This is a genomic window from Streptomyces sp. NBC_01465, from assembly GCF_036227325.1.
Taxonomy (GTDB): domain Bacteria; phylum Actinomycetota; class Actinomycetes; order Streptomycetales; family Streptomycetaceae; genus Streptomyces.
The window spans coordinates 3,794,512-4,699,189 of record NZ_CP109467.1 but is presented as its reverse complement, the minus strand read 5'-3'; the positions used below and the strand labels follow the sequence as shown (position 1 = coordinate 4,699,189).

Annotated in this window: 852 protein-coding genes, 21 tRNA genes, 3 rRNA genes, 1 other RNA gene, 6 pseudogenes and 2 riboswitches (2 of these 885 running past the window's edge); of the genes and pseudogenes, 434 read left to right on the top strand and 449 right to left on the bottom strand. The window is 69.9% G+C overall.

Annotated features, from left to right (window positions below):
* From OG707_RS22225 to OG707_RS22205, 5 genes are all read right to left on the bottom strand, one after another.
* A protein-coding gene (locus OG707_RS22225; protein ID WP_329120965.1) for a polysaccharide deacetylase family protein crosses the window boundary here: on the bottom strand, positions 1–583 show its 5' portion. It extends 173 nt beyond the left edge of the window; only the first 583 of its 756 coding nucleotides appear in the window; the start codon lies at positions 581–583; its stop codon lies off the left edge, out of view.
* A 203-nt stretch (positions 584–786) separates the two neighbouring features.
* Positions 787–1,659, bottom strand: coding sequence for a DUF5707 domain-containing protein (locus tag OG707_RS22220; protein WP_329120963.1), 873 nt, complete (start codon positions 1,657–1,659; stop codon positions 787–789).
* Positions 1,660–1,734: 75 nt separating this feature from the next.
* Positions 1,735–2,520 carry a DUF5707 domain-containing protein gene (locus tag OG707_RS22215; RefSeq protein ID WP_329120960.1) on the bottom strand — a complete coding sequence of 262 codons (786 nt, stop codon included), beginning with the start codon at positions 2,518–2,520 and terminating at the stop codon, positions 1,735–1,737.
* A 121-nt stretch (positions 2,521–2,641) separates the two neighbouring features.
* Positions 2,642–5,851, bottom strand: coding sequence for a sacsin N-terminal ATP-binding-like domain-containing protein (locus OG707_RS22210; RefSeq protein ID WP_329120958.1), 3,210 nt, complete (start codon positions 5,849–5,851; stop codon positions 2,642–2,644).
* 228 nt (positions 5,852–6,079) lie between these two features.
* Positions 6,080–6,991: a DUF3027 domain-containing protein gene (locus OG707_RS22205; protein ID WP_329120957.1), complete on the bottom strand. Its 912-nt coding sequence runs from the start codon at positions 6,989–6,991 to the stop codon at positions 6,080–6,082.
* Between the two features lie 276 nt (positions 6,992–7,267).
* Between OG707_RS22205 and OG707_RS22200 the strand changes: the two genes are divergently transcribed.
* Genes OG707_RS22200 through OG707_RS22185 form a run of 4 tightly spaced genes read left to right on the top strand, consistent with a single transcriptional unit; the run spans position 7,268 to position 10,613 of the window.
* The gene (locus tag OG707_RS22200) at positions 7,268–8,623 is read left to right on the top strand and encodes an MFS transporter (RefSeq protein WP_329120954.1); all 1,356 of its coding nucleotides are present in this window, start codon (positions 7,268–7,270) and stop codon (positions 8,621–8,623) included.
* A gap of 27 nt (positions 8,624–8,650) precedes the next feature.
* Positions 8,651–9,130 (top strand): DUF2771 domain-containing protein, encoded by a 480-nt coding sequence (locus OG707_RS22195; RefSeq protein ID WP_329120953.1) that lies wholly within the window; start codon positions 8,651–8,653, stop codon positions 9,128–9,130.
* A 9-nt stretch (positions 9,131–9,139) separates the two neighbouring features.
* The gene (locus OG707_RS22190) at positions 9,140–9,769 is read left to right on the top strand and encodes a futalosine hydrolase (RefSeq protein WP_329120950.1); all 630 of its coding nucleotides are present in this window, start codon (positions 9,140–9,142) and stop codon (positions 9,767–9,769) included.
* A complete protein-coding gene (locus tag OG707_RS22185; protein ID WP_329120948.1) occupies positions 9,762–10,613 on the top strand; it encodes a 1,4-dihydroxy-6-naphthoate synthase in 852 nt (283 codons plus the stop codon). Before OG707_RS22190 ends, OG707_RS22185 begins: the two co-directional genes overlap by 8 nt.
* A gap of 447 nt (positions 10,614–11,060) precedes the next feature.
* Here the strand turns inward: OG707_RS22185 and OG707_RS22180 are convergent, their stop codons facing one another.
* Positions 11,061–12,506 carry a hypothetical protein gene (locus OG707_RS22180; protein ID WP_329120946.1) on the bottom strand — a complete coding sequence of 482 codons (1,446 nt, stop codon included), beginning with the start codon at positions 12,504–12,506 and terminating at the stop codon, positions 11,061–11,063.
* A 259-nt stretch (positions 12,507–12,765) separates the two neighbouring features.
* Positions 12,766–13,149 (bottom strand): cold-shock protein, encoded by a 384-nt coding sequence (locus OG707_RS22175; RefSeq protein WP_329120944.1) that lies wholly within the window; start codon positions 13,147–13,149, stop codon positions 12,766–12,768.
* Positions 13,150–13,269: 120 nt separating this feature from the next.
* Here OG707_RS22175 and OG707_RS22170 point away from each other — a divergent pair, with 120 nt between their 5' ends.
* Complete coding sequence (locus OG707_RS22170) at positions 13,270–13,518, top strand: hypothetical protein (RefSeq protein WP_329120942.1); 249 nt, start codon at positions 13,270–13,272, stop codon at positions 13,516–13,518.
* On the opposite strand, the gene OG707_RS22165 is transcribed toward OG707_RS22170, so the two are convergent.
* Positions 13,497–14,120 carry an HAD family hydrolase gene (locus OG707_RS22165; protein ID WP_329120940.1) on the bottom strand — a complete coding sequence of 208 codons (624 nt, stop codon included), beginning with the start codon at positions 14,118–14,120 and terminating at the stop codon, positions 13,497–13,499. The two genes, OG707_RS22170 and OG707_RS22165, sit on opposite strands and share 22 nt — an antisense overlap.
* Before the next feature lie 69 nt (positions 14,121–14,189).
* Here OG707_RS22165 and OG707_RS22160 point away from each other — a divergent pair, with 69 nt between their 5' ends.
* The 4 genes from OG707_RS22160 (at position 14,190) to OG707_RS22145 (ending at position 19,700) form a co-directional block, all read left to right on the top strand.
* A complete protein-coding gene (locus tag OG707_RS22160; RefSeq protein ID WP_329120938.1) occupies positions 14,190–15,194 on the top strand; it encodes a FecCD family ABC transporter permease in 1,005 nt (334 codons plus the stop codon).
* A gap of 11 nt (positions 15,195–15,205) precedes the next feature.
* The gene (locus tag OG707_RS22155; RefSeq protein WP_443071367.1) at positions 15,206–16,282 is read left to right on the top strand and encodes a FecCD family ABC transporter permease; all 1,077 of its coding nucleotides are present in this window, start codon (positions 15,206–15,208) and stop codon (positions 16,280–16,282) included.
* On the top strand, positions 16,279–17,076 hold the full coding sequence (locus OG707_RS22150) for an ABC transporter ATP-binding protein (RefSeq protein WP_329120934.1): 798 nt from the start codon (positions 16,279–16,281) through the stop codon (positions 17,074–17,076). The genes OG707_RS22155 and OG707_RS22150 overlap by 4 nt, the downstream gene beginning before the upstream one ends.
* A gap of 326 nt (positions 17,077–17,402) precedes the next feature.
* Positions 17,403–19,700 (top strand): hypothetical protein, encoded by a 2,298-nt coding sequence (locus OG707_RS22145; protein WP_329120932.1) that lies wholly within the window; start codon positions 17,403–17,405, stop codon positions 19,698–19,700.
* 11 nt (positions 19,701–19,711) lie between these two features.
* Here OG707_RS22145 and OG707_RS22140 read toward each other — a convergent pair whose 3' ends face one another.
* Positions 19,712–20,692, bottom strand: a complete 981-nt coding sequence (locus OG707_RS22140; protein WP_329120930.1) for a hypothetical protein — start codon at positions 20,690–20,692, stop codon at positions 19,712–19,714.
* 99 nt (positions 20,693–20,791) lie between these two features.
* Here OG707_RS22140 and OG707_RS22135 point away from each other — a divergent pair, with 99 nt between their 5' ends.
* The gene (locus OG707_RS22135) at positions 20,792–23,251 is read left to right on the top strand and encodes a helicase-associated domain-containing protein (protein ID WP_329120928.1); all 2,460 of its coding nucleotides are present in this window, start codon (positions 20,792–20,794) and stop codon (positions 23,249–23,251) included.
* Here OG707_RS22135 and OG707_RS22130 read toward each other — a convergent pair.
* Complete coding sequence (locus tag OG707_RS22130) at positions 23,214–23,894, bottom strand: VanZ family protein (RefSeq protein ID WP_443071366.1); 681 nt, start codon at positions 23,892–23,894, stop codon at positions 23,214–23,216. The two genes, OG707_RS22135 and OG707_RS22130, sit on opposite strands and share 38 nt — an antisense overlap.
* An 18-nt stretch (positions 23,895–23,912) precedes the next feature.
* On the bottom strand, positions 23,913–24,353 hold the full coding sequence (locus OG707_RS22125; RefSeq protein ID WP_329120926.1) for a hypothetical protein: 441 nt from the start codon (positions 24,351–24,353) through the stop codon (positions 23,913–23,915).
* Positions 24,354–24,404: 51 nt separating this feature from the next.
* Between OG707_RS22125 and OG707_RS22120 the strand changes: the two genes are divergently transcribed.
* Positions 24,405–26,048, top strand: a complete 1,644-nt coding sequence (locus OG707_RS22120; protein ID WP_329120924.1) for a DNA repair helicase XPB — start codon at positions 24,405–24,407, stop codon at positions 26,046–26,048.
* Between the two features lie 330 nt (positions 26,049–26,378).
* Here the strand turns inward: OG707_RS22120 and OG707_RS22115 are convergent, their stop codons facing one another.
* Genes OG707_RS22115 through OG707_RS22105 form a run of 3 tightly spaced genes read right to left on the bottom strand, consistent with a single transcriptional unit; the run spans position 26,379 to position 28,045 of the window.
* Positions 26,379–26,690, bottom strand: a complete 312-nt coding sequence (locus OG707_RS22115) for a hypothetical protein (RefSeq protein ID WP_329120922.1) — start codon at positions 26,688–26,690, stop codon at positions 26,379–26,381.
* Between the two features lie 7 nt (positions 26,691–26,697).
* Positions 26,698–27,837, bottom strand: coding sequence for a glycosyltransferase 87 family protein (locus tag OG707_RS22110; protein ID WP_443071365.1), 1,140 nt, complete (start codon positions 27,835–27,837; stop codon positions 26,698–26,700).
* A 19-nt stretch (positions 27,838–27,856) separates the two neighbouring features.
* The gene (locus OG707_RS22105) at positions 27,857–28,045 is read right to left on the bottom strand and encodes a hypothetical protein (RefSeq protein WP_329120921.1); all 189 of its coding nucleotides are present in this window, start codon (positions 28,043–28,045) and stop codon (positions 27,857–27,859) included.
* A gap of 381 nt (positions 28,046–28,426) precedes the next feature.
* Here OG707_RS22105 and OG707_RS22100 point away from each other — a divergent pair, with 381 nt between their 5' ends.
* Positions 28,427–30,400 carry a HelD family protein gene (locus OG707_RS22100; RefSeq protein ID WP_329127910.1) on the top strand — a complete coding sequence of 658 codons (1,974 nt, stop codon included), beginning with the start codon at positions 28,427–28,429 and terminating at the stop codon, positions 30,398–30,400.
* Between the two features lie 10 nt (positions 30,401–30,410).
* On the opposite strand, the gene OG707_RS22095 is transcribed toward OG707_RS22100, so the two are convergent.
* From OG707_RS22095 to OG707_RS22000, 20 genes are all read right to left on the bottom strand, one after another.
* Positions 30,411–30,923 carry an SRPBCC family protein gene (locus tag OG707_RS22095; RefSeq protein WP_329120920.1) on the bottom strand — a complete coding sequence of 171 codons (513 nt, stop codon included), beginning with the start codon at positions 30,921–30,923 and terminating at the stop codon, positions 30,411–30,413.
* Positions 30,924–30,927: 4 nt separating this feature from the next.
* Positions 30,928–31,791 carry a 4'-phosphopantetheinyl transferase family protein gene (locus OG707_RS22090; protein ID WP_329120918.1) on the bottom strand — a complete coding sequence of 288 codons (864 nt, stop codon included), beginning with the start codon at positions 31,789–31,791 and terminating at the stop codon, positions 30,928–30,930.
* Between the two features lie 4 nt (positions 31,792–31,795).
* A complete protein-coding gene (locus OG707_RS22085; RefSeq protein WP_329120916.1) occupies positions 31,796–33,553 on the bottom strand; it encodes an acetyl/propionyl/methylcrotonyl-CoA carboxylase subunit alpha in 1,758 nt (585 codons plus the stop codon).
* 75 nt (positions 33,554–33,628) lie between these two features.
* Complete coding sequence (locus OG707_RS22080; RefSeq protein WP_329120914.1) at positions 33,629–33,769, bottom strand: hypothetical protein; 141 nt, start codon at positions 33,767–33,769, stop codon at positions 33,629–33,631.
* Between the two features lies 1 nt (position 33,770).
* Positions 33,771–33,998 (bottom strand): acyl-CoA carboxylase epsilon subunit, encoded by a 228-nt coding sequence (locus tag OG707_RS22075; RefSeq protein WP_329120912.1) that lies wholly within the window; start codon positions 33,996–33,998, stop codon positions 33,771–33,773.
* Positions 33,999–34,044: 46 nt separating this feature from the next.
* Positions 34,045–35,589, bottom strand: a complete 1,545-nt coding sequence (locus OG707_RS22070; RefSeq protein ID WP_329120910.1) for an acyl-CoA carboxylase subunit beta — start codon at positions 35,587–35,589, stop codon at positions 34,045–34,047.
* Positions 35,590–35,634: 45 nt separating this feature from the next.
* Entirely contained in the window at positions 35,635–36,642 is a 1,008-nt protein-coding gene (locus OG707_RS22065; protein WP_329120908.1) for an ACP S-malonyltransferase, read from the bottom strand.
* 1 nt (position 36,643) lies between these two features.
* A complete protein-coding gene (locus OG707_RS22060) occupies positions 36,644–37,126 on the bottom strand; it encodes a 3-hydroxyacyl-ACP dehydratase FabZ family protein (protein ID WP_329120906.1) in 483 nt (160 codons plus the stop codon).
* A complete protein-coding gene (locus OG707_RS22055; RefSeq protein ID WP_329120904.1) occupies positions 37,123–37,527 on the bottom strand; it encodes a hypothetical protein in 405 nt (134 codons plus the stop codon). The genes OG707_RS22060 and OG707_RS22055 overlap by 4 nt, the downstream gene beginning before the upstream one ends.
* A 3-nt stretch (positions 37,528–37,530) precedes the next feature.
* Positions 37,531–38,241: an SDR family oxidoreductase gene (locus OG707_RS22050; RefSeq protein WP_329120902.1), complete on the bottom strand. Its 711-nt coding sequence runs from the start codon at positions 38,239–38,241 to the stop codon at positions 37,531–37,533.
* A complete protein-coding gene (locus tag OG707_RS22045) occupies positions 38,238–38,903 on the bottom strand; it encodes an HAD family hydrolase (RefSeq protein ID WP_329120900.1) in 666 nt (221 codons plus the stop codon). Before OG707_RS22045 ends, OG707_RS22050 begins: the two co-directional genes overlap by 4 nt.
* On the bottom strand, positions 38,903–39,853 hold the full coding sequence (locus OG707_RS22040; protein ID WP_329120898.1) for an AfsA-related hotdog domain-containing protein: 951 nt from the start codon (positions 39,851–39,853) through the stop codon (positions 38,903–38,905). The genes OG707_RS22045 and OG707_RS22040 overlap by 1 nt, the downstream gene beginning before the upstream one ends.
* Positions 39,850–40,965 (bottom strand): beta-ketoacyl synthase N-terminal-like domain-containing protein, encoded by a 1,116-nt coding sequence (locus OG707_RS22035; protein WP_329120896.1) that lies wholly within the window; start codon positions 40,963–40,965, stop codon positions 39,850–39,852. The genes OG707_RS22040 and OG707_RS22035 overlap by 4 nt, the downstream gene beginning before the upstream one ends.
* Positions 40,962–42,221 carry a beta-ketoacyl-[acyl-carrier-protein] synthase family protein gene (locus OG707_RS22030; protein ID WP_329120892.1) on the bottom strand — a complete coding sequence of 420 codons (1,260 nt, stop codon included), beginning with the start codon at positions 42,219–42,221 and terminating at the stop codon, positions 40,962–40,964. Before OG707_RS22030 ends, OG707_RS22035 begins: the two co-directional genes overlap by 4 nt.
* A complete protein-coding gene (locus tag OG707_RS22025; protein ID WP_329120890.1) occupies positions 42,218–42,499 on the bottom strand; it encodes an acyl carrier protein in 282 nt (93 codons plus the stop codon). The genes OG707_RS22030 and OG707_RS22025 overlap by 4 nt, the downstream gene beginning before the upstream one ends.
* A gap of 110 nt (positions 42,500–42,609) precedes the next feature.
* Positions 42,610–43,791 (bottom strand): FAD-dependent monooxygenase, encoded by a 1,182-nt coding sequence (locus OG707_RS22020; RefSeq protein WP_329120888.1) that lies wholly within the window; start codon positions 43,789–43,791, stop codon positions 42,610–42,612.
* On the bottom strand, positions 43,785–44,822 hold the full coding sequence (locus OG707_RS22015; protein WP_329120885.1) for a ketoacyl-ACP synthase III family protein: 1,038 nt from the start codon (positions 44,820–44,822) through the stop codon (positions 43,785–43,787). Before OG707_RS22015 ends, OG707_RS22020 begins: the two co-directional genes overlap by 7 nt.
* Before the next feature lie 22 nt (positions 44,823–44,844).
* Complete coding sequence (locus tag OG707_RS22010) at positions 44,845–46,278, bottom strand: MFS transporter (RefSeq protein ID WP_329120882.1); 1,434 nt, start codon at positions 46,276–46,278, stop codon at positions 44,845–44,847.
* Positions 46,279–46,325: 47 nt separating this feature from the next.
* Positions 46,326–47,531, bottom strand: a complete 1,206-nt coding sequence (locus tag OG707_RS22005) for a serine hydrolase domain-containing protein (RefSeq protein WP_329120881.1) — start codon at positions 47,529–47,531, stop codon at positions 46,326–46,328.
* A gap of 52 nt (positions 47,532–47,583) precedes the next feature.
* Positions 47,584–47,943, bottom strand: coding sequence for an acyl-CoA thioesterase (locus OG707_RS22000; RefSeq protein WP_329120878.1), 360 nt, complete (start codon positions 47,941–47,943; stop codon positions 47,584–47,586).
* A gap of 343 nt (positions 47,944–48,286) precedes the next feature.
* Between OG707_RS22000 and OG707_RS21995 the strand changes: the two genes are divergently transcribed.
* The gene (locus OG707_RS21995) at positions 48,287–48,970 is read left to right on the top strand and encodes a helix-turn-helix transcriptional regulator (RefSeq protein WP_329120876.1); all 684 of its coding nucleotides are present in this window, start codon (positions 48,287–48,289) and stop codon (positions 48,968–48,970) included.
* Between the two features lie 101 nt (positions 48,971–49,071).
* Here the strand turns inward: OG707_RS21995 and OG707_RS21990 are convergent, their stop codons facing one another.
* The gene (locus OG707_RS21990) at positions 49,072–50,013 is read right to left on the bottom strand and encodes a UbiA family prenyltransferase (protein ID WP_329120874.1); all 942 of its coding nucleotides are present in this window, start codon (positions 50,011–50,013) and stop codon (positions 49,072–49,074) included.
* Positions 50,014–50,200: 187 nt separating this feature from the next.
* Between OG707_RS21990 and OG707_RS21985 the strand changes: the two genes are divergently transcribed.
* Entirely contained in the window at positions 50,201–50,593 is a 393-nt protein-coding gene (locus OG707_RS21985) for a PPOX class F420-dependent oxidoreductase (RefSeq protein ID WP_329120872.1), read from the top strand.
* Between the two features lie 4 nt (positions 50,594–50,597).
* Here OG707_RS21985 and OG707_RS21980 read toward each other — a convergent pair whose 3' ends face one another.
* The gene (locus OG707_RS21980) at positions 50,598–51,809 is read right to left on the bottom strand and encodes an IS701 family transposase (RefSeq protein ID WP_329120871.1); all 1,212 of its coding nucleotides are present in this window, start codon (positions 51,807–51,809) and stop codon (positions 50,598–50,600) included.
* 257 nt (positions 51,810–52,066) lie between these two features.
* Between OG707_RS21980 and OG707_RS21975 the strand changes: the two genes are divergently transcribed.
* Positions 52,067–52,693, top strand: a complete 627-nt coding sequence (locus tag OG707_RS21975; protein ID WP_329120868.1) for a TetR/AcrR family transcriptional regulator — start codon at positions 52,067–52,069, stop codon at positions 52,691–52,693.
* On the opposite strand, the gene OG707_RS21970 is transcribed toward OG707_RS21975, so the two are convergent.
* Positions 52,666–53,676: an NAD-dependent epimerase/dehydratase family protein gene (locus tag OG707_RS21970; protein ID WP_329120866.1), complete on the bottom strand. Its 1,011-nt coding sequence runs from the start codon at positions 53,674–53,676 to the stop codon at positions 52,666–52,668. The two genes, OG707_RS21975 and OG707_RS21970, sit on opposite strands and share 28 nt — an antisense overlap.
* On the bottom strand, positions 53,673–54,299 hold the full coding sequence (locus OG707_RS21965; protein ID WP_329120864.1) for a ScbR family autoregulator-binding transcription factor: 627 nt from the start codon (positions 54,297–54,299) through the stop codon (positions 53,673–53,675). The genes OG707_RS21970 and OG707_RS21965 overlap by 4 nt, the downstream gene beginning before the upstream one ends.
* Before the next feature lie 106 nt (positions 54,300–54,405).
* On the opposite strand from OG707_RS21965, the gene OG707_RS21960 reads away from it, so the two are divergent.
* Complete coding sequence (locus tag OG707_RS21960; RefSeq protein ID WP_329120862.1) at positions 54,406–55,374, top strand: ScbA/BarX family gamma-butyrolactone biosynthesis protein; 969 nt, start codon at positions 54,406–54,408, stop codon at positions 55,372–55,374.
* A gap of 31 nt (positions 55,375–55,405) precedes the next feature.
* On the opposite strand, the gene OG707_RS21955 is transcribed toward OG707_RS21960, so the two are convergent.
* Positions 55,406–56,107, bottom strand: coding sequence for a copper homeostasis protein CutC (locus OG707_RS21955; RefSeq protein ID WP_329120860.1), 702 nt, complete (start codon positions 56,105–56,107; stop codon positions 55,406–55,408).
* Positions 56,108–56,293: 186 nt separating this feature from the next.
* On the opposite strand from OG707_RS21955, the gene OG707_RS21950 reads away from it, so the two are divergent.
* Positions 56,294–58,561: a heavy metal translocating P-type ATPase gene (locus tag OG707_RS21950; RefSeq protein WP_329120858.1), complete on the top strand. Its 2,268-nt coding sequence runs from the start codon at positions 56,294–56,296 to the stop codon at positions 58,559–58,561.
* Between the two features lie 345 nt (positions 58,562–58,906).
* Here OG707_RS21950 and OG707_RS21945 read toward each other — a convergent pair whose 3' ends face one another.
* Complete coding sequence (locus tag OG707_RS21945) at positions 58,907–59,560, bottom strand: maleylpyruvate isomerase family mycothiol-dependent enzyme (protein WP_329120856.1); 654 nt, start codon at positions 59,558–59,560, stop codon at positions 58,907–58,909.
* A gap of 17 nt (positions 59,561–59,577) precedes the next feature.
* Between OG707_RS21945 and OG707_RS21940 the strand changes: the two genes are divergently transcribed.
* The 3 genes from OG707_RS21940 (at position 59,578) to OG707_RS21930 (ending at position 62,038) form a co-directional block, all read left to right on the top strand.
* Positions 59,578–60,243 carry an HD domain-containing protein gene (locus OG707_RS21940; protein WP_329120854.1) on the top strand — a complete coding sequence of 222 codons (666 nt, stop codon included), beginning with the start codon at positions 59,578–59,580 and terminating at the stop codon, positions 60,241–60,243.
* A 7-nt stretch (positions 60,244–60,250) separates the two neighbouring features.
* The gene (locus tag OG707_RS21935) at positions 60,251–60,730 is read left to right on the top strand and encodes a GNAT family N-acetyltransferase (protein WP_329120853.1); all 480 of its coding nucleotides are present in this window, start codon (positions 60,251–60,253) and stop codon (positions 60,728–60,730) included.
* A gap of 81 nt (positions 60,731–60,811) precedes the next feature.
* Complete coding sequence (locus OG707_RS21930) at positions 60,812–62,038, top strand: Cmx/CmrA family chloramphenicol efflux MFS transporter (protein ID WP_329127909.1); 1,227 nt, start codon at positions 60,812–60,814, stop codon at positions 62,036–62,038.
* Here OG707_RS21930 and OG707_RS21925 read toward each other — a convergent pair.
* Together OG707_RS21925 and OG707_RS21920 are read right to left on the bottom strand one after the other, a co-directional pair.
* On the bottom strand, positions 61,992–62,261 hold the full coding sequence (locus tag OG707_RS21925) for a DUF4031 domain-containing protein (protein WP_329120851.1): 270 nt from the start codon (positions 62,259–62,261) through the stop codon (positions 61,992–61,994). The two genes, OG707_RS21930 and OG707_RS21925, sit on opposite strands and share 47 nt — an antisense overlap.
* Positions 62,258–62,614, bottom strand: coding sequence for a hypothetical protein (locus tag OG707_RS21920; RefSeq protein ID WP_329120849.1), 357 nt, complete (start codon positions 62,612–62,614; stop codon positions 62,258–62,260). Before OG707_RS21920 ends, OG707_RS21925 begins: the two co-directional genes overlap by 4 nt.
* A 78-nt stretch (positions 62,615–62,692) precedes the next feature.
* On the opposite strand from OG707_RS21920, the gene OG707_RS21915 reads away from it, so the two are divergent.
* The 3 genes from OG707_RS21915 to OG707_RS21905 are packed head-to-tail and all read left to right on the top strand — an operon-like array spanning position 62,693 to position 66,133.
* Positions 62,693–63,616, top strand: a complete 924-nt coding sequence (locus OG707_RS21915; protein WP_329120847.1) for a MurR/RpiR family transcriptional regulator — start codon at positions 62,693–62,695, stop codon at positions 63,614–63,616.
* Between the two features lie 12 nt (positions 63,617–63,628).
* A complete protein-coding gene (gene murQ / locus OG707_RS21910; RefSeq protein ID WP_329120845.1) occupies positions 63,629–64,573 on the top strand; it encodes an N-acetylmuramic acid 6-phosphate etherase in 945 nt (314 codons plus the stop codon).
* A 45-nt stretch (positions 64,574–64,618) separates the two neighbouring features.
* Positions 64,619–66,133 (top strand): PTS transporter subunit EIIC, encoded by a 1,515-nt coding sequence (locus tag OG707_RS21905; protein WP_329120843.1) that lies wholly within the window; start codon positions 64,619–64,621, stop codon positions 66,131–66,133.
* Positions 66,134–66,187: 54 nt separating this feature from the next.
* Here OG707_RS21905 and OG707_RS21900 read toward each other — a convergent pair whose 3' ends face one another.
* Entirely contained in the window at positions 66,188–66,394 is a 207-nt protein-coding gene (locus OG707_RS21900; RefSeq protein WP_329120841.1) for a cold-shock protein, read from the bottom strand.
* 122 nt (positions 66,395–66,516) lie between these two features.
* Between OG707_RS21900 and OG707_RS21895 the strand changes: the two genes are divergently transcribed.
* On the top strand, positions 66,517–67,014 hold the full coding sequence (locus OG707_RS21895) for an N-acetyltransferase (RefSeq protein ID WP_329120839.1): 498 nt from the start codon (positions 66,517–66,519) through the stop codon (positions 67,012–67,014).
* A 59-nt stretch (positions 67,015–67,073) separates the two neighbouring features.
* Here the strand turns inward: OG707_RS21895 and OG707_RS21890 are convergent, their stop codons facing one another.
* From OG707_RS21890 to OG707_RS21875, 4 genes are read right to left on the bottom strand one after another with little or no spacing between them, the layout of a single operon-like run.
* Positions 67,074–67,445 (bottom strand): fic family toxin-antitoxin system, toxin component, encoded by a 372-nt coding sequence (locus tag OG707_RS21890; protein ID WP_329120837.1) that lies wholly within the window; start codon positions 67,443–67,445, stop codon positions 67,074–67,076.
* Positions 67,442–67,693 (bottom strand): hypothetical protein, encoded by a 252-nt coding sequence (locus tag OG707_RS21885; protein ID WP_329120834.1) that lies wholly within the window; start codon positions 67,691–67,693, stop codon positions 67,442–67,444. Before OG707_RS21885 ends, OG707_RS21890 begins: the two co-directional genes overlap by 4 nt.
* Before the next feature lie 50 nt (positions 67,694–67,743).
* Complete coding sequence (locus OG707_RS21880; protein ID WP_329128242.1) at positions 67,744–67,947, bottom strand: hypothetical protein; 204 nt, start codon at positions 67,945–67,947, stop codon at positions 67,744–67,746.
* Complete coding sequence (locus OG707_RS21875) at positions 67,944–68,162, bottom strand: hypothetical protein (RefSeq protein WP_329120831.1); 219 nt, start codon at positions 68,160–68,162, stop codon at positions 67,944–67,946. The genes OG707_RS21880 and OG707_RS21875 overlap by 4 nt, the downstream gene beginning before the upstream one ends.
* A gap of 116 nt (positions 68,163–68,278) precedes the next feature.
* Between OG707_RS21875 and OG707_RS21870 the strand changes: the two genes are divergently transcribed.
* The 6 genes from OG707_RS21870 (at position 68,279) to OG707_RS21845 (ending at position 72,587) form a co-directional block, all read left to right on the top strand.
* A complete protein-coding gene (locus OG707_RS21870; RefSeq protein WP_329120829.1) occupies positions 68,279–69,124 on the top strand; it encodes a helix-turn-helix domain-containing protein in 846 nt (281 codons plus the stop codon).
* A complete protein-coding gene (locus OG707_RS21865; RefSeq protein WP_329120827.1) occupies positions 69,099–69,308 on the top strand; it encodes a DUF397 domain-containing protein in 210 nt (69 codons plus the stop codon). Before OG707_RS21870 ends, OG707_RS21865 begins: the two co-directional genes overlap by 26 nt.
* Before the next feature lie 6 nt (positions 69,309–69,314).
* On the top strand, positions 69,315–69,686 hold the full coding sequence (locus OG707_RS21860; protein WP_329120825.1) for a VOC family protein: 372 nt from the start codon (positions 69,315–69,317) through the stop codon (positions 69,684–69,686).
* Between the two features lie 86 nt (positions 69,687–69,772).
* Complete coding sequence (locus tag OG707_RS21855) at positions 69,773–70,606, top strand: hypothetical protein (RefSeq protein ID WP_329120823.1); 834 nt, start codon at positions 69,773–69,775, stop codon at positions 70,604–70,606.
* Positions 70,603–71,826, top strand: a complete 1,224-nt coding sequence (locus tag OG707_RS21850) for a hypothetical protein (protein ID WP_329120822.1) — start codon at positions 70,603–70,605, stop codon at positions 71,824–71,826. Before OG707_RS21855 ends, OG707_RS21850 begins: the two co-directional genes overlap by 4 nt.
* Positions 71,827–71,897: 71 nt before the next feature.
* Complete coding sequence (locus tag OG707_RS21845) at positions 71,898–72,587, top strand: L,D-transpeptidase family protein (protein ID WP_329120820.1); 690 nt, start codon at positions 71,898–71,900, stop codon at positions 72,585–72,587.
* 79 nt (positions 72,588–72,666) lie between these two features.
* Here OG707_RS21845 and OG707_RS21840 read toward each other — a convergent pair whose 3' ends face one another.
* The 4 genes from OG707_RS21840 to OG707_RS21825 form a co-directional block, all read right to left on the bottom strand.
* Positions 72,667–74,151, bottom strand: coding sequence for an Ig-like domain-containing protein (locus OG707_RS21840; RefSeq protein ID WP_329120818.1), 1,485 nt, complete (start codon positions 74,149–74,151; stop codon positions 72,667–72,669).
* 153 nt (positions 74,152–74,304) lie between these two features.
* Positions 74,305–75,612, bottom strand: a complete 1,308-nt coding sequence (locus OG707_RS21835; protein ID WP_329120815.1) for a DUF1254 domain-containing protein — start codon at positions 75,610–75,612, stop codon at positions 74,305–74,307.
* Between the two features lie 84 nt (positions 75,613–75,696).
* Positions 75,697–76,245, bottom strand: coding sequence for a DUF1062 domain-containing protein (locus OG707_RS21830; protein WP_329120812.1), 549 nt, complete (start codon positions 76,243–76,245; stop codon positions 75,697–75,699).
* 480 nt (positions 76,246–76,725) lie between these two features.
* Positions 76,726–77,967 (bottom strand): IS256 family transposase, encoded by a 1,242-nt coding sequence (locus OG707_RS21825; RefSeq protein ID WP_329116362.1) that lies wholly within the window; start codon positions 77,965–77,967, stop codon positions 76,726–76,728.
* Between the two features lie 1,389 nt (positions 77,968–79,356).
* On the opposite strand from OG707_RS21825, the gene OG707_RS21820 reads away from it, so the two are divergent.
* Both OG707_RS21820 and OG707_RS21815 read left to right on the top strand, forming a co-directional pair.
* On the top strand, positions 79,357–79,935 hold the full coding sequence (locus OG707_RS21820; RefSeq protein WP_329120810.1) for a Uma2 family endonuclease: 579 nt from the start codon (positions 79,357–79,359) through the stop codon (positions 79,933–79,935).
* Positions 79,936–79,981: 46 nt separating this feature from the next.
* Positions 79,982–80,269, top strand: coding sequence for a hypothetical protein (locus tag OG707_RS21815; RefSeq protein ID WP_329120808.1), 288 nt, complete (start codon positions 79,982–79,984; stop codon positions 80,267–80,269).
* A gap of 73 nt (positions 80,270–80,342) precedes the next feature.
* On the opposite strand, the gene OG707_RS21810 is transcribed toward OG707_RS21815, so the two are convergent.
* The 5 genes from OG707_RS21810 to thrC all read right to left on the bottom strand — a co-directional run bounded on the left by OG707_RS21810 (position 80,343) and on the right by thrC (position 85,736).
* Entirely contained in the window at positions 80,343–81,473 is a 1,131-nt protein-coding gene (locus OG707_RS21810) for an NADH:flavin oxidoreductase (RefSeq protein ID WP_329120806.1), read from the bottom strand.
* A 167-nt stretch (positions 81,474–81,640) separates the two neighbouring features.
* Positions 81,641–83,263, bottom strand: coding sequence for a chaperonin GroEL (gene groL / locus OG707_RS21805; RefSeq protein WP_329120805.1), 1,623 nt, complete (start codon positions 83,261–83,263; stop codon positions 81,641–81,643).
* A gap of 317 nt (positions 83,264–83,580) precedes the next feature.
* Positions 83,581–83,784: a cold-shock protein gene (locus tag OG707_RS21800; protein ID WP_005315736.1), complete on the bottom strand. Its 204-nt coding sequence runs from the start codon at positions 83,782–83,784 to the stop codon at positions 83,581–83,583.
* 390 nt (positions 83,785–84,174) lie between these two features.
* Positions 84,175–84,450 carry a MoaD/ThiS family protein gene (locus OG707_RS21795; RefSeq protein WP_329120802.1) on the bottom strand — a complete coding sequence of 92 codons (276 nt, stop codon included), beginning with the start codon at positions 84,448–84,450 and terminating at the stop codon, positions 84,175–84,177.
* Entirely contained in the window at positions 84,447–85,736 is a 1,290-nt protein-coding gene (gene thrC / locus OG707_RS21790; protein ID WP_329120801.1) for a threonine synthase, read from the bottom strand. The genes OG707_RS21795 and thrC overlap by 4 nt, the downstream gene beginning before the upstream one ends.
* 17 nt (positions 85,737–85,753) lie before the next feature.
* Positions 85,754–85,880, bottom strand: a riboswitch (SAM riboswitch).
* A gap of 154 nt (positions 85,881–86,034) precedes the next feature.
* Between thrC and OG707_RS21785 the strand changes: the two genes are divergently transcribed.
* The 3 genes from OG707_RS21785 (at position 86,035) to OG707_RS21775 (ending at position 90,236) form a co-directional block, all read left to right on the top strand.
* Entirely contained in the window at positions 86,035–86,985 is a 951-nt protein-coding gene (locus OG707_RS21785) for a glucosyl-3-phosphoglycerate synthase (RefSeq protein ID WP_329120799.1), read from the top strand.
* Between the two features lie 37 nt (positions 86,986–87,022).
* A complete protein-coding gene (locus OG707_RS21780) occupies positions 87,023–88,780 on the top strand; it encodes a DUF7927 domain-containing protein (RefSeq protein WP_329120797.1) in 1,758 nt (585 codons plus the stop codon).
* Positions 88,781–88,868: 88 nt separating this feature from the next.
* Positions 88,869–90,236 (top strand): alpha,alpha-trehalose-phosphate synthase (UDP-forming), encoded by a 1,368-nt coding sequence (locus OG707_RS21775; RefSeq protein ID WP_329120795.1) that lies wholly within the window; start codon positions 88,869–88,871, stop codon positions 90,234–90,236.
* Positions 90,237–90,243: 7 nt separating this feature from the next.
* Here OG707_RS21775 and OG707_RS21770 read toward each other — a convergent pair whose 3' ends face one another.
* The 5 genes from OG707_RS21770 to OG707_RS21750 form a co-directional block, all read right to left on the bottom strand.
* Positions 90,244–90,744 carry a hypothetical protein gene (locus OG707_RS21770; RefSeq protein WP_329120793.1) on the bottom strand — a complete coding sequence of 167 codons (501 nt, stop codon included), beginning with the start codon at positions 90,742–90,744 and terminating at the stop codon, positions 90,244–90,246.
* A 26-nt stretch (positions 90,745–90,770) separates the two neighbouring features.
* Positions 90,771–91,622, bottom strand: a complete 852-nt coding sequence (gene otsB / locus OG707_RS21765) for a trehalose-phosphatase (RefSeq protein ID WP_329120791.1) — start codon at positions 91,620–91,622, stop codon at positions 90,771–90,773.
* A gap of 86 nt (positions 91,623–91,708) precedes the next feature.
* Entirely contained in the window at positions 91,709–92,281 is a 573-nt protein-coding gene (locus tag OG707_RS21760; RefSeq protein WP_329120788.1) for a hypothetical protein, read from the bottom strand.
* A 136-nt stretch (positions 92,282–92,417) separates the two neighbouring features.
* Complete coding sequence (locus OG707_RS21755; RefSeq protein ID WP_329120785.1) at positions 92,418–92,648, bottom strand: DUF3263 domain-containing protein; 231 nt, start codon at positions 92,646–92,648, stop codon at positions 92,418–92,420.
* Between the two features lie 30 nt (positions 92,649–92,678).
* Positions 92,679–93,947, bottom strand: a complete 1,269-nt coding sequence (locus tag OG707_RS21750; protein WP_443071364.1) for an ABC transporter substrate-binding protein — start codon at positions 93,945–93,947, stop codon at positions 92,679–92,681.
* 203 nt (positions 93,948–94,150) lie between these two features.
* Between OG707_RS21750 and OG707_RS21745 the strand changes: the two genes are divergently transcribed.
* From OG707_RS21745 to OG707_RS21735, 3 genes are all read left to right on the top strand, one after another.
* Positions 94,151–95,092: an ROK family protein gene (locus OG707_RS21745; RefSeq protein ID WP_329120783.1), complete on the top strand. Its 942-nt coding sequence runs from the start codon at positions 94,151–94,153 to the stop codon at positions 95,090–95,092.
* Positions 95,092–96,231: an N-acetylglucosamine-6-phosphate deacetylase gene (gene nagA, locus OG707_RS21740; RefSeq protein ID WP_329120781.1), complete on the top strand. Its 1,140-nt coding sequence runs from the start codon at positions 95,092–95,094 to the stop codon at positions 96,229–96,231. Before OG707_RS21745 ends, nagA begins: the two co-directional genes overlap by 1 nt.
* 82 nt (positions 96,232–96,313) lie before the next feature.
* Positions 96,314–97,252: a 1-phosphofructokinase family hexose kinase gene (locus OG707_RS21735; protein ID WP_329120780.1), complete on the top strand. Its 939-nt coding sequence runs from the start codon at positions 96,314–96,316 to the stop codon at positions 97,250–97,252.
* Here OG707_RS21735 and OG707_RS21730 read toward each other — a convergent pair.
* Both OG707_RS21730 and cdgB read right to left on the bottom strand, forming a co-directional pair.
* Positions 97,239–98,198: a CBM35 domain-containing protein gene (locus OG707_RS21730; RefSeq protein WP_329120777.1), complete on the bottom strand. Its 960-nt coding sequence runs from the start codon at positions 98,196–98,198 to the stop codon at positions 97,239–97,241. The genes OG707_RS21735 and OG707_RS21730 overlap by 14 nt on opposite strands.
* Before the next feature lie 51 nt (positions 98,199–98,249).
* Positions 98,250–99,905: a diguanylate cyclase CdgB gene (gene cdgB, locus OG707_RS21725; RefSeq protein ID WP_329120775.1), complete on the bottom strand. Its 1,656-nt coding sequence runs from the start codon at positions 99,903–99,905 to the stop codon at positions 98,250–98,252.
* Positions 99,906–100,210: 305 nt separating this feature from the next.
* Between cdgB and OG707_RS21720 the strand changes: the two genes are divergently transcribed.
* Positions 100,211–100,765: a flavin reductase family protein gene (locus OG707_RS21720; RefSeq protein ID WP_329120773.1), complete on the top strand. Its 555-nt coding sequence runs from the start codon at positions 100,211–100,213 to the stop codon at positions 100,763–100,765.
* 19 nt (positions 100,766–100,784) lie between these two features.
* Here the strand turns inward: OG707_RS21720 and arfB are convergent, their stop codons facing one another.
* Positions 100,785–101,225 (bottom strand): alternative ribosome rescue aminoacyl-tRNA hydrolase ArfB, encoded by a 441-nt coding sequence (arfB, locus tag OG707_RS21715; protein WP_329120771.1) that lies wholly within the window; start codon positions 101,223–101,225, stop codon positions 100,785–100,787.
* A gap of 158 nt (positions 101,226–101,383) precedes the next feature.
* Between arfB and OG707_RS21710 the strand changes: the two genes are divergently transcribed.
* Positions 101,384–101,959 carry a TerD family protein gene (locus OG707_RS21710; protein ID WP_329120769.1) on the top strand — a complete coding sequence of 192 codons (576 nt, stop codon included), beginning with the start codon at positions 101,384–101,386 and terminating at the stop codon, positions 101,957–101,959.
* Between the two features lie 71 nt (positions 101,960–102,030).
* On the opposite strand, the gene OG707_RS21705 is transcribed toward OG707_RS21710, so the two are convergent.
* The 6 genes from OG707_RS21705 to OG707_RS21680 form a co-directional block, all read right to left on the bottom strand.
* Positions 102,031–102,303 carry a hypothetical protein gene (locus OG707_RS21705; RefSeq protein WP_329120767.1) on the bottom strand — a complete coding sequence of 91 codons (273 nt, stop codon included), beginning with the start codon at positions 102,301–102,303 and terminating at the stop codon, positions 102,031–102,033.
* Positions 102,304–103,437 (bottom strand): hypothetical protein, encoded by a 1,134-nt coding sequence (locus tag OG707_RS21700; RefSeq protein ID WP_329120765.1) that lies wholly within the window; start codon positions 103,435–103,437, stop codon positions 102,304–102,306.
* A gap of 33 nt (positions 103,438–103,470) precedes the next feature.
* Positions 103,471–103,878 (bottom strand): hypothetical protein, encoded by a 408-nt coding sequence (locus OG707_RS21695; protein ID WP_329120763.1) that lies wholly within the window; start codon positions 103,876–103,878, stop codon positions 103,471–103,473.
* 106 nt (positions 103,879–103,984) lie between these two features.
* Positions 103,985–105,112 (bottom strand): YncE family protein, encoded by a 1,128-nt coding sequence (locus OG707_RS21690; RefSeq protein ID WP_329120761.1) that lies wholly within the window; start codon positions 105,110–105,112, stop codon positions 103,985–103,987.
* Positions 105,109–105,714 (bottom strand): ankyrin repeat domain-containing protein, encoded by a 606-nt coding sequence (locus tag OG707_RS21685; protein ID WP_329120759.1) that lies wholly within the window; start codon positions 105,712–105,714, stop codon positions 105,109–105,111. Before OG707_RS21685 ends, OG707_RS21690 begins: the two co-directional genes overlap by 4 nt.
* Positions 105,715–105,851: 137 nt before the next feature.
* A complete protein-coding gene (locus OG707_RS21680; RefSeq protein ID WP_329120757.1) occupies positions 105,852–106,406 on the bottom strand; it encodes a GlcG/HbpS family heme-binding protein in 555 nt (184 codons plus the stop codon).
* Between the two features lie 298 nt (positions 106,407–106,704).
* On the opposite strand from OG707_RS21680, the gene OG707_RS21675 reads away from it, so the two are divergent.
* The 3 genes from OG707_RS21675 to OG707_RS21665 are packed head-to-tail and all read left to right on the top strand — an operon-like array spanning position 106,705 to position 109,017.
* Positions 106,705–107,844, top strand: coding sequence for a sensor histidine kinase (locus OG707_RS21675; protein ID WP_329127907.1), 1,140 nt, complete (start codon positions 106,705–106,707; stop codon positions 107,842–107,844).
* Positions 107,841–108,485, top strand: a complete 645-nt coding sequence (locus OG707_RS21670) for a response regulator transcription factor (RefSeq protein WP_329120755.1) — start codon at positions 107,841–107,843, stop codon at positions 108,483–108,485. The genes OG707_RS21675 and OG707_RS21670 overlap by 4 nt, the downstream gene beginning before the upstream one ends.
* 34 nt (positions 108,486–108,519) lie before the next feature.
* On the top strand, positions 108,520–109,017 hold the full coding sequence (locus OG707_RS21665) for a hypothetical protein (RefSeq protein WP_329120753.1): 498 nt from the start codon (positions 108,520–108,522) through the stop codon (positions 109,015–109,017).
* 88 nt (positions 109,018–109,105) lie between these two features.
* Here the strand turns inward: OG707_RS21665 and OG707_RS21660 are convergent, their stop codons facing one another.
* The 3 genes from OG707_RS21660 to OG707_RS21650 form a co-directional block, all read right to left on the bottom strand.
* Positions 109,106–111,178 carry a discoidin domain-containing protein gene (locus tag OG707_RS21660; protein WP_329120751.1) on the bottom strand — a complete coding sequence of 691 codons (2,073 nt, stop codon included), beginning with the start codon at positions 111,176–111,178 and terminating at the stop codon, positions 109,106–109,108.
* A gap of 421 nt (positions 111,179–111,599) precedes the next feature.
* Positions 111,600–112,259: a TetR/AcrR family transcriptional regulator gene (locus OG707_RS21655; protein WP_329127906.1), complete on the bottom strand. Its 660-nt coding sequence runs from the start codon at positions 112,257–112,259 to the stop codon at positions 111,600–111,602.
* On the bottom strand, positions 112,259–112,924 hold the full coding sequence (locus OG707_RS21650; RefSeq protein WP_329120749.1) for a pentapeptide repeat-containing protein: 666 nt from the start codon (positions 112,922–112,924) through the stop codon (positions 112,259–112,261). Before OG707_RS21650 ends, OG707_RS21655 begins: the two co-directional genes overlap by 1 nt.
* A gap of 104 nt (positions 112,925–113,028) precedes the next feature.
* On the opposite strand from OG707_RS21650, the gene OG707_RS21645 reads away from it, so the two are divergent.
* From OG707_RS21645 to OG707_RS21635, 3 genes are all read left to right on the top strand, one after another.
* The gene (locus OG707_RS21645; RefSeq protein ID WP_329120747.1) at positions 113,029–114,189 is read left to right on the top strand and encodes an FAD-dependent oxidoreductase; all 1,161 of its coding nucleotides are present in this window, start codon (positions 113,029–113,031) and stop codon (positions 114,187–114,189) included.
* A gap of 5 nt (positions 114,190–114,194) precedes the next feature.
* Positions 114,195–115,196: a zinc-binding dehydrogenase gene (locus OG707_RS21640; protein WP_329120745.1), complete on the top strand. Its 1,002-nt coding sequence runs from the start codon at positions 114,195–114,197 to the stop codon at positions 115,194–115,196.
* A gap of 78 nt (positions 115,197–115,274) precedes the next feature.
* Positions 115,275–115,802, top strand: a complete 528-nt coding sequence (locus OG707_RS21635; RefSeq protein WP_329120743.1) for a VOC family protein — start codon at positions 115,275–115,277, stop codon at positions 115,800–115,802.
* Positions 115,803–115,816: 14 nt separating this feature from the next.
* Here the strand turns inward: OG707_RS21635 and OG707_RS21630 are convergent, their stop codons facing one another.
* Together OG707_RS21630 and OG707_RS21625 are read right to left on the bottom strand one after the other, a co-directional pair.
* Positions 115,817–116,287 carry a GNAT family N-acetyltransferase gene (locus tag OG707_RS21630; RefSeq protein ID WP_329120742.1) on the bottom strand — a complete coding sequence of 157 codons (471 nt, stop codon included), beginning with the start codon at positions 116,285–116,287 and terminating at the stop codon, positions 115,817–115,819.
* Positions 116,288–116,296: 9 nt separating this feature from the next.
* Positions 116,297–117,160, bottom strand: coding sequence for an aminoglycoside phosphotransferase family protein (locus tag OG707_RS21625; protein WP_443071363.1), 864 nt, complete (start codon positions 117,158–117,160; stop codon positions 116,297–116,299).
* Between OG707_RS21625 and OG707_RS21620 the strand changes: the two genes are divergently transcribed.
* The gene (locus OG707_RS21620; RefSeq protein ID WP_329120740.1) at positions 117,159–117,872 is read left to right on the top strand and encodes a rhomboid-like protein; all 714 of its coding nucleotides are present in this window, start codon (positions 117,159–117,161) and stop codon (positions 117,870–117,872) included. The genes OG707_RS21625 and OG707_RS21620 overlap by 2 nt on opposite strands.
* On the opposite strand, the gene OG707_RS21615 is transcribed toward OG707_RS21620, so the two are convergent.
* Positions 117,838–118,569: a DsbA family protein gene (locus OG707_RS21615; protein ID WP_329120738.1), complete on the bottom strand. Its 732-nt coding sequence runs from the start codon at positions 118,567–118,569 to the stop codon at positions 117,838–117,840. The genes OG707_RS21620 and OG707_RS21615 overlap by 35 nt on opposite strands.
* 162 nt (positions 118,570–118,731) lie before the next feature.
* Here OG707_RS21615 and OG707_RS21610 point away from each other — a divergent pair, with 162 nt between their 5' ends.
* Complete coding sequence (locus OG707_RS21610; protein ID WP_329120736.1) at positions 118,732–120,123, top strand: NAD(P)/FAD-dependent oxidoreductase; 1,392 nt, start codon at positions 118,732–118,734, stop codon at positions 120,121–120,123.
* Positions 120,124–120,178: 55 nt separating this feature from the next.
* Here the strand turns inward: OG707_RS21610 and OG707_RS21605 are convergent, their stop codons facing one another.
* From OG707_RS21605 to OG707_RS21580, 6 genes are read right to left on the bottom strand one after another with little or no spacing between them, the layout of a single operon-like run.
* A complete protein-coding gene (locus tag OG707_RS21605) occupies positions 120,179–121,384 on the bottom strand; it encodes a cytochrome P450 family protein (RefSeq protein ID WP_329120734.1) in 1,206 nt (401 codons plus the stop codon).
* Positions 121,294–122,637: a cytochrome P450 gene (locus OG707_RS21600; RefSeq protein WP_329120732.1), complete on the bottom strand. Its 1,344-nt coding sequence runs from the start codon at positions 122,635–122,637 to the stop codon at positions 121,294–121,296. Before OG707_RS21600 ends, OG707_RS21605 begins: the two co-directional genes overlap by 91 nt.
* On the bottom strand, positions 122,634–123,254 hold the full coding sequence (locus OG707_RS21595; RefSeq protein WP_329120730.1) for a GTP-binding protein: 621 nt from the start codon (positions 123,252–123,254) through the stop codon (positions 122,634–122,636). The genes OG707_RS21600 and OG707_RS21595 overlap by 4 nt, the downstream gene beginning before the upstream one ends.
* Positions 123,232–123,582 carry a DUF742 domain-containing protein gene (locus OG707_RS21590; RefSeq protein ID WP_329120728.1) on the bottom strand — a complete coding sequence of 117 codons (351 nt, stop codon included), beginning with the start codon at positions 123,580–123,582 and terminating at the stop codon, positions 123,232–123,234. Before OG707_RS21590 ends, OG707_RS21595 begins: the two co-directional genes overlap by 23 nt.
* Positions 123,579–124,010, bottom strand: a complete 432-nt coding sequence (locus tag OG707_RS21585; protein WP_329120726.1) for a roadblock/LC7 domain-containing protein — start codon at positions 124,008–124,010, stop codon at positions 123,579–123,581. Before OG707_RS21585 ends, OG707_RS21590 begins: the two co-directional genes overlap by 4 nt.
* Entirely contained in the window at positions 124,007–125,470 is a 1,464-nt protein-coding gene (locus tag OG707_RS21580; protein ID WP_329120723.1) for an ATP-binding protein, read from the bottom strand. The genes OG707_RS21585 and OG707_RS21580 overlap by 4 nt, the downstream gene beginning before the upstream one ends.
* Positions 125,471–125,721: 251 nt before the next feature.
* Here OG707_RS21580 and OG707_RS21575 point away from each other — a divergent pair, with 251 nt between their 5' ends.
* The 5 genes from OG707_RS21575 to OG707_RS21555 all read left to right on the top strand — a co-directional run bounded on the left by OG707_RS21575 (position 125,722) and on the right by OG707_RS21555 (position 130,816).
* Complete coding sequence (locus OG707_RS21575; RefSeq protein ID WP_329120721.1) at positions 125,722–126,540, top strand: nucleic acid/nucleotide deaminase domain-containing protein; 819 nt, start codon at positions 125,722–125,724, stop codon at positions 126,538–126,540.
* Between the two features lie 46 nt (positions 126,541–126,586).
* Positions 126,587–127,177, top strand: a complete 591-nt coding sequence (locus OG707_RS21570) for an SUKH-4 family immunity protein (RefSeq protein ID WP_329120719.1) — start codon at positions 126,587–126,589, stop codon at positions 127,175–127,177.
* Between the two features lie 15 nt (positions 127,178–127,192).
* The gene (locus tag OG707_RS21565; protein WP_329120718.1) at positions 127,193–127,978 is read left to right on the top strand and encodes a nucleic acid/nucleotide deaminase domain-containing protein; all 786 of its coding nucleotides are present in this window, start codon (positions 127,193–127,195) and stop codon (positions 127,976–127,978) included.
* The gene (locus tag OG707_RS21560; RefSeq protein ID WP_329120716.1) at positions 127,975–129,711 is read left to right on the top strand and encodes a WD40 repeat domain-containing protein; all 1,737 of its coding nucleotides are present in this window, start codon (positions 127,975–127,977) and stop codon (positions 129,709–129,711) included. Before OG707_RS21565 ends, OG707_RS21560 begins: the two co-directional genes overlap by 4 nt.
* 115 nt (positions 129,712–129,826) lie before the next feature.
* Positions 129,827–130,816, top strand: coding sequence for a quinone oxidoreductase family protein (locus OG707_RS21555; RefSeq protein WP_329120714.1), 990 nt, complete (start codon positions 129,827–129,829; stop codon positions 130,814–130,816).
* Here OG707_RS21555 and OG707_RS21550 read toward each other — a convergent pair.
* Entirely contained in the window at positions 130,806–131,336 is a 531-nt protein-coding gene (locus tag OG707_RS21550) for a CAP domain-containing protein (protein ID WP_329120712.1), read from the bottom strand. The genes OG707_RS21555 and OG707_RS21550 overlap by 11 nt on opposite strands.
* A gap of 232 nt (positions 131,337–131,568) precedes the next feature.
* Between OG707_RS21550 and OG707_RS21545 the strand changes: the two genes are divergently transcribed.
* Positions 131,569–132,309 carry a hypothetical protein gene (locus OG707_RS21545; RefSeq protein ID WP_329120710.1) on the top strand — a complete coding sequence of 247 codons (741 nt, stop codon included), beginning with the start codon at positions 131,569–131,571 and terminating at the stop codon, positions 132,307–132,309.
* A 60-nt stretch (positions 132,310–132,369) separates the two neighbouring features.
* Here OG707_RS21545 and OG707_RS21540 read toward each other — a convergent pair.
* Positions 132,370–132,443: transfer RNA gene (locus tag OG707_RS21540), tRNA-Thr, on the bottom strand.
* A 182-nt stretch (positions 132,444–132,625) separates the two neighbouring features.
* Between OG707_RS21540 and OG707_RS21535 the strand changes: the two genes are divergently transcribed.
* From OG707_RS21535 to OG707_RS21525, 3 genes are all read left to right on the top strand, one after another.
* Entirely contained in the window at positions 132,626–133,762 is a 1,137-nt protein-coding gene (locus OG707_RS21535; RefSeq protein ID WP_329120708.1) for an ABC transporter ATP-binding protein, read from the top strand.
* A 208-nt stretch (positions 133,763–133,970) separates the two neighbouring features.
* Entirely contained in the window at positions 133,971–134,387 is a 417-nt protein-coding gene (locus OG707_RS21530; RefSeq protein WP_329120706.1) for a hypothetical protein, read from the top strand.
* A gap of 32 nt (positions 134,388–134,419) precedes the next feature.
* Positions 134,420–135,151, top strand: coding sequence for a nucleotidyltransferase family protein (locus OG707_RS21525; protein WP_329120704.1), 732 nt, complete (start codon positions 134,420–134,422; stop codon positions 135,149–135,151).
* Positions 135,152–135,223: 72 nt separating this feature from the next.
* On the opposite strand, the gene OG707_RS21520 is transcribed toward OG707_RS21525, so the two are convergent.
* A complete protein-coding gene (locus OG707_RS21520; RefSeq protein WP_329120702.1) occupies positions 135,224–136,774 on the bottom strand; it encodes a DoxX family membrane protein in 1,551 nt (516 codons plus the stop codon).
* A gap of 227 nt (positions 136,775–137,001) precedes the next feature.
* On the opposite strand from OG707_RS21520, the gene OG707_RS21515 reads away from it, so the two are divergent.
* From OG707_RS21515 to OG707_RS21485, 7 genes are read left to right on the top strand one after another with little or no spacing between them, the layout of a single operon-like run.
* On the top strand, positions 137,002–137,838 hold the full coding sequence (locus OG707_RS21515) for a sulfotransferase family protein (protein ID WP_329120700.1): 837 nt from the start codon (positions 137,002–137,004) through the stop codon (positions 137,836–137,838).
* Positions 137,832–138,383: an adenylyl-sulfate kinase gene (gene cysC / locus OG707_RS21510; RefSeq protein ID WP_329120698.1), complete on the top strand. Its 552-nt coding sequence runs from the start codon at positions 137,832–137,834 to the stop codon at positions 138,381–138,383. Before OG707_RS21515 ends, cysC begins: the two co-directional genes overlap by 7 nt.
* Positions 138,380–139,285 (top strand): sulfate adenylyltransferase subunit CysD, encoded by a 906-nt coding sequence (cysD, locus tag OG707_RS21505; RefSeq protein ID WP_329120696.1) that lies wholly within the window; start codon positions 138,380–138,382, stop codon positions 139,283–139,285. The genes cysC and cysD overlap by 4 nt, the downstream gene beginning before the upstream one ends.
* Positions 139,286–140,464 carry a sulfate adenylyltransferase subunit 1 gene (locus tag OG707_RS21500; protein ID WP_329120694.1) on the top strand — a complete coding sequence of 393 codons (1,179 nt, stop codon included), beginning with the start codon at positions 139,286–139,288 and terminating at the stop codon, positions 140,462–140,464.
* Positions 140,461–141,156, top strand: coding sequence for an ABC transporter ATP-binding protein (locus OG707_RS21495; RefSeq protein WP_329120692.1), 696 nt, complete (start codon positions 140,461–140,463; stop codon positions 141,154–141,156). Before OG707_RS21500 ends, OG707_RS21495 begins: the two co-directional genes overlap by 4 nt.
* Positions 141,149–141,793, top strand: coding sequence for an ABC transporter permease (locus OG707_RS21490; protein ID WP_329120690.1), 645 nt, complete (start codon positions 141,149–141,151; stop codon positions 141,791–141,793). Before OG707_RS21495 ends, OG707_RS21490 begins: the two co-directional genes overlap by 8 nt.
* Entirely contained in the window at positions 141,790–143,319 is a 1,530-nt protein-coding gene (locus OG707_RS21485) for a glycosyltransferase family 2 protein (RefSeq protein ID WP_329120689.1), read from the top strand. Before OG707_RS21490 ends, OG707_RS21485 begins: the two co-directional genes overlap by 4 nt.
* Positions 143,320–143,422: 103 nt before the next feature.
* On the opposite strand, the gene rlmB is transcribed toward OG707_RS21485, so the two are convergent.
* The 6 genes from rlmB to OG707_RS21455 form a co-directional block, all read right to left on the bottom strand.
* The gene (gene rlmB, locus OG707_RS21480; protein ID WP_329120687.1) at positions 143,423–144,379 is read right to left on the bottom strand and encodes a 23S rRNA (guanosine(2251)-2'-O)-methyltransferase RlmB; all 957 of its coding nucleotides are present in this window, start codon (positions 144,377–144,379) and stop codon (positions 143,423–143,425) included.
* Between the two features lie 73 nt (positions 144,380–144,452).
* On the bottom strand, positions 144,453–145,853 hold the full coding sequence (gene cysS, locus OG707_RS21475; protein ID WP_329120685.1) for a cysteine--tRNA ligase: 1,401 nt from the start codon (positions 145,851–145,853) through the stop codon (positions 144,453–144,455).
* 80 nt (positions 145,854–145,933) lie between these two features.
* Positions 145,934–146,338, bottom strand: a complete 405-nt coding sequence (locus tag OG707_RS21470; RefSeq protein ID WP_329120683.1) for a PPOX class F420-dependent oxidoreductase — start codon at positions 146,336–146,338, stop codon at positions 145,934–145,936.
* 54 nt (positions 146,339–146,392) lie between these two features.
* The gene (gene ispF, locus OG707_RS21465; protein WP_329120681.1) at positions 146,393–146,878 is read right to left on the bottom strand and encodes a 2-C-methyl-D-erythritol 2,4-cyclodiphosphate synthase; all 486 of its coding nucleotides are present in this window, start codon (positions 146,876–146,878) and stop codon (positions 146,393–146,395) included.
* Positions 146,868–147,620: a 2-C-methyl-D-erythritol 4-phosphate cytidylyltransferase gene (gene ispD / locus OG707_RS21460; protein WP_329120680.1), complete on the bottom strand. Its 753-nt coding sequence runs from the start codon at positions 147,618–147,620 to the stop codon at positions 146,868–146,870. The genes ispF and ispD overlap by 11 nt, the downstream gene beginning before the upstream one ends.
* A 214-nt stretch (positions 147,621–147,834) precedes the next feature.
* On the bottom strand, positions 147,835–148,317 hold the full coding sequence (locus OG707_RS21455) for a CarD family transcriptional regulator (RefSeq protein ID WP_003953493.1): 483 nt from the start codon (positions 148,315–148,317) through the stop codon (positions 147,835–147,837).
* Positions 148,318–148,874: 557 nt separating this feature from the next.
* Between OG707_RS21455 and OG707_RS21450 the strand changes: the two genes are divergently transcribed.
* Positions 148,875–149,510, top strand: a complete 636-nt coding sequence (locus OG707_RS21450; protein WP_329120679.1) for a DUF461 domain-containing protein — start codon at positions 148,875–148,877, stop codon at positions 149,508–149,510.
* A gap of 71 nt (positions 149,511–149,581) precedes the next feature.
* Here the strand turns inward: OG707_RS21450 and OG707_RS21445 are convergent, their stop codons facing one another.
* Both OG707_RS21445 and OG707_RS21440 read right to left on the bottom strand, forming a co-directional pair.
* Positions 149,582–150,262 (bottom strand): response regulator transcription factor, encoded by a 681-nt coding sequence (locus OG707_RS21445; protein ID WP_232268924.1) that lies wholly within the window; start codon positions 150,260–150,262, stop codon positions 149,582–149,584.
* Positions 150,259–151,536 carry a sensor histidine kinase gene (locus OG707_RS21440; RefSeq protein ID WP_329120674.1) on the bottom strand — a complete coding sequence of 426 codons (1,278 nt, stop codon included), beginning with the start codon at positions 151,534–151,536 and terminating at the stop codon, positions 150,259–150,261. The genes OG707_RS21445 and OG707_RS21440 overlap by 4 nt, the downstream gene beginning before the upstream one ends.
* Positions 151,537–151,748: 212 nt before the next feature.
* Here OG707_RS21440 and phoU point away from each other — a divergent pair, with 212 nt between their 5' ends.
* The 4 genes from phoU (at position 151,749) to OG707_RS21420 (ending at position 155,589) form a co-directional block, all read left to right on the top strand.
* Entirely contained in the window at positions 151,749–152,429 is a 681-nt protein-coding gene (phoU, locus tag OG707_RS21435; protein ID WP_329120672.1) for a phosphate signaling complex protein PhoU, read from the top strand.
* Between the two features lie 90 nt (positions 152,430–152,519).
* Positions 152,520–152,669: a hypothetical protein gene (locus OG707_RS21430; protein WP_329120670.1), complete on the top strand. Its 150-nt coding sequence runs from the start codon at positions 152,520–152,522 to the stop codon at positions 152,667–152,669.
* 158 nt (positions 152,670–152,827) lie between these two features.
* Positions 152,828–154,825, top strand: a complete 1,998-nt coding sequence (locus OG707_RS21425; RefSeq protein WP_329120668.1) for an Ig-like domain repeat protein — start codon at positions 152,828–152,830, stop codon at positions 154,823–154,825.
* A gap of 80 nt (positions 154,826–154,905) precedes the next feature.
* The gene (locus OG707_RS21420; protein ID WP_329120666.1) at positions 154,906–155,589 is read left to right on the top strand and encodes a hypothetical protein; all 684 of its coding nucleotides are present in this window, start codon (positions 154,906–154,908) and stop codon (positions 155,587–155,589) included.
* 64 nt (positions 155,590–155,653) lie between these two features.
* On the opposite strand, the gene OG707_RS21415 is transcribed toward OG707_RS21420, so the two are convergent.
* The gene (locus tag OG707_RS21415; RefSeq protein ID WP_329120664.1) at positions 155,654–156,415 is read right to left on the bottom strand and encodes a phosphoglyceromutase; all 762 of its coding nucleotides are present in this window, start codon (positions 156,413–156,415) and stop codon (positions 155,654–155,656) included.
* A gap of 175 nt (positions 156,416–156,590) precedes the next feature.
* On the opposite strand from OG707_RS21415, the gene OG707_RS21410 reads away from it, so the two are divergent.
* Positions 156,591–157,859, top strand: a complete 1,269-nt coding sequence (locus OG707_RS21410) for an MDR family MFS transporter (protein WP_329120662.1) — start codon at positions 156,591–156,593, stop codon at positions 157,857–157,859.
* 4 nt (positions 157,860–157,863) lie between these two features.
* On the opposite strand, the gene OG707_RS21405 is transcribed toward OG707_RS21410, so the two are convergent.
* The 4 genes from OG707_RS21405 to mshA all read right to left on the bottom strand — a co-directional run bounded on the left by OG707_RS21405 (position 157,864) and on the right by mshA (position 163,135).
* Entirely contained in the window at positions 157,864–159,513 is a 1,650-nt protein-coding gene (locus OG707_RS21405) for a glycosyl hydrolase family 28-related protein (protein ID WP_329120660.1), read from the bottom strand.
* An 11-nt stretch (positions 159,514–159,524) separates the two neighbouring features.
* Complete coding sequence (locus OG707_RS21400; RefSeq protein WP_329120658.1) at positions 159,525–161,189, bottom strand: glycosyl hydrolase family 28-related protein; 1,665 nt, start codon at positions 161,187–161,189, stop codon at positions 159,525–159,527.
* A 115-nt stretch (positions 161,190–161,304) separates the two neighbouring features.
* Positions 161,305–161,796, bottom strand: coding sequence for a YbjN domain-containing protein (locus OG707_RS21395; protein ID WP_329120656.1), 492 nt, complete (start codon positions 161,794–161,796; stop codon positions 161,305–161,307).
* The gene (gene mshA / locus OG707_RS21390; protein ID WP_329120655.1) at positions 161,789–163,135 is read right to left on the bottom strand and encodes a D-inositol-3-phosphate glycosyltransferase; all 1,347 of its coding nucleotides are present in this window, start codon (positions 163,133–163,135) and stop codon (positions 161,789–161,791) included. The genes OG707_RS21395 and mshA overlap by 8 nt, the downstream gene beginning before the upstream one ends.
* A 144-nt stretch (positions 163,136–163,279) precedes the next feature.
* Between mshA and OG707_RS21385 the strand changes: the two genes are divergently transcribed.
* The 3 genes from OG707_RS21385 (at position 163,280) to OG707_RS21375 (ending at position 166,659) form a co-directional block, all read left to right on the top strand.
* Positions 163,280–164,074 carry a class I SAM-dependent methyltransferase gene (locus OG707_RS21385; protein ID WP_329120653.1) on the top strand — a complete coding sequence of 265 codons (795 nt, stop codon included), beginning with the start codon at positions 163,280–163,282 and terminating at the stop codon, positions 164,072–164,074.
* Between the two features lie 192 nt (positions 164,075–164,266).
* Complete coding sequence (locus OG707_RS21380) at positions 164,267–165,250, top strand: NlpC/P60 family protein (RefSeq protein ID WP_443071491.1); 984 nt, start codon at positions 164,267–164,269, stop codon at positions 165,248–165,250.
* Positions 165,251–165,453: 203 nt separating this feature from the next.
* The gene (locus tag OG707_RS21375) at positions 165,454–166,659 is read left to right on the top strand and encodes a PP2C family protein-serine/threonine phosphatase (RefSeq protein ID WP_329120649.1); all 1,206 of its coding nucleotides are present in this window, start codon (positions 165,454–165,456) and stop codon (positions 166,657–166,659) included.
* An 11-nt stretch (positions 166,660–166,670) separates the two neighbouring features.
* Here OG707_RS21375 and OG707_RS21370 read toward each other — a convergent pair whose 3' ends face one another.
* The 3 genes from OG707_RS21370 to OG707_RS21360 all read right to left on the bottom strand — a co-directional run bounded on the left by OG707_RS21370 (position 166,671) and on the right by OG707_RS21360 (position 168,094).
* Positions 166,671–167,006, bottom strand: a complete 336-nt coding sequence (locus OG707_RS21370; RefSeq protein WP_329127903.1) for a DUF2516 family protein — start codon at positions 167,004–167,006, stop codon at positions 166,671–166,673.
* A 104-nt stretch (positions 167,007–167,110) separates the two neighbouring features.
* A complete protein-coding gene (locus OG707_RS21365; protein ID WP_329120648.1) occupies positions 167,111–167,677 on the bottom strand; it encodes a hypothetical protein in 567 nt (188 codons plus the stop codon).
* A 30-nt stretch (positions 167,678–167,707) separates the two neighbouring features.
* Positions 167,708–168,094 (bottom strand): helix-turn-helix domain-containing protein, encoded by a 387-nt coding sequence (locus tag OG707_RS21360; RefSeq protein WP_329120646.1) that lies wholly within the window; start codon positions 168,092–168,094, stop codon positions 167,708–167,710.
* Positions 168,095–168,265: 171 nt separating this feature from the next.
* Between OG707_RS21360 and OG707_RS21355 the strand changes: the two genes are divergently transcribed.
* The gene (locus OG707_RS21355) at positions 168,266–171,619 is read left to right on the top strand and encodes a S8 family peptidase (protein WP_329120644.1); all 3,354 of its coding nucleotides are present in this window, start codon (positions 168,266–168,268) and stop codon (positions 171,617–171,619) included.
* Positions 171,620–171,664: 45 nt separating this feature from the next.
* On the opposite strand, the gene rox is transcribed toward OG707_RS21355, so the two are convergent.
* From rox to OG707_RS21330, 5 genes are all read right to left on the bottom strand, one after another.
* Positions 171,665–173,089 (bottom strand): rifampin monooxygenase, encoded by a 1,425-nt coding sequence (rox, locus tag OG707_RS21350; protein WP_329120642.1) that lies wholly within the window; start codon positions 173,087–173,089, stop codon positions 171,665–171,667.
* A gap of 174 nt (positions 173,090–173,263) precedes the next feature.
* A complete protein-coding gene (locus OG707_RS21345) occupies positions 173,264–174,133 on the bottom strand; it encodes an RNA polymerase sigma-70 factor (protein ID WP_329120639.1) in 870 nt (289 codons plus the stop codon).
* The gene (locus OG707_RS21340) at positions 174,130–174,708 is read right to left on the bottom strand and encodes a carboxymuconolactone decarboxylase family protein (protein ID WP_329120637.1); all 579 of its coding nucleotides are present in this window, start codon (positions 174,706–174,708) and stop codon (positions 174,130–174,132) included. Before OG707_RS21340 ends, OG707_RS21345 begins: the two co-directional genes overlap by 4 nt.
* A 72-nt stretch (positions 174,709–174,780) precedes the next feature.
* A complete protein-coding gene (locus OG707_RS21335) occupies positions 174,781–176,169 on the bottom strand; it encodes an MFS transporter (RefSeq protein WP_329127902.1) in 1,389 nt (462 codons plus the stop codon).
* 159 nt (positions 176,170–176,328) lie between these two features.
* The gene (locus OG707_RS21330; RefSeq protein ID WP_329120635.1) at positions 176,329–176,679 is read right to left on the bottom strand and encodes a winged helix-turn-helix transcriptional regulator; all 351 of its coding nucleotides are present in this window, start codon (positions 176,677–176,679) and stop codon (positions 176,329–176,331) included.
* A gap of 49 nt (positions 176,680–176,728) precedes the next feature.
* On the opposite strand from OG707_RS21330, the gene OG707_RS21325 reads away from it, so the two are divergent.
* Complete coding sequence (locus tag OG707_RS21325; RefSeq protein ID WP_329120633.1) at positions 176,729–177,625, top strand: NAD(P)-dependent oxidoreductase; 897 nt, start codon at positions 176,729–176,731, stop codon at positions 177,623–177,625.
* An 11-nt stretch (positions 177,626–177,636) separates the two neighbouring features.
* On the opposite strand, the gene OG707_RS21320 is transcribed toward OG707_RS21325, so the two are convergent.
* Positions 177,637–178,524 (bottom strand): sigma-70 family RNA polymerase sigma factor, encoded by an 888-nt coding sequence (locus OG707_RS21320; RefSeq protein ID WP_329120631.1) that lies wholly within the window; start codon positions 178,522–178,524, stop codon positions 177,637–177,639.
* Positions 178,525–178,590: 66 nt separating this feature from the next.
* Here OG707_RS21320 and OG707_RS21315 point away from each other — a divergent pair, with 66 nt between their 5' ends.
* The gene (locus OG707_RS21315; RefSeq protein WP_329120630.1) at positions 178,591–179,361 is read left to right on the top strand and encodes an SDR family oxidoreductase; all 771 of its coding nucleotides are present in this window, start codon (positions 178,591–178,593) and stop codon (positions 179,359–179,361) included.
* Here OG707_RS21315 and OG707_RS21310 read toward each other — a convergent pair.
* Positions 179,358–180,458 carry an alkene reductase gene (locus OG707_RS21310; protein ID WP_329120628.1) on the bottom strand — a complete coding sequence of 367 codons (1,101 nt, stop codon included), beginning with the start codon at positions 180,456–180,458 and terminating at the stop codon, positions 179,358–179,360. The two genes, OG707_RS21315 and OG707_RS21310, sit on opposite strands and share 4 nt — an antisense overlap.
* A 124-nt stretch (positions 180,459–180,582) precedes the next feature.
* On the opposite strand from OG707_RS21310, the gene OG707_RS21305 reads away from it, so the two are divergent.
* The 3 genes from OG707_RS21305 to OG707_RS21295 all read left to right on the top strand — a co-directional run bounded on the left by OG707_RS21305 (position 180,583) and on the right by OG707_RS21295 (position 183,150).
* Positions 180,583–181,068, top strand: coding sequence for a MarR family winged helix-turn-helix transcriptional regulator (locus OG707_RS21305; protein ID WP_329120626.1), 486 nt, complete (start codon positions 180,583–180,585; stop codon positions 181,066–181,068).
* A 115-nt stretch (positions 181,069–181,183) separates the two neighbouring features.
* Positions 181,184–182,644: an MFS transporter gene (locus tag OG707_RS21300; protein WP_329120624.1), complete on the top strand. Its 1,461-nt coding sequence runs from the start codon at positions 181,184–181,186 to the stop codon at positions 182,642–182,644.
* Positions 182,645–182,673: 29 nt separating this feature from the next.
* Positions 182,674–183,150, top strand: coding sequence for a pyridoxamine 5'-phosphate oxidase family protein (locus OG707_RS21295; RefSeq protein WP_329120622.1), 477 nt, complete (start codon positions 182,674–182,676; stop codon positions 183,148–183,150).
* A 12-nt stretch (positions 183,151–183,162) separates the two neighbouring features.
* Here the strand turns inward: OG707_RS21295 and OG707_RS21290 are convergent, their stop codons facing one another.
* Together OG707_RS21290 and OG707_RS21285 are read right to left on the bottom strand one after the other, a co-directional pair.
* Entirely contained in the window at positions 183,163–184,011 is an 849-nt protein-coding gene (locus tag OG707_RS21290) for an ABC transporter permease (RefSeq protein WP_329120620.1), read from the bottom strand.
* Positions 184,008–184,919: an ABC transporter ATP-binding protein gene (locus OG707_RS21285; RefSeq protein WP_329120618.1), complete on the bottom strand. Its 912-nt coding sequence runs from the start codon at positions 184,917–184,919 to the stop codon at positions 184,008–184,010. The genes OG707_RS21290 and OG707_RS21285 overlap by 4 nt, the downstream gene beginning before the upstream one ends.
* A 133-nt stretch (positions 184,920–185,052) precedes the next feature.
* On the opposite strand from OG707_RS21285, the gene OG707_RS21280 reads away from it, so the two are divergent.
* Both OG707_RS21280 and OG707_RS21275 read left to right on the top strand, forming a co-directional pair.
* A complete protein-coding gene (locus OG707_RS21280) occupies positions 185,053–186,279 on the top strand; it encodes a sensor histidine kinase (RefSeq protein ID WP_329120616.1) in 1,227 nt (408 codons plus the stop codon).
* The gene (locus tag OG707_RS21275) at positions 186,276–186,932 is read left to right on the top strand and encodes a response regulator transcription factor (RefSeq protein WP_329120614.1); all 657 of its coding nucleotides are present in this window, start codon (positions 186,276–186,278) and stop codon (positions 186,930–186,932) included. Before OG707_RS21280 ends, OG707_RS21275 begins: the two co-directional genes overlap by 4 nt.
* A gap of 9 nt (positions 186,933–186,941) precedes the next feature.
* On the opposite strand, the gene OG707_RS21270 is transcribed toward OG707_RS21275, so the two are convergent.
* Both OG707_RS21270 and OG707_RS21265 read right to left on the bottom strand, forming a co-directional pair.
* Positions 186,942–189,347: an ABC transporter permease gene (locus OG707_RS21270; protein WP_329120612.1), complete on the bottom strand. Its 2,406-nt coding sequence runs from the start codon at positions 189,345–189,347 to the stop codon at positions 186,942–186,944.
* Positions 189,344–190,036 carry an ABC transporter ATP-binding protein gene (locus OG707_RS21265; protein WP_329120611.1) on the bottom strand — a complete coding sequence of 231 codons (693 nt, stop codon included), beginning with the start codon at positions 190,034–190,036 and terminating at the stop codon, positions 189,344–189,346. The genes OG707_RS21270 and OG707_RS21265 overlap by 4 nt, the downstream gene beginning before the upstream one ends.
* 233 nt (positions 190,037–190,269) lie before the next feature.
* Here OG707_RS21265 and OG707_RS21260 point away from each other — a divergent pair, with 233 nt between their 5' ends.
* The 7 genes from OG707_RS21260 (at position 190,270) to OG707_RS21230 (ending at position 197,272) form a co-directional block, all read left to right on the top strand.
* Positions 190,270–191,643, top strand: a complete 1,374-nt coding sequence (locus tag OG707_RS21260) for a sensor histidine kinase (RefSeq protein WP_329120609.1) — start codon at positions 190,270–190,272, stop codon at positions 191,641–191,643.
* Positions 191,640–192,338: a response regulator transcription factor gene (locus OG707_RS21255; protein WP_329120607.1), complete on the top strand. Its 699-nt coding sequence runs from the start codon at positions 191,640–191,642 to the stop codon at positions 192,336–192,338. The genes OG707_RS21260 and OG707_RS21255 overlap by 4 nt, the downstream gene beginning before the upstream one ends.
* 33 nt (positions 192,339–192,371) lie before the next feature.
* Positions 192,372–192,794, top strand: a complete 423-nt coding sequence (locus OG707_RS21250; RefSeq protein ID WP_329120605.1) for a carboxymuconolactone decarboxylase family protein — start codon at positions 192,372–192,374, stop codon at positions 192,792–192,794.
* Positions 192,795–192,854: 60 nt separating this feature from the next.
* Positions 192,855–193,889 (top strand): MDR family NADP-dependent oxidoreductase, encoded by a 1,035-nt coding sequence (locus OG707_RS21245; RefSeq protein ID WP_329120603.1) that lies wholly within the window; start codon positions 192,855–192,857, stop codon positions 193,887–193,889.
* An 18-nt stretch (positions 193,890–193,907) separates the two neighbouring features.
* Positions 193,908–194,258, top strand: coding sequence for a MerR family transcriptional regulator (locus OG707_RS21240; RefSeq protein ID WP_329120601.1), 351 nt, complete (start codon positions 193,908–193,910; stop codon positions 194,256–194,258).
* 444 nt (positions 194,259–194,702) lie between these two features.
* The gene (locus OG707_RS21235; RefSeq protein ID WP_329120599.1) at positions 194,703–196,244 is read left to right on the top strand and encodes a glycosyltransferase family 39 protein; all 1,542 of its coding nucleotides are present in this window, start codon (positions 194,703–194,705) and stop codon (positions 196,242–196,244) included.
* A 44-nt stretch (positions 196,245–196,288) separates the two neighbouring features.
* A complete protein-coding gene (locus tag OG707_RS21230) occupies positions 196,289–197,272 on the top strand; it encodes a zinc-binding dehydrogenase (RefSeq protein ID WP_329120597.1) in 984 nt (327 codons plus the stop codon).
* Here the strand turns inward: OG707_RS21230 and OG707_RS21225 are convergent.
* The 4 genes from OG707_RS21225 to OG707_RS21210 form a co-directional block, all read right to left on the bottom strand.
* Positions 197,269–197,853, bottom strand: a complete 585-nt coding sequence (locus OG707_RS21225; protein ID WP_329120594.1) for a hypothetical protein — start codon at positions 197,851–197,853, stop codon at positions 197,269–197,271. The two genes, OG707_RS21230 and OG707_RS21225, sit on opposite strands and share 4 nt — an antisense overlap.
* 130 nt (positions 197,854–197,983) lie before the next feature.
* Positions 197,984–198,775, bottom strand: a complete 792-nt coding sequence (locus OG707_RS21220) for a hypothetical protein (protein ID WP_329120593.1) — start codon at positions 198,773–198,775, stop codon at positions 197,984–197,986.
* Positions 198,776–198,905: 130 nt separating this feature from the next.
* Positions 198,906–201,128 (bottom strand): aminoglycoside phosphotransferase family protein, encoded by a 2,223-nt coding sequence (locus OG707_RS21215; RefSeq protein WP_329120592.1) that lies wholly within the window; start codon positions 201,126–201,128, stop codon positions 198,906–198,908.
* A gap of 146 nt (positions 201,129–201,274) precedes the next feature.
* Positions 201,275–202,150 carry a winged helix-turn-helix domain-containing protein gene (locus OG707_RS21210; protein ID WP_329120590.1) on the bottom strand — a complete coding sequence of 292 codons (876 nt, stop codon included), beginning with the start codon at positions 202,148–202,150 and terminating at the stop codon, positions 201,275–201,277.
* A gap of 152 nt (positions 202,151–202,302) precedes the next feature.
* Between OG707_RS21210 and OG707_RS21205 the strand changes: the two genes are divergently transcribed.
* On the top strand, positions 202,303–202,464 hold the full coding sequence (locus OG707_RS21205) for a hypothetical protein (protein ID WP_329120588.1): 162 nt from the start codon (positions 202,303–202,305) through the stop codon (positions 202,462–202,464).
* On the opposite strand, the gene OG707_RS21200 is transcribed toward OG707_RS21205, so the two are convergent.
* From OG707_RS21200 to OG707_RS21190, 3 genes are all read right to left on the bottom strand, one after another.
* Positions 202,455–203,159, bottom strand: coding sequence for an HAD family hydrolase (locus OG707_RS21200; RefSeq protein WP_329120587.1), 705 nt, complete (start codon positions 203,157–203,159; stop codon positions 202,455–202,457). The two genes, OG707_RS21205 and OG707_RS21200, sit on opposite strands and share 10 nt — an antisense overlap.
* 114 nt (positions 203,160–203,273) lie before the next feature.
* Entirely contained in the window at positions 203,274–204,329 is a 1,056-nt protein-coding gene (locus tag OG707_RS21195) for an aminoglycoside phosphotransferase family protein (RefSeq protein WP_329120584.1), read from the bottom strand.
* 138 nt (positions 204,330–204,467) lie between these two features.
* Positions 204,468–205,364: a GntR family transcriptional regulator gene (locus tag OG707_RS21190; protein WP_329120582.1), complete on the bottom strand. Its 897-nt coding sequence runs from the start codon at positions 205,362–205,364 to the stop codon at positions 204,468–204,470.
* 175 nt (positions 205,365–205,539) lie between these two features.
* On the opposite strand from OG707_RS21190, the gene OG707_RS21185 reads away from it, so the two are divergent.
* Complete coding sequence (locus tag OG707_RS21185; protein ID WP_329120580.1) at positions 205,540–205,728, top strand: hypothetical protein; 189 nt, start codon at positions 205,540–205,542, stop codon at positions 205,726–205,728.
* On the opposite strand, the gene OG707_RS21180 is transcribed toward OG707_RS21185, so the two are convergent.
* Positions 205,725–206,579, bottom strand: coding sequence for a winged helix-turn-helix domain-containing protein (locus OG707_RS21180; protein ID WP_329120578.1), 855 nt, complete (start codon positions 206,577–206,579; stop codon positions 205,725–205,727). The two genes, OG707_RS21185 and OG707_RS21180, sit on opposite strands and share 4 nt — an antisense overlap.
* A 152-nt stretch (positions 206,580–206,731) precedes the next feature.
* Here OG707_RS21180 and OG707_RS21175 point away from each other — a divergent pair, with 152 nt between their 5' ends.
* Positions 206,732–206,920 carry a hypothetical protein gene (locus OG707_RS21175; protein ID WP_329120577.1) on the top strand — a complete coding sequence of 63 codons (189 nt, stop codon included), beginning with the start codon at positions 206,732–206,734 and terminating at the stop codon, positions 206,918–206,920.
* A 6-nt stretch (positions 206,921–206,926) separates the two neighbouring features.
* On the opposite strand, the gene OG707_RS21170 is transcribed toward OG707_RS21175, so the two are convergent.
* Genes OG707_RS21170 through OG707_RS21160 form a run of 3 tightly spaced genes read right to left on the bottom strand, consistent with a single transcriptional unit; the run spans position 206,927 to position 209,842 of the window.
* Complete coding sequence (locus tag OG707_RS21170; protein WP_329120576.1) at positions 206,927–208,171, bottom strand: GNAT family N-acetyltransferase; 1,245 nt, start codon at positions 208,169–208,171, stop codon at positions 206,927–206,929.
* Between the two features lie 53 nt (positions 208,172–208,224).
* On the bottom strand, positions 208,225–209,190 hold the full coding sequence (locus tag OG707_RS21165; protein WP_329120574.1) for an asparaginase: 966 nt from the start codon (positions 209,188–209,190) through the stop codon (positions 208,225–208,227).
* Between the two features lie 55 nt (positions 209,191–209,245).
* Positions 209,246–209,842 (bottom strand): RsiG family protein, encoded by a 597-nt coding sequence (locus OG707_RS21160; protein WP_329120572.1) that lies wholly within the window; start codon positions 209,840–209,842, stop codon positions 209,246–209,248.
* Positions 209,843–209,959: 117 nt separating this feature from the next.
* On the opposite strand from OG707_RS21160, the gene dtd reads away from it, so the two are divergent.
* Positions 209,960–210,385: a D-aminoacyl-tRNA deacylase gene (dtd, locus tag OG707_RS21155; RefSeq protein WP_329120570.1), complete on the top strand. Its 426-nt coding sequence runs from the start codon at positions 209,960–209,962 to the stop codon at positions 210,383–210,385.
* 5 nt (positions 210,386–210,390) lie between these two features.
* On the opposite strand, the gene ygfZ is transcribed toward dtd, so the two are convergent.
* The 6 genes from ygfZ to OG707_RS21125 form a co-directional block, all read right to left on the bottom strand.
* Positions 210,391–211,356, bottom strand: coding sequence for a CAF17-like 4Fe-4S cluster assembly/insertion protein YgfZ (gene ygfZ, locus OG707_RS21150; protein WP_329120569.1), 966 nt, complete (start codon positions 211,354–211,356; stop codon positions 210,391–210,393).
* 10 nt (positions 211,357–211,366) lie between these two features.
* Complete coding sequence (locus OG707_RS21145; RefSeq protein WP_329120568.1) at positions 211,367–211,804, bottom strand: Fur family transcriptional regulator; 438 nt, start codon at positions 211,802–211,804, stop codon at positions 211,367–211,369.
* Positions 211,805–211,854: 50 nt separating this feature from the next.
* Complete coding sequence (locus OG707_RS21140; protein ID WP_329120567.1) at positions 211,855–212,427, bottom strand: FABP family protein; 573 nt, start codon at positions 212,425–212,427, stop codon at positions 211,855–211,857.
* Positions 212,428–212,670: 243 nt separating this feature from the next.
* Positions 212,671–213,531 carry a hypothetical protein gene (locus tag OG707_RS21135; RefSeq protein ID WP_329120565.1) on the bottom strand — a complete coding sequence of 287 codons (861 nt, stop codon included), beginning with the start codon at positions 213,529–213,531 and terminating at the stop codon, positions 212,671–212,673.
* Positions 213,528–214,370: a hypothetical protein gene (locus OG707_RS21130; RefSeq protein ID WP_329120563.1), complete on the bottom strand. Its 843-nt coding sequence runs from the start codon at positions 214,368–214,370 to the stop codon at positions 213,528–213,530. Before OG707_RS21130 ends, OG707_RS21135 begins: the two co-directional genes overlap by 4 nt.
* Positions 214,367–215,146: a hypothetical protein gene (locus tag OG707_RS21125; protein WP_329120561.1), complete on the bottom strand. Its 780-nt coding sequence runs from the start codon at positions 215,144–215,146 to the stop codon at positions 214,367–214,369. Before OG707_RS21125 ends, OG707_RS21130 begins: the two co-directional genes overlap by 4 nt.
* A 129-nt stretch (positions 215,147–215,275) precedes the next feature.
* On the opposite strand from OG707_RS21125, the gene OG707_RS21120 reads away from it, so the two are divergent.
* Positions 215,276–215,647 carry a DsrE family protein gene (locus tag OG707_RS21120; RefSeq protein WP_329120559.1) on the top strand — a complete coding sequence of 124 codons (372 nt, stop codon included), beginning with the start codon at positions 215,276–215,278 and terminating at the stop codon, positions 215,645–215,647.
* Here OG707_RS21120 and OG707_RS21115 read toward each other — a convergent pair.
* The 8 genes from OG707_RS21115 to OG707_RS21085 form a co-directional block, all read right to left on the bottom strand.
* On the bottom strand, positions 215,641–215,910 hold the full coding sequence (locus OG707_RS21115; protein WP_329120557.1) for a DUF3099 domain-containing protein: 270 nt from the start codon (positions 215,908–215,910) through the stop codon (positions 215,641–215,643). The genes OG707_RS21120 and OG707_RS21115 overlap by 7 nt on opposite strands.
* A 184-nt stretch (positions 215,911–216,094) precedes the next feature.
* Positions 216,095–216,382, bottom strand: a complete 288-nt coding sequence (locus tag OG707_RS21110; RefSeq protein WP_206968544.1) for a DUF1416 domain-containing protein — start codon at positions 216,380–216,382, stop codon at positions 216,095–216,097.
* 31 nt (positions 216,383–216,413) lie between these two features.
* Positions 216,414–217,259: a sulfurtransferase gene (locus OG707_RS21105; RefSeq protein ID WP_329120551.1), complete on the bottom strand. Its 846-nt coding sequence runs from the start codon at positions 217,257–217,259 to the stop codon at positions 216,414–216,416.
* A 155-nt stretch (positions 217,260–217,414) separates the two neighbouring features.
* Positions 217,415–217,495 carry a putative leader peptide gene (locus tag OG707_RS42450; RefSeq protein ID WP_350310325.1) on the bottom strand — a complete coding sequence of 27 codons (81 nt, stop codon included), beginning with the start codon at positions 217,493–217,495 and terminating at the stop codon, positions 217,415–217,417.
* 164 nt (positions 217,496–217,659) lie between these two features.
* The gene (locus OG707_RS21100) at positions 217,660–218,388 is read right to left on the bottom strand and encodes an LmeA family phospholipid-binding protein (RefSeq protein ID WP_329120549.1); all 729 of its coding nucleotides are present in this window, start codon (positions 218,386–218,388) and stop codon (positions 217,660–217,662) included.
* Between the two features lie 18 nt (positions 218,389–218,406).
* Entirely contained in the window at positions 218,407–219,552 is a 1,146-nt protein-coding gene (locus tag OG707_RS21095) for a hypothetical protein (RefSeq protein ID WP_329120547.1), read from the bottom strand.
* Positions 219,553–219,561: 9 nt separating this feature from the next.
* Complete coding sequence (locus OG707_RS21090; protein ID WP_329120545.1) at positions 219,562–219,819, bottom strand: MoaD/ThiS family protein; 258 nt, start codon at positions 219,817–219,819, stop codon at positions 219,562–219,564.
* A 51-nt stretch (positions 219,820–219,870) separates the two neighbouring features.
* Positions 219,871–220,677 carry an alpha/beta hydrolase gene (locus OG707_RS21085; RefSeq protein WP_329120543.1) on the bottom strand — a complete coding sequence of 269 codons (807 nt, stop codon included), beginning with the start codon at positions 220,675–220,677 and terminating at the stop codon, positions 219,871–219,873.
* A 219-nt stretch (positions 220,678–220,896) separates the two neighbouring features.
* Here OG707_RS21085 and OG707_RS21080 point away from each other — a divergent pair, with 219 nt between their 5' ends.
* The 7 genes from OG707_RS21080 (at position 220,897) to OG707_RS21050 (ending at position 227,335) form a co-directional block, all read left to right on the top strand.
* Positions 220,897–221,700, top strand: coding sequence for a response regulator transcription factor (locus tag OG707_RS21080; protein ID WP_329120542.1), 804 nt, complete (start codon positions 220,897–220,899; stop codon positions 221,698–221,700).
* 24 nt (positions 221,701–221,724) lie between these two features.
* Positions 221,725–222,747: a LacI family DNA-binding transcriptional regulator gene (locus OG707_RS21075; protein WP_329120540.1), complete on the top strand. Its 1,023-nt coding sequence runs from the start codon at positions 221,725–221,727 to the stop codon at positions 222,745–222,747.
* 124 nt (positions 222,748–222,871) lie between these two features.
* Positions 222,872–224,008: a S1C family serine protease gene (locus OG707_RS21070; protein WP_329120538.1), complete on the top strand. Its 1,137-nt coding sequence runs from the start codon at positions 222,872–222,874 to the stop codon at positions 224,006–224,008.
* Between the two features lie 9 nt (positions 224,009–224,017).
* Positions 224,018–224,293: a hypothetical protein gene (locus tag OG707_RS21065; protein WP_329120536.1), complete on the top strand. Its 276-nt coding sequence runs from the start codon at positions 224,018–224,020 to the stop codon at positions 224,291–224,293.
* A gap of 42 nt (positions 224,294–224,335) precedes the next feature.
* On the top strand, positions 224,336–225,076 hold the full coding sequence (locus OG707_RS21060; protein ID WP_329120534.1) for a response regulator transcription factor: 741 nt from the start codon (positions 224,336–224,338) through the stop codon (positions 225,074–225,076).
* Positions 225,073–226,491: a sensor histidine kinase gene (locus OG707_RS21055; protein ID WP_329120531.1), complete on the top strand. Its 1,419-nt coding sequence runs from the start codon at positions 225,073–225,075 to the stop codon at positions 226,489–226,491. The genes OG707_RS21060 and OG707_RS21055 overlap by 4 nt, the downstream gene beginning before the upstream one ends.
* Before the next feature lie 58 nt (positions 226,492–226,549).
* A complete protein-coding gene (locus OG707_RS21050; protein ID WP_329120530.1) occupies positions 226,550–227,335 on the top strand; it encodes an alpha/beta fold hydrolase in 786 nt (261 codons plus the stop codon).
* A gap of 57 nt (positions 227,336–227,392) precedes the next feature.
* Here the strand turns inward: OG707_RS21050 and OG707_RS21045 are convergent, their stop codons facing one another.
* Positions 227,393–229,210: a bifunctional metallophosphatase/5'-nucleotidase gene (locus tag OG707_RS21045; RefSeq protein WP_329120528.1), complete on the bottom strand. Its 1,818-nt coding sequence runs from the start codon at positions 229,208–229,210 to the stop codon at positions 227,393–227,395.
* A 204-nt stretch (positions 229,211–229,414) separates the two neighbouring features.
* On the opposite strand from OG707_RS21045, the gene OG707_RS21040 reads away from it, so the two are divergent.
* The 15 genes from OG707_RS21040 to pstB all read left to right on the top strand — a co-directional run bounded on the left by OG707_RS21040 (position 229,415) and on the right by pstB (position 246,205).
* Positions 229,415–230,485: a PDDEXK nuclease domain-containing protein gene (locus tag OG707_RS21040; RefSeq protein ID WP_329120525.1), complete on the top strand. Its 1,071-nt coding sequence runs from the start codon at positions 229,415–229,417 to the stop codon at positions 230,483–230,485.
* A 155-nt stretch (positions 230,486–230,640) separates the two neighbouring features.
* Positions 230,641–232,800, top strand: coding sequence for an RNA polymerase recycling motor ATPase HelR (gene helR, locus OG707_RS21035; protein ID WP_329120523.1), 2,160 nt, complete (start codon positions 230,641–230,643; stop codon positions 232,798–232,800).
* Between the two features lie 51 nt (positions 232,801–232,851).
* Complete coding sequence (gene mshD, locus OG707_RS21030; RefSeq protein ID WP_329120521.1) at positions 232,852–233,769, top strand: mycothiol synthase; 918 nt, start codon at positions 232,852–232,854, stop codon at positions 233,767–233,769.
* Positions 233,770–233,866: 97 nt separating this feature from the next.
* Positions 233,867–234,280 carry a GntR family transcriptional regulator gene (locus OG707_RS21025; RefSeq protein WP_329120519.1) on the top strand — a complete coding sequence of 138 codons (414 nt, stop codon included), beginning with the start codon at positions 233,867–233,869 and terminating at the stop codon, positions 234,278–234,280.
* Positions 234,277–235,203 carry an ABC transporter ATP-binding protein gene (locus OG707_RS21020; protein WP_329120517.1) on the top strand — a complete coding sequence of 309 codons (927 nt, stop codon included), beginning with the start codon at positions 234,277–234,279 and terminating at the stop codon, positions 235,201–235,203. Before OG707_RS21025 ends, OG707_RS21020 begins: the two co-directional genes overlap by 4 nt.
* Entirely contained in the window at positions 235,200–236,189 is a 990-nt protein-coding gene (locus tag OG707_RS21015; RefSeq protein WP_329120516.1) for a hypothetical protein, read from the top strand. The genes OG707_RS21020 and OG707_RS21015 overlap by 4 nt, the downstream gene beginning before the upstream one ends.
* Entirely contained in the window at positions 236,186–237,145 is a 960-nt protein-coding gene (locus OG707_RS21010) for an ABC transporter permease (RefSeq protein WP_329120514.1), read from the top strand. The genes OG707_RS21015 and OG707_RS21010 overlap by 4 nt, the downstream gene beginning before the upstream one ends.
* Before the next feature lie 42 nt (positions 237,146–237,187).
* Positions 237,188–238,000, top strand: a complete 813-nt coding sequence (locus tag OG707_RS21005) for a hypothetical protein (protein ID WP_329120513.1) — start codon at positions 237,188–237,190, stop codon at positions 237,998–238,000.
* A 163-nt stretch (positions 238,001–238,163) separates the two neighbouring features.
* Positions 238,164–240,398, top strand: coding sequence for an RNA degradosome polyphosphate kinase (locus OG707_RS21000; protein WP_329120511.1), 2,235 nt, complete (start codon positions 238,164–238,166; stop codon positions 240,396–240,398).
* Positions 240,385–241,347 carry a CHAD domain-containing protein gene (locus tag OG707_RS20995; protein WP_329120509.1) on the top strand — a complete coding sequence of 321 codons (963 nt, stop codon included), beginning with the start codon at positions 240,385–240,387 and terminating at the stop codon, positions 241,345–241,347. The genes OG707_RS21000 and OG707_RS20995 overlap by 14 nt, the downstream gene beginning before the upstream one ends.
* Positions 241,344–241,808 carry an NUDIX hydrolase gene (locus OG707_RS20990; RefSeq protein WP_329120507.1) on the top strand — a complete coding sequence of 155 codons (465 nt, stop codon included), beginning with the start codon at positions 241,344–241,346 and terminating at the stop codon, positions 241,806–241,808. The genes OG707_RS20995 and OG707_RS20990 overlap by 4 nt, the downstream gene beginning before the upstream one ends.
* A gap of 297 nt (positions 241,809–242,105) precedes the next feature.
* Complete coding sequence (pstS, locus tag OG707_RS20985; RefSeq protein ID WP_329120505.1) at positions 242,106–243,242, top strand: phosphate ABC transporter substrate-binding protein PstS; 1,137 nt, start codon at positions 242,106–242,108, stop codon at positions 243,240–243,242.
* Positions 243,243–243,352: 110 nt separating this feature from the next.
* Positions 243,353–244,336: a phosphate ABC transporter permease subunit PstC gene (pstC, locus tag OG707_RS20980; protein ID WP_329120503.1), complete on the top strand. Its 984-nt coding sequence runs from the start codon at positions 243,353–243,355 to the stop codon at positions 244,334–244,336.
* Entirely contained in the window at positions 244,333–245,406 is a 1,074-nt protein-coding gene (pstA, locus tag OG707_RS20975; protein ID WP_329120501.1) for a phosphate ABC transporter permease PstA, read from the top strand. The genes pstC and pstA overlap by 4 nt, the downstream gene beginning before the upstream one ends.
* Positions 245,407–245,428: 22 nt before the next feature.
* Positions 245,429–246,205, top strand: a complete 777-nt coding sequence (pstB, locus tag OG707_RS20970; RefSeq protein WP_329120499.1) for a phosphate ABC transporter ATP-binding protein PstB — start codon at positions 245,429–245,431, stop codon at positions 246,203–246,205.
* A 224-nt stretch (positions 246,206–246,429) separates the two neighbouring features.
* On the opposite strand, the gene OG707_RS20965 is transcribed toward pstB, so the two are convergent.
* Together OG707_RS20965 and OG707_RS20960 are read right to left on the bottom strand one after the other, a co-directional pair.
* The gene (locus OG707_RS20965; RefSeq protein WP_329120497.1) at positions 246,430–247,425 is read right to left on the bottom strand and encodes an inorganic phosphate transporter; all 996 of its coding nucleotides are present in this window, start codon (positions 247,423–247,425) and stop codon (positions 246,430–246,432) included.
* A 5-nt stretch (positions 247,426–247,430) separates the two neighbouring features.
* Positions 247,431–248,051 (bottom strand): DUF47 domain-containing protein, encoded by a 621-nt coding sequence (locus OG707_RS20960; protein ID WP_329120495.1) that lies wholly within the window; start codon positions 248,049–248,051, stop codon positions 247,431–247,433.
* A 173-nt stretch (positions 248,052–248,224) separates the two neighbouring features.
* Here OG707_RS20960 and OG707_RS20955 point away from each other — a divergent pair, with 173 nt between their 5' ends.
* Positions 248,225–248,554, top strand: coding sequence for a metal-sensitive transcriptional regulator (locus OG707_RS20955; protein WP_329120493.1), 330 nt, complete (start codon positions 248,225–248,227; stop codon positions 248,552–248,554).
* Between the two features lie 56 nt (positions 248,555–248,610).
* Here OG707_RS20955 and OG707_RS20950 read toward each other — a convergent pair whose 3' ends face one another.
* Together OG707_RS20950 and OG707_RS20945 are read right to left on the bottom strand one after the other, a co-directional pair.
* Positions 248,611–248,757 carry a hypothetical protein gene (locus OG707_RS20950; RefSeq protein ID WP_329128241.1) on the bottom strand — a complete coding sequence of 49 codons (147 nt, stop codon included), beginning with the start codon at positions 248,755–248,757 and terminating at the stop codon, positions 248,611–248,613.
* Positions 248,758–248,868: 111 nt separating this feature from the next.
* On the bottom strand, positions 248,869–249,630 hold the full coding sequence (locus tag OG707_RS20945) for a hypothetical protein (RefSeq protein ID WP_329120491.1): 762 nt from the start codon (positions 249,628–249,630) through the stop codon (positions 248,869–248,871).
* Between the two features lie 214 nt (positions 249,631–249,844).
* On the opposite strand from OG707_RS20945, the gene OG707_RS20940 reads away from it, so the two are divergent.
* Together OG707_RS20940 and OG707_RS20935 are read left to right on the top strand one after the other, a co-directional pair.
* Positions 249,845–250,009 (top strand): hypothetical protein, encoded by a 165-nt coding sequence (locus OG707_RS20940; protein WP_329120489.1) that lies wholly within the window; start codon positions 249,845–249,847, stop codon positions 250,007–250,009.
* 92 nt (positions 250,010–250,101) lie between these two features.
* Positions 250,102–251,646, top strand: a complete 1,545-nt coding sequence (locus OG707_RS20935) for an FAD-binding oxidoreductase (RefSeq protein WP_329120488.1) — start codon at positions 250,102–250,104, stop codon at positions 251,644–251,646.
* Between the two features lie 12 nt (positions 251,647–251,658).
* Here the strand turns inward: OG707_RS20935 and OG707_RS20930 are convergent, their stop codons facing one another.
* The 4 genes from OG707_RS20930 to OG707_RS20915 form a co-directional block, all read right to left on the bottom strand.
* Complete coding sequence (locus OG707_RS20930) at positions 251,659–252,357, bottom strand: phosphatase PAP2 family protein (protein ID WP_329120486.1); 699 nt, start codon at positions 252,355–252,357, stop codon at positions 251,659–251,661.
* 225 nt (positions 252,358–252,582) lie between these two features.
* On the bottom strand, positions 252,583–253,251 hold the full coding sequence (locus OG707_RS20925; RefSeq protein WP_329120484.1) for an NAD(P)H-binding protein: 669 nt from the start codon (positions 253,249–253,251) through the stop codon (positions 252,583–252,585).
* Complete coding sequence (locus tag OG707_RS20920) at positions 253,248–254,252, bottom strand: C40 family peptidase (protein WP_329120482.1); 1,005 nt, start codon at positions 254,250–254,252, stop codon at positions 253,248–253,250. The genes OG707_RS20925 and OG707_RS20920 overlap by 4 nt, the downstream gene beginning before the upstream one ends.
* Positions 254,253–254,298: 46 nt before the next feature.
* Positions 254,299–255,831 carry a serine/threonine-protein kinase gene (locus OG707_RS20915; RefSeq protein WP_329120480.1) on the bottom strand — a complete coding sequence of 511 codons (1,533 nt, stop codon included), beginning with the start codon at positions 255,829–255,831 and terminating at the stop codon, positions 254,299–254,301.
* 90 nt (positions 255,832–255,921) lie between these two features.
* Here OG707_RS20915 and OG707_RS20910 point away from each other — a divergent pair, with 90 nt between their 5' ends.
* Positions 255,922–256,161 (top strand): DUF397 domain-containing protein, encoded by a 240-nt coding sequence (locus tag OG707_RS20910; protein WP_329120478.1) that lies wholly within the window; start codon positions 255,922–255,924, stop codon positions 256,159–256,161.
* A 4-nt stretch (positions 256,162–256,165) separates the two neighbouring features.
* On the opposite strand, the gene OG707_RS20905 is transcribed toward OG707_RS20910, so the two are convergent.
* Together OG707_RS20905 and OG707_RS20900 are read right to left on the bottom strand one after the other, a co-directional pair.
* Complete coding sequence (locus OG707_RS20905) at positions 256,166–256,999, bottom strand: MOSC domain-containing protein (RefSeq protein WP_329120476.1); 834 nt, start codon at positions 256,997–256,999, stop codon at positions 256,166–256,168.
* Positions 256,996–257,478 carry a DinB family protein gene (locus OG707_RS20900; RefSeq protein WP_329120474.1) on the bottom strand — a complete coding sequence of 161 codons (483 nt, stop codon included), beginning with the start codon at positions 257,476–257,478 and terminating at the stop codon, positions 256,996–256,998. The genes OG707_RS20905 and OG707_RS20900 overlap by 4 nt, the downstream gene beginning before the upstream one ends.
* A gap of 34 nt (positions 257,479–257,512) precedes the next feature.
* On the opposite strand from OG707_RS20900, the gene OG707_RS20895 reads away from it, so the two are divergent.
* From OG707_RS20895 to OG707_RS20855, 8 genes and pseudogenes are all read left to right on the top strand, one after another.
* The gene (locus tag OG707_RS20895) at positions 257,513–258,070 is read left to right on the top strand and encodes a GNAT family N-acetyltransferase (RefSeq protein WP_329120471.1); all 558 of its coding nucleotides are present in this window, start codon (positions 257,513–257,515) and stop codon (positions 258,068–258,070) included.
* A 54-nt stretch (positions 258,071–258,124) separates the two neighbouring features.
* Positions 258,125–259,945, top strand: coding sequence for an SMI1/KNR4 family protein (locus OG707_RS20890; RefSeq protein ID WP_329120469.1), 1,821 nt, complete (start codon positions 258,125–258,127; stop codon positions 259,943–259,945).
* 578 nt (positions 259,946–260,523) lie between these two features.
* Complete coding sequence (locus OG707_RS20885; RefSeq protein WP_329120467.1) at positions 260,524–260,832, top strand: hypothetical protein; 309 nt, start codon at positions 260,524–260,526, stop codon at positions 260,830–260,832.
* 70 nt (positions 260,833–260,902) lie between these two features.
* Positions 260,903–261,721: a hypothetical protein gene (locus OG707_RS20880; RefSeq protein ID WP_329120465.1), complete on the top strand. Its 819-nt coding sequence runs from the start codon at positions 260,903–260,905 to the stop codon at positions 261,719–261,721.
* Complete coding sequence (locus tag OG707_RS20875; RefSeq protein ID WP_329120463.1) at positions 261,711–263,048, top strand: hypothetical protein; 1,338 nt, start codon at positions 261,711–261,713, stop codon at positions 263,046–263,048. Before OG707_RS20880 ends, OG707_RS20875 begins: the two co-directional genes overlap by 11 nt.
* The gene (locus OG707_RS20870) at positions 263,045–264,595 is read left to right on the top strand and encodes an SCO6880 family protein (RefSeq protein WP_329120461.1); all 1,551 of its coding nucleotides are present in this window, start codon (positions 263,045–263,047) and stop codon (positions 264,593–264,595) included. Before OG707_RS20875 ends, OG707_RS20870 begins: the two co-directional genes overlap by 4 nt.
* 13 nt (positions 264,596–264,608) lie before the next feature.
* Complete coding sequence (locus OG707_RS20865) at positions 264,609–266,027, top strand: ATP-binding protein (RefSeq protein ID WP_329120459.1); 1,419 nt, start codon at positions 264,609–264,611, stop codon at positions 266,025–266,027.
* An 892-nt stretch (positions 266,028–266,919) separates the two neighbouring features.
* Positions 266,920–268,029: pseudogene (locus OG707_RS20855) on the top strand (type VI secretion protein); the annotation flags it as partial.
* Here the strand turns inward: OG707_RS20855 and OG707_RS20850 are convergent.
* The 5 genes from OG707_RS20850 to OG707_RS20830 form a co-directional block, all read right to left on the bottom strand.
* Positions 268,019–268,567 (bottom strand): GNAT family N-acetyltransferase, encoded by a 549-nt coding sequence (locus OG707_RS20850; protein WP_329120456.1) that lies wholly within the window; start codon positions 268,565–268,567, stop codon positions 268,019–268,021. The pseudogene OG707_RS20855 and the gene OG707_RS20850 sit on opposite strands and share 11 nt — an antisense overlap.
* Positions 268,568–268,636: 69 nt before the next feature.
* Positions 268,637–268,753: ribosomal RNA gene (gene rrf / locus OG707_RS20845) — 5S ribosomal RNA — on the bottom strand.
* A 77-nt stretch (positions 268,754–268,830) separates the two neighbouring features.
* Positions 268,831–271,956 (bottom strand): 23S ribosomal RNA (locus OG707_RS20840).
* Positions 271,957–272,258: 302 nt separating this feature from the next.
* Positions 272,259–273,784: ribosomal RNA gene (locus OG707_RS20835) — 16S ribosomal RNA — on the bottom strand.
* The 16S, 23S and 5S rRNA genes sit together here, the layout of an rRNA operon.
* 616 nt (positions 273,785–274,400) lie before the next feature.
* The gene (locus OG707_RS20830) at positions 274,401–274,943 is read right to left on the bottom strand and encodes a MarR family winged helix-turn-helix transcriptional regulator (RefSeq protein WP_329120454.1); all 543 of its coding nucleotides are present in this window, start codon (positions 274,941–274,943) and stop codon (positions 274,401–274,403) included.
* 132 nt (positions 274,944–275,075) lie between these two features.
* Between OG707_RS20830 and OG707_RS20825 the strand changes: the two genes are divergently transcribed.
* Positions 275,076–276,374 (top strand): MFS transporter, encoded by a 1,299-nt coding sequence (locus OG707_RS20825; protein ID WP_329127900.1) that lies wholly within the window; start codon positions 275,076–275,078, stop codon positions 276,372–276,374.
* Here OG707_RS20825 and OG707_RS20820 read toward each other — a convergent pair.
* Positions 276,371–278,014, bottom strand: coding sequence for an ATP-binding SpoIIE family protein phosphatase (locus OG707_RS20820; protein ID WP_329120452.1), 1,644 nt, complete (start codon positions 278,012–278,014; stop codon positions 276,371–276,373). The two genes, OG707_RS20825 and OG707_RS20820, sit on opposite strands and share 4 nt — an antisense overlap.
* A gap of 124 nt (positions 278,015–278,138) precedes the next feature.
* Positions 278,139–279,482 carry an NAD(P)/FAD-dependent oxidoreductase gene (locus tag OG707_RS20815; RefSeq protein ID WP_329120449.1) on the bottom strand — a complete coding sequence of 448 codons (1,344 nt, stop codon included), beginning with the start codon at positions 279,480–279,482 and terminating at the stop codon, positions 278,139–278,141.
* 324 nt (positions 279,483–279,806) lie between these two features.
* Here OG707_RS20815 and OG707_RS20810 point away from each other — a divergent pair, with 324 nt between their 5' ends.
* Together OG707_RS20810 and OG707_RS20805 are read left to right on the top strand one after the other, a co-directional pair.
* Complete coding sequence (locus OG707_RS20810; RefSeq protein WP_329120447.1) at positions 279,807–280,565, top strand: TetR/AcrR family transcriptional regulator; 759 nt, start codon at positions 279,807–279,809, stop codon at positions 280,563–280,565.
* A gap of 195 nt (positions 280,566–280,760) precedes the next feature.
* Positions 280,761–282,599, top strand: coding sequence for a sigma-70 family RNA polymerase sigma factor (locus OG707_RS20805; protein ID WP_329120445.1), 1,839 nt, complete (start codon positions 280,761–280,763; stop codon positions 282,597–282,599).
* Here OG707_RS20805 and OG707_RS20800 read toward each other — a convergent pair.
* Both OG707_RS20800 and OG707_RS20795 read right to left on the bottom strand, forming a co-directional pair.
* Positions 282,586–285,789, bottom strand: a complete 3,204-nt coding sequence (locus OG707_RS20800) for a BTAD domain-containing putative transcriptional regulator (RefSeq protein WP_329120443.1) — start codon at positions 285,787–285,789, stop codon at positions 282,586–282,588. The genes OG707_RS20805 and OG707_RS20800 overlap by 14 nt on opposite strands.
* A gap of 72 nt (positions 285,790–285,861) precedes the next feature.
* A complete protein-coding gene (locus OG707_RS20795) occupies positions 285,862–287,961 on the bottom strand; it encodes an asparagine synthase-related protein (RefSeq protein ID WP_329120441.1) in 2,100 nt (699 codons plus the stop codon).
* Positions 287,962–288,489: 528 nt separating this feature from the next.
* On the opposite strand from OG707_RS20795, the gene OG707_RS20790 reads away from it, so the two are divergent.
* The 4 genes from OG707_RS20790 to OG707_RS20775 all read left to right on the top strand — a co-directional run bounded on the left by OG707_RS20790 (position 288,490) and on the right by OG707_RS20775 (position 293,380).
* On the top strand, positions 288,490–289,911 hold the full coding sequence (locus OG707_RS20790) for an MFS transporter (protein ID WP_329120440.1): 1,422 nt from the start codon (positions 288,490–288,492) through the stop codon (positions 289,909–289,911).
* 76 nt (positions 289,912–289,987) lie between these two features.
* Positions 289,988–291,184 carry an L-2-hydroxyglutarate oxidase gene (lhgO, locus tag OG707_RS20785; protein WP_329120438.1) on the top strand — a complete coding sequence of 399 codons (1,197 nt, stop codon included), beginning with the start codon at positions 289,988–289,990 and terminating at the stop codon, positions 291,182–291,184.
* A gap of 45 nt (positions 291,185–291,229) precedes the next feature.
* Entirely contained in the window at positions 291,230–291,982 is a 753-nt protein-coding gene (trmB, locus tag OG707_RS20780) for a tRNA (guanosine(46)-N7)-methyltransferase TrmB (RefSeq protein ID WP_329127899.1), read from the top strand.
* Between the two features lie 69 nt (positions 291,983–292,051).
* Positions 292,052–293,380: a PrsW family intramembrane metalloprotease gene (locus tag OG707_RS20775; RefSeq protein ID WP_443071361.1), complete on the top strand. Its 1,329-nt coding sequence runs from the start codon at positions 292,052–292,054 to the stop codon at positions 293,378–293,380.
* Here OG707_RS20775 and OG707_RS20770 read toward each other — a convergent pair.
* The 6 genes from OG707_RS20770 to OG707_RS20745 form a co-directional block, all read right to left on the bottom strand.
* Entirely contained in the window at positions 293,377–294,321 is a 945-nt protein-coding gene (locus OG707_RS20770) for an aldo/keto reductase (protein WP_329120436.1), read from the bottom strand. The genes OG707_RS20775 and OG707_RS20770 overlap by 4 nt on opposite strands.
* A gap of 117 nt (positions 294,322–294,438) precedes the next feature.
* On the bottom strand, positions 294,439–295,485 hold the full coding sequence (locus OG707_RS20765; protein ID WP_329120434.1) for a M23 family metallopeptidase: 1,047 nt from the start codon (positions 295,483–295,485) through the stop codon (positions 294,439–294,441).
* Positions 295,486–295,496: 11 nt separating this feature from the next.
* Positions 295,497–295,630, bottom strand: a riboswitch (cyclic di-AMP (ydaO/yuaA leader).
* A gap of 224 nt (positions 295,631–295,854) precedes the next feature.
* Positions 295,855–296,991, bottom strand: a complete 1,137-nt coding sequence (locus OG707_RS20760; protein ID WP_329120432.1) for a PP2C family protein-serine/threonine phosphatase — start codon at positions 296,989–296,991, stop codon at positions 295,855–295,857.
* Positions 296,992–297,071: 80 nt separating this feature from the next.
* Positions 297,072–298,289: an MFS transporter gene (locus tag OG707_RS20755; protein WP_329120430.1), complete on the bottom strand. Its 1,218-nt coding sequence runs from the start codon at positions 298,287–298,289 to the stop codon at positions 297,072–297,074.
* The gene (locus OG707_RS20750; protein WP_329120428.1) at positions 298,286–299,290 is read right to left on the bottom strand and encodes a PLP-dependent cysteine synthase family protein; all 1,005 of its coding nucleotides are present in this window, start codon (positions 299,288–299,290) and stop codon (positions 298,286–298,288) included. Before OG707_RS20750 ends, OG707_RS20755 begins: the two co-directional genes overlap by 4 nt.
* Before the next feature lie 61 nt (positions 299,291–299,351).
* A complete protein-coding gene (locus tag OG707_RS20745) occupies positions 299,352–299,702 on the bottom strand; it encodes a hypothetical protein (protein ID WP_329120426.1) in 351 nt (116 codons plus the stop codon).
* A 69-nt stretch (positions 299,703–299,771) separates the two neighbouring features.
* On the opposite strand from OG707_RS20745, the gene OG707_RS20740 reads away from it, so the two are divergent.
* Complete coding sequence (locus OG707_RS20740; RefSeq protein WP_329120424.1) at positions 299,772–300,527, top strand: GNAT family N-acetyltransferase; 756 nt, start codon at positions 299,772–299,774, stop codon at positions 300,525–300,527.
* Here OG707_RS20740 and OG707_RS20735 read toward each other — a convergent pair.
* The 5 genes from OG707_RS20735 to OG707_RS20715 all read right to left on the bottom strand — a co-directional run bounded on the left by OG707_RS20735 (position 300,458) and on the right by OG707_RS20715 (position 307,465).
* Positions 300,458–300,844 carry a hypothetical protein gene (locus OG707_RS20735; protein WP_329120422.1) on the bottom strand — a complete coding sequence of 129 codons (387 nt, stop codon included), beginning with the start codon at positions 300,842–300,844 and terminating at the stop codon, positions 300,458–300,460. The genes OG707_RS20740 and OG707_RS20735 overlap by 70 nt on opposite strands.
* Positions 300,845–300,908: 64 nt before the next feature.
* Positions 300,909–300,982 (bottom strand) — tRNA-Met (locus OG707_RS20730).
* A 444-nt stretch (positions 300,983–301,426) separates the two neighbouring features.
* Positions 301,427–301,825, bottom strand: a complete 399-nt coding sequence (locus OG707_RS20725; protein WP_329120420.1) for an SHOCT domain-containing protein — start codon at positions 301,823–301,825, stop codon at positions 301,427–301,429.
* Between the two features lie 154 nt (positions 301,826–301,979).
* Positions 301,980–304,901, bottom strand: coding sequence for a VCBS repeat-containing protein (locus tag OG707_RS20720; RefSeq protein ID WP_329120418.1), 2,922 nt, complete (start codon positions 304,899–304,901; stop codon positions 301,980–301,982).
* Positions 304,898–307,465, bottom strand: coding sequence for a S8 family serine peptidase (locus tag OG707_RS20715; protein WP_329120416.1), 2,568 nt, complete (start codon positions 307,463–307,465; stop codon positions 304,898–304,900). Before OG707_RS20715 ends, OG707_RS20720 begins: the two co-directional genes overlap by 4 nt.
* A 295-nt stretch (positions 307,466–307,760) precedes the next feature.
* Here OG707_RS20715 and OG707_RS20710 point away from each other — a divergent pair.
* Positions 307,761–307,889: pseudogene (locus OG707_RS20710) on the top strand (DUF389 domain-containing protein); the annotation flags it as partial.
* A 323-nt stretch (positions 307,890–308,212) separates the two neighbouring features.
* Here OG707_RS20710 and OG707_RS20705 read toward each other — a convergent pair.
* The 15 genes from OG707_RS20705 to OG707_RS20635 all read right to left on the bottom strand — a co-directional run bounded on the left by OG707_RS20705 (position 308,213) and on the right by OG707_RS20635 (position 332,330).
* On the bottom strand, positions 308,213–308,572 hold the full coding sequence (locus OG707_RS20705) for a hypothetical protein (RefSeq protein WP_329120414.1): 360 nt from the start codon (positions 308,570–308,572) through the stop codon (positions 308,213–308,215).
* Positions 308,573–308,682: 110 nt separating this feature from the next.
* On the bottom strand, positions 308,683–310,308 hold the full coding sequence (locus OG707_RS20700; RefSeq protein WP_329120412.1) for an acyl-CoA dehydrogenase family protein: 1,626 nt from the start codon (positions 310,306–310,308) through the stop codon (positions 308,683–308,685).
* A gap of 14 nt (positions 310,309–310,322) precedes the next feature.
* Positions 310,323–310,940 carry a TetR/AcrR family transcriptional regulator gene (locus OG707_RS20695; RefSeq protein ID WP_329120410.1) on the bottom strand — a complete coding sequence of 206 codons (618 nt, stop codon included), beginning with the start codon at positions 310,938–310,940 and terminating at the stop codon, positions 310,323–310,325.
* Positions 310,941–311,050: 110 nt separating this feature from the next.
* Positions 311,051–316,096, bottom strand: a complete 5,046-nt coding sequence (locus OG707_RS20690) for a DUF5979 domain-containing protein (RefSeq protein ID WP_329120409.1) — start codon at positions 316,094–316,096, stop codon at positions 311,051–311,053.
* A gap of 259 nt (positions 316,097–316,355) precedes the next feature.
* Positions 316,356–316,428: transfer RNA gene (locus tag OG707_RS20685), tRNA-Lys, on the bottom strand.
* A 53-nt stretch (positions 316,429–316,481) separates the two neighbouring features.
* Entirely contained in the window at positions 316,482–318,020 is a 1,539-nt protein-coding gene (locus OG707_RS20680; RefSeq protein ID WP_329120407.1) for an amino acid permease, read from the bottom strand.
* 49 nt (positions 318,021–318,069) lie between these two features.
* Complete coding sequence (locus OG707_RS20675) at positions 318,070–321,150, bottom strand: FG-GAP-like repeat-containing protein (RefSeq protein WP_329120405.1); 3,081 nt, start codon at positions 321,148–321,150, stop codon at positions 318,070–318,072.
* Between the two features lie 20 nt (positions 321,151–321,170).
* Positions 321,171–322,712, bottom strand: coding sequence for an FG-GAP-like repeat-containing protein (locus tag OG707_RS20670; RefSeq protein WP_329120403.1), 1,542 nt, complete (start codon positions 322,710–322,712; stop codon positions 321,171–321,173).
* A complete protein-coding gene (locus OG707_RS20665) occupies positions 322,712–324,820 on the bottom strand; it encodes an FG-GAP-like repeat-containing protein (protein ID WP_329120401.1) in 2,109 nt (702 codons plus the stop codon). Before OG707_RS20665 ends, OG707_RS20670 begins: the two co-directional genes overlap by 1 nt.
* A gap of 181 nt (positions 324,821–325,001) precedes the next feature.
* Complete coding sequence (locus OG707_RS20660; protein ID WP_329120399.1) at positions 325,002–327,950, bottom strand: FG-GAP-like repeat-containing protein; 2,949 nt, start codon at positions 327,948–327,950, stop codon at positions 325,002–325,004.
* Between the two features lie 241 nt (positions 327,951–328,191).
* Positions 328,192–330,426, bottom strand: a complete 2,235-nt coding sequence (locus OG707_RS20655) for a DEAD/DEAH box helicase (RefSeq protein ID WP_329120397.1) — start codon at positions 330,424–330,426, stop codon at positions 328,192–328,194.
* 198 nt (positions 330,427–330,624) lie between these two features.
* Entirely contained in the window at positions 330,625–331,071 is a 447-nt protein-coding gene (locus tag OG707_RS20650) for a hypothetical protein (RefSeq protein ID WP_329120395.1), read from the bottom strand.
* A 73-nt stretch (positions 331,072–331,144) separates the two neighbouring features.
* The gene (locus OG707_RS20645) at positions 331,145–331,510 is read right to left on the bottom strand and encodes a fluoride efflux transporter FluC (protein WP_329120394.1); all 366 of its coding nucleotides are present in this window, start codon (positions 331,508–331,510) and stop codon (positions 331,145–331,147) included.
* Complete coding sequence (locus tag OG707_RS20640) at positions 331,507–331,983, bottom strand: fluoride efflux transporter FluC (protein WP_329120392.1); 477 nt, start codon at positions 331,981–331,983, stop codon at positions 331,507–331,509. Before OG707_RS20640 ends, OG707_RS20645 begins: the two co-directional genes overlap by 4 nt.
* Positions 331,980–332,330: a metallopeptidase family protein gene (locus OG707_RS20635; protein ID WP_329120390.1), complete on the bottom strand. Its 351-nt coding sequence runs from the start codon at positions 332,328–332,330 to the stop codon at positions 331,980–331,982. The genes OG707_RS20640 and OG707_RS20635 overlap by 4 nt, the downstream gene beginning before the upstream one ends.
* A gap of 26 nt (positions 332,331–332,356) precedes the next feature.
* On the opposite strand from OG707_RS20635, the gene OG707_RS20630 reads away from it, so the two are divergent.
* The 4 genes from OG707_RS20630 (at position 332,357) to OG707_RS20615 (ending at position 334,277) form a co-directional block, all read left to right on the top strand.
* A complete protein-coding gene (locus OG707_RS20630; RefSeq protein ID WP_443071359.1) occupies positions 332,357–333,913 on the top strand; it encodes a metallophosphoesterase family protein in 1,557 nt (518 codons plus the stop codon).
* Between the two features lie 81 nt (positions 333,914–333,994).
* A tRNA-Glu gene (locus OG707_RS20625) sits at positions 333,995–334,067 on the top strand.
* Between the two features lie 39 nt (positions 334,068–334,106).
* Positions 334,107–334,181 (top strand) — tRNA-Asp (locus tag OG707_RS20620).
* A gap of 22 nt (positions 334,182–334,203) precedes the next feature.
* Positions 334,204–334,277: transfer RNA gene (locus tag OG707_RS20615), tRNA-Phe, on the top strand.
* 55 nt (positions 334,278–334,332) lie between these two features.
* On the opposite strand, the gene OG707_RS20610 is transcribed toward OG707_RS20615, so the two are convergent.
* Positions 334,333–335,367 (bottom strand): ABC transporter permease, encoded by a 1,035-nt coding sequence (locus OG707_RS20610; RefSeq protein WP_329120386.1) that lies wholly within the window; start codon positions 335,365–335,367, stop codon positions 334,333–334,335.
* A gap of 100 nt (positions 335,368–335,467) precedes the next feature.
* On the opposite strand from OG707_RS20610, the gene hrpA reads away from it, so the two are divergent.
* The 3 genes from hrpA (at position 335,468) to OG707_RS20595 (ending at position 339,840) form a co-directional block, all read left to right on the top strand.
* Positions 335,468–339,400: an ATP-dependent RNA helicase HrpA gene (gene hrpA, locus OG707_RS20605; RefSeq protein WP_329120384.1), complete on the top strand. Its 3,933-nt coding sequence runs from the start codon at positions 335,468–335,470 to the stop codon at positions 339,398–339,400.
* 91 nt (positions 339,401–339,491) lie between these two features.
* A tRNA-Asp gene (locus OG707_RS20600) sits at positions 339,492–339,566 on the top strand.
* Positions 339,567–339,672: 106 nt separating this feature from the next.
* Complete coding sequence (locus OG707_RS20595) at positions 339,673–339,840, top strand: DUF6274 family protein (RefSeq protein WP_329120382.1); 168 nt, start codon at positions 339,673–339,675, stop codon at positions 339,838–339,840.
* A 421-nt stretch (positions 339,841–340,261) separates the two neighbouring features.
* Here the strand turns inward: OG707_RS20595 and bldC are convergent, their stop codons facing one another.
* Entirely contained in the window at positions 340,262–340,468 is a 207-nt protein-coding gene (gene bldC, locus OG707_RS20590; protein ID WP_003949541.1) for a developmental transcriptional regulator BldC, read from the bottom strand.
* Positions 340,469–340,948: 480 nt separating this feature from the next.
* Positions 340,949–341,794: a hypothetical protein gene (locus tag OG707_RS20585; RefSeq protein WP_329120380.1), complete on the bottom strand. Its 846-nt coding sequence runs from the start codon at positions 341,792–341,794 to the stop codon at positions 340,949–340,951.
* A 155-nt stretch (positions 341,795–341,949) separates the two neighbouring features.
* On the opposite strand from OG707_RS20585, the gene OG707_RS20580 reads away from it, so the two are divergent.
* Together OG707_RS20580 and OG707_RS20575 are read left to right on the top strand one after the other, a co-directional pair.
* Positions 341,950–343,032 carry a Leu/Phe/Val dehydrogenase gene (locus tag OG707_RS20580; RefSeq protein WP_329120378.1) on the top strand — a complete coding sequence of 361 codons (1,083 nt, stop codon included), beginning with the start codon at positions 341,950–341,952 and terminating at the stop codon, positions 343,030–343,032.
* A 289-nt stretch (positions 343,033–343,321) separates the two neighbouring features.
* Positions 343,322–343,582, top strand: coding sequence for a DUF3073 domain-containing protein (locus OG707_RS20575; RefSeq protein ID WP_329120376.1), 261 nt, complete (start codon positions 343,322–343,324; stop codon positions 343,580–343,582).
* A gap of 76 nt (positions 343,583–343,658) precedes the next feature.
* On the opposite strand, the gene purM is transcribed toward OG707_RS20575, so the two are convergent.
* The 6 genes from purM to OG707_RS20545 form a co-directional block, all read right to left on the bottom strand.
* Entirely contained in the window at positions 343,659–344,759 is a 1,101-nt protein-coding gene (gene purM / locus OG707_RS20570) for a phosphoribosylformylglycinamidine cyclo-ligase (RefSeq protein WP_329120374.1), read from the bottom strand.
* A gap of 36 nt (positions 344,760–344,795) precedes the next feature.
* On the bottom strand, positions 344,796–346,322 hold the full coding sequence (gene purF / locus OG707_RS20565) for an amidophosphoribosyltransferase (protein WP_329120372.1): 1,527 nt from the start codon (positions 346,320–346,322) through the stop codon (positions 344,796–344,798).
* Positions 346,323–346,423: 101 nt separating this feature from the next.
* Complete coding sequence (locus OG707_RS20560; RefSeq protein WP_329120369.1) at positions 346,424–347,191, bottom strand: hypothetical protein; 768 nt, start codon at positions 347,189–347,191, stop codon at positions 346,424–346,426.
* 101 nt (positions 347,192–347,292) lie between these two features.
* On the bottom strand, positions 347,293–348,099 hold the full coding sequence (locus tag OG707_RS20555; protein ID WP_329120367.1) for an META domain-containing protein: 807 nt from the start codon (positions 348,097–348,099) through the stop codon (positions 347,293–347,295).
* Between the two features lie 42 nt (positions 348,100–348,141).
* A complete protein-coding gene (locus OG707_RS20550; protein WP_329120366.1) occupies positions 348,142–348,936 on the bottom strand; it encodes a maleylpyruvate isomerase family mycothiol-dependent enzyme in 795 nt (264 codons plus the stop codon).
* Positions 348,937–349,234: 298 nt separating this feature from the next.
* Positions 349,235–349,876 carry a TetR/AcrR family transcriptional regulator gene (locus tag OG707_RS20545; RefSeq protein WP_329120364.1) on the bottom strand — a complete coding sequence of 214 codons (642 nt, stop codon included), beginning with the start codon at positions 349,874–349,876 and terminating at the stop codon, positions 349,235–349,237.
* Between the two features lie 80 nt (positions 349,877–349,956).
* On the opposite strand from OG707_RS20545, the gene OG707_RS20540 reads away from it, so the two are divergent.
* The gene (locus tag OG707_RS20540) at positions 349,957–351,519 is read left to right on the top strand and encodes an MFS transporter (RefSeq protein ID WP_329120362.1); all 1,563 of its coding nucleotides are present in this window, start codon (positions 349,957–349,959) and stop codon (positions 351,517–351,519) included.
* Here OG707_RS20540 and OG707_RS20535 read toward each other — a convergent pair.
* The 4 genes from OG707_RS20535 to purS form a co-directional block, all read right to left on the bottom strand.
* A complete protein-coding gene (locus OG707_RS20535; protein ID WP_329120360.1) occupies positions 351,416–351,937 on the bottom strand; it encodes a helix-turn-helix domain-containing protein in 522 nt (173 codons plus the stop codon). The two genes, OG707_RS20540 and OG707_RS20535, sit on opposite strands and share 104 nt — an antisense overlap.
* A gap of 105 nt (positions 351,938–352,042) precedes the next feature.
* The gene (purL, locus tag OG707_RS20530; RefSeq protein ID WP_329127896.1) at positions 352,043–354,322 is read right to left on the bottom strand and encodes a phosphoribosylformylglycinamidine synthase subunit PurL; all 2,280 of its coding nucleotides are present in this window, start codon (positions 354,320–354,322) and stop codon (positions 352,043–352,045) included.
* Positions 354,322–355,002 carry a phosphoribosylformylglycinamidine synthase subunit PurQ gene (purQ, locus tag OG707_RS20525; RefSeq protein ID WP_329120358.1) on the bottom strand — a complete coding sequence of 227 codons (681 nt, stop codon included), beginning with the start codon at positions 355,000–355,002 and terminating at the stop codon, positions 354,322–354,324. Before purQ ends, purL begins: the two co-directional genes overlap by 1 nt.
* Complete coding sequence (purS, locus tag OG707_RS20520; protein WP_329120356.1) at positions 354,999–355,250, bottom strand: phosphoribosylformylglycinamidine synthase subunit PurS; 252 nt, start codon at positions 355,248–355,250, stop codon at positions 354,999–355,001. Before purS ends, purQ begins: the two co-directional genes overlap by 4 nt.
* A 301-nt stretch (positions 355,251–355,551) precedes the next feature.
* Between purS and OG707_RS20515 the strand changes: the two genes are divergently transcribed.
* From OG707_RS20515 to OG707_RS20480, 8 genes are all read left to right on the top strand, one after another.
* On the top strand, positions 355,552–355,869 hold the full coding sequence (locus tag OG707_RS20515) for a histone-like nucleoid-structuring protein Lsr2 (protein ID WP_329120353.1): 318 nt from the start codon (positions 355,552–355,554) through the stop codon (positions 355,867–355,869).
* Between the two features lie 113 nt (positions 355,870–355,982).
* Positions 355,983–356,054, top strand: a tRNA-Gly gene (locus tag OG707_RS20510).
* 44 nt (positions 356,055–356,098) lie between these two features.
* A tRNA-Gly gene (locus OG707_RS20505) sits at positions 356,099–356,174 on the top strand.
* A 105-nt stretch (positions 356,175–356,279) separates the two neighbouring features.
* Positions 356,280–357,209 (top strand): ABC transporter ATP-binding protein, encoded by a 930-nt coding sequence (locus OG707_RS20500; RefSeq protein WP_329120351.1) that lies wholly within the window; start codon positions 356,280–356,282, stop codon positions 357,207–357,209.
* Positions 357,206–357,979, top strand: a complete 774-nt coding sequence (locus tag OG707_RS20495; protein WP_329120349.1) for an ABC transporter permease — start codon at positions 357,206–357,208, stop codon at positions 357,977–357,979. Before OG707_RS20500 ends, OG707_RS20495 begins: the two co-directional genes overlap by 4 nt.
* 16 nt (positions 357,980–357,995) lie before the next feature.
* Positions 357,996–359,288 carry a sensor histidine kinase gene (locus OG707_RS20490; protein ID WP_329120346.1) on the top strand — a complete coding sequence of 431 codons (1,293 nt, stop codon included), beginning with the start codon at positions 357,996–357,998 and terminating at the stop codon, positions 359,286–359,288.
* Complete coding sequence (locus OG707_RS20485; RefSeq protein WP_329120344.1) at positions 359,285–359,890, top strand: response regulator transcription factor; 606 nt, start codon at positions 359,285–359,287, stop codon at positions 359,888–359,890. The genes OG707_RS20490 and OG707_RS20485 overlap by 4 nt, the downstream gene beginning before the upstream one ends.
* A gap of 23 nt (positions 359,891–359,913) precedes the next feature.
* A tRNA-Gly gene (locus tag OG707_RS20480) sits at positions 359,914–359,989 on the top strand.
* Between the two features lie 43 nt (positions 359,990–360,032).
* Here the strand turns inward: OG707_RS20480 and OG707_RS20475 are convergent.
* The 6 genes from OG707_RS20475 to ffs form a co-directional block, all read right to left on the bottom strand.
* Positions 360,033–360,932: a phosphoribosylaminoimidazolesuccinocarboxamide synthase gene (locus OG707_RS20475; protein WP_329120342.1), complete on the bottom strand. Its 900-nt coding sequence runs from the start codon at positions 360,930–360,932 to the stop codon at positions 360,033–360,035.
* Between the two features lie 93 nt (positions 360,933–361,025).
* Positions 361,026–362,489, bottom strand: coding sequence for a N,N-dimethylformamidase beta subunit family domain-containing protein (locus OG707_RS20470; RefSeq protein WP_329120340.1), 1,464 nt, complete (start codon positions 362,487–362,489; stop codon positions 361,026–361,028).
* 158 nt (positions 362,490–362,647) lie between these two features.
* A complete protein-coding gene (locus OG707_RS20465; protein WP_329120338.1) occupies positions 362,648–364,270 on the bottom strand; it encodes a hypothetical protein in 1,623 nt (540 codons plus the stop codon).
* A gap of 194 nt (positions 364,271–364,464) precedes the next feature.
* Positions 364,465–365,721: a phosphoribosylamine--glycine ligase gene (purD, locus tag OG707_RS20460; RefSeq protein ID WP_329120336.1), complete on the bottom strand. Its 1,257-nt coding sequence runs from the start codon at positions 365,719–365,721 to the stop codon at positions 364,465–364,467.
* A gap of 59 nt (positions 365,722–365,780) precedes the next feature.
* Complete coding sequence (locus OG707_RS20455; RefSeq protein WP_329120334.1) at positions 365,781–367,931, bottom strand: DNA polymerase III subunit gamma and tau; 2,151 nt, start codon at positions 367,929–367,931, stop codon at positions 365,781–365,783.
* Positions 367,932–367,976: 45 nt separating this feature from the next.
* An RNA gene (ffs, locus tag OG707_RS20450) (signal recognition particle sRNA small type) lies at positions 367,977–368,073 on the bottom strand.
* 73 nt (positions 368,074–368,146) lie between these two features.
* Between ffs and OG707_RS20445 the strand changes: the two genes are divergently transcribed.
* A tRNA-Ser gene (locus OG707_RS20445) sits at positions 368,147–368,231 on the top strand.
* Positions 368,232–368,290: 59 nt separating this feature from the next.
* On the opposite strand, the gene OG707_RS20440 is transcribed toward OG707_RS20445, so the two are convergent.
* Positions 368,291–368,497, bottom strand: a complete 207-nt coding sequence (locus OG707_RS20440) for a DUF4287 domain-containing protein (protein ID WP_329120332.1) — start codon at positions 368,495–368,497, stop codon at positions 368,291–368,293.
* A 201-nt stretch (positions 368,498–368,698) separates the two neighbouring features.
* On the opposite strand from OG707_RS20440, the gene OG707_RS20435 reads away from it, so the two are divergent.
* The gene (locus OG707_RS20435; protein ID WP_329120330.1) at positions 368,699–372,670 is read left to right on the top strand and encodes a hypothetical protein; all 3,972 of its coding nucleotides are present in this window, start codon (positions 368,699–368,701) and stop codon (positions 372,668–372,670) included.
* 48 nt (positions 372,671–372,718) lie between these two features.
* Here OG707_RS20435 and OG707_RS20430 read toward each other — a convergent pair whose 3' ends face one another.
* Positions 372,719–373,960 (bottom strand): MFS transporter, encoded by a 1,242-nt coding sequence (locus OG707_RS20430; protein WP_329120328.1) that lies wholly within the window; start codon positions 373,958–373,960, stop codon positions 372,719–372,721.
* 85 nt (positions 373,961–374,045) lie between these two features.
* Here OG707_RS20430 and OG707_RS20425 point away from each other — a divergent pair, with 85 nt between their 5' ends.
* Positions 374,046–375,017 (top strand): DUF5937 family protein, encoded by a 972-nt coding sequence (locus OG707_RS20425; protein ID WP_329120326.1) that lies wholly within the window; start codon positions 374,046–374,048, stop codon positions 375,015–375,017.
* 92 nt (positions 375,018–375,109) lie between these two features.
* Positions 375,110–375,376: a hypothetical protein gene (locus OG707_RS20420; RefSeq protein ID WP_329120324.1), complete on the top strand. Its 267-nt coding sequence runs from the start codon at positions 375,110–375,112 to the stop codon at positions 375,374–375,376.
* 3 nt (positions 375,377–375,379) lie between these two features.
* On the opposite strand, the gene OG707_RS20415 is transcribed toward OG707_RS20420, so the two are convergent.
* Positions 375,380–376,261 (bottom strand): LysR family transcriptional regulator, encoded by an 882-nt coding sequence (locus OG707_RS20415; RefSeq protein ID WP_329120322.1) that lies wholly within the window; start codon positions 376,259–376,261, stop codon positions 375,380–375,382.
* A 171-nt stretch (positions 376,262–376,432) separates the two neighbouring features.
* Between OG707_RS20415 and OG707_RS20410 the strand changes: the two genes are divergently transcribed.
* Positions 376,433–377,182: a sulfite exporter TauE/SafE family protein gene (locus tag OG707_RS20410; RefSeq protein ID WP_329120320.1), complete on the top strand. Its 750-nt coding sequence runs from the start codon at positions 376,433–376,435 to the stop codon at positions 377,180–377,182.
* On the opposite strand, the gene OG707_RS20405 is transcribed toward OG707_RS20410, so the two are convergent.
* The 7 genes from OG707_RS20405 to OG707_RS20375 form a co-directional block, all read right to left on the bottom strand.
* Positions 377,166–379,628 (bottom strand): bpX6 domain-containing protein, encoded by a 2,463-nt coding sequence (locus OG707_RS20405; protein ID WP_329120318.1) that lies wholly within the window; start codon positions 379,626–379,628, stop codon positions 377,166–377,168. The genes OG707_RS20410 and OG707_RS20405 overlap by 17 nt on opposite strands.
* Positions 379,625–381,289 carry a hypothetical protein gene (locus tag OG707_RS20400; RefSeq protein WP_329120316.1) on the bottom strand — a complete coding sequence of 555 codons (1,665 nt, stop codon included), beginning with the start codon at positions 381,287–381,289 and terminating at the stop codon, positions 379,625–379,627. Before OG707_RS20400 ends, OG707_RS20405 begins: the two co-directional genes overlap by 4 nt.
* Before the next feature lies 1 nt (position 381,290).
* Positions 381,291–381,695: a bpX5 domain-containing protein gene (locus OG707_RS20395; protein WP_329120314.1), complete on the bottom strand. Its 405-nt coding sequence runs from the start codon at positions 381,693–381,695 to the stop codon at positions 381,291–381,293.
* On the bottom strand, positions 381,692–382,846 hold the full coding sequence (locus tag OG707_RS20390; protein ID WP_329120312.1) for an AAA family ATPase: 1,155 nt from the start codon (positions 382,844–382,846) through the stop codon (positions 381,692–381,694). The genes OG707_RS20395 and OG707_RS20390 overlap by 4 nt, the downstream gene beginning before the upstream one ends.
* Positions 382,847–382,913: 67 nt before the next feature.
* Positions 382,914–384,134 (bottom strand): hypothetical protein, encoded by a 1,221-nt coding sequence (locus OG707_RS20385; RefSeq protein ID WP_329120310.1) that lies wholly within the window; start codon positions 384,132–384,134, stop codon positions 382,914–382,916.
* Positions 384,131–385,246, bottom strand: a complete 1,116-nt coding sequence (locus OG707_RS20380; protein WP_329120308.1) for a hypothetical protein — start codon at positions 385,244–385,246, stop codon at positions 384,131–384,133. The genes OG707_RS20385 and OG707_RS20380 overlap by 4 nt, the downstream gene beginning before the upstream one ends.
* A 109-nt stretch (positions 385,247–385,355) precedes the next feature.
* The gene (locus OG707_RS20375) at positions 385,356–387,041 is read right to left on the bottom strand and encodes a helicase HerA-like domain-containing protein (RefSeq protein ID WP_329120306.1); all 1,686 of its coding nucleotides are present in this window, start codon (positions 387,039–387,041) and stop codon (positions 385,356–385,358) included.
* A 96-nt stretch (positions 387,042–387,137) separates the two neighbouring features.
* Between OG707_RS20375 and OG707_RS20370 the strand changes: the two genes are divergently transcribed.
* Complete coding sequence (locus OG707_RS20370) at positions 387,138–387,434, top strand: type II toxin-antitoxin system VapB family antitoxin (RefSeq protein WP_329120304.1); 297 nt, start codon at positions 387,138–387,140, stop codon at positions 387,432–387,434.
* Between the two features lie 114 nt (positions 387,435–387,548).
* Complete coding sequence (locus OG707_RS20365; protein WP_329120303.1) at positions 387,549–388,205, top strand: LytR C-terminal domain-containing protein; 657 nt, start codon at positions 387,549–387,551, stop codon at positions 388,203–388,205.
* A 21-nt stretch (positions 388,206–388,226) separates the two neighbouring features.
* On the opposite strand, the gene upp is transcribed toward OG707_RS20365, so the two are convergent.
* Positions 388,227–388,862, bottom strand: coding sequence for a uracil phosphoribosyltransferase (upp, locus tag OG707_RS20360; protein WP_329120301.1), 636 nt, complete (start codon positions 388,860–388,862; stop codon positions 388,227–388,229).
* On the opposite strand from upp, the gene OG707_RS20355 reads away from it, so the two are divergent.
* The 4 genes from OG707_RS20355 to OG707_RS20340 all read left to right on the top strand — a co-directional run bounded on the left by OG707_RS20355 (position 388,851) and on the right by OG707_RS20340 (position 390,441).
* Complete coding sequence (locus OG707_RS20355; protein ID WP_443071358.1) at positions 388,851–389,126, top strand: hypothetical protein; 276 nt, start codon at positions 388,851–388,853, stop codon at positions 389,124–389,126. The two genes, upp and OG707_RS20355, sit on opposite strands and share 12 nt — an antisense overlap.
* 144 nt (positions 389,127–389,270) lie before the next feature.
* Positions 389,271–389,807, top strand: coding sequence for a tRNA adenosine deaminase-associated protein (locus tag OG707_RS20350; protein WP_329127892.1), 537 nt, complete (start codon positions 389,271–389,273; stop codon positions 389,805–389,807).
* Positions 389,808–389,809: 2 nt separating this feature from the next.
* A complete protein-coding gene (gene tadA, locus OG707_RS20345) occupies positions 389,810–390,286 on the top strand; it encodes a tRNA adenosine(34) deaminase TadA (RefSeq protein ID WP_329120298.1) in 477 nt (158 codons plus the stop codon).
* Between the two features lie 70 nt (positions 390,287–390,356).
* Positions 390,357–390,441, top strand: a tRNA-Ser gene (locus OG707_RS20340).
* Between the two features lie 53 nt (positions 390,442–390,494).
* Here the strand turns inward: OG707_RS20340 and OG707_RS20335 are convergent.
* Together OG707_RS20335 and OG707_RS20330 are read right to left on the bottom strand one after the other, a co-directional pair.
* Positions 390,495–391,508 (bottom strand): CU044_5270 family protein, encoded by a 1,014-nt coding sequence (locus OG707_RS20335; protein ID WP_329120296.1) that lies wholly within the window; start codon positions 391,506–391,508, stop codon positions 390,495–390,497.
* Complete coding sequence (locus OG707_RS20330) at positions 391,505–392,062, bottom strand: RNA polymerase sigma factor (RefSeq protein WP_329120294.1); 558 nt, start codon at positions 392,060–392,062, stop codon at positions 391,505–391,507. The genes OG707_RS20335 and OG707_RS20330 overlap by 4 nt, the downstream gene beginning before the upstream one ends.
* Before the next feature lie 295 nt (positions 392,063–392,357).
* Between OG707_RS20330 and OG707_RS20325 the strand changes: the two genes are divergently transcribed.
* The 6 genes from OG707_RS20325 to OG707_RS20300 all read left to right on the top strand — a co-directional run bounded on the left by OG707_RS20325 (position 392,358) and on the right by OG707_RS20300 (position 397,408).
* A complete protein-coding gene (locus tag OG707_RS20325) occupies positions 392,358–393,719 on the top strand; it encodes an LCP family protein (RefSeq protein WP_329127891.1) in 1,362 nt (453 codons plus the stop codon).
* 336 nt (positions 393,720–394,055) lie between these two features.
* Positions 394,056–394,217: a hypothetical protein gene (locus OG707_RS20320; RefSeq protein ID WP_329120292.1), complete on the top strand. Its 162-nt coding sequence runs from the start codon at positions 394,056–394,058 to the stop codon at positions 394,215–394,217.
* A gap of 18 nt (positions 394,218–394,235) precedes the next feature.
* Positions 394,236–394,529, top strand: a complete 294-nt coding sequence (locus OG707_RS20315; protein WP_329120290.1) for a Dabb family protein — start codon at positions 394,236–394,238, stop codon at positions 394,527–394,529.
* A gap of 169 nt (positions 394,530–394,698) precedes the next feature.
* Positions 394,699–395,529 carry an RNA polymerase sigma factor SigF gene (locus OG707_RS20310; protein ID WP_329120287.1) on the top strand — a complete coding sequence of 277 codons (831 nt, stop codon included), beginning with the start codon at positions 394,699–394,701 and terminating at the stop codon, positions 395,527–395,529.
* Positions 395,530–395,749: 220 nt separating this feature from the next.
* Positions 395,750–396,625: an RNA polymerase sigma factor SigF gene (locus OG707_RS20305; RefSeq protein WP_329120285.1), complete on the top strand. Its 876-nt coding sequence runs from the start codon at positions 395,750–395,752 to the stop codon at positions 396,623–396,625.
* A 48-nt stretch (positions 396,626–396,673) separates the two neighbouring features.
* The gene (locus OG707_RS20300) at positions 396,674–397,408 is read left to right on the top strand and encodes a hypothetical protein (RefSeq protein ID WP_329120283.1); all 735 of its coding nucleotides are present in this window, start codon (positions 396,674–396,676) and stop codon (positions 397,406–397,408) included.
* A 7-nt stretch (positions 397,409–397,415) separates the two neighbouring features.
* Here OG707_RS20300 and OG707_RS20295 read toward each other — a convergent pair whose 3' ends face one another.
* On the bottom strand, positions 397,416–397,640 hold the full coding sequence (locus tag OG707_RS20295; RefSeq protein ID WP_329120281.1) for a hypothetical protein: 225 nt from the start codon (positions 397,638–397,640) through the stop codon (positions 397,416–397,418).
* A 190-nt stretch (positions 397,641–397,830) separates the two neighbouring features.
* On the opposite strand from OG707_RS20295, the gene OG707_RS20290 reads away from it, so the two are divergent.
* The 3 genes from OG707_RS20290 (at position 397,831) to OG707_RS20280 (ending at position 401,715) form a co-directional block, all read left to right on the top strand.
* Entirely contained in the window at positions 397,831–398,307 is a 477-nt protein-coding gene (locus OG707_RS20290; RefSeq protein ID WP_329120279.1) for a MarR family winged helix-turn-helix transcriptional regulator, read from the top strand.
* Between the two features lie 18 nt (positions 398,308–398,325).
* Positions 398,326–400,791: an MFS transporter gene (locus OG707_RS20285; RefSeq protein WP_329120278.1), complete on the top strand. Its 2,466-nt coding sequence runs from the start codon at positions 398,326–398,328 to the stop codon at positions 400,789–400,791.
* A gap of 105 nt (positions 400,792–400,896) precedes the next feature.
* Positions 400,897–401,715, top strand: coding sequence for a YceI family protein (locus OG707_RS20280; RefSeq protein ID WP_329120275.1), 819 nt, complete (start codon positions 400,897–400,899; stop codon positions 401,713–401,715).
* Positions 401,716–401,731: 16 nt separating this feature from the next.
* On the opposite strand, the gene OG707_RS20275 is transcribed toward OG707_RS20280, so the two are convergent.
* The gene (locus OG707_RS20275; protein WP_329120274.1) at positions 401,732–402,859 is read right to left on the bottom strand and encodes a winged helix DNA-binding domain-containing protein; all 1,128 of its coding nucleotides are present in this window, start codon (positions 402,857–402,859) and stop codon (positions 401,732–401,734) included.
* Positions 402,860–402,911: 52 nt separating this feature from the next.
* Between OG707_RS20275 and OG707_RS20270 the strand changes: the two genes are divergently transcribed.
* A complete protein-coding gene (locus OG707_RS20270) occupies positions 402,912–403,373 on the top strand; it encodes a PPOX class F420-dependent oxidoreductase (RefSeq protein ID WP_329120273.1) in 462 nt (153 codons plus the stop codon).
* Here OG707_RS20270 and OG707_RS20265 read toward each other — a convergent pair whose 3' ends face one another.
* On the bottom strand, positions 403,374–404,102 hold the full coding sequence (locus OG707_RS20265) for a GAF and ANTAR domain-containing protein (protein WP_329120272.1): 729 nt from the start codon (positions 404,100–404,102) through the stop codon (positions 403,374–403,376). It abuts the gene before it with no gap.
* 28 nt (positions 404,103–404,130) lie between these two features.
* Positions 404,131–404,814, bottom strand: a complete 684-nt coding sequence (locus tag OG707_RS20260; protein ID WP_329120271.1) for an ANTAR domain-containing protein — start codon at positions 404,812–404,814, stop codon at positions 404,131–404,133.
* 244 nt (positions 404,815–405,058) lie between these two features.
* On the opposite strand from OG707_RS20260, the gene OG707_RS20255 reads away from it, so the two are divergent.
* Entirely contained in the window at positions 405,059–405,406 is a 348-nt protein-coding gene (locus OG707_RS20255) for an STAS domain-containing protein (RefSeq protein ID WP_329120269.1), read from the top strand.
* A gap of 10 nt (positions 405,407–405,416) precedes the next feature.
* Here OG707_RS20255 and OG707_RS20250 read toward each other — a convergent pair whose 3' ends face one another.
* From OG707_RS20250 to OG707_RS20215, 8 genes are all read right to left on the bottom strand, one after another.
* A complete protein-coding gene (locus tag OG707_RS20250) occupies positions 405,417–406,163 on the bottom strand; it encodes a TetR/AcrR family transcriptional regulator (protein WP_329120267.1) in 747 nt (248 codons plus the stop codon).
* A gap of 49 nt (positions 406,164–406,212) precedes the next feature.
* Entirely contained in the window at positions 406,213–407,718 is a 1,506-nt protein-coding gene (locus OG707_RS20245; protein ID WP_329120265.1) for an MFS transporter, read from the bottom strand.
* Positions 407,719–407,852: 134 nt separating this feature from the next.
* The gene (locus tag OG707_RS20240; RefSeq protein ID WP_443071357.1) at positions 407,853–410,033 is read right to left on the bottom strand and encodes an ArnT family glycosyltransferase; all 2,181 of its coding nucleotides are present in this window, start codon (positions 410,031–410,033) and stop codon (positions 407,853–407,855) included.
* Positions 410,030–411,283, bottom strand: a complete 1,254-nt coding sequence (locus OG707_RS20235; RefSeq protein WP_443071356.1) for a glycosyltransferase — start codon at positions 411,281–411,283, stop codon at positions 410,030–410,032. Before OG707_RS20235 ends, OG707_RS20240 begins: the two co-directional genes overlap by 4 nt.
* 98 nt (positions 411,284–411,381) lie before the next feature.
* Positions 411,382–412,878: a sensor histidine kinase gene (locus tag OG707_RS20230; RefSeq protein WP_329127886.1), complete on the bottom strand. Its 1,497-nt coding sequence runs from the start codon at positions 412,876–412,878 to the stop codon at positions 411,382–411,384.
* 86 nt (positions 412,879–412,964) lie between these two features.
* Entirely contained in the window at positions 412,965–413,702 is a 738-nt protein-coding gene (locus OG707_RS20225) for a response regulator transcription factor (RefSeq protein ID WP_329120261.1), read from the bottom strand.
* Positions 413,703–413,783: 81 nt separating this feature from the next.
* Entirely contained in the window at positions 413,784–414,119 is a 336-nt protein-coding gene (locus OG707_RS20220; RefSeq protein WP_329120259.1) for an antibiotic biosynthesis monooxygenase family protein, read from the bottom strand.
* 80 nt (positions 414,120–414,199) lie between these two features.
* Positions 414,200–415,108, bottom strand: a complete 909-nt coding sequence (locus tag OG707_RS20215) for a DUF2797 domain-containing protein (protein WP_329120257.1) — start codon at positions 415,106–415,108, stop codon at positions 414,200–414,202.
* On the opposite strand from OG707_RS20215, the gene OG707_RS20210 reads away from it, so the two are divergent.
* Positions 415,107–415,679: a putative glycolipid-binding domain-containing protein gene (locus OG707_RS20210; RefSeq protein WP_329120255.1), complete on the top strand. Its 573-nt coding sequence runs from the start codon at positions 415,107–415,109 to the stop codon at positions 415,677–415,679. The two genes, OG707_RS20215 and OG707_RS20210, sit on opposite strands and share 2 nt — an antisense overlap.
* Before the next feature lie 111 nt (positions 415,680–415,790).
* Here the strand turns inward: OG707_RS20210 and OG707_RS20205 are convergent, their stop codons facing one another.
* From OG707_RS20205 to OG707_RS20195, 3 genes are all read right to left on the bottom strand, one after another.
* Entirely contained in the window at positions 415,791–416,735 is a 945-nt protein-coding gene (locus tag OG707_RS20205; RefSeq protein ID WP_329120253.1) for a BRO-N domain-containing protein, read from the bottom strand.
* Positions 416,736–416,801: 66 nt separating this feature from the next.
* Positions 416,802–417,239 carry a glutaredoxin domain-containing protein gene (locus OG707_RS20200; RefSeq protein WP_329120251.1) on the bottom strand — a complete coding sequence of 146 codons (438 nt, stop codon included), beginning with the start codon at positions 417,237–417,239 and terminating at the stop codon, positions 416,802–416,804.
* 52 nt (positions 417,240–417,291) lie between these two features.
* Positions 417,292–417,765: a carboxymuconolactone decarboxylase family protein gene (locus OG707_RS20195; RefSeq protein ID WP_329120249.1), complete on the bottom strand. Its 474-nt coding sequence runs from the start codon at positions 417,763–417,765 to the stop codon at positions 417,292–417,294.
* An 80-nt stretch (positions 417,766–417,845) separates the two neighbouring features.
* Between OG707_RS20195 and OG707_RS20190 the strand changes: the two genes are divergently transcribed.
* From OG707_RS20190 to OG707_RS20165, 5 genes are all read left to right on the top strand, one after another.
* Entirely contained in the window at positions 417,846–418,829 is a 984-nt protein-coding gene (locus OG707_RS20190) for a tetratricopeptide repeat protein (protein WP_329120247.1), read from the top strand.
* 463 nt (positions 418,830–419,292) lie between these two features.
* A protein-coding gene (locus tag OG707_RS42445) for an IS630 family transposase (protein WP_443071354.1) occupies positions 419,293–420,380 on the top strand; the annotation gives its coding sequence in 2 pieces (ribosomal slippage) (positions 419,293–419,751 and positions 419,754–420,380; 1,086 coding nt in all).
* Between the two features lie 56 nt (positions 420,381–420,436).
* Positions 420,437–421,498, top strand: a complete 1,062-nt coding sequence (locus OG707_RS20175) for a hypothetical protein (RefSeq protein WP_329120240.1) — start codon at positions 420,437–420,439, stop codon at positions 421,496–421,498.
* A gap of 167 nt (positions 421,499–421,665) precedes the next feature.
* Positions 421,666–422,523 (top strand): hypothetical protein, encoded by an 858-nt coding sequence (locus OG707_RS20170; RefSeq protein WP_329120238.1) that lies wholly within the window; start codon positions 421,666–421,668, stop codon positions 422,521–422,523.
* A 1,051-nt stretch (positions 422,524–423,574) separates the two neighbouring features.
* On the top strand, positions 423,575–424,141 hold the full coding sequence (locus OG707_RS20165) for a nuclease-related domain-containing protein (protein WP_329120236.1): 567 nt from the start codon (positions 423,575–423,577) through the stop codon (positions 424,139–424,141).
* 407 nt (positions 424,142–424,548) lie between these two features.
* Here the strand turns inward: OG707_RS20165 and OG707_RS20160 are convergent, their stop codons facing one another.
* From OG707_RS20160 to OG707_RS20125, 8 genes and pseudogenes are all read right to left on the bottom strand, one after another.
* Positions 424,549–425,649 carry a hypothetical protein gene (locus OG707_RS20160; protein ID WP_329120234.1) on the bottom strand — a complete coding sequence of 367 codons (1,101 nt, stop codon included), beginning with the start codon at positions 425,647–425,649 and terminating at the stop codon, positions 424,549–424,551.
* Positions 425,650–426,043: 394 nt separating this feature from the next.
* A pseudogene (locus OG707_RS20155) lies at positions 426,044–426,386 on the bottom strand (NUDIX hydrolase).
* A gap of 4 nt (positions 426,387–426,390) precedes the next feature.
* The gene (locus OG707_RS20150; RefSeq protein WP_329120232.1) at positions 426,391–426,675 is read right to left on the bottom strand and encodes a hypothetical protein; all 285 of its coding nucleotides are present in this window, start codon (positions 426,673–426,675) and stop codon (positions 426,391–426,393) included.
* A gap of 33 nt (positions 426,676–426,708) precedes the next feature.
* Positions 426,709–427,554 (bottom strand): helix-turn-helix domain-containing protein, encoded by an 846-nt coding sequence (locus tag OG707_RS20145; protein WP_329120230.1) that lies wholly within the window; start codon positions 427,552–427,554, stop codon positions 426,709–426,711.
* Positions 427,551–428,072 carry a DUF6879 family protein gene (locus tag OG707_RS20140; RefSeq protein ID WP_329120228.1) on the bottom strand — a complete coding sequence of 174 codons (522 nt, stop codon included), beginning with the start codon at positions 428,070–428,072 and terminating at the stop codon, positions 427,551–427,553. Before OG707_RS20140 ends, OG707_RS20145 begins: the two co-directional genes overlap by 4 nt.
* Positions 428,056–428,259 carry a hypothetical protein gene (locus tag OG707_RS20135; protein ID WP_329120226.1) on the bottom strand — a complete coding sequence of 68 codons (204 nt, stop codon included), beginning with the start codon at positions 428,257–428,259 and terminating at the stop codon, positions 428,056–428,058. Before OG707_RS20135 ends, OG707_RS20140 begins: the two co-directional genes overlap by 17 nt.
* 263 nt (positions 428,260–428,522) lie before the next feature.
* A tRNA-Arg gene (locus OG707_RS20130) sits at positions 428,523–428,595 on the bottom strand.
* A gap of 152 nt (positions 428,596–428,747) precedes the next feature.
* Positions 428,748–428,838, bottom strand: a tRNA-Ser gene (locus OG707_RS20125).
* A gap of 196 nt (positions 428,839–429,034) precedes the next feature.
* On the opposite strand from OG707_RS20125, the gene OG707_RS20120 reads away from it, so the two are divergent.
* Both OG707_RS20120 and OG707_RS20115 read left to right on the top strand, forming a co-directional pair.
* Positions 429,035–429,451 carry an SSI family serine proteinase inhibitor gene (locus OG707_RS20120; RefSeq protein WP_329120224.1) on the top strand — a complete coding sequence of 139 codons (417 nt, stop codon included), beginning with the start codon at positions 429,035–429,037 and terminating at the stop codon, positions 429,449–429,451.
* 145 nt (positions 429,452–429,596) lie between these two features.
* Entirely contained in the window at positions 429,597–432,995 is a 3,399-nt protein-coding gene (locus OG707_RS20115; protein WP_329120222.1) for a PAS domain-containing protein, read from the top strand.
* A gap of 40 nt (positions 432,996–433,035) precedes the next feature.
* Here the strand turns inward: OG707_RS20115 and OG707_RS20110 are convergent, their stop codons facing one another.
* The 9 genes from OG707_RS20110 to OG707_RS20070 all read right to left on the bottom strand — a co-directional run bounded on the left by OG707_RS20110 (position 433,036) and on the right by OG707_RS20070 (position 441,514).
* Positions 433,036–434,685, bottom strand: coding sequence for a long-chain fatty acid--CoA ligase (locus tag OG707_RS20110; RefSeq protein WP_329120220.1), 1,650 nt, complete (start codon positions 434,683–434,685; stop codon positions 433,036–433,038).
* A 127-nt stretch (positions 434,686–434,812) separates the two neighbouring features.
* Positions 434,813–435,358: a SigE family RNA polymerase sigma factor gene (locus OG707_RS20105; protein ID WP_329120218.1), complete on the bottom strand. Its 546-nt coding sequence runs from the start codon at positions 435,356–435,358 to the stop codon at positions 434,813–434,815.
* Positions 435,359–435,489: 131 nt separating this feature from the next.
* Entirely contained in the window at positions 435,490–436,344 is an 855-nt protein-coding gene (locus OG707_RS20100) for a DUF1906 domain-containing protein (RefSeq protein ID WP_329120216.1), read from the bottom strand.
* Between the two features lie 52 nt (positions 436,345–436,396).
* Positions 436,397–437,563: a lipid-transfer protein gene (locus OG707_RS20095; RefSeq protein ID WP_329120214.1), complete on the bottom strand. Its 1,167-nt coding sequence runs from the start codon at positions 437,561–437,563 to the stop codon at positions 436,397–436,399.
* The gene (locus OG707_RS20090; RefSeq protein WP_329120212.1) at positions 437,560–437,943 is read right to left on the bottom strand and encodes a MaoC family dehydratase; all 384 of its coding nucleotides are present in this window, start codon (positions 437,941–437,943) and stop codon (positions 437,560–437,562) included. The genes OG707_RS20095 and OG707_RS20090 overlap by 4 nt, the downstream gene beginning before the upstream one ends.
* The gene (locus OG707_RS20085) at positions 437,940–438,983 is read right to left on the bottom strand and encodes an acyl-CoA dehydrogenase family protein (protein WP_329120211.1); all 1,044 of its coding nucleotides are present in this window, start codon (positions 438,981–438,983) and stop codon (positions 437,940–437,942) included. The genes OG707_RS20090 and OG707_RS20085 overlap by 4 nt, the downstream gene beginning before the upstream one ends.
* A gap of 1 nt (position 438,984) precedes the next feature.
* A complete protein-coding gene (locus OG707_RS20080; protein ID WP_329120210.1) occupies positions 438,985–439,878 on the bottom strand; it encodes a bifunctional MaoC family dehydratase N-terminal/OB-fold nucleic acid binding domain-containing protein in 894 nt (297 codons plus the stop codon).
* Complete coding sequence (locus tag OG707_RS20075; RefSeq protein ID WP_329120208.1) at positions 439,875–441,032, bottom strand: acyl-CoA dehydrogenase family protein; 1,158 nt, start codon at positions 441,030–441,032, stop codon at positions 439,875–439,877. The genes OG707_RS20080 and OG707_RS20075 overlap by 4 nt, the downstream gene beginning before the upstream one ends.
* 176 nt (positions 441,033–441,208) lie before the next feature.
* Positions 441,209–441,514 carry a hypothetical protein gene (locus OG707_RS20070; protein WP_329120206.1) on the bottom strand — a complete coding sequence of 102 codons (306 nt, stop codon included), beginning with the start codon at positions 441,512–441,514 and terminating at the stop codon, positions 441,209–441,211.
* A 296-nt stretch (positions 441,515–441,810) separates the two neighbouring features.
* Here OG707_RS20070 and OG707_RS20065 point away from each other — a divergent pair, with 296 nt between their 5' ends.
* The gene (locus tag OG707_RS20065) at positions 441,811–442,710 is read left to right on the top strand and encodes a bifunctional DNA primase/polymerase (protein WP_329120204.1); all 900 of its coding nucleotides are present in this window, start codon (positions 441,811–441,813) and stop codon (positions 442,708–442,710) included.
* On the opposite strand, the gene OG707_RS20060 is transcribed toward OG707_RS20065, so the two are convergent.
* Positions 442,698–443,090 carry a DUF6344 domain-containing protein gene (locus tag OG707_RS20060; RefSeq protein WP_329120202.1) on the bottom strand — a complete coding sequence of 131 codons (393 nt, stop codon included), beginning with the start codon at positions 443,088–443,090 and terminating at the stop codon, positions 442,698–442,700. The two genes, OG707_RS20065 and OG707_RS20060, sit on opposite strands and share 13 nt — an antisense overlap.
* Before the next feature lie 201 nt (positions 443,091–443,291).
* Here OG707_RS20060 and OG707_RS20055 point away from each other — a divergent pair, with 201 nt between their 5' ends.
* Complete coding sequence (locus OG707_RS20055) at positions 443,292–444,434, top strand: phosphodiester glycosidase family protein (RefSeq protein WP_329120199.1); 1,143 nt, start codon at positions 443,292–443,294, stop codon at positions 444,432–444,434.
* Between the two features lie 56 nt (positions 444,435–444,490).
* On the opposite strand, the gene OG707_RS20050 is transcribed toward OG707_RS20055, so the two are convergent.
* Together OG707_RS20050 and OG707_RS20045 are read right to left on the bottom strand one after the other, a co-directional pair.
* Positions 444,491–444,577 (bottom strand) — tRNA-Ser (locus OG707_RS20050).
* 156 nt (positions 444,578–444,733) lie between these two features.
* On the bottom strand, positions 444,734–446,182 hold the full coding sequence (locus OG707_RS20045) for a S1C family serine protease (protein ID WP_329120198.1): 1,449 nt from the start codon (positions 446,180–446,182) through the stop codon (positions 444,734–444,736).
* Positions 446,183–446,329: 147 nt separating this feature from the next.
* On the opposite strand from OG707_RS20045, the gene OG707_RS20040 reads away from it, so the two are divergent.
* The 3 genes from OG707_RS20040 to OG707_RS20030 all read left to right on the top strand — a co-directional run bounded on the left by OG707_RS20040 (position 446,330) and on the right by OG707_RS20030 (position 448,830).
* A complete protein-coding gene (locus OG707_RS20040) occupies positions 446,330–447,136 on the top strand; it encodes a glycerophosphodiester phosphodiesterase (RefSeq protein ID WP_329120196.1) in 807 nt (268 codons plus the stop codon).
* A gap of 53 nt (positions 447,137–447,189) precedes the next feature.
* Positions 447,190–447,789, top strand: coding sequence for an ATP-binding protein (locus tag OG707_RS20035; RefSeq protein ID WP_329120194.1), 600 nt, complete (start codon positions 447,190–447,192; stop codon positions 447,787–447,789).
* A gap of 81 nt (positions 447,790–447,870) precedes the next feature.
* A complete protein-coding gene (locus OG707_RS20030; RefSeq protein WP_329120192.1) occupies positions 447,871–448,830 on the top strand; it encodes a DUF5926 family protein in 960 nt (319 codons plus the stop codon).
* A gap of 185 nt (positions 448,831–449,015) precedes the next feature.
* On the opposite strand, the gene OG707_RS20025 is transcribed toward OG707_RS20030, so the two are convergent.
* Complete coding sequence (locus OG707_RS20025; RefSeq protein WP_329120190.1) at positions 449,016–449,546, bottom strand: hypothetical protein; 531 nt, start codon at positions 449,544–449,546, stop codon at positions 449,016–449,018.
* 72 nt (positions 449,547–449,618) lie between these two features.
* Positions 449,619–450,272: a bifunctional DNA primase/polymerase gene (locus tag OG707_RS20020; RefSeq protein WP_329120188.1), complete on the bottom strand. Its 654-nt coding sequence runs from the start codon at positions 450,270–450,272 to the stop codon at positions 449,619–449,621.
* Between the two features lie 375 nt (positions 450,273–450,647).
* On the opposite strand from OG707_RS20020, the gene OG707_RS20015 reads away from it, so the two are divergent.
* Entirely contained in the window at positions 450,648–452,111 is a 1,464-nt protein-coding gene (locus tag OG707_RS20015) for a PP2C family protein-serine/threonine phosphatase (RefSeq protein ID WP_329127885.1), read from the top strand.
* 88 nt (positions 452,112–452,199) lie between these two features.
* Complete coding sequence (locus tag OG707_RS20010) at positions 452,200–453,651, top strand: aminopeptidase P family protein (RefSeq protein WP_329120185.1); 1,452 nt, start codon at positions 452,200–452,202, stop codon at positions 453,649–453,651.
* A 35-nt stretch (positions 453,652–453,686) separates the two neighbouring features.
* On the opposite strand, the gene OG707_RS20005 is transcribed toward OG707_RS20010, so the two are convergent.
* The gene (locus tag OG707_RS20005; protein WP_329120183.1) at positions 453,687–454,160 is read right to left on the bottom strand and encodes an ATP-binding protein; all 474 of its coding nucleotides are present in this window, start codon (positions 454,158–454,160) and stop codon (positions 453,687–453,689) included.
* 216 nt (positions 454,161–454,376) lie between these two features.
* Here OG707_RS20005 and OG707_RS20000 point away from each other — a divergent pair, with 216 nt between their 5' ends.
* The 10 genes from OG707_RS20000 to OG707_RS19955 all read left to right on the top strand — a co-directional run bounded on the left by OG707_RS20000 (position 454,377) and on the right by OG707_RS19955 (position 464,940).
* Positions 454,377–455,183: a hypothetical protein gene (locus tag OG707_RS20000; protein WP_329120181.1), complete on the top strand. Its 807-nt coding sequence runs from the start codon at positions 454,377–454,379 to the stop codon at positions 455,181–455,183.
* A gap of 102 nt (positions 455,184–455,285) precedes the next feature.
* Positions 455,286–456,002 carry a YcnI family copper-binding membrane protein gene (locus tag OG707_RS19995; protein WP_329120179.1) on the top strand — a complete coding sequence of 239 codons (717 nt, stop codon included), beginning with the start codon at positions 455,286–455,288 and terminating at the stop codon, positions 456,000–456,002.
* A 35-nt stretch (positions 456,003–456,037) separates the two neighbouring features.
* A complete protein-coding gene (locus OG707_RS19990) occupies positions 456,038–456,697 on the top strand; it encodes an SCO family protein (protein WP_329120177.1) in 660 nt (219 codons plus the stop codon).
* Complete coding sequence (locus OG707_RS19985) at positions 456,694–457,146, top strand: copper chaperone PCu(A)C (RefSeq protein ID WP_329120175.1); 453 nt, start codon at positions 456,694–456,696, stop codon at positions 457,144–457,146. The genes OG707_RS19990 and OG707_RS19985 overlap by 4 nt, the downstream gene beginning before the upstream one ends.
* A 14-nt stretch (positions 457,147–457,160) precedes the next feature.
* Positions 457,161–459,053: a copper resistance CopC/CopD family protein gene (locus tag OG707_RS19980; RefSeq protein ID WP_329127883.1), complete on the top strand. Its 1,893-nt coding sequence runs from the start codon at positions 457,161–457,163 to the stop codon at positions 459,051–459,053.
* A 7-nt stretch (positions 459,054–459,060) separates the two neighbouring features.
* Positions 459,061–460,278, top strand: coding sequence for an iron uptake transporter deferrochelatase/peroxidase subunit (gene efeB, locus OG707_RS19975; protein ID WP_329120172.1), 1,218 nt, complete (start codon positions 459,061–459,063; stop codon positions 460,276–460,278).
* 36 nt (positions 460,279–460,314) lie between these two features.
* Positions 460,315–461,250 carry a prephenate dehydratase gene (gene pheA, locus OG707_RS19970; RefSeq protein WP_329120170.1) on the top strand — a complete coding sequence of 312 codons (936 nt, stop codon included), beginning with the start codon at positions 460,315–460,317 and terminating at the stop codon, positions 461,248–461,250.
* 585 nt (positions 461,251–461,835) lie between these two features.
* The gene (gene serS, locus OG707_RS19965) at positions 461,836–463,113 is read left to right on the top strand and encodes a serine--tRNA ligase (protein ID WP_329120168.1); all 1,278 of its coding nucleotides are present in this window, start codon (positions 461,836–461,838) and stop codon (positions 463,111–463,113) included.
* Entirely contained in the window at positions 463,110–463,931 is an 822-nt protein-coding gene (locus OG707_RS19960; protein ID WP_329120167.1) for an HAD family hydrolase, read from the top strand. The genes serS and OG707_RS19960 overlap by 4 nt, the downstream gene beginning before the upstream one ends.
* Before the next feature lie 79 nt (positions 463,932–464,010).
* Positions 464,011–464,940 carry a serine hydrolase gene (locus tag OG707_RS19955; RefSeq protein ID WP_329120165.1) on the top strand — a complete coding sequence of 310 codons (930 nt, stop codon included), beginning with the start codon at positions 464,011–464,013 and terminating at the stop codon, positions 464,938–464,940.
* Positions 464,941–464,954: 14 nt separating this feature from the next.
* Here the strand turns inward: OG707_RS19955 and OG707_RS19950 are convergent.
* Together OG707_RS19950 and OG707_RS19945 are read right to left on the bottom strand one after the other, a co-directional pair.
* Positions 464,955–465,042, bottom strand: a tRNA-Ser gene (locus OG707_RS19950).
* An 82-nt stretch (positions 465,043–465,124) separates the two neighbouring features.
* Positions 465,125–465,889, bottom strand: a complete 765-nt coding sequence (locus tag OG707_RS19945) for a rhomboid-like protein (protein ID WP_329120163.1) — start codon at positions 465,887–465,889, stop codon at positions 465,125–465,127.
* Between the two features lie 76 nt (positions 465,890–465,965).
* Here OG707_RS19945 and OG707_RS19940 point away from each other — a divergent pair, with 76 nt between their 5' ends.
* The 3 genes from OG707_RS19940 (at position 465,966) to OG707_RS19930 (ending at position 468,650) form a co-directional block, all read left to right on the top strand.
* The gene (locus tag OG707_RS19940; protein WP_329127882.1) at positions 465,966–466,643 is read left to right on the top strand and encodes a FadR/GntR family transcriptional regulator; all 678 of its coding nucleotides are present in this window, start codon (positions 465,966–465,968) and stop codon (positions 466,641–466,643) included.
* 54 nt (positions 466,644–466,697) lie between these two features.
* The gene (locus OG707_RS19935) at positions 466,698–467,969 is read left to right on the top strand and encodes a CynX/NimT family MFS transporter (protein ID WP_329120161.1); all 1,272 of its coding nucleotides are present in this window, start codon (positions 466,698–466,700) and stop codon (positions 467,967–467,969) included.
* A gap of 273 nt (positions 467,970–468,242) precedes the next feature.
* A complete protein-coding gene (locus OG707_RS19930) occupies positions 468,243–468,650 on the top strand; it encodes a hypothetical protein (protein ID WP_329120159.1) in 408 nt (135 codons plus the stop codon).
* Between the two features lie 59 nt (positions 468,651–468,709).
* On the opposite strand, the gene OG707_RS19925 is transcribed toward OG707_RS19930, so the two are convergent.
* From OG707_RS19925 to OG707_RS19910, 4 genes are read right to left on the bottom strand one after another with little or no spacing between them, the layout of a single operon-like run.
* Positions 468,710–469,429 (bottom strand): ABC transporter permease, encoded by a 720-nt coding sequence (locus tag OG707_RS19925; protein WP_329120157.1) that lies wholly within the window; start codon positions 469,427–469,429, stop codon positions 468,710–468,712.
* A 20-nt stretch (positions 469,430–469,449) separates the two neighbouring features.
* Positions 469,450–470,361 carry an ABC transporter ATP-binding protein gene (locus OG707_RS19920; protein WP_329120155.1) on the bottom strand — a complete coding sequence of 304 codons (912 nt, stop codon included), beginning with the start codon at positions 470,359–470,361 and terminating at the stop codon, positions 469,450–469,452.
* Positions 470,358–471,254 carry an ABC transporter permease subunit gene (locus tag OG707_RS19915; RefSeq protein ID WP_329120153.1) on the bottom strand — a complete coding sequence of 299 codons (897 nt, stop codon included), beginning with the start codon at positions 471,252–471,254 and terminating at the stop codon, positions 470,358–470,360. The genes OG707_RS19920 and OG707_RS19915 overlap by 4 nt, the downstream gene beginning before the upstream one ends.
* Complete coding sequence (locus OG707_RS19910; protein WP_329127880.1) at positions 471,251–472,216, bottom strand: ABC transporter ATP-binding protein; 966 nt, start codon at positions 472,214–472,216, stop codon at positions 471,251–471,253. The genes OG707_RS19915 and OG707_RS19910 overlap by 4 nt, the downstream gene beginning before the upstream one ends.
* Positions 472,217–472,441: 225 nt before the next feature.
* On the opposite strand from OG707_RS19910, the gene OG707_RS19905 reads away from it, so the two are divergent.
* The 6 genes and pseudogenes from OG707_RS19905 to OG707_RS19880 form a co-directional block, all read left to right on the top strand.
* The gene (locus OG707_RS19905) at positions 472,442–473,308 is read left to right on the top strand and encodes a M24 family metallopeptidase (protein ID WP_329120152.1); all 867 of its coding nucleotides are present in this window, start codon (positions 472,442–472,444) and stop codon (positions 473,306–473,308) included.
* A complete protein-coding gene (locus OG707_RS19900; RefSeq protein ID WP_329120150.1) occupies positions 473,305–475,065 on the top strand; it encodes an SDR family oxidoreductase in 1,761 nt (586 codons plus the stop codon). The genes OG707_RS19905 and OG707_RS19900 overlap by 4 nt, the downstream gene beginning before the upstream one ends.
* Positions 475,062–475,991, top strand: coding sequence for a metal-dependent hydrolase (locus OG707_RS19895; protein ID WP_329120148.1), 930 nt, complete (start codon positions 475,062–475,064; stop codon positions 475,989–475,991). The genes OG707_RS19900 and OG707_RS19895 overlap by 4 nt, the downstream gene beginning before the upstream one ends.
* Before the next feature lie 24 nt (positions 475,992–476,015).
* Positions 476,016–476,924: a MerR family transcriptional regulator gene (locus tag OG707_RS19890; protein WP_329120146.1), complete on the top strand. Its 909-nt coding sequence runs from the start codon at positions 476,016–476,018 to the stop codon at positions 476,922–476,924.
* A gap of 165 nt (positions 476,925–477,089) precedes the next feature.
* Positions 477,090–477,632: an RNA 2'-phosphotransferase gene (locus OG707_RS19885; protein ID WP_329120144.1), complete on the top strand. Its 543-nt coding sequence runs from the start codon at positions 477,090–477,092 to the stop codon at positions 477,630–477,632.
* 49 nt (positions 477,633–477,681) lie between these two features.
* A pseudogene (locus OG707_RS19880) lies at positions 477,682–477,888 on the top strand (hypothetical protein); the annotation flags it as partial.
* A 12-nt stretch (positions 477,889–477,900) separates the two neighbouring features.
* Here the strand turns inward: OG707_RS19880 and OG707_RS19875 are convergent.
* The 3 genes from OG707_RS19875 to OG707_RS19865 all read right to left on the bottom strand — a co-directional run bounded on the left by OG707_RS19875 (position 477,901) and on the right by OG707_RS19865 (position 483,595).
* Positions 477,901–478,800, bottom strand: a complete 900-nt coding sequence (locus tag OG707_RS19875; protein WP_329120142.1) for an LLM class flavin-dependent oxidoreductase — start codon at positions 478,798–478,800, stop codon at positions 477,901–477,903.
* Between the two features lie 65 nt (positions 478,801–478,865).
* Positions 478,866–481,742 carry a tetratricopeptide repeat protein gene (locus OG707_RS19870; RefSeq protein WP_329120140.1) on the bottom strand — a complete coding sequence of 959 codons (2,877 nt, stop codon included), beginning with the start codon at positions 481,740–481,742 and terminating at the stop codon, positions 478,866–478,868.
* A complete protein-coding gene (locus OG707_RS19865; protein WP_329120138.1) occupies positions 481,739–483,595 on the bottom strand; it encodes an HSP90 family protein in 1,857 nt (618 codons plus the stop codon). Before OG707_RS19865 ends, OG707_RS19870 begins: the two co-directional genes overlap by 4 nt.
* A 234-nt stretch (positions 483,596–483,829) precedes the next feature.
* On the opposite strand from OG707_RS19865, the gene OG707_RS19860 reads away from it, so the two are divergent.
* Complete coding sequence (locus OG707_RS19860; RefSeq protein ID WP_443071353.1) at positions 483,830–484,711, top strand: Cof-type HAD-IIB family hydrolase; 882 nt, start codon at positions 483,830–483,832, stop codon at positions 484,709–484,711.
* Positions 484,712–484,719: 8 nt separating this feature from the next.
* Here OG707_RS19860 and OG707_RS19855 read toward each other — a convergent pair whose 3' ends face one another.
* From OG707_RS19855 to hisC, 6 genes are all read right to left on the bottom strand, one after another.
* Positions 484,720–485,751, bottom strand: coding sequence for a M23 family metallopeptidase (locus tag OG707_RS19855; RefSeq protein WP_329120135.1), 1,032 nt, complete (start codon positions 485,749–485,751; stop codon positions 484,720–484,722).
* Between the two features lie 65 nt (positions 485,752–485,816).
* Complete coding sequence (locus OG707_RS19850; RefSeq protein ID WP_329120134.1) at positions 485,817–487,532, bottom strand: sensor histidine kinase; 1,716 nt, start codon at positions 487,530–487,532, stop codon at positions 485,817–485,819.
* Between the two features lie 10 nt (positions 487,533–487,542).
* Entirely contained in the window at positions 487,543–491,082 is a 3,540-nt protein-coding gene (gene cydD / locus OG707_RS19845; protein ID WP_329120133.1) for a thiol reductant ABC exporter subunit CydD, read from the bottom strand.
* A 51-nt stretch (positions 491,083–491,133) separates the two neighbouring features.
* On the bottom strand, positions 491,134–492,138 hold the full coding sequence (cydB, locus tag OG707_RS19840) for a cytochrome d ubiquinol oxidase subunit II (protein ID WP_329120132.1): 1,005 nt from the start codon (positions 492,136–492,138) through the stop codon (positions 491,134–491,136).
* Positions 492,139–492,151: 13 nt separating this feature from the next.
* Positions 492,152–493,714, bottom strand: coding sequence for a cytochrome ubiquinol oxidase subunit I (locus tag OG707_RS19835; RefSeq protein WP_329120131.1), 1,563 nt, complete (start codon positions 493,712–493,714; stop codon positions 492,152–492,154).
* 193 nt (positions 493,715–493,907) lie between these two features.
* Positions 493,908–494,987 (bottom strand): histidinol-phosphate transaminase, encoded by a 1,080-nt coding sequence (hisC, locus tag OG707_RS19830; protein WP_329120130.1) that lies wholly within the window; start codon positions 494,985–494,987, stop codon positions 493,908–493,910.
* Between the two features lie 349 nt (positions 494,988–495,336).
* Here hisC and OG707_RS19825 point away from each other — a divergent pair, with 349 nt between their 5' ends.
* From OG707_RS19825 to OG707_RS19815, 3 genes are all read left to right on the top strand, one after another.
* Complete coding sequence (locus OG707_RS19825; RefSeq protein ID WP_329120129.1) at positions 495,337–496,461, top strand: LacI family DNA-binding transcriptional regulator; 1,125 nt, start codon at positions 495,337–495,339, stop codon at positions 496,459–496,461.
* 183 nt (positions 496,462–496,644) lie between these two features.
* Positions 496,645–497,685, top strand: a complete 1,041-nt coding sequence (locus OG707_RS19820) for a metallophosphoesterase (protein ID WP_329120128.1) — start codon at positions 496,645–496,647, stop codon at positions 497,683–497,685.
* A gap of 182 nt (positions 497,686–497,867) precedes the next feature.
* A complete protein-coding gene (locus tag OG707_RS19815; RefSeq protein ID WP_329120127.1) occupies positions 497,868–498,695 on the top strand; it encodes a hypothetical protein in 828 nt (275 codons plus the stop codon).
* A 24-nt stretch (positions 498,696–498,719) separates the two neighbouring features.
* Here OG707_RS19815 and OG707_RS19810 read toward each other — a convergent pair whose 3' ends face one another.
* Positions 498,720–499,238, bottom strand: a complete 519-nt coding sequence (locus tag OG707_RS19810) for a ferredoxin (protein WP_329120125.1) — start codon at positions 499,236–499,238, stop codon at positions 498,720–498,722.
* A gap of 84 nt (positions 499,239–499,322) precedes the next feature.
* Entirely contained in the window at positions 499,323–501,089 is a 1,767-nt protein-coding gene (thiC, locus tag OG707_RS19805; RefSeq protein ID WP_329120123.1) for a phosphomethylpyrimidine synthase ThiC, read from the bottom strand.
* Positions 501,090–501,269: 180 nt separating this feature from the next.
* On the opposite strand from thiC, the gene OG707_RS19800 reads away from it, so the two are divergent.
* Entirely contained in the window at positions 501,270–502,592 is a 1,323-nt protein-coding gene (locus tag OG707_RS19800; protein ID WP_329120121.1) for a YibE/F family protein, read from the top strand.
* Positions 502,593–502,624: 32 nt separating this feature from the next.
* Here OG707_RS19800 and OG707_RS19795 read toward each other — a convergent pair whose 3' ends face one another.
* From OG707_RS19795 to OG707_RS19780, 4 genes are all read right to left on the bottom strand, one after another.
* Positions 502,625–503,059: an SsgA family sporulation/cell division regulator gene (locus OG707_RS19795; protein ID WP_329120119.1), complete on the bottom strand. Its 435-nt coding sequence runs from the start codon at positions 503,057–503,059 to the stop codon at positions 502,625–502,627.
* Between the two features lie 119 nt (positions 503,060–503,178).
* Positions 503,179–503,904, bottom strand: a complete 726-nt coding sequence (locus tag OG707_RS19790; protein ID WP_329120117.1) for an IclR family transcriptional regulator — start codon at positions 503,902–503,904, stop codon at positions 503,179–503,181.
* 220 nt (positions 503,905–504,124) lie between these two features.
* Positions 504,125–504,346, bottom strand: coding sequence for a DUF5326 family protein (locus OG707_RS19785; protein ID WP_329120116.1), 222 nt, complete (start codon positions 504,344–504,346; stop codon positions 504,125–504,127).
* Between the two features lie 136 nt (positions 504,347–504,482).
* The gene (locus OG707_RS19780) at positions 504,483–504,800 is read right to left on the bottom strand and encodes a cupin domain-containing protein (RefSeq protein ID WP_329120114.1); all 318 of its coding nucleotides are present in this window, start codon (positions 504,798–504,800) and stop codon (positions 504,483–504,485) included.
* 50 nt (positions 504,801–504,850) lie between these two features.
* On the opposite strand from OG707_RS19780, the gene OG707_RS19775 reads away from it, so the two are divergent.
* The 5 genes from OG707_RS19775 (at position 504,851) to OG707_RS19755 (ending at position 508,522) form a co-directional block, all read left to right on the top strand.
* Positions 504,851–505,231 carry a phage holin family protein gene (locus OG707_RS19775; protein ID WP_329120111.1) on the top strand — a complete coding sequence of 127 codons (381 nt, stop codon included), beginning with the start codon at positions 504,851–504,853 and terminating at the stop codon, positions 505,229–505,231.
* Positions 505,232–505,244: 13 nt separating this feature from the next.
* Complete coding sequence (locus OG707_RS19770; RefSeq protein WP_329120109.1) at positions 505,245–505,736, top strand: low molecular weight protein-tyrosine-phosphatase; 492 nt, start codon at positions 505,245–505,247, stop codon at positions 505,734–505,736.
* Positions 505,733–506,869: a cystathionine gamma-lyase gene (locus tag OG707_RS19765; RefSeq protein WP_329120107.1), complete on the top strand. Its 1,137-nt coding sequence runs from the start codon at positions 505,733–505,735 to the stop codon at positions 506,867–506,869. The genes OG707_RS19770 and OG707_RS19765 overlap by 4 nt, the downstream gene beginning before the upstream one ends.
* A gap of 214 nt (positions 506,870–507,083) precedes the next feature.
* Positions 507,084–507,980, top strand: coding sequence for a LysR family transcriptional regulator (locus OG707_RS19760; RefSeq protein WP_329120105.1), 897 nt, complete (start codon positions 507,084–507,086; stop codon positions 507,978–507,980).
* A 59-nt stretch (positions 507,981–508,039) separates the two neighbouring features.
* Positions 508,040–508,522, top strand: coding sequence for an NUDIX hydrolase (locus tag OG707_RS19755; RefSeq protein ID WP_329120103.1), 483 nt, complete (start codon positions 508,040–508,042; stop codon positions 508,520–508,522).
* 4 nt (positions 508,523–508,526) lie between these two features.
* On the opposite strand, the gene OG707_RS19750 is transcribed toward OG707_RS19755, so the two are convergent.
* Together OG707_RS19750 and OG707_RS19745 are read right to left on the bottom strand one after the other, a co-directional pair.
* Entirely contained in the window at positions 508,527–509,756 is a 1,230-nt protein-coding gene (locus OG707_RS19750; RefSeq protein ID WP_329120101.1) for a globin domain-containing protein, read from the bottom strand.
* 114 nt (positions 509,757–509,870) lie between these two features.
* Positions 509,871–510,506, bottom strand: coding sequence for an HAD family hydrolase (locus OG707_RS19745; RefSeq protein WP_329120098.1), 636 nt, complete (start codon positions 510,504–510,506; stop codon positions 509,871–509,873).
* 77 nt (positions 510,507–510,583) lie between these two features.
* Between OG707_RS19745 and OG707_RS19740 the strand changes: the two genes are divergently transcribed.
* Together OG707_RS19740 and OG707_RS19735 are read left to right on the top strand one after the other, a co-directional pair.
* Positions 510,584–511,105: a DUF2269 domain-containing protein gene (locus OG707_RS19740; protein WP_329120096.1), complete on the top strand. Its 522-nt coding sequence runs from the start codon at positions 510,584–510,586 to the stop codon at positions 511,103–511,105.
* A 5-nt stretch (positions 511,106–511,110) separates the two neighbouring features.
* Complete coding sequence (locus OG707_RS19735; protein ID WP_329120094.1) at positions 511,111–511,965, top strand: GNAT family N-acetyltransferase; 855 nt, start codon at positions 511,111–511,113, stop codon at positions 511,963–511,965.
* Between the two features lie 13 nt (positions 511,966–511,978).
* On the opposite strand, the gene OG707_RS19730 is transcribed toward OG707_RS19735, so the two are convergent.
* A complete protein-coding gene (locus OG707_RS19730) occupies positions 511,979–513,196 on the bottom strand; it encodes an MFS transporter (protein ID WP_329120092.1) in 1,218 nt (405 codons plus the stop codon).
* 150 nt (positions 513,197–513,346) lie between these two features.
* Here OG707_RS19730 and OG707_RS19725 point away from each other — a divergent pair, with 150 nt between their 5' ends.
* The 3 genes from OG707_RS19725 to OG707_RS19715 are packed head-to-tail and all read left to right on the top strand — an operon-like array spanning position 513,347 to position 515,464.
* Positions 513,347–513,814, top strand: a complete 468-nt coding sequence (locus OG707_RS19725; RefSeq protein ID WP_329120090.1) for a MarR family winged helix-turn-helix transcriptional regulator — start codon at positions 513,347–513,349, stop codon at positions 513,812–513,814.
* A 10-nt stretch (positions 513,815–513,824) separates the two neighbouring features.
* Positions 513,825–514,277, top strand: coding sequence for a GNAT family N-acetyltransferase (locus tag OG707_RS19720; protein WP_329120088.1), 453 nt, complete (start codon positions 513,825–513,827; stop codon positions 514,275–514,277).
* A gap of 20 nt (positions 514,278–514,297) precedes the next feature.
* On the top strand, positions 514,298–515,464 hold the full coding sequence (locus OG707_RS19715; RefSeq protein WP_329120086.1) for a winged helix DNA-binding domain-containing protein: 1,167 nt from the start codon (positions 514,298–514,300) through the stop codon (positions 515,462–515,464).
* Here the strand turns inward: OG707_RS19715 and OG707_RS19710 are convergent.
* Positions 515,453–516,841, bottom strand: coding sequence for a serine hydrolase domain-containing protein (locus OG707_RS19710; protein ID WP_329120084.1), 1,389 nt, complete (start codon positions 516,839–516,841; stop codon positions 515,453–515,455). The genes OG707_RS19715 and OG707_RS19710 overlap by 12 nt on opposite strands.
* A gap of 39 nt (positions 516,842–516,880) precedes the next feature.
* Positions 516,881–517,495, bottom strand: a complete 615-nt coding sequence (locus OG707_RS19705; RefSeq protein ID WP_329120081.1) for a TetR/AcrR family transcriptional regulator — start codon at positions 517,493–517,495, stop codon at positions 516,881–516,883.
* Positions 517,496–517,550: 55 nt separating this feature from the next.
* Here OG707_RS19705 and OG707_RS19700 point away from each other — a divergent pair, with 55 nt between their 5' ends.
* The gene (locus OG707_RS19700; RefSeq protein ID WP_329120079.1) at positions 517,551–518,231 is read left to right on the top strand and encodes an SGNH/GDSL hydrolase family protein; all 681 of its coding nucleotides are present in this window, start codon (positions 517,551–517,553) and stop codon (positions 518,229–518,231) included.
* Here OG707_RS19700 and dnaB read toward each other — a convergent pair.
* Complete coding sequence (dnaB, locus tag OG707_RS19695) at positions 518,228–519,709, bottom strand: replicative DNA helicase (protein ID WP_329120077.1); 1,482 nt, start codon at positions 519,707–519,709, stop codon at positions 518,228–518,230. The two genes, OG707_RS19700 and dnaB, sit on opposite strands and share 4 nt — an antisense overlap.
* Before the next feature lie 424 nt (positions 519,710–520,133).
* On the opposite strand from dnaB, the gene OG707_RS19690 reads away from it, so the two are divergent.
* Entirely contained in the window at positions 520,134–521,471 is a 1,338-nt protein-coding gene (locus tag OG707_RS19690; protein ID WP_329120075.1) for an MATE family efflux transporter, read from the top strand.
* 105 nt (positions 521,472–521,576) lie between these two features.
* On the opposite strand, the gene rplI is transcribed toward OG707_RS19690, so the two are convergent.
* The 4 genes from rplI to rpsF form a co-directional block, all read right to left on the bottom strand.
* Positions 521,577–522,023 carry a 50S ribosomal protein L9 gene (gene rplI / locus OG707_RS19685; protein ID WP_329120072.1) on the bottom strand — a complete coding sequence of 149 codons (447 nt, stop codon included), beginning with the start codon at positions 522,021–522,023 and terminating at the stop codon, positions 521,577–521,579.
* Positions 522,024–522,041: 18 nt separating this feature from the next.
* Positions 522,042–522,278 carry a 30S ribosomal protein S18 gene (gene rpsR, locus OG707_RS19680; RefSeq protein ID WP_003956534.1) on the bottom strand — a complete coding sequence of 79 codons (237 nt, stop codon included), beginning with the start codon at positions 522,276–522,278 and terminating at the stop codon, positions 522,042–522,044.
* Positions 522,279–522,319: 41 nt separating this feature from the next.
* A complete protein-coding gene (locus OG707_RS19675) occupies positions 522,320–522,934 on the bottom strand; it encodes a single-stranded DNA-binding protein (protein WP_329120070.1) in 615 nt (204 codons plus the stop codon).
* 74 nt (positions 522,935–523,008) lie between these two features.
* Complete coding sequence (gene rpsF / locus OG707_RS19670; protein ID WP_159689873.1) at positions 523,009–523,299, bottom strand: 30S ribosomal protein S6; 291 nt, start codon at positions 523,297–523,299, stop codon at positions 523,009–523,011.
* 266 nt (positions 523,300–523,565) lie between these two features.
* On the opposite strand from rpsF, the gene OG707_RS19665 reads away from it, so the two are divergent.
* The 3 genes from OG707_RS19665 to OG707_RS19655 all read left to right on the top strand — a co-directional run bounded on the left by OG707_RS19665 (position 523,566) and on the right by OG707_RS19655 (position 526,198).
* The gene (locus OG707_RS19665; RefSeq protein WP_329120068.1) at positions 523,566–523,883 is read left to right on the top strand and encodes a hypothetical protein; all 318 of its coding nucleotides are present in this window, start codon (positions 523,566–523,568) and stop codon (positions 523,881–523,883) included.
* 99 nt (positions 523,884–523,982) lie between these two features.
* On the top strand, positions 523,983–525,101 hold the full coding sequence (locus OG707_RS19660; RefSeq protein WP_329120066.1) for a lipid II:glycine glycyltransferase FemX: 1,119 nt from the start codon (positions 523,983–523,985) through the stop codon (positions 525,099–525,101).
* A gap of 65 nt (positions 525,102–525,166) precedes the next feature.
* The gene (locus OG707_RS19655) at positions 525,167–526,198 is read left to right on the top strand and encodes an alanine racemase (protein WP_329120064.1); all 1,032 of its coding nucleotides are present in this window, start codon (positions 525,167–525,169) and stop codon (positions 526,196–526,198) included.
* Positions 526,199–526,285: 87 nt separating this feature from the next.
* Here OG707_RS19655 and OG707_RS19650 read toward each other — a convergent pair whose 3' ends face one another.
* Positions 526,286–527,806 carry a glycosyltransferase family 87 protein gene (locus OG707_RS19650; protein ID WP_443071490.1) on the bottom strand — a complete coding sequence of 507 codons (1,521 nt, stop codon included), beginning with the start codon at positions 527,804–527,806 and terminating at the stop codon, positions 526,286–526,288.
* A gap of 82 nt (positions 527,807–527,888) precedes the next feature.
* Entirely contained in the window at positions 527,889–530,567 is a 2,679-nt protein-coding gene (locus OG707_RS19645) for a transglycosylase domain-containing protein (RefSeq protein ID WP_329120061.1), read from the bottom strand.
* A 348-nt stretch (positions 530,568–530,915) separates the two neighbouring features.
* Here OG707_RS19645 and OG707_RS19640 point away from each other — a divergent pair, with 348 nt between their 5' ends.
* The 4 genes from OG707_RS19640 to OG707_RS19625 all read left to right on the top strand — a co-directional run bounded on the left by OG707_RS19640 (position 530,916) and on the right by OG707_RS19625 (position 534,673).
* Positions 530,916–531,593, top strand: coding sequence for a PadR family transcriptional regulator (locus tag OG707_RS19640; protein ID WP_329120059.1), 678 nt, complete (start codon positions 530,916–530,918; stop codon positions 531,591–531,593).
* A 58-nt stretch (positions 531,594–531,651) separates the two neighbouring features.
* Positions 531,652–532,734, top strand: coding sequence for an inositol-3-phosphate synthase (locus tag OG707_RS19635; RefSeq protein WP_329120057.1), 1,083 nt, complete (start codon positions 531,652–531,654; stop codon positions 532,732–532,734).
* 78 nt (positions 532,735–532,812) lie between these two features.
* On the top strand, positions 532,813–534,069 hold the full coding sequence (locus OG707_RS19630) for an MFS transporter (protein WP_329120055.1): 1,257 nt from the start codon (positions 532,813–532,815) through the stop codon (positions 534,067–534,069).
* 112 nt (positions 534,070–534,181) lie between these two features.
* Positions 534,182–534,673: an LppU/SCO3897 family protein gene (locus tag OG707_RS19625; RefSeq protein ID WP_329120053.1), complete on the top strand. Its 492-nt coding sequence runs from the start codon at positions 534,182–534,184 to the stop codon at positions 534,671–534,673.
* Between the two features lie 87 nt (positions 534,674–534,760).
* Here the strand turns inward: OG707_RS19625 and OG707_RS19620 are convergent, their stop codons facing one another.
* Positions 534,761–536,206, bottom strand: a complete 1,446-nt coding sequence (locus tag OG707_RS19620) for a CCA tRNA nucleotidyltransferase (protein WP_329120051.1) — start codon at positions 536,204–536,206, stop codon at positions 534,761–534,763.
* Positions 536,207–536,379: 173 nt separating this feature from the next.
* Here OG707_RS19620 and OG707_RS19615 point away from each other — a divergent pair, with 173 nt between their 5' ends.
* From OG707_RS19615 to trxA, 7 genes are all read left to right on the top strand, one after another.
* Positions 536,380–538,668 carry a DUF6049 family protein gene (locus OG707_RS19615; protein WP_329120049.1) on the top strand — a complete coding sequence of 763 codons (2,289 nt, stop codon included), beginning with the start codon at positions 536,380–536,382 and terminating at the stop codon, positions 538,666–538,668.
* 49 nt (positions 538,669–538,717) lie between these two features.
* Positions 538,718–540,928 (top strand): murein biosynthesis integral membrane protein MurJ, encoded by a 2,211-nt coding sequence (murJ, locus tag OG707_RS19610; protein WP_329120047.1) that lies wholly within the window; start codon positions 538,718–538,720, stop codon positions 540,926–540,928.
* A 128-nt stretch (positions 540,929–541,056) separates the two neighbouring features.
* A complete protein-coding gene (locus OG707_RS19605) occupies positions 541,057–542,778 on the top strand; it encodes a protein kinase family protein (protein ID WP_329120045.1) in 1,722 nt (573 codons plus the stop codon).
* 28 nt (positions 542,779–542,806) lie between these two features.
* Positions 542,807–543,514 carry an RNA polymerase sigma factor SigM gene (sigM, locus tag OG707_RS19600; RefSeq protein ID WP_329120043.1) on the top strand — a complete coding sequence of 236 codons (708 nt, stop codon included), beginning with the start codon at positions 542,807–542,809 and terminating at the stop codon, positions 543,512–543,514.
* Positions 543,511–544,404 (top strand): hypothetical protein, encoded by an 894-nt coding sequence (locus OG707_RS19595; protein ID WP_329120041.1) that lies wholly within the window; start codon positions 543,511–543,513, stop codon positions 544,402–544,404. Before sigM ends, OG707_RS19595 begins: the two co-directional genes overlap by 4 nt.
* Positions 544,405–544,510: 106 nt before the next feature.
* Positions 544,511–545,473, top strand: a complete 963-nt coding sequence (gene trxB, locus OG707_RS19590; protein ID WP_329120039.1) for a thioredoxin-disulfide reductase — start codon at positions 544,511–544,513, stop codon at positions 545,471–545,473.
* Between the two features lie 45 nt (positions 545,474–545,518).
* Complete coding sequence (gene trxA / locus OG707_RS19585) at positions 545,519–545,863, top strand: thioredoxin (RefSeq protein ID WP_329120037.1); 345 nt, start codon at positions 545,519–545,521, stop codon at positions 545,861–545,863.
* 75 nt (positions 545,864–545,938) lie between these two features.
* Here the strand turns inward: trxA and OG707_RS19580 are convergent, their stop codons facing one another.
* The 9 genes from OG707_RS19580 to rpmH form a co-directional block, all read right to left on the bottom strand.
* Entirely contained in the window at positions 545,939–546,556 is a 618-nt protein-coding gene (locus OG707_RS19580) for a GNAT family N-acetyltransferase (RefSeq protein ID WP_329120035.1), read from the bottom strand.
* Between the two features lie 301 nt (positions 546,557–546,857).
* Positions 546,858–547,964, bottom strand: a complete 1,107-nt coding sequence (locus tag OG707_RS19575; protein ID WP_329120032.1) for a ParB/RepB/Spo0J family partition protein — start codon at positions 547,962–547,964, stop codon at positions 546,858–546,860.
* Entirely contained in the window at positions 547,961–549,037 is a 1,077-nt protein-coding gene (locus tag OG707_RS19570; protein ID WP_329127878.1) for a ParA family protein, read from the bottom strand. The genes OG707_RS19575 and OG707_RS19570 overlap by 4 nt, the downstream gene beginning before the upstream one ends.
* A 269-nt stretch (positions 549,038–549,306) precedes the next feature.
* Entirely contained in the window at positions 549,307–550,023 is a 717-nt protein-coding gene (gene rsmG, locus OG707_RS19565; protein ID WP_329120030.1) for a 16S rRNA (guanine(527)-N(7))-methyltransferase RsmG, read from the bottom strand.
* Positions 550,024–550,137: 114 nt separating this feature from the next.
* Positions 550,138–550,653, bottom strand: coding sequence for a Jag family protein (locus tag OG707_RS19560; protein ID WP_329120028.1), 516 nt, complete (start codon positions 550,651–550,653; stop codon positions 550,138–550,140).
* 15 nt (positions 550,654–550,668) lie between these two features.
* On the bottom strand, positions 550,669–551,967 hold the full coding sequence (gene yidC / locus OG707_RS19555) for a membrane protein insertase YidC (protein WP_329120026.1): 1,299 nt from the start codon (positions 551,965–551,967) through the stop codon (positions 550,669–550,671).
* Between the two features lie 3 nt (positions 551,968–551,970).
* Positions 551,971–552,300: a membrane protein insertion efficiency factor YidD gene (yidD, locus tag OG707_RS19550; RefSeq protein WP_329120024.1), complete on the bottom strand. Its 330-nt coding sequence runs from the start codon at positions 552,298–552,300 to the stop codon at positions 551,971–551,973.
* The gene (gene rnpA, locus OG707_RS19545) at positions 552,297–552,665 is read right to left on the bottom strand and encodes a ribonuclease P protein component (protein WP_329120022.1); all 369 of its coding nucleotides are present in this window, start codon (positions 552,663–552,665) and stop codon (positions 552,297–552,299) included. Before rnpA ends, yidD begins: the two co-directional genes overlap by 4 nt.
* Before the next feature lie 18 nt (positions 552,666–552,683).
* On the bottom strand, positions 552,684–552,821 hold the full coding sequence (gene rpmH, locus OG707_RS19540) for a 50S ribosomal protein L34 (RefSeq protein WP_003967884.1): 138 nt from the start codon (positions 552,819–552,821) through the stop codon (positions 552,684–552,686).
* 347 nt (positions 552,822–553,168) lie between these two features.
* Between rpmH and dnaA the strand changes: the two genes are divergently transcribed.
* From dnaA to OG707_RS19485, 11 genes are all read left to right on the top strand, one after another.
* Complete coding sequence (dnaA, locus tag OG707_RS19535; protein ID WP_329120020.1) at positions 553,169–554,986, top strand: chromosomal replication initiator protein DnaA; 1,818 nt, start codon at positions 553,169–553,171, stop codon at positions 554,984–554,986.
* A gap of 826 nt (positions 554,987–555,812) precedes the next feature.
* The gene (gene dnaN, locus OG707_RS19530) at positions 555,813–556,943 is read left to right on the top strand and encodes a DNA polymerase III subunit beta (protein ID WP_329120018.1); all 1,131 of its coding nucleotides are present in this window, start codon (positions 555,813–555,815) and stop codon (positions 556,941–556,943) included.
* A 79-nt stretch (positions 556,944–557,022) separates the two neighbouring features.
* Positions 557,023–557,901, top strand: a complete 879-nt coding sequence (gene gnd / locus OG707_RS19525) for a phosphogluconate dehydrogenase (NAD(+)-dependent, decarboxylating) (RefSeq protein WP_329120016.1) — start codon at positions 557,023–557,025, stop codon at positions 557,899–557,901.
* A gap of 33 nt (positions 557,902–557,934) precedes the next feature.
* Positions 557,935–559,065: a DNA replication/repair protein RecF gene (gene recF, locus OG707_RS19520; RefSeq protein WP_329120014.1), complete on the top strand. Its 1,131-nt coding sequence runs from the start codon at positions 557,935–557,937 to the stop codon at positions 559,063–559,065.
* Positions 559,062–559,610, top strand: a complete 549-nt coding sequence (locus OG707_RS19515) for a DUF721 domain-containing protein (protein ID WP_329120012.1) — start codon at positions 559,062–559,064, stop codon at positions 559,608–559,610. Before recF ends, OG707_RS19515 begins: the two co-directional genes overlap by 4 nt.
* 408 nt (positions 559,611–560,018) lie before the next feature.
* Positions 560,019–562,079, top strand: coding sequence for a DNA topoisomerase (ATP-hydrolyzing) subunit B (gyrB, locus tag OG707_RS19510; RefSeq protein WP_329120010.1), 2,061 nt, complete (start codon positions 560,019–560,021; stop codon positions 562,077–562,079).
* A 42-nt stretch (positions 562,080–562,121) separates the two neighbouring features.
* Positions 562,122–564,731, top strand: coding sequence for a DNA gyrase subunit A (gene gyrA, locus OG707_RS19505; RefSeq protein ID WP_329120008.1), 2,610 nt, complete (start codon positions 562,122–562,124; stop codon positions 564,729–564,731).
* 93 nt (positions 564,732–564,824) lie between these two features.
* The gene (locus OG707_RS19500; protein ID WP_329120006.1) at positions 564,825–565,400 is read left to right on the top strand and encodes a DUF3566 domain-containing protein; all 576 of its coding nucleotides are present in this window, start codon (positions 564,825–564,827) and stop codon (positions 565,398–565,400) included.
* A gap of 59 nt (positions 565,401–565,459) precedes the next feature.
* A tRNA-Ile gene (locus OG707_RS19495) sits at positions 565,460–565,533 on the top strand.
* Between the two features lie 167 nt (positions 565,534–565,700).
* A complete protein-coding gene (locus tag OG707_RS19490) occupies positions 565,701–565,835 on the top strand; it encodes a DLW-39 family protein (protein WP_003958712.1) in 135 nt (44 codons plus the stop codon).
* A gap of 103 nt (positions 565,836–565,938) precedes the next feature.
* Positions 565,939–567,171 carry a hypothetical protein gene (locus OG707_RS19485; protein ID WP_329120004.1) on the top strand — a complete coding sequence of 411 codons (1,233 nt, stop codon included), beginning with the start codon at positions 565,939–565,941 and terminating at the stop codon, positions 567,169–567,171.
* A gap of 1 nt (position 567,172) precedes the next feature.
* On the opposite strand, the gene OG707_RS19480 is transcribed toward OG707_RS19485, so the two are convergent.
* Together OG707_RS19480 and OG707_RS19475 are read right to left on the bottom strand one after the other, a co-directional pair.
* The gene (locus tag OG707_RS19480; protein WP_329120002.1) at positions 567,173–568,351 is read right to left on the bottom strand and encodes a serine/threonine-protein kinase; all 1,179 of its coding nucleotides are present in this window, start codon (positions 568,349–568,351) and stop codon (positions 567,173–567,175) included.
* 49 nt (positions 568,352–568,400) lie between these two features.
* Complete coding sequence (locus OG707_RS19475) at positions 568,401–568,949, bottom strand: helix-turn-helix domain-containing protein (RefSeq protein WP_329120000.1); 549 nt, start codon at positions 568,947–568,949, stop codon at positions 568,401–568,403.
* A gap of 151 nt (positions 568,950–569,100) precedes the next feature.
* On the opposite strand from OG707_RS19475, the gene OG707_RS19470 reads away from it, so the two are divergent.
* Positions 569,101–569,173, top strand: a tRNA-Ala gene (locus tag OG707_RS19470).
* A 61-nt stretch (positions 569,174–569,234) separates the two neighbouring features.
* Here the strand turns inward: OG707_RS19470 and OG707_RS19465 are convergent.
* Positions 569,235–569,939 (bottom strand): DUF5324 family protein, encoded by a 705-nt coding sequence (locus OG707_RS19465; RefSeq protein WP_329119998.1) that lies wholly within the window; start codon positions 569,937–569,939, stop codon positions 569,235–569,237.
* Positions 569,940–570,221: 282 nt separating this feature from the next.
* Here OG707_RS19465 and OG707_RS19460 point away from each other — a divergent pair, with 282 nt between their 5' ends.
* Together OG707_RS19460 and OG707_RS19455 are read left to right on the top strand one after the other, a co-directional pair.
* Positions 570,222–570,755 carry a peptidylprolyl isomerase gene (locus OG707_RS19460; RefSeq protein WP_329119996.1) on the top strand — a complete coding sequence of 178 codons (534 nt, stop codon included), beginning with the start codon at positions 570,222–570,224 and terminating at the stop codon, positions 570,753–570,755.
* A gap of 107 nt (positions 570,756–570,862) precedes the next feature.
* Positions 570,863–571,762, top strand: coding sequence for a rhomboid family intramembrane serine protease (locus OG707_RS19455; protein WP_329119994.1), 900 nt, complete (start codon positions 570,863–570,865; stop codon positions 571,760–571,762).
* Between the two features lie 222 nt (positions 571,763–571,984).
* On the opposite strand, the gene crgA is transcribed toward OG707_RS19455, so the two are convergent.
* Positions 571,985–572,242 carry a cell division protein CrgA gene (gene crgA / locus OG707_RS19450; RefSeq protein WP_329119991.1) on the bottom strand — a complete coding sequence of 86 codons (258 nt, stop codon included), beginning with the start codon at positions 572,240–572,242 and terminating at the stop codon, positions 571,985–571,987.
* Positions 572,243–572,384: 142 nt separating this feature from the next.
* Here crgA and OG707_RS19445 point away from each other — a divergent pair, with 142 nt between their 5' ends.
* From OG707_RS19445 to OG707_RS19420, 6 genes are read left to right on the top strand one after another with little or no spacing between them, the layout of a single operon-like run.
* A complete protein-coding gene (locus tag OG707_RS19445) occupies positions 572,385–573,152 on the top strand; it encodes a DUF881 domain-containing protein (protein WP_443071352.1) in 768 nt (255 codons plus the stop codon).
* 15 nt (positions 573,153–573,167) lie between these two features.
* Positions 573,168–573,890, top strand: coding sequence for a class E sortase (locus tag OG707_RS19440; protein ID WP_443071351.1), 723 nt, complete (start codon positions 573,168–573,170; stop codon positions 573,888–573,890).
* A gap of 60 nt (positions 573,891–573,950) precedes the next feature.
* Entirely contained in the window at positions 573,951–574,127 is a 177-nt protein-coding gene (locus OG707_RS19435; RefSeq protein ID WP_329119989.1) for a hypothetical protein, read from the top strand.
* Positions 574,124–574,765: an aminodeoxychorismate/anthranilate synthase component II gene (locus OG707_RS19430; RefSeq protein WP_329119988.1), complete on the top strand. Its 642-nt coding sequence runs from the start codon at positions 574,124–574,126 to the stop codon at positions 574,763–574,765. Before OG707_RS19435 ends, OG707_RS19430 begins: the two co-directional genes overlap by 4 nt.
* Positions 574,762–575,883 (top strand): class E sortase, encoded by a 1,122-nt coding sequence (locus tag OG707_RS19425; protein ID WP_329119985.1) that lies wholly within the window; start codon positions 574,762–574,764, stop codon positions 575,881–575,883. The genes OG707_RS19430 and OG707_RS19425 overlap by 4 nt, the downstream gene beginning before the upstream one ends.
* 33 nt (positions 575,884–575,916) lie before the next feature.
* Positions 575,917–576,651, top strand: a complete 735-nt coding sequence (locus tag OG707_RS19420; protein WP_329119983.1) for a class E sortase — start codon at positions 575,917–575,919, stop codon at positions 576,649–576,651.
* A gap of 83 nt (positions 576,652–576,734) precedes the next feature.
* Here OG707_RS19420 and pknB read toward each other — a convergent pair whose 3' ends face one another.
* The 6 genes from pknB to OG707_RS19390 form a co-directional block, all read right to left on the bottom strand.
* Positions 576,735–578,717: a Stk1 family PASTA domain-containing Ser/Thr kinase gene (gene pknB / locus OG707_RS19415; protein WP_329119981.1), complete on the bottom strand. Its 1,983-nt coding sequence runs from the start codon at positions 578,715–578,717 to the stop codon at positions 576,735–576,737.
* Between the two features lie 131 nt (positions 578,718–578,848).
* A complete protein-coding gene (locus OG707_RS19410) occupies positions 578,849–580,309 on the bottom strand; it encodes a penicillin-binding transpeptidase domain-containing protein (protein WP_329119979.1) in 1,461 nt (486 codons plus the stop codon).
* Positions 580,306–581,724: an FtsW/RodA/SpoVE family cell cycle protein gene (locus OG707_RS19405; protein WP_329119978.1), complete on the bottom strand. Its 1,419-nt coding sequence runs from the start codon at positions 581,722–581,724 to the stop codon at positions 580,306–580,308. Before OG707_RS19405 ends, OG707_RS19410 begins: the two co-directional genes overlap by 4 nt.
* A gap of 31 nt (positions 581,725–581,755) precedes the next feature.
* Positions 581,756–583,270, bottom strand: a complete 1,515-nt coding sequence (locus OG707_RS19400) for a Stp1/IreP family PP2C-type Ser/Thr phosphatase (RefSeq protein ID WP_329119976.1) — start codon at positions 583,268–583,270, stop codon at positions 581,756–581,758.
* A gap of 135 nt (positions 583,271–583,405) precedes the next feature.
* On the bottom strand, positions 583,406–583,933 hold the full coding sequence (locus tag OG707_RS19395) for an FHA domain-containing protein FhaB/FipA (protein ID WP_329119974.1): 528 nt from the start codon (positions 583,931–583,933) through the stop codon (positions 583,406–583,408).
* A gap of 10 nt (positions 583,934–583,943) precedes the next feature.
* Complete coding sequence (locus OG707_RS19390; RefSeq protein WP_329119972.1) at positions 583,944–584,786, bottom strand: DUF3662 and FHA domain-containing protein; 843 nt, start codon at positions 584,784–584,786, stop codon at positions 583,944–583,946.
* Between the two features lie 305 nt (positions 584,787–585,091).
* Between OG707_RS19390 and OG707_RS19385 the strand changes: the two genes are divergently transcribed.
* Positions 585,092–585,174 (top strand) — tRNA-Leu (locus OG707_RS19385).
* Positions 585,175–585,305: 131 nt separating this feature from the next.
* On the opposite strand, the gene OG707_RS19380 is transcribed toward OG707_RS19385, so the two are convergent.
* Positions 585,306–585,746, bottom strand: a complete 441-nt coding sequence (locus OG707_RS19380) for a MarR family winged helix-turn-helix transcriptional regulator (protein WP_329119970.1) — start codon at positions 585,744–585,746, stop codon at positions 585,306–585,308.
* A 190-nt stretch (positions 585,747–585,936) separates the two neighbouring features.
* Between OG707_RS19380 and OG707_RS19375 the strand changes: the two genes are divergently transcribed.
* The 3 genes from OG707_RS19375 to OG707_RS19365 are packed head-to-tail and all read left to right on the top strand — an operon-like array spanning position 585,937 to position 588,660.
* Positions 585,937–587,346 carry a DUF2252 domain-containing protein gene (locus tag OG707_RS19375; protein ID WP_329119968.1) on the top strand — a complete coding sequence of 470 codons (1,410 nt, stop codon included), beginning with the start codon at positions 585,937–585,939 and terminating at the stop codon, positions 587,344–587,346.
* Between the two features lie 32 nt (positions 587,347–587,378).
* Positions 587,379–588,269: a hypothetical protein gene (locus OG707_RS19370; protein ID WP_329119966.1), complete on the top strand. Its 891-nt coding sequence runs from the start codon at positions 587,379–587,381 to the stop codon at positions 588,267–588,269.
* A 46-nt stretch (positions 588,270–588,315) separates the two neighbouring features.
* Entirely contained in the window at positions 588,316–588,660 is a 345-nt protein-coding gene (locus OG707_RS19365; protein WP_329119964.1) for a rhodanese-like domain-containing protein, read from the top strand.
* Between the two features lie 4 nt (positions 588,661–588,664).
* On the opposite strand, the gene OG707_RS19360 is transcribed toward OG707_RS19365, so the two are convergent.
* The 6 genes from OG707_RS19360 to paaA all read right to left on the bottom strand — a co-directional run bounded on the left by OG707_RS19360 (position 588,665) and on the right by paaA (position 593,362).
* Positions 588,665–589,798 carry an acyl-CoA dehydrogenase family protein gene (locus OG707_RS19360; protein ID WP_329119962.1) on the bottom strand — a complete coding sequence of 378 codons (1,134 nt, stop codon included), beginning with the start codon at positions 589,796–589,798 and terminating at the stop codon, positions 588,665–588,667.
* Positions 589,799–589,891: 93 nt separating this feature from the next.
* The gene (locus tag OG707_RS19355) at positions 589,892–590,941 is read right to left on the bottom strand and encodes a 2Fe-2S iron-sulfur cluster-binding protein (RefSeq protein ID WP_329119959.1); all 1,050 of its coding nucleotides are present in this window, start codon (positions 590,939–590,941) and stop codon (positions 589,892–589,894) included.
* Positions 590,942–591,439: a 1,2-phenylacetyl-CoA epoxidase subunit PaaD gene (paaD, locus tag OG707_RS19350; RefSeq protein ID WP_329119958.1), complete on the bottom strand. Its 498-nt coding sequence runs from the start codon at positions 591,437–591,439 to the stop codon at positions 590,942–590,944.
* Complete coding sequence (gene paaC / locus OG707_RS19345) at positions 591,433–592,137, bottom strand: 1,2-phenylacetyl-CoA epoxidase subunit PaaC (RefSeq protein ID WP_329119956.1); 705 nt, start codon at positions 592,135–592,137, stop codon at positions 591,433–591,435. Before paaC ends, paaD begins: the two co-directional genes overlap by 7 nt.
* Complete coding sequence (gene paaB, locus OG707_RS19340; RefSeq protein WP_206962829.1) at positions 592,134–592,421, bottom strand: 1,2-phenylacetyl-CoA epoxidase subunit PaaB; 288 nt, start codon at positions 592,419–592,421, stop codon at positions 592,134–592,136. Before paaB ends, paaC begins: the two co-directional genes overlap by 4 nt.
* Positions 592,418–593,362: a 1,2-phenylacetyl-CoA epoxidase subunit PaaA gene (gene paaA, locus OG707_RS19335; RefSeq protein ID WP_329119952.1), complete on the bottom strand. Its 945-nt coding sequence runs from the start codon at positions 593,360–593,362 to the stop codon at positions 592,418–592,420. Before paaA ends, paaB begins: the two co-directional genes overlap by 4 nt.
* A gap of 120 nt (positions 593,363–593,482) precedes the next feature.
* Here paaA and OG707_RS19330 point away from each other — a divergent pair, with 120 nt between their 5' ends.
* From OG707_RS19330 to OG707_RS19320, 3 genes are read left to right on the top strand one after another with little or no spacing between them, the layout of a single operon-like run.
* Complete coding sequence (locus tag OG707_RS19330; protein WP_329119950.1) at positions 593,483–594,199, top strand: DUF5819 family protein; 717 nt, start codon at positions 593,483–593,485, stop codon at positions 594,197–594,199.
* On the top strand, positions 594,199–595,377 hold the full coding sequence (locus tag OG707_RS19325; RefSeq protein ID WP_329119949.1) for an HTTM domain-containing protein: 1,179 nt from the start codon (positions 594,199–594,201) through the stop codon (positions 595,375–595,377). The genes OG707_RS19330 and OG707_RS19325 overlap by 1 nt, the downstream gene beginning before the upstream one ends.
* 4 nt (positions 595,378–595,381) lie before the next feature.
* Entirely contained in the window at positions 595,382–596,167 is a 786-nt protein-coding gene (locus tag OG707_RS19320) for a TrmH family RNA methyltransferase (protein WP_443071350.1), read from the top strand.
* Positions 596,168–596,186: 19 nt separating this feature from the next.
* Here OG707_RS19320 and paaN read toward each other — a convergent pair whose 3' ends face one another.
* Entirely contained in the window at positions 596,187–597,845 is a 1,659-nt protein-coding gene (gene paaN, locus OG707_RS19315) for a phenylacetic acid degradation protein PaaN (protein WP_329119946.1), read from the bottom strand.
* Positions 597,846–597,968: 123 nt separating this feature from the next.
* Here paaN and OG707_RS19310 point away from each other — a divergent pair, with 123 nt between their 5' ends.
* Genes OG707_RS19310 through OG707_RS19300 form a run of 3 tightly spaced genes read left to right on the top strand, consistent with a single transcriptional unit; the run spans position 597,969 to position 600,860 of the window.
* A complete protein-coding gene (locus OG707_RS19310) occupies positions 597,969–599,480 on the top strand; it encodes a 3-hydroxyacyl-CoA dehydrogenase (RefSeq protein ID WP_329119944.1) in 1,512 nt (503 codons plus the stop codon).
* Complete coding sequence (locus OG707_RS19305; protein ID WP_329119942.1) at positions 599,477–600,079, top strand: TetR/AcrR family transcriptional regulator; 603 nt, start codon at positions 599,477–599,479, stop codon at positions 600,077–600,079. The genes OG707_RS19310 and OG707_RS19305 overlap by 4 nt, the downstream gene beginning before the upstream one ends.
* A gap of 34 nt (positions 600,080–600,113) precedes the next feature.
* The gene (locus tag OG707_RS19300) at positions 600,114–600,860 is read left to right on the top strand and encodes an alpha/beta hydrolase family protein (protein WP_329119940.1); all 747 of its coding nucleotides are present in this window, start codon (positions 600,114–600,116) and stop codon (positions 600,858–600,860) included.
* Here the strand turns inward: OG707_RS19300 and OG707_RS19295 are convergent.
* Positions 600,841–601,341: an Lrp/AsnC family transcriptional regulator gene (locus OG707_RS19295; RefSeq protein WP_329127871.1), complete on the bottom strand. Its 501-nt coding sequence runs from the start codon at positions 601,339–601,341 to the stop codon at positions 600,841–600,843. The two genes, OG707_RS19300 and OG707_RS19295, sit on opposite strands and share 20 nt — an antisense overlap.
* 187 nt (positions 601,342–601,528) lie before the next feature.
* Between OG707_RS19295 and pdhA (OG707_RS19290) the strand changes: the two genes are divergently transcribed.
* Genes pdhA (OG707_RS19290) through OG707_RS19280 form a run of 3 tightly spaced genes read left to right on the top strand, consistent with a single transcriptional unit; the run spans position 601,529 to position 604,880 of the window.
* Positions 601,529–602,650: a pyruvate dehydrogenase (acetyl-transferring) E1 component subunit alpha gene (pdhA, locus tag OG707_RS19290; protein WP_329119938.1), complete on the top strand. Its 1,122-nt coding sequence runs from the start codon at positions 601,529–601,531 to the stop codon at positions 602,648–602,650.
* The gene (locus tag OG707_RS19285; RefSeq protein ID WP_329119936.1) at positions 602,647–603,636 is read left to right on the top strand and encodes an alpha-ketoacid dehydrogenase subunit beta; all 990 of its coding nucleotides are present in this window, start codon (positions 602,647–602,649) and stop codon (positions 603,634–603,636) included. The genes pdhA (OG707_RS19290) and OG707_RS19285 overlap by 4 nt, the downstream gene beginning before the upstream one ends.
* On the top strand, positions 603,636–604,880 hold the full coding sequence (locus OG707_RS19280; RefSeq protein WP_329119934.1) for a dihydrolipoamide acetyltransferase family protein: 1,245 nt from the start codon (positions 603,636–603,638) through the stop codon (positions 604,878–604,880). Before OG707_RS19285 ends, OG707_RS19280 begins: the two co-directional genes overlap by 1 nt.
* Before the next feature lie 51 nt (positions 604,881–604,931).
* Here OG707_RS19280 and OG707_RS19275 read toward each other — a convergent pair whose 3' ends face one another.
* The 10 genes from OG707_RS19275 to OG707_RS19230 all read right to left on the bottom strand — a co-directional run bounded on the left by OG707_RS19275 (position 604,932) and on the right by OG707_RS19230 (position 616,573).
* Positions 604,932–605,909, bottom strand: coding sequence for an NAD(P)H-quinone oxidoreductase (locus OG707_RS19275; protein ID WP_329119932.1), 978 nt, complete (start codon positions 605,907–605,909; stop codon positions 604,932–604,934).
* Positions 605,910–605,919: 10 nt separating this feature from the next.
* Positions 605,920–607,005 (bottom strand): potassium channel family protein, encoded by a 1,086-nt coding sequence (locus OG707_RS19270; protein WP_329119931.1) that lies wholly within the window; start codon positions 607,003–607,005, stop codon positions 605,920–605,922.
* Positions 607,002–608,336: a molybdopterin molybdotransferase MoeA gene (locus OG707_RS19265; RefSeq protein ID WP_329119929.1), complete on the bottom strand. Its 1,335-nt coding sequence runs from the start codon at positions 608,334–608,336 to the stop codon at positions 607,002–607,004. The genes OG707_RS19270 and OG707_RS19265 overlap by 4 nt, the downstream gene beginning before the upstream one ends.
* A complete protein-coding gene (locus tag OG707_RS19260) occupies positions 608,333–609,187 on the bottom strand; it encodes an NTP transferase domain-containing protein (RefSeq protein ID WP_329119927.1) in 855 nt (284 codons plus the stop codon). Before OG707_RS19260 ends, OG707_RS19265 begins: the two co-directional genes overlap by 4 nt.
* 314 nt (positions 609,188–609,501) lie before the next feature.
* Positions 609,502–610,059 carry a bacterial proteasome activator family protein gene (locus OG707_RS19255; protein WP_329119925.1) on the bottom strand — a complete coding sequence of 186 codons (558 nt, stop codon included), beginning with the start codon at positions 610,057–610,059 and terminating at the stop codon, positions 609,502–609,504.
* Between the two features lie 96 nt (positions 610,060–610,155).
* A complete protein-coding gene (locus OG707_RS19250) occupies positions 610,156–613,020 on the bottom strand; it encodes an ABC transporter permease (RefSeq protein WP_329119923.1) in 2,865 nt (954 codons plus the stop codon).
* Positions 613,017–613,769, bottom strand: a complete 753-nt coding sequence (locus OG707_RS19245; protein WP_329119921.1) for an ABC transporter ATP-binding protein — start codon at positions 613,767–613,769, stop codon at positions 613,017–613,019. The genes OG707_RS19250 and OG707_RS19245 overlap by 4 nt, the downstream gene beginning before the upstream one ends.
* A gap of 46 nt (positions 613,770–613,815) precedes the next feature.
* Complete coding sequence (locus OG707_RS19240) at positions 613,816–614,445, bottom strand: PadR family transcriptional regulator (protein WP_329119919.1); 630 nt, start codon at positions 614,443–614,445, stop codon at positions 613,816–613,818.
* Positions 614,446–614,485: 40 nt separating this feature from the next.
* Entirely contained in the window at positions 614,486–614,890 is a 405-nt protein-coding gene (locus OG707_RS19235; protein ID WP_329119917.1) for a hypothetical protein, read from the bottom strand.
* A 66-nt stretch (positions 614,891–614,956) separates the two neighbouring features.
* Entirely contained in the window at positions 614,957–616,573 is a 1,617-nt protein-coding gene (locus tag OG707_RS19230; RefSeq protein ID WP_329119914.1) for a protein kinase domain-containing protein, read from the bottom strand.
* 265 nt (positions 616,574–616,838) lie between these two features.
* On the opposite strand from OG707_RS19230, the gene OG707_RS19225 reads away from it, so the two are divergent.
* Positions 616,839–618,353, top strand: a complete 1,515-nt coding sequence (locus tag OG707_RS19225) for a protein kinase domain-containing protein (RefSeq protein WP_329119912.1) — start codon at positions 616,839–616,841, stop codon at positions 618,351–618,353.
* Positions 618,354–618,360: 7 nt separating this feature from the next.
* On the opposite strand, the gene OG707_RS19220 is transcribed toward OG707_RS19225, so the two are convergent.
* The 3 genes from OG707_RS19220 to OG707_RS19210 all read right to left on the bottom strand — a co-directional run bounded on the left by OG707_RS19220 (position 618,361) and on the right by OG707_RS19210 (position 620,542).
* Complete coding sequence (locus tag OG707_RS19220) at positions 618,361–619,362, bottom strand: phosphotransferase (protein WP_329119910.1); 1,002 nt, start codon at positions 619,360–619,362, stop codon at positions 618,361–618,363.
* Between the two features lie 15 nt (positions 619,363–619,377).
* Positions 619,378–619,797, bottom strand: coding sequence for a pyridoxamine 5'-phosphate oxidase family protein (locus OG707_RS19215; RefSeq protein WP_329119908.1), 420 nt, complete (start codon positions 619,795–619,797; stop codon positions 619,378–619,380).
* Between the two features lie 85 nt (positions 619,798–619,882).
* Positions 619,883–620,542: a response regulator transcription factor gene (locus OG707_RS19210; protein WP_329119906.1), complete on the bottom strand. Its 660-nt coding sequence runs from the start codon at positions 620,540–620,542 to the stop codon at positions 619,883–619,885.
* A 338-nt stretch (positions 620,543–620,880) separates the two neighbouring features.
* Between OG707_RS19210 and pdhA (OG707_RS19205) the strand changes: the two genes are divergently transcribed.
* From pdhA (OG707_RS19205) to OG707_RS19180, 6 genes are all read left to right on the top strand, one after another.
* Positions 620,881–622,038, top strand: a complete 1,158-nt coding sequence (gene pdhA / locus OG707_RS19205; RefSeq protein WP_329119905.1) for a pyruvate dehydrogenase (acetyl-transferring) E1 component subunit alpha — start codon at positions 620,881–620,883, stop codon at positions 622,036–622,038.
* A 2-nt stretch (positions 622,039–622,040) separates the two neighbouring features.
* Entirely contained in the window at positions 622,041–623,021 is a 981-nt protein-coding gene (locus OG707_RS19200) for an alpha-ketoacid dehydrogenase subunit beta (protein ID WP_329119904.1), read from the top strand.
* A gap of 14 nt (positions 623,022–623,035) precedes the next feature.
* Positions 623,036–624,391 (top strand): dihydrolipoamide acetyltransferase family protein, encoded by a 1,356-nt coding sequence (locus OG707_RS19195; RefSeq protein WP_329119903.1) that lies wholly within the window; start codon positions 623,036–623,038, stop codon positions 624,389–624,391.
* Between the two features lie 67 nt (positions 624,392–624,458).
* Entirely contained in the window at positions 624,459–625,904 is a 1,446-nt protein-coding gene (locus tag OG707_RS19190; RefSeq protein ID WP_329119902.1) for a M1 family metallopeptidase, read from the top strand.
* Between the two features lie 74 nt (positions 625,905–625,978).
* The gene (locus OG707_RS19185; RefSeq protein WP_329119900.1) at positions 625,979–626,632 is read left to right on the top strand and encodes a GntR family transcriptional regulator; all 654 of its coding nucleotides are present in this window, start codon (positions 625,979–625,981) and stop codon (positions 626,630–626,632) included.
* Complete coding sequence (locus tag OG707_RS19180; protein ID WP_329119898.1) at positions 626,629–627,921, top strand: MFS transporter; 1,293 nt, start codon at positions 626,629–626,631, stop codon at positions 627,919–627,921. The genes OG707_RS19185 and OG707_RS19180 overlap by 4 nt, the downstream gene beginning before the upstream one ends.
* Position 627,922: 1 nt before the next feature.
* On the opposite strand, the gene OG707_RS19175 is transcribed toward OG707_RS19180, so the two are convergent.
* Positions 627,923–628,747 (bottom strand): maleylpyruvate isomerase family mycothiol-dependent enzyme, encoded by an 825-nt coding sequence (locus tag OG707_RS19175; RefSeq protein ID WP_329119896.1) that lies wholly within the window; start codon positions 628,745–628,747, stop codon positions 627,923–627,925.
* Positions 628,748–628,926: 179 nt separating this feature from the next.
* On the opposite strand from OG707_RS19175, the gene OG707_RS19170 reads away from it, so the two are divergent.
* The gene (locus OG707_RS19170) at positions 628,927–629,721 is read left to right on the top strand and encodes a carbon-nitrogen family hydrolase (RefSeq protein ID WP_329119894.1); all 795 of its coding nucleotides are present in this window, start codon (positions 628,927–628,929) and stop codon (positions 629,719–629,721) included.
* A 200-nt stretch (positions 629,722–629,921) separates the two neighbouring features.
* Positions 629,922–632,051 carry a lectin-like domain-containing protein gene (locus OG707_RS19165; protein ID WP_329119893.1) on the top strand — a complete coding sequence of 710 codons (2,130 nt, stop codon included), beginning with the start codon at positions 629,922–629,924 and terminating at the stop codon, positions 632,049–632,051.
* A gap of 69 nt (positions 632,052–632,120) precedes the next feature.
* Here the strand turns inward: OG707_RS19165 and OG707_RS19160 are convergent, their stop codons facing one another.
* The 6 genes from OG707_RS19160 to OG707_RS19135 all read right to left on the bottom strand — a co-directional run bounded on the left by OG707_RS19160 (position 632,121) and on the right by OG707_RS19135 (position 637,187).
* Entirely contained in the window at positions 632,121–633,080 is a 960-nt protein-coding gene (locus OG707_RS19160; RefSeq protein WP_329119892.1) for an FKBP-type peptidyl-prolyl cis-trans isomerase, read from the bottom strand.
* A 137-nt stretch (positions 633,081–633,217) separates the two neighbouring features.
* On the bottom strand, positions 633,218–634,213 hold the full coding sequence (locus tag OG707_RS19155; protein WP_329119891.1) for a hypothetical protein: 996 nt from the start codon (positions 634,211–634,213) through the stop codon (positions 633,218–633,220).
* A gap of 122 nt (positions 634,214–634,335) precedes the next feature.
* Positions 634,336–635,175, bottom strand: a complete 840-nt coding sequence (locus tag OG707_RS19150; protein WP_329119890.1) for a hypothetical protein — start codon at positions 635,173–635,175, stop codon at positions 634,336–634,338.
* Between the two features lie 46 nt (positions 635,176–635,221).
* On the bottom strand, positions 635,222–635,512 hold the full coding sequence (locus OG707_RS19145; RefSeq protein ID WP_329119889.1) for a hypothetical protein: 291 nt from the start codon (positions 635,510–635,512) through the stop codon (positions 635,222–635,224).
* Positions 635,513–635,614: 102 nt separating this feature from the next.
* The gene (locus tag OG707_RS19140) at positions 635,615–636,562 is read right to left on the bottom strand and encodes a hypothetical protein (RefSeq protein ID WP_329119887.1); all 948 of its coding nucleotides are present in this window, start codon (positions 636,560–636,562) and stop codon (positions 635,615–635,617) included.
* Positions 636,563–636,677: 115 nt separating this feature from the next.
* The gene (locus tag OG707_RS19135) at positions 636,678–637,187 is read right to left on the bottom strand and encodes an LURP-one-related/scramblase family protein (RefSeq protein WP_329119884.1); all 510 of its coding nucleotides are present in this window, start codon (positions 637,185–637,187) and stop codon (positions 636,678–636,680) included.
* Between the two features lie 75 nt (positions 637,188–637,262).
* Between OG707_RS19135 and OG707_RS19130 the strand changes: the two genes are divergently transcribed.
* Positions 637,263–639,053: an NHL domain-containing thioredoxin family protein gene (locus tag OG707_RS19130; protein WP_329119883.1), complete on the top strand. Its 1,791-nt coding sequence runs from the start codon at positions 637,263–637,265 to the stop codon at positions 639,051–639,053.
* Between the two features lie 12 nt (positions 639,054–639,065).
* Here OG707_RS19130 and OG707_RS19125 read toward each other — a convergent pair whose 3' ends face one another.
* The 5 genes from OG707_RS19125 to OG707_RS19105 form a co-directional block, all read right to left on the bottom strand.
* Complete coding sequence (locus OG707_RS19125; protein ID WP_329119881.1) at positions 639,066–639,761, bottom strand: DUF4232 domain-containing protein; 696 nt, start codon at positions 639,759–639,761, stop codon at positions 639,066–639,068.
* 92 nt (positions 639,762–639,853) lie between these two features.
* Complete coding sequence (locus tag OG707_RS19120; protein WP_329119878.1) at positions 639,854–642,499, bottom strand: AfsR/SARP family transcriptional regulator; 2,646 nt, start codon at positions 642,497–642,499, stop codon at positions 639,854–639,856.
* 52 nt (positions 642,500–642,551) lie between these two features.
* Complete coding sequence (locus OG707_RS19115; RefSeq protein ID WP_329119876.1) at positions 642,552–642,773, bottom strand: DUF6458 family protein; 222 nt, start codon at positions 642,771–642,773, stop codon at positions 642,552–642,554.
* 102 nt (positions 642,774–642,875) lie between these two features.
* Entirely contained in the window at positions 642,876–644,165 is a 1,290-nt protein-coding gene (locus OG707_RS19110; RefSeq protein WP_329119874.1) for a M18 family aminopeptidase, read from the bottom strand.
* 105 nt (positions 644,166–644,270) lie between these two features.
* Positions 644,271–646,097 carry an acyl-CoA dehydrogenase gene (locus OG707_RS19105; RefSeq protein WP_329119872.1) on the bottom strand — a complete coding sequence of 609 codons (1,827 nt, stop codon included), beginning with the start codon at positions 646,095–646,097 and terminating at the stop codon, positions 644,271–644,273.
* Between the two features lie 123 nt (positions 646,098–646,220).
* Between OG707_RS19105 and OG707_RS19100 the strand changes: the two genes are divergently transcribed.
* The 5 genes from OG707_RS19100 to OG707_RS19080 all read left to right on the top strand — a co-directional run bounded on the left by OG707_RS19100 (position 646,221) and on the right by OG707_RS19080 (position 653,287).
* Positions 646,221–646,691, top strand: coding sequence for an SseB family protein (locus OG707_RS19100; protein ID WP_329119870.1), 471 nt, complete (start codon positions 646,221–646,223; stop codon positions 646,689–646,691).
* An 80-nt stretch (positions 646,692–646,771) separates the two neighbouring features.
* Complete coding sequence (locus OG707_RS19095) at positions 646,772–648,904, top strand: hypothetical protein (protein WP_329119867.1); 2,133 nt, start codon at positions 646,772–646,774, stop codon at positions 648,902–648,904.
* A 96-nt stretch (positions 648,905–649,000) separates the two neighbouring features.
* Positions 649,001–651,082 carry a lectin-like domain-containing protein gene (locus OG707_RS19090; RefSeq protein WP_329119865.1) on the top strand — a complete coding sequence of 694 codons (2,082 nt, stop codon included), beginning with the start codon at positions 649,001–649,003 and terminating at the stop codon, positions 651,080–651,082.
* A gap of 94 nt (positions 651,083–651,176) precedes the next feature.
* A complete protein-coding gene (locus OG707_RS19085) occupies positions 651,177–652,139 on the top strand; it encodes a pirin family protein (RefSeq protein WP_329119863.1) in 963 nt (320 codons plus the stop codon).
* 65 nt (positions 652,140–652,204) lie between these two features.
* Positions 652,205–653,287: an AI-2E family transporter gene (locus OG707_RS19080; RefSeq protein ID WP_329119861.1), complete on the top strand. Its 1,083-nt coding sequence runs from the start codon at positions 652,205–652,207 to the stop codon at positions 653,285–653,287.
* On the opposite strand, the gene OG707_RS19075 is transcribed toward OG707_RS19080, so the two are convergent.
* Complete coding sequence (locus OG707_RS19075) at positions 653,239–655,347, bottom strand: ATP-binding SpoIIE family protein phosphatase (RefSeq protein ID WP_329119860.1); 2,109 nt, start codon at positions 655,345–655,347, stop codon at positions 653,239–653,241. The two genes, OG707_RS19080 and OG707_RS19075, sit on opposite strands and share 49 nt — an antisense overlap.
* Positions 655,348–655,450: 103 nt before the next feature.
* Here OG707_RS19075 and aspS point away from each other — a divergent pair, with 103 nt between their 5' ends.
* The gene (aspS, locus tag OG707_RS19070; protein ID WP_329119858.1) at positions 655,451–657,217 is read left to right on the top strand and encodes an aspartate--tRNA ligase; all 1,767 of its coding nucleotides are present in this window, start codon (positions 655,451–655,453) and stop codon (positions 657,215–657,217) included.
* Positions 657,218–657,290: 73 nt separating this feature from the next.
* Here the strand turns inward: aspS and OG707_RS19065 are convergent, their stop codons facing one another.
* A complete protein-coding gene (locus tag OG707_RS19065; RefSeq protein ID WP_329119855.1) occupies positions 657,291–658,916 on the bottom strand; it encodes a prealbumin-like fold domain-containing protein in 1,626 nt (541 codons plus the stop codon).
* 202 nt (positions 658,917–659,118) lie between these two features.
* Here OG707_RS19065 and OG707_RS19060 point away from each other — a divergent pair, with 202 nt between their 5' ends.
* The 4 genes from OG707_RS19060 (at position 659,119) to OG707_RS19045 (ending at position 662,099) form a co-directional block, all read left to right on the top strand.
* Positions 659,119–660,042 carry an intradiol ring-cleavage dioxygenase gene (locus tag OG707_RS19060; RefSeq protein ID WP_329119853.1) on the top strand — a complete coding sequence of 308 codons (924 nt, stop codon included), beginning with the start codon at positions 659,119–659,121 and terminating at the stop codon, positions 660,040–660,042.
* A gap of 140 nt (positions 660,043–660,182) precedes the next feature.
* A complete protein-coding gene (locus OG707_RS19055) occupies positions 660,183–660,683 on the top strand; it encodes a SigE family RNA polymerase sigma factor (protein WP_329119851.1) in 501 nt (166 codons plus the stop codon).
* Positions 660,676–661,344 (top strand): hypothetical protein, encoded by a 669-nt coding sequence (locus tag OG707_RS19050; protein ID WP_329119849.1) that lies wholly within the window; start codon positions 660,676–660,678, stop codon positions 661,342–661,344. Before OG707_RS19055 ends, OG707_RS19050 begins: the two co-directional genes overlap by 8 nt.
* Complete coding sequence (locus OG707_RS19045; protein WP_329119847.1) at positions 661,341–662,099, top strand: L,D-transpeptidase family protein; 759 nt, start codon at positions 661,341–661,343, stop codon at positions 662,097–662,099. The genes OG707_RS19050 and OG707_RS19045 overlap by 4 nt, the downstream gene beginning before the upstream one ends.
* Here the strand turns inward: OG707_RS19045 and OG707_RS19040 are convergent.
* Both OG707_RS19040 and OG707_RS19035 read right to left on the bottom strand, forming a co-directional pair.
* The gene (locus OG707_RS19040) at positions 662,096–662,470 is read right to left on the bottom strand and encodes a hypothetical protein (protein WP_329119844.1); all 375 of its coding nucleotides are present in this window, start codon (positions 662,468–662,470) and stop codon (positions 662,096–662,098) included. The two genes, OG707_RS19045 and OG707_RS19040, sit on opposite strands and share 4 nt — an antisense overlap.
* A 79-nt stretch (positions 662,471–662,549) precedes the next feature.
* The gene (locus OG707_RS19035; protein ID WP_329119842.1) at positions 662,550–662,957 is read right to left on the bottom strand and encodes an ATP-binding protein; all 408 of its coding nucleotides are present in this window, start codon (positions 662,955–662,957) and stop codon (positions 662,550–662,552) included.
* A gap of 247 nt (positions 662,958–663,204) precedes the next feature.
* Here OG707_RS19035 and OG707_RS19030 point away from each other — a divergent pair, with 247 nt between their 5' ends.
* Entirely contained in the window at positions 663,205–664,056 is an 852-nt protein-coding gene (locus OG707_RS19030; protein WP_329119840.1) for a helix-turn-helix domain-containing protein, read from the top strand.
* 8 nt (positions 664,057–664,064) lie between these two features.
* Entirely contained in the window at positions 664,065–664,253 is a 189-nt protein-coding gene (locus tag OG707_RS19025; RefSeq protein ID WP_329119838.1) for a DUF397 domain-containing protein, read from the top strand.
* Positions 664,254–665,510: 1,257 nt separating this feature from the next.
* Here the strand turns inward: OG707_RS19025 and metG are convergent.
* From metG to OG707_RS19010, 3 genes are all read right to left on the bottom strand, one after another.
* Complete coding sequence (gene metG, locus OG707_RS19020) at positions 665,511–667,118, bottom strand: methionine--tRNA ligase (RefSeq protein ID WP_329119836.1); 1,608 nt, start codon at positions 667,116–667,118, stop codon at positions 665,511–665,513.
* An 81-nt stretch (positions 667,119–667,199) separates the two neighbouring features.
* Positions 667,200–668,534 (bottom strand): VWA domain-containing protein, encoded by a 1,335-nt coding sequence (locus OG707_RS19015; protein ID WP_329119834.1) that lies wholly within the window; start codon positions 668,532–668,534, stop codon positions 667,200–667,202.
* 126 nt (positions 668,535–668,660) lie between these two features.
* Complete coding sequence (locus OG707_RS19010; RefSeq protein WP_329119832.1) at positions 668,661–668,948, bottom strand: barstar family protein; 288 nt, start codon at positions 668,946–668,948, stop codon at positions 668,661–668,663.
* A gap of 99 nt (positions 668,949–669,047) precedes the next feature.
* Here OG707_RS19010 and OG707_RS19005 point away from each other — a divergent pair, with 99 nt between their 5' ends.
* A complete protein-coding gene (locus OG707_RS19005; protein ID WP_329119829.1) occupies positions 669,048–671,519 on the top strand; it encodes an ABC transporter permease in 2,472 nt (823 codons plus the stop codon).
* 33 nt (positions 671,520–671,552) lie between these two features.
* Here OG707_RS19005 and OG707_RS19000 read toward each other — a convergent pair whose 3' ends face one another.
* On the bottom strand, positions 671,553–672,455 hold the full coding sequence (locus tag OG707_RS19000; RefSeq protein WP_329119826.1) for a LysR family transcriptional regulator: 903 nt from the start codon (positions 672,453–672,455) through the stop codon (positions 671,553–671,555).
* A gap of 173 nt (positions 672,456–672,628) precedes the next feature.
* Between OG707_RS19000 and snpA the strand changes: the two genes are divergently transcribed.
* A complete protein-coding gene (snpA, locus tag OG707_RS18995) occupies positions 672,629–673,273 on the top strand; it encodes a snapalysin (protein WP_329119824.1) in 645 nt (214 codons plus the stop codon).
* 11 nt (positions 673,274–673,284) lie between these two features.
* On the opposite strand, the gene OG707_RS18990 is transcribed toward snpA, so the two are convergent.
* Positions 673,285–675,204: an FUSC family protein gene (locus OG707_RS18990; protein ID WP_329119822.1), complete on the bottom strand. Its 1,920-nt coding sequence runs from the start codon at positions 675,202–675,204 to the stop codon at positions 673,285–673,287.
* A gap of 64 nt (positions 675,205–675,268) precedes the next feature.
* Here OG707_RS18990 and OG707_RS18985 point away from each other — a divergent pair, with 64 nt between their 5' ends.
* Complete coding sequence (locus OG707_RS18985) at positions 675,269–675,736, top strand: PH domain-containing protein (protein WP_329119820.1); 468 nt, start codon at positions 675,269–675,271, stop codon at positions 675,734–675,736.
* Here the strand turns inward: OG707_RS18985 and OG707_RS18980 are convergent, their stop codons facing one another.
* The 4 genes from OG707_RS18980 to OG707_RS18965 form a co-directional block, all read right to left on the bottom strand.
* The gene (locus OG707_RS18980) at positions 675,737–676,681 is read right to left on the bottom strand and encodes an endonuclease/exonuclease/phosphatase family protein (protein WP_329119818.1); all 945 of its coding nucleotides are present in this window, start codon (positions 676,679–676,681) and stop codon (positions 675,737–675,739) included.
* A 174-nt stretch (positions 676,682–676,855) separates the two neighbouring features.
* Positions 676,856–677,329: a hypothetical protein gene (locus OG707_RS18975; RefSeq protein ID WP_329119817.1), complete on the bottom strand. Its 474-nt coding sequence runs from the start codon at positions 677,327–677,329 to the stop codon at positions 676,856–676,858.
* The gene (locus tag OG707_RS18970) at positions 677,326–677,826 is read right to left on the bottom strand and encodes a DUF7144 family membrane protein (protein ID WP_329119815.1); all 501 of its coding nucleotides are present in this window, start codon (positions 677,824–677,826) and stop codon (positions 677,326–677,328) included. Before OG707_RS18970 ends, OG707_RS18975 begins: the two co-directional genes overlap by 4 nt.
* A 75-nt stretch (positions 677,827–677,901) precedes the next feature.
* The gene (locus tag OG707_RS18965) at positions 677,902–678,786 is read right to left on the bottom strand and encodes a hypothetical protein (protein ID WP_329119813.1); all 885 of its coding nucleotides are present in this window, start codon (positions 678,784–678,786) and stop codon (positions 677,902–677,904) included.
* Between the two features lie 146 nt (positions 678,787–678,932).
* Here OG707_RS18965 and OG707_RS18960 point away from each other — a divergent pair, with 146 nt between their 5' ends.
* Both OG707_RS18960 and OG707_RS18955 read left to right on the top strand, forming a co-directional pair.
* Complete coding sequence (locus OG707_RS18960; protein ID WP_329119811.1) at positions 678,933–679,337, top strand: hypothetical protein; 405 nt, start codon at positions 678,933–678,935, stop codon at positions 679,335–679,337.
* Between the two features lie 280 nt (positions 679,338–679,617).
* Positions 679,618–680,310, top strand: a pseudogene (locus tag OG707_RS18955) (PP2C family protein-serine/threonine phosphatase); the annotation flags it as partial.
* Here OG707_RS18955 and OG707_RS18950 read toward each other — a convergent pair.
* From OG707_RS18950 to OG707_RS18935, 4 genes are all read right to left on the bottom strand, one after another.
* Positions 680,307–680,957 carry a hypothetical protein gene (locus OG707_RS18950; protein ID WP_329119809.1) on the bottom strand — a complete coding sequence of 217 codons (651 nt, stop codon included), beginning with the start codon at positions 680,955–680,957 and terminating at the stop codon, positions 680,307–680,309. The pseudogene OG707_RS18955 and the gene OG707_RS18950 overlap by 4 nt on opposite strands.
* 64 nt (positions 680,958–681,021) lie before the next feature.
* Positions 681,022–682,692 (bottom strand): SulP family inorganic anion transporter, encoded by a 1,671-nt coding sequence (locus tag OG707_RS18945; RefSeq protein ID WP_329119807.1) that lies wholly within the window; start codon positions 682,690–682,692, stop codon positions 681,022–681,024.
* The gene (locus OG707_RS18940) at positions 682,689–684,515 is read right to left on the bottom strand and encodes an alkyl/aryl-sulfatase (RefSeq protein ID WP_329119805.1); all 1,827 of its coding nucleotides are present in this window, start codon (positions 684,513–684,515) and stop codon (positions 682,689–682,691) included. Before OG707_RS18940 ends, OG707_RS18945 begins: the two co-directional genes overlap by 4 nt.
* Positions 684,516–684,544: 29 nt before the next feature.
* Positions 684,545–685,810 carry a hypothetical protein gene (locus OG707_RS18935; RefSeq protein ID WP_329119803.1) on the bottom strand — a complete coding sequence of 422 codons (1,266 nt, stop codon included), beginning with the start codon at positions 685,808–685,810 and terminating at the stop codon, positions 684,545–684,547.
* Between the two features lie 118 nt (positions 685,811–685,928).
* On the opposite strand from OG707_RS18935, the gene OG707_RS18930 reads away from it, so the two are divergent.
* Positions 685,929–686,495, top strand: a complete 567-nt coding sequence (locus OG707_RS18930) for a GNAT family N-acetyltransferase (RefSeq protein ID WP_329119801.1) — start codon at positions 685,929–685,931, stop codon at positions 686,493–686,495.
* Positions 686,496–686,507: 12 nt separating this feature from the next.
* Here the strand turns inward: OG707_RS18930 and OG707_RS18925 are convergent, their stop codons facing one another.
* From OG707_RS18925 to OG707_RS18905, 5 genes are all read right to left on the bottom strand, one after another.
* Entirely contained in the window at positions 686,508–687,596 is a 1,089-nt protein-coding gene (locus OG707_RS18925) for a magnesium and cobalt transport protein CorA (RefSeq protein WP_329119799.1), read from the bottom strand.
* A gap of 46 nt (positions 687,597–687,642) precedes the next feature.
* Positions 687,643–688,218 (bottom strand): acetate uptake transporter, encoded by a 576-nt coding sequence (locus OG707_RS18920; RefSeq protein WP_329119797.1) that lies wholly within the window; start codon positions 688,216–688,218, stop codon positions 687,643–687,645.
* A 160-nt stretch (positions 688,219–688,378) separates the two neighbouring features.
* Positions 688,379–688,636, bottom strand: coding sequence for a hypothetical protein (locus OG707_RS18915; protein WP_329119795.1), 258 nt, complete (start codon positions 688,634–688,636; stop codon positions 688,379–688,381).
* Positions 688,629–688,982 carry a hypothetical protein gene (locus OG707_RS18910; RefSeq protein ID WP_329119793.1) on the bottom strand — a complete coding sequence of 118 codons (354 nt, stop codon included), beginning with the start codon at positions 688,980–688,982 and terminating at the stop codon, positions 688,629–688,631. The genes OG707_RS18915 and OG707_RS18910 overlap by 8 nt, the downstream gene beginning before the upstream one ends.
* Positions 688,983–689,053: 71 nt before the next feature.
* Positions 689,054–689,923 (bottom strand): hypothetical protein, encoded by an 870-nt coding sequence (locus OG707_RS18905; RefSeq protein ID WP_329119791.1) that lies wholly within the window; start codon positions 689,921–689,923, stop codon positions 689,054–689,056.
* A 503-nt stretch (positions 689,924–690,426) separates the two neighbouring features.
* Between OG707_RS18905 and OG707_RS18900 the strand changes: the two genes are divergently transcribed.
* Together OG707_RS18900 and OG707_RS18895 are read left to right on the top strand one after the other, a co-directional pair.
* The gene (locus tag OG707_RS18900; RefSeq protein ID WP_329119789.1) at positions 690,427–690,717 is read left to right on the top strand and encodes a hypothetical protein; all 291 of its coding nucleotides are present in this window, start codon (positions 690,427–690,429) and stop codon (positions 690,715–690,717) included.
* Between the two features lie 72 nt (positions 690,718–690,789).
* Complete coding sequence (locus OG707_RS18895) at positions 690,790–691,356, top strand: VanZ family protein (RefSeq protein ID WP_329119787.1); 567 nt, start codon at positions 690,790–690,792, stop codon at positions 691,354–691,356.
* Here the strand turns inward: OG707_RS18895 and OG707_RS18890 are convergent.
* Together OG707_RS18890 and OG707_RS18885 are read right to left on the bottom strand one after the other, a co-directional pair.
* Positions 691,340–691,750: an NUDIX hydrolase gene (locus tag OG707_RS18890; protein WP_329127870.1), complete on the bottom strand. Its 411-nt coding sequence runs from the start codon at positions 691,748–691,750 to the stop codon at positions 691,340–691,342. The two genes, OG707_RS18895 and OG707_RS18890, sit on opposite strands and share 17 nt — an antisense overlap.
* A gap of 340 nt (positions 691,751–692,090) precedes the next feature.
* A complete protein-coding gene (locus tag OG707_RS18885; protein WP_329119785.1) occupies positions 692,091–692,306 on the bottom strand; it encodes a hypothetical protein in 216 nt (71 codons plus the stop codon).
* A gap of 160 nt (positions 692,307–692,466) precedes the next feature.
* Here OG707_RS18885 and OG707_RS18880 point away from each other — a divergent pair, with 160 nt between their 5' ends.
* The 5 genes from OG707_RS18880 to OG707_RS18860 all read left to right on the top strand — a co-directional run bounded on the left by OG707_RS18880 (position 692,467) and on the right by OG707_RS18860 (position 697,363).
* Entirely contained in the window at positions 692,467–693,288 is an 822-nt protein-coding gene (locus OG707_RS18880) for a helix-turn-helix domain-containing protein (RefSeq protein ID WP_329119783.1), read from the top strand.
* Positions 693,285–693,494, top strand: coding sequence for a DUF397 domain-containing protein (locus tag OG707_RS18875; protein WP_329119782.1), 210 nt, complete (start codon positions 693,285–693,287; stop codon positions 693,492–693,494). Before OG707_RS18880 ends, OG707_RS18875 begins: the two co-directional genes overlap by 4 nt.
* A gap of 79 nt (positions 693,495–693,573) precedes the next feature.
* A complete protein-coding gene (locus OG707_RS18870; RefSeq protein ID WP_329119780.1) occupies positions 693,574–693,903 on the top strand; it encodes a trypco2 family protein in 330 nt (109 codons plus the stop codon).
* Positions 693,900–696,854, top strand: a complete 2,955-nt coding sequence (locus OG707_RS18865) for a tetratricopeptide repeat protein (protein WP_329119778.1) — start codon at positions 693,900–693,902, stop codon at positions 696,852–696,854. Before OG707_RS18870 ends, OG707_RS18865 begins: the two co-directional genes overlap by 4 nt.
* 29 nt (positions 696,855–696,883) lie before the next feature.
* On the top strand, positions 696,884–697,363 hold the full coding sequence (locus OG707_RS18860) for a hypothetical protein (RefSeq protein ID WP_329119776.1): 480 nt from the start codon (positions 696,884–696,886) through the stop codon (positions 697,361–697,363).
* Positions 697,364–697,377: 14 nt separating this feature from the next.
* Here OG707_RS18860 and OG707_RS18855 read toward each other — a convergent pair whose 3' ends face one another.
* The 3 genes from OG707_RS18855 to OG707_RS18845 are packed head-to-tail and all read right to left on the bottom strand — an operon-like array spanning position 697,378 to position 699,313.
* Complete coding sequence (locus OG707_RS18855) at positions 697,378–697,602, bottom strand: DUF7489 domain-containing protein (protein ID WP_329119774.1); 225 nt, start codon at positions 697,600–697,602, stop codon at positions 697,378–697,380.
* Positions 697,603–697,640: 38 nt separating this feature from the next.
* Entirely contained in the window at positions 697,641–698,090 is a 450-nt protein-coding gene (locus OG707_RS18850) for a DUF2871 domain-containing protein (protein ID WP_329119772.1), read from the bottom strand.
* Positions 698,091–698,140: 50 nt separating this feature from the next.
* Entirely contained in the window at positions 698,141–699,313 is a 1,173-nt protein-coding gene (locus OG707_RS18845; RefSeq protein WP_329119770.1) for an MFS transporter, read from the bottom strand.
* Between the two features lie 73 nt (positions 699,314–699,386).
* On the opposite strand from OG707_RS18845, the gene OG707_RS18840 reads away from it, so the two are divergent.
* From OG707_RS18840 to OG707_RS18810, 7 genes are all read left to right on the top strand, one after another.
* The gene (locus OG707_RS18840; protein WP_329119768.1) at positions 699,387–700,145 is read left to right on the top strand and encodes a DeoR/GlpR family DNA-binding transcription regulator; all 759 of its coding nucleotides are present in this window, start codon (positions 699,387–699,389) and stop codon (positions 700,143–700,145) included.
* A 4-nt stretch (positions 700,146–700,149) separates the two neighbouring features.
* Positions 700,150–700,743, top strand: a complete 594-nt coding sequence (locus tag OG707_RS18835) for an HAD family hydrolase (RefSeq protein ID WP_329119766.1) — start codon at positions 700,150–700,152, stop codon at positions 700,741–700,743.
* Positions 700,744–700,821: 78 nt separating this feature from the next.
* Positions 700,822–702,336, top strand: a complete 1,515-nt coding sequence (locus tag OG707_RS18830; protein ID WP_329119764.1) for an MFS transporter — start codon at positions 700,822–700,824, stop codon at positions 702,334–702,336.
* A 5-nt stretch (positions 702,337–702,341) separates the two neighbouring features.
* Positions 702,342–704,057, top strand: a complete 1,716-nt coding sequence (locus OG707_RS18825) for a SpoIIE family protein phosphatase (protein WP_329119762.1) — start codon at positions 702,342–702,344, stop codon at positions 704,055–704,057.
* Positions 704,054–704,545 carry a histidine kinase gene (locus tag OG707_RS18820; RefSeq protein WP_329119760.1) on the top strand — a complete coding sequence of 164 codons (492 nt, stop codon included), beginning with the start codon at positions 704,054–704,056 and terminating at the stop codon, positions 704,543–704,545. The genes OG707_RS18825 and OG707_RS18820 overlap by 4 nt, the downstream gene beginning before the upstream one ends.
* Positions 704,546–704,666: 121 nt before the next feature.
* On the top strand, positions 704,667–706,724 hold the full coding sequence (locus OG707_RS18815; protein ID WP_329119758.1) for an InlB B-repeat-containing protein: 2,058 nt from the start codon (positions 704,667–704,669) through the stop codon (positions 706,722–706,724).
* A complete protein-coding gene (locus OG707_RS18810) occupies positions 706,721–708,079 on the top strand; it encodes a dipeptidase (protein WP_329119755.1) in 1,359 nt (452 codons plus the stop codon). The genes OG707_RS18815 and OG707_RS18810 overlap by 4 nt, the downstream gene beginning before the upstream one ends.
* Here the strand turns inward: OG707_RS18810 and OG707_RS18805 are convergent.
* On the bottom strand, positions 708,069–709,316 hold the full coding sequence (locus tag OG707_RS18805) for an amidohydrolase (RefSeq protein WP_329119753.1): 1,248 nt from the start codon (positions 709,314–709,316) through the stop codon (positions 708,069–708,071). The two genes, OG707_RS18810 and OG707_RS18805, sit on opposite strands and share 11 nt — an antisense overlap.
* Positions 709,317–709,391: 75 nt before the next feature.
* Here OG707_RS18805 and OG707_RS18800 point away from each other — a divergent pair, with 75 nt between their 5' ends.
* The 3 genes from OG707_RS18800 to OG707_RS18790 all read left to right on the top strand — a co-directional run bounded on the left by OG707_RS18800 (position 709,392) and on the right by OG707_RS18790 (position 712,689).
* A complete protein-coding gene (locus OG707_RS18800) occupies positions 709,392–710,612 on the top strand; it encodes a sensor histidine kinase (protein ID WP_329119751.1) in 1,221 nt (406 codons plus the stop codon).
* An 8-nt stretch (positions 710,613–710,620) separates the two neighbouring features.
* Entirely contained in the window at positions 710,621–711,292 is a 672-nt protein-coding gene (locus OG707_RS18795; RefSeq protein WP_329119749.1) for a response regulator transcription factor, read from the top strand.
* Between the two features lie 122 nt (positions 711,293–711,414).
* Positions 711,415–712,689 carry an Ig-like domain-containing protein gene (locus OG707_RS18790; protein WP_329119748.1) on the top strand — a complete coding sequence of 425 codons (1,275 nt, stop codon included), beginning with the start codon at positions 711,415–711,417 and terminating at the stop codon, positions 712,687–712,689.
* Between the two features lie 27 nt (positions 712,690–712,716).
* Here OG707_RS18790 and OG707_RS18785 read toward each other — a convergent pair whose 3' ends face one another.
* Both OG707_RS18785 and OG707_RS18780 read right to left on the bottom strand, forming a co-directional pair.
* Positions 712,717–713,073, bottom strand: a complete 357-nt coding sequence (locus OG707_RS18785; protein WP_329119746.1) for a hypothetical protein — start codon at positions 713,071–713,073, stop codon at positions 712,717–712,719.
* Between the two features lie 62 nt (positions 713,074–713,135).
* Positions 713,136–713,258: a hypothetical protein gene (locus OG707_RS18780; protein WP_329119743.1), complete on the bottom strand. Its 123-nt coding sequence runs from the start codon at positions 713,256–713,258 to the stop codon at positions 713,136–713,138.
* 337 nt (positions 713,259–713,595) lie between these two features.
* Here OG707_RS18780 and OG707_RS18775 point away from each other — a divergent pair, with 337 nt between their 5' ends.
* The 4 genes from OG707_RS18775 to OG707_RS18760 all read left to right on the top strand — a co-directional run bounded on the left by OG707_RS18775 (position 713,596) and on the right by OG707_RS18760 (position 718,744).
* Positions 713,596–714,585, top strand: coding sequence for an alpha/beta hydrolase family esterase (locus OG707_RS18775; RefSeq protein WP_329119741.1), 990 nt, complete (start codon positions 713,596–713,598; stop codon positions 714,583–714,585).
* A gap of 94 nt (positions 714,586–714,679) precedes the next feature.
* Positions 714,680–716,893 carry an MMPL family transporter gene (locus tag OG707_RS18770; protein WP_329119739.1) on the top strand — a complete coding sequence of 738 codons (2,214 nt, stop codon included), beginning with the start codon at positions 714,680–714,682 and terminating at the stop codon, positions 716,891–716,893.
* 5 nt (positions 716,894–716,898) lie between these two features.
* Complete coding sequence (locus OG707_RS18765; protein ID WP_329119737.1) at positions 716,899–718,089, top strand: sensor histidine kinase; 1,191 nt, start codon at positions 716,899–716,901, stop codon at positions 718,087–718,089.
* 1 nt (position 718,090) lies between these two features.
* A complete protein-coding gene (locus OG707_RS18760) occupies positions 718,091–718,744 on the top strand; it encodes a response regulator transcription factor (RefSeq protein WP_329119735.1) in 654 nt (217 codons plus the stop codon).
* A gap of 51 nt (positions 718,745–718,795) precedes the next feature.
* On the opposite strand, the gene OG707_RS18755 is transcribed toward OG707_RS18760, so the two are convergent.
* The 5 genes from OG707_RS18755 to OG707_RS18735 form a co-directional block, all read right to left on the bottom strand.
* A complete protein-coding gene (locus OG707_RS18755; RefSeq protein ID WP_329119733.1) occupies positions 718,796–720,175 on the bottom strand; it encodes a S53 family peptidase in 1,380 nt (459 codons plus the stop codon).
* Between the two features lie 168 nt (positions 720,176–720,343).
* The gene (locus OG707_RS18750) at positions 720,344–721,330 is read right to left on the bottom strand and encodes an MAB_1171c family putative transporter (protein WP_329119730.1); all 987 of its coding nucleotides are present in this window, start codon (positions 721,328–721,330) and stop codon (positions 720,344–720,346) included.
* Positions 721,331–721,334: 4 nt separating this feature from the next.
* Positions 721,335–721,715, bottom strand: a complete 381-nt coding sequence (locus OG707_RS18745; RefSeq protein ID WP_329119728.1) for a hypothetical protein — start codon at positions 721,713–721,715, stop codon at positions 721,335–721,337.
* Between the two features lie 95 nt (positions 721,716–721,810).
* Entirely contained in the window at positions 721,811–722,269 is a 459-nt protein-coding gene (locus tag OG707_RS18740; RefSeq protein ID WP_329119726.1) for a hypothetical protein, read from the bottom strand.
* 86 nt (positions 722,270–722,355) lie between these two features.
* Positions 722,356–723,279 (bottom strand): NADP-dependent oxidoreductase, encoded by a 924-nt coding sequence (locus OG707_RS18735; RefSeq protein WP_329119724.1) that lies wholly within the window; start codon positions 723,277–723,279, stop codon positions 722,356–722,358.
* A gap of 287 nt (positions 723,280–723,566) precedes the next feature.
* Between OG707_RS18735 and OG707_RS18730 the strand changes: the two genes are divergently transcribed.
* The 6 genes from OG707_RS18730 to OG707_RS18705 all read left to right on the top strand — a co-directional run bounded on the left by OG707_RS18730 (position 723,567) and on the right by OG707_RS18705 (position 729,950).
* Positions 723,567–724,418 carry a sugar phosphate isomerase/epimerase family protein gene (locus tag OG707_RS18730; protein WP_329127869.1) on the top strand — a complete coding sequence of 284 codons (852 nt, stop codon included), beginning with the start codon at positions 723,567–723,569 and terminating at the stop codon, positions 724,416–724,418.
* 19 nt (positions 724,419–724,437) lie between these two features.
* A complete protein-coding gene (locus OG707_RS18725) occupies positions 724,438–724,935 on the top strand; it encodes a hypothetical protein (RefSeq protein WP_329119722.1) in 498 nt (165 codons plus the stop codon).
* 41 nt (positions 724,936–724,976) lie between these two features.
* Positions 724,977–726,005: a hypothetical protein gene (locus OG707_RS18720; RefSeq protein WP_329119720.1), complete on the top strand. Its 1,029-nt coding sequence runs from the start codon at positions 724,977–724,979 to the stop codon at positions 726,003–726,005.
* A gap of 32 nt (positions 726,006–726,037) precedes the next feature.
* On the top strand, positions 726,038–727,276 hold the full coding sequence (locus OG707_RS18715) for an FAD-dependent monooxygenase (protein WP_329119718.1): 1,239 nt from the start codon (positions 726,038–726,040) through the stop codon (positions 727,274–727,276).
* Positions 727,277–727,347: 71 nt separating this feature from the next.
* The gene (locus OG707_RS18710) at positions 727,348–728,553 is read left to right on the top strand and encodes an MFS transporter (protein WP_329119716.1); all 1,206 of its coding nucleotides are present in this window, start codon (positions 727,348–727,350) and stop codon (positions 728,551–728,553) included.
* A 47-nt stretch (positions 728,554–728,600) separates the two neighbouring features.
* Positions 728,601–729,950 (top strand): class II 3-deoxy-7-phosphoheptulonate synthase, encoded by a 1,350-nt coding sequence (locus OG707_RS18705; protein ID WP_329119714.1) that lies wholly within the window; start codon positions 728,601–728,603, stop codon positions 729,948–729,950.
* A 52-nt stretch (positions 729,951–730,002) separates the two neighbouring features.
* Here OG707_RS18705 and OG707_RS18700 read toward each other — a convergent pair.
* Positions 730,003–730,076, bottom strand: a tRNA-Gly gene (locus OG707_RS18700).
* Positions 730,077–730,551: 475 nt separating this feature from the next.
* On the opposite strand from OG707_RS18700, the gene dcd reads away from it, so the two are divergent.
* The 3 genes from dcd (at position 730,552) to OG707_RS18685 (ending at position 732,605) form a co-directional block, all read left to right on the top strand.
* Positions 730,552–731,127 carry a dCTP deaminase gene (dcd, locus tag OG707_RS18695; RefSeq protein ID WP_329119712.1) on the top strand — a complete coding sequence of 192 codons (576 nt, stop codon included), beginning with the start codon at positions 730,552–730,554 and terminating at the stop codon, positions 731,125–731,127.
* A gap of 8 nt (positions 731,128–731,135) precedes the next feature.
* Positions 731,136–731,657: a phosphoribosyltransferase gene (locus OG707_RS18690; protein ID WP_329119710.1), complete on the top strand. Its 522-nt coding sequence runs from the start codon at positions 731,136–731,138 to the stop codon at positions 731,655–731,657.
* A gap of 108 nt (positions 731,658–731,765) precedes the next feature.
* Entirely contained in the window at positions 731,766–732,605 is an 840-nt protein-coding gene (locus OG707_RS18685) for a hypothetical protein (RefSeq protein ID WP_329119708.1), read from the top strand.
* A 455-nt stretch (positions 732,606–733,060) separates the two neighbouring features.
* Here the strand turns inward: OG707_RS18685 and OG707_RS18680 are convergent, their stop codons facing one another.
* Positions 733,061–733,624 carry a GNAT family N-acetyltransferase gene (locus OG707_RS18680; protein ID WP_329119706.1) on the bottom strand — a complete coding sequence of 188 codons (564 nt, stop codon included), beginning with the start codon at positions 733,622–733,624 and terminating at the stop codon, positions 733,061–733,063.
* Positions 733,621–734,394 carry a GntR family transcriptional regulator gene (locus tag OG707_RS18675; protein ID WP_329119704.1) on the bottom strand — a complete coding sequence of 258 codons (774 nt, stop codon included), beginning with the start codon at positions 734,392–734,394 and terminating at the stop codon, positions 733,621–733,623. Before OG707_RS18675 ends, OG707_RS18680 begins: the two co-directional genes overlap by 4 nt.
* Positions 734,395–734,551: 157 nt before the next feature.
* On the opposite strand from OG707_RS18675, the gene OG707_RS18670 reads away from it, so the two are divergent.
* From OG707_RS18670 to OG707_RS18620, 11 genes are all read left to right on the top strand, one after another.
* Complete coding sequence (locus tag OG707_RS18670; protein ID WP_329119702.1) at positions 734,552–734,881, top strand: SCO3933 family regulatory protein; 330 nt, start codon at positions 734,552–734,554, stop codon at positions 734,879–734,881.
* A gap of 3 nt (positions 734,882–734,884) precedes the next feature.
* Entirely contained in the window at positions 734,885–736,219 is a 1,335-nt protein-coding gene (locus OG707_RS18665; RefSeq protein WP_329119700.1) for an FtsK/SpoIIIE domain-containing protein, read from the top strand.
* A gap of 20 nt (positions 736,220–736,239) precedes the next feature.
* Positions 736,240–736,416 (top strand): hypothetical protein, encoded by a 177-nt coding sequence (locus OG707_RS18660; RefSeq protein WP_329119698.1) that lies wholly within the window; start codon positions 736,240–736,242, stop codon positions 736,414–736,416.
* A gap of 5 nt (positions 736,417–736,421) precedes the next feature.
* Positions 736,422–737,081: a DUF2637 domain-containing protein gene (locus tag OG707_RS18655; protein WP_329119695.1), complete on the top strand. Its 660-nt coding sequence runs from the start codon at positions 736,422–736,424 to the stop codon at positions 737,079–737,081.
* Positions 737,082–737,096: 15 nt separating this feature from the next.
* On the top strand, positions 737,097–737,285 hold the full coding sequence (locus OG707_RS18650; RefSeq protein WP_329119693.1) for a mobile element transfer protein: 189 nt from the start codon (positions 737,097–737,099) through the stop codon (positions 737,283–737,285).
* A gap of 11 nt (positions 737,286–737,296) precedes the next feature.
* Complete coding sequence (locus tag OG707_RS18645; protein WP_329119690.1) at positions 737,297–737,452, top strand: hypothetical protein; 156 nt, start codon at positions 737,297–737,299, stop codon at positions 737,450–737,452.
* Positions 737,453–737,475: 23 nt separating this feature from the next.
* A complete protein-coding gene (locus OG707_RS18640) occupies positions 737,476–737,784 on the top strand; it encodes a SpdD protein (RefSeq protein WP_329119689.1) in 309 nt (102 codons plus the stop codon).
* A gap of 95 nt (positions 737,785–737,879) precedes the next feature.
* Complete coding sequence (locus OG707_RS18635) at positions 737,880–738,065, top strand: hypothetical protein (protein WP_329119687.1); 186 nt, start codon at positions 737,880–737,882, stop codon at positions 738,063–738,065.
* Positions 738,065–738,265, top strand: a complete 201-nt coding sequence (locus tag OG707_RS18630) for a hypothetical protein (protein WP_329119685.1) — start codon at positions 738,065–738,067, stop codon at positions 738,263–738,265. The genes OG707_RS18635 and OG707_RS18630 overlap by 1 nt, the downstream gene beginning before the upstream one ends.
* 62 nt (positions 738,266–738,327) lie before the next feature.
* Positions 738,328–738,969 carry a DNA methylase gene (locus tag OG707_RS18625; protein ID WP_329127867.1) on the top strand — a complete coding sequence of 214 codons (642 nt, stop codon included), beginning with the start codon at positions 738,328–738,330 and terminating at the stop codon, positions 738,967–738,969.
* Positions 738,966–740,447, top strand: a complete 1,482-nt coding sequence (locus OG707_RS18620; RefSeq protein ID WP_329119683.1) for a replication initiator — start codon at positions 738,966–738,968, stop codon at positions 740,445–740,447. Before OG707_RS18625 ends, OG707_RS18620 begins: the two co-directional genes overlap by 4 nt.
* Positions 740,448–740,581: 134 nt before the next feature.
* On the opposite strand, the gene OG707_RS18615 is transcribed toward OG707_RS18620, so the two are convergent.
* From OG707_RS18615 to OG707_RS18590, 6 genes are all read right to left on the bottom strand, one after another.
* A complete protein-coding gene (locus OG707_RS18615; RefSeq protein ID WP_329119681.1) occupies positions 740,582–742,015 on the bottom strand; it encodes a recombinase family protein in 1,434 nt (477 codons plus the stop codon).
* A gap of 196 nt (positions 742,016–742,211) precedes the next feature.
* Positions 742,212–743,081, bottom strand: a complete 870-nt coding sequence (locus OG707_RS18610) for a Yip1 family protein (protein ID WP_329119679.1) — start codon at positions 743,079–743,081, stop codon at positions 742,212–742,214.
* Positions 743,082–743,236: 155 nt separating this feature from the next.
* The gene (locus OG707_RS18605) at positions 743,237–744,682 is read right to left on the bottom strand and encodes an FG-GAP-like repeat-containing protein (protein WP_329119677.1); all 1,446 of its coding nucleotides are present in this window, start codon (positions 744,680–744,682) and stop codon (positions 743,237–743,239) included.
* 22 nt (positions 744,683–744,704) lie between these two features.
* Positions 744,705–745,931, bottom strand: a complete 1,227-nt coding sequence (locus OG707_RS18600) for a hypothetical protein (RefSeq protein ID WP_329119675.1) — start codon at positions 745,929–745,931, stop codon at positions 744,705–744,707.
* 70 nt (positions 745,932–746,001) lie between these two features.
* Complete coding sequence (locus tag OG707_RS18595; protein WP_329119673.1) at positions 746,002–748,272, bottom strand: (Fe-S)-binding protein; 2,271 nt, start codon at positions 748,270–748,272, stop codon at positions 746,002–746,004.
* A 161-nt stretch (positions 748,273–748,433) separates the two neighbouring features.
* Positions 748,434–749,696: a nucleotide sugar dehydrogenase gene (locus OG707_RS18590; protein ID WP_329119670.1), complete on the bottom strand. Its 1,263-nt coding sequence runs from the start codon at positions 749,694–749,696 to the stop codon at positions 748,434–748,436.
* Between the two features lie 133 nt (positions 749,697–749,829).
* On the opposite strand from OG707_RS18590, the gene OG707_RS18585 reads away from it, so the two are divergent.
* From OG707_RS18585 to OG707_RS18555, 7 genes are all read left to right on the top strand, one after another.
* The gene (locus OG707_RS18585; protein WP_329119669.1) at positions 749,830–750,876 is read left to right on the top strand and encodes an NAD-dependent epimerase/dehydratase family protein; all 1,047 of its coding nucleotides are present in this window, start codon (positions 749,830–749,832) and stop codon (positions 750,874–750,876) included.
* 18 nt (positions 750,877–750,894) lie between these two features.
* Complete coding sequence (locus OG707_RS18580) at positions 750,895–751,899, top strand: MraY family glycosyltransferase (RefSeq protein ID WP_329119667.1); 1,005 nt, start codon at positions 750,895–750,897, stop codon at positions 751,897–751,899.
* On the top strand, positions 751,896–752,705 hold the full coding sequence (locus tag OG707_RS18575; protein WP_329119665.1) for a WecB/TagA/CpsF family glycosyltransferase: 810 nt from the start codon (positions 751,896–751,898) through the stop codon (positions 752,703–752,705). The genes OG707_RS18580 and OG707_RS18575 overlap by 4 nt, the downstream gene beginning before the upstream one ends.
* Entirely contained in the window at positions 752,702–753,475 is a 774-nt protein-coding gene (locus OG707_RS18570; RefSeq protein ID WP_329119662.1) for an FkbM family methyltransferase, read from the top strand. Before OG707_RS18575 ends, OG707_RS18570 begins: the two co-directional genes overlap by 4 nt.
* Entirely contained in the window at positions 753,472–754,587 is a 1,116-nt protein-coding gene (locus OG707_RS18565) for a glycosyltransferase family 4 protein (protein WP_329119660.1), read from the top strand. The genes OG707_RS18570 and OG707_RS18565 overlap by 4 nt, the downstream gene beginning before the upstream one ends.
* Positions 754,588–754,719: 132 nt before the next feature.
* Positions 754,720–755,019, top strand: coding sequence for an LPXTG cell wall anchor domain-containing protein (locus OG707_RS18560; protein WP_329119658.1), 300 nt, complete (start codon positions 754,720–754,722; stop codon positions 755,017–755,019).
* A complete protein-coding gene (locus tag OG707_RS18555) occupies positions 754,979–756,736 on the top strand; it encodes a DUF4012 domain-containing protein (protein WP_329119656.1) in 1,758 nt (585 codons plus the stop codon). The genes OG707_RS18560 and OG707_RS18555 overlap by 41 nt, the downstream gene beginning before the upstream one ends.
* On the opposite strand, the gene OG707_RS18550 is transcribed toward OG707_RS18555, so the two are convergent.
* The 8 genes from OG707_RS18550 to OG707_RS18515 form a co-directional block, all read right to left on the bottom strand.
* Entirely contained in the window at positions 756,723–757,748 is a 1,026-nt protein-coding gene (locus OG707_RS18550) for a glycosyltransferase family protein (RefSeq protein ID WP_329119654.1), read from the bottom strand. The genes OG707_RS18555 and OG707_RS18550 overlap by 14 nt on opposite strands.
* Positions 757,745–759,001 carry a glycosyltransferase family 4 protein gene (locus OG707_RS18545; RefSeq protein ID WP_329119652.1) on the bottom strand — a complete coding sequence of 419 codons (1,257 nt, stop codon included), beginning with the start codon at positions 758,999–759,001 and terminating at the stop codon, positions 757,745–757,747. Before OG707_RS18545 ends, OG707_RS18550 begins: the two co-directional genes overlap by 4 nt.
* 108 nt (positions 759,002–759,109) lie before the next feature.
* A complete protein-coding gene (locus tag OG707_RS18540) occupies positions 759,110–760,582 on the bottom strand; it encodes an oligosaccharide flippase family protein (protein WP_329119650.1) in 1,473 nt (490 codons plus the stop codon).
* Positions 760,579–761,451, bottom strand: coding sequence for an FkbM family methyltransferase (locus tag OG707_RS18535; RefSeq protein WP_329119648.1), 873 nt, complete (start codon positions 761,449–761,451; stop codon positions 760,579–760,581). The genes OG707_RS18540 and OG707_RS18535 overlap by 4 nt, the downstream gene beginning before the upstream one ends.
* Positions 761,448–762,539: a glycosyltransferase family protein gene (locus OG707_RS18530; RefSeq protein WP_329119646.1), complete on the bottom strand. Its 1,092-nt coding sequence runs from the start codon at positions 762,537–762,539 to the stop codon at positions 761,448–761,450. The genes OG707_RS18535 and OG707_RS18530 overlap by 4 nt, the downstream gene beginning before the upstream one ends.
* Positions 762,536–763,570, bottom strand: coding sequence for a GDP-mannose 4,6-dehydratase (gene gmd / locus OG707_RS18525; RefSeq protein WP_329119644.1), 1,035 nt, complete (start codon positions 763,568–763,570; stop codon positions 762,536–762,538). Before gmd ends, OG707_RS18530 begins: the two co-directional genes overlap by 4 nt.
* A complete protein-coding gene (locus OG707_RS18520; protein ID WP_329119642.1) occupies positions 763,509–764,828 on the bottom strand; it encodes an O-antigen ligase family protein in 1,320 nt (439 codons plus the stop codon). Before OG707_RS18520 ends, gmd begins: the two co-directional genes overlap by 62 nt.
* A 37-nt stretch (positions 764,829–764,865) precedes the next feature.
* A complete protein-coding gene (locus OG707_RS18515; RefSeq protein WP_329119641.1) occupies positions 764,866–765,699 on the bottom strand; it encodes a glycosyltransferase family 2 protein in 834 nt (277 codons plus the stop codon).
* 105 nt (positions 765,700–765,804) lie between these two features.
* On the opposite strand from OG707_RS18515, the gene OG707_RS18510 reads away from it, so the two are divergent.
* From OG707_RS18510 to OG707_RS18500, 3 genes are read left to right on the top strand one after another with little or no spacing between them, the layout of a single operon-like run.
* Positions 765,805–767,232: a polysaccharide biosynthesis tyrosine autokinase gene (locus OG707_RS18510; RefSeq protein WP_329119640.1), complete on the top strand. Its 1,428-nt coding sequence runs from the start codon at positions 765,805–765,807 to the stop codon at positions 767,230–767,232.
* On the top strand, positions 767,229–768,311 hold the full coding sequence (locus tag OG707_RS18505; RefSeq protein ID WP_329119638.1) for a GDP-L-fucose synthase family protein: 1,083 nt from the start codon (positions 767,229–767,231) through the stop codon (positions 768,309–768,311). Before OG707_RS18510 ends, OG707_RS18505 begins: the two co-directional genes overlap by 4 nt.
* Entirely contained in the window at positions 768,272–768,787 is a 516-nt protein-coding gene (locus OG707_RS18500; protein WP_329119636.1) for an arsenate reductase/protein-tyrosine-phosphatase family protein, read from the top strand. The genes OG707_RS18505 and OG707_RS18500 overlap by 40 nt, the downstream gene beginning before the upstream one ends.
* On the opposite strand, the gene OG707_RS18495 is transcribed toward OG707_RS18500, so the two are convergent.
* Entirely contained in the window at positions 768,777–769,622 is an 846-nt protein-coding gene (locus OG707_RS18495; RefSeq protein ID WP_329119634.1) for an FkbM family methyltransferase, read from the bottom strand. The genes OG707_RS18500 and OG707_RS18495 overlap by 11 nt on opposite strands.
* Positions 769,623–769,812: 190 nt before the next feature.
* On the opposite strand from OG707_RS18495, the gene dnaK reads away from it, so the two are divergent.
* Genes dnaK through OG707_RS18475 form a run of 4 tightly spaced genes read left to right on the top strand, consistent with a single transcriptional unit; the run spans position 769,813 to position 774,030 of the window.
* The gene (dnaK, locus tag OG707_RS18490; RefSeq protein WP_329119633.1) at positions 769,813–771,672 is read left to right on the top strand and encodes a molecular chaperone DnaK; all 1,860 of its coding nucleotides are present in this window, start codon (positions 769,813–769,815) and stop codon (positions 771,670–771,672) included.
* Positions 771,669–772,337: a nucleotide exchange factor GrpE gene (gene grpE / locus OG707_RS18485; RefSeq protein ID WP_329119631.1), complete on the top strand. Its 669-nt coding sequence runs from the start codon at positions 771,669–771,671 to the stop codon at positions 772,335–772,337. Before dnaK ends, grpE begins: the two co-directional genes overlap by 4 nt.
* Positions 772,338–772,385: 48 nt before the next feature.
* Complete coding sequence (gene dnaJ / locus OG707_RS18480; RefSeq protein ID WP_329119629.1) at positions 772,386–773,573, top strand: molecular chaperone DnaJ; 1,188 nt, start codon at positions 772,386–772,388, stop codon at positions 773,571–773,573.
* A 1-nt stretch (position 773,574) separates the two neighbouring features.
* Positions 773,575–774,030, top strand: a complete 456-nt coding sequence (locus OG707_RS18475; RefSeq protein WP_329119627.1) for a heat shock protein transcriptional repressor HspR — start codon at positions 773,575–773,577, stop codon at positions 774,028–774,030.
* Between the two features lie 73 nt (positions 774,031–774,103).
* Here the strand turns inward: OG707_RS18475 and OG707_RS18470 are convergent, their stop codons facing one another.
* A complete protein-coding gene (locus OG707_RS18470; protein ID WP_329119625.1) occupies positions 774,104–775,762 on the bottom strand; it encodes a fibronectin type III domain-containing protein in 1,659 nt (552 codons plus the stop codon).
* Positions 775,763–775,871: 109 nt separating this feature from the next.
* On the opposite strand from OG707_RS18470, the gene OG707_RS18465 reads away from it, so the two are divergent.
* Both OG707_RS18465 and OG707_RS18460 read left to right on the top strand, forming a co-directional pair.
* A complete protein-coding gene (locus OG707_RS18465) occupies positions 775,872–776,528 on the top strand; it encodes a DUF4232 domain-containing protein (RefSeq protein ID WP_329119623.1) in 657 nt (218 codons plus the stop codon).
* A gap of 117 nt (positions 776,529–776,645) precedes the next feature.
* Positions 776,646–777,818 carry a sugar ABC transporter substrate-binding protein gene (locus OG707_RS18460; RefSeq protein ID WP_329119622.1) on the top strand — a complete coding sequence of 391 codons (1,173 nt, stop codon included), beginning with the start codon at positions 776,646–776,648 and terminating at the stop codon, positions 777,816–777,818.
* 2 nt (positions 777,819–777,820) lie between these two features.
* Here the strand turns inward: OG707_RS18460 and OG707_RS18455 are convergent, their stop codons facing one another.
* Entirely contained in the window at positions 777,821–778,786 is a 966-nt protein-coding gene (locus tag OG707_RS18455; RefSeq protein WP_329119619.1) for an NADP-dependent oxidoreductase, read from the bottom strand.
* 71 nt (positions 778,787–778,857) lie between these two features.
* Here OG707_RS18455 and OG707_RS18450 point away from each other — a divergent pair, with 71 nt between their 5' ends.
* Positions 778,858–779,856: a GlxA family transcriptional regulator gene (locus OG707_RS18450; RefSeq protein WP_329119617.1), complete on the top strand. Its 999-nt coding sequence runs from the start codon at positions 778,858–778,860 to the stop codon at positions 779,854–779,856.
* On the opposite strand, the gene OG707_RS18445 is transcribed toward OG707_RS18450, so the two are convergent.
* Positions 779,836–781,005 carry an MFS transporter gene (locus tag OG707_RS18445; protein ID WP_443071489.1) on the bottom strand — a complete coding sequence of 390 codons (1,170 nt, stop codon included), beginning with the start codon at positions 781,003–781,005 and terminating at the stop codon, positions 779,836–779,838. The genes OG707_RS18450 and OG707_RS18445 overlap by 21 nt on opposite strands.
* Positions 781,006–781,310: 305 nt before the next feature.
* Complete coding sequence (locus tag OG707_RS18440) at positions 781,311–782,399, bottom strand: hypothetical protein (protein WP_329119612.1); 1,089 nt, start codon at positions 782,397–782,399, stop codon at positions 781,311–781,313.
* A gap of 441 nt (positions 782,400–782,840) precedes the next feature.
* Here OG707_RS18440 and OG707_RS18435 point away from each other — a divergent pair, with 441 nt between their 5' ends.
* A complete protein-coding gene (locus OG707_RS18435; protein ID WP_329119609.1) occupies positions 782,841–784,151 on the top strand; it encodes an HNH endonuclease signature motif containing protein in 1,311 nt (436 codons plus the stop codon).
* A gap of 375 nt (positions 784,152–784,526) precedes the next feature.
* Here OG707_RS18435 and OG707_RS18430 read toward each other — a convergent pair whose 3' ends face one another.
* Genes OG707_RS18430 through OG707_RS18415 form a run of 4 tightly spaced genes read right to left on the bottom strand, consistent with a single transcriptional unit; the run spans position 784,527 to position 787,274 of the window.
* Positions 784,527–785,732, bottom strand: coding sequence for a hypothetical protein (locus OG707_RS18430; RefSeq protein ID WP_329119607.1), 1,206 nt, complete (start codon positions 785,730–785,732; stop codon positions 784,527–784,529).
* The gene (locus tag OG707_RS18425) at positions 785,729–786,190 is read right to left on the bottom strand and encodes a hypothetical protein (protein ID WP_329119605.1); all 462 of its coding nucleotides are present in this window, start codon (positions 786,188–786,190) and stop codon (positions 785,729–785,731) included. Before OG707_RS18425 ends, OG707_RS18430 begins: the two co-directional genes overlap by 4 nt.
* Positions 786,187–786,375, bottom strand: coding sequence for a DUF397 domain-containing protein (locus OG707_RS18420; protein WP_329119604.1), 189 nt, complete (start codon positions 786,373–786,375; stop codon positions 786,187–786,189). Before OG707_RS18420 ends, OG707_RS18425 begins: the two co-directional genes overlap by 4 nt.
* A gap of 11 nt (positions 786,376–786,386) precedes the next feature.
* Positions 786,387–787,274, bottom strand: coding sequence for a helix-turn-helix domain-containing protein (locus tag OG707_RS18415; protein ID WP_329119602.1), 888 nt, complete (start codon positions 787,272–787,274; stop codon positions 786,387–786,389).
* A gap of 228 nt (positions 787,275–787,502) precedes the next feature.
* Here OG707_RS18415 and OG707_RS18410 point away from each other — a divergent pair, with 228 nt between their 5' ends.
* On the top strand, positions 787,503–787,970 hold the full coding sequence (locus tag OG707_RS18410) for an ATP-binding protein (protein ID WP_329119600.1): 468 nt from the start codon (positions 787,503–787,505) through the stop codon (positions 787,968–787,970).
* Here the strand turns inward: OG707_RS18410 and OG707_RS18405 are convergent.
* Positions 787,935–788,816 carry a sigma-70 family RNA polymerase sigma factor gene (locus tag OG707_RS18405; RefSeq protein WP_329119598.1) on the bottom strand — a complete coding sequence of 294 codons (882 nt, stop codon included), beginning with the start codon at positions 788,814–788,816 and terminating at the stop codon, positions 787,935–787,937. The genes OG707_RS18410 and OG707_RS18405 overlap by 36 nt on opposite strands.
* A gap of 83 nt (positions 788,817–788,899) precedes the next feature.
* Here OG707_RS18405 and OG707_RS18400 point away from each other — a divergent pair, with 83 nt between their 5' ends.
* Together OG707_RS18400 and OG707_RS18395 are read left to right on the top strand one after the other, a co-directional pair.
* Positions 788,900–789,352: a carboxymuconolactone decarboxylase family protein gene (locus tag OG707_RS18400; protein WP_329119596.1), complete on the top strand. Its 453-nt coding sequence runs from the start codon at positions 788,900–788,902 to the stop codon at positions 789,350–789,352.
* A gap of 22 nt (positions 789,353–789,374) precedes the next feature.
* Positions 789,375–790,097 (top strand): N-acyl homoserine lactonase family protein, encoded by a 723-nt coding sequence (locus tag OG707_RS18395; RefSeq protein WP_329119594.1) that lies wholly within the window; start codon positions 789,375–789,377, stop codon positions 790,095–790,097.
* Between the two features lie 13 nt (positions 790,098–790,110).
* Here the strand turns inward: OG707_RS18395 and OG707_RS18390 are convergent, their stop codons facing one another.
* The 3 genes from OG707_RS18390 to OG707_RS18380 are packed head-to-tail and all read right to left on the bottom strand — an operon-like array spanning position 790,111 to position 791,980.
* Positions 790,111–790,338: a hypothetical protein gene (locus OG707_RS18390; RefSeq protein WP_329119591.1), complete on the bottom strand. Its 228-nt coding sequence runs from the start codon at positions 790,336–790,338 to the stop codon at positions 790,111–790,113.
* On the bottom strand, positions 790,335–791,462 hold the full coding sequence (locus OG707_RS18385) for a hypothetical protein (protein WP_329119589.1): 1,128 nt from the start codon (positions 791,460–791,462) through the stop codon (positions 790,335–790,337). Before OG707_RS18385 ends, OG707_RS18390 begins: the two co-directional genes overlap by 4 nt.
* Before the next feature lie 20 nt (positions 791,463–791,482).
* Positions 791,483–791,980 (bottom strand): hypothetical protein, encoded by a 498-nt coding sequence (locus OG707_RS18380; RefSeq protein ID WP_329119586.1) that lies wholly within the window; start codon positions 791,978–791,980, stop codon positions 791,483–791,485.
* 120 nt (positions 791,981–792,100) lie between these two features.
* On the opposite strand from OG707_RS18380, the gene OG707_RS18375 reads away from it, so the two are divergent.
* Together OG707_RS18375 and OG707_RS18370 are read left to right on the top strand one after the other, a co-directional pair.
* Entirely contained in the window at positions 792,101–793,258 is a 1,158-nt protein-coding gene (locus OG707_RS18375) for a sensor histidine kinase (protein ID WP_329119584.1), read from the top strand.
* Positions 793,258–793,953 (top strand): response regulator transcription factor, encoded by a 696-nt coding sequence (locus tag OG707_RS18370; protein WP_329119582.1) that lies wholly within the window; start codon positions 793,258–793,260, stop codon positions 793,951–793,953. The genes OG707_RS18375 and OG707_RS18370 overlap by 1 nt, the downstream gene beginning before the upstream one ends.
* A gap of 91 nt (positions 793,954–794,044) precedes the next feature.
* Here OG707_RS18370 and OG707_RS18365 read toward each other — a convergent pair whose 3' ends face one another.
* Positions 794,045–794,425 (bottom strand): DUF4234 domain-containing protein, encoded by a 381-nt coding sequence (locus OG707_RS18365; RefSeq protein ID WP_329119581.1) that lies wholly within the window; start codon positions 794,423–794,425, stop codon positions 794,045–794,047.
* A gap of 121 nt (positions 794,426–794,546) precedes the next feature.
* On the bottom strand, positions 794,547–795,530 hold the full coding sequence (locus OG707_RS18360; RefSeq protein ID WP_443071349.1) for a helix-turn-helix transcriptional regulator: 984 nt from the start codon (positions 795,528–795,530) through the stop codon (positions 794,547–794,549).
* A 338-nt stretch (positions 795,531–795,868) separates the two neighbouring features.
* On the opposite strand from OG707_RS18360, the gene OG707_RS18355 reads away from it, so the two are divergent.
* The gene (locus OG707_RS18355) at positions 795,869–796,192 is read left to right on the top strand and encodes a (2Fe-2S)-binding protein (protein WP_329119579.1); all 324 of its coding nucleotides are present in this window, start codon (positions 795,869–795,871) and stop codon (positions 796,190–796,192) included.
* 119 nt (positions 796,193–796,311) lie between these two features.
* Here OG707_RS18355 and OG707_RS18350 read toward each other — a convergent pair whose 3' ends face one another.
* Positions 796,312–796,695 (bottom strand): pyridoxamine 5'-phosphate oxidase family protein, encoded by a 384-nt coding sequence (locus OG707_RS18350; protein WP_329119577.1) that lies wholly within the window; start codon positions 796,693–796,695, stop codon positions 796,312–796,314.
* 106 nt (positions 796,696–796,801) lie between these two features.
* Here OG707_RS18350 and clpB point away from each other — a divergent pair, with 106 nt between their 5' ends.
* Together clpB and OG707_RS18340 are read left to right on the top strand one after the other, a co-directional pair.
* Positions 796,802–799,432: an ATP-dependent chaperone ClpB gene (clpB, locus tag OG707_RS18345; RefSeq protein ID WP_329119575.1), complete on the top strand. Its 2,631-nt coding sequence runs from the start codon at positions 796,802–796,804 to the stop codon at positions 799,430–799,432.
* A 90-nt stretch (positions 799,433–799,522) separates the two neighbouring features.
* Entirely contained in the window at positions 799,523–800,074 is a 552-nt protein-coding gene (locus OG707_RS18340) for a YbjN domain-containing protein (protein ID WP_329119573.1), read from the top strand.
* Between the two features lie 3 nt (positions 800,075–800,077).
* Here OG707_RS18340 and OG707_RS18335 read toward each other — a convergent pair whose 3' ends face one another.
* Positions 800,078–801,253, bottom strand: a complete 1,176-nt coding sequence (locus OG707_RS18335) for a glycosyltransferase family 39 protein (RefSeq protein WP_443071348.1) — start codon at positions 801,251–801,253, stop codon at positions 800,078–800,080.
* A 119-nt stretch (positions 801,254–801,372) separates the two neighbouring features.
* Positions 801,373–802,566, bottom strand: coding sequence for a pyridoxal phosphate-dependent aminotransferase (locus OG707_RS18330; RefSeq protein WP_329119571.1), 1,194 nt, complete (start codon positions 802,564–802,566; stop codon positions 801,373–801,375).
* 132 nt (positions 802,567–802,698) lie between these two features.
* Between OG707_RS18330 and OG707_RS18325 the strand changes: the two genes are divergently transcribed.
* The 16 genes from OG707_RS18325 to OG707_RS18250 all read left to right on the top strand — a co-directional run bounded on the left by OG707_RS18325 (position 802,699) and on the right by OG707_RS18250 (position 817,954).
* Positions 802,699–802,995: a hypothetical protein gene (locus OG707_RS18325; protein WP_329119569.1), complete on the top strand. Its 297-nt coding sequence runs from the start codon at positions 802,699–802,701 to the stop codon at positions 802,993–802,995.
* Between the two features lie 338 nt (positions 802,996–803,333).
* Positions 803,334–803,870, top strand: coding sequence for a DUF2617 family protein (locus tag OG707_RS18320; RefSeq protein ID WP_329119567.1), 537 nt, complete (start codon positions 803,334–803,336; stop codon positions 803,868–803,870).
* A gap of 36 nt (positions 803,871–803,906) precedes the next feature.
* Positions 803,907–805,463, top strand: coding sequence for a polyamine aminopropyltransferase (locus OG707_RS18315; protein WP_329119565.1), 1,557 nt, complete (start codon positions 803,907–803,909; stop codon positions 805,461–805,463).
* A gap of 41 nt (positions 805,464–805,504) precedes the next feature.
* Positions 805,505–806,314, top strand: coding sequence for an SRPBCC family protein (locus tag OG707_RS18310; protein WP_329119563.1), 810 nt, complete (start codon positions 805,505–805,507; stop codon positions 806,312–806,314).
* Between the two features lie 24 nt (positions 806,315–806,338).
* Positions 806,339–807,127, top strand: coding sequence for an aldose epimerase family protein (locus OG707_RS18305; protein WP_329119561.1), 789 nt, complete (start codon positions 806,339–806,341; stop codon positions 807,125–807,127).
* A gap of 10 nt (positions 807,128–807,137) precedes the next feature.
* The gene (gene pyrE, locus OG707_RS18300; RefSeq protein WP_329119559.1) at positions 807,138–807,683 is read left to right on the top strand and encodes an orotate phosphoribosyltransferase; all 546 of its coding nucleotides are present in this window, start codon (positions 807,138–807,140) and stop codon (positions 807,681–807,683) included.
* Positions 807,684–807,871: 188 nt separating this feature from the next.
* The gene (fbaA, locus tag OG707_RS18295) at positions 807,872–808,894 is read left to right on the top strand and encodes a class II fructose-bisphosphate aldolase (protein WP_329119557.1); all 1,023 of its coding nucleotides are present in this window, start codon (positions 807,872–807,874) and stop codon (positions 808,892–808,894) included.
* Positions 808,895–808,965: 71 nt separating this feature from the next.
* Positions 808,966–810,129 carry a MalY/PatB family protein gene (locus tag OG707_RS18290; RefSeq protein WP_329119554.1) on the top strand — a complete coding sequence of 388 codons (1,164 nt, stop codon included), beginning with the start codon at positions 808,966–808,968 and terminating at the stop codon, positions 810,127–810,129.
* A 50-nt stretch (positions 810,130–810,179) separates the two neighbouring features.
* A complete protein-coding gene (locus tag OG707_RS18285; protein WP_329119552.1) occupies positions 810,180–810,596 on the top strand; it encodes a DUF3151 domain-containing protein in 417 nt (138 codons plus the stop codon).
* Between the two features lie 193 nt (positions 810,597–810,789).
* Positions 810,790–811,617: a DUF3152 domain-containing protein gene (locus OG707_RS18280; protein ID WP_329119550.1), complete on the top strand. Its 828-nt coding sequence runs from the start codon at positions 810,790–810,792 to the stop codon at positions 811,615–811,617.
* A 122-nt stretch (positions 811,618–811,739) separates the two neighbouring features.
* Positions 811,740–812,579, top strand: a complete 840-nt coding sequence (locus OG707_RS18275) for a tryptophan 2,3-dioxygenase family protein (protein WP_329119548.1) — start codon at positions 811,740–811,742, stop codon at positions 812,577–812,579.
* Positions 812,572–813,720, top strand: coding sequence for a kynureninase (kynU, locus tag OG707_RS18270; protein WP_329119546.1), 1,149 nt, complete (start codon positions 812,572–812,574; stop codon positions 813,718–813,720). Before OG707_RS18275 ends, kynU begins: the two co-directional genes overlap by 8 nt.
* Positions 813,721–813,761: 41 nt before the next feature.
* Positions 813,762–814,604 (top strand): alpha/beta hydrolase family protein, encoded by an 843-nt coding sequence (locus OG707_RS18265; protein WP_329119544.1) that lies wholly within the window; start codon positions 813,762–813,764, stop codon positions 814,602–814,604.
* Between the two features lie 94 nt (positions 814,605–814,698).
* A complete protein-coding gene (locus OG707_RS18260) occupies positions 814,699–816,015 on the top strand; it encodes a sensor histidine kinase (RefSeq protein WP_443071347.1) in 1,317 nt (438 codons plus the stop codon).
* A complete protein-coding gene (locus OG707_RS18255; RefSeq protein WP_329119542.1) occupies positions 816,012–816,674 on the top strand; it encodes a response regulator transcription factor in 663 nt (220 codons plus the stop codon). The genes OG707_RS18260 and OG707_RS18255 overlap by 4 nt, the downstream gene beginning before the upstream one ends.
* Positions 816,675–816,724: 50 nt before the next feature.
* The gene (locus OG707_RS18250) at positions 816,725–817,954 is read left to right on the top strand and encodes a cytochrome P450 (protein WP_329119540.1); all 1,230 of its coding nucleotides are present in this window, start codon (positions 816,725–816,727) and stop codon (positions 817,952–817,954) included.
* A 20-nt stretch (positions 817,955–817,974) separates the two neighbouring features.
* Here OG707_RS18250 and OG707_RS18245 read toward each other — a convergent pair whose 3' ends face one another.
* Positions 817,975–819,606, bottom strand: a complete 1,632-nt coding sequence (locus tag OG707_RS18245) for an ABC transporter permease (protein ID WP_329119538.1) — start codon at positions 819,604–819,606, stop codon at positions 817,975–817,977.
* Positions 819,603–820,532, bottom strand: coding sequence for an ABC transporter ATP-binding protein (locus OG707_RS18240; protein ID WP_329119536.1), 930 nt, complete (start codon positions 820,530–820,532; stop codon positions 819,603–819,605). The genes OG707_RS18245 and OG707_RS18240 overlap by 4 nt, the downstream gene beginning before the upstream one ends.
* 55 nt (positions 820,533–820,587) lie before the next feature.
* Here OG707_RS18240 and OG707_RS18235 point away from each other — a divergent pair, with 55 nt between their 5' ends.
* On the top strand, positions 820,588–821,082 hold the full coding sequence (locus OG707_RS18235; protein ID WP_329119534.1) for a GbsR/MarR family transcriptional regulator: 495 nt from the start codon (positions 820,588–820,590) through the stop codon (positions 821,080–821,082).
* 9 nt (positions 821,083–821,091) lie between these two features.
* Here the strand turns inward: OG707_RS18235 and OG707_RS18230 are convergent, their stop codons facing one another.
* Complete coding sequence (locus OG707_RS18230; RefSeq protein WP_329119532.1) at positions 821,092–821,916, bottom strand: diacylglycerol kinase; 825 nt, start codon at positions 821,914–821,916, stop codon at positions 821,092–821,094.
* 166 nt (positions 821,917–822,082) lie between these two features.
* Here OG707_RS18230 and OG707_RS18225 point away from each other — a divergent pair, with 166 nt between their 5' ends.
* Entirely contained in the window at positions 822,083–823,366 is a 1,284-nt protein-coding gene (locus tag OG707_RS18225; RefSeq protein ID WP_329119530.1) for an adenylosuccinate synthase, read from the top strand.
* Between the two features lie 67 nt (positions 823,367–823,433).
* On the opposite strand, the gene OG707_RS18220 is transcribed toward OG707_RS18225, so the two are convergent.
* Entirely contained in the window at positions 823,434–825,068 is a 1,635-nt protein-coding gene (locus OG707_RS18220) for a serine/threonine-protein kinase (protein WP_329119528.1), read from the bottom strand.
* 211 nt (positions 825,069–825,279) lie between these two features.
* Here OG707_RS18220 and OG707_RS18215 point away from each other — a divergent pair, with 211 nt between their 5' ends.
* The 4 genes from OG707_RS18215 (at position 825,280) to OG707_RS18200 (ending at position 830,511) form a co-directional block, all read left to right on the top strand.
* Positions 825,280–826,635 carry an aspartate aminotransferase family protein gene (locus OG707_RS18215; RefSeq protein WP_329119526.1) on the top strand — a complete coding sequence of 452 codons (1,356 nt, stop codon included), beginning with the start codon at positions 825,280–825,282 and terminating at the stop codon, positions 826,633–826,635.
* 75 nt (positions 826,636–826,710) lie between these two features.
* Complete coding sequence (locus OG707_RS18210; protein WP_329119524.1) at positions 826,711–827,379, top strand: GntR family transcriptional regulator; 669 nt, start codon at positions 826,711–826,713, stop codon at positions 827,377–827,379.
* Entirely contained in the window at positions 827,376–829,781 is a 2,406-nt protein-coding gene (locus tag OG707_RS18205) for a dolichyl-phosphate beta-glucosyltransferase (protein WP_329119522.1), read from the top strand. The genes OG707_RS18210 and OG707_RS18205 overlap by 4 nt, the downstream gene beginning before the upstream one ends.
* 79 nt (positions 829,782–829,860) lie before the next feature.
* Positions 829,861–830,511: a hypothetical protein gene (locus tag OG707_RS18200; RefSeq protein ID WP_329119520.1), complete on the top strand. Its 651-nt coding sequence runs from the start codon at positions 829,861–829,863 to the stop codon at positions 830,509–830,511.
* Between the two features lie 36 nt (positions 830,512–830,547).
* On the opposite strand, the gene OG707_RS18195 is transcribed toward OG707_RS18200, so the two are convergent.
* Positions 830,548–831,297 (bottom strand): SLATT domain-containing protein, encoded by a 750-nt coding sequence (locus OG707_RS18195; protein ID WP_329119518.1) that lies wholly within the window; start codon positions 831,295–831,297, stop codon positions 830,548–830,550.
* A 257-nt stretch (positions 831,298–831,554) separates the two neighbouring features.
* On the opposite strand from OG707_RS18195, the gene OG707_RS18190 reads away from it, so the two are divergent.
* The 3 genes from OG707_RS18190 (at position 831,555) to OG707_RS18180 (ending at position 833,264) form a co-directional block, all read left to right on the top strand.
* Positions 831,555–831,890, top strand: a complete 336-nt coding sequence (locus OG707_RS18190; protein ID WP_329119516.1) for a YbaB/EbfC family nucleoid-associated protein — start codon at positions 831,555–831,557, stop codon at positions 831,888–831,890.
* 63 nt (positions 831,891–831,953) lie between these two features.
* Positions 831,954–832,553 (top strand): recombination mediator RecR, encoded by a 600-nt coding sequence (gene recR, locus OG707_RS18185; protein ID WP_329119514.1) that lies wholly within the window; start codon positions 831,954–831,956, stop codon positions 832,551–832,553.
* Positions 832,554–832,607: 54 nt separating this feature from the next.
* Positions 832,608–833,264 carry a DUF5063 domain-containing protein gene (locus OG707_RS18180; protein ID WP_329119512.1) on the top strand — a complete coding sequence of 219 codons (657 nt, stop codon included), beginning with the start codon at positions 832,608–832,610 and terminating at the stop codon, positions 833,262–833,264.
* A gap of 13 nt (positions 833,265–833,277) precedes the next feature.
* Here OG707_RS18180 and OG707_RS18175 read toward each other — a convergent pair whose 3' ends face one another.
* The gene (locus tag OG707_RS18175; protein ID WP_329119509.1) at positions 833,278–833,772 is read right to left on the bottom strand and encodes a hypothetical protein; all 495 of its coding nucleotides are present in this window, start codon (positions 833,770–833,772) and stop codon (positions 833,278–833,280) included.
* 257 nt (positions 833,773–834,029) lie between these two features.
* Here OG707_RS18175 and OG707_RS18170 point away from each other — a divergent pair, with 257 nt between their 5' ends.
* The 4 genes from OG707_RS18170 to OG707_RS18155 all read left to right on the top strand — a co-directional run bounded on the left by OG707_RS18170 (position 834,030) and on the right by OG707_RS18155 (position 838,435).
* Positions 834,030–835,301 carry an aspartate kinase gene (locus OG707_RS18170; protein WP_329119507.1) on the top strand — a complete coding sequence of 424 codons (1,272 nt, stop codon included), beginning with the start codon at positions 834,030–834,032 and terminating at the stop codon, positions 835,299–835,301.
* On the top strand, positions 835,298–836,356 hold the full coding sequence (locus tag OG707_RS18165; protein ID WP_329119504.1) for an aspartate-semialdehyde dehydrogenase: 1,059 nt from the start codon (positions 835,298–835,300) through the stop codon (positions 836,354–836,356). The genes OG707_RS18170 and OG707_RS18165 overlap by 4 nt, the downstream gene beginning before the upstream one ends.
* Before the next feature lie 271 nt (positions 836,357–836,627).
* A complete protein-coding gene (locus OG707_RS18160; RefSeq protein ID WP_443071346.1) occupies positions 836,628–837,317 on the top strand; it encodes a SigE family RNA polymerase sigma factor in 690 nt (229 codons plus the stop codon).
* Positions 837,314–838,435 (top strand): hypothetical protein, encoded by a 1,122-nt coding sequence (locus OG707_RS18155; protein ID WP_329119502.1) that lies wholly within the window; start codon positions 837,314–837,316, stop codon positions 838,433–838,435. Before OG707_RS18160 ends, OG707_RS18155 begins: the two co-directional genes overlap by 4 nt.
* Here OG707_RS18155 and OG707_RS18150 read toward each other — a convergent pair.
* On the bottom strand, positions 838,399–839,172 hold the full coding sequence (locus OG707_RS18150) for an SURF1 family protein (protein WP_329119500.1): 774 nt from the start codon (positions 839,170–839,172) through the stop codon (positions 838,399–838,401). The genes OG707_RS18155 and OG707_RS18150 overlap by 37 nt on opposite strands.
* Positions 839,173–839,237: 65 nt before the next feature.
* Entirely contained in the window at positions 839,238–841,028 is a 1,791-nt protein-coding gene (locus OG707_RS18145; protein WP_329119498.1) for a S9 family peptidase, read from the bottom strand.
* Positions 841,029–841,120: 92 nt separating this feature from the next.
* Between OG707_RS18145 and OG707_RS18140 the strand changes: the two genes are divergently transcribed.
* Complete coding sequence (locus OG707_RS18140) at positions 841,121–841,504, top strand: nuclear transport factor 2 family protein (RefSeq protein ID WP_329119496.1); 384 nt, start codon at positions 841,121–841,123, stop codon at positions 841,502–841,504.
* Here OG707_RS18140 and OG707_RS18135 read toward each other — a convergent pair.
* Complete coding sequence (locus OG707_RS18135; RefSeq protein WP_329119494.1) at positions 841,498–841,806, bottom strand: DUF6191 domain-containing protein; 309 nt, start codon at positions 841,804–841,806, stop codon at positions 841,498–841,500. The genes OG707_RS18140 and OG707_RS18135 overlap by 7 nt on opposite strands.
* A gap of 52 nt (positions 841,807–841,858) precedes the next feature.
* Here OG707_RS18135 and OG707_RS18130 point away from each other — a divergent pair, with 52 nt between their 5' ends.
* From OG707_RS18130 to OG707_RS18120, 3 genes are all read left to right on the top strand, one after another.
* The gene (locus OG707_RS18130) at positions 841,859–843,886 is read left to right on the top strand and encodes an NADPH-dependent 2,4-dienoyl-CoA reductase (protein WP_329119492.1); all 2,028 of its coding nucleotides are present in this window, start codon (positions 841,859–841,861) and stop codon (positions 843,884–843,886) included.
* Between the two features lie 24 nt (positions 843,887–843,910).
* Positions 843,911–844,444, top strand: a complete 534-nt coding sequence (locus tag OG707_RS18125; RefSeq protein WP_329119490.1) for a PadR family transcriptional regulator — start codon at positions 843,911–843,913, stop codon at positions 844,442–844,444.
* A gap of 104 nt (positions 844,445–844,548) precedes the next feature.
* Entirely contained in the window at positions 844,549–844,959 is a 411-nt protein-coding gene (locus OG707_RS18120) for a VOC family protein (protein WP_329119488.1), read from the top strand.
* A gap of 46 nt (positions 844,960–845,005) precedes the next feature.
* On the opposite strand, the gene OG707_RS18115 is transcribed toward OG707_RS18120, so the two are convergent.
* Complete coding sequence (locus OG707_RS18115) at positions 845,006–845,593, bottom strand: DUF305 domain-containing protein (RefSeq protein ID WP_329119486.1); 588 nt, start codon at positions 845,591–845,593, stop codon at positions 845,006–845,008.
* 65 nt (positions 845,594–845,658) lie between these two features.
* Positions 845,659–846,030, bottom strand: a complete 372-nt coding sequence (locus OG707_RS18110) for a DUF6153 family protein (protein ID WP_329119484.1) — start codon at positions 846,028–846,030, stop codon at positions 845,659–845,661.
* 144 nt (positions 846,031–846,174) lie between these two features.
* On the opposite strand from OG707_RS18110, the gene OG707_RS18105 reads away from it, so the two are divergent.
* Together OG707_RS18105 and OG707_RS18100 are read left to right on the top strand one after the other, a co-directional pair.
* Complete coding sequence (locus OG707_RS18105) at positions 846,175–847,500, top strand: DUF1254 domain-containing protein (RefSeq protein WP_329119482.1); 1,326 nt, start codon at positions 846,175–846,177, stop codon at positions 847,498–847,500.
* Complete coding sequence (locus OG707_RS18100) at positions 847,493–848,173, top strand: GAP family protein (RefSeq protein WP_329119480.1); 681 nt, start codon at positions 847,493–847,495, stop codon at positions 848,171–848,173. The genes OG707_RS18105 and OG707_RS18100 overlap by 8 nt, the downstream gene beginning before the upstream one ends.
* Here OG707_RS18100 and OG707_RS18095 read toward each other — a convergent pair.
* Complete coding sequence (locus OG707_RS18095; RefSeq protein WP_329119477.1) at positions 848,154–849,068, bottom strand: aldo/keto reductase; 915 nt, start codon at positions 849,066–849,068, stop codon at positions 848,154–848,156. The genes OG707_RS18100 and OG707_RS18095 overlap by 20 nt on opposite strands.
* A gap of 86 nt (positions 849,069–849,154) precedes the next feature.
* Here OG707_RS18095 and OG707_RS18090 point away from each other — a divergent pair, with 86 nt between their 5' ends.
* The 3 genes from OG707_RS18090 to OG707_RS18080 all read left to right on the top strand — a co-directional run bounded on the left by OG707_RS18090 (position 849,155) and on the right by OG707_RS18080 (position 851,596).
* Positions 849,155–849,820, top strand: coding sequence for a DNA-binding response regulator (locus OG707_RS18090; RefSeq protein ID WP_329119475.1), 666 nt, complete (start codon positions 849,155–849,157; stop codon positions 849,818–849,820).
* Between the two features lie 65 nt (positions 849,821–849,885).
* Entirely contained in the window at positions 849,886–850,728 is an 843-nt protein-coding gene (locus tag OG707_RS18085) for an alpha/beta fold hydrolase (protein WP_329127858.1), read from the top strand.
* An 85-nt stretch (positions 850,729–850,813) separates the two neighbouring features.
* Complete coding sequence (locus OG707_RS18080) at positions 850,814–851,596, top strand: alpha/beta fold hydrolase (RefSeq protein ID WP_329119473.1); 783 nt, start codon at positions 850,814–850,816, stop codon at positions 851,594–851,596.
* On the opposite strand, the gene OG707_RS18075 is transcribed toward OG707_RS18080, so the two are convergent.
* Positions 851,574–854,888, bottom strand: coding sequence for an AfsR/SARP family transcriptional regulator (locus OG707_RS18075; RefSeq protein WP_329119471.1), 3,315 nt, complete (start codon positions 854,886–854,888; stop codon positions 851,574–851,576). The genes OG707_RS18080 and OG707_RS18075 overlap by 23 nt on opposite strands.
* A 94-nt stretch (positions 854,889–854,982) precedes the next feature.
* Here OG707_RS18075 and OG707_RS18070 point away from each other — a divergent pair, with 94 nt between their 5' ends.
* On the top strand, positions 854,983–855,474 hold the full coding sequence (locus OG707_RS18070) for a short-chain dehydrogenase (RefSeq protein WP_329119469.1): 492 nt from the start codon (positions 854,983–854,985) through the stop codon (positions 855,472–855,474).
* A 28-nt stretch (positions 855,475–855,502) separates the two neighbouring features.
* Entirely contained in the window at positions 855,503–856,702 is a 1,200-nt protein-coding gene (locus OG707_RS18065; RefSeq protein WP_329119467.1) for an MFS transporter, read from the top strand.
* On the opposite strand, the gene OG707_RS18060 is transcribed toward OG707_RS18065, so the two are convergent.
* Positions 856,677–857,342 carry a class F sortase gene (locus OG707_RS18060; RefSeq protein ID WP_329119465.1) on the bottom strand — a complete coding sequence of 222 codons (666 nt, stop codon included), beginning with the start codon at positions 857,340–857,342 and terminating at the stop codon, positions 856,677–856,679. The two genes, OG707_RS18065 and OG707_RS18060, sit on opposite strands and share 26 nt — an antisense overlap.
* A gap of 215 nt (positions 857,343–857,557) precedes the next feature.
* Here OG707_RS18060 and OG707_RS18055 point away from each other — a divergent pair, with 215 nt between their 5' ends.
* Together OG707_RS18055 and OG707_RS18050 are read left to right on the top strand one after the other, a co-directional pair.
* Positions 857,558–858,031 carry a carboxymuconolactone decarboxylase family protein gene (locus OG707_RS18055; protein ID WP_329119463.1) on the top strand — a complete coding sequence of 158 codons (474 nt, stop codon included), beginning with the start codon at positions 857,558–857,560 and terminating at the stop codon, positions 858,029–858,031.
* A 34-nt stretch (positions 858,032–858,065) separates the two neighbouring features.
* Complete coding sequence (locus OG707_RS18050) at positions 858,066–861,206, top strand: ATP-binding protein (RefSeq protein ID WP_329119461.1); 3,141 nt, start codon at positions 858,066–858,068, stop codon at positions 861,204–861,206.
* Here OG707_RS18050 and OG707_RS18045 read toward each other — a convergent pair.
* From OG707_RS18045 to OG707_RS18035, 3 genes are read right to left on the bottom strand one after another with little or no spacing between them, the layout of a single operon-like run.
* Positions 861,181–861,975 carry an ABC transporter permease gene (locus OG707_RS18045; protein ID WP_329119460.1) on the bottom strand — a complete coding sequence of 265 codons (795 nt, stop codon included), beginning with the start codon at positions 861,973–861,975 and terminating at the stop codon, positions 861,181–861,183. The two genes, OG707_RS18050 and OG707_RS18045, sit on opposite strands and share 26 nt — an antisense overlap.
* On the bottom strand, positions 861,972–862,931 hold the full coding sequence (locus OG707_RS18040; protein WP_329119459.1) for an ATP-binding cassette domain-containing protein: 960 nt from the start codon (positions 862,929–862,931) through the stop codon (positions 861,972–861,974). The genes OG707_RS18045 and OG707_RS18040 overlap by 4 nt, the downstream gene beginning before the upstream one ends.
* A gap of 56 nt (positions 862,932–862,987) precedes the next feature.
* Entirely contained in the window at positions 862,988–863,698 is a 711-nt protein-coding gene (locus OG707_RS18035; RefSeq protein ID WP_329119457.1) for a flavodoxin family protein, read from the bottom strand.
* Between the two features lie 144 nt (positions 863,699–863,842).
* Between OG707_RS18035 and OG707_RS18030 the strand changes: the two genes are divergently transcribed.
* A complete protein-coding gene (locus tag OG707_RS18030; protein ID WP_329127855.1) occupies positions 863,843–864,760 on the top strand; it encodes a LysR family transcriptional regulator in 918 nt (305 codons plus the stop codon).
* A gap of 33 nt (positions 864,761–864,793) precedes the next feature.
* On the opposite strand, the gene OG707_RS18025 is transcribed toward OG707_RS18030, so the two are convergent.
* Entirely contained in the window at positions 864,794–865,306 is a 513-nt protein-coding gene (locus tag OG707_RS18025; protein ID WP_329119455.1) for a hypothetical protein, read from the bottom strand.
* Positions 865,307–865,985: 679 nt separating this feature from the next.
* On the opposite strand from OG707_RS18025, the gene OG707_RS18020 reads away from it, so the two are divergent.
* Positions 865,986–866,261 (top strand): hypothetical protein, encoded by a 276-nt coding sequence (locus OG707_RS18020; RefSeq protein WP_443071488.1) that lies wholly within the window; start codon positions 865,986–865,988, stop codon positions 866,259–866,261.
* Positions 866,248–866,964 (top strand): nucleotidyl transferase AbiEii/AbiGii toxin family protein, encoded by a 717-nt coding sequence (locus OG707_RS18015; protein ID WP_329127853.1) that lies wholly within the window; start codon positions 866,248–866,250, stop codon positions 866,962–866,964. The genes OG707_RS18020 and OG707_RS18015 overlap by 14 nt, the downstream gene beginning before the upstream one ends.
* Before the next feature lie 285 nt (positions 866,965–867,249).
* On the opposite strand, the gene OG707_RS18010 is transcribed toward OG707_RS18015, so the two are convergent.
* Positions 867,250–868,092, bottom strand: coding sequence for an alpha/beta fold hydrolase (locus tag OG707_RS18010; protein ID WP_329119453.1), 843 nt, complete (start codon positions 868,090–868,092; stop codon positions 867,250–867,252).
* Between the two features lie 70 nt (positions 868,093–868,162).
* Between OG707_RS18010 and OG707_RS18005 the strand changes: the two genes are divergently transcribed.
* Positions 868,163–869,125 carry a GlxA family transcriptional regulator gene (locus OG707_RS18005; protein ID WP_329119451.1) on the top strand — a complete coding sequence of 321 codons (963 nt, stop codon included), beginning with the start codon at positions 868,163–868,165 and terminating at the stop codon, positions 869,123–869,125.
* Positions 869,126–869,136: 11 nt separating this feature from the next.
* On the opposite strand, the gene OG707_RS18000 is transcribed toward OG707_RS18005, so the two are convergent.
* On the bottom strand, positions 869,137–869,784 hold the full coding sequence (locus tag OG707_RS18000) for a peroxiredoxin-like family protein (protein ID WP_329119449.1): 648 nt from the start codon (positions 869,782–869,784) through the stop codon (positions 869,137–869,139).
* A gap of 128 nt (positions 869,785–869,912) precedes the next feature.
* Here OG707_RS18000 and OG707_RS17995 point away from each other — a divergent pair, with 128 nt between their 5' ends.
* Positions 869,913–870,506, top strand: a complete 594-nt coding sequence (locus OG707_RS17995; RefSeq protein ID WP_329119447.1) for a TetR/AcrR family transcriptional regulator — start codon at positions 869,913–869,915, stop codon at positions 870,504–870,506.
* Positions 870,507–870,553: 47 nt separating this feature from the next.
* Here OG707_RS17995 and OG707_RS17990 read toward each other — a convergent pair whose 3' ends face one another.
* Both OG707_RS17990 and OG707_RS17985 read right to left on the bottom strand, forming a co-directional pair.
* Positions 870,554–871,072, bottom strand: coding sequence for an NUDIX domain-containing protein (locus OG707_RS17990; protein ID WP_329119444.1), 519 nt, complete (start codon positions 871,070–871,072; stop codon positions 870,554–870,556).
* 18 nt (positions 871,073–871,090) lie between these two features.
* Positions 871,091–872,446, bottom strand: a complete 1,356-nt coding sequence (locus OG707_RS17985; protein ID WP_329119442.1) for a helix-turn-helix domain-containing protein — start codon at positions 872,444–872,446, stop codon at positions 871,091–871,093.
* A gap of 231 nt (positions 872,447–872,677) precedes the next feature.
* Between OG707_RS17985 and OG707_RS17980 the strand changes: the two genes are divergently transcribed.
* The 4 genes from OG707_RS17980 (at position 872,678) to OG707_RS17965 (ending at position 875,720) form a co-directional block, all read left to right on the top strand.
* A complete protein-coding gene (locus OG707_RS17980; RefSeq protein WP_329119440.1) occupies positions 872,678–873,436 on the top strand; it encodes a hypothetical protein in 759 nt (252 codons plus the stop codon).
* 72 nt (positions 873,437–873,508) lie between these two features.
* The gene (locus tag OG707_RS17975) at positions 873,509–874,420 is read left to right on the top strand and encodes a phosphotransferase family protein (protein ID WP_329119438.1); all 912 of its coding nucleotides are present in this window, start codon (positions 873,509–873,511) and stop codon (positions 874,418–874,420) included.
* Positions 874,421–875,113 carry a class I SAM-dependent methyltransferase gene (locus OG707_RS17970; RefSeq protein WP_329119436.1) on the top strand — a complete coding sequence of 231 codons (693 nt, stop codon included), beginning with the start codon at positions 874,421–874,423 and terminating at the stop codon, positions 875,111–875,113.
* Between the two features lie 28 nt (positions 875,114–875,141).
* Complete coding sequence (locus OG707_RS17965; protein WP_329119434.1) at positions 875,142–875,720, top strand: HAD domain-containing protein; 579 nt, start codon at positions 875,142–875,144, stop codon at positions 875,718–875,720.
* Positions 875,721–875,753: 33 nt separating this feature from the next.
* Here the strand turns inward: OG707_RS17965 and OG707_RS17960 are convergent, their stop codons facing one another.
* The 4 genes from OG707_RS17960 to OG707_RS17945 all read right to left on the bottom strand — a co-directional run bounded on the left by OG707_RS17960 (position 875,754) and on the right by OG707_RS17945 (position 880,683).
* Positions 875,754–877,445 carry a relaxase/mobilization nuclease domain-containing protein gene (locus OG707_RS17960; RefSeq protein WP_329119432.1) on the bottom strand — a complete coding sequence of 564 codons (1,692 nt, stop codon included), beginning with the start codon at positions 877,443–877,445 and terminating at the stop codon, positions 875,754–875,756.
* Entirely contained in the window at positions 877,442–878,092 is a 651-nt protein-coding gene (locus OG707_RS17955; RefSeq protein WP_329119429.1) for a plasmid mobilization protein, read from the bottom strand. Before OG707_RS17955 ends, OG707_RS17960 begins: the two co-directional genes overlap by 4 nt.
* Before the next feature lie 106 nt (positions 878,093–878,198).
* Positions 878,199–879,269: a DUF2637 domain-containing protein gene (locus tag OG707_RS17950; protein WP_329119427.1), complete on the bottom strand. Its 1,071-nt coding sequence runs from the start codon at positions 879,267–879,269 to the stop codon at positions 878,199–878,201.
* A 211-nt stretch (positions 879,270–879,480) separates the two neighbouring features.
* Positions 879,481–880,683 carry a DUF3631 domain-containing protein gene (locus tag OG707_RS17945; RefSeq protein ID WP_329119425.1) on the bottom strand — a complete coding sequence of 401 codons (1,203 nt, stop codon included), beginning with the start codon at positions 880,681–880,683 and terminating at the stop codon, positions 879,481–879,483.
* Positions 880,684–880,969: 286 nt separating this feature from the next.
* Here OG707_RS17945 and OG707_RS17940 point away from each other — a divergent pair, with 286 nt between their 5' ends.
* The 3 genes from OG707_RS17940 (at position 880,970) to OG707_RS17930 (ending at position 883,539) form a co-directional block, all read left to right on the top strand.
* Entirely contained in the window at positions 880,970–881,482 is a 513-nt protein-coding gene (locus OG707_RS17940) for a helix-turn-helix domain-containing protein (protein WP_329119423.1), read from the top strand.
* A gap of 134 nt (positions 881,483–881,616) precedes the next feature.
* Positions 881,617–881,994, top strand: coding sequence for a helix-turn-helix domain-containing protein (locus OG707_RS17935; protein WP_329119421.1), 378 nt, complete (start codon positions 881,617–881,619; stop codon positions 881,992–881,994).
* 27 nt (positions 881,995–882,021) lie between these two features.
* Positions 882,022–883,539: a LacI family DNA-binding transcriptional regulator gene (locus OG707_RS17930; protein ID WP_329119419.1), complete on the top strand. Its 1,518-nt coding sequence runs from the start codon at positions 882,022–882,024 to the stop codon at positions 883,537–883,539.
* 847 nt (positions 883,540–884,386) lie between these two features.
* Here the strand turns inward: OG707_RS17930 and OG707_RS17925 are convergent.
* The 6 genes and pseudogenes from OG707_RS17925 to OG707_RS17900 form a co-directional block, all read right to left on the bottom strand.
* Positions 884,387–885,610: a hypothetical protein gene (locus OG707_RS17925; protein WP_329119417.1), complete on the bottom strand. Its 1,224-nt coding sequence runs from the start codon at positions 885,608–885,610 to the stop codon at positions 884,387–884,389.
* A gap of 2 nt (positions 885,611–885,612) precedes the next feature.
* Positions 885,613–886,347 carry an ImmA/IrrE family metallo-endopeptidase gene (locus OG707_RS17920; protein WP_329127850.1) on the bottom strand — a complete coding sequence of 245 codons (735 nt, stop codon included), beginning with the start codon at positions 886,345–886,347 and terminating at the stop codon, positions 885,613–885,615.
* Positions 886,348–886,509: 162 nt separating this feature from the next.
* Positions 886,510–886,689: pseudogene (locus tag OG707_RS17915) on the bottom strand (helix-turn-helix domain-containing protein); the annotation flags it as partial.
* Positions 886,690–887,008: 319 nt separating this feature from the next.
* A tRNA-Pro gene (locus OG707_RS17910) sits at positions 887,009–887,082 on the bottom strand.
* A 29-nt stretch (positions 887,083–887,111) separates the two neighbouring features.
* Complete coding sequence (locus OG707_RS17905; protein ID WP_329119416.1) at positions 887,112–887,825, bottom strand: Pr6Pr family membrane protein; 714 nt, start codon at positions 887,823–887,825, stop codon at positions 887,112–887,114.
* Between the two features lie 25 nt (positions 887,826–887,850).
* Entirely contained in the window at positions 887,851–888,792 is a 942-nt protein-coding gene (locus OG707_RS17900) for a metallophosphoesterase (RefSeq protein ID WP_329119414.1), read from the bottom strand.
* Between the two features lie 77 nt (positions 888,793–888,869).
* Here OG707_RS17900 and OG707_RS17895 point away from each other — a divergent pair, with 77 nt between their 5' ends.
* Positions 888,870–889,334, top strand: coding sequence for a GatB/YqeY domain-containing protein (locus OG707_RS17895; protein ID WP_329119412.1), 465 nt, complete (start codon positions 888,870–888,872; stop codon positions 889,332–889,334).
* A gap of 84 nt (positions 889,335–889,418) precedes the next feature.
* On the opposite strand, the gene OG707_RS17890 is transcribed toward OG707_RS17895, so the two are convergent.
* Positions 889,419–891,668 (bottom strand): transglycosylase domain-containing protein, encoded by a 2,250-nt coding sequence (locus OG707_RS17890; RefSeq protein ID WP_329119410.1) that lies wholly within the window; start codon positions 891,666–891,668, stop codon positions 889,419–889,421.
* A 415-nt stretch (positions 891,669–892,083) separates the two neighbouring features.
* Between OG707_RS17890 and OG707_RS17885 the strand changes: the two genes are divergently transcribed.
* Positions 892,084–892,431 (top strand): WhiB family transcriptional regulator, encoded by a 348-nt coding sequence (locus OG707_RS17885; RefSeq protein ID WP_329119408.1) that lies wholly within the window; start codon positions 892,084–892,086, stop codon positions 892,429–892,431.
* A 30-nt stretch (positions 892,432–892,461) separates the two neighbouring features.
* Here the strand turns inward: OG707_RS17885 and OG707_RS17880 are convergent, their stop codons facing one another.
* Positions 892,462–893,799, bottom strand: coding sequence for an ArsA family ATPase (locus tag OG707_RS17880; protein ID WP_329119406.1), 1,338 nt, complete (start codon positions 893,797–893,799; stop codon positions 892,462–892,464).
* Complete coding sequence (locus OG707_RS17875; RefSeq protein ID WP_329119404.1) at positions 893,796–894,755, bottom strand: ArsA-related P-loop ATPase; 960 nt, start codon at positions 894,753–894,755, stop codon at positions 893,796–893,798. The genes OG707_RS17880 and OG707_RS17875 overlap by 4 nt, the downstream gene beginning before the upstream one ends.
* Before the next feature lie 71 nt (positions 894,756–894,826).
* On the opposite strand from OG707_RS17875, the gene OG707_RS17870 reads away from it, so the two are divergent.
* The 5 genes from OG707_RS17870 to OG707_RS17850 all read left to right on the top strand — a co-directional run bounded on the left by OG707_RS17870 (position 894,827) and on the right by OG707_RS17850 (position 898,082).
* Positions 894,827–894,991: a DUF4177 domain-containing protein gene (locus tag OG707_RS17870; protein WP_206961848.1), complete on the top strand. Its 165-nt coding sequence runs from the start codon at positions 894,827–894,829 to the stop codon at positions 894,989–894,991.
* The gene (locus OG707_RS17865; RefSeq protein ID WP_329119400.1) at positions 894,988–895,458 is read left to right on the top strand and encodes a RidA family protein; all 471 of its coding nucleotides are present in this window, start codon (positions 894,988–894,990) and stop codon (positions 895,456–895,458) included. The genes OG707_RS17870 and OG707_RS17865 overlap by 4 nt, the downstream gene beginning before the upstream one ends.
* A 48-nt stretch (positions 895,459–895,506) precedes the next feature.
* Positions 895,507–896,379, top strand: coding sequence for an NUDIX hydrolase (locus OG707_RS17860; RefSeq protein WP_329119398.1), 873 nt, complete (start codon positions 895,507–895,509; stop codon positions 896,377–896,379).
* A 131-nt stretch (positions 896,380–896,510) separates the two neighbouring features.
* On the top strand, positions 896,511–897,341 hold the full coding sequence (locus OG707_RS17855) for an MBL fold metallo-hydrolase (protein ID WP_329119396.1): 831 nt from the start codon (positions 896,511–896,513) through the stop codon (positions 897,339–897,341).
* A gap of 21 nt (positions 897,342–897,362) precedes the next feature.
* Positions 897,363–898,082 (top strand): prohibitin family protein, encoded by a 720-nt coding sequence (locus OG707_RS17850; RefSeq protein ID WP_329127848.1) that lies wholly within the window; start codon positions 897,363–897,365, stop codon positions 898,080–898,082.
* 75 nt (positions 898,083–898,157) lie between these two features.
* On the opposite strand, the gene OG707_RS17845 is transcribed toward OG707_RS17850, so the two are convergent.
* Entirely contained in the window at positions 898,158–898,832 is a 675-nt protein-coding gene (locus tag OG707_RS17845; RefSeq protein WP_164258843.1) for a Crp/Fnr family transcriptional regulator, read from the bottom strand.
* Between the two features lie 256 nt (positions 898,833–899,088).
* Here OG707_RS17845 and nth point away from each other — a divergent pair, with 256 nt between their 5' ends.
* Genes nth through OG707_RS17825 form a run of 4 tightly spaced genes read left to right on the top strand, consistent with a single transcriptional unit; the run spans position 899,089 to position 903,306 of the window.
* Positions 899,089–899,928, top strand: coding sequence for an endonuclease III (gene nth / locus OG707_RS17840; protein ID WP_443071344.1), 840 nt, complete (start codon positions 899,089–899,091; stop codon positions 899,926–899,928).
* A gap of 60 nt (positions 899,929–899,988) precedes the next feature.
* Entirely contained in the window at positions 899,989–900,699 is a 711-nt protein-coding gene (locus OG707_RS17835) for an NUDIX hydrolase (protein ID WP_329119390.1), read from the top strand.
* Between the two features lie 13 nt (positions 900,700–900,712).
* A complete protein-coding gene (locus OG707_RS17830) occupies positions 900,713–901,918 on the top strand; it encodes a MarP family serine protease (RefSeq protein WP_329119388.1) in 1,206 nt (401 codons plus the stop codon).
* Positions 901,919–901,959: 41 nt separating this feature from the next.
* The gene (locus OG707_RS17825; RefSeq protein WP_329119386.1) at positions 901,960–903,306 is read left to right on the top strand and encodes a 6-phospho-beta-glucosidase; all 1,347 of its coding nucleotides are present in this window, start codon (positions 901,960–901,962) and stop codon (positions 903,304–903,306) included.
* On the opposite strand, the gene OG707_RS17820 is transcribed toward OG707_RS17825, so the two are convergent.
* From OG707_RS17820 to OG707_RS17810, 3 genes are all read right to left on the bottom strand, one after another.
* Positions 903,307–903,486 (bottom strand): hypothetical protein, encoded by a 180-nt coding sequence (locus OG707_RS17820; protein WP_329119384.1) that lies wholly within the window; start codon positions 903,484–903,486, stop codon positions 903,307–903,309.
* 106 nt (positions 903,487–903,592) lie between these two features.
* Positions 903,593–904,519, bottom strand: coding sequence for an alpha/beta fold hydrolase (locus tag OG707_RS17815; RefSeq protein WP_329119382.1), 927 nt, complete (start codon positions 904,517–904,519; stop codon positions 903,593–903,595).
* A 33-nt stretch (positions 904,520–904,552) separates the two neighbouring features.
* Positions 904,553–904,678, bottom strand: partial view of a phage holin family protein gene (locus OG707_RS17810; RefSeq protein ID WP_329119380.1) — the final stretch only. The gene runs 372 nt beyond the window's last position; 126 of the gene's 498 nt are visible here — the last part of the coding sequence; its start codon lies beyond the right edge, outside the window; it ends in the stop codon at positions 904,553–904,555.

The following is a 904,678-nucleotide window of genomic DNA, read 5'->3' as shown; positions in this document are numbered from 1 at the left end:
CGAAGTCCTTGGTGTCCACGTTCCAGCCCAGCGGGCGCATCCCGTGGGAAGCGGCGAGCTTGCGGCTGTACGGGGTGAAGGCGCCGCCCGGGGCCCGGTAGTACATCGGCCGCACGCCACCGGACGCCTCGATGATCATGCGCTCGGCGTCGAGTATCTGCTGCGACTGGTACGCCTCGGACTTCTTGTCCATGGAGGTGTCGTGCGACACGGTGTGGTCGCAGAGCCGGTGCCCGGCGGCGACGACCTTCTTCACGAGGTCGGGGTGGGCCTGGGCCTGCGTCCCCACCATGCAGAACGTGGCCTTCACCCCGTACTCCCGCAGCAGGTCGAGCACTTGGGGCGTCCAGTTGGGGTCGGGGCCGTCGTCGATGGTGATGTTGACGCCGCGCGCCCCCGCGTCGGAGGCGTGGGCGATGGTGATCCCGACGGGCTTCACCTTCTGGGCGACAGGGGCGGCCGCCTTCGGCGCGGCGGTGCCGGCCTGCGCGGTCCACGCGGAGGCGCCGACGGCGAGCAGGGTCACCCCGAGTGCCGCGCCTATCAGCTTGCTGTTCCAGCCCCGCCCACCGTGCCGCGCCATGTCCGCCCCGTTTCCCGCTGTACCCCACCGATGCCGATCACCATGTGACCACTGGGCGGGGCGGGACGAAAAGACCAGGGAGAGGACCGTTACGGATCACGGACAGTTCCGGGAGAGTTCGCGGACAACCCGTGCGAGAAACGAACGGGCCCGCCCCCGCTTGATACGGGGACGGGCTCCGAAGGTGGTGCGAAGGCGTGTGACTACTTCACGTCGACGAAGTCGCCCAGGATGGTGACTTCCTGGGTCGTGGACGTACCGGCGAAGCTCCAGCGCCAGTAGCCGTCGACCGTGGCGTTGACCGAGGTCTTCAGACGGCCGGTGGCGTCCGTCTTCAGGGTCTTGACCGTGGTGTAGGTCTTCGAGGTCGCCGCACGGAACTGCAGCTTCACCGGCTGGCCGGTGTAGCCGTGGTACGCCAGGTCGTCCCAGTTGGCGCGCGCCAGGCGGCCGGTGACGGTGACGGGCTTGCCCTTCACGACCGGCTCGGGACCTGCGTTGGCCTCGTCGATCTTCGCGCCGCGCTGGACCAGCTGGGTCTTGTACGCGGTCTTGATCGAGATGCTGTTGTCGTTGCCGGCGGCGCCGACGTAGACCTTCCAGCTGCCCGCGAGGATGTTGCTGTAGATGTTGTCCTTCGGGTCCGCGACCATGCTGATCTTGCAGTTGGAGGTCGTGCTGTTGACCTTCTTGCAGGACGCCTTGTCGGCGGTCGGCGTGATGGCGCCGTTGATGCCGTTCTCCGCCGTGAACGAGCTGCCGTGCCACAGGAACGCCATGGCACTGTAGATGCCCTTGTTGTCCTTGGCGGTGAAGGAGATCGTCACGGTCTTCGCGACCGCGGTGCCGACGACGATGTTCTTGCCGCCGTTGACGACGACGTTGGAGATCTTCGTGTCGCCGACCTGCTTGTCACCGGACGAGGCGGCGAGGGTCGAGATCTGGTGACCCGGGGTCTGCAGCGACGGGACCTTGATGCCCGACGGAGTGCTGCCGGCTGCCTGGGCGGCCGGTACGACGAGAGAAGCGAGTGCCAGGGCGCCGGTCGTGGCGGCCAGGGCGGTGCGCATGCGCATGTATGTCCCCATTTTGTGTGGTCCCGCCGGGAATTCCCCCGCGGCGGGTTGTGCAGTACGTCCGGGCGCTCGTTGTCAGCGGACGTCGACGTAGTCGCCTGCGGTGGTGACCGCGGGCGTCGTCGACGTGCCGGTGAAGACATAGCGCCAGTAGCCGTCCTGGACCGCCTTCGTGGTGGTCTTGAGGCTGCCGTAGACGTTCGTCTTGATGGTCTTGACGGTGGTGTAGGTGCTGCTGTTCTTCTTGCGGAACTGCAGCTTCACCGGCTGGGAGGCGTAGCCGTGGTAGTGGAAGTCGTCCCAGTTCGCACGCGAGAGCTTGCCGGTGACGGTGATGGTCTTGCCCTTCTTCACCGGCTCCGGGGCTGCGTTGACCGTCAGGCTCGATGCGCGCTGAACGCGCTGCGTCTGGTAGACGGACTTCTGGTAGAAGCCGGTGTTTCCGATGGCGGCCGCAGCGACCTTCCAGGTACCGGCGACATTGCTCGACCAGTACGCGGTCTTCGGGTTGATCGAGATGGTCTGGGTGCAGGTCGACGTGGTGGCGTTCACCGCGACGCAGTGGGCGTAGTCCGCGCCCGGGACTTCGTCCGCGCTGAGGAAACCGTCGTTGTTGTTCTCGCTGCCGTGCCAGAGGAAGACATCGGCGTCGGCAACACCCTTCGGGTCGGTGGCCGTGATGACGACCTTGACCTTCACCGTCGCGGAGACGCCGACGACGATGTCCTTGCCTCCGTTGACGACGACCTTGGTGACCTTCGTCGGTTCGTTGACCGTGTCGGCTTGTGCAGCCGACGGGAGAGCAAGAGCGGAAAGAGCCAGGGCGCCGGTAAGGGCAGCCACCGTGGCACGTATACGCATGTTCAGTCCCCAGGAGAGTTCTGCGGAACCAGAGAAATCCGGTGGTTCCGCAGAACAGACCTGTGACGGAAGTGAATGGTTGTACGTGCGGTGAAGAAAATGTGACGACTTTTTTCGGCCGTCAGTCGAACCATCGGTCGCGCGCCAGTTCCTCCGTACGGGACGGGTCCTCGAGCAGCGCCGCCACCTCGAACCGGCGCGGCCACTGCCCCGCCGACCAGGCCAGACCCGCCGCCACACCCTCCAGCGTCGCGGCGTGCAGCACCCCGTCGCGGGTGCGGTGCCAGTCCAGCTCCGTCTCGCCCGCGAAGAGCTCCTCGTGCTCGACGTACGTCGCCGGGGTGGCCGCACCGAGCAGGATCCGCACCGAGGCCGGGACCTCGCGCTCCTCGCCCTCCGTGGTCACCTCCGCCTCGACGCTCTCGCTGAGCCTGCGGACCTGGAAGAGCTCGGCCAGGTCGGCGGCGCGGGACGGTGCGACGGGCAGGAGCGGGACGCCATCGGCGAGCGGGAGGAGGTCGGGGGCGTCCGCGACCGCCGCGTCGGCGGCGTCCACGATGACCGTACGGCCGCCGTCGGTGATCGCGCGCAGCTCGTCGGGGAGGGTGACCTGCTCGGGGTCGAGGTCGGCCAACGCGCTGTAGAGGGCGTGCAGTTGGGGCGCCGTGACGTCCCGGTCGGGGTCCGCGAGACGGGCCAGGAGTTCCGCCGCGCCGCCGGGCTCGTCGAGGAGGGCGGCCACGGAGGTCCGTACGCCCAGGGCCTTCAGCACCTGCTCGTCCTCGAAGCCGGTCGCGTCCGCCTCGTCGTACAGGCCGGCGAGCAGCGGGTCGCCGCCGCGCGCCCGCATCCCGGCGGGGCGGCGGCCGTCGAGGACCGGGTGGTCGCGCAGCCACCAGGCGGTGTACGAGCGCACGGAGGTGGTCGTGCCGTCGGGCAGCAGGACGCGGACGGGCTGGGTGAGCGCGTCGCGCAGCGGCGGCTGGGCGAGGAGGGCGAGGGCCTGGGGCCAGGCGTCGTCGTCGACCAGGTCGAGGTCGCGTACGGCGACGAGCTCGGTGGCGACCGGCGGCACAGGGGTCTCGGGCAGCTGGTCGAGGAGGTCCTCGCACCAGACGTCCACCGCGTCGAGGAGGCCCGCGTCGTCCGGTTCGGCGAAGTCGCCGTCGCGCGGGTCGAGTTCGTCCGGGTCGAGGACGACATCGGTGGCGCGTACGAGGGCGAAGGTGGCCAGGACACCGCAGGCGGTCAGCGGCTGCTCGCCCCAGCGGTCGGCCAACTCCTGGTCGCAGGCGGCCAGTTCACCTTCGCGCATGATCTGCGCGAAGGGGCTCCCGGGCAGCACCAGCTCACCGGCGGGGGCGAGTTCGCCGTCCTCGTCGGGCAGGGCGAGGGCGGCCAGCCAGGGCTCGTCGCCGGGGGCGAGGTCGGCATCGCGTACGAGCGCGAGGACGGTCTGCGCCAACTCCTCGGCGTCCGGGGCGTTTTCGTCCTCGTCCCAGATCTCCCCGGCGTCCAGCGAGCCGGCGACGGCGGCCCGCACCTGGGGCGTGGTGAGGACGGCGCGGGGCGTCGCGGGCAGGGCGCCCAGCTTTTCGAGGAGGGGGTGGGCGGCGTCGGGGTGCGCGACCTTCAGGCCGAGGCGGGCGAGCGTGGCGGGGCTGACCGGCGCGGGGCCGTCCGAGGGCTGCGGGAGCAGGACCTGGCGGGGGCCCGTGGCGGTGCGGGGGCCGCGGCGGACGGCCGGGGCGAAGTCGTCGGGGTCCACATCGGCTTCGGCGCTCGCGAGCGGGACCGGGAGGCCGCTGAGGCGGTCCGGGTCGACACCGGCGAGGCTGTCGTACAGCCGCCACCACCAGCCCGGTTCGCGCTCGATGCCCGCGACCCGGTCGATCACCTCACCCAGCGAGAGCCTGGCCACGCCGAGCGAGCGGAGCTCGGTGCGGCGCTCGAGCCCGGCGGGCAGCAGCGTCGGCAGCGCCTCGGCGAGCACCTTCACGGTCTCCGCGCCCGCGCCCTCAACGACCTCGGCCTCGATGGGCCGCAGGGCGGACGGCGCGCTGAACTCGTCCTCGGGGGCGTCGGGTTGAGACTCCTCGGGCGGGGCGGCGGGGGCCAGGAACGCGATGCGCGGGAGGCGGTCGAGTACGGCCGCACGCAGGGCGCCGTCCAGTTCGCCCTTGCCGAGCGGGCCGGGGACCAGGTCGATCGTGCCCGTCGAGACGGGCGTCCAGTCGGCGAGCAGCGTCGCGTACGCATCCGCCGCGCGCTCGACCAGGAAGTCCGTCAGCGGGCCCGGGGCCGGGTGGCGGCGGGTCGGGTCGAGGGGCAGCGAGGCGATCAACAGGGCCGGTACGCCCAGGGGTTCGTCGGTCGGCGTCGGCGCGTGGACCACGGGCGCGGTGCGGGGGCGTACGGGCGCCCCTTCGGCGTCGACGGGGACCGCCCACGTGACGGCCCAGTGCGGGCGCAGGCGCTCCTCCACGGGCCGGCCTTCCAGGAGCTTCGGCTCCAGGGGGCCGTGGGCGGCTGAGATGCGCCAACGGGTCGTGCCCGCCGAGGAGTCGGTGATGTGGGTGTACGGGCCTTCCGTGGACCGGGTCAGCGTCCGTACGCCCTCGGCCGTGTCCACGACGATCTCGCTCAGCCCCGGGAGGGTGAGCAGGAGTGCGTCGTCGATGGACGCGAGGAGGCGGGCCGCGAGGTCCTCGGCGCCGCCGTCGCGCAGCGGCATCAGGACCACGGTGTCGTAGCCGTCGGGGGCGGTGCCCTCGGCGGGCAGCGGGAGGCGGAGAAGCGGGACGTGGCCGTCGCGGCGGCGGAGTTCGTCCGCGAGGCCGGGCACGGTCTGCGCGGCCTCGGCGGCGAGCGCCTGCGCCTCGGCGAGGGACCACCGGACGGCACCGTGCCGGCCGACGACGGCCGGCTCGTCGCTGACGGCGAGCACGGCGGCGAAGCCGACGCCGAAGCGGCCGACGGCGCCCTGGGTGTCTTCGTCCGTGCGCTTGGCGGAGGCACGGAGGGTGGAGAGGGACTCCACCCCTGCGGCGTCGAGGGGAGCGCCGGTGTTGGCTGCGGCGAGGGTGCCCTGGCGGAGGGTGAGACGGAGCCGGCCCGCGACGCCGGCGCGGGCGGCGGCGTCGGCGGCGTTCTGCGCGAGCTCCACGACAAGGCGGTCGCGGTAGCCGCCGAGGGCGAGGTCCTCCTCGGAGTTGGCGTCCTCGCGGAAGCGGGCGGGGCTGGCGGACCAGGCGTCGAGGACGCCGCGTCGCAGCCGTGCCGTCCCGAAGGGGTCGACCCCGTCGTCGGTCGCAAGCGGCTTCACGATCACGGCTGGTGCTCCTCGCTGTGGGGGTGTGCGGCCCCGAAGGTACCGCGCGGTGGAGGAGCCCCTACCCGGGCGGACGACGGTTACGGGTGCGACCCCGCCCCGGGGCTCTGCCCCGGACCCCGCTCCTCAATCGCCGGAGGGGCTTGATTTCCCCGGACATATCAAGCCCGTCCGGCGATTGAGGACAAGCGGCCGAAGGTCGCTTACGGGGGCGGAGCCCCCGTGGGGTCACGAGTGACCCAGGTCCTCCGACCCCGCCGCGTCCGCCAAGTCCACCGAGCCGCCCTCAGGGTCCGGCCGAAGGGCGAACGGATCCGCCGCCGTCGAGTCCAGAACCAGCGGCGCCGGCCGCATCGGCGCCGGCATGACCGCCGCCTCGGAGTGCCCCCCGCAGCCGTACGAGAGCGAGACCACATGCCCGTCCGCCGGACCGAACTCGTTCGCGCAGACCCCGAAGGCCTGGCTCAGCGACCCCGTCAGCGGCACCATGAACGCACACGAGACGCACGTCGCCGGCGCAGCCTGCGCCATCGGCGTCTTCGCTCCGAAGGACTCGTCCCAGCGGTCCGCCGCCACATGCAGCCCGTACCGCGACAGCACCCGCGCCCGCCGCATGCCGAGCTCCTCGGCGACCGAGGCGATCGACCCGCGCAGGGGCACGTCCACCCGCTCCACGACCTCCGCGTCCTCCGCCTCGACCCGCGAGGCGAGCTCCTCGGAGACGACGGAGTTCGGCGGCGGGGCGTCCTCGCCCGAGTACCCGGGCTCCAGCCGCAGGTCCTCCGCCTCCGTCGGCAGCAGGTCCCCCGGGCCCATGTCGCCCGGCCGCAGCCGTTCGCTCCACGGCACCCATTCGGGCGCCAGCAGCGCATCGGGTCCCGGCAGCAGCACCGTCTCGTCGAGCGTGACGAATTTCGCCCGGGACGCCCGGGCCACCGTCACCGCCCAGCGCCAGCCCCGGTAGCCCATTTCCTTGCACTCGAAATAGTGCGTGACCACCCGGTCGCCCTCGGCGACGGCGGCCACATGCTCGCCGACCACCCCCGGGAAGGCAGCCTCTTCGGCCGCCTCGCGGGCAAGGTCTACCGCCTCGGCGCACAGACGGTCAGGGGTACGGCTTCTCGTCGTCGCAGCACTCACAGGTCTCGCTTCTCTCCTACGCCGTCTCACGGGTGCGCCGGACGAACATCGACTGCGAGCTGCGGGCGGAGCGGACCAGAGGGCCGCGTCGACGTCCGCGCCCGACCTGTCCGGGGCGCGCCTTTTTCCTACCCATTCTGCGGGATGCCGGAGAGGCGCGCGGCCAGAGACGACCGCCGGTGGCGCGCTACGCACGCTACCTCCTCATCAGCTCCCCGCCCACCTGCACGTCCGAATCCCGGTTCGGGTCGGTGGGGCTTGGGGCACTATGACGGGGTGGCAACCGCAAGGTCGGCCGATGAGATCGGCCCGGTTCGCAGGGCGAGCCGGGCGGTCGGACGCGCCCTGCACCTGCCCTTCACCGGTACGGCAAAAGGGATCAGAAAGGCCACGCACGCCCACGGAGCGGGCGAGTCGGGCCTCGGAAAACTGATCGAACTCCATGCGGTGAACAGCGCGGGCGACGTCATGGTGACGGTCGCCCTCGCCTCCACGGTCTTCTTCTCCGTCCCCACCGACCAGGCCCGCGGCCGCGTCGCCCTCTACCTCGCCATCACGATGGCGCCCTTCACCCTGCTCGCCCCGGTCATCGGCCCGCTCCTCGACCGGCTCCCGCACGGCCGCCGCGCCGCGATGGCCGGCGCGATGCTGGCCAGGGCGCTGCTCGCGCTGATGATGTCGGGCGCGGTGGCGACGGGCGGGCTCGAGCTCTATCCGGCCGCGCTCGGGGTGCTGGTCGCGTCCAAGGCGTACGGCGTGGTCAGGAGTGCCGTCGTCCCACGGCTTCTCCCACCCAAGTTCTCGCTGGTCAAAGCCAATTCGAGAGTGACGCTCGCCGGGCTGCTCGCGACGGCGATCGGCGCGCCGATCGGGGCTGCGCTGCAACACGTCGGACCGCCCTGGCCGCTTTATGGGGCTTTCACCGTCTTCGTCGTCGGTACGTTCCTGGCCTTCACGCTCCCCCACAAGGTCGACTCCGCGAAGGGCGAGCGCCGGGCGCAACTGGTCAAGGTAGGCGACGCGGGGGTGCAGAAGCCCGGTCTGCGCACGGTCGGTCCGTCCGTCGTCAACGGGCTGGCCGCCAACGCCTCGCTCAAGGCGCTCTCGGGATTCCTGATCTTTTTTCTCGCCTTTCTGCTCCGGGTCCATCCCCTGGCCGGGCAGAGCGCCGCCGTCTCGCTCGCCGTCGTCGGCGTCTCGGCCGGGGTCGGCAACGCGCTGGGCACGGCGGCGGGGGCTTCCCTGAAGTCGCGGGGCCCGGAGCTGATCATCGCCACGATGCTGGCCGTCGCGATGAGCGCGGCGATCATCGCCGCGGTCTTCTTCTCGCCGGTGATGGTGGCCGTCCTGGGCGCGACCGCAGGCCTCTGCCAGGCCCTCGCCAAACTGTCGCTGGACGCGATGATCCAGCGCGACGTGCCCGAGGAGGTCCGGACCTCGGCCTTCGCCCGCTCCGAGACGCTGCTCCAGGTCGCCTGGGTGCTGGGCGGTGCGATCGGAATCGCGCTGCCGCTCAACGGCGTCCTGGGCATGTCGGTGGCTGCTGCACTGGTCGCCACGGGCTTCTTCGCGACCGTACGAGGGCTCCTTGCGGCGGCGCGGCGCGGCACGCCGCACCCCCGCGTGGCGTGAGCTGGGACGACCGATAGCCTTCGCCCCATGACCGTTGCGTTCTCTTCCAAGCGCCGTCGCGCCGTCGCCGCACTCGGCGCCGTGTCCGCCGGACTCCTCGTCCTGTCCGCCTGCGACAAGCCGACGCCCCTGGCGACCGTGACGATCGGCCGCGAATCGGTGAACAGTCAGGCCTCCTGCTACAACGACGGCAAGAAGCTGGACACCGCCAAGCTCCAGAGCTGCCTGCAGGACAAGGACATCAAGACCGTCAAGGTCGACCCGGACGAGACCCTGCACCTGGGCGTCGACCCGGACATCGCGGACAAGGGCTGGACGCTCCTGGTCAACGGCCAGCCGGCGACCGAGTCCAGCAAGAAGACCTACTGGTCCACCAGCGGCCGGAACTTCTTCCAGCCGGACCAGCAGACCGGTGCGACCCCGAAGACCGCGAAGATCAGCATCGTGGCGGGCACCGGCGCCAAGGTGACCGGCCTGTGGTCGTTCGAGCTCCAGAAGGACGCCTGACCCGTACCCATGCGCATTCTCGTCGTGACCGCGGTCCCCGCTGAGCGGGACGCGGTCACGCGCGCGTCCGGGGCCTTCGACGTCGTCGCGGCCGGGGTCGGTCCGGCCGCCGCTGCCGCCGCGACCGCGACGGCCCTCGCGCTCGGTACGTACGACCTGGTGATCTCCGCCGGGATCGGCGGCGGCTTCGGCGTCCCGCTCGGCTCCGTCGTGTTCGCGGACTCGATCGTCGCCGCGGACCTGGGCGCCGAGACCCCCGACGGGTTCGTCCCGGTCACCGAGCTGGGCTTCGGTGCGGTGGAGCACCGGCCGCCCGCGGATCTCGTACGCGGCCTCGCCGGCGCCACCGGAGCGGCCACCGGCACCGTCCTCACCGTCTCCACGGTGACCGGGACAGCTGAGCGTGCCGCCGCCCTGCTCACCGCGCACCCGGGCGCTGTCGCCGAGGCGATGGAGGGCTTCGGGGTCGCCGAGGCGGCGCACCAGCACGGGCTTCCGGCGCTGGAGGTGCGCGCGATCTCCAACGCGGTGGGCCCGCGCGACCGGGACGCCTGGCGCATCGGGGACGCGCTGGCCGCGTTGACGGAGGCCTTCGGGAAGTTCCCACCGGTATTGGAGAGTTGGAACAGTCATGACTGAGACGCAGCCGCTGCAGATCGCCTTTTCGCCCTGCCCCAACGACACCTTCGTCTTCGACTCCTGGGCCCACGGCCGCGTGCCGGGCGCGCCCGCGCTCGACGTCACCTTCGCGGACATCGACATCACGAACGGCATGGCCGAGCGCGGCGAGCTGGACGTCCTGAAGGTCTCGTACGCGGTGCTGCCGTGGGTCCTCGAGGAGTACGCGCTGCTGCCGTGCGGCGGCGCGCTGGGGCGGGGCTGCGGGCCGCTGGTGCTGACGCGGGAGGCCGGGGTCGACCTCACCGGCAAGACCGTCGCGGTGCCGAGTGAGCGCTCGACGGCGTATCTGCTGTTCCGGCTGTGGGCGGCCGATGTGGTGCCGGGCGGGGTCGGCGAGATCGTGGTGCTGCCGTTCCACGAGATCATGCCGGCGGTGCGCGACGGCAAGGTCGACGCGGGTCTGGTCATCCACGAGGCGCGCTTCACGTACCAGAACTACGGGCTGCACTCCCTCGCCGACATGGGCGAGCACTGGGAGTCGACGACCGGGCTGCCGATCCCGCTGGGCGCGATCATCGCGAAGCGCTCGCTGGGCGAGGAGAAGCTGCGCGAGCTGGCGCAGGCCATCCGCACGTCGGTACGGATGGCCTGGGACGACCCGGAGGCGTCGCGCCCGTACGTGACGGAGCACGCCCAGGAGATGGACCCGTCGGTCGCGGACCAGCACATCGGGCTGTACGTGAACGAGTTCACGGCTGATCTGGGCGAGGACGGATATGCGGCGGTACGCGGGTTGTTGACGCGGGCCGCGGCGGAGGGGCTTGTGCCGCCGCTGGCCCCGGACGCGCTCGCGTTCGTCTGAGCCGGACCCCGACCGGACCGGGTCGGCGGACGGAGTCCGGCGCAGCCGCTCGAAGCCTGCGAAGCAGTGCGAGAGCGGCGTCAGGAAACTGCCGCGCTCGCGTTCGTCTGAGCCGGACCCCGACCGGACCGGGTCGGCGGTCGGAGGCCGGCGCAGCCGCTCGAAGCCTGCGAAGCAGTGCGAGAGCGGCGTCAGGAAACTGCCGCGCTCGCGTTCGTCTGAACCGGACACCGCCCGTGCCGGGTCGGCGGACGGAGTCCGGCGCAGCCGCTCGAAGCCTGCGAAGCAGTGCGAGAGCGGCGTCAGGAAACTGCCGCGCTCGCGTTCGTCTGAACCGGACACCGACCGGACCGGGTCGGCGGACGGAGTCCGGCGCAGCCGCTCGAAGCCTGCGAAGCAGTGCGAGAGCGGCGTGAAGATACAGCCCGCCCCTCGGGCCTAATGCCCTCAGCTTCGTCTGATCCTCACCACTCCCGTCTCCGTGCCCTGGTAGAGCGTGCCGTCCGGGCCCGTTGTGCCCGTCATCTGCAGCGGGTTGAACAGCAGGCCGATGCCCAGGGCCGTGCGCGCGATCTGCTTGCCGGTGGCCGGGTCGAGGACTCCGTACGCGTAGCTCGCGAAGGTCTGTGCGCCCACCGAGTCCGTCGGGCCCGTCACCGTGACCGTGTAGATCTTGTTGTCGCCCAGTGAAAGCCGGGGCAGCGCCGCCGACTTGACCGTGCTGTTCCACACCACCGAGCAGCCCGTGCCCTCCGCGTTGACGTCCACCCGCGTCAGGCCGCCGTCGAAGGACGCCGACGACGGCTGGCTGGCGGGGGCTCCGGCGGGGAGTGCCGGGTACGGGTAGCCGTAGGTGTTCGTGACGAAGACGCTGCGGCCCGACGCGATCACCGCGTCCTCCGTGCCGCTCGCCGCGTACTGGGTGAGCACGGGGATCGAGCAGACCGGGGTCGTGCCGTCCGCGACCCGGTAGACCAGCAGGTTCTCGTGCGGGGCCGCATTGTCCGTGATCGTGACGTACTCCGTGCCGTCTCCCGGGCCGAAGAAGCTGGGCGTCGCGCCCGTGCCCCAGCTGAGCTGGCCGGGCTTGCGGGCGGGGCCTCGGTCGTACGGGGCGCGCCAGCTGATCTGCGGGGTGCCGTCCGGGGCCTCGGTCAGGACGTACAGCGCGTGCGCGGTCGCGACCGCCGTGCGGCCGGGGATCGTCGAGATGCTGTTCTGGACCTCTTCGCCGGTGCTGATCGTGTGCACCGCTCCCGTACCGGTGTCGACCGTACCGATGACGCCGCCGGTCGTCGCGAACCAGATGTGACCGTTCCAGCCGGGGCTGAGGCCGACCACGTTGTCGCCCTCGGGGAGTGCGGAGGCGAGCGGGGTGGACTGGTCGACCGTCAACTGCCAGCCGGAGGAGGTGCGGTGGTGGCCTATGCGGAGGAGGTTGTCGTCGCCGTCGACCGCGACGAGGGCGTTGTCCTGGTCGAGGTAGGCGTAGACGCCGCCGAAGAGGCTGCCCTTGGGGAGGGCGAGCGAGGCGAGGTCGGCGCCGTTGCCCGGGTCGAGGAGGTGGACGGTGGGGGTCTGGCCGAAGATCGTCGTGCAGAGGGTGACGGGGTAGCCGTCGTCGCCGATCACGACGGTGGGGCAGGCGGAGGCGAGTGCCGTACGGGATGCGGTGACCGACCCCGTGCCGGGTCCCGCGTACGGGGTGGTGTCGCTGGAGGCGCTGTCGCCGTGCATCGTGGCGGTGCCGTTGGCGGCGGTGGCCGGGTTGCGGGGCGGCAGCGGGCCGTACTCGGGGGATGCGGCCGAGGCGGAGACGGCCCCGGCGACGAGGCCCAGGAGGGCAGCGGTCAGGGCGGCCGGGCGCACGAGGGCGCGCGGGAGGAAGGGCATGGCGGGTCCTTGTCCTGAGCAGGAGGCAGGGAACGCGGTACGAAGGCAGGAAGGGGCGCGTCGAAGCGCGCGGAAGGTGCAGGCGGGCCGGTCAGATGGCCGGGCAACAACCTGAGGTGGTGACTCGGCCGAGGTCTACGTGCCGTCGGCTCACCAGAAGGATCACGCCGCGATCGTAGCGGAGTGTTGTTGACATGGCTACGCAAAGTGGGCCGGGGCAGAGTACGTACTCTGCCCCGGCCCACTCGGAAGTGACGGGTTACACGTCGAGCTGGTCCGCGACCGCCCTCAGCAGGCCCGCGATCTTCGCGCCGGACGCCTTGTCGGGGTAGCGGCCCCGCTCCAGGCTCGGAGTGATGTTCTCCAGGAGCGTCGTCAAGTCCTGGACGATGGACGCCAGTTCGTCGGGCTTGCGGCGCTGGGCCGCGGCCACCGAGGGCGTCGGGTCGAGGATCGTCACCGAAAGCGCCTGGTCACCGCGCTGGCCTGCGACCACACCGAACTCCACGCGCTGGCCGGGCTTGAGGGCGTCGACACCGGACGGGAGCACGGAGGAATGGACGAAGACGTCACCGCCGTCGTCACGGGAGAGGAAGCCGAAGCCCTTCTCGCTGTTGAACCATTTGACCTTGCCGGTAGGCACCGTCTGTCCTCGTCCTCGTACTCGTAGAAAACGGCTCTGGATAGCACTACAGCGGGTCGCATCACCGACCCGCCACCGTCCAGAGTATGGGTCCTGCGGGCAGGGAACTACCCTGACCGGGTGAGTACCGAAACCAATCCCTCCGAGGTCCGTGCCGGTGACCGGCTGGTTCAGGCCGGGGCGATCATCTTCTTCGTCGGGGCCGTCGCCACGCTGGTCACGGTGGCACCGCTCTTCCTGGGGACCGATCCGTTCCCTTCGATCGCGTACGCGGTCTGCATGCTGATGGGCGTCGGGTTCGTCGTCGCGGCGGCCGGGGTGCTGCGGTCGGTCGCGTACCAGCGCCGTCAGGCGCGCTCGGCCACGTAGCTCTTCAGCCAGGCGGGGAACTCGGTCAGGTCCGTCAGGACCACCTCCGCGCCCGCCTCGCGCAGCTCGTCCGCGCTGATGGGTCCCGTCGGGACGCCGACCGCGAGCGCGCCCGCCGTGTGCGCACCGCGTACGTCGCCGGTGTGGTCGCCGACGTACACGCTCGCGCCGTGCTCGCGCAGCGCCTCCGCCTTGCGCTCCGCCCAGAGGCTGCCGATCACCGCGTCCGCGTCGATGCCCAGGTGGTCGAGGTGGAGCTTGGCGTTCGGCTCGTACTTCGCCGTGACGACGATCGCGCGGCCGCCGTGGGCCTGGACCGCCGCGACCGCCTCGCGGGCGCCGGGCATCGCGAGCGTTCCCTCGATCGCGAATGTGGGATACCTCTCGCGGTACAGGTCCGCCATCTCCGCGATCTTGTCGGCCGGGAACCACTCGGCGAGCTCCTGCTCCAGGGGCGGACCGAGGCGGGTGACCGCCAGTTCGGCGTCGATGTAGGTGCCGGTGTGGGCGGAGAAGGCCTCGTACGCGGCACGGATGCCGGGGCGCGAGTCGATCAGGGTCATGTCGAGGTCGAAGCCGACCGTGAGCGGTTGCGTAGCCATGCCTCCATCCTCTCCTGCCCCACTGCTTAGACTTAGCGAAGCCTTACCAACCCCCTTGAGACGGACCCCATGTCAATACCTGTGGGCCGCCGCCGCATCGCAGGGACGGCCGTCGCCGTCCTGGCCCTGCTGCTCGCGGTCCTCTTCAGCCTCGCGGTCGGGGCCAGGACCATCGCCCCCTCCGCGGTGATCGACGCCCTGCTGCACGGCGGGCACAGCGACGCGGCCGAGGTCGTACGGCAGATGCGGGTGCCGCGGACGCTGATCGGTCTGATGGTGGGCGCCTCGCTGGCGCTGGCCGGGACGGTGCTTCAGGGCATCACGCGCAACCCGATCGCGGACCCGGGGATCCTCGGGATCAGCCAGGGCGCTTCGGTGGGCGTCGTGCTCGCCATCGCCTTCGCGGGGATCCACACGCTGAGCGGGTACGTGTGGTTCGCCTTCGCGGGGGCCGCGTTCGCGTCCGTCGCCGTGTACGCGATCGCCTCGCGCGGGCGGGGCGGTGCGACCCCCGTGAAGCTGGCGCTGGGCGGGGCCGCGATCAACGCACTGCTGGTGTCGGTGACCCAGGGCGTACTGACGACGAAGGCCTCCGCGCTGGACGAGTTCCGGTTCTGGCAGATCGGGTCGCTGGGCGGGCGGGACTCCGAGATCGTCGGCCAGATCTGGCCGTTCCTGCTGGTGGGTGTGGTGCTGGTGCTGTGTGTCGCGCGCGGGCTCGATGCGCTGGCGCTCGGCGAGGACGTGGCGACGGGGCTCGGGCAGAACGTGGCGGTCGTACGGATCGTCGGCGGGATCGGGGCGACCGTGCTGACGGGGGCCGGGGTCGCGGCCGCCGGGCCGATCGCCTTCATCGGGCTCGCCGTACCGCACATCGCGCGGGCCGTCGTGGGCAGCGACCACCGGTGGGTGCTGCCGATGGCGGCGCTGATCGGGCCGGTGATGCTGCTCGTCGCGGACACGGTGGGGCGGGTGGTCTTCCCGCCGAGCGAGGTGCCGGCCGGGGTGATGACGGCGCTGATCGGGGTGCCGTTCCTGGTGACGCTGGTACGGCGGAAGGCGGTGCCGGCGTGACTAGTTCCACTGTGACTATTCGCCCTGCGGGGTACGCGGTGCTGCGGGCCGGGCGCGGGACGTTCCTGCTGCACCGGCGGGCCGCCGTGGTGGCGGGCGCGCTGGCGCTGCTGCTGGCCGTGACGTGTGTGGCATACCTCTGCGTCGGCGAGAGCTTCGTGGCGCCGGGCGAGGTGCTGAAGGTGCTGACCGGGCAGCCGTCTCCGGACGAGCTGGTCGTCGGGACGCTGCGGCTGCCGCGGATGGTGGTCGGGCTGCTGGTGGGCGCCGCTTTCGGGGTGGCCGGGGCGCTGATCCAGACCGTCGCGCGCAATCCGCTGGCCAGTCCCGACATCATCGGGATCAGCCAGGGCGCGAGTGCGGTGACGGTGGGGGCGATGACCTTCGGGGTCACGTCGTACACCGTGCTGCCGTATCTGTCGGTCGCGGGCGGGATTCTGGCTGCCGGTCTTGTGTACGTCTTCGCGTGGCGCGGGGGGCTGCATGCGACGCGGTTCGTGCTGATCGGGATCGGGTTCGCGATCGCGCTGCGGTCGGTGACGCAGCTGTTCCTGACCAAGGGCGACTATCTCGTCGCCCAGCAGGCGCAGATCTGGATGACCGGGTCGCTCAACGGGCGCGGCTGGGACGAGGTGAGCGTGCTCGGGTGGGTGCTGCTCGCGATGGTGCCCGCCGTGCTGTGGGCCGCGCGCGCCCAGCGGACCGTGGGCATGGGCGACGACACGGCGATCGCGCTGGGGGTGCGGCTGGGGCGGATCCGGCTGGGGCTGGTGGTGGTGGGGGTTGTGCTGGCGTCGGTCGCGACGGGGACTGCGGGGCCGGTCGATTTTGTGGCGCTGCTCGCGCCGCAGATCGCGCGGCGGATGACACGGACCGCGCAGATTCCGCTGCTGTGCTCGGCGCTGATGGGCGCGTTCATTGTTGTTTTCGGGGATCTGCTGGCGCGGCGGCTGCTGTCGCCGACGGAGTTGCCGGTGGGGGTGCTGACGGCTGCGGTGGGGGCGCCGTATCTGGTGTGGCTGCTCGTACGGGGTCGTGCGGCGGGAACTTCTTCTTCTTCTTCTGATTCTGGTGGAGGCAAGGCATGAGTCGGCTGGCCGCACGTGAGCTGACGCTCGCCTACGACGACCGGGTGGTCGTGGAGGATCTTGAACTGGCCGTCCCCGACGGGCAGGTGACCGTCATCGTCGGCCCGAACGCGTGCGGGAAGTCGACGACGCTGAGGGCGCTCGGCCGGCTGCTGAAGCCGCGCGGCGGGGCGGTGCTGCTCGACGGGGTCGAGCTGGCCCGTATCCCCACGAAGAAGATCGCGCAGGCGATTGGGCTGCTGCCGCAGTCGCCGGTGGCCCCGGAGGCGATCACGGTCGCGGACCTGGTCGCGCGGGGCCGGCAGCCGCACCAGAGCTGGTGGCAGCAGTGGTCGGAGGCGGACGAGAAGGCCGTCACGGATGCGATGGAACGGACCGATGTGGCGGCGCTGGCCGAGCGGTCGGTGGACGAACTGTCGGGCGGGCAGCGGCAGCGGGTGTGGATCGCGATGGCGCTGGCGCAGGAGACGGATCTGCTGCTGCTGGACGAGCCGACGACGTTCCTGGACATCTCGCACCAGGTGGAGGTGCTGGATCTGGTGCGGCAGTTGAACCACGAGCGGGGGCGGACGGTGGTGGCCGTACTGCACGACCTGAACCAGGCGGCGCGGTACGCGGACCACTTGGTGGCGATGAAGGCGGGGCGGGTGGTGGCGGAGGGTCACCCGAAGGAGATCGTGACGGCGGAGCTGGTGCGGGACGTGTTCGGTCTTGAGGCGGTGGTGGTGCCGGATCCGGTGACGGGGTCGCCGCTGGTCGTTCCTGGCGCGCCTTGGGCGGCGACGGGGGCCTGACCGGGTCCGGGTGACGGGTGCAGGTCCGGGCGGAGAGATTCCCCCACCCCGCCCCTTCCCGGCTGAGACATTTTGCGGCTCCGCCGCGTGGGGGGCTGCGCCCCAGACCCCCTGCCGGGGGTGGGGTGGGCCGGGGCTGCGCACCGCGACCCCCACTTGCGGGGGCTTCGCCCCCTGCACCCCCGTAAGCGACCTTCGGCCGCTTGTCCTCAATCGCCGGACGGGCTGGATTTCCCCCGGTGTCGCACAACGCAACACCCTTGCCCCAGGCGCCCGTTGGGCCCGCAACTCTGGACGCGCGCGACCCGGCACCCTAACGTTTTGTCATGGTGGCAAAACTGCACGACCAGCCGCTCAACAACAGCCTCACCCCACCCGAGCGCCGCCTCGTCGACTGCGCCGTCCAGGGCGAGATGTGCGACCTCCACGACGGTGGCGAAGCCACCGTTGCCACCATGCGCGGGTGGGGGCCCGACCGCCGTATCCGCGCCGTCGTCATCCGCGAGCTCCTCCGCAACCGGCTGGACACCCCCCTCGACCCCATCGGCATCCGTGTCCGCGGCGCCGTCGTCGAGGGGCGGCTCAACATCGACTCCATCAGCGCCACCCACCCCCTCGCCCTCGACCACTGCTACCTCCCGCACGGCCTCTCCGCCCGCGGCACCTCCGTCCCCGGCCTCACCCTGCGCGGATGCCGTCTTGAGCACGCGCACAGCTCGCCGATCTTCGCGCCCGGCATCACCGCGGAGTGGATCGACCTGAGCAGTTCGTCCGTCGAGTATGGCGGGACCGGGACCGCCGTCTTCATGCCCGCCGCCAAGGTCTCCGGCGGCCTGGAGCTCACGGACATGGAGATCTACTCCCCGCACGCGCGGGCCCTCTTCGCCCAAGGCGTGGAGATCGGCGGGGACATCGTCATGCAGGGCCGGTTCCGGGCCGTCGGGTCCGACCCCCGTGCGCTCGTCGACTTCGCCGGCGCGCAGGTCAATGTCGACGTCGGCTGCTCGTCCTCCCACATCGAGAACCGCAACGGGCCGTGCTTCCATGCACGCGGGATGCGCGTCAAAGGCCGCCTGTTCCTCGACCGCGGATTCACCGCGATCGCCAAGACCGACAGCGAGAACGTCGCACTGAACCTCTCGGGGATCCAGGTGGACAACTGGTTCTGCCTTGAGGACACCCGGATCGAGAACCCCGGCGGCGCGGCCCTGGGCATGTCCCACGCCCGGATCGGCGGCAGCATCAAGATCGGCCCGCTGGTGGAGGTCACCGGCGGAGGTTCGCTCGCCACCTTCGACCTGGACCGCTGTCATGTGGCGGGGAACGTCGAGTTCGACGACGTGAGCCTGCTCAGTACGGAGGGCGCCTGTCTGTCGCTCCTACGGGCGACCATCGGCGCCTCCCTCTCCTTCTTCGGGGAGGTGCAGATGCGGAACACCAGCACCGACGACCCCCTCGTCCGCCTCGACGGAATCACCGTGGGCGGCAACGTCCAGTTCGAGCGGAGCACGTTCGGCGCGTCCCGCAGCGTGGCCATCTCCGCCGCCAACGCCCGTATAGGCAACGACTTTTCGCTGGGCAGCGGGGTGTCGGTCTTCTGCTCCACCACCGACGACGCGGTCACGCTCATGCGCGCCGAACTGCACGGCGATCTCAACCTCCGGGGCGTGGAGATCGTCAACCGCAACGGCGGCGCCCTCGCGGCGTCCGACCTCACCGCCGTCAACCTGAGGATCGAGGACCGGGCCTCCGTGACGGCCTCGTCCAAGAAATCCGCCGTCCGCCTCTACGGGGCGCGCATCAAGGCCGACGTCCATCTCGGCGACGCGCTCATCAGGAACGACCGCGGCCCCGCCCTGTCCTGCTTCAACATGCAGGCCGGGGACTCCGTCTACATCGACCAGGACTTCCGCGCCGAGGCCAAGACCGAACGCGACAGCTGCGCGGTCAACTTCGGGAACTTCCGGGTCGCCGGAGACCTGACGGTCCTCGTGAGAGGCATCGCGAACGGCGAAGCCGCCAAAGGCCGCGTCAATCTCGACGGCATGACCTACGCGAGCGTCCCCAAGGGCCTCCACGTCCAGGAGATGCTCCGGCTGATCCGGGAGGGCTCGTCGGTCTACGCCGCCCAGCCCTACCAGCAGTTGGCGGCCGTCTACCGCGCCGCGGGCCACGACCGCGACGTCCGTACGATCCTCATGGCGCAACGCCGCGACCAGGCGTCCGGCGACACCCTCTCGGGCGGCGCCCAGCGGGCATGGGTGAAGCTGTCGGGCGTCGTCCTCGGATACGGGTACCAGCCGTGGCGCGCGCTCGTCTGGCTGGTCTGCGTGATGGTGGTGGCCGTCAGCACGGCCCTCGTGCTGGGCTCGGAGGGCGCCCTGGTCCGCCCCGAACAGGCCGGCGAACCCGCGGGCCCTTGCACGGTGGTCGAGCAGGTGGGCGTGGGACTGGCGATGGGCCTGCCGCTCGTGAAGTCCAGCCAGCCGTCCGCCTGCAAGGCCGCGGCCACCGACTGGGGGCAGACGCTGATCGCGGTGGGCTGGCCGCTGCAGATCGCGGCGTGGGCGTTCGCGACGCTGTTCGTAGTGGGGTTCACGGGGGCGGTACGCAGAAACGTGTGAGCCCCCTGGAGTCAGCGCATGCCCCGCCGCGCCCGCCACACCAGATAGAGCGCCGACGCGACCGCCGCCACCCTCAGCACCACCGGCCACAGATCCGTGAGCGCCGCCCCCATCCCGTGCTCCGGGATCGGCGTCCCCCAGCGGCCGTCCGTACGCCCCCACAGCCAGGTCAGCCCGCCCGCGGCCACCAGTCCCGGCAGCCCGAGCGCCGCCCACTTCGCCTCCGCGGGGGTGAGGCGGCGCGAGGTGTACGCGAGGAGCCAGCCCGCGCCGAGCGCGATCAGCCAGCCGAAGATCGCGCCCGTCACGAGGAGGGCGGCGGCCAGCAGGAGCAGGGGGTTGGCGAGGGGGGCGCGGGCCCGGGGGGCGCGGGGGCCGCGGCGGAGGAAGCGGCGGCGCGGGGTGTCGTCCTCGGCCTCCGTGAACTCCTCCTCGCCGTCCTCCTCTTCGGCCTCGTCCTCGTCCTCGTCCTCCTCCTCGACGCGTTCCTTCGCCTTGCGCGGCGGCCGCAGTATCTCGGGGATCTCCACACCGCCGACGAAGCCGGGGACCTCGTCGCCCGCCCCGAAAGGCGCCGTCTCGATCCGCCACCAGTCGGGTTCGCTGCCGGAGGGGCCCAGCTCGTCCGTGCCCGCGAGGTGCGGCGGGGAGGCGGCAGGGGCCTGCGGCGCTTCCGGCTCCGGCTTCTCCATGCGGCGCGGGCGGGGAATCCGGCGCGGGCGCGGCTCTTCCCGTACGGGAAAGGGGGCGGGATCGGGGGCCGAACCGCCCGTCGCCGCCGCGACCTGCTCGTCCGGCGTGCCCAGCCGGCCCAGGATGCGGCGCACGGTCGCGGGCGACTCGCTCTCGAACTTTCCCCGCTGCCGGTCGATCTCGTTGCGCAGCGACGACACCAGCCGCATGCGCTCGCCGGACGGCAACTGCCGTTGCTGCGCCAGGTCTCCGACCTTGCTCAGATAGTCGTAGACGAGCTGGTCGCTCTCGATCCCCACGCGTCCGCACCCCTTCACCGCCGCCTGCACCGACGTTAGCGCTTCCCGAGCCGATAACGTGGGGCGGATGGGGACCGGCGAGCGCAACAGGAGGCGCACGTGTCCGAAGGAAACGGCAGTACGCCACCGCGCACGCTCGCGGAAGCGCTGCGCGCCCGCGACGACGCGTCGCTGGCCGGTCTGCTGCGCGCGCGCCCCGATCTGCTGACGCCCGTACCGAACGACGTCACGCAGCTCGCGACCCGGGCCGCGACGCGCGCCTCGGTCGTACGCGCGCTGGAGCACCTGGACCGGTTCGCGCTGCAGACCGCGGAGGCCCTCGCCGTCGCGCCCGACCCCGCCCCGTACGCGACGCTCCTCGCGCTGATCGCCGGTGACGAGGGCGACCCCGTCATCGAGGCCGAACTCCCCGGCGCCGTACGGACGTTGCGCGAACAGGCCCTGGTCTGGGGCGAGGACGACCGGCTGCGCCTCGTCCGCACCGCGCGCGAGCTGCTCGCCCCCTCCCCCACGCACCCGTCCCCGACCGGGCTCGGCCCGACCGTGGCGGAGGCGACGGCGGGGATGTCGCCGGGGCGGGTCCAGGAGATCCTGCTTGCGGCCGGGCTGCCGGCGACGTACGACTCGGTGTCGGCGGTCGCGGCGCTGACCGCGCTCTTCACGGACCGCACCCGGATGTCGGAGCTGCTCGACTCGGCGCCTCCGGAGGCGCTTTCGGTACTGGACCGCCTGGTGTGGGGGCCGCCGTACGGCGAGGTCGCCGCCGTGCCAACCCCGCCCGTGCGCTGGCTGCGCGACCGGGGGCTGCTGCTGCCCGCGAGTGCGCGGACCGTCGTACTGCCCCGTGAGGCGGCGCTGCATCTGCGCGGGGGCCGCGCGCACCGGCTGCCGGAGCCGCTGCCTCCGGAGGTTGCCGCCGCGCGCGAATATCGTCCACAGGCTGTGGATTCCACGGCGGCGGGCCAGGCCTTCACGGCGCTGTCCACGGTCGAGGAGCTCCTGAAGGACTGGAACGAGGGCGGTCCGGCCGTCCTGCGCGCCGGCGGCCTGAGCGTCCGCGACCTGAAGCGGACCGCGGCCGCGCTGGACTGCACGGAGCAGCTGGCCTGCTTCTGGCTCGAACTCACTTACGCGGCAGGGCTGTTGGCGTCGGACGGGGAGGCGGACGAGCGGTTCGCGGCCACCCCCGCGTACGACGACTGGGTGGAGCTTCTGCCCGCCGACCGCTGGTCCCACCTGGCACTGACCTGGCTCACCGCCACCCGCACGGCAGGCGTGATCGGCGGCCAGGACGCCAAGGGCCGCACGCTCTCCCCGCTGGGCCCGGACCTGGACCGCTCGCCGGCCCCCGAGGTACGCCGCCGGGTCCTCACCCTCCTCGCGACCCTCCCCGAGGGCACCTCGGCGGACCCGGAATCGCTCCTGGCGCGCCTGCGCTGGGAACGCCCGACGCGCTCCGCGAACAACGGCCGAGGTGCGACGGGCGTCACGGATCTCCGCTCCCGCCTGGCCCAATGGACCCTGAACGACGCGGAGTTGCTGGGCGTGACGGGCCGAGGAGCCCTGTCGACGCACGGCCGCGCTCTGCTGGGTGACGGAAGCACCATCGAGCGCGAGGCGAGTCGCACCCTCGCAGCCCAGGCCCTCACCCCCCTCATCCCCGAGCCCCTCGACCACGTCCTGCTCCAGGCCGACCTCACCGCCGTGGCGCCGGGACCCCTGGAGCGGCCCCTCGCCGAGCTGCTCAATGTCGCCGCCGACGTCGAGTCCAAGGGCGGCGCGACCGTCTACCGCTTCACCCCCGGCTCCGTCCGCCGCGCCCTGGACGCCGGGCAGTCCGCCTCCGACCTGCACGCCTTCCTCGCCGCGCACTCCCGTACCCCCGTGCCGCAGCCGCTCAGCTATCTGATCGACGACGTGGCCCGCAAGCACGGCCACCTCCGCGTCGGCGCCGCGTCCTCGTACGTGCGCTGCGACGACGAGTCCGTACTCAACGAGATCCTCGCCGACAAGCGCTCCCAGCCCCTGCGCCTGCGCCGCCTCGCCCCCACGGTCCTCGCCGCCCAGGCCGAGCCCGCCGTGCTCCTCGACACGCTGCGCTCCATCGGCTTCGCGCCCGCCGCCGAGTCCGCCGACGGCGACGTCCTCATCACCCGCGCCGACGCCTACCGCACCCCGCCGCGCACCGCACCGGCCCCGATCCCCGAGGGCCCGCCGGCTCCCGACGCGACGCTCCTGTCCGCGGCCCTGCGGGCCATCCGCGCGGGCGACACCGCGGCCACCGTGGCCCACAAGCCGGTGCCTCAGACCGGCCGGGGCGACCTCCCGCGCACCAGCTCCGCCGAGACGCTCGCCACGGTGCAGGCCGCGGCCATGACCGGCTCCGCGCTCTGGATCGGCTACGTCAACGCCGACGGGGCCGCGAGCCAGCGCGTGATCGCGCCGGTGAGGGTCGAGGGCGGGTTCGTCACGGCGTACGACCACACGGCCGACGAAGTCCGTACGTACCCGCTGCACCGCATCACGGGCGTGGCCGAACTGGCCGACGACCCAGCCTGACCTTCAGGGCGGCCGCCCTGGCCCTGGCAGCGGACGCGATCGTGACCTTGGGCTTGGGCTTCGGCTTCGGCTTCGGCTTCGGCTTCGGCTCGGGCTCGGGCTTGGCGGCCGGCTTCGGGGCGACCCTCTCCTGCCGCTGCCACCAGTGCCGCCGCCGGGGATGCAGCGCCCGCCCCAGCCGCCGCCCGAGCAGCAGGTAACCGACCAGCGCCCCAAGGGTGTTGAGGATGACGTCGTCGATGTCGAAGGCCCGGCCCTCGACCAGGATCCCCTGCGCCGTCTCCACGCAGAACATCACCACCGCCGTCACGATCAGGACCCGGAGCAGCCCCCGCGCCTTGGGGATCAGCACCGGCAGCAGCACCCCGAAGGGCACCCCGAGGAGCAGATTCCCGCCGATCTGCTTGACCGTGTCCCGGAAAGCGGGCTGGTCCAGGTACATCCGTATCGAGTCGCCGGGTCGCATATTGGTGTGGGTGAGGTCGACGGACGCCTTCGAAGGCTCCAGGGTGATCTTGGCCAGCGCGACCGCGAACCCCACCATCAACACGAACCCCACCAGCAGCACGATCACCCGTGCCACCACCGATCCCCAGGTACGCCGCTGCAGCCGCGGCCGCGCTTCCGCTTCCTTCGTCACCATGGGGACGCGTCTACCCCGTCAAGGCCGGACCAGACCGTCGCGGGGGTCGGCGCGCAGAGAGGCCTGCCAGACGGTGGGGCTGCAACCCGGGCCGTTGGGCTGGGACTTGGAGAGGCGTACGCGCGCGCTCTCGTCGTACAGGACCTTCTTCTCCTTGATGTACGAGGTGACAGTCAGCCGCACCACCACCTCGTCGGGACCCCTCGCGTCCGGCAGCCCCACCCACAGCTGCCCCTCGAGGGACGTCGTGTCCTCAGCCCCCTGCACGCAGTGCGTCGTGTCCGTGCAGATCCGGAACATGGCTCCCGGACCTGCGGCCGCGTAGTCCGACGGCCGGTAGTGCAGAGTGATGCCCGTCTCGGCGCCGATCAGCGTGCAGATCCTGGGCTCCTCCGAGCACCCTGTCACCGCCACGGCGAGCAGCAATAAAGCCCCCGCACCAGCACTACGTCCCGTCATGCGCGCACGGTACGGCACACTGGAGGTTTGACGTAACGGAAGGGGCACCGCGTGAATGGGCCACTGATTGTCCAGTCGGACAAGACCCTCCTCCTTGAGGTGGACCACGACCAGGCCGACGCCTGCCGCCGCGCCATCGCGCCGTTCGCCGAGCTGGAGCGGGCCCCCGAGCACATCCACACCTACCGGCTGACCCCGCTGGGCCTGTGGAACGCCCGCGCGGCAGGGCACGACGCCGAGCAGGTCGTGGACGCGCTGGTGGAGTACTCGCGCTACCCCGTCCCGCACGCACTCCTCGTCGACGTCGCCGAGACGATGGACCGCTACGGCCGCCTGACCCTCTCCAAGCACCCGGTGCACGGCCTGGTCCTCACGACCACGGACCGCCCGGTCCTGGAGGAGATCCTCCGCTCGAAGAAGGTCGCCCCGCTGGTCGGCGAGCGCATCGACCCCGACACGGTCTCCGTTCACCCCTCCGAGCGCGGCCAGATCAAGCAGACGCTGCTGAAGCTGGGCTGGCCGGCCGAGGACCTCGCCGGGTACGTCGACGGCGAGGCCCACAAGATCGACCTGGACGAGGACGGCTGGTCGCTGCGCCCGTACCAGAAGCAGGCCGTCGAGGGCTTCTGGCACGGCGGCTCGGGTGTCATCGTGCTGCCCTGTGGCGCCGGGAAAACGCTGGTGGGGGCGGGTGCGATGGCGGAGGCGAAGGCCACCACGCTGATCCTCGTCACCAACACGGTCTCGGCCCGCCAGTGGAAGCACGAGCTGGTGAAGCGGACGTCGCTGACCGAGGAGGAGATCGGCGAGTACAGCGGTACGCGCAAGGAGATCCGCCCGGTCACGATCGCGACCTACCAGGTGCTGACCACGCGCCGTAAGGGCGTCTACCCGCACCTGGAGCTCTTCGACTCCCGCGACTGGGGCCTGGTGATCTACGACGAGGTGCACCTGCTGCCCGCGCCCGTCTTCAAGTTCACCGCGGACCTGCAGGCGCGGCGGCGGCTCGGCCTGACGGCGACGCTCGTACGGGAGGACGGCCGCGAGTCGGACGTCTTCTCGCTGATCGGCCCCAAGCGGTTCGACGCTCCGTGGAAGGAGATCGAGGCGCAGGGGTACATCGCGCCCGCGGACTGCGTGGAGGTACGGGTCAATCTGACGGACTCCGAGCGCCTCGCGTACGCGACGGCGGAGCCGGAGGAGAAGTACCGCTTCTGCGCGACGACGGCGACGAAGCGCAAGGTGACGGAGGCGCTGGTCGCCAAGCACAAGGGCGAGCAGACGCTGGTCATCGGCCAGTACATCGACCAACTCGACGAGCTGGGCGAGCACTTGAACGCCCCGGTCATCAAGGGCGAGACGTCGAACGCGCAGCGCGAGAAGCTGTTCGACGCGTTCCGGCAGGGCGAGATCAGCGTGCTGGTGGTCTCGAAGGTGGCGAACTTCTCGATCGACCTGCCCGAGGCGACGGTCGCGATCCAGGTGTCGGGAACGTTCGGCTCGCGCCAGGAGGAGGCGCAGCGGCTCGGTCGCGTACTGCGTCCGAAGGCGGACGGGCACGAGGCGCGGTTCTACTCGGTGGTGGCACGCGACACGATCGACCAGGACTTCGCGGCGCATCGGCAGCGGTTCCTGGCGGAGCAGGGGTACGCGTACCGGATCGTGGACGCGGACGAGCTGCTGGCTGGGGAGTGAGGGGACTTTCCCCCACCCCGCCCCTTCCCGGCTGAGACATTTTGCGGCTCCGCCGCGTGGGGGGCTGCGCCCCAGACCCCCTGCCGGGGGTGGGGTGGGCCGGGGCTGTGCGCCCCGGCCCCCGCATGCGGGGGCTTCGCCCCCTGCACCCCGTAAGCGACCTTCGGCCGCTTGTCCTCAATCGCCGGACGGGCTGGAAATGCCCACCCCCCAGCCCCTCCGGCGATTGAGGAGCGGGGTCTGGGGCGGAGCCCCAGCGGGGGTCTGCGGGGCGGAGCCCCCAGTTCGGGAAGGGGCGGGATTGGGGAAACCCTCCCGCCCCCGGCCCACTCAGTCCGCGGCAACCAGCAGCGGCGCCCCAAGCAAGAGCACCCACTGCGCCCCCGAGAACGCCACCCGCATCCACTCCTTGCGCCCCATCGGCTCCGACGGCAGACACAGCGCGACCACCCCCACGAGCGCCGAGGCCCCCAGGCTCCACATCCCCGCCGTGTAGTAGCCTCCCGTCGCGCCGTCCTCAGGATCAGACGCGTCGATCAGCATCAGCAGCATCGAGAACAGCCACGCCGGCAGCAGCGCCACCAGCCCACCGGCCGTGAGCCAGCGCTGGAACTTCACCGCAGGTGCCGTCTCTGTCGTCATGCACCCATCACACCACCGGCACCCGGACCACCGCTTCGGTACGCGTACTCACCCCACGCCTGCGCGCATACTCAACCGCACACCCGACCAGCACCAGACCCACCAACGGGTACGGCGCCGCCAACACCTGCTGCCACCACGGCAGTTGCAGATCCAGATCCCCCTGATGTGGGACGACCCACATCGTCCGCGCCGCAAAGACCCCGGCCATCACCCACGCGACCCGCACCCGCCCGCTCCCCACCAGCACGGCGATCAGCGGCACGCACCACACCCAGTGATGCGACCAGCTGATCGGCGAGACGAGCAGCGCAGTCACCGCGGTGACCAGAACGCCCCACCGGTACGGGACCCGGCGCGCGGCCCAGAGACCCGCACCACCAGCCAGTACGGCAAGAACAACCCACGCGAGCCCCGGCTCCGGATCATGCAGAACCCGCGCCACCAGCCCCTGCAGCGACTGGTTGTCGACGATCCACGCCTTCCCCACCCGACCCGTCTCGAAGATCCTCCGCGTCCAGAAGTCGAAGCTGGCGGAGGGCAGCAGAAGCCCACCGAGCACCACGGTCCCAGCGAAGGCAGCAAGAGCGCCCATCGCAGCCCGCACCCGTCCGGTGAGGAGCAGGAAGAGAATGAAAACGGCCGGGGTGAGCTTGATCCCCGCGGCGACACCCAGCGCAATCCCCTTGCCGCGAGCCCCACTTGGCCGCGCCAGGTCCCACAGCACAAGACAGGCGACGACCAGGTTGATCTGCCCGAAGACCAGCGTCTGAAAGACGGGCTCCAGCCACAACGCAACAGCGGTGACGGCAAGAACGGCCTCAGTCCGTACAGTCACACCCGCGAACCGGCACGACAGCCGGACGAACACCGCAAGCAGCACAGCATTCCCCGCCAGAAAGGCGACCTTGAGCCCCGGCACGGGCAGCCAGCTCAGCGGCACGAACAGCATCGCGGCGAACGGCGGGTAGGTGGCGGGCAGTTGCCACCGGGTGACGGTGAATCCGTACAGATCGGCGCCGGAGGCGACGGCGGCGCCTTCCGCGCGATAGACGAGGGCGTCGGCCATCGGAATGCGGAGGCCGACGCAGAGCGCGGCGAATGCGGCGAACGACAGTCCGGACACGACAAGTGAGCGATGATGCACGGACCGTGACTCTAGTGGATCAGTTGCTGTACTCCCCGAGGATGACAACGCTGACGACGGCTCCGGCGAAAACCTTGACGGCGCGCAGCGCGTTGCCGACGGGGCGGGCGGGCCGCGGGTCGGCACCCACGGCGGTGGCTCCGGCGGCGACGGCTCCGGCGGGGCGGCCGGACTGGCGGGGGACTGGGGTGATGGTCGCTGTGGTCATGCATCCATCATCCGTTTCGGGCATTCCCGGCACATCGACCTACGGTCGTAATCCACACCCCCACCCCCTCCCCCTCAGGGAGCACACCGTCCCCTAGGAGGCGTACGGAGTCAGGGGCGGCCCCGACCCCGGATCAATTCACTGGCCCCCACACCGATCGCTGGCTAGAATCTCCCCTTCCCCGCCGCCCCCTCGGGAGCGTGCGCCGCCCGGTCGGTACCGGGCTGCAGTCATGCCGTGATCACGTCGCACCCGCCCGGAGGCTCCGCCGTGCCCTCGCACGCCCCTGACCAGCAGGACCTGCAAGACCAGCAAGACCAGACCGACCCCCTCGCCCGCGAGCGCGCCCACCTCACCTCCTCCCGCTCAGCGCTCCGCGCGATGCGCGAGGACGTGCAGTCGCTCGACATCCGCGACGTCACCGCGAACTGGGTCAACGCCGCCGTCCTGGAGCGCCAGATCGAGGACCGGATCAAGGCACTCGCCGACCTCTCCCACACCCCGCTCTTCTTCGGCCGGCTCGACTACCTCCACGCCCCCGGCGCCGACATGGCCGAAGGCGCGGACGGCGAGCGCTTCTACATCGGCCGCCGCCACGTCCACGACGCCGACGGCGACCCCATGGTCATCGACTGGCGCGCCCCCGTCTCGCAGCCCTTCTACCGGGCCTCCTCCAAGGACCCGATGGACATCGGGCTGCGCCGCCGCTTCGGCTACACGGGCGGCGAGCTCACCGCGTACGAGGACGAGCACCTCACGGACCCCCAAGAGGCCGCCCGGACAAGCAAGTTGCTCCAGGCCGAGATCGAGCGGCCCCGCGTAGGGCCGATGCGCGACATCGTCGCGACGATCCAGCCCGAGCAGGACGAGATCGTCCGCGCCGACCTCTCCGGCTCGGTCTGCGTCCAGGGAGGCCCCGGCACCGGAAAGACCGCCGTCGGCCTGCACCGTGTCGCATACCTCCTCTACGCGCACCGCGACCGCCTCGCCCGCACCGGCACGCTCGTCATCGGACCGAACAAGTCCTTCCTCCACTACATCGAGCAAGTCCTCCCGGCCCTGGGCGAGTTGGAGGTCAAGCAAGCAACAGTCGACGACCTCGTCGCCCACGTAGAGGTCCGCGGAGCCGACCCCGCCGATGCCGCCGTCGTCAAGGGCGACGCCCGCATGGCGGAGGTCCTGCGCCGCGCGCTGCGCTCACACGTCACGATCCCCACCGAGCCCGTCATGGTCGTGCGCGGATCCCGCCGCTGGCGCATTCCGGCGTACGAACTCGAGGAGATCGTCCAGGAGTTGCTCGACCGCGACATCCGCTACGGCGCCGCCCACGACGCCCTCCCCCAGCGCATCGCGCACGCCGTTCTCGTACGGATGGAGCAGTCGGGCGAGGCCCCCGACGACCGGGTCCAGGACGCGGTCGCCCGCAACACCGCCGTGAAGGCCGCGGTCAAGGCCGCCTGGCCGCCCGTCGACCCCGCGAAACTGGTCCTGCGCCTGCTCTCCGACGCGGACTTCCTCGCCGACCACGCCGAGGGGATCCTCACCGCGGACGAGCAGAAGACGATCCTCTGGGAGAAGCCCGCCCGCTCGGTCAAGGCCACCAAGTGGTCCCTCGCCGACGCCGTGCTGATCGACGAGGCGAGCGACCTCATCGCCCGTACGCACTCGCTCGGCCATGTCGTGCTCGACGAGGCGCAGGACCTCTCCCCCATGCAGTACCGCGCCGTCGGCCGCCGCTGCACCACCGGCTCCGCCACGATCCTCGGCGACCTCGCGCAGGGCACCACGCCCTGGGCGACGGGGAGTTGGGCCGAGGCGCTCACCCACCTCGGCAAGGCGGGCGCGCACATCGAGGAGCTGACGGCCGGTTTCCGCGTACCGCGCGAGGTCATCGCCTACGCGTCCCGGCTGCTCCCCCACATGTCACCGGGCCTGGCGCCGGTCTCCTCGGTCCGTGAGAACCCGGGCTCGCTCGACCTCCGTACGACGGACGACCTGGACGCCGCCGCCGTCACCGCCTGCCACGACTCGCTCCGCCACGAGGGCTCGACGGGCCTGATCGCGGCCGACGCCCGCATCCCGGCCCTGGCCGAGGCGCTGACCGCCGCCGGCCTCGCGTACCTCAACCCCGGTGAGGAGACGACCGCCGAGTCGCGCCTCACCCTCGTCCCGGCATCCCTCGCCAAGGGCCTGGAGTACGACTACGTGGTCCTCGACGAGCCCGCCGCGGTCGTCGCCGGCGAGCCCGACGAGCGCACCGGCCTGCGCCGCCTGTACGTCGCCCTCACTCGCGCCGTCTCCGGCCTGATCGTCACCCACTCCGCCCCGGTCCCGGAGCAGCTGACCACCGGCTAGGGAGGCCGGGTCACGCCTCGGCGTCGGACTTCACCCCGGCCAACGTCGTCTCGATGCCGACGCGCAGACGCGCGAAGCGGCCGTCGAGGATGCGCTCCTCCTGCTCCGGGTTGCGCTCGATGAACTCCTGCAGCGGTCCGCGGGCGGTGCCGAGACGCATGCCGTGCCGCAGGCGGGTCCGGGTGCCGTCCTCGACGGGTTCCAGGCTGTACGTCCACACGGAGAGCGGGTCGCCGTGGTCCCGGTCGTGGTAGTAGACGACCTCCCAGCGGAAGGTGCGCATCGGCTCCATCTCCACGATGCGGCTGACGGTCTGCCACTCCCCCAGGCCGGCATTCCGGTTGCGACCGGTGAAGCTGGCGCCGACGCCCGGCCCGACGGCCCCGTCGAGCCACTCCACTTCCTGCAGTTCGGGGCTGTGGCGGACGGAGGTGGAGATGTCCGACACCAATTCCCACACCCGTCCCAGATCGGCGGCGATCTCGATCTCGCACTCCACTTGGGGGCTGTCGGTGAGGCGCATTGCGTCAACCTTTCAGAAGGGGGCCGATCGGCCAGAGTAGTGGGGGAAGGATGGCCGGTGATCTTGCCGGGGGGCCGATTGCACTGTCGTACCCCGATGTTGTGGCGGACACCGGGGACACCGCGGGCGTCTCCGTCACCGCGCTCGCCGCGACTGCCGTCGCTGTCGCGACCAGGCCCTGGGCCAGTCGCCAGCGCCCGGCCAGCGAGGCGAAGGGACCCGGCCGGGTCACCTCGACCGTGAAGCCCCCGGTGCGGCAGTCGCCGGGGTCGGGCCACAGGTCCACCTCGGCCTCCAGGAAGCCGAGTTCGCTCAGGGCCAGCGGGTACCACGCCTTGAAGACCGCCTCCTTCACGGAGAACAGCAGGCAGCCCCAGGACACCTGCGGCCACAGGCCGTCGAGCGCCGTGAGCCGGTCCTGCTCGCGGCGGCCTGCCACCATTTCCAGGACGTCCGCACTCAGCCGGGCATGCGGCTCGGCATCGATACCGACGGCGGCGATCCCCGCTCCCGCGCGGGCCAGCGCCGCCGCCCGGTACCCCGTGCAGTGCGTCATCGCCCCGACGGTCCCCGGCGGCCACCCCGGCTCACCCCGGGGGCCCGGCAGCAGTGGCGCCGGGGGCACGCCAAGGGTTCGCATCGCCCGCCGTGCGCACTCCCGTACGCTCGCGAAATCCTGCCGGCGCTTCTCCCCCGCCGCCGCCACGACCCGGGCCTCGGCGGGATGCAGCACATGACGCCAGTCCCCCTGCCAGGGCCCGAACGACTCCACCGTCACGACCTGCGGCGGGAGAAGCCGGGCCATGAGCGCTTCCCGCCGGGGCGCCGGCGGGGCGGCTCTGTCCCCGGGGGCGGTCAGGATGCTCACCACGTCACCCCTTGATGGCGCAGATCGCCGTACCCGCGGTGAGGCTCGCGCCGACCTGGGCGGACAGGGCGGCGATCGTGCCGGACTTGTGGGCGGTGATGGGCTGTTCCATCTTCATCGCCTCCAGTACGACGACGAGATCGCCCGCGCGGACCGTCGCGCCCTCCGCGGCAGCGACCTTGACGATCGTGCCCTGCATCGGGGAGGCAAGGGTGTCCCCCGACACGGCGGGTCCTGCCCGCCGTGTCCCCGGACGGCGCTTGACCTGGCGTGAACCGGACACCGCCGTACGCGCGAGCGGCCTGCCGAGCGACAGGGGGACGGAGACTTCGATGCGTCGGCCGTCGACCTCGACCACGGTGGTCGACCGGCCGGCTGGATCCCCTCCGTCGCCCTGGGCGGCGGAGGCGAACGCGGGGATGAGGTTCTCGAACTCGGTCTCGATCCACCGGGTGTGGATGGTGAACGGGTCGGCGGTGAACGCCGGGTCCACAACCACCGCACGGTGGAAGGGAATCGCCGTCGCCATCCCCTCGACCTCGAACTCCGCGAGCGCGCGTGCCGCACGCTGCAGCGCCTGCTCGCGCGTGGCGCCGGTGACGATCAGCTTGGCGAGGAGCGAGTCCCAGGCCGGGCCGATGACCGAGCCGGACTCGACACCCGCGTCCAGCCGGACACCGGGCCCACTCGGAGGCGCGAAGCTCGTGACCGTACCCGGGGCGGGAAGGAATCCGCGGCCCGGGTCCTCGCCGTTGATGCGGAACTCAAAAGAGTGCCCGCGCGTGACCGGGTCTCCGTAGCCCAGCTCTTCGCCGTCGGCGATACGGAACATCTCGCGGACCAGGTCGATGCCGGAGACCTCTTCGGTGACCGGGTGCTCCACCTGCAGGCGGGTGTTGACCTCCAGGAAGGAGATCGTGCCGTCGGCGCCGACGAGGAACTCGACGGTGCCGGCGCCCACGTAGCCGGCCTCCTTGAGGATGGCCTTCGACGCGGCGTACAGCTCCGCGTTCTGCGCCTCGCTCAGGAACGGGGCCGGGGCCTCCTCGACGAGCTTCTGGTGGCGGCGCTGCAGCGAGCAGTCACGCGTCGAGACGACGACCACGTTGCCGTGGGAGTCGGCCAGGCACTGGGTCTCCACGTGCCGCGGCTTGTCCAGGTAACGCTCGACGAAGCACTCGCCGCGACCGAACGCGGCCACCGCCTCGCGGACCGCCGAGTCGTACAGCTCGGGGATCTCCTCCAGCGTCCGGGCCACCTTCAGACCACGCCCGCCACCACCGAAGGCGGCCTTGATCGCGATCGGCAGACCGTGCTCCTCGGCGAAGGTCACGACCTCGGCGGAACCCGAGACCGGGTCCGGGGTGCCCGCGACCAGCGGGGCGCCGGCGCGCTGGGCGATGTGACGGGCCGCCACCTTGTCGCCCAGGTCGCGGATGGCCTGCGGCGGCGGGCCGATCCAGGTCAGACCCGCGTCCAGTACGGCCTGCGCGAACTCGGCGTTCTCCGACAGGAATCCGTAGCCCGGGTGGACCGCGTCGGCTCCGGATCTGCGGGCGGCGGCGAGCACCTTCTCCTGGTCGAGGTAGCTGGTGGCCGGGGTGTCACCGCCGAGCGCGTACGCCTCGTCGGCAGCCCGCAGATGAAGGGCGTCCCGGTCCGGATCCGCGTAGACGGCTACGGATCCGATCCCGGCGTCACGGCACGCCCTGGCCACACGGACAGCGATTTCGCCACGGTTGGCGATCAGTACCTTGCGCATGCCGCTCATCCGGCCTTGCCTCCCCCGCCGCCTGCCGCGGCCCTGTCCGTGCGGTCCGTACCCTCTGCCGAGGGGTCAGTCGATGCCCCGGTGGATGTGCGACTCATCGCCCCACTCCTCCTCCCCGGCGAGCAACACCGGTACCGGCCGGGGCCGTTCGGCGGACTTGGCCGACCGGCGGCCGTCCGCGCCCTCTCCTGTGTCCGAGCCGTCCACGTCACTGCCCCTTTCGCCAACTGCCGGGAGTGCGGTAGGCGGTGTTGCGCTCGAGGCGCTCCCACCGCGGGGCACTCCCCGCCGTGTGGCCGGCGGCGGACTCCCGGCCCTCCTGCGCCTCGGCGCGGGTGAGCAGCAGGACGGTGAGCGCGGCGAGTTCGTCGTCGGTGGCGTGGCCGCGTTCCACCCGGACCAGGGGCGCGGCCGCGGGGGCGATGGAGGTGGTCATGAACGTCAACTCCGTTCGATTGCGCCCGAGTTCACGGGCGAGCGTTCTACTGGGGCGGGTTCCCGTGCTTGCGGGACGGCAGGTCGGCGTGTTTCGTGCGCAGCATCGCCAGGGACCTGATGAGTACGCGGCGGGTGTCGGCGGGGTCGATCACGTCGTCGACGAGCCCGCGCTCGGCCGCGTAGTAGGGGTGCATCAGCTCGGTCTTGTACTCCTTGACCATCTGCAGGCGCATGGCCTCGGGGTCGTCGGCCCCGGCGATCTGCCGGCGGAAGATCACGTTGGCGGCGCCCTCGGCGCCCATCACGGCGATCTCGTTCGTCGGCCAGGCGAAGGACAGGTCGGCTCCCACCGAGCGGGAGTCCATGACGATGTACGCGCCGCCGTAGGCCTTGCGCAGGATCAGCTGGATGCGGGGCACCGTGGCGTTGCAGTACGCGTACAGGAGCTTGGCTCCGTGCCGGATGATGCCGCCGTGCTCCTGGTCGACGCCCGGCAGGAAGCCGGGAACGTCGAGCAGGGTGACGATCGGGATGTTGAAGGCGTCGCACATCTGGACGAAGCGCGCGGCCTTCTCCGAGGCGTGGATGTCGAGTACGCCGGCCAGGGACTGGGGCTGGTTGGCGACGATGCCGACGGTCCTGCCGTCCAGGCGGGCCAGGGCGACGATGATGTTGGAGGCCCAGCGCTCGTGCACCTCCAGGTACTCGCCCTCGTCGACGACCGCTTCGATCACCGCGCGCATGTCGTACGGACGGTTGCCGTCGGCCGGAACCAGGTCGAGGAGTTCCTCGCAGCGCCGGTCGTCCGGGTCGTCGGTGGCCACGGCCGGGGGAGCCTCGCGGTTGTTCTGCGGCAACAGCGAGATGAGGTACCGGACTTCGGCGATGCAGGTCTCTTCGTCGTCGTAGGCGAAGTGCGCGACGCCCGAGGTCTCGGCGTGCACGTCCGCACCGCCCAGACCGTTCTGGGTGATCTCCTCGCCCGTCACCGCCTTCACCACGTCGGGGCCGGTGATGAACATCTGCGAGGTATCACGGACCATGAACACGAAGTCGGTCAGGGCGGGCGAGTAGGCCGCGCCCCCCGCGCACGGACCCAGCATCACACTGATCTGCGGGATCACTCCCGACGCCTTCGTGTTGCGGGTGAAGATGCCGCCGTAGCCCGCGAGGGCGGTGACGCCTTCCTGGATACGGGCGCCCGCGCCGTCGTTCAGCGACACGAGAGGCGCCCCGGCCGCGATGGCCATGTCCATGATCTTGTGGATCTTCTCCGCATGCGCCTCGCCCAGCGCCCCGCCGAAGATCCGGAAGTCGTGCGCGTAGACGAAGACCGTGCGGCCGTCGACGGTGCCCCACCCGGTGACCACGCCGTCGGTGTGGGGTTTTCGGCGCTCCAGGCCGAAGCCGGTCGCGCGATGCCGGCGCAACGGCTCGACCTCCTGGAACGTGTCCGGGTCGAGCAGCAGGTCGATGCGCTCGCGCACGGTCAACTTGCCCTTGTCGCGCTGCCGTTGGGTGGCCGCGGTGTCCGACCCCTCGGCGATCACCTGCTTGAGCGCCACCAGTTCCTCAACGCTGCTGTACATGTCGGCTCCTCCTTCTCGTACTCGGGTGGAACTGCTCCCGCTCGCTCACCTGGCGCCTGCCGGCTCCGGCAGGCGGGCGTCCGCCCCGGCCTCGGACACGACACGGTCGATGTCCTCCGGAGCGGCCACCGCGACGGCGCGTGCGTCCGGGCGGGAGCGCTGCAGGAGCCGGGTGAGCGGACCGGCCGGCGCCAGTTCGACATGGAGGGCGTCCGGGGCCGCGAGACGCGCGATCGTCTCCCCGCACAGGTCCCAGCGGACCGGCGAGGTGATCTGGGTGATCAGGCGGATGCGCAGCTCATCCGGGTCCGTGACCGTCGCGCCGTCCCCGTTGCCGACCATCACCGAGGCCGGTTCGGTGAAGCGGGCGGCGTGGACCGCGCGGGCGAACGCCGGGACCGCCGCGGCCATGGACTCGGTGTGGAAGGCGCCCGCGACGTTCAGCGGAGCCACGCGGGTGCCCGGTGGCGGCGCGTCGGCGAGGGCCGCGACGCGGTCCGCGGGGCCGGCCGCCACGAACTGGTGGCTGCCGTTGTGGTTGGCCACGGTGAGGCCCGCCGCGGCGACGGCCGCGGCGATCTCCTCGTCCGACGCACCGCCCCGCTTGGTCGGCATGACCGCCGCCATGCCGCTCGGCGCGCATCCGCACGCCTGCGACATCGCGGCGCCCCGCACCCGGGCGAGGGCGACCGCCGTGCCAGGGTCGAGGTGTCCGGCCCCGGCCGCAGCGGCCAGTTCACCGACGGAGTGACCGGCGAACAGGACCTCGTCGCTCCTCAACCTCAGTCTGCTGAAGAGAAGTTGGTGCGCCAGTACGGACACGGCGACGATCAGCGGTTGCGCGTAGGCGGTGTCGGCGAGCAGTGTCTCGTCGCGCCCGGCCCCGACCAGGTCGAAGCCGGCCTCACGCGACCAGGCGTCGACCAGTTCCGGTGCGCCGGGCACGGCCTCCAGCCAGGGGTCGAGCATCCCCGGCCGCTGGACGCCCTGTCCCGGAGCCGTCACGACATAGCGGTGTCCCATGGAGTCCTCGCTCTCGAAGATGTTGCTCATGTCAGCTGCCGTCCGTCCGGACCGGGCCCGCGAGCGAGTCGGCGGGGCGCAGCAGGGTGACGGCGCGGCCGACCTCCAGGACGACACGCCCGTCCCCGGCCCGCGCCACACCGGTGCACGTGGCCGTCCCCTCGTCCAGGTCGACCAACTCGACCGTGTGCTCCAGGAGTTCGCCCGCGTACACGGCACCGGTCACCCGGATTCCGCGCGCCGAACCGAAGATCAGCAGCTGCTGTCCGGGGCTCTGCGTTTCGAGCATGACGAGCAGACCGCAGGCCTGGAGGAACGACTCGATGGTGAGGCTGGCGGGGAACGCTCCCGGCCGGGAGGAGCCCAGGTGGCTGTCGAGCTCGTGATAGGTCACGGCCTTCGTGGCCGTGAGTACGCCCGGCTCGTGCCGGACGATCCGGTCGACCTGGAGCGCGGGGTACCCGTAGGGCAGCAGCTCGCCGGGGTCGGGGTAGTCCGTCGCCGTCGACGTCATGGCCGGCACCTCCAGGTCGCGGTGATGCGGGCACAGCGCTGCCCGTCGATGGTGCAGGTGGTGTGGGTGGTCAGGCTCGTGCGGTCGCCGGTGACCGCCGTGTCGAACACCACCTCGTCGCCGGCGAGCGCCGGGCGGCTGAAGCGGACCGAGCCGAGTTCCACCAGTTCGATGCCGCCGAGGGCATGGTCGACGTGGAGTTCGAGCATCTGCTGCAGGCTCTCGACCAGGAACACCCCGGGGTACAGGGTGAGCGAGGGGAAGTGCCCGGCCAGATAGCGGTCGTCGGCGACGATCCGCTTGCGGCCGACGAACCCCGTCTCGCTGTCCTGGACGTCGTCCACGGCCACCAGGGGCAGTCGGCGGGCGGCGTCGGCGAGAGGATGCCGTACGGGAGCCATGGCTCACACACCCATGCCGACGCCGCCGCCGATGGGGATGGACGAACCGGTGACGAAGCCTGCCTCGTCCGACACCAGGAAGGCGACGAGCGCGGCCACCTCCTCCGGCTGTCCGGTGCGCCGCAGCGGCGTCTGCGACACGATCTCGTCGCGCCGCTTCTTCGACAGGTCGGAGATCATGTCGGTCTCGATCAGTCCCGGCAGGACGACGTTGGACGTGATGCCCGCGCGTCCCAGCTCCCAGGACAGGGAGCGGGCGAGTCCGATCAGACCGCTCTTCGAGGCTGCGTAGTTGACCTGGCCGGGCGATCCCCACAGCGCCACGATCGAGGAGACGAACACCAGGCGCCCCCATTTGTTGGCGAGCATGTCCGAGACCGTCTCGCGGGCCACGTTGATGGAGCCGGTGAGATTGGTCTCGAGCACGTCCTGGACGCCCTCGTACGTCTGGGTGAGCAGGGGGCCGTCGTTCATGATCCCGGCGCAGTTGACGACGATGTCGATCTCGCCGACGATCCCGCGCGCCTGCTCGACCGCCGTGCTCACCGACTGCGGGTCGCGCACGTCGCACTGGACGAACGAGACACCCTCGATCTCGGGCTTCGTGGTGCGGGCGGTGCCCACGACGCGGTAGCCGCGCTTGTTCAGCTCGGTGGCGACGGCCGCTCCGATGCCCCGGCTGGCTCCGGTGACGAATGCCGATCGACTGGTCATCGTGTTGCTCCTTGGTGGTGTGCGCCGATGCGCACGATCGAATTGATCTGCTGGACGGCGGCGTCCGTGGCGGCGCCGCCACCGAGGACCCCGGTCCAGCCGGCGGCGCGCGCGCCTGCCACATTGGCGTCGAGGTCGTCGACGAGGACGTTCGCCTCGGGGGGAAGGCCGGAGTACGACTGAGCGAGGCGGAACATCCCGGCCTCGGGCTTGCGGGTGGCGTGGTCGCAGGAGAGCAGGACCTGGTCGAACAGGCCGTCCCAGTCCGCGAAGTCCAGGAACGGGGCCCGCCAGTCCGGCGGGAGGTTGGAGATCAGGCCCACGAAGACGCCCGCCTCCCGCCAGGTCCGCAGCGCGTCGAGCCACTTCGAGTCGATCCTGCGGTCGCTCCACCACTCCACGCCCAGCGCGGAGAGATCGGCGTCCACCGCGAACCGGTCGGACAGCTCCTGGGCGATCTCGGCCGTCCACTCCCGCTCGTCGAGCGTCCCGGAGTCCAGGACCGCCATCCCGTCCGGGCTGCCGTACCGGTCGGCGATCGCGCGCAGGCACTGCCCGAGCTGCTCGGGCGAGAACGGCTTGCCCAGGCAGTAGACGCGCAGCCCCTCGCGCAGCGGAGGCGTGAGGACTCCGCGGAAGTCGGTCCAGACCGCGTGCCTCATCACGCTCCCCCGCCGTCCGGTCGGACCGGGCTCAGCGTGAACGACATACGGGTGACGACCAGGCCGTCCTGTACGCATTCCACGTCGGCCCGGAGCCCGTCGAGGCGTGCCACGAGCCGGACCGGCCGGTCGAGTTCGGCGAAGTGCTCGAACGAGGCGCGCACCCCGGTCACCACGTGCGCGGCGGGACTCCCGGTGCCGGCCAGGGCCAGCTGGCGGCCGGCCTCGATGAGCACCATGGCCGGGAAGTGGTCGTAGTCGTGGTCGAAGAGGCTCGTGTTCGCGAGGTCGGGCGCCAACTCGGCGCTGATGCCGTCCTGTTCGGGCCGAAGCCGGGCGAGCGTCACATGGGCGGGATCCGTACGGGCCACGCTGCGCGGGCTGCTCAGGCCGGTCCGCCGGCCGGTGTCCGGCCGCAGGGCGGCCGTCGTCGGGGCGGGCGAGCCCTCGCGCTGGTAGGCGCGCAGCTCCTGGTAGCGGTCCTTGGGGACCCCCTGCACCGCCATCGACGTGTGCACGACCTCCCGGCCCGTAGCGTCCGCTCCCGTCTGCGTGTACGTGATCTGCTTCGGCGTCCCGTCGCTGCGCAGCCTCAGCTGCTCGAACCGGGTCCGCAGCGTCAGTTCGCCGTCCACGGCCGCCGGCGGCTGCGGGTCGGTGAGCCGCACCTCGATCGAGTTGAAGAAGAACGCGATGTCGCGCGCGAGGCCCTCGAACTCGTGCGCCGCACTGAGCGCGGCCTGCCTGCAGGCCTCGATCAGGAGCAGCGCGTCCAGCCAGTACGAGCCGGGGTGGTCGCGGTAGTACGAACTGATGCCCGTCGTGACCGTCGCGCTGCCGTAGCCCCCGGTCTCGCGCCAGGGCGGCGAGACCAGGATCTCCTCTTCGTTGGCGCGGTGAACCAGCTCCCGGCTCACCCGGACGCCCCTCGGGGCTGCGACCGTGCTCATGCGCGCTCCCCGATGGCGAGGACGGCGGCGGCCACAGCTCCGGAGTCGTCGATCCCGGTCATCAGGACGCCGGTGCCGGGCTTCCCCAGGGCGAGCGCGGCGGCGAGTTGCATGGCGCCCAGGGCGCCTCCGCACTCGCCTACGGCTGTCCGTACGTCCACACGCTCGACGTCGAATCGCTCCAGAGCCGCCTTCTCGCTCTCCTCCAGAACCGTTCCTGCGGTTCCGGGGAGCACCAACTCGATGTCCACACCGGCCGCTTGCGCTGCGGCGAGCGCGCGGTCGACGGCACGGCGCAGTGCTGTCGCATACCCGGCGCGGGTGCGCTGCGGGGCGAACAGCACCTCGCAGGCCGTCACCGTGGCAAGGGCGGGCGGGGCGTCGGCCGTCACCGGTTCGAGCGCGAGCAGTGCCGCACCCTCGCCGATGACGACGGACTCGTCCACGTCCTTCTTCAGCCGGGTGCCCCACGCCGTGTGCGGGGAGAGCTCCTCGACGCCGCCCACCAGCATCCGCCCCGCGTGACCGCGGCGGATGAGCCGGGCGCCGTACTGGAGCGCGGAGAACGCGCTGACCGTGCCGTTGGCCAGGGTGGAGTTGGGGCCGCGCAGCCGGTGCCAGATCGCGATCTGGCTGGCGCAGCAGTTCATCGTGACGTTGGGGAAGACCGCGGGGTTGACCAGGTCGATGCCCTTGCCCCGGATGATGTCGACGTCCAGCTGGACGCTGCTGCGCAGGCTGCCGACGACGGTGCCCATGGCGATGCCGGTGGACTCCCAGGAGGCGTCGGAGACGTCGGCCCGCTCGCTCAGTTCGCGCTTGAGCAGGGTGCTGGCCGCGAGCCCGAGCCTGGTGGTGCGGTCGAGGTTCTTCGTGCCCTTGCGGGGCACATAGTCGGTGATCTTGAAGTCCGGTACGGCGCCCACCCGGCCGGGCAGGCCCTCGTACTCGTCGGCGTCGGCGTCGGCGTCGGCACCGACCGGATCACCGGCCGGCTCCGGGCCGGCCGTGGCCGGCTCGCGCAGCCGGTCGCGCAGGGCGTCCAGGCCGACTCCGGCCACGGAAAGGACCGACGCCCATGAGATCTGCAGTTCCTCGGTCACGGTCGTCACCGCTCCCCTCCCTCGACTGCCGCGCCGACCGGCTCACGGCCGGACAGGGCGCCGAAAATGGTGATGGCGTTGTTGCCGCCGAACGCGAAGCCGTGGTTCTGCGCGACGGTCACCTCGGCGGACCTGGCACCGCCGCCGACGACGTCGATGCCCTCGCCGAACGCCGGGTCCACGGTGCGCAGATTGCTGGTGGGCGGCAGGAAGGACTCCTCGATCGCCTTGCAGCAGGCGATCGCGCCGAATCCACTGGCGGCGCCCATCGTGTGGCCGAGCATCGACTTGATGGAGCTGATCGGCGGGTGCTCGTCGCCGAACACCAGCCGGGTGGCGGTGATTTCGGTGATGTCGTTGGTCGGGGTGCCCGTGCCGTGGGCGCAGACGTAGTCGACGTCGGCGGCCTCGATGCCGGAGTTGGCGTGCGCCCTGCGGATGCAGTCGGCGATGCTCTCCGCGTCCGGGTGGACGATGTGGTGGGCGTCGCAGCTGAGTCCGTAGCCGAGCAGTTCGGCGTAGATGTGCGCGCCGCGCCGCTGGGCGTGCCCGAGTTCCTCCAGGACGAGGACCGCGCCGCCCTCGGCGGTGACGATGCCGCTGCGGCCCTCGTCGAACGGCCGCGGTACGCCGTCGGCCACCGCGCCCAGGCTCTGGAACCCGGCATGGGTGAACCGGTTCACGCTGTCTGCGCCGCCCGCCAGCATCACATCGGACTCACCGGAGATGATCTTGTCGGCGGCGCTGCCGATCGCGTAGTTGGCAGCGGAGCACGCGGTCGGGATGACCACGGTCTCGCCGTACAGATCCAGTTCGACCGAGACGGCCGCCGCGATGTTGCCCGCGGGGATCTTGCGGACCACGTCGGCGGAGAGGGTGTCGGGGCCGCCGTCCAGCCACTGCTGGGTCAGCGTGTCGACGGAGGGCGCCTCGCCGTTCGTGGTGCCGATGATGGCGCCCGTCGTGGCGCGGGTGTCCTCGTCGAGCTCGATCCCGGCGTCCTCGACGGCGAGACGGGCCGCGGCCGCCGCGAAGTGGGCGGTACGCCCCCAGTCGTCCGGGTCGATGACGCGGACGATCGCCGCAGGGTCGAAGTCCTGCACTTCACCGGCCAGTCGGGCCGGGAAGTCACTGGAGTCGAAGGAGGTGATCGGAGTGACGCCGCTCCGGCCGGCCTTGATTCCCGCGGTGAACTCCTCGACCCCGGTGCCGATGCTGCTCACGCACCCCAGGCCGGTCACCACGACCCTTCGTGTGCGGCTCACTGGTCGCCGTCCTTGCCGTCACGTATGCGGATGATCTGCTGCATGAGCAGGTCCACGGTGCGCAGGTCGACGGCGCGCTCGCGGGGCACGCGGATCGCCAGCTCCTTGTTGACCCGGGCCAGGACCTGAATCAGGCCGAGGGAGTCGGCGCCGTAGAAGTCGATCAGATCGGCGTGCACGTCGATCTCGGCGGGCTCGGCGTCCAGTTCGAGTTCGTCGACGATGATGTCGAGGGTGGTGTCGCGAATGACCTCGTCGGAAATTACTGCAACGGTCATGACCTCATCCAATTCATTGATTTTTTTGACAGGAAGGCCCGACCGGACATTCCTGGAATTCGGAGATCCGAATTCCAGTGAACGACCGGGCCTGTTTTCGCGAGGGTGTTTCAGGAGGGGATCGATGCGCCTGCGGCGCGCGCCGGGTCGACGGTCAGCTGACTCAGCCTGGCCACGCGGTCCTTGTGCTGCGCCGCGTTCTGCCACATGGCGCGATAGCGCTGGTCGCGCACGGCGATGTCCTCGTCCGAGCGGAGTCCGCCGTCTCGGGCGTGCTCGACGGCGGTTGCCATGATCTTCCGGATGACGACCTGGCGTTCGGCGTCGTATTCAGCAAGTGCACTGTCCGCCGCGCCATTTCGAAGCGCTTCCAGCATACGCCAGGAAAGCGCCGCCGCGTCAAGCATTCCAGAATTCATTCCCTGGCCTCCGGCCGGTGCCATCACATGCGCGGAATCACCCGCGAGATAACAGCGGCCGACCCGGAAACGCTCCGCGATCGCGAAACGTGCCTGGAAATCGGCAGTGGAGATCAATTCCCGTACGACGGGCGCGCGTCCGCCAGGACCGCGCTCGTCGAGCAGCCGCTGGAACGACTCCACGGACGTGTCGTGGACATCATCGGGAGCAATCCTGTGCGCAAGACGGAACGCGCCCCGGTCGTGCGGTCCGATGGCCATGCCGCCTGCCGGGGTCCAGCAGTAGCTGGCCTCGTCCTCGGGCAGTTGGTCGACCACGGCGTCGGCAATACGGAAGGAGACCCGCGGGCCCACGTCGTGCGTCGCGATGCCGAGCAACGCGCGCACGGTGCTGTTCGCACCGTCGGCGCCGATCAGGAACCGCGCCGACACGGTGGCGTCGGCCCCGTCCCTCCGCAGGCGCGCGGTGACGTGCCCTTCGTCCTGTTCGAGCGCGAGGAGTTCCGCGTCGTCGACGGTTCCCCCGGCTGCCCGCAGCGCCGCTTCCAGGACGGCTTCGGTCTCGTGCTGCGAGACTCCGAGCGCGAAGCGGAACGCGGTGTCGTCCAGCCGGTCGAGTTCGAAGCGGCCGATGGATGTGCCCGACGAGTAGTAACCGATGCGGGTGACATGGCTGCCCATGGCCCGCAGGGATTCGGTGACGCCGATCGATTCCATGATCTCGAGGGCCCGCGGCCAGATGACCGAAGCCCGCGAATGGCCCGTGAACGGCGGGTGTTTGCGCACGACGCGGACCGCGTGGCCCTGCTGGGCGAGAATGCATCCCGCCGTCAGCCCGACCGGTCCCGCACCGACGATCAGTACGTCTAGCACGCCAGCTCCAGCACCAGGCACGACCAGGTGTATCCACCGCCGGCGTTGACGATCACGACCACATCGCCGGGCTGCAGATCCTGCTCCGCGTAGAGGTCGGCGATGTTCGCGCCCACGTCGGCGACGCCGAGGTGCGCGGTGCGTCCGCCGTGCCACACCAGCTTGTCCGCGCCGAAGAACGGCGCGAGCTGCGGCCGGTAGACCGTCTCGAATATCTTGCCGCTGAGCCGTGGGACGGCGACGGCGCGAATGCGCTCCTCCGCGCCCGTGAGCCCCGCGTCGTCGAGCGCCTCACGGACACAGCCGTTCAGGGATTCCCGCGACCGCCGCGCGAACCGCTCGATGCCGTACTCCGTCAGGTACGCCTTCTTGGCCGCCTTCAGGTCGACCTTGCCACCCGCCCGCAGCGCGGGGCCCGGTGTCGGGTCGTACGCGAAGCGGTTCATCTCCTCCAGCTCCGGTGCCGCCCTGCTCGACAGCGACACGATCCGGAAGGAGGTGTGCGCAGCCGGCTCCCGGGCGACCAGCAGCGCGGTCCCCGCATCGCCGTGCACACAGCCGTAGTTGAGGTTCCAGCGGTCCACCTGCGGTTCCTGCATGGCGTCCGAGACCGTCACGGCCGCCGTCTTGATCGAGGGATCCGCGAGCATCGCCCGGCCTGCCAGTTCGAGGGCCGCCATCGGGGCGTTGCACCCCTGGGACAGGTTCACCGGCAGAGCGCCGAGCGCCTCGGTGCGGTGGGCGACGTAGTGTGCCGCGCTCCAGATGTCGAAGCCCTGGTGCCACCATCCGCAGTGGAACAGCAGGCCCACGTCGGAGGGCTCGGCCTGCGCCGCCTTCAGGGCCCCGTGCAGCGCCTCGACCGCAAGGTCGGCGACCGGCCGGGCACTGTCGAAGACCGGGACGTCGGGGTTGCCGATGGCCTCGTCGAAGTCCCGTACGAGGCCCTGCGCGAGGGCGTCGGACACGGAGATCCGGGTGTCGGGGTAGGCGACCGTGCAGCCGTTCAGATAGAGGTTGTCGATCAGCATGGGGGTCGTCCTCCTTTCGCGTTCACTTGGTGCTGCTGTCCTTCTGGAGGGAGTTGCCGAAGAGGGCGAAGAGCGCTGCCACGGCCAGGAAGACCGCCGCGACCACGACGAAGCCCAGACGTGTGTCGTTGTGGCCGGAGACGCCGATGTAGATCGCGCCGAGCAGGGCCGTGCCCAGGGCGAGCGTCGTCTGCTGAGTGGTCGTCACGATGCCGCTGCCTGCGCCGATCTGCTGCGGCGGAATGGAGGACAGCACGGTGCGGTAGACCGTCGGCACGAACAGGCCGTTGCCGGCGCCGATCAGGAACATGCCGACCATCAGCTCGTAGAAGTGCAGATGCGACCACCACAGCAGGGCGGGCACGATCAGGGCGACCAGTCCGAGCATCTGGAGGACGCCGCCGATCTGGAGCGTGCGCACGCCGACCTTGCCGATCAGCTTCGGGGCCCGTACGGCCGCGAGGAACTGGCCGACCGCCATCGGCGCCATGGACAGACCGGACTCCAGGGCGCTCATCCCGTTGCCGCCCTGGACGGCCAGCGCGAAGACGAAGATGAAACCGCCGAAGGCCAGGAAACCGCTGCCGAGGACGAGCAGACCGCGCCGCATGGTCCCCTGCCTGAGCAGCGAGGGAGAGATGAGCGGGACGGCGCCCGACGACTCCACCGTGCGCTCGAAGCGCCACAGCACGACGGCGACCACGGCGGAGACCACGAACAGCGCCCAGGTCCACAGCGGCCAGTGCGTCTGCCGGCCGAGGCTGAGCGGGATCAGGAGGGCGAGTACGGCGGTGCCGAACAGGGCGGTGCCGCCGAGGTCGGCGCCCTGCGCCTGGGGCGCCTTGGTCTCCGGCACCCACAGCCGCGTACCGATGACGGCCAGGATGCCCAGCGGCACGTTCACCAGGAAGATCGGCCGCCAGCCGAGACCGGCGACGTCCGCCCAGACGAACAGGCCGCCCAGGAGCTGGCCGACGGCTGCCGAGAGGCCGCCGATCGCACCGTAGTAACTGACGGCGCGCGTCTTGGCGGGCTCCTGGAGCGTGGCCTGGATCGTCGAGAGCACCTGCGGCAGCAGCAGCGCCGCGGCCGCGCCCTGGAGAACACGGGCACCGATCAGGGTCTCGATGTTCGGGGCGATGCCGCACAGGAGCGAGGCGATCGTGAATCCGGAGATGCCGAACTGGATGACCTTGCGACGCCCGAACCGGTCGCCGAACCGGCCGCCGAGTACCAGCAGGACGGCGTACGTGATGCCGTAGAAGCTCACCACGAACTGCGAGGTCGACGCCGAAACGCCGAACGACTTCTGGATCGAGGGCAGGGCGACGTTGACGATGAACGCGTCGACGGTCGTCAGGGCCGCAGCCATCAGCAGCGTGCCCTGCCCCAGCGGACTGAATTCCGAGCGCGCGGGCGCGGCGGACGGCGGGGATGTGGTCTCTACGGTCGACAAAGGAGAACTCCTTGTTGTGGGGGTCTTCCGGTGCGCGGATTCATGGGTTACCGGTAGGACTGGTAGACGAACTGGCGCAGCCGGTTCATGAGGGGAAGCGTGCGCGAGGGGTAGAGCTGAGGAACGATCAGCGCCGACACACCCGTTGACGGGTCGACGAAGTAGTTGGAACTGCTCGCGGAGAGCCAGGAGTACTCACCGGCGCGCGTCAGGAGGTGGCTCTCGCCCGGCGACTGCATGGTCATGAATCCGAGCCCGAAACCGACGGACTTCATCACTTCGTTGATCGCGGGGACGGGCCAGTAGCCGAATCCGTTGCCGAGTGTGACGTTGCCCGGAAGGTGATTGCTGCGCATCGACTCGACGGTGAGCGGCGAGACCACGTGGTCGGAAGTCGTGCCGATGCGGCCGTTGTTGGCGAGCATGCCGAGGAAGGCGATGTAGTCCTCCGCCGACGTGTAGATTCCGCCGCCGGCCGAAAGGAATCCGGGTACGTCGGTGTCGACCGGGAGTCCGAGCGGGTCCAGGCCGCCGCTCCCGCCCTCCTGCGTGTAGATCTCCGCGTAACGGTGCTGCTGGTCCGGGTCCACGTGAAATGCCGTGTCCTTCAGGCCGAGCGGCTCGAAGAGGGCTTCCTTCATAAAGACGTCGAGGCGGCGGCCGGAGACGATCTCGATGATCCGGCCGAGCACGTCCGTGCTGACGCCGTAGTTCCAGGCCGTACCCGGCTGGAAGCGCAGCGGGAACGACCCCCACGCCTCGGTGGCGGCGGTCAGGTCGACGCCCTGGGGGACGCCCAGCGCGTACCCGGACCCCACGTACAGGCTGTCCACCGCGTGCGACTGGTGGGAGCCGTAGCCGAGCCCCGAGGTGTGGGTCAGCAGATGCCAGATCCTCATGGGCTCGACGAGCCCCTCGGTGATGGGCGACTCGGCCATGCCGGCGCGGTAGACCCGCAGGTCGGCGTAGGAGGGGAGGTAGTCGGCAACCGGGTCGCTCAGCGCGATCAGGCCCTTCTCCACCAGGGTCATGAAGGCGACCGAGGTCATCGCCTTGCTCAGCGACCACGCGCGGAAGATGCTGTCCGTCTTCATCGGGACGCCGTCGGCGATGTTCGCCAGGCCGCCGGCCGACGCGTACGCCACCTCACCGTGCTGGGAGACCATGCCCGTCCAGCCGGATATCTGCCCGTCGAGGACCAGTCGGTCGAAATAGTCGCCGAGGGCGGAAAGCCGCTTGGTGTCGAGCTGCATGAATAACTCTCTTTCGTATCGGGTTACTTCTGGTCACGGACTTCCGGGCGATTCACAGGCGTTCGCCGGAGAATTCCTCCAGGTACGCGCGGAACTCCGGGCCGATGCGGTAGCTCTCCTGCGTGGTGAGGTCGAACATCACCATCCGGCTGACGGCTTTGACGCTGACTCTCCGCGACGCGTCGAGGAGCTGAAAATTGAACTCGAAGCTGGAACGCCGGACGTTCGACGTCCACACCTCTACAGGGACCGGCTCCAACGAGTACTGAAGCGGCCTGAGATATCCGATGTCATGGGCCGCGACCACTGCGGTCTCTCCGTCGAAGACGCCGCTCGACATGAGCCAACGCATACGGGCTTCCTCGATGATCCGTACGATCTCGCAATTGTTGACGTGACCGTAGGAATCCACATCGCCCCACCTGAGGGCGACTTCGACCGATGACGGCCTCCCGATCCGGGTGCCTTCCAGTTCCATTGCCGAGTGTGTGCTCACGAATGGAGATTAGGTCGAGCCCGGCTCTGCACCGGCCGCCGGAGGACCAATTGCACCCAAGGGTGCAGCGAGTTGAACATCACATCCGGCAGGCAGACCGCACCCGTACCGGCAAAGGGGAACTTGCCAAAGCAGGTGCGGATTGTCCGTCCGGGAACTCATCCGGATTTCGGCAAGTAGCACGGGGAAACAGCCGCCCCCTTGGCTAGCTTGGGACGTACAGCCGCTCCTTCGTTGAAGGAGAGCAAGGGAGGGAAACATGCACTATCCGGCGGCGGGAGCGTTTCTGAGAAGCGCGCTTCCCGACATCATCCGCACCTACCAGTACACCCTGCGCACGGTCCGCAGTCCGCTGGTGACGCATCCTGAGGCCTGGCCCAGATGCCGTGACCAGGCGCAGGCGATCGTGGAGGACTGCATCGCGGCACTGGCGGGTCAGCCGCTGCCGGAGCCGTCCGACGCCCGGAGCTACTCGCACCAGGTCGGGACCGATCGCGCCCAGCAGGGCATCGCGGTGGCGGAGTCGGTGCGCGCCGTGGACGTCCTGTGGAGTGCGCTGCAGCCCGCCCTGCGCACCGCCGTGCAGTACGAGGCGTCGGCACGGCGCACCGCCGCGCTACTGCTGGTCAGCACCGTCTTCCGGACCAGTGCGGGCCAACGGCTCTACGCGGGCGCTCGCGGATACGACGCCGTCGCCGCGCAGTCGTCGCGCGTACGTGCACCCGCCTCCCCGGGTACGGGGCAGACCGCGGAGCACTCCGAGTTGTCGCGGCGGGAGAGGGAGATCCTGGAACGGGTCGCTCTGGCGCGGACCAACGTCCAGATCGCCCGGGAGCTCGGCATCGAGACCGCCACGGTGAAGCGCCATCTCTGCAACATCTACGGGAAGTTGCAGGCCGGCTCCCGTATCGACGCGGTCAACAAGGCCTTCGGACGCGTCTGATCCGTTCCGCCTCGGCGGTGGCACACGAACCCGGTCCCGGTGGGAGCGGCGGCACTCACGCCGCCTGCTCCCGCCGGGACTTCGCCGTGTTCCCACCGCCCTCACGCCGCTCCGTGGAAGGCCAGCACGAACAGCATGGCGATGTTGGCCGCGTACTGGGTGCGCATGAACACGCGGTAGGCGCCGCGGCGCATCCGCCTGTCCCCGCCCGCGATCCGGGTGGTGCGCACGATCTGGACGACCACACAGACGGCGCCGATCGCGACGGGGGCCATGGCAGGCAGCATGTACGGGGCCCAGAGCAGCCAGGAGAGCACTGCGCCCACGCCGACCAGGAGTGCTCCGGTCGCACCGAGCGCGCGTGCCAGGTGAGCCCCGTAGCGCACGGCCACCGTACGGCGTCCCCCGGTGGCATCCCCGTCGACGTCGCTCAGGTCCTTGACCACTGACCCCACCAGGGCCATCCAGGCACTCATCACGGTGGCGAACACCAGGCCCGCGGTGCTGAGCCGGCCGCCCGTCGTGGCCGCTCCGCCGGCGAACGAGGTCCATCCGAGCCCGAACACCACCACCGCGCACGCCGTGCTCCAGCGCTTGGCGGGCAGGGGCGGAGCCGAGTAGACCCAGCCGAGCAGCAGGAACGCCGCCACCCAGACGAGGAGGCCGGGGACGAAGGCCGCGAGGGCGAGCGCCCCCACGGCGGCGCCCCCGGTGAGGAGGGCTGCCACCCGCTCGGGCAGATCGCCCCTGGCGATGGGCCGGTCGGACCCGTTGGCCCGGTCCTCCTTGACGTCCATCACGCCGTTGATCAGGTAGGCGGCGACCACGGCCAGCCACCAGGAGATCACCCCCGCGACCAGCCGCACCGGGTGCGCCAGGAGGTGGTGCGCGGACGAGGCCGCGACGCCTATGACGTACCGCATGAGGAAGACGACCTGCACGACGGGGCGCGCCTCGAGCAGCGCGAGACGTGCATGGCGCGGGCGCAGCCGGATGCGGGTCGGTGTCTGAGGGATGAGGATCGCGCTGCTGATGTCGGCCACATCAGCAAGGTACGAGTTACGGAGCCCAACCGGGCGGCCGAGCCCCGTAATTGCACCCTAGGGTGCAGAGCCGCGTCCGCCGCCCATGGGCCCTTGGGTGCAGCGGGCGGCGACGGGCCGTGCGCGAGCCCCGGCGGCCTCCACCATGAGAGGCGAGAACGGACCGCACACACCCACAGGAGCAGTCATGTCCCTCATCCCCGCCAGCCACGTCGACCTGCTGGAGCGCCCGCTGTTCGGGCACCTGGCCACCATCAGGCCCGACGGCACGCCGCACGTGAACCCGGTCTGGTTCGAATGGGACGGCGAGCGGCTCTGGTTCACGACCACCACGGACCGGTTCAAGTACCGCAATGTGGCCGGGAATCCGCATGTCTCCCTGTCCGTCAACGACCCCGAGCAGCCCTATCGCTACCTTGAGGTGCGCGGAGTCGTCGACCGTACGGAACCCGACCCGTCGACGGCCGGATATCTGCGTCTCGCCCGCCGCTACGGCCTCGACCTGGACCGCCCCGCGGGCGGCGCGGACGACAACCGGGTGCTGATCGGCCTGACGCCCCGCCACACCACCCACCAGTGAGGACTCAGGCGGCTTTCGCCGTCCCCGCCCGGCCGGGCATCTCGGCGCCCGGCTCCCGGCCGGACAGCTGCCGGAAGGCATGGGCCGCCGACACCAGAGTCATGTGGCGGTGCCAGCCCGGATAGGAGCGGCCCTCGTAGTCCAGCAGCCCGTAGTGGTCCTGCATCTCCCGTACGGCTTCCCGGGTGCGGTACGCCGCGCCCGCGAGCCGGAGGATCTCGCCGGGCCGGTGGTGCGTGAGGTCGGTGACGTAGTACCGCGGGGAGCTGTGCTCGCCCGCCGGGTACTCGACGATCAGCACGCAGGGCCGCTGCGGCGAGGGCGGCGCAGCGTGCCCCAGGCGCACCGCGCAGGTCCGCACCCGTGAGTGGCCGCGCCCGCCGGCGTCGGGGACGACCCCGGAGCCGATGCCCGTCACGGCCGTGACGCTGTGCAGCAGTTGGCGCGCGGGGACCGGCCTTCCCGGCCCGGCCGGCAGGCGCAGGGCGGTGCTCGCGGGGATCCGCACGACGAACCCCGTACCGAGCGCGGCGAGACCGGGCAGGAACGACGCGTCGTGCGGAAGCTGCGTGAGGTCGGCGACGAGCGGCACGTCCGTGCGGCCGGTGGCCGCGGTCTGTGTGCGCACCAGGTCGAGGGCGCAGGCGCCCTCCGCGGGAGTCGGCTCGCCCTCGGGGATCCGGACGGCCGCGCGCCGTGCGCTGTCGGTCTGCCAGTGCCCGGGCAGCACGAGGCGCCAGTCGACGGGGATGCAGTCGTCGCCCGAACCCAGGAAGAGTCCCACGCCCAGCTGGCAGTTGACCGTACGGTCGGCGTCCTGGACGAAGCGCCGGTGGACACCCGCAGAGTGGTCGCCGCGCTTGGGGAGAACGGCGAGGCCCAGGCTCCAGGTGAGGGTGGGACGGTGCTCCTCGGTCCAGCCGGCGAGTGCGCGCCGCACCGGGTGCCAGGCCCACGGGCTGGAGTTGAGGAACTGCTGCAGGGCCTGGGACGTGTGCGGGGACTCGGAGACCGCGGCGGCCATGCGGCGCAGCGACTTCTTCCCCGGCGTCACGAGAAGGCCCGTCACGTACTCGCGTGCACGGTTGAGTTGGTCTGCTCGCGGCAGGTCACCGAAGAGACGGCCCACGAACTCCTGGAGGAGTTCATCGCTGCCCCTCGGGCCACGCGCGTGACGGCGGATGTCGGCGATGTCGGCGATGTCGCGCACAGCCATTCCCCTGACTCTTCTCGGTCCGTTCTTCCAGCCACAAACATAGAGAGTACTCTCTTTTGCGGTCCAGGGACCCCCGCGAGACCGAGCGACTTTGGCACGTTGCCGCGAGGCGGCGCCGCGGACCCGACCCCGCCAAGAACTCGTATACGGCTTAGGCAAGTTGGCCTGACCTCTCGGAACGCGATGCCACAGGATGCAGGGAAGCCAGATGGGATCAGGTCGCGTACGGGGGCACTGCGGCAGGAGGGAAGAACGGCATGACGGAGCACACCGGGCAGGTACGAGGGGCGCTGACCCGCGAACGGCTCGTGCGGAGCGCGGCGGCGGAGTTCGCACTGCACGGTTACGACGGCACGTCGCTCTCCCGCGTCTGCAAGGCCGCCGGCGCGACCATGGGAGCGCTCACCTTCCACTACCCCAGCAAGGCATCCCTGGCGCAGGCCGTGTGCACCGCCGGGATCCGGGCCACGCAGGCCAGGGTCGACGAGGCCGACCGGAAGGGGCAGGGGCCCCTGCAGTCCGTCGGCAAAATCACCGGGGCGCTCGCCGAGTTGCTGAGCGCGGACGCCGTGGCACGAGCGGCCGCCAGACTCTCCCGTGAACAGCCACCCCTCGCCATGGACTGGCGGGGCAGCTGGCTGCCTCTCGTACGCACCCGGCTGCACCAGGCGGAGGTCCTCGACCTCCTGCGCCCCGGCGCCCGGCCGGAGTCGGCCGCTCTCATGGTGGGCAGTCTGGTGGCCGCCGTGGAAGCGGGACTGCTCCCGCAGCTCGGCGGAGCACTCCTGCCCTCACCCACGGTGGAGGAGCACTTCGCCGAGCTGTGGCAGACCGCCCTTCAGGGCATCGGCGCGTCTCAGGACAGCCCCGTCAGCGCGTCCTGACGGTTCAGCGAAAGCGCCCCGCGATACCAGGCCGCCGCCCGGTCGAGCCGGACCAGCGGGCCGGGACCGGGATCTGCGGCAAGCAGCTTCCAGATACGGTCGCCCAGGTAGTGATGGTCCCGCGCGAGCAGCTCCAAGTGCCGCTCCCCGTACCGGCCTTGGGTCCGCTCCAGAAGCGCGCGGCACTGCTCCCAGTCGCTGCTTCCCGTGGCAGGCGCCACCAGGCCGTGACCGCTCAGCGCGGCCCTGAGACGTCCGGTGGACACCGGGACCGGGTGCACGGCGTGGTGCACACCCCGCACCGCGCCGGCGGCGGTCACGGAGACCGCGACGAGGCGGGCCAGGTCGCCCACGTCGACGAGGGACTGCAGCCCCGTGCCGCCGAGCCACTCGGGCCCGACCCGCTCGGCGAGTTCGGCGAACGCCGGGACGACCCAGCGGTCACCCTCGCCGAGCACAAGGTTCGGCCGCAGCACGAGCGCCCCCGCTTCCAGGGCGGGGCCCTCCGCGGCGAGCCGGCTGCGGCTTGCCGCGGAGACCGGCGCGGGGACGACGCCGTCGACGTCCACGGCGCGGTGCGGACCCGCGCCGTAGACGGCGGCCGTCGACAGGTGGGTGATCCGCCCCACCCCTGCGGCCCGGGCCGCCGCCATGACCGCGGTGGTGCCCCGCAGATTCACCGCCTCGCACTGCTCCTCGTCCTTGCCGACGTACGAGACGGCATGGACGAGAGCGTCAACTCCCGTGAGGCACCTCGTCAGCGACGCCAGGCCGGCCATGTCGCCGATGTCGGTGATATCGGTGATGTCGGCGCGGACGGCCTCCACCGCTCCCCCGCCCGGCAGCACGACGTCCGCCCGGCGCACCAGTGCGCGCACCCGCACCGGCCGGCCGCCAGGGGCCTCCCGGACGGCCAGCTCACGCAGTACGGCGGAGCCGATGAATCCCGTGGCCCCGGTGAGGGCGACGGTCCACGGTCTCATCCGGCCGACTCCGGCGTACTGCCCGTGACGTCCAGGCCATCGATGATCTCCGGCGCGGCAACGGCGGGCAGGAAGTACGACCACAGCTCCGCGATGCGCTCCGGCAGATCCGTGCGCCCCGAACTGATCTGGGACAACAGCTGCGTTCCGCTGTAGGAGCCGACGAGGACGCGGGCGAAACTCGCGGGGTCCACGCCCGCGCGCAGCTCACCGAGCGCCTGGGCGGCGATGAGCTCGTCCTTGAAGTTGCTGATCCACAGCTGGTAGGCGGCATCGTCCTGCAGCCCGAAGGCGCCCTGCTCGACGGCCAGTTGCACACCGGCACGGAACAGGACGTTTCGCTGCAGCTCCCGCGCCAGGGCGAGGGTGAGGTCGATGAGGTGCTGCAGCCCGCTCCCGGGTGCCAACTCCGGGAGGTCGGCCGCCTGTTCCGCCATGACGGCGCGGGCCAGGTCGTCCTTGGAGTCAAAGTGAAAGTAAAGAGCTCCCATAGTGGAACTGGCCCGCTTCACGATCTTGGTTGTACTCGTTCCCGAGTATCCGTGCAGGTCAAACTCCTCTGCGGCGGCCCTGACGAGTGCCGCCCTCGTCTTTACCGCACGGTCCTGCTGCGGGCGTGCCATGCTTCCTCCCTCGACAAACAAACAGAGCGCTCTCTAGATTATGCCCTCCCGGCAGCGGAGCCCACCGCTGCGCGACGCCAGCTCGTGAACCTCAGAGAGGCCTTTCGTGACTGCCACCACCGTTGAAACCGCTCGTCCCGAGTCTCCCCTCAAGGCAGTCATCGCCTCGCCGTCCCCGCTGCTGATGGCCATCCCTCGCCAGTACGTGCACAAGGCCGCCCAGGCCGAAGTCCTGCTCTGCGGCTGGCAGGAGAACGGCGAGGACTCCTTCGTCGCTCCTGCCCAATGGCCGCGGTCGCACAGTTTCTACACCCCGGCGCACGGCCTGTACGACCCGATGCTCTTCGCCGAGAGTGTCCGCCAGGCCATCCCGCTGGTCAGCCACGTCGGCTACGGGGCACCCATGGACCACCGTCAGATATGGGACTACTTCCGCTGCACGGTCTCCCCCGAAGCGCTTCTCTACGGAAGGCTGCCCGCGGACTCCGACTTGCACCTGACGGGCGTCGATGTGGTCCGGCGCGCAGGGCGCCTCGGCGGTATGACGCTGCGGGCCACGGCGATGCGGGGCACGCAGCGCATGGGGGTCACCGAGACCCGGTTCGCCAACCAGGCTCCCGCGATCTACCGGCGACTGCGCGGTCCGCGCTGCGACGCCGCCCGCGCGATGGACCAGGCCGTCCCGCTGCCGGCGCCGATCGCCCCCGATCAGGCAGGCCGGATCAACCCGCAGGACGTCGTGCTCGCGCCGGGGAGATCGGACCGCCACTGGCAGCTGCGCGTCGACGTGGCGCACCCCGTCCTGTTCGACCACGCGGTCGACCACATCCCCGGCATGGTGCTCCTGGAGGCGGCCCGGCAGGCGGCCCACTCCACGCTGCACCCCCGGCAGACCGTCATGACCGGCATCGACGCCAAGTTCACGCGCTTCGTCGAGTTCGACGCCCCGTGCTGGATCGAGGCCGAGCCGGCCGCCGCCTCCGCGCCCGGCCACGAGACCGTGCGCATCACCGCCCGTCAGGGCGACCAGGTGCCGTTCACCGCGACAGTGACCTCGCTGGTCGTCCCGCGCTGAGACGTACGCCGCCCGTCGGCACCACCCCGGCTCAGGACGCGGTCAGGCTGTCCAGGGTGGTACGCCACTCGCGTACGGCAGCGGCGTCCACCGGGCCGTCCCAGCCCTGGGGGCGGGCCGCGCCGCCGATGTGCACGGCATCGATGCCGGCGGCCGTGAGGCGCGGCAGGTGTTCGAGGTGCAGCCCGCCGCCGACGAGGATCTGCGGCTCGTAGCCGGGCTCGCCCTTGCGGGCCGCCTCGGCGAGCAGGGTCTCCATGCCGTCGTCGACGCCGGCCGCGGAGCCCGCGGTGAGGTAGGTGTCCAGACCGGGCAGGTCGGCGAGCTGCTTGCGCAGAGCGTCGCGGTCGGCGGCGCGGTCGATGGCCCGGTGGAAGGTCCAGCGGCAGCCCTCGATCTCGGCGACGAGGCGCTCGACGGCGACCAGGTCGGGATTGCCGTCCGCGTCCAGGAACCCGAGCACGAACTGGTCCGCGCCCTCGGCACGCAGCTCACGGGCGACCCGTACGAGCGCGTCGACATCTCCGGCGTCGAAGCCGTCGGCCAGCCGCAGCATCACGCGCAGGTCGATGGAGACAGCGGCGCGGATCTCCCGATACGTCTCCCGTGAGGGCGTGAGCCCGTCGGCCGCCATGTCGGTGACCAGCTCGAGGCGGTCGGCCCCTCCGGCCTGGGCCGCGATCGCGTCCTGCGCGGTGAGGGCGATCACCTCCAGCACTGCGCGGTTGCTCATCAGATCCCAATCCTTCAGGGAGTCGGCTACGGGGCTTGGTCTAGTCCAATGGCCAGCCTACGGCCCAGCAGTACTCCTTCGCAGCTTGCACTCTGAACACCCACCCTTGACCTTGATACGGATGGGGGGTATACATGGGGCTGTACGAGATACCCCCTGGGGGTATGAAAAGCAGAGGAGGAGACCATGCCGTCGCCCACTTCCACGACCGGGACCGGGGCCGAGGTCGAGCTCGCAATCGGCGGCATGACCTGCGCCTCGTGCGCGGCCCGTATCGAGAAAAAGCTGAACCGCATGGAGGGCGTGACCGCCACGGTCAACTACGCCACCGAGAAGGCGAAGGTCAGCTACGAGGACGGGGTCGAGGTCTCCGACCTGATCGCGACGGTGGTGAAGACGGGCTACACAGCGGAGGAACCGCTGCCCCCGGCTCCCGTACAGGGGGAGGACGACGCACCCGAGCCCGCGGACCCCGCACTCGCCGCCCTGCGCCAGCGCCTGATCGTCTCCACACTGCTCGCGGTCCCGGTGATCGCGATGGCGATGGTCCCGGCGCTGCAGTTCGACAACTGGCAGTGGCTCTCGCTCACGCTGGCCGCGCCCGTCGTGGTGTGGGGCGCGCTCCCCTTCCACAAGGCGGCGTGGACGAACGCGCGGCACGGCGCCGCGACGATGGACACCCTGATCTCCGTCGGAACGTCGGCGGCGTTCCTCTGGTCGCTCTGGGCGCTCTTCTTCGGTACGGCCGGGATGACCGGCATGACGCACCCCTTCGAGCTGACCATCGGCCGGAGCGACGGCGCGGGCAACATCTATCTGGAGGCCGCGGCCGGAGTCACCGCGTTCATCCTGGCGGGCCGCTACTTCGAGGCGCGCTCGAAGAGGAAGGCGGGGGCGGCGCTGAAGGCGCTCCTGGAGCTGGGCGCGAAGGAAGTCACGCTCATCACCCCGTCCGGGGCCGAACACCGCATCCCCACCGCGGAGTTGAAGACCGGCGACCGCTTCCTGGTCCGCCCCGGCGAGAAGATCGCCACGGACGGCACGGTGGTGGAGGGCTCCTCGGCGGTGGACGCCTCGATGCTCACCGGCGAGTCGGTACCGGTGGAGGTCGCCCCCGGCGACACGGTCACCGGAGCCACGCTCAACGCGGGCGGCCGCCTGGTGGTCGAGGCGACGCGGGTCGGCACGGACACCCAACTGGCCCGTATGGCCAAGCTGGTGGAGGACGCCCAGAACGGCAAGGCGGCAGCACAGCGCCTCGCCGACAGGATCTCGGCGGTGTTCGTCCCGGTGGTCATCGCCCTGGCGGTGGCGACGCTCGGCTTCTGGCTGGGCAACGGAGCCGGCCTGACGGCGGCCTTCACAGCGGCGGTGTCGGTCCTGATCATCGCCTGCCCCTGCGCACTGGGCCTGGCCACGCCGACGGCGCTGATGGTGGGGACGGGCCGCGGGGCCCAGCTGGGCATCCTGATCAAGGGGCCCGAGGTCCTGGAGACGACCCGCAAGGTGGACACGATCGTCCTGGACAAGACGGGAACGGTGACGACGGGCCGCATGACACTGCTGGCGACCCACACGACGACGACCACCTCCGAGCGTGAAGTCCTGCGCCTGGCAGGGTCTTTGGAGCACGCGTCGGAGCACCCGATCGCGCAGGCGGTGGCGGCGGGAGCGACGGCGAAGACGGGCGCACTGCCCACCCCGGAGGACTTCAAGAACGTGACGGGCCTGGGAGTCCAGGGAATCGTCGAGGGCCACGCGGTCCTGGTGGGCCGCACACAGTTCCTCTCCGACTGGTCGATCGAACTCCCGGCGGACCTGGCACGGGCCAAGGCGCAGGCGGAATCGGCCGGCCGTACGGCGATCGCGGTGGCCTGGGACGGCGAGGCGCGGGCGGTCCTGGAGGTGGCGGACGCGGTGAAGGAGACGAGCCCCGAAGCGATCCGCCGGCTGCGCGCACTCGGCCTCACCCCGATCCTCCTGACCGGCGACAACAAGGCGGTGGCGGAGTCGGTCGCGGCGGAAGTCGGGATCGACGAGGTGATCGCGGAGGTCATGCCGGAGGACAAGGTGGCAGTGGTCAAGCGCCTGCAGGAGGAGGGCCGTTCGGTGGCGATGGTCGGCGACGGCGTCAACGACGCGGCGGCCCTCGCCCAGGCGGACCTGGGCCTGGCGATGGGCACGGGCACGGACGCGGCGATCGAGGCGGGCGACCTGACGCTCGTACGAGGTGACCTGCGATCGGCGGCGGACGCGATCCGCCTGTCGCGCCGGACGCTGGGGACGATCAGGGTGAACCTGTTCTGGGCGTTCGCGTACAACGTGGCGGCGCTGCCGTTGGCGGCGGCGGGGCTGCTGAACCCGATGATCGCGGGTGCGGCGATGGCGTTCTCGTCGGTGTTCGTGGTGGGCAACAGCCTGCGGCTGCGGGGCTTCCGACCGACGGGTGGTTGACCTCCTCCGGGGCTCCGCCTGGTTTTGCGCCTAAACCGGCGCCGCTCTCGCGGAGGTGGTTGGCGTGGGTGGGGGTTGCTCAATGGCCGCTTGCGGTCGTTCGGATGCGACACCGAGGCAAATCAAGCCCGTCCGGCGATTGAGGACAAGCGGCCGAAGGTCGCTTACGGGGGTGCAGGGGGCGAAGCCCCCGCAAGCGGGGTCCGGGGCGCGCAGCCCCCGTTCGCCCCACCCCCGCCAGGGGGTCTGGGGGCGAAGCCCACAGTTTCGGGAAGGGGCGGGGTTGGGGTAGCCCTCCGCACGTACCCGCACCCGCACCCTCACCCGCCCCCGCCACCCCCACCGTCACCCGAACAAGTTCAGCTCCCCGACCTCCGCCCCCACCAGCTCGAACTCCGCCCCCTCCACCGACCTCCCGGAGCACAGCCGAATCAGCGTCGGCCCGTCCCCCACATACCGAGCCTCCACCCCACCCTCCGACCCGAGCGTCAACTCCCCACGCCCATCGGTCAGTTCGGCCCGCACCAGCAACTTCCCCCGCGCGAACACCCCCAACAACGACAGCGCATCCCCGAGCCCCGCCCCGCCATACGCCCCCGGCAGCCCCCAAGCCACCCGCACGTCCCCCACGTGCACCCACTCCCCCAGCCCGATCCCGTCGAACAGCCCGTGCGTGGCCGCGGCGATCGTCGGGCCCGCGTCCGTCAGCCCCCGTTCCACCTCGTCCACGATCTCCTTCACCGACCACTCCGCCCGCTCGGCGATGTCCCGGTCGTTCGACTCCGGTGAGAAGACCCCCTTCTCGTACCGCTCCTCCCGCACCCGCGTCAGCACCGCCCCGCAGTGCGCGAGCACCTCCCGCACCGTCCACTCCGGACACCCCGACGTCCGTACGTCGAAGTCCGCATCCGCCCGCCCCCGCAGCAGCGGAATCAGTTCATCGCGCCCGACCCGCAACAGCCGCCCGGGAAGCTCCGCATCACGCTCATCAACTGTCATGCCAGCACAATGTCCCCATGCCCGACGACCTTCAAGAGCTCCGTCAAGACCTCCGCGCCCGCTGGCACCGCACCGTCCTCGAAGCCCGCGCCGGACAACCGACCCCCGCCGACACCACCACCCCCTACGCGGAAAACCTCCTCACCCGCTGGTCAGAGCCTCAGCGCCGCTATCACACCCCCACCCACCTCCTCACCGTCCTCACCCACGTCGACACCCTCGCCGAGCACGCCGACGACCCCTCCGCCGTCCGCCTCGCCGCCTGGTTCCACGACGCCGTCTACCGCCCCGACCGCACCGAGAACGAGGAACGCAGCGCCGCCCTCGCCGAGCGCGCCCTCCCCGAGCTCGGCCTCCCCGCCCCGCTCACCGCCGAGGTCGCCCGCCTGGTCCGCCTGACCACCACGCACGACCCCGACCCCGACGACACCAACGGCGAGGTCCTCTGCGACGCGGATCTCGCGATCCTCGCCGCCTCGCCCGAGGACTACGCCGCGTACGCCGCCTCCGTGCGCGAGGAGTACGCCTTCGTCCCCGACGAGGCCTTCCGTACGGGCCGCTCAGCCGTTCTCGCCCAACTCCTCGCCCTCCCCGCCCTGTTCCGCACCCCGTACGGAATCGCGCACTGGCAGGACAGGGCCCGCTCGAATATCGCTACCGAGCTCGACCTCCTCCGCGCATAATCGCCCGATGATCTCCACAGAACGCCTCACCCTCCGCCCCGTCACCCCCGAGGAGGCCGCCAACCTCGCCGACGGCGGCACCGGCGGTCTGCCCTGGATCGAGGGCGGCCCCTTCGACGGCACCCGGCGCGCGGCCGGCGGGGTGGTCAGGGCGGCGGTCGCCGGGGTCTACACACCGGCCTGGGGCATGTACGCGCTCATCCGCAACCAGGACGGCAGGGCCATCGGCGGCATGGGCTTCCACGGCGCGCCCGCCGAAGGACACGTCGAGATCGGCTACGACCTCGCCGAAGCGGCCCGCGGCCACGGCTACGCCACCGAGGCCGTCCGCGCCCTGGCGGACCGCACCCTCCAACACCGTGACGTGACCACGGTGTTGGCGAAGACGGACCCCGACAACAAGCCGTCCCAGGACGTCCTGACCCGCGCGGGCTTCACGTACACAACCGACGAAGACGGACTCCGGGTGTACGAACTCACACGCTGACCAGGAATGCCACGCCCATGACAGGCGTTAACACCTGTCATGCCCGCCACCACACCCGCGCCCGCATCCGCCGGCGCCCGTATGCCGCTCGCCGTCTACATCCTGGGCCTGTCGGTCTTCGCCCTGGGCACGTCCGAGTTCATGCTCTCCGGCCTGCTCCCGGACATCGCCGACGACATGAACGTCTCGATCCCCCGGGCCGGCCTCCTGATCTCGGCCTTCGCGATCGGCATGGTGGTGGGCGCCCCGCTGCTCGCGGTGGCCACCCTCCGGCTCCCCCGACGCACCACTCTCATCTCCCTGATCACCGTCTTCGGCCTGGGCCAGGTCGCGGGCGCGCTCGCCCCGAACTACGCCCTGCTCTTCGCGTCGCGCGTCGTCAGCGCGCTGGCCTGCGCGGGCTTCTGGGCGGTCGGCGCGGCAGTCGCCATCGCGATGGTCCCGGTCAACGCCCGCGCCCGCGCGATGGCGGTCATGATCGGCGGGCTCTCCATCGCGAACGTTCTCGGCGTCCCGGCGGGCGCGTTCCTCGGCGACAGCCTCGGCTGGCGTTCGGCGTTCTGGGCGGTCGGCGCGGCCTCGGCGATCGCGCTCGTGGGCGTGACAACGCTCATCCCGCGCATCCCGCTCCCGGCCGAGAAGCCGCAGCTCAAGCGGGAGCTGAGCATCTACCGCGACCGCCAGGTCTGGCTCTCGATCGCGATCACCGCGCTCGCCGCGGGCGGCGTCTTCTGCGCGTTCAGCTACCTCGCGCCGCTGCTCACGGACACCGCGGGCCTCTCCGAGAGCTGGGTCCCGGGCGTGCTCGCGCTCTTCGGCTTCGGTGCGCTCGTCGGTACGACGGTCGGCGGACGCGTGGCGGACGCGCACCTCTTCGGCGTACTGCTCACCGGAACCGCCGCCTCCACGATCTTCCTGATCGCGCTGGCGCTCTTCGCGCACAGCACCCCGGCCGTGATCGTCCTCGCCTTCCTCCTCGGTACGTCGGCCTTCTACACGGCCCCCGCCCTGAACGCCCGGATGTTCAACGTGGCGGGCGCCGCCCCCACGCTCGCGGGCGCGACCACGACGTCGGCGTTCAACCTCGGCAACACGGGCGGCCCGTGGCTCGGCGGCATCGTCATCAGCGCGGGCCTGGGTTACGCGGCGACCGCCTGGGCCGGTGCGGCGATGACGGCGGGCGCCATCGCGCTCGCGGCGGTGTCGCTGCGCTTCCAGCGCCAGAGCGCATCGCGCGTGATCGCGAAGTCCGTTTCAGCGCTTACGCCGACGGACGCCCCTTCGGCCGTCGCAGCCCCGCCTCGGTAATCCGCCGCACGAGCTCCTTGGAGCCGATCTCGACCGCACCGGCGCGCACGGCGTCGTCGTAGCGGTGCGAGGGCACGTCGTAGTGATCGCGCTCGAAGGCGCGCGGCGGGCAGCCGATGCCCGCCGCGAAGGCGTGCAGCTCCTCGAAGCTCGCGTCGCTGACCAGGTGCGACCACATCCGCCCGTGCCCCGGCCAGGTCGGCGGATCGATGAACACGGTCACGACAAGGACCCGACCGGCGCCACGATCACGGCCTGCTTCGCGCACACCCAGTGCGGGTCGGCGCCGAGCTCCGGCTCGACCTCCAGCGCGTGCGGGTCCTCGTCCGCGCACACCGGGCAGAGCGGCCAGCGCCCGTACTTCTCCAGCAGCGCGTCCTGTACGTCCTGAGCCACGAGCCCGAGGACAAATTCCACCCCGGCCGGCCACTGCTCCACCCACCACCGCCGCTGCGTCACCGCGTCCTCGACCAGCGAGACGACGTCGGCCTCGGCCACGTCGCGGGCGGCGAGGTCGGCGAGCACCAGGGCGCGGGCGGTGTGCAGCGACTGTTCCAAGGGGGACATGGGTTCCATGTGTCCCATTGTCGCCGGTCGCGCGATCGGGACTTTTGGGGTCTTGACGCACACCCGCTTTGAAAATATCTTTCAGATGTGACCAATCGAGTGAAGGAAATTTTCACCGGCGACAGCGCCCCGCCCGCCCCGGCCGCCCTCGCGGCCAAGGTGCGCACGCTCGCGCCGTCCATGACCCGCTCCATGCAGCGGGTCGCCGAAGCCGTGGCCGCCGACCCGGCCGGCTGCGCCGCCCTCACCGTCACCGGTCTCGCGGAGCTCACGGGCACGAGCGAGGCCACCGTGGTCCGCACGGCCCGCCTCCTGGGGTACCCCGGATACCGCGATCTGCGCCTCGCGCTCGCCGGGCTCGCCGCCCAGCAGCAGTCGGGCCGGGCGCCCGCCGTGACCGCCGACATCGCCGTGGACGACCCGATCGCGGACGTCGTCGCCAAGCTCGCGTACGACGAGCAGCAGACCCTCGCCGACACGGCGGCCGGCCTCGACACCGTCCAGCTGGGCGCCGCGGTCTCCGCCCTCGCGGGCGCCCGCCGCATCGACATCTACGGCGTCGGCGCCTCGTCCCTGGTCGGCCAGGACCTCGCGCAGAAGCTGCTCCGCATCGGCCTCGTCGCCCACGCGCACAACGACCCGCACCTCGCCGTCACCAACGCCGTGCAGCTGCGCTCCGGCGACGTGGCCATCGCCATCACCCACTCGGGATCGACGGGCGACGTCATCGAGCCGCTGCACGCCGCCTTCGAGCACGGGGCGACGACGATCGCGATCACCGGCCGCCCCGACGGCCCGGTCAGCCAGTACGCGGACCACATACTGACCACCGCCACGGCCCGCGAGAGCGAACTGCGCCCCGCCGCGATGTCGTCCCGTACGTCCCAACTCCTCGTCGTGGACTGCCTGTTCATCGGCGTCACCCAGCGTACGTACGAGACGGCGGCCCCTGCCCTCGCCGCTTCGTACGAGGCCCTCGCACACCGTCACGCCCCCCGCACAAGGAAGTAGAGCCGCACGACCATGACCTCGACCTCCACCACCTCCGCCTCCGACAACTACGGCGAGCTCCGCGCCCAGCTGGCCACCATGGCCACCGAGGCGTACCGCCCCGAGCTCGCCGAGATCGACACGCTTCCCACGCTCGACATCGCCCGACTGATGAACGGCGAGGACGCGACGGTCCCCACGACGGTCGCCGGCCAGCTCCCGGCCATCGCGGCGGCGATCGACGACATCGCCGCCCGGATGTCGCGCGGCGGACGCCTGATCTACGCGGGCGCCGGCACGGCCGGCCGCATGGGCGTCCTGGACGCGTCCGAGTGCCCGCCCACCTTCAACACCGACCCGGCCGAGGTCGTCGGCCTGATCGCGGGCGGCCCGTCCGCGATGGTCAAGGCGGTCGAGGGCGCGGAGGACTCCAAGATCCTCGCGGCCGAGGACCTGGACGCGCTCGCGCTGACCGCCGACGACACGGTGATCGGCATCTCGGCGTCGGGCCGCACCCCGTACGCGATCGGCGCGGTCGAGCACGCCCGCGCGAAGGGCGCCCTCTCCGTAGGCCTGTCCTGCAACGCGGACAGCGCGCTCGCGGCGGCCGCGGACCACGGCATCGAGGTCGTGACCGGACCCGAACTCCTCACCGGTTCAACGCGGTTGAAGGCGGGCACGGCCCAGAAGCTGGTCCTCAACATGATCTCGACGATCACGATGATCCGGCTCGGCAAGACGTACGGAAACCTCATGGTCGACGTCCGCGCGTCCAACGAGAAGCTCCGCGCCCGCTCGCGCCGCATCGTCGCCCTGGCGACGGGCGCCGAGGACGCCGAGATCGAGACGGCGCTCACCGCAGCCGACGGCGAGGTCAAGACCGCGATCCTCATGATCCTGGCCGAGATCGACGCCCCCACGGCGGAATCCCGCCTCACCACCACCAAGGGCCACCTCCGCGCGGCCCTCACCTCCTGACCCACCGCACGCTCCAACCCCCCGCACAGCAAGGCACCTCGCACCATGGCTACTGACAAGAACCGCGCCACCGCCGCCGCGATCCTCCCCCTCGTCGGCGGTGCAGAGAACGTCACCTCCATCGCCCACTGCATGACCCGCCTCCGCCTCAACCTGGCCGACCGCTCCCTGGTCCAGGACGAGGCGCTCAAGGCGCTCCCCGCAGTGATGGGCGTCGTGGAGGACGACACGTACCAGATCGTCCTCGGCCCGGGCACCGTCGCCCGGGTCACCCCGGAGTTCGAGGCCCTGGTGGCCGAGGCCAAGGCAGCGGCCCCCGCGCCCGCCAAGCCGGTCTCGGCCGACGAACTCGCAGCGCAGGGCGCAGCGATCAAGGCAGCGCAGAAGGCGAAGAACGCCACGCCGTTCAAGCTCTTCCTCCGCAAGATCTCGAACATCTTCGTCCCGCTGATCCCGGCCCTGATCGGCTGCGGCATCATCGCCGGCATCAACGGCCTGCTGATCAACGCGGGTTGGCTCCCGGGCATCACCCCCGCCCTGGCGTCGATCGCGTCCGGCTTCATGGCGCTGATCGCGGTGTTCGTCGGCTACAACACGGCGAAGGAGTTCGGCGGTACGGCGATCCTGGGCGGTGCGGCGGCGGCGATCATCGTGTTCCCCGGCGTAGCCAACGTCACGGCCTTCGGCGAGAAGCTCTCGCCCGGACAGGGCGGTGTGCTGGGCGCACTGGGTGCGGCGGTCCTCGCGGTGTACATCGAGAAGTGGTGCCGCAAGTGGGTGCCGGAGTCCCTGGACGTCCTGCTCACCCCCACGATCACCATCCTCATCACCGGCCTGGTCACGCTGTTCGGCCTGATGTACGTGGCGGGCGAAATCTCCACCGCGATCGGCACCTCCGCCACCTGGCTCCTCGCCCACGGCGGCGCGGGCGCGGGCTTCCTGCTCGGCGGCCTGTTCCTCCCGGTCGTCATGCTGGGCCTGCACCAGGCGCTGATCCCGATCCACACCACGCTCATCGAGCAGCAGGGCTACACGGTCCTCCTCCCCATCCTGGCGATGGCGGGCGCGGGCCAGGTCGGCTCGGCGATCGCGGTCTACTTCCGCCTCCCCCGCAACCAGTCGATCCGCAAGACCATCAAGTCGGCGCTCCCCGCGGGCTTCCTGGGCGTGGGCGAACCCCTGATCTACGGCGTGTCCCTCCCCCTGGGCCGCCCGTTCATCACGGCCTGCATCGGCGGCGCGTTCGGCGGCGGCTTCGTAGGCCTCTTCAACCAGCTCGGCGACACGGTCGGCTCCACGGCGATCGGCCCCTCGGGCTGGGCACTGTTCCCGCTGCTCCAGGGCAACCACGGCCTGGGCACGACGATCGCGATCTACGCGGGCGGCCTGCTGGTCGGCTACCTCGCGGGCTTCCTCGCCACGTACTACTTCGGCTTCACGAAGCAGATGCTGACGGAGTTCAACGTGACGGCGGAGGAGGCAGCGGCGGAAGGCCTCCCGGCGGCGGACCCGTCGGCCTCGCTGGCGCACGACGACAAGAAGGAACCGGCGGCGGTCTGACCGACCCACACCCTCGGCCCCCACTGCCTGCCCGGCAGTGGGGGCCGCGTTGCGTCAGCCGATGACGCGAACGGACGCCGCGGTCGGGCCCTTCGGCCCCGGGACGACCTCGTACTCGACCTGCTGGCCCGCCTCCAGGTTCCGGTAGCCGGTACCCACGACGGCCGTGTAGTGGACGAACACATCGGGCCCGCCCTCGTCCGGCGTGATGTACCCGTACCCCTTCTCCTGGTTGAACATCTTCACCGAGCCCTGAACCATGGCCGTCCCCCCTCGTCGAGGCCGCGGCACAAATCCGAGGCCTCCTGTCCGTCTACTCCGCGGAGGGGGCCCGGGCAATATTCCGGCAGACGTAGGTCCTCTCCCCCGTACCCTCAACCCCCATGACCTGGCTGCCTGAGGACTTCGTCCACCCCGTCCACGTGCCCGTACCCGGCACCCCGCTCCACCTGCGCCCCATCCGGGAGGCCGACACCGCGATCGACTACCCCGCCGTGATGGGTTCCCGGGAGCGCCTGTGGGAGATCTACGGACCGGCCTGGGGCTGGCCCGCGGAGACCATGACCTATGAAGGGGACCGTGTCGACCTGCTGCGACACGAGAAGGAGATAGCGGCCCACCAGTCGTTCAACTACGCGCTGCTGAACTCCGACGAGACCGCGCTCCTCGGATGCGTCTACATCGACCCGCCCGAGCGCGCCGGCTCCGACGGCGAGATCTCCTGGTGGGTGGTGGACGACCTCGCCGACAGCGAGGCCGAGCGCGCGCTCGACACGCTGGTGCCGCGGTGGATCGCCGCCGACTGGCCTTTGCAGCAGCCCCGTTACGTGGGCCGCGACCTCACCTGGCAGGACTGGCTCGCACTGCCGCCCGCCGTGTGATCCCCCCGACAGGTCCGGAGGATTCCGCGAATCCTCCTACCTGGCGTTCCACGCGTCGTTCACCCAGCCACCCATGACCGGATCTCAGCTGCCGTCGCCCGCACATCCAGTCCTGCGGCAACACGGTGAACGAGCTCAATGGCCTGCTTGTCCTCCACATCCATCTGCAGCCCGCTCAGCGCCAAGTACGAAACGGCGACCACGACAGCGAAGTGTTCGTTGGCGAACTCCAGAGCCGGTATGCGAACCAGCTGGTGAAGGAGCGCAGCCGCACGATGGTGCGGCTCCACGTAGACCGGCACGTCGATGACCGCATCGGCATGCCGGGCAACGGCTGCGGCCAGCGAGCCGTAGTCCGTGATGTCCGGGTCGGACGGAAGGTGCTGGGCGGCGGCATCGAGCAGCCACGCCCGGTCGATGTGCACGATCATGCAGCCTTGCCCCCGCCGGCTTTGCCCTTCCGCTCCTTGACCGGGTACGGCCCGAACTCGGCCTCGAAGGACGCTGCCCACTTCTTCGAGAAGTGCGCCGCATACGCAAGGAAACGGGTCCGCTGTTCATTGACATCGTCGGCGAGCAAGGCGCGGGCGTAGTCCGCAGGCGTCATGTGCGCTCCCGCCGCGCGCTGCTCCAGTTCGGCGTACATCTCATCGTCGAGGCGAATGTTGAGCTGCTTCATACAGCGAACGTAGCCATCGCTACACCCGCTACGCAACGTCTGGCCAGAGCTCACGGCAGTCGCCTCTCCTGATTGACCTCCCGCACCAGCCCCCGCAGCGCCTCCCCCGCCTCCACCGCGGTCAGCACCTCCGGCGGGCAGTCCCACTCCACGCCCCCGCCCGGCGGCCGCAGCTGTACGAAGCCGCCCTCGCGCGCCATGACCCGCCCCACCTTCCCGTTCCGCGCATCCACGGCATACGTACCGACCTTCACGACGCCACCCCGTCCAGTACGGCCACGAGCCGCAGCGCCACATCCACGCTGCACCGCCCCAGATCGACCAGCGGCGGCTCCGCCCCGCCACCCGCCGCCGACACAGGGTCCATCCGCAGCGAGGGCAGCGCGATTCCCAACGCCCCGAGCCCCGCCCGGAGTTGCCGCACGGCCTCCTCCGTGGCCCGCACCCGCTCCTGCACCGTCATTGCCATCACACATTCCTCCACGCAGAGTGTTCGCTTTCACCACACAGCGTGGTCAAGCCGCTCTACGCTTTCCAGGGGCACCAGCCCAACAAAGCGCGTTGCTGTAAGGGGAGTTGATGTGCATGACCGGCCCGAAGGACCTCGACCCCTCGTCCCGCCGCATCATGATCGGCGAAGAACTCCACCACGCCCGCGAACGAGCAGGGCTCACCCAACAGGCCCTGGGCGAGCTCCTGTTCGTCAGCGGCTCCTACGTGGGCCAGATGGAGGCGGGCACGCGCCGCATCCTGCCCGACATGGCGCACAAGCTCGACGAGATCCTGGGCGCGGGCGGGTTCTTCGTACGGCACTGCACGAAGGCGAACCGGTCCAAGCACCCGGAGCACTTCGCGGAGGCGGCCGAGGCGGAGGCCATCGCGATCGAGATCAGGCAGTACGAGTCCCTCCTGATCCCCGGCCTGCTCCAGACCCCCGACTACGCGCGCGAGGTCTTCCTCGCCTACCAGCCAACGGCCACGGAGGAGGTCATCGACAAGCTGGTGGCCGCCCGCACAGAACGCGCGCACCTCCTGGACGACCCAACAAAGCCGTTGTTGTGGGCGGTTCTGGACGAGGCGGTCCTCCGTCGGCAGGTCGGCAGCCCGGCGGTGATGGCCGAGGCGCTGCGCCACGTCGCGGACCTCGCGCGCAAACGCCGTGTGATGGTGCAGGTGCTGCCGTTCACGGCCGGGGCGCACGCCTCCATGAACGGCCCCCTCAAGCTCATGCACTTCGACGACGCGCCCCCACTCGCTTTCATCGAGGCTTCCGGCGTAGGGCAGTTGATGGACGATCCGGCCACGGTCGCCCGCCACCACCTGTCTTACGATCTGCTCAGGGCCACCGCGCACACCCCGAAACAATCCCTGGCCCTGATCGCATCAGTGGCGGAGGATTACGCGCATGAAGATCACGAGCCCGAAGCCTGACCTGACCTCGGCCACCTGGCGCAAGTCCACGTACAGCGGCGGCGACGGCGGCGACTGCCTGGAGGTCGCTGCCGACCTCCCCGGCCTCGTCCCCGTCCGCGACTCCAAGAACCCCCAAGGCCCCGCGCTCACCTTCCGCGCCCCCGCCTGGGCCGCGTTCGTCGCCCACCTCAAGCAGCCCTGACCGGCCGTGCCCCTCGCCCTGCACCACATCGTCATCGACGCCCACGACCTGCCCGCCCAGGCCCGGTTCTGGTCCGAAGTGCTGCGCTGGCGCATCCTCTCCGTACGCGAGCGCGAGATCGTGATCGGCCCGGACGAGACCGCCCCGACCGGCATCTGCTTCATGCCCGTAACGGACCGCAAAGCCGTCAAGAACCGCCTGCACTTCGACCTGACGTCGGCCGCCGAGGACCGCGAGGCCGAGATCGAGCGGATCATCGCGCTCGGCGCCCGCCGGGCGGACGTGGGCCAGCGCGGCGACGAATCATGGACCGTACTGGCCGACCCCGAGGGGAACGAATTCTGCGTGGTCCGCCCGAAGCAGACCCTCATCCGCTAGCCCCTCCTCACACTCCACCCCAACTCCCCGCGTCCGCACCACCATTCACTCCCTAAACTGTTTCTCGCGAACCACGGGGAGGGAAGTTGAGCAGCGAGCCAGGCACGACCACCACACCAGGCGACCCGGCCACCCCACCGGACCCCGATCCCACACCGAGCCCTACGCCGACATCACAACGCATCCGACAGCTGTGGGCAGCAACCCGCCGCCTGGGCGCCCGGATCGAGGCGAACCCGACACGGACGGCCGCAGTCGTCGCCCTGCTCATCGCCGCGGTGCCGCTCGGCTGCACCGCGGCCAACAAGCTCTTCCCCGACGACGCGGTGAAGCTGCAGGTGCATCAGCTCGACGACCCCTGCTCGTCCGACTGGCTGGTCCGCGGCAGCAGCACGGGATACGTCAAAGGCCTGGAACACGGCGACGAACGGCAGTTCGCCCGCTGGGAGCGCGAGGGCCGCATCGCGCACCGCGATTTCGTGGCCGCCCTGGTCACCGTGCGCGGCAACACGGACAACCCCGTACGCATCCAGGACCTGACCGTCACCGTCACGAGCCGTTCCGCGCCTCTCGCGGGCACCCCGTCCCCCAACACCCGTGGCTGCGGCGGTGATACGCCGCCCGAGGCCCTCGGCATCAACCTCGATGCGATGGCCGTCGGCAGAGAGGTCTCCCTGCTCCGCCTCCAATCGAGCCCCCACCAGAAGGAGGCGGCCAAGGCCGCCCTGCCGTTCGGGGTTCCGGTCCAGCTGCCCCGTACCGTCACCGACGACGACTACTACTCGCTCTACCTCATCGGCCAGACAAAATCGTCCTCCTGCACGTGGCAGGCCCGCCTCACCTGGTGGGACGGCGAGAAGACCCAGTACACAACGCTGGACAACAACGGCCGCCCGTTCCTCGTCACGGCGGCCCCGTGACCGCCACGCGCCCACCCCGCCTGCTGATCGTGTGCGCCGCCGTCGCCCTGGTGCAGCTCTGCGGCGTACTGCCGGTGCAGATCCACTGGGCCGACGACCTCGCCCTGTACGGCGGCGGCAACAACAACCCCCTGCCCGCCGACTCCACGGGCATCCTGGACGCGCTGCGCCTGCCGACCGTCTCTCCCACCTGGCTGTACGGAGGGAACACCGGCATCAGCGCCGTACTGCACGAGGCGCTCTGGCTGGCCCTGTTCCTTACCGTGCTCTGCACGACGGCCGGGTTCGTGTCCCGGCGGCTGGGCGGCGGCCGGTTCGTCCTCCTCCACTACCCGGCGGCGCTCTTCCTCCTCGCGCCACTCGCCCACTTCATCGCCCTGCTGGTGATGCGCTCACCGGACCTGATCAACGCGACGGACAACGGCGACGTCCTGACCACGGCCCTGAAGGACGCGCACACGGGCACGCTCCACGCGGCCCTGCTCGGCGCAGCCGCCGCGCTGACCGCGCTGCTGTTCCGCACATCACCCGGTACGCCCAACTCCTCGCGCCCGTCGGGACGCAGAGTGCTGCTCTTCGCCCTGGCGACGCTACGAGGCGACCGGCGCACCCTGTGGCGCCGCATCGGCAAGGCGCTGCTGGCGGGCGCCGCCTACTGCGCCCTGTTCACGGTGCTCAGCTCGTCGGCCCTGTCGGATGCCGCGCGGGCCACGGCCCGGCTGTGGTGCTCCGGCATCGACACCCGGGCGGACATCTGCGCGTACAACCTCGGCGAGGCCGCGCTCGGCCCCCTGCCGCTCCGTATCAGCACGCTGTTCAACCCGGAGTTCGGCACCGTCGGTGCGCGCTATCTGACCCTCTTCGCCTACCTCGCGGCCTTCGTCGTCGGCGCGTACGTCTACTACGCCCTGGACGCACTGCTCGGCCCCCGGGCCCGCCCGCTGACCCCGGCCGGCCTGCTGGTCCGGCACTGGGCCGGCTACGCGACAGCCGCCTTCATCGAGACGGCGGTGATCGCGATCAACGACCACCCGGGGATCAGCGCCCCGTCATCGGCCCTGACGCGGATGAGCGACGCGGCGGCCAGGATCATGTACTCGGACGCCGTCCCGCACATCCTCCTGGCAGCCCCTGCCGCCGCAGCCGCGCTCACCGCCGTCGCACTCCTGTGCAGGCCTAGAGCCATTCGCTGGATTCCGGCCCTCTATCGGCTCATCTGACGGTGCGTCACGCATCGGCGCGGATAAGCGTAAGGGCGCAAAGTCATTTCGGCTGCACGAGAGGCTGCACCATGGAATTCAGTCGTGTACGGGGAGGTGCGCTGGGGGTTCTCGTCGGGTTGACGGTGGCCATGACAGGCATGGCCCCTGCGGCCTTCGCCACCTCGGGCCAGGGGGGCTGCGTCACGGTCCCCAGCCCGTACCAGAAACAGGTCGAGAAGCAGCTGCGGCTGCGTGCCGACGGGAGCCAGTCCCCGGCGGACTGCAAGGCGATCCAGAAGTTCCAGCGCCGCGAGGGCCTGAGCCCCGCCAACGGTTACGCGAGTCCGGCCACGCTCCACCTCCTGACCGTCGCATCGGCCCGCAAGAATCCGAACGCCGCGGGGAAGTGCCCCGTCCGCTCGTGGCGGGTGGCCTGCGTGGACCTGAGCCGGCAGCTGATGTGGGTGCAGCGCGGCCGCAAGGTGATCTACGGTGCGGTCCCGATCCGCAGTGGCCGCAAGGGACTTGAGACCCGGGGCGGATGGCACAGCATCACCCGCAAGAAGCGGGACGAGATCTCGACGCTCTACCACAACACGCCCATGCCCCACTCCCAGTACTTCGCCGGCGGCCAGGCCCTCCACGGTTCGCTGACGAACCTGTTCACCGGCCCCGGCTCCGCAGGATGCGTGAACCTGCGCCCGGCGGACGCGGCCCGGCTGTGGAACGTGCTCCAGGTCGGCGACACCGTGTACGTCTACGGCCACAAGCCCAGCTGACACACACTGTGGGGCCCGACCGGAACATCGGTCGGGCCCCACAGGCATGCGTACTGCCGTAACTCCTATACGTGCAGGGTTACTTCATGCCCCACTTGGGCGGGCAGTAGGTACGGAACGGCTTCGACGGCCGCGACGTGACGCCATTGACGGTGAGGGTCGCCGTCAGCTCCGTGCAGTACGGGAGCTTCTTCTTCGGCGTGCAGGACCACTTCCCGCTCGCCGGCACCTTGGCGGTGCAGACGACGTTGCCGTTCTCGTCGCGGACGGTCACCGTGCCGTGGTGGACGGGGCTGGTGCCCTTCACCGGCGCCTTGGGCGAGGAGGCCGGGGGCGCACTGATGATCTTCGGGGCCTCGATGCACGGCTTGGTGACCGTGAAGGTGATCTTCTCGGGCTCCGAGGTGACGTCACCGAGCTTCTGCGTGGCGGTCAGCTCGTTCGGACCGCACGGCAGGAGCTTGGTCGGCGTGCAGTGCCAGTTGCCGTGCGCGTCGACCTTGGCGGTGCAGAGGGTGTTGCCGTCCTTGTCCTTCACCGTGACCGTGGCGTCCGGCTCACCGGTGCCCTTGATCGGGCCGTCACCGGGCGCAGAACCGCCGTCGGCCGGTCCGGTGATCTTCGGGGGCTCGAGCAGGCGCCACTGGATCTTTACAGAACCGTTTCCGCCCGCGGTCTGGTTGGTGCCCGCGGTACCGCCGCCACCCTCCTGGGTGGAGCCGGTGACGTGGGCACTGTGATTGACATAGCCGGAGCCGCCGCCGCCGCCCGCGTCGCCGACCCCCTGGTGCACGGCGCAACCGCCACCGCCGCCGCCGTACCAGCCGGCACCGCCGCCACCACCGGCGTCGGAGTCACCGCCGAACGCAGCCTTCCCGCCCTTGAACTGCACACCGTCCTCAGCGTCGGTGGTGCACGTAGTGCCCGTACCGCCCACGCCGCCCGCACTCTGCGTACCGCCACCGCCGGATGCGGCGACCGTTCCCTCGGCGCCGGCCGTGCCGCCGCCCGCGCCACCGGCCGCTCCGGCCTGGCCGGTGCCACCGCCCGCACCACCACCGCCACCGGCGATGGCCAGCGCGGTCTGTCCCTTCCACAGGCCGCTCATCCCGCCGCCGCCGCCGCCCGAACGGGTGCCGCGCCCACCATGGCCACCGCCCTTGTAGCCGCCCAGGCTGGACTCACTGCCCGCCTTGCCGCCGCCTGCGACGGTCACCGTCAGGCTCTCGCCCGGTTCGACCGGCATGGTCGCGGTCGTCGTACCGCCCGCGCCACCCTGCTGACTGGCGATCGCCGCATCACTGCCTCCTCCGCCACCCCCCTTGATCACTGCCTTGATCTCGATGGCACGAGCAGGCGCGGTGAAGGTCTGGCTGGAGCCGGTGTACGCGAACTGCTGGCAGCCCGTGAACGGCGCGGTCGGCGTGCAACTCGCCGCGCTCGCCCGCAGTGTGTCCGTGCCGCCCCCCGCTGTCTGCGCGGCCGTCGCGGGCTGTGCACCTACCGCCAGAAAGCCGGCCGCAGCGAATGCGACCAGCACCGACGTGCTTCTCTGAGCACGCATCAATGCATCTCCTTGTGTCAGCCGATGTGATGGTCCCCCACTCACGGTCAGCCGAGGGACACTCGGCACACGCCTACCATTTCAGGCATACCAAAACGTTTCGCCTACCCCCTCATTGCTTCTACTGGGCGAGTGTTTTCGCTCTGCGGTGCATCAGTCGACGCGCTGGAGGGGCGGCAGAGCCCAAGTGCCGTCAACGACGGACGGCCTGGGCCAGTAGAGCCGGAAGAAGAGGTTGAAGGCGTCGGCGGGGGCGGGCAGCCAGTTCGCCTCCTGCTCCGGGCCGGGGCTGTCGTGCTGGATGTGGAGCGTCAGCGAGCCGTCGGCGGCGAAGACGAGGGGGTCGCGGTCGCCGATGGCGTACCGGTTGAGCGGGTTGTCGGCGAAGGCCTGGCGCTCGTTGTAGAGGGTCAGCGACCAGAAGCCGTCCACCGGGGGCAGTTGATCGGCGGTGAAATGGATGCGGTAGCGGTACGCGCCCGTCAGCGGGCGCCCCTGGTCGTCGCTGCGGGCGCCGGGGTAGATCGCGTCGGCGTCCAGGTTGGCGCCCAGGCCGATCTGCGCGACGAAGGCCCGCCGGGTGTAGTCCGTACCGAAGTCGCCGTTGCCCCGCAGCGTGGACCAGCCGCCGGGGCTGTCGGCGAACTGCGCCGCCTTGGCGCGCGCGACGGCCGCGCGGCCGGCTGCGGGGGCGTCGAGGACGGCTTGGCGGGCTGCCGGGCTCAGCGCGTCCGGGTTCCAGGGCTGCCCGGTGGTGAGACCGAGAGCGGCGAAACGCTCCATCGCCGGGGCATCGGCGGCAGTGGGCGGGTTGTCGACGAGCAGTTCGCCCAGCGCGGTGAAGAACGCTTCACCGCTCAGCGCCTCGACGTACTCCACCGGGGCCGCGCCCGGGATGTCGTCGGGCAGCGGGGGTACGGACACGGGCTGCGGGGCTGTCGGGTCGAAGCGGGACAGCGGCTCCAGGCGCATCCGGTCCTGGAGGGCGTGCACAGCCGGGTAGTCCGCCGGACCGGCGGTATTGGTCCGGCCGATCACCCAGGTCAGGGCGGTGGGTGCGTCGATGCGCTCGACCCCGTCGGGCAGGCTGCCGTCCCACCCGGGACCGCACACCGCGAAGGTGCCGGCGCCTCCCCCGGTGGTACGGCTGCCGGGGGAGGCGATGACGTCGGTCCAGGCGGAGAGCAGGGGCAGCATCCAGTACCGGCCGCCGCTGTCCGCCATGCTGATCAGCATCGGCTCCGCCCGCAGGTCCAGCCACGCGATGGAGTACAACGTGTCCGCGTTGGGCGACACGACCTTGGTGAACGACGCGTCCGGAAACTCCCGCAGGTGAGAGAAGGCATTGACCGGCGTCGCCTGCGGACCGGACGTCATCACCCGTCGCGTGGCGTCCATCAGCAGCAGCGGATAGCCGAACAGCCACGCCTCCGCCGCCAGACCGTCAAGATCGTCAGCCATGCCACCGCACTCCCGTCAGCCAGAACCCCTCCACCGGATCGAATCTCACACGGCGGAGGGGCTCCGGCGACTCGGCGCATCCCCTCAGCGCTTGAGCATGAAGGCGAAGTCGCCGGAGAGCTTGCCGCTCAGCCGGACCGCCGACATGACCTTCTCCTCCTTCATCAGCCTCTTGACCTCGGCCCGCGAAAGACCGAACCCTTCGGCGATGAGCCGCTCCGGCCGGACGGGGATCCGCGCGGCGAAGCGCACCGACACGTCGATCACCTCACGGTCCGCAAGGTCAGTCCCTCCGGTGTCGAGACGCCACGCACCGTCCCAGTCGAGGGCGATGCGATTGCGGCGCTGAAGCACCGGGTCCTGGAGCAACTCGGCTGCCAGCGAAGGGTCGTTGGCATGCATCCGGTCGAGCAGCTCAGGCGGTACGGAGCGGACGTTCGTCCGCTCGAAGACCGTGAGCTTCGCCGTGTCCCCGCACGTCGTGCAGAGCACGAGGAGCCAGGCGTCGAGGAGCTTGTGATTGGCGTTGATACGGAACTTGCCGTTCGCCCGGAAGCGTTCGGACGCGCACGCATGACAGCGGCGGAGGACAAGAGGAAGGCAGGTGGGCATGACCACCCAGGTTTCGAGCACAGCAGTACACCGGTTTCAGTGAGAAATCCGCAGCAAAAAGGGGCACGGCGCACAGGTGCGACGCGCGACGATTCATCGCTCGGGGTGTCTCACTTGGTGTACAACGGCACGTCCTCTACTCAGCCGACTCGGTCCGCCAGCAAGATAATTGAGCCCAGCGGCGCGGCACCACCGATTTACGCGGCGCCCAGCCGCATGAGCCCGACCCCCACGGCACCGCGCCACCCGGCACGCCTGCCGTCGCCCCTTGCCGGGGGCGGGGGCGGGGGTTGGTGGGGCTCCTACCCGTTTCCCCTGGTCGGGGGCTTCGTTGGGTGGGTCTCCCTGTCAACCGACGCCGGGAGTGTGCGCGCTTCCGGGTCCGGAGTAAAGGGCGGCCTTCGGCCGTCGCTGCGCGATTCCGCTGCGCTCCACCCTTGACTCCGACCCCTCCAGCGCTGGGGTTGGCGGCTATCGGTCATGTCCCGCCGAGTGGTGTAGTCAGTCGAGCTTGTTGGGTTCCGGTTGTGTGGGGATCTTTCGTTGCGGTGTGGGCTTGTCGGTGAAGAGTTCGGCCATGGAGCCTTCGGAGAGGTAGCGGCGGTCGAAGACCTGCCACTCGTCGTGGAGTTCGGCCAGGACCGCGGCGGCGAGGCGGTCGAGGGCGGCGGGGTTGGGGAAGACTTGGACGACATCGGTCCTGCGTTTGATCTCTCGGTTCAGCCGCTCCAGCGGGTTCGTGGACCAGATCTTCTTCCAGTGCGCGGGCGGGAAGTCCGCGAACGCGGTGATGTCCGGTGCGGCTTCCAGCAACATGGCCTTGACCTTGGGAAACTGGCGTCCGAGCATGTCGGCCACCACGTTGAGCTGGGCGCGGACGGTCTCGGCGGTCGTCTGCGCGAAGATGGTACGGATCGTTGCCGCGACCATCTCCCCGGAGCCCTTCTCGATCACCGAGAAGACGTCGCGCACGAAGTGGACGCGGCACCTTTGCCAGGCCGATCCGAGGAACACGGTGCGGATCGCGGCCACCAGACCGCTGTGCGAATCGGAAATCACCAGCTGGACGTTGTCCAGGCCGCGGGAGCGCAGGCTGCGAAGGAACGTGGTCCAGAACGGCTTTGACTCGCTGTCGCCGACCATCAGTCCAAGGACCTCGCGGTGCCCGCTCGCCGAGATCCCGGTCGCGATGACCACCGCCTGCGAGACGATCCGGTGGTTCACCCGCGCCTTGCAGTACGTCGCGTCCAGGAAGACGTAGGGGAAGACCGTGTGGTCCAGAGGCCGTTCCTTGAACGCGGTGAGTTCCGCGTCGAGTTCGCCGCAGATCCGCGACACCTCGGACTTCGAGATCCCGCTGTCCGCACCGAGTGCTTTGACCAGGTCATCGACCGACCGGGTGGAGACACCGTGCACGTATGCCTCCATCACCACGGCGAACAGGGCCCGGTCGATACGCCGTCGGCGTTCCAGCAACGAGGGGAAGAACGACCCGCTCCGCACCTTGGGAATCTTCAGGTCCAAGTCGCCGGCCTGCGAGGTCAGCAGCCGGTCGCGATGGCCATTGCGCCAGGCCACACGGTCGCTCGAGTGCTCACCGGGGGCAGCCCCGATGGCTTCGGTTGCTTCGGCTTCGATGAGTTCTTGCAGGATCCGCTCGCACAACACCCTGATCGACTCGATTCCATCGGCCGTACGTAGTGACTCCAGTAGCCGCATCAGGTCAGACTGGGACAAGGCCATCGCGTCCTCCTCGGTTGAACTGGCCGTTCACCAGGGAGACTTACGCGATGGCCTGCCCCTTGGTCAGGGAGCAGTCACCACCAGCGGGCGCACGCCCCGGGCAGACACCCGCGCATTCCAAGACCCGGATCGGCTACACCACTCAGCGGGACGCCATCGGCAGGGAGGCCTGGCCACAGTGGCAAGGGGACCTGGGGTGGGGTGTGGCCCGGACCGGAAGGGCGGGTGCCGGGATGGGCCCGGGGCTGCGAGCGGTGAGCCGGGGTCGGGGTGCGGGCTGCGCCCGCAACAGCACCCCGGCCGGGATGTGGTCCGGGGCGGGGTGGGTGCGGGGCGGCCGGTTCGCGCACCCTTGGCATGGGGCAGTTGCTCCCGGCTCAGCGTCAACCGCCGGTCCGTTGGCTCGACTTCATGCCCCGCTGGTCACCGCCCGGTGGGTGGTGGGGCGGCGACACCCACAGTGCACCCTTTGCCCGGTTTGGGCGGTGTGGCTGCCACTGCGAGATACGGAGGTCCGGTGGGACCGGACCTCCGCATCTCGGAGTAGTCGGAGTCGACGCCAGTTGCCCCGTTGCGGCCGGAAGCGGACACCAGGCGGGCCCATATGTCCGCTATGCCTGTCCGTTTCCGACAGTAACCCGGGGTAACAGGCCCCCGCCCCCACCTCACCCACCGGGCGGCGACCAGCCGGGCATGAAGTCCCGCCCGGCGGCGGCCCGTTGACGCCGAGCCGAGGCCAGCAGCCCCATTCAGGTGGTGCGACCTGTGCCACCGGCGCGGGGAGCGGAGCTCCACCCCGGAAGCTGTAACGGTCACCCCCCGCCGAAGTGCCCCGCAGCCGAACCGATCAGCCCTACCGGTCCGCACGAGCATCGCGGTGTCCACGAAACCGCAACCACCACGCGGCAGCAGCCAGCCGGACTCGCCCCCAGGGCGAGACCTACGACGCGCAGCGTCGTACATCCTGAAACACCAACAACCCGCCGAGCCGCGCGACCGGCAACCGACCCGCGCCCCCCCCCACCTGTTCGCTGTAGCCAGCCTCCTTGCGCCGAAGGCGCGAGACGAGCCCGCCACGCAACCACCCACCCGAAGCCCACCACCTCAACCCAGGCCCACCCCAACCCAGTTGACTTACCGCGACGGGGTTGCCACCCACCGTCGCGACCCTCTAGCGTGTCCGGTTAACGAACACCTCTGCTCGCCCCGCCCGCGACACTTCCGGGCGGCGTGCGCGGCCCCGCCGCAAGTCGGCCCCGGCTGCCATTTCCACGCAGCTCCCCATCCACGCCTTGGGGCACCCCTGCCCGCGCCCGAGAGGACCCGCACATGTCAGTTCAGCTCACTCGCGCCCGAAGCGGGGCACGATGTAGGGGAGGAGGCGACGCCATGACCCCCAGCACCGCCGAGCACGCCCAGATGACCGTCGAGGAGTTCGAGCAGATCGCTCACCACGCCCCGGAGACGGTGAGGCTTGAATTCATCAACGGAAGGCTCGTGGTCAAGGCAATGCCCGACGGCAATCACAGTGAGATGCTCATGTGGCTGGTGCGGCAGTGCATGCAGCAGCGGCCCGAGCTGAATCTCATGCCTGAGCGCGGCGTCAAGGCAGAGGCTTACCGCAAGGGTCGCGCTCGCGCGGACGCGGTCCTCGCACCCCGTCGGCACTTCCGTGGGCACGGCGAGTGGTCCGACACCGAGGGGATTCTGATGGCCGTCGAGATCACTTCCCGTGACGCCGACACCAACCAGCGAGACCGCATCGACAAGCCCATCGGTTACGCCGAAGCCGACATCCCCGTCTACCTCCTCATCGACCGCGACGACGACACCCTCACCGTGTACAGCGAGCCGAAGGACGGTACGTACCAGCAGCACCCGTCCTACCCCTTCGGCGCCGAAGTCGCGCTCCCCGACCCCGTCGGCATCACCCTGGACACCGAGGAACTCAAGGACTACGCCTCCTGACCCCTCTCCGCGTGCGCCCCCGTCCCCCCGCCCCCATGGTGGAACCATGGCTGACACGAACATGAACACGAGCATGTCCAAGATCTCCTGGACCGAGTTCCGCCCCCAGCAGCGCACCCTCGCCACCGGCGCCGCGCTCACCGCGCTGGGTGCGCTGACCGCGACCGTGGGCATCGGCGTCCTCGTCTACGAGCTCGCCCGCGCCGGGCGCAACTGGACCGGCACCTGGGACGTCCCGCCCACCGAGCTCGCCTCCCGCACCCTGCACCAGGCCCAGAACGCCGCGCAGAGCGCAGCCCAGGCCGGGCGCGACGCCTGGCGCAACCAGGGCTGAGGCCGCGCCCGGAACGACGAGGGCGGCTCCCCGCTGCGGGGAGCCGCCCTCTCGTGTTCAGCAGACGGTCAGGTCAGCTCAGCGACTTCAGCGCCGACTGCGCGTCGTACGCAGCCAGCTCGTCCGTCCGGCCGTCCAGCACCTTCGCCGCCCACTCCGGATCCTGCAGCAGCGCACGGCCGACCGCGACCATCTCGAACTCGTCGCTCTCCAGACGGTCCAGCAGATCGTCGATGCCCTTGGCCGTGGCGCCCTCGCCCGCGAAGGAGCGCAGGAAGTCGCCGCCGTCGAGACCCACCGAGCCGACCGAGATGGTGGGCTTGCCCGTGAGCTTCTTCGTCCAGCCCGCCAGGTTCAGGTCGGAGCCCTCGAACTCGGGGACCCAGTAGCGGCGGGTGGAAGCGTGGAAGGCGTCCACACCGGCCGCGGCGAGCGGGGCCAGGATCGCTTCGAGCTCCTCGGGGGTCTCGGCGAGGCGCGCGTCGTAGTCCTGCTGCTTCCACTGCGAGTAGCGGAAGAGGATCGGGAACTCCGGGGAGACGGCGGCGCGCACCGCGGCCACGATCTCGGCGGCGAACTTCGTACGGGCGACGGCGGAGCCCCCGTACGCGTCCGTACGCCGGTTGGTGCCCTCCCAGAAGAACTGGTCGACCAGGTAGCCGTGCGCCCCGTGCAGCTCGACCCCGTCGAAGCCCAGGCGCTCGGCGTCCGCGGCGGCCTGCGCGAACGCGGCGACCACGTCGTCCAGGTCCTGCTGCGTCATCGCCTTGCCGGTGACCTCGGCGTCGGCGGAGGTGACACCGGAGGGGCCGACGGCGGGGGCCTCCGCGTACGGCGGCGCACCCGCCTTGCGCACCATGCCGATGTGCCACAGCTGCGGAACGATCGTGCCGCCCGCCGCGTGCACCGCGTCCACGACCTTCTTCCACCCCGCGAGCTGCTCCTCGCCGTGGAAGCGCGGGACGCGACCGCTGTCGCCGGCCGAGTCGTGGCCGACGTAGGTGCCCTCGGTGACGATGAGGCCGACGCCCGCGGCGGCACGGCGCGCGTAGTACGAGACGACATCCTCGCCGGGAATGCCGCCCGGGGAGAACTGCCGGGTCATGGGCGCCATGACGATCCGGTTGGGGACGGTGAGGCCGTTGAGCTGGACCGGGCGGGAGAGTATCCGGGCGGCACGGGTGGCATCGGCGGCGACGGTCACGTGGGGGCTCCTTGGAAAGGGGGCGCTTAGATGTGTGCGTATGCATTAATGGCGAACATCAAGCACACCCTACGCATTCCCGGTACGCGCCGAGGGCGGCACCCCCGCAATGGGGGTGCCGCCCTCGGTCCGTACAGCGTGCTGAACTGCCGATCCTCCTAAGGGGATCAGAAGTCCATGTCACCGCCGGGCATACCGCCACCGGCCGGCGCGGACGCCTTCTCCGGCTTGTCGGCGATGACTGCCTCGGTGGTGAGGAACAGCGCGGCGATGGAGGCGGCGTTCTGCAGGGCAGAGCGCGTGACCTTCGCCGGGTCGATGATGCCCTCGGCGATCATGTCCACGTACTCGCCGGTCGCGGCGTTGAGGCCGTGACCGATCGGGAGGTTGCGGACCTTCTCGACGATGACGCCACCCTCGAGACCACCGTTGACGGCGATCTGCTTGAGCGGGGCCTCCAGCGCGAGCTTCACGGCGTTGGCGCCGGTCGCCTCGTCGCCCTCGAGCTCGAGCTTCTCGAAGACCGCGGAGGCCTGGAGAAGCGCGACGCCGCCACCGGCGACGATGCCCTCTTCGACGGCCGCCTTGGCGTTGCGGACGGCGTCCTCGATACGGTGCTTGCGCTCCTTGAGCTCAACCTCCGTCGCGGCGCCGGCCTTGATGACGGCCACGCCGCCCGCGAGCTTCGCCAGGCGCTCCTGGAGCTTCTCGCGGTCGTAGTCCGAGTCGCTGTTCTCGATCTCGGCGCGGATCTGGTTGACGCGGCCGGCGACCTGGTCGGACTCGCCCGAACCGTCGACGATCGTCGTCTCGTCCTTGGTGATGACGACCTTGCGGGCGCGGCCGAGCAGGTCCAGGCCCGCGTTCTCGAGCTTGAGGCCGACCTCCTCGGAGATGACCGTGCCGCCCGTGAGGATGGCGATGTCGTTCAGCATGGCCTTGCGGCGGTCGCCGAAGCCCGGGGCCTTGACGGCGACGGACTTGAAGGTGCCGCGGATCTTGTTGACGACCAGCGTCGACAGAGCCTCGCCCTCGACGTCCTCCGCGATGATCAGCAGGGGCTTGCCCGACTGCATGACCTTCTCGAGCAGCGGAAGGAGGTCCTTCACGTTGCCGATCTTGGAGTTGACGATCAGGATGTACGGGTCGTCGAGCGACGACTCCATGCGCTCCATGTCGGTGGCGAAGTACGCCGAGATGTAGCCCTTGTCGAAGCGCATGCCCTCGGTGAGCTCGAGCTCCAGGCCGAAGGTCTGCGACTCCTCGACCGTGATGACGCCTTCCTTGCCGACCTTGTCCATCGCCTCGGCGATGAGCTCGCCGATCTGGGTGTCGGCGGCGGAGATGGAGGCGGTCGAAGCGATCTGCTCCTTGGTCTCCACGTCCTTGGCCTGCTCAAGGAGAGCGGCGGAGACGGCCTCGACGGCCTTCTCGATGCCACGCTTGAGGGCCATCGGGTTGGCGCCGGCGGCAACGTTGCGCAGACCCTCACGCACGAGCGCCTGGGCGAGAACGGTGGCGGTGGTCGTACCGTCGCCGGCGACGTCGTCCGTCTTCTTGGCGACTTCCTTGACCAGCTCGGCGCCGATCTTCTCGTACGGGTCCTCGAGCTCGATCTCCTTGGCGATGGAAACACCATCGTTGGTGATCGTGGGGGCGCCCCACTTCTTCTCGAGGACGACGTTGCGGCCCTTCGGGCCGAGGGTGACCTTGACGGCGTCGGCGAGCTGGTTCATGCCGCGCTCGAGACCGCGCCGGGCCTCCTCGTCGAACGCGATGATCTTGGCCATGTGAAGTGGTCCTCCCGGACAGGGGTGGCGTTCTTCGTGGACCGCGCCGGTGCCCGCGACGGACGGCTGCTGCCCGTGTGGTTCCTTGCCCCACCCGGCCTGCGAGCCTCACTGACTCGGTCCAAGTTCTGTCACTCTCACCTGGAGAGTGCTAACGCCAATGATTAGCACTCGACCCATGCGAGTGCAAGCGGGTCTCCCACATCCACCCTGTCCCCCGTACGTCTCCCGGTACGCACGAAGGGCTCGCATCCCAGGTGGGATGCGAGCCCTTCGTGCGTGAGTGCTGAATGCGTCGCTGGTCGATCGCGCCGAGATCAGACGGCGAGCTTGACCATGTCCGCCTGCGGACCCTTCTGGCCCTGCGAGATCTCGAACTCCACTCGCTGACCTTCTTCAAGGGTGCGGTAACCGTCCATCTGGATCGCGCTGTAGTGGACGAAAACATCCGCACCACCGTCGACCGCGATGAAGCCGTACCCCTTCTCCGCGTTGAACCACTTGACGGTGCCCTGAGCCATGCCTAACTCCCCTATTACTGGCCCTTACACAGGACCCGCACTTCGCGGACCCGGGTCAGACCTTGCGCCGTAACGCGTCGACCGCGGCTGAATGTATCTGCCCAACTGCCGTCTGCAACAGGTCAATCGGACGAGAATTCTGTGCACGGCCGAACGGAAGAATGGGCGGATTCCCACAGATCACGGGGCAAGTCGGGCCAGGCAAAGGGCACTTACGGCGCGAAAGACTCGAACACTTTGCCCTCACCTTGTCGCGTTCTCATATGCACGTGGCACGGGCGACCAAGGGGGCTGCCCCAACTGTACCTCTCTTAACCCTGCAGAATTGCCCCCTCCGCTTCTATCGCGGAGAGGGCAACTGTGGTGACGCTGAGAGGTGTTGGGGCTGGATCAGCCTCCCGCGACCGCCGGGATGATCGAGACGCCGGCGCCGTCGGGGGTCGCCGCGTCCAGGCCGCCCTCGAAGCGGACGTCGTCGTCGTTCACGTACACGTTCACGAAGCGGCGCAGCTTGCCCTGGTCGTCCAGGACGCGGGCCGCGATGCCCGTGTGGTTCTTCTCCAGGTCGGCGATGACCTCGGCGAGGGTCGCGCCCTCCGCCGGGACCTCGGCCTGGCCGCCGGTGTACGTACGGAGAATGGTCGGGATACGGACCTTGACGCTCATACGAGGCCAGCCTCTCGGAAGGAATCCAGGGTGGGGCGGATGGTGGCGGAGAGACCCGTGGAGTCGGCGAGGCCGTCCAGGGTCTTGAGGCCGTCGCCGGTGTTGATGGCGACCGTGGTCTCGGCGGGGTCGATGAGACCGGCCTTCAGGAGCTTGCGCAGGACGGCGAAGGTGGTGCCGCCGGCCGTCTCCGCGAAGACGCCCTCCGTACGCGCGAGGAGCTTGATCGCGTCGACGATCTCGGGGTCGGTGACGTCCTCGACCGCACCGCCCGTGCGGCGCGCGATGTCGATGACGTACGGGCCGTCGGCCGGGTTCCCGATCGCGATCGACTTGGCGATGGTGTCCGGCTTCACCGGGCGGATCACGTCATGACCGGCCTTGTACGCGGCCGAGACCGGGTCGCAGCCCTTCGCCTGGGCACCGAAGATCTTGTACGGCTTGTCCTCGACGAGGCCGAGCTTGATCAGCTCCTGCAGACCCTTGTCGATCTTCGTCAGCTGGGATCCGGAACCGATCGGGATGATCAGGTTGTCCGGGAGCTTCCAGCCGAGCTGCTCGCAGATCTCGTAGGCGAGGGTCTTCGAACCCTCGCCGTAGTACGGGCGCAGGTTGATGTTGGTGAAGCCCCAGCCCTCGCCGGCCGGGTCGCCGATGAGCTCCGAGCAGAAGCGGTTGACGTCGTCGTAGTTGCCCTCGATGCCGACCAGCTCGCCGCCGTAGACCGCGGCGGTGATGATCTTCGCGGGCTCCAGATCGTGCGGGATGAAGACGCAGGACTTGAGGCCTGCGCGTACGGCCGCGGCGCCCACCGCACCGGCCAGGTTGCCGGTGGAGGAGCAGGAGAGGGTCGTGAAGCCGAAGGCGCGGGCGGCCTCGACGGCGATCGCGACGACGCGGTCCTTGAAGGAGTGCGTCGGGTTGCCGGAGTCGTCCTTGACGTACAGGCCGCCGGTGACGCCGAGCTCGGCGGCCAGGCGGTCGGCCTTGATCAGCTTGGTGAAGCCGGGCTCGAGGTTCGGCTTGGTGGCCACGTCGGCGGGGACGGGCAGCAGGGGCGCGTAACGCCAGATGTTGTTGGGGCCCGCCTCGATCTGCTTGCGCAGACCTTCGGGGTCGCCGCTCGGGAGGTCGTACGCCACTTCGAGCGGCCCGAAACACTCGGCGCAGACGAAGCTGGGGCCCAGGGGGAAGCGTGCGGAGCATTCGCGGCAGGAAAGTGCGGCGGCGGGTCCGAGATCGACGGACGGTGCGGCGGTTACGGCTTCAACTGTCTCTACAGCCATGATGGCGAGGCCCTTTCTCCTCATCTTCCTCACGGCGCAGTTCGCCGCAAGACGGAATTGGCACCGTCCCCACCTGACCTCGCGGTCGGCGGGATGGTTGCCGGGACTTCAACGGGCCGTTCCCTCAGTCCCTCTGGATGAGCGCTATGACCACAGGCCCCAGGGCCCGGGTGTTTGTCCGCGCGGTGACCCCGACATGCGACAGTCATCCGCGTTGTTCAAGACTGTAACCGAAGCCCCGGATCGTGGAGAGGGCCCGTCCGAACCGCGAGATGGCCGCTACCAAGGAGAGACACCCGTGCTGGATGAGGTGGAGCGCTGGCTGAGCAGGCGTTCCTGGGCTGCCGCCGATCGCCCGCTGGAGCGCCTGGTGGCCGCCAAACGTGAGAAACACGGCACCTCGGTGAGCGTCGTCCTGCCCGCGCTGAACGAGGAGGAGACGGTCGGGGAGATCGTCTCGGTCATCCGCCGCGAGCTGATGTCCGCCTCCGTGCCCCTCGTCGACGAGCTCGTGGTGATCGACTCCGGCTCCACGGACCGCACCGCCGAGGTCGCGGAGGCGGCCGGTGCGCGGGTGGTGCACCGGGACTCGATCCTGCCCCGGATGCCCGCCCTGCCCGGCAAGGGCGAGGTCCTCTGGCGCTCACTCCTCGTCACCACCGGGGACATCGTCTGTTTCGTCGACGCCGATCTGAAGGACTTCTCGGCCGACTTCGTCTCGGGCATCGTCGGCCCGCTCCTCACCGACCCCGAGGTCCAGCTCGTCAAGGCGATGTACGACCGACCGCTCGGCGATGCAGCAGGTCAGGGCGGTCGCGTCACGGAGCTCGTGGCCCGCCCGCTGCTCAATCTGCACTGGCCGCAGCTGGCCGGTTTCGTCCAGCCGCTCGGCGGCGAGTACGCGGCCCGCCGCACGCTCCTGGAGCAGCTGCCCTTCCCCGTCGGTTACGGAGTGGAGCTGGGGCTGCTCGTCGACGCGCTGCACACGGTGGGTCTGGACGCGCTGGCCCAGGTCGACGTGGGCGTACGGAAACATCGCCACCAGGACGGCCGGGCGCTCGGCCGGATGGCGGCGGCGATCTACCGGACCGCCCAACTCCGGCTCTCCCGCGGGCACTTGGTGCGGCCGTCGCTGACGCAGTTCGAGCGGGGCGAGAACGGCTTCGTGCCCCGGACCTATGCGGTGGACACGGAGGAGCGGCCGCCAATGCGCGAAATCAGTGAATACGCGGCGCGGCGCGCGGCCTAATCGTACAATTTCACCCGAATTGCATAAATTGCGCGGCATGAGTCTCAGACATCGCTGGGGTGCCCGCATTCTCGCGGGTCTGCTCCTCGCCACCGTCATCGCTCCCACCACGTCCGCTTCGGCCGACGTGATCGAGCCCTTCGGCAAGCGCTACGACGAAGCGCTCTACGGCGACTTCGTCACGGTCGGCAACGCGGTCCTCGGCTGCCCGACCGCCCCGCCGGCCGACGTCACGGACTGCGCGGAGACCCAGGCCGGCGGCGGCACCAAGAACAACAACAACTACGTCGAGCAGCGCATCGACGCGGCGGGGATGGGCACGGCCACCGGAACGTCCAGCACCGCGTCGCTGACGATTCCCCCCGGCGCCAAGGTCGCGTACGCGCGGCTCTTCTGGGGCGGCAACAACGGGAAGTATCGATTCGGCAGAAACCTCCTGCAGCGGTGCGACGTGTCCGGCGCGAACGTCACCCGCGCCCCCGGTGAGCCGCTCACCACCCAGCCCGTCATCTCGGTGGGCGGCGGCGCGCAGGCCGACGTCCCGCTCGAAGACATGGTCGAGGACCCGCCGACCACCAGCGGCCCGCAGTACTACACCGGTGAGGGCGAGGTGACCTCCGCCTTCGCGGGCGTCACCACCGGCTCCCCCGTCTCCATCGCCGTCGGCAACGTCTGGGCGCCCGACGGCCTCGGCTGCGTCGGCGGCTGGTCGATCACGGTCGTCTACAAGTACGACGCCCCGAACGCCACCTACGCCCCGGACCGCCAGAACGTCTACATCTACGGCGGCCACGTCCTGCAGCGCTCCACCAGCCCCGACACCACGGTCACCGTGGACGGCTTCTACAACTCGGGGGACGGGCAGCCGCGCGTGAGCATGACCGCGTACGAGGGCGACCTGAACACCCCGGGCGACCAGTTCCGGGTCAACGGAACGAACATCACCAACCCGCACACCGGCTCCACCAACAACTTCTTCAGCAGCAACGCACACGGTTCGGAGACCCCGAACCACTCCAACAACCTGAGCATCGACGTCCACCAGCTGGAGCTGCCCACCGGCACCATCCCCGCCGGTGCCACCTCGGCCGATCTCACGTTCAGGACGCGGGGCGACACCTATGTCGTCTCGCAGCTGGCGCTCTCCGTGCCGGTGCCCGACCTGGAGATCACGAAGTCGGCCACGCCGACGAAGGTGGAACCCGGCGACACGGTGACGTACACGCTGACGGCCAAGAACATCAGCAAGCTCAGCTATCCGAACGCCAAGCTCGCCGACGATCTCACCGAGCTCCTCGACGACACGACGTTCGACGGTGACGTGCAGGCGAGCATCGGCACGGCGACGTATGCCGCGCCGAAGATCTCGTGGACCGGGGACGTGCCCGTGGGCGCGACCGCGACGATCACGTACAAGGTCGTCATCAACAAGCCGCTGACCGGTGACGGGAAGCTGACCAACAACGTCATCGCCGACTCGCCCCGCACCAACTGCGAGGACGGCAGCACGGACCCGGCGTGCGGGTTCGAGCCGGTGCTGGAGCCGGACCCGACTCCGACGCCGACGCCCACGCCCACCCCGACGCCGACTCCCACGCCGACGCCCACCCCGACTCCGACGCCGACCACCACCACGCAGCCGCGCCCCGTCCCGCCGGGCCCGAACCCGCCCAGCGGCCCGGAGCTGGCCGACACCGGCAGCGACTCGCAGACCCTGCTCTTCTCCGGGCTCGCGGTCGTCCTGTGCGGCCTCGGCGCACTCGTCATGGCAGCCGTCCGGAGCCGCCGCGAGTAACCCCTGACAGCTGATGTCGTACGGCCGGACTCCCACGCGGAGTCCGGCCGTACGTTTGAGCGTTTACGCGACGGGCTAGGTTCGCGTCATGGCCAATCAGCACGGTGCCCAGGTCCTCGTCGCCTCCAACCGGGGCCCCGTCTCCTACACGCGTCGCGACGACGGTTCGCTCGACGCCCGGCGCGGCGGGGGCGGGCTCGTCTCCGGGCTCAGCGCCGTCGACGACAAACTCTGGGTGTGCGCGGCGCTCGGCGACGGCGACCGCGAGGCGGTACGGCGCGGGGTGGGCGAGGCCGGGGTGCGGATGCTGGACATCGACCCGGCCGTGCATGCGGCCGCGTACAACGACATCGCCAACTCGGTGCTCTGGTTCGTGCACCACATGCTCTACCAGACGCCGCTGGAGCCGGTCTTCGACGCGGAGTTCCGCAGCCGGTGGGAGGCGTACCGCGCGTACAACCAGGCCTTCGCGGAGGCGCTCGCCGAGGAGGCGGGCGAGGGGGCGGCGGTGCTGGTGCAGGACTACCACCTGGCGCTGGTGCCGGGGATGCTGCGCGAGCTGCGCCCCGACGTACGGATCGGCCACTTCTCGCACACCCCGTGGGCGCCGGTCGACTACTTCCGGATGCTCCCCGACGCGATCGCCGACGAGCTCCTGACCGGGATGCTCGGCGCGGACCGCCTCGGCTTCCTGACGCGCCGCTGGGCGGACGCCTTCGAGGCGTGCGCGGCCGGCCGGCTCGGGTCCACGGAGGTCTCCGTGTACGGACTCGGGGCCGACGCCGACTTCCTGCGGGCGCGGTCGCGGGAGGCGGACGTGGAGGAGCGGATGGCGGCGCTGCGGGAGCAGGTGGGCGCGGGGCGGAAGACGATCGTGCGCGTGGACCGCACGGAGCTGTCGAAGAACATCGTGCGCGGGATGCACGCGTACCGGGAGCTGCTCGACACGCGTCCGGAGTGGCGGGAGCGGGTGGTGCACGTGGCGTTCGCGTACCCGTCGCGGCAGGACCTGGCGGTGTACCGGGAGTACACGGCGGAGGTGCAGCGGACCGCGGATGCCATCAACTCGGCGTACGGAACGCCGGATTGGACCCCCGTGGTCCTGCACGTGAAGGACGACTTCGCGCGCTCGCTGGCCGCGTACCGCCTCGCGGACGTGGCGCTGGTCAACCCGATCAGGGACGGCATGAACCTGGTGGCCAAGGAGGTCCCGGTCGTCTCGGACGACGGCTGCGCGCTGGTCCTGTCCCGGGAGGCGGGGGCCTGGGAGGAGCTGTCCGAGGACGCGATCACGGTGAACCCGTACGACGTGACGGGCACGGCGGACGGGCTCCACGAGGCGCTGACGATGCCGGAGGACGAGCGCGCGGAGCGCACGAAGCGACTGGCGGTGGCGGCGACGGCGCTGCCGCCGCAGCAGTGGTTCCTGGAGCAACTGGGCGATCTGCGCGCCTAGTTACCGGTCATCGATTGCGGCAGCCGTTGCTCAGGGGCTCGAAGGAGATCTTCTTGCCCTCGTCGATGCCGGTCGCCCGGCGGTAGTCGCCCGAGGAGACCTCGTACCAGACGTCGTCCTGCTTGGCCTTGCCGTTGACGTTGTCGAGCTCGACGCACCAGCGGGCCTGGCGCAGGACGCGGTTGTACGTCTCGGTGCCGTGCTGGACCTTCTTGCAGTCCTGGACGGTCTCGTTGGTGTACCAGGTGCGCGTCTTGCGCTTCTTGCCGCTGCCGCTCCTGGAGGTGTGCTTGACCCGCCGGGTGTGGCTGCCGCTGCACTCCTTCACCATGTGCGGGCGGGTGGCGCGGGTGGTCTGCTGCGCGGTGTGGCGGAGGTCGTCGCGGAGGCCGGTGACGGTGTAGTCGTCGGACCCGGAGCTGCTTCCGGACGCGCCGGAACTTCCTCCACAGCCTGTGAGCAGGGCGGCAAGGGCTACGGCGGCGAGAACGGCGGGTACGGGTCGCATAAGGCAGTGATCGTACGACGCCGTCATCACCCCTCGGCGACCGCCTCCGCGAGCGCGGCCAGGAAGCCGACGACGGCGGCGGGCCCGGGGACCAACAGGTCGGCGCGCGAGGCGAGTTCGGGCACCTCGTTGCTGCCACTGCAGACGAGCAGCCCCGGAAGGCCGTCGGACCGGAGCTTCTCGACGGCGGCGAAAGCGGGGAGGTCACCGAGGTCGTCACCGGCGTAGAGCACGGCTTCGGCGCCGACTTCGCGTACGTACTCCCCCAGCGCGACCCCCTTGTCCATGCCGGGCGGCCGCAGCTCCAGGACCATGCGCCCGGGCTCGACGATCAGCCCGTGGCGGGCGGCGAGCTCGCCGAGGGGTGTGCGGAGGGCGTCGAAGGCGGCCTGCGGATCGGAAGCGCGTCGCGTGTGTACGGCGAGGGCCTGCCCCTTCTCCTCGATCCAGGTACCGCGCCACGCCCCGAACTCCTCCAGCACACCGGGGAGTTCGGCCCGTGCGGCGGCGACGCCCGGATGCGGGGCGGGGGCGCTCACGGTCCCGGTGACGGCGTCCCACCGCTCGGCCCCGTAGTGCCCGAGCACGGTGAGGTGCTCCAGACCGGGAACCCGGGCGAAGCCCCCGTACCGTACGGCGACTCCGGCCGGCCGCCCGGTGACGACGGCGACGGAGGCCACGCACGGCGCGAGCGCGGCGAGCGCGGGGACGGCGCCGGGGTGGGCGCGGGCCTGTTCGGGGTCGGGGACGATCTCGGCCAGGGTCCCGTCGAAGTCGAGCGCGACGACGGCCTTCTGCGGGGCGGAGAGAATCGCGGCCAGGCCTTCACGGCCTGCGGCGGTACCTGGGACCGGAAGGGTGTGCGAGTGGCTGCCCATGGCCCGACCCTATCCGGACCCGCAGCGGCCCGGCACGGCCGCGGCCGGCGACGAGGCGGAGCTGCCTCGCCACCGGCCGACCGGTGTTACTTGAACAGGTCGCCGAACGACGGCAGCGCCGGCAGCTTGTTGCCGCCCGGCAGGTTGTTCAGGTCGAGCTTGCCGAGGTCGAGCGTCTTGAGGTCCAGCGGCTTGGCCAGGGCCGTGATGGAGGCGCCCAGGTTGCCGACGGTGAGGACGTTCTGGATCGCCAGCGCCACACCGAGCGCGGCGGCGGGCAGCTGACCGACGCCCGCCGGTCCGGCCGCGACCACCTGCAGGAGGGCGTCGGCCTGGACCTTGAGGGACGCGAGCGCCTCGGCGAGGATCCCGCCGGCGTCCGCGGGCGCCGCGGTCAGCGCCCGGTCGAAGTCGGCCCGGTAGGCCGCCTCGTCGACCGGACCCTGCTGGGCGTCGCCGACCAGCCGGTCGGCGGTGCTGAGCACGGAGCGCAGCGCGTCCTTGTACGCCTCCTTCTCGGAGGCGGAGAAGGAGGCGGCGCTCGCCGGGTGCAGTACGGCGGGGGCGCCGGAGGCAGCGGCGGCGCCGGAGACTCCGACGACGAGGGCACCGGCGAGGGCCGCGGCAACCAGCGCGGCGGCAGGCTTGTGCAGGTTCATGTGCAGGGTCCTCTTCCATGGTGATGGGGATGGAGGCGGGTCGACCCTGCTTGACAGTCTGTGACGAGATGTAACGGTCCGCAACGCGACAGCGGGCGGCGGCCTGCACCCCGGCCCCGACGACCCGCCCCGGCGCCTACCTGCTCCCGCGCCTCGCGTCGCGGACCCGGCGCAGGCGGTTCACCGTCACCGGGTCGTGGGCCAGGGCCCGTTCGTCGTCCAGCAGGGCGTTCAGGAGCTGGTAGTAGCGCGTCGGGGAGATGCCCAGGCGCTCCCTTATGGCCCGCTCCTTCGCGCCGGGGCCGGGCCACGACTCCCGTTCCACCGCGAGGACGGACTCCACCTCGTCGTCTCGGTCTCCGGTCATGCCCGTCAACGTACTCCCGACTCCGCCGCGCTATTCCGCGTTCTGCGCGGTCGTCGCCGTCGTCTGGAGCTGGCTCAGGATCGTCGCCGGCTGACTCGTGGGCGACACCGCCTTGCCGATGTTCTTCTTCACCGCGTCGGCCACCGTCGGCCAGGACGTCTTGTCGACCGGGGGCAGCTGCGAGGTGGGCAGAGCGTTCAGGAAGGCCTTGAGGTACTTGTACTTGGGGTCGTCGGCCATCGTCTCCGAGGCGGAGGTGGTGGCCGGGAGCAGGTCGTACTGGCCCGTGAAGTCCAGGACGTTCTTATCGCTGAAGACGTCGTCGAGGAACTTGCCGATCTCCGCCCGGTGACCGTTCTGCTTGAAGCCCATGATCCAGTCGGCGACGCCCATGGTCGACTTGGTCGGACCGTCGGCTCCCGGCATCGGCACCATCCCGAGGTCGATGCCCTTGGCCTTCGCCTGCTTCACCAGTGTGGGGTGGCCGTTGAGCATGCCGACCTGGCCGTTGATGAACGCCTTGTACGCCACGGCGCGGTTGAGCTTGCCGGGGGCGGTCGGGCCGGTCAGGCCCGCGCCCACCAGGTTGTTCTTCAGCCAGGTGAAGGTCTTGATGTTGGGCGCGGAGTCGATCGTGTACGTACCGACGCTGTCCGTGTAGTTGTCGCCGCCGCTGAGCAGCCACTGCATGGTCTCGGCCTGCGCCTCTTCGGTGCCGAGCGGCAGCGCGTAGGGGAACTTCACGCCCTTCTGCTTCAGCAGCTTGGCGTCCGTCTTGAGCTCGTCCCAGGACGTCGGCGCCTTGGATATGCCCGCGTTGCCGAACAGTGCCTTGTTGTAGAAGAGCAGCCGGGTGGAGGCCACAAAAGGCATTCCGTACTGGGTGCGGTTCTGCTCGCCCGCGTCCGTCAGGTTGGAGAGGAAATTCGCCTGGACCGGGATGGAGAGAAGATCGTCGGCGCTGTAGAGCTTGCCCTGGGACGCGTAGTCGGAGTAGGCGCCGATCTGCGCGATGTCGGGGGCGTTGCCCGCCTTGACCATCTCGGCGACCTTGGCGTCGACGACCGTCCAGGAGTAGACCGTGACGTCGATCTTGATGCCCGGGTTCTTCGCCTCGAAGGCGGAGGCCACCTTGTCCCAGTACTGCTTCGTGCTGGGGCCGTCGTTCGGGTCGTAGTTGGCCGCGACCACCTTCAGGGTGACGTCACCGGATCCCGTACCGACACCGCAGCCCGCCAGCGTCACCGTCATGCCGAGCGCGGCAACAGCCGCCGTCAGACCCACAAAGCGCCGCTGCACCACAGCTCTTTCCCACCCTTAAAGTTCCAGTCGGTCCCCCGTGACGTCCTGTCGCAATGAGCTGCGATTTTCCCTCACGGCAAGCTATGAGGTCTACACCACCCGCGTATCGCTTCTGCAACGCCCCCCTTGTTTGTATGGGAGCGCAACAATCCAGCACAGTGGACTAGACCTCTCCGGGGTCTACGGGCCACACTTGCCCGGTGAGACATGTCATCGCCCTTGATGTGGGCGGCACCGGTATGAAGGCCGCCCTGGTCGGGGTCGACGGCACCCTACTGCACACTGCCCGGAGGGCGACCGGCCGCGAGCGCGGGCCCGAGGCGGTGGTCGAGTCGATCCTCGCCTTCGCCGAGGACCTGCGGGCGTACGGCAAGGAGCACTACGGCGAGACCGCGGCGGCGGCGGGCGTCGCCGTCCCCGGCATCGTCGACACCGAGAACGGCATCGCGGCCTACGCGGCCAACCTCGGCTGGCGCGACGTCCCCATGCGGGACCTGCTCTCGGCCCGCCTCGGCGACGTACCCGTGGCGCTCGGCCACGACGTGCGCACCGGCGGCCTCGCCGAGGGGCGCATCGGGGCGGGCAACGGCGCCGACCGGTTCCTCTTCCTGCCGCTCGGCACGGGGATAGCCGGAGCCATCGGCATCGACGGGCGCATCGAGGCCGGCGCGCACGGTTTCGCGGGCGAGATCGGCCATGTGGTCGTACGGCAGGGAGGCGTGCCCTGCAGCTGCGGACAGTACGGCTGCCTGGAGCGGTACGCCTCCGCATCGGCCGTCTCCATCGCCTGGGCCGAGGCCTCCGGCGACCCCGACGCGGACGCCGCCGACTGCGCCAAGGCCGTCGAATCCGGTGATCCGAAGGCCGTCGAGGTCTGGCAGAACGCGGTCGACGCGCTCGCCGACGGCCTCGTCACCGCGCTCACCCTGCTGGACCCCAGGACCCTGATCATCGGTGGCGGACTCGCCGAGGCCGGGGAAACCTTGTTCGTACCCCTGAGGGCGGCCGTCGAGGAACGCGTGACGTTCCAGAAGCTGCCCCACATCGTGCCGGCGGCCCTCGGGGACACCGCCGGATGCCTGGGCGCAGGGCTGCTCGCCTGGGATCTTCTCTCCACGGACTCCACGGAGGTATCCGCCTGATGGCCGCTGAAAAGGTTCTCTCCGGGGCTCGCGTCGTACTGCCGACCGGGACGGTCGACGGCGGGCGGGTCATCGTCGACGGCACCCGTATCGCGGGCGCGGCCCCCGAGGGCGCCGAGACCATCGACCTGACCGGGCACTGGATCGTCCCCGGCTTCGTCGACATGCACGTCCACGGCGGCGGCGGAGCGTCCTTCACCTCGGGCACCCCGGAGGACGTGCTCAAGGGCGTCCAGACGCACCGCGAGCACGGCACCACGACCATCGTGGCCTCGACCGTGACCGGCGAGATGGACTTCCTGGCCGCACGGGCCGGGCTGCTCTCCGAGATCGTCGAGCAGGGCGACCTGGCGGGCATCCACTTCGAGGGCCCGTTCATCTCCCCCTGCCGCAAGGGAGCGCACAGCGAGGCGCTGCTGCGCGACCCCGACCCGGCCGACGTGCGCAAGCTCATGGACGCGGCGCGGGGCACGGCGAAGATGTTCACGCTGGCCACGGAGATGCGCGGCGGCCTCGACTCGGTGCGGATGCTCGCCGAGAACGGTGTCATCGCGGCCATCGGCCACACCGATGCCACGTACGAGCAGACGGTGGAGGCCATCGACGCGGGCGCCACCGTCGCCACGCACCTCTTCAACGCGATGCCCCCGCTGGGCCACCGCGAGCCCGGTCCGATCGCCGCCCTCCTGGAGGACGAGCGCGTCACGATCGAGCTCATCAACGACGGCACGCACCTGCACCCGGCCTCGCTGGAGCTGGCGTACCGCACGGCGGGCTCCTCGCGCGTCGCCTTCATCACGGACGCGATGGACGCGGCGGGCTTCGGCGACGGGATCTACCACCTCGGTCCGCTGGAGGTCGAGGTCAAGGACGGCGTCGCACGGCTGGTGGAGGGCGGCTCGATCGCGGGCTCGACGCTGACGCTGGACACCGCCTTCAAGCGCGCGGTGACGGTCGACAAGCTGCCGGTCGAGGACGTCGTACGGTCGATTTCGGCCAACCCCGCACGGCTGCTCGGCGTCGACGACAAGGTCGGCTCGCTGGAGCCGGGCAAGGACGCGGACCTCGTCGTGCTCGACGCGGAGTTCAATCTGGTCGGTGTCATGCGCAAGGGCGAATGGGTGATTGACCCCAAGTAGTCCGAATTGAGCGTTAGTTGGACGGAAAGCGGTTGCCCCGGAGGACTGGGACAACCGCTTCCGCTTTGACATGATCAGTTGCGTGATTCTCACCGTCACCCTGAACACCGCACTCGACATCACCTACCGCGTCCCGGCCCTGGTCCCGCACGCGAGCCACCGCGTGGAAGCCGTCACAGAGCGCGCGGGCGGCAAGGGGCTCAACGTGGCCCGGGTGCTGGCCGCGCTCGGCCACGAGGCGGTCGTCACCGGCTTCGCGGGCGGCACCACGGGCGAGACGCTGCGGTCCCTGCTGGCCGCCGCCCCCGTGACCGACGCGCTCGTCCACTCCAGCGGGACGACCCGGCGCACCATCGCCGTCGTGGACGCGGCGACCGGCGACACGACGCAGCTCAACGAGGCCGGGCCGCTGATCTCCGCCACGGAGTGGGAGATCTTCCAGACCCGGTACGAGACGCTGCTGCGCAGCGTCTCGGCGGTCGCCCTGTGCGGCTCGCTGCCGCCGGGGGTGCCGGTCGGTGCGTACGCCCAACTCGTCCGCACGGCCCGCACGGCGGGCGTCCCCGTCCTCCTGGACACCAGCGGCGAACCCCTGCGCCGGGGCATTGCGGCCCGCCCCGACCTGGTCAAGCCCAACGCGGACGAACTGGCCCAACTGACGGGATCGCGCGACCCGTTGCGCGCCACGAGCGACGCACGCCGACGGGGCGCCCGTACGGTGGTCGCCTCGCTGGGGGCGGAGGGCATGCTGGCCGCCACCCCGGAGGGCAGCTGGCAGGCGCTGCCGCCGGCGCGGCTGGAGGGGAATCCGACGGGGGCCGGCGACTCGGCGGTGGCGGGGCTGCTGTCGGGGGTCGTGGAGCAACTGCCGTGGCCGGAGCGGCTGTCGAGGGCGGTGGCGCTTTCGGCGGCGACGGTGGTGGCGCCGGTGGCCGGGGAATTCGACCGGAAAACGTACGAGGACCTGCTCCCTCAGGTGCAGGTCCTCGACGCGGTGTCCGGTGGGGTCACTTCTTCGTGATCGCCAGCCAGTCGAGGATGGCGTTGCACTGATTGCCCTGCTCGCAGGAGATCTTGATGGTGTTCTCGCCCTGCTTGAGGTTCACCGGCGCCCAGGTGGTCTGCCAGTTCTTCGCCCAGTCGGTGTCCGAGGACTTTATGAAGTTCTTCAGGCCCAGGGGCGAGTTGTTGGCCTTGTCGTTGACCGTCAGGGTGGCATTGGCGTCCACGGCCGGGATCGCGTACCGGACGGACAGCTTGTACTCGCCCGCCTGCTCGACGTTCGCCTGCCAGGTGACCGAGGAGCCCACCGCGTTGAAGCCGTTGATGTACGTGCCACCGGGGCCCTGCGCGCCCGTCACCGTCTTGTCGGTGATCGCGCCGCCGCCGAGCTGGAGCGTGGCCGCGTCCTGCTTCGGCAGCTTGGCCTCGGGGGACTCAGACGCGGGGTCGCTCGGCTTCACGGACTGGCCCGCGCCCGCGGAGCTCGTGCTGCCCGCGCCCGCCTTGTTGTCCTTGGTGTCGTCGCCGCCGTTCATCAGCGCGACCGTGATGCCGATCACCACGACCGCGACCACCGCGACCGCGCCGATCAGGATGCCCTTGTGGTTCGGGCCCCGGCCGCCGTCGTCGTAGTCATCCTGGTAGCGCGGCTGCTGCGGCGGGGCGCCGTTGCCGTACGTCTCCGGGGCCGCGTACTGCGCGGTCGGCTGTGTGTACTGCTGCTGGGGCTGCTGGCCGTAGCCCTGCTGCTGGGGCTGCTGGGGCTGCTGCGGCTGGCCGTACTGGCGCTCGCCGACCGTGCGGACCTGGTTGTACGAGGTCCGGGGCACCCCCGGCTGCTGCTGCCCGCCCGCGGACGGGCCCGGGTAGCCGTAGCCGCCGCCACCTGGCGGCGGGACGGCGCCTGCCGCACGGCCGTCCTCGTACAGGTAGCCGAACGGATCGTCGTCCTCGGGCGTGCTCATCCCTAGTACTCCTCACACATCGCTGACCCGGGGGAGCCTACCCCGTACGGATTAACCCGCCCGACGATGCACCTTGGCCCGGGAGCGCTTCTCCACATACATCCGCTGGTCAGCGGAGCGCAATACCTCTTCCACGGACATTCCGCACTCGGCCCATCCGATGCCGAAACTCGCCCCGACCCGGACCGCGCGCCCGTCCACCCGGATCGGCGGAATGATCGCGTTCCGCAGCCGGACCGCCAGGTCCGCCGCGTCCGCCGCGCCCAGGCCGTCCGCGAGGACCACGAACTCGTCGCCGCCGAGGCGGGCCACCGTGTCGCCGTCGCGCACGCCCGTCGTCAGGCGCCGGGCGACCTCGATGAGGACCGCGTCGCCCGTGTGGTGGCCGAAGCGGTCGTTGATGGACTTGAAGCCGTCGAGGTCGCAGAAGAGGACCGCGAGCCCCTTCGTGCCGTCGTCGGGGAGGCCGGTGGAGGGCGCGACCGTGTGGACGTGGTGGTCGTACGGTCCCGAGCCCGCCGGGCCCGTCCCGAAGTCGAAGCCCAGCTCGTGCCGGTGGGCGGCCTCGCCGCCCCCTTCGTACGCCGCGTCCAGCGCCTCTATGGCCGTCTCGCGCACCGCATACGGCCGCGCGCAGAGGCGGGAGCTCAGCCGCGAGCGCAGCTCGGCGCTGTTGGGCAGGCCCGTCAGCGCGTCGTGCGAGGCGCGGTGGGCCAGGTGCAGCTCGTGGCGCTTGCGCTCCTCTATGTCCTCGACGTGGGTGAGGAGGAAGCGCGGGCCGTCGGCGGTGTCGGCGACCACGGAGTTGCGGAGCGAGACCCAGACGTACGTCCCGTCGCGCCGCCCGAGCCGCAGCTCGGCGCGGCCGCCCTCGGCGGAGGTGCGCAGCAGTGTGCCGACGTCCTCGGGGTGCACGAGGTCGGCGAAGGAGTAGCGGCGCATCGCGGCGGCGGGACGGGCCAGGAGGCGGCAGAGCGCGTCGTTGGTGCGGAGGATGCGGCCGTGCTGGTCGCCGCCCATCTCCGCGATGGCCATGCCGCTCGGTGCGTACTCGAAGGCCTGCCGGAAGGATTCCTCGCTGGCGCGCAGGGCCTGCTGCTCGCGCTCCAGGCGCACCAGGGCGCGCTGCATGTTGGCGCGCAGCCGGGCGTTGGAGATGGCGATGGCGGCCTGCGAGGCGTACATCTGCAGCGCCTCCTGGCCCCAGGGTCCTGGCCGGCGGCCGCCGCGCGGGCGGTCGACGGAGATGACACCGAGGAGCTCGCGGCCGCTCCCGGACGCGTACATGGGCGCGTACAGGCGGTCGCGCGGGTGCCACTCGTCCTCGAAGCGCGGCTCGGGACCGTCGGTGTGCCACTGCGGTACGTCGTCCTCGATGAGGACCCAGCCCTCGGTGTGCGGGATGAAGACGAGATCGCCCCAGGCCTCGCCCATCGCGAGCCTGCGCTCCCAGGAGGAGCGGGTGCCGACGCGTCCTGTGATCAGGGCCTCGGCGGCGGAGGATCCTGCGAAGGCGGCGACGACGAGGTCACCGTCGGGGCGGACGAGGTTGACGCAGGCCAGTTCGTATCCGAGTCCGGCGGTGATGCCGTCGGCGACGGTCTGCAGGGTGTCGGCCAGACTCCGCGCCGTGTTGAGGTCCGTGACGACCTGGTGGAGCTGCCGCAGGGTCGCCAGGCGAACGTACGGTTCCGACTCGGTCTCCATGACTGCTCGCACCCCCCGAGACCTCGACAGCAACTCCTGGGATCTGATCGACACTCTTGTTGCAGCTTCACGGCCACTGAATCACAGGGAGCTGTGCACCCGGTACACAGGGTCAACAAATATTGGCTTACGTGACTCAAGTCACATCAGGGGATGAAGGGTTTAGGGCGATGTGTGGGAGCGCTCCTTCGCTTTCTTGAACGCAAGTCAGCTCAGAAACGGCCGGAAATGAACGGGTCCTAGGACCTTGGACCGGTACCGGAGCCCGATGTGGCGGCACACCACCCGGCACTAGCGTTCCCCTTGTGCTTCAGACAACCCCTGCCCCGCGAACCGAGCCCGTCCCCCATCCTGAGGGGGTGAGCAACGAGGAGTTCCGCGCCGCCATGTCCCGGCTCGCGGCCGGAGTGGTGCTGGTGACCGCGCGCGCCGAGGACGAGGGTCCGCGCGGCGAGGACGTCGGGATGACGGCGACCGCGTTCCTGTCGGTGTCGCTGGATCCGCCGCTGGTGATGGTCTCCGTACGCAACGGATCGCGCATGGACGACCTGCTGGCCGAGCAGCCGCTGTGGGCGGCCTCGCTCCTCTCGGAGAGCCAGCGCCATGTGGCGGGGCGCTTCGCGATGAAGGGGCGGATCAGCGACCGGCTGCTCTTCGAGGACATCCCCTACGTACGGGGCAAGGAGTCGGGGGCACCGCTGGTGGGGGGCGCGCTGGCGACGCTGGAGTGCCGTACGGAGCAGCGGGTCGAGGCCGGGGACCACACGCTGGTCATAGGGCGGGTGCTGACCGCGGACCTGCCGAGCTCGGAGGGCGGGCCGCTGACGTACTTCCGGGGGAAGTACCGGCAGCTGGGATGAGCAACTAGTCCCGCTGAAACTAGTCCCAGCCGCTTCCGGCGCGGCCGCGCTTGGTGTCGCTGCGCTGCTTCTTGTTGCGCAGCCGGCGCTCGTTGATGCCCCGGGGGATCTTCGTGGCGCGGCGCGGCTTGGGCGGCGGTGCGGTGGCCTCGGCGAGCAGCGAGGCGAGACGGACCATGGCCATCTCGCGGTTGCGCCACTGCGAGCGGTGCTCGGACGCCCGTACGGAAATGACTCCGCCGACCAGCCTCGAGGCGAGCCGCTCCAGCGCCCGGTCCTTCCAGACCTGGGGCAGCGCCTCGGTCTTCGCGAGGTCGAAGCGGAGCTCCACCTGCGAGTCGCTCGTGTTCACATGCTGACCGCCGGGGCCCGAGGAACGCGAGAAACGCCACATGAGCTCGGCCTCGGGGAGCGAGACGGAGCCTCGGATGACGTGTTCGCGACCGGACATGTGGTCCATCGTCGCCTGCGCGCGCCCGATCCGTCACCCTCTTTTCGTTCGAGTAAAGAAAGTAAAGGCCGTCAGGAACCTCCGGGTCCCCTCCCGGCGTTATGTGGGGTGACGGTAGCTTCGTGACCGCACGAAGCCCGACACCAAAGACGGAAAGGGACCATCCCATGGCTGTAAGCCTGTCCAAGGGCGGCAACGTCTCCCTCACCAAGGAGGCCCCGGGCCTGACCGCCGTCACGGTCGGCCTCGGCTGGGACGTCCGCACCACCACCGGCACGGACTTCGACCTCGATGCCTCGGCCATCGCGGTGAACACGGCCGGCAAGGTCTACTCCGACGCCCACTTCGTCTTCTTCAACAACAAGGCGACGCCGGACCAGACCATCGTCCACACCGGTGACAACGTCACGGGCCAGGGCGAGGGCGACGACGAGCAGATCAAGGTCAACCTGGCCGGTCTGCCCGCCGACATCGAGAAGATCGTCTTCCCGGTCTCGATCTACGACGCGGAGAACCGCTCGCAGAACTTCGGCCAGGTGCGGAACGCCTTCATTCGCATCATCAACCAGGCCGGCGACGCCGAGATCGCCCGCTACGACCTGAGCGAGGACGCCGCCACGGAGACCGCCATGGTCTTCGGCGAGCTCTACCGCAACGGTGCGGAGTGGAAGTTCCGCGCCGTCGGCCAGGGGTACGCCTCGGGCCTGGTCGGTATCGCGCAGGACTTCGGCGTCAACGTCTGAGTCCAGCACTGAGCGCTGAGCACCACTGAGCCCCTGGCGGTCGCCAGGGGCTCTGCTCGTTGTCGGCGCCCCTAGAGGGCTTCCGCCGCGGCCATCAAAGGGAGGGGCGCGATGGCCAGCGCCATCGCCGCCGCCGACAGGCCGCCGCGGATCTCGCGCTGAGCGCGGATTCCCAGGACGGCCGCCACCGGCGACAAAAGGAACAACGCCACGAAACTCCAGCGCCAGCCCTCGTCCACGGCCAGGAAGACACCGAGCGCCGGATAGGCGACTGCGGCTACGACGGTGAGGTTACGGACGCGCGTGAGCCAGAGATCGAGGTCGCTGACGTCCATGAACTGCATTCAGACCGCCCTGTGGTCGTAGCCGGCCGAGTCCACCTCGGGAAAACCGTCCGCCGCCGAGAAACCGTTGACCGCCGCCGACATGGCCAGGGCGAGTGCGCTCAGGGCGCTCGCCATCGTGTCGAACGCCTTCGCCGCCTCGGCCCACAGCTGCATGATCCGGATCGCTTCCGCGGCGCACAGCGCGAACATGGCGATCGATGCCGCCTGGCCGCCGACCGGGATCAGGTTGACGGCCTGCGCCGCCGCCAGGTTCACCAGCCAGATCACCAGCATGTCCGAGAACATCACGATGAAGGACTTCAGGAACTCGGCGAACTGGAAAGCCAGTTGGGCCCCTTCGGCATAACACTGCCGAAGCGACTCGAACGTCTCCTTGAACTCGCCGAGCTTCTGCATGAACTCGTCGAAATAGACGGTCGCGGCGTCCGCCGCGTTTCCGTCCCAGGTGATGCCGACGTTGCTGGTGCCCTTCTTCACATTCGCGGACACCGATTCGCAGAACGAGCCGAGATTGCTCCAGATCTCCGCGCAGTCGTTGTAGTTGTTCCAGTCCCCGACGATCCAGTTCGTCACCTCGCCGAAGGGGTCGAAGTCGAAGAGGAGCTTCGAGGCCTCCACCGCCATGGCCGAGGGGCTTCCCAGGTCGAGGATGGAGCCGAGGGTCTTCTGGACCGGGCTCATCTTGTACTCGTCGACGTGCCCCATCGCGTACTTGACGATCGGGTTGCTGGGGTCGCTCGGCGCCTTCAGTACGTCCGCGGCGTCGCTCGAGTCGGAGAAGTCGTCCGCGCCGCCGCCGTCCGACTGGCCGCCCGGCACCTTGGACCCCGGGTAGGTGGCGTCGATCTTCGCCGCCGAGTCGTGGTCCGTCGAGCGGTAGTACGTGGCCGCCTTGGCCAGTTCGCGGCCCGAGGAGTCGAGGACCTTCTGCGCCTTGCCCAGCGCCTTCTTGGCCTCGCTCACATAGTGGTCGTGGTCGCCCGCGACCATGTCGAAGAGGTGGCCGCCGCCCGCTCTGTCGATCTTGGCCTGGTCCACGTACGAGACCGCCTTGGTGCTGCTCTCCGCGGCGCGCGCCACGAGCTTCGAGAAGCCGTCGATCGCCCCCGGCTCGACCTGAAAGTCCGGCATGTCAGCTCATCCCCCCGTGTTGGTCGGTCACCGTCAGTACGCCGACCAGCCGCGGCCGTCGTGCCGGGACTTCTTGCCGCCGTCCTTGAGCGAGCTGCGGCGCTCCTCGTCGATCTCGGCCTGCGCCGCGGCGATCTGGCGCTCGCCCTCGGCGGCCAGGGCCTCGCGTTCCGCGTCGGAGAGTGCGGCCCACCGTTCGGTCATCGGCGCCGCCTGCGTGAGCATCTCCTCGGAGTACGCGGTCACCCGCGCCGCGTCCCGCAGGCTGGAGCGCCCGGCGAGTACGTCCTGGGCCATCTCCTTGAGCGCGTCACCGCCGCGCCCCGAGGCGAGCTCCTCCAGGGACTTGCGCAGCAGACGTGCCTGCGCGGGGTCCTGCCTGGTCATCTCCAGCAATTCGGAGTCGTCGAATCGCTCTGGGGACCCGGGGCCCTCGCTCATACGCCCTCCCGGTGCGGCGGATCGGCCTTGTACTGACCTCGGGAATTTACCCAATCTTTGACCGCACCAACAGCCGCCAACCGTCACAGCACTGTCACTGGCGACTTCACGGGAGGACGACGATGCCCAACGGGCGTACCCCTGCGGGCAGTCGGCGGGTGTCGCCCGAGTCGAGGTCGACGACCGTGATGCCGTCCCAGAATCCGTCGCGGGTGAATCCGCCCGTGACGTACGCCGTGCGGCCGTCCTTCGAGACCGCGACGTTCTCGTGGGGGCCCTTCAGCGGGATGACGCGCTCGCGGCCGTCGGGGCTGCGGACCGTGAGCGAGGGGGGTTCGCCCTCGGTGACGGGGCCCGTGCCGACGACCAGGAGGGTGCCGTCGGGGGTGATCGTGACGCCGTGCTGGTGGGTGTCGGCGGTCATGGGGTCGATGGTGACCTTGCCCGTACGGGGGTCGAGCACGGCGAGGCGTTCGCCCTCGAAGGGCAGGAGGAGGGCGCCGTCGGAGGGGCGTACGGCGGCGTAGTGCGGCTTGAGCCAGGAGCCCAGGCCGCCCTCGGTGCCGTACGGGGCGACTTCGTAGGTGCGCGGGGCGAGGGTGGCCGTGTTGACCGCCGTCACGGAGAAAGAGTCGTGGTTCGTCGCGTAGACCTCGCGGCCGTTCGCGGAGACGTCCACGTCGAAGGGGCGGCGGCCGACGGGGACGGTGTCCGACACGGTGCGGGTGGAGGTGTCGACGACCTCCAACACCCCTGTCTTGTCAGGGACGTTGACGCCTACGTAGACGTGGCGTCCGTCGGGGGCGAGCGCGATGCCCATGCCGCCGCCGCGGTACTCGCCGAGGGTGGGGCGGCCGGTTTCGGTGTCGTACGGGATGAGGGCCGTGCGGGTGCGCGTGGCGGTGTCGACCACCGCGACGCCCTCCGCGGTGGAGACCCAGGCGCGGCCGTCGTCGCCGAGAGCGATGCCGTACGGGGCGAGGCCGACCTTGACGGAGCCGAGGGGGCCGCGGGCCGGATCGACGAAGGTGACGGTGTCGCTGTCGAAGTCGGCGACGAGGAGCGTGCCGGTCGACGTCGTGGCGGTGGAGGGAGAGGTGGAGGCCTGCGGAGATTCGGGCGCGGGCTTCAGCGTCGACACCCGCGGGCTCTCGGGCGCGGACTCCCCCGCGCCCTGTGCGCAGCCCGCGAGGGCCGCCGCGACCAGCACGGCCCCCGCGATCCGGCGGATCATCCCGCGCCCCGCAGCAGTACGGCGATCTCCTCGAAGCCGCGCCGTTCCGCGTGGGCGAGGGGGGTGACGCCGTCCGCGTCCGGGAGGCCGGGGGTGGCCCCCGCGGCGAGCAGGATCTCCACGATCTCGCGGTGTGCGCTGCCGCCGTCGCCGAGGATCACCGCCTCCAACAGGGCGGTCCAGCCAAGGCGGTTGACGTGGTTCACGTCGATGTCCGTCTCGGCGAGGACGGCCCTGACGTACGCGACATGACCGCGCTCGGACGCGGGGATGACCGAGACCCCGCCGAACCGGTTGCGCAGGGTCAGGTCCGGGCCTGCCGGGAGCAGCGTCCGCATCATGGCGACGCTGCCCGTCACTCCGGTGACCAGCCAGGCGCTGTCCTCGCGGCTGTCCTGGGCATTGACGTCGGCCCCGGCGGCGACCAGGACGGCGGCCGCCTCCACGCGGTCGCCGAGCGAGGCGTGCAGCAGCGGGGTGCGCAGGTCCGTGTCGCGGGCCTCCACGCGGGCTCCGGCGGCGAGCGCCGCGCGCACGGCGTCGGCGTCGCCGCGCTCGGCGGCGGTGAGCAGGGTGCGGTCGGCTTCGCTGAGGGAGGGCATGTCGGTACTCCAGGGACGGTTCGGGGTGCGGGCCCGGGAAACGCGGACCGGCGGCACACGGTACGGGGGGAACCATGCGCCGCCGGGGTCTGTGCGGGGCGCTGAGAACAGCGCCGCCGTCACGTCAGGGTGCGGCCCTACTTGTTGAGCTCGGCCACACCGGCCTGGGCGAACTTCTCGTCCTGGTCGCCGGAGGGCGCACCGGCGACGCCGATGCCCGCGATCGGGGCGCCCTTGGCGGTGACGGGCGCGCCGCCGCCGAGGAAGAGGGTGCCGGGGATGTCCTTCAGCGTCGGGGCGTTCTCGAGGCGCTTGGCCAGCTCGGAGGTCGGGGCGTTCCAGGAGACGGCGGTGAACGCCTTCTTCTCGGCGGCCTCGTACGCCTGCGGGCCCGCGCCGTCGCCGCGCAGCGTCAGGATGGTGCGGCCGTCGCGGTCGACGACGGCGACGGAGACCTTCTGGTTGTCCTTCTTCGCGGCGTCGAGCGCGGCCTGGGCGGCCTTGGTCGCGGCGTCCAGGGTCAGGTGCGTGGTCTCGGTGGTGTTCTTGTTCTTGGCGTCGGCGGCGACAGCGGCGGGGGCGGCGGCCGGGGCCTCGGCGTTCGCGGTGACCGCACCGAAGGTGCCGGCGGCGACAGCGGCGAGGACGGCGCTGCTGGTGATGACGGTCGAGCGGCGGGTGAGCTTCTTCATGGGGGACTCCTCGGTGCGATGCGGTGGTGCTGCGGGTGGGTCGGTGTTTCCTTCTGCTCTCAAGCCTGGGCCCGGAACCGGTGCCCACCCGTCGACGTTCCGGCTGCTCACGGGCTGCCGAGCGGTCGACCTCCGGGTCATCCGATCGGTTGACCCCGGGGGCGCCGAAGGTCCCGACAATGGGAGTGTTTGCCCAGATCGGAGCCGGAGCGGGAGGAGGTGCGGGACTGTGCCGGAGACAGAGCGCACACGCGTCGACGAGAGCTACGACGCGGACACCCGGCGCCTCGCCGCCGTCATGCACGCCGCGTTCTTCCTGCTGCTGGCCGTCTCCCTGGCCCGCTTCCTGCTGCGCCACCCCGGCGGCGCCCGCACCCCGTGGATCATCGTGCTCACCGCCGTACTGGCCGTGGCGTACGTCGTCGGGATCGTGCGCGACCCGGGGGCGCGGCCCGCGTCGTGGCAGCGGGTGTGGCTGGCCGTGGTGGTCGCCGTGTGGGTGGTGCTCGTCGTGCTCGCGCCGAGCTACGCCTGGTGCGCGGTGCCCCTCTTCTACACCGGCCTGCGGACCCTGCCGACCCGCGCCGCCCTGACCCTCGTCGCGCTGCTGAGCGTGCTGGTCGTCGCCGCGCAGCTGCGGCTCTCCGGCCGCTTCGACCTGGACCTGGTGCTCGGGCCGCCGGCGGTCGCCGTGATCGCGGCCGCCGTGTTCCTCACGATGGAGCGGCAGGCGGCGCGGCAGCGCACCCTCATCGACGATCTGATCCGTACGCGCCGTGAGCTCGCCGCGTCCGAGCGGCGGGAGGGGACCCTGGCCGAGCGCCAGCGGCTGTCGATGGAGATCCACGACACCCTCGCGCAGGGGCTGTCCAGCCAGCAGATGCTGCTGCAGGCGGCCGAGCGGGTGTGGGAGTCGGACCCGGGCAAGGCGCGCGTCCATGTCCGTACCGCCGAGTCGGTCGCCGAGCACAACCTCACCGAGGCCCGCCGGTTCGTGCACGACCTGGCCCCCGCCGACCTCGCCCACGGCCTGGAGGCGGGGCTGCGCGCCGTCGCCGTCCGCGAGTCCGGCGACCGTCTCGCCGTCCGCGTACACGTCGACGACGGCGGGCGTACGCCGCGGCTGCCCGACCGGGTCCAGTCGGCGCTGCTGCGCATCGCGCAGGGCGCGCTCGCCAACGTACGGGAGCACTCCGGCGCCACCAGCGCGGCACTCACCCTGACGCTCCTCGACGACCAGGCCCTCCTGGACGTCACCGACGACGGCCGCGGCTTCGACCCGGCGACGCTGCCCGACTCCCCGTCCGGCGTACGCGGGCACGGGGTCCCGGCGATCCGGGCCCGGGTGCGGCAGCTCGGTGGGACGCTGACCATCGAGTCGGCGCCCGGTGAGGGCACGGTCCTTTCCGCAGCGATCCCCTTGGAGCCCCGCGCATGACGCACACCCCCGGGCAGCCCGTCCGCATCCTGCTGTGCGACGACCACGTGGTCGTACGGGCCGGACTGCTCGCGCTCCTGGACAGCGCCGACGCCATAGAGGTGGTCGGCGAGGCGGGCACGGGCGAGGAGGCCATCGCGCTGGCCGCGAAGCTCACGCCGGACGTGGTGCTGATGGACCTGCAGCTGGGGGACGGCATCGACGGCGTGGAGACGACGCGGCGGCTCGTCTCGGGTCCTGAGCCCGTGCCGCATGTACTGGTCCTGACGACGTACGACACCGATGCCGACATCACCCGGGCCATCGAGGCGGGGGCGACGGGGTATCTGCTGAAGGCGGAGCGGCCCGAGGAGCTGTTCGCGGCGATCCAGGCGGCGGCGCAGGGCCGTACGACGCTGTCGGCGCCGGTCGCCAGCCGGGTCATGGCCAATATGCGCAAGCCGCGGCCGACGCTGACGGACCGGGAGCGGGACATCCTGGCGCAGCTCGCGCACGGGCTCGGCAACCGGGAGATCGCGAAGGCGCTGTTCATCAGCGAGGCGACGGTCAAGACGCATCTGGGGCGGATCTACGACAAGCTCGCTGTGGATACGCGGGCGGGGGCGGTGGCGGTCGCGAAGGAGCAGCGGCTGCTGCCGTAAGGGCGGCCCGTGTTGTCGTGACACCATCGATGACGTGCTCGACATCGGCTACTCCCTCTCGCGTCGCTTCCCCGACCCCCCGCAGACCGACTACCGCCGCGCGGACGTGCGGGCGCTGCGGCACGACCTCTTCTGCGGGGACGTGTATCTCGCCGACACCAAGGCCGACCGGGAGATTTCCACAGCCTGGGGATGGGTTCCCGTGCTCGACTTCGCGTGGGCGCTGTGCGACATCGTGGAGGAGATCGACCGGGACCCGCGCGGCAACCGGTCGGCGAACCGGCAGTACTCGGAGATCGACTTCACGGAGTCCACGGACCGGATGATCTTCGAGCGGCGCTTCGGATGGGTGGATGTCGAGGCGGACTGGATGGCGGAGGGCGAGCCGGCGCTGACGTTCGGGCACCGGTTGCTGCGGCGGGAGGCGCGGGACTTCCTGCACGACCTGATCGCGGACCTGTCGGACATGCACGAGGGCCTGGGCGACAACCCGGCCATCTGGACCCTTCAGGCGAAGTTCCCCCGCCTCTGAGGCCGGGCGCCCGGCGGACGTCACGCGGCCGGCCGGATCGGAACGTCGATCCGGCCGGCCGCGGTTCAGGGCGCCGCTGCCGGCGCCGTCAGTCGCTGTGGACGCCGACCTCGCGGAGCGAGAGGCCCCACTTGGTGCCGCGCTCCAGGCCGTGGATGCGTACGTAGCGCGCCGGGGTCCGGGCGAACCACGCGGTGTCCAGGCCGCCGTCGCCGGCGGTCGTGGACCAGGCCGTCTGCCAGGTCCTGCCGTCCTGCGACAGCTCGATGCGGTACGACTTCGCGTACGCCGCCTCCCAGTCGACGGTGACCCGCTTGACCGGTTGTGTGGAGCCCAGGTCGACCTGCAGCCACTGGTCGTCCTTCCACTCGCTGGCCCAGCGGGTGTCCTTGTCGCCGTCCACGGCCTTGGCAGGGGCGAAGCCGACGAACGGGTTCCACCACTCGGTCGTGGACGCCGAGGCGGCCGCACCCGAGGCCAGGTTCTTCCCCGACTCGTGCTTCTCGGTGTTCCCCCAGGTGCGGAGGTAGGACTCGGCGCCTGCGAAGAGGTCGTCCACGACCTTCTGGCCGCCTACGTTGCGGATGTCCTCGATCCAGTCCGGGACCATGCCGTAGTGAGCGGCGCCGTCGGTGTTGAAGTCCCAGGTGCGCTCGCCGGTGACCTGCTTGTCGATGACCGAGCCGCCGTCCGTGGAGCGGAAGGGGTACTTCACCGGGTTCGGGGCGTCCGCGCCCCGCGGGGCCGGCCAGCCGCCGACACCGTTCATGTCGGTGCCGTAGCCGTAGCCGACCTGGTACTTCTCGCGCAGCGCCTCCTTGGCCTTGGCCTCGGCGCTGAACGGCCCGGCGACGCTCATGTACTGGGCGGCGAACCCGCCGAGCTTGTAGAGCCGCTCGGTCCATCCCGAGTCCATCCAGCTGTGCGAGGAGATGACGCCCGGGTACGCCTCGGACTCCAGGACCTCGAAGGCCTGGTCGGCGGCCTTGACGCTCATGTGGTCGACTTCCAGCATCATGTGACGCTTCATCATTCCGCGCACCGCGTACTCACCGAGACTGGTCAGTCCGCGGGTGTTGCACTGCGCGCCCGAGGCGTACGTGGGGACGGAGACCCCCTTCGGCAGCTGGCTCTCCGCCTGCGCCGCCACCGCATTGCCGATGGGGTTGTCGTGCTCGGGGCCGCGGCAGTCCTCCGTCTTCCAGAAGGTGCCGGTCGACAGGAACTGGCCCACGTTGATGGCCGTACCGAGCGCGCCGGAGTCGTAGCGCACTCCGCACAGGGCGTTGTCGAACTTGTGGCACAGGAACATGCTGCTCACGCCGAGCTGGTGCAGCTCGTCAAGGCCCTTGTCGATGTCCGCCTTGCTGCACTGCGCGATGTCCAGAACCTGCTTGCAGCCGAACGGCTCGGAGGTCTCGACCCCCAGGACGACGGCCAGCTTGCCCTGCTCGATCACCGCGCGGGCCTGTGCGCTGCTGGTGACGATGCGGAACCAGCCCTTGCCGGGGCCGCCGTACATCTTGTCGATGAAGGCCTGCATGTCGTACGACTTCTGCGCCTCGAGGCGGATCGCGGTCATCTCGTCGCAGCTGCGGTCCTTGAAGAAGTAGACCGAGCAGATCACCCCGTTGGTGACCAGGTCGTTGACGAGCACACGCTGGCCGCCGCGCCAGGCCCGCTCGATGTTGGCGTAGTAGTTCTGCTGGTGGGTCAGCGAGTCATGGGCGGGCCAGTCCTTGAAGGTGGGCCAGCCGACGGGGTCGTGCTTGCCGTCGCCGCCCTTGGTGACCATGTCGAAAATGGCGAGCGACCCGTCCGGGTAGTGCTCGGGACAGTCCTTGAGCGCGTCGGCGACGCCCTGCTCGGAGAACGGCTTGCCGCAGATCAGCCGGCCGCCGAAGCCCTCGTTGGCCATGATGTGGTCGTGGGCGTCGACGAAGCCCCGTACGCGGCCCTGGGAGTCGGTGCCCTTGAACGGCTCACCCGTGACGTTGACCTGCGCGTCGGGAGTGGGCCGTGCGGTCGGGTTCCACCAGCCGGGGTCGGACTCCGCCGCGGAGCTGGGCAACGGGGCGAGGAGCAGGGCCAGCACGGCGAGGAGCAGCGACACCACTGCCGGGAATCTGCGCTTGCGTCGCGGGAGTTGAGCCATGGTCATCACTCACCTTGATTGACATGAGCACTCAAGTTACTGACGAGTCATCAGAATTGCGATCACCGTCGGCGGAGTCAACGACCTGGGCCGAAAAAGATGAGAATTTCTCATCTTTGGCTGAAGTTGCGTGAGATGAGGGGCAGTTGGGGGTCTGTCAAGCCACGCTGCGGATGCGGCTGACGAGGAGGCCGCCGGCGAGGACGGCCAGGTGTGCAGCAGGGCCGCTGCGGTCATGACCAGCGAGCACAGCACGACGAAGACCTTGCGGCGTCCGACGCGGTCGGAGAGGACGCCGACGGGGACGGCCGTGAGCTCGTTGTCACTGGCGCCTGCCTTCGTTGCGGGTCCGAGGCGGGCCGCAACATAACATGAACCACTGTTCATGTTCTATGGGTCGGATCCGGCCACCCGGCCCCCGGTCGGATCACGCCCGTGCGGCCACCAGCCGGCCCCTCAGGTCCTCCCAGTAGGGGCCGAGCATCCGCTTGAGCTCCTCCACGGTCTCCAGATCCGGCTCGCCGTCGCTCTTGAACACCTCGTGCAGTACGGCGTTGGCGGCCCACACCACCATCCGCGTCGCCCGTTGCACCTCGCGCCCACCGGGCCCGCCGGTCAGGTGCTCCACGATGCGCTGCAGACCATCGGCGACGAGCATGTTGCTCGCCTCGTCGGCCCGCGCGAGCTCAGGACTGAGGTGCCGTCCGGCCCACAGGGCCACGCCGCCCGTCTGGGACCGGAAGAGTTCGGCGTAGACGTCGATCATCACGGCGACCGGGTCGGTCAGTTCGCCCGCGAGAGCACGCTCTACGAGCTCGTCGATGGTGGTCTTGAAGGCGTCGAGATAGCGCCGGCCCAGCGCGTCCACGACAGCGCTCTTGTCCGGGTAGAACTGGTAGATGCTGCCGACCGGCGCTCCCGCCTGCTCGGCGATCCGCCGCATCGTCAGCGCCTCGTACCCCTCCTGGGACAGGATCCGGTCGGCCGCGGCGAGGATCGCCTCGACCCGGGCCCGGCTGCGCGCCTGCTGAGGCTGCCTGCGTACCCGCGCGGTCGACGTCGGCTGCGACCTGCCCGCTTCCGTCATCACGCGCCCTCCACCCGCACTCCGATCTGCGCCGCGAACACCGGGGCCAGGTCCAGGAGTTGGGACGGGCTGATCACCGCCCCCGCCAGGCGCTCCACTCCCCTCGCGATGTCCAGCACCGTCGCCCCCCGCAGGTCCACGTCCTTCATCCGTACCCCCGAGAAGTCGGCCCGGCGCAGCTCGCAGTTGTGGAACTCCACCCGGTCCAGCTGCGCCGAGCCGAAGTCCGGCTCCGCCAGCACCACACCCTCGAACGTGACGTCCTTCAGCCTCGCCCCGCGCAGGTTCAGGTAGTCGATCTTCCCGCCCCGCACCACCACCCGCTCCAGCACGGCCCCGTGCATCTGCACCCCGCCCAGCCGCGCGTCCACGACCTCCACGTCCCGCAGCGACGCCTCCGTCAGTGACGTGCCCACACCTCTTATGCCCGTCAGTACGGTGTCGATGAAGCGCGCCCGCACCAGACCCGTCTCGTCCAGCGCGCACTCCGTCAGCGCGCAGTCCATGAAGCGGGCCCCCGCCCCGTCCTGGCCCGTGAAGTCCAGGCCGCGGAACTCCAGGCCGTCGTAGTCCCCGTCCGGTTCCAGTCCCCTGCCGCTGTACGGGCTCAGCGGGGGAAGTCGCACCTCGGGGCGTCTGATCACGGGAGTCTGCTTGCGTGCCATGTGTCCATGCTGGACCACGCCACTGACAATGGCCCCTTCCGCATGTCACATTCCGGCACCCCTGTTCCGTCTCCTTTCTGTACGCAACGAGAAGGAGTCGGATCATGGACCGCATCACTGTCGTCGGCGGCGGCTTCGCCGGGCTCACCGCGGCGATCACCGCCGCCGAGGCCGGTGCCCGGGTCACCCTCCACGAGGCCCATCACACCCTCGGCGGCAGGGCCAGGACCGCCGAGGGGGCGTACAAGACCAACGAGGGCCCGCACGCCCTCTACAGCGGCGGCCCGCACTGGACCTGGCTCAAGCAGCGCGGGCTCCTCCAGCCCCTGGCACCCATTCCCCCGCGCGAGCTCCTGCGGATGCGCTTCCACCACCGCGGCGCCCTCCACCGCACCCCGCCGCTCGCCCTCCTCAGGCTCGGCCGGCACCGTGCCGAACTCGCCCCCGTCGACCAGGGCTTCCTCTCCTGGGCCACCGGTCTGGTCGGCCCGGCGGGCGCCCGTGCCGCCGCCCATTACGCCGCCGTCGCCCTCTTCCACCACGATCCGGGCTCCCTCTCCGCCGCGTTCGTCCAGGAGCGATTCCGCCGCGCCTCCTCGCTCCCGCCCGAGGCGCACTACCCGCGCGGCGGCTGGGGCGCGCTGATCGAGCGGATGGCGGGGTACGCCTGGGATCTGGGCGTACGGATCGAGACCAGCACCCGCGTCACCGAACTCCCCGCCACCGGCGACCCGTTGGTCGTCGCCACCTCCCTCGACGCCGCCCGCAGTCTCCTCCGCGACGAGACCCTCACCTGGACCGGCGGCCGCACCGCCCTCGTCGACCTCGCGCTCACCACCCGCCCCGGCGACCCGTTCGCGGTCTCCGACCTCGACTCCCCCGGCTGGATCGAACGCTTCACCGCCCAGGACCCGACCCTCGCCCCGCCCGGACAGCAGCTGATTCAGGGCCAGTTCCCCATCGCCCCGCACGAGTCCAAGGCCGACGGGGTGGCCCGCGCCGAGCGCCTCCTCGACACCGGCTTCCCCCAGTGGCGCGAGCGCACGGTCTGGCGGCGCGCTTCCGTCGCCGCCAACCGCACCGGCGCCGTCGACCTCCCCGGCACCACCTGGCGCGACCGGCCCGCGATCTCCCGCGGCGGCGGCATCTATCTGGCCGGAGACCAGGTCGCCGCCCCCGGTGTCCTCTCCGAGGTCTCCTTCAACAGTGCGATAGAGGCCGTCACCCTGGCCTTGACCTCAAGCAGGCTTGAGGTAGCACGCTGACAGGCATGAGAGCGATACGACTGCACGCATTCGGCCCGGCGGAGAACCTCACGTACGAGACCGTCGAGGATCCGGTCCCGGCCCCCGGCCAGGTCCGGATCAAGGTCGCGGCCTCCGGCGTCCACCTCCTCGACACCGCACTCCGCGAGGGCATCCCCGGCCCCTATCCGGCCCTGCCCGAGCTCCCCACCGTCCCGGGCCGCGAGGTCGCCGGGGTGGTCGACGCGCTCGGCGAGGGCACCGACGCGAGCTGGCTGGGCAAGCGGGTCGTGGCGCACCTCGGCATGAACCCCGGCGGCTACGCCGAACTCGCCGTCACCGCTGCCACCCAACTCCACGAGATCCCCGCCCAGTTGGGCGACGCCGAGGCAGTCGCCATGATCGGTACGGGCCGCACCACGCTGGGCATCCTGCAGTTCGCCGACCTCGACCGCGACTCCGTAGCGATCGTCCCGGCGGCGGCGGGCGGCATCGGCACGCTCCTGGTCCAGTACGCGAAGAACCGCGGCGCCACCGTCATCGGCCTCGCCGGCGGCCCGGCGAAGGTGGCCCGCACCCAGGAGAACGGCGCCGACCTCGCCGTCGACTACACCGACCCCAACTGGCCGTCTCTGGTGCGCACTTACCTCGACGGCCGCACCGCCACCGTCGTCTTCGACTCCGTGGGCGGCACCACCGCACGCGCCGCCGTCGACCTCCTCGGCAAGGGCGGAAAGCACCTGGTCTTCGGCTGGTCGGGCGAGGGCCTCCACAACGGCTCCCCGCTCACGTTCACGGAGGCCGAACTCGCCGAACGCGGGATCACCTCACAGAGCGTCCTCGGCCCGGCGATGCTCAAGGCGGCGGGCCCCGGCGGCATCCGCTCCCTGGAGACCCGCGCACTCGAAGCGGCGTCAACGGGGCGCCTGCGACCGGCAGTTCAGGTCTTCCCGCTCTCCTGGGCAGCCGAGGCACACCGCGCCCTGGAGAGCCGGGGCACGATGGGCAAGGTGGTCCTGGTGCCCTAGCAAACTAGGACCGAAACCGGCCTAGTCGCGTCCTACTGTCGTCGCGTCACGAACCACCGACACGAGGGGACGACAGCCATGACCAAGACCGCACCCGAGGGCTACACCAGCGTCGCGCCGTGGGTCGTCACCGACGACACCGGCGCACTGCTCGACTTCATCACCGTCGCCTTCGGCGGCGAGGAGATCGCCCGCGTGCAGGTCGAGGACGGCACCATCGGCCACGGCGAGATCCGCGTCGGCGACACGGTCGTCCTCGCCTTCGACCGACGCCCCGACTGGCCGGCCATGCCCTCCCTGCTGCGCGTCTACGTACCGGACGCGGACGCCGCCATGGCCGCCGCCGTCGCGCACGGCGCCCAGGTGGTCACCGAGTCCGCCGACAGCGCCTGGGGCGATCGCGGCGGCCGCGTACGCGACCCGTTCGGCAACATCTGGTGGGTGATGAGCCGCGTCGAGGACGTCGCACCGGACGTGGCCTGGCAGCGCATGGCCGAGCCGAAGTACGCCGACGCCATGCGCATGGCCCAGGAGACCCTGGACGCCGAGCTCGGCGGCCGGGAGACGGGGGTGGCCAGCACCCCACAGCGCCCGGCCGGCCTCTGACCGCCCTGCCGAGATCAGCTCCCCAGCTCCGCCAGCGCCGCGTCCGTGAGGCGGTACACCGTCCACTCGTCCTGCGGGCGCGCGCCCAGAGCCTCGTAGAAGCGGATCGAAGGCTCGTTCCAGTTGAGGACCGACCACTCCAGGCGCTGGTAGCCGCGCGCCACGCAGGTGCGCGCCAGCTCCGTCAGCAGCGCCTTGCCGTAGCCGCCGCCGCGCAACTCGGGGCGTACGTACAGGTCCTCCAGGTAGATGCCGTGCACCCCGCGCCACGTCGAGAAGTTGAGGAACCACAGGGCGAATCCGGCGGGCTCGCCCTCCTCGGTCTCCGCGATGAACGCGTACGCGGCCGGGCGCTCCCCGAAGAGCGCCTCGTGCAGCTGCTCCTCGGTGGCCTGCGCCTCGTGGAGGGCCTTCTCGTACTCCGCGAGCTCGCGGACCATGGTGTGGATGACGGGGACATCGGCGGGTGTGGCATTGCGAATCATGGGCGCAGACTAAGCCAGCAGCAGCCGGGCGATCTCCGCCATTTCAGCAGGCAGACGCCCGCTGCCACCCTCCACGGCCCACAGCGAGTTCTGCAGTACGCGACCGAGCGTCCACCCCCGCGCCCGCTCCCGGTCCACGCCCATGACCTCCGTCATCAGGTCGAAGCGCTCCTTCACCCGGCCCTCGTCGAACCTGTTCCACAGCGCGGGCATCAGCTCGAAGCACGGGTCGCCGGCGAGGGGCTTCGGGTCGATGACGAGCCACGGTTCGCGCTCCGCGCCCAGCACGTTGTCGAAGTGCAGGTCCCAGTGCAGGAGCCGGTCTCCCGGCTCGCCTCGAACCTCGCGCAGCGCCGCCGCGCAGTCCTTCAGCAGCCGCCGCTCGCCGCCGTCCGCAAGGGAGTCGGCCGCCTGCGGTACGGACTCCAGCATGGCCTCCGCGATGTCCGCGAGCCTGCGCATCCCGGTCGGCGCCGCCACCGCGTTGATCCGCACCAGCAGCTCCGCGACGACCTGTGTCGCCTCCAGCACATCCGGTACGGACGCCAGCGGGCGTCCCTCGTCGAGCCGTTCGAGGAGCATCGTCCCGGTCTCCGGGTCCTCGTCGAGGAGCCGCACCACCGCGTCGCCGCCCCACGTCCGAAGCGCAAGCGGCTCCCCCACGGTCTCGTCGTCGACGTCCTGCACCTTCAGCGCGGCCCGCACCCCGTCGGCCTCCCGCACCACGGGCAGCACCACCGACACCCGCCCCCGCATCGGCGGGCCCTCCTGCCGCAGGCCCCACCGCCCCAGGAAGTCCTTGCCGCGCTCCATCAGCCCATCCGGAATGTCGCTCACGCGCCGGATCCTAGCCACATGCGTCAATCGGCCCATGAGCCACCCAGTGAGCGACCCCGGCAGCCGACACCACGCGGGCACCGTCGCCGCCCGTGCCCTGCACGCCGTCTGGTCGTACATCCGCAGCGCCCCCGGGACCTACATCTGGCTGGCGGTCCTGTTCGTCACGACCGTCGCCATGCGCCACATGTCCCCGGAGTTCCTGGACGAGTTCCTCGGCAAGCGCTCCACCAACATCCACAACCTCACGCACCACCCCTTCCGGGTCCTCTTCCAGAGCGCGATGTGGATCGACGGCTCCAGCTGGCTGCCGTACGCGGTCCTCTACACGATCTTCCACGCGCAGGCCGAGCGCTGGCTGGGCACCTGGCGCTGGATCGCCGTCCTCGCCGCCGCGCACATCCTCGCCAGCTACATCAGCGAGGGCGCCCTGCTCTGGGCGATCCACCACGGGCACGCTTCGGAGTCGATGGTCAACACCCTTGATGTGGGCGTGAGTTACGCGCTCGCCGGGGTCGTCGCCGTCCTCACGTACCGGATCGCCACACCCTGGCGCTACGTCTATCTCATCGGCGTCCTCGTCATCTACGGCGCCCCGGTGATCACCGGCAGGACCTTCACCGACCTCGGCCACTTCACCTCGGTGCTGATCGGCCTGGCCTGCTACCCGATCACGCGCGGCCGCGGTCCCGCCTGGAACCCGATGTCGCTGTTCAGCCGAGACCGGCAGCCTTCAGATACGCGGTGAAAGCGGCGGTCTCGTACATCGCCTCGTCCTTGACCGTCTTCCCGTCGACGACGACGGTCGGCGTGCCGCTCGCCTTCGCCGCGAAGTCCTTCTGCGACTGCGCGACGAAGCCGGCGTAGGTGTTGTCCCGTACGGCCTTGTCGAATGCGGCCGTACGCAGCCCGGGGACCGAGTCGGCGATCTTCAGCAGGTTGGCGTCGGTGAAGCCGTCCGTCTCCTCGCCCGGCTGGCTGGCGAAGAGCGCCGCCTGGAACTGGGCGAACTTCCCCTTGCCCTCCTCGGCGGAGGCGCGCAGCGCGTTGGCCGCCTTGGCCGAGCCGCTGCCGCCGAGCCGTGCGTCGAGGAAGGAGGCGATCTGGTACTCGACCTTGACCTGCCCCTCGGCGGCGGCCTGCGCGAGGGCGACGCCGCCGCCCTCCTCGAACTTCTGGCAGTACGGGCAGCGCGGGTCCACGTACACGGTGGCGGTGTGCGGTGCGTCCGCGTCGCCGACGACGATCTTCGAGCCGGTGACGGCGGCGGGCAGCGTGGCGAGCGTGGCCGCGCCGGTCGGGGACTTCACGGCGAAGGCGCTCACGGCGGCGTCGGACCCCGCCCCGCCGTCCGACGAGGACGAGCAGCCGACGGCGGCGGCGCCGACGAGCGAGACGGCGGCCAGCGCCGCGACGATGCGGCCGGTGTGACGGCGTACAGCCATGGGACAACCCTTCCAGCGACGGAGACCTTCTCCCGACGCTAGGTCCGCACCCACCGCCCACCTCACCGCAAAGGACCCGATTCCCCGGGCCCTACGTCCCCTTCTCCCCCGGGCTCGGTACTCTGCGCGACACAGGCTGGCGAGAGCAGGGGACACATCGACATGAGCACCGTCAACGGCGGCATATCGTTCTGGTACGCGCAGGAGGGCCTCCCGGCGCCGAGGGAGCCCCTGCCCGGCGACACGTCGGCGGACGTCGTGATCGTCGGCGGCGGGTACACCGGCCTGTGGACGGCGTACTACCTGAAGAAGGCCGTCCCCTTCCTCAACATCACCGTCCTGGAAGCCAAGTTCTGCGGCTACGGCGCCTCCGGCCGCAACGGCGGCTGGCTCTACAACGGCATCGCGGGCCGCGACCGCTACGCCAAGCTCCACGGCCACGAGCAGGCCGTCCGCCTCCAGCAGGCGATGAACGACACGGTCACCGAGGTCGTGAAGACCGCGGCCGCCGAGTCGATCGACGCGGACATCCACCAGGGCGGCGTACTCGAAGTCGCCTACACGCCCGCCCAGTTGGCGCGCCTCAAGGCCTTCCACGCCGTCGAGATCGCCTTCGGCGAGACCGACCGCACCCTGCACGGCGTACGCGAGACCGCCGAGCGCATCCGCGTCCAGGGCGCGGTCGGCTCGACCTGGACCCCGCACGGCGCCCGCCTGCACCCCGCGAAGCTGGTCAAGGGCCTGGCGGCGGCGGTCGAGGCGCTGGGCGTCACGATCCACGAGTCGACGCCGGTCACGGAGATCAAGCCCAAGCACGCGGTCACCCCGTACGGCACGGTCCGCGCCCCGTACGTCCTGCGCTGCACCGAGGGCTTCACCGCGAACCTCAAGGGCAGCCACCGCGCCTGGCTCCCCATGAACTCCTCGATGATCGCCACCGAGCCGCTGCCCAAGTCGGCCTGGGACGCGATCGGTTGGGAGGGACGCGAGACGCTCGGCGACATGGCGCACGCGTACATGTACGCCCAGCGCACGGCCGACGACCGCATCGCGCTGGGCGGGCGCGGCGTCCCGTACCGCTACGGCTCGAAGACCGACAACGACGGCCGTACGCAGCCCGGCACCATCGAGGACCTCCGCGAGATCCTCACCCGCTTCTTCCCCTCCCTCGCCTCCGCCCGTATCGACCACGCCTGGTCGGGTGTGCTCGGCGTCCCGCGCGACTGGTGCGCCACGGTCACCCTGGACCGCTCGACGGGCATCGGCTGGGCGGGCGGTTACGTCGGCTCGGGCGTCGCCACCGCCAACCTCGCAGCCCGCACCCTGCGCGACCTCATCCAGCAGGACTCGGGCCAGGGCGGCCCCACGGAGCTGACGACGCTCCCCTGGGTCAACCACAAGGTCCGCAACTGGGAGCCGGAGCCGCTGCGCTGGCTCGCGGTGCACAGCATGTACGCGGCGTACCGGGGCGCGGACCGGCGCGAACTGACCGCGAGCACCACGGAGACCGACAAGATCGCCCAGTACGCGGACCGGCTGTCGGGCCGGCACTGAGAAACACCTCAGGCGTGCCCCGGCCGCAGGGCCCGGGCACGCCTGAGGGAACGCGTCAGCCCTTCAGCGCCACCGGGATCTCCTGCGAGCCGTTGGAGATGAACGACTCGACGGGCGTGAGGTCCTTCGACGTCAGCGCCAGGCCGGGGAAGCGGGCGAACAGCGCCGTGAGCGCGATGTCCGCCTCCAGGCGGGCCAGCGGGGCGCCCAGGCAGAAGTGGACGCCGTAGCCGAACGCCAGGTGCTCCTTCTTGGCCCGGTCGATGTCGAAGACGTCCGCGTCCGCACCGTGCAGCTCCGGCTCGCGGCCCGCCGCCGCGTACGCCGCCAGGATCGCGTCGCCCTTCGGAATGACCTGGCCGTCAGGGAGCTCGATGTCCTCCAGGGCGTAGCGCAGGGGGAGATGGGCCACGCTCGGCTCCCAGCGCAGGGTCTCCTCGATGACGTCCGACCAGCGGGCCGCGCCGTCGGTGGTGATGACCTCGCGCTGCTCCGGGTGGTCGAGGAGGGCGCGGACCGCGTTGCCGATGAGGTTGACCGTGGTCTCGAAACCCGCGCTGATGATGAGCAGCAGCGTGTCCGCGAGCTCCGCCTCGCTCAGGCGGGTGCCGTCGTCGTCGCGGGTGGCGATCAGCACGCTGGTCATGTCGTCGGCCGGTTCGGCGCGCTTGAGCGCGATGAGGTCGACGAGCATCTGCTGGAGTTCGGCGAAGTTGGCCGCCGCGTCCTCGATGGTGGTGTCGAAGACCCTCTCGACCAGCTCGGCCATGCGCGGCTGGAGGTGCTCGGGCAGCCCGAACAGGTGGCAGATGACCTGCATCGGCAGCGGATGCGCGTACGCACTGCGCAGATCCGCGCGGCCGTCAGGCGCCTCCGCCATGGCGTCGAGCAGCCCGTCGGCGATCTTCTGGACCGTCGGCCGCAGCGCCTCGATACGGCGGCCGGTGAAGGCGGGGGCGACCAGTTTGCGCAGCCGGCGGTGGTCGGTGCCCGCCGCCGTGAACATGTTGTTGACCGCGACCCAGGTGTAGATCCACATGTCCGGGGTGATCTCGCCGCGCTGCCAGGCACCCCAGTTCTTGGGGTCCTTGTTGACGCGGTCGTCGGTGAGCAGCGTCTTGAGCAGCGCATGACTGGTGACGGCCCAGGCCTCCACGCCGCTCGGCATCACTACACGGGTCGCGGGACCGCGCTCCCGGAGGACAGCGGACTCTCCGTGGATGTCCCGGCCTGCCGGGTCGATGACGAGGGGCTGCTCCATGGCGTGACTCCAGTCTTCTGAGGGGTGATCGGGGTGAAGCGAGCCGGGAGATGCGCGAGTGCCCGGTGGAAGGGGCCTGGCCGCCACTGCAACTGCTCGCGCGGTACGGCCAGTTCGAGATCGCCGAGGTGGCTGGTGAGCCGTTCGATCGCGGTGATCGCGATGAGCAGGGCGGGCTGTTTCACGGGGCAGGCGTGCGGCCCCGCGGACCAGGCGAGGTGGGCTCCGCCGTCGCTGCGCGACCCGCTGTCGCCGGAGCCGCCGTCGCCGCCCGGCAGGACGTCGGGGGCGGTGTTCGCCGCGTGGTACGAGACGAGGACCAGCTGGTTCGCCGCGATCCAAGTGCCGTGGAAATGCACGTTGTTGCGGGGGAAGTGGGCGCTGTAGTTCGCCATCGGCGGCTCGTTGCGGAGCACGTCGTTGATCGCGTCGTGCGCGGTGAGGGCGCCGTTGGAGAGCGTGCTGTAGTAGTCCGGGTTGGACAGCATGCGCGAGAGGCTGTTGGAGATCAGGTTGGTGGTCGGCTCCTGACCGGCCGCCATGGTGAGGACGACCTCGGCGGCGAGCTCCTCGGGCGCGAGACCGGCCGGGTGGTCCATGAACCAGCTGGTGAGGTCGTCGCCGCGCTTCTCCATCTTCAGCCCGATGAGCTCGGCCATGTACTGCCCGAAGTCCTCGTTCGCCTTGATCGCGTTCTCGGGCTTCGAGTCGAACATCCCGCCCAGCGCGGAGACCAGTCGCGGGCCGTCCTCCTCGGGCATCCCGAAGATCGCGTTGAAGAGGACGAGCGGCAGCGGGCGCGCGTACTGGCCGACCAGGTCCGCCTCTCCGGTGGCCCCGAATTCGCGGATCAGCCCGTCGGCGATGTCCGCGACTTGTTGGCGCAATCTGTGCGGTTCGATCCGGGCGAAGCTGTCGGTGATGACCGAGCGGTAACGCCGGTGCGCCTGGCCGTCGTTGAACAGCGCGTTGGGCCGCCATCCCAGCATCGGCTTCACCGGCGACTCCGGCGGCAGCCCGCTCTCCCAGATCCGCGGGTCCTTCGCCCAGGTCTCCGTGTCGTTGAGGAGCTCCAGCGCGGCCTGCCGATCGGTGACGAGGTACGCACTGACACCGGGGGAGATCTCGACGGGTGCGACCGGACCGAAGGCCCGCAGCCGGGCGTAGACGCTGCCGGGGTCGGCCGCGAACTCCTCCCCGTACAGCGGAACGGCCAGGGGCATATAGGCAGTTCGGAAATGCGGCACGGTCATGAGGCGTCCAGGGCGGCGGGTGCGGATTCGGGTACGGGCTGGGAGAGGAGGTGGGTGACCAGCTCGATCAGTACGTCGACGGAGGACGTGGTCTGCCGGGCGTCGCACACCACCAGCGGCGTGTGCGGCTCCAGATCGAGGTGGTCGCGGAGCACCTCCGGCGGGTAGTGCGGGGCGTCGGGGAAGGCGTTGACGGCGATCGCGTACGTCAGCCCCTGCTCCTCGATCATGTCGATCACATCGAAGGACGCGTCGAGGCGGCGCGTGTCGACCAGGACGACCGCGCCCAGCGCACCGCGCGCGATGTCCTCCCAGAGCGGCTTGAACCGCTTCTGGCCCGGCGTACCGAACAAGTACAGGACCAGATCGCCCGGGAGCGTACGGCGGCCGAAGTCGATGGCGACGGTGGTCGTCGCCTTGTCCCGTACGCCCACCAGGTGGTCGACGGCGGCACCGGCCTCCGTCATCACCTCCTCGGTGTGCAACGGGGCCGTCTCCGAAAGGGCGTTGATCATCGTGGTCTTCCCGACGCCGAAGGCTCCGGTCACCACGATCTTCAGCAGCGTCATCTCGGCGCTGTCGAGATAGGTGGCGCTATCGGATACTGCGGAGTCCATCGAGGACCGCCTCCAGGAGCTTGGGGTCGTGCACTCTGGCTTCGGGAATGGGGGCGCGGGCGCCGATGTGCGAGCTGTCGACCAGATCGGCCACCAGCGCACGCACCAGACTCACGGGCAGGACCAGCCGGGCCGCGACCTCCTGCAGGGCGAGCGGGCCGCCCTGGAGGAGGTCGATCAGACGGCGCTTCACATGGGAGAGGTCGTCCGTCGATGCCATGCCGGTGGCGGACAGCAGGGTGACCCGGTCCAGGGTGTTGCGCGTCGGCTGGACGCTGTCGGCGGCCAGGAAGGACGGCACGAGCCGTCGACGAGGCGCCGGGGTCATCCCCGTACACCGTCCCGGACCCGCGCGGGTGAACTCATCGCCTTGGCACCCAACTTCGCGACCTGGACCTGCATCGCGTGGGCGATCACACCCATGTCGACGGTGGAGCGCGCGAACACCGCCATGACGGTGTTGTCGCCCGCCGGGATGAGGAAGGCGAAACCGTACGTCGTGGAGACCACCACCTGGTGGAGGACCGGGCTGTCCTTCTCGCCCGCGAGATTCCTGACCAGCTCCTTGCCCGCGCCCTGGAGCGCGGAGGCCATGGCGGAGGCGCCTTCGCCGGCCTCCCTGGTGAGGTTCTCGGAGGCGCCCTGGATCATTCCGTCCCCGGACAGCACCAGGGCATGGACGACGCCGGGCACCTCCATCAGAGGCGCGAGCACCCAGGACATGTCCCTGAGGAGGGGGCGCTTGGGAACGGTCATGACGAGGGGCCTTCTTCCTGTTCGGTGGACTGAGCTTCTTCCGCCCCCCGTTGCGTACCGCTGTGCCAGGCACCCCACGTCTGCGCCGCCTGCTCCGGATCGATCACCGGTACGGCGCCCCCCGCCGTCTCCTCCTGCACCGCGGGCCCCTGCTCCACGGCGCGCCGCTGCCGCCGGCGGCGCGGCAGGTCGACGGCGTCCCCGGTCACCGCGGGTGCCGGTGCCACGTCCCTCTCCCGCACTTCGGGTACGGGAGTGCGCAGCGCCGGGGACATGGCCGACATGGGCTGGGCCTCCTCATCCATGAGCAGCAGTAGGTGGTCGGGGATCCACACGACGGCACGCACACCGCCGTACGAACTCGGCTTGTCCACCGTGACCGTGAAGCCGAACTGCTTCACGAGGCGCCCGATGGTCGCGAACCCCGCGCGCGGCGGGTCCCCGAGATGTGTCAGCAGCAGCGACTGCTGGCTTGAAAGCATCCGTGCCGCGAACTCCCGCTCCTCGTCGGTCATTCCGACGCCCGGGTCGTCGATGAGGACGCAGGCCCCGGTCTGCACCTGGTGGAGGCTGACGTCGACGGCCCGTGACCCCTGGGGCGTGTGGTGCACGGCGTTGGCGAGGAGCTCGGCGACGATGACGGCGAGGGGCTCCACGGCGCGGGCCACGACCCCGACGGGCACGTTCAGCTGGCTGGTGACCTGGACGCGCTGGTAGCCGGGGATACGGGACTGCGCACCGGCGACGATGTCCCCGAGGTGCGAGTCGGCGCGCGCAAGACCCGGCCAGGCGCCACAGAGAACACCTGTCGCCTGGATCTGGCGCAGGTTCTCCTCGTTCGTACGGTCCAGCTTCAGCAGCTGCTCGGCGAGTTTCGGATCGTCGTAGAGGAACTGCATCTCCTCGATCATCGACTGGATCCGGTAACTCTTGGCCTGAATGCTCGCTGTGGTGTCCCGCAGCACGGCCTGCGCACCCTCGTCGACGCGGTGCTCCGTGTCGACGATGACCTGGGCGACCTGGTTGAGCGCACTGTCCAGGAGCGAGCCGACGTCGGTGTGGGTGAGCGAGGGGTCCAGGGTGCCGGGGACGGGCACGTGCCGGTGCCTGAGGTGCGTGACCAGGGCGGGCAGTCGTACGTCGGCGAGGTGCTCGACCTCCTTGACCACCTGTCCGTACCGCTCCTCGGCGGAGAGCCTGGCGAGCCCGGCGCCGTGCGCCTCGGCCCTCAATCCGGCTTCCACGGAGCGGAATTGCGCGTCCGCGGTCTGGGCGTCCGCTCTCAGGCTCACCTCCATCGCCTGGTAGCGGCCCTCCGCTGCCGTGGCGGTCGCCAGGAGCTCGGCCCTGAGGCCGGAGGCCGAGCGGCGGGCCCGGAGCATGAGGTGCACCGCGACTGCGGCAGCGGCGGCCATGACCACAGCCGCTGCCCAGGGCAGCGCCTCCGGTATCTGCGTCATCAATAGATCCTCAATGGAAGGGAATCAGCCCAATCCGCTTGCGGACAGAGCCAGTTGAGACGATCACAAAAGGACAGCGGGTCGCGACCGCAGATGCAACAGATCTGCCGATCATGGCCGAAAGTCGCCGTTGGACCGGCATTTTGCATCCATGGACGTATCAACAGCATCTGTTTGCACAACCGTTGCCCACTCGGCGCTAACTTCTGCCGCAGAAGTGCGTGAAGTTGACCGACGGGGGTGTCTTTCGCGTGCCCAATCCGATCACCAAGGCACTGGAGAACGGTGCGGAGAAGCTGGGCCACACTCTGGGCGAACGCGCCGGCAAAGTGGTCAAGGACCTCTACCACGACACCGGGACGCGGCTGAAGAAGGTCGCCGACAACCACGCCAAGAACGACATCGCGACCGCCCGCGAACTGGAGAAACTCGCCAAGCGCGAGGACACGCCGATCTACCACATGGCGGACGACGGCAGCATCCGCCGACTCAACGGCGACCGCACCCACTCCGACCTGACGGACGCCGACAGGGCCAGGCTCGGGCTCGACGAGAAGTCGATCGGCCGCCCCGTCAGGGGCGAGCGGAACGCCGCACTCAAGAACAAGGCCGAGGGAGGCACCAAGCCCCGCCCCCAGGCGTCCTCGCAGCAGGTCCCGCTCGGCTCCACCGACCTCGCCCAGGCAACCCAGCTGGCCCGCCACGCGGACAACAGCTACGGCACCCATCTGGCCGACGGCAGCTTCACGAGCAACAACTACGCGGCGGCACGCGTCACCAGCGCGGACGGCAGCGGGGATTTCATACTCGTCGGCCGCAGCAACGGATACCGGCATTCGGAGCGGATGATAGGAACCCCCTTCCTCAGAGAGGGGGAACCGTCCCGGATAAGAGAGCTCTATACGGAGCGGTCGCCCTGCAACGAGGGGGCCAATTGCAGCGCCTGGATGGCGGAGAGATTCCCGGGAACCCAGGTGTCCCACAGTGTCGAATACGGCAACGAAGACCAGAGGAAGCTCGGAAATTCCAAAATGGAGGCATATCTTGACCGCCTGAGACTGGCTCGATAAACTCCCATATATTTCCCGCCAGTTGCCAGATTGAGGACCGCAAGACGTGGCATCCACACTCACCCGCAGCATGCTCGACGCCGCCTTCGCACCGCACGAGCTGATCACCGTGCCGGACAGCGTCCTGGGTCCGGTCTCGGACACGGACGCCAGAGACGTGCTGGGAACTCTGGGGCTCCCGGTCTGGGACAACCCGTGGATGGACCTCGACAGCAAGATCAACGAACAGCTGGGGACCGTCGCCGACTGGGGCGAGGACCCCGCCGACCGCTATGAGCACGTCCCCGAGGGGGCTGCGGGCTGGATCAGCCTGGGGGTCATGCCGTACGACGGCGCCGCGTTCGACCCGGCCGACGGAAAGGTCTACTGCCTCCCCGAGGACGGCGAGATCTATCTGCTCAACAGCAGCCTGCGGTCATTCGTCCATTTCCTGTACCTGCTCAAGACCGAATGCCCGCACATCGACTTGGGCGACGAGAACTGCGAATGGGCGCGCTGTACGGGGGCCGAGCACGAAGAAATCCGGCTGCGTATCCGCGAGGCGATGAGCGACGTGGATCCGGCCGCCCTCACGAACCCGGAATCCCAATGGTTCAAAGTCCTCACGTACATTGTGGATCCCGAAGCCAGTTTCTGAAGGAGCGCCGCCCCGGTGACCGACAACACCCCCCAGGACGACGAGCGGGCGATCGCCGGCATCCAGGTCCCCTTCCGGGCCGGCCCGTACTTCAGCACCCGTACCGACGACCCCGCCACCCTCGGCGCGTACGCCGAATCCGTCGGCCGCCAGGTTGTGCGCGAGGAGTGCGAGGGCTGGCTGCGCCTCGGCAGCGACGGCGGTTACGAGCTCTGTGTCGACCCCAACAACACCGTAAAGGCGGTGCTCCTGGACTTCGAGGAGACGGACCGCTTCGTCAACTCCTCACCGGAGGCCTTCCGTTACGGCCTGCTGGAGCTCCGCCGGACGCTGGAGGCCATCCTCAGCACCGACGATCCGCAGACCGCGTCCCGCGCCTTCGACCGGCTCTCGGAGAGCCTGCGGGCCCAGGACCCCGGCGCGTTCGGCGACCGCGAGGACTGGTGGCCCCTGGTCCTCGACGACATCCGCGACACCGCGAGCGCCCCCAACTACGCGGCCTTCGAATACATCGGCCCCGACGGAACCAAGCAGATCCTCACCCAGTCCGGCGCCATCGGCGAACACCCCGAAGAGCGGCTGTGGTCCACGCTGCACGCGGCCGGAGTCCCCGCGGACCGGGTGCAGCGCATCCACACCGACCTCCAGCCCTGCTTCCTGCCCGGCCACTACTGCTCGCTGTGGCTCGCGGAGATCTTCCCCGACGCCCAGATGACGCACACCTTCCCCTACGGTGAGACGGCGGCCTCCCGAGCCGAAGGCATCCGCCGCCTCAACGAGAGCGCGGTGCAAGGCAGTTGACGGCACCCCCGGACACAACAGCCTGGCCTCCCCGCGAGGCCGTCACCGCCACCCACGGCCCGGCGCTCCTCGCCTGGGCCGCCGACACCGCCCCGGACCGCACCCGCGTCTGCCTGATCCGCGGCGCCCGGGGCAGCGGAAAGAGCCAGCTCCTGGCCTGGTTCCTGGCCGGCGCCCCGAGCCATCCCCGTACGACCGCACACGCGACCGTGCTCTCCGCCGGACTGTTCACCGACGCCTTCGCCTGGGAGCTCGGCCGGCAACTCGGCTACGGCCCCCTCGCACCGCACCGGCTCCTCGACCGCATCGCCGCCGACGCACGCCCCCTGCTCCTGCTCGTCCCCGACCTGCACCGCGCCGGCCGCGGACCCGCCGACCTGCCGGCGGCCCGCCCCCGCACCATCGTCGACGAACTCCTGGTCCCCCTGCTGCAGTTGCCGTACGTCCGCGCCGCCGTCGAGGTCGGCGAGAGCGACCTCCTCGGCACCTGGCCCGGAGCGGAGTCCCTCACCACCGGGAGCACGAGCCACGGGCCGTACGAAACCGACGCCCCCTCCGACGAGGTCCCCCGCGCATCCGACGGCCGACCCCGCTGGGACCTGGCCCCTCCCCGGGCAGCCGAACACGCCCTCGACCAGGCGCTGTTGGAGCCCGACCCCGTACAGGCCGTACGCACCCTGATCACCGACCCGGCGTTCCTCGTACACGGCTCAGCGGTGGCGATCGCGGCCACCCTGGCCGACGAACGCATCCTGACGCCGCGCGGCCTCCGCGAGACCTGGCGGCAGGCCGCCCCGCAACTCTCGGACACCGAACACAGCCTCACCCAGCGCGCCGCCCTCCTCCACACCGCGGCCCTCGGCTCCAGCCCGAACCTCGCCCAGTACCTGCGCCCGCTCGCCGAACAGCACCGGTTCACCGCCGCATGGTCCCGCCCCGACCACCCCGTGACCGCACTGGCCCGGACCCCCGACGCCCTGCTCACCGCAGGCCCCCTGGGCGACCTCACCCTGCTCGACCCGACGACCGGCGCGCACACCGGAACGCAGACAGCACCAACTCCCGTACGCCCGCAGGCCATTGCCGTACGACAGGACGGATCCGCGCTCCACCTCGCCGACACCGGCGCCCTCCACCCCGTCGCCGGCGAGACCGGCGCCAGCGCCGCCGTCGAACGCATCGCCCTCCACCACGGCCAGGCCGCGCTCAAGGACCCACGGCTGCGCCCGACGGCCCTCGGCCAGTGCCCCCTCACCGGAACCACGGTCGTCGGCGACGAACAGGGGAACGCCCACGTCTGGGGCCCGGACGCAGCACAGTCCACCCCGCACTCCCACGCCCTGCACGCCTCCCCCATCACGGCCGTCACCTGCCTGCCCCCAACCCCCGACGCCCCGGACGTCCTGGTCTTCAGCGCGGCCATGGACGGCACGGTCAGACTCTGGGCCACCGCCGCAGACCCCCTGCCCGAACCCGTGGAGCAGCGCCCGGCGTTCGTCACCGCGATGTCCGCAGCACACACCCCCCAGGGCCTCGTCCTCGCCGTCGCCTGGACCGACGCCCGCGTCCACCTGTGGCAGGTCAACACGGGCCGCGTGCACGCGATCCCCCTGCTGACGCCCTGCCACGCGCTTGCCCTCACCACCACCCCCACCGGCGACTGCCACCTCGTCGTCGCGGGCCCCGAGGGCACGTACGCACTACGGCTCAACACAACAAGTCTCTGGACCTAGTCCCTGACCTGGAACCATCACGATCCCCGATGGCTGCGGGCGCGAAGTGCACCTTGGTCACCACGGCCGCCCGCGACATCCTGGGCCTCATCGACGTACGGGAGCAGGAGACATCATGCAGTCGCTGATCATGACCGGACCTTCGCAGACCGCGGACCGCACGGAAATCCGCACACTCGAAGCACCCCGCCCGGGACCGGGCGAAGTCACCATCGACGTGGCCTACGCGGGAATCAACTTCGTCGACGTCATGGTCCGGCGCGGCGACACCGCCTACGGCACAGGATGGCCGTACGCACCCGGCACCGAAGTGTCCGGCACCGTAAGGGAGTTGGGCCCCGGCGTCACCACCCCCGCCGTCGGCACGCGCGTCGCCGCCTTCACCGGCAAGGGCGGCCTCGCCGAGGTGGCCGTCGCCCGCGCCGAGCACACCGCCCCGGTACCCGACGGGGCCTCGATGGCGCTCGCCGCGGCGGCGCCGCTGATGCTCGCGACCGCGCTGCTCCTGCTCACGGACGCGGCCCGCATCCGACCCGGCGAGACCGTACTGGTGCACTCGGCGTCCGGCGGCGTGGGAAGCGCCGTCGCGCAACTGGTGCCCGCGCTCGGCGGAGGCCTGCGCATCGGCACCGTAGGCCGCCCGGAGAAGGCCGAGTCGGCCCTCCAGGCCGGCTACGACCTCGCGCTCCCCCGCACCGAAGACCTCACCGAGACGGTCCTCAAGGCGACCGGCGGCACGGGCGTGGACATCATCCTCGACCCCCAAGGCACCGCCCTCCTGGAGACGGACCTCCAACTCGCCGCCCACGGGGGCCGCATCGTCCTCTTCGGCAACGCGGGCGGCGGCACCCCGGAGCCGCTGCCCGCGGCCGGGCGCCTGATGGGCGGCAATCACACGGTGAGCGGCTTCAGCATCAGCCAGATGTGGGCCAACGCGCCGCACCGCGCGGCGGCCGGCTTGTCCCGCGTCCTGGAACTCGCGGCGACCGGCCAACTCACCGTCCCGCTCACCGAGTTGGCGTATCTCGAAGAGGTCCCCGAAACCCACCAGCTCCTCGCGGAGGGCCGCGGCGAGGGCAAGTACGTCGTACGCCTCAATCCCTGACGCAGGCCGGCGCCCGGGTCACCAGCTTCCGGTGCGGCCCCAGCAGGTCGACGTCCCAGTAGTCACGGTCGTACCCGATCCCGATCGCCGAGACCTTCCGGTCCATGAGCACCTTGTAGAACTCATTGCGGGGATCGGGATCGGTGGCCATGTCGGCGAAATAGCCGTCGTGGTGATACCCGGCGAGCATGTATTCGGAGACGTACGCCGAGTAGAGCCCCGCATCGGCCAGCCGGGTCCTCAGATCCCGCCCGTCACTGCCCACCCCGGACAATTCGCCCTGCTTGGCCATGTCCCGGGCGTGCGCCCGGGCAACCCCGGAAGCGGCGTCGGAGATCCCCAGCGCAACCAGCCCACGCCGCACCCGCTCCTGATTGATCTCACAGACGATCCGCTCGACGTCCGGGTAGTAGGCACGCGCCCCCTCACGCCCGTACGCAACAGACTCCGCAGCCCGCACGGGCCCCACCCCGCCCCCGACCACCAACGCCGCAACCAGAGCGACCACAACACGCCTCACGGCCAACCTCCTGCCGAACCCCGGCCCGGGCCACCCGCGCCACCAGCAGCCTGCGCCGCCCCCAAGCCCCGGAGCGGCAGACATGCACCCCAGAGCAGCAAAAAGCCCGGACCGGCGCAGTCACACCGGGCTTACGTGACCTTCCGGACAGCCCCCTCCGAGGAGAGCCGGGTGCTGTTGTATGTGGCACAGACCAGGCGGGAGCGTCCGCTCACTGTCAGAGATGAGAGACATGCGCAGGCAGGCAGGAATAGCCCTGGCGGCGGTAGCGGCAAGTTCACTGCTGCTGACGACAGGGTGCGGAGGGCACAGCGGCTCCAAGGCGGACAAGCCCTCGGCGTCGGCAGGGAAGAGCTCCGCAGCCGCGAAGCAGGCTGCGTCCGGCGAGAAGGCGGCGCTGACACGCAAGCAACTCGAGAGTGCCGCGATCAAGAGCAGCGACGTCGCGACCTACGAGGTGACCGTTCCCAAGTCGGCGTCCGGCCCGATCGGCGGGGAGCACATGGTGGCCGACAAGCCGGCCTGCCAGCCCGTCGCCGACGCGCTGAGCGCAACTGCCGGAGCCGTCAAGCCTGTTGCGGCCGTGGAGCGCAGCGCGGTCGCGAAGAACCTGTCCGGGGTCATGGTGCGCGTTCGTCTCGCCTCGTACGCAGATGGAGATGCCGACAAGGTCATGTCTGCTCTGTCGAGCGCGGCTACCACCTGCAAGGGCTTCACGGGTTCCGTCGGAACGGACAAGCAGCACGTGGCGGTGGCGGACTACGACGGCTACCTCACCGCTCAGGGCTCCGTCACCCTCCGGCTCACGACCAAGTTCGGCAAGCAGACGCTGCCCGTGTATCTGGATGTCGGCACGGTGGGAACCACGGTGGAGTACTTCGCGACCTTCAACGTCACCGGAGAGGACCCCACGGTCGGTCCGACAGAGGTGGAAACCCCGCAGACCGTCAAGCTCACGACCGCAGGCCACTGACGCCAACCCACCGCACGACAAGAAAGCCCAGGTCAGCAGCTGCCGACCTGGGCTTTTCCGAGCCCCCTATCGGATTCGAACCGATGACCTACGCATTACAAGTGCGTTGCTCTGGCCAGCTGAGCTAAGGAGGCATACCGGAGCAGTGTAACCAACACCACCGCAGCCCCGGTCCGAAATTTTGGTGTGCTCTGGACTACTGACAGACCGGAAAACGCCAGGTAGCGTCTCGAAACAGTTCACCCATGTGGACTACACCACTCACCTTTACTCGGATCGTCCGGCACGTTCCTGCCGGTGAAGGAGCTACGCGATCATGGCATCAGTAACGTTCGACAAGGCCACCCGTATCTACCCGGGCTCCACCAAGCCCGCCGTGGACCAGCTGGAGATCCAGGTCGAGGACGGCGAGTTCCTCGTTCTCGTCGGTCCTTCCGGCTGTGGCAAGTCGACCTCCCTTCGCATGCTGGCCGGTCTCGAGGACGTCAACGGCGGTGCGATCCGCATCGGCGACCGTGACGTCACGCACCTGCCGCCGAAGGACCGGGACATCGCGATGGTGTTCCAGAACTACGCGCTGTACCCGCACATGACCGTCGCCGACAACATGGGCTTCGCGCTCAAGATCGCCGGCGTCAACAAGGCCGAGATCCGCGCCAAGGTCGAAGAGGCCGCGAAGATCCTCGACCTCAGCGAGTACCTGGACCGCAAGCCGAAGGCGCTCTCCGGTGGTCAGCGCCAGCGTGTGGCGATGGGCCGCGCCATCGTGCGTGAGCCGCAGGTCTTCCTCATGGACGAGCCGCTGTCGAACCTCGACGCCAAGCTCCGTGTCTCGACCCGTACGCAGATCGCGTCGCTGCAGCGCCGCCTCGGCATCACCACCGTGTACGTCACCCACGACCAGGTCGAGGCCATGACCATGGGTGACCGCGTGGCCGTGCTGAAGGACGGTCTGCTCCAGCAGATCGACTCCCCGCGCAACATGTACGACCGCCCGAAGAACCTCTTCGTCGCCGGCTTCATCGGCTCCCCGGCCATGAACCTGGTCGAGGTCCCGATCACCGACGGCGGCGTGAAGTTCGGCAACAGCGTCGTCCCCGTCTCCCGCGAGGCGCTCGACGCCGCCGCGGCGAAGGGTGACAGCACGGTCACCGTCGGTGTCCGTCCCGAGCACTTCGACATCGTCGAGCACAACGGCGAGGCCGCGAAGTCCCTCACCAAGGACGCCAGCGACGCCCCGGCCGGTCTGGCCGTCGCCGTCAACGTCGTCGAGGAGCTCGGCGCCGACGGTTACGTCTACGGCTCCGCCGAGGTCAACGGCGAGCACAAGGACCTCGTCGTCCGCGTCAACGGCCGCCGCGTCCCCGAGAAGGGCACCTCGCTGCACGTCGTCCCGCGTCCGGGCGAGATCCACGTCTTCTCGACCTCGACGGGCGAGCGCCTCAGCGACTGACGCTGAACCGCTCATCAACTACGGCCTGCGGCCCCGCACTTCGGTGCGGGGCCGCAGGCCGTTGCCGTCAGGTGTCGACAAATACCCCGGCAGACCCGTCATTTCGAGCCCTGTTCGTCAACACCCGATTCGAAAAGGGGAGTCGAACCATCCCTCGGGAGAGTGACTAAATGTCGCCAAATCATCACTGGCCGCTACGCTCACTCGCGTGACCACCACAGCCCGCCGAATCGGCCGAACTCTCGCTCTCGTCCTGCCCGTCGCCCTCGTTCTCTCCGGGGCGCTCGCGGTCACCCTCGTACCGTGGGCAGGCTCATCCTCCTCCGCTTCCCCGATGCTCACTGCGTCTTCGCAGAATGTCTCGGTACGCGCCAAGGCCCGCACGCCCCAGGACGTCCTGCGCGACAAGCTCCTCACCGAGCTCCAGGAGTCGAGCCCGTCCGTGGCTCTCACCCACCTCCAGCGCGAGGTCGAGCGCCGGCCCTCGCTCGCCGCGCACTGCATGGACATCGCCCGCTCGCTCGGCCGCGCGGCCGTCCAGCGCTACGGCCCGACGCGCGCCCAGTCCTACGCGCGGCCCGTCTGCGACACGTCCTTCGCGTACGGCGTCGCACACCAGCGCTGAAGATCCACATCACCGGCGCATAGGGTGCGCCCATGACGACCACTGATCCTCATGCGCACGCGCTGCCCACGCAGGCCGTGGTCCTGGCGGGCGGCCAGGGCTCGCGGCTGCGCCCGTACACCGACGACCGCCCCAAGCCGATGGTCGAGATCCCGGGCACCGGGACCCCGATCATCGGCCATCAGCTTGCCTGGCTGGCCTCCGAGGGCGTGACCGACGCCGTCGTCTCCTGCGGCCATCTCGCCGAGGTCCTCCAGGAGTGGCTGGACTCGGCCGATCTGCCGCTGCGCGTGAAGACCGTCGTCGAGACGGAGCCGCTGGGCCGCGGCGGCGGCCTGAAGTACGCCGCCGCGCACCTCCCCCACCCCGACCGCCCCTGGTACGCCACGAACGGCGACATCTGGACGCGTTTCTCGCTCCAGGAGATGGCCGCCTTCCACGCCGAGCGCGATGCGACGGCGACCCTGGCGCTGGCCCGGCCGCGCATCCCGTGGGGCGCCGTCGAGACGGACGAGTTCGGGCACGTACTGGACTTCATCGAGTCCCCGCCCTCGCCGTATCTGATCAACGCGGGCGTGTACGTCTTCTCCCCGGCCTTCGCCGGCCTCCTCCCCGACCGCGGCGACCACGAGCGGTCCACCTTCCCCCGCCTCGCACGCGAGCGCCTGCTGGCGGGCTTCCCGCTGCCGCACGGCGCGTACTGGCGGGCCATCGACACCGCCAAGGACCTCACCGAGGCGGCCAAGGAGCTCGCGGGGAAGTAGCGGGCACGCACACAGGGAGGGCCCCGGCGCGCAGTCCGCGCCGGGGCCCTCCGTCGTGCACGTACCGAACGGTCAGCCGAGGAGGCCGCCGATCGGGTTCTGGTTGCCTCCGGAGGACGAGCCTCCGGAGGAGGTCGAGCCACCGTCGCTGCTGCCTCCGGTGCTGCTGGAGCCGCCCGAGGACGACGGGCCCGAGCTGCTGGCCGCCGGCGGGGGCGGTGCCTGGTGGTGGGTGGGGGCGGTGCCGCTGCCCTGGGTCTGGCTGGGGCTGCCGGTGGTGCCCGAGGACGCGGTCGCGCCTGCCGTGGCGGCCGGGGCCGTGTGCTTGGCCTTGGGGCTCGCGGAGCCCGTCGCCGAGGGCGACGGCTTCTTCGAGGAGCCCTCGCGGCGGGCCGGGGAGTGCGAGCCCGCGCTGTCCTCGGGGAGGGTGAGCCCGGGGAGGTGGTTGGTCGGGTCGGTGTTCGGGCCCGGCACGGTCACGACCGTGGAGGAGCGGACCGCGGCGCCGAGCACCGAGCCGATCAGCAGCGTGAGACCGACCACGAGCGAGGCGACGAGCGTCCCGCGCCGCAAGACGCGCCTGCGCAGCTGCCAGAGCTCGGAGCGCGGGCCGAGCGTGCGCCAGGCCTCGCCCGCGAGCCTGCTGTCGAGGGAGTAGACGGGGGCGCCCGCGATGATCAGCGGCGACCAGGCGGCGAGGTAGATGACGTCGGGGGCGTCGTACGCCGCCGTACGCCAGGAGACCGTCACCAGGAGCGCCGCGGAGAGCAGCGCCCCGAAGACGCCCGCGACGCGCTGCCAGAGGCCGAGGACGGTGAGGACGCCGACGACGACCTGGAGGAAGGCGACGGTGAGTCCGGCGCCGACCGGATGAGAGAGGGCGAAGTCGCGCAGCGGTTCGGCGAGGGCCCAAGGGTGCAGCGAATTCAGCCACTTGACCATGGAGCCGCGTTCGCCGCCGTCGAAGTAGACGGGGTCGCAGAGCTTGCCCATGCCCGCGTACACGGAGATGAGGCCGAGGAAGACGCGGAGCGGCAGGAGCACCACGCCGAGGTTCATCCGGCGGTCGGGGTAGAAGGCGTGCGCGGCACGGTGCGTGCCGGTCGTCTCCGAGGGCCCCTCGACGCCGTCGTCGAACTCGTCGTGCCCGTACGGTTCCTGGTGGTCGTACGCGCCGACCGCCTCGCGCATCCGGGGCAGCAGCGTCGTCGCGTCGGGCCCGGAGCCGTAGGGGCTGCGCGGTCCGACGACGGCGGGGGCTTCGCCCTCGTCGAGGCTGATACGGGGAATGACCTGGGTGGCGCCGGCGTCGTGGGCGTCGTCGTACGTCTCGTAACGCGGCTCCCCCACCGAGGAGTTGCGTACGGCCTGCAGCAGTCCGCTGGCTCCGGGGTCGCCCGGTGCGGACTTCCCGCTCCAGACGACGGGGGCGGCACGTCGGCGTCCGCCGGCGCTGCTCATCGCGGGGATCCTGGCCGTGTCCGCCAGGCTGGGGCTCTTCGGTGCGAGCTGCACCCGGAAGCTGGCGTGGTTCACGATGACCTGCGCGGGATCGCAGTCCACCTTGACCATGCTCAGGGCCGGCTGCTCGTCGAACCGGGGCGTTCTGGTGTCCACACTCATCTAACCGAGTGACAGAGGTTTAGGACACTGCCTTGACGAGATGGAAGTGTCCGAGACCCGTCAAGATCGTTGCGCGGGGCCCTGATGCGGGGGCTCCTTCCCGGGTTGCGCCGTTCATCGAACTCTCAGAAAACCCTCAGCGCCAGCACAGGCGCGGATTACGGCCGCCTCAGGATCGCGGATTACAAATTGGAACATCCACTGTCCGTGACCGAGGAGGAACGACCATGCCGCCAAGCGACCCGCGTCTCAGGGCCGCCGCACGGCGGGCACGCAGGGCGCTGTCCGTCCTGAACCTGCCCGGCGGCCGTCCGGCCCGTGCCGTGCCCGCCCCCACCGGGCAACGGCTGGTCCCCGAGCCGGTGTTCGTGATCTCCTCGGTCAGGTCGGGTTCCACGCTGCTGCGGGTGCTGCTGAACAGCCATCCCCGTATCCGCGCACCGCACGAGATGCACCTGCGAACGCTGCACGTCGAGCAGACCAAGCCGTACACCGAGAAGGCGATGAGCCAACTCGGGCTCGACGAGAAGGAGTTGGAGCACCTCCTCTGGGACCGGGTGCTCCACCGCGAGCTGGAGCACAGCGGCAAGGACCTCATCGTCGACAAGACGCCCGGCAACGCCCTGGTCTGGGAGCGGCTGCACGAGGCCTGGCCGGACGCCAAGTTCCTCTTCCTGCTGCGCCATCCGGCGTCGATGGTCAGCTCGCTGATCAACGGCCGGCCCGACCGCGACCCGGCGCAGACGATCGCCGAGGTCAAGAGTTACGTGGACGCCGTCGAGGACGCCCGCACCCATCTGCCCGGCCTGACCGTCCGCTACGAGGACCTGACCGGGGACGCCGAAGCCAAGACCCGCGAGATATGTACGTTCCTGGGCGTCGAGTGGGACGCCCGGATGCTGAACTACGGCAAGCAGGACCACGGACCGTTCAAGGCGTACATCGGCGACTGGAGCGACAACATCAAATCCGGGTCGGTCCAGCAGGCCCGCGCCCTGCCGGCCGCCGAAGAGGTCCCCGACGACCTGCGGGACATCGCCCACACCTGGGGGTACGCATGCTGAGCCCCTCCCCGGGACGCGGCGCGACCGTCTGGCTGACCGGGCTGCCCAGCTCCGGCAAGACGACCATCGGCGAGGCCCTGGCGGCCCGGCTGCGCGCCACGCACCACCGCGTGGAGGTGCTGGACGGTGACGAGATCCGGCTCGCGTTCTCCGACAGCCTGGGCTTCAGCCGCACCGACCGGAACACCAATGTGCAGCGGATCGGCCTGGTCGCCGAGATCCTGGCCCGCAACGGCATCGTCGCCGTCGTCCCGGTCATCGCCCCGTACGCGGACAGCAGGGCGGCGGTGCGCGAGCGCCACGCCAAGAGCGGCACCCCGTACTTCGAGGTGCATGTCGCGACTCCCGTGGAGGTCTGCTCCGTACGGGACGTGAAGGGCCTGTACGCCAAGCAGGCGGCCGGAGAGCTGACCGGGCTGACCGGGGTCGACGACCCGTACGAGCTGCCCACCGCGCCCGATCTGCGGATCAACACCCAGCGACAGACCGTCGCCCAATCGGCTTACGCAGTGCACCAGTTGCTCGCGGAGCGGAGGATCGTATGAAAGCCGCAACCGCGCTGTCCCACCTGGACTCCCTGGAGTCGGAGGCGGTGCACATCTTCCGTGAGGTGGCGGGTGAGTTCGAGCGGCCGGTGATTCTCTTCTCCGGCGGCAAGGACTCGATCGTCATGCTGCACCTGGCGCTGAAGGCGTTCGCCCCGGCGGCCGTTCCTTTCTCACTCCTCCATGTGGACACCGGGCACAACTTCCCCGAGGTCCTGGAATACCGCGACCGTACGGTGGCCGAGCACGGCCTGCGCCTGCATGTCGCCTCCGTGCAGGACTACATCGACGCCGGGAAGCTCCGCGAGCGCCCCGACGGCACCCGCAACCCGCTCCAGACCCTCCCGCTCACGGAGAAGATCCAGGCCGAGCGCTTCGACGCCGTCTTCGGCGGCGGACGGCGCGACGAGGAGAAGGCCCGCGCCAAGGAGCGCGTCTTCAGCCTCCGCGACGAGTTCTCCGCCTGGGACCCGCGCCGCCAGCGCCCCGAACTCTGGCAGCTCTACAACGGCCGCCACGCACCCGGCGAACACGTCCGCGTCTTCCCGCTCTCCAACTGGACCGAGCTGGACGTCTGGCAGTACATCGAGCGCGAAGGCATCGAACTCCCCGAGATCTACTTCGCCCACAAGCGCGAGGTGTTCGCCCGCAGCGGCATGTGGCTGACAGCGGGCGAATGGGGCGGCCCCAAGGAGGGCGAACTCACCGAGACGCGTCTGGTCCGCTACCGGACCGTCGGTGACATGTCCTGCACGGGCGCCGTCGACTCCGACGCCACCACGCTGGAGGACGTGATCACCGAGATCGCCGCCTCCCGGCTGACCGAGCGGGGGGCCACGCGCGCCGACGACAAGGTGTCCGAGGCTGCGATGGAAGACCGCAAACGCGAGGGATACTTCTAAATGAGCACCACCCAACTGGCCGTCGACACACTCCGGTTCGCGACCGCGGGCTCCGTCGACGACGGCAAGTCGACCCTCGTGGGGCGCCTCCTCCACGACTCCAAGTCGATCCTCAGCGACCAGCTGGAGGCCGTCACCCAGGCCTCCCGCGGCGAGACGCCCGACCTGGCGCTGCTGACCGACGGGCTGCGCGCCGAGCGCGAGCAGGGCATCACCATCGACGTCGCGTACCGCTACTTCGCCACGCCCCGGCGCCGGTTCATCCTCGCCGACACCCCAGGCCACGTGCAGTACACGCGCAACATGGTCACCGGCGCCTCCACCGCAGACCTGGCGATCGTCCTGGTCGACGCGCGCCACGGAGTGGTCGAGCAGACGCTGCGCCATGCCGCGGTGACCGCGCTCCTGCGCGTCCCGCACGTCGTCCTCGCGGTCAACAAGATGGACCTCGTCGACTACGACCGGGCGGTCTTCGACCGCATCGTCGCCGACTTCGCCGTCCCCTCCGCGACCGCGATCCCGCTCTCCGCCCTGGCGGGCGACAACGTGGTCGAGCGCTCCACCCGTATGGACTGGTACGAGGGCCCCACCCTCCTGGACCACCTGGAGACGGTCCAGGTCGCCGCCGAACCGGCCTCCGCGCCGTCCCGGCTGCCCGTCCAGTACGTCATCCGTCACGGCGAACTCCGCCTGTACGCAGGGCAATTGACGTCAGGTACGCTCTCCGTCGGCGAGGCGGTCACCGTACTGCCCTCGGGCCGTATCACCACCGTCACCGCAATCGACCGCCTCGGCACCCCGGTGGAGCGGGCTGCCGCAGGCGAGTCGGTCGCAGTATCGCTGGCCGACGAACTCGACATCTCCCGGGGCGACTTGATCGCTCCGACCGGCCAGGCGCCCGCCCCCACCCAGGACGTGGTGGCGACGGTCTGCCACCTCCACGACCGCCCCCTGTCCACCGGCGACCGGGTGCTGATCAAGCACACGACCCGTACGGTCAAGGCGGTCGTGCGGGACGTGCCGGGCGGCGAGCTCGCCGCCAACGGGATCGGCCGCATCACGGTACGCACCGCGGAACCGCTCGCGCTCGACCCGTACGCCGCCTCGCGCCGCACCGGATCCTTCCTGCTCATCGACCCTGCCGACGGTGCCACGCTCACCGCCGGCATGGCGCTTTGATACGGCTGGAGGGGGCGGGGAAGACTTATCGCAAGGGCGGCGAGCCCGTCCTCGACAGGGTCGATCTGACCGTCGGGGAGGGCGAGTTCGTCTGTCTGCTCGGCGGATCGGGCAGCGGCAAGTCCACGCTGCTGCATCTGATCGCGGGCCTGGAGGAGCCGACCACGGGCACGGTGTCCGTGGAACCGGGCCCGCCACCGGCGCTGATGTTCCAGGACCACGCACTCTTCCCCTGGCTGACGGCGGCGGGGAACATCGAACTCCCGCTCAGACTCAGGGGATTGGACCCTTCGGGCCACCGCGCGGAGGCGCTCCGCCTCCTGGGCCTCGTCCAGCTCGCCGACCGCGCCGACACCCCGATCCACGAACTCTCCGGCGGCCAGCGCCAGCGCGTCGCGCTCGCCCGCGCCCTCGCGCAGAACAGCAGGCTCCTCCTGATGGACGAGCCGTTCGGCGCCCTGGACGCCATCACCCGCGACGACCTCCACGAGGTCTTCGCGGACGTCTGGCGCCACCAGAAGCTCACCGTCGTCTTCGTCACCCACGACGTACGCGAGGCGCTGCGCCTGGGCACCCGCATCGTCCTGCTCTCCACCCGCCCCGGCCGCATCGCCCACCAGTGGCGTGCCGGCGAGACGGACGAGAACGAAGTCACCGCCCGCCTACGAGAGGAGGTCCACGCCCGTGCTTAGCCTCGACTCCCTGATCCCCGCCCTGGGCCACAGCCTCTTCCGTACGCTGCTCGGCTTCACCGCGTCGGTCCTCCTCGGCGCCGCCATCGGCCTCCTGATCCGCCGCTACGCACCGGTGCGCAGAGGCCTCTCCCCCGTCCTGTCCGCGATCCAGTCCCTGCCGGCCGCCGGCCTCGTACCGCTCGCGGTCGTGGTCCTGAGCGAGTCCGAGCAGGCGGTGTACGCGGTCGTGCTGCTCGGCGCCGTACCGTCCGTGGCGATGGGCCTGGTCGGGGCGCTCGACCAGATCCCGCCGCTGCTGCTGCGGGCCGGCCGCACGATGGGCGCCACCGGCTGGAATTCCGTACGGTACGTCCTGCTGCCCGCGGCCCTGCCCGGCATCGTGCACGCACTGCGCCAGGGGTGGACCTTCGGCTGGCGGGCGCTGATGACCGCCGAGTTGATCACGGTGACTCCGCTGCCCGGGATCGGTGAGATGCTCAACACCGGAAAGCAGACGGACAACACCGGCCTCACGCTCGCCGCAGTGGGAGTCATCCTGGCCGTCGGCGTCGTCGTCGAATCGGCTATTTTTACTCCGGTGGAGCGCCGTGTGCTGCGCACCCGTGGCCTGCTCCCCCGTGAAAGGCGCCGATGACTTCCCCCGAGAACCTCAAGATCAGCGTGATCGTCCCGGTCTACAACCCGGGCCCGTTCATCGATGACCTGGTCTCCTCGCTGCTGCGCCAGACCATGGCCGCGGACGAGTTCGAAGCGATCTTCGTGAACGACGGCTCGACGGACGGGACCGGTGACCGCCTCGACGCGGTGGCCGCGGAACACGCGAACATCAAGGTCGTCCACATCCCCAACTCGGGCTGGCCCTCGCGCCCGCGCAACATCGGCATCGATCACGCCCGCGGCGAGTACGTGCAGTTCGCGGACAACGACGACTGGTTCGGCGACGAGGCGCTGCACCGGCTCTACGCGTACGCCAAGGAGAACGACGCCGATGTCGTCATCGGCAAGATGACGGGCGTCAACCGGGGCGTGCCGCGCGAGCTGTTCCGCAAGAACTACCCGGACGCGACCTACCTCAACTCCCCGCTGGTCGACAGCCTCACCCCGCACAAGATGTACCGCCGGGCCTTCCTCCTGGAGCACAACCTGCGCTTCCCCGAGGGCAAGCGCCGCCTGGAGGACCATGTCTTCGTGACGGCGGCGAACTTCGCGGCCAAGCGCATCTCGGTGCTCTCCGACTACACGTGCTACTACCACGTGGGCCGCCCGGACGCCGGCAACGCGGGCTTCCAGCGCTTCGACCCGGCGGGCTACTTCGGGAACCTCTGCGAGGCCCTGGACATCGTCGACGCCCATACGGAGCCGGGCGCACTCCGCGACAGGCTCCACCGCCGCTGGCTGCGGGTGGAGATCGTCGGCCGCCTCACCGGCAAGCGTTACCTGAACGCCCCCGACGACTGGAACAAGGAGTTCTTCCGCGAGGCCCGCAAGGTGGCCACCGAGCGCTTCGCCCCGGGTGTCGCGGCCGGTCTGCCCGCGATGCAGCGCGCGACGGCGACGCTGCTGGTGCAGGACCGCCCGGACGCCGTACGGGAACTGGCGCAGTGGGACGCCGGCCTCAAGGCGCAGGCCACGGCCGAGGCGGAGGGCTCCCCGCTGCGGATCACGGCGACGGGCGAGCTGATCACCGCCGACGGCCCGCTCGCCTTCGTCCACACCGAGGCGGGCGTGGACGCGATCCGCACACCGGTAGCCGACCTGGACCCGGCGATCCTGGACGTCACGAAGCGCATGAAGTCGGCGCGGATGGACATCGTGGCGCGCAGGCGCGGCTCGGCGGAGGAGTGCTTCCTGCCGGTGGAGACGACGACGGAGCGGATCGACCTGCCCGACGGAGGCTTCCGCCTGGTGCACAGCTCGGTGGCGGTGGTCACTCCGGACGCGCTCAACTCGGGCCGGAACGCGGGGACTTGGGACCTGAAGGTACGGATCCAGAGCTGCGGCTGGGCGCGGGACGCGAAGCTCCCGGTGACGCTGCACATCGCGACGAACGGTGCGCCCCCGTCGCTGACCGCGCCCCCGAAGACGGCGTCGGGTCCGCGCCCGAAGCGGTCACTGGCACGCAGGGTGGCGGGCAAGATCCGTCGCACGCTGCGCGGCTGACTCCGCTGCCGAGCACCCGGGCCGAGTACGCGGGCCCGGGCCCCGGTTGTGCCCACCCGTTCCGCCGTGCGGAACGCCTGCCCACAACCGGGGCCGCCGGGGATCAGGCGCGGCGCCGAGCCACCTCGTACAGCACGATCCCTGCAGCAACCCCCGCGTTGAGCGACTCCGCGCCACCCGGCATGGAGATCCGCACCCGGTAGTCGCATGTCTCGCCGACGAGACGGCCGAGGCCCTTGCCCTCGCTGCCGATCACGATGACGACCGGGCCGGCCAGCGCCTCCAGGTCCTCCACCGTGTGCTCACCGTCGGCGGCGAGCCCGACGACGGTGATGCCCTCCTTCTGGAAGCCCTCCAGCGCACGGGTCAGGTTCGTCACCCGCGACACCGGCGTCCGGGCCGCCGTACCCGCCGACGACTTCCACGCACCGGCGGTCATCCCGGCCGCACGCCGCTCGGGCACGACCACACCGTGCCCGCCAAAAGCAGAGACCGACCGCACGATCGCACCCAGGTTCCGCGGGTCGGTGACCCCGTCGAGTGCGACGATCAGCGGGTCCTCGCCGTTGTCGTACGCGGCCGCCGTGAGGTCCTGCGGGTGCGCGTACTCGTACGGCGGGACCTGCAGCACCAGACCCTGGTGGTTGAGCCCGTTCGTCATCCGGTCGAGCTCGGGACGCGGGGCCTCCATCAGGTTGATGTTGCCGCGCGCACCGGCGAGCTGGAGCGCCTCGCGCACCCGCTCGTCGTTGTCGATGTACTGCTGGACGTACAGCGTCGTGGCCGGTACGCCGTCGCGCAGGGCCTCGAACACCGGGTTGCGCCCGACGACCATCTCCGAGGTGCCCTTGGGCCCACCGCGCCGCGGCGCGGGACGCCGGTTGGCGGCCTGCTTGGCCATGGCATTGGCGATGCGGTTCTTCTTGTGCTTCTTACGGGCTTCGGCGGGCGGCGTCGGGCCCTTGCCCTCGAGGCCACGGCGTCGCTGGCCCCCGCTGCCGACCGTAGCGCCCTTCTTGTTGGACGTACGACGGTTCCTGCGCTGGCTGTTCCCGGCCATGACCTACCTGTTTCGTTGCTGCTCAATGAAGCGAAATGAAGTTCGTATATAAAAGTGTGCCGCGTCCGCGCCGTCAGCGCGGGCCGAGCGTCCACCGCGGCCCATTGGGACCGTCCTCGATGACCAGTCCGGACTGGGTCAGCTGGTCGCGGATCGCGTCCGCCGTCGCCCAGTCCTTCCGCGCCCGCGCCGCCTCGCGCTGCTCCAGCACGAGCCGTACGAGCGTGTCGACAGCCCCGTGCAGATCCTCGCCGCGGTCGCCGTCACCCACCCAGTGCTCGTCCAGCGGGTCGAGACCGAGGACCCCGAGCATCGCCCGGACCTCGGCCAGCCGCGCCACGGCCGCTTCCTTGTCGTCGGCGGCCAGTGCCGAGTTCCCCTGCCGGACCGTGGTGTGGACGATGGCGAGCGCCTGCGGCACCCCCATGTCGTCGTCCATCGCCTCGGCGAAGGCGGGCGGCACCTCGGCGGCGGGGGCGACGGCGCCCCCCGCCTTCTCGACGACGCGCTGGACGAAGCCCTCGATGCGCGCGAAGGCGGACTCGGCCTCGCGCAGGGCCTCCTCGCTGTACTCGATCATCGACCGGTAGTGCGGGGTGCCCAGGTAATAGCGCAGCACGATCGGCCGCCACTGCTTGACCATCTCGCTCACGAGGACCGAGTTGCCCAGCGACTTCGACATCTTCTCGCCGGCCATGGTGACCCAGGCGTTGTGCACCCAGTACGAGGCGAAGTCGTCGCCGAAGGCCTTGGCCTGGGCGATCTCGTTCTCGTGGTGCGGGAAGATCAGGTCGAGGCCGCCGCCGTGGATGTCGAAGGCGGAGCCCAGGTACTTGTGGGCCATCGCCGAGCACTCCAGGTGCCAGCCGGGACGCCCGCGCCCCCACGGGGTCTCCCAGTCGGGCTCGCCGGGCTTGGTGGCCTTCCACATGGCGAAGTCGCGGGGGTCGCGCTTGCCGGTGATGCCGTCCTCGGTGGGCTGGCGCAGATCGTCGATGTCCTGGTTGGAGAGCTGCAGGTACTCCGGGTAGGAGCGCACGTCGAAGTAGACGCTGCCGTCCGCCTCGTACGCGTGCCCGCGCTCGATGAGCCCGCGCATCATCTCGATCATCTCGGGGACGTGGCCGGTGGCGCGGGGCTCGTACGTGGGCGGGAGGCAGCCCAGGACGTCGTAGCCGGAGTTGAAGGCGCGCTCGTTCTCGTACCCGATCGACCACCAGGGGCGGCTCTGCTCGGCCGCCTTCTTGATGATCTTGTCGTCGATGTCGGTGACGTTCCGCACGAACGTGACGTCGAAGCCGCGGTACTCGAACCAGCGGCGCATGATGTCGAAGTTCAGCCCGGACCTGATGTGCCCGATGTGCGGTGCGGCCTGCACGGTGGCACCGCAGAGGTAGATCGAGACACAGCCCGCGGAGAGCGGGTTGAAGTCACGGATCTGCCGGGCGCTGGTGTCGTACAGACGAATAGTCACCCCTACAGGGTAGTGGCCCCATACCAGTGCCCCGCGACCGTTCTGGCCACGGGGCACGGAAGTGTGACAGAAGGCAGGTCTCAGATCCTGCCTACGACCTTGCGCGGGGTGATCCGGACGACGACGCGCTCGGCGTCGTCGGCGGAGGACGGGTTGAATTCGGCGTACTTCTTGCCGACGTACTTCACCGCCAGCTCGTCGATCAGATCCTGGCCGCCCTCGGTGGTGAGCGTGGCGCTGCCGCGGATCTCGGCGTAGCTGTACGGGGCGTCGAAGGGCTGCAGCAGCACGGTGACGCGCGGGTCGCGGCGGAGGTTCTTCTCCTTCTGGCGGCCCACGGTCGTCGAGATGAGCACGTCGTCGCCGTCGCGCTTGACCCAGACCGGCGAGACCTGGGGCGATCCGTCGGGCTGGATCGTGGCGACGCTCACGAAGACGGGGCCGTCGAGGAGCGTCTTGAGCTGGTCGCTGAGTTCGGCAGACACGGGGATGCCCTCCAAGGGGATGGGGTACGGAACGGGTGCCCCATCCCTACCCCTCTAGACCCGTACGACCAAGGCTGTCGCGATCGCGGCGAGCCCTTCCTCGCGCCCGGTGAATCCGAGCCCGTCGGTGGTTGCCCCGGAGAGCGAAACCGGTGCTCCCACAGCGGCGGAGAGCACCTTCTGCGCCTCGTCGCGCCGCTTGCCGATCTTGGGCCGTACGCCGACGACCTGGACGGCGACGTTCCCGATCTCGAACCCGGCCTCGCGCACGATCCGCGCGGCCTCGGTGAGCAGCGTGATCCCCGAAGCGCCCGACCACTCGGGCCGCCCGGTGCCGAAGTGCGCACCGAGGTCGCCGAGGCCTGCGGCGGAGAAGAGCGCGTTGCAGGCGGCGTGCGCGGCGACGTCCGCGTCGGAGTGCCCGGCGAGCCCGTCGCCCTCGCCCTCCCACAGGAGACCGGCGACCCAGAGCTCGCGGCCCTCCTCGAAGGCGTGGATGTCGGTCCCGATACCCACGAGGGGCAGGTTGCTAGTAGCCATCGTTGGCCCTCCTGCGGGCGAGTACGGCCTCGGCGAGGACCAGATCCAGCGGCCGGGTCACCTTGAAGGCTTCCTCGTGCCCGGGTACGACGACGACCTGCACGCCCAGCTGCTCGACCATGCTCGCGTCGTCGGTGACGTCCTGCGTGACCGTGGCGTGCGCCTTGGCGAGCAGGGCTCGGTCGAAGCCCTGCGGGGTCTGCACGGCGCGCAGCAGCGCGCGCTGCGGGGTCGCGACGACCGGCTCGGGGGAACCGTCGGCGGTCGGCTCGACCTGCTTGACGGTGTCGGCGAGCGGGAGCGCGGGGACGACGGCCGGGGCCCCGTCCCGTACGGCCTCGATGACCGCGTCGACGGTGTCGACGGGGACCAGGGGGCGGGCCGCGTCGTGCACGAGGACGGTGGTGATGTCGGCGGGCAGGGCTTCGAGTCCCAGCCGTACGGACTCTTGGCGGGTGTCGCCGCCGGGGACGACGAGGAAGTCGGTCCGCTCGGGCAGCGCGTGCTCGGCGAGGAGGTTCTTCACCTCGGCGGCGCCGTCCGGCGGGGCCACGACGACCACCAGCGAGACGGCCCGGGAGTTCGCCATGGCGCGGACCGCGTGGATGAGCATGGGGGTGCCGTTGAGGGTCCGCAGCGCCTTCGGGGCGCCGGGGCCGAGCCGTACGCCCTTGCCGGCCGCGGGGATGACCGCGGCGGTGCGGCGGGGGGTCTCACGGACCTCAGAGGTCTCTTCTGACATCGATTGCGCGTTCAGGGTTTGTGTCCTCAGCCAGGGTGGGTATGGCCACAGCGAGCCACGCTGGACGCTCTGACCGGCCCCTTCCGTGACAACCGGTCAAGTGGGTCGAGCCGTGGCGCGGGAGTTTGAGAAAACAACATGCCGCAGCGCCCGGCAACACAGCAGAATGTGTGTCAACGGGCGCCACGGCAGTGCTGTGTCTAACAGTGCTGTGTCAGGACGCGAGGACCTCGTCGAGCAGAGCCTCGGCCTTGTCTTCGTTGGTGTTCTCCGCGAGAGCGAGCTCACTCACCAGGATCTGGCGGGCCTTGGCGAGCATGCGCTTCTCACCTGCGGAGAGACCGCGCTCACGCTCACGACGCCACAGGTCGCGCACTACTTCGGCGACCTTGATGACATCGCCGGAGGCGAGCTTCTCGAGATTTGCCTTGTAGCGACGGGACCAGTTCGTGGGCTCTTCGGCATACGGTGCGCGAAGCACCTCGAAGACCCGGTCCAGCCCGTCCTGACCGACTACGTCGCGTACGCCGACGAACTCCGCATTGTCCGCTGGAACACGAACAGTCAAGTCGCCCTGAGCGACCTTGAGCACCAAGTAGGTCTTGTCCACGCCTTTGATCTGGCGAGTTTCGATAGCCTCGATCAGCGCGGCCCCGTGATGGGGATAGACCACGGTGTCGCCAACCTTGAACGTCATGTGACAGGTACCCCTTCCGTGGCTATCCAGGGTAACACGGAAACCGCCTCTTCTGAATGGCGTTTTCGCAGGTCAGGGCATATCTCGGGGCTTGACAACTGCAACAGGAACGTGCTGCGGACGGCTTCCGGAAGCGGGTATTCGCAGGTCGGAGCGGCTGCGCGGGCGGAGAGAAACGCGCACGTTACACGTACCGGAACACCCCTCCAAGGGGTCGAACGTCCCGGTTTGCCTGGTTCCAATCGGTGAACTTGCCGTACTTCGTTCGGATCCCGATCACCCGTACGGATCGAATCGAGGAAATTGATCACCACCATCACCACCATTTCCGGTGGCGAATGGAAATTGATCACCGCGCTTATGTGAACGCCGTACGAAACCGCGTGATCAGGGGCTACGGGGAAGCGCTGCCGGTGAACGGGGTTGTCCCCAGGGGCGGGTCGGGTGCGGGGGCTGTGTAGGGGCTCGGTAACCTGAGGCCGCTGACACACCCTTAGGGCGGCTTTACGCCGCTCGCTCCACCCTCCTGTCCGTACGTCCTAGGAGTTGCCGCCGCCGTGAGCCGCAGCCTTCGACGCGGCGCCCTCGCCGCTTCCGCCATCGTGGTCTCGATCGCCTCCCTGTCCGCCTGCGGTTCCGGAAACGACGCCCAGACGCTCCAGGTGAAGCCGGACAACGCCGCCACCTCGGTCGGCGACCTCAAGGTCCAGAACGTCAACGTGATCACGCAGCCGCACGCTGCTGCCGGCCCGGCGGTCATCGCCGCCACGATCTTCAACAACGGCACCAAGCCGCAGACCCTCGACTCGATCGCGGTCAAGGGCTACGCCGGCCAGGTCAAGCTGCACGCGGCCAAGGGCAACGGCCCGATCACCCTGCCCCCGATGGGCAAGGTCGTCATCGGCGGCAAGGGCAACGCCTCCGTGGTCCTCGCGGACGGCAGCGCCGCCGCGACCGACGGCAACGCGCAGCTGGTCACCTTCTCCTTCAGCGAGACGGGCGAGGTCCCGCTGCGGGCCTTCGTCGTCCCGGCGACGAGCTACTTCGAGGGCTTCGGCCCGAGCAGCCTCCCGGTCGCCCCGAAGCCGTCGGAGACTCCCTCGGGCACGGCGTCGAGCAGCACGACGCCGAGCGGTACGCCGTCGGGCGACACCACGCCGTCGGGCACCGCGTCGGCGACGACGGGTCAGTAAGCCGTACGCACAGGGAGAGGGCCCCCGCCGGAAGCTCCGGCGGGGGCCCTCTCCTCATGTCTCTTCGCGGTTTACGGCTCGAACTTGTAGCCGAGCCCCCGGACCGTCACCAGGTACCGGGGCGCGCCCGGGTCCGGCTCGATCTTGGCGCGGAGGCGCTTGACGTGGACGTCGAGGGTCTTGGTGTCGCCGACGTAGTCCGCGCCCCAGACCCGGTCGATCAGCTGCATACGGGTCAGCACGCGGCCCGCGTTGCGCAGCAGCATCTCCAGGAGGTCGAACTCCTTGAGCGGGAGGTCGACCTTGCCGCCGGAGACGGTGACCACGTGGCGGTCGACGTCCATGCGGACCGGGCCGGCCTCCAGGGCCGCCGGGGTGACCTCCTCCGGCTCTCCGCGGCGGCGCAGGACCGCGCGGATGCGGGCCACCAGCTCCCGCGAGGAGAAGGGCTTGGTCACGTAGTCGTCGGCTCCTATTTCCAGCCCGACGACCTTGTCGATCTCGCTGTCCTTGGCGGTGACCATGATCACCGGGACGTTGGAGCGGCCGCGCAGCTGGCGGCAGACTTCCGTGCCGGGCAGCCCCGGCAGCATCAGGTCGAGCAGGACGAGGTCGGCGCCGTTGCGCTCGAACTCATCCAGGCCCTCGGGGCCCGTGGCCGCGATGGCGACCTCGAAACCCTCCTTGCGGAGCATGTAGGACAGGGCGTCGCTGAAGGATTCCTCATCCTCGACGACGAGCACTCGGGTCACTGGTGGACCTCCGGGGCAGAAAGGGGTTCGGAAAGGAAGGTCTCGTACGGCTGGCTGTCGTCGTCATCGGCGTCGACTCCGGCGACCGGTGTGCCCGCGCGCGTCACAGACTTGCGTTCCCTCACGGAGCCGGATTCCGGCAGCCGGAGGGTGAAGGTGGAGCCCTGTCCCTCGGAGCTCCAGACGGTGACCTCCCCGCCGTGCGAGGCGGCCACGTGTTTGACGATGGCGAGACCGAGGCCAGTGCCTCCCGTGGCACGGGAGCGGGCCGGGTCCACGCGGTAGAAGCGCTCGAAGACGCGCTCGCGGTCCTTCTCGGAGATGCCGAGGCCCTGGTCGGTCACGGCTATCTCGATGAGGTCCCCGCCGGGGGCGGCGACGCGGCGGCCCGCGATGCCGACCCGGGTGCGGGCCGGGGAGTAGTTGACGGCGTTCTCGACGAGGTTGCCGAGGGCGGCGGCGAGCTGGCCGCGGTTGCCCCAGACGTACAGGTCGGCGGTGCCCCCTGCGGCCATGGTGATCTGTTTCGTACCGGCCTGGTGGCGGCAGCGGTCGATGGCCTCGGCGACGAGGGTGTCGACCTTGACCGGTTCGGCGTCCTCCAGGGGGTCGTCGTTCTGGACCCGGGAGAGGTCGATGAGCTCTTGGACCAGATTGGTGAGGCGGGTCGCCTCTATCTGCATCCGGCCGGCGAAGCGCTCGACCGCCTCGGGGTCCTCGGAGGCGTCCATGACGGCCTCGGAGAGGAGGGAGAGCGCGCCGGTGGGGGTCTTCAGTTCATGGCTGACGTTGGCGACGAAGTCGCGCCGTACCGCTTCGATACGGCGGGCCTCGGTGAGGTCCTCCACGAGGAGGAGCACGAGCCGGGAGCCGAGCGGGGCGACCCGCGCGGAGACCGCGAGGGCCTCGCCGCGGCCGGTGCCGCGGCGCGGGAGGTCCAGTTCGACCTGGCGTATCTCTCCGTCGCGGCGGGTGTCGCGGGCCATGTGGAGCATGGGCTCCACGGCCAGCTTCCCGCCCCTGACCAGGCCGAGTGCGTACGCCGCCGAGCTGGCCTTGACCACGGAGTCGCTCTCGTCGAGCACGACCGCGGAGGAGCGGAGCACGGAGAGGACCGTGTCCACGCCGGGGGGCAGTACGGCGTCTGTGTGCAGGGAGGTCCGGGTGGGGCGGGCCTGGTCGCGCTCGCTCCAGCGGAACGCCAGCATGGCGATCACGCCGGTGCACAACCCGGCGATCGCACTCGCTGCGGCGACCGCCGCGTTCACGTCCATGCCTCAAGGTTATGCGCCGCCGCCGACACTTCCCCAGCCAAACGGGTGGCTGCTCGAACGTTCGTCGCCCAGAGTTCACCGAGGGGATGGGGTTGGTTCACTTGGGGGGGCCGAAACGGACGCGTGGACGGGCGAAGGTGGGAGCGTAGGGGCCAGAGCCCCCGTCATGGCCAGCAGAGCCCCTAGTAGGGACCGTAAGAGAGGGACTGTCGATGCGGGACGCGTACCACGAGGAACTTGACTCGATCGGCGAGGGCCTGGTCGAGATGGCCCGGCTCGTCGGATCGGCGATCGGGCGGGCCACCACCGCCATGCTGGACGCCGATCTGAAGCTCGCCGAGAGCGTGATCGCCGCGGACCAGAAGGTGGACGATCTCCAGCACGACCTGGAGGCCCGGGCGATAGCCCTGCTGGCCCGCCAGCAGCCGGTCGCCACGGACCTGCGGATCGTGGTCACGTCGCTGCGGATGAGCGCGGACCTGGAGCGCTCCGGTGACCTGGCCCAGCACGTCGCGAAGCTGACGCGGCTGCGCTACCCGCAGACGGCGGTGCCGCGCGATCTGCACGCCACGATCCTGGAGATGGGTCAGCTGGCGCAGCGCCTGATGGCGAAGGCGGCCGAGGTCATCATCACGAAGGACGTCGATCTGGCGCTGCAGCTGGAGACGGACGACGACGAGATGGACCTGCTGCACAGGACGCTCTTCCAGCACCTGATGGACGACCGCTGGAAGCACGGCATCGAGACGGCGGTGGACGTGACGCTGCTCGGCCGTTACTACGAGCGCTTCGCGGACCATGCGGTGTCGGTGGCGAAGAGGGTCGTCTTCCTGGTCACGGGCGAGCACGCGGACGAGGTGCAGGGCGCGCAGGCGCAGGCCGAGGGCGCGTAACCCCGTGCGCCGTTGATGCGCCTGCCCGGGTGGGTATGGGATGGGTGCAGGCGGTACTCCTCCGTATGTACCGCCCAGGAGGAGGAACCCATGGCCGATTCCCCCACGACTACGGACGACCGGCAGGACTCTGCTGACGTCGTCTTCCTGCCCGTACTCGGCGCCTGCGGCTGCGGCTCCGGTTGCGGCTGCGGCTGTCAGTCCGGCGCCCCCTGCCAGTGCGGCGGGTGCCACGGCTGACCACAGGCTGTGGAAGGGGCCCCGTCCGGCGCTGGACGGGGCCCTTTCGCGTACGTCCCCCCGGAAAATCCCGTCCCCGACTGTCACTTGCGTCGCATACGCTGCGAGCCAGCGGGGGCGCTTTCACAACTTCATCACCCTGGGGGGTACGAAACATCGTGCGCAGACGCACACTCACGACCGCGACGGCGCTCGCGGTTCTCTTCAGCTCGGCGACGCTGAGCGTCGTCACGGCCGGCTCGGCCTCGGCCGACACCTCGAAGGTCCTTTCACTGAAGTCCGCGGCGGACGTCGTGGTGGACGGAGTCCACCAGCGGGTCTACATCTCGGACCCGACTGCCGGAAAGATCGTCGTCACCGACTACGCGGGCACGACGGTCGCCACGCTCAGCGGTCTGACGGGCGTGGACGGCCTGGCGCTCTCCGACGACTCCGGCCAGCTCTACGCGGCCGTTGCCGGCACGGACCGCATCGTGTCCGTGGAGACGTCCACCTACACGCAGACCGCGAGTTACGACCTGGGCGGCGCGGACAGTCCGCACGATCTCGCGTCGGCGGGCGGCAAGTTGTGGTTCTCCTACGGCGTTGCCCCCGGCGGAGCGATCGGTTCGCTGGACCTCTCGGGCGCGGAGCCCGTCGTGGCGCCGGCCCAGACCGGAAACGCCTCGTTCTACACGGCGCCCGTGCTGGCGTCCGACCCCGATTCGGGTGTGCTCGTCGCGGGAGAGGAGAGCACCACCTCCGGCATCCTCGCGGTGTACGACGTCTCGGGCGGGACGGCGGCTCTGGGCGCGTACAAGTCCGTCGACGCGAGCTTCTTCGACCAGCTCGCGGTCTCGCCGGACGGGACGCAGGTCGTGACGGCCAGCGGCTACCCGTACGCCCACCCCGCGTTCTCCACCACCGACCTCTCCGAGGTCGGCCGCTACCCGTCGGGCGACTACGGCTCCGGTGTTGCGATCGCCCCTGACGGCACCGTCGCGGCGGGCACCTCGTCCTGGTACGGCCCGGACATCCATGTCTACCGGCAGGGCAGCACCACGCCCCTCCGCGAGTACGACTTCCCCAACACCGGTGGCACCACCGGCGGCGACACCCTGGCCGACGGAGCCCTCGCCTGGGCCCCTGACGGCAGCCGGATCTTCGCGGTGTCGGTGAACAGCAACAACGTGTACTCGCTTCGCGTGCTCACTGACCCGGTGCGATCGCTCCCGACGATCACCGTCAGCGCGCCCAGCAGCACGACGCGAGGCAAGGCGCTGACCGTCACCGGCGAGATCGCCGCGACCGTGGCGCTGCCCGCCGGTACCCCGCTGACGGTGACGCGCACCGACCTCGACTACCCCAAGGGCAAGTCGCTGCCCACCATCACCACCAAGGCGGGCGGCGCGTTCTCCTTCACCGACACCCCGTCGGCCGGCGGCACCGTGACGTACAAGGTCTCGTACGCGGGCGACGCCACGCACAGCGCGGCGAACGGCTCCGACAAGGTCGCGGTGTCGCGGACCACGCCGTCCCTGTCGATGACCAACAACAAGAAGGTCTTCACGTACGGAAAGCCGGTCGCCTTCACGGCCACCCTCGGGGCGACGTACAAGAACCGCACCGTGAAGATCTACGCGGACCGCGCCGGCGACGGCAAGGGCCGCTACCTGATCAAGTCCGGCAACGTGAACAGCAAGGGCCAGATCGCCGGCACGCTGAACATGTACCGGGACTCGTCGGTCTACGCCGTGTACGACGGCGACGCGCGGACCGCGTCGAGGACCGTGACGGTGTGGGCGGGTGGCCAGGCCAAGGTCGTCACGTCGATCTCGCGGCAGTACAAGAACGCCAAGATCGGCTCGACGACGTACGCCTACGTGCACAAGACGTCGCAGCCGTACTTCAACACCACGATGAACCCCTACCCGGGCCGCAAGCAGCGGATGGACGTCCAGATCTATTACAAGGGCGCCTGGCGCAGCGGCGACTCGGAGTACTTCAAGCTCAGCTCGTCCGGCCAGTCGGTCGTCAACCTGGGCAAGCCGGGTTCGGGTTCGGTGGGCTACAAGTTCCGCTTCCGGTCGGCGTATATCAAGGGCGCCGGCTACTCGGGCGACGGCGTGAACTCGACGGCCTACGGGTCGTGGAAGTACATGTACGTCACCAACTGACGCTCCTGAATCAGGCGACGGCCCCGTCCGCACCTTTCGTGCGGCCGGGGCTGCCTGCCGCACGGACCTGGGGGGTTCTTGTGCGAACGACATCGACGACCGCCGCGACGGCAGCCCTGGCGTGCCTGCTGGTGGGCGCCGCCGCGACGGGCTGCACAGACGGCAGCAGCGCGGAAAAGCGCTCCGCCGACCGGATGCTCGACGACGCGAATGGCGCGATGCGCACGCTGAAGTCGGTGACCATCGACGCGACCGGCAACGGGACTTCGAGCCGTCTGACGACCGACCTCAAGGGCAGGTGTGCGTTCAGGACGACCGCGGCCAAAGGCGCGGTCCTCGAGCAGATCCGGATCGGCAAGACGGACTACGTCCGCCCCAACCGCGCCTACCTCGAGGCGTGGCGCCATCAACCGGCCGGCGCGACCGAGCAGAAGCGCTGGATCAAGACCCCGTCCAGCAACTCGGAGCCGGGAGACGGCCTGGCCGAGTGCACACAGCCGTTCGCCTCGTACGGCAAGGCGACCAAGGGCGAACCGACCAAGGTGAACGGCACCCCGGCGATTTCGCTGCTGGTGACCGACGAGGCGGCCAAGGACGGCACCTTCACCTTTTACATCGCCACCGAAGGCAAGCCGTACATCCTCAAGGTGGCCTACAAGGGCCCCGATTTCGTCACGACCACCACGTACAGCGCCTTCGACAAGCCACTGAACGTACGGCCCCCGGCCAAGGCCGACGTGCTGGACATGAGCGGCACCGGCTGAGAAGCGGACCAGCCCCCTGCTCGCGGGAAAACCGCAGGCAGGGGGCTGGTCTCGGCTTCTTCGGTTACTTCTTCTTGCCCTGGTTCTTGACCGCCTCGATGGCCGCCGCTGCCGCGTCCGGGTCGAGGTAGGTGCCGCCCGGCTTCAGGGGCTTGAAGTCGGCGTCCAGTTCGTACGCCAGCGGGATGCCCGTCGGGATGTTCAGGCCCGCGATGTCCGCGTCGGAGACGCCGTCCAGGTGCTTGACCAGGGCGCGGAGGCTGTTGCCGTGGGCGGCGATCAGGACCGTGCGGCCCGTCAGGAGGTCGGGGACGATGCCGTCGTACCAGTACGGGAGCATGCGGTCCACGACGTCCTTGAGGCACTCCGTGCGGGGGCGCAGCTCCGGGGGGATCGTGGCGTAGCGCGGGTCCTCGGACTGGGAGAACTCCGTGCCGTCCTCGAGGGCGGGCGGCGGGGTGTCGTAGCTGCGGCGCCAGAGCATGAACTGCTCCTCGCCGAACTCCGCGAGGGTCTGCGCCTTGTCCTTGCCCTGGAGGGCGCCGTAGTGGCGCTCGTTCAGGCGCCAGCTGCGGTGGACCGGGATCCAGTGGCGGTCGGCCGATTCGAGGGCGAGGTTCGCCGTGCGGATCGCGCGCTTCTGGAGCGAGGTGTGCAGTACGTCGGGGAGCAGGCCGGCGTCCTTGAGCAGCTCACCGCCGCGGACCGCCTCCTTCTCGCCCTTCTCGGTGAGGTTGACGTCCACCCAGCCGGTGAACAGGTTCTTCGCGTTCCATTCGCTCTCGCCGTGGCGGAGGAGGATCAGCTTGTACGGTGCGTCGGCCATGCGTACGAGCCTAATCCACGGTACGGGGGCTCCGCGCGCGCAGCCGAGGGGCGGACGGTCGGCGGGCTGTCGGCGGACAGTTGACGGTTGCCGTCAATTGAGTGGCGGTTCGGGATGAGCTCTATGTAAGTTGCGGATCAGTTCAGCAACACTTACATCCCTGGGGGGAACCCGCATGTCCGTCACCGGTCTCAGACGTGCCGCTCGCGAGAGCGTGAGCGGGCTGCCCAGGGAGTTCTGGTGGCTGTGGACCAGCACGCTGGTCAATCGGCTCGGGGCTTTTGTTGCCACCTTCATGGCCTTGTACCTGACGTTGGACCGGGGGTACTCCGCCACCTACGCCGGGCTTGTCGCCTCGTTGCACGGGCTGGGGGGTGTTGCTTCGTCGCTCGGCGCCGGGGTCATGGCCGACCGGCTCGGGCGGCGGCCCACCATGCTCATCGCGCAGGTCTCCACCGCGCTGTCCGTTGCTCTGCTCGGGTTCATGAAGGACCCGGCCGCCATCGCCGGCGTCGCCTTCCTCGTCGGTATGGCCAGCAATGCCTCGCGGCCCGCCGTGCAGGCGATGATGGCCGACATCGTGAAGCCCGAGGACCGTATGCGGGCCTTCTCGCTCAACTACTGGGCCATCAACCTCGGCTTCGCCGTCTCCTCCATGGGGGCCGGGCTCATCGCCCAGTACAGCTATCTCGCCGGATTCATGGGTGAGGCCGCGATGACTCTGGTCTGTGCCGTCGTGGTCTTCGTGAAGATTCCCGAGTCCCGGCCCGAGCGGTCCGGCAAGGAAGTCGTCGGCGAGTCCGCCATGGGTATGGGGACCGTGCTGCGCGACGGGCGGTTCATGAGCGTCGTCGGGCTGTCGTTTCTCGTTTCGCTCATCTTTCAGCAGGGGTCCGTCGGGCTGCCCGTCGCGATGGGGGCCGCCGGGTTCAGCAGTGCTGACTATGGGATGGCCGTCGCCGTCAACGGCGTGCTGATCGTTGCGCTGCAGATTCCGGTCACGCGGTTCATCGAACACCGCGATCCCCGGCGGCTGTTGATCATCTCGTCGGTCCTCGCCGGGTACGGGTTCGGGCTCACCGCCTTCGCCGGGTCGGTGGGGGTCTATGCGCTGACCATTTGTGTGTGGACTCTCGCCGAGATCGTCAATGCCCCTACCCAGACCGGGCTCGTCGTCAAGCTCTCCCCCACCCATGGGCGCGGGCGCTACCAGGGCATGTACACCATGTCCTGGGCCGTCGCCGCCCTCATCGCCCCGCTGATGTCGGGGTTCGTCATCGACCGGTTCGGGGCCGAGTGGCTCTGGGGGATGTGCGCGGCCATCGGGACCGTGGCCGGGCTCGGGTACTGGCTGCTGATGCGCACGCTGGCGGACGACAGCAGCCACGAGGCTCCTGCCGCCGCCCCGGTGGAGCGGCCGCAGGAGATCGTCGTGGCCTCGTGAACCGTCAGTGGCAGAGGGCGCGTTGGGCCTCGTAGAGGTTGCGCGGGACCGCCGCCTCGGGGGTTCCGTACAGCTCCAGGCGGCTGTTGAGGGCGCCCTTGAAGTCCGGCTTGTCGATCTGTCCGAAGGGGCTGACCGTCGAGATCGCGACCGTCGCGCTGCACGGTGCGATGTCGTCGATCTTGATGCAGCCCGCCCGGCCGTTTGTGACCGTGACGTTCCAGTGCGTGAAGCGGGCCCCGTAGAGCGGGCCCGCGTCCGCGCTGCCGCCGTGGGCGCCGTCGTTGAAGACCGTGATCTCCGTGCGTACGTTGCCGAAGGGCAGGCCGCGGTGGGAGTCGAAGGTGCCGGCGTCCATGTGGCCCCTGGACCAGACGTTGCCGCAGGAGAGGCCCTCGACGTTGATGCCGTGGTGGCCCGATCCTGGAGTGGGCGGCTCGGTGAAGGCGTCGAGCGTGAAGTCCTCGAAGACGTTGTCGTGGGACTGCTCTCGGCAGGCGTAGCTGTGGTGGGAGCCGCGGCCCGAATTGCGGGTGCGGGACATCGTGCAGTTCTTGGCGGATACGTAGAGGAAGCCGTTGTCCGCGTTGACCGCGTGGATGTCGTCCGCCCAGCAGTCCCAGGCGCACTGGATCGCGAGGGCGTTGTAGCCCTTGTCCTGGAGGTGCGCGGGGCGGATCGTCTTGATCAGCTCGATCGTGATGCCCTCCACGCCTGAATTCGCGATCAGGTGCGGGACGTTGGAGATGCGGGGATTCCAGGCCGCGCGGACCGGGAGCGGGAGCGGCTGCGCGAGGGTGATGCGGTTGTGGCGGACCTTCGCTATGCGCACCGGCCAGTTGAAGGGCGCGTAGGAGAGCAGTTTGGTTTTGTCCGACCAGACGTAGTCGGCCGTGCCGGGGACGTCTCCGCTCATCGCCGCGAGGAGTGTGTGGTCGGCGTCGTCGTCCAGTTGGAGCATGACGCGGTCGCCGGGGTGGAGGTGACGGGCGTCGGCGACGTCGAGGGTGAAGTCGCCGCGGGCCGCCGGGGCCGTGACCTCGGTGAGCGTCTTCGCCTCGTCGGCGTCGTTGCCCGTCCAGCCCTCGAAGGGCCAGTCGTGTGCCTTGATCGCGGTCGTGAGGGCCTCGTAGCGCTCCTTCGGGCAGATCCAGACCATGCCGCCCGACCAACTCCACGCGGAATTGGGGCTGTTGCCGTAGCGGCTGCGGTTGATGCCGATCGCCTCCTCCAGGGAGTGCGTGGCGTAGAAGGTGGTGTGCGAGCTGCCCGCGCCGCGCAGGACGACGTTGTCGTAGCCGATGCGGATGACGTCGTCGATGCGGTACGTGCCGGGCGGGACCTGCACCGCGCCGCCGCCCTTGGCCCCGACGTACTCGATGGCCGCGTTGATCGCGGGCGCCGCGTCCGCCGAGCCGTCGGGGAGCGCGCCGAAGTCGGTCACGTCGGCGCGGACCGCGTGGTGGGGGCGGGTTCGGGAGCCGAAGGAGTAGCCCGCAGTGCCGACGAAGGGGATCTGCGGGTGATTGTAGGGGTTGCGCCTGAACTCCGGCCACAGAGCCGTGGGTTCGGCAGCTTGGGCGGGAATCGCGGCCGTCGCCGCTGCTGCGACCGCCGCCGACGTGGCGAGGAGAGATCTGCGGGTGAGCGTCATCTGGCGGCTCCTTAGCGGCAGTTGAGGGTGCGCTGGGCGTCGTGGAGGTTCTGCGGGCGTACGGATTCGGGGGTTCCGTACGCCTCCAGGCGCGTGTGGAGGTCGCCCGTGAAGTCGGGGACGTCGATCTGGCCGAACGGCGTCACCGTCGAGATGCCGACGCTCGCGCTCCAGGGAGCGAGGCCGTCGATCTTCATCAGACCCTCGCGGCCGTTGGTGACGCGGATGTTCCAGTGCGTGAAGCGGGCGCCGAAGAGGGGGCCCGCGCTGGCGTCGCCGCCGTGCTGGCCTGTGTTGTTGACCGTGATGTCCGTGCGTACGTTGGCGAACGGCAGGCCGCGGTGCGAGTCGAAGGTGCCCATCTCCATCACGCCCTTCGACCAGACGTTGTAGGAGGACAGGCCTTCCACATTGATGCCGTGCAGCTGGGTGTTGGGCGGTGCCGCCACCGTGCGCTGCGCGATCGTGAAGTCCTCGATCAGGTTGTCGTGCGAGCCCTCGCGGCAGAAGTACGGGTGGTGCGAGCCGCGGCCCTCGACGCGCGTGCGGGTGAGGGTGTTGGCGGAGGCGCCGACGAGGCCGAAGCCGTTGTCGACGTTGCGGACGGTGACGTCGTCCGCCCAGCAGTCGTACGCGCACTGGAAGACGACCCCGTTGTAGCCCTTGTCGAGGAGGTGGTCGGACTGCGGGGTGAGGATCGCTTCGAGGGTGAGGCCCTCGACCGCGGAGTTCACGAGCGGGGTGACCGTGGTCGTCAGGCGCGGGTCCCACTCGGGGCGGATGTCGAGCGGGAGCGGGCGTTCCAGGGTGAGTCGGCGGCCGTGGATGCGGGTGATGCGGACCGGCCACTCGTAGGGGACGTAGCTCGTGAGCTTGGTCTTGTCGTCCCAGTAGTACGCCTCGGGGCCCGCGCCGCCGCCCGACATGTGCTCCAGGAGCGTGTGCGACGCGTCGTCGGCGAGGCGGAGGAGGACCAGGTCGCCCCGGTTGAGGCGGCTCGTGTCCGCGACCTCGATCGTGCGGTCGCCCTGCTTCGCCGGGGCGACCGTGGTGAGGGTCTGCCACTCGTCGCGCTTGTTGCCGGTCCAGCCCTCGAAGGGCCAGGCCTTGGCCTGGATTGCCGTGGTGAGGGTGGCGAAACGGTCCTTGGGGCAGAGCCAGATGAGGCCGCCGGCCCAGGACCAGGAGGACTTCGTGCCGCCGTAGCGCGAACCGTAGACGCCGATCAGCTCGGTGAGGTTCTTCGTCGCGTAGAGCTTGGTGCGGGCGCTGCCGGCGCCGCGCAGGGTGACGTTGCTGTGGCCGATGCGGATCAGGTCGTCGATCCGGTACGTGCCGGCCGGGATGAGGACCGTGCCGCCGCCGCGTTCGCCGGCAGCGGCGACGGCACGGTTGATCGCGGGGGCCGAGTCGGTGGAGCCGTCCGAAGTGGCGCCGTAGTCGAGGACGTTGGCGACGACGGGGCGGTGGGGGCGCTTGCGCTCGCCGGTCCGGCGGCCTGCGCTGCCGATGTACGGGATCTGGGGGTGGGTGAAGGGGGTGCGGGCGAACTCCCGCCAGATGGGGGTGGTTTCGCCGGGAGAGGCTGTGGCGATGCCTCCGGTCGTGGCGACCGCGGCTACCGCTATCGCGCTGCCGAGGAGTCCTCGTCTGCTGATGTTCCCGATGGTCCCCATGAGCCCGCCTTCCATGGATGTGAACTCTGTTCACGTGTGCGTCGGCGGTGAGCATGCCACGGGGGCCGCAGGCGCGGAAGGGGTCATGCAGCTGTGAATTGGGTGTGAGCGAGCGCTACTTGGCGGGGCGCTGGGTCAGATGTGTGAACGCATCCAGATTGCGGGTCGACTCGCCGCGGGAGATCCGCCACTCGTACTCGCGGCGGATCGCACGCGCGAAGCCCAGCTCCAGGAGCGTGTTGAAGGAGCCGTCGGCCGCTTCGAGGACCACACCGAGGAGGCGGTCGATCTCGTCGGGGGTGACGGCGGCCAGGGGGAGCTTGCCCGCGAGGTAGATGTCGCCGAGGGAGTCGATGGCGTAACTCACCCCGTAGAGACGGAGGTTGCGCTCCAGGAGCCAGCGGTGGACGGCCTCGTGGTTCTCGTCGGGGTGGCGGATCACGAAGGCGTTGACCGACAGCGAGTGGTTGCCGACGATCAGGGAGCAGGTCGTGGAGAGCTTGCGGGTGCCGGGCAGCTTCACGACGTACGAGCCCGGCTCGGGGCTCTCCCACTCGAGCTCGGCATCCTTGAAGGTCTGCTCGATGACCTCGCGCGCGTCAGCCATGGTGCGAGCGTACGTGACGGCGGTGTTCCTGCACCGCGGCGGTGTAGACGTCCGCCGTCGCGGACGCCGCCGTGTCCCAGCCGAAGCGCCGGGCGTGGTGGGCGGCTGCGTCCCCCATGGAGTCCACCAGGTGCGGGTGGTCCAGGAAGCGGCGCAGAGTGTGGGCGTACGCGGCCGGGTCGTGGCCGGGGACCAGGAAGCCGGTCTCCCCGTCCCGTACCGCCACCGGAAGGCCGCCGACCGCTGCCGCGACGACCGGGGTGCCGGCCGCTTGGGCCTCTATGGCGACAAGGCCGAAGGATTCGTTGTACGAGGGCATGACCAGCACGGATGCGGCCCGGAACCAGTCCGCGAGCTGGTCCTGGCCGACCGGCGGGTGGAAGCGGACGACGTCCGCGATGCCGAGCCGCGCGGCCAGCTTCTGCAGGCCCTCGGGCTTGGCGAGGCCGCTGCCGGAGGGGCCGCCGACCACGGGGACGATCATGCGGCCGCGCAGGGACGGGTCCTCGTCGAGGAGGACGGCGACCGCGCGCAGCAGGATGTCGGGGGCCTTGAGGGGCTGGATGCGGCCCGCGAAGAGCGGGACGAAGGCGTCGCGGGGCAGGCCCAGGCGGGCGCGGGCCGCGGCGCGGCCGTCGGCGGGGCGGAAGCGGTCCAGGTTCACGCCGGGGTGGACGACGGCGACCTTGCCGGGGTCGGCCTCGTAGTGGCGTACGAGCTCGTCCGCTTCCTCGTCGGTGTTGGCGATGAGGCGGTCGGCGGCGCGGACGATCTGGGTCTCGCCGATGACGCGGGCCGCGGGCTCGGGGGTGTCGCCCTCGGCGAGGGCGGCGTTCTTGACCTTGGCCATGGTGTGCATGGCGTGGACGAGGGGGACGCCCCAGCGCTGGGCGGCGAGCCAGCCGACGTGGCCGCTCAGCCAGTAGTGGGAGTGGACCAGGTCGTAGTAGCCGGGGCGGTGGCCGGCCCAGGCCTGCATCACGCCGTGCGTGAAGGCGCAGAGCTGGGCGGGCAGCTCCTCCTTGGCCAGGCCCTCGTACGGTCCCGCGTCGACGTGCCGCACGAGGACGCCGGGGGCCAGCTCGACCAGGGGGTCCAGGCCACCGGTGGTGGCCCGGGTGAAGATCTCGACCTCGATGTTGATCGCGGCGAGGCGCTTGGCGAGCTCGACGATGTAGACGTTCATGCCGCCCGCGTCGCCGGTGCCGGGCTGGTGCAGCGGTGAGGTGTGCACGCTGAGCATGGCGATGCGGCGGGGCCTGCGGGAGCCGGTGAAGAGGCGGGAGGGCCTCGAAGGTGTGGCGAGGCGGCTTCCGAGCCGGGACACGTACTGAGTCACGTGGTGCGTCCTCCTCGTTACCCGTGCACGTCTCGCTGACGGGGCGCGGCTACCCCGTCAAAGAGCCAGAACCAGCGGAACCCTCTCTTTCATTTCCACTTTGCCAAATGATTACCTCGACATCGCTCGCATATCCTCGCTTCCATGGCCCCGCCCCACTCCCGCCCCGTCGGCGCCGTGACCCGCGGGACCACCAACCCGAACCGGCTGCGCCGCATGGACCGGTGGATCGCCGCTGTTCACGGGCGTGCGCTGGCCTCGGCGGACGCCCCCCTGGCCGTCGATCTGGGGTACGGGGCCGCCCCCTGGACCGCGGTCGAGCTGCTTGCGCGGCTGCGCACCGCCGCGCCCGCCGCCGAGGTGGTCGGGATCGAGATCGAGCCGGCGCGGGTCGCGGCGGCGAAACCGTACGAGCGCGAAGGGCTGACCTTCCGGCACGGGGGCTTCGAGGTGCCGCTGCCCGGCGGGCGGCGGCCGCTGCTGATCCGGGCGGCCAATGTGCTCCGGCAGTACGACGAGGAGGCGGTCGCCGCCGTCTGGGAGCGGCTCTGCGCGCGCCTCGCACCCGGCGGGCTCCTGGTGGAGGGGACCTGCGACGAGATCGGGCGGCGGCATGTGTGGGTCGCACTGGGGCCCGAGGGGGCGCGCACGGTCACCTTCGCAACCCGGCTGGGCTCCCTGGAGCGCCCCTCGGACCTGGCCGAGCGGCTGCCCAAGGCGCTGATCCACCGCAATGTGCCGGGTGAGCCGGTTCATGCGTTTCTGCGGGACTTCGACCGGGCGTGGGCGGCCGCCTCTCCGTACGCCTCGCTCGGGGCGCGGCAGCGCTGGATCACGGCCGTGCGTGAACTCTCGGCGGACTGGCCGCTGACGGACGATGCCCGCCGGTGGAGGCAGGGCGAAGTGACGGTGAACTGGTCGGCGCTGGCGCCGCGTTAGGGCGCGGGGCGGGGAACTTGTAGGAGATCTTGTTCGTATGAGACGGGTGTACGCCTCTGTCGCATTCGAGGAGGGCGTGGCAGTATCGCGCTGACTCGCTAAGTTACTGACGGTAAATCAGCTCTGGAGGGGGAGCTCGTGAACCGACGCCGCCGCGCCGCCGCCGCGATCACGCTGGTCTGCGCACTGACCATGCCGGTCCTCAACGCGACTTCCGCGCACGCCGATCCGCCCGCGCCCAAGAAGAGCCTCGAAGAGGTCCGCCAGGAGATCGACGACCTCTACCGCAGGGCGGGGTCCGCCACGGATGCGTACAACCGCGCCGTGGAGGACGCCAAGAAGCAGTCCGCGGAGATCGTCGGCCTCGCCCGGAAGATCGTCGCGGGCCAGCAGGCGATCGACAAACTGAAGGACCGGGCCGGGGCCGAGGCGCGCGAGCAGTACCGCAGCGGCGGGCTCCCGCTCGGGGCGCAGATGATGCTCAGCGGCGACCCGGACCAGTTCCTGGACGGGGCGGACCGGCTGCGGGCCGGGCAGCAGGCGACGCAGAACCTGCTGGGCGAGCTGAACCAGACCCAGGAGGACCTGGCGACGTACACAAAGGACGCGGGCACCAACTGGACGAAGCTGGAAGCCAACCGCATCAAGCAGGACAAGGCCAAGAAGCAGATCACGGAGCAGATCGCCGCGGCCAAGAAGCTGGAGTCCTCGCTGGAGAAGAAGGAGCGCGCGCGCCTCCTCCAGCTGGAGGAGGACCAGGAGTACAAGGCGCAGACGACCTGGCTGAGCACCGGAATACTGAACGAGATCAACAGCGCGGCGAGTGCCCAGGGGAAGCAGGCGGTGAAGTTCGCGACCTCCAAGATCGGCTTGCCGTACGTCTGGGGCGCCGAGGGTCCCAAGTCCTACGACTGCTCGGGGCTGACCTCACAGGCGTGGGCGGCGGCCGGGCGCCCCATACCGCGGACCTCGCAGGAGCAGTGGGCACAGCTCCCGCATGTGGCCATCAAGGACATGCGCCCCGGTGACCTCATCATCTACTTCAGCGACGCGACCCATGTCGGGATGTACATCGGGGACGGCGCGATCGTGCACGCACCGCGTCCGGGGCGGGACGTGACCATCGCAGGGGCGGGCTCGATGCCGATCCTCGGTGTTGTACGGCCCGACAAATAAACCCCGCGCAGCGGCCGCCCGGCGTGATGTATCTCATCCGCCGGAACCGGGCTCGTGCCCAATTGCGGTACAGGATGCGGCATATGACACTGGCCGGTTCCCTCCGGCCATTCCGCCGGGGCCGTCGCTAACGCTATGGTCCCCGACGGTGGGACGTCGTTCGTCGTTCCGCGCCCTCGGGGGGAGGGAAGGAAACCGAAGCGATGGAGAGCGGTCAGGTCGTTCTGCCCCACCAGACCAGGGGGCAGGACTCCACAAGCAGTGTCACCGGCCTCAACCTGCTGGTGATCGAGGACGACCCGGCAGGTACGTTCAGCGTGCCCGAGCCGCTCGACGCCGCAGGGACCCGCGTCCGTGTCAGGACCGCGCGCAACCTCACCGAGGCCGAGCGGCTGCTCACCGACGACGTCCACTGCATCCTGCTCGACCTCTCGCTGGGCCCCGCGGCCCTGGACCACATCCTGCGCATCGCACCGCGTCACGCCGTCCTGGCGCTGGCCGGGGACGGCCACGGGCCCGAGGACGCCGCCGAGGCCGTACGGACCGGCGCACAGGACTGCCTCTCCCGCGACGAGCTGGACGGGCGGCTGCTGAGCCGCGCCATCCGGTACGCGGTGGAGAGAAAGCGCGCCGACATCGCCCAGTACAAACTGGCCGAGTCCCGGCTGCACGCCCAGGAGAACGCCCGCCTGGAGCGCGGCCTGCTCCCCACCCCGCTCCTCGACGGCTCCGACCTGCGCTTCTCCTCGCGCTACCGCCCGGGCCGCTCCCGCGCCCTGCTCGGCGGCGACTTCTACGACGTCGTCCGCACCCCGGACGGCACCGTCCACGCGATGATCGGCGACGTCTGCGGCCACGGCCCCGACGAGGCGGCGCTCGGCGTCGAGCTGCGCATCGCCTGGCGTGCGCTGACCTTCGCGGGCCTCTCCGGGGACGATCTGCTCTCCACGCTCCAGCAGGTCCTGGAGCACGAGCGCGAGAGCGAGGAGCTCTTCGCCACGCTCTGCACGGTCGACATCGCCCCCGACGGCCGCCGGGCCGGCCTCTGCCTGGCCGGCCACCCGGCACCGCTGATCACCCGGGGCGACGGGCCCGCACAGCTCCTCCCGTACGAGAACGGCGGCCCGGCGCTCGGCCTGCTGCCGCGCGCCCGCTGGCCGCGCCGCCAGGTCGAACTGGGCGGCGTCTGGAGCCTGTTGATGTACACGGACGGGCTGATCGAGGGCCGGATCGGCCAGGGGAACCAGCGCCTGGGCCAGGAGGGCATGCTGGAGATGATCGACCGCCAGACGGCGGCAGGCCTGGGCGGCGAGAGTCTGCTGGAGGCGGCCGTCGCCGAGGTGCGCGACCTCAACGGGGGCGAGCTGACGGACGACGTGGCGGTCCTGCTGCTCGAGCGCCGCCGCTAGGTCGCTGGGGGTCAGCGGCCGCCGTTGTACGGCCCGTACGGACCGTCGCTGCTGGAGCCGCCGCCGCGGCGGCCACCGCCGCCCGTGATCTGCTTGATCGCGGGGCGCACGTCCACCATGTACACGATGGCCGCGACGAGCCCGATGACCGGCAGGAAGTCCAGGATCCCGAAGATCCACGGCAGGACGGCAGCGATGCCGAGAATGATCAGCCAGAACGGCTTGGTCTTCTTGTCCGCGGCCCGGTAGGCGTCCTCGCGCCGGGTGGCGGCGTCGATGAAGGCGAAGCCGGTGAAGATGATCAGGGCCCAGCTCAACAGCGACATGAACCCGAAGAAACCCTGCATCAGCACTGCGATCCACCACCCGTTAGTCCGGCCACGACACAGCCACCGTACAGAGAAAACGGGGCGGCCACCCAGAAGGTGCCCGCCCCACGACCTGCCGCCTGTTACTTGTCGGCAGCAGGCGTCGTCTTCTTGGCGGCCGTCTTGCGCGCCGTGGTCTTCTTCGCCGGAGCGGGCTTGGCCTCGGCCTTGGCGGTCTTCGGCTCCTCCGCGACGGGCTCGGCGACGGGCTCCGGGTCGGGCTCGACGACCGCGGCGATCTCGGAGATCTCCTCGGCGGCCTCGCCGCGCCACTGCTTCACGGCCAGCTCGCCGTGCTCGGCGACCTTCTCGTACGCCTCGCGCGCCTTGACCGCGTACTCGGCGGCCAGACCCACACCGCGCAGCGCGAAGTCCTGCGTGGTCTCACCGATCTTCTTCAGGTCGGTGTCGAGCGTGGAGAAGAGCTCGTTGAACTTGGCCTGAGCGGTGGCCTGGGCCTCCTTGGCCTGCGCAACTGCCTTGTCCTGCACGGCCTTCGGGTCGGTCTTGCGTACGGCGTCGATACGCGCCGGGGCCTCGGCCTGGATCTTCTCGATCAGCGCCGGAACCTTCTTCGCCTGCTGTACGGCGTAGTCGGCCGTGCCGGCGGCGAAGTAGATGGGGGTGCGCAGTTCATCGGTAATGGCCATGACTGTGGTCCTCCCGGATCAGTTCAATGCTTACGAGGGTGGGTCGGCATCCGCATCTGCCGCGAGCCCGTCCGCGCTGTTCTCCTTGCGGAACGACTCGTAGATCTGAAGCAGCACCTGCTTCTGGCGCTCGTTGATGGAGGGGTCCGCCATGATGACGGCCCGCGTCTCCAACTCCTCCCGCTCCCGCTCGTCGAGGATCCCGGCCTGCACGTACAAGGTCTCCGCGGAGATCCGCAGCGCCTTCGCCAGCTGCTGCAGAATGTCCGCGCTCGGCTTGCGCAGGCCGCGCTCGATCTGACTGAGGTACGGGTTGGACACCCCGGCGGCGTCGGCGAGTTGACGCAGCGACAGCTGCGCGTTGCGCCGTTGTTCGCGCAAGTACTCACCGAGATTGCCGACGTTGAGCGATGCCATAGGGAGATGCTGCACCCTCGCCGCTAACTTTTGCAAGCGCCTGCTTGCAAAAGTGTGCCACGCCACTGCGGACCAACTGGTCGGTCTGGACCCCTTGTTCCCGGCCGCACACCGATGAATACTGCGCCACGCACACGCTTTCGGTATACCAAAACACCCACAAGGATCAATGTGCGAAGACTCATCACAAAACCCGCCCTCGTCGCCGCGGCCGCCACAGCGGTCGCCGCGATGACGACAGGGGCCCCGGCCACCGCCGCGACCGCGGCGCCGTCCGGCCCGTCCACCCCGTCCGTCCCGTCCGCAAAGCAGCAACAACACCCTCCGCACCGCGTGCAGTTGATCACCGGCGACGTGGCCGAGGTGACCGGCGGGCGCGTCACCGGGTTCGACCCGGCGCCCGGCCGCGAGAACATACCCGTACATATCGAGAACGACGGCAAGCGCTCCCTCGTCGTGCCGATCGACGCCCAGCGGCTGATCACCGAGGGCAAGCTGGACGACCGGCTCTTCGACGCCGCGCAGCTCGACACGGCCGCCGCGCGCACCGCGTACAAGGGCGGCCTCAAGGTCATCGTCGGCTACCGGGGCGCCGCCTCCACCGCGCGCGCAGAGGTACGGGACGCCGGGGACACCAAGGTCCGCCGCACCCTCAAGGCCCTCAACGCCGAGGCCCTGACCACCCCGGCGGCCGACCTCCCCGCCCTGTGGAAGTCCCTCACCGCCGCCTCCGACAACGCTGTCATGCGGACGACGGCCCAGGGCGTCGCCCACATCTGGCTGGACGGCACCCTCAAGGCCCAGCTCGACGTCAGCGTCCCGCAGATCGGCGCGCCCGCCGCGTGGCAGGCGGGCTTCGACGGGAAGGGCGTGAAGGTCGCCGTCGTCGACACCGGTGTCGACGCGGACCACCCCGACCTGGCGGGCAAGGTCGTCGCCGGGCAGAACTTCTCCACCTCGCCCGACAACCTGGACCACCAGGGTCACGGCACGCACGTGGCGTCCACCATCGCCGGTTCCGGCGCGAAGTCGGGCGGCAAGTACAAGGGTGTGGCCCCCGGCGCGAGCATCATCGAGGCCAAGGTCCTCGACGACACCGGCAGCGGCGACGAGTCCAACATCATCGCGGGCATCGACTGGGCGGTCGCGCAGGGCGCCGACGTCGTCAACATGAGCCTGGGCGGCCCGGACAGCACCGACGCCGACCCGCTCGAAGAGACGGTCGACCACTACAGCAACACCAACGGCGTCCTGTTCGCCATCGCGGCCGGCAACGAAGGACCCGGCGCGAGCACCGTCGGCTCCCCCGGCTCCGCGGACAGCGCGCTGACCGTCGGCGCCGTCGACAGCGACGACAAGATGGCCGACTTCTCCAGCCGCGGACCGCGCATCGGCGACGGCGCCATCAAGCCGGACGTGACGGCCCCCGGCGTCGACATCACCGCCGCCTCGTCCCCCGGCAGCGTCATCGCACAGGAGGTCGGCGAGAACCCCGAGGGGTACGTCACCATCTCCGGTACGTCCATGGCGACGCCCCATGTGGCAGGCTCCGCCGCCCTGTTGAAGCAGCAGCACCCGGAGTGGAAGGCCGCCCAGCTCAAGGGTGTCCTCACCGGCTCCACCAAGGACACCGGCTTCGCCGCGTACGACCAGGGGTCCGGCCGTATCCAGGTCGACCACGCGATCAAGACGACGGTGTACGCCGAGCAGACCTCGCTCAACTTCGGCAACGCCGTCTGGCCACACGAAGACGACCAGCCGATCACGCGCACCGTGACCTACCGCAACACGGGCACGGCGGACGTCGCCCTCGATGTGGCCGCGAGCGGTACGGACAAGGACGGCAAGGCCGCCCCCGCCGGCATGTTCACCGTCAGCCCGGCGCAGGTCACCGTGCCCGCGGGCGGGACCGCGGACGTCACCGTCACCGCCGACACCAAGGTCGAGGCACCGGACGGGCAGTACACCGGTGCCGTCGTGGCGAGCGGGGCCGACCAGGCCGTGCGTACCGCGTTCGTCGTCAAGCGCGAAGTGGCGTCGTACAACGTCGAGTTGAGCCACCTGGGGCGCGACGGCAAGCCCGCCGCGCACTTCCAGACGTACGTGAAGGGGCTGACCGGCGAGGCCGCGGGCCAGGAGTTCGCGTTCGACGAGGACAGCGCCTCCACTTCGGTGCGGCTGCCGGTGGGCGAGTACAACGTGCAGGGTGTGGTCGTCGCCGACCGCGCCGACTCCACCAAGGGCATCGACTGGATCTCACAGCCCAAGCTGACCGTGGACAAGGACCAGAAGGTCACCCTGGACGCGCGCACCGCCGAGCCGGTCGACATCACCGTTCCCGACCGGGCGGCGAAGCCGACCCAGGCGTACATGATCTACGCGGTCAAGAAGGGCTACACGAGCTACCAGTTCGGCTGGCAGCTGGCCTCGTACAAGAACGTCCGGGTCGCGCACCTCGGGCCTCAGATCACCGACGGCTCGCTGGAGCAGCTCTTCGACGCGGACTTCGTCAAGGGCGACGACACGCAGTACTCGCTCGCGTACGGCGGTCCGGTCAAGCGCCTGGCCACCGGGTTCGCACGGCACGAGAAGAAGCGGAACCTCGCGTCGGTGAAGGTCGGCCTCGGGGAGTCGGCGCCGGGCAAGGACGCCTACTTCTCGCCTCTGCCCACGCTGAAGGACTCCCTCATGGGCGCTGCGGCGGGCCGGATGCCGCTCGCCGCACCGGGCACGCAGCACCTGTACCTGTCCACGGCGGACGGCGTGCAGTGGACCCTCAACATGGAGCAGCTCGGTGACACGCTGCCCAACGGCTGGCGGCTGACCGACTCCTCGCACCGCGTGAGCTTCGCAACGTACCGGGCGGGGCGTACGTACACGGAGAACTTCAACACCGGGGTCTTCGGTCCGGTCGTCGACCCGGCGAGCTACACGGGTCTGATGCGCTCCGCGGGTTCCCTGTACGCCTTCGTCAACTCCTTCGACGACGGCCAGGGCCACCCGGGCAGCGTCCTCGACGCGGTCGCCCACACCACCCTGACCCAGGACGGCAAGGTGATCGCGGAGAACGACGCGTCGATCGACTTCGCGTCCTTCCCGGTGCCTGCGGAGGAGCACGAGTACACCCTCAGCTCCACCAGCACGCGTGACCCGAAGATCGGACGCGTCGGAAATCGCATCGACACCAGCTGGACGTTCCGCTCCAAGGACGGCGACAAGGAGCTGCCGGGCTCCATGGTCCGCTTCCACCCCGCTCTCGACCTGCAGTCGCAGGCCAAGGCGGGCAAGAAGATGTCCATGCCGGTGGAGGTCCAGGGTCCCGCGGCCGGGGACAACCTCAAGTCCCTTGTGGTGCAGGCCTCGTACGACAACGGGGTCACCTGGCAGACCCTGCTGGTGAAGCACGACAAGGCCGAGCTGCGCGCCCCCGCCAAGGGCAAGGGTGTCGCGCTGCGGGCCGAGGTCGTCGACCTGCAGGGCAACATCTCCAAGGTGGCCGTGTACAACGCGTTCCTCGGACGCTGACGGCCGTGAGCCCCGCCCGGCGTGTGCCGGGCGGGGCTCATCGGCTCAGCTCGCGGCCGTCCCGAACCACCTGGGCAACTGCGCGAGCAGCTCCTCCTGGTCGTCCCCGACCCACGCCACATGCCCGTCCGGCCTCAACAGCACGGCGGGCACGTCCAGTTCGTCGCTCACGTCGACGACGAGGTCGACCCGGTCCGCCCACCCCTCCACCGACAGCGTGCCGGTCTGGTCGAGGAGGATCCCGCGGCCCTCGCGCATCAGCTCGTACAGACGGCCCCGCTTCAGCTGTACGTCCCGCAGCCTGCGCCCGAGCAGTTCGTGGCCCTCGCCGAACGCATAGCGGATGTCGACTGCGGTGATCATCCCGGTGATGTACCGGTTGACCTCCTCGAAGTCCATCAGCTTCGTGAACAGCTCCCGCAGCGCGGCCGCGCCCGGGGTGGTCCCGAGGAGCGTGATCTGTGCGCGGGTGCTGTTCACCACGCGCTCGCCGACCGGGTGCCGTTCCTCGTGGTACGTGTCCAACAACCCTTCCGGCGCCCACCCGTTGACCGTCGCGGCCAGCTTCCATCCCAGGTTGAACGCGTCCTGCACCCCGAGGTTGAGCCCCTGCCCGCCGGTCGGCGGGTGGATGTGCGCCGCGTCGCCGGCCAGGAAGGCCCGTCCGACGCGGTACTGCTCGGCCTGGCGCGTGGCGTCGCCGAACCGCGAGAGCCAGCGGGGCGAGTGCACCCCGAAGTCGGTCCCCGCGACCTCCCGCAGCCGCGCCTTGAACTCCTCCAGGGTCGGCGCCACCCGGTCCTCGGCGACTCCGTCGGCGGGGACGACGACCCGGTACGTACTGTCCCTGTTGTCGATGACGCCGAACCGCAGCTGCGTCTTGCGGACCTCCTCGGTGACGGCCATGACCGTCTCCAGGTCCTCGGTCATCTCCATGTCGCCGAGCAGCGTCTCGACCGTGGGCGGCTCGCCGACGAAGTCGACGCCGAGCGCCTTGCGTACGACACTGCGGCCGCCGTCGCACCCGACAAGATAGCGCGAGCGAAGGCTCGTACCGTCCGCGAGCTCTACGGTCACCCCCTCCGCGTCCTGGCTCAGCCCGGTCACCTCCACACCTGCCCGGATCTCGGCCCCGAGCTCCAGGGCACGCTCCTTGAGCAGGCGCTCCGTCTCCGGCTGCAGGCTGGAGACGCCGAACGGATGCGCCGTGTCCAGCCGCTCGGGCCACGGCTTCGCGATGCCACCGAAGAGCCCGCCGGCCTGGAACTTCTCGCTGTTCGCGAGGAAGCGCTCGAGCAGACCGCGCTGGTCCATGATCTCGACGCTGCGCGCGTGCAGACCGCGTCCGCGGGTCTCCCCCGTCGGCGCGGTCAGCTTCTCCAGTACGACCACCTCGACGCCGTGCAGGCGCAGCTCTCCGGCGAGCATCAGGCCGGTCGGTCCGCCGCCCACCACGATCACATCAATCATGAAGTCCCCGTATTCCCGCTTGAGTTACGACGCTCTGACCTCGTCGTTCCGGCTTCGATCGCCGAGTATGCGGGACACCCCGGGCCTTGCCGCAAGGCCCGGGGTGCGCTATATCTTGGGAGTGGAAAGGAGCGGAGCTCTCCTTTCCTTTTTTGTTTTCCGCCCCTCGGGCGCCTACCGCGTGAGTGCGGCCGGGTCGTCGAGGCGCGTCAGCTTCTCCGGGTTCCGCACCAGGAACACCCGCGTGATCAGCCCGTCCTCCACGACCACGCTCACCGCGGCCGGTTCGCCGTCGACCTCGATGCGGCCCGCGGGCGCACCGTTGAGCCACAGGGTCTCCACGTCCACCGGGGTGACCTCCACCCGGTGCGCGCGGCCGAGGATCCTCGCCACCAGATCGGCTCCGTGGACCGGTGTCAGCGCGGCCGCCGCGATGCCGCCGCCGTCGGCGATCATGACCACGTCCGGTGCCATGACCTCCATCAGCTCCTGCAGTTGCCCCGTTCGCAGGGCGGCCAGGAACCGCTCCACCACCGCCTGCTGCTCCGACCGTGCCACCTGCATCCGCGGCTGCCGGGCCGCCACGTGGTCGCGGGCGCGCCGGGCGATCTGCCGCACGGTGGCGGCGGGCTTCCCGACGGCTTCGGCGATCTCCCCGTACGGCATGTCGAAGACCTCGCGCAGGACGAACACCGCACGCTCGGACGGCCCGAGCGTCTCCAGGACGGTCAGCATCGCGATCGAGACGCTCTCGGCGAGCTCGACGTCCTCGGCGACGTCGGGGGTGGTGAGCAGCGGCTCGGGCAGCCACTCGCCGACGTAGTCCTCGCGGCGGCGCGACAGGGTGCGCAGGCGGTTGAGGGCCTGGCGCGTGACGATCCGGACGAGGTACGCCCTCGGGTCCTTGATCTGCGTGGCGTCCACGTCGGCCCACCGCAGCCAGGACTCCTGCACGACGTCCTCGGCGTCGGCGGCGGAGCCGAGCATTTCGTAGGCGACGGTGAAGAGGAGGCTGCGGTGGGTGACGAAGGGGTTCTCGGTCATGCCGCGGACGCTACGCCCGAGCGCTCGGGGCGCGCAGCCAGAGGGACTTCACAGGCCTCGGAGTAGCCCTGCGACGTGATGCCGTGCGCCGTGTTGGTCCTGGAGGCGAAGTTGGCGAAGCCGATGAACACGGTGAGTTCGACCAGCGCCGCCGGGCCGAGCCGGTCCAGCAGGCCGGCGGACAGCTCGTCGGTGACGGTCGGGGGTGTGTTCGTCATGGCCTCGGCGTACTCCAGCACGTCCCGCTCCAGGGGCGTGAAGAGGTCCGACTCCCGCCAGCGCGGCACCTGGCTCGCCTTGGCCAGGTCCAGGTTCTGGTTCTGCGCGGCGAAGTAGTTGATGTCCAGGCACCAACTGCAGCCGATCTGGGCCGCGACGGCCATGTGCGCGAACGTCTTGAGGCCCGCGTCGGCCGCGTTCCACGAGCCCACCTTGGCACTGAACTCCTGGTTGGCGCGGGCGAGTTCTGGCTGGTTGAAGAGCACTTCGACGGGCTCGGGCACGGAACCGAGCGCCTTGATCATGTTGTCCTTGAGCTCGGTGGGGAGCTCCGCCTTGGGAATCCGGATAGCCATGGTGTCCTCCTCGGACATCGGCCTGGGTGTCTGTCGGGCATGAAGACACCGGCCGGTCCGCGGATGTGACACCTACGCCTTGCGCGCCCGCACCGCGAGTACGGCCGCCAGCAGTGTCGGTACGAGAAGGAGCGTGAACGCCGCCCCGTAGCCCACGAGTTGGCCCGAGCCGAGAACCAGGCCCGCGTTGAAGACGGCGGACGCGACGCCCAGGATCGCGATCTGGCCCAGGTTCTGGCTCGTCTGCATCGCGCTGCTCGCGTAGCCCTGGCGGTCGGCGGGGCTGTGGGCCAGCGAGAGGAGGGTGAGCGACGGGGCGAGCAGGCCCATGCCGATCGCCGCCACGACCATCGCGGACGCCGCCGTCACCGAGGGCATCGAGGGGATCGTGCCGACCGCGGCCAGCACGACTGCCACCGCCACGATCAGCGCTCCGGCCGCGACGATACGGTCACGGGGCCGGTCCGCGAGGAGATGGCCCTGCACCCAGGACGAGGCGGCCCAGGCCACGGCGGCGCCCGTGAAGACCAGGCCCGTCATGACCGGGGCCACGTGCCGTTCGGTCACCAGGAGCAGCGGGACGAAGGCCTCCACCGTGAAGAACGTGCCCGACGCCAGACCGCGCAGCAGCACCGTCGCCGGAAGTCCCCGTACGGCACGCCACGTCCCTGTTGGCACCAGACGCGGAGCGAAGACCGTCAGGACCGCCAACGCCCCTACGGCGCACAGGAGATGAGTGATGTCCCAGCCGGAGACCGCGTACTGCCCGAGCGCCGCACCCACGCTCACCGCCGCCGCGATCAGCAGCGGAGGGCGCGGTGCCCGCTCCCCCGTCCGTACGGGCGCGGGCGCACTGCCGGGGCGGTCGCGCAGCAGCGCCACGACGACCAGCGACGGGATCAGCGTCAGTACGGCCAGTCCGTAGAACACCATGCGCCAGGACCACCAGTCGGCGACCAGACCCGCGAGGGGCGGGCCCGCAAGGGACGGCACGACCCAGCAGGTGCTCGCCAGGGACAGGGCGCGCGGCTGGAGGCGGGTGGGGTAGGCCTGGCCGATGGCGGTGTTGACGGAGACCGCGACCATTCCGGCGGAGATCCCGTCCAGGAAGCGTCCGGCGGCGAGCTGCCAGATCGACGTACTGGAGGCGGAGACCAGCAGGGTGATCACCGCGAGGACCGTGCCCACGGCCAGCGGGCGGCGGGCCCCCGAGCGGTCGGCCCAGTCGCCGCCGATGACCGCGCCCAGCAGGCTCGCGGCGACAAAACAGCCTGCGACCAGCGGAAACAGCGGTACGGCGTCGAGGTCCCGTGCAGCCACCGGCAGAGTCGGCACGACGGCGAGCGCGGCGAATCCCGTCAGGAACTCGACGGCGGCGAAGCTGATGGTGGTGGCCAGATAGGTCCGGGACCAGAGCCCCTCCCCGTCGGCTTCGGACCGTATCGGGGCGTGCTCGGCCATCTTCGGATCATCTGTCACGAGTGCCCAAGCTATGCGGGGCCCGTGGTGCGTGCCACTGGTTTTCGAAGCGCCGCCGGGCACCCCGATAGCCACTTATTTGTGGGTACTTGTGGGCGCGTGGCGCTCCGGCGAATCTTGAAGTCAAGCAGGTCAGGCAGGTCAAGAAGCCGGCCGGTCCCTGGGGAGCCGCTCCAGGCGGCGGTGGCCCCAGTCGGAGAGCGGCGCGAGCGCGGAGGAGAGCTCGCGGCCGAACGGGGTGAGCGAATACACCGTTTTCAGGGGCAGTTGGTCGTGCACCTCGCGATGCACCAGACCGTCGGTCTCCATCTCGCGGAGCGCCTGCGTCAGCACTTTCTCGCTGAGCCCCGGCAGTTTGCGGCGCAGTTCGCCGGGGCGGTGCTCGCCGTCCTCGAGCAGCCACAGCAGGGCGGTCTTCCACTTGCCGTCGATCACGGCGATCGCGGCGGTCACTCCACAGACGTTCGGATCCTGTGCACGGCCGCGCGTCATCGTCGTCCCCTTTGTCATCGTTTTCCACTGTTCTTACGGGAGTTGAACCATGTCCGAGCAGGCCACCGCCCCTCACCAGTCTGCCGTCACCGTCATCGGTCTGGGCCCGATGGGCCGCGCCCTCGCCGGAGCGTTCCTCGACGCGGGCGTCCGCACCACCGTCTGGAACCGGACGCCCGGCCGCGGCCGGGAGCTCGTCGCGCGGGGTGCCGTCGCCGCAGCGACTGCCGAAGAGGCCGTCGCGGCAAGCGAGTTGACCGTTGTATGCGTGGTGAATTACGACGCCTCGGACGACGTCCTGCGCCGCGACGAGGTCACCACCGCCCTCAAGGGCCGCACTCTGCTGAATCTGAGCGCCGACGCCCCCGCCCGCGCCAGGGACACCGGCGACTGGGCGGCCGCGCACGGCATCCGCTACCTCGACGGCGCGATCATGACGCCGACCACGACCATCGGCACCCCGGCCTCCGTCTTCCTCTACAGCGGCCCCGCCGATCTCCACCAGGAGCACCGCCCCGTCCTCGACGCGCTGAACGGCACGCACACCCACCTCGGCGAGGAGATCGGGCGGGCGGCGGCGTACGACATCGCCCTCCTCGACCTCTTCTGGACGGCGATGGCGGGCTTCACGCACGCCCTGGCGCTGGCAAAGGCGGAGGGGGTCTCGGCGCGCGAACTCGCCCCGTACGCCCAGGGAATCGGGGCGATCCTGCCCCCGCTCTTCGCCGAGTCGGCGGAGGAGGTGGACGAAGGGACGTACTCCGGCGAGGGCAATCCGCTGACCTCGGCCGTGTCGACGATGGCCCATGTCGTCCACACCTCCGAGTCCCACGGCATCGACGCGAGCCTGATGCGGGCGGCCGAGGGGATAGCCCGCCGCGCCATCGGCCTGGGCCATGGCGCGGACGGGCTGACCCGGATGGCGGAGGTCCTCGGCCGCCGCTGACGAGGGCCCGATCAGACGGCGGGGACGCCCAGTTCGAGCGCCGCCAGCCGCTCCTTGTCCGCGATGACGTCGATCTCCGTGATCGCGCCGTCGACGAGCGTGAAGGCGAGGACCACCCGCAGCCGGCCATGGGGAGCCATCGCCAGACCGACCGACCCGTCGACGAGCACCGCACCGGTGAACTGCGCACGGCCCGTGGCCGCCATCGCACCCTTGGCCACGGCCTGCGCACCACTGACCAGGACGGGCTCGGGTGTCGGGACGACCGAGCGGTCGGCCCGGAGCACGACGTCCGTGTGGAGCAGGGCCACCAGCGCGTCGAAGTCCCCGCCGCGCGTGGCGGCCAGGAAGGCGTCGACGACCTGGCGCTGGAGGGCCAGGTCGGGGACGGGCACGGGGGTGCCGCCCTTGACGCGGCGGCGGGCGCGGCTGGCGAGCTGGCGGGTGGTGGCCGTCGACCGCTCGATCAGCGGGGCGATCTCGTCGAAGGGCACGGCGAACATGTCGTGCAGGACGAAGGCGATCCGCTCGGGCGGCGAGAGCGTGTCCAGGACCACGAGGAGCGCGAGCCCGACGGAGTCGGCGAGCAGCGCCTCTTCCTCGGGGTCGACGCCGTCGCGGTCACGGGCCGCCACGTCGTTCGTGTCGTACGCGTCGATGGGCTCCTCGCGCCGGGTGTCGCGCGAGCGCAGCATGTTGAGGCAGACCCGCCCCACCACCGTGGTCAGCCAGGCGCCCAGGTTCTCGACGCCGGTGGTATCGGTCCTGTCGTAGCGCAGCCAGGTCTCCTGGACGGCGTCGTCGGCATCGCTGAGCGAGCCGAGAATCCGGTACGCGACCGCCCGCAGCCTGGGCCGATGCTCCTCGAAGCGGTCCGCTCCCAAAGAATTTTCCCCCACCGGTCACATTCCTCTCCCGCGGCGGGTCGAAGAAGCAGACCCACCGAAACGACACTGGAGGACATCATGACCGCAGCACCCATCCTGGTCACCGGCGGTACGGGCACCCTCGGCCGTCTCGTCGTACCGCTCCTGCGCGAGGCCGGGCACACGGTGCGCGTGCTCAGCCGCAGCGCCCGCGAGGCCGAGACCGGTGTCGAGTACGTGGCCTGCGACCTGCTGAAGGGCGAGGATGCGGCAATCGAGGCCGCCCTGAAGGGAGTTGGGACCGTACTCCACCTGGCGGGCGGCCCCAAGGGCGACGACGAGGCGACACGCAACCTGGTGCGGGCCGCGCAGAAGACCGGCGTACAGCACCTCGTCTACATCTCGGTGATCGGCGCGGACAAGCTCCCCGTCGCCTGGCTGAAGACGAAGCTGGACGCCGAGCAGGCGATCGCCGGGTCGGGCATCCCGTGGACGACGCTGCGCGCCGCCCAGTTCAACGACCTGGTGCTGGACGTGATGGAGAAGATGGCGAAGCTCCCGGTCATCCCGGTGCCCGGCGGGATGCGCTTCGAGCCGGTCGACGCGCGCGAAGTCGCCGCCCGCCTGGTCGAGTTGACGCTCGCCGAGCCCGCGGGCCTGGTGCCCGACCTGGCGGGCCCGAAGGTGTACGGCATGGCCGACCTGAGCCGCGGCTACCTCAAGGCGCGCGGCAAGCACCGCCTGATGATGCCGGTCCGCATGCCCGGAAAGGCGGGCCGCGCCTACCGCGCGGGCGACAACCTGGCCCCCGCGGGCGCCGTCACGGGCCGGCGCACCTGGGAGGACTTCCTGGCCGAGCGGGTGGGCTAGTGCGCCTCCGGGCCGAGCGTCGGGTAGTCGGTGTACCCCTCCTCGCCGCCCGCGTACATCAGCCCCTTGTCCCGTACGGCATTGATCGGCGCCCCCGTACGCAGCCGCTCCACGAGGTCCGGGTTGGCCAGGAACGGCCGCCCCAGCGAGATCAAGTCGGCGCCCGCTACGAGGAGTTCCTCCGCCTTCGCCCGCCCCCCGTCGGCGGGCAGCGGACCTCCCCAGCCGAGGACGGGGTTGGCGATCAGCGTGCCGGGCCAGTTCTTGCGGATCTTCTGGAACAGCGGCTGCTCCGGGTCGGCGAAGACGACGTGCAGATACGCGAGCCCGTCCTCGGCCAGCGCGTCGACGAGCGCCGGATAGATGTCCTCGGTGTCGTCCTCCTCGATCCCATTGACGGCGACACCGGGCGCGATGCGCACCCCGACCCGCTCCGGACCGATGGCCTCGGCGACGGCGCGGACCACTTCGAGGGTGAAGCGGATCCGGGCGGCGACCGGGCCGCCGTACGCATCGGTGCGGTGATTGGTGTTCCGCGAGAGGAACTGGTGCAGCAGATAGCCGTTCGCGCTGTGCACCTCCACCCCGGCGAACCCCGCATCGACGGCCCTGCGGGCGGCCGCGGCGAAGTCGGCGACGGTGGCACTGATGTCGTCGAGCGTCATCTCCCGTGGAACGACGGCGGGTTGGTGCCCGGTCGGTGTGTGGATCGTGTCGGGCAGCGGAACGGGCGACGGCGCGAGAGGGGTGAGTCCGCTGTTGTCGGGGTGTCCGACCCGGCCGCCGTGCTGCAGTTGCAGGAACATCCGCCCGCCGGCCGCGGCCACCGCGTCGGTCACGCGCCGCCATCCTGCGACGTGGGCGTCGGTGTGGATCGCGGTGATGTTGGCGTACGTCTGGCCGACGGCGTTCGGCGTCGCGGCCTCCGCGACGATCAGTCCTGCGGTGGCGCGCTGGGCGTAGTACGTGGCCATGATCGGCAGCGGGGTGCCGTCGGCGGCTGCCCGGTTGCGGGTCATGGGGGCCATGACCAGACGGTTGGGAAGGTCGAGGGTGCCGAGGCGGGTGGGCCGGAAAAGCCGGGAGTCGGTGTTCATGGCCCCGACTCTGCTCCCGGGTGCTTCGGGGCCGCTGACGGTCTGCTGACGGTCCCGGCCGGAGACCCCCAATCCGTACCCTTGCGGATCATCTTTTACGGACCGAATTGATACCCTGGGTCCCATGACCTCCATGGCAGCCACCCAGGCCACGAACGACCTCTCCTACCTCCTGGACCACACCAGCCACGTCCTGCGGACCCAGATGTCGGCACGGCTCGCCGAGATCGGGATGACCCCGCGGATGCACTGCGTCCTCGTCCACTCCCTGGAGGAGGAGCGCACCCAGGCCCAGCTCGCCGAGATCGGCGACATGGACAAGACCACGATGGTGGTGACGGTCGACGCCCTGGAGGAGGCCGGTCTCGCCGAGCGCAGGCCCTCGTCCCACGACCGGCGGGCCCGCATCATCGCGGCCACCGAGAAGGGGGCGCAGGTCGCCGTCGAGAGCCAGAAGATCGTCGACAGCGTGCACAACGACGCCATCTCCTCCCTCCCCAAGGCCGACCAGAAGGCCCTGCTCCACGCCCTGAACCTGCTGGTCGAGGGGCATCTGTCCACACCCGCCGAGAGCCCGCGCCCGGCCCGTCGCGCCCGCCAGAGCAAGTAACAGAGATCCGGAACCCAGAACCAGGAACCCGAAGAAGAGAGACCGAAAGAAATAGTCTGCAACAAAACCATCTGCTAATGTCTCACCTGTCACCTCAACGACAGGGAGAGACCGCATGTCTGCCACAACTGCTTCCTCCGCCCCGGGAGTTCTCCGCTCCCGCCGGCTGGCGCTCGGCGTCGTCGCCACCGGCCTGCTGATGGTCGTCCTCGACGGTTCGATCGTCACCGTGGCGATGCCCGCCATCCAGAGCGACCTCGGCTTCACCCCCGCCGCGCTCAGCTGGGTCGTCAACGCGTACCTCATCGCCTTCGGCAGCCTGCTCCTCCTGGCCGGGCGGCTCGGTGACCTGATCGGCCGCAAGCGCATGTTCCTCGCGGGCACCGCGGTCTTCACCGCGGCCTCGCTCCTCGCGGGCGCCGCCACCTCCCCCGCGCTCCTGATCGCCGCACGCTTCCTGCAGGGCATCGGATCCGCGATGGCCTCCGCCGTCAGCCTCGGCATCCTCGTCACGCTCTTCACCGAACCCAAGGAACGCGCAAGGGCCTTCGCGGTCTTCAGCTTCACCGGAGCGGCCGGGGCGTCGATAGGGCAGGTCCTCGGCGGCGTACTCACCGATGCGCTCAGCTGGCACTGGATCTTCTTCATCAACCTCCCCATCGGCCTCGCCACCCTCGCCGTCGCCGTCCGCGCCCTCCCCGCCGACCGCGGGCTCGGCCTCAAGGCCGGCGCCGACGTCATCGGCGCGCTGCTGGTCACCGCAGGGCTGATGCTGGGGATCTACACCGTCGTCAACGTCGGTGAATTCGGCTGGACTTCGGGGCGCACCCTGGGCCTCGCCGCGCTCTCCCTGCTGCTGATCGCAGGCTTCCTCGTACGGCAGGCCACCGCGCACACCCCGCTGATGCAGCTGCGCATCTTCCGCTCCCGGTCCGTCACGGGCGCCAACCTGGTCCAGATGCTGATGGTCGCGGCCCTCTTCTCCTTCCAGATCCTGCTCGCGCTCTACCTCCAGAACGTCCGCGGCTACAGCGCCTCCGAGACCGGCCTCGCCATGCTCCCCGCCGCCGTCGTCATCGGCGCCGTCTCGCTCGGAGTCGCCACCCCGCTCATCGCCCGCTTCGGCGAGCGCAAGGTGCTGCTGGCCGGGATCCTGCTGTTGATCGGACTGCTCGGGATGCTCACCCGCCTTCCCGTGCACGCCAGTTACGCGGTCGATCTGCTGCCCGCGATGCTCCTCGCCGCCGGCTTCGGGCTCGCACTTCCCGCACTGACCACGCTCGGGATGTCCGGAGCGCGGGAGGACGACGCGGGGCTCGCATCGGGGCTCTTCAACACCACGCAGCAGATCGGCATGGCGCTGGGCGTCGCCGTCCTCACCACCCTCGCGGCCTCCCGCACCGACCGCCTGCTCGGCGAGGGCCACAGCCGCGCCGAGGCGCTGACCGGCGGATACCACCTGGCCTTCGGGGTCGGGGTGGGGCTGCTGCTCGCGGCGCTCGCGGTGGCAACCTTCGTACTCCGTACGCCGAAGACCGCCGCCGCCCGCACCACCGAGCACACGATCGCCGCCTGACAACTCTCCTGCACAGAAAGGCTGTTGAGATGTCGAAGAAGCCCGGATCCGGTCCCGCCCCCCGCACACTCACCGACGAGGAGCTCTCCGCACTGCTCCAGGCGCAGCAGTTCGGGACGCTCGCCTCCGTACGGAAGACCGGCCACCCCCACCTGTCGACGGTCCTCTACAGCTGGAGCCCCGAGGAGCGCATCGTGCGGGTCTCCACCACCGCCGACCGCCTCAAGGTCCGCCAACTGCGCCACGATCCGCACGCCTCCCTCCACGTCCAGGGCCCCAACGTCTGGTCGTTCGCCGTGGCCGAGGGCGAGGCGGAGGTCTCCGAGGAGACCACCGTGCCCGGGGACGCGGTCGGGCGCGAACTCCTCGCCCTGACACCGGGGTTCGAGGATCCGGAGGAGGAGGCCGGCTTCCTGGAGCAGCTGGTGGACGACCGGCGGGTGGTCGTACGGCTGAGGGTCTCGCGCCTGTACGGAACCGCCCTGGACATCCCCGGCCTGGACTGACCCGGTGCGCCGTCACAGGTCGCGGCGGTCCACGACGACCAGCGTCAGGACCACCGCGGCCAGCGGCCAGACGGCCAGCACCAGCCAGGCCCCGCCGGGGGTCGTCGGGTACGAGAGGTGGGCCTGGAAGCCCGCGTCGATGGACTCGATGCTGTGCAGGCGGCGCCAGGCGTCGTGCAGCATCGCGTGCTTGAAGACGGCCGACCAGTACCGGTTCTCGGTGAAGAACAGCGGCACCAGGAGCAGCAGGGCGATCACCGATCCGGTGGCCGTGGCACTGTGCCGGATCAGGACACCGAGGCTCAGCCCGACCAGCGCGCACGCCGGGGCCAGCACCGCACAGGCCAGCATGCCGCGCAGGATGCCCGGTTCGGTGATCGAGATGCCGACACCGCGGCCGGACAGGATCGCCTGGCTCACCCAGAACGAAGCGCCCGTGGCCAGCACCCCGAAGCCCAGCATGACCACGGTGAGAACCGCCGCCTTGGCCGCCATCAGGGCGCGCCGGGCCGGGACGGCCGCGTAGGTCGTACGGACCATCCCGCTGCCGTACTCCCCGACGACGGCCACGGTGCCGATGGCCCCGGTGAACAGCATCATCACCAGCGCGGAGATGTCCGTGAAGGACGACTCGTACGACCAGCCCGGGATGTACTGGTCCTTGATCGCCTGCGGATAGTGCGGCCAGTTCGTGTAGTCCGCGAAGGCCGCGTTGGCGTTGATCGCGACGACGATCAGCACCCCGAGGCCGGTCGCCCAGCGCAATGAGCGCAGCGACCAGAGCTTGAGCCACTCCGAGGCGAGCAGATCGCGGAAGCGGGCGGCGGGGTCAGCGGTCGGTACGTACGTGAGCGTGGTCATCGGCGGTCTCCGGCAAGGTATTCGACGCTGTCGGCGGTCAGTTCCATGAAGGCGTCCTCCAGGGAGGCGGCCCGGGTGGCCAACTCCCGCAGCAGCACCCGGTGTTCGTGGGCCAGCTCGCCGATACGGTCCGAGCTCAGCCCGGTCACGGTCAGCGTCTCCGCCGCCTCGCGCTCCACGGAAGCGCCCTCCGCGATCAGTACGGTCGCGAGCGGACCGGCGTCGGGGGTGCGCACGGTGACGCTGAGGCGGGTGGAGCGGGCGGCGAAGGCGGTCAGGGGCTCGTCGGCGATCAGTTCGCCGCGGCCGATGACCACGAGGTGGTCGGCGGTGTTCTCCATCTCGGACATGAGGTGGGAGGAGACGAAGACGGTGCGGCCCTCGGCGGCGAGCCGCCGGAAGAGGTGGCGGACCCACAACACCCCTTCCGGATCAAGGCCGTTGAGGGGTTCGTCGAAGAGGAGGACGGGCGGGTCGCCGAGGAGGGCGGTGGCGATGCCGAGCCGCTGCTTCATGCCGAGCGAGTAGCCGCCGATCCGCCGCCGTGCCGCATCCTCCAGGCCCACTTCCGCCAGGACCTCGGTGACCCGGGAGGCCGGGATCCGGTTCGAGCGGGCGAGGACGGTGAGGTGGGCGTGGGCGCTGCGGCCGCCGTGGACGTCGGCGGCGTCGAGGAGCCCTCCGACGTGCCGCAGCCCGCGCGACCGGCCGCGGAAGGCCCGGCCTCCGACGGTCACCGAGCCGCTGGTGGGGTCGTTCAGGCCGAGGATCATGCGCAGGGTCGTGGACTTGCCGGCACCGTTCGGGCCGAGGAACCCGGTGACACGACCGGGGCGCACGGTGAAGGTCAGACCGTTGACCGCGGCGGTGGGCCCGTAGCGCTTCGTCAGTTCGTTGGCTTCAATCACGGGCCCCACGCTGCCGGGAGGCGGCGGCGCGGGGCATCGGCCCGTCGTCGTCAATCACCGCAGGTCGTACCGCCCGCGGGTGTACACCCCTGGTCCGATGCCCGTCCGCGGCCGCGCGATTACGCTCGACGCCATGTCCACGCTGACGGCACCGCCCCGGCTCCCCCTGCACAAGCGCGTCCCGCCCGGCGCGTGGGCCGCCCTGGCCTGGTGCGCGGGGCTCGCGTTCACGTTTCTCGTACGGGTCAGGCTGCCCGGCGAGTCGCAGCCCGGTGAGCAGGCGTCGGCGCAGTTCTTCCGGTGGGAGGGTCTGATGCACACGGCGCTGGGCACCGCCCTGGCGCTGACGGGCAGCGGTCTGCTGCGCCGGCGGCCGCTCGTCGCGCTCGGTCTGCTGATCGCGGCCACCGTCATCTCGACGACGGCGCTGGGCGTCGGCGAGATCCAGCTGCCGCAGTTCCTGGCGGTGGCCGTCGCGCTGTACGCCGTCGCGGTCTCGCTCCCCCAGCGGGTCTCGGCGATCGCGGGCGCCCTGGCCGTCGCCACCCCGGTCGTCCACGGGTTCGTGCGGCTGACGATGGGCTGGCCCATCGGCACGTCCACGCTCGTCGCCGTGGCCCTCACCGCGCTCGTCGCCTGGCTGCTCGGCGACTCCACGCGCCAGGCCCGCGAGCACGCCGTACAGCTGTCCGCCCAGGCGGCGGCGCAGGCGGTCACCGCCGAACGGCTGCGCATCGCACGGGAGATGCACGACATGGTGGCGCACAGCATCGGGATCATCGCCCTCCAGGCGGGGGCGGCGGCGAGGGTCATCGAGACGCAGCCGGGCCGGGCGCGCGACGCCCTGAGCGAGGTGGAGACCGCGGGCCGCGAGACGCTGTCGGGGCTGCGGAGGATGCTGGGCGCGCTGCGGCAGGCGGAGCCCGCCGGGCATGATGCTCCGGCGGAGCTGCATCCGGCGCCGGGCCTGGCGGACCTGGAGGACCTCGCGGCGGCGACGACCGCGGCGGGAGTACGGGTCGAGGTGCTGTGGGAGGGCGAGAGGCGTCAACTCCCGCCGGAGGTCGACCTGTCGGCGTACCGCATCATCCAGGAGTCGATCACCAATGTCGTACGGCACTCGGGCGCGGACTCCTGCCGGGTGACCGTCTCCGGCGGCCCCGGCGAACTGTCCGTCGAGATCGTCGACGACGGGCGGGGCCGCGGCGCCCCCTCCGACCCCGGCTTCGGTCTGGTCGGGATGCGGGAACGGGTCTCGCTGCTGCACGGCGAGTTCTCCGCGGCGCCGCGCCCCGGCGGCGGCTTCCGGGTCGCGGCGAAACTCCCGCTGCCCGCGATGGTGTCGGCGGGCGCCCGATGATCCGCGTCCTGCTGGCCGACGACCAGCCGCTGATCCGCGCCGCCCTGCAGATGGTGATCACGGACGCGCCCGACCTGGAGGTCGCGGGCGAGGCCGGGACGGGAGCGGAGGCGGTCGCGATGGCCGCCGAACTGCGCCCGGACGTCGTGGTGATGGACATCCGGATGCCGGGCATGGACGGCATCGAGGCGACGTCCCGGATCACGGCGGCGGGGGGTTCGTCGCACGTCCTGATGCTGACGACGTTCGACGACGACGAGTACATCTACGGGGCGCTGCGCGCCGGGGCGAGCGGCTTCCTGGTCAAGGACATGGCGCTGGAGGAGATCCTCGGAGCGATCCGGGTGGTGGCCGCGGGCGACGCCCTGATCGCACCGAGCGTCACCCGCCGCCTCATCGCGGAGTTCGCGGACCGCCCCGCTCCTGCCCCCGCCCCGGACCGCCGGGTCCTGGAGGGGGTCACGGAACGGGAGGGGGAAGTACTGACGCTGGTCGGGCGGGGGCTGTCGAATCCGGAGATCGCGGCGGAGATGTTCATCAGCGTGGCCACGGTCAAGACGTACGTGACGAGGCTGCTCGCCAAGCTGAACGCACGCGACCGGGTCCAACTCGTCATCCTGGCCTACGAGTTGGACCTGGTCACGCGCTCCTGACGCAGCCCCTCACTCCGTCCGCAGCGCGTTCGCCGTCCCCGTCCTGGCCGCCCAGCCCGCCGGGAGCAGTGCGCCCGCCGCCGCGATGACCAGACCGCCGATCGCGAGCAGGGCCAGCATCGGGGGGTCGTAGACGTCGATGTCCGCGGCCGGGATGTTCGTGCCCACTCCGTGGCCCATCATCGGCGTGATCCAGCCGTGCACCGCCATGCCGATCGGGACCCCGACGATCCCCGCGAGCAGCCCGGTCACGGAGACCGAGGTGAGGACCATGGCCACCGTCTGGCGCGGGGACATGCCCAGCGCCTTGAAGACGCCCAGGTCGTGGACGCGTTCGCGGGTGTCGAGCACCACCGTGTTCAGTACGCCCAGGACGGCGACCGCGACCAGGAGCAGGGTGAGCGTCGCGATCAGCGCCTCCATGATCAGGATCACGCTCGACGAGTTGTCGAAGGTCGAGGCGGTGGTCGCCGCCTCCGAACCCGAGCCCTTCAGCGCGGTGTTGAGCGCGGAGACGTACGAGTCGGCATTGGCTCCGGAGGTCAGGTCGATGTTGAACTGGCTTGCCTTCAGGCCGGGTTGGAGGGCCGTGAGCGATGCGGTCTCGGTCCGTACCGTCATCCCGTCCTCCGTCAGGTCGAAGGCCTCGCCGACGATACGGAGCCGGACGCTGTGCCCGTGATCGGTCAGCGTGACGCTGTCGCCGATCTTCGTCCCCGTCGCATGCAGGAACCGGGTCGGGGCGACGGCCTCTCCGGGAGCGGTGAACCAGCGCCCCTTGGTCATCCGGTACGCGCCCCACGAGGAGTCGCCCTGGTAGGCGGTGACCGGGACGGCGCTGGTGATGCCCGCCACATGCACCTCGAGTTCGGTGGTGCCGAAGTACGCCCGGGTGCCCTTCTGCGCGTCGATCGCGGCAGCCGCCGCGGCCGGGTCGGCGAGCGCGGGCCTTCCGTTGCCGGGCGCGGGACCGGGCCCGCCCTGCGGCTGCGCATCGGGGGCGGGTTGCACCACGACCGATCCGACGCCCTGCCTGTCGCGGTCCTTCTGGATGGCGGTGAGCGAGAAGTTCAGGCCCACCGCGAAGGTGACCGCGACCGCGCCGAAGACCACCGCGACCGCCACCGTCGCCGTACGGGAAGGACGCGCGAAGGGGTGGGCGAGGCCCAGGCTCAGCGCGCGCGGCAGCGGCAGCCGGCCGACCAGGTTCTGGATGCGGCGACCGCGCCCCACGCGCGGGGTGCGCCCGACGGTGATCACCTGCGCGGTACGCAGCCGGCCCGCCCGCAGCGCGGGCACCAGGGCGGTGGCGGTGACCAGGGCGAGGGCCCCGGCGGGCACCACGAAGTCGACCCAGAGGGGGATGAGCAGCGTGCCCGTACGGTACGCGCCCGCGACCTCGCCCATCATCGGGACGGCGAGCAGGTTCCCGCAGACGATGCCGAGACCGGTGCCGGCCAGGGCGGGGATGAGCGCCTGGCCGACGTACGCCCGCACCACCTGGAGCGGGGTGAAACCCAGGGACTTGAGGATGCCGATACGCCGGGTCCCCGCGACGACCGCGCCGCTGACGACCAGCGAAATGATCAGGACGGAGAGAAGCAGTCCGAGGACGGCGAAGGCCACGACGAAGGGCACGAAGGCCCCGGTGTTGCTGTCCGCCCGCTCCTTGACCGAGAGGTACGACTGCGAGCCGGTCAGCGCCCCCGACGGCGCGGTGGCGGCGATCGCGGTGCGGTCCGCGGCGAGCTGGGCGGTGGTGTCGGCGGAGGTGAAGCGGTACAGCATCTGGTACGAGACCGGCGCCGACTTCCCTGTGAGCGTGGCGAGTTGGGCCGGCGTGACCCAGCCGTCCGCGCTCTGACCCGCCGAGGTGGCGACGCCCACCAGCTTCAGCGACGGGTCGCCGGACACCCCGGTGACCTTGATCTGCGCACCGATCTTCGCCTCCGGCGGCACGATGTCCGCGCTGAGCACGATCTCGCCGGGCCCGGTCACCCACCTCCCCCTGTCGAGGCTGACCTTGTCGACCGCGCCCCCGGCGCTCGTCCGGCCCGCGACGGTCGCCTGCGGCAGCTGCATGTCGACGTCCGGCGGGCCCCCGGGGCCGAGGTCCAGGTGGACGCGCAGGTTGAGCGGTGCGACGGCGTACGGCCCGGCCGCCGCGGTCACCCCCTTGGCGTGCGCCGTCGCGGCGAGCTGCGCCTGCGTCGCCTTCGACCCGTCGAACTGCGCGGTGAGATGGGCCCCGTGCTGCCTTGCGAAGGCGTGGTCGAAGGGCGCCTGGGACGCGACGACCAGCCCCACGCCGAGGATCGAGAAGGCGACCGCGATGAGGGTGGTCAGCACCAGCACCGTGGTCTGCACACGCCGCCTGCCGACGCCCGAGCGGACCACCCTGCCCAGGGCGCTCATCGGGCCACCGCCCGCACGTGGTCACTGACGAGCCGGCCGTCGCGCAGTTCGATGGTGCGGGTCGCGCAGGCCTCGGAGAGCGCCAGGTCGTGGGTGACCAGGACGATCGTCTGGCCGTCCGCGTTGAGTTCGGTGAGCAGGCGGCGTACGTCGTCGCCGGACGCGGTGTCGAGGGCGCCGGTCGGTTCATCGGCCAGAAGAAGCGACGGCCGGTTCATCAACGCCCGTGCCACGGCGACCCGTTGGCGCTCGCCGCCGGAGAGACGGCCGGGGTAGGCGCGGGCGTGCCGGCCGATGCCGAGGTACTCCAGGAGCTCGTGCGCGCGGGCGCGGGACTCGCTGCGGCCCATCCCCGCGAGCTGGGCGGGGAGCAGGACGTTGTCGGCGACGGTGAGGTCGTCGAGGAGGTTGAAGAACTGGAAGACCATCCCGATGCGCTCGCGCCGGTACTTCGCCGATGCGGCCTCCCCGAGCCGGTCGACGCGCACCCCGCCGACGGTGACGCTGCCCTCGGTCGGCCGGTCGAGTCCGGCGACGAGGTTGAGCAGGGTGGACTTGCCGCTGCCGGAGGGCCCGAGGACGGCGAGGGCCTCTCCGCTGCGGACGGTGAGGTCGAGCGCGTCCAGGGCGGGCGGCCCGCTGTCGTACTTCTTGCTCGCCGCGCGGATCTCGATCAGCTCTTCGGCCATGACGGGCCTTTCGCATGCGGGCACACCGCACCAACAGGAGCGCTGTGCAAGGGATTTGAGCCTCAGACGCTAGGCCCGCGACCACGTCCGCCGCGTCGGCCGCACTGCCCCCTTTCCGTACACCGCAAGGGCGACCGGGGTGGCGCGTCATCCCTGAGATGTACGCGGTCGAAGTACGGCCGTGGGCTGCGAGAGGGATGTATTCGGCACCCGCCCGCGGTCACACTGGGCCGGTGAACGGGAACGACACCACTCGCCGGCGCCTCTCCGGAGCCCTCGCCCTGGCCCGCGCCGTCAGGGCGCTGACCCAGACCGCGGGCCCCCTGCGTCCGACGGGAGGGCTGTCGTCGCGCTGGGCCTGGATCGCCGACACGATCCTCGCCCTGGTCCTCGCCACCTTCGCGACCGCGAGCCTCGCCCTGACCAACCAGGACGTCAACGCGGACGCCCGCCACGTCGTGCTGCCGCTGGGCGTGGAGCCGGGTCCTGCACCGCCGGACCCGCCCGAGGTGCCCGGACCGAACGAACCGGCCGCGCAGGACAGCTTCATGCACGGCTACAGCGCGGACCACCCCTGGCAGCTGGTGGCGGCAGCCCTGACCGCGCTGCCCCTGCTCCTGCGCCGCCGGCGCCCGCTGACCGCCTTCTGGTGCGTCATCGGCGCGACGCTGGCGATCCGTATCGGCTCCGCCAACGACGGCACGACCCTGTTCGCCTTCACCTCGTGCGTGATCGCGGGCTACAGCGCCATGATGTACAGCCCCTACCGCCATGCCACGGTCGTCAGCCTGGTGACGGGGATCGTGCTCTTCGCGGTCCTCCGCAACGGGGAGATGCCGGACCTCGCCACCGGCTATCTGCCGTTCCTCCTCCTGCTCTCGGCAGGGCTCACGGCCGAGGCGATGCACACCTGGCGGCAGCGGACCCGAACCCTCCAGGAGGAGCACGCGGCCGCGACGCGGCTGGCGGTCGAGCGCGAACGCGCCCGTATCGCAAGGGAGTTGCACGATGTGGTCACCCACAACGTGAGCGTGATGGTGATCCAGGCGGGCGCGGCCCGCAAGGTGATGGACGCCTCGCCCGACCAGGCGAGGGACGCGCTGCTCGCCGTGGAGACGGGCGGCCGTACGGCCATGTCCGAACTGCGGCACGTCATGGGGCTGCTGACGATGAACGACGAGTCCGCGGAGGCGCCCCTCACCACGGACCTGGCCCCGCAGCCGGGCCTCGGCCGGCTCGCGGCGCTGGCCGACGGGGTGCGGGACACGGGGGTGCCGGTCGGGCTGACGGTGACGGGAACACCCGTACCGCTGTCGGCGGGGGTGGACCTGGCGGCGTACCGCGTGGTCCAGGAAGCGCTGACCAACGCGGTGAAACACGCGTCGGGCGCCCGGATACAGATCGACGTCGCGCATGAGCCGGGGCTGCTCCGTATCGAGGTGACGGACACCGGCGGCGCGCCCACGGCGGCGGCCCGCGCGGGCAACGGACGGGGCCTGATCGGCCTGCGCGAACGCCTCGCCGTCTACGGTGGCACCCTCCGGACGGGCGCCCGTCCGACGGGCGGGTACCGGGTGCACGCCGAGATACCCCTGGAGAATCCGTGACCGACACCGACACCGCATCGCCCCCGCGCCCCCGCGTCGTCATAGCCGACGACCAGTCCCTGGTCCGCACCGGCTTCCGCATGATCCTCGCGGCGGACGGCATCGACGTCGTGGGCGAGGCGGCGGACGGCGTCCAGGCGGTCGAAGCGGTCCGCGCCACGCGCCCCGACGTCGTCCTGATGGACATCCGGATGCCCGAGCTCGACGGCCTGGAGGCCACGCGCCGCATCCTCACCGGGGGTCCGGACGAGCCGCGCGTGATCATGCTGACCACCTTCGACCTGGACCAGTACGTGTACGCGGCCCTCGCGGCGGGCGCCAGCGGCTTCCTCCTCAAGGACGTCACGCCCGAGCATCTGACGGCGGCGGTACGTCTCGTACGCACCGGGGACGCCCTCCTCTCCCCCGCCATCACCCACCGCCTGGTCGAGCGCTTCGCCGCCCGCGACGACCGTTCCGCGACCCTGCACCGCGAACTCTCCACGCTCACGCCCCGCGAGCTGGAGGTCCTCACGCTGCTGGCCACGGGCCTGAGCAACGCGGAACTGGCGGCCCGCTTCCACCTGAGCGAGACGACGGTGAAGACGCATGTGGCGCGCATCCTCGCCAAGCTGAACCTGCGCGACCGGACGCAGGCGGTGATCGTCGCGTACGAGACGGGGCTGATCACGCCGGGCATTCGCCAGGAACCTTGACCTTGAGCACACTCCAACTCCTACGGTTTCCCCATGACCACGAACGAGAACAACGCTTCCCGCGACTCCCGCGACGACCGCTTCGACCGCGGCATGGAGATGCTGACCAAGGTGGTCGGTGAGGGCGGACAGCGCGTCGTCGACTCCCTGGCCGACATCTCGCCGGAGATGGGCCACCAGATCGTCGCCTGGGGCTTCGGCGAGATCTACTCGCGCCCCGGACTGCCGCCGCGCGACCGCCAGTTGGTCACCCTGGGCATGCTCACGGCTCTGGGAGGCTGCGAGCCGCAGCTCGAAGTCCACATCAGGGCGGCCCTGAACGTCGGGCTCACTCCGGTGGAGATCTCGGAGGCGCTCCTGCACTCGGTGGCGTACTGCGGGATGCCCAAGGCGCTCAACGCCACGGCCGTGGCGAAGAAGGTCTTCGACGAGCTGGGTCTGCTGCCGGTGGCTTGACCCTGACGTGCGGGTCAGGGGTTAGCGTCACCGCCCCGACACCGCACCAGGAGGCCGCACATGACCACAGCCCTGCCCACCACCAGCCGCGGGATCAGGCTCCTCGCCGCCCCCGGGGGCCTGCCGCGCCCGGAGCACTTCACGGTCACGGAGGAGCCTCTGCCGGCGCCAGGACCGGGTCAACTCCTGGTCCGCAACGACCAGTTCCTCATCTTCCCCGGTCTGCGGACGCTGATCGGCGGCAAGGCGGAGGGCGTACCGCTGCCGCCGGTGCACCCCGGTGACGCGATGTTCGGCCCTGCGGTCGGGGAGGTGGTGGCCGCCGGGGAGGACACTGCGCTGCACCCGGGCGACCAGGTGATGCACCTGCTGGGCTGGCGGGAGTACGCCGTGGTGGAGGCCGCCGCATGCGCCCCGCTGGGCGAGCGCCTGCCTGCGCCGGTAGACCACTTCGCACAGGGCTCGTCGGCGTACGGAGCACTGACGCGCCTGGCCGAACTCCGCCCGGGAGACACGGTGTTGGTCACGGGCGCGGCGGGCGCGGTGGGCACCCTGGCGGGCCAGATCGCCCGCCTCCTGGGGGCGGCCCGCGTGATCGGCACCACAGGATCCCCGTCCAAAGCGGAACGTCTGCGCAAGGAGCTCGGCTACGACGAGGTGATCCTGCGCGGCACGCCCACCCCGATCGCCGAGCAGCTCGCACAGGCGGCACCGGACGGCATCGACGTCACGCTGGACCTGGTGGGCGGCGAGCAGCTGACCGCAGCGGTGAACGCCTCGCGCCAGGGCGCGCGGATCGCTCTGGTCGGGGCACTCTCCGGCCAGTTCGCCGCGACGGGGAACGGCGGCACGTCGCCGGCGGAGTTCGACACGTTCCGCGTCGTCAACCAGGGGATTACGATCCGCGGTTACCGGGGTGCGGACCACGCGGACGTGGCGGAGGAGTGGCAGGAACGCTTCGGCGAGTGGCTGCGGGCAGGGGCGATCACCTTCCCGTACACACGGATCGCGGGCATGGATCGCGCGCCCGAGGCGTTGCAGGGGATGTTCCATGGAGAGCACTTCGGCGCCGTGGTGGTGGACCTGCGGCCCTGACACGGAGAGGGACGCCCCATGCGGATCGGCGACGCGGCGGCAGCCGCAGGAACCACCCCCAGGGCCCTGCGCTTCTACGAACAGCGCGGCCTGCTGCCGCCGCCCCGCCGCACGGCATCGGGCCAACGCGAATACGGCGAACCGGAGTTGAGTCGCCTGCGCGTGATCCGCGAACTCCTGGCGCTCGGCTTCACGGTCCAGGACCTGCACGACGTGGCCGACCGCCTGGACGAACTGTCCCCCGGCGCCGCACCCCGGTGCAGCCCCGGGGGCATGGTGGACCGCCGCCTGACGGCCCTGGACAAGGAGATCGGCCGCCTGACGGAACTGCGCGAGAACTTGGCGCAGAAGGCGTACGGCACAACCTGACCAGTCCCATTCAAGCCCCTCCGGCGATTGAGGAGCGGGGGTCCGGGGGCGGAGCCCCCGAATCGGGGGCGCAGGGGGCGAAGCCCCCGCCCACCGGGGCCCGGGGTCTGGGGCGGGAGCCCCAGTTTCGGGAAGGGGCGGGGTGGGGGAATCCCAGCCCACACACGCCAACCCACCCCCGGGCAGCGGCGCAGCCGCGAGCCCACACACGCCCACCCACCCGCACCCGCCAACGACGCCCAACCACCCACCAGTTCACCCGCACCTTCCCCCACGACCCGCACGGGTGGTGCGGGTGGGAACCCCGACCGGCCGCCAGGCCGGTCGCACCCAAAACCAACCCGCACCCACCCATGGCACCCAACCACCCACCCCCGAAAACCCACCCGCACCACACCCCCGCACTCCCTACTGCGGCCCCCATTCCGCAAGTACCCTCCGCCCATGGGAGCCCCGGCCGCCAAGGCCGAACACCACCCCGACGACGAACCCACGGCACCGGCACCACCCCCGGGCCCGGGCCCGCCCCAGGTCGCCCCCTTCGCGCTCGCCCCCGTCTCCGCGATCGCCGCAGCCCTCGCCGCCGTTCTGACCGCGTACTCCCCCCGCTACGGCTTCCACCGCGACGAGCTGTACTTCATCGCCGCCGGCCACCACCCCGCCTGGGGCTACTCCGACCAGCCCCCGCTCACCCCGCTCATCGCCCGCGCCTCCACCGCGCTCTTCGGCGAGAGCCCCGCCGGCCTCCGCGTCGCAGCAACCCTGTTCGTAGCCGCAGCAGTCATCACCGTCGCCGCCATCGCCCGCGAACTCCACGGCGGCCGCCCCGCCCAGATCCTCGCCGCGCTCACAGCAGCGACATCAGGATTCGTCGTAGGCATCGGACACCTCCTCTCCACCGCCACCCTCGACCTCCTGGCCTGGCTGGTGGTCACCCTCCTCGTCCTGCGCCTCCTCCGCACAGGCAACCCCCGCTGGTGGATACCGATCGGCGCAACAACAGGCCTGACCCTGGAGAACAAGTACCTGGTCGTCCTCCTCTTCGCCGCGCTCCTCCCCTCCCTGGCCACCCTCGGCCCCCGCCGCGTCCTCCGCTCCCCGCACCTCCTCACAGCCATCGCACTCGCCCTGGCCATAGCCGCCCCCAACGTCATCTGGCAGGCGACACACGACTGGCCTCAACTCCACGTCGCGGGCGGCATCAACAGGGAGGACGGCATAGAGAACCGCACGCTCTTCATAGGCGAGCAGCTCCTCTACCTCTCCCCCCTCTACGTCCCGATCTGGATAGCCGGCTGGCTCCGCCTCCGCCGCACCCCGTCCCTCCGCTGGGCCAGGTCGATCACCGTCGCGTACCCCCTCCTCTGCCTCCTCGTGATCGCCACGGGCGGCAAGGCGTACTACGCGATCCCGCTCCTCCTGGTCCTCCTGGCAGCAGGCTGCGAACCGGCGGTCCGCTGGGCACGCCGCCGCCTCCTGATCACAGCCGTAACACTCACAGCAGCAGTCACAGCGGTGCTCTCCCTCCCCCTGCTCCCCACGAGCGCGATAGCAATCCCCCAGGCGGTCAACCCGGAGGTGGCGGAGGAGGTCGGCTGGCCCCAACTGACGGACGCAGTGGCACGCGCCTGGTCCCGGATCCCGCCCCCCGACCGCCCCCGAGCCGTGATCCTCGCCCAGAACTACGGCCAGGCAGGCGCCCTCGCCCACTACGGCCCCTCCCGCAAGCTCCCCACCGCGTACTCGGGCCATATGAGCTTCGCGGACTGGGGCCCGCCCCCGAATGAAGCCAACGGCCCGGTGATCCTGATCCTCCAGCGCGGATCGAAGGGTTACGAGGCCGACTTCACCGGGTGCCGTCAGGCCACCCGCGTGGACAACGGCCAGGGCGTCGACAACGAGGAACAGGACGCCGCGATCATGCTCTGCACGGGCACGGCACGCCCCTGGTCCTCACTCTGGCCCCACGTCCGCCACCTCTACTGAAATCCCTTGACCTCAACCGAACTTGAGGCCGAACACTCACACCCATGACAACAATCAAGGCAGCCCAGGTAAGAGAATTCGGCGCCCCGGAGGTCCTGCGCACCACGGACATCCCCGCCCCGACCCCGGGCCCCGGCGAGGTCCTCATCCAGGTCTCCCACATCGACACGCTCTTCGTGGAGACGCAGATCCGCGCGGGCTGGGGCCGCGACTACTTCGACGAGCAGCCCCCGTACATCCCCGGAGGCGCCGCCTCCGGCACGGTCATCGCCACGGGCCCGGACACGGACCCGTCGTGGAAGGGCCGCAGGGTGGTGGCGGGCCCGGGAATCAAGGGCGCGTACGCGGAACAGATCACAGCAAGCACAGCCCAACTGACCCCCATCCCCGCCAACGTAAACCTCCTGGACGCAGCAGCCCTGGCCACGGACGGCGTCACGGCGAACGGCATCGCGGAAACGACCCGTATCGAGAAGGGCGACCGCGTCCTGATCCTGGGCGCGGCCGGCGGCATGGGCACGCTGCTGGTCCAGATGGCACACGCGGCGGGCGCGTACGTGGTGGGTGCGGCCAGGGGCGCCGAAAAGCTGGCCCTGATCACCCACCTGGGAGCGGACGCGGCGGTCGACTACGCCACACCCACCTGGCTCACCGAGGCCCGCAAGGCGCTGGGCGCGGACGGCGCAACGGTGATCCTGGACGGCGTAGGAGGCGAACTGGGCCTCCAGGCCTTCACCTTGGCGGCAGACGGCGCCCGAATCTCCGCCCACGGAGCACCGAGCGGCGGCTTCGCCCCCCTGGACCCAGCGGAAGCAGAACGCCGCAACATCACCGTGCGAGGCATCGCAGAGCTCCAGTTCGCCACAGAGGACAGGACTCGCCTGGTCACCCGCACCCTGGCCCAGGCAGCCGCAGGCGAACTCCACCCCACGATCGCCAGGACCTACCCCCTGGAACACGCAGCGGAGGCCCACAAGGCGATCGAGGCACGCGCCCTCGCAGGCAAAGCGATCCTCACGGTCGCCTAACTATCAGCGTCCCCGAAGTCCATGTCCCGCCCCAACTGCTCCCAGTACGAGTCGAAGAACCGCTGCGCGGCCTCCACCTTGAAGGCCTGATCCCGCCGGCTGTACGGAAAGAGCTCGGCCCCAAGACCGATGGAGTCGACGATGGCCCCTCCCGCACCCTCGGCAGGTGCGGGAGTCCACTCGCCCAGGGTGTAGTACCCCTCCAACAGCTGCTCCCCGTTGAGGAGATAGAGCTTCAACGTAGGAGTGAGCGGAACGGTCCTGATCTCAGCACCAACCTCATCCACCAACCCCCGACGCTGCAGGTCCGACAACAACTCTCGCAACGACCGCGCGTGCGACAGCACCATGTCCCGGTGCCGCTTCCGCGGCCGGTCGTCATCGGAATCCCCCACAGCCCGCGGGAACGCAAGCCGCATCCCCGTCACATCGGGCACCATCAGCCGCAGTCGAATGGACCGCGGGGAGATCTCCCCACCGGCGATGCGCTTGGCCTGCGCCCCCAGATGCATGTCGAGCGTCTCGGAGGTAAGAGACAGCACATCGAGCACCACGGCATCCGCCTCGAAGGCGGTATGCATGTAATGCCCCAGACTCACGAGCGCGGACTCCCCCCGCGTAGGCCTCCGCGCACCGACCGACTCATGACCCACCACAGCGCCACCCCCAGGCTCATGCAGTCAACATGTCACCTTTGTACGGTACTTGGTCTCACACCGCCGGTATATGACTCCATGCGGGTCGGGCAGCGAGCCGCCACTCACCATCCAGGTCCCTCACCCACCGGTCCACCACCGCCACCTGTGCGGGAACCTTCTTCGACCACACGAACAAGTCCGTGTTGTAGCCCTTGGGGTCATACATGTCCTGCCCCTGGTGGGCATATCGCGCCGAAATGTCGTAGCGGCCGTGCAGGACCAACTCCTCGTTGAAGATGCAAATCTTCTCGCGCGGCAGTCCTTGGTACTGCCGGTACTCGCAGCGCGCTGCCACCCGGCCCAGAGCGTCGAGTTGGCGCGACAAGTCGCTGAACTGCTGGTCGTAGTCTTCGCATCTGCCGTCGACCCGGCGCCGGAACTCCGGATCGTCCACCGACACACCGGTCGCCCCCACCCGGCCGGGTACCGACATGGGCAGTGAGAAGTCCGGGACCATCATCCGGATCGTGACCTTGCGTGTACGCCCCGGGTCCTCCATGAGCAGCTCCAGTTGATGGTGCAGCTCGCTGAACAGGGTCTCCCCGGTATATCCGAAGAAGGAGACCGTGACCTCGCGTGCGGCGAAGGCACGGCGGACGTGTTCACGCAGGCTGTGTGAGCCGACGAGCGTCTGCTCCGGCATCACCTCCGGCGCATTGGACAACTCCTGAACCGCGTCGTAGAGCACGTAGCCGACCAGACTGAGCAACGCACCACCGAGGGCCGCCTTGCCCTGCAGTGCGTCTCCCAGTGGCTTGACGAACTGCGCGGTCAGTCCGACGACGAAAATGCCCAGCAGCACCATTCTTGTCACTACGGACTCGGCTCTGCGCTGAAAACTCCTCAGCCGCCCGCGCCGACCGCTTCCCGTCCTGCCGTAGGCCACCTGTCGCCCCCGTCTCGCGCTGTTGGCATGGGAGTTCGACAGCCAGGGGTCAGTACGCTGCCGGACCTTGAACCGTATGGTCACCCTCGGGGAAGGCATGGGCAAGATAGCGATTGGCCACCGGGCTCTCCCGTAATCCCATATTGGCCAGGGCGGTGGAGAGAGTCATCCCGTAAGAATCCATGGCTCGACGCACGTTGGGGGCGTCCAGGCTGGCGCCGGTCACCATCCGGTCCAAGTCCACATAGGCGGAACGGATCGCTTCGATCGAGCGATAGACACGAGCGTCACGGTCCATGTTCGTAACATAGTCCGGTCCGTGACGATCCATCAGACGGCGCCATCGGTGCAGCATGCGCTTACGGATCTCGGCTTCGTTCGGCGTGAGATGAAAGTGCCTGATCAGGTCATAGAGAGGGTCGCCAATCAGCGCCATCTCCCAATCGATGAGGATCAGTTGACCCGCAGTTTCGCCCCTGACCAGATTCCAGGGGTTGAGATCACCGTGCAGCAGTACAGGCGGGCGCGCGGTCACATTCCAACTCGCCAGAACCTCACCCAGCCTGTCGGCCAGGGGAAGACCCAGCGCACTGGCCAGTTGAGAGGACTCCCTCGGAAGATCGCGCACCAGATCAACCAGAGTGGAACTGAGTCGGCCGTAGAAGTTGCCAGAGAGTTCCGGCACCATCAGCCCCGTGGTGTCCAGGCCGGCGAGCGCAGCCAGTTGATCCACCAGGTCATCCGCCTCCAGAGGCCCCAGACCGTCCACTGGATGGCGGGGAGGTCCCTCTGGATCACGTGGACCCACATAGGTGTGTACGGCAAAGGGGTCCGAGGGTTCGCTGAGGCCATACGCCAGCAGTCTCGGCGCGCGTACCCCAGGGGCCTTGCCAATGGCCGCCAGGACCCGGTGCTCGTCGAGGAAGCACGGCTCTCTGCGGTGCACCGATTCCATCTTGCGTCGCACCACCACCATGGCACCCGTACTCTCCACGGTGACCACGGTGTTGAGGTTTCCCGTGCCTTTGAACACCCGCGCCGCCGGCGCCGCTCCCTCTGCGCTGAGTGCTTCCCCGACCGCTGCGAGCGGAAATTCGTCATGCTCCGGAACCAGCGGGTCCATCAGCCAGTCCATGACGGGAACAGTCCCTTGCTTACGGTGGTTCCGCCTGGTGCGGGCTTTGTGCCATCGGTGGAGGATCGACTCGATACCCCTGGGATCAGGAATCTTCTGCAGCCGCAACGGATGCTGGGCCCGCCCCAGAGCAAGAGACACCGTTTGGGTTGCCTCCTCCAGGTCAAAGGGCTCGATGTCGTCTCCCAAGGTGCGTGCTGCGCGCATCACGTCCGGGTAGACGGACTGGGCGTATTCGAACTCGAGGTAGCGAGGCAGATCGGCCTCGAGCCCGTTGACCGCTCCTCGCCTGACCTTCTTCATCGCGTCGGCCCAGGCAGCGATCATCTCCTGCCGCTGGTGGCGGGGGTAATGCATCCGCACCAGATGCGTGGCGAGATCGTGCAGAGGGTCTCCGTAACTGGCCAGTTCCCAGTCGATGAAGATGAGCGGCGGTTCCCCTCCGTACGAGAGGATGATGTTGTCCCGGTGCAGATCGGTGTGGAGAAAACTGAACGGCCGGAAGGCCATCGCCGGCACTCGCTCGGCGAAGTCACGCAGAGCGTTCTCCGGAACTCCGAGCGAGGTGAAAAGCCCACCGAACTCGGCCCAGTTGGACTGTCGGACCTGCTCGTCCGTACGGAGTGCCAGGTTCTGGAGAAATCGCCTGCTGTGCCCTTCCCCCGGCCAGGGCTTCGGCAACTTCGGCAGGTGGTCGCGTCTGACCTTCGTCAGCCCGGCCAGGAGCTCGGCAAGCGCCTCGATCAGCCGCCGATCCAGGGGTTTGCCATTGGGGCAGGTACTGGAGAGCGGTACTCCCTCCACATAACTATGCAGCGCGACGCCGTCATGCTTCGCCAGGCATCGGGGTACATGGGGCAGGACAGGATCGATGGCTCGGAGGATCAGCGACTCGTCGGCCCAGGTGCGGAACACCACGGGGAGGGCGTCCCGGATGGGTTCACGCACGATCGCCCGGAGGCTGGGCTGGGGCGTGAACCCAGTGCCTGTGGGAACTTCCAGCTCAATCAGGAAGTTCTGGTTGTGATACCCGCTGGCCTTCGCCCCATGGCTTCGCGCGTTGCGCACAAGATCAGCGAAGCCGGCTGCACCGGACGGGATGGATTTGCACGGTTCGGCCGCTGCGGGACCGCCCACGAGCCACTCCTGGGTATTCGCTCGGGTGGGAAAATAGTGATGCACACCCTAGCGACCAACCCACGAGCCCACCTGTCGAGTTGGTGGAGCGATGGGCCTACCGGGTGAGCCGATACCCAGACGTGTTGCTGCGTTCGACAGCCCGCCTACCGTGCCAGCAGCTCCCACTGGGAGTCGAACCACCTCTGCCCTGCGTCGACGAACAGCGAACCCTGCGTGCCGGGGTCGGCATCCTTCGCGTAATGGAACAGCGTGGCGTTCAACCCCAGCGCGTCGATGGCGTCGATCTCCTCCCCGTCCGCCAGACGGATCCTGCGCTCGACGACCTCGTAGAAGCCGTGCAGCGCCTCGGCACTGTTGAGCAGGTAGAGCTTGAAGGCCGGGGTCAGCTGGAGATGCCTGACCTGCACCTCGACCTCGTCCACCAGACCTTCCGTGCGAAGGTTCATCAGCGCGTCGGACAGCGAGTCCGAGTGGCGCCGGGTGATGTCGTGCAGCCGCTCTATCGGGCGCCTGTCCTCGTAGTTCTCGGTGTTGCGCGGGTACGCGAGCAGCGCGTTCTCCGCCGGCAGCAACATGCGCACCGCGATACGTGTCGGCGCGATCTCCCCCGCCCGCACGCGCTCGGCCTGGAGACGGACATGAGTGTCCAGGGACTCCGAGGTGAGCGTGAAGACGTCGAGGGTGACCTCACGGGTCGGGGACTCGAAGGCCGCCGCTATGAACCGCCCGAGGATTCCCCTCCCGTGCCCGGTCCTCGTGCCGTCCGGAGAGTGAACCTGCTGGGCCTTGATGACCCTCGTTCCGCTGCCCTGACGCGTCTCGATCCAGCCCTCGCTGACCAGTTCGCGCAGCACCCGCTGGACGGTGTCCCGCGATACGCGAAACTCATCGGCGATGGCCCGCTGGGAGGGCAGCTGCTCGCCCAGCCGATAGGTACCGCTGGTCAGCCTGTTCCGCAGCGCGTCCACGATGCGCTGGAACTCCCTGCCGCCGCCGTCGCCGACTTGTTCGCTCGCCATGATCCGACGGTACCGCTACCCGACCGATCCCGTCCCAATTCCAGCCAATCACAGTGGAGTTGACTGCTGACGGTTCACCAGGTTGACCGATCGGGCATACCAACCACAAGGCAACCAGTCCAATTGGACGAAAGTTGTGGGGGTGGAGTCATATGCCAGTGGTCGAGTACCTCGTGGGGCAGGCGGTCCAGTCGCGATACGGATTCCCGGGCATCTTCTGTCTGACGATGACTCTCTGGGGGTTCAAGGAGCGCAGCCCGAACTACACCTCGCTGGGCGCCGTCCTCTTCGTCCTGCTGATGGTCTACGCCTGAACGTTCCTGCGTACGGCCTCCAGCACGGGCAGCATGGAGTCCACGACGGTCTCCGCGCCCGCCGCGTACAGCCGCTTCGCCTTCTCCTCGCTGCGCGCGTAGCCGAGGAACGCCACCCCGGCTGCCCGAGCCGCGTACAGATCCGTGACCGTGTCGCCCACCATCAGGGACGCCGAGGGGCGGGCTCCCAGCGACGCCACAGCCCGCCGAATGCAGTCCGGGTCCGGCTTGAGCAGGTGGAGGTCGGTGGTGCGGCCGTAGACGTGCGGGCCGAAGCACTCGGTAAGGCCCCGGTCGGCCAGATAGGCACGCGCCACCCGGGGCGAGTTGTTCGTGGCGATCGCGAGGCGGACTCCCACCGCGCGCAGGGTCTGGATCAGCGGGTCCGCGTACGCGGTCGGCCAGGCGGTCCGGGCGGCGCGCAGCTCCTCGCGCGTCAGCCGCTCCTCCAACTCCTCGACCAGGTCACTCCCCGGGTGGATCCGGTCGACGGCCCGCAGGACCGCGTGGGGGTCCCCGGAGGCCCGTTCCTCCTCCGTGAGCAGCACATGGCGGCCGTGCTCCTCCAGCCAGGCGACCAGGCTCTCCGCCACGACGCGCGCTTCGCGGCCGGCGAACAGCCGGCAGATGGGACCGTCGAAGTCGAAGAGAACGTTCTCGGCCGCGGCGATCACCCGCTTGAGATTCTCGGTCACAGATGCCGCCCGTTCTGTCTGAGACGTATCAGAAGTCACTCAGAGAGTGTCAACTCCGAACTGCCGGTTTCCCAGAGGGCGTTGGACGACTTCTGTATTGCTGTAGTCAATGCGTCACATTTGTACGGTACTTGCTGCCGCCGGGCCGGCAGTGCGAAACCACTCCGAATATGCCGTCATCACCTGCCTCAGTGTCGGCACCCGGCCCATCCCGAGCGGCTCCGCCGCGAGCGCGAGGGCCCTCCGGACCCTCCATGCGGAGAGCGGCAGCTTTTGCCGGTCGGGTTCGGAGCCGGGACCCAACGTCAGCGCTGTGCGGATGACGTCTGTGAACAGGGACTGCGCGCGCTTGTAGGCGCGCAGCACGGGAAGATCACGCTGCCAACCGTCCGAACTGCCCGGCCTGGCCCGTTCCACTGCAGCCTGCCACACGTCCGTGATCCGCAGCTCCTCCCTGGCCGGATAGCGCATGAGATGGAGATGCGTCGCCAGGTCGTAGAGGGGGTCGCCGATCATGGCGAGCTCCCAGTCGATGGTCCAGAGATTCCCGTTGAGGTCGACAATGAAGTTCGCGCGGTGCAGGTCGCCGTGGACGAGTGAGAACGGCCGGTCCGCGAGCGTGCCCGCCCGCTCTCTGAACGCGGACAATGCGCCCTCGGGTACACCCAGTGCACCGAAGAGCGGGACATAGTGACCGTCGTCCTTGAGATGGACCTGCTTCTCGGTGAACTCGATCAGACGGTCCAGAAATTCGTTCGGACTGCCCGACGCCTGACCGCAGACGCGCTCCAAGTGATCGAACTCGTCCCCCTTCACCGAGACCAACTCGCCGAATAACTGGGCCAGTTGTCCCGTGTGGAGCCGAGAGAGAGCCTGGCTGGGCAGCCGCCCGCGGCCGAGGGTCCGGCCCTCGATGAACCCCTGCAGCAGGAAGCCCCCTTCGACCTCGGCGATCCCTGGGATGCGCGAGATCCGGCCCTGCAGGGCGACCAGCAGCTGGTCCTCGGAGGCGAAGCACTGCCGGTCGTAACGGAACTGCTCGCGACGCGGCTCCCGGTACTTCCCGCGCTCGAAGTAGGGCCTGAGCGGATTCTCCGGAGCGAGCGGAATGGCATACGTCTCGTGGTGATGCCCCTTGAGCGGACCCAGCACATTGCCGTCGTTGCTCAACTCAACGGCCCGCTGCCACGCAAGGGATGCCGGTTCGGCAGACATCATGCGCTCTCTCGCCTGTCGTGGTACCGATGATGGAGAAGTGAGGAACGCTACTCCACCCCGGATCGACAGGCCGGTCGCACCGGCCGGAAGTCACTCAGAGAGCGTCAGTTCCGAACTGATGGTGTCCCACAGGGCGTTGAACCATTTCTGCGACTCCTCCACGTAAGCAGAGTCACGGCCTCCGCCTCCGCCCTCGAAAGAGAAGAGCAGCGACTTGAGCCCCAGCGCGTCGTAGATCTCCACCTGCTTCTCGCCGACCTCCTCCTCGCGCCGGGCGACCAGGTAGTACGCGAAGAGCGCCTCGGCCCCGTTCAGCAAGTACAGCTTGATCGGCGGAGTGAAGGGAAGCGCCTTCAGCTCCACCTCGACATCGATCTCGTGCGAGGCCCTCAGCGCACGGAGGTTGTGGCGCAGGACCTTCCCCTGGGAGTTGCGCTGGTCCAGCCAGCGCTTGTGGACGGCGTCCTGGTCCCGTGCGCCGTCATCCACCGCCGTCGGAAAGGCCAGCTCGATCTCGCGGCTCGGCAGCAGGATGCGTACGCGGATGGTCTTCGGCGCCAGCTCTCCCTCGTGGATCCGGCGGATCGGGTCGCCCAGCGCCAGGTTGAGGGATTCCGCGGTCAGGCTCACCGCGTCGATCCGCACGTCGGTCTCGGTGAACGCCTCGGTGATCCTGGCTGCCAACTCGACCATCGTCGGCCGGGGTTGGTCCCCCGCCGCCGGCTTCGGCGGCATGGTGGCGCGGTCGGCGATACGGGCCGGGGCGCCGCGCGTGACATGGGTGAGCAGGCCTTCGCCCTGGAGGATCTTCAGCGCCTGGCGGATGGTGCCGCGCTCCACGCCGAACTCCTCCACCAGCGCGGCCTGGGTCGGCATGGGATCGCCGGCCTTGAGCTCCTCGCTGCGTATGCGTTCGCGCAGCGTGTCGGCCACTTCTCGATGGGAGGGCTTTCTTCCGTTCACGGAGGTGGTGCTGTTCTGGCTCACACCAGAAACGCTACAAGTCCCGGCCAGCTATGGGGAGTTGTTTGAAAGTTGTTTATGGATCGTGACCAAGTGGAGATAACTTGGGTGTAGTTGGTTGCCAACTCCAGCAACCTGGTCGCCAAGCGGCAGCCTCCCGCCCAACGGTCCCACGGGCCGCCCCGAAGGAGGAACCACCATGCCCGCACTTGTCATCCTCACCACGATCATCGTCGTCGCCTTCGAGAGTCTCGTGCAGCTCCGCTACGGGGCGATGAGCGCGATCGGTCTCCTCCTCATCGCGATCGGCGCCAAGGCGAAGAGCCCCGTCGTCGCCGGGGCCGGGGCCCTGGTCCTGCTGGTGACGGCCACCGCGCCAGGTTCCTAGGGGGCGGCGTCCGCGGCCAGGCTCAGCGGCGACGAGATCGTGTTCCAGATCGCGTCGAACCACAGCTGCGACTGCTCCACGAACGTGGCGTCCCGCACCCCCGCACCCTGCGCGAAGGGAAAGAGCGTCGACTGCGTCCCCTGGATGTCGAACAGCTCCAGGGACTCGTGGTCGAACTCCTCCTCGCGGCGGCCGATCAGGTAGTACCCGAACAGCGCCTCGGCGCCGTTGAGCAGGTACAGCTTCACCGGCGGCGTGAAGGGCAGAGCGCGGAACTCCACCGTCACGTCGATCTCGTGCGAGGCCCGCAGGGCCAGCAGATTGGACCGCAGCACCTGGCCCTGCGCATTGCGCTGATCCAGCCAGTTGCGGTGCAGCCTGCCGTCCGTCCCGTCCGCCACCGGCGTCGGGAAGGCCAGTTCGATGTCGCGGCTCGGCAGCAGCACCCGTACGGTCACGGCGGCCGGTTTCATACGCCCCGCGTGGATCCCCCGGATCGGCTCGCTCAGCGCCAGGTTCAGCGAGGCGGACTTGAGGCAGAGCGCGTCGATCTCCACCTGGGGAGCGGCGAACGCCGCGTCGATCCGCGTCGCCAGCGCGACCATCGTCGACTGCGGGGCCGCTGCGGGCCTGGCGGCCACGTCCGCCACGGTCGCGGGAACGCCCCTGGTCACATGGGTGAGGAGCTGCTCCTCCTGGAGGATCTTCAGCGCCTGGCGGACCGTGCCCCGCTCGACCCCGAACTCCCGCGCCAACCGCTCCTGGGTCGGCATGCGCGTACCCGGCTGCAGGCTTCCGTCCTTGATACGGGCTCGCAGCTCATCGGCCACCGTGCGGTGCGACGTCTCCACCCCTGAAGAGTACAACTGCTCGCCAACTTTGGGGACTTCCTGTGAAGAAGGGTTGAGTCGGTCCACCAAGGGGACAACTTCCATTGAGTTGGTCACCAACTCACCACAGTAGTCGGTGAGTTGGTGACCAAGGACCAAAGGAGGGAACGACAATGCCGCTCCTCGCTCTCCTCGCCGCCGCCACCGCTGTCGGCCTCGATCAGCTCGTCCAGGGCCAGTTCGGCGTCATGGGCCTCATCGGCCTCGGCCTTTTCACCGCCGGCGTCAAGGCCAAGAACCTCGCCTGCGCGAGCTTCGGCGCCGTGGTCCTGGTCGTCCTCGTCCAGCCCCTGCTCGGCTAGCAGCCACTAGAAAACGTCAGGGCACCAGGGCCTGACCGCCGTACGGAACAGCGCCTCCAGGGTCGCGACGGCCCCCGCCGTCTCCTCCCCGATCCGGCCCAGAGCCGCCAGCCGGACCGCCGACTCGTCGCCCAGATACAGCGCCCCCAACTCCCTCACGTCCAGCGTGACATCGGGCGACTCGGACGACGGCGCGCACACCGCGCCGTCGGGCGACGCGTCGAGCCGGTACCGGCCCGCGGACAGGCCGTCACCGTCGCCGACCTCAAGGACGAGGGAGGCGGACACCGTGTACGTACGGGCCTCCAGCGCCCGTACGACATCCAGCAGCCGCACCCACAGGAAGTCCGCCTGCGTCGTGATCCGCGCCGCACGCGGGTCGGGAAGCAGCAGCGGCAGCAGATCGTCGGGGGCCCGGTCCCCCGACGTGACCGTGGTGATCCAGTCGACCGAGCAGACGTACGTCCACAGCGCCCGCTCGGCGGCCGGGGTCACCGCGATCAGCCCCGCCACGGCCGCGGTGTTCTGCGGCTGCTTGGCATCGCCCCAGCGGTCGTCGGCCCGGTAGACGAGCAGCCCCTCGACCTCACCGGCGGCCGACCGGTACACGGCGTAGAACGGCTCCGTCCACGAATGACCGGGGTTCGCCAGCAGCCCCGTGTTGAGCTTCCACCACCGCTCGTCCCTGCTGACGGCACCGGCCCGCAACTTCCGTACGCGGTCGTGCAGTTCGGGCCCCAGCTTGAACACATCGGCGCCGTCGACCAGATCGACCCGCCCTCCGTCGTCCGGCCCCGACCAGCGCGGGTCGATGCCGGTGCGCGGTACGTCGACCGTCCACTGGGTGGTCTGGGCGGCGGGCCCGAAGCCGTACCGCCCGTAGATCGGATACTCGGCCGCGATCAGCGTCGCGACCACGTCACCCCGCTCCTTGGCGGCCGCCAGGTCCGCCGCCATCATCCGGCTGAGCAGACCGCGGCGGCGGTGGGTGGGCGAGACGGTCACATTGGTGACGGCGTCGGCGGGCAGCACGGCGCCGCCGGGGACGGTGAGCTCCTGGGCGAAGGAGCGGAAGGTGGCGACACAGCGGGGGCCGTCGAAGGCGCCCCGGGTGCGGGTGAGGTCGGCGTGGGCGAGGAAGCTCGCGACGGCTTCGTCGCCGACGAACGGAGGACGGAGGAACCCGGTGTCGAGAGCGCGCCGCCATCCGGCGACCTCGGCCTCGGTGATCGTACGGACGTTCACAGTCATACGGTCACGCTAGGCGCGGGCGGGCCCGGACCGCACCGGGATTTCCCCCAGGCTCAAAAGGCGGCGCGTATCTCACCGACCCGCTCGCCCCCGCCCAGCAGCGGCGCATCGCCGACCCGCGCCAGCACGTCCCCGTCCACGCCCATCCCGCTCAGCACCCGCGCCAGCACAGGACCCAGCACCCGCGTACCCCCGTCGTCCACCTTGAAGGCCAGCGCCCGGCCGTCCGGCAGGGCCACCGCCTGGACCGCCTCGGCGCCCATCTTGGACAGCACCCCGGGCACCCCTCGCATCAGCCACGTGTCGGGGCGCCGTGTCCCCGCCACGTACTCCGGGTACGCCCTCATCGCGTCCGCGACCCGCCGCTCCGCGGAGTCCTCCGGCGCCAGTACGAACGACCGGAAGGCCCGCGCCAGCCCCACCAGCGTGATCGCCATCAGCGGCGCCCCGCAGCCGTCCGTACCGACCGCCGTGACCCGCTCGCCCGCCGCCTCCTCGACCACTTCGAGCACCAGCTGCTGCAGCGGGTGCGAGGGGTCCAGGTACGTCGCCGGGTCCCAGCCGTTGAGCCGGCAGACCGCCACCATCGCCGTGTGCTTGCCCGAGCAGTTCATCGCGACCCGCCCCCGCACCTGCCCCGACGCCAGATAGGCCTCCGCCTCGACCGGGTCCAACGGCAAGTCCTCAGGGCACTGCAGGTCGTCCTCGGTCAGCCCGTGCTCGGCGAGCATCTTCCGTACGAGATCGAGGTGGAAGCCCTCCCCCGAGTGGCTCGCGGCGGCCAGCGCCAGCCGCTCCCCCGACAGATCGAGCCCCGCCCGCAGCACGGCCGCGGCCTGCATGGGCTTGTTGCAGGAGCGCGGGAAGACCGGCGTCCCCGGATCCCCCAGCGTGTACTCCACGCTCCCGTCGGCGGCCAGCACCACCAGCGACCCCCGGTGCAGGCCCTCCACGAAGCCGGAGCGGACGACCTCGGCCAGTACGGGGGCGGCCGGGGCTATCGGGGAGGTGGTGGTCATCGGGAGGCCTTCCGGGGGACAGTGGACCCGCTCCCGGAAGGGATCGCCCCCGGGCTCAGGTGAGCAGGTCGTCTACCTGCGCTTCTCCGTCACGGTACCTGCGGGCGATCTCCGCACTGCAATCGTCCGCGGTGGCCTGGAGCAGGTGACGACGGCGCGAAACCTGCTGCTCGTAGCGGATGAGCCGTCCCATTCCGGTGTGCAGCTCTTCGTCCGTCCGGGCGTCGAGATCCGAGAGCTCGACCTCGGCGAGCATGTCCGAGGCCAGCATCCTGTACTCCTCGCTGCGCGGCGTCGAGAGCGTCACATGGCGGGCGGAGGAGCGGTGCGAGGACGGGGCGTCGGTCAGGATCTCGGAGAGCCGGTCGACGACCGGGGTCTCCGGGTCGCGCCGGCGGGCGAGCTCGGCCCGCAGGATGTCGATCCGGCCGTGCAGCATCCGCCGTACGTAGCTGAGGTCCGCCTCGTCCCGCTGGGCTTCCCGGCGCAGCACGCGCAGCTCCGGCAGCCGCAGGGCGGCGATGTCGTGGGCCGGTGCGGCGGGAAGGGGGGCCTCTCCGGTGCGCTGCACAGGCGTACGCGCGAGAGAGACCGCCGGGACCTTGGTCATCGGTACGGGACCGGGCGGTCGCCCGGCGCCAGTTGAACTCATGTGCGTGTTCCGTCCCCTCGACCGGTGCTGCCCGCACCGCCTCCGTGCATGGTGCCACTCAAGACAGTGCCCATGCAGGCGGTCTGCACCCGTTCAGCCCCAGATAGCCTGATCCGTATGCGTGCAGTGGTGCAGAGGGTGGACGGTGCGAGCGTCGTCGTCGCAGGCGAGACGGTCGGAGAGATCGTTGGTGAGGGTTTGTGTGTACTTGTGGGAATTACCCATGAGGACACCGTGGAAAAGGCGGCGCAGCTCGCCAGGAAGTTGTGGTCGGTTCGCATCCTTGAGGGCGAAAAGTCCTGCTCCGACACGAATGCACCCTTGTTGGTGATTTCGCAGTTCACTCTCTACGGCGACGCCCGCAAGGGCCGCCGCCCCACCTGGAACGCGGCCGCCCCCGGCGACATCGCCGAGCCCCTCGTCGACGAGGTGGTGGCCCAACTGCGCGCACTCGGCGCGCACGTCGAAACGGGCCGCTTCGGGGCGGACATGCGCGTCTCGCTCACCAACAACGGCCCGTTCACGGTCCAGCTGGACCTCTGAGAGCCCTAGGGCTCGACGACGACCTCCTGCGCGGCAGCCGTGTCCCCGGCCATCAGCTCCGCGTCCACCGGCACATTGCGCTTGACCAGGGCGAGCGCGATCGGCCCCAGTTCGTGGTGGCGGGCCGAGGACGTGATGAACCCGAGCTGCCGGCCGTCCTCCCCGTCGGAGGCCAGCCGCACGGGCGTCCCGTGCCCCGGCAGCAGCACCTCGCTCCCGTCCAGGTGGAGGAAGACCAGGCGCCGCGGCGGCTTCCCCAGGTTCTGGACGCGGGCGACCGTCTCCTGCCCCCGGTAGCAGCCCTTCTGCAGATGGACGGCGCTGCCGATCCACCCCAGCTCGTGCGGGATGGTCCGGTGGTCGGTCTCCGCGCCGAGCCGCGGCCGGTGCTGCTCGATGCGCAGCGCCTCGTACGCGAGGAGCCCGGCGACGGGGCCGCTCTTCGCCGCGTACGACTCGAGCTCACCCCTGGGCAGGAAGAGGTCGCGCCCGTACGCCGTCTCCCGTACGACCACACCGTCCGGCACCTCGGCGATGGACCCGGCGGGGAGGTGGACGACCGCGAACTCCGCTGTCCTGTCCGCGACTTCGACCCGGTTGTAGAACTTCATCTTCTCCAGGTACGAGACGAGCTCGTCCTGCGTCCCCGGCTCCACGTGCGCCCAGACCGTCTCGCCGTCGTCGACGAGATAGAGCGCGTGCTCGACGTGCCCGTTGGCGGAGAGGATCAGCGCTTCGGTGGCCTGCCCGACGGGCAGCTCGCTCACATGCTGGGTGAGCAGCAGATGCAGCCAGCTCAGCCGGTCGGGGCCGCTGACGGAGATGACGCCGCGCTGCGAAAGATCAACAAGTCCATGACCGTCCGCCAGCTCGCGCTGTTCTCGGAACAGGTCGCCGTAGTGCGCGGCGACACCTTCGTCGCGGCCTTCGGCGGGGACGGCGCCGGGCAGGGACAGCAGAGGGCTCTTCATACGGACAAGCCTACGACTCGGTACTGACAGCCTTCGCAGTGCATTTCTCGCAGCGCCCGAAGATGGCGAAGTGCTTCATGTCCGTCTCGAAGCCGAACGTCTCGCGCAGCTTCGCCGTGAAGTCGGCGGCCACGTCCACATCCGCCTCGATGACGTTCGCGCAGTCGCGGCAGACCAGATGGATGTGGTGGTGCCGGTCCGCGAGGTGGTACGTCGGCGCCCCGTGCCCCAGATGCGCATGGCTGACCAGGTCGAGCTCCTCCAGGAGCTCGAGCGTCCGGTACACGGTGGAGATGTTGACCCCGCCCGCCGTCTTCCGCACCTCGGTGAGGATCTCGTCGGGCGACGCGTGCTCCAGTACGTCGACGGCCTCCAGCACGAGCTGCCGCTGAGGGGTCAGCCGGTACCCGCGTCTGCGGAGGTCGCTCTGCCAGTCAGTGGTCACCACGCCCCCCAGTGTAGGAGGGCGCGGCCCGTTGCCTCTGTGCCTGCCTGTGCCTACTTGAAGAAGGCGATGCCGTCGTCGGGGAGATCACCGAGGTTGCGCGCCATCTCCGCGACCTCCTCGGGGGTGACGACCTTCTTCAGGTGCGCCGACATGTAGGGGCGCAGCTCGACGTCGGGGGTGGCCTTCTCGCCGACCCACATGAGGTCGCTGTTCACATAGCCGTAGAGCCGCTTTCCGCCGCTGTACGGACCCGAGGCCGCCGTCCGGGCCACGGCATCCGTGACCACGTCGATCTGGGGCTTCTGGGCGGCCAGGTCCCCGTACCAGATCTCGACGACGCCCTGGTCGCGGACCATGACGATCTCGACCTTGCGGTCGGCGTCGATGCGCCAGTAGCCGGACTCGGACTCCAGGGGCCTGACCTTGTTGCCCTCGGCATCGAGCACCCAGGTGTGGGAGACGTACTCGAGGAAGTCCCGGCCGTCGTGCGAGAAGGTGACGGACTGCCCGAAGTTGCACTTCTCCTCGCCGGGGAAGTCGGCGACTCCCGCGCCCTCCCAGGTGCCGAGGAGGAAGACGAGCGGGACGAGGCTCGGGTTCAGGTCCGAAGGGATCTGGATCATGAGTGGCTCAGACGATCTGTGAGGGGATGCCTGTGGAAAGGCGGGGTGACTAGCGCTGACCCTGGTAGAGCTTCTTCACGGTCAGACCGGCGAAGGCGAGGACGCCGACGCAGACCAGGACCAGCAGGGTTTCGAAGAAAACCTCAAGCACGGGGTGCTCCTTGCATGAGCGGTGTGGGCAGGTAGGGCCGGGCCCCAGCTTATCGGGCTGGGGCCCGGCGCTCTCTTCGAGGTCTGCGGGACTCAGCCGAGCAGCTGGTTCTGCAGGATCACCGTCTGCGTGAAGGGGACTCTCGGCGTCGCACCCTTGTGCGACTGGAAGACCAGCGCCACGGTGTCACCGGCCAGAACATAGGCCTGGCGGACCTGCCGGTTGCCGTAGGGCTTGGGCTCGACGTACACGTACGCCGAGTTGTTCTCCACCTTGCCGTTCTCGGTCCAGTAGGTGTCGACCCTGGCCTCGGGGGCCTCGTTCAGCGACTTCCCACCGTCGTAGCCGACGCCCAGGCTTTCGTCCTTGTACGTCGTGGCGAACGCCACCGACTTGAACTGCAGCAGATAAATCCGGGACGTCGTGCCGTCCGGCATCGTCCAACCGCGTGCCGCGATATGCCGTACGGACGCATCCGAGAGCGCCTGCTTCAGCTCGGCACGCTTGTCCTTGGCATACTCCCCGACGTACTGGTCGGTGCTCACCCAGCCACCGTTCAGCGTCTTGTCCACCGTCGCGCCCTTGGGCGCGGGCAGCAGCAGCCGGCGCAGGTCGGCGTGGTGGATCTCGCCGTCGTTGCCGTCGGTGTACGGGCGCGGGGCGCCGGCGGCCAGCGCCGGCAGCGTCAGCTTCGGGTACGTCCAGCGGCCGTCCTCCTGGGTGGCGAGGCCGGGCACATCGGTCCGGGTCATCCCTGTGATGCCGTACGCCGTCCCGGTCCCGAGCCCGCCGCAGACGAGCACAGCGAGGGTCCAGCGGGCCGCCGCGCGCAGCGCCCGGCGGTCCCTCCAGGGCTTGCGGGGCGCGGCGTGCGCCTCGGGCGGAGCCGCGAACGGGTCGGCGGGCCCGGACGGGCTGACGTCGACGACCTCCGAGATCACGGGCTCAGTCATACGTACTCCCCCGGGGACGTGATGTGGTCGAGCTGCTTTTTCAGCAGGTTCGCGACCTCGGACTTGTCGAACGGCTTGGCGCCGTACGCGTTGAAACTGATCAGCACTCCGCCCTCGTAGGCCGTGCAGAACATCGCGTCCAGCTTGTCCTTCTTGTCATTGGGCGGCAGGACGCAGCTCGCGTGCGTGTGTCCCGTGATCTTCGGCCCGTCGCGGAAGACGGTGATGGCGTCCATGAGGTTCTTGCGGAACCGGTAGGCGTCGGCCACCCCCTTCTTGTCCTTGAGCTGCATGATCTGCACCTCGACGTCGAGGTCGTTCGAGGACGCCGTGTACGAACGGAACGCCACGCCCTTGGGGCCCAGCTTCTCGACCCGCTTCTCCCACTCCCGGCGCTGCTTGCCCGCCAGGCCCTTGCCGTCGGCCTTCATCATGGCCTCGGCCTGCTTGCCGCTGAGTTCGGAGTCGTTACCGAACTGCTCCATGTCGGGACCGAGCCTGTAGCCGCTCGGAACGGGCAGCAGGAGCTTGCTCAGCGCGCTGTCGTGCCGACCCTCACCAACGGCCCCTGCGGGGTCCTTGCCCGGCTTCGCGTCCTTGCCCCAGACCGTCGTCGGGGCGGTCGTGTCGGCCTTGTCCACAGTGGACTTGGTGTAGACGAGCCCGCCGACTACGCCGCCGAGGACGAGCACGACGGGCAGCACCGCGGCCCCGACCCGCAGGGCGCGGGACGGCTGCCTGGGAGCCTTGGCGGTCTCCAGGACCTCCAGGACATCCAAGACCTCCGACTCCGGCGTCTGCTCCAACTCCTGCTCTCCCACTGCCTCTTCGCTGCTCACAAGCGCCCCAACTGCTGCTCGGCGAGCGCCCGGATGTCGCTCTTGCTGATCTTGTGCGTGTCGAAGATCGAGATGTCGAACATCACGTCACCGCGGTAGCCGATCGCACGGGCCCCGTAGTTGGGCAGATAGCCCGGCTTGTTCTCCACCGGGACGATGTAGTAGCGGGCGTTGCCGCTCCCCTTCACCGCGTCGCCGTCGTAGCCCGCGCCGTCCTGGCTGTCGGACATGTACGACTGCTGCTCGACGGCGCTGTCGGACGCCCCCTCGGAGACCCCGTCGCGGAACTGCACCAGCCGCACGGAGGTCATCTTGAACTCGCCCTGCTGGAAGTCCGCAGCAGCGATCCGTCGGATGTCCTTCTCTGCGTCGTAGGTGAAGCTCTGCGCTTCGTCGGTGAACTCGTACGCATAGTCCGCGGGCGTCAGCCAGTTGTCGCGCGGCATCGTCCCACCCTTGAAGACCGGGAAAGAAGCGGTTCTCGCCCCTCGCGGCTTCGGGATCAGCAGCTTCCGCAGATCCCCGTCGGTCCGTACGAGCGTGTCCTCCTTGGCGGACAGCGCCGCCGGCTCCTGCCCCTTCGCCGCGGCCTTCGCCGGGTACGTCAGGCCCTCCTGGGCCAGCACCGGCAGCGGGGTCGGCGGGCGGTCGGCCTGGATCTTGTAGCCGACGGCGGTCCCTGCGACGATCCCCAGCACTGCGGCGGCCACGACGATCAGCGTCGTACGGCCTCGACGGCGCGGCTTTTTCTCCGGTTCCTGCACGTCAGGAACCATTTGCAACTCTTCTGGCGCTTCCAAGATGGTCCCCCCACGAGACCTGAGGCGCGGGTTCCGTTACCCGCGCACACAGCAGACCCACAGTGGTGGGAGGGGGTTGTACGGCCGACTATTACAGTTCGGCATATGACTGCAGCCCAGAAGAAGCTCGTGATCAAGGTGACCGCCGGAGCCGATGCGCCCGAGCGCTGCTCGCAGGCCTTCACCGTGGCCGCCGTCGCCGTCGCGAGCGGCGTCGAGGTCTCGCTCTGGCTGACCGGCGAGTCCTCGTGGTTCGCACTGCCGGGCCGGGCGGCGGAGTTCCAACTCCCGCACGCCGCACCGCTTCCCGACCTGATCGAGTCGATCAGCGCCGCCGGTCAGATCACGCTGTGCACGCAGTGCGCGACGCGTCGGGAGATCACCGAGAAGGACGTGATCGAGGGCGTACGGATCGCGGGCGCTCAGGTCTTCGTGCAGGAGATCATGGCGGACGGCGTACAGGCGCTCGTCTACTGATCCTGATCCCGCCGCTTCTTGCCGTCCAGCTCGTCCCACCACTCGTCGGACTTGCTGTCGCCCGAGGGGTCGTCCCACCACCGGTCGTCGGGCCCGTGCCGGTTGCCGACCATCGCCGCGATGGGCGGGATCACCATGGCGACGACGCACATCGCGACCGCCGCGGGGACGGACCATAGGCGCACGAAGGCCCAGGCGGAGATGAAGAGGACCAGACATCCGCCCATGAGCAGGAAGTAACCGCGGCGCCGTCGCGCGTACATACCTCCAGCGTACGACCGAAGGGCCGCACCCGGTCCAGGTAAGCGTCCAACCCCCTGGGGTGCGGCCCTTCGGCCGGTCTCATTCTCGACGCACCTCTCGCACCGCTTCGCGGGCTTCGAGGTGCTGCGCCGGACTCCGTCCGCCGACCTGCGGCGGGTGGAGTCCGGCGAGCACGACCGGTGCTCAAACCGCGATGGCGACCTCGGCCAGTCCACCCGTCTGCGCGACGACCGTACGGTCCGCCGTGCCGCCCGGGACCAGGGCGCGCAGCGTCCAGGTGCCCTCGGCCGCGTAGAAGCGGAACTGGCCGGTCGCCGAGGTGGGGACCTCGGCGGTGAACTCGCCGGTCGAGTCGAGCAGGCGCACGTAGCCGGTGACGGGCTCGCCGTCCTTGGTCACGCTGCCCTGGATGGTGGTCTCACCGGGCTTGATGGTCGAGGCGTCGGGGCCGCCGGCCTTCGCTCCACACATGTTGAACTCCTAGGAAGTAAAGGTCGGTTGGTTACTTGTTGGCGCCGAGCTCGATCGGCACGCCGACGAGCGAGCCGTACTCGGTCCACGAGCCGTCGTAGTTCTTGACGTTGGCCTGGCCGAGCAGCTCGTGCAGCACGAACCACGTCAGGGCCGAGCGCTCGCCGATGCGGCAGTACGCGATGGTGTCCTTCGCCAGGTCGACCTGCTCGTCCTCGTAGAGGGCCTTGAGCTCGTCGTCCGACTTGAAGGTGCCGTCGTCGTTGGCGTTCTTCGACCACGGGATGTTGCGGGCGCTCGGCACGTGGCCGGGGCGCTGCGACTGCTCCTGCGGGAGGTGCGCCGGGGCGAGCAGCTTGCCGCTGAACTCGTCGGGGGAGCGCACGTCGACCAGGTTGAGGCTGCCGATCGCGGCCACGACGTCGTCGCGGTAGGCGCGGATCGACTCGTCCTGGGCCTTGGCCTTGTACTGCGTGGCCGGGCGGGACGGGATCTGGTCGCCGTCGACCAGGTCGCGGGAGTCGAGCTCCCACTTCTTGCGGCCGCCGTCGAGGAGCTTCACGTCCTGGTGGCCGTAGAGCTTGAAGTACCAGAAGGCGTACGAGGCGAACCAGTTGTTGTTGCCGCCGTAGAGCACGACCGTGGTGTCGTTGCCGATGCCCTTCTTCGACAGCAGCTCCTCGAAGCCGGCCTGGTCGATGAAGTCGCGGCGGACCGGGTCCTGGAGGTCCTTGGTCCAGTCGATCCGGATGGCGTTCTTGATGTGGTTCTTCTCGTAGGCCGAGGTGTCCTCGTCGACCTCGACGATGGCGACCTGCGGGTCCTCGATGTGGGCCTCGACCCAGTCGGCGTCTACCAGGACGTCTGCGCGGCTCATGCGGTGTCTCCTCCGGGGCAGTCTGCGGCGGTGTGGTGCGTTTTGGCGGCGTACGGGTACGCGGGGAGGCGGCGTACGGCGCCGAGGGGTGGCCCCGACCACCTGGTGCGATGGGGTCGAAAGGGCCCGGGGGCGAGGGGAGTCGAGTGTCCCGCTCAGAAGGTGCGACAGAGCATGGCGGCGACGCGGCACAGGTCTACTGCCCGCCGCTTCGTGAGATCCGCCTGTCGCTTCATGCCACCGATCGTAGGGATGTACGGGCGGACATGTCACCGGTGTGTCAGATATCGAGACGCGATCGTCCGCATAGTGGGACGCGAAAGGGGTCCGGCGCCTGCCGGACCCCTTCGTCACTGCCCTGACCCTGCCCGCCATCTGCGGACCGGACACCTTCGTCTCACTATCCGGCGAGCGAGAGGTCCTTCGCCGTGCCGGAGAACTCGACGCCGTCCTCGACGGCCACCGTCTTGTCGAGATGGAGGCCGCCGGGCAGTCCGGAGATCTTCAGGTCGTAGTCGACGACCTTGCGCAGCCGGCCCTCCACCAGCGGCGGGAGGGAGTCCGCGTGCAGTTTCACGTGGTCGCCCCCGACGAGCGACACCGTGCTGTACGTGCTGAGCGGGGGCAGCGCCTTGAGGGACTCGGGGACGGAGACCCCGGCACCCTCCAGCAGTTCGGCGATGCTGCCCGTCACCTTCACCTGGCCCTTGGCGGCCCGCTCGGCACCCGCGTAGCTCACGGTCGCGCCCTTGGGCGCCGACTTGGTGAGTTCCGCGTACGAGATCCGCGCCGAACCGGCGGCGCTCTCGGCGACCGCGGAGGAGAAGCTGCTGTCGATCTTCACGTTCTTCAGCTCGGCCCTGACCTCGGCAAGCTCGATCGAGCGGCCCTCGGCCGAGGCGGTGATCCCGGTGAGCTTCACGTCGACCTCGTCGAGCTCGGAGGCGAGCACCTGGGTCAGGAACGGGAAGCCCTTGATCGAGACGTCGGGGGTGGAGTTCAGCCCCTGGCTCGACTGGATCTTGTCGGCCGCCTTGTTCTCGGCGACGTTCACCGCGATGCGGTCCACGGCGACGAAGATGCCGCCGAGGACCACCACGATGATGAGGAATATTCGCAGTCCGCGCATGGGCAGACCCTAACGGCGCTATCCGCCGACAACCCGGCCGATGAGATAGATCGCAGGCGCGGCCGCCGTGAGCGGCAGGGCCACTCCGGCCGTCATGTGGACGAACCGGGACGGGTAGTCGTACGAGGCGACGCGCAGCCCGATCAACGCGCAGCCCCCGGCGGCGAATCCGAGCAGCGCACCGGACGAACCGATGTCGGTCATCCCGCCGGCGGCGATCCCCGCACCCGTGGCGGCGAGCAGCGCCACGACGACGGAGGCGATGCCCGGCAGCGGCAGCGCACGCGCGACGGCGGCGACCGCGACGGCGATCGCGCCGAGCGTCACGGCGTCGGTGGGAGCGGCGAGGAACCCGGCCGCGAGGATCGCGAGCGCGGACGAGGCCACGGTCGCCATCAGCCCCTGCATGCGCTCGTCGGCGCCCGCGTGGCTGCGCAGCTGGATCACGACGGTGAGCAGCACCCAGACGCCGAGGGTCCCGATGATCGCGGCGGGCCCGTTCTCGGCCCCGGCCGCGAAGAGCGCGATGTCGGCGACGATGCCGCCCGCGAAGGCGAGCGCGATGCCCTGGCGGGCGGGCCACATCCCGTTGAGCCGGAACCAGCCGGCGGCGGTGAGCGCCTGCAGCGCGAGCAGCGGCACGACGACGGCGGGCCGCCCGACCGCTGCGGCGGCGGCGATCAGCACCGCGAGCACGGCGGTGATCCCGGCGGGCTGCATGCCCGGCGCGATGATCGGCGAACGCCCTTCGGCACGGGCGCGCTGGGCGTCGGTGATGCGCTGGTTGCCGGTGGTGGTGGGGGCGCTGTAGGAGGGCGCGGGGCCGGGCGGCGGCTCGTACGGAGCCTGGGCCTGGGCCTGCGCCTGGACGGGCGCGGGGGCCTCCGGGGGCAGCGGGTAGGACTGCGGCGGCAGATAGGCGGTGTCCAGATCGGCCTGCGGCTGCTGCGCGTACTGCTGCTCCCAGCCGCCCTGCTGCGGCTGCTGGTCCCAGCCCGTCTGCTGCGGCTGGTCCCAGCCGGCCTGTGCCTGAGGCTGCTGCTGCTGGGCGTCCGTCTGCGGCTGGTACTGGGTGTCCCAGGTCTGGCCGTCCCAGGTCTGCGTGTACGGCTCCTGGGGCTGGGGCTGCTGCCCGTACGGGTACTGCTGGTACTGGTCACTCATGTGCGGTGGTCACCCTCCTGCGAACGGCGGGAGCACCTCGACCGTGCCGCCCTCGGCAAGCCGTACCGTCTCATGCCCGCGCTTTCCGACGGGATCTCCGTCGACGAGAAACGAACACCGCAGCAGTACGCGGCCGAGCTCGCCACCCGAGTGGCGCTCGCGTACCGCGTCGAGCGCCTCGGCGAGGGTCCCCGCGGCGTACGGCTCCTCGGCAACCCCTGCCGCCGCCTTCGCCGCGGCCCAGTAGCGGATGGTCCCCGCTGCCATAGGTACTCCTTCTTCGTCCGGCGTCGCGCCGCCCCCCATGATGCCGTGCCGCTACTGCCGTACGAGCCAGCCCGCGATGCGCCGCAGCAGCGCCTCGTCGGCGGCGTTCTCCGCGTGCCCCATGCCCGCCTCGACCCACAACTCCGCGGGCCCGGCCCCCGCCAGCATCCGCGGATGGTCCAGCGGGAAGTACGCGTCGCGGTCCCCGTGCACGATCAGCAGCGGCGTCGGCGCGATCAGCGGGACCGACTCGACCGGCGACAGCGGCACCGGGTCCCAGTCCTCCGGGTGGATCCGCGTACGGAACCCGAACCGCCCCACCAGCCGCCCCAGCGGCCGCATCACCAGCCAGTGCACGCGCCGCATGGGTGCCGTGCCGCGGTAGTACCAGCGGGCGGGGGCGCTCACGGAGGCCACGGCGTCGATCTGTGCCTCCGTGCGCCCCCCGTGCAGCGCCGCGTGCCGGAGTACGACGGAGCCGCCCATGGAAAATCCCACGGTCACCACGCGCCCGTACCCGAGCGACTTCGCCCACCGCACCGCGGCCGCCAGATCGAGCACCTCGCGGTCCCCGACGGTGGAGCGCCCGCCCGAGCCCCCGTGCCCGCGGAAGGAGAACGTGATCACGGCCGCGTACTGCGCGAACACCTCCGCGGCCCGGCGCAGGGCGGGCCGCTCGACCGACCCCGTGAAGCCGTGCGCGACGACGATCACGGTGTCCGTGACGTCTGCCGTACACGGCTCGTACACCGCCTCGATACGGACGCCGTCCTCGGTCAGTAGCGTCGCCCGCCGGACCCCTGGCGTGATCAAGGAAACAAATTCACTGCTCAACGGGCCCTCTGCCACCGAACTCATGTGGGCTATTCTCCTTGCAAGAGGACCTGGGCAGCGAAGCCCCCGGGTCCTTTTGTGTTTCCTGCTCGTTGTTACGAGCAGGTGAACAAAAGCTCTCAGGGCGCGAGAGCCGTATACGTACGAAGCCGTACGTCCTCGCAGGGACCGAGGAGGAACCGACGTAATGGGCGAGCGAACCGTGCACGAACCGAAGACGACGACCCCGGCAGGGGGAGCGCGATGAGTTCTCTGCTGCTCCTGACCAATGCCCTCCAGCCGTCGACGGAGGTGCTTCCCGCCCTCGGCCTTCTGCTGCACAGCGTGCGGGTGGCCCCCGCCGAAGGCCCCGCTCTCGTCGACACCCCAGGTGCCGACGTCATCCTGATCGACGGCCGCCGCGACCTCCCGCAGGTCCGCAGCCTCTGTCAGCTGCTCCGCTCCACGGGCCCCGGCTGCCCGCTGATCCTCGTCGTCACCGAGGGCGGCCTCGCGGCCGTCACCGCCGACTGGGGCATCGACGACGTCCTGCTGGACACCGCAGGGCCTGCCGAGGTCGAGGCGCGGCTGCGGCTCGCGACCGGCCGGCAGCAGATCACCTCGGACGACTCCCCGATGGAGATCCGCAACGGCGACCTCTCGGTCGACGAGGCGACGTACAGCGCGAAGCTCAAGGGCCGGGTCCTGGACCTGACCTTCAAGGAGTTCGAGCTGCTCAAGTACCTGGCGCAGCACCCGGGCCGGGTCTTCACCCGCGCCCAGCTGCTCCAGGAGGTCTGGGGCTACGACTACTTCGGCGGTACGCGGACGGTCGACGTCCACGTACGGCGGCTGCGCGCCAAGCTCGGCCCCGAGCACGAGTCGCTGATCGGCACGGTGCGCAACGTCGGCTACCGCTTCGTGGCGCCCGAGAAGGTCGAGCGGGCGGCGGACGAGGCCAAGGCGAAGGCGGCCGCGCCCGCGCCCCGTACGGAGGAGCACGCCCCGTTGCCGGCAGCGGCCACAGAGGTCCCACAGGAACCTTCCGTACGACCTGCCAAAAGGTAATTCCATCCGCGTAGACTGCCGCGCGTGGCCAAGGTGACGCGGGACGATGTGGCGCGACTGGCGGGTACTTCCACCGCCGTCGTCAGCTATGTCATCAACAACGGACCGAGGCCGGTCGCCCCGGCCACGCGCGAGCGGGTACTCGCAGCGATCAAGGAGCTCGGGTACCGGCCCGACCGGGTCGCCCAGGCCATGGCCTCGCGGCGGACCGACCTCATAGGCATGATCGTGCCGGACGCGCGGCAGCCGTTCTTCGCGGAGATGACGCACGCCGTCGAACAGGCCGCCGCCGAGCGCGGAAAAATGGTCCTCGTCGGCAACTCGGACTACCGGGACGAGCGCGAGGTCCACTACCTCCGTGCCTTCCTCGGGATGCGGGTCTCCGGGCTGATCCTGGTCTCCATGGGCATGAGCGAGCGCGCCGCCTCGGAGATCGAGGCGTGGGACGCGCGGGTCGTGCTGCTGCACGAGCGCCCCGAGGCGATCGACGACGTCGCGGTCGTCACGGACGACATCGGCGGCGCCCAGCTCGCCACCCGCCACCTGCTCGAACACGGCCATGAGTACGTGGCGTGCCTCGGCGGCATCGAGAACACCCCGTCCGTCGGCGACCCGGTCGCCGACCACGTCGAGGGCTGGCGCCGGGCGATGCAGGAGTCGGGCCGTACGACGGAGGGCCGGCTCTTCGAAGCCCCGTACAACCGCTACGACGCGTACAAGGTGAGCCTGGAGCTCCTGGCGGGCCCGGACCGGCCCCCGGCGATCTTCTGCTCCACGGACGACCAGGCGATCGGCCTGCTGCGGGCCGCGCGCGAGCTGCGCATCGACGTGCCCGGCGAGCTGGCGGTGGCCGGCTTCGACGACGTGAAGGAAGCGGCGCTGACGGACCCGCCGCTGACAACGGTGTCCTCGGACCGGCCGGCGATGGCGCGGGCCGCGGTGGATCTCGTACTGGACGATGCACTGAGGGTGGCCGGGTCGCGTCGGGAGCGGCTGAAGCAGTTCCCCTCGGCACTGGTGATCCGCCGTTCCTGCGGCTGCGGCTGAATCTCCCGGGGGCAACCCCTTCAACTCCGGGCGGCCCGGGCTTTATATCGGGCATACGGGGTTCTGTCGGGCTTCTCAGCGGGCACTCAGGAATCTCTCATGGTGGGTGTCCAAGCTCATATCCATGACCGACAACCGCGAGCAGCAGCCTTACGCCGACGACTCCTGGCAGCGCGCCAAGGACGACTTCCACCAGGATGCGTACGCGGCGGACGCGTACACCGCCCCCCTTCCCCAGGCCGCGCAGGCCCCGCAGACCCAGGCCGCCGGCGGCTACCCGCCGCCGCCCGCCGAGCCGCCCGCCGCGGTCATCGTCGGCGAGTCGTGGCCGGCCCCGATGGCGGTCGAACCCCCCGCCGAGAAGCCCAAGCGCGCCAAGAAGCCCATCGCGCTGCTCGCCGCGGTCGCGGTCATCGCGGCGGTCGTCGGAGGCGGTACGGCGGCCATCGCCGAGAACCTCACCAACGGTTCCTCCAGCTCCTCGACCACGGTCAACGGCACCACGGTCTCCTCCAGCAGCAACGGCACGGTCGCGGGCGTCGCCTCGGCGGTCTCCCCCAGCATCGTGGAGATCAGCGCGACCTCGACGTCGGGTTCGTCCACCGGCTCGGGTGTGGTCATCACCAGCGACGGCGAGATCGTCACCAACAACCACGTCGTCGCCGGGGCCTCGTCGATCAAGGTCACGATGAACGACGGCAAGACGTACACCGCCGATGTCGTGGGCACGGACGCCAAGAAGGACCTGGCGCTCATCAAGCTCCAGAACGCGAGCGGCCTCAAGGCGGCTTCGCTCGGCGACTCCAGCAAGATCGCGGTCGGCGACCAGGTCGTGGCGATCGGCTCGCCCGAGGGGCTGAGCGGGACCGTCACCACGGGCATCGTCTCCGCGCTCAACCGCGATGTGACGGTCTCGACGGACGAAGGCAGCCAGTCGCAGGGCGACGGCAGCGGCGGGAACAGCGGCCAGTGGCCGTTCTCGTACGGCGGCCAGGACTTCAACGGGTCCACCGGCGGCTCCACGACGACGTACAAGGCGATCCAGACGGACGCGTCGCTCAACCCGGGCAACTCCGGTGGCGCCCTGATCAACATGGACGGCCAGATCATCGGCATCAACTCGGCGATGTACTCGGCCAGTTCGGACAGCTCCACCTCCAGCTCCAGCGCGGGCAGCGTCGGCCTCGGCTTCGCGATCCCGATCAACACGGTCAAGGCCGACCTGGACACGCTGCGGGCAGGCGGCGCGGACAGCAACTAAGGAGTCGTCATGACCAGCCTCACCACTCAGCTCAACCGTGCCCGCCACACCCTGGCCGCGATGGTCACCTGGGGCGCGGACGCCACCGAACACCGCACCCGGGTGCGCCGCGCCGAGCACGCATCGACGGTGGCGGCGGGCCCGGCCGACCTGGGCCTGGCGCTCGCGGTCTCAGCCTCGCTGCACGCGCCGTCCGTACGGGCCCCCGAACTGGCCGCCTCCACCACGGCCGCCGCCCGCCACACGCGCCGGACCGCCATGCGTGCGCGCGCCGTGCGAGGCTGAGACCAGCCCCGACCACCTCTCCCACCCCGAGGACCAGGACCCATGAGCCCCGCCGAAGACGGCCGCGAGCCGCAGCGCATCCTCATCGTCGACGACGAGCCCGCAGTACGCGAGGCCCTGCAGCGCAGCCTCGCCTTCGAGGGCTACGCGACGGAGGTCGCGGTCGACGGCCTGGACGCGCTGACCAAGGCGGAGGCGTACAGCCCCGATCTGGTCATCCTGGACATCCAGATGCCCAGGATGGACGGCATGACGGCGGCCCGGCGGCTGCGCGCGTCCGGCTCGACGACACCGATCCTGATGCTGACGGCGCGGGACACGGTGGGCGACCGGGTGACGGGGCTGGATGCGGGGGCCGACGATTACCTGGTCAAGCCCTTCGAGCTCGATGAGTTGTTCGCGCGGGTGCGGGCGCTGCTGCGGAGGTCGTCGTACGCGGCGAACGCGGCCGGCGCGGAAGCCCCGGACGACAATGTGCTGGCCTTCGCGGATCTGCGGATGGACCTGTCGACGCGGGAGGTGCTGCGGGGCGAGCGCAAAGTCGACCTGACGCGCACGGAGTTCACGCTGCTTGAGATGTTCCTTGCGCACCCGAGGCAGGTGCTGACGCGGGAGCAGATCCTGAAGGCGGTGTGGGGGTTCGACTTCGAGCCGAGCTCCAACTCGCTTGATGTGTACGTGATGTACCTGCGGAGGAAGACGGAGGCGGGCGGCGAGGCGCGGCTCGTGCACACGGTGCGGGGCGTGGGGTATGCGCTGCGGTCGACGGGCGGGTCGGAGTGAAGCGCTTGCTCCGCCGCCTGCGAAACCTCCCCATCCGGTCCCGACTGGCGCTGCTGGTAGCCACCGCCGTGGCCATTGCCGTGGCTGCGGTGGCAGTAACGTGCTGGTTCCTGACCAAGGCGCAGCTCAGCCAGCAGCTGGACAACTCGCTGCGGAACTCGCAGCCCAGCGGGAACTACCTGAGCGGAACGCTGTTCAACTGCACCTCCGAATCCAGCACCACCGGGGCGAACCAGCCGCCAGGCGCATTCAACGTCCAGATTGTCCAGCAGGACGGATCGCGCTGTGTCGGGCCCGGATCCGAGGCAGTGAAGGTGCAGCAGTCGGACGTTGACGTCGCCAACGGCGTCACGCACGACTCCTTGCACGACGCAGAGGCGGACAATGGCAGCACCATGCGCGTGTACACCGCCAAAGCCCCGGTGGGGCGTGGCCAGCAGACTGTCACTTACACCCTGTCCCGCTCGCTGAGCGAGATCGACAAGCCTCTCAACACCTTGGCCTGGGTGCTGTTCGGGGTTGGCGGCATCGGTGTGCTCGGAGCAGGACTGGCTGGGCTCTGGGTAGCCCGCACCGGGCTGCGCCCCGTAGACGAACTCACCCAGGCCGTCGAACACGTAGCCCGCACGGAAGACCTCACCATCCAGATCCCCGTAGAGGGCGACGACGAAATCGCCCGTCTCTCCACCTCCTTCAACTCCATGACCGCCGCCCTGGGCGAATCCCGCGACCGCCAGGCCCAGCTCATCGCCGACGCCGGCCACGAGCTCCGCACCCCGCTCACCTCCCTCCGTACGAACATCGAACTCCTCGCCCGCAGCGAGGAGACCGGCCGCGCGATCCCACCCGCCGACCGCAAGGCGCTCATGGCCTCCGTCAAGGCCCAGATGACCGAACTCGCCGCCCTCATCGGCGACTTGCAGGAACTCTCCCGCCCCGACGCGGCCATCGGCGGCCCCCTCCAGGTCGTAGCCCTGCACGACATCACCGCCGCCGCCCTGGAGCGCGCCCGCCTCCGCGGCCCCGAGCTGACGATCACCGAGTCGCTCGCCCCCTGGTACGTACGCGCCGAACCGGCCGCCCTGGAGCGCGCCCTCATCAACGTCCTCGACAACGCCGTGAAGTTCAGCCCGCCCCAAGGAACCGTGGAAGTCACCCTCTCCGACGGCGAGTTGAAGGTCCGCGACCACGGCCCCGGCATCCCGCCCGAGGACCTCCCCCACGTCTTCGAACGCTTCTGGCGCTCCCCCACCGCCCGCTCCCTCCCCGGCTCGGGCCTCGGCCTCTCCATCGTGGCGCGCACGATCCAGCAGTCCGGCGGCGTGATCGCCCTGCACCCTGCACAGGGCGGCGGCACGGAAGCCCGCATCAGCATCCCGGGGGCGCCCACCCCGCCCCCGCAGGAAGCAGCCTGACCAACAAATCTATACAAGCGTATTGCACAGTCGTCCTATACGCGCGTACAGTCATGCCATGACCTCAACGACGCGCAACGAACTGACCCTTGACGGCCGCCGCCTCTCCTACCTCGAGTCCGGCCCGGCCACCGCCCGCCCCCTCCTCGTCCTCCACGGCCACCTCTCCGAAGGCGCCGCCTTCACCGCACTCGCCGCCGAACTGGGCGACGAATGGCGGGTGATCGCCCCCGACCAGCGCGGCCACGGCGACTCCGACCGCGCGTCCGAGTACTCCAGGCAGGGCTACATCGACGACCTGGTCGCGCTCCTCGCGCACCTGAACCTGAAATCAGCAGTCGTACTCGGCCACTCCCTCGGCGGCATCAACGCCTATCAACTCGCCTCCCACCACCCCGACTTGGTCTCGGCGATCATCAACGTCGAGGGACCTCCCGCACTCCCCGAGGGCCCCAGCGGCCTCGCCTTCGTCGCGGGCTTCCCCTACACGGCAGCCACCCGCGAAGAACTGATCGCCGCAACAGGCCCCATCGGCCCGATGATCGCCCCCGCGCTGCGCCCCACCCCCGACGGCGGCTGGCGCCTCCCCTTCCACCCGCAGGACACGATCGACTCCGAGACCCTCGTGCACGGCGACCACTGGGCGGACTGGACGGGCTCCACCTGCCCCGCGCTCTTCATCCACGGCACGAAGAGCCAGGTCTTCACACCCGAACTGGCCAAGGAGACAACAGACCGCCGCCCGAACACCACCATGGTCGAACTCGAAGGCGACCACTTCGCCCACACCCAGGACCCGAAGGGATTCACCACTGCGGTACGGAACTTCCTCGCGACCCTCTGAAACCCCGAAGGGGGCGGCAGGCCACCAGGCCCACCGCCCCCACCCCCGTACAAGCGCCTACTGAATGACCGTGATCCGGTCGGTAGCCGGCGGCGCAATCGGCGCGGACGCCGAGGAGTTGGCCGCCAGGTAGGCGTTGAAGACGTCCAGGTCGGACGCGCCGACCAGCTTGTTCGTCCCCTGACCCAGCGCGGCGAACCCGTCACCGCCACCCGCGAGGAACTCGTTCATCGCGACGCGGTACGTCTTGGCCGGGTCGATCGCGACCCCGTCCAGCTTGATCGAGTCGGTGACGACCCGAGCAGCACCCGCCTTCGTCATGTCGAGCGTGTACGTAAGCCCCTTGGAGCTCTGCAGGATCTTCGGCGAGGCCTCGTTGGACCCGCTGACCTGCTGCTGCAGCGCGCTGACGACCTGCGCACCGGTCAGATCCACCACATTCATCATGTTGGTGAACGGCTGGACGGTGAAGGCCTCCCCGTAGGTCACGACCCCGTCGCCCTCGGTCCCACTCGCCTTGTAGACAAGATCGGACCGGATGCCGCCCGGGTTCATGAAGGCGATCTGCGCGCCACCCTTGTCGGCGGGCGAGAGCCCGGCCAACTGCGCATCGGCAATCAGATCCCCGAGAGGCTTCTCGTACGCCGTGGCCCCGCGCCCGTTGATGTCGGCGGCGATGTACCCCTGCGGCCGATTGGCGATCGGAGCGGCCAACGCACTCCAGCGCGCGATGAGTTGACTGATGTCGGACGCCTTGGCCTGGTCACGGCTGACGATGTGGTTGCCGGAGACCGGCGACTTCACGGCGGTCCGGACGATGTCCTTGGTCCGCCGGTCGTACGTCAGGGTGGTGTCCGTGTAGAGCTTCCCGTACGAAGCGGCCGACGTGACCAGGCGCGGGTTGCCGGCCGGGTCGGGGATGGTGCAGACGTAGGCCTGGTGGGTGTGGCCGGTGACGAGCGCGTCGACCTTCGGCGAGATGCCCTTGGCGATGTCGACGATGGGCCCGGAGATGCCGTCGCCGGCACCCGGCGAGTCGCACCCGTAGTTGTACGAGGAGGAGGCCGGCGACCCGCCCTCATGGATGAGCGCGACGATGGACTTCACGCCCTGCCGATCGAGCTCCTTGGCGTACTTGTTGACGGTCTCGATCTCGTCGTGGAACTTGAGCCCCTTGACGCCATTGGCGGTGACGATGTTGGGAGTCCCCTCCAGCGTCACACCGATGAACCCGATCTTGACGCCGTTCTTCTTCCACACCGTGTACGGCTTGAGGATCGGCTTCCCGGTCTTCTCGCTGGTCACATTGGCCGCGAGGTAGGGGAAGTCGGCGCCCTCGAACTTCTTCCCGGCCTCGTAACAGCCCTCGGTGGGATGACACCCACCGTTCTGCATACGAGCCAACTCGACGGCGCCTTCGTCGAATTCATGGTTGCCGACGGTGGTGACATCAAGCTTGATCTTGTTGAGCGCCTCGATGGTCGGCTCGTCGTGGAAGAGCCCCGAGAGGAGCGGACTAGCCCCGATCATGTCGCCGCCGGCGGCAGTGATCGAGTACGGGTGCCCCTGGCGGGCAGTCCGCAGGGAGGTAGCGAGGTACTCCGCGCCTCCGGCCGGAACGGACTTGGTGGTCCCGTCGGCCTGCGTCTCGGTGACGTTCCCGGCGGAACCGGCCGGCGGCTCCAGGTTCCCGTGCAGGTCGTTGAAGGACAGCAGCTGTACGTCGACGGTGCGCGAGGGCGTGTGCCCATGCCCGTGCCCCCGCCCATCGGCACTCGCGGGCATGGCCGCAACGAGCGCCCCGACGGTGGCGAGCCCTGCGGCAGCGGCGAGAACGCGCCGGGCCGCACGGTTGCTGTGAGGTGTCGCTGACATCTCTCCCCTTGTGATTTCAGCGTGGCCTGTGTGGTGACTGTGACGCGCAGCCTAAGGTCAACGCGCGTAGAGCAACAGGGGGTGACGGGTTACGAGCTGGTTGCCATTGACCGACCCCGGAAGAAGTTACGGACGATCACCCTCACGGATGAGCTTTCATCGCATGAACGTCACTGCACAGACGGTCGACGCAAGCCTGTGCGCATGAGCGACGAGATCACGGCCAACTCTGTTTCCCTGCCCGCGCAGTCCTCCGAACTGCCGTCGGGCTTCTTCGACATGATCGACGACCTGAAGTCGATCGTGCGCGGTGCGCATGTCCGCGCACAGCTCAAGGTCAACACCGAGATGATCCGGATGTACCGGGAGATCGGGCGGACGATCCTCGAGAAGCAGGGAGAAGAGCACTGGGGCAGCAAGGTCATCAACCGCATCGCCACTGAGCTGCGCACCGAGTTCCCCGGCCAGCGAGGATTCAGCCGCAGCAACCTCCACTACATGCAGCAGATGGCTCGAACATGGCCCGAACAGTTTGTCCAACAGCCTGTTGGACAATTGCCGTGGGGCCACATCATCGTCCTCATGGGCCACTGCAAGGCCCAGCCCGAGCGGGACTTCTACGCCGAGCGCGCCGTCCAGCACGGCTGGTCCCGCAACGTGCTGGAGTTCCAGATCCAGAGCCGGCTGCACGAGCGCGAAGGCTCCGCCCTCAGCAACTTCGCCGCCACCGCCCCCGAGGACTCCGACGCGCTCCAGGCCATGGTCAAGAGTCCGTACAACCTGGACTTCACCGGCCTCGACAACCAGGCCCCCGAGCGCAGTCTCGAGGATGCACTCGTCGAACGAGTAGTCCTGTTCCTGACCGAACTCGGCGTCGGCTTCGCCTTTGTCGGGAGGCAGTTCCCGCTCCGCGTGGGCGAGTCCGACTTCCGGCTCGACCTGCTCTTCTACCATTACAAGCTCGATCGCTTCGTGGTCATCGAGCTGAAGACCGGCCGCGCCGAACCCGAGCACTTCGGCAAGCTCAACTTCTATCTGGCTGTGGCGGACGACCTGATCCGGAACCCCGAGCGCCACGGCCCGACCATCGGCCTCCTGGTCGCCGCCAACCATGACCCCGCCGTCGCCGAGTACGCGCTCGCCCGCAGCGGCAGCCCCATGGCCGTGGCGACGTGGACCGGTGTCGACGCCGAGGCACAGAAGGCGCTGCCCAGTGCGGAGGATCTGGCGCGGGTCGCGGACGACGTACTGCGGGCGCAGACGGGCGCTCCCTGACCAAGGCAACAAAAAAGTGGCAGAGGGTGAAACCCACCTCTTGCCACTCTCAAGTTATAGCTGGTGGGGGGCCTTGCCGCAAGGCCCCCCATGTACCGCACAATCTCTGGCCGAGGCCCGTTCCCGCCGGACGGTCTCAGATCGGAGATCACTGCATGGACCCCCTGACCGCCAGCGCATTCGACCTTCCCGACCGCCTCTCCTCCAAGGCCGACCCCACGCTGATCGCCGGAGACGAGAAGCACTTCGCCGCCATCGCGGAGTGCCTCGAGCAGTCGATCGCCGAACTCTCCGAGCGCCTCGACGCCCAGCTCAGGGCGCCCGGCGGCAAGGGCCGGGACGCCATGGACCGGGACGCCGAGGTCTACCGGCTGACCGCCCGCCTCCGCGCCCTGCGCCGCTTCGGGCTCGACCTCTGCCTCGGGCACATGGTCGGTACCGGCGACGACGCCGAGCCCGTCTACATCGGGCGGCTCGGCCTCAAGGACAGCTCCGGGCGCCGGCTGCTCATCGACTGGCGCTCCCCCGCCGCCGAGCCGTTCTTCGGCGCCACCCACGGCAATCCGATGGGGCTGGCCAGCCGTCGCAGGTACCGGTGGACCCGGGGCCGGATCAGCGACTACTGGGACGAGGTGTTCACCGCGGACGCGTTCGCCGGGCATGCCGCGCTCGACGACCAGTCCGCGTTCATCGCCAGTCTCGGCAGCAACCGTTCGACCCGGATGCGCGACGTGCTCGGCACCATCCAGGCCGACCAGGACGCCATCATCCGCGCGGGATCGCGCGGCGCTCTGATCGTCGACGGCGGTCCCGGTACGGGAAAGACCGTCGTCGCCCTGCACCGGTCCGCCTACCTCCTGTACTCGGACCCGCGCCTCGGACACCGGCGCGGCGGCGTCCTGTTCGTCGGTCCGCACCAGCCCTATCTGGGGTACGTCGCCGACGTCCTCCCCAGCCTCGGCGAGGAGGGCGTGCAGACCTGCACCCTGCGCGATCTGGTCACGGAGGGCGCCACCGCCGCCGTCGAGACCGACCCCGAAGTCGCCCGGCTGAAGGCGTCCGCGGACATGGTCGGGGCCGTCGAACCGGCCGTGAAGATGTACGAGGAGGCGCCCACCAAGGGCATGACCGTCACCACCGCCTGGGCCGACATCCGGCTCAGCGCCGACGACTGGGCCGAGGCGTTCGCGGCGGCGGAGACCGGGACTCCGCACAACGAGGCGCGCGAGCTGATCTGGGACGAGCTGGTCGCCATCCTGATGGACAAGTACGACGGCGAGGACGTCTCGCCCGAGCTCTTCCGCAGGTCGCTGCAGCAGGACAGGGAGCTCGTCACCACCTTCTACCGCGCCTGGCCGCTGCTCGAAGCCGCCGATCTCGTAGGCGATCTGTGGACCGTCCCCGCGTACCTGCGGATGTGCGCTCCGTGGCTCGCGCCCGACGACGTAAAGAAGCTGCAGCGCACGGACCCTCAGGCCTGGACGGTCTCCGACCTGCCGATCCTCGACGCCGCGCGCCAGCGGCTCGGCGACCCGGAGGCATCGCGGCGCAAGCGTCGCAACGAGGCCGCCGTCGCCGCCGAGCGTGCGCGCCGGGCCGAGTCCATCGACAGCCTCCTGCAGAACGTCGAGATCGACGAGAGCGAAGGCGCGATGGGGATGCTCCACGGGCGGGACCTGCAGGATTCCTTGATCGACGAGAGCGGTCTTGCCGGCGCCGAACCCGATCTGCTGGCGGGGCCGTTCGCGCATGTGGTGATCGACGAGGCGCAGGAACTGACCGACGCGGAGTGGCAGATGCTGCTGCTGCGCTGCCCGTCGCGGAGCTTCACGATCGTCGGGGACCGCGCCCAGGCCAGGCACGGGTTCACCGAGTCGTGGGAGGAGCGGCTGGAGCGGGTCGGGCTCGACCGGATCAACGTGGCGTCCCTGAACGTCAATTACCGCACCCCGGAAGAGGTCATGAAGGAGGCCGAGCCGGTCATCCGGGCCGTGCTGCCGGACGCCAATGTGCCGAGTTCCATCCGCAGCAGTGGGATCCCTGTGGTGCATGGGGCTGTCGGGGAACTGGAATCGGTTCTCGACGGCTGGCTCTCCGCGCACGGGGAGGGCACCGCCTGTGTCATCGGCGACCCGTCGTTCGAGGCGGCCTCGCGCGTACGGTCGCTGACCCCGGAGCTGTCGAAGGGGCTCGAGTTCGATCTGGTCGTCCTTGTCGATCCGGAGACCTTCGGGGAGGGGATCGAGGGGGCCGTCGACCGCTACGTCGCCATGACCAGGGCGACCCGGCAGCTGGTCGTCCTCACCAGCTCCTGACTCCTGGCAGAGGGCAGCCACGGCCGACGGGCCCGCCGTACGCTCGTACCCATGACGACAGACCCCTCCGCCCGCACCGTCCGCACCCTCGACGCCCTCCTCCCCGACCAGGCCGAAGCCGTGCTCGCGCTGCTCGCCGACGCAGCGCGGGCCGACGGACAGCAGGCCGTGTCCGAGCAGGGGCGGCTCGCCCTGCGCGGGGGGCGGCGGGACGGGATCCGGCATCTGCTGCTGAGCGAGGGCGACGTGCTCGTCGGGTACGCGCAGTTGGAGGAGACCGACCCCGTCGAGGCCCCGGCCGCGGAGCTCGTCATCCACCCCGACTTCCGCGGGCGCGGTCACGGGCGCGCGCTCGGGGCGGCGCTGCTGAACGCTTCGGGGAAGCGGCTGCGGGTGTGGGCGCACGGCGGGCACTCGGCGGCGCGGCATCTCGCGCAGACGCTGGGGCTCTCGCTCTTCCGTGAACTGCGGCAGATGCGGCGGCCGTTGACCCCGCTCGACATTCCCGAGCCGGTGTACCCGGAGGGTGTGCGCGTACGGACGTTCCGGACCGGGGAGGACGACGCGGCCTGGCTCGCGGTCAACGCCGCCGCCTTCGCGCACCACCCGGAGCAGGGGTCGCTCACGCAGCGGGACCTCGACGACCGGAAGGGCGAGGCGTGGTTCGACCCGAAGGGGTTCTTCCTCGCGGAGCGGGAGGCCGACGGGGAGATCGTCGGCTTCCACTGGACCAAGGTGCACTCGGCCGAGCGGCTCGGCGAGGTGTACGTGGTGGGGATCCGCCCGGACGCGCAGGGCGGCGGCCTCGGCAAGGCGCTGACCGCGACCGGGCTGCGGCATCTCGCGGCCGAGGGGCTGCCGACCGCGATGCTGTACGTCGACGCGGACAACACGGCGGCGGTCACGGTCTACGAACGGCTCGGTTTCACCACGCACGAGGTGGACCTGATGTACCGAACCGAGTCATAACGGTCACACCAAGGGCACCCGAGGGGCGACGAGCTTGACGTCGCCCCTTCCTTACGCCACCCTTTCACTACTCAATTAGTGAAAGGGGGATGACGGCATGGGGGGTCACGGCACCATCGAGTACCGGATAGACCGCCGCAGCGGCGTCTCCACCTATCTCCAGATCGTCCAGCAGACCAAGCAGGCCCTGCGCCTGGGCCTGCTGGAGCCCGGAGACAAACTGCCGACAGCCCGCGAGGTCGTCGAAGCGACCGCCATCAACCCGAACACCGTCCTCAAGGCCTACCGCGAGCTCGAGCGCGAAGGACTCGTCGAGGCCCGCCGCGGCCTCGGCACCTTCGTACGCAAGACGCTCGGCAACGCGGCCGCCGCGACCCCGGCCGACTCCCCGCTCAAGGCGGAGCTCACCGACTGGGTCGGGCGCGCCCGCGCCGGCGGTCTGGAGCGCGACGACGTGGCCGCACTGTTCGGCTCCGTACTGGACGAGATCTTCCCGAAGGGTGACCAGTGAGCACCACCAGCAGCACCCCTGCCATCGAGACCTCCGGCCTCGGCAAGCGCTACGGCCGGCACGCCGAGCCCGCCCTCGACGACTGCTCGTTCCTTCTCCCCGCGGGCCGCGTCAGCGCGCTCGTCGGCCCCAACGGGGCTGGAAAGTCAACGTTGTTGGCGATAGCGGCAGGCCTCCTTCGGCAGAGCTCCGGCACGATCGCCGTGCTGGGCGCGACGCCCGGCGAGAAGCGCGACCGTGTCTCGTACCTCTCCCAGGACAAGCCGCTGCACCCCCAGCTGTCCGTCGCGGACACGCTGCGGATGGGCGCGGAGCTCAACAAGGAACGCTGGGACGCGAGTTACGCCGCTTCGATCGTGGAGCAGGGCTCGCTCGACCCGAAGAAGAAGATCCGCCGCCTCTCCGGCGGCCAGCGCACCCGCGTCGCGCTCGCCCTCGCCCTCGGCAAGCGGCCCGAGCTGATGCTGCTCGACGAGCCGATGGCGGATCTGGACCCGCTGGCCCGCCACGAGCTGATGGGCACCCTGATGGCGGACGCCGCCGAACACGGCACGACCGTCCTGATGTCCTCGCACATCGTCACCGAACTCGCCGACGCCTGCGACCACTTGCTCCTCATGGGCGGCGGCCGCGTCCGGCTCGGCGGCGGCATCGACGACCTGACGACGGCGCACTCCCTGGTCACCGGCCGGGGCACGCTCGACGACCTCGCCGGCCACACGGTCATCGAGTCGCGCGCCACAGGCCGCGGCCTGACGGCGCTCGTACGCCGCGAGGGCCCGCTCGCCGACACCTGGGAGACGCAGGAGCCCTCGGTGGAGGAACTGCTCCTGGCCCATCTGCGCAACCCCGCGGCACCTGCCCTGATCACCCCGGGCACGACGGCCCGTACGCACTTCTCCACCACGGCGGTGTCCGCATGAGCACGGCGACCCTGAACAAGCCCACCACCGGGACGCCCCCGGTACGCCGCACCCTCCCCGGCGCCGACGGCCTGGTCTGGACGATGTCCCGGCTGCACCGCCCGGCCCTGTGGGTGTGGACCGCGTACACCGCCATCACCCTCGGCCTGCTGCTGTGGCTGTGGGGACCGGGCGCGAGTACCGCGCAGAAGGCGTTCGACACGTTCGGCTACGCGGGAACGCAGGACGACGCCTGGAAGGGCCTTGGCAACGGCCTGCCCCTGGTCGGATCCACGTTCAACACTCTCTTCTACGATCCGGCCACGATGATCTCCATCGCCGCCTGCGCGATCGCCGTCTTCGCGGCCGGACCGCTCATCGCCCGCGAACTGGAGTCGGGGACAGCCCAGTTGGCCTGGACCCAGTCCGTGACCCCGGCTCGCTGGCTGGCGGCGAAGCTGGCGCTGCCCGCGCTCCTGGTGACGGCGAGCACCGCCGTGATCGTCGTCCTGTACCGCGCCGTCTGGGACAGCAACAACCACCTCCTCCTCGCCGGCATCGGCCCGCGCGCCTTCAACTTCTCGATCGGTCCCGCGACCGTGGCGACCGCCCTGTTCGCCGTCGCGTTCGGCGTCCTGGTGGGCCTCGTCGTACGCCGTACGCTGCCCGCAGTCGTCGTCGCCGGGGTCACGCAGTACCTGGTGGGCGCGGCGCGCGGCAACAACTGGCCGTTCCAGGGCCTGCACCCGCAGCCCGAACTCCCCGTGCACAGCAAGGCGATCACGTCCACGGGCGCACAGATCTCCGACCCCGGCTGCTACCTCGACAAGGCCTGTCTGGCGAAGCACGACATCGTCGGCTTCACCCGCAGCTACCTCCCGTCCCCCGACTACTGGCCCCGCCAGCTCGCCGAGACGGGCATCCTCCTCGCCCTGACCGCGCTGGCCGTCGCCGCCGCCTTCCTGGTCCTGCGCCGCCACACGCCCCGAAGGAGCACCTCCGTATGAGTGCCACGTCTCTCTCCTCGCGGCCGGGCTCCCGCGTCAGCGGCCTGAACTGGACGGTGCTGCGTCTGCACCGCCTCGCGCTGTGGCTGTGGGTCGCGTACGTAGCCGTGACATCGGCGGTGCTGCTGTGGCTGGCGGGACCCGGCACCTCGGGTCTTGGCATCAAGGGCACGTGCAGCACGCTCGTCGCGAACGCCTGCACGGCCAAGGGCCCGACGGCGGACACGTACCACTCGCTGCTCTCCCTCACCGAGGCCTCGATCGGCTTCGTCCCCTTCGCCGCCGCCCTGTTCGCCGCGAGCACCCTGATCGGCCGCGAACTGGAGGCCGGGACGGCGCACCTCGCCTGGTCCCAGTCGGTCTCCCCGGCCCGCTGGCTGGCGGCGAAGCTCACCTACCCGGCGGCCTTCCTCGTCGCCGGTACGACGGTGCTCGTGCTCCTGCGTCGTCTGGTGGCCTCGGGCGCACCCGGCCTCACGGACAACCAGTGGCCCGTGAACAGCACCACCTACAACACCCTGGGCACGGTCGGCATCGCGCTGCCCCTGCTCGGTCTGGCGATCGGCGCGCTGTGCGCGTTCCTCCAGAAGCGCATGATCCCCGCCATGGGCCTGTCCTTCTTCGCGCTGCTGCTCGCGAGCGTCGTGGTCGGCTTTTCGCGCCCGTACCTCTGGCCCGTCAAGACGATCGTCAACCCCGTCGAGTACCCCGCGGTCGGCGGCGACGTCATCGACATCGGTGCGGTGACGGCCGGCGGGGCGCACATCGACGACCCGATCTGCACCGACGACAAGGCGTGCCTGGCGGCCCACAAGGTCGTCGGCTACTACGTCGACTACCACCCCAATACACACTTCTGGCCGCTCCAGCTGGTCGAGACGGGCCTCGTCCTGGCCCTGACCGCGCTCGTCACGGCGATCGCGTTCCGCATCCTGAAGCGCCGCGCCGCCCGGTAAGTCCGAAGAGACTGCCAAGGATTCCCAGGGGGACAGATCGACATGACCGACCTACTGATATCCAGCAGAGCCCACCGCACCTTCAACCTGCGTGGTCCGTACTGGGTCAGCGCCCGCACGAACCGCTTCACGCTGTGGACCATGTGCGTGCTGGCCGCAGGCATGGCGGCGGTGACGGTCCTGCGCAGGCTGATGGCAGCCTCGGCTGCCGGCGCCTTCGCGGCCACCGACTGCTCCGTCACGTATGTGACCAGAGGTTGCGGCGGCCGCGTCGGGGGCTTTCTCGACAGCGAGCTGGCCCTCGAGCACCAGCTCGCGTACGCAGGTCTCGGCCTGATCCTCCTGGCCTCTGCCGCCGCTGCCTTCGCCGCAGGCCCATTGACCGGCCGGGAGCTGGAGTCGGGAACATACAAGGTCATGTGGACCCAGTCCGTCACCCCCGCCCACTGGCTGAAGGCCCAGCTCGTCCCGCCCGCCGTGTTGGTGCTCGCCGCTTCCTCGGCGGTCTCCGGCATTGGCGCCTGGGCCGGCCACACCGGGCCGCACGGAAATTACCCGGTGCGCTGGCTGGAGGCGACCACCTTTTACGCGACGGGCACTCTCCCGGTCGCCTGCTCTCTGCTCGGCCTCGCCGTCGGCGCCCTGTCCGGGCTGTGGCTCGGCCGTGCCCTCCCTGCCGTGGTCCTCGCCGCACTCGCCGTACCGGGTTTCTGCCTGACGATCAGCAACGTCGACGGTGTGCTCCCCAGGGACTTCTGGATCCGCCAGCTCGCGGAGACCGGCATCGCCCTGGCCGCGGCCGCGCTCGTCATGGCGATCGCGTTCCGCATCCTGAAGCGCCGCGCCGCCGCGTAGGGAGGCAGGAGGGAGGTGTCGCCTCCCTGGGTCTCCGCAGGGCCCTCGGCCCATATCCCGCAGGCCATGTCCCCGTAACCCGTCATTCAGACGCGCTTGCGACGCTCACGGAATGCAACCCGCCGCCGCGCCCCACGACGGCTTCGCGCGGAACAATGGCTTCATGAGCCAGCAGCCCAGCGCAGAGGTCCCGCTCCAGCACGTCCAGCCGTCCGTCGGCTCCATAGCCGCGCACCGGCCGCAGACCGTCGCGTCCGTCGCGGCCACGGCTGCGGACCTGGAATCCGACATCGATGCCGACATGGACGGGTACGAGGAGGACGGGAGCGGCGCCGAGCTGCCCTCCGGCCGCTTCCTCGACCGGGAGCGCAGCTGGCTCGCGTTCAACGAACGCGTCCTGGAGCTCGCCGAGGATCCCGCCACGCCCCTCCTCGAACGGGCGAACTTCCTTGCGATTTTTGCCTCGAATCTCGATGAGTTCTTCATGGTCAGGGTGGCGGGCCTCAAGCGCCGTATCGCCACCGGCGTCGCCACCCGTTCCGCGTCCGGGCTGCAGCCCCGCGAGGTCCTCGACCTGATCTGGACCCGTTCGCGCGAGCTCATGGCCCGGCACGCCGCCTGCTACCAGCAGGACATCGCGCCCGCCCTCGCCGACGAGGGGATCCACCTCATCCGCTGGCCGGAGCTCACGGACAAGGAGCAGGCGCGGCTCTTCACGCTGTTCCGGGCGCAGATCTTCCCCGTCCTGACCCCCCTCGCCGTGGACCCCGCGCACCCCTTCCCGTACATCTCGGGCCTCTCGCTGAATCTCGCGGTCGTCGTACGGAATCCGGTCAGCGGCCACCGCCACTTCGCCCGCGTCAAGGTCCCGCCGCTGCTCAACCGCTTCCTGGAGGCCTCCCCCGAGCGGTACGTCCCCCTTGAGGACGTCATCGCCGCCCACCTCGAAGAGCTCTTCCCCGGGATGGAGGTCCTGGCGCACCACATGTTCCGGGTCACCCGCAACGAGGACCTCGAAGTCGAGGAGGACGACACCGAGAACCTCCTCCAGGCGCTGGAGAAGGAGCTCATGCGGCGCCGCTTCGGGCCGCCGGTGCGCCTGGAGGTCGAGGAGGACATCGATCCTTACGTACTCGACCTGCTGGTACGGGAGTTGAAGGTCAGCGACGCCGAGGTGTATCCGCTCCCCGGCCCCCTCGACCTCACCGGCCTCTTCGGCATCGGCGGTCTCGACCGGCCCGAGCTGAAGTACCCGAAGTTCGTGGCGGGCACCCACCGGGACCTCGCCGAGGTCGAGTCGTCGTCGGCGCCCGACATCTTCGCCGCCCTGCGCGAGCGCGACGTCCTCCTGCACCACCCGTACGACAGCTTCTCCACCTCCGTCCAGGCCTTCCTGGAGCAGGCGGCGTCCGACCCCGACGTGCTGGCCATCAAGCAGACCCTGTACCGCACTTCGGGCGATTCGCCGATAGTGGACGCCCTCATCGACGCCGCCGAGTCCGGCAAGCAGGTCCTCGTCCTCGTCGAGATCAAGGCCCGCTTCGACGAGCAGGCCAACATCAAGTGGGCGCGGAAGCTGGAGGAGGCGGGCTGCCACGTCGTATACGGCCTGGTCGGGCTGAAGACGCACTGCAAGCTCTCCCTCGTCGTACGGCAGGAGGGCGAGACCCTGCGCCGCTACTCCCATGTGGGCACCGGGAATTACCACCCCAAGACCGCCCGCCTGTACGAGGACCTCGGCCTGCTCACCGCCGACTCGCAGGTCGGCGCCGACCTCTCCGACCTCTTCAACCGCCTCTCCGGCTACTCCCGCCGCGAGACCTACCGCCGCCTCCTCGTCGCGCCCAAGTCGCTGCGCGACGGCCTGATCACCCGTATCAACAAGGAAGTTGCACACCACCGTGCAGGGCGCCCCGCCTATGTGCGCATCAAGTGCAACTCCCTCGTCGACGAGGCCACCATCGACGCCTGCTACCGCGCCGCGATGGCCGGAGTCCCCGTCGACATCTGGGTGCGCGGCATCTGCGCGGTGCGCCCCGGCGTCGCGGGCCTCTCCGAGAACATCAGGGTCCGCTCGATACTGGGCCGCTTCCTGGAGCACTCCCGCGTCTTCGCCTTCGGCAACGGCGGCGAGCCCGAAGTCTGGCTCGGCAGCGCCGACATGATGCACCGCAACCTCGACCGCCGGATCGAGGCGCTGGTCCGGGTCTCCGACCCCGCGCACCGGGCGGCCCTCAGCCGCCTCCTGGAAACCGGCATGTCCGACACGACCGCCTCCTGGCACCTGGGCCCCGACGGCAACTGGACCCGGCACAACACCGACGCCGACGGCCAACCGCTGCGCCACGTACAGGAGATGCTGATAGACGCCCGGAGGCGCCGACGTGCAACGCCCTAGCGCCGACACTCCCCCCACCACCGACACGGCGACGGCGGGCGCCCTGCTCTCCCGGTACCTCTGCGACCAGGCCGCCGAGTTCCTCCGGGCCCTGCGCGCCTCCCCCGAAGGCGGCGAGGAGGCAGCGCGCGACCTGCGCCGCCCCGCCCGCCGGATCAGCTCGACGCTGCACACCTTCCGTACGTTCCTCGACGCGGCCTGGGCCGACCAGCTCCGTACCGAACTCGCCTGGCTGTCCGGCACGTTGGCCCGCGAACACGCGTACACCGCCCGCCTGGCCCGCCTCCTCGAAGCCCTCGGCCGGCTCTCGGACGCCTCCGCCGAACCGGCCCTGTCCTCCATCGGCGCGGCCCGCGCGGGCGCCCTCCTGGAGCGCCAGCTGACCCTGGCCAGGACCCGGGCCCACTCGGCCGCCCTCCAGGCGCTCGGCTCCTCCCGTTTCCACGCGGTGGCGGACGCCGTGGCCTTACTGGCCTCGGAGGTCCCGCTCGCCCCCGCCGCCGACGCCCACGCCGCGGAGGTCCTGCCCTGCGCCGCCGAGTCCACGGAAGCCCGGCTCACCGAGGCCGTGGCGCTGCTCCCGCTGGGCAAGGCCGCACTCCCGTACAACGCCGAAGGCCTCAGCGACGCCCAGGACGCCCCCTGGCACACGGTCCGGCTGCTGCTGCGTCTGCACCGGTACGCCCATGAGGTGCTCTACGCGGACCTGGGCCCCGAGGACCAACCCGGCCCGGATTCAAGGGTGTTCGGAGCAGGCCAGGCCCTGGACCGCCACCGCGAGGCCTCCGAGGCCGCGGCCGCCGCCGCATCGGCCGCCCGTACGCCGAGGATCGCCCCGGCGACCGCGTACGCTCTCGGCGTCCTCCACGCGGACCAGCGGCACGAGGTCGAGGCTGCGAGGTACGCCTTCCAGCAGACCTGGCAGAGAGCAGCGGTGAGCGCCCCATGACGACCGGCTCATCCCGGGACCAAGACCGAGAGCGCGACCGAGAGCGCGACGCGAACGCGACCGTTCTCGCCGCCGGCTGCGTCCTGTGGCGCCGCTCCCCCCACGACGGCTGGCTGGAGATCTGCCTCGTCCACCGTCCGAAGTACGACGACTGGTCGCACCCCAAGGGGAAGCTGAAGCGCGGCGAGGACGCCCTCGCCGGCGCCCTGCGCGAGGTCCTCGAGGAGACGGGCCACCACTGCACCCCGGGCGCCCGCCTGCCCACCCTCCGGTACGTCGCCAATCACCGCCCCAAGAAGGTCACCTACTGGGCGGCCGAGGCGACCGGCGGCTCGTTCACGCCCAGCGACGAGGTCGACCGGATCATCTGGCTCTCCCCCCTCACCGCCCGCCACCGCCTCACCCACCCCAGGGACCGCGATCTGGTGGACGCGCTGGTCGCAGCGCTGCACAGCGCCTGATCCAGGCTGCCGCTCCACCGCGTACGGGACGCCACCGACGCCGATCCGAGACCGCACCGAGTCCGCACCGAGACCGTGCCGAAACCTCCCGGGGCCCGAACATTCGCCTCCGGCGCCGAACACCCGGTCGTACGGCGAGGTTCACCTTCCGTTCACTCTCCCCCGTCGGCCGCTTCACCTGATCTGTCTAATTTCGGCCTTACACGGTGAACGGCACCTCCGCCGCAACCGATCATCCCGTCGCACGCCGCCGTAGAAAAAACGGAACCACGGCGGCTCCTGGAAGGAACACCCGAAGTGAAGCTTCAGCGCAAGAACCGGCTCCGCGCCGCCGCGCTCGGCGCCATCGCCGTCTCCGGCGCCCTGGTCCTCACGGCGTGCGGTTCGGACAACAACAGCTCGACCGGTGGCAGCGGCGACAAGAGCACCAACGCCGCCAACTCCAACATCAAGTGCGACGGCGCCAAGGGCCAGCTCCTGGCATCCGGTTCCAGCGCGCAGAAGAACGCGATGGAGCTCTGGCAGAACGCGTACAACGCGGCCTGCAAGACCGCCACCATCAACTACAAGGGCTCCTCCTCCGGCGAGGGCATCGTCGCCTTCAACCAGGGCACGGTCGGCTTCGCCGGCTCCGACTCGGCGCTCAAGCCCGAAGAGGTCGCCGACTCGAAGAAGATCTGCAAGACCGGCCAGGGCATCAACCTCCCGATGGTCGGCGGCCCGATCGCGATCGGCTTCCACCTGGAGAACGTCGACAGCCTCGTGCTCGACGCCCCGACGCTCGCCAAGATCTTCGACACCAAGATCAAGAAGTGGAACGACCAGGCGATCGCCAAGCTGAACCCGGGCGTCAAGCTCCCGGACCTGGCGATCCAGCCCTTCCACCGCTCCGAGGACTCGGGCACCACGCAGAACCTCGGCAAGTACCTGAGCGCCACGGCCGCCTCCGACTGGAAGTACGAGCCCGAGAAGAAGTGGCCGGCCCCCGGTGGCCAGGCCGCGTCCGGCTCCGCGGGTGTCGCCACCCAGGTCAAGCAGGTCAACGGCGCGATCGGCTACTTCGAGCTGAGCTACGCCACCTCGCAGTCGATCTCCACCGTCAAGATCAACACCGGCGCCTCCGCCCCGGTCGAGGCGACCTCCGAGAACGCCTCGAAGGCGATCGCCGCCGCCAAGATCAAGGGCACCGGCAAGGACCTGGCGCTCGGCCTCGACTACACCACCAAGGCCGACGGCGCGTACCCGATCGTCCTGGTCACGTACGAGGTCGTCTGTGACACCGGCAACAAGGCCGACACCCTGGGCACGGTCAAGTCCTTCCTGACCTACACCGCGAGCGACGAGGGCCAGAAGCTCCTCTCGGGCGCCGGTTACGCCCCGATCCCGGCCGAGATCAACGCCAAGGTCCGGGAGACCGTCGCGGGTCTCTCCTAGGACCCCCGGCGGCGGCCGGTCAGCCACGACCACTGACCGGCCGCCGCCACCATCCGGTGCACCGCCGCCAGGGGAGCCCACCAAGCTCCCCCACACAGACCGGAAAGATCATGGCTATAACCACCGAAACCCCTCCGGCTCCGCCGGCACCCAGGAAGCGCGCCAGGCAGTCCACCGGCCGCGCGGGCGACAAGGTGTTCCTCGGCCTCTCCCGAGGCTCGGGCATCCTGATCCTGGTGCTCATGGCGTCGATCGCCGCCTTCCTCACCTACCGCTCCGTCCTCGCCATCTCCAAGGACGACACCAACTTCCTCACGACCTTCGACTGGGACCCGGCCAACGCCACCTTCGGCATCGCGGTCCTCCTCTTCGGCACGGTCGTGAGTTCGATCATCGCGATGGCCATCGCGGTCCCCGTGGCCGTCGGCATCGCGCTCTTCATCTCCCACTACGCACCCCGCAAGCTGGCCTCGCCGCTCGCGTACGTGGTGGACCTCCTCGCCGCGGTGCCCTCGATCATCTACGGCATCTGGGGCGCGCTCTTCCTGGTCCCGTACCTCGAAGGCACCAACCTCTGGCTCGACCAGTACATGGGCTGGACGTACGTCTTCGACAAGACCGAAGTCGGCGTCGCCCGCTCGATGTTCACGGTCGGCGTGCTGCTCGCGATCATGATCCTGCCGATCATCACCAGCGTCAGCCGCGAGGTCTTCCTCCAGGTCCCCCGGATCAACGAAGAGGCGGCCCTCGCCCTCGGCGCCACGCGCTGGGAGGTCATCCGCCTCTCGGTCCTGCCCTTCGGCCGCTCGGGCGTGATCTCCGCCTCGATGCTGGGCCTGGGCCGCGCACTCGGCGAGACGATGGCCGTCGCCACGGTCCTGTCGCCGAGCTTCCTGATCTCCGGCCATCTGCTCGACCCGGGCGGCGGCACCTTCGCCCAGAACATCGCGGCCAAGTTCGACGAGTCCAACCAGCTGGGCCGTGACGCGCTGATCGCCTCCGGCCTGGTGCTCTTCATCCTCACCCTGCTGGTCAACGGCGCGGCACGCATGATCATCGCCCGCCGCAAGGAGTACTCGGGGGCCAACGCATGAGCCACGCCGCTGTCCAGGACGTCGCCCCGGCCCCGGCCGCGCCCCACCAGTCCCTCGCCTCCAAGCGCCTCCCCCGCTGGGCCCCGACCGGCATCGCCGTGGTCGCGATCGCGCTCAGCATCGGCATCGGTTCCGCCGCGGGCTGGCACAGCAAGGTCCAGTGGGGCCTGATCGCGGCCCTGCTCTTCGTCGTCATCACGTACGCCGCCTCCACCGCGGTGGAGGGCAAGCGCCAGGCCAAGGACCGCATCGCGACCAGCCTCGTCTGGGTCTGCTTCATCCTCGCGGTGGTCCCGCTCGCCTCCCTCGTCTGGGAGACGGTCAGCCGTGGCACCAAGGTCCTCGACGTCAACTTCCTCACCCACTCGATGGCCGGGATCGCCAGCTTCGGGCCGGGCGGCGGCGTCTACCACGCCCTGATCGGCACCCTGGAGCAGGTCGGCATCGCCACCCTGATCTCCGTGCCGATCGGTCTGCTGACGGCCGTCTATCTGGTGGAGTACGGCAAGGGCGCGCTCGCCAGGGCCGTGACGTTCTTCGTGGACGTCATGACCGGCATCCCGTCCATCGTCGCCGGCCTCTTCATCCTCACCATCGTGCTGATGGCGGGCCTGAAGCCGGCGGGCTACCTCGGCTCGCTCGCCCTCACGATCCTGATGATCCCGGTCGTGGTCCGCTCCACCGAGGAGATGCTCAAGCTCGTACCGAACGAGCTGCGCGAGGCCTCCCTCGCCCTCGGCATCCCGAAGTGGCGCACGATCATCAAGGTGGTCATCCCGACCGCGATCGGCGGAATCACCACCGGTGTGATGCTCGCCATCGCCCGCATCGCCGGTGAGACCGCGCCGATCATGCTGCTCGTCTTCGGCAGCCAGATGATCAACTCCAACCCGTTCAAGGACCCTCAGTCCTCGCTCCCGTTCTACATCTGGGACCAGTACCGAGTGGGCAGCGAAGCTTCGTACGACCGCGCCTGGGCCGCCGCCCTGGTCCTGATCGCGTTCGTCATGATCCTCAATCTGGTGGCCCGCGGCATCGCCCGCTGGAAGGCCCCGAAAACCGGCCGCTGAGGCCACAAGGAAGTGAACTGACATGGCCAAGCGAATCGACGTATCGGGCCTGACCGCCTACTACAGCAACCACAAGGCCATCGAGGACATCTCGATGACCGTGGAGCCCCGCTCGGTGACCGCCTTCATCGGCCCGTCGGGCTGCGGGAAGTCGACCTTCCTGCGCACCCTCAACCGCATGCACGAGGTCACCCCCGGCGGCCGGGTCGAGGGCAAGGTCCTCCTCGACGACGAGAACCTCTACGGCTCCTCGATCGACCCCGTGACCGTACGCCGCACGGTGGGCATGGTCTTCCAGCGCCCGAACCCCTTCCCCACCATGTCGATCTTCGACAACGTGGCGGCGGGCCTGCGCCTCAACGGCAAGTACCGCAAGTCCGAGCTCAACGACGTCGTCGAGAAGTCCCTCAAGGGCGCCAACCTCTGGAACGAGGTCAAGGACCGCCTCAACAAGCCCGGCTCCGGCCTCTCCGGCGGCCAGCAGCAGCGCCTCTGCATCGCCCGCGCCATCGCGGTCGAGCCCCAGGTGCTCCTCATGGACGAGCCCTGCTCGGCGCTGGACCCGATCTCCACCCTCGCGATCGAGGACCTGATCGGGGAGCTCAAGGAGCGCTTCACGATCGTCATCGTGACGCACAACATGCAGCAGGCCGCCCGCGTCTCGGACCGCACGGCCTTCTTCAACCTCTCGGCGGTCGGCCAGCCCGGCCGGCTCATCGAGCTGGACGAGACCTCCCGGATCTTCTCCAACCCGTCCGTGCAGGCCACCGAGGACTACATCTCGGGCCGCTTCGGATAACCAGACTTGCGGTGCTGCATGGCGGTGCCACCGCAAGGCAAAGGGCCCGTCCCCCGGTGAGGGGGACGGGCCCATTTCCGTACGTACAGAACCTAGAAGACCAGCTGCACGACGAAGAAGCTGCCCGCAGCGACCAGCGCCGCGGCCGGCATCGTGATGCTGTGCCCACCCGGGGGTCAACCCCCGGACCCCCGGCCGAAGGCCCCACCGGGACCGGCCGGAGCCTAGAACACCAGCTGCACCACGAAGAAGCTCGCCGCAGCCACCAGCGCAGCCGCCGGCATCGTGATGAACCAGCCCATCACGATGTTCTTCGCGACGCCCCAGCGCACGGCCCGCGTCCCCTTGGTCGCGCCCACACCCATGATCGCCGAGGTGATGACGTGGGTCGTCGAGATCGGCGCGTGGAAAAGGTACGACGAGGCGAACATGATCGAGGCGCCGGTCGTCTCGGCGGCGAAGCCCTGCGGCGGGTCCAGCTCGATGATCTTGCGGCCGAGGGTGCGCATGATGCGCCAGCCGCCCGCGTACGTACCCAGCGAGAGCATCGCCGCACAGGCCAGCTTGACCCAGATCGGGATCTCGTCGCCGTAGCTCTCGTCGCCCGAGATGACCAGGGCCATCATCACGATGCCCATCGTCTTCTGGGCGTCCTGCAGACCGTGGCCGAGCGCCATGCCGGCGGCCGAGACGGTCTGGGCGATGCGGAAGCCGCGCTTGGCCTTGTGCGGGTTGGACTTCCGGAACATCCACAGGATGGCGACCATCACCAGATAACCGACCACCAGACCGACGAGCGGCGAGGTCAGCATCGGGATGACGATCTTGTCGAGCACGCCCGACCAGTAGACGGTGGTGCCGCCCGCCAGAGCCGCGCCCACCATGCCGCCGAACAGGGCGTGCGAGGAGGACGAGGGCAGCCCGAAGTACCAGGTGATCAGGTTCCAGATGATCGCGCCGACCAGCGCCGCGAAGAGGATCCCCATCCCCTTCTGGCCCGTGGGCGTGGCGATGAGCCCCTCGCTGACGGTCTTGGCGACACCGCTGCCGAGGAAGGCACCGGCCAGGTTCATCACCGCGGCCATCGCCAGCGCCGCCCGGGGCGTGAGCGCCCGGGTGGAGACGGAGGTGGCGATGGCGTTCGCGGAGTCGTGGAAGCCGTTCGTGTACGTGAATCCGAGCGCGACACCGATGGTCACGATCAGGGAGAAGGTGTCCACCGGGTTCAGGACTCCTTGACCGCGATGGTCTCCACCGTGTTCGCGACGTGCTCGAACGCGTCGGCAGCCTCTTCGAGTACGTCCACGATCTGCTTCAGCTTCAGCACCTCCATGGCGTCGTACTTGCCGTTGAAGAGCTGGGCCAGCAGCTTGCGGTGGATCTGGTCGGCCTGGTTCTCGAGGCGGTTGACCTCGATCCAGTACTCGGTGAGGTTGTCCATGGTCCGCAGGTTCGGCATGGCCTCGGCGGTCAGAACGGCCGCCCGCGCCAGTACCTCGACCTGCTGCTCGACACCCTTGGGCAGCTCCTCGACGTTGTAGAGGACGACAAGGTCGACGGCCTCTTCCATGAAGTCCATGATGTCGTCGAGCGACGAGGCCAGGTTGTAGATGTCCTCGCGGTCGAACGGCGTGATGAAGGAGGAGTTGAGCTGGTGGAAGACGGCGTGGGTGGCATCGTCCCCCGCGTGCTCCGCTGCCCGCATCCGCTCCGCGATCTCGACCCGGGCGGGGGCGTCCGCACCGAGCAGTTCCATGAGGAGCTTGGAGCCCGTGACAATGTTGTCCGCTGATGCGGCGAACATGTCGTAGAAGCTCGTCTCCCGGGGGGTCAGACGAAAGCGCACGTGGGGTCCTCAGGGTGCTCTGGATTCGGTCAGGCTGATGCTAGGCGCATCATCCGGCCACGGCTAACCGGCGAGCACCCAGTGTCGCCCATGAGGCACAGTGATCAGCACGGGGGACCGGTACCATATACCCATGAGGGGTATGTACCCCTTTTGACCAACGGGAGGACGCCATGACGGCCACCGAGGCGACGGAACCACTCACCCCTCACGACGCCGGAGTGCACGGCTACCACCACCAGAAGGACGAGCACCTCAAGCGGCTGCGGCGGATCGAAGGCCAGATCAGGGGCCTGCAGCGACTGGTCGACGAGGACGTCTACTGCATCGACATACTCACCCAGGTCTCGGCGTCCACCAAGGCCCTCCAGTCCTTCGCGCTCCAGCTCCTGGAGGAGCACCTGCGCCACTGCGTGGCCGATGCCGCGGTCAAGGGCGGCGAGGAGATCGACGCGAAGGTCGAGGAAGCGACAAAGGCGATCGCCCGGCTGCTGCGTACGTGAACCGGGCGGTCCCCGGCCGGGGGGAGCGCGGCACGGACCGGGCCGCGCACCGCCCCCTACTTGTCGGCGTCCGCCGACACCCTCATCAGCACCTCGTCGATACGGTCCGCGCTGAGCCTCTCCTCGGCGGCGTCCGCCGCCGCGATCATCAACTCACCGCACAGCTCGATCTCGGCGAGGGCCACGTGCTCCTGGACACTCATAGTGCGCAACCCCGGCACGTGCATCACCTCTCTCTGCCGTCGTCGGCTTCCCAGCGTAGGGATCCGAACACGCCCCGCGCATGGCACGGACGGACCATTTCCGACTGATCCTCAGCGAATCTTTCCGGCATAGATGTCCGCCGCGGCGGGCAGTTCGACGGCCACCGGCGCCCCGAATCCGTACAGCACGGTGGTGGAGGCGACCTCGACGGTCTTGCCCTCGTTGACGAAGCTGAAGCGGTGGCGCACCTTGCGCAGCCGGCCCTCGTCGTCGAGGTACGCGTCGAAGGGCACATCCCGTTTGGCGAACCCTTTCGCCGCAGCGGTGACACCGCGGTAGTGCCGTACGCGAACCCCGTCGAGCTCTTCCTTGCCGACGTAACTCACCTTGCGCGCGCCGCGCAGCAGTTCGGCGGCGATCAGGGGGTCGGTGGCGCCGCCCGTCACGAGATTCCCGTCGGAGAGGGTCCTGGTGTCGACCCGCACCCACTTGTCGGCGGGGACGCCCGCGCCCCGGTTCTTCATGTAGAGCGCGCTGGGCGCGAGGAGTTCGGTGATCGGCCGGTGCTCCTGCGCGCCGGCCGCGTCCTGGGGCAGGACGACCCTGAGCATCCCCATCCGCTTGCGGAAGTCGTACGTACCGGTCCCGCTGATGGTCACCCGTGTCCCGCCGGACGCCATCTCCATGGACGTACGCGCCTTGGCGCTCCCGGCCCGCACCAGCGCGGCGGCGGCTCCCTGGACGGCCCCGGTGTCGCTCCGGTCGTCGGCGACGGCGCCCGCGCGCGGAGAACACCCGGCGACGGCAGCGATCACCACCGCAACAGAGGCCCCACAGGCCCCGCTCCTCCACCCGTACTGCCGCACCAGCATCGCCTGCCAACCCCCAACGCCCGACCACCACTTGTCACACCCCACCCGTCCCGCATAACGACGCCCCGGGCCACCCGTCACGTTTTTTCACGCGCCCCTCGCACCGCTCGGCCCCGGGGGGCCTCACGGGCTTCGGGCCGCTGCGCCGGACTCCGTCCGCCGGGTGGCACCACCGCCCGTCGCCCTTCGGCACACCCCCGGTACCGTGAAACGCGTGTCACCGGCAGACCCCCCACACCAGCACCTGACCACCACCACCGAACGAGGCGCGTTCTGCATAGCCCGCTGCAGCTGCGGCTGGACGGGCCCGGCGCGCCGCTCCCGGGACCGGGCGCGCACGGACGCGAGCGAGCACGAGGCGTCCAGCGCCAACGCCTGAACCCCACAGGTTGTGGGCAGTCGTTCCGCAGGGCGGAACGGGTGGGCACAACCGGGACGCCGGTCCGCGAAAGCGACCCAGGAGGTCACCACATGCGCCGCCGCACCCTGCTAGCCGCCACCCCCGCCCTGGCCGCCGCCGCCTGCACCAGCGACCCGGACACCCAGCCCGCCGCATCCCGCTCCACCCCACCCCGCACGCCCAGCAGCACCCCCACCCCGACCAAGGCCCCCACCTGGTCCGCCCTCGCGAGCGGCCTCCAGGGCAAGCTCGTCCGCCCCGGCGACTCCGCCTACGCCACCGCCCGCCAGCTCTACAACACCCGCTTCGACGACCAGAAGCCCACCGCCGTCGCCTACGTCGCGAACGACGACGACATCCGCGAATGCCTGGCCTTCGCCCGCGCCCACCGCACCCCGGTCTCCATCCGCAGCGGCGGCCACTCCTACGCGGGCTGGTCCTCGGGCACGGGCCGCCTGGTCATCGACGTGTCGAAGCTGAACCGCATCAGCCCCTCCACCGGCACCATCGGCGCCGGCGCCCGCCTCGTCGACGTCTACGACACCCTCGCCGCCTCCTCCCGTACGATCCCCGGCGGCTCCTGCCCCACCGTCGCCATATCCGGCCTCACGCTCGGCGGCGGCCACGGTGTCGCCTCCCGCGCCTACGGACTGACCTGCGACAACCTCACCTCGGCGACCCTCATCACCGCCGACGGCAAACGCCTCACCGCCAGCTCCTCCGCCAACAAGGACCTCTTCTGGGCCCTGCGCGGGGCAGGCAACGGCAACTTCGGGGTGGTCACCGACCTCACCTTCCGGACCCACCCCGCCCCGCAGACCGTCGGCGCCTATCTCACCTGGCCCTGGTCGAAGGCGGCCGCCGTCGTCGCCGCCTGGCAGGAGTGGGGCCCCGACCAGCCCGACGAGATCTGGTCGTCCGCGCACCTGGAGCAGGCCGCGGGCGGGCGCAACCCCTCCGTCTCCGTGGCCGCGTTCTCCCTCGGCACCTACTCCGACCTGCAGAACACCCTCGACCGGCTGGCCGACCGCGCGGGCTCACCGGCCTCCTCCGTATCTCTGCGGCGCCGCGGTTACAAGGAGGCGATGCTCGTGTACGCGGGCTGCGCGAGCTTCTCCGAGGACCAGTGCCACCTCCCCGGCGCCACCCCGGGCCGCACCGCCCAGGGCGCCCTGCAGCGCGAGACGTACTCCGCCGCGTCCGACTTCTACGACCGCTCGATCCCGGCGTCCGGAATCTCCGCGCTCCTCGCCCGCTCCGAGGCGTTCTCCGCCCAGTCCGCGGGCGCCGGTTCCATCGCGCTGACCGCGCTCGGCGGTGCGATCAACCGGGTCGACCCGTCCGCGACGGCCTTCGTCCACCGCCGCTCGCGCTTCCTGGCGCAGTACATCGCCTCGTGGCGCCCGGGCACTTCAGGATCAACTCAGCAGAACTGGCTGAAAGACACCCACAGCGCGATGCGCCGGTACGCATCCGGCGGCGCCTACCAGAACTACACGGACCCCACGCTCACCGACTGGCGCTCGGCGTACTTCGGCGACGCGGCAGCCCGTCTGACGGCGCTCAAGAAGCAGTACGACCCGGAGAAGGTCTTCAACTACCCGCAATCCCTGTGAAGTTCAGGGGATTCAGGCCGCCAGGTCCCGGTGGTCCGACTCGGGCCGCGGCTCCGGGATCGCCACCGCGGCCACCGCCACCACCCGCCGCGACTGCACCAGCCACCCGAGCCGCTCGGACCGCGACACCGCCCGTACGACCGGCGTCAGCAGCATCCCGGCCAGCGGCGCGAGCAGCAGCGTGACCGCCGTGCCCAGCGCGAATCCGCCGATGACGTCGGTCGGATAGTGCACGCCCATGAAGACCCGGCAGAAGCCCTCCGCCAGAGCGAGTCCGATGGCGATCAGCCCGAACTTCCGGTGCGTGACGAAGAGTCCGGCCCCGAGCGCCATCGCCATCGTGGCGTGGTCGCTGACGAAGGAGAAGTCGGTCTTGCCGCTCACCAGGACGTCCAGGCCCGTGTGCTCGACGAACGGACGCGGCCGCTCCACGAATCCGCGGATCGGGATGTTGACCAGTACGGCAAGGCCCGCGGCCAGCGGCGCCCACACGAGCGCGGCGACCGACGACACGGCTCGCTCCCGGTCGGCCTGGCGCCTGACGGACCACCAGCACCACAGCGCGACGAGGACCAGCGCGAGCAGGATCCCGTACTCGCCGACGAACTCCATCGCGCGGTCGACCCACCCGGGGGCGTCCTTCGCAAGGCCGTTGATGTCGTAGAGCAGGCTGACATCGGGGTTCGACCCATCGATCGCGAGTCCAGCCATGTGCTGCGGCCCCTTGCCTTGTCCCTACGCCGTACTGCGCTGTACCGCGGCTTCCACCAACCCCCGTTGGTCAGTCTTCAACGTTCTCCGTCCAGGGAACGCCCTGGAGGGGCCCGCCGTTCCACTCTCCACCGAACGATCACTATGACGTTACCGAAGAGTGACTCATCGTCGCAGCTCAGGGCCTGGCGGTAACGGAGAGTTCAAGCCACGTCACAGCGGTGTTTATGCTTCCGCCGCCGCCTTGTTGATCTCCGGACTGGCGAGAACGCGCTCGCCCTCCCCGGCCCGCCCCACGACCGCGATCATCGCGCGGCCCAGGTTCTCGGTGGTCGTCACATGGCGGGGGATCAGCCGCCGCAGCAGCGGGTAGAGCGGGCCGATGACGACGTACAGCGTCCGGTAGAGCCTGGTCCGCGAGGTCGCTCCGTGCACGGCCTGGATGAAGCCGGGGCGGAACATGTACGCGCGGAAGTCCATCGCCAGGAGCTCGTTCTCCGTACGGCCCTTGACGCGCGCCCACATCGAGCGGCCCTGCTCCGTGCTGTCCGTGCCCTCGCCGGAGACATAGACGAAGGTCAGCTCCGGGTCGGCGGGCAGCGCGCGGGCCGCCGCGAGCGTGTAGTCGTACGTGATGCGCCGGTACGCGTCCTCGCCCATGCCGACCGAGGAGACGCCGAGGCAGTAGAAGACGGTGTCCACGTCGGCGAACTCGCCCTCCAGGGAGGAGAAGTCCGCGAAGTCCTCGTGAACCACCGCACGCAGCTTGGGATGTGTGAAGCCGAGCGGGGCGCGCACGACCGCGAGGACGCTCTCCACCCGCCCGTCGCGCAGGCACTCCCGCATCACGCCCTGGCCGACCATGCCGGTCGCCCCGAAAAGCAGCACCCTCATCCGGCGGCCGACCCCACTGCCTGTGCTCCGTCCTTCGTCACGCGTGTCGCCCCGAAGTAGTCCGGGGAGTCGATCTTGTCGAAGCGGATCACGGCGCCCGTGTACGGAGCGTCGATCATGTACCCGCCTCCCACATACAGCCCAACGTGGTGAATCGCGCGCGAGTTCCCGAGATCGTCCGAGAAGAACACCAGGTCACCCGGGAGGAGTTGGTCCCTCGACGGGTGCGGCCCGGCGTTGTACTGGTCGTTGGCGACGCGCGGCAGCTCGATCCCCACGCTGTGGTACGCGGCCTTCGTCAGCCCCGAGCAGTCGAAGCGCCCGCCCTGGTCGGCGGTCCCGTTCCCGCCCCACAGATAGGGCGTCCCGAGCTTCTCCTGCGCGTAGTAGATGGCGGAGGCGGCCTGCTGGGACGGGGCGACTCCGCCCACCGGCCGGGCGAAGCTCTTCTCCAGGGACCGGATGATCTTGACGTAGTTCTGCGTCTCCCGGTACGGCGGGATGCCCCCGTACTTGATGACGGCGTACGCCCCCGCGTTGTACGACGCCAGCATGTTGTCGCTCTGGTCGCCCGGCACCTTCTTCACGTAGCTCGCCAGCTCGCAGTCGTACGAGGCCGCCGACGGAATCGCGTCCGCCGGATCCCAGATGTCCTTCTTCCCGTCACCGTTCCCGTCGATCCCGTGCGTCGCCCAGGTTCCGGGGATGAATTGCGCTATCCCCCGCGCGTCGGCCGGCGACTTCGCATCGGACCGCCAGCCGCTCTCCTGGTACAACTGCGCGGCCAGCAGCGCCGGGTTGATCGCCGGGCAGAGGTTGCCCCACTTCTGCACCAGCGGCTGGTACATCGCGGGCACCGCGCCCTTCGCCAGCCCGACCGCACCCTTCGCACCGCCGCCGTTCATCCCGGCCGCGGCCGAGTACGTACCGACGACGAGCAGCGCGACGAAGGCCAGGAACAGCCCGACCCCGGCCCCACCGACCACCCAGACTTTGCGCACGCACCAACCCTCCCCCATCACCCCGGCCAGTACAGCCCATCCGCGCCTATCCGCCCTGAAATCCCCCGCAGAGGATCACCGCGTACTCCTTCTCCGACTTCACATGCCCCACCAGCAGCGTCCAGTCGCCCGGGTCCGCGGAGAGCGGGATCGCCGCGCGTGTCTTCCCCGCGGACCGCTGGGTGAAGTCGTCCGGATACGTCACCGTGATCCCTTCCAGCGCCCCCTTCACGCCCTTGGCGAAGAGGTTCACCGGCTTGGTCGCGTAGCCGCGGTCGTCGTGGTGCGGCGGACGTACGAGCAGGGACACGTAGTACGGCTTCGAGGCGTCCGAGGGGGTGTCCACCCCGCGCAGCCGGAACTGGATCCGCGCCTTCCCCGTCATCGCGTTCGGATTCACGATCGACCGCCCGCTCCCCTGCACCACGGTCTGCCCCTGCGAGACGGGCTCCTCGGCGCTCGGGTCGCAGTCCTGCGTACGGGAGGACCACTTCCCCTTCACGGCGGAGACGGCCTCGACGTGCCCGGGCACCTTGGGGACGCTCCCGCCACCGCCCTTGCCGCCGTCGCCTCCCCCGGGAGGCCTCAACTCCACGGCGGACACGGCCGCCGCGACCACCACGAGCCCCGCCACGACCACCGCCCGCCAGACCCGCCGCCTCCGGGGCCGCACAGCCTCAGGAGCGGCGACGGGCGCGACGAGCGTCGGCTCGTCCCCCTCCGGCTCCTGCGCCCGCTCCGTCCGCACGCCCCGGTAGAACGCGTCGTCGACCAGCGCGGACCGCACTCCGCACCGCGCGATCACCTCGTCGAGCCCAGGACGCTCCCCCGGCTCCTTGGCCACGCATGCCTTGATGAGCGCGCCGAGCTCCTCCTCGACCCCGTCGAGCCCAATCTCCTCGTGCACGACGCGATAGCCGATCCCCGCGGCCTCCCCGACCCCGAACGGCGCCCGCCCGGTGGCCACGTACGCCATGGTCGCGCCCAGCGCGAAGACATCGGCGGCGGGCCCGACCTCGTTGCGCAGGATCACCTCGGGCGCCGCATAGCCCGGCGTCCCCAACGACTGCCCCGCCATGGTCAGTACGTCGTCGCTCACGCCCCGCGCGATCCCGAAGTCGATCAACTGGGGCCCCTGGGCGCCCAGCATGACGTTCCCCGGCTTCAGATCGCGGTGCGTCACCCCGTACGCATGGACGCTCGCAAGGCCCTCCGCGAGCGCCGCGAACACCCCCCGGCAGGTGACGGCCGGGAACGCCCCGCGCTCGCGCACGGCGTCGCGCAGGGTGGGTCCCTCCACGTACTCGGTGGCGAGCCAGTACGGCGCCTCGTCGAGCGAGGCGTCGACGAGCCCCGCGGTGTACGGACTGCGCACCGCCCGCACGGTCTTGACCTCGCGCCGGAACCTGGCGAGCGTCTCGGGATGGTCGGTGATCTCGTCCCTGATCACCTTCACGGCCACCAGCCGCCCACCCGGCGACCGCCCCAGATAGACCTGCCCCATGCCCCCGGCGCCCAGCCGGCCGACCAGCGCGAAGGCACCTATGTGCGCGGGGTCGTGATCCTTGAGTCCGTCCACGGGCCCGACATTCCCACCCCGTACCCGCCGGATCAAGACGTACTAGCCTGGCGCCACGCCCTGTTCACCGCCGCCCGCCCGAGGAGCACCGTGTCCGACATCCCCGCCGACCTCGACTGGATCCGTGCGGCCCCCGAGGGCGAGGAGGGTCCGGGCCCCTGGATCGAGATCGCCTTCGGCCCCGGCGACCTGGTCTACCTCCGCGAGACGAGCGACCCCGAAAACGTCGTCACGACGACCCAGAAGAAGTGGGACGCGTTCGTACTCGGCGTCCAGGCAGGCGAGTTCGACCACTTCGCCGAACTCGACGGCCAGGGCCCGGTGACCTGAGCGCTCACGCCTCCCAGCGGGTCACATCGACCGGATCGCCGACGCTCAGCACTCCACCCCGCACCACGGCCGCCTTCATCCCGAAGCTGACCTTGTTGTCGTACGCCGGCTCCCGCCGGTAGCCGGCCAGCGTGCGGACCGGTTCGGGTCCGGCGCGGCGCCCGGTGACCTGGTCGACGAGCGGGACGTTGCAGCGCATCGCCCGTACGGCATAGGCGAGTTGAACGGTCCCGACGGTCATCCGCCTGATCCGGTCCTCGAAGTGGGGTTCGTCGGACCCCTCCAGCACGATGTTGGGCCGGAAGCGGTCGAGGCCGACGGGATCGGCACCGCCGCGCTCGGCTATCCGCGCGTTGAGGTCGTCCAGCGAGGCGACGGAGTTGACCGACAGCGCGTGCGCATCGGCGAACCCGACCTTCCCCGGCACCTCGCCCCACCCGTCGCGGTCGAACCCTGGCGGCACGCGCACCAGCCGGGACTTGGCCCCCAGCACCTCGGAGAACCACTCCGCAGCGGCGTCCCCCTGATCGACCCCGTCCCCGACGGGCCGGTCGAAGAGACTGACGGGCAGCCGTACGCCATCGGGATCGACCCCGACGCGCAGCGACTCCACACCGGGCGCGCTCAGCATCAACTCCCGGCCCAGACGGAGCACTTCAACCCGTACGACGGCCATCCCCGGCAGCTTGCGCTGGCTCCGGAAGGACCCGTCCACGGCGTCGACGACCATGAACGTACGGTCGTGCTTCAGCCCCATGTCCCCCACCCGGGCGGACGCGACGGCGACCTTCGCGCACCCCTTCACCGGGTACACGTACAGCTCCCGCACGGTGATCATTCGCCCGTGGTCCCGTCGATGCGCTCGCGCAGGAAGTCCGCGTGGCCGTTGTGGCGGGCGTACTCCTCGATCATGTGCGTCACGATGTAGCGCAGCGAGTGGGGCTCACCGCCGATCTGGACCCGCACGTCGAGCGACTCCGCCCCGTCCACGATCTCCCGCGAGACGGCACAGGCCGCGTCCCACACCCGGAACGCCTCGGCGGGATCGGCGTCCGCGACCTCGAACCCCTTCCACGCGGTGGTCACCGGGTCGCCCCGGAAGTCCTCCTGGAACCAGCTCCGCTCCACCTCGGCCATGTGCCGTACGAGCCCGAGCAGCGTCATCCCCGAGGGCGGGACGGCGGCCTCCCGCAGCTGCTCGACGTTCAGCCCGGTGCACTTCATCATCAGCGTCTCGCGCTGGTACTGCAGGAACTGGGTCAGCGACTCACGGTCGGCAGCGGTCGTCGAGGGAAAGGCTCTCTGCTGATCATCCATGCACCCATCATGCCCAGCCGGGATACGGTCTGCCATGAGCATTATTTTCCCGGAGACCGTGCTGCACACCGGCACCCTCACCCTGCGCCCCTTCACGCCGGAGGACATCGAGGACGCCCAGAAGGGCTGCTCGGACGAACTGACCCAGCGCTGGCTGCCGTTGCCCTCGCCGTACACGCTCGACGACGCGACCGCCTGGTGCACGAAGGTCGCGGAGGACCTGCGGACCTCGGGCGACGGAATCCAGTTCGCGATCACGGACGCGGCGGACGGCGGCCGCCTCGCCGGCGCGGTCGGGCTCAACCGTACGGACTGGAAAGCGCAGGTCAGCGAGATCGGCTACTGGGTCGCGCCCTGGGCCCGCGGCCGCGGAATCGCCGTGGAGGTCACCCGGGCCATCGGCCGGTGGCTGCTCACCGACCAGCACTTCCAGCGCATGGAGCTGCGCGCGGCCACCGAGAACACCGCGTCGCGCAGGGTCGCCCTGAAGGCGGGCCTCACGGAGGAGGGCGTCCTGCGCAACGCGGGCACGGTGCACGACGGCCGCGTCGACCTGGTGGTGCACTCGCTGGTCCCGGGGGATCTGGACTGACCCGTTCCGCCGCCGACCGGCCGCATTGTCAGTGGTGTCCGGCACGCTGGGTTCATGGGTACGCAGAAGATCGACGACTGGGCCGCTTTCCTCCGTACATGGAGCGACGAGTGGCACGAGGTGCACGACGAGCCGCCGGGCCGGCTCGGCTTCGACCCTGCCACCGACGAGGAGATAGCGGCGCTCGAGGCGTGCACGGGCACTCCGCTCCCGCCCTCCTACCGCGCCTTCCTCAAGGTCTCCAACGGCTGGCGCTGGGCGGGCGAGTTCGTCGATCTGATGGCGGGGACCACCCAGGTCGCCCGCTACGAGGACGTCGGCATGTCCTTCGAGGCCTTCGACGAGTGGGCCCACGAGGACCTGGGCGAAGACCCGGACGAGGACGAACTGTTCGCCGCCGAGATGTGGCGCCGCGCGCTCCAGCTCTCCGTCGAGAGCGACATGAACGACCTCATGCTCGACCCGGAGGACATCAACGAGGACGGCGAGTGGGCGGCGTACGACTACGCGAGCTGGCGCGCGAGCCCGCCCGAGCGCTACGAGTCCTTCGGCCACCTCATGTACGCGCTCTACCAGAGCTTCCACAACCTCCGTAACCCCGAGGGCGCCACGGCGGACCGCCTCGACGCCCAGATCGAGCAGGCCCGCCTCGACCTACTGGCGGGGCGGCTCGACGAGGCGGTGGCCGCGCTCGAGGACGCCAAGGCCTTCGGCCGCCCGGCGGCCGACGTGTACCTCTTCCAGACGCGGGTCATGCAGGGGAGTACGTACATGCTCCCGGACCCCCGCCGCCTCCTCCCCGCCGACGGCCACTTCCTCACCAAAGCGGTCCTACCGGTGTACGCGCTCCTCGCCGAGCGCGAGGACCACGGCCACACCAGCACCGACCCGGCCCTCGCCCCCTACCGCCGGCGCTTCCTCGACGGCACCTTCGAGCCCGCCTGCGTCGCCGCGGTCCCGCGCGCCCGCGAGCTGGCGATCTGGGGTCAGGAGGACGAGGCGTGGGAGGTGCTGGCGCGCGAAGTGCTCCCGCTGTGGCGCCCATTGACCGCCGAGCACATCGCCCCGGTCGAGCTGCTGGCCGACCCGTACCTCGGCCCCCTGATCACCCCGGAGCGGGCCCGCAGCATCCTCACCACCCCGCGCGAGGGCGGCTCACTGGACGTGGAACCGACGCCCGCTCCCTCGGACGGCATCGACTGGCTGCCGACGCACGTCTTCTCCTCCTCCTACGCCCTCACGTTCACCCGCGCCCACACAGCGCAGGAGCTGGCCCGCCGCCTGGGCGCCGACCCGGACTCCGTGCTCCCGGCCCCCGCCGTCTCCCGATCCCGGTTGCGCCAGGCGTTCACCCCGAACAGGGAACGCCCCACCGCGGTGTTCGGCTCCTGCGGCAATGGCTGGAGTTTCGCCCTGGAGAACACCGGCGACCGCCCTGCGACCGGAGACCTCTCCGTCCCCGGCGTCACGATCTGGCAGCGCCGCTCCGACGCGCTCCACGTCACCTGCACCGGACCCGGCGGCGAGGAGCTGTGCACCCTGGCCGTCGAACCGGGCTTCCCCGGCCACTACGCCGGCACCCTGTCCCGTACGGGCACTGAACCCGCCCTGCTGGACCCCGCATTGACCGAGGCGGGGCTCCTCGACGCCGAGGGCCGGTTCACCGACGTATGGGACGAGGGCCACAGGGGCCGTACGGCGGCGGTCCGGACGCTCCGGGCGGTCGGGTCCCACTTCGGCCTGACGCTCCCGCGCATCCGTGTCGAGAACCACCGCCTACCGGTGCTCGACACCCCGGACCGCCCGAAGCCGGAGCCGGTCCCCGGCGAGGTGACCGTCACCATCGGGTTCCAGTCCTACGACGGCACCGAGTGACGGCCGGCCCGGAGCCGTAGCGCCACTGGGCGTCGACCGCAGCACCGGCGGCCGCGGTGGCGAGTGCGGACATCAGTCGACGGCTGGACGTGCGCACAGTGAAAGTCCCTCTCCTCGAACAACCTGTCGACCCGAACCTACCGACAGGCAACGGGAGTTGAAAGCCATTGCCTCCAGACCCTCAAGACACCTCCCACCCCACCTGCCCCGCCCGCACCCGCCGGACCACCGCCGCGTACTCATCCGGCCACTCCGGCTGGTAATCGACTACAGCCAGTGGCCTCTCAGCCTCATCGAAAACGGCACGCCCCCCGCCCCTTCCTGCGACAGCGCCGAGGTGGATAACGCCAATCATTGCCCGGCGTCACCCCCCGTGATACACAGAGTGACCATACGTGTTCCCGCATACATCCGGTCGGCGTCGCAGGTCAGGACCGCCTTCTCGGACATACGTGCGGGGATGCGGGTAAAGAGAGCCGCCGGGCGACACACGGGGGCGGTTTCATCAGCGAAGATAGTGCGTGTCCATGCCGCGGAGCATGGGCAGCGAACTACCCGACAGAGGCGGTGACTTGAACATGTACCTGGCAGCCGATAAGGGCGACATCAACACCATCATCGGCGGAATCGCCCCGAACTGGGGGCCGTTCGGGAGCCTGGGCAACGAGGCGCGCGTCATGGTGGAGGTGGTGATGGCCGTCGCCATCCTGCTCTGCCTCGGCATCGCGATCTGGGGCGCGGCGAAACAACGCATCGGTGCGACAGCACTCCGGGACACCTTCAGCGCCGAGCAGGGCAAAGGCCTGATCGTGGCGGGCCTCACCGGAGTCTTCATCATCGGCTCACTCGGCACGCTCTTCACCATCGTTTACGGGATGGCCGTCTAACCCCCCGTCAGTGCACGACCTACCGTCGTAACGCAGCAACACAGCGAAGGGTTGAGGGGGCGTACGCGTCATGAGTCTCGGCGACGAGCGCGAACACGGCTACGACAGCGTCGGCGGCGCGGGCACGACTCGCACCCGCCTGCCCGAGGGCGAGGGCACCAGGCCCCCCGCGGCAAGGATGTCGCGCTCGGTCGTCACGGTCGTGGGCGTGGTGGTGCTGCTCATCGCGGCTATCGCGTTCGCGAACCAGGGCGGCGGCGGAGACAGCGACTCCCCGAGCACGGACAAGAAGGCGGGCGCGAACCCCACGGCCCCGACGGGCTCCAAGCCGGTGACCGGCAAGAACGGATCGATCCCGTCCGGGTACCCGAAGAGTGACCAGGGCGCGCAGTCCGCCGGCGCGAACTATGCCGTCGCGCTCGTCTCCTCCGACATCCTCAAACCCGAGCGCCGTCACGAGATCGTGCGCCAGGTGTTCGTTCCCAGCCAGGTCAATGCCCTGGACGCCAAGTTCGACACGGCCTACGACAAGCAGTTCCTGGACAAGGTCGGCCTGGACGCGAACGGCAACGCGGCACACGGGATGACCTACGTCTCCCGTACCGCCCCCGTCGGTACGAAGACCACGCAGTACGCCGACAACTCCGCGACCGTCGAGGTCTGGTGCACCGGAGTGTTCGGAACCGCCGGGGTCGGCTCCACCAACCCGGTGACCAACGACTGGTTCACCATGACGCTCAAGCTTCAGTGGGTAAGCGGGGACTGGAAAGTCGAGAGCTTCTCCCAGAAGGAGGGCCCGGCCCCGGTGAACGCCGACCGGACGGCCTCCAACGCCGACGAGATCGCCAAGGCAGTCGAGCAGTTCGGAGGGTTCACGTATGCCCGGTAGCCCACGGCGCGCTCTCACAGCCGCCGCCCTGCTCACCGCCGTGCAGACAGCGGCTGTACTGCTGGCGAGCCGCGCCTTCGCAGCGCCGACGCCGTCTCCCACGCCATCTCCCAGCAAGAACAACTGCGACCTCATCGTCGGCGAGGCCAAGGCCTATTGCCAGGGCGACAAGGGCGGTGGCACGGTAGCCCCCGGCGGGACGGTCGGCGACACCACCGACCCCCTCTCCTCCCTGGCAAGGGGCTGCGCAGACGCCGCTGCCTGGATCGTCACCAAGCTCTCCGACGCCGTGAAGAACACCGCCAACGTGGACTTCACCAACGCCGCCTTCCTCCGCCAGTACGCCGTCGTCTTCGCGGCCTCCACCGTCCTGACCCTGGTCCTCTGGCTCCTCGCCGTAGCCAAACGAGCCATCCGCGGCGTCCCCCTCGCCACCGCCCTCTCCGAGGCGATCGGCTTCCTCTGGCTGACCGTCATCGCCTCCGCCTTCACCCCCCTCATCCTCTACACGATCGTCTCCGCCACCGACAGCGTCACCGAGGTCATCTCGACGGCCACCGGCGGCCAGACCGACGTCTTCTTCGGCTCCTTCTCCGAGGCGCTGAAGAAGGGCACGGACATCGGCGGCGGCCCGATCATGCTGATCGTCGTCTCCCTGGTCTCGATCCTCGCGGCCGGCGTCCTCTGGCTCGAACTGGTCATCAGAGCCGCCCTCCTCTATGTCGGAGCCCTCCTCGGCACGGCCGTCTACGCGGGCCTCGTCGACAAGAACATGTGGGGCCACGTCCGCCGCTGGGCAGGCATCATGATCGCGGTGATCATGGTCAAGCCGGTCATCGTCGTCGTCCTCGGCCTGGCAGGCGCCCTCTCCGGAGACAAGGGCCCGGATTCCTTCTCCGCCGTCGTCTCCGGCCTCGCGATCATCCTCCTGGCCATCTTCGCCAGCGCCATGATCTACCGCTTCGTCCCCGGCTTCGGCGACGAGATCGCCACGGCCCGTACGAACCGCTCCAAGGCCACCGACGGCGCCCAGGCGGCCGCGGTCATCTCCTCCCCCGCCGCCCTCGTCTCCCAGGGCATCAAGACGCACTCCTCCCGCGGCAACGGCGGCGGAGGCGGCAACAACCGCCCCGACAGCGGCGGCGGCGCCCGACCGGCCAACCCCGTCTCCGGCGGGATCTCGGCGCACAGCAGCCGCAACCCCAACTCCGGTGGCGGGGGAGGCGGCGGATCTGTCCCCTCCGCCGCACCCCCGCCCCGTAGCAACAACCCGACCAGCGGCACCCCGCACGGCAACCGCAAGAGCACAGGAGGTGGAGGGCGTTGACTTCCCAGTCCCAGCAGATCGCGCCCCGCCGCACGTATCTGATCGGCCGGGCCCGCCCGTCGGCGATCGTCGGCAAGAACCGCGAGACCGGCGAGATCGCGCTGATCATCGCCGGAGCTTTCGTCGGCATGATGAGCGGCCTGATCGTCCAGGTCCTGCTCCTCCGCATCCTCCTCCTCATGGGCTTTCCGCTCCTGGCGCTGGCCGCGGTGTACGTCCCGTACAAGCACCGCACCTTCTACAAGTGGTTTGAAATCAACCGGAGTTACAAGCGCAGCCTCCGCCGCGGCACCGCCTACCGCGCGGGCACGATGGAGGCAGGCGTACGGGCCGACGGCCGCGAGGTCGAGATCGGCCCGCCCCCCGGCATCGGCCGCATCCACTGGCTCGCGGCGCCCTTCGGCCCCGACGAGATCGCGGTCCTCCTCCACGCGGACCGCCGTACGGTGACGGCGGCGATCGAGATCGAGGGCCCGGGCGTCGGCCTCCGCGACTCCGAGGACCAGGAAGCCCTGGTCGACCGCTTCGGCACGCTCCTCAAGCACGTCGCGAACGGCGACGGCTTCGTCACCCGCCTCCAGATGCTGGCCCGCACCCTCCCCGCCGACCCGGACGCACACGCGAAGGACGTCGCCCAGCGCGGCGACACCCGCTCCCCGGGCTGGCTCCGGGAGTCGTACGACCAGCTCCAGTCGATGGTGTCGACCTCCAGCGAGCAGCACCGCGCCTACCTGGTCGCGTGCATGCACTACACCCGTGAACTCGCGGGCGAGGCCCACGCGATGGCCCGCGCGGCCCGCCCCATGGCAGGCCGCAAGCTGGACAAGGACGCAGGCCTGGCCGTGGTCATGGCACGCGAACTGACCGACATCTGCGCGCGCCTCGCCGAGGCGGACATCCGTGTACGCCAGCCACTGGGCCAGGGCCGCCTCGCCTCCCTGGTGCACTCGATGTACGACCCGGACCACCCCATCGACCACATCCAGGCGATGACCAAGCGCAACGCCTGGCCGGCCGAGCTGGACGCGATGGAGCCGACGTACCTCCAGGCGAAGACCCGCGAGTCCTCGACGCGCGCGCCCTGGTGCCACTCCACGGCCTGGGTGAAGGAGTGGCCGATGACCCCGGTCGGCGTGAACTTCCTCGCGCCGCTCCTCGTCCACACCCCGGACGTGATCCGTACGGTCGCGGTCTGCATGGACCTCGAACCCACCGAGATCGCCATCGAGCGCATGCTCACGGAGAAGACGAACGACGAGGCGGAGGCAAGCCGCGCCGCCAAGATGAACCGCACGGTCGACCCCCGCGACATCGCCGCCCACGGCCGCCTCGACCAGCGCGGCGAGGACCTGGCGAGCGGAGCGGCCGGCGTCAACCTGGTCGGCTACATCACGGTCTCCTCCCGCTCCCCCGAAGCACTGGCCCGCGACAAGCGCACGATCAGGGCATCCGCAGGCAAGTCCTACCTCAAGCTGGAGTGGTGCGACCGCGAGCACCACCGGGCGTTCGTCAACACCTTGCCGTTCGCGACCGGCATCCGACGATAGGGGCAGTGCCGCCATGCGAGACCCACTGTCCGCCGCCACAGACGCCTTCACCGCCTTCCTCTTCGGCAAGGTGGAGACGACGCGTCTTCCCGTACGCACGTCGACAGGCCAGGCCCAGGCGGTCTATCTCCCCACCGCCGCACCGGGTCTGGGCGACTCCGGCGTGATCATCGGCCGCGAGGTGTACTCCGGCAAGGGCTACATCTACGACCCCTTCCAGCTGTACGGACAGCAACTGCCGGCCCCGCACTGGCTGGTACTGGGCGAGTCGGGCAACGGCAAGTCAGCGCTCGAAAAGACCTACGTCCTGCGCCAACTCCGCTTCCGCGACCGCCAGGTCGTGGTCCTCGACGCGCAGGGCGAGGACGGCGTCGGCGAGTGGAACCTGATCGCCCAGGAGCTGGGAATAACTCCCATCCGCCTGGACCCGATGACGGCGATGGACGGCGGCATCCGCCTGAACCCGCTCGACCCGGCGATCACCACAACAGGCCAGCTCGCCCTCCTCCGCACGATCATCGAAGTGGCGATGGGCCACGGCCTGGACGAACGCTCCGGCTTCGCCCTCAAGGTCGCGCACGCCTACGTCAACGAGACGATCGTCGAGCGCCAGCCGATCCTCACCGACATCGTGGACCAACTCCGCCACCCGGAGCCCGAGTCGGCCGAATCCATGAACGTGGACATAGACGATGTACGGGCATGGGGCCTGGACGTCGCCCTGGTCCTGGACCGCCTGGTCGACGGCGACCTGCGCGGCATGTTCGACGGTCCGACGACCGTCGGCATCGACCTGGACGCGCCCCTGATCGTCTTCGACCTGTCTCACATCGACCGCAACTCCATCGCGATGCCGATCCTGATGGCGATCGTCGGCGTATGGCTGGAACACACCTGGATCCGCCCGGACCGAAAGAAGCGCATCTTCCTGGTCGAGGAAGCCTGGCACATCATCAACAGCCCGTTCGTGGCCCAACTCTTCCAGCGCTTGCTGAAGTTCGGCCGCCGCCTGGGCCTGTCCTTCGTGGCGGTGGTCCACCACCTGTCCGACGTAGTGGACGGGGCAGCGGCGCGCGAAGCGGCAGCAATCCTCAAGATGGCATCCACGCGCACGATCTACGCCCAGAAGGCAGACGAGGCGAGAGCCACGGGCCGCGTCCTGGGCCTCCCCCGCTGGGCGGTGGAAATCATCCCGACCCTCACACCAGGCATCGCGGTCTGGGACGTGAACGGCAACGTCCAGGTGGTAAAACACCTGATCACAGAGGCCGAACGTCCCCTGTGCTTCACGGACCGCGCCATGACCGAGTCCTCCACCCCCGAGGCGGACGACGCACTCGCGGCCCAGCTGGAGTTGGAGGCAGAGGAGCGGGCGGCGCGCATGGAACAACAACTGAAACTGAACGACTCCTCAGAATCCACGGTGGCCTGAGGTGGCGCCCCGCACACCCGAGTCACCCCAACGGGGCGTCCCCGACGCCCTGTTGGTAGGGGTACTGGCCTTCCTCCTGGGCCTGACGATCCTCACCTGGCTCGCAACAGGCCTGGCAGGCTGGTTCGCCCACGGCTCCTGGCCCACAGGCGTAACGTTCACCCGCACGCCCCTGGCCCTGCGCGAGTTGGCCCAGTCCCCCCACGACCTGCCAACGGCCTGGCCGTCCACGCCCCCGGCCCAACTCTCCGGCTACGGCCTCTTCTGGGGCCTGCTGATCGGCGAGTTCATGGTCCTGACGGTCCTGACGATCTTCGTCCTGGGCACGGTCACGAGATACCGAGCGGTACGCAGATCGCGCAGACAGAGTCCGCCCCAGGAAACGTCGATCCCCCCGCAACAGTCCACGAACAGCAACACAGCCCACCGCCCCAACAGCAAACGTCCAACGGGCCCTTGGGACGACGAGCGGACCGACGGCGAACGCCAAACGGGCCCTTGGGCCAACGAGGCAACCAACAGCAATCGCTCAACCGGGCCTTGGGACCACGAACGAACCGACGGCGAACGGCCAACGCGTCCTCGGGACAGCGAGCCAACCAACAGCACACACCCAACGGGCCCCTGGGACAACGAACGGACCAACAGCACACACCCAACGGGCCCCTGGGACAACGAACGGACCAGCGTCGAGCGGCCCACGGGACCCTGGGACAACGAACGGACCAGCGTCGAGCGGCCAACAGGCCCCTGGGACAACGAGCCGACCAGCGTCGAGCGGCCAACAGGCCCCTGGGACAACGAGCCGACCAGCGTCGAGCGGCCAACAGGCCCCTGGGACAACGAGCCGACCAGCGTCGACCGACCAACGGGCCTACGGGACCACGACCCGGCCAGCGGCGAAGCCGCGAGGCCGTACCCGCCCGCCGCGACCCCGCAGCCGCCGGCGGCGCGCAACCCCCCACTGGAAGACCCGCACTCAACCACTCAACCCGCACGGGTGGAGCGGGTGGGTAACCAGCCCGGCCGCCAGGCCGGGCCAACCCCCCACGACCCCGCACCCACGCTCACCCCCGGAACCCCCGTCTACGCCCCCGCCCCCACCCGCAAGGGCCTCGCCCTGCAGGCAATCCAGGACGCAGAGGGCCCCGCCCTGGTCATCACATCCGACCCCACCCTCTGGTCGGAAACAAAAGACGCCCGCGCCAAACTCGGCCCCGTACTCGTCTACGACCCCGGCCACCTCTGCGACACCCCGGCCCGCCTCCACTGGTCCCCCACGACCGGCTGCGAGGACCTGGACATCGCCGCGGCCCGAGCCATCGCCCTGCTGGCCCCCGTACGCCCACAGGCCCGCATAGACGCCACGATGGCCGAGACAGCAGAAACGCTCCTCACGACCTGGCTCCACGCGGCAGCCGTGGCCAACAGCCCCTTCAAGCAGGTCCACCGCTGGGCCCACGCCACGAACAACTCCCACGAGCCGGTCCGCATCCTCCGTACGCACCCCAAGGCAAGCAGCGGCGCCGCCGGCCTCCTCGAATCGGCCCTCACATCGCACCCCGAGCGCCGAGAAATCGCCCAACAGCTAACAATCCGGGCCCTCTCGGCCCTCTCCTCGATCCACATCAGAGAAACCTGCACACCAAATCGAGCAGATTCCCTCGTGTTGGAATCATTTATCGACGAGGGGGGCACCCTCTACGTGGTGGGTGAAGCAATCGAGGACCCGAGATCGCACCCCGGCGCGATGCCCTTGCTCACCGCTCTCACCGCAAGCGTGGTCGAGCACGGCCGCCGCCTGGCCGCACGGTCAGCAGACGGTCGGCTCGACCCACCAATGACGCTCGTCCTCGACGACGTCGCGGCCGTGGCTCCCCTTCCCCGGCTTCCGGAGCTGCTGTCGAACGGCCAGGACCAGGGCCTCAACGCCCTGGTCCTGTTGCGTTCCCGGGAACAGCAGCGCTCACGCTGGCCGGAGCTCAACACCCCTAGCGCGTAAGCACCATCTCGATCTCGAGCTCGCCGTCGACCTCAGCGGGCACAGTCAGCCCCGTCTCGACGAACCCGAACTTCCGGTACGTGGCGCCGGCCCGCACATTGCGCTCGTGCACGAACAACCGCACCCGCTCGAGCCGCGGCTCCTCAAGCGACCAGGCCCACTCGCAAGCGGCCTGCATGAGCGCCTGAATCATGCCGCTGCCGCGGTGCTCGGCCCGTACGAAGACCCCGACAAGATGCCCCTGCGTCACAGGAATCTCCTCCCCGAAGATCCCCTTCCCGCCGGCATGCTCCACCAGCACGGTGACGGTCCCGCCCCACTCCCCGTCAGCACCCTCGGCGACAAACTGCAGAGCGCTGCCGCCCAGCCGGTGCGACCCCTCGGCCCGCGCCTGCCAGAAGGAGTCAGGCCGGGCAGCGCACTGCTCCAGGGTCTCCAGAAAGGCAATGGGCGCCGCCGGATCGCTCACGGCAGCCAGCCGAAGCTCCTTGATCTTGCGCCACTCGTCGGCTCGTACGGCGCGTATAACGTGTTCCATGCCAGGATCCTACCCAGAACGCAGAAAACCCCCGCACCATAAGGTGCGGGGGTTTCCCATCTAAAAGAAGTTCGGCGGCGTCCTACTCTCCCACAGGGTCCCCCCTGCAGTACCATCGGCGCTGAAAGGCTTAGCTTCCGGGTTCGGAATGTAACCGGGCGTTTCCCTAACGCTATGACCACCGAAACACTATGAAATTGAACCACCGGATATGGACACGGTTGTTCGTTATTTCAGAACTAACACAGTGGACGCGAGCAACTGAGGACAAGCCCTCGGCCTATTAGTACCAGTCAGCTCCACCCGTTACCGGGCTTCCACATCTGGCCTATCAACCCAGTCGTCTACTGGGAGCCTTAACCCCTCAAAGGGGGTGGGAATACTCATCTCGAAGCAGGCTTCCCGCTTAGATGCTTTCAGCGGTTATCCTTTCCGAACGTAGCCAACCAGCCATGCCCTTGGCAGGACAACTGGCACACCAGAGGTTCGTCCGTCCCGGTCCTCTCGTACTAGGGACAGCCCTTCTCAATATTCCTACGCGCACAGAGGATAGGGACCGAACTGTCTCACGACGTTCTAAACCCAGCTCGCGTACCGCTTTAATGGGCGAACAGCCCAACCCTTGGGACCGACTCCAGCCCCAGGATGCGACGAGCCGACATCGAGGTGCCAAACCATCCCGTCGATATGGACTCTTGGGGAAGATCAGCCTGTTATCCCCGGGGTACCTTTTATCCGTTGAGCGACAGCGCTTCCACAAGCCACTGCCGGATCACTAGTCCCGACTTTCGTCCCTGCTCGACCCGTCGGTCTCACAGTCAAGCTCCCTTGTGCACTTACACTCAACACCTGATTGCCAACCAGGCTGAGGGAACCTTTGGGCGCCTCCGTTACTCTTTAGGAGGCAACCGCCCCAGTTAAACTACCCATCAGACACTGTCCCTGATCCGGATCACGGACCGAGGTTAGACATCCAGCACGACCAGAGTGGTATTTCAACGGCGACTCCACCATGACTGGCGTCACAGCTTCAAAGTCTCCCACCTATCCTACACAAGCCGAACCGAACACCAATATCAAACTGTAGTAAAGGTCCCGGGGTCTTTCCGTCCTTCTGCGCGAAACGAGCATCTTTACTCGTAGTGCAATTTCACCGGGCCTATGGTTGAGACAGTCGAGAAGTCGTTACGCCATTCGTGCAGGTCGGAACTTACCCGACAAGGAATTTCGCTACCTTAGGATGGTTATAGTTACCACCGCCGTTTACTGGCGCTTAAGTTCTCAGCTTCGCAACCCCGAAAGGTCACTAACCGGTCCCCTTAACGTTCCAGCACCGGGCAGGCGTCAGTCCGTATACATCGCCTTACGGCTTCGCACGGACCTGTGTTTTTAGTAAACAGTCGCTTCTCGCTGGTCTCTGCGGCCACCCCCAGCTCAGGAAGCAAGTTCCTTCACCGGTGATGGCCCCCCTTCTCCCGAAGTTACGGGGGCATTTTGCCGAGTTCCTTAACCATAGTTCACCCGAACGCCTCGGTATTCTCTACCTGACCACCTGAGTCGGTTTAGGGTACGGGCCGCCATGAAACTCGCTAGAGGCTTTTCTCGACAGCATAGGATCATCCACTTCACCACAATCGGCTCGGCATCAGGTCTCAGCCTTAATGTGTGACGGATTTGCCTATCACACGGCCTACACCCTTACCCCGGGACAACCACCGCCCGGGCTGGACTACCTTCCTGCGTCACCCCATCGCTTACCTACTACCACCTTGGGTCACCGGCTCCACCACTTCCCTCAACTCCGAAGAGATCGGGACGGCTTCACGGGCTTAGCATTAATGGGCTCAGTATTGGGCGTTTCAAAGCGGGTACCGGAATATCAACCGGTTGTCCATCGACTACGCCTGTCGGCCTCGCCTTAGGTCCCGACTTACCCTGGGCAGATCAGCTTGACCCAGGAACCCTTAGTCAATCGGCGCACACGTTTCTCACGTGTGTATCGCTACTCATGCCTGCATTCTCACTCGTGAACCGTCCACCACTGCCTTCCGGCGCGGCTTCACCCGGCACACGACGCTCCCCTACCCATCCCAGCCCCCGTTGGGGGTATGTGCTGGAATGACACGACTTCGGCGGTACGCTTGAGCCCCGCTACATTGTCGGCGCGGAATCACTTGACCAGTGAGCTATTACGCACTCTTTCAAGGGTGGCTGCTTCTAAGCCAACCTCCTGGTTGTCTCTGCGACTCCACATCCTTTCCCACTTAGCGTACGCTTAGGGGCCTTAGTCGATGCTCTGGGCTGTTTCCCTCTCGACCATGGAGCTTATCCCCCACAGTCTCACTGCCGTGCTCTCACTTACCGGCATTCGGAGTTTGGCTAAGGTCAGTAACCCGGTAGGGCCCATCGCCTATCCAGTGCTCTACCTCCGGCAAGAAACACACGACGCTGCACCTAAATGCATTTCGGGGAGAACCAGCTATCACGGAGTTTGATTGGCCTTTCACCCCTAACCACAGGTCATCCCCCAGGTTTTCAACCCTGGTGGGTTCGGTCCTCCACGACCTCTTACAGCCGCTTCAACCTGCCCATGGCTAGATCACTCCGCTTCGGGTCTAGAGCGTGCAACTCAATCGCCCTATTCGGACTCGCTTTCGCTACGGCTTCCCCACACGGGTTAACCTCGCTACACACCGCTAACTCGCAGGCTCATTCTTCAAAAGGCACGCAGTCACGAGAGTGCATGCAAGCATGCACTCCGACGCTCCCACGGCTTGTAGGCACACGGTTTCAGGTACTATTTCACTCCGCTCCCGCGGTACTTTTCACCATTCCCTCACGGTACTATCCGCTATCGGTCACCAGGGAATATTTAGGCTTAGCGGGTGGTCCCGCCAGATTCACACGGGATTTCTCGGGCCCCGTGCTACTTGGGTGTCTCTCAAACGAGCCGTTGATGTTTCAGCTACGGGGGTCTTACCCTCTACGCCGGACCTTTCGCATGTCCTTCGCCTACATCAACGGTTTCTGACTCGTCTCACAGCCGGCAGACTGTGAAAGAGAGATCCCACAACCCCGCATGCGCAACCCCTGCCGGGTATCACACGCATACGGTTTGGCCTCATCCGGTTTCGCTCGCCACTACTCCCGGAATCACGGTTGTTTTCTCTTCCTGAGGGTACTGAGATGTTTCACTTCCCCTCGTTCCCTCCACATACCCTATGTGTTCAGGTATGGGTGACAGCCCATGACGACTGCCGGGTTTCCCCATTCGGAAACCCCCGGATCAAAGCCTGGTTGACGGCTCCCCGGGGACTATCGTGGCCTCCCACGTCCTTCATCGGTTCCTGGTGCCAAGGCATCCACCGTGCGCCCTTAAAAACTTGGCCACAGATGCTCGCGTCCACTGTGCAGTTCTCAAACAACGACCAACCACCCGTCACACACCACTCACGCGGTGCTGTACCGGGGCCGGCAACCGAAGGACAGACTCAAACGAGCCCGTACCTTCAGATACCCAACAGCGTGCCCGACCCGATCCCTCTTCGCTCAACGTTCCACGCCGAAGCAGTACTTGTTGTGCTGAAGAGACCGTGCCGAGTAGTCAACGTTCCACCCATGAGCTAACCACCGTCGAACATTTGCCGACGTAGTGGCTCTGGATTCCTTGCGGAATCTAGATGCTCCTTAGAAAGGAGGTGATCCAGCCGCACCTTCCGGTACGGCTACCTTGTTACGACTTCGTCCCAATCGCCAGTCCCACCTTCGACAGCTCCCTCCCACAAGGGGTTGGGCCACCGGCTTCGGGTGTTACCGACTTTCGTGACGTGACGGGCGGTGTGTACAAGGCCCGGGAACGTATTCACCGCAGCAATGCTGATCTGCGATTACTAGCAACTCCGACTTCATGGGGTCGAGTTGCAGACCCCAATCCGAACTGAGACCGGCTTTTTGAGATTCGCTCCGCCTCGCGGCATCGCAGCTCATTGTACCGGCCATTGTAGCACGTGTGCAGCCCAAGACATAAGGGGCATGATGACTTGACGTCGTCCCCACCTTCCTCCGAGTTGACCCCGGCAGTCTCCTGTGAGTCCCCATCACCCCGAAGGGCATGCTGGCAACACAGAACAAGGGTTGCGCTCGTTGCGGGACTTAACCCAACATCTCACGACACGAGCTGACGACAGCCATGCACCACCTGTCACCCGACCACAAGGGGGGCCGTATCTCTACGGCTTTCCGGGCGATGTCAAGCCTTGGTAAGGTTCTTCGCGTTGCGTCGAATTAAGCCACATGCTCCGCTGCTTGTGCGGGCCCCCGTCAATTCCTTTGAGTTTTAGCCTTGCGGCCGTACTCCCCAGGCGGGGAACTTAATGCGTTAGCTGCGGCACCGACGACGTGGAATGTCGCCAACACCTAGTTCCCAACGTTTACGGCGTGGACTACCAGGGTATCTAATCCTGTTCGCTCCCCACGCTTTCGCTCCTCAGCGTCAGTAATGGCCCAGAGATCCGCCTTCGCCACCGGTGTTCCTCCTGATATCTGCGCATTTCACCGCTACACCAGGAATTCCGATCTCCCCTACCACACTCTAGCCTGCCCGTATCGACTGCAGACCCGGGGTTAAGCCCCGGGCTTTCACAACCGACGTGACAAGCCGCCTACGAGCTCTTTACGCCCAATAATTCCGGACAACGCTCGCACCCTACGTATTACCGCGGCTGCTGGCACGTAGTTAGCCGGTGCTTCTTCTGCAGGTACCGTCACTTTCGCTTCTTCCCTGCTGAAAGAGGTTTACAACCCGAAGGCCGTCATCCCTCACGCGGCGTCGCTGCATCAGGCTTTCGCCCATTGTGCAATATTCCCCACTGCTGCCTCCCGTAGGAGTCTGGGCCGTGTCTCAGTCCCAGTGTGGCCGGTCGCCCTCTCAGGCCGGCTACCCGTCGTCGCCTTGGTAGGCCATCACCCCACCAACAAGCTGATAGGCCGCGGGCTCATCCTTCACCGCCGGAGCTTTTAACCAGGTCCCATGCGGAACCCGGTGTTATCCGGTATTAGACCCCGTTTCCAGGGCTTGTCCCAGAGTGAAGGGCAGATTGCCCACGTGTTACTCACCCGTTCGCCACTAATCCACCCCGAAGGGCTTCATCGTTCGACTTGCATGTGTTAAGCACGCCGCCAGCGTTCGTCCTGAGCCAGGATCAAACTCTCCGTGAATGTTTTCCCGTAATCGGGATCACACATCGGAAGAGCGGAACGGTCATGTCGGAATAGGACCGACCGTTCACTGCGTCCTCGCTGTGTTGCCTTGCCCTCAATCAAGGGACAAGGTCTTTTTCAAAGGAACCACCAACCCACCGAAGTGGGCCGGGGTATCAACATATCTGGCGTTGACTTTTGGCACGCTGTTGAGTTCTCAAGGAACGGACGCTTCCTTTGTACTCACCCTCTCGGGCTTTCCTCCGGGCGCTTCCCTTCGGTCTTGCGTTTCCGACTCTATCAGACTGTGTTCCGTCCGATTTCCTCGGTGCCTTTCAGGTTTCCCTTTCCGGCGAGTCCGACTCTATCAGATCCTTGCGGGCCTGATTGCCAGTCAAACTTGGTTGTCTTTGCGGCTGTTGGGCCGTTCCGACGTCTCAAACTCTAGCGGTTCTTCCCGGTGACTCATAATCGGGTCTCGGTTATCAATTTCGGCATGCCGAAATTGTCCCCGGCGGGATGTCGTGCTGAGTTTGGTTGCCGCTTTCGCGGCGGGATGGTTGTCGAAGAACCGTTCCGGCTCCGTGACAACTCGAAGAACCTTACAGAGCTGCGCGGGTCGCGTCAAGCCCCGTCAGTCCAGGTCCGTGAGGCGGCCGCCGGCGTCCGGCTGGGCGTCCTCCACGCGGCGCAGGAGGCGGGTCAGCATCTCGCCGAGGGCGCCTCGCTCCTTGCTGTTGAGGTCCTGGAGGAGTTCCTCCTCGAACGTCGAAGCCGCCTGCATGGACTCCAGCCACTTCGTACGGCCTTCGTCCGTCAGCTCGACGATGACGCGGACGCGGTTGTTCTCGTCGCGGTCCCTCGTGACCAGGCCTTCTCCCGCCATGCGGTCGATGCGGTGGGTCATGGCCGCCGGGGTGAGGCCGAGGCGCTTCGCGAGTTCGCCCGGGCCCATGCGGTACGGGGCGCCGGCGAGGACGAGGGTCTTGAGGACCTCCCACTCGGCGTTGCTGATGCCGAGGGCGGCCACCTGGCGGCCGTACGCAACGTTCATCCGGCGGTTCAGACGGCCCAGGGCCGTCACGACCTTCTCCACCTGGGGGTCGAGGTCGCGGAACTCGCGCTGGTACGCCGCGATCTGTTCGTCGAGTGTCGGCTCGGTCGGGTCTGCAGGCATGACGCGGAGTATCCCACTGATACGCGGTGGCGTCTAAGTCCTTCGATGTGTATTGTTGAGGTTCTAATTTTAGTGTTGAAGTCTTTGGACTTCAGTGCTTCGTCGGACTTCGATCAACCTAGGTAGGTGAGTGTGACCACCGCGATGGGCGCTGCGCTGCGCCGGATTCAGCTGGGGAACGCGCTGAGCGCGTTCGGCAATGGCTTCACTGTCCCCTTCACGTTCATCTATGTCTCGCAGGTGCGGGATCTGGGGCCGGGGACTGCCGGGGTCGTTCTGATGACCTTTGCCCTGGCCGCGCTGATGGTGCTGCCCTTCACCGGGCGGGTCATCGACCAGCGCGGGCCTCTTCCGGTTGCCATCGTGGGTACGGTCACCGCCGCCACGGGGTCGCTCGGGCTCGGGCTCGGCAGTTCCGCCGGTGTTCTCGTCGCCGCCGCGGCCGCGCTGGGGATGGGCATCGCCGTCATCTCGCCCGCGCTCGCCACGATGATCGTGTGGTGCTCGACGACGACCACCCGGTCGCGTGCCTTTGCCACTCAGTTCTTTCTCAACAATCTGGGGCTTGGCATCGGTGGGCTCATCGGTGGGCTGCTCGTCGACACGTCCGACCCCGGGTCGTTCATCCGGCTCTTCTCCATCGAAGCCGCGATGTTCCTGGTGCTCGGTGGTGTGATCGCCACCGTGAAGCTGCCGAACGTTCCGTGGGGCACGGACACCAGTGGGACCGTCGAGGTCAAGGCCGGCGGGGGCTGGCGGGCGCTGCTCGGCGACCGGTCGATGGTCGTGCTGTGTGCGCTCGGGTTCGTGATGTTCTTCGCTTGTTATGGGCAGTTCGAGTCCGGGCTGTCCGCGTACGCGACCGAGGTCTCGCACATCCAGCCGTCCACGCTGGGCATCGCGCTGGCCGCCAACACCGCCATGATCGTGCTGGCTCAGTTCGTCGTGCTGCGGCTGACCGAGAAGCGGCGGCGCAGTCGTGTGGTCGCGCTGGTCGGGCTCATCTGGACCGTGGCCTGGCTGGCTGCCGGGGCTTCGGGGATGGTGTCCGGCGGGCATGCGATCGCGGTCACGCTGATCATCTCGACGTACGCGCTCTTCGGGCTCGGCGAGGCGATGCTGTCGCCCACCGTCGCTCCGCTCGTCGCCGATCTGGCTCCGGCCCGGATGATCGGTCAGTACAACTCGGCCTTTGCGCTGGTCAAGCAGCTGGCGCTGGCCGTGGGGCCTGCCGTGGGCGGGCTCATGGCGGGGGCCGGTGTCTTCACCGCGTACATCTGGATGCTGGTGGTCTGCTCGCTGGGTGTCAGTGCGCTCGCGCTCTGGCTCGGGCGGCGGCTCACTCCCGTACAGGACAAGCCTTCGCTTGCGAGCACTCCCTCGCGGATCGTTGCGAGCAATGTGCCTGAGGTTGCTGTCAGCGCTCCCTAGTGGGGCAGGGCGAACTCGCACCAGACCGCTTTGCCGCCGCCCGGTGTGCGGCGGGAGCCCCAGGACGAGGCGATCGTGGCGATGATCGAGATGCCGCGGCCCGCCTCGTCCGCCGGTTCCGCGTGGCGGCGGCGCGGGAGGTGGTCGTCGCCGTCGGTGACCTCGATGATCAGGCGGCGGTCCGTGCGGCGGAGGCGCAGGCGCATGGGGGGTGTGCCGTGCTGGAGGGAGTTGGCGACCAGTTCGCTGGCTGCCAGGACGCCCAGGTCGTGAAGTTCCGGGGAGAAGCGCCAGGAGGCCAGGACTCCTGAGGCGAAGGCGCGGGCCCGGGGGGCTGCTTCGACTCCGCCGAGGAGATCGAGCGCCGCGTTGTGGAAAAGCTCGGCCGCGGCTCCCTTGCGGGACGGGTGCTGGACCACGAGGACTGCTACGTCGTCGTCGTGTTCTGCCGTGATGTTCAGGGAGCGCATCAGGCGGTCGCAGATGGTCTGGGGGGTGCCTGTTGCTCCCGCGAGTGCTCGCTCGAGGGCGTCCACTCCCTCGTCGATGTCCTCACTGCGGCGCTCGACCAGACCGTCGGTGTAGAGGACGGCGGTGGAGCCCGGGGGGAGCGCGATCTCGCCCGAGGTGTGCATCCAGCCGCCCGTGCCGAGGGGCGGGCCCGTGGGGTCCTCGGCCCTGCGGATCGAGCCGTCCTCGTCACGGATGAGGAGCGGGAGGTGGCCGGCCGAGGCGTAGACCAGGCGGCCTTCGGTGGGGTCGTGGACCGCGTAGATGCAGGTGGCGATCTGGCTGGCGTCGATCTCGGAGGCCAGGCCGTCGAGGAGCTGCAGGACCTCGTGGGGCGGGAGGTCCAGGCGGGCGTAGGCGCGGACCGCCGTACGGAGCTGGCCCATCACCGCTGCTGCTCGTACGCCTCGGCCCATGACGTCGCCGATGACCAGGGCCGTGCGGCCCGCGCCGAGGGTGATCACGTCGTACCAGTCGCCGCCGACCGCCGCGTCCGTGCCGCCCGGCTGGTAGGTGGCGGCGATGCGGAGGTCGTCCGGCTGCTCCAACTCCTGGGGGAGGAGCGAGCGTTGGAGGGTGACGGCGGTTTCGCGGTGGCGGCGTTCGCTCGTGCGGAGGCGTTCTGCTGCTTCGGCGTGGTCGGTGACGTCCGCGGCGAAGATCAGGACGCCGGTGGTGTCGGGCGCCTCGTAGGGAGTGCACGTGACCGTGTACGAGCCCTCACCGGGCTTGGAGTGCACGCGGCGGGACTTCACCGTGCGGGGCTTTCCGCTGCGCAGGACCTGGTCCATGAGGGGCAGCAGGCCGAGTTCGTCCAGTTCGGGGAGGGCTTCGGCGGCGGTCGCGCCGGTGGGGCGGGGGCCGAAGGCTGATGCGTACGCGTCGTTCACGTACGCGATGCGGTGCTCGGGGCCGTACACGAGTGCGACGAGGGCGGGGAGGTGTCCGAGGATCTCCCGGACGGAGAGGTCTTCGAGCGACGGGGTGAACTCGTCCATCGACGGATCGGCGTCCGGATCGGGGTGCTGTGCGTACTCACCGCGGGCTGCTGGCACGGAACTGCGGTCGGCGCGCGCGGCGGCGCGGCGCGGGGTTCCGGGGAGCCGGGCGCTCCAGCGTGTGAAGTTCACTGCGGTTCAAGCCTCATCGGGTCGTTGCGGCGTCTTTGCCACGGCGGAGCAGCGGATCACTCTGTGCAGGTGTGAACCCAACCTATGGTCACACGTCCAGTGTGACCGACGGCACTGACAATGGTCAGGGCTGCTTCTTCGGGGGTTCGCCCCCTGCGGCCAACTCGAACTCGGCCCGCGGGTGTTCCAGGGAGCCGAGCGAGACGATCTCTCGTTTGAAGAGGCCGGCGAGGGTCCATTCGGCCAGGACGCGGGCCTTGCGGTTGAAGGTGGGGACCCGGCTGAGGTGGTACGCGCGGTGCATGAACCAGGCCGGGTAGCCCTTGAGTTTCCGGCCGTAGACGTGGGCGACGCCTTCGTGGAGGCCGAGGGACGCCACCGAACCGGCGTATTTGTGCTCGTAGTTCTTGAGCGGTGCGCCGCGGACGGCCGCGGCGATGTTCTCTGCGAGGACCTTGGCCTGGCGGACCGCGTGCTGGGCGTTGGGTGCGCACTCCTTGCCCGGCTCGTCGGCGGTGAGGTCGGGGACCGCTGCCGCGTCGCCCGCCGCCCAGGCGTTCTCGGCTCCGTCGATGGAGAGGCGGGCCGTACAGACGAGGCGGCCGCGTTCGTTGCGGGGCAGGTCGGAGGCGGCCAGGATCGGGTGCGGTTTGACGCCGGCCGTCCAGACGAGGGTGCGGGTGGGGAAGCGGGCGCCGTCGCTGAGGACGGCGACGCGGTCCGTACAGGAGTCGAGGCGGGTCTCCAGGCGTACGTCGATGTTGCGGTTGCGGAGCTCGCGGATCGCGTACTTGCCCATCTCGTCGCCGACTTCGGGGAGGATGCGGTTGCTCGCCTCCACGAGGATCCACTTCATGTCCTCGGGCTTCACGTTGTGGTAGTAGCGGGCCGCGTACCTGGCCATGTCCTCGAGCTCGCCGAGGGCCTCCACGCCTGCGTAGCCGCCGCCCACGAAGACGAAGGTGAGGGCGGCGTCGCGGATCGCGGGGTCGCGCGTGGCGGAGGCGATGTCCATCTGCTCGATGACGTGGTTGCGCAGGCCGATGGCCTCCTCGACCGTCTTGAAGCCGATGCCGAATTCGGCGAGGCCGGGGACGGGGAGGGTGCGGGAGATCGAGCCGGGGGCCAGGACGAGGTGGTCGTAGCCGATCTCGATGGAGCCGGTGCCGTCCTCGGGGCTGGCGAGGGTGGTGACGGTCGCTGTGCGTTTCGCGTGGTCGATGCGTTCCGCCTCGCCGATCACGATCTTGCACTTGTCGAGGACGCGGCGGAGCGGGACCACGACGTGGCGCGGGGAGATCGAGCCTGCGGCTGCCTCGGGGAGGAACGGCTGATAGGTCATGTACGGATCGGGGGACACGACCGTGACCTCCGCTTCACCGCTCTTCAGCTTCCGCTGCAGACGCAGCGCGGTGTACAGACCGACGTAGCCGCCGCCCACAACGAGAATGCGCACAGGTTGAGTCACTGTCCCATGACGCAACGAGCGCTCGGCTTTGTCCACAGCCCCGACAAATTGTGTGACTGGGCCCGGTGGGCGGGGCGGGGCCGCAGTTCTGCCGGTTGAGCGGGAAGGTGCGCAGGTCAGAGGGTGGGGAAGGGGTGGGCGGGGTGGGCGGAATCAGGAACGTTCCTCTCCATACTCCGATCGGGGGGCGCTCCGTGCGGAACTACCCCCTTCTGTATTGACCCCGGCTCAACTATGTTCGTAGCTCGTCGGGGTGTCGGATTTGGGCCCCGGCCGTCAGGCGGGGAGTCTCCGGGGGGAGACGTCATTACCGGGGGAACGCTTATGCATGTTCAGGACACTCATTGGCAGTCTGCCGCCGTATCCGGATCAGGATCGGCATCGGCGGAGAGCAACGGGCGGGCGGGAGCTGCGCGCTCGGCGCCGCTTCGCGTGGACGCACAGCGCAATCTCGAGCATGTACTGCGGGCCGCTCGCGAGGTGTTCGGCGAGCTCGGGTACGGGGCGCCGATGGAGGACGTGGCGCGCCGGGCCAGGGTCGGGGTCGGGACGGTGTACCGCCGGTTCCCGAGCAAGGACGTACTGGTGCGGCGGATCGCCGAGGAGGAGACCTCCCGGCTGACCGATCAGGCGCGTACGGCGCTCGGTCAGGAGGAGGAGCCGTGGTCGGCGCTGTCGCGCTTCCTGCGGACCTCGGTGGCCTCGGGTGCGGGGCGGCTGCTGCCGCCTCAGGTGCTGCGGGTCGGTGTCGAGGAGTCCGGTGTGCTGGACGACCCGGCGCAGACGTCCGACGAGCGGGTGCCCCAGCAGCGGGTGGCTCCTGGGATACGGCTGGTCGACGGCGGGCCGGGGACCGAGGCCGAGCTGGACGACTCCGGGGCTTCCGAACTGCTCGAGGTCGTGGGGCAGCTGGTGGACCGGGCGCGGGCGGCGGGTGAGCTGCGGGGCGATGTGACCGTGGCGGACGTGCTGCTGGTGATAGCGACGGCTGCGCCCTCGCTGCCGGATCCCACGCAGCAGGCGGCGGCTTCGTCGCGGTTGCTGGACATTCTGCTGGAGGGGCTGCGTTCGCGGCCTCTGTGACGGTTTGTGCCGCTTGGTGCAAGTGGTGTGCGTGAAGCGCCCGTTGAACCTTCCCCGAATGGGTGAGGGTTAGTGCTCCGATTCGGGAAGTCACCCCGGATGAGTGGTTGCCGGGCCTGAATGTTCGGTCCCGCTCGGCTCTGTGCCACTCTGGCTCGGTGTTTGGGTCCGAGGGTGCGTACGGGGGCTTCCGCAGTGAGCGTTGACGGGCGGGACGAGCCGCTGGGTGGCGGCGACGCGGATGCCGGCGGGCTGCCTGCCCGCCGTGTGCCGGAACAGCGCGAGGGCGGAAGCGGAAGCGCCGGGAGTGTGCTTCCGCCTCCGCGGTCTCTTGAACTGCCGCCCTCCGACGCCGAGTTGATCCAGCAGATGCGGCTGGGCGAGGACAGCGCCTACGAGGAGCTGTTCCGTCGGCACTCGGACGCGGTGCGGCGTTATGCGCGTACGTGCTGCCGCGACGCCCATACCGCTGATGACCTGACCGCCGAAGTCTTCGCGCGGACCCTGCAGGCCGTACGCGGCGGCGCCGGGCCCGAGCAGGCCGTACGGGCCTATCTGCTGACCACGGTGCGGCGCGTCGCCGCGGCCTGGACCAAGACCGCCAAGCGGGAGCAACTGGTCGAGGATTTCGCCGTGTTCGCCGACCAGGCGGCCCGGACCTCGGGCAGTGAGGTCTCCGACCAGGACACGCTCGATCTCGGCGCCGACGTACGCGCGATGCAGATCGCCGAAGAGTCGCTGGCCATGACGGCCTTCCGGTCGCTGCCCGAGCGGTGGCAGGCCGTGCTCTGGCACACCACCGTCGAGGAGGAGTCGCCGAGCGATGTGGCTCCGCTCTTCGGGCTGACCGCCAATGCGACGGCTGTGCTGGCCAGTCGGGCGCGGGAAGGGCTCAAGCAGGCCTATCTGCAGGCGCATGTGAGCCAGGCGCTGACCAGTGGCGGGGACTGTGCGCGGTACGCGGACCGGCTGGGCGCGTATGCGCGCGGCGGTCTGCGGATGCGGGCCGAGCGGGGCCTTCGTAAGCATCTGGAGGAGTGCGCCAAGTGCCGGGTCGCCGCCGGTGAGCTGAAGGACGTCAACGCCGGGATTCCCGCGCTGCTTCCGGTGGCTGTCATCGGCTGGTTCGCCGGTGGGTTCGCGCTGAAGGCCGCCGGGATCGGGGCCGCGGGTGTGGCCGGGGCGGCCGGTGCGGGTGCCGCTGCCGCCGCCACGGGCGGCTCGTCCGCCGGTGGCGGCGCCGCCGGTGGGGCCGCCGCTTCGGAAGGGCTCGGGGCTCCGGCGAAGGTCGCGATCGGGGCCGCCGTGGTGGTGGCCGCCGCCGCGGGGCTCGTGTACGCGCTGAGCGGCGGCGAGGCGCCGCCGCCGAAGCCGAAGGCCGGGCCGCCGCCCGTCTCGCAGCCCGCCGTCACCCCGGAGCCGAAGCCGACGCCCAAGCCCACGCCGCCCCCGACGCCTCCGCCGCCGTCCCCCTCGCCCACGCCTCCCCCGCCGCCCAAGCCCACCCCGAAGCCGACGCCCAAGCCGACGCCTCCGCCCAAACCCACCCCCAAGCCCAGCCCCACACCGAAGCCGACGCCTCCCCCGCCGCCGCCTCCGCCCGCCGACTACCAGGTCAACCAGCTCGACTACTCGATCTTCGGCGACCACACCGTCCCCGAGGTGCGGCTGGCCGAGAGCAGCTGGCTGTGGCAGCGGACGGGCATGACGATCGCCGACCACCGCTACGGGTACGGGGTGACGGTGCACGCCCCGTCGTCCGTGACGATCGACCTCAACAAGCAGTGCACGTCCTACGACGCGATGGCCGGCGTCGACGACCTGACGATGGGGCTGGGAGCCGTGCGGTTCTCCGTGTACGGGGACGGGGCGCGGCTCTGGCGGTCGCCGGTCGTGCGCGGCAACGACGCCGCGGTGCCCGTCCATGTCGGGCTCGCCGGGATCAAGACCATCCGGCTGGTCGTCGAGCCGCACACGGCCTTCGGTTCCGTGGCGCTCGCGGACTGGGCCGAGTCGCGGATCAGCTGCCGGTGACGCTTCCGGTGATCCCGGCTTCGAGCTCGGCGCTCAGCTCTTCGGGGGCGAGCGCGGCTCCGGCTGCGCGCTCGGTCTCGTAACCCTGTGGTCCGAGTGCCCGGCGGGTCTGTTCCTCGACGGTGCGCGCGGTGGTCTCCTCGGGGACCGAGCGGGGGCAGTCGGTGCGCCAGCCGGTGGCGGCGGAGAGGGTGCGGGCCGCGAGGCGGTGTTCGCCGGCCTCGGCCAGTACGGCCGCTGTGTTCTCCGCGGTGTTGGCCACCACCTGGTCGGCGCACTTCAGTTCCCACGAGATGCGGAACGCCGCGGTCATGGCGCGGGCGCCTGCCTGCGGGCCCTTCTCGCGCGCGGTCAGGCGGGCCTCCAGGGTGGTGACGACCGAGCGGAACTGGGGCGGCGGGGTGCCGCGGGTGAGCGCGCTGTGGACCTGCTCGAAGTGGGCCCGGGCGCCTGCGGGGTCGCCGCGGTCCAGGGCGATGGACGCGCGCAGCACGCTGATGAAGGCGCGGGCGTCCCACACGCCGAACTGTTCGGCTTCGTCGGCCGAGGCGTCGAGGATCTTCTCCGCTTTGTCGAAGTCGCCTTCGGCGTACGCGAGTTGGGCGATGCGGCCGATCAGGAACGGGGCCTCGGCGTGGGCTCCGACCTCGCGGGCGAGGCGCAGACCCTCTTCGTACGCGGCCCTCGCCTCCTCGGTGCGGCCGCGCGCCATGGCGGCCTCGCCGGTGGCGGAGGCGACCTGGGCGCGCATCCAGCGGTCGCCGACGCGCGCGCCGAGTTCGCGGAGCTCGGCGAGGTCCTCGTCGACGCCTTCGAGGCCGCCGGGCAGGTCGACCTTGACGTGCGCCCGGAACATCAGGGCGGTGCCGAGCACCCATTCGCTGCCGTACTCGCGGCAGTTGGCGACGACGGAGTCGAGGTGGATCTGGGCGGTGTGGGGCGCGTCGTTGCCGAACAGGGTGAACGGCCAGAGCAGTCCGGGGAAGCTGGCCGCCTCGGGACCGCCCGCGGAGTACGCCTTCTTGATGCGGGCGAGCGTGGCCGGGTTCTCGGGATCGACCGTCTCGTCGCGGAGGCCGGATTCGACGGTGAGGAAGACCAGGAAGAGCCGCAGGCTGAGGCGCGGCCAGTACCGGGGGTCCGCGGGGTCCTCGGGGTCCGTGCCGAGGTCCGCGACGCGCTGGGCCCATTCGGCGCCCTCGCGGCGGTAGTTGCGCAGCCACAGGAACCAGCCGAGTGCGTGGATGAAGCGCAGTGCGCCGGCCTCGTCGGGGGTGCTGATCGTGTGGCGCAGGGCCGCGCGGAAGTTGTCGAGCTCGGTCTCCAGGCGGCGGATCCAGGGGAGTTGGTCGCCGGAGCGGATGAGGGGCTCGGCCTCCTCGGCGAGGGAGAGGTAGTACGCGGCGTGCGCGCGGCGGGTCTCTTCTAGGGCGGCGGGGTGCTGGTCGGCGCGCTCGGTGGCGTACTCGTGGATCGTCTCCAGCATCCGGTAGCGCATGCCGGTGGGGCCCGGGGTGGTGACCAGGAGGGACTTGTCGACGAGGGCCGCCATGTCGTCGGGGGTGACGTGGAGGGCTTCCGCTGCGGCCAGGTCCCAGCCGCCGGCGAAGACGGAGAGGGCGCGGAGGGCGGTGCGTTCGGCGTCGTCGAGGAGGTCCCAGGACCAGTCGACGACGGCGCGAAGGGTCTGCTGGCGCGGCAGGACCGTACGGGCGCCCGAGGTGAGGAGACGGAAACGGTCGTCGAGGCGGTCGGCGATCTGGCGCGGGGTGAGGAGGCGGAGGCGGGCCGCGGCGAGTTCGATGGCGAGGGGCAGGCCGTCGAGGCGGCGGCAGATCTCCGCGACGGCCGCGGGGGTCTCCGGGTCCGCCTGCGGGTCGAAGTCGGGGCGTACGGCGCGGGCGCGTTCGGTGAAGAGGCGGTGGGCCGGGTCGGGCGGGAGGGGGTCGACCGGGCGGATCAACTCGCCCGGTACGCCCAGGGGTTCACGGCTGGTGGCGAGGATGCGGAGGTCGGGGCAGTGGGTGAGGAGGGTCTCGGCGAGGGCCGCGGCCGCCTCGATGACGTGCTCGCAGTTGTCGAGGATGAGGAGGAGGGGGCGGGTCCCGCAGTAGTCGACAAGGTGGGCGAGGGGGTCGTCGGCGAGGGGCGACGGAGAGTCGCGGGTGAGGAGCGTCGTCTCGCGGAGGCCGAGGGCGTTGAGTACGGCGCCGGGTACGGCTTCGGGGTGGTCGAGGGGGGCGAGTTCGACCAGGTGGGCGGTGCGGTCCGGGGCCGCGGCCTCCTCGGCGAGGCGCGTCTTGCCGGTGCCGCCGGGGCCGGTGAGGGTGACCAGGCGGGAGGTGGCGAGGTCGTCGCGGAGGGCGGCGATGTCGGGTTCGCGGCCTACGAAGGAGGTGAGGCGGGGGCGGAGGGTGGGGTGGGGGGTGAGGAGGTTGGGAGTGGGGGTGGCTGGTGTGGGTCGTGCGGGTTCGCCTTCCAGCAACTGGGCGTGCAGCGCCTGGAGTTCGGGGCCCGGGTCGGTTCCCAGGCCGTCCGCCAGGGTGCGGCGGGTCTCCTCGTACGTACGGAGCGCCTCGGCGGGGCGGCCCGCCGCGCGCAGGGCGCGGATGAGCTGGGCCTGGAGGGGTTCGTCGTAGGGGTGTGCCGTGGTCAGCTCGGTCAGTTCGGGGAGGAGCGCGGCGGGGTTCGTGCCGGCGCGGAGGTCCGCCTCGATGCGGAGGCGCTGGGCGGCCTGGCGCTGGGCCTCGGGGCGTACGGCGTGGTCGGTGCCGGGGAGGTCGGCGAGGGCGGGGCCGCGCCAGAGGGCCAGGGCGGTGCGGAGGGTTTCGGCTGCCTCGGCGGGCTGGTTCTGCTGGAGCTGGGTCGTGGCCGTGCGGGTGCGGTCCTCGAAGTCGTACAGGTCGACGTGGGTGCGGTCCGCTTCCAGGCGGTAGCCGCCGGGGGTCGAGGTGATCGCGTCCTTGCCGAGGGTGCGGCGGAGGCGGGCGATCAGGGCCTGGAGGGCTGCGGGGGCGTCCTGCGGGGGGTCGGCGCCCCAGACGTCGTCGATGAGGTCCTGGGGGGTGGTGGCGCGGCCGGGGCGCAGCGCGAGGGAGGCCAGGGCTGCGCGGAGGCGGGGGCCGCCGATGGGGAGGGCGGTGCCTTGGTCGTCTTGCGCCTCTGTGGCGCCCAGGATTCGGTACCGCACGGGGTCATTGTCGCTGGTTCTGGGTGTGGGCGGGGATTTTTACCGGGGCTCCGCCCCCCGGACCCCCGCTCCTCAATCGCCGGAGGGGCTCAGAATGCCCACCCCGCCCGCCACCGCCCGCTGCCGCGGCGCCGCCGAGCCCGTCCAGCACGTTCCCCTGCGCGACAGCAGTCTGCGCAGCCACAGTTCCGTCGAGATCAGGTCCGCCAGGCCGTCCAGGGGCAGCGGTTCGCCCTCCGAGGCCGCGCGGAGCGCCTTGCGGACCACCCTTGCCTCGATCAGGCCCGCGTCCGCCAGAAGCGGGGCATCGAAGAGTTCGATCAGGGTCGTCACCGAGGAGCGCAGGCCCGTGCGGAGTGCTGCCGTCGAGGTTGCCTGGGATGTCGCTCCCCAGCCCTGCGGGAGGTCGCGGACCCCCGCACCCGACAGGACCGTGCGGAGGATCTCGCTGCGGGCTCCGGGGCGTACGCGGAGGGATTCGGGGAGGGCCCTGGAGGCCCGTACCACCTGGTTGTCCAGGAAGGGGGCGTGCAGGCGCTGGCTGCGGACCTCCGCCGCCTGTTCGAAGACCCGGTGGTCGGAGGCGTAGCGCGCGAGGGACGCCCTGGCGCGGGCCTCGCCGGGGCGCTGGATCGACGTGGGGCGGGTCGCCGACGTCTGGAGGCGTACGGAGACCTCGGCGAGCGCCTCGCCCGTCAGCCAGCGGGCCGCAGGGCCCGGGCGGGCCCAGGTGAGGGCGGCGAGGGTGGCGTCGAGGGTGGTGCCCTCCTGGGGGAAGCGGTTGGTGAGGAGTGCTTCGGACGCCGCCTCGATTCCTGCGCGGTAGGGCGTACGGGAGAGACGGCGGGCCGCGCGGTAGAGCGTGAAGGGGAGGAACGGGGAGCTGTTCGCGCGGGCCAGGGCTGTCACCGGGCGGAGGAGGTACCGGCGCTGACGGTCCATCAAAAGGTCGGCGAGGCGCGCCGGGTGGGCGTCCAGGACCTGGCGGGCGCCGTCGCCCACGAAGTGGTCGGCGCTGCCGGAGCTCAGGCGGCGGCGGTGGCGTTCCGCCGTGATCAGGGAGGGGCCCGGTTCGTCCGTGAGGGGGCCGGTCTCCAAGTCGGCGTAGGGCAGGGCTTCTTCGCCTGCTGCTACTACGACGTGGTGCAGGCGGGGGTTGGCCGCAATGGCGCCTGCTCGTTCCAGTTCGGGTTCGCGGCCCGCCGCGAGGAGGTCGTTGAAGGTGACCGCCAGGAGACGCTCGCCGGCGCCCGTGCCGTGGCCGAGGATCGTGCCCGGTACGCCGGGGAGGCCCGCCGCGAGGAGCGCGAGCGTCGCGGAGGCGCTGCCGCCGGAGAGGTCCGCGCCGATGCCGGGGGCCGGTCCGCCCCCGCGGGCGGCGCGTCGTTCGGCGGGGCCCATGCCGGGGACGGGTCCGGGGTCGGGGAGGGGCGTTTCGGGGGCGTGGCGCGGGGCGGTGAGTCTGGCGCGTACGGCTTCGACGAGCGCGTCGCGTACGCCTTCGACCGCTGTGGTGGCGTCGGTCTGGGGCGCTGCCACCGCGAGGGACGCCACCGGTTCGTAGCCGGTGATCTCGCGGGAGCCTTCGCGGAGGATCAGGGCGTGGCCGGGCGGTATCCGGCGTACGCCCGCGTACGGGGTGGAGTCGCGGAGCGCCTCGGGGACGTCGGGGCAGGCGAGGAGCGCCGCCAAGTGGCCGATGTCCAGCTGGGCTTCGATGAGGTCGGCGAGCGGGAGGGCGGCTGTCGCGTACGCGGTTCCGTTGGCCCAAGGGGTGTAGAAGACGGGGCGTGCGCCCGCCAGATCGCCGACGACGGTGACGCGGCGGCCGGTCTGGGCGACGACCGTGTAGCTGCCGGGCCAGGCCGTGAGGTGGCGCAGGGCGCCGCCGCGCGCGGCAAAGAGTCCGACACGCAGTTCCTCGTCGGTGGCGGCGCAACAGCCCAGTACGGCAAGGCGCGTGAAAGGGTCGACGGAGATCACCCGGACCTCGTCGGGGCGCCAGTCGCCGACCGCCCAGAGCGGATCGGGGTCTCCCCACAGGAGTTGGGATCCGACGGGGTGGACGGTGCGGCCCTCGTGGGCCTCGCCGACCGCGCCGGCCGTCACGGTGCCCGGGGTCGCCGCGCCGAACTGCGCGGCGATACTGCTCCACCCCACCAACCACCGCATCGCGCCGCCTCCACAGGCTGTGGACAACCAGTCGGGCACCATGCTGCCACGACAACGGCGTACAGGAGGGGCTACGGGGAGCGCGCCGAAAATGCGAATGCGCCCCCGGTACATGCCAGTTGGCTGCCGGAGGGGGGTCCGACGGGGGTCGGTTTCCGGCCAATCTGTCCTTACGGCGACGGGCGGGAGCGCCCGCAGTCCGGGAGGCGCTGTTCGCCTCCCGGACCGGCCCGCCGCCCGCGGGGATGAAGGCGGCGGTGTCCCCCAGCCCACTGGATCCAGTGCAGTGGGCCGACCCACGCACTCCACATGGAAGCGCTCTCCCACAGGCCCGGCCAGAGCGCACGGGCGGGCGCACGGCCACACACCCGGAGCACGGAGGAGGTGTGAAGGCCACCCGTACGGACAACAATCTCGCCATACGGAACACCGCCCCTTAACGGTAGGGATGCGGCGAACTACGCTGTGTTTACGAATGCCGCGCGCCTATGCCTGCGCGGCGGCCGTCTGTGTGTCGAGGGGTGGCGCATGTCCAGGGAGCTACGCGGGCCGAACGAGAAACTCGGCACCGTTCTCGCCCTCGCGGGAATCAGCAACGCCGGACTGGCACGACGGGTCAACGACCTCGGTGCCCAGCGCGGCCTGACACTTCGTTACGACAAGACGTCGGTGGCGCGGTGGGTCTCCAAGGGCATGGTGCCCCAGGGCGCCGCGCCCCATCTCATCGCTGCGGCGATCGGCGCCAAGCTCGGCCGCCCTGTGCCCTTGCACGAGATCGGTCTCGCCGACGCCGATCCGGCCCCCGAGGTCGGGCTCGCCTTCCCGCGCGACGTGGGCGCGGCGGTGCGTTCCGCGACCGAGCTGTACCGGCTGGATCTGGCCGGGCGGCGGGCCGGCGGGGGCGGCATCTGGCAGTCCCTGGCGGGGTCGTTCGCGGTCAGCGCGTACGCGACTCCCGCCTCGCGGTGGCTCATAACCCCCGCCGACTCGTCCGTCGAGCGCAGCGCGGAGGAGACCGCCGACTCGCCGGTGCTGAGGGTCGGCCACAGCGATGTCGCCAAACTGCGGGAGGCCGCGGAGGACGCGCGGCGATGGGACTCCAAGTACGGGGGCGGGGACTGGCGTTCGTCGATGGTCCCGGAGTGCTTACGCGTCGACGCGGCGCCGCTGCTGCTCGGTTCCTACACGGACGAGGTGGGGCGCGGGCTCTTCGGCGCCACCGCCGAACTGACGCGGCTGGCCGGGTGGATGGCCTTCGACACGGGCCAGCAGGAGGCCGCGCAGAGGTACTACATCCAGGCGCTGCGGCTGGCCCGGGCTGCGGCTGATGTGCCGCTGGGCGGATATGTGCTCGCCTCGATGTCGCTGCAGGCCGTCTATCGCGGCTTCGGCGACGAGGGTGTTGATCTGGCGCAGGCCGCCGTCGAGCGCAACCGGGGGCTCGCGACCGCCCGGACCATGTCCTTCTTCCGGCTCGTCGAGGCACGGGCGCATGCGCGGGCCGGTGACTCGCCGGCCGCGGGGGCCGCGCTGAAGTCCGCCGAAGGCTGGCTGGAGCGCTCGCGCGAGGGCGACGCGGACCCGTCCTGGCTGGGCTTCTACTCGTACGACCGCTTCGCCGCCGATGCCGCCGAGTGCTACGCCGACCTGAAGGCCCCGCGCCAGGTGCGCCGCTTCACCGAGCAGGCGCTGTCGAAGCCGACCGAGGAGTTCGTGCGCTCGCACGGGCTGCGCCTGGTCGTCAGCGCGGTCGCCGAACTGGAGTCGGGGAATCTGGACGCGGCGTGCGCGGCGGGGACGCGGGCCGTGGAGGTCGCCGGACGGATCTCTTCGGCGCGGACCACGGAGTACGTACGGGATCTGCTGCACCGGCTGGAGCCGTACGGCGACGAGCCGAGGGTCGTGGAGCTGCGGGAGCGGGCCCGTCCACTGCTGGTCGCACCGGCGTGACCTGCGCCGCTTCCCGCACTGGTTTGAAGGGATTGTCAGTGGGCCAGTGCACTATTCGGGTGGGAGGCGGTGCGGTGTGAAGTTCGACTGCGAGGTGCTGGTCGTCGGCGGCGGAATCGTCGGTCTGTCGACCGCCCATGCGCTGGCGCAGAGCGCGCCCGGGACACGGGTGACGGTCCTGGAGAAGGAGGCGGGCCCTGCGCGCCATCAGACGGGGCGCAACAGCGGGGTCATCCACAGCGGCGTGTACTACCGGCCGGGGTCGCTGAAGGCGCGGTTCGCGGTGAGCGGCGCGGCCGAGATGGTGAAGTTCTGCGCGGAGTACGGCATCCCGCACGAGGTCTGCGGAAAGCTGATCGTGGCGACGGGGCGCGACGAGCTGCCGCGACTGCACGCGCTGGTCCAGCGGGGGCGGGAGAACGGGATTCCGGTGCGGGAGCTGGGGCCCGCACAGATCGAGGAGTACGAGCCCGAGGTGCGCGGGCTGGCCGCGATCCATGTCTCCACGACGGGCATCGTCGACTACGGGGTGGTGGCGGCGCGGCTGGCGGAGGTCTCCGGGGCGGAGATCCGGTACGGCGCGGAGGTCGTGCAGATCTCCCGGCGCGACGGGGTGGGTGTCGCCGTGCGTACGGCCGACGGGACGGTGCTGCGGGCAAAGGCGCTGGTCAACTGTGCGGGGCTGCACTGCGACGAGGTGGCGCGGCTTGCGGGTGACGACCCCGGGATGCGGATCGTGCCCTTCCGTGGGGAGTACTACGAGCTGGCGCGGCCCGAGCTGGTGCGGGGTCTTGTCTATCCGGTGCCGGACCCTGCTTTCCCTTTCTTGGGCGTCCATCTGACGCGGGGCATCGACGGGTCCGTGCACGTCGGGCCGAACGCGGTGCCGGCGCTGGCGCGGGAGGGGTACGGGTGGGGGGACGTCCGGGTGCGTGAGCTGGGCGGGACGCTGGCCTGGCCGGGCTCGTGGCGGATCGCGCGGCGGCACTGGCGGTACGGGGCGGGTGAGCTGCACCGGTCGCTGTCGCGGCATGCGTTTACCGAGGCGGTGGGGCGGTTGCTGCCGGCGGTGGAGGCGGATGATCTGCGGCGGGTTCCGGCGGGGGTGCGGGCGCAGGCGGTGCTTCGGGACGGGACGCTGGTGGATGACTTCTTGTTTCGGGAGGCGCCGCGGACTGTGCATGTGCTGAATGCGCCTTCGCCTGCGGCGACGGCGTCCTTGCCTATTGGGCGGGAGGTTGCGCGGCGGGTGCTGGCGGCGCTGGAGGACTGACCTGAGGGGCTTGTTTTGTAGAATCGGGTCACTGTGTCTGAGCCCATGAACTCCGCCCCGTACATCCGCCCCAAGGGCGAGCCCCGTTTTCCCGGTGGGCCCGCCGCCGATCCGGCCGGGTCGCACCACGAGCGGCGCATCCGTAGTTTCCAGCCGCGGCGCAGCCGGGTCACCACCGGGCAGGCCGAGGCGCTGGAGCGGTTGTGGCCGCAGTGGGGCATGGACGTCGACGGGCTGCGGGTGCTCGATCTCGACGCGATGTTCGACGGGCTGCCCGTCGTCCTGGAGATCGGCTTCGGGATGGGCGAGGCGACCGCCCAGATGGCCGCCGACGACCCCGCCACCGGCATCCTGGCGACCGACGTCCACACCCCGGGCCAGGGCAATCTCCTGCGTCTCGCGGAGCAGAACGGGCTGTCCAACATCCGGGTCGCCAACGGTGACGCGATCATCCTGCTCAGGGAGATGCTGAAGCCGGACTCACTGAGCGGTCTGCGCGTCTACTTCCCCGATCCGTGGCCCAAGGCCCGCCACCACAAGCGGCGGCTCATCCAGCCCGAGTTCCTCGGCCTGGCCGCGACGCGGCTCGCGCCCGGGGCCGTACTGCACTGCGCGACCGACTGGGAGCCGTACGCCGAGCAGATGCTCGAGGTGCTCGGTGCGCACCCGGACTTCGAGAACACCCAGGCGGACGGCGGGTACGCGCCGCGGCCCGAGTTCCGGCCGCTGACCCGCTTCGAGGGGCAGGGGCTCGACAAGGGGCACGTTGTGCACGATCTGCTGTTCCGCCGCAGGTAGACCGGGTAAAACCGCGAAAAAGCGCGGACGGCATCGCAGTTGTCAGTGTCCCTCGTTAGGGTCAATGGGGTGTACCAGTCCAGCGCGCCCCAGCCGCCGCATCCGGTGGTCCCGGTGTACGAGGAGCGGCCCCTCTTCGACGCCGTGCCGGAGCGCGCCCATTGGCGGTACGCACCGCGCCGCGACTTCTGGCGCAGCAAGGCGTTCCGCGCGTCCGTGGTGATCATCCTGCTCGCCCTGTCCGGCCTGGTGATCCTCGCGCTCGTACGGCAGCAGACCGGCACCGAGGGCTTTCTGGTGGGGCTCGGTCTCGCCGTGCTGCCCGTGCCGCTGCTCATCGCGGCCTTCCGCTGGCTGGACCGGGTCGATCCAGGGCCCTGGCGGAATCTGCTCTTCGCGTTCGCCTGGGGGGCCTGCGCGGCCGCGCTGGTCGCGATCATCGCGAACTCCTTCGCGACGCACTGGATAGCCACGGCCACCGCCGATCCTGCGAGCGCGGACACCCTGGGCGCCACGGTGATCGCGCCGATCGTCGAGGAGAGCGCCAAGGCGACGGCCATCATGCTGATCTTCGTCTTCCGCAGACGGCACTTCACCGGGATCGTCGACGGCGTCGTCTTCGCCGGTCTGACCGCGACCGGCTTCGCCTTCACCGAGAACATCCTCTATCTGGGCAGCGCCTTCGGCGAGGACCAGTCGATGGGCTTCTCGGGCTTCGCCTCGGTCACCGCGTCGACCTTCTTCATGCGGATCGTGATGGCGCCCTTCGCGCACCCGCTCTTCACGGTGATGACCGGCATCGGCTTCGGCATCGCCGCGCTCGCCCCCCGCCACCGGCGGCTGCAGCGCTACGCGGTCCCGGTCTGCGGGCTGCTCCTGGCCATGGGCATGCACGCTCTATGGAACGGCTCCACGCACTTCGGCGACTACGGCTTCTACATCGTCTACGCCACCTTCATGCTGCCCGTCTTCGGCCTGCTGACCTGGCTGGTGATCTGGACCCGCCAGCGCGAGCTGCGCACGATATCCGCCGAGCTCCCGGCGTACGCGGCGGCCGGCTGGCTCACCCCGGCCGAGCCGCTCGCCCTCTCCTCGATGCGGGCCCGCACCATGGCCAGGGAGTTCGCGGGGCGCACGTACGGAGGCAAGGCCGCGGCCCGTGCGGTGAGCGAGTACGAGGCCTTCGCGACGACGCTCGCCTTTCTCCGCCACCGGGCCCACCGGGGCGCGGTGGGCCCGGACTTCATGGCACGCGAGCAGGAGCTCCTGCACCACCTGTGGCAGCGCAAGGAGATAGCCGGGCCTGCGCTGCTGTACGCGGCGCAGGCGACCGGCAGGGTGCAGGTGCCGCCGCCGTATCTCCACTACGGCGGCTACAACCCGTACCAGCAGTACTAGGCGGCTGCCTCGGTCAGCGACGCCACCTCGTCCTCGGTGAGCTTCAGCTCGGCCACCGCCGTCAGCGCGGGCAGCTGCTCCACCGTGCGCGCGGAGGCGATCGGCGCGGCCACGGTGGGCTGTGCGGCGAGCCAGGCCAGCGCGACGGTCGCGACCTCGGCGTCGTGCGCGGCGGCGACCTTGTCGAGCGCGTCGAGGACCTTCAGACCCCGCTCGCTCTCCAGGTGCTTGCCGGCGCCCTCGGCCCGGGCGCTTTCCACAGCAGTGCCCGGACGGTACTTGCCGGTGAGGAAGCCCGAGGCGAGTGCGAAGTACGGGACGGCGCCGAGTCCGTGGCGGGCGGCGGTGTCCTGGAGCTCGCCCTCGTAGGTGTCGCGGGAGACCAGGTTGTAGTGCGGCTGCAGCGCGACGTACTTGGCGAGGCCCTCACGCTCCGAGAAGGCGAGCGAGGCCTCAAGACGCGCCGGGGAGATGTTCGATGCGGCGATCGCCCGCACCTTGCCCTCCTTCACCAGCGCGTCGAGCGCGGTGATGATCTCCTCGACCGCGACGGTCTCGTCGTCGAAGTGGGTGTAGTAGAGGTCGATGTAGTCGGTGCCGAGCCGCCGCAGCGAGGCCTCGGCCCCTGCCTTGATGGTGGCCGCGGAGAGCCCCTTGAGCTCGGGGTGTGCACCGACCTTCGTGGCGAGGACGATCTCGGAGCGGTTGGCACGCTCGGCGAACCACTTCCCGATGATGGTCTCCGACTCGCCGCCCTGGTTGCCCGGCACCCAGGCCGAGTACGCATCGGCGGTGTCGATGAAGTTGCCGCCCGCCGCGGCATACGCGTCGAGCACGGCGAAGGACTGCGCCTCGTCGGCGGTCCAGCCGAAGACGTTGCCGCCGAGGGCGAGCGGGAAGACGGAGAGGTCGGACGATCCGAGCGTACGGAGAGAAGTCATGGGTTGATCAACCTCCGCCCCGGTCCGCCTATTCCGTTCCGGGTACACCAAAACCGGCAGCCCTGGCGTCGGGGGGGGGTTGCCGCCAGGACTGCCGGTGTCTTTGGGGGTGCGGGATCAGGGGTTGATGCCGCGGGCCTGCAGCCAGGCCATCGGGTCGATCGGGTCGCCGCCGCCCGGCCGGACCTCGAGGTGGAGGTGCGGGCCGGTGACGTTGCCGGTGGCGCCGACGCGGCCGATGACGTCGCCCGTGGTGACCTTCTGCCCGGCGCTGACGTTCAGCGAGGACTGGTGGCAGAACCACAGCTCCGTACCGTCGTCGAGGACGATCACGGTGCGGTAGCCGTACGAGCCGGACCAGCCCGCCGACTTGACCGTGCCGCTGTGGACGGCCTTGATCGGGGTGCCGGTGGGAGCCGCGAAGTCCAGACCCGTGTGGTAGCCGGAGGACCACATCGAACCGGCGTCGCCGAAGTGCGAGGTGAGGGTGTACGAGGCGACGGGCAGCGAGTAGCTGGCGGCCAGCTTCGCGAGGCGCTCGGCCTCCGCCTTCTTCGCCGCCTCTTCGGCGGCCTTCTTCTTGGCGGCGGCCTCCTTGGCGGCGGCCGCGTCCTGCTTCTTCTTCGCCTCGGCGGCGGCCTTCTCGGCGGCCGCCTTCTCTGCGGCGGCTTGAGCCTCGGCGTCCGCGCCGGCCTGCTGCTGCTCGGCCTGCTGCAGGATCCGGGCGCGCAGCGTCTCGCCGGCGTCCGTGGTGCCCTGGCCGGAGGAGCTGGTGGTGAGGCCCGCGGTGGAGAGGGGCGTGGTGTTCGTTTCCGTACCCGAAGCGGAGTCCGGGGCGATGTCCGCCTTGATGACTTCCGGCAGGTGGTCGGTGACCGAGGCCGGGAGGTCGGGCAGGGATATGGAGACCGGGGCCTTGCCCTCGGCGCTGGCTATGCCGCCGGCGCCGACTGCCGCGATGACGCCGACACCCAACACCGTGGAGCTGCGGGCGAGTCCGCCGCGCTGCTTGGCGACACGGTGTCTGCCGCGGACCGGACGGACGGAGTCCTCGGTGGGGTTCCACTCGTCCCAGGTCTCGCCGCCACCGTCACCTCCGAAGCCGAACGCGTCACGGTCATTCGGGACATAAAGGGCTTCAGGGGCAGGGTTGTTGGACGCCACGGAGGCGTGCTCCTTTCCTTCCTTCTCGCCTACCGGGTTAGCTGACGGGTTCGGAGCAGGAAGGTCTCCTACGGGCCAGGTTCAGCCCGATTCACCCCAATTGGTGGTTCCCCGGTTCCCTTGCGGAATTCGGCGCATGCGCACGGTGCCGTCTCTTGCGACGGCTGGGACGACCGCGCTGCGTTATCGAACGTTAATAGACGCGGGGGCCTGATTCCAAGCCGTTCCGACTGATCGTTAACGCCTTTGGCCTGGACTTAACGGGACAGAAGGCCTTGAAACATGTCGACTTGCCAGTCCCAATCGAAACCCCTGTTTTCTGACAGTGCATCAAATGTTATGCAGTTGCTTGTCTGGGTCGTCCTTCGATTACGGACTGTGCCGGACGATGTCCACGGTCAGCCGCCGCTCCGGCTGACCGTCCCCCGGCCGCCCCACCGCGAGCAGCGCCATGTCGTCCGTCGACCCGCCCCCCGTGTGCAGCCGTACGTCGTCGGTGAGCGCGTCCAGAAGCGCGTCGGGCCCGGGGAAGATCCGCCCGCGCAGCCGCCCGACCGGGTCGTAGAAGACCCCGGCCTTGTCCCGCGCCTCCGAAAGCCCGTCCGTGTAGAACAGCAGCGTCGACCCGGCCGGCAGCGGCCAGGTGTCGGCGCGGTCGGGCCAGCTCCCCAACTCGGCCATCCCCAGCGGCAGTGCGGGGCTGGTCGGCGCGAGCGCGTCCAGCGCCCCGTCGGCGTGCAGCATCAGCGGCTCGGGGTGCCCGCGGTTGACCAGCCGTACGACACCGAGCCCCCGCGGGATCTCCCCGAGCACCGCCGTCGTGAACCCCTCGAAGGCGTCGAGCCCGTCGCGCCGTCTCCCCTCCCGCGCCAGCGCCCGCTCCAGCCGCAGCGCGACCCCCTCCAGGGTGGACTCCTGCTCGGCCGCCTCGCGGAAGGCGCCGATGACCACGGCCACCGCCTCGACGGCGTCGAGCCCCTTCCCGCGTACGTCACCGACCACCAGCCGCACCCCGTACGGCGTCTCCTGTACGGCGAACAGATCGCCCCCGATGAACGCGCCCGCCTGCGCGGCCTCGTACCGCGCCGCGATGTGCAGCCCGCCGATCCGGTCGGCGGGCTGCGGCAGCACGGCGCGCTGGGCGGTCTCGGCGATGACGCGGGCGGAGGCGAGCTGCTCGCCGCTGCGGCGGATGACGACGTTGATGAAGACGGCGAGCACGACCACGGTGACCACCGTGAAGAGCTCGGAGAGCGAGACGACCGTCAGCGTCTCGCGGTTGTAGATCCGCAGCCCCACGACCACCGCGACCGAGATGATCCCGATCCGGACGGTGGCCGCGGTGCTGAAGAACGGCGCGGCGATCAGAGGGGCCGCGGAGAAGAGGGGGGACGCGGTGTAGTTCGCCGGGGTCACCAGGTCGAAGCAGACCCCGGCGACGATCAGCAGCACGGGCAGCACGCGCACGAAGAGACGTACCCCCGCGCTCTCTGCTCGCTGCCCCACCGCGTCTCTCCTGCCCGGTCCGTACACGGCTGCGGACGGTACCGCGCCCCACTCAGGCTCCTCGGAGCCGCGCCGTCCGGCTATTCGGCCTCCGCCATCCGGGGGACCCTCGGGGCGGGCGCGGGTGCCAGCCGCCCGCCGCGCCCCAGCAGCCCCACGGCCATCGCACACCCCAGGCCCACCACCACGAACACCGGCCACACGGTCTGTCCGTACGAGCCGAGCAGCCAGCCCGTCCCGAGGTTCCCGAGCGTGATGCCGATCCCGCAGACGGTGTTGTAGAGGCCGTAGTGCGTGGCGACCCAGCGGCCCCCGGAGAGCGCGACGATGGTGTCCATCTCGTACGGGTAGAGCACCGCGGTCCCCACCGCGAGGACGGCCGCGCAGAGGAGCAGCCCCGCCACCCCCGCGCCCGGGAGCGCCGGGGGGACGAAGGCGGCGCCCATCAGCGAGAGTCCGGCGACCAGGCAGCGTTCGCGGGTCCAGTGCGCCGCGCACCAGGCGGTGATCCTCAACTGGCCGCCGAGCGTGACCAGTCCGGAGACGACGAACAGCGCGCTGGTGGCCCAGCGGCTGCCGGCGGCGAGCGGGAGTGCGAGGTAGACCTGGAACTGGAGGACGTACGAACCGGTCATCGCGGCGGCGAAGAGCCAGAAGGTGCGGTTTCCGAGGACGGTACGGAACTGACCGCGTTCGGCGGCAGCCGAGCCGACCGCGGCGGCCTCGCGCACCGGCAGCCGCCCCAGCTGCAGCACGGTCAGCCCTGCGAAGAGCACCGCGGCCACCACGCACACCAGCCGGAACGAGACGCCGAGCAGCGCGACGCCGACGAGCGGCCCCAGCAGAATCCCCGCCTGGTAGAAGGCGTTGAAGAGCGCGAAGGCCTCCACCCGCCGCTCCTCACCGGCCTCCGCGGCGAGATAGGCGCGCACCGCCGGGTTGAACAGCGCCCCCGCGAGCCCGGTCGCGAGCGACGCCGCGATCAGCATCGGCAGCGACTCGACGAAGGCCAGCGCCCCGAACCCCACGGTCCGCAGCGCGCACCCGGCCACGATCAGCGGCTTGAACCCGAAGCGGTCGGCGAGCGCGCCGCCCACCAGGAACATCCCCTGCTGCGACAGATTCCGTACGCCCATGACCAGGCCGACGGCCCACGCGGCGAGCCCGAGACCGCCCGCCAGATGCTCGGCCAGGAACGGCATGAGCATGTAGAAACCGAGGTTGATGGTGAGCTGGTTGACCAGCAGCAGCCGCACCGCGACATCAAATCCGCGCGCCTGGCGCCACACCCCGATCACCGCACACGCACCAGGGCGCGCCGGGTCCAGCCGCTGACCCGGCCGTCGTACGACGCGGGCTCATCGGGCGCGTGCGCCTCCAACAGCCCGTGCCGCGCACAGAATTCATCGCTGAAGACCGTGTCGAAGTACCGCTGCGGACCGTCGGGAAACACCGCCACGATCCGCGTCCCCCGCGGCCTGGTCCGCGCCAGCCATCCGGCCACCAGCGCGACGGCCCCCACGCTCCACCCGCCGGTGGCGAACTGCCGCGCCGCCAGCCGCCGCGCGGACCGTACGGCTTCGGCGGGACCCACCCAGTGCACCTCGTCGAAGGCCGCGTGATCCACGTTCCCCGGATGGATGGACGACCCGAGCCCGCGCATCAGCCGCTCCCCCGCCGGCAGCCCGAAGATGGCCGACCCCACGCTGTCGACGCCCACCAGTTCGAGTCCGCTCATGCCGCCGGCGCGCAGCGCCCGCGCGATCCCGGCCGAGTGCCCGCCGGTGCCGACGGCGCACACCAGCACGTCGATCGGTCCGAGCTGCTCGGCGAGCTCGGCGGCCAGTCCTCCGTACGCCGCCGGATTGTCCGGATTGTGGTACTGGTCCGGGCACCAGGCACCCTCCTGCGCCCCGACCAGCTCGGCGACCCGGTCGCGCCGCGCCTGCTGCCAACCACCCTGCTTGGCGGGCGACTTGACCACATCGACCCGCGCCCCGTGCGCGACCAGCATCCGCTCGACGATCGGTTCGAGACCCGGGTCGGTGACGACCTGCACGGGGTGCCCGTACGCGACCCCGGCGAGCGCGAGCCCGAGCCCGAGCGTGCCCGAGGTCGACTCGACGATGGGCGCACCGGGCCTCAACTCACCCCGCAGCCGCGCCTGTTGAACCATGTACAGGGCGGCCCGGTCCTTGATCCCCCCGAAGTTGAACCCTTCGAGCTTCGCCCAGAACCCGCCACCCCCCGGGGACTCGTCGATCCACAGGACAGGGGTGTTCCCCACAGCGCTGATCACGTACGCACAAACCTTCCGGAGCTGGAGCTGGAACAGAAGCAGGCGGGAGCGGAACAGCCCCTCAGCTCCGGTCCACCCCGAGCGCGATCAACAACCGCCGCGCCCCCGGAGGCCCGGCCCGCTGCTCGCGGACGCACTCCACACCCCGCGCATACCGCGGCTCCAACACTCCGCCCCACAGCGGAAGTTCACAGACATGCGCCCCACCAGCGGGCCGCGCCGCCAGATGCTCGTCGCCCCCGCCCGCGTCCCCCGCACAGTGATGCCCGTCGGCGGCAGCGCTCGCGGTGACGCGTACCGGCCCGTGGTTCCCGCCGTCGTGGCAGCAGACGCTGACCAGCAGCGCGCAGAGCGCGAGCAGCAGCACCACGGCGGCCGCCCGCCGCATCACCACTGCCCGTACGTCACTCATAGCGCATGCGACACTACTCCCCGCAGTCGTTCCTTGACGTTGCATCAGGGCCAGGCGCACGCTCGCCGGATGCGAGAGATCCACTCCACCACCGCGCTCCCCGCCGACGAGCTGCTGATCTGGGCCGCCCGGGACCTCACGACGAGCCGCGCCTGGCGCAGCGCGGACGGCGGGGCGTACGCGGTGGCGGCCCCGGACCTCTGCCGCCGGGACCGGCTCGCGGTGTCGGGGCCGCCGGGGCCCGCGATCACTCTCGTACGGGAACTGCTCCCGGATCTGGGCCCGACGTACCGCCCGCTCGGCGACGCCGCCCTGGTCGGGGCCCTCGCGGCGGCGATACCGGCCCTGACGGTGGAGGACACGTTCGGCTGGATGTCGACGGCGGCCGCCGTCCCCGTCGCCGGTGACAAGGCGGAATGGCTCTCCGAGGAGGCGCATCCGGAGATCACCGCGCTCCTCGCGGAGGCCTTCCCCTCCTCCGCCGCGCTGCCGGGCATTCCCGGCGTGGAGTCCTGGGCAGGCGTACGGGACGACGACGGCACCCTGCTCGCCACCGCGGCCCTGGCCTGGTCGTCCCCCACCGTCGGGCTCCTGACCGGGGTCGCGGTGCACCCCTCCGCCAGGGGCCGCGGTCTGGCCCGTACGGTCTGCGCGCACACCCTGAACGAGGCCCTCGCCCGCCATGGCACAGCGGCCCTGATGGTCGACGGCGACAACGCCTCGGCGATCGGCCTCTACGCCCGACTCGGCCTCTCCTACCGGGAGTTGAGCGCCGCCGCGTCCACCGCCAGCACGGCGACCGCCATCCCCAGGAACAGCGTGTAGGCCAGCAGCGCCCGCCCCCGGTCCCCCGCGGCGAGCTGCCGCGAGAGCACCCAGCCGAAGACGATCACCTCGGCCCCGGCACCGGCGACCCCGGCCGCGGGCGACCGGATCCCGGCGACGATCCCCACCGCGGCGAGCGTGTGCACGACGCCCAGCAGCGTGACGAGCCACATCCGGCGGCCCTCCAGCACGCCGGTCCGCGTCAGCTGGTCGAGGCGCTCGCGCCCCACCCGGGCGCGGGTGACACCGACGACCGCCGACGGCACGACCTCCAGCAACAGCAGCACCGACAGCCCCACCCGCAGCGCACCGAACACAGGAGACCCCTCCCCAACACGACGAAGGCCCGGCACATGACGTGCCGGGCCTTCGTCCTACAAGTAGCGGGGACAGGATTTGAACCTGCGACCTCTGGGTTATGAGCCCAGCGAGCTACCGAGCTGCTCCACCCCGCGTCGGTGAACACAACCTTACGGCACGCGGGGAGGGGCCTCCTACCAATTGACTGTGCGAGCGCCGGCGACGGACGCCGAACCAGGCCAGGACGGCTCCGGCGGCGAGGAGCGCGCCCGCGGCGGCCGAGGCGGTCGCGGAGGCCGTCGCACTGGGGGCCGAGGTAGGCGTCGCGGAGGGCGACGGCGTCTGCGCGCCGGACGTCCCGAATCCCTTGTCGATACGGGGCAGTTCCCACGCCGGTCGCCGGGGTGGAACCCAACTCCTGCACATCGAACCGGACTTGCTGCCCGGCGATGGGGCTCGGACCGCCACTGCTGCCGAACATGGTCCCGGTGAAGTCGACCGCCTTGGCGGAGCTGTTCTTCACGGTGAAGGTGTACGACTCGGACGCGCCCCCACGCGTCAGCGGCCCGGTCGGGGCGGTGAGCGCCAGGGCCGGCGTCTCAGGCGAGGAGCTTTGTCTTCGCCTTGTCGAATTCCTCGTCGGTGAGCGCACCGGAATCGTGCAGCGCGGCGAGTTTCGTCAGTTCGTCGGTTCCGCTCGTGCCGGAATTCGTCTCCGCGGCGGTTTTCCGGATGTAGTCCTGGAACGCGGATTCCGCCGCCTTCGCCTGCTTCGCGTCACGCCGGCCCATTCCGCTGCCGCGGGCGATGACGTAGACGAGGACCCCGAGGAACGGGAGCACGATGCAGAAGACCAGCCATCCTGCCTTGCCCCAGCCGCTCAGTTCGTCGTCGCGGAAGACGTCCACGACGACCCTGAACAGCAGGAAGAGCCACATGACCCACAGGAAGAAATACAGCATCGTCAGAAAGAGATCGAGAAGCGGGTAGTTGTCCATGGCTTCCCCTTTACTGCTGGAGCTGGAATGCGAGTGGTGGAGCGAGTGTCTCCCGCACTCCGCTTTCTCGCATTTCGGGGAAGCCCCGGGAATGCCCGAAGGGAGCCGGCTGGTGTTGCCGGCTCCCTTCAGGACTGCTGTGTGCTGGTGAAGGTCAGGACAGGGTGTACGTCGTCATCTGGTGGATGCCGTTGTCCGAGTCGGTGACCCGCGAACCCAGCAGCTGGGTCATCCGGTCGAAGCCGCTGCGGTCCCAGTTGAGCGACACCACGTCGTCGACTCCGTCGCCGTCCAGGTCGCCCGCGATGTAGCTGCGGGCGCCGATCAGGGTGGCGCTGCCCGCGGCGTCCTGGAAGGAGTAGCCGGTCGTCAGGATCGACGGGTCGAACGCGGCCACGCCGCCCTCGACGCCGCCGATGAGGATCTTGCGTCCGCCGGGGCCTGTGCCGACGCCGAGGCGCCGCAGGGGCTGGACCACCGAGGCGTAGGTGTCCTGGCCGTCGGCGCCGTAGCCGTTGATGACGCCGAATCCCATGTGGTAGAGCACGTGGTCGTCGGTGAAGTAGTTGCCGTGCGACCACGGGCTGCCGCTGAGGGCCTGGTGCAGCACCTCTCCGGTGCGCCCGTCGCGGATCTCCACGACGGTCCGCGGGGACGCGGTGGCGAGGTCACCGGCGACGGTCGGGTCGGCCAGCGCGATCCAGGTGTAGACGACCGCGTGCCCGTCCGCGTACGGGATGTCCTGCGACGCGTAGACGGGGCGTTCGAGGACCGCACCGATCAGGTCGCTCTTGGCCGCCTGGGCCGGAGCCTTGGGATCGGCCGTCCACTTGACCGTGCCCTTCGCGGCGTTCAGCGCGACGCCGTTCACCACGGCCTTGTCCAGGGCCAGCGAGTTCTTGCTGGTGTACTGCGCGTACACCTGGCCGTCGGCGACGGTCGGGTCGGAGAAGACCACGTCACCGGAGCCGGCCGGGGCCGCGTACGCCCACAGCTGCTTGCCGGTGCCGCGGTAGACGCGCAGCGCGTCGGTCGGGACGAGGACCTCCGCCTTCCCGTCGCCGTTGACGTCGGCGACGGAGGCCGAGCGGACGTACTGGCCCTTGCCGTCGATGGTGGCGAGGGTCTTGCCGTTCCTGCCGTCCAGGACGACGGTGGCGGTGTCCGCGGCGACCACGACGTCGGCGGTGCCGTCGCCGTTCACGTCACCGGTCTCGATGTCGTGCACCGCGCCGGTCACGGACGCCTTCCACAGCACCTTCGGCGCGCCGCTGACCAGCGACGTTCCGTCGTACGCCCACACACCGTGCGACGTGCCGCCGACGACGACGTCCTTCTTCTTGTCGCCGTTCAGGTCGGCGGCCTGCCCGTAGTTCAGCTCGCCCTGCAGCGGCGTCAGGCTCTTCTGGCTGCCGTTGCCGAGACCGTACTCGCGGATGTTCTGTTCCAGGTCGACGGTGCGCACGTTGGTGCTGCCGCCGGACTTGTAGACCTGCTGGTACATGGACGACGCGGTCACCCCGTCGTGCTGCCAGCTCACCTTGCCGGTGTTCGTGAACGCGGTCAGCGAGCCGTAGCGGGCGCCGCCCGAATTGTCGGCCGTGGAGACGCCGGCGTCGTCCTGCGCGGCGGCGACCAGCTGGCCGCCCACCGCGTTCAGGCTCCACGTGGACGGGCCGAAACTCGTGTTGTCGGCGTCGCGCTTGGTCGTGTACGTCCAGCGGACGGTGTTGCCGTCGCTGCCGTCCAGGACCCGGATCGTGCTGGAGCTCACGGCCATGTTCTCGTCGTACGTCGACTCGCTGACCGCGTACTCGTCGCCGCCGCCCTTGGCGGCGTCGCCGATCGTCATGGCGGTGGGCAGCACGTTGGACCGGGTGTCGAGGGTGGTGCGCTCGCCGGTGTCCAGGGCGTACGCGGCGACCTCGTACTTGTAGTCGTCCGAGGTGGTGTCCGACTGCTCCAGGGCGACGATCCGCTTGCGCGAGGCGTCCAGGTGCAGCTGACGGCCGTACAGCTCGCTGTCCGTCTGCCAGGTGACCGAACCGTCGGAGGTGTCGAGGACGACGGTGCGTCCGCGGCCGGCGGTGGTGGCGGTCTTGACCAGGTCCCAGGCCGCGGCGACCTTGCCGCCGCCGACGTCTTCAAGCGCGGCCCAGGTGGCGGCCGCGGTCGTCCCGGTGTCGTACGTCCAGGTGGTGGCCGGGGTGAGGGCGCCGTCCGCGTACGAGAAGCGGATGCCGGTCAGCGTGGCCGTCTCGGCGGCCGGGGCGTTCTGGTTCAGCCGCGGCGCGTTGGCGACGAGCAGGGTGCCGTCGGCGATCTTCACGTTCGTGGCGTACGAGTACAGCTTCGACCAGACCGTTTTGCCGGTCTTGCCGTCGAGGACGGTGACGAACGTGCCGGTGGGCAGCGTGGAGCCGGGCGAGGTGAAGGGCCGGTACGGGCTGGAGCCGACGCTCGCCGAGAAAACGATGTCAGGGGTGCCGTCGCCGGTGAGGTCACCGGTGTCGAAGCCCTGGTCGGAGTAGGGCGAGAACGGGGAGACCGCGTTGTAGCCCATCAGGACGTGGGCCGCGTACGGCTCCGACTGGTACAGGCGGACCGGACTGACCTGCCAGTCCTTGTACAGGGAGGTGTTGGTGCGCGCCCAGGCGGTGGAGCCGTCGGCCTTGTGCAGCTGGACGTTGCCGAGGCTGTGCACGGTGAAGTAGCTGCCGTCGGAGCCCGCGGGCACGGTGGCGCCGACGCCGCGTACGCCTTCGAGGACGGACTTGGCGGTGAAGGTGACCGGGGTGGACGCATCCGTGGAGGCATCGGTGCCCGCGTCGGTGCCGGACGTCGCGTCCGTGCCCGACGTCGCGTCGGACGAGGAGTCGCCGGACGTCGAGGCGTTGTCCCCGTACACGTCGACCATGGTGTTGTCGGCGAGCTTCTTCGCCTGCGTGCTGCTGAGCGTCGTCGCCCCGGAGTCGCCGTCGGCGGCCAGCGCGTGCGGTGCCGCGGTCAGCGCGAGGCCCGCCACGGTGAGGAAGGAGGCGAGGCGCAGGGCCCGCCGTGAGGTGTGGGTTGTCATGACTGGGCTCCCTGGGCGATACGGATCGCCGAACCGTCGGTGAGGACGGCCTGGTTGTACGAGTACTGGAGGGCGTCGCTGCCGGCCTGGTTCTCGATGCCGACCGTGGCGCTCGCGCCCTTGCCGGGCACGGACTGGTACTGGAAGGTGATCGCGCCGGTGGCCTCGTCGAAGACCGCCTCGAAGGTGGCGCGGCTCGAAGTGCCGCTCGCGAAGGCCGCGTTGTTCCAGACGATCGCGAACTTGCGGTTGCCGGCGGTGCCGGTGGTGGCCGTCTGCACGCTCGACTTCTTGTCGAGGGTCAGGTCGTCCCAGAACGGGGCGATGACGCCCAGCGGCTGGACCCCGGCGGACAGCGGTTTGTTGGTGTAGTCGCCGACGCGCGCCGACAGGACGTCGATCAGACCGTTCGTGGTGACACCGACGCTGGAGTACGAGACGCCGTACAGCTTCACCGGGAACGGCGTCGCGACGGACTTGGCGTCCTCGTCACCGCTGAGCGCGACCTTGGTCGTGCCCTTGATCCAGGAGTACGTGGCCGGGGTGCAGCTGTTGCCGTGGGCGTCGGCGCGGGCCGGGAGCCTGACGGTGACCGACTCGGCGCCGTCGACCGTCAGGTCGGTGACGCTGTCGCCGTTGCACAGGAGCGGTGCGGCGGGCGTCGTGGACACCGTGTACGAGCCCTCGGCGACCCCCGTGAAGGTGAAGTGGCCGCTGCTGTCGGTGGTGGCCGCGGGCAGCGGGATGCCGGGGAGGCTGACGGTGGCCTTGGCGAGCGGCTCGCCGGTGACGTCCAGGACGGTGCCGGTGACGTCGTGCGCGGGCACGGTGTCGAGGGCGACGTCCTCGGTCTGGTTCTGGCCGGTGACGGCCGCGAGGCCGGTGACCGAGCCGGTGGAGTAGCCGTAGAGGGTGTACGAGATGTCGTACGAGCCCGGGGTCACCGCGAAGCGGTAGGAGCCGTCGGGGGCCGTGGTCACGGTGCGCGTGGCCCCTTCACCCGTGACCTTGACGACAACGTTGCCCAGGCCGGCGCCGGTGGTCTTGGACGTGACCTTGCCGGTGACGTCCACGGCGGAGTGCGGGGCCTTCTCGACGGAGGAGAGGATGTTGAGCTTGCCCTCGCCCCAGACGTTGTTCATGCCGGCGGTGCCGCCGCAGTGGGTGTCGTCGACGTCGGTCGCGCCCTCGTTGAGCAGCTTGCGCGTCTCGTCGATGTTGCCGATGAGCGACGGGGACTCGGACCACAGCAGGGCGACGGCGCCCGCGACGTGCGGGGTCGCCATCGACGTACCGGAGATGGTGTTGTACGTCGAACCCGGCCATGCGGACTCGACGTCGACGCCCGGAGCCGAGATGTTCGGCTTCGCCGAGCCGTCGACCGGGGAGGGGCCGAAGCCGGAGAAGGAGGCGATCTTGCCGCTGGAGTCGTACGCGCCGACGCCGTAGGAGGTGTCCTGCGCGCCGGGGGCGGCCGTGGTGGAGCAGGTCACGCCGTTGCCGTCGTTGCCGGCGGCGAACGCCTCGAAGATGCCCGCGGAGTTCCAGGCCTTGACGATGTCCTGGTAGAACGTCGTCTCGCCGCCGCCCCACGAGTTGTTGACGATGTTCGGCGCCAGGTCGGGGCGCGGGTTCTGCCCGTTGTGGTCGGTCGGTGCGAGGATCCACTGGCCGGCGGCGAGCAGGTCCGCGTCGTAGCACGCCTTCTCTGTCGCGCAGCCCTTCGCGGCTATCCACTTCGCGTTCGGCGCGACGCCGATACCGTTCTTGCCGACCATCGTGCCCATGGTGTGGGTGCCGTGGCCCGCGTTGTCGCACGGGGTGGTGCTGGTGGCGCACGTACCCGACGGGTCGTAGAAGTTGTAGTCGTTCGTGAAGGTGCCGTCGCCGTTGTTGCCGCGGTAGTTGTCGACGAGGTCCGGGTGGTCGTACTGGACGCCCGAGTCGACGCTGGCGACGACGATGCCCTCGCCTCGGTCCTGGTACTGGTCCCAGACCTGGTCGGCCTTGATGTCGCTGATGCCCCAGTCGAGGGCGGTGGTGCCGTCGGCCTCCGTGGCGGCGCCGGTGCGCGCGCCGGTGACCTTGGCGTCGGACGTCTCGAGGTCGTCGAGCTTGTACGACTTGGCCTTGACGACGGAGGCGACGTCCGAGCGCTTCGCGAGCTGCTCGACCAGGTCCTGGTCACCCGTCACCCGGACGGCGTTGGTGATCCAGTAGTCCGTGTGGCCGACCTTCTTCTTGTCGAGGAAGGCGTTGAGCGACTTCTGTCCGGAGGTCGCCGTGGAGCGCAACTCCTGGTAGGCGGCCTTCGCCTTCGCGGAGTGCGAGGTCTTCGTCTTGGCGCCGGTCAGGTCGGCCTGGTCCTTGAGGACCACGAAGAACGACGTGTCGGCGCCGTTGTCCACGGCCTTCAGCAGGGCCGAGTCGACCTTCGCCGACGGGGTGGTGGTCTGGGTCGCCGCGGTCGCCGCGGGCAGCGGTCCGGTCAGCAGGGCAGCGGCGGAAAGAGCGGCCGCGGCCCAGACGGCGCGTGTGCGCCGGGGCGATCGAGGCACGTGCATCAAGGTGTTCCTCCAGGAACGATACGGGGGGTGTTCGCACGCTAGACAACTGCCGTTACTCGGGCATTACTGTGCGCCGCGAGCCGGAAGGGTGCGCGAGAGATCCCGTTTTGATGCTTATGCTCCGTTCCCTGTACGCGTGTTGCGCGAGAAGGGACACCCGGCATGGCAGCAGTCGACGCGGCCACCGTCCGTCGTATGACCGAGACGCTGTTCATCGAACGCTCGGTACGCAGCCCGAGTTCGACCCGTTTCTGGGGACTGCTCGTGCTGGCCGCGGTCATCGCGGGCGCGGGTGTGGTGGCGATCGGCAGCCCTCGCGACGGGCACGGTCGGCGCCTTCGCTCTCGTACGCGCCGACATCTCCGACACCCTGCCCGGTGTCACCATCGCCATCTCGCTGGTGCCGCCGCTGGCCGTGACCGGGCTGCTCCTCACCTTCCACGGGCGGACGCTGGTGGCGGTGGGCGCGGTCGTGGTGCTGATCGCGGTGCCGCTCACCACCGGCACGATCACTGTCGCCATGGAACGGCGTCGTCGTCATCGGCGTACTCGGCCTGCCGCCACAGCCCGCGCCCACCGCACTGCGCGAGGCGCTCGACCGGGGCGGCATGGCGGACGCGGATCTCGAACTCCACCTGGTGGGCGGCCGTACGCACTGGTGCCCGGCGGACACGGACACCTGCACGGTGAAGGACGGGGGACTGTCCTGACCGAGGTGTCCGTGCCTGCCGGCCAACTGCCGTGTTACGAGACGCAGTGGCCGTCGGGCGCCGCCACCACGCTCGTCAGCGTGCGCGTCACCTCGATGGACTGCCCGGGAGTGATCGTGGAGGTGTAGTCCCCGACGACGCAGTACGTCATGGTCGTGTCGTTCGAGATGCTCGTGATCTCGGTGGCGCGGACGAAGTCGTACGAGTCCCCGTCGGCGACCAGCACGGTCGGTTCGAAGGGGTCGTTCGTGGTCATGCAGATGGCACCGTCGTAGTGGCAGGCGATGGAGTCGGCCTGCGCACCGGCGGCACTTGCCGCGCCCGCGCCGAGTGCGGTGACGGCGGTGAGGGTGGTGCCGACGAGAGCGGCGCGCCAGGCGTTGTGTCGCAACATGAGGTAATCCCGGGGTAGTTGGGCACGGCTCGGGGCCGTGCGGACGGTGAGCGGGACGGACGCTAGGCACCGGCCGTTACTGCGGCATTACCCGCTCACCCCACCGCCTCTCAGACCGGCATGCGCTCCAGCAGCGCCGCGAAGTCCGTGCCCGGCGGGAGCGTCCCGAAGGCCAGGCCCCGGTCCCCGGCCAGGCGCGACGCGCAGAACGCGTCGGCGACGGGGGCCGGTGCGTGCCGTACGAGAAGCGAGCCCTGCAGCACCAGAGCAGCCCGCTCGATGACGCGGCGGGCGCGCAGGGGGGCGTCCTCGGTGAGGACGAGTTCGCCCTGGAGCTCCCGCCAGGCCGTGTCCAGGCGGCGGTCGGCACCGGACGCCGCCTCGATCTCCGTGACGAAGGCCGCGAGGGACTCGGGCTCACGGGCCAACGCCCGCAGCATGTCGAGGGCGTTGACGTTTCCGGAGCCCTCCCAGATGCCGTTGAGCGGAGCCTCGCGGTAGAGGCGCGGCATTCCTGACGCCTCGTCATAACCGTTGCCGCCAAGGCATTCCAGGGCTTCCGCGACGAAGGCCGGCTGCCGCTTGCACACCCAGTACTTGGAGACGGCCGTCGCCAGCCGCAGGAACGCCCGCTCCCCCGCGTCCCCGCGCTGGGCGCGGTCGGCCGCCCCGGCGAGGCGCAGCCCGAGGGTGGTCGCTGCCTCCGACTCCAGGCCCAGGTCTGCCAGCACATTGCGCATCAGCGGCTGGTCGACGAGCTTGGCGCCGAAGACGGAGCGGTGGCGGGTGTGGTGCACGGCCTGCGCGAGCGACTCGCGGATGTGGCCCGCGGAGCCGAGGACGCAGTCCAGACGCGTCATCGTGACCATGTCGATGATGGTGCGTACGCCCTTGCCCTCGTCACCGACGAGCCAGGCCACCGTGTCGTCGAACTCGGGCTCACTGGAGGCGTTCGAGCGGTTGCCGAGCTTGTCCTTGAGCCGCTGGATCCGGAAGGTGTTGCGGCTCCCGTCGGGCAGGACGCGCGGCACCAGGAAGCAGGACAGACCGGCCGGCGCCTGCGCGAGGACGAGGAACAGGTCGTTCATCGGGGCGCTGGTGAACCACTTGTGCCCCCTCAACCGCCATGTCCCGTCGGCCTGTTCGACCGCGGAGGTCGTATTGGCGCGTACGTCGGTGCCGCCCTGCTTCTCCGTCATCCCCATCCCGGCGAGCAGCCCGCGCTTGCCGGCCGGGGCGCGCAGACCCGGGTCGTAGACGGAGCTGGTGAGCAGCGGTTCGTAGACCTTCGCGAGGTCGGGTGCGCGCCGCAGCGCGGGGACGACGGCGTACGTCATGGAGACCGGGCACATGTGGCCCTGCTCCATCATGGTCGCCACCATGAAGGTCGACGCGCGCGCGACATGCGCCCCGGGCCGCTCGTCCGCCCAGGCCGAACCGGCCGCGCCCGCGCCGACGGTGGCGGTCATCAGCGAGTGGTAGGCGGGGTGGAAGTCGACCTCGTCGATGCGGTGGCCGTAGCGGTCGTGGGTACGGAGCTCGGGCTCGTGGCGGTTGGCCTGGTCGGCCCAGGTGCGGGCCTCCTCGCTACCGGCGACCCGCCCGAAGCGGTGCAGGTCGTCGAGGTGCCACTCGGCGCCTTCGCGTCGTACGCCCTCGATGAGTACCGGGTCGTCGGCGGCGTCATGACCTGTCAACGGCGGTGCCTGGTTGGTGACTTCGTGGGTCTCGGGCATCGGACGTCCTCCGGTCAGTCGATGGGGGTGGTGGCGGCGCCCGCGCAGCGCAGGGCCGTGGCGGTGAGGTCGGCGAGGAGTTCGTCGACGGCGTTCTCGTCGGGGGCGGCGAGCGGGTCGACGAGGACCTCGCCGATGGCGCCGGTGAGGGCGGCGGCGGTGATCTCCCCGTTCTGGGCGGGGAGTTGGCCGGTCGCGATGCCTTCGTGGACGACTTCGGCGAAGAGCGCGCGGTAGCGGCGGCGGAAGTCGAGGCGCTCGGCGCCGACCGCCGGTTCGGCGGGGGCTGCGAGCAGGGCGTAGGCGAGGCCGCGGTTCTCGAGGGCGCGGCGGGCGAAGACCGCGATGCCGCGGCCGAGGCGCTCGACCGGGTCGCCGGGGCCGTGCAGCACCTCGCCGATCACGTCCACCTCGTGCCCGGCGGCCCGCCGGAACACCTCGACGGCGAGCGCCGCCTTGGACGGGAAGTGCTGGTAGACGGACCCCGCCGCGATGCCTGCGGAGTCGGCGACGGCCGTCACGGACGCCTGTGACCAGCCCACTTCGGCGACGACCGCCGTGGCGCAGGCGACGAGGTGGTCCCGGGCGGCTTCGAGGCGACGGATTTCGGCTGGGGTCTTGCGGTAGGCCATGAAAGGAGTGAACCATCATTCAGAGTTTCCCGCCATGGTCCACGGCCGCCGACGTGCCGCGGCCCCGGGCGAGTTGACTCGCCCGGGGCCGCGGTGTGTGCGGTGCCCGATCAGCTCATGCGCCGCCGGGAGATCCTCCGTACGGCCAGCCCGCCCGCGATCGTGAGCGCCGCGAACAGGATGCCGAGGAGCGTCCAGTCCCGGGCCCCGGTGTCGGCCAGATGCCCCTTGCCGTGGTGGCCCGGCTCGTCCGGAGCGACCGGGGGCACCGGCGTCTCGTCGAAGGTGTTGGTGACGTCCACCGTCGCCGATCCGTCGACGACGACCTCCCCGTTGTCACCGCCGTCGGACGCCTTGTACGTCACCGTGTCCCCGTCCGGCACATCCCGCTCCGTCACGGTGCACGCGGCACCTTCCGGGACGGTGACCGTCCGGGTCTCGCCGTCGCTCAGCTCGAACGCCCGGTCGGCGCCCGCGAGCGGGACGTCGCCCTGGTCGGTGGTGCAGGCGAGCTCGAAGCTGTACGGTCCCGCCCCGCCGTTCACCACGTGCTTGGTCACGTTGATCTCGGCCGCCGGGAAGGTGTTCGTGACGGTGATCGTCGCGTCCGAGTCCGCCGAGATGACGGCCGGGTTGTCGGCCGAACCGTGGTCGACGACCGCCGTCGCGGCACCGCCCGTGTCCACTTCCTTCGCCCAGCACCGGGAGTTGACCGGCAGCGGCTTGATGGTGACCGGCTTGTCCGCGGTGACGTCGAACGTCTTGGTGAGGTAGCGGTCGGTGGGCTTGCCCGCGGCGTCCGGCAGGGCGCAGGTGACGGCGACCTTGTACGTACGGCCGTCGGCGTACTGCGCGGCGTCCCCGTCGACCGACTTGATCAGCTGCAGCGCGCCGAACTCGAAGGTGTTGGTGATCCGTCCGGTCTCCACATCCGTCGTGCCGACGCCCGGCTCGATGGTGACCCGCAGCGGGTCGTTCGCCGGATGGTTCGACGAGCCGCCGTGGGCGGAGGTCTCCCAGGTGCTGCACTCGGCGCCCGCCGGGATGCCGTCGATGGTGACGGGCTGGTCGACGGTGACCTTGTAGTCCTTGTTGACGACGACCTTCGGCGGCCTGCCCTGCGGGTGGATGACGCAGGTCACGTGGTACGGGAACGGCACCTTGTTCAGCAGCTTGCCGAGCCCGGCGGGGGCGGCGCCGATCCGCTTGACCAGCTTCAGTGAGCCGTAGCCGAGGGCGACACCGACCTGGATCGGCTCGTTGGCCTGGAGCACGCGCGGCGTACCGGCGCGGTCGGTGACCTCGTTGTGCGCGTACGAGTTCCAGGCGATGGTCGGGTCGCCGTTCTTGGCGACGTCGATCGGGGAGTCCATGGCGTAGGTGATGTTCACCGTGCCGCCCGGCGCGAGGGGCGTCGGGAAGGTCAGCCTGAAGCGGGCGCCGGCCGCCTGGGCGCTGTAGGCGTCGTCCCACTTGGAGGCGTCGCACTGGGCGTCGCTCGAACCGGCACCGCCCATCGCCAGGTCGTCCGTGCACAGCGGTTCGTCGTTCTCGTACGCGGTCTCCATCGTGCCGGGCCCGTCGAGGACCGGCTGCGAGGCGAGCGTGGGCCGCTTGTCCCAGGCGGTGCCGCGCGACTGGTCGAGGATGACGCCCTTGTCGCCCTGGACGGGGAAGCGGTCGACGATCCGCATGGCCGTACCGGACTCCGTGCCGGAGTTCTGGATGCGCATCAAGTAGTGGTACTGGTCGCCCGGGTTGACCAGGGCGATGCACGGATTGGCGGTGTAGCGGCGGCCGGTGGAGTCGGTCGTGGTCCGGCAGGAGCTGTCGGCGACCGGCACGATCTTGCCGGAGTCGGTGTTGTACCAGCCCAGACTGTCGTTGCCGGCCACCCACTTGAGGGCGGAGAACGACGCCCCGGACTTGGCGGTCAGCGTCGCGTTGGCCACGCAGTACAGGCCGGAGCCGAAGCCCCCGTCGGTCTGCGAGGTGCCGCCGCAGGCGAAGTCCGGGTCGGACGAGGTGGCGCCCATGGTGTTGGTGACGACGTCACCGGCGTTGATGCCGGCCTCCAGCGTCACGTGGATCTCGATGGTGAACGTGCCGCCGGGCGGGAAGACCCACTCGTTGCCCTCGTCGGTCCTGTTGAAGTCCCAGGTGAGCCCGGAGATCCGGTCGCCGTCGAGGGTCTTGGTGAAGACCGGCTTCGGCACGTCCTCGGCACCGATGGGCAGCGCCTTGTCGATGATCTTGTACGGCTCTCCGTCGTCGCCCTTGAAGGTGTCGAGGAAGGCGATGCCCTTCGGCAGGGAGTCCTTGACGACCAGGTGCGGGATGTTGGCGGTGCCGGTGTTGGTGACCTTCAGATAGAAGGGCGCGTCCTCACCGGGCGCGAGCGCGGTGTTCGGGGTCTTGCTGACGTCGAGGACCGGGTCGCCCTTGACCAGGTTGAGCGTGGCGTCGACCGGGTCGATGTCCTTGGGGTTGCCGCCGGGCTGCAGCTTGGTGGTGAACTGGCCGCTGGCCGTGTCCTCCAGGTGGCTGGGCACCGGGTCACCGTTGCTGCGCAGTGCTTCGCGCGGGCTGACGTCGAGGACGAGGATCCCGCGGCAACCGGCCGTCGTGCACTCGGGCTTGATGACGTAACCGTCATTGTCCGTACTCGTCGAGGTGTAGGTGGCGCGGATCCCGGTGACGTCGGCGGGGTTCACGCCGGAGGGCAGCGCGGCACTGGAGGCCGGGGTGCCGTTGACCCATGCCCCGTCCACGTACGCGTCGATCTGCACCCGGTCGGCGCCTGCCGGCATCTGGTTGGACTTGATGGAGACCAGGTCGACGGCGTCGAAGAAGTCGGTGTCCTGGTCGATGATCTTGAGGTACTTGGCCGACATGTTCCCGGTGTTGGCGACCGTGAGCGTCATGTCGGCGTGCTGCCGCGGCAGTCCCGTCACGTACTCGGGCAGCTCGCCGGGGCTGATCGACTTGTTGATCGAGGCCGAGTCCGAGGCGGGCCCGGTGTTCATCGACGGGCCGCAGACCGGTGCCCCGGCCGTGAAGTCGCCGCCCGCGTCGATGGAGTAGCAGTTCTGCAGCGTCGTCCCGTCCGGTACGCCGTCGCGCCGCTCGGTGACCACGGTGATCGTGAAGCTGGACTGCGGGGACATCTCGCCGTTGTACTTGCCGCGTACGCCGGTGGCCCGTTCGAGCAGGGCCGCGTCCGAGGCGTCGTACGCGACCCAGGCACCGGAGCCACCGCTCGCGTCCGGGTCCCACAGCTCGAGAGTGACCGGTGCGCTGGACGGACTGACGGTCACCGACGTGATCCGCAGGACATCGAAGGGGCTGGTGGAGGCGGGGGAGCCGTCCGCTGCCGCCGACGGGTCGGTGATCACCGGGTTGACCAGCGGCTTGTTGCCGTTGTTGGTGACGACCAGGTTCATGGTGATGGGCTGGTCAGCAGGGATGTCGGTCTGGGAGGAGTCCTTCGTACCGCTGCCCGAGGTGTTCGGAGCCTCGACGGGCAGGGTCGCGCAGGCGTCACCGGAGGCGGTGCCGGAGCCGTCCGTACGACCCGCATCACCCTTGAAACCGGCGCAGTTGTCGACTCCCGGGCTGACGCCCGTGGGCAGGTTGTCGGGGCCGACGTCGTCGCCCAGGGTGCCGTGCAGATCGAGTCCCGCGTCGGCGCCCTCCTTGATGGTGGGGTTTCCGTCCGCGTCGACGCCGGTGTAGGTGACCTCGACCTTGGTGACCTGGGCGCCCGGCTTGGCCACGTCGACGGTCGTGCCCTCGGTGTACGTGTTGGTGGTGCTGGTCCCGTCGGAGTAGGTGACGGTCAGCTTCGCCTCGGTCGCCCCCTCCGGGAAGCGCAACCGCACCTTGCTGATCTCGACCAGGTCGAACTCGCTCGTGGCGTTCGGATCCGGCTCGGTGATCGTGATCGACTTCACCGGGAACGGCGAGTTGTTCTTGACGTCGACCATCATGCTGACCGGCGAGTTCTCCCCGATCACCGCGTGCTCACCGGTCTCCTGGGTGAAGTCGCCGTCGGTGTCCGGGAAGAACTTCTTGGTCCCGTTGAGTACGAGGATGTCCGGCAGGATGTCGTACGTGTCGCAGGCCGGCGCCCCGTCGACCGAGCCCTTCGTCTTCTCCTGGGCCTTCGGCGTCGCGCAGTTGTTGACCGTGATCTTGTTGGTGGGCTCCAGCTTGGCGCCGGTGGAGCGGTAGGTGTCCCTCAGCTTCATCTTCACTTCGACGGTGCCGCCGGTGGCGTCGTACGGCAGCGGATCGCCGTTGCTGTTGGTGAAGACAACTTCAAAGCCGACCACATCGTCGGGGTCGACCCCGGCGGGCATCGGCAGCTGTCCGGGCGAGGTGATGTCCGCCCCGGTGTGCGTGGCGCCGTCCGCGGTGGTGACCACCAGGTGCGCCTGGTCGGCGCCCGCGGGGAAGGCGGTGACGGAGGCCGAGACGAAGTCGAAGTCCTCGAAGGTGTCCGCGGTGGTGTCCGACACCGACAGCTCGCTGACCTCGGCGGACGACGAGGACTGGTTCCGTACGTTCAGCGTGATCGTCGACTCCTCGCCGCTGAGCGCGACCGCCGACCCGTCCTCCCACGTCTTGGTCGTCACCGGCTTGACCACGAGCGGGATGGTGACGGTGACGTCGGTGGAGGACTCCTTCTTGTCCGCGTTGTCGGCGTCGACCTGCGCGGAGTTGGGGACGGTGGCGCCGTCCTCCAGCTGGGTGTCGGCCGGCACCCGCATGCCGATCTCGATGGTGCCCGCCTGCCCGGCCCGCAGACCGGTCTTGCCCGCGGGGTTCTGCAGATCCTGCTTGTAGACGACGGTCAGCTGCCGCGTCGACTCGTCGTAGGTGACGTCACGCGTGGTGGTCGACTGCGGCAGGCTCGTGACCTCGAACTCCGCGGGAAGCGTGTCGGTGACGGTGAAGTCCACACAGTCCACGGTCAGCCCCGAGCACTGCCCGGTGAGTGTGTAGATGAATTCGTCGCCGGGCTCCAGCGGCCCGTCGGCATCGCTGGTCTTGGTGATGCTGACGGAGCTCATGGGGTCGTCGGCCGCGGGCGCCATCGGCACCGCCGCGGCCTGCGAGCCGAACATCAGGCTCAGCGCCACGGCGATACCCACTGGCAGCCTGGCCAGAGTGTGCCGACGTACGAACATCAAAGACAGCCCTTCGCCTACGCCCCGCTGAGCCGGAGTCGGATGGTTGCTGTGAGCGACCGTAGGGTCACACAAGCGCAGGGCAAGGCAGCCCACGCCGTTCAAATGATGATCAGCAAAGCAATTGCGCCGTCCGGGGGAAACGCAGAAGCGCCCCGACCGGACGAGACCGGTCGAGGCGCTTCGCAGCAGGCCGGAGGGGGTGTACCTCTCCCGCTTCCGGTAGACCGTGTGGGACTCGAACCCACAACCAATGGATTAAAAGTCCACTGCTCTGCCAATTGAGCTAACGGTCCGCGGCTGTGCTCCCCCGAGCATAGCCGGACCGGGGCACAGCGCCGATCAGGTATTACGGGTCCACCGGCTCCGGGGCGCCCTTACGGGACGCCTCGCGCGCTTTTGTCCGTGCGTGGTCCGGGTTCAGGAACCAGCGGCGGGCCGAGGCGAACCACCACGCGGCCGCGAAGCCGAGTACGGCCAGGACCGCGACCGGGGCGTAGTTGAAGGTCTCCCAGGTGACCGGCGAGACCTGCGGCAGCATGAAGAGCACGGTGATCACCGCGACCCACACCACGGCGACGATCCCGACGGGACGCGACCAGCGGCCCAGGTGCCACGGCCCGCGCCGGAAGTCGTCGCCGCGCCGGAGGCGCAGCAGGGTGGGGACGACGTACGCGATGTAGAGGCCGATGACGGCGATCGAGGTCACGGCGGCGTACGCGGTGACGTTGATCAGGTACGGGAGGCCGAGCACCAGCGCGCCCAGCGCCGCCAGCCAGACGGCTGCGACGGGGGTGCGGGTGCGGGGGCTCACCGTGTGCCAGATGTGCGAGAAGGGGAGCGCCCCGTCGCGCGAAAAGGCGTAGATCATACGGGAGTTGGCGGTGACGGAGGCCATCCCGCAGAAGAGCTGGGCGCCGATCACGACCAGGAGCAGGAGCTTGCCGCCCGTGGCGCCGACCGCGTCCAGGAGGATCTGGGCGGGGGGTGCGCCGGTCGGGGATCCGAGCTCCTTGTCGTACGACTGGATGGCGTACGTGAAGCCGAGGAGCAGCACGAAGCCCGCGATCCACGAGGTCCAGATGGAGCGCACGATGCCCTTGGGACCGGCGGTGGAGGCGTCGTGGGTCTCCTCGGTCATGTGGGCGGAGGCGTCGTAGCCGGTGAAGGTGTACTGCGCCATGAGGAGGCCGATGAGGACGACGTAGAAGCCGCTGCCGAAGCCGGTGTTGTTCACGAAGTGCGTGAAGACGTACGACGTGGACTTGTGGTGGTCGGGGGTGAAGGTCAGCGCCGCGACGATCACGGCGACGCCGATCACGTGCCACCAGACGCTGACGCCGTTGAGGATAGCGACGATGCGCACGCCGAAGGTGTTGAGGAGGCCGTGCAGGATCAGGATCGCGGCGAAGAGGAGGATGGTGCGGCCCGGGGTGACCTTGAACTCGAACTGGAGGTTCAGGTACGCGCCGAGGAAGGACGCCGCCCCGAAGTCGATGCCCGCGGTGACGGCGACCTGGCCGAGGACGTTGAACCAGCCCGTGAACCAGGCCCAGGCGGCCGCGCTCTTCGGGGGCGCCAGGCGGTGGGCCCAGAAGTAGAGGCCGGCGGAGGTCGGGTAGGCGGAGCAGATTTCCGCCATCGAGAGGCCTACGAAGAGCGTCATCAGGCCGACTCCGACCCAGCCCCAGGTGATGACGGCGGGGCCGCCGGTGTTCATGCCGAACAGGTACATCGTCAGGCAGCCGGAGAGGACCGAGATGATGGTGAAGGAGACCGCGTAGTTGGAGAAGGCGGACATCCGGCGGGCGAGGACCTGGGTGTAGCCGAGTTCGGCGAGGAGGGCCTCGTCCGACGGTGGTGCCCCTTGGGCATCGGGTGTTGTCATGCCCCCAGCGATTCCCTCGCCGGGGGCACGACATGCGCCAACGGGTGGCCTAAAACAGGGACTTGTAGCCCTTCCAGCCCGTCGCGATCTGAACCCGCCCGCCGAAGGAGCCCTTGCCGTTGCCGTCGCTACGGAAGAGATTCCCGCCGGAGTCGCGCTCGACGAGGTCGGCCCTGCCGTCGCCGGTGATGTCACCGACGCCGATGATCGCGTTGTACGAGGTCCCCCAGTTGGAGAAGACCTTCACCCGGGCGGCGAACTTGCCGTTGCCCAGACCGTTGTAGCGCCACAGCCCACCGGTCCTGTCGTGGGCGACCAGGTCCGCCCTGCCGTCCCCGGTGATGTCGCCGACACCCGCGATCTGTGCGTACGTCTTCCAGTTGGACGCCAGCTTCACCTTCGCCGCGAACTTGCCGTCGGAGCGGCCGGCGTAGAAGTACATGTCGCCGGTGGTCTTCTGGCGGACGACGAGGTCGGCGCGGCCGTCGCCGTTGAGGTCCCCGGGCGAGGTCAGCAGGTCGTACTGCTGCCAGCCCGTGGCCCCGACCTTCACGTACGAGGTCTTCGGCGTGACGGCCCGCCCACAACCGGGCTTGTACGACCGCAGCTCACCCGAGGTGTACCGCACCAGCACGTCATTGCACCGGTCACCGTTGAAGTCCCCGAGCGGGACCGCGTACACGGTCGAGGGCCAGCCGCCGCCCGCCAGCTTCCCGGAGAGCTTCGAAGCCCCGTAGTGGAAGCTGAGCGTGCCCGACGAGGTGAGCGACATCAGGTCGCCGAGGCCGTCGGGGACGCCCTCGTGGCCTGAGTAGTCGCGGAAGACGGCCGCGCCGCCCTCCAGCAGGCCCGTACCGGAGCTGATCGTGGCCGCGCCGGTGCTGCCGGCCGGAACTGCCGTCAGCGACCAGCGGAAGACCCCGTTCGGGGCGTAGGCGTTGGAGTTCGTCCTGCCGTTCCAGGACACGGCGATGGCGGCGCGTGCGTCGCGGCCGGTGATCGTGCGCAGGACCCGGCCCGCCGGGTCCTTGACGGTGAGAGTCCAGGAGGCGACCGGCCGGGAGAGATCCCAATTGCCCGTCCACGGCGTCTTGTTGAAGACTCCGGAAGAAGTCTCCTGGCCCGTCACCGCGACAGGAGACGCGGCGACGCCCGTCCCCAGGACGTGCACCTGTTCCTGGCCGCCGACGTACGCGACCATTCCGGTGTACTCGTCCACCGCCCAGCGCAGCCGCCGGTCCGTGGCCTTCCCGCTGTCGGGGAGTTCCGCGAGCGTCCGCGTGACCGCCGTACCGCCGGTCACCGAAGTGAGCAGCAGCGTCCCCGCGGTGTGGTCGTGCCGCACGGTGAATCCGTCGCCCAGCAGTACGTCCCCGCCGGTCACGGCGACGGACTTCTTGCCCACCGTGTCGTACACCCCGGAGGCACCGCCGCTGCCGCAGCTCCAGTACAGCCACTTCCCGGCGGCCTGCAGCTCGCTCGGCACGCACGAGGCACCGACGGTGACCGTGCTCGTGGTCTTCTTCGAGCTCAGGTTGTACGCACTGACCTGGCCGGCCGCGCCCGTCGCGCGCCACAGCACGGGGCCGTTGAGCGCGGCGGCGCGCGCGGTGCCGGTCAGCAGGACGCCCTGGCCGATCTCGCCCACGTACTGCTTGGGGGCCGTGCCACCCGAGTTGTAGACGACATAGCCGTCGGCGGCGTCGACGATGGTCCCGCCCGTCGTGCCCTTGCCGAACTCGACGCCGGGCGAGCTCCATCCGTCGACGATCGTGGACGCCGCGTCGCCGTCCCGGTGGGACAGGAAGACGTCGCCGCCGGTCTCGTGATTCCCCCAGATCTCGCGGCCAGCGGGGACAGTGTCACCCTCAACCGGCGTGCTGGGTACGGGTGTTCCCGACACCCCGAGGTCCGTCACGCTGCTCCGGGGAGAGCCGGTCGTGCCGAGCACCACGCGCAGATGCCCCCGGCTGAAGGCAAGCGCCCCCTTGTCGTTCTCGTACGGGGCGACCTTGAGCACCTTGGACACCGCGGGCGCACCCTGCGCGTCCGGCGCGATGCGCTGCACCCACCAGTCGGTGTTCGCGGTGCCGCCGCTGACCAGGGCCGATCCGTCGGGACCTGCCTGAATGCCCTGTCCGGCCCTGGCGAGCAGCACCCGGGCGGGGCCGCCGTCGAGCGGCAGGGCGACGATCTTCCCGGTCAGCGCGTCCGAGACCGAACTCTCCGCCAGCACAACGGAGTTGCCGACCAGAACGCCCTCGCTGCCGTACCCGGAGGTGTCCGCCAGCGTATGAACGGTCTCCGAAACTCCCACATCCGCACGGGACTTGAGGTGCACAACGGACGACGCCCCGATCCAGCCGATGCGCTCGCCGTCCAGCAGCACGGCAGGAGCGGCGCCCCATTCGTCCGCGTCGGGCACATCGGCGAAGGCCTCCGTGACCGCGGCCGTGGCGAAGTCCAGATACCCGACCCCGAAGGTGCCGTCCGCACGCCCGTAACGGACCGCGGCCCCGCGGGCGTCACCGGTGGCCACCACGACACTGCCGACGGAGTCCGCGAGCCCGGTCACCGCCCGGACGCGCCGCACCCCGTCGACCAGATCGGAGATCTCGAACTCGTCCGGGCCGTAGCCCGACACGACGGTGCTCCCGTACGTGCCCTGATACGACCCGCGAAACCCGTCGACCGTGCCGAGCGCACCCGTCGCGGTGTCCCGCAACTGCACCGAGCGCCGCCCCTGCCGGTCCGGCATCGCGACCGTGTCACTGCCCCGGCCGAAGAGCCCGTCGGAGCAGACGTTGCGGATGTAGTAGCAGGTCAGGCCCGAATTGGGCGCATACGTACCGCTGCTCCCGAGCACCGACACGGTCTTCCCGGTCGCGTACGAGGTCCACAGCAGCCCCTCGGCGTCCCGTCCGCCCTGCCGGTGCAGGAAGCCGGTGGCCCCCGCCGACAGCAGCTGGACCGGCCGGGGTATGTCCTTGGCCGGAGTGTCCAGCACCACTTCGGTGCCGGTGTCCGCCGCCTGTGCCGTGACGGTACCCAGCGGCAGAAGCACCGCACCGCCGACTCCTGCGGCGAGTGCGCAGGCCAGGAGGGACCGCCGTACTGAACGCTTTGTCATAACCCCACTCATGTCGATGTTCAGCTGATCCGCGCGTACTTCTTCCAACGGGTCACCGCGAGCTGCCTCTTCGCGTCGAAGGTGCCCTTGTGGTTCGCGTTGTAGAGGTAGACCGCCCCGGCCGGGGTGCGCGCCAGGATGTCCTGGCGTCCGTTGTGGTCCATGTCGCCGCTGGCGACGATCGCGTTGTACTGGCCCCAGCCGCCTCCGACCCGCGTGCGCGGTGCGAAGCCGCCCCGGCCGTTGCCCCGGTAGAGCCAGAGCACACCGGCCTTGTCGCGGGCGACCATGTCCGAGAGTCCGTCACCGGAGAGGTCGCCGCTGCCGGTGATGACGGTGAACTGGTTCCAGCCGCCGCCGATGCGCGCCCGGCCGGCGAACTTGCCGTCGCTGGTGCCCCGGTAGAGCCAGAGCACTCCGGACTTGTCGCGGCCGATCAGGTCGTTCCTGCCGTCGCCGGAGACATCGCGTACGGCCACCAGCCGGTCGTAGATGTTCCAGCCGGTCCCGATCTTCACTCGGTGGTCGAAGTCGGGGTCGATGAATTCATTGCCGTTGACGCGGTAGAGAGTCCCGGAGGTCGTACGCGCGAGCAGGTCCCCGAAGCCGTCGCCGTTCATGTCCCCCGCCTGGAGGATGGTGTTGTACCCGCTGGCGAAGAAGGTTCCGACGCCGTCCGCGTAGCAACCGGAGAGATGGCGCCCCTGGTCGGTCGAGCAGAAGGCGACGATGCTCCCCGACTCGGCGGCGAGGACTCCCCCGCTGGAGCGGTAGTCGAGGTCCGTGTCCCTGGTCCAGGCGTCGACGACCCCGCGGTAGGAGGCGATGCGCGTGTACAGCCGCACCCCGCCCTTCACGCATCCGGTCGACTTGGTCGCCGATACGGCGATCAGCTTGCCGCCCGCCACGAGCGCCCCGCCCGCGTCACCGAAGCACTGGTCGTCGTCGGCGACCGGCGCGGCTCCCGGCGCGGGCGCCGTGCACAGCGTCCCGCTCGGCAGTGAACTGCCCAGCAGGGAGGCGCAGTCCGCCGCCGACTTCACCACGACCTGTTCGCTGTGGCGCACGCGCGGCGCGGAGTCCAGGTCGAGACCGGCCCAGGAGTAGTACGTCGCCTTGGCGCCCGTCGCCCAGAGCGCCGAGTCCGAGGCCGAAGCCAGCGGGGCCTTCCCGGAGCTGTCGGGGGTGCGGCGGGTGGCGACAGTGAGGTCGCCTCGGCGGGACGCCGAGTCGTACTGCGGGTGGCTGTGGTAGGTCACCCCGTTGCTGCCGCCCGCGAGTTGACCCGACTTGAGGTCGTAGTCCCACTCCATGTCCGGCTCGTCCATCCCCGTGAAGCAGTCGGGGGTGGCGAGCGTCTTGGTCTTCGAGAGCACGATGCCGGTGCAGGCGCGATGTGCGCCCGAGGCATCGTCCTCGTTGTACATCGGGATGACCCAGGACGGCACGGTCGTCGCGGCCGCCGCACTCGGCGCGCCCGTCCCGAGAAGACCGGCGGCGAGGGAGCCCGATGCCGCCAGGACAGCGACCAGTCGGCCCGAACGGCCGCGGAGCATGCGCATCAGAAGATTCCCTTGTAGGTCTGCCACCCGGTGGCGATCTGCGTACGGCCGCCGAACGACCCCTTGCCGTTGCCGGTGTTGCGGAAGAGCCGTCCGCCCGTGTCGCGCTCGACGAGGTCCGCCTTGCCGTCGCCGGTGATGTCACCGACGCCGATGATCGCGTTGTACGAGGTCCCCCAGTTGGAGAAGACCTTCACCCGGGCCGCGAACTTCCCGTTGCCCAGACCGTTGTAGCGCCACAGCCCACCGGCCTTGTCGTGGGCGACCAGGTCCGCCCTGCCGTCGCCGGTGATGTCGCCGACACCCGCGATCTGCCCGTACGTCTTCCAGTTGGACGCAAGCTTCACCTTCGCGGCGAACTTCCCTCCGGCGATCCCCGCGTAGAAGTACATGTCACCGGTGGACTTCTGACGTGCAATCAGATCTGCGCGACCGTCGCCGTTCAGATCCCCCGGCGAGGTCAGCACGTCGTACTGCTGCCAGCCGCCGCCCAGCGAGGCATGGCTGTTGGCGGGCGTGTACGAGTTTCCGCACCGCCCCGTGTAGCGACGCAGCTCGCCCGTCGGCATCCGTACCAGCAGCTCGGAGCAGCGGTCGCTGCCGGTGTCGGCGAACGGCACGGCAACGGTGCCGGCCGGCCAGCCGGATCCGGTGGCGCTCTTGTAGAACGCGGCGTTGCGCTGTCCGAACTGGAGGTTCATCCCGCCCGACGCGTTGAGCGTGATCAGATCGCCGAGGCTGTCGGCCCCCTGGTCGTGGAAGCCCTGCCGCCCGCCGCTGACGACGACCGAGCCGGAGGTCGTGTACACAGCGGACCCCTGGGTGGCGGTGGCGGTCAGCGTCCAGGTGTGCGGACCGTTGTAGGTATAGCTGCCCGCATCGGTCTTGCCGTCCCACACGAGGTCGACCTCGGCAGTGGGACCGCCCTTCAGAACACGGACGGCGCGGCCGGATGCGTCCTTCACCGTAAAGGTCCACGTCACCTCACGGTTCAGCTGCCACGTACTCGCCCAGACCTGCCCGCCGCTGGTGTCCTTGAGGTCGAGATAGATGTCGTCCGTGTCCGAGGCGATCTTTCCGGGCGGCTGCGCGGGCACACCGCTGGGCACGATGTGGACGGCCTTGTCGGTGCCGACGTAGGCGATGTTCCCGCCGAACCTGTCCACGGCCCAGGTCTGCCGCCGCTGGTCGACGGTGACCCCGGCAGGCAGATCCGCGACGGCGCGCGGAGCGCCCGCCACACCCGTGTGGAAGTCGGTGAGCACGAGCTTTCCCGCGGCCCGGTCGTGCTGCACCAGGTACCCGTCGCCCAGGAGCGCGGAGCCGGGCGCTACGCCGACCGACTTCTTCGCCGTACGGTCATAGACCCCGGCAGCGCCGCCAGGACCGCAGTTCCAGTAGACCCAGCGGCCGACCGACTGCACCTCCTTGATCGCACAGGGGGCTCCCGTTGCGACTGTCTCAACGACCTTTTTCTGCACGATGTCGATCGAGGTCACCGCGCCGGCCGTGGACGACGCGGTCCACAGCCTGGTTCCCCACACGCTGGAGGCAGTTGCCGCACGCGTCATCCGCACGTCCGTGTAGCGGTACCGCTGATCACCTTCGACATACTGCTGCGCCGGCGATCCCGCGTTGAAGGCGTAGTACGCGCCGTTCACGTCCTGGATCCGGACGTCCGTGGAGTGCACCGGGTCCGAGTAGTAGGAGCCCCGGCCGGTCCAGATCTGGACGGATTCCTTGCCCGCCGCGTCCACATTGACCACACCGACGTGCCCGTTGCCCGAACTGACCAGCGGCACACAGTCGCCCGCTTCGCACGGCACGGTCTTGAGATGGCTGCCGCCCGCGTAGACCCCCGCGTACGTCACGGTGGAACGGTCCCCGGTGGACGTGCCGTCCGCCGGAACGTGTCGCTGCCAGATCCACATCTCCCCGTTGGCGGCGCGCTCCACCGTGTTCAGTACGCCGCCGGAGAAGTCGATGCCCCACACACCGCTCGTCTGCACCGGAGTCGGTGCCTGCGCGGCGGCCGCGGTCGACACGGCGCTCGCCGCGATCACCGCCAGGGCCACCAGAGTTGTACGGCCACGCAAACGGCGAGCCACAGAGGGTCCCTCCCCGGGAGTCCGAAAGGACATGGAGAGAAACCCCTGAACCAGCCCCCCGGCCGGTGCCCCCCACATCTCAGTGGGCGGATCTTAACAGCAGCTTTATCTGTGACGGAAGTGAAAAGAGAAGCGTGCCCGCCCGGTAATGGACGGACACGCTTCCTGGCCGGCAGAAGGATCAGAAAACGCCCTTGTACCCCTGCCAGTCGGTGGCGATCTGCGTACGGCCGCCGAACGACCCCTTGCCGTTCCCGTCGTTGCGGAACAGCTTCCCGCCGGTGTCGCGCTCGACGAGATCCGCCTTGCCGTCCCCGGTCACGTCACCGACGCCGACGATCGTGTTGTACGAGGTCCCCCAATTGGAGAAGACCTTCACGCGCGCCTTGAAGGTGCCCTTTCCGGTGCCGTCGTAGCGCCACAGGCCGCCCGCCTTGTCGTGGGCGATCAGATCCGCCTTGCCGTCGCCGGTGATGTCACCGACGCCCGCAATCTGCCCGTAGGTCTTCCAGTTGGTGAAGATCTTCACCTTTGCCGCGAACTTCCCGTCGGAACGGCCCGCGTAGAAATACATGTCGCCGGTCGTCTTCTGCCGGGCGACCAGATCGGGGAGCCCGTCACCATTCAGATCTCCCGGCGAGGTCAGCACGTCGTACTGCTGCCAGCCCGAGGCCCCGACCTTCACATAGGGAGTCGAGGGCGTGACGGCCTTCCCGCACGCGGGCTTGTACGAACGCAGCTCGCCCGAGGTGTACCGCACGAGCACGTCATTGCACCGGTCACCGCTGAAGTCGCCGAAAGGCACCGCATAAGCCGTCGTCGGCCAGCCGCCGCCGGAAATTCCGCCGGACAACTTCCCCGCGCCATTGAACAGTTGGAAGGTCAGCCCGCCCGAACCGTTCATGGTCAGCAGATCCCCGACACCGTCACTGTTGGCGTCCCGCCGTACCGCCGCGCCCCCGGTCACCTTCAGCGCTCCGGTCTTCGTCAGCGCCGCGCCCTGTCCATCCGCCGGCTGAGCCGTCAGCGTCCAGGTGTAGGTGCCGTTGGGCACCGGGTGGCCGGCCGAAGGGACGCCGTCCCACGTCGTCTTGATCAGCCCACGTGCCACGCCCCCGGAGAGGGTGTCCACCGTGGCTCCGGTCGCCTTGTTGCGCAGCTGCAGCGTCCACGAGGCCGCGGGCTTCGAAAGCCACCAGCTCGGTGTCCAGCCGGGACCGCTGTCCACGGTCAGCGCAGCCGGTACGGTCGCATCGATCTGCGCGAGCGGCGCGGGCCCGGTCCCGGTCCGGGCGAGGCGCACCTGCTGGTCCCCGGCTTCGTACGCCACCAGCCCGCTGTACGGATCGGCCGCCCAACCGACGCCCGGAACGGTCGAGTTGGCGGTTCCACCCAGCAGACGCTCGACGGGCGCCGCACCGGTCAGATCCGTGACGGTGACCTGCCGGTCGCTGTCCAGCCGGGCCACGAACCCGTCACCGAGCCGCCCGGCAGTGGCACCGGCGCCGAGCGCCGTCGCCCTGCCCGTGCCCAGGTCGACGACCCCGGCCGAGTCCGGCTTCGTACCGCACTCCCAGTAGAGGTGGCGGGCCGAGGCCTGGAGCCTGCTGACCGTGCAGGAGGCACCCGTGGCGAGGGTGCGTGTCACCGCGCCCGTGGCCAGGGCGGTCGCCGTCAGCTTGCCACCGGCGCCGGCCTGCCAGAGCGTGCCGCCCCAGAGGGCGGTGGCACCTGCGGGGCCGGTGTGCACGACGGAAAGTGTGTCGAGGTCGCGTACCTCGGTACGGGAAGCCGTGGCCGTCCCCGTCTCGTAGGTGACGTAGTGGCTGGAGACTCCGTCGACGGTCAGCCAGGTGGTGCCGAGATCACGCTGGGTGCCCGGGGCCTTGTGCGCGGCGTCGACGACATGGAGGCGGGCGCCGGTGGTCTCGATCGTTCCGTAGACCAGCCGTCCGTCGACGGTCGGGAACACCTCGGGACAGCCCTGGGCGGTCCTGCAGGCTGCGTCGAAGGTGACGTCCTCACCGAGGTAGGTCTTGGCGCTCTCCGTGGGCGAGCCGGACACAGCCGCCTGCCGGTCGACGAAGCCCAGTGGCTCGCCGTGGGGATCGGCCTCGGAGCTGGCGATCCGGCCGGCTGCGAGCGCGATGCGCGCGCTGTGCGACGGCTGCCAGGGCACGGGGAAGACCTCGGCCCGTACGGGGACGCCTTCCGCGTCGGCGGTGAAGTGGTGCACCGCGTAGTCGCCGGGGACGGTTGCCTCACCCGTGACGAGCAGACTGCCGTCCGGTCCGGCCAGCGCGTGGTAGGAGGGTACGGAATGCAGGGCCGTGCCCGCCTCGCCGGTCGGTGCGACGACGGTGAGCGTGCCGTACCCACCGACCATCCGGAAGACCCGGTTGCCGACCAAGTACGCCTGGGTTCCATAGGTCGAGGAGTCCGGAATGACGCGCGCGGCCGCTTGCAGATCCGCGCGAGGGAGCACGTTGACCGCGTGGGCGACGACGTCGTGCCAGGAGATGTAGTCCTTGGTGACCTGGATGTTCTGCGGCCCCGCAGGGAGCGGAAGTTCGGTGAGTGCGGCGGTGTCCAGGCCGACGAGCCCGAAGTGCCAGGCCCCCGCGACCGAGTACCTGACGACCGCGACGGTGTTGTCACCGGTGCCGGCCGATACCGAGTCGACTGCGGTGCAGGGTGCCCCGCTGGGCATGCCGGTCACCTTGCGATCGCTGAGGTCCGTCCCGTCGAGACGGAACAGATGGCACTCGCTGGTGCCCCCGGCCGAGACGGTGGTGGCGAGGGCGGTGTCCCCGCGCATCACCTTGAGGGTGAATCCCTCCGGCAATTGCATGGTCCGCTCGCGGCCGCCCACGGCGTCGACCAGACGGATCTCCCCCGTTGCGCTGCCCTTGTAGGCGATCACGTCCGACGAGGTGTTGATGAGGGACGAGCTGCCGACGGGAAGGGCTCGCCCTGTCGTCACGCCGGTTGCGTAGTCGGTCCACACATGACCGACCGCACTGCCCTCCCAGTGCAGGAACCCGGTCCGGCCGGCCATCTCCAGAGTGCCGGGGCTCACCGTACGAGTGGCCGGATCGAGCACCACCTGAGGCGGCACGGTATCGGCCACGGCCGGACTGCCCAACGGACCCATTGCACCGGCGATCGCGGCGGTGACTGCAAGAGCAACGGCAGCCCGTCTCCACTCACGACGGCGTATCAGAACCCCCACCAGGCCTCCCCAGACCCTCGTATCGCATCGGTATGCGAGAGCCGGAGGCTATCAGTGCGCTGTGCAACGAACAGCAGAAGAGCCCTGCCCGATGCGGTGCATCGAGCAGGGCTCTTCCGGTGGGTCGGATCAGCTGCGATCAGCCGTTGCGCTTCCAGCGCGGCTTGTCGTCGCGGCGGCCGAACGTGCCGGTGTTCGTACCGGTCGAGCGGCCGTACGGACGGTCGCTGCTGCCGCCGCCGGAGCGGAAGCCGCCACCCGTCGACGGGCGGTCGTCACGACGGTCGCGGTTGAACGGACGGTCGCTGCCGCGGTGGCCGCCGGAGGGGCGGTCATCGCGACGGTCGCGGTTGAAGCCGCCGTTGCCACCGCGGTCGTCGCGGTTGAAGCCACCGGACGGACGGTCGTCGCGGCGGAAGCCACCACCCGCGGGACGGTCGTCACGACGCTGGCCGTATCCACCATTGGCGCCGGACGGACGGTCGTTGTCACGACGGAAGCCACCACCCGCGGGGCGCTCGTCACGACGGTCACGGTTGAAGCCACCGGACGGACGGTCGTTGTCGCGGCGGAAGCCACCACCCGACGGACGCTCGTCACGACGGTCACGGTTGAAGCCGCCCGAGGGACGGTCGTTGTCGCGGCGGAAGCCACCACCCGACGGACGGTCGTCACGACGCTGGAAGCCGCCACGGTCACCACCGCGGTCGTTGCCACCGCGGTAGCCACCACGGTCACCCCGGTCGTCGCGACGGTCGTCACGGCGCTGGAAGCTGCCCCGGTCGTCACGGCGCTCCTCGCGCACAGCAGGCGCGGGCTGCTCCGGTACGGACACCGCAGCGGCGACCTCGGCCTCGGCGGCCTCCGTCACCTCGGCGACTGCCGCCTCCGGGTCCTCGCCCCGCTCGCGCGCGGCACGGGCGACCAGGCGGTCGGCCTCCGAGCGCAGCTCGGTGGCGCGGCGCGTGGCGCGCTCCAGCTCCTGAGTGAGCTGGAGGACCTCGCGCTCGGCCTGCTTGGCGGAGTTGTCGGACGCGTCGGCCTGGACCTCGGTGAGCGAACGGGCGCCGGTGATCTCGGCGACCTCCGGCTCGAACGCGCCGGCGCTCTGGATGATGTGGCGCGAGGCGTCGACGCCCGCGTCCTCCATCAGCCGGAAGATCTGGCGGCGCTGGTGCGGCAGCGACAGGGAGACGACGACACCGGACTTGCCGGCACGGGCGGTACGGCCCGAGCGGTGCAGGTAGTCCTTGTGGTCACCGGCCGGGTCCACGTTCAGGACCAGGTCGATGCCGTCGACGTGGATGCCGCGCGCGGCGACGTCGGTCGCGACGAGCGCGTTGACGTAACCCTTCTTGAAGTCCTCGAGAACGCGCGTACGGGCACCCTGCGTCATGCCGCCGTGCAGCGCGTCGGCCTTCACGCCGGCCTCGATGAGCTGCTCGGCGATACGGTCGGCGCCCAGCTGCGTACGGACGAAGATGATCGTGCGGCCCTTGCGGGCGGCGATGGCGGCCGTGACCGGCGCCTTGTCCTTCGGCTTCACGACGAGGACGTGGTGCGACATGGTCGAGACGTTGCCCTGCGCGCTGTCGACCTCGTGCGTGACGGGGTTGGACAGGTAGCGCTTGACGAGCGTGCCGATCTCGTTCTCCATGGTGGCGGAGAAGAGCATGCGCTGGCCGCCGCCGGGGATCTGGTCGAGCAGCTCGGTGACCTCGGGCAGGAAGCCCAGGTCCGACATCTGGTCGGCCTCGTCGAGGACGGCGATCTGGACGTTCTCGAGCGAGCAGGCGCCACGGTTGATGATGTCGCGCAGACGGCCCGGGGTGGCGACGAGGACGTCGACACCGCGCTCCAGGGCGTAGATCTGGTTGCCCATGGACGTACCGCCGCAGACGACCTTCATCTTCAGGCCGAGCACGTCGCCGTACGGCTGCAGCGCGTCCGCGACCTGCATCGCGAGCTCACGCGTCGGGGTGAGGATGATCGCGCGGGGCTTCTTCTTCTCGGTGGTGCCGCCGGCCAGCGAGGCCAGGGTCGGCAGACCGAAGGAGAGGGTCTTGCCGGAGCCGGTACGGCCACGGCCCAGGATGTCCTTGCCGGCCAGGGCGTCCGGGATGGTCGCGGCCTGGATCGGGAAGGGCGCGGTGACGCCGTTCTGCGCGAGCTTGCGGACGATGCCCTCGGGCAGACCGAGGTCTCCGAAGGTGATGGTGGGCTCGGCGGGCTCGGCGGGCTCTGCAGCTTCCTCGACGACGGTCTCCTCGACCTCGGCGACGATCTCTGCGGCCTCTACGACGGCCTCGGCCTCGGCGACGACAATCTCGTCGTTCTCGGGCATGACGGTGTGGTCAGAACTGGAATTGGACATACGAAATGCGAAACCTCTCGGAGTCTCGGCACGCGCCCATAACTCCGTGAATCGCAATTTCGACCGCCTCAATGCGGTCCAGCCACGGCAAGGGAGAGTACGCGCCACACGACGCTCTTCTTTTTCGGCGCCGGGCAATGGGATCAAACGATCTATAACCATACGCACCCTCCCCCCGTTATGGCAAACCGGACCCGCCTAACCGGTCCCCACCTGCGGCGATACCGGCGAGGTCGAAGGCTCCGGAGGCGGGCTGCTCGGCTCGGGCGACGGGCTCGGGCTCGGCTCCGGGATGGGCGGCTCCGAGTGCTGCGAGGGGGGCGCCGACGGCGGCCCCGACGACGGCCGCGAGGGCAGTGGGTCCTTCGGGTGATGCGGGGTGGGTACGACGGGCGCCGACGCCCCCGCCGATACGGAGGCCGAGGGCGAGGGCGAGCCCTTGCCGTCCTCGCCCTTCTTCCCGGGTACGCGCCCCCGGCCGCCCGGCGCCGCCCCGCCGTCCGGCTCGGCGGCGGCTCCCTGCGGCGAGGCGGAGGCCGACGAGGCGGGTTTGCCCGGATGGTCGCTCACGCTCATGCAGCCGGCCGAGGCCAGAGCCGCCAGCGAGGCGACCACCAGTCGGGCAGGGACGGGCAACTGGCGCACGGGGCACCACCTCCGGGGGCACGGCTGAGTGGGTTCACCCTCCCAACTCCCTTTCCCCACCCGGGGACACGCCCTACTGGGCGACCAGCGCCGCGGCCAGCTCCGACCCCAGGAACACCGACCCGAGCCCCACCAGCAGGGACGCCCCCACATTGGCCGCCGCCAGGAACGTCCCGCCCCGCTCGGCCAGCCGCAGCGTCTCGTAACTGAACGTCGAGTACGTGGTGAGCGCCCCGCAGAGCCCGGTCCCGAGCAGCGCGTAAGGCCCCGAGGAGACGGCCGCCCCGGCCAGCGCCCCGAGCACGAAGCTCCCGGCGGCGTTCACGGTGAAGGTCCCCCACGGAAAAACGGAGTCGTGCCGCGCCTGCACGGCCCGGTCGGTCAGATACCGCAGCGGCGCCCCGACCATGGCACCCACCACCACGAGCACCCAGTTCACCGCGCGACCACCCGCCGGGTCACCGAGGCGGCCGCCCACACCGCACCGATCGCGCCCACAAGCGTCCCGCCCGCGTACGCCAGCGCGGTCCCCGCCTCGTGCCGCGCCAGCAGCCGCGAGACTTCGAGGGCGTACGTGGAAAACGTCGTGAACCCCCCGAGCACCCCCACCCCCAGAAACGGCCGCACCAGCGGATGCGCACTGCGCCCGCCCTCGCTCACCAGCACCATCAGCACCCCGATGAGCGCGCACCCGACGACATTCACGACCAGAGTCGTCCAAGGAAAGGCCCCCTCGGCGACGGGCCACGCCAACGCCAGCCCGTACCGCGCACAGGCCCCGAGAGCGCCCCCGGCCGAAATGACCGCCAGCACACCCCACTTGGCGCCGCCGACGGTCTCGGCGCGCTGCGCGGCGACATGCAGATCGACGTCCGGATCAACAGCCTCCGCGGCTCCGGCGGCCTCGCTCACCCGTACCCCAGTGCGTGCAGCCGCTCGTCGTCGATCCCGAAGTGATGAGCGATTTCATGAACGACGGTGATCTCGGTCTCCGCGACCACCTCGTCCCTGTCCTCGCACATCCGCAGCGTCGGCCCCCGGTAGATGGTGATGCGGTCGGGCAGCACCCCCGCGTACCACTCCCCGCGATCGGTCAGCGGGGTCCCCTCGTAGAGCCCGAGCAGCTCGGGGTCGTCACTGGCCGGCTCGTCCTCCACGAAGACGGCCACGTTGTCCATCAACCGCGTCAGCTCAGGCGGAATACGGTCGAGCGCCTCGCCGACAAGCTCTTCGAACTCCTCACGCGTCATCTCCAGCACGCGCCCATTGTCGGCCACGACCCCGCATGACCGCCTCACCGGCTGGGCATACGGGCCCAATGCGTGCCGTCGAACTGCTCCGGCAAGTCACCGCCCGCCTCCACCCCACGCGCCCCGCACCCACCTCGGCGCTCACCCACCCCCCGCACCCCTGGGCCAGAGCGTCCGGCCTGGTGGCGGTGGTCCTCCTCGGCGCCTGGCTCGGCCTCCTCACCGTCGGCAACGTCCGCACCCCGGTCGGCCCCATGGACACCACCATGACTCTGCGCCCCTCGCTCCACGGCGGCACCAAAATCAACATCTCTCCCCTGGGCGCCCTGGAGCTCAAGTCCCACACGGCCCCCATCCGCCTCGACGTGGACGTCGACCGCCTCGACCCGGCCCGCTCCCAGGCCCTGGTCCAGCACCCCGAACGCATCACCGGCCTCCAGGACGAGATCGCCGGCGACGTAGAGCACGGCACCGTCGACCTCGCGCTGCGCTCCTGCGCCGCCGTGATCGCCGGCGCCACCACCCTGGGCCTCGTGGTCTACCGCCGCCCCCGCCCCGCCCTCACCGCCGGCGCCCTGGCGCTCGCGCTCCTGACGGCCTCGGGCGTCTCCGCGTACGCGACCTGGAACCCGAAGTCCGTCCTGGAGCCCAAGTACTCGGGCCTGCTCGCCTCGGCGCCCCAGCTGATCGGCAACGCCCGCTCGATCGTCACGGAGTTCGACGTCTACCAGCAGGAACTGGCCCGCCTGGTCACCAACGTCACACGCCTGTACGACGCCACGTCCACGCTCCCCGCCTACCAGCCCAGCGCCGCCAACATCCGCGTCCTGCACGTCTCGGACATCCACCTCAACCCGGCCGCGTGGCAGATCATCGGCTCCCTGGTGGACCAGTACGACATCGACGTGATCATCGACTCCGGCGACACGATGGACCACGGCAGCGCCGCCGAGAACCACTTCCTGGACCCGGTCACGACCCTCGGCGCCCCCTACGTCTGGGTCCGCGGGAACCACGACTCCGCCGAGACCCAGCGCTACCTCTCCCGCCTCAAGAACGCCCACGTCCTGGACAACGGCAAGGCGGTCACCATCGACGGCCTGCGCATCGCCGGCACCGGCGACCCCCAGTTCACCCCGGACCGCTCGACGGCCCCCGGCGGCGACGCAGCGGAACGCCTGGCGGGCCTCCGCCTGGCCGCCGCCCTCCGCAACCAGCAGCTCTCCGGCACCCCGGTCGACATCGCGGTGGCCCACGAACCCACCGCGGCCCGCGAAACGGACGGCACGGTCCCCCTGGTCCTCGCGGGCCACGTCCACCACCGCGAGACCGACGTCCTCAAGCACGGCACCCGCCTCAAGGTCGAGGGCTCCACGGGCGGCGGCGGCCTGCGCGCCGTACAGAACAAACACCCGGAGAAGATCCGCGCCTCGGTCCTCTACCTGGACAGCGCCACCAAGCACCTGCAGGCCTGGGACGAGATCACCCTGGGCGGCCTGGGCCTGACAACGGCCGAGGTCAGCCGCCACCTCCCGGCCGACAACCAGCCGGGCGCCACCCCTTCCACGACCCCCTCCCCCACCTCCCCCTAAACCGTTTTGGCGAACGGTCCCCGCATCCCATATGCTTCTCACGTCCCCGACGCGCTGCAAGGCGCACAGGCGGGCCAATTAGCCCTCATCGTCTAGTGGCCCAGGACGCCGCCCTTTCAAGGCGGTAGCACGGGTTCGAATCCCGTTGGGGGCACGCATCACTGTGTGCGAGACTGGTTCTCGCACATTGCTTGGTCCTGTGGAGCAGTTTGGAGTGCTCGCCACCCTGTCAAGGTGGAGGCCGCGGGTTCAAATCCCGTCAGGACCGCTGCAGATCGCAAGATCTGCGTGGCTGGGTAGCTCAGTTGGTACGAGCGATCGCCTGAAAAGCGATAGGTCGCCGGTTCGACCCCGGCCCCAGCCACAGCGACAGAGGCCCCGACCGTCACGGTCGGGGCCTTTCGCGTACGTACGGAATCTCAGCGCCCGCCCGGATGCCGGTGCCGCCACATCCAGAAGACCCCGCAGGACAGCAGCGCCCAGGCCGCCAGGACCAGGAACGGCAGGGCGTGCTGGTGTCCGCCGAAGTAGACCGCGGTGTGCTGGGCGTTGATCGAGGCGCCCGGCGGGAGCCATCTGCCGATGTGGCCCAGTACGGAGGGGAGCAGCGGCCAGGAGACCGCGCCGCCCGACGACGGGTTGCCCAGGAGCACCATCAGGCCCCAGGTGGGGATCATCGCCCAGCGGCCCATCAGGGTGTTGAACATCGTGAAGACCATGCCCGAGGTGAACATCGTGAGCGCCAGGATCGACCAGGACTCCATGAACGGCAGGTCGAGCGCGCCGAGCAGCCAGTCCACCACCGCCGCGATGGCGAAGGCTCCCAGCAGGGAGTAGGCGACGGTGAAAGCGATGCGTTCCAGCGGGTTGAGAGCGCGGGCGTGGACGCTCAGCTGGATCGCGCCGACGAAGCCGATGATCACCGCGGCGAGCGAGATGTAGAAGAGCGCGAGGCCCCGCGGGTCGCCCTTCTGGAGCGGCTTGATGTCCCGCACCACCACCGTCTGCCCGGTCGCCTTGCCGACCGCGGCCCCGCTCTCGGCGATCACCTGGGCGACCGATGCGCCCGAGGCCCCGGAGACGTCGAGGAGGACGTCCGCGTCCCGTACCTGGACGATCGCGAAGACCTGCTGCTCCTCGACGGCGCGGCGGGCCTGTCCGTACGTCGGATAGCTGTGCAGCCGCAGCGAGGCGTCGAGCGCCTTCTCCATCCCGCCGACGAACTGCCGCCCGGCGGCGGTGTCGTACGAGCCGACGACCGCGGCCGGGATGCGGTGCGGGGTCGGGTTCGCCATGGCGTAGGTGTACGAGCCGGCGAAGAGGCCCGCCGCTGCGGCCAGGATGAAGACCAGGACCGTCGCGGGGAAGAACGGGGACTTCTTCACCGTCGCCCAGCGTTCCGCCCTGGTCGGAGGCCGTCCGTGTGCGCCGTGCTGATCTGTCTGATCGGGCATGGACTCACGCTAAACCACTCATATCAGGACTTCTCGGCCTGTCCGCCGCGCACAAATCCGTTCGCCAGTCGTTTGCGCGGGGTGAGATCCTGGATCAGGTATGTCTACTTCCTTCGCTGATCTCCAGGCCACGCTCAACGAGGCGTCGCTGCGCGATGCGCACCGGCTCGGCCGGCGTCTCGAGGGCGCCCGCCGTATCCGTAAACCCGAGGCGCGCCAGGCCGTCCTGGACGACATCGCCGCCGAGGCGGAGAAGTCCGCCGTACGGATGCGCAGGCGCGGCGAACGCCTGCCCGCGATCACGTATCCCGAGCAGCTCCCGGTGAGCCAGAAGAAGGACGAGATCGCCGAGGCGATACGGGACCACCAGGTCGTGATCGTCGCGGGCGAGACCGGCTCCGGCAAGACGACGCAGATCCCGAAGATCTGTCTGGAGCTGGGGCGCGGGGTCCGCGGGATGATCGGGCACACCCAGCCCCGCCGGATCGCCGCCCGTACGGTCGCCGAGCGCATCGCGGACGAGATGAAGACGCCGCTCGGGGAGGCGGTCGGCTGGAAGGTCAGATTCACCGACCAGGTCAATCAGGACTCCACCTTCGTCAAGCTGATGACGGACGGCATCCTGCTCGCCGAGATCCAGACGGACCGCGAGCTGCGCGCGTACGACACGATCATCATCGACGAGGCCCACGAGCGGTCGCTGAACATCGACTTCCTGCTCGGCTATCTCGCCCAACTCCTGCCCAAGCGGCCGGACTTGAAGGTCGTCATCACCTCGGCGACCATCGACCCCGAGCGCTTCTCGCGCCACTTCGGTGACGCCCCGATCGTCGAGGTCAGCGGGCGTACGTACCCCGTCGAGGTCCGCTACCGGCCCCTCCTCGAAGAGGAAGGGGACGACTCCGACCGCGACCAGATCACCGCCATCTGCGACGCCGTCGACGAGCTCCAGCACGAGGGCCCCGGCGACATCCTGGTCTTCCTCTCCGGCGAGCGCGAGATCCGTGACACCGCGGACGCGCTCAACAAGAAGAACCTCCGCCTCACCGAGGTCCTCCCCCTCTACGCCCGCCTCTCGCACGCCGAGCAGCACCGCGTCTTCCAGCAGCACACCGGCAGACGCGTCGTCCTGGCCACCAACGTCGCCGAGACCTCCCTCACCGTCCCGGGCATCAAGTACGTCATCGACCCCGGCACGGCCCGCATCTCCCGCTACAGCCATCGCACCAAGGTGCAGCGCCTGCCCATCGAGCCGGTCTCGCAGGCGAGCGCCAACCAGCGCAAGGGCCGCTGCGGCCGTACGTCCGACGGCATCTGCATCCGCCTCTACTCCGAGGACGACTTCCTCACCCGCCCGGAGTTCACGGACGCCGAGATCCTCCGTACGAACCTGGCGTCCGTCATCCTCCAGATGACCGCGGCCGGCCTCGGCGAGATCGAAAAGTTCCCCTTCATCGACCCTCCGGACCACCGCAACATCCGCGACGGCGTGCAGCTGCTCCAGGAGCTCGGCGCGCTCGACCCGACCGAGAAGGACCCGAAGAAGCGCCTCACGCAGGAGGGCCGCAAGCTCTCCCAGCTCCCCGTCGACCCCCGCCTGGCCCGCATGGTCCTCGAAGCGGACCGCAACGGCTGCGCACGTGAAGTCATGGTCATCGCCGCCGCCCTCTCCATCCAGGACCCGCGCGAGCGCCCCTCGGAGAAGCAGCAGCAGGCCGACCAGAACCACGCCCGCTTCAAGGACGAGACGTCCGACTTCCTCGCGTACCTCAACCTCTGGCGCTACGTCCGCGAGCAGCAGAAGGAGCGCGGCTCCTCCAGCTTCCGCCGGATGTGCAAGCAGGAGTACCTCAACTTCCTGCGCATCCGCGAGTGGCAGGACATCTACGCGCAGCTCCGCTCGGTCGCCAAGACCATGGGCATCCACCTGAACGAGGAGGACGCCCCCGAGCAGTCCGTCCACACCTCGCTCCTCGCGGGCCTCCTCTCCCACATCGGGCTGAAGGACACCGAGAAGAACGAGTACCTCGGCGCCCGCAGCGCCAAGTTCGCGATCTTCCCCGGCTCGGCGCTCTTCAAGAAGCAGCCCAAGCTCGTGATGTCGGCCGAGCTGGTCGAGACGTCCCGCCTCTGGGCCCGCGTCAACGCCAAGATCGAGCCGGAGTGGGTCGAGCCGCTCGCCCAGCATCTGGTGAAGCGCACGTACAGCGAGCCGCACTGGGAGAAGGACCAGGCCGCCGTGATGGCGTACGAGAAGGTGACGCTGTACGGCGTCCCGATCGTCGTCCAGCGCAAAATCAACTTCGGCCGCATCGACCCCGAGGCGTCGCGCGAACTTTTCATTCGCAACGCGCTCGTCGAGGGCGACTGGCGCACGCACCACAAATTCTTCTCCGACAACCGCAAACTCCTCACCGAGGTCGAGGAGTTGGAGCACCGCGCACGGCGCCGCGACATCCTCGTCGACGACGAGACGCTCTACGACTTCTACGACCAGCGGATCCCCGAGCACGTCGTCTCCGGCGCGCACTTCGACTCCTGGTGGAAGAAGAAGCAGCGCGACGAGCCGGAAGCACTCGACTTCGAGCGCTCCATGCTCATCAACGAGAAGGCCGGCGCGGTCACCAAGGACGACTACCCGGACTCCTGGCGCCAGGGAAAGCTGAAGTTCCGCGTCACGTACCAGTTCGAGCCGGGCGCGGACGCCGACGGCGTCACCGTCCACATCCCCCTCCAGGTCCTCAACCAGGTCACCTCCGAGGGCTTCGACTGGCAGATCCCGGGCCTGCGCGAGGAAGTGGTCACCGAGCTGATCCGCTCCCTCCCGAAGCCGATCCGCCGCCACTACGTACCGGCCCCGAACTACGCGACCGCCTTCCTGGACCGCGCCGTCCCCCTCCAGGAGCCGCTCCCCCTCACGCTCGCGCGCGAGCTGCAGCGAATGGTCGGAGTCCCGGTCACGGACGAGGACTTCGACCTGACCCGGGTCCCCGACCACCTCAAGATCACCTTCCGGATCACCGACGAACGCCGCCGCAAGCTCGCCGAGGACAAGGACCTGGAGGCTCTCAAGCTCCAGCTCCGCCCCAAGGCCCGGCAGGCGCTCTCCAAGGCGGCAGCGGCGACCGCGGAGGCGGGCGGCGGCGAGTCCATCGAGCGCACGGGCCTCACGGCCTGGACGATCGGCACGCTCCCCCGCCTCTTCGAGACCCGCAGGGCGGGCCAGCCGGTGAAGGCCTACCCCGCACTGGTCGACGCGGGCGAGACCGTCTCCGTACGGCTCTACGACACCGAGGCCGAGCAGCAGCAGGCGATGTGGCGCGGCACCCGCAGGCTGATCATGCTCAACATCCCGGTGAACCCCGCCAAGTTCGCCTCGGACCGCCTGACGAACCAGGCGAAGCTCGCCCTCTCCCGCAACCCCCACGGCTCCGTCCAGGCCCTCTTCGAGGACTGCGCGACGGCCGCCGCGGACAAGCTGATCGCCGACCACGGCGGCCCGGCCTGGGACGAGGAGTCCTTCCGCAAGCTGTTCGACAAGGTCCGCACGGACCTCGTGGAGCTGACCATCCGCACGGTCGACCAGGTGCAGCAGATCCTGGCCGCCTGGCAGGCCTGCGAGCGCCGCCTGAAGTCGACGAACAGCCTCACGCTGGTCGCCAACGTCCAGGACGTACGCACCCAGTTGGCGACCTTGGTCAAACCGGGCTTCGTCACGGCCACCGGCCTGCGCCGGCTCGCCGACCTGATGCGCTACCTGGTGGCCGCCGACCGCCGTCTGCAGCAGATGCCGACGGCCGTCCAGCGGGACACCACGCGCATGGAGAAGGTCCACGAGATGCAGGACGAGTACGCCTGGCTCCTGGAGCAGATGCCGCAGGGCAGGCCCGTCCCCCAGGAGGTCCTGGACATCCGCTGGATGCTCGAGGAGCTGCGCGTCAGCTACTTCGCGCATGCGCTCGGCACCGCCCATCCGGTCTCCGACAAGCGCATCGTGAAGGCCATCGACCAGGCGGTCGCCGGGGTCCGCTGAGCCCTTCCGTATCGAGTTCGACCGGGGGCCCTGACCTGCTGTACAGTCTGTCTCGCAGCCAAGCGCAAGCGGACATACCGGCTGCAAGCCAGGTCCTGTGGAGCAGTTTGGAGTGCTCGCCACCCTGTCAAGGTGGAGGCCGCGGGTTCAAATCCCGTCAGGACCGCAGTAAGAGAAGGCCCGGATCCCCTGGATCCGGGCCTTCTTGCGTCTTGACTCCGCCTTCCGCCGCCGGTACTCCGGACAACAGGGGAACAGGCGGGAGGCAGCACATGACGGCGTCTGCACAGAGGCATGAGACGCGCGCGCTCCTCCGCGCCCATCTGGCGGCCTCCGTGGGCAATCGCCACCTCACCCGGCACTGCCCTGTCTGCCACCGCCTCCTGCGCCTGGCCATGGAGCCGCGCGCGGCCGAGGACCAAAGTCCCCCGGCGAAGTGACCAACGGCTGCCCACAGCCCAGTTGATGAGTGGCAGGCTCGGAGTTGGCAAGAGTCAGGTCGTGTGACGGGTGTCACGGCATGAGTTTTGAGAACCTGTGAACTTACCCCCTCCCTACAACGGGCCAATTTAATATGTGCAATTGCACCCCTGTACGGAGCTGACTTCGGAGTCAGGAGCGGCCGCCGCAAGGCCGGCCCCCAGCAGCCCCACAGGCCCCCCAAAGAACCCCCACAGCAGCCCCCGGCGCTCCCCAACAGGGCACAAAAAAGATCGCGCTGGACCCGGCGGAGTCCAGCGCGATCAATGAAGTGCTGCGACGCGGCCCGTTGGGGCAGGCGAGCGTCAGGTGGAGCTATAGGCGGGCAATCCGGGCTGGGGGACCCGGGTATGTCCGATTTCAGTCCCTGCTAAGGGATGTTCAGGCCTCGCTGCGCTGCTGCGGAATGCCCGCGAGCAGGGCGCGTACCTCTGCTTCGCGGTACCGGCGGTGTCCACCCAGCGTGCGGATGGACGTGAGCTTGCCCGCCTTCGCCCAGCGGGTGACCGTCTTCGGGTCCACGCGGAACATCGTGGCAACCTCAGCCGGGGTCAGCAGCGGCTCGGCATCAGGGGTGCGAGCGGTCATGAGCGGCCTCCTCGGGAGAACCGAACCTTCTCGGTTCATTCCTCTAAATTCTGCACCTTGACCCGCGTTGCCCGAAATGGCAGACACGGGCCGAGTCGGTTATAGGACGAACGGCTTGTCCTCGGCACTACAACTACACCATCCGTCCAGCCGCGTCGGCCAAACCGATGGAATTGCCCTCTGAGGTGTTCAACAGCGGCGGAAGCCCGATGGACCATGCCATAGCGGACAGTCACACCGCAGTGACGATCAGTCACACGGTGATCAGGAGTCATCAGACCCCCCAAAGAACGCAATGCCGAGGTTTCCCCCCAAAGTTGGGTGGAAGGAGCCCTCCCCGGGCTCCTTGTCCTATTTTGACACGAGGGTGGGGGATGGGCGCAAGGCCCGGGTTAGTGCAGTAGGTCACGCTTGAGGCAAAGGCCCGGTTCAGGACCTAGGTCCCGCAGTGCACCGATGTCGACCGAAGTCGGTACGGGATCAGTTGGAGAGTTGACGCTCCCGCACCGCCCGCCACCGGTCCGACAGCCGGCCGTACGCCGCGTCGGCACCCTCGCTGTCCCCCTCGCGCAGCGCCGCGACCGCCGCCGCGACATCCGCGGCCGACCGGTCATCGGCGAGGTCCGCCTCGGGAAGGACGTGCACCAGGCCGCCGTAGTCCAGCTCGACCAGGGAGCGCGGATGGAATTCCTCCAGCCACCTCCCCACATCTACCAGGCCTTCTGTGAGCGGCCCCTCCTCGAAGTGATCCCGCAGCGTCTTCAGTGCGCGGGCCAGCCGCCGTCGCGCCTGCACCATCGGTGTCCTGTAGCGCAGGACAGGAGCGACCCCGCCCTCCCCCGCCTTCACGTACTCCCGCTCCTCGTCCCCGAAGAGCGCGAACCACCGCACCGGCACATGCCAGACCGTCGTACGGATCCAGGGCCGCGCGTCCGGATTCCGCTCCAGCCACCGCTCGTAGTCCGCGGCCGCCTGCAGGCGCACCACCGGTGGCAGTACGACGTCGAGCACGAGCTCCGGGTACTGCCCCGCGAGCTCCTCCAGCGCCAGCCAGCCGCGCAGCCGGGTCCGCCACGGGCAGACGCACACCACCCCGTCGACCACCGTCACGAAGGCGTCCGCGCTCTCGTGCACGGGGACGGCGACCGGCGGAGTGGGCAGCAAGTCGGCCAGGGCGGCCCGCAGTTCGTCCTGTGCGGTCGGGAGGTCGGCCCGGCGGGCATAGCTCGCCCAGTGGGCCCGTTCGGGCTCGGGGAAGGCCGAGAGCGGCTCGTACACCCGCAGATAGGACGTGTAGGGCACGATCACCGAGGACACCACCGCCATGTACCGAATCGTCCCACGCTCCCGCGACCCGAGGGAGTGATCCTCGGCACCTCACCGGATCTACGGGTGCGTAGGCCCTAATCTGCTGCCAACTGGGCCTTCCCCACCCGCAGGTGGGCCCTCCACCCGCCGCTTCGTATTTGGGAGTCACCACAGTGACCGATGTTTCCGACGGCGTCCTGCACACCCTCTTCCACTCGGATCAGGGAGGGCACGAACAGGTCGTGCTCTGCCAGGACCGCGCCTCCGGCCTCAAGGCCGTCATCGCCATCCACTCCACCGCCCTGGGCCCGGCCCTCGGCGGCACGCGCTTCTACCCGTACGCGTCCGAGGAGGAGGCCGTCGCCGACGCGCTGAACCTCGCGCGCGGCATGTCGTACAAGAACGCCATGGCCGGCCTCGACCACGGCGGCGGCAAGGCCGTGATCATCGGTGACCCCGAGCAGATCAAGTCCGAGGAACTCCTCCTCGCCTACGGCCGGTTCGTCGCCTCCCTCGGCGGCCGCTACGTGACGGCCTGCGACGTCGGTACGTTCGTCGCCGACATGGACGTCGTCGCCCGCGAGTGCCGCTGGACCACGGGCCGCTCCCCCGAGAACGGCGGCGCCGGCGACTCCTCGGTCCTCACCGCCTTCGGCGTCTTCCAGGGCATGCGCGCCTCCGCCCAGCACCTCTGGGGCGATCCGACGCTGCGCGGCCGCAAGGTCGGCATCGCGGGCGTCGGCAAGGTCGGGCACCACCTGGTGGAGCACCTGCTGCAGGACGGCGCGGAGGTCGTGATCACGGACGTACGGGAGGAGTCGGTACGCCGCATCACCGATCTGCACCCCGAGGTCTCCGTGGTGGCGGACACCGAAGCCCTGATCCGCACGGAGGGCCTCGACATCTACGCGCCCTGCGCGCTCGGCGGCGCCCTGAACGACGCGTCCGTCCCCGTCCTCACGGCGAAGGTGGTGTGCGGCGCGGCCAACAACCAGCTCGCCCACCCCGGCGTCGAGAAGGACCTCGCGGACCGCGCGATCCTCTACGCGCCCGACTACGTCGTGAACGCGGGCGGTGTGATCCAGGTCGCCGACGAGCTCCACGGTTTCGACTTCGACCGGTGCAAGTCCAAGGCCGCGAAGATCTTCGACACCACGCTGGCCATATTCGCTCGTGCAAAGGAAGACGGCATTCCGCCGGCCGCCGCAGCCGACAGGATCGCCGAACAGCGCATGGCGGAGGCGCGCGGAAACTGACCGTGGACGGTCACTGACCCGCCGTAGGGGGAGCGCAGGGAGACATGACTCACCCCCCTCGGCGGGTCGGTCGCCAAGAAGAGGTTAAAATCGCAGCTGACCAGCGAGGACAGGGCTTCTCGCGGGTTCTGTGAAGTGGCACGTCATGCGGGCGGCGTACCGTATGGCCGCGGAAGCAGGTACCGTTAAAGCCCTACGGACCGGTCTCTCTGCGGAGAGCCCGTTCCGAATCATGAACGGGTGTCAAGACTCTGGGGCCGTCGAGCCCCGTCACCGAGGGGGTCGAGCCATGGGGCGCGGCCGGGCAAAGGCCAAGCAGACGAAGGTCGCCCGCCAGCTGAAGTACAGCAGCGGCGGGACTGACCTGTCGCGTCTGGCCAATGAGCTGGGCGCATCTCCTACGAGTCAACCACCGAACGCGGAGCCGTTCGAGGATGACGAAGAGGAAGATGACCCGTACGCACAGTACGCGGATCTCTACAACGAGGACGATGAGGACGAGGACGACGAGTCCGGTCCCGCATCGTCGCAGCAGCGCCGCGGCGCTTGACGTACGCACACCTCAAAACAAGCACGCTCACTCGACCCGGTCGGGGGCCTCGGCCCCGGACCGGGTTTAGTGCTGCCTACTTGTCGTAGTCCCCGGTGAGGGTGGCCCCGGTGGCGTTGTCGCCGCGGTCCTCGATCTCGCCCGCGACCCAGGCCTCGATGCCCCGGTCGGCCAGCGTGGTCAGTGCCGCGTCGACCGACTCCTCGGGCACGACGGCCATCATGCCGACGCCCATGTTGAGGGTCTTCTCCAGCTCGAGCCGCTCGACCCGGCCGGCCTTGCCGACGACCTCGAAGACCGCGCCCGGCGTCCACGTGGAGCGGTCGACCGTGGCGTGCAGGTGGTCGGGGATGACGCGGGCCAGGTTGTTGGCCAGACCGCCGCCGGTGATGTGGCTGAAGCCGTGCACCTCGGTCGTACGGGTCAGGGCCAGACAGTCCAGCGAGTAGATCTTGGTGGGCTCCAGGAGCTCCTCGCCGAGCGTGCGGCCGAACTCCTCGATCTCCCGGTCCAGCGCCCAGCCGGCCCGGTCGAAGACGACGTGGCGGACCAGCGAGTACCCGTTGGAGTGAAGACCGGAGGACGCCATGGCGATCACCGCGTCACCCTTACGGATACGGTCCGGGCCCAGGAGCTGGTCGGCCTCGACCACACCCGTGCCGGCGCCGGCGACGTCGAAGTCGTCCTCGCCGAGGAGGCCCGGGTGCTCGGCGGTCTCGCCGCCGACCAGTGCGCAGCCGGCCAGGACGCAGCCCTCGGCGATGCCCTTCACGATCGCGGCGACGCGGTCGGGGAAGACCTTGCCGACGCAGATGTAGTCGGTCATGAAGAGGGGCTCGGCGCCGCAGACGACGAGGTCGTCGACGACCATGCCGACGAGGTCGTGGCCGATCGTGTCGTACACGCCCATCTTGCGGGCGAGGTCGACCTTCGTACCGACGCCGTCGGTGGCGGAGGCCAGGAGGGGGCGCTCGTAACGCTTGAGGGCGCTCGCGTCGAAGAGGCCGGCGAATCCGCCCAGGCCGCCCAGGCCCGCGACTTCGGCGCGCTGCGTCTTCTTCACCCACTCCTTCATGAGTTCTACGGCGCGGTCTCCCGCTTCGATGTCGACGCCCGCGGCTGCGTAGCTGGCACCAGTGCCCGCGTGCGGAGCACGCTCAAAAGACTCAGTAGACATGGGGTGAGAACTTTCGTGTCGTACTTCAGGGGCTTTTTACGGGCGACGGAGCGCGTCGGCCGCGGCGGTGGCCGCCGGGCCTGCCGCCAGCTCGGTCTCCAGGAGCTGCTTGCCGAGCAGTTCCGGGTCCGGGAGCTCCATCGGGTACTCGCCGTCGAAGCAGGCGCGGCAGAGGTTGTCCTTGGGGATCGTGGTCGCCTCGATCATCGCGTCCGTCGTGATGTACGAGAGCGAGTCTGCGCCCAGGGACTTGCCGATCTCGTCCACGGTCATGCCGTTGGCGATGAGCTCGGCGCGGGTCGCGAAGTCGATGCCGAAGAAGCACGGCCACTTCACCGGCGGGGACGAGATCCGGATGTGGACCTCGGCGGCGCCGGCCTCGCGGAGCATCCGGACCAGAGCGCGCTGGGTGTTGCCGCGGACGATCGAGTCGTCGACGACCACCAGGCGCTTGCCGCGGATGACTTCCTTGAGCGGGTTGAGCTTGAGACGGATGCCGAGCTGGCGGATCGTCTGGGAGGGCTGGATGAAGGTGCGGCCGACGTAGGCGTTCTTCACCAGGCCCGAGCCGTACGGAATTCCGCTGGCTTCGGCGTAGCCGATCGCGGCGGGGGTGCCGGACTCGGGAGTAGCTATCACCAGGTCGGCCTCGACCGGGGCTTCGGCGGCGAGCTTGCGGCCCATCTCCACACGGGAGAGATAGACATTCCGGCCCGCGATGTCGGTGTCCGGGCGCGCCAGGTAGACGTACTCGAAGACGCACCCCTTGGGCTTCGCTTCCGCGAATCGGGAGGTGCGCAGACCGTTCTCGTCGATGGCGACCATCTCGCCCGGCTCGATCTCGCGGACGAAGCTGGCGCCGCAGATGTCGAGGGCGGCGGACTCCGAAGCGACGACCCAGCCGCGCTCGAGGCGGCCGAGGACCAGCGGGCGGATGCCCTGGAGGTCGCGGGCCGCGTACAGCGTGTGCTCGTCCATGAAGACGAGCGAGAAGGCGCCCTGGACCTGCGGGAGGACCTTGGCGGCGGCTTCTTCTATGGTCAGCGGCTTGCCGTCGTCATCGACCTGGCCGGCCAGCAGGGCCGTGACCAGGTCGGTGTCGTTGGTGGCTGCGACCTGGGTGGCGCGGCCGTTTTCCTTGGGCAGCTTGGCGACCATCTCGGCGAGCTGGGCCGTATTGACCAGGTTGCCGTTGTGGCCGAGCGCGATCGAGCCGTGCGCGGTGGCACGGAATGTCGGCTGCGCGTTCTCCCACACCGAGGCACCGGTGGTGGAATAGCGGGCATGACCGACCGCGATATGGCCCTGGAGGGAGCCGAGGGAGGTTTCGTCGAAGACCTGGGAGACCAGTCCCATGTCCTTGAAGACGAGAATCTGGGACCCATTGCTCACTGCGATTCCCGCGGACTCCTGTCCACGGTGCTGCAGCGCATACAGTCCGAAATAGGTGAGCTTGGCGACCTCTTCGCCGGGAGCCCAGACACCGAAGACGCCGCAAGCGTCCTGGGGGCCTTTCTCTCCGGGGAGCAGGTCGTGGTTGAGTCGTCCATCACCACGAGGCACGGCACCGAGTGTAGGCGAGATCGACCACTGGTCCGAATTGGGGATACGGACCAGCGGTCGAAGTGCCCGTTTTGCAGGGTTTTCGCCTCGGTGACTCTGCGCTACTTCGCGCCGAGCAGCCCGGCGAGAATCGCGCCGAGGTCGAGGTGCGTGTTGGCGTTGACATTGACGTCCGCACCCGCGTTCAGGCCCAGGGCCACGGTGACGTCGGCGTCGTTGACGAGCGAGATGTCGCTCTTCACGTCGAGGAGCGGGCCGCCTCCGACGAAGAGGTGGACCCCCAGATCGGCGTTGAGCGCGGCCGCCACAGATGCGTCGAGCGTCACAGTGGCGTCGAGGGTCACCGAGTTCGAGGCGGCGTCGACGGTCTTCGCGTTGACGGCCGGGCGGACGAACGAGCCGAGGGTGACGTCGGCGGAGCCCTTGGCGTCCTGGACCGTGCCCGCGATGACGCCGGTGGTCAGGTCGGCCGAGAGGTTCTTGAGGACCACACCGGCCTTGGTCTTCACGTTGACCAGGCCCATGCAGTTGTCGGAGAGCTCCAGCTTGCCCGCGAGCTTGGCGTCCACGGCGGTCACGTCGCCGGACTTCACGCCCAGGCTGAGCGAGGTGACGCTGGAGACGATGTCCTCGCCCTTCGCGTCCTTGGGGACCGAGCAGTCGGCGGTCAGCTGGGTGAGGACGACGCCCTTCGCCTTGAGGTCGGCGAGGAGCTTGGCCGAGAGGTTCAGCTTCACGAAGCCGCCGTCGACGGGGACGGGCACGGGCTTGGGCGGCGGGGCCGCCGCTTCGGCGAGGGTGGGGACGGCGGCGGCACCGAGTGCCAGGGCGCCGGTGAGGAGGACTGCGGGTATGCGGGTGCGGGGCATGCGATTCGCTCCGTGGGGGTGTGGGTTTCTGGGGGATGCCAGTGGCACATCCAGACAAGTCCACGGAATGTGATGACGCGACTTCAGAGGGTGCGTACGGGTTACGTTCCCGACCCCGCCGCCTGCAGACCGCGGCCGTCCGGTCCGGTCAGGGTGATGCCGATGCTGTCGATGGCGTAACTCACCTTGCCGCTGAGGACCTTGAGCAGCTGCCGCTCCAACTCCATCGCCCGGGGGCCGCACATCATGCGGGTCGTGGACATCCGGCCGAAGGTGAGGGTGGAGGCTGCGGGCTTCGCCGTACCGGAGAGACGGTTGCAGCCGAGTTTTCCGCTGATGGAGTCGTCGGAGCCCACGGTGAAGTACGCCGAGCCTTCGGTCCCCTTCGGGAGGGTGCTCGCAGTGTCGCCGCTGGTCAGGGCGGTCACCGTCCACTTCGTCAGGAGGAGCGGGACCGGGGGCTTGGGCGGGAACCCGTTGAGGACGACATTGCCGCCTCGGGGGTTGGTGAGGGTGAGCCTGTCCCGGTCCGGGGCCGCCACCATCTTGCCGCCGAGGGTTTCCGTGAGGGCCTGCTCGAACATCCCGGTCTTGGCGTCGCAGTCGGCCGCGGTCGTCCGGGTGATCTTGCCGGCGGTGAAGTCGAGGCTGACCGCCTTGAACTTCATGTCCGTACGGAAGTGATTGCAGCCGTCGGTGAACTGGGTGCGCCCGTAGGCGCCCACCGTCAGGCGTGAAGCGGCGGGCGCCCGCAGGATCTTGCCGCCGCTGGTCACGGACTCGATCCGCCACTGCTTGCCCGTGATGTACGAGCCGGGTTCGGGTCCCTCGGTGTTGCTCCCCTGACTGCATCCGGCCAGGGCGAGGACGGCGGTGGCGGTGACGGCTGCCGTGCGCGGCTTCAGCATGGAGGTGGGACGGGACGAGCAGGGTTTCCGGTTCCGTCGGGGTCAGCTCATGACGGGCAACAGGGCGGAGAGGTCGGCCCGTTCACCGCTGGCGGAGACCTTCGCCTCGTCGAGTGCGGCCGCCCAGCTGGTGCGTCCCGTCGCGAGCCGGATCCAGGTCAGCGGGTCGGTCTCGACGACGTTGGGCGGGGTGCCGCGGGTGTGGCGGGGGCCTTCGATGCACTGGACCACGGCGTACGGGGGGATGCGCACTTCGGTCGCGCCGCCGGGGGACTTGGCGGCGAGCGCGTCGGCGAGGAGGCGGGTGCAGGCGGCGAGTGCCTGGCGGTCGTACGGGATGTCCAGGCCCGTGGCGTCGTTCAAGTCGTCGGTGTGGACGACGAGTTCGACGCAGCGGGTGACGAGGAAGTCGGCGAGCACCATGGGGCCGACGCGGGTGGTGACGATCCGGTCGTCGGGGGCGGCGGGGAGGCGGTCGGCGATGCGGGCCGCGGTCTGTTCGTACAGGGCGGCGGGCTCGGTGCTCGCGGCGAGTGCGCGGGTGTCCTCGGAGATCTGGCCGGCGCGGGTCGCTGTTGCGAACGGCCACTCCAGGAGGGCGAGTTCGGCCTTCTCGGGGGCGGGCTCGTCGAGATTGCGGCTGATGGTGCCGACGGCCATGGTGAGGTGCGCGGCCAGCTCCCGGACCGTCCAGTCGCCGAGCCGGGTGGGGAGCGCGAGCTGGTCGGGGGTGAGGCTCTCGACCGCTGTGCGTACGAGGCCGAACTGGGCCAGGACCGCGGCACGGGTCTTGGCGGGGTCGTAGCGACGAAGGCGGGTCTTGGCGGGCGGCGGCATGGGGCCAGGGTAGAGCGCGGCTAGGGGGTGTCCGGCGGATCATGCCGCGGTCGCGCCGGTCTGGCACGCACATCTGCGGCGTTGTCGTCAGTTGCCAACTTCCCCAAGCTCTCGGCTTCGCTCGAGCAGGGGAGGCCCCATTCGCGTTGTCGCCTTCCTCCGCCTTGCAGCTGCGCTCGGCATCCGAAGGATGAATCAAAGAGCCGAGACGGAGCGAAGCGCAGTGCACCAGACCACCGCTCACCCGCAGTGAAAGCTTCAACGCCAAGCAAGAGCGACCTGATCCGCCGGACACCCCCTAGCTCAGCCTTGTCCCGTAAGCGCCCAGGCCGTCCTCGATCATGTCGAACGCCCGGTTCGCCACCGCCACCGCGTCCGCGGCCACCGTGTCCGGCGGGTCGCCCGCCAGCATCCTGCGGTGGTTCTCGCCGATCAGCGCGTTGCGGGCCGCGATCAGCTGGGCCGCGGCGATCTCCGCCGTCATCGCGTCTCCGCCGTCCGCCTTGAGCGCCTGCTCCAGGAGCTCGGTGCTCCGCATCATGAACACATACCCGCGTTGCATCAACACTGGTGTCGTGTCGAGCAGTTGGCGGATCTGCGACATCCGCGGCTCATGGTGCAGGCCCACCGACGGGTCCCGGCTCGCGACCATCTCCAGGAACTGCCGGCGCACCGCGTCGACCGCCGACTCCCCCGGCTCCCGGTCGCGCACCGCGCGCGCCGGGTCGTCGCCGTGTTCCTCCATGGGGCCCATGACGAGGTCTTCCTTGGTGCCGAAGTAGTTGAAGACCGTCATCTTCGAGACCTCGGCGGCCTCCGCGATCTCGGCCACCGACACCTTGTCGAAGCCCCGCTCGATGAACAGATCCAGCGCCGTACGCCAGATCCTCATCGCGGTCTGCCGCTTCTTGCGCTCGCGCAGCCCCATCGCCTCAGCCATGCAGATCACTGTACCAGGATGAAATTTAATCCCAGATGAAAGATTGACTCAGTACACAAACCTCGGGCATGGTGATGCCCATGACCGACCGGCTGCGCAAACTCGGCTTCCTGCTCTGCCTCGCCACGATCCTGCTCGCCGTCCTCGACCTGCAGATCATGTCGGCGGCCACCGTCCCGATCGTCCGCGACCTCGACCCCGCCCATGGCATCGACAAGATCCCCTGGCTGGTCAGCGCCTACGCCCTGGCCTCCGCCGCGATGCTCCCGCTCTACGGAAAGCTCTGCGACGTCCTCGGCGCCAAGCGCATCTGGCTCGGCGCCATCGCCACCTTCCTGCTGGGTTCCGTGCTCTGCGGCGCCGCACAGTCCATGACCCAGCTCATCGCCGCCCGCGCCCTGCAGGGCATCGGGGGCGGCGGACTGATGAGCGTCACCATGGTCGTGCTCGCCCAGCTCAAGGGGCCGGAGGAGAAGGGCGGCGGCAAGGGCGGCTCGATGGGCGGGATCTTCGCCGGCGGCGGTATGGCGGTCGGCCCCTGGATCGGCGGGCTCCTCGCCGACCACGCGAACTGGCGCTGGATCTTCTACATCAACCTGCCCGTCGGCATAGCGGTCCTGGTCACCTCGGCCCTCGTACTGAAGCTGCCGAAGCCCGTGCACACCGCCGGCCGCCGCTCCATCGACTTCCTCGGCGCCGGACTCGCCGCCGCGTTCTCCTCGGCGCTGCTGCTCGCGATGGAGTGGGGCGGCAAGAGCTACGCCTGGGGCTCGCCCCTCGTCGTCACACTGCTGGTCACCGCGGCCGCCGGACTCGGCCTCTTCCTCTGGCGGCAGACGCGGGCGGCGCAGCCCGTCCTGCCGCTCTCCATGTTCAAGGTCCCCGAACTGCGCGGCAGTTTCGCGATCCAGGGGCTGCTCGGCGCCGCCATGATGGGCGCGCTGATGTACGTGATGATCTACCTCCAGACCGTCCGCGGAATCGAGAGTTCGGCAGCCGGCCTCTACCTCATCCCGATGGCGCTCGGCATGACGGCGGTCGGATTCCTTGCGGGCCGGCTCGCCTGGCAGGCACGGACGTTCGCGCTCGGCGGCTCGGCGGTCAGTGCGCTCGCCCTCGTACTCCTGGGCACACTCACCCCCACCACCTCGCTCTGGCTGATCCGCGCCGACCTCCTGCTCCTGGGGATCGGTTTCGGCCAGCTGATCGGCCAGCTCATCCTGCTGGTCCAAGAGGCTGCTCCGCGCGAGCAGTTGGGGGTGGCCACCACGTCCATCCGCTTCTTCCAGTCCCTCGGCAACGCACTGGGCACCGCACTCTTCGGCACCCTGCTCGCCCGCCTGTACGAGGCGAACGGACCCGGCTCGTCGACCAGCCACATCGCAGGTCTGACGGGCTCCGAACACGCCGCGGCGATCGGCGCCTTCACCGATGCGATGGGCATCGTGTTCTGGTGCGCGGCAGGCCTGATGGCACTCGCGGCCTCGCTCGCCCTGCGCCTTCCGGCGCACAAAGCCTCGCTCCACCGGTCCGTCGCGGTCACGACTTCGCCGCGGACAGCACCACCAGCAGCGGCACGACCCGGTGTCCCGGCACCTCGTGGCGACCGCGCTCCGTCGTCGACAGCCAGCCGGCACCGGTGAGTTGACGCAGATGGTGGTAGATCTGGCCGGTCGTGCCGATGCCGTCGAGATCCGCCAGTTCGGCAGCCGTACGGCGACCCCGGAGGATCTCGCGCAGCAGCCGCAGCCGGACGGGATGACCCAGCGCGGCGAGCGAGTCGGCGGTCGCGGACCCGCCGCCCTCGCCGCCGCCGTCGGCGAGCAACTCCTCGGTGAGTTCGGCGTACTGCCACTCGTAGCACTCGTCCGTCGGCAGCCGTACGGAACCGGTGAAGAGGACCCCGCCCCTCTCTGCCCGTACGCCGGCGAGCTGCTCCTTGAACGCCTCCAGCGCCCAGAAGTCGCCGTCGCCGACCGACGGCGGGGCCTCGGCCGCCTCCGTCGCCTCCAGCACCGCGAGCCTGCGTTCCAACTCCGTCACACGCGCGTCGAGTTCCATGACGCTGAATTTACGTAATGACGTAATCACACACAAGAGCGAGAACCGGACACACCACGGCCCCGTCCGGACACACCGGACGGGGCCGTGGAGCGTGACGCGATCTCAGGCGAGCAGCGCCGGGATCGTCGCCTCGTGGGCTTCCTTCAGCTCGGTCAGCGGGATGCTGAACTCGCCCTGGATCTCGATCTCTTCGCCGTCGACGACACCGATACGGGTGACCGGGAGGCCCCGGGCGCCGCACATGTCGTTGAAGCGGAGCTCCTCGGAGCGCGGGATCGAGACGATCGCGCGGCCCGCGGACTCGGAGAAGAGGAACGTGAAGGCGTCGAGGCCGTCGGGCACGACCACGCGTGCGCCGCGTCCGCCGCGCAGGCAGGACTCCGTGAGCGCCTGGATCAGGCCGCCGTCGGAGAGGTCGTGCGCCGCGTCCACCATGCCGTCGCGCGATGCCGAGATGAGGATGTCGGCGAGCAGCTTCTCGCGCGCCAGGTCCACCTTGGGCGGCATTCCGCCGAGGTGGCCGTGGACGACCTCGGACCAGGCCGAGCCGCCGAACTCCTCGCGGGTGTCGCCGAGGAGGTAGAGCAGCTGGCCCTCCTCCTTGAACGCCATCGGCGTACGGCGGTTGACGTCGTCGATCACGCCGAGCACCGCGACCACGGGGGTCGGGTGGATGGCGACGTCGCCCGTCTGGTTGTAGAGGGAGACGTTGCCGCCGGTGACCGGCGTGCCCAGCTCCAGGCAGCCGTCCGCGAGACCGCGGGTGGCCTCGGCGAACTGCCACATGACGTCCGGGTCCTCGGGGGAGCCGAAGTTGAGGCAGTCGGAGATCGCGAGGGGCTTGGCGCCGGTGGTGGCGACGTTGCGGTACGCCTCCGCCAGCGCCAGCTGGGCGCCCGTGTACGGGTCGAGCTTGGCGTAGCGGCCGTTGCCGTCGGTGGCCATCGTCACGCCGAGGTTGGAGTCCTCGTCGATACGGACCATGCCGGCGTCCTCGGGCATCGCGAGCACCGTGTTGCCCTGCACGAAACGGTCGTACTGGTCGGTGATCCACGCCTTGGAGGCCTGGTTCGGGGAGGCGACCAGCGCCAGGACCTGGGCGCGCAGCTCGGCCGCGTTCGCCGGGCGCGCCAGGTTGTTGGCGTCGTCCGCCTGCAGCGCGTCCTGCCAGGAGGGGCGCGCGTAGGGGCGGGTGTACGTGGGGCCCTCGTGGGCCACGGACCGCGGCGGTACGTCCACGATCTGCTCGCCGTGCCAGAAGATCTCCAGCTGCGAGCCCTCGGTGACCTCACCGATGACCGTGGCGATGACGTCCCACTTCTCGCAGATCTCGAGGAAGCGGTCCACGTGCTGCGGCTCGACGATCGCGCACATGCGCTCCTGCGACTCGCTCATGAGGATTTCCTCGGGCGAGAGCGTCGCGTCACGCAGGTGGACGGTGTCCAGCTCGACGCGCATACCGCCGGAGCCGGCGCTCGCCAGCTCGGAGGTGGCGCAGGAGAGACCGGCGCCGCCCAGGTCCTGGATGCCCGCGACGAGCTTCTCGCCGAAGATCTCCAGGGTGCACTCGATGAGGAGCTTCTCCTGGAACGGGTCGCCTACCTGCACCGCGGGGCGCTTGGTGGGCTTGCTGTCGTCGAAGGTCTCGGACGCGAGGACCGAGACGCCGCCGATGCCGTCGCCGCCGGTCCGTGCCCCGTACAGGATGACCTTGTTGCCGGTGCCGGACGCCTTCGCGAGGTGGATGTCCTCGTGCTTCATCACGCCGATGCAGCCGGCGTTGACGAGCGGGTTGCCCTGGTAGCAGGCGTCGAAGACGACCTCGCCGCCGATGTTCGGGAGGCCGAGGCAGTTTCCGTAGCCGCCGATGCCCGAGACGATGCCGGGCAGCACGCGCTTGGTGTCGGGGTGGTCGGCCGCGCCGAAGCGGAGCGGGTCGACGACCGCGATCGGGCGGGCGCCCATGGCGAGGATGTCGCGGACGATGCCGCCGACGCCGGTGGCCGCGCCCTGGTAGGGCTCGATGTACGAGGGGTGGTTGTGCGACTCGACCTTGAAGGTGACCGCGTAACCCTGGCCGACGTCGACGACGCCCGCGTTCTCGCCGATGCCCACGAGCATGGCGTCGTTCTCGGGGACCTTCTCGCCGAACTGCTTCAGGTGGACCTTGCTGCTCTTGTACGAGCAGTGCTCGGACCACATGACCGAGTACATGGCGAGCTCGGCGCCGGTCGGGCGGCGGCCGAGGATCTCCCGGATGCGCGCGTACTCGTCCTCCTTGAGGCCGAGTTCCTTCCAGGGCTGCTCGGCGTCGGGGGTTTCGGCAGCGTGCTTGACGGTGTCGAGGCTGTGCTTGATGGTGCCCTCGCTTCGCTCGGTCATCATGCGTTGACCAGCTTCTTCAGGATCGAGGTGAAGAATCCGAGGCCGTCGGTACGGCCCGTACCGATCAGCGGCTCCACGGCGTGCTCGGGGTGCGGCATCAGGCCGACGACGTTCCCGGCGGCGTTGGTGATGCCGGCGATGTCGCGCAGCGAGCCGTTGGGGTTCGTGTCCAGGTAGCGGAAGGCGACGCGGCCCTCGGCCTCCAGCTCGTCGAGCGTGTGCTCGTCGGCGACGTACCGGCCGTCCATGTTCTTCAGCGGTACGGAGATCTCCTGGCCGCTCTCGTAATCCGCGGTCCAGGCCGTCTCCGCGTTCTCCACCTTGAGCTTCTGGTCGCGGCAGATGAAGTGCAGATGGTTGTTCCGCAGCATCGCGCCGGGCAGCAGGTGGGCCTCGGTCAGGATCTGGAAGCCGTTGCAGATGCCGAGGACGGGCATGCCCGCCTTCGCCTGCTCGATGACCGTCTCCATGACCGGGGAGAACCGGGAGATCGCCCCGGCGCGCAGATAGTCGCCGTAGGAGAACCCTCCCGCGAGGACCACCGCGTCGACCTGGTGCAGGTCCTTGTCGCGGTGCCAGAGCGAGACCGGCTCGGCCCCGGCGATCCGGACGGCGCGCAGGCTGTCCTGGTCGTCGAGGGTGCCGGGGAAGGTGACGACTCCGATGCGAGCAGTCACTTCTCGTCCTCCACCTTCACGGTGAAGTCCTCGATGACGGTGTTGGCGAGGAACGTCTCGGCCAGCTCGTTGATGCGGGCGAGGGCGGCGTCGTCGACGGGCCCTTCTACCTCGAGCTCGAAACGCTTTCCCTGACGTACGTCGGCGATCCCCTTGAAGCCGAGACGGGGCAGTGCGCGCTGCACCGCCTGTCCCTGCGGGTCGAGGATCTCCGGCTTGAGCATGACGTCGACTACGACGCGTGCCACGGGCACTCCCGGTGTGGTGTGGTGCGAAGGCGGTTCCTTCACAGTACCCGCCAAAAAAATCTACGCGGGTAGATATCGATGCCGTACGATCACGGCAAGATATCGGCGACGACAACACCGGGGAAAAATCCTCGAAAAAAACGGGCGCTGCGATTGCGCAATGACACGCGCATGTAATTGGCTGGGCTTCACAATGCGGCGCCTTCCGCTGTACAAAGGAAATCGCGTAGCTCAGAATCAGCCGTGAGGCCGTCATCCCCGCACGTCAGAGCGGTGATGACGTAGGAAAGGACCGATATCCGTGGCGCAGCGAGTAGTAGTCACTCTCTCCGACGACATCAACGGCGGAACGGCGACGGAAACGGTCATCTTCGGCCTCGACGGGAAGCTGTACGAGATCGACCTGAATACGGCCAATGCAAAGAAACTGCGCAAGATCCTGACGCCGTACGTCGAGGCGGGCCGGAAGCAGTCCAAGTCGGGGAAGACCTTCAAGCACACGCAGGTCACCCCCGACCCGGCGGCCGTCCGCGCCTGGGCCCGGTCCAACAAGATGGACGTGCCGGCCCGCGGCCGCATCCCTAAGAAGGTCTACGAGGCGTTCAACGAGGCGGGCTGAGGTCCGGCCGATCTCCCGCTGCGGGGAACCGACTTGCACCGACCCCCAGGGGGTCGGCTAGAGTCTGGAGCACGCCGAAGGGCAAGGCCGCAGGGCCTCGCCTCACGCAGCGTGCGGGTGTAGTTCAGTAGTAGAACATCCCCCTTCCAGGGGGAAGGCGCAGTGTGCAATTCCTGTCACCCGCTCTGCATCAGGTACAGTGGTCTCCGCACCACAGGTCTGGTGCGATGCGAACGTAGCTCAGCTGGTAGAGCGCAACCTTGCCAAGGTTGAGGTCGCGAGTTCGAACCTCGTCGTTCGCTCCATGAATGAAGAAGCCCCGGTCCCTCGGACCGGGGCTTCTTCGTGTGCGCGGATGTTGATGACATTTGTCATCGGGTGTGGGCCCGGTCCGGCGGGAGTCTGGATGCATGACAGACACAGCGGTGATCGAGGTCGAGGAGCTGCGGCGTTCGTACGCCGGGGGATTCGAGGCCGTCGCGGGCATCTCCTTCTCCGTGGCGGCGGGTGAGCTGTTCGCCCTGCTGGGGACCAATGGGGCGGGCAAGACGTCCACCGTGGAGGTCCTCGAGGGGCTGGAGCCGCCGAGCGCGGGGAGCGTGCGGGTGCTGGGGCACGATCCGTACCGGGAGCGGGGGCTGGTGCGGCCGCGTATCGGCGTCATGCTCCAGGAGGGCGGATTCGCCGGGGAGTTGACGGCCGCCGAGACCGTACGGATGTGGGCCGGATGCACGACGGGTGCGCGTCCGGAGGGCGAGGCGCTGGAGATGGTCGGGCTCGGGCGGCGGCGGGACGTACGGGTCAAGCAGCTGTCGGGGGGCGAGAAGCGGCGGCTGGATCTGGCGATGGCGCTGCTTGGGCGGCCCGAGGTGCTGTTTCTCGACGAGCCGACGACGGGGCTCGATGCCGAAGGGCGGCGGGAGACCTGGGAGTTGGTCCGGGGGCTGCGGGAGGCCGGGACCACTGTGGTGCTGACCACGCACTATCTGGAGGAGGCCGAGGAGCTGGCCGACCGGCTGGCGATCCTGCACGAAGGGCGGATAGCGGTGGAGGGGCGGGTGGCCGATGTGGTCGCCGAGCAGCCCTCCCACATCTCGTTCGAGCTGCCGGCCGGGTGGCTCGTCGGGGATCTGCCGCCGCTCGGGGCGCTGGGGGTCAGCAGCCACGAGACGGCCGGGCGGACGGTGCGGCTGCGGACGGCCGAGCTTCAACGGGCGGCGACCGGGCTGCTGTTGTGGGCGCAGGAGAAGGGGGTCGAGCTGCGGGGGCTCGATGTCCGGTCGGCGTCGCTGGAAGAGGCGTTCATGCACATCGCGCGGGAGCAGGAGACGGTCCGATGACCATGGCCACCACTGGTGCTGTACGGCTCGGGGCGCTCGCCCGGGCCGAGTTGACGCTGATGGGGCGCAACAAGGCGACGCTCTCCACCGCGCTGGTGCTGCCCACGGTGATGACCGTCTCGATGTCCTCGGTGGTGAAGGACATGGACCTCGACGACACCGGGCTGACGGTGGGGTCCGTGCTGCTGCCGGGGGCGCTGGGGTACGTGCTGCTGTTCGCGGTGTACTCGGCGCTGGTCGGGGTCTTCGTCGTACGGCGTGAGCAGTTGGTGCTGAAGCGGCTGCGCACCGGGGAGCTGACGGACCAGGAGATCCTGGCCGGGGCGTCCTTCCCGACCGTGGCCGTGGGGGTCGTGCAGTGTGTGCTGATCGCGGTCGTCGGGTCGGTCGCGATGGGGGTCGCCGCGCCGCGGGCCGTATGGCTGGCGCTGCTGGGGCTGGTGCTCGGGATGGTGCTGATGTGTGCGCTGGCGGCGGCCACGGCGGCTGTCACCCGGTCCGCCGAGGGGGCTCAGATAACCATCACGCCGATGCTGCTGTTGTCGATGGCGGGGTCGGGTCTGGTCGTACCGCTCGATGTGATGCCGGACCGGCTCGCGTCGGTGTGTGAACTGCTGCCGCTGACGCCCGTGGTCGGGATGATCAGGACCGGCTGGACGGGCGGGGTGGACGGGTACGAGACGCTGGGACAGGTGGCGACGGCGGTGGCCTGGACCGTGATCGCCGTGTTTGCTGTGCGGAAGTGGTTCCGGTGGGAACCGCGGCGCTGAGAAGGGGTGGGGTTTCGTGAGCGGCTGGATACGGGGGTGGCGGGGGCGCGGCGACTTCGCGAAGGTCGACTTCTATACGCGCGGGACGTTCTACTTCCTGCTCTGGACGACGGTCGCCTCTCAGGTGGCACTCTCGGTGACCCGGCCGGTCCGGCACTCCGGGGCGCCCGCCGCACTGATCGCCGCCTCCTGTCTGCTCGCAGTGGCCCAGGGGGTGGCCGCGACCGGGCTGACTTCGCGGGGCATAGAGGTCTATCTGGGCAAGGCGCAGCTGGGGTGGCGGCCGGTCGCCCTGGGGGCCGGGCTGATGGTGGCGGACGTCGCGGTCTCCGTGGCGCTGTGGTCGTTCGTGGGGCTGCGCGAGGAGCCGATGGGGACATCGGCGCTGGCGGCGGCCGCCGCTCCGTTCCTGATGGCGTACTGCCTGGCCATACGCAAGTGGGTGTCGGTGGCGGTCCAGGCGGGTGCGCTGGTCCTGGTCTGCGGTTCGGTGGCGCTGTCCGGTGCGAGCGCGGGGGAAGTGGCGGGGTGCGCGATCTCCGTCGTCGGCCTCTGCGGGTGGTTCGCCGTCACGGTGCGCTGCTCGGCATGGCACCTGGGGGTCATGTGGAAACTCGAACAGTCCAAGGACGTACAGGCGCAGTTGGCCGTCGCGGAGGAGCGGCTGCGGTTCGGGCGGGATCTGCATGACGTGATGGGGCGGAATCTGGCGGTCATCGCGCTGAAGAGCGAGCTGGCGGTGCAGTTGGCTCGGCGGGGGCGGCCGGAGGCCGTGGAACAGATGGTCGAGGTGCAGCGGCTCGCGCAGGAGTCGCAGCGGGAGGTGCGGGACGTGGTGCGGGGGTACCGGGAGGCCGATCTGGGCGTCGAACTGGCCGGTGCGCAAGGGGTGTTGGAGGCGGCGGGGATCGCTTGCGACGTCTCGGGGGAGGTGGCTGGGCTGCCGGTTGCCGTGCAGTCGGTGCTGGGCTGGGTCGTACGGGAGGCTGCGACCAACGTGCTGCGGCACGGGGATGCGGGGCGCTGTGCGATTGGGGTGGGCGTGGAGGGGTCTGTGGTGACGCTGACTGTCGAGAACGATGGCGTGTGCCCGGATCCGAGTGGCTCGGGCTCGGGCTCGGGACTTGCCGGGCTGCGGGAGCGGTTGGGTGTGCTGGACGGGACGTTGACCGCAGGGCCTGCGGAGGGCGGACGGTTCGTGCTGGTGGCGCGGGTGCCGGTCATCGCGGGCGCGAATGCACGGGGCTCTGCCCCGGACCCCGCTCCTCAATCGCCGGCGAGGCTCGATTTTGCGGGGGACGCCGCGTGATTCGCGTACTGCTGGCCGATGACGAGCATCTGATCCGGGGCGCGCTCGCCGCCCTGCTCGGGCTCGAGGAGGATCTTGTTGTCGTCGCCGAGGCCGCCTCCGGGCCCGAGGCGCTTGCCATGGCGCGGGCGCACCGGCCCGATGTCGCCGTCCTCGATCTGCAGATGCCAGGCGCGGACGGTGTGAGTGTGGCCACATCGCTGCGGGCCGAACTGCCCTCCTGCCGGACCATGATCGTGACCAGTCATGGGCGTCCCGGACATCTCAAGCGGGCGCTCGCGGCGGGGGTGCGCGGGTTCGTACCGAAGACGGTGAGTGCCCAGCGGCTGGCCGAGATCATCCGGACCGTGCAGGGCGGCGGGCGTTATGTGGACCCGGAGTTGGCGGCCGACGCGATCTCCGCGGGGGACTCGCCGCTCACCGCGCGGGAGGCCGAGGTGCTGGAGCTGGCGGCGGACGGGGCGCCGGTGGCGGAGATCGCCGAGCGGGCCTCGCTGTCGCAGGGGACCGTACGGAACTATCTGTCGTCGGCCGCCTCGAAGCTGGGGGCCGAGAACCGTCACGCTGCGGTGCGTCTCGCACGGTCCCGGGGTTGGGTATAGTTGGCGTCGCGCTTCGGCGCAGTGCGAACGTAGCTCAGCTGGTAGAGCGCAACCTTGCCAAGGTTGAGGTCGCGAGTTCGAACCTCGTCGTTCGCTCCATGAAGAAGAAGCCCCGGTCCATCGGACCGGGGCTTCTTTGCGCTTACGACCAGGCGTTTCCGGTCAGCAGCTCGTACGCCTCCAGGTACTTGGCCCGGGTCCGCTCGACGACCTCGTCGGGCAGTGCGGGCGGCGGCTGCTCGCTCTTGCGGTCCCAGCCGGAGGCGGGGGACGTCAGCCAGTCGCGGACGTACTGCTTGTCGTAGCTCGGCTGGGCGTGGCCCGGCTCCCACGTGGCGGCCGGCCAGAAGCGGGAGGAGTCGGGGGTCAGCACCTCGTCGGCGATGACCAGCCGGCCGTTGTCGTAGCCGAACTCGAACTTGGTGTCGGCGAGGATGATGCCCCGGTCGCGGGCGATGTCGCGGGCCCGGCCGTAGACCGCGAGGGTCGCCTGGCGGAGCTGGGCGGCGGTGTCGGCGCCGACCTGGCGGGCGACCTCTTCGTAACTGACGTTCTCGTCGTGCTCGCCGACCGCGGCCTTCGTCGCGGGCGTGAAGATCGGCGCGGGGAGCTCGGAGCCGTCGGTGAGGCCCTCGGGGAGCGCGAGTCCGCAGACGGTGCGGGACTCGTTGTACTCCACGAGGCCGGAGCCCGTGAGATAGCCGCGGGCGACGCACTCGACCGGGACCATCTGCAGGGACTTGCAGATCAGCGTGCGGCCCTCCCAGTCGGCGGGGGCGCCGGCGGGGACGTCGGTGGAGATGACGTGGTGCGGGACCAGGTCCTGGAGGCGGTCGAACCACCAGAGGGAGAGCTGGGTGAGCACCCGTCCCTTGTCGGGGATCTCGGTGGGCAGCACCCAGTCGTACGCGGACATACGGTCGCTGGCGACCATCACGAGGTCGCCTGCCTCGTTCTGGTACAGCTCGCGCACCTTGCCGGTGTGGAGGTGGACCAGGCCCGGCACCTGAAGCGGCTCGGGCTTTTCTACGAATCCGGACATGGTTCCTCCCGGTGGTTCCGTCCAATCGCTGTCGATTCTCCCGTATCGGGAGCTCACCTTTGGCCAGGGGTCCCGCGGGGCCCCCGGGGCGACTCAGTCGCGCTTGCAGATCCTGTCGAGGAGATTGGCCGTCGCCCGCTGGATCCGGGGGTCGACATGGCCGGGGCGGTCCAGCGCCGGCGACCAGGCGAAGGTGCCGGACGCGAAGACGAGGGAGCCGGAGGGGGCGCGGTAGAGGGACGTCTCCTGGTGGCGTCTCGCGCCTTCGCTGTCCTGGTAGGGGGAGTGCGCGAGCAGGATCCGGCCGTCGTTCGGGGGGAGCGCGGTGCGCGGGAAGTAGCGGTCGGCCTCGCCCGCGACCAGGTTCTCGATCTCGTCGCCCTCGGCGGCGCCGGTCGCGTCCCAGAGCCAGTGGTCGGCGTTGCGGACGACGAGGGGGTGCGGCTCGGGGACCCTGCCCGCGTACTGGATGCCGAGCAACTGCTGCTCGGGGCGGTCGACATCGCGCCAGAGCGCGGACTTGCCGGGGCCGCGGCGCTTGCGGCAGGTGAGGAGGCGGTCGGGGACGCCGGAGGGGGACGGGGCGAGGTCGACCTGCCAGTACATGGTGTTGGCGGAGAGGAAGACCAGCGAGGTGCCGTGCTCGCGGGCGAGTTCGGTGGTGCGCCGCATGGGGGCGGACCAGTACTCGTCGTGTCCGGGGAAGACCAGGCCGCGGTAGCGGGTGGGGTCGATGCGTCCTGCGTGCAGGTCGCGGGCATCGGCGTACGCGAGGTCGTAGCCGTACCGCTCGGCCCAGCGGATGAAGTCGTAGGCGTGGCCGACGTGCAGGGGCAGGCCCGCGCCCGCGTAGGGGCGGTCGAAGGAGACCGTCGTCGCCGCGTCCTCCTCGCCGAGGAGACGGCCCTGCTCGTCCCAGGCGTGGTAGAGGCTGGCGCCGGTGCGGCCGTCCTCGGGGTAGAGGTTGTACGCCTGCCAGGTGATGTCGGGGAGCAGGAGCAGAAGGTCGGCCGGGTGGCTGTCACGGACCGTGAAGGGGATGTGGGAGCGGTAGCCGTCGGCGGTGGTGAGCACGGCGACGTACGCGCCGATCGACCAGTACGAAGGGATCTGCAGCCGCCAGGAGAGCCACCAGTGGTGGCAGGAGACCGTGCGGTCGGCGGCCAGCGGGGGCGGCTGGACGATGCCGGAGAGGCGCGGGCTGGTGGTGATCTTGGCCGCGCCGTCGCCGCCGTAGTGGCCGATGCGGTAGATGTCGACGGAGAACTGCTGGGGCGGATCGACGGTGACATGGAAGTCGATGGACTCGCCGGGGGCGGCGGCACCGGTCGAGGCGAAGCCCTTGATCTGCTGTTTTACGTCGTCGGCGGTACGGGGGCCGCCGGCCCGGCGGCCGGTGGCCGCGTCCGGGTCGAGGTACCAGGGGACGACCTGCCCCGTGTCGTCGAAGTAGTGCTCGCTGCCGCGCAGCCAGGGCAGCGGGCCCTGCCCGAAGGGGTCCGAGACGGCATGCGCGAGGGCCCCCGATTCCCAGCGCCGGATCTGCTCCGCCCCCATGCGGGTCCCCTCCCTCGCGCCCCCGAGACAACAGTGGTGCGACGACTGTCAGCTACTGGCCCCAGCACATCACATAACGCGCGCACTCCGTCACCGTTCGTCGTGAATTGACGTGACCGGAACGAATACGTCCGTTCTGAACATCGCGGCCCGTTCCGTCATACGAGCCGGACGGGCTTCTCCGCGCGTACCCCGACAGAGGCAAGCCATCCCCGAAGCGGCTCCGCGTCTCCGTCCTCGACCAGACTCATGACCCGGCTGCCCAGGTCCGCCTTGCGTTCGCCGTCGACGAGAAGCGAGGGGCCGTCGAGCCAGTCGAGGCCGGGGGTCGCACCTGCGGTGTCGACGGCGGCGCAGCAGACCATCGCCGTGACGTGGTCGGCGAGGAGGTCGCGTCCTGTACGCGGCGGCTGGAGCGGGAAGAGCGGGACGCTGCCGGTGTCCCAGAGGTCCTCGCCGTCCGCGGAGAGGGCGCTCTGCGGCGGCGGTGCGGCGGCTTCCTCGCGGGCCACCTCGGCGGTGATGCCCGCGGCCAGCGTCTCGCTGTCGTCCGCGGCGAGGTGGTCCATGACGCGGGCCAGCGTCGGGCCCCCGGGCTCGGCCGGGCGTCGTACACCCAGCGTGTCCAGGACGCGGTGGAGGCGGGCGGCCTCGGTGCGCCACTTACGGTCCACGACCTCTTCGGGGTAGCTCTGCCAGTCCACCGGCGACCAGTCGGGACCGGTCTCGGCCGGTCCTCCGTGGAAGAGCCGGGCGGCGAGCAGGGAGGTCGCCTCGTCGACCGCGCCGGGCTCTTCCAGCAGGTCGCAGGCGGGACGCTCGCCGAGACGGGAGGTGAAGCCCTCCGCGAGGCGGTCGCGCCGGGAGAGTTCGGTGAGGGCGGAGACGACGCCCGCGTCCAGGCGCGAGGGCCAGCGGCCCATCCGCCAGGCGGGCAGCGCGACCCGGGTCAGCAGCCGGTCCCAGCCCGCGTAGGCGAGGCCGACCTGCTCCTGGGCGACGATCCGCAGTCCGTAGTCCACAGCCTGTGCACGGTCGGACGCGGCGGCGGCGACGCCGCGCTCCATCTCGGCCGCATGGATCCGGCAGGTCCGCAGCAGGAGCCTCGCCACCGCTCCCACCGGGGCGTACGCGATCCGGCGCAGCGGTCCGAGACCCGGCCGGGAGGCCACCGCCACGGCCGCGTCCAGGCCCCGTACGAAACGGCGGGCCGCGGCTATGTCCGGGTGGGCGGAGGGCCCCGTCCCCGCGACGACCGGTGCGAGCACCGCGCGCAGCTCGGCGACGCGCATCCACCACAGGAAGGGCGAGCCGATGACCAGCACGGGCGCGGCCTCCACCCGGCGCCGGCCCACCCCCGATATGCCGGGGTGGCTGCGGTCCTCCAGCCAGCTGTCGCAGTCCGGGGTGAGCGCTATCGCGGAGGGTGCGGGCACATCGAGGCGGTCGGCCAGCTCGCGCACCATGCGGTGCAGATCGGGCGCGGCCGACTCGGGCAGTTCGACGGTGGGGCTGAGGGCGGGCCTGGCCCGCACGATCACGGCGCCGACGACGGCCGCGGCGAGCAGCACGACGACCGCGACGCCCGACACCACCCAGCGCGCGAGATCCCAACTCCCGCCGCCCATGTGCCCCGTGACCCCGCCCGCGATCAGCACGACCGCGAAGGCGGCAGGCAGCAGTGCCACGGCCAGGGCCCTGCTGCGGATGCGCAGCACGGCCAGAGCCCGGGCGCGCGCTCCTGGCGCACCCCGCTGCTCACCCACTCCGGTACCGGACACTTCCGGATGTCACCCCTCTGCCCTCGCGGCGGTGTTGCTCACTCCCCCACTGTGGCACCCGCCACTGACATCGCAATGCCGGTGGGCCAAGTGCCGGAACGCTTGCGCCGCACACTAGTTGGGGCTGCGGCGAGCGTCATCCGGATGGGTCAGCCGTCACTCGATGGAATGGCTTTGGGCAAAGGTGCTGACGTTCAGGCGGAAGCTTCCGCCGCCTTACGGGCGATGTCCGTACGGTGCTGCGAACCGTCGAGCCGGACCCTGGCCACGGCGGCGTAGGCCCGCTCGCGCGCCTGGGACAGGTCGGCGCCGGTCGCGGTCACCGACAGCACCCGGCCTCCGGCGCTGACCACGGCATCCCCGTCCGTCTTCGTCCCGGCATGCAGGACATACGCATGGGGTGCATCCTCCGCCGCGACCTCGTCGAGGCCGGTGATCGGGTCGCCGGTGCGCGGGGTCTCCGGGTAGTTGTGCGAGGCGATGACGACCGTGACGGCCGCGTCGTCGCGCCAGACCAGCGGGGGCTGGATGTCGAGGGTGCCGTTGGCGGCGTGCAGCAGGACACCGGCGAGGGGGGTCCGCAGACGGGCCAGGACGACCTGGGTCTCCGGGTCGCCGAAGCGGGCGTTGAACTCGATGACCCGTACCCCGCGGGAGGTGATCGCCAGACCGGCGTACAGCAGCCCCGCGAAGGGCGTGCCGCGGCGGCGCAGCTCGTCGACGGTGGGCTGGAGGACGGACTGCATGACCTCGTCGACCAGCTTCGGGTCGGCCCACGGGAGCGGCGAGTAGGCGCCCATGCCGCCGGTGTTGGGGCCCTCGTCGCCGTCGAGCGCGCGCTTGAAGTCCTGTGCGGGCTGCAGCGGGAGGACGGTCACACCGTCGGTGATGGCGAAGAGGGAGACCTCGGGGCCGTCGAGGAACTCCTCGATGACGACCCGGTCGCAGGCCAGGGCGTGCGTACGGGCGGCGGCGAGGTCGTCGGTGACGACGACGCCCTTGCCTGCGGCGAGACCGTCGTCCTTGACGACGTACGGAGCGCCGAAGGCGTCCAGCGCCTCGTCGATCTCCTCGGGGGTGGTGCAGACGTAGGAGCGCGCGGTGGGGACGCCGGCCCCCGCCATGACGTCCTTGGCGAAGGCCTTGGACCCTTCGAGCTCGGCCGCCTCGCGGCTCGGTCCGAAGCAGGGGATGCCCGCGTCCCGTACCGCGTCGGCCACACCGGCGACCAGGGGCGCCTCGGGGCCTACGACGACGAGCTCCGCCCCCAGTTCGGTGGCGAGCCGCGCGACGGCAGCGCCGTCCATGGCATCCACCGGATGCAGTGCGGCGACCTCCGCGATGCCCGCGTTCCCGGGGGCGCAGTGCAGGGAGGAGACGTCGGGGTCGAGCGAGAGAGAGCGGCACAGGGCGTGTTCGCGGGCGCCGCCGCCGATGACAAGGACCTTCACGCCATCAGCCTAGCCCGCACTCGACGTGCCCCTTGTACGGGCCGCCGAACCCCGCCCCGCTACTCGTTCGTATATTCCTCCACCACGGTCGCCCCGAGCTCGCGCACGATCAGGTCGTGGCCGGAGAGCGCGGAGTCGACGAGGTCCGGATCGTCCTCCTCCGGGGTGTCGTCCTCGGGGGCGACGGGAGGCGGTGCCATCTCGGCCGGCGGCTCGGGCGCGCGGTAGGGCTCGGGCGCGGGGGCCTGCTGCTGCGGCTGTTGCTGCTGTACGGGCTGGGGTGCGGGCGCGGCCTGGGGCGGGGCCTGCTGGGGTGCCGGGCGGACCGGCGGGGCGGGCTGGTAGCTGCCGCCGCCGGGAGGCTGCGTGCCTCCCGAGGGGTCGAGGATCGCCTCGACCTTCCACTGCACCTGGAACTGCTCGGACAGCACCTGCTTCAGCACGTCCTCGCTGCCGCTGGACGCGAAGTTGTCCCTGGCCCCCGCGTTGGGGAAGCCGAGCTGCAGGGTGGTGCCGTCGAACCCTGCGACCTGGGCGTTCTGGCTGAGCAGGATCCAGGTGAAGCGCCGCTTGTTCTTCACGGCGTCCAGGATCCCGGGCCACATGTTCCGCACCTGGGCGGCGCCCTGTGCCATGCCGGGCGCGGGCGCGGAGGCAGCGGCGGCCTGCGGCTCGGCCGCCGCGGGCGGCGGTGTGGGCTGCCCCTGACCCGGCGCGGTGGCCGACGGCCATCCGCCGGGCTGCCGTACGGGAGCAGGAGCCGCAGCGGCGGCCGAACCGGGAACCACGGCCCCCGGCCAGGCACCGGGCGCCCGCTGCCCGTCGGCGGCCGGCGCAGGGGCGGCCTGCACGGGTGCGGGAGCCGGTGCCGGTGCGGGAGCGGAGACCGGAGGCGCGACCGGCGCCGCGGCCTGCTGAGCAGCGGCCTGGGCGGCCTGAGCGGCGGCGGGTCCCCCACCGGGGACGCCCATCGGCGGCGCGGGCGCATGCGCGTCCGGCCCCGGTACGTAACCCATCGCAGGCCCGGCCCCGCCCCCGGCCATGAACGCGCCGCCGCTGCGCTCCAGCCGGTCGAGCCTGGCCTGCATGGACCGCTCGTCGTCGAAGGCGGCGGGCAGCAGCACCCGCGCGCAGATCAGCTCGAGCTGGAGCCGCGGCGAGGTGGCCCCGCGCATTTCCGTAAGCCCGGAATTGACCAGATCGGCGGCCCGGCTCAGCTCGGCCGCACCGAAGACAGAAGCCTGCGCCTGCATCCGCTCGACGACATCGGCCGGGGCATCGATGAGCCCCTTCTCCCCCGCGTCGGGCACGGCGGCCAGGATCACGAGATCCCGCAGCCGCTCCAGCAGATCGGCGACGAACCGCCGGGGGTCGTTGCCGCCCTCGATGACCCGGTCGACGACCTCGAAAGCGGCAGCCCCGTCCCCCGAGGCGAAGGCATCGATCACCGAGTCGAGCAGCGACCCGTCGGTGTACCCCAGCAGCGAGGTCGCCATGGCATACGTCACACCGTCGTCGGCGGCGCCCGCGAGGAGCTGGTCCATGACGGACATCGAGTCACGCACGGACCCGGCCCCCGCCCGTACGACCAGAGGCAGCACCCCGTCGGCGACCGTGGCGCCCTCGCGCCCGCAGACCTCGCCGAGATAGTCGCGCAGGGTCCCGGGCGGCACGAGCCGGAACGGGTAGTGGTGCGTACGCGACCGAATCGTCCCGATGACCTTCTCGGGCTCGGTGGTCGCGAAGATGAACTTCAGATGCTCCGGCGGCTCCTCGACCACCTTCAGCAGGGCGTTGAAGCCCGCCGAGGTGACCATGTGCGCCTCGTCGATGATGTAGATCTTGTAACGACTGCCGGCGGGCCCGAAGAAGGCCTTCTCGCGCAGATCACGCGCATCGTCCACGCCACCGTGCGAAGCGGCGTCGATCTCGATCACATCGATGGACCCGCGCCCGTTCCTCGCCAGGTCCTGACAGGACTGGCACTCCCCGCAGGGCGTGGGCGTGGGCCCCTGCTCACAGTTGAGACACCGGGCGAGAATCCGCGCACTGGTCGTCTTGCCGCAGCCTCGCGGCCCACTGAACAGGTACGCGTGATTGACCCGGTTGTTCCGCAGGGCCTGCATCAACGGGGCAGTGACATGCTCCTGCCCGATGACCTCGGCGAAGGACTCGGGGCGGTAGCGGCGGTACAGCGCAAGGGACGACACATATACGAGGCTATCGGGCCCCACTGACAACCAGGACCGCCGAACGCAAAGGGCCCCCCACGCACCCGCCAGAGCCAACCTACCCTTGCTGCCTTCCGGCCCTGGGGGAGTTCAGTCAGATAGCGCCACGTGAGGGGCTGACCCACACCCTAGCTGATCCACGGGGGTGGGAACGAGTTCGCGAGCACCCCTTCCGGTCTTGTATTGTTCGTCGCGGAGGATTCGCCTAGTGGCCTAGGGCGCACGCTTGGAAAGCGTGTTGGGGGCAACCCCTCACGAGTTCGAATCTCGTATCCTCCGCAGCCGGAAGGCCCGGACCGCATCAGCGGTCCGGGCCTTCTGCTTTTGCCGGTCGGGCGTCACTTGTCCTCGGCGAGCGTGTGCGCCACCAGAGCGCTGGCGTGGCCGTGGCCCAGGCCGTGTTCGGTCTTGAGCCAGGTGACCAGTTCCATGTGCTTGGTCAGGGGCGAGGCGCGGATGAGGTCCTTCCACTCCGCGATCGGTCGGCCGTACTTCTTCTCGATCGAGGGGAAGTAGCTCGCGGGGCCCTTCACGGGTTCGCTCATGGCTTGGGTTCCGTTCGTCTGCGGCGCGGTGGTGTTGCCAGTACGACCTGGACCGGGACGCGAAGTCATCGGTCGGGAAAGCATGATCTACGCCACAGTAAAGATCGAACGCCTGTCCTTGCCCCTCGTTAGAATCCGCTCGCCCCAAGAGCCCTCGTGAGCACCACAGGGACAGGGCCTGCGCTTTCCAGGGGGGAACGCATGCTTCAACCGTCCATCAGGAAACAACACCGAAGACGACACGCGCCCAGGGGGGCCGCTTCGCTTCTCGCGCTGATCGTCGCCGTCCTGGCCTCGTTCACCGCACAGACCGGCTCGGCTTCCGCCGTGGCCGTCCCGACCCCGAAGACCACAGCGGCCGCTTCCGAGCACGCGGCGCCGAAGTCCACGAAGTCCACGAAACCCACGGCGAAGAAGGCGGCTCCCGAGGCGCTGCACGCGACCGCCGCGCGCGAGATCGGCCGTAGCGATGCGGCCGACACCTGCTCCGGGGCGATCGAGTCGGGGACGGTCTACACCTGCTCGGCCTGGCCCGAGGGCGGCGCGAGCTTCACCTTCGCCCTGCCGAACCCCGCCGACCTGGTGTTCCTCCAGGTCGTCTCCACCGACGACCAGCCCCAGTACCCGACGCTCACCGCACCGGACGGTTCGACGGTCACCTGCGACCGGCCCGACGGCGCGTACGGGGCGGCACGGTGTCCGACGAGCCAGGCCGGTACGTACACCGTGCAGCCCGGCGCCGTGCCCGGTGGCTTCTCGGTGTCGTACACGGCTCTGCTGTCCGGTACTTCCTGCACCGCGGTCTCCGGGGACGACACCGCCCTCGGGGCGCCGAAGGCCCTCGCCGACACGCTCACCGCCGGGTCCGCCGGCCACTGCTTCGGCCTGCCGTCCGCCGCCGGGGACGTTCTGCGCAGCCATCTGTCCGCGTGGCAGGTGACCGGGACCGTCTACGACGCCACCGGCAAGGAGGTCTGCACCACCCGTGAGAACAACGCCACGGACTTCGACTGCACCCTCAAGGGCACCGCACCGTTCCGTGTGCTGACGAACCAGTCGTACGCGGCGAGCATGGACTACAGCCTCACGTCGGCCCGCCTCTCCGCTCCCGCCGGCTGCCCCACGGTCCAGCCGCTGGCGTACGGCACGGTCCCGGACGCCACGTCCACCGCGCGCTGCCGCGTCCTGCACGTACCCGCCTCCGGGCGCTATCTCTTCGACACGGTCGGCGACAGCGTCTCCGGGAGCCTCTACGCCACCGACGGCACGTCCCGCTGCACCCCCACGCTGCTCGCCCCCTGCACCCTGACCGCGGGCGACTACACCTGGGCGCGCGACGGGCGCGACAGCGACCCGGCCGCCTTCGGGGTCCGGCTGTACGCGACGACCCTGACGCAGGGCTGCACCGCTGTACGCGACGACGGCTTCGCCTCCGGCCCGGCGCAGGGCACCTTCGGCGGTCCGGGCGAGCAGCAGTGCCTGTCCCTCCCGACGGCCACCGGCCACGGCCTCTACCTGGTCGACCGGACACCGGACGGCGGCGCGCAGCCGAGCTACAGGGTGTTCGACGCCAAGGGCGCCGAACAGTGCGACAACGACAACGCACCGCTGATCTGCAAGCTGACCGGGACCGCCCCCTTCCACGCGGTGCTCTCGGGCTCCGCCGCGGGTGCGTACCAGCTCGCCGTCCAGGACACCGGGAAGACCGCGGGCTGCACCGCCTGGCCGCAGTCGGCGTTCAACGGCACCTGGGGCGTGTCGGTTCCGCTCACCAGCACCACCCAGACCGTGTGCCTGGGCATCGCCGCAGGCCAGCACTCCACCGCCGAGATGTTCGACTACACGAACGACACCAACAAGGTCAACGCCGCGGTACGGGTGTTCGACGGCGCCGGCAACGAGCTGTGCACCACCGTCGGCGGCTCCACGACCACCTGCCGGTTCAAGGCCGGTGTCGGCTACACGGCCCTGCTGACGGGCACCGGCCCTTCGGACACGTACAAGCTGGTCCGCCGGGACATCTCCTCGACGGCGAAGTGCGCCACGCCGGCCTCGCTCACCGTCGGCGGAGCCTCCACCTCCTTCACCTTCAACTCCGCTCTGGACAGCCGGTGTCTGCGCGTCACCGGGGCGGCCACGGACAAGTTCTGGATGTCCGCGCGGACCTCGACGGCCGCCCGGAACACGGGCGTGGTGCTGAAGGTGGTCGACGCCTCGGGCACAAGCGTGTGCTGGCAGTGGGGCGTCTCCTGCCGCGTCACCGGCTCGGCCTCGTACGTCGTCATCGTCCTGGCCTCGGGGTACGACGGGACCCCCATCTCCGCGCACATCGACACCTGGCGCGTCGGCACGGCCTCCGGCTGGGCCCCGCAGTGCACCGCGAACAAGGTCTCGCCGCAGGGCTTCTCCGTGCGGAGCGGCACGTTCACCGAGTCCGCGACGGCGTACTGCGCCGTGATCCCCATGAAGCCGTCGCAGCGGTTCCACGTGTACGGCACCCAGAGCGGCAGCAGCATGAGCACCCCCTGGGTGAGCCTGCTGAGCCCCACCGGCTTCGCCGACGACAGCTACGCGTACCAGTGCTTCGGCGACAACGTCGGCGACTTCGTCTTCTCCTGTCTGACCGACTCCAGTGCTCCCGCGGGCGACTATGTGATGGTGCTGAGCCCCAACCAGGTGGAGACCCCGGTCGAGTACTCCATGCAGGGCGTCTGCGAAGGCGGCTGCACCACTCAGCCGAAACGGGCCGAGGTCACCTCGGTGAGCCCGTCGAGCGGTCCCGCCGGAACGTCGAACCAGGTCGTGCTGCACGGCAAGAACCTGACGCTCGGCACGGAGGTGCAGCTCGCGTCCCACGGCAGCCCGGCGAGCGACTACCGCATGAGTGAGCCGGTGTCGGTCAGCGCCGACGGCACCTCCCTGACCGTGCTGCTCAGTTCGTACGACGTCGAGCCGGGCGCGTACGACATCGTGATCGACAGGGCCGGATACACCTCCGGCACCCCGTCCCCCGGCTACCTGCCGGGCGCCTACACCGTCACCGCCGCGCCCGCGGCGACCCACAACCGCCTCGTCCCGGTCTCGCCGACGCGCTTCCTGGACACCCGCAACGGCACCGGCGCCCCCAAGGCCCGCGTCGGCGCGGGCGGCACCGTCAAGCTCAAGGTCGCCGGGACGCACGGGATCCCCGCCACGGGCGTCACCGCCGTCGTCATGAACGTCACCGCGGTCCGCCCCACCGGCACCGGCCACGTCGACGTGTACCCCGACGGTCAGCCGCTGCCGACCGTCTCCAGCGTCAACTACACGGCGCCGCAGACCATCGCCAACCTGGTGACGGTTCCCGTACGGAACGGAACGGTGGACCTGCGCAACAGCACGGGCTCCGTCGACCTCCTCGCCGACGTCACCGGCTACTACACGGAGGGGAGTTCGGGGTCGGCCCTGACGGCCGTCTCGCCGACGCGCTTCCTGGACACCCGCAACGGCACCGGCGCCCCCAAGGCCCGCGTCGGCGCGGGCGGCACCGTCAAGCTCAAGGTCGCCGGGACCCACGGGATCCCCGCCACGGGCGTCACCGCCGTCGTCATGAACGTCACCGCGGTCCGCCCCACCACCGGTGGCTACATCACCGTGTACCCCGACGGCCGGCCGCTGCCGGCCGTGTCCAACATCAACTTCCCCGCCGGACGGACGATCCCCAACATGGTCGTCGTCCCGGTGGTGAACGGTTCGGTGGACCTGCGCAACAGTGCGGGCTCCGTCGACCTCCTCGCCGATGTCACGGGGTACTTCTCCGCCACCGGGTCGACCTTCACCCCGGCGGGCCCGCTGCGTCTGCTGGACACGCGCAGCGGACTGGGCGCCCGGTACGGGGCCGTCGCCCCGGGCGGCGTGGTCAGTCTTCCGGTCGCCGGAACGGCCGGGGTCCCCTCCTCCGGGGTCACGGCCGTCGTCCTCAATGTGACGGTCACCGCGCCCTCGGCCGGGGGCTATCTGACGGTCCACCCGCACGGTCTGCCGGAGCCCGGGGTGTCGAACCTCAACTTCGGCGCCGGAGAGACGATCTCCAACATGGTCGTGGTTCCGGTGGTCGACGGACGGGTCACCTTCGCCAACCACACCGGCTCGGTCCAGGTCATCGCCGACCTGGCCGGCTACTACAGCAGCTGACCCCGAGCGGGCCGGGGGTGGGCACCGTCCCACCCCCGGCCCGCCCGGTCACACCGAAGCTGCCACGCGCTCCGTCGTACGCCGCTCGGCCTGCGCCTCGCTCTCCGCCCGCGCCTCGCTCTCTGCCCGCGCCCCGATCCGCCGGGCCAGGGCCAGCGGGCCCGCCGAGGCGATGACGCCCGCCACGAGCGCCGTCCACCACAGGGTCGTCGCGCCCAGCTCGGTGTAGAGCGTCACGCCCAGCGTGAGTGAGCCGAAGCGGGCCACTCCCCAGACCCAGCTGAAGGCCCCCTGGTAGCGGCCGCGCGCATGGGCCGGGGCCAGGTTGGCCACCACCGCGGCCGCGATGCCCGCCACCGAGGCCTCGCCCAGCGACCAGACGACCACCGACAGCGCGTAGCCCGCGACGCTGTCCGCGGCCCCCGTCAGCGCCACCCCGACCGCGATCAGCAGGCCGCCTGCGGCCAGGACGCGGAGCTGCGGGTAGCGGGAGAGGCGGGCCGTGGCGAAGGGCTGGACGGCGACCACCAGGATCGCGTTGACCGCGGCCATCGCGCCGTACGCCGCCGGGGAGAGACCGCTGTCGTGGATGGCCAGCGGCAGGGCGACCTCGGTCAGCGAGTAGACGAAGAGCTGGGCGCCGAAGAGGGCGAGCAGGACGAGGAGCAGGCGGTCGCGGAGTACGACGCCGTAGCCGATGCCGTCCTGCTTGCGGGGGCCGACTTCCCTGCGGACCTCCTTGATGCGGGCGGCGACGATGGCCGCGTAGACCAGCATCGATCCGGCGTCGACGGCGAAGAGCAGCCAGTAGCCGTGGGCGGCGAGGAAGCCGCCGAGCACGCCCGCCACCGCGGTGCCGATGTTCACGCCCCAGCCGAAGAGTCCGTACGCCCGCTGCCTGCTCTCCGCGTCCACGGTGTCGGCCATCAGCGCGTACACGGCGGGGGAGACCATCATTCCCGTCGCGCTCAGCAGCAGGGCGGCGGCCGCCATCGTGGCCGCTCCCGGGGCCAGGAACAGGGCGCCCTGGGCCGCCGAGGCGCCGACCAGGCCGATCAGCATCGTCGTACGGCGGCCGATGCGGTCGGCGAGCAGTCCGCCGGCCGCGGGGCCGAGCAAATTGCCCGCGCCGAGTGCGGCGAGCACGTACGAGGTCTCCGTGGCGGTGATCCCGCGCGAGGCCAGGAAGAACACCAGGAACGGTGTGACCAGGGAGCCGAGCCGGTTGACGACCGTGCCGGCGAAGAGGGTCCAGACGGTGGGCGGCAGTCCGCGGAAGGTGGAGAACATGGGAGGAGCGTGCGGCTCGACACCATCGGCGTACCAATGATTAAGCTGGGACCGAATCCATTGGGCTCCAGGGAGGCGGACGCGCATGCAGTCGGCACTGAGTTTCTCCACCGCCGATCTGGCGCAGACACGGTTCGCGGTCTCGCCGATGTGGGAGGTCGTCACCAGTTTCCGGCTGCTCAGGGACTCCAATGACCCGCCCCTTCACCGGAGTTGGGCCGCCCAGGTCCGTCCCCGGCTGGTGAAGGCGGGGCTCGACCGGGGCTGGCTGGCGGAGCTCGTTCCCGCGCGCGGCTATCTCGCCGACTTCCTCAACCCGACCCCGGCCAGCCCCTTCCCGACCCTCGCCGCCGAGCTCGACGCGATCCGCCGGACCCCGGCCGCGCGGGTCGACACCGATCTGGCGATGCTGGCCGGCGCTTCCGCCCGTACGCGACTGCTCCACGAAGCCCCCGAAGCCGCCCTGGCCAAGGTCACCGAGGAGATCGAGGCCTACTGGGAGCTGGCCCTCGCGCCGTACTGGGCCCGGATCCGGACCCTCCTCGAAGGCGACGTCTTCCACCGTGCGCGCCAGGTCGCCGAGCACGGGTCGGCGCACGTGCTCAACGAGCTGCACGAGTCGGTGCGCTGGGACGACGGCTCGCTGCACCTCATCCGTCGGCACTGTTCGCTCACCCGCTCGGAGACCGGCGCGGGCCTGCACCTCATCCCCACGGCCTTCACCTGGCCGCGCGTCATGACCCGTTCGGTCGCCCCGGATCCGCCCCAACTCGCCTACCCGGCAAGGGGAATCGGCACGTTGTGGGAGTCCCGTACCACCACCGCGACCGACGCGGTCGCCGCCGTCCTCGGCCGCTCCCGCACCCAGCTCCTCGCCGACCTCGACACCCCGGCCTCCACCACCCAGCTCGCCGCGCAGTGCGGTCTGTCGGCCGCCGCCGTCTCCCAGCACCTCATCGCGCTGCGCAACGCGGGCCTGGTCACCGCGCACCGCACGGGCCGCTCGGTGCTGTACGCCCGTACCGCCGTGGCCGACTCGCTGCTCGCGCCCGCCTGACGGGGCGGGCCGTTCCGGCAGCCGTCCGAGTTGCCGGGATCCTCCGGCTGGGGTGCGCTGGTCTTCCGACCCGCGCACCCGAGAGGCCCGCCATGACCGAGCCGGAGCACCACCCGGAGACGTACGCCTTCACCTGCGGAGACTGCGGGAAGTCCTGGGAGGAGACCTACGAGCGCCAGGGCAACAGGTACCTCGTCAACGGCGCCCCGGTCCGCTCCCCGCTCGCCGCCGCCGAGTGCCCGGGCTGCGAGGGCCACACCGTGCACGTCATCACCCCCGAGCTGGTACAGCGGGCCCGCGCCGCGGAGAGCGCCAAGGCCGAACACCACCACCACTTCCCCCGCCTGCACCGGCACTGACGGTCACTGACCGGCGCAGTACCGCGCCACCGTGTCGGCAAAAGCCCTGGCCAGCGGCGACAGCGCCTCCCACCGGCGCACCGCCCACCCGACGTGGAGCGGCGGCAGCGCGGGTACGGGCACGAGCCGCAGCCCGGGGTGCACGGGTCCCGGCAGCGCGGGCACGACCGCGCTGCCCAGGCCCAGTTCGGCCAGATGCATGGCGGTGTCCCAGTCGGCGACGCCGGTGCCGCCGTCCTGCCGTATCCCGAACTCCCGGAAGCCGGCGTCGAGATGGGCCCGCGACGTCGAGTTCTCCGGCAGCATGATCAGCTGTACGTCGGCGAGCTCGGCGATCTCGATCCGCTCACGTCCCGCGAGCGGGTCCCCGGCCCCGACGGCCAGCACCCAGGGCAGTTCGACGACGGGCCGCTGCTCGATGCCGCGCACGGGCGCGCCCACCGTGATCCACGCCAGATCCACGTCGTGCTCGGCGAGCGCGTCGAAGCAGCTCCTGCTGGAGCTCTCGGTGCGGAACTCGAGCCCGACGTTGGGGCAGCGCCGCCGGAAGTCGACGATCGCCTCCGACATGAAGTGCCGTACGGTCGTGCCCCCGGTGGTGATACGGACCGACCCCCCGTCCCCGCGCGCCAGTTCGGCCAGCTGCCGCAGCGCGAGATCGAGCCCGCCGATCCCCTCCTCGGCGGCGGACCGCAGGATGCGCCCGGCCGTCGTCGGTACGACGCCGCGCGCATGCCGCTCCACCAGCCGCACGCCCACCTCGCGCTCCAGCCGCTTCACATGCTGGCTCACGGCGGACTGGGTACAGGAGAGGTCGCGGGCGACGGCGCTGAGGCTGCCCGCGCGGCAGACGGCGACGAAGACGCGGAGGTCGTCAAGAGTCATGTGACCGAAGCTATCCCTTGGATCAATACAAGAAAACCCTAGGATTGACTTGGGTCACGGACCTCCCGGATGATCCTCTGAGGGCCCCAGGGCGGCAACCCGTCCGGAGAATGTCGCGACCATCCGGACGGGTGTCGACCCGCACCAACGCACGGCAACGAAAGGCGAGTTGTGGATCCCCTGGAAGCGGTGGCGATCGGCGCCGCAGGAATCGCCGCAGGCGCGATCAACGCGGTGGTCGGCTCCGGCACCCTCATCACCTTCCCCACGCTCCTCGCCTTCGGCTACCCGCCGGTCCTCGCGAACGTCTCCAACAACGTCGGCCTGGTCCCTGGCGTCCTGTCGGGCGCGTACGGCTACCGCCGCGAGCTCAAGGGCCAGCGCGCCCGCCTGATCCGCTTCGGCGCCGCCTCGCTGATCGGCGGCCTGATCGGGGCGCTGCTCCTGCTCCAACTCCCCGCCGAGGCCTTCCAGTCGGTGGTCCCGGCCCTGATCCTCACGGCCTGCGCTCTGGTTCTCCTCCAGCCCCGCCTCAGCCGCTGGGCCCAGCAGCGCCAGGCCCGCGAGGACGGCGGCGCCCCGCTCTGGGTGGGCGTGCTGGCGACCGGGGTGTACGGCGGCTACTTCGGCGCTGCCCAAGGCGTCCTGCTCATGGGCCTGTTCGGGGTGTTCATCCGCGACACCCTGCAGCGCCTGAACGCCATGAAGAACGTCCTCGCGTCCATCGTCAACGGCGTCGCGGCCGTCGTCTTCATCGCGGTCTCGGACGTCGACTGGGCGGTGGCGGGACTGATCGCCGCAGGCTCGACGGTGGGCGGACTGCTCGGCTCCAAGGTCGGCCGCAATCTGCCGCCCACCGTGCTGCGCTGGGTGATCGTCGTGGTCGGCACCACGGCCTCGGTGATCATGATCGTGCGCTGAGCACGACCGTCCTGCGCGCCTCGTCCAGGACGACGATCCGGCCCTCGGCGTCGTACACCGTGATCAGTCCGCCGTGCGTACGCAGCCCGAGCGCGGCCCCCTCGGAGAAGGTCACGCCCGCCCAGCGGCGACCCCCGGGCTCCTCCGCGAACCAGACCCGCCGGTCCGCCTCCTCGGCGACCACGGTGGCGAGGGTGTCGCCGTCGGTGAGCAGTTCGACGGTGTCGGAGGGCAGCGCGTAGAGGTCCTGGGCGCTCTTCCTCGTCGCGTACGCACGCAACTTCAGCCCCAGCTCGTCGCGTTCGGGCCGCAGCGCGACACCCCCGGCGAGCAGCGCGTCCTCGCCGTCCGGCACCGGAGTGCGTCCGCGCAGGGTGACGGAGGGCAGTTCCCACTGCCACACCTCGCGGGTGCGCGGGCCGCCCGCGACGGCCGGGGGCACTTCCAGCACGGCGGCCAGGCTCTCCGGCGTACGGGCGAGACGGAGCACCGTGTGGTCGCGGTCGAGCTCCCGCCAGCGGGCGCGCGGCTGCTCGGCGCGCGTCTCGACGAAGCCGATGCCGTCCTCGTCGACGACGGCCAGGACGGTGCCGTCGTACGAGGACGCCGTGGCCCGCGCCCGCAGGGTCGTCCAGCGCCGCACCTGGCGGGTGGCGAGGTCGAGCCGGTGGATGTCCCGTACGTCACCGCGCTCGGCGACCAGCAGCGCGGAGCCCCCGTGGTCCGCGACGACCAGCCGGTGCGCGGGCACGTCCCAGCGCGCCCGGACGCGGCCGTCGCGCCCCAGCAGCCGCACGCCCGCGTCGCCGTGCGCGGTCAGGAGTACGCCGGGTGAGAGCGCGACGGCGTCGGTGAGGGGGAGCCGGCCCGGGGCCCGTTCGGCGCGCAGATGCAGGACGGGGCGAGTGCCCGCCGGGACCTCGGGCGTCACCATGTCGGCGGCGAAGAGCGGATCGGCGCGCCTGTGCAATGCCCTGACCAGCCGGGCCTGCTCCTTCTGGTCGGTCTCGTGTACGACGCCGCGCACGAGGGCACGCAGGGCGGAGGTGCTCAACTCCCGTTCGACAGAGGCAGCTTGGGGGCGGGCAGTGCACAGCGTCCGGGTGAAGGCCCGCTGCTCCCGCCAGTCCGCCTCGTCCGGCTGAGGCAGCGCGAGCAGCGCCCGTGCCTCGTCGAGATGGGCCGGATCGGGGCTCCGCGCCAGGGCGTACGCGAGCAGCGCGGCCCGATGCGGCGGGTTCCCGTCGAGCGCACGCCGCGCCAGACTGACCGCGCCGGGCCTCAACTCCCTTTCGGCCCAGGCCACTTCGACGGAGCCCAGCAGATCGCCCGCCGCGTACAGCTCCGCCGACCACATCAGCCGCAGCTCCACCGCGGCCTCATGGTCCACCGGCCCCAGCCGCTCCACGGCCGCGGCAAAGGCCCCGCGCGCCCGGGCCACACGCAGCGCCCGCTGCCGGTCCCCGGCGCGCCACCACAGCCGTACGACCAGGGCCGGGTCGAGGGCGCGCCCCTCCGCGAGTTCGGCGGCGAGGCGCAGCCGCCCGTGCCGCTCCAGGAGGGCGGCGGCCTCCTCGGCCTCGTCGAGGAGATCGGCGAGCACGAAGGCCGCCTCCTCGATCCGCCCCTCCTTCTCCAGCGCCTGCGCGGCCTGCCGGTAGAGCTGCCGCAGATGGTGCTGGGCATCGGCGCCGTACGGAATGACGCCGCCGCCCGGGGCCCGTACCCCGGTCGGCATCAACGGCCCGGTCCGGTGCCCCGGCAGCCGGAGCGTCGTCGCCCCGCCGTCGGGCCCGCCGCCCAGGGCAACGGCATCGCGCAGGGCGTCGTCCCAACTCCCCTCCTCGAACTGCCGGGTGAGCCGCCGCAGATACCGCTCGTGGCGGGCGCGGATCCAGGCCGCGGCGGGGGACTGCATCGCCCACCGCGCCAGCAGGCTCTCGTGTACGGGACCGCCCCCGGCCGGCTGAGAGCCCTGGCCCGCCCCGCGCAGCTGCCGCGCCGCCCTGGCCGAGACACCCTGGACCCCGGCGGTGGCCCGCAGATCGGGCGCCGCCTCGTCCGCGGCCGGAGGCAGCACGGCGACGGGCAGCGGCTCGGGCGGCTGGAGCGGGGTCAGCGCGCGGACCTCATACGCGCCGAGCTCCAGCCACTGGGCGGGGTCGAGTGCGGGAAGCGCGGCCAGGTCGTACGACCGCACCTCTCCGGCGTGCTCGACGTCGATCCGCCCGGCGTGCACACCGTCGGTCAGCGGCAGCCCTGGTGCCTGCTCGGCGCGTACGGAGACGGACTCGGGTAGCACCAACAGCCAATGACCGTACGGCAGTTCACGCACTTCGAGCCCGGGGCTCCACAGCTCCAGCACCCGTGCGCGGGCCTCCTCCTCGCCGATGACGGGCGTGGCGAGCACCAGAGCGTGCGCCTCGACGCGACCGCGGTGGATCATGAGACGCTCCGGAGGTTCAGCAGCCGCTCGCCGGATTCCAGGTCGACGACCTCGATCGCGCCGCTCTCGCGCCGTACGGCGAGCAGCGGCAGAGTGGGGTGGAGGGCCGGCGGGTGCGGGGTGTCGGACCACTTGGTGAGCACGGTGTTGCGGACGGGGCCGCGGATGCGCAGGAGGTGACCTGCGGCGGACCGTACGACGAGATGCACCCGCCCTTCCAACACAACCGCGCCCAGAGGCCGTTCGCTCTTCGGGACGCGCTGGGTGTACGACGTGCCGACGTCGTCGACGAACCGCCAGAGCTGCCCGTCGAGCGAGCGGACGTGAGCGGTCCCGGGGCCGAGTACGACGTGCTGGTCCTTCACCGTCCAGTGCCCGCCCGGCAGATGGGGGAGGTGGAGCCTGTCACCGAGTCGCTTGGCCGTCGCCCCGCCGGGCAGAGCAGCGACCATCTTCTCCACGAGGACAGGCGCGTAGAGGTCCCACTGCATCCCGATCCAGTCGTCCCCCCAGTGCATGAGCATGCTGTCCGCTTCCACGACCAGCGGTACGAGCGGCCGGTCCGTGGCATCACCCAGGACCACGGCCAACGTCGTGTACCCCTCCGCAGCCGCCCACGTCTTCCCCACGACCTGCACCCGCAGCTCGTCCCCCACCCGGACCAGCGCGACGAGCCGCCGCCCGAAGTACCCGGCCGCCACGACCGGCCCCGGAAAACCGTGCCGACGCGGTACGACATCATGCTCGCGCCCCGGCCCGTTCGGCACCCGTACGGTGATCAGCTGCCGCGCATCATCCTGCGATCGCAGCACCAACTGCCGCCCTGTGCCCGGGAAAACCATCGAGCCCACACCCCCGACAGGCGCCCCCGCGCCCGTCGCCCCGGCCCGCTTCCACCCCTGCCCGCGCAGGATCCGTACCCCCGCCGAAGGCTCCGGCAGGGCGAGCCGCGCACTGCGCCCGCCCACGCGTACGGTCACCTCGGCAGCCCCCGCCCCCGACCAGTCGCTCTCCCGCGCCACCAGCACGCGGCTCCGCCCCGCCAGCCGTGCGGCGAGGGGCTCCCCGGCGAGCACCCACGCCTCGTCGGCAGCGTCCAGTGCCCCGAGCCACTTCTCCACGTCCACCGGGTCGGGCTCCACCGCGCTGCGCGAGCCCAGCCAGGCCCGCAGCACCTCCGGCAGTTCGCCCTCGGCCCACTCGCCCGGCGTACGGCCCAGGACTCCCACCACCAGCGCGCTGCCCCGTGCGACGGCCCGCCGGTGCGCGACCATCAGCGCCGCCAGCTGCACCAGCCGCCCCGCACCCCACTGAGAGGGCCCGCAGTCGACGACCACGGCCACCCGCCCGCGCGCCTCCTCGGCCCGTCGCGCGGGCGCCAGATGCAGCAACTCCCCTTCGGCGGCCCGCCGCAGAAACTCCTCCGGAGCCTCCTCGGCCAGCAGCCACTCCGACATGACGAGCCGCTCGGGCGTCCCCGCCCGGCTCAGCCCGTCGTACCCGTCGAACTCCCCCAGCCGAGCCTGCGCATCGGCGCGCGCCCCCACACCCATCAGCCCGTCGATGCCCCGCACCAGCGGCCCGAGCGCAACAGCGCACGCCGCGTCCAGGGCGTCCAACTGGGCACCCCACCCGGCGAGTTCACGAGGAAGCCCGCTCATCTCAGCTCAACTCCGCCTCGGTGACCGGCCGCACGGGCACAGGGGAGGACAGCAGCAGCCCGGGCTCGGCCAGCATCACGATCAGCCCATGCCCATCGGGTACGTACCGACGCGCGGCCCCCGCCACCAACGCAGCCCCCGGCCGCACGGCCAGATGCGTGGGCACGAACACCCCGGAGTCCTCCCCGAGCCAGATCGCCCCGTCGACCCAGGGAAGATCAGTTCCCCCCGCTTCACCCGCCAGCACCACGACCCACTCCGCGTCGCGCACGGCCCGAAGCCGCGCCCCGCGCCCCTCGGCGAGCGCACCCCGGACAGCGGCGACCAGCGTATCGGCCACCTCCCCGCATGCGGCCACGGCAGCAGGCGCCAGCGGAGGCTCGCGGCGTACCCACTCGGGCTTCACGGCGCGGCGACGGCAGCGACCAGGCGCTCCCGTACGTCCTTCAGCACCTGCGGCACATCATCTGCACCGAAGGAGGCGTCGATCTCGCGCAGCGTGGCCTCGATGCGCAGTCGCTCGTCGCGCGGGTACGGAACCGCCCCGAGCCCCGCAAGGAGCTCGTCCCCCGCCACGGCAAGCCGCTCGGCACGGGCTGCGGGCCCCCGGCTCAGCTCTTCGGCGGCGTGCGCGAGGCTGCCGTTCCGCGCGCTGCCCATCAGATCCGCGAGGGTGTCCCTGGCGAGCGCCTGGGCATCGGCGGTGGGCGCGATCAGGGGCAGCACCCACAGGTCGGCCTCACTGGCAGTCGTACGTCCGTCGAGCACGGCAGCCGCGGCCACCAGCCGCTGAACGCGCACGGCCCGCCGGTCGCTGACGGGAACTCCGGCGGCCCGCAGCCTGCGTACGGCGGCAGCGATGTGCCCCCGCACAGCGCCCAGTTCACACTGCCGGGCAGCCAGAGCAAGCCGGTCCACGACGGGCATCAGCCGCTCGACGCCGGCCCCCACGTCCTCCTGCACGTCCCACCCGGCCTCGAGCAGCTCCTCCAGCCGGGCATCGGCAACGGGCTCGACGAAGACCCGCACCAGAAAGCGGTCGGCGAAGGCTTCCAGCGCGGGGTCGTCGGGCAGCGCGTTGGACGCCCCGACGCACACCCGCAACGGCACGTCGACGGCCGTGCTGCCCCGCCGGTAGGTCCGCTCGTTGAGCAGTCCGAGCAGGGTGTTGAGGATGGCGGTGGATCCGAGGAACACCTCGTCGAGGAAGGCCACGTCGGCCTCGGGCAGCATCCCCGAGGTCTCGACCTCGACGACACCCTCCCGCAGCTTCCGCAGGTCAACGGGGCCGAAGATCTCATTGGGCTCGGTGAACCGCCCGAGCACGTACTCGAAGAGCCGCCCGCCGAGCTGCTGAGCGACCCTCCGCACGGCCTCCGACTTGGCCGTGCCGGGAGCCCCGACCACCAGCAGATGCTCCCCGGCGACGGCACAGAGCACGACAGCCTCGGAAACGATCTCCCGCTCGACGAGCCCGCGCCGAGCAGCGGCAACGGCCTCGCGCACAGCGCGGGCATCGGCTTCGGCGGGGGCGGTTACCAGGGACTCTTCGATCACACGATCGAGTCTATGAGCCCCCGAATCGCCCCCGCACCACAATTCCGCCGGGCAGGACCTACAGGACCTAGGCGAACCGCCCGCTCCCCACCGGCCCGGAGGACGCCACCCGCTCACGCGGCCCGTCCGGCCACCGCCCGCCCTGCCGGGCCAGTCCCGCGAAGGCGGCCAGCGCCTCGTCCGGGTCCGGCGGGGTCGCTCCGTCGCCCTCGTCGCGGTCCTCCTCCGCCGCGAGGATGTCCGCGGCGATCTCCTCCGCCGGGCGCGCGTCCGCCGGGAGCCGCCCGTCCACGTGCAGCCGCTCGCCCCAGGGCTCGATGCAGTGCTGCGCCAGCAGTCCACTCATGTCGGCGGAGACGGCGGGCGGGTCGGTCCAGCAGGTGGCGCGCTCGTAGAGCACCTCGCCGGGGGTACGTTCCCGCAGCGCGGCCAGCACCGTCTCGTCGACGTCGTTCAGGTCGTACGCGACGACCACCGTGTCCGCGTTCCCCGGGCGGTACTCCTGCGCGGGCACCCCCAGCACCCCGGCGGCCGCAAGCCCCAGAATGCGGCTGGAGCGGTCGGGCAGCAGGGACACGGAACGGGGGCGCAGCCCGGCGGCGTGCAGCACCAGCCCCAGCCGGCGGAGCCCGTGGCGGCAGGCGCCCGGGCTGTCCTGGAGGAAGGCGTACCGCCCGTTCATGCCGGCGTCGTACCCGTACGGCGAGAGCGTCGCCAGCACCCCGCCGGTCAGTACGTAGTGCCAGCCGCGCAGATCCCGCCCGCCGAGCGGGGCGGCGCTCCCGCGCACGGCGTCGGCCCGTCCGACGGTCCGCCGTATGCGTGCGTGGGCGCCCTCCCAGACCGCGTCCTCGGGCGCCGCGAGCAGCCCCACGGCCTCGCTCGCCGCGCTCAACTCCCCTGCCATCAGGGCGTTGTGGGCCAGCAGATACCGGTCGGGCCAGTCGCGCAGCCCGCCCGCCCCGCTCTCCTTCAGCAGCGCGTACGCCTCCGCGTGCCGCCCCTCCCGCTCCAGCGCCGCGACCAGCTCGATGAGGATCCCGCGCGTCCCGGGCGCGAGCCGCAGCGCCTCGGTCAGTGCCGGTACGGCCAGGAAGGACGCCCCCCGCTCCACGCAGGCGTACCCGTAGTCGTACAGCTCCTGCACCCCACCGGGTGCGGCGGCCAGCGCGGCGGCCGCGGCGGCGAGATCGTCCATGCCGGCCTCGCGCGCCACCTGCTCGGTGAGCGGGGCGAGTTCGGCGGCGGAGGTGTCGGCGGCGCGGGCGCGGAGCTCTTGGATGGTCATCGTTCGGTGTCCTCCATGATGTGTCGACGAGTGAACTGTGCTGTTTCTACGAGGAGTTCGTCGGCCTGCAGATCGCTCTCGGGGCTGCCCCGGTGCCGTACGGCGATCCGCTCCCCGGCCAGGAACGCATCCAGCGCGCCGAGGGCGGGCGCGGCGAACCGCCCCATCGCGGCCAGGCACTCCAGGGCGTCGATGCCCAGCAGGGCGGTGTCGGCGAAGTACTGCGGCAGCAGCGGAAGCAGTACGGGCGCCGAAGCCTCCCCCGCATGCCGCCACCAGGCCCGCGCATGGCGCGCCTGCCCGGCGGACGGACGGGTGAAGACCTGGTGGCGGAGCTGCGCGATCTGCCGCTCCGACAGCGGCCCCCGATCGAGGAGCGCATGGAACATCCGGGGCGGAAGGCGGCTCGCGTCCACCGGCCGGGAGGCCAAGCAGGCCTCGGCGTCACGGGGTTCGACCGCGACCGGCACCCGCACCTCGCAGGGCGGCGGCACCGGCACGCGAGGGTCGGCGGCCCGCCGGCTCGCAGCCCGCGACAACCCCACCAACGCCTTTGCGTCAGACCGGAGTTCAGCCACAGGGTCGTCGAACATCCGGACCCACCCACTGCTCAGCCACTCCGGCGCGGCCCGCCACTCGCACAACGCGACCCGGCTCAGATCCAGCCCGACCCGACGCCGTACAGGATCCGGGTCCACCAGCAGCTCAGCAGCCCGCCGGAAGAGGTCGCGGGGCCGGGGCGCGTCGTGGCGCCCGTACGCGTCGCCCCACACCTCCCCCACCGACCACGACCCCACGGACGATCCCGCCGCGCCCAGCTCCGCGACCACCCCCGCCTCGGCCTCCGCCGCCCGCCCGGGCGGCAGCGTGTGCAGGGCGGTCAGATGCGCGGCGAGCCGGACCTCGGCCTGCCCGTCGCCGCGCAACCGCGCGACGAGGGCGTCGCCCGCCTCGGAGCGCTCATGAAGCCGTACGTACTGAAGGCAGGCCTGCGCCAGCAGAATCCGCTCAGGGCCACAGGGCAGCCGGGCCAACCCGGCCGCCGATCCCTCGATACCGGCGGCCTGCACAGCCGCCCAGCGCGCGCCCCACCGGGCGTCCGCGCCGCTCACCTCTCGGGGCGGTGGCCGCCCTTCCGGTCGAAAACGTCACTCAGAAAAAGGCTCATGCGGGCATCATCGCCACGGCGACCACACCCGCACAAGCCAATTACCGGCGCCCTCAGCGCTTGCGCGTCCCGAAGATCGACCGCGAGATCTCCCGTCCGAGCTGCGTCCCGATCGACCGCGCCAGCGACGCGAACATCCCGCTGCCCACCACCTGTTGGGCGATCGACGCGTCCTGCTTCTTCGGCGCCTTCGCCGCCTCCTTCTCCGCCGCGGCCGCCTCGGCCGCCTGGATCGCCGCCGCTTCCGCCGCCTGCTGTTCGGCGGTGAGCTTCTCGAACGCCGACTCGCGGTCGACCGCCTCCGCGTAACGCCCGTACAGCAGCGACGCCTTGACCGCCTGGTCCAGTGCGCCCGCGTCGATCGGCCCCATCAGCGACTCCGGCGCACGCAGCCGCGTCGCGGCCACCGGCGTCGGGGCGCCCTTCTCGCTCAGCACGGTGATGACCGCCTCGCCCGTGCCGAGACCCGTCAGCAACTCCTCCAGGTCGTAAGGGGAGTTGGGGAAGGTCTTCACCGTCGCCTTGAGCGCCTTCGCGTCGTCCGGCGTGAACGCGCGCAGCGCGTGCTGCACCCGGTTGCCGAGCTGCGCCAGCACGTCCGCCGGTACGTCCTTCGGCGTCTGGGTGACGAAGAAGATGCCGACGCCCTTCGAGCGGATCAGCCGTACGGTCTGCGTGATCGACTCCAGGAAGGCCTTCGAGGCGCCGTTGAAGAGCAGATGCGCCTCGTCGAAGAAGAAGACGAGCTTGGGCCGGTCCAGGTCCCCGACCTCGGGCAGCCGCCCGTACAGATCGGCGAGCAGCCACATCAGGAACGTCGAGAAGAGCTGCGGTTTGTCCTGTACGGCGGGCAGTTCGAGCACCGACACCAAGCCGCGCCCGTCCTGCGCCAGCCGCATCAGCTCGCTCGTGTCGAACTCCGGCTCACCGAAGAATTCGCTCGCACCCTGCTGCTCGAAGGCGGTGATGGCCCGCAGGATCACCCCTGCCGTGACCGTCGACAGGCCGCCGATCCCCTTCAGTTCGCCCTTGCCCGTGTCCGAGACGAGGAAGCCGACGACGGCCCGCAGGTCCTTCAGGTCGACGAGCTCCAGGCCCTTGGTGTCCGCGTAGTGGAAGATCAGGCCGAGCGACTGCTCCTGCGTCTGGTTGAGCTGCAGCACCTTCGACAGCAGTACGGGACCGAAGCTGGTGACCGTCGCCCGCAGCGGGATGCCGGGGCCGATGCCGCCGAGTCCGTAGAACTCGCACGGGAAGCCCTTGCCCTCCCACTCCTGCCCGACCTCGCCGGACCGTTGCTGCACCTTGTCGTTGGTCTCGCCGGGCGCCGAGATCCCCGAGACGTCGCCCTTGATGTCGGCGAGGAAGACCGGGACGCCGTTGGCCGAGAGCTGCTCGGCGATGAGCTGCAGGGTCTTCGTCTTGCCGGTGCCGGTCGCGCCCGCGACGAGCCCGTGCCGGTTGAGCATCGACAGCGGGATACGGATCTGCGCGTCCGCATGGCACTGCCCGTCCCACAGCAGGGCGCCCAGATCGAGCGCGGGTCCGGTGAAGCTGTATCCGGCCGCGATCTCCAGCGCCGGCTGCGGCAGCGCGGGCGCGGACGTCACCTTCTCGGGTACGACTTCGGGCGCGGCCTCCGCCGCTGCCACCTCGGGTGCTGCGGCGGGCGCGGCCTCCGGGGGTACGGCCCCTGGAACGGGCGCCTCCGGTGCCACCAGCGGCTCACTGTCACTCATCACATGCCCCCGATTCCGGGTTTGCGGGACTTTGTCCACCATCGCACTGCCTCCCCATGGCTGCGCCCGGAGCCGCTTCCCCGGTAGGCTTTCCGTGTGATCTTCAAGCGCATCGGAAGCGGCCGGCCGTACCCCGACCACGGCCGGGAATCCACCCGGCAGTGGGCGGACGTCGCGCCGCGCCCGGTCCGGCTCGATCAGCTCGTGACCACCAAGGGCCAGCTGGACCTCGAAACGCTGCTCGCCGAGGACTCGACCTTCTACGGCGACCTCTTCGCCCACGTAGTGAAGTGGCAGGGCGACCTCTACCTGGAGGACGGACTGCACCGCGCGGTCCGCGCCGCGCTCCAGCAGCGCCAGGTGCTCCACGCCCGCGTGCTCGAACTCGGCTGAGGCAGAGCCCGAGGCGGATCCGGGCTGAGCCTTTTGGGCCTTTTTTGACCCTTCCCGCGGCCAGTCAATGATCATTTAGTACTCATCGCCGCCGACCCGCACTACGCTGCGCCCATGAGCATGCTCACACCCCCCGGCATGGGCGGAAAGTACCGCATCACGGGTGACAGGTACCCGCGGATGCGACGCCCCCGGCGCCGCGGCCGGCTGATCGCCCTGATCGTGGCCGCAGCGGCCGCCCTCTCCGTCGCCGGATGGGGAACGCTGCAGCTCATCGATGTCTTCACCGGAAGCGGACCGAAGAAGTCCGCGACCGTCGCCGCCAAGGGCGACCCGAAGCCCGACTGCAAGGTCACCCCGGCGCCCAAGCCCACCGTGGCCCCGGTCCCCGCGAAGAGCCTCCCCAAGCCCGCGAAGATCATGGTCAACGTCTACAACGCGACCGCCCGCGGCGGCCTCGCCAAGACGACCGCCGACGAGCTCAGGAAGCGCGGCTTCGACATCGGCAAGGTGGGCAACGCCCCGGCCGCGTACGACAAGAAGGTGACCGGGACCGGGATACTGGTCGGCCCCGTCCCCACTCCCAAGGGCGCCTTCACCGTCCTCGGTACGCAGCTGCCCGGCACCCAGCAGAAGACCGACGCCCGCAAGACCGGCGACATCGACCTGATCCTCGGGACCGAGTTCAAGGCCCTGAACACGCAGAAGGACGCCGACAAGGCGTTGAACGCTCTGGTCCACCCCTCGTCGGCGCCCTCCGGAAAGTGCTGAGCGCCCGCTAGCGGCTGCCCGCTAGTCGACCGTCCCGTACATCCGGTCACCCGCGTCGCCGAGCCCCGGCACGATGTAGCCGTGCTCGTTGAGCCGCTCGTCGATCGAGGCCGTCACGACCCGCACCGGCGTGCCCGCCAGCTCGCGCTCCATGATCTCGACGCCCTCGGGCGCCGCGAGGAGCACGACGGCGGTCACGTCGTCGGCGCCGCGCTTGATCAGCTCGCGGATCGCCGCGACGAGCGTGCCGCCGGTGGCGAGCATCGGGTCCAGTACGTAGACCTGGCGGCCCGAGAGGTCCTCGGGCATGCGCGTCGCGTACGTGGAGGCCTCCAGGGTCTCCTCGTTACGGATCATGCCCAGGAAGCCCACCTCGGCGGTCGGCAGCAGCCGCACCATGCCGTCCAGCATGCCGAGACCGGCGCGCAGGATCGGGACGACCAGCGGCCGCGGGTAGGAGAGCTTCACACCGGTCGTGGGCGTGACCGGGGTCTCGATGTCGACGACCTCCGTGCGCACGTCCCGGGTCGCCTCGTACGCGAGCAGGGTGACCAGCTCGTCGGCGAGGCGGCGGAAGGTGGCGGAGTCGGTGCGCTTGTCGCGCAGCGTGGTGAGCTTGTGTGCCACCAGCGGGTGGTCGACGACATGAATACGCATAGGACAACGGTAACCGGCCCGCTGGCATCAAGCCGCAGGTCCGGGGAAGGTGAGAGGGACGGACGCAGAGGTGGTGTGGCAGAGATGCCGGAGCGCGAGCACAAGCAGGAGGGCCAGGAGAGCAGCGCCGAGCGGAGGCGCCGCCGGGCCCAGTTCCTGCGTGAGCGGACCGAGGCGATGGAGCTGCGCGACCGGGTCCAGCCCAGGCGCGCCAAGGTGGCACGGCTGCGACAGCAGATGCGTATGCGCACCTTCCGCTGGTAGGTCCCGGCACTCCCGCCGGAGGGCGACACGAGGTCCTGAGGCCGAAGACCTCTCGCTGAGCCATCGTTTCTGCCACGATTCCCATTGGGCGGGGCTCAGAGCGCCCAACAGACCTGCACACCTATGACCAGTGGGAGAGTCACGGTGTACTTCGCCGCACTGCTCGCGCGCACCGAAGACGGGTGGGAAGCGAGCGACACGGAGCTCGACGATGTCGAAGCCCTGTCGGATCTGACGGACCTGGCCCGGGAGGCCTCGGTCGACGAGGACACGGTTCTTGTCGTCATCGAACAGGAGGACGCCTGGTTCGGCGTCGTCCGCATCGACGGCGAGGAGGATCCGCGGATCTACGTCTCGGACGCGGCGGCCGCCAGCCGTTCCTCGTACGGGGAGATCCTCCTCACCGACGAACTGCTCGGCCGCGATCCGGCCGATCCGGACGCCCTGGAAGAGCTCGCCGACCTCGACGGCACGGAGGACGGAGAGCCCGACGACGACGAGGACGGTGACGACACGGCCGTCGACGAGGTGGACGCCGTACCGGCGGGCCCCCTCGGCGACACCACGATCCTCGCCGACCTGGGCCTGGAGGAGAAAGCGCTGCTCTCGCTCGGTACGGACGCGCTCGCCGACGTGGCGGACGCCCTGGGCGCCGCCGAAGTCCTGGAGACCGTCCGATAGAGATGAACGACCCGCACCGCGATCCGCTGCGCGACCCCTGGACCGGGCCCATGCGCCTGGCCCTGGACGAGGCGGAGCAGGCCGCGCGGGCCGGCGACGTGCCGGTCGGCGCGGTCCTGCTCGCCCCGGACGGCACGCTGCTCGCCACCGGCCACAACGAACGCGAGGCGACCGGCGACCCGACCGCGCACGCCGAGGTCCTGGCGCTGCGGCGGGCGGCGGCGAAGCTCGGCGAGTGGCGGCTGACCGGCTGCACGCTGGTGGTGACCCTGGAGCCGTGCGTGATGTGCGCGGGTGCGCTCGTGCAGTCGCGGGTGGACCGGGTGGTCTTCGGGGCGCTGGACGAGAAGGCGGGTGCGGCGGGCTCGCTGTGGGATCTCGTACGGGACCGGAGGCTCAATCACCGGCCCGAGGTCATCCACGGTGTGCTCGGCGAGGAGTGCTCGGCGCAGCTGACTTCGTTCTTCCGGGACCGCTGATCGCGGGCCGGTCCGGGGGAGACCGATACCGATTTCAGACCACGGCCCACCTTGGGCTAAGCTCTCTCTCGGTAGCGTGTCCGAGCGGCCGAAGGAGCTCGCCTCGAAAGCGAGTGTGGGGAAACTCACCGAGGGTTCAAATCCCTCCGCTACCGCAGATGAACGAAGGGGCAGACCCAATGGGTCTGCCCCTTCGGTGCGTTCCGGATCAGTGCGTGGTGCGCGGAGCCTCGTCCGCCGGACCTGCGGAGAGATAGGTCGTGCGCGTCCTGCCGGTGACGCCCTCGGTGGCGGTCACGGTGACCGTCTCAAGGAGCTGGGACGTCTTCGGGTCGACGATCACACGGCTGCTCCCTGCCCCCGCCTTCAGTTCGACCGCGGTTCCCGTGCGGCCGGTGCTGTCCTCGGCCCGGCCGACCAGGTGGACGTCCGGGATGCCGGCGAGCACCTCGTAGAGGGCTGCGCGCAGTTGGGGGCCGGCCGGTGCGTCGGCCAGCAGGGCGTCGATGCCGTTGAAGAGTCCCAGCTCGGCCTGGGGCCCGGTGGCGTCGCCCAGGAGCTTGGCCCTGAGCGCCTTCGGTTCGGTCGGGAGGGTCTTCAACTCGTCCCAGGTGACGGTCTTCTCCGGGACCGGCGAGGAACCCACGTACCAGGACGTCTGCTCGGTGCGACCGGGCTGCGCCACGTGGTGGCCCGGCGTGGAGAGCCAGTGGCCGTCGGGCGTCAGGGCCCAGCCGTTCGCCGGACCGGTGAACTCCCCGACCGCATCGTTGCCGGCCGTCACCTGGAACCACTTGTTCCGGCCGAGCCACTCCGTTCGGGTCGTGGTGGGATACACCCGGCCTGAGGGAGAGGAGGAGGCCGAGGTACGTGTCTCCACCTTCCAGTACGGGGCGCTGGAGTCCGGCTTCGCAGCCGCGGTGTCCGCCATCTCGTGGAGGAACTCCGCCGCACTCGCCTCCGCCGCCGGCCGGCTGCCCCCGATGCCGATCGCGGGGTACACGGCCACGCCGGCCGCGACGGCCGCGACCGCCGCCGCGGAGACCAGGATCCGGCGCCTGCGGTGGAGCGGGCGGACGCGGACGGGGGCGGGCGCCGCGGCCGCACGTACGGCCGTGAGTGCGGCGGACACGGTCGCGCTGCTCGGCGGTGCGACGTCGCCCGCCGCCCGCAGCCGGTCGGCGCCGGGGAAGTCGAGGACATCCACGTCGTGCTCGGTCATGCGAAGTCTCCTGTCAGGGGTACCAAGGGGGACGTGCCGAGCGCGGCGCGCAGCCGGGTCCGGGCGCGGTGCAGCCGCGAGCGGGCCGTGCCCGCGGGGATGCCCATCACGGCGGCGGCCTCGGTGGGCGTGAGCTGCTCCCAGGCGACCAGCAGCAGCAGTTCGCGCTCCACGTCCGGCAGGCCGGCCATGGTGCGGCGGATCAGCGGCGCGACCGCGGCGGCGTCCAGCCGCTGGTCGACCGCGTGCCAGGGGTCGCTGCCCCTCTCCTCGCCGGGGAGCGCGTGCCCGTCGTGGTCGCGCCGGCGCCAGTGCGCGGACAGTACGTTCCTGGCCACTCCGAAGAGCCAGGTGCGTGAGGTGCCGCGGTCGGCGTCGTAGGTACCGCGGCCGGTGAAGGCCTGCAGCCATACCTCTGCCAGCAGGTCGTCCGCGGCGTGCGGCGCCCTGCGCGAGAGGTAGCCGTGCAGCACCCCCGAGTGCCGTACCACCAAAAGTTCGAACGCCTCAGGCTCCCGCGCCGAGCGGGTGAGCAGATCTTCGTCCGATTCCACCGGACCTCCCGTCGTCGCCGCATGGTCAGCGGCCTCACCCCGTACTTGTCGCCGGGGCGCCCGAGCGTTCGCTTCCTCGCACCATCACACCGGTGGGGCCACCCCGTTGTCCGCGAATGACCGCATTCGGGACCAGCCCGGCCATACGGTAGGCATGTGGGGCGCGGTCGCACCGGCAGGATCAACTGCGGGGCGGCGGTGGTCAGTCCGTACATGATCGAAGGGGTACGCCGTGGCGGCACGCAGCCACAAGGGGGCGCCGGTGCGCGGCCGCAGCAAGACCGGGACCGTCTCCATGGGGACGCTGGCGTTCGTGGTGCTGCTGGTCTCGGGGGTCGGGTGGGTCTATCTCCGGCTCGGCGGCAACATCAACACCTTCGGGGCGGACGGCATTTCGGGTGACCGGCCGCCGGGGAACGCCTCGGGCTCGAACGTCCTGGTCATCGGCTCCGACTCGCGCGCGGGCGGCAACAAGGGCCTGGGCGGCGGGGAGGGCGACATCGGGCGCTCGGACACCGCGTTCCTGCTGCATGTGTACGGGGACGGGAAGCACGCCGTCGCCGTGTCCGTGCCGCGGGACACGCTCGTCGACGTACCGCCGTGCCGGCTTCCGGACGGGGAGTGGACGGAGGAGGCGCCGGACACCATGTTCAACTCGGCCTTCTCGGTGGGCGAGACGGAGAAGGGGAATCCGGCCTGCACGCAGAACACCGTCGAGAAGCTGACGGGGCTGCGGGTGGACCACACCGTCGTCGTCGACTTCGAGGGGTTCGCGAGGATGACCTCGGCGGTCGGCGGGGTGCAGGTCTGTCTGCCCAAGGACATCTACCAGCGCGACCTCAGCCCGAACCGCGGCTCGCGCGGGGATCTGCTGTTTCCTGCGGGGCTGCAGACCGTCGAAGGCCAGAAGGCCCTGGACTACGTACGGTTGAGGCACGGCATCGGGGACGGCTCCGACATCGGCCGCATCAAGCGCCAGCAGGCCTTCGTCGCCTCGCTGATCAAGAAGGTCAAGAGCGGCGGCCTCAACCCCACCACGCTCCTCCCCCTCGCCAACGCCGCGACGAAGTCGATGACCGTCGACCCCGGTCTGGGCTCGGCCGACAAGATGATCTCCTTCGCGATGTCCATGAAGGGCATCGATCTGCACAACACCAAGTTCGTGACGATTCCCTGGCGTTACGAGGGCGAGCGCGTCGCCGTCGTCGAGCCGGACGCCGACCGGCTGTGGGCCTCGCTGAAGGCGGACCGGCCGCTGGGCTCCCCCTCTCCCACCACGTCCGCGACCGCTTCGCCCTCACCGTCGGCCTCGGTGTCGGGCGAGGGCATCGTCGTCGCCGTCTACAACGGCACGCTCACCAAGGGCCTCGCCGCGAAGGCGGCGGTCACGCTGCGCGCGTCCGGGTTCACGGTGGGTTCGGTCGCGACGGCGCGCAGCCAGGACCACGCCACGACGCTCGTCGAATACGGGCCGGGCGAGAAGGAGCACGCCAAGACGGTGGCCGCGCTCTTCCCCGACGCGCGCCTGGAGGCGACCACGGGGGCGGGGCTGAGTCTGGTGCTGGGTGGTTCGTACGGGACGACGCCGGCGCCCGCCGCCTCGGACAAGGCCCGCTCGGCGGACGACAACCCCTGCTCGAACCTCACCTTCGGCTAGCTGTCACACCTAGCCGGAAGGCGCAGAAAAGAGTAGGACGGGGGAAGCGGCATCGGGGGGACAAAACCGCTCCCCCCGACGAGAACGGGACCTACAAGCCCGGGCCGCAGTCAGGGGGAAGCGATGCGGCACGGGCCCCGCAGTGAGGCCCCTGTTCCATGGAGCCCTGCGCATTCCTGCCAGATCCGCCGGGCTCGGGTTCAATCCTGCCCCTGGCAGGACGGTGTCCCTTACGGCAAAGGGCCTTGATCCATGGGTCCTTGGTCCCTAAAGGGCGTGTACGGATAGACTCTCGCGACTGCAGCAAGGGGACCGCAGGGAGGGCAGGGCCGAGCAGTGCCAGCGAAGAAGATCATTCTCTATGTTCTCGTTGTCTTCGTCCTGTACACGATCATCACATCACCGGCCAGATCGGCTGATCTCGTACAGGTAGGGTTCGAAGGCGTGTCAAATGCCGCAAAAGGCGTCGGCCAGTTCATGACCGAACTGGTGAGCTGAACCCGCTAAGGAGTCCCCGTGATCCGCCATCTGGTCCTCTTCAAGCTCAACGAGGGCGTCGGGCGCGACGACCCGCGCGCGGTCGCCGGCGCGAAGGCCTTCGCCGAGCTGGGAGACCTGATCGAGGAGGTGGAGTTCTGGGAGTGCGCCTGGAACATCACGGACCGGCCCATCGCCTACGACTTCGCGATCAACTCTGCCGTGGCGGACGCCGATGCGCTGAAGCGCTACATCGAGCACCCGGCCCATCAGGCAGCCGCAGGACAGTGGCGCGAGTTCGCCACGTGGGTGATCGCCGACTACCCGTTCTGACCCCTCGCACTGCCGACCCCGCCCCTTACCGGGCGGGGTTTTTTGCATATCTACGCCTCAACTCGCCTTCAACACGACGTTATGCGGTGCTTGCACACAGTGGACATGTCTTGTGATGCTATGACCGCTTTTGACGGATGAATTGACCGATTAAGGGGTGGCGTTGACCGTGCCGGCCAGTACTGCGCCCGAGGTGCCGCTCCAGACCGAGCCCGCACCCACCACCCCCGCGCGGAGCCGGGGCGCCGACACCAGAGCCCTGACCCAGGTGCTCTTCGGCCAGCTCAAGGGGCTGGAGCCGGGGAGTCCGGAGCACTCACGGGTGCGCGGGGCGCTCATCGAGGCCAACATCCCGCTCGTGCGGTACGCCGCCGCCCGGTTCCGCAGCCGCAACGAGCCGATGGAGGACGTCGTCCAGGTCGGAACGATCGGCCTGATCAACGCCATCGACCGGTTCGACCCGGACCGCGGGGTGCAGTTCCCGACCTTCGCGATGCCGACCGTCGTCGGCGAGATCAAGCGCTACTTCCGGGACAACGTACGGACCGTGCATGTGCCGAGGCGGCTCCACGAGCTCTGGGTGCAGGTCACCGGCGCGACCGAGGACCTCACCACGATGCACGGGCGGTCGCCCACGACGGCGGAGATCGCCGACCGGCTGAAGATCTCCGAGGACGACGTACTGGCGTGCATCGAGGCCGGACGTTCGTACCACGCACAGTCGCTCGAAGCCGCCCAGGAGGGCGAGGGGATGCCGGGGCTGCTCGACCGGCTCGGCTTCGAGGATCCGGCGCTCGCCGGGGTCGAACACCGGGATCTGGTCCGGCATCTGCTCGTACAGCTGCCCGAGCGCGAGCAGCGGATTCTGATGCTGCGGTACTACAGCAATCTCACGCAGTCGCAGATCAGCCAGGAATTGGGCGTCTCCCAGATGCACGTCTCGCGTTTGCTGGCCAGAAGCTTCGCGCGGCTGCGATCCGCAAACAGGATCGAGGCATAACCGGATCGAGTGATCCGGACCAAACGCTTCAAAGGCTTAAAAGCCGCACACCCCCTCTTTCCTGCGCAGATATGTCGACTTGGCGCTACAGCGTGTTGCCGACATGTGACATTCTGCTGGAACCGAGTTTGCCGCGGCCCCCCAACCGGTATTCAGGTGGAGGCTGCGTTCCTCCGACGGGAGCGTCCGCCGCGACCGTCCGCGACCTCAAGGGGGTGGCATGTCCGCAGAACAGGGCAGCTCGAAGGTGCTCACGCTCACGAAGCCCGAGCCCGCGCCGCTGCAGCAGAAGCAGCAGCAGGCGCTCAGCGGCTCGGAGTTGCCGAGCACCGGCGCCATCGACACCCGCACTCTGTCCCGCTCCCTGTTCCTGAGGCTTGCCACCCTCGACACGGACAGCCCGGAGAAGACGTACGTACGGGACACACTGATCGAGCTCAATCTGCCGCTGGTGCGTTATGCCGCGGCGCGGTTCCGCAGCCGCAACGAGCCGATGGAGGACATCGTCCAGGTCGGAACGATCGGCCTGATCAAGGCGATCGACCGCTTCGACTGCGAACGCGGCGTGGAATTCCCGACGTTCGCGATGCCGACCGTCGTCGGTGAGATCAAGCGCTTCTTCCGCGACACGTCGTGGTCGGTGCGGGTCCCGCGCCGGCTGCAGGAGCTGCGGCTCGCGCTGACGAAGGCGAGCGACGAGCTGGCCCAGAAGCTGGACCGCTCGCCGACCGTGCCCGAACTCGCCGCCGTACTGGGGGTGTCGGAGGAGGACGTCGTCGACGGCCTGGCCGTCGGCAACGCGTACACGGCGTCCTCGCTCGACTCGCCCTCGCCCGAGGACGACGGCGGCGAGGGGTCCCTGGCGGACCGTCTGGGGTACGAGGACACGGCGCTGGAGGGCGTGGAGTACCGCGAGTCCCTGAAGCCGCTGCTGGCCAAACTGCCGCCGCGCGAGCGCCAGATCATCATGCTGCGGTTCTTCGCGAACATGACGCAGTCGCAGATCGGCGAGGAGGTCGGCATCTCGCAGATGCATGTCTCGCGGCTGCTGACGAGGACGCTTTCGCAGCTGCGGGAGGGTCTGATCGGGGACTAGGAGCCATACGGGGTTCCGAATTGACGGGGCGTCAGACACACTGGCGCGATGCGACGTCAACAGCTGCACGCGGTCCTTGCCGCCTCCGCTGCCACCCTCTGCCTCGGCGGGCTGCTCGCCGCCTGTGGCGGGGGGAGCGGCAGCGGGTACGTGGCGGTCGGTGCCGTGGGGTCCGGGACTGCTGACGGGCCCACGCGGGCCGTGCCGCCGACCGGCAAGGTCGTGCTCGTACCGCTCGACGGGGGCGGAGCTGCGTCCCGTACGCCGGGCAGCGCCGGCAAGGGCTCGGAGTCCTCTTCTTCGGCTTCCGCGCCGGACAGCGGTGACCCGGCGACGGGGAAAACGCCTGCGTCCGGCGGTGGCGGCGGTACGGGTGGCGGCGCGGGCGGCAGTACGGCCTCGGCGCCCCCCGCCACGGGAGGAAGCAGCTCGACCCCGGCCGCGCCCGGGTCCAGTACGCCCTCCGCGCCCGCAGGGCCCGCCGTGCTCAGCGTTTCCGACCCCGTGCTCGCCGACGCCACTCAGCGGTGGTGCGAAAAGGTGACCGTGCGGTTCAGCAACACCGGTGGATCAGCGGTGAGTTCGGGCACGGTCACCTTCGCGACGCACATCATCGGCGCACTCGGCGTGGACTGGGCGACCAGGGAGTCCGAGCAGCCGCTGCCGGGGCCGATCGCCGCGGGCGCGACGAAGTCCAAGACGTACACCGTGTGCGTGGACGACTGGCGGGTGCCGATCGGAATGCACGTCGACACCCAGTCGGTGACCGTCAGTTGGAAGTGAGCCGTGCTCAGCCCAGCGCGAGCCAGGCGACTGCCGCCAGGACCACGATCGCCACGACGACGCCGATGATCAGCCCCGTCTTCGATCCTGACTGCTGCAGCGGCGCTGCGGGCTGCGAGCGCTGGGCCTGCTGCGGCGCGCCCTCGTCGACGAAGGCGCGGAACATCTGGGTGGAGCCCGCCGGGTCGTAGTTGCCCTCGGGGCCTTGGGGCGCTTGGGGGTTGTGTGCCATGAAGCAGGACCCTAGCGAACCTGTGAGGCCTGCCCAACCCCTGGCGTGATCTGCTCACCGGACCCCCACCTCGTTGACCTTGCACTTGCGAATTCTTTGGCTTTACTTTGCCTTTCTCACCCCCATTTCATTTGCCTGCAGCAACCAACAGCCTTTACGGTTGCCTTAAGCAACAACATATGGGGGTGTCATGGCAGCGCAGAGTCAGTACGAAGAACTGGCCCGGCAGCTCAGTGCCATCGGCGCCGTGAAGCGCGGCCTCGCACGAGCCCTCCCGGCCCACTGCCCTTCCGGCTCGGCCGCCGCGCTCACCCTCATCGACCAACACGGGGAAATGCGTATGAGCAGGCTCGCCGAGCTGCTCGCCGTGGACATGTCGGTGACCAGCCGTCATGTGGCCCATGCGGCCGAGCGCGGTTGGATCGAGCGGTCCCCGGACCCCGCCGACAAGCGCTCGCGCATCCTGCGGCTCACCGCCGCCGGCCAGGACATGCTCGGCGTCCTCTCCCAGCGCTCCATCGACACGCTCGCCCACACCCTGGACGACTGGTCCGACGACGAAGTCGGAGAACTCAACGTGATGCTCGCGCGCCTGCGCCACAGCTTCGACTGCAAGGCCCGCGCCCTGCCGCCGCATCACGACCTCGACACCCGTACACCCGTTTAAGCACAGACAAGGATTTCCATGGCTACGACCACACCAGCCGGTGTGCGGGCCGGTCACGCCAAGCACGGGGGCCATCACACTCCCGACGGCGAACCGATGACTCACCGGCAGATCATGGAGGCGTTGTCCGGGCTGCTGCTCGGCATGTTCGTCGCCATCCTGTCGTCGACGATCGTCACCAACGCCCTGCCTCGGATCGTCTCCGACCTGCACGGCAGCCAGTCCTCGTACACCTGGGTCGTCACCGCGTCCCTGCTCGCGATGACGGCGACCACCCCGCTCTGGGGCAAGCTCTCCGACCTGTTCAGCAAGAAGCTGCTCGTCCAGATAGCACTGATCATCTACGTCACGGGCTCGGTCGTCGCCGGGCTCTCGCAGAACTCCGGCATGCTCATCGCCTGCCGTGTCGTCCAGGGCATCGGCGTCGGCGGTCTCTCCGCCCTCGCGCAGATCGTGATGGCCGCGATGATCTCCCCGCGCGAGCGCGGGCGGTACTCCGGCTACCTCGGCGCGACCTTCGCAGTCGCGACCGTCGGCGGACCGCTGCTCGGCGGTGTGATCACCGACACCAGCTGGCTCGGCTGGCGCTGGTGCTTCTACGTCGGCGTTCCGTTCGCGATCATCGCGCTGATCGTGCTGCAGAAGACCCTGAAGCTCCCGGTCACCAAGCGCGACGTCAAGGTCGACTGGGGCGGCGCGTTCTTCGTCGCCGCGGCCGTCTCGCTGCTGCTGGTCTGGGTGACCTTCGCGGGCAACAAGTACGACTGGATCTCCTGGCAGACCTACGCCATGGTCGGCGGCTCGATCCTGCTCGGGCTGCTGTTCGTCCTGGTCGAGTCCAAGGCCAAGGAACCGATCATTCCGCTGCGGCTCTTCCGCAACAAGACGATCACCCTCGCCTCGATCGCCTCGCTCTTCGTCGGTGTCGGCATGTTCACCGGCACGGTCTTCTTCAGCCAGTACTTCCAGCTGGCGCGCGGCAAGTCGCCGACGATGTCCGGTGTGATGACGATCCCCATGATCGGCGGGCTCTTCATCTCCTCGACCGTCTCGGGCCAGTTCATCACCAAGACAGGCCGCTGGAAGGCCTGGCTGGTCAGCGGCGGTGTGCTGCTGACCGCGGGGCTGGGGCTGCTCTCCACGATGCGGTACGACACCCCGTACTGGCGCCTCGCGATCTTCATGGCGCTGATGGGTCTCGGCATCGGCATGATGATGCAGAACCTCGTCCTCGCCACCCAGAACCAGGTGGCCCCCGAGGACCTCGGCTCGGCCTCCTCCACCGTCACGTTCTTCCGCTCCCTCGGCGGTGCCGTCGGCGTCTCGGCGCTCGGCGCGATCATGGCCAACCGGGTCACGCACTACGTCAAGGACGGCCTCGCGGACCTCGGCCCGCAGGGCGGCGGCGCCGGCTCCGGAGCCCTGTCCAGCGGTGCGATCCCCGATCTGAAGGTGCTGCCCGCCCCGCTGCGCACGGTCATCGAGAGTGCGTACGGACACGGTGTGGCCGATGTCTTCCTGATCGCGGCGCCCTGCGCGCTGCTCGCTCTCCTGATGACGCTGTTCATCAAGGAGGTCGCGCTCAGGACCCGCCCGGTGGGGGAGAAGGCGGCTCCGGCTGAGGCCGTGGCCCCGGTCGCCGCTGTTCCGGCCCCCGCCGTTTCTGTCGAGAAGGCCGTGCAGGCCGAGGAGACGATGCCGATGCAGTCCGTACCCGACTCCACCCCCATCCGCGGGATCGTCCGCGCCGCCGAGGGCGCGGCCGTCGGCGGGGCCGCGGTCACGCTGATCTCGCTCTCCGGGCGGCAGTTGGGCCGTGCGGTGGCCCAGGGCGACGGCGGCTACGAGGTCGGTGCGCCGGGCTCGGGTTCGTACGTCCTGATCGCCTCGGCGGACGGCTTTCAGCCGCAGGCCTCCACGGTCGTCGTGGGCGGCGACGAGCTGCACTACGACATCCTCCTGTCGGGCACGAGCGGCCTCGCCGGTGTCGTGAAGGCGGCCGAGGGCGGTGCGCCGATCGAGGGCGCGATGGTCGTCGTCACGGATGTCCGCGGTGACGTCCTGGCCACCGGTAAGTCCGGTGCGCAGGGCGACTTCACCTTCGGCGACCTGGTCCCCGGCTCGGTGACGATCGCCGTCAACGCGACCGGCCACCGGCCCCTCGCGCTGCCGGTGGAGATCGGCGGCCAGGGCGTCACCCGTATCGAGGCGCTGCTCCAGTCGGGCGCGCTCGTCCAGGGCGTCGTACGCGGCGGGGCCGACCGGCGCCCGCTGCCCGACGCGCGGGTCACGCTGGTGGACGCAGCCGGGAACGTCGTCGCCTCCGCCACCACCGGGGACGACGGGGCGTACGCCTTCGCCGACCTCACCTCGGGCGAGTACACGGTCATCGCGACCGGATACCCGCCGGTCGCAGGCTCGTTGAGCGTCGCGGGACGCGGCGTCGACGGCCACGACATCGAACTCGCCCACCCCGGCGAGTAGTTGGACTGCCCCGGAGGGGTGGTGGCCATGGACAGGGGACGGCCCGTGTCCACCACCCCTCCGGGGTTTCGCTTTTTCGCACAGTTGAGCAAGGAGAGTTACGGGATGGGACTTCGCGCACAGGTACGGACCCGGGACGGCTGGGCCGTGCAGCACGCGGTGGTGACCGTGACCGACATGACCGGCAGCCAGGTGGTGCGGGCCGCCGCCGACGAGGACGGCGCGGTGCGCGATGCGACGGCGCTGCCCCCGGGTCCGTACACGCTGATCGTGACCGCCGTCGGCTACGCGCCCGTCGCCTCGACCGTGATCGTCACGGCGAGCGGCCGCGCGGACGCGGGCACGGTGGTCCTGGCCCGCCAGGGCGGCGTGGAGCTGCCGCCGCCGGGCGCGTGGACGCTGGACCCGGCGCACTCCGCGGTGGGCGCGGTCGCCCAGCACCTGGGGATCTCCAGCGTGCACGGGCGGTTCACCGCCTTCTCGGGGCGGATCGAGATCGCCGAGGACGCGGAGAAGTCGCGCGTCGAGGCGGTCATCGAGGCGGGGTCGATCGACACGGGGAACGGGATGCGGGACGGGCACCTGAAGTCCGCCGACTTCCTGGACGTGGAGCGCTTCCCGGAGATCACGTACCGCTCGACGGGAATCGAGCCGGCCGGACCGGACCGCTGGACGGTCCACGGCGAGCTCGCACTGCACGGTGTCGTACGCGAAGTCGACCTGGATCTCAGCTACTTGGGTACGGGACCCGACCCGTGGGGCGGCACGCGGGCCGCGTTCCGCGCGACGGCGGATCTGCGGCGCGACGACTTCGCGATGAACTACAACCAGGTGGTGGCGGCGGGGATCTCGGCGATCGGGACGACGCTCAAGGTGGAACTGGACATCCAGGCCGTGCAGGGGGATGCGCTGCCGGCCATGTGACCGGGGGGTTCCGCCGTCAGCCCTTGATGACTCTGGTCTCGGCGGCGGGGATTCCCTTGTCCCACCAGTGTCCGTAGCGGCCGTAGACCGCCGGGTCGCGGTCCGCGAGCAGTGCGGAGAGGTTCGTTGCCTCCTCGGACAGGGACTGCCACGCCGCCTTTCCCAGCTTGTGGAAAGCGGTCAGTTCCAGGCCGCTGCCCACCGCCCGCCATACCCCGGCCACCTGTCCGTCGACCAGCAGGGTCGGCAGCATGTCGCCGTTGCGGCGTACGACCAGGGGGCGGTACTCCTGGGGCAGGATCCGGCCGGGGATCGCGTGCGCCAGCAGGGTGCTGTCCCACATCGGGAGCAGGCGTGGTGGGGTCGGGGTGTCCTCGGCGGGGATCGTGGCGTCCGGTACGTCGTAGAGCGCGGTGCGGGGCGGGCCCGCCAACTTCACCACCCGGTCGCCCAGTTCGTGCAGTGCCTTCGTGATCACCGCGCTTCCCAGCAGCGTGAAGCGCGCGAAGTCCCGGGCCGTCGCGGGGCCGAACGCCCGGAGGTAGGAGAGCAGCAGGTGCTGTACGCCGGCGCCCGCGTCCTCGGGTCCGGCGGGCGCGGCCCGGTACGCGTTGCGCTGGTTGAACGACCACGGGCCGCCCGTCGGCGCGTGGTGGAGCGGTGCGTACGTCCGCAGCGCCCACCACACGCGATGCGCGCTCTCCCCGTGCCGGGCCGTCAGCTCGGCCTCCACCTCGGCGCCCGTGTGCGGTTGCGCCAGGAAGCCGGCCAGCTCCGGGAGCAGCGCGTCGGCATCGTCGGGGGCGAGCCCCGTCGAGGTGTAGCGGCGGTCGTACACGCGGCTCGCGCGCAGGGAGCTCGCCATGGCGGCGTGGTACGGCGCGTAGTCGTCGGCGTGCACGGCGTGCAGCGTGATCCGCATCAGGCTCGCCTTCACGATGCTGCGGTCCGCGAACGCCGCGTCGAGATCCGCGGGGGCGAAGTCCTGGATCCGGTTCCATAGCGCGAGGTACGGCGAGGCCGGTGTCTGCGCCTGGAGCGCGCAGAGCGTGCGGACCGCGCCCGCCACGCCGAGGGGCCGGCGTTCCAGGAGGAGCTGACGGTCCAGCGTGGCCAGGGCGAGCTGTCGCGGAGTGAGGGTCACGCCCGGATTATGCCGTCGCGGGGCGGTCGCGGGGCGGGACTATCGTGTGCGTATGGCACCCAATATCGCGAGCAACACCGCTGTCGAGCTGGCCGAGTTGCTGGACTTCGTACGCCCACGGCACCGCGCGATCCTGCTGACCACCCGCGCCGACGGCCGCCCCCAGGGGTCGCCGCTGACGTGCGGGGTCGACGACGCGGGGCGGATCGTGGTCTCCACGTACCCCGAGCGCGCCAAGACCCGTAACGCCAGGCGCGACGAGCGGGTCAGCGTGATCGTGCTCTCCGACGAGTGGAACGGACCGTGGGTGCAGATCGACGGGACGGCCGAGGTCATCGACTCCCCCGAGTCGGTGGAGCCGCTGGTGGAGTACTTCCGCAACATCTCGGGGGAGCACCCGGACTGGGACGAGTACCGCGAAGCCATGGTCAAGCAGGGGAAGTCGATCATCCGGATCACCCCGGAACGGTGGGGTCCTGTGGCCACGGGCGGCTTTCCCGCGCGGCTCGGCTGATCATTTGCGGCGGGCGAAGGAGCCGGGGGACGGCGGCGTGCCCCCGGTGTGGTGCACCAACTCCCGGCAGAGGTCCCGGAGTTTGATGTTGCGGTGCTGCGAGGCCTTGCGGAGGGTCGACAGGGCCTCGTCCTCCGGGCAGTTGCGCCGCGCCATCACGATGCCGATCGCCTGGTCGATGACCGAGCGCGAGAACATCGCCGCGCGCAGGTCCTCGACCGTGGTGCGCTCCTCCTCGATCCGGGCCGCGACGGCCACCGCACCGGCGGCCTGGTCCGCCAGCCGGCCGATGGACGGCGCGTGTTCCTCGAAGGCGTACGGTTCGTGGGCGTACAGGTTGAGCGCCCCGAGCGTGCCGGAGTTCACCTTGAGCGGGGCGGCCAGGACGGAGCGGATTCCGTACGTGCGCGCCTTCTCCGGGTAGGGCGGCCAGCGCTGCTCGGTGGTCATGTCGCGGACGTACTGCTCGCGCCCGTCGCGCAGGCTGCAGACGCACGGGCCCGCGTCCGCCTCGTACTGGAGACTGTCGAGTTTCAGCGCCTCGCCGTCACTGCCGGCCGCCGAGACGAGCCGGCCGTCGCGGTGCATGGTGACGCTGCACGCGTCCGCGCCGCCGACCGCCCGGACCGCGCGCTCGGTCAGCTCCTGGAGGAACGCGTCCAGGCCGCGCCAGTCGGTGAAGGCGGTGTGGAGCGCGCTGAGGTCGAGGCCGTCCTGGTTCTCTGCCATGGGTGTCGGGTGCCCCGGAAGGGGCAATTCAGTCAGGTACGGCAGCTCCCACGATGCGCAGCGCGATGTCCCTGACCTTCACATTGGCCTGCTGCGACGCCCGTACGAGGCGGTCGAAGGCCTGTGCCGCGTCGATGCCCAACTGCTCCATGAGGATGCCCGTCGCCTGCCCGATCACGTCGCGGGTCTCCAGCGCCTCGGTGAGCTGTTCCAGCACGGTGGCGGACTGCAGGGCCACTCCGATGTGCGTCGAGAGGAGGCGTGCGGTGCGGATCGCCGGGTCGTCGAAGATGCGCGGTGTGTACGAGGCGAGCGACAGGACGCTGAATCTGCGGGACTGCGTACGGATGCGGAGGAGCAGCACCGAGCGCAGACCGGTGGCCTCCAGCGCCCGGGCGCATCCTTCGCACTCGGCGGTGTCGTCGATGTGGGCGAAGGGCACGGCCCACAGTTCGTCCCAGTGGGTGCGGTGGGCGGCGGACTCGGCGGCCGTGTCGAAGGCGCGTACTGCGTCGTGCGTCCAGGCCTCGGGGCTGATCAGACCGCCCTGCACGACCAGGGAGAGCCCAGCGCAGTCGGCGCCGGTGACGGCCTCTTCGGCCAGGCGTACGGCGGTGCGGGCGGTTGCCGCGCGGCCCTGCGCGGCGTAGAGCGCGACGGCGGCGTCGGCGAGGGTCTCGGCCAGCCGGAAATCGACGGGCGCAAGGGGCACTTGGGGAATGTCGGACGGATACACCACGAACCTCTTCGGCGTGCACGGCGTATCGCCGTGCGCACAAGAGCTCCGCAGCACATTCCTGACTGCGAGCAAGGACGACCAGACTCTATCCGCTTCTGTCGTCGGTTGATGCAGTTGGTGGGAACACTGGCCTGATGGGAGCGGGTGGTGCTGGAATGGGCCCACGGGTCAGGAAGCGGCCCCGAACACTGGCCTGACAGAGGACGGGTGAGTTCCCATGCCGCTTCTGCTGCATCCGATCGATCTTCCGCACTGCACCGTCGTACCGATGCCCGAGGAGATCGACATCTCCAATCTGCCGTTCCTGTACGCCGAGACGGGGCGGGTGATCGCGGACCGCGAGGGGCATCTCGATGTGCTCGTACTGGATCTCACGCGGACCGGTTTCATCGACTCGCGGGGCGCCTCGATGATCCCCGCCGTACAGGAGCGGGCGCGCGAGGCGGGCGCGCGGACGCGGGTGGTGGCCGGGACGCGGCTGGTGGCGCGCGTGCTGGAGCTGACGCAGGTACGGCGGGACGTGCCCGTCTACCACGACTTGGCGGAGGCGCTCGCAGCCTCCTAGGCGCCGGGCGCTAGCGCTTGTCGCCGCGCATCGACTCGATGCCCGCGAGCAGCAGGTCCACGGCGAACTCGAAGTCGCGGTCCCGCATGTCGTCGACGGTGTCGCCGCCGCGCGCGTCCATCAGGTGCTGGGCCCTGTCCATGGAGTAGTCGACCTCGGGCTTGCGCGTGATGGAGCTCATGGCGTGGTGGAAGTACTCGTCCTGGGTCATGCCGGCGCGGGCGCAGCGGTCCCTGAAGTGGCCCTCGACGGTGCCGAATCCGTAGACGAACTGGAAGACCGCGGCGAGGCCGCCGGTCTGGCCGTGCTCGGGGAGGCCGGTCTTCGCCATCACGCGCAGGGCCGAGTTGGAGAAGGCGACGGAGTTCGGGCCGATGTTGAGGTACTCGCCGACGAGGGACGAGACCCAGGGGTGGCTGACCAGCAACACCCGGTAGGTGACGGCGAGTCGGCGGATCTGGGCGCGCCAGTCGTCGGAGGCCTCGTCGGGGAGGTCGAGCTCCCCCATCACCTGGTCGAGGGCGAGCTCGAGGAGGTCGTCCTTGTTCGCGACGTACCAGTAGACCGACATCGCGGTGACGCCCAGATCGGCGGCGAGGCGGCGCATGGAGAACTTGGCCAGGCCCTCGGAGTCGAGGAGCCCGACCGTCGCCGCGGTGATCTTGTCCAGGTCGAGGCCGCCGGCCGGCTGGTCCGCCTTGCGGCTGCGTGTGGTCTTTCCGTCCAGCCAGACGCTGGTGCGTACCGCAGCCGCCATGACGTGCCCTTCTCCGGAATGTGTCGGTCCGTCTGTGCTGTCTCCGATGCTATGCCGCTGCTGGAGTGTCCGTACGTTCCGCACGCCTCAGGAGTACGGCTGCCAGCAGGCCTCCTGCGAGGACCGCCGCCGCGCCCACCAGCTGGCTCGTCTCGACCCCGCTGGCGAAGGCGTCCGCGATACGGGCCTTCTCCGCGGGGTCCTTCGCCGCCGCCAGTGCCGCGGGCAGCGAGGCCGCTCCCACGGCGGCCGGGATCAGCGCCGAGAAGCGGGAGTTGAGGACCGCGCCGAGCACGGCGACGCCCAGGCCGTTGCCGAACTCCGCGAGGGTGCCGTTGACGCCGGCGCCCACGCCCGCCTTCTCCGGCGGGATCGCGCTCATGATCGCGTTGGCCATGGCGGGCATGGCGATCGCGATGCCCGCGCCCATCACGACCAGGCCGACGAACATCCCGCCGTAGCCGTGGTTGCCGCCGAGTACGGCGAGCGCGGCCAGACCGGCGGCGAGTGCCGTCATGCCGGTGGCGATGGTGCCGGGGGTGCCGAGCTTGGGCAGGAGGCGGGCGCCGAGGCCCGACATGTTGAGCGCGATGACGGTGACGGCCATCGGTGCCGTACGCAATCCGGCGTCCAACGGGTCGTAGCCGAGGACGAATTGGAGGTGCTGCGTCAGCAGGAAGAGCGAGCCTCCCATGCCGAACGCGACCAGGATCGCGCCCGCTACCGCCCCGATGAAGCGCTGGTTCTGGAAGAAGTGCATGTCCAGCATGGGGTGCGGGGTGTGGAGCTCCCAGGCGGCGAAGGCCGCGAGGGCGACGACCCCTATGGCCGCGGAGAGCAGGACGTGGGTGGAGGTCCAGCCGTGGCTCGGGCCGGAGATGATCGCGTACACGACCGCCGTCATACCGATGGTGGAGAGCAGGGCGCCGAGGAGGTCGGGGCGGTCGCCGCTGGGGTTCTTGGACTCGGGGACGAGGGCCGCGACGGCGAACAGGCCGATGACCGCGACCGGGATGTTGATGAGGAAGATCGAGCCCCACCAGAAGTGGTCGAGCATGAAGCCGCCGATGAGGGGGCCGACGGCGAAGCCCAATGAGCTGACCGTGGACCAGATGCCGATCGCCTTGACGCGCTCGGTGTCGTCGAAGATCTGCATCACGACCGCGAGGGTCGTCGTCATCAGGAGCGCACCGCCGACGCCCATCCCGGCGCGGGCCGCGATGAGTTGGGCCGTGGACTGGGCGAGGCCCGCGACGAGGGAGCCCGCACCGAAGAGCGCGAGGCCGGTGACCAGCATCTTCTTGCGGCCGTAGCGGTCGGCGGAGCTGCCCGCCGTGAGCAGGAGGCCGGACTGGACGAGCGAGTAGGCGTTGATCATCCACTGGATGTCGGAGGTGGAGGCGTGGAGCGAGGTGGTGAGAGAGGGGATGGCGACGTTGAGGACGGTGTTGTCCAGGAGGACGGTGAGCTGGGCCAGGCAGATCACGCCGAGGATCAGCCACCGCTGGGGGTGGCCCGTGGGGGCGGATCGGGTCTCGGCTGTCGTGGCCGTCACGTGGGGCTCCTTATACGCTGTATGGGAGGTGGCGGTGACCACCGTAGGACATCTCCTGTACGGCGTACAAGTGGTTTCGCGACAAGAGGGCGGCACCCGGTGGGTGCCGCCCTCTTGGTGGGGTGCTGCGACCGTCAGCTCTTGGGCTGCGTCAGGTCGTAGAGGGTCGTGGAGCCGACCGTCACCTTCTTGTAGTTCGCCTCGACCCAGGACGTGATCTTGGACGCGGAGCCGCTGTTGCCGCCGCCACCGCCCATGCCGCCGCCCGAGACGAAGTAGTGGATCTTTCCGTCTTCGACGTAACTCTTGAACTGGGCGAGGGTCGGGGACGGGTCGCTGCCGTTGAAGCCGCCGATCGCCATGACCGGGTTTCCGGTGGCGAGCTGGTAGCTGGCGGCGTTCTGCGAGCCGATGGCTGCGGCCATCCACGTGTAGTCGTCGGCGTTGGCGCTGACCTTCTTCTTCACGGCTGAGCTGACGCTGGCGCCGTCGAGGAGGCCGCCCATTCCGCCGCCACCGCCTGCACTGCGGCCTTCACCCATGGAGCCGCCGCCGGGGAAGCCGCCCTGCTGGTTGTTCTGCCCGGTGCCGTTCTGGGTGCCGGGGCCACCCTGGCCGCCGGTGGGGGGCGTACCGCCCATACCGCCGTTCCCGCCGGTCGGGGGCTGGCCCATCTGACCGCCGCCACCGCCCTGTTGGGTTCCCTGGCCGCCGCCGTTCGGCATCTGGCCCATGCCGCCGCCACCGCCGCCACCGCCGGGACGTCCGCCGCCACCGCCGAAGCCCATCGAGCTCGCGCCCGAGGGACCGGCTGTGACGATCGATCCGGTGTGCCCGGTGTTCACCGTGGAGAGCGTGTACGCCAACGGGCCCGCCAGCGACGCCGCGAGACCCACGCCCGCCGCACCCAGCGCCAGGCGCCGGTCGATGCGGCCCGCGAAGATCAGCGCGAGCCCCGCGGAGAGGCCGAGCAGCAGCACGGCCCAGCGCAGCCAGGGGAGGTAGTCGGGGGTGCGGTTGAGGAGGACGTACGACCAGATCGCCGTGGCCATCCCCGTCACTCCGAGGACCGCGGACCAGGTGAACTTGGCGCGCTCCTCCCACAGGACGGTGACGCCCATGCCGACGAGCGCCGCGATGTAGGGGGCGAGGGCGATCGTGTAGTACTGGTGGAAGATCCCCGCCATGAAGCTGACGATCGCCGTGGTCATCACCAGCGCGCCGCCCCAGACGAGGAACGCGTGGCGGGCCGTGTCGGTGCGCTTGGCGCGCCAGGTGAGGACGATGCCCGCGATCAGGAGGATCAGGGCTGCGGGGAGAAGCCAGGAGATCTGGCTGCCGATCTCGGAGTTGAACATACGGGTGAGGCCGGTCTCGCCCCACTGACCGGTGCCCCCTCCCCCGCCACCGCCTCCTCCGACCGATCCTGTCTCGTCGCCACTGATACGGCCGAGACCGTTGTAACCGAAGGTGAGGGAGAGGAAGGAGTTGTCCTGCGAGCCGCCGATGTACGGGCGCGAGGACGCCGGCCAGAGCTCGACGATCGCGACCCACCAGCCACCCGCGACGATCATCGCGAGCCCGGACAGGGCGAGTTGGACGAAGCGCTTGCGCACCTTGACCGGCGCGAAGACCGCGTACACGATCGCGAGCGGCGGCAGGATGAGGAAGGCCTGGAGGGTCTTGACCAGGAAGGCGGCGCCGACGGCCGCACCTGCCCAGATCAGCCACTTGGTCTTGCCGGCCTCCAGCGCGCGGATCACGCAGTAGACCGTGACGGTCATCAGGAGCGCGAGCAGCGCGTCGGGGTTGTTGAAGCGGAACATCAGGGCCGCGACCGGGGTCAGCGCGAGCACCACGCCCGCGATCAGACCGGCGGAGGCGCTGAAGCGGCGGCGTACGGCCGCGTACAGGACGGCGACCGTGCCGACGCCCATCAGGACCTCGGGGACCAGGATCGCCCAGGAGTTGAGGCCGAAGATGCGTACGGACAGAGCCATCGGCCAGAGGGCGGCCGGGGGCTTGTCGACGGTGATGGCGTTCGCCGAGTCGAGCGACCCGAAGAACATGGCCTTCCAGCTCTGGCTGCCGGCCTGGACGGCGGCGGAGTAGAAGGAATTGGCGTAGCCGGAGGCGCTGAGGTTCCACAGGTACAGCAGCGCGGTGGCGAGGAGGAGGCCGAGGAAGGCGGGGCGTACCCAGCGGGCGTCCTCGGGGCGGCCGCGCCAGAGCCGCTGAACGCGGGAGCCGCGCGGCGGTTCGGGCGGGGCCTCGGCCGGGGCGGCCGGGAGGTGGTCGTGCTCGAGGGTGGTCATCGTGCGTTCCTCGGGTTCTGGTCGGGGCTTCCGGGGCGGACGGCGTACTGGGGTGCAGGGTCGGGCTGTTGAGTCGTGTCCGTACGCCGCTCCGGGAACACCCAGATGCGGAAGAGCAGGAAGCGCAGCACCGTCGCTGCGAGGTTGGCGGCGATCAGCACGGTCAGTTCGGTGGAGTGCTGGGGGTGGTCGGTCGCCGCGTCGAGGGCGGCGAGCGAACCGCTGGTGAGGGCGAGTCCGATGGCGAAGACGACCAGTCCCTGGGCCTGGTGGCGGACGGCGCGGTCCGGGCCTCGTACGCCGAAGGTCAGCCGCCGATTGAACGAGGTGTTGGCGACCGCCGAGATCAACAGGGCGAAGGCATTGGCCACTTGGGGGCCGACGGCCTGCCGGGAGAGGGAGTAGAGGAGGAGATAGAAGAGCGTGGAGAAAGCGCCGACGACACAGAAGCCGACCAGCTGGCGGGCGAGTCCGCCGGGCACACCGGGCAGTTCGCGGTCGCGCGGGTCCTCCCCGAAGGGGCGTGCGAGCCGGTCGAGGGGGAGTGCGCCGCCGCCGAGCGCCCGTCCCACGCGCCATACGCCCTTCAGGTCGTTGACGGCGGTCTGGTAGATGTGCACGGTCGAGTCGGGGTCGTCGACCCAGTCGACCGGGACTTCGTGGATGCGCAGCCCGGCGCGCTCGGCGAGCACGAGCATCTCGGTGTCGAAGAACCACCCGGTGTCCTCGACCATCGGCAGCAGCCGCTGGGCGACGTCGCGCCGTATCGCCTTGAACCCGCACTGGGCGTCGCTGAAGCGCGCCTGCAGCGAGGAGCGCAGGATCAGGTTGTACGCGCGGGAGATGAACTCGCGCTTGGGGCCGCGTACGACCCTCGAACTGCGCGCGAGGCGCGACCCGATGGCCAGGTCCGAGTGACCGGAGATCAGCGGGGCGACGAGCGGCAGCAGCGCGTTCAGGTCGGTGGAGAGGTCGACATCCATGTACGCGAGGACGGGCGCGTCGGAGGCGGACCACACGGTGCGCAGGGCCCTGCCCCGGCCCTTCTCCTCCAGCCGGAAGGCGCGTACGCCTTGCAGCGTCTGCTCCAGGCGGGCCGAGACCTCCGGAGTCCGGTCGGTGCTCGCGTTGTCGGCGATGGTGATCCGGAAGCCGTACGGGAAGGTGCGGGCGAGGTGGTCGTGGAGTCTCACCACACAGGGCTCGAGGTCCTGTTCCTCGTTGTACACGGGGATCACCACGTCCAGCACGGGGGCACCAGCAGGGCCGACGGGGAGGTGTTCCCGGGCCGGCAAAGTGCCCAAAGAAGAGTCGGTTCGCATGACAACGACCCTCGCTAAGTGCGCTGTCACCTCGGTGTGGTCTCTCTGTGCCAAACCTGTGAGTCGTCGGTCAGGACGGGAAGGTGTACGCCGAAGACGGTGCGCCCGGGCACGGACTGCACGGTCACGCCGCCGCCGTGGGCGGTGACGACGGCCTGCACGATGGCGAGGCCGAGACCGGTGGAGCCCGCGCTGCGGGAGCGGGACGCGTCGCCGCGGGCGAAGCGCTCGAAGACGTGCGGGAGGAGGTCGGCGGGGATGCCGGGGCCGTCGTCCTGGATCTCCAACAGGACCCAGGGGCCGGTGTGTTGGACGCGGGCGGTGACGGTGGTGCCGGGGGGTGTGTGGGTGCGGGCGTTGGCGAGGAGGTTGACCAGCACCTGGTGGAGGCGGGGGCCGTCGCCGAGGACGGTGGCGGGGTCGTCGGGGAGTTCGAGGCGCCACTTGTGGTCCTGGCCGGCGGCTGCGGCGCGGGCGTCGCTGAGGGCGTCGACGACGAGGGGTGAGAGATCGGTGCTCTCGTAGGAGAGCGGGCGTCCCGCGTCGAGGCGGGCGAGCAGGAGGAGGTCCTCGACGAGCCCGGTCATACGGGAGGCCTCGGACTCGATCCGGCCGAGTGCGTGGCGGGTGTCGGGCCCGGTCTCCTCCCGTCCGCGCCGGGTGAGTTCGGCGTATCCGCGGATGGAGGCGAGGGGCGTGCGCAGCTCATGGCTGGCATCGGCGACGAACTGCCGTACGCGGGTCTCGCTCTCCTGCCGCACGGCGAGCGCCGAACCGACGTGCCCCAGCATGCGATTGAGCGCGGCCCCGACCTGCCCGACCTCGGTACGGGGATCGGCCTCGGCGTCGGGCACACGCTCGAAGAGGGCCACTTCGCCGCTGTGCAGGGGGATTTCGGAGACGCGGGTGGCGGTGGAGGCGACGCGGCGGAGGGGGCGGAGGGCGACGCCGATGAGGAAGGTGCCGGCTACGCCGGCGGCGGCTAGGCCGGCGACGGTGACGGAGATTTCGACCCAGATCAAGTTGTGCAGGGTGGCAAGGGCGTTGGACTCGGGGATGCCCACGACGATCGTGGTGTCGCTGCCGACGTTCACGGACTCCAGCCGGTACGAGCCGATCCCCGGCAGGTCCACCGAGTGCGGATTCCCGTCGACGGGGACGGTGGCTATCGCCGCGGTCTGCGCCGAGGTGAGGTCCTTGCTCACCGGCCGGCCACCGCTCGGGGCTTCTGTGCTGATCGCGGTATCAACAACCGTGTCCCCGTTCAGGACAGCACCGACGGTGCCGACCCCCTGGCCACCGAGGGTGACAAACTCCAGCGAGGTCGGGTCGTTGTTCTGACCGCCCTGACCGCCCTGGTGTCCGGGGCTGCCGATGGGCGCGTTCCCGGGCATGTTCTGCGCGCGCTTGGTGATCTCGGTCAGCTGACGGTCCAACTGGTTGAACATCGAGTCCTGCAGCGCAACGGTCGTCACCGTGCCGATCACCGCAGCCACAACAGCCACCAGCGCAACGACCGACATCACCAGCCGGGTCCGCAAGGACCACGGCCGGCGTCCGGTGCCGCGCGGCTGGCGGTGCGGGCGTACGGGAATCGCCACGGAGTCGCTCACTCCCCGGGCTTGATCAGATAACCCGCACCGCGCCGGGTGTGGATCATCGGCGTACGCCCGGCGTCGATCTTCCGCCGCAGGTACGAGATGTAGAGCTCGACGACGTTGGCCTGCCCCCCGAAGTCGTAACTCCAAACGCGGTCAAGGATCTGCGCCTTGCTGAGCACGCGCCGAGGGTTGCGCATGAGGAACCGCAGCAGCTCGAATTCGGTCGCCGTCAGGTGGATGGAAGTCCCACTCCGCACGACCTCATGACTGTCCTCGTCCAGCGTCAAGTCCCCGACAGCCAGCAGCGATTCACTCCGCAGCGCAGCAGTACCGGACCGACGGATCAGCCCGCGCAGCCGCGCCACGACCTCCTCCAGGCTGAACGGCTTGGTGACGTAGTCATCACCACCGGCGGTGAGCCCGGCGATGCGGTCCTCGACCGAGTCCTTGGCGGTCAGGAAGAGCACCGGCACCTCGGGCAGCTCGCGCCGCAGCCGGCCGAGCACCTGGAGCCCGTCCATGTCGGGCAGCATCACGTCGAGGACGACGGCATCGGGCCGGAAGTCACGGGCGGACCGTACGGCCCCGGCCCCGTCCCCGGCGCTGCGCACCTCCCAGCCCTCGTAGCGCAGGGCCATGGACAGCAGCTCGGCGAGCGAGGCCTCGTCGTCGACGACGAGCACCCGGACGGGGCTGCCGTCGGGCCTGAGCATTTCGGTACGCCCCTGGGGCGAGGTCGCGGTCATGGTCCTCACCCTGTGAGGCGGCCCTGAGAGCCCCCTTTCGCGAACCTGTGAATTCCCTGAGAAACCCTTGCGGCCGCGCCCCTACCCCCGCACCCACTCATGGCTGTGCTCGACCTTGGCGATGTGCAGCGTGTAGCGCTCGTACCACTGGGCGCGCCCCTGCTCCTTGGCAGCCGAGTGCTCGGCGTGCTGCTTCCAGCCGCGTATGGACTCGGCGTCGCGGAAGTACGCGACGGTGATCCCGACCCCGCCCGGCACCCGGGCCGACTCGTACCCGAGGAACCCCGGCATGTCCTGTACGAGGGCGTGCATGCGGTCGACGGTCTCGCCGTACCCGTTGTCGCCGTCGGTCCGTACGGACGTGAAAATCGCAGCGTAATAGGGCGGCTCGAAGGCCGCCACAGGCGTGTTGGTCATGCCCCCAACCCTGACTCGCGCCCCGCGGCCCCGTCCACGGACTTGCCGAAAGGGATCAATCTCTTGACCCTCCGGTCACTTCAGAAGAGCCCGTCCTGCACCCCGGGAACCACCACACTCCGCACCGGAACACTCACCTCCCCCACCCCCTGAGCCGCCTCGAACCCCCACCCGCCCATCAGCCGCGTATCAACGACCACAACGCCCCCACCCGCACCCTCCAGATGCAGATCGGGCCCGGCGGCAGCCACCAGCCGCCCCCCGACGACACCACCGTCGACGAGCTCGCTCACCACCCCCCGAGCCTCCGGCAGCCCCTCCAGCCCGAACACCCGCCCGTGATCCACAACGTCACACGCCACCCGCTCCAGCGAATCGGGCCACCCCACAACCCCCACGGCCCGCGCATGCAGCGCAGCAACCTCACCGGCCCGCTCCTCCACCCCCGGCAACCGAGCGCGCACACCCCGCTTGACGGCATACGGAACCCGATCGGGCACCCCCAACGCGGCCCGCAGCACCTCCTCACTCCGCCGCGCGGCCATCAGAGGCCCCCGCCCCACCCAACTGAAGGCAACGGCGCCCTGCTCCATCAACCGCGCAGACCCGCGCTCTTCCCGCGTGATCCCGACCTTGACCAACCCACACCCGAACCAGGCCAGATACACGCGATAAACCCGCGGATCATCAACAGCCCCATCAGCGGCAACGGAATGCAGCCGATCCAGCCGCGCACACTCCCCGCACCGCGCCTGCGTACGCCGCCCCGGCACGACGGCCCCCACCGGACACCCATTCCCGCGCGCCCCCACGCACGCCCGCTCCCCCACGACCCGAAACCCGACGTCACTCCCATAGACCAACGGTCGCACGACACTCCCCCGCGGCCCCTCCCACACGAACCCGGGCCCCTCAACTCCCCACCGCAACCCGCCACATCGCCACATCTCACCCCGCTCCTCTCTCCTCAGGACCACACTGACCCGCATGCGCACGCTCACCTGGCAGGTCACCGAGAGCGGTGGCTACGAGACGTCCTGGATCACGCTCACCTCCACCACCCTCACCGCCCGGGGCCGGATCTTCGGCGCACTCCCGCACCCGTACTGGATCTCGTACGAGCTGGAGACCGACGAAAACTGGACCACTCGCAGAATGACAGCCACCACTGACACCGAGTCGTCCACACACCACCTGGACCTGCGCAGAGACGCCCGCACGGGCACCTGGACGGCCAACGGAGCCGCACTCCCCTGGGCGACGGAGGCGCTCGACTGCGACCTGGGCCTCTCGCCCCTCACGAACACGATGCCGGTCCTGCGCCACAACCTGCACCGCACACCAGGCACGCACGACTTCCTGATGACCTGGATCCGAGTCCCGGACCTGACGGTGCTCCCGTCGCACCAGACGTACACGCACCTGGCCCCGAACGAGGTCCGCTACACGTCGAACACGTTCCGCAGCGACCTCACGTACGACGATTCGGGCCTGGTCATCGCATACCCAGGCATGGCGCACCGCCTGAGAAACATCTCCGCTGACCTGCGGGAACGCTGAGACTGTGACGTCCAGTCACAGTCTCAGCAATGTCTCGCGCACTTCCGGTACGGTACGAAAGAGCCCGAAGCCGCAACGTCGATTTGCGACTTCGGGCTCACCAACTGCTCCCTACGGGAGTACGTACACCGGCGCCCCGTCCGACGCACATCCGGTCTGCCGCATGCACCCGCGCTTGAGCAGCATCCGCACGCAGTCGTGCACGCGCTCCAGCGACAGCCCCGTACGGCCTGCGATCTCCTCGAACCGATACCGGGCCTCACCCCGTACCAGCGCAGGCGCGAGATAGGCGGCCACCGCATGGATGTCGTCCGTGACAACCAAGTTGCGTTCACGCCAAGTGGCCAGCAGTTCCTGGGGCGTTACTGTCGGATCAGCTGCCGCAGGCTGCCGGGACTCCAGCCGGTCCGCAAGCCGGTCGATCGAACCACCGATCCGGTGGAGTGCCTCGGTCATGGCGTTCCGACTGCGATTGGCCTCCCGCAACAGCTCGTTGCGCTCCGCTTCCCAGACGGCGAACGCCTCGTCCGCACGAATGTTCCGCTCCTCAAGCCGCACGATGGCATCGGCGACTTGTTGAGGCATCGCGTAGGCCACCCCTCCCTCGGGCGCAGGCTGCACCGAGGATGGCTCGAGCGTGTACGAACCATCACGCTGGACGGTTGCAATAACCTCGGCCACCCACTCCTTGAAGGGGGCGCAGTCTGGCTTCATGCATCCGTTGACCAGCTGGATGAGCCCCTGAAGATTCACCATCTTCATCGTGTTCCTGAGCCCGTGACCTGCAATATTGCGCGCGGCGTCTACCCCATAGACGCCGCGTGCAATATCGCCCAAACTGTCTTGGCACTCTGCTGCTACGTGCACAAGAAGGGCCTGGCGAGTGTTCGCATAGCCAAGACTTCCCGCGACATCCACCGCCGGGAACCAGTGCTCCCCGCTCGGCAAGGTCACCCTCCGGACCTGCACGCCCGTCGCCGCGTACACGAAGTTACTGACGTCGATCGCATCCTGCTGTACCACCGGCTGCTCCGGTGGCGTGTTCCGCTCGTACATCGAGCATCACCTCCGCCCCGGAACATAGAAGCGATCTCATCCAACTCCCTTGGATACCAAGGGTAATCACCCAAATGAGGCGAGCTGCTCACGCACCCATGCAGGATCCGGATTGGTGTAAGGCCGACCCGCCACGACAACCGTCGGCACGGTCTCATTGCCGTCATTGGCCGCCCTCACCGCCGCCGCCCCCTCCGCGTCGCGCCAAATGTTGACCCAGTGCAACTGCCGGACGCGACGCCCCAACCGAAACCGGAGCCGCAGGCAGTACGTACAACCAGGCCTCCAGTAGACGACCGGCCGCCCATCGGCCGAGCTGCGACGCACCGCCTCCAGTGAAGCAACCGAACTCGGAAATACCAGAGGCGAGTTGATACCCGCCGCCAGCACAAACACCGCCAGAATCACGACGGCCTCAACCGGCTTCCCGCCAAAGACCAGCCCACCACCAACGACTGATCCACAGAGCACAAACAACATCGGCAAGGTCCACGCGCGCATCATGACGAAGCAGGCTATCGACCCGCCCGTATGCTCCTCCGGATCCCGGCAGGTGTCAGGCCGCCTGGTACGCCCCGCCGCGCTGCCCGATCATGACGGCCATCCGGTTGGTGGCGTTCATCAGCGCAACAAGCATGACCAGATCGGCCAGTTGCTCCTCGTCGAAGTGCTCGGCGGCCTCCGCCCAGACCTCATCGGGGACACCACCGACGCCGTCGGCGATACGAGTCCCCTGCTCGGCCAGCGCCAGCGCGGCCCGCTCGGCCCGACTGAAAACAGTGGACTCGCGCCAGGCGGCCACAAGATGGATACGCACGGCCTCGTCCCCAGCCGCCGCAGCGGTTTTGCTCCACACATCGGTGGCGTACCCGTCGCCGTTGATCTGGCTGGCCCGCAGCAGCACCAGCCGCTGCGTGGCGGCGGGCACCGCCGACTCCTTGAGGATGGTCTGGCTGGCAGCACCGAAGTGCTTCGCGGCCCGGGCCGCGGTCGTGGCCGGGTCACCGAGCAGATTCAGTCGAGCAGTCATGACGGGCTCCTTCATACGGTGGTGATCGGTCGGTCGGGCATAAGACACCGGCCACGCGAGATGCGTGACATCCTCTGGCGATGTCGAATCAGTCAGTGGCGTCGAGCGTCACTCTCGCCGGAGTGATGGCGCACTGCGGCGGAAGCCCTGTCATCGCCGTGAAGACCCTGGCGGGGGCCATAGCCTCCGCGCCGGCAGCCCCGAAGCCGTACACGGCCCTAGCCGAGCTGTGGCAGGACCGGCGCCGAGAGCTGGAGGCGGGGCTCGAAGGGGACGGCTCCCTGAGCGCGGTGGTGGCACATTCGTACTTCTTCTTCCTCAAGGGGGAGATGGACGACGCGGCGATGTCCCTCGGCTCGGTCACAGGGGTGCGACCCGACGTGGCGTGGGGATCCGCCCCATGGTTCGGCGACGCCCGCTTCCTCGACGCGGTGAGCGCCGAGGCACTGGCGGAGGCGTGCCTGCGGACGCTGGACTACGGCCACGACCTGGACACCGCAGCGATGCGCGAACGCTTCGCACCCTGGTTCCACGCCCTCGATGTGGTCTCCGAGCGCAGCCCCGTTCCGGAGTCCCTGGCCGCCATGTCCCGACTGCCCCGGGCCTGCGCCCGCTACGACCTCTCCTTCGCCCTCTGCGACCGCGCCGACGCCGTCGACCGCGTCATGTGGACCGAGGTCGCGCGAGCCAACACCTGGCGCGCGATGGGCAACCTGGACCAGGCCGCGACGGCTTTCGAGCGGGCCCTCACCCTGGACCCCGCCAACTGGTCCCTCCACCTCGACCTCGCCGACGTACGCGCCGAGCAGCACGACTTCGCCGCCGCTGTGGCCCTCGCCGAACGGGGCCTGGAACACGCGCCGCAGGAAGTCTCCCTGCGCGCGGCGAGTGCCGCCTACCGCACGCGCCTGACCGGCTCGCCCGACGACCTGCGGTCCCTGCTCACCCTGGCACCGGAGCTCGCGAACGCCTCGTACGGAAACGTACTGATCGACTACGCGTGCGCGGGTCCGAACCTCCCCGGCGAACTCATCGCCGAGGCCCGCCGTATCCGCAAGAACTGAGCGGGCGTGCCCTCTAGGCGTAGGCAGCCAGCAGCGAAGACCCGCGGCTTCCTCCAGCCCGGTCCCGAAGCCTGGCGGTTCAGTTCCCACATGATCACCAGACCGGCTCCGTCGGCTGCTGTACGGACAACGCGAGAGGCCCTCAGGATTTCTCCTGAGGGCCTCTGGCCTGCTGTGCACTCGGCAGGATTCGAACCTGCAACCTTCTGATCCGTAGCTCTAGCCAGATCGGTCAGCGACGGTCATACCAGTCGCGTGACGGTTGAGAACGGCCACCCAGATCCGAGGCTGGTCGCCGTGGTTGCTGTACTTCCCTGCTGTACTCCGCAGACTTCCGCGCTTGTCTGCTGCCGCACTTCAGCGTTGTCACACAGATGATCTCTCGCTTGGGACTCACTACTGAGCCTGAACTCGTGGTGTCGTAGCTGCTGACAGGGGTTGATCCTCGCGGTATGCCGTTGTCATGAGGTACGCGCAGGGCGGTGGTCTGACGGACGAGCGGCGAGAGTTCCGCGAGGGCATCCGGAAGGTGGCGGCCGGGCGGTTCGCCCGTGGCGAGCCGAGCCTGGTCATCGCGAAAGATCTGCGGGTCAGTGTCCGGTCGGTGCAGCGGTGGCGGAGGTCGTGGGCCAAGGGCGGCCCGCGGGCCCTGCGCTCGGTCGGATCGGCCTCCCCGCCACGCTTAAGCGAGGCCCAATTTCTGCAGCTGGAGGCGGAGTTGGCCAAGGGGCCCATGGCTCACGGCTGGCCGGACCAGCGGTGGACGCTGACCCGCGTGAAGACCGTGATCGGCCGCCGTTTCCACAAGAGCTACACCATCCAGGGTGTGCGCAAGCTACTGATCCGCCACGGTTTCTCCTGTCAGATTCCGGCCAGACGGGCCCTTGAGCGTGACGATGAGGCGATCACTGGCTGGGTGAAGGAGACCTGGCCGCTGGTGGAAACACCGCGGCGGCGCTCGACGCCTGGATCGTCTTCGAGGACGAGTCCGGCTTCTCGATGACGCCGCCGATCGCCCGCACGTGGGCCCGACGCGGGCACACCCCCGTCATCCGGGTCCGTGGCCGCTCCCGCCGACGCGTCTCCATCGCCGCCCTGACCTGCTACAAACCAGGCGAACGCTCCCGCCTGATCTACCGGCCCCGCCGCGACGACGGCCGGCGCGACGGGCGCAAGTCCTTCGCCTGGACCGACTACCGCGACCTGCTACAGGTCGCTCACCAACAACTCGGCGGCCCGATCGTGCTCATCTGGGACAACCTGAACGTGCACCTCGACGTTCGGCTCCGCAGGTGGACCGCCGATCGGGACTGGCTGACCGTCTACCAACTGCCGTCCTACGCACCGGATCTCAACCCGGTCGAGGGCATCTGGTCCCTGCTGCGGCGCGGCTGGCTCAGCAACGTTGCTTTCACCAGCCCAGACCACCTGGTCCAGACCGTCCGGCGCGGCCTGCGCACGATCCAGTACCGCAGCGACCTCATCGACGGATGCCTTGCCGGAACCGGCCTATCCCTCAACCCGACGACTTCACGAGTTCAAGCTCAGTAGGTCAGAATATTCGAGAAAGGGACACGCCCGCTCTACGCTTTCGGTATCCTGCCGCAATGAATCCAGAGGCTATCGCTAACGCGACCACAACCGTCATTGCTTCACTCGGTACATTAATTGGAATCGTGAGCCGTCCCAAGAGGCGTCGAAATCACATTCGAGAGAATTTGAGCCTGGCCGAAGAGCTCGAGAAGAACGCGCTTTTGCGTGACCACACCCCGACCATTGCATGGATTAACACCAAGATTGCATTGGATGTCGCCAAGCTCTCGGGTCAGTCACTGGAGACTCCCAAAAAGCCCATTCCGTGGGGAAGCGTGATCCTTTCCTCCATTGCGGTAGTGGGCTTCGGGTATTGGTCCTATTGGCTGAATAGTGAAGAATTCGTTTGGTATTCGACCTTCCCGGGCGTCGTGGCCTTCCTTATGGCAATGTCCGTATACGGTTCCTTTCTGAACCGGGAGATTCTCCCAGAGGAAAATAGTCAGCTGCCGGACAGTGCAGTACCGGTTCACCCCGGGCAAGCATCTGAGCAAATTTCGTCGGCGCTCTCATTAGCAGCCGCAGGGGCTGATGAAATGTACGAAGAGGGCGGCCAACTTGGAGTCGCTTTCCAATTTATTGCACGGATGGCGGCAGGTGAATTCAACGACGCCGTCGATTTAACGGATGAGAATTGGCTTCTTTGCAGGATCCAATCGTGGGTGTGGAATATTCGGGTTCGGATTGGTGAAGAGTCCGACTCCCTTGAGGGTCTCGCTGATGCGATGCTGCAAAACAAGGGAGATCATATTCTTTGGGAAGAGTTTACCGAATCAGAAGTCGCAGGTTTCCAGGAAGCATGGAATCACCTTAATCTCGAACGGCTGGGTGGCGCGAGTCGTCGACGCCGAGTGGCGCGAGATTATGACTTGGTTGTGCTGGCGCCGGTTGGCGCGAGTGGCGGCTATTACGTAGACTCGGCCACCATCGTTCCAGGCGCTTTGACCTTCCTAATGCGACGCCATCAAGGCAGATGGCTATTGGCCAGCCATTTGGCGATGGCGCCGCCCACCCCCGGATTTCCACCAGCGTGGTGGGTTCTGGATGATCCGAGCATTGACGCGCTCGAAGACTAAGGTGGTTGAGCGGCTTTGGCCAGGAAGCCGATCCAGCGCCAGGCCCGCACGGCCACCCTGTGAGCCACCTCGCACTCCCCCCAGTCTGGCCTTCACCGCTGCGCGCGGAAGTACGAACTTCACGAAAGACCTCCGTTCGGTGTGCGCCATGCATCATGATGCTTGATGTGCTGATGAACCTGTTGCCTGGATTACGTGACGTTCGAACCCCTCTTACGGTTGGCTTCATATGCGCCTTCACCATGTGGATTATTGCCGGTAATTCAATTCCACCACAGAATAAGGCGACCGGACTAGTAAAGTCGATTTACACGCTCTACGCCTTCCTCGGTAAGCCTGCAGCGCTAGCCGCAATTTCATTCCTGGCATACATCTGCGGAGTTCTGGTCAGTACCATTATCGAATGGGCGGCCTTCTGGATTAGGGCACCTTTCACTCCTCCCATTCTTCAATTCAGAATCAGCCGCATGGCCCGCGCGGACTTGGCAAGCTACATATTCTCCGAACTCCATGGCGTGCCGTACGGTCGAGTGCGGTATGGCGGCATATTTGAGTCGCGCGTAGAGGACTTAAGCAACCCCAGGCGTCAGGCGATGTTGGCTACAGAGAGGGGCATACCCTCAGAAGAAGGGCGCCTTTGCCGCGAGATTGAGGACAGATTGGCATATGAGCAAGACCAGTTGAGAGTGAAGCTCCTGGTTTCCAATCCTGCAATTTACACCGAACATGACAGGCATCGAGCCGAAGCAGAATTCAGGACTGGAGTTGGGGCGGCTGGTGCTGCACTCGTAATCGCGTTGGCCATCAATGCAACACCCTACTGGCTGGCCGCGATCTCAATTTCCGTCGCCTGCCTGATCGCTGGAGAGGTAAAGCGTCGAGAGGCAAACGACGTTTTCGTGCAGGCCGTCGTCGCTGGCGAACTGGTTCCAGCCATGATTGGCGAGACAATCGAACAGTGGCGCGCGTTTCACAGTGAGCGCCCGTCGCTGGATCCCTTACAAGTGACCGATTCGGAGGACTGAGGTCGGTGGAACGGCTTTGGGCGGGAGCTGCTTTGGGGCGAGTGATCATGGCCCCTCACGCTGGCCGCGATTCGGGCAGCACCTCCGCTGCCCGCAACAGCCCGAATCGGGGCCATGATCGTAGAGGCTCGCCCCAAAGTGGCTGCCTAAAGCCGTGGAGCCGACCGCCCCAGCCGACGGGCAACGGCCAAGGGAGCGGGAGAGCAGACACCATACCGCCACCACGATCCGGCCTCGTCTTTTGAACACAAATCGTCTCTGCCCCGCACGGCAAGGCTTCCCCGAGCCAACCCGTGCCCAGTGCTGTATTTGGCCGCTGCGAGTGGCGACGGCGGGCGGCGGTGCCCAGCCGGTGGCGCAGACATGGAGGCAGGGCGGCGCCGCACGTCGGCGCCGCCGCGCTGTGCGCGGCCCTCGATCCTTGATCGACCCAACCCCTGTTGGGCAGTGCGGGCCGTGAGGCTCATGGGGTTTCTGCCTGCGCCTGTGAACGGGGAGTTCGGCGGTTCTGCTCTTCCCCATCCTGAGGTCGGATCGTGGTGGCGGTGTGGTGTCTGCGCTCCCGCGTCACCGTGGCAAGCGTGCCGGCCGAATGGTGACCTGTCCGCTCGCGGCTGAGCAGACAGCCGCGAGCGCAGCGAGCCTTGATGAAGTAGGGAAACTCTGACCCCGGCTGATTGGCGCCCTTGTGGGGGTGCTGGTCGGCTGCTGCCATGACCGGGGGGACGACACGGACTTGGGGGCGCGCGTGGCTGATCTCAAGGTTCAGGAGTGGAAGCGGTACGGGCAACACCGGTGGTACGTGAACCTGCCGGATGGCAGTTCCGTGGCTTGGGCCGACTGCGCGACTGGCAAGGTCACGGTCCTGGTGGAAGAGCACCGACGTGAAGCCCTGGCGCTGCTTCGGCCGCTCCTCACGAATCGGGAGCCGTCCCGCCCTCGTCCGGTTGCGGCTCCACCTCGGTCCCGTCGTCCGTCAACGCCTCGTCTTCCGGCGCTGACACCGCCCGATGATCTGGCGCTGAACCGTCCTGGTGCCGCTCTGCAGGGGATGCTTGCGGAGAAGGGACCGACTCCGGGGCAACGGCTCCTCGGCTGGCTGTTGCGTCGTGAATCCGAGTGGGAACCCTGGCGCAAGGGCCTCGCCGGCGAGCGACGCGTCGGGGACGAACTCCAGCGACTGCATCGCTCGGGATGGCGCGTGCTGCACTCCGTACCGCTGTCCCGTGGCGGGGACATCGACCATCTCCTGATCGGTCCTGGCGGGGTGTTCAGCATCAACAGCAAGAATCACCAGGGCAAGACCGTGTGGGTCGGCGACACCATGGCCGAGGTCAACCACGGCAAACCGCAGCCCTACGCGGTCAAGAGCAGAGCCGAAGCCCAACACGTACGCGAGGTACTGGAGCGGCATTGCGGCTTCGCCGTCGCCGTGGAGCCGGTGCTTGTCTTCGTCGGCGTCACGAGTCTCGACCGCGCGGCAACGCAGTTCGCCGTACGGATCTACAAGGAGCGGGAAGTAGCAGCGCTGGGACCGCTGACCGGTGTACTCACGCCCGAACAGATCGAGGCGGTGTACGCCGTGGCCCGGCATCGCCAGGTGTGGCTGGGAGCGTGACACCTCCCGTGCAGGCGCCGGCCGTCGTGCGGACGTACGGGCTACGCCCGCGGATGGCGTCCTCTTCGGGCGTAAGCCGCTCAACCGCTGTGGACTCGTTTGGCGCGATTAGCCAGTTTCCCGGACATCGCCAGAGGCCCTCAGGATTTCTCCTGAGGGCCTCTGGCCTGCTGTGCACTCGCCAGGATTCAAACCTGCAACCCTCTGATCCGTAGCTCTAGCCAGATCGGTCAGTGACGGTCATACCAGGCGCGTGACGATCGAGAACGGCCACCCAGATCTGAGGGCGGTCGCTCTGGTTGCTGTACTTCCCTGCTGTACGGCTGGGGCCGATCGCGCACCACGCTCGTGGGGCCACTCCGTGAGCGCCTCTTCCTCCCGCCGGTCTATATCGGGTAGGCGATGGGTTACTTCCTGAGGGCTGCTGTCAAGAAGGCACCCACTACAACACCGAGCAGGGATACTGCGAAGGACGTGATGCGCTGCACCGTTTGAGTGTGTTGGGACTCAAGAACTTTCAGCATGGACCCGAGGTTGTCAAGCTGATCAGTATAGTCAAGCTCCGCCATTCCCACCAACTTACCTTCGAACAGCAAAAGCCCTCTTTCTGCACGCAGATTATCGATCACCTTACCGTTAGACCGTTGCGAATTAGTAACGCCCATTTGAATCTTCAACAACTCAAGGCTGATGTTTCGTAGGTTCGCGCGTGAGGTAATTACCCTGCGCACCCAGTTGATCGCCCCTTTGCGTCGGTATGCAGCCACACCCTCTTCGACTTGCAAGGTGAGAACGTCCACGCTGACTTGCTTAACAGTCCTCTCTGCGGTTAGTCCGTAGAAGTTGGCGAATTCTGGACCAATCTTCTTCCTAACCTCATCGAGTACATGCGCAGCGCTTTCAAATACCTTCTTATCAAAAAAGAATTCACATTCTGAATAACCCCGCCCGTGCCGCACCAAGGCATTCAACCCCGGTGTGACAAAATCCCCCTGATCGCCTTCCTTAATGTAAAACTCAGCATGGAAGGGGCTGGGACCAAGGGTGGTTAACTCCAATGTAGACCTGTCCCCAAGTTTTTCCAGTTCCTCCTTTAGGAACTCGCGAACAATTACAACCGCACTTGAGGGCTTAATCATGTTATCGCTATAGAAGACGACCAATGCATAGGGGTACGCAGTGTCGAGTTCAAGGAAAACTACAAACTCTTCGACCTCGCTGTCGACCGACGCCTTCCACCATGGATTCAGTCGATCTTGCGCCCGTGCGGGAATGTTAATGGTGAATGCGACGTTGCCGTGCACCGGAATTGGGTGGTGAATTAGATCGTTACGCCCATCGGCATCTTCTACATCGAACCACCTAAAGGATGAACGGCCTCCCTTGACTTCCAGTTTCCTGATAGATGGAATGAGATTCAAAGTTCTTTCTACCTCATCGGCCCAGGACTCATAATTTCCTGGTTCTTTCAGTTGGGGAAATATGCTTCCGATGCCAAACCCAAGCATTTTCGCTCCCTCCAATGGGGTCTGTACTTGTTGGATTATGGCACTCGATAGCCTCAGTCGGGGTGAGTTCGACGGAGAAAGGTCGGTGGAGCGGCTTTGGGCTGGAGCTGCTTTGGGGCGAGTGATCATGGCCCCTTACGCTGGCCGCGATTCGGGCAGCACCTCCGCTGCCCGCAACAGCCCGAATCGGGGCCATGATCGTAGAGGCTCGCCCCAAAGTGGCTGCCTAAAGCCGTGGAGCCGACCGCCCCAGCCCAAGAGGGTTTCCCCTCCTTCTGACCGCAGCACCCTGCGCGCTGACGGGCGCGGCCTGCCGGGCGAAGACAGAGGCAGGCCGCGCCGCAAGGCGGCGCGCTCCCGCGCTGTGCGCGGGCTTGATGAAGTAGGGAAAGTTCTATCGCGTGGGGCTGAGGTGCTTGCCGTCGTGGCTCCGGACGTGAGGGACACTGCCGTCCAGGGCATCGAGCAGCCGGTCTGCGTAGACCTCGGACATCCGCTCGGAGACCTCTTCGGGCGTGAGTCAGGCAACCGCGGTTGATTCGCTGGAGGTTCGCTCCGTGCTGCCAGCGGGCTTACACCGGTAGACACTTGTAGACCCCGGTGAGCTCGTTCACCTCGACGTGTATGCCCTCTCTTCCCGGACCTCGCGCTGAACCGCCTGACTCGGGGCTCTCATCGAGTTCGAGCACGCCGCCCGGGAGCGCCCAAGTGGCGTTTCCTGCAAGGCAGATCGCCAGCTCGCTACCCGATGGGCTCTCCGCGCCGCTGCTGTTCCTTTTGTCGGTCCAGCTTCCAGCGGATCAGCATGTCCACGATCTTGGTGGCCGAGCTCTCGGTGATCGTGCCGAGGGTGACGTAGGACTTGGCGCTGAGAGTGACAGCGCCGTGAATCTTGTCCCGGTCGCTGCTGGGGATGCCGACCTGCTCCAACACGTCCCGGAGCAACTGGGCAGTGCTGTTCGCCTTCTCCTTCGCCTGGCGGTACGCGGGCTCTTCCTCAGCGCGGACCTCGAAGTCTTCAATCATGAGAACCAGTGTGGGGAGGGCGCTGAGTGCGGCCTAGGTTCTTTCCTGTTGCCGCAAGAAGTCGTCGCGGACGTCCACGATCAGCGTGCTCATCTCGGCGTCGTACAGCGCGACTTGGGCGAATCGCTCGAAGGTTTCCAGATAGAGCGCAACGTCCTTCGGGTCGCGGGTGTTCACCTGCGCGTGGAAGGTCTCCACGATGACGAGACGCTCGTCGTAGGCGGAGAAGCACGTCATGGGGAAGTCGGGCATCCGGCGTCCGAGCGGGAGCAGACCCAGCTGAACATTCGGGAGCCGGGCCAGTGAGAGCAGGCGGTCCAGCTGGACCGCCATGACGGCCGGCGGGCAGATCAGCCAGCGCAGGACCGATTCCGTCATCAGGAAGTGGAAGGTGCGGGTGGTGTCGTACAGAGCCTGTTGGCGCTCTAGACGGGCAGCGACGGCCTTGGCCTTGGTCTCAGGACCTAGACCGGGCGGCAGGTCAAAGATCGCCGACATGTACTCCGCGCTCTGGAGGAGGCCGGGAACGAGCTGGCCCTGGAAGAGCCGGAGCGTACGCGTCTGGCTCTCGATCGCCTGGATTTCCTGCTGATGCTTCCAGTAGCCGGTACGCCGTACCGCCCGCCAAGCAGTTGCTTCGGTGGCGGCAGCGCGGGCGGCACGCAGTAGCTCACCCTTGGCGTCGTCGGGGACGTCGAGGGCAGTGAGGATGCGCTCGACGTCCCCGACTGTGGGCAGCGCCTTGCCGGTCTCGATCTTGCTGAGCTTGGACGGCGACATGACCGCCCGACGGGCGGTCGTCTCGGCCTTGTGGCCAGCCGCCTTACGCAGTGCCCGGAGCGCGGCGGCAAGATCCTGGTTCGGTCCGATGCTGCTCAATGCTGGGGGTGACCTGCCCAGTAGTCGGTGAAGTCGGCGGCTTCCTCGAGCGTGCGGTCACGCCATGTCCGGTACCGCTCCAGCGCTTCGGGGCCAAGCGGCTCGGCGCCGAGGAACCCACCCGTGTCGGTGTAGTGCATGCGGTACACGCGAGCGTCGTCGAAGAGCCAGAAGTCGTGGTCCGGGAGGTCCGCGACCGTCTTCTCGGCGATGTCGAGGATGCGGATGTCCTCGCCGGCCTTGACGTTGCCTGGGTAGCCCCACCCGAGTTCGAAGCGCAGGTAGTCGGTCAACGGCGAGCGGACGATGTGGACGCGAGTCAGCGTCTTGCCCACGTCGGTCATCGCGCGTACCCACGGATTGTCCTGCCAGCTGTCCGGCATGGGCTCGCCCGCGAGGAAGGCAGCCAGCTCTTCGCGCTCGCCGTCGACGTCGTAGTAGTCGAGGGTTTCCATCTTGAAGGCGGAGTGCTCAAAGGTCGTGAAGAGTGCGGCGAAGTCGTCATCGGCCAGGAGCATTGAAGAATCCCTCCAGCAGCTCGGCCGTGACCTCGACCGCAGTCTCGTTCTCCGGAAGGTCGAGCTGGGCAAGCCGGTCGCCGTCCAAGATCTTGAAGCCTTGGACGACGTACCGGCCGTCCTCCGTTCGCCACAAGGTCGGGCACGGGCCGTCCTTGCAGTCGCTCGCCAGTTTCTCCAGCGCCATGGCTCCCCCATCCTCCGGTGTCTCGTCCGATGGTCTTCGGCGATGTCACTGCGGGTCAAGGCCGGTCACTTTCCGGAACGGGAAAGTGGAGCAGCCGGAGGTCAGATGCTGATCGCGTCGGTTACACGCAGTCCGTCAGGTTGGGCGAGGGGTTCAGCGATCAACAGCTCGGTAGTGTCGGCTGACGCGGTTGCTGTACTTCGCTGCTGTCCGGACAACGCGAGAGGCCCTCAGGATTTCTCCTGAGGGCCTCTGGCCTGCTGTGCACTCGGCAGGATTCGAACCTGCAACCTTCTGATCCGTAGTCAGATGCTCTATCCGTTAAGCTACGAGTGCTTGGCGTCCGGGGCTTTTCTGCCCCGTCGGCGTTGCAAGAAGAACATTACATGACCTGCGGCCTGAGGTGAAATCGATTAGCCGCACCCATGCTGACCTGCGAAAACGACCGAAGCCCCGTCCTTGCGGACAGGGCTTCGGTGATCTTGCTGCGGAGGCGGAGGGATTTGAACCCTCGATGGGCTTTAAGACCCAAACCGCATTAGCAGTGCGGCGCCATAGACCGGACTAGGCGACGCCTCCAGCGCACCCGCGCGAGCGCGATGTGGTGCGTGCAGATGATGACACAGCCTTGCGGGGTGTCACCAATCCGCCCCCACGGTACAAGGCAGGTGGGCGGCAGGGCAAAGCCCTTCGTGTTGCGCAACGCCGGGCGGGGTGGAGCGTTAGAGGTGACGTGGGTTTTCCGTGCGGGTCGTCTGTTCCTGAGGAGTACGTCATGGTGCGCCGCCTCCTGGCCGGGTTGGTTGTTGTGGGTGGGGTGTACGCCGCCGTCGTGCCGGCCGCCGTCGCCTCCCCGCTCCCCGTACCCGGTGACCGGCTCACCGTCGTCGTGTCGGGCACGGGCGGCGGGGACGGGACCTTCCAGCTCGACTGCGGGCCCGTCGGGGGCGATCATCCGCGGGCGGAGCAGGCCTGTGAGCGGCTGGGCGAGCTGGCGCTGGGCGGGGGCGATCCCTTCGCGCCCGTACCGCCGCATGTCATGTGCACCATGCAGTACGGGGGTCCCGGTGCCGCTCATGTCACCGGTATCTGGCAGGGAAGGAGCGTCGACGCCTCCTTCAACCGCGGCAACGGGTGCGAGATCTCGCGGTGGAACACCCTGGTGCCCGTACTGCCGGATGCGCGGGCCTGAGCTCCGGCGCATGCGCCCGTACACAAATCCTTGGTGAGAGCTCCCCCTCATCCGCCGTCGCGCGGAATGCCGCTGCCTTTAGACTCACTCCACTAGTGCAGTGGCAGGCCGCAAGGTGCAGTGGTTCGTGGGAGGAAGCGTCGTTGTGAGCAGCAGGCCATCCCGAGGCGCTGCTCGCCTCGCAGCCATACTTGACGCCCTTCCGGACGGGCTCTTGCTCGTCAATGCGAACGGCACGGTCGTCAACGCCAACACCATCGCCCTGGAAGCCTTCGAGGCGCCCGGTACGGCGCTCGTCGGGCGCGGGCTGCTCGATCTGCTGCCGGAGTTCGACTCGCGGCTGATCCCGGGGTCGATGCGGCGTCCTGACAGCGCGGACGAGCAGGGCAGGACCAAGCCGACGCGGATGCATGCGCGGCGTACCGACGGCAGTGAGTTCCCTGCCGAGGTGACCAGCGCCAATCTCGAGGACGGGCGCGAGGCCTATGCCTCGTACAGCGGGTACAGCGGTGATGAGCTGCTGATGCTCGTCGTGCGGGATCTGTCCGGGACTGTCGATACCGAGGCTGAGCTTGCCCGGTCCCAGCGGCAGACCGAGATGATCCTGCGGGCTGCCTCCGAGGGTGTCGTCGGGACCGATACGGACGGGCGGGTCGTTCTCGTCAATCCGTCCGTGGCTCAGATTCTTGGGTTCCGGGCCAGTGAGCTCGGTGGCAAGGAGCTGCATCCGTTGGTGCAGCACTCGCGCGCTGATGGCGAGCCGTTTCCGTACGAGGAAAGTGCGCTTGCGGACACGTTGCGGTCCGGGCGCAAGCACCGGGTGCGCGGGCAGGTGCTGTGGGCCAAGGACGGCAGTGTGGTGCCGGTCGACATGACGACCGCGCCCGTACGCGACGGGGAACAGCTCGTGGGCGCTGTTCTGACCTTTGCCGACCGGCGGCCTTACGAGAAGCAGGCCAAGGCCCATGCGGCCGAGCTCAAGGAGCGCGACGCCCGGTACGCGGCCGAGATCGAGGAGCGGGACGAGCGGCTCGCCGCCCTGGAGGGGCGTCATCAGCAGCTGACCGCCGTGCTCGGCGATGCGCTGCGCGGGCCGCTGGAGGAGCTGCGCGGGGAGCTGGGGGCGCTTGCCGCCGATCCGGCCGGGCAGCTGTGGCCCGAGGCCAATCAGATCCTTCATCATCTGGCCGCCGGGTATGCGCGGATGACCACGTTGGTTGATGGGGTGCTTGCTTTTCAGCGGCTCGATGCGGGTGTCGAGGAGCTGAAGAAGAGCCGCGTGATGCTCGATGCCGTGGTGGCAGCGGGTGTTGAGGGGGCTGTGGAGCTCATCGGGCCCGGGCGGGCCCAGTTCGCCGTGCATGCGCCGCCCATAGAGGCCGAGGTGGACGGCGAGCGGCTGGCCGCGGCTCTGGCGCACCTGGTCGCCGATGTGGCGGGCGTGGACGCGACCGGCAAGGCGCGGGTGGCGCCGGGCGGTGCGTATGTGGACTCGACGATCGTGGTGGCCGCCGCGCAGCGCGGTGAGGTCGTACGGATCGAGGTGCGCGGTCCCTACAGCGGGGGAGACCCCGTGCACGAGCCGATCGTGCGGGGCATCGTGCGGGCGCACGGCGGGGTCCTGCAGACGCACGAGGTGCCGGGGATGACCGGCAGTGCGTACGTGCTTGAAGTCCCGTTGGGGGCGGGTGCGGGGACCGTCACGGCCCCTGAGGAGCCTGCTGCTCCTGCCGTGCCCGGTCAGGGCGGCGGGCGGCGGCGGGCCCGGCGGGCCTCCACGGACGCGTTCCTGGAGAGCCCGGTCGAGGGTGGTGCCGCGCCGGCGAAGGAGCCGACGGGGCGGCGGCGGGCGGCTCCGGCCGCTGTGGAGATTCCGGCGCAGGCCGCCGAGCCGGCCGAGGGTTCCGTGGTGACCTCCTCCGAGGAGGCCGCCGTGCAGGCCGGTGGCGGGCGGGCTGCGCGGGGCGAGACCGTGCCGCCGCAGGGTGTGCCCGCCGACGGTGGTGCTCCTGTCGGGCGCCGGGCGCGGCGGCCCGAGGGAGCGCTGGAGATCGAGAGCGGGCTGCCTTCGGCGGGCGGCGCGGAGGCTTCGCCGCAGGGGCAGCCCGGTGGTGGCGGGCGGCGGGCCCGGCGGGCTCTTGCCACCGCTCCGGCTTCTGGTTCGGGTTCGGGTACGGCTTCGGGTTCGGGTGAGGCCGACGCGCCTCGCACTCCGTTCGCGCTGCCGCCCGCCGAGGCGGACCGCGGGCGCGACCTCGGTGACGTACAGCAGCAGGCGCAGGAGCATCCTGCGGAGACTTCTCAGACTCCCCCGGCTGGTGTTCCCGCGGACGGCGGGACGCTCTTCGCCTCGACGGCGGGCTGGGCGGGGCCGAGCGAGACGTCCGCCGCCGCTCCGGCCGCACAGCCGCTGCCCGCGGAGGCTCCGGCGCCGATCAGCGTACGGACGCTGGGGCAGGGTGTGCCCTTCGCGCAGCAGCTCGCCCAGCAGCAGAACCAGGGGCAGAGCCAGGGTCAGGGGCAGAACCTCGGGTCGGGGCGGCGGCGCAAGCTGCACGCGCCGCCGGAGGGTGACCGGGAGAGCGCCACGGATGCCGCTTCCACGCCGGCTCCGGCTTCCGCTCCCGCTCCCGCCGAGCCCGCCGCGCGCCCGCATCCGCAGAGCGGGCCGCAGCAGCGGATCCAGGCGCCGTCCGAGGGGCGTTCGTACGCCATAGGGAAGCCGGACGAAGGCGCCGAGGGGCCCGAGCCGCTCGACGGTCCCGGCGGGGCCGTGGAGGTCGCCAACCGGCCGCAGCCGCAGCCGGTCGACGACGAGCTGCCCCCGGAGCCGCTGGACAACCCGCGGCGGCTGCTGGTCTGGCCGGCGCCGGACGTCTCGACGCAGCAGGCGCTGAGCGACCGCGGCTACCGGCCGGTGATCGTGCACTCGCGCGAGGAGGTCGACGCGCAGATCGCGGCGTTCCCGGCCGCGCTGTTCGTCGACCCGCTGACCGGGCCGATCACGCGTACCGCGCTGCAGTCCTTGCGGCAGGCGGCTGTTGCGGCCGAGGTTCCCGTGCTGGTGACGGCCGGTCTGGGGCAGGCGACGCGGGAGGCGGCGTACGGCGCTGATCCTGCCGTACTGCTGAAGGCGCTCGCGCCGCGCGACAGCGAGCAGCACCCATCGCGGGTACTGCTGATCGAGGAGCACGAGGAGATCGCGCTGGCCCTCACCGCGACGCTGGAGCGGCGCGGGATGCAGGTGGCGCGGGCGGGCACGGACGCGGAGGCCGTGACGCTGGCGGCGCAGATGCGGCCGAACCTGGTGGTCATGGATCTGATGCAGGTACGGAGGCGGCGGGCCGGGATCGTCGACTGGCTGCGCGCGAACGGGCAGTTGAACCGGACGCCGCTGGTCGTCTACACCTCGGCCGGGCTCAACCAGGCGGAGCTGCCGAAGCTGACGTCGGGCGAGACGGTCCTGTTCCTCGCCGAGCGGTCCACGAGCACTGAGGTGCAGGGGCGGATCGTGGACCTGCTGGCGAAGATCGGCACCAACTAGGCGGTGCGGGCGGGGGTTTGAGCCCCCGCCCGTACGCACCTCAGAGCTGCGTGACGTCCAGGGCGCCGTCCGCGTACTGCTTGCGGATGACCTTCTTGTCGAACTTGCCCACCGACGTCTTCGGCACGGCCTCGATCACCGTCCACCGCTCCGGCAGCTGCCACTTGGCGACCGACTCGGCGAGGAAGGCCCGGAGTTCGTCGAAGCCGACCGTCGCCCCCTCCTTCAACACCACGGTGGCCAGGGGCCGTTCGCCCCACTTCGCGTCCGGTACGGCGACGACCGCCGCCTCCGCGATCTGCGGGTGCGCCATCAGCGCGTTCTCCAGGTCCACGCTGGAGATCCACTCGCCGCCGGACTTGATGACGTCCTTGGCGCGGTCGGTGAGCGTCAGATAACCGTCGGGCGAGATGTGGCCGACGTCGCCCGTCTTCAGCCAGCCGTCCTCGCTGAACTTGTCGGCGGGGCGGAAGTTCTCGCCGTCCGCGCCGCCGTAGTACGAACCCGCGATCCAGGGCCCGCGGATCTCCAGCTCACCCGTCGACTCGCCGTCCCAGGGCAGGAGTTCACCTGCGGGGCCGACCAGCCGGGGCTCGACGCCGGCGGGGAAGCGGCCCTGGCTGAGGCGGTACGGCCACTCCTCCTCGGCGGTCAGTCCTGCGGGCGGGTTGGAGACGGTGCCCAGCGGCGAGGTCTCGGTCATGCCCCAGGCGTGGCAGAGCCGTACGCCCAGCTTGTCGTACGCCTCCATCAGCGAGGGCGGGCAGGCCGAGCCGCCGATGGTGACCGACTTCATGCAGGAGATGTCGCGCGGGCGCGCGGTGACTTCGGCAAGGAGGCCCTGCCAGATGGTGGGGACCGCGGCGGCGTGCGAGGGCTGCTCGGCGACGATCATGTCGGCGAGCGGGGCGGGCTGCAGGAAGCGGTCGGGCATCAGCATGTTCACGCCGGTCATGAAGCTGGCGTGCGGCAGGCCCCAGGCGTTGACGTGGAACTGCGGGACGACGACGAGGGTCGTGTCGCGGTCCGTCAGGCCCATCGACTGGGCGGTGTTGACCTGCATGGAGTGCAGATAAATGGAGCGGTGGGAGTAGACGACGCCCTTGGGGTCGCCGGTGGTGCCCGAGGTGTAGCAGAGGGCGGCGGCCTGGCGTTCGTCGATCTCGGGCCAGTCGTACGCCGTCGGGCGGTCCGCGATCAGCTCCTCGTACTCGTGGACGCGTGCCTGCGCGCCGGCGAGGAGGCTGCGGTCGCCGGGGCCGCTGACGACGATGTGCTCGACGCTCGGCAGCCGGGGGAGGAGCGGGGCGAGGAGGGGGAGGAGGGAGCCGTTGACGATGATCACTCGGTCGTCGGCGTGTGCCACGACCCAGACCAACTGCTCTGCGGGGAGGCGGAGGTTGAGGGTGTGGAGGACCGCGCCCATGGAGGGGATCGCGAGGTACGCCTCGACGTGCTCGGCGTTGTTCCACATGAGGGTGGCGACGCGCTGGTCGCCCTCGACGCCCAGCTCGTCGCGGAGCGCGTTCGCCAGCTGGACGGCGCGTACGCCCGCCTCGGCGAAGGAGCGGCGGTGCGGCTCCTGGCCCTCGCCGGTCCAGGTCGTGATCTGCGAGCTGCCGTGCACCAGCGTCCCGTGGACGAGGATGCGGGTCACAGTCAGTGGTACGTCCTGCATGGTGCTCAGCACGGCGTCCTCCCGGGGGCAGCGTTGCCTACGCGACGGTAATGTGGCGCAATTCTGCGCACGTACCGCACGGTATGTCACTACCCGGAGAGAACTACGCCCGGGGGATCAGCGGGGAATCAGCGGTGGATCAGCGCACCGGGGACAGCTCCGGGTCCTCGCGGAGCTTGCCGAGGGCGCGGGAGACGGCGCTCTTGACCGTACCGATGGAGACGCCGAGCACCTCGGCCGTCTGGGCCTCGCTGAGGTCCTCGTAGTACCGCAGGACGACCATCGCCCGCTGGCGGTCCGGAAGTTTCATGATCGCGCGCCACATCGCGTCGCGGAGCGCCTGCTGTTCGGCGGCGTCGGGGGCGGGTGCGGCCTCCGGCTCGGGGAGCTCGTCGCAGACGAACTCGTCGACCTTGCGCTTGCGCCACTGGGAGGTGCGGGTGTTGAGGAGTGCGCGCCGCACATACCCGTCGAGCGCGCGGTGGTCCTCGATCCGTTCCCATGCGACATACGTCTTGGTGAGCGCGGTCTGCAGCAGGTCCTCGGCGTCGCTCGGGTTGGCGGTGAGCGAGCGGGCGGTGCGCAGCAGCACGGGGCCACGCGCCCGCATGTACGTCGCGAAGGACGGGTAGGGCGACGCCGCCTTCGACGCGCTGTTGCAGACGGGCTCCACGGTTGTGGTCATGAGTCCACGCTAGAAGCGGGCGCCGCCCCGGGGATCGGCCACAGGTGCCGAAGCGGGCTCCGCCTCAGGTTGTAGGGGTGGGGCTGTCTCCACCTCCTGAAGGTGGAGAGACTCCCTCCGAACCTCAGGGTTTACCGGATTCTGGCCACCGGGGCGTCGACCCGGCTGCGGTCGACGGTCAGCCTCCGGCCGCCGTGCGTCTCGGCCACATTGCCCGCGTACTGGTGGATACGGCGGTGCCCCTGCCACCCGTCGGGGTGCAGCGCCCGCTCCCCGTAGAGCGTGGGCCTGGTGTGCCAGCGGGCGAACCAGATGACCGACGGCATGTCCCCGACCCCGGCCCGGCGGGCGCGCTCGACATGGGCGACCCCGGAGTCGGCGCTGCTGTAGAAGCCGGGGAGATAGCCGTGCCGGCGCACTTCGCGGTTCCAGGCGCGGACGAAGGCCAGGGTGGTGTCCGCGCACCGGCGGTTGCCCGTGTCGTACGCCTCCAGGTCGAGGTAGAGCGGGCTGGTCCTGCGCATGCCGAGCGCCTTCGCCCGGTGGACCGCCTGCCGTCCCTCGATCCGGCCCCGGCGCCAGGGGTCGCGGCCGATCCGTACGTCCCGCTTGTGCCTGGCCCCCACGCAGGGGGCCTGCGAACCGACGAAGACCGGCAGCACCTGCCAGCCCATCCGGTGCACCTGTCCCACCCAGCGCCGGCTGAGATTCGGCTGGTGAGGACAGCCGCGCCCGCGCCCCGCGTAGTACACCCCGACGGCCCGGTACCGCGAGGAGAGCCAGGCCCGCATCGTCTCCGCGGACGGGGTCTTGCAGGTGTCGAAGGCCCAGCCGCTGAAGTGGACGGCACCGGCCGCCGTCGCCTCGTCCTGCTCGGCCGCATCGGCCTGTGCCTCCCTGACGGGCAGGAGTACGAGCAGGACGGCCAGCACGCTCAGCAGTCGCGGCGCGTATCCCCGGATCCTCTTCCACAGCTCCAGTCGCATAGGCGCAGTGAACGGGTCCCGGACCGGACCGGCCACCGCACAGCCGCCGTCCTCAGCCGTCCGAGCCCAGGATCAGTCCGGACGTGGGAACACCGGTGCCCGCGGTCACCAGGGTCCTGGCGGCCCCGGGTATCTGGTTCACGGACGTGCCCCGGAGCTGTCGCACGGCCTCCGCGATGCCGTTCATCCCGTGGAGATACGCCTCCCCCAGCTGCCCGCCGTGCGTGTTCAGCGGCAGGGCGTCCTCGGCGACGAAGTCCGCCGCCTCACCCGGTTTGCAGAACCCGAACTCCTCCAGCTGCATCAGCACGAACGGCGTGAAGTGGTCGTAGAGAATCCCCACGTCGATGTCGGAGGGGGCGAGCCCCGAGGTCCGCCAGAGCTGCTGCGCGACCACGCTCATCTCGGGCAGTCCGCTGAGATCGTCGCGGTAGAAGCTGGTCATCTGCTCCTGCGCCCGCCCCGCGCCCTGCGCCGCGGCGACGATCACCGCGGGCGGACGGCGCAGATCCCGGGCCCGCTCGACGCTGGTCACCACGATCGCCTGCCCGCCGTCGGTCTCCTGGCAGCAGTCGAGCAGCCGCAGCGGCTCGACGATCCAGCGCGAGGCCGCATGATCGGCGAGCGTGATCGGTTTGCCGTGGAAGTACGCGGCCGGGTTGCGGGCGGCATGACGCCGGTCCGTCACCGCCACATGCCCGAAGGCCTCGGGGGTCAGGTTGTACGTGTGGAGATAGCGCTGCGCCGCCATCGCCACCCAGGAGGCGGGCGTCAGCAGTCCGAACGGCAGCGCCCAGCCGAGCGCCGCCCCCTCCGCCGACGGCTCGCGGTGCTGCACCCCGGACCCGAACCGGCGCCCGGAGCGTTCGTTGAACGCCCGGTAGCAGACGACGACTTCGGCGACCCCGGTCGCCACGGCGAGTGCGGCCTGCTGCACGGTGGCGCAGGCGGCCCCTCCGCCGTAGTGGATCCGCGAGAAGAAGGACAGCTCGCCGATGCCGGCCGCCTGGGCGACGGTGATCTCGGGGCTGGTGTCCATGGTGAAGGTGACCAGGCCGTCGACGTCGGCCGGGGTGAGCCCGGCGTCGTCGAGCGCCGACTGCACGGCTTCCACGGCCAGTTTGAGCTCGCTGCGACCGGAGTTCTTGGAGAACTCGGTCGCCCCGATGCCCACGACGGCGGCCTTTCCGCCGAGCGCATCACGTGTCCGCAGGCTCATGCGCCCACCTCCACCGTCACGGTGCCGGTCACGTGGTGCCCGATCCCGTTGGCCCCCACGACCCGCACCTGCGCCGTGTCCCCGTCGACGGCGACGACCGTCCCGGTCAACACCATCGTGTCTCCGGGGTAGTTGGGTGCCCCGAGCCGGATGGCAACCTTCCGCAGCGAGGACCGCGCTCCGAAGTGGTCGGTGATGTAGCGGCCGACCAGGCCGTTGGTCGTCAGGATGTTCATGAAGATGTCGGGGGAGCCCTTCGCCCTGGCCGCCTCGGCATCGTGGTGCACGTCCTGGTAGTCCCGCGATGCCACCGCGCCCGCCACGATCAGCGTGCGGGTGATCGGGATCTCCAGCGGCTCCAGCTCCTCGCCGACCCTCATACCGTCTCCCCCTCCTCTGCGATCAACTGCCCCAGTTCGGCGAGGACTTCGCCCCCGCTCCCCAGATACGCGTCGAGCTGACGCCCCCAGAGGAAGTGCCGGTGCACGGGGTGCTCCAGGTCGGCGCCCATCCCGCCGTGCAGATGCTGTCCGGCGTGCACGACGCGCCTCCCCGCCTCGGACGCCCACCAGGCCGCCGTCAGCGCATGGGTCTCGTACGCGAGGCCCTCGTCATGGCGCCAGGCGGCCTCGTACACCGTCACCCGTATCGCCTCGGTGTCCATGTACGCGTCGGCGGCCCGCAGCAGCACCGCCTGGTTGGTGGAGAGCGGCCGCCCGAACTGCTCGCGCACCGAGGTGTACGCGACGGCCCGCGCGAGCGACCCCGCGCACACCCCGGCCTGCAGTCCCGCGAACGCGGTGCGGCCCGCGGTGAGCACGGACGCACAGGCACCCCCGTCGCCGATGCGCTCGCCCACCGCCCCTTCGAGCACCAGCCGCCCGGCGCGCCAGGGAGCTGTCAGTTCAACGGGCTCGACCTCCAGTCCGGCGGTCTCCACGAGAAAACATCCCGTCCCCGCATCCGGCTGAACGGCCGGCACCAGCACATGCGTCGCGTCCCGCAGCCACGGCACCGCGGGCAGAACCCCGCTCAACCGGCCCTCCCCGTCGGCCCGTACACCTCCGCGCTCCGGGAACGCCCCGGCCACCACCGCCGTCCCGTCCCGGAACCCGGGCAGCAGCCGCTCCCGCTGCTCGTCCGTCCCGTGCTCGCCCACCGCGAGCAGCCCGTACACCCCGTGCGCGGCGAAGGGCACTTGCGCCGTCGTCCGCCCCATCTCCTCCAGGACCAGGACCAGTCCGAGCAGACCTGTCTCCTCCACGGCCGCCACCAGACCGGCCGCGCACAACGCCTTCCACAGCTCGGCGTCCGTCCCCGTCCCGGCCGCCGTCAGCCTCTCGTGCGTGGAGAGGTCCCCGAAGATCTGCGCCGCCAGCTCCTGCGCGGCTCCCTGCTCCTCCGTGGGCGTGAAATCCATGTCAGCCGTCACTCCCTCTGAAGACGGGCAGTTCCAACTCCGGGTCCACCCGCAGGAATTCGAGCCGCACCGGCATTCCGATCCGCACCTTGTCGGCGTCCACCCCCACCACATTGCTGACCATCCGCACCCCTTCGGAGAGCTCGATCAGCCCCACCGCATAAGGGGGATCAAAGGCAGGGAAGGGCGGATGGTGCATCACCACGTACGAATAGACCGTCCCCGCGCCGCTCGCCTCGACCGTGTCCCACTCCTGCGACCCGCACGCATTGCACCCGGGCAGCCAGGGGAACCGCAGCGTCCCGCATCCCCCGCACCGCTGGATGAGCAGCCGATGCTCGGAAACCCCTTCCCAGAAACCGGCGTTGTCGCGATTGACGACGGGCCGCGGACGCTGCCCCGCAGGCTTCTTCTCCCCCTTCTCCTTCTTCTCGGCCGGGGCGTACTTGAGGATCCGGAAGCGGTGCGTCCCGGCCAGCTCCCCGTCGGCCCTGACGTCCATCCGTGTGGTGACGAAGTGCCCCGTCCCCAGCTTCGTCGTCTTCCGCTCCGACACCGACTCGATCACCGCGTCGAAGGTGATCGAGTCCCCCGGCCGCAGATCCCGCAGATACTCCTGCTCGCAGTCGGTCGCGACGACCGAGGTGAACCCCGCCCCGTCGAGCAGCGCGAACAGCTCGTCCTGCGCCTCCGACCGCGCCGTGTGCCCAGAGAGCCCGCCCATCGTCCAGGCCTGCAGCATCGTCGGCGGCGCGACCCCCGGATACGCCGGGTGGGCATCGCCCATCGCCTCGCACCAGTGCCGGATCATCGCCTCGTTGACGACGTCCTTGCCCACCCCGGCAACGGCAGCGGGCAGCCCCTCAAAGACCTTCAACTCCCCGTCGATATTCACCGCTTGCGGCTCCTCATCCCGAGCCGCATCGTCGCCACGATCTCCCGCTGCACCTCGCTCACCCCGCCCCCGAAGGTATTGATCTGCGCCGCCCGGTTCATCCGCTCAAGCTCCCCGTCCCCGAAGCCCCCCGGCGACCCCGCCCTGACCAGTCCCGCCTCCCCCGCAACTTCCTGACACATCTGGTACACCGCCACCGTCGATTCGGTTCCCAAAAACTTCACGCCACTTGCATCTCCCGGCGCGAGCGTCCCGGCCCCCACGTCCCCCACAAGGCGCCAGTTGAGCAGTCGCACCGCCGCCAGCCGCGCATGAATCTCCGCCAGCCTCGCCTGCACCCACGGCCGGTCGGCCGCCCGCTCGCCCGTGTCCGGATCAACGGTCCGCGCCTGCGCGAGCACCGCCGCGTACGCGTCCTCCGCCTGCATCCCGATCGCCGCGAGCGCGACCCGTTCATGGTTGAGCTGGTTGGTGATCAGCCCCCAGCCGGCGTTCTCCTCGCCCACCAGATTCCCGGCGGGCACCCGTATCCCGTCGTAGTACGTGGCGGTCGTCGTCAGCCCGCCCACGGTCTCGATGGGCGTCCAGGAGAACCCGGGCGCATCCGTCGGGACCAGCACGATCGAGATGCCCTTGTGCTTGGGCGCCTCGGTGTCCGTACGGCAGGCGAGCCAGATCCAGTCCGCGTTCTGCGCGTTGGAGGTGAAGACCTTCTGCCCGTCGATCAGCCAGTCCCCGCCCTCCCGCACCGCGCGCGTCCGCAGCGACGCCAGATCGGTCCCGGCCTCGGGCTCGCTGTACCCGATGGCGAAGACGACGTCCCCGCTCAGGATCCGCGGCAGGAAGTACTCCTTCTGCTCCTGCGTCCCGTACTTCATCAGGGTCGGCCCGACCGTGTTCAGGGTCACCATCGACACGGGAGCACCCGCCCGGTAGGCCTCGTCGAAGAAGACGAACTGCTCGTCGGGGCCCCGCCCTTGACCGCCGTACTCGACGGGCCACCCGAGCCCCAGCATTCCGTCGGCGCCGATGCGCCGCAGCAGGGCCCGCTGTTCGGCGGGCCCCTCACCGGGCCCGTCCCGCATCACATCTCTGAAGTACGACCGGAGCTCGGCACGCAGCGACTGCTGCCGCTCCGTAGGGGCGAGGTGCACGTCGGCAGGCTCCTTCCGGAGCAAAGGGGCGTACGGATCAGGGTTTCTGACTGTCCGTCAGATTCGTGTCCCCTGTCAAGGCAACGGCGCAGCGCAAAACAGTCCGGCGACGGCACCGAAGTGCCGTCGCCGGACTGTCGTTCACCCCGTGACCCGGACCCCCTTCGGGCCGCGGACTACCAGAGCTGCGTGAAGTTGACCGTGGTGTTGGACTGGTCGATCTTCGTGAAGCGCGAGCCGTTGACGCTGGCCGTGTTGTTCTGGTTCGACGCTCCTGCGCCGGTCGCCACCTGCTGCGTGGTGGTCGAGTTGCCGCTGTTGTTGTGCCCGACGCCGCTGCCGCTGACGGTGGCGACAGTCGCGTTGGATCCGTGGTCCGCGAAAGAGCCGTTGTCGGCGGAGGCAACGCCGGTGAACAGGGCGGCCGCCAGGGGCAGGGCGGCGGCGGCGGCGATGACGCGGGCGGTACGGATGCTTGCCATGTGAATTCCTCCAGGAACCAGAAAAACGGCTTGTGCGGGAACGGTTGGCCGACCGCCCCGACGCTGTGTGCTCGACGTCGCGAATCCAGAATTGCCCACCGAACCCCCGGCGAACCACTCCAGAAGCCCTCTTTCCCTCGCAAGCGTGACGTTAAGTCGATAAACCCCCTTCACGCCCCCAAAATCCCAGCTCAAACCCGGTCAGGTCACCCGAACGCAGTCGCCCCATGAGGCGAAGCGTTCCTCCAGGTCCTTAACCTCTTCCCTTGCTCGAACATTCGTACGAACATAGAGGCATGGCCACCACCGACCGGCACTCCGCCACCCTGGCCCTCGCCCATGCGCTTTCCGCCGCCGAGCGCGGGCTTCCCGTCATCCCCCTGTCCCGTACGAAGCTCCCCGCGCTCCCTTCACCCCACCGCGCGCCCCACCAGCAAGCCGCCCCCGAGCCGGTCCTCTGCCGGGGCGAATGCGGTCGCACGGGTCACGGCGTCCACGACGCCTCCACCGACCCTGCCGTCGTCCGCGCGATGTTCGCCGCAGCCCCCTGGGCCACCGGCTACGGCATCGCCTGCGGCCGGCCCCCGCACCACCTCATCGGCATCGACCTCGACACCAAGTCCGACACGGACTCCACGGCGGCGCTGCGCCACCTGGCGTTGCAACACCTCTTCACGATCCCGGAGACGGTCACCGTGCTCACGCCCAGCGGCGGCCGCCATCTCTGGCTCACCGGTCCGCCGGACACGGTCGTCCCCAACTCCGCGAGCCGGCTCGCTCCCGGCATCGACATCCGCGGGGCAGGCGGGTACCTCGTGGGACCCGGTTCACTCACGGTCCACGGCATCTACCGCCTTGCTCCGGGCACAGCGCACCTCGCGCCCGCACCCGTCCCGCACACACTGCTACGTCTGCTCACGCCACCCGCGGCGCGCAGCACCCACCACCTCACAGGCCGTCCCGCTCACGGCAGCGGCCTGGTGCAGTTCGTGCTCGCCGCCCACGAGGGACAGCGCAATACCCGTCTGTTCTGGGCCGCCTGCCGCGCCTACGAGAACGGTCTCGGCGACGACGTCACCGACCTGCTCTGCGATGCGGCTGTACGTACCGGACTCACCGAGCACGAAGCTCGTGCCACCATCGCCTCGGCAGCCCGCCTGACGATGGCCCCACTGCGGCCGGATCAGGCCGGCTGAAGCTCTGCCTGACGCTGCTCCGCCGGACGCTGCTCGGGCCGGAGCGCCGCACTCGCAACGGGAGCGTCCTGCTCGTCGTCCGTGGCGTCCGTGTCGAGCGGCACATGGCGGGTCGAGGGCGAGGAACCGTGCGCCTCGGCGCGGATGCGCTGCTTCATCGTGGGCGGCAGTGCCCGGTCCTTGGGCAACGCCCACCACGCGACCGGCTCAAGCGCCTTCAGCGCACGCGCCTCCGCCGCGGTCGGCTTGCAGGAAGCGGCCGGAGCGGTTACGGCCTGCGGGGCGGCGGCAGTGGCGGGGGTGGAGAAGCCGAGCAGCGCGAAGAGCGCGAAGAACGCGGTGGTGAAGGCGGCCCACACCTTCTTGGCCTGACTGGTCATGACGGAACCTCACTTTTCGAGTGGAGCGATTTGCATACCTTTCACATGATGTAGATGGATTCGGTAGGGCCAAGGACCGACGCCCCGGCCGCGCAGTTCTTCTGATGAACACCACCCGTATGGCCTCTCCGGGGTGCGCGACCCCGCGGGAAGGGTTCCGCTGAACCCATCAGCTGATGCCCCGTCAGGAGAGGCCCACCCGTGTCACAGCCCATGTCTCCGCCCAAGCGCCGCAAGCGCCGTCCCGTCCTCCGCTCCCTGCTCGCGGCGGGTGTGGTGCTGCTCGGCACGCTCGGCTGGTCGGTCGGCGAAGCCCTCACGTACCCCGGCGACGACTCGACGGCGGCGCGGCTGGCCGGCTGGGCGCGCGAGCACGAGCTGGGCGTCGTGGTCGACAAGCTGGAGAACCTGAAGTACGACCTCGACCCGCCGCAGGTCGGCGGCTCGCTCTCGGCCGAGGCCCAGGCCCGGATGAAGAAGGCCGCGGCTCCCAGCCCCGTCAAGCCGCACAAGGCCGGCCTCGCCCTGCGCACCCCGATGCCGACCGCAGTCCGCCCCGCCCTCCCCGGCGAGGGGGTCTGGCGCGCGCTGGCCACCGCGCACGGGCGCCCGATCGTGCAGGGGACGTACGTACGCCCCGATGCCGACCACACCTCGTACGAAGCGGCGATCGCCTGGATCAGCACCAAGCACTCCCGCTTCCAGCTCCACCCCGGCCTGCGCGAGCCGGGCGGCACCTTCTCGGTCCCGCCGAACATCCCGCACGGCCAGCGCAAGAACCTGGTCGCCACCTGGAACGGCGGCTTCAAGATCACCGACGGCGGCTCGAACGGCGGCTTCTACCTCAACGGCGAGTACGCGGGCGAGCTCCGCGACGGCGCCGCCTCCGAGGTCTTCTACCGCGACGGCTCCATCAAGATCGGCGTCTGGGGCCGCGACGTCCGTATGACGCGCGACGTCGTCGGGGTGCGCCAGTGCCTGGAGCTGATGGTCGACGGCGGCCAGGTCGTCCCCGACATCGACGACGACTCCAAGTGGGGCGCCACCGACCAGAGCGCGATGTTCGTCGAGCGCTCGGGCGTCGGCGTCACGGCGAAGGGCGACATCATCATGGTCGTCGGCCAGGCCCTCACCGCCCGTACGCTCGCGGAGCTGATGCAGAACGCGGGCGCGGTGCGCGCGATGCCGCTGGACATGAACCGCGCCTGGCCGTCCTTCATGAGCTACGACGGCCGCAAGAACCCGGCCGACCCGAAGCCCACGAACATCCTCGACTTCGAGAACCCGGCGGAGCGCTACTACAACCAGGCCACCCGCGACTTCGTGGCGGTCTACGCCCGCTGACCGCGCCGACGCACGCGAAAGGGGCGCCCCGGATCGGGGCGCCCCTTTCAACTGGGCGGTGGCGGTGGGATTTGAACCCACGGTGACATCGCTGCCACGACAGTTTTCAAGACTGTTCCCTTAGGCCGCTCGGGCACACCACCCGTGCCCCACCCACCTGCGGCGAAGCAGCCACAGCCTACCGGAGGCGGGGGTGTCGGCTGGGGGTCTGGGGGTTATCCCCCAGGACAGTGCAGCCAAGACTGTTCCCTTGGGCCGCTCGGGCAACCCAGCATCCCGAGCGGCCTGATGGGCCAGGGTCAGCTGTCGCCCTTGCGTTCGCCCAAGGTGACCTGCGCCGTGTGCTCCTGGCCGCCGCGCTTGTACGTGACCGTGACCGTGTCACCCGGCTTGTGCGTCCAGATCGCGCTGATCAGGGTCTGGCCGCTGTCGATCACCGTGTCGTCGAGCTTGGTGATCGTGTCGCCCGCCTTCAGGCCCGCCTTGTCGGCCGGTCCGTTCGGGCTGACCGCGGCGGTGCCGCCGCTGCCCTGGGCGGAGATCTTGGCGCCGTCGCCCGAGGTGGCGCCCGTGGAGGTGTCGGCCATGGCGACCGTGGCGCCGATGATCGGGTACACCGGCTCGTGCGTCGTGCTGGTGATCAGCTGCTGGGCGACCCGGGACGCCTCGTTGATCGGGATGGCGAAGCCGAGGCCGATCGAGCCCGACTGGGAGGTGCCGCTGCTGCTGCCGTTCGACTGGATCGCCGAGTTGATGCCGATCACCGCGCCGCCCGCGTCGAGCAGCGGGCCGCCGGAGTTGCCCGGGTTGATGGAGGCGTCCGTCTGCAGGGCGCTCATGTACGAGGACTTGGCCGACGCGCTGCTGTCGCTGGAGGAGACCGGGCGGTTCTTCGCGCTGATGATGCCGGTGGTGACCGTGTTGGAGAGGCCGAAGGGGGCGCCGATCGCGATGGTCGAGTCGCCGACCGCGACCTTGTCGGAGTCGCCGAGGGCCAGCGGGACCAGGTTGGCCGGGGCGTTCTTCAGCTTGATGACCGCGACGTCGTAGCCCTGGGCGCGGCCGATGATCTCGGCGTCGTACTTCTTGCCGTTGGAGAAGGTCGCGGTGAGGCTGCCGCCGTCGGCCGCGTCCGCCACCACGTGGTTGTTGGTGAGGATGTGGCCCTGCTTGTCGAAGACGAAGCCGGTGCCGGTGCCGCCGCTGCCGTCGGTGCCCTTGGACTCGATGGTGACGACGCTCGGGAGCGCCTTGGCCGCGACTCCGGCGACCGTGTTGGCCGCGCGCTTCACGTCCTGGGCGTTGCCCGAGGCGGAGACGGTGGTCGAGCCGGTCGAGGAGTTGTTGTTGCCGTTCTCCATCTTGTAGCCGACGGCTCCGCCGACGCCGCCCGCGACGATCGCGGTCACCAGGACCGCCGCGAGGAGTCCGCCGATACGGCGCTTCGGCGGCGGGGGCGCGTCCGCCACGGGTGCGCCCCACGGGGCACCGCCGGGGGTCCCGTACGAGGGAACGGCCGGCGGGGGCGGCGGCCAGCCGGCGTCCGCGGCCGACTGCGCCGGTACGGGCTCGGGGTGGGCGGGGGCGGCGGGTGCGACCGGTGCGGGTGCCGGCGTCTGCTCCTGGGCGGCCGGTACGGACGCGGGCGGGCCGTCAGGAGCGGCGGGCGGCACAGGAGGTACGGACGGGGCGGCAGGGGTGTTCTCCGCCGGAGTGCCCTCGTTGGTGCCCTCGTTCTCGGTGCTCACAGCTCTTTCTCCTCAGGGTCCACGTCGTCTTCAGGCAAGAGTCCGCTGTGCAAGTATCTGCGGTCAGCTTTTCCCACGGCACGTCAGGACACCGTAAGCGGGAGCTGTGAGTCCCGCTCCGGGCTTTATTTGGGGCACGATGTCGCGGTGACTCACGCACGGCAGCACAACATCCAGGTAGTCGCCCACCGCGGGGCCTCCGAGGACGCCCCCGAGCACACTCTCGCCGCGTACCAGAAGGCGATCGAGGACGGCGCCGACGCCCTCGAATGCGATGTACGGCTCACGGCCGACGGGCATCTCGTCTGCGTCCACGACCGCCGCGTCAACCGCACGTCCGACGGCCGCGGCGCGGTCTCGGCGCTGGAGCTCTCGGATCTGGCCGCCCTCGACTTCGGTTCGTGGAAAGGACACCCCGACGACAACGAGGCGCCCGACTGGGACCGCGAATCGACCTCCGTACTCACCCTGGAGCGCCTGCTCCAGCTCGTCTCCGACGCGGGGCGCCGGGTGGAACTGGCCATCGAGACCAAGCACCCGACCCGCTGGGCCGGCCAGGTCGAGGCCAAGCTCCTGGAGACGCTGGGCCGGTTCGGGCTCGACGCACCGCCGCCGGGCGAACCGTCGCAGGTACGGATCATGAGCTTCTCGGCGCGCTCGCTGCACCGGATCGCGGCCGCCGCACCGGGCATCCCCACCGTCTATCTGATGCAGTTCGTGACCCCGCGCCTGCGCGACGGACGGCTGCCGGCCGGTGCGCGCATCGCCGGCCCCGGGATGCGGATCGTGCGCAACCACCCCGGCTACATCGCACGGTTGCACCGGGCGGGGCACCGGGTGCACGTCTGGACGGTGAACGAGCCGGAGGATGTGGAGCTCTGTGCGCGGCTCGGCGTGGAAGCAATCATTACGAATCGCCCCAAACAGGTCCTCGGTCAACTCGGCCGCCTCTAGGGTCGGTTACTGGGTGTGCCCCGGCGCGTTCGGACCGTGTTCGATCGTTACGAATGCGTCACCAGGGCCCCTTTGGCCGGTTTCCGGTCCAGTCCATTGGGGCATCCACTCGATGGCGTGGGGCAAAGGAGGTCTCGGGGGTGGCGTTGGTGGTGGCACAGCAAGTGCCCACGTCGTCGAGCATGGCCGTACCCCATGGCCCTGCGGGCGTGGGGGAAGCACGACACCGGATGCGTGATCAGTTGCGCAGCAGCGGGGTGTCCGACTCGGTCGTCGACGATGCCGTTCTGATCCTTTCCGAACTCCTCAGCAACGCCTGCCGGCACGGCAGGCCGCTGGGCGAGGCGGAGATCGGCGACGGTGACGTACGGGCAGCATGGCGGGTGGACAAGGCAGGCAGCCTGACCGTGGAAGTGACGGACGGCGGCGGCCCGACCCGGCCGGTTCCGGCCACACCTTCCGTGACGGCGCGGGGCGGCCGCGGGCTGAACATCATCAGCGCGCTGGCACAGGACTGGGGAGTACGGGACACGGCGGCTGGCGAGGTGACGGTCTGGGTGATCGTGACCGGAGGCCACCGACGCGAGGACTTCGCTACGCGCGTCGCGGGCCCGGGCACGGAGTTCGCGGACGCCTTCGACGAACTGGACTGACGAAGCGGCCCCGTGGGCATCAGCGGCTAGGCTCGCGCCGACATCTTCAAGAGCAGTACGCAGTCGGGAGAGAGCCGCACCATGGCCAAGAAGCGTCCGCAGGCGAAGGCCCCGCAGAAGACCACGGGAGAGATCCCCGTCGTCGGAGCCAGGGAGCCCTGCCCCTGCAACTCGGGCCGCCGGTACAAGGCCTGCCACGGGCGGGCCGCAGCGCACGCCGTGACCGAGCTGGTCCAGCGCCCCTTCGAGGGGCTGCCCGGCGAGGGCGACTGGGTCGCGCTGCGCGAGCTGGTCCCCGCCGCGACCGTGGAGCTGACGCTCAAGGACGGGCTGCCCGAGGGCGTCCCCTCCGTCACGCTCGCGACCGTACTGCCGATGGCGTGGCCCGCGCTGCGCCGCGAGGACGGTTCCGTACTGCTCGGGCTGCAGAACGACACCCCGTCCGGCGACCTCAGCCGCGACCTCGCCGACACCCTGCAGCGCGCGCTGACCGCCACGCCCGGTTCGCCCGTCACCGCGCAGAAGGCGTCGGCCGACGGGCCGCGGCTGCAGGACCTGCTTGACCCGGCCGGGGCCTTCGAGCCCGCCGTGCACACCGGGTTCGAGTTCTGGGTGCCGGACGCCGAGAACGCGACCCCCGAGGTCGCCGCGTCGCTGGAGCGCGCCAACGAGGCCGCGATCCCGACCGTCAAGATCGCCTCCGCGGACGCCGCGTACTGGTGCGAGACGCCGGACAAGAACCACCTGCGCTGGGTCATGACCGTCCCCGAGGAGCAGCTTCTGGACGCGCTCGCCCGGCTGCACGCCGCGGGCACCTCCTCGCTCGGTGTCGGCACCCGGCTCGTCGGGTCCTTCCGGGCGCACGGGCTCACCGTTCCGGTCTGGGACCTGCCGAGCGCGATGGGCGCCGAGGAGTGCGAGAAGCCGGCGGCGGAGTTCGCCGAGCGGCTGAAGGAGGCACTCGCCGCGGACGCGCCGCTGTCGGCGGACGAGCGCCGGGCGCGCGGCGGGCTCACCAACCGCCAAGTGACGCTCAGCTGAGAGTGACGGTCAAGCAGGGGGTCCGGGTGACGCCGGTCACAACTCCCCGTATCGGCAGGTAAATCGCTGTCCGAATACACGGGATCGAATTTGCGAACCGCAGATCTCTTGTTACCGTTCTAGAAGTCCGGTCGTTGGTGCATCCCCCGTCGCCAACGGCCGGACCTTCTTATGTCCCGCTTACATCAACCCGCCGCCGGCGCCGCCGAGTTGCTCCCCGAGCGCAGCAGCAGGGGCCCGTCGCCCGGGCCCGCGAACTCCGCCACCGCCGTGTACTCCACCGGCTTCCCGGCCGTCCGCTCGTGCGGCGTCTCGCAGATTTCCGGCTCATCGTCGGACTCGACGGCACAGTTCACCGTCACGGTTCTGCCGCCGGGGCCCATCACGCTGAGTACCGCGGCCAACTCCCCGCCGGTCGCATTGCGGTAGTAACTCCGCGCCCAGGTGGTGCGCGCATCGCTCATCACGCAGGTCTGCGCCTCGACCCCTTCGGGGGAGGCGAGTTCGGGGCCGCACTGAGTGGACGTATGCGACAGGGCGCCACCAGTCACAGCAGATACGTCGATTCCGGACAGCAGTCCGGACGGCGACGGAGACGGTACGGGGGCCGCGTCGCCCCCCTTGCCCTCCGCGGGCTCGGGACCTGCGGTGGCGGTCAGGGGCAGCAGGACGGTGAAGACCACCACGGCCCCGAGTCCGATCATGCGGAGGTTCATTGGCGCGACGCTATCGACGGAAACGGGCGCGCAGCGGGCCGCGCGCCCATTTCCCTTACAACTGGGGCCTGCTCACACCCGTACGAGTGAGTCGACCAGTGCGTCGACGACCGCCTCGACATCCGGCAGCCAGGGGGCGGACGAACCGGGCAGGGGTGCGCGCTCCCAGTGGACGGGTCCCGCACCCGTCGTGGAGGGCGGCAGCAGCAGATAGCCGCCCTCGCCGTGGAAGCGGAGCGAGTGCGGCACCCGGTCCTTGGCGTGCAGGAGTTCGCCGAGGCGCTCCAGCGAGTACGGGGCGACCAGCAGCGAGAAGCGCTCGCCGGTCGCCACGACCGGGCCGAGCCGCATCCCCTTCAGGTCGAGCGCGGCCAGCGCACGGGCGCCGGCCTCGGCCGGAAGGCTGACCGCGCACGGCGCGCGGCCGCCGGTGGCCAGGATCACGGGTGCGCCCGGCCTGTTGGTCCACCACCAGCGCACCATGCGCTCGTCGGTGGTCGCCGCGAGGAGACCGGGGTCGAAGGGATGTGCGCCGGGGACGGCGCACTCGGGGTCGGGGCAGGCGCAGGCTCCCTTGCGGTCGCCGTCGCCCGAGGCCGCGCATCCCACACCGGGGAGTACGGGCCACTGCCAGTCGACGGCGCAGGTCAGGGCCGCGCCGAGCTGCTCAGGCCGACCATTGCGCCAAAGCCGGAGCCTGCGTCGCCTTCCGAGGATCTCGCGCATGAGCGCTCGTTCCTTTCCGTTGAACGCCGAGGGTCCACATGAGTCCGCATGACACCACGTGTGCATCACTTCACTGCGCGTGCGTGGGCTGACCGATTACTCAAGCGTGTCCATCACTCAAGCATGGCGAGGGGTGGCGCGTGCGTAGCGCGTAACTGTCCCGTCGTACAACCCCGCCACTCGGGGATGGGGCGCGGCCGTCAGCAGATAAGACGCCCGGGTCTCTCGCCAGGTTCCGGGGTCGTCCCAACTGCCCCTGGCCATCACCGATTACGTACCCAGCGTGCTGGCTCAGTCGACCCCCGGTCGGACGGTGGGGGGATATTTTCCGGCCAACTCCCCGGTACCGCCAACACCAGCAGTCCCACTAAGCCAATACTGGACATTCCCTCACTTCTGCGTGTACATGTGGATCCATTGATAGCTGCGCAGAATGACATGGGGGTTTGCGATGCTATTGAGCAAAACGCACCAGTCGAATACCTGGTCGGCATGAGCACCCCGCAGCTGCCGAAAGTGGCTGGAAACGACCCGTCCATTCCTTCTCCCGCGCACACTGCGGCAACAGCCGCACCGGGCGCACTGATCCAGGACCGGCTCGCGGGCTGGGTCTCGGATCTCACCACCCTGCACGAACTCACCGAGCGTCTCGTCCGCACCGGCACCCTCCAGGACGCGCTCCAGGAGCTGCTGCGGGCGGGTGCCGCGCTGGTCGGCGCCCGTCGCGGTCTGGTCGTACTGGAGCCGGCCGACGGTCTCGGTCCGACCGACACCGTCGGTCTCGGGCTCGCCCACGCGGATCTCGGCCACATCGAGACGGTGCCGCGCAGCGCCACCTCGTACGGCCGGATCCTGGAGGGTCTGCCCGACGCCGTCGCCGTGCCCGATCTGCTGGGCGACGAGGAGCTCGACCCGCGCCACCGCGAGGTCGCCGCGCGTCTCGGGTACGCCGCCAGCTACGCCCTGCCGCTGACCGGTGAGGGTTCCGGCCGGGTCGGCGCGGCCGTCTGGCTGTACGACGAGCCCGCCGAGCCCACCGAACGCCAGCGCCATCTCGTCGGGCTCTACGCCCGGTACGCCGGCGAGCACCTCACCCGTCTCCTCGAACTGGAGCGGGCCCGCATCCGGACCGCCACCGTCGCCGAGGAACTGCTGCCCAGCCGGCTGCCCCGGGTCGCGGGCGTCCAGCTCGCCGCCCGCCACCGCACCGGGCCGCGCGGCGGAGGCGACTGGTACGACGCGCTGCCGCTGCCCGAGGGCGCGCTGGGTCTGGCCGTCGGGTCGGTCACCGGTTCGGGTCCCAGCGCGCTCGCCGCGATGGGCCGGCTGCGGGCTTCCCTGCGGGCGTACGCGGTCATGGAGGGCGAGGATCCCGTCGCCGTGCTCTCCGATCTGGAGCTGCTGCTGCGGCTGACCGAGCCCGCCCGCGCCGCCACCGCGCTCTTCGCGTACTGCGAGCCGGGACAGCGCAAGATCGTGCTGGCCGGCGCCGGGCACACTCCGCCGCTGGTCATCGGGGCGCGGCGGTGCGAATTCATCGAGACGTCGCTGTCGGCGCCGCTGGGGATGCTGGCGTGCTGGGAGGCGCCGAGCGTGGAGTTCTCGCCGGCGCCCGGAGAGACGGTTCTGCTCTGTACCGACGGGCTGCTGCACCGGACCGGGGAGCCCATGGACCGGGCGTACGCACGGCTGCACGCGGCTGCCGCGAGCGTGCCGCCGGGGCTGCTCGACGACCCCGGGGCGATCGCCGATCATGTGCTGCACACGGTGCTTCCGGACGGGCTCGACGCGGTGGACAGCGCCGAGGACGTGGTGATTCTGGCGGCCCGGTTCGTGTAGCCGATGTAAGAGGTCCTCCGGCCCTGGGCCCCCTTCCGTACGCCCGTACGATGGAGAGGGTCCAGTGTCGTATCGAGGAGAACCTGTCGTGTCCGAAGAGCTCATTGTCGAAGAGACCGAAGAAGAGCCGATCAAGCAGCGGAAGAACGGCCTCTACGGCGGTGTCTCCGACGAGCTCGCCGAGAACATGAAGTCCGGCTGGGCCGACACCGAGCTGCACGGCCTGGAGCCGATCGCCCAGGCCCCGTACGCCGCCGCTCGCCGCGCCGCGCTCTCCGCGCGCTTCCCGGGCGAGCGCCTGGTGATCGCCGCCGGGAACCTGAAGACCCGCTCGAACGACACCGAGTACAGCTTCCGCGCCTCGACCGAGTACGCGTACCTGACCGGCGACCAGACCGAGGACAGCGTCCTCGTCCTGGAGCCCACCAAGGACGGCCACGAGGCGACGCTCTACCGGCTGCCGCGCTCCGACCGCGAGAACGGCGAGTTCTGGCTCGACGGCCAGGGCGAGCTCTGGGTCGGCCGCCGCAACTCCCTCACCGAGGCGGAGCAGCTGCTCGGCCTTCCGGCGAAGGACGTCCGCGAGCTGGCCGCCGCGCTCACCGAGGCCACGGGTCCGGTCCGTAACGTACGGGGCCACGACGCGGGCATCGAGTCCGCGCTCACCGACAAGGTGACCGCCGAGCGCGACGAGGAGCTGCGCGTCTACCTCTCCGAGGCGCGTGCGGTGAAGGACGCGTTCGAGATCGGCGAGCTGCAGAAGGCCGTCGACTCCACGGTCCGCGGCTTCGAGGACGTCGTGAAGGTCCTCGACAAGGCCGAGGCGACGAGCGAGCGCTACATCGAGGGCACCTTCTTCCTGCGCGCCCGCGTCGAGGGCAACGACATCGGCTACGGCTCGATCTGCGCGGCGGGCCCGCACGCCACGACCCTGCACTGGGTGCGCAACGACGGCGACGTCCGCTCCGGCGACCTGCTGCTGCTCGACGCCGGCGTGGAGACCCACACCCTCTACACCGCGGACGTCACGCGCACGCTGCCCATCAACGGCACGTACAGCGAGCTGCAGAAGAAGATCTACGACGCCGTGTACGAGGCCCAGGAAGCCGGCATCGCGGCGGTCAAGCCGGGTGCCGCGTACCGCGACTTCCACGACGCCTCGCAGCGCGTGCTCGCCGAGAAGCTCGTTGAGTGGGGCCTCCTGGAGGGTCCCGTGGAGCGCGCCCTGGAGCTCGGTCTGCAGCGCCGCTGGACCCTGCACGGCACCGGCCACATGCTCGGCCTGGACGTCCACGACTGCGCCGCCGCGCGCACCGAGGCGTACGTCAACGGGACGCTCGAGCCGGGGATGTGCCTCACCGTCGAGCCCGGCCTCTACTTCCAGGCCGACGACCTGACCGTGCCCGCGGAGTACCGCGGCATCGGCGTGCGGATCGAGGACGACATCCTCGTCACCGAGGACGGCAACACGAACCTGTCGGCGGGGCTGCCGCGCCGTTCCGACGAGGTCGAGGCGTGGATGGCGCAGCTCAAGGGCTGATCACCACCGCGTCGGGGACGCGCTCTCGCGGCCGCTCAGGCGGCGTTGAGCAGCGCGTCCTCGCGCCATTTCAGGACCTTGGAGAAGCGCACCATCGCGCCCCGCCCCGGCCTGTTGCGGAAGTCCGCGTGGTCGCAGAGCTCCTCGATCAGGCCGAGCCCTCTGCCGTTCTCGAGCTCGTGCTCGTTCGCTGTTTCCATTGTTGCGACTGCTGCGGCACGACGCCTGCGTCGTACGGGAAAGCCCGGCCCCGAGTCCGTGACCTCGATGCGGCACCGTTCGCCGTCCAGATACGCGGTCACGCGGTACGCCGCCGAGGAAGCCCCCGCATCCTCTCCGTACCCGCCGTGTTCCACCGCGTTCGCACAGGCTTCGCTGAGCGCGATCGACAGGTCGAAGGAGATGTCGGGGTCGACCCCCGCGGTCTCCATGGTGCCGAGCAGAAGGCGACGGGCGAGCGGAACGCTCGCGGCTTCGCGCCGCAAGTGGAGTGACCACCAGATGCTCATGCTCCAGCCTCCTGGCTGCGGCTCGACATACGGTTACCTATTGCCGCTATCAGGCCTCTGTAAGCGCCCAGTTGACGTGAGAGCGCCCATACGGCGGATGTGCGCGCCCTGTGCGCCGGGGTATGGCGGGTGCGGCGAGGGACCGCAGGGGACGGATGGTGACCTTCCGGACCTGCCGTATGGGGCCCCTAAGGGCAGTGCGATGATGGCCCGGCCATGTCTGCTCCCCTGTCCGGCCCGCGTGCCGGAACCGGCCTCCGGCTGCTGAGGGCTGCGGTGTTCGCCGCGGTCTGCACCGTGCTGTCCGCGTGCGGACATGTGCTGGCCGACGGGGCGACGGTGCCGTGGTGGACCCTGGCCGCCGGCTTCCTGGGGATGCTCGGGGTGGCGGCTCTGCTCGCCGGACGTGAGCGCACGCTGCCTGGTATCGCTGCGGTACTCGCGGGTGGACAGCTGGCCCTGCACACGCTGTTCGGGCTCGGACAGCACTCCATGACGTCGGCTTCGACGATGGTGATGCCGGGTGACGGCTCCACCTCGCTGACCTCGCTCGCGGGCAAGTTCCTCTGCGGGGAGGGCACCAGGCCGCTGACCGACGGGCAGGCCCAGCGCCTTCTGGAGGCGGCAGGGATCAGCCACTCGCAGGTGGCGCACATGTCGATGGCGGGCATGACCCAGACGCAGCAGCCCTCGATGGGGCTGCTGCCGACCCTTCCCATGCTGCTCTGTCACCTGCTCGCCGCGCTGGCGTGCGGCTGGCTGATGCGGCGCGGGGAGGTCGCTCTCTTCCGGCTCGCCCGCCTTTCGGTGCAGGGGGTCGCAGAGGGGGCGCTCGTACGGAGCCTGCGCGCCGCGCTTGCGCTGGCGCACGCCCTGCGGGCCGGTCTCCCGGCGGCGCCCCTGTCCGGGCCGCGCTGCGGACACGTACATCTTCCTGTCCCGCTCCCCACTGCCGGGCAGGCGCTGCAGCACGCGGTGATCCGGCGCGGGCCGCCGGCGGTCTCGTACGACCTCGCTGCCTGACACGGCACCCCCCACGCGGAAAGACAGAGCAAGGGAGCGGTGCCGTGGCGCCCGCTTCTGCTTCAGTCCTGCTCTTTCCTGCTCTCAGTGGAGTGTTCTGCCATGAATTCCGTACGCCGTTTCGCCGTCGCCGGGTCCGTTGCCGCCGCCACCGTCCTGCTCGCGACCGCCCCCGCCTTCGCGCACGTCAGCGTCCAGCCGCAGGGCGCCGCCGCCAAGGGCGGCTACGCCACCGTCAACTTCAAGGTCCCCAACGAGCGCGACGACGCCTCCACCACCAAGCTCGAGGTCAACTTCCCCACCGACCACCCGCTCGCGTCCGTGATGCCGCAGCCGGTTCCGGGCTGGACCGCCACGGTCACCAAGTCCAAGCTCGCCAAGCCGCTGACCGTGCACGGCAAGCAGATCAACGAGGCCGTCTCCAAGGTCACCTGGACCGGCGGGAAGATCGGCCCCGGCGAGTTCCAGCAGTTCCCGCTCTCCATCGGCGCGCTGCCGACCGACACCGACCAGCTGGTCTTCAAGGCCATCCAGACGTACTCCAACAAGGAGGTCGTCCGCTGGATCGAGGAGCAGAAGAAGGGCGCGGAAGAGCCCGAGAACCCGGCGCCCGTGCTCACGCTGACCGCCGCCGAGGGCGACGACCACCACGCCACGGCCGCCTCGGACGACAAGCCCGCCGCCACCAACACCGCGTCGGCGAGCAGCAAGAGCAGCAGTGACACCACTGCCCGTGTCCTCGGCATCGTCGGGATCGTCGTCGGTGTCGCAGGTGTCGCCTTCGGTGTCCTCGCCGGACGCCGCCGCAGCAACGCCTGATCCACACACCCGCCTCAACTGGGACGTTCCTTTCCATGCGCAAGAAGAAGACCCTCGCGGCCGCCGCCCTCGCGGTGGCGGCCGCCCTCTCGCTCGCGGCCTGCTCCTCCGACAGCGGTTCCAGCGAGGGACCGCCGGTCACCGATGTCTCCGCCGAGGCGAAGACGAAGGCCGCGACCGTACTCGACACTCCTTTCACCAAGCCGGACCTGGTCCTCACGGACACGCACGGCAAGAAGTACGACCTGATCAAGCAGACCAAGGGCAAGCCGGTCCTGATCTACTTCGGGTACACCCACTGCCCCGACATCTGCCCCCTCACCATGGGCAATCTGGCCGTCGCCAAGAAGGCGCTGCCCAAGGCCGATCAGGACAAGGTCCAGATCGTCTTCGTCACCACCGACCCCGAGCGCGACACTCCTGCCGCCCTCGGGACCTGGCTCAAGTCGATGGACCCGTCGTTCGTCGGGCTCACCGGTGACTTCTCCACCATCCAGGCGGGCGCCCGCCAGATCGGCATCGGGATCGACCCGCCGAAGAAGGAGAAGGACGGCACGGTCACCTCGATGCACGGCGCCCAGGTCATCGCGTTCTCGCCGAAGACCGACAAGGGTTATCTGCTGTACGGCGACGACGCGTCGGTCGACGACTACACCAAGGACCTCCCCAAGATCATCAAGGGGGAGAACCCGTGAGGCGCGGTGCGGGCGCCTTCGCCATAGCCGCCGTCTGCGGGCTTGCGCTGGCGGGCTGTTCCAGTGACTCGTCGAAGCCTGAGCTCAAGGTCAGCGGTGCGTACATGCCGCAGCCCGTGGGCGACGGCGAGATGGCGGCCGGCTACGTCATCGTCAAGAACACCGGCGGCAGCGCCGACAAGCTCACCTCCGTCACCAGCACGCTCTCGGACGACATCTCCATGCATGTCACCAAGGACCAGAAGATGGAGCAGGTCTCCTCGCTCCCGGTCCCTGCCAAGGGCGAACTGGACCTGGAGCGCGGCGGGAACCACCTCATGTTCATGGGGCTCAAGAAGCAGCCGAAGCTCGGCGAGACGGTGGCCGTGGAGCTGCATTTCGAGAAGACCGACCCGATCACGGTCGAACTTCCCGTGAAGGAGACCACGTACAACCCGAAGAACAGCTGAGGGGCTGACACATGATGACGGCGACCACCTCTCCCCTACGTCCTCGCCTCGGATCCCCGTACGCCCGCCTGCTGCTGGTCGTGGCGGCGGTCCTCGGCGCGCTCTTCGCCGGGGCCGCGCCCGCGTCCGCGCACGCGGCGCTCACGGGGTCCAATCCGAAGGACGGGGAGGTGGTCGCCACCGCCCCCAAGACCGTCGCGCTCACCTTCTCGGAGGAGGTCGCGATGGACGCCAAGTCCATTCGCGTCCTCGACCCGACGGGCAAGCGCGCCGACACCGCCAAGCTCCGCAATCTGTCGAGCGGTTCGACGGTGACGTACGGGGTCGATCTGCACGCCGGGCTGCCGGACGGCACGTACACCGTCGCCTGGCAGGCCGTCTCCGCCGACAGCCACCCCGTCTCGGGCGCCTTCACCTTCTCCATCGGGGCGCCCTCCAAGACCAGCGTCTCGGTCGACGGACAGGCGGTCGGCGGCGGGCTCGCGGGCTTCCTCTACGGGACCGCGCGCTATGCCGCGTACGGCGGGTTCATCGTGCTCGTCGGCGGGGCCGCCTTCGTCCTGGCCTGCTGGCCGAAGGGTGCGGGCGAGCGGCCGCTGCAGAAGCTGGTGGTGCGCGGCTGGCTGACGCTGACCGGGGCGACGCTGGCGCTGCTGCTGCTCCGGGCCTCGTACACCGGTGAGAGCAAGCTGTCCGACCTCTTCGATCTGACCGCTCTGAAGGGTGTGTTGGAGACCAAGGCAGGGGCCGCGCTGGTCTCGCGGCTGATGCTGCTGGGCGCGTCCGCGCTCTTCGTCGCCGTGCTCTTCGGGACGTACGCGAAGAGAGAAGACGAGAAGGAGAAGAAGGACCTCACCTTCGGACTGGCCATCGGCGGCGCGGTCGTGGCCGCCGGGATCGCCGCCACCTGGGCGTTCGCCGAGCATGCGTCGACCGGGATCCAGCCGGGCATCGCGATGCCGGTGGATGTGCTGCATCTGCTGGCCGTGGCGACCTGGCTGGGAGGGCTGACCGCGCTGCTCGTCTCGCTGTTCCGGGCGCCGCACATCGAGCGGGACGCCGTACGGCGGTTCTCGCGGGTGGCGTTCGGGAGCGTCGTGACGCTGGCCGCGACCGGGATCTACCAGTCGTGGCGCCAGGTCGGCTCGTGGTCCGCGCTGACCGGGACCTGGTACGGGCAGCTGCTGATGATCAAGGTCGGGCTCGTGGCCGTACTGGTCGGGGTCGCCTTTGTCTCCCGGCGGTGGACCGCGCAGCTCACCGACACCGCCGCCGCGAAGGCCGCCACCGTGGTGGACCCGGCCGCTCCAGAGCCGGTGACCGTACCGGAAGACCCCAAGCGGGCCGCCCAGTTGGCGCGGCAGCAGGCCGCGCGGACGGCCGTACGGGAGAAGCGCGTACGGGACGCCGATCCGCAGCGCACCGGGCTGCGGCGCTCGGTGCTCGCCGAGGCCGGGGTCGCCGTGGTGCTGCTCGCGGTGACGACCGTACTGACGACGACCGAGCCGGGGCGCACCGAGGAGGAGGCCGGGAAGGCCACCTCCGCTTCGGCCGCCGTCACCTCGGGGCCGACCAACCTCTCGCTGCCGTTCGACACCGGCGGCGCGAAGGGCAAGGGCACGGTCAGGATCGACCTCGACCCGGGACGCACCGGCTCCAACTCGCTGCACGTCTTCGTCGACGGGACCGACGGCAAGCCGTACGACATCCCCGAGATCAAGATCGCCTTCACCCTGAAGGCCAAGTCCATCGGCCCGCTGCCGGTCGTCCCCGAACACCTCGCCGTCGGACACTGGAGCGCGGATGGCGTCCAGATCCCGATGGCCGGCGAGTGGCGTATCGACGTGACCGTACGGACCTCCGACATCGATCAGACGACGGTGTCCAAGAACGTGAAGATCGGCTGAGCAGAACATGAGCGACATCTCCAGGAGGCGGCTCCTCGGGACCGCGGGCGCGGTGGGCGCGGGCGGGCTGGTCATCGGCGCTGCGGGCTACGCCGCGGCCGAGTCGGACCCGCCGGCCGCACTCACCTCACTGGGGTCGACGGGCGTCGCCTTCACGGGCGGTGCGCACCAGGCGGGCATCACGGAGCCCGCGCAGTCCACCGGCCACCTCGTCGCCTTCGACCTGGCGGCGGGCGCGGGACGGACGCAGGCCGCGGCACTGCTGCGGCGCTGGTCGGCGAGCGCGCGCTCACTGATGGCGGGCGATCCGGTCGGCGACACGGACACCGACATCGCGCTGGACGCGGGCCCGTCCTCGCTGACCGTCACCTTCGGCTTCGGCCGCTCCTTCTTCGACCGTACGGGCCTGACCGCGCAGCGCCCGTCGCAGCTCGACCCGCTGCCCGACTTCTCCGGCGACCGCCTCGACGCGAAGCGCTCGGGCGGCGACCTCTGGGTGCAGATCGGCGCCAACGACGCGCTGGTCGCCTTCCACGCCCTGCGCCAACTGCAGAAGGACGCGGGCTCGGCGGCCCGGGTCCGCTGGCAGATGAACGGCTTCAACCGGGCGCCGGGCGCCACGGCGTCCCCGATGACCGCACGGAATCTGATGGGGCAGATCGACGGGACGGGCAACCCGAAGGAGTCGGACGACGACTTCGCGGCGCGGATCTTCGTGCCCGCGTCGGGGCAGCCGGCGTGGATGGCGGGCGGTTCGTACGCCGTCGTACGCCGGATCCGGATGCTCCTCGACAGCTGGGAGCACCTCTCCACGCACCAGCAGGAGCAGGTCATCGGGCGGCGGAAGAAGGACGGCGCCCCTCTTTCGGGTGGTACCGAGACCACCGAGATGGACCTCGACAAGCGGGGCACGGACGGGAAACTCCTCGTCCCCTCCGACGCCCACGCACGGATTTCGGCGCCGGAGCAGAACGGCGGGGCCGCGATGCTGCGCCGCCCGTTCTCGTACCACGACGGTGTCTCGGCGGACGGGACACCCGACGCCGGGCTGCTCTTCGTCTGCTGGCAGGCGGATCCGCTGAAGGGCTTCGTGCCGGTGCAGCGGAAGCTCGACCGGGGCGATGCGCTGTCGGCCTTCGTACGGCACGAGTCGAGCGGCCTTTTTGCCGTACCGGGCGGGCCGAAGGCCGGGGAGTACGTGGGGCAGCGGCTTCTCGAAGGGTGACCGCGCGGCTCACGTACGGCCTATTAGGGTGACCGTATGTCAGCCACGCGCTTCACCTATCTGGGTCCTGAAGGCACTTTCACCGAGGCGGCACTGCGCACGCTCCCCGAGGCCGCCACCCGGGAGCTCGTCCCGATGGTGTCGGTGCCGGCCGCGCTGGACGCGGTACGGAACGGGGAGGCCGCGGCAGCGCTCGTACCGATCGAGAACTCCGTGGAGGGCGGCGTCACCGCGACCCTCGACGAACTCGCGGGCGGCGAGCCGCTGATGATCTACCGCGAAGTGCTGCTGCCGATCGCCTTCGCGCTGCTGGTGCGGCCCGGGACGAAGCTCAGCGACGTGAAGACGGTGACCGGGCACCCGGTCGCCCAGCCGCAGGTGCGCAACTGGCTGCGGGCGAACCTCCCCGAGGCGCTGTGGGAGTCGGCCGCTTCGAACGCGGACGGCGCGCGGCTCGTGCAGGAGGGGCGGTACGACGCCGCCTTCGCCGGGGAGTTCGCGGCGGCGACGTACGGGCTCGTGCCGCTGGTGACCGAGATCCATGACGCGGAGAACGCCGAGACCCGGTTCGTGCTGGTCGGGCGGCCCGCGCGGCCCGCTTCGCCGACCGGGGCGGACAAGACGTCGGTCGTGCTGTGGCAGCGCGAGGACCACCCCGGTGGGCTGATGGAGCTGCTGCAGGAGTTCGCGATCCGCGGGGTCAACCTGATGCTGCTGCAGTCCCGGCCGACCGGGGCCGGCATCGGCAACTACTGCTTCGCCATCGACGCGGAGGGGCACATCGCGGACCGGCGGGTCGGTGAGGCGCTGATGGGGCTCAAGCGGATCTGCCCGGAGGTGCGGTTCCTGGGGTCGTATCCGCGGGCGGGGGTCGCGCCCGGCGACGTACGGGAGACGCTGCCGGGGACGTCGGACGCCGCGTTCATGGCGGCCGCCGACTGGCTGGCGCGGAGCCAGGACGGGCGGGCCTGAGCGGCCTTTCCGCTCGCTTCGGAGGCCTTTCCGCTCTTCCTACCTGCAGATTTGCACTGTCCACAGAAGTTATCCACAGGTCGCTGTCTCGACCTGGGGACAAGTCGACAGGATTGGGTGGGACGGTCGACAAATCGCCCTAGTGACGACACTTCCGTCCACAGGGGGGTGGGTCGGACCGTGTCACCCCAATTCCATTGATCAACTCTTTAGGGCGAGCAATTCCCACTCGAAAGAGCGTGTGAACAGGGTTTGAACCGGGAATCCTCTGCCCCGCATGCGGCTTTCGGAATGATCTATTCCGTCATCCACAGAACTCCCGCACAGCCTGTGGATAACTTTTCCCGACTGTGGATTCCTGTGGATGAACGATCCCCAACTCCCGCCAGCGGCAAGGGAAGTGGGTCAACCGGGCGGCGCGCCCATGCCCCATTCCGGGGAAGGGGCCCGGCTTTATTGACGCATGACCCGGCCGCCTTGTCCCTGCGTATTCCTATTGCGGAGATACTGCCTCAATTCGGACAAAGCGACACGCAAGGCAATATCGAGTCGAGGGGCGGAACCGCGCACCGGTAGCCTGGTGGGGTGATTGACCTTCGCCTGCTCCGTGAGGACCCCGACCGTGTTCGCGCCTCCCAGCGCGCCCGTGGAGAGGACGTCGCGCTCGTCGACGCCCTGCTCTCCGCCGACGAGCGGCGCAGGTCGTCCGGACTCCGCTTCGACGAACTCCGCTCCGAGCAGAAGTCGCTCGGCAAGCTCATCCCCAAGGCCCAGGGGGAGGAGAAGGCCGAGCTCCTGAAGAAGACCGGTGTTCTCTCCGCCGCCGTGAAGGCCGCGGACGCCGAGCAGAACGAGGCGGACGAGGAGACCAAGCGTCTGCTGCTGCTCCTCGGCAACATCGTCCACACCGATGTCCCGGTCGGCGGCGAGGAGGACTTCGTCGTCCTCGAGACGCACGGCACCATTCGTGACTTCGAGAGCGAAGGGTTCGAGGCCAAGGACCACCTGGAGCTCGGCGAGGCGCTCGGCGCCATCGACGTCGAGCGCGGTGCGAAGGTCTCCGGCTCGCGCTTCTACTACCTGACGGGCATCGGCGCTCTCCTCGAGCTCGCGCTGGTCAACGCGGCGATCGCGCAGGCCACCGAGGCCGGGTTCATCCCGATGCTCACGCCGGCGCTGGTGCGCCCGCGCGCCATGGAGGGGACGGGCTTCCTCGGCCAGGCCGCCGAGAACGTCTACCACCTGGAGAAGGACGACTACTACCTCGTCGGTACGTCCGAGGTGCCCCTCGCCGCGTACCACATGGACGAGATCATCGACGCGGACAAGCTGCCGCTGCGGTACGCGGGCTTCTCGCCGTGCTTCCGCCGCGAGGCAGGTACGTACGGGAAGGACACCCGGGGCATCTTCCGGGTGCACCAGTTCGACAAGGTCGAGATGTTCTCGTACGTCCACCCGGACGAGGCCGAGGCCGAGCACCAGCGGCTCCTGGAGTGGGAGAAGCAGTGGCTGACCGGACTTGAGCTGCCCTTCCAGGTGATCGACGTGGCGACCGGCGACCTCGGCTCCTCGGCCTCGCGGAAGTTCGACTGCGAGGCGTGGATCCCGACGCAGGGCAGGTACCGCGAGCTGACGTCGGCATCCAACTGCGACGGCTTCCAGGCGCGGCGGCTCTCGGTCCGTATGCGCGAGGACAAGAAGGTCCAGCCGCTCTCGACGCTCAACGGCACGCTCTGCGCGGTGCCGCGGACGATCGTGGCGATCCTGGAGAACCACCAGCTGGCCGACGGGTCGGTGCGCGTGCCTGAGGTCCTCAGGCCGTACCTCGGGGGACGCGAGATTTTGGAGCCCCTGGCCAAGTGAGCACTTCCCCCGGCACTCTCCCGTACAAGCTGATCGCGACCGATCTCGACGGGACGCTGCTGCGGTCCGACGACACGGTCTCGGCCCGTACGCGTGACGCACTCGCCGCTGTGACGGCGGCGGGTGCGGCGCACATCATCGTCACGGGGCGGGCCGTCCCGTGGACCCGGCACATCCTCGACGACCTCGGTTACGAGGGGCTCGCAGTCTGCGGTCAGGGCGCGCAGCTCTACCACGCTGGCGAGCACCGACTGCTGACCTCCGTCACCCTGGACCGGCAGCTCGCCGGGATCGCGCTGGCCAAGATCGAGGCCGAGGTCGGGCCGCTGGCGCTCGCCGCGAGCCGGGACGGGCTCGACGGGGAAGTGCTGGTCGGCCCGGGTTACGCCGTACAGGAGGGGCCGCTTCCGGTCGTTCCGTTCGACGATCTGGCCGAGCTGTGGGCGGCGCCGCTCAACAAGGTCTACGTCCAGCACCCGGGGCTGAGCGACGACGCGCTGGCGCAGGTCGCGCAGCAGGCGGCCGGGGGTCTGGTGGACGTGGTCATGGCGGGTGCCGGAGTCGTGGAGCTCCTGCCGCTGGGGCTGTCCAAGGCGACCGGTCTCTCGCTGGCCGCGCGGCGACTGAAGGTCACCGCGGCGGACACCATCGCGTTCGGGGACATGCCGAACGACATCCCGATGTTCGGGTGGGCGGCGCACGGGGTCGCGATGTCCAATGCGCACGAGGCGCTGCTGGCCGTGGCGGACGAGGTCACCGACTCCAATGAGGAGGACGGTATCGCCGTGGTGCTGGAGAGAATGCTCACAAGCGCCTGACCTGCGAAAACGCTGTTCTCATACGTCTCACAGACGATTCATGGCGTTCTGTTGGAACGGTCGTCCTAGCGTCGGATGTATGGATGACGACCTGGGAAAGAAGAGACGACGCCGGCTGCGACGGACCGCTGTGACCGCGCTCACCGGGCTGGCTGCGGCCGGAGTGGTGACGTTCGCGGTGGAAAGTTCCTCGCACATCAACGCGGAGCCGGTCTCCAAGGTCAGTGACAAGCCTTCGGCCGCTTCCAGCTCCGCCTCCGCCTCGACCTCCACCTCTGGAGAGTCCGCCGACGCCGCGCTGTCGCGCGCGCTGGGCGCGGTGGCAGCGGAGGGCAGCTATCAGGTGGCGGCGCTGGATCTCGACTCCGGTGCGTCGGTTTCGTACGCGAGCGGCAGCAGTGCCGACACGTACGACACCGCGAGCATCGTGAAGGTCGACATCCTGGCGACGCTGCTGCTGCAGGCGCAGGACAGCGGGACCACGCTCACCGCCGAGCAGCAGACCCTCGCGACCTCGATGATCGAGAACAGCGACAACAACGCGACCAACACGCTCTGGAACGAGATAGGCGGGGCGTCCGGTCTGGACGCCGCCAACCAGACCTTCGGGCTGACGGAGACCGTCGCCGGGACGGACGGCGACTGGGGTCTGACGCAGTCGACCGCCGACGACCAGGTGAAGCTGCTGCAGGTGGTGCACGGGGACGACTCCCCGCTGACTGCGGACTCGCAGACGTACATCCAGCAGCTGATGGCGAATGTCGAGGCCGACCAGCAGTGGGGCGTTTCGGCCGCTGCCGACAGTGGGACCTCGATGCAGCTGAAGAACGGGTGGCTGCAGCGGTCCGCCACCGAGCTGTGGGACATCAACTCGGTCGGCGAGGTGACCGTGGACGGGGACTCGGTGCTGATCGCGGTCACGTCGAGTGGATCGTCGACGGAGAGCGCCGGCATCGGCCTGGTGGAGACCGTCGCCGAGGCGGCGGGGGACGCGGTCGCGTCGGTGTAGGTACGTGGCGTGGGCGGAGGATGCGCGGATCGAACGCGCGCGGGGTTTTCGGCCCCGACGACGGCTTAGCAAGCCGCTGCCTTACCACTCGGCCAATCCTCCGGGAGGGCGGCCCGTGCGCGATGCGCATGAGAAGGCCGCCCGGGCGGTTCGTCCGTGGGCGGCACGTCGGAGTGAGGTGACGTTACTCCGGTGCCTGCCCCGTCCCGCCCTGCTGGGAGCTCGACGGACTCGAACTCTCGGTCATCGTCTCGCTCCTCTCCCGGTCCGGTGGGGTCTGGTCGTGTTCTGCCTCAACTACTGTGCCCCGCGCGGGTGTTCGACGCCACTCCTTTTTGGTGAGCGGCCAGCAGGTCAGTCCGATGGCGAGGGCGGCCGCGTGACCGAGGTCCGTGAACGTACCGCCGGTGAACAGCGGAATACCGAAGAAGGCGACGGCGCCGGCGAGGTAGAGCCAGCGCCAGTGGCCGTGCACGCGGTACGTGAGGATGCCGATCGAGGCGGCGAGACCGTAGCTCACACCGATGTCGACGACATGGGCCATCCGGAGCGGGACCCGGTGGCTCTCGATGCTCATCAGGACGATCTTCTGGCTGATGAGGGTGGCGGCGATGTGCGCGGTCGTCACGACGAAGAGCCAGCGCAGCGTGCCGAGCCAGCGCTCGACCGGGGCGTGGAAGGTCTCGAAGAGCACGAAGTAGAGGAGGACCGATGACGGGTTCTCGATCCAGAACGCGCTGAGCAGCAGGGACTGCACGGGGTGGGCGGAGAGCTGCACGATGTTGCTGCTGTTGCGCTCCAGGAGGAAGCGTTCCAGGCCTTCGGTGGAGAGCTCGATGACGATGCTGGTGATCACGATGATCAGCAGCCAGATGTGCGTGCCGGGCGTGGAACGGATCCAGCTTCTGAGGGGGCGGGAGGGCTCCGGGTGCCCGGGCGGCGGCGTCACGGTCTCATCTTGGCGCATACGGCTGTGGCAGGAGTTGTAGGATGATTGGGCAACCGGGTGAATGGAGTCTGGCGTGATGGCGCTGCGGGCGGCGGGACGGCAGTCCCTTGTGGACACCGTGGTCGAGCAGCTGCGGACGCAGCTGGCTGAGGGCGAGTGGGCTGTCGGGGACCGGATTCCGACCGAGCACGAGTTGGCGGAGCAGCTGGGCGTCGGGCGCAACACGGTGCGCGAGGCGGTGCGGGTGCTGGTGCACGCGGGGCTGCTCGAATCGCTGCAGGGCAACGGGACCTTCGTACGGTCGACGGCCGATCCGGCGGCGGTGCTGCGGACGATGCGGCATGCCGGGGCCTTGGACGTACTGGAGCTGAGGGTCGCGCTGGAGGCCGAGGCCGCGCGGCTGGCGGCGGTACGGCGCGAGCCGGGCGATCTGGAGCGGCTGCACGAGGCGCTTCGGGTGCTGCGGGGGGAGGGGGACCGGGCCGCTGACGCGGACATGGACTTCCACCGGGCCGTGGTGGAGTCGACGCACAACGCGGCTTTCGTGGAGGTGTACCGCTTCTTCTCCACGCAGGTGCACGAGGTGCTGGTCGAGGCGCTCGGGGACCGCGAGATGCCGCCGATCGACCTGGAGACGCACCGGGCGCTGGTCGATGCGATCGGGGCGGGGGATCCGGATGCGGCCGAGCGGGTGGCGCGGAGACTGCTGCAGGAGCCGATCGATGCGGTGAGTGCGCTGCTCGCCGACCGCTGATTGCTGATCGCTGAATTTCCTTACGTAACGCATGAGTTGAGAGAGGTGTTTGTTTTGTCACGCCCGGATTCCGAGCTGCTGGTCATCGATGCGGAGGCCGATGTCAGGCCCTCCGTGGAGGGGGCGCGGGCGCGGCGGGCGCTGCTGGCGCATCCGGTGCTGCTGCTGGTCGGGATCGTGCTCGCCTCGGTCAACATGCGGGCCGCGCTGGCGAGCATGTCGCCGCTGGTGACGCAGGTCGGGGCGGACTTCGGGCTTTCGGAGACCTCGCGCAGTCTGCTGACGTCGGTGCCGGTGCTGTTCCTGGGGCTCGGCGCGCTGGTGGCACCGTGGCTGGGGCGGCGGTTCGGGAGCGAGGTGGTGCTCTTCGGGGCGCTGTTGCTGCTGGCCGGCGGAATTCTGGTGCGGGTGCTGCCTTCGGTGGGCGCGCTGTACGGGGGGTCGCTGCTGATCGGGACCGCGATCGCGCTGCTGAACGTGCTGATGCCGGGGCTGATCAAGCGGGACTTCCCGGACCGGGCGGCGTCGATGACGTCGGTCTACACGGGCGCGATGATCGCGGGCGCGACGGTGGCCGCGGCGGCTTCCGTACCGCTGGAGAAGGCGTTCGGGGACAGCTGGGAGGCGTCGCTGGCCTTCTGGTCGCTGCTGGCCGTGGTGGCGGCGGTGGCCTGGGCGCCGCAGGTGATCATTGCGCGGGGGCGTACGGGGCACGAGGTGCGGGCTGCTTCTTCGGCTTCCGCCGCCGTACCGGCTCGGAGTGTGTGGCGCAGTGCGCTGGCGTGGCAGGTGACGCTCTTCATGGGGCTGCAGTCGCTGTGGTCGTACGTACTGATCGCCTGGATGCCGACAATCTTCAGCGACCACGGGATGAGCCGGTCGACGGCGGGTGTCGTCTTCGCCTTCAACAACCTGATCCAGGTGGCCGGGGCCTTTGTGGTGCCGGTGCTCGCGGGTCGGATGCGGAGTCAGCGGCCGCTGATCGTGCTGGTCACGGGGATGGTGGCTGCCGGTTATGTGGGGCTGATCGTGGCGCCGGTGGCGGGCGCGTGGGTGTGGGCCGCGGTGCTGGGGGTCGGGCAGGGCGGCGCGGTCGGGCTGGCGTTGACGCTGATCGTGCTGCGGTCGGGGGACGCGGTGACGGCGGCGCGGCTGTCGGGGATGGCGCAGACGGTGGGGTACCTGCTGGCGGCGGTGGGGCCTTTCGCGGCGGGGGCGGTGTACGAGGCGACGGGGAGCTGGACGGTGCCGCTGTCGCTGGTGGTCGGGGTGTGCGCGGTGGCGCTGGGGGTGGGGCTGATGGCGGCTCGGGACCAGAAGGTGTGACCCAGACTCCCGCAGCTGCTGCCTGATGGCCTGCATGTGACCACCGAGGGTGTGGCGCAGTACTTCGCTGTCCACAAGGACGCTGTGCATAGCGTCGTCAAGCGTCATCGTGACGAGCTCGCCAGCAACGGAATGACCACCATTAGTGGTTCTGACCTGCGCGGACATGACGTGGTCAAAACGACCACGTCATCCGGGAGCGTGGGTGAAAGTTATCCACAGGGGCGGCGCCATCAGCGTCTCTTCACCCGTAGGGTGATCCTCAATGTCGCCATGTTGCTGCGTGACAGCGACGTCGCTCACTACGTCCGCACGTATCTCCTCGACACCGAGGAACTGCGCCAGAGCCAGGTGGCCGACCCCCGTTTCGACGGGCTCGACCGGCGCGTGACCAACCTGGAGTCCTCCATGGCCCAGGTCGGCCCGGCGCTGCAGGAGTTGGGGCCGGTGCTCCAGCGGATGTCCCTGAAGTTGGAGACGATGGACCACCGGCTGGAGGCCATGGACCACCGGCTCGACTCGATGGACCACCGGCTGGACTCGATGGACCGGCGGCTCGACGTCACCCAGCAGGTCATCGGTGCGATGAGCGTCCGGCTCACGGATGTCGTCGAGGACGTGGACCTGATCAAGCGCCAACTGCATCTGAAAGCACCACGGCAGAGGCGCCGTAAGCGCTGACGCACACAGCTGAGGGGGCAGGGGCCGGTCGGCCCCTGCCCCCTCAGGGTGTTTCTGCCTTACTCCTCGCCCGCCAGCTTCAGCGTGCGCAGCTTCTGGCCCGCGTACCAGGTCGCCGCGGCCGTGACGCCCGCCAGCAGGACGATGCCCAGCGGCAGTCCGACGTCCGAGCTGATCGTGCCCGGGGTGGCAATCTTCTCCGCCAGGGACAGCGACCACTGCTGGACGCTGAGGGTGCGCGCGCCCGCGACCAGGTTGCCGAAGACGGACTCCCAGACCAGGGCGTAGACCAGGCCCGCGACGACCGCGTGCCGGGTGATCGTGCCCAGGAGCAGGAAGATCGCGGCGTACGCGATGGAGGCGACCAGCGCCGCGACCGTGTAGGCCACCGCGATCTGCTGGCCGTTGCCGTTGAGGATCATGCCCGCGATGAACGTGGGGATGGCGGAGAAGGCCATCGTCACGCCGACCGCCACGAAGAGCTTCGTCATGATGATCGTGGGGCGCTTCACCGGCTTGGCGAGGAGATAGACGATCGAACCGTCGTCGATCTCCGGGCCGATCGCCCCCGTACCGGCGATGACACCGATCAGCGGGACCATCGTGGCCATGGCGAATCCGCCGAGGACGTCGGTGGCGATCTGGTCGTCGGCGCCGCTGAACGCGCGTACCGCCGCGGCGATGACGATCAGGAGCGCCGGGAGCACGAAGAGGATCGCGGCGCGGCGCCGGCCGAGCAGGGCCCGGTAGGTGAGGCGGGCGACAGTGGGGTTGTACATGAGGGAACTCACCGCTCCTTTCAGGCCGTTACTAGGTAGGAGAAGACCGACTCGAGGGATTCGTCCGAGGGCGAGACCGTGAGGAGGCGGATGCCGCCCGCGCGGGCGACCTGGGGGAGGAGTGCGGTGAAGCGGAGGAAGTCGACCGCCTGGATCCGCAGGGCGCCCTCCGCGAGGTCCACCTCGATACCGGCGGTGGACGGGTCCGCGATGAGTGCCGCCGCGAGCGCGCGGTCGTCGCTGGAGCGGACCAGGTAGCGGTGCGGGCGGTCCGTCATCAGCCGGCGGATCTTGCGGAAGTCGCCGGAGGCCGCGTGCCGTCCGGCCACGATCACCTCGATGTGCGAGGCGAGTTGCTCGACCTCTTCGAGGATGTGCGAGGAGAAGAGGACCGTGCGGCCCTCGGCGCCCATCGAGCTGAGCAGGTCCATCAGCTGCATGCGCTGACGGGGGTCCATGCCGTTGAAGGGTTCATCCAGGAGGAGGACGGAAGGGTCGTGGACGAGGGCCGAGGCCATCTTCACGCGCTGGCGCATGCCCTTGGAGTACGTGGCGATCTTGCGGTCCTGCGCGTACTCCATCTCGACCGTGGCCAGGGCGCGCTGTGCGGCGCGCTCGTCCAGACCGTGCAACTCGGCGTTGGCGACGACGAATTCGCGGCCGGTGAGGAAGTCGTACATGCCCTCGCGCTCGGGGACGATCCCGAGCTTGCGGTAGATCGTCTCGTTGCGCCAGATCGTGTCGCCGTCGAGGGTGACCGTTCCGGTCGAGGGGGCGAGGAAGCCCGCCATCATGTTGATGAGGGTGGACTTGCCCGCACCGTTGGGGCCGAGGAGCCCGGTGACACCGGGGCCGACGGTCATGGTGATGTCGTTGACGGCGACCACGTTGCCGAACCAGCGGGAGGTGTGGTCGATGTTGATCGTGGTCACAGCCCGACCTTCCGGTAGCGGCGCATCAGGACGGCGTACGAGCCGTAGATGAGTCCGAGGACGACGAGGAGGTAGACCACGCCGACTCCGGCGCTCGGGCCTGTCCCGCCCGGGTAGGAGGAGGTCGCACCGAGGAAGGCGGTCTGTACGCCGTCGATGAGCGTGATCGGGGAGAAGAGGCCGAGCCACTTCACCGCTCCGGGCGAGCCCTGCTCGAACGCGATGGCCTGGACCGTGGAGACGGCGCCGTAGGTGATCGTCATCAGCGCGATGACGGCGGCGACACCGAACCCGCGGCGCGGGGTGAGCGCTGCCATCACCAGGCCGAGGCCGGCGAAGAGCAGGGAGAGCAGTGCCACGGAGACCAGTCCTTGTGCGAACCCCTTGGTCTGGTGCGCGAAGTCGAGCTTCGCGAGGAGCGATCCGACGTAGAGGATCAGCAGGGGTACGGCGGTGATGATGAAGAGGGCCGAGGCCATCGCCGCGAACTTGGCGAGGACGTAGTCGGCGCGCTCGATGGGGCGCGAGAAGTAGAGGGGGATCGACTTGAAGCGCAGGTCGCGGGAGACCGCCTGGGGGGCCTGGGCCGCGAGGTAGAGGCCGATGACGGCCTGGGTGAAGATCGCGTAGCGGGTGTATTCGAGGGGCAGGTCGTTCGCCTTGGTGGCGACCGCGACGGCCACGATGATCGCCGCGGGCACGCACATCACGGCGAAGAGGATCATCGGCAGGACCTTGGACTTGACCGAGCGGCCGAGTCCGTAGGAGCCGCGCAGCGACTGCGAGAAGAGCGAGCGGCGGGCGTAGGCGCGGCCCAGTCGTGCACCGTCGTAGTTGCGGTACCCGATGTTGTGGATCTGTGTCTGGGCGGGCTGCTGGGTGGGGGTGCTCACAGTGCGTTCGCCTCCTGCTTCTTCTCCGGCGCCTCGGAGCGGAAGACCTCGGCGATGTGGTGGCGTCGCTGTTCCATGCGTACGAGACCGAGACCGAGGTCGGCGACGGTGTCGCGCACCAGGTCGTACGTCTCTTCGCCCGTGGCTTCGACGAGGAGGATGTGGCCGGCGCCCGGGAGGCCGTTCTCCAGGCCCTCGTGGAGCGTCACTCCGGCCGCGGCGAGCTTCTCGCGCAGGACCTGCGCACCGTCGGGGTGCGTGTCGGAGTCGGTGACCTCGACGGCGAGCGTCGCCGTGGTCTGGGTGAAGTCGCTGGTGGAGCTGGAGCGCAGGAGCTTGCCGCCGTCGATGACGACGACGTGGTCGCAGGTGCGCTCCAACTCGCCGAGCAGGTGCGACGTGACCAGGACCGAGATGCCGAAGTCGGTGTGGATACGGCGGATCAGGCCCAGCATCTCGTCGCGGCCGACCGGGTCGAGGCCGTTGGTCGGCTCGTCGAGGAGGACCAGCTTCGGGTCGTGGACCAGGGCCTGGGCCAGCTTCACACGCTGCTTCATGCCCGTGGAGTAGCCGCCGATGGGGCGGTAACGCTCCTCGTACAGGCCGACGTGGCGCAGCGTGTCCGCGGTGCGTTCACGGGCGGCGGTCGGCGGGAGTCCGGACATGCGCGCCATGTGGACGACGAACTCGGTGGCCGAGACGTCGGGCGGCAGGCAGTCGTGCTCGGGCATGTACCCGACACGCTCACGGATCGCGGCGCCGCTGGTGGCGACGTCCAGACCCAGCACTTCGGCGCGGCCCTCCGTGGCGGGGGACAGTCCGAGCAGGATCTTGATCATGGTGGACTTGCCGGCTCCGTTGGCGCCCACCAGTCCGGTCACGCCGGGTCCGATGTCCAGGGAGAGCCGGTCAAGCGCGGTTACCCTCGGGAACCGCTTGCTGAGGCTTTCGGTCACGATCACAGTCACGTATTCGAAGGTAGTGGCGCGCGCCACATCGGACGTCAGCCCTGGCGGCTGGATGCGTGTCCGACTCCAGATGTACGGACCCGTAGGGGGCCCTGGACCCGAGGCGTACGCCCGGGAGTTATCCACAGGCTGGTGCACACCCCTTGACGCAGCCGCCGGGCATTGTCACATTCATCAGTGTCAAGTTACGAGCACGTACCGCGACACAGGGCGGATGGCATGACCTCAGCAGGCGCAGCAGCTTCAGCGGTGAAGAGCGAACTCTCGGCGGAACTGCGGGGGTTCAGGACGGTGCAGACCCTTGCGTACGAGTGCGCCGAGGCGGTCGCCGCGCAGCTCAAGCCGGGCGTGACCGAGCGCGAGGCGGCGCGGATGCAGCGCGAGTGGCTGCGCGAGCGGGGCGTGCGCGACTGGTTCCATCTGCCCTTCGCCTGGTTCGGGGACCGGACGGCCTTCGTGGGGTTCCGGGTGCCGCTGCAGTTCTTCCCGACGAACCGGAGGCTGGAGGCGGGGATGCCGTTCATCCTCGACATGGCCCCGGTCTACAAGGGATACACGGCGGACATCGGCTACTCGGGCTGCCTGGGCCTCAACCCCGTGCACAACAAGCTCCTCGCCGATCTGGAGGCGCACCGCGAGCTGATCCTCCGCGAGGTGCGCGAGCGGCGGTCACTGCGGGAGATATACGAGGACGTCGAGCGGCTGATGACGCGGCAGGGGTACGCCAACCGGCACCGCGCCTATCCCTTCGGCGTCATCGCGCACAAGATCGACCGCGTGAAGGAGCGCCGGTGGTCGCCGCATGTCTTCGGGTTCGGTACGCAGTCGCTGAAGGGCCTGGCGAGCGACGCACTGCACGGCCACCGGGACGGCTGGTCCCCGCTGTGGAGCCCCTACACCTTCTCCGACCACCCGCCCCAGCCGGGGCTGTGGGCGGTGGAGCCGCATCTCGGATTCCGGGGTACGGGCGCGAAGTTCGAGGAGATCCTGGTGGTCACCGACTCCAAGGACCCCGAGCAGAGCGCTTTCTGGCTGGACGACGATCTGCCGCACGTGCGGCGCTGGGCAGAGGAGAAGTCGGCGTGAGTCTTGAGGGTGCGCGCGAGCGCTGGGTGAGTACGGGCGGAGTCGAGCTGTGCGTCGCGGAGTTGGGCGACGCCTCGCAGCCGACCGTGCTGCTGGTGCACGGCTATCCGGACTCCAAGGAGGTGTGGAGCGAGGTCGCCTCGCGCCTGGCGGAACGCTTCCATGTGGTGCTGTACGACGTCCGGGGGCATGGCCGCTCGACGGCGCCCGCCCCGCTGCGGGGCGGGTTCACGCTGGAGAAGCTGACCGACGACTTCCTCGCGGTCGCGGACGCGGTGAGCCCGGACAAGCCGGTGCATCTGGTCGGGCACGACTGGGGCTCGGTGCAGTCCTGGGAGTTCGTGACGGTGCAGCGGACCGAGGGCCGGATCGCCTCGTTCACCTCGATGTCCGGGCCCTCGCTGGACCACTTCGGGCACTGGATCAAGAAGCGGATGGCGCGGCCCACACCCCGTAGGGTCGGCCAGCTCCTGGGGCAGGGCGCCAAGTCCTGGTACGTGTACATGCTGCACACGCCGGTGCTGCCTGAGCTCGCCTGGCGCGGACCGCTCGGCAAACGGTGGCCGAAGATCCTGGAGCGGGTGGAGAAGATCCCGGCCGGCGACTACCCGACGGCCTCGCTGCCCTCGGACGCGGCCCACGGGGCATGGCTCTACCGCGACAACGTACGGGCACGGCTGGGCAGGCCGCGCGCCGACGCGTACGCGCATGTGCCGGTGCAGCTGATCACGCCGACCGGGGACGCCTTCCTCTCGGAGCGGCTCTACGACGAACTGGAGCAGTGGGCGCCGAGCCTGGTGCGCAGGTCGCTGCCCGCCAAGCACTGGGTTCCGCGCACCCGGCCCGACCAACTGGCCGCCTGGATCGGAGAGTTCGTGACCGCCAACGAGGACGGGGTACCGGCGCAGGACTCTGTGGCGAGCGGACCGTACGCGGACCGCTTCGGCGGGCAGCTGGTCCTGGTGACCGGGGCCGCCAGCGGGATAGGGCGGGCCACCGCGTTCGCCTTCGCGGAGGCAGGGGCGCGGGTCGTGGGCGTCGACCGGGACGCGGAGGGGGCTTCCCGTACGGCGGAGATGGCCCGGCTCATCGGCTCGCCCGAGGCCTGGGCCGAGGTGGTGGACGTCAGCGACGAGGCCGCGATGGAGAAGCTCGCCGAGAAGGTCGCCCGGGAGTACGGCATCGTCGACGTCCTGGTGAACAACGCCGGCATAGGGATCTCCGGGTCCTTCTTCGAGACGACGAGCGAGGACTGGAAGAAGGTCCTGGACGTCAATCTGTGGGGCGTCATCCACGGCTGCCGGATCTTCGGCAAGCAGATGGCCGACCGCGGCCAGGGCGGCCACATCGTCAACACCGCGTCGGCCGCCGCCTTCCAGCCGTCGAAGGCACTGCCCGCGTACTCCACCTCCAAGGCCGCGGTACTGATGCTCAGCGAGTGCCTGCGGGCCGAGCTGTCCGACAAGGGCATCGGGGTCAGCGCGATCTGCCCCGGCATCGTCAACACCAACATCACCTCCACGACGCGCTTCGCGGGAGTCTCGGCGGAGGAGGAGAAGCGTCGGCAGAAGAAGTCGTCGCGCCTGTACGGGCTGCGCAACTACCCGCCGGAGAAGGTCGCTTCGGCCGTCCTGCGGGCCGTGGTGCGCAACCAGGCCGTGGTGCCGGTGACGCCCGAGGCGCGCGGCGCCCACTTCATGTCCCGCTTCACTCCCCGGACCCTGCGCGCGATCGCCCGATTGGAGCCGCCGCTGTGAGCACCGAACAAGAAGGACACGCTGCGCCCTCCCACTACGCCATCGTCCCGCGCCGGGTCGCCTTCGACTGGGAGCGGACCCCGCTGCACTGGATCCCCGAAGAGCCCACCGCGACGCATGTGATCAATGTGCTGCACCTGCTGCTCCCGGCGGGCGAGCGGTGGTTCGTGAAGGTCTTCAAGGAGGCCCTGCCGCTGGTCGGCGACCCTCAACTGCTCAAGGACGTCAAGGGGTTCATGGGGCAGGAGGCCACGCACAGCGTGCAGCACTCCCACGTCCTGGACCACCTGGCCGAACAGCGGCTCGACACCGGGGCGTACACCCGGCACGTCGACTACCTCTTCGAGACGCTGCTGGGCGAGCAGCCGCCGTTCGGCGCTCCGATACCCACCCAGGAGTGGCTGCGCTTCCGGCTCGCGGTCATCGCCGCGATCGAGCAGTTCACCGCGGTCCTCGGGAACTGGGTGCTGCACGCGGAGGCCCTCGACCACGCCGACTCCGACGAGGTCATGCTGGATCTGCTGCGCTGGCACGGTGCGGAGGAGGTCGAACACCGGGCGGTGGCCTTCGACATGTACCAGCACTGCGGGGGCGAGGGGCTGCCTCGGTACGCCCGGCGGATCGAGGGGATGGCCGTGGTCGCCCCGGTGCTGCTCTGGCTCTGGGTGTGGGGGACCTCGTATCTGATCCGGCACGACCCGGAGCTCGCCGGCAGGCTGCGCTACTCGCTGCGCGAGCACAACAAGGCGGTCGCCAAGGGGCTGCTGCCCAGCTGGCGTGAGCTGGGTGCGGCGATTCCGCGATACTTCAGGCGGTCGTACCATCCCTCGCAGGAGGGCTCGCTGCGCAAGGCGGTCGAGTATCTGGCGGCCTCGCCCGCGGCCCGTTCGGCGGCGGGCGCGATCGGGCGGGCGGCTCTCTCGTAGAGCAGGAGATCTTAGGGAGTGAGCGTGTCCGAAGCGGAGTACCGGATCGAGGATCTGGCGCACCACAGCGGTGCCACGGTCCGTACGATCCGGGCCTACCAGGACCGCGGTCTGCTCCCCACGCCCGAGCGGCGCGGGCGGGCCAATGTGTACGGGGACGGCCATCTGGCCCGGCTTCGCCAGATCGCCGACCTGCTCGACCGCGGCTACACCCTGGCCTCCATCAAGGAGTTGCTCGAGGCCTGGGACGCGGGGCGCGGGCTCGGCGGCGTCCTCGGTCTGGTCGCGGAGGTCCACGGACCCTGGACGGACGAGGAGGCGGCCCGGATCTCGCGGGCGGAGCTGGACGAGCGGTTCGGGGGCGTGCCCGACGACGAGGCCGTCGAGGACGCGGTGGCCCTGGGTGTGCTGGAGCGCGTCGCCGGCCGGGACGACGAGTTCCTGGTGCCCAGTCCCCAGGAGCTGGCGGTGGCGGTGGAGCTCCATGCGGCGGGGGTGCCGCTGAAGGCGATCTCCGGGCATCTGCGGGAGCTGCGGGGACAGGTCGAGCACATAGCGGCCCGGTTCCTGGAGTTCACCACGGAACATGTCTTCGCCCGCTACCTCGGGCACACCCCGCCCACGGACACGGATGCGGCGGAGGCGGCCTCTCTCGTACGAAGACTGCGCCCGCTCGCCCAGCAGAGCGTGGACGCCGAACTGGCCCGGGCGATGCGGCTGTTCGCGACCCGGCACCTGCAGCAGCATCTGAGCCCCGCGGGGCCGCCGGACCCGTACGACGACCCGCAGCCGGTGTCCGTGCCCGCCGCGACGCTGCGCGCGGTGGAGGGGCTGGTGGGCACGGAGAACGCGCCCGCCTTCATCACCGCCGCCACTGAACGCGAGCTCCAGGCAAGGACGTTGGACGCGCTGGCTTTTCCCCAGCAGCCATGACAGCAGGGCGAGTTATCCACAGCTTCGGCCAAATCCCCTGTGGATAAGCAGAGTTATCTGTGGATCATGGTGGATAAACCTCCGGAGAGCAGTAATTCGAATGCGCTCCGTCACAGCCACCGGCACCCTGGCTCCATGGATGAAAGACCCACTCAGGAAAGAAGCATGGATGAACGTCGCACCGTCAAGGTGTCGAAGTACCTCTCGAAACATCTGCGGCATCAGCCCGAACGCATCGGGCTCACCCTCGACACCAACGGCTGGGTGGCCGTCGACGATCTGATCCGTGCTGCCGCAGCGCACGGATTCCACTTCACCCGGGCCGAGCTCGACCATGTCGTCGCCGCCAACGACAAGCAGCGGTTCGCGATCGACGGCGCACGGATCCGGGCCAGCCAGGGCCACACCGTCGAGGTCGACCTCGACCTGACCCCGGCCGAGCCGCCCGCGTACCTCTACCACGGCACGGTCGCCCGCAGCCTGGACGCGATCCGGGCCGAGGGCCTGCGCCCGATGGCCCGCCACCATGTCCATCTCTCGCCCGACCGCGAGACGGCGACCCGGGTGGGCGCCCGGCGCGGCCGCCCCGTCGTCCTGAGCGTCGACGCCGGGGCCATGCACCGCGCCGGTCATGTCTTCCGGGTCAGCGCCAACGGCGTCTGGCTCACCGACGCCGTACCGCCCTTGTACCTGCGCTTTCCCGGCTGAGAAGATCTCCGGCATGGCACATCCGCAGCTGGTCAGCACCGAGGCAGCCGTCGACGGGGTCGAGTTCCACGACGTCCCCCGCGACTCCGTGCCCGCGTTCCTCCGCTCGGTGTACGGGGGACTCGCCTCCGTCAAGGGCAAGTTCTTCCCGCCCGGCTACTGGCTGATCGTGCCGCTGCCGGGCGACGAGACGTACAAGGAACTGGTCCTGCGGGGCGCAAGTCTCACGCCCTGGCTCAGCGGCAAGGTCCGCTAGCCACCTGGCCCACTAGCCCGCCAGCTGCGCGAGGCCTTCCGTCGCGATCTGCTCGAAGACCTTCTCGTCGGCCTCGAAGTCGGAGTCGGCGATCGGGGCATGGACGACGATCTCCGTGATGCCGAGCGCGAAGTGCCTGCCCGCGAAGTCCACGAAGGCGTCGAGGGACTCCAGCGGCCGGCCCCGGTCCGGGGTGAACCCGGTCAGCAGGATCTTGTCCAGCTCCGCCACGTCCCGGCCGATCGCCTCGCAGGCGGCGCCCAGCTTGGTGATCTGCCCGCTGATCGCGTCCCTGGACTGCTCGGGCGTCCCGGCCTCGAAGAGCTTCGGGTCGCCGGTCGTCACCCAGGCCTGGCCGTGCCGGGCGGCCAGCTTCAGCCCGCGCGGCCCGGTGGCGGCGACGGCGAAGGGCAGCCTCGGCCGCTGGACGCAGCCGGGGATGTTGCGGGCCTCGACCGCCGAGTAGTGCGTGCCCTCGTAGGTCACCGCGTCCTCGCTCAGCAGCCGGTCGAGCAGCGGGACGAACTCCCCGAAGTGGTCCGCCCGCTCGCGCGGGGTCCACGGCTCCTGGCCCAGGGCCGTCGCGTCGAAGCCGTTGCCCCCCGCTCCGATGCCCAGCGTGATGCGGCCGCCGGAGACGTCGTCGAGGGTGATCAGGTCCTTGGCCAGGGTCACCGGGTGCCGGAAGTTCGGCGAGGTCACCAGCGTGCCGAGCCGCATCCGCGAGGTCACGGCGGCGGCGGCCGTCAGCGTCGGCACCGCCCCGAACCAGGTCGTGTCGCGGAACGAGCGCCAGGACAGGTGGTCATAGGTGTACGCGGTGTGGAAGCCGAGGTTCTCGGCGCGCAGCCACTGCTCGCGGCCGCCTTCCTGCCAGCGGCGGACGGGGAGGATCACGGTGCTCAGGCGCATGTTCCGACTGTACGTCGGACCACTGACACCCGAGCACCGCAGGACCTCCCGCGCAGGTCAGAGGCTCAGGACAGATGCTTGAGCTGCTGCTCCAGCTGCTTCAGCAGCTCCCTTGGAACCTCCGCCTCCGCGCCGGGTGCCTTCAGCTCCTCCACCAGCTCCCGCAGCCTGCGCGCACCCTCCTCGCCGCGGTCGAGCTCACGCTCCGTCCAGGCGAGGCGGGTGACGCACTGCGCACGGTCCCGCAGGAAGTCGGGCCCCAGGGCGGCGAAGGCGTCGGCGGCCTGCTGCCACAGGAGGACGGCCTCGCGGCGCACCGCCGCCGAGCTGTCGTCCGCGCCGTCGTCCTCGGATTCGTCGTCATCCTCGCCGTAGAGCTCGTCCGTGATGAGTTCGGCCAGCTGGGACCAGGTCCGCGCCTGCTCGACGACCAGTTCCGGTCCGTCCCCGGCCACCGCGTCGAGCGCCCGGACCATCAGCCCCCGCGCCTCCGCCACCGCGGCGTCGCCGGGGTCCTCGTCCCGTACCTTCAGCCAGGCCAGCGACCGCAACGCCCGTGCCAGCTGCACCGGCTCGCCCGTCCCGCTCCACAGCTCGATGGCGCGCGCGTACGCCTGCTCGGCCTCGTCCGAGAGACCGGCGCCGGTCAGGCACTCGGCGGCCATCGTCGCCAACCGCGCCTGTGGGAAGGGGTTTTCCCAGCCCTTTGCCGTCTCGGTGGCGAGCAGATACTGCTCGGCGGCCGCCCGCTGGTCCCCCAGCGCCCGCAGCTGGTTACCGAGGGTCTCGCGGGCCCTGACCGTCTCCTCCTCGCCGTGCTCCAGCAGGTCGGGCAGGGCCGACTCCAGCACCTCGGCCGCCTCCGCGGCCCGCCCCGTCTCCCCGTACGCCTGGGCGAGAACCAGCCGCGCCATGGCCCCCGCGCCCGCCGTGTCGCCGGCCGCGTCGAACCAGTGCGCCGCGTCCAGCGCGTGCTCCGCCGCCTCGGCCTCCTTGCCGTCCTGCCGGTACAGCACCTCGGCCAACGTCAGCCGTACGGCGCCGAGTTCGGCCGGGTCGGTGATCTCCGCGCTGTGTTCCAGGGCGGCCCGCGCCGATTCCTCCGCGTCCTCGGCACGCCCCAGCATCAGCTGCAGCGAGGCCCGTCGCCCCAGCACCTCGACGGCGTCCCACGGGCGCCCGGCACCGGGACCGCGTTCCGCCGCCGAGGTGAGCAGCGCCTCGGCCAGCGGCCAGTCCTGGGCGGCCCAGGCGCGCTGCGCGAGCATGGTCTCGGCGTCGGCGAGCAGATCCGAGACGTCCTCGGGCACCGCCTCGTACCGGACGACGAACTCCTCGACGGCAGGCCCGGCTTCGGACTCCGCCGCGCCCGAGAGGAGCCCGTCCAGCCGGATGCGGGTGAGGTCCACGGCCGCGATCCGGCGCACCCGCGTGGAGTCCGCGGCGTCCAGCGCCTCGGCGGAGGCGGCGGCGGTCGCGAGGAGCGTCCGTATCTCCTCGGGGTCCGCGCCTTCCTGGGCGGCGGCCACGGTCACCCACACCTCGGCGATCGCGGCCCGGCTCGGTTCGTCCGCGGCGCGGTAGGCCGCGACGGCCGCCTCGAAACCGGCACGCGAGGGCGTACGGATCGCGGTGTGCTCCAGCAGTTCGGCGGCGAGCAGGCTGTCCACGCTCTGCCCGCCGTCCCGGGTGAGCGCCTCGATCCTGTCCCAGACCGCGCGCGTACCGGGGTGCCCCAGCGATCTCAGCCGCCGTGCCTCCACGGCCAGTTCGGCCACGTCGTCGGTCGGCGCAGGGGCGGGGGACGGCTGTACCGGAGCAACCGGAACCGCCGACGGGCGGAGTCCCAGCGGCAGGGCGTCGAGCAGCGGCACCCGGCCCACGCGCGCGGCGAGCCGCCCGGACACCACTGTGCTGCCGTTCCGCTCGTCGAAGGACCGGGCCATGCGGTCCGCCTCGGGCTGCAACAGCCCGTGCAGTTCGGCGGCCGTACGCAGCTGTCCCTCGTACGCGACGACCGGCCGGTCTCCCTGGCCGAGCGCGACGAGCCGCCCGAGCAGCACCAGCACACCGGTGAACAGACTCAGCTGGGCGGCGGGGTTGCCGTTCGCGGCGAGATGGGAGGCGTGGTCGGTGAGGATCTCCAGACCGCGGCCCTCGTTCCCGGTCAGCGCGCAGAACTCGATGTGCAGACCGACGGTCGGCAGCAGGCTCTCGTTGCCCCGGGCCATGCGGTATCCGCGCAGGTGATGGGCGCGCGCCTCGTCGGCCCTGCCCGTCCGCACCAGCGGCAGCAGGGACTTGGCGAGGGTGCGGTGGGGCTCCTCCTGGCAGCTGAGCCGGCCGGCGAGGACGGGCTCCCAGACCTCCAGGGCCTTGGCGTCGTCCCCCCGCTCGTACCAGTGGTGCCCCTGGTCGTTGAGCTCGCAGGCGTGGCAGTTGGCCATCCGGTCGCGCTCGGCCGCGGTCCAGGCCGCGAAGGCGCGGTCGGCACGCTCCCGGTCACCGGTCTCGTCGGCGAGGTCGAACTCGGCCTGCCGTACGGCACGTTCGGTGAATCCGGCCAGCCGGTAGCGCCGCTCCATCTCCACCAGCCACCCCTCCATGGCGGCCAGGGGGACCTCGGGCAGCGAGAGCATGCCCGAGGTGACCCACTTGAACATCCAGTGGAAGTAGTAGGTGTCCATGGAGTCGAAGGCGGACGGATCCTGGTCCCACTCCTTCATCAGCCGGGCGAACGGCACCAGCATCTTGCCGCGCTCGGTGCTGTACTCGTACGCCTTGATCAGACCGAAGAGCGCGGTCCGCAGCACACCGCGGTCCCCCGCCTGCTCGGCCGCGGCGACCAGCTCCTCGGCGCGGGCGTTGCGCAGCAGACCGTTGGGCGCGTTCTCGTTCTCCCAGACGGCCTGACGGATCTCGGTGGGGGTCGGGGTGCTCAACTCTGCTCCTCCTGGCTCGTGGCGATCGGGTGGGTGGCCCACTCCAGGAGCCCGAGGAAGGACCGGTTGAGCAGGGAGGCGTCGATGGGGCGCAGCGGGCGCTGGGCCATGAGCAGCGCCTGCCCGTACAGCGATTCCACTGCCGTACCGGCCAGTTCGGTGTCGGGGATGGCGGCGATACGGCGGACCAGCGGGTTGTTGTGGTTGAGGACGAGCCTGGCCCGGGGTGCGGAGCCGCGCAGCGCGCCGAGGATGTCGGTCCACAGCGCGTCGGCGTCGGCCTCGGCGGCCGCGCGGTCGCGCTCGTGGCGGGCCTGGCGGTCGTCGAGGAAGAGGGCGGGGACCGTCACCGGCTGGAAGGCGCGCAGGGCGACGTCGCAGCCGAGCGGGTCGAGCGTGGTGCGGGCGGTGGCCAGGAAGGAGGAGAGCGCCAGCTCCTGCTGCGGCGCCACCGGGTCGAGGTGGGCGGTGACCGCCCCGGCGTCCAGCTCGGCGACGCTCACCCCGTCCCTGATCTGCGGCAGCATCGCGACGAGCTCGGCGTCGTACGTGTATCCGCCGTTGATCACGCCGAGCCCGTGGGCGGCGGCGATCGGGGCGACCTGGCGGAACTCCTCGACCGTGCGCGTGTAGTGCACCTGGGGGTGGGCCCGTACGAACTCGTCGAGCGTCACCCGCCCGTCGCTGGTCTCGAACGGCAGCCAGGGCAGCATCAGTTCCAGCAGGTCCCTGTCGTACCGGGCGAGGGACTTCACGCCCAGGTGGTGCACGGTGAGGAAGGCGGCGAGCCGGTCGGGGTCCCCCGCGGCGAGCTGCGTCAGCCACTCCCTGATGCGCCCGCCGAGCGCGTCCCGTACGGCGGCGAGGGTGTCGTCGTCGTACAGGCTCTCGCGGGACGCGGTGGGCCGCAGGGTGTCGGTGTCCAGGACGACGCGGACGAAGAACGCCCAGTCGGGGAGCAGGTTGTCGGCCCGGTCGGTGAGCAGCATTCCCTTCAGATAGACGCGGTGGCCGGCCTGGTGGGCGGGGCTGATGGCGGAGGGGAGCACATAGGCGACGCCGCGCACCCCGGCGACGGGGAGGTCCAGGTCGACGGTGTCCAGCGGGGTGAAGCCGAAGACCTGGGTGCAGTGCCCGGCGAGGGCGACCCGGCGGGCGACCGGGGTCGGGTACGGGCGGTCCCACACGGCGGGCCGGTCGGTGACGGGGCGGGTCGCGCCGTCCGGTCCGGTGAAGGTCACCTCGTACGGGAGCAACGAACCGAAGTCCCGCGCAAGTTCCTCGACACGCCGGGGAGTTGTCCACTCCTCGGCGCCGGGCCTCGCCTCCAGATAGACGGTGGTCCCGGGCTCGGGGCGCGCCTCGTCGGGGAGCGTGCGCACGGTGTACGAGCCGTCGTCGGTCGCCAGCCATTCCACGGGCGGAAGTTCTGGCGTACGGGCGGAGCGCGAGACCACCCGTATCTGCCGGGCCACCACGAAGCAGGCCAGCAGCCCGATGCCGAACTGGCCGAGGAACTCCTGCCGGGCGCTCTCCAGTCCGTCCCGCTTCGAGGAGCGCCCGATCGTGGCGAGCAGCGTGTGCACCTCGTCGGTGGTGAGGCCGATCCCGGAGTCCTCGATGGTCACCGCCCCCGCGGCCGTCACCGAGATCCGGATGCGGACCGGGGCGGCGGCGTCCTGGGCGAGCCGGGCGGTGGAGGCGTCCACGGCGTTCTGCAGCAGCTCGCGGACGTAGACGCGCGGGCTGGAGTAGAGGTGGTGGGAGAGCAGGTCGACGAGCCCCCGCAGATCGACCTGGAAGGTGTTGACGGCGGGATCGGACGGGATTTCGGGCGTACGGGAAGACGTCACAGGAGGTCACCTCGCGTGCTCATGCGCGGGGTCGGGCGATCGCGGGGTCCCCCCTCACGCATCGCGAACGGCCCGTCCCTGCGGCGCCACGAGGCGGGCAGGACACGGTAGTTGGGAGCCATCGTAGGACCGGGCACTGACAATGCCCATGGGGATTTCCGCGGCGGCGATCTTCGGCCAACTCCGGCCCGCACCGCACTCATATGTGCGCCTCCTCGCACGCCCGTGCGCATCGTGCGGGAGAATGGATCTGTGACCTCAGCTACCGGCCCTGCCCCCGCCGCCTTCCCCGTACCGCCCCGGTTGATCGCCACCGACCTCGACGGCACCCTGCTCCGCGACGACAAATCGGTCTCCGCCCGTACGGTCGCCGCGCTCTCCGCCGCAGAGAAGGCCGGGATCGAGGTCTTCTTCGTCACTGGCAGACCGGCCCGCTGGATGGACGTCGTCAGCGACCACGTCCACGGCCACGGTCTTGCGATCTGCGGAAACGGTGCCGCGGTCGTCGATCTGCACGGCGGCCCCGGAGAGCACCGTTTCGTCGAGGTCCGCCCGCTGGAGCGGCTCACCGCCCTCGCGGTAGTCGACATCCTGCGCGCCGCGGCCCCCGGCACGTCCTTCGCCGTCGAGCGGACCGGCGGGATACACCACGAGCTGGCCTATCCGCCCATGCACCTGGACCCGGCCTCCGGCATCGCGCCCGCCGAGAAGCTCCTCGCCGAGGACGCGGACACCGCCGAGCAGCCCGTACTGAAGATCCTCGCGTACCACCCCGAGCTGTCCCCCGACGCCTTCCTGGCCCTGGCCCGTACCGCCGTCGGCGACCGCGCCTCGGTCACCCGCTCCTCGCCGACCGCCCTCCTGGAGGTCAGCGGCCCCGGCGTCTCCAAGGCCTCGACGCTGGAGCTGTGCTGCGCCGAGCGCGGCATCGCGCCCGCCGAGGTCGTCGCCTTCGGGGACATGCCCAACGACATCGAGATGCTGACCTGGGCGGGCACCTCGTACGCCATGGGCAACGCGCACCCGGACGTGCTGGCCGCCGCGTCGGGCCGCACCGTCGCCAACAACGAGGACGGCGTCGCGGTGGTCATCGAACAGATCCTGCAGAGCCTCTGAGGGACGCTCTAGCGCACCCTGACGCCGTGCTCGCGCAGCCACGGCACCGGGTCGACCCCCGACCCCAGATACGGAGTGAGCCGCACCTCGAAGTGCAGGTGCGGCCCGGTCGAGTTGCCCGTCGATCCCGACTGCCCGATCCACTGACCGGCCCGGACCTTCTCGCCCTGGTCGACGGCGGTCGCCGACAGATGCGCGTACTGCGTGAAGTAGCCGTTGAGGTGCTGGATCACGATCTCCACGCCGAAGCCGCCGCCGCAGCTCACCGACGCCACCCGCCCCGCACCGGCCGCCCGTACCGGAGTGCCCAGGTCCACGGCGAAGTCCTGCCCGGTGTGCCGGTGCGCCCAGTGGGAGCCCGCGCTGTCGAAGCCGGCGGACAGCCCGTAACTCACCACAGGCGTCACCCACGGCCGTGAAGACCCCCTGGTGTCCATCCGGACGGGCCCCGCGCACCGGCCGGCCGCCACGCTCTTCTCCGCCTCGGACTGCAGCCGCTGCCGCGCGTCCAGCAGCTTCGCCTCGACGGACTCCTTGATCTCCGCGAGCCGCTTCTGCCGTACGGAGAGCACTTCCCAGGCCTCCTGCGCCGCCTTCTCGGCCCGTACGTAGTTGTCCTCGGCCAGCTGCGCCCGCTCCATCATCCGCGAGAACGCCGCGTCGGCCTGCTCGGCGAGCTCCATGCCGCGCAGCATGTCCTCGGGGTCGTCGGCCATCATCAGCTGCACGGGGTACGCGATCGCACCCGACCCGCTGCGGTACTCGGCCCGGGCGACGAGGCCCATCTGGTCGTGGAACACCGCGAGTTCACGCCGTTTCCCGGCCAGCTGCCGCTCCGCCCGCCGGGCCCTGGCGCGCTCCCTGTCGGCCGCGTGCCTGCCGCGTTCGTACGTCGCCGTGGCCTTCGCCGCCTGGTCGTACAACCGCGCCACCTCGGCCCCCGTACCGGGACCGTCCGAGGCCGACGCGGCGGCAGCGGGCAGGGCCGGGAGCACGCACAGCACCGGGACGAGCAGCCTGCGGGTGAGTCGGTAGCGCATCCACGGATCGTGACCCGATATCAGGACAATTCTGCGTATTTACGGCCGGATCAGCGCCACTTGGCCTACAGCGGCACTTCCCACACGACGGTCGCGCCCGGCCCTCCGCCGCCTTCCAGACCGGGGCCGTGCCAGCTCGATCCGCCCAGCGACTCGGCGCGCCGGTTGAGGTTGCGCAGCCCGCTGCGTCGCCCGCCGTCCGGGATGCCCACCCCGTCGTCGGCGACCGTCAGCCGTACCGCCTCGCGCCCGTCCGCGAGCTGCGCGGTGACATCGACGACGACCTCGATCCGGCTCGCCTCCGCGTGCCGGAACGCGTTGGACAGCGCCTCGCGCAGCGCCGCGATCAGGTTCTTCCCGGTCAGTTCGCCGACCAGGGTGTCGACCGGGCCGAGGAAGCGGTGCGCGGGCTTGAAGCCGAGCGGTACGGCCGCCATGTTGATCTCCCGCAGCACGCGGGTGCGCAGTCCCGAGGGTGCCTCCGCGGGCCCCTGCTGGAGCGCGAAGATGGCGGTGCGGATCTCCTGGATGGTCACGTCGAGTTCGTCCACGGCCTTGCCGACCCCGGTCTGCACCTCGGGCACCACGGACTTGCGCTGGGCGCTCTCCAGCATCATCCCGGTGGCGAAGAGCCGCTGGATGACGAGGTCGTGCAGATCGCGGGCGATCCGGTCCCGGTCCTCGAAGACCGCGAGCCGCTCCCGGTCGCGCTGCGCCTCGGCCATCATCAGCGCGAGCGCGGCCTGCGAGGCGAACTGGGTGGCGAGGTTCCGCTCCGCCTCGCTGAACGGCCGTGCGCCGCGCACCCGTGGGGTGGCGAGCGCGCCCAGCACCCGGCCCCCGCTGTGCAGCGGCAGCATCATGCTCGGTCCGTACGTCTGCGCGAGGCTGGTGACCATCCGGGGATCGGTCGCGGCGTCCTCGACGAACACCGGGTCCCCGGCCAGCAGCGTCTCCACGACCGGGCTGTCCTGCGGGATGATCGCGCCCAGCGCGGATCCGGGCCGGTCCGAGGAGATGGCGACGATCTCCAGGCCGCCCTCCTCGGAGTCCGCGGGCAGCAGCACCACCCCGGCGTCCGAGGCGGCGAGATGGCGGGCCTGTTCCGCTACGACGGCCAGGGCGTCGTCCGTGTCTCCGCCGGCGAGCAGCGCGGTGGTGACGGCCACCGACCCGTCGATCCACCGCTCCCGCTGGCGCGCGGCCTCGTACAGCCGCGCATTGCCGATCGCGATCCCGGCCTCGGTGGCGAGGACCCGCACCATGTGCAGGTCGTAGTCGTTGAACTCGCCGCCGCCGTTCTTCTCGGTGAGGTAGAGATTGCCGAAGATCTCCCCCTGGACCCGGATCGGAACGCCCAGGAAGGTCCGCATCGGCGGATGGCCCGGCGGGAATCCGGCCGAGCGCGGGTCGGTGGTCAGATCCGCGAGCCGTACGGTGTCGGGTTCGTGGATCAGCGCGCCGAGCAGCCCCTTGTGCCCGTCGGGCCGCCGCCCGATCACCGCGGCCTGCTCGGCGGTGACGCCGTACGTGACGAAGTCGGCGAGCCCGGTGGACTCCTCGTCGACGACCCCGATGGCCGCGTAGCGGGCGTCCGCGAGCTCGGCCGCCGTCTCGCAGATCCGGTCCAGCGTGGAGTGCAGCTCAAGACCGGTCCCGACCGAGCGCATCGCTTCGAGCAGCTGCGGCACCCGGGCGGTGAGCTCGGTGGAGAGCCCCTGGAGGCTGCGGGTCGCCCGGGTGGCGGCTTCGAGAGGATCCCTGGGATCCGGCGCTGACATGCCCTTGAGACTAGTTAGTCCCATTTGTTGAGGAAAGTCGGCCAGAGGAAAGTCGGGTACCGACCAGATCGCCCTCCCGCTCACGGTCGAGCATCCGCCGCAGCGGCCCCTCGGCCCCCGCCAGCTCCTCGTAGCTCCCGCGCTGCACGGCCCGCCCGCCGTCCAGGACGATCACCTCGTCCACGCTCTCCAGGCCCTGCAGCCGGTGCGTGATGATCACGGTCGTACGCCCCCGGGTGGCGTCCAGCAGATCGGCCGTCAGCGCGTCCGCGGTCGCCAGGTCGAGGTGCTCGGCCGGCTCGTCCAGTACGAGAACGGGGAAGTCGGCCAGCAGCGCACGGGCCAGCGCGAGCCGCTGCCGCTGGCCGCCGGAGAGACGCGCGCCGTGCTCGCCGACGAGGGTGTCGAGCCCATCGGGCAGCCCTTCGGCCCACTCCCCGAGCCGTGCGCGGTCCAGCGCGTCGCGCAGTTCCTCGTCGGTGGCGCCGGTCCTGGCGAGGCGGAGGTTCTCCCGTACGGAACTGTCGAAGAGGTGCGCGTCCTGCGCGCACAGCCCGACGAACCCGCGTGCGGTGTCCCCGTCGAGCGAGAAGGCGTCCGTACCGCCGAGCGTGTACGTCCCGGCTTCCGCATCGAGGAAGCGCAGCAGCACCTGGGCGAGCGTGGTCTTGCCCGCCCCCGAGGTCCCGACGACGGCGACCCGCTTCCCCGCGTCGAGGCGCAGGTCGAATCCGCTCAGCGCGGCACGGTCCTGGCCGGGATACCGGGCGCTCAGCCCGTGCAGCTCCAGCGGGAAGGGCGAGGCCGGCGCCGCGGCGGGCTGCTCCGGCTCGCGTACGGGAAGCGGCGCGTCAAGGACCTCCATGACCCGCTCCGCGCTCTTGCGGACCCGCTGCCGGTACTGCACGGCCAGCGGCAGCCCGGTGACCGCCTCGAACGCGGCCAGCGGCGTCAGCACCACCACCGCGAGCTCCACCCCGGCCAGCCGCCCCTCCCGCACCGCCTGTACGCCGACGAGCGCGGCCCCCGCCACGGTCAGCCCGCACAGCAGCGCGATCAGCCCGCCCCCGAGCGCGGTGGCGGCAGCGCCCCGCGAGGCGATCCGGGTCAGCCCCCGGTCGGCGTCCCGGGTCCCGCGCACCCGCGCGGGCAGGGCCCCGGCCACGGTCAACTCTGCGTTGCCGGTGAGGAGATCGACCACCCGCGTCGCGAGCAGCCCCCGTGCGGGCGCCAGTTGACGCTCGGCCCGGCGCGCGAAGGCGCCGGTCACCAGCGGCACCCCGACCCCCGCGACGAGCAGCCCGCAGGCCAGCACCGCGCCCGCGGCGGGCAGCAGCCACGCCACGAACCCACAGGTGCCCACGCCCACCACCACGGCGGCGCCCGCGGGAAGCACCCAGCGCAGCCAGTAGTCCTGCAGCGCGTCCACATCGGCCACGAGGCGCGACAGCAGATCCCCGCGCCGAGCCTTGCGCAGTCCGGCGGGGGCGATGCGCTCCAGCCTGCGGTAGACGGAGACCCGGAGCTCGGCGAGCATCCGCAGCACGGCGTCGTGCGAGACGAGCCGCTCCGCGTAACGGAAGATGGCCCGCCCGATCCCGAAGGCCCTGGTCGCGGTGACCGCCACCATCAGATAGAGCACCGGCGGGTGCTGCGAGGCCCTCGAGATGAGCCACCCCGAAGTGGCCATGAGCCCCACGGCACTTCCCAGCGCGAGCCCGCCGAGGACCAGCGCAAACGCGAGCCGCCCGCGCACGCCTTGGGCTCCGTCGCGCACCCAGGCGAGTACGGACCGCGTCCCGCCGCCGGGCGAAGGCTGTTCGCGCTCCGACGGCGCCTCGTGCACCGGCGCAGATGCGGCGGCGGTCCGTACGTTCTCGTACGTGGCCGTGGGCCTGGGCACCGCGGCGGCAGCTTCGTACGACAGCTCCACCACCCGGTCGGCCACCGCGAGCAGCGCCGGACGGTGAACGACCAGCAGGACGGTGCGGCCCGCGGCCAGCCGCCGTACCGCCTCGACGATGCCCGCCTCGGTCTCGCCGTCGAGCGCCGCGGTCGGCTCGTCGAGGAGCAGCAGCGGCCGGTCGGCGAGGAACGCCCGCGCCAGCGCCAGGCGTTGGCGCTGTCCGGCCGAGAGCCCCGCGCCGTCCTCGCCGAGGACGGTGTCCGCGCCCTGGGGGAGTGCGGTCACGAAGTCGTACGCGCCCGCGTCCCGCAGAGCGGCGAGCATCGCGGTGTCGTCGGCGTCGGGCCTGGCAAGTCGTACGTTCTCCGCGATCGTGCCCGCGAAGAGATAGGGCCGCTGCGGCACCCAGGCGATCTGCTCGCGCCAGCGCTCGGGGGAGAGGGAGGCGAGATCGACGCCGCCCACGCACACCCGCCCGCCGGCCTCCGGCGTCGCGAACCCCAGAAGCACATTGAGCAGCGTCGTCTTGCCGACGCCGCTCGGACCGGTGATCGCCACCGTCTCCCCGGGTTCGACCACCAGCGAGAGCGAGTCCAGCGAGGGCTGCGTACGGCCCTCGTGCCGGACCGTCACACCCTCCAGTTCCAGCCGTAGCGAGCCGGGTACGTCGCCCGCGCCGCCCGCCGGCAGCGGCTCTTCCAGTACGGCGAAGATCTCCTCCGCCGCCGAGAGCCCCTCGGCGGCCGCGTGGTACTGCGCCCCCACCTGCCGCAGCGGCAGATAGGCCTCCGGGGCGAGGACCAGGATCACCAGGCCCGTGTAGAGGTCCAACTCCCCCTTGACCAGCCGCATCCCGATGGAGACCGCGACCAGCGCCACCGACAGGGTGGCCAGCAGCTCCAGTGCGAACGAGGAGAGAAACGCGATCCGCAGCGTCCTGAGCGTCGCCAGCCGGTACTCCGAGGTGATGGCCCGGATCGACGCGGCCTGCGCCTTCGCCCGCCCGAAAACCTTCAGCGTCGGCAGCCCCGCGACCACGTCCAGGAAGTGCCCCGACAGCCGGGACAGCAGCCGCCACTGACGGTCCATCCGGGACTGGGTGGCCCAGCCGATCAGCATCATGAAGATCGGGATCAGGGGCAGCGTCCCGACGATGATCGCCGCGGACACCCAGTCCTCGGTGACGATCCGGGCCAGCACCGCCACCGGCACCACCACCGCGAGCCCCAACTGCGGCAGATAGCGCGAGAAGTAGTCGTCGAGCGCGTCCACGCCACGGGTGGCGAGCGCGGTCAGCGACCCCGTCCGCTGCGTCCCCAGCCAGCCGGGCCCGAGGGCGGCGGCCCGATCAAGGAGCCGCCCCCTCAGCTCAGACTTGACCGCGGCGCTGGCACGGTGGGCGGCGAGCTCGGTCAGCCAGGCCACCAGGCCCCGGCCGGCCGCAACTGCCGCCAGCAGCAACAGGGATGTGCGCAGTGCGGCGGGATCGTCCCCGTGCTGGAACGCCCCCACCACCACATCGGCGATCAGCATCGCCTGCGCGACGACCAGCCCTGCTCCGGCGACGCCCAGCACCACCACCGCCCCAAGGAAGAGACGGGTGGCGCGGGCGTACCGGAGCAGGCGCGGGTCGATCGGTTTCACGTGAAACATCCCTCGCTAGGACAGCTAGGACAGCTGGTGCAGCTAGTGCAGCTAGTGCGCGACGTCGGCGATGTGCTGCGTGCCGATCCGCTTGCGGAACACCCAGTAGGTCCAGCCCTGGTAGAGCAGCACGAGCGGCGTCATGATGCCCGCGACCCAGGTCATCACCTTCAGCGTGTACGGACCCGAGGCGGTGTTGTCGATCGTCAGGTTCCACTCCTCGTTGAGCGAGGACGGCATGACGTCGGGTGCGAGCGCCAGGAAGATCGTCGCCACCACGGCCGCGATGGCGACCCCGGTGAGAGCGAACGCCCAGCCTTCGCGGGCCCTGACGGTCATCAGCAGAGCGCCCACGAGGGCCACCACCACGACGATCAGTGTCGCCAGGGTGGCGCCCGTACCGCGCTCGCTCTGCAGCCAGATCAGGAAGCCGGCTCCCAGCAGCAGCGTGACGATGCCGGCCTTGATGGCGAGCGCCCGTGCCCGCACCCGGATGTCGCCGACCGTCTTCAGCGCCGTGAACACCGCTCCGTGCAGCGTGCACAGCGCCACGAAGGCCAGCCCACCGAGAAGGGCGTACCAGTTGACGAGATCGCTGAACGAACCGGCGTAGTCCTGATCGGAGTTGATCGGCACCCCGTGCAGCATGTTGGCGAACATCGCGCCCCACAGGAAGGGCAGCAGCAGCGAACTGACGAAGAGCACCAGCTCCCAGTTGCGCTGCCAGCTCTCCTGCGGCCGCTGGTGGCGGTACTCGAAGGAGAGCACGCGCACGATCAACAGCAGCAGCGCCAGGACGAGCAGCAGGTAGAAGCCGCTGAAGAACGTGGCGTACCAGACCGGGAAGGCGGCGAACATCGCGCCCGCCGCGGTCAGCAGCCACACCTCGTTGCCGTCCCAGACGGGACCGATGATGTTGATCAGTACGCGCCGCTCGGCGCGGTCGCGCGCGAGCAGCCGGGTGAGGATGCCGACCCCGAAGTCGAAGCCTTCGAGGAAGAAGTAACCGGTCCACAGAACGGCGATCAGAAGGAACCAGAAGTCGTTGAGGCCCATGTCGTATCTCCTCTCAGTACGCGAAGGTCAGGGGCTTGTCGGCGTCGGCGTCGTCGCCACCGCCCGAGGGGCCGCGCAGCGTCGGGTCCTTCGCCGGCGGCTGTTCGTCGGTGTCGGGACCCTTGAGGATGTACTTCCGCATCAGCCGTACGTTGATCCAGAACAGCACCGCGTACAGGGCGGTCAGCGCGGAGAGCGAGATGGCCATCTCGGTCTGGCTGACACCGGGGGAGACCGAGTCCGCGGTCCTGATGAGCCCGAAGACCGCCCAGGGCTGACGTCCCATCTCGGTGAAGATCCAGCCGATGGAGTTGGCGATGAACGGGAAGTACAGCGAGAACATCCCGACCCTCCAGCCCCACTTGGTCATCGTCGGGCCGAGCTCCCGCTTGTTGGTGAGCATCAGCTTCGGGAGCTCGTCCTCGGCCGTCCGGTGTTCGGGCAGCAGCCACTTCTTCTTCCGGGTCAGCCAGAATCCGGCGCCCGCCGCAACGGCCGCGGTGAGACCGATGCCGATCATCAGCCGGAATCCCCAGAAGGTGACGAAGATGTTGGGGATGTAGTCCGAGGGGCTGCCACCGAACTTCTCGGCCTCGGCCGCGGCGGTCTCGTTGATACCGGGCACGCAGCTGTGGAAGTTGCTGTCGGCCAGGAAGGACAGCAGGCCCGGAAGCTCTATTTCAACGGAGTTGTGTCCCTCGCTGACGTTGCCGACCGCGAAGATCGAGAACGGGGCGGGGCACTCGGTCTCCCACAGCGCCTCGGCCGCGGCCATCTTCATCGGCTGCTGCTTGAACATCACCTTGGCCAGGGAGTCGCCGGAGAGCGCGACGAGCACGCCCGCGATCATCGCGACGACCAGTCCGAGCCTGAGCGAGGTGCGCAGGGTCACGGTCCGCTTCCGGTCGACCTCTTCGCCCGCGTCCTTGCGCTTCTTGATCTTCCACAGCAGATAGCTGGAGACGCCGATCATGAAGGCGCCGCCGGTCAGGAAGGCCGAGGAGATGGTGTGTGCGAACTGCCAGATCGAGGTGTCCTGGAAGAGGACGTGGAAGACATCGTTGAGACGGGCCTGGCCGGTGACCTTGTCGATCTCGTAGCCGACGGGGTGCTGCATCCAGGAGTTGGCCGCCAGGATGAAGAACGCCGAGGCCATCGTGCCGATCGCCACCAGCCAGATGCAGGCGCAGTGGATCTTCTTGGGCAGCTTGTCCCAGCCGAAGATCCACAGTCCGATGAAGGTCGACTCGAAGAAGAAGGCGATGAGCGCCTCCATCGCGAGCGGAGCACCGAAGACGTCACCGACGAACTTCGAGTAGTCCGACCAGTTCATGCCGAACTGGAACTCCTGCACCAGACCGGTCGCCACGCCGATCGCGATGTTGATGAGGAAGAGCTTTCCCCAGAACTTGGTGGCGTGGAAGTACTTCTCCTTGCCGGTCCGCACCCACGCGGTCTCGAGCCCGGCCGTGAGGGCGGCGAGCGAGATCGTCAGAGGTACGAACAGGAAGTGGTAGACGGTGGTGATGCCGAACTGCCATCGCGCCAGGGTCTCCGGCGCCAGAGCTAGGTCCACGTCGTCAGTCTCCTTTTGTCGCCGTGGTATCAGCGGCAGTTTGCCCCTTTGATCCCATGCATCACGGGAGGAAACGGGACACGCTTGTGAACGCGTTCACATTCACAAGCATTATGGCGCACACACTTTCGGTACGACGAAGGCGGGGTCCCCTTAAGGAACCCCGCCCCGGTCACGCGTCCGCAGAAGCGGTCTACAGCTCCTTGAAGAAAGCTTCCGCCGTCCTGAGGAAGAGGTCGTTGGCCTCCGTCTCGCCGATCGTCACCCGCGTCCCCTCACCCGCGAAGGGCCGCACCACGACACCGGCCTTCTCGCACGCGGCGGCGAAGTCGGCCGTACGCTCCCCCAGCCGCAGCCAGACGAAGTTGGCCTGGGTCTCGGGCACCGTCCAGCCCTGGGCGGTCAGCGTCTCGGCCACCCTGGTGCGCTCGGTCACCAACGAGCCGACGCGACCCATGAGTTCGTCCTCGGCGCGCAGCGAGGCGACCGCCGCGTCCTGGGCGAGCTGGCTCACACCGAAGGGCACCGCCGTCTTGCGGAGCGCCGCCGCCACCGGCTCGTGCGCGACGGCGAAACCGACGCGCAGGCCGGCCAGTCCGTACGCCTTGGAGAAGGTGCGCAGCACCGCCACATTGGGCCGGTCCCGGTAGAGCTCGATGCCGTCGGGCACCTCGGCGTCCCGGTTGAACTCCCGGTACGCCTCGTCCAGTACGACCAGAACGTCGCCCGGCACCCGGTCCAGGAAGCGCTCCAGCTCCGCCCTGCGCACCACCGTGCCGGTCGGGTTGTTCGGGTTGCAGACGAAGATCAGCCGCGTCCGGTCGGTGATCGCGTCGTACATCGCGTCCAGGTCGTGCTTCTCGTCCGCGTCCAGCGGCACCTTCACCGAGGTCGCCCCGCTGATCTGGGTGATGATCGGGTACGCCTCGAAGGACCGCCAGGCGTAGATGACCTCGTCGCCGGGGCCCGAGGTCGCCTGCAGCAGCGACTGCGCGACGCCCACCGAGCCAGTGCCGGTCGCCAGATGCGAGACCGGTACGCCGAAGCGCTCGGCCAGCTCGTTCATCAGCCCCGTGCACGCCATGTCCGGGTAGCGGTTGAAGGTCCCGGCCGCGGCGAGCGCACTCTCCATCACACCGGGCAGCGGCGGATAGGGGTTCTCGTTCGACGACAGCTTGAACGCGACCGGACCGCCCGCGGCAGCAGGCTTTCCCGGGACATATGCGGGCACTCCGTCCAGTGCGGCGCGCAGCTTGGGGCTCTTCTCGCTCACAGCGGGTTCTCCTCGGCTCGAATACTGCTCACCCTATGAGGATTCGCCGGAGCTGCGAAGAGCCGGGGGCGGCGGGCGCACGGAATGGGGGGAGCGCTCCCCACCCTGGCGCACGCCGGTGGCTCACGCCGTGGCGCGCGTCCCCCGTAGAGGTGAGTTGAGACCTCATCGAAACATCGACCATGGGGCAGGCCCATACGGGTCGACGGGTGCCACTCCACCCTCACATCCCACAACCCCCTTGCCTTCCAAGGAACTTGGCCGCTAACGACCATGCAGAAACGTGCCTCCCCGTGGGTGCATATGCGCCCAGACCCAACGGCCCACATCGCCCTACTATCGGCCTGCCATGACAGCAGCAGGGAAGCACCAGGTGAGCCGGGCGGAGACTCCCCGCAGGGCCGGCCGGCAAGGGCGAGCGGGCATCAGGGACGTGGCCGCCGCGGCCGGTGTCTCCATCACGACCGTCTCCGACGCGCTCAACGGCAAGGGGCGGCTCCCGGACGCCACCCGCCGCCATGTCCGCGAGGTCGCAGAGAGACTGGGCTACCGCCCGTCCGCGGCGGCCCGCACGCTCCGTACCGGCAAGTCCGGCCTGATCGGCCTGACCGTGACCACATACGGGGATGAACCTTTCACCTTCACCGAATTCGCGTACTTCGCAGAGATGGCCAGAGCCGCCACCTCGGCCGCGCTCGCCCGCGGCTACGCCCTCGTCATCCTGCCCGCCACCTCACGCCACAGCGCCGTCGACGTCTGGTCGAACGTCGCTCTCGACGGCACCGTCGTGATCGACCCGTCCGACCACGACCCGGTCGTCACCGAACTCGTACGCCAGGGCCTTCCCGTCGTCTCCGACGGCCGCCCGGCGGGCACCCTGCCCGTCACGGCATGGGTCGACAACGACCACGAGGCCGCCGTGCTCGACCTCCTCGACCATCTCGCCGCCGCCGGGGCCCGCCGTATCGGGCTGCTCACCGGAACCACCACCGACACCTACACCCGCCTCTCGACACAGGCGTACTTACGCTGGTGCGAGCGCGTCGGACAGGACCCTGTGTACGAGTCCTACCCGGCCCACGACCCCTGCGCCGGGGCGGTCGCCGCCGACCGGCTGCTCGCCCGCCCCGACCGCCCCGACGCCGTCTACGGGCTCTTCGACCCCAACGGCACCGATCTGCTCGCCGCGGCCCGCCGCTACGGTCTGCGCGTCCCCGAGGATCTCCTGCTGGTCTGCTGCAGCGAGTCCACGGTGTACGCCAACACCGAGCCGCCCATCACCACGCTCTCACTCAAGCCCCGCCGGATCGGCACGGCCGTCATCCAGCTCCTCATCGACGCCATCGAGGGGATCGAGCACGACCGGCCGGTCGAGCAGGTGATACCGACCGAACTCATCGTCCGGACGTCGTCCCAGCGACGCCCGCCACGCACCACCGTCAGTCCGCCGCGCTCCCCCGCGCCGGACAACTGATCAGGCCATTCAGGAAAAATCACACCGAATCAACCTGTCAACTGTGGGCGCACCCGGATTCAGCACCCCTGGTGCGTCACACAGCACGGACCTCATTCCTATGATGGGCGCACGACACCGCGGACGACCCCGACCTGGAAGGTCCGACCGGTGCACGGCGGCGCGACGGTGGTGGAGGGGTCGATGACTCAGGGGGCCGGTCTGGAACCCACGATGCGGACGGCTGCGGAGCCCGACTACTCCGTACCGCCCGCATACGCGCACGCCTATGGGTACGAGGGCGAGGAGCCCGAGGGCTACACCCCGACCCAGCGCGATCTGCCGGTCATCAGCCGCGAGGGCGGCCCCGGTGACACCGTGCCGATCCCGGCCGTCACCGAAGCGTCGAGTGCGGACGGCGAGGGCGGCCCGCTCTTCGTCGTCGGCGACGTCCACGGCTATCTCGACGAGCTGATCGCCGCCCTTCAGGAACAGGGGCTGATCGACGCCGAGGGCAACTGGTCGGCCGGAAACGCCCGCCTCTGGTTCCTCGGCGACTTCACCGACCGCGGCCCCGACGGCATCGGCGTCATCGACCTCGTGATGCGCCTCTCCGCGGAAGCGGCGGCCGCGGGCGGCTACTGCAAGGCGCTCATGGGCAACCACGAGCTCCTCCTCCTGGGCGCCAAGCGCTTCGGCGACACCCCCGTCCACTCCGGTGCGGGCACGGCCACCTTCCAGGCCGCCTGGCTGCTCAACGGCGGCCAGAAGGCCGACATGGACCGCCTCCAGGACGTACACCTGCAGTGGATGGCGCGGCTCGACGCCATGGAGCTGGAGGACGACCACCTCCTGATGCACTCCGACACCACCGCCTACCTCGACTACGGCGACTCGATCGAGGCCGTCAACGACACCATCCGCGAGACCCTCACCCGCAATGACGCCGACGAGTGCTGGGACCTCTTCCGCAAGCTCACCAAGCGCTTCGCCTTCCGCGACGACGAGTCGGGTCCCGACGCCGTCCAGGAACTGCTCGGCGCGTACGGCGGCCGCCGCGTCGTCCACGGCCACAGCCCCATCCCGTACCTGCTCGGCCAGGTCGGCACCGAGGACGGCGAGGAGGAGTCCCGCCCGTCCGTCGAGGGTCCTCATCTGTACGCCGACGGGCTCGCCATCGCCATGGACGGCGGAGTGACCATGGCCGGAAAACTGCTGGTCGTCCAACTCCCCCTGCATAACTGATCGCTGACGGGGAAGGCGCGTAGGGAGGCGCCGGGCAGGCGCGGAGAGAGTGATTTACGGAAACCCCCTGTCACCCCGTGCCGTAACCGCTCTACCATCGGCTTATCCGTAGCAGGCTCTCCTCCGCTTCCGCCCAACTGCCCGTCACCAGGCGGGCGCCCGGCCCTACGGAGCATCGGGGGATGCACATGAACAGCGCTCCGCACCTGCTCACCGAGGACCGCCCGGCGTTCGAGCGGATACTCGACGAGGCACTGCGCACCGCGCACGAACGGCCCGGTCTCGAAGAGGTCGGCCGACGGCTCAACACCGAACAGCTGCGCACCATGGTCCTGGACGCCGGATCGATAGTGACCCAGGCGGCGTCCGCCGAGTACGAGCACTTCGTCAAGGTGCGCCAGGAGCTGCGCGCGCCCGAAAGTCCCTCCATACGCGGCTCCGTGCTCGCCCCCGCCCTCGGCGAGGTCGCAGGGGAGGGCGCGGGCCTCGGGGCCGTCGTGGCCGTCCTGGCACCGGTCCTCGCGGGCACCGCGGCCCTGATCTTCCTGCTGGTCGGCTACATCCTCAAACTGATCAGCCCGCCGCCCGCCTTCGCCGACACCATGATCACCGCAGGCTGGTTCTTCGGGGCCCTCACCGCGCTGGCCATCCTGGTGGCGGCCGGCGGGCTCCTCCTCACAGCCCTCCGCAACGGCGCGACGGAGGTGCACCCCGACGAGGAGGAAGAGGGCGACGAACTCTCCGAGGAAGTGGCCCGCGCCCGGGACGCCTGGCGCCACGCCCTGCTCGAGCGCGGCATACTCCCCTTCCTGCGCGACGCCCTGGCCGACCCGAGCGTCGACCCGACGGCCCCCGCCCCCTACCGCCCGGCGGGCCGCATCCCCAACCTCGGCTACAGCCGCCCGGACTTCGCCAGCCCCGACGAGGGCTCCTCGGGCCAGCACCCCAGCTTCACGAGCCCGGACTTCACCAGCCCGGACTTCGGCGGCCCCGAGCACCAGCCGGAGTGACCGGGGACCGGGCCGCGGCGAGAGCTACAGCTCGGGAAGTCGGTCGCCGGGCATGGGGGATCGTCTCTCTTCGAGCCAGTAGAGATAGATCCGCAAGTCCGCCGCCAACTGTCCGGCGAGGTAGGAAGCGAAGTCACGGACGGCTGCGGCCAAGCCTTGCTCCGCCCAGTCGATGTCGTCCCAGTCGTGGCCGGACAGATACTGAGTGATCCGGCTGCGATCACCCCACCACGCCCGGACGGTTCCGGGGGTCCATCGAGCGTCTCCGTCGCATCCGTAGCCCAGGAACGGATCGCAGTCGGCGGCCTCGACCAGCCTGGCGGTCTCGGCCGGCGTCCCGGGCTGGCGGTAGACGTACTCGGTCAGATACTCGCCGCCGTAGAGAACGTGCTGGGGCGCGGAGAGCCGACCCGTCCGGCACGTGTCGGTCTCGCCACCGTAGAAGGGTCCCGGAACGTTGAGCCAGAGCCGGTCCTCCCAGCGGCCGCGGAACGCCTCGCGGTCCCTGCCAAGGTGTGCCACGGGGTCGGAGTAGAGCGTCACCGGCCGAGCATATGGCCCCTCAACGCACAACGGTACTGCTCCGAAGACGCTCGGCACCTCCGGAGCAGCGCCCATCCGCGCGCGTCAGTCGGCGAGCGGCAGGTACACGCGGTTGCCCGCCGCGGCGAACTCCCTGGACTTCTCCGCCATCCCCGACTCGATCTCCTCCTGCGTGCCCCCGTGTTCGCGCCGGATGTCCTGCGAGATCTTCATCGAGCAGAACTTCGGGCCGCACATGGAGCAGAAGTGCGCGGTCTTCGCCGGCTCCGCGGGGAGCGTCTCGTCGTGGAACTCCCTTGCCGTGTCCGGGTCGAGGGCCAGATTGAACTGGTCCTCCCAGCGGAACTCGAAGCGGGCGTCCGAGAGCGCGTCGTCCCAGTCCTGGGCGCCCGGGTGTCCCTTGGCCAGGTCCGCCGCATGGGCGGCGATCTTGTACGTGATGACGCCGGTCTTCACGTCGTCACGGTTGGGCAGGCCGAGGTGTTCCTTGGGCGTCACGTAGCAGAGCATCGCCGTGCCCCACCAGGCGATCATCGCGGCGCCGATGCCGGAGGTGATGTGGTCGTAGGCGGGCGCCACATCGGTCGTCAGCGGACCCAGCGTGTAGAACGGGGCCTCTTCGCAGATCTCCTGCTGGAGGTCGATGTTCTCCTTGATCTTGTGCATCGGGACGTGTCCCGGGCCCTCGATCATCGTCTGTACGTCATGACGTTTGGCGATCGTGTTGAGTTCCCCGAGGGTCCTGAGCTCCGCGAACTGCGCCTCGTCGTTGGCGTCCGCGATCGACCCGGGCCGCAGCCCGTCGCCGAGCGAGTACGTCACGTCGTACGCCGCGAGGATGTCGCAGAGCTCCTCGAAGTTCTCGTAGAGGAAGCTCTCCTTGTGGTGCGCCAGGCACCAGGCCGCCATGATCGAGCCGCCGCGCGAGACGATGCCCGTCTTGCGGCGTGCGGTCAGCGGTACGTACGCGAGCCGGACGCCCGCGTGGACCGTCATGTAGTCGACGCCCTGTTCGGCCTGCTCGATCACGGTGTCCTTGTAGATCTCCCAGGTCAGCTCCTCGGCCCGGCCGTCCACCTTCTCCAGGGCCTGGTAGAGCGGCACGGTCCCGATCGGGACGGGGGAGTTGCGCAGCACCCACTCGCGCGTGGTGTGGATGTTACGTCCCGTGGACAGGTCCATGACCGTGTCGGCGCCCCACTTGGTCGCCCACGTCATCTTGTCCACCTCCTCCTCGATGGAGGAAGTGACCGCCGAATTGCCGATGTTGGCGTTGACCTTCACCAGGAACCGCTTGCCGATGATCATCGGCTCGATCTCCGGGTGGTTGACGTTGGCGGGCAGGACGGCCCGGCCGGCCGCGATCTCCTCGCGCACCACCTCGGGGGAGACGTTCTCGCGGATCGCGACGTACTCCATCTCCGGGGTGATCTGCCCGCGCTTGGCGTACGCGAGCTGGCTCACCGCGCGCCCCTCGCGCCCCCTGCGGGGCTGGCGCGGGCGGCCGGGGAAGACCGCATCCAGGTTGCGCAGGCCGCCGCGCGGCGAGGTGTGCTTGATCCCGTCGTCCTCGGGGCGGACGGGGCGGCCCGCATACTCCTCGGTGTCGCCGCGCCCGATGATCCAGTTCTCCCGGAGCGGGGCGAGTCCTCGGCGAACGTCGGTGTCGATGGTCGGGTCGGTGTACGGGCCTGACGTGTCGTACAGCGTCACGTCCTTGCCGTTGGTGAGGTGCACCTGGCGGACCGGCACCCGGAGATCGGGGCGGGAACCTTCCACATAGCCCTTGTGCCAGCCGGGCTTGCGCTCGTCCTGGCTGACGGCAGGCGTGTGTGCATCTGCTGTGGTCATGAGACCTACTCCCTACGCCGGCATTACCCGGTAACAGGTTCGGCGGTCGGCGCAGCTGAAGTGTCAGCGCCCTCTCAGCCCGGTGCTCCGAGCTCCCGCGTGTGCAAAGGTGACCCCACGCTAGCGTCATGTCTGGCGCGGTGAACAGAGGGCCCCTCCCGTTCTTGCGATGATCGGGCGGTGACTTCTCCCCACGACACGCACGAGTCGCACGGCCACACCCACAGCCATGGGCCCGCGGCGCCCGTCTCCCGGCACCTGCGCAAGGTCATCGCGGCGGTGTTGATCCCCTTCGCCGCGGCCGTGGTCGTCGGTCTGGTGGTGCTGTGGCCCGGCGGTGCGCCGTCGCACGCCCGGACCGGTGTCGGCTTCGACCAGCAGACCCAGCAGGCCAAGGTCACGAAGGTGGAGAAGGTCGACTGCAAGGACGTCAACGCGGCGCAGAACCAGTCGTCTTCCGCCTCGTCGTCGACCGCCTCGTCTTCGACGACCTCGTCCGAAGCGTCCGGCACCTGCGAGAAGGCGACCGTCGAGGTCACCACCGGTGACGACAAGGGCCGCACCTTCACCACCATCGTCCAGCCGGACTCACCGCGGCAGTTGCACGAGGGGCAGAAGGTCGTCGTCGCGTACGCCCCCGACGCACCGCACGACCTGCAGTACTCGGTGACCGACGTCGACCGCAAACTCCCCATGGCACTGCTGGCCGGAATCTTCGCGCTCGCCGTCGTCGTGGTCGGCAGGATGCGCGGCGTGATGGCCCTGATCGCGCTGGCCGTCTCCTTCGCGATCCTCTCGCTCTTCATCCTCCCCGCGATCCTGCACGGCTCGAACCCGCTGCTCGTGGCGGTGGTCGGGGCGAGCGCCATCATGCTGATCGCGCTCTACATGTGTCACGGCCTGAGCGCCCGCACCTCGGTCGCGGTCATCGGCACCCTGATCTCACTGCTGCTGATCGGGCTGCTCGGCTCGCTCTTCATCGGCTGGGCGTACCTGACCGGCAACACCGACGACAACACCTGCCTGATCCACGGCCTTTACCCCGAGCTGGACATGAGCGGTCTGCTGCTCGCGGGCGTCATCATCGGATCGCTCGGCGTGCTCGACGATGTGACGGTCACCCAGACCTCGGCCGTCTGGGAACTCCACCAGGCCGACCCGGAGATGGGCCCGCGGGCCCTGTACCGCGCGGGCATCCGCATCGGCCGCGACCACATCGCCTCGGTCGTCAACACCCTCGTACTCGCCTATGCGGGCGCGGCTCTGCCCCTGCTGCTGCTCTTCTCCATCGCGCAGAGCAGCGTGGGACTCGTGGCCAACAGCGAGCTGGTCGCCGAGGAGATCGTGCGGACCCTGGTCGGCTCGATCGGTCTGGTCGCCTCGGTTCCGGTGACGACGGCGCTCGCGGCGCTGGTGGTCTCCGCGGACCGTACGGGATCGGGGGCCGCTCCGGCTCCCGTACGCAGCACGAAGGGCGGCGGGGGTCGCCGCCGCAAGCGCTGAACCGGACGCGGAACAGCTCAAACCCCGTACCGCTAGCCCGCGTTCTCCTCCGCGAGAATCCGCCCCAGCGCCTCTTCCAGATTGCCTTCGAAGTCACCCAGCGTGCGCTCCTGGCCGAGCGGCACCAGCTTGTCCGTACGGTCGAGGAAGGCGATCAGCGGCGCCGTGCCCGCCTTGAACAGGGCGCGGTCCTCGCCCACCTGGAGCCGGATGTGGACGTCGGCCAGCGATTCGGGGTCGGTCGGCGCGATGTGCACATCGCCGTCCCCGGTCGGTGCGTTGATGCCGTCGAGCAGCAGCTCACGCCCGAAGGCCCAGGTCACAGGGGCGTCGCCGGGCAGATGGAAGGTCATCCGGATCGCGTAGGGGTCTGGCGCCTCGTACCGGAGCTCCACCGGGATCCGGAACGAGAGCTCCTCCGAGACGAGAAAGCTCATCATGACCTCTGCCTGAACCGAATCGCGCATGTGCCTCTACCCCGCAGTGGATGCCGTGTTGAACCAGAAGGATTGGCCGGGAATCTTCCCCCATGGCCCTCTTGACGCAATCGTGCTGTAAGCGCTAGCAGATCACAAGGAGTGATATTTCAGATACTGATAGAGAACGCCAGGGTCTCCAGGAGTGTTCCCACTTCGGAGCGTAGTCGTTCGACTGCGGGGCGGAGTTGATTCGCCTGGTGCGCTGGGAGAGAAATGGCCATGGTCGCGGCGCCGGATCCGGCCGTGATCGGGATCGCGGCACAGACCGTGCCCAGGGCGTACTGCTCCCGTTCCACGACGGGTTGCATGCGCTCCATGGAGGCCAGCCGCTCCAGGAGCGTGGGCCGGTCCCGTACGGAATTGCGGGTCACCGGCTGCACCGGGTGGCGGTCCAGGTGGTCCTTGCGGGCCGTCTCGTCGAGCTGGCTCAGCAGACACTGCCCGATCGCATGCGCGTGACCCGTCTCGCGGAAGTCCGCCCACTCCTCGACGGCGGGTGCGTCAGGGGTGTCGGAGACCGCGACGAGCTCGATCTCGCCCTCGCGGTAGATGCCGAAGTAGACGGGGACGCCGATGACGTCACGCCAGTGCGAGAGCGACTCGACGATCGTGGTGCGACGATTCTGCGTCACTCCGCCGCAGCCAAGCCGCTCGGCGGCGGGCCCGTACACGAAGACACCGTTCTCACGGCGCAGATAGCCCTCGTGGGTGAGGGTGCGCAGCAGGTGGTACGCGGTCGGCAGGGGAAGCCCCGCCTCGCGTGCGAGCTGTTTGGCGGGGGCTCCGTCCCGGTGGGAGCCCACGGCCTCCAGCAGTCTCAGAGCCCGTTGCACCGACCCGATCAGAGTGGGTACCGCGGCTTGAGGCGTTGGCGTCGTGGCCAACTTCTTCACCCCCAGGCGTGGACACCGCCACCCGTAAACCGCAGGTCAACGCGGTTCCGGGGCTTGGTTCCCAGGGGGCAGCAGAGGCTTGCCACTCTATCCGGAGCGCCGTTACGGGCGAGGGGGAAAGCGGATCGCGTTCCCTCACCCGGGCTAACGGCCGTACGGGCTACCAGTCGCTGCGCGAGTCCGACGAGGAGGACATGAACTTCCGTACGACGTAGATCAGTCCGCCGACCAGAGCGACGAAGATCAGCGCCTTGAAGAGCAGGGCCACCACGACACCGATCACCCAGGTGATCAGAGAACCGAAGACGACCAGGGCGATGACGGGCACCGCGACCCACTTCACCCACCACGGCATCCCTGCGAATATCTCCCGAACCGCCATCGTCCTTACCTCTTCCTGATGTCCGTGGCCTCTTGGCCTGTGCTCTCGATGCTAGAGGCGCGAGGGGTGGGAGCGGGGCCCCCGCAGCCCTTGAACTCCCCTGAACCGACCCCTACGGGACCCGGGGGTCCCGCCGTCAGCCCTCCGGCGGAGAGAAGACCACCAGGACCCTCAGATCCTCGGAGATGTGGTGGAACTTGTGGGCCACCCCGGCCGGTACGTACACCACCGAACCCCGCGCGACCTGCGTCGTCTCCATCCCGACCGTGATCGAGGCGCGGCCGCTGGCCACGAAGTACACCTCGTCCTGGGCATGCGGCTGCTGAGGGTCGCTGTCGCCCGCGTCGAGGGCGTACAGCCCGACCGACATGTTCCTCTCGCGAAGGAACTGCAGATACGCACCGTCGTTGGCGGCGCGCTCCGCCTCCAGTTCGTCCAGCCGGAATGCCTTCATGGTCGTCCGCCCCTGCACTTGTACCGATCACTTCTGCCACGATCAGACACATGAAGAATTTCGTAGTCAAGACGATCGCCAACGCGGCCGCTCTGCTGGTCGCCGTCTGGGTGGTCAGCGGCATCACACTGACCGGCGACTCCACCGGCGACAAGGCCCTGACCCTGGTCATCGTGGCGCTCGTCTTCGGGCTGGTGAACTTCCTGGTCAAGCCCGTCGTGAAGCTGCTCACGCTGCCGCTGTTCATCCTCACCCTGGGGCTGATCACGCTGGTGGTCAACGCCCTGATGCTGCAACTGACGTCGTGGCTGGCCGACCAGTTCAATCTCGAGTTCCACGTCGACAACTTCTGGTCCGCCGTGGTCGGCGGCCTGATCATCGCGATCGTGTCGTGGGCGATGCACATCGTCCTGCCCGACGACAACGACTGAGCGCGGCGCCCGCATGAGCTATCGCGTGTGCTTCGTCTGTACGGGAAACATCTGCCGCTCGCCGATGGCCGAGTCGGTCTTCCGGGCCCGCGTCGAGGACGCGGGCCTGCAGGGGCTGGTCGAGGTGGACAGCGCCGGGACCGGGGGCTGGCACGAGGGGGACGGCGCGGACCCGCGCACCGTCTCCGTACTCGAGGCGGCCGGGTACGGGTCCGGCCACCGCGCGCGGCAGTTCGAGGCGTCCTGGTTCGCCCGGCTCGATCTCGTGATCGCGCTGGACGCGGGGCATCTGCGGGACCTTCGGGCGCTCGCACCGACCGGGACCGATGCGGCGAAGGTACGGCTCCTGCGGTCCTACGACCCCGGGGCAGGACCCGGCTCGCTCGACGTCCCGGATCCGTACTACGGCTCCCTGAGCGGCTTCGAGGAGTGTCTGGAGATGGTGGAGGCGGCGAGCGACGGGCTGCTCGACGCCGTACGCGCCGATGTGGAGCGTGCGGCGTGAGTGACTCAGGGGGCGTGGGGGACGGAACACGGGCGGTCCGGGCCGGGCTGCCCGCACCGGTGCAGTACGAACCCGCCCTGCCCGGGCCGGTCTTCGCCGCCCACTACCACCTGTCGGGCGAGCCGACCGGCCCGTACACCTACGGCCGGGACACCAACCCGACCTGGACGCACCTCGAAGCGGCGATCAGTGAGCTGGAGTCACCGGGGGAGCCGGCCGAGACCGTCACCTTCGCCTCCGGGATGGCGGCGGTCTCCGCGGTGCTGCTCTCGCAGGTGCGCGCGGGCGACGCAGTGGTCCTTCCCGACGACGGGTACCAGGCACTGCCGCTGGTGCGCGAGCAGTTGGCGGCGTACGGAGTGGAGGTGCGGACCGCGCCGACGGCGGGGGACGCGCAGCTGTCCGTACTGGAGGGCGCCGGGCTCCTGTGGATCGAGACGCCGTCCAATCCGGGGCTCGACGTGTGCGATGTACGGCGGCTGGCTGCCGCGGCGCACGCCGGCGGGGCGCTCGTCGCCGTCGACAACACTCTCGCCACCCCGCTCGGGCAGCGCCCGCTGGAGCTGGGCGCCGACTTCGCGGTGGCCAGCGGGACCAAGGGGCTCACCGGGCACGGGGACATCCTGCTCGGCTATGTGACGTGCAGGGACGCCGAGTTGGCGGCCCGCGTACGGAAGTGGCGCAAGGTCGTCGGAGCGATCCCCGGACCGATGGAGGCCTGGCTCGCGCACCGCTCGCTGGCCACCCTCCAGCTGCGCGCCGACCGCCAGTCGGCCAACGCCCTGGCACTGGCCGAAGCACTGGCCGGGCGGCCCGAGGTCAGCGGGCTGCGCCATCCCGGGCGGCCGGGCGACCCCTCGCACGCGACCGCCGCGGCCCAGATGCGGCGCTTCGGCTGCGTGGTCTCCTTCGTGCTGCCCGACCGGGACCGGGCGGAACGCTTCCTGGCCGCGCTGCGTCTGGTCGACGACGCGACGAGCTTCGGCGGCGTACGGTCCACGGCCGAGCGGCGAGGTCGGTGGGGCGGGGACGCGGTGCCGGAAGGTTTCATCCGCTTCTCGGCGGGGGTGGAGGACACCGGTGACCTGGTGGCTGATGTGCTCCGGGCGCTGGACGAGGCGGCACACAGGTAACACCCCTACGTACAACGGACGGTCCGAGCCTCCCCCCTCATGGCTCGGACCGTCCCGGTTCCACGCGCGAAGAACCGCCCCATCAAGGCTAGTTGACTCTGCGTCAGTGTCCAATCACGGTAGCGACAGAGACCTATCGACATATTTATAGTTGGCAGCTCCGGGGAGACATCCGGAGACGTCTTCGCAGCGAACTCGACGGGAGGGCAGGGACATGGACCTCGCCCTGCTCCGCACTTTCGTCACCGTGCACCGGGCCGGTTCCTTCACCCGCGCCGCCGCCCTCCTGGGGCTTTCGCAGCCCGCGGTGACCAGTCAGATCCGCACGCTGGAGCGGCAGTTGGGGCGTCCCCTCTTCCTGCGCCAGGCCCGCGGCGTCACCCCGACCACCATCGGCGACGAGCTCGCGCACCGGGCGGCCCCACATCTGGACGCCCTGGTCGAGATCACCGAGACGGGCGTCGCCGACGAGGCAGGATCACGCACCCTGCATCTGGCGGGGCCGCCCGAGTTCACCTCCGTACGCGCCCTGCCCGCGCTCACCGCCCTCGTCCCGCAGGGCCTCGCCCTGCGCGCCACCTTCGGGAACGCCGAGGAGACCCTGGAGGGGCTGGCCGCAGGACACCACGATCTGGCCATCACCACGGCACGGCCGCGCGGCGGGCTGCTCACCGCGGTCGCCCTCTGCGACGAGGAGCACGTCCTGGTCGCCTCGCCGCGCTGGGCCGCCCGGATCGGCCCCGGGGTGCTCCGCCATCAAGGTCCTTCCGTACTGCGCGATCTGCCGGTGGTGGAGGTCCACGAGTCGCTGCCGCTGGTCTCCCGCTACTGGTCCGCCGTCTTCGACGCCCGGCCGGCCGCGGCGGGCACGGTCGTGGCGCCCGATCTGCGGGCGGTGCTGCAGGCAGTGGTGGCGGGCGCGGGTCTTGCCGTACTGCCGCGGTATCTGTGCGAGTCGGCCCTGGAGCGCGGGGAAGTGGTCGCGCTCCTCGACCCGCCGGTGCCACCGCTGCGCACCTACTTCCTCGCCGTACGCACCGGCACGCTCTCCCTGCCGCACATCGCGCGGGCGCAGGATTGGCTGCTGCGCGCTGCCGCCGACTGGTCCTGACTGCTGTTCGACCGGGCCCGGGGAGTTTCGGAAGGGGCCGCGCGGGCCACTCTCTTGCCATGACCGAACGCCCTGTGGTCAAGCGCACCGCGCGCGCCGTCCTGCTCGACGGCGCCGACCTCATCCTCATCAAGCGGACCAAGCCCGGAGTCGACCCGTACTGGCTGACGCCCGGCGGCGGGGTCGAGCCCGAGGACGCCACCGTCGTCGAAGCCCTGCACCGCGAGGTGGACGAGGAGCTCGGCGCGAAGATCACCGATGTGGTGCCCTGCTTCGTCGACACCGTCGAGCACATCCCCGAGGGCGGGGGCCCGACGGGCGTGAAGGTGCAGCACTTCTTCGTCTGCCGCCTGGAGTCGATGGACCCCTCGCGCCGGCACGGGCCCGAGATCGACGAGCCGTGCGGGGAGTACGAGATCGTACGGGTGCCCTTCAGCCGGGTCGGGATCGCCGCCGTCCATCTCGTACCGCTGTCGCTGCGGCACTACCTGGACGGGAACATCGAGGGCGTACGGGCGATGCACGCGCCGGACCTGGGGTGACCTTCTAGTCGCCTGTCGCGACCAATTCCTCCACGGCGTCGTGCCGTATCCGCTCGGAGGGGACGCCGACGTTCTTCAGCGCGTCGAGACTGCTGCGGATCATGCCGGGCGGTCCTGACAGGAACGCGTCGTAGGAGGTCCACGGCCCGTACTCCCGCACGATGTCCGGCAGTTGGGTGCCGCTGTCCACCACCGTGCGCACCTTCAGCCAGGCGTGCGCCTGCTGGAGCCTGCGCATGGTGTCGATGTCGTAGAGGTCGTGGTCACTGCGCGCTCCGTAGAACACCTCGACCGGGCGGCGCTCGCCGTGCTCCGCGACGTCCTCGACGAGCGCCTTGATGGGTGCGATACCGGTGCCGCCGCCCAGGCAGAGCATCCCGTCGTCGGTGGTGTGGTCGACGGTCATCGAGCCGGCGGGCGGGCCGAGCCGTATGACGTCGCCGGGGCGGGCGCGGTGGACCAGGGCGCCCGAGACCCAGCCGGCCGGGACCGCCTTGATGTGGAAGGAGAGCAGCCCGTCGCCGCGGGGCGCGGAGGCGAAGGAGTAGTGCCGCCAGATCCGCGGCCACCAGGGGGTCTCCAGGGTGGTGTACTGGCCGGCCAGAAAGGGGTACGGCTGGTCGGGCCGTACGGTGACGACCGCTATGTCGGGCGTCCGCAGATCGTGCGACACGACCTCGGCCAACCACCAGGGCGGGGCGGTGAGTTCACTCTCGGCGGCCGCGTCGATCATCACCTGGGACATCGTCGTGTACGCACGGACCCAGGCGCCCTGGGTCTCGGCGTCCCAGGATCTCTCCGCGTACCGGCTCAGCGCCCCGATCAGGGCCTCGCCGACGGCCGGGTACTGCTCGGGCCTGGTGCCGTACTTCCGGTGCCCGCGGCCCAGGTTCCGCAGATACGCGACCAGGATGTCGGAGTCGTCGAGGTGCTCTGCCGCGGTCAGCAGGGCCTTCAGTAATCGGTCGCGCTGGGAGTCCATGGCCGCCGGGAAGAGCGCCCTGATCTCCGGGTGAGCGAGGAACAGCAGCGCGTAGAAGTACGAGGTGACCTTGTCCGCGACGGGCGCGACCTCCGCCAGCGTGCGGCGGATGAGCAGGGCGTCCCGCGAGGCGCCGAGCGGGTCCGGCTCGGGGCCGGGATCCGGCTCTGCAGGGGCGGGATCGGGCCGGGGCACGGGGTCCGGCCCCGTGAACCAGCCGCCATCGGCCGACGTGGTGGTCGGAGCGTCCATACCCGTGCCTCGCCTCAGAACCTCGGCCGCCGTTCCCGTCGTCGGAGGGTCTCAGGCATCCGGACCTCTTCGGACAAAGAGCCGGAAGTCCGGGTGGTGACGGTCGCTTTGCGGTTAGGCTCCAGTGCCCTGTGTCAGCGCGTAGGCCTCACGCAGATCACCGCCCGCATAGGTGTACGTGGCCAGTCCCGCAACATGGTGGTCGGCGTTGACCGCCACCGACACCGGTACGGCGCCGAAGAGTTCCACGTCCGACATCGAGTCCCCGTACGCGACACAGTCGTCCCGGCCGACTCCGAACTCCGTACAGAGCCGGTCCGCCACCAGCACCTTCGCGGCCGGGCTGAGGATGCCCGCCAGATCGATGGGACGGGTGAACGGCACGTCGGGGAAGCGGGAGCCGTGCGCGGCGTGGGCGCCCCAGCCGAGGAGCCGCTCCACGAAGAACGACGGGGAGAGCGAGATGACGGCGCAGTAGTCGCCGCGCTCGCGTATCTCCCGCCACACCTCCTGGATTCCGGCGAGCCATGGCGCCGTCTCGAAGGCGGCGGCCACGTGCGCCACGGTGAGGTCGGTCCAGAGCGCATGCGCCCGCAGCGCGTAGTCCGTGGGAGCTATGAGGCCGGTGACGAGCTCGCGTTCCAGCACCCCGATCTCCTCGAGGAGCCCCAGCTGCCGGGATATCTCCACCGGGGCCGCCGATCCCCGTATCAGCGTGCCGTCCAGGTCGAAGAGGTGAAGTCGCGCCATGTACGCCGACGCTAGTACAGAGGCTTACTCCCTGGGGAAGACTCCCCCGCCCCCTCGCCCCAGACACGATGTTTCACGTGAAACCGCTGACCCGACCCGCCCGCCGGGCCCTCCTCGTCGCCCATGTCGCCGTCTCCGTGAGCTGGTTGGGCCTCACGGTCGGGCTGCTCGCGCTGGGCATCACCGCCTGGACCTCGGGCAGCCCCGACATCACGCGCGCCACGTACCGCTCGATGAAGGTCTTCGGCGACTGGCTGGTCGTCCCGGTCGCCGTGCTGACCCTCGGCACCGGGGTGGTGCTCTCCCTCCGTACGCCCTGGGGTCTGGCCCGGTACCACTGGGTCCGGACGAAGTTCTGGCTCACCCTCGTCACGCTCGCCGCCTCGGCCTTCGCGCTCCGGCCCGGCATCAACGACGCCGCGGCGAGCGGCCTCCCCGACAGCAGCCTGGTCGCCGCGCCGGTCGTCGCGTCCACCGCGTACTTCTTCATGACGGCCCTCTCCGTGCTCAAACCCTGGGGGCTGACGAAGCGCGGCCGAATCCACCGCTCGGCCTCACGGAAAGCGGTGGACGCCGTACCGCCGCATCCGTCAGCCTGATCCCCATGCCCTCACCGCTCGCCGAGCTCCCCATTCGCCGGCTCACCCCCGGCGACCTCATCTCCTGCGCCGACCTCTCCGAAGACCGCGGCTGGCCGCGCGAGGAGTACAAGTGGGGGCTGCTGCTCGCGGCAGGCACCGGGTACGGCATCGACGACCCGTCGGGCAAGGGCCTGGCCACCGCCTGTGTGGTCACGTCGTACGGTCCCGAACTGGCCGCCATCGGCATGGTGTTGGTGGCCGAGCGCCATGCCCGCCAGGGGATCGGGCGCCGGCTGATGAAGCATGTGCTCGCCGAGTTCTCCGGCACTCCCCTCACCCTCCACGCCACCCCGTACGGCCGCCCGCTCTACGAGGAGCTCGGCTTCGGGACGACGGGCCGGGCCGAGATGGTCCGGGGCCACTTCCGCCCGTCGGGCCCGGCGCCCACCGTCGCCACCCGCCCGGCCACGGCGGACGATCTGCCCGCGATCCTGCGCCTGGACGCCGAGGTGTTCGGCGCCGACCGCACCCATGTCCTCGCGCGCCTCCCGGCCTTCGCCGACCAGCTCCGCGTCGCCCAGGACGCGAACGGCATCACCGGCTACGCGGCGGCCTGGCCCAATATGGACACCCACGTCATCGGCCCGCTGATCGCCCGCGACACGGAGACCGCGAAGGCGCTGGTCTCCTCCCTGGCGGAGGGCACCGACCGCCCGTTCCGTACGGATGTCGACGTACGCCACGAGGAGCTCCTCAACTGGCTGAAGGAGAACGGCCTGGAGCCGGTCTCCTTCAACGCGGTGATGACCTACGGAATCCCCGCCCTGCCAGGCGACTGGACCCGCCGCTTCACGCCTCTGACGGTCGCGGCCGGCTGACGGCGTCCGCGCCTCAGCGCTCGGCGGGCACGGCGGCCCGCTCCGTCCCGACCGCCGGCGCACCGGCGACGATCCGGCTCCGGGACCCGCTCCGCCGCTCCAGGCCGCTGGAGACGACCGCCAGTACCAGGGCCGAGCCCGCGAGGACCGCCCCGACCCAGTTGGGCGCGGTGTAGCCGAGCCCGGCCGCGATGACGATCCCGCCGAGCCAGGCGGAGAGCGCGTTGCCCAGGTTGAAGGCGCCGATGTTCACGGCGGAGGCCAGGGTCGGCGCACCGGCGGCCTGGTCGAGTACGCGCTTCTGCAGCGGCGGTACGGTCGCGAACCCGAGTCCGCCGATCAGGAAGATCGTGACGGCCGCCGCGATCTGGTGGTGCGCGGTGACCGTGAAGAGGGCGAGCACCAGGGCGAGGCCGCCCAGGGAGACGTACAGCAGCGGCATCAGCGCCCGGTCGGCGAACTTCCCGCCGATGAGGTTGCCCGCGACCATGCCGAGTCCGAAGAGGACGAGCAGCCAGGTGACGGAGGACTCCGAGAAGCCGGCGACCGAGGTCATCATCGGCGAGATGTACGTGATCGCGGCGAAGACCCCGCCGAAGCCCAGCACCGTCATCGCCATGGCGAGCAGCACCTGCACATTGCGGAAGGCGGCGATCTCGTGGCGCAGCCGTACGCCTTCGGTCCTGGGCTGCTCGGGGACGAGCTTGGCGACGCCGAAGAGGCCGAGGACCCCGAGGAAGGCGACGATCAGGAACGTCAGGCGCCAGCCGATGTCCTGCCCGATGAGCGTGCCCAGCGGTACGCCGATGACATTGGCCAGGGTCAGTCCGGTGAACATCGTGGCGATCGCCCCGGCCTTCTTCTCGGGGGCGACGAGATCGGCCGCGACCACCGAGCCGATGCCGAAGAAGGCACCGTGGGCCAGGGAGGCGACGATCCGCCCGGCGAGCATGACGCCGAAGACGGGCGCGAGCGCCGAGACGACATTGCCGACGATGAAGAGCCCCATCAGCAGCATCAGCATCCTCTTGCGTGCGATGCGGGTGCCGAGGGCGGTCATCAGCGGGGCACCGGCGACGACCCCGAGGGCGTAACCGGTGACGAGGAAGCCGGCCGTGGGGATCGAGACCTGGAAGGTGTCCGCGATCTGCGGCATCAGGCCCATGATCACGAACTCGGTGGTTCCGATACCGAACGCCCCGATGGCGAGGGCGAGGAGCGCGAGGGGCATGGGGTTTCACCTTCCCGGAAAGATTGCACGAGCGCCTTACATGCAGAGACAATACTTGCAGACGCCGATTAATTGCAAACGCTGGCTATTGCGCCCGTGCCCTATCCTGGATCCCAGCCGCTCCGGCACGGAGGAGGAGAAGAGGACCTCATGACAGCCACCGACCCCGCACTCACCGCCCTCTCCCAGGGCTGGTGCGCCCTCTCCCTGCTGCACGGCCGCATCGACGCCCACATCGAGAAGGCCCTCCAGTCCGGACACGGGCTGAGCGTGCGCGAGTACTCCCTCCTCGACGTCCTGAGCCGGCAGCACAGCGGCCCCGGCGGTCACCTGCAGATGAAGCAGGTCGCCGACGCCGTCGTCCTCAGCCAGAGCGCCACGACCCGCCTGGTCACGCGCCTGGAGGACCGCCACCTGCTGACCCGCTACCTGTGCGACACCGACCGCCGGGGCATCTACACCGACGTCACCGAGGCCGGCCTCGCCCTGCTCGACCGGGCCCGCCCCACCAATGACAGGGCGCTGCGCGAGGCCCTCGACGAGGCCGCGACGAACCCGGAGCTGGCACCGCTGGTGCGCGCGGTCGAAGACCTGAAGGCCCCGGTCCCGGCCGTATAACCTCCAGATCATGAGCGATCTGGAGATACGCCCCGCCGCCCCCGACGACCTCCCGGCGATCGTGGCGATGCTCGCCGACGACCCGCTGGGCGCCCAGCGGGAGTCCCCCGACGACCTCGACCCGTACGAGACGGCCTTCGCGCGCCTCGCCGCGGACCCGAACCAGCACGTGGTCGTCGCCGTACGCGACACCAAGGTCGTCGGCACCCTCCAGCTGACCGTGATCCCCGGCCTCTCGCGCCGCGGCTCCACCCGCTCGGTCATCGAGGGCGTACGCATCCACGCCGACGAACGCGGCAGCGGCCTCGGCACCCAGCTCATCGAGTGGGCCGTCGCCGAATCCCGGCTCCAGGGCTGCCAGTTGGTCCAGCTGACCTCCGACGCCACCCGCACCGATGCCCACCGCTTCTACGAGCGGCTCGGCTTCACCGCCTCCCACCTGGGGTTCAAGCTCCAACTCTGACGCGACCGAAGGACGTTGACGTGCACCGGATCAGCGACGAACAGCGCCGTGCCCGCCTCGGCCGCCGCCACCTCCTGGCCCCCTCCACCCGGGCCGCCACCGCGGTCGAGGCCGCCGACGCGGTCGTCGCCCTGCACGCCACCGACGCGGCGACCGTCTTCCTCTCCGCCTGCGCGCGCCTGACCGACGCGAGCGTCGCGGCCGTCGAGCAGGCGCTGTACGAGGACGTCACGCTGGTCCGGGCGCTCTCGCTGCGCAACACCCTCTTCGTCGTCTCCCGCGAACTCGCCCCCGCCGTCGACGCGTCCACCGCCCGCGCCATCGCCGCCAAGGAGCGCAAGACCCTCCTCAAGCACTTCGCGGAGGACCCGGGCGGCCTCGACGCCGACTGGCTGGCCGCCGCGGAGGACGCCACGCTGGCCGAGCTCTCCTCCCGTACGCACGCGACCGGAAGTGAACTCTCCGCCGCCGTCCCCGCACTCCGTACGAAGATCACGGTCTTCCCCGGCAAGAAGTGGGAGACCGAACAGGGCGTCGCCTCCCGCGTCCTGCGCGTCCTGGCCGCTGAGGGCCGCATCCGCCGCGACCGGCCGCGCGGCTCGTGGACCTCCAGCCAGTTCCGCTGGACGGCGAGCGAGCCGTGGCCGGTGACGCCCGCCGCCGAGGCGAGGGCGGAGCTCGCCCAGAGCTATCTGCGGAGCTACGGTCCCGCCACCGAGGCCGACCTCAAGTGGTGGACGGGCTGGACGCTCACGGACGTACGGAAGGCCCTCGCGGCCACCGGCGCCGAAGAGGTCCAACTCGACGACGGCAGCCGGGGGGTCGTGGCCCCCGGCGACACCGCCCCCGACCCCGCGCCGGAGCCCTGGGCCGCGCTGCTGCCCGGCCTGGACCCCAGCGCGATGGGCTGGGCGGACCGTTCCTTCCATCTCGCCGCGGACCACCGCCCCGCCCTCTTCGACCGCTCGGGCAACATCGGCCCGACCGTGTGGTGGAACGGCGAGATCGTCGGCGGCTGGGCCCAGCGCGCGGACGGCGAGATCGTCTGGAGGCTGCTCAAGGACCCCGGCAAGGCGGCCGCCCGGGCGGTCGAAGCCGAGGCGGCGCGCCTGTCGGGGTGGGTGGGCGAGGCCCGGATCACGCCCCGGTTCCGTACGCCGCTGGAGCGCGAACTCTCAGCGGGGTAGGCCGCGCCAGCCGGCCTGGTCCACGCCGCCGCCGGGGACCGCGCCCCCGGCCTCGTACGGCTCGCGTACGTAGACGAACGAGCCCAGATCCAGATGGCTCACCGAGCCGTCCTCGCGCCGCACGGCCCGCAGCGTCTCCCCCAGGTAGTAACCGTCGAGCCCGGTCCACGTCCCGTCCGCCTCCGCCCGGAAGCGCGAGCTCCGCCCGGTGCCGCGCAGCGGTCCGAGCTCGACCCCGCCGTCCGCCGCCACGCGCAGCGCGTAGGAGTGAGTCCCCCAGTACCAGGGGCCGGCCAGCTCCAGGAGCTTCGGGTCGATCTCCGGCAGCGGCCGCCACGGCTCCGGAATCCTCGGCTCCGCGTCAGCGGTGATCCGCAGCAGATCCGCCGCCACCGCGCCGACCGCCGCCCCCGACGTCGCATTGGCCAGCGCCACGGCCGCCACCCCGTCGTCCACGCTCACCCAGAGCGTGGCGACGAACCCCGGCAGCGACCCTGTGTGCCCCGCCAGCGAGCGCCCGTCGCGCCGCGACAGCTGCACCCCGAGCCCGTAGCCGCCGTCCCACTCCCCGTCGCCGGGGGGCGCCGCGGGCGTCCGCATCTCCCGTACGGAATCGGCGCTCAGCACCTGCTCGTCGCCCGCGGCCAGAAATGCACCAAAGCGGCACAAGTCGCCCGCTGTGGACCACAGTTGTCCCGCAGGCGCCATCAGCCCCAGGTCCTCGGTGGGCTCCGGCAGCATCACATCGGCCCAGGGGTGCACGGCCCAGCCGCCCGCGGCCGGCGCCTCGGGCTGTGCGCTCGTACGCTCCATGCCCAGCGGCAGACAGACCTCCCGCCGCACCACATCGGCCCACGGCTCGCCGCGCACCGCCTCGATCAGGGAACCCAGCAGCGTGTAACCGGGGTTGGAGTAGTGGTGGAGCCGTCCCACCGGGTGCATTCCCGGCCGCTCGCCCAGCACATCGGCGAGCTCCGGGCGGTCCGTGCCCGGCGTCCGCTCCCACCACTCGCCCGGGGTCTCCGCCGGCATCCCGGCCGTGTGGGCGAGCAGCTGAGCGATCGTCACGTCCCCGACACCCGTGCCCGGCAGATGCTTCTCCAGCTGATCCCCGAGGTCGAGGAGCCCCTCGTCGCGCAGCCGCATCACCACAACCGCCGTGAAGGTCTTGGTGATCGACCCGATCCGATACTGCGTGTCCGCATCCGGATCGTGCCCCTCCACACAGCTGCGGGCCCCGGACCACACCATCTGCCCGTCCCTCATCACCGCCCCGACCAGCGAAGGGGCGCGCCCCTCGGTCTGTCCGACGGCGATGCGGTGCAGCAGGGCCCGCCGGGTGGAGGGAAGGAGTTCGGGAATCGCGGAAGAAGTCATGGTCGAGAGGTACCCCAACAGCCCTCAGCCGTCGACCGATTAAGCCGGGCCCCCGGCGAGGAACGCTTCGACCACCCGACGCACCCTGTCCGTGGCACCGCTGTCGCCGGTGCGCAGGGCGATGTTCGCCGCGGAGAGCACCGCGTCGATCTGGAAGGCCGCGAGGTCGACGTCGAGCTCGGCGATCTCGCCCGTACGGACAGCCTCGCGCAGCTCGCCCGCGATGGCCGCGAGCCAGTCGCGGTGGTGACCGAAGAGCACGTCACGGACCTCCCCCGGCCGGCTGTCGAAGTCGGCGAGATTGGCCACCCAGAAGCAACCGCCGGGGAAGAGGGGTGTCTCGGCGTACGCGATCCAGCGCTCGGTCAGCGCGCGCAGTCCTGCGGCGCCGCGCGGGGCGGCGGCCGCGGGGCGCACGACAGCCTCCAGAAATGCCTCGCGAGCGGCTCCGGCGGCGGCGATCTGCAGCTTCTCCTTCGTACCGAAGAGGGTCTGCACCCCGCTCTTGCTGAGCCCGAGATCGGTGGCGAGGCGGCCGATGCTGAGCCCGGCCAGTCCCTCGGCGGAGGCCACGTCGGCGGCGTGACGGGCGATCGTCTGCCTGGTCTGCGCACCGCGCAGCAGGCGCCGGTCGGTTGTCCCCAGCTCGGTCATGTCCCCATCCTGCCATGCCTTGCCATAGAAGTACGACCGGTCGTACGTTTTGTTTATGACAGCAACAGCGCCCTCCCTCACCGAAGAGACCGACCCCTACTGCCTGTCGCCCGCGAGCGCCGCCGAGCTTCTCCACGACGCCCCCTGGCACCGGTTCGCCGTCCTCGGCGACAGCCTCTCGGCAGGCACCGGCGACCCGAGCCCCGGCTACGCGAACCTGGGCTGGCCCGACCGCCTCGCGGACATCCTGCGCCGCATCCATCCCGGCCTGGCCTACCTCAACACCGCCGAGGTCGGAGCGACGACCGTCAGGGCGCTGAGGACACAGACCGACCGGGTAATCACGTACCGCCCCGACCTGATCCACCTGCCGAGCGGCGCGAACGACCTGTTCCGTCCCGACCCCGACTTCCCGCAGATCGAGCGGACGCTCCGGTGCGTGTACGAACTCGCCACAGGCACCGGCGCCCGCCTGACGGTCTTCACCCTGGGCAGCGCCTTCCAGCTCCCGCACTTCCCGGACTGGCAGGAGCGGGTCCGCCGGCTCAACGACCTCACTCGCCGACTGGCCGCCGAACACGGCGCCGTACTCGTCGACATGTGGGACCACCCGGTGAACTCCCGGCCCGGCCTGCTCAGCGCCGACGGCATCCACTTCGCCACGGCGGGCCAGGCGGTGATGGCCTCCGAGGTCGTCAGAGCGCTGGCCGCCTCGCTCACCGCACGGCCGGTCTAGGTCTGCGCCATGTCCACGAAGCGCGAGTAGTGGCCCTGGAAGGCGACCGTGATCGTCGCCGTCGGACCATTACGGTGCTTGCCCACGATGATGTCCGCCTCGCCCGCGCGCGGCGACTCCTTCTCGTACGCATCCTCGCGGTGGAGCAGGATCACCATGTCCGCGTCCTGCTCGATCGATCCGGATTCACGCAGGTCGGAGACCATCGGCTTCTTGTCGGTCCGCTGCTCGGGGCCACGGTTCAGCTGCGAGAGCGCGATGACCGGCACCTCGAGCTCCTTGGCGAGGAGCTTGAGGTTTCGCGACATGTCGGAGACTTCCTGCTGGCGGCTCTCGGACCGCTTGGATCCGCCCGCCTGCATCAGCTGCAGATAGTCGATGACCACGAGTTTGATGCCCGCGCGCTGCTTCAGCCGGCGGCACTTGGCGCGGATCTCCATCATCGACAGGTTCGGGGAGTCGTCGATGTAGAGCGGCGCCTGGGTGACATCTGGCATACGGCGGGCCAGCCGGGTCCAGTCCTCGTCGGTCATGGTTCCGGAACGCATGTGGTGCAGCGCGACCCGGGCCTCGGCCGAGAGCAGTCGCATCGCGATCTCGTTGCGCCCCATTTCGAGCGAGAAGATCACGCTCGGCAGGTTGTGCTGGATCGAGCAGGCACGGGCGAAGTCCAGCGCCAGCGTCGACTTACCCATGGCGGGACGGGCGGCGATGATGATCATCTGGCCCGGGTGCAGACCGTTGGTGAGCTGGTCGAGGTCGGTGAAGCCCGTGGGCACACCGGTCATCTCGCCGCTGCGCGAACCGATCGCCTCGATCTCGTCGAGCGCGCCTTCCATGATGTCGCCGAGCGGCAGATAGTCCTCGGTGGTGCGCTGCTCGGTGACCGCATAGATCGCGGCCTGGGCCGAGTTGACGATGTCGTCGACGTCGCCGTCGGCGGCGTATCCCATCTGCGTGATCTTCGTGCCGGCCTCGACGAGACGACGCAGCACCGCCCGCTCGTGGACGATCTCCGCGTAGTACACGGCGTTGGCGGCCGTCGGCACCGACTGGACGAGCGTGTGCAGGTACGGCGCCCCGCCGACCTTGGTGATCTCACCGCGCTTGACCAGCTCCGCGGCGACGGTGATCGGGTCGGCCGGCTCGCCCTTGGCGTAGAGGTCGAGGATCGCCAGGTAGACGGTCTCGTGGGCGGGACGGTAGAAGTCGTTGCCCTTGAGGACCTCCACCACGTCCGCGATGGCGTCCTTGGAGAGCAGCATGCCGCCGAGTACGGACTGCTCCGCATCGATGTCCTGCGGGGGGACCCGCTCGAAGGCGGAGGGTCCCCCGCCGTCCCAGCCACCGCCCTCGCCACCCCGGTCGTGCTGCTCGCGGCCGCCGCCGTTGCCTTCGCCGCGCTTCCTACGGGCGGGCAGACGGTCACCAGGACCGCTGTCGGCCCAGGGGTCGTCCAAGGGCTCGGAAATGCTCACCGGGCCGCCTCCTCCCGTCCGCTCCGCGGACCTCGCCGTGCCACTCTTTCTTACGGCACGGCTCTGACAAATGAGACGCCCGGCTCCGATTCCGGCGCGTCGGGCGACGGTCCACGGTAGGCCTGTCGCCGACGTCAGCCAATCTGGTTATCCACAGGCCCTGTGGGTGACGGACCCGTTGCTGTGGAGAAGTCGCCAAAACCTGTGCACGACCCGGGGGACAGCGCTGTGGACAACAATTTCCTCACACCCCGACACCTCACTTGACCTGCACTTTCGTCATCCACCGGCTGTGGGGGAGAAAAACTTTCCCGACCGGACCAAGATCGCGACAAACGGCACGCAGCCGAAGCGGAAACGAACCGCCAGGTAAGGATCGAATAGGCATTGCATCTCTTACCTGTGGAAGATTAGATTGATGCCCATGGCACAGGCCCCCGCTCCACCGAAACGCAGTCGAAGACTCCACGACCGGGAGATCGTCTCTCTCGCCGTCCCCGCCTTCGGCGCGCTCGTCGCCGAGCCGCTCTTCGTCATGGTCGACAGTGCCGTCGTCGGCCATCTCGGCACCCCGCAACTGGCCGGTCTCGGAGTCGCCGCGGCTCTGCTCACCACCGCGGTGAGCATCTTCGTCTTCCTCGCCTACGCCACCACCGCCGCCGTCGCCCGCCGGGTCGGCGCCGGAGATCTCCAGTCGGCCATCCGCCAGGGCATGGACGGCATCTGGCTGGCCCTGCTGCTCGGCGCCGCCGTCATCGCCGTCGTACTGCCCACGGCCCCCTGGCTGGTCTCCCTCTTCGGCACCTCCGACACCGCGTCCCCCTACGCGGTCACGTATCTCCGGATCTCCAGCCTCGGCATCCCCGCCATGCTGGTCGTCCTGGCCGCCACAGGCGTGCTCCGCGGCCTCCAGAACACCAGGACGCCCCTGTACGTCGCCGTGGGCGGCTTCTCCGCCAACGCGGCGCTCAACGCCGGTCTCGTGTACGGCGCCGGGCTCGGCATCGCGGGCTCCGCCTGGGGCACGGTGATCGCCCAGTTCGGCATGGTGGCCGCCTATCTGATCGTGGTCGTACGGGGAGCCCGGCGCCACGGAGCCTCACTGCGCCCCGACGCCGCCGGGATCCGGGCCTGCGCCCAGGCCGGGGTGCCCCTTCTCGTCCGTACGCTCTCGCTGCGTGCCGTCCTCATGATCGCCACAGCCGTCGCGGCCCGTATGGGCGACGCGGAGATCGCGGCCCATCAGATCGTCCTCTCCCTGTGGAGCCTGCTGTCCTTCGCGCTCGACGCCATCGCCATCGCGGGCCAGGCCATCATCGGCCGCTATCTGGGCGCCGGTGACACCAAGGGCGCCCAGGAGGCCTGCCGGCGCATGGTCCAGTGGGGAGTCGCCTCAGGAACAGTTCTCGGCATCCTGGTCGCCGTCGCCCGCCCCCTGTTCATCCCGCTGTTCACCAGCGACCCGTCGGTCCAGAACGCCCTGCTCCCCACTCTGCTGGTGGTGGCGGTCGCGCAGCCCGTCGCAGGGATCGTCTTCGTCCTCGACGGCGTACTGATGGGCGCGGGCGACGGCCCCTATCTGGCCTGGGCCATGCTCGTCACGCTGGCCGTCTTCACCCCGGCCGCGCTGCTGGTCCCCGCGCTGGGCGGCGGTCTGACCGCCCTGTGGTGGGCCATGACGCTGATGATGGTGGTCCGCCTGGCGACGCTCTGGCTTCGCGCCCGCTCGGGCCGCTGGCTCGTCACCGGCGCCACCCGCTGACGCTGATTCCCTGTTTGCCTGTTTCACGTGAAACAGGCAAACAGCGAGAGGGCCGCACCCCGTGGGGTGCGGCCCTCTCTACTGCTCTACGAGCGATTGCTGCGATCAGGCAGCAACGACCTCGACGCCGAGCTTCGCAGCGACGTCGGCGTGCAGACGCACGGAGACCTCGTGGGAGCCCAGGGTCTTGATCGGCGAACCGAGCTCGACACGGCGCTTGTCGACAACCGGGCCACCGGCGGTCTTGATCGCCGCGGCGATGTCCGCCGGGGTGACGGAGCCGAAGAGACGGCCGGCGTCGCCGGAGCGAACAGCCAGACGGACCTTCACGCTCTCGAGCTTGGCCTTGACCTCGTTGGCCTGCTCGATCGTCGCGATCTCGTGGATCTTGCGGGCGCGGCGAATCTGCGCCACGTCCTGCTCGCCACCCTTGGTCCAGCGGATCGCGAAACCACGCGGGACCAGGTAGTTGCGGGCGTAACCGTCCTTGACGTCAACGACGTCACCGGCGGAACCGAGGCCAGCGACCTCGTGGGTGAGGATGATCTTCATTTTTCGGTCACCCTTCCCTTATCGCGCGGTCGACGTGTAGGGCAGCAGCGCCATCTCACGGCTGTTCTTCACAGCCGTTGCGACGTCACGCTGGTGCTGCGTGCAGTTGCCGGTCACGCGGCGGGCACGGATCTTGCCGCGGTCGGAAATGAACTTCCGCAGCATGTTCGTGTCCTTGTAGTCCACGTAAACGGTCTTGTCCTTGCAGAAAGCGCAGACCTTCTTCTTAGGCTTGCGCACAGGCGGCTTCGCCATGGTGTTTCTCCTGTGTGATCAAGAAGTGGGAACGAACTGCCCTAGAAGGGCGGCTCGTCCGAGTAGCCGCCGCCAGAGTTGCCGGCACCGGCACCGCCGGAGCTCGAGCCCCAGCTGCCGCCGCCCTGCTGCTGGCCGCCACCGGCCGGCGCGCTGGTGGCCCACGGGTCGTCGGCGGGTGCACCGCCACCGCCCTGCTGGCCTCCGCTGGGGGCTCCGCCCCAGTTGCCGCCGCCCTGCTGGCCGCCTCCGCCGCCGTAGCCGCCACCCTGGCCGCCCTGACCACCGCGACCACTGGTCTTGGTGACCTTGGCCGTGGCGCTCTTGAGGCTGGGGCCGACTTCCTCGACGTCCAGCTCGTAGACCGTGCGCTTGACGCCCTCGCGGTCGTCGTACGACCGCTGCTTCAGCCGGCCCTGCACGATGACGCGCATGCCTCGCGTAAGCGACTCCGCGACGTTCTCCGCCGCCTGACGCCAGACCGAGCAGGTGAGGAACAGGCCTTCGCCGTCCTTCCACTCATTGGTCTGCCGGTCGAAGATGCGGGGAGTGGACGCGACACGGAACTTCGCGACCGCCGCACCGGACGGGGTGAAGCGCAGCTCGGGGTCGTCGACGAGATTGCCGACGACCGTGATGACGGTCTCGCCTGCCATGGGTGAACCTCTCGGCGGGGATTGCTTCTGGCTGCTTGTTGCTACTCGGACCCGATGACCTCTGAGCTAGAAGCTCAGTGGGTCTCGGGACGGAGGACCTTGGTCCGGAGGACCGACTCGTTCAGGTTCATCTGGCGGTCGAGCTCCTTGACGACCGCAGGCTCGGCCTGCAGGTCGATGACCGAGTAGATGCCCTCGGGCTTCTTCTTGATCTCGTAAGCGAGACGACGACGGCCCCAGGTGTCGACCTTCTCAACCTTTCCGTTGCCCTCGCGGACGACGGAGAGGAAGTTCTCGATCAGCGGGGAGACAGCGCGCTCCTCGAGATCGGGGTCGAGGATGACCATCATTTCGTAGTGACGCATGTAGAACCCACCTCCTTTGGACTCAGCGGCCACGGTCGTTCCGTGGCAGGAGGGTCGTGATGCGTATGCAACGGTATCGGCCGCCACTGACAATTCATCTCCCTGAGGAGGTGGCTTGCCGTGCAGCGAGGGCAGACACCGGTGCAGACCGTACAGAGTACCCGCACACGGGCTTCCGGTTGAAATCCGGCCGTCGGGGGAGCCACTCTGTACACATCGGGTGTGTGCGGCGCTACTCTGCGCCGCCTTATGCCAGGAGGTGCCTCATGGCACAGGCAGTACGACCCAACCCCGCCGCCTCCCTCTTCGCCACGGACGGCAAGCCCCATCCGCTGCAGGACACCCTGGTCGCGCTGACCGTGGTCCTCGGTGCGGTGGCCTTCGCCACCTCGTTCTTCCACAACCTGCATCTGCTGAGCTCCTGGGCGGGCCTGGTGGGGATCCTCACCGGTGCGTACGGGATGTTCGTCTCGGTCACGACCCGCGAGAGGTTCCTGGTGATCCTCGGCCTCGGCGCCGCCGCCGTCGGCTTCTTCATCGCCATGGCCCACGGCGGCCTCTTCGGCGGGGTGGTGGGCGGCTAGCGGCGCCCGCGGTCCCTTCACTCCCCCTGCGGCCAGACGGGGCGCAACCCCGGCGCAGTAGGCTTCGGCGCGAGACACGCCTGCCGAGGAGCGCCCCGTATGAGCCTGACCCTGAGGACCATCAGCCGAGAGCAGCATCTGGCCTACATCCAGAGTCTGCCGTCGGCGAGTCACTGCCAGGTCCCGGCATGGGCAGACGTCAAGACCGAGTGGCGCTCCGAGAGCCTGGGCTGGTTCGACAAGTCCGGTGAGCTCGTGGGCGCCGGCCTGGTGCTCTACCGGCAGCTGCCCAAGATCAAGCGCTATCTCGCGTACCTCCCCGAGGGCCCGGTCATCAACTGGTACGCCCCGAACCTGGACGACTGGCTGCAGCCGATGCTGGCGCACCTCAAGAACCAGGGCGCCTTCTCGGTGAAGATGGGCCCGCCCGTCGTCATCCGCCGCTGGAACTCGACCGCGATCAAGTCGGGCATCCAGGACCCGGACGTGAAGCGGCTGCGCGACGTCGAGGCCAGCCACATCGAGCCGCGCGCCTTCGAAGTCGCCGACCGGCTGCGGAAGATGGGCTGGCAGCAGGGCGAGGACGGCGGCGCCGGCTTCGGTGACGTACAGCCCCGCTACGTCTTCCAGGTGCCGCTCGCGGGCCGCTCCCTCGACGACGTCCTCAAGGGCTTCAACCAACTGTGGCGGCGCAACATCAAGAAGGCCGAGAAGGCCGGCGTCGAGGTCGTCCAGGGCAGCTACGAGGACCTTGCCGAGTGGCAGCGGCTGTACGAGATCACGGCCGAGCGCGATCACTTCCGCCCGCGCCCGCTCTCGTACTTCCAGCGCATGTGGACCGTCCTCAACTCCGAGGACCCCAACCGGATGCGCCTGTACTTCGCCCGCCACAACGGGGTGAACCTCTCCGCGGCGACGATGCTCGTCGTCGGCGGCCACGTCTGGTACTCCTACGGTGCCTCCGACAACATCGGCCGCGAGGTCCGGCCCTCGAACGCGATGCAGTGGCGAATGCTGCGCGACGCGTACGCGATGGGCGCCACGGTGTACGACCTGCGCGGCATCTCCGACTCGCTGGACGAGACCGACCACCTCTTCGGCCTGATCCAGTTCAAGGTGGGCACCGGCGGCGAGGCCGTCGAGTACGTCGGCGAGTGGGACTTCCCGCTGAACAAGCTGCTCCACAAGGCGCTCGACATGTACATGTCGCGTCGCTGACCTTCCCCCAAGACCGTTCATACCTCTCATACACCGCAGCCATCAGAAAGGTTCCGGGCCCGGCCATGGCGCTCTCCCTCTACGTCGACACCGCGCGCTGGCGGGCGCACCAGAAGTCGGTCACCGAGCAGTTCCCGGGCATAGTGCCGGTCTGCAAGGGCAACGGATACGGCTTCGGCCACGAACGGCTCGCCGACGAGGTGACCCGCTTCGGATCCGACATGCTCGCCGTCGGCACCACCTACGAAGCGGCCCGGATGAAGGACTGGTTCGGCGGCGACCTGCTCGTCCTGACGCCCTTCAGACGGGGCGAGGAGCCCGTTCCGCTGCCGGACCGGGTGATCCGTTCGGTCTCCTCCGTCGACGGCGTGCACGCCCTGGTGGGCGCCCGCGTCGTCATCGAGTGCATGAGCTCGATGAAGCGCCACGGCGTCGCCCAGGAGGACCTCGGCCGGCTGCAGACGGCGATCGATGACGTACGGCTGGAGGGCTTCGCCCTGCACCTGCCGCTCGACCGCACCGACGGCTCCGACGCCGTCGAGGAGGTCATCGGCTGGATGGACCGGCTGCGGTCCGCACGCCTCCCGCTGCACACCATGTTCGTCAGCCATCTGCGTGCCGAGGAACTCGCCCGGCTGCAGCAGCAGTTCCCGCAGACCCGCTTCCGTGCGCGGATCGGCACCCGGCTCTGGCTGGGCGACCACGAGGCCACGGAGTACCGGGGCGCCGTCCTGGACGTCACCCGCGTCTCCAAGGGCGACCGCTTCGGCTACCGCCAGCAGAAGGCCGCATCGGACGGCTGGCTGGTCGTCGTCGCCGGCGGCACCTCGCACGGGGTCGGCCTGGAGGCGCCGAAGGCGCTGCACGGGATGATGCCGCGCGCCAAGGGTGTGGCGCGGGCGGGTCTGGCGACCGTGAACCGCAATCTGTCGCCGTTCGTATGGGCGGGCAAGCAGCGCTGGTTCGCCGAGCCGCCGCACATGCAGGTGTCGATCCTGTTCGTGCCCTCGGACGCGCAGGAGCCGCGGGTGGGGGACGAGCTGGTGGCCCATCTGCGCCACACGACAACGCAGTTCGACCGCCTCGTCGACCGCTGAGCAGCAGCACGTAGCTGAGCGATACGCGGAAAGGGCTCCTCCGGCTGGTCCGGGGGAGCCCTTTTCCTCTGCGTACGGCTGGTACGGCTACCGTTTCCAGTGCTCCGAGCCCCACTCCACGACCTGGTCCTCGTAGTGGTGCGCGGCATGCCGCGGCGGATGCGCGGCGGCCCCCATGACGAACTCGTCCGGCGCACCGTCCAGCACACCGCCCGAGGGGTCGTCCGATCCGTCCTTGCGTACGACGTCGCGCTCCGGCATGAGGATGTCCCGCACGATCACCGCGCAGAGGTACAGCGTCCCCACCAGGTGCAGGATGATCGCCCACTGATAGCCGTCCTGCGGCAGCCCCTTCGGCTTGTCGCCGCTGCCGATGAACGCCAGGTAGAGCCAGATGCCCAGGAAGTACATCGACTCGCAGGCCTGCCAGATCAGGAAGTCCCGCCAGCGCGGCCGGGCGAGGGCGGCGAGGGGGATCAGCCACAGTACGTACTGCGGTGAATAGACCTTGTTGGTGAGGATGAACGCCGCGACGACCAGGAACGCGAGCTGGGCCAGGCGCGGACGTCGCGGCGCCATCAGGGCGAGCGCCGCCAAACCACCGCAGGCCAGCAGCATCAGCAGGATCGAGACGTCGTTGACCATGTCGGTGTCGAGGCCGCTGGGGACCCAGCGCTGCTGGATGATCAGCCAGAACGAGCCGAAGTCGACCCCGCGGTCGTGGCTGAAGGTCCAGAACTTCTTGAACCCCTCGGGGGCGAGGAACATCACCGGAAGGTCCACCACCAGCCAGGCCGCTGCGGCGCCCAGCAGCGCGGTCAGGAACTCCCGCCACTTCTTGGCCCGCCAGCACAGCAGGAGAACCGGCCCCAGGATCAGTACGGGGTAGAGCTTCGCGGCGGTCGCAAGGCCGATCAGAATCCCGAAGGCGAGGGGCCTGCTCCGCGACCACATCAGCATCGCCGCGGCCGTCAGCGCGACCGCGAACAGGTCCCAGTTGATGGTGGAGGTGAGCGCGAAGGCGGGCGCCAGGGCGAGCAGCAGAGCGTCCCAGGGGCGGCGTCGGTGCGTGCGGGCGACGCAGGCGGCGATGACCGCCGTACAGATCATCAGCATCCCCGCGTTGACCATCCAGTAGACCTGCTCGCGGTGCTGCATCGAGCCGCCGTGCGGGGTCAGCCAGGAGGCGACCTCCATGAACAGGCCGGTCAGGACGGGGTATTCGAGGTACTGCATGTCGCCGTTGAAGCTGTCGAAGTACGGGACGAGGTCGTCGGCGAAGCCGCGCCCGACATAGAGGTGCGGGATGTCGGAGTAACAGGCGTGCGTGTACTGGGAGGTGGCGCCCTGGAACCAGGCCCAGTCGTAGCAGGGCATCTTCTGCACCATGCCGAGCGCGAACATCCCGAGCGCCACGAGCACCACGACCCGCACCGGCGTCAGCCAGCCGTAGCCGGGCCCGGTCCCGAGCCGGGCGAAACGGCCGACGGGCCCGCCGATCAGCTCGCTGCCGGCCGTCGCGACCTCGTCCTGCTGCGTGGGCCGCACGACATCCTGGGGGCCGGGGGCGTCCTCGACGTCTCTCTGCACGCTCGTCATGGCCCACATCCTGCCGTACGCCGCTGTGGGAACGGCCAGGGCCGTCGCAGCTGCTGCTGCGACGGCCCTGGAGCGACGGGGTGACCGGCTGCTAGCCGGTCGTCCCACCGAAGACGCCGGTTCCTCCGTTGCCGTTCCCGTTGCTGCCGCCGTTGTTCCCCGGACTGCTCGTGGTGGCCGAGGGCGTGGGCGTGGTGCTGTTGCCGTTGCAGGTCCAATCCCACTTGCTGCAGCTGGAGGTGGGGGTCGGCGTCGGCGTCGGCGTGAAGGACGGGGTCGGGATCGACGGCGTCGGCGAGGGGGTGGGCGTCGGGACGATGGTCGGCGTCGGCTCGGGGCTCGACAGGCCACCGCCGTAGACGACCTCACCGAGATCCTCGGCCGACGGGAACGAAAGCTCCGGCTGGCCGGCCATCGCCTTCGTCATGTAGTCGTGCCAGATCTCCGCGGGGAACGAGGCACCGTGGATCTTGTCCTTGCCGAAGGTGCCGTACATCTTCTGGAACCCGGAGACCTTGTGGGTGTCGTCCAGCCGGTACATGTCGATGGCGGTCGACAACTGCGGGGTGTAGCCGACGAACCAGGCGGACTTGTTCTCGTCAGTGGTACCGGTCTTGCCTGCGACCTCCCGGCCGTCCGGAAGCTGGGCAGAGGTGCCGGTGCCCTTGTCGACCACGGTCTTCAGTACGTCGGTGACGTTGCTGGCGATCGCGGAGGAGAAGGCGGACTTCGTCTTCGTCTCGTGGTTGTAGACGTCCACTCCGTCCTGGGCGACCCTCTTGACGGAGAACGGCTCGTTCTGCTGGCCGTTGTTGGCGAAGGTGCTGTACGCACCGGCCATGCGGATGGCGCTGGGGCTGGACGTACCGATGGAGAAGGACGGGACGCTGTCGCTGGCCATGGTGGTCCGGTCGTCCGTCAGGCCGGCGTCTACGGCCGCCTGCTTCACCTTGTCGGTTCCCACGTCCATGCCGAGCTGTACGAAAGCCGAGTTGACCGACTCCCGCATGGCCTCACGCAGGTCGATGGCGTAGTCAGGAGCCCTGCCGACCGACTGCTTGTCGTCGTTCTCCTGCAGCCATTCCTTGCCGTCCTTGTCCTCCCAGATGCTGCCGTCGTAGTTCTTGATCTTCAGGTCGTTCTTGCCGCTGTAGAGACTCTTCGTCGACACGATGGTCCGCTTGGAGCCGTCGTCCGGGTCGCGCTTTCCGTCCCGGAGTGCAGCCGCGAGCACGAAGGGCTTGAAGGTCGAGCCGACCTGAGCACCGGTCACGTCTGCGTTGTTGGTGAAGTGCGTGGTGGCGTTCTCGCCGCCGTAGATCGCGACGATCGCGCCGGACTTCACATCCACCGAGGCACCGCCGAACTGGACGTACTTGTCCTCGGCGCGCTTGGGGTCGCTCTTTTCCTTGCGGACCTTCTTGACCGCTGCCTCCAGGTCTTCGACCTTCTTCTTGTCGAAGGTCGTGTAGATCTGGTACCCGCCCTTGCTGAGGTCGTTGGCCGAGATCTTGGTGGTCTTCTGGACGTACGACTTGGCGAGGTCGACCAGGTAGCCGGTCTGCCCGCTGAGCTGCGCGTTCTTCTTCAGCCCGTCGACGTGCGGCAGCGTCTTGTATTTGGCCCGGTCCTCGGCGCTGATGCGCTCGTCCTTGACCATCTCGTCGAGGGTCCACTTCCATCGCGCCGTGACCCTGATCGTGTTGTGCTCGGCGGACGCCTCCGTGTCGATCCCGGGGTTGCCCGCCGGGTCGTAGTACGTGGCGCCCTTGAGCAGCGAGGACAGGAAGGCGCACTGGCTCACGTTCAGCTTCTTGGCGTCCGTGTGGAAGTACGTCCGCGCCGCGGCCTGGATCCCGTAAGCACCACGACCGTAGTACGCGGTGTTCAGGTACCCGGCCATGATCTCCTTCTTGTCCCTGGTCGTCCCGACCTTGATGGAGATGAAGAGCTCTTTGAACTTGCGGCTGATCGTCTGCGACTGGTCGTCGAGCTGCGCGTTCTTCACGTACTGCTGGGTGATCGTCGACCCGCCCTGGGTCTCGCCCCCCTTGGCCATGTTGAGAAGCGCGCGCGCGATGCCCTGCGGGTCGATGCCGCTGTCCGTCTCGAAGGTCTTGTTCTCCGCGGACATGACGGCGAACCGCATCTCCTTGGGAATCTGGTCGTACGGAATGATCTGGCGGTTGACCTCGCCACCGGTCGCGACCATCTGGCTGCCGTCGGCCCAGTAGTAGACGTTGTTCTGGGCGGTGGCCGTCTTCGCGACGTTCGGGACGCTCACCATGGCGTACGCGATCGTGGCCGCACCCAGCAGCACGCCGGTGAAGCCGATGCAGGTGCCCGTCACGAGCTTCCAGGACGGCATCCAGCGCCGCCAGCCGTACTTGTTGGCCCTCGGATAGTCGATCATCCGCTTCTTGGACGGACGGCGCCCGCGCCCTGCGGGACCGTCGAAACCGTCCCCGCGCCCGCCACCGCCGCCACCACGGCGGCCACCACCACGGCCTCCGGGCCCGTTCGGCCCCTGAGGACCGCCCTCGGGTGCGCCGCGCCTGCGGCTGCCGCCGCCTCCACCCCGCTGGGCGGCACGCCTGGCTTCGGCGCGGCCGCCGTACGGACGCTCCTCGCCGTACGAACCGGAGGGCGACCCGGTGGGGGCGGACCTCGTAGGTGCCGCGCGGCGGCCGGAGGGCTGCGGCGCAGCCCGCCTGTCCGCGGCGCGACCGCCACCCTGCGGCTGTGGCGGTTTGCGACGGTGCTCGCTCATCGAACGACTACTCCTCGGGCAGGCGAGATCGCCTGGAAGCGGCAGTTGAGTTCCGGTCCCCCCGACATACGGACCTCTTGGTTCCGAGACAGCTGACGCCCCCAGGCGTCACTCGGTTCCCTGTGGTCTGCATGGCGCACACACTACGCACGGTCAAAACCTGCCGAGTGCCGATGTTCACCCCAAATCAGGCAAGTTGCCTGCTGCGAATTGGTGATGTGACGCCGTTCACGATGACCCCCCTTGCCCCAGCCGGAAGGCCGTTCTATCGTGCTGATGTATCGACTCGATACATCAGCACGGCATAAAGACTTCGATGCGTTCAGCGACAGGCGGAGGGGGCGAGGGATGAGCAGACGCTCAGGCATCCTCGAATTCGCCGTACTCGGCCTGCTCCGCGAGTCCCCGATGCACGGCTATGAGCTGCGCAAGCGGCTGAACACCTCGCTGGGGGTCTTCAGGGCCTTCAGCTACGGGACCCTCTACCCGTGCCTCAAGACGCTGGTCGCCAACGGCTGGTTGATCGAGGAACCGGGAAGTGCCCCTGAGGACGCACTCGCCGCTTCACTCGCAGGGCGCCGCGCCAAGATCGTCTACAGGTTGACGGCCGACGGCAAGGAGCACTTCGAGGAGCTGCTCTCGCACACCGGTCCCGACACCTGGGAAGACGAGCACTTCGCAGCCCGTTTCGCCTTCTTCGGGCAGACGGAGCGTGAAGTGCGGATGCGGGTGCTCGAGGGCCGTCGCAGCCGTCTCGAGGAGCGCCTGGAGAAGATGCGCGCCTCTCTGACCCGGACTCGCGAGCGCCTGGACGACTACACACTTGAGCTGCAGCGGCACGGCATGGAGTCCGTGGAGCGCGAAGTGCGCTGGCTGAACGAGCTCATCGAGAGCGAGCGGGCGGGCCGGGATCAGCGACGATCCCCCGACGCCGGCGCTGCTCAGCAGGACACATCAGGAGATGCGGGCGGCCTGCCCCGGCACCGGGGTGCCACCCCGCCGGATCCGTCCGAAGACACCAAGTAAGCGAGGCCCTGCAGTCAGCAGGCCCTCATCCACTGAAATCACACAGGGAGCCACCGGAATGGGTTCGGTTCGCGTAGCCATCGTCGGCGTGGGCAACTGCGCCGCCTCGCTGGTCCAGGGCGTCGAGTACTACAAGGACGCTGACCCCAAGGCCAAGGTGCCGGGTCTGATGCACGTCCAGTTCGGCGACTACCACGTGGGTGACGTCGAGTTCGTCGCCGCCTTCGATGTCGACGCGAAGAAGGTCGGCCTCGACCTCTCGGACGCCATCGGTGCCAGCGAGAACAACACCATCAAGATCTGTGACGTCCCGAACAAGGGCATCACGGTCCAGCGCGGTCACACGCACGATGGTCTCGGCAAGTACTACCGCATGACGATCGAGGAGTCCTCCGAGGCCCCCGTCGACGTCGTCCAGGTCCTCAAGGACCAGCAGGTCGACGTCCTCGTCTGCTACCTGCCCGTCGGTTCCGAGGTCGCTGCGAAGTTCTACGCGCAGTGCGCCATCGACGCCAAGGTCGCCTTCGTCAACGCGCTTCCGGTCTTCATCGCCGGCACCAAGGAGTGGGCGGACAAGTTCACCGAGGCGGGCGTCCCGATCGTCGGCGACGACATCAAGTCGCAGGTCGGCGCCACCATCACGCACCGCGTGATGGCCAAGCTCTTCGAAGACCGCGGTGTCCGCCTCGAGCGCACCATGCAGCTGAACGTCGGCGGCAACATGGACTTCAAGAACATGCTCGAGCGTGACCGCCTCGAGTCCAAGAAGATCTCGAAGACGCAGGCCGTCACCTCGCAGATCCGCGACCGCGAGCTGGGCGAGAACAACGTCCACATCGGTCCGTCGGACTACGTGGCCTGGCTCGACGACCGCAAGTGGGCGTACGTCCGCCTCGAGGGCCGCGCCTTCGGCGACGTCCCGCTGAACCTCGAGTACAAGCTCGAGGTGTGGGACTCCCCGAACTCCGCGGGTGTCATCATCGACGCCGTGCGCGCCGCGAAGATCGCCAAGGACCGCGGCATCGGCGGCCCGATCCTCTCCGCGTCCTCGTACTTCATGAAGTCCCCGCCGGTTCAGTACTTCGACGACGAGGCCTTCGAGAACGTCGAGAAGTTCATCAAGGGCGAGGTCGAGCGCTAAAGCTCCACCACCGACTGATCGTTGAGGGTCCCCGGGCAATCCGCCCGGGGACCCTCTCCGTATGTGACCCTTGCGGCTATGGCCGTCGTCCGTGATCTGCGCGTACTGCTGCGTCTGTCCGGATTCCGGCGGCTGCTGGCGCTTCGGCTGCTCTCCCAGTCGGCCGACGGCGTCTACCAGGTAGCGCTCGCCACCTATGTGGTCTTCTCCCCCGAGAAGCAGACCTCTCCCGCCGCCATCGCCTCCGCGATGGCGGTCCTGCTCCTCCCGTACTCCCTGATCGGCCCGTTCGCCGGCGTCCTCCTGGACCGCTGGCAGCGCCGCCAGGTCTTCCTCTACGGAAATCTGCTGCGGGCCGCCATGGCGACGGGCACGGCCCTGCTGATCGTCGCCTCCGCCCCCGACTGGCTCTTCTACGCCTCGGCCCTGAGCGTCACCGCGGTCAACCGCTTTGTCCTGTCCGGTCTTTCGGCCGCGCTGCCCCGCGTCGTCGATCCCGGCCGGCTCGTCATCGCCAACTCCCTCTCCCCTACGGCGGGCACCCTCGCCGCGACCCTCGGCGGCGGACTGGCCCTGGCCGTACGGGTGCTGGCCGCGGACTCCGACGCCGCCGTGGTGCTGCTGGGCGCCCTCCTGTACCTCTGTGCAGCGCTGTCCTCGCTCCGGATGTCCCGCGAACTCCTCGGCCCCGACCAGGAGTTGCTCCAGCCCCGCCTGGCCGCCGCTCTGGCCTCCACGGCGCAGGGCCTGGCCGCCGGCGTCCGCCACCTCGCCGAACGCCGCCCGGCGTCCCGCGCGCTGGCCGCGATGACGCTGATGCGCTTCTGCTACGGAGCGCTGACGGTGATGGTGCTGATGCTGTGCCGGTACGCGTGGACCACGGACGAGTCCGACGGCCTGGCGCTTCTCGGCCTCGCGCTCGGGATCTCGGGCGCGGGATTCTTCGTCGCGGCGGTGGTGACCCCTTGGGCGGTGGGCCGATTCGGCCCGTACGGCTGGATCGCGGTCTGCGCGGGTTCGGCGGCCGTACTGGAACCGGCACTCGGCCTGCCCTTCGAGCCCGTGCCGATGCTGGTCGCCGCGTTCGTCCTGGGCCTGGTCACCCAGGGCGCGAAGATCTCCACGGACACGGTGGTCCAGTCCTCGGTCGACGACGCCTATCGGGGCCGCGTCTTCTCCCTCTACGACGTCCTCTTCAACGTCGCCTTCGTGGGAGCAGCGGCGGTGGCGGCACTGATGCTCCCGCCCGACGGGAAATCGGTCCCGCTCGTCGTCACAGTTGCCTTCATCTACGCGGCAGTTGCTGCACTTATGGCCCGCTTTCGCCGCGCGTAAGTGTCACATCAAAGCCACAGAGCCCCTCCAGGTATCAGTAACCCCGAATGGGCCCGGTAACTTACGGGCGTCAACGACGCGCCAGTGCGCCTTTCCTAGGGGGACCTCCACCATGTCCACACCGCCGCCGCAGGGCCAGAACCCGTACGCGCAGCAGCCCGCCAACCCATACGGCCAGCAGCCCCAGGGCGGCAACCCGTACGGCCAGCAGCAGCCGGGGGTCCCGCCGCAGCAGTCGCCCTACATGAACCAGGGTGGCCCGATTCCGCAGGCGCCCATGGGTACGCCGACACGACCCAGCGCGTTCAAGAGGTTCAAGACCATCGGCCTTGTTGTAATCGTCGCGATCATGGCGATAGTCGGCTGGGTCGCGAGCCGCGACGACGCGGACACCGCCAAGGTCGGCGACTGCATGAGCATCAGCAACCCGGACAGCGCCACTGACCCGGATCTTGAGGTCGTGGACTGCGGCGACGCCAAGGCCAAATACAAGGTTGCCGAGAAGAAGGACGGCTCGGGGGACTGCGACCGCACGAAGTACTCGCAGTACCGCGAGAGCGGCAAGGACTCCTTCACGCTCTGCCTCGCGGACTACAAGAAGTAGTCCGCGCACACGGAGGGGCGGTGTTTCACGTGAAACACCGCCCCTCCGGCATGCCGTCGCCCGGTCATGTTTCACGTGAAACATGACTCAGCCCTGCTGCGCGGCCCACCACTCCTTGAGCGCCGCAACCGCCGCCTCATGCTCCATCGGCCCGTTCTCCAGCCGCAGCTCCAGCAGGAACTTGTACGCGTTGCCGATCACAGGCCCGGGGCTGACCCCCAGAATCTCCATGATCTGGTTGCCGTCCAGGTCGGGCCGGATCGAGTCCAGCTCCTCCTGCTCCTGCAGCTGCGCGATCCGTTCCTCGAGCCCGTCGTACGCCCGCGACAGGGCGTTCGCCTTGCGCTTGTTGCGCGTGGTGCAGTCCGAGCGGGTCAGCTTGTGCAGCCGCTCCAGCAGCGGCCCCGCATCGCGCACGTACCGTCGTACGGCGGAATCGGTCCACTCCCCGGTCCCGTAGCCGTGGAACCGCAGGTGCAGCTCGACCAGCTTGGTGACGTCCTTGACCATGTCGTTGGAGTACTTGAGCGCGGTCATGCGCTTCTTGGTCAGCTTCGCCCCCACCACCTCGTGGTGGTGGAAGGAGACGCGGCCGTCCTGCTCGAAGCGGCGGGTCTTCGGCTTGCCGATGTCATGCAGCAGCGCAGCCAGCCGCAGCACCAGGTCGGGCCCGTCCTTCTCCAGGTCGATGGCCTGCTCAAGCACGGTCAGGGAGTGCTCGTAGACGTCCTTGTGACGGTGGTGTTCGTCACTCTCCAGCCGGAGCTCGGGAAGCTCGGGCAGGACGTACGCGGCAAGACCCGTGTCGACGAGCAGCGCGAGCCCCTTGCGCGGATTCTCCGACAGCAGCAGCTTGTTGAGCTCGTCACGCACTCGCTCGGCCGAGACGATCTCGATGCGGTCGGCCATCGCCGTCATCGCGGCGACGACCTCGGGGGCCACCTCGAAGTCCAGCTGCGCGGCGAAGCGTGCCGCCCGCATCATGCGCAGAGGGTCGTCGGAGAACGAGTCCTCCGGGGTGCCCGGCGTACGCAAGACCTTCCCGGCAAGGTCCCCGAGCCCGTTGTGCGGATCGATGAACTCCTTCTCCGGCAGCGCGACAGCCATCGCGTTGACGGTGAAGTCCCGGCGGACCAGGTCTTCCTCGATGGAGTCGCCGTAGGACACCTCGGGCTTGCGCGAGGTCCGGTCGTACGCCTCGGACCGGTACGTCGTGACCTCGATCTGGTAGCTCTGCTTCTGGCAGCCCACCGTCCCGAAGGCGATCCCGACCTCCCACACCGAGTCCGCCCACGGCCGGACGATCTTCAGTACGTCCTCGGGCCGCGCATCGGTCGTGAAGTCCAGGTCATTGCCGAGCCGGCCGAGCAGCGCGTCCCTGACCGAGCCACCGACCAGCGCGAGGCTGAACCCGGCCTCCTGGAAACGGCGGGCGAGGTCGTCGGCGACCGGGGACACCCGCAGCAGTTCACTGACCGCACGGTGCTGCACCTGGCTCAGGGCACTGGGATTGTCTTCGTTGGCATTCGGCACAACAGAAAAGGGTACGTGGCCCCAGCTGCCGAAGCGTCCCAGTTCCCGTGCCGCCCCGGTCACTCTTCCGATCATGTAGAACAGTCCGCGGCACTTCGCCACAGTGGGCCTCGTTACCATGCGTGGACGCACAACCGACGACCACTGAACGACGACGAGGGACGGGCGAGCGCGTGGCCGAGGCGGCAGACTTCCAGGGGACGGCTCCCTCACCTGCCCGCCGGTGGCTGAGGCGCACGGCAGCGGCACTTGTCGGAGCCCCTCTCGCAGCGGTCCTGATCTGCGGTTCTTCCGCCGGTCCAGCCCAGGCGGCGGAAGACGTGTCCGGTTCCAGCACGGTCGACGTCTCCCTCGGCTCCCTGTCTCCCAGTGCCCCCGTGACGGGCGACACGGTCACCTTCACCGGCACGGTGACCAACAGGGGCAAGCAGGCCGTCACCGAGGCGCACATCGGGCTCAGCGTGGGTCCCAGGCTCTCCAGCCGGTCCGCGCTCGACGACGCCGCGAAGCGCACCGGGTACACACCGGGCGTCGACCCGGTGGAGATCGGCGGCAAGTACACGGTCAAGTTCCCGAAACTGGCCGGCGGCATCAGCCAGGACTTCACCCTCTCCGTCCCGGTCAGCAAGCTGGATCTCGGCGAGGACGGGGTCTATCAGCTCGGCGTCACCCTCTTCGGGGAGACCGCCGACGCCCAGTACGAACAGGTACTCGGCATCCAGCGGACCTTCCTCCCCTGGCAGCCCGACGCCCAGGACAAGAAGACCCAGCTCAGCTATCTCTGGCCGCTGACGGCCTCGACCCACCTCACGGCCGAAACGGGCTCCGACGAGCAGCAGACGCCGGTCTTCTCCGACGACAAGCTGGCCGCCGACCTCGCCCCCGGCGGGCGGCTGGAGCAGATGGTCTCGCTGGGCAGCACCCTGCCCGTCACCTGGGTGATCGACCCGAACCTGCTCGCCACCGTCGACGCCATGACCAGGACCTACCAGATCAAGTCCGGTGACACGACGGTCGCGGGCAAGAACCAGACCATCGCCAAGAAGTGGATGAGCGCCCTGGAAGCAGCCGTGCAGGGCCAGAAGGTCGTCGCGCTGCCCTTCGCCGATCCGGACCTCGCCTCGCTCGCCCACCGAGGCAAGAACGTGCCCGGCTCGCTGAGTCACCTCCAGCGCGCCACCGAGCTGGCCGCCTCGACCGTGGAGACGGTCCTGCACGTCAAGCCGTCCACCGACTTCGCCTGGCCGGTGAACGGTGCGGTGGACCCGTCGATCATCGACGTGGCGACCTCCGCCGGTGCGCACAACGTGATCGCGCGGAGTGACAGCCTTCAGGAGACGGCCGGCCTCCCGTACACGCCCACGGCGGCCCGCCCGATCGGCAGCGGCACCACCGCCGTAGTGGCCGACGCCAGGCTCTCCACGGCCTTCCAGGGCGACATGTCGAAGGCCGACACCTCGACGCTCGCCGTGCAGAACTTCCTCGCTCAGACCCTGGCGCTCACCCTTCAGGACACCGAGAAGCAGCGCAGCATCGTCGTCGCCCCGCAGCGGATGCCCTCGGTCTCCCAGGCCCAGTCGATGGCCGCAGCACTGCACTCCCTCGACCCCGAGCGCTGGACCCGGGCGAGCGACCTCGTCACCGCGGCGAAGGCCACGCCCGATGCCCACGCCACGACGCGGGTGCCCGCCGCGTCCGCGTACCCCCGCTCCCTGCGCTCCCAAGAACTGCCGGTGCAGGCGTTCCAGGACGTCAGGGCCGCCCAGGCCGGCCTCGACAGCTTCAAGGTCGTCCTCACCCTGCCCGACCGGGTGATCACTCCCTTCGGCAACGCGATCAACCGCGAACTGTCGACCTCCTGGCGCGGCCGCGCCCAGGACGGCATCGCGTACCGCACCGGGGTGCAGAACTTCCTGACGACCCTCACCGGTCAGGTCCAGCTCGTCCAGAAGTCGGACATGACGCTCTCGGGGCGCAGCGCGACCATCCCGGTGACCATCCAGAACAAGCTCGTCCAGCCCGTCGGTCATCTGAAGCTGCGTCTGACGTCCGAGAACCCGACCCGACTCCATGTGGGGAAGTCCAAGGACGCCCTCGTCGAACAGCAGGTGAATGTCGACGGCGGCCACAGCCAGACGGTGAAATTCACCACCACCGCCAACGCGAACGGCCCCATCAAGGTCTACGCACAGCTCTACACCGAGGACGGAACGCCGTACGGCGAGGCGATGCCGTTCACCGTCAACGTCTCCGAGATGCCCGCGAACGTCATGCTGGTCATCGGCGGCGGCGTACTCCTGCTGCTCCTCGCAGGCGTGCGGATGTACACCCAGCGCAAGCGCAACGCCGCCCGTGGGGCAGCAGCCGAGGGTGACATCCCCGAGCAGCCGGGTGACCCGACCCCGGACACCCGTCCGGAAAGCGGGGACCCCGCGGGCGCGAGTGAGAAGGTGGACCGTTGAGCGATCGATGTCGTGGCCGGTCGGCCGGGGACGATGAGGTGGGGTACCGATGAACGCGCCGTACGACGGTGACCGCGGCCAGGGTGCCGGCGGTGGAGATCCGGCGGGACAGGTTCCACCGCCGCCTGCCCAGGACCCGTACGCCCAGCCCCCGTACGTCCAGGATCCGTACGCCCAGCAGCCCCCGTATCCCCAGGACGCGTACGCCCAGGACCCCTATCTCCAGGACGCGTACGACCACGACCCCTACCGGTCCCAGGACCTCACCGCCCAGGACCCGGTGACCGAGGCGCTCTACGACCAGGCCGCGCACCCGCCGCCGCCCCCCGGCACCTGGGCGGAGCCCCAGCAGCTCTACCAGCAGCCGGCCGCACCGCAGTACGCCCCGAACCCCCAGGTGTGGGCGCAGACCCCGCCCCCGGAGCCCGAGGGCCCCTCCCGCTACCTCCCGTACGGCGACGACGCGACGACCCAGTTCGTGGGCCTGGACGACCTGGTCAGCCAGGCCGCCGAACGCCCGGACGAGCAGGACGCCTTCGCCTATCTCTTCCGCGACCAGCAGGGCACGGCGCCCACCCCGGGCCCCACCCCCGAACCCGAGCCCGCCGCACCCGCCCCGCCGAAGTCCGGCGGCCGCGCGTCGGGCCTGCTCAAGTCGAGCGCGGTGATGGCCGCGGGCACGCTGGTCTCCCGCCTCACCGGCTTCGTACGCACCATGGTCATCACCGCCGCCCTCGGTGCGGCGACCCTCGGTGACGCCTTCACCGTGGCGTACACCCTGCCGACGATGATCTACATCCTGACCGTCGGCGGCGGCCTCAACTCCGTGTTCGTACCCCAGCTGGTGCGCTCGATGAAGGAGGACGAGGACGGCGGCGAGGCCTACGCCAACCGCCTGCTCACCCTCGTCATGGTCGCGCTCGGCGTGATCGTCGCCGTGGCGGTCTTCGCGGCGCCGCTGCTCATCCACCTCATGTCGTCGACGATCGCCAACGACCCGCCGGCCAACAGCGTCGCCGTCACCTTCGCCCGCTACTGCCTGCCCACCATCTTCTTCATGGGTGTGCACGTGGTGATGGGCCAGATCCTCAACGCCCGCGGCAAGTTCGGCGCGATGATGTGGACCCCGGTCCTCAACAACATCGTGATGATCTCCACCTTCGGCCTCTTCATCTGGGTCTACGGCACCTCCGCCGAGTCCCGCATGGGCGTGGAGACCATCCCGGCCGACGGCATCCGGCTGCTGGGCATCGGCACCCTGCTCGGCCTCGTCGTCCAGGCGCTGGCGATGATCCCGTACCTACGCGAGGCAGGCTTCCGCTTCCGCCCCCGCTTCGACTGGCGCGGCCACGGCCTGGGCAAGGCGGTGAAGCTCGCCAAGTGGACCGTCCTGTTCGTCCTCGCCAACCAGGCGGGCGTCCTGGTGGTCACCCAGCTCGCCACCGCAGCCGGTCAGGCCTCGGGCCGGGACGGCGCCGGCATCATGGCGTACTCCAACGCACAGCTCATCTGGGGCATGCCCCAGGCGATCATCACCGTCTCCGTCATGGCCGCCCTGCTGCCGCGCATCTCGCGTGCTGCCCACGACGGCGACCCGGGCGCGGTCCGCGACGACATCTCCCAGGGCCTGCGGAACTCCGCGGTGGCGATCGTCCCGGTCTCCTTCGCGTTCCTCGCCCTGGGCGTCCCGATGTGCACCCTGCTCTTCTCCTCCAGCGGCGTACAGGCCTCGCAGTCGATGGGCTACGTCCTGATGGCCTTCGGCCTGGGCCTCATCCCGTACTCGGTCCAGTACGTCGTCCTGCGCGGCTTCTACGCCTACGAGGACACTCGCACGCCCTTCTACAACACCGTCATCGTGGCCGCCGTCAACGCGGCAGCCTCCACGCTCTGCTTCGTCGTCCTCCCGGCCCAGTGGGCCGTCGTCGGCATGGCCGCCTCGTACGGCCTCGCCTACGCCGTCGGTGTGGGTGTGGCCTGGCGCAGGCTCAGCAGGCGCCTCGGCGGCGACCTGGACGGCACACACATCCTGCGGACCTACGCACGCCTCTCCCTGGCCTCCATCCCGGCAGCGCTCCTCGGCGGCGCGGTGGGCCTCGCCATCACCCGGGCGCTGGGCCACGGGGCTTTCGCCTCGCTGGCTGCGCTGATCGTCGGCGGAATCGTGCTCCTGGGTGTGTTTTTCATCGCCGCCAAGCGCATGCGCATCGCGGAGCTGAATTCCATGGTCTCCATGGTGCGCGGGCGTCTCGGGCGCTGATCCCGGGAAGAAGCGCACAACCATCGTCCGTCGCCGTGTGTCGTGCATAGCGCCGGACTGTGGGCACAATTGGCGTGGCTTTGCAGACTGGCTGACAGCGCGCAACGGATGGGGAGGCAGGAACGACGGTGGCGGAACGAAGCACAGCTGCCGTCGACGTGGCCGACAACAGCGGCGATGAGCCGCTGTCCGCCAAGGCGGAGAAGGCCACGGCCGACGGGTTGGCGGAGTCCCACGACACGGCTGACAAGAGCACGCAGGACACCGAGAGCGAACAGAAGAGCCCTGAGCCTTCGGTCGCGACGCCCGAGCTGCACAGCGGCCACAAGCTGGCCAGACGCTACCGGCTCGAGGAGTGCGTCACCCGTCTGGACGGTTTCAGCAGTTGGCGTGCGGTGGACGAGAAACTCCGCCGTGCCGTCGGAGTACACCTTCTTCCCGCCGACCACCCGCGGGCCCGGTCCGTCCTGGCAGCGGCCCGCTCCTCCGCACTGCTCGGCGACCCGCGCTTCGTGCAGGTCCTGGACGCTGTCGAGGAGAACGACCTCGTCTACGTCGTCCACGAGTGGATGCCGGACGCCACGGAACTGACCGCGGTTCTCGCCGCCGGCGCGCTGGAAGCACACGACGCGTACCAGCTCGTCAGCCAGGTCTCCCAGGCCATGGCCGCAGCGCACCGTGAGGGCCTGGCCCACCTCCGGCTCACGCCCAGCGCCGTGCTGCGGACATCCACCGGCCAGTACCGCATCCGCGGGCTCGCGGTGAATGCCGCCCTGCGCGGCATCAGCTCCGACACCCCTCAGCGCACCGACACCGAAGCCATCGGCGCCCTGCTCTACGCCGCGCTGACCCAGCGCTGGCCGTACGAGACGGACGCCTACGGTCTTTCCGGCCTGCCCAAGGGCGTCGGCCTGATCCCGCCGGACCAGGTACGGGCCGGAGTCCACCGCGGGCTTGCCGAGCTCGCCATGCGTGCCCTGGCCAACGACGGTGCCACCGCCTCCCGCCAGGAACCGCCCTGCACCACGCCCGACGAGCTGGCCAAGGCCGTCGGGGAGATGCCGCGCATCCGCCCGCCGGAGCCCACCTTCACCCCGCCCCCCGAGTACCAGCGCACCACGTACCAGCAGGGCACGTACGGCCGCACCGCGGCCGGGACCGGCCCCGGTGTCACACAGGCCGTGGCCGCCCCGCCCGCCCCTCTGCAGAGCCGTACCGGCAGGGCCCTCAAATGGGGCGTGTCGGCGCTTCTGATCGCCGCGCTCGGCCTGGGGAGCTGGCAGCTCGCGGACACGCTCCTGGACCGAAGCAAGAAGTCCGACGACCCGGGCACCTCTCGCACGAACGGCGGCGGGAGCGGCAGCGACGGCGACAAGAACACCCAGCCGCTGACCGTGAAGGACGCCGCGGAGTACTACCCGGACGGCAAGGCTCAGCACCCCGGCGACGTCGCGAAGACGTACGACGGAAAGAGCTCCACGTACTGGCGCACCTACTCCTTCCACGCCGGACCCAAGCTGGCCCCCTTCAAGAAGGGCGTCGGCGTGGTCTACGACCTCGGCTCGGCCAAGGACGTCACGGCCGCGTCGATACAGCTCCACTACGGCGGCGACCACACAACGGTCTCCCTGTACGCAGCGAACTCGCTCTCCTCGTCGGCTCCGCTGAACAAGATGAAGAAGTTCGCGTCCACCGACACCTCGGGGACCACCGCGCAGCTCAAGGCCAACCAGAAGGTCACCACCCAGTACGTTCTGGTCTGGATCACAGCAATGCCGTATTCGGCGGGCGACCAGTACAGCGGCGCCGGATTCAAGCAGGCCATAACGGATGTGAAGTTCACCGGCTGATCAAGCCGTCAGGGGAGGGGGCTCACCGTTGGACGACGCCGCGCTCGGCGCCACAGGCGACCAGGAGCTCCTGGCTGCCCATGTCGCCGGTGACCCCGACGCCTTCGGTGAACTCGTACGCCGCCACCGCGACCGCCTCTGGGCGGTCGCGCTGCGGACCCTGGGGGACCGCGAGGAAGCCGCTGACGCCGTCCAGGACGCCCTGGTCTCCGCCTACCGTGCCGCCCACACCTTCCGGGGCCAGTCGGCCGTCACCACCTGGCTCCACCGGATCACCGTGAACGCCTGTCTGGACCGGGCCCGCAAAGCGGCCTCCCGCAAGACCTCGCCCATGGACGACACCGAGCGGCTCGAGCAGCTGCTGGAGCCCCACGAGTCCGCCGAGGCACCCGCGGTCCGCCAGGACCTTCATCGAGAGTTGCTGGAGGCCCTGGGGACCCTCCCCGCCGAGCAGAGAGCCGCACTCGTGCTGGTCGACATGCAGGGATACCCCGTGGCGGAGGCAGCTCGCATGCTGGACGTACCGACAGGCACCGTGAAGAGCCGCTGCGCCCGCGGCAGAGCCAGACTGCTGCCCCTGCTCACCCATCTGCGTACAGATGCGGGGGATGCCCCCGGGACCGACGGGGGAAGGAACCGGACGCGAGGGACATCCGTCCCACCACCGGCATCGGGACCACGGGACGCAGGACCAAGCGATCCGGCAGCTGCGAAGGGCGGGGGTGGGCGCGCGTGACATCTACGGCCGACACGACTCAGCACCCGGAAGTCTCGGAGATCTCCGATCTCACCGAAGGCCTCCTGCCTCCGTCCCGGACCGCCGACGTACGGCGACACCTCGACGAGTGCACGCTCTGCGCCGAGGTACGCGTCTCCCTGGACGAAATCCGCAGCCTGCTGGGCACTCTGCCCGGGCCACAGCGCATGCCGGACGACGTCGCGGGCCGGATCGATGCCGCGCTGGCCGCCGAAGCACTCCTGAACGCCTCAGCTCCTGCTGAGGCAACGCATGTTTCACGTGAAACAGCGCCCGCTTCTCAGCCGACGGACGCCCCGGTGGCGGACCGGCCCGCAGGACGATCCAGTGCGGCCACCGGGCCGGGTCGCTCCCATCCGGCCCGGCGCCGCCGTCGCAACGCCGTACTCGGAGCGGCTTTCGGCGCTGCTGTGATCGGGGCAGGTGTGTTCCTGCTGCAGCAGTCGGCGGTGAACCCTTCGGCAAGCGACAGTTCGGCTTCAGCGAAGAAGGCCGACGATTCCTTCGCAGCAGCCGGGCTTGAGCAGAAGGTGCACTCGCTCCTCGTCCCGGGTTCCGGTTCCAGTTCCGGGTCGGACCGCTCACCGAACGAAAAGCCGGCGACGCCTTCCCTCGGCGTCCAGTCCAATTCCCCCAAGGACCTGGCCATCGTCAACGTGCCGCAGTGCATCCAGGCAGGAATTGGACGGGACAATGCGCTGGCTTCGGAGCAAGGGACGTACAACGGCGCGAAGGCCTACCTCGTAGTGCTTCCGCACCCCACCGATCCAAGCCTCGTCCAGGCGTACGTCGTCGATGCCACCTGCGTCGATGCCCATACGCCGGCCAAGGGCAAGGTGCTGCTGACCCGCTCCTACGCCCGGCGCTGACCATCTCGGGAATGCGAGCGCCGTAGGATCCGTTGGGTGGGATGAGAGTCCACTGGACCAGCCACCAGTAGGCAGCAGGCAGCCCGCAGAGACGAGGAAGAAACCCGTGAGCGACGTCCGTAACGTGATCATCATCGGCTCCGGGCCCGCCGGTTACACCGCGGCGCTCTACACCGCGCGTGCATCGCTGCAGCCGCTGGTGTTCGAAGGCGCCGTCACCGCAGGCGGTGCGCTGATGAACACCACCGAGGTGGAGAACTTCCCCGGCTTCCGCGACGGCATCATGGGCCCGGACCTGATGGACAACATGCGTGCCCAGGCCGAGCGGTTCGGCGCCGAGCTCGTCCCCGACGACATCGTCGCAGTCGACCTGACCGGTGAGATCAAGACCGTCACCGACACCGCGGGCACCGTCCACCGCGCCAAGGCCGTCATCGTGACGACCGGATCGCAGCACCGCAAGCTCGGCCTCCCGAACGAGGACGTGCTCTCCGGCCGCGGCGTCTCCTGGTGTGCCACCTGCGACGGGTTCTTCTTCAAGGACCAGGACATCGCCGTCATCGGCGGTGGCGACACCGCGATGGAAGAAGCAACCTTCCTCTCGCGCTTCGCCAAGTCCGTCACCATCGTCCACCGCCGCGACACCCTGCGTGCCTCGAAGGCCATGCAGGAACGTGCCATCGCCGACCCGAAGATCAAGTTCGCGTGGGACAGCGAGGTCGCCGAGATCCACGGCGAGCAGAAGCTCTCCGGTCTGACCCTGCGCAACACGAAGACCGGCGAGACCTCCGAGCTGCCGGTCACCGGCCTCTTCATCGCCGTCGGCCACGACCCTCGCACCGAGCTCTTCAACGGCCAGTTGGACCTGGACGACGAGGGCTACCTGAAGGTCGCCGCACCGTCGACGCGCACCAACCTGGCCGGTGTCTTCGGTGCCGGAGACGTCGTCGACCACACCTACCGGCAGGCGATCACCGCTGCGGGCACGGGCTGCTCCGCCGCCCTCGACGCCGAGCGGTTCCTTGCCGCCCTCGCCGACAGCGAGAAGGCCGCCACCGCCGCGGTCTGACCGAGACTTCTTTCACCCCCACACCCCGAGAATGAGGAGGCCGCCGTGGCCGGCACCCTGAAGAACGTGACTGACGACTCCTTCGAGCAGGACGTTCTCAAGAACGACAAGCCTGTACTGGTGGACTTCTGGGCTGCCTGGTGCGGCCCGTGCCGCCAGATCGCCCCGTCCCTCGAGGCGATCGCGGCCGAGTACGGCGAGCAGATCGAGATCGTCAAGCTCAACATTGACGAGAACCCGGAAACCGCTGCCAAGTACGGCGTGATGTCCATCCCGACGCTCAACGTCTACCAGGGCGGCGAGGTCGCGAAGACCATCGTCGGCGCCAAGCCGAAGGCCGCGATCGTCCGCGACCTCGAGGGCTTCATCGGCGACGAGGCCAAGGCCTGACGCACCGCGTTTCACGTGAAACAGGGGCCGCCCTTCGGGGCGGCCCCTGTTTTCTGGCTTCTGTGAGAGCGATCCTCAGAGCGGACGCAGAACCGGCTCTTTCTGTACCGCGCCCAGGAGACGGTCCAGAGCAAGCTCGACATCCTCTTTCCACGAGAGCGTCGTACGCAGCTCAAGCCTCAGCCGGGGGTGAACAGGGTGCGGACGTACGGTCTTGAACCCCACGGAGAGCAGATGATCGGCCGGCAGCACACACCCGGGCTCTTTCCAGCGTGCATCTCCGAACGCTTCGATCGCCTTGAAGTTCCGTCGCAGCAGATCCTTGGCCACCGTCTGCACCATCACTCTCCCAAGACCCTGGCCTTGGTAACCCGGCATGATCCACGCCGTCATCAGCTGAACGGCATCGGGTGAGACAGGGCTGGTAGGGAAAGCCGTGGAGCGCGGCACATAGGCCGGGGGCGCGTAGAGGACAAAACCCACCGGGACATCGTCCACATAGACAACCCTGCCGCACGAGCCCCATTCCAGCAGGACAGCCGAAATCCAGGCTTCCTTCTCCAGCTCGGGCGTGCCGGCCTTTACCGCAGCTTCTCCACTGACCGGATCAAGCTCCCAGAAAACGCATGAGCGGCAGCGCTTGGGGAGGTCCGGAAGGTTGTCCAGTGTGAGCGGTACGAGCCGACGCCCCATGAAGGTTGCTCCTCACTTCCTTCGCCTGCCGCACCACGGGCGGCAGTGAGCACGGTCCGCTCCCTGAGCAGACTGCCGACGAATCCGCCGACCGCCCCCAGCCCCAGGCCAGCGGTCACCAGACGAGTGCGGCTCACCGACTGCATGGGCCCCGCCCTCCCTCCGAGGTGGATCAAGGTGGATGCGCCATACCCAACGCATCGTATCCATCCCGCCATCGCACGCATACCGTCAGAAAGCAAAGGGCGGGTCGTGTCCGGTACGTACCGGACACGACCCGCCCCTGCAGTGGTACGCGGGCTCAGCCCTCGTCGTCCTCCGCAGCAGCCTCCTCGGCCGGAGCCTTGTCGAAGACGCGGCCCTCACCCGGAGCCAGAGAGCCGAGAATGCGGTCCAGATCCTCCATCGAGGCGAACTCGACGACGATCTTCCCCTTCTTCTGCCCCAGGTCGACCTTCACCCTCGTCTCGAAACGATCCGAGAGACGCGAGGCAAGATCGGAGAGCGCAGGCGACAGCCGAGTACCGGCACGCGGCCCCTTCGCCTTGGCCGAGCTCTGCGGGCGCGACCCCATCAGCGTCACGATCTCCTCGACCGCACGCACCGAAAGGCCCTCGGCCACGATGCGGTGCGCCAGGCGGTCCTGCTCCTCGGAGTCGTCCACCGAGAGCAGCGCCCGCGCATGCCCGGCGGAGAGTACCCCGGCGGCGACCCTGCGCTGGACCGGAGCGGAGAGCCTCAGCAGGCGCAGCGTGTTGGAGACCTGCGGCCGCGAGCGGCCGATCCGGTCGGCCAGCTGGTCGTGCGTGCAGTTGAAGTCCTTCAGCAACTGGTCGTACGCCGCAGCCTCTTCGAGAGGGTTCAGCTGAGCACGGTGAAGGTTCTCCAGCAGCGCGTCGAGGAGGAGCTTCTCGTCGTCGGTGTCCCGGACAATCGCCGGAATCCGCTCCAGACCCGCCTCACGGCAGGCGCGCCAGCGCCTCTCGCCCATGATGAGCTCGAAACGCTCGCTCCCCAGCTGCCGCACGACGACGGGCTGGAGAAGCCCCACCTCCTTGATAGAGGTGATCAGTTCGGCGAGGGCGTCCTCGTCGAACACCTCACGCGGCTGCCGAGGGTTGGGGGTGATCGCGTCCAGCGGCAGCTCGGCGAAGTACGCCCCTGCCGACTGCGGCGCTTCCGCGACAGCGTCCGGCGACGGTTCCTGCGGGGGCACTGTTTCACGTGAAACGGTGCTCGCGGGCAGCGTGGTCACCTTCGCGGCGGCCACACCACGCTCGGCGGTCAGTACCGGCACTGCCCCGGGGGAGACCGAAGCCCCACCGACAGACGACCCCGGCTTCTCCTGGGGGGCGGCGGGGATCAGCGCACCGAGCCCCCGTCCCAGCCCTCTACGTCGCTCGCTCACTGGATCCCCTCCGACATGCTCTGCTGGCTGTTCTGACTGCCGGTGTGCGCGTGCTGGGCGTCGTACTGCACTCCGACCCCCCGCAACGCGATCTCACGGGCCGCTTCAAGGTACGACAGCGAACCGCTGGAACCCGGATCGTAAGTGAGCACCGTCTGCCCGTAGCTGGGGGCCTCCGAGATACGTACGGAGCGCGGAATGCTCGTCCGGAGCACCTCACGGCCGAAATGGCTGCGCACTTCGTCGGCCACCTGGGAGGCGAGGCGGGTTCTGCCGTCGTACATGGTGAGCAGGATCGTCGACACATGCAGATCGGGGTTGAGATGCCCCCGCACAAGGTCGACGTTCCGCAGCAGCTGACCCAGTCCTTCCAGCGCGTAGTACTCGCACTGGATGGGGATCAGCACCTCGGCACCGGCGACCATCGCGTTGACCGTCAACAAGCCCAGTGAGGGCGGGCAGTCGATCAGGATGTAGTCCAGCGGCTGCTCGTACGCCTGGATCGCCCTCTGTAGGCGGCTCTCTCGGGCCACCAGAGAAACCAGCTCGATCTCGGCACCGGCCAGATCGATCGTGGCCGGCGCACAGAAGAGACCTTCGATGTCCGGCACCGGCTGTACGACCTCGGAGAGCGGCCTGCTCTCCACCAGCACGTCGTAGATCGAGGGGACTTCGGAATGATGGTCGATCCCCAGCGCCGTGGAGGCGTTTCCCTGTGGATCAAGGTCAATCACCAGAACGCGTGCGCCGTGCAGCGCAAGCGAAGCGGCAAGGTTGACCGTCGTCGTGGTCTTACCGACCCCGCCCTTCTGGTTCGCGACCACCATCACACGTGTCTGCTCCGGCCGTGGCAGACCTTCGCCGGCACGGCCAAGAGCTTCCACTGCCAGTTGGGCAGCACGACCAATGGGGGTGTCGTCCATCGGGGGCGGTGTTTCACGTGAAACATCCTCCCCCGCCGACTCGGTACGGGGACCGGGGACCGGATCGGTCATCGGTCCCGCGATGTTGGCGTCGGACCGCAAGGATTCACTCTCCTCGACTTCAGGCTCGCAATGCACAGAGCCTGTCATGCTTTCGGGGTTGTGAACCAGCGAGGCATGTTCTTCTGTGGATGAATCCACCTTTGTGGACAACCCCGTGGCCCCCAGGGGCTTCCGGTCACGCGGCGAGGATGCCGCACGACCGCGACTGATGATCCCATGCAGCAGAGAGCGACGTTTCACGTGAAACACGATGCCTGGGGTGTCACCCCAGACCGCTCCGACACTCCGGCATGCGTACGTTTGGAAGCTTGTATGGAGCACCGTCGGTAGACAACGCCGATCAGGAAACCGACCAATCAGCGGCGCCGGCGCGAGCGGCTCACCCGCGCCGCCTTGGCCCTCTTCGCTGCGAAGCGCACACCACCGGGGCTCTCCCCGACCACGACGCGCACGACGGTGGACATGGGATCGACCACTCCCTCGCCGACCTGCAGCACCTCGGTCTCCACCACTCCCAGCTTGCTGAGCGCGGCCCGGGCCCCCTGAATCTCTTCTTCCGCAGTGTCACCCTTGAGGGCCAGCATTTCGCCGTACGGGCGGAGCAGCGGCACTCCCCATCCAGCCAACCGGTCCAGTGGAGCCACCGCTCGCGCGGTGACCACATGCACCGGCGGCAGCTTGCCCAGCACTTCCTCGGCCCGGCCGCGAACCACTGTCACATGATCCAGCCCCAGCAGCTCGACCACTTCCTGAAGGAAATTGGTACGCCGCAGCAACGGCTCGAGCAGCGTGATCTTGAGATCCCGGCGAACCAGCGCCAGCGGGATACCCGGCAGACCGGCCCCGGATCCGACGTCGCAGACCGTGACGCCCTCTGGAACAACCTCGGAGAGCACCGCGCAGTTCAGCAGATGCCGTTCCCACAGCCGTGGGACTTCGCGCGGGCCGATCAGGCCGCGCTTCACTCCCGCGTCGGCCAGGAGCTCGGCGTACCGGACAGCCTCCGGGTAGAACTCACCGAATACCGCGTGCGCCTCTTCGGGCGCCTGGGGGAGCTCTGCTTCCTCCGTCACGGGGTGACCGTCCTTCCGTACTGCACTAGCGCACTGGGGGGGGGGCTGACTATCAGGCTGACAAAGATCGGCCCCGCCTGCGAACAGACGGGGCCGACAGAACGAATGAGCCGGTCAGGCCGGCAGGACGACGACGAAGCGCTGGGGCTCCTCGCCCTCCGACTCGCTGCGCAGACCCGCGGCCGCGACCGCGTCGTGCACGACCTTGCGCTCGAAGGGGGTCATCGGCTGGAGCTTCACCGGCTCGCCGGAGTTCTTGACCTCGTCAGCGGCCTTGGCCCCCAGCTCGGCAAGCTCCTCGCGCTTCTTGGCCCGGAAGCCTGCGATGTCCAGCATCAGACGGCTACGGTCCCCGGTCTCCCGGTGAACGGCGAGCCGGGTGAGCTCCTGAAGAGCCTCCAGCACCTCACCGTCACGGCCCACGAGCTTCTGCAGATCGCGGCTTTTCGCATCGCTGATGATGGATACCGCAGCCCGGTCGGCCTCGACGTCCATGTCGATGTCACCGTCGAGGTCTGCGATGTCGAGCAGACCCTCGAGGTAGTCGGCCGCGATCTCGCCTTCCTGCTCCAGGCGGGACAGCGTGTCGACGCCTTCGGCGGGGGCGGAGGTAGTGGTGCCTTCCGTCACGGGAGGGGCTCCTTCTTACTTCTTGGACGGGTGCTTGGGCCGCTGCTGGCCCTTGCGCTGCCCGGGCTTGGCTTGGCGTGAGTTACCGGAGGCCTTGGCCCGCTGCTGCTGCGTGGGCTTGGCGTCCTGCGGCTCGTCCTTCTTCTCCAGCGAGGTCTTCTCCGCGGAGTCGGAAGCATCGACAGCCGCCTCAGACGTCTTGGCAGTGCCCGGCTGGGTCCCACCCGTCTGACGCTGGGACTTGGACTGGCGCTTGGGCTGCTGGCGCTTGGGGGCGGCATCCGCGAGGCTGACGCCCTCGGCCTCCGCAGCAACCGCTGCGTCGCTCTTCTCGACCGTGCCGTCCGCCAGGGCGACCAGCCCGGCCTTGCTCAGCGTCGTGATGAACTTGCGCTCGGCATCGTTGCGGTCCTTCGTCTCCTTGGAGGCGACGCCCTTGACGATGATGCGCTCGTGGCGCGTACGCGCCTTGCCGTGCGTGACGAGGTGCTTCTGCATCCGCTCCAGGAGCCCGGACTGCGCGGCACTGCCCGGAGTCGGGTTGCGGTGGATCACGAACATCTGCTGGCCCATGGTCCACACGTTGGTGGTCAGCCAGTAGACGAGGACACCGACGGGGAAGTTGATACCCATGACGGCGAACATGACCGGGAAGACGTACATCAGCATCTTCTGCTGCTGCATGAACGGCGTCTTGACCGTCATGTCGACGTTCTTCGTCATCAGCTGGCGCTGCGTGTAGAACTGCGACCCCGACATCATCACGATCATGATCGCGGTGACGATGCGCACATCGGTCAGAGAGGCGTTCATCTTCGCGACGTCGGCCGCGCTGTCCATGAACTTCGCAGCCAGCGGGGCACCGAAGATGTGGGCCTTCTGGGCACTCTCCAGCAGCGGCTGGTTGATGACACCGATCGTCTTGCCAGACGCGATGGCAGAGAGCACGTGGTACAGGGCGAAGAAGAACGGCGACTGCGCCAGGATGGGAAGGCACGAGGAGAGCGGGTTGGTACCCGTCTCCTTGTACAGCTTCATCATCTCTTCGGACTGACGCTGCTTGTCGTTCTTGTAGCGCTCCTGGATCACCTTCATCTTCGGCTGGAGCGCCTGCATGCCACGGGTCGACTTGATCTGCTTCACGAAGAGCGGGATCAGGCAGATCCGGATCAGGACCACCAGGGACACGATGGAAAGGCCCCAGGCCCATCCGGTGTCCGGACCGAAGATCCATCCGTAGAACGAATGGAACTGGACGATGACCCAGGAAACAGGCCAGGTGATAAAGCTGAACCAGCCGGCAATCGTGTCCACTAATCAGGCTCCTTGAGCATTGGGCGAGGTCTCTGCGGCCGGGCCGGTCTCCTGACCGGAGCGCCCGCCCTTGCTTGTCCGCCACGCATTGCGCAGCGCTTCGTGCCAACGCGGACGTTTACGCGGTGGGACATGGTCCACGCCGCCCGGCGACCACGGATTGCAACGCAGGATGCGCCAGGCGGTGAGCGCCGTACCCTTCACCGCGCCGTGCCGGTCGATAGCCGTATATCCATAGTGGGAACACGACGGGTAGTACCGGCAGACGGGCCCCAGCAGGGGGCTGATCGTCCACTGGTACAGCTTGATGAGAGCCAGCAGCGGGTACTTCATCGCGCGCCCCCTCCCAGCAACCGCTGAAAGGCGGCATCCAGGTCTCGGGCCAGCTGTGCATGGTCGGCGTCACCCGCTCCGGGCAGCGCCCGTACGACCACCAGGCTACCGGGGGGCAGCTGGGGCAGCCGGTCACGCATCAGATGGCGAAGCTTTCGCTTCACCGCGTTGCGAACGACCGCTCCGCCCACTGCCTTGCTCACGACGAAACCCGCACGCGTCGGGGGAGTGATCTCCCCAGGCACATGCGGGTCCGTTGCGCTACGCAGATGGACGACGAGAAGCGGGCGGCCTGCCCGGCGACCCCGTCGTACCGCGGTCGCGAAGTCCTCGCGCCGCCTCAGCCGATTCTCGGTAGGCAGCACGTCATGACCTGTACGAGATCAGGCGGACAGGCTGCTGCGGCCCTTGCCACGGCGGTTGGCCAGGATGGCACGGCCGGCGCGGGTACGCATCCGCAGGCGGAAGCCGTGGGTCTTGGCGCGACGGCGGTTGTTCGGCTGGAAGGTGCGCTTGCTCACTCGGGGGCTCCAGAAATGAATCGGTGGTGGCGGGACATCGCCTGGCTGTCACCGTGCGCCCACGAGGAACTCGTATACGCCCGTGTGCACCGCTACACGATCAACAAGATCGCGATCTTTGCCCATCGGAGGCAGGCGGCAGCAGCCATCGACAACTCGACCTGGTTACGGTACGCGCGGCTACGCCATCCGGTCAAACCAGACCCTCGCCGGGGTCCACTGTCCCCAGCCTGTGGACAACAACTTGAACGTCATCAGCCGCCGCGACTACCGTGGCTGAACTTGCCTGCCTTCACACCCCGTCCCGAGAACCACACATTCGTGGGACCTTCGAGAGAGCGTGCCCTGTGGCTGACGTACCTGCCGATCTTGCCGCAGTGTGGCCACGCGTGCTCGAGCATCTCCTCGGCGAGGGCCAGCAAAACATCGCGCCGAAGGACAAGCAGTGGATCGAACGGTGCCAGCCGCTTGTTCTGATCAACAACACCGCTCTCCTCGCCGTCCCGAATGAATACGGGAAGCAGGTTCTCGAGGGCCGGCTCGCCCCGCTCATCAACGAGATGCTGACGCTCGAGTGCGGCCGCCCGACCCGGATCGCGATCACCGTCGACGACACGATCGGCGACCCCGCTCCGCCCGTACAGCAGCACTACCCGTCACCCCCGCAGCTCGACGAGCCGCGCCACATCGACACCTACGAGGACTACGGGCGCAGGCCCGCCGACGACGGAATGCCGACGGCACGGCCCGCCTACCCGGACTACCAGCAGCAGCGCCCCGACCCCGGCGCCTGGCCGCGCACCCAGGAGGATCTCTCCTGGCAGCAGCAGCGCCTCGGCGGGTTCCAGGACCGCGAGCCCTCGCAGGAACAGTGGCGCGAGCCGTACGCGCCCCCCAGGCAGCACCCGTCGCAGCAGCCCCAGCACGACTACCGGCAGCAGCCAGAGCGACAGCAGTACGAACAGCAGCAGCCGGAGCACCGCGGTCCCGGGAGCCACCGTGACCACCGCGACGACCAGGAGCATCAGGGCCCGCGCCACGGCGGCGGTCCCGGCTCCCCGATGCCGTCCGGTGGCGGACGGCCGGGTCCGCTGGCAGCGCAGCCCGCGCCCGCCGCGGGACCCGGCGAGCCGCATGCCAGGCTCAATCCGAAGTACCTCTTCGACACCTTCGTCATCGGCGCGTCCAACCGCTTCGCGCACGCCGCCGCGGTGGCCGTCGCCGAGGCGCCGGCGAAGGCGTACAACCCTCTCTTCATCTACGGGGAGTCGGGGCTCGGCAAGACCCACCTGCTGCATGCCATCGGGCACTACGCGCGCAGCCTCTACCCGGGCACCCGGGTGCGCTACGTGAGCTCCGAGGAGTTCACCAACGAGTTCATCAACTCCATCCGCGACGGCAAGGGCGACACCTTCCGCAAGCGCTACCGCGACGTGGACATCCTGCTCGTCGACGACATCCAGTTCCTCGCGAGCAAGGAGTCGACGCAGGAGGAGTTCTTCCACACCTTCAATACGCTGCACAACGCCAACAAGCAGATCGTGCTCTCCTCCGACCGGCCGCCCAAGCAGCTGGTGACGCTGGAGGACCGGCTGCGCAACCGCTTCGAGTGGGGTCTGACGACCGACGTACAGCCGCCGGAGCTGGAGACGCGGATCGCGATCCTTCGTAAGAAGGCCGTGCAGGAACAGCTCAACGCCCCGCCGGAGGTACTGGAGTTCATCGCCTCCCGCATCTCGCGCAACATCCGCGAGCTGGAGGGGGCGCTGATCCGGGTGACGGCGTTCGCGTCGCTCAACCGGCAGCCGGTGGATCTCGGTCTCACCGAGATCGTGCTGAAGGACCTGATCCCCGGTGGCGAGGACTCGGCGCCCGAGATCACCGCGAGCGCCATCATGGCGGCCACGGCCGACTACTTCGGGCTGACGGTGGAGGACCTCTGCGGATCCTCGCGCAGCCGCGTGCTGGTGACGGCCCGGCAGATCGCGATGTACCTCTGCCGTGAGCTCACGGATCTGTCACTGCCCAAGATCGGGGCGCAGTTCGGCGGTCGCGACCATACGACCGTGATGCACGCGGACCGGAAGATCAGGGCGCTGATGGCCGAGCGCCGGTCCATCTACAACCAGGTCACCGAGCTCACCAACCGCATCAAGAACGGCTGACACAGCAGCTTTCAGGGGGCCGTACGGGCTCTCGAAGGGCGCCCGGGGACGAACTCCCCGGGCGCCCTTCGGCGTTCCGGGACCCACCTCTGTTCGAATACGCGGACGCGCGAGAGTGTTCTCCACAGATCTTGGGGCTGGACGTCGTCCACACCCTGGGGACTACCGAGTTGTCCAGATTGTGTCCACAGGGGCGGTTGCTGAGACTTCATCACACCTGGTCAGAGGCCTGTGGATTTGTGGTCAACCGAACTCCACAGACTGTGGACAGAAATTTCATCCACAGGGGCGTGGACGAGTTGTCCACCGACGGCCCACAGGCTGAGCTGTCTTGTCCCCAACTTCTCCACACCCTTGTCCACTGTTCGGCAACGAAACGCCCGAGGTCACTGGGTCGAGTGAAAGCCGTCACACCAAGGAGGTCGGTTGGGCTGTGGGGAACGTGGGTAAAGCTGGGGACAGCGCTGGGGAGAAGTACCCCTGTCCTGTGCATCGGGTGTGCAGAACTTTTCGATGTCCACAGAACAGCTGGGTTTTCCACCGGCTCCGCCCACAGGCGCAGTGGACAAAAAAGTAGGTCTGACCTGCGAAAACGAGGTTTTCCACCGTTTCCACAGGCCCTACTACTACTACCCCCTAGAGTTAGCTGGAATTTCGCTTCGAAGTGGGGCCTGTGCACAACTCGGCGCCGGAGCCTCCCTGGCCTCTTGTCGCGACTTGACCCCGACTCGCACCGAGTGTCGGTGGCGGCTGTCAGACTGTTCCCCGGCAACAAGCCGACGACGAGGCCAGCAGGGCGAGCGAGCAACAGCAGGAGGCGGTTCCGGTGAAGATCCGGGTGGAGCGCGATGTACTCGCCGAGGCGGTGGCCTGGACGGCACGCAGCCTCCCGGCACGTCCGCCGGTGCCCGTTCTCGCGGGCCTTCTGCTGAAGGCGGAGGAGGGCTCCCTCAGCCTCTCCGGCTTCGACTACGAGGTCTCGGCACGGGTATCGGTCGACGCAGAGATCGAGGAGGACGGCACGGTCCTGGTTTCGGGGCGGCTGCTCGCCGACATCTGCCGTGCACTTCCGAACCGTCCGGTGGAGATTTCCACAGACGGTGTACGGGCGACCGTGGTCTGCGGATCCTCGCGATTCACACTCCACACCCTGCCTGTGGAGGAGTACCCGGCGCTGCCGCAGATGCCGACCGCCACGGGCACTGTTCCTGGTGAGGTCTTCGCGTCCGCCGCCGCCCAGGTGGCGATCGCCGCCGGCCGCGACGACACACTGCCGGTCCTGACCGGTGTGCGTATCGAGATCGAGGGCGACACGGTCACCCTGGCCTCCACCGACCGCTACCGCTTCGCGGTCCGCGAGTTCCTGTGGAAGCCGGAGAACCCGGATGCTTCCGCGGTCGCCCTGGTGCCCGCCAAGACGCTCCTGGACACCGCCAAGTCGCTGACCAGTGGCGACACCGTCACCATTGCGCTCTCGGGCTCCGGTGCGGGTGAGGGCCTGATCGGTTTCGAGGGTGCCGGGCGGCGTACGACCACCCGTCTCCTCGAGGGCGACCTGCCGAAGTACCGGACGCTCTTCCCGACGGAGTTCAATTCGATCGCCGTCATCGAGACCGCTCCGTTCGTCGAGGCCGTCAAGCGTGTGTCCCTGGTGGCCGAGCGGAACACTCCGGTGCGGCTCAGCTTCGAGCAGGGCGTGCTGATCCTCGAAGCCGGTTCCAGCGACGATGCACAGGCTGTGGAGCGGGTCGACTGCAAGCTCGAGGGCGACGACATCTCGATCGCCTTCAACCCGACGTTCCTGCTGGACGGGCTCAGCGCGATCGACTCCCCGGTCGCCCAGCTGTCCTTCACGACATCGACGAAGCCGGCGCTCCTCAGCGGGCGGCCTGCCGTGGATGCCGAGGCGGACGACGCGTACAAGTACCTGATCATGCCGGTACGTCTGAGCGGCTGACCCCGCAGGTGTGTACCCGCGTCCCGGCGTAGGCTCGGACGCGGGTACGAAACGCCACCACGTCACTAAGGATCTTCTGATGGAGCTCGGTCTCGTCGGCCTCGGCAAGATGGGCGGCAACATGCGCGAGCGCATCCGCCGCGCAGGCCACACCGTCATCGGTTACGACCGCAATCCGGACCTCGCGGATGTCAACAGCCTGGGAGAGCTTGTCAGCAAGCTCAAGGGCCCGCGGGTCGTCTGGGTGATGGTCCCGGCAGGTGCCGCGACCCAGTCCACCGTTGACGAACTCGGTGAGCTGCTGGAGCCGGGCGACATCGTCGTCGACGGCGGGAACTCCCGCTGGACGGACGACGAGAAGCACGCCGAGGAGCTCGCGGCCAAGGGCATCGGCTTCGTCGACTGCGGTGTCTCGGGCGGTGTCTGGGGCCTGGAGAACGGCTATGCGCTGATGTACGGCGGTGACGCCGAGAACGTCGCCAAGGTGCAGCCCATCTTCGATGCCCTCAAGCCCGAGGGCGAGTTCGGCTCGGTCCACGCGGGCAAGGTCGGCGCCGGCCACTTCGCCAAGATGGTCCACAACGGCATCGAGTACGCCATGATGCAGGCGTACGCCGAGGGCTGGGAGCTGCTGGAGAAGGTCGACTCCGTCACCGACGTGCGCGAGGTCTTCCGCTCCTGGCAGGAAGGCACCGTCATCCGTTCCTGGCTGCTCGACCTGGCGGTCAACGCGCTGGACGACGACGAGCACCTGGACAAGCTCCGCGGATTCGCCGCCGACTCCGGCGAGGGCCGCTGGACGGTCGAGGCAGCGATCGACAACTCCGTACCGCTTCCCGCGATCACGGCGTCGCTCTTCGCCCGCTTCGCGTCCCGCCAGGACGACTCCCCGCAGATGAAGATGATCGCGGCACTGCGCAACCAGTTCGGCGGCCACGCGGTCGAGAACAAGAAGTAAGCCAGCAAGCAGGGGGAAGGTCGGACCGCACTCATGCACGTCACGCATCTGTCGCTGGCCGACTTCCGCTCGTACGCCCGGGTCGAGGTCCCTCTCGATCCGGGCGTCACTGCGTTCGTGGGCGCCAACGGCCAGGGCAAGACCAATCTGGTCGAGGCGGTCGGTTATCTGGCGACGCTAGGGAGCCACCGGGTCTCCTCCGACGCGCCGCTGGTACGGATGGGTGCCGACCGGGCCGTCATCCGCGCCGCCGTCACGCAGGGCGAGCGCTCGCAGCTGATCGAGCTGGAGCTCAACCCCGGGAAGGCGAACCGGGCGCGTATCAACAGGTCCTCGCAGGTCAGACCGCGTGATGTGCTGGGGATCGTACGGACAGTGCTGTTCGCCCCCGAGGACTTGGCGCTGGTCAAGGGCGATCCGGGTGAGCGCCGCCGGTTTCTGGACGAACTGATCACTGCCCGCTCGCCGCGGATCGCCGGGGTCCGCTCCGATTACGAGCGGGTGCTGAAGCAGCGCAACACCCTGCTGAAATCAGCGGCGATGGCGCGCCGGCACGGCGGCCGCTCGATGGATCTGTCCACGCTCGACGTGTGGGACCAGCACCTGGGGCGCGTGGGTGCGGAACTGTTGGCGCAGCGGCTGGATCTGATCGCGACGCTGCAGCCGATGGCGGACAAGGCGTACGAGCAACTGGCCCCGGGCGGCGGCCCGGTGGCGCTCGAGTACCGCAGTTCGCTGGGCGAGGGGATCGAGGGTGCGCAGACGCGTGAGGAGCTGTACGAGCTGCTGATCGCGGCGCTGGTCGACGCCCGGAAGCAGGAGATCGAGCGCGGTGTGACGCTGGTCGGACCCCACCGGGACGATCTCGTACTCAAGCTCGGGCGGCTGCCTGCCAAGGGGTACGCGAGCCATGGGGAGTCCTGGTCGTATGCGCTGGCGCTCCGGCTGGCTTCGTACGATCTGCTGCGCGCCGAGGGCAACGAACCGGTGCTGGTGCTGGACGACGTCTTCGCCGAACTGGACGCGCGGCGACGGGAGCGGCTGGCCGAGCTCGTGGCGCCGGGTGAGCAGGTGCTGGTGACGGCTGCGGTGGACGACGACGTTCCCGGAGTGCTGGCCGGAGTGCGGTACGGCGTGACGGACGGCGCGGTGGAACGCCTGTGAGCGGGCAGCCGTCCTCCCCCGCCGAGCAGCCCAGGGTTCCTGAGCCTTCCGGGGTCGATCTGGCGCGGGTCGCGCTGCGGGCGGCGAAGGAGCAGGCGAAGGCGCGGGGCGCCGCGGCACAGGAGAAGAAGCAGGCCAAGCGGGGCGGACTGCGGTCGGGGGCACGTGCCGACGGACGGGATCCGTTGACGCTGGGGGCCGCGATCAACCGGTTGATCACCGAGCGCGGGTGGGAGACGCCGGCTGCGGTGGGCGGAGTGATGGGGCGGTGGCCGCAGATCGTCGGGGAGGACCTGGCGAAGCACTGTGTCCCGCTGCGCTACGACGAGGAACCCGATGAGCGGGTCCTGACCGTGCAGTGCGATTCGACGGCGTGGGCGACGCAGCTCCGGCTGCTGGCTCCGCAGCTGGTCGCCCGGCTGAATGCGGATCTGGGGCACGGCACCGTGCGGCTGATCAAGGTGCTGGGGCCGGGCGGACCGCCGCAGCGCTTCGGGCGCCTGCGGGCGCCGGGCAGTACCGGCCCCGGGGACACGTACGGCTGAGAACCCTCCGGCGACGCTGTTTCACGTGAAACAGCGACTCCGTTTCACGTGAAACATGTGCGTCGTCCGGTCTGCGGTGCGGCGCGTGAAACGCGGGGGCTTCCGGTGCGTACCGCTGCCCTGTGTGCGGGCCGTGAAACCGGTGGTGGGCGATGAGGCGTCCCTCACCGTAGCCGGTGGTTGACAGGCCGAAGCGCTGAAAGCCCGCGTGAGCCTCTTGGAGCCCCTTCCCGGATATGGGGAGTCGGGCGGAGGAGGTTCAGGGCGGCACATGTGGACTCAGGTACCGGCAAACCCCCATTCGGGTCGGCGCTACCGGTAGACTGGACAGCAATCCCGTCAGCTTGCGGGACACGTCGACAACACGCTGAACGACGCAGCCGTTCCCGCTTGCCCGGAGACCGGCCTGTGCTGTGCCAGAAAGGGCGCTTCGTGGCCGATTCCGGCAACCCCAACGAGAACCTTCCGTCCACTGCCGGCGAGAACGGCGAGGTCACCGCCTCGTACGACGCCAGCGCGATCACCGTCCTCGAGGGTTTGGACGCTGTTCGCAAGCGACCCGGCATGTACATCGGCTCGACCGGTGAGCGTGGACTCCATCACCTGGTGTACGAGGTAGTCGACAACTCCGTCGACGAGGCCCTGGCAGGGCATGCGGACAAGATTGACGTCACGATCCTTCCCGACGGCGGCGTCCGGGTGATCGACAACGGGCGAGGCATCCCCGTCGGCATCATCCCGTCCGAAGGGAAGCCGGCCGTCGAGGTCGTGCTGACCGTGCTGCACGCGGGCGGCAAGTTCGGCGGCGGCGGCTACGCCGTCTCCGGTGGTCTGCACGGCGTGGGCGTCTCCGTGGTGAACGCGCTGTCCACGAAGGTCGCCGTCGAGATCAGGACCGACGGCCACCGCTGGACGCAGGACTACAAGGCGGGCGTCCCGACCGCGGCACTCGCCCAGCACGAGGCGACCGAGGAGACCGGTACCTCGGTCACCTTCTGGGCCGACGGCGACATCTTCGAGACCACCGAGTACTCCTTCGAGACGCTGTCCCGGCGCTTCCAGGAGATGGCCTTCCTCAACAAGGGCCTGACCCTGACGCTGACCGACGAGCGCGAATCCGCGAAGGCGACAGTCGGCGCCGACACCGCGGACGAGTCGGACGACGAGCAGGCTCGTACGGTGAAGTACCACTACGAGGGCGGCATCGTCGACTTCGTGAAGTACCTCAACTCCCGCAAGGGCGAGATGATCCACCCGACGGTCATCGACATCGAGGCCGAGGACAAGGAGCGTCTCCTCTCGGCCGAGATCGCGATGCAGTGGAACTCGCAGTACAGCGAGAGCGTGTACTCCTTCGCGAACACGATCCACACGCATGAGGGCGGTACGCACGAGGAGGGCTTCAGGGCCGCGATGACGGGCCTGGTCAACCGGTACGCGCGCGACAAGAAGATCCTGCGCGAGAAGGACGACAACCTCTCCGGCGAGGACATCCGCGAGGGTCTGACGGCGATCATCTCCGTCAAGCTGGGCGAGCCGCAGTTCGAGGGCCAGACCAAGACCAAGCTGGGCAACACGGAGGCGAAGACCTTCGTGCAGAAGGTCGTGCACGAGCACCTCACCGACTGGTTCGACCGCAACCCGAACGAGGCCACGGACATCATCCGCAAGGCCATCCAGGCGCAGACGGCCCGCGTGGCCGCCCGCAAGGCGCGCGACCTCACCCGTCGCAAGGGCCTGCTGGAGTCGGCGTCGCTCCCCGGCAAGCTGAGCGACTGCCAGTCGAACGACCCGACGAAGTGCGAGATCTTCATCGTCGAGGGTGACTCCGCCGGTGGTTCGGCGAAGTCCGGCCGTAACCCGATGTACCAGGCCATCCTGCCGATCCGAGGCAAGATCCTGAACGTCGAGAAGGCGCGGATCGACAAGATCCTGCAGAACACCGAGGTCCAGGCGCTGATCTCGGCGTTCGGTACCGGTGTGCACGAGGACTTCGACATCGAGAAGCTCCGCTATCACAAGATCATCCTGATGGCGGACGCCGACGTCGACGGTCAGCACATCAACACCCTGCTGCTGACCTTCCTCTTCCGCTTCATGCGGCCGCTGGTCGAGGCCGGGCACGTGTATCTCTCGCGTCCGCCGCTCTACAAGATCAAGTGGGGCCGGGACGACTTCGAGTACGCCTACTCGGACCGTGAGCGCGACGCGCTCGTCGAGCTCGGCAAGCAGAACGGCAAGCGGATCAGGGAAGACTCGATCCAGCGCTTCAAGGGTCTCGGCGAGATGAACGCCGAGGAGCTGCGCGTCACCACGATGGACGTCGACCACCGCGTCCTCGGCCAGGTCACGCTCGACGATGCGGCCCAGGCCGACGACCTGTTCTCGGTGCTGATGGGTGAAGACGTCGAGGCACGGCGCTCGTTCATCCAGCGCAATGCCAAGGACGTTCGCTTCCTCGACATCTGAGTCGGTCTGTCGCTGACCGCTTCGAAAGGATTTTGACCAGCAATGGCCGACGAGAACACCCCCGCTTCCCCTGACGCGGAAGAACAGCCTGTCCTGCGCATCGAGCCGGTCGGGCTCGAGACGGAGATGCAGCGCTCCTACCTCGACTACGCGATGTCCGTCATCGTGTCGCGTGCGCTGCCGGACGTACGGGACGGGCTGAAGCCCGTGCACCGTCGCGTCCTGTACGCGATGTACGACGGTGGCTACCGGCCCGAGAAGGGCTTCTACAAGTGCGCCCGCGTCGTCGGTGACGTCATGGGTACGTACCACCCGCACGGCGACTCCTCGATCTACGACGCCCTGGTCCGCCTGGCGCAGCACTGGTCGATGCGCATGCCGCTGGTGGACTCCAACGGCAACTTCGGTTCTCCGGGCAACGACCCGGCCGCCGCCATGCGGTACACCGAGTGCAAGATGATGCCGCTGTCCATGGAGATGGTCCGGGACATCGACGAGGAGACCGTCGACTTCCAGGACAACTACGACGGGCGCAACCAGGAGCCGACGGTCCTGCCGGCGCGCTTCCCGAACCTGCTGGTCAACGGTTCGGCGGGTATCGCGGTCGGTATGGCCACCAACATCCCGCCGCACAACCTCCGCGAGGTCGCGGCCGGCGCGCAGTGGTACCTGGAGAACCCGGAGGCCTCGCACGAGGAGCTCCTGGACGCCCTGCTCGAGCGGATCAAGGGCCCGGACTTCCCGACCGGTGCGCTGGTCGTGGGCCGCAAGGGCATCGAGGAGGCGTACCGGACCGGGCGCGGCTCCATCACGATGCGCGCGGTCGTCGCGGTCGAGGAGATCCAGAACCGCCAGTGCCTGGTGGTGACGGAGCTCCCGTACCAGACCAACCCGGACAACCTGGCGCAGAAGATCGCCGACCTGGTGAAGGACGGCAAGGTCGGCGGCATCGCGGACGTCCGTGACGAGACCTCGTCGCGAACGGGCCAGCGCCTGGTCGTCGTGCTGAAGCGCGACGCGGTCGCCAAGGTCGTGCTGAACAACCTCTACAAGCACACCGATCTGCAGTCGAACTTCGGCGCCAACATGCTGGCGCTGGTGGACGGGGTGCCGCGCACCCTGTCGATCGACGCGTTCATCCGCCACTGGGTGACGCACCAGATCGAGGTCATCGTCCGGCGTACGAAGTTCCGTCTGCGCAAGGCGGAGGAGCGCGCCCACATCCTGCGCGGTCTGCTCAAGGCGCTGGACGCGATCGACGAGGTCATCGCGCTGATCCGGCGCAGCAACACGGTCGAGATCGCGCGCGAGGGCCTGATGGGCCTGCTGGAGATCGACGAGATCCAGGCGAACGCGATCCTGGAGATGCAGCTGCGCAGGCTGGCCGCTCTGGAGCACCAGAAGATCACGGCCGAGCACGACGAGCTGCAGGCCAAGATCAACGAGTACAACAAGATCCTTGCCTCGCCGGAGCGCCAGCGCGCGATCGTCAGCGAGGAACTGGCCGCGATCGTCGACAAGTTCGGCGACGACCGGCGCTCGGCGCTGGTGCCCTTCGACGGTGATATGTCCATGGAGGACCTCATCGCCGAAGAGGACATCGTCGTCACCATCACCAACGGCGGCTACGTCAAGCGCACCAAGACCGAGGACTACCGTTCGCAGAAGCGCGGCGGCAAGGGCGTACGCGGGACGAAGCTGAAGCAGGACGACATCGTCGACCACTTCTTCGTCTCCACGACACACCACTGGCTGCTGTTCTTCACGAACAAGGGCCGGGTCTACCGCGCGAAGGCGTACGAGCTTCCCGACGCCGGGCGCGACGCGCGCGGGCAGCACGTGGCCAACCTGCTGGCCTTCCAGCCGGACGAGCAGATCGCCCAGATCCTCGCGATCCGCGACTACAACGCCGCGCCCTATCTGATCCTGGCCACCAAGGGCGGCCTGGTGAAGAAGACCTCCCTGAAGGACTACGACTCGCCCCGTTCGGGTGGTGTCATCGCGATCAATCTGCGGGAGACCGCGGACGGCAGCGACGACGAGCTGATCGGTGCCGAGCTGGTTTCGTCCGAGGACGATCTGCTGCTGGTCAGCAAGAAGGCGCAGTCGATCAGGTTCACCGCAACGGACGATGCGCTGCGTCCCATGGGGCGTGCGACCTCGGGCGTCAAGGGGATGAGTTTCCGCGAGGGAGACGAACTGCTCTCGATGAATGTCGTCCGGCCGGGTACGTTCGTGTTCACCGCCACCGACGGTGGGTACGCGAAGCGCACCCCCGTCGACGAGTACCGCGTCCAGGGTCGCGGTGGCCTCGGTATCAAGGCCGCCAAGATCGTGGAGGACAGGGGTTCGCTCGTCGGCGCGCTGGTGGTCGAGGAGACGGATGAAATCCTCGCCATCACGCTCGGCGGCGGTGTGATTCGTACGCGAGTCAATGAAGTCAGGGAGACGGGCCGTGACACCATGGGCGTCCAACTGATCAACCTGGGCAAGCGCGACGCCGTGGTCGGCATCGCTCGTAACGCCGAGGCCGGCCGCGAGGCCGAAGAGGTCGACGGTCCCGAAGGGGACGAGATCGACACGGCCACGGACGGCGCGGCCGAGGTGGAAGTCGAGGGCACCGAGCCTTCGGCCGGGGAGCACGAGGAGTAGAGCGTGAGTGGAGCCACGGGCGCCGGAGCGGCCGCTTCCGGAGCTGGAGCACATGGTGCCCGTGGCCCTGCCGCGGACTCCCAAGGGGGAACGGTGACGGACACCCGGGGGGCGCAGCCCCAGCCGCAGAGTTTCGAGGCGCAGCAGCAGCCTCCGTACCAGCCTCCGCAGGCCTATCCGGCGCCTGCGGGCGGCGGGGGCACGCACGGCGGTCACGGCGGGCAGCAGCGCGCCGGCGGCGCCCATCAGCAGACCGGTGCGGTGCGCCGGCCGCGTACGGGCGCACGGACCACGCCGCGCACGCGCAAGGCGCGGCTGCGCGTGGCCAAGGCCGATCCGTGGTCGGTGATGAAGGTGAGCTTCCTGCTCTCCATCGCGCTGGGCATCTGCACGGTCGTGGCGGCCGCGGTGCTGTGGATGGTCATGGACGCCATGGGCGTCTTCTCCACGGTGGGCGGCACGATCAGTGAGGCCACCGGATCCACCGAGAGCAGCGGGTTCGATCTCCAGTCGTTCCTGTCGCTTCCGCGGGTGCTGCTCTTCACGTCGGTGATCGCTGTCATCGACGTTGTGCTGGCCACGGCGCTGGCGACGCTCGGGGCCTTCATCTACAACCTGTCGGCAGGGTTCGTGGGCGGCGTTGAGCTCACCCTCGCCGAGGACGAGTAGAGCTGCGGGTATCGATTTTGGGACTGGCCCTGAAGTGCGCTAATCTTCAGGGGCAGCGCGGGGCTATAGCTCAGTTGGTTAGAGCGCATCCCTGATAAGGATGAGGCCACAGGTTCAAATCCTGTTAGCCCCACCGCGATGATCGGCCCGGACGGATTCTCCGTCCGGGCCGATTGCTTTTGTGTGACTGCTGTACGGGGTGCGGGAGTTGGGATCGATCCAGGTCACCGATTGGTATCGGTCGGTGTGTATAGTCGGGCGGCAGAAGTCCCTTACGTCAAGGAAAGACGAGGTCGCGCGGTGAAGAAGCTTCTCCTGGTCGCACTGGCCGCCATCGGCGGGCTCCTCGTGTACCGCCAGATCCAGGCGGATCGCGCCGAGCAGGATCTGTGGACGGAGGCGACTGACTCCGTGCCCGCAGGTTCGGGTGTGTGAGACCCAGCGTCTGATCACTTCGCCCCGGTCGCATTGCGGCCGGGGCTTTGTGCTGTTCACTTACGTAAATCTTCTGCTTGCGAAAGCAAAGGTGGGGTAGTCGGTGAAACGGGTGCTGGCCGTGATGGCAGCGATATGCGCGGTGGCGGCGCTGCCGGGACGGGCTCTGGCCGCCGGTGAGCCTCTTCCGTACGCCTTCGACCGGGCGGACCGGACGGTGCGCGGTGCGGCGAACAGCAGTGACGCGCCTGCGCTGGCGGCCGGGGCGGCGTACAAGGACACGCTGGGGCCCGGCGAGAAGCGCGTCTACCGGCTCGATCTGGACAGCACGAGCGATGCCTATGTGTCGGCGGTCGCGGTGCCGGAGAAGGGCGAGAGCGTCGACTACAGCGACGGGATCACGGTCACGGTGCAGGACCGCGACGGGTACAGCTGCAGCGACAACTCCTCGACGTTCGAGTCCGCGCAGTACGCCCGGCCCATCGCCGCCTACGCGTACCGGGTGATCGGCAAGGGCGGCTCGTCGTGTCAGGCCGCGGGTGCGTACTACGTGGTCGTGGAGCGGAAGACCAAGGACATTGCGGGGCAGGGCGACTGGGCCGTCGAACTGCGCCATGTGCAGGAGCCTGCCGTACGGGCGGGCGGGGCGAGCAAGGCGCCCACGAGCTGGCCCAGCGCCTCGCCCGTGCCGCTCACGGGCGACGGGAGCGACCGGGCCGGGGGCACGAGCTTCAACGACGCGCCCGAGCTGGAGAAGGGGGTGTGGAAGAGCGGGATCGCTCCTGGGCAGACCCTTTTCTACCGGGTGCCTGTGGCGTGGGGGCAGCAGCTGTATGCCGTGGCGGAGCTGGGCAGTTCGGGGTCCACGGGCGGGAAGAGCTATCTGCCGGGGGCGCTGGTCGTGCGGCTGTACAACCCGCTGCGGGGCTCCGTCGACAGTGCGAGCACGGCTTACGACGGGAAGCAGAAGGCGGTCGAGCTGGATCCGCTGCCCCCCGTGGCGTACGAGAACCGTTTCGGGATCGGCGACAAGATCGAGGGGATGCGGGTCGCGGGCTCGTACTACCTGGCGGTCACGCTGAGCCCGGAGGTCGCAGGGAGCTTCGGGACGGTGCACAGCCTGACGCTGCGGGTGGACGTCAAGGGGCAGGCGCGGCAAGGGCCTTCGTACGTCGGGGCCGCTCCGGACCTCGGGGCCGCGGGCAGCACGGGGGTGGCGCGGAGCGGGACGATGCGCCTGGTGGGGGTGGCCGGGATCGGCACGGGGAGCGTGCTGGTCCTCGGGCTCGGGGTGTGGACCGTGGTGGCCCGTCGGCGTGCGGCGGCCGGCTGGTAGTTCAGGCCTGGGTCAGCGCCCAGATGCCCACCGCGAAACAGACGAGTGCCATGAGCAGGACCCCGGCCGTCACCCTCGGGGGTGGTCCTGGGCGCCTGCGGGCGATCGGTGCGGGCCGAGTGGGAACCTGCGGCGGCTGAGCGGTGTACGGATAAGTGAAGGGCTGTTCGTACGGCGTCTGGTGGGGAGGCGGGGCCGGTTGATGCACGGGGGGTTGGTGAGCGAGTGGTTGATGTACGGGTTGGTGCTCTACGGGTTGGTGCTCTACGGGTTGGTGATGCACGGGTGGTGGTGCGTGCGGCACCGGGCCCGTGGGGGTGAAGCCGGGAGGCAGGGGGCCGATCTGGTCGAAGATCTCCAGGTCTTCCTCGTCGGGGCCCGGTGCCGGCAGCAGCGCGGCGGCTGCCGTGAGTGCGCTGCGCGCTCCGGTGGCCGTACGGAACCGGGCCTGCGGGTCCGGCTGGAGGAGGCCTGCGAGGACCTGCCAGAGGGGCTCGGGGACGCCTTGCGGCGGTCCGGGGGTGCCGTAGGTGATGAAGTGCTCGATGAGGGCCCGGGAGTCGGGTCTGGTGCCTTCCAGGAGATAGAGGGCCACGAGGCCGACCGCGAACAGATCGGCTGTGAAGTCGGGTTCGGCGCCCATCATCTGCTCGGGTGCGAAATAGCCAGGGGTGCCGACCACGAGGTCGGTCGCGGTGAGCCGGGGCTCGCCCTTGCGCATCGAGATCCCGAAATCGGACAGCCGCAGATGCGGCCGTCCTCTTCCGGTGGCCTCCATCAGGATGTTGGCGGGCTTGATGTCACGGTGCACGACCCCCTCGGCGTGCACCGCGGCGAGTCCCGCCAGCAGCTGGTCGAGCAGGGTGCAGACGAACCGGGGCGGGAGCGGGCCGTAGTCGCCGATGACATGGGCGAGCGACCCGCCGCCGACCAGGTCCATGGTGAACAGCACCTTGTCGTCGTCCGCGGCCCAGCTGGCCGGGGCGAGCACATGGGGGTGATCGATCCGAAGGGCCTGCTCGCGGACGAAGCGCAGCAGCGCATGCGCGTCGCTCTGCTGCAGGACCTTGGCCGCGACATAGCGACGCCTGCGGTGGTCCCAGGCGCGCCACACGGCACCGGCGCCCCCGCGGCCGATCGGATCGACCAGTTCGTACCGGCCGGCGAATACCTCACCCATGGTGCCGTGCCCGCCCCTCCCGAATTCGGCCCGGACCGCGGGCCCGGGCTCAGTTCTGGTGCGACTCGTAGTGGGCGACCGCCTCCGCGGTGCGCCCGGCGCCGTACACCCGCAGGAACTCTGCCAGTTCGGGGTGGGCCGGGGCGAGGGTGTCCGCGGCATCGATGATGTCGCCCGCGGCTGCCACGGAGCGCAGCAGGGACTGGATCTCGCGCACGACGCGGCGCACGGTCGGGGCCCCTGAACTGGTCGTGCTCTGGCTGGTGTTGGAGAGGACCGAGCCGCCCTGGGACTTCTTGATCTCCTCCATCCGGTCGGTGGCCTCGGCCGCGCTGACGCTGCCGTCCGCCACCTGGCTGGAGAGTTCCTGCAGAGCCTGGACTCGCTGCACCACGGCAGGGTTTCCGATCTTGGCGCGCTGGCCGCTCATCAACTGGGACAGCATGGGCGCGGACAGACCGAGTACGCCGGCGAGCCGGGCCTGGTTGAGTCCCAGATCGTCGATGAGCTTACGGAAGAGCGCCCCCAGCGGCTCTCCGTACCAGGTTCGCTGAAGATCCCGCGCTCTCGCGGTCGCTTCCTGCTGTGCTGCGTCCATTGCGTCTCCCCATCGCTACCCCATTGAAGCGGCTTCGCTGCCGCGAACCCCGTCGTGCATCTTACGGAGCGTGGTCGCTCACGGGGAGCCCTAATCTTTTTGTGAGATCCAGGGGGTGACCCGGTACTCTGTTCTCGCGTCACCTCGTTTCGGGGCCTTAGCTCAGTTGGTAGAGCGCTGCCTTTGCAAGGCAGATGTCAGGAGTTCGAATCTCCTAGGCTCCACAGGAGAACGCGAAGGGCCCGGGAGACTGTCCGTCTCCCGGGCCCTTCGCGCTGTGCGGTGCTAGTGGTCGTCGCGGTAGTCGGCGGCCTCGGCCTCGGCCTGCTTGGCCTGGACCTCGGGGTCGAGTACGGCCTGGCCACTGCCGTCGACCGAGGTCAGCGGCGGCCGGTCCGACGACACCTCGGTGGGTGCGGGCGGCTCGACCAGCCAGTCGGGGTTGGCCTGCTTGTCCCACCACTTCCAGGCGACGAAGGCTCCGCCGGCCAGTACGCCGAGGACCGCGAGGCCCTTGGCCAGCCGGCCCGCCCTCGCCCGTCGCTCGTGCTTCTTGACCAGCTTCTTGATCTCCTTCGGCGAGACCTGTCCGCGCAGCGCCGCCACGGCGGCCGTGCTGCGGGCCACAGCCTCTTCGCGTACCGGCTGGGCGGCAGCCACGGCCTGCTCGACGCGTGGAGCGATCTGGTGCTGCGCCTGTCGGGCGGCCTTGGCAGCACGGTGCGCGGCTGCGTCCACCTTCGGCGGCACATGAGTGCGGGCCTGCTCCACGCGCGACGCCAGATGCGCGTCGTACTGAAGGCGGGCCTGCTCGGCGGCCTGATGCGCGGCGTACGACACCTTTGGTGCGAGCCGTACACGCGCCTCGTGGGCGTAGTACGCGGCCTGGTCCTTGGCCGTACCGGCGTAGGGCGCCACCACTTCCGCGGCGTGCAGCACGCTGTCCTTCGCCGTACCGGTCGCGGCGCGCACGCTGTCCATGCGGGTCACGGGATCCTCCTCCTCGGTGGCGGTTGCTATATCGCCTTTCCACCCTTTTTCGAATCATGCCTGTCCCGGGCAGATGCGGCATGCGCGGGCGGGCATCCGGGGCATGAAAGGCGTGATCGGTTCAAGATCGGGCATTGCGGTGCAAGGGGAGCTAGTGGACGACAATGCCACGGTTCGGGCCCCGGCGCCCCTGTTCGGCTGCTACTCGGCTGCTTTTCTCCGTACGCGAGCTGTCCGTGCGAGGATCGGGAGACGTCAGAGCAGACTTACGGAAGGCAGATCGTGGCCGAGCAGCTTTACGCCACCCTCAAGACCAACCAGGGCGACATTCAGATCCGGCTCCTGCCGAACCACGCGCCCAAGACGGTCAAGAACTTCGTCGAGCTCGCCCAGGGCGAGCGCGAGTGGACGCACCCGGCGACCGGCAAGAAGTCCACTGACCGCCTCTACGACGGCACCGTCTTCCACCGCGTCATCAGCGGTTTCATGATCCAGGGTGGCGACCCGCTGGGCAACGGCACCGGTGGCCCGGGCTATGAGTTCGGGGACGAGTTCCACCCCGACCTGGGCTTCGACAAGCCGTACCTGCTGGCCATGGCGAACGCAGGACCGGGCACCAACGGCTCGCAGTTCTTCATCACCGTCGCGCCCACGGCGTGGCTGACGCGGAAGCACACCATCTTCGGCGAGGTCACGGACGCGGCCAGCCAGAAGGTCGTGGACGCGGTCATCGCCACCCCGACCAACCCGCGCACCGACCGCCCGGTCAACGATGTCGTCATCGAGACGGTCGTCGTGGAGACCCGCGAGGGCTGAGTCCCCCTTTTTTCCGTCTCCGTACGGGAACCAACCCGCCCCGTTCGTCCGTATGACGAGCGGGGCGGTGCAGTGCGTACGCGGCCCGTACGAGACAAGGGAACCCGATGGACCAGGTGCCAGGAACTCCGGATCAGCAGCCCGCGGCGAGCGGCCTGCCCAGCTGCTACCGCCACCCGGGCAAGGAGACGGGCATCCGCTGCAATCGCTGCGACCGCCCGATCTGCCCGGAGTGCATGGTCAGCGCCTCGGTCGGGTTCCAGTGCCCGACCTGTGTGCGCGGAGATTCCGGTACGGGGCATGCGCCGAGCGCGAGCCGGCCGCGGACCATCGCGGGTGGCTCGGTTGCCGCCGACCCGCACCTGGTCACCAAGATCCTTCTCGGGATCAATGTGGCGGTCTTCGTCGCCGTCATCGCCAAGCTCTTCGGTGACCGGCTGGTCGACGACTACGCGCTGATCGGTCTGTGGCCGCCCGCGCCCTTCGATCCGACCCAGGGTGTGGCGGAAGGCGAGTGGTACCGCCTCTTCACCTCGATGTTCCTGCACCAGGAGTTCTGGCACATCGGCTTCAACATGCTCAGCCTGTGGTGGATCGGCGGTCCGCTGGAGGCGGCGCTGGGCCGCGCTCGCTACATCGCGCTCTATGTGATCTCGGGACTGTTCGGCAGCGCGCTCACCTATCTCATCGCGTCCCCGACACAGGGCTCGCTCGGTGCTTCGGGCGCCATCTTCGGTCTGCTCGGTGCCACCGCGGTCCTGATGAAGCGCATGAACTACGACATGCGGCCCCTGATCGGGATCCTGGTCGTCAACCTGATCTTCACCTTCAGCGGCGGCATCGCCTGGGAAGCCCACGTCGGCGGCTTCGTCGCCGGGATCGCCATCGCCGCAGGCATGGTCTACGCCCCGCGCGAGCGCCGCGCCCTGGTGCAGTACGGGACCTGTGCACTGGTCCTCGCGGTGACCGTCGCCATCGTGCTGATGAGGACCGCGGCGCTCACCTGAGAGCCGAGTTGTCCACAGCGCGTGCCGGATCTTGTGCATGTCGTGGGGAACAACTGTGCCCCTTGTCCCTGACCTGGGTTTCCGCAGGGAGGGCAAGGGGCGGGCAGCTGCTGTGGTACGAGTCCAGTAGTCACACCGGCGTCAACGGCTGAGGAGTTATCCACAGATCTTCTGAGTTTTCCCCGGCTGTGGATTACGGTGTGGATAACTTCTGGGCAGGGCTTACTTCCACTGGGTGGAGACACCGAAGCCGGCGGCGATGAAGCCGAATCCGACGACGATGTTCCAGTTCCCGAAGGGCTGGATGGGCATATCGCCCTCCGTCACATAGAACATGACGATCCAGGCGAGACCGATCACGAAGAACGCCAGCATCACCGGTGCCACCCAGCTGCGATTGGTCAGCTTGATGGCCTGCGCCTGCTTCGAAGCGGGCGGCGGCGTGAAATCGGCCTTCTTGCGGATACGTGACTTCGGCACGAGGGACTCTCCTGTCGATGCGCTGCGTTACCGCGCAGGGAACTGTGGCTGGAGCCGGGGCGGGGTGACGACGGGGACCACTGCCTCCCCCGGGCGTCCGTTAGCGTAGTGCTTCCACGGCGTGTAAGGAGATAAGGGTACGTTGATCAATTCTGGAGACTCCCCCGGTGGGGCCACCCGCGGCAGGTCCGTGCGGCCGGTCGCGCTGCTCTCCGGTGCCGTCTTCGCCCTTGCCGGGCTGATCTTCGTCACCAGCTTCAACACCGCCAAGGGCACCGACATCCGTACCGATGCCTCGATGCTGAAGCTCTCCGATCTGGTGCAGGAGCGCAGCGGAAAGAACAAAGAGCTCGACGAGACCACGGCCGCCCTGCGCGGCGACGTGGACGCTCTCGCGCAGCGCGACGACGGCAGTACGAAGGCCGAGGACGCCGCGATCAAGGCGCTCGAGAAGTCGGCCGGGACCCAGAAACTGTCGGGTCAGGCGCTGACGGTCACGCTCAACGACGCCCCGCCCAACGCCGTCGCCAACCCCGGGTACCCCGACCCGCAACCCAATGACCTGGTCATTCACCAGCAGGACCTGCAGGCCGTCGTGAACGCGCTCTGGCAGGGCGGCGCCAAGGGCATCCGCGTCATGGACCAGCGGCTGATCACCACCAGCGCGGTCCGCTGCGTCGGCAACACCCTGATCCTGCAGGGCCGCGTCTACTCGCCGCCGTACAAGGTGACGGCGGTCGGCGACCCGTCGAAGCTGCGCAGCGCGATCAACGCGTCCCCGGCGATCCAGAACTACCAGCAGTACGTGAAGGCGTACGGGCTCGGCTGGAAAATCGACGAGCACCAGGCGATGACTCTTCCCGGCTACTCGGGCACAGTGGATCTCCACTACGCGAAGCCTGTGGGGTAGCTCAGGGGGAAGCCCGTGTCGGTGTCGGTCTCGGTGCGACTGGTCGTCCGAAGTTTCAGCGAACTCTGCATCACCGTGGGCGCCCTGATCGTGCTGTTCGTGGTGTATCTGCTGTTCTGGACCGGTATCAAGGCGGACCACGCGGCCTCGGACCAGATAAACCAACTGCACCACCAGTGGACGCAGGGGGCGACGGCCGCACCCGCCCCGTCCCCCTCCGGCCAGGGGGCCCCGAAGAAGTCCGCGCCGCCCGCCCCGCCCGCGTACAAGGACGGCAAGGCCTTCGCGGTGATGTACATCCCGCGGCTCGGCAAGCACTGGTCCCGGCCCGTACTGCAGGACACCAAGGTCAAGACCCTGCAGAAGGGGCTCGGACACTACGCGGGGACCGCGCGGCTCGGGGCCACCGGGAACTTTGCGGTGGCCGGTCATCGTCGTACCTATGGAGACCCCTTCAAGGACTTCCCGGAGCTTCGGCCCGGGGACGCGGTGGTGATCGAGGACGGGACGACCTGGTTCACGTACCGCATCGACAACAAGCCCTATCTGACGGTGCCTTCGGACATCGGCGTGATCGGCCCCGTGCCGGTCAAGTCGCCGTATCGGTCGCCGGGGCGCTATCTGACGCTGACCACCTGCGATCCCGAGTGGGGCAGCAGTCACCGGCTGATCGCGTGGGGCCACCTGGACTCCACGCAGCCCGTCAAGCAGGGCAAGCCGGCCGCTTTGCCCAGGTGACCCACAAGTCCCTGCTGTCGCCCTTTAGTCTGGACCCGTACCGCTAACGGAAGGGACAGCATGTACGGCTGGATCTGGCGGCATCTGCCGGGCAACGCATGGCTGCGCGCACTCATCTCGATCGTGCTCGCACTCGCGGTCGTCTATGTGCTGTTCCAGTACGTCTTCCCGTGGGCGGAGCCGCTGCTTCCGTTCAATGACGTGACGGTCGACCAGGGCATGGAGGCGCTGCGATGAGCGCGCGGATCCTGGTCGTCGACAACTACGACAGCTTTGTCTTCAACCTCGTCCAGTACCTCTACCAGCTGGGTGCCGAGTGCGAGGTGCTCCGCAACGACGAGGTCGAACTCGCGCATGCGCAGGACGGCTTCGACGGGGTGCTGCTCTCGCCGGGTCCCGGCGCGCCGGAGCAGGCCGGGGTCTGCATCGACATGGTGCGGCACTGTGCGGAAACCGGCGTTCCGGTCTTCGGGGTCTGTCTGGGGATGCAGTCGATGGCGGTGGCGTACGGCGGTGTGGTCGGGCGCGCTCCCGAACTGCTGCACGGCAAGACCTCGCTGGTGACCCATGAGGGCGCGGGCGTCTTCGCGGGGCTGCCCTCGCCGTTCACCGCAACCCGGTACCACTCGCTGGCCGCCGAGCCCGAGGAGATTCCGGCGGAGCTCGAGGTCACCGCTCGTACGGCCGACGGAATCATCATGGGGCTGCGCCACCGGGATCTGCCGGTCGAGGGCGTGCAGTTCCACCCGGAGTCGGTGCTGACCGAGCACGGTCATCTGATGCTGGCCAACTGGCTGGTGCAGTGCGGGGATCCGGGCGCCGTCGCGCGGTCGGCGGGACTCGCGCCGGTGGTGGGCAGCAAGGGCGCGGCGTGACCGCACTCCGCCCCGAGCAGGACGCCGGCGGGCACGAGTACGACCCGCTGACCGATCCTCTGCCGCCGGGCGGCCATGGATCGCCGTGGTTCCGGGCGGAGAACAACATGGCGTCGGCGGAGCCGGAGCCCGAGCCGGAGCCCGAGTTCGCTGCTGTGCAGCAGGAGCAGTGGTACGAACCGATACCTGAGCCCGAGTTCGTGGCGGTACCCGAGCCCGTCTCGGAGCCGATATCCGTGCCCGTACCCGCACCTGTCGGCGTACGGGACGACGAGACCGTGGCCTTGCGCAAGGCCGAGCCTCCCAAGGCCCCTGCGCCCACGGGAGGCCGCGCGGAGCGGCGCAAGGCGGCCCGGGGGCGGGGGAAGCGGCCTGAGGCCGCCCCGGCCCCCTCCACGGCCCCTCTCAGCCGTATGGAGGCGCGGCGGGCGGCCCGTGCGGCCAAGGACAGCCCGGCAGTTGTGGCCAGCCGGGCCATCGGGGAAATCTTCATCACCCTCGGGGTGCTGATGCTGCTGTTCGTGACGTACCAGCTGTGGTGGACGAACGTCCGGGCCCACCAGGAGGCCAACCAGGCGACGCACAGCCTCCAGGACGACTGGTCGAAGGGCAAGAAAGCCGCCGCCTTCGAACCCGGCCAGGGATTCGCCATCCTGCACATCCCGACACTCGACGTCGTCGTCCCGATCGCCGAGGGCGTCAGCAAGTCGAAGGTCCTCGACAAGGGGATGGTCGGGCACTACGACTCGGGGTCCCTGAAGACGGCCATGCCCTCCGCGAAGACGGGGAACTTCGCGCTTGCGGGCCACCGGAACACCCACGGTGAGCCGTTCCGCTACATCAATCACCTGAAGAAGGGTGACAAGGTCGTCGTCGAGACGCAGGACGACTACTACACGTACGAAATTTCCAGCAGCCTCCCGCAGACCTCGCCGAGCAACACCTCGGTGATCATGCCGATCCCGACCGGGTCCGGTTTCACCAAGCCCGGCCGTTACATCTCGCTCACGACGTGCACCCCGGAATTCACGAGTACGTACCGAATGATCGTGTGGGGCAAGATGGTCGACGAACGGCCGCGCAGCAAGGGTGTTCCGTCCTGGTTGCCCGGTGGTTGAGCCGATCGACCGACACGGACAGGGACGGGTGCGGTGGCATCGAGGACCGAGCAGGACGAGCAGACGGGCGTGCCGTCGTCCGCTCCGGAGCGGCGGGGGCGGGGCAGGATCGCGGGGGCGATCAGTGTCTTCGGGGAGCTGCTGATCACGGCGGGGCTGCTTCTGGGGCTCTTCGTCGTCTATTCGCTGTGGTGGACGAACGTCATCGCGGACCGCGAGGCGTCCAAGCAGGGCGACAACGTACGCAATCACTGGACCCAGGACACGGGACCGGGGGCGCTGAACACCAAGGACGGCATCGGCTTCCTGCACGTACCGTCGATGAAGAACGGTGAGGTGCTGGTCAAGAAGAGCACCGACACCGATGTTCTGAACGACGGCGTCGCGGGGTACTACACGGAGCCCATCAAGTCGGGGATGCCGTGGGACAAGACGGGGAACTTCACGCTGGCCGCGCACCGGGACGGGCACGGGGCGAAGTTCCACAACATCGACAAGGTGAAGACCGGGGACGCGGTCGTCTTCGAGACGAAGGACACCTGGTACGTCTACAAGGTCTACAGCGAGCTGAAGCAGACCTCGAAGTACAACGTGAACGTGCTGCAGCCGGTGCCGAAGGAGTCGGGGAAGAAGAAGCCGGGGCGCTACATCACGCTGACGACGTGCACGCCGGTCTACACCTCGCAGTACCGGTACATCGTGTGGGGCGAGCTGGTGCGGACGGAGAAGGTGGACTCGAAGCGGACGCCGCCGGCCGAACTGCGCTGATACGTAAGACGAGCAGGGCCCGAAGCCGCTGATTCAGTTGCGGCTTCGGGCCCTGCTCTTTGTGCGTACGGGTGGCGGCGTGACTACTCGTTGCCCCCGATGAAGCCGCCGCCGTTGTTGCCGTTCCCGTTCCCGTTGCCGCCCATCGTGATGAGCTCGATCGTGGTGTTCGCCGGGTCCACCATGGTTCCCGGGGTCGGGTTGACACCGGTGACGATGGCGTTGTCGTCCTGGGAGCTGCCGTTCGCGAACTGGATGTTCGTGAAGCCGGCCTGGGCCAGTGCGGCCTTGGCCGCGGCGACGTTCTGCGTGAGGATCGCGGGGACGGCGACCTGTGCCTTGGCCTTGGCGACCGTCAGGGTGACCTGGGATTCCTTCTTCAGCTGGGTGTTCCCGGCCGGGTTCTGGCTGATGACGGTGTCCGGCGCCTGGTCGGACTCCTGGTCGACCCGGGCGACGGTGAAGCCCAGGTCCTCGAGCTGCTTCTTGGCCGTTTCGTAGGGCGTGCCGGGGGTGATGACCGGCACGGTCACCTTCGACTGCTTCGCGATCTTCAGCGTGATCGTGGAGCCCTTTTCGGCCTGGCTGCCGCCCTCGGGGTCCTGGCTGAGGACGGTGCCGGGGTCCTTGTCGGACTCGACGTCAGTCGTCGTGACGACGAACTTCTTGGCCTCGAGGATCTCGGTGGCCTTGTTCTGCTGCTTGTCCGTGACGTCGGGGACTTCGATCTTCGGAGCGCCGGTGGAGACGGTCACGTTGATCGTGGAGCCGTTGTCGATCTTGGTGCCGGCCTTCGGGTCCTGGCTGCAGATGTTGCCCTTGGGCTGCCCCTCGCAGGGCGCCTCCGTCGACTTCAGCTTCAAATCGGCGCTGAGGTTGTCGAGCGAATCCTGGGCGCCCTTGAGGGTCTGGCCGATCAGCACCGGTGCCGGGACCTGCTCCGAGCCGTTGTCCTTGCCGCTGAAGACCGACCTGCCGATCAGGATCGCGCCGACCAGCACCAGAATGCCCGCCGCGACCAGCAGGATCGTCGACGTGTGCGACTTCTTCTGGCGGCGGCGGTCGGGGCGGTCGTCGTAGCCGTAGCCGCCGTCGTCCGGGTTGGTCGGCGGAAGCATCGAGGTCGGGGCCCCGCCCGGGTCCGCGGCGCGCAGGGCGGTGGTGGGCTGGTCGGTCTCGTAGCCGCCGTACCCGACCGCACCCATCGCCGCGGTGGCCGCAACCGGCTGGCCGTCGAGGCAGGCCTCGATGTCGGCGCGCATCTCGTCCGCCGACTGGTAGCGGTAGTTGGGGTCCTTGACCAGGGCCTTCAACACGATCGCGTCCATCTCGGGCGTGATCTCGGGGTCGAAGTTGCTGGGCGGCTGCGGCTCTTCCCGTACGTGCTGATACGCGACCGCCACCGGGGAGTCGCCCACGAAGGGCGGCCGGACGGCGAGCAGCTCGTAGAGGAGGCAGCCGGTGGAGTAGAGGTCCGAGCGAGCGTCGACCTGCTCGCCCTTCGCCTGCTCCGGGGAGAGGTACTGGGCGGTGCCGATGACCGCGGCGGTCTGCGTCATCGTCATGCCGGAGTCGCCCATGGCGCGGGCGATGCCGAAGTCCATGACCTTGACCTGGCCGGTGCGCGTCAGCATGACGTTCGCCGGCTTGATGTCGCGGTGGACGATGCCGTTGCGGTGGGAGTACTCCAGGGCCTGGAGGACGCCGATGGTCATCTCCAGGGTGCGCTCGGGCAGCAGCTTGCGGCCGGAGTGCAGGAGTTCCCGCAGGGTCGATCCGTCGACGTACTCCATCACGATGTACGGGATGGAGATGTTGTCGACGTAGTCCTCGCCGGTGTCGTAGACAGCGACGATCGCCGGGTGGTTGAGCGAGGCGGCCGACTGGGCCTCACGGCGGAACCGGGCCTGGAAGGACGGGTCGCGGGCGAGGTCCGCCCGGAGCGTCTTCACGGCGACGGTGCGACCGAGCCGGGTGTCGTGCGCGAGGTAGACCTCGGCCATGCCACCACGGCCGAGCACCGAGCCCAGCTCGTACCGGCCGCCGAGGCGACGCGGCTCTTCCATAGGTATTCCAGCCCTCTCCGTCTGTCCCGACCGCACCCTGGGGTGGTCCGGCGGTGTGCTGTTCGCGCATACGCTACCGGGCACCGGTGGATGATCACCGACCGACCGTCAGCCGATACCGGACCGGTACGTCAGTTCTTGCTGTTGATGACTGCCTGCATCACGGCCTTGGCGATGGGGGCGGCGAAACCGCCACCGGAAATGTCGTCACGGTTGGCCGACGCGTCCTCGACGACAACGGCGACGGCGACTGGTGAGCTGCCATTGACCTTGGCGTACGAGATGAACCAGGCGTACGGTTTCTCGCTGTTGTTGAGGCCGTGCTGGGCGGTGCCGGTCTTGCCGCCGACGGTGATGCCGTTCCCCATTTGGGCGCTCTTACCGGTGCCGTTGGTGACGACGTTCTCCATCATCGCCTGGAGGTTCTGCGCGTTGGCCGCCGACAGCGGCTCGCTCATCTTCTCGGGCTTGGTTTTGGATACGACGTCCAGGTTGGGGGCAGTGAGCTGGTCGACCATGTACGGCTTCATCAGCTTGCCGTCGTTGGCGACCGCGGAGGCGACCATGGCCATCTGGAGGGGCGTGGCGCGGTTGGATGCCTGGCCGATGCCGGCCATGGCGTTCTGCGGCCGGTTGTCCTCGGGGTAGACGCTGGCGTCGGCGCGAACCGGGGTGAAGATCTCGCTGTTGAAGCCGAACTTCTCGGCCTCCGCGATCATCTCCTTGTTGCCGAGGTCGTTGCTGATCTTGCCGAAGACGGTGTTGCACGACCACTGCAGGGCCACCTTGAGGGTGGCGTTCTTGCAGGGGATGGTGCCCTCGTTGTTCAGCGGCTTGGTGGAGTCGGGCAGCGGGTACGGGTCCGGTGAGTTCGTAGCCTCGTCGATGCCCTTGTAGAGGCCGTTCTCCAGGGCCGCGGCGGCCGTGACGACCTTGAAGGTGGAGCCCGGCGGGTAGGTCTCGCGGAGAGCCCGGTTGAGCATGGGCTTGTCCTTGTCCTTCAGCAAGACCTGGCGGTTGTCGGAGTCCTTCGTCGAGTTGCCGGCGAAGACCGACGGGTCGTACGAGGGGCTCGACGAGAGTGCGAGGATCTTGCCGGTCTTCGGGTCGAGCGCTACGACTGCGCCCTTCTTGCCCTTGAGCCCGTTGAAGGCCGCCTTCTGCGCGTCGGCGTTGAGCGTGGTGACGACGTTGCCGCCCTTTTTCTTGTCACCGGTGAACATCGACAGGGTGCGGTCGAAGAAGAGACTGTCCGAGTTTCCCGTGAGGATGTCGTCGTTGATGCTTTCGATCTGGGAGGCGCCGAATGCCTGCGAGGCGTATCCGGTGATCGGCGACCACATGGCGCCGTCCTGCCAGGTGGTCTTGTACTTGAAGTCGCTGCCCTTGGTGACGGCGGAGCCGGTGATGGCCTTGCCATCGACGATGATGTTTCCCCGCTCGTGGGAGTAGCGCTCGATGCCGACACGGCGGTTCTCGCTCTTGGCGTTGAGGCTGTCGGCCTTGACGTACTGGAGCCAGTTCGAGCGCACCAGCAGCGCGAGGACGAGAAGACCGCAGAAGAGTGCGATGCGACGCAGAGGCTTGTTCACGGTCGGACCACCTGGGTCATCTCGGCATCGGCGGACGGTGCGGGGGACGGAGCGGGCCGGCGTGCGGTGTCGCTGATACGGATGAGGATGCCGATCAGGGCCCAGTTGGCGAGTACGGAGGAACCTCCGTACGCCATGAACGGCATGGTCATACCGGTCAGCGGGATGAGACCCATGACGCCACCGGCGACGACGAAGACCTGGATGGCGAAGGCGCCGGAGAGGCCGATGGCGAGGAGCTTGCCGAAGGGGTCGCGAGCGGCGAGGGCGGTGCGTACACCGCGCTCGATGATCAGTCCGTACATCAGCAGGATCGCCATCATGCCCGCGAGGCCGAGTTCTTCGCCGACGGTGGAGAGGATGAAGTCGGCGTTGGCTGCGAAGCCGATGAGGTCGGAATTGCCCTGGCCGAGACCGGTTCCCAGAGTGCCGCCGGCACCGAACGACATGACAGCGTTCGCGATCTGTTCGCAGGCTCCGCTCTTGTCGGTGGTGTAGCAGGCGAAGGGGTCGAGCCAGGCGGTGACACGGTCCTGGACGTGGGGCTCGAAGGTCGCGACGCCGACTGCGCCCGCCGCTGACATCAAGAGCCCGAAGACGATCCAGCTCGTTCGCTCGGTCGCCACGTACAACATGATGACGAAGAGGCCGAAGAACAGGAGCGAGGTGCCGAGGTCGGTCTCGAAGACGAGGATGAGGATGGAGAGCGCCCAGATCACCAGGATCGGCCCCAGGTCGCGGCCGCGCGGCAGGTAGATACCCATGAAGCGCCGACTGGCCAGAGCCAGTGCATCTCGCTTCACCATGAGGTAGCCGGAGAAGAAGATCGCGATGATGATCTTCGCGAACTCGCCCGGCTGGATGGTGAAGGAACCCACCTTGATCCAGATCTTGGCGCCGTTCACCGCGGGGAAGAACATCGGCATGATGAGCAGGACCAGCGCGACCACCATGGAGATGTAGGTGTAGCGCTGCAGGATGCGGTGGTCCTTGAGGAAGACCAGCACGGCCACGAAGAGGGCGACGCCGAGGGCCGAGTACAGAAGCTGTTTGGGCGCGTCAGGGCTGTAGGCACCGAAGAGGTACTTGGCCCGCTGGATCAGCCGCGGCGACTGGTCGAGGCGCCAGATGAACGCCAGACCGAGCCCATTGAGCAGCGTCGCCAGTGGCAGCAGCAGGGGGTCCGCGTAGGCGGCGAACTTGCGCACCACGAGGTGGCCGACGCCGGCCAGCAGGATGAGGCCCGTTCCGTATCCGAGCATGCCGGAGGGAAGCGAGCCGTTCATGGCCAGGCCCACGTTGGCGTACGCGAAGACGGAGATCGCAACGGCGAAGACGAGCAGCATCAGCTCGGTGTTGCGGCGGCTCGGTGCTTCGATCGCGCCGATGGTGGTCGTGTTGGTGACAACGCTCATGTGGTGGAAGCCCCCCAAGGGCTGTTGCTGCCTACTGCTTGCCGCACAGTGAGACCAGCTGCTGCTCCTCCGGGGAGAGGGTGGTGCTGGGTGTGGGCTTGGGCGTAGGGCTGGGAGTGGACGTGGCCGTCTTCGTGGTCTTGGCGGACTGGGTCGTGGTGGCGGAGCCGGTGGTGCCTCCGGCCTGGCCCTGACCCTTCTTGGCGTTGTCCGCTGCGGCCTTCCGGCGGTCTGCGTCCTTCTTGCAGGCGTCTGCCTGGGCGGCGAGTTCGGTGATCTTCTGGTTCGCCTTGCCGAGGCTGGACTCGGTGATCGTGTCCTCGACCTGCTTGCGCTGGTACGGCGGGAGGTACTTGAGTTCGATCTCGGGATGGTCTTTCTCGACCTCCGAGAGCGAGACCCAGGCGAGGTCCTGGCTGATGCCCCGGTACAGCGCGACGTTCTCGTTGTTCGAGCCGACGTAGTACTGGGTCTGGGTCCAGCGGTAGCCGCCGTAGAGGCCGCCGCCGATGACGGCGAGCACGAGGACGCCGTACAGAGATCTCTTGAGCCACTTGCGGCCGCGGGAGGGCTTGATGAAGTCGTCGTCGCTGTACGAGCCGTAGCCGCCGTCGCCACCGTCTCCGGCCCGGCCGTACTCGCCGCCGCTGCCGGGCGGGCCGAAGCCGCCGGCCTGCGGGGGGACGGGGCGGCCGAGGCTGGATGCGCGGCCCGCGGGGGTCTGCATGGAGCCGTCGTCGTGGAGCTGGGCGGCCTGGTTCTCGGCGACCGCGCCGACGATGACGGGGATGTCGTTGACCTGGCCGGCGAGGGTGTCGCCCGCGTCGCCGTCGAGGACGTCGGCGACGATGCAGGTGATGTTGTCGGGGCCGCCGCCGCGCAGGGCGAGCTGGATGAGCGCCTGGACGGTCTCCTGCGGGCCCTGGTAGCTGGCGAGCGTCTCTTCCATCGTCTGGTGGGAGACGACGCCGGAGAGCCCGTCGGAGCAGATGAGGTAGCGGTCGCCGGCCCTGACCTCGCGGATGGAGAGGTCGGGTTCGACGTGGTCGCCGCTGCCCAGCGCGCGCATCAGCAGGGAGCGCTGCGGGTGGGTGGTGGCTTCCTCTTCGGTGATCCGGCCCTCGTCGACGAGGCGCTGGACCCAGGTGTGGTCCTGGGTGATCTGCGTCAGTACGCCGTCGCGCAGCAGGTAGGCGCGGGAGTCGCCGACGTGGACGAGACCCAGGCGCTGACCCGTCCACAGGAGGGCGGTGAGCGTGGTGCCCATGCCCTCGAGCTGGGGGTCCTCCTCGACCATCATGCGCAGCTGGTCGTTGGCCCGCTGCACCGCGGTGGAGAGGGAGGTGAGGATGTCCGAGCCGGGGACGTCGTCGTCGAGGGTGACGAGCGTGGAGATGACCTCGGAGCTGGCGACCTCGCCGGCTGCCTGGCCGCCCATGCCGTCGGCGATGGCCAGGAGACGGGGGCCGGCGTAGCCGGAGTCCTCGTTCCCCTCACGGATCATGCCTTTGTGCGATCCGGCGGCGAAACGCAGGGACAGACTCATGCGCACCTCGCCCGTCGGCTCTGGGTACAGCCGGTCTCGAGCCACACTGCCCACCCTCCGGTCGGGAGCACGCTTCGGCCCCTCTGCGGGATTGCCGCGGCTCGCTCGCTCCGCTCGCGCGCTGTCATTGTCCTACTACTTCCGCAGCTCGATGACGGTCTTGCCGATGCGGATCGGTGCGCCCAGCGGAATGGGTGTCGGGGTCGTCAGGCGGGTCCGGTCGAGATACGTACCGTTGGTGGACCCGAGATCCTCGACGATCCACTGGCCGTCACGATCGGGGTAGATCCTGGCATGCCTGCTGGACGCGTAGTCGTCGTCCAGCACGATCGTTGAATCGTGCGCCCGGCCCAGGGTGATGGTCTGGCCCTGGAGGGCGACGGTGGTACCGGTGAGGGTGCCTTCGGATACGACCAGCTTGGTGGGGGCGCCCCGGCGCTGCCGGCCACCGCCCCCGGCCGGCTGCTGGCGCTGCTGCTGCGGCGGCGTCGTTGCCTGCCGCGCGGTCTGCTGGGGACGTGCGTCGTTGCCGCGGCGGGAGCCCCGCTGGGTGACGCGCGTACCGAACAGGTCGCTGCGAATGACCTGGACGGCCACGATGACGAACAGCCACAGGACGGCCAGGAAACCTAGCCGCATGACCGTCAGGGTCAGCTCTGACATTGCCCCCGCTTCACCCTTCGGCTTGCCTGTAAACGATGGTGGTGTTGCCCACGACAATCCGTGAGCCGTCGCGGAGCGTAGCGCGGGTGGTGTGCTGCCCGTCTACCACGATGCCGTTGGTGGATCCGAGATCCTGGATCGTCGAGGGCGTTCCGGTCCGGATTTCGCAGTGCCGGCGCGATACGCCGGGGTCGTCGATCCGCACGTCGGCCTCGGTGGAACGGCCGAGTACGAGAGTGGGGCGCGAGATCTGGTGGCGGTTGCCGTTGATCTCGATCCAGCGCCGGGTCTGGGCGCCGGGCATGGGGCCCGGGGCGGCAGGACGGCTCGCGGGTGCGGGCCGGTGGGGCGCGGGCGCGACCGGCGGAGGCGCGGCGGGCATCGGCGGGGCCGCGGTGGGCGGATAGCCGTAGCCGCTCGCGGCGGGACGCCGGGAGGCCGAGGGCGGCGGGCTCGCGGGCGCGCTCTGCTGGTTGGTGCTGGAGGCGAGGGTGCGGCTGCGGACGCGGTAGAGGCCGGTGTCGAGGTCGTCGGCCTTTTCGAGGTGGACCTTGATGGGGCCCATGAACGTGTACCGCTGCTGCTTGGCGTAGTCGCGTACCAGCCCGGAGAGCTCGTCGCCCAGCTGACCCGAGTACGGGCTGAGCCGTTCGAAGTCGGGGGTGGAGAGCTCGACGATGAAGTCGTTGGGCACGACGGTCCGCTCGCGGTTCCAGATCGTGGCGTTGTTGTCGCACTCGCGCTGGAGAGCGCCCGCGATCTCGACGGGCTGGACCTCGGACTTGAACACCTTCGCGAAGGTGCCGTTGACCAGACCTTCGAGGCGTTGCTCGAACTTCTTCAGGACTCCCATGAGGCACCTCCTCCGGCGTTGTCGTCCTCGTACTGCTTACTGATCGTATCCACGCGTCGGGAAATCGGCTGGTTCCCCTTGTCTGCCCAGTGGATGAGTGTCACCCCTCACACGGATCGTAGAGGCGGCTCCTGTCAGTGTCCCGCACAAGCGGCGCACCTAGGAGGAGTGGGGGCGGGAGGAGCTCGTTCCCTGGGCCGGGTCACCGAAACAACGGATGTGAATCCACCCTGTCCAGCGTGCTAATCTTTCGTTCGTCGCCAGGCAATCACACAGCCAGTGAGAGAGCCCAGGACACCATTCTTGCGCGAGTGGCGGAACGGCAGACGCGCTGGCTTCAGGTGCCAGTGTCCTTAGGGACGTGGGGGTTCAAATCCCCCCTCGCGCACAAACGGACGGGTCTCCGTCAGTGACGAAAGTCGCTGACAGGGGCCCGTTCTTCGTTTGCTTGTTTGTTGCTGAGACGTGTTTCACGTGAAACCCCCGCGCGGCCGACGGGGGTCCGTTGGGTCTCGCCGCTTACTGGTGCGCGGTGTTGTACCGCAACAGGTAGGCGGCGAAGCGGCCGAGGTCCTCCGCGCTCCAGTCCGCCAGGCGGTCGTGGACGGCTGCGCGGCGGCTGCCCTGGGTGGCCGCGAGGGTGCTGGTGCCGGCGTCCGTGGGGTGCAGGACCTGGACGCGGTGGTCGTCGGGGTCCGGGCGGCGCTCGACCAGGCCCAGCTTCTCCAGGTTCGCGATCTGTCGGCTCACCGTGGACTTGTCCAGCATGTAGTGCGCCGCGAGGTCGGTCGCGCGGCAGCCCTGCTGGTCGTCGATGTGGGCGAGCAGGGTGTACGAGACCAGGGGCAGTTCCGGGTGGAGGCGGGCGGCCGTCGCGCGGGCGCGGCGGGCGAACGCGGTGAGTTCGCGCTGGATGGTGTCGACGGATGAGTCGCGTGCCCGGGGGTCGCCGGCGGCCATTGAGTTGCCCCTCTCGCTATTGGTTGCATAGTACAACTCGGGTGTGGTGGGCAACCTCCGGATGCCGTACGGGGGTTGCCCACTTGTCCACATCCGGAGGGTTGTCCACAGGGGGCGACGGGTCTCGGCGAGCGGCGGTACGGTCGTGGGCAGTTGATGTTGGTCGGGGCTTTTCGAGGGCGGGGACTTCATGAGCGAGCGCATGCGAGTGCCGGTGGTGGCGGGGTTTGCTCAGCGGGTCACCGAGGCCGACGGGCCGAAGGGGTCGCCCAAGGACGAGGGCCGGGAGCTCAGGTCGCGGGTGCCCCGGGCCTCGCACGATTCGCTGGTGCCGGCGCAGGGGCGGCCCGATGCGGTGCAGGCCGTCGTCGAGTCCAACCGGGGCCGGGTGCCGGGGCTCACACCGATACGGGTGGGACGGATGGCCGCCACGCCCTTCGCCTTTCTGCGCGGTGCGGCCGGGCTGATGGCCCACGACCTGGTGGGTACGCCCGTGACCGGGGTGGGCGCGCAGATATGCGGCGATGCGCACGCGGCGAACTTCGGGCTGTACGGCGATGCGCGCGGCCGGCTCGTCATCGATCTGAACGACTTCGACGAGACGGTGGTCGGCCCCTGGGAGTGGGACGTCAAGCGGCTGGCGGCATCGCTGGTGCTTGCCGGGCGGGAGGCGGGGGCGGACGAGGACACCTGCAGGGCCGGGGCGTTCCATGCGGTCGGTGCGTACCGGCGGACCATGCGGCTGCTGGCGAAGCTTCCGGCGTTGGACGCGTGGAACGCGATAGCCGACGAGGAGCTCGTCTCGCACGCGGACGCGACGGATCTGCTGGGGACGCTGGAGCGGGTCTCGGAGAAGGCCCGTAAGAACACCAGCGCGCGCTTCGCCGCCAAGGCGACCGAGGAGAGCGGGGACGGCGGGCGGCGCTTCGTGGACGCGGTGCCGGTGCTGCGGCGGGTGCCCGATGCGGAGGCCGCGGCGGTGGCCGGTGCGCTGGAGGAGTATCTGTCCACGCTGTCGCACGACCGGCTGCCGCTGCTGGCCCGGTATGCGATCCACGATGTGGCGTTCCGGGTGGTCGGCACCGGGAGTGTGGGGACTCGGTCGTATGTGGTGCTGCTGATCGATCACCGGGGGGAGCCGCTGGTGCTGCAGGTGAAGGAGGCGCGTCCTTCGGCATTGGTGCCGTATCTGCCGGCGGCCGGGTTCCGTACGCCTCCCGAGGAGCACGAGGGCCGGCGGGTGGTGCTCGGGCAGAAGCGGATGCAGGTGGTCAGCGACATGCTGCTGGGCTGGACGACTGTGTCCGGGCTGCCTTTCCAGGTGCGGCAGTTCAGGAACCGAAAGGGGAGCGTGGACCCGGCGGCGCTCGCGGCCGACCAGGTGGACGACTATGCGCGGATGACCGGGGCGCTGCTCGCCCGGGCCCATGCGCACAGTGCGGATCCGCGGCTGATCGCCGGGTACTGCGGCAAGAGCGAGGAGCTGGACGAGGCGGTGGCCGCTTTCGCGGTGACGTACGCGGACCGTACGGAAGCCGATCACGCCGATCTGGTGGCGGCGGTGAGGGAGGGGCGGATCGAGGCCGAGCTGGGGGTGTGACCGGGGGTGGCGGGCGCCCTTAGGCTGGGCGGGTGACGGAGGATGCCACCGGGGGAACGACGACCCGGAACGAGACGGACGGGCAGCAGGCCGAGCAGGCGGGCGCGCAGGCCGCTGGGCAGGACGCGCAGGCCGCGCAGGCCGACGAGCAGCGGCCCGAGGCGCGGCTGGAGAAGGCGGTGCGCGCGGCCGAGCAGGCGCTGATCGAGTTCGAGATCGCGGTGGAGACCTTCCGGGTGGAGGTGGAGAACTTCTCCCGGCTGCACCACCAGAGACTCGGCCCGATGTACACCCGGCTCGACGAGCTCGATGCGCTGATCGCCGAGGCCAGGGCCGCTCGCAGCGGGGACCCCGAGGACCTGCGCAAGGCGTACGAGGCGCGGGCCATGGTGATGCCGATGCCCGGGGTCGAGGAGCTGTTCCACGACTGGCTCGACTCCGAAGGGCTGTCGCCCGAGGCGGAGGCGATGCTCAATGAGCAGCCGGTCCAGCCGCCCAAGCGGGTGCGGCCCAGCGAGGAGGCGCGCAAGCTCTACCGCGAGCTGGCCCGCAAGGCGCACCCCGACCTGGCGCAGGAGGAGGCGGAGCGGGAGCGGCGGGAGGAGTTCATCACGCGCGTGAACGCCGCATACGGGCGCGGGGACGAGGGGCTGCTGCGGGAGCTCGCCGAGGAGTGGGCCGCGGGGCCTGTTCCGGTGGAGTCGCAGCCCAGTGAGAGCGAGGAGCTGTACGCGCGCCTGGAGTGGCTCTCGCGCCGCAAGGAGTTGCTGACGCTGGCCGCTCATGACCTGGAGGAGAGCGCGATCGGCGCGATGCTGCGGATGGCGCCGGATGATCCGGACCGGCTCCTCGAGGAGATCGCCGAGCAGCTGCTCGGTCAGGTCTCCGAGCGCGAGGCGGAGCTGGCGGGACTGGTGCAGTAGCGTTCCCGGTGACCGTGTCGGGTTCGTACGAGAGAAGGCTCACCCCATGAATTTCGCCGCGCTGCCCCAGGTGGATGTCGCTGCCGTACCGGCCGACGGCCTGGTGCTTGATGTCCGGGAGGACGACGAGTGGGCGGCCGGGCACGTCGAGGGTGCGCTGCACATCCCGATGAGCGACTTCGTGGCGCGATTCGGTGAGGTCACCGAGGCGGTGGCCGACGGGCGGCAGGCCTTTGTGATGTGCCGGGTCGGCGGGCGGTCCGCCCAGGTGACGCAGTACCTGGTGCAGCAGGGCATCGACGCGGTGAACATCGACGGCGGCATGCTGGCCTGGGACGGTGCCGGGCGTCCGATGGTGACGGAGAGCGGAAGCCCGGCTTTCGTCCTCTGAGTTGTCAGCCGAGGGGGTGGGCGGCCAGCAGGTCGCCCAGGGACTCCTCGTGGGCTGCCGCCGGGCCGAGCGAGAGCTCCAGCTGCTTGGCCCAGGCGTGGTAGCGGTGCAGCGGGTAGTCGGTGTCCGCGCCGAAGCCGCCGTGCAGATGCTGGGCGGTCTGGACGGTGCGGCGTACGCCGTCGGAGGCCCAGATCTTGGCGACCGCGATGTCACCGGCCGCGGGGAGCGCGCCCGAGGCACCGGTCGAGATGCGCCAGGCCGCCTGCCAGAGGGTGACCTCCATGGCGCGCAGGTCGATGTAGCGGTCGGCGGCCTGGACGGCCACGGCCTGGAACGTGGCGACCGGGAAGCCGAACTGCTCGCGCTTGCCGGTGTATTCGCTGGTCATGCCGAGGACGCTTTCGCCCAGGCCGAGCGCGAGCGCGCAGGTGCCGGTGGCGAGGAGATTGCGCAGGTACTCCCAGGCGCCCTCGGCCTCGATGAGGTGGCGGGCATCCACGCGTACGGAGTCGAGGTGGACCTCGGCGAAGCGTTCGCCGCTGGTGGAGACCTGGTCGTCGAGGGTGAGGCCGTCGTGCACCCGGGGGACCAGGGCGAGGACGGTGCGTCCTTCGGCGGTGTGGGCGGGGACGGCGATGAGGTCCGCGGTCTGGGCCCAGGGGACTCCGGTCTGGACGCCGTCGAGGATCCAGGCGGTGTCCTCGCGGCGGGCGGTGACGGCCAGTTCGGCCGGGTCGTGGCCGGTGCGTCCGTTGGCGCCGACGGTGAGGACGAGCTCGCCACGGCCGACCGCGGGCAGCGTCGCCGCGCTCAACTCGGGTGTGGCGTACCGCTGTACGGCCATGGCGACCGCGCTCGTCTCCAGGAGCGGTACACGGGCCAGGACCTTGGCGGACTCGCGCAGCACCAGACAGAGGGCGATCGGGTCGAGACCCGCGCCGCCGTGTTCGGGGGCGAGGACCAGGCTCAGCAGGTCGGCGTCGGCGAGCTTGCCCCACAGCGGCCGGTCGAAGTCGTCGGCCACCGCGCCCGGGGTGAGCGCGGGGCTGGGGACCTGGTCGGGCGCGACGCCCGAGAAGACCGCCTTCGCCGCCTCCACGGCCGCCTGCTGTTCCTCGGTGAAGGTGAAGTCCACAGCCCAGTCCTCCCGCGACGGTCAATATCTGATGAGGCGTCAGATTAGGGGAAGCGGCCGGGATGTGGAACAGGTACGGCGTGTGGAACAGGGTCAGCGGTCGAAGTCCAGCTCCACCTCTGGAGTGAGGGGATGCGACTGGCAGGCCAGGACGTACCCCTCCTCGGTCTCCTCCGGTTCCAGCGCGTAGTTGCGGTCCATCCGGACCTCGCCCGAGACCAGGAAGGCGCGGCAGGTGCCGCAGACTCCGCCCTTGCAGGCGTACGGGGCGTCCGCGCGGGCGCGCAGCACCGTCTCCAGGAGTGAATCGCCTTCCCTGACCGGCCAGTTGCCGGAACGGCCGTCGAGCGTCGCGGTCAGTGTGGAGTGCGCCGGGGCCGATGTCTGTGTTGTCGTGGCGGGGGCGGTGCCGTCGTCCACATGGAAGATCTCCTGGTGGATACGGGCCCGGGCGACTCCCAGCTCGCGCAGGGCGCGCTCGGCACCCTGGACCAGCCCGAAGGGGCCGCACAGGAACCAGCCGTCGATGTCCGCCACCGGGAGCAGCGCGGGCAGCAGTCCGGTCAGGCGGTCCTGGTCGAGCCGGCCGGACGGCAGCCCCGACTGCTGCTCCTCGCGGGAGAGCGCGGTGATGAGCTGGAAGCGGTCGGGCCAGCGGTCCTTCAGGTCGGCGACCTCGTCCAGGAACATCGTCGACGCGGCGGTCCGGTCGCTCCGGATCAGGGTGAAACCCGACCGCGGTTCGCGGGCGAGCAGGGTGGCCGCGATCGACAGGACCGGGGTGATGCCGCTGCCGCCGACGATCGCCGCGAAGTGTCCGGCGCGCGGGGCGAGGACGAAGCGTCCCGTGGGCTCCATGACGTCGACGGTGTCGCCCACGGCCAGTTCCTTGAGCGCGTACGTCGAGAACTCGCCGCCCTCCACCAGCCGGATGCCCACGCGCAGTTCGGGGTCGTCGGTGGCGGGGGCGCAGATCGAGTACGTACGACGGATCTCCTCGCCGTTCACGATGCGGCGCAGCGCGATGTGCTGGCCCGGCATGTGGCGGAAGGTCTCGCGCAGTTCGGGCTCCACGGCGAAGGTGACGGCCACCGCGTCGTCCGTCAGCCGCTCTACCGCGCTGACCCGGAGCGGATGGAACATCTACAACTCCTTGAAGTGGTCGAAGGGTTCACGGCAGGAGGCGCAGCGGCGCAGCGCCTTGCAGGCCGTGGAGGAGAAGCGGCTCAGCAGCTCGGTGTCGGTCGATCCGCAGTGCGGGCACCGGATGGCGAGCGAGAGGGCGACCGGACCGCCCGAGGGCCCGGACGGGCGCGGGGGAGCGATGCCGAACTCCTCGAGTTTGCGGCGGCCCTCCGCGCTGATGTCGTCCGTCGACCAGGCGGGGGCGAGGACCGTGCGCACCGAGACGTCCGGTATGCCGTGGTCGTTCAGGACGCGCTCGATGTCGGCGGTCATCGTCTCGACGGCCGGGCAGCCGGTGTACGTCGGGGTCAGTTCGACCTGGACCCTGCCGGGGCCCAGGACTTCGACGGAGCGCAGTACGCCCAGCTCCTGCAGCGTCAGCACGGGAAGCTCCGGGTCCGGTACGGAGCCGGCCAGTTGGAGCAGTTCCTGTTCGAGCGGGGTCGTCGTCACCATGTCGCCCCCGGGTGGCTGCGGTGCAGATGCTGCATCTCGGCGAGCATCCGCCCGAACGACTCCGTGTGCAGGCCCTGGCGGCCCGCCCCTGCCGTCCAGGCCCCGGACTGCGGTCCTTCGGGGAGGGTGAGCGTCGCCCGCCGCAGTACGGAGGAGACGGAGGCGTGCCAACCGGACTGCAGGGCGTGCGTGTCCACTGCGTCGAGGCCCTCGACCGGCTCGAACATCTCGCCGGTGAACCGCCACAGCGCGTCCAGTCCCCGCTGCATCCGCTCGTGGCTCTCCGCCGTGCCGTCGCCCAGCCGCAGCGTCCACTGTTCGGCGTGGTCGCGGTGGTAGGCGACCTCCTTCACGGCTTTTGCCGCCAGTGGGGCGAACTCCCCGTCCCCCGCTGCCAGTTGTCCGTAGAGCAGGTGCTGGTAGGTGGAGAAGTAGAGCTGGCGGGCGATGGTGTGCGCGAAGTCGCCGTTCTCCTGCTCGACCAGCTGGAGGTTGCGGAAGGCGCGCTCCTCGCGCAGATAGGCCAGCTCGTCCTCGTCGCCGACGAGCGAGAGCAGGATGCGCGCCTGGCCGAGAAGGTCCAGGGCGATGTTGGCGAGGGCGACTTCCTCTTCCAGTACGGGAGCGTGACCCGCCCACTCCCCCAGCCGGTGCGAGAGCACCAGGGCGTCGTCGCCGAGTGCCAGAGCTGCGCTCACAGGTGCTGCACCCCTTCCGGGATCTCGTAGAAGGTGGGGTGGCGGTACGGCTTGTCGCCCGCGGGCTCGAAGAAGGAGTCCTTCTCGTCGGGCGAGGAGGCGGTGACGGCGGTGGACGGCACCACCCAGATCGAGACGCCTTCGCTGCGGCGCGTGTAGAGGTCCCGTGCGTTGCGCAGGGCCATCTCCGCGTCCGGGGCGTGCAGGGATCCGGCGTGGGTGTGGGAGAGGCCGCGCCGGGACCGTACGAACACTTCCCACAGCGGCCAGTCGGTCGCGGTCATGACGGCTCCGTCTCTGCGTGCTCTGCGTGCTCTGCGTGCTTGGCGGCGTACGCGGCTGCTGCGTCGCGCACCCAGGCGCCTTCTTCGTGAGCGCGGCGCCGCTGGGTGATGCGCTGTTCGTTGCAGGGCCCGTTGCCCTTGAGGACTTCCTTGAACTCGTTCCAGTCGATCTCGCCCGTGGGCAGCGTCAGCCCCAGGGCCTCGGCCTGGGGGCCGCAGATCTCGACGAAGCGGCGGCGCAGCTCGTCGTTGGAGTGGCGCTTGATCTTCCAGGCCATGGACTGCTCGGAGTGCCCCGATTCCTCGTCGGGCGGGCCGAACATCATGAGCGAGGGCCACCACCAGCGGTCGACCGCGTCCTGCGCCATGGCGTGCTGGGCGGCTGTTCCCCGGCTGAGGGCCAGCAGCAGTTCGTACCCCTGGCGCTGGTGGAAGGACTCCTCCTTGCAGATACGGACCATGGCGCGGGCGTAGGGGCCGTACGAGCAGCGGCACAGGGGGACCTGGTTGGTGATCGCGGCGCCGTCGACCAGCCAGCCGATCGCGCCGACGTCCGCCCAGGTCAGGGTGGGGTAGTTGAAGATCGACGAGTACCGCTGGCGGCCGGCGTGGAGCTTGTCGAGGAGCTCCTCGCGGCTGGTGCCCAGCGTCTCTGCGGCGCTGTAGAGGTAAAGGCCGTGCCCCGCCTCGTCCTGGACCTTGGCCATCAGGATCGCCTTGCGGCGGAGCGAGGGGGCGCGGGTGATCCAGTTCGCCTCGGGCTGCATGCCGATGATCTCGGAGTGGGCGTGCTGCGCCATCTGCCGGACCAGGGTGGCGCGGTAGGCGTCGGGCATCCAGTCGCGCGGCTCGATGCGTGTCTCGGCGGCCACCGCGGTGTCGAAGGCCGCCTGCCGGTCCGCCTCGTCCGTCCTGTCAGTCCCGTATGCCACTGTTGCCATTGCGGCCCCCTACCGACCGATCGTTCGGTTCATTGACTTCAATGGTGGGGCGGCGGCCCATAAGGTGTCAACCCTGTGGATGACTGACCGAGTGGCGGACCGGATCGGGGCGGGGCAGGGATGGAAGCGCAGGACGACAGGATCGAGGGGGCCGGGGGCCCCGTCGAGGACGGCCCGGTGGGCCCGGAAGGCGTTGAGAGGCACGGGATAGCCGGGCTCTCACGGCCGTATCAGGTGGTCGCGGCCCTCGTGCTCGCCTGCATCGGTGTCCTCACCGCGGTCCATCTGGCGATGGTCTTCCTGGCCGTCGCGCCCTCCAACACCGTCTCCAAGGAGTACGGCACACAGATCGACGACTACGTTCTGCCCGAGTTCGAGCGCAACTGGAAGCTCTTCGCCCCCAATCCGCTCCAGCAGAACGTGGCGGTCCAGGCGCGCGCGGAGATCCAGGCAAAGGACGGCAGCAGCCGGACCACCAGCGGATGGGTCGACCTCTCCGCCAAGGACGGCGCCGCGATCCGCGGCAACGCCTTCCCCAGCCACGTCGACCAGAACGAGCTGCGCCGCGGATGGGACTTCTTCGTCAACTCCCATGACGCGAACAACCAGGCCATCGGCGATCGCGGCCGGCTCTCCGAGCGCTACATCCGCCGCATCGTGCTGCTGCACCTGGGCGAGACCAAGTCCGGCGGAACCATAGAACGCATCCAGGTACGGTCGGCGACGACCACGATCGCCGCCCCGCCGTGGAGTGCGGAGAAGGTCGACACCAAGACCTACTACCGGGTCCTGCCCTGGTGGACTGTCGTTCCCGCGGACCGTACGGAGACCAGCTGATGAGCGCCCCAGACACCCGTGCCGCGCGCGTCCTCCAGAAGATCACCGCGGCCGCCCTCGGGCCGTACCAGAGCGCCGTCATCCGGATCGGTTTCTCCGCGACCTGGCTGTTCTTCCTGCTGCGTGAATTCCCCCACCGCCGGGAGATGTACGGCCCCGACGGCCCCTGGGACTGGGGCATGGCCCAGGAGCTCCTCACCGGAAATCACGCCTTCACCGTGCTGATGTGGTCGGACTCCACGGCGTGGTTCGAGGTCGTGTACGCCGTCGCCGTGGTCTCCAGCCTTCTGCTGCTGCTCGGCTGGCGGACCCGTGCCATGTCGGTGCTCTTCATGGTCGGCGTGCTGTCCCTGCAGAATCGGTCCGTCTTCATGGGGGACGGCGGGGACAACGTCATCCATCTGATGGCGATCTACCTGGTCCTCACCCGCTGCGCCCAGGTGTGGTCGCTGGACGCGCGAAGGGCGGCCCGGCGGGCCCCCGGCGCTCCCGACCGGGTGGGACCCGTGCTGTGGGCTGTCTTCGGAGTGGTCCTGATCTCGGCGAGCGTGGTCGGCGAGCTGGGCTCGCAGTGGTGGCTCTGGGTGCTGTTCTGGGGGCTGTGGATCGTGCAGGGCGTGTGGTGGGCGCTCTGCCGGTACGAGCCGGGTGAGCCGCGCACCCTCGCGGACGTCATCGCCAATCTGGTGCACAACGCCACGATGGTCGTGATCATGGCCGAGGTCTGTCTCATCTACTCCTCGGCCGGCTGGTACAAGATCCAGGGCTCGCGCTGGCAGGACGGCACAGCGCTCTACTACCCGCTGCATCTCGACTACTTCTCGCCCTGGCCGGGGCTGTCCTCGCTGCTCGCGACCAGTGGCGTGATCGTGATGCTGCTGACGTACGGCACCGTGATCGTGCAGGTCGCCTTCCCCTTCACGCTCTTCAACCGGCGCGTCAAGAACGTCCTGCTGGTCGTGATGATCATGGAGCACGCGGGTATCGCGCTGCTGCTGGGGCTGCCGTTCTTCTCGATGGCGATGATCGCGGCGGACGCGGTCTTCCTGCCGACGGTGTTCCTGGTCTGGCTGGGGGACCGGGCGCGGCAGGCGGTCTCCCGTCCGGAGGCGGTGGTACCGGGTCCCCGGGAGCCCGTCGACGCCGAGGAATCGGCCGAGATCACGCACGTAGGCTGAGTCCGTGAGTGCGGATGAAGCGGCGGCGGCAGCAGCGGTACGGGAGTGGCGGGCGCGGGCCGGGCAGGGGGCTGTCCTGCTCGACGGCTTCCACGCCGTCAAGCACGCGGTGCGGTTCGGGGCGGAGCTGCCCCTGGCGCTGGCCGCCGACAAGAAGGCCGTACTGGAGCTCGCCGATCAGCTCGCGCCCGATGTGTGGGGCACGCTCGACACGCTGGTGATCGAGACCGACGAGGCGGCGCTGCGCGGTCTTGTGCCCCGGCTGCACCCGACGGGGGTGGCGGCGCTTGCAGTACGTCCCGACCGTGCGGCCCAGCTGACGGAGCTCGCCCGGCCGGCGCGGAGTGCGCCCGTCGTCGTACTGGACCAGCCGCGGAACCTGGGCAACGCGGGCGCGGTGATCCGGCTCGCGGCCGGGTTCGGTGCGACCGGGGTGGTGACCACGGGTGATCTCGACCCCTGGCATCCGACCGTGGTGCGCGGCGGCGCCGGTCTGCACTTCGCCACGGCCGTGGAACGGATGGAGGTCGCGGAGCTGCCGCCCGGTCCCCTCTACGCGCTGGATGCGGAGGGGGACGACATCCGGGACATCGTGCTGCCCGACGACGCGGTGCTCGCCTTCGGATCGGAGCGCTCGGGCCTCTCGGCCGAACTGCGGGCGCGCACCGACCGGTTGGTGTCCCTGCCGATGCGCGCGCAGGTCTCCAGCTACAACCTGGCGACGAGCGTGGGCATGACGCTCTTCCACTGGTCGTCGACCGGTGGGCGCCGTGGCCCCGGGCGGGTCTGAGGCCACGGCACCGCCTCCGTCACGCCTGCCTGCGCACCTCGACCACCCGGAACCGGTTGGCCACGAACGCTCCGTCGCACAGCGCCGCGTTCGCCGCCGGGTTGCCGCCCGATCCGTGGAAGTCGGAGAAGGCCGCGGTCTGGTTCACGTACACCCCGCCCGTCAGATTCAGGGAGAGCTGGGCCGACTCGTCGAGGCAGACCTCCTCGACCGCGCGCTCCACCTCCGCCGAGGTCGTGTACGCGCCGACCGTCATCGCGCCCTTCTCGCGCACCGTACGACGCAGCAGCTCAAGGGCGCTCTCCGTGGAGTCGACCGCCACCGCGAAGGAGACCGGGCCGAAGCACTCGGAGAAGTAGACCGCCTCGGCATCGGGCTTGGCCCCGTCCAATTTGACGACGACCGGCGTACGCACGACCGCGTCCGGGAACTCCGGGTTGGTGATCTCCCGTGAAGGAAGGGCCACTTCACCCAGTCCGGATGCCGCCTCCAGGCGGGCCTTCACATCCGGGTTGACCAGCGCGCCCAGCAGCGCGTTCGCCCGGGCGTCGTCCCCGAGCAGCCCGCCCACCGCGCCCGCGAGGTCGGCGACGACCTCGTCGTACGACTTGGGTCCCGCGTCCGTCGTGATGCCGTCCCGGGGGATCAGGAAGTTCTGCGGGGTGGTGCACATCTGGCCGCTGTAGAGCGACAGCGAGAAGGAGAGGTTGGAGAGCATCCCCTTGTAGTTGTCGGTGGAGTCGATGACGACGGTGTTGACGCCGGCCTTCTCCGTATAGACCTGCGCCTGGCGGGCGTTGGCCTCCAGCCAGTTGCCGAAGCCAGTCGAGCCCGTGTAGTCGATGATCCGGATCTCGGGGCGCAGGGCGAGCGTCTTGGCGATGCCCTCGCCCGGCCGTTCGGCGGCGAGCGCGACCAGGTTCGGGTCGAAGCCCGCCTCCGCGAGGACGTCCCTGGCCACCTGAACGGTGAGCGCCAGCGGCAGTACCGCGCGCGGGTGGGGCTTGACCAGGACCGGGTTGCCGGTGGCGAGGGAGGCGAAGAGTCCCGGGTAGCCGTTCCAGGTGGGGAAGGTGTTGCAGCCGATCATCAGGGAGATGCCGCGTCCGGCCGCGGTGAAGGACTTGCTGAGTTCGAGAGGGTCCCGTTTGCCCTGCGGCTTCGACCAGTCGGCCGTCAGCGGGGTCCTGGTCTGCTCGGCATAGGCGTACGCCACCGCCTCCAGACCGCGGTCCTGCGCATGGGGCCCGCCCGCCTGGAACGCCATCATGAAGGCCTGGCCGCTGGTGTGCATGACCGCGTGCGCGATCTCCGGCGTACGGGCACTGATCCGGGCCAGGATCTCCAGACAGACCACGGCCCTGGCCTCGGGCCCGGCATCCCGCCACGCGCCCATGCCCGCCCGCATCGCCGGGAGCAGGACGTCCAGGTCGGGGTGCGGATACGTGACCCCCAACTCGGGCCCGTACGGCGAGACTTCACCGCCCACCCAGTCGTCCGTCCCCGGCTGTCCCAGGTCGATCCGGCCGCCGAGCAGGGCGTCGAAGGCCGCCTTGCCGTCGCCCTCGTACGCCTTGGGGTGCTCGGGGTGCGGCGACCAGTACGCACGGTGACGGATCGCGTCGAGGGCCTGGTCGAGCGTGGGCCGGTGGGTGGCGGTCAGCTCGGTCAGCTGCATTGCGGACCAACTCCTCGTCGAGCTGGGTGGAAAGTCGCGGACAGAGTTAGAGTAACCGAACGATCGGTCGGGACAAGAGGGTCCGCCAAACCTGTGGACAACTCGGTAGGGGAGGATCTCCGTATGACCATCGCCATCGATCAGAGCCGCACCGTCGCCGTAGTCGGCACCGGCACCATGGGCCAGGGCATCGCCCAGGTCGCCCTCGTCGCCGGGCACCCCGTGCGCCTCTACGACGCCCTGCCCGGCCGCGCCGAAGAGGCCGCGGCCGCCATCGTGGCGCGGCTCGACCGGCTGGTCGAGAAGGGGCGCCTGGACGCGGCAGGCCGGGACGCAGCCCGCGCCCGCCTGCTGCCCGCGGCCGAGCTCGCGGAGCTCGCCGACGCCGCGCTCGTCGTCGAAGCGGTCCTCGAACAACTCCCCGTCAAGCAGGAGCTGTTCACCGCACTCGAAGAGATCGTCGACGAGAGCTGTCTGCTGGCCACCAACACCTCCTCCCTCTCCGTCACCGCCGTCGCGGGCGCCCTCCGCACCCCCGCCCGCTTCGTCGGCCTGCACTTCTTCAACCCGGCCCCGCTCCTCCCCCTCGTCGAGGTCGTCTCCGGCTTCGCGACCTCCGAAGAGGCCGCGTCGGCCGCGTACGAGACCGCGAAGGCCTGGGGCAAGACCCCCGTGCGCTGCAGCGACACCCCCGGTTTCATCGTCAACCGCATCGCGCGCCCCTTCTACGCCGAGGCCTTCGCCGTCTACGAGGAGCGGGCCGCCGACCCCGCCACGATCGACGCCGTCCTGCGCGAGAGCGGCGGCTTCAAAATGGGCCCCTTCGAGCTCACGGACCTGATCGGCCAGGACGTCAACGAGGCCGTCACCCGCTCCGTCTGGGACGCCTTCTTCCAGGACCCCACGTTCCGCCCCTCGCTCGCCCAGCGTCGCCTCGTCGAGTCGGGCAGGCTCGGCCGGAAGTCCGGGCACGGCTGGTTCTCGTACGAGGACGACGCCGTAAAGCCCGCGCCCCACACCGCCCCGCCCGCCCCGGCCCCCGCGGCCGTCACCGTCGTCGGCGACCTCGGACCCGCAGCCGAACTCACCGCGCTGATGGAGGAGGCCGGCATCGAGGTGAAGACCGTCGAGACCGGCGGCCCGTACATCGAACTCCCCTCCGACGGACAGCTCGTGCCCGTCGACGGCCGCACCTCCGTCGAGTACACCGACGTCGTCTACTTCGACCTCGCGCTCGACTACAGGGGCGCGACCCGCATCGCCCTCTCCGCTTCCGAGGACACCTCCGAAGAGGCACTCTTCGAAGCCGTCGGCCTCTTCCAGAAGCTCGGCAAGGACGTCAGCGTCATCGGTGACGTGCCCGGCATGATCGTCGCCCGCACCGTCGCCATGCTGATCGACCTCACCGCCGACGCCGTAGCCAAGGGCGTCGCGACACCCGAGGACATCGACACCGCGATGCGCCTGGGCGTCAACTACCCGCTCGGACCGGTCGAATGGAACCGCAGGCTCGGCAAGGACTGGGCGTACGACCTGCTGCACCTGATGGACGAGCGCTGCCCGACCGGGCGCTACGCCCCCTCCCTCGCCCTCTTCCGGCAGGGCTACGGAGCCGACGAAGAGGCCGCCTCATGACCACCGCCCCCAAGCGCGACACGTACACCCCCGAGACCCTCCTCACCGTCGCGGTCGGCGTCTTCAACGAGCGCGGCTACGACGGCACGTCGATGGAGCACCTCTCCAAGGCCGCCGGTATCTCCAAGTCCTCGATCTACCACCATGTCGCGGGCAAGGAGGAGCTGCTGCGGCGCGCGGTGAGCCGTGCCATCGACGGGCTCTTCGGGGTGCTGGACGAGGAGGGGGCGGCCCAGGGGCGCGCGATCGAGCGCATGGAGTACGTCACGCGCCGTACGGTCGAGGTACTGATGGCGGAACTGCCGTACGTCACGCTGCTGCTGCGCGTACGCGGCAATACGAGGACCGAGCGCTGGGCGATGGAGCGCCGCCGGGAGTTCGACCAGCGCGTCTCGGATCTGCTGAAGGCGGCGGCCGCGGACGGTGATCTCCGCGCTGACGTGGACATTCGTCTCGCGACGCGGCTGCTGTTCGGGATGGTGAACTCGCTGGTGGAGTGGTACCGGCCGCAGCCGGACGGCGGTGTGGAGGCGGAGGAACTCGCCGACACCGTCGTGCGTTTGGCTTTTGAGGGGCTGCGCACCGCGCCGAACCGTTGACCGCTCGCACTGGTCCAGACCACCATCTCGCGTCATGGTCGCTTTCGTACGTCTTCACGCCCTGATCTGTGCCGGAGTGCTGCTCGCGGGCGCCTCGCTGACCGCCTGCGGAGGCGATGACGAGGCTTCCTCGAAACCGAGTGCCTCCGCCTCCGAGGCGGACGACTTCGGCTGTCTCGACACCGCCGAGGCGAAGACGGGTTCGGTCACGTTCAAGAGCGCCGAGTCCACGGACACGGCCGGCTTCCTGACCGGCAGCGGCACCACCGGGATCCTCCTCGCCCATCAGGCCGACGGCGACGTCTGCCAGTGGGTGGCCAAGGCCAGGGAGCTGGGCAAGAGCGGCTACCGCGTTCTCGCCGTGAACTCAACCGGCAACGAAGTGCCCGAACTGGTCGGCGCGGCGGCCTATTTGCGGAAGAAGGGCGTCACCAAGCTGCTCCTGATGGGCGCCTCCAAGGGCGGCACGGCCGTCATCCAGACGGCCTCCGTGCTCAACCCGAAGCCGGACGCGGTCGTCTCGCTCTCCGGGCCTTCCACCTACGGCTCCATGGACGCAGCGGCGGCCGCACCCAAGCTGACCTCGCCGGTGCTCTACATGGCGGGGGAGAACGACACCGAGTTCGCGCAGGCGGCACAGGACCTGCACAAGGCCAGCAAGAAGGCCCCAGAGAGCAAGCTCTATTACCTCAAGGGCGTGTCGCAGCACGGGGTTTCGCTGCTCGACGACCCGAAGAACTGGGCGACCGTGCAGGCCTTCCTCAAGAAGTACGGCTCGTAGGGTCCGCAGGCCCCGTCGGGTCCAGGTCCGTCTCCTCGAAGACCAGCAGGGTGCGCGTCGACAGCACCTCCGGAATCGACTGCAGCTTGGTCAGTACGAGCTCGCGCAGCGCCCTGTTGTCCTGGCTGTGCACCAGCAGGAGTACGTCGAAGTCGCCGCTGACCAGGGCGATATGAGCGGCGCCCGGCAGCTCCTGGAGCTGCCGGCGGACCGTGCGCCAGGAGTTCTGCACGATTTTCAGCGTGATGTACGCGGAGGCGCCCTGGCCTGCCCGTTCATGGTTGACCCGGGCGCTGAAGCCCCGGATCACTCCGTCGTCGATGAGCCGGTTGATCCGGGCGTAGGCGTTGGCGCGCGAGACATGGACGGCCTCGGCCACGGAGCGTATCGAGGCGCGGCCGTCGATCTGGAGCATCCGCAGGATGGAACGGTCGATGGCGTCGAGCGGGCGCGCCGGAGGGACCTCCGCCGCATCGGCCATTTGTTCATCTGCCATGTCTTCCCGCCTCCCTACCATGGACGACCTGCCTCTATCCCAGGCTGTGGAGAACCGTTTGTCCACAGGCTGGAGGTGCCTGTAGCCAAAATGCGCTCACGACCGAACAATCGGTAGGTGAGGCGCATCACATTTCGCTGCGCCTTCCCGCTCCCACGAGGAGGTGTCCGACATGACGGTCCAAGAGCTGCCCGGTGCAGCCGCTGCCTACCCGGCATTCACACTGCGCACCGATCCCGCGCCGCTGCTCCCGGACCCCGAGCCGTACCGGGTCCTCGGTCTCGGTACTGATTCCCCGCTCGACCCCGAACTGATGCGCCGGCTGTACGAGGGCCTGGTGCGAGGCCGCCGGTACAACGCGCAGGCCACGGCCCTCACCAAGCAGGGCAGGCTCGCCGTCTACCCCTCCTCGACCGGCCAGGAGGCCTGCGAGGTCGCGGCCGCGCTGGTCCTCGAGAAGCAGGACTGGCTCTTCCCGAGCTACCGCGACACCCTGGCGGCCGTGGCGCGCGGCCTGGACCCCGTGGAGGCCCTGACGCTGCTGCGGGGCGACTGGCACACCGGGTACGACCCGCGGGTCCACCGGATAGCCCCCCTCTGCACCCCGCTCGCCACCCAGCTCCCCCACGCCGTGGGCCTGGCGCACGCCGCCCGGCTGGCCGGGGACGACGTGGTGGCGCTCGCGATGGTCGGCGACGGCGGGACGAGCGAGGGCGACTTCCACGAGGCGATGAACTTCGCCGCCGTCTGGCAGGCCCCGGTCGTCTTCCTCGTCCAGAACAACGGCTTCGCGATCTCCGTACCGCTGGCCAAGCAGACCGCGGCCCCGTCCCTGGCCCACAAGGCCGTCGGGTACGGGATGCCGGGCCGGCTGGTCGACGGGAACGACGCGGCGGCGGTCCACGAGGTGCTGAGCGAGGCCATGCTCCGGGCACGGTCCGGCGGCGGTCCGACGCTGGTCGAGGCGGTGACGTACCGCATGGAAGCCCATACGAACGCCGACGACGCGACCCGCTACCGCGGCGACGCCGAGGTCGAGGCCTGGCGTGCACACGACCCCGTCGACCTCCTCGAGCGGGAGCTGACGGGGCGCGGGATGCTCGACGAGACGGCGATACGGGCCGTGCGCGAGGGCGCCGAGACCATGGCGGCCGACCTGCGGACGCGGATGAACGCCGACCCGGTGCTCGACCCCATGGACCTCTTCGCGCAGGTCTACGCCGAGCAGACCTCGCAGCTGCGGGAGCAGGCCGCGATGCTCCGTACCGAACTCGATGCCGAGGACGAACGATGACGACAGTGGCCGCGAAGCCCGCCACCATGGCGCAGGCGCTGCAGCGCGCGATGCGCGACGCGATGGCCGAGGACCCGCGGGTGCATGTCCTCGGGGAGGACGTCGGCACGCTCGGCGGTGTCTTCCGGGTCACCGACGGGCTCGCCAAGGAGTTCGGCGAGGACCGGTGCACGGACACCCCGCTCGCCGAGGCGGGGATCCTGGGGACGGCCGTGGGCATGGCGATGTACGGGCTGCGGCCGGTCGTCGAGATGCAGTTCGACGCCTTCGCGTACCCCGCCTTCGAGCAGCTCATCAGCCATGTGGCGAAGACGCGCAACCGCACGCGCGGCGCCATGCCGCTGCCGATCGTGGTGCGGGTGCCGTACGGCGGCGGGATCGGCGGGGTCGAGCACCACAGCGACTCCTCCGAGGCGTACTACATGGCGACCCCGGGACTCCAGGTCGTCGCACCGGCCACGGTCGCCGATGCGTACGGGCTGCTGCGGGAGGCCATCGCCTCCGACGACCCGGTGGTCTTCCTGGAGCCCAAGCGGCTCTACTGGTCGAAGGCCGACTGGTCGCCGCACCCCGTCGAGCCCATCGGCCGGGCGGTCGTACGGCGCACCGGGCGCAGCGCCACGCTCATCACGTACGGGCCCTCCGTGCCGGTCTGCCTGGAGGCGGCCGAGGCCGCCAAGGAGGAGGGCTGGGACCTGGAGGTCGTCGACCTGCGGTCCCTGGTGCCCTTCGACGACGAGACGGTCTGCGCCTCGGTACGGCGCACGGGCCGCGCGGTCGTCGTGCACGAGTCGGCCGGCTTCGGCGGTCCCGGAGGGGAGATCGCCGCCCGGGTGACCGAGCGGTGCTTCCACCATCTGGAGGCGCCGGTGCTCCGGGTCGCCGGATTCGACATCCCCTATCCGCCGCCGATGCTGGAGCGGCACCATCTGCCGGGTGTGGACCGGGTTCTCGACGCGGTGGCGCGGCTGCAGTGGGAGGTGTGATGCCACAGGTACTGGAGTTCAGGCTGCCGGACCTCGGTGAGGGGCTGACCGAGGCGGAGATCGTGCGCTGGCTCGTGGCGGTGGGCGATGTCGTCGCCGTCGACCAGCCGGTGGTCGAGGTCGAGACGGCGAAGGCGATGGTCGAGGTGCCGTGCCCCTACGGGGGTGTGGTGACGGCCCGCTTCGGCGAGGAGGGGGCGGAACTGCCGGTCGGATCCCCCCTGTTGACGGTTGCTGTCGGACCGCAGGAGGAGACCGCGGCCGAGGTGCTCTCCGGCGAGGACTCGTCGGGGAACGTCCTGGTGGGGTACGGCACGGGGGCTCCCGCATCGCGCCGGCGCCGCATCAGGCCGGCCGCCGCGGTGGTGGCGACAGCTCCAGTGGTGCCGACGGCTCCGGTGGAGCCCGTCCCCGCTGCGGGCCCGGTGCCGGTCATCTCGCCGCTCGTACGCCGTCTGGCCCGCGAGAACGCCCTCGATCTGCGGGAGTTGACGGGCTCCGGCCCCGACGGGCTGATCCTGCGCTCCGACGTCGAGCAGGCGATACGGCGCCCCGACCCGTCCCGTGTCCCCCTGAAGGGCGTGCGCGGTGCCGTCGCCGACAAGCTCTCCCGCAGCCGTCGCGAGATACCGGACGCGACCTGCTGGGTGGACGCGGACGCGACCGAGCTGATGGCGGTGCGGGCGGCGATGAACGCGGCCGGCTCCCCCAAGATCTCGGTCCTGGCCCTGCTCGCCCGTATCTGCACGGCCGCGCTCGCCCGCTACCCGGAGCTCAACTCCACGGTGGACACGGCAGCCAGAGAGATCGTCAGGCTGCCCGCCGTCCATCTGGGCTTCGCGGCCCAGACCGAGCGCGGGCTGGTCGTGCCGGTGGTCAGGGACGCGGGGAGCCGTACGACGGAGTCGCTGAACGAGGAGTTCGGACGGCTGACGTCGGCGGCCAGGGACGGATCGCTCACCCCCGCCGATCTCACCGGCGGCACCTTCACCCTGAACAACTACGGGGTGTTCGGTGTGGACGGCTCCACGCCGATCATCAACCACCCCGAGGCCGCGATGCTCGGAGTCGGCCGCATCGTGCCCAAGCCATGGGTGCACGGCGGTGAACTCGCCGTCCGGCAGGTCGTCCAGCTCTCGCTGACCTTCGACCACCGGGTCTGCGACGGAGGAACGGCCGGCGGCTTCCTGCGCCACGTGGCCGACTGCGTCGAGCAGCCGGCGGTGTTGCTGAGGGGGCTGTAGGGACCGGGTCCCGCTGCACGCAGCGGGACCCGCAACCACAGAACCGGGCTCCTAGGCCTGGAGCAGGATCTTGCCCACGTGCGTGCCCGCGTCCAGCGCCCGGTGCGCCTCGGCCGCCTCCGACAGCGGGAGTTCCTGGTCGACGACCGGCCGGATGCGGCCCGCCGAGATCAGGGGCCAGACGTGTTCCCGTACGGCGGCGACGATGGCCGCCTTCTCCCCCAGCGGCCGCGCCCGCAGCGAGGTGGCCGTCACGGCCGCGCGCTTCGCCATCAGCGCGGCGAGGTTCAACTCGCCCTTCACACCGCCCTGCATCCCGATCACCGCGAGGCGCCCGCTCAGCGCGAGGGCCTGCACGTTCCGGTCCAGGTACTTCGCCCCGACGATGTCGAGGATGACGTCCGCACCGGCCCCGTCGGTCGCCTTGCGGATCTCCTCGACGAAATCCTGTTCGCGGTAGTCGATCAGGATGTCCGCCCCGAGCTCCGCGCACCGGGCGAGCTTGTCGGGACCGCCCGCGGTGACGGCGACCCGCGCCCCCACCGCCTTCGCCAGCTGGATCGCCATGGTGCCGATGCCGCTCGCGCCGCCGTGCACCAACAGGGTCTCGCCGGGCCGCAGATGGGCCACCATGAAGACGTTCGACCACACCGTGCAGACGACCTCCGGCAGCGCCGCCGCCGTCGCCAGGTCGATGCCGTCCGGTACGGGCAGCAGCTGCCCCACGGGGACGGCCACCTGCTGGGCGTACCCGCCGCCGCTCAGCAGCGCGCACACCTCGTCGCCGACCGCCCATCCCGAGACGCCCGCACCGAGCGCCGTGATGCGCCCGGAGCATTCCAGGCCGGGGTAGGGGGAGGCGCCGGGCGGCGGCTCGTAGAAGCCCTGCCGCTGCAGTACGTCGGCGCGGTTGACGGCGGCGGCCACCACCTCGACGAGGACTTCGCCCTCGCCGGGTACGGCATCGGGGACTTCGGCCCAGACAAGCGCCTCGGGACCGCCGGGCTCGGGGATCGTGATCGCATGCATGCCCGCGAGGCTACTCCGACCTGCCCGCCGGCTCGGCGGCCCCCGGCGACACCCGCACGATCGCGATCAGCCGGTCCATGGCCTGCAGGGGGCTCGCCTCGGAGCTGTCGTAACCCAGCAGCCGGTGCCCGCGCTTGACGGTCACCACCAGGTCCTCGACGTCCCGGACGTTCTTGCCGACCTCGGGCTTGCGGACCGGCCGCTCGATCAGGTCGAGGCCGCTGCCCTGCTGGATCAGGTCCTCCATCACGGTGCCTGCGCTGGGGCTGAGGACGGAGAGACCGAGCAGTCGTCCCGCCGCGCTGGCGCTGGTGATCACCGCGTCCGCGCCGGACTGCTTCAGCAGCGGCGCGTTCTCCTCCTCGCGGACCGCGGCCACGATCTTGGCGCCCCGGTTGAGCTGGCGCGCCGTCAGCGTGACCAGGACGGCGGTGTCGTCGCGCTGGGTGGCGATGACCACCTGACGGGCCCGCTGCAGTTCGGCCCGCAGCAGTACGTCGCTGCGCGTGGCATCGCCGACCACGCCGACGAAACCGTCCGCGTTGGCCGCCTCGATGACCTTCGCGCTGGGGTCGACGATGACGATCTGGTCCTTCTTCAGGCCCGTTGCGCAGAGGGTCTGGATCGCCGAGCGGCCCTTGGTGCCGAAGCCGACGACGACGGTGTGGTCACGCAACTGGGTCCTCCAGCGTTTCAGCCGGAACTCCTCCCGGGTCCGCTCCGTGAGGACCTCGAGAGTGGTGCCGACCAGGATGATCAGGAAGAGCACGCGCAGGGGCGTGATCACAAGGATGTTCGCCAGCCTGGCGGGGTCGCTGTACGGGACGATGTCGCCGTAACCCGTGGTGGAGAGGGTGACCGTGGCGTAGTAGAAGGCGTCGAGCAGGTCGACCTTGCCGTCGGCGTTGTCGTGGTAGCCGGAGCGGTCGAGCCAGACGACCATCGCGGTGGTCACCAGGACGAGCAGCGCGATCAGTACGCGTCGGCCGACCTGGCGCAGCGGACGTTCGACGACGCGGCGGGGGAGCTTGATGCGCCGGGTGGCGAGGGCTTCGCCGACGGGGCGGTCGAGGGCGTCATGGCCGGAAAGTTTCACGTGAAACACTCCCCGGCCCACGGCAGATCGATGACGTCCAGCTCCTGACCGGCCAGGGCACCGCCCGGCGGGACGACGGCGAGTCCGTCGGCGGCGGCGATCCCGCGGAGCATCGCGGGCCCGTTGAAGTGCAGCGGCACGGCCTCGTCGCCGTGGTGCACGACGGGCACGAGCCGGGTGTCGTACGGGTGCCCCTGCACCTCGTCGCGCACGGCGGAGCCATAGAAAAAAGAATCTGCCGGCGCCTGGGCTTCGCGGCCGGAGAGCGTACGCAGCAGGGGCGCGGCCAGCGTGAGGAGTCCGGAGACGGCGGCGAGGGGATTCCCCGGCAGACCCACGAGGTGGCGCCCGGGGGCCAGCCGCGCCAGCAGCATCGGATGGCCGGGGCGGACTGCGACACCGTCGACGAGCAGTTCGGCGCCGGCCTTCCGCAGGGTCGGGTGGACATGGTCGACGGGGCCCGAAGCGGTGCCGCCGGTGGTGACGACCAGATCGGCCCCGGAGGTGGTGACGGCCTCGTAGAGCGCGCCGGGGTCGTCGCCGAGACGGCGCGTGGCGACGACCTCCGCACCGAGGGAGCGCAGCCAGGGGCCGATCATCGGGCCCAGGGCGTCGCGGATCAGCCCGTCGTGCGGCAGCCCTTCGGTCAGCAACTCGTCGCCCAGGACGAGGACTTCGACGGTGGGGCGGGGGACGGTGAGCAGCGTGTCGTAACCGGCGGCCGCGGCGAGGCCGAGCACGGCGGGGGTCACCAGCGAGGCGGCGGGCAGCAGATGGTCGCCGGAGCGGCACTCCTGGCCGCGCGGGCGGATGTCCTGGCCGGGTACGACCTCGCGCCCGGCGGACAGCTGGCGCCCGGCCCCGTCGGTGCGGGCGTGTTCGGAGCGGATGACGGCGGTGGCGTCGGCCGGGATCCGGGCGCCGGTGGCGATGCGTACGGCCTCCCCGTCGGCCAGCGGGTCGGGCGCGGCGCGTCCGGCGAGGATGCTGTCCTGCCGGATCCGCCAGGGCCCCGGTCCCGCCACGACCCAGCCGTCCATCGCCGAGGTGTCGAAGGACGGCAGGTCGGTGAGGGCGGTGAGGGGCTCGGCGAGGATCTGACCGAGCGCGTCGTCGAGGGGGGTGCGCCGGGTCCGTACGGGGGCGCTGCGGCCGGCCTGTGCGGCGCGGGCGCGTGCTTCGGGCCAGGGTGTGGCCCGGTGGCGTACGGGCGGGGACGGCTGCGGGAGGGCGGGTCCCGCGGCCTGCGGGACGGTGGGCGGCGGCACCGTGTTGACGAGCGCGAGGGCCTCGTCGACGTCGGTGTCCTCGGGGCCGTGCGTCTCGCTCATCCGGCCTCGTTCGCCTCTGCGGCCCACTGGTTGGCGAGGGCCGCGGCCTTGCGGGCCGCCTCGGCGACGGCCTCGGGGCCGTCCTTCTCGGCCTTCGCCGCCGCGTACCCCACCAAGAAGGTGGTCAGTGGAGCGGCAGGCCGGGCGACACCGTGTGCGGCGTCGCGGGCCAGGTCGAGGAGGACGCCGGTGTCGACGTCGAGCTCGATGCCGAGTTCGGCCTTGACTGCGGTGATCCATTCATCCAGCACGTGTCCATGCTCCCTGATGCGGGCCCTTGCCGCGGCGATGTCCTCCCAGGTGTCGCAGTCGAACGACGCGAGGGGCCGGGCCGGGTCGGCGGCGATTCGGGCGAGGTCGAGTTCGGCGGTGAGCAGTCGGAGGGGCAGACCGGTGAGCGCGCCGTGTTCGGAGGCGAGCAGGGCCAGTTCACGGCGGAGCGGCTCGGCGCGGTAGACGGCGACGAGGGGCTGGTCGCGGCCGCCCGCGTCGGTGAGGAGGGCGGCTTCGTGGCTGCCGTCGGCGAGTGCGGAGAGCAGCGCCGCCACGCTCCGCCCGTCGAGGAAGGGCAGGTCCGCGGAGAGGACGAGGATCCGGTCGGCGCGGGTGGCGCGGACGCCGGCGTCCAGCGCGGCCAACGGGCCGCCGCCGGGCGGGTCTTCGCGTACCCAGGTGACGGGACGCGACGTGGTGCGCCGGCCGCCGACCACGACGGTCGACGCCGCTCCCGCACAGGCGGCCAGCACACGGTCGAGCAGGGCGCGGCCGCCGACGGTCAGCCCTGGCTTGTCGGCTCCGCCGAGCCGTCTGGCCGCCCCGCCTGCGAGGACGACGGCGTCGTAGGTGGTCATCCGGTGAGTATGCGGCGCTGAGCGGGCGGGGGGAACGGGGCAGCGCCCGGTGATCGCCCCGCCCGGTCGGCGGTTCTAGGGGGTGTCCGGCGGATCGGGTCGCCCTTGCTCTGCGTTGAAGCCTTTACCGCGGGTGAGCGGTGGTCCGGTGCACTGCGCTTCGCTCCGTCTCGGCTCTTTGATTCATCCTTCGGATGCCGAGCGCAGCTGCAAGGCGGAGGAAGGCGACAACGCGGAGCGTTGGCAACTGACGACAACGCGGCAGATGTGCGTGCCGGGCCGGCGCGACTGCGGCATGATCCGCCGGACACCCCCTAGAGGTACGGGCCCGAGCGGACGGCACCGTGGCCGTCGTCGTCCTCGTCGTCGTGGCCGCCCGCACCCGGCGGGAGCGCGCGGCGCATCTGCTCCAGCTGGGCCCTGGCGGCCATCTGCTGGGCGAACAGCGCGGTCTGGATGCCGTGGAAGAGGCCCTCCAGCCAGCCCACCAACTGGGCCTGCGCGATGCGCAGTTCGGCCTCGGAGGGGATCGCCTCGTCGGTGAACGGAAGGGAGAGACGCTCGAGCTCCTCGACCAGTTCGGGGGCGAGGCCGTCCTCCAGCTCCTTCACCGAGCTGGCGTGGATGTTCTTGAGGCGGACCCGGCTCGCCTCGTCGAGAGGAGCCGCACGGACTTCCTCGAGCAGTTGCTTGATCATGCTGCCGATGCGCATGACCTTCGCGGGTTGTTCGACCATCTCTGTCACTGGGACCTCGCGCGCCTCGTCACCGCCGCCGGGGCCGCCGCCGAGCGCCATCCCGTCCTGTCCCACCACGAGGACCTGCGGGTGCTCCTGCGACCGTTCCGGCCGTTCACTCCTCGGCATCTCCATGCCGTCATTCTCTCGTACACGTGACTCACATGACGGTGTGCCCCCGTACGAGAGTGATCCACCCTCGTACGGGGGCACAGGAGGCCCGGACTCCGGTCAGACCGCGGCGCGCCGGGCGAGGGCCCCGTGCGAGCGCGTGACCAGGGCCGCCAGCAGGGCCGCGCCCAGCGGGACGGCGATCAGCAGCGCGGCCAGGGTGGCCCAGGGGACGACGACCGGGACGTACGGGGCCGGGTTCATGGCCCCGTAGCCCTGGTCGACCAACTCCCGGTAGAAGTCCGTCTGCTCGCGCTTCTCGGTGAACCTCAGCCCGATCGCGGGCAGTACGCCCGCCGCCGAGCCGAGCACCACACCCATCACGGCCACCACCCCGCACTGGAACCCGCTGAGTGTCCGGCGCACCCGCGGCGCCGCTCCCACGGCGGCGAGCGTCTTGAGGTCGGCCTCGGCGTCCGCCTGGGCGAGACCGGTGGCGATGCCCGCGGCGCCGATCGTGATCAGCCCGGCGAAGACGGTCAGGGAGATCAGGACGATGCTGCTCTCAGGGGTCCAGCCCTTCTCGATGCGCAGGGCGACCTCGGTGCCGAGCTTGTCGATGTCGCTGTCCAGACGCTGCTGCTGCGCGCTGCTGGGCATCTTGTCCGTCGTGAAGTACGCACCGTAGGGGACCGTGACGAGGCCCGCGGCCCTGGCGGCGGACGGCGGCATGATCATGGTGATGCCGTACGTCTTCGGGGATCCCGAAGCCTGGTGCGCGGCGAAGGACTTGATCGCTCCGGGTGCGTCCTTGCCCTTGGCGCTGGCTGCGTCGGCGGCCTTCGGATCGGTGATCAGCCGAATGTCGATCTTGCTCTGAGGGGTGATGTTGCGCTTGTCGAAGGAGACGATCTGCCCCTGGGACAGGGCGGTCACGGACGCCGGGTCGTTGATGCCCAGCACCTTCATCAGCTTCGCGTCGCCGACCAGCAACCCGTCCTGGACCTCGATGCCACCGCCGTTGTTCTGCAGGCAGCGCCAGTCCTTGCCGAGCTTGCGCCGTTCCTCGACGGTGTACTTCGACGAAGGGTCCTCGCCTTCGGCCGACGGCGCCCACAGCGGGCAGATGTTGGCCTTGGGGGTGACCACTTCATAGCGGCCACAGCCCGGCGAATCGCTGTACAACTCGCAGCTCGCCTTCCCCACGGCGATCCGGTCCACATCGGCCCGCACGTCCACCGGCAGGTCCTTCTGCACGGTGCTGCGCACCTGAGGCACATCGCGCCCGCCGGCCTCCGTGGTCGACACCGAGACGGTGCCGTACGGAAGTTCGGCCGTGTACTCGGCCTTGTGCTGCGCCTCGGTGCTCGCCGTGTACGTCGCCACCGCGACCGTGCCCGCGACGGCGGCCAGCACCGCGGCGACCGCGGGGGCCGTGCGCCCCCGGTTGCGTACCGCGTCGCGCAGCGCCAGTCGGGGCGAGAGCGGCAGGATGCGCCCGGCCCGGCCGAACAGACCGACCATGGCGGGGGTGAGAGCGACAATGCCCAGTTCGGCGACGGCGCTGCCGCCCGCCACGATCAGTGAGGAGCTGGACATCGTGGATCCGTACAGGGCTGTCGCGGCACCCAGAGCGACCGCGATCAAGCCGATCACCGGCAGCACTCGGCTGGAGCGGCGCACCCCGCGGCGGCCGGTGAGCGAGGCCAGGACGGTCTGCCGGGACGAGGTGACGGCGGGCACGATCGCCGCCATCAGACCGGTGAAGACGGCGAGCAGCCCGATGCCCAGGAGCTCCAGCGGGCGGATGTCGAAGCTGCCGAAGCGCTTGCCCATGTAGTCCTCGAGCAGCGGCTGGAGCGCGAAGGTGAGCAGCATGCCGAGGAGCGTTCCGACGACCGCGGCCGCGATGCCGATCACGAGTCCGCCGGAGAGCACGATGGCCCGGATGTGCCTGCGCTCACCGCCGTTGGCGCCGACCAGCCCGAGCTGACGGCGCGAGCGCCGGGCGCCGACCGCGAACGCGGGCCCGGCGAGCAGGCAGATCTCCAGAATGGCCAGGCCCACGATGGTGCCGACGGCCGCGAGCAGTGCGGCCTTGGCGGCGGTGCTCTGCTCGTAGTTGCTCCAGCCGCCCTTCTGGTACAGCGGCACCTCGGAGTCGGCGGGCGGGTCGAGGGCCACCAGGCGCGACGTGACGATCGCGCCCTTGGTGTTGGCCTCCTTGACCATGTTCCACGTGAAACCACCGGTGACGGTGACCAGTTGAGTGGTGTTCTTGCCCGACGTGGGCAGGTCGACCGCCGCGAGCGCCTTGTTGAGCGGGTCGATGAACGTGCCGGGAAGTGCGTTGACCTGTTCGGCCTTGAGGTCGTTGGGCAGTTCGTACGCACCGACGATCAGGTACTTGGTGCCTTCCACGCCGCGTGCGGAGACCGACGAGCCGACCTTCAGCCCGCTGGCGTCCAGGAAGTGCGTCGTCGCGGCGACTTCACCGGCCCTCTCCGGGAAGCGGCCGTCGGTGAGGTCCATGATGCCCTCGGCCATCGGGTCCGTGGCCTTCAGCTCACGGATGTCGGCGTACAGAAGCCCGTGAGTGGTGCGGAACTTGCCCGAAGCCGTCGTGTCCTCAAGGGTCTTGGCGCCTGCCGGGACGACCTTGGAGAGATCGGTCGTGCCCTCGGGCCAGGACTCGCCGTCCTTGATGTCCTTCGCCGGAGCGTTCTGCTCGCCGGCGGGGTCCTGGAAGACGGCCGTGCCGCCCATGCCCGGGTCGGTGATCCGCGCATCGGCCCGCCCCAGGGAGCGCTCGACCTTCTGCTCGGTGGAGAGCTCGGAGCTGCGCAGGGTCAGATCGGCGGCGCTCACCCCGAGGATCGGCAGCGCGATCATGGCGAGGACCAGGAAGCTGCGGCCCTTGTAGCGCCAGGCGTCACGGCGGGCGATGCGGACCGCGGCCCGCCAGGAGTGGAACCAGTTGCTCACAGTTCGGCCGCCTGGCCGGTCAGGAGCGACTCGGCGTCGCTGCGTACGGTCTGGTCGACGACCCCGCCGTCGCGCAGGAAGACGACCCGGTCCGCCCAGGCCGCGAAGCGCGGCTCGTGTGTGACGAGGACCCCGGCCGCTCCGGCGTCGCAGCGGGCGCGCAGCAGGGCCAGTACGGATTCGCCGGTCTCGGAGTCCAGCGCGCCGGTCGGCTCGTCGGCCAGGACCAGTCGGCGGTCGCCGACCAGGGCGCGGGCTATGGCGATGCGCTGCTGCTGGCCGCCGGACATCTCGTCGGGGAAGCGGTCGGCGAGATGCGCCAGGTCCATCTCCTCCAGCGAGGCCATGGCCTCGGCACGGGCCTTGCGGGCGGAGACGCCGTCGAGCTCGCGCGGCAGGGCGACGTTCTCGGCCGCGGTGAGCGCGGGGATGAGGTTGTAGTCCTGGAAGACGTAACCGATGGAGCGCCTGCGCAGTGCGGCGAGCACCTTGCGGCCCGAGGTGGTGATGTCGGTTCCCTCGACGATCACCTGGCCCGAGGTCGGGGTGTCGAGGCCGCCCGCGATGGTGAGCAGCGTGGACTTCCCGGAGCCCGACGGGCCCATGACGGCGACGAGTTCACCGGGGAAGACGTCGAGGTTGATCCCGCGCAGGGCGTGCACCTCGGTGGCGCCGCTGCCGTGGACGCGGGTCAGTTCCTTGAGCTGCAGCACCGGCTGCTGCGGCGGCTGTGTCGGGCGTTCGGACATGGTGAGGGTCCCCCCTGGGCGTACGGACGTACGGTCTGAAATGCGGTCAGTGGTCGGTGGTGAGCGGCGCGGGGGCCGCGGCGGTTGGTGCGGCCGTCGTACGTTCGGCCCCCGGCACGACCGCCGCCGAGAGCCTGATCAGCCGTGCCTCGCAGTGGTCGAGCCAGCGCGCCTCGGCCTCCGTCTGGAAGATCAGCTGTTCCAGGACGAGCAGCCAGGCCACGTCGTCGCGCTCCTGGGTCCCCTTCGCCCCGGCCTTCTCGATGGCGGTGAGCGCCTGGGACTTGAGCCGGGTGTAGTCCTGCATCGCCTTCACGGTGTGGTGGCGCTGCGACTGGATGACCCCGCGGATGTCCACACCGGGTGCGCCGACCGCCATCGCGAGCTTGATCGACAGCTCGTCGCGGGCCGGGCTGGTGCGGTCGACGGGCGCCTCGTACCAGTTCTTCAGCTCTTGGCGGCCCTCGGTGGTGATGGCGTACAGCGCATGGCCGGCCGCGTCCTCACCGTCCTGCACGACCATCCCGTCGCGCTCGAGGCGGCTGAGGGTCGTATAGACCTGGCCGACGTTGAGGGGCCAGGTGGCACCGGTGCGGGACTCGAATTCGCTGCGGAGCTGGGAGCCGTATCGAGGGCCCCGCTCGAGGAGGGCGAGGAGCCCGTGGCGGATCGACATACTCAGTATGTATACCGAGTATGTCGGTCGGCGCAAGCAGCTACGGCCTGCGCAGGCGCATTGCGAGGAAGCCCAAACCGAGACCCACCAGGGCAAGTCCGCCGCCCAGCACCTCGACGCGAATGGCCAGGGGTTCGGGTCTGGAAACGGCCTGAGCTGCGGGCTTTCTTCCGGCGGCCGCAGGGGTGCGGGTGGGCGTGGGAAGGGCAGGAGGGGGCGGCTGGATTTCTTCGGCGGCGGGGTTCAGATCCGGGATGTCGGACGGCGACCCGAAGGCGTCCGGGCTCCGTCCCGGCCGTGCCCGCCCCACCCCGGCCACCGAACCGGCCAGCCGAGGTTCGGCCGAGGCGCTGGGTGAAGCGCTCTGCGAGGGGCGCGCTGCCGGTTCGTCGGCGTGCACCGAGGCAGGCAGGGACAGAACGGCCAACGCCACCAGAGCGATCATGCAGCCAGCGTCACACCCGGGAAGAAGTCCGGCATCCCGGGCGGAGCAGGGGGCGGGCCAGGTGGGCTACGACGGGTTGCCCGTGGACACCTTCAGGGTGAAGTTGGCGCCCTTCTGCGGGATGGCATCGGCGTAGGCGGGGAACTGCTCGATCACGATGCCCTCCCCCTCCGCGTTCTCGTCGATCGACTCTTCCTTGATGGTCCAGCCCGCGGCGAGGGCGCAGGCCTTCACGGACTCGATGTCCTTGTAGAGGAAGTTCGGTGCGCTGACCTTCTTCGGGTTCAGACCGTCTTCCATGGGGTCCGTGCACTGCGCGGAGTCGATGGTCCTGGACCGGTCGGGGCCCTTGTGCCCCGCCACCGAAGAGCTGCCGCTCGGTGAACTGCCGGTGTCGTCCGGCTTGTTCATCTGGATCGCCGCGATCACACCGCCAACGGCGAGCAGCGCCACCACGATCGCCCCCACGATCAGCGGCATGTTCTTCCCGCCGCCGCCCGTGCCACCGGCCGAAGTCACCGGCTGCTGGGGCGAGATGTTGTACGGAGGCGGAGTCTGCACGCCGTACTGCTGGGCGGGCGCCGGCGTCTGGTAGCCCTGTTGCTGCTGCGGATAGCCGTAGCTCGGCGGTGCGGGCGTCTGCGCCTGAGGGGCGTAAGGCCCCGGCTGGTACGGCTGCTGTACGGAACCCTGCTGCGGCATCACGGGCGGCGTGTTCACCGGCGGGAAGACGGCCGAGCCGACCCCCGAGCCGCTGTTCGCCGGCGGGCTGCCCACCACGACCGACGGGGCGGCGCCCGTCTGCCCCGACGACATCACCCGCGCGCACTCGTCACCCATGGCCGCGGCGCTCGGGAAACGCTCGTTCGGGTTCTTCTTCAGCGCCCGTGCGACCAGTGCGTCGACCGCCGGAGGAATGGACCTGTTGATCGACGAAGGAGCGACAGGCTCCTCCTGCACATGCGCGTACGCGATCGCCAGAGGCGAGTCCGCGTCGAACGGAAGCCGCCCCGTCAGCAGCTGGAACAGCATGATCCCGACCGAATACAGATCGGAGCGGGCGTCCACGGCCCGCCCCAGCGCCTGCTCCGGCGAGAGGTACTGCGGGGTGCCGACGACCATGCCGGTCTGGGTCATCGACGTGACGCCCGACTGCATGGCGCGCGCGATGCCGAAGTCCATGACCTTGACGGTCCCGCGCTTGGTCATCATCACGTTGCCGGGCTTGATGTCCCGGTGGACCAGGCCCATTTCGTGGCTGGCCTCGAGCGCCGCCAGCACATCGAAGGTGATCTTCAGCGCCTTGTCGGCGGGCATCGCCCCGTACTGCGTGATGTCCGACTGGAGCAGGGATCCGAGGGGCTGGCCCTCCACGTACTCCATGACGATGTACGGCATCGGGCCCTCGCCCAGCACGTCCTCGCCGGTGTCGAAGACCGAGACGATGTTCGTGTGCGAGAGCTTGGCGACGGCCTGCGCCTCGCGCCGGAATCTCTCGCGGAAGGACTGCTCGCGGCCCAGTTCCGTGTGGAGCGTCTTGATCGCGACCTGGCGGTCGAGCGCGGCGTCGTACGCCAGGTACACCGACGCCATGCCGCCCTCGCCGAGGAGGTCGCGGAGCTGGTACCGGCCGCCCGCGACCGAACCGCCCGCATAGCGGCCCTGTGCGCCGTCCTGGCTCATGACTGTGCATCCCCCTGGCCGCGGATCCTGCGGATCTTCCCGTTGTACCGGGCAAGTCTGCCCGAGGGCACTGACACGTCAAGCCGGATGCCCGTTCCGTGACCGTACGGGAAGAGAAAGCACAGAGAATTTGCATGGGTACAGCGAGAACCGGTTTGATGACCGGTCATTCCCGAACCGGCCCATCAGACCGAGCCTGTAGCGTGACGAGGCAAAGTACCTGAGGACCACCCGCTGACGCGGACCGAAACGACGGCGAGGACTGATGGCACCCGAATCCGAGGCAAACGGCGGCGGTATGCCGGACGCGCCGGAGAACTGGGGGATCGGCGGGCTGGTCGGCGACGGCCGCTACCGCCTCACCCACCGTCTCGGACGAGGCGGCATGGCCGAGGTCTTCGCGGCCGAGGACGTACGGCTCGGCCGTACCGTCGCGGTCAAGCTGCTCCGCTCCGATCTGGCCGAAGACCCGGTCTCCAAGGCCCGGTTCACCCGCGAGGCACAGTCGGTCGCGGGTCTGAACCACCATGCGGTCGTCGCCGTGTACGACTCCGGCGAGGACCACTGGGGCGGCAACACCGTCTCGTACATCGTGATGGAGCTCGTCGAGGGCCGCACCATCCGCGATCTGCTGATCAGCGCGGAGGCCCCGCCGCCCGAGCAGGCGCTGATCATCGTCTCCGGTGTGCTGGAGGCGCTCGCCTACTCCCACCAGCACGGCATCGTGCACCGGGACATCAAGCCGGCCAACGTCATCATCACCAACAGCGGTGCGGTGAAGGTGATGGACTTCGGCATCGCACGCGCCCTGCACGGTGCGCAGTCGACGATGACGCAGACCGGCATGGTCATGGGCACGCCGCAGTACCTCTCCCCCGAGCAGGCGCTCGGCAAGGCCGTCGACCACCGGTCCGACCTGTACGCCACGGGCTGTCTGCTGTACGAACTGCTCGCGCTGCGGCCCCCGTTCACGGGTGAGACGCCGCTGTCCGTGGTCTACCAGCACGTCCAGGACATCCCGCTGCCGCCCTCGCAGGCGTCGTCGTCGGTGCCGCCGGAACTCGACGGCCTCGTCATGCGTTCTCTTGCCAAGGACCCCGACGACCGCTTCCAGAGCGCGGAGGAGATGCGCGGCCTGGTCGCGTACTCCCTGCAGATGCTCCAGCAGCAGGGTGGCCACACCGGCACCTGGAACACCGGTCCCGTTGTCCTGCCCGAGGGCACGCCCCCCATGGGCAGTACGGCGGCGACGGCCATGCTGGGCCAGAACCAGTACAGCGACACCTCGCAGGGCCCGATCCTGCCGCCGATGAACCCGGACGACGGTGCGTACGACGGCTCCGGCGGCCCGCGCAAGAACGGCCGCGCCTGGATGTGGGTGGTCGCCGCGCTCGCGGTGGCCGCGATCGTGACGGGCATCGTCTTCGCGCTGGACGGCTTCGGCACGAAGGGCGATGGCGGCGGTACGGACACGACCAAGTCCCCGTCCGTCACGCAGTCCCAGTCGGAGCAGCCGGAGGACACCCCGTCGGACACGACCTCCGAGGACCCGTCCACGGAGGACACGTCGACGGGCGGCGAGGAGTCGCCGACGCCGACGGAGTCTTCGCAGGCGCCGACGTCGGAGGCGCCCACGTCGGAGCCGCCGTCGGAGACTCCGACGTCCAAGCCGCCTACGCCGACCCCGTCGGACACCCCGACCGATCCCGAACCCACGGACACCGCAGGCGGCGGCGCGGGCGGCCCCGGCGGGGGCAGCAGTTCCCCCGCCGCCCCCTGACCAGGACTCACCCCGCGAACGCCTCGCACACCGCGTCGTACTCGCGCGTCCACCACACCGCCAGGGCCGATGCCGCAGGAAACTGCGCGTCGGCCCTGCGGTCGTGCAGCTGGTAGCGCCAGCGCAGTATCCAGAAGTCGTTGAGCCGCTCCCACCAGACCCGGTGCACCGCGGCGGCGAGTTCCCCCGCGTCCGCCCCCGCCGCGAGCCGGTAGGCGCGCGCGTAGGCCCGTACCTTCGCCAGCTCCAGCTCCCCCGCGGGCCGTACGAAGAAGATCATCGCGGCCCGCACCGCCTCTTCCGCGCGCGGCTGCACCCCCAGCCGGTCCCAGTCGACGATCGCCGCGGGTTCGGCGCCCCGGTAGAGCAGGTTCAGCGGATGGAAGTCCCCGTGCACCCAGCCCCCGCCGCCCCCGGCCGGCGGCCGCCGGTGCGCATGGTGCTCCAGCAGCGAACGGCGCTCCAGCAGGCGGTGTTCGGCCAGCTCGTCGAAGGCGTCCCGGGGCGAGCGGTCGCGCGCGAGCCCGAGCAGCTCGTCGATCAGCGTGAAGGAGTCCGCCGGGTCGGCGCTCTCGTGGGTGGCCGGGGGCTCTGCCTCCATCACCCGTTCCAGGCAGGTGTGTACGAGACCGAGCAGCGCCCCGAGCCGCCGCGATCCGACGGCGCTGAGCTGCGCACCGACGCGGTGGCGCCCGTCGATCCAGGGGTGGAGGGCGTAGCAGTGCCCGCCGATCACCGCGACGGTGGAGCCGTCGGCGTCCGCCACGGGAGGTGCGACCGGGACGCCGAGCCGGCCGAGGCGCTGGGTGGCCCGGTGCTGGCGCGCAATGGTGTCCGCGTCGCCGTCGAGGTGGTGCTTGAGGAAGTAGTCGCCCCTGGTGGTGGCGAGCCGGTAGCCGCGGTTCAGCAGGCCCTGCGCGACGGGTTCGCAGGAGAGCGGGTCGCCGGCGGACGCGTAGCGGCGCAGCAGAGTGCCTACGGGGGGCACGTTGTCAGATGAGCGCGGCACTCGCCAGATGTTAATTCACGCAGCGTGGCTGACTGCTCGCGGTCGGGCATATGCGATGCGGTCGATGTTCACGAACTGCGGGGCGATCCGCATGTGGACCGGGTCGAAGGGTTCGCCGTTGACCTCGACCGGGGCGGGCTCGAAGAGTGCGAGCTCCTCGTGCGTCGGTTCGGTCGCTTCGGCGGTGCCGGTGAACTGCACCGTCCACAGCTCGGGCTCCCCGAGCCCCAGGTTGTCGGCGGCGTAGGTGACCACGCTGCCCAGGCAGGCCTCGTGGTGGCCGAGGCCCGAGTGCATCCGCAGGACGACCTCGCCGTCGGGGGTCACGATGTGGCGGGCTATGGCGAGGAAGGGCAGCGCTCGCATGCTGGTGGCCACCCGGCCGTAGGTGACACGGCGGAGCAGCTGCAGGGCGCGGAGTTCCTCGGTGGACATGTTCTCCACTCTGCGCCGCCGGCAGGGTGTCGCAAAAGGGGCTCCGGCCCCGACGAATCGGGACGTAAGTCCCGAATAATCTCCGTCAGCGCTTCTCGGCCTGAATGCGCGCCACATAGGCCGCGGCCTGCGAGCGCCGTTCCATGCCCAGCTTGGAAAGGAGACTGGAGACATAATTCTTGATCGTTTTCTCGGCGAGGTGCAGCCTTTCGCCGATCACGCGGTTGGTCAGGCCCTCGCCGATCAGGTCGAGGATCTTCCGCTCCTGCTCGGTGAGGTTCGCGAGCCGGTCGTCGCCCTTGGACTTCCCGCCGTCGCGCAGCCGCTCGAGCACCCGGGCGGTGGCGACCGGGTCGAGCAGGGACTTGCCCGCGGCCACGTCCCGTACCGCGTTCAGCAGCTCATTGCCGCGGATCGCCTTGAGTACGTAACCCGAGGCCCCGGCCATGATCGCGTCGAAGAGCGCCTCGTCGTCGGCGAACGAGGTCAGCATCAGGCACTTGATCGACTCGTCCTGGGAGCGGATCTCGCGGCAGACCTCGACACCGCTGCCGTCGGGCAGCCGTACGTCGAGCACCGCGACGTCCGGCCGGGTCGCAGGGATCCTGACCAGGGCATCTGCTGCCGTACCGGCCTCGCCGACGACCTCGATGTCCTCCTCGACCGAGAGCAGCTCATGGACTCCACGACGCACCACTTCATGGTCGTCAAGGAGAAATACCCGGATTTTTCCGTCTTCGCGCACGGGCTCAGTCTCACATACGAACTCTTCCCGTGCCCGGGGTGACCGGGATAACGTGCCTCTGTTCCGGCTCCCTGTCAGGCTGATACCAGTGCTCTGACCAGCGGCTGTTTCCCCTTTTCTCGATTTACTTGGAAATCCAAGCAAAATCGCAGGTCAAATGGGGTTTCGCAGTTCCGTCAGACACTGGGTAACGTGCTTTTGACAGGGCGCTCGCCGGGGCACCTGTCACGCCTGTTCCCGGCCGCGCCGCACCCACCCCGTGCGGGGGCAGAGGACAACAGGCGAGCCGCACTGGTCACCGGCGAACCCGGGGACCGGACCGACGGAGGAGCACGCACGTGACCGTGGAGAGCACTGCCGCGCGTAAACCGCGACGCAGCAGCAGCAAGCGCGCAAGCAGCGCAGCCGCCAAGCCGCCACAGAGTTCCGAGCCCCAGCTCGTACAGCTGCTGACGCCCGAGGGCGAGCGCGTACGGCACCCCGACTACGACGTGGAGCTGACCCACGACGAGCTGCGCGGTCTGTACCGGGACATGGTCCTGACCCGCCGCTTCGACGCCGAGGCCACCAGCCTCCAGCGCCAGGGCGAACTGGGCCTGTGGGCGTCCCTGCTCGGCCAGGAGGCCGCGCAGATCGGCTCGGGGCGGGCCACCCGCGAGGACGACTACGTCTTCCCGACCTACCGCGAGCACGGCGTCGCCTGGTGCCGCGGGGTCGACCCGACCAACCTGCTCGGCATGTTCCGCGGCGTGAACCACGGCGGCTGGGACCCCAACACCAACAACTTCCACCTCTACACGATCGTCATCGGCTCGCAGACGCTGCACGCGACCGGTTACGCGATGGGCGTGGCCAAGGACGGCGCGGACTCCGCGGTCGTCGCGTACTTCGGTGACGGCGCCTCCAGCCAGGGCGACGTCCTGGAGTCCTTCAACTTCGCGGCCGTCTACAACGCCCCGGTCGTCTTCTTCTGCCAGAACAACCAGTGGGCGATCTCCGAGCCCACCGAGAAGCAGATGCGCGTGCCGCTCTACCAGCGCGCCCAGGGCTTCGGCTTCCCCGGCGTACGGGTCGACGGCAACGACGTCCTGGCCTGCCTCGCCGTGACGAAGGAGGCGCTGGAGCGCGCCCGCAGGGGCGAAGGGCCCACGTTGATCGAGGCGTTCACGTACCGCATGGGTGCGCACACCACCTCCGACGACCCCTCCAAGTACCGCAACGACGACGAGCGCGTCGCCTGGGAGGCCAAGGACCCGATCCTCAGGCTCCAGCGCTATCTGGAGGCCGAAGGCGCCGCCGACCAGGCGTACTTCGACGAGCTCGAGGCCGAGAGCGAGACCATGGGCAAGCGGGTGCGCGAGGCCGTGCGGGCGATGCCCGACCCGGACCCCCTCGCCATCTTCGAGCACACCCACGCGGACGGCCACGCACTGGTCGACGAGGAGCGCGCGCAGTTCGCCGCCTACCAGGCGTCCTTCGCAGAGGAGGGCAACTGATCATGGCTGCGACCAAGATGCCGATCGCCAAGGCGATCAACGAATCGCTGCGCAAGGCGATGGAGAACGACCCCAAGGTCCTCATCATGGGCGAGGACGTCGGCCGTCTCGGCGGCGTCTTCCGCGTCACCGACGGCCTCCACAAGGACTTCGGCGACGGCCGCGTCATCGACACCCCGCTCGCCGAGTCCGGAATCGTCGGCACCGCGATCGGGCTCGCGCTGCGCGGCTACCGGCCCGTCGTGGAGATCCAGTTCGACGGCTTCGTCTTCCCCGCGTACGACCAGATCGTCACGCAGCTCGCGAAGATGCACGCCCGCGCGCTCGGCAAGATCAAGCTCCCCGTCGTCATCCGCATCCCGTACGGCGGCGGCATCGGTGCCGTCGAGCACCACTCCGAGTCGCCCGAGGCGCTGTTCGCGCACGTGGCGGGCCTGAAGGTCGTCTCGCCTTCCAACTCCTCGGACGCCTACTGGATGATGCAGCAGGCCATCCAGAGCGACGACCCGATCATTTTCTTCGAGCCCAAGCGGCGCTACTGGGACAAGGGCGACGTCGACACCGACGCCATCCCGTCCCCGCTGCACAAGGCGCGCATCGCCCGTGAGGGCACGGACCTGACGCTCGTCGCGTACGGGCCGATGGTGAAGGTCTGCCTGGAGGCGGCCGCAGCGGCGCAGGAGGAGGGCAAGTCCCTCGAGGTCGTCGACCTGCGCTCGATGTCGCCGCTCGACTTCGACACGATCCAGTCCTCGGTGGAGAAGACACGGCGCCTGGTCGTCGTGCACGAGGCTCCGGTCTTCCTCGGTACGGGCGCGGAGATCGCCGCCCGCATCACCGAGCGGAGCTTCTACCACCTGGAGGCGCCCGTGCTGCGGGTCGGCGGGTACCACACGCCGTATCCGCCGGCGCGTCTGGAAGAGGAGTACCTGCCGGGCCTGGACCGGGTGCTCGACGCCGTCGACCGCTCGCTTGCGTACTGAGGAGCGCCGTGACCATGACTACACAGAACCCAACGCGCTTCCGAGAGTTCAAGATGCCCGACGTGGGCGAGGGACTGACCGAGGCGGAGATCCTCAAGTGGTACGTCGCACCGGGTGACACGGTGACCGACGGCCAGGTGGTGTGCGAGGTCGAGACGGCGAAGGCCGCCGTCGAACTCCCCATCCCCTTCGACGGTGTGGTGCACGAGCTGCGCTTCCCCGAGGGCACGACGGTCGACGTCGGCCAGGTGATCATCGCGGTCGACGTTGCTCCCGGATCCGCCGAGCCGGTGGTGGCCGCCGCAGTGCCGGAGCCCGCCACGGAGGCCAAGCCCGCAGGCCGCCAGCCGGTCCTCGTCGGGTACGGGGTCTCCGAGTCCTCGACCAAGCGCCGCGCCCGTAAGGACGTTCCTGCGCAGCCCGAGACGGAGAGCGCCCCCGAGGGCACGTACTACTCCAACGGCAGTGCGCCGGCCGCGAACCGCCCGCTGGCCAAGCCTCCGGTGCGTAAGCTCGCCAAGGACCTGGGCATCGACCTGGCGACCGTCACGGCCACCGGGCCCGACGGCATCGTCACGCGTGCGGACGTGCACGCCGCGGCAGCGCCCGCGCCCGCCGCGACGCCGGCTCCCGTAGCAGTGGAGCAGGCGCCGGTCACGGAGCGTGTTTCACGTGAAACACGCATTCCCGTCAAGGGAGTTCGCAAGGCGATCGCCCAGGCGATGGTCGGATCGGCCTTCACCGCGCCGCACGTCACCGAGTTCATCACGCTCGATGTGACGCGGACGATGAAGCTCGTCGCCGAGCTGAAGGAGGACAAGGAGCTCGCGGGTCTCCGCGTGAACCCCCTCCTGCTCATCGCCAAGGCCCTCCTGGTCGCGATCAAGCGCAACCCGGAGGTCAACGCGGCCTGGGACGAGGCGAACCAGGAGATCGTGCAGAAGCACTACGTGAACCTGGGCATCGCCGCGGCCACCCCGCGCGGTCTGATCGTCCCGAACATCAAGGACGCGGACGCCAAGACGCTGCCCGAACTGGCCGCCGCGCTCGGCGAGCTGGTCTCCACGGCACGCGAGGGCAAGACGTCCCCCGCGGCCATGCAGGGCGGCACGGTCACCATCACCAACGTCGGTGTCTTCGGCATCGACACCGGTACGCCCATCCTCAACCCGGGCGAGTCCGCGATCCTCGCGGTCGGTGCGATCAAGCTCCAGCCCTGGGTCCACAAGGGCAAGGTCAAGCCGCGTCAGGTCACCACCCTGGCGCTCTCCTTCGACCACCGCCTGGTCGACGGCGAGCTCGGCTCCAAGGTTCTCGCCGATGTGGCGGCCATCCTGGAGCAGCCCAAGCGCCTCATCACCTGGGCCTAGCAGTCGGACCCCGCGACGGATCGATTCTCCGTCGCGGGGTCCTTCCGCAGTGCGCCATGATGCGCGCATGCGTGAACCTCACAGACGTTTCATAGCCGCCGCGCTGAGCCTCGGCCTGGCCGCCGCCTGCGCGGCCTGCTCCCCCGACGACAGCCCGTCCGCGGACGCCAAGCCGTCCAGCTCGAAGAAGGCGTCTCCTTCGGCAACTCCCGTACGGGGAACGCCCGGTGCGACCGGGCTGCAGGACTCGATCTACCCGTCCTCGGGCAACGGCGGCTACGACGCGATCCACTACGACCTGGCCCTGAACGTGGTGCCCAAGACCAGCGTGGTCCTCGCCGGCACCAGCACCATGACGGCGAGGGCCACCCAGGACCTCTCCCGCTTCAACCTCGACCTCTCCGGCTTCACCGTCAAGACGGTCACGGTCGACAACAAGAAGGCCGCCTTCACCCGCGCCGGTACGGAACTGACCGTCACCCCCGCCCAAGCCCTCGCCAAGGGCGCGGAGTTCAAGGTCGCGGTCACGTACGGCGGCAACCCCAAGAGCCTCAAGCGCAAGGGCGAGACCGAGGAGGGCTGGCTCACCACGGACGACGGCGCCCTGGTGATGGGCGAGCCGCTGGGCGCGATGACCTGGTACCCGGTCAACGACACGGTCCGGGACCCGGCGACGTACGACATCGCCGTGACCGTGCCCATGGGCCTGACAGCCGTCTCGGTCGGCACGTATGCCGGGAAGGACGGCAACACCTTCCGCTGGCACGACGAGGACCCGACCATCCCGTATCAGGTCACCCTCGCCGTCGGGAAGTTCGAGCTGTCCACCAGCACGACGAAGTCCGGAATCCCGGTCGTCAACGCCATCGACCCCCGCCAGAACCCCAAGGCCCGCACCTTCGTGGCCAAGATCCCCGAGATCATCGCCTGGGGCGAGAAGCGCTTCGGCCCCTACCCCTTCCACTCGGCGGGCGCGATCGTCGACCACGACCCGAAGCTGGGCGTCGCGCTGGAGACGATCGGGCGGCCGCTGTACGGCAAGGCGCTGGACCCGGAGGTGATGGTCCACGAGTACGCGCACATGTGGTTCGGCGACTCGGTCCGGCTCTCCGACTGGTCGGACATCTGGCTGAACGAGGGCTTCGCGACCTATGCCGAGTGGCTGTGGAGCGAGGACCACGGCTCGTACTCGGCGAAGCAGTGGTTCGACCACCTCTACGAGATCCCGGCGGGCGACAAGCTGTGGGCGTACCCGCCGGGCAAGCCGGTCAAGGGCAGCCAGGTCTTCGGCCTGCCGGTCTACTACCGGGGCGCGATGGTCCTCCACCAGGTGCGCAAGGCCGTCGGTGACAAGGCCTTCTTCAAGATCCTCAAGACGTGGACCGCCGAGCGGAAGGGCACGTCCGCGACCACGGCGCAGTTCATCGCGCTCTGCGAGAAGACCTCTGGAAAGCAGCTGGACAAGGTCTTCGCCACCTGGCTGTACGGAAAGGGCAAACCGGCCAGAGGCTGACAGAGCGCACGGGTCCGTGTCCGTATCGCGGACCCGTGCTTCTGATGCACCTCTGTTGTATCTATCCTGTCCGCATGCCTGCCGCCCCCGCCAAGCAGCCCCCCGCTGCCGACCGTGTCTACGCACACATCAAGCAAGCCGTACTCGACCGCCGCTACGAGGGGGGCACCCTCCTCACCGAGGGCGATCTCGCCGAGGCCGTCGGCGTCTCCCGCACCCCCGTGCGCGAGGCGCTGCTCCGGCTGGAGGTCGAGGGGCTGATCAAGCTCTACCCGAAGAAGGGCGCGCTCGTCCTCGCCGTCTCCGCGCAGGAGATCTCCGACGTGGTCGAAACCCGGCTGCTGGTCGAGGAGTTCGCCGTACGCAAGGCCGTGCCGCCGAGCCCGGCTCTGATCGCCCGCCTCGAAGAGCTCCTGGAGCAGCAGAAGGAGCAGGCAGCGGCCGGGGACCTGGCCGAGGTGTCCGTCACCGACCGCTGTTTCCACGCCGAGATCGTGCGCAGCGCCGGCAACCAGATCCTCTCGCGCCTCTACGACCAGCTGCGCGACCGGCAGTTGAGGATGGGCGTCGCGATCATGCACGCCCACCCCGACCGCGTCACCAAGAACGTCACCGAGCACACCGAGATCCTCGACGCCATGCGCGCCGGGGACACGGAGGAGGCGGTCGCCGTCGTCCACCGCCATGTGGGCCGGGTGCGGAATCTGGTCTGGGGTGAGGTCCGATGAGCGCCGCCCTCCCCGGTGATCCGCCGGGCGGCCGGCGCGCGGCCGCGATGTGGGGCATCGGCGTCGCGGTCTACTTCGTCGCCGTCATCTTCCGCACCAGCCTGGGCGTCGCGGGCCTGGACGCCGCCGACCGCTTCCACGTCAACGCCTCCGCGCTCTCCACCTTCTCCATCCTCCAGCTGCTGGTCTACGCGGGCATGCAGATACCCGTCGGCCTGCTCGTCGACCGCCTGGGCGCCAAGCGGGTCCTGACCTTCGGGGTCGTCCTCTTCACCCTCGGCCAGCTGGGCTTCGCCTTCTCGCCCTCGTACGGCATGGCCCTCGCATCCCGCGCCCTGCTCGGCTGTGGCGACGCGATGACGTTCATCAGCGTGCTGCGGCTCGGCACCCGCTGGTTCCCCGCCCGTCGCGGACCGCTCGTCGCCCAGCTCGCGGGCCTGGTCGGCATGGCGGGCAACCTCGTCTCGACCGTGGTCATCTCCCGGGCGCTGGGCAGCATCGGCTGGACGGCGACCTTCGCGGGCAGCGCCGTCGCCGGGGCCGTGGTCCTGGTCCTGCTGGTCCTCTTCCTGAAGGACCACCCCGAGGGTCACGAGCCGCCGCCGGCGCAGCACGCGGGTTCCGTGTACGTACGGAAGATGATCGCCGCCGCCTGGCGGGAGCCCGGCACCCGGCTCGGTCTGTGGGTGCACTTCACGACGCAGTTCCCCGCGATGTTCTTCCTGCTGCTGTGGGGGATGCCCTTCCTGGTGGAGGCCCAGGGCCTCTCGGAGGCGACCGCGGGCGAACTCCTCACGCTGGTCGTGCTCTCCAACATGGTGGTGGGTCTCGTCTACGGACAGATCATCGCGCGCCACCACGCGGCCCGGCTGCCGATCGCGCTCTCCACGGTCGGCGCGACCGCGGTGGCCTGGGCGGGCACGCTCGCGTACCCCGGTGAACACGCCCCGATGTGGCTGCTGGTGACGCTCTGCACGGTGCTCGGCGCCTGCGGTCCCGCCTCGATGATCGGCTTCGACTTCGCGCGCCCGGCCAATCCGCCGGAGCGTCAGGGGACGGCCTCGGGCATCGTCAACATGGGCGGCTTCGTGGCCTCGATGACGACGCTGCTCGTGGTCGGTGTACTGCTCGACGCCACCGACGACAACTACCGGGCCGCCTTCTCCTGCGTCTTCGTGCTGCAGGCGGTCGGCATCACCCAGATCCTTCGGCTGCGCTCGCGCTCGGCGCGCAGGGAGCGGGAGCATCTGGCGCCGAGCCGGGTGGAGGCCGTGCACGTCCCGGTATAGGTCAGGGCGTGACCGCGAACTCGCGCAGGATGGCCGCGGCCAGGTCCTGGTCGCCCTCGGCCTTGATCCGGTCCGCGACCGCCGCGGCCCGCACCCGGCCCGTGGCGAGGCGGAAGTAGGTCTCCCAGTCCATGACGATCGTGGCGAGCGGTCCCAGCGAGGGGGCGCCGTCGACCGTGCCGCGGCCCTCCGCGTCGATGCGTACCGTCCGCATGAACTCGACCGGGCCGTGGATGTCGAAGACGATCGCCGAATTCGGGGGCGCGCCCGCGTCCTTGGCGACCACCTTCGGCAGCACGGCCAGGAAGTTGTCGCGGGCGACGTAGGCGCCGGGGGAGTCGAGGTTGCCGGGCTGGTTCAGCGCCGTGCGCAGGTCCTGCTCGTGCACCCAGACGTCGAACGCCCGCATCCGCAGGGCGAGTTCGAGGGTGGTCTCCGCGCCGAGCGGGGCGCGGACCTTGGTCTCGGGCTGGCGGTTCTCGTTCCGCAGCTGCCGCTGGCGGCGGATGATCGTGTACTCGAGGTCCGCGGTCATCTCGGGCCCCGTGTGGTGGCGGCGCACGTCGACCTGCATCTCCATGTACCGCTGGTGCTCGGTCTTCACGTGGTAGAGGTCGCGCGGCAGGGTGTGGATGGGGCGCGGGTCGCCGAGCTGCTCGCACTCGACCCCGATGATGTGCGAGACGAGGTCGCGCACCGACCAGCCGGGGCAGGGGGTCGCGCGGTTCCACTCGCCCTCTACGAGCGGTCCCACCAGCTCGGATATCGCTTCGATGGAGTGGGTCCAGGCGTCGGCGTAGGGCTGGAGGCTTGGGTGGACGGTCAACGGGACCCCTCGGAGCGGTGTTCTGCGGTACGCGGGCTGGGTGTCTTGAACGGCGTTTGCGGGGGTCTGGGGGCCTCCCCCAGAACGGCACAGTACGCTGCCCAACGGCACCCCGGCAGTGCTTTCGTGTGACGATCGTAGGCCTGTGTTGACGGCTCGAATGCCAGGACGGTGGTAGTGTGCGCGCCTCTCTCATCCAGATCGACGTAAACCCGGACGAATCTCCCAATTCCCGTAGGCAGCGCGTTGCTTCACTGGTACGGGAGCAGTCGGCCGCCGACCTCGTCGTCCTCCCGGAGCTCTGGCCCGTGGGCGCCTTCGCCTTCGAGACGTTCGCCGACGAGGCCGAGCCCCTCGAAGGTCCGACGTACGAGGCGATGGCCAAGGCGGCGTCCGACGCCGGAGTCTGGCTCCACGCCGGCTCGATCGTCGAACGAGACCCGGACGGGCCCCTCTACAACACCTCGCTCGTCTTCTCCCCCGACGGTGAACTCGCCCGCACGTACCGGAAGATCCACCGCTTCGGATTCGACCGCGGCGAGGCCGTCCTGATGGCCGCGGGCGAGGAACTGGTCACCGTACGGCTGCCGGAGACCACCCTGGGCGTGGCCACCTGCTACGACCTGCGCTTCCCCGAGCTCTTCCGCGGCCTCACCGACGCGGGAGCCGAGATGCTCGTGATCCCGGCCGGCTGGCCCGAGCGCCGCCGCGCCCACTGGTCGCTGCTCGCCCGCGCCCGCGCCGTCGAGAACCAGGCGTACGTCCTGGCCTGCGGCACCGCGGGTACGCACGCCGGGGTCGAGCAGGCCGGCCACTCCGTCGTCGTCGACCCCTGGGGCGAGGTGCTCGCCGAGGCGGGCTCGGGCGAAGAGGTGCTGACCGTCGACCTCGACCCCACGCGACCGGCCGCCACCAGGGAGGAGTTCCCGGCCCTCAAGGACCGTCTTCTCGGTCTGGGTACGCCCCGCCGCTGAGCCGTTCCCGGGGTCCTTCACCCTCTTGGTCTCCGCGGATCGCGGATGCCCCTGCCCGGTGTTCTGATGATCGAAAAGTTGTCACCGTGCGCATCTGCGTACGTACGCAGCGTAATCATCGGACCTGTGGCAGGGCGTGGCGCGCCCGAGAGAGGCACCCAATGACGGACACCGGACACAGTCGGCGAAGGGCGAGACGCATGTCTCGCCTCTCCGCCCCGCTCGGCCTTGTTACCGCGGCAGCCGTGGGCCTCGGCCTCGTGGCACCGCAGGCGGCCTCGGCACGTGAGCTGGGCAACGAGGCCTTCAGCGGCGCCTCGGTCGACGGTTCGAAATGGTTCAGCTCCTCCGAAGGCGCCGACGACCCGTCGGGCTGGGCCTGTCTGACCGCCGCGGCCGGCGACAGCGGCCCGCTCAAGGCCTGCCCCGGCGGTGCCGTGGGCGACGCCGCGGGCAAGGGCGCCCTGCGGCTGACGGGGAACAAGAAGAACCAGAACGGCTTCGTCGTCTCGCAGAACGCCGTCCCGGCCAACGCGGGTCTGCGGCTCACGGCCGACTTCGCGGAGTACGCCTCCAAGAGCGTGAAGCCCGCGGACGGCATCGCCATCATGCTGCTCGACGGTGCGGCCTCCATGCCCAAGACCGCCGGCAAGTTCGGCGGCGGCCTCGGCTACACCGGCATCACCGGCGGCTACCTGGGCATCGGCCTCGACACGTACGGCAACTTCATCACCAAGGGCTTCGGCGACGGCGGCAACGAGTCGGGCGACCGTGCCCCCAACTCGATCACGGTCCGTGGCGCCACCTCGGTGAAGAACCCGTACATCTCGAACTACCCGTCGAAGCGCTCCCTCGACGTGGCGTCGGCGGGCTCGCGCCAAGAGGCCGTCCGTACCGTCCGGGTCGAGCTGTCCACGGCCGGCCGCCTCTCCGTCGCCATCGACTTCCATGACGGCGACGGCATGGAGAACAAGATCGATAGCTTCGATCTCAACACCATCAAGAACCAGCCCAAGATGCCGAGTTCGCTCCGTATCGGGCTCGCCAGCGGCACCGGCGACTACAACGAGATCCACGAGATCTGGAACGCGAAGGTCGAATCCCTCGACCCGAAGCTGTCCACCAAGACCGTCGCGGACGGTCCGGTCGTCGCGGGCCAGGACGCCACGTTCACGATGACGACGGACAACGACCCGACGGCCGGACCCACGGCCGAAGAGGTCACCACCGTCCAGACCTTCCCGAAGGGCATCACGCCCACCGCCGCCTCCGGCGACGGCTGGAAGTGCACGGTCGTCGGCCAGACGGTCACCTGCAAGCGGCCCGGCACCGGGGCCGACGCCCTGCAGCCGGCCAAGAGCTACCCGCCGGTCAAGGTGACCACCAAGACCGACGCGTCCATCAAGGGCGACGTCCCCGTCACCTCCTCCGTGAGCGACGCCGACGGAAAGCAGCAGACCCCGTCGACCGACCTGATCACGGTCAGCCCGGCCAAGGACCCGAGCCTCGTCGTCACGGCGAAGCCGGTCGGCGAGGTCGTCGGCGGCCAGAACGCCACGTACCAGGTCGACGTCACCAACAAGCCGGACGCCGGTGTCACCAACGGCGAGGTCAAGGTCGTCCGTACGTTCCCCGCGGGCATCACCCCCGTCACCGCTGTCGGTGACGGCTGGACCTGCGACATCGCGGGCCAGACGGTCACCTGCACCCGCCCGGGCACCGGCGCCGACGCGCTCAACGCCGGCTCCGGCTACCCGCCGATCTCCATCGGCACCAAGGTCGACGAGGGCGCCAAGGGCGACCTGACCGGTACCACCACGGCGTCCGCCGGCGGCAACCCGGGCACCCCGGTCAAGGACACGACCACGGTCAAGCCGGCCCCGGTCAAGGACCCGAGCCTCTCGGTCGAGGTCAAGCCCGAGGGCAAGGTCGTCGCGGGCAACCCCGCCACCTTCGGCATCACCGTCAGCGACGCGCCCACCGCGGGTCCGACGCGCGACGAGGTCACCGTGACCCGGACCTTCCCGGCCGGTGTCACCCCGAAGTCGGCCTCCGGCGACGGCTGGAAGTGCTCGGTCAACGGCCAGACGGTCACCTGCTCGCGCCCCGGCACCGGGGCCGACGCCCTGCAGCCGGGCAAGAGCTACCCGCCGATCAAGGTCGTGACCGACGTCGACGGCAAGGCCAACGGCCAGCTGGAGGGCACCACTTCGGTCGGTACGGCCGGTGACCCGAACAGCGACAACAAGGTCACCGACACCTTCGTGGTCGTCGACGACCCGAACGCGGACATCTCCTGCGGCGGCTGGATCCGCAGCGTCTGCCAGTAGTCACCGCACCCTGTGACACGGAGGCCCCCGGGAGCAACTGCTCCCGGGGGCCTCTCGGTTCGTACGGGTTCAGCGCCGGTCGAGGATGTCGAAGACGTACGCGGCCGCCTTCCCGGGCGGCGCCGCCACCCCGCCCTTGGTCATCTTGAAGTGCGGGCTCTGGTCGTCCGGCACCGTGAGCAGCACCCGGCTGCCGACCCGCTGCCCCTTGAGGCCGTCGTACCAGCCCGGCAGCATCGAGTCGCCGCCGTGCACCACGAAGCCGTTCGGCCCGCTCCTGAGGTACGTCGAGCTGAACGACGTCGGCTTGCCCCACTCGAAGCCGGTGTACTGCAGGACCACCGTGTCCCCGTCGGCGATCTTCCCGCCCTGCCCGGCGACCAGCGTCCGCGTCCCCAGCGTGCGCGGTGCGGCGCCCCAGTCGGAGAGCTTCGGCTCCTCGCCCGTGGTGACCGTCACGGAGGGCCCGTTCTGCTCGCCCTTCTTCGAGTCCCCGGCAGCGGGCCGCTGCTCTCCCGATACCTGCTGCTTGGGGTCGTATCCGCCGATCACGTCGAAGACGAGCACCATGTGGTCGCTCGGCGAGACCTGGGCCGGCGCCATGCCGCCGGGCCCGAAACCGTGCGTGGCCGGGGTGACCAGCAGGACACGGCTGCCCGCCTTCCGGCCGAGCAGCGCCTGGTCCCAGGTGCGCGAGACGTGCTCGCCGTCCAGGACCGCGGTGGTCGGCTGGTCGAGGCGGTAGGTGTCCATCAGGGGCCTGTTCTGCTCCCACACCCGCATGTCCACCTGCGCGACGACGACCTGGCCCTTCTTCGTCTCGGCCCCGTCGCCGTCCTTGAGGACCTTCATCCGGGCGCCCTTGGGAGGTGGGAACGAGGGGATCTGGACGGTCGGACGGGTGCCGAACGCCCCGGTCACTTTCGGAATGTTCTGCGGGTCGGGATCTGAGCAGCCGGCGGCGGCGAAAGCCAGAACGGCGAGCGCGGCAAGGGCGGTGGGGGCGTGGTGACGGCGGCGGGCGGGCACCGGCGGTCCTCCTTCGGGCGGGGCAGTGGCACCACCCACAGTTGCCCGCGCGGCGGGCCCCGGACCGCAGCACCCGCGAAACGCCCGATGCCGTACGCCCGTTCGGCGTACGGCATCGGGGGACCATCAGGCCGCGGCTACCAGCAGGCGGTCCGGCCGGCGTTGCGGAACGCGCCGACGACCTGGGCCGGCGGGGCGAACGGCGTGCAGTTGACCGACTTCGCCGGAGCGCCCGATCGTACGGCCGAGGCCTTGGTCGTCAGCGCGAACTTGTCCGTGCGCGCCGCGTCCCGGATGACGGCCGCGTGCGCCACGGTCACATCGGCGACCTCGGTGCCCAGCACGCTGGCGTGGATGCCGGTGACGTAGCCGCTCGTGGCCTTCGGGTCGAACTTGTAGTGACCGTCGGGGCCCAGGGTCGGCATGCCCTTGCTGTCCGTCGTCACCTGTTCGTTGGTGGTGGCGGTGGCCAGCGGCGGCTTGCTGTAGTCCTCCGGGATGCGCACACCCAGGTTGGTCGCCCAGATCGGCGGGATCTCGATGATCCTGGCGCCGGCGACCGAGATGTAGCCGCGGGCCGCGCCGCCGGTGAAGGCAACTGCCTTGCCGGGCTTGCTGTACGCGGAGACCGTGATGCCCTCGACGTGCACACCGAGCGGCGAGAGCTGGGTGCCGCCGAGCGGGTTCTGTACGTACGGGACGCCGACGTCCACCGCGGCGCCACCGGCGTCCGCGTAGGCCTCACCGCGTGCCGGGATCGCCGTGCCGCCCGAGACGGTGTTCGGGTGGCTGTGCCCCATCGCCCGGCTGTACAGCGCGGAGACCTTGCCGATGCCGATGCCGCCCGGAGCCAGGTCCACCAGCTTGTTGCCGCCGGCCTGCTGCGTCGGCGCCTTCGGGGTGGACGGGTAGTGCGACTCGAACAGCGCGGTGTCGAGGATGCTGCCGAGGCCCTTCACCCGGGCCACCCAGGCGTCAGCCTGCAGGCAGTCGGTCGTGTCGACGACGGTGCCCCAGTCGTCGGCACCGACCGGCGCGTTCGCGGTCGCCGGCGTCGCGACAGCCGTCACAGCCGTGAGAGCGAGACCGGCCGTCAGCAGGGCGTTCGCCCTTGAGGTGCGCCATGAAGCCATGACCACCCTCTCTTTCCATTCGTACGGTGGGGAGACGGCAGCGGCCACGACATTCGGCCACTGATAGTCATACATTCGCTACACTGTGCGACCTTCGCACGTCGGGGCACCCATCCGGGGCGCTACCGCCCCAGGGCCGCCGCATGGCCGACCGTCAGGTCCACCGGCTCGGTGCCGAGGACGGTCACATGCACGGCGTTCACATAGCCGCTGGCCGCTGCCGGGTCGGGCCGGTAGCGGCCGGTCGGGTCGAAGGTCGGCACGCCGCGGCTGTCGGTGGTGATCTGCTCGTTGAGCGTCACCAGCAGCCACGGCGCCTTGCGGCGGTCGGCCGGTACGCGCATGCCGTGATTGACCGGCACGGGCTTGCCCTTGGCGAAGGTGTGCAGCCGCTTGCCGTCGGCGGACAGATAGCCGTCCTTGACGGACGCCCTGAGCGCGACGGGCAGGCCGGGGCGCGCGGTGGCGCTCGCGGTGACGTCCTGCAGCATCAGCCCGAACGGGGACAGGGCGACCCCGCCCTTGGGGTTCTTCACGTACGGCAGCCCGAACGCGACCTCGCCCGCCTGCGAGCGTGCGCGGGCGCCGCCGCCCGCGGTGGGCAGGGTGGTGGTGCGGACGCGGGCGACGTAACCGAAGTCCTCGCTCCCCGACGTCATTTCCAGCTGGCTGTCGTCCGCAGCCTTCAACTCCTGCGCTGCCTCGGGCAGTTCGGGGTAGTGCGCCTCGCCGAGGCGGATGTCGGCCTTGCGGTTGCGGTCCAGGATCCGCAGCAGCCAGGCGTCCGCCTGCCCGGACTCGGTGGTCTGGACGACGGTCCCCCAGCCGAGGGCGGCAGCGCTGCCCGGCTCGTCGCCGTCGTACGCGGTGACCGGAGTGGCGGCGGCGGTGGGGACCGCCGCGAGGAAAGCCGCCGCGACGAGTGGTGCGATCCGGGCGGCGCCGGGGATCAGTACGGCCATGGCAGAGGTGCTCCTCGTGCGGAGAGATCGGGGCGAGAGCTGCGTGTTACCGGTGCGGGACCCAGGACCAGGCGAACTTCCAGGCCTCGTCGGCGATGTCGAACGCGCCGTGGACGATCTTTTCGACGCCGGAGGCGGGGCCGTCGGACTGGTCGGGGGTCTTCTCCTCGACCGGGGCCTTCGGCAGGCCCTCCTCCGTCGTCTCGATCCCGCCGGGCGGCGGGAAAGGCGGCGGCTCGGCGGCGGCCGCGAACGACGGTCCTGTCAGTACGAGAGCGGCCGAGGCCAGCGCCAGGGCCAGGGGGCGTGCGGAGGGGCGGTGGAGCGAAAACGGCATGGGGGTGCCCTTCGAGGGGACCGGGGGCGGGGGTTCCCGGCCGCGCCGACGCGCACGTGCGGACGCGGCGGCACGGCCGGGAAGTGCTGCGGGTTCAGGCGGTTACGGCCTGGGCTCGAAGATGCTGTCGAGCCAGGTCGGCAGCTTGGGCACCTTCGGAGCGAGCATGTCCGTCTTCGCGGGGTCGCGGATGACGGCGGCGTGTCCGACGGTGACGTCGGCCACCTCCGGGCCGAGGACGCTGGCGTGGATGGCGGTCACGTAACCGCTGGTCGCCTTCGGGTCGTACTGGTAGTGCCCGTCCTTGCCGAGGGTCGGGACGCCCTTGTTGTCCGTCGTCACCTGCTCGTTGGTGCTGGCCAGGGCGAACGGGGACTGGCTGTAGTCGGCGGGGATGCGGGCGCCGAAGTTGACCGGCCACAGCGACGGGATGTCGATGATCCGGTTGCCGAGCACCGAGATGTAGCCGCGCGCGGCGCCGCCGTCCAGTTCCAGGGCCTTGCCCGGGCGGGACATCGCGTGGATCCGGATGGCGTCGACGTGGACGCCGATGGCGGACAGCTGGGTGCCGCCGGTCGGGCTGTCGACGTACGGGATGCCGACGTCGACCGAGGCGCCGCCGGCGTCCGCGTAGGCGACGCCCGGGGCGGGCACCGTCTCCTTGCCCGAAATCGTCGCCGGGAGAGCATTGCCGAGGGAGCGGGAGAACAGGGCGGATGCCTTGCCGAGGCCGACACCGCCGACGGTCAGGTTGATGAGGCCGTTGCCGCCCGCCTGGTCCGCCGGGGCGGTCGGGGTGGCGGGGTAGGCCGACTCGAAGAGCCGTGCGTCGACGACCTTGCCGATGCCCTGGACGCGGGCCACCCAGGCGTTGGACTGGATGCCGTCGGGGGTTTCGACGACTGTGCCCCAGTCGCCGCTGTCAGGGCCTGTGATGGGTGCCGAAGCAGAATGCGCGGCGCCTGCGGCCGTGATGGCCGTCGCCAGTGCGAGTCCAGCGGCCGTGACGGCACGCAGACCCGTGGTGCGCCATGCGTTTCGCTTGCTCATGGCCACCCACTCCTTCCAATACGGGATCGGCCGATGAGTCGGCCACTGTCCGTAATCGGAGCATTGCGCAGAGTGAAGCGCACGTGGTGGGTGCCATCCGGGTCAGCCCCGGCACTCAGCCCTCGCCGTGGCCGACGCGCCCGTCCTCCTTCTCCGCCATGTGGATCACGCAGACCGCGACGGCGATCATCAGCGCGATGTCCGCGTCCTCCCGGACCACGTCCACGGCGTACGTCTCGCGGACCCGGAACCACTTGCGCGAGACGAGGGCCAGCAGCTCGTCGTCGTACTCGATCTTGAACTCACGGTCGAAGATCTTCCCGCTGACGTCGAGCTCGGTGCCCTCGTTGAGCTTCACGCGGTAGTGGTCGCGCAGCAGCGAGAACTTCTTCTTCCGGATGGTCGCGAGCTCCTCGTCGTCCCGTTCGAGGGTCATCGCGTCCCGGATGGAGAGCATCTTCTCCTTGATGGTGATCAGGGACCGCCCCGACCGGTCCTTGATCTCCAGGGTGTCCCGGATCCGCATGACCTTGCCGTCGACGAAGAAGGCCTTGTCACCGTTCTGGTCTTCGATCCAGTAGTCGTCACCGATGTCGAAGATCTTGTCGCGCACGAGGAATTTCATAGGGGCAGGCCTACCCCCTGGGGGGCGGTTCGCACCAGACGCACGACCGTTCCGGGCTAGTGGCAAGCTTGAAGCATGAACGATGTGACTCCCGCCCCCCGCCGTACCCGTGTCCGCGCCCCCGAGCTCGTCGGCAAGGGTGGCTGGCTGAACACCGGGGACAAGAGCTACACCCTCGCCGACCTGCGCGGACGCATCGTCATCCTCGACTTCTGGACCTTCTGCTGCATCAACTGCCTGCACGTCCTCGACGAGCTGCGCGAGCTGGAGCAGAAGCACAGCGACACCGTCGTGATCATCGGCGTCCACTCCCCGAAGTTCGTGCACGAGGCCGAGCACGCCGCGGTTGTCGACGCGGTCGAGCGCTACAACGTGCACCACCCGGTCCTCGACGACCCCGAGCTCACCACCTGGAAGCAGTACGCGGTCCGCGCCTGGCCCACGCTCGTCGTCGTCGACCCCGAGGGGTACGTCGTCGCGCAGCACGCCGGCGAGGGGCATGCGCACGCCATCGAGAAGCTCGTCGAGGAGCTGGAGGCCGAGCACGGGGCGAAGGGGACGCTGCGGCGGGGCGACGGGCCGTACGTCGCGCCCGAGCCCGTCGCCACCGATCTGCGGTTTCCCGGCAAGGCGCTGCTCCTTGAGAACGGGAACTTCCTGATCTCCGACTCGACCCGGCACCAGCTCGTCGAGATGGCCGCCGACGGGGAGACCGTCGTACGGCGCATCGGCGGCGAAGGGGTCTTCAACGAGCCGCAGGGGCTCGCGCTGCTGCCCGACGGGAAGATCGCCGTCGCCGACACCGTGAACCACGCCATCCGCACCTACGACCCGGCCACCGGCGACATCGCGCTCGTCGCGGGCACCGGCAAGCAGTGGTGGCAGGGGGCGCCCACCTCCGGGCCCGCCCTGGACGTCGCGCTCTCCTCGCCCTGGGACGTCGCCTGGTTCGGCGGGCGGCTGTGGATCGCGATGGCCGGCGTGCACCAGTTGTGGACGTACGACCCCGAGAGCGGGACCGTCGAGGTCGCGGCCGGGACGACGAACGAGGGGCTGGTCGACGGGCCCGGCGCCGAGGCCTGGTTCGCCCAGCCCTCCGGTCTCGAGGCGACCGAGGACCGGCTCTGGGTCGCCGACTCCGAGACGTCCTCGCTGCGCTTCGTCGATCTGGACGGGGCCGTGCACACAGCCGTCGGCAAGGGCCTCTTCGACTTCGGGCACCGGGACGGGGCGGCCGACCAGGCGCTGCTCCAGCACCCGCTGGGTGTCACGGCGCTGCCCGACGGCTCGGTCGCGGTCTCGGACACGTACAACCACGCGCTGCGGCGCTTCGACCCCGCGACAGGTGAAGTCACCACGCTCGCAACGGACTTGAGGGAGCCGTCCGACGCGGTCCTCGTCGGCGACGACATCGTGGTCGTGGAGTCCGCGCGCCACCGGCTGACCCGGCTGCGGCTGCCCGAGGAGGCGGTACGGGTCGAATCCGTCGCCCACCGCACCCAGCGCGCGGCGACCGATGTCGCCCCGGGGAAGCTGGAGTTGGACGTCATCTTCCAGGCGCCCGCCGGGCAGAAGCTCGACACCCGCTACGGCCCCTCGACCCGGCTGCTCGTCTCCTCGACCCCGCCGGAGCTGCTGCTCGCGGGCGAGGGTACGGACACCGACCTCGCCCGCACCCTGGAGCTCAACCCCGACATCACCGAGGGCGTTCTGCACGTCTCCGCGATGGCCGCGTCCTGCGACGACGACCCGGAGAACGAGTACCCGGCCTGCCACATGCACCAGCAGGACTGGGGCGTCCCCGTCCGCGTGAGTGCGGACGGGGTGACACGGCTGCCGCTGGTGCTGGCCGGGATGGACGGCTGATCCCGGGCGGGATCAGAAGTCGAAGGGCTTGACCGGGTTCCAGGAGTAGACCTCGATGCCGTCGGCGGAGTCGGCGTAGTACGCCTTGCCGGTGTTGAGGGTGACGAGCTTCGCCGAGTCGTCCACGTTGTTCATGTAGAGCGACATGCGGATCGAGCTGAAGCTCAGGTCGCTCGTGCCCTCGGGGAAGAGCTCCAGCGCCGCGTAGACGTGGCTGCCCGCCTTCAGGGTCAGCGGCTGCGCGGGCTGCGAGTCCTTCTTCGAGTGCGGTACGTCGCCGTTGGCGGCGCCCGGGGTGATGATCGGGAACTTCTGCAGGGTGCAGGAGGAGCCGGTGTTGTTGGTCGCCGTGATCAGGATGTGGTCGCCCTGCTTGCCCGCGTTCTTGTGCTCGGTCGAGTACGTGAGGGCGCCGACCTGGCACTCGGGGGTCTTCGCCGTCGAGGTCGTGCCGCCGCCGGTGGTGCCGCCCGTCGTCGAGCCCTTGCTCTTCGACGAGGCCTGGTCCGCCGCCTTGCCGGTCGAGGTGTCGTCCGTACCGCCCGAAGTCTGCTTCGACGCGCCGTCGTTCGTGGTGGCGGTCTGTGAGGCGGTCGCGCTGCCCGCGTCCTTGGTGCCGGAGTCGCTGCCGCCGCAGGCGGTCAGGCCGAGCGAGAGGGCGGCGACGGCGGCGACGGCCAGGACGGTGTTCTTGCGGTAGGTACGCACGGTGGTTCTCCCCGTTTTCGACTGCGGTCAGTGCACGTTTTCGGTGTTGACTACAGCTTCTGGGGCCGCGCTGCCGTCCCGCTTGCGTTCCGCTAACGATCCGCTGGCAGCCGCGACAGCAGGTCTGTGGCCTCCGCCACACCCTCGGTGAAACCGGCCGACTCGGCTCCCCGTATCGCCTGTCTCAGCTGGTCAGCGGCCTCTTCCGGCCGTCCGACACCGGCCAGCGCCTGCCCGCGCGCGATCCTCAGCTGGACCTGACCGATCACCGCGTCGGGCGGCAGGAGTTCATCCGCGCGAAGAACATGCGTGAGCGCCGCCTCGTACGCCTGCGTCTTCAGACAGTGCCGCGCCAGATGCTGCAGCGTCAGCACCTGCGTCGCCGGATGCCCCGTCTGTACCGCGAGCGAGACCGCGTGCGACATCAGCAGCCCGGCGCGCTCGTGTTCGCCCGTGCCGTCCAGGACGACCGCGAGATTGACGTACGCGACGGCCTCACTGACCACATCGCCCGCCTGCGCGGCCAACTCCGGTGCCTGCTCCAGATGTACGAGGGCTTCCGCGTCCCTGCCCTCCTCGTGCAGCACCCACCCCAGCAGCGCCCGCGCCCGCGACTGCGCGTCCGCGTCGCCCTCCTGCACGGCCGAGTCGAGCCCGGTGCTCAGGAGCGGCGTCCAGCCGTCGCGGATGCGCCACAGGATCAGCGGCCACTGCAGCAGGGCGAGCCGCCAGGCCCGGTCGTGCAGGCCGAGGGAGACGGCTGCGGCGACTGCTCCTTCCAACGCCGCTCGTTCGGCCTCGTACCAGGCGAGCGCGGCCGACCGGTCCTCGAACTCCCTTGTCGCGGCGGGCCGTCGGGCGTCGGCGGGCAGCGTGCAGCAGGGCTGGGAGCCGGGTTCGGCGGCGGCGTCGGCCGCGAGACCGGTGTGCAGGTAGTGGTCGAGGAGGCGCGGGAGGCCCTCGGGGTCGGCCTGCGGCGCGAGGGAGCGGGCGTAGAGGCGTACGAGATCGTGCGGCGTCCAGCGGCCGGGCACCGACTCGGTGAGCAGATGCGCGGCGGCGAGGCGGTCCAGGGCGGCGGAGGCCTGCGCGGGGGAGGTCCCGGCGAGTGCGCCCGCCGCGAACCGGTCCAGGTCGGGCCCGGTGTGCAGTCCGATCGCGCGGAACATCCGGGCGGCGGACTCGGGCAGCTGCTGCACGGTGAGGCCCAGGGCCGCCGAGACCCCGGTGTCCTCGATGTCCAGGAGCGCCAACCTGCCCTGTTCGCATGCCAGTTCACCGGCCATCGCCTCCAGCGTCCACTGCGGACGCTCGGCCAGCCGGGCCGCGGTCACGCGCAGCGCGAGCGGCAGCCCGTCGCAGAGCGCGGCCAGCTGCAGGGCCGCGGCAGGCTCGGCGGCGACGCGCTCCTCGCCCAGTACGGCGGCGAGGAGCCGGGTGGCATCGGCCGCCGGAAGGTGCCCGAGCGGCACCGGACGGGCCGCGTCGGAGGCGATGAGCCCGCCGAGCCGGTCGCGGCTGGTGATCAGCGTCGCGCAGTGGTCGCCGCCGGGCAGCAGCGGGCGCACCTGCTCCGAGGAGCGGGCGTTGTCGAGTACGACGAGGAGCCTGCGGTCCGCGGTGAGCGAGCGGAAGAGCGCGCCCATCGCGTCGGCGTGCTCCGGGATCCGCTGGGCCGGGGTGCCGAGCGCGACGAGGAACTCCCGCAGTACGGCGGCCGATTCGGGCTCCTGCGTCTCGCTGAAGCCGCGCAGGTCGGCGAAGAGACGCCCGTCGGGGAAGTCGGCGCGCCGCTCGTGCGCCCAGTGCACGGCGAACGCGGACTTGCCGACCCCGGCGGGTCCGGTGACCAGAGCGACGGGCGCGTCCCCGCCCGCCACCGCCCGTGCCAGGACGGCCAGTTCGTCTCCGCGCCCGGTGAAGCCGCGCGGCGGGCGGGGCAGCAGTTCGGGGACGGGGGCCTCGGCGGCGGGGGCCGGGCGCTTCTCCGTGGCCGGTTCGGCGGCGCGCAGGATCGTCGCGTACGCCTCGCTGAGTGTCTCGCCCGGGTCGACCCCGAGCTCCTCGGCGAGGAGGCGCCGGGTGCGGTGGTACCAGTCCATGGCGTCCGACTGCCGCCCCGACCGCCCGAGCGCCAGCATCAGGGCTGCCGCCAGGGACTCGCGCAGCGGATGCGTGACGGATTCCGTACGGAGCACGGCGGCGGCCCGCGCATGCTCGCCGAGCTGCCCGTACGCGGCGGCGAGGGCTTCCACGGAAGCCAGCCGCAGCTCCTCGAGACCGTTCGCCGCGGCCTCCAGTGGCCGGCTCTGCACGGTGCCGGTGAGCGCGGGCCCCTGCCAGACGGAGAGCGCCTCGCGCAGCATCTGAACGGCGTCGGCGGGCTGGCGCTGCACCCGGGCGAGCGCGACGAGCTCCTCGAAGCGGTGGGCGTCGACCAGCGATTCGGGCATGCGCAGGATGTACGCGGAGCCCTGGGTGGCGAGTTCGACCCCGTACGCCTCCGCGCCGTGCTCGGCGAGCAGTGCGCGGAGGCGCGAGACGTGGCCCTGCAGAACGGTCTTCGAGTGGGTCGGCGGCTCGTCCTCCCAGAGGGCGGCGGTCAACTGCTCGACCTTCACCGCCGTGTTGGGCCGCAGCAGGAGCATCGCGAGGAGGCTGGAGCGTTTGGCGGGCCCGAGGGGTATGTCACCGTTCTCGGTCGCCACGGCGACCGAACCCAGCAGCCGGAACTCCACCGATGACTCCTCTTTGATCCCCTGTTCCCCGGAGATCGAGGATACGCGGGGGTCACAGGCCGTGCCGACGCTCCTCCTCGATCAGCGTGGACTGCGTGGCGACCGGCGGACGGCGGCGGCGCAGCACGCTCGTGTAGACGCAGATGCCGATGAATCCGACCAGCATCATGATCAGTCCGACCACGTCGAGATTGACGCTCTGGACCTTCCAGTCCGTGGCGAAGGTCAGGATCGCGCCGACCGTGACCAGGAGAATGCAGCCTCCCAGGCCCATGCGAATCGCCTCCAGGGTTGATTGGCTGTAGCGGGCTACGGCTGCGGGTACCCGCAGCCACAACAACCAATCAACCCAGCGGCGTTGTTAAAACAGGCACAGTCAGCCCTCCAGGAACGCCACCAGTGCGTTGGCCAGCAGGTACGGGTCGTCGGCCCCGCACAGCTCGCGCGCGCTGTGCATGGAGAGGATCGCGACGCCGATGTCGACGGTCTTGATCCCGTGGCGCGCGGCGGTGATCGGACCAATGGTCGTCCCGCACGGCATCGCGTTGTTGGAGACGAAGTGCTGCATCGGCACCCCGGCCTTCTCGCAGGCCTCGGCGAAGACGGCCCGGCCGCTGCCGTCGGTCGCGTACCGCATGTTCACGTTGACCTTGAGGATCGGTCCGCCGTTGGCACGCGGGTGGTGCGTGGGGTCGTGGCGCTCGCTGTAGTTGGGGTGCACGGCGTGGCCGGTGTCGGACGACAGACAGACGGTGCCGGCGAAGGCGCGGGCCTTGTCCTCGAAGCTGCCGCCGCGGGCGAGGACGGAGCGCTCCAGGACCGTGCCGAGCAGCGGGCCGTCGGCGCCGGTGTCGGACTGCGAGCCGTTCTCCTCGTGGTCGAAGGCGGCGAACACCGGGATGTGGTCGAGCTTCTCGCCGGCCACGGCGGCCAGCGCGGCCGTGCACGCGTGCACGGAGAGGAGGTTGTCCATACGCGGCCCGGCGACGAGCTCCTGGTCGCGGCCGAGGTACGACGGCGCCTCGATCGAGTGGACCATCAGGTCCCAGCCGGTCACGTCCGCGGCGGCGACGCCAGCCTCCTGCGCGACGTAGGCGATGAGGTCGCCCTCGTGCACGTCGCCCAGGCCCCAGATGGGCTGCATGTGGCGCTGCTTGTCGAGCTTGAGGCCGTCGGTGTTGGCCGAGCGGTCCAGGTGGACGGAGAGCTGCGGCACGCGCAGCAGCGCGCGGTCGATGAGGACGAGGCGGTGCGATCCGTCGCGCAGGGTGAGGCGGCCGGAGAGGCCGAGGTCGCGGTCGAGCCAGGTGTTGAGCAGCGTCCCGCCGTAGATCTCCACGGCCACCTGCCGCCAGCCCTCGGTGCCCATGTCGGGCAGCGGCTTCACGCGCAGGTTGGGGGAGTCGGTGTGGGCTCCGACGATCCGGAAGGGGGTGTGCGCCTCGGCGCCCTCGGGGACGTACCAGGCGACGATCGCGCCGCCGCGCAGCACGTACTTCCCGCCCGTGGAGGCGTCCCACGCGTCGGTCTCGGCGACCTGACGGAAGCCGGCCTTCTCCAGCCGCTCGGCCGCGTTCGCCACTGCGTGGTACGGCGACGGGCTGGCCGCCAGGAAGGACATCAGGTCGTCGGTGTGACCGCGGTCGAAGCGGATAGCAGTGCTCATGAACTCCAGCCTAACTACGACCGCCGACAGCCCCCAGCCATGGCCTGTGCACTGCGGCCCGCCCCCGGTCACCGGGGGCGGGCCGCAGTGTGTGGTCCCGCAGGACTAGAAGGCGGCTTCGTCCAGCTCCATCAGGGAGTTGTCGACCGTCTCGGCCAGCGCACGCGCGCTGCCGACGCCCGGCAGCACGTTCGCGGCGAAGAACTTCGCGGCCGCGATCTTGCCCTGGTAGAAGGGGACGTCCTTCGGGGAGGCCGTCGGCAGCGCCTCGGCGGCCACGGCCGCACCCTTGAGCAGCAGGTACGAGACGACGACGTCGCCCGAGGCCATCAGCAGGCGGGTCGTGTTGAGGCCCACCTTGTAGATGTTCTTGACGTCCTCGCCGGTCGCGGTCAGGTCGGTGATCATCGTGCCGACGATCGCCTCCAGGTCCACGGCCGCCTTGGCGAGCTGCTCACGCGCCTCGCCCAGCTCCTCGCCGCCGGTGCCGACCGCGAGGAACTTCTTGATCTCCTCCGACAGCATGTTCAGCGACGCACCCTGGTCACGGACGATCTTCCGGAAGAAGAAGTCCTGGCCCTGGATGGCGGTCGTGCCCTCGTAGAGGGTGTCGATCTTGGCGTCGCGGATGTACTGCTCGATCGGGTACTCCTGCAGATAGCCCGACCCGCCGAAGGTCTGCAGGGACTGCGCCAGCTGCTCGTAGGACTTCTCCGAGCCGTAGCCCTTCACGATCGGCAGCAGCAGGTCATTCAGCCCGTGCAGCGCCTTCGCGTCCTCGCCCGCGGCCTCCTTCTCCTGGATCGCGTCCTGGACCGTGGCGGTGTAGAGCACCAGCGAGCGCATGCCCTCGGCGTACGCCTTCTGCGTCATCAACGAGCGCCGTACGTCCGGGTGGTGAGTGATCGTCACCTTCGGGGCGGCCTTGTCCATGAACTCGGCGAGGTCGGGACCCTGGACGCGCTCCTTGGCGTACTCCAGCGCGTTCAGGTACCCCGTCGAGAGCGTCGCGATGGCCTTCGTGCCGACCATCATCCGGGCGAACTCGATGATCCGGAACATCTGCCGGATGCCCTCGTGCTTGTCGCCGACCAGCCAGCCGACGGCCGGGCTCTGGTCGCCGAAGGTCATCTCGCAGGTGTTGGAGGCCTTCAGCCCCATCTTGTGCTCGACGTTGGTCGCGTAGACGCCGTTGCGCTCGCCCAGCTCACCGGTCTCGAAGTCGAAGTGGAACTTCGGGACCATGAAGAGGGAGAGCCCCTTCGTCCCCGGTCCCGCACCCTCGGGGCGTGCGAGCACGTAGTGAATGATGTTCTCGGACATGTCGTGCTCGCCCGAGGTGATGAAGCGCTTCACACCCTCGATGTGCCAGGAGCCGTCGTCCTGCTGCACGGCCTTCGTCCGGCCGGCGCCGACGTCCGAGCCCGCGTCGGGCTCGGTGAGCACCATCGTCGAGCCCCACTGCTTCTCCACAGCGATCTCGGCGATCTTCTTCTGTACGTCGTTGCCCTCCTCGTAGAGGATCCCGGCGAAGGCCGGACCCGAGGAGTACATCCAGATCGCCGGGTTCGAGCCGAGGATCAGCTCCGCGAAGGCCCAGATCAGCGAGCGCGGGGAGGTCGTGCCGCCGATCTCCTCGGGCAGGCCGAGCCGCCAGTACTCGGAGTCCATGAAGGTCTGGTAGCTCTTCTTGAAGGCCGCGGGGACCGGCGCGGTGTTGGTCTCCGGGTCGAAGACCGGCGGGTTGCGGTCGGCGTCCGCGAAGGAGTCGGCGAAGTCCTTCTCGGCGAGACGGCCGATCTCGTCGAGGATCGACTTGGCGGTCTCGACGTCCATCTCGGCGAACGGGCCGCTGCCGTACGTACTGTCGCGACCGAGCACCTCGAACAGGTTGAACTCGATGTCGCGGAGATTCGACTTGTAGTGCCCCATGGCAACGGCCCTCTCGTAACGCATACCTATGACCAATACCGGTTAGTAGCTACGATGATGCTACCCGCGAGTAATAAGACGCAACCCCGCAAGGCCCATATGTGGCGCACTACTCTTGCGCTCATGTACGGCTACGACCAGACCCCGGGCGCTCAGCAGCACCAGCAGTACGCCCAGCCGCAGCAGCAGCCGCCGCAGCCCGGCTACGGCGAGCAGCCGCTGTACCCCGAGCCGTCCCCGCCGTCCCTGGCCGACGCCGTACGGGCCTTCACCACGGGTTCTCTCGCCGCCGAGGACTTCCAGCAGATCTTCGCGACCTCGAAGGTCTACTGCCCGCGCGGTGACAACCCCGGATTCCTGGCCCTGCACAACACCCAGCAGCCGGTGATCCCCATGTTCACCTCGCTGAAGGAGCTCCGTCGGTACGCCGGCAAGGAGTCCAAGTACTTCGTGATCACCGGCGCCGAGGTCATCGACCTGCTGCCCACCGGGTACGGCTTCGTCCTGGACATGGAGGGCGAGCACCGGATGGTCTTCGACGCGAAGGCCGTCGAGCAGATGGTCGACTTCGCGATGCGCCGTATGTACGGCTGACCGGCGCGGCTCCTTCCCTTCGCCCTGTTCGTAGTCACTTAATGTGATCAATCGACTACGCAGGGTCAAGGAGAGGCGTCATGGCGCGTACGCGCTGCATCACGGACAGGGCTCTGAGCTGGGGATCCACCCTCGCGCTCGCCCTCGCCGCGTTCACCGGCATCCCGGCCTCGCCGGCCGCCGCCGACAACGCCCCACTGGTGGACGAGGCGTTCAGCGGCGTGACGGTGCCGGAAGGCAAGTGGTTCAGCAACTCCAAGGGCGGCGCCAAGGACCGCACCGGCTTCGCCTGCCTCACCGCGGCCTCCGGCACACAGGGCCCGCTGAAGGCGTGCAAGGGCGGCAAGGCGATCGACAAGGCGGGCCGGGGCGCTCTGCGGCTGACGGGCAGCGCGCGCGGCCAGAGCGGGTTCGCCGTCCTCAACACCGCCTTCCCGTCCCACCAGGGCGTTTCGGCGACCTTCGACGCGTACCAGTACGGCACCACCACCGGCGGCACGTTCAAGACGGGCAAGAAGAAGGGCAAGCCGGTCGGCGGCGGCGCCGACGGCATCACCGTCTTCCTCCTCGACGGCTCCGTCTCGCCCAAGGACTCCGGGAACGTCGGCGGCGGCAACGGCTACGTCGGCATCGAGGGCGGCTACATCGGCGTCACCCTCGACCAGTGGGGGAACATGGCCGACCCGGGGAAGTCCAAGGCCCCCGGCGGCCCGGGACGCACCCCCAACTCGGTCACGGTGCGCGGCGCGACCAGTGCCAAGAACCCCTGGATCCACACCAAGAAGATGCCCAGGCCCATCGCCGTCGACGGGGCGAAGTCCCGCTCCAAGGCGATCCGCAAGGTCAAGGCCGACCTGACGCCCTCGGGCCGGTTCAGCATCGCCGTCGACTTCGGGGACGGCAAGGGGTACGTGACCCTGGTCAACAAGGTCGACATCGACAGCGTCAAGGGACAGCCCGCGCTGCCCGAGACGCTGAAGATCGGCTTCGCGGCGGGGACCGGCGACAACACCGCCGTCCACGAGATCGCCAACGTGGACGTCGACACCCTCGGCCCCGACCTCTCCATCAAGCGCACCACCGACGGCGACATCGTCGCGGGCGGCACCGGCACCATCCACTACACGGTCTCCAACGACCCGAACGCCGGCCCCTCCGACCAGCCCGTCACCTTCCACCGGCACTTCGGCGACGGTCTCACCCCGACCGACGCGTCCGGAGACGGCTGGGACTGTACGTACACCGACACCGATGTCGACTGCACCCGCCCCGGGACCGGCGGCGACTCGCTGCCGCCCGGCGCCTCCTACCCTCCGGTCGACATCCCGCTGCAGGCCGCGCCGGACGCGTCCGGTGACGTCCCCACCGAGGGCGACGTCTCCACCCCGGACGACAAGAACCCGAAGAACGACGAGGACAAGACCCCGATCCCGGTGAAGCCGCAGACGGGCCTGTCCATCGCCGTCGCGGGCAACCCGGACACCTACACGGCAGGCGCGGACGTCGCCTTCGCGATCGCCGTCGGCAACGAGGGCCCCTCGGACGCCAAGGGCGCCCCGCTCTCCGTACAGCTGCCGAAGTACCTGGCCGGTGCGGTCTGCAGGACCGCCGACGGCAAGACCTGCGGCACGGCCGACCCCGACGGCAAGCTCAACTTCCCCGTGGACGTCCCGGCCGGCGGCGAGAAGGACTTCACCGTCACCGGCACGACCCCGGGCGACAGCACCGACCCCATCACCGCGCGGGCCCATGTCTCGCCGCCGCCGGACACTGTCGACGAGCTGTGCGACGGTGGCTGCTCGGACTCCGCGACGCTGGAGGGCCAGGCCGTCACCTCGCTCGCGGTCACCGAGACGCACCGCCCCGACCCGTACAGCGCGGGACAGCAGCTGACCATGACGATCACCGTGACCAACGGCGGTCCCTCGGACGCCATCGGCGCCAGGATCAAGGACCAACTGCCCGAGCAGCTGCGGAAGTTCAGCTGGACCTGCAAGGCCGCCGCGGGCAGCGCCTGCGGATCGGCCAAGGGCCAGGGCGACATCGACGAGACCGTCGACGTGGCCGCGAACAGCCAGGTCGTCTACACGGTGACCGGAGTGGTCGCCCCCGCGATCATCACCGACTCGGTGGGTGTCACCCCGCCCGACAGCGTCACCGACACCAGCTGCGCCGAGGGCTGCTCGGCCGGTGACCAGGTCGCCGTCCACTGACCGCACCCCCCTCTTGCCGGGGCCCGTACCGCACCCGCGGTACGGGCCCCGGCCCCCTGACCACCCCTGTGACGAGAGGTATTGATGGTGTCCGGCTTGAGAGCACGTCTCACCGCGGCGGCAACCGCGCTCACCCTGGCCTGTGCGGGCCTCGCCGGCGCGTTCGCCGCATCCGCGCCCGCCCGCGCCGCCGCCCCTCCGCCCAACCCGCTGCTGGTCGAGGAGACCTTCACCGACGCGTCGATCGCGGACGGCCGCTGGATCTCTGGCTACGGGAAGCCCGGCACCGGGTTCGCCTGCCTGACCGCGGCCAAGGGTGCGACCGGCCCGCTGAAGGCCTGCCCCGGCGGCCCCAGGGACAAGCCGGGCCACGGCACCCTGCGGATCACCGACAAGACCGGTCACCAGGGCGGCTTCGCCTTCTTCGACCGGCCGTTCTCCACGGCCGAGGGGCTGGAGGCGACCTTCGACAGTTTCCAGTACGACACCACGACCGCCCGCGGCGCCGACGGCATCAGCTTCTTCCTGATCGACGGCAGCGCACACCCCACGCGTGAGGGGATGTACGGCGGGGCGCTCGGCTACAAGGGCCTGGTCGGCGGCTACATCGGCATCGGCCTCGACCAGTTCGGGAACTTCTCCAACCCCGCCTGGGCCGGCAAGGGCGGCCCCGGCATGGTGCGGAACGCGGTCGCGCTGCGCGGTGCGACCAGCATCGGATCGCCGTACATCACCGGTACGAAGTCGCTGCCGCAGAGCCTGTCGCTGGGCGCGGCCAAGACCCGGGGGCCCGCGCAGCGTTCGGTGCGCGTCAGGCTCTCGACCGCGATGATGCTCACCCTCGAGATGGACTACCACGACGGCAAGGGCTACCGGCGTCTGCTCGGCCCGGTGAACCTGAGGAAGATCCCCGGCCAGCCCGCCCTGCCGCCCACCTTCAAGCTCGGCTTCGCCGCCTCCACCGGCGCCTCCACGGCGTACCACGAGGTGCGCAGGGTGCGGGTCGAGGGACTGCCGCCGGACCTGTACGTCACCCCGCGCACCGAGGGCGACTTCACGGCCGGGGGCACCGGCAAGCTCGAACTCACCGTCCACAACAAGCCGTTGGCCGGTCCCAGCGACCAGCCCGTCACCCTGCGCACCACGCTGCCGCCGGGCCTCGTGCCCACCGGCGCGACGGGCGGCGGCTGGACCTGCAAGGTGGACGGCTCCCGGGTGACCTGCGCCCGGCCCGGCACCGGGCCGGACTCGCTGGAGCCGGGGGCGTCGTATCCGCCGGTGGTGATCCCGGTCCAGGCGGCGCCCGATGCGGTGGGGAAGCTGCCGCTGGTCTCCGCCGTGACCACCCCGGACGACGCCGACCACGGCAACGACAAGGCGGACTACGCGGTGAAGGTGGCCTCCCGCACCGGGCTCTGGGTCAAGGAGGACGTCGCTCCGGATCCGTATGTCGCGGGCGAGAAGCTGACGTACACCGTGACGGCGGGCAACGACGGTCCGGGACGTGCGCGCGGCGCCCGCCTCACGGCCCAGCTGCCGGCGCCGCTGAGCGAGGTGCGCTGGAGCTGTGTGCCGATGGGCGGGGCGACATGCCCGAAGGTGCCCGGCGGGGACCTGGACACGGAGATCGACCTGCCGGTCGGCGCCAAGCTGGCCTTCGCCGCGACCGGGACGGTGGCTCCCTCCAGCGGCGGCCCGCTGAAGGGCACCGCGCGGATCGTGCCGCCGCGGGACGCGGAGGACGCCAACTGCCTCAAGGAGTGCACGGCGGAGGCCTCGGCCGACGGGTCGGTGCACACCGCGCTGAGCGTGCGCCACGAGCATCTGCCGAAGGTGCTGGAGCCGGGCGGCAAGGTGACGTACACGATCGTCGTACGCAACGAGGGCCCCTCGGACGCGGTCGGCTCCCAGATCGTGCAGCAGGCCCCCGACGCGCTCTCCGACCTGCCGTGGACCTGCGCGGCGAAGGCGCCGAGCCGGTGCGGGGACGCGACCGGGCGCGGTCCCGTGGACACCACCGCGGACATCGCGGCCGGCGACGAGGTCACGTACACGATGGTCGGCCTCCTTCCCAGAGACCCGCTGGTCAGCGAGGTGCACGTGGATCCGCCGGTGCTCGCCGAGGACCCGAGGTGCGCCAACGGCTGCTCGGCGCGGGACGAGGCGCTGCTGCCGTAGGGCGCCCCGGAACAGCTTCGGAATAACGCTCCACTTGCGGGATGTTCACTGTTCAACTACTTTGGGAGCTGAGCATCCCGCCAAGGAGGGCACCATGCCTGCCGTAACCGTCGAAAACCCGTTGACCCTGCCGCGTGTGACCGCACCGGAGGGCTCCGTACCGCGCCCCGTGCTTGCCGTGACCACGGCGCCGGGCGGATTCGAGGGCGAGGGCTTCCCGGTGCGCCGTGCCTTCGCCGGGATCAACTACCAGCACCTCGACCCGTTCATCATGATGGACCAGATGGGCGAGGTGGAGTACGCGCCGGGAGAGCCCAAGGGCACGCCCTGGCACCCCCACCGCGGCTTCGAGACCGTCACGTACCTGATCGACGGCACCTTCATCCACCAGGACAGCCACGGTGGCGGCGGCACGATCAACGACGGCGACACCCAGTGGATGACCGCCGGCTCCGGGCTCCTGCACATCGAGGCGCCGCCGGAGTCGCTGGTCGTCTCGGGCGGGCTCTTCCACGGCCTCCAGCTGTGGGTGAACCTCCCGGCCGCCGACAAGATGATGGCGCCGCGCTACCAGGACATCCGCGGCGGCGAGGTCCAGCTCCTCGCCTCGCCCGACGGCGGCGCGCTGCTGCGGGTCATCGCGGGTTCGCTCGACGGCCACGACGGCCCGGGCATCACGCACACCCCGATCACGATGATCCACGCGACGGTCCGCCCCGGCGCCGAGGTCACGCTCCCCTGGCGCGAGGACTTCAACGGCCTGGCGTACGTGATGGCCGGACGCGGCTCGGTCGGCACCGACCGCCGCCCCGTCCACACCGGCCAGACCGCGGTGTTCGGCAAGGGCTCCTCGCTGACCGTCCGCGCGGACGAGCAGCAGGACTCGAACACGCCGGACCTGGAGATCGTGCTCCTGGGCGGCCGTCCGATCCGTGAACCGATGGCGCACTACGGGCCGTTCGTCATGAACACCCGCGCGGAGCTGCAGGAGGCCTTCGACGACTACCAGGCGGGCCGCCTGGGCGTCATCCCCACGGAGCGCGTGCCGCACACGTAACCCGCTGTCACCCTGGCGGCCCCTTCTGAGGGGCCGTCAGGCGTTTGCCGTGGTCCGCTGGACCGGTGACGACCAGTCAGAAGCCTCTCCTCCCCGAAGCCGCCCGCCGCACCGCCGCCTGGTGCGCGGTGGTGCTGCTGGTCACCGGGGTCGCGGCCGTCGGGGTCTGGCTCTGCATCATCTTCCAGACCGCCGTCACCCCCGTCCTGCTCGCCCTCCTCGGCACCGCGCTGCTCGGCCCCGTCCACGGGTGGCTGGTCAGGCGGCGGGTCAACCGGGCGCTGGCCGCCATGCTGACCTGCGTCGCACTCGTCGCCGTCGTCGGCGGGACCGGGTACATCGTGGTCGCCGCCCTCATCGACACCGGTGACCAGATCGTCTCCTCGCTGGGCGACGCCGGGAACTGGATCCGTGAGCACTTCGGGATCACCCAGGCCTCCGACATCGGCTCCGCCGCCGACAGTGCCAAGAGCCTGATCTCCAAATGGGGTGCCAGCGCCGCCAGCGGAGTCATCGCCGGTCTGTCCGTACTCGCTTCGCTGCTCGCCACCAGCGTGCTCGCCCTGCTGCTGACCTTCTTCTTCCTCAAGGACTCCGACCGCGCCGTCGGCCTCGCGCACTCCATCGCGCCGCGCGGCATCGGCGACATCGTCGAAGCCATGGGGCGCCGCGCCTTCGAAGCGGTCGAGGGCTTCATGCGCGGGACGACGATCATCGCCCTCATCGACGCCGTCTGCATCACCGTCGGGCTGCTGATCCTGCGCGTGCCCGGCGCCGTCGGGCTCGGGGCGCTGGTCTTCATCACCGCGTACATCCCCTACCTCGGCGCCACGCTCTCCGGCGCCGTCGCCGTGCTGGTCGCGCTGGCCGACCGGGGCTGGGTCATCGGGCTCTGGACGCTGGGTGTGATCCTCGCCGTACAGCAGCTGGAGGGGAACGTGCTCCAGCCCATGATCCAGTCGCGCACCGTCCAGATGCACCCGGCCATGGTCATGCTGGCCATCACCGCCGGGGCGTCCGTCGCCGGGATCCTCGGGATGCTGCTCGCCGTGCCCGTGACGGCGGCCGCCTTCGGGATCATCGGGGAGCTGAAGAAGCGTTACGGCTCGGGTGAGTCGTCCGCGCCGGAGCCCGACTTCGACTCGTAGAGCTCGAACCAGATCGACTTGCCCGCGCCCCTGGGGTCCACGCCCCACGCGTCCGCCAGCATCTCCATCAGCACCAGACCACGCCCCGACGACGCCATCTCGCCGGGGCGCCGCTTGTGGGGGAGCTCGTCGCTCGCGTCCGCCACCTCGACGCGCAGCCGCCGCGCGCCCAGCTCGCCCGTCGCCGTCGCGACCAGCGCCGCGTCGCCGTCCGTGTGGACCAGGACGTTGGTGACCATCTCGGAGACCATCAGCTCGGCGGAGTCGACCTGTTCCTGGTCGGACCAGTCGTGGAGGAGGTCGCGCAGCTGCCTGCGGGCCTCCGCGATCCGCTCGGGCTGGGCCTGCGCGACGGTGAGTGCCGTACGGCGTACGGAGACGCGCTGCTCGCTGTCGCGGGAGAGCAGCAGCACCGCGATGTCGTCCTCGCGGCGGTCGGCGAGGGGGCCCACCGTGTGGTGCGAGGAGGGGCCGATGACGCCCTGGACCAGGGCGTCGGCCATCTTCTCCAGGGACCCCTCCGCGTACTCCTCCATGATCGGGCGGAGCCGGTCCCAGCCCGTCGCCATGTCGTGGCCGCCGGTCTCGATCAGGCCGTCCGTGCAGAACATCAGCGCCTCCCCCTCCTGGAGGGAGATGCGCGTCGTCGGATAGTCCGTGTCCTCCTCGATGCCCAGCGGCAGCCCGCCCGCCGTGGGGTGCAGCATCGGGGTGCCGTCGGCCGTGATGAGGACCGGGTCGGGGTGGCCGGCGCGTGCGACGTCGAGGGTGCCGGCGACCGGGTCGACCTCCGCGTACAGGCAGGTCGCGAAGCGCGGGCCGCCGAAGTCGTCGTCCTCGTACGTGTCGGTCAGCCCGCTCAGGAAGCGCCCGGCCCGGGAGAGCACCGCGTCGGGGCGGTGGCCCTCGGAGGCGTACGCACGGAGCGCGATCCGGAGCTGGCCCATGACGCCGGCCGCCCGTACGTCATGGCCCTGTACGTCACCGATGACCAGCGCCACCCGGCCGCTGGGCAGCGGGATCATGTCGTACCAGTCCCCGCCGACCTGCAGCCCGCCACCCGTCGGGACATAGCGTGCGGCGACCGTCATCCCCGGGATCTCGGGCCCGAGCGTCGGCAGCATGGACCGCTGCAGCCCCAGCGACAGCTCGCGCTCCGACTCCGCGACCACGGCCCGCGCGAGCGCCTGCGCCAGCATCCTGGCCACCGTCGTCAGCACCGAGCGCTCGTCGGGGGTGAAGGCGACGGGGTGCTTGAACGCCGCCATCCAGGCGCCCATCGTGCGGCCCGCGACGACCAGCGGCAGGAACGCCCAGGACTGGCGGTGGAAGACCTGCGCGAGGGGCCAGGCGGCGGGGTAGCGGTGCTCGTACTCCTGCGGGGTCGGCAGATAGATGGCCTGCCCGTTGCGCACGACCTCGGCCGCCGGATAGTCCGTGTCCAGCGTCATGTCGGTGAAGGGGCCGTCGGCGCCCGGGTTGTGCCCGTGGTGGCCGATGATCGTCAGCCGGTCGCCCTCCACGCCGAAGACCGCGAGCCCGTCCGGCGAGAACCCGGGCATGGAGAGGGAGGCGGCGACCCGCAGCACCTCGGAGGTCGAGCGGGCCTCGGCGAGCGCACGGCCCGCGTCGAGGAGGAACGCCTCGCGGGAGCGGCGCCAGTCGCCGGTGATGCGGGCGCGGCCGCCGGAGGTGCCGGGGTGGGGTTCGACGGCCTCCTGGATGGTGCCGACTCCGACGTAGACGTCCGCGGTCTGGCCTATGAGCTGGGGCTTCGACCGGCTTCGTACCGTACGGAGGACGTGCCCGGCCTCGTCGACCACGCGCAGCCGCACCTCGGCGAGGGTGCCCTCGGCGATCGACAGGTTCACGACGCCGCGCATCTCGTTCCAGTCGACGGGGTGGAAGCGGGAGCGCACGGCCGTCACCGAATGACTGGTCTGTCCGGTGGGCAGCCCGAGGAGACGGGCGGCCTCGGAGTCGAGCGTGACGACCCCGGCGGCCATGTCCCACCGCCACACTCCGGTGGCGATGGCAGCCAGTACATCCTCGGTACGCATTGCCCCACTTTATTCCGACAGGGGCGACTGAGCAGGGCCGGTACTCTTGGGGGGTTGATTCCCGCCTGTCTCGCGAAGAATCTCGCGAAGAATTGGATGAACGATGCAGCATCGGTACAGGTCCCACACGTGCGGCGAGCTCCGCGCCTCCGACGTCGGCAGCGACGTCCGGCTGAGCGGCTGGCTGCACAATCGCCGTGACCTGGGCGGCATCCTCTTCATCGACCTCCGCGACCACTACGGGATCACCCAGCTCGTCGCCCGTCCCGGCACCCCCGGCAACGAGGCCCTGGCGAAGCTGACCAAGGAGACCGTCGTACGCATCGACGGCAAGGTCTCCGCCCGCGGCGCGGACAACGTGAACTCCGAGCTGCCCACCGGCGAGGTCGAGATCGAGGTCGGCGAGGTCGAGATCCTCGGCGAGGCCGCCCCGCTGCCCTTCACGATCAACGCCGAGGACGGCGTGAACGAGGAGCGCCGCCTGGAGTACCGCTTCCTGGACCTGCGCCGCGAGCGCATGCACCGCAACATCATGCTGCGGTCCTCGGTCATCGCGTCCATCCGCTCGAAGATGGTCGCGCTCGGCTTCAACGAGATGGCCACCCCGATCCTCACGGCGACCTCCCCCGAGGGCGCCCGCGACTTCGTGGTCCCCTCGCGCCTCAACCCGGGCAAGTTCTACGCGCTGCCGCAGGCCCCGCAGCAGTTCAAGCAGCTGCTGATGATCTCGGGCTTCGACCGCTACTTCCAGATCGCGCCCTGCTTCCGCGACGAGGACGCCCGCGCCGACCGCTCGCCGGGCGAGTTCTACCAGCTCGACGTCGAGATGAGCTTCGTCGAGCAGGAGGACGTCTTCCAGCCGATCGAGAAGCTGATGACGGAGATCTTCACCGAGTTCGGCAACGGCCGCGAGGTCACCTCCCCCTTCCCGCGCATCCCGTTCCGTGAGTCGATGCTGAAGTACGGCAACGACAAGCCCGACCTGCGCGCCAAGCTGGAGCTCGTCGACGTCACGGACGTCTTCGCCGACTCGGGCTTCAAGGCCTTCGCGGGCAAGCACGTGCGCGCCCTGCCCGTACCGGACACCGCCTCGCAGTCCCGGAAGTTCTTCGACGGCCTCGGCGACTACGCGGTCTCGCTGGGCGCGAAGGGCCTGGCCTGGGTGCGCGTCGGCGACGACGGCGCGCTGGCCGGACCGATCGCCAAGTTCCTCACCGAGGACGACATCGCGGCGCTGACCGAGCGCCTGGAGCTGAAGCCGGGCCACGCGGTCTTCTTCGGCGCGGGCGAGTTCGACGAGGTCTCGAAGATCATGTCGGGCGTCCGCGTGGAGGCCGCCAAGCGCGCCGGCCACTTCGAGGAGGGCGTCTTCCGCTTCTGCTGGATCGTCGACTTCCCGATGTACGAGAAGGACGAGGAGACCGGCAAGATCGACTTCTCGCACAACCCGTTCTCGATGCCCCAGGGCGGCCTCGCCGACCTGGAGGAGAAGGACCCGCTGGACATCCTGGCGTTCCAGTACGACATCGTCTGCAACGGCATCGAGCTCTCCTCGGGCGCGATCCGCAACCACGAGCCCGAGCTGATGCTCAAGGCCTTCGAGATCGCGGGCTACGACCGCGAGACCGTGGAGCAGGAGTTCGCGGGCATGCTGCGCGCCTTCCGCCTCGGCGCCCCGCCGCACGGCGGCATCGCCCCGGGCGTGGACCGCATCGTCATGCTCCTCGCGGACGAGCCGAACATCCGCGAGACGATCGCCTTCCCGCTCAACGGCAACGCGCAGGACCTGATGATGGGCGCGCCCACGGTCCTCGACGAGACGCGTCTGCGCGAGCTGAACATCCAGCTGCGCAAGCCGGTCGAGAAGTAGTTCTTACGGCGAAGGGGCCCGGAACCGCACGGCGGTTCCGGGCCCCTTCGTCATGTGTGCTGCCGGTTCAGCTTCAGCGCAACCGGCGCCCGATGGCGACGCATGCGCCGCCGAGGGTGACGAGGACGAGGGCGAACAGGGCGGTACCGGTGGCGGAGTGGCCGCCCGTTTCCGCGAGTTGAGAGGTTCCGGGGCCGGGCGCGCCGGTGGGGGCGTGCGACGGCGCCGGCGTTGCCGTCGGTGTCGTATGCGGCGTCGGCTTCGGGGTGGGCGTCGGCTTCGGGCTGGGCGCGGGTGCCGGCGCGGGAACGAACGTGTTGGTGACCGTGCAGTCGGCCCCGGCCGCGGTGACGTCCACGGGGAACGACACCGTGCGGTTCGCCCCCGGGGTGGCCGTCGCCTCACGTCCTCCGCACTCCGCCCGGGTGAACTCCCAGCCGCCGGAGGCCGTATCGGCGGGCAGCTGCTCGGTCACGGTCTGCGTACCGAGGTCCACGTCGTGCCGTCCCGCCGCCACCGGCGTACCGGCGGAGGCGGTCGTGGCCGTACCGAAGTCGGTGACGACCCCCGACGCACCCTTGGCGCTGAACGGGAACGGGCCGCCGGTGCCGCCCTCCGTCTGCTTGCGCAGGGTCAGCGGGGCGACGGTGCTGCTCGGGGCGTTGGTGTAGGTGCAGGTGACCGTGTCCCCCTTGGCCAGGTCGACGGTGGCCTTGCCCGCCGCGGTCGTCGTGCTCGTACTGCGGCCGTCCTGGGAGGCGCAGTCCAGTCCGGTCAGTGTCCAGCCGGGCACGGCGGTCTCCGTGAACGACCACGGATCGTCGCCCGACCCCTTGGTCGCGGCCCTCCGGAAGGACATCTCGGCGGGGGAACCGTCCGTCACGTCGAGCGGGAAGGTGTGGTCGGCGGTGTACGAGATGTTGCCGGCGTAGTGGAAGATCTGGCCGGCCGTGCTGTTCCTGACCTGCTTGCGGACGACGATCGTGCCCGCTCCGGGGTTCGGCGTGACCGTGTAGTAGTAGCAGAAGACGTGCTGGACGCCGGTGGGGTACGCGGCCCGGTCGACGTTGTCGTTCTTCTGGTTGTCGACGGCGCAGCGCAGCGCCCCGAAGGCGTACTTGTTGCCCAGATCGGCGGTGTTCAGGGGGTCGGTGGGCGTGCCGCCCTGGATCTGCAGGCGCCTGTTCTGGGCGACGACGGTGTCGGTGGGGCCGAGTGCGACGGTGACGGCGCCGGGGAGGTTCGTGCCGGTCGGGTCGCCCTGGTCGTCGAGGAGCGGAGTGGAGGCCTCGGTGACGGGCTGTACGCCGGAGTCGCTGGGGACGACCGTGGACAGCCCGTCGACGTCGCTGCTGATGCCCTTCCCCAGCGTGAACCGCCAGCCGGTCAGGGGGCGGCAGTTGGGGTCGTTGGCCTTCTCGATCGCAGGGGCCACGGGTTCCCCCGACGTGTACACGGAATCCTTGCCGAGGTCGCGCAGGGACTGCATGTTGTTGTCCCTGAGCAGGTTGGCCATGACGTCCGTGTAGCTGTCGCAGACGCGCGCGGCCAGGGTCAGGCGAAGTCCGGTGGCGGCTCTGGCGGCGGGAGTGTGGTCCGGGGCTTCGACGGCTCCGGCGGGAGCGGTGGAGACCATCCACACGGCCAGTGCCGTGGCCCAGACACGGGCTGCTCGCCTGATTCTTGCTGTTGTCCTCACCTGGTCAGAGTGCGGTGCCGGTCCTGGGCAGGGGGGACGCGACTCTCCGTATGAGACGGCAGTCATCTGATCGCAGTAACAGGGGTGTCGCGCGAGGTGCGGTTCCGCGCGTACGCACAGCCCGCTCTCATGTCCCTGACAGGTCGGGTCCCTACCGTTCTGCCCCATGACTGAAGCCCAAGTACCCGCACACAAAAGGGATATGACGCGCCGTCGGGCCGTCGTCGCAGGTGGCGCGGCGGTTGCCGCCGTGGGGATCGGCGGTGCGATCGCCACCACCGCGTCCGCCTCCCCGGAGCCCGGGAAGAAGAAGCCGGGCGCCCCGCGCGAGGAGTGCCTCGAGCTCACCTCGGAGACGACCGAGGGCCCGTACTACATCGACGCCGACAAGATCCGCCGGGACGTCACCGAGGACAAGCCGGGCATCCCCTTCTCGCTCCGTATCAAGGTGATCGACTCGGAGACCTGCCGCCCGCTGAAGCGCGCGGCCGTCGACATCTGGCACTGCGACGCGACCGGCATCTACTCGGGTTACGAGGAAGCCTCCCAGGGCGGCGGCGGTGGCGGCGGTACGCCCCCGAGCGGAGCCCCCACCGACGCGCCCACCGGCACCCCGACCGGCACCCCGACCGGCACCCCGCCCTCCGGCGGTCCGGGCGGCGGGGGCGGCGGGAAGACCGACCCCACCGACGAGAACCGCTATCTGCGCGGCACGTGGCTCACCGACCGGGACGGCCTCGTCGAGTTCAAGACGATCTTCCCCGGCTGGTACCGCGGCCGCGCCGTGCACATCCACGCCAAGGTGCACGTCGGCGGGAAGATGACCGACGCCGGTTACGAGGGCGGGCACACCTGCCACACCGGCCAGTTCTTCTTCTCCGAGGAGTCCGTGCTGGCCTCCGCCGAGGTCTCCCCGTACTCGACGAACACCGCCGAGCGCACCACCCTCACCGAGGACACGATCTACGACCAGAGCGGCGTCACCGGCGGCCTGCTCAAGCTGCACTACCGCAAGGACAGGATCGCCCGCGGAGTCCAGGCCTCCATCACGGTCGGCGTCGACCCGGACGACACCCAGGACGGCGAGGACTGGGTGACGGCCACCGCCTCGCCCACCGCCTCCTGACCTCACTCCCCCCGCGGGAGCGGCCCCCGGAACCGAAAGGTCCCGGGGGCCTTCTTCCATGTCGCGGCAGATCGCGGGCAACCTGAACGGCACCCCACCGCGTTCCACAGGCGTGGGAGACCGGACAGGACGGCGAGGACATGGTGAGTGGCGGCGACTTCGAGGAGTTCGTCGCCGCCCGGGGACCCCGGCTGCTGCGGACGGCCTGGCTGCTGACGGGCGACGCGCATCTCGCGGAGGACCTGCTGCAGACCGCGCTCGCCAAGGTGTGGCCGAAGTGGGCGCGGATCGCGCAGGACCACCCCGAGGCGTACATCCGCAAGGTCCTCGTGACCACGCACACCTCCTGGTGGCGCAGACACTGGCGCGGCGAGGTGCCGACGGGCGAACTGCCGGAGAGCGCGGGGGCGGCCGACCCGTACGCGGACGTCGACCTGGAGCAGTCCCTCGCCGCCGCGATCCGCTCCCTGCCCGCCCGCCAGCGCGCGGTGATCGTGCTGCGTTACTTCGAGGACCTGAGCGTCGAGGAGACGGCGGCCACGCTGGGCTGCGCGCCCGGCACGGTCAAGAGCCAGGCGTCCAAGGCGCTGCGTACGCTGCGGACCGCGCTCCCCGCCCGGGCGGAGGAGCTCCATGACTGACGAGGCCCCGTACGAGAACGAGCTGCGCGTCCTCCTGGAGCGCACCGTCCCCCAACTCCCCGCCCCACCGGACCGACTCACCTCCGTACGGAAACGGATGGTGCGCCGTCGCGCCCGCCGGGCGGCCGGCGGGGCGGCCCTCGCCGCGGCCGCCGCGGCAGTAACCGTGACGCTGCTGCCCACCGAGCACACTGCCGTGCTCCCGGCGGCCCCCGTCACGCAGGCGCCGTCGTCCTCGTACACCGAGATGTACTTCCCGCGGATCGAGGGGCTGTCCCTCGCGCTCCCCAACGGCTGGCACACGGGGGTGTCGGGGGGCACGACCGTCGCGGCCTCCCAGCCCCTCCCGGTGCGCACGCTGGAATCCGGGGGCGGGCTGCTCAGCCTGACCCTCGAAAACAGCAAGACCCTGAACTCCAAGGTCACCACCCCGCCCTCCCTGTCCGCATCGCTGACGGTGTCGAGGCAGTGCAGGATCCAAGGCGGCACCACGTCGTACTCGGGCCTGATCGGCAGCCCCTCCGCGGCCAAGACCGTCATCGTCGAACTCTGTGTCGCGGGCCCGGCGCCCCGGCTGGTCGCCGACGTCCGCTCTGCTGTCGCGGAGGCACTCTTCCCGGGCCCCACCTCGGCCCCCACACCCAAGAGAGCAGCACCATGAACCGCCGCCCCCGGACGGCGACCGCCGCCGTACTCCTGACCACCGGCCTGCTCCTGACCGCGGCCTGCGGCACCAAAACCCCCGCACCCCCCGCGTCGTCGCCCAGCACGATCTCCGCGGCTGCCGGCCACGCGGGCCGCTCGGCCCCTGAGCCCCAACTGCCGCGCGAGATACCGTCCCTGGGAGCCAAGACGCGCGACCGGATCCCGGCCACGGCCCGCCAAGTGGTCGTGGTGACGGGCGAGTCAGCGGACTCCAACCGCTCCTCGGTCACCCTGTACGTACGCGACGCGAAGGGCGGCTGGTCCCCGGACTCCGGCCCCTGGCAGGCCCACAACGCCCTGCGCGGCTGGTCGGAGGACCACCACGCGGGCGACCTGCACTCCCCGACGGGCGTCTTCACGCTCACGGATGCGGGAGGCCGCCGGGCCAACCCGGGCACCCGGCTCCCGTACGACAGGGGACCCGCCTTCGTGGCGCACGGGACCGGCTTCCACGGAGAGTCCCTGGCGGGCTCGTTCGACTACGTGGTGGCGATCAACTACAACCGGAAACCAGGAACCACCCCGCTCGACTGGACACGCCCGATGGGCGCCTCGCGAGGGGGTGGCGTCTGGTTTCACGTGGAACACGGCGGCCCGACCCATGGCTGCGTCGCCCTGGCAGAGCCCCGCATGAAGGAGCTCCTGCGCTGGCTCGACCCGTCGAAGAAGCCGGTGGTGGTGATGGGGGACGCGGGGTCGCTGGCGCGTTAGCGCTGGTCGGCCTCGGCCTCGGGCTCCGCGAACAGATCCTCGACGGAGTTGACGTTGAAGGCCCGGTCGAGCCACAGGCCGAGGGTGTCGAGGTCGGTGCAGGCGGTGATATGGGAGCGGGCACGGTCAGAGACAGGCACCTGACGCCGATCAAGCAGCAAGAGAACCCCCCTGGCCTGCGCTTCGACCCGACCTTGGTTCCAGCCTTCGATCCACCCATCGATCCAGCTTTCGATCCAGACTTCGGCTCGACCCTCGGCGGCGGCGTTCTCTCTGTGGGTGGCTGCCCGGGAGCGGGCGATTGCCTCCAGCGCAGGGTCGCGGCGGAACGTGGAGGGGCGGTGCGAGCAAACGTGCTGCGGTGTGCGCATGAAGGCAACCTAGGGGTGGGGAAGGCATGTAGGCGGGCGGAAAGACGGTGATCACTCATTGGGGGCGCGGCCGGTGGACTCAGACGGCGGCCAGCTCGCACCAGACGTATTTGCCGGTGTCGCCGGAGGCGGCGAGCGGATACCAGCCCCAGTCGGAGGCGCAGTTACGGACCAGGTCGAGCCCGCGTCCCTGCTCGGCGTCCATAGCCAGGCGGAGTGGCGGCGCGGGCGGGGTGGGGTCCGCGTCCCAGACGCCGATGCGGAGGGTTCCGTACGTCCAGCGGAGGCGGAGGGCGGCCGGGCCTTTGGTGTGGCGAAGGGCGTTGGAGACCAGCTCCGTGGCCAGGAGCTCGGCGTACTCGGCGAGTTGGAGGAGGCCGTGCGCGGTGAGGATCAGGCGCAGGGTGTGGCGCGAGACGGGGACGGCGCGGGGGTCGTGGGGGATATAGAGGGTGTACTCCCACGGTTCATCGGCACTTGCGGGCATGGCGAACTCCTGGTCAGGGAGGCGGGGTTGGTGTGGCGCGGCGGACTGCGGGCGGTGGCCGTGCCGCAGCCGCCATGGCATGGCGGGGCGGTGCGCTTCCGGGGGTCCCGGTCTCGCTGCGTTTGCGACGCGTCACTGACAGTAGGGTAGGAATTTCTACCCTCGCAAGTGGATCGCGTAATCTGGCACTCGAATGGGGTGCTTCAACCATGCCCGGTGCCAACGCCGTTGAGGGGTCCGGATCCGTATGACGATGAGAACTCAACCCACCGCTCGGCAGATCCGTCTGGGGACTGAGCTGCGCAGGGTCCGCGAGGCGGCAGGTGTGTCGGCCCGCGAAGTGGGCGGGGTTCTGGGGGCGAGCTCTTCCCACATGAGCCAGATCGAGGCGGGCAGCTCGGGGATCAGTGAGGAGCGGGTGCGCAGGCTCGCGGCTCACTGCGCCTGTGCGGACGGCGAGTTGATCGAAGCCCTCGTCGAAATGGCCACCGACCGAACGCGTGGATGGTGGACGGAGTACGCGAATGTTCTGCCGCCGGGCTTCCTCGACCTGGCGGAGCTGGAGCATCACGCCAGGTCTTTGCGTGAAGTCGCCATCACCTACGTGCCAGGGATTCTCCAGACGGAGGAGTACGCCCGCGCCGTCTACGCATACGCGGTGCCGCCGCTGCCGGCCAGCGAACTCGACCCGAGGGTGGAGCACCGGATGCAGCGGCGGGTGGTGTTCCAGGGAGACGCCTCGATTCAATACGAAGCGGTGATCCATGAATCGGCGCTGCGGATCAGGGTCGGCGACCGCAGGATCGCGCGTGAGCAGCTCGCCCAGCTCCTGGACCTCTCGGCGGCACCCGATGTGACGCTGCGGATCATCCCCTTCGACGTGGACGGGTTCGCGGGCGCCGAGTGCGCGATGGTGTTCGCGGGCGGACCGATCCCTCGACTGGACACGGTGCTGCGGGATGCGCCACACGGTACGGCGTTCCTGGATGCTGAATCCCAACTCGCCAGGTTTCGAACACTGTTCCGTAAAGTGGAGGGGGTGTCGCTCGGCCCCAGGGAGTCGCGCGACTTCATCCACCGGACGGCGAAGGAACTGTGAGGCAGAGCATGGTCACCCCGATCACTTGGCAGAAGTCGTCCTTCTCCGGCAGCGGTGACGGCAACGCCTGCGTCGAGCTGACTGCCACCGGGTCCGCGATCCTCCTCCGCGAGAGCGACGACCCCAGCACGGAGCTCTCGACCACCCCTGCCCAGCTCCGCGCCCTCCTCGCCGCAGCGAAGCTCTGGCGCGGCTGAGGCGGGGCTCCTACCCGTTTCCCCTGGTCGGGGGCTTCGTTGGGTGGGTCTCCCTGTCAACCGACGCCGGGAGTGTGCGCGCTTCCGGGTCCGGAGTAAAGGGCGCTCCCTTCGGTCGCGTCGCTGCGCGATTCCGCTTCGCTCCACCCTTGACTCCGGCCCCTCCAGCGCTGGGGTTGGCGGCTATCGGTCGGCAGGGAGGCCTGGCCACAGTGGCAAGGGGACCTGGGGTGGGGTGTGGCCCGGACCGGAAGGGTGGGGGCCAGGGCGAGCCAGGGGCTGCGGGCGGTGGGCCGGTGCCCAGGTGCGGGCTGCGCCCGCAACGGCACCCCGGCCGGGATGTGGTCCGGGGCGGGGTGGGTGCGGGGCGGCCGGTTCGCGCACCCTTGGCATGGGGCAGTTGCTCCCGGCTCAGCGTCAACCGCCGGTCCGTTGGCTCGACTTCATGCCCCGCTGGTCACCGCCCGGTGGGTGGTGGGGCGGCGACACCCACAGTGCACCCTTTGCCCGGTTTGGGCGGTGTGGCTGCCACTCCGAGATACGGAGGTCCGGTGGGACCGGACCTCCGCATCTCGGAGTAGTCGGAGTCGACGCCAGTTGCCCCGTTGCGGCCGGAAGCGGACACCAGGCGGGCCCATATGTCCGCTATGCCTGTCCGTTTCCGACAGTAACCCGGGGTAACAGGCCCCCGCCCCCACCTCACCCACCGGGCGGCGACCAGCCGGGCATGAAGTCCCGCCCGGCGGCGGCCCGTTGACGCCGAGCCGAGGCCAGCAGCCCCATTCAGGTGGTGCGACCTGTGCCACCGGCGCGGGGAGCGGAGCTCCACCCCGGAAGCTGTAACGGTCACCCCCCGCCGAAGTGCCCCGCAGCCGAACCGATCAGCCCTACCGGTCCGCACGAGCATCGCGGTGTCCACGAAACCGCAACCACCACGCGGCAGCAGCCAGCCGGACTCGCCCCCAGGGCGAGGCCTACGACGCGCAGCGTCGTACATCCCGCAACACCAACACCGAACAACCCGCCACCCAGCGAACCCGCCCGCGCCCCCCACCTGTTCGCTGTAGCCAGCCTCCTTGCGCCGGAGGCGCGAGACGAAACCTGCAGACTGTCCGGCACCCGAAGCCCACCACCGGGCCCCAGACCCGTTAGTGGTCTCTTGATCGCGGAGGGTGATGTGGTGCATCGGTGGAGGGGAACGAAGGGGGCCCGGACCGATCTGCTCGGTCCGGGCCCCCTTCATTCGCGTACGCGTTGCTACGCGGCCGGCTTCTCCTCCAGGCGGGGGAAGAGCACCGCGCCCTTCGTCACCGTCGCGCCCACGGGGAGCTGGCCCCACGTGCCCGCGTTCTGGACCTGCTGGGTGGGCAGGGCGCCCAGGGCGGGCTCCGCGCCCAGGGAGTCCCAGAGGGCCTGGGACGTCACCGGCATGATCGGGTTCAGGAGGACCGCCACACCGCGGAGCGACTCGGCCGCCGTGTAGAGGATCGTCGCCAGGCGGGCCTGGCCCTCCTCGCTCGTGTCCTTGGCCACCTTCCACGGCTCCTGCTCCGTGATGTAGCCGTTGACCTGCTTCACGAAGTCGAAGATCGCCAGGATGCCGGCCTGGAAGTCCAGCTCCTCGCCGATCAGGCGGTCCGACTCGGAGACGGCCTTGGCCAGGCCTTCCTGGACCGCCTTCTCCGCATCGCCCGACGCCGTTGCCTCGGGGAGTGCGCCTCCGAAGTACTTGCCGACCATCGCAGCCACGCGCGAGGCGAGGTTGCCGTAGTCGTTGGCGAGCTCGGAGGTGTAGCGGGCCGAGAAGTCCTCCCAGGAGAAGGAGCCGTCCGCGCCGAACGCGATCGCGCGCAGGAAGTACCAGCGGTACGCGTCCACGCCGAAGTGCGACGTCAGGTCCTGGGGCTTGATGCCCGTCAGGTTCGACTTCGACATCTTCTCGCCGCCGACCATCAGCCATCCGTTGGCCGCGACCTTGCCGGGGACCGGCAGGCCCTGCGCCATCAGCATCGCGGGCCAGATCACCGCGTGGAAGCGCAGGATGTCCTTGCCGACCAGGTGCACGTTGGCGGGGAAGGTCTCGTCGAACTTCTCCTGGTTGGCGCCGTAGCCGACCGCCGTCGCGTAGTTCAGGAGCGCGTCGACCCAGACGTAGATCACGTGCTTGTCGTCCCACGGGACCGGGACGCCCCAGTCGAAGGTCGAGCGCGAGATCGAGAGGTCCTGCAGGCCCTGCTTGACGAAGTTCACTACCTCGTTGCGGGCCGACTCGGGCTGGATGAAGCCCGGGTTCGCCTCGTAGAACTCGAGGAGCTTCGGGCCGTAGGTCGAGAGCTTGAAGAAGTAGTTCTCCTCCTTGAGGATCTCCACCGGCTTCTTGTGGATCGGGCAGAGCTTCGTGCCGTCCTCTGCCTCGATCAGGTCGCCGGGGAGCTTGTACTCCTCGCAGCCCACGCAGTACGGGCCTTCGTAGCCGCCCTTGTAGATCTCGTCCTTGTCGTAGAGATCCTGGACGAACTCCTGCACGCGGTCCGTGTGACGTTTCTCCGTCGTGCGGATGAAGTCGTCATTTGCGATGTTCAGGTGCTCCCAGAGGGGCTTCCATGCTTCCTCGACGAGCTTGTCGCACCACTCCTGCGGTGTGACGTTGTTCGCCTCGGCCGTGCGCATGATCTTCTGACCGTGCTCGTCCGTGCCGGTGAGGTACCACACCTTCTCGCCGCGCTGACGGTGCCAGCGCGTGAGCACGTCCCCTGCAACGGTCGTGTAGGCGTGGCCCAGGTGAGGAGCGTCGTTTACGTAATAGATGGGGGTCGAGACGTAGAACGCCTTCGCCCCCTGCTTCTCGGATCCAGTGGCCGCCATGGTCGAAATCCTAACGGCCCGCCGATGATCCACTCACACCGTTATTGCTGGTGTGAGTGGATCAGGCGGTCGCGGCTCCGGTTACGCGCGGGCCGCCAGCCAGGACGGGAAGGTGGCGAGGAGGCCTTCGTAGACCTCGGTGTCCGACAGTTCTCGGGGGGACGGGCCCGCGTGGAAGAACGCGACGTGGTCCGTCTCCTCGTCCGCGTCCAACTTGCGGAGCAGGTCGAAGCCCTTGGCGTCGTGCTCGCCGAACGCGACGAACTGCCAGAAGAGGGGCTTCGCGGCCGCGTCCGTAAGGGCCTGGAGCGCCGGGCCCTTCGTGTCCGGGGGGCCGTCAGTCTGGAAGATCACCAGGGCGGGGGCCGTGGGGTCCTCGGACTTCTCGTGGAGCGCGACGATCTCTTCGACGGCTCGGTGGTAGCTGGTGCGGCCCATGCGGGCTGCTGCCGCGTGCAGGTCGTCGATCTTGTTCTCGTAGGAGGAGAGGGTCAGATCGCCGGTTCCGTCGATGTCCGTGGAGAAGAGGACCACGGGGACGGTCGCGTTCGGGTCGAGGTGCGCGGAGAGGCCGAGGGTCTGCTCTGCGAGGGCCTGGGCGCTGCCGTCCTTGTAGAAGGGGCGCATCGAGCCGGAGCGGTCCAGGACCAGGTAGACGGTGGCGCGGGCGCCGGTCGCCTCGGCCTGCTTGAGGGCTGCGCCTGCCGCCTTGTACGCGGTGACCAGCTCAGGGGCCTTGGACTTCACCTTGGCGAGGGTGAGGGCCGGCTTTCCGGCGGGGGCAGAGGGGGTGGTGGCTGCAGGTGCTGCGGCTGCCGGCTCGGGCTCGGGCTCGGGGGCGGCCGTCGGCTCGGCTGCGGCGACCGGCTCGGGGGTTGCCTCCGGCTCGGGCTCTGCGGCCACCACGAGCTCGGGCTCGGTCGCGGCTGCGGGCTCGGCGGCGATGACGAGTTCGGGCTCGGCTTTGGCTGCCGGTTCCGGCGTTGCCTCGGGCTCCGGGGCGGCGGCCACCGGCTCGGTCTCTGCGACCGGGGCGGGGGTCGGCTCGGGCTCCGGCTCCGCCACCTGCTCCGGGGTCGGTTCCGTACGCGGTTCCGGGAGGTCCGCGGTGACTTCCTTGGCCGGGGCCGGTGTTGTCGTCTCCGTCCGCGGTTCCGGGACCTCCGGTTCCGGGGTCGTGCGCGGCGTCGGGTTGTCGAACGCCGCCGCCACCAGGTCGTCCGCCAGGCTCGGCTTCGCCTTCGTCGGCTGCGGCTTGGACGGCTGCGTCTTCGCCGGGCGTTCCGACTGGGCCGGGACCGATGCCGAAGTCGGCGCCGAAGGCGCCGCCGCCGCCTCGCGCTCCGGTTCTGCGTACGCTGCGGCCTCCGCCTGGTCGCGTCCAAACACCTTGCGCAGCAAGCTCCGAATGCCCATGGGCGAGACCTTTCGCATGAGTCGAGTGCGAGAAACGTCCGCGCCGGCGGGACCTGATCCCAGGCCAGGGCGGACACGTAAGGTTAGCGACCGCGCTCCGTGATCATCGGGAGGGTCGGGATACGGCTACGGTTCCAGGTCCAGACGTGCCCGTGTCGCCTCCGCGAACACCCCCACCAGGCGCGTTCCGTCCGGATTGCCCGGTGCGAACAGGCCCGTTGGCGTGGCTCGTACGACCAAGTCCTCGTATGCGTCGATCACCGGCGAAATGTCGCGCGTCTCGATCGTGTCCCACCACGCGTCCAGATTCCGGCCGAACCAGTCCGGCAGACCGCACGGTTCCGCCACCGCGTCCCAGAAGTCGTCGAGCGTGATCAGGTCGAGCGGGCGCAGGTCCACCACCAGAGAGCTCATGGTGCGGATCGTATCCAGTGGGCCAGTGGGGTTTACCCCCCTACAAGTCGGCGGCGCACCCCATGGGAGCGCGGGCCCGTTCTCCGTAGCGTCGGAGCCATGTTGACTCTCGCTCTGCGCACGCTGCGGTTCCGGAAGGGCGGCTTCGTCGCCACCTTCGTGGCGCTCTTCTTCGGTACGGCGATCGTGGTCGCCTGTGGCGGGCTCCTCGAGACCGGAGTCCGCAACAACCTGCCGCCCGAGCGGCTCGCGGGCGCGAGCGCCGTCGTCGTGGGGGACCGCGAGTACGAGCTGCATCCCGGCAGCGAGGACGACAGCGAGAAGGCCATCGTGTCCGAGGAGGTGCCGGTGGGCGCCGGGGTCGCGGACAAGGTGCGGGCCGTGGACGGGGTCGAGCGGGTCGTCGAGGATGTGAGCGTTGGCTCAAGTCTTCTTGTACGCGGGGGAGTTGACGCCCAGGCCCACACCTGGACCTCCGCCTCCCTCGCCCCGCACGGCCTCCGCGCCGGCCACGCGCCCAGCGGAGACCGCCAGGTCGTGCTCGACGCCGGGGCCGCCCGGGACGCCGGGCTCGCGGTCGGGGACACCGTCCGGATCGCCGCGCACGGGGGCTCGAAGTCGTACGAGGTCAGCGGGATTCTCGGGGGACTCCGCGAGCCCGCCCTCTTCTTCGGGGACGCGGAAGCCCTGCGGCTCGCCGGTGGCGAGGGGCGGGTCGGGGCGCTCGCCGTCGTCGCGCGGAGCGGTGTTGATCTCGGGCCCGCTCTGAAGGGCACGGGGGTCAAGGTCCTCACCGGTGACGATCGCGGCTTCGCCGAGGAGCCTCAGGCCGTCGCCGGGAAGAGCGATCTCATCGCGCTCTCCGCCGTCTTCGGCGGCATGGCCGTGATGGTCGCCCTCTTCGTCACCGCATCGACCATGGCGCTCTCCGCCGCCCAGCGGCAGCGCGAGACCGCCCTCATGCGGGCCGTCGGGGCCACCCCGCGTCAGCTGCGGCGCATGCTGCTCATCGAGACGCTGGTCGTCGCCGTCGGTGCCGCGCTGCTTGCCTGGCTGCCGGGGCAGTGGCTCGGCAGCGCGCTCTTCGAGCGGCTTTCGGGGGCCGGGATCACGTCCGAGTACGTGGAGTTCAGTTCCGGGTGGATTCCGCTGGCCGCTGCGGGTGGAGCGGTTCTGCTGACTGCGGTGGGTGCGGGGCTCGTCGCCGGGCATCGGGCCATCAAGGTCCGGCCCACCGAGGCGCTGGCCGAAGCGGCCGTGCAGCAGCGGTGGTTCGGGTGGGTGCGGGGGATCTTCGCCTTCCTGTTCCTGGCCGGGACCGCCGCCCTGTCCATCGTGACGTGGACCGTCATGGACGGGCCCGCCGCGGCCAGTACCGCAGGACCCACCGTCATCTGCGCCGCCATCGGGCTCGCGCTCCTCTCCCCCGGGCTCACGAAGGTGTGCGCGTTTCTGATCGACCGGCCCGTACGGCTCTTCACCGGGACTGGTGGGTATCTCGCCATGCTCAACTCCCGCGCCCGTACGGTCGCCGTGGCCGCCGCCGTCACCCCGATCATGCTGGCCAGCGGGGTCGCCACCGGCAACCTCTATCTCCAGACCACGCAGAACGCGGTCACGGAGCGGGCGTTCACCGCCGATCTGCGCGCCGACGCCGTGCTGACGTCCGCCTCGGGGACGGTCTCGCCGGACCTCGCGGAACGGGTCCGTGCCCTTCCGGGGGTCGCTTCCGCCAGTGCGTACGTCAGCAGTACGGGGTTCATCGAGAAGGCCGACGGGCGCGGCGCCGAGACCGGCGAGGACGGGCTGCCGCTGCGGGGCGTCAGCGCGGAGGGCGCCGGGCTGACCTCGGCCGACACGTCGCGGCTGCGCGGCGACACGGTGGTGCTGCCGCGCGACGCGGGTCACCGGGTCGGCGATGACGTTGCGCTGCGGCTCGGGGACAACAGCGTGGTCCGGGTGCGGGTCGTCGGTACGTACGGCGGGGACGCCGCGCTGCTTCCCGTGGCGCTGCTTGCGCCGCACACCACGGGTGGGCTGCCGCAGCAGATTCTCGTACGGGCGAAGAGTGGTGTGGATGTGCGGCCCGAGCTTCGTGAACTGGCCGCGGGACAGGCCGGGTTGGTCGTCGCTGATCGTGATGCGCTGATCTCTGCCAACGCCGAGGACACCGCGACCCAGTCGTGGATCAACTACCTGATGGTCGGCATGATCGTCGCCTACACCGCCATCGCCGTCGTCAACAGTCTGGTGACGGCCGTGCGGGGGCGGCGCAGGGAGTTCGGGCTGCAGCGGCTCTCGGGGGCCACGTCCGGGCAGATCCTGCGGATGGTGACCATCGAGGCGCTGGTGGTCGCGGTGATCGGGCTCCTGCTGGGGATGGTGGCCGCGGCCGCGACGCTGGTGCCGTTCGCGCACGTGGCGGCGGGGTCGTTGCTGCCGAGTGGGTCGGTGTGGATCTTGGGTGGGGTCGTCGGGACTGCGTTGGTGCTGGCGCTGGGGGCGAGTCTGGTTCCGACCTGGCGTGCGCTTCGGGTGCGGCCGGTGGTGGCGGCTCTCGGGCAGGGCTGAAGGCGGGGGCTTCGCCCCACGTGTCCCTTGTCCTCAAGCGCCGGACGGGCTTGAGATCTCCGTATACGCCGCCGCCAACTCCTCGTACGCCGCCCCCAGTTCCGCCGCCCCCGCCCGCCCCGCCACCAGCAGTCGCACCGCCAGCGGGTCCCCCACCATCGGCCGTACCGCCACATCGTGCCGCGGCGTCGACGTCGGCTGGCACGGGGCCACCACCTCGCCCGTCGCCACCAGCTGGAACGCCGTCAGGTAATCCCCGTGCAGCATCCGCGGGTTGATCCCCGCCGCCTGCAGCACCCGCCGCAGTCCGTCCGCCTCCCCGTCCACCGTCGGGTCCACCATCCACAGGTCGTCGGCCAGGTCCGCCAGGTCGACGGCCGGGTGCGCGGCCGCCGGATGCGCCGGGGAGAGCGAGACGTACTGCGGCTCGCGCTCCACCAGGACCCGTACCTCCAGGCCCTCCGGCACCCGCAGCGGACTTCCCTCCACCTCGTGTACGAAGGCGACATCCAGCTCCCCCGCCGCGACCAGCCGCAGCAGCGCCGTCGCCGACACGTCCATGTGCAGCGTCGTCTCCGTTCCCGGGAGCCGGGTTCTGAGGCGTCTCAGCCAGAGCGGGATCGCCCGGTTCGCCGTCGAGCCGATCCGCAGCCGGGGGCCCGTCGCACGCGCCGCCGCCGACCGCGCCTCCGTCACCAGTACGCGCATCTCGGCCACCAGCGGGCGCGCCCGCGTGAGGACCGAGCGGCCGAGCGGAGTCGGGCTGCAGCCGGTACGCGTACGGGAGAAGAGGAGGCCGCCGAGTGCGTTCTCGATACGGCGGAGCTGGGTGGTCAGCGAGGGCTGGCTCATCCCCAGGGTGCGCGCGGCCTTGTGCAGGCTGCCGGTGTCGGCGATGGCGCACAGTGCGCGGAGATGCCGCACTTCGAGGTCCATGCACGGGAGCGTAGGACGGTCCCGGGAGGCGTACCAGAGTGCCAAATCCCCCCTGATAGAACGAAGTTATCGCCAGTCGGCATTATTCACACGGGTCTCGGGCGCCCCACACTCACCGGTACCGAACCGTTCCCCAGCGAACCCAGTTCGCCGGACGAGTAGGAGCCCCCCACATGAAGCACCGCAACACCGCACTCTCCGCAGTGCTCGGCCTCGGCCTTGCCGCTGCTCTCGGCACCGCAGTTCCCGCACAGGCAGCGGCCCCCCACACCGCAGCCAACTACATCGGATCGAAGCAGGAGTCGGCCGGCAACAAGGCCTTCTTCGAAGCGGTCATGAAGTCCGTCGCCAAGAAGCAGGCCGCCCACCCGGGCGCCGCCTCCGTCACCGTCGTCTACGACGCCTCGCAGGCGCCCAGCTTCGCGGGCGAGATATCGGCCGCGGCCCAGATCTGGAACTCCTCCGTCTCCAACGTCAAGCTCCAGTCGGGCTCGGGCGGCGGAGACTTCGCGTACTACGAAGGGAACGACCCACAGGGCTCGTACGCCTCCACGGACGGCCACGGCAGCGGCTACATCTTCCTGGACTACGCGCAGAACCAGGAGTACGACTCCACCCGCGTCGTGGCCCACGAGACCGGCCACGTCCTCGGCCTGCCCGACCACTACGAGGGCCCCTGCAGTGAGTTGATGTCGGGCGGCGGTCCCGGACCGTCCTGCACCAACGAGTACCCGGACGCCCAGGAGCGCGCCAACGTCGACTCGCTCTGGCAGAACGGGTTCGCCAAGGCGCTGCACAAGGCGCTCGCCGCGAAGTAGCCGAAGTCAGGTCAGGGCTGCGGCGACGCGATCGCCCGCGCCGCCGTGACCTCCTGCCTCAGCGGGGCGAGGACCCCTTCCTCGTCCCCGCCGAGGTGGGTGACCACCTCCACCAGCGTCTCGCTGGAGCGCAGGCCGTCCGCCAACTCCCGTAGCTGGGCGGCGATTTCGTCCGTCTCGTACGGTTGCGGGGCCTGCGCCCCGTGGCTGACGCGGACCCGGGCCGCCGTCGTGGCGTCCACGATCCGCTCGACCGCCACCACCAGGGGCCACCAGGCCGCCGCCCGCCTCCCCGTGGGCGGCGGCTCGGTCAGTGCCCGCTGGAATTCGGAGCGCACGACGGACAGATCGCGGTAGAGGCGGCGGCGCAGCCTCACCCGCTGCATCTGGTCCTCGGACTGGCCGAACGCGCAGTCCACATAGCGCGCGGTGTCCGCGACCGCGTCCGCGAGCCGGTCGCCGATCCTCGTGTGCCAGCTCTCCGGCCAGAGCAAGTAGCCCGCCACCAGGGCGATCGCGCAGCCGATGAGGCTGTCGAGGAGGCGCGGCAGGACCAGTCCGTACCCCATGTGGTTGAGCTGGTCGGAGAGCAGCAGGATCACCGGGGTGATGGCCGCGGTCTGGAAGGCGTACCCCTTTGCCGAGAACGCCGGGATGAGCGCCGCGAGCACCACCATCACGGGCACGTCCCACCACCCGCGCGGGACCGCCGACAGCACGACCGCCGCGACCACCAGGCCGGCTGCCGTGCCCAGGGCGCGCATCACGGCCCGCGAGAAGACCGAACCGAAGTCGGGCTTGAGGACGAAGGTGACGGTGAGGGCGACCCAGTACGAGCGCGGCACCGGCACCAGCGAGACCAGCGCCTGCGCGAGCCCGATGCAGAGCGCGAGGCGCAGCCCGTACCGCCAGGAGGCCTCGGAGAGCAGGACGTTGCGGGCGGCGCGGCGGGCGCGGACGCGCAGGGCGGCGGGCCGGCCGAGCCGGTCGTCGATGTTGTACGGGTCGGGATCGCCGTCGTGCACCACCCCCGCCGCATGCCGCAGCGCCGTCTCCACCGCCCGGTCGGCGGGACCCTGCGGCTCGGGCAGCTCCAGGTCGATGTGACCGGTCCGACCCTCCGACACCGCAGACGCCAACTCCCGTACAGCAGAAGCAATTTCAGGTCGCCGCGAAGCCTTCCCGTACAGATGCGCCGCAGCCGCCGCCTCCACCAGCGGAATGACCACATTGAGCTGCGCGAGCAGCCGCACCAGCGGCCCGCTCCGGCCGTGTTCGCGCGTGCGCCGGGCCAGGATCAGGTCGTAGGCCGTGTCGAGGGCCCGCGTCACATCCCGCCGCCGCTCCGGGTACGCGTCCGTGCCCGCCGCCGCGTAGAGCTCCGCCGCGCTGCGGTACGTCGCCGCGACCGCCTCCCGCTCCGGTACGCGCCCGCGCCACGGCCAGCCCAGCAGGGCCAGTACCAGCACCAGCGCCCCGCCGAGCGTCAGCAGAAGCGGCGCCTTCCACCAGGGCCCTGGCATCGGGAGCCCGGCCCCCACCACCGAGTTGAGCAGGAGCAGCAGCCCGGACACGGACGCCACCGCCCCGATCGTCGACATCATCCCGGAGACGAGCGCGACCAGCGTCAGCACGCCGACCGCGACCCACCCCTGCCCGTAGACCTGCGTCCCCGCCATCACCCCGATCGCCCCGAAGAGCTGCGGTACGGCGATGTTGAAGATCCGCATCCGGTACGCGTCGGCCGTGTCGCCGATCACCCCCGACAGCGCGCCCATCGAGACGAGCGCCCCGTACACGACCTGCCCGGTCGCGAGCCCGACGGCGATCGGTGCGGCCATCGCGATCGAGGCGCGGACGACGGCCGCCCAGGGGATGGGCGCGGGCTGCGGTCGCAGGCCTCTGAGCAGCCACGCGGGTGGTGTGAGCATGGTCACCAAAGTACGACCTGCAGGGATCTACGCCCGGGAGCGGGCCGGTGGCAGCATCACGAGCGTGGCAGGCAATGACGAGTTCACCCTCCGCTACGGCGGGGCGACCGCACGATGGATCCACGCGCTGGCCGGGCTGGTCGCAGTCGGGGCAGGGGCCGCGGCAGGTCTCGGCGCCCCGGACGGCAGTCAGTGGTCGGCGTACGCCGTGGTCATCGGCGGCACGGCCGTCGGCTCGGCGTTCGGCTTCCTCCTGCGCCGCGTGGAGGCGGGCCCGGACGGGCTGCGGTACCGCACGGTACTGCGCTGGCACCGCCTGGAGTGGGACGAGATCGTTCGCCTGGAGTCGATCCAGGTGATGCCCCGCGACAAGCGCCGCAAGGTCCCCAACCTCCGCGTCGACGTCCGGCTGCGCAACGGCGAGGAGGTCCGGCTTCCGCTGCCCTGGGCCGGGCAGGCGGATCCGTACGCCTTCGAGGACCAGATGCGCAGACTGCACGCGGTACGCCGCCGCTACACGCCCGCTCTGTAACTACCGCGCATGCAGCCCTAGTTCGACGACGAGCCCCCGGTGGTCCGACCCGTCCAGCGTGACGAAACGCGCCGACTTCACCTGGAAGTCCTCGCTCACCAGCACATGGTCGATCTGCGTACGCAGCAGCCGCCCGCTCTCCGCAGGCCATGACCACGTACGGGACTTCCCCGCGATCCGCGCACTGTCGTGGAGCTTCCCGTCGTCGAGCACGGCACGGAACGCCGCATGGTCCTGCCCGGCGTTGAAGTCCCCCGCCACGATGGTGGCCTGCGCAGGCGCCGCGGCCGCGAAGCTCCGCAACTTGCCCATCTCCCGCTTCCACAAAGGCACTTGGTCCGGCAACGGTGGCATCGGATGCGCGAGCTGCAGCCGTACGGACACCCCGTGGATCTCCGCCACCGCGCCCGGCATCGCCATGTCGGACTCGATGGTGTTGGCGTCCTTCAGCGGGAACGCGGAGAGGATCGCGGACCCCTGCGAGCCGTCCTTGCGGACCACGTTCCGGTACGGGTACTGGCTGCGCGGCAGGTCCGCGGCGAGGGCGTCCGCGCACACGAAGGCGCACTCCTCGACGAAGACGATGTCGGGTTTCTCGCTGCGGATCGTGGCGAGCAGCGCGTCGGTGGCCCGCCCGAACTGCAGGTTCGCGGTGAGGACCTTGACGTTCTGCAGGAGGGGGCCGCTCGGCTGGACGGAGCCGGCGCCGGGACCGTACGGCCGCAGGAACCAGCCCAGCGCCGCCAGCGCGAGCACCGCCCACACCAGCCCCGTCCACCACCGCGCGAACCCGGCGAGCAGCAGGGCGAAGGCCGCCGGGGCGAGGAGCCACGGCAGGAACGCCAGGATCTGCGGTACGGGAGTGATCGCGTCGGTGTCGAGGGCCCGGCACACCAGGACGGCGCTCACCCCGAGCAGGATCAGACCCGCGATCCACGCAAGCATCAGCCGCCACCACGAACGCCGCGACGGCGGCCGGTCCTCGTCATACTCCGTATCCGCTGTGCCGGGTCTCCCCAGGCTGTCCACAGCGTCCAAGGGACACCCCCCCACTCGGGCTCACGGCCGGATGCCCGAATCCTCCCTCAAAGACGGCGCCGGGTGTCCCCTGGTTGCCCATCAATGACGCAAAGCCTGTCCCACCTCGGCGGTGGCGTCGCCGCCCAGGTCGCGATTGCTGCGCGCCGTACCGGACTTGGACTTGCCCGCTTCCACGCCGTCGATGTTCATGACGACGACGTCGAGCAGGTTTCCGCCCTTGTCCTTGAAGTTGACCGTGACCGTGTAGTCGACGGTCTTGTCGGTGCCGTTGGTGGCGGTGATCTCCGCCGTGGACCGGTCGCCGTCGGTCTTCGTGTCGCCGGCCTTCACGTCGTCCTTGGCGTCGACGCCGTCCTTGACCTCGGCCATCTTCGAGGACGCGGCGGCCGTGGCGGAGGCAACTGCCTCTCCTGCCTTGGCCGTTGCGCTCGACACCACGTCTCCGGCCTTGGAGGCGACGGAGGACGGGGTGTCGTCGCTGCCGCACGCGGTGGCGGAGAGGGCGACGAGTACGGCGACGGAGAGGGCACCCGCGGTGCGCGCGGCCCTCATGCGCCCGGCTTCGTCGGGTCGGACCAGAGAGGCTGATCGGCCGAGGCGGGCGGCGGCGTCGGCGGGGTCTTCGGCCCGCCCTGCGCCGGCTTCACCGGCTGGTCGGTGGCGAGCGCCCAGACGATGAAGACGCCGAGCGCGATGGTGGTCAGGGCCCAGATCGGCTGGTACGGCAGGAACATGAACTGCAGCACGATGTTGAGCGAGGCCAGCCCGATGCCCACGAAACGCGCCCACTCCTGGCCGAGCAGGATGCCGAAGCCGGTGCCGGCGACGAGGACCCCGACGATCAGGTGGACCCAGCCCCAGGAAGTGAGGTTGAACGAGTAGATGTAGTCGCCGACCCGGGTGTAGATGTCGTCGTTGTGGATGGCGACCAGGCCCTGGAGGAAGCCCATGATGCCTTCGATCACCATCAGGACACCGGCGAACATCGTGCCGCCCGCAGCCCATGCGGAACCTGAACTGCGGGGTGGCTGCGCTGCCTGTTGGCTCATGGTGGACCCTCCTCGGTTGTGACGAGTACTGCTCCTCCCATGCTGCGCGTAATGGTGCAAACATGAATGAATTTGTTAGGCCGTCAGGTGGGCGCGGTCCGGTGGACGGACCGATGCGGCAGGCGGGGAACTGTTCTTCCGCAGCCGCCCGGTGAGCCAGGCCGCGAGCAGCACCGCGAGCCCGAGGCCGAGCGCCACCCAGCCCGCCGTCCGCAGGAACCCGGTCAGCGCGTCGTACACCGCGCCTGCAGCCGCCCGGTTCACGTCCGCCGGCAGGTCGTCCAGGGCGAGGGGCCGGGCGACGGCGACACCGACGAGCAGCAGTACGGCGCCGAGCGCGGTGGCGAGCCCGAGCCCCGTCACAGCGCGCCGACGGCGTCCCGCGACCGCCAGCAGTACGGCGAGACCCGCGAGGACCAGCGTCAGCACCGGCAGCCAGATCCCGGCGATCCGCAGCCACCGGTAGCCGTCGCGCAGCTCGCCGAGCTTGTCCGCGGTGAGCACGGTGACCTCGGTGTGCTCGACGGGGATGTTGTCCGCGAAGGGAACACCCTGGTCGGACAGCTCCTGCTTCACCCGCTCCGTCACCGGCGCCAGATCGATGGTGACGTCGTCCCCGGTTCCGCTGTCCAGCGCCTTGTCGACGGCGGCGTGGGCGACCCGGTTCACGGTGTTCCAGGCGGCCTGGAAGGCGTCGGACCCGGCGAAGGACATCACGGCCTGGCGCACCAGGTCGCCGACGCTCGACTGGAGCGGGCCGACGTCGATGTTCTTCATGACCTGGGCGGTGACCTGGTCGGCGACGACGTCCTGGACGGCGGGATCGCCGGCGAGCGGCGCCATGGCGGCCACGTACCGGTCGGTGTTCCCGACCTCCTGGCTCGCCCAGACGGACAGTGCGCTCAGCGGGACGAGGAGGACGACGAGGACGGTCAGGGCTGCGGAGAGAAGGCGGCGCATCCCTCCAGGGGAGTGGCCCGCGCTGGCGGGCGCGAGCGGGGCGCCGCCACATCGGTGACGCAGGGGTCCTTACGCCGTCCGAGTTGCCGTACGCCGCCGTCGGGTGTGCTCTGGAGGGAGGGGGCGAGTGGAAGGGACCCTCCGCCATGGCTGCACATGCGGCAGTACCGGCCGGACGCCGGAAGAGCCAGAAGAGCGATCCCCACAGCAGTGCGATCGCCTTCCCGATCTTCGCCGTCATCGGCGCGGTCTACGGATTCTGGGCCGCGTTCAACCTCCGCGACGGAGGCCCGGTCACCGGCGGTCAGGTCGCGGTCGGGTTCATCTCCGGCGGCGCCATGATCGTGCTCTCGGTCGGGCTCTACCTCGTCAAGGACCGCCTCCCGCGCGAGCTGCGCGCGGCGGCGTTCGGCGTGCTCGTCGGCGGATCGCTCGGCTTCCTGTACTCGCTGACCGGGGCCAGCATCCTGCGCTCGGTCGGCCTGGGCGCGGCGTTCGGTGCGGCCACGGCGGCGGCGAAGTTCTACGTCTACTACACGCACGAGGACTGAGACCGGCGGCCTCCGCCGGGCACAGGCGAGCTCCCCCACCCCGCCCCTTCCCGAAACCGGGGCTGCGCCCCGGACCCCGGGCCCCGGTGAGGCGGGGGCTTCGCCCCCGCGCCCCCGTACGCGGCCTTCGGCCGCGTGTCCTCAATCGCCGGACGGGCTGGATCTTGCTGGTGTGGGCTTTCCGGTGTCGCATCCGAACGGACCGCAAGCGGCCATTGAGAAGCCCCACCTACCTAGCCACCTCCGCGAGAGCGGCGCCGGTTTAGGCGCAAAATCAGGCCGCTACGCCGCCCTCACCGACGCCGGTCTCGTCCGCGCGGCCAACCAGGACTCCGCGTACGCGGGCTCACGCCTGCTGGCGGTCGCCGACGGCTACGGAACCGCCGGGACCTCCGCGAGCGCCGCCGCCATCAACGCCCTCAAGGTCCTGGAGGCGGACGGGGCCAAGGTCGTACGCGCCGGCGACCTCCTCAACGCCCTCGGCGACGCGGTCGACGCAGCGCACCGCGATGCGGCGGGCCTGGAGGACTCCGGGTCGACGCTCACCGCGATGCTCTGGACCGGGTCGCAGCTGGCGCTGGTGCACATCGGGGACAGCCGGGCGTACGTCCTGCGCGGCGACACCCTCTTCCAGATCACGCACGACCACACGATGGTCCAGGCGATGGTCGACGGCGGCGAGCTCACGGCGGACGAGGCCCGCTCGCACCCCCAACGTGCCCTGCTGCTCAGGGCGTTGGGGTTCGAGGACTCGCCCGCCCCGGAGCTGAAGCTGTACGACGCGGAGGCGGGCGACCGCTATCTGCTCTGCTCCGACGGACTCTCCGCGGTGGTCGCGGACGCCGACGTGGAGCGCGCGCTGCGCGCGGCCCCCGACCCCGACGCGGCGGTCCGCGACCTGATCGCACTCGCCCACGAGGCGGGGGCCCCGGACAACGTCGCCTGCGTGGTCGCGGACGTCGTGGCCCGCTAGCCGAGCGCCAGCAACTCCTCGCGCAGAGCGGCCAGATCGGCCTCCGCGTCCCGGTAGTGATCGGTGACCTTGCGTTCGGCGGTGGGCGTGACCCGCCCCTCGTCGAGCGCACGGAGCCGGTCCCCGAAGGCGCCGAGGCGGGCCTCCAGCGCGAACCGCCCGGCCGCCGAAGGAGGTGCGGCGGCAAGGGACTTGAGGGTGGAGTCGTACGCGGTGTGGATGCGCTCCCGGATCGGGACCAGGTCTTCGCGTACGCGCTCCAGCTTGATCCGCATCCCCTGCACGGACTCGGCCAGCCCGGCGATGTTCTCCGACACCTCGGCCATTCCGTCGGCCGTCTCGACCAGCAGCTCCAGGTCGTCCGCGACCGCCTCGGGGTTCTTGCTGCCCACGGTGATGATCCGGTCCCGCAGGTTCTGGAAGTCGTCGAAGTGGGACTCCAGGTCGCGGAGGGTCGACCATCCGCTGGTGGTCTGTTCGCGCACCGCGTCGGAGGGCAGGCCGTCTCCCTGGTCCAACAGTGCTTCTGCCGCCCGGAGTTCGTTCTCCAGGATGTCCTTGAGCTCACTCAGCGCCGTGTAGCAGCCGTCGGCCGCCACGATCGTCTCCGCGATCGCGTCCGTCTGCGCGCGCTTGCGTCCCCACATGAGGTCCCCACCCCTGTCCCCGTATATCCGGCCGTTCCACCATGAACGGTGAACGGTGGCGTGATCATAGGGACTGCGACCGCTGTTCGGCTACCCACTGTCCGGCCCGGGCCACCGCTTCGCGCTGCGCGCCGAAGATCTCCGGGGTCGCCTCCACCACCGCGTCCTCGCCGAGCTCCTCCGTCAGGCCCGTCTTGGCCAGGACCTGCGCCAACTTCGGTTCCACGCCCGCCAGATAGAGGCGCCCGCCGTGGGCGCGCAGGTCGTTCGCGTACCGGCGGAGCATCTTGAGGACGGCGGAGGACGGGACTTCGGGGACGCCCCGGACCGCGAGGACCACCGCCGAGCCGCGTGCGCCGCTCGTGTCCGGCCACTGTTCGTCGATGCGCGGGGCCTCCGCGAAGAGCGACGTGCCCGCGTAGTAGAGGACCGTGACGGTGCCGGGTGCGATGGCGGCCGGGGGCGGGGCCACGTGCCAGGTGGCGTCCGGGCCCGGCTCCAGGGTGCGGAGGCCGCTCTGGCGGGCGGCCTGGACGCAGTAGAGGAGGAGCGAGAGGACCGCGCCGATGATGATCGCCTGCTGGAGCGGGAGTTGGGTCGTCGCCAGGAAGGTGGCGATCATCGCCACCGTCGAGAGCGGTGACGTACGCAGCACCAGCTTGATGTCCTTGACGCGGCCCAGGATCAGCTCGACGCCGATCACGATGATCAGGCCGCCGATCACCGGCATCGGGATCTGCTCGGCCAGCGAGCCGAGCGTGAGGACGAGGAGCGCCAGCCACAGGCCCGCGAAGATCCCGGTCCAGCGGGTGCGCGCGCCGGCACTGACGGCAACTCCCGTACGGGACATGGAGCCGCCGGTCGGCAGTCCGCCGAAGAGGCCGCCGCCCACGTTGGCGATGCCCTGCGCGATGAAGTCGCCGTCGACGGAGGACTTCGTGCCGTCGGGATTGGGGACCGTTGGGCCGATCGAGGCCGCCTGGGCGAGGGCGACGAGGGCCACCGCGAAGGCGCCGGGCAGCAGGGCGCCGACCACGCCGAAATCAGGGGCGGTGAAGGAGGGGAGCGCGGCGGGGATCTGCGCGATGTCGCCGGCCATCTCGACGTCCGTACCGAGGATGCCGATCGCCAGGCTGACCACGACCAGCGCCACCAGGACCGACACCGCCTCCAGGCGCTTCACCAGCCGTACGACCGCCCAGACGGCGACCGTCGCCAGCGCGGTGAGGGTCGCGGCGAGCTGCCAGTCGGGGGCGGACCAGAGCCAATTGCCCAGCTGCCAGAGCTTGTTGTGGCCGTCCGGCTTGTAGCCCGTGGCGTCCTTGAGCGAGCCGGTGATGATCTGCAGCGCGATGCCCGTGGAGAAGCCGGTCATCACCGCGTTGGAGACGAAGCTCATCACCGCGCCGAGTTTCAGCAGCCCGAGCGCCAGCATGATCAGCCCGGCGAGGACGGCGAGCGTGGCGATGTTCCCGCCGTCCTTCGGGTCCACCCCCGCCCCGGACATCACACTCTGGGAGGTGAGCGCGATGGCCGAGGTGAGGGTGGTGACCATCAGGACCGTACGGGCGAAGAACGAGCCCAGGACGGTCGGCACGACACCGGCGTAGATGCCGGTGACGGGGTTGAAGCCGCCGATCGCCGCGTAGGCCATGCCTTCGGGGATGGAGAAGAGCCCGGTGACCAGGCCGGCGGAGACGTCCGACCCTTTCGGCCGGCCGAGCTTGAGGTTCACGGCGTGACGATCGCGAACGCCTTGTCGGGCTCGTCCAGTACGGACATGAGCTGCCCGAGCACCTGCGGGTCGCCCTCGGTCGTGATCCCGTCGAGACCGCGGCCGGCCAGCATGCCGACCAGCTGCGCCTTGGTGAACGTCAGCGTGAGGGCGGCCGGGCCGCCCGTCACCGGGGCCGCCGCCTCGTGACCGAGGTGGGTGAGCGCGCCGTTGGACAGCGTCAGCCGGTGGCGGGAGTTGAGGTCGGTGAACACCCAGTCGACGGTGAGGTCCAGGTCCCAGGCGCGCGGGCCGTTGACCCGTACCGCGAGGGAGTCGATGAGCTGCTCGACGGTGAGGGCCATCACCATCTCCGGGCCCGCCATGTTCAGGGTGATCTTCTCGGGGCCCGACTTCAGCTCCTTGGCGCCGGTCAGGTAGAAGTTGCGCCAGGGACCGTTCTCCGAGCCGTGGCCGAGCTTGGTGTAGACGGCGGCGAGCGCCTCGCGGGCGGCGGCGTGGTCCGGCTCGGCGAAGACGGCGTGGCCCAACAGGGTTGCCGCGAACCGGAGATCGCCGTCGGCGGTGTAGCGGGCCGCCTTGGTGACGACCGCGTCGGTGCCGCCCATGCAGTCGACGTAGCGCTTGGCGTTGTCGACCGGCGGGTGCTCCCAGAGGTGGGACGGATTGCCGTCGAACCAGCCCATGTAGCGCTGGTAGATGGCCTTCACGTTGTGGCTGAGCGAGCCGTAGTAGCCGCGCGTGTGCCAGTTGTTCTCCAGCGCCGGGGGCAGCTCCATCTGCTCGGCGATCTCCAGGCCGGTGAGGCCCGAGTTCAGCATCCGCAGCGTCTGGTCGTGCATGTACGCGTACAGGTCGCGCTGCTGGGCCAGGAAGGTGACGATCTCCTGCTTGCCCCAGGTCGGCCAGTGGTGCGAGGCGAAGGCGACGTCGGAGCCCTCGGCGAAGAGGCCGATGGCCTCGTCGAGGTAGTGGGCCCAGACGCGGGAGTCGCGGACGACGGCGCCGCGCAGCGTCAGGATGTTGTGCATGTTGTGCGTGGCGTTCTCGGCCATGCACAGGGCCCGGCGGTCGGGGAAGTGGAAGTTCATCTCGGCCGGGGCCTCGGTGCCGGGCGTGACCTGGAAGACGATCCGTACGCCGTCGACCGTCTCCTCCTGCCCGGTGTGCGTGATGTCGACCGTCGGGGCGACCAGGCTGGTGGTGCCGGTCGAGGTGGTCATGCCCAGGCCTGCGCCGATGTGGCCCTCGGGGGACTTGGCCAGCCGGTCGCCGTACATGTAGATCGCGCGGCGGGTCATCGCGTTGCCCGCGTACACGTTCTCGGAGACCGCGTGCTCCAGGAAGCCTTCGGGGGCGAGGATCGGGACGGCGCTGAAGTCCTCGGGGAGTACGCCGCGGACGCCGCCGAAGTGGTCGCCGTGCGAGTGCGTGTAGATGACGCCGGTGACGGGGCGGTCGCCGCGCTCGCCGCGGTAGAGGGCGAGGGCCGCGGCCGCGCACTCGTTGGAGATGAGCGGGTCGATGACGATGACGCCGGTGTCGCCCTCGACGATCGTCATGTTGGACAGGTCCAGGCCGCGGACCTGGTAGATCCCCTCGGTGACCTCGTACAGGCCCTGCTTCACGAGGAGCTGGGCCTGGCGCCAGAGGCTGGGGTGGGCGGTGTCGGGGCACTCGGCGGAGAGGAAGCCGTAGGCGTCGTTGTCCCAGACGACGCGGCCTTCCGAGTTCGTGACCACTGCGGGTGCCAGGGCGGTGATGAAACCGCGGTCGGCGTTGGTGAAGTCGGTGGTGTCAGCGAAGGAAGGAAGGGTGCTCATAGTCCCTCAGTACAACCGAGTTGAGGCATTTATGCATTTTGCGGCTGTTCGTGCGGACTGGTGACCGGGGCCTCCGGATCCGCCGCGAGGAACTCCACCAGCGCGAGCGCGAGCAGCGTCAGCAGGGCGATCACCAGCACGACCAGGCCCGTCGGATGGCTCCACAGGAGGAAGACGACGACCGCGACGGCGACAACACCCCAGTTCAGCCAGGTCTTCTTCGCACGCATCCACTGTCCGGCCGCCCCGGTGTCCAGGTTCGCCGCGCTCTGTACGGCACCGATCCCGCCCGACCACATCTCGCGGGCCCGCGCCGCCCAGCGGCCGGGTCCCGTCAGCCAGGCGCCGAGCGCGACGACCGCGCCGAGCACGGCGACCATGCGGACCGACGTACGGAGGAACTCCACCAGGGTGTTGTAGACGGCGGCCGCGGCGGGCTGCGAGACCGTCTCCGGGAGCTTGTCGAGGTACAGGCTGCGGAAGATCACCAGGCCGAGCCCCAGGACCAGCGCACCGGCGGCGATCAGCAGCGCGGCGGTGATCGCCGCGCGCCGCCTGCGGACGGCGAGCAGCACTCCGCCGACCGCGAGCAGGACGACGACGACCGGCAGCCAGACGCCCATGATCTGCAGCAGCCGGAAACCGGTGCGGGCCTTGCCGACGGCGTCGGAGTCCACGACGGTGAAGCTGGTGTGGACCTCGGGGATCTTCGAGGCGATGTTCAGCCCGTCGTCGACGAGCTGCGTCTTGACCTTGTCGATCACCGGTGCCAGATCGATGGTGACCTTGTTGCCGTTGTCGCTGGTCAGGGCCTTGTCGACGGCGGTGTGCGCGGCCCGGTTGAGGCCGGTCCAGATGGTGGCGAAGGCGTCGCTCGACACGAACCTTTCCACTGTGCTGTGGACGAAGCTCGTCAGCCCGGAGGTGAGCGGCTTGCCGACCTGGGAGATCAGCAGGTCGAGCTTGGGCCGGTCGGCGGGCGCGACCTCGCTCAGCAGCCCGTTGACGTCCACGTGCTCCATGACGGCGTTGGTCACGCGGTTGGTGACGCCCGCCTGGATGTCCGGGTCGGAGGCGAGCGGAGCCATCGTCGCCACATAGCGGTCGGTGTCCCCGATCTCGTCGCTCGTCCAGACGGCGACGGCAGCGAGGGGGGTCAGGATCGCGGCCAGGACGATCAGGACGACGGCGAAGGTGGACCGCACCCGGTGGTGCACGGGCCGCTGCTCCAGCTCGGCGACCCTGGCGCGCAGCCGGGTGAGCTCGGTGGTGTTCTCTGTCTCGTCCGCCGTCATGTCACCAGGGGACGGCATGGTCGCGGCCGCCGCACGCCGGGGGAGGCCGTACGGCGGGCCACCTATCCCTGCCCGCATCGCACTGCGACGATGGGAGAGGAACGAGGGGGAGGGACCCATGGCAGCAGAGGTCTTCATGCGGCGGCTGACCCGCTGGCAGGCGGAGCAGCAACGGGAGGCCGTCGCCGACACCTACGTCGAGGCGTACCGGCGCGCGCCCGGCGAGGAGTACCACGACCGGCAGGACTTCCTGCGGCGGTTCGCCGAGGACGTGCAGCGCCCCGGCTTCGACATGATGGTCGCCGACGGGCACGCGCTCGCGGGCTGCGCCTACGGGTACGTACTGGAGCGCGGCGGCGATCTCTGGCACGGCTTCCGGGGCGGACTCCCGGTCAACGTCGAGGAGTTGACCGCCTCGGGCCATGTCTTCGTCCTCGCCGAACTGATGGTGCTGCCCGCCTTCCGGCGCCGCCAGATCGCCACCCGCCTCGTCGACCAGCTGCTGATCCGCACGCGCGCGACGCTGGTCGCGGCCCTGGTGGAGCCGGCGAACGTCCCCGTGCGGAGTGCGCTGCGGGAGTGGGGCTGGGCGCGGTTCGGCGACGTACAGCCCGATGCGCAGGGGACGCAGAGCGCGCTGCTGTACGAGGCGTGGAGCAGGCCGCTGGCGCATGCGGCGGCGTGAGCGGGGACGGGGTCAGAGCCAGCCGTTGCGCTTGAAGCCGCGGTACAGCAGGAAGCAGCCGACCGCCATCAGGGTCATCACGGCGGGATAGCCGTACGTCCAGCGCAGCTCGGGCATGTGGTCGAAGTTCATGCCGTACACGCCGCAGACCATGGTCGGTACGGCGACGATCGACGCCCAGGCGGTGATCTTCCGCATGTCCTCGTTCTGCGCGACCGTGACCTGCGCGAGGTGCGCCTGGAGTATCGAGTCGAGGAGCGCGTCGTAGGAGGCGAGCTGCTCGGTGATGCGGGCGAGGCGGCCCGCGATGTCGCGGAAGTACGCCTGGATGTCGGGGCCGATCAGTGGCATCGGCTGGGCGATGAGCTTCTGCAGGGGGCGGTCGAGGGGGGCCACCGCCCGCTTGAATTCGAGGAGTTCGCGCTTGAGCTGGTAGATGCTGCCCGCGTCGCCGTGCCCCGCGGCCTGGGCGAAGACGGCCGTCTCGACGCCGTCGATGTCGTCCTGGACGGCGTCGGCGACGTCCGCGTACCCCTCGATGACGAGGTCGGCGATGGCGTGCAGGACCGAGGCGGGCCCCTTCGCGAGCTGCTCGGGGGAGGCTTCGAGGGCCTCGCGGAGGGGGCCGAGGGAGCCGTGGCGCCCGCGCCGGACGGTGATCACGAAATCGGGCCCGGCGAAGACGACGACCTCGCCGGTGTCGACGACCTCGCTGGTGGTGGTCAGCTCCTCGTGCTCCACGTAGCCGACGGTCTTGAAGACGGCGAACAGCGTCCCGTCGTACGCCTCGATCTTGGGCCGGGGGTGCGGGCGCAGCGCGTCCTCGACGGAGAGGGGGTGCAGCCCGAACAGCCCGGCGAGCTCGGTGAGTTCGGCTTCGTCCGGCTCATGAAGCCCGATCCAGACGAACCCCTGCCCGGCCTTGCGGACGCGCCGTATCGCCTCGCCGGCGGGGCAGTCGCCGGGCTGCCGCTCGCCGTCCTGGTAGACCACACAGTTGACGACGGCGCTGCCCAGGGGTGAGCGCGCGGGGTGGCTGAGGTCGACCGTGCGGTGGTACGCCCGGCGCATCGCGCGACGGAGATTGCTGATGAGCGGCATCCGGGCAGTGTGCCACCGGACGGAGTAGGGGCGAGATACGGGGGCCTCAGCCGACGGGAATGATCTTCCGCTCCCGGGTCTCGTTGACGACGCCGGCGAATGACGCGTACCAGGCGAAGAGCGCGGTGAGCAGCCCGAGCCAGCCGCCGATGCGGGTGAGGGCGGTGGTCTCGGTGAACGCGCCGAGCGCGAGGAAGAGGAAGGTGACGGTCAGCGTCACGAAGACGGCGAGGGTGGCCTTGTCGAGGGTGGTCGCGGCGGCCGTCATATAGAGGGTGAAGACGAACCAGGCGATCAGGAAGAGCCCGGTGGCGGTGTGGGCGTGGGCGGGGTCGAGCCCGGGGACGACGAACTTCACGTACCCGGCGAAGGCCATCCAGAAGGCGCCGTACGAGGTGAAGGCGGTGAGCCCGAAGGTATTGCCGCGCTTGAACTCCAGGAGCCCGGCGGCGAATTGGGCGAGCCCGCCGTAGAAGAGGGCGAGGGGCAGGACGACGGCTTCGAGGGCGCCGTCGTTGATGACGCCCGAATTGAACATGGAGAGACAGAAGGTGGTGAGCGCGAAGGCGGCGAGGCCGAGGGGGGCCGGGTTGGCGTGGCCGCTGCTGGGCGGTGTGGACATGGGCTCTCGGTCCTCTGGGGCGACGGCTCAGGGGGCATTCCCGTACGAAACCGAGCATTCCATCCCGTGTCGCTTCCGGCATATCGAGCGCCCTATGGGGCGGGCCGGGCGCTCACCGTTCCCGTTCTCAGACTTGCCGAAGGACGGCAGACAGCGGCCGTTAACCCGTGCCGTTCCAGGTCACCTGGATGAGCACCACACGCTCACCGCGAACATCGGTCAGGTAGTTCACCATGAGCGGATTGGTGGCTTCCGTGCGCGATGGCGGGTTGTCGCCGGTGTATGACGCGCCATCGAGGAAGATCATGGATTCGCGCGTGGTGATCTGCTCCATCAGCTGCTTTACCGCGGTGACGGCCTCATGAGGCAGCCCCTCCAGCGTGTCGTCCCGGAACAGCTCCCAGTGCCACTCAGCCACCCTCCACCTCGCGGTGAGCAGCCCGCACGATCTCCCCGATCTCGTCGACCGCCGTCTGCCGCACGTCGGCGTCGTCGCTGTTCATCGCTTGCTCGGCCGTACGCAGCCGACGCAGTGTCTCCGGGTGGCGTGCGATCTCGACCTCCACACCCCAACGGATGTGGAAGAGCCGGATGGGGCCGAAACTCTCGGCCTCCTCGGCGCGCTCGAACGCAGCCTGCATCTCCTCGAAGAACTCGGAGAGCCGAGACGGCGCCACCTTGGCCACGGCTTCGCGCAGCGCACGGAGCTTCAGCTCCGGCTTGGCGATGAGGGCGTCACCGTGTGCCATCTGCTGTGCGCTCATGTTCTGGCCCCTCTGCTCCCGGCACGACTCACGACCTGCTGCCAGGCTAGTCCGCCCCACCGACATCGCGCTCACGCTCGCATCCCCTTGCGCACCTCGGCCGCGAGCGCCCGTACGTTCGCCTCCGCGAGCCCCGCGTCCATGGCAACCGGCGCCTCGCGGCACTCGGCGCAGAGCCCGCCCGGCAGGGCGTCGGGCTCGCCCGGGTTCTCGCACTGCGTGCAGAGCATCATGCGCCGTACGGCAGGGCGCGCGGACTCCGCCCGGGGCGCGGGCGGGAGCTTGTCCGTGAGGCGGCGGGCGACGAACATCCCCGGGATCTTGACCTCGGGCGGCAGCAGCGCGGTCATCTCGGCCCGGATCCGGTCCTCGTCCGCGCCGCGCTCGAACCACCGCTCGACCAGGGGCGCCAGCCGCTCGCAGTCCTTCGCGGAGAGGGCGAGCCGCCGGTCGGCGAGATGGAGCGTCGCGAGCAGGACGTAGGCCCGCGAAGGCTCCTGCTCCTGGTCCTTCTTCCGCTGCTGAACCTTCACCACTGGTTCCTCCTGCCAAGAGTTCATGTCGAGCCCGCCCAGCCACGCCTTCCACCACGCGTCGACGCGGGCGGTACGGCTGAAGTAGGTCCTGGTCACCCACCGGGTGCCGCCGTCCAGCAGCTCCTGCACGCGCCGCAAGTACCCGCCCTGGGACAGGCAGTTGAGGGCGGTGGAGATTGCAGCCTGCCCGTGCGGAAGCTGGGAGGCGAGCGCCTTGATGCCCATCGCTGCACCGTCGGGAAGCTGGTCGATGTACGCACCGAGGGCCCGAGCCAGCGGCGTCAATCCGGCGAAGTCGTCGTCACCGGAGGGGTTCTGGGCGGGCGCGCTGCGCTTCCCGTAGCCGGGGTTGGCCAGGGGGTGGGCGGACGTGGGGGCGCTGAAGATAAGCTGAGCTACAGCCATGGTCGAGTTGCTCCTCGATCGTTGGTCAGACCCCCGGAGACGTTGCATGCGTCGACCGGGGGTCGATCAGTTGTGGCGCACGCTACACGAGTTTCACGGCACGTGGCCACACGATCACAAATTGTCATCTCCCTTGGTTGTCATGGCAGTTGGGGGCAGGTAGGGGGGAAACCTTCCTCCCCCAACCCCCTCTAGTACGTACAACGGGCACGTCTCGGATCCCGGGTCTCAAGACCCGGGCGGCGGACCCCTGCCCGGACATGAAGTCGAGGTTTTCCACGAGCGATGGAAAATGCTTTCTTCTTATGCGACGTGTTTCCGGCGTTCTCATTTCCGGGTACTCCCCGATAAAGCACATACAGCAAACGGGGGTTCGAAGAGTGAAGAACACTAGGCGGTTCCTGGGAACGTCCGTATCACTGGTCTCCATTCTGGGGGCCGGCGTCATCGCTGCTCCGTCCGCGGCCGCGTCCGAGACCGCAACGCCACCAGGGTGCGGCGAGTTGGACAACGGGAACCTGTGCATCACTGGCGGCAAGCTCGGCAAAACGGCAACCTACACATGGACCGTCGGCTACTCCCGCAACGGCGGCGCGATCACTGTGATGCTTGGTGACCAGCGCAAGAACAGCAAGATCGTTGCTCTGCCGAACTACTACGGCAGCAAGAAGCTCAGTTCGGTCGGCGGCTACGCCGAGTTGAGTCAGAAGCACTCCGTGAACGCCGACGATTGCATCCGGGGCGTCATGGAATACAAGGGCAAGATGTACGTCACCAAGTGGCGTTGCCCCTGACGGTAGCCTTCCGGGTGCCGCGCCATTCACGTGGCACCCGGATCCCTGCCCACCGCCAAGGGGAATGCCGTTATGTGGGAAATCATCTTCTGGCTGAACTTCGCTACCGTGGCGGGATTCCTCCTCCTGTGCGCGGTCAGCGCGTGGGTGGCTGCCGCAGTGGAACCGCGCACAGCAGACGTCGTCCCAGTGCTGTCCCGGCTGCTGCTCGCGTGCTGCACGGTGGTAGTCCTGGCAGCCACGCTGATCCCGAGTCAGCCGATCGGCAGCGGTGGCCAGCGGTACGTCTCGTGGGTGCCTGGCGAAGGCTTGTGGGGCGACGACCTGTCTACGATCGGCATGGGCAGCGCGGAGCCCGAAATGATCCTGCGGCTTCAACTGGCGAACGCCCTGATGTTCGTCCCGCTCGGCCTGCTGCTGGTGTTCGTCACCCGGCGACCGCGCCTGGGCAGGACCGTTCTGATCTGCCTCGCGCTGAGTGTGCTGATCGAGGCGGCGCAGTACGCGATGAACGCAGGCCGGACCGTGGACGTCGACGACGTCCTGTTCAACACCCTGGGCGGCGTGGTCGGCGGCGCCCTGGCGTATCCTCCGCGCCGCGCCTACTTGGCAGAACCTTCCGTCAGGCCACAGGGGTAAGCCGAACCCCGTCGTGCGTGCGTACACTCGGCGGCCCGTCGGACCAGGCGTCGAGCAGACGGACCGCGTACGCCTCTGTCATCCGGGCTGTGACCTCGTCCGGAGTCAGCCAGTCGACGGCCCTGGTTTCGTCCGTGGGGCGAGCGACTCCGCCGCTGACGCGGCAGCGGAAGACCAGAGCCACGATCCCCCGGGACAGGTTCTTGTAGACGCCGGTGAGTCGTTCGACCTCGACATCGAGCCCGGTCTCTTCCCGGATCTCCCGGCGCGCACCGTCCTCGGGTGACTCGTGAATCTCCAGCACCCCACCCGGCGGCTCCCAAGCGCCGTTGTCTGCACGCTGAATGGCCAGTGCACGGCCGTCCTCGCGGATCACCACGCCTGCGACGGACACCGAGTGCAGCGGGTGTTGAAGGTAGAGCTGCTCTCCGCAGCGTGTGCAACAGGTCTTGCCGTTCAGGGATTCCGTCGCGGTGTGGTCGCACGACATGAACAAGGGGGCGTCGACCGCACGCGTCATACGGAGTCCGCGCATTCGAGAGGTGTCACGTTTCCCGGGCACGTGGTCCATTCGATGCCGCCGCGAACTGGACGGAGGAATGCCAATTGTTCGACACGGGAAGGCAATTGGCCGTACCGCTTCACGGTCGGGTCCTCCCACGCCCCGCAGTACATGAGCACACCCACCCGGCCGGACGCCTCGTCGCGTACGAGCTGACCGACCCGAACGGTCGTCATGCGCCCGCCCCCTTCCGGATGGTGGCGGCCAGCGCGCGGGCGACTGGTGGAGCGCACACGCCCAGGTCGACCAGGGCGTGCGCTGAGGCCGTGCCACGTCGGAACGGCACGACGTCCAGCGCGGGGAACTGGATGCCCGCCGCGCTGAGCGCGGCCGCCAGCTCGTCGCGGGCCGCCCTCGCATCCCTGATTTTCGCGTCTCGGTCTGTCATACGCGTCACGCCTCTCGAAGGTCCGTGTGCCCAATTGCTTTCTGTCCCAACAGAGTTATCGGTTGTTGCGTACTCTCGAAAAGGGACAACCGCATGACAGGAATGTGGTCATGGCGAGCGGTCATGACTGGTGAGTTGTCATAGCTCAAAGGGGTTGCACATGGCCGTGGAGACGGACCCGCTACCGGACCCGACGACGTCGCTGCTCGCATTCTTCGGGACGGAGGTCAGGCGCATTCGTACGAGCGTTGGAATGTCCCAGGAGGAGGCGGCGAGAAAGGCGCACACCACTCAGTCCATGCTGTCGAAGATCGAGGCAGCGAAGAGGGTCCCTTCGGCGGACCTGGCTCGGGATCTGGATCTGGCGTTCAGGACGGACGGCCACTTCGGGCGGCTGCATCCGCTGGTCGTCCGGTACGCGTATCCGTCTTGGTTCCTGCCCATCGTGCAGTTGGAGCACGACGCAACGTCGGTGCGTTCGTTCCAGAATCAGATCATCCCTGGCCTGTTGCAGACAGAGGAGTACGCGCGGGCGATGCTGACTGCCGTACGTGCAGACAACCTTGAGGACCTGGTCGCGGCCCGGATGACCAGGCAGTCGGTCTTCGAGCGGGAGACTCCGCCCAGGACCTGGTTCATCGTGGACGAGTACGTACTGATGCGGCAGATCGGTGGCACGGCTGTCATGCGCCAGCAGTTGGGGCGTCTGGTGACCGCTGGCAGGGAGCCCAGGATCGTGATTCAGGTGATTCCGCGGGAGGTTGCGGCGCATCCGGGCCTGGCTGGATCGTTCACGGTTCTGGGGTTCAGCGAAGGTTCGGATGTGCTCTTCGTGGACGGCTTTTCCCAGGGGCGGATCGCCCTCGACGCACGGGACGTCACCGAAGGGCTGCATGCCTATGATCTGCTCAGGGCGGTGGCTCTATCGCCCGACGCGTCAGCCGAGTTGATCGGCAGACACATTGAGGAGTTAGGCAAATGATCAGCGCACATGAGCTGCCCGTTGCATGGCGCAAGAGCAGCTACAGCACCAATGGTGGCGACTGCCTTGAGGTGGGGAGCGGGATCGCCCGCGCCGTTCCCGTCCGGGACTCGAAGGACCCCCACGGACCGGCGCTCGTCTTCGGTCGCGCGGCCTGGTCGTCCTTCGTAACTGCCGTACAGGCAAGGGAGTTCGGCGAGACCTGAGCCTTCCGTCCATTCCTCTCCTGAGCCCTGCCCGCAGCCGCTACCTTTCGGGCAGGGACGTGCAAGCGGTGGGGGAACGATGATTGAGCTGTCGAAGGTGATCCAGGATCTGCGTGAAGAGATCAGCCTGGCCGTCTCGGCCGGCGCGGGTGAGGCCATCCAGTTCGAACTCGGCACGATCGTCCTGGAGACGCACGTCGAGATGAAGGTCGACGTGGAAGCCAAGGGCAAGGTCCGCTTCTGGGTTGTCGACGCGAGCGTAAGCGCGGGGGCGAGCCGTACCTCGCTGCACAAGGTCACCATTCCGCTCACGCCGACGATGGTGAACCCGGCCGACCCCACTGGGGCGCGGGTGCCGACACAGGTCGCCGACGACACAGTGTCCGGTGAGGACAGGCCCGGGCGATGAAGGGGCCCGACCCCGACCGGGTCGTGCAGATCTTCGCGGGCAAGAAGGTCGCCTCGGGTTACGTCGCACGGTCTGGTGTGGTGATCACGGCAGCCCACAGTGTGGAGGGCGCGGAGCCGTCCTATGTGGTCGGATTCCGCAGCGACCACAGTCAGTGGGAGACCACGGTGGCCAGCGTGGCTGTGCGTTCGGAGGCCGCTGATCTCGCGATCCTCTTGTGCGAGACCCCGCCCGGCATCGCGGACGAGCCGGTGGAGTTCGGCCAGGTGGAACGGGGCGGGGCCGACAGGTTGCCGTGCACGGGCACTGGCTTCCCGCGCTTCATGTTGCGAGAGAACGCGGCCAACGCGTCGCTCGGCCGCGAAAGTCACGACTTCCATGGCTGGGTCAGCGGCAAAGGGTTACGTACGGGCGACCTCACCATCGCCACGGAAGTCGACCCACCCGAGCCGGATCCGAAGGCCTGCCCGTGGGGCGGCGTCTCCGGGTCGGCGGTGTTCGCGGATGGCCGGGTGATCGGGCTGGTCAAGGACCACCATCACCAGCAGGGCCCACAGCTGACGCTCAGCACGGTAGGGGAGTGGTACGGCCAGCTGTCGCCGGCAGAACTGGCCCTCGTCGCAGCGCTGTTGGACCTGCCTGCCTCAGCCGAAGAGCTCTCCGTCTGTCGGCCGAAGACCGGCCATCCCGACCGGCCCGTCCCGATCGAAAACGTATCGTGGCCCTTAGGCTTGCGGAACATCCCCTTCCATCCGAGTACGTTTGTCGGGCGTGCCCGTGAACTTCGGCTGCTGGGCGAACGCCTGGCAGATGCGTCGGCGGTTGTCGTCCAGGCTGTGTACGGGCTCGGCGGGATCGGGAAGTCCACGCTGGTTGCCCACTGGATAGCGAAGCATGCTGACCCGGACCACCCGGTGTGGTGGATCACCGCGGACTCCCCCGCCGGTGTTGCCGCCGGCCTAACGTCTCTGGGCGCTGAACTGCGGGTGGGCTCCGCCCAGACGCTCGAGTCGGAGCACCTCCGCGGTCAGGCCTTGCGGTGGTTGGCCACCCACCAGAACTGGTTGGTGGTGTTGGACAACGTGAATAACCCCGCCGATGTTGAGTACCTGCTGGCGAACCTCACCACCGGGCGGTTCGTCATCACCAGCCGTCTTTCCCAGGGCTGGGCAGCAGCCGAATCAGTACGCCTGGATGTTCTGTCGTCGAGTGAGGCGATGGACCTGTTCACCAGGATTGCCTCCGGCAATGGACCGCGAACAACGGACGGTGTAGCGGACCTGTGCGCCGAACTCGGCTGCCTGCCACTGGCAGTAGAACAATCCGCGGCGTACTGCGCAACTACAGGTATCGCAGCACGGACGTACTTGGAGATGCTGGCCGAGCACGCAGCGGCGATGTTCGAGACACCCGGGACTCTGTTTGGCGAGGAGGCCGACAGCGAGAAGCGGGCCCGTCGGACGACGGCCCGGATCTGGAGCATCACACTCGATCGTCTGGCCGGCGATCCCCTGGCCGGGCGGATCCTGCGGATCCTGGCCTGGTATGCACCGGACAATATTCCGCGATTCCTGATCGACGACTTGGGGACACCACCAGAGGTCAACACAGCGCTGGGGCGGCTCGCTGCGTACAGCATGGTCACCCTTGACTCGGAGACGGCGACCATCGCGGTTCACCGACTGGTCCAGGCTGTTGCCCGGACACCTGACACGGGCACACCCGGCGATCCGCACCGTCGTGCCGAGGACATCAAAAGCGCGAGCGAGGAGGCCGCCGAGCAACTGAGGAGGGTACCGATCGGAGCTCATCAGGACCCGGCAACATGGGCGCTCCGACGTACCGTTTTGCCGCATACAGAGGCTCTCCTCAGCCATATCCCGACTGGCACGGAAAACACGTCCTACCTCCACAACGAGCTCGGTGCCTTCTTACGGGGCCAGGGTGACCTGACACGCGCAATTGCCCACCTCGGCATTGCTGTGGTTGATCGGATCAGGGTGTTGGGGGCGGATCATCGCGACACCCTGATCTCCCGCAACAACCTTGCTGGCGCCTATGAGTTGGCTGGTGATCTGGAGCGGGCGCTCCCCATGTACGAGGGGACGTTGGCCGACTCGATCCGGGTGTTGGGTGAGGATCACCCCGACACCTTGGGCTCCCGCAACAACCTTGCTGGCGCCTATGAGTTGGCTGGTGATCTGGAGCGGGCGCTCCCCATGTACGAGGGGACGTTGGCCGACTCGATCCGGGTACTGGGCGAGGATCACCCCAACACCCTTACCACTCGCAACAATCTTGCTTACGCCTATCAGTCGTCCGGTGATCTGGAGCGGGCGATCCCCATGTACGAGGGGGCGTTGGCCGACTCGATCCGCGCGCTGGGCGAGGATCATCCCAACACCCTCGGCTCGCGCCACAATCTTGCCTACGCCTATCAGTCGGCCGGTGACCCGGCGCGGGCGATTCCCCTGTACGAGCAGACGTTGGCCGATCGGATCAGGGTGTTGGGTGAGGAGCATCCCGACACCTTCATCTCCCGCAATAATTTGGCCTACGCCTATCAATTGGGCGGTGGCCCGGCGCGGGCCATCCCCTTGTTCGAGCAGACGTTGGCTGATCGGATCAGGGTGTTGGGTGAGGAGCATCCCGACACGCTGTCCATCCGCAGCAACCTCGCCGCCGCTTATCAGTCGGCCGGTGACCCGGCGCGGGCGATTTCCCTGTTCGAGCAGGTGTTGACCGATTCGGTCCGGGTGTTGGGTGAGGAGCATCCCGACACCTTCATCTCCCGCAACAACCTTGCTGGCGCCCATGAGTTGGCCGGTGATCTGGCGCGGGCGATTCCCCTGTACGAACAGACGTTGGCCGACTCGGCGCGGGTGCTGGGTGACGATCACCCAACTACTCAGATATTTCGGAACAATCTCAAGCACGCTCGCAAGAGCTGAGCAGGGAGCAGGGTTCTAGGGTGGCTTGCATGAGTGATCAGCCGGGTGGGCGGACCGGGCGGCAGCTTCAGGCGTGGCTGGCCGAGCGTGCGGACGGATTCGGCGCCTGGGCCAAGCAGACAGGGCACTCCTCCGAGCGGTGGGACTTCACGCCCGATTCGCTGGACGTGCTGGAGGCGTTGGTGCGGTCCCGCTACGGGAGCGAGGCCGACATCCATGCCGGGCGCATGGATCCCTTCCTGCAGGGCGCGATCTGGTACATCGGCGAGACCGCATGTCGGACGAAGGGCCTGGTGTGGCACTACTGGCCGTTCGCGCCCCGCCGCGCCCAGCTCCCGGACCTGTTCACCGAGCCCGACGCCGGCTTCATCGACACCCCCTCAGTGGCCAAGGCGCGTGCGCGGGAAGGGCAGGGGACGGATCCGCTGGGCCTCGTGCTGACGCTGTTCTGGGAGAAGGACGACGCGGACCGGCCGACGTCGACTCGGCTGCGGGACATCCTGAACTGACTTGGTTCCGGGGGCTATTGCTTCTTGGGGTTTGGGTCGCCGGGGTGCTTTACCAGGGCGTCGCCGATCTCCAGAGCCGCCCACAGTTCCTTGTCGATACGGAACTTCTTGGTGTGGCCGTCGGACAGTTCGACGTGGATGTAGTGGTACATGTTCGAGCCGTCCGGCATGTTGCGGCTCTTGTCGACGATGCTGCCCTGCCAGGAATCCTCAGCCTTGATTCGCCTCGAATTGAACATATCCACACCCTATGCGCAGGCAGCCCGGACCGCCCTGGTCAGACCTCCGCCTTCACCGGCTCCGGTTGAGGGGTACCCGCCTTGGCAGCCGGTATCCGCTTGCCCAGGTTCACGAAGAAGAGGATCAGGCCGACCGTCAGCACGATGTGGCCCAGGCCCGCGATCCCCGAGATCGCCTCGCTCGTTTTCGCTCCGGCCACCGTCTGCGTGCCGTGGATCGTCATCATGGTCACCGTGAGCGCCAGGCCCGCGTTGTAGACCCAGAACGACCACGTGAAGAGCCGTCTGTTGGCCGAGAGTGTGAACAGTTTTTCCAGGGCCAGCACGATCAGGAAGAACAGCATCCCGAGTGCGAGCAAGTGCGTGTGGACCACGCCGAGTTGGCTGTCACCGGTGAAGTCGTAGTGCTTGGTGATCTCGCGGTAGTAGAGGCCGCTGACGACTCCGACGATCATGTACGTGTGGGCTGCGTAGTAGAGCTTCTTCATGGCGGTGATCGTCACCCGGGCCGGCCGCCGGACGCAGGGGATCCGCAAAATCAGCGGCTCACCAGGTCCGCCGGGCGCTCCGTCCGCAGCAGCGGGCCCGCCGCGCACGCCGCGACCACGCAGAACGCCACCGGCAGGAAGAACGTCACGTTCAGCGGGACGAAGTGCGTCAGCGGGCCGATCACCGCCGGGCCCGCCAGCATCCCCAGGTAGCCGAGGCCCGCCACCCGCGAGACGTTCGCGCCCGCCGCGTCCGGGTCGAAGTGGCCTGCTGCGCTGAACAGTTGGGGGATGCAGCCCGACAGGCCGCAGCCGAAGAGTGTCCAGCCGATCAGCGCCAGGGGTATCCAGGGGGAGAGCGCCGCCACCGTCAGGCCGACCGCGCCCAGCGCCGCTCCGTAACGGAGGATCGCCGGCGGGCCGAAGCGTGCGGCCAGGCGGTCCGTGAGGAAGCGGCCTGCCGTCATCGCCGTTGCGAAGGCTCCGTACGCGAGTGCCGCCGTGGCCGCCGGGGCATCCAGGACGTCGCGCAGATGCAGCACGCTCCAGTCGTTTGCGACCCCTTCGCAGAGCATCAGCATGAGGGCGAGGGCCGCGAGGTACCAGATCCGGCGCGGTGTCGCGGCGCGACGGCCGGACTTCGTTGCGGGAGTGGCGAGTTGGGGTGTGTGCGGGAGCAGTGCCGGGGCCGCCGCGAACGCCACCGCCAGGCCCAGCACCCCCGCCGCCCCCAGTGTCACCGCCGGGGACCAGTCCCAGCTCAGCGTCCGTGCGCCCACCAGGGCCGCCGCCACCCCGCCGATCGAGAACGTCGCGTGGAACGCGGACATCACCGGGCGTTCGTACGCCCGCTCCACTTGCACCGCGTGCGCGTTCATCGAGACGTCGAGGCAGCCGTTGCCGAAGCCGAAGACGAGTAGCGCCGCCCCCAGCACCCAGGGGCCGGTCGCCAGGCCCGGCAGGATCACGGCCGCACTGAGCAGCGCCGCGCTCACGGGGACGACCGTACGGGCGCCGAAGCGGTCCGCGAGCGGGCCCGCGATCTGCATGGCCACGAAGGCGCCGGCGCCGAGCAGCAGCAGGAGCCAGCCCAGCACGGCGTGGCTGATGCCGGCCCGGTGCTCGATCGCGGGGATGTGGACGATCCACATGCCCATGAGGAAGCCGGTGAGCGTGAAGTACGCGAACGTGGCCACCCGTGCGGCCCTGAGGGATCTGTTCATGGTTACAAACATAACGAACATTGTTTGTGTTCGGAAGATTGCTTTACGGACACTCTTCATGTTCAATTGAGGTATGGCCAGTACCGACCGACTGCGACAGATCACCGACGCCGTACGCGAGGCAGGCAGCATCGGCGTCGCCGATCTGGCCGCCCTCACCGGCGCCTCCGAAATGACCATCCGCCGCGACCTCGAACTCCTTGCCGAGCAGGGCGTGTTGGAGCGCTACCGCGGCGGCGCCCGCACCCTCCTCCTCCGCGGCGAGGAGCCCCCCTTCGCGCTCCGCGCGCAGGACGGACTCGCCCTCAAGCAGCGCATCGCCGCCGAGGTCGCGGACCTCATCGCCGACGGCGAGTCCGTCGTCCTCGACAGCGGCACCACCTGCCTGGAAGTGGCCCGCGCCCTCGAACACCGGCGCCTCACCGTGATGCCGCTCTCGCTCCACGCCGTCAACGCCCTCACCTCGGCGCCGCAGCTCACCCTCCTGGTCCCCGGCGGCCGCCCCCGCCCCGGCGAACTCCAGCTCACCGGGCCGCTGACCGAGGCCTCCCTCCGCGCCCTGCGCTTCGACACCGCCGTCATCGGCTGCTGCGGGCTCACCGCAGCCGACGGGCTCACCGCGTACGACCTCGACGACGCCGCCATCAAGCGCGCCGCCATCGCATCCGCCCGCCGGGTCGTCGTCGCGACCGACTCCGCCAAGCTCTCCCGTACCGCCCTCGCCCACGTCGTCCCCGCCTCCGCCCTGCACGCCGTCGTCACCGACACGGACGCGCCGGAGGAGGCCACGGACGCGCTGGTCGCGGCAGGCGTGACCGTACGAAAGGTGTGACCTGATGACAGGCACCGTGCTCTTCGATCTCTTCGGCGTCATCGCCCGCCAGCAGTCCGAGGAGGGCAAGGACCGCCTCGTGAAGACGGCCGGCGTGCCCGCGCCCGCCTTCTGGGGCGCCTACTGGGCCTACCGGCCGCGCTACGACAGCGGGCAGCTGACCGGGGCCACCTACTGGGAGCACGTCCTCGGCACCCTCCCCGACGCGACCCGTACCGCCGCGCTGATCGAGGCCGACATCGCGAGCTGGAGCGCCGTCGACGACGAGATGGTCGACCTGATCTCCGAGCTCGCCGCATCCGGCCGCCGCATCGCCCTGCTCTCGAACATCCCCGAAGAGCTGGCCGTCCATTACGAGGCCCACCACCCCTGGCTCAAGCACTTCGAGTTCCGCGCCTTCTCCTGCCGCATCGGCCACGCCAAGCCCGACCCCGATGCCTACCTCTGGTGCCGGAAGGCCCTGGGCGAGGACCCGGCCCGCGTCCTCTTCGTCGACGACCGCCGCGAGAACATCGTGGCCGCCGAAGCCACCGGCCTGCGCGGCCACCTCTTCACCGGCATCGCCCCGCTCCGGGAGGCCCTCAGCGCAGCCCCGTAGCCCTCTCCGCATGCAGGAACCCACCCCTCCGCTTAGCGTGAGTCCGGGGGAGCTTGCTGTTGTGAGGAGATCCGCGCCATGGCCACCAGCTCCGAGGACGCCATATCCACGGGTGCCAAGCACAAGCGAGGACCCGACGCCGACCACCCCTCCCACCGCTGGTGGGTGCTGGGGGTCATCGGACTCGCCCAGCTCATGGTGGTCCTCGACGCGACGATCGTGAACATCGCGCTGCCCTCCGCCCAGGCCGACCTCGGCTTCAGTGACGGCAACCGGCAGTGGATCGTCACCGCGTACGCCCTCGCCTTCGGCTCGCTCCTCCTCCTCGGCGGACGCATCGCCGACCTCATCGGCCGCAAGCGCGTCTTCCTCATCGGACTGGTCGGCTTCGCTCTCGCCTCCGCGCTCGGCGGCGCCGCGACCAACTTCGGCATGCTCGTCTCGGCCCGCGCCCTGCAGGGTGTCTTCGGCGCCCTGCTCGCGCCCGCCGCGCTGTCGCTCCTCACGACCACCTTCACCGACCCGAAGGAACGGGCGAAGGCCTTCGGTATCTACGGTGCGATCGCCGGTGCCGGCGGTGCGGTGGGCCTCCTGCTCGGCGGCATCCTGACCGAGTACCTCGACTGGCGCTGGTGCCTGTACGTCAACCTCATCATCGCCGTCATCGCGTTCGTCGGCGCCGTTCGTCTGCTCCAGCCCGGCGCCCCCGCGGACCGCCCCACCCTGGACGTGCCCGGCACGATCCTCGTCTCCCTCGGTCTGTTCGGCATCGTGTACGGATTCGCCAACGCCGAGACGCACAGCTGGGGTTCGTTCCAGACCTGGGGCTTCCTGGTGGTCGGCGCGATCCTCATCGCCGCCTTCGCCTGGTGGCAGACGCGGGCCGAACACCCGCTGCTGCCGCTGCGCGTCGTCCTCGACCGTGACCGGGGTGCCTCGTTCCTGGCCATGTTCATCTCGGGCGCGGGCATGTTCGGGGTTTTCCTCTTCCTCACGTACTACCTGCAGCAGTCGCTGAGTTACACCCCCGTCAAGACGGGTCTGGCCTTCCTCCCGATGGTGGCCGTCATGGTCGTCGTCTCGGTGATCACGACCAACAACCTGGTCCCGCGCTTCGGCGCCAAGCCGATCGTCCCCACCGGCATGGGACTGGGCGCCATCGCCATGGTGTGGCTGACCCGGCTCGACCTGAGCAGCTCCTACGTCCCCCACGTCCTGTTCCCGCTGCTCGTGATGGGCGCCGGCATGGGTCTGATCTTCGCCCCGGGCATGAGCCTGGCGACGTCGGGCGTCGCGCCGCACGACGCCGGTGTCGCCTCGGCGATGGTCAACACCAGCCAGCAGGTGGGCGGTTCGATCGGTACGGCCCTCCTCAACACCCTGGCCACGAGCGCAGCCACCAGCTACCTCGTCGGCAAGCAGCCGACCCCTGGCGTCCAGGCGCAGGCGCAGCTGGAGAGCTACTCGACCGCGTACTGGTGGTCGGCGGGCTTCTTCGCGATCGGTCTGCTGGTCACGGTGGTCCTCTACCGGCGAGGCGCGCCACAGATCCATCCCGTGGACGAGGACGCGGCCCCGGCCGTGCACATGTGACGCCCTTGAGCGCCGAAGCCGATGGTCCGCCACCGCTCGATCCGGCGCTCCTGGCCGCAGTGGCCGAGGGTACGACGGCCGGTGTGGCCGTCCTCGACACCGAGCTCCGCTATCTGTACGTGAACCCGGCGCTGGAGCGGTTCAACGGAGTCCCCGCCGCCGCCCACCTGGGCCGCACCATCGCCGAGGTGCTGCCCGGCATCGACGCCCGCGAGGACGTCCTGCGCCGGGTGCTCGCCGACGGGGTGCCGCGCGAGACCACCTCCAGCGGACACACGCAGGCGCCCTCCGGGTTGGAGAAGCGGTACTGGCACGGCGCGTACCACCGCCTGGAGCGAGACGGCCGGATCCACGGACTGGTCGGCATCGTCCTGGAGGTCAGCGCCTCGCAGGAGCAGCAGGTCGAACTGGAGCGCGCCCGCGCCCACTTGGCGCTCCTCGACATCGCCGCCACCAGCATCGGCACCACTCTCGACATGGACACCACCTGCCGCGAACTGGCGGACTTCGTCGTCCCCCACCTCGCCGACCTGGCGAGCGTCGAGGTCTTCCCGCCGGAGGTGCGTCCCGGCGCCCGCCCCGCACCCGAAGGGGTGCTGCGGCTGCGCCGGGCCGCGATGGCCGCCGTACCCGAACTCCGGGACGCAGCAGGGCAGTTCGGGGAGCCCGGCGAGTACATCGACTACCAGGAGGACGCGGCCAACCCGCGCTGCCTCGCCGCCAACCAGCCCGTCATGGAGAACCTCTACAGCGACGAGCAGATCCGCAGCTCCGCCCCCGACCCCGAACGCGTCGTCGCCTACCGGGCCCTCGGCCTGCACTCCGCGCTGGTCGTCCCGCTCGCCGCGCGCAGCCATCCGCTGGGCACGCTCACGCTCGTACGGGCAGGCGATTCGCCCGCCTTCACCGAGGAGGACGTGGTCGTCGCGCGCGAGCTCGCGAGCCGGGCCGCCGTCGACCTCGACCACGCCCGCCGCTACACCCACGAGCACAGCATCGCCCTCGAACTCCAGCGCTCCCTCCTCTCCGAACCGCGCGGCCGCCACCCCCACATCGAGGTCGCGTCCCGCTATCTGCCCGCCGACCGGGGCGCGGTGGTCGGCGGCGACTGGTTCGACGTCGTACCCCTGTCGGACGGCCGCCACCTCAAGGCGATGGGCGACGTCATGGGACACGGGGTGGAGGCGGCGGTCGCCATGAGCCACTACCGGGCGCTGCTGCGGCTGCTCGCAGAGGACGATCTGGAGCCGCACCGGATCCTGGAACGCCTCGACCTGATGGTGGAACGCTCGGGCCTCGACAGGGCGGCGACCTGCCTGCTGGCGGTCGTCGACCGCTTCCACTCGGTGTGCCAGATCTCCAGCGCGGGGCATCTGCCACCGGTCTTCATCGACCCGTACGCGGGGGCGAGGCTCGTCCCCGTACCGGTCGGGCCGCCGCTTGGCACGGGCTTCGGGGGGTACGAGACGGCCACGGTGGCCTGCGGCCCCGGCACGATCCTGTTCATGTACACCGACGGGCTCGTGGAGCGGCGAGGGGAGGACATCGACGTGTCACTGAACCGGCTGACCAGCCTGCGCGTACCCGTGAGCGGGCGCCTGGACGACCTGGTGGAGGACACCCTCGACCGGTTCGGCCAGGACGCGGAGGACGACATCGCGGTGCTCGCCTCACGGATCCGGAGCACTTCGGGCTACGACAAGGGAGACCACCCGACATGAGCGAGAACCACAAGCTTCTGCTGATCACCTTCTCCGACCCGGCGCGCGGCCGGGCCGCGTACGAGGACGCCCTCGAACTGTCCGGCCTGCGCCAGGCGGCGGTCCTGGAACGTGACGCGGAGGGCGTCTTCGACGTACCCGAGAACCATGTGCGCGGCGCCGGAGTGCCCACGGTGGGCGGCGGTGTGGTGGGCGGACTCGTGGGGCTGCTCGGCGGCCCGATCGGCGTGCTGATCGGCAGCGCGGCGGGCGCGGCACTCGCCAACGCGGCGGAGAACAAGGCGCTGATGGAGGGCGGGGCGGGGCTGATCGTGCTGAGCAGCAGGGTCGAGGACGGGTCCGCGATGCTCGTACTGGATCTGCACGAGACGGACCCGGAGCCCGCCGATGCGCTGGCGCGGGAGCACGGCGGGACGGTCGAGCGGATGTCGGCGAAGGAGTTCACGGAGCAGGTGGAGGCGGCGGAGAAGGCGGCGGAGCCGGAGTAGGCGCACCCGTCGCGGAGGAGTGACACCGCGCCCCCTGCCGTGATCCCCGCCCCCGTCCACGGAAGGGATCTCCTCGGTCCGGACGTCGAGCCGGTGTGAAGAGGAACGGGCGGTGGCGGCGATGGTCCGCGTACGTGTGATGGCGGGAGCGGTGGCGGCGCTGCTCCTCGCGGGGGCCGTGCAGGTCCCTGCGGAGGCGCAGGCCTCGGTTCTCGGCGCCGTAACCCCGGAGATCAGGCGTGACGATCCGGCCGACTCCGCCGAGGAGTTCGGCGGCGAGGCCGTACGGATGCGCCACGCCCGCGTCGTGCCCGAGGCGCTCGATCCCGTCTGCGGGCGGGGCGCCGGCCATGTGGTGCTCTTTCCGCTCTTCGACGACATGACCGTACGGGCCGTGGAGACCTCCCTGACCGTCGTCGACGGGCGGCAGGTGTGGACGGGGGTCGTGGACGGCACCACCGACCAGCAGGTCGTCGTCACTCTGGAGGGCGGCTGCGACGGTCACCCCGGCAACGAGTACCTGGGCGCGCAGTTCGTCCTCGGCGGCGACACCTACGCCATCGACCCCGAGGGCCCCGGCGCCGTGACGATCAGCCAGCTCACCCCGCTCACCGACGAGGACGAGCCCAAGGTCGCCCCGCCGCCCCTGGTTCCCGCCGCCGCGCAGGAGCGCCACGGCCCCGCGCCGAAGCCCCGCTGCAAGGGCGGCCGGTCCACCTCGCTCGTCGACACTCTCGTCGCGTACACCCCGCGTGCCCGCAAGGAGGCCGGCGGCGACCGGCAGGTGCGGGCCGCGATCGCCCGTGCCGTCACCCTCGCCAACAGCGCGTTCGCGGTCAGCGGCGCCAAGGTCCGCGTCCGCCTCGTGCACACCGCGCCCCTGCGCTCCGTCCCCGCCCGCCTGGACAAGGTCGGCGCCCCGCTGCTGACCGCGGCCGTCACCCCGCACGACAAGGTGGCCGACGAACTCCCCGCCCTCCGCGACCGCTACGGCGCCGACCAGGTCACCGTCATCACCGGCGGCCGCGACTTCGGCGGCCTCGGCTACGTCCCCTCCAAGCCCTCGCCCGCCACGGCCAATTACGGGTACACGGTCGTCGCCCAGAGCGCCATCGGCCACTACTCCTTCGCCCATGAACTCGGCCACAACCTGGGCGCCTCGCACGACCGCACCACCCAGCCCCACCAGCCCCCGCCCTACGGCGCCAACGGCTACTTCCCCAAGTCCGGCGACTGGTCGTCGATCATGGCGTACGAATCGGGCTGCCGCCGCGCCACCCACGGCCGCTGCAACCGCATCAACCACTTCGAGAACCCCCACCGGACCTACCGCGGCCAGCCGCTCGGCGCCCCCCTCGGCCGCCCCAACGAGGCCGACACCGCCGACATCTTCGCCCGTACGGCCAAGGCGGTCGCCGCCTACCGCCAGGCCCGCTCCGACGACTCGCTCTGCTCCGTCACCACCGCCGTCTCCCCGCGCGGCGCCGGCAAGGTCGACGCGGGCACGCCCGGCCCCTACCCCCTGGCCACCACCGCGACCTTCTCCGCCGAGCCGCGCAAGGGCTACGTCTTCGCGGGCTGGCAGCTCGACGGCCGCCCGGCGAAGGGCGGCAAGGACGCCTCGATGCGGGTCGCGGTCCGCGCCGACCACACGCTCACCGCGCTCTTCCGCAAGGGGAAGACGCCGACTTCGAAGGTGAGCGTCCGCTCCGTCGGCTCCGGCAAGGTCGTCAAGTCCCCTTCCAAGCGGGCGGAGTTGGAGGGCGCCGACCTGCTGTACGAGGCCGAGCCCGCCCCCGGCTGGGACTTCGCGGGCTGGCGCCTGGATGGTTCCGCGGCCGGTGACGACGACACCGTCGCGCTCGACGTCGGCGAGGACGACATGGCCCTGACCGCCGTCTTCGAACGCCGCCGCCACACCCTCGACCTCCGTACGACCGGAGGCACCGGCACGCTCACCGCCTCCGAGCCCGGCCCCTACTCGGACGGCGACACCGTGTCCGTCACCGCCGTCCCCGCGCCCGGATTCGTCTTCACGGACTGGCTGCTCGACGGCGCCCCGTACGGCGGCGACGAGGAGCGCGCCAAGGGCGAGACCGCGGTCAGTTTCGAGGAGCGCGGCCACACGCTGACAGCCGTGTTCCGCCCGGCATCCGACACCACCAGGAGCACCCGATGAGCGAGACCGACCTGGCCCGCCGCACCGCCGGGCTGATGGACCGCGCCCGCACCGACCTCACCGAGCTGGTGGCGATCCCCTCGGTCGCCGACCCGCGCCAGTACCCGCCCGAGGAGTGCCGGAGGGCCGCCCAGTGGGTCGCCGACGCCTTCACCGAGGCGGGTCTCCACGACGTACACCTGGTGGAGACACCGGACGGCAGCCACGCCGTGATCGGGCACCGGCCGCCCCCGCCGGGAGCCCCGACCGTCCTGCTGTACTGCCACTACGACGTGCAGCCCCCGCTCGACGACGACGCCTGGACGACCCCGCCCTTCGCACTCACCGAGCGCGAAGGGCGCTGGTACGGGCGCGGGACGGCGGACTGCAAGGGCAACATCGTCATGCACCTCACGGCGCTGCGAGCGCTCGGCGACGACGTACCCGTCGGCATCAAGTTCGTCGCGGAGGGCTCGGAGGAGCAGGGCACGGGCGGGCTCGAAGAGTACGTGGCCGCGCACCCGGAGGAGTTCCTCGCGGACGCGCTGCTGATCTGCGACACGGGCAATGCGGCGGTCGGCGTCGGGACGGCGACCACCTCGCTGCGCGGGCTCGCCAATGTCGTCGTCACGGTCAACACCCTTGAGGGCGAGATCCATTCGGGCATGTTCGGCGGCCCGGCTCCCGACGCGCTGGCCGCGCTCGTGCAGCTGCTCGCCTCGATGAGGGACCCCGAGACGGGCGCGACCCGTATCAACGGCCTTGACTGCGAAGGGAGTTGGGAGGGGGAGGGCTACGACGAGGAGCAGTTCCGCAAGGACGCGGGTGTGCTGGAGGGCGTACGGCTGACCGGGACGGGCTCCGTCGCCGACCGCCTCTGGGCCCGCCCCGCCGTCACCGTCCTCGGCATCGACTGCCCGCCCGTCGTCGGCTCCGCCGCCGCCGTGCCCGCCACCGCCCGCGCCCGCGTCAGCCTGCGCGTACCGCCCGGGATGAACGCCGAGGCGGCCCGCGAGGCGCTGGCCGCGCACCTGACCGGGGCCGCCCCGTGGGGCGCCCGGGTCGAGGTGGAGACCGAGGGGACGGGCTCACCGTTCCGGGCGGCCACGGAAGGCCCCGCGTACGGCGCGCTCGGCAAGGCGATGCGCGAGGTCTACGGAAAGCCCCTGGCCTTCCTCGGCCAGGGCGGCTCCATCCCGCTGTGCAACGTCCTCGCCGGCGCGTACCCGCGCGCGGAGATCATCCTGATGGGCGTCGAGGAGCCGCGCTGCCTCATCCACGCACCCAACGAGAGCGTCGACCCGACCGAGATCGAGCACATGGCGCACGTCGAGGCGCTCTTCCTGAAGGAGTACGCGGCCGCCTTCAGCCGGTAGCGGGACCGCCGGCGCCCAGCCAGGCCAGCGCCGCCGCCGTCATCGCCCGCACCCCCGCGTCGACCGTGGGGCCGACGACCGGGGCGAAGAGCGGCGAGTGGTTGGACGGGACGTCCTTGGCGAGGGTGCCGGCCTGGGCGGCGGCCCCGAAGACGGCCGGGTCGATGCCGCCGAAGAACCAGAAGCAGAGCGGCGCTCCGGAGGCCGAGGCGAGATAACCGACGTCCTCGCTTCCGGTGACGACGCCGGGGTCGATGACGGCCGCGTCGCCGAACTGGGCGCGCAGCGCGCCCAGGGTGCGGTCGACGGCCGCCGCGTCGTTGACCAGGACCGGGAACGAGGCGATCGGTTCGATCTCCGGCTCGCGGTCGGCGCCGGAGGCCGCGGCCTCGGCCCGTACGATCCGGGCGATCGCGTCCAGGACGGTGGTGCGCACCTCGGGCGTGAACGAGCGGACGTTCAGCTTGAGTTCGGCCTCGTCCGGGATGATGTTGTCCTTCGTCCCGGCGTTGATCGCGCCGACGGTCACGACCGCGGTCTCCGACCCGGCGATCTCCCGCGAGACCACCGTCTGCAGCCGCATCACGGTGGACGCGGCCATCACCACCGGGTCGACGGTCGTCTCGGGCCGCGAACCGTGCCCGCCCCGCCCGAACATCCGCACGTGCAGGGTGTCACCGCCCGCCATTGCGGGCCCCGGCCGGCACCCGATGACCCCGGCCGGCACGGGTGCGACGTGCTGGCCGAGGACGACGTCGGGGACGCCGACGGTCTCGAAGAGCCCGTCCTCGACCATGGCCCGCGCCCCCTCGCCGAGTTCCTCGGCGGGCTGGAACACCGCGACGACGGTGCCGGACCACGCGTCGCGCGCCCCGGCCAGCAGCTCGAGCGCGCCGAGCAGACAGGTCACATGCATGTCGTGGCCGCACGCGTGCATGACACCGGCCGCGGTGCTCGCGTACGGAAGCCCGGTGCGCTCCTCCATCGGCAGCGCGTCGAAGTCGGCCCGCAGCAGGACGCGGGGACCCTCGCCGTTGGAGAGGACGCCGACGACGCCGGTGCGGCCCACGCCTTCCGTCACGGTGAATCCGAGCTGCTTCAGCCCGTCGGCCACGATGCCCGCGGTGCGCGTCTCGGCGAAGGAGAGCTCGGGGTGCGCGTGCAGGTCCTTGTAGAGAGTCTCCAGCCGGGGGGCGATGCCGCCCAGCCCCTCCAGTACACGGGTGATGTCGTCCATTCCCCCATCCTCGGCCGACGGCGTCCGGCGTGCTCTGCGAATGCCGGTCGCGGTCTTCTTTGCGATGATCCGGACGTGACGGACCATGCGCCCCACGAGCGGCTGAGCTCCCGGCTCCGGTCCTGGGCGCGGCTCGTCGGGCGGACGCTGGTCGGAGAGACGGAGCAGGCGCCGGGGAACGCCGGCCGGGCCGCCGACGTGGCGCTGGCCCTGGCGTGCGGCGTGCTGTCCACGCTGGCGCTCGACAGCATCCACCAGCTGGGTCTGGTGACCGACCATGTGACGAGCGTGGTGATCACCTGGGGCGTGGCCGCGACGCTGCTGCTGCGCCGCACGTACCCCGAGATATGCGTGGCGGCGGCGGTCGCCGCGACCCTCGCCTCCGACGACCGGACCCCGCTGTTCTTCGCCGCGTACGCACTGACCGCGTACGGCCGCAGATGGCGCTGGACCTGGGTGGCGGTCGCCGCCGCCGGCTATTTCGCGATCCGCGAGTTCGCCCTCCCGCACACCCCCGCCGACCGGCTGCCGGTGTTCTACGTGAACAGCGCGATCCTGCTGCCCGCCCTGTTCGGCGAGACCGTACGGCGCCACCGGGCCGCCATGGTCGCGCTGCGGGCCCAGGCGCGGCTGGCGCACGCGGCCGTGACGCAGGCCGCCGATCTGGCCGTACTGGAGGAACGCACCCGCATCGCCCAGCAGACCCACGACGAGCTCGGCCACCGGCTCACCGCCCTGACCCTGCAGGCCACGGCCCTGCGCCAGGACGTGGCCGGCGACGAGAAACTCTCCGAGCGGGCCTCGGCCATCGAGGAGTCGGCCCGGGGCGCGATGGCCGGAGTGCGCGAGGCGCTGGACATGATGCGAGATCCGGCGGGCCACGGCGGATCCGGCGAAGGCCTGGACTTCTCGCGCTTCCTGGCCTCGCTGGCCCGCAACATGCGGGCGACCGGGATGGAGGTGCGCCACGAGGTGCACGGCGACCTGTCCGGGCTGGACCCCGAGGACGTGACGCTGCTGCGCAGGGCGGGCCGCGAGGGGCTCACCAACGCGGCCAAGTACGCGCGCGGCGCCGACGTGACCCTGCGGCTCGCGGCGGAGGGCGAGTGGATCCGGCTGGACGTCGAGAACGGCCCGGCGGGTCTTTCCCCGGTGGTCGCCGACTCGGGCGGCATGGGGCTGAGCGGGTTGCGTACGGCGGTCACCGCGGCCGGCGGGCGGCTGAGCGCCGGGCCCGCGGCGGGCGGCGGGCACCTGCTCAGCGTCGCGTTGCCGGACCGGCGCGGGGCTGGTTGAGTCGGGGCGTGACCGTCCGAGTGCTGATCGTGGACGACCAGAGCATCATCCGCAGCGGGCTGCGTGCGGTGCTCGGTGCGTACGACGACGTCGAGGTGGCCGCCGAGGCCGCCGACGGTGCGGAGGCCGTCGGCCTCGCCCGCGAGCTCCGGCCCGACGTGATCCTGATGGACCTGGTGATGCCGAAGATCGGCGGGATCGAGGCGACCGTCCAGATCATGCGGCCGGACGACCCGCCCCGGATCCTCGTCCTGACCAGCTTCCAGACGGACGACCTGGTGCTCGACGCGCTGGAGGCGGGGGCGTCGGGCTTCCTGCTCAAGGACGCGCGGCCCGAGGAGCTGATCGCCGCCGTACGGGCCGTTGCGGCGGGCGGCAGTGCGATGTCCCCGGAGATCATGGGCCGGCTGGTGGAGCGCGCAGGGTCCCGGGCTCCGGCCGTGTCCGACGACGTACGGGAGAAGCTCGACACCCTCACCGGCAGCGAGCGCGAGGTGCTGCGGCTGATCGGCTCTGGCCTCACCAACCAGCAGATCGCCACCGAGCTGCATCTCTCGCCGGCCAGCGTGAAGACGTACGTCTCGCGGATGCTCGCCCGGCTCGGGCTGGACAACCGGACGCAGGCGGCGATCCTGGCGTACGAGACCGGGCTGCTCGGCGACGGTTCCGCGGAAGCCTGAGTCCGCTCCTCCGTCCACTTCTCCCGGCCAGGTGTCAACTTTCGGCCGACCTCCGGCGCCCTCCTGCTCGCCCACTGTGAAGGGACAGACAGGGACAGACCAGGACGACGTTGGGACGGAACATGACCTACGGGAAGCTCAGGATCGCCGTGATGGCCGGTGCGGTCGGTGTGGGGCCGGTGGCGGTCGCGGGAACGGCGTTCGCCGAGGAGACGCACGGGACGCAGGGGACGCGTGAGGTGCGGACGGCCGACGCCCAGGTCCGCGGCAACCCGCTGATCACCTCGCCCGCGATCGGCTCCATCCTCTCCACGTCGCTGCCGACCCTCACCGGTACGGGCATCGCCGGCGCCACGATCCAGGTGACGACGGTGGGCGACACGGGGCGGATCCTGGGCACGACGACGGTCGGCGCGGACAACACCTGGTCGGTGACGCTCGGCGTCGACACCCCGTACGCCGTCGCGAACCTCAAGGCCACGCAACTGCTGGACGGCGCGGAGGTCGGCTGGGCCAGCCGCAACTACTTCGTGCAGGTGGCGCCCGTGGTCAACGCCCCGGCCGACGGCTCCGGCCTCTCCTCGCCGCGCCCCGAGTTCCGCGGGACCGGGGTGCCCGGCGCCCAGATCCGTCTGGTCGTCGACGGCACGGTGATCGGGACCACCACGGTGGGCGGCGACCGGCAGTGGTCGGTGACCCCGGTCAGGGACCTCGACTACGGCACGCAGACAGTCAACGTTGTGCAGAGCGACGGGGGTTCCCTGGTCTTCCTGGACGCGAGCACCCCGGTCGAGCTGACCCTCGAAGCGGCTGCTCCCGTCATCACCGGACCGGCGGACGGGGCCGAAATAGCCCCGGGCAAGGCGGAGTTCACGGGCACGGGTCAGCCCGGCGAGACCATCACGCTGACGGACGCGGCGGGGACTGTCCTCGGCAGTGCGACCGTACGGGAGGACGGCAGCTGGACCGTCACGGTCGACGACCTGCGCGAGGGCGGCCACATCGTGACGGCTACGGACGACGCGGGCCGCGCGTCGAGCATCACGGTCACGGTGAAGGCGGCGGCGACCGGTCCTGGGCCGGGCGGTGAAACCCCGGCCGACACCAAGACGGAAGCAGCCAAGCCCGCGAAGCCTGCCAAGCCGGCGAAGCCCTCCCAGGCCGCCGAGCCGGCCAAACCGTCGCAGCCGGCCAAGGCGTCCAAGCCCGCCGAGGCCTCCAAGCCCTCCAAGGCGGCCGAAGCCTCAAAGCCCGCGGAGTCCCCGGCCCGCGACGGCGCCCTGGCCCGTACCGGATCCGACTTCCCCGTGGAGCTCGTCGGCATCAGCGCCGCCGCCCTTCTCGCCGCGGGCGGTTGCACGGTGATCGCCCTGCGCCGCCGCCGCAACCATGGCTGATCCCAGCGCCTGTCCTTGCCCTCGAGGTCAGATCCAGCGCTTCTTCTTGATGAAGGCAAACGTGCCGAGGGCAGAGACCACGACCGCGCCGACCAGGATCGGCAGGGCGTAGAAATTGTCGAAGCCGTACTCGTTGAGGTGCTCGAAGTTGGCCCCGGGAATGGCCGCGAACGTCGACGGGATGACGAACATCAGCGTCAGCGCGGCCAGTTTGCGGTTCTCGACGGTGGACTTCAGCTGGCCCTCGGTGAGGTGGTTGAGGCGGTCCATGTCCTTGTTGAAGTCGCGCAGTTCGTCGCGGATCTCGTGCAGGACGGTGATCATCTCGGTGTTGTCGGCGTGGGTGTCCATGGCCTGGTTCAGGTTGTCGGTGTTGATGGTCATGATGAGGTACTCCTTCAACTTCCCCTCAGGGGAAGGACGATGAGGATGCGTCACGTCATGTGTCAGGACGTGCGGCGACGGCGCCCGGCGCCGTCGCTCAGGGCGCGGCAGACGGAGCTGTCGAGGGGTGCGTCGACGAGCCTGCGCCAGACGGCGGACAGGCGAAGCGCGGTGATGAGGTTCATGGCGTGCCTCCCGATGGAGGTCAGGCCTCAACTCGCCTTGGCGGCGCGCAGGTTCAGCGAACGAAAGTGCTCAGAGCGCGCCGGGAGTCGAGGCGATGTGCTGGAGGTCGTACGAGCAACTCGGACTCTGGTCCATGGTGAAATCGCCTCCTCTCGGCCGGGCGTACGGCATACATACGGGTCGCGGAAATATTTGGGGCCCGGACCCTACGGTCCGACCACGCGACACCCCCACGCTAACAGCGCGCCTACGGGACATTGCGGGGCGAAGGTCCCCGCCGCCCGGGACCAAAGTCCCTTTTGGACATACGGCGGCCGGGCCTGATCTCCTCGTCCCATGCCTCTGCTTCTGCCTCGCACGTCACGTCCTTGGTACGGCGCACTGCTGCTCGCCCTCGCCCTCGCCTTCACCGCAGGCTGCGGCGGTTCTGACGAACCGTCCCCGCCCTCGCCTCCTTCGGCCTCCCCCTCCGCTTCCGGTCACCCCGCCTCGGACACCCGGGAACAGCTCAGCGTGGACGGCACCACCCGTACCTACCTCCTGCACCGCCCCACCGCCCGCACAGGCGCACCCCAACCGCTGGTCATCGCCTTCCACGGCAGCGGCGAAAGCGCGACCGGCATGCGCGAGAGGACCGGCCTGGACAGCGCCGCCGGCGCCCGCAACATGTTGATCGCCTACCCCGAGGGCCTGCAGCACGCCTGGGGTGCGGGCGCCGCCGCCACCAAGGAGCGGCCGGACCCCGACGCGGACGTGCGGTTCACCGAGGCGCTGGTGCGGGAGTTGGTCCGTACGGGAAAGGCCGACCCGAAGCGCGTCTACGCCGTCGGCTTCTCCAACGGAGGCTCCATGGCCCTGCGCGTGGCCGCCCAGCGCCCAGGACTTGTGGCCGGAGCCGCCTCGGTGGCGGGCCAACTCCCCACCGGAGCCGCACGGGTCAGGCCCACCGGAGCCGTCCCCGTCCTGCTCGTCCACGGCGCCGACGACCCGGTCCGCCCTGTCGGCGGCCTGCCCCACCCGGGCCCTGCCCGCCCGGGCGCGGCTCCGATCACGCCGACCATGTCGTCCCTGGCCAGCGCCGAGGCGTTCGCCGCCGTGGACGGAGCGGGGGCGGCGGTGAAGCAGTCCAGGACGGGCTACGACCGCACCGTGTGGAGTCCGGGCCCGTCCGGCGCCGGGGTCGAACTCCTGGTCATGCACGGGGCGGGCCACACCTGGCCGGGGACGTCGGCCACCCCGCCGGCGGGATTCGGCAAGGTGAGCACGGCGCTGGATGCGACCGCCACGATCCTCGCCTTTTTCGCGGGGACATCTCCATTGTCCTGATCGAAGGGCCCTCGCGGGTCCACCGACCGGTGGACCCCCGGGTACACCGGTCGAGGCTGTCGGCGGACGGGGCCTCGCGACGAGCATTGATCGCATGAGAACTCACCCCATTCGCATGGCACGTTGGAGCGCCCGGCACCCGTGGCGCGCCCTCATCGGCTGGTTCGTGTTCGTCGCCCTCTGCCTCGGCGCAGGCATCGCCGCGGGCAGCAACGCGGCCCAGACAGAGGACTTCTGGGTCGGAGAGGCAGGGCACGCCGAGTCCATGGCGACCCAGGGAGGCCTGCAGCGCCGGCCCCTCGAACACGTCATGATCAGCGCAGCATCGGGCGGTCGGCTCGACGCGACGGCGTCCGCCTCGGCGGTTCGTGACATCACTGAACGGATGGGCCGGCTTCCCGAAGTGGCCGGCGTGGCAGCCCCGGTGCGTTCCGCGGACGGGGCGGCGGTGCGCGTCACGGTGACCCTGAAGGGACCCGAGCTGGACGCCAAGAAGAACGTCGTCCCGCTCCTCGCCGAGACCGAGAAGGTGGCAGCGAGCCACCCCGGCCTCGTCGTCGAGGAGAGCGGATCACCCGCCATCAGCAAGGGAGTCAACGATCAGCGCGGCGACGACCTCGCCCTCTCCGAGCGCATCACCCTGCCGGTCACGCTCGTGATCCTGCTGCTCGTCTTCGGCTCCGTCGTCATGGCCGGCCTGCCCCTGCTCCTGGCGCTCTCCTCGATCGCCGCCACCCTGGGCCTGTCGATGCTGGCGTCCCACCTGCTCCCCGACCCTGGGGTCGGGACCAACATGATCCTGCTCATCGGTCTGGCCGTCGGCGTCGACTACACGCTCTTCTACCTCAAGCGCGAGCGCGAGGAGCGGGCCCGTGCGGGCGGCCGCCTCAGCCCCGAGGCACTGGTCGAGCTCGCAGCGGCCACGGCGGGCCGGGCCATCGTCGTATCGGGCCTCGCGGTGATCGTCTCGACCGCCACCCTCTACCTGGCGACGGACGTCATCTTCTCCTCGCTCGCCACGGGCACGATCCTGGTGGTGGCGGTCGCCGTGGTCAGCTCCCTCACCGTGCTCCCCGCCCTGCTGGTGAAGTTCGGCCACCGGGCGGACCGCCGCGAGGCCAAGAAGGCCGCCCGCCGGGCCCGCACGGGCAAGCCCGTCACCACCAAGCCCGTGAAGCCCGAGAACGGACGGGTGTTCACCGCCCTGTTGCGGCCCGCACAGCGCCACCCGGCGATCGCCCTGTGCGTCTCCGTGCTGATCATGCTCGGTGTGGCTGCACCGGCGCTCGGCATGAAGCTCATCGACCCCGGCAAGGACACCTTCTCGCGCTCGATCCCTGCCATGCAGGTGTACGACCGGCTCACCGCGAAGTTCCCCGACCTCCTGGTCAAGCACGAGGTCGTCGCCCGGTCGACGCCCGACCGGGCCGCCGAGGTGAAGCAGGCCCTGCTGGACCTGGGACGTCGCGCCCAGGCGGACCCGCTGTTCGCCAAGCACACCGCACCGACGGTGCGTACGTCGTCCGACGGCCGCATCAGCGTGCTGGAACTGGCCGTTCCGCACCCCGCCCCCTCCCGGCAGGCGATCGATTCACTGGACCACGTCCGCACGGACTATCTGCCCGCCACCGCAGGCAGGCTGCCCGGTGTGGAGACGGCCGTGAGCGGTGACGTCGCCCGCGGCCAGGACTATGTCCACGACGAGAAGGGCAAGCTTCCGCTCGTCCTGGGCGCCCTGCTCCTGCTGACCTTCGTGATGACGGCGGTCGCCTTCCGCTCGGTGATGATCGCCCTCATCGGAGTTGTCCTCAACCTCCTCTCCGCGGGCGCCGCGCTCGGCGCCCTGGTCCTGGTCTTCCAAGGGAGCTGGGCGGAGGGCCTGTTGGGATTCGACTCCCTCGGTGCGATCGCCTCCCGCGTGCCGCTCTTCCTCTTCGTCATCCTCTTCGGCCTGTCGATGGACTACCAGGTGTTCGTGGTCAGCCGCATCAAGGAGGCCATGGACAACGGAATGACGGCCCGCGCAGCGGTACTGGACGGCATAGGCCGGTCGGCCAAGGTGGTCACCAGCGCCGCGATGGTCATGGTCACGGTGTTCGCCGCCTTCGTCTTCCTCCATCTCACCGAGATGAAGCAGATGGGCTTCTGCCTGGCGGTGGCCGTGCTGCTGGACGCCGTGGTCATCCGGATGGTGATCCTGCCGTCGATCCTGCTGCTGCTCGGCGACCGGGCCTGGTGGCCCCTGCGCCCCTCGCGGCGCAAGGAGCCCACGCCCACCGTCGGCCGCACCCTCGAGAACGTAATCTGACGGCCATGCTTCAACGACCGCAGCGCGGCGACCCGTTCTGGCTGAGGGCGCTCCTCTGGTGGGAGGGCTTCTCCTGGGCGCTCATCGTCCTGATCGCCCTGGGCACACTGGTCGGGGGCACCCCCGCACCGAGGAAGTACGGGTTGCTGGCGCTGCTCGCCGTGCTCGCGCTCTGCTACACGCTCGTACGCGGCTTCCCCCGCAACTGGCTGGTCCGCCCGTACGGCTATCTCTGCGTCCTCGTCCTCGTACTGGGCGGAGTCTCATTCCTGGAGTCCGGGTTCGGAGTGCTGTACACGGTGACGCTCGTGCAGTTCGTCGTCTTCGTGGACAGCCTCAGGTCCGCACTCGTCTACTCCGCGCTCGGCGCCACGGCCATCACCCTCGGCGCGACGGTACGGGACGGCTGGTCGGCCGACCTCCTGGCCTCCAACACCGTCTCCTCGCTCGGTGTGTACGCGGTGGGTGCGGTGATAGCGATACTGACACCCAAGGCGCTGGCCATGCGTGACGAACGGGCCCAGCTGCGAGCCGACTTGAAGACGGCGCAGTGGGAGCTGACCCAGGTGTACCAGCGGCAGGGTGCGGCGGAGGAGCGTGAACGCCTCGCCAGGGAAATCCACGACACCCTCGCCCAGGGCTTCGCCTCCATCATCGTGCTCGCCGAGGCGGCCCGCGCGGGTCTCTCCGCCACCCCCGACCGCAGCGCCCAGCAACTCCACTCCATCGAGCAGACCGCCCGCGAGAATCTGGCGGAGGCCCGGATCCTGGTCGGTGCCGCCCCGCACAGCACGGTGGCCGACGGTTCGATCGCCACGACCCTCCGCCGTACGCTGGACCGCTTCACCGAGGACACCGGCCTCACGGTCACCGCGGAGCTTGCGGAGCTGACGGACGCCGACTGCGACCGGCCGGTTCGGGTGGCCCTCCTGCGCTGCACCCAGGAGTCCCTGGCCAATGTGCGCAAACACGCGGAGGCCTCCACGGTCGGCGTCGTCCTGGCGCTCCACCCCCACGGCATCGAGCTCGAAATCACCGACGACGGGCGCGGGTTCGTCGTCGGGGAGTCACCCGGCTTCGGCCTGAACGGCATGCGCAGACGCCTTGCCGAGTTCGGCGGATCACTCGCCATCACCAGTTCGCTCGGCGACGGCACCCGGATGCTCGCCACCCTCCCTCTGAACGGCCGGTCCTGACATGACAGTTGCTCCGCACCCCCCATCGCCCCTGCGCGTGCTCCTGGCCGACGACCACACGGTCATGCGCGCCGGACTGGTCGCCCTGCTGGCCTCCGAACCCACCATCGACATCGTCGGCGAGGCCGGCGACGGCCGCGAAGCGGTCCAGCTCGTCGAGCAGCTCAAGCCCGACGTGGTCCTGCTCGACCTGCGGATGCCCGTCCTCGACGGGGTGGGCGCCACCACGGAGATACTCGCGGGCCCGACGGCGACCCGGGTGCTGATCCTCACCACGTACGACACGGACGCGGACATCGAACGCGGTGTGGAAGCGGGTGCGACGGGCTACCTCCTCAAGGACGCCACCCGTGACCAGTTGGTCGAGGCGATCCACTCCGCCTCGCGCGGGGAGACGGTCCTGGCCCCGCGGGTGGCACAACGCCTGGTGGCGAAGATGCGACAACCCGCGCCCGTCGCCCTCACCCCACGCGAGGCGGACGTCCTCAACGCGGTGGCAGAGGGCCTGTCCAACGCGGAGATCGGCCGGCGTCTGTTCATCGGCGAGGCCACGGTGAAGACCCACCTCCTGCGGATCTTCGCGAAGCTCGACGTCAGCGACCGTACGCGCGCGGTGGTGGTGGCGATGAACTCGGGCCTGCTGGAGAGGAGTTGAGGAGAAGCAGCCAGGGGCCCCGGACGCACATCCGGAGACCCCCGGCACCCCTCAGTGGTGCCGGCCGCCCGCCCGGGCGAGAGCCGTCACGAACCGGGCCGCGTCGACGGTGCCGACGCCGGTGGCCATGTCGTAGCCGTTGACCGCGGTGTAGCCGGTCACACCCTCATAGGTGTTGTTCGTACCGTCGTTGACATCAACGATGCCGGACGACTTGCTCCTCGCCAGGGAGTACAGCGCGCTGTTGATGTCCCCGACCCGGTGGCCGGCGGCCTGGTCGGCGAGGGCGACGATCCCGGAGAACAGCGGGCTGGCCTCGCTCGTGCCCCCGTAGACGTCCCAGCCGACCGCGGTGGGGTCGAAGCTGGAGTAGGTCCAGGCACCGCCGTTGACCGCGGCGGCCATCGAGATGTCAGGGGTGCCACGACGCGCGCCGACGACGTTCTTCACCCCGTTCTGGAACGAGGGCCGGGAGAACACATGCGACTGCCCGCCGCCACCGGCGCCGTAGTCGTTGTACACGCTGTCCGGCGAGATGCGGTCTCCCTTGTCGTTCAGATGCAGCTGCGTGCCGCCGATGGACGTCACCAACGGGTCCGAGGACGGCCAGGAGTTGACGCGCTCCTTGTAGTACCCCTGCCCGTCCGCGGTGCTGTCGGTCGCACCGCCGTCACCGGAGGAGGCGAGGACGGTCACGCCATGAGCGGCGGCGTCCTTGAAGGCGTAGCGCAGCTTGCCGATGCTGGAGAAGTTCCCCTGGTCGAAGCCGGGGAACGTGTTCTCCGTCGCCCCGAAGCTCTGCGTGATCACATCACCGACGCCGTGGTCGACGAGGGACTTCTCCGCGGACATCATCTCCGGCAGCCCGGTGACGCCCTCGGTCTCGGCGACCGCGGTCTCGACGAGCACGATCTTCGCGTCCGGCGCGACGGCGTGAGCCATCTCCACATCGAGCGTGGTCTCACCGGCCCAGCCGGTCATGTCGGCGTTCTTCGGGTCGAACGCGGGGACATGACCCCACTTCTTGACCTGCACCGTGGTGCTCTTCATCCCGAACTGCTTGCTGTAGACGTCCAGATCGTGCTGGATGGTCGGAGAGCCGAACGAGTCGACGATGACGATCGTGCGGCCCTTGCCGGTGATCCCGGACTTGTACAGCGGATTGAGGTTGTACGCCTGCCGGTACTGGATCGGGCTGTAGCAGGCGATCTTCCACTGGGCCTGGCACTGCTCGATGGGCAGAGGGCTGCTCACCCCGCTGACGAGCCGCTGCCCCGCGACAGCCGGAACCGCCTTGGTGGGCGGCACGGCATGGGCATCCGCCGCGTTGGCGGTGCTCCCCAGCGGGGTGGCTATCAACGCAGCGGCAACAAGGGCGGTGGCCCCGGCCGTTGTGGCTCCGGCACGGGACCGGGGACGGGCTATGCGCATGACTTCTCCTTGTATGGAGCGGAGCCGCACGAAGCGGCTGCCGTGATCCCATCCGGGGAGCATGAGCAGGACAAGAGCGTTGGTTCATTGATTTCGAACGCTTTGCCTGAGCAGTCATTCCTGTGGGGAGCCCATGGCTCTTTCATGGCCAAAGCCCGGCCCGTCCGTTCACACCAAGGTGCGGAACTCGGACTCCAGCGAGTGCAGCAGCGCCTTCTCCCCGGGATCGTCCTCGCCCGACAGCAGGAGCAGGGCGTCCTGGCATTCGATCTCGCAGCGATACCTCAGGTAGGAGATGTCGACGCGATCCCGGAGACCGCGCACTCCGCTCTCAGGCGGCAGAACCACATGCGGATACAGCGTGGTGAGGCGTCTCCAGAGCGGCTTGAGTCGGCGCAGGACGCGCAGGTCGGCGCAGAGGTGGCGCAACGCCGCCGCCGCACGCCACAGGAAGACGAAGTACAGGCCCAGGACGCAGGCGAGGATCGCCGCTCCGGTCAGGACGAAGTTGGCGGCGCTGTAGGAGGCGAACGAGCTGTCGGAGACGAGTTGGGCGACCACCAGGCCGAGGCGGTTGACACAGGTGATGGCGTACGCGGTCATTCCGACAGCGCCCACCCCGACGGCGACGGCGACGTGCCCGTGCACGACGCGCGTGATGCGTACGCAGGCGACGGCGGACGTGCCCGAGCAGTAGAGGAAGAAGAGATTGCCGACGACGTAGATCCCGACGATCCGCCAGTCGTCGGCGTACTTGTCATGCAGGGGAGTGGTACGCCGGTCCGAGGGTGTCGTGGCCATGAGGAGGGCGAGGAAGGCGCTGACCGTGCACGCCGCGAGAAAGAGTCTCCCCCGCCACCAGGGTCGGTCGTCCCCGCCGGACAGGGGGCGCCACAGGTAGGTGGCGAGGAGGGCCAGGCTGATGGACACGCCGGTGTCCATGGTGATCGACGCGACTCCGGGGCGGTCCTCGAAGGGCACGTCGTGCCGTACGGCGGGCAGACCCGCCAGGGCGGCGCAGGTGAAGCAGACCAGGGCCACCATCAGCATCGTCGTGGGCTGGCTGCGCGACGGTCTGTGTCTCAACCGGACGGTCTTCAGCAGCAGGGCCACGCAGAGGAATCCGGACAGGACGCACTGGAGCCGGATGGCCACGCGCTCAGTTCCCTGCGAAGTAGCTGTGGATGTCCGACGGGTCACCGTTGTCGTCGAGCAGCAGCTCGGCAAGGGCCGTTGCGAGCAGTTCGGCCTCCCGCTCCGAGGCCGAGTCGTACGCGGATCTCATGCGTACGACATCGCCCGGAGCCAGGGTGTCGAGGGCAGGGAGCGTCGGTTCGTAGTCCGGCAGCTCCTCGCCCTCGTGGTCGCACAGGATGTGCGCGAGTTCGTGCAGCACGATGTGGTCGCGATGGCTTCCGGTGGCCAGTTCCTGGACGACCACCACATCGTCATGGGCCCGTGAGATCCAGACGCCCAGAGGGCCGGGCATCGGGAGGCGCGCCTCGACCACGCGGATGGCCCTGCCGCGCAACGAGCTCATCTGGTCGCACAGTTCATAGGCCGTCGCGAACGGGTCGAGGCGCAGCGCTCGGACGTGCTTCCGGCATGAATGAATGTTCGTGAAGGCTGAAGGCGTCACGTCTTTCCATCCATCATGTCGAGGATCGCGATCAGGTGGTTCCGCAGTTCCGGAGTCATCTTTCCGGCGCGCATGGCGATGTGCCGGACCTGCTGGTCATTGAGTGGTGAGAGCTGTTCCTCGCCGGCCGGTGCGTGCGTCGGCTGCGATCTGCCGGAGGCGAGCCAGTCGACGCTGATCTCCGGGTGGTCCTCGGGGAGATGCTCGCCGAAGAAGTGGACGAGTGCGAGGACGACGGCGATGGAGGGGTTGGTGTAGCGGCCGGACCGGAGCATTCCGAGGTAGCTGCGGGAGAGCTTGACCTGGTACGTGTCGGTGGAGCGGGTGATGAGGTCCGCGACCTCGCCGGTGCTGAAGGTGCGCCAGGTGCCCCGGTCGCCGTCGCGGGTCCCCGCTATGGAGAAGAGGTGGTTGAGCCGGCCTGCGAAGGTCTCCTGGCCATCCTGGTGTTCCATCCCGCTCTCCATTTACCGAGAAGTACCGCAGTTCGGACGTGGCCCTCCGAGCGGGGCCGCAGCTGCGTGCCAGGATACTGGCGCGTTCACTCCCCGGGAAGAAGCACAATCTTTCCGCCGACGCCTCCTTCGAGCCCGAGTGCGAGTGCTGCCGCCGCTTGTGACAGGGGGAAGCGGGCGGCCACGGGCAGTGCGAAGGGGCTGTGTCCGATCAGGTCGAGCGTGGACGCCAACTCCAGCGGAACGTGATCGAGGTGGGGCACGCCGCGTTCGTGGGCCCGTCGATCGGCGATGGTCACCCGGCGGGCCGGGTCCTTCACCGCGTGTACGGCCATGTCGGTGGGCTGTTGGCCGCCCGCGCAGTCGACGCTGGCATGGAAGGGACCGAGCCTGTCGAGCCGGTCGCGCAGCCCTTCGCCGTACTCCACCGGTGTCGCGCCCAGACCGCGGAGAAGGGCGTGGTGGCGGGCCGATCCTGTGCCGACGACTTCGGATGCGCCCATGAGCAGGGCGAGTTGGACCGTGGCCAGACCCGTACCGCCGGACGCTCCGTGCACGAGCAGCCGCTCGCCCGCGCGCAGGCCGACTTGGCGCAGCGCGGAGTACGCGGTACCTGCGGCTACGGGAAGTACGGCGGCCTGCTCGGCGGAGAACCGGCCCGGCTGAGGCGTGAGTTGGTCGGCCTCCTGCGCCGCGGGAACGGCTTCGTGGGTACGGAAGGTCCCGGGGCGCCCGTGCCGGATGACGGGGTCGCCGACCGTGAACCGACGCACCCCCGGGCCGACGGCGACCACGACCCCGGCAGCCTCGACGCCCAGGCAGGCGCCGGGCAGGTTCATCGGAACACGGGCGCGCAGGTCGCCGCGGAGGATCTTCCAGTCGATGGGATTGATCCCGATCGCCCGGTAACGGACGACGACTTCGCCGGATCCCGGCCGGGGCACGGGTTCGTCCTTCACGTACAGCGTGCCGGGTTCGCCGTAGTGGTCGAAGAGTACGGAGGTGCTCAACGTGGTCCTCTCGTCCGCCGCGAGCGCCAACTCCCGCCGGGGAACCCGCTGTTACGGGTACGTGAACACATCGGTGGCCCCGAGTGGCGTGCATCACAAAGCGCTTGCGGCACAATGGGGTGCCAGCATACTTGTCGCCGAGGCCAGTAAACGCTGCAGCCTTGGGGGGTATGGGGGACGGCGCAGCCGACCGCACTCGGCGTCCAAAAGCATCACCGTTTCCGGTAGTTGACATCTCACAGTCCTCCGGCCTCGCAAAGACCACCACGAACGAGGGGAAGAGCGTGATGATCCGATCGATCGCCACCATGACGTTGGGTGGCACGCTGCCGGAGAAGTTCGATGCCATCGCGGCCGCCGGATTCCAGACCATCGAGCTGGCCCAGAGCGATCTCGAGAGCTTCGACGGCCCGCCCGAGGACATCAGGAAACTGGCGGACACGTACGGGATCCGCATCAGCGTCTATCAACCGTTCCGTGATTTCGAAGGACGGCCCCGCGGCGAATTCGGGCATCACCTCGAAAGAGCGCAGGAGATGTTGCGGACGGCCCGTGCACTCGGCGCCGAGTTGCTGCTGGTGTGCAGCACCGTGGCCGGCGACGCGGTGGGCGACGAGGACGTCCGGGTAGCGGACCTCCGCATCCTGGCCGACGTGGCCGCCGAAGCCGGGATCAAGATCGGCTACGAGGCGCTGTCGTGGGGGAAGTTCGCCCACTTGTACCGGCACGCCTGGCGCATCGTCGACCAGGTGGACCGACCCAACTTCGGGCTCGTACTGGACACGTTCCATTCGCTGGCGCTCGACGACGAACTGTCGCTCCTGGACAGCATTCCGGCGGACCGCATAGCCCTCATACAGGTCGCGGACGCACCGTTCATGTCGTGCGACATCATCCAATGGAGCCGGCACCACCGATGCCTTCCGGGCGAGGGCTCGTTCGACCTCGAGGGCTTTCTCCGCAGGCCGATGAGAAACGGCTATCGGGGCCTGCTGTCGCTCGAAGTCTTCAGCGACCAGGCCAATACCGAGAATCCGGCGGCAGTGGCCGCGCGCGGATTCCGGTCGCTCTGCGCACTCGAATACTCCACTCGCCGGACCCTGGCTGCCACGACCACTCCAGAACGCCTCGCCTCCTAGCGCAGAAGATGGGAATGCCATGACCTACCGCACCCGTACGGCCTCTCTGAAGGACTACCAGAAAGGCTCGGCAGAGCTTTTCGGCGATGACCCGAAGCGCTATGCGTTCAGCAATGTGTACGACGTCGGAAACCGGTTCGGGGCCTTCGAGCGCATCGCCGTGACCAAGAGCATGGAGTACGTCACCGAAGTGATGAAGGTGGAGCGGACCGGCCCGTGGTTCGCCGCCGCACACGACGAGTTCGCGCTCGTCATGGACGGCGAGGTCGAGATCGTCTTCGTCGAGGCGGCGGCCGACGCGATACCGCCCGCAGGCCACCTCGGCGCGATACGCCTCGATGCCGACCCGGTGGGCCCGCGGATGGGTACCGTCCGCGCCCGCCACGGGCACCTGGTGCTGCTGCCGGCAGGCGCCGCCTACCGGTTCTCGGCGGACCCGGCGGCTCTCGTCATCCTGCAGACCATCGCCGGCGAACTCACCCAGGAACGCTGGGCCGAGATCTGCCAGGCCGTCTGAGTCCCCCGCATCCGCCCCACCCACACGAGGGAGTTCGATCCATGACTGAAACCCTGTTGCCGACCGACCCCGCACTCGACCCCGCACCCGACGCGGCAGCGGCCCTGGTCGTCGGCGAACCCGCCGAATTCGGCTACCGCACCTTCGAGCTCGGCGAGTTCCGCTTCAGCCGGGACGAGTACTTCGTCCGCATCACCTGGCCGACCGGCAGCCATCTCATGGAAATAGGCCAGTTCCTGCACGTACTGGTCCGCACCATGGGCCAGGACTTCTTCTTCGGCTGGGTCTTCTTCGACGAGGTCTTCGGCACCCTCAACCACTACGGAAAGATCGAGCTGTTCGCCGGTACGTACAGCCCGGCCCACCGCGACGCCGGGGCGGCACACTCCGAGCTCGTCGGCTCCACGGAGGCGCACGCACTCTTCCTGGCCATCGCCACGGACTGGGTCAGCGAGGGCTACGACCCGATGGCCGAACCGGGCGAGGCCGGCTCGCCCTTCGGCCCGAAGGGCGCACCCTCGACCGCCGACCTCGACCGCGGATTCACCCCTATCCCCCAGCGGATGCTGGGCCTCGAAGGGGACGTCCCGGTCCGCAGCGAGGCCGCGGGCCAGCACATCAACCGCGCCTTCGCCGACCTCGACCTCGATGTGCCGGACGTTCTCCCCGAACCCGGCTTCGAGGGCCGCCTGCACGCCATCAACGCGTTCGACCACATCGCGCGCTCGGACGTCAGCTGGATCCCGTCGGTCGTCTCGGTCACCAAGGACAGCATCACGTGCATGTCCAGCGAGGAGGACCGCCTCCGGATCACCCACGGCAACGACCGCCCCGAGTGGTTCATTCAGCTCACCGACGAGATCCACTGGGACATAGCGGACAAGGAGGGCGGAGCCCCCTGCGGCCGCGTGGTGATGCGGCCGGGCGACGTCGCGGCCATGCCGGCCGACATCCGCCACAAGGGATACGCCCCCAAGCGGGCCATGTTGCTGGTGATCGAGAACATGACCCCCGGCCTGCCGGAGCTCTACGCGGAGGGCCAACTCCCGCCCCATCCCGTCGAGTTCTGACGTCGTACCACGGAAATGAAACGGGGACGGAAGTGCTGACCAACGAAGACGTGATCATCGTCGGTGCCGGGATCGGCGGCCTGGTCCTGGCCCTGGAACTGCACGCCCACGGCGTGCCGTGCCGGGTGTTCGAAGCCGCGCCGGAGATCAAACCGCTGGGCATGGGAATCAACATCCAGCCGTACGCCACCGAGGTGCTGGACGGCCTCGGACTGCTCGAAGCGCTCGAGTCGCACGCGGTGGTGACCGGGGAGTTCCTCTTCTGCAACCAGCACGGCCAGGAGATATACCGTTCGCCGGCCGGCCGGGCGGCTGGTCACGTCTTCCCCCAACTCTCCATCCACCGTGGGGATCTGCACGCGGTGCTCCTCGACGCCGTACGCAGCAGGATCGGTTCCGACCGCGTCTCCACCGGATGGCGGTGCGTCGGCACCGGGCAGTTCGACGACCGCGCCTGGGCCACGTTCGCCCACGGGACGGAGGTCTCCACCGTCGAGGGCGCGGCCGTGGTCGGGTGCGACGGAATCCACTCGGTCGTCTACCGGGAACTGTTCCCCTACGGTCCGGCGCTGCGCTACTCCGGTACGAACATGTGGCGCGGGACCAGCGTCTTTCCCGACTTCCTCTCGGGAGCGAGCATGGTGCGGGCCGGACTGCCCGCCGAGGGCAAGATCGTCGTCTATCCGATCCGGCGCGACATCGACGGGCGCGGCAACAACCTGGTCAACTGGGTGGTTGAGATCGACACACCTCTGTCCGACCCGACGGGTGTCACCGCTCTCGGCAGGACAGAGGATTTCGCGGACCGGTTCGCGCGTTGGCATTTCGACTGGCTCGACATCCCGGACCTGTTGAGCAGGTCCGTGGGGCCGGTGCTGGAGGTTCCGATGATGGACCGCGATCCGCTCGACCGGTGGAGCAGCGGCCGGATCACGCTCCTGGGCGACGCCGCGCACCCCCTGGTCCCCCTCGGATCCAACGGCGGCGGCCAGGCCGTGCTCGACGCCAGGTCACTCGCATCGCACCTGGCGGAGGACATACCGGTGGAGCAGGCGCTGGATCGCTACGAGGAGGAGCGGCGAGCCCACACCGCGAGCATCGTTCTCGGTGACCGCAGGGGAGTGGTCGACCTGATGGTCCGCGAGGTCGACCGCAGAACCCTTGGCCTGCCGTTCGAGCGTCTCTCCGACGTCATATCGAGCGAGGAGCTGGCAGTCCTGGCCGTACCGAACTACCAGGACGCCGAGATCGAGCCGTCGCCGTATGTCTAATCACCAACGTGCCCAGGGGATCGGAACACCGCATGTCTGAGTCATCAACTTCCGCGCGAGAGAATCCGGCCGTGAAGTCCGCGCCCGAAACCCCGCCGACAGAGACCGGCGTCTCGACCAGCCTCATCGTCGTGTTCGCCGCCGCGTGCGGACTGTCCGTCGCCAACCTCTACTACGCGCAGCCGCTGATCGGCACGATCGCGTCGGCCTTCCATGTGGGCCAGTCCTCCGTGGGCGTCGCGGTCACGGTCACACAGCTCGGATACGCCGCAGGACTGGTCCTGGTCGTACCGCTCGGCGACCTGATCGAGAACCGCAGACTGATCACCGTCGTGATGTCCGTCGCCGTCGTGGCCCTGCTGGCAGCGGCCTCCATGACGACGCTGCCCGGATTCTTCGCCGCAGCGCTCGCGATCGGACTGACAGCGGTGGCGGCGCAGATCGTCGTGCCCTTCGCAGCCCATCTCGCTCAGCCGGAGTCCCGCGGGCGAGTGGTCGGGCAAGTGATGAGCGGCCTGCTGGCCGGGATCGTGCTCGCCCGGGTGGTGGCCGGAATCATCTCCGGCATCGCGGGCTGGCGCGCGGTCTACATCTTCTCCGCGGTACTGCTCGCCGTCATGGTCGTCATCCTCCGCCGGTCGCTTCCCGTCCGTCAGCCGGAATCCGTCGGAACCTACCGAAGCCTCATCACCTCACTGGGCCGCATCTACCTCCGTGAACCGGTCCTGCGCCGGCGGGCCTTCTACCAGGCCGCCATGTTCGGCACGTTCAGCGTCTTCTGGACGGGGATCACGTTCCTGCTCTCCCGCGCGCCCTTCGACTTCTCGACGACGGAGCTCGGCGTGTTCGCGATCGCCGGCGTACTCGGGGTCTTCATGGCCCCGCTGGCGGGCCGGCTCGGCGACAAGGGCCACGAACGGTGGCTGACGGGCGCGGCGTTCCTCCTGGCAGCCGGCAGTTTCGCGGTGACCCTGCTGCAGAAGGAGCTGTGGGCCCTCGTCTTCGGTGCGCTCTTCATCGACCTCGCCGTGCAGACAACGCTGGTGCTCGGACAGCGGGCCATCTACGCCCTGAACCCGCTCGAACGCAGCCGCCTCAACACCCTCTACATCGCGACCTTCTTCGTCGGAGGTGCGATCGGCTCGGCCGGCGCGGGCATCGTCTTCGCGCGCTACGGCTGGCCGGGAGTGGTGACACTCGGCGCGGCATTCCCGCTGGCCGCCTTCCTCTTCAGCCTTACGGAGCGGAAGCCGGCCCAGTCGCCGGACACCGCGTAGCCCCTCAACTTCCGCGATCGGCCCATGCGAAAGGCAATGTGGCACCGATGGATTCTTCGGAGAGTTCCTTCGATTCATGGCGCGGCCTTCCGGCGGCGCAGCAGCCCCAATGGCCCGACCCGCCGGCCCTGCGATCGGTGACGGACGAGTTGGCGTCATACCCGCCACTGGTGTTCGCGGGCGAGTGCGACCTGCTCAAGGACCGGCTGGCCGCAGTGGCGCGTGGCGAGGCCTTCCTGCTGCAGGGCGGTGACTGCGCGGAAACGTTCGCCGCCACGTCGGCCGAAGCGGTCCGGAACAAGCTGGAGACGCTCCTGCAGATGGCAGTCGTACTGACCTACGCGGCGTCGGTGCCGGTGGTCAAGGTCGGCCGCATCGCAGGCCAGTACTCCAAGCCGCGTTCGAGCAACACCGAGACCCGCGAGGGGGTGACGCTTCCCGCGTACCGCGGCGATGCGGTCAACGGATTCGACTTCACACCGGAAGCACGAATACCGGACCCCAGACGACTGCAGCGGATGTACCAGGCGTCGGCGGCGACCCTCAACCTGGTCCGCGGGTTCACCGCGGGCGGCTACGCGGACCTGCGCCAGGTGCACACCTGGAACCAGGACTTCGTGGCCGACTCCCCGGCCGGCGAACGCTACGAGATCCTCGCCAGGGAGATCGACCGCGCGCTGCACTTCATGAACGCCTGCGGGGTCGACCCCGACGAGTTCCACACGGTCGAGTTCTTCGCCTCCCACGAGGGCCTGATCCTCGACTACGAGGCCGCGCTGACCCGCATCGATTCACGCACCGGCACCCCCTACAACACCTCGGGACACCTGGTGTGGATCGGTGAGCGCACCAGGGACCTCGACGGCGCGCACATCGAGTACTTCTCGAAGATCCGCAACCCGATCGCGGTGAAGCTGGGCCCGACCACCTCCGCCGACACAGCACTGGCCCTGATCGACAAACTCGACCCCGACCGCGAGCCCGGCCGCCTCACCTTCATCGTCCGCATGGGCGCGGAAAAGGTCAGGGACGTGCTCCCGGCCCTGGTGGAGAAGGTCACAGCTTCAGGCACGACGGTCGCCTGGGTGTGCGACCCGATGCACGGCAACACGTTCGAGGCCCCGTCCGGACACAAGACACGACGCTTCGACGACGTACTGAACGAGGTCAAGGGCTTCTTCGAGGTGCACCGGGCACTCGGCAGCCACCCGGGCGGCATCCACGTGGAGTTGACGGGGGACGACGTGACCGAATGCGTAGGCGGTGGCACAGAAATCGTCTTCGACGACCTGGCAAACCGCTACGAGTCGACCTGCGACCCACGCCTGAACCGCAGACAGTCCCTGGACTTGGCGTTCCTGCTGGCCGAGATCATGCAGGAGAAGCATCCGACGTGACCGGGGCCCGGACAACAAACAAGGCCCCGGTCGATGACCTGGGCCTTTGTCATGGAGCGAGTGACGGGAATCGAACCCGCGCTCTGAGCTTGGGAAGCTCATGTTCTACCATTAAACTACACTCGCGCAGCGCGCCCCTGAGGGGGTCGCATCGTCGCTCACTCTACCTCATGGCCGGCCCCGGGCGTATCCGCTCAGGGGCCTTCGTGCTGTTCGGGGTGGGGATCTTGGTGCGGGGGAAGGAAGTTGAGGCGTAGCGTGGGGCTTCGGAGTGCCGGTTGGATTGGTGTCCTGTTCATCCCTTAATGTGGCGTTTTCTCGTCCAGGCTTGATGGGGAAGGGACTTGATGGACCCGATGGAGCGCACCGTCGTCCGCTGTGCCGAAGGGCATGTTTTCAGTACCAACTCGTTCCCGATGCAGCAGCTCGGGGCCGACCGGCTCGGTCCTGGGCGGCTCATTCGCTGTCCGCGCTGTGCGCGGTTGCGGCATGCCGTGCCGGTGGCTGTGGAGCAGCGGTAGCGGCCGGCGGAGCAAGCGGAGTACAGGCGCGCGGGCTGTCCGATTGGGGCGGGGCCGCGCGCTCTGCGTATCCTCGGGGCGTGCTTCTCTCAGACAAGGACATCCGGGCCGAGATCGACGCCGGGCGCGTGCGCATCGATCCGTACGACGAATCGATGGTGCAGCCGTCGAGCATTGATGTGCGTCTCGATCGCTTCTTCCGGGTGTTCGAGAACCACCGCTATCCGCACATCGATCCTGCCGTCGAGCAGGAGGACCTGACGCGCGAGGTCGAGCCGGAAGGGGATGAGGCGTTCATCCTTCATCCCGGTGAGTTCGTGCTCGCGTCGACCTATGAGGTCATTTCGCTTCCCGACGACATTGCGTCGCGGCTGGAAGGGAAGTCGAGTCTCGGGCGGCTCGGGCTCGTTACGCATTCGACTGCTGGATTTATCGATCCCGGGTTCTCCGGGCATGTGACGCTTGAATTGTCGAATGTGGCGACGCTTCCCATGAAGCTGTGGCCGGGGATGAAGATCGGGCAGCTGTGCATGTTCCGGCTGTCGTCGCCCGCCGAGCACCCGTACGGCAGCGAGCGGTACGGGTCGCGGTACCAGGGGCAGCGCGGGCCGACCGCTTCGCGGTCCTTCCTCAATTTCCATCGGACACAGGTGTGAGTACGGGTATGGGTGCGGGTGTGGGTTCGGTGCGCGAAGATCTGACCTACGAGGGTTTTGGGAATGCGGTGCGCGAGCTCGCGCAGACCATTGCCGACGACGGTTACGAGCCCGACATCGTGCTCAGCATTGCCCGTGGCGGTGTTTTTGTCGCAGGCGGTCTGGCTTACGCGCTCGACTGCAAGAACATTCATCTCGTGAATGTCGAGTTCTATACGGGTGTGGGCACGACTCTGGAAATGCCCGTCATGCTCGCGCCCGTTCCCAACGTCATCGACTTCTCGGACAAGAAGGTGCTCATCACCGATGACGTCGCCGACACCGGGAAGACCCTGAAGCTCGTGCACGACTTCTGCCTGGGCGCTGTCGCCGAGGTGCGGTCCGCCGTCGTCTATGAGAAGTCGCACTCGCTGGTGAAGTGCGAGTACGTGTGGAAGCGCACGGACGAGTGGATCAACTTTCCGTGGAGTGTCTTGCCTGTAGTACGTAAGTCGGGAGTACCGGTCACACCTTCGAAGGAAGCGCTGTGACCTGTGGCGACGGAGTCGCTGTACTGCCTCAACAGTAGTTCGTGATCCCGATGTGATTGTCAGTGGCGTCCGGTAGCTTCCCAGGTAGTCCAAATCTGTGGAGGGGTAGTGGCGGATCAGCCGGTACGGGGCGACTCGAACGGTCCTCAGCGGCCTCGAACCTACGATGAGATCATCAAGGATTCGTGGACGACAGAGGAAGAGCAGACGCGAGCCCAGGCGGACTCGCTGCTCGGACACATGGCAGCCCTGCTCTTTCAGCGGGGAGACACCAAGCATGTTCAGGCGCTGTTGCTCGTTCGCGGCGCGAGCATCGAGTACGACCCCCAGGATCAGACCAATGATCTGTGGCTGGAGTTCGATCCGGGCAACAAACCGATCTTTACAGAAGACGCGCAGACCATGTTGCGCAGGGTGTTCGAACAGGTCAGTGGGCGACTTGGCTACGGGGTTAGCTGGCTTGGATTCCGGGAGACCTTGCCAAGGATCGGGCCGGACTGGCGCGAGCGGCTGCAAGAGATGATGAGCGCCGAGCGGCCGACCAACCAAGCGCGTCGAACCATGCCAGAGAAGCCCCAGTGGGTACTGGATGGACTGGCCTTCACCAACTCTGGCGAGAAGCGTGTCTACCAGGCATTGAAGCACTTGCAAGAGAAGGAACTGTCCGCCGAGGACACAATTTCGATCTTCCCCCTGCCCAACGGTAGAGTCTTGGGCCACACGTGGGAGCCCGACTTGCTTGTGACGTATCGAGGGCGGGCTGGCGTACTGGAAATCGACGGGCCGAACCATCGTGCGCGCCGCGCTATGGATCACTCGCGTGATCACCTGCTCCGGGACGCTGGTGTCGCGTACGTCGATCGGATCCCGGTCGAAGTCATAGACAACCGAGATGAGTTGTTGGCCTCTCTGAAGAGGTTTCTCCGACGGTTGCGTGAGTGTCCTTAGCGACCACGCACCCCCACATTCACCACTCGCCCTGCTCCCATCCCGTCCGCCTTCGGCCCACACTCTGTGGAGCGGGCGTGGTTCATGGCGTCCAGGTGGAGCGCGCCACTGTACGAACGACCTGGACGCCATGGGCCTCGTCTGCTCGGCTTTGCCTGGGTCGAAGGTGGTCGGGATGGGAGCACCCCAACGCTCGCCACCAACCGGCCGGCACTCGCCAATGGCGCCCCTCCATCCCGGAGCCGGAGCGCCCCCGCCGGAGGCACGTCCTTGCCTCATGGCCGGCGTGAAGGTCGCGACTCATGCCCTCGGGCCTACACAGCGGGCGCGCGTCGGCGGCGGCAGCGCCGAGCGGGCCGAAGGCAGGAGCGCGGGCGCAGCCAGAGCCGGGAAGCGCGCCCGGCGGAGCGGAGCGCAGCCGGGTGCCTTGATGAAGTAGAGAAACCTGTAACAGCTCAGACCCGGAGGGGCAGAGGTGGCGGCGTCTCATCGGCGAAGCCATGGTCAACCGGTAGCGCAGGACGTTGAGCCAACCAGCCAGAGACCCTAGGCCCGCCATTGATGGCGTCGCCTTCGCGAACCGTCCGGACATGCTCGAAGCCGTGGTCTAGGTAGTAGTGCTGCAAGGCCGTGTTGGTCGTCCACGCGTCAAGGCGGAGCCACTTAGCGCATGACCGGTGGGCTCGATCCCCTGCCCAATCGAGAAGTCGCCCACCGAGGTTCTCGCCGGCGTAGTCGCGCGCGATGGTCAGCTTGTTGACGAAGACGGAGGGCTCTTCAAGCTCCTGATCGGACCACAGCCCTTCCTCTGCCTCTGAGGTAAGAGTGATCGTTCCTGCGGTTCGCTCGTGGTGGCGCAGCATGAACACCGTGCCCGCCTCGATCGTGGCCAACAGCCGATCGGCGGGGTACGGGCGACTCCATTGGTCGCTGCCCAGCCTGGTGAGCCAGGATGCGGCTTCCGTCCGGAAGGCCAAGAGGCGAGAAAGATCGTCGGGGACTGCGGGGGTGATTCTCACTTCGGTTCGTTCTCACTTCGGGCGGACAGGTCGCCGATCTCGTAGTTCATCCGGTTCAGGTCGCCCCGGAAGGTCGTGATGGTGCAACGGATCGGACGCTCGGGTGAGTATCCGACTCGGGTCCACAGCAGTACGGGGATGCCGGCGCCGATCTCAAGCAGCCTGGCTTCCTCCGGGGTTGGCATACGCGTTGCGATCTCGTCCGCGTAGCCAACCTGCTCGATGCCCTGGCTCGCGAGGTATCGGGTGGTTCCCTCCTCGATGTCGCCGGGCTCCGTCAGCCGGGGCGCCTGCTCTACCAGCCAATCCGGATAGTGGGTGGCCTGGGTGGACCAAGGGACATCGTCAACGAACCGGTGGCAGAACCTGAGTACCGCGCGCGAGCCGGTCTCAACGCTCAGCCGGTGCGCGACGTACTCGGGAGCCGTGGTCAGCTCGACCCGGAAGGTCTGGTGCGGCCGGCGTCCGGCGTTGGTGACGTCTGTCGAGTAGGCGTCGCCGTGCTGCGGGAAGTTCAGGTTCTCGAACCTGGACGCGTTCAGCTCGAAGACTTCGTGCTTCCGTACCTCGTAGCCGAGACCCTGGCTTGAGGTGATCAGTCCCTCGCTGACTAGCTGGCTGAGACCTGACCGCACCGTGTTCCGTGACGCGTCGAAGCGAGTCGAAAGCTCGCTCTCTGAGGGGAGACGCGAGCCGGGCCCGTAGGTGCCGCTGTCGATCTCGCGCCGCAGTGCATCGGCCACCTGTCGGTACTTCGGCTGCTTACTCATGCACCCATCATGACGCACTCAGTCAACTTGTTGGTACATGTGCGGCCGAAGTGCTTGACGCCACAGCCTGACGGGTGCACTCTCGTACTCATCAACTTGTACCAACAAGTTGAGCAAGAGGGCCAATAGGGATTGGCTCCGTATCTCGGGAGACGTAATGCCGTCGTTCAAGATCGATGTTTCGACCGCTGTCGTGTTCGTCGCGACGGCTCCGACGCCGAAGCTCAAGAACAAGCAGACCGGTGAGATCGCGGTGGACCAGGAGACGGGCGCTCAGCTCGCGACGGTGGGCCTGCTGATCTCGGACGAGGGGGAGGGGAACCTCTACCAGGTGGCTGTCCCGGCCACGGGGCTCCCGAAGGAGCTGGCGCCGGGTACTCCGGTGTCGGTCGTCGGGCTCAAGGCTCGGGACTGGGAGTTCGAGGCCAACGGCCAGAAGCGCCACGGGATCAGCTTCCGCGCGGTCGCGATCACGGCAGGGGCCTGAGTCATGGCTGACCTGTCGATGTACCTGGAGGCGACGGGAGCCTTAGCCGGCGCTGGTGGTCTGGGCTATGCGAAGGTGCGCGCTCCTCGCGTGTACTGGTCGCTGGTCGGACTGCCGATCACGGCGGGGCGCTTCACCCTCACCTATCGCTCGACCATGGATGTGTGCGGGCTGACGGTTCAGCCGTCGGGTCTGCGGGCGTTCATCACGCGCAACGTGGCTCGCCGTGAGGTTCAGCCCGTGGCGCCGAAGGTTCGCCGGCTGCGCGGAACGGCAACCGGACTGCGGGTGACCCTGCGGCTTCCCGCCGGCCTGGAGCCTGCCGACGTGATCGCTTCCTCGGAGCGACTGCGGCACGCGTGGGGCGTTCACTCGGTGGTCGTCATCGAGACGAAGCCGGGCTTCATCGAGCTGCGGATGACCGGTCATGACGTGCTGGGCCGGGTGCAGATGCCGCGCAAGGCACAGCCGCATGACCTCGTGGTGCCGGTGGCGCTGCGGGAGGACGGTACGGCTTTCGAGCGCGACTACCGCAAGGTCCCCATGGCGCTGACTTTGGGCGCGACCCTCTCGGGGAAGTCGATGTACCAGCGCAACCTGATCAAGGGGCTTGCCCAACTGCCCGTCGCGATCGTCGGAATCGACTGCAAGCGCGGTGTTGAGCAGCGCGGATACGCACCGCGTCTCTCGGCCCTGGCCATCACACCGGACGATGCCGCCTCGCTGATCGACGTGCTGGTCGCGGAGATGGAAGACCGCTTCGATCTCCTCGGCGCCTACGGCGTATCCGACCTGTGGGAGCTTCCTGAGCTCGCACGGCCGGCGCCGATCGTGGTGATGGTCGATGAGATCGCGGAACTCTTCCTGACCGCCTCGAAGAAGGATGAGGACCGGCGGGAGCGTCTGGTCATGGGCTTGATCCGGATTGCGCAGATGGCCCGTGCGGTCGGGATCTACCTGGAGATTTGCGGGCAGCGCTTCGGCTCCGAACTCGGCAAGGGCGCCACCATGCTCCGTGCCCAGCTCACCGGGCGTGTGGTGCACCGGGTCAACGACAAGCAGACCGCCGAAATGGGCCTCGGAGACATCGCCCCCGAAGCCGTCCCGCTCGTGACCACGATGCCCGCCGATCGCCCCGGCCTCGCTGTCGCCGGCGACGCCTCGGGTGGCTGGTCCCGCATTCGCACCCCGTTCACGACGCGAGAGGAAGCGGCGGCGGCCTGCCGGGAGTTCGCGCACATGACCCCCGACGTGCCCGCCCTCGATCCCTTCCGCCCGAGCCCGGTTCCGGCTGGTGGTCCGTGGTCGACCGTGACCCCGGTCCCGGCCACCAAGTAACCAGATGGGAGGCGCCACTCATGACCACCAAGTCCGCTCCCCGCACCCCGCCGGCGAAGCAGTGCCCGACGTGCAAGGGCTCCGGAGAGGTCTCCCGCACGGTTCGTGTCGGCCGCTCGCGCCGTGTCGCCGGTCAGCAAGCCGGCCTCTGCCTGGCCTGCCTGGGCTCGGGCGAAGTCCCCAACGACGAAGGGTGATCGTGATGGCTCGCCGAAGCCTGCCGGCCCTGGACGCAGTACTGATCCAGGCCGTGATCGCGGGGGCGCTGTCCTTCGCTCATCTCCACGATGTCGCCGGCGCTGCCGGTCAGTCCGGGTGGAAAGCCTGGGCCTACCCGATCAGCGTCGATCTGCTCCTGGTCGCCGCCTGGCGACGGCTTCGCACCGCACGCCGTGACCGCGCCGCGTGGACCTGGTTCGTGATCGCGCTGGTTGCCTCGCTGGGCGCCAACGTGGCCACTGCTGGGCTCCTCGACCTGGAGCACGTGCCGAACTGGCTGCGGATCCTGGTCGCCGGCTGGCCCGCGCTGGCCTTCCTCGGCGGAACGCTCCTCGTCCACACACCCACCGACGAACCGGCCCCGGTCCCGGCGACTGCCGACAAGGTCACGGCGGAATTCGCGATCGACCGCCCGGACACCGAACTCCCGCAACCGGCCCCGGCCGAACTGCCCGCCGCACCACCGGTGCCCGTACCGAGCACGCCGACGGTCCCGCCCGCGCTCCTGGAGCACGCCCGGAAGATCGCCGACACGCACCGCGCTTCGACCGGTTCCCCGATGGCTTCGGCTGATCTCGGCTCGCGCCTGGGACTGCCCGCTCCGATGGCCGACGCCATCGCCTCCGAACTCCAACTCGTCTGATCAGGAAGGAAAGTCATGGCCCGCTACATGCGCTTCCGGCAGGTGGCCCGCGTCGGCCCCGTTGAGATCGGCACGTTCCTCGACAGCCGGGGACGCACCAAGCACGCCGCCGCCTGCACGGCCCCCGGCTGCGGGTTCTCCGCCGAATACGGCAACCGCGCCGGCGCCGAACTCGCCGCCCACACCCACCGCTGCAAGGCCTAAGGAGACCCGTCATGGACGTACCGCTCTGGCTCGCCCTGCTCGTCGTCGGCTACCTCGGCGTCAAGCTCGCCCGCCCGCCCTGGTGGCTCGTGGCCGTGGTCCTCCTGGGCGGCTACCTCCTCGCCGACAGCTTCCTCAGCCCCGCCATCGAAACCGCCATCAAGTAACCACTCACCGAAGGGAATCGACCATGTTCACCCCGAAGTACCCGACCCCCGACACCCCGCCGCCCCCGACCATCATCCCGACCCCGGTCGCCGGCACGGCACCCCTCGTGCACAGCCCCTCTGCGGCTCCGGTCGCCCCGGTCTCGAACCGGCCCACCGTTCAGCTCACCGCCGGATCCGCCGTGGCGCTGGTCGTCGGCGGAACGACCGTGGTCCTCGTCGTCGGCGCGGTCCTCGTCTCGATGCTCCTGGCGGTCGCCATCACCGGAATCAGCGTCGCGGTGGTCGCCGTGGTCCTGCGCTCGCTCCTCAAGGACCTGAACAACCGCTAACCGGCCCCCGGGGTGGCCTCGGTCGCCAAACTTCCGCCGCCCCGGGCGCCTCCACCCATTCCTGATCCATCGGACCCGAAAGGGATTTCCTCATCATGCCGCAGCACAGCCATGCCTCGAACCTGCCCATCTGCACGGACTGCGACGGCTTCCCCGTCGTCGCCATCGCGACGGGAACCCTCAACCCCGACGGCTCCCGCGTGACCATCCCGGTCACCTGCTTCGCCTGCAAGGGAACCGGCCGCGTCCGCCCTGCCCTCGTCACCGCGGGGAGGTCGTGATGGCTGATCTGACCCCGACGCACGACTTCCCCGGTCTGCGGATCAGCAATCTGAACAGCCGGTCGGCCCCGTCCGCCGACTACGTGTGCGGAGGATGCGGCGCCGACGGACAGGCAACGGGCGACAAGGACGTCAAGGCGCTCGTCGACCACTACACCGACAACCACGGCCCCGCGCACCGAAACGGGGGCCGACGGTGAACACCTCGACGCACAACGGCCTCCGGGTCCTTGACCTGTTCTCCTGCTCGGGTGGCGCCGGAATGGGCTACTCGCTCGCTGGCTTCACGGTGGACGGCTGCGACATCGCGGAGCGGCCCAACTACCCCTTCGCCTACCACCGGGGCGACGCGCTCGACTACCTCGCCCACCTGATCACCTCTGGGGAGATCAGGCGGTACGCGCTCGTGCACGCCTCCCCGCCGTGCCAGGACAAGTGCGCGCTCACCGTGGGCACGAACCGCTCCCAAGGGTGGGGCGGTGACCATGACGACCTCGTGGCACCCACCCGGGCACTGCTCGAACTGGCTGGTCTGCCCTACGTGATGGAACAGCCGAACGGGCGGGCCGCGATCCGCAAGGACCTCTCGCTCTGCGGGGAGATGTTCGGGCTCGGCGTGCTGCGCCACCGAAACTTCGAACTCGGCGGCTGGGCCACCCCTCGCCCGGTCCATCGCCGGCACCGGGGCTACGTACGCGGCTACCGCCACGGCATCTACCGCGACGGCCCCTACGTCGCCGCGTACGGAGATGGAGGCGGCAAGGCCACCGTTGCCGAGATGCAGACGGCCATGGGGATCACCTGGACCGACGTGCACGAGGAACTCACCGAAGCCATCCCCCCGGCCTACACCCGCTGGATCGGCGCCGCGTTCCTCACCTGTCGGCAAGAGGTGTTGGTGTGAGCGACACCGCCACCCTGGCGGGCCTCGACCCGGCCACCCTCACAGACCTTCTGCGGGTGGCCGGGGCGCAGGGCTTCGACCGCTGGGAAGAACAGATCCGCCGCACTGGAGGATGCTCCGACCCGATCCGCCTGACTGGCGCGACCAAGACCACCGACCGGGCTACCGGGACCGTTCTCCACTCCTACTCGACGGACCACGAACCGGGCGGAACGCTCCGTGTCTCGTGCGGCAACCGCCGTGCCTCGCGCTGCCCCTCCTGCGCCTGGACCTACGCCGGCGACACCTACCACCTGATCCGCGCTGGCCTGACGGGTGACCCGGAGAAGGGCACCCCGCACACGGTGCGTGATCACCCTCGGGCCTTCGCGACCCTGACGGCACCCTCGTTCGGGCCGGTCCACAACCGCCCCTCCTCCGGTCGTTGCCGGTGCGGTGTCCAGCACGGGGAGTCGGCAACCGAGTTGGGCACGGCCATTGATCCGGAGACGTACGACTACGCGGGTGCGGTGCTGTGGAACAACCATGCCGGGGACCTGTGGCGGTACGTGACCATCTACCTCCCGCGTGAGCTGGCCTCACGGGTCGGGATCACACAACGTGAACTCAAAGAGCAGTTACGGGTCTCGTACGGGAAGGTCGCGGAGTACCAAAAGCGCGGTGCGATCCACTTCCATGCGGTGATCCGCTTCGACGGACCGGACGGGCCCGACACCCCGCCCCCGGCCTGGGCCACCCTCGACCTCCTCGAAGACGCCCTGCGTGCTGCTGCGGGCCGTGCTGCCATCGACGTACCCCCGGCAGGAGATCAGCCGTCCCGGTCCCTGCGGTGGGGCACACAGCTCGATGTCCGGCCCATCGTCGCCTTCGGCGCCGGCGAAGAACTCACCGAGCAAGCCGTCGCCTCCTACGTCGCCAAATACGCCACCAAAGCCGCCGAGATTTCCGGCGCTGCTGACGCACCGGTCCACTGCCGCAAGTGCCGGGGCACCGGCCGCTCTGCCGTCTATGACCGCGACGGTTCGGCTCTTGGTGCCTGCGCCTGCTGCCACGGCACGGGGCTGGGTGAAGACCTCGCTCGCCTGGAGGTCTCCGAGCACGCCCGGCGCCTGATGGCCGCGTGCATCGCTCTCCATCCGCTCTACCCCGAACGCCACCTGGCCCGATGGGCTCACATGCTCGGCTTCCGGGGCCACTTCTCCACCAAATCCCGCCGCTACTCGACCACCTTGGGCGCCCTGCGAAAGGTGCGAGCCGACTACCGCGCCGCACAGCAGCGCGCCGCCCTCGGCCTGCCCGACCCGGACGACTCCCCGGAAGCGACCACGTTCACGCTCGCGCACTGGGCCTACGCCGGCCACGGCCACACCCCGGGCGAATCCTGGCTCGCCGCCAACATCGCTCGGGATTTTCAACGCAACCGCGACACCGCACGCGAAGCACGGGTTGGAGGTGACTTTGATGAGTCGGACTGGTGACACGAAGCCGAAGCAGCGAGAAGCGGCTGTGATGACGCGGGAAGAGTGGCTGCGGAAGCACCTTCGTCGGGCGCCTGCTCGGGATGAAGAATGGGTTCGCCGCGCCCTCGTGCTTCACGGCAAGGCGTGAGTCGCTAGCGCCAGACCGGATCGATCAAGGCGGGATCAAAGATGCGCTTGCCGCGTCCTGCCGGGTGGATCAGTACTGCGGACAAGCTGTGCAAGATGATCTCTTGTTGGCGCTCGATGGGGAGTTCAAAGAATTCGTCCACGGTCATGTCCGCCGCGTTTCCCTTGGCTTCGGCCTGCTTGATCTCTTTGTAGAAGCGTGACCGGTCCAAGGTCAGTTCGTCGCGTTCCCGCTCCTTGGCCGGCAGTAGCTGGAGGAGCATCGTCACGCTGATCTCTTTGGCTCTCTCCGCGTCAACGAGCTGCTTGATGTCTGTCATGACGTCGTCCAACTCGGCCGCTCTAGGCCACTGCTGATCGACGGGAATGCTCTTCGCCGCCGCCTTCTCGCGCTGTTCCTCAAGGACCAGCTCAGCAATCAGCTTGTCGATCGGCTCGCCGGTGCGTCCCACCTTGCCGCAGCCTCCGTTGACCTGGGAGCACTGGTACTTGTACCTGCTTGCCTTCGAGCCTGGCGTCCACTTCCCGTTGACCTGGCCTCGGATCTTGGTCTTGCAGAGAGCGCACCTTGCGATCCCAGACAGCAAGTACTTGCGCGCCAACATCGCTCCGGGGCTTTGCTGCTTCCGCTCGGCGATGACAGCGCGCACAGCCTCCCACTCCTCAAGAGTGTTCAGCGGTTCCCAGTCGCCCATGACGGGGTGACCGTCCTCGTCGTTCAAGATCTCACCGTGGTACGTGCGGTAGCCGACCAGCCGGGGACTCGTGAGGATGTGCTCGACGTGGTGGTGCGCCATTCGCTTCGTGCCGGCGCGAGGGTTGCCGAGTCCCTGTTCCTGCCACCGTGTGCGAATCGTGCCGATGCGGACTCCTGACAGGATCTCCCGCTGGGCGTCGCGAATGGCCTTGCTGGCCACTGGGTCCAGAGCTCGGCGGTCGTCCTTGCGCCACCCGTAGGGCGCTGGCCCGCCGCTGTCTCGCCCCTGTTGAGCAAGCTCCAGATGCTTGCGCTTGATCCGGCGGGAAGCGTCATGAGACGACTTGTTGGCGAACGCGACCATGATCCGGGCCATCGTGCGCCCGTCCGCTGCCCCAAGATTCAGATCGTTGGTGACGGTGGCGAACTCCAGCCGGGGCCGATCGTCATAGATCTCGATCAGCCGTTCAAGGTCGCGCGGCTGTCGGGCAAGGCGGTCGAGATCGTACGCAACGATTCCGTCGATCAGTCCGGCCCGAAGATCCTTCAACATCAGCTCGAACTCGTCGCGCACGACGTTGCGCTTGAACGCGGATACGTCGTTGTCCTCGTAGACCTTCACGGCCTGCCAGGAGCGCAGATCGGCAAGCCGTTCGCAGTCCTGCTTCTGCCGGGCCACACCGAGCGCTTCGCCCTCGTCGTCTCGCGAGATACGGGTGTAGATCCCCACTTTGCGCGCCATGATGAGGCCTCCCCGGCGTCCTAGGCAGGGGCAAGCCTACTAGGTTCATTCAGTCAAGTCAGCCTGGAGTGTTGAGCCGCCTGTCGTGCGGCGCGAGGGTCAGGTGCTGGACGCGTAGGAGCAGGACGGCAGGACGGCAGGACGGCAGGACGTGAAAAGGGGCCCCATCGGGGCCCCTTTCGCGTTCCTGCGTGTGTCAGATCGTGCCCAGCTTGAGGAGCGAGAGCAGTGCGAGCAGTTCGATGGAGGACGCTGCCAGGGCCTTTGGCCACGGGAGGTCGTGGGACTTGCTCACCATCGACGTGAAGAGCGCGCCCGCCGCCAGCCAGCTCGCCCAGCCGATGATCTGGACCAGGCCGTTCTCGCCGCCCAGGAACAGCGCGAAGAGCAGGCGCGGGGCGTCCGTGATCGACATGATCAGCATCGAGAGGCCGACCGTGGGCTGCCAGGAGCCGTCGCCGCCCAACTGGCGGGCGAGCGTGTGGGTCACCGCGCCGAGGATCAGGCCGCCGATGACGATCGCGACGCCCGTGGTCAGGACGTACGGGACCGCCGTGGACAGCGTCGCGTTGACCGCGTCCTCGCGCGCCTTGTCGAAGCCGAAGAGCGCCAGCATTCCGTAGAGGAACGTGACGATCAGCGCCGGGCCCCACACCGCGTGGTCGCGCATCTGCCAGAACGTCGGGCCCGGGCGCAGCACGATGCCGCGCAGCAGGTCCTTCCAGTGCAGGCGCGGGCCGATGGGTGGGGCCGGGGTGTTGCCCGCGCGGTAGGTGTTGCCGGCGCCGTACGGGTCCTCGTTGATCGAGAAGGCTTGGGTGTGGCCCGGGTTGTTCGCCGTGTTGGGCGCGTACGGGTCCTGGGCGTACGGGTCGCCGAAGTACTCCGGCTCGCCCTGCTGCCCGTTTCCGTACGGCTGCTGCTGCTGGGCCTGCGGCCACTGCTGCTGCATGCCCTGGCTGCCGTACGGCGGAGGCGGTGCCTGCTGTCCGTACGGCTGCTGCTGCGGTTGCTGTCGCGGTGTGTTGCGGTTGTCCCGGCCGCGTCCGTTCCTGAATCCAGCCACCTGACGAACGTACCTGGTCCTGCGCGTCCTTGAGCCTGGGCCGGGGAACGGGGGCGGCTTTGCTGCTGAGCTGTGACATCCCTTACGGGGGATCCCCGAGGGGTGCCGGCACCCCCGGCCGGCCCGCCGCCGCAGGCCGGTCGGGGAGTGCGGTGTCAGCCGGTCATCTGCCCGCCGAGGACCGGAGTGCCGGTGGCCGAGAGCCGGGTGGCCGTCAGGCCGTAGGAGACGGCGGTCGTCGAGATCTTGGTGCCGTCGGAGTGGAAGACGGTGACGTTGCCGTCGTTCGCGTTCTCCCACGGGGTGCCGACGGCGAGGTCGGCCTTGCCGTCGCCGGTGGTGTCGGTGAGGTAGACCTCGCCGCCGAAGCCGTCGCCCTTCTCGCCCGCGCCGGGGACGCCCGGGGTGTTCTGCTCGATGGCCTGGGCGCCGGTCGTGGTGAACCCGTCGGGGGCGCCGTAGAGCACGGAGACCATGCCGCTGTCGGCGACGCCCGCGAGGTCCTCGCCGGGTGCGCCGACGGCGAGGTCGGCCAGGCCGTCGCCGTTGATGTCGCCGAGGGAGAGCTCGTAGCCGAAGCCGTCGCCCGTCTCGGAGCCGCCCGGGACGCCCGGCGAGTCCTGGTTGAGGGAGATCTTGCTGCCGGACGGGCCGGTGGCCGAGCCGTACAGGACCTCGATGGCGCCGCCCTTGGACGAGCCGGGGACGTTGCTGGTGGCGTCCCAGTCGTTGCCGATGACGATGTCGCCGAAGCCGTCACCGTTGGTGTCGCCGATGCCGGAGATGATGCCGGCCGGGAGCTTCTTGGCGCCGGTGGCGGTCAGGCCGGAGGCGCTGCCGGGGAGGTAGTAGTTGGAGTTCCACTGCTCGCCGGTCTTCTCGTAGCCGTCGACGACCAGGTCGGCGCGCTTGTCGTTGTTCACGTCGCCGACGGTGAGATTGAAGATGTCCGGTCCGGGGACCGCCAGGACCGGGGTGGTGACCGTGTAACGGCCGCCCGTACCACCGGACTTGGTGAAGCCGCCGCGGAAGATGTCGAGCTTGTTGCTGTCGGAGGCCGTCGCGAGGTCGGCCTTGCCGTCGCCGTTGTAGTCGCCCGCGGTCAGGATCCGGCCGAACTTGTCGTGGCTGGAGCCGGACGGGTCCGGGACGGTCGTGCCGCCGCTCAGGCCGCCGGAGGAGCCCCAGAGGACGGTGACGTAACCGGCGTCGACGTCCTTGCCGAGGTCCTCGCCGCTGGAGCCGACGGCGAGGTCGGCGTAGCCGTCGCCGTTGAAGTCGCCGGCTGCGACGGACGAGCCGAAGTAGTCGTTCTTCTCGGGGTCGCCGGGGACGCCCGCGGAGTTCTGGCTGAGGGTCTGGATCTTGTGGGCGCCCGCGCCGTCGCGGGAGCCGAAGAGGATGGTGACGGCACCGGCGCCGGACTGGCCGTTGACCGTGGCGCCGACGGCCGTGACGGCCAGGTCGCGGTAGCCGTCGCCGTTGAAGTCGCCCTCCAGGCCGGAGGCCGCCGAGGCGGTGCCCGCGGCGACGGCGAGCAGGCCGCCGGTGAGTGCGGCCGCTGCGGTGGTGGCGAGGGCGGTACGGATGTTTCTGCGCAAGGGGGAGTTCCTTCGGACCGTGTCAGTGGGCGAATCGACCGGGTTCGGGGACAGTTGCCCCGGCGGGGGCCGGTCGTTCGGTGCACAGGAGACTGCCGGAGGGGTACGAGGGTTGTACGGGATCTTGCCGCGTACGGGACAGCAGGGCGGCCAGCAGCGGCGCCCCCAGCACCACCGGCACCCACATCAGCAGCCACAGCCGGTCCAGTTCGTCCGGGCGCGGCAGCGCGGACGCCGTCGCGGCCCCCGTCGCCGCGGCCGCGAGGGCGGGCAGGGCGAGGCGGGGGTGCAGCCGCCACAGGGCGACGGCGGAGACGGCGAGCAGCGCGGCGAAGGCGGACTGGCCGCGCCCCCAGGTCAGCCAGTACTGGGCGACCAGCGGCGCCATCCGCAGCCAGGGCTCCGCCACTTCGGGCCGGGTGAAGTGCTCGGTCAGCACCTCCTGTGCGGCGTGCCCGGCCCCCGGCAGCCCCAGCAGCCGGCAGACCACGGCGAGCGCGCCGGCCGCCCCGGCAGCGGCGAGGCCCAGGCCGCGGGCCGCGCGGTCCTCCCGTACGAGAGCCCACCGCACCAGGCAGACGGCCCCGAGCGCCCCCGCGAAGAGCAGCGCCGTCGAGTACTTGGCGGCACACAGCACCGCGAAGCCGGTCAGCAGCCAGGCCGCGCCCGGGCGGCGCCCTTCGAGGATCCGGTACGCACCGAGTACGCAGGCCAGCACCGCGACCAGCACGAGCCCTTCGGTCAGCGGCCGCATCGCCCAGTTCCCCGGCGCCCCGAACACCAGCAGCGCCTGGCCCCCGGCGGCCGTCCACACCCCGGCGCCGGCCTCGCGCAGCAGCCCGTACGCGAGCAGGCCCGCCGCGGCGGTCAGCACCAGCGCCGTTGTCCACAGTCCGGGGACGACGCCGAGGAGGGCGACGGCGGGGGCGGCGAGGAGGGGGTAGCCGGGGCGGGTCGTGAAGATCCGTTCGTAGGCGGGGGAGTCGGGGGCGATGGTGGCCGGGCAGGGGGCCGGGTGCTCGGCGCAGTACACGGCGCGGGCCTGCGCGCGGGCCTCCGCGGGGGGCTCGCCGAGGAACTCCAGGGTGGAGCGGGTGTAGCGGTAGGAGTCGTTGGAGTACGCCCAGTGCGAGGCGACCGCGGCCTGGAAGCAGAGGAACAGCAGCAGGACGAGGAGCGGCGCGGTGGGGCGGACGGCGGCGGCCGCCCGCCGGGCGCCGGGGGCGGGGGTGAGCGTGGGGGTGGCCATCGGGCTGGCGTAACAACAACGGCCGGACCTGCCCCCGAGGCAGATCCGGCCGTTCCCGCTTACGTACGAACTACTTGACCGGTTCGGGCTCCGGCGCGTCCTCGGTCTCCTCGGAGCCGGCCGGGTCCGCGGGGACCTTCACCGAGTCGAGGAGCAGCTGCGCGACGTCGACGACCTGGAGGGACTCCTTGGCCTTGCCATCGTTCTTCTTGCCGTTGACCGAGTCGGTCAGCATGACCAGGCAGAACGGGCACGCCGTCGACACGATGTCGGGGTTCAGCGACAGCGCCTCGTCCACCCGCTCCGTGTTGATCCGCTTGCCGATCCGCTCCTCCATCCACATGCGCGCACCACCGGCACCGCAGCAGAAGCCGCGCTCCTTGTGGCGGTGCATCTCCTGCTGACGCAGGCCCGGGACGGCGGACATGATCTCGCGCGGCGGCGTGTAGACCTTGTTGTGGCGGCCCAAGTAGCAGGGGTCGTGGTACGTGATGAGGCCCTCGACCGGGGTCACCGGGATCAGCTTGCCCTCGTCGATGAGGTGCTGGAGCAGCTGCGTGTGGTGGATGACCTCGAACTCGCCGCCCAGCTGCGGGTACTCGTTCGCGATCGTGTTGAAGCAGTGCGGGCAGGTGGCGACGATCTTCTTGGTCGCCTTCGGCTTCTTCGTCTCGGGGTCTTCGTCGTCTTCGCCGAACGCCATGTTCAGCATCGCGACGTTCTCCTGGCCGAGCTGCTGGAACAGCGGCTCGTTGCCGAGGCGGCGGGCCGAGTCACCGGTGCACTTCTCGTCGCCGCCCATGATCGCGAACTTGACGCCCGCGATGTGCAGCAGCTCCGCGAAGGCCTTGGTGGTCTTCTTCGCCCGGTCCTCGAGCGCACCCGCGCAGCCGACCCAGTAGAGGTACTCGACCTCGGTCAGGTCCTCGACGTCCTTGCCGACGATCGGGACCTCGAAGTCGACCTCCTTGGTCCACTCCACGCGCTGCTTCTTGGCGAGACCCCAGGGGTTGCCCTTCTTCTCCAGGTTCTTGAGCATCGTGCCGGCCTCCGACGGGAAGGCGGACTCGATCATCACCTGGTAGCGGCGCATGTCGACGATGTGGTCGATGTGCTCGATGTCGACCGGGCACTGCTCGACGCACGCACCACAGCTGGTGCAGGACCAGAGGACGTCGGGGTCGATGACCCCGTTCTCCTCGACGGTCCCGATCAGCGGGCGCTCGGCCTCGGCGAGAGCGGACGCCGGGACGTCCTTGAGCTGCTCCTCCGAAGCGAGCTCGTTGCCCTCCATGTCCTTGCCGCCGCCCGCGAGCAGGTACGGCGCCTTGGCGTGCGCATGGTCGCGCAGCGACATGATGAGCAGCTTCGGGGAGAGCGGCTTGCCCGTGTTCCAGGCCGGGCACTGCGACTGGCAGCGACCGCACTCCGTACACGTGGAGAAGTCGAGGATGCCCTTCCAGGAGAACTGCTCGACCTGCGAGACACCGAAGACGGCGTCCTCGGCCGGGTCCTCCCAGTCGATCTCCTGGCCGCCGGACGTCATCGGCTGCAGTGCGCCGAGCGCGGTCGCGCCATCAGCGTTGCGCTTGAACCAGATGTTCGGGAAGCCGAGGAAGCGGTGCCAGGCCACACCCATGTTGGTGTTGAGCGAGACCGTGATCATCCAGATGAAGGAGGTCCCGATCTTCACCATGGCGGTGAAGTAGATCAGGTTCTGCAGCGCGCCCAGGCTCAGGCCCTTGAAGGCGAGGACCAGCGGGTACGAGACGAAGTACGCGGCCTCGTAGTGGTGCACGCCCGAGATCGCGCCCTCGAGCCCGCGCAGGGTCAGGATCGCGAGGCCGATGATGAGGATGACGTACTCGACGAAGTACGCCTGGCCCATCTTCGAGCCCGCGAAGCGCGACTTGCGGCCGGCCTTCGAGGGCAGGTTCGAGAGCCGGATCGCCATCAGGATCAGGATGCCGACGGTCGTCGCGAGCCCGATGAACTCGGTGTACATCTCCAGCGGTACGAAGGTGCCGATCCCCCAGGGGAGCACCCAGTCGGCCTGGAACAGCTGGCCGAACGCCTGGATCAGGGTCGGCGGCAGCGTCAGGAAGCCGATCGCGACGAACCAGTGCGCGAATCCGACGATGCCCCACCGGTTCATCCGGCTGTGCCCGAGGAACTCCCTGACGAGAGTGATCGTTCGGGCTTTGGGGTTGTCGGTACGGCTGCCCGCGGGGACGGACTGGCCGAGCTTGACGAACCGGTAGATCTGAGCGACGGCTCGCGCGATGAGCGCAATGCCGACGACGGTCAGCACCAGCGACACGATGATCGCGACGAGTTGCATTGGGGGCTCCTCGGGCCTGCGAGGTATGGGCTTCAGAACGATTACTAAGCGGTAACTTATGCAGTCTGTCTGAGACTACCCACTCCCGCCGCTGCAATGTAGTCGGGCAGGCGGTGATCTGTGTCGCTGAGGTGAGCCTCACAGCCCTGCCACAGCCGCTGTCAGAGCCGGTCGGTGCCCGCCCCGCACCGGTTCCGCGCGTCGAAGACGTACGCCGCGCACCGCTCCACCATCGCGTAGTCGAAGACGTCGTGGTCCGTTGCCACGACCACCGCGTCGGCCACCCGCACCTCCTCCTCCGTCAGTTCCACACAGAGCACGTCGCGCGGCAGCAGCACCGGATCGGCGTACGGCTCGACGGCCCTGACCCTCGCCCCGCGCGCCATCAGCAGCTCGGCGACCTCGACGGCGGGCGACTCGCGCACGTCCCCCGTGTTCCGCTTGTACGCCAGCCCGAGCACCAGCACCTGGGCGCCGGCCAGCGGCCGTCCGAGCCCGTCCTCGACCCGCCGCACCACGTACTCCGGCATGTGCTCGTTGATCTCGTTGGCGAGCGACACGAACTTGACGTCGTGGTGGAGCTGCCGTCGCACCTGCCACGACAGATACGACGGATCCACCGGCAGACAGTGCCCGCCGACGCCCGGACCCGGCAGGAACGGCATGAAGCCGAAGGGCTTCGTCGCGGCCGCCTCCACCGCCTCCCAGATGTCGACGCCGAGCGGCCGCGCGCACATCGCCAGTTCGTTGACGAGCGCGATGTTGACGTGCCGGAAGGTGTTCTCCAGGAGCTTGGTGAGCTCGGCCGTACGCAGCGACGACACCGGCACCGTCCGCGTCACGATCCGGTCGTAGAACGCCTCGACCGCCTCCAGCGCGTGGTCGTCGATGCCGGAGACGACCTTCGGGGTGTTCTCCAGGCCCCAGCGCGCATTGCCCGGGTCGATCCGCTCCGGGCTGTAGCCCAGGTGGAATCCGCCGGGTCCGGCCCGCAGTCCGCTGCCCGCCTCCAGGAGCGGAAGCAGGACCTCCTCGGTCGTGCCGGGGTACGTCGTCGACTCCAGGACCACCGTCGCGCCCGGCGTCAGGAGCGGGGCGACCGAGCGGCCCGCGCTCTCCACGTAGCTCAGGTCGGGCGCCCCGTCCCGCAGCGGCGTAGGAACGGTGATGACGCAGACGTCGAGCCCGGCCGCGTCCTCGTACGACGTCGAGACGCGCAGCCGGCCCGAGTCGAGGACGGCGAGCAGCCGCTCGTCGCCGATGTCCTCGATGTACGACTCCCCGGCGCCCAGCCGCTTGACCCGCTGTACGTCGGTGTCCAGGCCGGTGACCAGGAACCCCGCCTCCGCCGCGCGGACGGCCAGCGGCAGTCCGACGTAACCGAGTCCGACGACGGCCAGATGTCCGGCAGTTGCTGATCCCATGTGCGGGTTCCCCGATCAGGATGAGGTGAATCGTGTTATTCGGCACATATTGGGACATTGCGAACTATCTTGTGGAGGGCTAGCCGGACTCCGTTCCGGCATCACCCCGATACCGCAACCGAACGGGTGGCGCATGAAACCTCTGACGTACCTGGTCACCGGTGGTGCCGGCTTCATCGGGTCGCATCTCACCGACGCGCTCCTCGCCCAGGGCCACACCGTGGTCGTACTCGACGACCTGTCGACCGGCAGCCGGGCCAACCTCGACGAGGCGTGGCCGAACCCGCGCCTCCGCTTCATCCGCGGCTCCGTCCTCGACGGGCGCATCGTCGACGAACTCACCGGCCGCTGCGACCGGGTGGTCCACCTCGCTGCCGCGGTCGGCGTCAAGCTGATCGTCGAGCAGCCGCTCACCTCGTTCCGCACGAACGTCCGCGGCACCGAGAACGTCATCGAGGCCGCGCACCGCCACGGCCGCCCGATCCTGCTCGCCTCCACCTCGGAGATCTACGGCAAGAACGCGGCGGGCCCCCTCACCGAGACCTCCGACCGCATCCTCGGCGCGACGTCGATCGCCCGCTGGTCGTACTCCACCGCCAAGGCCGTCGACGAGATCCTCGCCTTCGCCTACCACCGTGAACTGGGCCTGCCCACCACGGTGGTGCGGCTCTTCAACACCGTCGGACCGCGCCAGTCCCCGGCGTACGGCATGGTCGTCCCGCGCCTGGTCCGCCAGGCCGTCGCGGGCGAGCCGCTGACGGTGCACGGCGACGGCAGCCAGCGGCGGTGCTTCGCGCACGTCGCCGACGTGGTGGACGCGCTGCTGCGCCTCCTCGACGAACCGGCCGCGGTCGGCCAGGCGTTCAACATCGGCACCGCCGAGGAGACGACCATCGCCGATCTCGCCGCGCGCATCGTGAGGCGCAGCGGGTCGCCGTCCCCGGTCGAGTTGGTGCCGTACGCGCAGGCGTACCCCACCGGCTTCGAGGACATGGAGCGGCGGCTCCCCGACACCGCCCGGCTGACCGCCCTCACCGGCTGGCGGCCGCGCCGCACGCTCGACGACATCCTCGACGCGACGATCGCCGAAGCGCGCGCCGAGTGCGCGGTGCCCGCCCCGGGCGGGATCCCCGTACCGCAGGCGGAACCGGCCGGCTCCAGCGCACCCGCACTGGCCTGACGCATGTTGTACGGACTCGTGGCCACAGCCGCCGCGCTCTTCCTCGCCGCCCTGCTCACCGAGCTCCTGCGGGCGGCCGCCGTGCGCACCGGGGTGCTCGACCGCCCCGGAGGCCACAAGGGTCACACCCGGCCCACCCCGCACTTCGGCGGCGTCGCGGTCGTCGCGGCCACGCTGACGGTCGCGGCCATCGGCCCCTGGGACGTGCCCGTTCCGCTGCTCGGGGCGGCCGTGGCCGTGGCCGTGCTCGGCCTGGTGGACGACCTCCGGCCGCTGGGCGCGCGGGTGCGGGTGATCGTGGAGACGGGGGCCGCGGCCGTCGTCGTGTACGACGCCGGGCTCTCGCTCCTCACCGGTGCGCTGGCCGTCGGCTGGATCGTCTTCGTCACCAACGCCTTCAATCTGCTGGACAATTCGGACGGCGCGATGGGCGCGGTCGGCGCCGTCACCGCCCTGGGGCTGGCGCCCTGTGCGCTCTACGAGGACCGGCCCGGCCTCGCGGTGCTCCTCTGTCTGCTGGCTGCCGCACTCGGTGGATTCCTGGTCCACAACTGGCATCCGGCGCGGATCTTCCTCGGCGACTGCGGTTCGCTCTTCACCGGCTTCGTGCTGGCGTCGGCCGCCGTCGCCGTGCACGCGGGCTCCACTCCGGCGCAGGCCGCGGGCGGGCTGCTGACCCTCACGCTGGTCGTCACCGCCGACACCGCGCTGGTCGTCGCCTCCCGCCGCCGCGCGGGCCGCCCGCTGCTGCACGGCGGCACCGACCACATCGCCCACCGGCTCCGCAGACTCGGACTCACCGCACAGGGCGCCGCGGTGGCGCTGGGGCTCGCGGCGGCGGCCGCGACGGGGGCCGGGATCCTGATCCACCGCGGCTGGCTGCCCCCTTCGGCGGCGCTGGTGTTCGCGGTCGCCGCGCTGCTGGCCGTCGTACGGCTGCTGAAGGTGCGGGTGTACGGCACGGTGCGGGCGACCGCCCGGACGCGTACGGCCGCCGTAGAGGCTGCGCAGGTACAGGCGTGACCCTGACCACCGTCCCCTGCGCGGGCGTCCCCGTGGCCGCGACCACCCCCGAACTCGCCTGCGCGGCGCTGGTCGCGATGGCGGTACGCGGCGAGGGCGCCGACGTACACCTCTGCAACGCCTACACGCTGGCCCTCGCCGACCGGGACCGCGCCCTGCACACCCTGCTGCGGGCCTCGACGCTGAACCTCCCCGACGGCCAGGGCGTGGTGTGGGCCAACCGCGTTGTGCATCGGGGCGGCAGGCTGAAACCGGCCGGGGGTCCGGGGGTTGTCCCCCGGGAAGGCACAGCACTCCCGCGGATGCGCGTGTACGGCCCCGACCTCTTCCTCGACGTCTTCCGCGAGGGCCAGGCGGCGCAGGTCCGCCACTACCTCTTGGGCTCGACGCCAGAGGTGCTGTCACGCCTCGCCGCCGAGCTCCGCACGCGCTTCCCGCACGCACAGATCGTCGGCATCGAGTCGCCGCCGTTCCGCGAACTCACCGACGCCGAGCGCGCGTCGCAGCTCGACCGTATCCGCTCCTCAGGCGCCCAGATCGTCTGGCTCGGCCTCGGCACCCCCAAGCAGGACCACGAGGCCGCCCGCCTCGCCGCCGCCCACCCCGCCGTGTACGTCGCGGTCGGCGCGGCCTTCGACTTCATCTCCGGCAACAAACCCCAGGCACCGCTGTGGATGCAGCACCACGGCCTCGAATGGCTCTTCCGGCTCTGCAGCGAACCGCGCCGCCTCTGGCGCCGGGTGCTGTGGGGCCACCCCAGGTTCGTCTGGGCCGTCTGCAAAGGGACACGAAAGGGGTACAGATGACACTTCTGCACCGAGCGCGCAAGGCCGTACGGAGCGCGGGCATCGATGTAAGTCGCCACCGCACACCGGGTGTTGAGCTCGTCAAGCTGATGAAGCGGTTCGAGATCGACCTCGTCCTCGACGTCGGCGCGCACACCGGCGGCTACGGCACGATGCTCCGCCAGGCGGGCTTCCGCGGCCGCATCGTCTCCTTCGAGCCCCTCAGCCGCCCCCGCGCGGAGCTCCGCCACGTCTCGGCGGCCGACCCGGACTGGACGGTCCTGCCGTACGCACTCGGCGAGGTCACCGGCACCGCGACCATGAACGTCGCCGGCAACGGCGGCGCCAGCAGCTCCCTCCTCGCCATGCTGCCCCGCCACCGCGCCGCCGCCCCCCACGCCGCGTACACCGGCGCCCAGCCCGCCGACATGCGGCGCCTCGACGAGATCTGGGAGCAGATCGTCGCGCCCGGCGAACGGGTCTTCCTCAAGATGGACGTGCAGGGCTACGAGGGCCGGGTCCTCGGCGGCGCCGGCGAGCGCGCGGCCGAGTGCGCGGGCATCCAGACCGAGACGTCCTTCGTACCGCTCTACGAGGACGGACTGCTCTTCAACGACGCACTCGCCCTGGCCCAGGGCGAGTTGGGCATGACCCTGATGTCGGTCGTCCCCGGCTTCACCGACCCGCGCCACGGCCAGATGCTCCAGTGCGACCTCGTCCTCTTCCGCGAGGATCGCGAGGACCGTGCCGCCCGCGAGGAAGCCCTCCCCGCCGCCAGGTCGGCCCGGTGAAGCGCGCCGTCGTCGTCCAGCAGTACGTCCCCGGCTACCGCGTCGCCTTCTACCAGCACCTCGCCCGCGAACTCGCCTCCCGGGACATCGAGTTGACGGTCGCCCACGGCCGCCCCTGGGGCAAGGACGTCCGCCGCGCGGACGCCTGCGCCCTCGCCGGTACGGTCCAGCTGCCCCAGTGCACCCTGAGCCTCGCCGGCCGCCACCTCGTCTGGCGCTCCCTGGGCCGCGTCACCCGCGACTGCGACGCGCTGATCCTCGGCCAGTCGCTGCACAGCCTGGAGAACTACCGCGCGCTCCTGGGCGCCGGAGGCCCGCCCGTCGGCCTCTGGGGCCACGGGACCACGTACACCCGCACCCCCTCCGCCCCCCTGCGCGCTGCGAAGCGCGCGCTGACGCTCCGGGCCCGCTGGTTCTTCGCGTACACGGAGAAGGGTGCCCGCCAGGTCATCGGCGACGGGTTCCCGGAGCAGCGGGTCACGGTCGTACGCAACACGGTCGACACCCGCGCCCTGGAGGCGGCCGGAGCCCGCGTCGCACCGTCCGAACTCGCCGCCCTCCGCGCCGAGTTCGGCCTCACCCCCGGCCGCAGCGCCCTCTACATCGGCGGCCTCGACGCCGCCAAGCGCATCCCCTTCCTCCTCGCCGCCGCCGCGCGCACCGGCGAGCTGCTCCCCGGCTTCCGGCTCCTGGTGGCGGGCGACGGCGCCCATCGCCACCTGGTGGAGGAGGCGGCGCAGGCGGGGGCTCCCGTCGCGTACGTCGGCACCGCGTCCGACGAGCGCAAGGCCCGTCTCGGCGCGGTCACCGACGTGCTCCTGGTCCCCGGCGCGGTGGGCCTCGCCGCCGTCGACTCCTTCGCCCTGCACAGCCCCCTGGTCACCACCCCGGATGCCGCGCACGGCCCCGAGTTCGAGTACCTCCAGCACGGGCGCAATGCCCTGGTGGTCGACGGCGACGCGGACGCGTACGGTGCCGCCGTCGCCCAGCTCCTCACCCGGCCCGTCCTCCTCGGCAATCTGCGCAGCGCCTGCCGGGTGGACGCGCAGCTCTTCACGGTCGAGGACATGGCGCGACGGTTCGCGGACGGCGTGGAGGGGCTGATCGGATGAATCTGTCACGCGGATGTCCGACCCGGGGACCTGCGCACTGATTGTCTGACTGGTGATCAGGTCATGGTGATGTTGCCGCCCGGCCCATTCCGTGCCAGGCGACTCTCGTCCACCAGGCAGGAGACCGCGCAGATGCCGTCCCCCTTTACCCGTACGGTCCACCGGGCCGCGGCCACCACCGCCGTCGCGCTCCTCGCGACCGGTGCGGCCACCGCGACCGCCGCGGCGGACAGCACGTATCCGCCGCATGTGTCGCCCACCCCCGTGGTGCCCACCGAGCGCCCGACGCCCGAGAAGCCGGGCCTCGCCAAGACCGGTTCCAAGGACTACACGCTGCCGCTCTCACTCGGCGCCGCCGGCCTGGTCATGGCCGGAACCATCGTGATCTACCGTGCTCGCCGCACCCGGCGCGACGGTGGCTCGGAGTCGTAGCGGGCGCCGCCTGCTGTGGGTGGGCGGTGCACTGGTCATGGCGGGCTGCTGGTCCTGGCTGCTGGTGAGCGCACTGCTCGCCCGCGGTGAACTGGCGTCCGCCGAGGCCGAGTTCAAGACAGTACGTACAGCCCTGCGCACGGGCGACCCGGCCGCCGCCGAACAGGCGGTGGACCGGGCGGCCGCCGACGCGGCCCGCGCCCACCGGCTCACCACGGGCCCGCTGTGGTGGCCGGTCACCCGGATCCCCAAGGCCGGGGCCCCGCTCCTCGTCCTCAGGGAGACGGCGTCCATCGCGGACTCCCTGACGCGCGACGCCGTCGTCCCGGGGATCAGCACTTTCCGTACGCTCAAGGCGGCCGGCCCCGAGGGCGCGCGCAACGCCGCCCCCATGCTCCTGCGCGCCGAGGCCGCCGCCCGCCGCGCCCACGCCCGCGCGGAAGCCCTCCCCGCCGAGACCTGGTCCAGTACGGCCGACAACGCCAGGACCCGCCTCGACACCCTGCTCAGCCCGCTGCCCCGAGCGCTGGGGGCAGCGGCCACGGCGGCCCGGTTCGCGCCGGACCTCGGGGGGATGCACGCGGGCCCCCGCCGCTATCTCGCCGTCTTCCAGAGCGGCGCCGAATCGCGCGGCAGCGGCGGACTGCCGGGGGCGTTCGCGCTGATCAGGATGGACAAGGGCCGGCCGCACTTCGACCGCTTCGTCTCCAACACGGAGATCGACGGCATCAAGGCCGACCCTGCGACCGTACGGGCGCTCGGCCGCGACTACCACGCCCGCTACGACCGCTTCGGCACGACCGAGTTGGTCGGCAACAGTGGGATGAGCCCCGACTTCCCTTCCGTCGCCCGGATCTGGGCCGGGATGTGGCGCAGTTACGCGGGCCAGCAGGTCGACGGCGTGATCGCGCTCGACCCGCAGGTCCTCGCCTCGGTGCTCGCCGTCACCGGACCCGCCCAACTCCCGGACGGCGAACGCCTCGACGCACGCAACGCGGTCGCGCTCACCCAGCGCACCGCCTACGCCCGCTACACCTCGACGCCCGCCCGCAAACGCTTCTTCCTGGACGTCGGGCGCGCGGCCGCGGCCCGGATCACCGCCCACGAGAAGTCCCTCCTGACCCCGGCCGGGATCGACGCGCTGGCCTCGTCGGTCGACGGCCGTCGGCTGCTGCTCTGGAGCGCGCACCCGCAGATGCAGCGGGAACTGGAGCGGCTGGGCGCTGCGGGTTCGGTGCCTTCGGGCCCGGGACCGTACGCCGGCGCGGTGGTCAACAACGCTGCCGCCGGGAAGCTCGACTACTACCTGGACCGCTCCCTGACCTGGCACGGCGGCCCCACGGGCCAGGACGGCCGCCGCCCCGTCGACGTCACGGTCACGCTGACCAACCGGGCGCCGCGCGCGGGCCTGCCGCCGTACGTCACCTACCGGGGCGACACCCACGGTCCCCGGTCGCGGCCGGGCGACAACCGGGTGCTGCTCTCGTACTACGCGACGCACGGCGCCCGGCTGGAGAGCGCGACGCTGGACGGGCGGCCGGTCGGGATCGAGACGTCCGTCGAGCGCGGTCACCCCGTCTACACCGTGGATGTGGAACTGGCCGCGGGCCGCGACCGGGTGCTCACGCTCGGGCTGAGCGAGCCGGGGGTCGGGGCGCCCGAGGTGCTGGAGCAGCCGTTGGTGCGGCCGTCGCGAGTGACGGTCACGACGAACTGAGGGCGGCGAAGGACTCCCAGGGGTCGGCGGGTGCTGCGGGGAGCGGGAGGTGGTCGCCGAGCATGTGGAGGAGCGCCTGGGTCTCGGTGAGGTGGGTGCGGGCCCAGGTGTTCAGGGCGCTTGCCCTGGAGATGAGGTGGGAGGGGTCCTCGGCGAGGAGCTCCCGTACCTGCGCTGCCGCCTCGCGGGGGGTGTTCACGAGGTAGAGGCCGTGGTCCGGGCCCGGGAGCCAGTCGAGGCCCGGCTGGCGCGAGGTGACGTGGACGCGGCCCGCGCACAGGGCGATGGGGAGGCGGTCGGAGAAGTAGCCGGGGTGGGAGCGGTAGCGGTCCCAGCCGACGGTGATGAGGGAACGCTGCATGACGTTGAGCTGGTCGTTGAAGGGGACGGGGCCGCGGGCGCGGGGGCCGCGCCAGCCTTTGCCGTAGACGGCGAGACGGTCGGCGGCGACGCGGGTCAACTCGCTGATGAGTACGGCGCGTTGACGGTCGTCGGGGATCAGCTCGACACCGAAGTACGTGAGGCGCTTGCCGACCATGGTGATGGCGTCGGTGGGGTCCGCCGGGGTGGCGTCGAGGAAGTGCAGGGGCGCTACGTGCGGTACGTAGCGGACGGGGCGTTTGCAGGCCCTTCGCAGGAGCGCCGCCTGCGCGCCCATCGCCACGCTGAACACCTCGTCCGCGCACCGCATCCAGGCCAGGTTGCGCTCGCGGAGCGGCTTGGTGATGCCGCCCCAGGCGTCGCCCTCCCAGACGACGAGGGGCGGGGTGCCCGCCGCCCAGAGCCAGTCGAGGATCTCGCGGCGGGTCCAGGCGTAGGCCTGGGGCGACTGGACGAAGAGGAGGTCGGGCTGTTCGTGCTGGGGCAGGCGGTCCCCGGCGGCGGGGACGACGCACTCGTACCGGATCAGGCCCTGGTCGGCGAGGGCCGTGAAGGCGCGGGCGAAGCGGGTGTACGGGCCGGCGGGGGCGGTCTCGTTGCTGATGTGCAGGACGAGGGGGGCGTCGCTCATCGGGGGAGTGCTCCTGGTGTTCGTACGGGGTTGGGCGGGCCGGCGCGGAACCAGCGGATGTAGGCGTCGGCGACGTCGGTCATGGAGAAGTCGCGGCGGGTGCGGGCGCGGCCCGCCGAGCCCAAGTCGGCGCGCATGGTGGGGTGTTGGGCGAGGCTGAGCATCGCTTCGGCGATGTGCTTTGGGCGGTCGATGTCGACGAGGAGCCCCGCGTCCCCGACGACCCACGGCACCGCGCCGCTGCGGTGTCCGGCGACGACCGGGATGCCCATGCCCATGGCCTCGGCGCAGATCATGGAGAAGGACTCCACGCGGGACGGGTGGATGAGGGCGTGCGCCTCGGCGGCGAGGCGGTTCAGCATGTCGGCGTGGGGGACCTGGCCTGCGAACTCGACGTTGGTGGCGAGGTTGTGGGTGGTGGCCCAGGTGTGGGCGGGGCCGTCGGGGCCGTGGCCTGCGCCGAGCATCAGCAGGCGGGCGTGCGGGAGTCGGTTGCGTACGAGGGCGAAGGCTCGGAGTGCTGCGGTGGTGTTCTTGAGGCGGCCCCAGCCCTGGGAGGCGGTGGCGAAGACCGGGGTGTTGCCTGCGGGGGGTGCGGTGGTGGTGGGGAGGTGGTCGGTGCGGACCGCGTTGGGGATGACTTCGATGGGGCGGCGGGCTGCGAGGCAGCGCCTCAAGTGGGTTGCTGTGTAGGGGCTGTTGGCGCTGACCGCTGTTGCCTTGTGGACTGCGGGGAGCGCCATGGAGTGGCGCAGCCAGCGGTAGGCGGAGCGCATCTCCCAGGCGTAGCGGAGGGGCGTGTCGCGGGCCGTGACGTAGGCGGGGAGGCCGGAGGCGATCGCGGCGAGCGCGAACTCGTAGGTCCAGTGGGCGCTGATGAGGTCGGCGGGGTGGGCGCGCATGGCCTCGGTGAGGGCGTGGCGTTCGGCGCGGAAGAGGTCGAGGGCGCGGTCGCGGGCGCGCGGGCGCTGGGGGGCGATGGTGAGGCGTACGCCGTCGCCCTCGTGGAGCTGGGGCTCGGTGATCTCGCTGCTGAGCGCGTACACGGTGACGCGATGCCCCTGCTCGCGCCAGGTCCGGGCCAGCCAGCCGGTGGAGGGGCCGCTGTGGACCGGGGGGAGCGGGGAGGCGAAGTACGGGGCGAGGGGGGCCAGATCGACGGGGCCTGCGAGGCCGATGTGCACGGGGCGGCGCCCTTCAGGGGTGGGCGGTGGAGTACGGGGCCGGGTGGACGGGACCTTGGAGGCCGACATGTACGGGGCGGTGTCCCTCAGGGATGCGGTGGGGGTGCACGTGGGGAGGTGAAGCGCGGCGCCAGGGCGACCGGGTCTGCGAGGCCGATGTGCATGCGGCGGTGTCCTTCAGGGGCGGGGTGCGAGTGCGGGCGGGGCCGTCGTGGCTGCCGGCGTGGGCGTGCGCTTGAGGAGGCCCAGGCCGGCCGCCGCGCGGTACGCGGGGAGGCGGTCGCGCAGGAGCAGGCCCGCCAGGAGTACCGGTGCCATGGCCAGGAGCGCGCCCGGGAGCGAGTGGTTCGCGCCTCCGCCCCAGAGTCCGGCCGCCGTCAGCGCGGTGCCTGCTGCTCCGTGTGCCAGGTGGGCGCGGAGTACTGCGGCGGCGTCCAGCGTGTGCTGCCGGTGCCAGGAGAGCAGCTGCACCCCGTGGCCTGCGGCCAGGCCTGCCGAGGCTGCCGTCGTGATCAGTACGGGGTCGGGGTGGCGGGCCGCCAGCGCCAGGGCGGCCGCCGTGGTGGCGATGAGGACGAGCTGGGTGCGGACCAGGTCTCTGCGGGCGCCGCGCGCCAGGTCCAGGGAGCAGCCTGCCGCGTAGAGGAGTTGGAGCGCGGCGCACAGGGCGAGCGCCGGGACCAGGGCGGCCGCGTCCTGCCAGCCCGGGCCGAGCAGCAGGCTCAGCAGGGCGGGTCCGGCCCCGGCCAGTGCGCCGAAGGCGAGCAGGCCTGCGGAGGCCGCGCAGAGGAGGTACTGGGCGGGGCGGGCCAGGGGGCGGTTCTCCTCCTGGTGCTGGGCGAAGACCGGGACGGCGGCCTGGTTGAGGCCTCGTACGACGAAGTTGAGCGGTACGTCGCAGAGCAGCTGGGCCCGCGAGTAGAGACCTGCCGCGGCGGGGCCGAGCACGAGGCCCGCCGTCCACAGCGGGGCGCTGCCCGCCGCCGAACGCAGCAGGGCGAAGCCGCTGAGGAAGCCGGAGAGGCCGACGAGCGAGGACGCCGCGGGTTTCTCGCCCGCCGGGAGCGGGAGGCGGTGGGCGGGCAGCGCGGCGAACAGGAGGGTGGCGAGCGCGGCGACCGGTGCGGACAGGGCGAGGGCCAGGGGGGAGCCGGAGCGCAGCAGGCAGGCCGCCGATGCCGCGCAGCCCACCACCTGTCCGGCGAGCTCCGCGCCCACCGCGTACCGGTGGTCGCCGGCCCGGCGCAACGCGGACAGGAGCACGCTGCCCGCCGGGAGTACGAGGTATTGCAGGCCCAACAGGCGGAGGGTGTCCGTCAGTTGGGGCATGTTCCAGAGGTCGGATCCGAGCGGGGCCAGCGCCATCAGCAGCAGGCAGCACGCCGTCCCCGTCGCCAGGCCCAGCCCGAGCGTGGCCCTGAGCAGCGCCCGCGTCAGGCGTTCGGCCCGCAGGACGCAGGTGGCGAGCCCCGCCGTGGCGAACAGGCCGAGCAGCTGGGCCAGGGTGAGGGCGATCGCGTACTGGCCGAAGTCGCCGTGTGCCGCCGTGCGCGCAGTCCAGGCGGTGTAGCCGAGTTGGAGGACGACGGAGGCGGCGGCCCCGCCGTAGTTCCACCCCAGGGCTGCGGCGGCCCGGCGGGCGGTGGTCACGAAGGGCCGAAAGGGGCGAAGGGGGCCGGGGTGAGCAGGAAGTTCTGGTGGCGGCGGGGCGGGGTGAAGCCCGGGTCCACCAACACGGGTCCGCCGGGGGCGAGATGGTGGACATACGTGTAGCCGTACGGTGCTGCCGCCGCGCGCAGCCGGTCCAGTGCGGGCCGGTCGAGGCACTCGGCGATGACCGTGGGCCGGTGGGTGCGGAGGGTGCGGGCCATGCCCTGCAGCACCTCGGGCTCCAGCCCCTCGACGTCGATCTTCACCAGGTCGATGGGGCGGTCGCCGACGGCGTCGTCCGCCGTGGTGACCTCCACGTCGAACGCGTGCTGCCCCTGCGTCGAGGCGCGCAGCGAGGCGGTGGTGATGCGCTCGGGGACGGCGAGGCGCGCCCGCCCCGGGGTGTCGGAGAGGGCCTTGGCGACGACGCTGACCCGGGGGCCGTACCCGTTGACGTCGAGATTGCGGTGCAGCAGGCGGGCCGCCGCAGGGTTGGGCTCGACGGCGACCGCGTGCAGGGCGGGGTTGGCGCGGCAGGCGAGCAGCGTGTAGAGGCCGGCGAAGGCGCCTGCGTCCAGGAAACCCCTTGCCCTGCCTGCCAGTTGGTAGAAGAGCGGGTGAGTGGCCTCCTCCCATTCGCGCAGATCGGTCCAGACGACGGGCCCGGCCAGGACGTCTTCGGCCCCGCAGTGGTAGCGGAACTCGCTGCGGTCGGGGGCGTGCAGGGTCCAGACCCCGCTGGGCCGCAGATGCTGCCAGATCCGCTCGGGGAGCCAGCCGCTGGTGGTCCCGGCGCGTACGGCGCGCTGCACGGTGCGGGAGCGCATCGTCAGGTCGCGGGCGGCGCGCAGCAGGTTCTTGGCGGTCATACGCGGGCTCCGGTGGTGTGGGGTGCGGGTGCTTCTGCGGCGGCGAGGGTGCGCCAGGGTTCGGCGGCCGTCGGGGTCAGGCCGAGGGAGGGGCCGAGCATGTGGCGCAGGGCGTTCTCGTTGGTGAGGCGGTCGCGGACCCAGTCGTGTGCGGCGAGGCCGGCGCGATGCAGCAGGGCGGGGTCCCAGGACAGCAACTCCCGTACGCGGTCGGCGACTTCGGAGGGGGTCTCGACCTGGTGTAGGCCTGCCTCCGGGCCCGGCAGCCAGGGGGCGTCGAGGACGCGGGAGGTGATGTGGACGCGGCCCGCGTACAGGCTGATCGGGAGACGGTTGGAGCAGAAACCGGCGTAGCGGCGGAAGTGGTCCCAGTTGACGGAGAGGCGCGCGGTGCGGATGGTGCGCACCTGGTGCTCGAAGGGGAGCGGGCCGTGCGCGCCGGGGCCGCGCCAGCCCGCGCCGTGCACCGCCGTGCGTACGCCGGGGAGCCGTCGTACGGCGGTGATCGCGCGGCGGCGGTCGAGGGCGTCGTCGATCCGCTCCAGGAGCCCGAAGCGGACGTAGGAGCCGCCGATGTGCACGGCGTCGTACGCGGCCGATTCCAGCGGCGGCACGGGCTCGTCCGTACGGAGGCGGTCCGGGACCGTCTGCGGGATGTAGCGGACCGGGGCCGAGGTGTGGCGGGCGAAGAGCGTTGCCTGCTCGCCCGTCGCGACGCTGAACACCGCGTCGCAGTGCGCCAGCCAGGCGGCCGTCGCGGGCGGCAGCGGCTTGCGGCCGCCCCAGGCGTCGCCCTCCCACAGCACGGTGTACGGCGACCCGGCCGCCCGCACGAGCGCGGCCACGTCCTGCGGCGTCCAGGGGAAGGCGCCCGGCGACTGGACCAGGAGCACGGTGGGGCGAGTGGCCGCGGCGATCCGGGTGAGATCGCGCAGCGCGTGCTCGCGGCCCTGGTGGAGCAGGGCGAGCGGGACGGCGGGGACGTGGTGCAGGGCGCCTTGCGCGGCGAGGGATGCGAAAGCCGGGCCGAAGCTGAGGTGGGGGCCTTCGGTGCGGTCGTTGCTGAGGTGGAGGACGGTCGGGGTCACCGGACGGGCCTGCCTTCAGGGGCGACGGGCGCGGGCAGCGTGCGCGCCTCCGGGACCTTCGCCGCCAGCTCCGCGTCCGTCATGATGCGGGCGAGTTCCGGGGTGAGGACGGTGGGGCGCCAGTCCAGTTCGCGGGCCGCCTTCGCCGGGTCGCCGATCAGGTCGGGGACCTCGGAGGGCCTCAAGTACCGCTCGTCGAACCGGACATGGCGTTCCCAGTCCAGGCCCGCGTGCTCGAAGCAGAAGGTGAGGAAGTCGCGGACGCTGTAACTGGTGCCGGTGGCGACCACGTAGTCGTCGGGCGTGGAGGTCTGGAGCATGCGCCACATGGCGTCCACGTACTCGGGCGCGTACCCCCAGTCGCGGCGGGCCTCCAGATTGCCCAGGTGCAGCAGCTCCTGCTCGCCGCGGGCGATGCGGGCGGCCGCGCGGGCGATCTTGCGGGTCACGAAGGTCTCGCCGCGGCGGGGGGACTCGTGGTTGAAGAGGATGCCGTTGACGGCGTGAATGCCGTACGCCTCGCGGTAGTTGCGGGTGATCCAGTACGCGTAGAGCTTGGCGGCGGCGTACGGGGAGCGCGGGTGGAAGGGGGTGTTCTCGTCCTGGGGCGGGGCGGTCGTGCCGTACATCTCGGAGCTGGAAGCCTGGTAGAAGCGGCACGGGAGGCCGGTCATCCGGATCGCTTCGAGGAGGCGGGTGGTGCCCAACCCCGTGGTGGTGCCGGTGAATTCGGGCTCGTCGAAGGAGACGCGGACGTGCGACTGGGCGGCCAGGTGGTAGACCTCGTCGGGCTGGATGCGCTCCAGGAGCGTGGCGATGCGGGAGCCGTCGGCGAGGTCTCCGTAGTGGAGGTGCAGGCGCGTGTCGGGCTCGTGCGGGTCCTGGTAGAGGTGGTCGATCCGGGTCGTGGAGAAGGTGGAGGAGCGGCGGATCAGGCCGTGTACGAGGTAGCCCTTGGCGAGCAGGAGCTCAGCGAGGTACGAGCCGTCCTGGCCGGTGATGCCGGTGATCAGTGCGGTTTTGCGGGACATGGCAGCTCTCCGGGTCCGAGGTGCGTTCGGGGCGGGTGCAGGCGATGAACAGGCCAAGCAGCAGGGCCTGTTCGGGGTAGCTGGGGTCGGCGGCGCAGAAGACCAGCTGGCCGCAGAGGAGCGCGCGCAGCGGCAGCCCCCGGGCCAGGTCGGGGGAGAGGCGGGGCGCGGACCGCCACAGCAGGGCGTAGAGCAGCAGGAACGCGGCGAGGCCCACGAGGCCGATGCGGAGCGTCAGCTGGAGGTAGTAGTTGTGCGGCGAGACGGTGATCAGCACGCCGCCCGCCAGCCGTGCGTACCCGCTGCCGAAGGGCAGTCCGAGCAGCCAGTCGGCGCCGTCCCTGGCCTGGCCGAGCAGCGCGGACCAGCCGCTCAGCCGCCAGTCGAGGGTGTGCGCGTCCTCGCCGGAGGCGACCAGACTGCTGGTGACGTGACCGCCCGAACCCAGCGCGAGGGCCCCGGCGCAGACGGAGGCGAGCACGGTCGCGTACAGCAGCCGGAGCGGTCGCGAGAGGCCGCCGGCGCGGCGGGTGAGCAGCAGTACGGCGAGCATGGCGGCGGTCGCGACCCAGGCGGTGCGGTGCTGCATGAGCACGACGACCAGGAGCAGCGGCCAGGCGAGGGGGCGGGCGCGGCGGCCGAGGGTGCCGTACAGGAGCAGTACGGCGGCCTGCCCGATCAGCAGCGCCTCGGGGGCGCCCATGGGGCGGGCGTCCTGGAGCTCGCCGTCGATGAGGACGGTGCCGGAACTGGCGCCGATCCCCGCCTGCGCCCACCACATGACGGCCAGCGCGGCGAGCGCGAAGGCGCAGGCGACCCACACGCGGGCGAGTTGGCGCAGGGCGGCGCGCGGGTCGGGGAGCGTGGCGGTGAACAGGGCCGCGCACAGCACCTGCAGAAAGGCGGTGCGCGCCTCGTTGCCCGCATGCGGTACGCCGAAGACCGCGGCCCCGCGCAGCACCGACCCCGCGGTGAGCGCGAGCAGGGCCAGGAGGGCGAGGAGCGCGGGGTGGGTACGGGGCCGGTGGCGCAGCCAGTTGAGGAGGGTCGCGCCGAGCAGCACGAGGGTCAGTACGTCGGTGGTCATCAGCCCGATGGGACCGTCGACGAGGGCGGCGGAGTGGGTACGCCCGGTCTCCTGCAACTGGGCGGCGGCAAAGAGCGCGATCCCGCTGCCGGGCCACCGGTACACGCACCCGGTGAGCGCGCAGAGGGCGAGCAGGGCGGTGGCGGCGAGGAGGAGGTTGGTCGCGGTCACGGGGTCACCGCCGCCTGAGGCACCGCGGCGCCCCCGGTCACCGGCCCACCGCCGCCCGTGCCGCCGTCTTCACGTACGGCGAGACCATCAGCACCGGCGCCCGCACCCCCGCGTGCCGCGCGCAGTACACCCACCACTGGCGGGGCGGCAGTTCGCGCTGCGACGTGACCCGGCGCAGCGCCTCGCGCACCCCGATGCCCGGTTCGCGGGAGCCCGTCAGGGGCGGGTTGCGGTCGCAGGAGCCGACGTGGCGGGGGGCGACATACGCGGGGATGCCGGCCCGGCGGGCGCGGTAGCCGTGGTCGTAGTCGCCCATGCCGTGGCGGAAGACTTTGTCGATGTCGCCGATGCGGTCGCGCACCGAGCGCGGGACCAGGACGACGTTCCCGTTGTACGTGTCGCAGGGCTCGGGCCGTCCGCTCGGTTCGACCAGGGCCATCGCGCGGCCGGCGCGGCCCGAGTACGTGGTGACCGACGAGCCGTGGGCCCGGGTCGCGCCCACGATCACCGCGTCCTCGCCGACCGCGGCCGCCGCGCCGAGCAGCACCGCGAGGGCGTCCTCGTCGAGCACCACGTCGTCGTTGAGCCAGAGCTGGTGGTCCCAGTGCGGGGAGCCCGACATCCGGCTGTTACGGCTGGCCAGGCGCATCCCGTGCCCCCAGTAGACGTGCGGGCCGACCTCCATCACGTCGACACCGGGGTGCGCCGCGCGCACCGCCCGCGCCGTGCCGTCGCCGCTGCCCGCGTCGACGAGATGGGTGCGTACGACCGCGGGGGTGTCGCGCTGCGCGGCGAGCGCGTCGAGCGCGGACAGGGTCTTCTCGCGCCGGTTGTGGCTGGTCATCAGCACGGCGATCTGGGGTGGCTCCACGGGGGACTCCTCGGCTCGAGCACCTCATCATTGCCGGACAAATGCCTCATAAGTGTCTAGCCTGGCCGGGCGCGCTCCCCCGAACGACCCGATGAGGTGCACAGCTTGGAACTCCGGAGCATTCTGCGAGCGCTGGCCCGCAGCTGGCCCGCCGTCGTCGTCTGTGTCCTGCTCGGCGTCTTCGCCGGCTGGGCCGCCACCGCCATGACCACGCCCGTCTACCAGGCCAAGGTCCAGCTCTTCGTCTCCGCCCGGTCGGGCGGGGGCGACGCGGACACCGCCCAGCTCCAGCAGGGGAGCAACTTCTCGCTCGCCCGAGTCCAGTCGTACGCAGCGATCGTGACGAGCCGTCAGGTCACCGCGCCCGTCGTCGCCGCCCTGCACCTCGGCTCCACACCGGAGCAGCTCGCGGGCCGGATCACCGCCGAGGCGCCGCTCGGTACGGTCCTCGTCGACATCACCGTCGGCGACACCGACCCGCACCGGGCCGCCGAGACCGCCGACGCGGTGGCCGTACGGTTCGCCGACGTGGTGGAGCGGCTGGAGACCCCGGACGGCGCGGAGAAGTCCGCGGTGAAACTCGGCGTCACCCAGACCGCCGCCGTCCCCACCACCCCGGTCAGCCCGCGCCCCGGCCTCAACCTCGGCGCCGGCCTCTTCGCCGGACTGCTGCTCGGCGCGGGGCTCGCGCTGCTCAGGGAGATCCTCGACACCACCTTCAAGTCGGCTGTGGCGCTGGGGGAGTTCACCGGGATCCCGCTGCTCGGCTCGATCCCGTACGAGAAGGAGGAGGACGGCCGGCCGCTCACCGCGGGGGCCGCCGGGCACGGCGCGCGGGCGGAGGCCTTCCGCCACCTGCGGACGAATCTGCAGTTCGCGCAGTTCGCGCAGGGCGACGACCGGCCCCGGGTCGTGGTCGTGACGAGCTCGCTGCCCGGCGAGGGCAAGACGAGCACCGCGACCGGCCTCGCGCTGTCGCTCGCCGAGACCGGCACCTCGGTCTGCCTGGTCGACGCGGACCTGCGGCGGCCGTGCGTGGCGCGGACGTTCGGTCTTGTGCAGGACGCGGGGCTGACGAGCGTGCTGATCGGCCAGGTACGGATCGAGGAGGTCATGCAGCAGGCGGCGGGCCGCCTCGCCGTCCTCACGAGCGGCCCGATCCCGCCCAACCCCACGGAACTGCTGGCCTCGCCGCGGATGGCCGAGATCCTGCGCGAGCTGGCCGACCGCTACGAGCTCGTGGTCGTGGACACCGCCCCGCTCCTGCCGGTCGCCGACACGGTGGGCCTGGCGCCGCTGGCGCAGGGCGCGATCCTGGTCGTACGGGCGGGCAAGACGCCCCGCGACAGGGTGGCAGCAGCGGCGGAAGCACTGCGCACGGTGGGCGGCCGCACGCTGGGCACGGTCTACTCCATGGCCCCGCTCACGAAGCGCGCGGGCTACGGCTACGGCTACGGCGACCCCACGGCGGACCAGCAGCTCACCGTCCCGCCGAGGCCGCGCGCGGAGGCTGTGCAGGAGGAGGCGCGGTGACCGGCAGCGAACAGACGCCCCCGCCGTTGGGGCGGCCGTGCGTCGACGGGCCTGCGCGCGATGCGCTCGCGCCGGAGCCCGAGCCCGTCGGGTCCGCGACCAGGAGTCCCTGTGGCGGAGGCCCGGCCGGACGGCTCGACCGCACCGCCCGCGTCCACGTCGCCGGCCACCGGGGCCTTGTCGGGTCCGCCGTCGTGCGCGAGCTGCGCCGCGAAGGCTTCGGCGATCTCCTTCTCCGCTCCTCCGCCGAGCTCGACCTCCGCGACCGCGACGCCGTCCGCGCGCTCTACGCCTCCCAGCGGCCCGCTGTCGTGATCCTCGCCGCCGCCCGCGTCGGCGGCATCGCGGCCAACGCCGCCCAGCCCGTCGACTTCCTCTCCGACAACCTCCGCATCCAGCTCAACGTCCTGGACGCGGCCCGCGAGTACGGCGTCCAGCGCCTGCTCCTCCTCGGCTCCAGCTGCATCTACCCCAAGTACGCCCCCCAGCCGATCCCCGAATCGGCCCTGCTCACGGGCCCCCTGGAGCCCACCAACGACGCCTACGCCATCGCCAAGATCGCCGGCATCCTGCACATCCAGGCGCTGCGCCGCCAGTACGGCCTCCCGTACATCTCCGCCATGCCCACCAACCTCTACGGCCCGCACGACAACCTCGACCCCCGCACCTCGCACGTCCTCCCCGCGATGCTCGCCCGCACCCACGCGGCACGGGTGAACGGTGCCGGGTCGATCACCCACTGGGGCAGCGGCACCCCGCGCCGCGAGTTCCTGCACACCGACGACCTCGCCCGCGCCTGCCTCTTCCTCCTGGAGCACTACGACGGCGACGACCCGGTCAACGTCGGCACCGGCGAGGACCTCGCGCTCAGCGAGCTGGCCGGCCTCGTCGCCGGGGTCGTCGGCTATCGCGGGACCATCACCTGGGACACCACCAAGCCGGACGGCACCCCGCGCAAACTGCTCGATGTGACCCGCATCAGCGCTCTCGGCTGGAAGCCGGAGATCTCCCTGCGCGACGGCATCGAGGAGACGTACGCATGGCTGAAGACCGCGTTGAACAACCGGACCGAGAGCTGACCGTCCTCTTCGTCTGTACGGGCAATATGCACCGCTCCGTCCTCGCCGAGCGCCTGCTCGCCCCCAAGCTCCCGGCCGCCCGGGTCCGCAGCGCGGGCACCGAGGCGGACGGGCGGGTGGGGATGGACCCCGCCACCCGCTCCGTACTGCGTCAACTGGGCGCGGAGGGCGGGGAGTTCGCCTCGCGGCGGCTGACCGCCGAGCTGGTGGCCGGGTCGGATCTCGTCCTCGGCATGGAGCGCGAGCACCGCGAGGCGGCGGTCCGGCTCTCGCCCGGTTCGCTGCGGCGGTGCTTCACGCTGAAGGAGTTCCTGCGGCTGGACGGGGACGCGGACCGGCGGGGCGCGGTGGCGCCCGTGCCGCCTGCGGCGGACGGGATCGCCGATCCGTGGGGGCAGTCGTACGACGTCCTGCGGGCCTGTGCGGAGGAGCTCGACCGGCTGACGGCGGACGTCGCCGTCCTGCTCAGGGCGTGAGCAGGAAGTTCGCGTAGAACGGCGGCGGTACGAAGCCCTCGCCCGCCGGGGAGAGTCCGGTGCGGCCCAGGTGCTGCACGGTCCGGTAGCCCAGAGCGTCGGCCGTGGCCCGCAGCCTCTCCAGCGCCGGGGCGTCCAGGCATTCGGCGATGATCGCAGGGCGGTGGGCGGCGATGGTCCGGGTCATGCCGTGCAGGACCTCGGGCTCCAGGCCCTCGACGTCGATCTTGACCAGGTCGATCGGCTGGTCGCCGACGACCTCGTCCGCGGTGCTCACCTCGACCTCCACCGACCGGACGGGCACGGTCGCCGCATTGAGGGAGGCCGCGGTCGTGTCGTACGGAATCGCCAGCCGCGCCCGGCCCGGACCGTCCGACAGGGCCTTCTGGACCAGGGTGACCCGGTCACCCAGCCCGTTGATCTCCACGTTGCGCCGCAGCATCCCGATCGTGTGGGGATTGGGCTCCATCGCGACGACCCGCAGCTCGGGGTTGGCCTGGCAGGCGAGCAGCGTATAGATGCCGGAGAACGCGCCGACGTCGAGGAACCCCCGCGCCGTGCGGGCCAGTTCGAAGAGGACCGGCTGCGTGGTCTCCTCCCAGTGGCGCAGGTCCGTCCAGACGACGCAGCGGGCCATCAGGTCCTCGCGTGCCGCGTGGTAGAGGAACGGGATGCCGTCCGGGTCGTGGAGGGTCCAGGTGCCGGTGGGGTGGAGCCGGTTCCAGACCTGGCGGGGGACGAGCCCGCGCAGGGCGGCGGTGCGGACCGTCTGCTGGAGGCCGGGAGCCAGGCGTACGGTGCCGCGCGTTCTTCTGATGGTGTCGAGTGGCTTCACGCCGCCAGGCTACGGAGAGCAGGGGTGCATAACGGGGCGAAACGCTTGCGGCGCGGCGCGGGAGTCGCTTCATTGCGCGTAAGGGATTAATAAGAGTTGAGTGGGGTCGACTCAGCTCTGTTGACGCGCGCGGATCTCTCATGCATCCTTGAGTCAGTTCCACTCAAGTCAGTCTGTTGGAGGACTCACCATGGCACGTGCGGTCGGCATCGACCTGGGCACAACCAACTCCGTCGTCAGCGTTCTTGAAGGCGGCGAGCCCACCGTCATCACCAACGCAGAGGGCGCCAGGACCACGCCGTCCGTCGTCGCCTTCGCCAAGAACGGCGAGGTGCTGGTCGGCGAGGTGGCCAAGCGCCAGGCGGTCACGAACGTCGACAGGACGATTCGTTCGGTCAAGCGCCACATGGGCACCGACTGGAAGATCGACCTCGACGGCAAGAGCTTCAACCCGCAGCAGATGAGCGCCTTCATCCTGCAGAAGCTGAAGCGCGACGCCGAGGCGTACCTGGGCGAGAAGGTGGCCGACGCGGTCATCACCGTCCCGGCGTACTTCAACGACAGCGAGCGTCAGGCCACGAAGGAGGCCGGCGAGATCGCGGGTCTCAACGTCCTGCGCATCGTCAACGAGCCGACGGCGGCCGCCCTGGCCTACGGGCTCGACAAGGACGACCAGACCATTCTCGTCTTCGACCTCGGTGGCGGCACCTTCGACGTCTCGCTGCTCGAGATCGGCGACGGCGTCGTCGAGGTCAAGGCCACCAACGGTGACAACCACCTCGGTGGTGACGACTGGGACCAGCGCGTCGTCGACTACCTGGTGAAGCAGTTCGCCAACGGTCACGGCGTGGACCTCTCCAAGGACAAGATGGCTCTCCAGCGTCTCCGCGAGGCCGCGGAGAAGGCGAAGATCGAGCTGTCCTCGTCCACCGAGACGACGATCAACCTGCCCTACATCACGGCCTCCGCCGAGGGCCCGCTGCACCTGGACGAGAAGCTCACGCGCGCCCAGTTCCAGCAGCTCACCGCCGACCTGCTGGACCGCTGCAAGGCGCCGTTCCACAACGTCATCAAGGACGCGGGCATCCAGCTCAGCGAGATCGACCACGTCGTTCTCGTCGGTGGCTCGACCCGTATGCCGGCCGTCGCCGAGCTCGTCAAGGAGCTCACCGGCGGTCAGGACGCCAACAAGGGCGTCAACCCGGACGAGGTCGTCGCCATCGGCGCCGCGCTTCAGGCCGGTGTGCTCAAGGGTGAGGTCAAGGACGTCCTGCTCCTCGACGTGACCCCGCTGTCCCTCGGTATCGAGACCAAGGGAGGGATCATGACCAAGCTCATCGAGCGCAACACCACGATCCCGACCAAGCGGTCCGAGATCTTCACGACGGCCGAGGACAACCAGCCGTCCGTCCAGATCCAGGTCTACCAGGGCGAGCGCGAGATCGCGGCGTACAACAAGAAGCTCGGGATGTTCGAGCTGACCGGTCTGCCGCCGGCCCCGCGCGGTGTCCCGCAGATCGAGGTCGCCTTCGACATCGACGCCAACGGCATCATGCACGTCACGGCCAAGGACCTTGGTACGGGCAAGGAGCAGAAGATGACCGTCACCGGTGGCTCCTCGCTGCCGAAGGACGAGGTCAACCGGATGCGCGAAGAGGCCGAGCAGTACGCGGACGAGGACCACAAGCGCCGCGAGGCCGCCGAGTCCCGCAACCAGGGTGAGCAGCTCGTCTACCAGACGGAGAAGTTCATCACCGACAACGCCGACAAGGTCCCCGGCGACGTCAAGACCGAGGTCGAGGAGGCCCTCACCGAGCTGAAGGAGAAGCTCAAGGGTGAGGACACCGCCGAGATCCGTACGGCCACCGAGAAGGTCGCCGCCGTCTCGCAGAAGCTCGGCCAGGCGATGTACGCCAACGCCGACCAGGGTGCCGCCGCTGCCGGTGACGCCCCGGGCGCCGAGCAGGCCGCCGACGCCGCGGACGACGTCGTCGACGCCGAGATCGTCGACGACGAGAAGCCGGACTTCGGTAAGGGTGGCGCCGCATGACCGAGGAGACTCCGGGCTTCGACGAGAAGCCCGACGTCCCCTCCGGCGCCAACCCCGGTGACGCCGAGTCGAAGGCTGCCGAGTCCGACAAGGGTTCTACGGAATCCGAGTCGGGCCCGGCGGCCCCGGCCGGGGACGCAGCACAGGATGTCGCTCTGACCGCACAGCTGGACCAGGTGCGCACCGCGCTCAACGAGCGCACCGCGGACCTCCAGCGGCTGCAGGCCGAGTACCAGAACTACCGCCGCCGTGTGGAGCGGGACCGGATCACGGTCAAGGAGGTCGCTGTCGCGGCCCTCCTGAGCGAGCTCCTCCCGACCCTCGACGACATCGGCCGCGCCCGTGAGCACGGCGAGCTGGTGGGCGGCTTCAAGTCGGTCGCCGAGGCGCTGGAGACGGTCATCGCGAAGATGGGCCTCCAGCAGTTCGGCAAGGAGGGCGAGCCCTTCGACCCGACGATCCACGAGGCCCTGATGCACTCGTACGCGCCCGACGTCACCGAGACGACGTGCGTGGCGATCCTGCAGCCCGGGTATCGGATCGGCGAGCGCACCATCCGCCCCGCGCGCGTCGCGGTCGCCGAGCCCCAGCCGGGCGCGGCGGGCAAGGCGGACGAGGCGTCGGCTTCGTCTGACGAGGACGGCAATGGCCCTGAAGAGGGCTGACAACACAGCAGTTGAAACGGTGATGGACCGGAAGGAGGGACGTCGGGGATGAGCACCAAGGACTTCGTCGAGAAGGACTACTACAAGGTTCTCGGCGTCCCGAAGGACGCCACCGAGGCCGAGATCAAGAAGGCGTACCGGAAGCTCGCCCGCGAGTTCCACCCGGACGCCAACAAGGGCAACGCCGAAGCGGAAGAGCGCTTCAAGGAGATCTCCGAGGCGAACGACATCCTCGGCGACCCCAAGAAGCGCAAGGAGTACGACGAAGCGCGTGCTCTCTTCGGCAACGGCGGCTTCCGCCCCGGTCCCGGCGCAGGCGGCAACTTCAACTTCGACCTGGGCGACCTCTTCGGAGGCGCCCAGGGCGGGGCCGGACAGGGCCAGGGCGCCGGCGGTTTCGGCGGCGGTCTGGGCGACGTGTTCGGCGGTCTCTTCAACCGGGGCGGCGCGGGTACGGGCCAGCGGGTCCAGCCGCGCCGCGGCCAGGACATCGAGTCCGAGGTGACGCTCAGCTTCACCGAGGCGGTGGACGGGGCCACGGTCCCGCTCCGGATGTCCTCGCAGGCCCCCTGCAAGGCGTGCTCCGGCACCGGCGACAAGAACGGCACACCGCGCGTGTGCCCGACCTGCGTCGGTACGGGCCAGGTCTCGCGGGGCAGCGGCGGCGGCTTCTCGCTGACCGACCCGTGCGTCGACTGCAAGGGCCGCGGCCTCATCGCCGAGAACCCCTGCGACGTCTGCAAGGGCTCGGGCCGCGCCAAGTCGTCGCGGACCATGCAGGTCCGTATCCCCGCGGGTGTCACCGACGCCCAGCGGATCCGGCTGCGCGGCAAGGGCACCCCGGGTGAACGGGGCGGCCCGGCGGGCGACTTGTACGTCGTCGTCCACGTCGACGCCCACCCGGTCTTCGGCCGCAAGGGCGACAACCTCACCGTCACGGTGCCGGTCACCTTCACGGAGGCGGCACTCGGCGGCGAGATCAAGGTCCCGACGCTGGGCGGTCCCCCGGTCACGCTGAAACTCCCGGCGGGCACGCCGAACGGGCGGACCATGCGGGCGCGCGGCAAGGGCGCCGTACGCAAGGACGGCACCCGCGGGGACCTGCTGGTCACCGTCGAGGTCGCCGTACCGCACGAACTGGACGACAAGGCGCGCGAGGCGCTGGAGTCGTACCGCGAGGCGACCGCGGAGCAGGATCCGCGGGCGGAGCTGTTCGAGGCCGCGAAGGGAGCATGAGATGGACGGCCGACGACGTACCAACCCTTATGAACTGACCGACGAGTCACCGGTGTACGTCATCTCGGTCGCCGCTCAGCTCTCGGGTCTGCACCCGCAGACCCTCCGCCAGTACGACCGTCTCGGCCTGGTCTCGCCCGACCGCACGGCCGGGCGGGGCCGGCGCTACTCGGCCCGCGACATCGAACTGCTCCGTACGGTGCAGGCGTTGTCGCAGGACGAGGGCATCAACCTGGCCGGCATCAAGCGCATCATCGAGCTGGAGAACCAGGTCGCCGCCCTGCAGGCGAGGGTCGCCGAGCTGGCTTCGGCGGTCGACGGCGCGGCGGCGGCGATGCAGCAGCGCGAGGCGCAGGTGCACGCTTCCTACCGGCGCGATCTGGTGCCGTACCAGGACGTGCAGCAGGCCAGTGCGCTGGTGGTGTGGCGGCCGAAGCCCAAGCGGTCGCCGGAGTAGCAGACGCAAGGGAATGACGTGAAGGGGTCCGGAGGCTGCGCAGCCTCCGGACCCCTTCACGTTGTCGAGCGTGTCAGCGGTTGACCATGAACTCCAGGGAGGTGCCCTGGGCGCCGGAGCGTCCGTATGCGTCCACTGCGAACACGGTGACCGCGCAGGGGCCGTTGTAGGTCGGGGTCCAGGAGATCGCGGCGGCAGTCGTCGTCTGTGCGCCGCTGTCCCCGCACGCACCCGAGATGTCCCAGGTGTAGTGGCTCAGCAGCCGTCCCTCGTCGCCCGCGCCGGGCTTGATCCCGATCTGGATCGGGGAACGGGTGGTTCCCGACGAGACGAGAGTCAGCTGCGGTGCGAGCGGCCCGGTGGCGGTGGCCGGAGTGAGGCGGCTGACCGAGGCCGCCGCAGAGGGCGCCGACTCCGTGCCCGCGTCGTCGACGGCGGCGACGAAGTAGAACGCGCTCCCCTTCGGGGCGGAACGGTCCTCGTACGACGTGTCCGATGCCCCGGCTGTGCCCACGAGAGCCCAGGCGCCCGTGGGCGCGGTGCGGCGGTAGATGTGGAATGCGGTGGGCGCCGGGGCCGAAGCGTCCGCCGGGGCCCAGTTGAGCTCCGTGAACGCGTCGAGGGGCTCGCCCCGGAGCGAGGCCGGGGCGGGAGTGGTCGAGGCCACGGGGCGGGCGACGGTCACCGGCGCCGAGGCGGGAGACACGTTCGCGGAGGCGTCGACGGCACGCACGGTGTACGTGTAGGCCGTGCCCGCATCGGCGACGGGATCCGTGTAGGACGTGCCGAGGACGAGTTCGGGTCCGTCTGGGTCCTGGCCTCCCGCGGGTGCGGCCCACACCTCGTAGTGGTCGACGTCCGCCGAAGAGGCCTGCCAGCCGAGGGAGTTGCCCGCAGTGGTTCCCAGCGCCGTCAGGCCGGTGACCTGGGCCGGTGCGGTCCTGTCGACCGTCGTGACCGGCATGTCCGCCGTGCCCGTGGACTCGCGGCCCGCCTTGTCGTAGGCGCGGGCCTCGTAGTAGAAGACCTGGCCGGTGGCGGGCGGTGTGTCCGCGTACGAAGTCGCCGTCGTCTGGGCGACCTTCGTGTACGTGGCCGTGCCCTTGAGGCGGCGGTAGACGCGGTAGCCCGCGAGGTCCATCTCCGGGCTCTTGGCCCAACTGACCGTCGACTTAAGGGTCGTTGCGCTGTAGCCCGCCTTGATCCCGGTCGGCGTCAGCGGCGCCGTCTTGTCCACCGTTGCCGAAGTCCGGGGCGCGTACGAGAACTTGACGTTCGCGTTGCCCGTCCACGCCGCGAAGTCGATCCGCAGCGTGTGCTTGCCCTTGGGGATCGTGAGGTTGAGCGTCTTCTTCTGGGTCGTCGCGACGTTCTTCCAGAGGTCGATCTTGCGGACGTTGTCGACGTACACCCGTATCCCGTCCTGCGACTCCGCGGCGAAGGCGAACGGGCCGCCCGAGCCGAAGTCGCGGGTCACGGTCCAGCGCATCGAGAAGTTGTCCTTCGCGATGCCCGAGAGCGGGGAGGCGGAGCGGTAGTTCTGGTTGATCGCGTCGTCGCAGTCGGTCTTCTTCGGGGTGCCGGAGAGGCCGGTGTTGGCGTAGAAGGTGCGCTTGAAGTAGTTCGGCTTGCAGGTCACGGTCGCGGCGTGCGCGGTGACGGGCAGCGCGAGACCGGCGCAGGCGGTGACACCGGCCGTCAGCAGGGCTGCGGTGCGGAAACGCTGGGGCATGGAGTGTGGGCTGCTCTCAGGCTGGTCTGAGTGGCACCAGGGTGTGGGGGGAGCGCCGGGGGTGATCATTTCACGGGGGGTGGGGTGCGGCAATGGGATGATCGGGGGCGTGACGACTCCGATACGCCGCTCCGTGCCCGCCCTTGCCGCCCTCGCGCTGCTGACCGCCGTGGCCGCGACCGGCTGCGTCTCGTCGCCCGAGCCGGTCTCCACGGTGGAGACCCGAGTGCCCCGGCCCTCCGCCCCGGTGAAGGCCGAGAAGCTCGAGACGGAGTCACCGAACCCCTACGGCAGCCTGCCGCCCGCCACGCCCAAGTCCACCCCCTTCGCCCGGCCGGACACGAAGACCGACTGCTCCGCCCACCCCGGCCTCGTCGTCAGGACCGGCCTGGTCGACGCCGCCATGGGCCTCCGCGCTATGGGCTTCACCCTCACCAACTGCAGCGGCCGCCCGCTCGCCCTCAACGGCTATCCGGACCTGCGCGTCCTCGACGCGGACCGCAAGCCGGTGACCCCGAAGGCGACTCCGTCGTCGTACGGGAAGAAGCCCGCCCCCGTGACCCTGCGCTCCGGCGAGACCGCGCAGTCCTCGGTGATCTGGCGGAACACGGTGACCGACTCGACCGTGGTCGCCACCGTCGGCGAGTACCTCCTCATCGCCCCGGCGGCCGGCGACGCCACCCAGGTCGTTAAGTCCGGCGAGATGCTCGACCTCGGCAACACCGGGAAGGCGGAGGTCACTCCGTGGGTGCGGGAGCAGTCCTAGGCGACAGGGCTGTTGCCATCTCGTTAAGTGGATACGCCTTGACGGTTTGGTGAAGGCGGCGTTGGCTTTCAGCCACCTGGGTCGCAGTGCTGCACCCTTGTCCGGAAGGCACGTGTTGTGAACACCCGCACCACCCGTACCACGCGTCCCACCCGCAAGACCCACCACGTCCGTCTGCGCCGCACGGTCATAGCCGTGGCCTCCTCCGCCGCGGCCCTCTCGCTCTCCGCCTGCTCCATCGTGGACTCCATCAGCGGCGACGGCGGTTCGGGCAGCTCGTCCGGGCCCAAGAAGGGCAACGACATCACGGTGGGTCTGCTCCTTCCGGAGAAGGAGAACACCCGTTACGAGAAGTTCGACTACCCCATGATCAAGAAGCAGGTCGCGGCGATGACCAGCAACAAGGGGAAGGTCGAATACGCCAACGCCGAGTCGGACGAGGGCAAGCAGAAGACCCAGATCCAGCAGATGATCAGCGACAAGGTCGACGTGATCCTCCTGGACGCGGTGAACTCCAAGACCATCGCGAGCAGCGTGCAGGCCGCCAAGGACGCGGGCATCCCCGTCATCGCGTACGACCGGCTGGCCGAGGGGCCGATCGACGCGTACCTCTCCTTCGACAACGACCTGGTCGGCGAGGTGCAGGGCAGGGCGCTCCTGAAGGCGCTCGGCAAGAACACGTCGAGCAAGAAGATCGTGATGATGAACGGGTCGCCGTCCGACCCGAACGCCGCCCAGTTCAAGCAGGGCGCCCTCTCCGAGCTCCAGGGCAACGTGGAGATCGTCAAGTCGTACGACACCAAGGACTGGAAGGGGGAGAACGCCGCGGCCAACATGAAGAAGGCGATCTCCGCCGTCGGCCTGCACAACATCGACGCCGTGTACGCCGCCAACGACGTCCTGGGCGGCGCCGTGATCGACGTCCTGAAGGACGCGGGCGTCACCGAGATCCCGCCGGTCACCGGCCAGGACGCGGAGCTCGACGCGGTGCAGCGGCTCGTCTCCGGCGACCAGTACATGAGCGTGTACAAGCCGTACCCGGACGAGGCCATCGCCGCCGCCGAGATGGCCGTGCTCAGGGCGCAGGGCCGCAGCATCGAGTTCGAGGCGCTGGCCGGCGACACGATCGACAGCCCCACGAACAAGGACATTCTCTACCGGATGGTCCCCGTGGTGACCCTGACGAAGGCCAACGTCAAGGACACCGTGGTCAAGGACGGCATCTACACGGTCAAGCAGATCTGCACGGCCAAGTACGCGGAGGACTGCGTGGCCGCCGGGCTGAAGTAGCCCTACGCGGTCGGCTGTACGGCGTCCACGGTCAGCACGATCTTTCCGGTCGTACGGCCCGACTCCCCGATCTCGTGCGCCTTCGCCGCCTCGGCGAGCGGCAGCACCGTGTCGATCACGACACGGAGCTTCCCCGACTCGACGAGCGCGGCGATCTCCGTGAGGCCCGCGTGGTCGGGCTCGACGATCGTGAAGGCGGCGCGCAGCCCCAACTCGGCGGCAACGGGCGTCAGTTCGGCCTCCGCCGGGGACGCGATCGAGAGCACGATGCCACCCGGTCGCAGCGTCTTCAGCGACCGGGGGCCGTACTCCCCGCCGATCGCGTCCAGCACGATGTCGATGTCGGAGACGGCCGTCTCGAACGCCGTCTGCGTGTAGTCGACGACCTCGTCGGCGCCCAGGCCGCGTACGAAATCGTGCTTGGCGGCGCGGGCCGTCCCGATGACGTACGCCCCTCGCGCCTTCGCGATCTGCACCGCGAGGTGGCCGACGCCGCCCGCCGCCGCGTGGATCAGGACGCGCTGGCCCGGCTGTACGCCCGCCGCGTCCACCAGCGTCTGCCAGGCGGTGAGCGCCGCGACGGGGAGCGCGGCGGCCTCCACGTGGGAGATCCCGGCGGGCTTGCGGGCGAGGTGGCGGGTGGGGGAGACGATGAACTCCGCGTACGTACCGGCTGCTTGGGGCAGCAGCGGCATCCCGTACACCTCGTCGCCCACCTGGAACTTCGTCACCCCGAGGCCGACCTCCTCGACCGTCCCGGAGACGTCCCAGCCGAGCGGCACGGGCGCGCCGCCGGTCAGGCCGCCGGTCGCCCGGTGCCACCAGTCGGTCGGGTTGACGCCCGCCGCGTGGACGCGGACCAGGACCTCGGAGGGGCCGGGGGCGGGGCGCTCGACCTCGACGAGCCGGAGGACTTCGGGGCCGCCGAGGGTCTCCTGGCGGATGGCGTTCATGGTCTGTGTCTTCATGTGCACCAGCCTGCGGGAGAGATCGCTGACCTTCGAGTGGCCAGATGGCCACAGTGTGGAAGGATCTGGCCATGCCCGCTCCCGCCGCATCACCTCGCCGTCCGCACCGCGTCGTCGTCCTCGCCCTCGAAGGCGTCTACCCCTTCGAAATGTCCATCCCGGTAAGGATCTTCGGCACGGCGGAGGCCCCGGACGGCTCCCCTCTGTACGAGGTGATCACCTGCAGCGTCGACGGCGCCCCCGTCCGCACCAGCGCCGACTTCACGGTCAACGTCGAGCACGGCCCCGAAGCCATCGCGACCGCCGACACCCTGGTCATCCCGCCCTTCACGTGCGCGCCGGCGGAACGCGACTGGCTCCCCGCACCGGTCGCCGCCGCCCTGGCCCGCCTCCGCCCCGGCGCACGTACCGTCTCGATCTGCACGGCGTCGTACGTCCTCGCCGCAGCCGGTCTCCTCGACGGCCGCCCCGCGACCACCCACTGGAACGAGTCCGGGGACTTCCAGCGCGCCTTTCCCCAGGTCAAGGTCGACCCCGGCGTCCTGTTCATCGACGACGGCGACGTCCTGACGGCGGCCGGCGTCGCGGCGGGCGTCGACCTCTGCATGCATCTGCTGCGCCGCGACCACGGCTCGGAGGTGGCGAACCGGGTCGCCAGGCTGTGCGTCGTACCGCCGTGGCGGGAGGGCGGCCAGGCCCAGTACATCGACCGCCCGTTGCCGGAGCCGGCCGCCGCGACGACGACCGCGACCCGGGCGTGGGCGCTGGGCGAGCTCCAACGCCCCATCTCGCTGGGTGAGTTGGCGGCGCACGCCCGTATGTCCGTCCGGACCTTCTCGCGCCGCTTCCGCGAGGAGGTCGGCATGACCCCCGGCCAGTGGCTCACCCAGCAGCGCGTGGAGCGGGCCCGCCGCCTCCTGGAGACGACGGACCTGGGGGTCGACCGGGTGGCGGACGAGGCGGGGTTCGGGACGGCGGCTTCGATGCGGCAGCATCTGGTGGCGGCGATCGGGGTGTCCCCGATGGCGTACCGGCAGACGTTCCGGGCGTCAGATCTGCAGGTGAGGTGAACCGGGACGGTCCATCAGGCGCCAGACCGGGAAGATCACCGGGCACAACGTGGCGATCAGATACGCGCCGCCTGCCGCCAGCAGTGTCGAGGACGGGCCGGCCGCATCCACGAGGAAACCCGCAGCCAGTCCTCCCAGCGGAGTGGCCAGCTGGACCGCGGCTGTTGTCGTACTCAGTACGCGGCTGCGCAGTTCCTCCGGGACTGTCTCGTACGTCACCGCGGCCATGATGGGATTGAGCACCCCGCACGCCAGACCCTCGACCGCCATGATCACGGCCAGCGGCGCGAAGGTGCCGGTGAAGGCGGCCACCAGGAAGCGCGGCAGACCCACGACGATGAACGCGATCGTGAACACCGGCCATCGCCGGAAGCGGCTGCCCACCGCCCCATAGACCAGCGCCCCCGCGAGGGCGCAGACCCCGAACGCCGCGTTGAGCAGGCCGAGATCGACGGAACCGCCGAGCTCCTCACGGGCATGCACGGGGAGAAGCACGGCGCTCCATCCCTGGTCGAGGCCTCTGGTCGTCAGCGTCATCAGGCACAGGGCCAGGAGCAACGGCGTGGCCGCCACGAAGCGATACCCCTCCGCGAGCTCACGGCGGTAGGCCCGCAGTGACACCGGCTCCGCCCGCCCTCGGGACTGCGCCTCGGGCAGGCCGCGCACCCCGTACGCGAACAGGGGCGCGGCCACGGCGAAGGTTGCGGCGTCCACCAACAGCACGTTCTCCGGGCCGAGTACGGCGATCAGCGCGCCCCCGAGGGCCGATCCGGTCATCGCCGCACAGCGTGCCGCACCGTCGTACAACCCGGCGGCCCTGGTCAGTGGCATCCCGGCACGTTCGGCGAGCGTGGGCAGCAGAACACCGCGGGCCGTTTCACCTGGTGAACGGAACAGCCCTGTCATCGCCATCAGCAGGCACACCATCCAGAACTGCAGGACGCCGGCGAACTGCAGCAGCGGAACTGCGGCAACGGCGGCTGCACACAAGAGGTCCGAGGCGACACTCACCCGCCGACGCCCGATCCGGTCGATGACAGGACCGCTGACGACCGCAGCGAGAACCACGGGCAGGAGCATGCAGAAGGCGAGGATCCCGGTCTTGGCGGCGCTGCCCGTGCTCTGCAGAACGAACCACGGCACGCCCATGTACGTGAGGCAATTCCCGATGATGGAGATGAGGTTGGCGGCAAGCACGGCGGTCAGCGGACGGCGGTCGGCCGTCACGAAGTCTTCGGGCACGACGGTGGTCTCCCCTGAGGGAAAGCGCCCACCGTGAACGAAGCAGGTCAGCCGGCGGGCGAAGCGAAGTGGTCAGCGTCTGGCACGCATGGCGAGGCGCACCGCGATGCGGTGTTCACAAGCAGCGCCTCCTGCACTTCGCCGGGATGACCACCCGGCACCTGCACGCATTGTCCCTTCGGGCGTCGGCCCTCCGCAGGGAATCGACCGGGCTAGGTGATGTCGGGATCCGATTCCTCGCGTTCGGTCCACTCCGTGTCGGCAAGGGCCGCCGGAAGATAGCCGTCGACCCCGCGCCACGTACCCGCCCCGATCGCGGCGAGCGCGAGTGCCCAGAGGAGCCAGGGGAGGCCGGAGGGCAGGTCGTCGGGGCCGGAGAGAAGGAGGGGAAGGCAGATCAGGGCTGCGAGGAGGATGCCGCCGAGGAAGGGGAAGTGGACGACGGGCCGGAAACCGGCGGTGGCGGTGAGGCGTTGGGATGTGCGGCTGCTGGTGGTGGGTTGCAAGGGGCCGTGGTGCCGTTCGAGTTCCTCGCGGGGGGTGAGGGTCATGAACGTACGACCGTTGTCGCTGACGAAGGCGACCGGGAGGCTTCCCTCGATGAGCTTCGAGCGACCGGGCCAGATCAGCCAGCCGTCGGTGTGGCTCAACTGCTCGCCCACAGAGGCGAGTTCGCTGCGATCGGCGACGAGCGGTATCTCGCGTCCGTCGTGCAGGACGGGCAGGCAGTGGTGGTGCGAGACGGAGGCCACGCCGGGCTTGCTGCCGCGTTCGCTGTAGCGCACGTGGAGGGGCGGCTGGGCGTGCGCGCGTACGGCGTGGACCTCGCCGGTGGCCGCGTCCGCGACGAGGACGCGCAGCTTGCGGCGCTCCTCCGGATCGGTCATCGACTTGCGTACGACCGCGTAGCACTTCAGCGTGATGATGAGGAAGATCCCGAACAGCGCCGGGCCGGCGAGACTGCCGGATCCGGTGGCCAGGGCGATCAGGGTGAGAGGGGCGAGGGCGAGGAGCGCGACGGAGACGCGCTCGCCGAACTTGTGGGCAGGGAGCTGGAGTTGGCTCGGTATGGCGGGGGTGTCGCCACCGACCACATCGGGGGCTGAGCGCTTCAGTACGGGCGCTGTACGACAGGCAAGGGCCCAGCCTGCGGTGAGGACGAGGGCGGCGCCGAGAGCTCCGAGAAGGTCGAGGCGGGGGGTCGGGGCGCCGTGCCGTACGAAGACGAGGGCGATGGCGGTGGCGGAGGCAGCCAGGGCGCCGGAGCCGAGCGTGCGGACGAGGGGCGTTGAGCGTCGCAAGGTGCTTCCTCATTTCCTTCCGGAGCGCGTGGAGGGGAGCTGGACTTTACATGATCTCCCTATGTGTAACTACGGTGTGGAGAAGGTGTGTTGAGGGAGGAGTGTTGGGGGTTGTTCGGATTCGCGCCGTGGCGAGGGCCCCTGGTTTCGTGGCCGGGTGCGGGCCGGACTCGGACTCTCGCCGTGGGTGGCTGGGAGCTCCGCCAACCCGGGTGCGGGTCAAGGACTCAAGACGGTAAGCGTGGCCGGGGTGCGTGGTGGGCTGGCGAACTGTCCCTTCGCGCGTGGTCGGCTGCGGAACCGTCGCAACGTCCTGGTTCTGATGACTGTGAAATAAACACGGGATTGACCTGGTGTTATCACGGAGAGTGAGGGAGAATAGGGGTATCAATCACCGCATAGGGGGCGGGGGTTGACGGTGACTGCACGGGGGTGTGGGGGATGGAAGAACAGCAGCAACAGCTACAGCCGGGGACGCCGGACGAGTGGGCGGCGTACTTGCGCATGCAGGATCCGTCGGCGCATGTGATGGATCTGCTGCCGGTCCTGGATGCGGAGAAGCTCTCCCCGGCGGGGAAGATCGACGCGCTGGCGGTACTGGAACGCTGCGCATCCTGGGTCGCGGCCTGCCAAGTCCCGCTGCTGGCGGGGATCGACGCGCAGACCAGTGCCGAGTTGCCGGTGGGTGCGGACTTCGAGACCACCCTGCTTCATGACTGGGACTACGCGGCCGAACAGGTCGCCTGCGCCCTGAAGCTGAGCGGGGCAGGAGCAGCGGACCGCCTGGAAGTGGCCCGCGCGCTGGTGGACCGCCTGCCCCAGACCCTGGAACTCCTCGCACAGGGGGAAATCTCCTGGCGGCAGGCCAAAACGGTCGTCGATGCCTGCGCTGTCCTGGACGACGAGACGACCGCGAAGGTCGAGGACGCGGTCGTGGGCAAGCTGCCCACCCAGGCGGCGCATGAGACCCGGCGGATGCTGAACCGCACGATTGCCCGCCTCGACCCCGAGGGTGCGGCCGCCCGCCACGAGCAGCGGCGTCTGGAGCGGACCACGGTGAACTACCCGCAGCCGGACGGGATGGCACTGTTCGGGGCGATCGTTCCGGCCGAGCAGGCAGCGATGATGGAACAGGCCGTCGACGCCCACGCCGCCACCTTCGCCGACGACGGCCGCACCCTGTCCCAGAAGCGGGCGGACGCCCTCTTCGACCTCATCACCGGTACCACCAACACACCCACAACCGGCGGGCGTTCAGCGGCGGTCGTGCAGATCACCGTCCCGCTGGACGTGCTGATCGGGGCGAGCGAGGAGCCCGCAGAGTTGAAGGGCTACGGCCCGATCACCGCAGGACAAGCCCGCGACGTGGCGTTCGCGGAAGGCACGGTCTGGCGGCGGCTGATCACCCACCCGACCACCGGGATGGTCGTGAAAACCGACCCCACCACCTACAAACCCACCGCCGAGACCACCCGCCACGTCGAAGCCCGCGACCGCCACTGCGCGTTCCCTACCTGTCGAATGCCCGCCCACCGCACCGACCTCGACCACGTTGTGGAATTCGACCACCACGACCCGGCAGCGGGCGGACAGTCAGTGCCCGAGAACCTGATCCCGCTGTGCCGCCGCCACCACGGACTCAAGCACCGAGGTGGCTGGAAGGTCGTACGAGACGACACCAACGGCCAGACGCACTGGACGGCGCCCACCGGGCACACCTACACCAACACCCCTGACACCTGGACCGAATAACTCACCCCGGCCCGTTCCGCGCTTCGTGTTGCCAGCGTCTGTGCGCCGAAGGCGCGATATGGCGCGCAACGATGCCCGCCCACCCGAAGCACCCCACCGGGCCCATCTCTCAGATCAGTTGGGGAAAGGTCGTTGCGACGGAGCCGCAGCCGACAACGCGCGTACGGAGGTAGTCCAACCGGCCACGCACCCCAGCCACGCTAATTTCGGTCGGTAACCCGCACCCGCCCACGCGAATCGCCCCCGCACCCCACCGGTCAGCAGAGGCGGCCCTCCACCCACCCGCACCCGGCCACGAAACCCGGTGCCATCACCACCGGCAGAATCCGAGGAGGTACGAGCGGCTGTGCGCCCAGACTCCCTCTGAACTCAGCGTCAATGCCGCGAAGTTGCTGCAGCCCGCACTTCGGTGGTCTCCATCGGGTCGACACGGAGCGAAGTGATGCGCTCGCGGGTCGCGGGGATGTCAGGGGCGTGGGTGATGCCGAGGACCCGCGCCTGTTCCTGGCAGTCCCACAGCGATTCGGTGTGGGGGTAGTCCTGGCCCGACGGGTCGATGGCGGCCAGTGCTTCCAGGCAGGCGGTCCGTGAGTAGGAGTGCGGGGTGTGCAGCCAGAGGAAGCGCAGGTCCCCGGCTGCTTGGGCGGCCGCGGGGCCGTATCGGGCGAGTTTCTTGGCGGTGGTTTCGGGGCCGCACCAGGTGCGGGTCCTGCGTTCTTCGGCGAGTTCGGCCACGAGTACCGGTAGTGCTTCGGGGACGAGTTGGTCGGCGAGAACGTCCCGGCCGAGACGGGCCAGCCATTCCGATTCGTCAGCCGCCCAGAGGCGTGCCGCTGGAACGGCCAGAGCGCCGAGGTGCTCGACTGCCTGGATGAGGCCGACTTGGGGGTGTGGTCCGTTCGGTGCGACTAGGGACGGTACGAGGGGGATCAGTCCCTCCACTGGGTCCCGGAGGCTCAGTTCGCGTAGAGCGGCGAGCCGGATGCGGTCGGCGGGCGGGGAACTGGTCAGCAGGTCGAGCAGTTCGCCGTCCGAATGTCCGCTCAGGTCGTGGGGGGTCGGGCATGGGGTTGGACGGCGTATTTCGACCCCGAAGCGGGTCCAGGGCTCCATGTGCCACGGTTGCTCCGGCTCCTGGCCGATGCGGGCTCGTGCGACGTCGCCCAGGTCCTCCCACCAGGCGTCCGGCCAGCGATCTGCCATGGACTCCAGGACGGAGACCCAGTACACGCCGTCGCGGATGTAGGCCCGCAGTCCGTCCCGGGCTTCGTCGTTCCCTGCGAGTGCGAGCAGTTCCAGCACGTCGGCGGCTCGCTCGCATGCGTCCTCGGAGCCGGCCAGCTGGTCCACAATCGGGGTCGGGGACATGTTGAGGTCCCTGACCAACTGGGCCAGATACACGTCGCGTTCGTCGACTAGGTTCTCCCATGTCCAGTCGCGGCGGATCCCGTCGTAGACGAAGGGCGCGGCTGCCGAAGGGTCTTCTCTGGCTCGGAGCGCGCCCAGGCCACGCCCTCGCTGCAACAGCCCTTCGAGGGTGGCGTGATGGGCGTAGAACGTTGTGGCTTCTTCGGCCGTCACCCGGAGGCCTGCCCGACAACCAGCTTCATCTGCTCGCGCAGGGACCATGTGGCCAGGTGCTCGCGCCAATGATGGCGGTGCAGTCTGAGGCCGTACTCGGGGGCGCTCTTCTTTCCCTCATAGTCGTAGTCGGTGAAGGGCGGTGATGCGTCCTGCCATGTTGCGGACGGGATCAAGAAGAACTCCCGCTCGCCGTCGGCTGGAAAGATCACCAAGGCGACCGCACGGTGGGGTTCCAGCGGGAAGTGCTTCTTGCTCATGAAGATGTAGCTGTCGCGCGCTCCGATCCGGGCCGACTTGACCTGGACCAACAGGTGTCGCCCTGCCCCGAGGTCCACCAGGAGGTCGACTCCGCGGTCGTCTGCCAGTGGCTCGTAGACCTGAAGCCCGGCCAACGCGAACTCGGCCGCGACGAGGAGCTCTGCTGCGGCACCCAGCATCGCGGGACTGGTCGTCATGGGCGCGCGCTGTTCCTCGCGTAGTTCAGGAGTGCGGCGAGGCCCGGGGGCGTTGTGGTGAGTTGAGTGTTGGGGGTGTCGCTCTCGCGGAGGCGGATCGTTCCGTCTGGGGTGGCGGTGACATAGACGCACTCGCCCTCCGGGCCGCCGCTGAACGATGACTTCTGCCAAGTGAGCGCGGGCATCCGGGACCTTCCTAGAGGGAGTAGAGGAGGTGCTGGAGCAGAGCTGTCGAGTCCTTTGTCGCCTGCGGGGACGAGGCAGCCGAGGGGTTGATGGGGGGCAGCGCGTGGTCGGACAGTTGCTCGAACAACGTGTCGTACTGGCCTAGTTGTTCCCGCTCGGTGAGGTAGAGGAGGCCGGTCGGCTGCTCCAGGACCACCGTGGCCAGCTCCGGAAGCGTAGGGCGTACGTAGTGGAAGGGGCCGCTCAGTGCGCCGTACGCCTCCGCCGTGAACGGGTAGATCTGGATGGTCACATGGGGCAGACGGGCAAGCTCGACCAGGTGAAGGAGCTGTTGACGGAGGATCGTGGCGCCTCCGAAGCGCATGTGCAGTGCCGCCTCGTGGATGACGGCGTGTACCGCGGGCGGGGAGCCGGCCGTCAGGGCGCGCTGGCGCTCCATGCGGAACGCTAGCGCTTCGTCGATGTTCTCGAAGCCCAGCTTCGGGCTCAGGAAGATGGCGCGCGCGTACTCCTCGGTCTGGAGGAGCCCGGGGATGAACAGAGGCTGGTGAGTGCGCAGTTCGCGGGCCGAGTCCTCCAGCTCGGCAAGGTTGCGCGGGCCCGTCCCGATCACTTTGCGGTACGCGGACCACCAGCCTTTGCCCGTCGCCTCGGACATGGCGACCAGAGCACTTACGTAGGGTTCTTCTGCGCGCCCGTACGTTTGGCAGAGATCAAGTAGGCGGTCGGTCAGGACGGACGTGCGACCCAGTTCGATGTGGCTGAGCTGCCCACGGCTCATGTTGATCCGTTCGGCGGCTTCGCCTGCGCTCAGTCCTGCGTGCTCGCGCAGCTGTTTGAGCTCGAACCCGAGTCGCCGCTGGCGCTCGCTGATCGTGGTGCGCAGTCCCACAGGCATCTCCTCAGTGGCTCGCCCAAAGTCTGCCCTGGTCAGGGGGATTGGTCCATCGATTAGGACGTTTGGGTTGATAAGTAGAACCCTCCTGCCCTACCGTGGGTGGTGTAATCGTCACGCTATGAGGTTGAGGCAATGCCTTGTGCCCGTACGCAGAAAGTGCACCCGTCCCGGCACCCACCCGGGCCGGACAACGCCATCGCGGCGGGTCGTCCACCGAAGGGACATCCCATGGAAGACCTGGACCCCGACCAACGCCATGCCCCGCACCGGGAGCCCCTCCAACGCGTCCACACCTACAGCCTGTTCACCCCGGGGGATGCCTCCGCGCCCAAGGTCTGCCGCGACTTCGTCGGCTCCGTTCTGCTCGCGCGCGAGCTCGCGCACCTCGTCGCGGCCGCCACCCTCTGCACCTCGGAGCTCGTCACCAACGTCCATCTGCACACCAAGGGCGAGGCGATGGTGCGCATGCTGGTGCGGCCGTGGCGGGTGCGGGTCAGTGTCTTCGACGAGAGTTCCGCCCTGCCCGTGCCGCGGCAGGCCGGGGCGCTGGAGTGCTACGGGCTCGGGCTGGGGGTTGTTGCCGCCACCGCGGACCTGTGGGGGGTCGTACAGGACCGGGGTGGGCGGCATGCCAAGGGGGTCTGGTTCGAGTTGGGGGCCTCAGCCGGTGGTGAGGGCGTCGGCGATCGGGGTTAGGCGGGACGGGTCCGTGAGGAGGTTGATCTCCGCGACCTTGCCGTCCTTGACGGTGAACGCCATGAGCGAGATCGGGTTGCCTTCCATGGTCGCGAAGAGGCCCACCTCGCCGTTGATGAGGACCAGGCGCGAGTGGGGGGCGTTGCGCGAGAAGGTGATGGCGCCGCTCGCCACCGTCGTCGCTCCCCGTACGAGACGGGAGAGGTCCGAGCCGGCGTCCAGGCGGAAGACGATGTCCGGGTCCAGGACCGAGACCAGCGCCTCGAAGTCGCCCTCGCGGGCCGCCGCCAGGAACGCCTCGACCACCTCGCGCTGGCGCGCCTGGTCCGGGTCGGGGGACGGGGCCGAGCCCTCGACCTTGCGGCGGGCGCGGCTGGCGAGCTGGCGGGTCGTTGTGGGGGTGCGGTCCACGATCGGGGCGATGTCGTCGAAGGGGACGGCGAACATGTCGTGGAGTACGAAGGCGAGACGTTCGGCCGGGGGCAGCGTCTCCAGGACCACGAGGAGGGCCAGGCCGACCGCGTCCGCCTGGAGGACCTCCTGCTCGGGGTCGGTCACGGGAGAGTCGATGCGGGTGACCAGCGGGTCCGGGATGTGGGTGTCGAGGAGGTCCTCGCGGCGGGCCTTGCGGGTGCGGAGCATGTCGAGGCAGACGCGGCCCACGACCGTGGTCAGCCAGCCGGAGAGGTTCCGGACCTCGGAGAGGTCCGAGCGGTCGGCCCTGAACCAGGACTCCTGGACCGCGTCCTCGGCCTCGGCGACCGAGCCGAGCATGCGGTAGGCGACGGCCCTGAGATGGGTCCTGTTCTCCTCGAAGCGCTCGGCCAGAAGATTCTTCTCGTCCACTGTCACATTCCCTCGTTGCGATCCGTCAGTGCTGTGTACGGACGAAAACAGACTGTTCAGGAAGCTTACGAAGGAGTTCCGACATGCAGGCACGAATGAAGAACCCGGCCCAGATCGTCCCCGGCGCGATGACCGCGATCCTCGACCTGGTCAAGGCGATCGAGAAGAGCGCCGCCTCCGGAGTGACCATGGAGCTCGTCCACATGCGGGTATCGCAGATCAACGGGTGCAGCGCCTGTGTGGTCGGAGGCATACCGAGTGCGAAGAAGAGCGGGGTGACCGACGACCAGCTGCACTCGGTCGCCGTGTGGCGCGAGGCCCCGTACTTCAGTGACTCCGAGCGTGCCGCGCTGGAGCTGGCGGAGTCCGCGACCCGGCTGGCCGACGGGCGGGGTGTGCCGGACGACGTGTGGGACGCGGCTGCCGACCACTTCACCGAGGACGAGCTCGCCGCGATCATCCTCATGATCGGGCTGACGAACCTCTTCAACCGGCTCAACGCCACGACCCGGCAGGTCGCGGGCGCGACCTGGTAGGCGGGCGGGGGCAGGCGGCAGTATGGGGCGGATGGTGATCTCCAGCGATACCTCCGTGCCCGTACGCCGCCTGGATCTTGGGTACTTCGTGCGGCCCGCCTCCGAGACGGGGAGCGGGGAGCCGCGCGTCGAGCCGGTCCTCGCGTATCTCGTACGGCACGAGGGCGGGCTGCTGCTCTTCGACACGGGGCTCGGGGACGCGGGGGCGGAGACCGAGGCCCACTACCGGCCGCACCGCAGGCCGCTGGAGGCGGCGTTGGGGGCCGCAGGGGTGGGGGTGGAGGACATCACGCAGGTCGTCAACTGCCATCTGCACTTCGATCACTGCGGCGGCAATCCACTGTTCGCGGGGACGCCCGTTTTTGTCCAGCGGGAGGAGCTCGGCGCCGCGCGGGGCGGGGACTACACGGCGGACCAACTGGTTGACTTCGGCGGGGTGTTGTACGAGGAGCTGGAGGGCGAGGCGGAGATCCTGCCCGGGGTGTGGATCATCCCGACCCCCGGCCACACCGCCGGTCATCAGTCCCTCGCCGTACGCCGGCCCGACGGCGCGGTGATTCTCGCCGGGCAGGCGCACGACTTCGCCTCGCACTACGCCTCCGCCCAGCTGGCCCGCCGCGCCGCCCTGGAGGGGGTGGCAGGACCGCTGCCCGGGTATCCGGGGTGGCTGGACCGGATCGCCGACTTCGATCCGCGGCGGGTGCTGTTCGCGCACGACAACTCGGTCTGGGAGCCCGGTAGTTGACGGAGCCGACCGTCTAGGGCTCGCACGTACGGGACTGGCCCGAGCAGAGGTGGTCCTCGTCGGGGGGCGGGTTGTCGAGGTTGTTCCAGCCCACGATCGCCGCCCAGGCGGTCCAGATGATGAAGACGACGCAGGCCGACATCAGCACCCAGAGCGCGGCCCTCTTGAGCGTACGGCGGTCCTTCGGCGGGGGAGGGGTCGGCCTGGTTCCCGTATGGCGTCCCGTGTAGCGCTCGCTCATGCCGTCGTCGTCATCTCGTCCGAGGTGCCGACGACGTTGAAGTCCCGTGCCGTTCCTACGGTGTTGAGGTGTGCGATGTCGGCCTGCTCCAGGTCGGTGTTGAAGGGCTTGGGCATGCCCGAGTGCTGGGTGCGGCGGTGTTCGCTGGGGGTGCCCCAGTCGTACCGCTTCTGCACCTCGACGTGGTAGGTGATCGTGTCGCCGTGCTTCTCGCCGACCGTGCGGTACTGGATGTGGTTGAGCGCGTAGTACCAGTCCATGCTCTTGTCGCCGTCCTTCGGGTCCGGCGCGCTCGACTGCCACTCGGTGGTGAAAGGGCCGTCGGGGCGCTTGCGGACGTCCGTGGCGAGGGTCTTGTCGACGTCCTTCTGGAAGGCGGGGATGTCCTTCATCAGCTGCTGCGGCTCGACCTCGACAGTCTTGCCGCTGCCGTCGAGGTAGTGCTGGACCAGGCCCGCGGCGTTGACCATGCCCTTGGCGTTGAGGGCGGCACCCATGTTGTTGAGCTGGTTGTGGACTTTGCGGTCGTGGGCGGTGGCCTCCTGGGTGTCGAAAGCGCGGTTCTCCGTCTCGAAGTTGGACGTCGTACCGAAGATCACCTTGAGGCTGAGGGCCAGCCACTCGTCGTCCGCGGTCGCCCGGTCCAGGACGTCCTTGGCCTGCTTCTCGATCGCGTGGGCGGTCTTGGCGCGGTCGTCGGCGACCCGTACGGACTCCGGATCGTTCGGGTCGGTGAGCGACGACCAGCTGACAGAGCCGTCGTCGTTGATGGTGATTCCCTTCTCCTGGCCCTGGCGGCGCAGGTCGAGAGCGGTTCGCTGGTATCCCTCAAGTCCCTTGACTCCGCCGGTGCCTGACGCCCCGTCGGCCTCCGTGTCGATGAACTTCCGGAGGCTCTTGACCTCCGCGTCGAGCGCCCCGAGGTCCATGTGGACGCGCGCGCAGTACGCCTCGGCGGCATCCCCGCCCTCGCCCTTCCACACCTCGTCCCGCAGCGGTTTGAGCACCTGGTCGCCGAAGCCGTCCTGGGCTCTGGCCACCACCTTGTGGATCTCCTCCCAGAGCTGGGCGAACTTCTCCATGCCCTCGACATCGAGCTGGACGAGCTGGTTGAACGTCACCATGAGGTCTGTGCCCTGGCCCTTCAGCCGCGGAAGTACGCGGCGTTGGTCGTCTCGAGGTCGTCGTAGGCGTCCGCGCACGTACGGAAGTTGTCCGCGCCGTGGTGCAGCCGGTCCCGTATGAGCTGGTTGATGTCCTGCCAGCGGCCCTGCATCTCGTCGATGCTGTCGCTGAAGCTCCACCCCTTCGCCGACCAGCCGAGACCCTTCGCCGCGTCCTGCGCGGGCCCGATGAGGCGGGCGAGCGCGTCGGCCACCTCGTCGCAGTCGGCCGCGCGCTCGCGGAGCCAGTTGGGGTCGACCCAGAGGTCGGGGTCCACCTCCCAGTCCGGTTTGGGGGTGGGCGACGGGTTGGGGGACGGGGAGGGCGTGGGCGAGGGTGACGGGCTGCTGCCGCCGTCGCCGCCCGGAGGGGTCGGGGAGGGGGACAGGCCCGGGGACGGGGTGGGGCCCGAGGTGATGCCCACCGATCCTCCCACCGGTCCTGATACGTCGAGTCGTTGGCGCGGTACGTCGGTCATGTGGCCCCCGTGGCTTGTGCGTTCACCGTCAACATCTCCACCGTACGACGTGACGTCAGCCCGTGGTCGTACGCCCTCGGGCCAATGTCTTCTTGCAGGTCAGGCCGTTACTCTCGGGCCATGGTGACGACGCGAGGGAAGCTGGGGCGGGTACGGACGGTGCTGTCCTGGTGCGGGGCGGTGCTCTACCCGCTGGTGATGATTCTGGTGGTGTCGCCCGGGTCGCGCCCCGACCGGGCCGTCGGTGCGCAGGCCGTCCTGGCGGTCGCCCTCACGGTCCTCCTCACCGGGCTGCTGCGGCGCAGTCCGCTGGTGGGGCTGGTGTTCGTGCTCGTCGGGTCGGGAGTCGCGGCGTCTTCGCGGCCCGGCGCAGTGGTCACGTATCCGCTGCTGCTCGTGGGCGCCGCGGTCGTCGGCCACATCGTGGCGACCCGGTCGCGCCGCAGTGCGATCGCGGCGGCCGCCGTGGCGCTTCCGGCCCAACTCCTCATCCTCGGCATCAGCGCGACCAGGACCGAGCAGGAGCTGTTCCTGCTGCCCGTCCTCACGCTCCTCGCCGCCTGGCTGCTCGGGTACTCGATCCGTGAACGCAGAGAACATTCCGCTGAACTCGCCGCGCAGACCGCCGCGCAGGCGGTGACGAGCGAACGCCTGCGTATCGCAAGGGAGTTGCACGACATGATCGCCCACAGCATCGGGGTGATCGCCATCCAGGCCGGGGTGGGCAGCCGGGTCATCGACACCCAGCCGGCCGAGGCGCGCAACGCGCTCACGACCATCGAGGCCACCAGCCGCGAGACCCTGTCGGGGCTGCGCCGCACGCTGGGCGCCCTGCGGCGGACGGACGCGGGGGCGGATCCGGAGTCCGTACCGCTCGAGCCCACGCCCGGTCTTGTGGACCTGGACCGTCTCGTCGCGTCCACGCGGGACGCGGGGGTGCGGGCGGACGTCGAATGGCAGGGCGAGCGGCGGGAGTTGCCCGCGGACATCGACCTGGCCGCGTTCCGGATCGTGCAGGAGTCGCTGACCAATGTCGTACGGCATGCGGGCGTCCGGGAGTGCAGGGTGACGATAGACGTACGCGATCCGCAGGCGCTGGCCCTGTCGGTCGTCGACGAGGGGAAGGGGGGCCTGGTGGCCACGACGGGCTTCGGTCTGATCGGGATGCGCGAGCGAGTGGCGCTGCTGGACGGGGAGTTCACGGCTGGGCCGCGTCCCGAGGGCGGGTTCCGGGTGGCGGTACGGCTGCCGCTGGCTGCCGGTGTGGGGGCAGCGTGATGGCTGAGCAGTCCGCTCCGGAGCTGCGGTCCGCTCCGGCTCCGATCCGTATCGTCCTCGCCGACGACCAGCCGCTGGTCCGCTCCGGGCTGCGCGTGCTGATCAACGACACCCCGGGGATCGAGGTGGCCGGCGAGGCGGGCACGGGGACGGAAGCGGTCGAACTGGCGGCGTCGCTCGCCCCCGACGTCGTGATGATGGACATCCGCATGCCCGGCATGGACGGCATCGAGGCCACCCGCCGGATCACGGCGGCGGGCGCGACCCCGCACATCCTGGTCCTGACGACCTTCGACGACGACGAGTACGTCTACGCGGCCCTGCGCGCCGGAGCCTCCGGCTTCCTGGTCAAGGACATGGCCCTGGAGGAGATCATCGCGGCGGTCCGGGTGGTGGCCGCGGGGGACGCCCTGATCGCCCCGAGTGTCACGCGCCGCCTGATCGGCGAGTTCGCGTCCCGCCCCGAACCAGCGCCACCGGGGCGGGAGTTGGGGGCGATCACGGAGCGCGAGAGGGAGGTGCTGGCGCTGGTGGCACGGGGTCTGTCGAACACGGAGATCAGCGACCGGCTGCACATCACCGTCGCCACGACCAAGTCCCACGTGGCACGGCTCTTCACGAAGCTGGACGCGCGCGACCGGGTCCAGCTGGTGATCATCGCGTACGAGGCGGGTCTTGCGGTCCCGCCGCGATGAACGATGCACGATGCACGAAGACTGCCGCCGGCCTGCTGTGTACCTGAAAACGCAGCGGACCGGCGGCAGTTGGGGCGATGGACTGAGGGCGTCAGGCGCGGGCGTCCCAGACGGTGTTGAGCTTGCTCTGGTAGTAGAGCGGCGTCAGACCGAGGACGAAACCGAGCAGGACACCCACGCCGCCGGAGCAGTCGGGGGTGACGCCGGCGGCGCGCTGGGCCTGGGCGATGCGGGAGCCGGTCTTCGCGATGGAGACGAAGGGCGGCACGATCAGGATGCAGCCGAAGGTCACGGCGAGCAGGGCCTTGCCCGGGCTGACCTCGATCGTCGGATCGACGGCCTTCACCTGCTTGTTGACCTTGTAGTACCAGACCATCCAGTAGATGCCGAAGGTGATGAGGGTGAGCAGCCAGACCCCGACAGGGCTGGAGCTCTGGCCGGCGGGCGCCTGGGTGCGTGCGTCGGTGGACATGGGTCTCCCCGGAAGCTGAGTTGCTGGAGGTCCCTCTGAGGTGGGGGGAGGGGGAATTCAGGAGCGTACGGGGCGGGGGGTGTGATGGGACTGTGAAGGTCATCACGGAACCATCACGATGTCAGCTGCCGTCCTCCTGCTCCAGGATCCCCGACTGGGCGATGAGATAGCCGAGTTGGGCGCGGCTGCCGCTGCCCAGTGCGGCGGAGAGTTTGGCGACGTGGGCGCGGCAGGTCCGTACGTTCATGCCCAGCCTGCGCGCTATGGCCTCGTCCACGTGCCCTTCGACGAGGAGCTTGGCGATGGAGTGCTGGATGTCGGTGATGCCGTCGGGGGCGGTCTCGTAGGGGGCGCCGGCGCTGAGGGGGACCGCGCGGCCCCACATGAACTCGAAGACCTTGATGAGGTAGCGGACGAGGCTCTGGTTGCGGACTTCGAGGGCGACCTGCTGGTCCTCGCGTATGGCGATGAAGGCGACCGTCTCGTCGCAGATGACGAGTCGTTCGACCAGTTCGTCGATCGTGCGGTACTCGACCTTGCCGTTGGAGAGCTGGTCCACATAGGCCAGCTTCGTCGGGTTGTACCGGGCGGTGTGCTGGTAGAGCGTCCGGATGCGCACGCCGCGTTCGATCAGCGGCCGGTCGCGTTCCAGGCCGAGCAGCAGGTTCTTCTCGGATATGTGGAAGCTCGGCTGGACCGACAGCGCCTCGGTCTGGCACTGGATCGTGGACAGGTTGAGCGCCGCGTTGATCCGGTCGCTGCCTTCGAGCACCGTGATCGAGTGGGAGGACGCCGCATCCTGCGCGCTGAGATCCATGAACGGCTCGAAAGCATCGGCCAGTTGGGTGGACAACCGCCTGCGCTCCGTGATTTCACGTTCTATGGGGTTGAGCCGTCTCGCGAGGGCGACCGACGGCGGCACGGGACGCAGCCAGTCCGCGTCGGCGGGGTCGGCGTGCAAAAGGGCGGAATCCAGCAGGCAGGGGGCGGATTCGACGTCCGCACGGGCGATGCGGCCCGCGCGAAGAGCGGTCGCATAGAGGCGGCCTCCCTCGTCGCACAGATCAGTCACTGCATGGGGATGTGTGGCTTTGGCCTGATTCATTGTGATATCTCCACCCCCCAGGGTCCTGCCCGTGCAGGAACATGATGCATCGATTGTGTGGCCATGACGTGCCTGAATGAGCCATCGTCTTACGCAGTGAGCGGGGGAAGGGGACCTTCAAGTGAGGACGAAGTCGACTATGGGTAAGAAACTGCTTCGCCTGGCGCCTGTCGCCGCTTTCGCAGCCGCACTCGCCTTCGGGGCCCTGGGCGGGCTCTCCAACGCAAAGGGTGACGTCCGGGCGGACACGTCGTGGCCGTCGATCGGCGCGAACATCAATGGTGCCGATGACACTTCTTGGCCTGTGCCCCCCTCGGGCAACGGGTCCGGGAACTGACATGACGACTCCACCCGACGACAGAACCTTCCGTCGGGAAATGGCGACCGCCTACCGCTCAGGCTGGCACTTCATCGATCTTGGGTCCGCCATTCCCCACCGGGGTGACTCCCTCATGGTCACCCTGTTCGGCGAGCCGATCGTGGTCGTACGCGAAGAGGACGACGACGTCCGGGCCTACCGATGTCTCCGCAAGCCGCGAGGGGCACCGCAGCCCGTGCGGTGTGCCATCCGGTACGGGATGGTCTTCGTCAATCTCGACCGGCGCGATCACCAGTTGATCGAGCAGGACACCACCGAACAAGCCACCCCCCGCAGTGCCTGAAGCGATTCCCCCGTCGTTTTAAATCGCTCAGGCGCTTCCCCCACACAGCGGCGCCACCGTGACCTGAACACGGTGGCGCCGCTGTGCTGCGTTCAGCAAGTTCAGCAGGTTCAGCAGGTTCAGGAGTTCCCCAGGGTCCGGTCCACCGTGATCTCGATCAGGACCCGGTCCGGGTTGGGTGCCGGGGTGCGCCCGTACCGCACCGCGTAGCGGGCCACCGCGTCGGCGACGGCGTCCGGCTCCGTCCGTACGACGGCCCGCCCCTCCAGCGTTGCCCAGCGCCTGCGGTCCACCTGGCAGACGGCGGCCCGCGCATCGGCGCGTACGTGGGAGACCTTGCGCGACCCCTTGTTGGTGATGATCCTGGCCACGCCCTCCTCCGGTTCGTACGTCACGCCCACCGGCACCACGTGCGGGGTGCCGTCGGGTCGGAGCGTCGTCAGGGTGCAGAGGTGGTTCTCGCGCCAGAAGCTGCTCGTGGTGCTGGTCGTCGTGCTGGTCATGGGGCGAATGTATCGATCCGACCTTGAGTGGAATAGACTCAACTTTGTACAGGTTGACTGAGTCATACATGGCAGGGATTCCAGGGACCAGGAGGAGAGAGCACACGTGGACGCCGAGCTGACCAACAAGAGCCGGGATGCGATCAACGCGGCCACCAGCCGGGCCGTGTCCGGCGGGCACCCCGACCTGACGCCCGCACATCTGCTGCTCGCCCTCCTCGCGGGCGAGGACAACGCGAACATCACCGACCTGCTGGCCGCCGTCGACGCGGACCAGGCTGTCGTACGGGCAGGAGCCGAGCGGATCCTCGCCGCGCTGCCCTCCGTGGCGGGCTCCACCGTCTCGCCGCCGCAGCCCAACCGCGACCTGCTCGCCGTCATCGCGGACGCCGCCCAGCGCGCCAAGGAGCTCGGCGACGACTACCTCTCCACCGAGCACCTGCTCATCGGCATCGCCGCCAAGGGCGGTCCGGCCGGCGACGTACTGTCCGGGCAGGGCGCCAGTGCCAAGAAGCTCCTTGAAGCATTCGAGACCAGCAGGGGAGGGCGCCGGGTGACCACTCCCGACCCCGAGGGCCAGTACAAGGCCCTGGAGAAGTTCGGTACGGACTTCACGGCCGCGGCCCGTGACGGCAAGCTCGACCCGGTCATCGGGCGGGACGCGGAGATCCGCCGCGTCGTGCAGGTGCTGTCCCGGCGTACGAAGAACAACCCGGTCCTCATCGGCGAGCCCGGCGTCGGCAAGACGGCCGTCGTCGAGGGTCTTGCCCAGCGCATCGTGAAGGGCGACGTTCCCGAGTCGCTCAAGAACAAGAAGCTCGTCTCGCTCGACCTGGGCGCGATGGTCGCGGGCGCCAAGTACCGCGGCGAGTTCGAGGAGCGGCTGAAGACCGTCCTCTCCGAGATCAAGGAGAGCGACGGGCAAATCATCACCTTCATCGACGAGCTGCACACCGTCGTGGGCGCCGGCGCCGGCGGCGACTCCGCCATGGACGCGGGCAACATGCTCAAGCCGATGCTGGCCCGCGGCGAGCTGCGCATGGTCGGGGCGACGACCCTCGACGAGTACCGCGAGCGCATCGAGAAGGACCCGGCGCTGGAGCGGCGCTTCCAGCAGGTGCTGGTCGCCGAGCCCACCGTCGAGGACACCATCGCGATCCTGCGCGGGCTCAAGGGCCGCTACGAGGCGCACCACAAGGTGGTGATCGCGGACTCCGCGCTGGTGGCCGCGGCGACCCTCTCCGACCGGTACATCACCTCCCGCTTCCTCCCCGACAAGGCCATCGACCTCGTCGACGAGGCCGCGTCCCGGCTCCGTATGGAGATCGACTCCTCGCCGCTGGAGATCGACGAGCTGCAGCGCTCCGTCGACCGGCTGCGCATGGAGGAGCTGGCCCTCAAGAACGAGTCCGACCCCGCCTCCAAGCAGCGCCTCGAAAAGCTGCGCCGCGACCTCGCCGACAAGGAGGAGGAGCTGCGCGGCCTCACCGCACGCTGGGAGAAGGAGAAGCAGGGCCTCAACCGCGTCGGTGAGCTGAAGGAACAGCTCGACGACCTGCGCGGCCAGGCCGAGCGCGCCCAGCGCGACGGCGACTTCGACACCGCTTCCCAGCTGCTGTACGGGGAGATCCCCGGCCTGGAGCGCGAGCTGGAGGAGGCCGCCGAGGCGGAGGCCGAGGCGCGGACCGACACCATGGTCAAGGAAGAGGTCGGCCCCGACGACATCGCGGACGTGGTCGGCTCCTGGACCGGGATTCCGGCCGGGCGGCTGCTGGAAGGCGAGACGCAGAAGCTCCTGCGCATGGAGGAGGAGCTCGGCAAGCGGCTCATCGGGCAGAGCGAGGCCGTCCAGGCGGTCTCGGACGCGGTCCGGCGTACGCGCGCCGGAATCGCCGACCCCGACCGGCCGACGGGCTCGTTCCTCTTCCTCGGCCCGACCGGTGTCGGCAAGACCGAGCTGGCGAAGGCCCTGGCGGACTTCCTCTTCGACGACGAGCGGGCCATGATCCGCATCGACATGAGCGAGTACGGCGAGAAGCACTCGGTGGCTCGCCTCGTCGGCGCCCCGCCCGGGTACGTCGGCTACGAGGAGGGCGGCCAGCTCACGGAGGCCGTGCGCCGGCGACCGTACAGCGTGGTGCTCCTGGACGAGGTCGAGAAGGCCCACCCCGAGGTCTTCGACGTCCTGCTGCAGGTGCTCGACGACGGGCGGCTGACGGACGGGCAGGGGCGGACGGTGGACTTCCGCAACACCATCCTGATCCTCACGTCGAACCTCGGCAGCCAGTACCTGGTCGATCCGCTGACCAAGCCGGAGGAGAAGAAGCAGCAGGTCCTGGACGTCGTACGGGCGTCCTTCAAGCCGGAGTTCCTCAACCGGCTCGATGACCTGGTCGTCTTCTCGGCCCTGTCGCGGGACGAGCTGGCGCACATCGCCGAGCTCCAGATCGGGCGGCTCGCGAAGCGGCTGGCCGAGCGCAGGCTCACGCTCGACATCACGCCCGAGGCGCTGGCCTGGCTGGCGGACGAGGGCAACGACCCGGCGTATGGCGCGCGCCCGCTGCGCCGCCTCATCCAGACGGCGATCGGCGACCGGCTCGCCAAGGAGATCCTGGCGGGCGAGGTCACGGACGGGGACACGGTGCGCGTGGACCGGTTCGAGGACGGGCTCATCGTGGGGCGGGCGGAAGCAGGGGTACAGGCAGCGGAACAGGCAAAGGAACAGGCAAAGGAATAAGCCCGCAGCTGATAGTGGCGGGCGGGGGTTGCCAGCCCCCGCCCGGCATGGGGGAGACTGGCGGGACTCGTACGAAGGGCAATCCAAGACATGAGCATCGACCCGTCCTCCATTCCGAACTTCGGGGGCCAGCCCGAGCCGCAGGCCGGACCGGCGGGCCCCGTCGTTCCCGACCAGGACCTGGTCAAGCAGCTCCTCGAGCAGATGGAGCTGAAGTACGTTCTCGACGACGAGGGTGACCTCGCCGCGCCGTGGGAGGAATTCCGCACGTACTTCATGTTCCGCGGCGAGGACGACCAGCAGGTCTTCTCGGTCCGGACGTTCTACGACCGTGAGCACAAGATCGAGGAGAAGCTCCAGCTTCTCGAGCTGATCGACGACTGGAACCGCCGCACCCTGTGGCCGAAGGCGTACACGCACACCCACGACGACGGCTCCGTCCGTCTCATCGGTGAGGCGCAGATGCTGATCGGCACCGGCGTCAGCCTCGAGCACTTCGTGTCGTCGACGGTGAGCTGGGTGCGCGCCTCGATCGAGTTCGACAAGTGGCTCGTCGAGCAGCTCGGCCTGGAGCAGGACCTGGAGTCCGGCACCGACGAGCCGGGCACCGGCACCGAGCAGGCCGACGGCGACGACGCCTAGTACCTACAACGGCATGTGCGCGCTGGTCAGCAGGTAGGCGCCGTAGCCGAACGACAGCCCGGCGAGCGCCGTGATCACCACGATCGCGGTCCTCGGCCGGGCTTTCGTCATGGCGAGCGCGAGCGGGATCAGCAGCGGGAAGGCGGGCAGCAGGAAGCGCGGCTTCGACTCGAAGAAGCCCGTGCCGCCGACCGCGACCAGCAGCAGCGCGCCGGTGTAGACGAGCAGGGCCAGGGGCGGGCGTTCCAGGATCAGGAGTACGTACAGGAGCACCGCGGCGGCGACGATCAGCAGGCTCACCGTGAGGACCACCGGGGCCGGGCGGAGCAGCAGGTCGCGGGCGAGCCGCAGCCAGCCGACGCCGAAGTCGAAGCGCGAACCCCACTTGTCCTGGACGGTGAAGTAGCCGCCGAGTACGTCGCCCTTGCGCGCCCCGACCCACAGCACGAACCCCACCCAGCCGAGCGGAGCGAGCAGGCCCGCCGCCCAGACGCGGGCGGTCGCCCGGCCGCGTACGACCTCGATCAAGGCTGCCACGCAGACCGCCGCCGCGACCGCGTACCCGTTGGGCCGGGACAGGCCGGCGAGCGCTGCCAGGCTGCCCGCCCAGAGCCAGTTGCGGGCGAGCAGCGCGTACAGCGACCAGGCGGCGAGGGCGGTGAGCACCGGCTCGGTGTACGCCATCGACAGGACGACGGCGTGCGGCAGCAGGCCCCAGAGCAGGACGAGCAGGGTCGCCGTCCTGCGCCCGTGGAGCCGCTCGCCGATCGCGTAGATCCCGCAGGCGGCCGCCGCGGCCGCGGCCCAGGAGACGAGGAGTCCCGCGCCGCCGCCGGTGACCGGGAGGACGGTCGCCACGGCCCGGATCAGCGCCGGGTAGAGCGGGAAGAAGGCGAGGTCGCTCTGGACGTCGCCGTTGGGGTACGTGAAGGTGCGCGCGCCGTACCCGTGGGCGGCGACGGAGGTGTACCACTTCGCGTCCCAGCTGTTGCCGATGATCGTCAGCGGGCTGTGCCCCAGGTGCCACGACCAGAGGGCGAGCAGCACGAGCCCGGTCAGCCGCGCCGCCGCGAACAGCCCGAGCGCGGGGGCCGCACGGCGCAGCAGCGCGGGGCGGCGGCGCGTGGTGACGGAGGCCGGCCGGGCCACCGCGGCCTGTTGGCTGAGGTCGGCGGACACGGGGAACCTCCGGGCGGCGTGCGGGCACAGGGTCGGACAGACCGACCCTCCGTGCTCGGCGGTCCGCGCGCGACCCGGGGCGGGCCGACCGGGTGGTGGGGCGGGAGGTAAGTGCCGTGTCAGGAAAGTCCCTTGAGGCGGTCCACCGCGTCCTGGAGGACCTCGGTCCGCTTGCAGAACGCGAACCGTACGAAGGGGGCGCCCTGTTCGCGGTGGTCGTAGAAGACCGCGTTGGGGATCGCGACGACGCCGATGCGGTCGGGGAGTGCGCGGCAGAAGGCGAAGCCGTCGCCGTTCTGGGAGAGCGCAGGTCCGAGCGGGCGGATGTCGGTGGTGACGAAGTACGTGCCGGAGGGGCGGTAGACCTCGAAGCCCGCCGCCTGGAGGCCGTCGCTCAGCAGGTCGCGCTTGGCGCTCAGGTCGGCGCGGAGGTCGTCGTAGTAGGCGGCGGGGAGGCGCAGGGCCTCGGCGACCGCGTACTGGAAGGGGCCCGCCGAGACGTAGGTGAGGAACTGCTTCGCCGAGCGGACCGCGGTGATCAGAGCGGGGGACGCCGTCGCCCAGCCGACCTTCCAGCCGGTGAAGGAGTACGTCTTGCCGGCCGAGGAGATGGTGACCGTGCGCTCGCGCATGCCGGGGAAGGTGGCGAGGGGGATGTGTGCGGCGCCGTCGAAGGTGAGGTGTTCGTAGACCTCGTCGGTGATGACGAGGAGGTCGCGCTCGACCGCGAGGGCGGCGATCGCGGCGAGCTCGTCGCGGGTGAGGACGGTGCCGGTGGGGTTGTGGGGGGTGTTGAGGAGGATGAGGCGCGTGCGGTCGGTGATCGCGTCGCGGAGCTCGTCCAGGTCCAGGTGGTAGGCGCCGTCGCGGGGGCGGAGCGTGACGGGGACGCGGGTGCCGCCCGCCATCGCGATGCAGGCCGCGTAGGAGTCGTAGTACGGCTCCAGGGCGATCACCTCGTCGCCCGGCTCCACCAGCGCGAGGAGGGATGCGGCGATGGCCTCCGTGGCGCCCGCGGTGACCAGGACCTCGGTGTCGGGGTCGTAGGAGAGGGCGTAGCGGCTCTGCTGGTGGTCGGCGATCGCGGTGCGGAGCTCGGGGACGCCGGGGCCCGGCGGGTACTGGTTGCCGCGGCCGTCGCGCAGCGCCCGTACGGCTGCCTCGCGGATCTCCTCGGGGCCGTCCGTGTCCGGGAAGCCCTGCCCGAGGTTGATCGAACCGGTGGAGAGGGCGAGTGCGGACATCTCGGCGAAGATCGTGGTCCCGAATTCGGCGAGGCGGCGGTTGAGCAGAGGGCGCGTCATGGCGGCCATCCTGCGCCGAACCTCTGGAGTTGCTCAACTCTGCTTTGGGTTCGAGAGGGCAGGGGCATCCCCACTCCACGCAAGGAGCGCACGGAGCGCTAGCCGCTTCGGGGGATGCGGGACGAAAGGACGGTGAGGGCGATGCTCGCTTTCATCTTCGTGCTGTTCGTGGTGTTCATGGTGGTCGTGGCGCTGGCCAACTTCATGGCGCGGCGGCGGGTGGCAAAAGGCGTCGCGGCGCGCGGGGGACGTTCGCACCGCGGCAGCTCCGGCTCCGCTGCGGCGGGCGGCTCCAGCTGGTGGGCCGGCGACAGCGGCTCCGGGGACTCGGGGAGTTCCGGGCACTCCGGAGGTCACCACTCCTGTGGCGGCGGCGGGCACTCCTGCGGGGGCGGCTCGTCCTGCGGCGGGGGCGGGGGATGCGGTGGTTCCAGCTGACACGGGGCAGCTGATTCCACCGGGCATCCCGGGGTACGCGCCCGGTGGGTCAACACCCGCCGGGCGCGTCCGTGTTGACCCTGCTGTTGAACGTATGAACCGTGAAGCCCCCGAGGGGATGGAAACCCCGTCAAGTTGGGTAAAAACGCTGTGAGCGCCACGCACTTCATGATTCCCTCGCTGTTGAATGAAGAAGTTGCCCTCGGACCTGAAGCATCAGCCCTGAGCAACCGCACAGGCTGCGGTACGGCTCCGAGAAGGCGTCCCCACCACCCCTGACACCATTCCGGGGAGACCCCGGTCCACCCCGCTACACGTGTGTTTTGCGGAGCCCACCCATGCTCACGACCCTGAAGACCGCCTACACCGACACGCGCGCCGCCGACCTGGCCTGGGCCTTGGGCCGGGAGCCGCTGCCCGCCCTGGCCACACTCGATCTCGAACTGGCCGGCGCCAAGCTGCAGATGAGGCTGCTCGGCGCCTCCCACCAGGTACTTCTTGAGGAGGACAACGGCATCTGTTCCGAGACGGTCGCCTGTATCCCCGGGAGCAGCACCCCTTTACCGCTGGGCGTCGCCAAGAGCGTCGGCGGCTGGGAGTACGAGTTCGCAGCGTGCGTCGAGACGCTCTCGCCGGGCGCGTTCGGGGGGCGCGCGCAGGAGCTCCTCGCGCTGGTCGCCGACCATCCGAACGGACTTGCGGGTACGTTTCCCGGCTCGCCCCACGCGTTCACGGCGATGCTGGCGCAGCGCCGCGACGGACAGGTGACCTGGCGCACCTGGCATGCGTATCCGCAGGAGGGGCAGCTGGTGGTGACGCGTACCCGGATCGGGGCGCGCACGCCTGCCGCACCCGCATTGCACCCTTGTGGGTGACACGTCGTGAGAGTTTCGTAACGTAGCGTTCCCATCATGATCGACCGGTCCGTGTCCCCCGAGACCCAGGGTGCACGGCTGTCCGTCACGCCCGCGACCGGCCGGATGCTGGTGCTCGCGACGGTCTTCATCTGTGCCGCGTGCGGTCTGGTGTACGAACTGGAGCTGGTCGCCCTCGCCTCGTATCTGATCGGGGACTCGGTCACTCAGGCCTCGGTGGTCCTGTCCACGATGGTCTTCGCCATGGGCATCGGCTCGCTCCTCGCGAAACGGCTGCGCCTGCGGGCCGCGGTCGGATTCGGCCTGGTGGAGGCAGCGCTGGCGCTGGTGGGCGGCACCTCGGCGCTCGTGCTGTACGCGTCGTTCGCCTGGCTGGGCGGCGCCCGCTATGCGCTGGTGGCCTTCTCACTTGCCATCGGGGTGCTGATCGGCGCCGAGATCCCGCTGCTGATGACGCTGATCCAGCGCGTCTCGCGGCAGGACGCGGGCGGTGCGGTCGCCGACCTCTTCGCGGCCGACTATGTGGGCGCGCTGGTCGGGGGGCTGGCCTTTCCGTTCCTTCTGCTGCCCATGCTGGGCCAGTTGACGGGGGCTCTGCTGACCGGCACGGTCAACGCGGTCGCGGGCGGGGCGCTGGTGCTCTGGCTCTTCCGGCGGGATCTGACGGCCCGCTCCCGGTGGTGGCTGATCGCGGCCAATGTCACGGTGCTGACCGTGCTCGCCACGGCGACGGCCCAGGTCGGGGACTTCGAGGACGCGGCCAGGCGTGCGGTGTACGGGGCGCATGTGCGGGTCGCGGTCCAGACGGAGGTGCAGGAAGTGGTGCTGACGGGGTCCGAGCGCGGCCCCCTCGACCTCTTCCTGGACGGCCGGCTGCGGGTGAACGGGCTCGACGAACACCGCTACCACCAGGCGCTGGTCCGCCCGGCGATGCGCGGACCGCACGCCCGGGTGCTGATCCTGGGCGGCGGGGACGGTCTGGCGGCGCGGGAGGTGCTGCGGTACGGGGACGTGCGGTCGCTGACGCTGGTGGAGCTGGACCCCGGGGTCGAGAAGCTCGCTCGTACCGACCCGGCGCTCTCCGCGCTGAACGCGCATGCGTACCGCGACCCGCGGCTGCACGTCGTCACCGCGGATGCCTTCACCTGGCTGCGCTCGCCGGGGCAGCGGAACCGGGCGTACGACGTGGTGATCTCCGACCTGCCCGACCCCGGGATCACCCCGAGCACCAAGCTCTACTCGGAGGAGTTCTACGGGCTCGCGGGCCGGGTCCTGGCCCCGGGCGGCCGTATCGCCGTCCACGCGGGCGCGGTCGGGGCCCGCCCGCACACTTTCTGGACGGTGGTCGCCACCCTCCGCTCGGCGGGCCTGCACCCCCTCCCGTACTGCGCGACGGGCCGCCTCTCCGGCTTCACGGCGGGCCCGGACCGGGCCTCGGGGGCGCGCGGTGCGCCGGGCGACTGGGGCTTCGTGCTCGCTTCCCGTACGCGGCCGAGCCTGGGACCCGAGCGGACCGCGGCCTGGTCGCCGGTGGTGACGAAACCGCTCAACCTGCCTGCTTCGACCCTGGTGCACCCGCGTTACGGGGGCTAAAGCGCTGACGTGTGCGGCGCGTCTGAGTAGGCTCGGCTCTCATGGAGCATGAGGTGTTCGTTCCGGTTCCGGCAGAGTCCCTCCGACGGGTCCTGGCGGACCCCGCCCGTGTCGCACGCTGCGTCCCAGGGTTCCAGCAGGACGCCGACGGCGACAGCGGTCCGCTCGCCGGGCGGCTGAAGGTCCGGGTCGGCGGCCACACGATCACCTACCGCGGCGCCCTGCGCATCGGCGCCCAGGACGGCGGCTTCGCCGTCGAGGGCGAGGGCACGGAGGCACGCGGATCCGGTGTGGTGAAGCTGTCGCTGACGGTACGTCTGAGCGCGTCCGACGGCGGTACGACGCTGACCTTCGCCGGGACCGCCCGGGGCGAGGGCCGGCTCGCCGAGCTCGACGACGCGTCCGCACTGGCCTCCGCGCAGCGACTCCTCGACCGGTTCGCGGACCGCCTCGGCGCGGAACCGGTGGACGAGCCGGCGGTGACCCACGAGGAGCCGCAAGCACCCGAGGAGGCTGCGCCCGAAGAGGCTGCCGCTCCGACCTCCGTGTTCGAGACCGAGGTCCCGCCGCCCTCCCTCGACGCCCTGGCCGAGGTGGAGTTCGAGCCGCTCGACCTGCCCGTGGACATGCCTCACGACGACGAGCCCGCCGAGGCCGCGCACGCGCGCCGCACGATGATCGGCCGCAGCGCCGAGGAGGTCGACCACGCCCCGCCGCGCGGCCGGTATGCCCCGGTCCCGCCGCCCGCATCGGCGACGGCCTCCGCGACCCTGCGCTGGGCGGCCCCCGCGGCGGCCCTCGCGCTCGCCTCGGCGGTCGTGGTCGGGCGTGCCCTGCGGCGGCGCCGGTAGGCACCCGGTGGGTACTGTCGCAGTGTGAGTAGCGAAGAGGTCCGGCTGGCGGCCGGCGACGTCGAGTTGACCGTGAACCCCGAGAACGGCTGCCGTATCAGCAGCCTCCGGATCGGCGGTACCGAACTCCTGCGGCAGGGGGAGAAGTACGGCTGCTTCCCCATGGTCCCGTGGTGCGGCCGCATCGAGCACGGCCAGTTCAGAAACGGCGGCGAGCGCCACCAGATGCCGCTCAACTCCCCGCCGCACGCCATTCACGGCACCGGCCGCAACACCGCCTGGCGCACGGCCCGTCTCGAGAAGACCGCGGCGGCCTTCACCTACGACCTCACCGACCCGTGGCCGTACCCCGGCCGGGTCACCCAGACCTTCGAGCTGACGGAGGACTCCGTCACGGTCGCCCTGGGCGTCGAGACGTACGACGACTCCTTCCCCGCGCAGGCCGGCTGGCACCCGTGGTTCAACAGGAACCTCGGCGGCGAGGACGTCCGTATCGACTTCACCGCCGACTGGCAGGAGGAGCGCGGCGACGACCACCTCCCCACCGGCCGTCGCATCGACCCGCTCCCCGGCCCCTGGGACGACTGCTTCGGGATGCCGTACGGCGTCGACGTGACCCTCACCTGGCCCGAGCAGTTGGAGCTCAAGGTCAAGAGCCGCGCCGAGTGGGTCGTCGTCTACGACGAACAGGCCGAGGCCGTCTGCGTCGAGCCCCAGTCGGGCCCGCCCAACGGCCTCAACACCCTCCCGCGCCTGGTCACCCCGATCGACCCCCTGGAGATCGCGACGACCTGGTCGTGGCGGCGGCTCTAAGCTCTTAGCCATGACTGACGTACGCGCTGATCTGCTGCAGCACATCAAGGACAAGGCCGTCGTGCACGGCAAGGTGACCCTCTCCTCGGGCATCGAGGCCGACTGGTACATCGACCTGCGCCGGATCACGCTGGACGGCGCCGCCGCCCCGCTGGTCGGGCAGGTCATGCTCGACCTCACCGCCGACCTGGAGTTCGACGCGGTCGGCGGGCTGACGCTCGGCGCCGACCCGATCGCCGACGCCATGCTGCACACCGCCGCCGCCCGCGGCCGCACGCTGGACGCCTTCGTGGTCCGCAAGGCCGCCAAGCAGCACGGCATGCAGCGCCGTATCGAGGGCCCGGAGATCAAGGGCCGCCGCGTCCTGATCGTCGAGGACACCTCCACCACCGGCGGCTCCCCGCTGACCGCCGTCGAGGCGGCGCGCGAGGCCGGCGCCGAGGTGGTCGCGGTGGCGACCATCGTGGACCGCGACACGGGCGCCGCGGCGAAGATCACCGAGGGTGCGGGGGTCCCGTACCTCTTCGCGTACGGCCAGAAGGAACTGGGGCTGTAAGGCTCTGAAGCACCTCTGACCTGCGCATACGTCGAGGGGGTGGCCGTTTCACGTGAAACGGCCACCCCCTCGGCGTATCTGCCAGGTGGAGTAAGCCCAAGAGTCTGGAAAGATAGGCCCCGACGATGACGTCGCCCCCAGGTCAGGGACCCGCAACGCACACCCGCACATAGCCAAGGAGCGGACAGATGCCCATCGCAACCCCCGAGGTCTACAACGAGATGCTGGACCGGGCGAAGGCAGGCAAGTTCGCCTACCCGGCCATCAACGTCACCTCGACGCAGACCCTGCACGCTGCGCTGCGCGGCTTCGCGGAGGCCGAGAGCGACGGCATCATCCAGATGTCCACCGGTGGTGCGGAGTTCCTGGGCGGCCAGTACAACAAGGACATGGTCACCGGCTCCGTCGCCCTGGCCGAGTTCGCGCACATCGTCGCCGAGAAGTACCCCGTCACCGTCGCGCTGCACACCGACCACTGCCCCAAGGGCAAGCTGGACGGTTACGTGCGCCCGCTGCTGGAGGTCTCCGCCGCGCGCGTCGCCAAGGGCCTCAACCCGCTGTTCCAGTCCCACATGTGGGACGGCTCGGCCGAGACCCTCGCCGACAACCTGGCCATCGGCCAGGAGCTGCTCGCGAAGGCCGCCGCCGCGAAGATCATCCTCGAGGTCGAGATCACCCCGACCGGTGGCGAGGAGGACGGCGTCAGCCACGAGATCAACGACAACCTCTACACCACGGTCGAGGACGCGATCCGTACCGCCGAGGCCCTCGGCCTGGGCGAGAAGGGCCGCTACCTGCTGGCCGCCTCCTTCGGCAACGTGCACGGCGTCTACAAGCCGGGCAACGTCGTGCTCCGTCCCGAGCTGCTGAAGGACCTCCAGGAGGGCGTCGCCGCGAAGTTCGGCAAGGCCTCCCCGTTCGACTTCGTCTTCCACGGCGGCTCCGGCTCCACCGCCGAGGAGATCACCACCGCGCTGGAGAACGGCGTCGTGAAGATGAACCTCGACACCGACACCCAGTACGCCTTCACGCGTCCGGTCGTGGACCACATGTTCCGCAACTACGACGCGGTCCTGAAGGTCGACGGCGAGGTCGGCACGAAGTCGCTGTACGACCCGCGCACCTGGGGCAAGGCCGCCGAGGCGGGCATGGCCGCGCGCGTCACCGAGGCCTGCGCGAACCTGCGCTCCACGGGCACCAAGATCAAGTAAGCAGTCGGGTACGACGGGCCCGGCACCCCGCTCTGGGGTGCCGGGCCCGCGTCATGTTCGGACGGGCAGCCATGACCACCACTTATGACTTCGACACCCCGATAGAGCGGACCGGTACGTGGTCCGTCCAGTGGGACGGTGTGGCCGACCGGTTCGGCGTCGACGGGCTGCTGCCCTTCACCATCTCCGACATGGACTTCGCCTCGCCGCCCGAGGTGCTGGCCGCGCTCCAGGAACGGGTCGCGCACGGGGTGTTCGGGTACACGGACTGGCGGCTCGGGGAGTTCCGGGAGGCGATACGCCACTGGTACGCGAGCCGCTACGACACCGAGCTCGACCCGGAGCGGCTCGTCTACGGGCCGTCCGTCCTCAACCAGCTCTCCCAGCTGCTGCAGATGTGGACGGAGGCCGGTGACGGGGTGGTCGTCCACACGCCCACGTACGACGGCTTCACGAAGGCGATAGCCGGGCTCGGGCGCGAACTGCGCGGTGTTCCGGTGGGCGACCTCGGCGCTCTCGAGCGGGAGCTGGCCCGGCCCGACAGCAAGGTGCTGCTGCTCTGCTCGCCGCACAACCCCACCGGGAAGGTGTGGACGGACGCCGAACTGACCGCGTTCGCCCGCCTCGCCGAGCGGTACGGAACTGCCGTCATCAGCGACGAGATCCACGCCGACTTCGTGCATGAGGGGCACCGACATCTGCCCTGGACGCGGTACGGGGCGGGGCGGTGGGCCGTGATCACCTCCGGCTCGAAGTCCTTCAACTTCCCTGCGCTGACCGGCAGTTACGGCATCATCGGCGACCCGGAAGACCGGGCCGCGTACATCCGGCGGATGGAGACGGGGGAGGGGCTCGCCTCGCCCGCCGTGCTCTCGCTGACCGCGCACATCGCCGCGTACCGGCAGGGCGCCGCATGGATGGACCAGGTCAGGGCGTACACCGCGGGGAACCTCGCGATGGTCGCCGACCGGCTCGGCGAGGCCTTCCCGGAGCTGGGGTGGCAGCCGCCGGAGGCCGGTTATCTCGCCTGGATCGACCTCCGTCCCCTGGCTGTGGACGACGGGGAGCTCCAGCGGGAGCTCGTCGAGACGGAGAAGGTCGCGATCATGCGCGGCTCGGTCTACGGCGCGGACGGTTTCGTACGGCTGAACGTCGGCTGCCCGCGCTCCAAGGCGGAGGCGGGCACGGATGCTCTCGTACGGGCGCTGCGCAGGCTCAAGGGCTTGGCGGCCTGAGGGCGGCGGCCCGGGTCCCGGTAGGCCGTGCGGCCAGGCAGACTGGGGGCATGGCTATCCACCAAGACCTGCTCGGGGGCCCGCCCCCGACCCACCTGCCCGACGACCCGGAGCCGCGCGAACTGCTCGCGGCCGGCACCGCGCCCACCGAGGTCGCCGCGAAGTACCCCTCGTCCTCGCTCGCCTGGGCCCAGCTCGCCGACGACGCGTTCGAGCGCGGCAACGCCGTCGAGTCGTACGCGTACGCCCGTACCGGCTACCACCGCGGCCTGGACGCCCTGCGGCGCTCCGGCTGGAAGGGCCACGGCCCGGTGCCGTGGGAGCACGAGCCGAACCGCGGCTTCCTGCGCGCCCTGCACGCGCTGGCGCGTGCGGCGCAGGCGATCGGTGAGCAGGAGGAGTACGAGCGCTGCTCGTCCTTCCTGCGGGACTCGTCGGCGACCGCTGCGGAGACGCTCGGGCTGTGACGGCTGAGCTGTGATCGCTGGGCTGTGACGGCTGAGGCGCCTGTGACGCCTGGGCTGTGACAGAACGCGTACATCAGGGCCCGTACAGGTGTACGGGCCCTCTGTATGATCACCTGCACCGTACATTCACTGCTGGCACAGAGGCCCCACACCTCTCCCCCCAACTCCAGCTCGGAGCAGGGAGAAGTCTGTCGTGGGCCAGCGTGGAGCCGTTCGACGAGATCGGCGTCCCTTCGTCCGGTCCCTGCTGATCGGCTGCCTGCTGTCCGTGCTCGCACTCGCCGGGGGCGCCGCGTTCGCCGCCTGGGACGGCCGGAGCTCGGACGCCGTGGGCATCGCGGACCACGTGGTGCTCACGCCCCCGTCCCCTTCGGACACTCCGACCCCTGCCGCCTCCAAGGCGAAGGCGAAGTCGAAGCCGACACCCAGAACCACGCCCAAGAAGACCACCGTCCCCGCCTCCGGCCCCGGCACCTTCACCACCGCCCAGTCCCACGGCAGCCCCGTCGGCTCGGGCCCCCTGCGCCGCTACCGCGTCCAGGTCGAGGACGGCTCCGGGGTCTCCGCGAGCGAGGCCGCCGCCGAGATCCAGACCATCCTCGCCAACCCGCGCGGCTGGGCCGCGCACGGCCGCGGCACCTTCCAACTGGTCGCCACCGGGGGCGACTTCATCATCCGTATCGCCACCCCGGCCACCGCCGACCGCCTCTGCCTCGAGTCGCTCGGGCTGCACACCCACGGCGAGCTGAACTGCGAGACCGCGGACGGTGTGGTGGTCAATCTGCGCCGCTGGCAGCTCGGGTCGCCGCAGTTCAACGGGTCCGCGGCCGAGTACCGGCACCTGATCATCAACCACGAGGTCGGCCACCAGATCGGCATCCACATGCACATGGCCTGCCCGGGCCCCGGAAAGCTCGCCCCGGTGATGCAGCAGCAGATCAAGGGCCTCGACGGCTGCAGGTCGAACGCCTTCCCGTACGCCACGGACGGGACCTACATCACCGGCCCGACCGTCCCCTGATCCGGACACATGTGCGCTTGCCCTACCGCCCCCGGCCACGGATGATTCGGGTGGGGACCGGGGCTCCATCACCTACTGGAAGGGGCGGACCGCTACCCGGACACATGTGCAAGGAGACAGTGATGTCCGACGTGACCCCTGGGGCGCCCGAAGAGGCCCCGCATCTCGACTTCGCGGGGACGACCCCGTACGAGGACTACGTCCAGGCCGACGTCCTCACCCACCTCCAGCACCTCCGCTCGGACGACCCCGGCGAGATGGTCTTCCTGGTCACCACCCAGGTCATGGAACTGTGGTTCACCGTGATCGTCCACGAGTGGGAGACCGCGTCCCACGCGCTGCGCCGCGACGACCTGCCGACCGCGATGGCCGCGCTGAAGCGCTCCACGTACGAGCTGGAGTCGCTCAACGCCTCCTGGCGGCCGCTCGCGCAGCTCACGCCCGGACAGTTCAACGCCTACCGCAGCGCGCTCGGCGAGGGGTCCGGATTCCAGTCCGCCATGTACCGGCGCATGGAGTTCCTGCTCGGCGACAAGTCCGCGTCGATGCTGGTCCCGCACCGGGGCGCGCCGCGGGTGCACGCGGAGCTGGAGAAGGCGCTGCAGGAGCCGAGCCTGTACGACGAGGTGCTGAGCCTCCTCGCGCGGCGCGGCCATGCGATCCCCGAGGCGGTCGTGGACCGCGACCTCTCGCAGAAGTACGAGCCTTCGCCCGAGGTCGAGGCGGTGTGGACGGCGGTCTACGCGGCCCCCGACCAGGACACCGAACTGGTGCGCCTCGGCGAGGCGTTGACCGATGTCGGCGAACTGGTCTGGCGATGGCGCAACGACCATCTGGTGGCGACGCGGCGGGCGATGGGCTCGAAGGTCGGCACGGGTGGGTCCGCCGGGGTGTCCTGGCTGGAGAAGCGCGCCACGAAGAACGTGTTCCCCGAGCTGTGGACGGCGCGCAGTCATGTCTGAGACCCGAGCAGCGGCCCTGGATGCCGCGGACGAACTCGCCAAGTGCCGCGAGCTGTTCACCCTCGACGACGACGTCGTGTACCTCGACGGGAACTCGCTGGGGGCCCTCCCCAAGCACGTCCCCGCGCGGATGGCCGACGTCATCGCGCGCGAGTGGGGGCAGCTGCGGATCCGCTCCTGGGACGAGTCGGGCTGGTGGACCGCGCCCGAGCGCATCGGCGACAGGATCGCCCCGATCGTGGGTGCCGCAGCCGGCACGACCGTCGTCGGCGACTCGACCAGCGTCAACGTCTTCAAGGCGCTGGTCGCGGCCGTACGCCTGGCCGACCCGTCCCGCGACGAGGTCCTCGTCGACGCCACCACCTTCCCGACGGACGGTTACGTCGCCGGGTCGGCGGCCCGGATGACCGGCAGGCGCATGGTGCCGTACACCCCCGGAGATCCGATCGGGCCGCGTACCGCAGCCGTCCTCGTCAACCACGTCGACTACCGCACCGGCCGCCTCCACGACCTGCCCGCCATCACGGCGGCCGCGCACGAGGCGGGGGCGCTGACCGTCTGGGACCTCTGCCACAGCGCGGGCGCGCTGCCGGTCGGGCTCGCGGAGCACGAGGTGGACTTCGCCGTCGGCTGTACGTACAAGTACCTGAACGGCGGCCCGGGTTCGCCCGCCTTCCTCTACATACGGCCCGACCACCAGGCCTCCTTCGACTCCCCGCTCCCCGGCTGGAACTCGCACGCCGACCCCTTCGGCATGACGCCGGACTTCACGCCGGCCGACGGCGCGGTCCGTGGCCGGGTCGGGACGCCCGACATCCTGTCGATGCTGGCTCTGGAGGCGTCGCTCGACGTCTGGGACGGGGTGTCGATCGAGGCCGTACGCGCCAAGTCCCTTGCCCTGACGGACTTCTTCCTGGAGCTCGTCACCCTGGAGTCGGTCACCCCGGCCGCCCACGCCGAACGCGGCAGCCAGGTCTCCCTGCGCTGCGCCGACGCGGGCGCGGTGATGAAGAAGCTGATCGCGCGCGGCGTCGTCGGCGACTTCCGGCAGCCCGACATCCTCCGCTTCGGCTTCACCCCGCTGTACGTGGGCTTCGCCGACGCGGAGAGGGCCGCTGCGGTGCTGGCGGAGCTGGTGTAGCTAGTCTGAACCCCGTTTGGTCCACGAACAGTTGGAGCACCATGTCCGAGGGAACCGAGGCCGCCGAGGCCGAATCGGTCTTCTCGCATCTCGCCGTCGAGCCCGATGCCACCGCCGCCTACGGCGAACACCCCGACCAGCTCGTGGACTTCTACGCACCGCGCGGGCAGGACGGCGACGGCGAGGGGCTCGTGCCGCTCGTCGTCGTCCTGCACGGCGGGGCCTGGCGGCAGCGCGTCGACCGTGCGCACCTCACGCCCTTCGCCGCGTTTCTCGCCGGGCGCGGCTTCGGTGTGGCCCTCGTCGAGTACCGGCGGGGCGGGGAGGCGGAGGGCAGCGCGGGCCGCTGGCCCGACACCCTGGACGACGTGGCGGCGGCGCTGGACGCGCTGCCCGCTCTCGTACGGGAACATCTGCCGCGCGCCGACCTGCGCCGTACGGTCCTGACCGGGCACTCCGCGGGCGGGCACCTCGCGCTGTGGGCGGCGGCCCGGCAGGTGCTGCCGCCCGAGGCGCCCTGGCACCGGACGACGCCGCCCTTCCGCGGGGTGGTCGCGCTCGCGCCGATCGCGCACTTCGCGCGCTCGCGGGAGCTGGACGTGTGCGACGGGGCGGTGGACGCGTTCCTGGGGGCCGAGGGCCGGGACGAGTGGGCGGACCCGTCGGCATTGCTGCCGACCGGGATCGCGACCGCGGTCGTCCAGGGGCGGCTCGACGAGACGGTTCCGATGCAGGTGAGCGAGGCGTTCGTGGACGCGGCGGCGAAGGAGGGCGAGGTGGTCGGGCTGACGTTGCTCGACGGGGTCGCCCACTTCGCGCTGATCGACCCGGCGGCGGACGCGTGCGCGGTGGTGGCGGAGGAGATCGCGCAGCTGGCCTGGTAGGGGCGGGTAGGAGCGGGTAGTACCTGAGGGGGACCCCGCAGGATCCGTATCAGTGCTGACGACGTCACCCGCTCGGCCGCATACCGTTCTGTACGTGACCGAGACAACCGAGTCGATGAAGGCTCGCAGCCCAGAGTTCCGCCTGGCCCTGGGGGCCGTGGCGGGACTGCGCGAGGACCTGCTCAAGGACCCCTTCGCCTACCGTCCGCTGGCGCCGATGCGCATGGACGGACCGCTGACCAGGAGGCTTCCGGAGCGGGCCCGTGACCGGGCCCGCTGGCTGCCGCACGCGCTGGTCCTGGCCGCCGCCTTCATCACCCTGGTCATCGCGTACACGACGAACGGCGGCGACTCGACCTACGCCCTGGTGGCCTTCGTTCCCGCGGTGGCCGTGCTGATGACGCTGGTCAGGCCGGCGGGCGCCTGGTGGATATCGCTGGCTTCCGCGCCGGCGCTGATGGCCCTGACCGACTCCTGGGTCGGCTCGCCGTGGACGCCTGCCGCCATCAGCGGGCACCTGATCGTGATGACGGTGGTCGCGGCGCGGACCCGGGCGCGTACGGCGGCCTGGATGTGGCTGATCACGGCGGCGTACGGGTCGGTGGCCGAGGGCGTCTCCTCCGACGAATTCAGCTCCAACACCCCGCCCTTCCTGGTCGCGGCGGGCTTTGCCCTGCTGGTCACCACCCTGATCACCAGCCGCCGCGAGGCGAAGCGGGAGGTCACCGTCCAGCGGCAGGTGAACGTCGTCGAACGCGAGCGGCGCACGCTGCTCGAGGAGCGCACCACCATCGCGCGCGAACTGCACGACGTGGTCGCCCACCACATGTCGGTCGTCGCGATCCAGGCGGAGGCGGCCCCGTACCGGGTCGAGAACCCGCCGCCCGAGCTGACCCGCTCCTTCGAGGTCATCAGGGAGAACGCGGTCGCGGCCCTGACCGAGCTGCGACGGGTCCTCGGTGTCGTACGGGCGGAGGACTACGAGGCGCCGGACGCCCCGCAGCCGACGCTCGCCGAACTCGACGGGCTGGTCGGCAATGTGCGCGACGCGGGGATGACGGTGGAGAAGACGGTCACGGGTGCGGTACGTGAACTGCCGCCCGGCGTCGAGCTGTCGGCGTACCGCATCGTGCAGGAAGCCCTGTCGAACGTGCTGCGGCACGCGCCGGGGGCGGGGGCGCGGGTGGAGGTGTCGTATGTGCTGGGCGGTCTCGGGCTGCGCGTGGTGAACGGTCCGGCGCGGGGTCTGGTGAAGCCTTCTCCGGGGGCCGGGCACGGGATCACGGGGATGCGGGAGCGGGTGTCGATGCTGAACGGGGAGATGACGGCGGCCGCGACGGACGACGGCGGGTACGAGATCGCGGTCTTCATCCCGGTGAGCGCGCCCACGGCTCCGGAGGAACGGGCATGACGATCAAGGTCCTCATCGTCGACGACCAGATGATGGTCCGCGAGGGATTCTCGGTGCTGCTGAACGCCATGCCGGACATCGAGGTGGTGGGGGAGGCGGTCGACGGGCGGGGTGCGGTCGCGCAGGTCGCGGCGTTGCGTCCGGACGTGGTCCTGATGGACATCCGGATGCCCGAACTGAACGGCATCGAGGCGACGCGGGAGATCGTGGCGGCCGACGCGTCGGCGAAGGTGCTGGTCCTGACGACGTTCGACCTCGACGAGTACGTGTACCAGGCGCTGCGGGCGGGGGCGTCGGGCTTCCTGCTCAAGGACGCGTCGGCGCGCCAACTGGCGGAGGGGGTGCGGGTGGTGGCTTCGGGGGAGGCGCTGCTGGCCCCGACGGTGACGAAGCGGCTGATCGCGGAGTTCACGAAGCTTTCGGACTCGCCGCGGCATCTGTCCTCGCCGGCGCAGGTGGGGGAGCTGACGGAGCGCGAGACGGAGGTGCTGGTGCTGATCGCGCAGGGCCTGTCGAATGCGGAGATCGCGTCGCGGCTGGTGGTGGCGGAGTCCACGATCAAGACGCATGTCTCGCGGATCCTGGTGAAGCTGGGCCTGCGCGACCGGACTCAGGCGGCGGTGTTCGCGTACGAGACGGGGCTGGTGCGGCCGGGGTGACCGTCCGTACCCCCTGGTCAGCGCCACCGAACGGGAGCTAGCGTCCGTTCATGGACGCTGCCTCTGCCACATCCTTCGACCCCTGGTCGCCCTCCTTCGTCGCCGACCCCTACCCGTCGTACGAAACGCTCCGATCGGAAGGCCGCGCCCTCCCCTTCGCGCCCACCGGGCAGTGGCTGATCCCCCACCACGCCGACGTCAGCGCGCTGCTGCGCGACCGGCGGCTCGGGCGGACCTATCTGCACCGGTTCAGCCACGAGGAGTTCGGGCGGACGCCTCCGCCGGCCTCCCACGAGCCCTTCCACACCCTGAACGACAACGGGCTCCTCGACCTCGAAGCCCCGCACCACACCCGTATCCGGCGGCTCGTCTCCAAGGCGTTCACCGTGCGTACGGTCGAGAACCTCACCCCCACCGTTCAGCGGCTCGCCGCCGGACTCGTCGACGAGCTCCTCGCGAACGGTGGAGGGGACCTCCTCTCCACTGTCGCCGAGCCGCTGCCCGTTGCCGTCATCGCCGAGATGCTGGGGATACCGGAGGGCGCCGACCGCGACATGCTCCGACCCTGGTCTGCCGACATCTGCGGAATGTACGAGCTGAACCCGTCCGAGGAGACCGCGGCCCGTGCCGTCCGCGCCTCCCTCGAATTCTCCGCCTTTCTGCGGGAGTTGATCGCCACCCGGCGCAAGGACCCCACCGAGGACTTGATCTCCGCGCTCATCGCCGCCCATGACGAGGGCGACCGGCTCAGCGAGCAGGAGATGATCTCCACCTGTGTCCTGCTGCTCAACGCGGGCCACGAGGCGACCGTGAACACCACGGCCAACGGCTGGTGGACCCTCTTCCGGCACCCCGGGGAGCTCGCCCGCCTCCGAGCCGAGCCGCAGCGGTTGTTGTCCACAGCTGTGGAGGAGCTGATGCGGTACGACACCCCGCTCCAGCTCTTCGAACGCTGGGTCCTCGAAGACATCGAGCTCGACGGTGTCCACATCCCCCGGGGCTCCGAAGTCGCCCTCCTCTTCGGCTCGGCCAACCACGACCCGGCCGTCTTCGACGACCCCGCCACCCTCGATCTGGCCCGCCCGTCCCATGCCAACCCCCATGTCACCTTCGGTGCCGGTATCCACTACTGCCTGGGCGCCCCTCTCGCCCGTATCGAACTCGCCGCCTCCTTCGGCGAGTTGCTCCGCCGTGCCCCGGAGCTCCGGCTCGTGTCCGAACCGGAGTGGAAGCCGGGCTTTGTGATCCGGGGGCTGAAGGAGCTTCTGGTCGAGGTCTAGTTCTGGTTCTCGTTCCAGTGCTAGTTCGTCAGGTCGCGGCGGCGGAGTCCTGCCAGCCCCGCCGTGACCAGCCCCGCCGCCATGGCCGCCAGGAGGAGGACCGGGGTCCAGGTCATGGCCGTGCCGGGCAGGCTCGGGAGGTGGCCGAAGGGGGAGAAGTCCATGAGCCACTGGGGCACGTTCAGCGCCGGGCCGATCCACCCCAGGGCGAGCACCAGGCCCGCCGCTCCCCAGGCCGCTGCCGCCGCCCTGGGGAGGGCGCCGTACAGCAGGACCGCGATCCCGCCGATGACCCAGATCGCCGGGAGCTGCACCAGACAGGCGCCGAGGACGGGGCCGAGTTCGTGCCCGTAACCGATCGCCAGCCCGGCGCCGCCCACCAGCATGAGCACCGCAGCCCCGGCGAAGGCGATGACCAGATGTCCTGCCGCCCAGCGCAGTCGGCCCACCGCGTTCGCGAGCACGGGCTCTGCGCGCTGAGCGGTCTCCTCGCTGTGGAGACGCAGCACCGAGGCGACGGTGTACAGGGCCGCGACCAGGCCGAGCATGTTCACCATCGTGGCGAGGAAGGCCTCGGTGAGACCCGCTTGTCCGCCCATCCGCTCGAAGATCTCGCGGGCCTGTTCGTTGTCGCCGACCAGGTCGGCCGCACCGGTCGTGATCCCGCCGAAGACCACCCCGCAGACGAGATAGGCGGCGGTCCAGCCGTAGAGACTGCCGCGCTGCAGTCGCCAGGCGAGGGCGCCCGCCGTGCCGAGCCTGCCCTGCGCGGGTCCGGGGCGGGTCGCCAGGAAGCTCATGCCGAGGTCGCGGCGGCCCGCCAGGGTGTACGCGATCACCGCCTCCGCGGCGATGGCGGCGAGCAGGATCAGCAGCACCCACCAGCGGTCGTCTGCGTACGCCTTGACGTTCTCGGCCCAGCCGAGCGGTGAGAGCCAGGTCAGGACGGACGAGCCGTCCGTGGACGAGGCGTCCCCGGCGGCTTTCAGTACGAACGCCGCCCCGATGGCCGCGCCCGTCAGCCCCTTCGCCAGACGGGCGCTCTCGGTGAACTGGGCCGCGATCGCCGCCGTGCAGGCGAAGAGCATGCCCACGCCCGCGACGGTCAGCCCCAGCGCGAGCGCGCTGCCCGCGGAGCCGGCGGATCCGGCCATCCCTGCGGTGATCACCAGGGCCAGTGCGACATTGGCGACGGCTGCGGCGAGCAGTGCGGCCGTGAGCGGGGCGCGGCGGCCCACCATGGCCGAGGAGAGCAGCTCCTGACGGCCCGTCTCCTCCTCCTCGCGGGTGTGCCGTACGACGATCACCAAGCTCATCACCGCCGCAAGCGCGGCCCCGAAACCGATCATGCGCCAGGTGGTGAGACCGCCCACGGAGTCGTTGAAGACCGGTCCGTAGAGCGCGCGCAGGGAGCTGTTGCCGCTCATGGAGCGGGCCAGTTCGTCACGCTTGGCGTCCGTGTCGTACAGCGTCCCGAAGGAGCGCGCGACAGAGGCGAAGGAGCCGCCCAGAACCAGCACCCACACCGGCATCATGACCCGGTCCCGGCGCAGGGCGAGCCGCAACAGGGTCCCGGTTCCTGCCAGTTGTTCCGATCCGGCCGGCCTTGGGGCGGAGTTGGGGGCGGGTGCGGTGAGCGTCGCGGCTGTCATCGCGACACCCCCGCTCCGGCCGTGGTGTCGGCCTCGTAGTGCCGGAGGAAGAGCTCCTCCAGCGTGGGCGGGGAGCTGGTCAGGGAACGTACGCCCGAGGTGGCGAGCGAGCGCAGTACGGCGTCGAGCTTGTCGCTCTCGACCTGGAGCTTGACCCGGTTGCCCTGACCCCCCTCAATCGTCCGAATGGCGAGGTCATGGACTCCCGGCAGCTTCGCAAGTCCGTTGGGCGCACTGGCCAGTTCGGCGGTGACGGCGGTACGGGTGAGGTGGCGCAGCTCGCTCAGAGAGCCGGTCTCGACCGTCTGCCCCTTCCGGATGATGCTGACCCGGTCGCAGAGCGTCTCGACCTCGCTGAGGATGTGCGAGGAGAGCAGTACGGTCCGCCCGCGGTCGCGCTCCTCCTCCACGCAGCGCTGGAAGACGCCCTCCATCAGCGGATCGAGTCCGGATGTGGGCTCGTCGAGGATGAGCAGGTCGACGTCGGAGGCGAAGGCGGCGATCAGGGCGACCTTCTGGCGGTTGCCCTTGGAGTACGTCCGGCCCTTCTTCGTCGGGTCCAGCTCGAAGCGCTCGATCAGGTCCGCCCGGCGGGCGGAGTCCAGGCCGCCGCGGAGCTTTCCGTAGAGGTCGATGACCTCGCCGCCGCTGAGATTGCGCCACAGCGTGACGTCGCCGGGGACGTACGCGAGGCGCCGGTGCAGCTCCACCGCGTCGTTCCACGGGTCCTTGCCGAGCAGTTGTGCCGCGCCCGAGTCGGCGCGCAGCAGTCCGAGCAGGACCCGGATGGTGGTGGACTTCCCGGAGCCGTTGGGCCCGATGAAGCCGTGGACCTCACCGGTCTCGACGCTCAGGTCGAGGCCGTCCAGCGCGTGCGTCCGCCCGAACGACTTGTGCAGTCCGGCGACGGTGATTGCCTTCGTCATGTTTTTGAAGCTACAGTATTTTCACGAATTTGTGAAGCATGTAAAGTTGGGAAACATGGACGCCGAGAAGATCACCGATCCCGACCCGGAAGCGGTCGGCCGTTTCGTCGAGCGTTTCGCCTCGGAGCTCGCCGAGGCCGGTATGCAGCGCATGGCTTCCCGTGTCTTCGCGGCGCTCCTGGCGTCCAAGGACGGGGCGATGACCTCGGCGGAGCTGGCGCTCGCGCTGCAGATCAGCCCTGCCGCCGTCTCGGGCGCCGTCCGCTATCTCTCGCAGGCCTCGATGGTCGCCCGCGAGCGCGAACCGGGCTCGCGCCGCGACCGCTACGTGCTGCACAACGAGCTCTGGTACGAGACGTTCACCCGCCGCGACCAGCTCCTGACCCGCTGGGAGAAGATGCTGCGCGAGGGTGCGGAGACCCTCGGCCCGGACAGCGCCGCCGGGGCCCGGGTCGCCGAAACGGCCGCGTTCTTCGACTTCCTGCAGCACGAGATGCACCAGATGATGGACCGCTGGCAGGCCCACCGCGCCACCCTCGACCTCGACTGAGAAGCGCTGTTACGACGGCAGGGTCAGGCCCCACACCCCGGCCCGCACCGTCCACGTGCGGGTCCTGACCGGACCGCCCACCACCGTGTCCGCCCGGTAGCGGAAGTCCGCCCCCGAGACGGTCACCGCTGCCGTCGCGCCGGCGGTCAGCCGCTCGCCCGCGGCCGTACGCACCACCACCTCGGCCCGCCCGCCGTACGAGCGCACCGAGATCCCGGCCACCGGCCGGTCGAGATCGCTCACCACCACCCCGTCCGCCTCCACCCGCAGCCGCTGCGCGGGTGCGGGCGCGGTGGGCGGCGCGGGCCGTACCAGGGTGCGTACGAGAGAACGGCACGCGCTCCACACGGACGGCGACGCGGCCTCCGAGGAGGCGCCCACCGTCCCGGGGATCGCCGGGATCCGCAGGTCGCCAAGGACGACTCCGCCGCTGTCGTCCACCAGCAGGTCCAGGCGCCGTACGACACCGTCCAGAACCGCCCGGGCCGCCGCCACCGCACCCGTCGGCACCCCCAGCGAGCGCGCCAGCTCCAGTGCGGGCACCGCGCCGACCGGGACCAGCGACAGGGCGTTCTCCCTGGTCCCGCCGGAGATCCCGCGCTCCCGGTGCAGCAGCCCGACCGCTCTCATCAGGGCACGGTCGTCGCCGACCACCACCAGCCGCCTACTGCCCCTGCGGGCGAGCGCCCGCGCGAACTCCTCATTCCCGGCCGGCAGGCAAATCTTCGCCTCCGAGCCGGCACACAGCACATCCTTCGCGATCCGTACGGACTCGCCGTCCAAACGGCGGGCGACCGGGTCGATGACCACCAGCAGCTGGTCGTGATCCGACACCTCGGTCCTTCCTCGGGTAGCATCTTTGTGCAAGAGCCCCTTGCGCTATTGCGCCAGGGGCTTCGTCTATTCCGGGGCAGCCGGTTCGACGGTTGGGGTATCGGGCGTACGACACACGTGCGCCCCCTGACCTTGGACATGCCCCGCCCGGAAGGGGTGTACGCCTGTGCCCGCACTTGTGCTGCTCGGTGCTCAGTGGGGTGACGAGGGCAAGGGAAAGGCCACCGACCTCCTCGGTGGATCCGTGGATTACGTGGTGCGCTACCAGGGCGGCAACAATGCCGGCCACACGGTCGTCGTAGGCGACCAGAAGTACGCGCTCCACCTCCTCCCTTCCGGAATCCTGACGCCGGAGTGCACTCCGGTCATCGGGAACGGAGTCGTCGTCGACCCGTCGGTCCTGTTCTCCGAGCTGAACGGACTCAACGAGCGCGGCGTCGACACGTCCAAGCTCATGATCAGCGGCAACGCCCACCTGATCACCTCGTACAACGTGACCGTCGACAAGGTCACCGAGCGCTTCCTCGGCAAGCGCAAGATCGGCACGACCGGCCGCGGTATCGGCCCGACGTACGCCGACAAGATCAACCGCACCGGCATCCGCATCCAGGACCTCTACGACGAGTCGATCCTGGTCCAGAAGGTTGAAGCGGCGCTCGAGGTCAAGAACCAGCTGCTCACCAAGCTCTACAACCGCCGCGCCATCGAGGCCGGTCAGGTCGTCGAGGAGCTGCTGACCTTCGCGGACCGGCTGAAGCCGTACGTCGCGGACACGACGCTGATCCTGAACAACGCGCTCGACGACGGCAAGGTCGTCCTCTTCGAGGGCGGCCAGGGCACGCTGCTCGACATCGACCACGGCACGTACCCCTTCGTCACGTCGTCCAACCCGACCGCCGGCGGCGCCTGCACCGGCACCGGTGTCGGGCCGACGAAGATCTCCCGGGTCATCGGCATCCTCAAGGCCTACACAACGCGTGTGGGCGCGGGACCGTTCCCGACCGAGCTGTTCGACGAGGACGGCGAGGCGCTGCGCCGCATCGGTGGCGAGCGCGGTGTCACCACCGGGCGCGACCGCCGCTGCGGCTGGTTCGACGCGCCGATCGCGCGGTACGCGACGCGCGTCAACGGTCTGACGGACTTCTTCCTCACCAAGCTGGACGTGCTGACCGGCTGGGAGGAGATCCCGGTCTGCGTGGCGTACGAGATCGACGGCAAGCGCGTCGAGGAACTCCCGTACAGCCAGACCGACTTCCACCACGCGAAGCCGATCTACGAGACCCTGCCGGGCTGGTCGGAGGACATCACGAAGGCCAAGACCTTCGCGGACCTCCCGAAGAACGCGCAGAGCTACGTGAAGGCGCTCGAGGAGATGTCGGGTGCGCCGATCTCCGCGATCGGTGTCGGGCCCGGCCGTACCGAGACGATCGAGATCAACTCGTTCATCTAGTACGGGCATCTGGTAGGCAGTGCTGTGTGCGCCCCCGTCGGCTCCGGCCGGCGGGGGCGCGCTGCGTTCAGCCTGTTTTTGTGTACGTGAGCTGGTCGCCGCTGGTCGTGGTCTGGCGGCGCAGGGTGCCGTCGGGGAGCAGGGTCAGCTCGGTGGGGTCGCCCGGGTGGCAGGACGAGATCGGGTCGCCGCTGACCACCTCGGACGGGCCGATCTGTACGGGGCCTCCGGCGGGTGGGGCCGAGGCCAGTGCTGCCCGGAAGACGCAGTGGTAGGCGTAGCTGCCGCCCGGTCCGTCGGCGGTGAGCGAGAGCACCGTGTCGCCGACGCCGCCCTGCCGGATCGTGAGCGTACGGGGGTTGTGGCCGGTGTCGTTGTCGATGGCGCCGGACCAGGTGCCCAGGTAGGCGGCGGGGATGGCGCCGCCCGCCGCGTCGACGGTCGGGGTGGGGGTCGGAGTCGGGGTGGGCGTGGGGGACGCGGTGGCGTCCGGGCCCGTGCTGCCCTGGGGTTTCGCGTCCGTGGTCGCGGACTGGGAGGCCGCGGTGTTCTCCGGCGGGGCGGAGTCGCCGGTGTTCATGATCGCGTAGACCGAGCCGCCCGCGCCGAGCGCGACGACCAGGGCGACGGCGATCAGCACGGCGGTGGTGCGGCCGCTGCGGGGCGGGGGCTGGGGTGGTCCGGGCGGCGGGGTGTAGTAGGCGTAGCCCGGCTGCGGATAGCCGTACCCCGGAGGAGGTGTGGGCGGTGGTGTGGGGGCCGCGACCACCGTGGGGAGATGGTGGAGTTCGGCGGTGGCGCCGCCGGGGTTCTCGATGTCCAGTAACTGCACCGCGTGGCTGCCCAGTTGGGCGACGAGGGCGCCGGGCAGCCAGGGTTCGGTGGTCTCCGGGCCGATCCGCTGCAGGATCGCGGAGAGGGAGGGGCGGGCGGCCGGCTCCTTGCGCAGGCAGTCCGTGACCAGGTCGCGGAGCGACTCGGGGAGGCCTTCCAGGTCCGGTGGTTCCTGCGCGATACGGAACATCAGCGCGTGCACACCGCTCTCGGACGTCCCGAACGGGAGCCGTCCCGTGGCCGCGTACGCCAGGACCGAGCCCAGGCAGAAGATGTCGCAGGCGGGGGTCACCGGATCGCCCCGTACCTGCTCGGGGGCCATGAAGCCGGGGGAGCCGACCAGGGCTCCGGTGCGGGTCAGGCCGCCGTCGGTCGCCGACTCCAGGGCGCGCGCTATGCCGAAGTCGATGACGCGGGGGCCGTCGATGGTGATCAGGACGTTCGACGGCTTGAGGTCGCGGTGGATGATTCCGGCCGCGTGGATGTCCTGCAGGGCGCGGGCGAGTCCGGCCGCGAGGGTGCGGACCGAGCGCTCGGGGAGGGGGCCGTGGTCGCCGGAGACGACGGACTCCAGGCTGGGCCCGGCGACGTACCCCGTGGCGACCCAGGGCACGGGGGCCTCGGTGTCGGCGTCGAGGACGGGGGCCGTCCAGTGACCGCCGACTTGTCGTGCGGCCTGCACTTCGCGGCGGAACCGGCCGCGGAACTCGTCCTGTTCGGCGAGTTCGTGCCGGACGAGCTTCACGGCGACGGTCCGCCCGCGGTCCGAGCGGGCCAGATAGACCCGCCCCATCCCGCCTGCCCCGAGCCGGGCCAACAGCCGGTAGGCGCCGATGCGTTGCGGGTCTTGTGGGCTCAACTTCTCCATGGCCGGACCGACCTCCCCCGTACAAGCCCGTACATGCCTGATGTATAGGGAGGATAGTGCGCGAGTGCGACGGAAGGGTCCGGGTCCGTCGGCTGTTCCGTAACGGGGGCGGGGCTGCAGCGGCAGGGGCGACACCATGCCGAACTCCGCCCCGTACTCCATACAACGTGGCCATGTGCGCCCCCACCTGCGCCGATCTACCCTGGCGCGCATGACCCCTCAGATCGATCCCCAGGCCGGCGCGGCCGTGAAGGCCGCCGACCGTGCGCATGTGTTCCACTCCTGGTCCGCGCAGGAGCTCATCGACCCGCTCGCCGTCGCCGGCGCCGAGGGATCGTACTTCTGGGACTACGAGGGCAACCGGTACCTCGACTTCACCAGTGGCCTCGTCTACACCAACATCGGCTACCAGCACCCCAAGGTCGTCGCCGCGATCCAGGAGCAGGCGGCGAAGATGACGACCTTCGCGCCCGCCTTCGCCATCGAGTCGCGCTCCGAGGCCGCACGCCTCATCGCCGAGCGCACCCCGGGCGACCTCGACAAGATCTTCTTCACCAACGCCGGCGCCGACGCCGTCGAGCACGCCGTCCGCATGGCCCGTCTGCACACGGGCCGGGCCAAGGTCATGTCCGCCTACCGCTCGTACCACGGCGGCACCCAGCAGGCCATCAACCTCACCGGGGACCCCCGCCGCTGGGCCTCCGACACCGGTTCCGCGGGTGTCGTCCGTTTCTGGGCGCCCTTCCTCTACCGCACGCCCTTCCACTCCGAGACCGAGCAGCAGGAGTGCGAGCGCGCGCTGCAGCACCTCGAAGACACCATCGCGTTCGAGGGCCCGGCGACCATCGCCGCGATCATCCTGGAGACGATCCCCGGCACCGCCGGCATCATGACGCCACCGCCCGGCTATCTCGCCGGTGTCCGCGCCCTCTGCGACCGCTACGGCATCGTCTTCATCCTCGACGAGGTCATGGCCGGGTTCGGGCGCACCGGCAAGTGGTTCGCCGCCGAGCACTTCGACGTCGTCCCCGACCTGCTGACCTTCGCCAAGGGCGTCAACTCCGGTTACGTGCCGCTCGGTGGCGTCGCCATCTCCGCCGCCGTCGCCGACACCTTCGCCACCCGGCCCTACCCGGGCGGACTGACCTACTCCGGTCACCCCCTCGCCTGCGCCGCCGCCGTCGCGACGATCACCGCCATGGAGGAGGAGGACGTCGTCGGGCAGGCCGCACGCCTCGGCTCCGACATCCTCGCCCCCGCCCTCGCGGAGCTCGCCGCCCGCCACCCCTCGGTCGGCGAAGTGCGCGGCACGGGTGCGTTCTGGGCGCTGGAGCTCGTACGGAACAGGGAGACGCGCGAGCCGCTCGTCCCGTACAACGCGACCGGCGAGGCAGCCGCCCCCATGGCCGCCTTCGCCGCCGCCGCCAAGAAGAACGGCCTCTGGCCCTTCGTCAACATGAACCGCACCCACGTCGTCCCGCCGTGCAACATCACCGAGGCCGAGGCCAAGGAAGGTCTGGCCGCTCTCGACGAGGCACTCACCGTCGCGGACGACCACACTGTGTAACAGCGTGTAATGGTTCTTCGTGAGGCTGCGGACCCCGCCGTAAGGTGTCCGCAGCCATACGGAGGGGAAACGACCATGCCCGCGAGCGGAGCGGTGACCCGCAGCACCCTGCGGCAACAGATCGCGGATGCGCTGCGTGACGAAGTGCTTGCGGGCCGTTTGCAGCCGGGCGAGGAATTCACCGTCAAACAGATCGCCGAGCAGTACGGGGTCTCCGCGACGCCCGTCCGCGAGGCGCTGGTCGATCTCTCCGCGCAGGGGCTGCTCGACTCGGACCAGCACAAGGGCTTCAAGGTCCACGAGTTCTCGGTCGACGACTACCGCGGCATGGTCGAGGCGCGCTCGCTCGTCGTCGACGGCATCTTCCGCAAGCTGGTCTTCCGCGGCAGCCACCACGCCGCCCTGGTCTCCGTACGGCGCAGGGCCGAGGAGGCCGCACGGGCGGCCCGCGGCGGTGACCTGGCCATACTCATCGGGTACGACCTGCGGTACTGGCGCGAGCTGGGCGCCCTCACCGGCAACACCTACATCGCCGAGTTCCTGAACCGGCTGCGCGTGCAGGGCTGGGTCTTCGCCGTGCCGCACCTGCGCGACCTGCGCGAGGACGAGATCTGCGAAGCGCTGTGGAGCGGGCACGAGGAGCTCGCGGACGCGCTGATGCGCGGGGACCGCGCGGGGGCGTACGCCGTGATCGAGGAGTACAACGCGCACGGGCTGCGCTGGGCGGACGGGCTGAAGCCGTGACCACAGAACTTTCGGTAGTCGTCCCCGCGTACAACGAGGAGGGGCGGCTGGAGCCGACCCTGGACGCGATCTCCTCGTATCTGCAGGGGAGTTGGGAGCTGATCGTCGTCGACGACGGCTCCACGGACGGTACGGCGCGGATCGCCCGCGAGGCCGCGGTGCGCGATCCGCGCATCCGCCTGGTCAGCAGCGACGGCAACCGCGGCAAGGGCCATGCGCTGCGGATCGGTGTGCAGGCCTCGCGCGGCGAGCGCGTGCTGATAACCGACGCCGACCTGGCCACCCCCATCGGCGAGCTCGACGGTCTGGTCAAGGAGCTGGAGGCGGGCGGGAACGCGGCGGCGATCGGCTCGCGCGCGCACCCCGAGTCGAACGTCGAGGTGCACCAGGTGCGGCTCAGGGAGTGGCTCGGGCGGCTCGGCAACGGCCTGATAAGAGCGGTCGCCGTGCCCGGCATCCGCGACACCCAGTGCGGTTTCAAGCTCTTCGAGGGCGAGAAGGCCAGGGAGGCCTTCGCGGACGCGCGGCTCGACGGCTGGGCGATCGACGTGGAGATCCTGCAGTACTTCCGGCGCCAGGGCTGGCCGGTCGCCGAGGTCCCGGTGCGCTGGTCGCACCAGGAGGGCTCCAAGGTCGGGCCGCTGGCCTACGTCGGGGTGCTCGCCGAGCTGGTGAAGCTGAAGGCGCGGGCTGTGCGGCGGATCGATCTCGCCGTCTGCGGGCTGTTCCTGCTCGGGTCGGTGCTGCTGTACAAGAACCTGTGGACGGATCTCGACCACGGCTATCTGCGCGACTCGCTGCAGGACCAGAACCAGTGGGAGTGGTTCTTCGGCGTCACCGCGCACAACGTCTCGCATCTGCAGAATCCGCTGTTCACGACCTTCCAGGGCTTTCCCGACGGCGTGAATCTGATGGGCAACACCCCGATGCTGGGGCTGTCCGTGCCGCTGACCCCGGTGACGCTGCTCTTCGGGCCGACGGTCACCTGGGCGCTGGTGCTCACCCTCGGGATCACCGCGACGGCCGTGTCCTGGTACTGGCTGTTCGCGCGCCGTCTCGTACGCAACCGATGGGCGGCGGCGGTCGGGGCGGGCCTCGCGGCCTTCGCGCCGCCGATGATCTCGCACGGGAACGCGCACCCCAACTTCATGGTCCTGTTCATGATCCCAGTGATCATCGACCGGGCGCTGCGGCTGTGTGAAGGCAAGCGCGTCGTCCGGGACGGGGTGCTGCTCGGGCTCTTCACCACGTACCAGCTCTTCCTCGGCGAGGAGCCGTTCCTGCTGGCCGCCGTGGGGATGCTGCTCTTCGCGGTCGCGTACGCGCTGGCCGACCGCGACGTCGCGCGGGCGGCGGTGCGGCCGCTGCTGAAGGGGCTGGGGATCGCCGCCGCGACGGCGCTGCCGCTCGTCGCGTACCCCCTGTACTGGCAGTTCTTCGGGGCGCAGAGCTACCACAGCGTGCTGCACGGCGACGGGGCCGGCAACAGCCCCCTGTCGCTGCTCCAGTTCTCCGGGCGCTCGCTGGCGGGCACGGACAAGACCGCCGACACGCTCGCCCTCAACCGCACCGAGCAGAACGCCTTCTACGGCTGGCCGCTGGTGGCCCTCGCCTTCGCGATCACCGTGCGGATGTGGCGGCACGCGGTGGTGAAGGCGTTCGCGTTCACGGCGCTGGTGGCCGCGGTGCTCTCGCTGGGCGTCAAGATCCGGATTCCGTACACCGACTTCACCTTCACCGGGCCCTGGAGGGCCCTCGCGCATCAGCCGCTCTTCGAGTCGGTGATCGAGGGGCGGGTCGCGATGATCTGCGCCCCCGCGCTCGGTGGGCTGCTCGCGCTGGCGGTGGACCGGCTGGTGGTGGCCAAGGTGCCGGCGTACAAGGTGGTCGGGCTGTTCGCGGTGGCCGCGGTGCTGCTGCCGGTGCTCCCGACGTCGTATCCCGTACGGGACCGGGAGCCGGTGCCGTACTTCTATGCCCACAGCCTGTGGAAGAAGTACACGACCCACGGCGAATCGGTGGTCCCGGTGCCGCTCCCCGACCCCGGCAGCGCGGAGTCGCTGCACTGGCAGGCGGAGACGGGCTTCGGCTTCTCGCAGCCCGGCGGGTACTTCAACGGGCCCTGGGGCAAGGACCGCATGGGCATCTACGGGGCCTCGCCGCGCTTCACCTCGAACCTGCTGAGCGACGTGCGCTACGGCGGCGAGGCCAAGATCCCCACGATCGGGCCCAACTGGCAGGCGCAGGCGCGGGCCGATCTGGCGTTCTGGAAGGCGGGTGTCGTGGTCCTGACACCGCAGTACAACGAGGCGGCGCTGTACACCACCGTGTCGAAGCTTCTGGGGAGCCCGGGGGAGCGCGTCGGGGGCGCGTGGGTATGGGACGTACGCGAACTCCACTGACCGGCGGTCTTCGCGGAACGTGCCCGTAGCACTACGCTGTCCCGACCATCGCACGAACCCGTTCGAGAGCGAGCCTCCCTTGGCCTGTGACCTGTGGCTGGTCCCCCTCGTCGATGTGCTGTGCCACAGCCCCGACAACCCCTTCGCCGAAGAAATCGCCGTCTACGACAAGGCACTTGGCGAGGCCGGACTCCCGTCCGTGCCCGTCTTCGCCTATATGCCGGGGCTCTCCGGGGACGTCGCCCCGGTGGCCGGATTCGACTACGACGCGCTGCACTTCCTGCGGCGGGCCTACCTGTTGAAGATCTGCGGCCTGGAGGTCACGCCGGTCGACGAACTCGGCGGCGACTACGAACAGCTCCTGGAGATGTTCGAGTCGACGGCGCAGCAGTCGCATCTGGTCTGGCACTACGACCACGCGGGCGCGTACGTCCCCGTGGACTTCCCGAGTCCCCTCGCCAACGACGAACTGCTCGCGGGCGGCGGCCCTCTGGGCTCGGCGCAGGGTCTGCTGCGGGAGCTGGAGTTCATGGCGGAGTCGATCGGCATCGACGCGGCCAACCCGCCGTCCCCGCCGACGCCCCCGTCCCGGCCGACGTCCCTGGAGGAGCCGGCGGGTCCGCTGCCGTACGACGAGAGCCCGTTCGCACGGGAGCGGCACGTGTGGCTGGGCCTGCATGCGGCAGCCACGCGGAGCCTTGCCCAGGGCTCGATGATCATCTTTAGCTGAAGCGGGGGTCCGGGGGCCGCAGCCTCCGGACCCGGCTCAGCGCGGCGACTCCGGTGGTCTCTGCCGGGGCATGTTGGGCCGCGTCCCCGGCGGCATCGGATAGCGCGGCGCCGCACCCCCCTCCGCCCGGAACCCACCCGCCCCCAGCGACTGCGTCACCAGCGGCGCGGGCCCCGCACGGAACTCCACCATCCAGTCCGTCGTCTCCGACCGCACCAGATCCGTCACGTCCTCCGAGAACCTCCGCAGCACACCCAGGCACCGCTCCGCCGCCTCGCTCGCCGTCCCCTCCGTCGGCCCGAGCACTTCTCGTACGCTCTCCGTCGCCCAGTCGAACTGCAGCGCCTGCAGCCGCCGTTGGACGGCCTGCGCCGTGGCCACGTCCCTCATCCACCCGGCCGTCAGCCCGAACCACCGGTCGCACGCCAGGCACGCCGCCCCCGCGAGCAGCGCCAGATATCCCCAGCCGACCACCCCGTCCACGGCCCCGGCCACGTCGAGCAGCGGCAGTGCGGCCCCCGCGAAGGCCCCCACCGCGGCCCCCGTCCGCAGCCCCCGCGCCCCGCGCCGCTTCCACAAGCGGTCGGACAGGTACCACTCGGAGGTCCGCAGCGCCCCCGCCTCGACCCAGCGGTACAGCTCGTCGAGCCGCTCGGCGGGCTCCCCCCAGTCGCCCAGCGGAAACGGCCGCCCGGCCAGATCCGCGTCATGCGCGGAATCCGCGGTCCCCGGGGCCCCCGCCGCGTCCTCGTGGTGATCGGGCTGCTGCATCTCCGGCTGGCTCACCCGGCCGCTCCCTCCGTGACGTACGGTGCGCGCGTGCGTACTGATGCGCATGCCCTTCCTACCGCCGAATGGTGGGCCATGGCACCAATATGCTGCTATGTCCACCCGCAAGTGCCCTGTGGTCAGGTATAAGAGCCCGTCGCTCCCCCGGGGCCCTCACCCGAAAGAGTTGGTCCTTACGGTGGAGGGCGGGCCCTGCGCCGACCACGTAGGCTCGTTGCACCGTCAGTACGTCGTCGAAATGGATGGAGTCGCCTGTGATTCCCGGTGGTGGCCAGCCCAATATGCAGCAGCTCCTCCAGCAGGCCCAGAAGATGCAGCAGGACCTCGCAGCGGCCCAGGAAGAGCTGGCGCGGACCGAGGTCGACGGCCAGGCGGGAGGCGGTCTCGTGAAGGCGACGGTGACCGGATCCGGTGAGCTGCGTGCGCTCGCGATCGACCCCAAGGCGGTCGACCCGGACGACACCGAGACGCTCGCGGACCTGATCGTGGCCGCGGTCCAGGCGGCCAACGAGAACGCCCAGCAACTCCAGCAGCAGAAGCTCGGCCCGCTCGCGCAGGGCCTGGGCGGTATGCCGGGGCTCCCCTTCTAAGCCGCCCGGCGACCAACTACCGTACGAACACGCACACTTCATCTCTCCGCGAAAGGCGCTCCGTTGTACGAAGGCGTGGTCCAGGACCTCATCGACGAGTTGGGCAGGCTGCCCGGCGTCGGTCCCAAGAGCGCGCAGCGGATCGCCTTCCACATCCTGCAGGCCGAGCCCACCGACGTCCGCCGCCTCGCGCACGCGCTGCTCGAGGTGAAGGACAAGGTCCGCTTCTGCGCGATCTGCGGGAACGTGGCGCAGCAGGAGCACTGCAACATCTGCCGCGACACCCGCCGCGACCTCACGGTCATCTGCGTGGTCGAGGAGCCGAAGGACGTCGTGGCGATCGAGCGGACCCGTGAGTTCCGCGGCCGCTACCACGTCCTTGGCGGCGCGATCAGTCCGATCGAGGGCGTCGGCCCGGACGATCTCCGCATCCGCGAGCTGCTCACACGCCTCGCGGACGGCACGGTCACCGAGCTGATCCTGGCGACCGACCCGAACCTGGAGGGCGAGGCCACGGCGACGTACCTCGCCCGCATGATCAAGCCGATGGGTCTCAGGGTGACCCGGCTGGCGAGCGGACTCCCGGTCGGTGGCGACCTGGAGTACGCGGACGAGGTGACACTGGGCCGTGCCTTCGAGGGCCGGCGGCTGTTGGATGTCTGATGGGATTCCTGAAGACTGAGACCAGGACGTACGACGACGGAGGCCGATCTCACCATGTCTGACGCAACGCTCAACGCCGTCAAGGAAGACCCGGACGACTTCGCGGTGCAGATCGCCGACCAGATCGAGTCGTTCATCCTCGCCGTCACGGCCGTCTCCAAGGGCGACGACCCGGACAGCGCGGTCCCGTACCTCCTCCTGGAGGTCTCCCAACTCTGCCTGGCCGGCGGCCGCCTGGGCGCGCACGAGGACATCCTCCCGGCGGACCGGTACGAGCCGGACCTGGGCCCGGAGCCCGACGTGGACGACCTGCGCGAGCGCTTCGCCGCGCTCCTGGAGCCCATCGACGTCTACTCCGAGGTCTTCGACCCGTACGAGCCGCGCAAGGCCCCCGTCGCCTGCCGCATCTCCGACGACTTGGCCGACCTCGTCACGGACCTGCGCCACGGTCTGGCGCACTACACGGCGGGCCGCACGACCGAAGCCATGTGGTGGTGGCAGTTCTCGTACTTCTCCAACTGGGGCTCCACCGCCTCCGCCTGCCTGCGCGCCCTGCAGTCCCTGGTCGCCCACGTCCGCCTCGACCAGCCCCTCGCGGAGCTGGACGGCCTGGACACGGACGAGGACCTGAGCGAGGACGCCCTGGCGGAACAGGCCGGTCAGGTCATGGCGGAGGAGATCGCGGGACCGCTGGGCCTGCGGACGGTCTGACCCCGGCGGGCGGCTAGTTGCCGCGGTGGGCGAGCCACCACTGGCCGATGGTGTGGAACTTCTGCTCGAAGTGGCTGTCCGGGGACAGGAATCCGTGCAGGGGCGCGCGCAGCCTGGTGCGCCGGCCGTGCAGGTCCGTGATCACCACGGTCTTGACCCCCATGCGGGCCTCGATGTTGATGCCCCGGATGTCGGAGAGCGGGATGGTCCGGCGGCGGATGCTGTGGACCAGGACCTCCGTCGGCGTGAGGGTGACACCGGCCCAGAGGTTCAGGGGGAGCGCGGCCAGGAATACGACGGGGATCAGCACGAGCAGCACTTCGCGCATCGTTCTGCCGAAGCCGTCGTCGTGCTCCGTCAGCAGGAGCAGGAGCTGCGACCCGAAGACGACGAGGGCGGGCAGCATCGGCAGCAGGATCTGCTGAGGGGTCGGCCTGAAGCGGATCCGCTCCTCGGTTCTGCCCATGACGTCGCCGTACCCGTACCCGTAGCCGCCGTACCCTGCCATGTCCCCACCCCTGAGATCCGTGCGCCGAGACCTTGATTATCGAGCCGCGGCCGACGTCCGGACCGTGTGAGCCGGGCCACTTTCCGCGTGCATCGATCATCGGTGGGCAAGTGAAGTCCTGGAGCGGGCAAGCGTTTCGCACCACCACCTGTTGATCACGTCGTGAGCGGGACATCTCACGATGTGATATCGGCAGGGCGGAACCTGCCCGCTCGTTAGACTGAGCCGACCGCAGTAGAAACGAGCGAGGAGCGCACGTGGGCCTTGTCGTGCAGAAGTACGGAGGCTCCTCCGTAGCCGATGCCGAGGGCATCAAGCGGGTTGCCAAGAGGATCGTCGACGCCAAGAAGAACGGCCATCAGGTCGTTGTCGTGGTGTCCGCGATGGGTGACACGACGGATGAGTTGATCGATCTCGCCGAGCAGGTATCGCCGATCCCTGCCGGGCGTGAGTTCGACATGCTGCTGACCGCCGGAGAGCGGATCTCGATGGCCCTGCTGGCCATGGCGATCAAAAACCTGGGCCACGAGGCCCAGTCGTTCACGGGCAGTCAGGCCGGTGTCATCACCGACTCGGTCCACAACAAAGCCCGGATCATCGACGTCACGCCGGGGCGGATTCGTACCGCTCTCGACGAGGGCAACATCGCCATCGTCGCCGGGTTCCAGGGTGTCAGCCAGGACAAGAAGGACATCACCACGCTCGGTCGCGGTGGGTCCGACACCACGGCCGTGGCGCTCGCCGCCGCGCTCGACGCCGAGGTCTGCGAGATCTACACCGACGTGGACGGGGTCTTCACCGCCGATCCGCGCGTGGTGAAGAAGGCGCAGAAGATCGACTGGATCGCCTTCGAGGACATGCTGGAGCTCGCCGCCTCGGGCTCCAAGGTGCTGCTCCACCGGTGTGTGGAGTACGCCCGCCGTTACAACATTCCGATCCACGTCCGGTCGTCCTTCTCCGGACTGCAGGGCACGTGGGTCAGCAACGAACCGCGAGGGGATCAGCAGGTGGAGCACGCCATCATTTCCGGAGTCGCCCACGACGTCTCCGAGGCGAAGGTCACGGTCGTCGGTGTGCCCGACAAGCCGGGCGAGGCCGCGGCGATCTTCCGCACCATCGCGGACGCGCAGATCAACCTCGACATGGTCGTGCAGAACGTGTCCGCCGCCTCCACCGGGCTGACGGACATCTCCTTCACCCTCCCGAAGTCCGAGGGCCGCAAGGCGATCGACGCACTCGAGAAGTCCAAGCCCGTCATCGGCTTCGACTCGCTCCGTTACGACGACCAGATCGCCAAGATCTCGCTGGTCGGCGCGGGGATGAAGACCAACCCGGGGGTGACGGCCACCTTCTTCGAGGCGCTGTCCGACGCGGGCGTCAACATCGAGCTCATCTCCACCTCCGAGATCCGCATCTCGGTCGTGACGCGCGCCGACGACGTCAACGAGGCCGTGCGCGCCGTGCACTCGGCGTTCGGGCTCGACAGCGACTCGGACGAGGCCGTGGTCTATGGAGGCACCGGGCGATGAGTTCGAAGCCGACGCTCGCGGTCGTCGGAGCGACCGGGGCCGTCGGTGAGGTTCTGCTCCAGATCCTGTCGCAGCACGCCGACGTCTGGGGCGAGATCAGGCTGATCGCCTCCCCGCGCACGGCAGGGCGCAAGCTCTCCGTGCGCGGCGAGGAGGTCGAAGTCCTCCCGCTGAGCGAGGAGGCACTGGAGGGCGTGCAGGTCGCGCTCTTCGCGGTTCCCGACCCCGTCGCCGCCCAGTGGGCGCCGATCGCCGCCGCCAAGGGCGTTGTGGTGGTGGACAGTTCGGGCGTGTTCCGGATGGATCCGGACGTTCCGCTCGTTGTGCCCGAGGTCAATCCGCATGCCGTACGGATCAGGCCGCGCGGCATCGTTGCGTCCCCTCAGTGCACGACCCTGGCCATGATCGTGGCGGTGGGCGCGCTGCACGCCGAGTTCGGGCTGCACGAGCTGGTCGTCTCCACGTACCAGGCCGTGAGCGGCGAAGGGTGGGACGGCGTCGAGACGCTGCGCCGCCAGACGGCGCTCGTCGCCGGTACGAAGCTGGGGACGCACCCCGGTGACGTACGGCGGGCCGTGGGCGACGACACCGGCCCCTTCCCCGCGCCCGTCGCGTTCAACGTGGTGCCGTGGGCGGGCGAGGTCGGCGAGGACGGCTGGTCGAGCGAGGAGCTGCGGCTCCGCGGTGAAGTGCGGAAAGTCCTGGCCCTGCCGGACGTGCGCATCGCGGCGACCTGTGTACGGGTGCCCGTGATCACCGCCCACTCGCTCTCGGTGCACGCCCGTTTCGAGAACGAGGTCGCCGTCGCGCGGGCCAACGAGATCCTGGCGACCGCACCCGGCGTCGTGCTCTTCGACAACCCGGCGGCCGGCGACTTCCCGACCCCCGCCGACGTCGTGGGCACCGACCCGGCCTGGGTGGGTCGGGTGCGGAGGTCGCTGGACGATCCGTACGCCCTCGATCTCTTCCTCTGCGCCGACAACCTCCGCAAGGGGGCCGCGCTCAACGCCGCCCAGATCGCGGAGGCGGTGGCCGCGGAATTGACCGCGCCCTGACATCGCTTTTTTGTACGATCTGTGGACGACCTGTGAGCAAGACGCAGGTCTGAACCACTTGATCTGGGCCGCGTGCCTGTTACACGATTCACTTCCCGCTTATCTGCAACCGACAGACGGACGGGAAGCGTCTTTGCGGTCGCCCCTGCGCAAGATGCCGTGAAAATCGGGGCATTGGGGAAGTGCGGGTACGTATGTGGGCATGTGTCGCAGCGGCAGAATTGATGCCACACGCGTACAACCCTGACGGGGGGAAGCGTGTCCAACTGGCGTGGCAGAGGTTCTCGAATTTGCAGCGGTGGCGGCACCGCCCCTTCGTGGCGCGGTGGTACGCCCCCTTCGGCGACCCCGCACCTTCGGCGGTATGCCGGTGATCGCGCCCGTGCCGGCCGCACGGCCCACCCCGTCCGCCTCGTCCGTCACGGGCATACCGTCACAGCGCGAGGGCGCTGACGACATCATGGCCGCGGGTACCACCGTCGATCACCTCACCGAGACCTACCGCGCCCACTACCGGTCGCTGCTGGGTCTCGCCGCGCTGCTCCTGGACGACACCGCATCGTGCGAGGACGTCGTACAGGAGGCGTTCATCAGGGTGCACTCGGCGCGCAAGCGCGTCCGCGACCCCGAGAAGACCCTCGCCTACCTCCGCCAGACCGTCGTCAATCTGTCCCGGTCGGCGCTGCGCCGCCGCATCCTCGGTCTGAAGCTGCTCTCCAAACCGATGCCCGACATGGCATCGGCGGAGGAGGGCGCCTACGACCTGCTGGAGCGGGACGCGCTGAAGAAGGCCATGCGCGGCCTCCAGCGCCGTCAGCGCGAGGTTCTCGTCCTGCGGTACTTCGCCGACATGACCGAGGCGCAGGTCGCCGAGACGCTGGGGATATCCCTGGGCTCGGTGAAGGCGTACGGCTCCCGGGGCATCGCCGCGCTGCGGATCGCCATGGAGGCTCCGGCATGAGCCGATGGGATGCGGGGCAGGGGCACGGACGCGAGCACAAGTTCGTGAAGAACAACCAGGCTGGGAATGGAATGTCGAACGACGGGCCGGACAAGCTGTCCAGCGGTCTCGATACGGACGAGCTCGCGCTCCGCCGGATGATGCGCAGCGCCGTACAGGAGCTGGAGCCTTCCGAGGACGCGCTCGACCATCTGCGCCGGGCGGTTCCGGCGCGCAAGGCCCGTAAGCGGCAGGCGGTCGTCGGCGCGTGTGCTGCGGTCCTCCTGGCCGGTACGGCCGTTCCGGCGTTCATCCATGTCGCCAACGCGGGCAACGGGTCGCAGAACAGGCCCGCGACGGCCGGGCACCAACAGGCGCAGGGCGGCACCGGCGAGCAGACCGGCTCCCAGGACAGCGACCCCGGCGCCGACAGCCGGTCGGGGTCGGCCACCGACCCCGGCTCCGGCGACGGTACGAAGGGCACGGGCTCGGACCCCGCCACGGACCCGCAGGGCACCGTCGCCGGCGGTGGGGGAGCGGACCCGGCGGACAGCGCCGTGGCCAACCTGCCCGCCTGCGACCCGAACCAGCTGCGCGTCGTCGAGCAGAGTGCGGGCACGCCGGACGCGAGCGGCAAGGTCTACGGCACCTTCCGGATCTCCAACGACTCCGGCACCCAGTGCGCGGTGAGCGACGCGGGCAAGGTCGACTTCCACGTGGAGGGCGCCGCCGACCGGTCCAAGATCAAGGTCGTCGAGCACACCTCGGGCGACGCGGCGACCGGCCTGCCCGACCCCTCGCAGGAGACGGACGCCGTGGCGCTGGCGCCGGCGGCGACGTACGCGGTGAAGTTCGCCTGGGTCCCGACCGACACCTGCCCGGCCACCAACCCCTCCAGCGACCCCACGCCCACACCGACGGCGTCGCCGGGTACCGGTACGGACTCGGGCTCCACCAGCGGGGACTCGCTCCCGTCCGGCACCGACACCCAGCTGGGCACCGACGGCGGCACCTCGGACGGCAGCGTCGCCGTGGTGCACACGGCGGAGCCGGGGGCGCCGACCGCGGAGGCCACCATCCCCAACGCGTGCGCGGGGACGATCTACCGCACCGGGGTGCTGGACTCCTCGGCCTCGTAGATCCCGAGCTTCACGTCCCTGGCGGTCTCGGCCTCGCGCCGGATCAGCCGGAACCACATGAAGACGACGAACCCGGCGAAGACGAACCACTCGCCGGTGTACCCCAGGTTCTGGAACGCCTTCAGGTCGAGGCCCGTGTTCGGCGGGGCGGTCGCGGGGACCGCGGTGAGGCCCGGGGTCGCCTTGGGGAGGGTGATCCAGGCGTCGTAGACCTGGTACGGGACCAGGTTGACGAGGGATGCGGCGCTGATCATGCCGACCTGGCCGGAGGGCAGCCCGCCGTCGGTGTGCGCGCCGTCGGTCTCGGTGTTCTCGGAGGCCTGCAGCGAACCGGTCACCGTGACGTCGCCGGTGGGGGCGGCCGGGGCCTTCTTGCCGGTGGGCAGCCAGCCGCGGACGACGGGGAGGGCCTTGCCGCTGTCGGTGCGCAGGAGGCTCAGCACGTAGGAACCGCTGTGCCCGTCCAACTGCCGCCCCGGGACGAGGAACTGATCCCCGTACGTCCCGGTCGCCGTCGCCTGCCGCCCCGAGGTCTTGGTGTCGACGGGCAGCAGCGAGTCGAGCGGGGCGGAGGCCTGGGTGGCCGGGTCCGGGGCCTTCTCGGCGGCGGTGTGGGTGGCCACGCGGGCTTCGAATCGGCTCAGCTGCCAGGACCCCATGAAGATGCAGAAGGGGATGGCGAGGAGGACGAAGACGTTGATCCCCCACCAGCGGGGGGTCAGCAGGAACCGGTACACGCCTCCCACGGTACGGGGGCGCGGTGGGGCGGGGGCGAGCGGGTAGGCCCCCCGCCCCCGCACACCTACCCCAGGTGCCTCGCCGCGAAGTCCAGCTCGAGCCGGACCTGCTTGATGCGCTCCTCCACCACCAGCGACCCGTGGCCCGCGTCGTACCGGTACACCTCGTGCACCGCACCCCGCGCGGCCAGCCGCTCCACGTAGTTGTCGACCTGGCGGATCGGGCAGCGCGGGTCGTTCACCCCCGCCGAGATGTAGACCGGGGCGCGCACCGCGTCGACGTACGTCAGCGGGGACGACGCCTCGAAGCGCTCCGGGACCTCCTCCGGCGTTCCGCCGAGGAGCGTGCGGTCCATCGCCTTCAGGGCCTCCATCTCGTCGTGGTACGCCGTGACGTAGTCCGCGACCGGGACCGCCGCCAGGCCGACCGCCCAGGCGTCCGGCTGCGTACCGAGGCCGAGCAGGGTCAGATAGCCGCCCCAGGAGCCGCCGGAGAGGACGAGGCGGGCGGGGTCGGCGAGGCCGGAGGTGACCGCCCATTCCCGTACGGCCTCGATGTCCTCCAGCTCGATCAGGCCGACGCGGTGCTTGAGGGCGTCCGTCCACTCCCTTCCGTAACCGGTCGAGCCGCGGTAGTTGACCCGTACGACCGCATACCCGTGGTCGACCCAGGCCGCGGGCCCGGACGCGAAGGCGTCGCTGTCGTGCCAGGTGGGGCCGCCGTGGATCTCGAAGACCGTGGGGTACGGGCCCTCGCCCTGCGGACGCTGTACGAGCGCGTGGATACGACCGCCGGGGCCCTCGACCCAGGCGTCCTCCACGGCCACCGAGGGCGGCGGCTTCATCCCCGGCGCATCGAGGACGACCGCGCCCGTGGTCGAGCGGACCACGGGCGGCTGCGCGGCCGACGACCAGAGGTACTCGACGGTGCCGTCGGGGCGGGCGGTCGCGCCCGAGACCGTCCCCGGCGGGGTCTCGACCCGCTCCAGGGCGCCGGACGCGAGGTCGTAGCGCCAGAGCTCGCTGCGCGCCTCGAAGCTGTGCGAGACGAGGAGGGCGGAGCCGTCCGGATACCACTCGGCGCCCACGTCGCCCGGCAGGTCGATGGCGAGGTCGGTCTGCGTGCCGGACGCCGTGTCCCAGACCATCGGCTCCCAGCGGCCGCGCCGCTGGTGCCCGACCAGGAGCCGGGTGTCGCCCGCGACGGGCGCGAACCCGAGGACGGCGAGCCCCAGTTCCTCGGTGCCGCCCCGGGTGTCGTCGAGCTCGGCGACCGTCGAGCCGTCGAGCTTCACGATGCGCAGGGCGGAGTGCATGGCGTCGCCGTGCTCGGTGTGCTCGACGGCGATCAGGTCCCCGTCGTGGGAGAGGTCGCCGACGCCCGCGGACTCGCGGTGCCGGTAGATCTCGGCGGGCTGTGCGTCCCCGGGCCGTACGACGTGGATCGTGGAGCCGTCGTCGTCGGTCGACCGGCCCACGACGGCGGTCCCGTCCCGGCCGAGCGCGAGGCCGCCGGGGTACGAGGGGTCGAGCCCGGGCACGGCGGGCTCGTCGGTGCCGCCGCCCGCGAAGGGCTGCCGCATCCAGACGCCGAACTCGTCGCCGTCGGTGTCGCTGAACCACCAGATGGACTCGCCGTCGGGGGAGAGGATCCCGTCGGTGGTCCCGTTGGGCCGGTCGGTGGCCTGCCGCTGCTCGCCGGTGGCGCGGTCCCAGGCGTAGAGCTCGTAGGTCCCGGTGGCGTTGGACACGAACAGCGCGCGGTGCGGGGCGTCCTCGGCCCAGTCGGGGAGGTCCACGCGGGGCGCGCGGAAGCGCTTCTCCCAGTCGGGCATGTCTGGCATCTCAGCGGTCATGGACCCATTCTGCGCCGCGGGTACGACAACGGGGGCCGCGCCCCGGTGGAGCGCGGGAAGTCGTTGTCAGTGGGGCGGTGCAGACTCGGGGTATGACCTCATCGACCGTTCTGCGCAAGGCAGTCGAGACCTACTGGGCCGCGGCGGACGTCCGCGACTGGGAGACCTTCGGCACCACTCTGTCCGACGACGTCGTCTACGAACTCCCGCAGACCCGTGAGCGGATCCGCGGCCGTGAGCGGTATCTGCAGTTCAACCGGGAGTACCCGGGCGACTGGCGGGTCCGGATCGAGCGGATCGTCTCCGAGGGGGACCAGGTCGTGACCTGGCTTCTCGTCGAGACGGGGGTGGAGGCGGCGCATGCCGTCAGCTTCTTCACCGGGGACGCGGAGGGGCGCATAGCCGCCGTCACCGACTTCTGGCCCGAGCCGTACGAGCCGCCGGCCGGGCGTGAGCAGCTGGTGGAGCGCTACTGAGCGGGGCCGGCCTCCGGCATCCGTACGACCGCCGTGCCGCCGTCCAGGTCGACGGTCGTACGGTTCGGCGGTGCGCCGTCCTCCTCGTCGTCGCGCATCAGCAGCGAGCTCTGGCGCTCCTTGAGCTCCGCCACCTTGCCCGGTGAGAACGCGGCGTGCAGCTGCTCGAAGCCCGTGGCCGACACCGTCGACTGACGGTGGCCGCGGCCCCGGCCGGCCATGCGCAGGAACTGGTCGGCGAAGGCGACCGCGGTCAGCAGGATGACCAGTCCGGGGAGGGTCAGGAAGATGACGAATTCCATGCGGCCAGTCTCACACTATTCTTTGTGCACCTAGTTGCATAAACTCGGGTCCATGAGCCAGCACCCGTACCCCCACCTCCTGAGCCCCCTCGACCTCGGCTTCACCACGCTCCCCAACCGCGTGCTGATGGGGTCGATGCACATCGGCCTGGAGGAGGCGGAGAACGGCTTCGCGCGGATGGCCGCCTTCTACGCCGAGCGCGCCCGCGGCGGCGCGGGCCTCATCGTCACCGGCGGCATCGCCCCCAACGAGGCCGGCCGGCCCTGGGGCGGCGGCGCCAAGCTGACCACCGAGGAGGAGGCCGCCGAACACCGCGCCGTGACCGACGCCGTCCACCGCGAGGGCGGCCGGATCGCCATGCAGATCCTGCACTTCGGGCGGTACGCGTACCACGAGGACCTCGTCGCACCGAGCGCGATCCAGGCCCCCATCAGCCCGTTCGTACCGAACGAACTGAGCGACGCCGACGTCGAGCAGACCGTCGAGGACTTCGTACGCGCTGCCGGGCTCGCGCAGTCCGCCGGGTACGACGGCGTCGAGATCATGGGCTCCGAGGGCTACCTCATCAATGAGTTCATCGCGTCGGGCACCAATCACCGCACCGACCGCTGGGGCGGTTCGTACGAGAACCGCATCCGCTTCCCCGTCGAGATCGTGCGGCGCACGCGCGAGCGGGTCGGCCCCGACTTCATCCTCATCTACCGGCTCTCGATGCTCGACCTCGTCCCCGGCGGCTCCACCCTCGACGAAGTCACCGCGCTCGCCCGCGAGATCGAGGCCGCCGGCGCCACGATCATCAACACCGGCGTCGGCTGGCACGAGGCGCGCATCCCCACCATCGCGACCTCCGTGCCGCGCGGCGCGTACACCTGGGTGACGAAGAAGCTGATGGGCGCGGTGTCGATCCCGCTGATCATGAGCAATCGCATCAACACCCCTGAAGTCGCCGAGCAGTTGCTCGCCGAGGGACGTGCGGACATGGTGTCGATGGCCCGCCCGTTCCTCGCCGACCCCGAGTTCGTGGCGAAGGCCGCGGCCGGCCGACCCGAGACCATCAACACCTGCATCGGCTGCAACCAGGCCTGCCTCGACCACACCTTCAGCGGCAAGATCACCTCCTGCCTGGTCAACCCGCGCGCCTGCCACGAGACCGAGCTCGTCCTCTCGCCCACGCGCAGGACCAAGCGGATCGCCGTCGTCGGCGCCGGGCCCGCCGGACTCGCCTTCGCCGTCTCCGCCGCCGAGCGCGGGCACGCCGTCACCCTCTTCGACGCGGCCGACGAGATCGGCGGCCAGCTCAACGTCGCCAAGCGCATCCCCGGCAAGGAGGAGTTCGAGGAGACGCTGCGCTACTTCCGCACGCAGCTCGAACTCCGCGGTGTGGACGTGAAGTTGAACACCACGGTCACGGCCGGAGACCTCGCGGCGGCCGCGTACGACGAGGTCGTCGTCGCCACCGGTGTCTCCCCCCGCACCCCGGAGATCCCCGGCATCGACCACCCCTCCGTCCTCAGCTACCTCGACGTGCTGCGCGACGGCGCCCCCGTCGGCGACCGCGTCGCGGTCATCGGAGCGGGCGGCATCGGCTTCGACGTCGCGGAGTTCCTCACGGACGCGGGCGACGCCGCCAGCCAGGACCCCGAGACGTACTTCCGCCAGTGGGGCGTCGACACGTCGTACGCGACCAGGGGCGGTCTGCGCGCCCCCGAGCGCCCGAAGCCGCCGCGCACCGTCCATCTGCTGCAGCGCAAGACGTCCAAGGTCGGCGCGGGACTGGGCAAGACGACGGGGTGGATCCACCGCACTGAGCTCAAGCACCGGGGCGTGACGACGGTCGCGGGCGCGACGTACGACCGCATCGACGACGAGGGCCTGCACATCACGGTCGACTCCGTGGCGAGCTGCATCCCCGTCGACACGGTTGTGCTCTGCGCGGGCCAGGACCCGAGGCGCGCCCTGTACGAGGAGCTGACCGCGGCCGGCGCCACGGTCCACCTCATCGGCGGCGCTGACGTCGCCGCGGAGCTCGACGCCAAGCGCGCCATCGACCAGGGCACGCGGCTCGCGGCGACGGTCTGACGCGGCAGCGGGTACTTTTCGCCCATGTCCCTCCCGCACGCGATCCTCACCGCTCTGCTCGAAAAGCCCTCGTCGGGGCTGGAGCTGACCCGCCGTTTCGACAAGTCGATCGGCTACTTCTGGTCGGCGACGCATCAGCAGATCTACCGCGAGCTGGGGAAACTGGAGGCGGCCGGACAGATCCGCACGCTGCCGGCCGCTGCGCCGACCCGCGGGCAGAAGAAGGAGTACGAGGTCCTGCCCGCGGGCCGCGAGGAACTCATCGGCTGGGTGACCACGCCGGAGGACCCCCGCCCGTACCGCGACCCGCTCCTGCTGCGGCTGCGGGCGGCGGCGGTGGTCGGCGCGAAGGGGCTCGACGCGGAGATCCGGCGCCATCTGGGGCTGCACGAGCGGCAGTTGGCGGAGTACCGGGAGATCGAGACCCGCGACTTCCCGGAGCCTGCGGGCCTGGAGGAGGCGGACAGGCTCCGGCATCTGGTGCTGCGGGCGGGGATCGAGTTGGAGACGTTCTGGACGGGGTGGCTCGCCGAGGCACTCGCCGAGACCAGGGACTAGTCCGACGGACCTACGGCCGCGGGCCGATGTGCGCAAGATCGCCGGGAGCCTACGCTCCGGGCGGGGCCCGCAGCCGAGCGGGCCGCTTGAGGAGAGGGACCCTCGTGCCGTTCACCGGTCAGAGCCACATCCGTATCGCCCGCCCGTCCCGCGATCTCGCCGCGGCGGAGCGGTTCTGGGCGGAAGGTCTCGGGCTGAGCGTGCTGTACAGCGCCAAGGGGGACGGCACGCCCGGCCATCACGATCTGCTGATGGTGGGAGCCCCCGACGCGTCCTGGCACCTCGAACTTGTCTACAGCGAGGGGCAGTTCACCGCACCGCGCCCCACCGAGGAGGACCTGCTCGTCATCTACCTGGACGGCCCCGTCCCCGAGGAGATGGTCGCCGCCCTGGAGGCGCACGGCGGCAAGCGTGTCGCGTCGCCGAACCCGTACTGGAACGAATGGGGCGTCACGGTGGAAGACCCGGACGGCTATCGGTTGGTGCTCTGCACGCGCCCCTGGTCCAACGCCTGACGGCGGTGCGGGCCGGGTCAACAGCCCCGGCCCGCACGGTATTTGCTTAACTCAGCCGGTCGAGGACCTTGCGGAGCTGAGCGATCTCCGCGGACTGGGCCTTCACCACGTCGTCGGCCATCGCGACCGCGCCCGCGTCACGCCCGTCCTTCTGCTCGGTACGCGCCATCTCGACCGCCCCCTCGTGGTGGCCGATCATCAGCTCCGCGAACTTCCGGTCGAAGGCCACCCCCTTGGCGGCCTTGAGCTGCGACATGTCCGCAGCGGACATCATCCCGCTCATCCCGTGGTTCATCCCGGATGCCGTGACCGGCTCGTCCCAGCCCTTCAGCCAGGACGTCATCGTCCTGATCTCCGGGTCCTGGGCCTTCTCGATCGCCCCGGCCAAGGACTTGATCTCCGCGTCGGAGGCCCGGCCGTCGGCGAGCTCCGCCATCTCCAGGGCCTGCTGGTGGTGGGGGATCATCATCTGCGCGAACATCACGTCCGCGTCGTTGAAGGCCGACGCGGACGACGACGATGCCGCCGCCTTCGGCTTGTCGTCGCTGCTTCCGCAGCCCGCGAGCAGCAGCAGGCTCCCGGCCGCGGCGACAGCTCCGAACGCCATACGCTTGCTGTACTTGGACTTGGTCATGCCGAACACACCTCGTGTCGTTGTGCGTTGAGAAATGGACTGACGGGGAGAGATCGCCCGTCGGCCTAAATCCGCAGTACCGACAACTCGGTGAGATCGGGAGTACGCGGCGGCGGCCGCCCCCGCACCACCCGGAGCAGGGCCACCGGCACCCGCCCCGCCCACTCCGCCCGCCGCGCGAGCGCCGCGTACAGCAGCGCCGCGAACGCCCAGAAGCCGAGCACCGCGACGCACAACGAGGCCATGTCCATGGCGTGCGGCGGCAGTTGTACGGCGTCGTGCGCCGGCGCCTCGGGGGAGGAGGCCATCGCGGCGGCAGACCTGTGCGAAGCCCCCGGGCCCTCGCTCTCCGTCGGATGCCCCACCGTGTGCATCACGAAGACGCCGAGCGCGAGCACCACGACGACCAGCAGTCGCACCCACCGCCTCGCGCCCACCGCCGCACCTCCGCCTCGGAACTCACGTACCCCCAGAGGGTATGTCATCCCGTATTCCGCCGCACAGGCGCCCCGAGCCGATGCAATTTACACTCCGGAGGAGTCGCAAAACGGCCCAGAATGCACAAAAGCGGGAGGTTCAGGATGGCCCAGCTCACGCCGCCGACACCGGAAGAAGCCCGGCAGACCGCAGCGGACGGATGGATCTGGGGCTTCGCACTCCTGGAGAACTACCGGACGGTGTATCCGCAGGCCATCGACTCCGCCGACCCCCGCTACGTCGGCGGATTCGGCACCTTCCGGCACTATTCCGCGCCGTCCACCCCGGCCAACACCGACATCGTCACGCCGAACAACGACACCCCCTACTCCTGGGCCTGGTTCGACCTCCGCGCAGAGCCCTGGGTGATCACGGTTCCCGCCGTCGACCGCTACTACGTCCTCCCCTTCCACGACCTCGACACCTCCTACATCGGCTACATCGGCGCCCGCACCACCGGCCAGGAGCCCGGCCACTACCTCCTCGCGGGCCCCGGCTGGCGCGGCGAGGTCCCCGGCGGTCTGGCCGGGGTCCTGCGCGCGGACACCTTCCTGGTCGGCATCCTCGGCCGTACGTATCTCGCCGGGACCGACGACGTGCCGACCCTCCGCGCCATCCAGGAGCAGTACCGGCTCCGCCCCCTCTCGGAGTTCCTCGACCGGGCCGCGCCCCACCCGCCCGACGAGCCCGCGTGGCCGGTCTGGCGCGAAGAGGCCCTGGACACCGTCGAGTTCTTCACGTACCTCGACTTCCTCCTCCAGTTCTTTCCCGTACTCGACAGCGAGCGCGACCTGCGCGACCGCCTCGCCGCGCTCGGCGTGACCGGCACCGGCGAGTTCGAACCGTCCTCCCTGAAGCCCGACATCAGCGCCGCCGTCGAGCAGGGCATCGCGGACGCGCGGGCGCGGCTGGAGGAGGCGAAGAGCCGCACGGGCGGCTCCGCCCACCTCTTCGGCACCCGCGCCGAGCTCGGCACCCGCTATCTCGACCGCGCCATCGGCGCCGACAAGGGCCTGTACGGACTGCCCTCCGAGGAGGCCTGGTACGGCGGCTGGCTGCAGGACGACCAGGGCAACCGGCCCCCGAACGCCGCCGACCACGACTACACCCTGCACTTCCCGCCGGGACAGCTGCCGCCGGCCCGCTTCTTCTGGTCGGCGTCGCTCTACGGGCTTCCGCTGCGCCTGTTCACCGACAACCCCATCGACCGCTACTCGATCGGCGACCGCACCCCGGGCCTCGTGTACGACGAGGACGGCGGCCTGACCTTGTACGTACAGAAGAAGCAGCCCGAGGACCCGAAGCAGACCGCCAACTGGCTTCCCGCACCCGAAGGTCCCTTCACCGTGATCCTCCGCGTCTACGGCCCCGACCCCTCGGTCCTGAACGGCAGTTGGACCCTCCCTGCCCTCACCGCCCGCCATGGGTGACGCGATCGGCCAGATGCTGACCTCCGCGGTCGGCATCGCGATCAGCCCGCTCCCGCTGATCGCCGTGATCCTGATGCTCGCGACCCCGCGAGGCCGCTCCAACGGCATCGCCTTCGCCCTCGGCTGGACCCTCTCGCTGGCCGCCCTGGTCACGGTCGTCGTCCTGGCAGGATCCGGCGCGAACGCATCGGGCGGCGACGAAGGCCCCGCCACCTGGACGCTCTGGCTGAAGCTGGCGCTGGGGCTGCTGTTCCTCCTCATGGGCGCCAAGCAGTGGAAGGACCGCCCGCGCGAGGGCCAGGACGCGAAGCCGCCGGGCTGGATGGCGGCGATCGACCACTTCACGCCGGGCAAGTCCGCCGGTCTCGCGGCCGCGCTCGCGGTCGCCAACCCCAAGAACCTCGTCCTGGCGGTCGGCGGCGCCGTCTCCATCGCCTCCAGCACGGCAGGCGGCGGCGGCAAGGCGGTCGCCGCCGCCCTGATGGTCGTCATCGCGTCGCTCTGCGCGACGCTGCCGCTCGCCGTCTATCTGTTCGGCGGCGCGAAGGCGGCCGACGTACTGGCCGGCTGGAAGGCCTGGATGTCCCGGCACAACGCGGCGATCATGACGACCGTCCTGGTGATCCTCGGGTTCAAGTACGTCGGTGACGCGATCAGTGGTCTGACCGGCTGACCCCGGCCATCGAGTCCAGCGCCGCCAGGTCCGCCGCGTCGAGCCGGAGCGCGCCCGCGGCGACGTTCTCCTCCAGGTGGGCGGGCGAGGACGTGCCGGGGATGATCAGCACGGAGGGGGAGAGGGCGAGCAGCCAGGCGAGCTTCACCTGCGCCGGGCTCACGCCGTACCGCCCTGCGATCTCCTTCAGCAGCGCGGCGTCGGAGACGGCCTGGTCGCCGCCCTTGCCGACCAGCGGGTAGTACGGGACGAAGGCGATGGACTGGTCCGTGCAGGCGTCCAGTACGGCGGCGTCGGTACGGCTCCCCACGCTGAACCGGTTCTGCACGGCCGCCACCGGCGCGACCCGCTGCGCCTCCGCGAGCTGGTCGGCGGTGGCGTTGCTGATCCCCAGGTGCCGGATCAGCCCCTCGTCGCGCAGTTCGGCCAGCGCGCCGAAGCGCTCGGCGAGGTCCCCGTCGTCCGGCGGCTGGAGCCGCAGATAGACCAGATCGAGAGAGTCCAGGCCCAGCTCGCGCAGATTGGCGTGCACGGCGGCCTTCAGCTCCGCGGGCCCGGCGGGCGTGAGCCACTTGCCGTCGGGGCGCCGGCGGCCTGGGCCGACCTTGGTGGCGATGACCAGGCCGTCGCGGTAGGGGTGGAGCGCCTCACGGATCAGGGCGTTCGCCGTGACGTCCTGGTGGAAGTAGAAGGCGGCCGTGTCGATGTGGTCGACGCCGAGCTCCAGGGCCCGGCGCAGTACGGCGATCGCCTGCCGCGGGTCGACGCCGGGGATGCCGAAGTCGCGCATCGGCAGCCGCATCGCCCCGAAGCCCGTACGGGCCACGGACAGGTCTCCGCCGAGTGCCCAGCGTTCGGCGGCGTCGGCACGTACCTCTTCATCAGTCTTCGTCATGGGGCGATTCTGCGGCCGCACCGCCCAGGACCGGCAGAAGTGGCATCTTGCTGCCACGCGGCGGCGGGCGGCAAGATGTCCGGACCATGACCACCACCGAACCGATCGTGACCCTCCGGGGCGACCAGGACCTCGTGGCCCGGGCAGGGGATCTGATCGCCGGGGTACGGCAGGAGTTCCTGGTCGCGGCCACCGACCCGTGGACTTTCTCGCCCGGGGTGAACGCCGCCTTCGCGCGCGGCAAGCGCCCGCACATGATCCCCGGCCTGGTGATGCGCAAGCTCTACACCCCGCGCGCGGTGGCCGACGCCGAGTCCGTACGGAGGGTCCTGCGGATCGCCTCCACGGGCCCGGAGGTCCGCATCGCCGCCGCCCCGCTCCCGCACGAGGCGATCGTCCTCGACGGCAGGACCGCGATCCTGGCCGGGGCTCCGGAGCACGGCGTCCGTACGTACACGGTGGTCAGGACCCCGGAGGTGGTGAACAGCATCCGCTCGCTGATCGCGGCCACCTGGGAGACCGCGGACAGCATCGCCGCCTTCACCGGCCGCCCCCGCCCCGACCTCACCGAGGAGTCCCGCCGCATCCTGCGCACGCTGGGCGCGGGCCACACCGACGAGTCGGCGGCCCGGCAGCTCGGCATGTCGCTGCGCACCTACCGCCGCAGGGTCGCCGAACTGATGGAGACGCTCGACGCCACGTCGCGCTTCCAGGCGGGGGTACGGGCCCGGGATCTGGGCGTCGGCGCCTGACAGCAGAGGCGCGGTTACGCTTTCACCAGACCGGTTCGTCCAGTCGTCCAGTGAGAGGCACCGCCATGCAGCAGGTCCAACTCTCCGCAGGCACCGTGGAGTTCACCGACACCGGGGGCTCCGGTGAGGTCGTCGTCCTGGTGCCAGGGCTCGGCTTCGACGAGACGGTCTGGTCGGCGGTCTCGGATCAACTGGCCCCGGATTTCCGGGTGATCGTGCCCGTCCTCCCGATCGGCGGCCACCGCATCCCGATGAACGCGGACGCCGATCTGTCGGCGGAGGGGGTCGCGGCGCTCCTGGGTGAGTTCCTCGAACGCCTCGACCTGCACGCCGTCACCCTCGTCCAGAACGACGCCGGCACGGCCCAACTCCTCGTCGGCGTCGACGACAAGCGCGTCGCCCGCCTCGTCCTCACCTCCTGCGAGGCCCTGGAGAACTACCCGCCCGGCCTTCAGGGCAAGGCTCTCTACGCGGCGAGTGGCGTCCCCGGCGGGCTCTTCCTCCTGCTGCAGTCCTTCAAGGTGCCGTTCCTGGTGCGGATGAAGACCTCGCTGGGCGGGATGGCCGTGCGCCCGATTCCGTACGAGCTGATCCGCCGCTGGTACCGGCCGCTGCACACCAGCGCCGAAATCCGCCGCGACCTGCGCAAGTTCGTACGCGACGGAAAGAAGGACGTCTATCTCAGGGCGGCCGAGCGGCTGCGGACCTTCGACCGGCCCGCCCTGGTCGCCTGGGGCGCCGAGGACCGGATGATGCCGCCCGCGACCGGCCGCAGGCTCGCCGAACTGCTGCCGCACGGGCGGTACGTGGAGATCCCCGGGGCTGCGACGCTCGTCCAGCTGGACAATCCGGACGTCCTGGTGGCGGAGATCCGCGGCTTCATCGCGGAGAGTCCGCTGCCGGTGTAGGCCGGGCACCCATTCTGTAGTGGTCGATACGGATCGTGCTACGGTCCTTCCGTATCGATCACTACAGATTGATGGGGGCCTTGCCATGTCTGAACTCACCCTGCCCGCACCGACGTTCGCCCGCACCGTGCGCGGCTCCGGACCCGGGCTGCTCCTCGCGCACGGTGCGGGCGGCGGCATCGAGGCGAACTACGGGCCGATACTCGACGGCCTCGCCGCCCACCGCACCGTCGTCGGCGCCGACTACCCGGGCTCCGGTGCGACCCCGCGCGCGGACGCCCCCTTCGACCCGGACGAGCTGGCGGACCAGCTGGTCGCCGCCGCGGTCGCCGAGGGTCTTGAGACCTTCGCGATCTCCGGGTTCTCGCTCGGCGGCCCCGTCGCGATCCGCGCCGCCGCCCGTCACCCCGAGCGCGTCACGGCGCTGGTGCTGACCGCGACGTTCGCCCACGCAGACGCCAAGTTGGCTCTGGCCGCGGCCATTTGGCGCAGGCTGTACGAGGCCGGGGACCATGCGCTGCTGGCGGAGTTCCTCACGTACGCCGCCTTCGGCCACGAGACCCTGAACGCGATTCCGGCCGACGCCCTGCGCGAAGCCATCGAGCTGACCGCGGGCTCGCTGCCGGCCGGTACGCCCGAACAGACCGAGCTCGTGGGCCGGATCGACGTACGGGAGGACCTGGCGGGCATCTCCGCGCCCACGCTGGTGATCACCACGACGGGCGACCCCCTGGTCCCCGCCGCGCTTCAGCGGCAGCTCGCGGCGGGCATCCCCGGCGCGCGGACCGCCGACATCGCCACCGGACACCTGCCGTTCGCGGAGCGCCCCGAGGAGTGGCAGAAGCTCATCGTCGACTTTCTGGGCTGAGCGAAGTACGTGCGAGACGTCCGGCCTCATCGGGGGTCAGCTCCGCGCCGTGCCGGTTCTCCGCCTCGAACTCCTCCTGCCCCAGGGCCGATTGGGCCCGAGCCGTGATCCGGTCGACGTCGCCGCGTTCGGCGGACGGGAGCGGGGCGTCCACACTCCGGCGGGCCGCGTCCGCCGCGCCGAGCAGGCGGGCGGCGAGACGTGCGTCCGAGGCGAGTGAGGCCGCTCCGGCCAGGCCCTCCAGCGAGTGGGCCAGGGCGCGCGGTTCGCCGATGGAGTGGGCGGTGGCCAGGGCGGTGAGGTGGTGGGACGCGGACAGGGCGGCGTCCCCGCGGAGTTCGGCGATGAAGCCGAACTCGGTGTGCAGGAGGTGTTCGCCGACGGGAGTGGACGCGTACGTGTCGCGGATGTGCCGCAGATGCGTATCGGCGTCGTCGAGCCGGCCGGAGCGGCGGGCGCCGAGGGCCAGGCCCATCAGGGCGTGGACCTCGTCGAAGGTGTAGCCCTGCTCGACGGCCAGCCGGTGTGCCTGTTCGTGCAGGTCGCGGGCGCGGTCCCAGTCGTGGGCGAGCAGCGCGAGGCGGCCGAGGCCGGAGAGGCGGGCGGAGATCTCGCGCTGGAGGCCGAGTTCGCGAGCGAGGTCCAGGCCTTCCTGGTGGCGTCGCTCGGCCTCGGCGTAGTCGCCCTTGATCTCGGCGAGGGAGGCGAGAGGGTTGACGGACAACAACTCTCCCCAGCGGTCGCCCAGTTCACGGAAGGCGGCGGCGCTGCGCTGCCCGTCGTCCTCGATGCGGGAGAGGTCGTCGCGGGCCAGCGAGAGGGCGGCGCGCAGACCGAGCGCGGCGGCGGTGCCCCAGCGGTCGCCGGTGGCGGTGAAGAGGCCGAGGGCGCGGGTGTTGTGCTGCTCGGCGGCGTCGGGGCCGTTGGTGTTGAGGAGGGCGTACGCGTACAGCCAGGTGGCGCGGCCGTCGTCGGTCCGTACGTCCGCCGCCTCGGGACGGTCGCCGGTCAGCAGCACGAAGGCGGCGTGCAGGACGTGCGGGGCGGAGCCGGGCGGGGAGACGGCGAGCGTGGCGGCGAGGGCGCGGCGGGCTTCGTGGAGGCGGCCGCGGAGGAGCCACCACCAGGAGAGGGCGGAGGCGAGACGTACGGCGTCGTCGGAGGCTCCGCGGCGTACGGCCTCGTCGAGGGCGGCGCGGAGATTGGCGCTCTCCAGATCCAGCCGCCGCAGCGCCAACTGCTGCTCTGAACCATGCAGTTGAGGGGCGGAGCTCTCGGCGAGCTGCAGATAATGGAGGAGATGGCGTGCGCGTACGCCGTCGAGATCCTCCATCTCCTCGAGCCGCTCGGTGGCATAGGCGGCGACGGATTCGAGGAGCCGGTAGCGGGGCCCTTCAGCTCCTTCCACCATGACGACGAGAGACCGTTCGACGAGCCGCCCCACAAGATCGAGCACCGCGTCGCGCTCCACGCCGTCGCCCGCGCACACGTCCTCGGCGGCGTACAGGGTGCAGCCGTCGCGGTGGACGGCGAGGCGGCGCAGCACGATGCGTTCGGGGGCGCTGAGCAGCTCCCAGCTCCAGTCGATGACCGCGCGCAGCGTCTGCTGCCGGGCGGGCGCACCGCGCCGCCCGGAGGTGAGGACACGGAACCGGTCGCCGAGCCGGACCGCCAACTCCTGTGCACCCAGGGCGCGTACACGGGTGGCAGCGAGCTCCAGGGCGAGCGGAATGCCGTCGAGGCGGCGCACGATCTCGGTGACGGAGCGCTCGTTGCCGCTGTCGAGCGAGAAGCCGGGTGCGGCGGCGCCGGCGCGCTCGGCGAAGAGCCGTACGGCGTCGCGCTCGGGCAGCGGCTCGACGAGGAAGACGGCTTCACCGGCGATCCCGAACGGCTCCTGACTCGTGGCGAGGACGCGGATGCCGGGGGCGGAATGGAGGAGGAGGCCGGCGAGGTCGGCGGCGGCGTCGACGACGTGTTCGCAGTTGTCGAGGACGAGGAGGGCCCGACGCTCGCGCAGGGCGTCGGCGAGGGCGAGTTCGGGGGCGCGCGGTGCGGAGGTGTCGTCGCGCAGCCCGAGCGAGTCGGAGACGAGCTGGGCGAGGTCGCCGCGCTGCCCGGCGAACTCGACGAGGTGAACCCCGTCGGGGAAGGCGTCGGCCTGCGACTCCCCGGCGACGGCAACCGCAAGCCGGGTCTTGCCGACGCCGCCGGGCCCGGTGAGGGTCACGAGGCGGTGAGAGAGGAGCAGTTGGGAGACCGAGGTGAGTGCCTGGGCGCGGCCGATCAGAGGGGTGAGCGGGGCGAAGCCGACACGGGCGATCTCTGTGCCCGCAAAATTCGAGCGCGCACCGGCCAAATTCAGCCCCTCCGGCGATTGAGGAGCGGGGGTCCGGGGGCGGAGCCCCCGAATCGGGGGCGCAGGGGGCGAAGCCCCCGCCCACCGGGGCCCGGGGTCTGGGGCGGGAGCCCAAGTTTCGGGAAGGGGCGGGTTGGGGGACATGCTCCCAGGAGCCGATCCCGGACCCTGGCGCAGAATCCCCGCCCCAGGACCAAGCCCAGGATCCTGCCGCAGAATCCCCTCGTACAGAGCAACAAGCCCCACCCCCGGATCAACCCCCAACTCCTCGGCCAGCCGCCCCCGCACCTCCCCATACGCGGCCAGCGCCTCACTCTGCCGCCCCGCCAGATACAGCGCCCGTATCTGCACCGCCCGCAACCGCTCCCGCAGCGGATGCACCCCCACCAGCTCCGCCAACTCCGCGCCCACCAACCCGAATTCCCCCGCCTCGACCAGCGCCTCCGCCCGCTCCTCCACCGCCGAGACCCGCTCCTCCGCGAGCCGCCCCGCAGCAGCCCGTACGAACTCCTCGTCGGCGAAGTCGGCGTACGCGGCCCCCCGCCACACCCCCAGCGCCTCCCCGAACAACCCCGCCCGCGCCCGCGGATCATCCTCCCGCAGGGCCCGCCCCACCAGCGCCCGGAACTCCTCCACGTCCAGCAGATCCCCGTCCGCCGCGTCGATCCGCAGCCGGTAGCCGGGCGCCTGGTGGACGACCCGGTCGCGCCCGAGCGCCCGTCGCAGCTGGGAGACCTTGGCCTGCAGCGCGTTGGCGGGGCGGCCGGGCGGCTCCTCGCCCCACAGGTCGTCGATGAGCCGGTCGGCGGAGACGACCCGCCCCTCATGCGTCAACAGGTCGGCCAGCAGCGCCCTGACCTTCACCTCGGGAACCCTGACCGGCTCCCCGTCCCCGCCCCACACCGCCACCGTACCCAGCACCCCGAACCGCATGGCGCCACCGTACACAGCCCTGCTCAGAGGCCGGTCGGCGAACCGTCAGCGAACCATCAGCCCGCCCGAAGCACCCCCGGGCACGCTCGGCCGCATGACCAAGTACGGAGGCAGAACAGCGGTCGTCGTCGACGGCGCGACGGGCCTGGGCCTCGCCATCGCCAAACGCCTGATCGAGGGCGGCGCCAAGATCCTCGTGACCACCCGCACGCCTACCCGCACAGAAGCCGAACTGGGCCCGTGCGCACAGGTGTTGACGTCCGACCGGACCGATCCGACAGCCATCGCCACCCTCGCCCCCACCGTCGACTACCTCTTCCTCCCCGCAGGCCGCGAGATAGTCCTGGCCCTGCTCCCCGTCCTCCGAGACGGCGCCGCGGTCGTCTTCACGCAGGCCACTCCTCGCCCCGCCCTGCGCGCACTGTCCGCCGAACTCACCGCCCACGGCATCCGCGTCAACGCCGTGGCCCCCGACTGCGGCCACGCGGCCAGGACCGACGCTGCGGCCCGCGCCGCACTCTTCCTGGCGGCGGACGCCCCGTACACGACGTGCGCCCAACTCCCCATCGCCACAAGCCAGTTCTGACCCCAGCACCCAAAGGACAGAAGCAGCCATGACCAGCACCCTCACCCCACAGCACACCCCTCCCCGCACACTCCCCCTCCCCGCCCTCCTGGCCCTCGCCACCGCCGTCTTCATCACCAGCCTCACCGAGACGCTCCCCGCGGGCCTCCTCCCCGCGATGAGCGCAGACCTCCACGTCAGCGAGTCCGCGACCGGCCAGACGGTGACGGTCTACGCGATCGGCACCGCCCTCACCGCCATCCCGCTCTCCGCCCTCACCTCAGGCTGGCGCCGCAAGCGCCTCCTCCTCACCGCGATGGCGGGCTTCGCCGCCGCCAACACGGTCACCGCCCTCTCCTCCGACTACGCCCTCACGATGGCGGCCCGCTTCGTCGCCGGAGTGGCCGCGGGCGTGGCCTGGGCGCTCCTCGCCGGTTACGCCCGCCGGCTCGCCCCCGCGCACCTCCAGGGCAGGGCGATCGCGATCGCCATGGCGGGCATCCCCCTCGCCCTCTCCCTCGGTGTCCCCGCAGGGACGTTCCTCGGCAAGGCGGTCGGCTGGCAGACGGCGTTCCTGGCGATGACGGGACTGACCGCCGCCCTGCTCGCCTGGATCACAGCAGCCGTCCCCGACTTCCCGGGTCAGCGCCAGTCGGGCAAGAACAGCCCGCTCCTCCACACCCTCCGCATCCCCGGAGTGACCCCGGTCCTCTTCGTCACCCTGGTCTTCGTCCTGGCGCACACGATCCTGTACGCGTACGTCGCCGCCTTCCTCGACCACATCGGCATGGGCGACGCGACCGACCTGGTCCTCCTCACCTTCGGCGCCGCCTCCCTCCTCTCCATCTGGATCGTGGGCGCGACGATCAGCCGCCACCTCCGTGCGCTGACGCTCGCGGGCACGGTCCTGGTCGGGGCGGCCGCCGCCCTGCTGGCCGTACTCTCCGACAGCCCCGCCCTCGTCTACGTGGCGGCCGCCCTCTGGGGCCTGGGCTGGGGCGGCATCCCCACCCTGCTGCAGACCGCCGCGGCCGACGCGGGCGGCGAGTCCGCGGACGCGGCGCAGGCGATGCTGGTCACGCTCTGGAACGCGGCGATGGCCGCCGGGGGTGTGGCCGGCGGGATCCTCCTCGACGCGGCCGGCGCCGCCTCGCTGCCCCGGAGCGTGCTCGTACTCCTGGTGCCGGTTCTGATCGTGGTGCTGGCGGCGCGCACGCACGGGTTCAGGCGCGCGGCTTCTTCCCGGTGAGATGGGCGAAGACGACGACATTGCCCAGGTACTCCTGCTTGGCCTTGCTGAAGCCGCCGCCGCAGGTGATCAGGCGCAGTTCGGGGCGGGCGGCGCGGCCGTAGACCTTCTTGTCGGGGAAGTCGTCCGAGGCGTAGACCTCGATGGCGTCGATCGTGAAGACGGCGGTGGTTCCGTCGGCACGGTCGACGTCGACGGTGTTGCCCTTCTTGAGGGCGCCGAGCCCGTAGAAGACGGCCGGACCCTCGTGGGTGTCGACATGGCCGGCGACGACCGCCGTGCCGGTGGCGCCGGGGGTGGTGCCGTCCTCGTACCAGCCGGCGAGATTGCGGTCGTCCTCGGGCGGCGCCGTGAGACGACCTTCGTCGTCCAGGCCGAGGCCGGTGAGGGGGGCGTCGAGGTGGAGCGCCGGGATCCGTACGCGCTGCGGTACGGACGGGGCCATCGGGGCGACGCGCGACTCGCCGCCCGAAGGGGCCGAGCTGTCGAAGGCCTGGGCGGCGCCCGGCTGCGGCGGGGGCCCGTCCGCCGAGGCGCCGTTGCTGATCATGGCTATGCCCAGGCAGAGGGCCATGGTGGTCGCAGCCGCCATCAGGCCGCGGCGCGCGATCCCCTCGCTGCCGGATTCGGTGGAACGCATGGGGGAACCTCCGGCGAAAGCGAACGGGGGACTACCTCCCGAGCACACCCCGCGCCCCGGCACGACGCCTGCTGACGAGGCGTCACTTCCAGCCGCGCATCTCCCTGCCGCGTCACCCGGATGCGCGGAGTCCGCAGGTCACCGGGGCCCGTCACATTCGGCCGGTCCGTTCCGTCAAAGGGGTGTAGCCAACAGAAACCACTGAGGAGCCCACGATGGAAGCTCGACTGAACCCCTTCACCAGCCCGGTCGGCGCCAAGGTCCTGCGCCACATCAACTCGGCCGGCGCCGCCGTCACCCGTACGGAGCTGCCGCACGCCACGCAGGAGCTGGTGAAGCTCCGCGCCAGCCAGATCAACGGCTGCGCCTTCTGCACCGACATGCACAGCAAGGACGCCGCACACGCAGGCGAGACCCAGACCCGGCTGAACCTGGTGGCCGCCTGGAGGGAGGCCACGGTCTTCACCGACGCCGAGCGCGCGGCCCTGGAACTGACCGAGCAGGGCACCCGCATCGCGGACGCGGCCGGCGGCGTACCGGACGAGGTCTGGGAGAACGCCGCCAAGCACTACGACGAGGAGCAGCTCATCGCGCTCGTCTCCCTCATCGCCATCATCAACGCCTACAACCGCTTGAACGTCCTCGTGCGACTGCCCGCGGGCGACTACGTGCCCGGCCAGTTCGCCTGAAGGCGGCCCCGCACCCGCTGGCTAGTCTGCACGGGTGACCACCGAGCTGACCCTGCTGCCCCGAGTCGCCCTCCGCGGGCAGGACGTCACCGCGCCCCGGCTGCGCGGACTGCTGGCACTGCTGGCCGACGACGTGCGGGCCGGCTGCACCACCGGCCGGCTCGTGGAGGGGCTCTGGCCGGACGCGCGGCCCGAGCACCCCGGCAAGGCGGTGCAGGTGCTGGTCTCGCGGGTGCGGTCGCAACTGGGGGCCGAGCTGATCGTGAGTACGCCGACGGGGTACCGGCTGGCGCTGGACGAGACCCGGGTCGACAGCTCCGCACTGCTGCTGCACGAGGCGGCCGGTGCGGAGCTGACGCGTTCCGGCGACCATACGGGCGCCCTCGCGGAGGCCGAAGCGGGCCTCGCGCTCTGGGACGGGGCGGTCGCCGTAGGAGCCGCGGAGGACCTGCACGATCCGGTGGTCGCGCTGCGTACCGCACGGTCCGCAGCCCACAGGTCGCTCGTACGCACCCGGGCGCTGGCCCTGTCCCGGAGCGGGCGGCGGGAGGAGGCGGCGGGACCGCTGGCCCTGGTGGCCGACCAACTCCCGCGCGACGAGGAGGTGTTGGCGGAGCTGCTGCGCTGCGTCGCGTCGACCGCCGGTCCGGCCGCCGCGCTGAGCCGGTACGACGCCTACCGGCGGGGGCTGCGGGACGAGCTCGGCGCCGATCCGGGCGCCGGGCTCAGGGCCGTACACCAGGAGGTGCTGCGGGCCGGGACGCCCGTGGTGCTCCGCGGCGTACCGCACGACCCCAATCCGCTGCTCGGGCGGGACGCGGATGTCGCCGCCGTGGCCGGGCTGCTGCGGACCGCGCGGGTCGTCACCGTCGTCGGCCCCGGCGGTCTCGGCAAGACCCGGCTCGCGCACGCCGTGGGCCGTGCCGCCGAAGAGGGCGTCGTGCACTTCGTGCCGCTGGCCGGGGTCGGCGCCGACGGCGACGTGGTCGAGGAGGTGGCCTCGGCGATCGGCGTCGGGGACAGCCGGCCCTTCGCGGGGGATCGTGTCGCGGGCATCCTCTCCACGCTGGGCAGCGGGCCCGCCCTGCTGGTGCTCGACAACTGCGAGCAGGTCGTCGCGGGCGCCGCCGACCTCGTACAGGCGCTGGTGGCACGGTCGAAGGACGTACGCGTGCTCGCCACCAGCCGGGCCGTGCTCGGCCTGACCTCGGAGTCCCTGTACGCGCTGCCGCAGCTGAGCCTCGCCACCTCCGTCGAACTCTTCGCCCAGCGGGCGCGGTCCGCCCGCCCGGACGTGGAGCTGCCGCAGGATCAAGTCGCGGCACTCTGCGGCCACTTGGACGGACTTCCGCTGGCGGTGGAGCTGGCGGCGGCGCGGGTGCGCGCGCTGTCCGTGACCGAGATCGCCCGCCGCCTCGGCGACCGGTTCGCGCTCCTGCGCGGCGGTGCGCGCGACGCGCCCGAGCGGCACCGCACCCTGCACGCGGTCGTCGAGTGGAGCTGGAATCTGCTGGAGCCCCGGGGGCGGTCGGCGCTGGCCGCGCTCTCGGTGTTCCCCGGCGGCTTCGCGGAGGACGCGGCGGAACGCGTACTGGCCGAAGGCGGTGACGGGGACACCCTCCTGCTCCTGGAACAGCTGGCCGACCAGTCCCTGATCAGGGCGTCCGACACCCCGTCCGGGGTGCGCTTCCACATGCTGGAGACCGTGCGGGAGTTCAGCGCGGCCCGGCGCGAACAGGCGGGCGACGGGGAGGCCGCCACGGCCCGATTCCTCGCCTGGGCGCGGGACTTCGGCCGTACGCACCACGAGGTGCCCTTCGGCAGTGTCCCGCTGCCCGCCCTGTTCCGGATGCGGGCCGAGCAGGACAACCTCGTCCTGGCGCTGCGGCACGCGCTGACCCGCACCGACGGCCCCACCACCGCGGCGGTCACCGCCGTACTCGCCACGCTGTGGGGCACCGACTCCCACCACACGCGGCTCACGGCCCTCGCCGCCGACACGGGTGGCCCGCTCTCCCACTTCCGCCCCGGCGCCGAAGACGTCGATACGGCACGGAGCGCGGCGGTGATCTGCGCGGCGAGCCTCTTCATGGGCCAAGGTCCGCACGCGGTGCGTCACCTCGTCACCCTGCGCCGCCTGCCGCCCGCTCCGCCGGACACACTGCTGCGGGCACTGGCCGTCGTCCTGTGCGCGGTCCCCGGCATGCGGCCGCCGGAGTACGCGATCCTGCAGAAGCTGTGCGACGCGGACGAGCCGCTGCTCGCGGGCGTCGCGGAGTGCGTCGCCAGCTACGTATGGCAGTACGAGCGCGACGTGGAGCGGGCGTTGGCCTCAGCCCGCAGAACGCTCGGTGCCCTGGCGCCGCTGGCCAATCCGGCGACGAAGATGATCAGCCTGGGCCGGATCAGCGAGCTGTGTCTGCAGACCGGGCGCGGCGAGGAGGCGTACGGCCATCTGCGGGCGGCCCTGGCCGCGCTCGACGGGTTCGGGGCCTGGTCGGATGCGATCGGTGTCCGCTGGGGCCTGGTGCTGGCCTGTCTGCAGCGCGGGGAGGTCGACGAGGCGGAGTACTGGCTGGAGTTGGCGGCCCTCGACCCGCAGCCGGAGACGATGCTGGTCTTCGCACCGGATCTGGCGGCACGGGCGGAGATCGCGCTGGCCCGCGGTCTCACCGAGGCCGGTCTCGGCCTGTGGCGGCAGGCCGTGGAGCGCGTGCGGGAGAGGAGATCGCCGGACCCCGCCGATCCGTTCCTCAACCCGTGGGCGCTGCAGGTGCAGTCGGCGGCGGTGGCTGCGCACGCCGGGCAGGGCCGGATGGAGCCGGTGGCGGACCTGGCCGTCCAACTTCGCGACCGCATGCGGGAGTTGCTGGCGGAAGAACCCGGGGCGGGGAACCCGGCGGTCGTGCCCGTGTACGGCACGGTGCTGCTGGCGCTCGGCCTGGCGGGCCTCGCGGAGGGTGATGTGTCGGCCGTACGGCTGATGGCACTCGGTGAACGTCTGGGGGTACTGCGGGAGTTCCCGCCCATGGCGGCCGATCGGGCTCGGCGGGCCGTGGAGGACGCCGACGGGGCGGCGTACGCCGACGCGGTGTCGGAGTACGCCGCCCTGGAGCGCGACGCGTTGCAGGCGGCCGCACTGCGCGAGGTCAGCGAGCGGTGGGCTCGCGGTTGAACTGCGCCTTCGACCAGAAGTAGCCGAGCCCGGTCAGGGCCACGCACCACCCGACGGCCAGCCACCCGTCGCTGCCGATCCCGCTGCCGAGCAGCAGACCGCGCAGGGTCTCGATGGCGGGGGTGAACGGCTGGTACTCGGCGAACCAGCGGAACCACCCCGGCATGGCATCTACGGGCACGAACGCGCTCGACAGGAACGGCAGCATCATCAGCGGCATGGCGACGTTGCTGGCACCCTCGGGATTCGGGCTGGCCAGCCCCATCCCGACGGCGACCCAGGTGAGCGCGAAACTGAACCCCGCGAGCAGCCCGGCGGCGGCGATCCACTCCAGTACGGTGGCGCCCGGCCGGAACCCGATGGCGAGCCCGATGCCCAGCACGAGCACCAGGGCGGCCAGCGTCTGCAGCACACTGCCGACGACATGCCCGACGAGCACGGAGGCGCGGGAGATCGCCATGGTGCGGAAGCGGGCGATGATCCCCTCGGTCATGTCCATACAGACGGACACCGCGGTGCCGACGGCGGTCCCGCCGATGGTCATCAGCAGGATGCCGGGGACCAGATAGGCGATGTACTGCGAGCGGTCCGCACCGCCCCCGCCGATTCCGGCGCTCATCACGTCCCCGAAGACGTACACGAAGAGCAGCAGCAGGACGATCGGCATGAGCAGGACGTTGAGGGTGAGGGACGGATAGCGCCGCGCGTGCAGCAGATTGCGGCGGAGCATGGTGGACGAGTCGCGCAGGGTCAGGGCGAGGCTGCTCATCGGACGGTCTCCTTCTCGGCGGCGGTCCGACTGGTGAGGGCGAAGAACACGTCGTCCAAGTCGGGGGTGTGCACGGTGAGTTCATCGGCCTGTACGTCACAGGCGTCGAGCCGATCGAGGATGGAGCGGAGCTCACGCTGGCTGCCGTCGCTGGGCACCGTCAGCGACAGCGCCCCGTCGTCCCGCGTGACCTCCCGCAGGGCGCCCGCCGCATGCTCGTACGCCACCGGATCGGCGAACCGCACCCGCACATGCCCCCCGGGCACCAGCCGCTTGAGCTCCGCCGCGGTCCCCTCGGCGGCGATCTTCCCGTCGTTCAACACCGCGATGCGGTCGGCGAGTTCATCGGCTTCGTCCAGGTACTGGGTGGTGAGGAAGACGGTGACGCCACCCGCGACCAGCTCGCGGATGATGCCCCACATGGTGTGCCGGGAGCGCGGGTCGAGCCCGGTGGTCGGCTCGTCGAGGAAGATGATGCGCGGACTGCCGACCAGGGTCATGGCGATGTCGAGCCGCCGCCGCATCCCCCCGGAGTAGGTGGAGGCGGGGCGCCCGGCGGCCTCCCGCAGATCGAACCGCTCCAGCAGCTCGGCGGAGACCCGCCGCCCCTCGCCCCTGGGGAGATGGTGCAGATCGGCCATGAGAAGCATGTTCTCCTCACCGGTAATGAGCCCGTCGACGGCGGAGAACTGCCCGGTGACCCCGATGACACCCCGCACCCCGTCGGCCTCCCGCACAAGATCGTGCCCGCCCACCCGCACCTGCCCCGCGTCGGCGCCGATGAGGGTGGAGAGGATCTGGACGACGGTGGTCTTGCCAGCCCCGTTGGGCCCGAGGAGAGCGAAGACGGTCCCCGCAGGAACCCGGAGATCGATGGAGTCGAGGACGGTCTTCTCGCCGTAGGACTTGCGGAGCCCGGTGGCCGAGACGGCGAGTGGGCTGGTCGTTGTCGTCATACGGAAGAGAGTGCGACCGACCCGGTTCACGGCGGTTTCAGAACGGTTTCAGCGCCTCAGGCGCCGGTCAGCGCTGCCGGTGCGCCGTCCGTCTCCCTCAGGGACGCGGACAGGGCGCGGGCCTCGTGCTCGGTCATCCGGGAGGTCTCGTACGGCACCGCGTTGACCCAGCGCTGCGTCAGCCGGGCGATGCGCTCGCCGTACCGCTCCGCGGTGATCAGGTCGCCGGGCGATCCGGCCTGCTCCGGGCCCTGGTCGGCGTTGCTCTGGCTCATCAGGCCCAGCCACGAGCCCAGCCGGTTCACATCGTCGCGGGAGCCACCGCTCCAGTTGTTGCCCGGCATGTCGCCCACGCCGATCCACTGCATGCCCATCTGCGCGCCGAAGACGGCCAGTTGCTCCAGGACCGTCAGCTTGTCGCCGCTCTGCGAGGCGGACATGGTGAACGCTCCGGCCAGCTTGTCCTTCCACGCCTGCGTGATGAACGGTGTGAAGGCCGCCTCCATGAACGCCTTGAACACCGCGGACACACTGCCCATCAGCGTGGGGCAGCCGAAGACGATCGCGTCGGAGCGCTCGAGCAGCGCCAGTACCTCCGCGTCGTGCCAACGGCCCTCGACGACGTCCTCGGGCCGGATCTCGACGAGATGCACCTGTGCGCCCGGCACCCGCCGCGCCCCGTCGGCGAGGTGCTCGGCCAGGACCCTGGTGTGCCCGTGTACGGAGTGGTGGACCACTGTCACCGTGACTGTGTCATTGCCCGTCATACGCTCTTCACTGCTTTCGGTCGTAGGTCGAACCCTGCGTGCCGACCCATCACAACCCGCGCACGGCAGGGCATCAACGCCGAAGATCGGCATGCAGCGATCGGCCGCACCGATCGATCGCGTTAGCCTGGCCCCGTGGACAGGATGGAACTGGAATCGTTCGTCGCCGTCGCGGAAGAACTCCACTTCGGCCGCGCCGCCGCGCGCCTGCACCGGGGGCAGCCCACCGTCAGCGATGCCGTCAGGCGGTTGGAGAGCACCCTGGGCGGGCGGCTGTTCCACCGCACCAGCCGCCGGGTGTCCCTGACCGATCTCGGCGAAGCGCTGCTGCCCGACGCCCGCGCCGCCCTGGCCCAGCTGCGCCGCTTCCAGCAGCGCGGACGCTCCCTGGCCGCCGGCGACCAGGCCCGTACGACCCTCGTCGTGGCCCAGGCCGCGTACACCTGCGACCAACTGCTGTTGTGCTGCCTGCCGCAACTCCGCGACCGTTTCCCCGACGTGACGATCGTGCCGGAGTCCATGGCGACCACGGCCCAGCTCACCGCCCTGCGGGCGGAGACGATCGGTCTGGGCATCGGCTGGGCGACGGGCGACGTCAGCGGCGTACGGGCACGGGTGCTGTCCACCGAGAGGTTCATGGCACTCGTACCCGAGACCCACCCGCTGGCCGGGCGCGCCGAGCTGAGCGCGTCCGAACTGTCCACCACGGCCCTGCTCACCTGGCCGCACCAGATCAACAGCGGTCTCTGCGACCGGCTTCTGGCCGCATTCCGTATCGACGGAGCCGACCTGCGCATCATCAGAACCGCCGACAGCGTGCAGGCGATCGCCGCGCATGTCGCCGCGGGGACGGGCATCGGCATCACCGTCGAATCCGCCCTCGACCACCAGCCGCCCGGCCTGCGCGTGATCCCCCTCACCGGACCTTCGACCACCGCCGACCAGGTCGTCCTCACCGCGACCGAGCCCTCGGACACCGCCGTCGCGCTCTGCGACCTGCTGCTGCGGGCATCGGCGGAGTCGCCCCCACCGGTGACACAGCTCGGGCCCGGTACCGACTGATCGGTACCGGGCCCGGCCGCAGGATACGAACCGTCAGGCGGACGGCTTCGCTTCGCACTTGGCGAGGGCGTTCTCGGCGCGGACCAGGAGCTTCTGGCTCTTGGCGCGCTCCTCGACCACCTTCGGGTCCTGGCTGACACCGTTCAGCGCGGCATACGCCTTGCGCTCGGCGGCGTTGGCCTTGTCCAGCTGCTTGCGCGCCTCGTCCCGCTTCGCGACGGCGTCGCGGTAGTCGGCCGCGGAGAACTCGCCCGACTCGTCCTCCTCGAGGTAGCCGACCCAGTCACGGGCCTCGCCCCAGACGGTCGCGTAGTACTCCGCGGCGCCGTTGGCGTCCTGGTACTCGTGGTCCAGCTGCTCGATCTTCTTCGCGACCGGGTCGATCTGCGCGTCCAGCTCGGCGATGCGGTCCTGGTGGCGGTTGACGGTCGCCTGGTACCGCCAGCAGGCGTCCTTCGGCGCGGCGTGGGCGGCCGCACTGGGCAGCGCGACTGCCAGCAGGGAGATGGAGGTGACGGCGATCCGGGCGAGCGAACGAGAGTTCACGGTGGGGCTTCTTCCGGTGAGCGGGTGTGCGGCACCTGCCGCAACGTTTCATCTCACTTAGGCACGAAATGCCCAGAAGGCGGCCTTGCCGCTCCGAGACGAGTCCGTTCATCACACGAAGAGCGCCAACGCTAGGCTGCGGCCGTACGCAAGACCGGCCCAGGGGAGCTCAACGGGTGTCCGAGCTGGATTTCTACGCACACGTCGCCGCGCACTGCGACGTCTTCGGGACCGGCATCGGATCCAACCCGGCCGAGTGGGAAGCCGCAATGGGGTCGGACTGCATCGACGATCGCGGCAGGGGAACGCTGCGCCGGGACTACGGTCTGGTGGAACTCTCGTTCTCGGATCCCGAAGGCGTCATGTCCTGTACCGGGTTCGCTGTCCAGATCCACCGGCTGATCCACGGCCTCCTTGTTCCGCCGCCCCTGACACGGGAGTACGGCGATTTCGCGTCCCGTGTTCGGTTCGAGGACTTGCGGACCGTGATCCTTTCCCTGGGGCGCACGGTCGAGCCCGACGATCTCTCGGGTGACGTCCATCGCTATCGCGTTCCCGAGTCCGGCGCCCGGATATTCGTCATCAACGATCCGGACCCTTATGGGGACGGCGACCACGACGTCGACGACCAAGGGATTCACCAAACAGGCGACGTGTGGGCATTGAGCGTGTCCCTGCCCTGGTGCGCTCCGCGCCAGAAGCCCGAGGCAGGCGAGGCGACCTCACGCCAGGGCTCCGGGCCTTCGACCTCGATCAGCCGCGGCTGCGGATGGGGCTCTACCGGACGGTCCTTGCCGAGGGCATGCGCGATGACTTGTGCCGCTACCTCAACGCCGACCTCCTCCTTACCCTGTGGCCAGTCCTTAGGACGCTCATCGGCAGCACCGTGCGGGATGTCTGGGAAGGCGCCTTCCCAGAGCTGCGCGCCACCACGGTGCGAGCTGCCGTCGCGTGAAGAAGCCGTCCATGCCGGAGCTGCACGCCGGCTGCTCAAGGACGTCCTCGCTCTCGGTGCTCCGTATCCGCTTGTCCTGACTGGCGGTTATGCGGTCCAGGCACACGAACTGGTCTCCCGCACCAGCCAGGATCTGGACGTCGCCACGGAGAACCCCGCTCCCATGGAGGACATTGCTCGCGTCCTGGGTGAGGGGCTGACCGGTCTCGGGTGGGGGGTTGAGGTGGTAGAGGTCGCACCGCTGTCGGCCCGATTCCTGGCCACTGACCCGGCCACTGGCGAGGAGTGCGAGGTCGACATCCTCAAGGAGATGTTCTGGCGACCGGCCGTTTCCACCTCGTATGGCCCCGTTCTCTCCGAACAGGACGTGGTGGGCACCAAGGTCCGTGCCATTGCCGAGCGTGGCGTCGCCCGGGACTTCATCGATGTCTACGCAGCTTCCCGCCGCTGGACCACTACCGACCTGGAAGAGTTCGGCCGCCGTCATGCTCGCCCCGACTCGCCTTTCGGGCCTGCCGAGCTGCAGGCCCGTCTGGTCGGTGCCGACTGGATCGACGACAGCGAATTCGCGGCGTACGGGCTGGATGAGGCGACCATCAGCCAGCTGCGCGAGTGGGCCCGCGCCTGGGCGGACAACATGGCGCGGCGGTCCGCGGCTGGTCAGCCGTACGAGGACGAGGCGGACGATTCCGAGTTCGGCTGATGGTGCGCCCTGCCATCACGTTGATCCGGGCGGAGACCGGCCACGCAAAACAGGTGAGGGGTTTACGGCGAACCGTAAGCCCCTCACCTGCTGTTTTGGCTGTCGGGGTGGCGGGATTTGAACCCACGACCTCTTCGTCCCGAATGAGGTTCGGTTGGTGATCTTGCCTGCGGAAATAGCGTTTCGCCTGGTGAGGAGTGTGGCCCTGATCGGTCTCGCATGGTGTGGAAGGGGCTTGGGGAGCAAGTCGGCTCCCAGTCGGCTCCCAGGGCGGCCGTCATGCCTCTACGCCGTGAAGAAGCCGGCGAGCACGCGGCCGATCTGGTCAGGAGCGTTCTCTGTGGGGATGTGGCCCGCATCCGGGATACGTATGAGGGTGGTGTGCGGCATCTCCGAGGCGAACCGCTCGGCGTATTCCACCTTCTGGAAGTCGTCGTCCTCGCCCCAGACCAGCAGCTTGGGTGTCGTGTTCTGGCGCAGGGCGGGGACGGCATCGCGGGTGTAGCGGTTGTCGGCCGCGCCCACCATCGCCATCCAGGAGCGGCGGACCCGTTCATCGGTCCACGGGTGAAGATAGTCCGTAATCCGTTGCTCGGTGGCGGCATCGGCCAGCGCTTGGGTCACGGCTTGCCGGCGGGCGGTGAGGATCTCGTCGGCGGTGGTCGCGGCGACGACCTCGGGGTCTCGGAAGCGGGCCACGCTGGACACGGGCCAGGAGTCGTAGGTGACCGAGTTGACCAAGGCCAACCGGGACACGTCCAGCTGATCATGGACGAGGAGGTGCTGGGCGACGGCGCCGCCGATGTCATGACCCGCTACGGCGATCGGCCCGGAGAGTTGCAGCGAAGAGGCGAAGCGTGCCACCCAGTCTGCGAGGGCGGGGACGGCACCTGTTTCCAGGGTGAGTTCGCCTCCCGAGCGCCCGAGTCCGGGGAGGTCGACCGCGAGGGGCCGCAGCCCCGCGTCGGCGAGGTGGTCGAGTACCGGGAGCCAGACGCGGCTCCAGTACGTGCCGTGCAGGAGCAGCACGGGTCGGCCGTCCTGCCGTCCGGCGGTCAGGTAGCTGGCAGATTCGCCGTCGACCCGGACCGCGCTCCTGACCGCTGTGGTGTCGGTGGTTTCACTCATGGGACCACTGTGACCGGAGTCGATCTTCCTGCCGAGAGTCCTGAAAGACACCTAGGAGTACATTCTTGCCATGCGTCTTCACCGGGTGGTGGCCCTGCTCAATCCGCCGCAGTCGCCCTTCGAGCTCGGCTGCGCTGCCGAGGTCTTCGGGACCGTCCTGCCGGATGAGCCCGCCCGCTACAGCTTCCGGATCTGTGCCGAGCGCCCCGGACCGCTGCGGACCACTGTCGGTTACCCGATGCTCGTCGACACGGGGCTGGAGACGTTGGAGGAGGCGGACACCGTGATCGTCCCCGGCTGGCAGCCGCCCAGCGCGCCGGTGCCGCCGACCGTCATCGCGGCGCTGCAGGCCGCCCACACGCGCGGGGCCAGGATCGTCGCCATCTGCACGGGGGCGTTCGTCCTCGCCCATGCGGGACTGCTCGACGGTCGCCGTGCCAGCACCCACTGGCGCCACGCGGACCGGCTCTCCGCCACCTTCCCCCACGTCGAGGTCGACCCCGACGTGCTCTACGTGGACCACGGCGACGTGGCCACCAGCGCCGGAACCGGCGCGGGCATCGACCTGTGCCTTCACCTGGTGCGCCGCGACCACGGCGCCGCCTACGCCGCACAGATCGCCCGGAACATGGTCCTGCCCCCGCACCGGGAGGGCAGCCAACTTCAGTACGCTGCACAACCCGCCCCGGCGAGGACGGACGAGTCACTGGCGCCCCTCCTTGAGTGGGCCGCGTCCCGCCTCGACTCTCCGCTGACCCTGGACCGGCTCGCCGAACGAGCCGGACTGTCCACCCGGACCCTCGCCCGGCGTTTTAGCGAACAGCTCGGCGTCAGCCCGGGGCAGTGGCTGCTGCGCCAGCGCCTCGACGCAGCACGCGTATTGCTGGAGCAGACCGACCTGCCGGTCGAGGCCATCGCCACCCGCGTCGGACTCACCTCGGCAGTCAACCTGCGCCGCCGCTTCCGGGCACATCTGGGCACCACACCCGGCGCCTACCGACGCACCTTCAATCAAACCCGGGCGGCTGCCTGACAGACGGCACCTCAGCGCAGGGCGTCGAGCGCGGCGAGGATGTCGGCCGGTTCGGCGCGCTTGGTGTAGTCGGTGTCGGCGAACGCCCAGCGGACGGTGCCGCTCTGGTCGATGACGTACGTCGCGGGGACCGGAAGGGTGCGCGGGTGACCGCCGTTGACCCGGTGGAGGTCGAAGCCGAGCTTGTCGTAGACGGCGGCGAGGTCGTCCGGCAGGTCGAAGGCGAGGCCGTACGCCTTGGCGGCGTCGGAACCGACGTCGCTGAGGACAGTGAAGTCCAGAGCGTGCTTCTCGGTCAGGGACAGCGACTCGTCGGGGATCTGCGGGGAAACGGCGACGAGTTGGGCACCGCGGTGGGTGATGTCGGCGTGGTGCTGCTGCAGCGAGCGCAGCGCGAGATTGCAGTACGGGCACCAGGCACCGCGGTAGAAGGTGAGCACGACCGGGCCCTGGGTGAGGAGTTGATCGAGGCCGACGGCCTCGCCGGTCGCGGAGGGCAGCGTGAAGCGCGGGGCCTGCGCCCCGGCGGTGAGGGCGTGGTCAATCTGGCCGGAGGCGGCGAGTTCGACGCCAGCACGCTGCATGATCTCGCGGATCTCGGCGGGGATCTGCTGCTGGCGGGCTTCGTAGAAGGCGCGCAGTTCTGCGTTGAGGGTCATGAGGGCGGTGTCCTTCCTGTGTGGGGGCAGGTGGAAGGGCCCGCCCCATAACTTGGAACGCTCATTTCAAGATAGCGGCCTGGGCGGTATCTTGAAACTACTGTTCCAAGTTGGTGGTGAGGTGAGGCATGGCGGACATCAAGCACTTCGATCCGGACGCGACCCTGGAGACGGTGGTCCGCCTGTTCTGGAAGCAGGGCGTGGCAGCCACCGGCGTGCAGGACATCGTGAACGCCACGGGGCTCAACCGCTCCAGCCTCTACTCCACGTATGGCAGCAAGCAGCAGCTCTACCTCGCCGCGCTGAATCGCTATGTGGCGGCTCGCTCGCAGCCCGTCTTCCGGCAGCTCGCCGAGGACGGGCGGGGGCTGCCCGCGGTCGCGGACTTCTTCCGCGGCCTGATCGGCGCGCGTACGTCGGGAGAGCACGCGCGCTGGGGCTGCCTGGTGTCCAACGCGCACGCGGGCGTGGAGAGCGACGACCTGGAGGTGCGGGCCGTCCTCGACCGGCACCACAAGGGGCTGTGCGACGCGCTACGCACCGCGCTCGAAACCGCAAGAAAGGATGGGCAGTTGGCGTCTTCAGTCGATCCGGCGTCGGCGGCTGATCTGCTCGCGCTGCTCGCGTACGGGGTGAACATGCGGTCGCGAGCGGGCGCCGACGCACGCTCCCTGAGCCGCACCGTCGATGCGGCTCTCGAATCGCTCCGAGCCCCGGGCTGAGAGCGGAGGACGGTCTGCGCTACCTCGGGCACTGACCGCCCAAGCGGCTACTGATCCCAGCCGTTCAGGGAGACTTCCGGGCCTCCGTCGAGGTAGCGGTGGAGGGCGCTCGCGGTGGTTTCCACGAACTCTTCGGGGATGGCGGCGGCGTCGACCCAGCGGACCTGGGCGTGCTTGCGCGGCTCGCGGTTCTCGGGCTCGCCGGTCCACTCATGGGCAACGAAGACGACGGTAAGGAAGCCGTTGGGGGCTTCAACTCCCCATGCGCCGTGGATGATGTGGGCGACCTTGAGGGACTCGGCCTTCACCGTCAGGCCGGTCTCCTCGTAGAGCTCGCGTACCGCGGTTTCGGGGATCGGTTCGCCGGGTTCGCTCTTGCCGACGGGCAGGTCCCACATGCCCTGAGCGAACTTCGCGTTCTCGCTGCGCTGCAGGAGCACGACGCGGTTGGTGGCCTGGTCGTGGACGATGACGCCGGCGACCAGCAGGGTCATGGATTCGAGTGCGGGCTTGAGGGCTTTGGGCTGGTCGTCGGTGGTCGGTTGCGCCACTGTGCGTCCCTTCATCGGCCGGTTGCTGGCATGTTAGGCGAGTGCTTCGCGCGCACGGCGGGCGAGTTCGGTAGCCCCGGGCACTTTGCGACGTTGGTAGATCGCGAGAGTGGACCGCAGTGACGTGATTGCCTTACGGGTGCGGTCGGAGGTCATGCCCTCCATGAGCGTGAGAGCTTGCGACCAGGCGGCGACAGCCTCGTCGGCGCGGGCCTGGGCTGCGAGGCTGTCGCCCAGGTCGGCGTAGGTCAGGGCGTGGACGCGCTTGTACTTCACCGGGTCCCAACGCACCAAGGCATCGCGGTGCTGCTGCTCGGTGCCGACGTGATCGGCGAGGTCGGTCAGGGTGCGGGCGGTGTGGCTGGCCACGGTGCCGGCGGCCGGGCCGCTGACGCGGGAGTAGCTGGGCTGGGGGCCGTCATCGCGCAGGAGGGCGTCCTCGGCAGCGAGCAGGGCGCGTGCGGCGGCGGGCTTCTCGTTGGTGGCCGCGTAGGCGCGGGCGTGCGTGATGTGGAGCAGGGCCTCGGTCTGTCCGTCGATGTGACCGGTGCCCTGGGAGAGAGCTGCTTCGGCGAGGTCGACGCAGTGGTGGGGTTGCTTCAGGCTGAGCGCCTGGTGGGCGAGGGCTCGCATCATCCAGGCGGCGTGACCGTGCGGGTCGGCCTCGCAGGCGAGCTGGTAGCCGACTCGGTAGTAGCGCTGGGCGGCGCCTTCCTGACCGAGGTCGTGATGCTTCCAGCCTGCCAGGTAGGCGAGTTCGGCAACGGCACCGAAGGCTGCCCGGCGTAACGGCTCGGCGGTGAAGCGCCCGCGGAGCATCGGGGCGGCGGTGTCGGCGAGGTAGGCGGTGACAGTGGTCAGACCGTGGCCGCCGCCGAGGCGTTCGTCGGCTGCGCTGAAGGCTGCGGTGATCTGGCGTACGACGTCCACGTCCTCCGCGCCGACCAGCGTGGTGCCGGTGCGGGCTCGGAGCATGCGGGCGGTGGCCTCGTGGTCGTACGCGAGCGGCATGGCGACGCCCGCAGTCGTGAAGGTGGCGACCGCGAGGTAGTGGTGGCGCTCGACGTCTGCGCGGCCCAGATCGGTCACCGCCAGGACCGGGTCGCCCTCGTCCTGTTCGTTACCGTCCACCGTGCCCAGGCCGATCTCGGCCAGAGTGACGATGCGGCCGGTGCGGCGGGTCAGCGCTTCGGCGAGGTATCGGCTGGTCCGGCCGCTGGGCTGGCGGGTGCCGTTCACCCAGTGGGAGATCGCCGACTTGTTGGTCTGGATGATCTCGCCGTTCTCGGCGGCGATGCGCCGAACGTCCTTCGCCAGGGCCTCGTATGTGCAGCCGATGGCGTCGATGACATCGCGCAGGCGGGAGTTGGGGGCTCTCTGCGCTGCCACGATCGCCTCCGTGTCTAGGGCTGTAAACCGCGTATACCACTTCAACTGCCCTTCACCGTACCCACTGTGCGTGATGGCAGGTTCACTAATCATCAGCCGCCCGGAACGGTTCCAGGTCCGACCGTGAATCCAGGCTCCCCACTTGGCCGGGCGGCTCCCAAGTTCCGTACGCCCGCTTCGGGTTCGGTCATTCCTGTGCCCGAGCCCGGCCGAACAGAGACGGAGACCCCGGTGACCACCATCGACATCGCAACCCGCACGGCCATCACGGTCGAACTCCCCGAGGCTTTCGACGAGCGCTGGAGTCGCCTGCCCGGCATCCAGGTCGAGGGCCGGCGCATCACCATCGACCCGGCCGAGTACTTCTTCCGCTTCGAGTCCAACAGCTGGCTCGTCGCCGACTGGGAGCTGGTCAAGTCCCAGCTCCTGGAGGTGGAGGAGACGACCGAGAGCGCCGTCGAGCAGCTCGCGCTCGACTTCATCAAGCAGCACAGCGAGTCCACCTCCGACGCGGCCCGTGTGCTGTCCATCGCGTACGAGGTGTACGCGTATCTGTTCCGGGAGGAGCACCTCGCCTCGCTCGGCCTGCCACAGATCACCGCCGAGCATCTGCGGATGCTGCGTGAGGCGGCCACGCTGATGGCGCTGAACAAGGTCGAGCTGGACGGGCACATCTCCAACGTCGGCCCGTGCTGGTTCTTCCCCGCAGCGACCTCCGTCGTCTTCGATCTGGACGTGGAGATGGGTGGCCTGCTGGACGAGGTCTACCACGGCGGCTGGTTCAACGAGCACCGCCGCATCGAGTCCATCAAGGCCCACGCCGCGCTCGGCGGGCGGCTCGTGCACGGCTGCCAGTCCGTGCCGGATCAGTCCGGTGGAGTCGTCGCGCCCTACGGTGCGTCGATGGCCAACTTCCGTGACGACCTTGCCGAGTTCAAGGCCGGTTGGATCGAGCAGGTCTACGCCCACCGGGTAGCACCCGCCGCATAGCCCGTACGCCCGGCTCCGGGGCGGGCCGGCACTCTCGCCCGCCCCGGACGCCTTCAACCACAGGAGTCCCTGATGGACGCGAACCTCAACGCCGAACTGTTGGACAACGTGCTGACCGCCACTGGCAAGTCCGCCGTAGCGCGCGACGAGGTGCGCGTCTGGTCCATGTCCGGCGTCGAACGATTGACACTCTCCGACGGCTCCACCGCCATCTTCAAGTACGCCAAGAAGCCCTTCGACAGTGAGGACCAAGCCCTCCGCCTCGCTCATACCCTCGGTGTTCCGGTCCCGAAGGTCCACGCTTCCGCGACACTGGACGGCTGGCTGGGGATGCTGCTGGAGGACCTCGGCACCCCCATCCGTGACGCCGACGACCTCGACGGCGCCGCCGCAGCCGTGGTCCTGCACCGCACACGTAGCGCGCCGGCCCTGCCCCTCTTCGACCAGCAAGCCCTGCGATCCCTGCCCAGCCGCGCACTGGACCACCTCGACCAGCTCCGAAAGGCCGAGCGGTGGCAGGATGCGGACGACGTCGAGGGTGCGCTCGACCGGCTGGTTCAGGCCGCCGAGGCTCGCTCGGCGGGAGCGATGACGGAGCCGTTCGGCTGGGTGCACTCCGAGTTCCACCCAACCAGCCTCCACATCGGCCAACGCGGCTGGCGGCTCCTGGATTTCGCCCGCGCCTTCACCGGCCCTGGCCTGCTCGACCTCGCCGGCTGGCACGGCACCCTCGAGGAGCCCGACCCCACACGTCTGCGTGTCTTCCTGGAGACGTATGTCGCCGAAGGCGGCACTCCCGACGCCCTTGCCGAGCGCGGTGGTCTCCCCGCTGAGAAATGGGCGCTGGGCTGGCACCGGGTGTGGGCGGTGGAGTGGTTCATGGAGCAGGCCATCCGCTGGATCAACGACCCGGCCACCGACCCCGCGTACATCAAGGTCGTACGCCGCCATCTCACCGATGCCCTCCGGCTCCTGGAGGTCTAGATGTCGCTCGCTCAGGCATCCCCCTGGCACGCGCACGCACTCCAGCGCACCGCTCGCCCCGCCGAACCACTTCCCGTACCGGCCAGGATGGAATGGACCACCAGGCCCGGCAGCGGCCCCGGCGCCGAGATACTCGGCCCCGACCTGGCCGGGAAGCGGCTGCTCGAACTCGGCTGCGGCCCCGGCCACAACGCCGCCCACCTCGCCACCCGGCACGGAGCGCACGTCACCGGCCTCGACCTCGTGGGCCTTCAAGTCCGCCGAGCTCGCTCCCACTATGGACGTCTCAGCAACCTCACCTTCGTTGCCGGCCACGCTCTGCACTACCTGCAAGCCAGTGACGAGCGGTTCGACGCCATCTACTCGGTCTTCGGCGCTGTCGGCCTGGTCGCACCCGAACTCCTGCTCCCGGCGATAGCCCAGCACGTGAAGCCCGGCCGGATCCTGGCCTTCACGGTGCCCCACCCCGAGCGTGGAGGCCGCCGTCCCTCAGCGGACGATCGGCCACGTCGTGATCACGTGATGCTCCCGGACCGCACCCGACTCCCTGTCGCTCGATGGGACTTCGACGCCGGCCGTTGGGAGACACACCTCTCCCGCGCGGGCTTCTGGCTCACCTCAGCTCAGGAGTTCCACGACGCTCGCCACGGCCGCTGGCCCACCACCTTGCTGATCACCGCCCGCAAGCTCTGACCCCGCTCCAGCTCCCCTGGAGGAACCGATGCGCCAGCCCTACCTGCTCCTCGACATAGACGGTGTCCTCATACCGTTCCCGGACGACGACGGAACCACTCCGGCCACTCACGTAGGGCACGATGTCGTACCCGATGGCCGCAGCGCTGACGACCCCGTTGCCATCTGGCTCAACCCCGACCACGGGCGCCTGCTCATGGACGTGTTCCGAAACGGAACGGTCAGCCCGATCTGGTGCACCAGCTGGCGCCGGGACGCCACCACTCTGATCGGCCCGCTTCTGGGCCTGCCGCCGCTGCCGTACGTCGACCTCCCGCGCCCGCAGATCACCACCAGCCACCCGAACGGTTACCTGTGGAAGCGGGATTACGTCGACACGTGGCTGGGCGATGCACCCGCGATCTGGATCGACGACGACTTCACCGGCCTCGACCACACATGGGCCGCCGAACGCACCGCCCGTGGCATGGCGACCCTTCTCATCCAGCCCGACCCGCATGTCGGGCTGCAGGCCGAGCACCTGGCCCAAGCCACCGTGTGGGCAGAGCGGTTGTCCCGAGTCGGGACAAGCGCACCCGGCGCCGCACCTGGAGTCGAAGCCGCATAGCGACGAATTCAAGTACAGCGCACGGAGGGAGTGTCAGCGTCGCCGCGCCTGCGACGGCGGTGGCGGTGGCGCCGGAGTAGCCAGTGGCGACGACACCGTCATGCTCGGACGGCGTGCCGCACTCTGTGCTTGTGCCGCACGAGCGCGGGTGCTGGGCGCCGACCTCGTGCTGAGGCGTTCGACGCGCCAGGTCAGGACTCGCGCGGGGCGGCGGGCATCGTCCAGCGCACGCTGGTCGGCGGCCTGCTGCAGGAGCTGCTTCGGGTCATGGCCGGCCTTCTCGGCGTCCGCGAGCACGGCTGTGAGTGCGTCGAAGGCCAGATCCTCCAGTACCTGTTCCGCGTGATCGGGCACTGTCTGCCGGATGAGGAGGATGTGCCGCTCCACTACCTGCGTGGGTGGGCGGCGCTGGGCGAGCGCGGTCAGCGGTGCGGTGGCTGTCTGCTCGTAGGCAGCCTGCAGATGGACCAGGGTCTGGTGGGCTGCGGCCACCTGTTGGTCGTGATGGCGGAGCTGGTGCCAGCGGGCGGCGGCGATGACGGCGAGGATCGCGGCGTCGAGGAACATCGCCAGGAGGGCGCCGTCCTTGGGGGCGGGCTCGCGGACCATGGCTCGCACGGCGCCGCGTAGGGCGCGGGCGTGCTGGTGCTCGGCCTGGATGCGGGAGCGAGTGGCGCGCTCGAACACCTCAGCTGCCTGCATGAGTTGGGGCCGAATCGCCTGGGGTGCGCGAAGGGGCAGGGCGTCAAGGGCTTCACCGAGGGCGGCCAGGTGGGCCTGAGCCGCTGCATCCTCGCCGCGCTCAAGGCGGTTGGGGATGCGTTCCGTTACGGCGGTGGCTTGGTGCCATGGGTTGGTCTTGCGTGGGCCTTGCTTCGGCTCGGTGGCGTCGAGGCGCTTTCGGATCTTGGGAAAGGACAGGTCCGGGGAGAGTTCGGAGCCGGAGTACCAGATCGGTTCCTGTGTGCCGTTGACGTCACCTTCGAGGGCGACCGTGTAGCCGCGTACATCCCCGGACGGGAAGTGCTTGACGTCCACGAGCACGCCATCGGCGTGCTCCAGCAGGTAGACGAACTCCTCAGTGCTGGTGGCGGCAGCCACGGCGGTACGCACCGTGGTGCGCAGGCGTTCGCGGGCGGTGCGGGTCTGTCCCGCGCGCTTGGCCTTCTCCTGCTCTGCGCGGGTGGGCCGCTTCGCGGCGGTGCGATCCCCACGCACGATCTGGAACAGGCCGTACTCCCTCTCAATGGCAGCGAGTTCACGGTCGGCGGTGAGGTAGTCGTTCCAGTGGCGTGCCGTGCGCAGGTCGGCGCGGACGGTGGTGGCGGCGATGTGGATGTGGTCGTCGGCGTGGCGGACGGCGACCCAGCGACAGCCGTCCGGATCACCTTCCGGAGCGATGCCGGTGGCGGCGACAACGCGGCGGGCGGTGTCGCCCCACTCCTCGTCACTCAGGATGCGGTCGGTCTTGGCAGCGCGGACCGAGCAGTGCCACGTATGGCGTTCGGGCGCGCGGCCGAGCCGCTCGGCCTGCTTGACGTGCAGGTCGAGGTCGGCGACGAGAGCCCGCTTGGTGGCGTCGAAGTCATCGGCGCGGCCGGGGTCGGGAGCGAAGCCATCCCAGGAGGCGACCAGGTGCGGGTCGGTGTGGCCCTTCTTCTTCGTGTTGTAGAGGTAGCGGATCAGGTTGGCGGTGTCCTTGCCGCCGGTGATCTTCGCGATCATCGGGCCGCCTTGTGGCTGACGGCCTGGTTCGCGGCTGCCGCGATGTGGCGCACAGCCTCACCGACCGCGTCCAGGGTGCGGTCGGTCTGGGCGAGGAGGGCGCTGTCCCCAGGGTGCGGATGGCCGCCGGAGTTGAGCTTCGTGGCGATCTGGTTGACGTTGCGGCCAATGCGGGCGACCTGTTGGCGCAGGGCGTTGAGCTCGTCGATGTAGTCGTCCAGCTGAGTGCGCTGGCCGGGCACGGTGAGGTCACCTTCCACGTGGGCCAGGGTGACGGCGGCGACGTAGTGGGCGCCGCTGAGGTTCAGCGACGTGGCCTTGGCGAGGATGGCGTCCCTCTCCTCAACGCTGTAGCGGACATCGACGCGCTCCTTGCGCCGGCCGCTCGGGTCGGGCTTGCGACGTTGGGCGACACGGTGCAGAGCGGCGACGTCGGCGGCACGCGGCAACGGCGCGGCGGGATCGGCGTCGGCGGACTGCTTCTCCTCGGGCACCCCCTGGTGCCCGAGTGCCTCCGCCACCCCCGGGGCGGAGGCTTCCCCGTAGGACCGGCCTGTGGACGGTCCAGCGGGATACCTTGCTGCGCTGTTCAGGCCGGTGATCATCTCCGGCTGGGTGGTGGTGAGTTCGTGGTGCGGGTCGTGCATGGGCTGTTTCTCCGTGGAGTGCTGGGGGCGAGTGTTCGCTGTATGTGGGCACGGTGCCCCCCTCTTGCGGGTCGGCACGGAGGGGGCGACCGGTGCGAGCGCTGGGTCAGGCGGTGGCGGAGGGGGCTACGGCGGCTGCACTCTGCTGCTGGATGGTGGCGTCGTCGGGTATGTCGAGACGCTCGCCCCCGAAGCCGTCGTACGCGACAGGCTCGGGCCGACTGGCGCGCTCGGCCCGCAGTTGGTCGCGCACGGCGCCGGCGCGCGTCTGGGCGATCCGCAGTTCGCTGCGCAGGCGCTTGGCGGTCAACTGGTCGTCGTTCCAGTCGGCGGTCAGGCGGCGGCCTTCAGCGAGCACTTCGGCGTCGGTGCGTCGCCGGTCGGTGGTCGACTCGGTGTTGGTGAGACGCCGACCGGTCGTCTCGTGCGGGGTGGCTTCGGTCGACTTCGCCATGGTGGTCGACCGGGGCGGTCGGGCAGTGAGGGCCGACTCGTCGGCTCCGGTCGATCCCGTCATGTGTGCCTCGTCGACCTTCAGGGAGGTCGACTCGGACGGCTCCTCGGGGACCGGTTCGGCTTGGTCGGCCAGCGGCGGTGCGGCCTGCTCACTGGCGCGATGGCCAGCGGATTCCTCTCGTTGCCGGCTGACCGACTGGGCCGAGTCGGCCGACTCGTGCTGGTGGTGCAGCACCTTTGCCACGAGGTCCGAGCCGAAGTAGATCGACCCGACTGGGAGTGACGTGGCCAGCAGTACGAGGGCCCAGTTCGCAGGCTCCCAGCTGGTGAGTCGACCCAGCCGGGTCGACTCGGTGTGCAGGGTCGGTATGAGCCCGTGGACGTAGTTCAGCAGGAGGCTGGCGATGGTGTAGGTCGCCAGTACCCGTAGCGCGAATGTCCGGTCGGGGCCGGTCAGCACGAGCGTGGCGATGAGCGCGAGGGCCATGAGTCCGTCGACCACGATCGGGTAGAGCAGGGCGGCGGTGGGATCGGCGCCGATGGCGCGGGCCACGTCGGACAGCGCGTTCCACGAGACCCGGAAGGCCATGAGGACGACGGCAATCAGGCCGAGGACGAGGGTGGCGTGTGCGCCTGCCCGGCGGTCATTTCCAGGATCGGCAGCGGGGCGATGCTGATGCGAATCAGTTCGGCCGAGCAGGGCGGTGATGCGTGCAAGCAAGCGGGGTGCTCCAGGTGGGCTTGGGGTGGCGGTCTCGGCGCAGAGGTGGGCAGGGCGTGGCCGCCGTGGGGTGCGGGGACTCGTACCACTCGTCGCGTGCCTGGTCAGCACAGGTACGAGTGGCGTGGTGATGTCGAGACGACTCGTTGCGGGCTGTTCACTCGTCCCCGCGCTGACCTGCGCGGGGACGAGTGATGCGAGTGGCGTCGAGTCAGGCTGCGGTGCCGGGCAGCGGACCGTCGGCCGCTGAGGTGGGCGCGTCTGCAGCCTTCGGCTTGGGGCAGTAGCGCGCCCAGGTGTCGAGGAATTGGTTGCGCGCGAAGCCCTTGGCCTGGGTGCCGTCGGGGAAGCGGCGGTTGGCCGAGCCGATGCCGTAGGGCTTCAGGAGCAGTTGCAGGCCACGCGGGGTCAGGCCGTTGGCGCCGTACTCCGCCCACGGTGCTTCCCTGTCCGCGTTCAGGGACTCCAGCAGGTGCTTCGTGCTCAGCACGGCGGGGTCGCCGACGGCGGTGAAGGCGCGGCGGATGCCGGTCAGGAGGCGGGTGCGCAGGCCGCCCTCCTCGTCCTGGCCGGCCTCGTAGTCGGTCATGGCGCGGCACGCGGTACGGGCCAGCATCGGCCAGTCGCCTCCGGCGAGGTCGGCGACGATGATCAGCGGCTCCCACGTGTCGGCTGCGCGGTCCTCGACCGGCATCGGCGGCTCCATCTCCATGGCCTGCGCGTACAGCGGCTGGAGCCAGGCGTGGAGGCGGTCGCGAATCGCGTTAAGGGCGGGGGTGTCCCGGCCGGTGCGGAAGGACGCCACCTTCTCGCCCGCCGCGCGGCGGCGCATCCGGATGACCACCGCACGGTCCATGATCGTGTCCGGCAGGTCGCCGATCCCAGCCAGCGCGGCCATCGCGAAGGTGGGGAACTCCTGCACCTGGTGCTCCGGCCCAGACACCCGGAGCGTGGGGCGACCGCGCTGGTGTCCGGCGTTGATCAGGCCGCGCACCTCCTCGTTCTTCTCCGCGGCCTTGGTGGTGCTGAACATGGTGTCGGCCTCATCGACCAGGAGCGTCGGCGGGTCGTCCCCGTCGATTGACCGGAAGATCGCCGCCGCGGTGGCGTTGACCGTGATCAGCCGGTTGTGCACGGTCTCGGTGACCACGTCCAGCAGGCGGGACTTACCGCACCGCTTCTCCGGCGCGACGATCGCCAGACGCGGCGCGTGCTGCCACGCATGCTGCAGATGCGTCGCCGCGACCCACAAGGCCACCGCCGTGACGGCCTCCTCGCTCGGCATCGCCACGTACCGCTTGATCTGCGCCCGCAGGTCGTCCACGATCTGCGCCCCCTCGGATAGCGGTGGTGACGAGGCGGTGTCGTCGGGAAGGGATGGCGTATTCGGCTGGGCATCGGTCATACTGGGCATCAGCTCCTCTGCTTGCGGGCCATATGGGACGGCAATCCCGGTCTCCGCAGGTTGATCGCTAGGGATGGCGGTTGAGAGGTTTGCGCTTGAGCCCCCGGCATCGCCGGGGGCTTCTTTCATGTGACGTGCGGGCGTGCGGACTCCTGAGGTCGGTGGGGTGGGGATGCCACCACTATGCCACACGAATTGCAGATCGCAGAAGTGTTTTGCATCTCGCAGTAGCGATGCTACTGTTTAGGCTGTGCTGCAAAGCGCAGTGCATCGCTACGAACGGAAGGAGGTGCCGGTGGCGGAGGAAGAAACGTCCGAGGGCGTCCTGCTCAGCGGCGAGGCGAACGTCGCAACCCGTATCAGGGTGGAGCGCGAGGCGCGCGGCTGGAGCACCAACGCTCTGTCTGACCGGCTCAACGAGGCCGGCTTCGAGATGAACCCGTCCGCGGTCTGGCGGATCGAAAACGGCAAGCGCCGCATCAACCTCGACGACGCCATCGGCTTCGCCGAGGTCCTCGGCATCGACCTGCGCAACCTCATCGGACCGCCGCAGCTGGCCGCCAAGGCCCGTGCCATGGAACTCATCGACGAGGTCGTGGACGCGTTCCGCGCGACCCAGAGAGCCAACATGGCTTTCGCGCAGGCGCGCGACGCGTTCGACGCCTACCTCGCCGAGCACCCCGACATCCGCGAGGAAGCCGACCTCATGGTCCAGAGCGCCATCGCGGAGGAGGCCAGCAAGACCATGCTGAAGATGCACGGCCCTCCGCCCGGTGACCGCGACGCCCACCCCGCCGACCAGGCATAGCCTCCGGCACCCCCTCCCGACCTGGGCCCGCAAACCCCCCAGGCCGGGCAGCTCATCCACATCCCTAGCGATCGACCGGCGGGTCGGCGTTGCCGCGCCCCCATGCCCGCCAAGACCTGTAGAGGACTCCCTCCTTGCGCCAACCCGCAATACCCCCTGCCTCCGTTCCGACCTCGGACGCCGAGGTCGCCCTGCCGCGCCTCTATGTCCCCGAGGAAGTCGCCGACGTACTCGGCTGCTCCGCCTGGTGGGTCAAGGACCGGGCCCGTCGTCGGCTCATCCCCTTCACCCGCGTCGGCCGCGCGTACCGCTTCACCGGCGAGCACCTCGCGGAGATCATCCGAATGAACGAGGCCCGCCCTGCCCTCCCGCAGCAAGGGGCAGCGAAAGCGGCTCCTGCCGTCAAGTCCGCTGCTCCACAGCCTCCTTCGTCGCCCGCCGTTCCCACGGCCCGTCTCCGCGCCCGGCCACCGCGCCGAGCGCGTCAGAGCCAGTTTGGGACTGCGGCCTAGCACGACGACGAAGCAGGGGAGGGATACATGGGTTTCGGCGAGAAGCGCGGAAACTACTGGCGCGGCCGCTACAAGATCGCGCCCGGCAAACACCTCACGGTCGTCGGCGAGGACGACAAGCCGCTGAAGTTCGCCACCAAGGGCGAAGCCCAGCGCGCGGCGAGCGAGGCGGAGAACAAATTCCGGCGTGGCGACTGGCGCGATCCGACGCTAGGCCAGGAGACCTTCGGCGAGTACGCGAGCCGCTGGTACGAGGCGCAGGACCTGGCCGCCTCGACGATGCAGAACTACAAGCGCCACATCGAGGAGCACCTGCTCCCCGACTTCGAGGACAAGGCGATTGCGGGCATTCTGCGCACGGACGTCGAGCTGTGGGAGAAGAAGGAGCGAGCCGTGTACGCGGCCTCCAGCGTCAAGACCTGGCGTTCCACGCTCCATCTGATCTTCGAGGACGCGATCGACGAGGGCCTGCTCACGTCCAACCCGGCAGCCCGTCGCCGAGGTCGAGGCAAGCGCGCAGGCCGCTCGCGCGACCGAGGCCCGGAGAAGGTCGTCACCGACGCGCTCGGCATCCTGCTCACCGCCGAGCGGGCGGCTCTGCTCTCCGGCCGGGATGACGAGTTCGTCGCCACGGTCCTCAAGGGCTACACCGGCAAGCGCTGGGGTGAAATCGTCGGCCTGGAAACGGAGTTCGTCCGACGCAACTCCTTCCGTGTCGAGTGGCAGCTGTACGAGCTGGACACCGGCGAGCTGGTGCGCTGCCCGCCCAAGGACGACAGCTACCGCACCATCGACTCGACGGACTGGCTGTCCGCCCTGGTCTTCAACCACATCGCCCGTACGAAGCCGACGCCCTGCCCCTGCCACGGCAGGACATACGTCTTCCGAGGCCAGGGCGCGGCGCGTACCGGCGGCCACCAGGGCGCCAAGCTCATCGACATCGCTCGCCGCGCCGGAGTCTCCACGGGTACGGTCTCGAACGTCCTCAACCACCCCGACCGCGTCTCGGAGGCGAAGCGCGCCCAGGTGGAGCAGGCGATCCAGGACCTCGCCTTCGTGCGCGGCGGCACCACATCCGAGCACGCGGCCCACTGGCGCCGAAACGGCTTCGCCACCTGGCTGTTCACTCCGGCAGTCTCAGGCTGGTACCCGAAGAAGGCCCCTCAGGAGGCCCGCCCGGTACCGATCCTCGGTGAACCATGGCCCGGCATCCCGGCCCGAGGCCGAGGAGCCGCCGCTCGGGCCGACGCCTGCTGGCTCCCGATCGCCAAGGGCCTCACACCCCACGGCCTGCGCCACACCCACCGCACGATGATGGAGGACCTCGGCACCGAGAAAGTCCTCATGGACGAACGCATGGGCCACATCGACGGCTCGGTCTCCGCCCGCTACGCCCACGTCACCGTCGGCATGCGCCGGCGTCTCGTAGCTGGCCTCACTGCACAGTGGGAAGCAGCGCTCGACGCGCGGCTCGCGATGTGCACCACGTCGCCGGTAGGGGCGCTGGACTCGCTCTTGAAGGCGCGGCGGGTAGGGCTCTCATAAGGCAGACGTAGCCATCCAGGAGGCGTGCGAGGACACCAGTACACGAAGCGGAGGCTGCCGGGTGGGAGAAGGGCTTTACCTGGCCCGGTGGCTCACTTTCAGCGGGATGCTCAGACAATGAACCCGCCCGGAGCAGTGTCCACGGCGCTGCTTGAGCGGTTTGGCAGGTGGAGTCGTGCCGGTACCGGTTGGATGAATGGCGAGGGCCGCTGTTTGCGGCCGGTGCCTGGTGAGGCAGGGTGGAGGCCATGGTGACCTTGGCGAATACCGCAGTGGACGGTTCTGTGCGAGTGGCCTCCCGCGCGCTGCTGGAGCCGGGGAGCCAGGCGCAGGTCGTGTCGATCTGCGGGGTCGAGGCCCTTTGCTTCTACCGACTGGACGCAGCTGAGCACGCACGGCGAGAGCGAAGTTCAGCTGCGCCGTTGGCTCACATGGCCGATCTGGAGTCTCTGCTGGCTCTGCCTGTGGGCATTGCTGTCCCAATGGACACGCTGGGTCCAAAAGAGCGGCGTGCTGTCCGGGCCCTGCCAGCTGGGGCCGCTGAGCGCAGCCGGAAGACCGTGGCCAGGCAGGCTGTGCGTCCCGTGCATGTGGATCTTGCTGTGGTCCGCGCCGCCAGCTTGCGTCAGGGGCTCGAGAAGGCTGGTCGCTTCGCGCCCTTCTGTCGCCGGGCTGTGCTGCTGGATCGCAGGCCAGCTCGTCTGGATGAAGCTTTGGTGGAAGCTGACTTCTACGGAATCGGTGTGTTCGTTGCCTCAGGACGTGACGTTGAGCTGGTCCTGGAGCCGGAGGAGTACAGGCCGCCTCGACACACCGCTGCGGCCTGGTGGTTCGTCGAGGACCTATATCAGCGGCTCCGGTCAGCTTCCGCCTTCTGATCGGTGGCGAGCTGCTCGGGTGCTTCGAGGGCCCAGCGGTCCAGTTGGGCAGGGGACTTGAAGGCGCCCGGTTGCCGGATTGACGCGTTGATCACCGTGTACTGATCCAGGGCTGTCCGGCAGCGGTCGTACCACCACTGCTGACGAGCGAGTCCGGGTTCGGCAGCGGCGAGGGTGCGAAGCCACTCCATGAGGACCGCAACATTGTGAGCGGCCGCCGAGGCCGGCAGGTCGCCGCGATTGCTCGTAAAGGCATCCAGAGCGCGGTTACCAGCGCAGGACGCGCAGTAACAGACCGGTGTGTCCGCGCCACCGTAGCGCTTGGCGATCGTCTCTCCCAGGAAGAACGCCATCAACTCGGGGAAGAGAACGTGCGGAGACCTGACAGGGATGCGCTTGTTCGTCTGTGCCTTTTCGCCTGGTGCGACGATGTGCCGGTAGCGGCTACTCGTGCCGAAAGCAGTGAAGGCTGCACCAGCGGCCAGGGCGCCGAAGGCTGCGAGGTCGGTACGCAGGAGTGCCGCGTCGGGAACTTCCTCGACGAGCCGCTTGAGATGGGTTACGGCTTTGGCGTATCGGCCGAGGGGATCCATTTGTCCGCCCAGCATGATCGCCTTAGGGCCCTTGAGCATGCGCAAATAGGCGATGAGCTGGCGAGTCGACTCTTCGTCGCGCAACCAGGCGACATCGACAGGGGCAGCGAAGACCACTGTTGGGTCGTCAAGTTCCAGGACGCGGGTTACGGCCGCACGAAGGGCGTCCGAGTCTTCGGCCCTGATGTAGCCCGTGGGTGTCATAGCGAGCGTCGCGCCGGCATCGCGTTGCTCGGCCAAGGCAAGTTCCAGGGGGTCATCGAGGAACAGCGTGGGCTCGATCTCGTACGGGAACGGATCGTCTTCTGTTGCGACGCGAGTCTCGTACACAGCCGGGTCGATCAGGAGCGGGCTGTCGAAGCCCTCTTTGAAGCGTAGGGTGCCAGCCTTCTTCACTGCGTCTTCTCCGCACAGGACGAGTCCGCTTCGGCCGGGGTCCAGGTGCGCCTGAACATAGTTGAGGCGGAAGGTACTGACTTGGATCAGCATGCGGCCGCGCAGCTGGCTCATGCCTTCCGACTGCCCTACCTGGCTCGCGGCGTCGGGAGGCTCGGTCAGATCGGAGCGAGGACGGGGCAGCGAGGACGAGGGCTCGTTCATGGTCACCTTCGAGTGGCTGGGATCGATGATGAGTCGGCGCCATCGACGTATAGGCGCTGGAAGTCCTCCGGGAGGAGATGGGCACACGCTGCCGCCTCCTCAAGAGGCATCTGGCGAATAGTCAGCAAGTGCTGCACGAGGGCGGCGACTCGCTGAGGGTGTTCGGGGAGCACCTCGACCGGCTCTGTCGTCCGGTAGCCGAGCGCTGACATCTCGATCATCAGGGTGCGGTACTGCCATTCGCTGATGGTGTTGAGTGTCTGGGCACGGCGCAGGAGAGCCGACATTGAAACGCCCCAAGTGCGTTTGAGATCCGCCAGCCCAGATAGGTCGATCCCGTCTGAGAAGGACGCTCGGATATCGGCGGCCGGCATCAGGAACTCTGCGGCGAAGGCGTCTGCCTGCTTCTCTTGTGTGGACGCTGCCCCGGGTACCGGGTGCATCACCATGTGCCCCAACTCGTGGGCGATGCTGAAGCGGCGACGATCTCCGGGGGTGCGAGTGTTGGCCAGCAGGAGCGGCTGTCGCCCCTCGGGCCACTGGCTCACGGCGTCCAACAGGTCGCTGTCCAAGTCTTCGGTGAGTACGAGGGCGCCAGCGCTCTCCGCTACCCCAACCATGTCGAGCACGGGGCCGGGCGGCATGTTCCATTCCCGGCGGACCCGGCGTGCTGCGTCCTTAGGGGTCACGAGGTCGTTCAACGGGACCCTTACGAAGCGCGACGGCTCCTCAGGCACGCCTGCCTCCGCTGTGAGGCCGTCCAACTGCAGTCGGGCCAGGGCTAGGTGAGCGTGGACGCGGCGTAGGGCAGACGTGGACAGGGACGCCTTCTTGCGGTGATGAACCAAGCCCACCCCAATGCCGCTCACCTGTGGGTCCAGGCAGAGCAGCGCTGGAGGATATCCAAGGGCGGCGGCATATAGGGCCAGACGTTCGTCACTAACGACGAGTCGCCCTGCTTCTGCACGGCTCACGTAGCCCTGGGACACAGGAGTCGCTTCCCCCTGAGACGCCTTAGTCATGGCGGCTGCGACTTCTACCTGGGTCAACCCCCGGGACTCTCGTGCCAACACGAGCATCCCCGGCTGTGCTTCCTGCCTGACCGCTGCCATGCGCTTCTCACCGCCTCATATCAGTCCACGAAACAGTAGCACGAAATATTCCGCCGCTGATGCCTTGCCCGAAACGGATGGCGAGTGAGGTCCCTAGGGTGGCGTTGACTCGGCCGGAACGGCGACGTGCGCGGAGCCAGTTGGGGTGGAGCTCCAGCTCCTGGAACTCTCCTTCTGGGAGCCGCATCTCGAAGTCGGCTCCCAAATGGCTCCCAAATTGGCCCCCGAACGCAAATCAGGCCCGGCACTGATCTCTCAGTACCGGGCCTGACCTGGTGTTTCTCTGTCGGGGTGGCGGGATTTGAACCCACGACCTCTTCGTCCCGAACGAAGCGCGCTGCCAAGCTGCGCTACACCCCGATGTCCGCCCGCTCACGCGGCGACATCGATTACTTTAGCGGACCGGTGGCCGTAGACGAAATCCGGTTTTCGCTGCCGTGCAGGTACGGGCGGATCCGGTCCAGGCCGACGATCGCCAGGGCCAGGGCGTAGAAGATCAGGCCGTAGATCACCGCATTGCCCAGCACCCCCGCGTATCCGTGCTGCTCCACGTCCAGGAACGGGTACGGGTAGCGGGCCTTCGCGCCGGGGGACATGAGGGCGCCCCTGACCAGGACGAAGGCGAAATACGCGAGCGGGTAGAGCAGCCACAGTCCGGCGTGGCGGGGGCGCAGGCCGCCGGGGGGTGTGAACAGGAGCCAGTCCAGGAGGGCCGCCGCGGGGGTGACCATGTGGAGGAGGACGTTGGCCGCCTGGCTCCAGCCGGTCGGGGTCGGGACGGCCGGGTCGCCCTGCAGCACCAGGTTGTAGACCAGGCCCGTGATGCAGATGAAGAGGAGCGCGCCGCCGGTGACCCAGGCCGGCAGCGGTGGGCTGCCCGTCCAGGCGCGGTACGCGGAGATGCCGCAGGCCAGCGCGAGCAGGATGTTCGACTGGATCGTGAAGTAGCTCAGGAGCTGGCCGGGGCTGACCAGGAAGAGGTCGATCACGATGCCGGTGACCGCCGCCGCGCAGATCAGCGCGCGGAAGGCTGCCGCGTACGGGTGGCGGTGCGGGGGGACGACGGCTGCCGGTGGGACGGCGGTGGGGAGTGGCGCGACCATGCTCCCCACCGTAGGGGCGCAGTGATCAGTCGCGCGCGGTGAGCGTCAGCAGGGTGACCTCGGGCGGGCAGGCGAAGCGGACGGGGGTGTAGCGGTTGGTGCCGCAGCCTGCCGAGACGTGCAGGTAGGAGCGCGTGGAGGGGGATGTGCTGTGGGTGGAGAGGCCCTTCACCCGCTTGGTGTCCAGGTCGCAGTTGGTGACGAGGGCGCCGTAGAAGGGGATGCAGAGCTGGCCGCCGTGGGTGTGGCCCGCGAGGATCAGGGGGTAGCCGTCGGCGGTGAACGCGTCGATGGCGCGGAGGTACGGGGCGTGGACGACGCCGATGGAGACGTCGGCGCCCGTTTCGGGGCCGCCCGCGACCTCGGCGTAGCGGTCGCGCTTGATGTGCGGGTCGTCCAGGCCGGTGAAGGCGATCTCCGCGCCGTCGAGCTTGAGGCGGCCGCGGGTGTTGGTGAGGTTGAGCCAGCCCGCCTGGTCGAAGCCGTCGCGCAGGTCTTCCCAGGGGTTGTGGATGACGTTGACCGCGGGCGGGTTGCCGTTCAGGCCCGTCTTGCCCTGGACCTTCTCGAGGAGGTAGCGGGCCGGGTTGCGGAACATGGGGCCGTAGTAGTCGTTCGAGCCGAAGACGTACGCGCCCGGGAACTCCATCAGCGGGCCCAGCGCGTCCAGCACCTCGGGGACCGCTTCGGTGTCCGAGAGGTTGTCGCCGGTGTTGACCACGAAGTCGGGGCGCAGACCCGCCAGGGACTGCAGCCAGCGCTGCTTCTTGCGCTGGCCGCCGACCATGTGGATGTCGGAGACCTGGAGGACGCGGAGCGGGCGCGCGCCGGGCGCGAGGACCGGGACCGTCACTCTGCGCAGGCGGTACGAGCGTGCCTCGAAACCGGCGGCGTAGGCGATGCCGGCCGCGCCAACAGCCGTGATTCCTGCGGTGACTTTGAGGGGAACTCCGTAGCGTGCGCGCATGCGCCCATCGTCGCAGACGGGCCGGAGCACGGAAATCCGCGGGCGGCCCGGGCGCCGTACCTGCGACACTTGACCCCATGACCACGCTGAAGGCCAGGCTGAAGGACGAACTCACCGAGGCGATCCGGGCGCGCGACGAGCTGCGCTCCTCGACGCTCCGGCTGACGCTCTCCGCGATCACCAATGAAGAGGTTTCGGGCAAGACCGCCCGGGAGCTCTCCGACGACGAGGTCGTCAAGGTGATCGCCAAGGAGGCGAAGAAGCGCCGTGAGGCGGCCGAGGCGTTCGAGCAGGGCGGTCGCGCCGAGTCGGCCGCGCGGGAGAAGGCCGAGGGCGAGCTCCTCGCCGAGTACCTGCCGAAGCAGCTGTCCGACGACGAGCTGGGCGCGATCGTCGCCGGGGCCGTCGAGGAGGCGAAGGCTGCGGGCGCCGAGGGGCCGCGGGCGATGGGTGCGGTCATGAAGATCGTCAACCCGAAGGTGGCGGGTCTCGCCGAGGGCGGCAGGGTGGCCGCCGAGGTGAAGAAGCGCCTCGCGGGCTGATCGCGGGAAACACCGCAGGGGCAGAACGAAGGGGCGTCCGGATCGAGCCGGGCGCCCCTTCGTCGTACGTACAAGCTGAAGCTGTCAGCCTCTGTTGCCGCCGTTCTCGTTCCCGCGGGTCCCGCCGGCGTCGTTGCCGCCGACCGTGGTGCCCCCGACCGTCAGGCCCGGGATGGAGATGCCGGGGTCCGGGGTGTTGGTGTCGCCGGGCTTGCCGTCGTCGCCCTTGTGCTTGCCCTTCTCGTCGTCGCCCTCGGGCTTGGTGTTGCCGCGGGGGACGTCGATGAAGTTGAAGGACGGGGCGTCCGAGCCGAGCGCACCGGTCATCGCGGTCCGCCAGATCGGACCCGGCAGACAGCCACCGCAGACCTTGTCGTAGTACTGGTCGCCGATGGTGATGTCGGTCATCGGGATCTGCTTCGAGCCGTCGCTGCCGACCCAGACCGCCGTGGACAGGTTCGGGGTGTAGCCGACGAACCAGGCGTTCTTGCGCTCGTCGGTGGTACCCGTCTTGCCCGCGTTGTCACGGTCGCTGAGTCCGGCCTGGGCGCCGGTGCCGTCCTCGACCACGCCCTTGAGCATCTGGTTGACGGTGTCGGCCGTGTCGGTGCTCATCGCCTGGCTGCACTGCGACTGCGGTACGGACATCTGCTTGCCGTCGCGGCCGGTCACGGCCTCTATGGCGACGGGGGAGCAGTACGTCCCCCGGTTGGCGAAGGTCGCGTACACCGAGGCCATCGCCAGCGGGGTCGACTCCTGACCGCCGAGCGTCGTGGACGGCGTGAACATCAGCGGCTTGTTGTTGCCGCGGATGTAACCGACCTTCTGCGCCATCGTGACCGTCTCGCAGAGGCCGGCCTTCTGCTCCAGCGTCGCGAAGTAGGTGTTGATGGACTTGCCGAGGGCGCTCGTCATGTCGAACGCGCCCTTCTCGGTCTGCATCTCGTTCTGCACCGACCACGTACCGCCGTCGGCGGGCGAGTTGTCACAGGTGCGGAAGCTCGCGCCGGGCAGGCCGATCTTCCAGTCCGTGTCGAAGACCGTGTTCGGGCTGATGCCCTTCTCCAGCGCGGCCGCCGCGGTGATGGGCTTGAAGGTCGAGCCCACCTGGAAGCCGGCGTACGTGCCGCCCATCTTGTTGTCGACGGAGAGGTTCAGCACCGTCTCGTGCTTCTTCTGGTCCAGACCGTACGGACGCGACTGCGCCATCGCGAGGATCTTGCCCGTGCCCGGCTGGACCTGCACGACCGCGTCCGCGATCTTGTCGTCCTTGTTGACCTTGGACGTCGCGGCCTCGTTCGACGCCGCCTGGTTCTTCGGGTCGAGCGTCGTCCTGATGGTCAGTCCGCCGGTTGCCCAGATCTTCTGCCGCTCCTCCTCGGTCTTGCCGAAGGCCGGGTCGGTCAGGAAGGTCTTGCGTACGTAGTCGCAGAAGAAGCCGGCGCCCTGTATCGACGTGATGCAGCCGCTCCGCGGCTTGGTCACCTTCAGCTGGATCGGGGTGGCCTTCGCCTTGGCCTCCTCCGCCGGCGTGATGTCGCCGACGTCCGCCATCCGCTTGAGCACGGTGTCGCGGCGGAGCTTGGCCTCCTCCTTGTCGTTGACCGGGTCGTACCGGCTGGGCGACTGGACGAGTCCGGCGAGGAGCGCCGACTCGGGGAGGGTGAGGTCCTTGGCGGACTTGGAGAAGTACCGCTGGGCGGCGGACTCGATGCCGTACGCCTGCTCACCGAAGAAGGTGATGTTGAGGTAGTTCTCCAGGATCTTCTTCTTGCCGAGCTTCTCCTCGACCTGGATCGCGTACTTCAGTTCGCGGATCTTGCGGCCGAGGCTCTTCTGCTGGGCCTCGGCGACCTTGGTCGGGTCGTTGCCCGCCTCCTCGACGAAGACGTTCTTCACGTACTGCTGCGTCAGCGTGGACGCACCCTGGGCGGCGCCGCCCTCCTGGGCGTTGCGGTTGACCGCACGCAGCACGCCCTTGAGGTCGACCGCGCCGTGCTGGTAGAAGCGTGCGTCCTCGATCGCGACGATCGCCTTCTGCATGTACGGGGAGACCTTGGCCAGCGGGACCACCGTGCGGTCGCGTTCGTAGACCGTGGCGATCTGGCCGCCCTTGGAGTCCAGGATTCTGGTGCGCTGGCTCAGCGGCGGGGTCTGCAAGTTGGAGGGGATGTCGTCGAATCCCTTGACCGTGCCCTTGGCCGCGAGCCCCAGCGTGCCGAAGGCCGGCAGCGCGATGCCTGCCAGCACGGCCCCGGAGAGCGCGGCGACACCTAGGAATTTGGCGGCCTGCTGGGTCTGGGTCAGACCCCCGCCGGAGCGCTTCTTTGCCATGGGGGCAGCCTACGTTCTCATTCGCCGGACACACGTATATGCCTTGGCCTAAGCTGCACTCAACTGTCACAGCAGTGCGGTTTCGTATCAAGCCCCCCGACGTCACAGACGCAACAACTGTGTGGTTCCACTCGCCCCGAATCGAGTGGATGCATGTCCGAATCTGCCCCATGCGTCATCCCGTGTCCCATGTAGCGCGACCCAACTGTCCCTATTGTCCGGGTTGGTTACGCATGTCCGCGGCTCACTCCGTCGGGTGATCTGCCGCTTACGCATAGTCCGTTCGGGCCATTCAAGATTGGGCCCGAAGGGGGTGTTGCGCTGTGCCCACCTTCCGTAACGTCCTCAACTGGCAGCGGTGAATATGCCGCTGTCGCCGTGGGGGAGCCTCGATTCGGGAGAGGACGGCGCCGGCATGGGCTGGGTAACTGACTGGAGTGCGCAGGCTGCCTGCCGCACTACTGATCCGGATGAACTGTTCGTACAGGGTGCGGCGCAGAACAGGGCCAAGGCGGTGTGCACCGGCTGTCCGGTGCGGACCGAGTGCCTGGCCGATGCGCTCGACAACCGCGTCGAGTTCGGCGTATGGGGCGGAATGACCGAGCGGGAGCGCCGCGCACTGCTGCGCAGGCGTCCCACGGTCACCTCCTGGCGCCGGCTGCTCGAGACCGCGCGGACGGAGTACGAGCGGAGCGCGGGCATTCTGCCTGCGGTCATCGTGGACGACGAAGCGTTCGAGGAGACGTACGCCGCCGTGGGGTAGGACCACCGATGCGGTGCGGGGACGACCAGCTCAGGCCAGTGGAGCACCAGGGGCCGCGAGCCGGTCGCCGATGGCCCGGAGTCCTGCGAGGTCGTGCACGTCGCCGGGCAGGGCCGCCACTTCGGTCACTGCCACCTCGGGGTGGAGCGCGGAGAAGCGGTCGCGCGTTCGCTGTTCACGCGCGAGCACCTGCATGCGTTCGGCGTGCAGGCGCAGCAGGCCCGCCGTCAGTGCGTCCGTGGTCGGCACGTCATCGGTGGTGTGGATCAACTCTTCGGCGCCCTCGGGGACTTGGGGTGCGGATGCGTCGGTGACTTCTGGGCTCCGTACGCCGGGGACAACGGCATCGGGGACCTCGGGAGAGGCGGCGGTGGGGCCTGAGTCACGAACTCCAGCCTTCCCGTCCCCCTGATCCACAATGCGGGCCTCTTCAAGATTTTCCGCGGCGGCAAGTGCCCGCTCGGCCGACAGCCGGGCGGCGCCGCTGCCATGGACCCTGTTGAGTACGAGACCTGCGAGGGGCATCTCCTCGGCCGCGAGCCGCTCCACGAAGTACGCGGCCTCGCGCAGCGCGTCCCGCTCCGGGGCGGCGACCACCAGGAAGGCGGTCCCGGGCGCCTGGAGGAGCTTGTACGTCGCGTCCGCGCGCGTACGGAAGCCGCCGAACATGGTGTCCATGGCGGTCACGAACGTCTGCACGTCGCGCAGGAACTGGCCCCCGAGAAGCTTGCCCAGCGTCCCCGTCATCATCGACATCCCGACGTTGAGGAACGCCATGCCGGCGCGCCCGCCGACCTTCGCCGGGGCCATGAGCAGCCGGATGAACTTCCCGTCCAGGAACGACCCGAGCCGTTTCGGCGCGTCCAGGAAGTCCAGCGCGGAGCGCGAGGGCGGGGTGTCGACGATGATCAGGTCCCACTCGTCGCGGGCCCGCAGCTGCCCGAGCTTCTCCATCGCCATGTACTCCTGCGTGCCGGCGAAGCCCGCGGAGAGCGACTGGTAGAAGGGGTTGCCCAGGATGGCGGCCGCCCGCTCCTTGTCCGCGTGCGCCTCGACGATCTCGTCGAAGGTCCGCTTCATGTCGAGCATCATGGCGTGCAGTTCGCCGTCGCCGGTCTCGCTCTTGATGCCGTCGACGCGTCGAGGGACGTTGTCCAGGGAGTCGATGCCCATGGACTGGGCGAGGCGGCGGGCCGGGTCGATGGTCAGGACGACCGCCTTGCGCCCGCGCTCGGCCGCCCGTACGCCGAGGGCCGCAGCGGTCGTCGTCTTGCCCACGCCGCCCGATCCGCAGCAGACGATGATGCGCGTCGCCGGGTCGTCGATCAGCGGATCGATGTCGAGCGTGGGTGCCGGTGTCATGGTCATGTGGTGACGTGCCTCCGCAGTTCCCTCGCCAGCCGGTAGAGCCCGCCCAGGTCCAACCCCTCGCCCAGTAGCGGGAGTTCGTACGTGGGCAGCCCCAGCTCTTCCAGTACGCCGCGCTGCTCGCGCTCCAGCTCCACCCGCTCCGCGTGCTCGGCGGCCTCCGCGAGGAGCGGGGAGACGAGCTTGGCCGAACCGCTCACCCCGGCCCGCGTCAGCGCCTTCGCGACCTCCTTGCGGCGGTCGCCGGAGACGGTGTTCAGCGCGGTCGCGTCCAGGAGCGTGGGCCGCACCATGTTCACGATGATGTTGCCGACGGGCAGCTTCGCGGCGCGCAGCTCGTGGATGCCGTCCGCGGTCTCCTGGACCGGCATCTCCTCGAGCAGCGTCACCAGATGCACCGCAGTCTCCGGGGACTTCAGCACGCGCATCACGGCCTGGGCCTGATTGTGTATCGGGCCTATCTTCGCCAGCCCCGCCACCTCGTCGTTGACGTTCAGGAAGCGGGTGATGCGGCCGGTGGGCGGGGCGTCCATCACCACGTAGTCGTAGGCGTACTTGCCGTGCTTGTCCTTGCGGCGGACGGCTTCGCAGGCCTTCCCCGTCAGCAGGACGTCCCGTACGCCGGGCGCGATCGTCGTCGCGAAGTCGATCGCGCCGAGCTTCTTCAGGGCGCGGCCCGCGCCGCCCAGTTTGTAGAACATCTGGAGGTAGTCGAGGAGGGCGCGCTCGGCGTCTATGGCCAGCGCGAACACCTCTCCGCCGCCGGGCGCGACGGCGATCTTCCGTTCCTCGTAGGGGAATGCCTCCGTCTCGAAGAGCTGCGCGATGCCCTGTCTGCCCTCGACCTCGACGAGGAGCGTGCGCTTGCCCTCGGTCGCGAGGGCGAGCGCGAGGGCTGCGGCCACCGTGGTCTTTCCGGTGCCGCCCTTGCCGCTGACCACCTGGAGCCTGCTCACGTCTTCGAGCCTAACCAGTCGGGCCCGGTACTAAGCCGGGGGCTGTCAGTGACAGCGACTACAGTCGGCACATGAGCAAGAAGTGGGAGTACGCGACTGTGCCGCTGCTGGTGCACGCGACGAAGCAGATTCTGGACACCTGGGGCGAGGACGGCTGGGAGCTGGTCCAGGTCGTGCCCGGGCCGAACAACCCCGAGCAGCTCGTGGCGTACCTGAAGCGCGAGAAGACCGCATGAGCGGGGCGGTCGAGGCGCGGCTGGCCGAGCTCGGCCTGACGCTGCCGCAGGTCGTGCCGCCGCTGGCCGCGTACCAGCCGGCCGTGCAGTCCGGGGTGTACGTGTACACGGCGGGCCAGCTCCCGATGGTCGAGGGCAAGCTCCCGACGACCGGGAAGGTCGGCGCCGAGGTCACCGCGGAGGAGGCCAAGGAGCTTGCGCGGACCTGTGCGCTCAACGCGCTGGCCGCCGTGAAGTCGGTCGCGGGCGACCTGGACCGGATCGCCCGGGTCGTGAAGGTCACCGGTTTCGTCGCCTCGGCCACGGACTTCACCGGTCAGCCGGGTGTGCTGAACGGTGCGAGCGAGCTGCTCGGCGAGGTCCTCGGCGACAAGGGGGTGCACGCCCGCAGCGCCGTGGGTGTCGCGGTGCTGCCGCTGGACGCACCGGTCGAGGTCGAGATCCAGGTCGAACTGACCGAGGCCTAGCCTCTGCCGGGTCTGGAGCCTGTACGGCACACGGGTTAGCCTCCGCCCATGTCCTCAACGCAGGCCAATGGCCAGTGGTACCCGCCGGAGTGGCCCGACCGGATCCGCGCGCTCGCCAGCGGCGAGCTCACCGCGGTCGAGCCGCGCCGGGCCGCGACGGTCATGCTGCTGCGTGACACGCCGTCCGGACCCGCGGTCCACATGCTGCGCAGACGCGCCTCCATGGCATTCGCCGGAGGCGCGTACGCGTATCCGGGCGGCGGCGTGGACCCCCGCGACGACGACCGCCCCGTCGGTTGGGCGGGGCCGGCCAGGGAGGCCTGGGCGGCGCGCCTGGGCGTCGACGCGGCCTCGGCGCAGGCGATCGTCCTCGCGGCCGTACGGGAGACGTACGAGGAAGCCGGCGTGCTCCTCGCGGGCCCGACCGCCGACACGGTGGTCGACGACCTGTCGGGGGAGGACTGGGAGGCGGACCGTGCGGCCCTGGTCGCCCGGGACCTGTCGTTCGCGGACTTCCTGGACCGGCGGGAACTGGTGCTGCGCTCCGATCTGCTGGGCGCGTGGGCGCGGTGGATCACCCCGGAGTTCGAGCCGAAGCGGTACGACACCTGGTTCTTCGTGGCCGCACTCCCGCCGGGCCAGCGCACGCGCAACGCGTCGACGGAGGCGGACCGTACGGTCTGGACGCGGCCGGCGGAGGCCGCCGAGGGCTACGACAAGGGGGAGCTGCTGATGATGCCGCCGACGGTGGCCACCCTGCGCGCACTCCAGCCGTACGCGACGGCGGCGGACGCGCTGGCGGGGGCGGCGGAGCAGGACATGACGCCGGTCCTGGCCCGGGCGAGCTTCGAGAACGGCCAACTGACCCTGTCCTGGCCGGGCCACGCAGAATTCACGAAACGCATCGGCCCCAACCCGTAGCCACCGCCCACCCACCCACCCACCGTGTGGGCAATCGTTCCGCAGGGCGGAACGGGTGGGCACACGCCCCGGGCCGACCCACGCACCGTTCAGACCACACCCCGTGACCCGCACTCCGACGGAGCCCTCGAATGACCGACGCCGCAGCATTGCCCGGCCAGCCCCGAGGGGGAGTGCTCTCCGGGCAGGCAACGACCCGCGCTACCAACGTCCTCGCCCCCAACGCCTCCGCGATGACCCTCGACGGCACCAACACCTGGATCGTCTCCGAGCCCGACTCCGACCTCGCGGTCGTCATCGACCCGGGCCCCCTGGACGACACCCACCTCAAGGCCGTCATCACCACCGCCGAGCGCGCGGGCAAGCGCATCGCGCTGACCCTCCTCACCCACGGCCACCCCGACCACGCGGAGGGCGCGGCCCGCTTCGCCGCCCTCACGCGTACGGACGTCCGCGCCCTCGACCCCGCCCTGACCCTCGGCGACGAGGGCCTCGCGCCGGGCGACGTCGTCACGACAGGCGGCCTGGAACTGCGTGTGGTCCCCACCCCCGGCCACACCTCCGACTCGCTCTGCTTCCATCTCCCCGCGGATCAGGCGGTGTTGACGGGCGACACGGTCCTGGGCCGCGGTACGACGGTCGTCGCGCACCCCGACGGCCGCCTCGGCGACTACCTCGACTCGCTCCGCCGCCTGCGCTCCCTTGCCGTCGACGACGGTGTGCACACGGTGCTGCCGGGCCACGGCCCCGTACTCGACGACGCCCAGGGAGCCGTCGAGTACTACCTCGCCCACCGCGCACACCGCCTCGCCCAGGTGGAGACGGCCGCGGAGAACGGCTTCACGACCCCCTCGCAGGTCGTCGCCCAGGTCTACGCCGACGTGGACCGCTCGCTCTGGCCCGCCGCCGAGCTCTCCGTACGGGCACAGCTGGAGTACCTCCGAGAGCACGGTCTGATCTAGACGCGCACACCGTTCACCCCGCTGCTCCCGGTCACCTTCGGCAAGGCCGGCACCCCGCTGACCTCCGGCATGCACCTCAAGTCGCCCTTCACCAACGTCACTTCCTTCTCCACCCGGCCCGTGGACCTCAACCTCTCCGGCAAGGACACCATCGAGGTCCGCTCCTCGGAGGGTGGCGTGCTCTACGTGGACGTGACCGTGAAGTGGTCGGCGACCCCGGCCAGGGCAGTGGAGCTGTACCGGCTCGCGAGCAGCGAGGACGCGATCCAGTCGCGGCTGGTCTACCCGGACAGCCGGGAGATCGTACGGAACGTCTTCGCGCGCCACACCAGCGTGGAGGGGTACGCCTCGGGCCGTGAGGCGATCAACGGCGAGATCGCCCAGCTGATCAAGGACAGGCTCGCCCCGCGCGGGATCGCCGTCACGACGGTCAACCTGCGCAATGTGAAGCCCTCCGACAAGCTGCAGGACCAGATCGACCGCAAGATCCAGCAGGAGCAGTCGACGGAACGGGCGGTCGAGGCGTCGCGTACGGCCAAGGCGGAGGTGGAGCGGCGGCGGATCGAGGCGGAGGGCATCGCCCGCGCCAACAAGATCCTCAGCAACTCGCTCACCGACAAGGTGCTGACCAACCAGTGCATCGAGGCGTACAAGGAGGCCGCGCAGAAGAACCCTGTCTACGCGGTGCCGTGCGGCTCCGGCACGGGCACTCCGGTGATCGTGGACGGGACCAAGAAGTAGCCGCGCGGAACACAGAAGTGGCGCCCCACCGACAGGCGGGGCGCCACTTGCCGCGTACGTGCGTACGCGAGGGACTCAGCGCGAGCGCTTCGCCAGCCGCTCCACGTCCAGCAGGATCACGGCGCGCGCCTCCAGGCGCAGCCAGCCGCGGCCCGCGAAGTCCGCGAGGGCCTTGTTGACCGTCTCGCGGGAGGCGCCGACCAGCTGGGCCAGCTCTTCCTGGGTCAGGTCGTGGACGACGTGGATGCCTTCCTCGGACTGCACGCCGAAGCGGCGCGACAGGTCGAGGAGCGCGCGGGCGACACGGCCCGGTACGTCGGAGAAGACCAGGTCGGACATCTGGTCGTTGGTCTTGCGCAGGCGCCGGGCGACGGCGCGCAGCAGGGCCGTGGCCACCTCGGGGCGCACGTTCAGCCAGGGCTGGAGGTCGCCGTGGCCGAGGCCGAGCAGCTTGACCTCGGTGAGCGCGCTCGCCGTGGCGGTACGCGGGCCCGGGTCGAAGAGGGAGAGCTCACCGATGAGCTCGCCGGGGCCGAGGACCGCCAGCATGTTCTCGCGGCCGTCGGGGGAGGTGCGGTGCAGCTTCACCTTGCCCTCGGTCACCACGTACAGCCGGTCGCCGGGGTCGCCCTCGTGGAAGAGGGCGTCGCCGCGGGCGAGCGTCACCTCACTCATCGAGGCGCGCAGCTCGGCGGCCTGCTCGTCATCGAGCGCCGCGAAGAGCGGGGCGCGCCGCAGAACGTCGTCCACGAGTTCTCTCCTTGTCGACCTGCTGCTCAGGGGACGGGCTGTCCCCATCATGCCGGACCGGGTATATCAGTGTGATCTGTGACCAGTTTGACGTGTGCGAGTGACAACCTGTGCCTCAGGGGGCCGATTGGGGTGGTCCTTGCCTGTGACCGGGGCGGATGTCAGTGCCGGGCTCTAGGCTGGCCGAGTGTCCAAATCGCCGGTGAGAGCGCAGGCCAAGGGGGCTGAACGGGTGTCAGCGAACCGCAATTCCGCTGTGGGCGAACAACCCGCCGCCCGTCCTTCGAGTGCCGCAAAAACGACCAGAAAACCGAAAGCGAAGACGGCGAAGCCCGAGTCGCACGTCGCGCTGGTCCGCCGGGCCCGCCGGATCAACCGCGAGCTCGCCGACGTGTATCCGTACGCCCACCCCGAGCTCGACTTCGAGAACCCCTTCGAGCTCCTGGTCGCCACGGTCCTCTCCGCCCAGACCACCGACCTGAGGGTCAACCAGACGACCCCCGCGCTCTTCGCGAAGTACCCCACCCCCGAGGACATGGCGGCGGCGGTCCCCGAGGAGCTGGAGGAGATCCTCCGGCCCACGGGCTTCTTCCGCGCCAAGGCCAAGTCCGTCCTCGGCCTCTCCGCGGCCCTGCGGGACGACTTCGGCGGCGAGGTCCCCTCCCGCCTGGAGGACCTGGTCAAGCTCCCGGGCGTCGGCCGCAAGACGGCGAACGTCGTCCTCGGCAATGTCTTCGGCGTCCCCGGAATCACGGTGGACACCCACTTCGGGCGTCTGGTCCGCCGCTGGAAGTGGACGGACGAGGAGGACCCGGTCAAGGTCGAGGCCGTCGTCGCCGGCCTCTTCCCGCCCAAGGACTGGACGATGCTCTCGCACCGGGTCGTCTTCCACGGCCGCCGCATCTGTCACGCCCGCAAACCGGCCTGCGGCGCCTGCCCGATCGCCCCGCTCTGCCCCTCGTACGGGGAGGGCGAGACGGACCCGGAGAAGGCGCAGAAGCTCCTGAAGTACGAGAAGGGCGGCCGGCCCGGCCAGCGGCTCAAGCCCCCGCCGGACTACCCGGGCAAGCCGGCGGCCCCGCTGGGCGCCGGATGAGGTCGAGCCCGTACGGAACGATCAGACCCACCGCAGGCGTTGTGAGAGACGGGGGTGCCCATGACGCGCGCACATGAGACGTACGACGGCCGGCTCGACGGGAGCACGGTCACGGTCACGGCCGAGGGGCTGCCCGGCTGGCTGGCCCCGGTCGTCGCGGCCGCCGAGACCGTCAGACCGGAGCAGCTGAGCCGCTTCCTGCCCCCGGAGAGCGGCAGCGGCCGCCAGTCCGCGGTGCTGATCCTCTTCGGGGAGGGCCCCAAGGGCCCGGAGCTGCTCCTGATGGAGCGCTCCAGCAGCCTCCGCTCCCACGCCGGCCAACCGTCCTTCCCCGGCGGCTCCCTGGACCCCGAGGACGGCGACCCCCGTACGACGGGTCCGCTGCGTGCCGCCCTGCGCGAGGCGGAGGAGGAGACCGGGCTCGATCCCGGAGGCGTGCAGATCTTCGGTGTCCTGCCCCGCCTCTACATCCCGGTGAGCGCCTTCGTGGTGACGCCCGTGCTCGGCTGGTGGCGCGACCCCACCCCCGTCCGCGCCGTGGACCAGGCCGAGACGGCCCGGGTGTTCACGGTTCCCGTGGCCGATCTCACGGACCCGGCCAACCGTGCGACCGCCGTCCACCCGAGCGGCCATCACGGCCCCGCATTTCTCGTCGAATCGGCTCTGGTCTGGGGTTTTACCGCCGGAGTCATCGACAGGATCCTGCATTACGCCGGCTGGGAGCTCCCCTGGGACCGCTCCAAGCAGGTCCCGCTCGACTGGCGCGCGTGACAGGCTGGCGACCGTGAACGTCCTGGACATCCTGCTGATATTGGCCGCCGTGTGGTTTGCGATCGTCGGCTACCGCCAGGGATTCGTCGTCGGCATCCTGTCGGTGATCGGATTCCTCGGGGGCGGTCTGGTCGCCGTCTATCTGCTGCCCGTCGTCTGGGACCAGCTCACCGACAAGTCCGAGGTGTCCACCGCGGCCACGGTCGTCTTCGTCGTCGTCGTGATCGTCTGTGCCTCGGTGGGCCAGGCCTTCACCACCCACCTCGGCAACAAACTCCGCCGCTACATCACCTGGTCGCCCGCCCGCGCCCTGGACGCCACCGGCGGCGCCCTGGTCAACGTCCTCGCGATGCTCCTGGTCGCCTGGCTGATCGGCTCCGCCCTCGCGGGCACCACCCTGCCGACCCTCGGTAAGGAGGTCCGCAGCTCCAAGGTGCTGCTCGGCGTCTCCCGCGCGATGCCCCCGCAGGCCTCCACCTGGTTCTCGGACTTCTCCTCGGTCCTCGCCCAGAACGGCTTCCCGCAGGTCTTCTCGCCCTTCTCGAACGAGCCGATCACCGAGGTCCAGGCCCCCGACCCGGCCCTCGCCAACAGCGCCGTCGCGGCTCGTGCCCGTAAGTCGATCGTCAAGGTCGTCGGCACCGCGCAGGGCTGCGGCAAGGTCCTCGAAGGCTCCGGCTTCGTCTTCGGCGAGCGCCGTGTCATGACCAACGCGCATGTCGTCGGCGGCGTCGACGAGCCCACGGTCCAGATAGGCGGGACGGGTCGGCTGTACGACGCCAAGGTCGTCCTCTACGACTGGGCGCGCGACATCGCCGTCCTCGACGTCCCCGATCTGCACGCCCCCGTCCTGCAGTTCGCCGACACCGACCACGACGCCCACAGCGGCGACAGCGCGATCGTCGCGGGCTTCCCCGAGAACGGCGCGTACGACGTCCGCTCGGCCCGCGTGCGCGGCAGGATCAGCCCCAGCGGCCCGGACATCTACCACCGCGGCACCGTCCGCCGCGACATCTACTCGCTCTACACCACCGTCCGCCAGGGCAACTCCGGCGGCCCGCTCCTCACCCCCGAGGGCAAGGTCTACGGCGTGGTCTTCGCCAAGTCCCTCGACGACGCCCACACCGGGTACGCGCTGACCGCCGACGAGATCCGCGAGGACATCGCCCAGGGCCGCACCGCGGGCCAGCAGGTCGACACCGAGGGCTGCGCGCTGTGAGGACGAAACCGTGAGGACGAAACCGTGAGGAAGAGACAACTGTGAGGCTCACGATTCTCGGCGGCGGCGGCTTCCGCGTCCCGCTCGTCTACGGGGCACTTCTCCGCGACCGCGCCCCCGGCCGGGTCACCCACGTCACCCTGCACGACCTCGACCCGGCCCGGCTGACCGCCATCGCCCGCGTCCTGAAGGACCAGGCGGGAGACGTGCCCGACGCCCCCGAGGTCACCGTCACCACCGACCTCGACGACGCCCTGCGCGGCGCCGACTTCGTCTTCTCCGCGATCCGCGTCGGCGGTCTCGCGGGCCGCGCCGCCGACGAGCGCGTCGCCCTGTCCGAGGGCGTCCTGGGCCAGGAGACGGTCGGCGCGGGCGGCATCGCGTACGGGCTGCGTACCGTCCCCGTTGCCGTCGACATCGCGCGCCGGGTGGCCCGGCTCGCCCCCGACGCCTGGGTCATCAACTTCACCAACCCGGCCGGCCTCGTCACCGAAGCCATGGCCGCCCACCTCGGCGACCGCGTCATCGGCATCTGCGACTCCCCGGTGGGCCTGGGCCGCCGCGTCGCCCGCACGCTGGGCGCCGACCCCGACCTGGCGCGCCTCGACTACGTGGGGCTCAACCACCTGGGCTGGCTGCGCGGTCTGTACGTAGGCGAAGAGGACGTCCTGCCGCGCCTGTTCGAGGACGAGGCGCTGCTCACGTCGTTCGAGGAGGGCAAGCTCTTCGGCGCGGAGTGGCTGCGCTCGATCCGCTCCGTCCCCAACGAGTACCTGCACTACTACTACTTCAACCGCGAGACGGTCGCCGCCTACCAGCAGGCCGAGCAGACCCGCGGCGCCTTCCTCCACACCCAACAGGCGCATTTCTACGAGGAGATGGCTGCCGGGGAGCCGAAGGCCTGGGACGCCTGGGACCGTACGCGCGCCGAGCGCGAAGCCACGTACATGGCGGAGAACCGCGAGGCGTCGGGCGCGGGCGAACGGGCCGCGGACGACCTGGAGTCGGGCGGGTACGAGAACGTGGCGCTCGCCCTGATGCGGGCCATCGCGCGCGACGAGCCGGCCACCCTCATCCTGAACGTCCCCAACCGCGACACCCTCGCCGTGCTCGACGCGGCAGCCGTCATCGAGGTCCCGTGCCGGATCGACGCGAACGGCCCGCGCCCGCTGGCCGTGTCGCAGCTGACGGGCCACGAGGCCGGTCTGGTGACCGCCGTGAAGGCAGTCGAACGCTGCGTCCTGGAAGCGGCGGAGAGCGGATCGGCGCGGGCGGCGGCAAAGGCGTTCGCCCTCCACCCGCTGGTCGATTCCGTGAAGGTGGCGCGGAGGCTGCTGGAGGGATACCGGGGCGTGCACCCCGGTCTCAGCTACCTCGTGCGGCCGTAGTCAGGTCCGCTGATGGCGCAGCCGCGCCGAGACCCAGCGCGCCCTGCGCCGGAGGATCAGCGGAATTCCGAGGCGGGGATCGTGCCCCTGATCATGCGGGCCGCCCCTCTCGTGGGTGCTCAGGCCTGTGGCCGAGCGGCGGTTGCGTGCTGCGTCACCGTAGTCGTGCGTCCAGCCCATACAACGACGTCTGCCCGTGCCCCAAGGTCCGTAATCGCCTCTCGGGCAGCCAATTGGCCTATGCGGGAGGCATTTGGCTGTTCGCAGGACAGACGTTCGCCTACGGCTACCGGTCGGGCTCAGGGTCCTTCAGCCAGTTGACCAGCTCAGCGGTGAAAGCGGCCGGATCCTCCTCATGAGGGAAGTGCCCCAGACCGTCGAACAGCCGCCAGCGGTACGGCGCTTCGACGTATTCCCCTGACCCCGCCGCACTCCGCGTGCGCATCACCGGGTCCAGCGATCCGTGCAGATGCAGCGTCGGTACGCGTACGGGCCGCTTCATGCGCCGGTTGAACTGGATCCCGTCCGGCCGCGCCAGCGAGCGCACCATCCAGCGGTAGGGCTCCACCGAGCAGTGCGCCGTGGAGGGGATCGTCATCGCACGCCGGTACCTGTCCACGGCCTCCTCCTCGGGAGGCGTGGGACCCGACCACTCCCGCATCAGCCGCCCCACCAACGCGGCGTCGTCCGCGACCAGTTGACGCTCCGGCAGCCACGGCCGCTGGAAGCCCCACACGTACGAACCCGACCGCGACTGCGAGAAGTCCGAGAGCATCGCCGAGCGCCAGCGGCGCGGATGCGGCATGGAGGAGACGGCGAGGCGGCGGACGAGCTTGGGCCGCATCACGGCCGCCGTCCACGCCAGATAGCCGCCCAGATCGTGCCCGACGAGCGCCGCGTCCGGCTCGCCGAGGGAGCGGATCACGCCGGTGATGTCGAGGGCGAGGTTGGCGGGGTCGTAACCGCGCGGCGTACGGTCGCTGCCGCCCACCCCGCGCAAGTCCATGGCGACCGCCCGGAATCCGGCGTCGGCGAGCGCGGGCAGCTGGTGCCGCCAGGTCCACCAGAACTGCGGGAAGCCGTGCAGCAGGAGCACCAGCGGGCCGTCACCGGCCTCGGCGATATGGAAGCGCGCACCGTTGGCGGCGACATCGCGGTGGGTCCAGGGGCCGTCGAGGCGTACGACGGAACCCGATTCTGCGGAGGCGGTCATGCTGACGAGCGTGCCACAGCCGGGGCGCTGCCGTTAATTCGACGGAGTGTTGACCGCCGCCTCGATGGCCGACTTGTCGAGGACCTTGTCCAGCGCCGCTTCGGGACGCGGGTGCGGCTTGACGCCCTGCAGTACGGCCGTCGTCTCCTTGACCGAGGC

Excerpts from the sequence above, each read along its gene's own strand:
- OG707_RS22220 (WP_329120963.1), bottom strand. The coding sequence starts at position 1,659 with ATGCGCATGCGCACCGCCCTGGCCGCCACGACCGGCGCCCTGGCACTC.
- OG707_RS22215 (WP_329120960.1), bottom strand. The coding sequence starts at position 2,520 with ATGCGTATACGTGCCACGGTGGCTGCCCTTACCGGCGCCCTGGCTCTT.
- OG707_RS22195 (WP_329120953.1), top strand. The coding sequence starts at position 8,651 with ATGACCGTTGCGTTCTCTTCCAAGCGCCGTCGCGCCGTCGCCGCACTC.
- OG707_RS22190 (WP_329120950.1), top strand. The coding sequence starts at position 9,140 with ATGCGCATTCTCGTCGTGACCGCGGTCCCCGCTGAGCGGGACGCGGTC.
- OG707_RS22185 (WP_329120948.1), top strand. The coding sequence starts at position 9,762 with ATGACTGAGACGCAGCCGCTGCAGATCGCCTTTTCGCCCTGCCCCAAC.
- OG707_RS22180 (WP_329120946.1), bottom strand. The coding sequence starts at position 12,506 with ATGCCCTTCCTCCCGCGCGCCCTCGTGCGCCCGGCCGCCCTGACCGCT.
- OG707_RS22165 (WP_329120940.1), bottom strand. The coding sequence starts at position 14,120 with ATGGCTACGCAACCGCTCACGGTCGGCTTCGACCTCGACATGACCCTG.
- OG707_RS22160 (WP_329120938.1), top strand. The coding sequence starts at position 14,190 with ATGTCAATACCTGTGGGCCGCCGCCGCATCGCAGGGACGGCCGTCGCC.
- OG707_RS22150 (WP_329120934.1), top strand. The coding sequence starts at position 16,279 with ATGAGTCGGCTGGCCGCACGTGAGCTGACGCTCGCCTACGACGACCGG.
- OG707_RS22145 (WP_329120932.1), top strand. The coding sequence starts at position 17,403 with ATGGTGGCAAAACTGCACGACCAGCCGCTCAACAACAGCCTCACCCCA.
- OG707_RS22130 (WP_443071366.1), bottom strand. The coding sequence starts at position 23,894 with ATGGTGACGAAGGAAGCGGAAGCGCGGCCGCGGCTGCAGCGGCGTACC.
- OG707_RS22125 (WP_329120926.1), bottom strand. The coding sequence starts at position 24,353 with ATGACGGGACGTAGTGCTGGTGCGGGGGCTTTATTGCTGCTCGCCGTG.
- OG707_RS22115 (WP_329120922.1), bottom strand. The coding sequence starts at position 26,690 with ATGACGACAGAGACGGCACCTGCGGTGAAGTTCCAGCGCTGGCTCACG.
- OG707_RS22105 (WP_329120921.1), bottom strand. The coding sequence starts at position 28,045 with ATGACCACAGCGACCATCACCCCAGTCCCCCGCCAGTCCGGCCGCCCC.
- OG707_RS22100 (WP_329127910.1), top strand. The coding sequence starts at position 28,427 with ATGCGCGAGGACGTGCAGTCGCTCGACATCCGCGACGTCACCGCGAAC.
- OG707_RS22095 (WP_329120920.1), bottom strand. The coding sequence starts at position 30,923 with ATGCGCCTCACCGACAGCCCCCAAGTGGAGTGCGAGATCGAGATCGCC.
- OG707_RS22085 (WP_329120916.1), bottom strand. The coding sequence starts at position 33,553 with ATGCGCAAGGTACTGATCGCCAACCGTGGCGAAATCGCTGTCCGTGTG.
- OG707_RS22075 (WP_329120912.1), bottom strand. The coding sequence starts at position 33,998 with ATGACCACCTCCATCGCCCCCGCGGCCGCGCCCCTGGTCCGGGTGGAA.
- OG707_RS22070 (WP_329120910.1), bottom strand. The coding sequence starts at position 35,589 with ATGTACAGCAGCGTTGAGGAACTGGTGGCGCTCAAGCAGGTGATCGCC.
- OG707_RS22065 (WP_329120908.1), bottom strand. The coding sequence starts at position 36,642 with ATGAGCAACATCTTCGAGAGCGAGGACTCCATGGGACACCGCTATGTC.
- OG707_RS22060 (WP_329120906.1), bottom strand. The coding sequence starts at position 37,126 with ATGACGTCGACGGCGACGGACTACCCCGACCCCGGCGAGCTGCTGCCC.
- OG707_RS22055 (WP_329120904.1), bottom strand. The coding sequence starts at position 37,527 with ATGGCTCCCGTACGGCATCCTCTCGCCGACGCCGCCCGCCGACTGCCC.
- OG707_RS22050 (WP_329120902.1), bottom strand. The coding sequence starts at position 38,241 with ATGACCAGTCGATCGGCATTCGTCACCGGAGCCAGCCGGGGCATCGGA.
- OG707_RS22045 (WP_329120900.1), bottom strand. The coding sequence starts at position 38,903 with ATGAGGCACGCGGTCTGGACCGACTTCCGCGGAGTCCTCACGCCTCCG.
- OG707_RS22040 (WP_329120898.1), bottom strand. The coding sequence starts at position 39,853 with ATGAGCACGGTCGCAGCCCCGAGGGGCGTCCGGGTGAGCCGGGAGCTG.
- OG707_RS22025 (WP_329120890.1), bottom strand. The coding sequence starts at position 42,499 with ATGACCGTTGCAGTAATTTCCGACGAGGTCATTCGCGACACCACCCTC.
- OG707_RS22015 (WP_329120885.1), bottom strand. The coding sequence starts at position 44,822 with ATGCTGATCGACAACCTCTATCTGAACGGCTGCACGGTCGCCTACCCC.
- OG707_RS22005 (WP_329120881.1), bottom strand. The coding sequence starts at position 47,531 with ATGCAGCTCGACACCAAGCGGCTTTCCGCCCTCGGCGACTATTTCGAC.
- OG707_RS21995 (WP_329120876.1), top strand. The coding sequence starts at position 48,287 with ATGCACTATCCGGCGGCGGGAGCGTTTCTGAGAAGCGCGCTTCCCGAC.
- OG707_RS21985 (WP_329120872.1), top strand. The coding sequence starts at position 50,201 with ATGTCCCTCATCCCCGCCAGCCACGTCGACCTGCTGGAGCGCCCGCTG.
- OG707_RS21980 (WP_329120871.1), bottom strand. The coding sequence starts at position 51,809 with ATGGCTGTGCGCGACATCGCCGACATCGCCGACATCCGCCGTCACGCG.
- OG707_RS21975 (WP_329120868.1), top strand. The coding sequence starts at position 52,067 with ATGACGGAGCACACCGGGCAGGTACGAGGGGCGCTGACCCGCGAACGG.
- OG707_RS21970 (WP_329120866.1), bottom strand. The coding sequence starts at position 53,676 with ATGAGACCGTGGACCGTCGCCCTCACCGGGGCCACGGGATTCATCGGC.
- OG707_RS21965 (WP_329120864.1), bottom strand. The coding sequence starts at position 54,299 with ATGGCACGCCCGCAGCAGGACCGTGCGGTAAAGACGAGGGCGGCACTC.
- OG707_RS21955 (WP_329120860.1), bottom strand. The coding sequence starts at position 56,107 with ATGAGCAACCGCGCAGTGCTGGAGGTGATCGCCCTCACCGCGCAGGAC.
- OG707_RS21950 (WP_329120858.1), top strand. The coding sequence starts at position 56,294 with ATGCCGTCGCCCACTTCCACGACCGGGACCGGGGCCGAGGTCGAGCTC.
- OG707_RS21945 (WP_329120856.1), bottom strand. The coding sequence starts at position 59,560 with ATGACAGTTGATGAGCGTGATGCGGAGCTTCCCGGGCGGCTGTTGCGG.
- OG707_RS21940 (WP_329120854.1), top strand. The coding sequence starts at position 59,578 with ATGCCCGACGACCTTCAAGAGCTCCGTCAAGACCTCCGCGCCCGCTGG.
- OG707_RS21935 (WP_329120853.1), top strand. The coding sequence starts at position 60,251 with ATGATCTCCACAGAACGCCTCACCCTCCGCCCCGTCACCCCCGAGGAG.
- OG707_RS21930 (WP_329127909.1), top strand. The coding sequence starts at position 60,812 with ATGCCGCTCGCCGTCTACATCCTGGGCCTGTCGGTCTTCGCCCTGGGC.
- OG707_RS21920 (WP_329120849.1), bottom strand. The coding sequence starts at position 62,614 with ATGGAACCCATGTCCCCCTTGGAACAGTCGCTGCACACCGCCCGCGCC.
- murQ (WP_329120845.1), top strand. The coding sequence starts at position 63,629 with ATGACCTCGACCTCCACCACCTCCGCCTCCGACAACTACGGCGAGCTC.
- OG707_RS21905 (WP_329120843.1), top strand. The coding sequence starts at position 64,619 with ATGGCTACTGACAAGAACCGCGCCACCGCCGCCGCGATCCTCCCCCTC.
- OG707_RS21900 (WP_329120841.1), bottom strand. The coding sequence starts at position 66,394 with ATGGTTCAGGGCTCGGTGAAGATGTTCAACCAGGAGAAGGGGTACGGG.
- OG707_RS21895 (WP_329120839.1), top strand. The coding sequence starts at position 66,517 with ATGACCTGGCTGCCTGAGGACTTCGTCCACCCCGTCCACGTGCCCGTA.
- OG707_RS21890 (WP_329120837.1), bottom strand. The coding sequence starts at position 67,445 with ATGATCGTGCACATCGACCGGGCGTGGCTGCTCGATGCCGCCGCCCAG.
- OG707_RS21885 (WP_329120834.1), bottom strand. The coding sequence starts at position 67,693 with ATGAAGCAGCTCAACATTCGCCTCGACGATGAGATGTACGCCGAACTG.
- OG707_RS21875 (WP_329120831.1), bottom strand. The coding sequence starts at position 68,162 with ATGGCAATGACGGTGCAGGAGCGGGTGCGGGCCACGGAGGAGGCCGTG.
- OG707_RS21870 (WP_329120829.1), top strand. The coding sequence starts at position 68,279 with ATGACCGGCCCGAAGGACCTCGACCCCTCGTCCCGCCGCATCATGATC.
- OG707_RS21865 (WP_329120827.1), top strand. The coding sequence starts at position 69,099 with ATGAAGATCACGAGCCCGAAGCCTGACCTGACCTCGGCCACCTGGCGC.
- OG707_RS21845 (WP_329120820.1), top strand. The coding sequence starts at position 71,898 with ATGGAATTCAGTCGTGTACGGGGAGGTGCGCTGGGGGTTCTCGTCGGG.
- OG707_RS21840 (WP_329120818.1), bottom strand. The coding sequence starts at position 74,151 with ATGCGTGCTCAGAGAAGCACGTCGGTGCTGGTCGCATTCGCTGCGGCC.
- OG707_RS21835 (WP_329120815.1), bottom strand. The coding sequence starts at position 75,612 with ATGGCTGACGATCTTGACGGTCTGGCGGCGGAGGCGTGGCTGTTCGGC.
- OG707_RS21825 (WP_329116362.1), bottom strand. The coding sequence starts at position 77,967 with ATGGCCTTGTCCCAGTCTGACCTGATGCGGCTACTGGAGTCACTACGT.
- OG707_RS21820 (WP_329120810.1), top strand. The coding sequence starts at position 79,357 with ATGACCCCCAGCACCGCCGAGCACGCCCAGATGACCGTCGAGGAGTTC.
- OG707_RS21815 (WP_329120808.1), top strand. The coding sequence starts at position 79,982 with ATGGCTGACACGAACATGAACACGAGCATGTCCAAGATCTCCTGGACC.
- groL (WP_329120805.1), bottom strand. The coding sequence starts at position 83,263 with ATGGCCAAGATCATCGCGTTCGACGAGGAGGCCCGGCGCGGTCTCGAG.
- OG707_RS21800 (WP_005315736.1), bottom strand. The coding sequence starts at position 83,784 with ATGGCTCAGGGCACCGTCAAGTGGTTCAACGCGGAGAAGGGGTACGGC.
- OG707_RS21795 (WP_329120802.1), bottom strand. The coding sequence starts at position 84,450 with ATGAGCGTCAAGGTCCGTATCCCGACCATTCTCCGTACGTACACCGGC.
- thrC (WP_329120801.1), bottom strand. The coding sequence starts at position 85,736 with ATGGCTGTAGAGACAGTTGAAGCCGTAACCGCCGCACCGTCCGTCGAT.
- OG707_RS21780 (WP_329120797.1), top strand. The coding sequence starts at position 87,023 with ATGAGTCTCAGACATCGCTGGGGTGCCCGCATTCTCGCGGGTCTGCTC.
- OG707_RS21775 (WP_329120795.1), top strand. The coding sequence starts at position 88,869 with ATGGCCAATCAGCACGGTGCCCAGGTCCTCGTCGCCTCCAACCGGGGC.
- OG707_RS21770 (WP_329120793.1), bottom strand. The coding sequence starts at position 90,744 with ATGCGACCCGTACCCGCCGTTCTCGCCGCCGTAGCCCTTGCCGCCCTG.
- otsB (WP_329120791.1), bottom strand. The coding sequence starts at position 91,622 with ATGGGCAGCCACTCGCACACCCTTCCGGTCCCAGGTACCGCCGCAGGC.
- OG707_RS21760 (WP_329120788.1), bottom strand. The coding sequence starts at position 92,281 with ATGAACCTGCACAAGCCTGCCGCCGCGCTGGTTGCCGCGGCCCTCGCC.
- OG707_RS21755 (WP_329120785.1), bottom strand. The coding sequence starts at position 92,648 with ATGACCGGAGACCGAGACGACGAGGTGGAGTCCGTCCTCGCGGTGGAA.
- nagA (WP_329120781.1), top strand. The coding sequence starts at position 95,092 with ATGGCCGCTGAAAAGGTTCTCTCCGGGGCTCGCGTCGTACTGCCGACC.
- OG707_RS21730 (WP_329120777.1), bottom strand. The coding sequence starts at position 98,198 with ATGAGCACGCCCGAGGACGACGATCCGTTCGGCTACCTGTACGAGGAC.
- cdgB (WP_329120775.1), bottom strand. The coding sequence starts at position 99,905 with ATGGAGACCGAGTCGGAACCGTACGTTCGCCTGGCGACCCTGCGGCAG.
- arfB (WP_329120771.1), bottom strand. The coding sequence starts at position 101,225 with ATGGACCACATGTCCGGTCGCGAACACGTCATCCGAGGCTCCGTCTCG.
- OG707_RS21710 (WP_329120769.1), top strand. The coding sequence starts at position 101,384 with ATGGCTGTAAGCCTGTCCAAGGGCGGCAACGTCTCCCTCACCAAGGAG.
- OG707_RS21705 (WP_329120767.1), bottom strand. The coding sequence starts at position 102,303 with ATGCAGTTCATGGACGTCAGCGACCTCGATCTCTGGCTCACGCGCGTC.
- OG707_RS21700 (WP_329120765.1), bottom strand. The coding sequence starts at position 103,437 with ATGCCGGACTTTCAGGTCGAGCCGGGGGCGATCGACGGCTTCTCGAAG.
- OG707_RS21695 (WP_329120763.1), bottom strand. The coding sequence starts at position 103,878 with ATGAGCGAGGGCCCCGGGTCCCCAGAGCGATTCGACGACTCCGAATTG.
- OG707_RS21690 (WP_329120761.1), bottom strand. The coding sequence starts at position 105,112 with ATGATCCGCCGGATCGCGGGGGCCGTGCTGGTCGCGGCGGCCCTCGCG.
- OG707_RS21685 (WP_329120759.1), bottom strand. The coding sequence starts at position 105,714 with ATGCCCTCCCTCAGCGAAGCCGACCGCACCCTGCTCACCGCCGCCGAG.
- OG707_RS21680 (WP_329120757.1), bottom strand. The coding sequence starts at position 106,406 with ATGAAGAAGCTCACCCGCCGCTCGACCGTCATCACCAGCAGCGCCGTC.
- OG707_RS21675 (WP_329127907.1), top strand. The coding sequence starts at position 106,705 with ATGCACGCCGCGTTCTTCCTGCTGCTGGCCGTCTCCCTGGCCCGCTTC.
- OG707_RS21670 (WP_329120755.1), top strand. The coding sequence starts at position 107,841 with ATGACGCACACCCCCGGGCAGCCCGTCCGCATCCTGCTGTGCGACGAC.
- OG707_RS21660 (WP_329120751.1), bottom strand. The coding sequence starts at position 111,178 with ATGACCATGGCTCAACTCCCGCGACGCAAGCGCAGATTCCCGGCAGTG.
- OG707_RS21655 (WP_329127906.1), bottom strand. The coding sequence starts at position 112,259 with ATGACGGAAGCGGGCAGGTCGCAGCCGACGTCGACCGCGCGGGTACGC.
- OG707_RS21650 (WP_329120749.1), bottom strand. The coding sequence starts at position 112,924 with ATGGCACGCAAGCAGACTCCCGTGATCAGACGCCCCGAGGTGCGACTT.
- OG707_RS21645 (WP_329120747.1), top strand. The coding sequence starts at position 113,029 with ATGGACCGCATCACTGTCGTCGGCGGCGGCTTCGCCGGGCTCACCGCG.
- OG707_RS21640 (WP_329120745.1), top strand. The coding sequence starts at position 114,195 with ATGAGAGCGATACGACTGCACGCATTCGGCCCGGCGGAGAACCTCACG.
- OG707_RS21635 (WP_329120743.1), top strand. The coding sequence starts at position 115,275 with ATGACCAAGACCGCACCCGAGGGCTACACCAGCGTCGCGCCGTGGGTC.
- OG707_RS21630 (WP_329120742.1), bottom strand. The coding sequence starts at position 116,287 with ATGATTCGCAATGCCACACCCGCCGATGTCCCCGTCATCCACACCATG.
- OG707_RS21620 (WP_329120740.1), top strand. The coding sequence starts at position 117,159 with ATGAGCCACCCAGTGAGCGACCCCGGCAGCCGACACCACGCGGGCACC.
- OG707_RS21625 (WP_443071363.1), bottom strand. The coding sequence starts at position 117,160 with ATGGGCCGATTGACGCATGTGGCTAGGATCCGGCGCGTGAGCGACATT.
- OG707_RS21615 (WP_329120738.1), bottom strand. The coding sequence starts at position 118,569 with ATGGCTGTACGCCGTCACACCGGCCGCATCGTCGCGGCGCTGGCCGCC.
- OG707_RS21610 (WP_329120736.1), top strand. The coding sequence starts at position 118,732 with ATGAGCACCGTCAACGGCGGCATATCGTTCTGGTACGCGCAGGAGGGC.
- OG707_RS21605 (WP_329120734.1), bottom strand. The coding sequence starts at position 121,384 with ATGGAGCAGCCCCTCGTCATCGACCCGGCAGGCCGGGACATCCACGGA.
- OG707_RS21600 (WP_329120732.1), bottom strand. The coding sequence starts at position 122,637 with ATGACCGTGCCGCATTTCCGAACTGCCTATATGCCCCTGGCCGTTCCG.
- OG707_RS21595 (WP_329120730.1), bottom strand. The coding sequence starts at position 123,254 with ATGGACTCCGCAGTATCCGATAGCGCCACCTATCTCGACAGCGCCGAG.
- OG707_RS21590 (WP_329120728.1), bottom strand. The coding sequence starts at position 123,582 with ATGACCCCGGCGCCTCGTCGACGGCTCGTGCCGTCCTTCCTGGCCGCC.
- OG707_RS21585 (WP_329120726.1), bottom strand. The coding sequence starts at position 124,010 with ATGACCGTTCCCAAGCGCCCCCTCCTCAGGGACATGTCCTGGGTGCTC.
- OG707_RS21580 (WP_329120723.1), bottom strand. The coding sequence starts at position 125,470 with ATGACGCAGATACCGGAGGCGCTGCCCTGGGCAGCGGCTGTGGTCATG.
- OG707_RS21555 (WP_329120714.1), top strand. The coding sequence starts at position 129,827 with ATGCAGTCGCTGATCATGACCGGACCTTCGCAGACCGCGGACCGCACG.
- OG707_RS21545 (WP_329120710.1), top strand. The coding sequence starts at position 131,569 with ATGCGCAGGCAGGCAGGAATAGCCCTGGCGGCGGTAGCGGCAAGTTCA.
- OG707_RS21535 (WP_329120708.1), top strand. The coding sequence starts at position 132,626 with ATGGCATCAGTAACGTTCGACAAGGCCACCCGTATCTACCCGGGCTCC.
- OG707_RS21525 (WP_329120704.1), top strand. The coding sequence starts at position 134,420 with ATGACGACCACTGATCCTCATGCGCACGCGCTGCCCACGCAGGCCGTG.
- OG707_RS21520 (WP_329120702.1), bottom strand. The coding sequence starts at position 136,774 with ATGAGTGTGGACACCAGAACGCCCCGGTTCGACGAGCAGCCGGCCCTG.
- OG707_RS21515 (WP_329120700.1), top strand. The coding sequence starts at position 137,002 with ATGCCGCCAAGCGACCCGCGTCTCAGGGCCGCCGCACGGCGGGCACGC.
- cysC (WP_329120698.1), top strand. The coding sequence starts at position 137,832 with ATGCTGAGCCCCTCCCCGGGACGCGGCGCGACCGTCTGGCTGACCGGG.
- cysD (WP_329120696.1), top strand. The coding sequence starts at position 138,380 with ATGAAAGCCGCAACCGCGCTGTCCCACCTGGACTCCCTGGAGTCGGAG.
- OG707_RS21500 (WP_329120694.1), top strand. The coding sequence starts at position 139,286 with ATGAGCACCACCCAACTGGCCGTCGACACACTCCGGTTCGCGACCGCG.
- OG707_RS21485 (WP_329120689.1), top strand. The coding sequence starts at position 141,790 with ATGACTTCCCCCGAGAACCTCAAGATCAGCGTGATCGTCCCGGTCTAC.
- rlmB (WP_329120687.1), bottom strand. The coding sequence starts at position 144,379 with ATGGCCGGGAACAGCCAGCGCAGGAACCGTCGTACGTCCAACAAGAAG.
- ispF (WP_329120681.1), bottom strand. The coding sequence starts at position 146,878 with ATGGCTACTAGCAACCTGCCCCTCGTGGGTATCGGGACCGACATCCAC.
- ispD (WP_329120680.1), bottom strand. The coding sequence starts at position 147,620 with ATGTCAGAAGAGACCTCTGAGGTCCGTGAGACCCCCCGCCGCACCGCC.
- OG707_RS21455 (WP_003953493.1), bottom strand. The coding sequence starts at position 148,317 with ATGACGTTCAAGGTTGGCGACACCGTGGTCTATCCCCATCACGGGGCC.
- OG707_RS21440 (WP_329120674.1), bottom strand. The coding sequence starts at position 151,536 with ATGGACGTGAACGCGGCGGTCGCCGCAGCGAGTGCGATCGCCGGGTTG.
- phoU (WP_329120672.1), top strand. The coding sequence starts at position 151,749 with ATGCGGGACGCGTACCACGAGGAACTTGACTCGATCGGCGAGGGCCTG.
- OG707_RS21430 (WP_329120670.1), top strand. The coding sequence starts at position 152,520 with ATGGCCGATTCCCCCACGACTACGGACGACCGGCAGGACTCTGCTGAC.
- OG707_RS21415 (WP_329120664.1), bottom strand. The coding sequence starts at position 156,415 with ATGGCCGACGCACCGTACAAGCTGATCCTCCTCCGCCACGGCGAGAGC.
- OG707_RS21410 (WP_329120662.1), top strand. The coding sequence starts at position 156,591 with ATGTCCGTCACCGGTCTCAGACGTGCCGCTCGCGAGAGCGTGAGCGGG.
- OG707_RS21405 (WP_329120660.1), bottom strand. The coding sequence starts at position 159,513 with ATGACGCTCACCCGCAGATCTCTCCTCGCCACGTCGGCGGCGGTCGCA.
- OG707_RS21400 (WP_329120658.1), bottom strand. The coding sequence starts at position 161,189 with ATGGGGACCATCGGGAACATCAGCAGACGAGGACTCCTCGGCAGCGCG.
- OG707_RS21395 (WP_329120656.1), bottom strand. The coding sequence starts at position 161,796 with ATGGCTGACGCGCGCGAGGTCATCGAGCAGACCTTCAAGGATGCCGAG.
- OG707_RS21385 (WP_329120653.1), top strand. The coding sequence starts at position 163,280 with ATGGCCCCGCCCCACTCCCGCCCCGTCGGCGCCGTGACCCGCGGGACC.
- OG707_RS21380 (WP_443071491.1), top strand. The coding sequence starts at position 164,267 with ATGCCGGTCCTCAACGCGACTTCCGCGCACGCCGATCCGCCCGCGCCC.
- OG707_RS21375 (WP_329120649.1), top strand. The coding sequence starts at position 165,454 with ATGGAGAGCGGTCAGGTCGTTCTGCCCCACCAGACCAGGGGGCAGGAC.
- OG707_RS21370 (WP_329127903.1), bottom strand. The coding sequence starts at position 167,006 with ATGCAGGGTTTCTTCGGGTTCATGTCGCTGTTGAGCTGGGCCCTGATC.
- OG707_RS21365 (WP_329120648.1), bottom strand. The coding sequence starts at position 167,677 with ATGGCCATTACCGATGAACTGCGCACCCCCATCTACTTCGCCGCCGGC.
- OG707_RS21360 (WP_329120646.1), bottom strand. The coding sequence starts at position 168,094 with ATGGCATCGCTCAACGTCGGCAATCTCGGTGAGTACTTGCGCGAACAA.
- rox (WP_329120642.1), bottom strand. The coding sequence starts at position 173,089 with ATGATTGATGTGATCGTGGTGGGCGGCGGACCGACCGGCCTGATGCTC.
- OG707_RS21345 (WP_329120639.1), bottom strand. The coding sequence starts at position 174,133 with ATGACCGAGAACCCCTTCGTCACCCACCGCAGCCTCCTCTTCACCGTC.
- OG707_RS21340 (WP_329120637.1), bottom strand. The coding sequence starts at position 174,708 with ATGGCTATCCGGATTCCCAAGGCGGAGCTCCCCACCGAGCTCAAGGAC.
- OG707_RS21335 (WP_329127902.1), bottom strand. The coding sequence starts at position 176,169 with ATGGCCGAGCACGCCCCGATACGGTCCGAAGCCGACGGGGAGGGGCTC.
- OG707_RS21330 (WP_329120635.1), bottom strand. The coding sequence starts at position 176,679 with ATGACGCGCGGCCGTGCACAGGATCCGAACGTCTGTGGAGTGACCGCC.
- OG707_RS21325 (WP_329120633.1), top strand. The coding sequence starts at position 176,729 with ATGTCCGAGCAGGCCACCGCCCCTCACCAGTCTGCCGTCACCGTCATC.
- OG707_RS21315 (WP_329120630.1), top strand. The coding sequence starts at position 178,591 with ATGACCGCAGCACCCATCCTGGTCACCGGCGGTACGGGCACCCTCGGC.
- OG707_RS21310 (WP_329120628.1), bottom strand. The coding sequence starts at position 180,458 with ATGAACACCGACTCCCGGCTTTTCCGGCCCACCCGCCTCGGCACCCTC.
- OG707_RS21305 (WP_329120626.1), top strand. The coding sequence starts at position 180,583 with ATGACCTCCATGGCAGCCACCCAGGCCACGAACGACCTCTCCTACCTC.
- OG707_RS21300 (WP_329120624.1), top strand. The coding sequence starts at position 181,184 with ATGTCTGCCACAACTGCTTCCTCCGCCCCGGGAGTTCTCCGCTCCCGC.
- OG707_RS21295 (WP_329120622.1), top strand. The coding sequence starts at position 182,674 with ATGTCGAAGAAGCCCGGATCCGGTCCCGCCCCCCGCACACTCACCGAC.
- OG707_RS21290 (WP_329120620.1), bottom strand. The coding sequence starts at position 184,011 with ATGACCACGCTCACGTACGTACCGACCGCTGACCCCGCCGCCCGCTTC.
- OG707_RS21280 (WP_329120616.1), top strand. The coding sequence starts at position 185,053 with ATGTCCACGCTGACGGCACCGCCCCGGCTCCCCCTGCACAAGCGCGTC.
- OG707_RS21275 (WP_329120614.1), top strand. The coding sequence starts at position 186,276 with ATGATCCGCGTCCTGCTGGCCGACGACCAGCCGCTGATCCGCGCCGCC.
- OG707_RS21270 (WP_329120612.1), bottom strand. The coding sequence starts at position 189,347 with ATGAGCGCCCTGGGCAGGGTGGTCCGCTCGGGCGTCGGCAGGCGGCGT.
- OG707_RS21265 (WP_329120611.1), bottom strand. The coding sequence starts at position 190,036 with ATGGCCGAAGAGCTGATCGAGATCCGCGCGGCGAGCAAGAAGTACGAC.
- OG707_RS21250 (WP_329120605.1), top strand. The coding sequence starts at position 192,372 with ATGACCACGAACGAGAACAACGCTTCCCGCGACTCCCGCGACGACCGC.
- OG707_RS21245 (WP_329120603.1), top strand. The coding sequence starts at position 192,855 with ATGACCACAGCCCTGCCCACCACCAGCCGCGGGATCAGGCTCCTCGCC.
- OG707_RS21240 (WP_329120601.1), top strand. The coding sequence starts at position 193,908 with ATGCGGATCGGCGACGCGGCGGCAGCCGCAGGAACCACCCCCAGGGCC.
- OG707_RS21235 (WP_329120599.1), top strand. The coding sequence starts at position 194,703 with ATGGGAGCCCCGGCCGCCAAGGCCGAACACCACCCCGACGACGAACCC.
- OG707_RS21230 (WP_329120597.1), top strand. The coding sequence starts at position 196,289 with ATGACAACAATCAAGGCAGCCCAGGTAAGAGAATTCGGCGCCCCGGAG.
- OG707_RS21225 (WP_329120594.1), bottom strand. The coding sequence starts at position 197,853 with ATGCATACCGCCTTCGAGGCGGATGCCGTGGTGCTCGATGTGCTGTCT.
- OG707_RS21220 (WP_329120593.1), bottom strand. The coding sequence starts at position 198,775 with ATGGTGCTGCTGGGCATTTTCGTCGTCGGACTGACCGCGCAGTTCGTC.
- OG707_RS21210 (WP_329120590.1), bottom strand. The coding sequence starts at position 202,150 with ATGGCGAGCGAACAAGTCGGCGACGGCGGCGGCAGGGAGTTCCAGCGC.
- OG707_RS21205 (WP_329120588.1), top strand. The coding sequence starts at position 202,303 with ATGCCAGTGGTCGAGTACCTCGTGGGGCAGGCGGTCCAGTCGCGATAC.
- OG707_RS21185 (WP_329120580.1), top strand. The coding sequence starts at position 205,540 with ATGCCCGCACTTGTCATCCTCACCACGATCATCGTCGTCGCCTTCGAG.
- OG707_RS21175 (WP_329120577.1), top strand. The coding sequence starts at position 206,732 with ATGCCGCTCCTCGCTCTCCTCGCCGCCGCCACCGCTGTCGGCCTCGAT.
- OG707_RS21170 (WP_329120576.1), bottom strand. The coding sequence starts at position 208,171 with ATGACTGTGAACGTCCGTACGATCACCGAGGCCGAGGTCGCCGGATGG.
- OG707_RS21165 (WP_329120574.1), bottom strand. The coding sequence starts at position 209,190 with ATGACCACCACCTCCCCGATAGCCCCGGCCGCCCCCGTACTGGCCGAG.
- OG707_RS21160 (WP_329120572.1), bottom strand. The coding sequence starts at position 209,842 with ATGAGTTCAACTGGCGCCGGGCGACCGCCCGGTCCCGTACCGATGACC.
- dtd (WP_329120570.1), top strand. The coding sequence starts at position 209,960 with ATGCGTGCAGTGGTGCAGAGGGTGGACGGTGCGAGCGTCGTCGTCGCA.
- ygfZ (WP_329120569.1), bottom strand. The coding sequence starts at position 211,356 with ATGAAGAGCCCTCTGCTGTCCCTGCCCGGCGCCGTCCCCGCCGAAGGC.
- OG707_RS21140 (WP_329120567.1), bottom strand. The coding sequence starts at position 212,427 with ATGATCCAGATCCCTTCGGACCTGAACCCGAGCCTCGTCCCGCTCGTC.
- OG707_RS21135 (WP_329120565.1), bottom strand. The coding sequence starts at position 213,531 with ATGACTGAGCCCGTGATCTCGGAGGTCGTCGACGTCAGCCCGTCCGGG.
- OG707_RS21125 (WP_329120561.1), bottom strand. The coding sequence starts at position 215,146 with ATGGTTCCTGACGTGCAGGAACCGGAGAAAAAGCCGCGCCGTCGAGGC.
- OG707_RS21120 (WP_329120559.1), top strand. The coding sequence starts at position 215,276 with ATGACTGCAGCCCAGAAGAAGCTCGTGATCAAGGTGACCGCCGGAGCC.
- OG707_RS21115 (WP_329120557.1), bottom strand. The coding sequence starts at position 215,910 with ATGTACGCGCGACGGCGCCGCGGTTACTTCCTGCTCATGGGCGGATGT.
- OG707_RS21110 (WP_206968544.1), bottom strand. The coding sequence starts at position 216,382 with ATGTGTGGAGCGAAGGCCGGCGGCCCCGACGCCTCGACCATCAAGCCC.
- OG707_RS21105 (WP_329120551.1), bottom strand. The coding sequence starts at position 217,259 with ATGAGCCGCGCAGACGTCCTGGTAGACGCCGACTGGGTCGAGGCCCAC.
- OG707_RS42450 (WP_350310325.1), bottom strand. The coding sequence starts at position 217,495 with ATGAAGCGACAGGCGGATCTCACGAAGCGGCGGGCAGTAGACCTGTGC.
- OG707_RS21100 (WP_329120549.1), bottom strand. The coding sequence starts at position 218,388 with ATGCGCGGACTGCGAATATTCCTCATCATCGTGGTGGTCCTCGGCGGC.
- OG707_RS21095 (WP_329120547.1), bottom strand. The coding sequence starts at position 219,552 with ATGAGTGACCAGTACCAGCAGTACCCGTACGGGCAGCAGCCCCAGCCC.
- OG707_RS21090 (WP_329120545.1), bottom strand. The coding sequence starts at position 219,819 with ATGGCAGCGGGGACCATCCGCTACTGGGCCGCGGCGAAGGCGGCGGCA.
- OG707_RS21085 (WP_329120543.1), bottom strand. The coding sequence starts at position 220,677 with ATGAGTTCGGTGGCAGAGGGCCCGTTGAGCAGTGAATTTGTTTCCTTG.
- OG707_RS21080 (WP_329120542.1), top strand. The coding sequence starts at position 220,897 with ATGAGTTCTCTGCTGCTCCTGACCAATGCCCTCCAGCCGTCGACGGAG.
- OG707_RS21070 (WP_329120538.1), top strand. The coding sequence starts at position 222,872 with ATGACCGACAACCGCGAGCAGCAGCCTTACGCCGACGACTCCTGGCAG.
- OG707_RS21065 (WP_329120536.1), top strand. The coding sequence starts at position 224,018 with ATGACCAGCCTCACCACTCAGCTCAACCGTGCCCGCCACACCCTGGCC.
- OG707_RS21060 (WP_329120534.1), top strand. The coding sequence starts at position 224,336 with ATGAGCCCCGCCGAAGACGGCCGCGAGCCGCAGCGCATCCTCATCGTC.
- OG707_RS21050 (WP_329120530.1), top strand. The coding sequence starts at position 226,550 with ATGACCTCAACGACGCGCAACGAACTGACCCTTGACGGCCGCCGCCTC.
- OG707_RS21045 (WP_329120528.1), bottom strand. The coding sequence starts at position 229,210 with ATGTCAGCGACACCTCACAGCAACCGTGCGGCCCGGCGCGTTCTCGCC.
- OG707_RS21040 (WP_329120525.1), top strand. The coding sequence starts at position 229,415 with ATGAGCGACGAGATCACGGCCAACTCTGTTTCCCTGCCCGCGCAGTCC.
- helR (WP_329120523.1), top strand. The coding sequence starts at position 230,641 with ATGGACCCCCTGACCGCCAGCGCATTCGACCTTCCCGACCGCCTCTCC.
- mshD (WP_329120521.1), top strand. The coding sequence starts at position 232,852 with ATGACGACAGACCCCTCCGCCCGCACCGTCCGCACCCTCGACGCCCTC.
- OG707_RS21025 (WP_329120519.1), top strand. The coding sequence starts at position 233,867 with ATGGGGGGTCACGGCACCATCGAGTACCGGATAGACCGCCGCAGCGGC.
- OG707_RS21015 (WP_329120516.1), top strand. The coding sequence starts at position 235,200 with ATGAGCACGGCGACCCTGAACAAGCCCACCACCGGGACGCCCCCGGTA.
- OG707_RS21010 (WP_329120514.1), top strand. The coding sequence starts at position 236,186 with ATGAGTGCCACGTCTCTCTCCTCGCGGCCGGGCTCCCGCGTCAGCGGC.
- OG707_RS21005 (WP_329120513.1), top strand. The coding sequence starts at position 237,188 with ATGACCGACCTACTGATATCCAGCAGAGCCCACCGCACCTTCAACCTG.
- OG707_RS21000 (WP_329120511.1), top strand. The coding sequence starts at position 238,164 with ATGAGCCAGCAGCCCAGCGCAGAGGTCCCGCTCCAGCACGTCCAGCCG.
- OG707_RS20990 (WP_329120507.1), top strand. The coding sequence starts at position 241,344 with ATGACGACCGGCTCATCCCGGGACCAAGACCGAGAGCGCGACCGAGAG.
- pstC (WP_329120503.1), top strand. The coding sequence starts at position 243,353 with ATGGCTATAACCACCGAAACCCCTCCGGCTCCGCCGGCACCCAGGAAG.
- pstA (WP_329120501.1), top strand. The coding sequence starts at position 244,333 with ATGAGCCACGCCGCTGTCCAGGACGTCGCCCCGGCCCCGGCCGCGCCC.
- pstB (WP_329120499.1), top strand. The coding sequence starts at position 245,429 with ATGGCCAAGCGAATCGACGTATCGGGCCTGACCGCCTACTACAGCAAC.
- OG707_RS20955 (WP_329120493.1), top strand. The coding sequence starts at position 248,225 with ATGACGGCCACCGAGGCGACGGAACCACTCACCCCTCACGACGCCGGA.
- OG707_RS20950 (WP_329128241.1), bottom strand. The coding sequence starts at position 248,757 with ATGAGTGTCCAGGAGCACGTGGCCCTCGCCGAGATCGAGCTGTGCGGT.
- OG707_RS20945 (WP_329120491.1), bottom strand. The coding sequence starts at position 249,630 with ATGCTGGTGCGGCAGTACGGGTGGAGGAGCGGGGCCTGTGGGGCCTCT.
- OG707_RS20935 (WP_329120488.1), top strand. The coding sequence starts at position 250,102 with ATGCGCCGCCGCACCCTGCTAGCCGCCACCCCCGCCCTGGCCGCCGCC.
- OG707_RS20930 (WP_329120486.1), bottom strand. The coding sequence starts at position 252,357 with ATGGCTGGACTCGCGATCGATGGGTCGAACCCCGATGTCAGCCTGCTC.
- OG707_RS20925 (WP_329120484.1), bottom strand. The coding sequence starts at position 253,251 with ATGAGGGTGCTGCTTTTCGGGGCGACCGGCATGGTCGGCCAGGGCGTG.
- OG707_RS20905 (WP_329120476.1), bottom strand. The coding sequence starts at position 256,999 with ATGATCACCGTGCGGGAGCTGTACGTGTACCCGGTGAAGGGGTGCGCG.
- OG707_RS20900 (WP_329120474.1), bottom strand. The coding sequence starts at position 257,478 with ATGGATGATCAGCAGAGAGCCTTTCCCTCGACGACCGCTGCCGACCGT.
- OG707_RS20895 (WP_329120471.1), top strand. The coding sequence starts at position 257,513 with ATGAGCATTATTTTCCCGGAGACCGTGCTGCACACCGGCACCCTCACC.
- OG707_RS20890 (WP_329120469.1), top strand. The coding sequence starts at position 258,125 with ATGGGTACGCAGAAGATCGACGACTGGGCCGCTTTCCTCCGTACATGG.
- OG707_RS20885 (WP_329120467.1), top strand. The coding sequence starts at position 260,524 with ATGTACCTGGCAGCCGATAAGGGCGACATCAACACCATCATCGGCGGA.
- OG707_RS20880 (WP_329120465.1), top strand. The coding sequence starts at position 260,903 with ATGAGTCTCGGCGACGAGCGCGAACACGGCTACGACAGCGTCGGCGGC.
- OG707_RS20875 (WP_329120463.1), top strand. The coding sequence starts at position 261,711 with ATGCCCGGTAGCCCACGGCGCGCTCTCACAGCCGCCGCCCTGCTCACC.
- OG707_RS20865 (WP_329120459.1), top strand. The coding sequence starts at position 264,609 with ATGCGAGACCCACTGTCCGCCGCCACAGACGCCTTCACCGCCTTCCTC.
- OG707_RS20850 (WP_329120456.1), bottom strand. The coding sequence starts at position 268,567 with ATGGAACACGTTATACGCGCCGTACGAGCCGACGAGTGGCGCAAGATC.
- OG707_RS20830 (WP_329120454.1), bottom strand. The coding sequence starts at position 274,943 with ATGCCTGCAGACCCGACCGAGCCGACACTCGACGAACAGATCGCGGCG.
- OG707_RS20810 (WP_329120447.1), top strand. The coding sequence starts at position 279,807 with ATGCATGTTCAGGACACTCATTGGCAGTCTGCCGCCGTATCCGGATCA.
- OG707_RS20795 (WP_329120441.1), bottom strand. The coding sequence starts at position 287,961 with ATGCGGTGGTTGGTGGGGTGGAGCAGTATCGCCGCGCAGTTCGGCGCG.
- OG707_RS20790 (WP_329120440.1), top strand. The coding sequence starts at position 288,490 with ATGTCCAGGGAGCTACGCGGGCCGAACGAGAAACTCGGCACCGTTCTC.
- trmB (WP_329127899.1), top strand. The coding sequence starts at position 291,230 with ATGAACTCCGCCCCGTACATCCGCCCCAAGGGCGAGCCCCGTTTTCCC.
- OG707_RS20770 (WP_329120436.1), bottom strand. The coding sequence starts at position 294,321 with ATGACTTCTCTCCGTACGCTCGGATCGTCCGACCTCTCCGTCTTCCCG.
- OG707_RS20745 (WP_329120426.1), bottom strand. The coding sequence starts at position 299,702 with ATGAGTGACGTACGGGCAGTGGTGATGCGGCGGGCGGCCGCCGTGGTG.
- OG707_RS20740 (WP_329120424.1), top strand. The coding sequence starts at position 299,772 with ATGCGAGAGATCCACTCCACCACCGCGCTCCCCGCCGACGAGCTGCTG.
- OG707_RS20725 (WP_329120420.1), bottom strand. The coding sequence starts at position 301,825 with ATGGACAACTACCCGCTTCTCGATCTCTTTCTGACGATGCTGTATTTC.
- OG707_RS20720 (WP_329120418.1), bottom strand. The coding sequence starts at position 304,901 with ATGACAACCCACACCTCACGGCGGGCCCTGCGCCTCGCCTCCTTCCTC.
- OG707_RS20715 (WP_329120416.1), bottom strand. The coding sequence starts at position 307,465 with ATGCACGTGCCTCGATCGCCCCGGCGCACACGCGCCGTCTGGGCCGCG.
- OG707_RS20705 (WP_329120414.1), bottom strand. The coding sequence starts at position 308,572 with ATGTTGCGACACAACGCCTGGCGCGCCGCTCTCGTCGGCACCACCCTC.
- OG707_RS20700 (WP_329120412.1), bottom strand. The coding sequence starts at position 310,308 with ATGCCCGAGACCCACGAAGTCACCAACCAGGCACCGCCGTTGACAGGT.
- OG707_RS20695 (WP_329120410.1), bottom strand. The coding sequence starts at position 310,940 with ATGGCCTACCGCAAGACCCCAGCCGAAATCCGTCGCCTCGAAGCCGCC.
- OG707_RS20680 (WP_329120407.1), bottom strand. The coding sequence starts at position 318,020 with ATGACAACACCCGATGCCCAAGGGGCACCACCGTCGGACGAGGCCCTC.
- OG707_RS20675 (WP_329120405.1), bottom strand. The coding sequence starts at position 321,150 with ATGACAAAGCGTTCAGTACGGCGGTCCCTCCTGGCCTGCGCACTCGCC.
- OG707_RS20670 (WP_329120403.1), bottom strand. The coding sequence starts at position 322,712 with ATGCGCATGCTCCGCGGCCGTTCGGGCCGACTGGTCGCTGTCCTGGCG.
- OG707_RS20655 (WP_329120397.1), bottom strand. The coding sequence starts at position 330,426 with ATGTCCAATTCCAGTTCTGACCACACCGTCATGCCCGAGAACGACGAG.
- OG707_RS20630 (WP_443071359.1), top strand. The coding sequence starts at position 332,357 with ATGACCGCCTCACCGGCTGGGCATACGGGCCCAATGCGTGCCGTCGAA.
- OG707_RS20610 (WP_329120386.1), bottom strand. The coding sequence starts at position 335,367 with ATGCCCGATCAGACAGATCAGCACGGCGCACACGGACGGCCTCCGACC.
- hrpA (WP_329120384.1), top strand. The coding sequence starts at position 335,468 with ATGTCTACTTCCTTCGCTGATCTCCAGGCCACGCTCAACGAGGCGTCG.
- OG707_RS20595 (WP_329120382.1), top strand. The coding sequence starts at position 339,673 with ATGACGGCGTCTGCACAGAGGCATGAGACGCGCGCGCTCCTCCGCGCC.
- bldC (WP_003949541.1), bottom strand. The coding sequence starts at position 340,468 with ATGACCGCTCGCACCCCTGATGCCGAGCCGCTGCTGACCCCGGCTGAG.
- OG707_RS20585 (WP_329120380.1), bottom strand. The coding sequence starts at position 341,794 with ATGGCGGTGGTGTCCTCGGTGATCGTGCCCTACACGTCCTATCTGCGG.
- OG707_RS20575 (WP_329120376.1), top strand. The coding sequence starts at position 343,322 with ATGGGGCGCGGCCGGGCAAAGGCCAAGCAGACGAAGGTCGCCCGCCAG.
- purM (WP_329120374.1), bottom strand. The coding sequence starts at position 344,759 with ATGTCTACTGAGTCTTTTGAGCGTGCTCCGCACGCGGGCACTGGTGCC.
- OG707_RS20560 (WP_329120369.1), bottom strand. The coding sequence starts at position 347,191 with ATGCCCCGCACCCGCATACCCGCAGTCCTCCTCACCGGCGCCCTGGCA.
- OG707_RS20555 (WP_329120367.1), bottom strand. The coding sequence starts at position 348,099 with ATGCTGAAGCCGCGCACGGCAGCCGTCACCGCCACCGCCGTCCTCGCC.
- OG707_RS20550 (WP_329120366.1), bottom strand. The coding sequence starts at position 348,936 with ATGCCGCCGCCCGCCAAGACCCGCCTTCGTCGCTACGACCCCGCCAAG.
- OG707_RS20545 (WP_329120364.1), bottom strand. The coding sequence starts at position 349,876 with ATGGCTGAGGCGATGGGGCTGCGCGAGCGCAAGAAGCGGCAGACCGCG.
- OG707_RS20540 (WP_329120362.1), top strand. The coding sequence starts at position 349,957 with ATGACCGACCGGCTGCGCAAACTCGGCTTCCTGCTCTGCCTCGCCACG.
- OG707_RS20535 (WP_329120360.1), bottom strand. The coding sequence starts at position 351,937 with ATGGAACTCGACGCGCGTGTGACGGAGTTGGAACGCAGGCTCGCGGTG.
- purL (WP_329127896.1), bottom strand. The coding sequence starts at position 354,322 with ATGACCGAGCGAAGCGAGGGCACCATCAAGCACAGCCTCGACACCGTC.
- OG707_RS20500 (WP_329120351.1), top strand. The coding sequence starts at position 356,280 with ATGACAGACACAGCGGTGATCGAGGTCGAGGAGCTGCGGCGTTCGTAC.
- OG707_RS20495 (WP_329120349.1), top strand. The coding sequence starts at position 357,206 with ATGACCATGGCCACCACTGGTGCTGTACGGCTCGGGGCGCTCGCCCGG.
- OG707_RS20475 (WP_329120342.1), bottom strand. The coding sequence starts at position 360,932 with ATGTCCGGATTCGTAGAAAAGCCCGAGCCGCTTCAGGTGCCGGGCCTG.
- OG707_RS20470 (WP_329120340.1), bottom strand. The coding sequence starts at position 362,489 with ATGGGGGCGGAGCAGATCCGGCGCTGGGAATCGGGGGCCCTCGCGCAT.
- OG707_RS20440 (WP_329120332.1), bottom strand. The coding sequence starts at position 368,497 with ATGAGCGAACCCGTGAAGGGCCCCGCGAGCTACTTCCCCTCGATCGAG.
- OG707_RS20435 (WP_329120330.1), top strand. The coding sequence starts at position 368,699 with ATGCTTCAACCGTCCATCAGGAAACAACACCGAAGACGACACGCGCCC.
- OG707_RS20430 (WP_329120328.1), bottom strand. The coding sequence starts at position 373,960 with ATGTTCTCCACCTTCCGCGGACTGCCGCCCACCGTCTGGACCCTCTTC.
- OG707_RS20425 (WP_329120326.1), top strand. The coding sequence starts at position 374,046 with ATGCAGTCGGCACTGAGTTTCTCCACCGCCGATCTGGCGCAGACACGG.
- OG707_RS20420 (WP_329120324.1), top strand. The coding sequence starts at position 375,110 with ATGACCGAGCCGGAGCACCACCCGGAGACGTACGCCTTCACCTGCGGA.
- OG707_RS20415 (WP_329120322.1), bottom strand. The coding sequence starts at position 376,261 with ATGACTCTTGACGACCTCCGCGTCTTCGTCGCCGTCTGCCGCGCGGGC.
- OG707_RS20405 (WP_329120318.1), bottom strand. The coding sequence starts at position 379,628 with ATGATCCACCGCGGTCGCGTCGAGGCGCACGCTCTGGTGCTCGCCACG.
- OG707_RS20400 (WP_329120316.1), bottom strand. The coding sequence starts at position 381,289 with ATGAGCGGGCTTCCTCGTGAACTCGCCGGGTGGGGTGCCCAGTTGGAC.
- OG707_RS20385 (WP_329120310.1), bottom strand. The coding sequence starts at position 384,134 with ATGACCATCCAAGAGCTCCGCGCCCGCGCCGCCGACACCTCCGCCGCC.
- OG707_RS20375 (WP_329120306.1), bottom strand. The coding sequence starts at position 387,041 with ATGAGTGACAGTGAGCCGCTGGTGGCACCGGAGGCGCCCGTTCCAGGG.
- OG707_RS20365 (WP_329120303.1), top strand. The coding sequence starts at position 387,549 with ATGAGCATGCTCACACCCCCCGGCATGGGCGGAAAGTACCGCATCACG.
- OG707_RS20355 (WP_443071358.1), top strand. The coding sequence starts at position 388,851 with ATGAATACGCATAGGACAACGGTAACCGGCCCGCTGGCATCAAGCCGC.
- upp (WP_329120301.1), bottom strand. The coding sequence starts at position 388,862 with ATGCGTATTCATGTCGTCGACCACCCGCTGGTGGCACACAAGCTCACC.
- tadA (WP_329120298.1), top strand. The coding sequence starts at position 389,810 with ATGAACGACCCGCACCGCGATCCGCTGCGCGACCCCTGGACCGGGCCC.
- OG707_RS20335 (WP_329120296.1), bottom strand. The coding sequence starts at position 391,508 with ATGACCGAGCACGACGTGGATGTCCTCGACTTCCCCGGCGCCGACCGG.
- OG707_RS20325 (WP_329127891.1), top strand. The coding sequence starts at position 392,358 with ATGGGGACGCTGGCGTTCGTGGTGCTGCTGGTCTCGGGGGTCGGGTGG.
- OG707_RS20305 (WP_329120285.1), top strand. The coding sequence starts at position 395,750 with ATGTCCGCAGAACAGGGCAGCTCGAAGGTGCTCACGCTCACGAAGCCC.
- OG707_RS20300 (WP_329120283.1), top strand. The coding sequence starts at position 396,674 with ATGCGACGTCAACAGCTGCACGCGGTCCTTGCCGCCTCCGCTGCCACC.
- OG707_RS20295 (WP_329120281.1), bottom strand. The coding sequence starts at position 397,640 with ATGGCACACAACCCCCAAGCGCCCCAAGGCCCCGAGGGCAACTACGAC.
- OG707_RS20290 (WP_329120279.1), top strand. The coding sequence starts at position 397,831 with ATGGCAGCGCAGAGTCAGTACGAAGAACTGGCCCGGCAGCTCAGTGCC.
- OG707_RS20285 (WP_329120278.1), top strand. The coding sequence starts at position 398,326 with ATGGCTACGACCACACCAGCCGGTGTGCGGGCCGGTCACGCCAAGCAC.
- OG707_RS20280 (WP_329120275.1), top strand. The coding sequence starts at position 400,897 with ATGGGACTTCGCGCACAGGTACGGACCCGGGACGGCTGGGCCGTGCAG.
- OG707_RS20270 (WP_329120273.1), top strand. The coding sequence starts at position 402,912 with ATGGCACCCAATATCGCGAGCAACACCGCTGTCGAGCTGGCCGAGTTG.
- OG707_RS20265 (WP_329120272.1), bottom strand. The coding sequence starts at position 404,102 with ATGGCAGAGAACCAGGACGGCCTCGACCTCAGCGCGCTCCACACCGCC.
- OG707_RS20255 (WP_329120269.1), top strand. The coding sequence starts at position 405,059 with ATGCCGCTTCTGCTGCATCCGATCGATCTTCCGCACTGCACCGTCGTA.
- OG707_RS20250 (WP_329120267.1), bottom strand. The coding sequence starts at position 406,163 with ATGGCGGCTGCGGTACGCACCAGCGTCTGGCTGGACGGAAAGACCACA.
- OG707_RS20240 (WP_443071357.1), bottom strand. The coding sequence starts at position 410,033 with ATGACCACCCTCGAGCACGACCACCTCCCGGCCGCCCCGGCCGAGGCC.
- OG707_RS20230 (WP_329127886.1), bottom strand. The coding sequence starts at position 412,878 with ATGTCGGTCGTTGCGCTGGTGGCTGTTGTGGCTGCGGTGATCGGCACG.
- OG707_RS20225 (WP_329120261.1), bottom strand. The coding sequence starts at position 413,702 with ATGACCGCGACCTCGCCCCAGGGGCGTACCGAAATGCTCAGGCCCGAC.
- OG707_RS20220 (WP_329120259.1), bottom strand. The coding sequence starts at position 414,119 with ATGACCAACACGCCTGTGGCGGCCTTCGAGCCGCCCTATTACGCTGCG.
- OG707_RS20210 (WP_329120255.1), top strand. The coding sequence starts at position 415,107 with ATGCGCACGCTCACCTGGCAGGTCACCGAGAGCGGTGGCTACGAGACG.
- OG707_RS20215 (WP_329120257.1), bottom strand. The coding sequence starts at position 415,108 with ATGCGGGTCAGTGTGGTCCTGAGGAGAGAGGAGCGGGGTGAGATGTGG.
- OG707_RS20205 (WP_329120253.1), bottom strand. The coding sequence starts at position 416,735 with ATGTACGAGCGGAACACGCCACCGGAGCAGCCGGTGGTACAGCAGGAT.
- OG707_RS20200 (WP_329120251.1), bottom strand. The coding sequence starts at position 417,239 with ATGATGCGCGCGTGGACCTTGCCGATGTTGTTTGTGCTCTGTGGATCA.
- OG707_RS20195 (WP_329120249.1), bottom strand. The coding sequence starts at position 417,765 with ATGACTGCTCGACTGAATCTGCTCGGTGACCCGGCCACGACCGCGGCC.
- OG707_RS20190 (WP_329120247.1), top strand. The coding sequence starts at position 417,846 with ATGTCGAATCAGTCAGTGGCGTCGAGCGTCACTCTCGCCGGAGTGATG.
- OG707_RS20175 (WP_329120240.1), top strand. The coding sequence starts at position 420,437 with ATGAATCCAGAGGCTATCGCTAACGCGACCACAACCGTCATTGCTTCA.
- OG707_RS20165 (WP_329120236.1), top strand. The coding sequence starts at position 423,575 with ATGCTTGCGGAGAAGGGACCGACTCCGGGGCAACGGCTCCTCGGCTGG.
- OG707_RS20160 (WP_329120234.1), bottom strand. The coding sequence starts at position 425,649 with ATGCTTGGGTTTGGCATCGGAAGCATATTTCCCCAACTGAAAGAACCA.
- OG707_RS20150 (WP_329120232.1), bottom strand. The coding sequence starts at position 426,675 with ATGATTGAAGACTTCGAGGTCCGCGCTGAGGAAGAGCCCGCGTACCGC.
- OG707_RS20140 (WP_329120228.1), bottom strand. The coding sequence starts at position 428,072 with ATGCTCCTGGCCGATGACGACTTCGCCGCACTCTTCACGACCTTTGAG.
- OG707_RS20135 (WP_329120226.1), bottom strand. The coding sequence starts at position 428,259 with ATGGCGCTGGAGAAACTGGCGAGCGACTGCAAGGACGGCCCGTGCCCG.
- OG707_RS20120 (WP_329120224.1), top strand. The coding sequence starts at position 429,035 with ATGGTGCGCCGCCTCCTGGCCGGGTTGGTTGTTGTGGGTGGGGTGTAC.
- OG707_RS20105 (WP_329120218.1), bottom strand. The coding sequence starts at position 435,358 with ATGACCACAACCGTGGAGCCCGTCTGCAACAGCGCGTCGAAGGCGGCG.
- OG707_RS20100 (WP_329120216.1), bottom strand. The coding sequence starts at position 436,344 with ATGCGACTGGAGCTGTGGAAGAGGATCCGGGGATACGCGCCGCGACTG.
- OG707_RS20095 (WP_329120214.1), bottom strand. The coding sequence starts at position 437,563 with ATGAGCCTGCGGACACGTGATGCGCTCGGCGGAAAGGCCGCCGTCGTG.
- OG707_RS20090 (WP_329120212.1), bottom strand. The coding sequence starts at position 437,943 with ATGAGGGTCGGCGAGGAGCTGGAGCCGCTGGAGATCCCGATCACCCGC.
- OG707_RS20085 (WP_329120211.1), bottom strand. The coding sequence starts at position 438,983 with ATGGATTTCACGCCCACGGAGGAGCAGGGAGCCGCGCAGGAGCTGGCG.
- OG707_RS20070 (WP_329120206.1), bottom strand. The coding sequence starts at position 441,514 with ATGGCAAGCATCCGTACCGCCCGCGTCATCGCCGCCGCCGCCGCCCTG.
- OG707_RS20065 (WP_329120204.1), top strand. The coding sequence starts at position 441,811 with ATGGCCACCACCGACCGGCACTCCGCCACCCTGGCCCTCGCCCATGCG.
- OG707_RS20060 (WP_329120202.1), bottom strand. The coding sequence starts at position 443,090 with ATGACCAGTCAGGCCAAGAAGGTGTGGGCCGCCTTCACCACCGCGTTC.
- OG707_RS20035 (WP_329120194.1), top strand. The coding sequence starts at position 447,190 with ATGCGTCACCAGGGCCCCTTTGGCCGGTTTCCGGTCCAGTCCATTGGG.
- OG707_RS20030 (WP_329120192.1), top strand. The coding sequence starts at position 447,871 with ATGGCCAAGAAGCGTCCGCAGGCGAAGGCCCCGCAGAAGACCACGGGA.
- OG707_RS20025 (WP_329120190.1), bottom strand. The coding sequence starts at position 449,546 with ATGAACCTCCGCATGATCGGACTCGGGGCCGTGGTGGTCTTCACCGTC.
- OG707_RS20020 (WP_329120188.1), bottom strand. The coding sequence starts at position 450,272 with ATGCGCGAGATCCTCGGAAGGCGACGCAGGCTCCGGCTTTGGCGCAAT.
- OG707_RS20005 (WP_329120183.1), bottom strand. The coding sequence starts at position 454,160 with ATGAGCATCTGGTGGTCACTCCACTTGCGGCGCGAAGCCGCGAGCGTT.
- OG707_RS20000 (WP_329120181.1), top strand. The coding sequence starts at position 454,377 with ATGTCTGCTCCCCTGTCCGGCCCGCGTGCCGGAACCGGCCTCCGGCTG.
- OG707_RS19995 (WP_329120179.1), top strand. The coding sequence starts at position 455,286 with ATGAATTCCGTACGCCGTTTCGCCGTCGCCGGGTCCGTTGCCGCCGCC.
- OG707_RS19990 (WP_329120177.1), top strand. The coding sequence starts at position 456,038 with ATGCGCAAGAAGAAGACCCTCGCGGCCGCCGCCCTCGCGGTGGCGGCC.
- OG707_RS19980 (WP_329127883.1), top strand. The coding sequence starts at position 457,161 with ATGACGGCGACCACCTCTCCCCTACGTCCTCGCCTCGGATCCCCGTAC.
- efeB (WP_329120172.1), top strand. The coding sequence starts at position 459,061 with ATGAGCGACATCTCCAGGAGGCGGCTCCTCGGGACCGCGGGCGCGGTG.
- pheA (WP_329120170.1), top strand. The coding sequence starts at position 460,315 with ATGTCAGCCACGCGCTTCACCTATCTGGGTCCTGAAGGCACTTTCACC.
- OG707_RS19955 (WP_329120165.1), top strand. The coding sequence starts at position 464,011 with ATGGATGACGACCTGGGAAAGAAGAGACGACGCCGGCTGCGACGGACC.
- OG707_RS19940 (WP_329127882.1), top strand. The coding sequence starts at position 465,966 with ATGGCGCTGCGGGCGGCGGGACGGCAGTCCCTTGTGGACACCGTGGTC.
- OG707_RS19930 (WP_329120159.1), top strand. The coding sequence starts at position 468,243 with ATGTTGCTGCGTGACAGCGACGTCGCTCACTACGTCCGCACGTATCTC.
- OG707_RS19925 (WP_329120157.1), bottom strand. The coding sequence starts at position 469,429 with ATGTACAACCCCACTGTCGCCCGCCTCACCTACCGGGCCCTGCTCGGC.
- OG707_RS19905 (WP_329120152.1), top strand. The coding sequence starts at position 472,442 with ATGACCTCAGCAGGCGCAGCAGCTTCAGCGGTGAAGAGCGAACTCTCG.
- OG707_RS19885 (WP_329120144.1), top strand. The coding sequence starts at position 477,090 with ATGGATGAACGTCGCACCGTCAAGGTGTCGAAGTACCTCTCGAAACAT.
- OG707_RS19875 (WP_329120142.1), bottom strand. The coding sequence starts at position 478,800 with ATGCGCCTGAGCACCGTGATCCTCCCCGTCCGCCGCTGGCAGGAAGGC.
- OG707_RS19855 (WP_329120135.1), bottom strand. The coding sequence starts at position 485,751 with ATGCGCTACCGACTCACCCGCAGGCTGCTCGTCCCGGTGCTGTGCGTG.
- OG707_RS19850 (WP_329120134.1), bottom strand. The coding sequence starts at position 487,532 with ATGTCAGCGCCGGATCCCAGGGATCCTCTCGAAGCCGCCACCCGGGCG.
- cydB (WP_329120132.1), bottom strand. The coding sequence starts at position 492,138 with ATGGGCCTCAACGACTTCTGGTTCCTTCTGATCGCCGTTCTGTGGACC.
- OG707_RS19825 (WP_329120129.1), top strand. The coding sequence starts at position 495,337 with ATGACAGCAGCAGGGAAGCACCAGGTGAGCCGGGCGGAGACTCCCCGC.
- OG707_RS19820 (WP_329120128.1), top strand. The coding sequence starts at position 496,645 with ATGACTCAGGGGGCCGGTCTGGAACCCACGATGCGGACGGCTGCGGAG.
- OG707_RS19815 (WP_329120127.1), top strand. The coding sequence starts at position 497,868 with ATGCACATGAACAGCGCTCCGCACCTGCTCACCGAGGACCGCCCGGCG.
- thiC (WP_329120123.1), bottom strand. The coding sequence starts at position 501,089 with ATGACCACAGCAGATGCACACACGCCTGCCGTCAGCCAGGACGAGCGC.
- OG707_RS19795 (WP_329120119.1), bottom strand. The coding sequence starts at position 503,059 with ATGCGCGATTCGGTTCAGGCAGAGGTCATGATGAGCTTTCTCGTCTCG.
- OG707_RS19785 (WP_329120116.1), bottom strand. The coding sequence starts at position 504,346 with ATGGCGGTTCGGGAGATATTCGCAGGGATGCCGTGGTGGGTGAAGTGG.
- OG707_RS19780 (WP_329120114.1), bottom strand. The coding sequence starts at position 504,800 with ATGAAGGCATTCCGGCTGGACGAACTGGAGGCGGAGCGCGCCGCCAAC.
- OG707_RS19775 (WP_329120111.1), top strand. The coding sequence starts at position 504,851 with ATGAAGAATTTCGTAGTCAAGACGATCGCCAACGCGGCCGCTCTGCTG.
- OG707_RS19770 (WP_329120109.1), top strand. The coding sequence starts at position 505,245 with ATGAGCTATCGCGTGTGCTTCGTCTGTACGGGAAACATCTGCCGCTCG.
- OG707_RS19760 (WP_329120105.1), top strand. The coding sequence starts at position 507,084 with ATGGACCTCGCCCTGCTCCGCACTTTCGTCACCGTGCACCGGGCCGGT.
- OG707_RS19755 (WP_329120103.1), top strand. The coding sequence starts at position 508,040 with ATGACCGAACGCCCTGTGGTCAAGCGCACCGCGCGCGCCGTCCTGCTC.
- OG707_RS19750 (WP_329120101.1), bottom strand. The coding sequence starts at position 509,756 with ATGGACGCTCCGACCACCACGTCGGCCGATGGCGGCTGGTTCACGGGG.
- OG707_RS19745 (WP_329120098.1), bottom strand. The coding sequence starts at position 510,506 with ATGGCGCGACTTCACCTCTTCGACCTGGACGGCACGCTGATACGGGGA.
- OG707_RS19735 (WP_329120094.1), top strand. The coding sequence starts at position 511,111 with ATGCCCTCACCGCTCGCCGAGCTCCCCATTCGCCGGCTCACCCCCGGC.
- OG707_RS19730 (WP_329120092.1), bottom strand. The coding sequence starts at position 513,196 with ATGCCCCTCGCGCTCCTCGCCCTCGCCATCGGGGCGTTCGGTATCGGA.
- OG707_RS19725 (WP_329120090.1), top strand. The coding sequence starts at position 513,347 with ATGACAGCCACCGACCCCGCACTCACCGCCCTCTCCCAGGGCTGGTGC.
- OG707_RS19720 (WP_329120088.1), top strand. The coding sequence starts at position 513,825 with ATGAGCGATCTGGAGATACGCCCCGCCGCCCCCGACGACCTCCCGGCG.
- OG707_RS19710 (WP_329120084.1), bottom strand. The coding sequence starts at position 516,841 with ATGACTTCTTCCGCGATTCCCGAACTCCTTCCCTCCACCCGGCGGGCC.
- OG707_RS19705 (WP_329120081.1), bottom strand. The coding sequence starts at position 517,495 with ATGACCGAGCTGGGGACAACCGACCGGCGCCTGCTGCGCGGTGCGCAG.
- OG707_RS19700 (WP_329120079.1), top strand. The coding sequence starts at position 517,551 with ATGACAGCAACAGCGCCCTCCCTCACCGAAGAGACCGACCCCTACTGC.
- OG707_RS19690 (WP_329120075.1), top strand. The coding sequence starts at position 520,134 with ATGGCACAGGCCCCCGCTCCACCGAAACGCAGTCGAAGACTCCACGAC.
- rplI (WP_329120072.1), bottom strand. The coding sequence starts at position 522,023 with ATGAAGATCATCCTCACCCACGAGGTCGCTGGCCTCGGTTCCGCCGGT.
- rpsR (WP_003956534.1), bottom strand. The coding sequence starts at position 522,278 with ATGGCGAAGCCGCCTGTGCGCAAGCCTAAGAAGAAGGTCTGCGCTTTC.
- OG707_RS19675 (WP_329120070.1), bottom strand. The coding sequence starts at position 522,934 with ATGGCAGGCGAGACCGTCATCACGGTCGTCGGCAATCTCGTCGACGAC.
- rpsF (WP_159689873.1), bottom strand. The coding sequence starts at position 523,299 with ATGCGTCACTACGAAATGATGGTCATCCTCGACCCCGATCTCGAGGAG.
- OG707_RS19665 (WP_329120068.1), top strand. The coding sequence starts at position 523,566 with ATGGCACAGGCAGTACGACCCAACCCCGCCGCCTCCCTCTTCGCCACG.
- OG707_RS19660 (WP_329120066.1), top strand. The coding sequence starts at position 523,983 with ATGAGCCTGACCCTGAGGACCATCAGCCGAGAGCAGCATCTGGCCTAC.
- OG707_RS19655 (WP_329120064.1), top strand. The coding sequence starts at position 525,167 with ATGGCGCTCTCCCTCTACGTCGACACCGCGCGCTGGCGGGCGCACCAG.
- OG707_RS19650 (WP_443071490.1), bottom strand. The coding sequence starts at position 527,806 with ATGTGGGCCATGACGAGCGTGCAGAGAGACGTCGAGGACGCCCCCGGC.
- OG707_RS19645 (WP_329120061.1), bottom strand. The coding sequence starts at position 530,567 with ATGAGCGAGCACCGTCGCAAACCGCCACAGCCGCAGGGTGGCGGTCGC.
- OG707_RS19640 (WP_329120059.1), top strand. The coding sequence starts at position 530,916 with ATGAGCAGACGCTCAGGCATCCTCGAATTCGCCGTACTCGGCCTGCTC.
- OG707_RS19635 (WP_329120057.1), top strand. The coding sequence starts at position 531,652 with ATGGGTTCGGTTCGCGTAGCCATCGTCGGCGTGGGCAACTGCGCCGCC.
- OG707_RS19630 (WP_329120055.1), top strand. The coding sequence starts at position 532,813 with ATGGCCGTCGTCCGTGATCTGCGCGTACTGCTGCGTCTGTCCGGATTC.
- OG707_RS19625 (WP_329120053.1), top strand. The coding sequence starts at position 534,182 with ATGTCCACACCGCCGCCGCAGGGCCAGAACCCGTACGCGCAGCAGCCC.
- murJ (WP_329120047.1), top strand. The coding sequence starts at position 538,718 with ATGAACGCGCCGTACGACGGTGACCGCGGCCAGGGTGCCGGCGGTGGA.
- OG707_RS19580 (WP_329120035.1), bottom strand. The coding sequence starts at position 546,556 with ATGGGGCGTCGGCTCGTACCGCTCACACTGGACAACCTTCCGGACCTC.
- OG707_RS19570 (WP_329127878.1), bottom strand. The coding sequence starts at position 549,037 with ATGACAGGCTCTGTGCATTGCGAGCCTGAAGTCGAGGAGAGTGAATCC.
- yidD (WP_329120024.1), bottom strand. The coding sequence starts at position 552,300 with ATGAAGTACCCGCTGCTGGCTCTCATCAAGCTGTACCAGTGGACGATC.
- gnd (WP_329120016.1), top strand. The coding sequence starts at position 557,023 with ATGGAGCTCGGTCTCGTCGGCCTCGGCAAGATGGGCGGCAACATGCGC.
- recF (WP_329120014.1), top strand. The coding sequence starts at position 557,935 with ATGCACGTCACGCATCTGTCGCTGGCCGACTTCCGCTCGTACGCCCGG.
- gyrA (WP_329120008.1), top strand. The coding sequence starts at position 562,122 with ATGGCCGACGAGAACACCCCCGCTTCCCCTGACGCGGAAGAACAGCCT.
- OG707_RS19480 (WP_329120002.1), bottom strand. The coding sequence starts at position 568,351 with ATGGGTGAGGTATTCGCCGGCCGGTACGAACTGGTCGATCCGATCGGC.
- OG707_RS19475 (WP_329120000.1), bottom strand. The coding sequence starts at position 568,949 with ATGGACGCAGCACAGCAGGAAGCGACCGCGAGAGCGCGGGATCTTCAG.
- OG707_RS19455 (WP_329119994.1), top strand. The coding sequence starts at position 570,863 with ATGGACCAGGTGCCAGGAACTCCGGATCAGCAGCCCGCGGCGAGCGGC.
- OG707_RS19435 (WP_329119989.1), top strand. The coding sequence starts at position 573,951 with ATGTACGGCTGGATCTGGCGGCATCTGCCGGGCAACGCATGGCTGCGC.
- OG707_RS19430 (WP_329119988.1), top strand. The coding sequence starts at position 574,124 with ATGAGCGCGCGGATCCTGGTCGTCGACAACTACGACAGCTTTGTCTTC.
- pknB (WP_329119981.1), bottom strand. The coding sequence starts at position 578,717 with ATGGAAGAGCCGCGTCGCCTCGGCGGCCGGTACGAGCTGGGCTCGGTG.
- OG707_RS19405 (WP_329119978.1), bottom strand. The coding sequence starts at position 581,724 with ATGAGCGTTGTCACCAACACGACCACCATCGGCGCGATCGAAGCACCG.
- OG707_RS19400 (WP_329119976.1), bottom strand. The coding sequence starts at position 583,270 with ATGAGTCTGTCCCTGCGTTTCGCCGCCGGATCGCACAAAGGCATGATC.
- OG707_RS19395 (WP_329119974.1), bottom strand. The coding sequence starts at position 583,933 with ATGTCAGAGCTGACCCTGACGGTCATGCGGCTAGGTTTCCTGGCCGTC.
- OG707_RS19390 (WP_329119972.1), bottom strand. The coding sequence starts at position 584,786 with ATGGGAGTCCTGAAGAAGTTCGAGCAACGCCTCGAAGGTCTGGTCAAC.
- OG707_RS19380 (WP_329119970.1), bottom strand. The coding sequence starts at position 585,746 with ATGGCCGCCGGCGACCCCCGGGCACGCGACTCATCCGTCGACACCATC.
- OG707_RS19375 (WP_329119968.1), top strand. The coding sequence starts at position 585,937 with ATGAGCGAGCGCATGCGAGTGCCGGTGGTGGCGGGGTTTGCTCAGCGG.
- OG707_RS19365 (WP_329119964.1), top strand. The coding sequence starts at position 588,316 with ATGAATTTCGCCGCGCTGCCCCAGGTGGATGTCGCTGCCGTACCGGCC.
- OG707_RS19355 (WP_329119959.1), bottom strand. The coding sequence starts at position 590,941 with ATGTTCCATCCGCTCCGGGTCAGCGCGGTAGAGCGGCTGACGGACGAC.
- paaD (WP_329119958.1), bottom strand. The coding sequence starts at position 591,439 with ATGGTGACGACGACCCCGCTCGAACAGGAACTGCTCCAACTGGCCGGC.
- paaB (WP_206962829.1), bottom strand. The coding sequence starts at position 592,421 with ATGACCGCGACCGACTGGCCGCTGTGGGAAGTGTTCGTACGGTCCCGG.
- paaA (WP_329119952.1), bottom strand. The coding sequence starts at position 593,362 with ATGGCAACAGTGGCATACGGGACTGACAGGACGGACGAGGCGGACCGG.
- OG707_RS19330 (WP_329119950.1), top strand. The coding sequence starts at position 593,483 with ATGGAAGCGCAGGACGACAGGATCGAGGGGGCCGGGGGCCCCGTCGAG.
- OG707_RS19325 (WP_329119949.1), top strand. The coding sequence starts at position 594,199 with ATGAGCGCCCCAGACACCCGTGCCGCGCGCGTCCTCCAGAAGATCACC.
- paaN (WP_329119946.1), bottom strand. The coding sequence starts at position 597,845 with ATGCAGCTGACCGAGCTGACCGCCACCCACCGGCCCACGCTCGACCAG.
- OG707_RS19310 (WP_329119944.1), top strand. The coding sequence starts at position 597,969 with ATGACCATCGCCATCGATCAGAGCCGCACCGTCGCCGTAGTCGGCACC.
- OG707_RS19305 (WP_329119942.1), top strand. The coding sequence starts at position 599,477 with ATGACCACCGCCCCCAAGCGCGACACGTACACCCCCGAGACCCTCCTC.
- OG707_RS19300 (WP_329119940.1), top strand. The coding sequence starts at position 600,114 with ATGGTCGCTTTCGTACGTCTTCACGCCCTGATCTGTGCCGGAGTGCTG.
- OG707_RS19295 (WP_329127871.1), bottom strand. The coding sequence starts at position 601,341 with ATGGCCGATGCGGCGGAGGTCCCTCCGGCGCGCCCGCTCGACGCCATC.
- pdhA (WP_329119938.1), top strand. The coding sequence starts at position 601,529 with ATGACGGTCCAAGAGCTGCCCGGTGCAGCCGCTGCCTACCCGGCATTC.
- OG707_RS19285 (WP_329119936.1), top strand. The coding sequence starts at position 602,647 with ATGACGACAGTGGCCGCGAAGCCCGCCACCATGGCGCAGGCGCTGCAG.
- OG707_RS19280 (WP_329119934.1), top strand. The coding sequence starts at position 603,636 with ATGCCACAGGTACTGGAGTTCAGGCTGCCGGACCTCGGTGAGGGGCTG.
- OG707_RS19275 (WP_329119932.1), bottom strand. The coding sequence starts at position 605,909 with ATGCATGCGATCACGATCCCCGAGCCCGGCGGTCCCGAGGCGCTTGTC.
- OG707_RS19265 (WP_329119929.1), bottom strand. The coding sequence starts at position 608,336 with ATGAGCGAGACGCACGGCCCCGAGGACACCGACGTCGACGAGGCCCTC.
- OG707_RS19260 (WP_329119927.1), bottom strand. The coding sequence starts at position 609,187 with ATGACCACCTACGACGCCGTCGTCCTCGCAGGCGGGGCGGCCAGACGG.
- OG707_RS19255 (WP_329119925.1), bottom strand. The coding sequence starts at position 610,059 with ATGGAGATGCCGAGGAGTGAACGGCCGGAACGGTCGCAGGAGCACCCG.
- OG707_RS19245 (WP_329119921.1), bottom strand. The coding sequence starts at position 613,769 with ATGTCCGAACGCCCGACACAGCCGCCGCAGCAGCCGGTGCTGCAGCTC.
- OG707_RS19240 (WP_329119919.1), bottom strand. The coding sequence starts at position 614,445 with ATGTCGATCCGCCACGGGCTCCTCGCCCTCCTCGAGCGGGGCCCTCGA.
- OG707_RS19235 (WP_329119917.1), bottom strand. The coding sequence starts at position 614,890 with ATGATCGCTCTGGTGGCGTTGGCCGTTCTGTCCCTGCCTGCCTCGGTG.
- OG707_RS19230 (WP_329119914.1), bottom strand. The coding sequence starts at position 616,573 with ATGAGCCAGGACGGCGCACAGGGCCGCTATGCGGGCGGTTCGGTCGCG.
- OG707_RS19225 (WP_329119912.1), top strand. The coding sequence starts at position 616,839 with ATGGCACCCGAATCCGAGGCAAACGGCGGCGGTATGCCGGACGCGCCG.
- OG707_RS19215 (WP_329119908.1), bottom strand. The coding sequence starts at position 619,797 with ATGTCCACCGAGGAACTCCGCGCCCTGCAGCTGCTCCGCCGTGTCACC.
- OG707_RS19200 (WP_329119904.1), top strand. The coding sequence starts at position 622,041 with ATGGCTGCGACCAAGATGCCGATCGCCAAGGCGATCAACGAATCGCTG.
- OG707_RS19195 (WP_329119903.1), top strand. The coding sequence starts at position 623,036 with ATGACTACACAGAACCCAACGCGCTTCCGAGAGTTCAAGATGCCCGAC.
- OG707_RS19190 (WP_329119902.1), top strand. The coding sequence starts at position 624,459 with ATGCGTGAACCTCACAGACGTTTCATAGCCGCCGCGCTGAGCCTCGGC.
- OG707_RS19185 (WP_329119900.1), top strand. The coding sequence starts at position 625,979 with ATGCCTGCCGCCCCCGCCAAGCAGCCCCCCGCTGCCGACCGTGTCTAC.
- OG707_RS19180 (WP_329119898.1), top strand. The coding sequence starts at position 626,629 with ATGAGCGCCGCCCTCCCCGGTGATCCGCCGGGCGGCCGGCGCGCGGCC.
- OG707_RS19165 (WP_329119893.1), top strand. The coding sequence starts at position 629,922 with ATGTCTCGCCTCTCCGCCCCGCTCGGCCTTGTTACCGCGGCAGCCGTG.
- OG707_RS19155 (WP_329119891.1), bottom strand. The coding sequence starts at position 634,213 with ATGGCTTCATGGCGCACCTCAAGGGCGAACGCCCTGCTGACGGCCGGT.
- OG707_RS19150 (WP_329119890.1), bottom strand. The coding sequence starts at position 635,175 with ATGGCCGTACTGATCCCCGGCGCCGCCCGGATCGCACCACTCGTCGCG.
- OG707_RS19145 (WP_329119889.1), bottom strand. The coding sequence starts at position 635,512 with ATGCCGTTTTCGCTCCACCGCCCCTCCGCACGCCCCCTGGCCCTGGCG.
- OG707_RS19140 (WP_329119887.1), bottom strand. The coding sequence starts at position 636,562 with ATGAGCAAGCGAAACGCATGGCGCACCACGGGTCTGCGTGCCGTCACG.
- OG707_RS19135 (WP_329119884.1), bottom strand. The coding sequence starts at position 637,187 with ATGAAATTCCTCGTGCGCGACAAGATCTTCGACATCGGTGACGACTAC.
- OG707_RS19130 (WP_329119883.1), top strand. The coding sequence starts at position 637,263 with ATGAACGATGTGACTCCCGCCCCCCGCCGTACCCGTGTCCGCGCCCCC.
- OG707_RS19115 (WP_329119876.1), bottom strand. The coding sequence starts at position 642,773 with ATGGGCCTGGGAGGCTGCATTCTCCTGGTCACGGTCGGCGCGATCCTG.
- OG707_RS19110 (WP_329119874.1), bottom strand. The coding sequence starts at position 644,165 with ATGAGCACTGCTATCCGCTTCGACCGCGGTCACACCGACGACCTGATG.
- OG707_RS19105 (WP_329119872.1), bottom strand. The coding sequence starts at position 646,097 with ATGGGGCACTACAAGTCGAATCTCCGCGACATCGAGTTCAACCTGTTC.
- OG707_RS19100 (WP_329119870.1), top strand. The coding sequence starts at position 646,221 with ATGTACGGCTACGACCAGACCCCGGGCGCTCAGCAGCACCAGCAGTAC.
- OG707_RS19095 (WP_329119867.1), top strand. The coding sequence starts at position 646,772 with ATGGCGCGTACGCGCTGCATCACGGACAGGGCTCTGAGCTGGGGATCC.
- OG707_RS19085 (WP_329119863.1), top strand. The coding sequence starts at position 651,177 with ATGCCTGCCGTAACCGTCGAAAACCCGTTGACCCTGCCGCGTGTGACC.
- OG707_RS19075 (WP_329119860.1), bottom strand. The coding sequence starts at position 655,347 with ATGCGTACCGAGGATGTACTGGCTGCCATCGCCACCGGAGTGTGGCGG.
- aspS (WP_329119858.1), top strand. The coding sequence starts at position 655,451 with ATGCAGCATCGGTACAGGTCCCACACGTGCGGCGAGCTCCGCGCCTCC.
- OG707_RS19060 (WP_329119853.1), top strand. The coding sequence starts at position 659,119 with ATGACGCGCCGTCGGGCCGTCGTCGCAGGTGGCGCGGCGGTTGCCGCC.
- OG707_RS19055 (WP_329119851.1), top strand. The coding sequence starts at position 660,183 with ATGGTGAGTGGCGGCGACTTCGAGGAGTTCGTCGCCGCCCGGGGACCC.
- OG707_RS19050 (WP_329119849.1), top strand. The coding sequence starts at position 660,676 with ATGACTGACGAGGCCCCGTACGAGAACGAGCTGCGCGTCCTCCTGGAG.
- OG707_RS19045 (WP_329119847.1), top strand. The coding sequence starts at position 661,341 with ATGAACCGCCGCCCCCGGACGGCGACCGCCGCCGTACTCCTGACCACC.
- OG707_RS19040 (WP_329119844.1), bottom strand. The coding sequence starts at position 662,470 with ATGCGCACACCGCAGCACGTTTGCTCGCACCGCCCCTCCACGTTCCGC.
- OG707_RS19035 (WP_329119842.1), bottom strand. The coding sequence starts at position 662,957 with ATGCCCGCAAGTGCCGATGAACCGTGGGAGTACACCCTCTATATCCCC.
- OG707_RS19030 (WP_329119840.1), top strand. The coding sequence starts at position 663,205 with ATGACGATGAGAACTCAACCCACCGCTCGGCAGATCCGTCTGGGGACT.
- OG707_RS19025 (WP_329119838.1), top strand. The coding sequence starts at position 664,065 with ATGGTCACCCCGATCACTTGGCAGAAGTCGTCCTTCTCCGGCAGCGGT.
- metG (WP_329119836.1), bottom strand. The coding sequence starts at position 667,118 with ATGGCGGCCACTGGATCCGAGAAGCAGGGGGCGAAGGCGTTCTACGTC.
- OG707_RS19015 (WP_329119834.1), bottom strand. The coding sequence starts at position 668,534 with ATGGGCATTCGGAGCTTGCTGCGCAAGGTGTTTGGACGCGACCAGGCG.
- OG707_RS19010 (WP_329119832.1), bottom strand. The coding sequence starts at position 668,948 with ATGAGCTCTCTGGTGGTGGACCTGCGCCCGCTCGACCTGATCACGCTC.
- OG707_RS19005 (WP_329119829.1), top strand. The coding sequence starts at position 669,048 with ATGTTGACTCTCGCTCTGCGCACGCTGCGGTTCCGGAAGGGCGGCTTC.
- OG707_RS19000 (WP_329119826.1), bottom strand. The coding sequence starts at position 672,455 with ATGGACCTCGAAGTGCGGCATCTCCGCGCACTGTGCGCCATCGCCGAC.
- snpA (WP_329119824.1), top strand. The coding sequence starts at position 672,629 with ATGAAGCACCGCAACACCGCACTCTCCGCAGTGCTCGGCCTCGGCCTT.
- OG707_RS18990 (WP_329119822.1), bottom strand. The coding sequence starts at position 675,204 with ATGCTCACACCACCCGCGTGGCTGCTCAGAGGCCTGCGACCGCAGCCC.
- OG707_RS18980 (WP_329119818.1), bottom strand. The coding sequence starts at position 676,681 with ATGCTTGCGTGGATCGCGGGTCTGATCCTGCTCGGGGTGAGCGCCGTC.
- OG707_RS18975 (WP_329119817.1), bottom strand. The coding sequence starts at position 677,329 with ATGAGGGCCGCGCGCACCGCGGGTGCCCTCTCCGTCGCCGTACTCGTC.
- OG707_RS18970 (WP_329119815.1), bottom strand. The coding sequence starts at position 677,826 with ATGAGCCAACAGGCAGCGCAGCCACCCCGCAGTTCAGGTTCCGCATGG.
- OG707_RS18965 (WP_329119813.1), bottom strand. The coding sequence starts at position 678,786 with ATGCGCCGCCTTCTCTCCGCAGCCCTGACCGTCCTCGTCGTCCTCCTC.
- OG707_RS18960 (WP_329119811.1), top strand. The coding sequence starts at position 678,933 with ATGGCTGCACATGCGGCAGTACCGGCCGGACGCCGGAAGAGCCAGAAG.
- OG707_RS18950 (WP_329119809.1), bottom strand. The coding sequence starts at position 680,957 with ATGTGGGGACGCAAGCGCGCGCAGACGGACGCGATCGCGGAGACGATC.
- OG707_RS18940 (WP_329119805.1), bottom strand. The coding sequence starts at position 684,515 with ATGAGCACCCTTCCTTCCTTCGCTGACACCACCGACTTCACCAACGCC.
- OG707_RS18935 (WP_329119803.1), bottom strand. The coding sequence starts at position 685,810 with ATGACGGCGGACGAGACAGAGAACACCACCGAGCTCACCCGGCTGCGC.
- OG707_RS18930 (WP_329119801.1), top strand. The coding sequence starts at position 685,929 with ATGGCAGCAGAGGTCTTCATGCGGCGGCTGACCCGCTGGCAGGCGGAG.
- OG707_RS18925 (WP_329119799.1), bottom strand. The coding sequence starts at position 687,596 with ATGCCGCTCATCAGCAATCTCCGTCGCGCGATGCGCCGGGCGTACCAC.
- OG707_RS18920 (WP_329119797.1), bottom strand. The coding sequence starts at position 688,218 with ATGTCCACACCGCCCAGCAGCGGCCACGCCAACCCGGCCCCCCTCGGC.
- OG707_RS18910 (WP_329119793.1), bottom strand. The coding sequence starts at position 688,982 with ATGAGCGCACAGCAGATGGCACACGGTGACGCCCTCATCGCCAAGCCG.
- OG707_RS18905 (WP_329119791.1), bottom strand. The coding sequence starts at position 689,923 with ATGGCTGTAGCTCAGCTTATCTTCAGCGCCCCCACGTCCGCCCACCCC.
- OG707_RS18895 (WP_329119787.1), top strand. The coding sequence starts at position 690,790 with ATGTGGGAAATCATCTTCTGGCTGAACTTCGCTACCGTGGCGGGATTC.
- OG707_RS18885 (WP_329119785.1), bottom strand. The coding sequence starts at position 692,306 with ATGACAGACCGAGACGCGAAAATCAGGGATGCGAGGGCGGCCCGCGAC.
- OG707_RS18880 (WP_329119783.1), top strand. The coding sequence starts at position 692,467 with ATGGCCGTGGAGACGGACCCGCTACCGGACCCGACGACGTCGCTGCTC.
- OG707_RS18875 (WP_329119782.1), top strand. The coding sequence starts at position 693,285 with ATGATCAGCGCACATGAGCTGCCCGTTGCATGGCGCAAGAGCAGCTAC.
- OG707_RS18870 (WP_329119780.1), top strand. The coding sequence starts at position 693,574 with ATGATTGAGCTGTCGAAGGTGATCCAGGATCTGCGTGAAGAGATCAGC.
- OG707_RS18865 (WP_329119778.1), top strand. The coding sequence starts at position 693,900 with ATGAAGGGGCCCGACCCCGACCGGGTCGTGCAGATCTTCGCGGGCAAG.
- OG707_RS18860 (WP_329119776.1), top strand. The coding sequence starts at position 696,884 with ATGAGTGATCAGCCGGGTGGGCGGACCGGGCGGCAGCTTCAGGCGTGG.
- OG707_RS18855 (WP_329119774.1), bottom strand. The coding sequence starts at position 697,602 with ATGTTCAATTCGAGGCGAATCAAGGCTGAGGATTCCTGGCAGGGCAGC.
- OG707_RS18850 (WP_329119772.1), bottom strand. The coding sequence starts at position 698,090 with ATGAAGAAGCTCTACTACGCAGCCCACACGTACATGATCGTCGGAGTC.
- OG707_RS18845 (WP_329119770.1), bottom strand. The coding sequence starts at position 699,313 with ATGAACAGATCCCTCAGGGCCGCACGGGTGGCCACGTTCGCGTACTTC.
- OG707_RS18840 (WP_329119768.1), top strand. The coding sequence starts at position 699,387 with ATGGCCAGTACCGACCGACTGCGACAGATCACCGACGCCGTACGCGAG.
- OG707_RS18835 (WP_329119766.1), top strand. The coding sequence starts at position 700,150 with ATGACAGGCACCGTGCTCTTCGATCTCTTCGGCGTCATCGCCCGCCAG.
- OG707_RS18830 (WP_329119764.1), top strand. The coding sequence starts at position 700,822 with ATGGCCACCAGCTCCGAGGACGCCATATCCACGGGTGCCAAGCACAAG.
- OG707_RS18820 (WP_329119760.1), top strand. The coding sequence starts at position 704,054 with ATGAGCGAGAACCACAAGCTTCTGCTGATCACCTTCTCCGACCCGGCG.
- OG707_RS18815 (WP_329119758.1), top strand. The coding sequence starts at position 704,667 with ATGGTCCGCGTACGTGTGATGGCGGGAGCGGTGGCGGCGCTGCTCCTC.
- OG707_RS18810 (WP_329119755.1), top strand. The coding sequence starts at position 706,721 with ATGAGCGAGACCGACCTGGCCCGCCGCACCGCCGGGCTGATGGACCGC.
- OG707_RS18805 (WP_329119753.1), bottom strand. The coding sequence starts at position 709,316 with ATGGACGACATCACCCGTGTACTGGAGGGGCTGGGCGGCATCGCCCCC.
- OG707_RS18790 (WP_329119748.1), top strand. The coding sequence starts at position 711,415 with ATGACCTACGGGAAGCTCAGGATCGCCGTGATGGCCGGTGCGGTCGGT.
- OG707_RS18785 (WP_329119746.1), bottom strand. The coding sequence starts at position 713,073 with ATGACCATCAACACCGACAACCTGAACCAGGCCATGGACACCCACGCC.
- OG707_RS18780 (WP_329119743.1), bottom strand. The coding sequence starts at position 713,258 with ATGAACCTCATCACCGCGCTTCGCCTGTCCGCCGTCTGGCGCAGGCTC.
- OG707_RS18775 (WP_329119741.1), top strand. The coding sequence starts at position 713,596 with ATGCCTCTGCTTCTGCCTCGCACGTCACGTCCTTGGTACGGCGCACTG.
- OG707_RS18770 (WP_329119739.1), top strand. The coding sequence starts at position 714,680 with ATGAGAACTCACCCCATTCGCATGGCACGTTGGAGCGCCCGGCACCCG.
- OG707_RS18765 (WP_329119737.1), top strand. The coding sequence starts at position 716,899 with ATGCTTCAACGACCGCAGCGCGGCGACCCGTTCTGGCTGAGGGCGCTC.
- OG707_RS18760 (WP_329119735.1), top strand. The coding sequence starts at position 718,091 with ATGACAGTTGCTCCGCACCCCCCATCGCCCCTGCGCGTGCTCCTGGCC.
- OG707_RS18755 (WP_329119733.1), bottom strand. The coding sequence starts at position 720,175 with ATGCGCATAGCCCGTCCCCGGTCCCGTGCCGGAGCCACAACGGCCGGG.
- OG707_RS18745 (WP_329119728.1), bottom strand. The coding sequence starts at position 721,715 with ATGAGCTCGTTGCGCGGCAGGGCCATCCGCGTGGTCGAGGCGCGCCTC.
- OG707_RS18740 (WP_329119726.1), bottom strand. The coding sequence starts at position 722,269 with ATGGAACACCAGGATGGCCAGGAGACCTTCGCAGGCCGGCTCAACCAC.
- OG707_RS18730 (WP_329127869.1), top strand. The coding sequence starts at position 723,567 with ATGATCCGATCGATCGCCACCATGACGTTGGGTGGCACGCTGCCGGAG.
- OG707_RS18725 (WP_329119722.1), top strand. The coding sequence starts at position 724,438 with ATGACCTACCGCACCCGTACGGCCTCTCTGAAGGACTACCAGAAAGGC.
- OG707_RS18720 (WP_329119720.1), top strand. The coding sequence starts at position 724,977 with ATGACTGAAACCCTGTTGCCGACCGACCCCGCACTCGACCCCGCACCC.
- OG707_RS18705 (WP_329119714.1), top strand. The coding sequence starts at position 728,601 with ATGGATTCTTCGGAGAGTTCCTTCGATTCATGGCGCGGCCTTCCGGCG.
- OG707_RS18690 (WP_329119710.1), top strand. The coding sequence starts at position 731,136 with ATGGGTGCGGGTGTGGGTTCGGTGCGCGAAGATCTGACCTACGAGGGT.
- OG707_RS18675 (WP_329119704.1), bottom strand. The coding sequence starts at position 734,394 with ATGAGTAAGCAGCCGAAGTACCGACAGGTGGCCGATGCACTGCGGCGC.
- OG707_RS18670 (WP_329119702.1), top strand. The coding sequence starts at position 734,552 with ATGCCGTCGTTCAAGATCGATGTTTCGACCGCTGTCGTGTTCGTCGCG.
- OG707_RS18665 (WP_329119700.1), top strand. The coding sequence starts at position 734,885 with ATGGCTGACCTGTCGATGTACCTGGAGGCGACGGGAGCCTTAGCCGGC.
- OG707_RS18660 (WP_329119698.1), top strand. The coding sequence starts at position 736,240 with ATGACCACCAAGTCCGCTCCCCGCACCCCGCCGGCGAAGCAGTGCCCG.
- OG707_RS18655 (WP_329119695.1), top strand. The coding sequence starts at position 736,422 with ATGGCTCGCCGAAGCCTGCCGGCCCTGGACGCAGTACTGATCCAGGCC.
- OG707_RS18650 (WP_329119693.1), top strand. The coding sequence starts at position 737,097 with ATGGCCCGCTACATGCGCTTCCGGCAGGTGGCCCGCGTCGGCCCCGTT.
- OG707_RS18645 (WP_329119690.1), top strand. The coding sequence starts at position 737,297 with ATGGACGTACCGCTCTGGCTCGCCCTGCTCGTCGTCGGCTACCTCGGC.
- OG707_RS18640 (WP_329119689.1), top strand. The coding sequence starts at position 737,476 with ATGTTCACCCCGAAGTACCCGACCCCCGACACCCCGCCGCCCCCGACC.
- OG707_RS18635 (WP_329119687.1), top strand. The coding sequence starts at position 737,880 with ATGCCGCAGCACAGCCATGCCTCGAACCTGCCCATCTGCACGGACTGC.
- OG707_RS18630 (WP_329119685.1), top strand. The coding sequence starts at position 738,065 with ATGGCTGATCTGACCCCGACGCACGACTTCCCCGGTCTGCGGATCAGC.
- OG707_RS18625 (WP_329127867.1), top strand. The coding sequence starts at position 738,328 with ATGGGCTACTCGCTCGCTGGCTTCACGGTGGACGGCTGCGACATCGCG.
- OG707_RS18615 (WP_329119681.1), bottom strand. The coding sequence starts at position 742,015 with ATGGCGCGCAAAGTGGGGATCTACACCCGTATCTCGCGAGACGACGAG.
- OG707_RS18600 (WP_329119675.1), bottom strand. The coding sequence starts at position 745,931 with ATGGCCACCCCCACGCTCACCCCCGCCCCCGGCGCCCGGCGGGCGGCC.
- OG707_RS18595 (WP_329119673.1), bottom strand. The coding sequence starts at position 748,272 with ATGCAACTCGTCGCGATCATCGTGTCGCTGGTGCTGACCGTCGTCGGC.
- OG707_RS18590 (WP_329119670.1), bottom strand. The coding sequence starts at position 749,696 with ATGGGATCAGCAACTGCCGGACATCTGGCCGTCGTCGGACTCGGTTAC.
- OG707_RS18585 (WP_329119669.1), top strand. The coding sequence starts at position 749,830 with ATGAAACCTCTGACGTACCTGGTCACCGGTGGTGCCGGCTTCATCGGG.
- OG707_RS18570 (WP_329119662.1), top strand. The coding sequence starts at position 752,702 with ATGACACTTCTGCACCGAGCGCGCAAGGCCGTACGGAGCGCGGGCATC.
- OG707_RS18560 (WP_329119658.1), top strand. The coding sequence starts at position 754,720 with ATGCCGTCCCCCTTTACCCGTACGGTCCACCGGGCCGCGGCCACCACC.
- OG707_RS18550 (WP_329119654.1), bottom strand. The coding sequence starts at position 757,748 with ATGAGCGACGCCCCCCTCGTCCTGCACATCAGCAACGAGACCGCCCCC.
- OG707_RS18545 (WP_329119652.1), bottom strand. The coding sequence starts at position 759,001 with ATGTCGGCCTCCAAGGTCCCGTCCACCCGGCCCCGTACTCCACCGCCC.
- OG707_RS18535 (WP_329119648.1), bottom strand. The coding sequence starts at position 761,451 with ATGACCGCCAAGAACCTGCTGCGCGCCGCCCGCGACCTGACGATGCGC.
- gmd (WP_329119644.1), bottom strand. The coding sequence starts at position 763,570 with ATGTCCCGCAAAACCGCACTGATCACCGGCATCACCGGCCAGGACGGC.
- OG707_RS18500 (WP_329119636.1), top strand. The coding sequence starts at position 768,272 with ATGGCTGAAGACCGCGTTGAACAACCGGACCGAGAGCTGACCGTCCTC.
- dnaK (WP_329119633.1), top strand. The coding sequence starts at position 769,813 with ATGGCACGTGCGGTCGGCATCGACCTGGGCACAACCAACTCCGTCGTC.
- grpE (WP_329119631.1), top strand. The coding sequence starts at position 771,669 with ATGACCGAGGAGACTCCGGGCTTCGACGAGAAGCCCGACGTCCCCTCC.
- dnaJ (WP_329119629.1), top strand. The coding sequence starts at position 772,386 with ATGAGCACCAAGGACTTCGTCGAGAAGGACTACTACAAGGTTCTCGGC.
- OG707_RS18475 (WP_329119627.1), top strand. The coding sequence starts at position 773,575 with ATGGACGGCCGACGACGTACCAACCCTTATGAACTGACCGACGAGTCA.
- OG707_RS18470 (WP_329119625.1), bottom strand. The coding sequence starts at position 775,762 with ATGCCCCAGCGTTTCCGCACCGCAGCCCTGCTGACGGCCGGTGTCACC.
- OG707_RS18455 (WP_329119619.1), bottom strand. The coding sequence starts at position 778,786 with ATGAAGACACAGACCATGAACGCCATCCGCCAGGAGACCCTCGGCGGC.
- OG707_RS18450 (WP_329119617.1), top strand. The coding sequence starts at position 778,858 with ATGCCCGCTCCCGCCGCATCACCTCGCCGTCCGCACCGCGTCGTCGTC.
- OG707_RS18445 (WP_443071489.1), bottom strand. The coding sequence starts at position 781,005 with ATGGGCGTGCCGTGGTTCGTTCTGCAGAGCACGGGCAGCGCCGCCAAG.
- OG707_RS18435 (WP_329119609.1), top strand. The coding sequence starts at position 782,841 with ATGGAAGAACAGCAGCAACAGCTACAGCCGGGGACGCCGGACGAGTGG.
- OG707_RS18425 (WP_329119605.1), bottom strand. The coding sequence starts at position 786,190 with ATGACGACCAGTCCCGCGATGCTGGGTGCCGCAGCAGAGCTCCTCGTC.
- OG707_RS18420 (WP_329119604.1), bottom strand. The coding sequence starts at position 786,375 with ATGCCCGCGCTCACTTGGCAGAAGTCATCGTTCAGCGGCGGCCCGGAG.
- OG707_RS18415 (WP_329119602.1), bottom strand. The coding sequence starts at position 787,274 with ATGCCTGTGGGACTGCGCACCACGATCAGCGAGCGCCAGCGGCGACTC.
- OG707_RS18410 (WP_329119600.1), top strand. The coding sequence starts at position 787,503 with ATGGAAGACCTGGACCCCGACCAACGCCATGCCCCGCACCGGGAGCCC.
- OG707_RS18400 (WP_329119596.1), top strand. The coding sequence starts at position 788,900 with ATGCAGGCACGAATGAAGAACCCGGCCCAGATCGTCCCCGGCGCGATG.
- OG707_RS18395 (WP_329119594.1), top strand. The coding sequence starts at position 789,375 with ATGGGGCGGATGGTGATCTCCAGCGATACCTCCGTGCCCGTACGCCGC.
- OG707_RS18390 (WP_329119591.1), bottom strand. The coding sequence starts at position 790,338 with ATGAGCGAGCGCTACACGGGACGCCATACGGGAACCAGGCCGACCCCT.
- OG707_RS18385 (WP_329119589.1), bottom strand. The coding sequence starts at position 791,462 with ATGGTGACGTTCAACCAGCTCGTCCAGCTCGATGTCGAGGGCATGGAG.
- OG707_RS18380 (WP_329119586.1), bottom strand. The coding sequence starts at position 791,980 with ATGACCGACGTACCGCGCCAACGACTCGACGTATCAGGACCGGTGGGA.
- OG707_RS18375 (WP_329119584.1), top strand. The coding sequence starts at position 792,101 with ATGGTGACGACGCGAGGGAAGCTGGGGCGGGTACGGACGGTGCTGTCC.
- OG707_RS18370 (WP_329119582.1), top strand. The coding sequence starts at position 793,258 with ATGGCTGAGCAGTCCGCTCCGGAGCTGCGGTCCGCTCCGGCTCCGATC.
- OG707_RS18365 (WP_329119581.1), bottom strand. The coding sequence starts at position 794,425 with ATGTCCACCGACGCACGCACCCAGGCGCCCGCCGGCCAGAGCTCCAGC.
- OG707_RS18360 (WP_443071349.1), bottom strand. The coding sequence starts at position 795,530 with ATGAATCAGGCCAAAGCCACACATCCCCATGCAGTGACTGATCTGTGC.
- OG707_RS18355 (WP_329119579.1), top strand. The coding sequence starts at position 795,869 with ATGACGACTCCACCCGACGACAGAACCTTCCGTCGGGAAATGGCGACC.
- OG707_RS18350 (WP_329119577.1), bottom strand. The coding sequence starts at position 796,695 with ATGACCAGCACGACGACCAGCACCACGAGCAGCTTCTGGCGCGAGAAC.
- OG707_RS18340 (WP_329119573.1), top strand. The coding sequence starts at position 799,523 with ATGAGCATCGACCCGTCCTCCATTCCGAACTTCGGGGGCCAGCCCGAG.
- OG707_RS18330 (WP_329119571.1), bottom strand. The coding sequence starts at position 802,566 with ATGGCCGCCATGACGCGCCCTCTGCTCAACCGCCGCCTCGCCGAATTC.
- OG707_RS18325 (WP_329119569.1), top strand. The coding sequence starts at position 802,699 with ATGCTCGCTTTCATCTTCGTGCTGTTCGTGGTGTTCATGGTGGTCGTG.
- OG707_RS18320 (WP_329119567.1), top strand. The coding sequence starts at position 803,334 with ATGCTCACGACCCTGAAGACCGCCTACACCGACACGCGCGCCGCCGAC.
- OG707_RS18315 (WP_329119565.1), top strand. The coding sequence starts at position 803,907 with ATGATCGACCGGTCCGTGTCCCCCGAGACCCAGGGTGCACGGCTGTCC.
- OG707_RS18310 (WP_329119563.1), top strand. The coding sequence starts at position 805,505 with ATGGAGCATGAGGTGTTCGTTCCGGTTCCGGCAGAGTCCCTCCGACGG.
- pyrE (WP_329119559.1), top strand. The coding sequence starts at position 807,138 with ATGACTGACGTACGCGCTGATCTGCTGCAGCACATCAAGGACAAGGCC.
- fbaA (WP_329119557.1), top strand. The coding sequence starts at position 807,872 with ATGCCCATCGCAACCCCCGAGGTCTACAACGAGATGCTGGACCGGGCG.
- OG707_RS18290 (WP_329119554.1), top strand. The coding sequence starts at position 808,966 with ATGACCACCACTTATGACTTCGACACCCCGATAGAGCGGACCGGTACG.
- OG707_RS18285 (WP_329119552.1), top strand. The coding sequence starts at position 810,180 with ATGGCTATCCACCAAGACCTGCTCGGGGGCCCGCCCCCGACCCACCTG.
- OG707_RS18275 (WP_329119548.1), top strand. The coding sequence starts at position 811,740 with ATGTCCGACGTGACCCCTGGGGCGCCCGAAGAGGCCCCGCATCTCGAC.
- kynU (WP_329119546.1), top strand. The coding sequence starts at position 812,572 with ATGTCTGAGACCCGAGCAGCGGCCCTGGATGCCGCGGACGAACTCGCC.
- OG707_RS18265 (WP_329119544.1), top strand. The coding sequence starts at position 813,762 with ATGTCCGAGGGAACCGAGGCCGCCGAGGCCGAATCGGTCTTCTCGCAT.
- OG707_RS18255 (WP_329119542.1), top strand. The coding sequence starts at position 816,012 with ATGACGATCAAGGTCCTCATCGTCGACGACCAGATGATGGTCCGCGAG.
- OG707_RS18250 (WP_329119540.1), top strand. The coding sequence starts at position 816,725 with ATGGACGCTGCCTCTGCCACATCCTTCGACCCCTGGTCGCCCTCCTTC.
- OG707_RS18245 (WP_329119538.1), bottom strand. The coding sequence starts at position 819,606 with ATGACAGCCGCGACGCTCACCGCACCCGCCCCCAACTCCGCCCCAAGG.
- OG707_RS18240 (WP_329119536.1), bottom strand. The coding sequence starts at position 820,532 with ATGACGAAGGCAATCACCGTCGCCGGACTGCACAAGTCGTTCGGGCGG.
- OG707_RS18235 (WP_329119534.1), top strand. The coding sequence starts at position 820,588 with ATGGACGCCGAGAAGATCACCGATCCCGACCCGGAAGCGGTCGGCCGT.
- OG707_RS18220 (WP_329119528.1), bottom strand. The coding sequence starts at position 825,068 with ATGGAGAAGTTGAGCCCACAAGACCCGCAACGCATCGGCGCCTACCGG.
- OG707_RS18215 (WP_329119526.1), top strand. The coding sequence starts at position 825,280 with ATGACCCCTCAGATCGATCCCCAGGCCGGCGCGGCCGTGAAGGCCGCC.
- OG707_RS18210 (WP_329119524.1), top strand. The coding sequence starts at position 826,711 with ATGCCCGCGAGCGGAGCGGTGACCCGCAGCACCCTGCGGCAACAGATC.
- OG707_RS18180 (WP_329119512.1), top strand. The coding sequence starts at position 832,608 with ATGTCTGACGCAACGCTCAACGCCGTCAAGGAAGACCCGGACGACTTC.
- OG707_RS18175 (WP_329119509.1), bottom strand. The coding sequence starts at position 833,772 with ATGGCAGGGTACGGCGGCTACGGGTACGGGTACGGCGACGTCATGGGC.
- OG707_RS18165 (WP_329119504.1), top strand. The coding sequence starts at position 835,298 with ATGAGTTCGAAGCCGACGCTCGCGGTCGTCGGAGCGACCGGGGCCGTC.
- OG707_RS18155 (WP_329119502.1), top strand. The coding sequence starts at position 837,314 with ATGAGCCGATGGGATGCGGGGCAGGGGCACGGACGCGAGCACAAGTTC.
- OG707_RS18145 (WP_329119498.1), bottom strand. The coding sequence starts at position 841,028 with ATGACCGCTGAGATGCCAGACATGCCCGACTGGGAGAAGCGCTTCCGC.
- OG707_RS18140 (WP_329119496.1), top strand. The coding sequence starts at position 841,121 with ATGACCTCATCGACCGTTCTGCGCAAGGCAGTCGAGACCTACTGGGCC.
- OG707_RS18135 (WP_329119494.1), bottom strand. The coding sequence starts at position 841,806 with ATGGAATTCGTCATCTTCCTGACCCTCCCCGGACTGGTCATCCTGCTG.
- OG707_RS18130 (WP_329119492.1), top strand. The coding sequence starts at position 841,859 with ATGAGCCAGCACCCGTACCCCCACCTCCTGAGCCCCCTCGACCTCGGC.
- OG707_RS18125 (WP_329119490.1), top strand. The coding sequence starts at position 843,911 with ATGTCCCTCCCGCACGCGATCCTCACCGCTCTGCTCGAAAAGCCCTCG.
- OG707_RS18115 (WP_329119486.1), bottom strand. The coding sequence starts at position 845,593 with ATGACCAAGTCCAAGTACAGCAAGCGTATGGCGTTCGGAGCTGTCGCC.
- OG707_RS18105 (WP_329119482.1), top strand. The coding sequence starts at position 846,175 with ATGGCCCAGCTCACGCCGCCGACACCGGAAGAAGCCCGGCAGACCGCA.
- OG707_RS18100 (WP_329119480.1), top strand. The coding sequence starts at position 847,493 with ATGGGTGACGCGATCGGCCAGATGCTGACCTCCGCGGTCGGCATCGCG.
- OG707_RS18095 (WP_329119477.1), bottom strand. The coding sequence starts at position 849,068 with ATGACGAAGACTGATGAAGAGGTACGTGCCGACGCCGCCGAACGCTGG.
- OG707_RS18090 (WP_329119475.1), top strand. The coding sequence starts at position 849,155 with ATGACCACCACCGAACCGATCGTGACCCTCCGGGGCGACCAGGACCTC.
- OG707_RS18085 (WP_329127858.1), top strand. The coding sequence starts at position 849,886 with ATGCAGCAGGTCCAACTCTCCGCAGGCACCGTGGAGTTCACCGACACC.
- OG707_RS18080 (WP_329119473.1), top strand. The coding sequence starts at position 850,814 with ATGTCTGAACTCACCCTGCCCGCACCGACGTTCGCCCGCACCGTGCGC.
- OG707_RS18075 (WP_329119471.1), bottom strand. The coding sequence starts at position 854,888 with ATGCGGTTCGGGGTGCTGGGTACGGTGGCGGTGTGGGGCGGGGACGGG.
- OG707_RS18070 (WP_329119469.1), top strand. The coding sequence starts at position 854,983 with ATGACCAAGTACGGAGGCAGAACAGCGGTCGTCGTCGACGGCGCGACG.
- OG707_RS18065 (WP_329119467.1), top strand. The coding sequence starts at position 855,503 with ATGACCAGCACCCTCACCCCACAGCACACCCCTCCCCGCACACTCCCC.
- OG707_RS18060 (WP_329119465.1), bottom strand. The coding sequence starts at position 857,342 with ATGCGTTCCACCGAATCCGGCAGCGAGGGGATCGCGCGCCGCGGCCTG.
- OG707_RS18055 (WP_329119463.1), top strand. The coding sequence starts at position 857,558 with ATGGAAGCTCGACTGAACCCCTTCACCAGCCCGGTCGGCGCCAAGGTC.
- OG707_RS18045 (WP_329119460.1), bottom strand. The coding sequence starts at position 861,975 with ATGAGCAGCCTCGCCCTGACCCTGCGCGACTCGTCCACCATGCTCCGC.
- OG707_RS18040 (WP_329119459.1), bottom strand. The coding sequence starts at position 862,931 with ATGACGACAACGACCAGCCCACTCGCCGTCTCGGCCACCGGGCTCCGC.
- OG707_RS18035 (WP_329119457.1), bottom strand. The coding sequence starts at position 863,698 with ATGACGGGCAATGACACAGTCACGGTGACAGTGGTCCACCACTCCGTA.
- OG707_RS18030 (WP_329127855.1), top strand. The coding sequence starts at position 863,843 with ATGGAACTGGAATCGTTCGTCGCCGTCGCGGAAGAACTCCACTTCGGC.
- OG707_RS18010 (WP_329119453.1), bottom strand. The coding sequence starts at position 868,092 with ATGAGTGAAACCACCGACACCACAGCGGTCAGGAGCGCGGTCCGGGTC.
- OG707_RS18005 (WP_329119451.1), top strand. The coding sequence starts at position 868,163 with ATGCGTCTTCACCGGGTGGTGGCCCTGCTCAATCCGCCGCAGTCGCCC.
- OG707_RS18000 (WP_329119449.1), bottom strand. The coding sequence starts at position 869,784 with ATGACCCTCAACGCAGAACTGCGCGCCTTCTACGAAGCCCGCCAGCAG.
- OG707_RS17995 (WP_329119447.1), top strand. The coding sequence starts at position 869,913 with ATGGCGGACATCAAGCACTTCGATCCGGACGCGACCCTGGAGACGGTG.
- OG707_RS17990 (WP_329119444.1), bottom strand. The coding sequence starts at position 871,072 with ATGAAGGGACGCACAGTGGCGCAACCGACCACCGACGACCAGCCCAAA.
- OG707_RS17975 (WP_329119438.1), top strand. The coding sequence starts at position 873,509 with ATGGACGCGAACCTCAACGCCGAACTGTTGGACAACGTGCTGACCGCC.
- OG707_RS17970 (WP_329119436.1), top strand. The coding sequence starts at position 874,421 with ATGTCGCTCGCTCAGGCATCCCCCTGGCACGCGCACGCACTCCAGCGC.
- OG707_RS17965 (WP_329119434.1), top strand. The coding sequence starts at position 875,142 with ATGCGCCAGCCCTACCTGCTCCTCGACATAGACGGTGTCCTCATACCG.
- OG707_RS17960 (WP_329119432.1), bottom strand. The coding sequence starts at position 877,445 with ATGATCGCGAAGATCACCGGCGGCAAGGACACCGCCAACCTGATCCGC.
- OG707_RS17955 (WP_329119429.1), bottom strand. The coding sequence starts at position 878,092 with ATGCACGACCCGCACCACGAACTCACCACCACCCAGCCGGAGATGATC.
- OG707_RS17945 (WP_329119425.1), bottom strand. The coding sequence starts at position 880,683 with ATGCCCAGTATGACCGATGCCCAGCCGAATACGCCATCCCTTCCCGAC.
- OG707_RS17930 (WP_329119419.1), top strand. The coding sequence starts at position 882,022 with ATGGGTTTCGGCGAGAAGCGCGGAAACTACTGGCGCGGCCGCTACAAG.
- OG707_RS17925 (WP_329119417.1), bottom strand. The coding sequence starts at position 885,610 with ATGAACGAGCCCTCGTCCTCGCTGCCCCGTCCTCGCTCCGATCTGACC.
- OG707_RS17905 (WP_329119416.1), bottom strand. The coding sequence starts at position 887,825 with ATGGTCGCGCCACTCCCCACCGCCGTCCCACCGGCAGCCGTCGTCCCC.
- OG707_RS17900 (WP_329119414.1), bottom strand. The coding sequence starts at position 888,792 with ATGCGCGCACGCTACGGAGTTCCCCTCAAAGTCACCGCAGGAATCACG.
- OG707_RS17895 (WP_329119412.1), top strand. The coding sequence starts at position 888,870 with ATGACCACGCTGAAGGCCAGGCTGAAGGACGAACTCACCGAGGCGATC.
- OG707_RS17890 (WP_329119410.1), bottom strand. The coding sequence starts at position 891,668 with ATGGCAAAGAAGCGCTCCGGCGGGGGTCTGACCCAGACCCAGCAGGCC.
- OG707_RS17885 (WP_329119408.1), top strand. The coding sequence starts at position 892,084 with ATGGGCTGGGTAACTGACTGGAGTGCGCAGGCTGCCTGCCGCACTACT.
- OG707_RS17880 (WP_329119406.1), bottom strand. The coding sequence starts at position 893,799 with ATGACCATGACACCGGCACCCACGCTCGACATCGATCCGCTGATCGAC.
- OG707_RS17870 (WP_206961848.1), top strand. The coding sequence starts at position 894,827 with ATGAGCAAGAAGTGGGAGTACGCGACTGTGCCGCTGCTGGTGCACGCG.
- OG707_RS17865 (WP_329119400.1), top strand. The coding sequence starts at position 894,988 with ATGAGCGGGGCGGTCGAGGCGCGGCTGGCCGAGCTCGGCCTGACGCTG.
- OG707_RS17860 (WP_329119398.1), top strand. The coding sequence starts at position 895,507 with ATGTCCTCAACGCAGGCCAATGGCCAGTGGTACCCGCCGGAGTGGCCC.
- OG707_RS17855 (WP_329119396.1), top strand. The coding sequence starts at position 896,511 with ATGACCGACGCCGCAGCATTGCCCGGCCAGCCCCGAGGGGGAGTGCTC.
- OG707_RS17835 (WP_329119390.1), top strand. The coding sequence starts at position 899,989 with ATGACGCGCGCACATGAGACGTACGACGGCCGGCTCGACGGGAGCACG.
- OG707_RS17820 (WP_329119384.1), bottom strand. The coding sequence starts at position 903,486 with ATGGGCTGGACGCACGACTACGGTGACGCAGCACGCAACCGCCGCTCG.
- OG707_RS17815 (WP_329119382.1), bottom strand. The coding sequence starts at position 904,519 with ATGACCGCCTCCGCAGAATCGGGTTCCGTCGTACGCCTCGACGGCCCC.